The organism is Paenibacillus sp. FSL P2-0136 (assembly GCF_037975325.1).
Classification (GTDB): domain Bacteria; phylum Bacillota; class Bacilli; order Paenibacillales; family Paenibacillaceae; genus Paenibacillus_AQ; species Paenibacillus_AQ silagei.
On sequence record NZ_CP150244.1, the window covers coordinates 3574153 to 4496898 of the forward strand.

848 protein-coding genes, 1 tRNA gene, 6 pseudogenes, 3 riboswitches and 1 other annotated feature (2 of these 859 cut by a window edge) are annotated in these 922746 nt (G+C 51.3%); of the genes and pseudogenes, 250 read left to right on the top strand and 605 right to left on the bottom strand.

The genetic code is table 11. From position 1 onward, the window contains the following. From NYE26_RS14895 to NYE26_RS15125, 47 genes are all read left to right on the top strand, one after another. Window positions 1–349: the final stretch of an ATP-binding cassette domain-containing protein gene (locus NYE26_RS14895; RefSeq protein WP_339256914.1), read on the top strand. The gene continues 365 nt to the left of window position 1, outside the view; only the last 349 of its 714 coding nucleotides appear in the window; its start codon lies beyond the left edge, outside the window; its stop codon occupies window positions 347–349. Continuing rightward, entirely contained in the window at window positions 346–1131 is a 786-nt protein-coding gene (locus tag NYE26_RS14900; protein ID WP_339256916.1) for an ABC transporter permease, read from the top strand. Before NYE26_RS14895 ends, NYE26_RS14900 begins: the two co-directional genes overlap by 4 nt. After that, complete coding sequence (locus NYE26_RS14905; protein ID WP_339256918.1) at window positions 1128–1877, top strand: ABC transporter permease; 750 nt, start codon at window positions 1128–1130, stop codon at window positions 1875–1877. Before NYE26_RS14900 ends, NYE26_RS14905 begins: the two co-directional genes overlap by 4 nt. 215 nt (window positions 1878–2092) lie before the next feature. Then, window positions 2093–4312: a hypothetical protein gene (locus NYE26_RS14910; protein ID WP_339256920.1), complete on the top strand. Its 2220-nt coding sequence runs from the start codon at window positions 2093–2095 to the stop codon at window positions 4310–4312. Between the two features lie 280 nt (window positions 4313–4592). Next, the gene (locus tag NYE26_RS14915; RefSeq protein ID WP_339256922.1) at window positions 4593–6317 is read left to right on the top strand and encodes an ABC transporter permease subunit; all 1725 of its coding nucleotides are present in this window, start codon (window positions 4593–4595) and stop codon (window positions 6315–6317) included. Between the two features lie 11 nt (window positions 6318–6328). Continuing rightward, window positions 6329–7615 carry a nitrate/sulfonate/bicarbonate ABC transporter ATP-binding protein gene (locus tag NYE26_RS14920; RefSeq protein ID WP_339256924.1) on the top strand — a complete coding sequence of 429 codons (1287 nt, stop codon included), beginning with the start codon at window positions 6329–6331 and terminating at the stop codon, window positions 7613–7615. 43 nt (window positions 7616–7658) lie between these two features. Beyond that, entirely contained in the window at window positions 7659–7994 is a 336-nt protein-coding gene (locus NYE26_RS14925) for a GNAT family N-acetyltransferase (RefSeq protein ID WP_339256926.1), read from the top strand. Window positions 7995–8173: 179 nt separating this feature from the next. After that, a complete protein-coding gene (locus NYE26_RS14930; protein ID WP_339256928.1) occupies window positions 8174–9913 on the top strand; it encodes an ABC transporter ATP-binding protein in 1740 nt (579 codons plus the stop codon). A 149-nt stretch (window positions 9914–10062) separates the two neighbouring features. Then, entirely contained in the window at window positions 10063–10809 is a 747-nt protein-coding gene (locus NYE26_RS14935) for an SDR family oxidoreductase (protein WP_339256930.1), read from the top strand. Between the two features lie 45 nt (window positions 10810–10854). Beyond that, window positions 10855–11202, top strand: a complete 348-nt coding sequence (locus NYE26_RS14940) for a helix-turn-helix domain-containing protein (RefSeq protein WP_339256932.1) — start codon at window positions 10855–10857, stop codon at window positions 11200–11202. 388 nt (window positions 11203–11590) lie between these two features. Next, window positions 11591–12427: a class I SAM-dependent methyltransferase gene (locus NYE26_RS14945; protein ID WP_339256934.1), complete on the top strand. Its 837-nt coding sequence runs from the start codon at window positions 11591–11593 to the stop codon at window positions 12425–12427. A gap of 113 nt (window positions 12428–12540) precedes the next feature. Next, window positions 12541–13551, top strand: coding sequence for a hypothetical protein (locus tag NYE26_RS14950; RefSeq protein ID WP_339256936.1), 1011 nt, complete (start codon window positions 12541–12543; stop codon window positions 13549–13551). Window positions 13552–13574: 23 nt separating this feature from the next. After that, window positions 13575–13898 carry a MazG-like family protein gene (locus tag NYE26_RS14955; RefSeq protein WP_339256938.1) on the top strand — a complete coding sequence of 108 codons (324 nt, stop codon included), beginning with the start codon at window positions 13575–13577 and terminating at the stop codon, window positions 13896–13898. A 91-nt stretch (window positions 13899–13989) separates the two neighbouring features. Then, entirely contained in the window at window positions 13990–14985 is a 996-nt protein-coding gene (locus NYE26_RS14960; protein WP_339256940.1) for a hypothetical protein, read from the top strand. Continuing rightward, window positions 14951–15517, top strand: coding sequence for a hypothetical protein (locus NYE26_RS14965; RefSeq protein ID WP_339256942.1), 567 nt, complete (start codon window positions 14951–14953; stop codon window positions 15515–15517). Before NYE26_RS14960 ends, NYE26_RS14965 begins: the two co-directional genes overlap by 35 nt. Window positions 15518–15571: 54 nt before the next feature. Further along, window positions 15572–20089, top strand: a complete 4518-nt coding sequence (locus tag NYE26_RS14970; RefSeq protein ID WP_339256944.1) for an amino acid adenylation domain-containing protein — start codon at window positions 15572–15574, stop codon at window positions 20087–20089. A 22-nt stretch (window positions 20090–20111) separates the two neighbouring features. Continuing rightward, window positions 20112–20729 (top strand): adenylyl-sulfate kinase, encoded by a 618-nt coding sequence (gene cysC / locus NYE26_RS14975; RefSeq protein WP_339256946.1) that lies wholly within the window; start codon window positions 20112–20114, stop codon window positions 20727–20729. Next, window positions 20722–23823 (top strand): cyclic peptide export ABC transporter, encoded by a 3102-nt coding sequence (locus NYE26_RS14980; protein ID WP_339256948.1) that lies wholly within the window; start codon window positions 20722–20724, stop codon window positions 23821–23823. Before cysC ends, NYE26_RS14980 begins: the two co-directional genes overlap by 8 nt. Then, a complete protein-coding gene (locus NYE26_RS14985; RefSeq protein WP_339256950.1) occupies window positions 23816–25069 on the top strand; it encodes an ACP S-malonyltransferase in 1254 nt (417 codons plus the stop codon). Before NYE26_RS14980 ends, NYE26_RS14985 begins: the two co-directional genes overlap by 8 nt. Window positions 25070–25092: 23 nt before the next feature. Beyond that, window positions 25093–25947 carry a 3-hydroxyacyl-CoA dehydrogenase family protein gene (locus NYE26_RS14990; RefSeq protein WP_339256952.1) on the top strand — a complete coding sequence of 285 codons (855 nt, stop codon included), beginning with the start codon at window positions 25093–25095 and terminating at the stop codon, window positions 25945–25947. Window positions 25948–25973: 26 nt separating this feature from the next. Continuing rightward, on the top strand, window positions 25974–26237 hold the full coding sequence (locus NYE26_RS14995; RefSeq protein WP_339256954.1) for a phosphopantetheine-binding protein: 264 nt from the start codon (window positions 25974–25976) through the stop codon (window positions 26235–26237). Continuing rightward, window positions 26230–27387: an acyl-CoA dehydrogenase family protein gene (locus NYE26_RS15000; protein WP_339256956.1), complete on the top strand. Its 1158-nt coding sequence runs from the start codon at window positions 26230–26232 to the stop codon at window positions 27385–27387. Before NYE26_RS14995 ends, NYE26_RS15000 begins: the two co-directional genes overlap by 8 nt. Before the next feature lie 22 nt (window positions 27388–27409). Continuing rightward, window positions 27410–28702 carry a hypothetical protein gene (locus NYE26_RS15005; protein WP_339256958.1) on the top strand — a complete coding sequence of 431 codons (1293 nt, stop codon included), beginning with the start codon at window positions 27410–27412 and terminating at the stop codon, window positions 28700–28702. A 61-nt stretch (window positions 28703–28763) separates the two neighbouring features. Next, a complete protein-coding gene (locus NYE26_RS15010; RefSeq protein ID WP_339256960.1) occupies window positions 28764–30128 on the top strand; it encodes a hypothetical protein in 1365 nt (454 codons plus the stop codon). Between the two features lie 15 nt (window positions 30129–30143). Next, window positions 30144–31142: a U32 family peptidase gene (locus tag NYE26_RS15015; RefSeq protein WP_339256962.1), complete on the top strand. Its 999-nt coding sequence runs from the start codon at window positions 30144–30146 to the stop codon at window positions 31140–31142. Window positions 31143–31157: 15 nt separating this feature from the next. Next, window positions 31158–32690, top strand: a complete 1533-nt coding sequence (locus NYE26_RS15020) for an amino acid adenylation domain-containing protein (protein ID WP_339256964.1) — start codon at window positions 31158–31160, stop codon at window positions 32688–32690. Window positions 32691–32703: 13 nt separating this feature from the next. Continuing rightward, window positions 32704–34113: a condensation domain-containing protein gene (locus tag NYE26_RS15025; RefSeq protein ID WP_339256966.1), complete on the top strand. Its 1410-nt coding sequence runs from the start codon at window positions 32704–32706 to the stop codon at window positions 34111–34113. A 37-nt stretch (window positions 34114–34150) separates the two neighbouring features. Next, window positions 34151–35305 carry a U32 family peptidase gene (locus tag NYE26_RS15030; RefSeq protein WP_339256967.1) on the top strand — a complete coding sequence of 385 codons (1155 nt, stop codon included), beginning with the start codon at window positions 34151–34153 and terminating at the stop codon, window positions 35303–35305. A gap of 20 nt (window positions 35306–35325) precedes the next feature. Then, the gene (locus NYE26_RS15035) at window positions 35326–41130 is read left to right on the top strand and encodes an amino acid adenylation domain-containing protein (protein WP_339256969.1); all 5805 of its coding nucleotides are present in this window, start codon (window positions 35326–35328) and stop codon (window positions 41128–41130) included. After that, on the top strand, window positions 41123–44623 hold the full coding sequence (locus NYE26_RS15040) for a condensation domain-containing protein (RefSeq protein WP_339256971.1): 3501 nt from the start codon (window positions 41123–41125) through the stop codon (window positions 44621–44623). Before NYE26_RS15035 ends, NYE26_RS15040 begins: the two co-directional genes overlap by 8 nt. 23 nt (window positions 44624–44646) lie before the next feature. Further along, entirely contained in the window at window positions 44647–44898 is a 252-nt protein-coding gene (locus tag NYE26_RS15045; protein WP_339256973.1) for a phosphopantetheine-binding protein, read from the top strand. After that, the gene (locus tag NYE26_RS15050; RefSeq protein ID WP_339256975.1) at window positions 44899–46254 is read left to right on the top strand and encodes a radical SAM protein; all 1356 of its coding nucleotides are present in this window, start codon (window positions 44899–44901) and stop codon (window positions 46252–46254) included. It begins immediately after the preceding gene. Further along, window positions 46241–46825, top strand: a complete 585-nt coding sequence (locus NYE26_RS15055) for a GNAT family protein (RefSeq protein ID WP_339256977.1) — start codon at window positions 46241–46243, stop codon at window positions 46823–46825. Before NYE26_RS15050 ends, NYE26_RS15055 begins: the two co-directional genes overlap by 14 nt. A gap of 148 nt (window positions 46826–46973) precedes the next feature. Beyond that, window positions 46974–47162, top strand: coding sequence for a hypothetical protein (locus tag NYE26_RS15060; protein ID WP_036726849.1), 189 nt, complete (start codon window positions 46974–46976; stop codon window positions 47160–47162). Window positions 47163–47276: 114 nt separating this feature from the next. After that, the gene (locus tag NYE26_RS15065) at window positions 47277–48833 is read left to right on the top strand and encodes a BCCT family transporter (protein ID WP_339256979.1); all 1557 of its coding nucleotides are present in this window, start codon (window positions 47277–47279) and stop codon (window positions 48831–48833) included. 414 nt (window positions 48834–49247) lie between these two features. Next, window positions 49248–50195 carry an ABC transporter permease subunit gene (locus NYE26_RS15070; protein ID WP_339256981.1) on the top strand — a complete coding sequence of 316 codons (948 nt, stop codon included), beginning with the start codon at window positions 49248–49250 and terminating at the stop codon, window positions 50193–50195. A gap of 13 nt (window positions 50196–50208) precedes the next feature. Further along, window positions 50209–51078, top strand: a complete 870-nt coding sequence (locus NYE26_RS15075; protein WP_339256983.1) for a carbohydrate ABC transporter permease — start codon at window positions 50209–50211, stop codon at window positions 51076–51078. Window positions 51079–51142: 64 nt separating this feature from the next. Next, window positions 51143–52729: an extracellular solute-binding protein gene (locus NYE26_RS15080; RefSeq protein WP_209871004.1), complete on the top strand. Its 1587-nt coding sequence runs from the start codon at window positions 51143–51145 to the stop codon at window positions 52727–52729. A 91-nt stretch (window positions 52730–52820) separates the two neighbouring features. Further along, the gene (locus tag NYE26_RS15085) at window positions 52821–54560 is read left to right on the top strand and encodes a histidine kinase (protein ID WP_339256986.1); all 1740 of its coding nucleotides are present in this window, start codon (window positions 52821–52823) and stop codon (window positions 54558–54560) included. Further along, window positions 54557–56182: a response regulator gene (locus NYE26_RS15090; RefSeq protein WP_339256988.1), complete on the top strand. Its 1626-nt coding sequence runs from the start codon at window positions 54557–54559 to the stop codon at window positions 56180–56182. The genes NYE26_RS15085 and NYE26_RS15090 overlap by 4 nt, the downstream gene beginning before the upstream one ends. 99 nt (window positions 56183–56281) lie before the next feature. Then, the gene (locus NYE26_RS15095; protein ID WP_339256990.1) at window positions 56282–58498 is read left to right on the top strand and encodes an FAD-dependent oxidoreductase; all 2217 of its coding nucleotides are present in this window, start codon (window positions 56282–56284) and stop codon (window positions 58496–58498) included. A gap of 17 nt (window positions 58499–58515) precedes the next feature. After that, window positions 58516–59724, top strand: coding sequence for a GDSL-type esterase/lipase family protein (locus NYE26_RS15100; protein ID WP_339256992.1), 1209 nt, complete (start codon window positions 58516–58518; stop codon window positions 59722–59724). 188 nt (window positions 59725–59912) lie between these two features. After that, entirely contained in the window at window positions 59913–61376 is a 1464-nt protein-coding gene (locus NYE26_RS15105; protein WP_339256994.1) for an alpha/beta fold hydrolase, read from the top strand. A 230-nt stretch (window positions 61377–61606) separates the two neighbouring features. After that, window positions 61607–63028 (top strand): MDR family MFS transporter, encoded by a 1422-nt coding sequence (locus tag NYE26_RS15110; protein ID WP_339256996.1) that lies wholly within the window; start codon window positions 61607–61609, stop codon window positions 63026–63028. Between the two features lie 36 nt (window positions 63029–63064). Then, the gene (locus NYE26_RS15115) at window positions 63065–64237 is read left to right on the top strand and encodes an NAD(P)/FAD-dependent oxidoreductase (protein ID WP_339256998.1); all 1173 of its coding nucleotides are present in this window, start codon (window positions 63065–63067) and stop codon (window positions 64235–64237) included. 54 nt (window positions 64238–64291) lie between these two features. Beyond that, on the top strand, window positions 64292–64978 hold the full coding sequence (locus NYE26_RS15120) for a helix-turn-helix domain-containing protein (protein ID WP_339256999.1): 687 nt from the start codon (window positions 64292–64294) through the stop codon (window positions 64976–64978). Between the two features lie 37 nt (window positions 64979–65015). Further along, entirely contained in the window at window positions 65016–65441 is a 426-nt protein-coding gene (locus NYE26_RS15125) for an SRPBCC family protein (protein WP_339257493.1), read from the top strand. Window positions 65442–65825: 384 nt separating this feature from the next. Here the strand turns inward: NYE26_RS15125 and ltrA are convergent, their stop codons facing one another. The 4 genes from ltrA to NYE26_RS15145 form a co-directional block, all read right to left on the bottom strand. Continuing rightward, window positions 65826–67118, bottom strand: coding sequence for a group II intron reverse transcriptase/maturase (ltrA, locus tag NYE26_RS15130; protein WP_339257001.1), 1293 nt, complete (start codon window positions 67116–67118; stop codon window positions 65826–65828). Window positions 67119–67725: 607 nt separating this feature from the next. Next, complete coding sequence (locus NYE26_RS15135; protein ID WP_209874168.1) at window positions 67726–68142, bottom strand: VOC family protein; 417 nt, start codon at window positions 68140–68142, stop codon at window positions 67726–67728. A gap of 73 nt (window positions 68143–68215) precedes the next feature. Then, on the bottom strand, window positions 68216–69982 hold the full coding sequence (locus NYE26_RS15140) for a HAMP domain-containing sensor histidine kinase (protein WP_339257004.1): 1767 nt from the start codon (window positions 69980–69982) through the stop codon (window positions 68216–68218). Further along, on the bottom strand, window positions 69979–70704 hold the full coding sequence (locus NYE26_RS15145) for a response regulator transcription factor (RefSeq protein ID WP_339257006.1): 726 nt from the start codon (window positions 70702–70704) through the stop codon (window positions 69979–69981). Before NYE26_RS15145 ends, NYE26_RS15140 begins: the two co-directional genes overlap by 4 nt. A gap of 209 nt (window positions 70705–70913) precedes the next feature. Here NYE26_RS15145 and NYE26_RS15150 point away from each other — a divergent pair, with 209 nt between their 5' ends. Both NYE26_RS15150 and NYE26_RS15155 read left to right on the top strand, forming a co-directional pair. Continuing rightward, a complete protein-coding gene (locus tag NYE26_RS15150; RefSeq protein WP_339257008.1) occupies window positions 70914–71918 on the top strand; it encodes a M23 family metallopeptidase in 1005 nt (334 codons plus the stop codon). 77 nt (window positions 71919–71995) lie between these two features. Next, window positions 71996–72673: an MBL fold metallo-hydrolase gene (locus tag NYE26_RS15155; protein WP_339257010.1), complete on the top strand. Its 678-nt coding sequence runs from the start codon at window positions 71996–71998 to the stop codon at window positions 72671–72673. Window positions 72674–72693: 20 nt separating this feature from the next. Here the strand turns inward: NYE26_RS15155 and NYE26_RS15160 are convergent, their stop codons facing one another. Both NYE26_RS15160 and lpdA (NYE26_RS15165) read right to left on the bottom strand, forming a co-directional pair. Beyond that, window positions 72694–73257 carry a GNAT family protein gene (locus NYE26_RS15160; RefSeq protein WP_339257012.1) on the bottom strand — a complete coding sequence of 188 codons (564 nt, stop codon included), beginning with the start codon at window positions 73255–73257 and terminating at the stop codon, window positions 72694–72696. A gap of 33 nt (window positions 73258–73290) precedes the next feature. Next, on the bottom strand, window positions 73291–74667 hold the full coding sequence (lpdA, locus tag NYE26_RS15165; protein ID WP_339257014.1) for a dihydrolipoyl dehydrogenase: 1377 nt from the start codon (window positions 74665–74667) through the stop codon (window positions 73291–73293). Between the two features lie 162 nt (window positions 74668–74829). Between lpdA (NYE26_RS15165) and NYE26_RS15170 the strand changes: the two genes are divergently transcribed. Together NYE26_RS15170 and NYE26_RS15175 are read left to right on the top strand one after the other, a co-directional pair. Then, window positions 74830–75420 (top strand): TetR/AcrR family transcriptional regulator, encoded by a 591-nt coding sequence (locus tag NYE26_RS15170; protein ID WP_339257016.1) that lies wholly within the window; start codon window positions 74830–74832, stop codon window positions 75418–75420. A gap of 59 nt (window positions 75421–75479) precedes the next feature. Further along, window positions 75480–75723 (top strand) — a binding site (T-box leader). A gap of 69 nt (window positions 75724–75792) precedes the next feature. Further along, window positions 75793–77658, top strand: coding sequence for an alanine--tRNA ligase (locus tag NYE26_RS15175; protein ID WP_339257018.1), 1866 nt, complete (start codon window positions 75793–75795; stop codon window positions 77656–77658). Between the two features lie 55 nt (window positions 77659–77713). Here NYE26_RS15175 and NYE26_RS15180 read toward each other — a convergent pair whose 3' ends face one another. Then, window positions 77714–78070: a helix-turn-helix domain-containing protein gene (locus tag NYE26_RS15180; protein WP_017688258.1), complete on the bottom strand. Its 357-nt coding sequence runs from the start codon at window positions 78068–78070 to the stop codon at window positions 77714–77716. Between the two features lie 135 nt (window positions 78071–78205). Here NYE26_RS15180 and NYE26_RS15185 point away from each other — a divergent pair, with 135 nt between their 5' ends. The 6 genes from NYE26_RS15185 to NYE26_RS15210 all read left to right on the top strand — a co-directional run bounded on the left by NYE26_RS15185 (window position 78206) and on the right by NYE26_RS15210 (window position 84035). Continuing rightward, window positions 78206–78862 (top strand): ABC transporter permease, encoded by a 657-nt coding sequence (locus NYE26_RS15185; RefSeq protein ID WP_155991508.1) that lies wholly within the window; start codon window positions 78206–78208, stop codon window positions 78860–78862. 10 nt (window positions 78863–78872) lie between these two features. Then, the gene (locus tag NYE26_RS15190) at window positions 78873–79778 is read left to right on the top strand and encodes a glycine betaine ABC transporter substrate-binding protein (RefSeq protein WP_339257020.1); all 906 of its coding nucleotides are present in this window, start codon (window positions 78873–78875) and stop codon (window positions 79776–79778) included. Window positions 79779–79791: 13 nt separating this feature from the next. Continuing rightward, window positions 79792–80562, top strand: coding sequence for an ABC transporter ATP-binding protein (locus tag NYE26_RS15195; protein ID WP_339257022.1), 771 nt, complete (start codon window positions 79792–79794; stop codon window positions 80560–80562). Continuing rightward, window positions 80559–81185 (top strand): ABC transporter permease, encoded by a 627-nt coding sequence (locus tag NYE26_RS15200; protein ID WP_339257024.1) that lies wholly within the window; start codon window positions 80559–80561, stop codon window positions 81183–81185. The genes NYE26_RS15195 and NYE26_RS15200 overlap by 4 nt, the downstream gene beginning before the upstream one ends. 3 nt (window positions 81186–81188) lie before the next feature. Beyond that, window positions 81189–82589, top strand: a complete 1401-nt coding sequence (locus NYE26_RS15205; RefSeq protein ID WP_339257026.1) for an ester cyclase — start codon at window positions 81189–81191, stop codon at window positions 82587–82589. A 597-nt stretch (window positions 82590–83186) separates the two neighbouring features. Beyond that, window positions 83187–84035 carry a hypothetical protein gene (locus NYE26_RS15210; RefSeq protein WP_339257028.1) on the top strand — a complete coding sequence of 283 codons (849 nt, stop codon included), beginning with the start codon at window positions 83187–83189 and terminating at the stop codon, window positions 84033–84035. Window positions 84036–84241: 206 nt separating this feature from the next. On the opposite strand, the gene NYE26_RS15215 is transcribed toward NYE26_RS15210, so the two are convergent. After that, window positions 84242–85846, bottom strand: coding sequence for a M4 family metallopeptidase (locus NYE26_RS15215; protein ID WP_339257030.1), 1605 nt, complete (start codon window positions 85844–85846; stop codon window positions 84242–84244). Between the two features lie 516 nt (window positions 85847–86362). On the opposite strand from NYE26_RS15215, the gene NYE26_RS15220 reads away from it, so the two are divergent. The 8 genes from NYE26_RS15220 to NYE26_RS15255 all read left to right on the top strand — a co-directional run bounded on the left by NYE26_RS15220 (window position 86363) and on the right by NYE26_RS15255 (window position 103375). Beyond that, window positions 86363–87331, top strand: a complete 969-nt coding sequence (locus NYE26_RS15220) for a LacI family DNA-binding transcriptional regulator (RefSeq protein ID WP_209874150.1) — start codon at window positions 86363–86365, stop codon at window positions 87329–87331. A 237-nt stretch (window positions 87332–87568) separates the two neighbouring features. Further along, window positions 87569–88486 (top strand): ABC transporter permease subunit, encoded by a 918-nt coding sequence (locus tag NYE26_RS15225; RefSeq protein ID WP_209874230.1) that lies wholly within the window; start codon window positions 87569–87571, stop codon window positions 88484–88486. Between the two features lie 13 nt (window positions 88487–88499). Beyond that, the gene (locus NYE26_RS15230; protein ID WP_339257495.1) at window positions 88500–89396 is read left to right on the top strand and encodes a carbohydrate ABC transporter permease; all 897 of its coding nucleotides are present in this window, start codon (window positions 88500–88502) and stop codon (window positions 89394–89396) included. A 111-nt stretch (window positions 89397–89507) separates the two neighbouring features. Then, complete coding sequence (locus NYE26_RS15235; RefSeq protein ID WP_339257033.1) at window positions 89508–91133, top strand: ABC transporter substrate-binding protein; 1626 nt, start codon at window positions 89508–89510, stop codon at window positions 91131–91133. Between the two features lie 25 nt (window positions 91134–91158). Continuing rightward, on the top strand, window positions 91159–93630 hold the full coding sequence (locus NYE26_RS15240; RefSeq protein WP_339257035.1) for a PfkB family carbohydrate kinase: 2472 nt from the start codon (window positions 91159–91161) through the stop codon (window positions 93628–93630). Next, on the top strand, window positions 93627–95906 hold the full coding sequence (locus tag NYE26_RS15245) for a GH32 C-terminal domain-containing protein (protein ID WP_339257037.1): 2280 nt from the start codon (window positions 93627–93629) through the stop codon (window positions 95904–95906). Before NYE26_RS15240 ends, NYE26_RS15245 begins: the two co-directional genes overlap by 4 nt. A gap of 194 nt (window positions 95907–96100) precedes the next feature. After that, entirely contained in the window at window positions 96101–101842 is a 5742-nt protein-coding gene (locus NYE26_RS15250; protein WP_339257039.1) for a GH32 C-terminal domain-containing protein, read from the top strand. A gap of 111 nt (window positions 101843–101953) precedes the next feature. After that, window positions 101954–103375, top strand: coding sequence for a glycoside hydrolase family 32 protein (locus tag NYE26_RS15255; protein ID WP_339257040.1), 1422 nt, complete (start codon window positions 101954–101956; stop codon window positions 103373–103375). 154 nt (window positions 103376–103529) lie between these two features. Here the strand turns inward: NYE26_RS15255 and NYE26_RS15260 are convergent, their stop codons facing one another. Then, window positions 103530–104159: a FadR/GntR family transcriptional regulator gene (locus tag NYE26_RS15260; protein WP_339257042.1), complete on the bottom strand. Its 630-nt coding sequence runs from the start codon at window positions 104157–104159 to the stop codon at window positions 103530–103532. Between the two features lie 259 nt (window positions 104160–104418). Here NYE26_RS15260 and NYE26_RS15265 point away from each other — a divergent pair, with 259 nt between their 5' ends. The 12 genes from NYE26_RS15265 to NYE26_RS15320 all read left to right on the top strand — a co-directional run bounded on the left by NYE26_RS15265 (window position 104419) and on the right by NYE26_RS15320 (window position 117926). Next, entirely contained in the window at window positions 104419–105375 is a 957-nt protein-coding gene (locus NYE26_RS15265) for a sugar kinase (RefSeq protein WP_339257044.1), read from the top strand. A gap of 30 nt (window positions 105376–105405) precedes the next feature. Beyond that, the gene (locus NYE26_RS15270) at window positions 105406–106071 is read left to right on the top strand and encodes a bifunctional 4-hydroxy-2-oxoglutarate aldolase/2-dehydro-3-deoxy-phosphogluconate aldolase (RefSeq protein ID WP_339257046.1); all 666 of its coding nucleotides are present in this window, start codon (window positions 105406–105408) and stop codon (window positions 106069–106071) included. A gap of 3 nt (window positions 106072–106074) precedes the next feature. Beyond that, a complete protein-coding gene (dgoD, locus tag NYE26_RS15275) occupies window positions 106075–107223 on the top strand; it encodes a galactonate dehydratase (RefSeq protein WP_036726787.1) in 1149 nt (382 codons plus the stop codon). A gap of 148 nt (window positions 107224–107371) precedes the next feature. After that, a complete protein-coding gene (locus NYE26_RS15280; RefSeq protein WP_036726785.1) occupies window positions 107372–107827 on the top strand; it encodes a GNAT family N-acetyltransferase in 456 nt (151 codons plus the stop codon). Between the two features lie 195 nt (window positions 107828–108022). Then, complete coding sequence (locus NYE26_RS15285; RefSeq protein ID WP_339257049.1) at window positions 108023–108967, top strand: aldo/keto reductase; 945 nt, start codon at window positions 108023–108025, stop codon at window positions 108965–108967. Window positions 108968–108989: 22 nt separating this feature from the next. Continuing rightward, entirely contained in the window at window positions 108990–109376 is a 387-nt protein-coding gene (locus tag NYE26_RS15290) for a MerR family transcriptional regulator (protein ID WP_339257051.1), read from the top strand. A 353-nt stretch (window positions 109377–109729) separates the two neighbouring features. Further along, on the top strand, window positions 109730–110584 hold the full coding sequence (locus NYE26_RS15295; protein WP_339257497.1) for an ABC transporter permease subunit: 855 nt from the start codon (window positions 109730–109732) through the stop codon (window positions 110582–110584). A 13-nt stretch (window positions 110585–110597) separates the two neighbouring features. Next, complete coding sequence (locus NYE26_RS15300; RefSeq protein WP_339257053.1) at window positions 110598–111479, top strand: carbohydrate ABC transporter permease; 882 nt, start codon at window positions 110598–110600, stop codon at window positions 111477–111479. A gap of 38 nt (window positions 111480–111517) precedes the next feature. Beyond that, window positions 111518–113011, top strand: coding sequence for an extracellular solute-binding protein (locus tag NYE26_RS15305; protein WP_339257054.1), 1494 nt, complete (start codon window positions 111518–111520; stop codon window positions 113009–113011). Window positions 113012–113072: 61 nt separating this feature from the next. Then, the gene (locus NYE26_RS15310) at window positions 113073–114926 is read left to right on the top strand and encodes a sensor histidine kinase (RefSeq protein ID WP_339257056.1); all 1854 of its coding nucleotides are present in this window, start codon (window positions 113073–113075) and stop codon (window positions 114924–114926) included. Beyond that, window positions 114907–116535, top strand: coding sequence for a response regulator (locus NYE26_RS15315; RefSeq protein WP_339257058.1), 1629 nt, complete (start codon window positions 114907–114909; stop codon window positions 116533–116535). Before NYE26_RS15310 ends, NYE26_RS15315 begins: the two co-directional genes overlap by 20 nt. A 26-nt stretch (window positions 116536–116561) precedes the next feature. Continuing rightward, the gene (locus tag NYE26_RS15320) at window positions 116562–117926 is read left to right on the top strand and encodes an FAD-dependent oxidoreductase (RefSeq protein ID WP_339257060.1); all 1365 of its coding nucleotides are present in this window, start codon (window positions 116562–116564) and stop codon (window positions 117924–117926) included. 117 nt (window positions 117927–118043) lie between these two features. Here the strand turns inward: NYE26_RS15320 and NYE26_RS15325 are convergent, their stop codons facing one another. Next, a complete protein-coding gene (locus NYE26_RS15325; RefSeq protein WP_339257062.1) occupies window positions 118044–118787 on the bottom strand; it encodes a suppressor of fused domain protein in 744 nt (247 codons plus the stop codon). 130 nt (window positions 118788–118917) lie between these two features. Between NYE26_RS15325 and NYE26_RS15330 the strand changes: the two genes are divergently transcribed. Further along, on the top strand, window positions 118918–119103 hold the full coding sequence (locus NYE26_RS15330) for a hypothetical protein (RefSeq protein WP_339257064.1): 186 nt from the start codon (window positions 118918–118920) through the stop codon (window positions 119101–119103). A 19-nt stretch (window positions 119104–119122) separates the two neighbouring features. On the opposite strand, the gene NYE26_RS15335 is transcribed toward NYE26_RS15330, so the two are convergent. The 4 genes and pseudogenes from NYE26_RS15335 to NYE26_RS15350 all read right to left on the bottom strand — a co-directional run bounded on the left by NYE26_RS15335 (window position 119123) and on the right by NYE26_RS15350 (window position 122022). Next, complete coding sequence (locus NYE26_RS15335) at window positions 119123–119590, bottom strand: hypothetical protein (RefSeq protein WP_339257065.1); 468 nt, start codon at window positions 119588–119590, stop codon at window positions 119123–119125. 205 nt (window positions 119591–119795) lie between these two features. Further along, a riboswitch (cyclic di-AMP (ydaO/yuaA leader) is annotated at window positions 119796–119959 on the bottom strand. 346 nt (window positions 119960–120305) lie between these two features. Beyond that, window positions 120306–120690 (bottom strand): annotated as a pseudogene (locus tag NYE26_RS15340) (GNAT family N-acetyltransferase). A gap of 18 nt (window positions 120691–120708) precedes the next feature. Next, window positions 120709–121515: an arsenite methyltransferase gene (locus tag NYE26_RS15345; protein ID WP_339257067.1), complete on the bottom strand. Its 807-nt coding sequence runs from the start codon at window positions 121513–121515 to the stop codon at window positions 120709–120711. Between the two features lie 57 nt (window positions 121516–121572). Continuing rightward, window positions 121573–122022, bottom strand: a complete 450-nt coding sequence (locus tag NYE26_RS15350) for a MarR family winged helix-turn-helix transcriptional regulator (RefSeq protein ID WP_339257069.1) — start codon at window positions 122020–122022, stop codon at window positions 121573–121575. Between the two features lie 134 nt (window positions 122023–122156). On the opposite strand from NYE26_RS15350, the gene NYE26_RS15355 reads away from it, so the two are divergent. The 24 genes and pseudogenes from NYE26_RS15355 to NYE26_RS15470 all read left to right on the top strand — a co-directional run bounded on the left by NYE26_RS15355 (window position 122157) and on the right by NYE26_RS15470 (window position 151825). Next, window positions 122157–122483, top strand: a complete 327-nt coding sequence (locus tag NYE26_RS15355; RefSeq protein ID WP_339257071.1) for a metalloregulator ArsR/SmtB family transcription factor — start codon at window positions 122157–122159, stop codon at window positions 122481–122483. A 117-nt stretch (window positions 122484–122600) separates the two neighbouring features. Further along, the gene (locus NYE26_RS15360; RefSeq protein ID WP_339257073.1) at window positions 122601–123890 is read left to right on the top strand and encodes an arsenic transporter; all 1290 of its coding nucleotides are present in this window, start codon (window positions 122601–122603) and stop codon (window positions 123888–123890) included. 21 nt (window positions 123891–123911) lie between these two features. Further along, complete coding sequence (arsC, locus tag NYE26_RS15365; RefSeq protein ID WP_339257074.1) at window positions 123912–124331, top strand: arsenate reductase (thioredoxin); 420 nt, start codon at window positions 123912–123914, stop codon at window positions 124329–124331. A 467-nt stretch (window positions 124332–124798) separates the two neighbouring features. Beyond that, window positions 124799–126775, top strand: a complete 1977-nt coding sequence (locus NYE26_RS15370; protein ID WP_339257076.1) for a sigma-70 family RNA polymerase sigma factor — start codon at window positions 124799–124801, stop codon at window positions 126773–126775. A 303-nt stretch (window positions 126776–127078) separates the two neighbouring features. After that, the gene (locus NYE26_RS15375) at window positions 127079–132433 is read left to right on the top strand and encodes a sugar-binding protein (RefSeq protein ID WP_339257078.1); all 5355 of its coding nucleotides are present in this window, start codon (window positions 127079–127081) and stop codon (window positions 132431–132433) included. A 267-nt stretch (window positions 132434–132700) separates the two neighbouring features. Beyond that, on the top strand, window positions 132701–133849 hold the full coding sequence (locus NYE26_RS15380) for an AMP-binding protein (RefSeq protein ID WP_339257080.1): 1149 nt from the start codon (window positions 132701–132703) through the stop codon (window positions 133847–133849). Then, the gene (locus NYE26_RS15385) at window positions 133842–134105 is read left to right on the top strand and encodes a phosphopantetheine-binding protein (RefSeq protein ID WP_339257082.1); all 264 of its coding nucleotides are present in this window, start codon (window positions 133842–133844) and stop codon (window positions 134103–134105) included. The genes NYE26_RS15380 and NYE26_RS15385 overlap by 8 nt, the downstream gene beginning before the upstream one ends. A 36-nt stretch (window positions 134106–134141) precedes the next feature. After that, complete coding sequence (locus tag NYE26_RS15390) at window positions 134142–134420, top strand: acyl carrier protein (RefSeq protein WP_339257084.1); 279 nt, start codon at window positions 134142–134144, stop codon at window positions 134418–134420. A gap of 1 nt (window position 134421) precedes the next feature. Beyond that, entirely contained in the window at window positions 134422–135369 is a 948-nt protein-coding gene (locus NYE26_RS15395; protein WP_339257086.1) for a DUF6005 family protein, read from the top strand. Continuing rightward, entirely contained in the window at window positions 135332–136705 is a 1374-nt protein-coding gene (locus NYE26_RS15400; RefSeq protein WP_339257088.1) for a glycosyltransferase family 4 protein, read from the top strand. The genes NYE26_RS15395 and NYE26_RS15400 overlap by 38 nt, the downstream gene beginning before the upstream one ends. Next, window positions 136692–138488, top strand: a complete 1797-nt coding sequence (locus NYE26_RS15405; RefSeq protein ID WP_339257090.1) for an ABC transporter ATP-binding protein — start codon at window positions 136692–136694, stop codon at window positions 138486–138488. The genes NYE26_RS15400 and NYE26_RS15405 overlap by 14 nt, the downstream gene beginning before the upstream one ends. Next, window positions 138485–140029, top strand: a complete 1545-nt coding sequence (locus tag NYE26_RS15410) for a class I adenylate-forming enzyme family protein (protein WP_339257092.1) — start codon at window positions 138485–138487, stop codon at window positions 140027–140029. The genes NYE26_RS15405 and NYE26_RS15410 overlap by 4 nt, the downstream gene beginning before the upstream one ends. Continuing rightward, window positions 140013–140270, top strand: a complete 258-nt coding sequence (locus tag NYE26_RS15415; protein WP_036726742.1) for an acyl carrier protein — start codon at window positions 140013–140015, stop codon at window positions 140268–140270. The genes NYE26_RS15410 and NYE26_RS15415 overlap by 17 nt, the downstream gene beginning before the upstream one ends. Then, entirely contained in the window at window positions 140267–141409 is a 1143-nt protein-coding gene (locus NYE26_RS15420; protein WP_339257094.1) for a hypothetical protein, read from the top strand. The genes NYE26_RS15415 and NYE26_RS15420 overlap by 4 nt, the downstream gene beginning before the upstream one ends. Window positions 141410–141413: 4 nt before the next feature. After that, window positions 141414–142406 carry a hypothetical protein gene (locus NYE26_RS15425; RefSeq protein ID WP_339257096.1) on the top strand — a complete coding sequence of 331 codons (993 nt, stop codon included), beginning with the start codon at window positions 141414–141416 and terminating at the stop codon, window positions 142404–142406. Window positions 142407–142452: 46 nt separating this feature from the next. Further along, window positions 142453–143265, top strand: a complete 813-nt coding sequence (locus NYE26_RS15430) for a sugar phosphate isomerase/epimerase family protein (protein WP_339257499.1) — start codon at window positions 142453–142455, stop codon at window positions 143263–143265. Continuing rightward, complete coding sequence (locus NYE26_RS15435) at window positions 143262–144548, top strand: ATP-grasp domain-containing protein (protein ID WP_339257098.1); 1287 nt, start codon at window positions 143262–143264, stop codon at window positions 144546–144548. Before NYE26_RS15430 ends, NYE26_RS15435 begins: the two co-directional genes overlap by 4 nt. Next, a complete protein-coding gene (locus NYE26_RS15440) occupies window positions 144545–145816 on the top strand; it encodes a hypothetical protein (RefSeq protein WP_339257100.1) in 1272 nt (423 codons plus the stop codon). Before NYE26_RS15435 ends, NYE26_RS15440 begins: the two co-directional genes overlap by 4 nt. Window positions 145817–145846: 30 nt before the next feature. Further along, window positions 145847–146902, top strand: coding sequence for a hypothetical protein (locus tag NYE26_RS15445; protein WP_339257102.1), 1056 nt, complete (start codon window positions 145847–145849; stop codon window positions 146900–146902). A gap of 317 nt (window positions 146903–147219) precedes the next feature. Further along, window positions 147220–147836, top strand: a pseudogene (locus NYE26_RS15450) (reverse transcriptase domain-containing protein); the annotation flags it as partial. 464 nt (window positions 147837–148300) lie between these two features. Further along, window positions 148301–148501, top strand: coding sequence for a hypothetical protein (locus NYE26_RS15455; protein WP_339257104.1), 201 nt, complete (start codon window positions 148301–148303; stop codon window positions 148499–148501). Window positions 148502–148658: 157 nt separating this feature from the next. Further along, window positions 148659–149510, top strand: a complete 852-nt coding sequence (locus NYE26_RS15460; protein ID WP_339257106.1) for a hypothetical protein — start codon at window positions 148659–148661, stop codon at window positions 149508–149510. A 1-nt stretch (window position 149511) separates the two neighbouring features. Beyond that, window positions 149512–151002 carry a hypothetical protein gene (locus tag NYE26_RS15465; RefSeq protein WP_339257108.1) on the top strand — a complete coding sequence of 497 codons (1491 nt, stop codon included), beginning with the start codon at window positions 149512–149514 and terminating at the stop codon, window positions 151000–151002. 307 nt (window positions 151003–151309) lie between these two features. After that, entirely contained in the window at window positions 151310–151825 is a 516-nt protein-coding gene (locus NYE26_RS15470) for a hypothetical protein (protein ID WP_339257110.1), read from the top strand. Between the two features lie 252 nt (window positions 151826–152077). Here NYE26_RS15470 and NYE26_RS15475 read toward each other — a convergent pair whose 3' ends face one another. Further along, window positions 152078–152359: a hypothetical protein gene (locus NYE26_RS15475; RefSeq protein WP_339257112.1), complete on the bottom strand. Its 282-nt coding sequence runs from the start codon at window positions 152357–152359 to the stop codon at window positions 152078–152080. A gap of 697 nt (window positions 152360–153056) precedes the next feature. Here NYE26_RS15475 and NYE26_RS15480 point away from each other — a divergent pair. Next, complete coding sequence (locus NYE26_RS15480) at window positions 153057–153632, top strand: dihydrofolate reductase family protein (protein WP_339257114.1); 576 nt, start codon at window positions 153057–153059, stop codon at window positions 153630–153632. An 18-nt stretch (window positions 153633–153650) separates the two neighbouring features. On the opposite strand, the gene NYE26_RS15485 is transcribed toward NYE26_RS15480, so the two are convergent. Then, entirely contained in the window at window positions 153651–154544 is an 894-nt protein-coding gene (locus NYE26_RS15485; protein WP_339257501.1) for a LysR family transcriptional regulator, read from the bottom strand. Between the two features lie 151 nt (window positions 154545–154695). On the opposite strand from NYE26_RS15485, the gene NYE26_RS15490 reads away from it, so the two are divergent. After that, window positions 154696–155715: a YeiH family protein gene (locus NYE26_RS15490; RefSeq protein ID WP_339257116.1), complete on the top strand. Its 1020-nt coding sequence runs from the start codon at window positions 154696–154698 to the stop codon at window positions 155713–155715. A 656-nt stretch (window positions 155716–156371) separates the two neighbouring features. Here NYE26_RS15490 and NYE26_RS15495 read toward each other — a convergent pair. The 4 genes from NYE26_RS15495 to NYE26_RS15510 all read right to left on the bottom strand — a co-directional run bounded on the left by NYE26_RS15495 (window position 156372) and on the right by NYE26_RS15510 (window position 160816). Then, complete coding sequence (locus NYE26_RS15495) at window positions 156372–157754, bottom strand: MFS transporter (RefSeq protein ID WP_339257118.1); 1383 nt, start codon at window positions 157752–157754, stop codon at window positions 156372–156374. A 122-nt stretch (window positions 157755–157876) separates the two neighbouring features. Then, a complete protein-coding gene (locus NYE26_RS15500; RefSeq protein ID WP_036726721.1) occupies window positions 157877–158302 on the bottom strand; it encodes a MarR family transcriptional regulator in 426 nt (141 codons plus the stop codon). Between the two features lie 124 nt (window positions 158303–158426). Next, window positions 158427–158900: a C40 family peptidase gene (locus NYE26_RS15505; RefSeq protein ID WP_036726718.1), complete on the bottom strand. Its 474-nt coding sequence runs from the start codon at window positions 158898–158900 to the stop codon at window positions 158427–158429. A gap of 125 nt (window positions 158901–159025) precedes the next feature. Then, window positions 159026–160816: a sugar-binding domain-containing protein gene (locus tag NYE26_RS15510; RefSeq protein ID WP_339257122.1), complete on the bottom strand. Its 1791-nt coding sequence runs from the start codon at window positions 160814–160816 to the stop codon at window positions 159026–159028. 135 nt (window positions 160817–160951) lie between these two features. Between NYE26_RS15510 and NYE26_RS15515 the strand changes: the two genes are divergently transcribed. Then, window positions 160952–161731, top strand: coding sequence for an AraC family transcriptional regulator (locus tag NYE26_RS15515; protein WP_339257124.1), 780 nt, complete (start codon window positions 160952–160954; stop codon window positions 161729–161731). Between the two features lie 33 nt (window positions 161732–161764). On the opposite strand, the gene NYE26_RS15520 is transcribed toward NYE26_RS15515, so the two are convergent. The 3 genes from NYE26_RS15520 to NYE26_RS15530 form a co-directional block, all read right to left on the bottom strand. Beyond that, a complete protein-coding gene (locus NYE26_RS15520) occupies window positions 161765–162217 on the bottom strand; it encodes a YdeI/OmpD-associated family protein (RefSeq protein ID WP_339257126.1) in 453 nt (150 codons plus the stop codon). Then, window positions 162207–162773, bottom strand: coding sequence for a GNAT family N-acetyltransferase (locus tag NYE26_RS15525; RefSeq protein WP_339257127.1), 567 nt, complete (start codon window positions 162771–162773; stop codon window positions 162207–162209). The genes NYE26_RS15520 and NYE26_RS15525 overlap by 11 nt, the downstream gene beginning before the upstream one ends. A gap of 271 nt (window positions 162774–163044) precedes the next feature. Beyond that, complete coding sequence (locus tag NYE26_RS15530; RefSeq protein WP_339257129.1) at window positions 163045–163239, bottom strand: hypothetical protein; 195 nt, start codon at window positions 163237–163239, stop codon at window positions 163045–163047. A gap of 248 nt (window positions 163240–163487) precedes the next feature. On the opposite strand from NYE26_RS15530, the gene tnpA reads away from it, so the two are divergent. The 3 genes from tnpA to NYE26_RS15545 all read left to right on the top strand — a co-directional run bounded on the left by tnpA (window position 163488) and on the right by NYE26_RS15545 (window position 165719). Further along, window positions 163488–163889 carry an IS200/IS605 family transposase gene (gene tnpA / locus NYE26_RS15535; protein WP_339257503.1) on the top strand — a complete coding sequence of 134 codons (402 nt, stop codon included), beginning with the start codon at window positions 163488–163490 and terminating at the stop codon, window positions 163887–163889. A 6-nt stretch (window positions 163890–163895) separates the two neighbouring features. Beyond that, complete coding sequence (tnpB, locus tag NYE26_RS15540; RefSeq protein ID WP_339257131.1) at window positions 163896–164969, top strand: IS200/IS605 family element RNA-guided endonuclease TnpB; 1074 nt, start codon at window positions 163896–163898, stop codon at window positions 164967–164969. A 147-nt stretch (window positions 164970–165116) separates the two neighbouring features. Further along, window positions 165117–165719, top strand: a complete 603-nt coding sequence (locus NYE26_RS15545; RefSeq protein ID WP_339257133.1) for a TetR/AcrR family transcriptional regulator C-terminal domain-containing protein — start codon at window positions 165117–165119, stop codon at window positions 165717–165719. Here NYE26_RS15545 and NYE26_RS15550 read toward each other — a convergent pair. Beyond that, window positions 165716–166669: an NADP-dependent oxidoreductase gene (locus NYE26_RS15550; protein ID WP_339257135.1), complete on the bottom strand. Its 954-nt coding sequence runs from the start codon at window positions 166667–166669 to the stop codon at window positions 165716–165718. The genes NYE26_RS15545 and NYE26_RS15550 overlap by 4 nt on opposite strands. A gap of 173 nt (window positions 166670–166842) precedes the next feature. Here NYE26_RS15550 and NYE26_RS15555 point away from each other — a divergent pair, with 173 nt between their 5' ends. Beyond that, a complete protein-coding gene (locus tag NYE26_RS15555) occupies window positions 166843–167205 on the top strand; it encodes a ribosomal protein L7/L12 (protein ID WP_339257137.1) in 363 nt (120 codons plus the stop codon). 97 nt (window positions 167206–167302) lie between these two features. On the opposite strand, the gene NYE26_RS15560 is transcribed toward NYE26_RS15555, so the two are convergent. From NYE26_RS15560 to NYE26_RS15580, 5 genes are all read right to left on the bottom strand, one after another. Continuing rightward, entirely contained in the window at window positions 167303–167941 is a 639-nt protein-coding gene (locus NYE26_RS15560; protein ID WP_339257139.1) for an ABC-2 transporter permease, read from the bottom strand. Then, the gene (locus tag NYE26_RS15565) at window positions 167934–168803 is read right to left on the bottom strand and encodes an ABC transporter ATP-binding protein (RefSeq protein ID WP_339257141.1); all 870 of its coding nucleotides are present in this window, start codon (window positions 168801–168803) and stop codon (window positions 167934–167936) included. Before NYE26_RS15565 ends, NYE26_RS15560 begins: the two co-directional genes overlap by 8 nt. Then, the gene (locus NYE26_RS15570; RefSeq protein ID WP_209873956.1) at window positions 168800–169180 is read right to left on the bottom strand and encodes a GntR family transcriptional regulator; all 381 of its coding nucleotides are present in this window, start codon (window positions 169178–169180) and stop codon (window positions 168800–168802) included. The genes NYE26_RS15565 and NYE26_RS15570 overlap by 4 nt, the downstream gene beginning before the upstream one ends. A 99-nt stretch (window positions 169181–169279) precedes the next feature. Beyond that, window positions 169280–169960, bottom strand: a complete 681-nt coding sequence (locus tag NYE26_RS15575; protein ID WP_339257143.1) for a succinylglutamate desuccinylase/aspartoacylase family protein — start codon at window positions 169958–169960, stop codon at window positions 169280–169282. 270 nt (window positions 169961–170230) lie between these two features. Continuing rightward, window positions 170231–172777, bottom strand: a complete 2547-nt coding sequence (locus NYE26_RS15580) for a diguanylate cyclase (RefSeq protein WP_339257145.1) — start codon at window positions 172775–172777, stop codon at window positions 170231–170233. 211 nt (window positions 172778–172988) lie between these two features. Between NYE26_RS15580 and NYE26_RS15585 the strand changes: the two genes are divergently transcribed. Together NYE26_RS15585 and NYE26_RS15590 are read left to right on the top strand one after the other, a co-directional pair. Continuing rightward, the gene (locus NYE26_RS15585; protein ID WP_268748454.1) at window positions 172989–173111 is read left to right on the top strand and encodes a hypothetical protein; all 123 of its coding nucleotides are present in this window, start codon (window positions 172989–172991) and stop codon (window positions 173109–173111) included. 307 nt (window positions 173112–173418) lie between these two features. Beyond that, complete coding sequence (locus NYE26_RS15590; RefSeq protein ID WP_339257147.1) at window positions 173419–174579, top strand: C45 family peptidase; 1161 nt, start codon at window positions 173419–173421, stop codon at window positions 174577–174579. An 8-nt stretch (window positions 174580–174587) separates the two neighbouring features. Here NYE26_RS15590 and NYE26_RS15595 read toward each other — a convergent pair whose 3' ends face one another. After that, window positions 174588–175115, bottom strand: a complete 528-nt coding sequence (locus NYE26_RS15595) for a GrpB family protein (RefSeq protein WP_339257149.1) — start codon at window positions 175113–175115, stop codon at window positions 174588–174590. A 96-nt stretch (window positions 175116–175211) separates the two neighbouring features. Between NYE26_RS15595 and NYE26_RS15600 the strand changes: the two genes are divergently transcribed. The 5 genes from NYE26_RS15600 to NYE26_RS15620 all read left to right on the top strand — a co-directional run bounded on the left by NYE26_RS15600 (window position 175212) and on the right by NYE26_RS15620 (window position 178157). Then, window positions 175212–175382 (top strand): hypothetical protein, encoded by a 171-nt coding sequence (locus NYE26_RS15600; protein ID WP_339257151.1) that lies wholly within the window; start codon window positions 175212–175214, stop codon window positions 175380–175382. A 147-nt stretch (window positions 175383–175529) separates the two neighbouring features. Then, entirely contained in the window at window positions 175530–176345 is an 816-nt protein-coding gene (gene murI, locus NYE26_RS15605; RefSeq protein ID WP_339257153.1) for a glutamate racemase, read from the top strand. Between the two features lie 17 nt (window positions 176346–176362). Then, a complete protein-coding gene (locus NYE26_RS15610) occupies window positions 176363–177115 on the top strand; it encodes a GNAT family N-acetyltransferase (protein ID WP_339257155.1) in 753 nt (250 codons plus the stop codon). A 47-nt stretch (window positions 177116–177162) separates the two neighbouring features. Beyond that, window positions 177163–177534, top strand: coding sequence for a DUF4190 domain-containing protein (locus NYE26_RS15615; protein ID WP_339257157.1), 372 nt, complete (start codon window positions 177163–177165; stop codon window positions 177532–177534). 26 nt (window positions 177535–177560) lie between these two features. Continuing rightward, complete coding sequence (locus tag NYE26_RS15620; protein WP_339257159.1) at window positions 177561–178157, top strand: DUF2441 domain-containing protein; 597 nt, start codon at window positions 177561–177563, stop codon at window positions 178155–178157. On the opposite strand, the gene NYE26_RS15625 is transcribed toward NYE26_RS15620, so the two are convergent. From NYE26_RS15625 to NYE26_RS15705, 17 genes are all read right to left on the bottom strand, one after another. Further along, complete coding sequence (locus NYE26_RS15625; RefSeq protein ID WP_339257161.1) at window positions 178135–179337, bottom strand: response regulator; 1203 nt, start codon at window positions 179335–179337, stop codon at window positions 178135–178137. The two genes, NYE26_RS15620 and NYE26_RS15625, sit on opposite strands and share 23 nt — an antisense overlap. Beyond that, complete coding sequence (locus NYE26_RS15630; protein ID WP_339257163.1) at window positions 179334–181121, bottom strand: sensor histidine kinase; 1788 nt, start codon at window positions 181119–181121, stop codon at window positions 179334–179336. The genes NYE26_RS15625 and NYE26_RS15630 overlap by 4 nt, the downstream gene beginning before the upstream one ends. 90 nt (window positions 181122–181211) lie before the next feature. Further along, the gene (locus NYE26_RS15635) at window positions 181212–182036 is read right to left on the bottom strand and encodes a carbohydrate ABC transporter permease (protein ID WP_339257165.1); all 825 of its coding nucleotides are present in this window, start codon (window positions 182034–182036) and stop codon (window positions 181212–181214) included. A gap of 18 nt (window positions 182037–182054) precedes the next feature. After that, window positions 182055–182945 carry a sugar ABC transporter permease gene (locus NYE26_RS15640; protein ID WP_036726672.1) on the bottom strand — a complete coding sequence of 297 codons (891 nt, stop codon included), beginning with the start codon at window positions 182943–182945 and terminating at the stop codon, window positions 182055–182057. A 220-nt stretch (window positions 182946–183165) separates the two neighbouring features. Then, window positions 183166–184542 (bottom strand): extracellular solute-binding protein, encoded by a 1377-nt coding sequence (locus tag NYE26_RS15645; protein ID WP_209873932.1) that lies wholly within the window; start codon window positions 184540–184542, stop codon window positions 183166–183168. Between the two features lie 490 nt (window positions 184543–185032). Beyond that, window positions 185033–185674, bottom strand: a complete 642-nt coding sequence (locus NYE26_RS15650) for a hypothetical protein (RefSeq protein ID WP_339257168.1) — start codon at window positions 185672–185674, stop codon at window positions 185033–185035. Window positions 185675–185929: 255 nt separating this feature from the next. Further along, the gene (locus NYE26_RS15655) at window positions 185930–186256 is read right to left on the bottom strand and encodes an antibiotic biosynthesis monooxygenase (RefSeq protein WP_339257170.1); all 327 of its coding nucleotides are present in this window, start codon (window positions 186254–186256) and stop codon (window positions 185930–185932) included. A gap of 36 nt (window positions 186257–186292) precedes the next feature. Then, window positions 186293–188494, bottom strand: a complete 2202-nt coding sequence (locus tag NYE26_RS15660; protein WP_339257172.1) for a DEAD/DEAH box helicase — start codon at window positions 188492–188494, stop codon at window positions 186293–186295. Then, on the bottom strand, window positions 188491–189810 hold the full coding sequence (locus tag NYE26_RS15665; protein WP_339257174.1) for an ATP-binding protein: 1320 nt from the start codon (window positions 189808–189810) through the stop codon (window positions 188491–188493). The genes NYE26_RS15660 and NYE26_RS15665 overlap by 4 nt, the downstream gene beginning before the upstream one ends. Before the next feature lie 10 nt (window positions 189811–189820). Then, window positions 189821–191626 carry a TerB N-terminal domain-containing protein gene (locus tag NYE26_RS15670; protein ID WP_339257176.1) on the bottom strand — a complete coding sequence of 602 codons (1806 nt, stop codon included), beginning with the start codon at window positions 191624–191626 and terminating at the stop codon, window positions 189821–189823. A gap of 277 nt (window positions 191627–191903) precedes the next feature. Continuing rightward, entirely contained in the window at window positions 191904–193523 is a 1620-nt protein-coding gene (locus NYE26_RS15675) for a response regulator (RefSeq protein ID WP_339257178.1), read from the bottom strand. Then, window positions 193520–195334, bottom strand: coding sequence for a histidine kinase (locus NYE26_RS15680; protein ID WP_339257180.1), 1815 nt, complete (start codon window positions 195332–195334; stop codon window positions 193520–193522). Before NYE26_RS15680 ends, NYE26_RS15675 begins: the two co-directional genes overlap by 4 nt. Window positions 195335–195364: 30 nt before the next feature. Further along, window positions 195365–196213, bottom strand: coding sequence for a carbohydrate ABC transporter permease (locus NYE26_RS15685; protein WP_076086200.1), 849 nt, complete (start codon window positions 196211–196213; stop codon window positions 195365–195367). A gap of 4 nt (window positions 196214–196217) precedes the next feature. Continuing rightward, window positions 196218–197126, bottom strand: a complete 909-nt coding sequence (locus tag NYE26_RS15690; RefSeq protein ID WP_339257505.1) for a sugar ABC transporter permease — start codon at window positions 197124–197126, stop codon at window positions 196218–196220. Window positions 197127–197187: 61 nt separating this feature from the next. Continuing rightward, complete coding sequence (locus tag NYE26_RS15695) at window positions 197188–198531, bottom strand: sugar ABC transporter substrate-binding protein (protein WP_339257183.1); 1344 nt, start codon at window positions 198529–198531, stop codon at window positions 197188–197190. Window positions 198532–198718: 187 nt separating this feature from the next. Beyond that, window positions 198719–199936 (bottom strand): MFS transporter, encoded by a 1218-nt coding sequence (locus NYE26_RS15700; protein ID WP_339257185.1) that lies wholly within the window; start codon window positions 199934–199936, stop codon window positions 198719–198721. An 82-nt stretch (window positions 199937–200018) separates the two neighbouring features. Then, on the bottom strand, window positions 200019–200786 hold the full coding sequence (locus tag NYE26_RS15705; protein WP_339257187.1) for a DUF1836 domain-containing protein: 768 nt from the start codon (window positions 200784–200786) through the stop codon (window positions 200019–200021). Window positions 200787–200901: 115 nt separating this feature from the next. On the opposite strand from NYE26_RS15705, the gene NYE26_RS15710 reads away from it, so the two are divergent. Next, on the top strand, window positions 200902–202224 hold the full coding sequence (locus NYE26_RS15710; RefSeq protein WP_339257189.1) for a hemolysin family protein: 1323 nt from the start codon (window positions 200902–200904) through the stop codon (window positions 202222–202224). 753 nt (window positions 202225–202977) lie between these two features. Here NYE26_RS15710 and NYE26_RS15715 read toward each other — a convergent pair. Genes NYE26_RS15715 through NYE26_RS15725 form a run of 3 tightly spaced genes read right to left on the bottom strand, consistent with a single transcriptional unit; the run spans window position 202978 to window position 204362 of the window. Then, a complete protein-coding gene (locus NYE26_RS15715) occupies window positions 202978–203484 on the bottom strand; it encodes a GNAT family N-acetyltransferase (RefSeq protein WP_036726610.1) in 507 nt (168 codons plus the stop codon). Then, entirely contained in the window at window positions 203481–203942 is a 462-nt protein-coding gene (locus NYE26_RS15720) for a GNAT family N-acetyltransferase (protein WP_036726608.1), read from the bottom strand. The genes NYE26_RS15715 and NYE26_RS15720 overlap by 4 nt, the downstream gene beginning before the upstream one ends. Before the next feature lie 60 nt (window positions 203943–204002). Continuing rightward, window positions 204003–204362, bottom strand: a complete 360-nt coding sequence (locus NYE26_RS15725; protein ID WP_339257192.1) for a VOC family protein — start codon at window positions 204360–204362, stop codon at window positions 204003–204005. 148 nt (window positions 204363–204510) lie between these two features. On the opposite strand from NYE26_RS15725, the gene NYE26_RS15730 reads away from it, so the two are divergent. Further along, window positions 204511–205863 (top strand): TrkH family potassium uptake protein, encoded by a 1353-nt coding sequence (locus tag NYE26_RS15730; RefSeq protein ID WP_339257194.1) that lies wholly within the window; start codon window positions 204511–204513, stop codon window positions 205861–205863. Window positions 205864–206075: 212 nt separating this feature from the next. On the opposite strand, the gene NYE26_RS15735 is transcribed toward NYE26_RS15730, so the two are convergent. Then, complete coding sequence (locus tag NYE26_RS15735) at window positions 206076–206357, bottom strand: hypothetical protein (RefSeq protein ID WP_036726604.1); 282 nt, start codon at window positions 206355–206357, stop codon at window positions 206076–206078. A gap of 162 nt (window positions 206358–206519) precedes the next feature. On the opposite strand from NYE26_RS15735, the gene NYE26_RS15740 reads away from it, so the two are divergent. From NYE26_RS15740 to NYE26_RS15750, 3 genes are all read left to right on the top strand, one after another. Next, window positions 206520–207764 (top strand): aminopeptidase, encoded by a 1245-nt coding sequence (locus NYE26_RS15740; RefSeq protein ID WP_200869557.1) that lies wholly within the window; start codon window positions 206520–206522, stop codon window positions 207762–207764. 51 nt (window positions 207765–207815) lie between these two features. Further along, the gene (locus NYE26_RS15745; RefSeq protein WP_339257507.1) at window positions 207816–209045 is read left to right on the top strand and encodes an aminopeptidase; all 1230 of its coding nucleotides are present in this window, start codon (window positions 207816–207818) and stop codon (window positions 209043–209045) included. Window positions 209046–209547: 502 nt separating this feature from the next. After that, on the top strand, window positions 209548–209724 hold the full coding sequence (locus NYE26_RS15750) for a hypothetical protein (RefSeq protein WP_155991496.1): 177 nt from the start codon (window positions 209548–209550) through the stop codon (window positions 209722–209724). 159 nt (window positions 209725–209883) lie between these two features. On the opposite strand, the gene NYE26_RS15755 is transcribed toward NYE26_RS15750, so the two are convergent. The 3 genes from NYE26_RS15755 to NYE26_RS15765 all read right to left on the bottom strand — a co-directional run bounded on the left by NYE26_RS15755 (window position 209884) and on the right by NYE26_RS15765 (window position 212740). Beyond that, window positions 209884–210576 (bottom strand): hypothetical protein, encoded by a 693-nt coding sequence (locus NYE26_RS15755; RefSeq protein WP_339257198.1) that lies wholly within the window; start codon window positions 210574–210576, stop codon window positions 209884–209886. 82 nt (window positions 210577–210658) lie between these two features. After that, window positions 210659–211018, bottom strand: coding sequence for an iron-sulfur cluster assembly accessory protein (locus NYE26_RS15760; RefSeq protein WP_339257200.1), 360 nt, complete (start codon window positions 211016–211018; stop codon window positions 210659–210661). Window positions 211019–211333: 315 nt separating this feature from the next. After that, window positions 211334–212740, bottom strand: a complete 1407-nt coding sequence (locus NYE26_RS15765) for an MFS transporter (RefSeq protein ID WP_339257202.1) — start codon at window positions 212738–212740, stop codon at window positions 211334–211336. Window positions 212741–212908: 168 nt separating this feature from the next. Between NYE26_RS15765 and NYE26_RS15770 the strand changes: the two genes are divergently transcribed. Beyond that, the gene (locus tag NYE26_RS15770; protein ID WP_339257204.1) at window positions 212909–213568 is read left to right on the top strand and encodes a metalloregulator ArsR/SmtB family transcription factor; all 660 of its coding nucleotides are present in this window, start codon (window positions 212909–212911) and stop codon (window positions 213566–213568) included. A gap of 38 nt (window positions 213569–213606) precedes the next feature. On the opposite strand, the gene NYE26_RS15775 is transcribed toward NYE26_RS15770, so the two are convergent. From NYE26_RS15775 to NYE26_RS15805, 7 genes are all read right to left on the bottom strand, one after another. Beyond that, window positions 213607–214191 carry a TetR/AcrR family transcriptional regulator gene (locus NYE26_RS15775; RefSeq protein WP_209873878.1) on the bottom strand — a complete coding sequence of 195 codons (585 nt, stop codon included), beginning with the start codon at window positions 214189–214191 and terminating at the stop codon, window positions 213607–213609. Then, a complete protein-coding gene (locus tag NYE26_RS15780; protein WP_339257210.1) occupies window positions 214184–214912 on the bottom strand; it encodes an MBL fold metallo-hydrolase in 729 nt (242 codons plus the stop codon). Before NYE26_RS15780 ends, NYE26_RS15775 begins: the two co-directional genes overlap by 8 nt. A 76-nt stretch (window positions 214913–214988) precedes the next feature. Beyond that, window positions 214989–215327 (bottom strand): hypothetical protein, encoded by a 339-nt coding sequence (locus NYE26_RS15785; RefSeq protein ID WP_339257212.1) that lies wholly within the window; start codon window positions 215325–215327, stop codon window positions 214989–214991. A 90-nt stretch (window positions 215328–215417) separates the two neighbouring features. Then, on the bottom strand, window positions 215418–216194 hold the full coding sequence (pstB, locus tag NYE26_RS15790) for a phosphate ABC transporter ATP-binding protein PstB (RefSeq protein ID WP_036695365.1): 777 nt from the start codon (window positions 216192–216194) through the stop codon (window positions 215418–215420). A gap of 97 nt (window positions 216195–216291) precedes the next feature. After that, window positions 216292–217188: a phosphate ABC transporter permease PstA gene (pstA, locus tag NYE26_RS15795; RefSeq protein WP_339257214.1), complete on the bottom strand. Its 897-nt coding sequence runs from the start codon at window positions 217186–217188 to the stop codon at window positions 216292–216294. Continuing rightward, window positions 217185–218087 (bottom strand): phosphate ABC transporter permease subunit PstC, encoded by a 903-nt coding sequence (gene pstC, locus NYE26_RS15800; protein ID WP_200869555.1) that lies wholly within the window; start codon window positions 218085–218087, stop codon window positions 217185–217187. The genes pstA and pstC overlap by 4 nt, the downstream gene beginning before the upstream one ends. A 97-nt stretch (window positions 218088–218184) precedes the next feature. Further along, the gene (locus NYE26_RS15805; protein WP_339257216.1) at window positions 218185–219138 is read right to left on the bottom strand and encodes a phosphate ABC transporter substrate-binding protein PstS family protein; all 954 of its coding nucleotides are present in this window, start codon (window positions 219136–219138) and stop codon (window positions 218185–218187) included. 260 nt (window positions 219139–219398) lie between these two features. On the opposite strand from NYE26_RS15805, the gene NYE26_RS15810 reads away from it, so the two are divergent. Beyond that, window positions 219399–220316 (top strand): LysR family transcriptional regulator, encoded by a 918-nt coding sequence (locus tag NYE26_RS15810; protein WP_051478110.1) that lies wholly within the window; start codon window positions 219399–219401, stop codon window positions 220314–220316. 37 nt (window positions 220317–220353) lie between these two features. On the opposite strand, the gene NYE26_RS15815 is transcribed toward NYE26_RS15810, so the two are convergent. From NYE26_RS15815 to NYE26_RS15855, 9 genes are all read right to left on the bottom strand, one after another. After that, entirely contained in the window at window positions 220354–221190 is an 837-nt protein-coding gene (locus NYE26_RS15815; RefSeq protein ID WP_339257218.1) for a class I SAM-dependent methyltransferase, read from the bottom strand. A gap of 73 nt (window positions 221191–221263) precedes the next feature. Continuing rightward, window positions 221264–222178, bottom strand: a complete 915-nt coding sequence (locus tag NYE26_RS15820; protein ID WP_036726580.1) for a DMT family transporter — start codon at window positions 222176–222178, stop codon at window positions 221264–221266. Window positions 222179–222344: 166 nt separating this feature from the next. Next, window positions 222345–223481 (bottom strand): zinc-dependent alcohol dehydrogenase, encoded by a 1137-nt coding sequence (locus NYE26_RS15825; RefSeq protein ID WP_036726578.1) that lies wholly within the window; start codon window positions 223479–223481, stop codon window positions 222345–222347. Between the two features lie 73 nt (window positions 223482–223554). Next, the gene (locus NYE26_RS15830) at window positions 223555–224373 is read right to left on the bottom strand and encodes a VanW family protein (RefSeq protein WP_339257220.1); all 819 of its coding nucleotides are present in this window, start codon (window positions 224371–224373) and stop codon (window positions 223555–223557) included. A 168-nt stretch (window positions 224374–224541) separates the two neighbouring features. Then, a complete protein-coding gene (gene queE / locus NYE26_RS15835) occupies window positions 224542–225264 on the bottom strand; it encodes a 7-carboxy-7-deazaguanine synthase QueE (protein ID WP_339257222.1) in 723 nt (240 codons plus the stop codon). Continuing rightward, window positions 225257–225739 carry a 6-carboxytetrahydropterin synthase gene (locus tag NYE26_RS15840; RefSeq protein ID WP_339257224.1) on the bottom strand — a complete coding sequence of 161 codons (483 nt, stop codon included), beginning with the start codon at window positions 225737–225739 and terminating at the stop codon, window positions 225257–225259. Before NYE26_RS15840 ends, queE begins: the two co-directional genes overlap by 8 nt. Further along, complete coding sequence (queC, locus tag NYE26_RS15845; RefSeq protein ID WP_339257226.1) at window positions 225739–226404, bottom strand: 7-cyano-7-deazaguanine synthase QueC; 666 nt, start codon at window positions 226402–226404, stop codon at window positions 225739–225741. The genes NYE26_RS15840 and queC overlap by 1 nt, the downstream gene beginning before the upstream one ends. Window positions 226405–226449: 45 nt before the next feature. Continuing rightward, complete coding sequence (queF, locus tag NYE26_RS15850) at window positions 226450–226950, bottom strand: preQ(1) synthase (RefSeq protein WP_339257228.1); 501 nt, start codon at window positions 226948–226950, stop codon at window positions 226450–226452. A gap of 83 nt (window positions 226951–227033) precedes the next feature. After that, window positions 227034–227077: riboswitch (PreQ1 riboswitch) on the bottom strand. A 72-nt stretch (window positions 227078–227149) separates the two neighbouring features. Continuing rightward, on the bottom strand, window positions 227150–227890 hold the full coding sequence (locus NYE26_RS15855; protein WP_339257230.1) for a ZIP family metal transporter: 741 nt from the start codon (window positions 227888–227890) through the stop codon (window positions 227150–227152). Window positions 227891–228065: 175 nt separating this feature from the next. On the opposite strand from NYE26_RS15855, the gene NYE26_RS15860 reads away from it, so the two are divergent. Then, complete coding sequence (locus tag NYE26_RS15860) at window positions 228066–228401, top strand: hypothetical protein (protein WP_339257232.1); 336 nt, start codon at window positions 228066–228068, stop codon at window positions 228399–228401. A 96-nt stretch (window positions 228402–228497) separates the two neighbouring features. On the opposite strand, the gene murB is transcribed toward NYE26_RS15860, so the two are convergent. The 17 genes from murB to NYE26_RS15945 all read right to left on the bottom strand — a co-directional run bounded on the left by murB (window position 228498) and on the right by NYE26_RS15945 (window position 246937). Beyond that, the gene (gene murB, locus NYE26_RS15865) at window positions 228498–229412 is read right to left on the bottom strand and encodes a UDP-N-acetylmuramate dehydrogenase (RefSeq protein WP_339257234.1); all 915 of its coding nucleotides are present in this window, start codon (window positions 229410–229412) and stop codon (window positions 228498–228500) included. 168 nt (window positions 229413–229580) lie between these two features. Further along, window positions 229581–230390, bottom strand: a complete 810-nt coding sequence (locus tag NYE26_RS15870; protein WP_339257236.1) for a (2Fe-2S)-binding protein — start codon at window positions 230388–230390, stop codon at window positions 229581–229583. A gap of 9 nt (window positions 230391–230399) precedes the next feature. Beyond that, window positions 230400–231206 carry an ABC transporter ATP-binding protein gene (locus NYE26_RS15875; RefSeq protein WP_036726562.1) on the bottom strand — a complete coding sequence of 269 codons (807 nt, stop codon included), beginning with the start codon at window positions 231204–231206 and terminating at the stop codon, window positions 230400–230402. Window positions 231207–231248: 42 nt separating this feature from the next. Beyond that, the gene (locus NYE26_RS15880; protein ID WP_339257239.1) at window positions 231249–232283 is read right to left on the bottom strand and encodes an iron ABC transporter permease; all 1035 of its coding nucleotides are present in this window, start codon (window positions 232281–232283) and stop codon (window positions 231249–231251) included. Beyond that, window positions 232280–233341, bottom strand: a complete 1062-nt coding sequence (locus NYE26_RS15885; protein ID WP_339257241.1) for an iron ABC transporter permease — start codon at window positions 233339–233341, stop codon at window positions 232280–232282. Before NYE26_RS15885 ends, NYE26_RS15880 begins: the two co-directional genes overlap by 4 nt. A gap of 151 nt (window positions 233342–233492) precedes the next feature. Next, window positions 233493–234518 carry an ABC transporter substrate-binding protein gene (locus NYE26_RS15890; RefSeq protein ID WP_339257243.1) on the bottom strand — a complete coding sequence of 342 codons (1026 nt, stop codon included), beginning with the start codon at window positions 234516–234518 and terminating at the stop codon, window positions 233493–233495. A 174-nt stretch (window positions 234519–234692) separates the two neighbouring features. Next, window positions 234693–236510 carry an APC family permease gene (locus tag NYE26_RS15895; RefSeq protein ID WP_209873826.1) on the bottom strand — a complete coding sequence of 606 codons (1818 nt, stop codon included), beginning with the start codon at window positions 236508–236510 and terminating at the stop codon, window positions 234693–234695. Window positions 236511–236638: 128 nt separating this feature from the next. Continuing rightward, a riboswitch (cyclic di-AMP (ydaO/yuaA leader) is annotated at window positions 236639–236798 on the bottom strand. 226 nt (window positions 236799–237024) lie between these two features. Next, entirely contained in the window at window positions 237025–237459 is a 435-nt protein-coding gene (locus NYE26_RS15900) for a disulfide oxidoreductase (protein WP_339257246.1), read from the bottom strand. Next, window positions 237456–238220 (bottom strand): thioredoxin domain-containing protein, encoded by a 765-nt coding sequence (locus NYE26_RS15905; RefSeq protein ID WP_209873822.1) that lies wholly within the window; start codon window positions 238218–238220, stop codon window positions 237456–237458. The genes NYE26_RS15900 and NYE26_RS15905 overlap by 4 nt, the downstream gene beginning before the upstream one ends. Before the next feature lie 93 nt (window positions 238221–238313). Then, window positions 238314–240233 carry an ATP-binding protein gene (locus NYE26_RS15910; protein WP_339257249.1) on the bottom strand — a complete coding sequence of 640 codons (1920 nt, stop codon included), beginning with the start codon at window positions 240231–240233 and terminating at the stop codon, window positions 238314–238316. A 159-nt stretch (window positions 240234–240392) separates the two neighbouring features. Then, on the bottom strand, window positions 240393–241709 hold the full coding sequence (locus NYE26_RS15915; RefSeq protein WP_339257251.1) for a hemolysin family protein: 1317 nt from the start codon (window positions 241707–241709) through the stop codon (window positions 240393–240395). A 316-nt stretch (window positions 241710–242025) separates the two neighbouring features. Next, window positions 242026–242418 (bottom strand): spore coat protein GerQ, encoded by a 393-nt coding sequence (gene gerQ, locus NYE26_RS15920; RefSeq protein WP_339257508.1) that lies wholly within the window; start codon window positions 242416–242418, stop codon window positions 242026–242028. A gap of 174 nt (window positions 242419–242592) precedes the next feature. Continuing rightward, window positions 242593–243015, bottom strand: a complete 423-nt coding sequence (locus NYE26_RS15925; RefSeq protein WP_036726550.1) for a cell wall hydrolase — start codon at window positions 243013–243015, stop codon at window positions 242593–242595. A 238-nt stretch (window positions 243016–243253) separates the two neighbouring features. Further along, window positions 243254–243652 (bottom strand): DUF2500 domain-containing protein, encoded by a 399-nt coding sequence (locus tag NYE26_RS15930; RefSeq protein WP_076079279.1) that lies wholly within the window; start codon window positions 243650–243652, stop codon window positions 243254–243256. Between the two features lie 174 nt (window positions 243653–243826). Beyond that, entirely contained in the window at window positions 243827–244003 is a 177-nt protein-coding gene (locus tag NYE26_RS15935) for a hypothetical protein (protein ID WP_179090460.1), read from the bottom strand. Between the two features lie 215 nt (window positions 244004–244218). Next, window positions 244219–245466: a hypothetical protein gene (locus NYE26_RS15940; protein WP_036726547.1), complete on the bottom strand. Its 1248-nt coding sequence runs from the start codon at window positions 245464–245466 to the stop codon at window positions 244219–244221. An 85-nt stretch (window positions 245467–245551) separates the two neighbouring features. Beyond that, window positions 245552–246937, bottom strand: a complete 1386-nt coding sequence (locus tag NYE26_RS15945) for an amino acid permease (RefSeq protein WP_036726545.1) — start codon at window positions 246935–246937, stop codon at window positions 245552–245554. A 199-nt stretch (window positions 246938–247136) separates the two neighbouring features. Between NYE26_RS15945 and NYE26_RS15950 the strand changes: the two genes are divergently transcribed. Then, on the top strand, window positions 247137–248060 hold the full coding sequence (locus tag NYE26_RS15950) for an L-lactate dehydrogenase (protein WP_036726543.1): 924 nt from the start codon (window positions 247137–247139) through the stop codon (window positions 248058–248060). 267 nt (window positions 248061–248327) lie between these two features. On the opposite strand, the gene NYE26_RS15955 is transcribed toward NYE26_RS15950, so the two are convergent. Together NYE26_RS15955 and NYE26_RS15960 are read right to left on the bottom strand one after the other, a co-directional pair. Beyond that, entirely contained in the window at window positions 248328–249257 is a 930-nt protein-coding gene (locus NYE26_RS15955) for a tyrosine-type recombinase/integrase (protein WP_051478107.1), read from the bottom strand. Window positions 249258–249293: 36 nt separating this feature from the next. Continuing rightward, window positions 249294–250205: a LysR family transcriptional regulator gene (locus NYE26_RS15960; protein ID WP_036726540.1), complete on the bottom strand. Its 912-nt coding sequence runs from the start codon at window positions 250203–250205 to the stop codon at window positions 249294–249296. A gap of 120 nt (window positions 250206–250325) precedes the next feature. Here NYE26_RS15960 and NYE26_RS15965 point away from each other — a divergent pair, with 120 nt between their 5' ends. Then, a complete protein-coding gene (locus tag NYE26_RS15965) occupies window positions 250326–251600 on the top strand; it encodes an amino acid permease (RefSeq protein WP_339257256.1) in 1275 nt (424 codons plus the stop codon). A gap of 127 nt (window positions 251601–251727) precedes the next feature. Continuing rightward, a complete protein-coding gene (locus tag NYE26_RS15970) occupies window positions 251728–252048 on the top strand; it encodes a hypothetical protein (protein ID WP_339257258.1) in 321 nt (106 codons plus the stop codon). 4 nt (window positions 252049–252052) lie between these two features. Here the strand turns inward: NYE26_RS15970 and NYE26_RS15975 are convergent, their stop codons facing one another. Both NYE26_RS15975 and NYE26_RS15980 read right to left on the bottom strand, forming a co-directional pair. After that, window positions 252053–253429 carry a DUF4179 domain-containing protein gene (locus tag NYE26_RS15975; protein WP_339257260.1) on the bottom strand — a complete coding sequence of 459 codons (1377 nt, stop codon included), beginning with the start codon at window positions 253427–253429 and terminating at the stop codon, window positions 252053–252055. Further along, entirely contained in the window at window positions 253426–253962 is a 537-nt protein-coding gene (locus tag NYE26_RS15980) for a sigma-70 family RNA polymerase sigma factor (protein ID WP_051478105.1), read from the bottom strand. Before NYE26_RS15980 ends, NYE26_RS15975 begins: the two co-directional genes overlap by 4 nt. A gap of 136 nt (window positions 253963–254098) precedes the next feature. Here NYE26_RS15980 and NYE26_RS15985 point away from each other — a divergent pair, with 136 nt between their 5' ends. Continuing rightward, window positions 254099–255049, top strand: a complete 951-nt coding sequence (locus tag NYE26_RS15985; protein ID WP_339257262.1) for an alpha/beta hydrolase — start codon at window positions 254099–254101, stop codon at window positions 255047–255049. Window positions 255050–255204: 155 nt separating this feature from the next. Here the strand turns inward: NYE26_RS15985 and NYE26_RS15990 are convergent, their stop codons facing one another. The 4 genes from NYE26_RS15990 to NYE26_RS16005 form a co-directional block, all read right to left on the bottom strand. Next, window positions 255205–255561 (bottom strand): hypothetical protein, encoded by a 357-nt coding sequence (locus tag NYE26_RS15990; protein WP_339257264.1) that lies wholly within the window; start codon window positions 255559–255561, stop codon window positions 255205–255207. A gap of 114 nt (window positions 255562–255675) precedes the next feature. Beyond that, the gene (locus tag NYE26_RS15995; protein ID WP_339257265.1) at window positions 255676–256896 is read right to left on the bottom strand and encodes an aminotransferase class I/II-fold pyridoxal phosphate-dependent enzyme; all 1221 of its coding nucleotides are present in this window, start codon (window positions 256894–256896) and stop codon (window positions 255676–255678) included. Between the two features lie 279 nt (window positions 256897–257175). After that, on the bottom strand, window positions 257176–257673 hold the full coding sequence (locus NYE26_RS16000) for an AAA family ATPase (protein WP_209873797.1): 498 nt from the start codon (window positions 257671–257673) through the stop codon (window positions 257176–257178). Window positions 257674–257763: 90 nt separating this feature from the next. Next, window positions 257764–258117 (bottom strand): hypothetical protein, encoded by a 354-nt coding sequence (locus NYE26_RS16005; RefSeq protein WP_209873795.1) that lies wholly within the window; start codon window positions 258115–258117, stop codon window positions 257764–257766. 122 nt (window positions 258118–258239) lie between these two features. Here NYE26_RS16005 and NYE26_RS16010 point away from each other — a divergent pair, with 122 nt between their 5' ends. Continuing rightward, window positions 258240–258413, top strand: a complete 174-nt coding sequence (locus NYE26_RS16010) for a hypothetical protein (RefSeq protein WP_209873793.1) — start codon at window positions 258240–258242, stop codon at window positions 258411–258413. A gap of 81 nt (window positions 258414–258494) precedes the next feature. Here NYE26_RS16010 and NYE26_RS16015 read toward each other — a convergent pair whose 3' ends face one another. Beyond that, window positions 258495–260279: an ABC transporter substrate-binding protein gene (locus tag NYE26_RS16015; protein ID WP_339248842.1), complete on the bottom strand. Its 1785-nt coding sequence runs from the start codon at window positions 260277–260279 to the stop codon at window positions 258495–258497. A gap of 144 nt (window positions 260280–260423) precedes the next feature. Between NYE26_RS16015 and NYE26_RS16020 the strand changes: the two genes are divergently transcribed. Next, window positions 260424–261665 (top strand): MFS transporter, encoded by a 1242-nt coding sequence (locus NYE26_RS16020; RefSeq protein ID WP_339248843.1) that lies wholly within the window; start codon window positions 260424–260426, stop codon window positions 261663–261665. A gap of 259 nt (window positions 261666–261924) precedes the next feature. On the opposite strand, the gene NYE26_RS16025 is transcribed toward NYE26_RS16020, so the two are convergent. From NYE26_RS16025 to NYE26_RS16060, 8 genes are all read right to left on the bottom strand, one after another. Continuing rightward, entirely contained in the window at window positions 261925–263274 is a 1350-nt protein-coding gene (locus NYE26_RS16025) for an FAD-dependent oxidoreductase (RefSeq protein WP_339248844.1), read from the bottom strand. A gap of 13 nt (window positions 263275–263287) precedes the next feature. Next, complete coding sequence (locus NYE26_RS16030) at window positions 263288–264136, bottom strand: carbohydrate ABC transporter permease (RefSeq protein ID WP_076079291.1); 849 nt, start codon at window positions 264134–264136, stop codon at window positions 263288–263290. Next, the gene (locus NYE26_RS16035; RefSeq protein WP_036726527.1) at window positions 264120–265034 is read right to left on the bottom strand and encodes a sugar ABC transporter permease; all 915 of its coding nucleotides are present in this window, start codon (window positions 265032–265034) and stop codon (window positions 264120–264122) included. Before NYE26_RS16035 ends, NYE26_RS16030 begins: the two co-directional genes overlap by 17 nt. A gap of 17 nt (window positions 265035–265051) precedes the next feature. Further along, window positions 265052–265744: a hypothetical protein gene (locus NYE26_RS16040; RefSeq protein WP_339248845.1), complete on the bottom strand. Its 693-nt coding sequence runs from the start codon at window positions 265742–265744 to the stop codon at window positions 265052–265054. A gap of 86 nt (window positions 265745–265830) precedes the next feature. Further along, window positions 265831–267120, bottom strand: coding sequence for a sugar ABC transporter substrate-binding protein (locus tag NYE26_RS16045; RefSeq protein ID WP_339248846.1), 1290 nt, complete (start codon window positions 267118–267120; stop codon window positions 265831–265833). Between the two features lie 130 nt (window positions 267121–267250). Beyond that, window positions 267251–268018 (bottom strand): response regulator, encoded by a 768-nt coding sequence (locus tag NYE26_RS16050; protein ID WP_339248847.1) that lies wholly within the window; start codon window positions 268016–268018, stop codon window positions 267251–267253. Next, a complete protein-coding gene (locus NYE26_RS16055; protein WP_339248848.1) occupies window positions 268011–269801 on the bottom strand; it encodes a sensor histidine kinase in 1791 nt (596 codons plus the stop codon). The genes NYE26_RS16050 and NYE26_RS16055 overlap by 8 nt, the downstream gene beginning before the upstream one ends. A 258-nt stretch (window positions 269802–270059) precedes the next feature. Beyond that, complete coding sequence (locus tag NYE26_RS16060; RefSeq protein ID WP_339248849.1) at window positions 270060–271001, bottom strand: WYL domain-containing protein; 942 nt, start codon at window positions 270999–271001, stop codon at window positions 270060–270062. A 116-nt stretch (window positions 271002–271117) separates the two neighbouring features. Here NYE26_RS16060 and NYE26_RS16065 point away from each other — a divergent pair, with 116 nt between their 5' ends. Next, window positions 271118–272071: a Gfo/Idh/MocA family oxidoreductase gene (locus NYE26_RS16065; RefSeq protein WP_339248851.1), complete on the top strand. Its 954-nt coding sequence runs from the start codon at window positions 271118–271120 to the stop codon at window positions 272069–272071. A gap of 499 nt (window positions 272072–272570) precedes the next feature. Here NYE26_RS16065 and NYE26_RS16070 read toward each other — a convergent pair whose 3' ends face one another. The 5 genes from NYE26_RS16070 to NYE26_RS16090 all read right to left on the bottom strand — a co-directional run bounded on the left by NYE26_RS16070 (window position 272571) and on the right by NYE26_RS16090 (window position 276399). Then, window positions 272571–273059 carry a flavodoxin domain-containing protein gene (locus NYE26_RS16070; protein ID WP_339248852.1) on the bottom strand — a complete coding sequence of 163 codons (489 nt, stop codon included), beginning with the start codon at window positions 273057–273059 and terminating at the stop codon, window positions 272571–272573. A gap of 12 nt (window positions 273060–273071) precedes the next feature. Continuing rightward, window positions 273072–273974, bottom strand: a complete 903-nt coding sequence (locus tag NYE26_RS16075) for a hypothetical protein (protein ID WP_339248853.1) — start codon at window positions 273972–273974, stop codon at window positions 273072–273074. Between the two features lie 10 nt (window positions 273975–273984). Further along, window positions 273985–274608, bottom strand: coding sequence for a TetR/AcrR family transcriptional regulator (locus tag NYE26_RS16080; RefSeq protein ID WP_339248854.1), 624 nt, complete (start codon window positions 274606–274608; stop codon window positions 273985–273987). A 189-nt stretch (window positions 274609–274797) separates the two neighbouring features. Beyond that, window positions 274798–275805 (bottom strand): hypothetical protein, encoded by a 1008-nt coding sequence (locus NYE26_RS16085; protein WP_339248855.1) that lies wholly within the window; start codon window positions 275803–275805, stop codon window positions 274798–274800. A gap of 84 nt (window positions 275806–275889) precedes the next feature. Next, window positions 275890–276399 carry a GNAT family N-acetyltransferase gene (locus tag NYE26_RS16090; RefSeq protein ID WP_339248856.1) on the bottom strand — a complete coding sequence of 170 codons (510 nt, stop codon included), beginning with the start codon at window positions 276397–276399 and terminating at the stop codon, window positions 275890–275892. Between the two features lie 135 nt (window positions 276400–276534). Here NYE26_RS16090 and xerS point away from each other — a divergent pair, with 135 nt between their 5' ends. The 4 genes from xerS (at window position 276535) to map (NYE26_RS16110) (ending at window position 280207) form a co-directional block, all read left to right on the top strand. Continuing rightward, the gene (gene xerS, locus NYE26_RS16095; protein ID WP_036726635.1) at window positions 276535–277629 is read left to right on the top strand and encodes a tyrosine recombinase XerS; all 1095 of its coding nucleotides are present in this window, start codon (window positions 276535–276537) and stop codon (window positions 277627–277629) included. Window positions 277630–277677: 48 nt separating this feature from the next. Beyond that, on the top strand, window positions 277678–278547 hold the full coding sequence (locus NYE26_RS16100) for a pentapeptide repeat-containing protein (protein ID WP_339248857.1): 870 nt from the start codon (window positions 277678–277680) through the stop codon (window positions 278545–278547). A gap of 240 nt (window positions 278548–278787) precedes the next feature. Beyond that, a complete protein-coding gene (locus tag NYE26_RS16105; protein ID WP_339248858.1) occupies window positions 278788–279414 on the top strand; it encodes a TetR/AcrR family transcriptional regulator in 627 nt (208 codons plus the stop codon). Between the two features lie 43 nt (window positions 279415–279457). Then, on the top strand, window positions 279458–280207 hold the full coding sequence (gene map / locus NYE26_RS16110; RefSeq protein ID WP_339257511.1) for a type I methionyl aminopeptidase: 750 nt from the start codon (window positions 279458–279460) through the stop codon (window positions 280205–280207). Between the two features lie 954 nt (window positions 280208–281161). Here the strand turns inward: map (NYE26_RS16110) and glp are convergent. The 8 genes from glp to NYE26_RS16150 all read right to left on the bottom strand — a co-directional run bounded on the left by glp (window position 281162) and on the right by NYE26_RS16150 (window position 287666). Further along, window positions 281162–282466: a gephyrin-like molybdotransferase Glp gene (gene glp, locus NYE26_RS16115; RefSeq protein WP_339248859.1), complete on the bottom strand. Its 1305-nt coding sequence runs from the start codon at window positions 282464–282466 to the stop codon at window positions 281162–281164. 184 nt (window positions 282467–282650) lie between these two features. Beyond that, window positions 282651–283157, bottom strand: a complete 507-nt coding sequence (locus tag NYE26_RS16120) for a DUF4178 domain-containing protein (RefSeq protein WP_036726503.1) — start codon at window positions 283155–283157, stop codon at window positions 282651–282653. A gap of 40 nt (window positions 283158–283197) precedes the next feature. Continuing rightward, window positions 283198–283608 carry a DUF350 domain-containing protein gene (locus NYE26_RS16125; RefSeq protein ID WP_036726501.1) on the bottom strand — a complete coding sequence of 137 codons (411 nt, stop codon included), beginning with the start codon at window positions 283606–283608 and terminating at the stop codon, window positions 283198–283200. Window positions 283609–283734: 126 nt separating this feature from the next. Continuing rightward, the gene (locus NYE26_RS16130; RefSeq protein ID WP_036695416.1) at window positions 283735–284403 is read right to left on the bottom strand and encodes a PspA/IM30 family protein; all 669 of its coding nucleotides are present in this window, start codon (window positions 284401–284403) and stop codon (window positions 283735–283737) included. A gap of 68 nt (window positions 284404–284471) precedes the next feature. After that, window positions 284472–284822 carry a hypothetical protein gene (locus NYE26_RS16135; protein ID WP_339248860.1) on the bottom strand — a complete coding sequence of 117 codons (351 nt, stop codon included), beginning with the start codon at window positions 284820–284822 and terminating at the stop codon, window positions 284472–284474. 87 nt (window positions 284823–284909) lie between these two features. Continuing rightward, window positions 284910–285842: a dihydroorotate dehydrogenase gene (locus tag NYE26_RS16140; protein WP_339248861.1), complete on the bottom strand. Its 933-nt coding sequence runs from the start codon at window positions 285840–285842 to the stop codon at window positions 284910–284912. Beyond that, window positions 285835–286539, bottom strand: a complete 705-nt coding sequence (locus NYE26_RS16145) for a dihydroorotate dehydrogenase electron transfer subunit (RefSeq protein WP_339248862.1) — start codon at window positions 286537–286539, stop codon at window positions 285835–285837. Before NYE26_RS16145 ends, NYE26_RS16140 begins: the two co-directional genes overlap by 8 nt. Before the next feature lie 86 nt (window positions 286540–286625). Beyond that, on the bottom strand, window positions 286626–287666 hold the full coding sequence (locus NYE26_RS16150) for an NADH:flavin oxidoreductase/NADH oxidase (RefSeq protein ID WP_339257513.1): 1041 nt from the start codon (window positions 287664–287666) through the stop codon (window positions 286626–286628). A gap of 174 nt (window positions 287667–287840) precedes the next feature. On the opposite strand from NYE26_RS16150, the gene NYE26_RS16155 reads away from it, so the two are divergent. Next, window positions 287841–288743: a polysaccharide deacetylase family protein gene (locus tag NYE26_RS16155; RefSeq protein ID WP_339248863.1), complete on the top strand. Its 903-nt coding sequence runs from the start codon at window positions 287841–287843 to the stop codon at window positions 288741–288743. A gap of 115 nt (window positions 288744–288858) precedes the next feature. Here NYE26_RS16155 and NYE26_RS16160 read toward each other — a convergent pair whose 3' ends face one another. After that, window positions 288859–289542: a 3D domain-containing protein gene (locus NYE26_RS16160; protein WP_209873728.1), complete on the bottom strand. Its 684-nt coding sequence runs from the start codon at window positions 289540–289542 to the stop codon at window positions 288859–288861. A 299-nt stretch (window positions 289543–289841) separates the two neighbouring features. Here NYE26_RS16160 and ppk1 point away from each other — a divergent pair, with 299 nt between their 5' ends. Then, entirely contained in the window at window positions 289842–291962 is a 2121-nt protein-coding gene (gene ppk1, locus NYE26_RS16165; protein ID WP_339248865.1) for a polyphosphate kinase 1, read from the top strand. On the opposite strand, the gene NYE26_RS16170 is transcribed toward ppk1, so the two are convergent. The 4 genes from NYE26_RS16170 to NYE26_RS16185 form a co-directional block, all read right to left on the bottom strand. Next, window positions 291910–293436, bottom strand: coding sequence for a Ppx/GppA phosphatase family protein (locus NYE26_RS16170; protein ID WP_209873721.1), 1527 nt, complete (start codon window positions 293434–293436; stop codon window positions 291910–291912). The two genes, ppk1 and NYE26_RS16170, sit on opposite strands and share 53 nt — an antisense overlap. Before the next feature lie 109 nt (window positions 293437–293545). Beyond that, on the bottom strand, window positions 293546–294268 hold the full coding sequence (locus NYE26_RS16175; protein WP_036726484.1) for an amino acid ABC transporter ATP-binding protein: 723 nt from the start codon (window positions 294266–294268) through the stop codon (window positions 293546–293548). Continuing rightward, window positions 294255–294914, bottom strand: coding sequence for an amino acid ABC transporter permease (locus NYE26_RS16180; protein WP_036726482.1), 660 nt, complete (start codon window positions 294912–294914; stop codon window positions 294255–294257). The genes NYE26_RS16175 and NYE26_RS16180 overlap by 14 nt, the downstream gene beginning before the upstream one ends. Window positions 294915–295049: 135 nt before the next feature. Next, window positions 295050–295874, bottom strand: coding sequence for a transporter substrate-binding domain-containing protein (locus tag NYE26_RS16185; protein WP_209873716.1), 825 nt, complete (start codon window positions 295872–295874; stop codon window positions 295050–295052). Window positions 295875–296106: 232 nt separating this feature from the next. Between NYE26_RS16185 and NYE26_RS16190 the strand changes: the two genes are divergently transcribed. Both NYE26_RS16190 and NYE26_RS16195 read left to right on the top strand, forming a co-directional pair. Beyond that, window positions 296107–297870, top strand: coding sequence for an alpha-glycosidase (locus NYE26_RS16190; protein ID WP_339248866.1), 1764 nt, complete (start codon window positions 296107–296109; stop codon window positions 297868–297870). Beyond that, entirely contained in the window at window positions 297863–298234 is a 372-nt protein-coding gene (locus NYE26_RS16195) for a nuclear transport factor 2 family protein (RefSeq protein WP_339248867.1), read from the top strand. The genes NYE26_RS16190 and NYE26_RS16195 overlap by 8 nt, the downstream gene beginning before the upstream one ends. Window positions 298235–298797: 563 nt before the next feature. Here NYE26_RS16195 and glgA read toward each other — a convergent pair. After that, a complete protein-coding gene (glgA, locus tag NYE26_RS16200) occupies window positions 298798–300234 on the bottom strand; it encodes a glycogen synthase GlgA (RefSeq protein ID WP_339248868.1) in 1437 nt (478 codons plus the stop codon). Window positions 300235–300279: 45 nt separating this feature from the next. Beyond that, window positions 300280–302196, bottom strand: coding sequence for a 1,4-alpha-glucan branching protein GlgB (gene glgB, locus NYE26_RS16205; RefSeq protein ID WP_339248869.1), 1917 nt, complete (start codon window positions 302194–302196; stop codon window positions 300280–300282). Between the two features lie 216 nt (window positions 302197–302412). On the opposite strand from glgB, the gene NYE26_RS16210 reads away from it, so the two are divergent. Beyond that, window positions 302413–303636, top strand: a complete 1224-nt coding sequence (locus NYE26_RS16210; protein WP_339248870.1) for a glucose-1-phosphate adenylyltransferase — start codon at window positions 302413–302415, stop codon at window positions 303634–303636. A 201-nt stretch (window positions 303637–303837) separates the two neighbouring features. On the opposite strand, the gene NYE26_RS16215 is transcribed toward NYE26_RS16210, so the two are convergent. The 5 genes from NYE26_RS16215 to NYE26_RS16235 all read right to left on the bottom strand — a co-directional run bounded on the left by NYE26_RS16215 (window position 303838) and on the right by NYE26_RS16235 (window position 309275). Further along, window positions 303838–305271 (bottom strand): HAMP domain-containing sensor histidine kinase, encoded by a 1434-nt coding sequence (locus NYE26_RS16215; RefSeq protein WP_209874186.1) that lies wholly within the window; start codon window positions 305269–305271, stop codon window positions 303838–303840. Further along, complete coding sequence (locus NYE26_RS16220; RefSeq protein ID WP_036695433.1) at window positions 305268–305966, bottom strand: response regulator transcription factor; 699 nt, start codon at window positions 305964–305966, stop codon at window positions 305268–305270. Before NYE26_RS16220 ends, NYE26_RS16215 begins: the two co-directional genes overlap by 4 nt. Next, a complete protein-coding gene (locus NYE26_RS16225; protein ID WP_339248874.1) occupies window positions 305959–307266 on the bottom strand; it encodes a hypothetical protein in 1308 nt (435 codons plus the stop codon). The genes NYE26_RS16220 and NYE26_RS16225 overlap by 8 nt, the downstream gene beginning before the upstream one ends. 33 nt (window positions 307267–307299) lie before the next feature. After that, complete coding sequence (locus tag NYE26_RS16230) at window positions 307300–308025, bottom strand: ATP-binding cassette domain-containing protein (RefSeq protein WP_339248875.1); 726 nt, start codon at window positions 308023–308025, stop codon at window positions 307300–307302. 89 nt (window positions 308026–308114) lie between these two features. Then, window positions 308115–309275 carry an MFS transporter gene (locus NYE26_RS16235; protein WP_209874183.1) on the bottom strand — a complete coding sequence of 387 codons (1161 nt, stop codon included), beginning with the start codon at window positions 309273–309275 and terminating at the stop codon, window positions 308115–308117. 160 nt (window positions 309276–309435) lie between these two features. Here NYE26_RS16235 and NYE26_RS16240 point away from each other — a divergent pair, with 160 nt between their 5' ends. The 3 genes from NYE26_RS16240 (at window position 309436) to NYE26_RS16250 (ending at window position 311977) form a co-directional block, all read left to right on the top strand. After that, entirely contained in the window at window positions 309436–310353 is a 918-nt protein-coding gene (locus NYE26_RS16240; RefSeq protein ID WP_036726468.1) for a helix-turn-helix domain-containing protein, read from the top strand. A gap of 24 nt (window positions 310354–310377) precedes the next feature. Continuing rightward, window positions 310378–311130 carry an HAD family hydrolase gene (locus tag NYE26_RS16245; RefSeq protein ID WP_339248877.1) on the top strand — a complete coding sequence of 251 codons (753 nt, stop codon included), beginning with the start codon at window positions 310378–310380 and terminating at the stop codon, window positions 311128–311130. 109 nt (window positions 311131–311239) lie between these two features. Continuing rightward, on the top strand, window positions 311240–311977 hold the full coding sequence (locus NYE26_RS16250; RefSeq protein ID WP_209873688.1) for a DsbA family protein: 738 nt from the start codon (window positions 311240–311242) through the stop codon (window positions 311975–311977). A gap of 84 nt (window positions 311978–312061) precedes the next feature. Here NYE26_RS16250 and NYE26_RS16255 read toward each other — a convergent pair whose 3' ends face one another. From NYE26_RS16255 to NYE26_RS16265, 3 genes are all read right to left on the bottom strand, one after another. Next, the gene (locus tag NYE26_RS16255) at window positions 312062–314341 is read right to left on the bottom strand and encodes a DNA topoisomerase 3 (RefSeq protein ID WP_339248878.1); all 2280 of its coding nucleotides are present in this window, start codon (window positions 314339–314341) and stop codon (window positions 312062–312064) included. 103 nt (window positions 314342–314444) lie between these two features. Next, window positions 314445–314858: a hypothetical protein gene (locus NYE26_RS16260; protein WP_339248879.1), complete on the bottom strand. Its 414-nt coding sequence runs from the start codon at window positions 314856–314858 to the stop codon at window positions 314445–314447. Between the two features lie 66 nt (window positions 314859–314924). Beyond that, entirely contained in the window at window positions 314925–316655 is a 1731-nt protein-coding gene (locus NYE26_RS16265; protein ID WP_339248880.1) for a proline--tRNA ligase, read from the bottom strand. Window positions 316656–317178: 523 nt separating this feature from the next. Between NYE26_RS16265 and NYE26_RS16270 the strand changes: the two genes are divergently transcribed. Beyond that, entirely contained in the window at window positions 317179–319179 is a 2001-nt protein-coding gene (locus tag NYE26_RS16270; protein ID WP_339248882.1) for a methyl-accepting chemotaxis protein, read from the top strand. Window positions 319180–319294: 115 nt separating this feature from the next. On the opposite strand, the gene NYE26_RS16275 is transcribed toward NYE26_RS16270, so the two are convergent. The 7 genes from NYE26_RS16275 to pdhA all read right to left on the bottom strand — a co-directional run bounded on the left by NYE26_RS16275 (window position 319295) and on the right by pdhA (window position 327700). Then, window positions 319295–320782, bottom strand: a complete 1488-nt coding sequence (locus NYE26_RS16275; protein WP_339248884.1) for a glutamate synthase subunit beta — start codon at window positions 320780–320782, stop codon at window positions 319295–319297. 156 nt (window positions 320783–320938) lie between these two features. Beyond that, on the bottom strand, window positions 320939–321430 hold the full coding sequence (locus NYE26_RS16280) for a dihydrofolate reductase (RefSeq protein WP_339248886.1): 492 nt from the start codon (window positions 321428–321430) through the stop codon (window positions 320939–320941). Continuing rightward, window positions 321427–322221 carry a thymidylate synthase gene (thyA, locus tag NYE26_RS16285; protein ID WP_339248887.1) on the bottom strand — a complete coding sequence of 265 codons (795 nt, stop codon included), beginning with the start codon at window positions 322219–322221 and terminating at the stop codon, window positions 321427–321429. Before thyA ends, NYE26_RS16280 begins: the two co-directional genes overlap by 4 nt. Window positions 322222–322463: 242 nt before the next feature. After that, complete coding sequence (gene lpdA, locus NYE26_RS16290; RefSeq protein WP_076079331.1) at window positions 322464–323876, bottom strand: dihydrolipoyl dehydrogenase; 1413 nt, start codon at window positions 323874–323876, stop codon at window positions 322464–322466. 3 nt (window positions 323877–323879) lie between these two features. Continuing rightward, window positions 323880–325532 (bottom strand): 2-oxo acid dehydrogenase subunit E2, encoded by a 1653-nt coding sequence (locus NYE26_RS16295; RefSeq protein WP_339248889.1) that lies wholly within the window; start codon window positions 325530–325532, stop codon window positions 323880–323882. Between the two features lie 107 nt (window positions 325533–325639). Beyond that, window positions 325640–326617 carry an alpha-ketoacid dehydrogenase subunit beta gene (locus tag NYE26_RS16300; RefSeq protein WP_036726449.1) on the bottom strand — a complete coding sequence of 326 codons (978 nt, stop codon included), beginning with the start codon at window positions 326615–326617 and terminating at the stop codon, window positions 325640–325642. Between the two features lie 15 nt (window positions 326618–326632). Next, on the bottom strand, window positions 326633–327700 hold the full coding sequence (gene pdhA / locus NYE26_RS16305; protein WP_339248890.1) for a pyruvate dehydrogenase (acetyl-transferring) E1 component subunit alpha: 1068 nt from the start codon (window positions 327698–327700) through the stop codon (window positions 326633–326635). 265 nt (window positions 327701–327965) lie between these two features. Between pdhA and NYE26_RS16310 the strand changes: the two genes are divergently transcribed. Further along, on the top strand, window positions 327966–328697 hold the full coding sequence (locus NYE26_RS16310; RefSeq protein WP_339248891.1) for an alpha/beta hydrolase-fold protein: 732 nt from the start codon (window positions 327966–327968) through the stop codon (window positions 328695–328697). 213 nt (window positions 328698–328910) lie between these two features. Here the strand turns inward: NYE26_RS16310 and NYE26_RS16315 are convergent, their stop codons facing one another. Beyond that, the gene (locus tag NYE26_RS16315; protein WP_036726628.1) at window positions 328911–329372 is read right to left on the bottom strand and encodes a low molecular weight protein-tyrosine-phosphatase; all 462 of its coding nucleotides are present in this window, start codon (window positions 329370–329372) and stop codon (window positions 328911–328913) included. A gap of 166 nt (window positions 329373–329538) precedes the next feature. Between NYE26_RS16315 and NYE26_RS16320 the strand changes: the two genes are divergently transcribed. Next, window positions 329539–330180 (top strand): thiamine diphosphokinase, encoded by a 642-nt coding sequence (locus tag NYE26_RS16320; RefSeq protein ID WP_036726443.1) that lies wholly within the window; start codon window positions 329539–329541, stop codon window positions 330178–330180. 281 nt (window positions 330181–330461) lie between these two features. Then, the gene (locus tag NYE26_RS16325; protein ID WP_339248893.1) at window positions 330462–331016 is read left to right on the top strand and encodes a C40 family peptidase; all 555 of its coding nucleotides are present in this window, start codon (window positions 330462–330464) and stop codon (window positions 331014–331016) included. 74 nt (window positions 331017–331090) lie between these two features. On the opposite strand, the gene NYE26_RS16330 is transcribed toward NYE26_RS16325, so the two are convergent. The 18 genes from NYE26_RS16330 to NYE26_RS16415 all read right to left on the bottom strand — a co-directional run bounded on the left by NYE26_RS16330 (window position 331091) and on the right by NYE26_RS16415 (window position 349165). Next, window positions 331091–331849 carry a winged helix-turn-helix domain-containing protein gene (locus NYE26_RS16330; RefSeq protein WP_339248894.1) on the bottom strand — a complete coding sequence of 253 codons (759 nt, stop codon included), beginning with the start codon at window positions 331847–331849 and terminating at the stop codon, window positions 331091–331093. A 112-nt stretch (window positions 331850–331961) separates the two neighbouring features. Then, window positions 331962–332264 (bottom strand): Dabb family protein, encoded by a 303-nt coding sequence (locus NYE26_RS16335; protein ID WP_339248896.1) that lies wholly within the window; start codon window positions 332262–332264, stop codon window positions 331962–331964. Between the two features lie 15 nt (window positions 332265–332279). After that, window positions 332280–333347, bottom strand: a complete 1068-nt coding sequence (locus NYE26_RS16340; RefSeq protein WP_339248897.1) for a ThiF family adenylyltransferase — start codon at window positions 333345–333347, stop codon at window positions 332280–332282. Window positions 333348–333426: 79 nt separating this feature from the next. Continuing rightward, window positions 333427–334986: an ABC-F family ATP-binding cassette domain-containing protein gene (locus tag NYE26_RS16345; RefSeq protein WP_036726437.1), complete on the bottom strand. Its 1560-nt coding sequence runs from the start codon at window positions 334984–334986 to the stop codon at window positions 333427–333429. A 145-nt stretch (window positions 334987–335131) separates the two neighbouring features. Beyond that, window positions 335132–336658, bottom strand: a complete 1527-nt coding sequence (locus NYE26_RS16350; RefSeq protein WP_339248900.1) for a serine/threonine-protein kinase — start codon at window positions 336656–336658, stop codon at window positions 335132–335134. Between the two features lie 127 nt (window positions 336659–336785). Beyond that, window positions 336786–337823: an SAM-dependent methyltransferase gene (locus NYE26_RS16355; protein ID WP_339248902.1), complete on the bottom strand. Its 1038-nt coding sequence runs from the start codon at window positions 337821–337823 to the stop codon at window positions 336786–336788. Then, window positions 337820–338602 carry an ATP-binding cassette domain-containing protein gene (locus tag NYE26_RS16360; RefSeq protein WP_339248903.1) on the bottom strand — a complete coding sequence of 261 codons (783 nt, stop codon included), beginning with the start codon at window positions 338600–338602 and terminating at the stop codon, window positions 337820–337822. Before NYE26_RS16360 ends, NYE26_RS16355 begins: the two co-directional genes overlap by 4 nt. Next, window positions 338602–338925, bottom strand: coding sequence for a thioredoxin family protein (locus NYE26_RS16365; protein ID WP_339248905.1), 324 nt, complete (start codon window positions 338923–338925; stop codon window positions 338602–338604). The genes NYE26_RS16360 and NYE26_RS16365 overlap by 1 nt, the downstream gene beginning before the upstream one ends. 2 nt (window positions 338926–338927) lie before the next feature. Further along, window positions 338928–339779: a deoxyribonuclease IV gene (locus tag NYE26_RS16370; protein ID WP_339248906.1), complete on the bottom strand. Its 852-nt coding sequence runs from the start codon at window positions 339777–339779 to the stop codon at window positions 338928–338930. Then, window positions 339769–340584: a DNA-formamidopyrimidine glycosylase family protein gene (locus tag NYE26_RS16375; RefSeq protein ID WP_036726428.1), complete on the bottom strand. Its 816-nt coding sequence runs from the start codon at window positions 340582–340584 to the stop codon at window positions 339769–339771. Before NYE26_RS16375 ends, NYE26_RS16370 begins: the two co-directional genes overlap by 11 nt. Window positions 340585–340629: 45 nt before the next feature. After that, the gene (locus tag NYE26_RS16380) at window positions 340630–341418 is read right to left on the bottom strand and encodes a TIGR01457 family HAD-type hydrolase (RefSeq protein WP_339248907.1); all 789 of its coding nucleotides are present in this window, start codon (window positions 341416–341418) and stop codon (window positions 340630–340632) included. Window positions 341419–341711: 293 nt separating this feature from the next. Further along, window positions 341712–342662, bottom strand: a complete 951-nt coding sequence (gene rnz / locus NYE26_RS16385) for a ribonuclease Z (protein WP_339248908.1) — start codon at window positions 342660–342662, stop codon at window positions 341712–341714. Between the two features lie 184 nt (window positions 342663–342846). Next, window positions 342847–346284 carry a methionine synthase gene (gene metH / locus NYE26_RS16390; protein WP_339248909.1) on the bottom strand — a complete coding sequence of 1146 codons (3438 nt, stop codon included), beginning with the start codon at window positions 346282–346284 and terminating at the stop codon, window positions 342847–342849. A 109-nt stretch (window positions 346285–346393) separates the two neighbouring features. Next, window positions 346394–346870 carry a FixH family protein gene (locus NYE26_RS16395; protein WP_339248911.1) on the bottom strand — a complete coding sequence of 159 codons (477 nt, stop codon included), beginning with the start codon at window positions 346868–346870 and terminating at the stop codon, window positions 346394–346396. A 163-nt stretch (window positions 346871–347033) separates the two neighbouring features. Next, the gene (locus NYE26_RS16400; RefSeq protein WP_339248913.1) at window positions 347034–347819 is read right to left on the bottom strand and encodes an HAD-IA family hydrolase; all 786 of its coding nucleotides are present in this window, start codon (window positions 347817–347819) and stop codon (window positions 347034–347036) included. Window positions 347820–347854: 35 nt separating this feature from the next. Continuing rightward, window positions 347855–348382, bottom strand: a complete 528-nt coding sequence (locus NYE26_RS16405) for a hypothetical protein (RefSeq protein ID WP_036726420.1) — start codon at window positions 348380–348382, stop codon at window positions 347855–347857. Between the two features lie 47 nt (window positions 348383–348429). Continuing rightward, window positions 348430–348639, bottom strand: coding sequence for a DUF896 domain-containing protein (locus NYE26_RS16410; protein ID WP_036695465.1), 210 nt, complete (start codon window positions 348637–348639; stop codon window positions 348430–348432). 109 nt (window positions 348640–348748) lie between these two features. Next, on the bottom strand, window positions 348749–349165 hold the full coding sequence (locus NYE26_RS16415) for a LysM peptidoglycan-binding domain-containing protein (RefSeq protein WP_339248914.1): 417 nt from the start codon (window positions 349163–349165) through the stop codon (window positions 348749–348751). Window positions 349166–349362: 197 nt separating this feature from the next. On the opposite strand from NYE26_RS16415, the gene lexA reads away from it, so the two are divergent. Then, window positions 349363–349989: a transcriptional repressor LexA gene (lexA, locus tag NYE26_RS16420; protein ID WP_036695466.1), complete on the top strand. Its 627-nt coding sequence runs from the start codon at window positions 349363–349365 to the stop codon at window positions 349987–349989. Between the two features lie 188 nt (window positions 349990–350177). After that, window positions 350178–350516 (top strand): L,D-transpeptidase, encoded by a 339-nt coding sequence (locus tag NYE26_RS16425; protein ID WP_076079347.1) that lies wholly within the window; start codon window positions 350178–350180, stop codon window positions 350514–350516. Between the two features lie 79 nt (window positions 350517–350595). Here the strand turns inward: NYE26_RS16425 and NYE26_RS16430 are convergent, their stop codons facing one another. From NYE26_RS16430 to NYE26_RS16445, 4 genes are all read right to left on the bottom strand, one after another. Then, window positions 350596–350814, bottom strand: coding sequence for a hypothetical protein (locus NYE26_RS16430; protein WP_036726416.1), 219 nt, complete (start codon window positions 350812–350814; stop codon window positions 350596–350598). A 114-nt stretch (window positions 350815–350928) separates the two neighbouring features. Then, window positions 350929–351150 (bottom strand): hypothetical protein, encoded by a 222-nt coding sequence (locus NYE26_RS16435; RefSeq protein ID WP_036695469.1) that lies wholly within the window; start codon window positions 351148–351150, stop codon window positions 350929–350931. Window positions 351151–351241: 91 nt separating this feature from the next. After that, complete coding sequence (locus NYE26_RS16440; protein ID WP_339248915.1) at window positions 351242–351601, bottom strand: hypothetical protein; 360 nt, start codon at window positions 351599–351601, stop codon at window positions 351242–351244. A gap of 15 nt (window positions 351602–351616) precedes the next feature. Then, complete coding sequence (locus NYE26_RS16445; protein WP_339248916.1) at window positions 351617–351889, bottom strand: hypothetical protein; 273 nt, start codon at window positions 351887–351889, stop codon at window positions 351617–351619. Window positions 351890–352080: 191 nt separating this feature from the next. Between NYE26_RS16445 and NYE26_RS16450 the strand changes: the two genes are divergently transcribed. Beyond that, on the top strand, window positions 352081–352206 hold the full coding sequence (locus tag NYE26_RS16450; protein WP_339248917.1) for a hypothetical protein: 126 nt from the start codon (window positions 352081–352083) through the stop codon (window positions 352204–352206). 367 nt (window positions 352207–352573) lie between these two features. After that, window positions 352574–353161: a GNAT family protein gene (locus NYE26_RS16455; protein ID WP_339248918.1), complete on the top strand. Its 588-nt coding sequence runs from the start codon at window positions 352574–352576 to the stop codon at window positions 353159–353161. 383 nt (window positions 353162–353544) lie between these two features. Here NYE26_RS16455 and glnA read toward each other — a convergent pair whose 3' ends face one another. The 24 genes from glnA to NYE26_RS16575 all read right to left on the bottom strand — a co-directional run bounded on the left by glnA (window position 353545) and on the right by NYE26_RS16575 (window position 381890). After that, window positions 353545–354873, bottom strand: a complete 1329-nt coding sequence (gene glnA, locus NYE26_RS16460) for a type I glutamate--ammonia ligase (protein WP_036724635.1) — start codon at window positions 354871–354873, stop codon at window positions 353545–353547. 29 nt (window positions 354874–354902) lie between these two features. Continuing rightward, the gene (locus NYE26_RS16465; RefSeq protein WP_019910684.1) at window positions 354903–355313 is read right to left on the bottom strand and encodes a MerR family transcriptional regulator; all 411 of its coding nucleotides are present in this window, start codon (window positions 355311–355313) and stop codon (window positions 354903–354905) included. Window positions 355314–355589: 276 nt separating this feature from the next. Further along, a complete protein-coding gene (locus NYE26_RS16470) occupies window positions 355590–356123 on the bottom strand; it encodes an ATP-binding protein (protein ID WP_339248919.1) in 534 nt (177 codons plus the stop codon). Window positions 356124–356151: 28 nt separating this feature from the next. Then, window positions 356152–357405: a methionine gamma-lyase family protein gene (locus NYE26_RS16475; protein WP_339248920.1), complete on the bottom strand. Its 1254-nt coding sequence runs from the start codon at window positions 357403–357405 to the stop codon at window positions 356152–356154. Window positions 357406–357579: 174 nt separating this feature from the next. After that, a complete protein-coding gene (hflX, locus tag NYE26_RS16480; protein ID WP_339248922.1) occupies window positions 357580–358869 on the bottom strand; it encodes a GTPase HflX in 1290 nt (429 codons plus the stop codon). A 32-nt stretch (window positions 358870–358901) separates the two neighbouring features. After that, window positions 358902–359876: an AAA family ATPase gene (locus NYE26_RS16485; protein ID WP_209880048.1), complete on the bottom strand. Its 975-nt coding sequence runs from the start codon at window positions 359874–359876 to the stop codon at window positions 358902–358904. A gap of 90 nt (window positions 359877–359966) precedes the next feature. Continuing rightward, on the bottom strand, window positions 359967–360623 hold the full coding sequence (locus NYE26_RS16490) for a YdcF family protein (RefSeq protein ID WP_339248923.1): 657 nt from the start codon (window positions 360621–360623) through the stop codon (window positions 359967–359969). 3 nt (window positions 360624–360626) lie between these two features. Beyond that, window positions 360627–361181, bottom strand: coding sequence for a DUF402 domain-containing protein (locus NYE26_RS16495; RefSeq protein ID WP_036724625.1), 555 nt, complete (start codon window positions 361179–361181; stop codon window positions 360627–360629). Between the two features lie 158 nt (window positions 361182–361339). After that, window positions 361340–363991, bottom strand: coding sequence for a penicillin-binding protein 1A (locus tag NYE26_RS16500; protein WP_036724624.1), 2652 nt, complete (start codon window positions 363989–363991; stop codon window positions 361340–361342). Window positions 363992–364130: 139 nt separating this feature from the next. After that, window positions 364131–364370, bottom strand: a complete 240-nt coding sequence (gene hfq / locus NYE26_RS16505; protein ID WP_036724623.1) for an RNA chaperone Hfq — start codon at window positions 364368–364370, stop codon at window positions 364131–364133. Between the two features lie 19 nt (window positions 364371–364389). Next, window positions 364390–365370: a tRNA (adenosine(37)-N6)-dimethylallyltransferase MiaA gene (gene miaA / locus NYE26_RS16510; RefSeq protein ID WP_339248924.1), complete on the bottom strand. Its 981-nt coding sequence runs from the start codon at window positions 365368–365370 to the stop codon at window positions 364390–364392. Continuing rightward, entirely contained in the window at window positions 365360–366139 is a 780-nt protein-coding gene (locus NYE26_RS16515) for a class I SAM-dependent methyltransferase (RefSeq protein ID WP_339248925.1), read from the bottom strand. The genes miaA and NYE26_RS16515 overlap by 11 nt, the downstream gene beginning before the upstream one ends. A 41-nt stretch (window positions 366140–366180) precedes the next feature. Then, entirely contained in the window at window positions 366181–368277 is a 2097-nt protein-coding gene (gene mutL / locus NYE26_RS16520; protein ID WP_339248926.1) for a DNA mismatch repair endonuclease MutL, read from the bottom strand. A gap of 448 nt (window positions 368278–368725) precedes the next feature. Beyond that, window positions 368726–371584, bottom strand: coding sequence for a DNA mismatch repair protein MutS (gene mutS, locus NYE26_RS16525; RefSeq protein WP_339248927.1), 2859 nt, complete (start codon window positions 371582–371584; stop codon window positions 368726–368728). A 1445-nt stretch (window positions 371585–373029) separates the two neighbouring features. Continuing rightward, a complete protein-coding gene (locus NYE26_RS16530) occupies window positions 373030–374232 on the bottom strand; it encodes a hypothetical protein (protein WP_339248928.1) in 1203 nt (400 codons plus the stop codon). Between the two features lie 68 nt (window positions 374233–374300). After that, window positions 374301–374477 (bottom strand): hypothetical protein, encoded by a 177-nt coding sequence (locus tag NYE26_RS16535; protein WP_339248929.1) that lies wholly within the window; start codon window positions 374475–374477, stop codon window positions 374301–374303. Window positions 374478–375320: 843 nt separating this feature from the next. Further along, complete coding sequence (locus NYE26_RS16540) at window positions 375321–375878, bottom strand: outer spore coat protein CotE (protein ID WP_036724604.1); 558 nt, start codon at window positions 375876–375878, stop codon at window positions 375321–375323. A 260-nt stretch (window positions 375879–376138) separates the two neighbouring features. Further along, complete coding sequence (locus NYE26_RS16545; protein ID WP_036699042.1) at window positions 376139–377158, bottom strand: HD-GYP domain-containing protein; 1020 nt, start codon at window positions 377156–377158, stop codon at window positions 376139–376141. Between the two features lie 136 nt (window positions 377159–377294). Then, a complete protein-coding gene (locus NYE26_RS16550) occupies window positions 377295–378284 on the bottom strand; it encodes an aromatic acid exporter family protein (protein ID WP_209878466.1) in 990 nt (329 codons plus the stop codon). A gap of 95 nt (window positions 378285–378379) precedes the next feature. Then, window positions 378380–379216, bottom strand: a complete 837-nt coding sequence (locus NYE26_RS16555; RefSeq protein WP_339248932.1) for an ABC transporter permease — start codon at window positions 379214–379216, stop codon at window positions 378380–378382. Further along, window positions 379213–379992: an ABC transporter ATP-binding protein gene (locus NYE26_RS16560; protein WP_339248934.1), complete on the bottom strand. Its 780-nt coding sequence runs from the start codon at window positions 379990–379992 to the stop codon at window positions 379213–379215. Before NYE26_RS16560 ends, NYE26_RS16555 begins: the two co-directional genes overlap by 4 nt. A gap of 14 nt (window positions 379993–380006) precedes the next feature. After that, window positions 380007–381017 carry an ABC transporter substrate-binding protein gene (locus tag NYE26_RS16565; protein WP_339248936.1) on the bottom strand — a complete coding sequence of 337 codons (1011 nt, stop codon included), beginning with the start codon at window positions 381015–381017 and terminating at the stop codon, window positions 380007–380009. A 91-nt stretch (window positions 381018–381108) separates the two neighbouring features. Then, window positions 381109–381243 (bottom strand): hypothetical protein, encoded by a 135-nt coding sequence (locus tag NYE26_RS16570; RefSeq protein WP_339248938.1) that lies wholly within the window; start codon window positions 381241–381243, stop codon window positions 381109–381111. A 2-nt stretch (window positions 381244–381245) separates the two neighbouring features. Further along, window positions 381246–381890: a hypothetical protein gene (locus NYE26_RS16575; protein WP_339248939.1), complete on the bottom strand. Its 645-nt coding sequence runs from the start codon at window positions 381888–381890 to the stop codon at window positions 381246–381248. A 183-nt stretch (window positions 381891–382073) separates the two neighbouring features. On the opposite strand from NYE26_RS16575, the gene NYE26_RS16580 reads away from it, so the two are divergent. Next, on the top strand, window positions 382074–382313 hold the full coding sequence (locus NYE26_RS16580) for a hypothetical protein (RefSeq protein WP_036699054.1): 240 nt from the start codon (window positions 382074–382076) through the stop codon (window positions 382311–382313). A 127-nt stretch (window positions 382314–382440) separates the two neighbouring features. On the opposite strand, the gene NYE26_RS16585 is transcribed toward NYE26_RS16580, so the two are convergent. Then, window positions 382441–382578 carry a hypothetical protein gene (locus tag NYE26_RS16585; protein WP_179090468.1) on the bottom strand — a complete coding sequence of 46 codons (138 nt, stop codon included), beginning with the start codon at window positions 382576–382578 and terminating at the stop codon, window positions 382441–382443. A gap of 329 nt (window positions 382579–382907) precedes the next feature. Between NYE26_RS16585 and NYE26_RS16590 the strand changes: the two genes are divergently transcribed. Further along, window positions 382908–383534 (top strand): FMN-dependent NADH-azoreductase, encoded by a 627-nt coding sequence (locus NYE26_RS16590; protein ID WP_036699056.1) that lies wholly within the window; start codon window positions 382908–382910, stop codon window positions 383532–383534. Between the two features lie 193 nt (window positions 383535–383727). On the opposite strand, the gene rsgA is transcribed toward NYE26_RS16590, so the two are convergent. Next, a complete protein-coding gene (gene rsgA / locus NYE26_RS16595; protein WP_339248940.1) occupies window positions 383728–384831 on the bottom strand; it encodes a ribosome small subunit-dependent GTPase A in 1104 nt (367 codons plus the stop codon). Window positions 384832–384993: 162 nt separating this feature from the next. Here rsgA and NYE26_RS16600 point away from each other — a divergent pair, with 162 nt between their 5' ends. Then, on the top strand, window positions 384994–385251 hold the full coding sequence (locus NYE26_RS16600) for a hypothetical protein (RefSeq protein ID WP_339248941.1): 258 nt from the start codon (window positions 384994–384996) through the stop codon (window positions 385249–385251). A gap of 102 nt (window positions 385252–385353) precedes the next feature. Here NYE26_RS16600 and NYE26_RS16605 read toward each other — a convergent pair whose 3' ends face one another. From NYE26_RS16605 to NYE26_RS16615, 3 genes are all read right to left on the bottom strand, one after another. After that, complete coding sequence (locus NYE26_RS16605; RefSeq protein ID WP_339248942.1) at window positions 385354–386025, bottom strand: HAD family hydrolase; 672 nt, start codon at window positions 386023–386025, stop codon at window positions 385354–385356. Between the two features lie 155 nt (window positions 386026–386180). Beyond that, window positions 386181–386648 carry a DUF3939 domain-containing protein gene (locus NYE26_RS16610; protein ID WP_036724592.1) on the bottom strand — a complete coding sequence of 156 codons (468 nt, stop codon included), beginning with the start codon at window positions 386646–386648 and terminating at the stop codon, window positions 386181–386183. A gap of 119 nt (window positions 386649–386767) precedes the next feature. Then, window positions 386768–387364, bottom strand: a complete 597-nt coding sequence (locus NYE26_RS16615; protein ID WP_036724591.1) for a metalloregulator ArsR/SmtB family transcription factor — start codon at window positions 387362–387364, stop codon at window positions 386768–386770. Between the two features lie 199 nt (window positions 387365–387563). Between NYE26_RS16615 and NYE26_RS16620 the strand changes: the two genes are divergently transcribed. Both NYE26_RS16620 and NYE26_RS16625 read left to right on the top strand, forming a co-directional pair. Beyond that, window positions 387564–388550, top strand: coding sequence for a YpdA family putative bacillithiol disulfide reductase (locus NYE26_RS16620; RefSeq protein WP_036724590.1), 987 nt, complete (start codon window positions 387564–387566; stop codon window positions 388548–388550). Between the two features lie 21 nt (window positions 388551–388571). Further along, on the top strand, window positions 388572–389015 hold the full coding sequence (locus NYE26_RS16625) for a DUF441 domain-containing protein (RefSeq protein WP_036724588.1): 444 nt from the start codon (window positions 388572–388574) through the stop codon (window positions 389013–389015). A gap of 104 nt (window positions 389016–389119) precedes the next feature. On the opposite strand, the gene NYE26_RS16630 is transcribed toward NYE26_RS16625, so the two are convergent. Continuing rightward, window positions 389120–390868, bottom strand: a complete 1749-nt coding sequence (locus NYE26_RS16630) for an ABC transporter ATP-binding protein (protein WP_339248944.1) — start codon at window positions 390866–390868, stop codon at window positions 389120–389122. 119 nt (window positions 390869–390987) lie between these two features. Here NYE26_RS16630 and NYE26_RS16635 point away from each other — a divergent pair, with 119 nt between their 5' ends. After that, window positions 390988–391503, top strand: a complete 516-nt coding sequence (locus NYE26_RS16635) for a hypothetical protein (protein ID WP_036724586.1) — start codon at window positions 390988–390990, stop codon at window positions 391501–391503. A 225-nt stretch (window positions 391504–391728) separates the two neighbouring features. Here NYE26_RS16635 and NYE26_RS16640 read toward each other — a convergent pair whose 3' ends face one another. Further along, window positions 391729–392031: a hypothetical protein gene (locus NYE26_RS16640; RefSeq protein WP_076158436.1), complete on the bottom strand. Its 303-nt coding sequence runs from the start codon at window positions 392029–392031 to the stop codon at window positions 391729–391731. Between the two features lie 525 nt (window positions 392032–392556). On the opposite strand from NYE26_RS16640, the gene NYE26_RS16645 reads away from it, so the two are divergent. From NYE26_RS16645 to NYE26_RS16655, 3 genes are all read left to right on the top strand, one after another. Beyond that, entirely contained in the window at window positions 392557–394305 is a 1749-nt protein-coding gene (locus NYE26_RS16645) for an ABC transporter transmembrane domain-containing protein (RefSeq protein ID WP_339248947.1), read from the top strand. 22 nt (window positions 394306–394327) lie between these two features. Then, on the top strand, window positions 394328–396421 hold the full coding sequence (locus tag NYE26_RS16650; protein WP_339248949.1) for an ABC transporter ATP-binding protein: 2094 nt from the start codon (window positions 394328–394330) through the stop codon (window positions 396419–396421). Window positions 396422–396579: 158 nt separating this feature from the next. After that, window positions 396580–397914 carry a winged helix DNA-binding domain-containing protein gene (locus NYE26_RS16655; RefSeq protein ID WP_339248951.1) on the top strand — a complete coding sequence of 445 codons (1335 nt, stop codon included), beginning with the start codon at window positions 396580–396582 and terminating at the stop codon, window positions 397912–397914. 904 nt (window positions 397915–398818) lie between these two features. On the opposite strand, the gene NYE26_RS16660 is transcribed toward NYE26_RS16655, so the two are convergent. From NYE26_RS16660 to NYE26_RS16685, 6 genes are all read right to left on the bottom strand, one after another. After that, window positions 398819–399283 carry a hypothetical protein gene (locus tag NYE26_RS16660; RefSeq protein WP_036724577.1) on the bottom strand — a complete coding sequence of 155 codons (465 nt, stop codon included), beginning with the start codon at window positions 399281–399283 and terminating at the stop codon, window positions 398819–398821. A 249-nt stretch (window positions 399284–399532) separates the two neighbouring features. Then, on the bottom strand, window positions 399533–399970 hold the full coding sequence (locus NYE26_RS16665) for a hypothetical protein (protein WP_339248953.1): 438 nt from the start codon (window positions 399968–399970) through the stop codon (window positions 399533–399535). Further along, window positions 399940–400218: a hypothetical protein gene (locus tag NYE26_RS16670; protein WP_339248955.1), complete on the bottom strand. Its 279-nt coding sequence runs from the start codon at window positions 400216–400218 to the stop codon at window positions 399940–399942. The genes NYE26_RS16665 and NYE26_RS16670 overlap by 31 nt, the downstream gene beginning before the upstream one ends. Window positions 400219–400238: 20 nt before the next feature. Next, window positions 400239–401183, bottom strand: coding sequence for an ABC transporter ATP-binding protein (locus NYE26_RS16675; RefSeq protein ID WP_339248957.1), 945 nt, complete (start codon window positions 401181–401183; stop codon window positions 400239–400241). A 205-nt stretch (window positions 401184–401388) separates the two neighbouring features. Further along, window positions 401389–401736 carry a four-helix bundle copper-binding protein gene (locus NYE26_RS16680; RefSeq protein ID WP_036699084.1) on the bottom strand — a complete coding sequence of 116 codons (348 nt, stop codon included), beginning with the start codon at window positions 401734–401736 and terminating at the stop codon, window positions 401389–401391. Between the two features lie 95 nt (window positions 401737–401831). Further along, window positions 401832–402833, bottom strand: coding sequence for a GTP-binding protein (locus tag NYE26_RS16685; protein ID WP_339248959.1), 1002 nt, complete (start codon window positions 402831–402833; stop codon window positions 401832–401834). Window positions 402834–402971: 138 nt separating this feature from the next. Here NYE26_RS16685 and NYE26_RS16690 point away from each other — a divergent pair, with 138 nt between their 5' ends. Beyond that, window positions 402972–403535: a MogA/MoaB family molybdenum cofactor biosynthesis protein gene (locus NYE26_RS16690; RefSeq protein WP_339248960.1), complete on the top strand. Its 564-nt coding sequence runs from the start codon at window positions 402972–402974 to the stop codon at window positions 403533–403535. 425 nt (window positions 403536–403960) lie between these two features. On the opposite strand, the gene NYE26_RS16695 is transcribed toward NYE26_RS16690, so the two are convergent. The 18 genes from NYE26_RS16695 to NYE26_RS16780 all read right to left on the bottom strand — a co-directional run bounded on the left by NYE26_RS16695 (window position 403961) and on the right by NYE26_RS16780 (window position 425645). Next, on the bottom strand, window positions 403961–404560 hold the full coding sequence (locus NYE26_RS16695) for a DUF1349 domain-containing protein (protein ID WP_339248962.1): 600 nt from the start codon (window positions 404558–404560) through the stop codon (window positions 403961–403963). Beyond that, window positions 404560–405771, bottom strand: coding sequence for an MFS transporter (locus NYE26_RS16700; protein WP_339248964.1), 1212 nt, complete (start codon window positions 405769–405771; stop codon window positions 404560–404562). Before NYE26_RS16700 ends, NYE26_RS16695 begins: the two co-directional genes overlap by 1 nt. A 244-nt stretch (window positions 405772–406015) precedes the next feature. Further along, window positions 406016–408322: a thiamine pyrophosphate-dependent enzyme gene (locus tag NYE26_RS16705; RefSeq protein WP_339248966.1), complete on the bottom strand. Its 2307-nt coding sequence runs from the start codon at window positions 408320–408322 to the stop codon at window positions 406016–406018. Window positions 408323–408348: 26 nt separating this feature from the next. After that, a complete protein-coding gene (locus NYE26_RS16710) occupies window positions 408349–409359 on the bottom strand; it encodes a 2-oxoacid:acceptor oxidoreductase family protein (protein WP_036724606.1) in 1011 nt (336 codons plus the stop codon). 585 nt (window positions 409360–409944) lie between these two features. Next, a complete protein-coding gene (locus NYE26_RS16715; protein ID WP_339248968.1) occupies window positions 409945–410457 on the bottom strand; it encodes a hypothetical protein in 513 nt (170 codons plus the stop codon). A 235-nt stretch (window positions 410458–410692) separates the two neighbouring features. Beyond that, a complete protein-coding gene (locus tag NYE26_RS16720) occupies window positions 410693–410962 on the bottom strand; it encodes a hypothetical protein (RefSeq protein WP_339248969.1) in 270 nt (89 codons plus the stop codon). A gap of 130 nt (window positions 410963–411092) precedes the next feature. Next, complete coding sequence (locus tag NYE26_RS16725) at window positions 411093–412325, bottom strand: glycosyl hydrolase family 8 (protein ID WP_339248970.1); 1233 nt, start codon at window positions 412323–412325, stop codon at window positions 411093–411095. A 381-nt stretch (window positions 412326–412706) separates the two neighbouring features. Further along, complete coding sequence (locus NYE26_RS16730) at window positions 412707–414158, bottom strand: nicotinate phosphoribosyltransferase (RefSeq protein WP_036724857.1); 1452 nt, start codon at window positions 414156–414158, stop codon at window positions 412707–412709. 56 nt (window positions 414159–414214) lie between these two features. Then, on the bottom strand, window positions 414215–414766 hold the full coding sequence (locus NYE26_RS16735) for an isochorismatase family cysteine hydrolase (protein ID WP_036724856.1): 552 nt from the start codon (window positions 414764–414766) through the stop codon (window positions 414215–414217). 48 nt (window positions 414767–414814) lie between these two features. Beyond that, entirely contained in the window at window positions 414815–415585 is a 771-nt protein-coding gene (locus tag NYE26_RS16740; RefSeq protein WP_036699096.1) for an NUDIX domain-containing protein, read from the bottom strand. Between the two features lie 139 nt (window positions 415586–415724). Next, on the bottom strand, window positions 415725–416177 hold the full coding sequence (locus NYE26_RS16745) for a YlbF family regulator (protein ID WP_076086829.1): 453 nt from the start codon (window positions 416175–416177) through the stop codon (window positions 415725–415727). A gap of 24 nt (window positions 416178–416201) precedes the next feature. Then, a complete protein-coding gene (gene miaB / locus NYE26_RS16750; protein ID WP_209878499.1) occupies window positions 416202–417752 on the bottom strand; it encodes a tRNA (N6-isopentenyl adenosine(37)-C2)-methylthiotransferase MiaB in 1551 nt (516 codons plus the stop codon). A gap of 355 nt (window positions 417753–418107) precedes the next feature. Further along, on the bottom strand, window positions 418108–419349 hold the full coding sequence (locus NYE26_RS16755; protein WP_339248974.1) for a collagen-like protein: 1242 nt from the start codon (window positions 419347–419349) through the stop codon (window positions 418108–418110). Window positions 419350–419575: 226 nt separating this feature from the next. Further along, entirely contained in the window at window positions 419576–420670 is a 1095-nt protein-coding gene (locus NYE26_RS16760; RefSeq protein WP_339248976.1) for an NADH:flavin oxidoreductase, read from the bottom strand. Window positions 420671–420787: 117 nt separating this feature from the next. Next, window positions 420788–421633, bottom strand: a complete 846-nt coding sequence (rhaD, locus tag NYE26_RS16765) for a rhamnulose-1-phosphate aldolase (RefSeq protein ID WP_339248978.1) — start codon at window positions 421631–421633, stop codon at window positions 420788–420790. A gap of 87 nt (window positions 421634–421720) precedes the next feature. After that, entirely contained in the window at window positions 421721–422977 is a 1257-nt protein-coding gene (gene rhaA / locus NYE26_RS16770) for an L-rhamnose isomerase (RefSeq protein WP_339248980.1), read from the bottom strand. Window positions 422978–422988: 11 nt separating this feature from the next. Continuing rightward, on the bottom strand, window positions 422989–424464 hold the full coding sequence (gene rhaB / locus NYE26_RS16775) for a rhamnulokinase (protein WP_339248981.1): 1476 nt from the start codon (window positions 424462–424464) through the stop codon (window positions 422989–422991). A 29-nt stretch (window positions 424465–424493) separates the two neighbouring features. Continuing rightward, window positions 424494–425645 (bottom strand): iron-containing alcohol dehydrogenase, encoded by a 1152-nt coding sequence (locus NYE26_RS16780; protein WP_339248982.1) that lies wholly within the window; start codon window positions 425643–425645, stop codon window positions 424494–424496. Between the two features lie 264 nt (window positions 425646–425909). On the opposite strand from NYE26_RS16780, the gene NYE26_RS16785 reads away from it, so the two are divergent. Together NYE26_RS16785 and NYE26_RS16790 are read left to right on the top strand one after the other, a co-directional pair. Beyond that, entirely contained in the window at window positions 425910–426665 is a 756-nt protein-coding gene (locus NYE26_RS16785) for a DeoR/GlpR family DNA-binding transcription regulator (protein ID WP_036724867.1), read from the top strand. A 38-nt stretch (window positions 426666–426703) separates the two neighbouring features. Then, window positions 426704–427759, top strand: coding sequence for an ankyrin repeat domain-containing protein (locus NYE26_RS16790; RefSeq protein ID WP_339248983.1), 1056 nt, complete (start codon window positions 426704–426706; stop codon window positions 427757–427759). Between the two features lie 31 nt (window positions 427760–427790). Here NYE26_RS16790 and NYE26_RS16795 read toward each other — a convergent pair whose 3' ends face one another. From NYE26_RS16795 to NYE26_RS16825, 7 genes are all read right to left on the bottom strand, one after another. Then, the gene (locus tag NYE26_RS16795) at window positions 427791–429083 is read right to left on the bottom strand and encodes an L-serine ammonia-lyase, iron-sulfur-dependent, subunit alpha (RefSeq protein WP_036724840.1); all 1293 of its coding nucleotides are present in this window, start codon (window positions 429081–429083) and stop codon (window positions 427791–427793) included. 99 nt (window positions 429084–429182) lie between these two features. Then, window positions 429183–429377, bottom strand: a complete 195-nt coding sequence (locus NYE26_RS16800) for a hypothetical protein (RefSeq protein ID WP_339248985.1) — start codon at window positions 429375–429377, stop codon at window positions 429183–429185. Window positions 429378–429594: 217 nt separating this feature from the next. Then, complete coding sequence (gnd, locus tag NYE26_RS16805) at window positions 429595–430488, bottom strand: phosphogluconate dehydrogenase (NAD(+)-dependent, decarboxylating) (protein ID WP_076078758.1); 894 nt, start codon at window positions 430486–430488, stop codon at window positions 429595–429597. 68 nt (window positions 430489–430556) lie between these two features. Further along, window positions 430557–432095 carry a glucose-6-phosphate dehydrogenase gene (zwf, locus tag NYE26_RS16810; RefSeq protein WP_339248986.1) on the bottom strand — a complete coding sequence of 513 codons (1539 nt, stop codon included), beginning with the start codon at window positions 432093–432095 and terminating at the stop codon, window positions 430557–430559. Between the two features lie 189 nt (window positions 432096–432284). Continuing rightward, window positions 432285–432515, bottom strand: coding sequence for a hypothetical protein (locus tag NYE26_RS16815; RefSeq protein ID WP_339248988.1), 231 nt, complete (start codon window positions 432513–432515; stop codon window positions 432285–432287). Window positions 432516–432521: 6 nt separating this feature from the next. Continuing rightward, the gene (locus tag NYE26_RS16820) at window positions 432522–433745 is read right to left on the bottom strand and encodes a Ger(x)C family spore germination protein (RefSeq protein ID WP_339248989.1); all 1224 of its coding nucleotides are present in this window, start codon (window positions 433743–433745) and stop codon (window positions 432522–432524) included. 1 nt (window position 433746) lies between these two features. Further along, on the bottom strand, window positions 433747–435255 hold the full coding sequence (locus tag NYE26_RS16825) for a spore germination protein (protein WP_339248990.1): 1509 nt from the start codon (window positions 435253–435255) through the stop codon (window positions 433747–433749). A gap of 177 nt (window positions 435256–435432) precedes the next feature. On the opposite strand from NYE26_RS16825, the gene NYE26_RS16830 reads away from it, so the two are divergent. The 3 genes from NYE26_RS16830 (at window position 435433) to NYE26_RS16840 (ending at window position 438729) form a co-directional block, all read left to right on the top strand. After that, complete coding sequence (locus NYE26_RS16830) at window positions 435433–436533, top strand: endospore germination permease (RefSeq protein WP_339248991.1); 1101 nt, start codon at window positions 435433–435435, stop codon at window positions 436531–436533. 112 nt (window positions 436534–436645) lie between these two features. Beyond that, window positions 436646–437503 (top strand): AraC family transcriptional regulator, encoded by an 858-nt coding sequence (locus NYE26_RS16835; RefSeq protein ID WP_339248992.1) that lies wholly within the window; start codon window positions 436646–436648, stop codon window positions 437501–437503. Between the two features lie 119 nt (window positions 437504–437622). Then, on the top strand, window positions 437623–438729 hold the full coding sequence (locus NYE26_RS16840) for a glycoside hydrolase family 88 protein (RefSeq protein WP_036724826.1): 1107 nt from the start codon (window positions 437623–437625) through the stop codon (window positions 438727–438729). 259 nt (window positions 438730–438988) lie between these two features. On the opposite strand, the gene NYE26_RS16845 is transcribed toward NYE26_RS16840, so the two are convergent. Beyond that, window positions 438989–441106: a glycoside hydrolase family 52 protein gene (locus tag NYE26_RS16845; protein WP_339248993.1), complete on the bottom strand. Its 2118-nt coding sequence runs from the start codon at window positions 441104–441106 to the stop codon at window positions 438989–438991. Window positions 441107–441281: 175 nt separating this feature from the next. Here NYE26_RS16845 and NYE26_RS16850 point away from each other — a divergent pair, with 175 nt between their 5' ends. From NYE26_RS16850 to NYE26_RS16865, 4 genes are all read left to right on the top strand, one after another. Next, the gene (locus NYE26_RS16850) at window positions 441282–442247 is read left to right on the top strand and encodes an AraC family transcriptional regulator (protein WP_339248994.1); all 966 of its coding nucleotides are present in this window, start codon (window positions 441282–441284) and stop codon (window positions 442245–442247) included. A gap of 13 nt (window positions 442248–442260) precedes the next feature. Next, window positions 442261–442611 (top strand): cupin, encoded by a 351-nt coding sequence (locus NYE26_RS16855; protein ID WP_339248995.1) that lies wholly within the window; start codon window positions 442261–442263, stop codon window positions 442609–442611. Window positions 442612–442995: 384 nt separating this feature from the next. Then, entirely contained in the window at window positions 442996–443748 is a 753-nt protein-coding gene (locus NYE26_RS16860; RefSeq protein ID WP_339248996.1) for a YdcF family protein, read from the top strand. Window positions 443749–443809: 61 nt separating this feature from the next. Next, window positions 443810–444625: an aminoglycoside phosphotransferase family protein gene (locus NYE26_RS16865; protein ID WP_339248997.1), complete on the top strand. Its 816-nt coding sequence runs from the start codon at window positions 443810–443812 to the stop codon at window positions 444623–444625. Between the two features lie 52 nt (window positions 444626–444677). Here NYE26_RS16865 and ybaK read toward each other — a convergent pair whose 3' ends face one another. The 4 genes from ybaK to NYE26_RS16885 all read right to left on the bottom strand — a co-directional run bounded on the left by ybaK (window position 444678) and on the right by NYE26_RS16885 (window position 448856). Then, window positions 444678–445148 (bottom strand): Cys-tRNA(Pro) deacylase, encoded by a 471-nt coding sequence (gene ybaK / locus NYE26_RS16870; RefSeq protein WP_209878555.1) that lies wholly within the window; start codon window positions 445146–445148, stop codon window positions 444678–444680. A gap of 12 nt (window positions 445149–445160) precedes the next feature. Then, window positions 445161–445433 carry a YolD-like family protein gene (locus NYE26_RS16875; RefSeq protein WP_268748447.1) on the bottom strand — a complete coding sequence of 91 codons (273 nt, stop codon included), beginning with the start codon at window positions 445431–445433 and terminating at the stop codon, window positions 445161–445163. An 85-nt stretch (window positions 445434–445518) separates the two neighbouring features. Then, window positions 445519–446943, bottom strand: coding sequence for an aspartate ammonia-lyase (gene aspA, locus NYE26_RS16880; RefSeq protein ID WP_209878557.1), 1425 nt, complete (start codon window positions 446941–446943; stop codon window positions 445519–445521). A 239-nt stretch (window positions 446944–447182) separates the two neighbouring features. Continuing rightward, the gene (locus NYE26_RS16885) at window positions 447183–448856 is read right to left on the bottom strand and encodes a hypothetical protein (protein ID WP_339248998.1); all 1674 of its coding nucleotides are present in this window, start codon (window positions 448854–448856) and stop codon (window positions 447183–447185) included. 225 nt (window positions 448857–449081) lie between these two features. Here NYE26_RS16885 and kduI point away from each other — a divergent pair, with 225 nt between their 5' ends. The 3 genes from kduI to kduD are packed head-to-tail and all read left to right on the top strand — an operon-like array spanning window position 449082 to window position 451500. Further along, on the top strand, window positions 449082–449915 hold the full coding sequence (kduI, locus tag NYE26_RS16890; protein WP_036724811.1) for a 5-dehydro-4-deoxy-D-glucuronate isomerase: 834 nt from the start codon (window positions 449082–449084) through the stop codon (window positions 449913–449915). Window positions 449916–449949: 34 nt separating this feature from the next. Next, window positions 449950–450705 (top strand): DeoR/GlpR family DNA-binding transcription regulator, encoded by a 756-nt coding sequence (locus NYE26_RS16895; RefSeq protein WP_209878561.1) that lies wholly within the window; start codon window positions 449950–449952, stop codon window positions 450703–450705. A gap of 39 nt (window positions 450706–450744) precedes the next feature. Beyond that, on the top strand, window positions 450745–451500 hold the full coding sequence (kduD, locus tag NYE26_RS16900; RefSeq protein ID WP_036724808.1) for a 2-dehydro-3-deoxy-D-gluconate 5-dehydrogenase KduD: 756 nt from the start codon (window positions 450745–450747) through the stop codon (window positions 451498–451500). Between the two features lie 339 nt (window positions 451501–451839). On the opposite strand, the gene NYE26_RS16905 is transcribed toward kduD, so the two are convergent. Together NYE26_RS16905 and NYE26_RS16910 are read right to left on the bottom strand one after the other, a co-directional pair. Beyond that, window positions 451840–452319 carry a hypothetical protein gene (locus tag NYE26_RS16905; protein WP_339248999.1) on the bottom strand — a complete coding sequence of 160 codons (480 nt, stop codon included), beginning with the start codon at window positions 452317–452319 and terminating at the stop codon, window positions 451840–451842. A 767-nt stretch (window positions 452320–453086) separates the two neighbouring features. Further along, window positions 453087–453836 carry an ABC transporter ATP-binding protein gene (locus NYE26_RS16910; RefSeq protein ID WP_339249000.1) on the bottom strand — a complete coding sequence of 250 codons (750 nt, stop codon included), beginning with the start codon at window positions 453834–453836 and terminating at the stop codon, window positions 453087–453089. Between the two features lie 161 nt (window positions 453837–453997). Between NYE26_RS16910 and NYE26_RS16915 the strand changes: the two genes are divergently transcribed. Genes NYE26_RS16915 through NYE26_RS16925 form a run of 3 tightly spaced genes read left to right on the top strand, consistent with a single transcriptional unit; the run spans window position 453998 to window position 455309 of the window. Next, window positions 453998–454219 carry a helix-turn-helix transcriptional regulator gene (locus NYE26_RS16915; protein WP_036724803.1) on the top strand — a complete coding sequence of 74 codons (222 nt, stop codon included), beginning with the start codon at window positions 453998–454000 and terminating at the stop codon, window positions 454217–454219. Further along, on the top strand, window positions 454206–454658 hold the full coding sequence (locus NYE26_RS16920) for a hypothetical protein (RefSeq protein WP_339249001.1): 453 nt from the start codon (window positions 454206–454208) through the stop codon (window positions 454656–454658). The genes NYE26_RS16915 and NYE26_RS16920 overlap by 14 nt, the downstream gene beginning before the upstream one ends. 27 nt (window positions 454659–454685) lie before the next feature. Continuing rightward, the gene (locus NYE26_RS16925) at window positions 454686–455309 is read left to right on the top strand and encodes an NUDIX domain-containing protein (protein WP_339249002.1); all 624 of its coding nucleotides are present in this window, start codon (window positions 454686–454688) and stop codon (window positions 455307–455309) included. Window positions 455310–455727: 418 nt separating this feature from the next. Here NYE26_RS16925 and NYE26_RS16930 read toward each other — a convergent pair whose 3' ends face one another. Beyond that, complete coding sequence (locus NYE26_RS16930) at window positions 455728–457806, bottom strand: beta-galactosidase (RefSeq protein ID WP_339249003.1); 2079 nt, start codon at window positions 457804–457806, stop codon at window positions 455728–455730. 190 nt (window positions 457807–457996) lie between these two features. On the opposite strand from NYE26_RS16930, the gene NYE26_RS16935 reads away from it, so the two are divergent. After that, entirely contained in the window at window positions 457997–458869 is an 873-nt protein-coding gene (locus NYE26_RS16935) for an AraC family transcriptional regulator (protein ID WP_339249004.1), read from the top strand. Window positions 458870–458949: 80 nt separating this feature from the next. Here NYE26_RS16935 and NYE26_RS16940 read toward each other — a convergent pair whose 3' ends face one another. The 3 genes from NYE26_RS16940 to NYE26_RS16950 form a co-directional block, all read right to left on the bottom strand. Beyond that, window positions 458950–460689, bottom strand: coding sequence for an ABC transporter ATP-binding protein (locus NYE26_RS16940; RefSeq protein WP_339249005.1), 1740 nt, complete (start codon window positions 460687–460689; stop codon window positions 458950–458952). After that, complete coding sequence (locus tag NYE26_RS16945; protein WP_339249006.1) at window positions 460686–462425, bottom strand: ABC transporter ATP-binding protein; 1740 nt, start codon at window positions 462423–462425, stop codon at window positions 460686–460688. Before NYE26_RS16945 ends, NYE26_RS16940 begins: the two co-directional genes overlap by 4 nt. Window positions 462426–462582: 157 nt before the next feature. Continuing rightward, a complete protein-coding gene (locus NYE26_RS16950) occupies window positions 462583–463671 on the bottom strand; it encodes a transposase (protein ID WP_339249007.1) in 1089 nt (362 codons plus the stop codon). Window positions 463672–463812: 141 nt separating this feature from the next. Between NYE26_RS16950 and NYE26_RS16955 the strand changes: the two genes are divergently transcribed. Further along, complete coding sequence (locus NYE26_RS16955; RefSeq protein ID WP_339249008.1) at window positions 463813–464682, top strand: LysR family transcriptional regulator; 870 nt, start codon at window positions 463813–463815, stop codon at window positions 464680–464682. Between the two features lie 198 nt (window positions 464683–464880). Here NYE26_RS16955 and htpG read toward each other — a convergent pair whose 3' ends face one another. Beyond that, window positions 464881–466764, bottom strand: a complete 1884-nt coding sequence (gene htpG, locus NYE26_RS16960) for a molecular chaperone HtpG (RefSeq protein ID WP_339249009.1) — start codon at window positions 466762–466764, stop codon at window positions 464881–464883. Window positions 466765–466993: 229 nt separating this feature from the next. On the opposite strand from htpG, the gene NYE26_RS16965 reads away from it, so the two are divergent. Continuing rightward, window positions 466994–467452, top strand: coding sequence for a GyrI-like domain-containing protein (locus NYE26_RS16965; RefSeq protein WP_339249010.1), 459 nt, complete (start codon window positions 466994–466996; stop codon window positions 467450–467452). 86 nt (window positions 467453–467538) lie between these two features. Beyond that, window positions 467539–467931 (top strand): hypothetical protein, encoded by a 393-nt coding sequence (locus NYE26_RS16970; RefSeq protein WP_339249011.1) that lies wholly within the window; start codon window positions 467539–467541, stop codon window positions 467929–467931. A gap of 281 nt (window positions 467932–468212) precedes the next feature. Here NYE26_RS16970 and NYE26_RS16975 read toward each other — a convergent pair whose 3' ends face one another. Genes NYE26_RS16975 through NYE26_RS16990 form a run of 4 tightly spaced genes read right to left on the bottom strand, consistent with a single transcriptional unit; the run spans window position 468213 to window position 473382 of the window. Continuing rightward, window positions 468213–469583 carry an MBL fold metallo-hydrolase gene (locus tag NYE26_RS16975; RefSeq protein WP_339249012.1) on the bottom strand — a complete coding sequence of 457 codons (1371 nt, stop codon included), beginning with the start codon at window positions 469581–469583 and terminating at the stop codon, window positions 468213–468215. Beyond that, window positions 469580–471250, bottom strand: coding sequence for an iron ABC transporter permease (locus tag NYE26_RS16980; protein WP_339249013.1), 1671 nt, complete (start codon window positions 471248–471250; stop codon window positions 469580–469582). Before NYE26_RS16980 ends, NYE26_RS16975 begins: the two co-directional genes overlap by 4 nt. A gap of 39 nt (window positions 471251–471289) precedes the next feature. After that, entirely contained in the window at window positions 471290–472375 is a 1086-nt protein-coding gene (locus NYE26_RS16985; protein ID WP_339249014.1) for an ABC transporter substrate-binding protein, read from the bottom strand. Window positions 472376–472377: 2 nt separating this feature from the next. Further along, the gene (locus tag NYE26_RS16990; RefSeq protein WP_339249015.1) at window positions 472378–473382 is read right to left on the bottom strand and encodes an ABC transporter ATP-binding protein; all 1005 of its coding nucleotides are present in this window, start codon (window positions 473380–473382) and stop codon (window positions 472378–472380) included. Between the two features lie 169 nt (window positions 473383–473551). Here NYE26_RS16990 and NYE26_RS16995 point away from each other — a divergent pair, with 169 nt between their 5' ends. Both NYE26_RS16995 and NYE26_RS17000 read left to right on the top strand, forming a co-directional pair. Beyond that, a complete protein-coding gene (locus NYE26_RS16995) occupies window positions 473552–474442 on the top strand; it encodes a LysR family transcriptional regulator (protein ID WP_339249016.1) in 891 nt (296 codons plus the stop codon). Between the two features lie 119 nt (window positions 474443–474561). After that, window positions 474562–475431 carry a CYTH domain-containing protein gene (locus NYE26_RS17000; protein WP_155991386.1) on the top strand — a complete coding sequence of 290 codons (870 nt, stop codon included), beginning with the start codon at window positions 474562–474564 and terminating at the stop codon, window positions 475429–475431. A gap of 130 nt (window positions 475432–475561) precedes the next feature. Here the strand turns inward: NYE26_RS17000 and NYE26_RS17005 are convergent, their stop codons facing one another. After that, window positions 475562–476458, bottom strand: a complete 897-nt coding sequence (locus tag NYE26_RS17005) for a LysR family transcriptional regulator (RefSeq protein ID WP_036724783.1) — start codon at window positions 476456–476458, stop codon at window positions 475562–475564. A gap of 119 nt (window positions 476459–476577) precedes the next feature. On the opposite strand from NYE26_RS17005, the gene dapA (NYE26_RS17010) reads away from it, so the two are divergent. Beyond that, a complete protein-coding gene (dapA, locus tag NYE26_RS17010) occupies window positions 476578–477483 on the top strand; it encodes a 4-hydroxy-tetrahydrodipicolinate synthase (RefSeq protein ID WP_339249018.1) in 906 nt (301 codons plus the stop codon). Window positions 477484–477595: 112 nt separating this feature from the next. Here dapA (NYE26_RS17010) and NYE26_RS17015 read toward each other — a convergent pair whose 3' ends face one another. The 19 genes from NYE26_RS17015 to sleB all read right to left on the bottom strand — a co-directional run bounded on the left by NYE26_RS17015 (window position 477596) and on the right by sleB (window position 496293). After that, a complete protein-coding gene (locus NYE26_RS17015) occupies window positions 477596–479122 on the bottom strand; it encodes a DEAD/DEAH box helicase (protein WP_036724770.1) in 1527 nt (508 codons plus the stop codon). Window positions 479123–479342: 220 nt separating this feature from the next. Further along, window positions 479343–479915: a phosphate propanoyltransferase gene (locus NYE26_RS17020; protein ID WP_036692683.1), complete on the bottom strand. Its 573-nt coding sequence runs from the start codon at window positions 479913–479915 to the stop codon at window positions 479343–479345. A gap of 161 nt (window positions 479916–480076) precedes the next feature. Beyond that, a complete protein-coding gene (locus tag NYE26_RS17025) occupies window positions 480077–481063 on the bottom strand; it encodes a membrane dipeptidase (protein WP_339249020.1) in 987 nt (328 codons plus the stop codon). 159 nt (window positions 481064–481222) lie between these two features. Next, complete coding sequence (locus tag NYE26_RS17030; protein WP_019910496.1) at window positions 481223–481483, bottom strand: stage V sporulation protein S; 261 nt, start codon at window positions 481481–481483, stop codon at window positions 481223–481225. Between the two features lie 215 nt (window positions 481484–481698). Beyond that, on the bottom strand, window positions 481699–482493 hold the full coding sequence (locus NYE26_RS17035; protein WP_036724768.1) for a TIGR00282 family metallophosphoesterase: 795 nt from the start codon (window positions 482491–482493) through the stop codon (window positions 481699–481701). 146 nt (window positions 482494–482639) lie between these two features. Then, window positions 482640–484181, bottom strand: a complete 1542-nt coding sequence (gene rny, locus NYE26_RS17040; protein ID WP_209879583.1) for a ribonuclease Y — start codon at window positions 484179–484181, stop codon at window positions 482640–482642. 309 nt (window positions 484182–484490) lie between these two features. Continuing rightward, a complete protein-coding gene (locus NYE26_RS17045) occupies window positions 484491–485228 on the bottom strand; it encodes a RecX family transcriptional regulator (protein WP_339249022.1) in 738 nt (245 codons plus the stop codon). A 115-nt stretch (window positions 485229–485343) separates the two neighbouring features. Then, on the bottom strand, window positions 485344–486408 hold the full coding sequence (gene recA / locus NYE26_RS17050) for a recombinase RecA (protein WP_036724761.1): 1065 nt from the start codon (window positions 486406–486408) through the stop codon (window positions 485344–485346). A 297-nt stretch (window positions 486409–486705) separates the two neighbouring features. Continuing rightward, window positions 486706–487995 carry a competence/damage-inducible protein A gene (locus NYE26_RS17055; RefSeq protein WP_209879589.1) on the bottom strand — a complete coding sequence of 430 codons (1290 nt, stop codon included), beginning with the start codon at window positions 487993–487995 and terminating at the stop codon, window positions 486706–486708. A gap of 58 nt (window positions 487996–488053) precedes the next feature. Beyond that, the gene (gene pgsA, locus NYE26_RS17060; RefSeq protein ID WP_036724758.1) at window positions 488054–488641 is read right to left on the bottom strand and encodes a CDP-diacylglycerol--glycerol-3-phosphate 3-phosphatidyltransferase; all 588 of its coding nucleotides are present in this window, start codon (window positions 488639–488641) and stop codon (window positions 488054–488056) included. 149 nt (window positions 488642–488790) lie between these two features. Next, window positions 488791–489282 (bottom strand): YajQ family cyclic di-GMP-binding protein, encoded by a 492-nt coding sequence (locus NYE26_RS17065; protein WP_036724757.1) that lies wholly within the window; start codon window positions 489280–489282, stop codon window positions 488791–488793. Between the two features lie 134 nt (window positions 489283–489416). Next, window positions 489417–489578, bottom strand: coding sequence for a hypothetical protein (locus NYE26_RS17070; RefSeq protein WP_179090467.1), 162 nt, complete (start codon window positions 489576–489578; stop codon window positions 489417–489419). Between the two features lie 83 nt (window positions 489579–489661). Further along, window positions 489662–490609 carry a RodZ domain-containing protein gene (locus NYE26_RS17075; protein WP_339249024.1) on the bottom strand — a complete coding sequence of 316 codons (948 nt, stop codon included), beginning with the start codon at window positions 490607–490609 and terminating at the stop codon, window positions 489662–489664. 48 nt (window positions 490610–490657) lie between these two features. Next, window positions 490658–491440, bottom strand: coding sequence for a DUF3388 domain-containing protein (locus NYE26_RS17080; protein WP_036724755.1), 783 nt, complete (start codon window positions 491438–491440; stop codon window positions 490658–490660). Between the two features lie 132 nt (window positions 491441–491572). Next, window positions 491573–491833 (bottom strand): DUF3243 domain-containing protein, encoded by a 261-nt coding sequence (locus NYE26_RS17085; RefSeq protein WP_036692667.1) that lies wholly within the window; start codon window positions 491831–491833, stop codon window positions 491573–491575. Window positions 491834–491965: 132 nt separating this feature from the next. Next, window positions 491966–492733, bottom strand: coding sequence for a 3-oxoacyl-ACP reductase FabG (gene fabG / locus NYE26_RS17090; protein WP_036724753.1), 768 nt, complete (start codon window positions 492731–492733; stop codon window positions 491966–491968). Beyond that, window positions 492733–494013 carry a pitrilysin family protein gene (locus NYE26_RS17095; RefSeq protein ID WP_036724752.1) on the bottom strand — a complete coding sequence of 427 codons (1281 nt, stop codon included), beginning with the start codon at window positions 494011–494013 and terminating at the stop codon, window positions 492733–492735. The genes fabG and NYE26_RS17095 overlap by 1 nt, the downstream gene beginning before the upstream one ends. A 2-nt stretch (window positions 494014–494015) precedes the next feature. Continuing rightward, a complete protein-coding gene (locus tag NYE26_RS17100; protein ID WP_339257515.1) occupies window positions 494016–495257 on the bottom strand; it encodes a pitrilysin family protein in 1242 nt (413 codons plus the stop codon). A gap of 184 nt (window positions 495258–495441) precedes the next feature. Further along, entirely contained in the window at window positions 495442–496293 is an 852-nt protein-coding gene (gene sleB / locus NYE26_RS17105; RefSeq protein ID WP_339249026.1) for a spore cortex-lytic enzyme, read from the bottom strand. Window positions 496294–496465: 172 nt separating this feature from the next. Here sleB and NYE26_RS17110 point away from each other — a divergent pair, with 172 nt between their 5' ends. Next, the gene (locus NYE26_RS17110; protein WP_339249027.1) at window positions 496466–498442 is read left to right on the top strand and encodes an AraC family transcriptional regulator; all 1977 of its coding nucleotides are present in this window, start codon (window positions 496466–496468) and stop codon (window positions 498440–498442) included. A gap of 187 nt (window positions 498443–498629) precedes the next feature. Next, entirely contained in the window at window positions 498630–499175 is a 546-nt protein-coding gene (locus NYE26_RS17115) for a DUF402 domain-containing protein (RefSeq protein ID WP_339249028.1), read from the top strand. Between the two features lie 139 nt (window positions 499176–499314). On the opposite strand, the gene NYE26_RS17120 is transcribed toward NYE26_RS17115, so the two are convergent. The 10 genes from NYE26_RS17120 to dpsA form a co-directional block, all read right to left on the bottom strand. Further along, window positions 499315–501987 carry a DNA translocase FtsK 4TM domain-containing protein gene (locus tag NYE26_RS17120; protein WP_339249029.1) on the bottom strand — a complete coding sequence of 891 codons (2673 nt, stop codon included), beginning with the start codon at window positions 501985–501987 and terminating at the stop codon, window positions 499315–499317. Between the two features lie 97 nt (window positions 501988–502084). After that, window positions 502085–502300: a YlzJ-like family protein gene (locus NYE26_RS17125; protein WP_036724745.1), complete on the bottom strand. Its 216-nt coding sequence runs from the start codon at window positions 502298–502300 to the stop codon at window positions 502085–502087. After that, the gene (locus tag NYE26_RS17130; RefSeq protein ID WP_036724744.1) at window positions 502297–503091 is read right to left on the bottom strand and encodes an ATP-dependent Clp protease proteolytic subunit; all 795 of its coding nucleotides are present in this window, start codon (window positions 503089–503091) and stop codon (window positions 502297–502299) included. The genes NYE26_RS17125 and NYE26_RS17130 overlap by 4 nt, the downstream gene beginning before the upstream one ends. A gap of 182 nt (window positions 503092–503273) precedes the next feature. Next, window positions 503274–504293, bottom strand: a complete 1020-nt coding sequence (locus NYE26_RS17135; RefSeq protein WP_339249031.1) for an anti sigma factor C-terminal domain-containing protein — start codon at window positions 504291–504293, stop codon at window positions 503274–503276. Next, window positions 504290–504787 carry an RNA polymerase sigma factor gene (locus NYE26_RS17140; RefSeq protein WP_339249032.1) on the bottom strand — a complete coding sequence of 166 codons (498 nt, stop codon included), beginning with the start codon at window positions 504785–504787 and terminating at the stop codon, window positions 504290–504292. The genes NYE26_RS17135 and NYE26_RS17140 overlap by 4 nt, the downstream gene beginning before the upstream one ends. A gap of 154 nt (window positions 504788–504941) precedes the next feature. Further along, entirely contained in the window at window positions 504942–506627 is a 1686-nt protein-coding gene (locus tag NYE26_RS17145) for a ribonuclease J (protein WP_036724742.1), read from the bottom strand. Between the two features lie 624 nt (window positions 506628–507251). After that, complete coding sequence (gene dapA / locus NYE26_RS17150) at window positions 507252–508127, bottom strand: 4-hydroxy-tetrahydrodipicolinate synthase (protein WP_339249033.1); 876 nt, start codon at window positions 508125–508127, stop codon at window positions 507252–507254. Between the two features lie 16 nt (window positions 508128–508143). Beyond that, window positions 508144–509364, bottom strand: coding sequence for an aspartate kinase (gene dapG, locus NYE26_RS17155; protein ID WP_036692638.1), 1221 nt, complete (start codon window positions 509362–509364; stop codon window positions 508144–508146). A gap of 218 nt (window positions 509365–509582) precedes the next feature. Further along, entirely contained in the window at window positions 509583–510179 is a 597-nt protein-coding gene (locus NYE26_RS17160; RefSeq protein WP_036724740.1) for a dipicolinate synthase subunit B, read from the bottom strand. Beyond that, window positions 510180–511076 (bottom strand): dipicolinate synthase subunit DpsA, encoded by an 897-nt coding sequence (gene dpsA, locus NYE26_RS17165; RefSeq protein ID WP_036724738.1) that lies wholly within the window; start codon window positions 511074–511076, stop codon window positions 510180–510182. 335 nt (window positions 511077–511411) lie between these two features. On the opposite strand from dpsA, the gene NYE26_RS17170 reads away from it, so the two are divergent. Then, a complete protein-coding gene (locus NYE26_RS17170; protein ID WP_339249034.1) occupies window positions 511412–512668 on the top strand; it encodes a S41 family peptidase in 1257 nt (418 codons plus the stop codon). Between the two features lie 99 nt (window positions 512669–512767). Here NYE26_RS17170 and dut read toward each other — a convergent pair whose 3' ends face one another. The 69 genes and pseudogenes from dut to NYE26_RS17515 form a co-directional block, all read right to left on the bottom strand. Beyond that, window positions 512768–513214 (bottom strand): dUTP diphosphatase, encoded by a 447-nt coding sequence (gene dut / locus NYE26_RS17175; RefSeq protein ID WP_209879021.1) that lies wholly within the window; start codon window positions 513212–513214, stop codon window positions 512768–512770. Beyond that, window positions 513192–514457 (bottom strand): pitrilysin family protein, encoded by a 1266-nt coding sequence (locus tag NYE26_RS17180; RefSeq protein WP_339249035.1) that lies wholly within the window; start codon window positions 514455–514457, stop codon window positions 513192–513194. The genes dut and NYE26_RS17180 overlap by 23 nt, the downstream gene beginning before the upstream one ends. A gap of 79 nt (window positions 514458–514536) precedes the next feature. Continuing rightward, window positions 514537–515523, bottom strand: coding sequence for a polysaccharide deacetylase family protein (locus NYE26_RS17185; RefSeq protein ID WP_339249036.1), 987 nt, complete (start codon window positions 515521–515523; stop codon window positions 514537–514539). 260 nt (window positions 515524–515783) lie between these two features. Beyond that, window positions 515784–517886, bottom strand: a complete 2103-nt coding sequence (gene pnp / locus NYE26_RS17190; protein ID WP_209879026.1) for a polyribonucleotide nucleotidyltransferase — start codon at window positions 517884–517886, stop codon at window positions 515784–515786. 224 nt (window positions 517887–518110) lie between these two features. Beyond that, window positions 518111–518380 carry a 30S ribosomal protein S15 gene (gene rpsO / locus NYE26_RS17195; RefSeq protein ID WP_019910460.1) on the bottom strand — a complete coding sequence of 90 codons (270 nt, stop codon included), beginning with the start codon at window positions 518378–518380 and terminating at the stop codon, window positions 518111–518113. Window positions 518381–518529: 149 nt separating this feature from the next. Continuing rightward, a complete protein-coding gene (locus NYE26_RS17200) occupies window positions 518530–519477 on the bottom strand; it encodes a bifunctional riboflavin kinase/FAD synthetase (RefSeq protein WP_036724731.1) in 948 nt (315 codons plus the stop codon). 36 nt (window positions 519478–519513) lie between these two features. Continuing rightward, a complete protein-coding gene (gene truB / locus NYE26_RS17205; protein WP_339249038.1) occupies window positions 519514–520428 on the bottom strand; it encodes a tRNA pseudouridine(55) synthase TruB in 915 nt (304 codons plus the stop codon). Next, a complete protein-coding gene (locus tag NYE26_RS17210) occupies window positions 520425–521402 on the bottom strand; it encodes a bifunctional oligoribonuclease/PAP phosphatase NrnA (RefSeq protein WP_209879030.1) in 978 nt (325 codons plus the stop codon). The genes truB and NYE26_RS17210 overlap by 4 nt, the downstream gene beginning before the upstream one ends. A 26-nt stretch (window positions 521403–521428) precedes the next feature. Continuing rightward, window positions 521429–521776, bottom strand: a complete 348-nt coding sequence (rbfA, locus tag NYE26_RS17215; protein ID WP_036692621.1) for a 30S ribosome-binding factor RbfA — start codon at window positions 521774–521776, stop codon at window positions 521429–521431. An 18-nt stretch (window positions 521777–521794) separates the two neighbouring features. Next, entirely contained in the window at window positions 521795–524452 is a 2658-nt protein-coding gene (gene infB / locus NYE26_RS17220; RefSeq protein ID WP_339257517.1) for a translation initiation factor IF-2, read from the bottom strand. Beyond that, window positions 524450–524768: pseudogene (locus tag NYE26_RS17225) on the bottom strand (YlxQ family RNA-binding protein); the annotation flags it as partial. The gene infB and the pseudogene NYE26_RS17225, both read right to left, overlap by 3 nt. Further along, the gene (locus NYE26_RS17230) at window positions 524761–525069 is read right to left on the bottom strand and encodes a YlxR family protein (protein ID WP_036692616.1); all 309 of its coding nucleotides are present in this window, start codon (window positions 525067–525069) and stop codon (window positions 524761–524763) included. The pseudogene NYE26_RS17225 and the gene NYE26_RS17230, both read right to left, overlap by 8 nt. 30 nt (window positions 525070–525099) lie before the next feature. Beyond that, a complete protein-coding gene (nusA, locus tag NYE26_RS17235; protein WP_036724723.1) occupies window positions 525100–526197 on the bottom strand; it encodes a transcription termination factor NusA in 1098 nt (365 codons plus the stop codon). Between the two features lie 26 nt (window positions 526198–526223). Then, entirely contained in the window at window positions 526224–526691 is a 468-nt protein-coding gene (gene rimP / locus NYE26_RS17240) for a ribosome maturation factor RimP (protein ID WP_036724721.1), read from the bottom strand. 191 nt (window positions 526692–526882) lie between these two features. Continuing rightward, a complete protein-coding gene (locus tag NYE26_RS17245) occupies window positions 526883–531214 on the bottom strand; it encodes a PolC-type DNA polymerase III (protein ID WP_339249041.1) in 4332 nt (1443 codons plus the stop codon). Window positions 531215–531344: 130 nt separating this feature from the next. Then, a complete protein-coding gene (gene proS / locus NYE26_RS17250) occupies window positions 531345–532793 on the bottom strand; it encodes a proline--tRNA ligase (protein ID WP_036724718.1) in 1449 nt (482 codons plus the stop codon). A gap of 94 nt (window positions 532794–532887) precedes the next feature. Beyond that, window positions 532888–534162, bottom strand: coding sequence for an RIP metalloprotease RseP (rseP, locus tag NYE26_RS17255; RefSeq protein WP_036724717.1), 1275 nt, complete (start codon window positions 534160–534162; stop codon window positions 532888–532890). Between the two features lie 147 nt (window positions 534163–534309). Beyond that, the gene (locus NYE26_RS17260; RefSeq protein WP_036724716.1) at window positions 534310–535449 is read right to left on the bottom strand and encodes a 1-deoxy-D-xylulose-5-phosphate reductoisomerase; all 1140 of its coding nucleotides are present in this window, start codon (window positions 535447–535449) and stop codon (window positions 534310–534312) included. A 23-nt stretch (window positions 535450–535472) separates the two neighbouring features. Beyond that, window positions 535473–536276 (bottom strand): phosphatidate cytidylyltransferase, encoded by an 804-nt coding sequence (locus NYE26_RS17265; protein WP_076078640.1) that lies wholly within the window; start codon window positions 536274–536276, stop codon window positions 535473–535475. Window positions 536277–536296: 20 nt separating this feature from the next. Continuing rightward, complete coding sequence (locus tag NYE26_RS17270; RefSeq protein WP_339249042.1) at window positions 536297–537064, bottom strand: isoprenyl transferase; 768 nt, start codon at window positions 537062–537064, stop codon at window positions 536297–536299. A 78-nt stretch (window positions 537065–537142) separates the two neighbouring features. After that, window positions 537143–537697 (bottom strand): ribosome recycling factor, encoded by a 555-nt coding sequence (gene frr / locus NYE26_RS17275; protein WP_036724711.1) that lies wholly within the window; start codon window positions 537695–537697, stop codon window positions 537143–537145. After that, on the bottom strand, window positions 537698–538426 hold the full coding sequence (pyrH, locus tag NYE26_RS17280; protein ID WP_036692582.1) for a UMP kinase: 729 nt from the start codon (window positions 538424–538426) through the stop codon (window positions 537698–537700). It abuts the gene before it with no gap. Between the two features lie 102 nt (window positions 538427–538528). Further along, a complete protein-coding gene (gene tsf / locus NYE26_RS17285) occupies window positions 538529–539179 on the bottom strand; it encodes a translation elongation factor Ts (RefSeq protein WP_036724710.1) in 651 nt (216 codons plus the stop codon). 146 nt (window positions 539180–539325) lie between these two features. Beyond that, the gene (rpsB, locus tag NYE26_RS17290) at window positions 539326–540027 is read right to left on the bottom strand and encodes a 30S ribosomal protein S2 (protein WP_036692565.1); all 702 of its coding nucleotides are present in this window, start codon (window positions 540025–540027) and stop codon (window positions 539326–539328) included. 161 nt (window positions 540028–540188) lie between these two features. Further along, window positions 540189–540791 (bottom strand): hypothetical protein, encoded by a 603-nt coding sequence (locus NYE26_RS17295; RefSeq protein ID WP_339249043.1) that lies wholly within the window; start codon window positions 540789–540791, stop codon window positions 540189–540191. Further along, complete coding sequence (locus NYE26_RS17300) at window positions 540788–541360, bottom strand: hypothetical protein (RefSeq protein WP_339249044.1); 573 nt, start codon at window positions 541358–541360, stop codon at window positions 540788–540790. Before NYE26_RS17300 ends, NYE26_RS17295 begins: the two co-directional genes overlap by 4 nt. A gap of 69 nt (window positions 541361–541429) precedes the next feature. Then, on the bottom strand, window positions 541430–541738 hold the full coding sequence (locus NYE26_RS17305; protein WP_076078632.1) for a hypothetical protein: 309 nt from the start codon (window positions 541736–541738) through the stop codon (window positions 541430–541432). 69 nt (window positions 541739–541807) lie between these two features. Further along, complete coding sequence (locus tag NYE26_RS17310; RefSeq protein WP_036724705.1) at window positions 541808–543211, bottom strand: FapA family protein; 1404 nt, start codon at window positions 543209–543211, stop codon at window positions 541808–541810. A gap of 30 nt (window positions 543212–543241) precedes the next feature. Next, complete coding sequence (locus NYE26_RS17315) at window positions 543242–544030, bottom strand: FliA/WhiG family RNA polymerase sigma factor (protein ID WP_036724703.1); 789 nt, start codon at window positions 544028–544030, stop codon at window positions 543242–543244. 78 nt (window positions 544031–544108) lie between these two features. Further along, entirely contained in the window at window positions 544109–544519 is a 411-nt protein-coding gene (locus NYE26_RS17320; protein ID WP_209879044.1) for a hypothetical protein, read from the bottom strand. A gap of 2 nt (window positions 544520–544521) precedes the next feature. Beyond that, a complete protein-coding gene (locus NYE26_RS17325; RefSeq protein ID WP_036724701.1) occupies window positions 544522–545019 on the bottom strand; it encodes a chemotaxis protein CheD in 498 nt (165 codons plus the stop codon). After that, the gene (locus NYE26_RS17330) at window positions 545012–545638 is read right to left on the bottom strand and encodes a chemotaxis protein CheC (RefSeq protein WP_036724698.1); all 627 of its coding nucleotides are present in this window, start codon (window positions 545636–545638) and stop codon (window positions 545012–545014) included. Before NYE26_RS17330 ends, NYE26_RS17325 begins: the two co-directional genes overlap by 8 nt. Window positions 545639–545641: 3 nt before the next feature. Further along, window positions 545642–546103, bottom strand: a complete 462-nt coding sequence (locus tag NYE26_RS17335) for a chemotaxis protein CheW (protein WP_036692546.1) — start codon at window positions 546101–546103, stop codon at window positions 545642–545644. A 27-nt stretch (window positions 546104–546130) separates the two neighbouring features. Next, window positions 546131–548221 carry a chemotaxis protein CheA gene (locus tag NYE26_RS17340; protein WP_076078627.1) on the bottom strand — a complete coding sequence of 697 codons (2091 nt, stop codon included), beginning with the start codon at window positions 548219–548221 and terminating at the stop codon, window positions 546131–546133. A 34-nt stretch (window positions 548222–548255) separates the two neighbouring features. After that, window positions 548256–549647, bottom strand: a complete 1392-nt coding sequence (locus tag NYE26_RS17345) for a chemotaxis response regulator protein-glutamate methylesterase (RefSeq protein WP_339249045.1) — start codon at window positions 549645–549647, stop codon at window positions 548256–548258. Between the two features lie 35 nt (window positions 549648–549682). Next, window positions 549683–550564, bottom strand: a complete 882-nt coding sequence (locus tag NYE26_RS17350; RefSeq protein WP_036724690.1) for a MinD/ParA family protein — start codon at window positions 550562–550564, stop codon at window positions 549683–549685. Further along, window positions 550561–551979, bottom strand: coding sequence for a flagellar biosynthesis protein FlhF (gene flhF, locus NYE26_RS17355; protein WP_339249046.1), 1419 nt, complete (start codon window positions 551977–551979; stop codon window positions 550561–550563). Before flhF ends, NYE26_RS17350 begins: the two co-directional genes overlap by 4 nt. Next, window positions 551976–554009, bottom strand: coding sequence for a flagellar biosynthesis protein FlhA (flhA, locus tag NYE26_RS17360; protein WP_036724686.1), 2034 nt, complete (start codon window positions 554007–554009; stop codon window positions 551976–551978). The genes flhF and flhA overlap by 4 nt, the downstream gene beginning before the upstream one ends. A gap of 20 nt (window positions 554010–554029) precedes the next feature. Then, window positions 554030–555124, bottom strand: coding sequence for a flagellar biosynthesis protein FlhB (gene flhB / locus NYE26_RS17365; RefSeq protein WP_083684915.1), 1095 nt, complete (start codon window positions 555122–555124; stop codon window positions 554030–554032). A gap of 22 nt (window positions 555125–555146) precedes the next feature. Continuing rightward, window positions 555147–555938, bottom strand: coding sequence for a flagellar biosynthetic protein FliR (gene fliR, locus NYE26_RS17370; RefSeq protein WP_036724682.1), 792 nt, complete (start codon window positions 555936–555938; stop codon window positions 555147–555149). Window positions 555939–555942: 4 nt separating this feature from the next. Further along, the gene (gene fliQ, locus NYE26_RS17375; RefSeq protein WP_036692523.1) at window positions 555943–556212 is read right to left on the bottom strand and encodes a flagellar biosynthesis protein FliQ; all 270 of its coding nucleotides are present in this window, start codon (window positions 556210–556212) and stop codon (window positions 555943–555945) included. 22 nt (window positions 556213–556234) lie between these two features. Continuing rightward, window positions 556235–556999, bottom strand: coding sequence for a flagellar type III secretion system pore protein FliP (gene fliP, locus NYE26_RS17380; RefSeq protein WP_076078620.1), 765 nt, complete (start codon window positions 556997–556999; stop codon window positions 556235–556237). Next, entirely contained in the window at window positions 556996–557526 is a 531-nt protein-coding gene (locus tag NYE26_RS17385) for a flagellar biosynthetic protein FliO (RefSeq protein WP_036724678.1), read from the bottom strand. The genes fliP and NYE26_RS17385 overlap by 4 nt, the downstream gene beginning before the upstream one ends. 9 nt (window positions 557527–557535) lie before the next feature. Next, a complete protein-coding gene (locus NYE26_RS17390) occupies window positions 557536–557901 on the bottom strand; it encodes a response regulator (RefSeq protein WP_036692515.1) in 366 nt (121 codons plus the stop codon). A gap of 26 nt (window positions 557902–557927) precedes the next feature. Then, a complete protein-coding gene (fliY, locus tag NYE26_RS17395) occupies window positions 557928–559262 on the bottom strand; it encodes a flagellar motor switch phosphatase FliY (RefSeq protein WP_036724675.1) in 1335 nt (444 codons plus the stop codon). Then, window positions 559252–560250 (bottom strand): flagellar motor switch protein FliM, encoded by a 999-nt coding sequence (gene fliM / locus NYE26_RS17400; protein ID WP_036692509.1) that lies wholly within the window; start codon window positions 560248–560250, stop codon window positions 559252–559254. Before fliM ends, fliY begins: the two co-directional genes overlap by 11 nt. Before the next feature lie 39 nt (window positions 560251–560289). Continuing rightward, window positions 560290–560757: a flagellar basal body-associated FliL family protein gene (locus NYE26_RS17405; protein WP_076078616.1), complete on the bottom strand. Its 468-nt coding sequence runs from the start codon at window positions 560755–560757 to the stop codon at window positions 560290–560292. Further along, window positions 560754–560978, bottom strand: a complete 225-nt coding sequence (locus NYE26_RS17410) for a flagellar FlbD family protein (protein WP_036724671.1) — start codon at window positions 560976–560978, stop codon at window positions 560754–560756. The genes NYE26_RS17405 and NYE26_RS17410 overlap by 4 nt, the downstream gene beginning before the upstream one ends. 112 nt (window positions 560979–561090) lie before the next feature. Further along, window positions 561091–561909 carry a flagellar basal body rod protein FlgG gene (gene flgG, locus NYE26_RS17415; RefSeq protein WP_036724668.1) on the bottom strand — a complete coding sequence of 273 codons (819 nt, stop codon included), beginning with the start codon at window positions 561907–561909 and terminating at the stop codon, window positions 561091–561093. Window positions 561910–562032: 123 nt separating this feature from the next. Beyond that, window positions 562033–562416: a TIGR02530 family flagellar biosynthesis protein gene (locus tag NYE26_RS17420; RefSeq protein ID WP_036724665.1), complete on the bottom strand. Its 384-nt coding sequence runs from the start codon at window positions 562414–562416 to the stop codon at window positions 562033–562035. Then, window positions 562413–562949, bottom strand: coding sequence for a flagellar hook assembly protein FlgD (gene flgD, locus NYE26_RS17425; protein WP_339249049.1), 537 nt, complete (start codon window positions 562947–562949; stop codon window positions 562413–562415). The genes NYE26_RS17420 and flgD overlap by 4 nt, the downstream gene beginning before the upstream one ends. A 27-nt stretch (window positions 562950–562976) precedes the next feature. Continuing rightward, the gene (locus tag NYE26_RS17430; protein ID WP_339249050.1) at window positions 562977–564449 is read right to left on the bottom strand and encodes a flagellar hook-length control protein FliK; all 1473 of its coding nucleotides are present in this window, start codon (window positions 564447–564449) and stop codon (window positions 562977–562979) included. A gap of 22 nt (window positions 564450–564471) precedes the next feature. Continuing rightward, a complete protein-coding gene (locus NYE26_RS17435; RefSeq protein WP_235191853.1) occupies window positions 564472–565419 on the bottom strand; it encodes a kinesin in 948 nt (315 codons plus the stop codon). 18 nt (window positions 565420–565437) lie between these two features. Further along, a complete protein-coding gene (fliJ, locus tag NYE26_RS17440) occupies window positions 565438–565881 on the bottom strand; it encodes a flagellar export protein FliJ (protein WP_339249051.1) in 444 nt (147 codons plus the stop codon). Between the two features lie 6 nt (window positions 565882–565887). Next, window positions 565888–567201: a flagellar protein export ATPase FliI gene (fliI, locus tag NYE26_RS17445; RefSeq protein WP_036692488.1), complete on the bottom strand. Its 1314-nt coding sequence runs from the start codon at window positions 567199–567201 to the stop codon at window positions 565888–565890. Continuing rightward, the gene (locus NYE26_RS17450) at window positions 567194–568042 is read right to left on the bottom strand and encodes a FliH/SctL family protein (protein ID WP_076078608.1); all 849 of its coding nucleotides are present in this window, start codon (window positions 568040–568042) and stop codon (window positions 567194–567196) included. Before NYE26_RS17450 ends, fliI begins: the two co-directional genes overlap by 8 nt. Continuing rightward, window positions 568035–569051 carry a flagellar motor switch protein FliG gene (gene fliG, locus NYE26_RS17455; RefSeq protein WP_339249052.1) on the bottom strand — a complete coding sequence of 339 codons (1017 nt, stop codon included), beginning with the start codon at window positions 569049–569051 and terminating at the stop codon, window positions 568035–568037. Before fliG ends, NYE26_RS17450 begins: the two co-directional genes overlap by 8 nt. A 4-nt stretch (window positions 569052–569055) precedes the next feature. Next, window positions 569056–570645: a flagellar basal-body MS-ring/collar protein FliF gene (fliF, locus tag NYE26_RS17460; RefSeq protein WP_036724657.1), complete on the bottom strand. Its 1590-nt coding sequence runs from the start codon at window positions 570643–570645 to the stop codon at window positions 569056–569058. Window positions 570646–570679: 34 nt separating this feature from the next. After that, window positions 570680–570988, bottom strand: coding sequence for a flagellar hook-basal body complex protein FliE (gene fliE / locus NYE26_RS17465; RefSeq protein ID WP_036724654.1), 309 nt, complete (start codon window positions 570986–570988; stop codon window positions 570680–570682). Window positions 570989–571017: 29 nt separating this feature from the next. Further along, window positions 571018–571464, bottom strand: a complete 447-nt coding sequence (flgC, locus tag NYE26_RS17470; protein WP_036692480.1) for a flagellar basal body rod protein FlgC — start codon at window positions 571462–571464, stop codon at window positions 571018–571020. 6 nt (window positions 571465–571470) lie between these two features. Continuing rightward, complete coding sequence (flgB, locus tag NYE26_RS17475) at window positions 571471–571878, bottom strand: flagellar basal body rod protein FlgB (RefSeq protein WP_036724652.1); 408 nt, start codon at window positions 571876–571878, stop codon at window positions 571471–571473. A 376-nt stretch (window positions 571879–572254) separates the two neighbouring features. Next, window positions 572255–573655 carry an ATP-dependent protease ATPase subunit HslU gene (gene hslU, locus NYE26_RS17480; RefSeq protein WP_339249054.1) on the bottom strand — a complete coding sequence of 467 codons (1401 nt, stop codon included), beginning with the start codon at window positions 573653–573655 and terminating at the stop codon, window positions 572255–572257. Window positions 573656–573688: 33 nt separating this feature from the next. Beyond that, window positions 573689–574231 carry an ATP-dependent protease subunit HslV gene (gene hslV / locus NYE26_RS17485; RefSeq protein ID WP_036724650.1) on the bottom strand — a complete coding sequence of 181 codons (543 nt, stop codon included), beginning with the start codon at window positions 574229–574231 and terminating at the stop codon, window positions 573689–573691. Window positions 574232–574271: 40 nt separating this feature from the next. Beyond that, a complete protein-coding gene (gene trmFO, locus NYE26_RS17490) occupies window positions 574272–575660 on the bottom strand; it encodes an FADH(2)-oxidizing methylenetetrahydrofolate--tRNA-(uracil(54)-C(5))-methyltransferase TrmFO (protein ID WP_339249055.1) in 1389 nt (462 codons plus the stop codon). 23 nt (window positions 575661–575683) lie between these two features. Further along, a complete protein-coding gene (gene topA, locus NYE26_RS17495; RefSeq protein WP_036724648.1) occupies window positions 575684–577780 on the bottom strand; it encodes a type I DNA topoisomerase in 2097 nt (698 codons plus the stop codon). A gap of 99 nt (window positions 577781–577879) precedes the next feature. Then, the gene (gene dprA, locus NYE26_RS17500; protein ID WP_339249056.1) at window positions 577880–578998 is read right to left on the bottom strand and encodes a DNA-processing protein DprA; all 1119 of its coding nucleotides are present in this window, start codon (window positions 578996–578998) and stop codon (window positions 577880–577882) included. Window positions 578999–579264: 266 nt separating this feature from the next. After that, the gene (sucD, locus tag NYE26_RS17505; protein ID WP_036692470.1) at window positions 579265–580194 is read right to left on the bottom strand and encodes a succinate--CoA ligase subunit alpha; all 930 of its coding nucleotides are present in this window, start codon (window positions 580192–580194) and stop codon (window positions 579265–579267) included. A 35-nt stretch (window positions 580195–580229) separates the two neighbouring features. Beyond that, window positions 580230–581387 carry an ADP-forming succinate--CoA ligase subunit beta gene (gene sucC, locus NYE26_RS17510; protein ID WP_036724647.1) on the bottom strand — a complete coding sequence of 386 codons (1158 nt, stop codon included), beginning with the start codon at window positions 581385–581387 and terminating at the stop codon, window positions 580230–580232. 413 nt (window positions 581388–581800) lie between these two features. Further along, window positions 581801–582271, bottom strand: a complete 471-nt coding sequence (locus tag NYE26_RS17515; RefSeq protein WP_036724645.1) for a MarR family transcriptional regulator — start codon at window positions 582269–582271, stop codon at window positions 581801–581803. Between the two features lie 148 nt (window positions 582272–582419). Between NYE26_RS17515 and NYE26_RS17520 the strand changes: the two genes are divergently transcribed. Further along, window positions 582420–582848, top strand: a complete 429-nt coding sequence (locus NYE26_RS17520; RefSeq protein ID WP_209879063.1) for an organic hydroperoxide resistance protein — start codon at window positions 582420–582422, stop codon at window positions 582846–582848. 104 nt (window positions 582849–582952) lie between these two features. Here NYE26_RS17520 and NYE26_RS17525 read toward each other — a convergent pair whose 3' ends face one another. The 11 genes from NYE26_RS17525 to NYE26_RS17575 form a co-directional block, all read right to left on the bottom strand. After that, window positions 582953–584644 carry a YifB family Mg chelatase-like AAA ATPase gene (locus tag NYE26_RS17525; RefSeq protein WP_339249057.1) on the bottom strand — a complete coding sequence of 564 codons (1692 nt, stop codon included), beginning with the start codon at window positions 584642–584644 and terminating at the stop codon, window positions 582953–582955. A 210-nt stretch (window positions 584645–584854) separates the two neighbouring features. Next, on the bottom strand, window positions 584855–585364 hold the full coding sequence (locus NYE26_RS17530) for a metallophosphoesterase (RefSeq protein WP_209869363.1): 510 nt from the start codon (window positions 585362–585364) through the stop codon (window positions 584855–584857). Window positions 585365–585398: 34 nt separating this feature from the next. After that, window positions 585399–585617 (bottom strand): hypothetical protein, encoded by a 219-nt coding sequence (locus tag NYE26_RS17535; RefSeq protein WP_143803689.1) that lies wholly within the window; start codon window positions 585615–585617, stop codon window positions 585399–585401. A gap of 331 nt (window positions 585618–585948) precedes the next feature. Beyond that, window positions 585949–586335, bottom strand: coding sequence for a YraN family protein (locus tag NYE26_RS17540; protein ID WP_036724640.1), 387 nt, complete (start codon window positions 586333–586335; stop codon window positions 585949–585951). Beyond that, a complete protein-coding gene (locus NYE26_RS17545; RefSeq protein WP_036724639.1) occupies window positions 586332–586634 on the bottom strand; it encodes an EscU/YscU/HrcU family type III secretion system export apparatus switch protein in 303 nt (100 codons plus the stop codon). Before NYE26_RS17545 ends, NYE26_RS17540 begins: the two co-directional genes overlap by 4 nt. Next, complete coding sequence (locus NYE26_RS17550) at window positions 586631–588883, bottom strand: hypothetical protein (RefSeq protein WP_339249058.1); 2253 nt, start codon at window positions 588881–588883, stop codon at window positions 586631–586633. Before NYE26_RS17550 ends, NYE26_RS17545 begins: the two co-directional genes overlap by 4 nt. A gap of 167 nt (window positions 588884–589050) precedes the next feature. After that, window positions 589051–589668 (bottom strand): ribonuclease HII, encoded by a 618-nt coding sequence (locus tag NYE26_RS17555; protein WP_081751445.1) that lies wholly within the window; start codon window positions 589666–589668, stop codon window positions 589051–589053. Window positions 589669–590087: 419 nt separating this feature from the next. Continuing rightward, entirely contained in the window at window positions 590088–590951 is an 864-nt protein-coding gene (ylqF, locus tag NYE26_RS17560; RefSeq protein ID WP_036733575.1) for a ribosome biogenesis GTPase YlqF, read from the bottom strand. Between the two features lie 38 nt (window positions 590952–590989). Then, on the bottom strand, window positions 590990–591610 hold the full coding sequence (gene lepB / locus NYE26_RS17565; protein ID WP_036733573.1) for a signal peptidase I: 621 nt from the start codon (window positions 591608–591610) through the stop codon (window positions 590990–590992). 256 nt (window positions 591611–591866) lie between these two features. After that, window positions 591867–592211, bottom strand: a complete 345-nt coding sequence (rplS, locus tag NYE26_RS17570) for a 50S ribosomal protein L19 (protein WP_036701215.1) — start codon at window positions 592209–592211, stop codon at window positions 591867–591869. Window positions 592212–592357: 146 nt separating this feature from the next. Beyond that, the gene (locus NYE26_RS17575; RefSeq protein WP_339249061.1) at window positions 592358–592741 is read right to left on the bottom strand and encodes a hypothetical protein; all 384 of its coding nucleotides are present in this window, start codon (window positions 592739–592741) and stop codon (window positions 592358–592360) included. Window positions 592742–592930: 189 nt separating this feature from the next. Between NYE26_RS17575 and NYE26_RS17580 the strand changes: the two genes are divergently transcribed. Further along, complete coding sequence (locus NYE26_RS17580) at window positions 592931–593878, top strand: hypothetical protein (RefSeq protein WP_339249063.1); 948 nt, start codon at window positions 592931–592933, stop codon at window positions 593876–593878. Between the two features lie 75 nt (window positions 593879–593953). Here NYE26_RS17580 and NYE26_RS17585 read toward each other — a convergent pair whose 3' ends face one another. Continuing rightward, entirely contained in the window at window positions 593954–594211 is a 258-nt protein-coding gene (locus tag NYE26_RS17585) for a hypothetical protein (protein ID WP_339249064.1), read from the bottom strand. Window positions 594212–594439: 228 nt separating this feature from the next. Here NYE26_RS17585 and NYE26_RS17590 point away from each other — a divergent pair, with 228 nt between their 5' ends. Beyond that, complete coding sequence (locus NYE26_RS17590; RefSeq protein WP_036733564.1) at window positions 594440–594634, top strand: hypothetical protein; 195 nt, start codon at window positions 594440–594442, stop codon at window positions 594632–594634. 102 nt (window positions 594635–594736) lie between these two features. On the opposite strand, the gene NYE26_RS17595 is transcribed toward NYE26_RS17590, so the two are convergent. From NYE26_RS17595 to NYE26_RS17635, 9 genes are all read right to left on the bottom strand, one after another. Beyond that, window positions 594737–594810: transfer RNA gene (locus NYE26_RS17595), tRNA-Pro, on the bottom strand. A gap of 928 nt (window positions 594811–595738) precedes the next feature. Then, window positions 595739–596527, bottom strand: a complete 789-nt coding sequence (trmD, locus tag NYE26_RS17600; protein ID WP_339257520.1) for a tRNA (guanosine(37)-N1)-methyltransferase TrmD — start codon at window positions 596525–596527, stop codon at window positions 595739–595741. Beyond that, entirely contained in the window at window positions 596527–597051 is a 525-nt protein-coding gene (gene rimM / locus NYE26_RS17605; protein ID WP_339249065.1) for a ribosome maturation factor RimM, read from the bottom strand. Before rimM ends, trmD begins: the two co-directional genes overlap by 1 nt. Window positions 597052–597155: 104 nt before the next feature. Then, a complete protein-coding gene (locus NYE26_RS17610) occupies window positions 597156–597386 on the bottom strand; it encodes a KH domain-containing protein (protein WP_020432321.1) in 231 nt (76 codons plus the stop codon). A 22-nt stretch (window positions 597387–597408) separates the two neighbouring features. Continuing rightward, window positions 597409–597681 carry a 30S ribosomal protein S16 gene (gene rpsP / locus NYE26_RS17615; RefSeq protein ID WP_036701203.1) on the bottom strand — a complete coding sequence of 91 codons (273 nt, stop codon included), beginning with the start codon at window positions 597679–597681 and terminating at the stop codon, window positions 597409–597411. Between the two features lie 349 nt (window positions 597682–598030). Further along, a complete protein-coding gene (ffh, locus tag NYE26_RS17620) occupies window positions 598031–599422 on the bottom strand; it encodes a signal recognition particle protein (protein WP_036701200.1) in 1392 nt (463 codons plus the stop codon). 21 nt (window positions 599423–599443) lie between these two features. After that, the gene (locus NYE26_RS17625; RefSeq protein WP_339249066.1) at window positions 599444–599800 is read right to left on the bottom strand and encodes a putative DNA-binding protein; all 357 of its coding nucleotides are present in this window, start codon (window positions 599798–599800) and stop codon (window positions 599444–599446) included. Between the two features lie 170 nt (window positions 599801–599970). Beyond that, entirely contained in the window at window positions 599971–600618 is a 648-nt protein-coding gene (locus NYE26_RS17630) for a hemolysin III family protein (RefSeq protein ID WP_339249067.1), read from the bottom strand. 145 nt (window positions 600619–600763) lie between these two features. Continuing rightward, window positions 600764–602281 (bottom strand): carboxypeptidase M32, encoded by a 1518-nt coding sequence (locus NYE26_RS17635; protein WP_339249068.1) that lies wholly within the window; start codon window positions 602279–602281, stop codon window positions 600764–600766. A 231-nt stretch (window positions 602282–602512) separates the two neighbouring features. On the opposite strand from NYE26_RS17635, the gene NYE26_RS17640 reads away from it, so the two are divergent. The 3 genes from NYE26_RS17640 to NYE26_RS17650 all read left to right on the top strand — a co-directional run bounded on the left by NYE26_RS17640 (window position 602513) and on the right by NYE26_RS17650 (window position 604011). Next, complete coding sequence (locus NYE26_RS17640) at window positions 602513–603076, top strand: carbonic anhydrase (protein WP_036733547.1); 564 nt, start codon at window positions 602513–602515, stop codon at window positions 603074–603076. Window positions 603077–603289: 213 nt separating this feature from the next. Further along, complete coding sequence (locus tag NYE26_RS17645) at window positions 603290–603724, top strand: hypothetical protein (protein ID WP_200869617.1); 435 nt, start codon at window positions 603290–603292, stop codon at window positions 603722–603724. Window positions 603725–603744: 20 nt separating this feature from the next. Continuing rightward, the gene (locus NYE26_RS17650; protein WP_339249069.1) at window positions 603745–604011 is read left to right on the top strand and encodes a YxcD family protein; all 267 of its coding nucleotides are present in this window, start codon (window positions 603745–603747) and stop codon (window positions 604009–604011) included. Between the two features lie 131 nt (window positions 604012–604142). Here NYE26_RS17650 and NYE26_RS17655 read toward each other — a convergent pair whose 3' ends face one another. Genes NYE26_RS17655 through NYE26_RS17665 form a run of 3 tightly spaced genes read right to left on the bottom strand, consistent with a single transcriptional unit; the run spans window position 604143 to window position 607657 of the window. Next, a complete protein-coding gene (locus NYE26_RS17655) occupies window positions 604143–605099 on the bottom strand; it encodes a pectinesterase family protein (RefSeq protein ID WP_339257522.1) in 957 nt (318 codons plus the stop codon). 55 nt (window positions 605100–605154) lie between these two features. Then, window positions 605155–606657 (bottom strand): extracellular solute-binding protein, encoded by a 1503-nt coding sequence (locus NYE26_RS17660; RefSeq protein ID WP_339249070.1) that lies wholly within the window; start codon window positions 606655–606657, stop codon window positions 605155–605157. Between the two features lie 40 nt (window positions 606658–606697). After that, window positions 606698–607657: a sugar ABC transporter permease gene (locus tag NYE26_RS17665; protein WP_036733537.1), complete on the bottom strand. Its 960-nt coding sequence runs from the start codon at window positions 607655–607657 to the stop codon at window positions 606698–606700. Between the two features lie 278 nt (window positions 607658–607935). On the opposite strand from NYE26_RS17665, the gene NYE26_RS17670 reads away from it, so the two are divergent. Next, window positions 607936–608820: a carbohydrate ABC transporter permease gene (locus NYE26_RS17670; protein ID WP_339249071.1), complete on the top strand. Its 885-nt coding sequence runs from the start codon at window positions 607936–607938 to the stop codon at window positions 608818–608820. A gap of 141 nt (window positions 608821–608961) precedes the next feature. Here NYE26_RS17670 and NYE26_RS17675 read toward each other — a convergent pair whose 3' ends face one another. The 3 genes from NYE26_RS17675 to NYE26_RS17685 form a co-directional block, all read right to left on the bottom strand. After that, window positions 608962–611217 (bottom strand): helix-turn-helix domain-containing protein, encoded by a 2256-nt coding sequence (locus tag NYE26_RS17675; RefSeq protein WP_339249072.1) that lies wholly within the window; start codon window positions 611215–611217, stop codon window positions 608962–608964. A gap of 201 nt (window positions 611218–611418) precedes the next feature. Beyond that, the gene (locus NYE26_RS17680) at window positions 611419–611787 is read right to left on the bottom strand and encodes a hypothetical protein (RefSeq protein ID WP_339249073.1); all 369 of its coding nucleotides are present in this window, start codon (window positions 611785–611787) and stop codon (window positions 611419–611421) included. 177 nt (window positions 611788–611964) lie between these two features. Further along, window positions 611965–612804 carry a DegV family protein gene (locus NYE26_RS17685; RefSeq protein ID WP_339249074.1) on the bottom strand — a complete coding sequence of 280 codons (840 nt, stop codon included), beginning with the start codon at window positions 612802–612804 and terminating at the stop codon, window positions 611965–611967. 151 nt (window positions 612805–612955) lie between these two features. Between NYE26_RS17685 and NYE26_RS17690 the strand changes: the two genes are divergently transcribed. Beyond that, window positions 612956–613186, top strand: coding sequence for a hypothetical protein (locus NYE26_RS17690; RefSeq protein WP_339249076.1), 231 nt, complete (start codon window positions 612956–612958; stop codon window positions 613184–613186). 194 nt (window positions 613187–613380) lie between these two features. On the opposite strand, the gene NYE26_RS17695 is transcribed toward NYE26_RS17690, so the two are convergent. Then, entirely contained in the window at window positions 613381–614250 is an 870-nt protein-coding gene (locus tag NYE26_RS17695) for an aminoglycoside phosphotransferase family protein (RefSeq protein ID WP_339249078.1), read from the bottom strand. A 143-nt stretch (window positions 614251–614393) separates the two neighbouring features. Here NYE26_RS17695 and NYE26_RS17700 point away from each other — a divergent pair, with 143 nt between their 5' ends. Further along, window positions 614394–615203, top strand: a complete 810-nt coding sequence (locus tag NYE26_RS17700; RefSeq protein WP_339249079.1) for an alpha/beta hydrolase — start codon at window positions 614394–614396, stop codon at window positions 615201–615203. Window positions 615204–615304: 101 nt separating this feature from the next. On the opposite strand, the gene NYE26_RS17705 is transcribed toward NYE26_RS17700, so the two are convergent. Next, window positions 615305–615994 carry a metal-dependent hydrolase gene (locus NYE26_RS17705; RefSeq protein WP_209869408.1) on the bottom strand — a complete coding sequence of 230 codons (690 nt, stop codon included), beginning with the start codon at window positions 615992–615994 and terminating at the stop codon, window positions 615305–615307. Between the two features lie 225 nt (window positions 615995–616219). Between NYE26_RS17705 and NYE26_RS17710 the strand changes: the two genes are divergently transcribed. After that, window positions 616220–616987 carry a PaaX family transcriptional regulator C-terminal domain-containing protein gene (locus tag NYE26_RS17710; protein WP_339249080.1) on the top strand — a complete coding sequence of 256 codons (768 nt, stop codon included), beginning with the start codon at window positions 616220–616222 and terminating at the stop codon, window positions 616985–616987. 48 nt (window positions 616988–617035) lie between these two features. Here the strand turns inward: NYE26_RS17710 and NYE26_RS17715 are convergent. From NYE26_RS17715 to NYE26_RS17775, 13 genes and pseudogenes are all read right to left on the bottom strand, one after another. Continuing rightward, window positions 617036–618970 (bottom strand): annotated as a pseudogene (locus tag NYE26_RS17715) (thioredoxin domain-containing protein); the annotation flags it as partial. A gap of 24 nt (window positions 618971–618994) precedes the next feature. Beyond that, the gene (locus NYE26_RS17720; RefSeq protein WP_339249082.1) at window positions 618995–619156 is read right to left on the bottom strand and encodes a DUF255 domain-containing protein; all 162 of its coding nucleotides are present in this window, start codon (window positions 619154–619156) and stop codon (window positions 618995–618997) included. A gap of 329 nt (window positions 619157–619485) precedes the next feature. After that, the gene (locus tag NYE26_RS17725) at window positions 619486–620409 is read right to left on the bottom strand and encodes a hypothetical protein (protein ID WP_339249084.1); all 924 of its coding nucleotides are present in this window, start codon (window positions 620407–620409) and stop codon (window positions 619486–619488) included. Between the two features lie 91 nt (window positions 620410–620500). Further along, the gene (locus tag NYE26_RS17730) at window positions 620501–621079 is read right to left on the bottom strand and encodes a hypothetical protein (RefSeq protein WP_339249086.1); all 579 of its coding nucleotides are present in this window, start codon (window positions 621077–621079) and stop codon (window positions 620501–620503) included. Window positions 621080–621297: 218 nt separating this feature from the next. After that, window positions 621298–621744 (bottom strand): hypothetical protein, encoded by a 447-nt coding sequence (locus NYE26_RS17735; protein WP_209992670.1) that lies wholly within the window; start codon window positions 621742–621744, stop codon window positions 621298–621300. 140 nt (window positions 621745–621884) lie between these two features. After that, entirely contained in the window at window positions 621885–622520 is a 636-nt protein-coding gene (locus NYE26_RS17740; protein ID WP_339249087.1) for a hypothetical protein, read from the bottom strand. A 37-nt stretch (window positions 622521–622557) separates the two neighbouring features. After that, a complete protein-coding gene (locus tag NYE26_RS17745) occupies window positions 622558–623397 on the bottom strand; it encodes a DUF5677 domain-containing protein (protein ID WP_339249089.1) in 840 nt (279 codons plus the stop codon). Window positions 623398–623491: 94 nt separating this feature from the next. Then, complete coding sequence (locus NYE26_RS17750) at window positions 623492–624004, bottom strand: hypothetical protein (RefSeq protein WP_339249090.1); 513 nt, start codon at window positions 624002–624004, stop codon at window positions 623492–623494. A gap of 304 nt (window positions 624005–624308) precedes the next feature. Beyond that, window positions 624309–624470: a DUF255 domain-containing protein gene (locus tag NYE26_RS17755; RefSeq protein WP_339249092.1), complete on the bottom strand. Its 162-nt coding sequence runs from the start codon at window positions 624468–624470 to the stop codon at window positions 624309–624311. Between the two features lie 466 nt (window positions 624471–624936). Further along, a complete protein-coding gene (locus tag NYE26_RS17760; protein ID WP_339249094.1) occupies window positions 624937–625461 on the bottom strand; it encodes a hypothetical protein in 525 nt (174 codons plus the stop codon). Between the two features lie 309 nt (window positions 625462–625770). Beyond that, window positions 625771–626847: a hypothetical protein gene (locus tag NYE26_RS17765; RefSeq protein ID WP_339249096.1), complete on the bottom strand. Its 1077-nt coding sequence runs from the start codon at window positions 626845–626847 to the stop codon at window positions 625771–625773. Between the two features lie 313 nt (window positions 626848–627160). Beyond that, a pseudogene (locus NYE26_RS17770) lies at window positions 627161–627343 on the bottom strand (DUF255 domain-containing protein); the annotation flags it as partial. Window positions 627344–627499: 156 nt separating this feature from the next. After that, window positions 627500–629308, bottom strand: coding sequence for a copper amine oxidase N-terminal domain-containing protein (locus NYE26_RS17775; RefSeq protein ID WP_339249098.1), 1809 nt, complete (start codon window positions 629306–629308; stop codon window positions 627500–627502). A 264-nt stretch (window positions 629309–629572) separates the two neighbouring features. Between NYE26_RS17775 and NYE26_RS17780 the strand changes: the two genes are divergently transcribed. Next, complete coding sequence (locus tag NYE26_RS17780) at window positions 629573–629791, top strand: helix-turn-helix transcriptional regulator (RefSeq protein ID WP_339249100.1); 219 nt, start codon at window positions 629573–629575, stop codon at window positions 629789–629791. 177 nt (window positions 629792–629968) lie between these two features. Here the strand turns inward: NYE26_RS17780 and NYE26_RS17785 are convergent, their stop codons facing one another. Continuing rightward, window positions 629969–633811, bottom strand: a complete 3843-nt coding sequence (locus tag NYE26_RS17785; RefSeq protein WP_339249101.1) for an AAA domain-containing protein — start codon at window positions 633809–633811, stop codon at window positions 629969–629971. A gap of 480 nt (window positions 633812–634291) precedes the next feature. Here NYE26_RS17785 and NYE26_RS17790 point away from each other — a divergent pair, with 480 nt between their 5' ends. After that, entirely contained in the window at window positions 634292–635164 is an 873-nt protein-coding gene (locus NYE26_RS17790) for a M12 family metallo-peptidase (protein WP_339249103.1), read from the top strand. Window positions 635165–635225: 61 nt separating this feature from the next. Then, window positions 635226–635543: a hypothetical protein gene (locus tag NYE26_RS17795; protein ID WP_339249104.1), complete on the top strand. Its 318-nt coding sequence runs from the start codon at window positions 635226–635228 to the stop codon at window positions 635541–635543. Window positions 635544–635600: 57 nt separating this feature from the next. Here NYE26_RS17795 and NYE26_RS17800 read toward each other — a convergent pair whose 3' ends face one another. From NYE26_RS17800 to NYE26_RS17825, 6 genes are all read right to left on the bottom strand, one after another. Continuing rightward, the gene (locus NYE26_RS17800; RefSeq protein ID WP_339249106.1) at window positions 635601–636977 is read right to left on the bottom strand and encodes an ADP-ribosylglycohydrolase family protein; all 1377 of its coding nucleotides are present in this window, start codon (window positions 636975–636977) and stop codon (window positions 635601–635603) included. Continuing rightward, window positions 636962–637591, bottom strand: coding sequence for a hypothetical protein (locus tag NYE26_RS17805; RefSeq protein ID WP_339249107.1), 630 nt, complete (start codon window positions 637589–637591; stop codon window positions 636962–636964). Before NYE26_RS17805 ends, NYE26_RS17800 begins: the two co-directional genes overlap by 16 nt. Next, a complete protein-coding gene (locus tag NYE26_RS17810; RefSeq protein ID WP_339249108.1) occupies window positions 637576–638097 on the bottom strand; it encodes a hypothetical protein in 522 nt (173 codons plus the stop codon). Before NYE26_RS17810 ends, NYE26_RS17805 begins: the two co-directional genes overlap by 16 nt. A gap of 14 nt (window positions 638098–638111) precedes the next feature. After that, a complete protein-coding gene (locus tag NYE26_RS17815) occupies window positions 638112–638435 on the bottom strand; it encodes a hypothetical protein (RefSeq protein ID WP_339257524.1) in 324 nt (107 codons plus the stop codon). A 32-nt stretch (window positions 638436–638467) separates the two neighbouring features. Beyond that, window positions 638468–639133, bottom strand: a complete 666-nt coding sequence (locus tag NYE26_RS17820; protein ID WP_339249109.1) for a hypothetical protein — start codon at window positions 639131–639133, stop codon at window positions 638468–638470. 71 nt (window positions 639134–639204) lie between these two features. Further along, window positions 639205–640131 (bottom strand): YafY family protein, encoded by a 927-nt coding sequence (locus tag NYE26_RS17825; protein WP_339249111.1) that lies wholly within the window; start codon window positions 640129–640131, stop codon window positions 639205–639207. Between the two features lie 99 nt (window positions 640132–640230). Here NYE26_RS17825 and NYE26_RS17830 point away from each other — a divergent pair, with 99 nt between their 5' ends. Then, window positions 640231–640713: an effector binding domain-containing protein gene (locus NYE26_RS17830; RefSeq protein WP_339249113.1), complete on the top strand. Its 483-nt coding sequence runs from the start codon at window positions 640231–640233 to the stop codon at window positions 640711–640713. Window positions 640714–640849: 136 nt separating this feature from the next. On the opposite strand, the gene NYE26_RS17835 is transcribed toward NYE26_RS17830, so the two are convergent. From NYE26_RS17835 to NYE26_RS17865, 7 genes are all read right to left on the bottom strand, one after another. After that, the gene (locus NYE26_RS17835; RefSeq protein ID WP_339249114.1) at window positions 640850–641704 is read right to left on the bottom strand and encodes a DUF1648 domain-containing protein; all 855 of its coding nucleotides are present in this window, start codon (window positions 641702–641704) and stop codon (window positions 640850–640852) included. Between the two features lie 180 nt (window positions 641705–641884). Continuing rightward, window positions 641885–642433 (bottom strand): putative immunity protein, encoded by a 549-nt coding sequence (locus NYE26_RS17840; RefSeq protein WP_339249115.1) that lies wholly within the window; start codon window positions 642431–642433, stop codon window positions 641885–641887. A gap of 95 nt (window positions 642434–642528) precedes the next feature. After that, window positions 642529–643455 carry a hypothetical protein gene (locus NYE26_RS17845; RefSeq protein WP_339249116.1) on the bottom strand — a complete coding sequence of 309 codons (927 nt, stop codon included), beginning with the start codon at window positions 643453–643455 and terminating at the stop codon, window positions 642529–642531. 104 nt (window positions 643456–643559) lie between these two features. Beyond that, window positions 643560–644252, bottom strand: coding sequence for an SAM-dependent methyltransferase (locus tag NYE26_RS17850; protein ID WP_339249117.1), 693 nt, complete (start codon window positions 644250–644252; stop codon window positions 643560–643562). After that, window positions 644249–644965: a metallophosphoesterase family protein gene (locus NYE26_RS17855; RefSeq protein ID WP_339249118.1), complete on the bottom strand. Its 717-nt coding sequence runs from the start codon at window positions 644963–644965 to the stop codon at window positions 644249–644251. Before NYE26_RS17855 ends, NYE26_RS17850 begins: the two co-directional genes overlap by 4 nt. Before the next feature lie 14 nt (window positions 644966–644979). Then, window positions 644980–645480: a hypothetical protein gene (locus NYE26_RS17860; protein ID WP_339249119.1), complete on the bottom strand. Its 501-nt coding sequence runs from the start codon at window positions 645478–645480 to the stop codon at window positions 644980–644982. Between the two features lie 47 nt (window positions 645481–645527). Next, complete coding sequence (locus NYE26_RS17865; protein ID WP_339249120.1) at window positions 645528–647009, bottom strand: serine hydrolase domain-containing protein; 1482 nt, start codon at window positions 647007–647009, stop codon at window positions 645528–645530. Between the two features lie 200 nt (window positions 647010–647209). On the opposite strand from NYE26_RS17865, the gene NYE26_RS17870 reads away from it, so the two are divergent. The 3 genes from NYE26_RS17870 to NYE26_RS17880 all read left to right on the top strand — a co-directional run bounded on the left by NYE26_RS17870 (window position 647210) and on the right by NYE26_RS17880 (window position 649930). Then, window positions 647210–649060, top strand: coding sequence for a M28 family peptidase (locus NYE26_RS17870; protein WP_339249121.1), 1851 nt, complete (start codon window positions 647210–647212; stop codon window positions 649058–649060). A gap of 106 nt (window positions 649061–649166) precedes the next feature. After that, on the top strand, window positions 649167–649487 hold the full coding sequence (locus NYE26_RS17875) for a MazG-like family protein (protein ID WP_036733455.1): 321 nt from the start codon (window positions 649167–649169) through the stop codon (window positions 649485–649487). A gap of 179 nt (window positions 649488–649666) precedes the next feature. Continuing rightward, a complete protein-coding gene (locus NYE26_RS17880) occupies window positions 649667–649930 on the top strand; it encodes a hypothetical protein (RefSeq protein WP_339249122.1) in 264 nt (87 codons plus the stop codon). Between the two features lie 62 nt (window positions 649931–649992). Here NYE26_RS17880 and NYE26_RS17885 read toward each other — a convergent pair whose 3' ends face one another. The 6 genes from NYE26_RS17885 to NYE26_RS17910 form a co-directional block, all read right to left on the bottom strand. After that, the gene (locus tag NYE26_RS17885; protein ID WP_339249123.1) at window positions 649993–650400 is read right to left on the bottom strand and encodes a VOC family protein; all 408 of its coding nucleotides are present in this window, start codon (window positions 650398–650400) and stop codon (window positions 649993–649995) included. A gap of 153 nt (window positions 650401–650553) precedes the next feature. After that, window positions 650554–652113, bottom strand: a complete 1560-nt coding sequence (locus tag NYE26_RS17890; protein WP_339249124.1) for an IS1182 family transposase — start codon at window positions 652111–652113, stop codon at window positions 650554–650556. 317 nt (window positions 652114–652430) lie between these two features. Continuing rightward, entirely contained in the window at window positions 652431–652868 is a 438-nt protein-coding gene (locus NYE26_RS17895) for a type II toxin-antitoxin system PemK/MazF family toxin (protein WP_339249125.1), read from the bottom strand. Continuing rightward, window positions 652841–653044 carry a hypothetical protein gene (locus NYE26_RS17900; protein WP_339249126.1) on the bottom strand — a complete coding sequence of 68 codons (204 nt, stop codon included), beginning with the start codon at window positions 653042–653044 and terminating at the stop codon, window positions 652841–652843. Before NYE26_RS17900 ends, NYE26_RS17895 begins: the two co-directional genes overlap by 28 nt. 289 nt (window positions 653045–653333) lie before the next feature. Beyond that, window positions 653334–653654 carry a DUF6809 family protein gene (locus tag NYE26_RS17905; RefSeq protein WP_339249127.1) on the bottom strand — a complete coding sequence of 107 codons (321 nt, stop codon included), beginning with the start codon at window positions 653652–653654 and terminating at the stop codon, window positions 653334–653336. A 228-nt stretch (window positions 653655–653882) separates the two neighbouring features. Beyond that, complete coding sequence (locus tag NYE26_RS17910; RefSeq protein WP_339249128.1) at window positions 653883–655169, bottom strand: amidohydrolase; 1287 nt, start codon at window positions 655167–655169, stop codon at window positions 653883–653885. A 78-nt stretch (window positions 655170–655247) separates the two neighbouring features. Here NYE26_RS17910 and NYE26_RS17915 point away from each other — a divergent pair, with 78 nt between their 5' ends. Further along, entirely contained in the window at window positions 655248–656243 is a 996-nt protein-coding gene (locus NYE26_RS17915) for a MerR family transcriptional regulator (RefSeq protein WP_339249129.1), read from the top strand. Window positions 656244–656308: 65 nt separating this feature from the next. On the opposite strand, the gene NYE26_RS17920 is transcribed toward NYE26_RS17915, so the two are convergent. Together NYE26_RS17920 and NYE26_RS17925 are read right to left on the bottom strand one after the other, a co-directional pair. Beyond that, window positions 656309–657037, bottom strand: a complete 729-nt coding sequence (locus NYE26_RS17920; RefSeq protein ID WP_339249130.1) for an SDR family oxidoreductase — start codon at window positions 657035–657037, stop codon at window positions 656309–656311. A gap of 133 nt (window positions 657038–657170) precedes the next feature. Next, window positions 657171–658073 (bottom strand): AraC family transcriptional regulator, encoded by a 903-nt coding sequence (locus NYE26_RS17925; protein WP_339249131.1) that lies wholly within the window; start codon window positions 658071–658073, stop codon window positions 657171–657173. Window positions 658074–658343: 270 nt separating this feature from the next. On the opposite strand from NYE26_RS17925, the gene NYE26_RS17930 reads away from it, so the two are divergent. Beyond that, window positions 658344–658697 carry a hypothetical protein gene (locus tag NYE26_RS17930; protein ID WP_339249132.1) on the top strand — a complete coding sequence of 118 codons (354 nt, stop codon included), beginning with the start codon at window positions 658344–658346 and terminating at the stop codon, window positions 658695–658697. A gap of 303 nt (window positions 658698–659000) precedes the next feature. On the opposite strand, the gene NYE26_RS17935 is transcribed toward NYE26_RS17930, so the two are convergent. Beyond that, a complete protein-coding gene (locus tag NYE26_RS17935) occupies window positions 659001–660326 on the bottom strand; it encodes a HAMP domain-containing sensor histidine kinase (protein WP_339249133.1) in 1326 nt (441 codons plus the stop codon). Between the two features lie 2 nt (window positions 660327–660328). Continuing rightward, a complete protein-coding gene (locus NYE26_RS17940) occupies window positions 660329–661042 on the bottom strand; it encodes a response regulator transcription factor (protein WP_339249134.1) in 714 nt (237 codons plus the stop codon). A 196-nt stretch (window positions 661043–661238) separates the two neighbouring features. Between NYE26_RS17940 and NYE26_RS17945 the strand changes: the two genes are divergently transcribed. After that, complete coding sequence (locus NYE26_RS17945; protein WP_339249135.1) at window positions 661239–662144, top strand: serine protease; 906 nt, start codon at window positions 661239–661241, stop codon at window positions 662142–662144. A gap of 89 nt (window positions 662145–662233) precedes the next feature. Here the strand turns inward: NYE26_RS17945 and NYE26_RS17950 are convergent, their stop codons facing one another. Further along, window positions 662234–662746 (bottom strand): hypothetical protein, encoded by a 513-nt coding sequence (locus tag NYE26_RS17950; protein WP_339249136.1) that lies wholly within the window; start codon window positions 662744–662746, stop codon window positions 662234–662236. 111 nt (window positions 662747–662857) lie between these two features. Beyond that, entirely contained in the window at window positions 662858–663436 is a 579-nt protein-coding gene (locus NYE26_RS17955; RefSeq protein ID WP_339249137.1) for a TetR/AcrR family transcriptional regulator, read from the bottom strand. Between the two features lie 170 nt (window positions 663437–663606). Here NYE26_RS17955 and NYE26_RS17960 point away from each other — a divergent pair, with 170 nt between their 5' ends. Next, a complete protein-coding gene (locus tag NYE26_RS17960; protein WP_339249138.1) occupies window positions 663607–664593 on the top strand; it encodes an NADP-dependent oxidoreductase in 987 nt (328 codons plus the stop codon). A 412-nt stretch (window positions 664594–665005) separates the two neighbouring features. On the opposite strand, the gene NYE26_RS17965 is transcribed toward NYE26_RS17960, so the two are convergent. The 12 genes from NYE26_RS17965 to NYE26_RS18020 all read right to left on the bottom strand — a co-directional run bounded on the left by NYE26_RS17965 (window position 665006) and on the right by NYE26_RS18020 (window position 678999). Further along, entirely contained in the window at window positions 665006–665464 is a 459-nt protein-coding gene (locus tag NYE26_RS17965) for a DUF6756 family protein (RefSeq protein WP_339249140.1), read from the bottom strand. A gap of 9 nt (window positions 665465–665473) precedes the next feature. Further along, complete coding sequence (locus tag NYE26_RS17970; protein WP_339249142.1) at window positions 665474–666097, bottom strand: CPBP family intramembrane glutamic endopeptidase; 624 nt, start codon at window positions 666095–666097, stop codon at window positions 665474–665476. Window positions 666098–666327: 230 nt separating this feature from the next. Further along, window positions 666328–667554 (bottom strand): glycoside hydrolase family 5 protein, encoded by a 1227-nt coding sequence (locus tag NYE26_RS17975; RefSeq protein WP_339249143.1) that lies wholly within the window; start codon window positions 667552–667554, stop codon window positions 666328–666330. A 50-nt stretch (window positions 667555–667604) separates the two neighbouring features. Then, window positions 667605–668096: a hypothetical protein gene (locus NYE26_RS17980; RefSeq protein WP_339249144.1), complete on the bottom strand. Its 492-nt coding sequence runs from the start codon at window positions 668094–668096 to the stop codon at window positions 667605–667607. A 61-nt stretch (window positions 668097–668157) separates the two neighbouring features. After that, the gene (locus NYE26_RS17985; protein WP_339249145.1) at window positions 668158–670740 is read right to left on the bottom strand and encodes a glycosyl hydrolase; all 2583 of its coding nucleotides are present in this window, start codon (window positions 670738–670740) and stop codon (window positions 668158–668160) included. A 476-nt stretch (window positions 670741–671216) separates the two neighbouring features. Continuing rightward, the gene (locus NYE26_RS17990) at window positions 671217–671798 is read right to left on the bottom strand and encodes a hypothetical protein (protein WP_339249146.1); all 582 of its coding nucleotides are present in this window, start codon (window positions 671796–671798) and stop codon (window positions 671217–671219) included. Window positions 671799–671937: 139 nt separating this feature from the next. Beyond that, window positions 671938–673341, bottom strand: coding sequence for a M56 family metallopeptidase (locus NYE26_RS17995; RefSeq protein ID WP_339249147.1), 1404 nt, complete (start codon window positions 673339–673341; stop codon window positions 671938–671940). 26 nt (window positions 673342–673367) lie between these two features. Beyond that, a complete protein-coding gene (locus NYE26_RS18000) occupies window positions 673368–673727 on the bottom strand; it encodes a BlaI/MecI/CopY family transcriptional regulator (protein ID WP_209869561.1) in 360 nt (119 codons plus the stop codon). A gap of 107 nt (window positions 673728–673834) precedes the next feature. Further along, window positions 673835–675595, bottom strand: coding sequence for an ABC transporter ATP-binding protein (locus NYE26_RS18005; RefSeq protein ID WP_339249149.1), 1761 nt, complete (start codon window positions 675593–675595; stop codon window positions 673835–673837). Beyond that, complete coding sequence (locus tag NYE26_RS18010; protein ID WP_339249150.1) at window positions 675592–677334, bottom strand: ABC transporter ATP-binding protein; 1743 nt, start codon at window positions 677332–677334, stop codon at window positions 675592–675594. The genes NYE26_RS18005 and NYE26_RS18010 overlap by 4 nt, the downstream gene beginning before the upstream one ends. 282 nt (window positions 677335–677616) lie before the next feature. After that, complete coding sequence (locus tag NYE26_RS18015; RefSeq protein WP_339249151.1) at window positions 677617–678711, bottom strand: radical SAM protein; 1095 nt, start codon at window positions 678709–678711, stop codon at window positions 677617–677619. A 9-nt stretch (window positions 678712–678720) separates the two neighbouring features. Next, window positions 678721–678999, bottom strand: coding sequence for a PqqD family protein (locus NYE26_RS18020; RefSeq protein ID WP_339249153.1), 279 nt, complete (start codon window positions 678997–678999; stop codon window positions 678721–678723). 243 nt (window positions 679000–679242) lie between these two features. Here NYE26_RS18020 and NYE26_RS18025 point away from each other — a divergent pair, with 243 nt between their 5' ends. Then, window positions 679243–679995 (top strand): response regulator transcription factor, encoded by a 753-nt coding sequence (locus tag NYE26_RS18025; RefSeq protein WP_339249154.1) that lies wholly within the window; start codon window positions 679243–679245, stop codon window positions 679993–679995. 2 nt (window positions 679996–679997) lie between these two features. Continuing rightward, complete coding sequence (locus tag NYE26_RS18030) at window positions 679998–680696, top strand: ATP-binding protein (RefSeq protein WP_339249155.1); 699 nt, start codon at window positions 679998–680000, stop codon at window positions 680694–680696. Window positions 680697–680748: 52 nt separating this feature from the next. Here NYE26_RS18030 and NYE26_RS18035 read toward each other — a convergent pair whose 3' ends face one another. After that, the gene (locus tag NYE26_RS18035; RefSeq protein WP_339249156.1) at window positions 680749–681912 is read right to left on the bottom strand and encodes an MFS transporter; all 1164 of its coding nucleotides are present in this window, start codon (window positions 681910–681912) and stop codon (window positions 680749–680751) included. A gap of 130 nt (window positions 681913–682042) precedes the next feature. On the opposite strand from NYE26_RS18035, the gene NYE26_RS18040 reads away from it, so the two are divergent. Both NYE26_RS18040 and NYE26_RS18045 read left to right on the top strand, forming a co-directional pair. After that, on the top strand, window positions 682043–682939 hold the full coding sequence (locus NYE26_RS18040; protein WP_339249157.1) for a LysR family transcriptional regulator: 897 nt from the start codon (window positions 682043–682045) through the stop codon (window positions 682937–682939). Beyond that, the gene (locus NYE26_RS18045) at window positions 682929–683261 is read left to right on the top strand and encodes an Rpn family recombination-promoting nuclease/putative transposase (RefSeq protein WP_339249158.1); all 333 of its coding nucleotides are present in this window, start codon (window positions 682929–682931) and stop codon (window positions 683259–683261) included. Before NYE26_RS18040 ends, NYE26_RS18045 begins: the two co-directional genes overlap by 11 nt. Window positions 683262–683334: 73 nt before the next feature. On the opposite strand, the gene NYE26_RS18050 is transcribed toward NYE26_RS18045, so the two are convergent. The 10 genes from NYE26_RS18050 to NYE26_RS18095 form a co-directional block, all read right to left on the bottom strand. Next, on the bottom strand, window positions 683335–684186 hold the full coding sequence (locus NYE26_RS18050) for a MurR/RpiR family transcriptional regulator (RefSeq protein ID WP_339249159.1): 852 nt from the start codon (window positions 684184–684186) through the stop codon (window positions 683335–683337). Between the two features lie 61 nt (window positions 684187–684247). Further along, window positions 684248–685300: a MupG family TIM beta-alpha barrel fold protein gene (locus NYE26_RS18055; RefSeq protein WP_339249160.1), complete on the bottom strand. Its 1053-nt coding sequence runs from the start codon at window positions 685298–685300 to the stop codon at window positions 684248–684250. A 28-nt stretch (window positions 685301–685328) separates the two neighbouring features. Further along, on the bottom strand, window positions 685329–686747 hold the full coding sequence (locus tag NYE26_RS18060) for a PTS transporter subunit EIIC (RefSeq protein WP_339249161.1): 1419 nt from the start codon (window positions 686745–686747) through the stop codon (window positions 685329–685331). 26 nt (window positions 686748–686773) lie between these two features. After that, window positions 686774–687661, bottom strand: coding sequence for an N-acetylmuramic acid 6-phosphate etherase (gene murQ, locus NYE26_RS18065; protein ID WP_036733394.1), 888 nt, complete (start codon window positions 687659–687661; stop codon window positions 686774–686776). A 453-nt stretch (window positions 687662–688114) separates the two neighbouring features. Beyond that, window positions 688115–688468: a hypothetical protein gene (locus tag NYE26_RS18070; protein WP_339249162.1), complete on the bottom strand. Its 354-nt coding sequence runs from the start codon at window positions 688466–688468 to the stop codon at window positions 688115–688117. A gap of 112 nt (window positions 688469–688580) precedes the next feature. After that, a complete protein-coding gene (locus tag NYE26_RS18075) occupies window positions 688581–688907 on the bottom strand; it encodes a tyrosine-type recombinase/integrase (protein ID WP_339249163.1) in 327 nt (108 codons plus the stop codon). A gap of 341 nt (window positions 688908–689248) precedes the next feature. Then, window positions 689249–689569: a hypothetical protein gene (locus NYE26_RS18080; protein WP_339249164.1), complete on the bottom strand. Its 321-nt coding sequence runs from the start codon at window positions 689567–689569 to the stop codon at window positions 689249–689251. 136 nt (window positions 689570–689705) lie between these two features. Continuing rightward, window positions 689706–690029 (bottom strand): hypothetical protein, encoded by a 324-nt coding sequence (locus NYE26_RS18085; RefSeq protein WP_339249165.1) that lies wholly within the window; start codon window positions 690027–690029, stop codon window positions 689706–689708. 85 nt (window positions 690030–690114) lie between these two features. Further along, entirely contained in the window at window positions 690115–690603 is a 489-nt protein-coding gene (locus tag NYE26_RS18090; RefSeq protein ID WP_209869598.1) for an NUDIX domain-containing protein, read from the bottom strand. A 241-nt stretch (window positions 690604–690844) separates the two neighbouring features. Beyond that, the gene (locus NYE26_RS18095; protein ID WP_339249166.1) at window positions 690845–691321 is read right to left on the bottom strand and encodes a copper amine oxidase N-terminal domain-containing protein; all 477 of its coding nucleotides are present in this window, start codon (window positions 691319–691321) and stop codon (window positions 690845–690847) included. Window positions 691322–691467: 146 nt separating this feature from the next. Between NYE26_RS18095 and NYE26_RS18100 the strand changes: the two genes are divergently transcribed. After that, on the top strand, window positions 691468–692439 hold the full coding sequence (locus NYE26_RS18100) for a YafY family protein (RefSeq protein ID WP_339249167.1): 972 nt from the start codon (window positions 691468–691470) through the stop codon (window positions 692437–692439). A gap of 21 nt (window positions 692440–692460) precedes the next feature. Here the strand turns inward: NYE26_RS18100 and NYE26_RS18105 are convergent, their stop codons facing one another. From NYE26_RS18105 to NYE26_RS18115, 3 genes are all read right to left on the bottom strand, one after another. After that, the gene (locus tag NYE26_RS18105; RefSeq protein ID WP_339249168.1) at window positions 692461–692793 is read right to left on the bottom strand and encodes a hypothetical protein; all 333 of its coding nucleotides are present in this window, start codon (window positions 692791–692793) and stop codon (window positions 692461–692463) included. 238 nt (window positions 692794–693031) lie between these two features. Beyond that, a complete protein-coding gene (locus tag NYE26_RS18110) occupies window positions 693032–693949 on the bottom strand; it encodes a hypothetical protein (RefSeq protein ID WP_339249169.1) in 918 nt (305 codons plus the stop codon). Window positions 693950–694182: 233 nt separating this feature from the next. Then, entirely contained in the window at window positions 694183–695040 is an 858-nt protein-coding gene (locus NYE26_RS18115) for a hypothetical protein (RefSeq protein ID WP_339249171.1), read from the bottom strand. Between the two features lie 97 nt (window positions 695041–695137). On the opposite strand from NYE26_RS18115, the gene NYE26_RS18120 reads away from it, so the two are divergent. Continuing rightward, window positions 695138–695668, top strand: coding sequence for a GNAT family N-acetyltransferase (locus tag NYE26_RS18120; RefSeq protein WP_339249172.1), 531 nt, complete (start codon window positions 695138–695140; stop codon window positions 695666–695668). A 4-nt stretch (window positions 695669–695672) separates the two neighbouring features. On the opposite strand, the gene NYE26_RS18125 is transcribed toward NYE26_RS18120, so the two are convergent. Then, on the bottom strand, window positions 695673–697262 hold the full coding sequence (locus tag NYE26_RS18125; RefSeq protein WP_339249174.1) for a helix-turn-helix domain-containing protein: 1590 nt from the start codon (window positions 697260–697262) through the stop codon (window positions 695673–695675). A 132-nt stretch (window positions 697263–697394) separates the two neighbouring features. Here NYE26_RS18125 and NYE26_RS18130 point away from each other — a divergent pair, with 132 nt between their 5' ends. Together NYE26_RS18130 and NYE26_RS18135 are read left to right on the top strand one after the other, a co-directional pair. Beyond that, window positions 697395–698180 carry an acetoacetate decarboxylase family protein gene (locus NYE26_RS18130; protein ID WP_083685789.1) on the top strand — a complete coding sequence of 262 codons (786 nt, stop codon included), beginning with the start codon at window positions 697395–697397 and terminating at the stop codon, window positions 698178–698180. Window positions 698181–698193: 13 nt separating this feature from the next. Further along, entirely contained in the window at window positions 698194–698958 is a 765-nt protein-coding gene (locus NYE26_RS18135; RefSeq protein WP_339249175.1) for a glucose 1-dehydrogenase, read from the top strand. Window positions 698959–699105: 147 nt separating this feature from the next. Here the strand turns inward: NYE26_RS18135 and NYE26_RS18140 are convergent, their stop codons facing one another. The 6 genes from NYE26_RS18140 to NYE26_RS18165 all read right to left on the bottom strand — a co-directional run bounded on the left by NYE26_RS18140 (window position 699106) and on the right by NYE26_RS18165 (window position 702924). After that, the gene (locus NYE26_RS18140) at window positions 699106–699723 is read right to left on the bottom strand and encodes an HAD family hydrolase (protein WP_339249176.1); all 618 of its coding nucleotides are present in this window, start codon (window positions 699721–699723) and stop codon (window positions 699106–699108) included. A gap of 23 nt (window positions 699724–699746) precedes the next feature. Continuing rightward, window positions 699747–700361: a class I SAM-dependent methyltransferase gene (locus tag NYE26_RS18145; RefSeq protein WP_209869629.1), complete on the bottom strand. Its 615-nt coding sequence runs from the start codon at window positions 700359–700361 to the stop codon at window positions 699747–699749. A 21-nt stretch (window positions 700362–700382) separates the two neighbouring features. After that, on the bottom strand, window positions 700383–701015 hold the full coding sequence (locus NYE26_RS18150) for a pyridoxamine 5'-phosphate oxidase family protein (protein ID WP_036733234.1): 633 nt from the start codon (window positions 701013–701015) through the stop codon (window positions 700383–700385). Window positions 701016–701057: 42 nt separating this feature from the next. Continuing rightward, a complete protein-coding gene (locus NYE26_RS18155) occupies window positions 701058–701450 on the bottom strand; it encodes a VOC family protein (protein WP_036733230.1) in 393 nt (130 codons plus the stop codon). Between the two features lie 36 nt (window positions 701451–701486). Beyond that, window positions 701487–701951: a hypothetical protein gene (locus tag NYE26_RS18160; RefSeq protein ID WP_036733228.1), complete on the bottom strand. Its 465-nt coding sequence runs from the start codon at window positions 701949–701951 to the stop codon at window positions 701487–701489. Window positions 701952–702093: 142 nt separating this feature from the next. After that, window positions 702094–702924 (bottom strand): Rpn family recombination-promoting nuclease/putative transposase, encoded by an 831-nt coding sequence (locus NYE26_RS18165; RefSeq protein WP_036733225.1) that lies wholly within the window; start codon window positions 702922–702924, stop codon window positions 702094–702096. A gap of 195 nt (window positions 702925–703119) precedes the next feature. Between NYE26_RS18165 and NYE26_RS18170 the strand changes: the two genes are divergently transcribed. Beyond that, entirely contained in the window at window positions 703120–703491 is a 372-nt protein-coding gene (locus tag NYE26_RS18170; RefSeq protein WP_036733222.1) for an iron chaperone, read from the top strand. Between the two features lie 67 nt (window positions 703492–703558). On the opposite strand, the gene NYE26_RS18175 is transcribed toward NYE26_RS18170, so the two are convergent. The 5 genes from NYE26_RS18175 to NYE26_RS18195 all read right to left on the bottom strand — a co-directional run bounded on the left by NYE26_RS18175 (window position 703559) and on the right by NYE26_RS18195 (window position 708285). After that, a complete protein-coding gene (locus tag NYE26_RS18175) occupies window positions 703559–704056 on the bottom strand; it encodes a YcxB family protein (protein ID WP_036733218.1) in 498 nt (165 codons plus the stop codon). Between the two features lie 74 nt (window positions 704057–704130). Then, window positions 704131–705054, bottom strand: coding sequence for a hypothetical protein (locus NYE26_RS18180; protein WP_339249177.1), 924 nt, complete (start codon window positions 705052–705054; stop codon window positions 704131–704133). 16 nt (window positions 705055–705070) lie between these two features. Next, on the bottom strand, window positions 705071–706195 hold the full coding sequence (locus tag NYE26_RS18185; RefSeq protein ID WP_036733212.1) for a PTS transporter subunit EIIC: 1125 nt from the start codon (window positions 706193–706195) through the stop codon (window positions 705071–705073). Between the two features lie 117 nt (window positions 706196–706312). After that, a complete protein-coding gene (locus tag NYE26_RS18190; RefSeq protein WP_036733209.1) occupies window positions 706313–707869 on the bottom strand; it encodes an ABC-F family ATP-binding cassette domain-containing protein in 1557 nt (518 codons plus the stop codon). A gap of 23 nt (window positions 707870–707892) precedes the next feature. Then, the gene (locus NYE26_RS18195) at window positions 707893–708285 is read right to left on the bottom strand and encodes a DUF3888 domain-containing protein (protein ID WP_339249178.1); all 393 of its coding nucleotides are present in this window, start codon (window positions 708283–708285) and stop codon (window positions 707893–707895) included. 370 nt (window positions 708286–708655) lie between these two features. Here NYE26_RS18195 and NYE26_RS18200 point away from each other — a divergent pair, with 370 nt between their 5' ends. Then, entirely contained in the window at window positions 708656–709126 is a 471-nt protein-coding gene (locus tag NYE26_RS18200; protein WP_339249179.1) for a hypothetical protein, read from the top strand. A gap of 88 nt (window positions 709127–709214) precedes the next feature. Here NYE26_RS18200 and NYE26_RS18205 read toward each other — a convergent pair whose 3' ends face one another. The 6 genes from NYE26_RS18205 to NYE26_RS18230 form a co-directional block, all read right to left on the bottom strand. Beyond that, complete coding sequence (locus tag NYE26_RS18205) at window positions 709215–710027, bottom strand: ABC transporter permease (protein WP_076081693.1); 813 nt, start codon at window positions 710025–710027, stop codon at window positions 709215–709217. After that, a complete protein-coding gene (locus NYE26_RS18210) occupies window positions 710024–711046 on the bottom strand; it encodes an ATP-binding cassette domain-containing protein (protein WP_051478741.1) in 1023 nt (340 codons plus the stop codon). The genes NYE26_RS18205 and NYE26_RS18210 overlap by 4 nt, the downstream gene beginning before the upstream one ends. A gap of 181 nt (window positions 711047–711227) precedes the next feature. After that, window positions 711228–711779 (bottom strand): hypothetical protein, encoded by a 552-nt coding sequence (locus NYE26_RS18215; RefSeq protein WP_339249181.1) that lies wholly within the window; start codon window positions 711777–711779, stop codon window positions 711228–711230. A 32-nt stretch (window positions 711780–711811) separates the two neighbouring features. After that, a complete protein-coding gene (locus NYE26_RS18220) occupies window positions 711812–712384 on the bottom strand; it encodes a GNAT family N-acetyltransferase (protein WP_339249182.1) in 573 nt (190 codons plus the stop codon). Between the two features lie 219 nt (window positions 712385–712603). Beyond that, the gene (locus NYE26_RS18225) at window positions 712604–713224 is read right to left on the bottom strand and encodes a DUF2185 domain-containing protein (protein ID WP_339249183.1); all 621 of its coding nucleotides are present in this window, start codon (window positions 713222–713224) and stop codon (window positions 712604–712606) included. Between the two features lie 107 nt (window positions 713225–713331). Continuing rightward, window positions 713332–714213, bottom strand: coding sequence for an AraC family transcriptional regulator (locus tag NYE26_RS18230; protein ID WP_339249184.1), 882 nt, complete (start codon window positions 714211–714213; stop codon window positions 713332–713334). Between the two features lie 191 nt (window positions 714214–714404). Here NYE26_RS18230 and NYE26_RS18235 point away from each other — a divergent pair, with 191 nt between their 5' ends. Then, on the top strand, window positions 714405–714938 hold the full coding sequence (locus tag NYE26_RS18235; protein ID WP_036733195.1) for a CDP-alcohol phosphatidyltransferase family protein: 534 nt from the start codon (window positions 714405–714407) through the stop codon (window positions 714936–714938). On the opposite strand, the gene NYE26_RS18240 is transcribed toward NYE26_RS18235, so the two are convergent. From NYE26_RS18240 to NYE26_RS18270, 7 genes are all read right to left on the bottom strand, one after another. Then, on the bottom strand, window positions 714939–715451 hold the full coding sequence (locus NYE26_RS18240; protein WP_339249185.1) for a DNA topology modulation protein: 513 nt from the start codon (window positions 715449–715451) through the stop codon (window positions 714939–714941). 38 nt (window positions 715452–715489) lie between these two features. After that, window positions 715490–716233 carry an N-acetylmuramoyl-L-alanine amidase gene (locus NYE26_RS18245; protein WP_339249187.1) on the bottom strand — a complete coding sequence of 248 codons (744 nt, stop codon included), beginning with the start codon at window positions 716231–716233 and terminating at the stop codon, window positions 715490–715492. A 78-nt stretch (window positions 716234–716311) separates the two neighbouring features. Next, window positions 716312–716668 carry a multidrug efflux SMR transporter gene (locus tag NYE26_RS18250; RefSeq protein WP_339249188.1) on the bottom strand — a complete coding sequence of 119 codons (357 nt, stop codon included), beginning with the start codon at window positions 716666–716668 and terminating at the stop codon, window positions 716312–716314. A 2-nt stretch (window positions 716669–716670) separates the two neighbouring features. After that, window positions 716671–716994: a multidrug efflux SMR transporter gene (locus NYE26_RS18255; RefSeq protein ID WP_339249189.1), complete on the bottom strand. Its 324-nt coding sequence runs from the start codon at window positions 716992–716994 to the stop codon at window positions 716671–716673. A gap of 13 nt (window positions 716995–717007) precedes the next feature. Beyond that, window positions 717008–717541 (bottom strand): TetR/AcrR family transcriptional regulator, encoded by a 534-nt coding sequence (locus NYE26_RS18260; protein WP_339249190.1) that lies wholly within the window; start codon window positions 717539–717541, stop codon window positions 717008–717010. Window positions 717542–717672: 131 nt separating this feature from the next. Next, complete coding sequence (locus NYE26_RS18265) at window positions 717673–718809, bottom strand: GDSL-type esterase/lipase family protein (RefSeq protein WP_339249191.1); 1137 nt, start codon at window positions 718807–718809, stop codon at window positions 717673–717675. Then, the gene (locus tag NYE26_RS18270) at window positions 718806–719063 is read right to left on the bottom strand and encodes a hypothetical protein (protein ID WP_339249192.1); all 258 of its coding nucleotides are present in this window, start codon (window positions 719061–719063) and stop codon (window positions 718806–718808) included. The genes NYE26_RS18265 and NYE26_RS18270 overlap by 4 nt, the downstream gene beginning before the upstream one ends. Before the next feature lie 178 nt (window positions 719064–719241). On the opposite strand from NYE26_RS18270, the gene NYE26_RS18275 reads away from it, so the two are divergent. Further along, complete coding sequence (locus NYE26_RS18275) at window positions 719242–721122, top strand: LTA synthase family protein (RefSeq protein WP_339249193.1); 1881 nt, start codon at window positions 719242–719244, stop codon at window positions 721120–721122. A gap of 88 nt (window positions 721123–721210) precedes the next feature. Here the strand turns inward: NYE26_RS18275 and NYE26_RS18280 are convergent, their stop codons facing one another. Beyond that, complete coding sequence (locus tag NYE26_RS18280) at window positions 721211–722086, bottom strand: alpha/beta fold hydrolase (protein ID WP_339249194.1); 876 nt, start codon at window positions 722084–722086, stop codon at window positions 721211–721213. 168 nt (window positions 722087–722254) lie between these two features. Here NYE26_RS18280 and NYE26_RS18285 point away from each other — a divergent pair, with 168 nt between their 5' ends. Next, window positions 722255–723052, top strand: coding sequence for a lipase family protein (locus tag NYE26_RS18285; protein WP_339249196.1), 798 nt, complete (start codon window positions 722255–722257; stop codon window positions 723050–723052). Window positions 723053–723076: 24 nt separating this feature from the next. On the opposite strand, the gene NYE26_RS18290 is transcribed toward NYE26_RS18285, so the two are convergent. The 8 genes from NYE26_RS18290 to NYE26_RS18325 form a co-directional block, all read right to left on the bottom strand. Further along, window positions 723077–724834 carry a sugar-binding domain-containing protein gene (locus tag NYE26_RS18290; RefSeq protein ID WP_339249197.1) on the bottom strand — a complete coding sequence of 586 codons (1758 nt, stop codon included), beginning with the start codon at window positions 724832–724834 and terminating at the stop codon, window positions 723077–723079. Window positions 724835–725002: 168 nt separating this feature from the next. Beyond that, window positions 725003–725941, bottom strand: coding sequence for a helix-turn-helix domain-containing protein (locus NYE26_RS18295; protein WP_339249198.1), 939 nt, complete (start codon window positions 725939–725941; stop codon window positions 725003–725005). 20 nt (window positions 725942–725961) lie between these two features. After that, on the bottom strand, window positions 725962–726687 hold the full coding sequence (locus NYE26_RS18300; protein ID WP_076081711.1) for an MOSC domain-containing protein: 726 nt from the start codon (window positions 726685–726687) through the stop codon (window positions 725962–725964). Between the two features lie 42 nt (window positions 726688–726729). Continuing rightward, window positions 726730–727074 (bottom strand): hypothetical protein, encoded by a 345-nt coding sequence (locus NYE26_RS18305; RefSeq protein ID WP_339249199.1) that lies wholly within the window; start codon window positions 727072–727074, stop codon window positions 726730–726732. Window positions 727075–727246: 172 nt separating this feature from the next. Further along, entirely contained in the window at window positions 727247–729190 is a 1944-nt protein-coding gene (locus NYE26_RS18310; RefSeq protein WP_339249200.1) for an ABC transporter permease, read from the bottom strand. Further along, complete coding sequence (locus tag NYE26_RS18315; RefSeq protein WP_036733135.1) at window positions 729187–729942, bottom strand: ABC transporter ATP-binding protein; 756 nt, start codon at window positions 729940–729942, stop codon at window positions 729187–729189. The genes NYE26_RS18310 and NYE26_RS18315 overlap by 4 nt, the downstream gene beginning before the upstream one ends. Before the next feature lie 98 nt (window positions 729943–730040). Beyond that, window positions 730041–731045: a sensor histidine kinase gene (locus NYE26_RS18320; protein ID WP_339249201.1), complete on the bottom strand. Its 1005-nt coding sequence runs from the start codon at window positions 731043–731045 to the stop codon at window positions 730041–730043. Beyond that, on the bottom strand, window positions 731042–731731 hold the full coding sequence (locus NYE26_RS18325) for a response regulator (RefSeq protein WP_339249202.1): 690 nt from the start codon (window positions 731729–731731) through the stop codon (window positions 731042–731044). The genes NYE26_RS18320 and NYE26_RS18325 overlap by 4 nt, the downstream gene beginning before the upstream one ends. Window positions 731732–731842: 111 nt before the next feature. Here NYE26_RS18325 and NYE26_RS18330 point away from each other — a divergent pair, with 111 nt between their 5' ends. Next, entirely contained in the window at window positions 731843–732112 is a 270-nt protein-coding gene (locus NYE26_RS18330; protein ID WP_339249204.1) for a DUF6199 family natural product biosynthesis protein, read from the top strand. Window positions 732113–732456: 344 nt separating this feature from the next. Continuing rightward, window positions 732457–732639, top strand: a pseudogene (locus NYE26_RS18335) (helix-turn-helix domain-containing protein); the annotation flags it as partial. A gap of 198 nt (window positions 732640–732837) precedes the next feature. Here the strand turns inward: NYE26_RS18335 and NYE26_RS18340 are convergent. The 4 genes from NYE26_RS18340 to NYE26_RS18355 form a co-directional block, all read right to left on the bottom strand. Further along, window positions 732838–739200 carry an S-layer homology domain-containing protein gene (locus tag NYE26_RS18340; RefSeq protein WP_339249206.1) on the bottom strand — a complete coding sequence of 2121 codons (6363 nt, stop codon included), beginning with the start codon at window positions 739198–739200 and terminating at the stop codon, window positions 732838–732840. 656 nt (window positions 739201–739856) lie between these two features. Next, entirely contained in the window at window positions 739857–740537 is a 681-nt protein-coding gene (locus NYE26_RS18345) for a hypothetical protein (RefSeq protein WP_339249207.1), read from the bottom strand. 182 nt (window positions 740538–740719) lie between these two features. Beyond that, a complete protein-coding gene (locus tag NYE26_RS18350) occupies window positions 740720–741274 on the bottom strand; it encodes a hypothetical protein (RefSeq protein WP_339249208.1) in 555 nt (184 codons plus the stop codon). Window positions 741275–741381: 107 nt separating this feature from the next. Beyond that, on the bottom strand, window positions 741382–741660 hold the full coding sequence (locus NYE26_RS18355; RefSeq protein ID WP_339249209.1) for a hypothetical protein: 279 nt from the start codon (window positions 741658–741660) through the stop codon (window positions 741382–741384). Between the two features lie 193 nt (window positions 741661–741853). Here NYE26_RS18355 and NYE26_RS18360 point away from each other — a divergent pair, with 193 nt between their 5' ends. Then, window positions 741854–742801: a serine hydrolase gene (locus tag NYE26_RS18360; protein ID WP_209869739.1), complete on the top strand. Its 948-nt coding sequence runs from the start codon at window positions 741854–741856 to the stop codon at window positions 742799–742801. 910 nt (window positions 742802–743711) lie between these two features. On the opposite strand, the gene NYE26_RS18365 is transcribed toward NYE26_RS18360, so the two are convergent. Then, window positions 743712–744470: a CPBP family intramembrane glutamic endopeptidase gene (locus NYE26_RS18365; protein ID WP_339249211.1), complete on the bottom strand. Its 759-nt coding sequence runs from the start codon at window positions 744468–744470 to the stop codon at window positions 743712–743714. A gap of 167 nt (window positions 744471–744637) precedes the next feature. Here NYE26_RS18365 and NYE26_RS18370 point away from each other — a divergent pair, with 167 nt between their 5' ends. After that, the gene (locus NYE26_RS18370; RefSeq protein WP_339249212.1) at window positions 744638–745015 is read left to right on the top strand and encodes a hypothetical protein; all 378 of its coding nucleotides are present in this window, start codon (window positions 744638–744640) and stop codon (window positions 745013–745015) included. Between the two features lie 78 nt (window positions 745016–745093). Here the strand turns inward: NYE26_RS18370 and NYE26_RS18375 are convergent, their stop codons facing one another. The 4 genes from NYE26_RS18375 to NYE26_RS18390 all read right to left on the bottom strand — a co-directional run bounded on the left by NYE26_RS18375 (window position 745094) and on the right by NYE26_RS18390 (window position 749399). Further along, a complete protein-coding gene (locus tag NYE26_RS18375; protein ID WP_155991697.1) occupies window positions 745094–745267 on the bottom strand; it encodes a hypothetical protein in 174 nt (57 codons plus the stop codon). Between the two features lie 83 nt (window positions 745268–745350). Then, the gene (locus NYE26_RS18380; protein ID WP_245367972.1) at window positions 745351–747345 is read right to left on the bottom strand and encodes a chemotaxis protein CheA; all 1995 of its coding nucleotides are present in this window, start codon (window positions 747343–747345) and stop codon (window positions 745351–745353) included. A gap of 15 nt (window positions 747346–747360) precedes the next feature. Continuing rightward, window positions 747361–747786, bottom strand: coding sequence for a chemotaxis protein CheW (locus NYE26_RS18385; protein WP_036700854.1), 426 nt, complete (start codon window positions 747784–747786; stop codon window positions 747361–747363). Window positions 747787–747809: 23 nt separating this feature from the next. After that, the gene (locus NYE26_RS18390; RefSeq protein WP_339249213.1) at window positions 747810–749399 is read right to left on the bottom strand and encodes a methyl-accepting chemotaxis protein; all 1590 of its coding nucleotides are present in this window, start codon (window positions 749397–749399) and stop codon (window positions 747810–747812) included. 308 nt (window positions 749400–749707) lie between these two features. On the opposite strand from NYE26_RS18390, the gene NYE26_RS18395 reads away from it, so the two are divergent. Both NYE26_RS18395 and NYE26_RS18400 read left to right on the top strand, forming a co-directional pair. Further along, window positions 749708–751045 (top strand): glycoside-pentoside-hexuronide (GPH):cation symporter, encoded by a 1338-nt coding sequence (locus NYE26_RS18395; protein ID WP_036733093.1) that lies wholly within the window; start codon window positions 749708–749710, stop codon window positions 751043–751045. 374 nt (window positions 751046–751419) lie between these two features. Continuing rightward, window positions 751420–752175 (top strand): PIG-L deacetylase family protein, encoded by a 756-nt coding sequence (locus NYE26_RS18400; RefSeq protein ID WP_339249214.1) that lies wholly within the window; start codon window positions 751420–751422, stop codon window positions 752173–752175. Window positions 752176–752596: 421 nt separating this feature from the next. Here NYE26_RS18400 and NYE26_RS18405 read toward each other — a convergent pair whose 3' ends face one another. Beyond that, a complete protein-coding gene (locus NYE26_RS18405) occupies window positions 752597–753427 on the bottom strand; it encodes a GNAT family N-acetyltransferase (protein WP_339249215.1) in 831 nt (276 codons plus the stop codon). A gap of 2 nt (window positions 753428–753429) precedes the next feature. Continuing rightward, window positions 753430–754368 (bottom strand): MBL fold metallo-hydrolase, encoded by a 939-nt coding sequence (locus NYE26_RS18410; protein ID WP_339249216.1) that lies wholly within the window; start codon window positions 754366–754368, stop codon window positions 753430–753432. A gap of 130 nt (window positions 754369–754498) precedes the next feature. Here NYE26_RS18410 and NYE26_RS18415 point away from each other — a divergent pair, with 130 nt between their 5' ends. Beyond that, entirely contained in the window at window positions 754499–755536 is a 1038-nt protein-coding gene (locus tag NYE26_RS18415) for an asparaginase (RefSeq protein ID WP_051478733.1), read from the top strand. Here NYE26_RS18415 and NYE26_RS18420 read toward each other — a convergent pair. Together NYE26_RS18420 and NYE26_RS18425 are read right to left on the bottom strand one after the other, a co-directional pair. Continuing rightward, a complete protein-coding gene (locus NYE26_RS18420) occupies window positions 755533–756945 on the bottom strand; it encodes a HAMP domain-containing sensor histidine kinase (RefSeq protein ID WP_339249217.1) in 1413 nt (470 codons plus the stop codon). The two genes, NYE26_RS18415 and NYE26_RS18420, sit on opposite strands and share 4 nt — an antisense overlap. Then, on the bottom strand, window positions 756942–757649 hold the full coding sequence (locus tag NYE26_RS18425; RefSeq protein ID WP_036733085.1) for a response regulator transcription factor: 708 nt from the start codon (window positions 757647–757649) through the stop codon (window positions 756942–756944). The genes NYE26_RS18420 and NYE26_RS18425 overlap by 4 nt, the downstream gene beginning before the upstream one ends. Before the next feature lie 157 nt (window positions 757650–757806). On the opposite strand from NYE26_RS18425, the gene NYE26_RS18430 reads away from it, so the two are divergent. After that, window positions 757807–758478 (top strand): hypothetical protein, encoded by a 672-nt coding sequence (locus NYE26_RS18430; protein WP_339249218.1) that lies wholly within the window; start codon window positions 757807–757809, stop codon window positions 758476–758478. A gap of 91 nt (window positions 758479–758569) precedes the next feature. Here the strand turns inward: NYE26_RS18430 and NYE26_RS18435 are convergent, their stop codons facing one another. The 4 genes from NYE26_RS18435 to NYE26_RS18450 form a co-directional block, all read right to left on the bottom strand. Continuing rightward, window positions 758570–759211, bottom strand: coding sequence for a cupin domain-containing protein (locus NYE26_RS18435; protein WP_209869768.1), 642 nt, complete (start codon window positions 759209–759211; stop codon window positions 758570–758572). Between the two features lie 105 nt (window positions 759212–759316). After that, entirely contained in the window at window positions 759317–760183 is an 867-nt protein-coding gene (locus NYE26_RS18440; protein ID WP_339249220.1) for a methyl-accepting chemotaxis protein, read from the bottom strand. A 56-nt stretch (window positions 760184–760239) separates the two neighbouring features. Continuing rightward, window positions 760240–765663, bottom strand: coding sequence for a diguanylate cyclase (locus tag NYE26_RS18445; RefSeq protein WP_339249221.1), 5424 nt, complete (start codon window positions 765661–765663; stop codon window positions 760240–760242). Between the two features lie 12 nt (window positions 765664–765675). Next, on the bottom strand, window positions 765676–766842 hold the full coding sequence (locus tag NYE26_RS18450; RefSeq protein WP_036733076.1) for a hypothetical protein: 1167 nt from the start codon (window positions 766840–766842) through the stop codon (window positions 765676–765678). 384 nt (window positions 766843–767226) lie between these two features. On the opposite strand from NYE26_RS18450, the gene NYE26_RS18455 reads away from it, so the two are divergent. From NYE26_RS18455 to NYE26_RS18475, 5 genes are all read left to right on the top strand, one after another. Then, window positions 767227–768810 (top strand): collagen-like protein, encoded by a 1584-nt coding sequence (locus tag NYE26_RS18455; RefSeq protein ID WP_155991702.1) that lies wholly within the window; start codon window positions 767227–767229, stop codon window positions 768808–768810. A gap of 89 nt (window positions 768811–768899) precedes the next feature. Next, window positions 768900–770603, top strand: coding sequence for a collagen-like protein (locus NYE26_RS18460; protein ID WP_339249222.1), 1704 nt, complete (start codon window positions 768900–768902; stop codon window positions 770601–770603). A gap of 249 nt (window positions 770604–770852) precedes the next feature. Next, window positions 770853–771779: a TIM barrel protein gene (locus NYE26_RS18465; RefSeq protein ID WP_339249223.1), complete on the top strand. Its 927-nt coding sequence runs from the start codon at window positions 770853–770855 to the stop codon at window positions 771777–771779. A gap of 98 nt (window positions 771780–771877) precedes the next feature. Further along, entirely contained in the window at window positions 771878–772303 is a 426-nt protein-coding gene (locus tag NYE26_RS18470; RefSeq protein ID WP_339249224.1) for a VOC family protein, read from the top strand. Window positions 772304–772517: 214 nt separating this feature from the next. Next, window positions 772518–772922: a CBS domain-containing protein gene (locus NYE26_RS18475; protein WP_036733033.1), complete on the top strand. Its 405-nt coding sequence runs from the start codon at window positions 772518–772520 to the stop codon at window positions 772920–772922. 90 nt (window positions 772923–773012) lie between these two features. Here the strand turns inward: NYE26_RS18475 and map (NYE26_RS18480) are convergent, their stop codons facing one another. From map (NYE26_RS18480) to NYE26_RS18515, 8 genes are all read right to left on the bottom strand, one after another. Then, entirely contained in the window at window positions 773013–773759 is a 747-nt protein-coding gene (gene map / locus NYE26_RS18480) for a type I methionyl aminopeptidase (protein WP_036733023.1), read from the bottom strand. A 240-nt stretch (window positions 773760–773999) separates the two neighbouring features. Continuing rightward, window positions 774000–775715 (bottom strand): assimilatory sulfite reductase (NADPH) hemoprotein subunit, encoded by a 1716-nt coding sequence (gene cysI / locus NYE26_RS18485; RefSeq protein ID WP_339249225.1) that lies wholly within the window; start codon window positions 775713–775715, stop codon window positions 774000–774002. Window positions 775716–775748: 33 nt separating this feature from the next. Then, a complete protein-coding gene (locus tag NYE26_RS18490) occupies window positions 775749–777602 on the bottom strand; it encodes an assimilatory sulfite reductase (NADPH) flavoprotein subunit (protein WP_339257526.1) in 1854 nt (617 codons plus the stop codon). A gap of 250 nt (window positions 777603–777852) precedes the next feature. Then, the gene (gene lspA / locus NYE26_RS18495) at window positions 777853–778317 is read right to left on the bottom strand and encodes a signal peptidase II (protein WP_339249226.1); all 465 of its coding nucleotides are present in this window, start codon (window positions 778315–778317) and stop codon (window positions 777853–777855) included. 226 nt (window positions 778318–778543) lie between these two features. Then, window positions 778544–779518: an aldo/keto reductase gene (locus tag NYE26_RS18500; RefSeq protein ID WP_339249227.1), complete on the bottom strand. Its 975-nt coding sequence runs from the start codon at window positions 779516–779518 to the stop codon at window positions 778544–778546. A 669-nt stretch (window positions 779519–780187) separates the two neighbouring features. Further along, complete coding sequence (locus tag NYE26_RS18505) at window positions 780188–783475, bottom strand: ATP-binding protein (RefSeq protein ID WP_339249228.1); 3288 nt, start codon at window positions 783473–783475, stop codon at window positions 780188–780190. Then, a complete protein-coding gene (locus tag NYE26_RS18510; protein WP_339257528.1) occupies window positions 783462–783833 on the bottom strand; it encodes a response regulator in 372 nt (123 codons plus the stop codon). Before NYE26_RS18510 ends, NYE26_RS18505 begins: the two co-directional genes overlap by 14 nt. A gap of 49 nt (window positions 783834–783882) precedes the next feature. Continuing rightward, window positions 783883–785517, bottom strand: coding sequence for a diguanylate cyclase (locus tag NYE26_RS18515; RefSeq protein WP_339249229.1), 1635 nt, complete (start codon window positions 785515–785517; stop codon window positions 783883–783885). Between the two features lie 233 nt (window positions 785518–785750). Here NYE26_RS18515 and NYE26_RS18520 point away from each other — a divergent pair, with 233 nt between their 5' ends. Together NYE26_RS18520 and NYE26_RS18525 are read left to right on the top strand one after the other, a co-directional pair. Next, window positions 785751–786020 (top strand): ACT domain-containing protein, encoded by a 270-nt coding sequence (locus tag NYE26_RS18520; protein WP_036700808.1) that lies wholly within the window; start codon window positions 785751–785753, stop codon window positions 786018–786020. Window positions 786021–786046: 26 nt separating this feature from the next. Next, window positions 786047–787402 carry a PFL family protein gene (locus NYE26_RS18525; RefSeq protein WP_235192092.1) on the top strand — a complete coding sequence of 452 codons (1356 nt, stop codon included), beginning with the start codon at window positions 786047–786049 and terminating at the stop codon, window positions 787400–787402. Window positions 787403–787750: 348 nt separating this feature from the next. Here NYE26_RS18525 and NYE26_RS18530 read toward each other — a convergent pair whose 3' ends face one another. The 3 genes from NYE26_RS18530 to NYE26_RS18540 all read right to left on the bottom strand — a co-directional run bounded on the left by NYE26_RS18530 (window position 787751) and on the right by NYE26_RS18540 (window position 790774). Then, window positions 787751–788647, bottom strand: coding sequence for a sigma-70 family RNA polymerase sigma factor (locus NYE26_RS18530; RefSeq protein ID WP_339257531.1), 897 nt, complete (start codon window positions 788645–788647; stop codon window positions 787751–787753). A gap of 105 nt (window positions 788648–788752) precedes the next feature. After that, window positions 788753–789199, bottom strand: coding sequence for a carboxymuconolactone decarboxylase family protein (locus NYE26_RS18535; protein ID WP_036733003.1), 447 nt, complete (start codon window positions 789197–789199; stop codon window positions 788753–788755). Window positions 789200–789319: 120 nt separating this feature from the next. Continuing rightward, window positions 789320–790774 carry an MFS transporter gene (locus tag NYE26_RS18540; protein ID WP_339249230.1) on the bottom strand — a complete coding sequence of 485 codons (1455 nt, stop codon included), beginning with the start codon at window positions 790772–790774 and terminating at the stop codon, window positions 789320–789322. Between the two features lie 169 nt (window positions 790775–790943). Here NYE26_RS18540 and NYE26_RS18545 point away from each other — a divergent pair, with 169 nt between their 5' ends. After that, the gene (locus NYE26_RS18545; RefSeq protein ID WP_076079243.1) at window positions 790944–791387 is read left to right on the top strand and encodes a MarR family transcriptional regulator; all 444 of its coding nucleotides are present in this window, start codon (window positions 790944–790946) and stop codon (window positions 791385–791387) included. Window positions 791388–791418: 31 nt separating this feature from the next. Here the strand turns inward: NYE26_RS18545 and NYE26_RS18550 are convergent, their stop codons facing one another. After that, window positions 791419–792858, bottom strand: coding sequence for a response regulator (locus NYE26_RS18550; RefSeq protein ID WP_339249231.1), 1440 nt, complete (start codon window positions 792856–792858; stop codon window positions 791419–791421). A gap of 1002 nt (window positions 792859–793860) precedes the next feature. Next, a complete protein-coding gene (locus NYE26_RS18555) occupies window positions 793861–794739 on the bottom strand; it encodes an SMP-30/gluconolactonase/LRE family protein (protein ID WP_339249232.1) in 879 nt (292 codons plus the stop codon). A 124-nt stretch (window positions 794740–794863) separates the two neighbouring features. On the opposite strand from NYE26_RS18555, the gene NYE26_RS18560 reads away from it, so the two are divergent. Further along, window positions 794864–795490: a GyrI-like domain-containing protein gene (locus tag NYE26_RS18560; RefSeq protein WP_339257533.1), complete on the top strand. Its 627-nt coding sequence runs from the start codon at window positions 794864–794866 to the stop codon at window positions 795488–795490. A 2-nt stretch (window positions 795491–795492) separates the two neighbouring features. Here NYE26_RS18560 and NYE26_RS18565 read toward each other — a convergent pair whose 3' ends face one another. The 5 genes from NYE26_RS18565 to NYE26_RS18585 form a co-directional block, all read right to left on the bottom strand. Then, window positions 795493–796158, bottom strand: coding sequence for a hypothetical protein (locus tag NYE26_RS18565; protein ID WP_036732991.1), 666 nt, complete (start codon window positions 796156–796158; stop codon window positions 795493–795495). Continuing rightward, window positions 796151–796837 (bottom strand): hypothetical protein, encoded by a 687-nt coding sequence (locus NYE26_RS18570; protein WP_036732988.1) that lies wholly within the window; start codon window positions 796835–796837, stop codon window positions 796151–796153. The genes NYE26_RS18565 and NYE26_RS18570 overlap by 8 nt, the downstream gene beginning before the upstream one ends. 33 nt (window positions 796838–796870) lie before the next feature. Continuing rightward, entirely contained in the window at window positions 796871–797512 is a 642-nt protein-coding gene (locus NYE26_RS18575; protein WP_339249233.1) for a DUF4004 family protein, read from the bottom strand. Window positions 797513–797682: 170 nt separating this feature from the next. Then, window positions 797683–799014 carry a VWA domain-containing protein gene (locus tag NYE26_RS18580; protein ID WP_036732982.1) on the bottom strand — a complete coding sequence of 444 codons (1332 nt, stop codon included), beginning with the start codon at window positions 799012–799014 and terminating at the stop codon, window positions 797683–797685. 200 nt (window positions 799015–799214) lie between these two features. Continuing rightward, a complete protein-coding gene (locus tag NYE26_RS18585; protein WP_036732979.1) occupies window positions 799215–799826 on the bottom strand; it encodes a 50S ribosomal protein L25 in 612 nt (203 codons plus the stop codon). Window positions 799827–800185: 359 nt separating this feature from the next. Here NYE26_RS18585 and NYE26_RS18590 point away from each other — a divergent pair, with 359 nt between their 5' ends. Beyond that, window positions 800186–800461, top strand: coding sequence for a GNAT family N-acetyltransferase (locus tag NYE26_RS18590; protein WP_339249234.1), 276 nt, complete (start codon window positions 800186–800188; stop codon window positions 800459–800461). A 12-nt stretch (window positions 800462–800473) separates the two neighbouring features. Continuing rightward, complete coding sequence (locus NYE26_RS18595) at window positions 800474–801331, top strand: GNAT family N-acetyltransferase (RefSeq protein WP_339249235.1); 858 nt, start codon at window positions 800474–800476, stop codon at window positions 801329–801331. Window positions 801332–801428: 97 nt separating this feature from the next. Here NYE26_RS18595 and NYE26_RS18600 read toward each other — a convergent pair whose 3' ends face one another. From NYE26_RS18600 to NYE26_RS18615, 4 genes are all read right to left on the bottom strand, one after another. After that, window positions 801429–802208 carry a hypothetical protein gene (locus NYE26_RS18600; protein WP_339249236.1) on the bottom strand — a complete coding sequence of 260 codons (780 nt, stop codon included), beginning with the start codon at window positions 802206–802208 and terminating at the stop codon, window positions 801429–801431. A 2-nt stretch (window positions 802209–802210) separates the two neighbouring features. Continuing rightward, complete coding sequence (locus NYE26_RS18605) at window positions 802211–802663, bottom strand: flavodoxin (RefSeq protein WP_036732971.1); 453 nt, start codon at window positions 802661–802663, stop codon at window positions 802211–802213. Between the two features lie 260 nt (window positions 802664–802923). After that, window positions 802924–803289 (bottom strand): VOC family protein, encoded by a 366-nt coding sequence (locus NYE26_RS18610; RefSeq protein ID WP_036732967.1) that lies wholly within the window; start codon window positions 803287–803289, stop codon window positions 802924–802926. A 105-nt stretch (window positions 803290–803394) separates the two neighbouring features. Beyond that, on the bottom strand, window positions 803395–804213 hold the full coding sequence (locus tag NYE26_RS18615; RefSeq protein WP_339249237.1) for a helix-turn-helix domain-containing protein: 819 nt from the start codon (window positions 804211–804213) through the stop codon (window positions 803395–803397). 280 nt (window positions 804214–804493) lie between these two features. On the opposite strand from NYE26_RS18615, the gene NYE26_RS18620 reads away from it, so the two are divergent. Together NYE26_RS18620 and NYE26_RS18625 are read left to right on the top strand one after the other, a co-directional pair. Next, window positions 804494–805357, top strand: a complete 864-nt coding sequence (locus NYE26_RS18620; protein ID WP_036732961.1) for a class I SAM-dependent methyltransferase — start codon at window positions 804494–804496, stop codon at window positions 805355–805357. A 3-nt stretch (window positions 805358–805360) separates the two neighbouring features. After that, entirely contained in the window at window positions 805361–806107 is a 747-nt protein-coding gene (locus NYE26_RS18625; RefSeq protein ID WP_036732959.1) for an RluA family pseudouridine synthase, read from the top strand. 47 nt (window positions 806108–806154) lie between these two features. On the opposite strand, the gene NYE26_RS18630 is transcribed toward NYE26_RS18625, so the two are convergent. The 26 genes from NYE26_RS18630 to NYE26_RS18755 form a co-directional block, all read right to left on the bottom strand. Further along, a complete protein-coding gene (locus tag NYE26_RS18630) occupies window positions 806155–806598 on the bottom strand; it encodes a MarR family transcriptional regulator (protein WP_036732955.1) in 444 nt (147 codons plus the stop codon). A gap of 178 nt (window positions 806599–806776) precedes the next feature. Next, the gene (gyrA, locus tag NYE26_RS18635; protein WP_339249238.1) at window positions 806777–809218 is read right to left on the bottom strand and encodes a DNA gyrase subunit A; all 2442 of its coding nucleotides are present in this window, start codon (window positions 809216–809218) and stop codon (window positions 806777–806779) included. Window positions 809219–809605: 387 nt separating this feature from the next. After that, window positions 809606–811588, bottom strand: coding sequence for a DNA topoisomerase IV subunit B (parE, locus tag NYE26_RS18640; protein ID WP_036732950.1), 1983 nt, complete (start codon window positions 811586–811588; stop codon window positions 809606–809608). 73 nt (window positions 811589–811661) lie between these two features. Then, window positions 811662–812651: an ABC transporter permease gene (locus tag NYE26_RS18645; protein WP_036732948.1), complete on the bottom strand. Its 990-nt coding sequence runs from the start codon at window positions 812649–812651 to the stop codon at window positions 811662–811664. Next, window positions 812644–813627 carry an ABC transporter ATP-binding protein gene (locus tag NYE26_RS18650; RefSeq protein WP_339249239.1) on the bottom strand — a complete coding sequence of 328 codons (984 nt, stop codon included), beginning with the start codon at window positions 813625–813627 and terminating at the stop codon, window positions 812644–812646. The genes NYE26_RS18645 and NYE26_RS18650 overlap by 8 nt, the downstream gene beginning before the upstream one ends. A gap of 51 nt (window positions 813628–813678) precedes the next feature. Further along, window positions 813679–814599, bottom strand: coding sequence for a GDSL-type esterase/lipase family protein (locus tag NYE26_RS18655; RefSeq protein WP_339249240.1), 921 nt, complete (start codon window positions 814597–814599; stop codon window positions 813679–813681). Between the two features lie 430 nt (window positions 814600–815029). Next, complete coding sequence (locus tag NYE26_RS18660) at window positions 815030–815809, bottom strand: CAP domain-containing protein (protein WP_051478722.1); 780 nt, start codon at window positions 815807–815809, stop codon at window positions 815030–815032. A gap of 248 nt (window positions 815810–816057) precedes the next feature. Continuing rightward, window positions 816058–818019 (bottom strand): WG repeat-containing protein, encoded by a 1962-nt coding sequence (locus tag NYE26_RS18665; RefSeq protein WP_339249241.1) that lies wholly within the window; start codon window positions 818017–818019, stop codon window positions 816058–816060. Window positions 818020–819508: 1489 nt separating this feature from the next. After that, entirely contained in the window at window positions 819509–820516 is a 1008-nt protein-coding gene (gene mglC / locus NYE26_RS18670) for a galactose/methyl galactoside ABC transporter permease MglC (protein WP_209869871.1), read from the bottom strand. Window positions 820517–820625: 109 nt separating this feature from the next. Continuing rightward, entirely contained in the window at window positions 820626–822137 is a 1512-nt protein-coding gene (locus tag NYE26_RS18675) for a sugar ABC transporter ATP-binding protein (protein WP_209869874.1), read from the bottom strand. Window positions 822138–822298: 161 nt separating this feature from the next. Then, complete coding sequence (locus NYE26_RS18680; RefSeq protein ID WP_339249242.1) at window positions 822299–823369, bottom strand: galactose ABC transporter substrate-binding protein; 1071 nt, start codon at window positions 823367–823369, stop codon at window positions 822299–822301. Window positions 823370–823520: 151 nt separating this feature from the next. Further along, window positions 823521–824543, bottom strand: coding sequence for a substrate-binding domain-containing protein (locus tag NYE26_RS18685; protein WP_339249243.1), 1023 nt, complete (start codon window positions 824541–824543; stop codon window positions 823521–823523). Further along, the gene (locus NYE26_RS18690; protein WP_339249244.1) at window positions 824540–826366 is read right to left on the bottom strand and encodes a sensor histidine kinase; all 1827 of its coding nucleotides are present in this window, start codon (window positions 826364–826366) and stop codon (window positions 824540–824542) included. The genes NYE26_RS18685 and NYE26_RS18690 overlap by 4 nt, the downstream gene beginning before the upstream one ends. A gap of 2 nt (window positions 826367–826368) precedes the next feature. Then, complete coding sequence (locus NYE26_RS18695) at window positions 826369–828018, bottom strand: response regulator (RefSeq protein WP_339249245.1); 1650 nt, start codon at window positions 828016–828018, stop codon at window positions 826369–826371. Window positions 828019–828830: 812 nt separating this feature from the next. Beyond that, window positions 828831–829295, bottom strand: a complete 465-nt coding sequence (locus NYE26_RS18700) for a GNAT family N-acetyltransferase (protein WP_076079220.1) — start codon at window positions 829293–829295, stop codon at window positions 828831–828833. Further along, a complete protein-coding gene (gene purT / locus NYE26_RS18705; protein ID WP_339257535.1) occupies window positions 829285–830475 on the bottom strand; it encodes a formate-dependent phosphoribosylglycinamide formyltransferase in 1191 nt (396 codons plus the stop codon). The genes NYE26_RS18700 and purT overlap by 11 nt, the downstream gene beginning before the upstream one ends. 578 nt (window positions 830476–831053) lie before the next feature. Then, complete coding sequence (locus NYE26_RS18710) at window positions 831054–834716, bottom strand: dynamin family protein (protein ID WP_339249246.1); 3663 nt, start codon at window positions 834714–834716, stop codon at window positions 831054–831056. Window positions 834717–835088: 372 nt separating this feature from the next. Further along, complete coding sequence (locus tag NYE26_RS18715; RefSeq protein ID WP_036697991.1) at window positions 835089–835355, bottom strand: hypothetical protein; 267 nt, start codon at window positions 835353–835355, stop codon at window positions 835089–835091. Window positions 835356–835357: 2 nt separating this feature from the next. Beyond that, on the bottom strand, window positions 835358–836065 hold the full coding sequence (gene nth, locus NYE26_RS18720; protein WP_036697993.1) for an endonuclease III: 708 nt from the start codon (window positions 836063–836065) through the stop codon (window positions 835358–835360). A gap of 212 nt (window positions 836066–836277) precedes the next feature. Beyond that, window positions 836278–839034, bottom strand: a complete 2757-nt coding sequence (locus NYE26_RS18725) for an S-layer homology domain-containing protein (RefSeq protein ID WP_339249247.1) — start codon at window positions 839032–839034, stop codon at window positions 836278–836280. 84 nt (window positions 839035–839118) lie between these two features. Further along, window positions 839119–839778 (bottom strand): GerMN domain-containing protein, encoded by a 660-nt coding sequence (locus NYE26_RS18730; RefSeq protein ID WP_339249248.1) that lies wholly within the window; start codon window positions 839776–839778, stop codon window positions 839119–839121. Window positions 839779–839883: 105 nt separating this feature from the next. Further along, a complete protein-coding gene (locus NYE26_RS18735) occupies window positions 839884–841323 on the bottom strand; it encodes an N-acetylmuramoyl-L-alanine amidase family protein (RefSeq protein WP_339249249.1) in 1440 nt (479 codons plus the stop codon). 199 nt (window positions 841324–841522) lie between these two features. Beyond that, a complete protein-coding gene (locus NYE26_RS18740; protein WP_339249250.1) occupies window positions 841523–843100 on the bottom strand; it encodes an N-acetylmuramoyl-L-alanine amidase in 1578 nt (525 codons plus the stop codon). Between the two features lie 191 nt (window positions 843101–843291). Next, window positions 843292–843894: a 3-isopropylmalate dehydratase small subunit gene (gene leuD / locus NYE26_RS18745; RefSeq protein WP_209869901.1), complete on the bottom strand. Its 603-nt coding sequence runs from the start codon at window positions 843892–843894 to the stop codon at window positions 843292–843294. Window positions 843895–843923: 29 nt separating this feature from the next. Further along, on the bottom strand, window positions 843924–845348 hold the full coding sequence (leuC, locus tag NYE26_RS18750) for a 3-isopropylmalate dehydratase large subunit (protein ID WP_036727197.1): 1425 nt from the start codon (window positions 845346–845348) through the stop codon (window positions 843924–843926). 170 nt (window positions 845349–845518) lie between these two features. Further along, the gene (locus tag NYE26_RS18755; protein ID WP_339249251.1) at window positions 845519–846268 is read right to left on the bottom strand and encodes a LytTR family DNA-binding domain-containing protein; all 750 of its coding nucleotides are present in this window, start codon (window positions 846266–846268) and stop codon (window positions 845519–845521) included. A 175-nt stretch (window positions 846269–846443) separates the two neighbouring features. Between NYE26_RS18755 and NYE26_RS18760 the strand changes: the two genes are divergently transcribed. Genes NYE26_RS18760 through NYE26_RS18775 form a run of 4 tightly spaced genes read left to right on the top strand, consistent with a single transcriptional unit; the run spans window position 846444 to window position 851467 of the window. Beyond that, a complete protein-coding gene (locus tag NYE26_RS18760) occupies window positions 846444–847118 on the top strand; it encodes a response regulator transcription factor (protein WP_339249252.1) in 675 nt (224 codons plus the stop codon). After that, window positions 847106–848254 (top strand): HAMP domain-containing sensor histidine kinase, encoded by a 1149-nt coding sequence (locus NYE26_RS18765; protein ID WP_051478161.1) that lies wholly within the window; start codon window positions 847106–847108, stop codon window positions 848252–848254. The genes NYE26_RS18760 and NYE26_RS18765 overlap by 13 nt, the downstream gene beginning before the upstream one ends. A gap of 52 nt (window positions 848255–848306) precedes the next feature. Then, window positions 848307–848987 (top strand): ABC transporter ATP-binding protein, encoded by a 681-nt coding sequence (locus NYE26_RS18770; protein WP_200869566.1) that lies wholly within the window; start codon window positions 848307–848309, stop codon window positions 848985–848987. Beyond that, window positions 848984–851467 (top strand): ABC transporter permease, encoded by a 2484-nt coding sequence (locus NYE26_RS18775; RefSeq protein WP_339249253.1) that lies wholly within the window; start codon window positions 848984–848986, stop codon window positions 851465–851467. Before NYE26_RS18770 ends, NYE26_RS18775 begins: the two co-directional genes overlap by 4 nt. Window positions 851468–851519: 52 nt before the next feature. Here NYE26_RS18775 and NYE26_RS18780 read toward each other — a convergent pair whose 3' ends face one another. From NYE26_RS18780 to NYE26_RS18800, 5 genes are all read right to left on the bottom strand, one after another. After that, window positions 851520–852509 carry a S8 family serine peptidase gene (locus NYE26_RS18780; protein WP_339249254.1) on the bottom strand — a complete coding sequence of 330 codons (990 nt, stop codon included), beginning with the start codon at window positions 852507–852509 and terminating at the stop codon, window positions 851520–851522. A gap of 124 nt (window positions 852510–852633) precedes the next feature. Beyond that, window positions 852634–852792, bottom strand: coding sequence for a hypothetical protein (locus NYE26_RS18785; RefSeq protein WP_179090430.1), 159 nt, complete (start codon window positions 852790–852792; stop codon window positions 852634–852636). A 40-nt stretch (window positions 852793–852832) separates the two neighbouring features. Then, window positions 852833–853867 carry a radical SAM protein gene (locus NYE26_RS18790; RefSeq protein ID WP_209869913.1) on the bottom strand — a complete coding sequence of 345 codons (1035 nt, stop codon included), beginning with the start codon at window positions 853865–853867 and terminating at the stop codon, window positions 852833–852835. Window positions 853868–853870: 3 nt separating this feature from the next. Continuing rightward, window positions 853871–855124 carry a radical SAM protein gene (locus tag NYE26_RS18795; RefSeq protein WP_339249256.1) on the bottom strand — a complete coding sequence of 418 codons (1254 nt, stop codon included), beginning with the start codon at window positions 855122–855124 and terminating at the stop codon, window positions 853871–853873. Next, window positions 855090–856778: an ABC transporter ATP-binding protein gene (locus NYE26_RS18800; protein WP_339249258.1), complete on the bottom strand. Its 1689-nt coding sequence runs from the start codon at window positions 856776–856778 to the stop codon at window positions 855090–855092. The genes NYE26_RS18795 and NYE26_RS18800 overlap by 35 nt, the downstream gene beginning before the upstream one ends. Before the next feature lie 301 nt (window positions 856779–857079). On the opposite strand from NYE26_RS18800, the gene NYE26_RS18805 reads away from it, so the two are divergent. Beyond that, window positions 857080–857991 (top strand): LysR family transcriptional regulator, encoded by a 912-nt coding sequence (locus tag NYE26_RS18805; protein WP_036727207.1) that lies wholly within the window; start codon window positions 857080–857082, stop codon window positions 857989–857991. A 79-nt stretch (window positions 857992–858070) separates the two neighbouring features. Here the strand turns inward: NYE26_RS18805 and NYE26_RS18810 are convergent, their stop codons facing one another. Beyond that, entirely contained in the window at window positions 858071–858268 is a 198-nt protein-coding gene (locus NYE26_RS18810; RefSeq protein WP_036727208.1) for a hypothetical protein, read from the bottom strand. A gap of 442 nt (window positions 858269–858710) precedes the next feature. Here NYE26_RS18810 and proB point away from each other — a divergent pair, with 442 nt between their 5' ends. From proB to proC, 3 genes are read left to right on the top strand one after another with little or no spacing between them, the layout of a single operon-like run. Then, window positions 858711–859814 (top strand): glutamate 5-kinase, encoded by a 1104-nt coding sequence (gene proB, locus NYE26_RS18815; RefSeq protein WP_339249263.1) that lies wholly within the window; start codon window positions 858711–858713, stop codon window positions 859812–859814. A 59-nt stretch (window positions 859815–859873) separates the two neighbouring features. After that, window positions 859874–861121 (top strand): glutamate-5-semialdehyde dehydrogenase, encoded by a 1248-nt coding sequence (locus NYE26_RS18820; protein WP_036727212.1) that lies wholly within the window; start codon window positions 859874–859876, stop codon window positions 861119–861121. 30 nt (window positions 861122–861151) lie between these two features. Further along, window positions 861152–862018, top strand: a complete 867-nt coding sequence (proC, locus tag NYE26_RS18825; protein WP_339249266.1) for a pyrroline-5-carboxylate reductase — start codon at window positions 861152–861154, stop codon at window positions 862016–862018. Between the two features lie 326 nt (window positions 862019–862344). On the opposite strand, the gene NYE26_RS18830 is transcribed toward proC, so the two are convergent. The 23 genes from NYE26_RS18830 to NYE26_RS18940 all read right to left on the bottom strand — a co-directional run bounded on the left by NYE26_RS18830 (window position 862345) and on the right by NYE26_RS18940 (window position 885418). Next, on the bottom strand, window positions 862345–863112 hold the full coding sequence (locus NYE26_RS18830) for a DnaD domain protein (protein ID WP_339249269.1): 768 nt from the start codon (window positions 863110–863112) through the stop codon (window positions 862345–862347). 24 nt (window positions 863113–863136) lie between these two features. Next, window positions 863137–864432, bottom strand: coding sequence for an asparagine--tRNA ligase (gene asnS / locus NYE26_RS18835; RefSeq protein ID WP_339249271.1), 1296 nt, complete (start codon window positions 864430–864432; stop codon window positions 863137–863139). Window positions 864433–864453: 21 nt separating this feature from the next. Continuing rightward, on the bottom strand, window positions 864454–865662 hold the full coding sequence (locus NYE26_RS18840; RefSeq protein ID WP_209869932.1) for an acetate kinase: 1209 nt from the start codon (window positions 865660–865662) through the stop codon (window positions 864454–864456). Continuing rightward, window positions 865659–866531 carry a 3-hydroxyacyl-CoA dehydrogenase NAD-binding domain-containing protein gene (locus NYE26_RS18845; protein WP_339249273.1) on the bottom strand — a complete coding sequence of 291 codons (873 nt, stop codon included), beginning with the start codon at window positions 866529–866531 and terminating at the stop codon, window positions 865659–865661. The genes NYE26_RS18840 and NYE26_RS18845 overlap by 4 nt, the downstream gene beginning before the upstream one ends. A gap of 132 nt (window positions 866532–866663) precedes the next feature. Further along, window positions 866664–868166, bottom strand: coding sequence for an AAA family ATPase (locus NYE26_RS18850; RefSeq protein WP_036727224.1), 1503 nt, complete (start codon window positions 868164–868166; stop codon window positions 866664–866666). After that, entirely contained in the window at window positions 868159–868701 is a 543-nt protein-coding gene (locus NYE26_RS18855) for a hypothetical protein (protein ID WP_339249277.1), read from the bottom strand. Before NYE26_RS18855 ends, NYE26_RS18850 begins: the two co-directional genes overlap by 8 nt. 225 nt (window positions 868702–868926) lie before the next feature. Then, window positions 868927–869094 carry an aminoglycoside adenylyltransferase domain-containing protein gene (locus tag NYE26_RS18860; RefSeq protein WP_339257537.1) on the bottom strand — a complete coding sequence of 56 codons (168 nt, stop codon included), beginning with the start codon at window positions 869092–869094 and terminating at the stop codon, window positions 868927–868929. 313 nt (window positions 869095–869407) lie between these two features. Continuing rightward, window positions 869408–869929: a DUF5590 domain-containing protein gene (locus NYE26_RS18865; RefSeq protein WP_339249280.1), complete on the bottom strand. Its 522-nt coding sequence runs from the start codon at window positions 869927–869929 to the stop codon at window positions 869408–869410. Window positions 869930–869958: 29 nt separating this feature from the next. Further along, window positions 869959–871260, bottom strand: coding sequence for an amidohydrolase (locus tag NYE26_RS18870; protein ID WP_339249283.1), 1302 nt, complete (start codon window positions 871258–871260; stop codon window positions 869959–869961). Then, window positions 871250–871900 carry a redox-sensing transcriptional repressor Rex gene (locus NYE26_RS18875; protein ID WP_036698060.1) on the bottom strand — a complete coding sequence of 217 codons (651 nt, stop codon included), beginning with the start codon at window positions 871898–871900 and terminating at the stop codon, window positions 871250–871252. Before NYE26_RS18875 ends, NYE26_RS18870 begins: the two co-directional genes overlap by 11 nt. Before the next feature lie 149 nt (window positions 871901–872049). Further along, the gene (dinG, locus tag NYE26_RS18880) at window positions 872050–874911 is read right to left on the bottom strand and encodes an ATP-dependent DNA helicase DinG (protein ID WP_339249286.1); all 2862 of its coding nucleotides are present in this window, start codon (window positions 874909–874911) and stop codon (window positions 872050–872052) included. A 115-nt stretch (window positions 874912–875026) separates the two neighbouring features. Further along, window positions 875027–875665 carry a hypothetical protein gene (locus NYE26_RS18885; RefSeq protein WP_036727236.1) on the bottom strand — a complete coding sequence of 213 codons (639 nt, stop codon included), beginning with the start codon at window positions 875663–875665 and terminating at the stop codon, window positions 875027–875029. Window positions 875666–875779: 114 nt separating this feature from the next. Beyond that, window positions 875780–876163, bottom strand: a complete 384-nt coding sequence (panD, locus tag NYE26_RS18890) for an aspartate 1-decarboxylase (protein ID WP_036727238.1) — start codon at window positions 876161–876163, stop codon at window positions 875780–875782. Further along, window positions 876156–877046: a pantoate--beta-alanine ligase gene (gene panC / locus NYE26_RS18895; protein WP_339249291.1), complete on the bottom strand. Its 891-nt coding sequence runs from the start codon at window positions 877044–877046 to the stop codon at window positions 876156–876158. Before panC ends, panD begins: the two co-directional genes overlap by 8 nt. Before the next feature lies 1 nt (window position 877047). Beyond that, window positions 877048–877914, bottom strand: coding sequence for a 3-methyl-2-oxobutanoate hydroxymethyltransferase (gene panB / locus NYE26_RS18900; protein ID WP_339249293.1), 867 nt, complete (start codon window positions 877912–877914; stop codon window positions 877048–877050). Between the two features lie 1075 nt (window positions 877915–878989). Next, window positions 878990–879790, bottom strand: coding sequence for a biotin--[acetyl-CoA-carboxylase] ligase (locus NYE26_RS18905; protein WP_339249296.1), 801 nt, complete (start codon window positions 879788–879790; stop codon window positions 878990–878992). Then, on the bottom strand, window positions 879783–881264 hold the full coding sequence (locus NYE26_RS18910) for a CCA tRNA nucleotidyltransferase (RefSeq protein WP_339249298.1): 1482 nt from the start codon (window positions 881262–881264) through the stop codon (window positions 879783–879785). Before NYE26_RS18910 ends, NYE26_RS18905 begins: the two co-directional genes overlap by 8 nt. 10 nt (window positions 881265–881274) lie before the next feature. Further along, window positions 881275–882432: an N-acetyl-alpha-D-glucosaminyl L-malate synthase BshA gene (gene bshA, locus NYE26_RS18915; protein WP_036727254.1), complete on the bottom strand. Its 1158-nt coding sequence runs from the start codon at window positions 882430–882432 to the stop codon at window positions 881275–881277. A gap of 95 nt (window positions 882433–882527) precedes the next feature. Then, window positions 882528–883232 (bottom strand): bacillithiol biosynthesis deacetylase BshB1, encoded by a 705-nt coding sequence (gene bshB1, locus NYE26_RS18920; RefSeq protein WP_339249300.1) that lies wholly within the window; start codon window positions 883230–883232, stop codon window positions 882528–882530. Next, window positions 883229–883654, bottom strand: coding sequence for a methylglyoxal synthase (gene mgsA, locus NYE26_RS18925; RefSeq protein WP_036727258.1), 426 nt, complete (start codon window positions 883652–883654; stop codon window positions 883229–883231). Before mgsA ends, bshB1 begins: the two co-directional genes overlap by 4 nt. Before the next feature lie 17 nt (window positions 883655–883671). Further along, the gene (gene dapB / locus NYE26_RS18930) at window positions 883672–884475 is read right to left on the bottom strand and encodes a 4-hydroxy-tetrahydrodipicolinate reductase (RefSeq protein ID WP_339249302.1); all 804 of its coding nucleotides are present in this window, start codon (window positions 884473–884475) and stop codon (window positions 883672–883674) included. A 32-nt stretch (window positions 884476–884507) separates the two neighbouring features. Continuing rightward, on the bottom strand, window positions 884508–885029 hold the full coding sequence (locus NYE26_RS18935; RefSeq protein WP_339249304.1) for a tetratricopeptide repeat protein: 522 nt from the start codon (window positions 885027–885029) through the stop codon (window positions 884508–884510). A gap of 59 nt (window positions 885030–885088) precedes the next feature. Next, window positions 885089–885418: a nucleotide pyrophosphohydrolase gene (locus NYE26_RS18940; protein ID WP_339249306.1), complete on the bottom strand. Its 330-nt coding sequence runs from the start codon at window positions 885416–885418 to the stop codon at window positions 885089–885091. Between the two features lie 167 nt (window positions 885419–885585). On the opposite strand from NYE26_RS18940, the gene NYE26_RS18945 reads away from it, so the two are divergent. Continuing rightward, the gene (locus tag NYE26_RS18945) at window positions 885586–886458 is read left to right on the top strand and encodes a YitT family protein (protein WP_200869567.1); all 873 of its coding nucleotides are present in this window, start codon (window positions 885586–885588) and stop codon (window positions 886456–886458) included. Between the two features lie 91 nt (window positions 886459–886549). On the opposite strand, the gene NYE26_RS18950 is transcribed toward NYE26_RS18945, so the two are convergent. From NYE26_RS18950 to der, 44 genes are all read right to left on the bottom strand, one after another. Then, window positions 886550–887449 (bottom strand): sporulation protein YpjB, encoded by a 900-nt coding sequence (locus NYE26_RS18950; RefSeq protein ID WP_339249308.1) that lies wholly within the window; start codon window positions 887447–887449, stop codon window positions 886550–886552. 55 nt (window positions 887450–887504) lie between these two features. Beyond that, window positions 887505–888152 (bottom strand): DUF1405 domain-containing protein, encoded by a 648-nt coding sequence (locus NYE26_RS18955; RefSeq protein ID WP_209869957.1) that lies wholly within the window; start codon window positions 888150–888152, stop codon window positions 887505–887507. A gap of 87 nt (window positions 888153–888239) precedes the next feature. After that, window positions 888240–889115 carry a c-type cytochrome gene (locus tag NYE26_RS18960; protein WP_339249311.1) on the bottom strand — a complete coding sequence of 292 codons (876 nt, stop codon included), beginning with the start codon at window positions 889113–889115 and terminating at the stop codon, window positions 888240–888242. 23 nt (window positions 889116–889138) lie between these two features. Further along, window positions 889139–889810: a cytochrome b6 gene (locus NYE26_RS18965; protein WP_036727267.1), complete on the bottom strand. Its 672-nt coding sequence runs from the start codon at window positions 889808–889810 to the stop codon at window positions 889139–889141. Between the two features lie 5 nt (window positions 889811–889815). Next, entirely contained in the window at window positions 889816–890370 is a 555-nt protein-coding gene (locus NYE26_RS18970; RefSeq protein WP_036727269.1) for a ubiquinol-cytochrome c reductase iron-sulfur subunit, read from the bottom strand. A gap of 221 nt (window positions 890371–890591) precedes the next feature. Then, entirely contained in the window at window positions 890592–891017 is a 426-nt protein-coding gene (locus tag NYE26_RS18975) for a DUF2487 family protein (protein WP_339249314.1), read from the bottom strand. A gap of 124 nt (window positions 891018–891141) precedes the next feature. Then, window positions 891142–891321 (bottom strand): IDEAL domain-containing protein, encoded by a 180-nt coding sequence (locus NYE26_RS18980; RefSeq protein WP_036698090.1) that lies wholly within the window; start codon window positions 891319–891321, stop codon window positions 891142–891144. A gap of 18 nt (window positions 891322–891339) precedes the next feature. Next, on the bottom strand, window positions 891340–891846 hold the full coding sequence (locus tag NYE26_RS18985; RefSeq protein ID WP_076079189.1) for a gamma carbonic anhydrase family protein: 507 nt from the start codon (window positions 891844–891846) through the stop codon (window positions 891340–891342). Between the two features lie 11 nt (window positions 891847–891857). Next, a complete protein-coding gene (locus NYE26_RS18990) occupies window positions 891858–892946 on the bottom strand; it encodes a hypothetical protein (RefSeq protein WP_036727274.1) in 1089 nt (362 codons plus the stop codon). A 90-nt stretch (window positions 892947–893036) separates the two neighbouring features. Next, window positions 893037–893624, bottom strand: a complete 588-nt coding sequence (locus tag NYE26_RS18995; protein WP_339249317.1) for a histidine phosphatase family protein — start codon at window positions 893622–893624, stop codon at window positions 893037–893039. 150 nt (window positions 893625–893774) lie between these two features. After that, on the bottom strand, window positions 893775–894218 hold the full coding sequence (locus NYE26_RS19000; RefSeq protein WP_339249318.1) for an anti-sigma factor: 444 nt from the start codon (window positions 894216–894218) through the stop codon (window positions 893775–893777). A gap of 152 nt (window positions 894219–894370) precedes the next feature. Continuing rightward, the gene (locus NYE26_RS19005) at window positions 894371–894958 is read right to left on the bottom strand and encodes a sigma-70 family RNA polymerase sigma factor (protein WP_036727278.1); all 588 of its coding nucleotides are present in this window, start codon (window positions 894956–894958) and stop codon (window positions 894371–894373) included. 855 nt (window positions 894959–895813) lie between these two features. Then, window positions 895814–896908, bottom strand: coding sequence for a prephenate dehydrogenase (locus NYE26_RS19010; protein WP_339249320.1), 1095 nt, complete (start codon window positions 896906–896908; stop codon window positions 895814–895816). A 58-nt stretch (window positions 896909–896966) separates the two neighbouring features. Next, window positions 896967–898064: a histidinol-phosphate transaminase gene (hisC, locus tag NYE26_RS19015; protein ID WP_339249323.1), complete on the bottom strand. Its 1098-nt coding sequence runs from the start codon at window positions 898062–898064 to the stop codon at window positions 896967–896969. Window positions 898065–898087: 23 nt separating this feature from the next. Beyond that, window positions 898088–898912 (bottom strand): tryptophan synthase subunit alpha, encoded by an 825-nt coding sequence (trpA, locus tag NYE26_RS19020; protein WP_036727283.1) that lies wholly within the window; start codon window positions 898910–898912, stop codon window positions 898088–898090. Further along, complete coding sequence (gene trpB, locus NYE26_RS19025; protein WP_076079183.1) at window positions 898909–900108, bottom strand: tryptophan synthase subunit beta; 1200 nt, start codon at window positions 900106–900108, stop codon at window positions 898909–898911. Before trpB ends, trpA begins: the two co-directional genes overlap by 4 nt. Next, complete coding sequence (locus NYE26_RS19030; protein ID WP_339249326.1) at window positions 900105–900785, bottom strand: phosphoribosylanthranilate isomerase; 681 nt, start codon at window positions 900783–900785, stop codon at window positions 900105–900107. The genes trpB and NYE26_RS19030 overlap by 4 nt, the downstream gene beginning before the upstream one ends. Then, window positions 900778–901608, bottom strand: a complete 831-nt coding sequence (gene trpC / locus NYE26_RS19035; protein WP_339249328.1) for an indole-3-glycerol phosphate synthase TrpC — start codon at window positions 901606–901608, stop codon at window positions 900778–900780. Before trpC ends, NYE26_RS19030 begins: the two co-directional genes overlap by 8 nt. Continuing rightward, a complete protein-coding gene (gene trpD, locus NYE26_RS19040; protein ID WP_339249330.1) occupies window positions 901598–902638 on the bottom strand; it encodes an anthranilate phosphoribosyltransferase in 1041 nt (346 codons plus the stop codon). The genes trpC and trpD overlap by 11 nt, the downstream gene beginning before the upstream one ends. Window positions 902639–902716: 78 nt before the next feature. Continuing rightward, on the bottom strand, window positions 902717–904270 hold the full coding sequence (gene trpE, locus NYE26_RS19045; RefSeq protein WP_339249332.1) for an anthranilate synthase component I: 1554 nt from the start codon (window positions 904268–904270) through the stop codon (window positions 902717–902719). 354 nt (window positions 904271–904624) lie between these two features. Beyond that, window positions 904625–904996, bottom strand: a complete 372-nt coding sequence (gene aroH / locus NYE26_RS19050; RefSeq protein ID WP_076079179.1) for a chorismate mutase — start codon at window positions 904994–904996, stop codon at window positions 904625–904627. Then, window positions 904990–906093, bottom strand: coding sequence for a 3-dehydroquinate synthase (gene aroB, locus NYE26_RS19055; protein ID WP_339249334.1), 1104 nt, complete (start codon window positions 906091–906093; stop codon window positions 904990–904992). The genes aroH and aroB overlap by 7 nt, the downstream gene beginning before the upstream one ends. Window position 906094: 1 nt before the next feature. Further along, window positions 906095–907264, bottom strand: a complete 1170-nt coding sequence (gene aroC / locus NYE26_RS19060; RefSeq protein WP_339249336.1) for a chorismate synthase — start codon at window positions 907262–907264, stop codon at window positions 906095–906097. Window positions 907265–907447: 183 nt separating this feature from the next. Then, window positions 907448–907624 carry a hypothetical protein gene (locus tag NYE26_RS19065; protein ID WP_179090429.1) on the bottom strand — a complete coding sequence of 59 codons (177 nt, stop codon included), beginning with the start codon at window positions 907622–907624 and terminating at the stop codon, window positions 907448–907450. A gap of 108 nt (window positions 907625–907732) precedes the next feature. After that, window positions 907733–908536, bottom strand: a complete 804-nt coding sequence (locus tag NYE26_RS19070) for a protein-glutamate O-methyltransferase CheR (RefSeq protein ID WP_036727302.1) — start codon at window positions 908534–908536, stop codon at window positions 907733–907735. Window positions 908537–908564: 28 nt separating this feature from the next. Further along, the gene (gene ndk, locus NYE26_RS19075) at window positions 908565–909008 is read right to left on the bottom strand and encodes a nucleoside-diphosphate kinase (protein WP_036727303.1); all 444 of its coding nucleotides are present in this window, start codon (window positions 909006–909008) and stop codon (window positions 908565–908567) included. Window positions 909009–909119: 111 nt separating this feature from the next. Next, complete coding sequence (locus NYE26_RS19080; protein ID WP_076079176.1) at window positions 909120–910088, bottom strand: polyprenyl synthetase family protein; 969 nt, start codon at window positions 910086–910088, stop codon at window positions 909120–909122. After that, window positions 910085–910945, bottom strand: coding sequence for a menaquinone biosynthesis protein (locus NYE26_RS19085; protein WP_209870000.1), 861 nt, complete (start codon window positions 910943–910945; stop codon window positions 910085–910087). Before NYE26_RS19085 ends, NYE26_RS19080 begins: the two co-directional genes overlap by 4 nt. Then, entirely contained in the window at window positions 910942–911550 is a 609-nt protein-coding gene (locus NYE26_RS19090; RefSeq protein WP_036727309.1) for a flavin prenyltransferase UbiX, read from the bottom strand. Before NYE26_RS19090 ends, NYE26_RS19085 begins: the two co-directional genes overlap by 4 nt. Further along, window positions 911547–912422 carry a UbiA-like polyprenyltransferase gene (locus tag NYE26_RS19095; protein WP_036727311.1) on the bottom strand — a complete coding sequence of 292 codons (876 nt, stop codon included), beginning with the start codon at window positions 912420–912422 and terminating at the stop codon, window positions 911547–911549. Before NYE26_RS19095 ends, NYE26_RS19090 begins: the two co-directional genes overlap by 4 nt. Continuing rightward, complete coding sequence (locus tag NYE26_RS19100) at window positions 912415–913167, bottom strand: demethylmenaquinone methyltransferase (protein ID WP_339249340.1); 753 nt, start codon at window positions 913165–913167, stop codon at window positions 912415–912417. The genes NYE26_RS19095 and NYE26_RS19100 overlap by 8 nt, the downstream gene beginning before the upstream one ends. A gap of 3 nt (window positions 913168–913170) precedes the next feature. After that, on the bottom strand, window positions 913171–914040 hold the full coding sequence (locus tag NYE26_RS19105) for a heptaprenyl diphosphate synthase component 1 (protein WP_339249342.1): 870 nt from the start codon (window positions 914038–914040) through the stop codon (window positions 913171–913173). Between the two features lie 114 nt (window positions 914041–914154). Continuing rightward, a complete protein-coding gene (locus NYE26_RS19110; protein WP_209870010.1) occupies window positions 914155–914694 on the bottom strand; it encodes a hypothetical protein in 540 nt (179 codons plus the stop codon). A gap of 107 nt (window positions 914695–914801) precedes the next feature. Next, window positions 914802–915050, bottom strand: a complete 249-nt coding sequence (gene mtrB, locus NYE26_RS19115; protein WP_051478165.1) for a trp RNA-binding attenuation protein MtrB — start codon at window positions 915048–915050, stop codon at window positions 914802–914804. A gap of 104 nt (window positions 915051–915154) precedes the next feature. Continuing rightward, the gene (locus NYE26_RS19120; RefSeq protein WP_019909963.1) at window positions 915155–915427 is read right to left on the bottom strand and encodes an HU family DNA-binding protein; all 273 of its coding nucleotides are present in this window, start codon (window positions 915425–915427) and stop codon (window positions 915155–915157) included. Window positions 915428–915781: 354 nt separating this feature from the next. Then, a complete protein-coding gene (spoIVA, locus tag NYE26_RS19125; RefSeq protein ID WP_036727319.1) occupies window positions 915782–917260 on the bottom strand; it encodes a stage IV sporulation protein A in 1479 nt (492 codons plus the stop codon). Window positions 917261–917702: 442 nt separating this feature from the next. After that, the gene (locus NYE26_RS19130; RefSeq protein WP_339257539.1) at window positions 917703–918452 is read right to left on the bottom strand and encodes a DUF3939 domain-containing protein; all 750 of its coding nucleotides are present in this window, start codon (window positions 918450–918452) and stop codon (window positions 917703–917705) included. Between the two features lie 62 nt (window positions 918453–918514). Continuing rightward, complete coding sequence (locus NYE26_RS19135) at window positions 918515–918883, bottom strand: 2Fe-2S iron-sulfur cluster-binding protein (protein ID WP_036727321.1); 369 nt, start codon at window positions 918881–918883, stop codon at window positions 918515–918517. A gap of 27 nt (window positions 918884–918910) precedes the next feature. Further along, window positions 918911–919531, bottom strand: coding sequence for a hypothetical protein (locus NYE26_RS19140; RefSeq protein WP_339249345.1), 621 nt, complete (start codon window positions 919529–919531; stop codon window positions 918911–918913). A gap of 80 nt (window positions 919532–919611) precedes the next feature. Further along, the gene (locus NYE26_RS19145; RefSeq protein ID WP_036698144.1) at window positions 919612–919791 is read right to left on the bottom strand and encodes a DUF2768 family protein; all 180 of its coding nucleotides are present in this window, start codon (window positions 919789–919791) and stop codon (window positions 919612–919614) included. 199 nt (window positions 919792–919990) lie between these two features. After that, window positions 919991–920266: a stage VI sporulation protein F gene (locus tag NYE26_RS19150; protein WP_036698146.1), complete on the bottom strand. Its 276-nt coding sequence runs from the start codon at window positions 920264–920266 to the stop codon at window positions 919991–919993. A gap of 67 nt (window positions 920267–920333) precedes the next feature. After that, window positions 920334–921374 carry an NAD(P)H-dependent glycerol-3-phosphate dehydrogenase gene (locus tag NYE26_RS19155; protein WP_036727323.1) on the bottom strand — a complete coding sequence of 347 codons (1041 nt, stop codon included), beginning with the start codon at window positions 921372–921374 and terminating at the stop codon, window positions 920334–920336. Beyond that, window positions 921367–921984 (bottom strand): glycerol-3-phosphate 1-O-acyltransferase PlsY, encoded by a 618-nt coding sequence (plsY, locus tag NYE26_RS19160; RefSeq protein WP_036727324.1) that lies wholly within the window; start codon window positions 921982–921984, stop codon window positions 921367–921369. The genes NYE26_RS19155 and plsY overlap by 8 nt, the downstream gene beginning before the upstream one ends. Window positions 921985–921996: 12 nt before the next feature. Beyond that, window positions 921997–922746, bottom strand: partial view of a ribosome biogenesis GTPase Der gene (gene der / locus NYE26_RS19165; RefSeq protein WP_036698150.1) — the 3' portion only. It continues 576 nt past the right edge of the window; 750 of the gene's 1326 nt are visible here — the last part of the coding sequence; its start codon lies beyond the right edge, outside the window; its stop codon occupies window positions 921997–921999.

Here is a 922746-nt window from a genome sequence, read left to right on the forward strand (position 1 = left end):
CACTAGAGTCAAGCAATATTCGCTCGGCATGGGGAGAAGACTGGGAATCGCAGCAGCGCTGCTTGCAGACCCGGAGATTCTGATTCTGGATGAACCGGTGAACGGGCTCGACCCGGAAGGCATCCGCTGGATTCGGACATTTCTGCGTAAGCGAGCAGAAGCCGGGAATACGGTGCTGCTCTCCAGTCATCTTATGGGCGAGCTGGCCGAAACGGTGGACGATGTGGTGATCATTAAGCAGGGGAGAATTGTCGCAGACGGCACCTTGCAGGAGGTAACCGGCAGTCATTCCACGCTGGAGGATGCCTTCTTCGCCCTGACCTCTGAACAGGCAGGTGATGCTTGGTGAAGGCATTCCATGCAGAAATCTCGAAATTGCTCTCGCTGCCGGGGATTTGGCTCGCCCTGCTTATTGGAGCATTGGCTCCTGCGGTCATTGCTGCCTTGGACGCTATAGCAGAAAAAGAGGCGATTATAGCTGGAGTCAGCACACGGCTGCCCGAAATGGGCTACAGCGGATTAGGTCTTGGTGTGCAGGGCGTTATTATCCTTGGCGTGCTTGCAGTCAGCAGCGAGTACCGGACAGAGAGCAGTGAAGGGGCCGGAGGGCAGCAGATTTCCACAAGTCTGATGGTTGTATCATCGCGGCTTCAGTTGTTTCTGGCAAAAGCAGGCGCTGTATCTGTCATCAGCATCCTCCTGTGTATCCTTGCTGTAATTCTGATTGTACCAACCACACACTATATATTAGGTGACTATGCCCCGCTACTTGAATGGACCCGGCTTGCCGGTGCCGTCTGCTACTGGACCTTCACTGCACTGTTGGCCTTCGGGCTGACGCTGCTGACGAAGCAGGGCATGATCCCGCTTACCGTGCTCATGATTAATTCATCGCTGGTATCCTTCAGTGTCCTGCTTGCCAAGGTGACGAAGCTGGCATTCTATTTGCCGGACCGGGCCGGCATGGAGATGTTTATGTTCACTAAGAACAGTGCCTCGACCGAGGTTACAGGCAGTCTGTTCGACAGCTATCACACCCCGTTCACCGGCGGCTTGATCATGTTTGCCTGGGTGGCCGTGCTGCTTGGGATTGCAGCTATTGTGTTCCATAGGAGGGATGTTGCAGCATGAATGTCTCATCCGGCAGGAAGACTATACGAATCCTTAGGGCTGAACTGGACAAGCTGATGACATTGCCATGGATATGGACCGCAGTTACGGTTACATTTCTTGTTCAGCTGCTTTTGACTGCGGCCTTCACTTCCGCCTCTCTGCAGGAAGGAGCCGCAGCACCCGGAATCCTGAATACAGGACTTGCCTCGATGAGCTATCTTCAGGCAGGGTTCATTATTCTGGGGATCTTGGCGGCTTGCTCCGAGTATACGGGCGGACAGATCCGCACAACGTTAACGGTAATCCCCTGGCGCGGACGCCAATTATTGATGAAGCATCTGGCACTCACCCTGATTACGATTCCTGCGGCGTTTATCCTTACGGCCTCCGGTGTCCTATATGCGGGCTGGAGGCTAGGCGGCCGTGCAGCAGGGATTGAACCTCATGAAGTCATACAAGCATTGCTGGGGGCAGCGGGCTATCTGACCTTGACCACACTGCTTAGCGCGGCGATAGGGGCTTTATTGAGAAGAACCGTTCCGGCCCTGGTGATCCTGCTCGGCTATTATTTCATTATCAGTCCATGGTCGCGGGGGCTTCTGCCGGCCTATTTCCCGGATACGGCTGGACGTTACATGTACCTGCTGCCTTCCTCTGGCGAACTGAATGTCCTTACGCCTGTGCAGGGGGCCGGTATTGTAATGATCTGGATGGTGTCCTTTGTGGCGACAGCGATTGTTGTCTACCGTATCCGGGATGCCTGAGGCCACCGCTGATAATAGACAATGCTTAAAGCAAGCAGAACAGTGAAACTCCGGTGACGGGAGAATCGCTGCTCTGCTTTTTTGGGTTTGCAATCCTATACAACATGAAAGCTTCTGGCCGTTTCATTCTCGTTCCTTACGGTGAAGGCTATAGTAGACGCCGTAACATGCAGAGGGGGGAGCAGGCGATGAGAAAATCATTTTATGCCCTATTTATGCTAATATTCTGGATTCCTGCGGTAATCCTCAGCTTCCTGGTCTGGAACGATTATTCCGGTTATGTGCGCAGTGCAGCGGATCGCCTGCACCCGGTCAAAGCGCTGTATTATCTGGACCAGGGCAAGAAGGTGCTTGCGGTCACGGACAGCAGCAACGGGCTGATGGCGACGCTGTATGACGCAGGCACCCATAAAGCTGAGCAGGAGGTGGAGCTGCGCTCAGACATCCACCGGCAGCGGCTGGTCTCTTATCAGGCCGGTAAGCTGGTGGTCGCAACCAAGGACAATATGGGCCTGCAGGTGAATGTTATTGATCCGGCGGATGGCGCAAAAGAGCTGGTGCAGGGAAGCTTTGATATCCCGACCTTTCTGAGCTCCGACGGGCATGAGTGGCGGGGCAGATTACTATTCGCCGGGGCGGATAAAAGCTCAGCGGTCCATGTGGCAGAAGTCAGCCAGGCTCAGCTCCATTACGCGAATCTGAACGGATCAGCCGGGCTTCCCGCACGGCCGGTCTCGATCCGTGAAGCCTCCTTCAGCTTCATGGACGGGTATCAGCTTCCCTTCTATGAACTGGGACTGAAGGACGGGCGTACCGCTTATGCTTCTGCCCTCTTCGGCAAGGATGGCATACCTCTACTTGGGCTGAAGGGGGAGCAGGAGAGTGCTCCCGAAGCGCAGAAGAGGGTAGGGCAGGAGTTTGCCGCGCAGTTCGGACTGGACAATACCCGGCTACTGCGGGTAAGCAGCGAATATCCAAAACAGGTTCACTATTACAATGAGGCTGCGGGTAAATGGGGCGAAGCCGTCAAGACGCCGGAGCCGGTCTATCAGGCCAGACTCTTCCCGCTGAACGATCAAGAGACGCTAATTGCCGGGTCCACTGCGGAAGACGAGCTTAAGGGTAAGCTAAGCGGGTATTTGTATCATGGGCAGACCGGGGAATTTACGAATGTCAATGCCGCGCTTAAGACATTATCCTACGATCAGCTGCAAGATCCAAAGCTGAGCTTCTATAAAGAAGCGAATAATGATACACTGTACTATTCAAGTCCGGATTCATTGGGAGGCTGGCTGCTTGTCAAGGAGGGGCTTAGCGGACAGATCAGCAACGGGGAGCTGCAGCAATGGCAGATGGCTGGCGGGGAGGATCAATTATCTGCAGCGACCTTCAAGAACTATGTGCTGACATGGAATGCCCTGGTTGTGAACTGGGTGATCTGGCTCGCAATTCCTTTACTGATGGTGGTGGGACTACTCTGGCTGCCACAGCTTCTCATCCGCAAGCGGTGGCAGAAGCTGGCCGAGGGGGTTCTGATTCAAGGCACGGTTATCAATCTGGCCGAGACGGGGATGCTGGTCAACGAACAACCACAGGTCCGGCTTACCGTCCGTTTCACGGACCTGGGCCAGAGTAAGGAAGTCCAGATCAAGCAGGTCATTTCTTATCTGAACCCGATCCGTCCAGGCGATCAGGTGATGATTAGCTATAACCGGAGCAAGCATAAGGCGACCCTGGTACGGGAGAGCGAGCTTAAGAACCAGGCACCGCCCCGGATCATTCATGATGCGGTCTTAAGACAGATGGAAGCCTGCGGACCTGTAAATCGTGGGCAAGCACTGCTGCTGCACTTTGAGGCAGCAGGCCAAAGCTACAGTGTGCCTGTGGTGCAGCCCTCCGGCTTCGTCTACCGTGCCGGAGAACGGGCAGATCTGATAATCACAAGCGGCAACGCCCGTTTGTTGAGATACGGTCCTGCGGGGCGGAGTGATCAGGCAACCCAGCTCACCTTAGAGGCTGAAATTACAAGAGTTCAGCGGTTGCCGGTGAAGATTGCCGGCCAGAATCTGCTGCTGCTTGAGATAGTGATGGTGAACGGAAAGGAACGTCTGCGCAAGGTGAACAGCCAGTTCGTTCCGGAGAATCTGGAAGTCACTGTAGGCGCGTTAGTTCCCGTAACTGCTAAGCCGGAGGAGGTTGCGCTTCAATCGCGGCTTCTGCAAGGCAAGCAAGGCAGTGCCAGCGTCCGATCGGTCGACTACCGGGGAACGACCGGCGACCGGCCGCTTGCCACGATCACCGTCGAACGCGGCGGACAGAGCTACCGGATCAGGCAATCTATAGAACCGGTGTATGGCGTGGAAGCCGGGGATGAATTATGGATTGCCTACGATGAGCGCACCAGGGAAGCCACTATTGTTAACTACGCCACGTAAGCACAGTCAAGGATTGGTAAATTCATTTAATGAAGGGAGGGAACTGGAGATGGACAGCAGTAGTCAAATATACGATTTCAGGAATTTTATGTTCCGGTTAAGCAGGAAGCCTACCCTTCCCCCATTGCAGTATAGGTCTGTTCTATTCAGTCTATCTTCTGGCGCCTCTTATTGACTGAGCAGGATAGCTTTATATTCTTATGAATGAAGGAATGTGCAACTCTCCCTGCCTAAGGCAGCGGAGAGTTTTTTTATTTACCTCAGATTGGAGTTGTACATTATGCAAATGAACTTTTTCCATCAAGGGAATCAGCGTAGAACCTTCGGCTGGGCGGATATTCTCGTCATTTCCTTGTTGTTATCCGTCCTGTATGCCGCAGCGAAGCTAGGCTCGGGGATGCAGGTGCCTCTAGATCCAGAGGAACTGTCTTCGCTCAGTCTGGACCCCAAATGGCTGCCTTATTATGCAGGGCGTTCCCTTTTGCGGATGTTTATCGCTTTTGGAGCATCCCTGATCTTCACCTTCGTGTACGGCCGCATCGCGGCGTATAACCGGACTGCAGAGAAGTTTATGATTCCCGCCATTGATATCCTGCAATCCGTTCCTGTACTTGGATTCCTGTCGGCCACAGTGCTGGCCTTCATGGCCTTGTTCCCAGGCAGCCTGCTCGGCGTGGAAATGGCTTCGATCTTCGCTATTTTTACCAGCCAGGTCTGGAATATGACACTTAGCTACTATCATTCCCTTAAGACGATCCCCCGCGATCTGAAGGAGGCTGCCGCAATGAATCAATTGGGCAGATGGCACCGTTTCACGAAGCTGGAAGCGCCATTCTCGATGATCGGCCTGGTCTGGAACAGCATGATGTCGTTTGGCGGAGGCTGGTTCTTTCTGGCGGCCAGTGAATCGATCAGCGTGCTGAATCAGGATCTGCATCTGCCGGGAATCGGGACGTACATGGCCCTAGCCGCAGAGGATGGCGATATTAGAGCACTTATCTATGCGATCCTGGCGATGGTGGTGCTGATTGTGATGGTAGACCAATTATTCTGGCGTCCGGTGATTGCCTGGAGCCAGAAATTCAAGAATGAACAGACGGAAGCAGGCGAAGCACCAACCTCCTGGGTGTTAGAGCTTCTGAAGCGGGCCAGCTTTGTTCATTATCTTAACCGTAAGCTGCACGGCGGCGTTCATGACGGATTCCTGCGGCTTGCCACCCGAAGCGCACAGTTGAAGCTGCCTCATGTCCCGTCAAGGGTCAAAAAGGCTCTTCAATGGCTATTCCTGTCTGCGGCCGCTGTGCTGATGCTCAAGTATTTGTATTCAGGCATTCTCGAGATTGCCCAATTAAGCTGGGGCGAGCTGGTGCATGTGGTGTACCTCGGCCTGCTGACCGGGTTACGCGTTGTTGTTTCGACACTGCTGGCTGTACTCTGGACGCTGCCTGTAGGCGTGTTCATCGGAACGAATCCGCGGCTGTCAAGAATTGTTCAGCCTGTTGTGCAGGTTCTGTCTTCTTTTCCGGCCAACATGGCGTTTCCAATATTCACGATTCTGTACTTGAAGTTTGGAATATCGATGGAGATTGGGGCAATTCCGCTGATGATGCTGGGTACACAATGGTATGTATTATTTAATGTGATTGCCGGGGCGATGGCCATTCCTTCCGATCTCAAGGAAGCCGCGGTAACTCTGAAATTGACGCGCTGGCAGACCTGGAAGACGCTCATTCTTCCCGCTGTTTTCCCCTTCCTAGTCACTGGCTGCATTACGGCAAGCGGAGGCGCCTGGAACGCCAGCATCGTTTCCGAAATCGTCTCCTGGAAGGATCAGGATCTGCAGGCAGCCGGGTTAGGTACATTTATTGCGCAAGCCACCACGAACGGGAACTGGCCGGAGATCATCTGGGGCATTATCGTCATGTGCATGCTCGTTGTGATCGTGAACCGTCTGGTGTGGCGCAAGCTGTATGCCTTAGCTGAAAGCAAATATCACTTGGATTAGAGGTGTAGAACATGACCAAAGCATTGATTGAATTAAAGCAAATCACCAAACGTTATGATCAGCCGAAGCAGGCAAATGTGAGTATTCTGGAAGATATCAACCTTCAGATTAAAGAAGGCGAGTTAGTCTCGATCCTGGGACCTTCAGGCTCGGGGAAATCGACGCTTCTGCGCATCATCGCAGGTCTTGTGCCGCCTTCTCAAGGCTCGGTGCTCTATAATGGACAAGAGATTGCCGGTACGAATCCGGGCGTCGGGATGGTGTTCCAATCGTTTGCATTATTCCCTTGGCTTACGGTCCTTGAGAATGTGAAGCTGGGACTTGCGAACAAACCGCTGCGCGAAGCCGACAAAATGCGTAAAGCACTCGCTGTCATCGATATGGTTGGTCTGGACGGCTTTGAAGGGGCATACCCCAAAGAATTATCAGGAGGGATGCGCCAGCGTGTGGGCATCGGCCGGGCGCTCGTCATGGAGCCGGATATTCTTCTGATGGATGAACCGTTCTCAGCTCTTGACGTATTGACCGCAGAGAATCTGAAGCGCGACTTGCTGGAGCTGTGGACGGAGCGGCAAATCCCTACCAAATGCATTATTATGGTCACCCACAGTATAGAGGAAGCTGTCTATATGTCAGACCGGGCGATCGTCTTATCCAGAGATCCCGCCCGTGTGATCTCCGATATTCCCATTGCGCTGGCGCACTGGAGGGATAAACAAGATCCGCAGTTCACATCGCTTGTGGACCAAATCTACTCCATACTGACCCAAAGGGAAGTGAAGCCTGCCGGTCCGGCCGAAGAAAAGAAAAACACCATCGAGAAAATACCACCGGTTCCGGCAGGCGCCCTCACAGGCTTCATTGAACTGATTGACGATCTGGGTCAACAAGTGGACTTGTACAAGCTGGCCGATCAATTAAGTCTGAAATTGGAAGATTTCCTGCCCATCGTCGAGGCGGTGGAAATGCTGCAATTTGCTACGATTCTGCAAGGAGATATCGAGCTGACAGAGGTGGGTCACCAGTTCGCCGATGCAAGCGTCCTGATGCGCAAGGAAATTTTCAAGGCCCAGGTGCTGGAGCATGTTCCTATCATGGAGAAAATCATCTGGATTCTGCAATCAAAATCCAATAACAAAATGGAACGGGCCTTTTTCGCGGAGATTTTTGAGAAGCATTTTGAGGCAGAGGAAGCCGCGCTTCAACTGGACATTGTGATCGACTGGGGCCGATACGCAGAACTGATTGCCTATGACAAAAAAGCAAAGGTGTTGTACCTGGAAAATGATTCTAATTAACTTGGACATTCGTGCTGAGGAGGTTCCTGGGTTAAGAGAAGCCGTGGGCTGGTCAAGAAGGGACTCTGACTATCCAGCCCTGTTTCAGCGATGCAATTTCTGGGCGGGAGCCAGAGATTCCGCAGGGAGACTCATTGCCTTTGGCTACGTTGCCGGAACCGGTCTGGAGCACGGATATATGGAGGACATTATCGTCCATCCAGATTATCAGAGGCACGGAGTGGGGCAGCAGCTTGTTAAGGAGCTATTGAACGAGTCTATTCGACGCGGATTGACCATAGTAACCCTCACTTATAGCCGTGAACACAAGGAATTCTATGAGAAGTGCGGCTTCTCGTCTACAGCGGCCGGAATTTGGCGGGCGGAGGAAGGAAAGTAATTCATACAAGAACTGAGAAGCCAGCGATTCCTAGCGGACGCTGGCTTTTCCGCGTTTAGTTCCAAGTCTGAATTCTATAATATGTAAGGTGATTTACTATTATTAGGCAGGTTAATTCCATCTTCCTGATCCGTTATGATTATATAAGCTGCGCTCTTTGAAGGAGGTTCTGCGGGCTTATGAATCCGACCCGGACGTTGATTAAGGAGATATTGTCTAATAGTAAGAGAATCCTTGTTTTGATCCTATTCTTCAATATTTTAGCCGCATTCGTCTCGACTGTTCAGCCCCTCCTGTTCAAAGACCTATTCGATGACATCCTGCCTGACAAGCAGATCGGGACGGCTGCATTCTATATGCTCCTGCTTATTCTGATTCCCGTAATTTACGCCGCCTTGAACAGCGTCACCTCTTATTACAATAATGAGCTGGGCAACCATTTATCCAAGAATCTGCGCCTGCGGCTGTTCTCTGACGTACTTCAGACCCGGCCAAGAGACGTGGACAGCATCGGCAAGGGGGAGATCATTAACCGGATCACCTTGCAGGTGGGGATGCTATGTGAAATTTTCGTGGTTGACACCCTGATGGCCATGGTCTCGAATGCTATTCTGCTAATCGCTACCCTGTGGATCATGTTCTCGATGAGTACCGAGCTTACACTCGCAGCCATCCTCTCATTCCCTCTATGTATGTACGGCTTCAAGCGCTTCAGGAGTAAGACAGAGCGCCTGGATAAGCAGTATCATGGCATTTTGGATAAGGGCATCAACTATTTGAATGATTTCTTCACGAATCTGAAGGCGGTCCATAGGTGTAACGGACATCAGGCGGAGCAGAAACGCTGGAGGGAGTGGAATGACGAGGCGTGGAAGATATCCCGGCAGTCTAGGCTATTTCATCATGTGGTGTTGAACCTGGTCGCGGATACGGTCATTTCCATCATTACGGGCATCATTTACGGCTATAGTCTGTTCTTGATTCTAAAAGGCCGCATCTCACCAGGCACATTGCTGGCCTTTATTGTGATTCTTCCAAGACTGTATCAGATTTTCAAGTCGCTGTTTACGCTGAACATCGATAGGAGCCGCATGACGGTCATTATTAATAACCTGAATGACATCCTTGAACTGGAGAAAATTTCATCGGGAGCCACAGCTCCCGACTATCACCGTGTCCCCCTCCTGCAGCTGAGGAATGTCTCGTACCGGTACGCTAAGGCAGATTCTTTTGGGATCACGGACTTTAATCTGGACATTGAGCCAGGAGCCTTCGTGGGGGTTGTTGGACTAAGCGGCTCAGGGAAATCTACGATATTCGAGCTAATCCACAGGTTCATTGAGCCGGATGAAGGGGAGATCTGCCTGGACGGTGTCTCGATCCAAGAACTGGACATTCATGAACTAAGACGATATGTCGGCTATTCTCCGCAAAAGGGAGTGCTATGGAACAAGTCTATTCTGGACAACATCATTTATCCTCTGCAAAAGGAAGACATGACTGAAGAGACATGGCGCAAATTCAGCACTGCTGTTGAGCTTGCCCATGTGGACCCATTTGTTCTAGCCATGCCTGAGCAATATGAGAAGAAGGTGGAGGGCCACGGCGACAATCTCTCCGGCGGCGAGATCCAGCGGATTCTATTAGCCAGGGCCTTCATGAGTGAACCCCGGATTCTGATGCTGGATGAATACACCTCAGCTCTCGACGCCTTGACAGAGAGTGACTTGAACGATACCTTGTTGAGCCTGAAAGGGAAGCAGACGATCCTGGTGATTGCACACCGGCTGTCCACCGTGAAGAATGCAGATGTCATCCTGGTCGTGGATAAGGGAAGAATTGTTGAGCAAGGCAGTCCAGCCGAATTACTGGTCCAACAGGGAATGTATTACAAGATGGTGGAGAAGCAGAAAATTTAGCGCTTCAGCAGAATAACACAGCTTGCACCGCTTCAATTATCACCTTTTGGTGACTATATCACAAAAAAGTGGGTACTGTTTTTCTTGTAACTTTTCCTCCATACTAGCGTTCATAGGAACTACAAATCATAAAAGGAGTGTATAATAGTATGGGTAGATTTGATGGGAAAGTAGCAGTTGTAACCGGAGGAACAAGCGGCATCGGGCTTGCGGCGGCAGAGCAGTTCGTACGAGAAGGGGCTTACGTGTTTATCACAGGACGCAGACAACGTGAATTGGATGAAGCGGTACAGCAAATTGGTCAGAATGTTACAGGCGTTCAAGGTGACATCTCCAAGCTGGAAGATCTGGACACCTTATTCGATACCGTCAAGCGGGAAAAGGGACATTTGGACATTCTGTTTGCCAATGCCGGACTAGGGTCATTCCTGCCGTTAGGCGAAATCACGGAAGCCCACTACTACAAGACCTTTGATGTCAACGTCAAAGGAACGATTTTCACCGTACAAAAGGCATTACCTTTGTTCCCTAATCAAAAAGGTTCCATTATCCTGACAGGCTCTACGGCCGGCTCAATGGGGGTACCCGCGTTCAGTATCTATGGTGCCTCCAAGGCAGCAATCAGACAACTCGTCCGCAACTGGATTCTGGATACGAAAGGGACAGAGATTCGGATGAACGTCCTTAGTCCGGGTTCAGTCGTCACACCTGCGTACGATGAATTGTTCGGCTCCGAGCTTGACAATTACCTGGAACAGGCCAAAACAGATGTCCCGCTCGGCAGAGTAGGGCAGGTAGAAGAGATCGCAAATGCAGTCATGTTCCTGGCCTCGGATGAGAGCAGTTATTTGAACGGCATTGAATTATTCGCAGACGGTGGAGTGGCTCAAATCTAAATCAGCTTAACGTTTGTGTATCAACTCAGGAGATGATGGATTGTTATGAAAATCTTTCACTGTGAACTGGAAGTTACACTAGAGGTCATCGGAGGGAAGTGGAAGGGGCTTGTGCTGTACTATTTAATCCAAGGACCGAAGCGGACAGGGGAATTGAAGCGGCTTGTTCATAATATTTCGCAAAAGATGCTGATCCAAACGCTCCGGGAACTGGAGACAGACGGATTAATCCGCAGAACTATGTACAATCAAGTACCGCCTAAGGTGGAATACTCAATGACAGAGCTGGGTCAATCCCTCGAACCCGTATTAAGACTGCTTTGTAACTGGGGAGGGAAGTATGCAGGACAATCCTACACTCCGGGCGAGTTTAAGATTTTAAATTTGGAATAAGTATTGTTAATAAACTATAGTTCTAACTAGAGGAGCCTGCTGCCAGTAGGCTTCTTCAGCGTATATGCCGCTATTCATCAGAGGAGGAGACATAATGACAGCAATAGACTACGCTAACCTATCCAAAGAAGGACAATGGGGTGACTAGGGGGACGTCTGGCGACGGCCGGAGACCCAAACTTCTCCGGAGTCATGGTAATCCCACACCGAGGAACTTTTGTTTGGGAACTTTAATTTGGGGAATTTAGGATGCCAAATAAGCCGAGGCTTAGTATAATAAGTGCAGACGGATTCCAAGGAGGAGGTGGTTGTATGAGTGCAGGCGATATTAGCGACATTAGCGATATTACTCCGATTACCCAATTGAATATGAAGAGGAGAGGCTTTCATGAGCTACAACCCCGAAATCCCGAGAAGCCGGTACGACAACTATGGCGACCGTGAATGGACACGGCTTACGAAGGATGGTCCCGGCGAGCTTTTGTATCAGGTGCATCTGGACATTCTACAGCGCTATATCAAGCCTGGGGACCAAGTGTTGGAGATTGGTGCAGGTTCAGGCAGGTACACCAAAGATCTGGCTACCATGTGTTCTGAGTTGACCGTCGCTGATCTGTCCAGCCATCAGATTGAATTCAACAAGTCCAAAATGCAAGAGCTGTCCCTGGTGGACAGAATCAAGGCGTTCCATGTGCTAGATGTGCTGGATATGAGCGTGTTTGCAGATGCTTCTTTTGACTCAGTAGTATGTATTGGCGGTGTCATCAACTATCTCTTGGACAGAGAGGCGGATGGTATCCGGGAGCTGCTAAGAGTACTTAAGCCGGGCGGCCTCCTGATTGTCGGGTCGATGAGCTTCATCGGCGCTTCTATGTATTATCTCGAAGGCATCCGCTATGAGAAGGACCAGTTCGGGATCGATGCTACAAGATGGCTCATGAATACAGGGGTTCAGGACGAAGATCATTATCCAGTTCCCAGCAAGCATTACGTCCATATGATGAGAAGCTCTGAGCTGGATGCTTTATTTGCACAGTTTCCGGTTAATATTCTGGAGAGAAGCTCTGCCGGACTATATACGCAAGCTGGAGATGCTGCCTTAGAGAACGCCCGGGCTGACCAGGAATTCTGGAAGCTGCTTGTCGAACAGGAGATCGCGTTCACCAAACTGCCGGGCACGCTGGATTGCGGCATGAATCTCATCTATGTGGTGCGCAAGCTATAAGGCTGCCGCTCAATAAGCATGACTTAATCAAAATCCCGTCTGCCACAAACAGGCGGGACTTTTTATATCCGAAGGAACGGGGGATCACGGAAATGGGAGTATGGACTAGCTCAATGAATGGAGCACCTTGGACAAAAGGTAAAATGGATCAAGCGGTGAAGGAGCTCAGACAGCGGGCGCTTATTTCGTATGTCATCGATGTGGACAAGCTCCAGGATCTGCAGGAATTAGATCAGCATGTATTTGCCGAACGCCCGGATCTGGTCTTGTCAATTAGCCAAGCCGACAGGAAAGTGCGCTATTCCGAGGAATTGCTGCAGACCTTAGCGGAACTACAGCACATCACAGCCTTAGAGTTGAATCTGTTTCATAGTGTGGATCTGAGTGTGCTTGGCAAGTTGCAGCGACTGCAGTTTTTATCCATTTCGGCCAAAAAGCCGATAGACCTAAGCTTCCTCGCAAGCTTCAAGCAGCTACAATATCTCTCGGTCCATGGGCAGTTTCAGGACTTAACGCCGATAGGCGATGCCGCCAGCCTGGATACCTTAATCTTGCGGACTACGATTCATGACCTGGAATTTGTCCGCCGGTTACCGAACCTGCTGTGCCTCTTCATTCACGACTCCATCTTGAAAGGATCACTGGATGCGCTTGCAGATTCTACCGTCCCCATGCTGAGTCTGGCGGCTATCCGCAACTTAACGGAGGTGGATGCCCTGGAGTCCATGAGCAATCTTACATACCTGAACTTATCCTTGCCGAAGCTTGAGGCTTTGTGTGACTTTTCGAATATGCCGGGGCTTATACAGCTTGAACTCGATCAGATGAAATCCCTGGAGGATATTGACCCTTTATGGACCGCAACGCAGCTTGAAATGTTACAGCTAAGAGAGATTTCAGCAGCCGTGACCGCGAAGGAGCTAGAGCCTTTGACCGCAATGAAGCATCTGAAGCAGATCGACTTCCAGTTCCTTGATCTCAAAAAAGGCAGGATCGTAGCCTTACGTGAGTCGTTTGCCCAGGCAGGCAAGAGCCACCTATTGTATGAGAATATCGCCGAAGTCAAGCGAATCAGGCCCATGTCACTAGTGCATTTACGCAAGCATATGGGATTAGATCAATAAATTAGCGGATAGGAGAGATAGCCATGATTGATTTAGCACAACTCCAGAAGAGAGTGTATCAGAATAAGCTTGAGAAGGGGTTCAATGTCACAGATATTTATCAGGAATTCTGCCTGACCCACGGAGAACTGTCTGAGGCCTGCGAAGCTTACCGGAAGAAGAAAGACGACCTCGGCGAAGAATTAGCGGACGTTGCCATTTATCTGATTGGACTAGCTGAGATTCTGGGGATTAACCTGGAAGAAGAGATTATGAACAAGATCGAAAAAAATGAAAGCAGAGTCTATGAGAATAGGGATGGAGTGCTTGTGAAGGTGAAGGAATCAGCAAAAGATCTCATAATATGACAAAATTCAACAGCCAATTTAGACAAACATTTACAGCTGATGGGTTTATAATTACTATAGTAATCTAATGAAATAAAGCAGGAGGCAAAAAATGACGGGCACACCGGTAAGAATTCCCGTATACCAGAAGAAATTAGACATTTTTAATTGTCTGGATTACTTGATTTGTCTGCATATTCATAACAACGGCCATCCTTATCAGTACACTTTCTCCGGCAATTGGGGATTCTATTATTATGCTGCGGATGAATTTATGAATTATGAGAAAGGGGCTGAAAATCCGCCTTTCTACGCCAACCTAAGTGAAATATATCACATGAAAATGAATCAGGCCGAGTATACCAATCTGATCGATCATATGGAAGAAGGGGGCGGGCTCTTCACCCAGTCGGACGGCTGGTACCTTCCGTGGACCATCAATTATCACAGAGTGCATGACGGTCATTACTTCTATATTGAGCAGTACAATCAGGAACGGACTCATGCCCTGGTCATTGACTGGATTCCGGAAATGATGGAATGGGTGCCGGTTGAGGCTCTAAATGACGGCTTCATTGCATGGGGTGCCCATGCATTTCGTCTGACTGAAGCGAAGCTCGATATGACCCTGCAAAGGGTACTGAACCTGCTTGCCGATTGCCGGACCCGTATTGCGGGCTGGTCAGACGGGCACGTGATGACGGGCTTAGCGGGTCTGCACGCGTTCCGGAAGGATATACTGGCTTTGGGGGAAGAAGGGAGCCGTTATGTGGACCAATGGTGGGACCTGCTTAAAATACAGACTGATGTAAGAAGCCGCTTTTTGGAATTCATATATTTTTTGGAATGCTCCGAACAATCGCCTGTGTACAGTACTGCCAACAACGCGCTTATTGAAGTGTTTGAAGAGTGCTATAACAAATGGCTTGCGTTGCGGAACGGGTTGATGAAGACAGTAATTACGGGTACCTACGAATGGAAGAGAGCTGCCGAAAGGCTTGACAAAATTATACTGCATGAAGAGCGCTGTGAAGCTGCTCTGAGACAATATATAGAGAGGATGTCAACTCAGCTTGAACACAAGTTCTTATCATACGGTCAATCTTGAACCGTACCTTAATGCGAAGGGTGTTACTTGGCCGGAACTCGGGATCATTGGAATACTGAATCATGGCTTTGAGAGTCTGGCGGGTCAATTCATGCCGAATGGTCAGCTCCAGCCTGTCGGCGGTGTTCCTTTTCTTTTTCCCAGAACAGATACGGCTGCAATGGACTTAATCAGCTGCGAAGAGCAGGTCCTGCCAATTGCATGCCAACAGTATTGTGAACGGCTTTTGTTTTTGGGATTTTGCTGCTGGGGCGAATTTGAGGATAACATCGAACTGCGCTATTCCGACGGGTACGTAGAGAGACAGAAATTTGGTTTTTTTGACTGGCACCGCTTCTTCAAAAGTGATTCCGTAGACACGGCGGCATTGGTGATGCCTTCTTTCTGCTACAAGGATGAAAAAGTAGGCTGGGAGACGGTAATGTACGTCCGTGAAGTCCAATTAGACCGCTCAAGAATGCTGCATTCCATCCAGCTGCCGGATAATCCTTACATGTTTATTGTAGGCGCAACCTTTAACACTTATGGTTAAATTTATTATTTTTTTGTTTACATCCTATTACTTTGCATTCCGAGGAGTTACGACATGACAGAAGAAGATAGACAGGCTGATGTCAAGTTCTACCCGTTAAGCCATCCGCAAAAGCGGGTGTGGGTTGTGGATAAAATCCATTCCGGCTCCAGTCTTCATAATATTGGCGGGACCATACGGATACATGGGGCAGTTAACCTTGATCTATTGGAACAAGCTATCCATCTGTTCATCCTAGAGCATGACGGAATACGATTAAGATTTACCGAAGGGAAGGACGGGCCTTGCCAGTATGTTCATCCATACCAGCCTATTCCTCTGGACAGACTGGATTTTTCACGCTGCTGTGAACCGGAACAAGAGCTTCTGACATGGAGCCAGGCAGAAGCCTCGACACCGTTTGAATTGGAAGATGCTTCACTTTTTTACTTTGCACTATTTCAAGTATCCGGGTCCGAAATGGGTTATTACTCTAAGTTCCATCACCTGATTGCGGATGGATGGTCAATGAAATTAATGACGGAGCAGATTGGTGCAAACTATGAAAGATTATACGCCGGGCAAGATACCGGGAATGGAACCTCTTACTCTTATTTGAATTATCTGGACACGGAACAGCGCTATCTTGAATCTCCGCGCTTCCTCAAAGACAAAGCTTTTTGGACCGGGCATTTACAGGAGCTGCAGGATTCCCTGGCAGGGCACAGTGAATCGTTGCACGGCAGCCGCTCCGTATTCGAATTGCCGTTAGAGCTTTCCGGGAAAATTAAGGAATATACGGACCGGTGTGGCTGCTCCGGCAATTCCTTTTTTACAGCTGTATATCTGCTGTATGCGTCCATCATGCTCCGTCAGACTGACTTGCTATTGGGAATTCCTGTGCTGAACCGCTCCGGACGGAGAGAGAAGAGCGCCTTCGGTATGTTCACAAGCACAATGCCTTTTCGCTTTTCGTTAAGTAACGAGGAGACAGTAGGACAGATGGTAGCGCGGGTTCATAGAACGATGATGGACGGTCTCTTTCATCAAAAATACCCCTTCGATCTGTTAACCAGAGATGTGGAGATATTCAAACAGAATCATACGTCCTTATTTCAAGCTTGTATAAACTGGTACAACACTATGCTTGCCCCTGAGATTAACGGCTACTCGGTTCAGAATGAGGAGTTCTATAACGGCATGCAGCAATACCCGCTGCAGCTTGTTATCAAGAGCTGGTCTCTATCCGGTGCGCTGAGTCTGCAATTTGATTATCAGAAGGACGCCTATTCCGAAGAACAGATCAAGGATATGTATGATCGGATCGTGCATATTGTGACAAAAGTCTTAACTGATCCCTCACGCGCTGTGGGTAGTCTAAGCTTATTGTCAGTAGACGAGGAGCATTACGAGCTCTATGACTTTAATTCCACAGCGATGGAATATAACCCAGACAAGAGCGTTATTTCCCTGTTTGAGGATCAGGCGGCCAGATTTCCTGACAAGATTGCAGTTAGTTTTGGAAACGATAGTCTGACGTATAGTCAGTTGAACCAAAAAAGCAATCAGCTTGCCGGTAAATTAAGCAAATTAGGGGTTGGAAGGCGGACGGTTACAGGACTGTTCACCGTCCATTCCCTAGAGAGTATTATCGGGATTCTTGCAGTGCTGAAAGCGGGAGGGGCATATCTCCCACTGGACCCGTCATATCCTGCAGAACGTATCCGGTTTATTCTCAACGAAGCTGCTGTTCCGGTTCTGTTAATTAATTGTGAGTGGGAACAAGCGATGGACTATAACGGGATCATTATTCATTTAAATGACTCAGCGCTTTTTGAAGGCCCAGGCGGCAACCCCGCATTATCCGTTCATCCAGACGATCTTGCATATATCATTTATACGTCAGGCTCCACAGGAGTGCCCAAAGGAACCATGATTGAGCACCGCGGACTCAGTAATTATGTAACCTGGGCATGCAAGATGTATATCCGCCAGGATGACGAGGTGTTTCCGCTGTATTCATCCTTAGCTTTCGATTTAACGGTAACGTCTATTTTCACTCCGCTGGTAACCGGCAATAAGATCGTAGTCTACCGTGACGATGAAGATGAGTTTGTTCTGTATAGAGTGATACGGGATAACAAGGCGACAGTATTGAAGCTCACTCCGGCCCATCTGTCACTTATCCGGGATCTGGATTATTCATGTTCATCCATACGGAGATTTATTGTTGGCGGAGATAGGCTGAGCACGGAGCTGGCAAGTAAGGTAATGCAGCGGTTCAGGCAGCCGCAGGTGCAAATCTACAATGAATACGGACCGACTGAGACTGTCGTTGGATGTATGATACATCAGTATGATCCTGATCTGGATCATGGGCCATCCGTTCCTATTGGCCGGCCTGCCGGCAATGTACAGATTTACATTCTGGATCAGGGCGGTAATCCTGTTCCTCCACATGCCATTGGCGAGCTGTATATATCCGGGCACGGGGTAGCCAGAGGGTATTTGAACAGACCGGAGTTATCGCAGGAGAAGTTTGTTGATAATCCGTTTGTTCCAGAGCAGCGAATGTACAGGACCGGTGACCTGGCCCGTTTTATTACGGGAGGCATTATTGAATATCTCGGAAGAGACGACCATCAGGTCAAAATCAGAGGCTATCGTATAGAGCTTGGTGAGATAGAGAACAGCTTATTGCAGCATAACGCTATCCGGGCAGCAGCAGTGAAGGATTGGGAGGACTCAGAGCAGGGGAAATATTTATGCGCTTATCTGGTGAAAAACGGCTCCGTCTCTTTAGAAGAGCTGCGGGAATACCTGTCCACCAAGCTGCCGCAATATATGATTCCCTCATTCTTCATTGAGCTGGAGGAGCTCCCGCTTACAGGAGCCGGTAAATTGAACAGACGCTCTCTTCCGAAGCCAGTGCGGCCAGAGCGCACGGGTGCCGGCAATGATACTGCCCTAACTGCAGAGGAGGAAATCTTATACCAGGTAGTCGGTGAAGTAATGCAATTAGAGACAGCATCCGGCAATGACCATTTCTTTGCTGTGGGAGGGGATTCCATCAAAGCAATTCAAATCGCCTCCAAATTGAATACTGCGGGATACACAATCAAACTAAAGGAGCTGCTGGCAACCCCCTTGTTGAGAGAGATGGCCCGGCATGTTCACTGGTCGGGAAGGCCTGAGTCCGGGCAACAGCCGGCTGCGGGAATCATTAGACCAACGCCGATCCTTTCGTGGTTTTTGGCTCAGGATTTCCCTGATCCCAATCACTATAATCAGTCGCTTATGCTGCGGATCAAGCAGAGCCTGGAGCCGGAACAGCTTGAACAGATGCTGCTGGAAATCATCCGGCACCATGATAGTTTTCGGATGAACTATGATGCCGTATCCGGCCAGTTGTATTACAACCAAGATTTGCCGGCACCTTCAGCAGAGGCCGTTCCCTTCTATGATCTTGGCAGCTATCCGATTCGCGAGCAGGACATACGGATAAGGGAAATCGGCACTCAACTCAAACAAAGCTTTGATATTCACAGTGGAGTGCTGCTAAAGGCCTGTTTGTTTCATCTGGGAGAGCGGGGAGCGTTTTTGCTTCTGACGGCGCATCACCTGGCTGTCGACATGGTCTCCTGGGGCATTATCCTGGAGGACATGGGTACTATGCTAAGACAGATGAAAGCAAATGATATCTTAAAATTACCACTTAAAACGCATTCCTTCCAGGAATGGTCATTGTCTCTCGACAGATATGGACAATCCCTACAAGAAGGACAATATTCCAGCTTGCTGGAGCATCCTCCTGCTGTTCCTTTCAGCAAGGGCGGGAAGCTGAATCCGGAAGAGCAGCCAATCCATCATAGCCTGCATTGTACTCTGGATTCAGAGAACACGGAGAGACTTATCCATGCGTCGAACCGGGCTTATCACACTCAGACGAATGATCTCTTACTGGCCGCCTTGGCAAGCATGTGCGCACAGCATTGGCAGGTATGTGAAATCTGCGTTGAGCTTGAAGGTCATGGACGGGAGGATATTGATGCCGGGATTGATATTTCCAGAACAGTCGGCTGGTTTACCTGTATGTACCCGGTAACTCTGCAAGCAGCGGTAGAGGATTGGGCTGAGCAGATTATAACAGTTAAGGAACAGATCCGCAGCGTATCCCGAAGCAAGATAGACTACGGCGTCTTGATGAACAGAAAGGGCTATACAGCCCGTCCACCCGTCAGTCCTATCAGGTTCAACTACTTAGGTGATTTGGATCAGCTGCTGGAGAATGAGTATTTTAAGGCAGTTCCCGTTGACAGCGGTCCTGAAATCGGTGATAAGAACCCCACACAGGAGGTTATGGATTTCAATGTCTATATCCTGAACCGCCGCCTTACCGTCAGCCTGGCCTGCAGCAGCAAATATTACAGTGAGGAGCAGCTCATTGCTATGCTGGATTGTTATCTTGTTACCTTAACCGATATTATTAACCACTGCTCTGGTAAGCAGGAAACGGAGTTTACACCCAGTGATTTTCCGGAGGCCCGGTTAACACAAAGGGAATTGGACAGTCTCTTTGCCGCAATGGAGTAACTTAGAAAGGTAGGGATACAGAATGTCAAGCCAGAGTGCAAATGTTGTCTGGCACAACAATGAGACTACGCAAGCGGACAGACAGCAGTTGACAGGACAGGCAGGACTGGTAGTATGGCTGACTGGACTGTCAGGTGCGGGAAAGTCTACCATATCCGGCAGCCTGGAAAAAAAGCTAATTGACAGTAATCGGCTAGTGTATGTTCTGGACGGGGATAACCTAAGACATGGTCTAAATCAAAATCTGGGATTCACCTCAGCGGACCGTAATGAAAACGTACGAAGAATTATCGAAGTAGCGGATTTGTTCAGAGATGCGGGACTCATTACGATTGTATCCTGTATCTCGCCATACGCTGCAATGAGAGAAGCCGCCCGGCAGCGGATTGGGGATGCACATTACATCGAAGTATATGTAAAGGCAGATCTGGATACATGCATACAAAGAGATCCAAAGAAATTATATGAAAAAGCCCTTAAAGGCATAATCAGCCATTTTACAGGCATCTCTGATCCTTATGAGGTGCCGGAGCGGCCGGATATGATTCTGGACACTAATCTCCTGTCCGTCGAGGAATCCAGCGATGCTCTTTTTAAGTATATTATGCTTTGGCAGGAAACAAGGACAACGGATGAATAAAATACGAAATACGGCCGCAGCGCTTGTTTTACTCTTCCTGTGCTGCTTATGTGCGGCTCCGGCATTCGCCGGTCCGGGAACCCATTTGAAGGAGCAGGAGATAGAAGCTTATATACGGGGCTTAATGAAAGAGGGAAGAATCCCCGGCCTTGCAGTTGCAATAATAAGCGGAAATGAACTCGTGTTCAATAAAGGGTTCGGATACGCTGATCTGGCAACTCAAGAGCCTGTTACGGATGCCACATTATTTGAACTCGGTTCAACAAGCAAAGCGTTCACAGCACTTGGAATCCTGAAGCTTGAGCAGGAAAGGAGAGTTCACCTGGATGCCCCGGTATCGGCTTACCTGCCCTGGTTCGAAATGAGCTATGAAGGCGCCCGTAAAGAAATTACACTGCGTCAACTATTGCATCATACCAGCGGCATTCCATCCCGGACCATTGATGATATTCCCATCTCAAACAGCCCGAACGCACTGGAGGAGACGGTACGGACCCTTGCCGGACAGAAGCTTGATTCTGATCCGGGAGAGCGGTATCAATACGCTACGCTAAACTATGACATTCTAGGATTAATCATAGCGAACGTATCAGGCGTATCCTATGAAGAATACATGACTGTAAATGTACTTAAGCCGCTTGGATTAGAGAACACATTCGCAGGCCGGACGGAAGGTCTGAATTCTCTTGCAACAGGCTATAAGTTCCAGTTCCTGCGGGCCGCTGCCTATGATGCACCGACTTACCGGGGGAATACGCCGGCGGGCTATTATATTTCCAATCTGAAAGACATCGCCAAATGGCTGGAAATACAGCTTGGAGCCGAAGCAGACTCTGATTTCAGCCCGCTGGTCCAGGCTTCCCATCTTCCAGACCGGACAGTAGCCCCTAACGCCAGAGGCTCTTCTTATGCCTTCGGCTGGAACAGCTATCAAAAAGGAGCAGGGGAGCTGTCACATGGGGGATCTAATCCTAACTTCTCATCATTTTTTGTTATCCGTCCGCAGGAGCATCAGGGGGTAGCCGTTCTTGCCAACATGAACTCCGCCTATACGGAAGAGATTGGCCAAGGCATTATGAGCTTGCTGGCTGGTGAAGAGCTTCCGGGGGAATCCCGGGATTCGTACATGAGCTTAGACTATTTTGCAAGTGCAATGATAGTGATGATGCTGAGCTTCAGCATATTGACGGTATATTTCATTGCCGCTCTTCTTATAAAAGCGAAGCAGGAGCAGCAGCGGCCCGATGTTAAAGGTGTATGGGTCAAGGTACTGGTCTTATGTCTCATAACGGCAATTCTGAGCTATTGTCTTTCCATCTTGCCTAAGGTGATGTACTCCGGCCTCTCTTGGGGCTTTGTCATGGTGTGGGCCCCCCGGAGTTTTCCTTACGCGGCCGCTGCTCTCCTATCAGCCGTCTTAATCTTTGGGATCTATTGCATTTTGTACGGAATGTTCGGACGGAATACACGCAATTCGATCTTTGTAGTCTCCATCCTAAGTGTTGTCAGCGGGTTGGGCAATGCCCTGATCATCTTCATCATTAATGCGGCTTTAAGCCGGGAGGACGGCTTTCAGGGCGGATTACTACTCTACTTTGTGGCAGGTATCGTTATTTATGTTTGCGGCCAGCGGCTGGTCAGATCCAAGGTTATCTTTATGGCCAACGACATTGTTTACACCAAACGGATTGAATTGATTGACAAGGTAATGAATTCCAATTATGCCAAGTTCGAAGCCATGGAAGACGGGAAAATCCAATCGGCACTGGTGAACGATACAGAGACCATTAGCGGGTTCAGCAACGTACTCATTGCCGGAATTACCAGCTTTGTCACACTGCTCTGCTGCTTTATTTACTTGGGCATTATCAATTTCTATGGCTTACTGGTCTCGATAGGCGTCATTCTATTAGCTGCAGGCTCCTATTTTCTCGCTGGTAAAATGGCTGGAAGATTGTGGGAGCAGACACGTGATATGCAGAATGTTTTTTTCAAGTTCATTCACGATCTGATCAATGGGTACAAGGAGCTGTATATCAGCAAGGACAAGCGGCAGGAGTTCAGCAGGGACGTCAGGGAGAGCTGCGAAGCGTACAGGAACAAGCGCATTCAGGGGGATATCAATTTTGCGAATGTGTTTGTTATTGGAGAGCTACTGTTCACCTTCGTCATTGGAGTGGTCGCCTTTGTATTCCCACTGTTGTTCGATGAGATTCAGAGCAGCACCTTGAAGAGCTATGTGTTTGTATTTCTGTATATGACAGGACCTGTTAACGGGTTATTAAATGCGATTCCCAATATAGTCAAGGTACGGATCAGCTGGAAGCGAATCAATCAGCTGTCGAAGGAATTGGAGGCGTTCCGGGAAGAAGCGCCCCCACTGCTCACAGAGGACATCCATTCACGCTGCGGGCAGACCGAGATTGTTATGCACAAGGTGGAATTCAAGTACAGCCAGGCAGACGGCCGGGAGTTTGCCGTGGGACCCGTCAGCTTCAGGTGCACTTCAGGCGAAATTATATTCATAGTCGGAGGCAACGGAAGCGGTAAATCCACCTTGGCTAAGCTAATGACTGGACTGTACCAGCCCTTAAGCGGCGAGATTCATGTGAACGGCAAACGGACTCACCCGAGAGAGCTTAGCGAGTATTATTCCACGGTGTTCAGTGACTATTATTTGTTTGACAAGCTGTACGGAATTGATACACAAGCCCATTCGGAGCAAATCAGCCTTCACTTGCATGAACTTCAGCTCAACGGAAAGGTAGAGATGAATCATGGGGCATTTTCCAGTCTCAAGTTATCCAGCGGTCAGAAAAAGCGGCTGGCTCTGCTGATCAGCTATATTGAGGACCGGCCGATTTGTTTGTTTGATGAATGGGCAGCAGAGCAGGACCCCGAATTCAAGGAATATTTTTATACTATCCTGCTTCCGCGGTTGAAGCTGCAGGGGAAATGCGTCATCGTCATTACACATGATGACCGTTATTTTCATATAGCTGACCGGGTGCTGCGGATGGAGTCAGGACAGCTGACACAGGTTCAGGCATCAGCCGGTATCAGGATGCAAAGTGAGGTGAACGGGATTGCATGAGGGACAGATTCCATATACAAACAGTTTATGTTTCGCTTTTCCCGGAGTAGGCTCGCAATACAGCGGCATGTGCAAGGAACTGTATGACGAGTATGACATTGTTAGAGAAACGTTCGAAGAAGCCAGTGACGTGCTCCATATGGATATGCGGCGGCTCTGCTTCGACCGGGAAGAAGAAGAGACACTTAATAAGCTGGAGTACAGCAAGCTTGCATTAGTATGCTCAAGTATAGCCTGTCACCGGGTATTTACCAAGGAAACGGGTCTGCAGCCTGCTGCAGCTATGGGATACAGCTTGGGTGAATACACAGCATTATGCAGCGCAGGAGTTATATCCTTCAAGGATACGCTGGAGATGGTAAGAGCGCGGGCGCTGATTATCAATGAGGCTGCCGCTGCAACACAAGGAACTATGGCCTGGGTAGTCAATCTGGATTCCTCAAGAGTAGAGGAGATCTGCAGTGAAGCCCGCAATGAAGGCATAGAGGTATATGTCTCGGCGGTAGATGCTCCGGCTAAAGCCTCCATTTCCGGTGCACTGGCTTCTATAGAGCAAGTGGCCTCTAGACTGGAGGATGACGGGGGAATGGTTATTCCCATTCCGATGAGCGGACCTTTTCATAGTATGTTCATGAAGCAGGCCGCTGACCGGCTCCGGAAAGTGCTTGACCACTACAGCTTCTCGCCCCCTCGTTGGGAGGTTGTGGCTAACTGGAATGCAATGCCTTACCCGGAGCAGGCTGGCTTGATCAAGGACAATTTATCCCTGCAGCTGATTCAGCCTGTGCGCTGGCGGAATTCCATTGAATACCTGCTTACCGCAGGCATTGACTCCATAGTGGAGCTTGGGCCTAAGACCGTGCTCTGCTACTTAACGGCTATCAATACAGAGAAGCTCAATCGTTATTCCGTGGACAAACCGGCTGATGTTCCTGCAGTTCGACAAGCGCTGCTCCTGGAGCCTGACGATTATCTGAGAGTGCTGCGGAATAGTCTCGCTGCTGTTGCCGCAACCAAGAATTACAATGCGGATATGAAGAGCTATGACTCTGCCGTAGCTGAACCGTATCAGCAAATGAAAGACTTGTATCAGAGCTGTATTCTGCACCAGAGAGGGCCTACCGAACTGCAGCTCCAGAATGTTCTGCATGCGCTCCATCTGATTCTAAGTGCCAAGGGTCTTTCGGGGGATGAGCGGACCCGAAGAATGAGGAAGGTACTCTGCTACAAAAGCTTAATCAACTAATTATCGCAGGGAGTGCTGTAAGAATGAACATTACTAGCGTGGGGGTTATCGGAGGAGGAGTCATGGGCAGAAGCATCGCTGTTGATCTGCTGTTCCATGGATTTCAGGTTGTACTCGTGGATGTATCCGAGGATATTCTTGAGGCTGCCCTTCAGGAGATCATACGTAATATACGTTTCTCTCCTTTGGTAAATACTGCTCTTCCTTTGATGGAACCGGAGGAAGCAGAACTGAATTTGAAGCTTACCACTGACCTATCCGAGGTTCACCAGTGCGATTTCATCATTGAGAATGTGACAGAGGATTGGACCATCAAGGAGGGGATCTATAGGAAGCTGGATCAGATTTGCCGGCCTGAGGTGTGTTTTGGAGTCAATACTTCTTGTATTTCCATTACAAAGGTAGGGAGCGTGACTGGACGCAGCGGACAGGTTATCGGCATGCACTTCATGAATCCTGCTGTGCTTAAGCCGTCTATTGAAGTCATTAAAGGCTATCATACCAGTGAAGCCACGATACAGCTCGTGAATCAATTTCTGGGGAGGATGGAGAAAGAAGCGATCCTGGTAGAGGATTTGCCAGGATTCGTCTCCAACCGGGTCTCTCATTTGTTTATGAATGAGGCAGCTTTTGTCGTAATGGATCAAGTGGCTTCACCGGAAGCGGTAGACCGGATATTCAAGCAGTGCTATGGACATAAGATGGGTCCCCTGGAAACGGCTGATTTAATTGGAATCGATACCGTCGTTAGATCTCTCGATGTGCTATATGAGAGCTATCAGGATTCCAAGTTTCGCTGCTGTCCGATGCTGCGGAAGATGGCAGATGCAGGACATTTAGGTAAAAAGTCCGGCCAAGGCTTTTATGTGTACGGCTAATTCATGCAGAAGAGGAGAAATACATTATGAATTATGAAATAACCAGTTATGAGCAGACAATCAGCAGCTTCATTCTGAAGCATATCAATCAATCGGATCTGGATTATGATCTGCGCATCTTTGAAGAGGGGCTTGTAAGCTCACTCTTTGCTATTGAATTAATGACCTTTCTCGAAAAAAGCTTCAAGATCAAAATTAGAATTGCGGATCTGGATATGGAACATTTTCAATCCGTCCGCTCTATCGCTGCCTTTGTGAACAACAAGCAGGCGGAAGTAAATCATGCATAGCTCCCTGACAGAGATTCAACTGGAGCGGTATAAGGAATTTCAGGAGTTCGCCAAAGGCCAGGTCGAGCCTTATGCCAACCAATGGGACATCGATGAGGCCTTATCCCCGGACATTATTGCGGAATGTGCAGCCAGAGGCTATTTGGGAGGCATGATTCCACAGCAATACGGCGGGCAGGAATGGGACACAGTAACCTACGGACTGCTCAATGAGGCAGTAGGAAGAAGCAGTGCATCACTCACGGCTTTATTTAATGTACACACTATGGTTGCGCAGACACTGCTTAAATGGGGTACGGAGCAGCAGAAGGAGAGATGGATGGCCAGTCTGGCAAAGGGCTCTGTCCTGGGTGCTTTTGCCTTGACTGAACCCGGCGCAGGGAGTGATATTCAGGGAATCACTACGGAATATCGCTCCGAAGGGGACGAATTGATTCTTAACGGAACGAAGCGCTGGATTACCTGCGGAGGCTTGGCTGATATATTCATCGTGTTCGGCAAATTGAACGGCAAGCCGACGGCTTGTATCGTGGAGCGCACTCAGCCGGGGGTTACGGTTATTCCCGTGAACCATATGCTTGGCTTCAAGGCAGGCCATCTGGCAGTGCTTGAATTTAACAATTGCATTGTACCAAGAGACCATATGATCGGCCATGAAGGTATTGCTTTTAATTATGTGGCTCCCTATGCGCTGGAATTCGGCAGAATCAGCGTGGCCTGGGCAGCTGTAGGTTTACTTAGGGGATGTCTTGAGAACAGTGGTGCCCATGCACTCCGAAGAAGAACCTTTGACCGCTTTCTGGCCGAGCACAGCACGATCAGCAAATATATTACCGACATGGGAGTAGAGCTTGAAGCTGCTAAGCTGCTGTGTCTGGATGCATGCCGGTCGAAGGATGAAGGGCTGCCTGAAGCTACAGAAAAGATTATGGCGGCCAAATATTACGCTTCAGCCGCTTCAGCCAGACACTCTCCCCATGCGGTTCAGATCATGGGGGCACTGGGATGCAATGAACATTTTTCTGTATCCAGATACTACCGCGACTCCAAGACCTTTGAAATTATCGAAGGCAGCAATGAAATCAGCCAGATGATTCTGGGAAAAAGCTATGCCCGTAAAGCTAAAAAGCTCAAACGGCTTACAGAATAGAATTAGATACCGGAGGTTAATTATGTCCACAGAACAATGCCAGACCCGCTATGCGAGAGGCATTTTAAATGAAACCTATAACAGCAGAGACAGTCTCAGCCGCTACATGCATGTCTCCGACCCGGACCAGGCTAAATTTGTAATTTACGGAACGAACACACATGCCAGATACTATGCCGCCTTATCCAATAAAATGCTGTATCCCCGCATTGAGCTTTTTGTGAGTGAAGAGGAAGGTGCAGAGGAGGAGGGGAGAAAGCTGCGCGGCTTTGACGTGATCTCTGCTTCCCGCTTCCCAGGGATCATCGAACAGTATGGAGTGCATTTGAAAGTCATTATCTTCTCTGACCAATACCCTGAGGCTGTTAAGCATCTGCAGGAAATGGGACTGGACCCGCTGAGCCAGCTATTTGACGGAAGGTATATTTTTGATCTGAAGGAACTGGATACCGGTTATGTCCCTGAACGCGATAATGTCCATAAGGTGATCTTTACGGTGGAGTCGTTCCGCTCGAATAAGGGCGGGCTCTATATCTACGATACTGCTGCCTCATCTTACAGTCAGCAGCTTAGCGGTGACTTCCGCACTCTTCTCAGATATAAGGACGGCTATGTTGCCATGGAGGATGACCGCGGCCTTTTGTACCTTAATTCTGATTTTGAAGTTGAGCGAACGGTAGAAATGCTGGATGCTGATCTCCATGGGATGGATATATGTAATGTAGGCGGATCAGACTACGCTTTCATTATCGAGACGGCATGGGACCGTATTGCGGTATATGATCTGGAGACCGGAAAGCGGGTAGAGCAGATCGAAGTCGGGAAAAGCATTGTGAACGGTACGCCAGGAATGCTGCATATTAGCGATATTCTGATTCAGGGCGACCGGATTCTAATCGCGATGGCTTCCCGGAACGGGATGTTTACAAGAGGTGCTTTCAAGGACGACGGCGCTATTATGGGAATGGATATGCACAGCTTCATTGTGGATGAGGTTTATGCCGAACAGCTGAATACCCCGCACTCCTTACTAAAAATTAATAACGATATTCTATTCTGTGATTCGGCAAAAGGAACCGTCTACTGCAATAAACAAGTACTGACAACGTTCAACGGATTTGTCCGCGGCCTGCATTTCAATGGATACGGCTTATATGTCGGCCAGAATGTTCCGCGGCATTTGCCGTATCTGCTGCAAATTTCGCCTAATTATTCTAATGATACCGGAATCCACACCTTCGTGCCTTCCCGGCGGGTGTCCGGCTTTCAGAAGCTCCCGTTCTCTGGTCAAGTCTATAGCATTCTGACTGAGTAATAGTGAGCAGACAGGACAGCCTCACAAATATTCGTGTAACAACTCACAAAGGGGATACAAGATGAGACTGGAATTTCAGGAGATTCCGCCGCTTATGGCTATCGGTTTTATAGGCGGTCAGGATTATCGGATTTTAAAGATCAGCGGGGATGAGATTACCTTAGAAAGTGACGAACAGCTTGCGGAGGTGGATGGGCTTGAGGTCTCTCTCTTTAATCTGACCCGGAGCGAATATCAGACCTTCCGCTTCACGGATTGTGAGCTTGTCCAGTTTCAGAAGCGGGAATTCTCCTGCACCTACACGCTTAAGGTAGATCTAAGCCAGCAGGAAGATTTCCCTTTCTATTCAGGCATCCTGCGCCAACTGGCGGAATTTCCGCAGGCAGCCTCCGGGCCGGTTCAAAGCAGATTGGGATCACTTGACTTTTTAAGCAATACACAGCTCTATGACTATGAACAGGATTCGGATTTCCATGACAGCTATGAGGATCAAATCGCCGAATGGTTCGGTCCGGCCAGCAGAATGAGAATGGCTTCCGGCAGGTCTCCGCAGGTGAAATATCAGCTGGCTCTGGCGGTCAATACCACCAGGCTATATAAGCAAGTGTCCCGGTACGGCTATAGAGCGTTAATGCAAATCGAGTTGGAACGGCTTAGCCTGGACCGGCATTGGCTTCTATCGCAGCCGCTGACAAGGGTCTATATCGGCAATGATTACTGTCCTCATCTCTGTCCTGACGAAGAGATGCTTACTGCTTTGCTGGCAGAAGCCCAAGAAGCAGAATTGGACGTTACGATTGTGCTTCCCTCCTTGACTGAGGCTCAATTAGAGCCTGTAAAGCGTTTGCTGGACAGCTTGAACGAATGGTGTTTATCCGCTCGAAAGACTGTTGAAGTCACCGTTAATGACTGGAGTCTCTTTATCCTGCTTGAACCCTATAGACAGACTATAATTCCGGTTCTGGGCAAGCTGCTCAACAAAATCAAAAAAGATCCGAGAACACCGCTCATGTTCGGCTACGAACGCCATAAGGACAAACTGCAGGAAAACAATGTGAATGCACCGCATTATTTGACCTTTCTAAACAGATGGGGGGTCAACCGCTTCGAATTTGAAGCGCATGGAACCGGTAACCGCATTCCAGAAGGAGCGCACAGCCTTCATTTCCCGTATTACCAGATCAATACCTCTGCCTTTTGTCCGCTTTATGCCGAGTGTGTTCATTTCAATATTTATAAGCAGAAGCTGGTGGAGCATTGTCCGCAATTTTGCGGAGAACTATGCAAGCTGTATCCGAAGCAGGCGAATATGATCGGACGGGGCAACAGCGTGTTCGGGTTCGATGGGACATTGCTGACGGAGCCGGATGTCCTGGGTCAATATGTAGCCAGCGGAATTGACAGACTAGTATTTTCAGTGGAATAGGAAGGAGGGACAAGCTTGAAGATAGTAGCCCCGTTATCCAATGCTGATAGCTATGAAGCGCTGGCGCAGGCAGGTGCGGATGAATTTTTTTGCGGCATAGTCCCCTATGAATGGTTGAAGCAGTACAGTAATGTCCTGCCGCTGAACCGTAGAGAGACACTGATCGTGTCCTATAACATCGGGACGTACAGCTCCATGCGGATTATTGGAAAGATGGTTCAGCGATACCGGGTTCCCGTCAAAATCACGTTTAACTCACATTATTATTTGCAGGAGCATTATCCGCTGATTCTCGATATTATTAAGCGCCTGATGGATATGGGCTTCAGTACCTTTATCATTGGAGATCCTGCGCTTGTGCTGTATTTGCGGGAGAAGGAAATCAAGTGCGAATTTCATATCAGCAGCGAGCTTGAAGTAATCAACCACGTCAGCATGAAATTTTTCAACCAATTCGATATCAGCCGGTTTATATTCCCGAGAAAAACGACGGTGGACAATATGAAGAGCTGCATTGATAACAGCTCCATTCAAGGGATGGAGTATGAAGCATTTATCATGAATGCTTTTTGTCTTTACTCCGGGTCATTTTGCAACAGTGTACACAGTGATGAATTCGTCTCAAGCTGCAATATCCCGAGCCGGATTGCACGGTGTAATGACAGCCAGCAGCGGTTTGCCAAGGTTGAGCGCTTTTATAATCTGAAAAACCGGGTGAAAAATCTTCCGCCTGAGCATCCGGTCACAGCGTGCAGTGAGGAGCAAACGATTAAAGACAGCTTCGGCAAGGACGGCTGCGGTGTGTGCAAGGTCCAGGAGCTGCGGCAGATTGGGATTACCCATCTGAAGGTGGTAGGCCGGGGCTATTCGGTTAAATATTTGGCCAATGACATTGCTAATCTCAAACAAATTATTGAAATGTCCGGACATTCCGTAAATAATTCTGATTTTAGCCAAACCATCAAAGACAGCTTTATCGCCAAACGTTGTCCGGACGTCTGCTACTATCCATAGGAATGGAGGGAGAGGATGATGATCGAACGCCCTGAAGAAGCGCTGACTGTTCAAGAATTGTTTCGTAGGCAAGCAGCAAGGACACCGGACCGGCCAGCTGTTCAGCTGGGTGAAGAATCGATGACATACAGACAGCTTGACGAGAAATCTGAGGCTCTGGCTACTATCTTAAGAGGAAAAGGGACGGGAAGTAATACAATTGTAGGCATCTTGTGTGACCGGTCGTTTGAGATGCTGATTGGAATTTATGGCATTCTGAAGGCGGGTGGCGCCTACCTGCCGTTACCGCCCGCCCTCCCCGAGGCCAGAATCCGTTTTATGCTCCAGGAGAGCGGGGCGATCCTTCTGCTGGCCCAGAAGCAATATATTCAGCCGCATCTCTATGGAGGAGAGCAGCTTAGCCTGGATGATCCAGAGCTATATCTTGACTCCGGGGATACGGGAATCCACGAATACCATTCCTCCGATCTGGCCTATGTCATGTATACCTCGGGTTCAACCGGAACGCCCAAAGGGGTGATGATTGAACATGGTTCGCTGCTCAACCGCCTGATGTGGATGCAGGCCGCTTATCCCATAGGTAAGAATGACACCATACTCCATAAGACTCCCTTCGGGTTCGATGTGTCCGTCTGGGAACTTCTCTGGTGGGGAATTTCCGGCGCAACCGTTTGCCTGCTGGAGCCGGGCTACGAGAAGTTTCCGCAGACCATAGTTGCGGCGGTTAGCAGGTACAATATTACCGTCATACACTTCGTCCCCTCTATGCTGAACGTATTTCTGAAATACGTGGCCGGAGCCGGGGAATTAGACCAGTTGGCAGCGCTGCGGCTGGTATTTGCCAGCGGAGAAGCCCTTACTCCGTCCAGTGTTCAACTATTTAATAACCTTCTGAATCAGCGTAACCATACAAGGCTGATCAACCTATACGGGCCAACTGAGGCCACCATCGATGTAACCTATTATGAATGCCCGGAAAAAGGGCCTATTCATCAGGTACCGATCGGCAAGCCGATTGCCTGTACAGACATTCTGATTGTCCAGGAAGGACAGCGGCAGCCGGACGGATGTCCGGGAGAAATCTGTATTACAGGCGACAGCTTGGCAAGGGGCTACATCAATCAGCCGGAGTTAACAGCCGGGGCTTTTGTCCAAGGGCCCGCGGGCCGGATGTACAGAACAGGGGATCTGGGACGCCTGCTGCCGGATGGCAATATTGAATATTTAGGACGGCTGGATCATCAGGTGAAGATCAACGGACAACGGATTGAGCTTGGAGAGATTGAGGCTGTTATCCACCGGTGTCATCCGGGCGTGGAGTGCGCAGTACTCCTTAGACCGGTCTCTGAAGTCGCGGCAGATATTGTCGCTTGCGTTGTCTCGTCACAAGAGCTGTCACTGGCAGAAATAAGAGCTGCACTGAAGCCATATTTACCGGATTATATGCTGCCGGGCAAGCTGCTCCTGCTGGAGAGGATGCCCTTAACCGCCAACGGCAAATTGGACCGGGCCAAATTGAAGGAAATTACGAGTTACAGAACAGCTTAATGGGAGAGTAACTATGAAGAAGCTCCGAAGAGACAATGTTGAAGATATTGTGCCGCTGACTCCGATGCAGAAGGGAATGCTGATTCATCATTTGAAACAACCTGCAAGCTATATTTACTTTGAGCAGATGTGCCTGGAGGTAACAGGAGATCTGCGTATCCATTTGTTCGAACAAGCCTGGCAGAAGGTGGCTGCAATAAATGAAATGCTGCGGACGACATTCCGCTGGGAGCTGATCGAGAATCCGGTGCAGATTATTTTGAAGGAAGCTCCCCCGGTCATAGAATATGTTGATCTGGCGCAGGACGGTGAAGCCCCCTTACATGCAGTGGAGAAGCTGTTATCCGAGGACCGCCTCAGAAGGGTGGAGCTGACGGACGTTCCCTTTCGGATTCTAGTATGCAAGACACAGGAGCAGCGGTATCTCGTCATTCTCAACAATCATCATATTCTCTATGACGGGTGGAGTACAGGGATTCTGCTGAAGGAATTTTTCGAGATCTATAATGAGCTCTACCATGGCAGGACACCCGGTTCACCGTGGAAAAATAAGTATAAGGCGTTCGTAAGCAGCCTGAATAAACGAAATATACAGGCAGAGCATGACTACTGGCGGACATATCTGCAAGGATTCCGCAAGGAGATGAAGGCTGCGGAACAGCTTCCGCAACCAAAGCCAGAATCGGAAAAAACAATTAAAAATGTTCTTATTCCGGCTTCAACCTTTGACTTGGAAGAGATTAGAGCATTCCTTAAAAAACATCAAATTACCCTCGCAGTCTTGATGTACACAGCCTGGGGTATCCTGCTGCATAAATACTATGCCGGGCAGGATATTGTATTTGGTACCACCGTGTCAGGCAGAAAGCCGCACGTGCAGCAAGTAGAGGACATGGTTGGCCTGTTCATTAATACCCTGCCGCTGCGGATGAATACTGCACCCAACCTGAAGGTGATTGATCTGCTGAAGCAAGTCATGCAGATGCTGCAGGAGCGGGAAGAGTTCGAGTATGTATCTCTGGCAGATCTTAAGAAGTACGCCGGAAGCGGAAGTAACCTCTTTGATACGATGGTTGTTCTTGAGAATTATCCGGTCGATAATGCTGCGATTTGCGGTAATGATGCGCTCCGGGTAACCTCCTACTCCATGCTTATCCAGGCAGAATATGATCTGGTGTTCAATATTTCGGTGCTGGACGGAATCGAGCTTACTCTAAGTTATAACAGCAATAGATACACGCAGACGGAGATAGAGAACATGGGAGTACATTTGAATAGGGTGCTGCAGCATATTATGTCCGCATCCACTGAGAATGAGTTGAAGCTGAGTCAGATTGAGCTGATGGAAGCCGGAGAAATGGACAGCCTTATAACTGCCCTGAACCGTGATCGTCTACAGTTGCAGGTTGAGTTCGATATTTAGGCTGAGCCTAGTGTTCCGCCAAAGGAGAAGTGAACCCATGGAGTACTACAGCGTTCCCGCTGATTTCAAAATGGAAACGATTGACCGCTACGCGCAAATGAATGAAGAGTATACACATGCGAAGGTGCTGGAGACATACGGAAATATTACGGTCAACAATGAGCTGGCTTCAGGAAGGGCCGTTAATCAGCTGCCCCGGATTGACCTGCTGGATTTACGCAGATATATCGAATATTCCAAGGCTAGGGATATCGATTTTAATTATACGATTAACGCCATTTATTTGAATAATAAGGAATTTACAAGAGAAGGCGTACAGGAAATCCGGAGCTTCCTGGCTGATCTGTATCAGGCAGGGGTTCGCTCGATTACGGCAGCCTTACCTTCGCTGGTAGAAATTATAAAGTCATCGGGATATGATTTCGCAGTAAAATCTTCTACATTATGTCAAATTACGAATGCAAATAAAGCAAGCTTTTACCGGGACATGGGTGTTGACAGGATTGTTGTGGACGAATCGATTAACCGCAATTTCGGTACCCTGCGGGAGATCGTCAAGGCCTTCGGAGATAAGGTTGAGATCATTATCAATCCCATCTGTCTGAAGGACTGTGTCTACCGGATGTTTCACTATAACCAGATTGGCGGAGATTCCACCGGGTCGGCCAGTGAGATCAGTGTGAACTATTATGAACACCGCTGTGTACTTCAGAGGTACAGGGACATTGGGAATCTGCTGAAGATTGCCTGGGTAAGGCCTGAGGATATTCCTTATTACACTTCAGCCGGTATCCGTTATTTCAAGCTACAGGGCCGGCACCTGGTGATGAAGGGCGACCCTGTAAGAACCTTGAAATGCTATTTTGACCGAAGCCATGATGGAGATTTAATGGATATTATCAACATGTTCCATTCGGTTAATCATTTCAAAATTTTGCTGGACAATAAAAAATTAGAAGGCTTCATCAAACCTTTCTACGAGAAGGAACATTTTTGCCAGAAGGGCTGTGATTCCTGCAATTACTGTACCAGCTACTCGAAAAGGATCATCGACTATGATAAGGCTACGGAAGTGGTTCAAATGGCACGGACCTTCTATCATGAATATGACAAATTCAACGGAATGATAGAATCGTGCAGCTCAGAGGAAGAGGAGACGAAACGCACCGTAGAGGTTGATTTTGACCTCTAGGGCAAAAGGAGAGTAAGAAGATGACTATTAACCGCTTGGCTTCCATTGAAGTGTTTGATGAGGCCAGACAATACTGGCATACGAAGCTGGCCGGATGCTGCCCTGAAGCTGAGTTGTTTCCGGCAGCAGTACCTATTACCGGAGAGACAGCCTCCGGGGAGTGCAATGAAATCGTACAGCTGAACGAGGAGTTATGTGAAAAACTGAACAAAATGAGCAAAGGCAATGACTTGTCGCTTTATGTGTTATTGCTGGCTGCTTTCAAAGCGCTGCTTGTGCGCTACATGGGTAGCGAAGATATTCTAGTCGTGTCACCTGCTTTAAAAGACAGCGCCCAACATTACAACAAGGCAGTTCTGCTGCATGACCGGCTTAGTCCCGAAGCAACCTTCAGAAGTGTTCTGATGCAGGTAAGGCAAACTGTAATCGACGGTTATGCAAATCAGTTCTATCCTGTAAGCAAGCTGTTGGAGGAGCTGAAGCTGGACAGTAATGAGCATGTATACCAGTATGGATTCAGGTATGAAGCCCTTCATTTGCCGAACTCGGATGAGTTCCAGCAATGCTCATTGAGAACCACGCTTCGGAAGAACGGGAACAGGATAGAATACACTGTCACCTTTAACCCGGCGGAGGTGGAAGCCTCCCAGATCAGCAGAATGTTCATTGCTTATCAATCTGTTCTGAGTCAGGTTCTGCTGAACACCGAGCTGTCCATTAATGATATAGCTGTTATGGATGCCGGAGAACAAGAGCAGCTGCTTTTTACTTTTCAAGGCCAGACTGCACCTGCTCCTGAAAGGGCGACGATAACGGCTCTGTTTGAGCAGCAGGCCAGGAGAACTCCGGGTCACACCGCAGTCCGCATACAGGGAATGCAGCAATACGGTTCCTCCTATGAAGAATTGACCTATGCAGAACTGGACCGGCAGGCTAACCAGCTGGCATCCCTCCTGCTTAAGCGGGGAGTGAACCGCAGCAGTATTGTGGGAGTCATCCTCTCTCCCTCCCGCTGGCTGGCGGTCTCATTGCTCGCCATCGGAAAGGCCGGCGCTGCCTACTTGCCCATTGATCCCGGGTATCCAAGGGAACGAATTCTATACATGATTGAAGACAGCGGGGTCAGGCTTGTTCTGGGTGATGAATCGGCAGGGGATATGCCGCGAGTAGAGGGCTTGGCCCAGGTTGAATATCTGTTTCTTCATGAACTTCCGCCTCTGACTGACGAACCGCACATGGAGGAGCATAGAGACGGCACGACGGAGCCTGGCCCTGCAGACTTGGCTTATGTCATTTATACATCGGGAACCACAGGAAATCCAAAGGGAACAATGATTGAGCACCGAAATGTGGCGAATATGCTGCTGTTCCGCAGAAAAGCTTATCAGTTAGGTCCTCAGGATGTTACCCTGCAATTATTCTCCTGCGCCTTTGACGGATTTGTTGCCAGCTTCTTTACGCCTCTGATCTCCGGGGCCAGTGTGATTATTCTGGGCGGAGACGGGAACCGGGATATGAACCGTATCCGGGATGCCATTGTAACGGGCGGAGTAACTCATTTCATCTGTGTGCCTATGCTGCTTGAGTCCATGCTTGAGCACATCAGGCAGGAAGATTTAGCCACCGTAAAGACCATTGTACTGGCTGGTGACAAAGTGTCCTCCGCGCTGGTCTGCCAAGCTAAAGATCTCGGAAACGGGGTAGAGCTGGCAATAGAATACGGAGTAACTGAATGTTCCGTATTATCCGCAGTGCACCGGAATCAACAGATGGAGGAGACCGTACGAATCGGCAGACCCATCGATAATACCTCCATTCTGATTCTGGACAAGCAGGGAAATCTTCAGCCGATAGGCAGGTATGGCGAGCTATGCGTGATAGGAGCAGGCGTCTCCTCCCGGGGATATCTCGGCAAGGAGGAGCTGACCCGTGAGAAATTCCGCGGGCAGGCCTATCTTCCTGGCGGAGGTACCCTCTATAAGACAGGTGACTTAGGCCGGTGGCTGCCGGACGGAACCATTGAGCTGGCGGGCCGGCTTGATCATCAGGTTAAAATTAGAGGCTACCGCATTGAGACGGCTGAAGTTGAACAGGCGATGCTGCGGCATGCCGAAATGAAGCAAGCTATTGTCCTGAGCGCAGCGGGCGGAAAGGATGACCGGGAACAGGCCTTGCGCGCATATTATGTGCTGCAGAACCCCGGAACTATGGTTACGGATTCAGAGCTCAGAGCATTTTTGCGCGGCTCCTTGCCGGAATATATGATACCGGCTTCCTTTTATAAGCTGGAGGAAATAGCGCTGACCCCCAACGGCAAGGTGGATACATCAGCATTATTGCATACAGAGCGTATTGCGGCTGAGCAGCTTCCTCCCCAGGGAGAGGCAGAGCAAGCCCTTGCAGTCATTTGGGCGGATATTCTGGAAATTCCTTTGCAGCAGATTAGCCGGGATTCCAGCTTTTTCGAGCTGGGAGGCCATTCCTTAAAGCTCACAGCACTGGCTGCAAAAGTATACAAGCAAATGCATGTGAAGCTATCCATTAATGAGCTTTTTGAAAAGCTGACCATTCGTGAACAGGCGGATTCTATTACAAGCGCTTTGAAGATAAATTATGCCGCCATTGAAAAGGTACAAGAACAGAGCTACTACCCTCTGTCCTCAGCCCAGGCCAGATTGTATTTTTTGCAGCAGCTGCAGCCTGACAGTACCGTATACAATTTAAGCGCTGTGCTGGCGATGGAAGGAGAAGTGGATACGGAGCAACTGGAGGAGGTATTCCGGCAGTTAATCCGGCGTCATGAAGCATTCCGGACCTCCTTTCATCTTGTGGACGGCGAGTACGTTCAGCGTATCCATGCAGAGGTTCCATTTTCACTGATGCTGCTGTCCGGCAGCAGGGATGAAGAGCGCCCCGAAGCGATCATTTCAGATTTCATGCAGCCCTTTAATCTTGAAGAAGCTCCGCTCCTGAGAGCAGGGCTTATCCGGCAGACCGGGAACAGGATGCTGCTTGCCGTTAACCTGCACCACATCATTGCAGATGGAGTGTCTCTTCAAATCCTGATCGAAGAATTCATGGCTTTATATTCCGGCACTGATCTTCCTGAGCTCAGCGTGAGCTATAAGGATTATGTGAATTGGCTGGACCAGAACAAGGGAGGGCTTGAAAAGGACAGAGCGTATTGGACCCATCTGTTTCAAGGAGAAGTCCCTGTGCTGGAGCTGCCGCTGGATTACCCGAGACCGGCAGTCAGCCTATTCGCAGGCAGTACATTAACCTTCACTATTCCGGCTGAGGTTACAGCTTCGCTGAAAGAACTGGCAATCACAGAAAAGGTCTCCACATTCATGATTCTGCTGTCAGTGTATTTCGTGCTGCTTAACAGACTTACAGGCCAGAAGAATATGATTGTCGGCAGCCCGATTGCAGGGCGCAGGCACGACGATCTGGCAGGTATAATTGGAATGTTCGTAAATACATTGGCGCTAAAAGGCGAAGTATCCCCTGGTATTACTTTCAAAGAGCTTCTCCGCCAAGTAAAGGATACAACCTTGAAGGCTTATGAGCATCAGGATTATCCCTATCAGGAGCTGATTGAGCAAGTGGGTGCAGGGCGATCCTTAAATCGCAACCCACTGTTCGATACGATGTTCATGCTTCAAAATACAGATATTCCGGAGCTTATGCTTCCTAACCTGACTATCGCTCCCAATAGCTATCAAAGGGATACCTCGAAGTTCGATTTGACGTTGCAATGTACGGAAGTAAACGGGACCTTATGCTTTGAATTTGAATACGCCACCGCCTTGTTCAAGGCCTCCACAGTGGAAAGGTTCGCAGATTATTATCAGCGTCTGCTTGCAGATGCGCTGATACGCCCCGGCTGTTCAGTCAGTGAGCTTAAGCTGATGACTGCCCAAGAGACGGAACGTATACTGGTCCATTTCAATGATACTGCCGAAGACTATCCCCGGAACAGCAGTATTGTCAGGCTGATAGAAGCCCAGTCTGCCCGTACTCCTGATGCTGTTGCAGTCTATTGTGGTGACAGCAGCATTACGTATAAGGAGTTAAACGAACGCTCCAACCGGCTGGCCCGGCTCCTTCAGCAGAAGGGGGCAAGCGGACATGTCGTAGCCTTACTGGCGGAACGCTCTGTAGGTGCTGTGGCGGCAATCCTGGCGGTGCTGAAGGCAGGAGCGGCTTATGTTCCGGTAGACCCGCAATATCCGTCCGGCAGACAACAATTTATTGCGCAAAACAGCGGAGCAGTATTGCTGCTGGCTCAAGAAGTCTCCTTATTCAACAAGGAGGCGTTCATGTTAACCTTTTCCGAAGAAGCGATAGTCATGATTGATGAAGAAGAGCTGACTTCGACCTACAGCAATGCAGATATAGAAATAACTTCCATGATGGATGATACCGCTTATATTATTTACACTTCAGGGTCAACCGGACAACCCAAAGGGGTTGAAATCAGCCACAGAGGATTGACGAACTATGCCTGCTGGGCTTCCAGACACTATGTCAGAGGTGAACAGCTGCATTTTGCCTTATTCACTTCTCTCTCCTTTGATTTAACGGTCACCTCGTTGTTTGTACCGTTGATAAGCGGCAATGCAATTATCATATTTCAAGGCAAGAATGAACAACTGCTTGAAGAAGTTATAGGCTGCGATAAGGTAGGTGCCGTGAAGCTGACCCCCTCTCATTTGAAGCTACTGGGCGGAAGGAAGTTCAGCGGTTCAACTGTCAAGAGATTCATTCTCGGCGGTGAGAGCCTTTCAGCCGCAATGGCGAATGAAATATGGCAGACTTTTGAGGGCCGGGCGGAAATCTTCAATGAGTATGGTCCTACAGAAGCGACCGTTGGCTGCATGCACTATTTATTTGATCCGGACAAGCTGACAGGGGCGTCCGTACCGATAGGAAAACCCGCAGGGAACACTAACATATACTTGCTGAATCAGCATCTGCAGCCCGTTCCGGAAGGGACCACTGGAGAAATATTCATTGCGGGAGACGGCTTAGCTAAGGGATACACCGGAAATCCAACGCTTACCGGCGAGAGGTTCTTAGACAATCCTTTTGCAGCCGGAACGAAAATGTATAAGACAGGGGACATGGCCAGGATAACAGATGGTGAAATGATCTATCTGGGGCGGGAGGATCAGCAGCTCAAAATTAGGGGATACCGGATTGAACCGGGCGAAGTGGAGGGAGTACTCTCTTCCTTTCCTGCAGTACAAGAGACCGTGGTCGATGTAATTGATCTGGAGAACAGTGATGGCGGTAAGCAATTAATAGCCTATGCCGTATCTTCCAGCACACTGGAGCCTGCTAAACTTCGGCATTACGTTGCTGAGCATCTGCCGGAATATATGGTTCCAGCCTATATCCTGCAGGTTGACAGCATTCCGCTTACGGTCAACGGCAAGCTGGATAAGGAGCGGCTGCCCCGCCCCGATCGGGATTTACTTCAGCTGAAATCGGAATATAGCCCGCCGGCCTCCGGAATTGAGGAGCGGATTGCAGCAATCTGGAAGGAAATTCTGCAACTGGACCGTGTCGGCGCCAATGACCCCTTTTTTGAACTCGGCGGAAATTCTATGCTTCTTCTTAAAATGAACAGCCGCTTGGAGCAGGAGTTCCAGCGGAGTATTCCGGTAGCGGATGTATTCGCTCATCCCACCATCAGCCATTTGGCGGGGTATGTAAGCCATACTGCTTCTTCTCTGGAGGAATGCGACTCTGACATTGAAGCAGGCATTGAATTAATGCAGGCTACCATCTACAGCCTGACCGGTGATCATAATGACTAACCTTCCACCATCTAGTGCATATACAGGTCTGGAGGTTGCGGTAATCGGCATGGCAGGAAGGTTTCCGGGAGCGGCAGATGTAGAGGAATACTGGAATAATCTTGTAAATGGTGTGGAGTCCATCTCTTACTTTGAAGCAGAGGAGCTGCGGCAGGCTGGCTGGGATGAAGAAACGCTCGGCAGCCCCGGATACGTTCCGGCAAGAGGTGTAGTGAGCGGAGTGGAATACTTTGATTCCAATTTTTTCGGATACAGTCCGCTCGAGGCTGACATGATGGACCCGCAGATTCGATTTCTCCATGAATGTGCTTGGCATGCACTGGAGGATGCAGGATATAATCCGCATACGTACCCTGGGAACATCGGAATTTGTGTCGGCGCTTCCCCCAATTTCAATTGGGAGGCTCATGCTTATATGGACGAGCGTTTTGATCACTCGCTGTATCCTTATATCCATGTTCATTTCCTGGCAACGCTTTTGGCCTACAAGCTGGACTTGAAAGGGCCGGCCTACGTGGTCAATACGGCCTGTTCCACTTCTCTGACCGCAATTCATCAAGCCTGTAGAGCCATCCTTACAGGTGAATCCAGGATAATGCTGGCCGGAGGTGTGTCTATCACAGCCCCGATCAAGCAAGGCTATACCTTCAGTGAGGGAATGATTATGGCTCCGGACGGGCATTGCCGCCCTTTTGATGATATGGCGCAAGGAACTGTAGGCGGCTGCGGTGCGGGAATTGTGGTGCTCAAGCGCTTAAAGGATGCCTTGGCAGACGGTGATAATATTCAAGCCGTAATTAAGGGCAGTGCCATGAACAATGACGGGAGCAGAAAGGTGGGCTACACCGCTCCAAGTGTAGAGGCTCAGGCCCTTGCAGTCAGACAGGCCTTGAAGATTGCTCGGGTTATGCCGGAGAGTCTTAGTTATGTGGAGGCACACGGCACAGGCACTGTACTTGGAGATCCCACAGAAATTCAGGCCTTGACGCAGGCTTTCGGTTCAACGTCAAGACAGTTCTGCGGGATCGGCTCCGTGAAGAGCAATATCGGACATTTGGATGCTGCCTCTGGCATTGCAGGTTTTATTAAAACCGTCCTGATCTTGAAGCACCGCCGGATTCCGCCGACGCTTCATTTCGAATGCCCGAATCAGCATATTGATTTTGTTAACAGCCCCTTCTATGTCGCAGATGAATGCATGAAGCTGGAACGCGGACCGCAGCCTTTGCGTGCAGGTGTAAATGCATTGGGAATTGGAGGAACGAACGTGCATATCATCCTGGAGCAAGCCCCCTGTAAAGAGCAGCCTACCGGGACGGGCCAAGGCCCGTATATCCTGCCGCTCTCGGCATTAACCGGGAAGATGCTCTCAAAAATGGCCGACCGGCTTGAGGCTTATCTGGACGGCCACGCAAATATATCTCTGCTTGCAGCAGCACATACTTTGCAGACGGGCAGGAAGCATTTAGTCCACCGGTGCATTCTGATATGCGAGAGAACAGAGGAGGGAATCCCGCTCAGTGTCCGGCGGTTGTATCCCTCAGATCTGGAAGAGTGCTTAATACCCAGCGTCCCCTTCCTTCATGAATTAGTTAACCCGTGGCTACAGGGCAGGGAGGTGAACTGGGGGCTTCTATACATGGATATCTCCCCACCCCGGATGTCCCTGCCTGGTTATTCCTTTGAGCGGGAGCCTTACAATACCAAGGTAGTTCTTCTTAAAGACCGAATCAGATCCGGGGAAGACTATAATCCATTACCTGCTGCTAAGGAGACTACCGGGCTGTCCTTGGCTTCGGACTACCAACGCTCTTCGTTAAGTGCACCCTATGAGCCGCCGGTCACTCCGTTCCAGCAGTTGTCCGCTGAGGTGCTTACGGAGCTTACCGGAATCGGTTGTATTGGAATTCATGATAACTTCTATGAATTATCCATGGATTCGATAAAAGCGATCCGCTTAGCCTCCAGGCTGCACAAATCCGGCTTCAAGGTGGGGGTACAGCAAGTCATGAACTTTCCCACCATTGCTGCTCTGGAAGAACAAACCGTCCGCAGCGCCAGAGAGGGCTTGAAGGCCCGGGAACAAAGAATATCGGCCGAATCCGTTGCGGAACAGAGCCGTCGCTTAAGCAGCGGGGTGATTAAAGGCGTTAAGGAGCGGTATCCGGAGGCGGAAGCGGTATATCCTCTTTCACCGATGCAGCATTTAATTCTTGCACAGAACATTGCCGCTTATAAAAAAGGCAATGATGTGTTTGCGCTCGTCTTCAAGATAACTGGGGGAATGGATGCCCCAATGTTCCTCAGGGCTTGGGAGGAGATGGTTAAACGTCATCCGATATTAAGAACTGCTTTCGTCTGGCGGAAGGTGCCAGAACCGCTGCAGGTTGTCTACAGGCAAGCTATCCCGGAGATCAGAGAATTGGACTGGTCCTGTTTAACTCCCGGGGAACAGCAGCTTGCTGTACAGGCTTATATAGCAGAGGAACGGGGCAGGGGCTTCAAGGTAACAGAGGCCCCCTTAATGCGGGGGTGCCTGGCCAGAACGGATCAGTTAAGCCACTATTTCATCTGGACCTTTCAGCACTCGCTCATTGACGGCTGGAGCATGCATTTAATTATTAATGAGCTGCTGATTGCATACAAGGCTCTTATGAATCACAGCGAGCCCGCTCTGGAAGAGAGCAAATCATTTCATAGCTATATTGAATGGCTCCAACAGCAGGATCTGGAGCCGGCAAGACAATTCTGGCAGCAGGAATTTGCCGGATACGTGCCTGCAAGACCGCAAAGGGAAGACAAGAAGCGAACGGAAGGTTCTGATTTCAATATCGTAACACAGGAACTGGTACTGCCTGAATCCTTCATGGAGGCTGCTGCTGCTTTCTCCAAAAACCATGGCCTGACGTTAAATACCTTAGTCCAGACAGCATGGGGAGCCCTGATAAGTCATACAACGGGCAGCAGTGATGTCCTTATCGGGGTGGAAACCTCCGGCAGATCTGAAGGGCTGGAGGGGATCGAAGGCATGGCAGGGCTGTTCATTACGGTTGTTCCGGTAAGAATTACCCTCCCCGGGACTGCAGGCTGTACCGGATGGATGAAGCAGCTTCAGACCCGTCAGCTAGCAATGCGTTCTTACGAGTATGCGACTACCCAACAAATCTCCAAATGGTCCGGTGTTGCAATGGATCTGCTTCAGCAGGCGATCTATGAAAGGACCTTAGTCTTTCAGAATATTCCTATGGAGCTGGAGGAAAAGGAATACGAGGGCATAACCATGAGCATTGAGGGCCGTGTCTCGCAAATTAATATTCCTCTCAGATTATATGTAACACCGGCGAGTACACTAACTCTGCTAATCTGCTATAACGAGAGCCAATATGAATACAGCGCTGTAAATGAGCTATTAAAGCAGATAGCCCAGCTTCTTCAAAGCATCATCCGTAGCAATGACCTTAATTTCGGTGAATTACTGAAGACACTTAACTAAAATTCCTCCCGGAGGTGCAACAAATGCAAAAAATAAAAGGAAGCGTCTTATCGATTCTTAAAAGAAATCTGGAGCTTGGCGAAGAGGAGCCCCTGGAGCTTGATGACGACCTGCTGCTGCTTGGCATCAATTCCATCAACTTCATCCGGATTGTTGTTGATTTCGAAACGGAATTTGGATTTGAATTTGGCGAGGAAGAGCTGGACTATAATCTGTTCAGAACCGCGGGTAAGTTGATTGAATATATAGAGCACAAGCTGGAGGGAGTAGCATAAATGGGGAACGTAATCATCACCAACTCCTGTAATCTGAACTGTCCCTTCTGTTTTGCAACAGAAACCAAATGTAATGACGAGATTAAATTCCAGCATATGCCGCTGGATGAGTTCCGAAGCATCCTGAAATTTGATCATAATGTCGTGACCAATCTGTGCGGAGGCGAACCAACCACGCACCCGAAGTTCACCGAGATGCTGGAGGAGCTACTGTCGGTCCGGGGGAAGTATATCAACGTGTTGACGAATGGAACTTGGTCTGAGAAGGTTCGTAAATACATTGCCGGTCTGCCCTTTGAGAAGTCAAAGCGGATTGTCTATCTGTTTAATGTGCTACAGCCCGATATGTATACGGAGAAACAAAAAAACAGATTGTATGCCGCTCTGGACGCGGTTAACCCCGAAACGGCCTTTATTGGCTTTACCATTTACAAATATCCTTTCGATTATTCTTATATCTTAGAGATGGCCCGCACCTTCGGAATCCGGAGAATCAGATATAGTATTGCTGCACCCAACATCCATGATTCTGCCGCTTTCCAGATTGATCCCGCACAAGATTTCCGGGAGCTGGCCGATGTCGTTTATGATTTTATTATGGATGCCCGTGCGCTGGGGTTAGAGGTTAATCCCGACTGCGGATCATTGCCGCCTTGCGCATATACTCCGGAACAACTGGCCGATCTGATGCTGGTTAAGCCCGGTCTGAAGTTCAATTGCAGCGCAGTCGTGGATATTGCCCAAGGCGGTGAAGCATGGAGATGTTACAGCCTGTATTCCATTATGAAGGCTAACACCAAGGATTTTTCCGGTATTCAAGACCTCACGGAGTATTTTAACCGCCGGACCCGCCTGCTGGCAGACATTGATATTCTTGATGAGTGCCGGGAATGCGAGCACAAGCGCAGCGGATTATGTTATGGCGGCTGCTTATCCTATCATGTAATCGCTGCCTGGAAAAAGGACCGGAACTACAGCTTCTTCCCTATAGATAATGACGTTGAGCTGCTTAGCTCGATCCCTCATCTGGATTACAAGGTATTAACTGTATGGGAGAAAAGCCCGGATGAAACCATCGTGTATGTACGGCGTGATCAGCAGCTCCAAACCAAGACCCTGCGCAATGATCCGGTATTTCTCGCATTTATCAAGGCATGTGACGGCAAAACTGCGATGAAAAACATTATTGAGAATTTGGCAGAGTACTTTAACAATAGTGAAGAAGCTACTGCAGAGGTCATGGCTATGGCCCGGCTGTTATTTGACCAGTACTCGCTGCATCTGGGGACAGCATTAGCCTCGCCGCTGCAGCAGCATATGAGTCCGAAAAGGAGAGAAGCTCATGAAGTACTATAAGAAATTAACCGGAAAGAAGTGTTACTTAAGCACGGTAGCTACTGACGATGCGGAGGCTTGGACCCGCTGGTTCAATGATCTGGAGGTAACAGCGCCACTTGGGAATGAAGCCTATCTACTAACGTCTCTGGACAAGGAGCGTGAGGGGATAGAGCATGTACTTAAGTCTGGAACGCATATGTTCAGCATTGTGGATCTGGAGAGCGACTTGGCCATTGGACGCTGCCTGCTGTTTGATGTCAATCTGGTTGACCGGAATGCCAAGGCAGGGATTTTTATCGGCGATAAGGAGTTTTGGGGAAAAGGCTTCGGCTCTGACGCCATGAGACTGCTGCTCGATTACGGATTCAATCTGCTGAATTTGAACAACATTATGCTGGGGACGTTCGCCTTCAATGAAAGAGCCATTCAATGCTATAAGAAGGTCGGATTCAAAGAGATTGGGAGAAGAAGACAGGCACGCATTATCGGAGGCGTGAAATATGATGCAATCCTGATGGATATGCTGGCCGAGGAATTCGAATCGGTATTCGTGAAGCCGATCATCGCAGGCTCGCCGGTCAGCCAATAGGTTAGCTGAAATGACAAAACACACCGCTAAGGACCTGGCGGTGTGTTTTGCATTAGTGTGAGCTTCGTGCATAAGTACCCCGATAGTATGGAAAAACTTCTATAGTGCAGATAAACAGCATGAATAGATTTCTCAGGAGGTTAGCGTGATGACAACTCAGGACCCGAAGGAGCTTTTGAAGCTGAAGCATGAGCAGGACGAGGAGAAGAGACAGTTCACTAGCTTTGCCCGGGCTGTATCCGAAGATGGGGAAGTAGAAGCAGGTCAGGAATTCAGTCATGACCGGGTGCCTGACGACCAGAACCGTATGAAATCGGTGGAGAACAGACAGAACTGAGCAGGACCCTGACGGAAAAGTACAATGGATGGACCCCTCAGGAAGCCTTCCATGCTTTCCTGAGGGGTTTTTTGTTTATTATTGTATACATACACTACTCATGGAGGTTCATATATGGTTTTTATCATTTCAATTACCATCGTAGCGATTTTTGCCATATGGGGAGCAGTGGCGCCTGACCAGATGGCCAGTACCGCTAATGCCGCGTACACTTTCTCCATCCATAATTTCGGCTGGTTCTATTTGCTGGCTACTCTGTTCTTCTTGATCTTCACCTTCTATTTAGCCTTCAGCAGGTTTGGCAGTATCCGGCTGGGAGACGATGACGATGAACCGGAATATTCCACAGTCTCCTGGCTGTCGATGCTATTCAGCGCAGGAATGGGGATCGGGCTGGTCTACTGGGGAGTGGCTGAACCACTGTCCCATTATTTATCTCCGCCGGAGGGCGTAACAGGAGGGACGACAGAAGCAGCACGGATCTCCATGCGCTATTCTTTTTTCCATTGGGGACTGCACCCATGGGCCATCTATGCCGTTATCGGCTTGACACTTGCTTATTTCCAGTTCCGCAAAGGGTACAAAGGCTTGATCAGCTCTGCTTTTATCCCTTTACTAGGGGAAAGGCTCGTTTCCGGCTGGCTGGGCAAGGCCATCGATATTTTGGCGGTGATTGCTACGATTTTTGGAGTAGCGACTTCGCTGGGTCTCGGGGCTCTGCAGATTAACGGAGGTCTGCATTATTTATTCGGACTTCCGAACACCGTAGCCGCTCAGATTGCAATTATTGCGGTTGTGACCGTGCTGTTCCTCATCTCCGCTACCAGCGGTCTGGACAAGGGTATCAAAATCCTCAGCAACACCAACCTGGTGATCGCCGTTCTTTTAATGCTGTTCGTATGGATAACGGGTCCGACCTCGTTTATCTTTGATACCTTTACAACCACATTAGGCAGTTATCTGCAAAACATCGTCAATATGAGCTTGAGGTTAACGCCTTTTTCCAAGGGAACTTGGGTAGGGGCGTGGACCTTATTCTATTGGGCCTGGTGGATTGCCTGGGCACCCTTTGTCGGAACATTCATTGCGAGGGTATCCAAAGGAAGAACAATCAAGGAATTTGTCATTTGTGTGCTGATTATACCGAGTCTGTTCGGTTTTATCTGGTTTTCGGTATTCGGGGGAACGGGCATGCAAATGGAGCTCTTCGATGGTGTCCAGCTGGCTGAAGCCGTTAAAGGAGACACGACCACCGCCCTTTTCGTCATGCTGGAGCAATTGCCCTTAGGCACCATAGTATCGTTAATAGCTACGATCCTGATTATGATCTTCTTCATTACATCAGCCGATTCGGCTACCTTTGTACTGGGCATGCTGACGTCAGACGGCAAGCTGAATCCCAGCGCAAGAGTCAAACTAACCTGGGGAATTCTGCAATCCTCCATCGCTGTTGTGCTGCTGATTAGCGGCGGCTTGGGCGGCCTTCAGACTGCTTCCATTGTAGCTGCGCTGCCATTTGCCATTGTTCTGATCGGCATGTGCTTCTCCCTGCTTAAAGCGCTCAAGGAGGAGGACAAAGAGCGCCGTCAACGGGAAAAACGCCAACGTCAACAGCTGAAGCAGCTGCTGGAAGAGCAGGAGGCTATCCAAGCTAAGGCGGATTCCATTTGACCCGATGTTATCCTTATAACTAAAATTATACAAAGGTGTGTGTTAAAGATCACAACGGATAATCTAAGGATAGAAGCTAACAGAATGGAGGTACTTCATAGAGGCAAGCTAACGCGTGTATCAGCAGAGGTGCCCGGCCCCCTGGATACTAGCTCTCACCGTCGCCTCGCTCACTGTCGTTTATTTTATCAGTGCATTTCCGCTTGTCTCAAGGTACTCATGCAGCAGATTTAGCCTGAAATAATATACAATGGCTGAACCCTCAGGAACGCGATCCTAGCGTCCTGAGGGTTTTTTCGTAAAGCCTCCATTCACAATTCAGATTAATATCTTATAAGAAATTCTAGAAATCACAGAAATTTATCCGGGCAGGGGGTGCTACTATACAACTATAAATAGAGACGAGGTGATGATATGCAAGCGAAATTGGCAGCGGACGCCATGCCCCTACCCCAAAAGCGGAACTCATGGATAAGAACGATAAAAAAGTATAAAGTGATGTACGCGCTCCTGTTCCCGGCGTTAGTTTATTTTGCCGTATTCAAATACATTCCTATGGCGGGAATCATTATTGCTTTTAAGAACTATAACCTGGCTTTAGGACTATGGGACAGCCCGTGGGTGGGATTTAGAAATTTCACGGATTTTATGAACGGCGTTTATTTCTGGGACATCATGAGAAACACGATTATCATATCGCTGTATAAGCTGTTGTTCGGTTTCTCGGCTCCGGTCCTTCTGGCTTTGCTGCTGAATGAAGTGTATACCCAATGGTTTAAGAAAATCGTACAAACGATCACTTATTTGCCCCATTTTCTGTCATGGGTCATTGTGTATGGAATGATGGTGGCGTTATTGGCCCCGGGGGATGGGCTGTTCAACATGATTTTGAAGGAGGCTGGTGTTGAACCCATCTCATTCCTGACAGAACCTGCCTGGGGCCGGCTGCTGATTATCTTATCTGAAATATGGAAGGATATTGGCTGGGGCGCGATATTGTACCTTGCCGCATTAGCAGGAATCGATCCAAGCTTGTATGAAGCGGCCAGAATGGATGGCGCCTCCAAATGGAGACAGCTCTGGCATGTAACCCTTCCCGGCATCCGGGGAGTTATGATTCTGATGCTGATCCTCAAATTAAGCCATATTCTGGATGCCGGTTTTGACCAGATATTCATGTTTGCCAACAGCTTCAATCAGGAGAAGATCGACATTATTGACACCTGGGTCTACCGTGAAGGGCTTGAGCGGCTGAAGATTGGCCTGGCTACGGCTGTGGGATTGTTTAAAGCGGTCATCGGATTTGTTCTAGTGCTGGCGGCAAATAAGCTGGCCAAAAAATTCGATGGGCAAATCTGGTGAGGGGGTGATGCCAATGATCAATTTGACAACCGGGGAAAAAGTCTGGCAAACCGTCGTTTATTTTATTCTGATTTTGCTGTCCTTGATGTGCTTACTGCCCTTTCTCTATGTGGTTGCTGTTTCAGTGACCCCGGAATCAGAAGTGTTAAGAAGAGGAATTGTGATTATACCAGAGACCTTTACCTTTCTGGCCTATAAAGAAGTATTCATTTCTCACGGGATCGGGCAGGCGTATAAAATCACCTTGTTTCGGACGATTGTAGGCACTTTGCTGAATGTGTTCTTTACGGTAATCGCAGCTTATCCCTTATCTAAAAAATATTTGCCGGGGCGAAGCCCGTTCCTGCTCTTCATTGTCTTCACCATGATGTTTGGGGGAGGATTAATTCCGACTTATTTATTAGTCCGCTCTCTGGGATTGCTGAACAGCCCATGGGTACTGATCATTCCACAGCTTATTAGTGCCTTTAATCTGGTCATCATCAAAGGGTTTTTCGAGCAATTGCCCGCAGAAATCGAGGAATCCGCGAGGGTGGACGGTGCAAGTGAGCTTCAGTCGTTATGGCGGATCATTTTACCCCTGTCACTGCCCGTCCTGTCCACAATTTCTTTGTTTTACGCAGTCGGGCATTGGAACAGTTACTTCGATGCGATTGTGTATATCAATGATTCGGGCCTAATGCCGCTTCAAGTGATCTTGCGCAACATCCTGCTTAACGTCGCCACACAAAGTGCGGATTCGCTTGCCAATTCCGGCACGGTTAGTACGTTCGCTGTGCAAATGGCTGCAGTTGTCGTGACTACGGTTCCGATTTTGATCGTCTACCCGTTTATGCAAAAGCATTTTACCAAAGGTGTGCTCTTGGGATCAGTTAAAGGTTAAAGGCATTCCAACCTGAGTTGTTACGGGGAAACCGTGATAATATAGAAGCAAAGGAGAGGTCATTATGCAACGTAAAGCAATTACATTGGCTATGCTGACAGCAATAGTGGGTATGGGAACGGTATTGTCAGGATGTGGGGGACCAAAAGAGGAACCGCCGGCAGCATCGGGGAATTCAGAGGGCCAGCAGAGTCCCTTTGAAACCAAATTGAAAATTACGATGTTTAACCAGGGTACGTTCAATGCGGCTGCTCCGATTCCTCCACGTGAAGAAGATATTCAGCGCCAAATGCTGGAGGAAGCCGTAAACATTGACCTCGAAATGATGATTCCCCAATCCGGGCAAGCCACGACTAAATTAAATACGCTCATAGCCGGCGGAGATATTCCGGATTTGATCTTCTTGAAAAGCCGGGCGGATCTCGCGCAATATTATGATCAAGGCGTTCTTGCGGATCTGACACCGTATCTTGATCAATTTCCTGAATTGCAAAAACGTTTCAGCAGCGACTCCTGGGAGGCGGTGACCTATCAGGGACAAACCATTGGGGTTCCGGGTTATGATAATGTAAACGGTATCAGCCGAAGCTACTTCATCCGCCAGGATTGGCTGACAAAGCTGAATATGGAGGTGCCAACAACACCTGACGAGCTGTTTGAAGTTATGAAAGCCTTTACAGAGAAGGACCCGGACGGTAACGGCAAGAACGATACGTACGGATTCATCGGCGGTATGAATAAAGAAGGTAATCTGCAAACCTACGGCTTCGATAGTCTGATGTGGATGTTCGGTGTCAATCCTCCCTCAGCCATTGATGTGAAGGACAATGAACCGGTGTTCCTGTATACCGATCCCAAAATGAAAGAAGCACTCGCTTATATCCATAAAATGATGGAAGCCAAAGTTGTAGATCCGGACTGGGTGACGATGAATACGCCCGATTTGCTCGACCAAAAGTTATTTAAGGGGAAAGTGGGCTTCATGATCAGAGACGCCCGCAGGCTGGAGCCGGATTATCAGCAGAAAATGAAAGAAATCAGCGGAGAGGTACCGGAATGGATCGTTATTCCTCCAATGACAGGTCCTTATGGTGATCAGATTGTAGAGAGAAAATCGTTCCAGGGCAATTCATGGGCCATCTCCAAGAAAGCGGATAAGGAGAAAATCATCCGGATCTTGTCCATGCTGAATTATTTCTTCACGGACCAGGAAGCCTATCCGAATTTTGCCTACGGAATCAAAGGAATTCACTGGGATGTGGTGGACGGCAAGATCAAAAATAAAACCTCCGAATTATCGAAGGACATGAAAGAAAAGTACCTCTGGGTCGATCATTACAGAATGCCGCGCCGCGGGGATGATGCGGAGTACTTCAGCTTCCAGAATCCCAAGACGGCAGAAGCGTTTGAGAACAATCAGAAATACGTGGCGCCCACGTTGCCCGGGAACTTATTGACTGAAGACCCGAACGATTCATTGGCAGCTGACCGCCAGCGTTACATTAATGAGAGCCTGGTCAAATTTATGACTGGCAAGGAACCACTTTCGAACTGGGACAATTTCCTAGATACATTGGAGACCAAGTTTGACATGCAGAGATATAAGGAGTCTGTAATCAAACAATTTAAGGAAGCAGGCTTAATCAAGTAAAAATTAAACGAAGAGAGCGGCTATCCTTAGCCCTCTCTTTATTGTCATATGCTATGATTTGTTCCATACCGATGCAGAAGGAAGATGATCGATGCGAAGAAGAATCAGCCTGCCCTTAAAATTATTTTTGATCGTCTTTGCCTTTGTATTAAGCTGCATCATCTTGATCAGCCAATTATCTTACCGCTATGTCCAGAAGGAAATAAGAACCACGGATGTGTATTACACCAACCAAATTCTTGACAAGATAGACCAGTATTTCACCGTTAATTTCTCCTCCTTCCAGACGATCCTGTTCTCGGTGGAATCATCGGTGAAAGCCAATATTGACAATACGGACGTAATTAAAAAGCAATTAAGAGAGCTATATGAACTCAACAGCAGTTATGTCAGTAATATTTATCTGATCCAAAGCGATTTATCCATTCTAGGCGGAAGCACGGCTACCCGGATATTCGATGAACCTTTAGCTGAAAGAGAACCCTTGTTTGCTGCCGCTGACCAGAACAGAAGGACAACCTTTGTCAGCGACCCTTACAAATCTAAATATTCCGGCTGGACCGTTACCATGGTCCGGTATCTGAACGGCACTCCGTTTCCTATGGCTATTGCGGTAGATCTGGATCTCAATGCCATTGAAGAAACCTTGTTCAAGATTAACAGACAAGAACAAATGAATCTGGCTCTAATCACCGCATCGGGTAAAATCATTGCCGGATTTTCGGAAAATAAAGGCTCCCTGAATATTCAAGACCATACGTTTTCAATCGGTGAAACATCAGCGGAACAAATTCTGGATACCGCAGAAACAAGCCTTCAATTGCACACCAAGGAGGGAACTCAGGTCTCCCTTCTGAAAAAACCGACGGAAAAGTTCAACTGGACCATTATCTCAATCAACGATGAATCACGCTTGAAAGCGGCTTTGTCCAGATTGGAAACCTATTATATCGAGCTTCTGGCTGCGGGCTTTCTCTTAAGCCTGTTCGTATCCTTTTTTATTGCCAAATATATAAGAACTCCGCTCTACGCACTCAAAACAAAAATGAAACGGGTGGAGCAGGGTCTCCTGACAACTACTATATCTATTAACCGAAACGATGAGTTTGGCGATCTCTCCCGGGCATTCGATCGTATGCTGCAGCAAATTGTGGAACTGATCCGGGGAGCAGAGCTTCATCATGACCTTGAACGCAAGCTGGAAATTCAAGTGCTGCAGTCGCAAATTAACCCTCATTTCCTGTATAACACGCTTGGTTCTATCAGCAATGTCATACGGCTCGGACAGATTGAGAAAGTAGATGTGGTGATCGAGTCTCTGATTTCAATCCTGGAATACGGGATCGCCGACGCTTCGGAGAAGGTCTCACTGCGCCAGGAGCTGCAAAATGTATCGGACTATATCGCGATCCAAAACATCCGTTATAACCGGAGCTTTCAATTGATTGAAGATATCGAAGCAGGATTAACAGACTTTCCGGTATTTAGAATGCTGCTGCAGCCGCTTGTGGAGAACAGTATCTTCCATGGTTATAACGGAGGGGGGATTGAAGGCCCTATTACTATTCATGCGTACAGAGAGGGCGGCAGGGTCATCATAGAAGTCGTTGATCAAGGCGAGGGTATTCCGGCTGATACCATACAGCATATTTTAACTTCAGAACCCAGTGATGTGGAAGTGAAAAGGAAAAGAATCGGATTAAACAATATTCATGACCGGATCAGACTTCACTACGGAGAACAATTCGGACTCCAAATCGCGAGTATACCTAAGGAAATAACCCGTGTTCAGGCCGTATTCCCGGTAGGCTTGTTTAAAGGAGATGCATGATGGTGAGAGAATACACCTGCTTCATTGTTGATGATGAGGATCTGATCCTTCAGCGGCTGGAATTGTTTTTTCAAGAGCTCTCCCTTAGGGATAAGCGATTTCATCTGGTGGGCAAAGCGAATAATGGGCTGGAGGGGATAGAGGAGATCGTAAAGCTTAAGCCGGATATCGTGATATCTGATATTGTGATGCCGCGAATGGACGGGATTTCCATGATAGAGCAGCTAAAGTTAACGCTCCCCCGTACCCAGTTCATTCTTTTGACCGCTTATTCCTCCTTTGAATACGCCCAGAGAGCGATTCAAGCGAACGTAATGGAATACATTGTTAAGGTTCCGCTCAGGGAAGCGGATTTGAACCGGGCTTTAGATAAGGCAGCCGGGAATTTAAATGAGGTTAAGAAAAAAGAAGCGGAATTTCAATCGTTAAACGTATCCGTGCTTGAAAATAAATATAGAGTCCGCAAGCAGTTTTTTAACGAGCTGATCAGAGGCGAAATTCCTTCTCACCGGGCATCGGATTTTGCCAACCGCATGCAGTTTCATTTCTTCCAAGCCAGCTATTGCTGTATTATTGTCGAAATGAACAGGTATGAAAGTTTCCGGAACGCTTATTCAGCGTCTGATCAAAGCATCCTGAGGTATGCGATTACGAATATCATCGAGGAAACAGTGATGAATGGGGGCAGTGGTGTAGCTGCGGATTTATCCGCTAACCGTTTTATTGGCTTCCTATCCTGGGAGAATAACCGCAGTGATCTGGAAACGGAATATGATTGCCAGGCATTAGGGGGGCAGATCGTCTCCCATTTGCACCAATACTTGAATGTAAGGGTATCTGTCGCTTTTGGAGGTCCGCACCGGGGCTGGGAATCGATCAAACAGGCTTACACGGAAGCACAAAAGGTGAGTGATGATTTCTATTATCATACGGAGAAAGCAGTAAAAACACCTATGCACCGCTTCCAATACCACAATGACAGAAAAGAAGAATTTCAGCAGAGGCTGGCTGAATTTCTTGACGGGCTGAAAAGAAAGGTCTCCAAGGATGAGCTGGAGCAGGCCTTTGCTGATCTGAACCAGTTCGTTACGGACCATAAAATCCATAAGTCCATCATGGTGCCTATGCTGCGGGACTTGTACAGAGACATTACGGTGAAGTTTAAATCAGGAAACAAGCTGACCACGGAGGTAGCAGAGTTTCCCATCGAGTGTATGTCTTTCCGGGAGCAGCTTGCCTATATTGGCGACTTCACCTACGACTATGTACACGCCGGCCAGCTTTTACACCGCGCTGAAATCATGAGTGCTATACAGTTTATAGAGCGTAATCTGAAACAGCGGTTAACGCTCGAGGCGATTGCCGAGGAAGTGAATTTAGCTCCATCGTATTTTAGCAGCTTATTCAAAAAAACAATGAACGAGGGCGTGATCACTTACATCAACCGTAAAAAAATCCAATTAGCTCTCGAGCTGTTAAATGTTCGGGATTATTCAATATTGGAATTGTGCGAGGAAGTAGGGATTGTGAACGAAGGTTATTTTTGCAAATTATTTAAAGAATATACGGGGGATACGCCCAAGCAATACCGGATTAAAATGACCCGGTATGAATCCGGATAACCTTGCAACAATCGTATAATTTTTTCGTGAAATCATGTAAAAAAAAGCTCCCCAAAAAGCTTACCATGAGAGAAGGATCTAATCATGGAGGTTATCAAAATGGAGCTTATTAAAGCAGACGTAACCGTCGTAGGCGGAGGTATTGCCGGGATCTGCGCAGCCATTGCTGCCGCACGCCAAGGGCTGCAGGTCTCACTTATAAATGACCGGCCGGTCCTTGGGGGAAATGCGAGCAGCGAGGTCAGGGTTCATATCAACGGGTCGGCATATCTCGGAAACAGTCCATCCTATTATGCGCGCGAGGGCGGATTGGTGGAAGAGCTCAAGCTGAAGATTTTTCACTATAATCCGTTGTACAACAAGAAGCTTATGCTTTCACTTTCGGATACGGTCTTGCTCGACATGGTCTATGGTGAGGCTAACATTGCTCTATTCCTGAATACATGTGTGCATGAAACGGGGATGGAGAACGGCAGAATTAAGTGGGTGGAGGGTCTTCAATTAGCTTCCGAAAGAAAATTCCGTTTCGAAAGCCGGACCTATATCGATTGTTCCGGAGATGGCATTGTCGGCTATCAGGCAGGGGCTCTCTTCCGGCAGGGGAGAGAGGCGAAGCATGAATATAAGGAAGAATTGGCACCTGAAGTGGCGGACCATTATACCATGGGCGATACGATCCTGTTTCAGGCCCGTGACGTAGGATATTCCGTTCCCTACCAAAGACCTGGCTTTGCGTATGATATTACGAAGCTGGCTTTTTTCGATAGTATCAGACAAGGCTTAAACCACCGGTCTTTTCCAAGAAAAATCAACGGGCTTGGAGGATTGTGGTGGCTGGAATACGGCGGGCATCTGGATATTATCAAGAATAATGAAGACATCGCCTTGGAGCTGCGGAAACTGGTGTACGGAATTTGGGATTATATCAAAAATAGCGGCGAATTTGATGATGTAGCCAATCTCATCCTGGATTATGTATGCCCGATTCCGGGAAAGCGGGAGTCCAGGCGGTTTATTGGTGATCACATGCTGTCCCAGAACGATCTTACCACAAAGCCGCATTTCGAGGATGCTGTATCCGTTGGCGGATGGTATATGGACTTACATGCCAATAAGGGCATCTACGATGAGGGGCCGGCTACAGCCTGGAATTTCGTGCCCGGATTGTACAATATCCCTTTCCGCAGTTTGTATTCACGAAATATTCCTAATCTTATGTTCGCCGGCCGCAATATAAGTGCTACCCATGTGGCCTTCGGATCAACCAGGGTAATGGCAACCTGCGGTTGCATGGGACAGGCGGTGGGAACGGCTGCTTCGTTATGCTTGAAATATGAGGCCGACCCTGCGGCTATAGCTGAGGAACATATGAGCGAGCTGCAGGCGCTGCTGCTCCGGGACGGACAGACGATTGTAGGGCTTCAGGAGGAATTGGACCCGTACTTCGCTGACGGATTAACGGTTCGTGCTTCATCTCAGCGCAGCTACGACAATCTTCATCCAACCGAAGAGCTTTCCCTGGAGACAGGGTTATGTCTGGTCCTGCCGATTCAGACATCCGTAGCTGAAAGCGTACGGATCAAAATTAAAAACAGGTCCGGGCATCCGGAAACCCTGCAGGTGAAGCTGTTCGGCGGGGAACGGAAGGAAAATTATATTCCCGTCAGCGGGTTGAAAGAGTACAGCTTGGAGATTGCAGCCCGTCATGACGACTGGATTACGCTGAGCTTGGATTGCAAGACACCGGCTGACGACAAAATTTACATCGTACTGGAAGGTACGGCGGGCCTTGCCGTATACGGCAATGAAGAGAAAATGACCGGAGCGGTCAGCTTCTATTATAGACCGGAAGAGCCGTCCGGACTGAAGAAATGCAATAAGAGCATTTGCTTCAAGGAGCTGTTGCCGGCCCAGGATATGTATAATCCGGGGAATGTCGTCAACGGCTTCTCCAGACCTTATGGTCTGCCGAACAGCTGGATTTCTGAGCGTACGCAAGGACACGAATGGCTGGAATTTGGTTTGGCCAGCCCCAAAAATGTGGACGAAATCCAGCTTATTTTCAACCCGCAGCTGAATTTGGAGCATTTCGACGATCCGATTGAGTCTCTGATCCAAGATTATGAGTTGACCTTAACCTTAGAAGACGGAAGCGAGCGGACAATCATAACCCGCGGCAATTATCTCACCTTGAACAAACATAAGGTGGACGCGAAAGCGGTCACCCGAATTCGTTTTGATTTCTATGCAACGTATGGTTCGCCTTATTTTGAAGTGTTTGCTGTAAAATGCTTTGCTCCTAAAAACGATAAGTGAGGTCAGGTGAAGTCGAGATGAAGGATGTATTCCCTCGAAGAGGGCTCCCTAATGTCATTCAGAAGCTGGAAAATGGGGATACGGTCACCATCGTCTATTTCGGTGGCAGCAATACGCGTTCTGAAGGATACAGGGTCATGACGGCGGATTGGCTCCGTGAGCAATATCCTAAGGCGGATATCCGCGCGGTGAATGCAGGTATTAACGGGACAGGCTCGGATCTGGGCTGTGCCCGTGTGGAGACAGATGTACTACGTCACCGGCCTGATCTGGTATTTGTTGAATTTGTCGGTAACGATGGCGGAGATCCCGAATCCAAGGCGCGGATCGAAGGGATTGTCCGTCAGATCCGCAAGCGGAGCCGGTTTACCGATATCCTGTTCGTGTATACGCTGAAGGAGCGGGATGTGGCCTTGTTCCAGTCCGGGGAATATCAGAAGGGCGCTCTAATGCAAGAGGAAGTGGCCGACTATTATGGGATTCCTTCTATTCATCTGGGGGTAGCGGTCAGTCACCTGGTGTCGGAGGGACAACTCGTGTTCACCTCAAGAGAAGACGTATCCATTCCCGGCGCCGTTATTTTTACGCATGATTCGATCCATCCGACCATTCCCGAAGGACACCAGATTTACACGGATACGATCACCCGGTCCTTTGAGCTCATTAGAGAGCTTCAAGATCAGCCGGGAAGGTTCGTACATCACCTGCCTCAGAATCCGCTGGTCCCCGCTAATCCTTGGGAGTATGCGGCCATGCTGCCACTGGATAGTCTGACTACTTTTTCTGCAGGATGGTCATATCTGACACCGGGTGATTCTGCTCTAGCTCGCGAGTACAGCTGGTTGTTTCCCGGCCTGTGGCGGGCAGCCGATCCTGGAGAGGCGGTCACGGTGCAGTTCGAGGGCACCCGTATCGGATTATTCGATATCGGAGGACCTGATTCCGGCAGATTGAAGGTAACGGTGGATGGCGGAGAACCCTTTATTGTCGATCGCTTCACATTCTACAACGATCATAATCGTAATCAGTATGTATTCCTGCCGGAGCTCCCGAACGGGCAACATACGGTTCGCTTCGAGCTCGATACCGGCAAGACAGACAAAGCGGCCGTGTTCGAGGCATCCGGCAATGAACGGAGCAGTGAGCATTTCCGGCAGCATCCGGATTGGTATGATCAAACGGTGATCCAGCTTGGGAAGCTGTTACTGGTGCAGCCTCCCTTATAATGGCTCATTAGACATTGTACAATGGCTGAACCCTCAGGAACGCTATCCTAGCGTCCTGAGGGTTTTTAGCTTTTGATGCATTTCTTTTGTCCGTTCATATTCAGTTCATATTGACGTCACGGGGAATACACTTTCATTGGTTAAGCTTACATCTTAGCAAAAGAAGAAGTAGAAAGAGAGGGTGTCAAATGAGATTATTTGAGATACTTTTAGTTCTATCCTGTTTCGCGCTACTCGCAGATCTATTGTTTATCAGAAGAGGGGCAAAGACAACAGGACTGGTTTTGGGGATAGGAAGCAGCGTTATATTGGTAGTTCAATTATTTGTAGAGGGATACAGATGGCAGTTGCTTTTGGTATACATGATGACGGCGTTACTCATACTCATCGTTATACTCAGGCATTTAGGCAAGATGGGGAATATAGGGAATATAAAAGCAGGGAAGCTGTTGAAATATAGTTCATCTTCCATCATCGTCATTCTGCTTGTTATATCTACCGGCTTGTCTGTATACTTGCCAGTCTTTCATTTGCCGAAGCTTGAAGGTCCGGAGAAAGTGGGTACTCAAACCTTTCATTTTACGGATCAGAACAGAGATGAAGTCTTAACTGCAGATCCAAGCGATAAGAGGGAACTAATGGTTCAAGTGTGGTATCCTACTGCAAATAGCAGTAACAAGAAGAGTGAAGCTCTTTTTCCCAAAGATAAAGAAATGTTCAAAAAGTATATCCAGACCTATTCTAATTCATTAAACCTACCAGACTTTGTATTCGATTACTGGAAGTATAGTAAAACCAACTCTTATGAAAATGTAGAAATATTGCCTTCTACAAGTCCTTATCCTGTGGTACTGCTATCTCACGGTATGGGAACCAGTCGGGTTCTCCATGCATCACAGGCCGAGAATCTCGCCAGTCACGGGTATATCGTGGTCACTATCGATCATACGTATAGCACCTTTGCTACCATTTTTCCGGATGGCCGTGTAACGGACTATACCACCAAGACGACTACCGTAGAAGATCGCAGAAGAATCGGTAAGATATGGACGAAAGATGTGGAGTTTGTAATCGACGAAATTGAAAAGCTGAATTCAGGTGCAATCGAAAGTCAATTTAAAGGAAAAATCGATCTAGATCATCTGGGCGTAATGGGGCATTCCTTCGGGGGGGCAACAGCGTTCAATACTACTTATGTAGATCCTAGAATCAAGGCCGGAGTCAATATGGACGGGTCACTGATCGAAGTGGACAATAGAGATGATCTAAACAAGCCGTTTATGTTCATAAGATCCGGAGTTTTTAAAGACTGGTTGACAGATTTCAAGAAGGATACCAATCCGGATAACGAAGTCACTAAACAACTTGAAGAAGAGCTGCACATTATTAAAAATGTGATCAATCAGGGAGGGCCTGCGATTTATATAGAGGGTACCCAGCACTTCAATTTCACGGACCTTCAATTCTATTCTGAACTGATTAAACTGACTGGAATCACAGGAGATATTAATGGTAAAAGAGGATCAGACGTCGTAAATCACTATGTCCTCGATTTCTTTAATAAGGAATTGAAAGGAGAAGGGGGACAACTATTGGAGGGGCCAAACGACAGTTATCCCGAAGTGAAATTTATAAAGCCGGAAGAGCTTTAAGACGAGGCCATTTCAATTAAGCATAGTGTGGAATCATATACGATTTTGATATAATTACAAACGATTTCGGGAGCAGCCCCTTTCTTTATTCTATTCTGAGAATAGAAATAAGAAGGGGGCTTTCTCCAATCTATAACGAACGTTGTTCTTGACGAACAGTGTTCGTTATGTTATAAATGTATCACCTTAACTAATTCATACGCTTATGAAAGGAAAGGAGGAGAGAGTTTATGTCAGAGACAAATAGTAGCCGCGGTGTTCAAGCAGCTTTTTCCTTAAAGCAGATACTGCCCATACTTCTCGCAGTTGCTTCAGGGATGTTCCTGGTGATCTTAGACAGCACCATCATGAATGTAGCTGTACCGAAATTAGTAAGTGCCTTCGATACCAATCTTAGTACGATTCAGTGGGTCATAACGGCGTACACCTTGTCTTTATCGGCAGTCATTCCGTTAGCCGGCTGGTTCTCTGACCGTTTTTCGCCCAAACGAATGTTTATGGTTAGCATTGTGTTATTCGTTCTCGCTTCTGTGCTGTGTGCAATGGCAACCACTCCTACTCAGCTTATCGTTTTCCGCATCATCCAAGGTCTGGGCGGGGGCATGGTGGCTCCAATCGGGATTGCCACTGTATTCATGGTCGCTCCTCCGGACAAAAGAGGATCTGTAATGGGCATCCTCGGTATCCCGATGCTGCTTGCTCCTATTCTTGGCCCCTTATTGTCGGGCTGGCTGATCGAGTACATCAACTGGCACTGGATTTTTTTCATCAACGTTCCGGTTGGCATCTTGGCTTTATTCATGGCCTGGAGGTACTTACCTGCATCGGATGCAAAATTGAACAACAAGCTGGATGTAATCGGCGCGCTTTTGGCTCCGGTTGCCTTTACTTCCATTGTGTTTGCTGTTCATCAAGCAGGTGAGAAGGGGTGGTCCAATCTATGGACTTTAGCTCCACTGGCATGGGGTCTCATTATACTGGCCTTCTTTATCTGGAATGAGCTGCGGCAAAAGCACCCGCTGCTGGAGCTAAGAGTATTCCGTTCACCTACCTTTGTACATGGCATCTCTGTCGCCTGGCTGAATCAGATCGCTTTATTCGGAAGTATTCTGTTATTCCCGCTGTATTTACAGCAAGTGAGGGGGTTAACTCCTCTTGAGGCTGGATTATATGTGATCCCGCAAGCCCTGTTATCTACGGTCGGGATTAATGCCGGCGGCCGGTTGTTTGACCGTTTCGGTGTTCGCCCGGTTGCCCTTATGGGTATTCTGTCACTTTGCGGTTCCTTACTTGCTCTGACGCAGATTGATGCTCATACCAGTACGTTATACATCATTTGCAGCTTTGCTTTTGCAGGGCTTGGGCAAGGATTAACAATGATGCAGATCAATACACATGTCCTCCGATCAGCTCCCAAGGAATTAATAAGCCGTGTTACGCCCATAACTACTTCAGCACAGCAAATCATGTCCTCCTTCGGTGTTACCATCACGATGGCTTTTCTGGCCAAACAAATCAGGGGACTTCCCGCGCAGCATTCACCCGATCAATTAGGTCATGCCTTCGGCTCAACCTTCTGGATTACTTTGGGGTTTGCAGTTAGTGCATTGGTTTTATCTTTGTTTTTTGCAGGCAAGAAGCAGGTTTCTTAAGAAAATAACTATCTATACAAAAGGAGATGTCTACACATGACAACTGTTAATTCTACAGAACAACGCCGGATCGCAATTATTGGAGGTGGACCAGGGGGGCTAACGCTTGCCCTGATTCTGCAAAAGCATGGTATTACCTCGACAATCTATGAACGTGAGCATAAGGACCTAAGCCATGAACGCGGAGGCTCCTTAGATATCCATGAAGAATCCGGGCAGCTCGCTTTGAAGGAGGCGGGATTATATGAAGCTTTTCTGCAGGCAGCACGGTTTGAGGGCGAAGACTTCCGGCTCATGGATAAGACGGGAACCATATACCTGGATGAAGTGGCCGATGAAGAGAGCTCGGAAGGGCAGAGACGCCCGGAGATTGACCGTGGTGTGCTTTGTGAATTGCTTTTAAACAAGTTAGATCCGTCTACCATACAGTATGGCTATAAACTGGAGAAGGTTGTATCTCTGGGCGAGGGTAAGACGGAGCTTCATTTTGAGAATGGACATATCGCTGGGGCCGATCTTGTAATTGGTGCGGATGGTGCCTTTTCCCGCGTTCGTCCTCTGCTTACGGATACAGATGTGGAATATTCAGGTCTGACGATGCTGGAGCTTAACGTAATTGCAGCCGATCACCCGGATCTGGCCGCATTCAATGCTCGTGGCAAGATGTTCGCACTGGATGATCATAAAGGGATTCTGGGCCAGTTGAACGGCAACGGACGGATCAAAGTATATGCAAGCTTCAAGGTAGAGAGGGACTGGTTAGATGAAATCCGGAACGATAATCCGCAGGAGACGAAGGCCAAGCTGCTTGAGCTATTTCACGATTGGAGCGAACCGCTCAAGAATTATATCCGGTATGCGGAAGATGCGGTTGTACCCAGACGGATTTACATGCTGCCCGTCGGGTTTTGCTGGGAACGCAGCGCTGGTGTCACGTTAATCGGTGATGCGGCTCATGTCATGTCTCCTTTTGCCGGAGAAGGGGTGAATCTTGCGATGCTGGATGCGCTGGAGCTGGCTCTTGCCATTGTAAGAAATAAGGACACAGCTGGGGCAATTGAAGAATATGAAGAGAAAATGTTCCAGTATGCTTCAGAGAAAGCATATGTATCTAACGAAAACCTCATCCTGAGCTTCTCGGAGAATGCCGCTCCAAAGTTCGCAGCACTCATGCAATCTTATCAAGACCTGTATGAGCAGCAAGGATGATGTTATCTTCCGCGATGTATTTACTATTGTCTTCCGGCATGTTATAAGGAAAGTATGATGAAACCTAAACGTGAAATTGTGAGCCGCCGCAACCGGCCAGCCAAAGAACCCCTTAGTCATGAATTGATTGTCAAGACCGCGTATGAGCTGCTGAAGCAGGAAGGGACCTCCGGCATGAGTATGAGGAAGGTAGCCAAGCAACTGGACACTGGACCTTCCTCCCTCTATGTGTACGTCAAAAATTTGCAGGAATTGAGCTCATATGTGCTTGACCTTGGTCTTGGTGAGTTGAACCTGCCGGAGCTGACGAACGAGAAGTGGAAGGAGCAGTTATTTCAAGCGCTGCAGGCTTATGCAGAACTGCTTATCGAACAACCTGGATTAGCGGAGCTATCCCTACAGACGATTCCTATTGGGAATCATGCCTTTCGTCTGAATGAGTATTTACTTTCCGTCCTGCAGAAGGGCGGAATCACCTCTACGGCCGCTGCTTGGGGAACAGACTTATTGCTCCTGTACGTGTCTTCCATTGCGTTGGAGAAGGCTAAGAGAGCAAGCGAACTGATGGAAACTGCCCAAAGTTACTATAATGAAGCAGATCCGGTACGGTTTCCGCTCATGAACAGTCTGAAGACTGATTTATTCTCGGGGGATACCGCCTCCAAGGAGAGGTTCTTCTGGGCCATTGAAGTAATACTCCAGGGGATATTGCACAAACAGTTGGGAGACAATGGTAAGTAACCAAGCGACGAAGTTCATGAGAGAGGTGTCTATTGAAATGGAAGAGAATCAACCGACGAAAGTAACCGTACAAACTGTGGTACAAGCCCCTATCGAGAAGGTATGGCGCTACTGGACTGAGCCGGAGCACATCACGAAGTGGAATCAGGCCTCCGAGGACTGGCATGCGCCAAGAGCCGAGAACAATCTGCGGCCTGGCGGTACCTTTATGACACGGATGGAAGCGAAGGATGGCAGCATGGGCTTTGATTTTGGCGGCGTATACGATGTCGTGAATCAGCATGAGGTGATCAGCTACACCATAGAAGACGGAAGAAGAGTGGAGATTACGTTCGCCCGTCAAGGGAATGAGACGAAGATCATTCAAACATTCGATGCGGAAAACGCCAACCCCGTCGAGCTCCAGCAAGCAGGCTGGCAAGCGATCATGGACAATTTCAAATCCTATACTGAAAAAAACTGATTAGAACAAAATCACCCTAAGGGATGAACAAGATTACCTTCGCGCGGCCTGAATGTATGCTGTTTTTCATATACATTCAGGCCGCATGCCTACTTACGAGCCCAATGTATGTTGTTTTTCACATACATTCGGTCCATATGCCTGCTTGCGAGCACAATGTATGCTGTTTTTCACATACATTCGGTCCATATGCCTGCTTGCGAGCACAATGTATGCTGTTTTTCACATACATTGGTCCATATTCCGCTGTACCGACAATTGTATTCGGTTTAAAACACTAAACTAGAGTAAAGGGCTGGTACAACCCAGCCCCTCCTCATCAAACCGTACGTGAGGTTTTCCCTCATACGGCTTTCCGATGTTTGTCATTCATGGGCATGCAGATTACAATAGCGTTTTTAGTCCACACTTATTGGCCGTATACTTGACCTCCGGGAATGAACTCATCCATCTCCTCCGTTGTCTCTTCTTTGCATACCACCGGGTAAATCGCTGCAGAATATACCAATCCAGCTTCGCTAACCTCTTTTGGCTGTAGTTCGTGTAATAGTAATTTCTCCATCCCTGAATCTTTGGGTTGAGCCATTCCACGTGTTCCTCAAACGATTTCCAGCGCATGCCAGGCGGTGCTAATCGGTCTTTGACCACGCCTCGGATGCGTTCCTCTGCCTTCTTCGTTAGCCACTGCTGAGTGGTATAGTACACCTTCCCTTGAGAGGTTTCTGCTTTCGTTTTTCGGTGGTGCATTCCTAAGAAGTCGAAGCCTTCGTCTCCTGTCCACAGACCTACAATGCGGGTTTTGGTCGGATGCAGCGTGAGTTCTAGACGTTCCATAATGGTGCGGATGAGTTCATACGCATGTTCTGCATCCTTTTTGGTTTTACAGACCACAACGAAGTCGTCTGCATACCTCGTCAGTTCTCCCAGCCCACTTCCGTGTTTCTCCCATAACCGGTCAAAGTAGTTCAAATAGATATTCGCCAGCAGTGGCGAGATGACACCACCTTGGGGTGTCCCTAGATCGGAGCGCCGTACCTTTCCTTCTTCCATCACTCCCGCATGAAGCCACTTCCGTATAAGCTTCAAAATCCGTCTGTCATTGATACGCATCTGTACCAATTTCATGAGTTTCTCTTGATTGATATGGTCGAAGTAACCTTGGATATCGACGTCGACTACCCAATTTCCTTTGCGGTTGCAGGCTTTCCGGATTCGTTCCAGTGCTCCTTTTGCACCTCGCTTCGGGCGAAATCCGAAGGAGACTTCTTTAAAATCTGCTTCAAAGATGGGTTCAATCACCAGTTTGGTTGCCATCTGTAGGACTCGGTCTCGTACCGTAGGGATGCCTAGCGGTCTTGGCTTCCCATCTTTCTTCGGGATATAATGCCGCCGAACCGGCTGCGGATGGTAGCTGCCTTCTTTCAATTCTCGCTCACAGCTTTTGAGAAATCTCGTCACTCCTTGTTTCTCGATTTCAGCGAGCGTTACGGCATCCACTCCCGCAGCTCCCTTATTCGCTTTCACCCGTTTCCAGGCTTCGCATAGCACATCCCACCGGTAGACTTTGTCGTACAAGGCGTGGAATTTACGCTTGTTGTTCTCCTTGGCCGCATGACCTAGCTTTTCTTGGAGTTCTTGAACTTTTTCCTTGGGTGTCGTTAGCCGTTTGGCATTCACTCACTCGTACCTCCTCCAAAAGCGTAAACAAAGCAGGGCTCCTTCCCTCCCTAAGGTTATGTTGTCCTTAGGTTCTTCGGTACTATGAGCCCCTCGGACTCCCTTCCCACAGACGGTTCACTTCGTCTTCTGGACTTATAGAGCGCCTCTTTACGGGTTCCTAAAAAAAAATTCCGTGTGGGGGAGGGTCTCCCCAGTTCACTGCATTATCTTTCAATCCATGCCGTTCCCATTACGCCGGAGGATTCTTCACTGCTGTTCCAAGTTCTGCACAGTTTCCTTGGCCTTCGTCCATAATAGCGGGACTCGGCTCCCTCTGTTCCCCTTTGCAGGGCCTTTTTGACGACGCGGCAGGATTCACTTGATGTTGCGGCCTGAATTGTTGCTCGCCCGGTCTCTGACCGGTACTTTTGTCGATGCGCTTTTACACACAGATTTCGCCATGTGCAAGCATCCTAGCTACAAAGGTAGCTTGGTCCCTCCTTTGGTTGGACTTTCACCAACTAGATAATGCGTGCCTCTGGGCACGCCTATCAAAGAAGACGCCGGGGAAGATGCCCGGCGTCTTTCTTTTGCAGCCTTAGTACGAGTGTATTCGTCGTTAGCCTCAACCCTGTGCCGCATCCATGTTCATATAGTTAATCGCCCACAGATGGCCGTCCAAATCCACGAAGCCCCAATGATACATGAATCCATGATCTTCAGGCTCAGCGTGCAATTTCCCGCCTAAGGAGAGTGCGGTGTTCACGATTTCATCAACCTTGTCCCGGCTCTCGAATTCCAAAGCAATCGTCATCTGCGCATACTTGCCCGTATCGACGGCTTCCTTCTCCGTGAGTGTAAGAAAGAAGGCTTGATCGATCAGCATGACCTGCAGGTTGTCGCCGATCAAGAGGGCTACCGAAGTCTCGTTATCCGGATATTGCGGGTTGAGCTCAAAGCCAAGTCCAGTGAAGAACACTTTCGATTGGGCTACGTTTTTAACAGGCAGGTTGAGGCTCGTGAATGCGGACGTTAATGCCATTAGCAGAACACCTCTTCGTCATATATTTTCAAATATTTTCTTATGATTATACCACATTGGAACCTCTGGATTATTATGTTCCAGCCCTCGAACGGGCATCCCATATCAAACGTATTTCTGTCCCCTCTTCGGGATTCGATCGAACCTCAATTCGCCCTTGCATGGCCTCAATCAGCCCTCTGGTTACCGCCATACCCAGGCCTGAGCCGACATCGGGCGCCGCTGTGTCTGTACCGCGGTAGTATCGTTCGAACAGCTTCCACACCGTCTCCTGATCCATCCCGCGTCCATCATCCGCAAATTGAACGATGAAATCACCTGCCTCTTTACCTGGCTGCACCCTTACAATCAGCTTCGTGTCCGGCGGATTATGCAGCAGGGCATTAGCGGTCAGATTATCAACGATCCGTTCAAAGGAGGGAATGTGTACATAACCCTGTACCTCAACCGGGGCGGGATGGAACGTAATGCGGCCCACTCCAAAAGCCGGGTTCCGCTCAGCACGCTGTACCAAATCCTGCAGCAGAGCATTGATATCCGTTAGCTCAACAGGAGGCTGGTATCCGCCGCTGCGCAGACGATATGTCATGGCCAGGTCGCTTACCAGCCTGTCCATGTACATGGACTTGTCCACCATAATGCCCGCGAATTCGCGTACCTCTTCCGTAGTCCACTGGTATTTCTCTGCCTCCAGCATGTGTGCATAACCCTGGAGCGAGGATAGCGGTGTCTTCAGATCATGGGTAATTCCAGCAATCCATTCCTCCCGCAGAAAGTCGGTCTGTTTGCGGAGTTCTTTATCCTGCTTCAGGGTAGCGGATAACGTCTGGATGGAATGTAACACTTCCGTATATACCCGATAGTTTCGCCGCCATCTCCCGTTCTTCTTCTGGCTAAGCGGCCTGCCGCGGGGGCCGGCCGGCTCCTCATATTGTCCCCTTTCAAGCCGCTGCAGCCATTGCAGCATATGGAGCATCGGATAACCGAACAGGTTGGCATACCAGACAGCAAGCAGGATCAGCAAGCCGATAATAGATACCAGAAGCGCAATCAGGGCAGGTCCAAAAATAAACCCGAAGGGGTTCACGTTGCTACCCGCCGGATTGCCCGCAAGAGGAACACTAAGCATCCAGGTGGAATGGTTCTGCTCATCATAGCTGGTCACTGTGGTCATTCCATACCGGATGGGGTATCGTGTACGGAGAATCAGATCCTGGATGCTGTAGCTGTCCGGAATGCCTGCTGCGGGCTTGTTGAAAGAAGCCATCTCCTGTCCCTGTTCATCCAAAATCTGAAGATAGGCATCCGCTGCTCGAATGATTTCCTGCTGCCCGGAGGCCAGTTCAAGCTTGTTATTGGCATAACGGCCCCCGTTATATGCTTGCTCCAGCATGGTTACAGACTGGTTGTTCTCTCCATACAACAGGGTGAAATTAATGCCTTCTCTTTCGCGGATAAGCAGATATAGCCGGTAGGGAAAGGGCTTTTGTCCTTGCCAATAAGATATGAGTTCTCCAGGTTTATAGTGATTCGGCACATCGGAAGGGGTATGAAAAGCATCCAACACACGACCCTGCTCATCGAGAACCTGAAGCCAGCCGTTGTTTTCATCAATTCGCTTCAGCAACCCCGGATCATACTTAACACTACCGTCCGGCAAAATCTCTGCTGTACTGATTAGCTGGTCGAGTCCGACAGTGGCAAAATCTTCAACAAGGCTGGCCTCATTCAGCTGCTGAATGACCCAGTAAGCTATACTTCCGCCGATGATCAAGATTAGGACCACAGTACCCGCAAGCAGGCCAATGAACCGCGTCATCAATCTGCGTCTTACACTCATCGCCCATGCCCCATGTCGGACTGAATGAGCTTATACCCTAGCCCTCGAACGTTCACCAATAATTCAGGGTTGGAGGGATCAGCCTCAATACGCTCACGAATCCGGTGAATATGTACCATGACGGTGTTGTCATCCGAAATGGCCTCCGACCCCCAGACCCGCTCATACAATTCAGACTTGGTGAAGATACGATTGGGATGTTTGCAAAAGAATAGCAGCAGCTGGTATACCAGCGCAGGGCAGTTCACGGGTTGACCTTCGACTCTGAGTTCACCGGCTGGCTCCATAACCTGGAAGCGCCCATAGTCATAGATCCCTTCCCGTGGCAGTTTTTCCGCTTCCGTCTGTCTGGGCAAATATCGTCTCAGCAGGGATTTGATCCGTGCGACTACTTCCAGCGGGTTAAAGGGTTTAACGACATAATCGTCTCCGCCAACCGCAAAGCCGGTCAGCTTGTCATAATCGGTGGTTTTCGCAGTCAGAAAGAGAATAGGGGCATCTGTAATTTGACGCAGAAAAGGGCATATTTCCAGCCCGCTTCGGCCTGGTAGCATCACGTCCAACACGATGCAGTGATAGGTTTTCTTTTCACATGCAGCAATTGCGTCTTCACCGGTAGTGACCGTATCAATATCCAGGAATTGCTCCTTGAGCAATACCGTTCGGAGCATATGCAGAATCGCCTGTTCATCATCAACAAGCAAAATTGAAACTTCATCCATGGCGAAATAGAGCCTCCCAGCTTTTTATATAAGTATCATACCATTCTGAAACACTGTGCTGCTTGCCGGTAACCTTAACGGATGCTTAATTTTGGAGAGGTAGCCCGCCGCAAAGTTATGATAGTCGTAAGAGTAAGTTAGACGGCAGATAAGATTGATGTCGTACACTGGACTGTAAAGATATCGTTCAAACAAAGGAGTGCAGGGAAATGACTAGAGGATATTCGAAAAGCTGGAAGCTGCTTGCCGTAGTGCTTGGTACGTGTGTGATGCTGTCTGCGTGCGGCACTTCGGAAGCATCTGAACCACAAGAGCAATTACCGGTAGAACAGACAGCCGAGGAGGACGCAATGATTACACCAGACAATTTCATGGATACCTTAATGAAGGGATCGAAGGAGGACATCTACAAACAGATGAGTCCGGAGCTACAGGAAATCATATCGCTGGACGAATTCAAGACGACTGCCGATAGCTTTATGGAAGGCGTTGCTTCATGGGAGAAGGTTGCGGAGTTTAAAATGAACCATCTGGTTGAAAGCTCATGGAAGGATCAGACGGGGACCAAGGGGATTCAAGCCTCTTTTTCCGAAAATCACCAGATTGCGGGGCTGCTTATTCAGCCGCTTGAAACGCATGAAGCAACGGATAAGGCGCTGACCAAGACAGCATTCCAGTTTCCGATGAAGGGCGAATGGTTTGTGTTCTGGGGCGGGAATGATGTGTTATCCAACTATCATTATGCTCATGAAACCCAGCGTTACGCACTCGACATTATCCGCACACAGGATGCTTCAAGCTATCAAGGTGAGGGAACGGACAACGAGGACTATTATGCTTTTGGTGAGCCTCTTTATGCAGGCGCAGATGGCAAGGTGGTTGAAGTCAAAAATGACATCCCGGATAACACTCCGGGCGTGATGAACGCTGAAGCACCGGAAGGGAATGTCGTGGTCATTGATCATGGAAACGGGGAGCACAGCATCACAGCACATATCAAGAAAGGCAGTGTAGCCGTCAAAAAAGGGGATAACGTCCAGCAGGGAGATCTCATCGGACATCTCGGTAATTCAGGGAACTCCAGTGAAGCACACTTGCATTTTCAAGTATCGGACGGGCCCGATCTATTCACTTCCCGTTCGATTCAGATCCGCTGGGCAGATCAGAGTCAGAGCCTGACACGGGGGAATTCTTTTCACGGATTGCCCGAATAGAGAGTGTAAAAAGTGTTGACTTGCGGCTTCCTATAAGTAATATAATATACCTACTTATAGGAAAGGATGATGAAGGAATGTCCCTGTCTCAGCCGAATACCGGAATTAAAGCGATAGAGCTACAAATGGGATCTTTTATTGTATATCCAACACTGTTGTGGGATGAACGGAATCTTGTACTTGTGGATACTGGCATTCCCGGGCAATTTGAAAAGATACGTAAGTTACTTGAAGCAGAAGGTTTTGGACTAGATAAGCTGACGCATATCATCATTACGCATCAAGACAGCGATCACATTGGCAGTCTGCCGGAGCTTATTCAGGCAAGGGGGAACGAGGTGACGGTGCTCGCACATGAGGAGACTGTACCCTATTTGACGGGTGCCCTTCCGCTTATTAGAGGTACAACTTTTGCACCGTCCGTGCACGTTCATACAGCACTAAAGGATAGAGATATTCTGCCCCTGGCCGGCGGTATTCAAGTCGTCTTTACACCTGGACACACACCAGATCATATATCGCTATATCATATCCCAACTCAAACGTTAATTGCCGGCGATGCATTAAATTCAAAAGCTGGTAAGCTCCTGTCCTTTGACAACTATTACACGTTGGATCATCCGACTGCGTTGAAGTCGATTGCCAAACTGCTAGAGCTGGATATTAAAAAAGTGATCACATATCATGGTAACGAAGTTACACATAGAATCAAGGAAAGTCTCCAGAAAATAGTAAATACAACAACTTCTATTTGACCTGAAAGTTTCTTTTGAAATCAGTTTTGTTTGTTAAGCCACTCCGATCGCAGCATTGCATATTGAAATTCATCTACCCAAATGCCTTTGGACATGTAATTTTCGAGCAGGTGTCCTTCACGTCTCATGCCTAAACGCTCTAGCACTTGAATCGATTTTGTGTTCCTCACATCGGTAAAAGCGATCAGCTTATGTTTATTTAGTAAGCCAAACACATAGTCAATCAGGGCACGAAGCGCCTCATTCATGTATCCTTTTCCTTGATGCTCAGGTGCTAGAGTGAATCCTATCTCAACCATTCGGGGTTCATCTGCGAGTGTGTGAATGGCACAATCACCGATTAATTGATCTGACTCCGTTAGAGCAATTGCATATTGGAACCAAGTCCCGGGCTGATCCGGGGAATGTACTATTTGTCTGCTGATAAATGCTTCAGCTTCTTGAAGCGTATAATGATCCCAGGATTGAAAACGGGAAACCTCTGGATTCGTCCGGTATTGATAAAAAGAATGTACATCCTGCAAATCAAACTTTCGAATAACAAGCCGGTCGGAAACGCAATATACTTCGTTTGATTTCTCCATAAGTAAACCTCCTGCATCAATAATTTTCGTTTGTTACAATCTGCGGTGGGCTTGTTCTGCGGCCTCCATGATGATTTCGCCTAACGTTGGATGCGGATGAATGGTCATGGCCATATCTTCTACCGTTGCTCCCATCTCAATCGCAAGGGATAGCTCAGATATAAGAGTAGATGCTTCAGCGCCTACAATCTGTGCACCTAATACAAGACCAGACACAGCATGAGCAACGATTTTGACAAAGCCTTCGGTTTCTTTCAGAGCCAGCGCACGGCCATTAATAGAAAAAATAGATTTTCCAACGACAACAGGAATCGATTGTTGTTTACACGCCGTTTCGCTAAGACCAACGCTCGCAATCTCCGGGTGAGAGAACACAACCAGCGGAAGAGCTTTGTAGTCGATGACAGAGGGTTTACCCGCGATCGCTTCTGCTGCAATTTTTGCTTCATATGAAGCTTTATGAGCCAAGGCAGGGCCTTGAACAATATCTCCAATGGCATAGATATGCGGGATAGATGTTCTGCACTGCTTGTCAATCTCGATCAAGCCTTGTGGAGTAGGGGACAGACCTATATTTTCAAGACCCAAGGTTCCATCTGTGTTCGGTTTCCTGCCCACCGTAATTAACGCATATTCAGCTTGAACAACATGGTGTTGATCCTGACGCATATAATGTAGATTGATGTGACTCGTATATTGGTCTGCTCCTGTAACCTTAGCTTCCGTTAAGATGGTTATCCCGTCCTGCTTCAGTTGACGAACGACAGGTGCGACAAGCTCTGCTTCAAATCCGGGTAAAATCTGTTCACCGCCCTCAAGCATCGTAACTGTGGTTCCAAATCTCGCAAACATCTGACCCAGTTCCACGCCAATATAACCGCCGCCAACTACAACAAGGCTCTTAGGAATACCGGCCAGCGATAGCGCCTCAGTGGATGAAAGAATCCGTCCGCCGAAAGGAAGAGCGCTGATTTCAATCGGACGGGAACCGGTTGCCAGGATGAGATGTTTGAAGCCTATTCGGCGCTCATTCTGTTCAGCGTGATGAATTTCCACGGTATTCGCGTCTATCAAGCTGGCTTCTCCTTCGATAACTGTCACACCTGCTGTTTTAAGTAAAAACCGAACTCCTCCAGACTGCTTATCCACCACAGCTTGCTTAAACAACTGAGCCTCCTGAAAAGAAGAAGCTTCGTCAACAGTATACCAGTGTCTGCGCAAATGAATACGCTCCGCTTCAGCAATCAGCGCTTTGGAAGGAATACAGCCTACATGTGTACATACCCCTCCGATCTGGTGGCGCTCCACAATGACTGTTTTCATGCCCAGTTGTGACGAACGTAATGCGGCTACATAACCGCCAGGCCCCGATCCAATGACCAGGGTATCTACAGCTTCTAATGAGTTCATGATGAGTACCTCCAAAATAAAATATGATGATCATAATATATTATAATCATCATATTTTAAAAGAGTCAACACTTCATAATAAATTGACATCAAATAATATGATAATTATAATATTTTAAAAACATTCATAAATACAGACTTATACAAAAGGGAGAGAGCAGGATGCCTTATCCGAAAGGACACAAGCTCAAAGTTCGAAGCCATATTATTACCAGCGCAGCCAAAGCATTTCGCACCCACGGCGTGCGGAATATTAGTCTTCCCCATATCATGAAAGGTGCTGGACTGACGCACGGAGGATTTTACTCCCATTTTGCAAATAAAGATCAGCTTGTGATGGAGACCTGTCATTTCGCAATTAGTGACACCATCGACACACTTCAGAGAATTGCAGACCAAAATAAAAATGAAGATCAGACGCCGATTGAGGCCGTCATTGATTTTTACTTAAGCCCTCTGCATCGGGATCAGACGGAAGCCGGTTGTATCTTACCTGCTTTATCAGGAGAGGTTGCCCAGCTACCGGAAAATATTAGGCAAGCGTACACACAAGAGCTGCAACGTTTCATCGCGTTTATTACAAATATGGCTGGGATCGATCCCTCTAATGGTTATGCGTTGGTGAGCAGTATGGTGGGTACTGTGGCACTGGCAAGGGCAGTTAGTGATGAGAAGTTCAGTGATGCTTTATTACAGGCAGGTCTTGTGCAGATCAAACAAATGGTAAGCGCCGGCTCCAGGTTCCCCAGTTAGAACGGAATTGTTATTTGACGAAGCAAGCTGATTGTGCTAGCATAGCTTTAACTTAAAACGAAAAGGCTATGATGAGAAATAGTAACTATTAAGGATCTCACAGAGAGAAGATGGTTGGTGCGAATCTTCATTGATCTAATAGTGAAGCAGTCTCGGAGCTGTGGACCGAACAGAGGAATCTTAGTAGGCTTCAACGGAGTTCCACCGTTATTCAGGAAACAGTATCGGAGCAATCCCGTACTGATAGAGCGCAGAGCAATCTGAAGTTAGGTGGTAACACGGACATAATCGTTCGCCCTAAGTTGACAAGAAATATGTCAGCTTAGGGCTTTTTTGTTTTAAGCATAACTAATATTTAATGGAGGGTTTAGAATGACACCAGATGAGTTGAGACAATCCTATGTTGATTTTATGAAAAGAATAGGGGCTAGCCAAGTGCCTTCTTCTAGCTTGTTACCGGAAAATGATCCCTCAACGTTGTTTACAGGAAGCGGTATGCAGCCGATGGTTCCCTATTTATTGGGGGGAAAGCATCCGATCGGCAATGAGATTGCTAATATTCAGAAGTGCTTAAGGACAGTGGATATTGATGAAGTAGGGGATACGTCACATCTGACATTTTTTGAAATGATAGGCCGTTGGGAGTTCAAAGCTAATGAACATAACTATAAGCAAAAACAAATCGATGCCATTTGGCATTGGCATATCATCGAATTAGGAATTGATCCGGGCAGGCTGTATATCAGTGCTTTCGCAGGAAGTGATGAACTGAATATACCGAAAGATACGGAAGCCCTTGGGCTCTGGTCAGCAAAATTCAAATCCGTCGGGATAGAACCCATCATTGAAGATGATCCCTGGCAATATGGGGCATCCAGAGGCGGGAAAATATTCTTATACGATGAAAAAGAAAATTGGTGGAGCCGGGCCGGAAGTCCTCTCCATATGCCGGTTGGTGAACCGGGTGGACCCGATAGTGAAATGTTTTATGATCTTGACCCAAGCGGTGATCCACTGGATCATCCTGCTTCTGAAAGCGACAGATTCCTGGAAATTGGGAACAACGTATTTATGTGTTACACAAAAGGAGAGACCGGATTCGTAAAAATGCAAAATCCCAATCTGGATTATGGAGGCGGATTAGAAAGGGTGGCTACAGCCCTTAACGGGGACAAGGATATTTACAATACGGCTTTCTTCCTTAATCCCAAGAACAAGTTGATGGAGCTAAGCGGTAAATCCTATGCTGACGATCTAAAGTCCTTTAGAATCATACTGGATCATGTGAGAGCGGCTACGTTTCTCATTAATGACGGTGCAGAGCCGGCAAATAGTGATGCAGGGTATATAACAAGAAGGCTATTAAGAAGGGCCATCCGTGCGGGTAAAAAAATAGGGATACAAGGAAGCTTTGTGGGTCAGTTGTCTGAAGTTTATATCGATGAAGCAACAGCTTATGAAGATTTGATCCGCAATAAAAAGAAAGTAATTGAAATCGTAAATAAGGAAGAAAGTCTTTTCTATAGAACATTACAGCAAGGAGAATTTGAAATACAGAAACATCTGAAGAATAAGGGTAAAGTTACGGGGGCAGATGCCTTTTATTTTTACGAAACCTATGGATTTCCCTTGGAGTTGACAGAAGAGTATTTAACTGAAAGTGGATATAGCATGGAAGACAAGGCGTCTTATACAGAAGCGGCAAAGAAACATACTGAAATGAGCAGAACTGCTTCTGCAGGTAAATTTAAAGGTGGCTTAGCTGAACATTCCGCAGAAACAACCGCGCTGCACACGGTATCTCATTTGCTACTTGCGGGGTTAAGGGAAGTTCTAGGGGATCATGTTCACCAACAAGGAAGTAATATTACTTCAGAACGATTACGGTTTGACTTCAACCATGATGAAAAACTTACCCCCGAGCAAATAGCTAAGGTGGAGAAGTATGTGAATGATGCAATTTCATCGAAAGCAGTTACCTCTATTTCAGAGCTGCCTAAACTTGAAGCGAAAGAAAGTAATGTGGAAGGAAACTTTTGGGATAAATATCCGGATATCGTTAAGGTGTATACCATCCAAGATCACGAAGGGAAAGTGTGGAGCCGGGAAGTATGCGGAGGGCCTCATGTAGAAGATACTACAAACTTAGGAACGTTCCGTATTGTAAAAGAACAATCTTCTGCTGCTGGAGTCAGAAGGATTAAAGGAGTAATTAAAGATAAAGCAATTCGGATTTAATCCGAATTGCTTTTTTACTGCTAATAGAAATATTGCAGAGAGTATCAATCTGACATCATTCACTCTGATGAATATCGTTCGGAAGTTCATCATTGAGTTTCTGGTACCCGAGTCCCCATGTTTCCATAGAGAATATAATTGGCTTCAGTGAATTTCCTAAGTCACTTAAGCTGTATTCGACTCTCGGAGGGACTTCTGCAAAAACAGTACGAATGACAATTCCATCCTCTTCCATTGAGCGTAAATTTTCAGTGAGAACCTTTTGACTGATCTCCGGGATACTTTTACGAAGTTCTCCGAATCGTTGAGTTCCCTTCAAAAGATCCCTCATAACCAATAGCTTCCACTTGTTACCTATCAATCCAACTGTCGTTGCGACGGGACACAACGGCAACTCTTTTTTTGAAATCACTACATTATCGCCTCCAATAGTTACTAATAGGTTCCTATATAACAAAAAGGTGCCTACTTTCAAAACCAATACATTGCTTATATTATAATTCTGTCGATGAAAAATCAAATGAAAATGATGAAAGGGGGAGGGAGTTTGAGAGAAAGTTTATGGATGCAACTGAGTGACTATTTTTCGAATCATATGTCAACGTTCTTGAATTCTTGGAAAGAGCATTTAGAGATCAGTTTATTGGCATTGATGATTTCTACACTTATAGGAATGATCTTAGGTACCTTATCAACTAAATACAGTCGTTCCGAAAAATGGATCATCTCGTTATTTCAAACATTACGAATCATTCCCAGCCTAGCAATCTTACTTCTGTTGCTTCCTATCATGGGTACTGGAATTAGGCCAGCCCTTGTCGCTCTCATTATTTTAGGAATCCCTCCAATCTTAATGAATACAGTATCCGGATTACAAAGTGTGTCCATGTCTTTACTTGAATCTGCACAAGGTGTAGGGATGTCTGAACGACAAATCAGATGGAAAATCCAATTTCCAGTGGCTGGACCATTGATTTTGACAGGGATTAAAACCGCTGCGATTGAAATTATCGCCAGCGCTACCTTGGCTGCCAAAATTGGAGCTGGTGGATTAGGAGAGATCATTTTTACCGGTTTAGGACTCAATCGAACGGATTTACTTTTAATTGGTGCTATCTCAGTAGCGATTCTGGCTATTGGGATAGGCTTCATTTTAGATGTGTCTGAACGTGTATTGTTTAGATATAAATTCTTGCAAAGGTAGGTTCACGCAAATGAAAAAGAACATAAAGAAAAAATTAGTTTTAACCATTTCAATCACACTTGTTTTGTCCATAATGTTGAGCGCATGTGGTAATAAAACGAATAATCATGGATCGACAATTCGAATTGGTTCAAAAGACTTTACTGAGAATTTAATTGTCGGGGAGCTATATGCTTTGGCTTTGGAGAACGCGGGATACCAAGTAGAGCGTGTTCCTAATATTGCGGGTTCTATCATTCATTCATCGATTGTTAATAACGATATCGATATGTATCCAGAGTACACAGGTACTGGGTTGTTGGCCGTATTACAGATGGATTTGATGACAGATCCGGATGAAGTGTATACAACAGTCAAGGAAGAGTACAAAAAGCAATTCAATATCACATGGCTCGATTATTCAAAAGCAAATGATGGAGCGGGTCTCGTTATTCGAACGGAAGTATCACAAAGATTAGGGATCAAGACCATTACTGACCTGCAAAAACATGCCGGGGAGATTCGATTTGCTTCCCAAGGAGAGGTGGACCAGCGCGCTGACGGTATTCCAGCACTGGAGAAAGTGTATGGCAAACTCAATTGGAAATCATCCAAAGTATATGATAACAGTTTGAAATATGAAGTGCTTAGAAACAACGAGGCTGATGTTGCGCCCGCATATACCACTGAAGGTCAGTTGGTAAACAAAGACGAGTTTACTCTATTGGAAGATAACAAACAAGTATGGCCCCCTTATAACTTGGCGCCTGTTATCCGTGATAATGTGCTTTCAACGGATTCCGGCATCGCTGAAGTGATCAACAAGGTTAGCTCGGTATTGGATACAGACACCATAACCGCACTAAACGCGAAAGTGGACGTAGACAAAGAAGAATATGAAGATGTGGCCAAAGAATTTTATGCTTCCATTAAATAAGGATGGCGTTAACATGAATCCAACAGCAATCGAATTCCATGATGTGAGTAAAACATATTCAGATTCCAATGAATATGCAGTGGATCATGTGAACCTGTCGATAAGTGAAGGGGAGTTTATTACCATCCTCGGCTCCTCTGGATCAGGAAAAACAACTTTATTGAAGATGGTGAATCGGCTTAACGATCCTTCCCACGGAATTATTAAAATATTTGGGGAGGATATCGCTGGAGTTGATCCTGTAATACTTAGAAGGAAAATCGGCTATGTTATTCAGCAAGTAGGCTTGTTCCCCCACATCAATATTGAACAAAATATAGCTACCGTTCCTCGTCTTTTGAAATGGGACAAAAAGAAAATCGAAGATCGGGTACAAGAATTGTTAGCTTTGGTTGGGTTAGATTCAGAGAACTTCAAACGACGTTATCCTTCACAATTGTCCGGAGGGCAGCAACAGAGAATCGGTCTTGCGCGAGCATTGGCAACCGCTCCCAATATTATGCTGCTGGATGAACCCTTTGGGGCCTTGGACGCTATTACGCGCTTGAATCTCCAGGATGAACTCTTAAAGATTCATGGGGGAATGAAAAAAACCTTTTTGTTCGTGACTCATGATATTAATGAAGCATTCAAGCTAGGAACCAGAGTTGTGATTATGAATCAGGGTAAGGTTTGTCAATTCGATACCCCGAGAGAAATTATAACTCATCCTGCAGATGATTTTGTGTACTCACTCATTCAATCTTCGAAGGAGCAAGAACGCTTCTGGGGGAACTTAACATGATCAACTATGCCATTAAACATCCGGATAAGTTGGTACAAGCATTATTGGAGCATGTGGAGATCCTCATTCTGACCATGCTGCTCTCTGTGCTCATTGCCATCGTTTTAACCATCTTAGCTCTGGCCTCTGATAAGGTATCTAGATCACTCATTTACATGTTTTCAATTTTGTATTCTATTCCGAGCTTGGCTTTGTTTGCAATCATGATCCCTGTGACCGGATTGGGGAAAACGACAGCCATTACCGTGCTCATTGCTTATAACCAATATATCCTTCTACGTCAGTTCACTGCAGCTTTGAATCATGTTGAACCATCTGTTATTGAAGCTGCTACAGGGGTCGGTATGAGCCGATTTCAGATCTTACTTCAAGTTCAGGTACCCTTAGCAATCAAGCCTCTGTTTGCAGGCCTTCGACTTGCTTCGGTAACAACCATTGGCATGGCAACCATCGCTGCCTTCATTAATGCAGGAGGGCTAGGTACGATATTAAATGATGGATTACGGACCATGAATATCGATAAGATTTTGTGGGGGGGCTTATTGTCAGCAGGACTTGCCATTGTGACGAACGCAATATTCATGCTGTTTGAGAAACGAATCCATTTGAAATCGGAGAGATAAATAATGAAGGCAGTTGTATTAGAAAGGGTCTGTACCCCACAAGAACTACAGATCACTGAAGTACCTATTCCTATAGTCAAACCTGGGTGGGTACTTGTAAAAATCAGGGCGTTTGGAATAAATCGCTCGGAAATGTTTACTAGACAGGGGCATTCACCGTCCGTTCAATTTCCGCGTATTATGGGGATCGAATGCGTAGGGGAGATTGAAGACCCTTCTGATAGCACATTTATAAAGGGAACGGCCGTCGCTTCATTAATGGGAGGGTTAGGCCGTGCATTTGACGGAAGTTATGCTGAATATGCACTTATACCTTCGGACCAGGTGTATCCTATTCCTAGGGATATGAAATGGACTGAACTTGCAGCGATACCAGAAATGTATTATACCGCGTATGCATCCTTATTTGAATGTCTTCAATTGACTTCAGGAGAGATGCTGCTTATTCGTGGTGGGACAAGTTCCGTAGGCTTAGCAGCACTTCAGCTAGCTAAGAGTGTAGGAGCAACAGTTATATCAACGACTCGAGACAAAGAGAAATTTGCACTTCTCCAACAAGCTGGAGCAGACTATGTACTGCTCGATAATGAGCATTTGAGAGAACAGGTGTATGCTATTGCTCCAAATGGGGTAAACAAGGTTCTAGAGTTGGTTGGTACACCAACTGTAAAGGAGTCCTTGCAATTCATCTCAGAACGAGGGATATGTTGCATGTCAGGAATATTAGGAAATGAATGGACTCTTGATGCCTTTGAACCTTTAGTGGATATACCCACAGGTGTGTATTTTACAGCGTTCACCAGTGAAGTTATCAAAGAAAGTACACTGATCTCTTTATTTGAGCATCTCCAAAAATATGGTATAGTCCCACCTATTGCCCGAGTCTTTACACTCGAGGAGATTGGAGAGGCACATCTTTTAATGGAAAGTAACACTGCAAACGGTAAGATCGTTATATCTTACGAAATAGAAAGGGGTTTAAATATGACGATTACAGAAAACAAACAATTGATGCATCGTTTCACGAACTTCATTAATACGGCAAGCAAGGAACTTGCTGAAGAATTGATTTCTCCAGATGCTGTTTTTTATGTACCTATGCAAAAAGAACCAATGAATGGACCAAATGGTTATCTCTCCATAATTCATATGATGAGATCTGGTTTTTCCGATATACAATGGACTGTTAAGGAGCTGGTAGCAGAAGAGGATCTAATAGCAGCTCATTTTGTCATGAAGGGCACACAAGACGGAGTGTTTCTCGGGTTTCCACCAACAGGAAAGAAAATTGAAGTAAATGCAATGAATTTTTATCGGATCTCTAATGGCCAAATTATTGAAGAGTATGGTCAACCCGATATGCTTGGCTTGCTCCAACAAATAGGGGCAATTCCAAAAGCATAATTATATCACCACTTGTAAATAAATGAATTGATCTCAGAAAATGCTGCTATTAAAAGCGGCATTTTTTTGATTTCTAATTTACTTTACAAAGAAGGTGTAGGAGACAAACAACAATCAGATTGGAATTTTTGACAGGCAGCACAGGGCGTTGACGATTGGTATTATGCTCGTTCTAACCACAGTAGCTTTCGAGGGGCTGGCTATTACGACATGGACTTGATGGCATTCAAACAGCCCATGTTTACGTTTGGCACTGTTATGCTTATGATTGCCGTAATGTTGATGATGTCAGCCATGATTATTAAAAGCAACTCCTTAGAATTTGTTTTTTGTCGGAAGACAAGAACATGGTACTATTGCCGATTTGATAAACATCTAAATATAACGTCAGGTGAAGGCAGCAGTTGGAGAAAATCTGGAGCTTGCAGATTGAAGCTGAAGAGAGAGGAGATTGAAATCTTTGAAACCTGCGCAAGTTGCAGGTTTTTTTCGGTTGAGAGGAGCGAATGGCAATTTAAGAGCCAACAAATTAATTGACCATAGGATGGAAAAGGCTTATTATTGCAATAAAATGGTCTGTAAGGAGTGAAATAGGAGTTGCTGGAACTTGATGGTATGGATACCGACTCTTTAATAGCTATGCTAAAAGCTTCATTCACCTTAGACAATTTTACAGCAATGATAGATATATCTGACAAGCTTATGGGAATGATCGCAGTAATACATGCTACAGCCCCCAAGGGAATTGAGGCCCAGAGGTTAAAGCGTTCTATAGTGTATTACTTTGGGTTTAGTCTTTGTGCAAAGGGCATTGCTCTCCAAAAACTTGGCGATTACAAAAACGCCCGACATTGCATAGAAAAGTATTCAGATTTGAGCTGGGTTCAACTTGAAGATGAGGAATCATTGGTAGAAATAGAATATTATAAGGATACCGCTAAAGCGAACACCTTCGTTCTTGACCTACTTGAGGGAAAGGAGGAAGTTTTGCCTGAATACGTGAAATTTTTAAAGATGGGTGCAAGGGAAGAATTGACCGCTGGGTTGCTAAATATCTTAGACTCCGCATTAAGATACAGCTATCCGGTGGACTGGGCCTTAGAAGAACTGCAAAGTGACGTTGAGAAACCTGATGATACCTCACCTGCTGTAGATGTTAGGTACTACATAGAATATATTCATCTATTATCAGTTTATTTATATAAACGTGGGAAATCAGCTATTGCAATAAACCTAACACTGGAAAATATCGTATTAAGTGGTAAACTATTTGATAGAACAGGCTTTAGAAAAGCTATTGCTTTTTATGAGCTTGTTAGAGCTGAGGCCAATATTTCACAGCTACAAGAGTATCATGCAATTATGCGAAATATTTTAGAAGGGGAGTTCAATGATGAAAATGTTGAAAAAGAAGCTTTTATTATTGACAACCGTATTGCTGATTAGCTCATTAACCATTTTGACTGCCGCAAGTGCCGAAGATGTCACTTCATTTCAGTCCACAACAGTAACAACCAATAGCCACGGCATGGGCCACTGATTTGTCTGAGATGATTTACAGAGCCATTCAGTAAATCAATCCAGAGCTTATTATTGTTGATTTACATCATACAGGCCAATGATCCTCAGGATCATTGGCCTGTTATTCTGTTTTAGTAGACGCCTACCGCATTGTAAGCTTTGGTTACAGCAGTTACTTGAGCCGAGCCTGCTCCAAACAATTCAGTGGCCGATTGAATGATGGCTGTACGTGCAGCAGAGAAGTTGGAGGAGGTTGTAAGATAATATACAAGTGCATTGTAATAGATTTGAACGGCATCCTCACGGCCAATGCCTGTGACTGTTACACCGTTAAACGTACCGCCTTGAGCAGCCAGATAGAAAGCTTTATTATTGATGCCGCTATTCGTATGCACACCGCCTTCGTCAGCCGTACCGGTATAACGGTCGCTGTATTTGTCAGGCTGGCCGTACAATGGCGGATTAGCAAGTGAGCGGAGTGCGTCACCTGCTATACCCGGTGTATACACTTTATCACCGATCAGCCAGTTCGCACCTTCAATTGAATTTCCGATGATGTCGGAGAAGGACTCATTAAGTGCCCCCGGTTCTCCGTAGTATTCAAGATTGGATGTTTTCTCAGTCACACCGTGCGTCAGCTCATGGCCTACCACGTCCAAATCACCGGACAGCAGTGTAAAGGTAGATCCATCCCCATCACCGAAAACAATTTGCGCACCATTCCAAAATGCGTTGTTATAGGAAGTATAGTAATGAACGGTCGAACGGATCTGCAGTCCGTTGTTGTCCAGGCTGTTGCGGCCGAAATGCTGGAGATAATAATCATAGGTTCTCTCAGCATAGGTGTGGGCATCAACCGCGGCTTTGTCTGTCCAGACATTGTTAGTGCTGGTTAAGAGCGTCCCCGGAAGAGAAGTCTTGTTCTTGGCGGTATAGGTCACAATGCCCTTGCCGCGGGTGCTGTCATAGAGCTGGTAGGTTGAACCCGAGAGGCGTGTCTCGAACGTTTTGGTATCTCCAAACACTCCAGTGCCCGTACCCGTCAGGTTCTCTAAGATATTATATTTGAACAGTACGCTGCCATTCTCCGCAGAAATGAAGTACCGTATCCGTAAAGGCTCGGGTTCCAGCACGTTCACTTCCGTTTTATAGGCTAATTTAGGTTCTCCGTCCACGATAAAATAATACAAATCCGCTGTAGGAGTTATTTGCGGCTCACCTAGCGGTCCATGTTCCAGCGTGGCATCCTGGCTGGCTGCCAGAATGGCCTCTGCTCCGGATATGGTTTGGAGTTGAATCAGCGGCTGCGGAATGGTCTGGTAGACATCTTCCACTACACTTCCCAGCAGGGAGGTAACGTTGCCCGCTTTGTCGATATGCAGAGTCTGATCGGCTCCATATACCGGTATCCCCGAGATATACTGGCTTAACCGGTAATGCTGGCTGCCGGTCTTGCTGTTTGTTTTTTGCTCTGTAATTCTGAATTTCTCCCGGACATCCTCCTTAGCCGAAAGATGCAGGTTCCCTTTAACATTCTCAAGATATCCCCATACTTTGTCCTCAGAAGCGGAGCCTGCCGGGGCTTTCCAGGCTTGGTCCGTAATTGAAATAGGGGAAGAGCTTGAGAAGAGCTCTACGGGATTATTAAGCTCAATGCTTTCAGCCGCAGTGCCCACCGAAGCAAAGGACCCAAGTACTACAACACCTGCAAGAAGTGAAGCTACAGTCTTTTTCATAATGAATACTCCTCCGATCCAATTGGTTGGTTTTTAATTATGCCGGGTTCTTATAGACATCCTTTATCAAGCCTGTGTACTTACTCAAGCTGCGATCTGGGGTGCTAGGGCTAAGCGGCGAACAACCTTAATGTACGGAGGGAAATTGTGGAGACGGCAAAACCCCTTTCGCGAAACTTACAACTACATCCTTTTACACCCTCCGAAATGGATATAAATGAAATAAATGTAATTATAGTGTTCTCATTATATTTAGGTTTGTAAGGATCAACTATGATCAGAATCACAATTAATGCGATAAAATTAGTAAACAATCATTATGCAACATTGAAATTGAACATGGCGGCTTCAAAAGAACTGAAGCTTGTCAGTATACAGCATTATTCCTGGGAGCAAGACAGCCCCGATGTGTGTCTGCACTCGTGACTCATCCTTTTGAAACGTTTCCAAAATAAATATTGAAACGTTTCCATTTTGGTGATATTATATTTTCCAGAGAGAGTTCGGAGGTGTTATATGACAAGTATTAAAGATGTTGCAAACTTAGCAGGCGTTGCTGTAGGAACCGTATCCAGAGTCATTAACAACTCTGGCGCTGTTAAACCCAAGACACGCAAAAAAGTGGAGGAAGCGATACAAGAACTGAATTACTTCCCTAATGAAGTAGCAAGGAATTTCAAGATGCAGAAATCCAAGATGGTAGCTCTACTGCTTCCGAGCATCTGGAATCCATTCTTTTCTGAATTGGCTTATTACATTGAGGATGAGCTGGATCGGGAAGGCTTTAAGCTTATGTTATGTAATAGCGGAGGTAAGCCTGAGAAGGAGCTGTACTATCTGGAAATGCTCCGGCAGAACAAAGTGGCGGGGATTGTGGGCATAACTTATAACGATATCGAGAATAATGTGAGCAACAACATTCCGATTGTAAGCATCGACAGGCACTTTAACAAGAAGATTACCTGTGTGACCTCAGATAATTTTGAGGGAGGACGTCTTGCTTTAAGGGAGCTGGTGAGAGCAGGAGCCAGGAAACCGGCTTTTATGGGGAGTGTTACTTCCGTTTTCAGCGAAACCATGAACCGCAGGCAAGGATTTATCCATGAAGCGGAGGCTTTGGGTATCGATTATGTGATCTATGAGAAGCCGGATCCAATAGTAGATGACAATGCCTATATTCACGAGTTCCTCAACGAGCATGGCGATGTAGATGGAATTTTTGCCATTACCGATATGCTGGCTGCCAGCTATATTGACAAAGCACGCAGGAAGGGTATTCGTATACCAGAGGATGTGAAGGTCATCGGTTATGACGGTATTCAGGATAACCCTTATTTTCATCCTATTCTATCTACAATCAGGCAACCGGTAGAAGAGATGGCACGTATGACAATTAGACTGCTCTATAACAAGATTGAAGGCATTCCCTTAGATAAACAAGTGTATCGTATCCCTGTTAAATTCAAACAAGGTGAAACGACATGATCCCTTTAATCGAAAAACTTCAGCTTATTCTGTGGATGCACTCTATGAACTGATGTTTTTCACTCTAAATTGGAAACGTTTCAATATTGATTAAGATAGATCAGTTTTATGAAGTCCTTGATAGAGATCTAACGACTGAGTTTTTCTAAATTTAAATTGGAAACGTTTCAAAAAAAATATTTGCACACGAAAGGGAGAATATGCGTGAATTCAACAACCAACCGTGTGGATCATTCCATGATCCAACCAAAACGCAAACCATGGAGCAGGTTCAAACGCGATTACGAACTGTACCTGTTTTTACTGCCAATCATTATTCTTTACCTCGTATTTAAGTACTATCCGATGTATGGGGTGCAAATTGCATTTAAGGATTTCTCACCCAGCCAGGGGATCTGGGGAAGTGAATGGGTAGGATTTCAGCACTTTGTAGATTTCTTTGATTCCTATAACTTCTGGACCATTATCACAAACACGCTCTCACTCAGTTTTCTTTCACTGTTATTTGGCTTCCCGGCTCCAATCATCATCGCAATTATGCTGAATCAGATGCTGGGCAAGTCCTATAAGAAATTTGTACAGACCGTGATTTACGCGCCTCACTTTATCTCTACTGTAGTACTCGTTGGCATGCTCAATGTTTTTTTGTCTCCAAACAGCGGAATCGTGAATCATATGATTACCTCGTTTGGCGGACAGCCTATTCTCTTCATGGCTGATGAGGGTTGGTTCCGTCCCTTGTATATTTTATCAGGAATCTGGCAGGAAACAGGCTTCGCCACAATTATCTATCTTGCTGCACTTGCGGGAGTCAATCCCGAGCTGCATGAAGCGGCCATTATGGATGGAGCGAGCAAATGGAAGCGTGTCTGGTATGTAGATATTCCCAGCATCCTGCCGACGATCGTTATCCTGCTGATTCTCGCATTGGGCAACATTATGAGTATCGGTTTTGAAAAGGCGTTTTTGATGCAGAGTGATCTAAACTACGCCACCTCCAATATTATCCCTACCTATGTATATGAGATGGGGATTCAGAAGGCCCAATACAGTTTTTCTACGGCAGTCGGCCTGTTCAACTCCCTTATTAATATTATCCTGATCTTCACCGTTAACCGGATCGCTAAAAAGATGACAGAGACCAGTCTGTGGTAAGGAGGAAATGATGATGAATCAATTAGTGAAGCGAAATAGCAGAGGGGATGTATGGTTTGACATCATCAACTACATTCTGTTGACCATTATTATGCTGCTAGTACTGTATCCATTGTATTTTGTACTGGTTGCCTCATTCAGTGACCCCAATTACATTTACTCCGGTGAGGTCTGGCTATTCCCGAAAGGCTTCACACTGGACGGTTATGAACGGATATTCAGTGACTCCTCCATTTGGATCGGATATGGCAACTCCATTCTTTATGCAACGCTGGGAACATTAATTGGAGTAGCCGTGACGGTATTTGCAGCCTATCCGTTAGCCCGGAAGGATCTGGCCGGGAAGTCTGTGATTATGTGGTTTTTGCTGGTGACCATGTTTTTCAGCGGCGGGCTGATTCCCACTTATCTGCTGATTAAGGATCTGCACCTGCTGAATACGTTGTGGGCGCTGGTCATTCCCGGGGCAGGCGGTGTTTTTAACGTCATTATTGTAAGAACCTTTTTCCAGTCATCCATACCAGACGAAATGTGGGAAGCGGCTTCCATTGACGGCTGTTCCAACACCAGATTCTTCTGGAGTATCGTTCTGCCGTTGTCCAAGTCCATCCTGGCAGTAATGGTGCTCTACCATGTGGTCGGTTTCTGGAACGGTTTCTTCGATGCCTTGATCTATCTGAACGATGAGAGCAAGTATCCGCTGCAATTAGTGCTGCGCAACATCCTTGTCCAGAATCAGGTCAACTCCGGCATGATGATCGATGTGGAATCCTATGCCGCCAAGATGCGTGTGACAGAGCTGATCAAATACGGGGTCATCATGGTATCCAGTCTTCCGTTGCTGATTTTGTATCCTTTCCTCCAGAAGTACTTTGTTAAAGGCGTAATGATCGGCTCCATCAAAGGATAGTACTCTGACGCGGTACTTGAAAGGGGGGATGCACCGCATATTCAGAGCAATAGGTGAAACCAAAACAGGAGTAATTAGCAGGCGGAATGAATAAAAGGGAGGTTATCGAAAATGAGTTCTTTATTTAAAAATGCGGGGATTCTGGTATTGGCCGGAGCGTTTGCGCTGAGCGGATGTTCGGGTAACGGTAACGGGACAAACAATCAGGCGGAGAATTCCAATCAGAAAGACAATTTCAATGCAACTGGTCTTCCTGTTGTAAACAAACCCGTGTCGTTAAGAATGGTAGCCCCGAAGGCGGCCCTGGCACCAGAGTTCTCAGAGATGGAAATCTTCAAGCGGCTGGAGCAGGAAACCAATGTGAAGATTGATTGGGAGAACATCCCGGATACCGATTATACAGAAAAGAAAAACCTGCTGCTTGCAAGTGGCGATTTGCCGGATGCCTTCTATGCCGCCGGATTCACTGATTACGAGCTGATCAATTACGGTAAAGATGGAACACTTATTCCGCTGGAGGATTTAATTGATCAGTATGCGCCTAACCTGAAAGCGCTTCTGGATCGCCGTCCTGATATCAAATCATCGATCACAGCGCCGGATGGGCATATCTACGGGCTGCCGTCCTGGGAAGAAAACAACCTTGGAACCAACCCTTTCTTCCACGTCATTAATAAAAGCTGGCTGGATAAGCTGGGCCTAAAAGTACCGGAAACGCTGGATGAATACACGGAAGCGCTGCTTGCCTTCAAAACAAAAGATCCGAACGGCAACGGCAAGCAGGATGAAATCCCGTTAAGCTTCATGCATATGCAGTGGTGCATGGATATTGCCGGACTATTCGGGGCCTTTGGTCTCCCGGATAATCTGGAGCACCGTGTCGTCCGTGATGGAAAAGTCATTTTCACCGCAACTCAGCCTGAATATAAGGAAGCCCTGAATTATTTCCATGAAAAATGGTATAAGCAGGGCCTGATTGATCCGGAATCCTTCACCCAGGATGCTGCACAGTATCTGGCCAAAGGCAAAACGACAGATGAGACACTGGGATCTTATATCTGGTGGGAAGTCGAAGAAGTTGTCGGAACCGAACGTGCCAAGGATTATGTACTCTTATCTCCGCTCAAAGGCGCGAATGGAGAGCAAACGATTGGACGCGCGAATGGCGGAGGTCCAGGCCGAGGGTCGTTTGCCATTACCAAAGCGGACAGCAATCCGGAAATCACCATGCGCTGGATTGACCAGCAGTATGAGCCTTACATGGCTGCTCAAATCCACTGGGGACCGCTGGATGTCGTGTACAAGAAGGATGAAAACGGAAAACTGGTGAATTTACCGCTTCCTGAAGGAGCCTCAGCAGGTGAATTCCGCCAGAAGGTTGCTCCGGGATCGGGCGCACCTGGTGTCATTACTATCGATGACTTCGGTAAAGTGGTGGACATGGAACCCCGGGCTCAGCAGCGCGCTAAAGATCTCGAGCAATATTACAATCCATATATGGAAAAGGAAAACTATCCGAGTATCTTCTTCGAGCCGGAGGAACTGGACACCATCAACAAGATCGAGCCAGAGCTGATTAAATATGTAAATACCCAAAGAGGAAGATTCATTGTAGAGGGCGGCGCAGATAAGGCTTGGGACAACTACATTAAAACACTGGACAAGATGGGCCTGAATGAACTGATGGAGATCTATCAAAAAGGGTTGGATCGATATAATGCAAATCTGAAAAAATAAATAGAAGTTAGGTGGGGGAGAAACTGTGCTTGATGTCATCGCAATAGGAGAAGTGTTGATAGACTTTACACCGGCAGGCCAGACAGCAGGAGGTAACGGGCTGTTTGAATGCAATCCAGGGGGGGCTCCGGCAAACGTAGCCGCAGCACTCTCACGTCTGGGTGCCAGATCAGCACTGATCAGCAAAGTTGGGGAAGACCCCTTCGGTTCATTGCTGCAAAATGCACTGCATAATAACGGGGTAGATGTAACAGGAGTGTCGGTTACCAATGAAGCGAGTACAACATTGGCCTTTGTTCACCTGGATGACCAGGGGGACCGCTCTTTCAGCTTCATCCGGAAGCCGGGGGCAGATACCTTCTTACACGCGCAGGATGTTCCGCTGGGGCAGATTGAAGCTTGTCAGGTGCTGCATTTCGGCTCGCTGTCCATGACCCATGAGCCTGCCCGCACGGCAACCCGGACGGCAGTCCGCAGAGCGAAGGAAGCAGGGGTTCTACTGTCGTTTGATCCTAACATCCGATTTGCGTTATGGGAGAGTAAGGAGGAGGCCAGACAGAATATTCTCTGGGGGATGAATTATGCCGATGTGTTGAAAATCTCGGAAGAAGAGCTAGCTTTTGTTACTGGCAGCAGCAATCTTGAAAAAGGCGTACAAGAACTCCAGCAGCAATATGACATCGGACTCCTCGTCGTCACTTTAGCGGAAAAAGGCTGCTATTACCGGTTGGCTGGTCAGGATGGATATGTGCCGGGCTTTAAGGTCAAAGCAATCGACACGACAGGAGCAGGCGATGCTTTTCTAGGCTGTTTGTTATACAAGCTTTTAGAAAGCGGAAGTTCCCTGCAGGAGCTGACCAACCAGCAAATTACCAGTATGCTGATTTTTGCCAATGCCGGCGGAGCGTTAGTAACCACACGAAAGGGGGCTCTTGGTTCTATGCCGACGACAGAAGAGATTAACCAGATGATAGAGTCTGGGAACCACAATAATGATGAGCAATTCAGACCAGGGTTTCACTTTTCACCACCCTCCAGTTGGGCCAATGACCCGAACGGATTAGTCTATTATGAGGGAAGCTATCATCTATTCTATCAGCATCATCCTTACGGTAATAAATGGGGACCAATGCACTGGGGCCATGCTGTCAGTGAAGACCTGATTCAATGGGAGCACGCGCCTATTGCTCTATTTCCGGATGAGCACGGAGCAATCTTTTCGGGATGCTGTGTAGTGGATTGGAATAACAGCAGCGGCTTATTTGAAGATTCGGATGGACTTGTCGCGATCTTTACGCATGCCGATCACCATCCGGATACAGGGCAGCCGCGCCAGCGGCAGAGCCTGGCGTACAGCAGCGATAAGGGCATGAACTGGCATAAATATAACGGAAATCCGGTACTGGCCGAGGAAGAACTGATAGACTTCCGGGACCCCAAGGTGTTCTGGCATGCGGAAAGTGAACGGTGGATTATGGTGATTGTCGCTGGAGATCATGCCCGGTTCTACGCATCCGAGAATCTGCGTGAATGGTCGCTGACCGGTGAATTCGGTAGAGAAGAAGGATCACATGACGGCGTCTGGGAATGCCCTGATCTGTTTCAACTGCCGGTGGATGACACCGGGCGTTCGAAATGGGTGCTGATCATCAGCATCGGAGATCATCCCAATTGTCCGGAGGGATCGCGCACACAATATTTTATTGGAGAGTTCGATGGAAAGACGTTCATCAATGACAATCCTGCGGATCATATACTGTGGCTTGACTATGGAAGAGATAATTATGCGGGAGTTACCTGGTCCGATATTCCGGAGCAGGACGGACGCCGCGTAATCATCGGATGGATGAGCAACTGGAAATATGCCAACGAGACGCCTACCGGCTCCTGGAGAGGTGCGATGACTTTGCCCCGTGCCATGTCCCTGACCAGTAAGGACGGAAGTGTCGTGCTGAGCCAAATGCCTGTCCGGGAAATAGAGCAGCTGCGGAATGAATCTATGAGCTGGAACGATATCACAATTACGCCGGCGACTCCTTTTAGACAGCAGATGAATAGTGATCTGTTAGAAATTGAAGGAGAGATTGATATCCTATCCGGGGACGCGGTATATATCCATCTGCAATCTGTCGGACAGCAGAGCGAAATTATTATCGGATATGACCCTGCTCAGGAATGGCTGTTCACGGACCGTTCAAAAAGTGGTCTGACGGATTTCCACCCGGCGTTCGCAAGCCGTCACGGTGCCAGGCTGGCCGCTGCGAACGGCAAGCTTAAGCTGCACATCTGGCTGGATCGCAATGCAGTTGAAGTTTATGCGGCTAATGGTCTGGTTGTGCTAACCGATCAGATTTTCCCGGATGCTCCGATTGAGAATATCCAGGTAAGCACACAATCAGGACAGGCTGTTCTGAACTCGCTTCAAATCCATACGCTGAAGTCCATTCAGATTCCAAGTGTTAGTACAAGGCAGTCTCAAGGGAGGAATGACGAATGAGCGGCCATGAAGGTGACCGGGGACTAATGATGCATTGGGCTTTCGATGAAGGAAGCGGAGCAAGCGCTATGGAGAGCGTCACTAAGACGGTAGATGAGATTCATTATGTATTCAATAATGCGGAGTTTACCGACCCTTGTACTCCGCCGTGGAGACAGGGAGTAGCAGGAAGTGCTCTCCTCTTCGATGGTTACTCAACGTATATTGCTCATTCTGTCCACGGAGAAGAGCGTAACGGAGAGCCGGAATTTCTATCGGCTCTCAGCATTGGAGTATGGATTGCCCCGCGCACCTATGAGTGGGGACATGAAGGCAAACTGGCTGCCATAGTGAACCGCTACAATAACAAGACTAGGCAGGGATATCTGCTCGGCATGTTCCGTCATGGCTCCTGGTCCTTCCAAATCGGGCTTGAGGGAGGAGCATGGAAGGAAATCTGGGCGCCGGACGGTTATGAACTTCCCAAGAATGAGTGGTCTTATGTGAACGCCGTATTCGATGGAGAAGCGGGTGAAATCAAGCTGCTGCTGAACGGCACCGAAATCACATCGGCTGCTGTGCCCCGTGGTTCCCGCATAGCGGAGGCGATGGACACGGATTTGTTCATCGGCAGGAATAATCACGGCAGCAGGCTTGCCGAAGTGTTCAGCCTTCATATGTTCAGCGGGATCATGGATGAGATGAAGATTTATAACCGTGCCCTGAGTAACGAGGAAGCAGCAGCTTTTTATCAGGAAGTGTTGGATTCCACACATGGAGGCGTCCGGCCGAAGTTGAATTATGACGACATTAAGCTGGATCGTATACCTCTGCTTAAGGACCGGCACAGGCCGCAGTATCATGTCAGCCCGCCGGCACATTGGATGAACGAGCCTCATGCGCCAATATATTTTGACGGGCAATATCATTTGTTCTATCAGCACAATCCGCAAGGACCGTACTTTCATCATATCCACTGGGGACATTGGGTGAGTGAAAATCTGGTGCATTGGCGTGATCTCCCTGTAGCGCTGGCGCCTGAGAGGGATCAGCTCGCCCCGGATGGGATCTGGTCGGGAAGTGCGGCTTATGATGCAGAGGGGCTGCCGGTTCTGTTCTTTACAGCAGGCAATGATAGTGCTTCACCGAATCAGAGCGTCGCACTTGCCCGTAGCACTTATCCGCAGGACGGAGACCCGGATCTCATTACGTGGATTAAACACCCGGAGCCGCTCATCGTGCAGCAGAAGGGGATGGGCGCATTCGGAGATTTCCGGGACCCGTTCGTGTGGAAGGATGAGGACGGCTGGTATGCCCTGGTAGGATCGGGAATTGAGGGCGAAGGCGGGGCAGCATTAGCATTTGTCTCGCAGGATATGCTGAATTGGACGTATAAAGGTCCTTTCTATCAGGCGGATATTCAGAAGTTCCCTTATCTTGGCCCCATCTGGGAATTGCCTGTACTTCTTCCCTTAGGCACTGACAACAAAGGGGACAGCAAGCATCTTCTGCTGGTTAGTCCTGTAGGAAAGGTTGCCGATGTTGAGGTATTCTATTGGATCGGGCAGCTCGAGAAGGATGAGCTGTCATTTATTCCGGATCAAGAAGAACCGCAACTGATAGATGTCGGTGATTTCCATTTTACCGGTCCGAGCGGCATGGTTGATCCGAAAACGGGCAGAAATATTGTGTTCACAATTGCCCAAGGGGACCGTACGTCAGAGATGGAATACAAATCGGGCTGGGCTCATAACGGAGGTTTGCCGTTAAGCGTGTATTTAAGAGATGACGGGCGATTGGGAATAGAACCGATTCAGGAACTGGAGTCGCTGCGGGGCACCAAGCGGCTATCCCTCCAAGACAAGTCGTTGGCTGAAGCTAATCTGCTACTGGGGGATGTACAAGGCGACATGCTTGAGATTCAACTGGAACTGGAGCCGGGCAATGCCGGACAACTCGGAATCAAAGTCCGGTGTACACCGGATGGGGAAGAAGAGACACTGCTGGTTTATGACTGTAATGAAGCTAAGTTCCTTGTGGACCGCACGAAAACGACACTGCACCCGGGTGAAAAGTGTAGCGGGATTCAAGGAGGCAAGCTGGAATTGTTAGGAGAGAATCTGAAGCTGCACATCTATTTGGACCGCTCTATGGTCGAAGCATATGCCAACGGATTGAAAAGTCTGACCACCCGGGTGTATCCGAGCCGCAAGGATGCTCTGGGACTTGAGATCTGGGGCGATGGGGAACCGCTGGTTAAGTCCATGGAAATATGGGATATGCAGTCTATATGGTAATGGGAGCGCCTAGGCGCTCCTTACTATACCATGGATAATGCAACAAACACTTAAGCCACTTTGCTCCCTCGATATGAAACCGCTTCATTCACGTCTCTCTTACTTCATGACTATGCATCCTTGTATCCGGAGAGTCATTTCAAAAATACGTATGAATGATTTCATGAATAAGAAATGATGAAGGAGGCTCGTTGATGAAAGAAGCCAAAAGAAACAAAGCATGGATCTCCAGAATGGTTGCAGGGGTGATGGTTCTTCAGCTTGTAGCTCCCGGAATCTCGGCTGCAGCCGGAGCTGGAGTAGGCACTCGGGAGACATTCACCCCTAAGGCTGACGCAGGATTGTCGGTTACGGATGCGGTCTATTCAATTACCCAGGCTGACGAGGGGTTGTCAGTTACGGATACAGTCTATCAAATCCAGAATCCGGGATTTGAAACCGGGGATATATCAGGCTGGACCGTTGTCAGAGGCCAAGCGTTCGGCCAGGACAGTGTATCGAGTGAATCCACCTGGTGGGCGGAACAAATCCCGTACAATCAGGAAGGGGCTTATCATCTAAACGGCTGGAAACATGACGAAGCTGCGACCGGTGTGCTTCGTTCCAGCATTTTCGAGCTCGGCGGCAGCGGATGGATCAGCTTCAAGCTTGGCGGTGCCAAAAATCCAAACAAGGCTTATATCAATGTCGTGGAGGCTGAATCGGGACAAGTGATTGCGAGGTATGGCAATAGCGCTTTTGCCGATGTCGGCTTCCCGAACCCCGCACAAGGCTTGCGGCTTGCCAATATGGAGCAATATAAGGCGGATCTTTCCGAATATCTGGGCCAAAAGCTGTATGTAGAGATCATCGACAATGCTACCTCGGATTGGGGAGTGGTATTTGCGGACGCCTTCTTCATGTACCATGAATCCGAGCCTGCGGAAGGAATTACCGCCACAGATATCAAGCCGGATTTCAAACGCTACCAAATTGAGAATCCTGGCTTTGAAACCGGGAACTTAACAGGCTGGACGGTTGTAGAAGGCGAAGCGTTTGGACCTAACAGCGTGTCAGACGAAACCACCTATTGGGTTGAACAAATCCCGTATAACCAGGAAGGCACTTATCATTTAAATGGATTGAAGTATAACGAGAGCGCAACAGGTAAGCTTCGGTCCAGCACCTTCGAGCTGGGCGGAACAGGCTGGATTACCTTCAGACTGGGCGGAGGCAAGCATACGGATCAAGTGTATGTGAACGTTATCAATGCGGACACAGGTGAACTAATTTCCAGGTATGGCAACACCGAATTTAACGAGTCCGGGTTCCCGGATCCGGCACAGGGCCTGAGACTTGCAAATATGGAGCAGTATAAAGCCGATCTCTCCAAGTATATCGGAAAGAAGCTGTATGTGGAGATCGTGGATAATGGTCACGCGGATTGGGGAGTAATCTTTGCGGACGCCTTCCACACCTTCAATGAGCTTGTACCGGAAGAAGGAGTTATGGCGGATAACATTATGCCGACCGAAATCCAGAATCACAGCTTTGAAACCGGAAATTTAGAGAGCTGGACTGCTCAGGGCAACGCTTTTCAAGTGGACAATGATGCCCAAGCTGGTAAAGAAGGTAACTATTATGCCAAGTCCACTTTGGAAGGACAGGGTTCGATTACCTCCAATATCTTTACACTTCGAGGGACCGGGACAATAAACTTCACTGTTGTAGATATCGTTAATCCTCAGGAGGCCTATGTCGCATTATATGATGCCAGCACTAATGCGTTGCTTGAGAAAACTGCTGTAGTCAGTGCGAATGAGAAAATTTCCTGGAAAATGCAGAAGCACTACAACAAGAGTCTGTATATCAAAGTTATAGATCAATCTGATCAAGCCCGCATCTCCGTTGACGCTTTTCAAGCGAATAGTACGGGAACCATTTTCTACATGAACCTAGATGAAGGCGCAGGAAAAAAGGCGCTTGAGCAAGTGAGCAATCTTGAGCATGATGTAAACTACGTATTTAATAACGCCAGATATATGGACTCCAAAGATCCAAGATGGACTCCGCGCGGAGTCAAAGGCGGCGCCTTGCTATTCGATGGATACTCTAATGATATCGAGGTTAATGCAAAGGATGCCATTCCAGTAAGTGACGCGTTAACGCTTGAGGCTTGGGTCGCTCCACGCAGCTATGAATGGGGAGACGGAAACAATCTGTCTGCTATCGTGAACCAGTCTGATCAGGATAAGACCGAAGGTTTCGCTTTGGGGATGTACCGGCACGGCACATGGTCAATGCAGGTCGGCATTGGCGGACAGTGGATTCAGGTATGGGTCAAAGACCATCCACTCGAAAAGTATAAATGGAATTACGTAGCAGCTACGTTCGACAAAACGGACGGAATCATTAAATTATATCTAAATGGTCAAGAAGTGGCTTCTGGGGCAACCCCTGTCAACGTTCCGATAACCCCTTCTACGGAAAAGCTGATTATCGGAAAAAACAATAAATCTGCAGAGTTTGCGGGATTGTTCTCCTATAATATGTTCAGCGGACTTATAGATGAAGTGAAGCTGCAGAACAAAGCGTTCACGGGTCAAGAGATCCTTGCTGAGTATAAGAATGTGAAGGCGCTTCACGGCGGCGTGGTTCCTGAGATTCCAAACGGTGACATTGACGAGGATCCCAGTGTGTTTGACGGTGATCAGCACCGTCCGCAGTACCATGCGATGCCTCCGCAAAACTGGATGAATGAAGCACATGCACCGATTTATTATAACGGCAAGTATCATTTATTTTATCAGCACAACCCGCAGGGGCCATTCTGGCATCAAATCCACTGGGGACATTGGGTGAGTGACGATATGGTGCATTGGGAAAATGTGAGGCCTGCACTTGCGCCGGAAGCGGGTACGCTTGACCCGGATGGTGCTTGGTCAGGCAGCGCAGCTTATGACCGTGACGGTAATCCTGTTCTCTTTTATACTGCCGGCAATGACTCATTGTCACCCAATCAAAGAACAGGCCTGGCGACTCCGGCAGATCTGTCGGACCCTAATCTGGAGCAATGGGTGAAATATCCTGAGCCGGTGACGGAGCAGAACGGCAATGGCATCCATAATGAGTTCCGCGATCCTTTTGTATGGTATGACCAGGAGACCGACAAATGGTATCAGCTGGTGACATCCGGTCTTCAAGACTTCAGCAGCGGTACAGCTCTGGTGTATGTATCTGACGATATGTACAACTGGGAGTATAAGGGGCCTTTATATGTTAGTGACAGAAATCTTTATCCGGAGCTCGGTACGGTATGGGAACTGCCGGTATTATTGCCGCTGGGTGAGGCTAGTGCAGGACAACAAAAATACATCTTTATGGTTAATCCCCATGAGAAGCCGGAGCAGGTTACTCCAGCTGACGATGTGCAAAGAGATGTTGAAGTGTTTTACTGGATTGGAACCTGGGACAGAGATAACTTCAAGTTTATACCTGATCAGGACGCTCCCTCCAAAATGGATGTGGGGGATGGTTATTTGACCGCAGAGAGCGGGATGGTTACACCTGACGGAAGAACGGTCGTATACTCTATGGTGCAAAATGTAAGAACGCCGCAGGCTGAATATCAGGCTGGATGGGCTCATAATCTGGCACTGCCGGTTTCCCTGAGCCTGGATGAGCATGATGAATTGCGCATTGAGCCCATTGAGGAATTGCAGAGTCTCCGGGGAGATAAGGTGGTTGATTTCACGGACGAGAATTTGGCTGCCGCCAATCAATTGATCCGGAGTGTCAAAGGCGACATGCTGGAGATTGTGATGGAAATTGATCCGGGCGAAGCCCAGAAATTCGGTCTTAAGGTACGGCGCTCCGATAACGGCCAGGAAGAAACGCTGATTTACTATGATAAGGCGAACGGGACCTTCAATGTGGACCGGACCAAGAGCAGTATTGATCCGGATGTGCGCGTGGACGGCATTCAAGGCGGATACGTGGATCTGGACGGAGAGAACCTGAAGCTGCATATTTTCCTGGACCGCTCTGTTGTCGAAGCCTTTGCAAATTACAAGAAAAAACTGACAACCCGCGTCTACGTGGGAAAATACGATTCCTTGGGCTTGCAAGTTTGGGCCGACAACGATATTACAGTCAAGTCGATGGAAGTATGGAATATGAATGCTTTGACGGGTGAACCGGCTGCTCCCGTTGATGTGCCTGACAACTGGGACAACTCTGTATACACCGATATTACGGATCTGCCTAACCACGATTTTGCTACAGGAGACTTAACAGGCTGGATTACGGAAGGAGATGCCTTCCAGGATGTCCATGTGACCGATGCCAAGTTCTTCTGGGACACGATCTACTTCAATCCGTCGCATAAAATTCCGGGAGGATATCATTTGTGGGGCTTCAACGAGGCGGCCGGCGGTGACAGCTTGACGGGAACGCTGAAATCGCAGAATTTCATCCTTGGCGGGAACGGCAAGCTCAACTTCCTGGTCAGCGGCGGGCGTGATATCGATAAGCTGTATGTTGCGCTGGTCCGGGCATCGGACGGCAAAGAGCTATTCAAAGAGACTGCGACCAACTATGAGGAGTATCAGCGGAAGATCTGGGATGCTTCGCAGTATATCGGCGAGGAGCTCTATATTAAGGTGGTTGACCAATCCACAGGCGGGTTCGGACATATTAATGTCGATGATTTCAATGTACCGGTTAAGGTGCAGCATCCGGTGAATCCGAATAACCCGACTGATCCAACTGATCCGCCAGATCCAGCCCATCCAAGTGAACCAGCCGGTCCGGCCAACCCGACTGACACAGCCGTTCCAAGCAATCTTCCGGGGAAGCCGGTGGTTCCGGTAGGCAAACCGGAGAGTCAGGGCAATTTGGCATTCGAACTGGCAAAGGGCGAGCGGCAGGTGCTATTTCCTGTGACTATGGCGGCTAATGACGGCAAGAATGCTCTGAAAGTTAAGAACACAGATGTGGAAATCGAAGTTCCTGCAGAGGTATTAAAGGGGTTACAGGCGCTGGTTACTGACAGCGAGCTTGGGCAGTCGAAAATCTCTATTGAAATGGATGCATTATCTTCAGAGCAAAGTAAAGAGCTGCTTGCACAAGCCGGAAAAAAGAATCATGCGGACATCTCCGCAATAGGAGAGGTCTATGACTTCAAATTGGCTATTCTAAAAGCCGATGGAACGATGCTTACACTTGAGAAATTCTCCAAACCGGTCACCATCAGGCTGAGTGCAAAAGAGAATTCCCGCCAGGATCTGACGGGTATCTATAACATCGCTGCGGACGGCAGAGTGGAGTATAGGGGCGGAAGCTATTCAGACGGTAAATGGAATGCACAAGTGAACCATTTCAGTAAATTTGCCGTCCTTACCTATGACAAAACCTTTGAAGATGTGAATGCCTCGTATTGGGCCCATGATGTTATCAAAAGGATGGCAGCGAAGCAAATTGTCCTGGGCGTGAGTGAGACGGATTTCGCACCGAAGCAAAAAGTAAGCAGAGCGGAGTTCGCTTCCCTGATCACCCGGGCACTTGGAATAATAGGGACGAACTCCACTGCATTCAAGGATGTGGAATCTACGAAATGGTATGCTTCCTCCGTTGCCGCAGCATACGAAGCGGGGATTGTAACGGGGAAAAGCACAGATACCTTTGCACCTGAGGAAACCATAAGCCGTGAAGAAATGGCATCCATGATCCACAAGGCGTATTTGTTTCATACAGGGCAGAATCCTGTCTTCGGTCAAAGGAGTAATTTCAAAGATGCCGGTACGATTAGTGCATGGGCTGTAGATGCAGTGGCTGCCTTACAGGAGCTCGGATTAGTTACCGGGCGCGGCAACCAGTTATTCATGCCACATGAAACCGTAAATCGTGCGGAAAGCGCGCAAATCATCTCGCTGTTGCTGGATACAGTCAATCAATAATGGCGAAGGAAAAGCCGGGGAGGCAAGGTGATGTCCGCCTTCGCCATGACTCCGGCTTTCTCTGCTTTATACCGAGTATCATCATACTTAAAGAAGAGGGAGGAATTATTAATGAAAGAATTTTTTTATCGTCCAGACAACGCTTGGGTGGGGGATGTAATTCCTTACTATGAAGATGGAGAGTTTAAACTGTTTTATCTGCACGGGTGGAGAGACAATTACCTCGAAGGTCTTGATCAGGGCTGGCATCTTCTTGGCACGAAAGATTTTGTGAATTACCGGGAAGAAGGAGCCTGTAAAATCGAAGGCGGGACCGGACATATGCTCAAAGTGGACGATGTCTATCACATGTTCTACTGTATCTTTCCCGAAGGGAAACAGTTTGCCTGCCATGCCGTTAGCAAGGATCTGCGAACATGGGAGCCGATTCCTGAAGACACTTTTGGTCCGGACGGCGAAATTTATGAGCTGGCGGACTGGCGTGATCCCTTTGTGTTCTGGAATGAAGAAGAAGGGCAATACTGGATGCTGATCGCCGCTCTGGCCAAAGGACCGACTAACCGTAAAGGCTGTACCGGTCTGCTGTCGTCCAAGGATCTCAAGCATTGGGAGTACCGGGAACCGCTCTATGCACCGAAGCTGCATGTGGGAGCGCATGAATGCCCTGACCTGTTTCGGATGGGAGACTGGTGGTACCTGATCTACTCTTCGTATACAGGGCGTTTTGGCACCTTTTACCGAATGAGCCGTTCCTTGAATGGACCGTGGATTACACCGCAGGAAGAAGCATTTGATGGACGGGCTTATTATGCGGCCAAGTCGGTATCGGATGGGCAGAAGCGTTATCTATTCGGCTGGAATCCAACGAAGGATGACGACCTGTTCGGCTGGAACCCGCCCAAAGCTCCAGGCAAAGATTATGACACCTGGGATTGGGGCGGCAATATGATTGTGCATGAAATTATTCAACGTCCGGATGGGGCATTAGGCGTGAAGGTTCCGGAAACGGTTGACTCTGCTTTTGCTGAACAGGTACCTGCGAAGTTTGAGGGAATCATCGGAGATTGGTCGATCACGGACGATGTGCTGCTCTGCGAATCTCCATATGCCTTTGCAGGTTGTATCACACAGGAGGAGCTGCCTGACTTGTGCAAAATTTCTGCAACCGTTCGTTTCTCGGAGACGACTCAGGGTCTGGGGATCATGCTCAGGGCAGATAAGGGTCTGGATATTGCCTACTATATCACGCTGGAACCTGAACGAAGCCGGATTACCTTTCGTGGACCGATAATGCAAACGGAGGAGGGGGGCAAAACCTTTCCTTACGATGTGGAACTGGAACGCCCACTCAAGCTGCTGCCGGATCAGGAATATGAGCTGAAGGTGTTTATCGATCATACAATTTGCGAGATTTATGTCGGTGGGGAAGTAGCGCTGAGTGCCAGAATATACGATATTCAACATGGTAAACTTGCCGTTTTCGTTAGCCAGGGCACAGTGGAGTTTAGCCGGCTCAAGCTCGAAACTGTATAATTCAAGGTGGAGTCAGCATTTGAACTGAACCAACTACTAGACACAACCTGTTAGTGATTGAACTGTGTTAGTAAAGAAGAAAAAGACCCGTGCCCCGCACAGGTCTTTTTCTTATAGGGGACCGGGACATATTGCTTCTTATTTACTTTGATAACTACTGCTTAAGAGTAGTCAGCATACTCTGAATATGGCTTTCCATTAGCTGTCGGGCTGTTTCGCTTTGCCGCTCCTCGATGGCAATGGCGATCAGAACATGGTAATTGGAAGCCTTGGTCCGCATATTGGGCAGCGTATTGGTCTGCTTGCGTCCTTCGGCCAGCAAGGGAAGAATCGAATGGAGCATCCGCGCCACCACCGGATTGGCTGCCCCTTCGGCGATTAACTGATGAAAGGCGAGGTCGGTCTCGAAGAAGGATCCGCCTTCCTCCATTTGCTGCACCATACGATCTGCCAGTACCCGCAGCCGGCGGATCTGATCCTCATCGGCCCGCTTCGCGGCTAAAGCAGCAAGTTCAGGCTCAATGAGCAGTCTGGCTTCCAGCAGATCCACGATCGAAATGTTGTCTAATTCCTCTAAGGCGACCGCCGGATCATCCAGCAGCAGCGGATCATTCCGCACATACATCCCGCGCCCGTGCTCAATGCTGACATTCCCCTGACTCTCTAATATCCGCAGCGCTTCACGTACAGTAGTGACACTAACCGAAAAATCAACAGCCAGCTGCTGAAGAGTAGGGAGCCGGTCTCCTGGAGCCCATTCCCCACCTATAATTTTCTGCTTCATAAGCTCTATTGTCGCTTGAAACGCGGTTTGTTTATTCTGTTTCATAATTAGCCGTCCCTTTGACTTGGAATACATTCATTCTAGCATATGAGCTTCGTGACAATAAACAGATACGTCTGACCATTGATTTAGTATTGACTGGCGAAGAGCAAGATAATATGATCATACCGTAAAGATCATATCTATATTGAAATAAAAATGATAAAGATACGATCTTTTTTAGGAGACAATTAGTGAAGAAGCAGAAGGAGGAGGGGCAATGGAGGTCGTAACCTTTGGGGAAACCATGGTACTTCTAGCACCGGACCGGATGGTTCCCCTGGAGTATGTGAATGGTTTTCACAAGCATGTTGCAGGAGCTGAGACCAATGTGGCCATTGGACTTGCCCAGATGGGGCATGCCGCAGGCTGGTTCAGCAAGCTCGGAAATGATCCGTTTGGACGGTATATCAGGCAGTTCGTCAGAGGACATGGCGTTGATATTTCCGAAGTCAGGGTTACAGATGAAGCGCCCACAGGAGTGTTCTTCAAAGAACAAATCTCTCCGGACCAAATACAGGTGTACTACTACCGCAAACAATCGGCGGCCAGCCTGATGCAAGCAGATGAGCTTAATGAGGCTTATGTTGGAGGTGCCCGTATCCTGCATGTTACGGGTATTACTCCGGCGCTTAGCCATGAGTGCAGGCGATTAACCTTTCGGGCCCTGGAAGCGGCCAAAAAACATGGTACAACCATTGTATTTGATCCCAATATCCGCTGGAAGCTGTGGAACAGAGAAGAGGCTTATCGTGTTCTTAACGAAATCGCGGCTCTTGCCGACTACGTGCTCCCCGGTATGGAAGAGGGACAGTTCCTGACAGGATGTAGTGACCCTACAGAGATCGCAGACCGGTTGCTGAAAGCCGGGGCCGGCGCTGCCGTTATCAAGCTCGGCGCGGACGGGGCTTATTACAGTAACGGACGAATCTCTGGAACTGAGCCCGGGTTTCCCGTGAAGAGACTCATTGATCCGATGGGTGCGGGAGACGGTTTTGCCGCAGGCTTTATAAGCGGTTTGCTCCAGGAGGAGGATCTGCCTTCTGCCGTGCGGCGCGGCAATGCTGTCGGTTCCATTGTTGTCGGGGTAAGCGGTGACGTTGAAGGTCTCCCGGCCCGGCAGGATGTGGAACTTCTCTTAGGCGGGGGAACCGGCATGGAAGATATTATCCGGTAAGTGAGGGCATTCCCGAGGAGGAGGAAGGACATGGACAAAGATAGACAGATTGAGCAGCTGATCACCTCCGGTCTGGTCGCCGTTATCCGCAGACCACCGCCTGAACGGGTTGAGCACATTGCTGCGGCACTGGCAGAAGGCGGGGTAGGGGCGCTGGAGATTACAGCCGATACCCCGGAAGTATACCGGCTGATCGCGGACATGAAGGCGAAATATGGAGACCGCCTGCTGGTGGGGGCGGGGACCGTACTGAAGCTGGCGCAGGCCGAGCAGGCGATCGCGGCGGGAGCCGATTTTATTTTCTCCCCCAATCTGAATGAGGCGATTGTAGAACTGACCTTACAGCACAGGCGAATCTCGATTCCAGGTGTAATGACACCAACCGAAGCAGTCAGGGGACATGAAGCGGGTGCAGACCTGCTTAAGGTCTTCCCGGGCGGTTCACTCGGTGCCTCCTACATCAAGGAGCTGCAGGGACCACTTGGCCACATCCGGATGATGCCGACAGGAGGCTTGACCCTTGCGAATGTAGGAGCCTTCATTGCCGCCGGAGCTGTTGCCGTCGGTCTTGGAAGCGCTCTCGTTGAACGGGAAGCGGTGGAGCAGGGCGACTATGGGAAGATCACAGAGACGGCCCGCCAATTCGCAGTGGAAGTCCGCAAGGCCAGAATGAACAATACCAAAGGAGCAAAATAACCCATGAAAATCACCGGATTTGAGACCTTTATCGTTCCTCCGCGCTGGCTGTTCCTGAAGATTGAAACCGATGAAGGGATATCCGGCTGGGGGGAACCAGTGGTCGAAGGCAAGGCGCATACGGTGCAGACCGCGGTAGAAGAGCTGATGGATTATTTGATTGGGCAGGACCCCCAGCGGATTGAAGACTTATGGCAGCTGATGTACCGGGGAGGATTCTATCGCGGCGGGGCTATTCTTATGAGTGCGATAGCGGGGATCGATCAGGCGTTATGGGATATTAAGGGGAAAATCTACAATGCGCCTGTGTACCAGCTGCTGGGCGGCGCTTGCCGCAATTCCATGCGGGTGTACTCCTGGGTAGGCGGAGACCGCCCCATCGATGTTGTCAAGGCGGCACTGGAGAAGAAGGCTGCCGGGTTCACGGCGATTAAGATGAATGCCTCGGAAGAGATGCAGTTCATTGATACTCATGACAAGATTTATGCTATCGTGGAGCGGGTCGCGGCCATTAGGGAGGCCTGCGGACCGGAATTCGGGATTGCTGTTGATTTTCACGGACGGCTTCACAAACCGATGGCACGGGGACTGGCCAGAGAGCTGGATCCCTACCGCCTGATGTTCATAGAAGAGCCGGTGCTGCCGGAGAACAACGAAGTCCTGCGGGAGATCGCGCATCATACCAGCACTCCGATCGCCACGGGTGAGCGCATGTACTCGCGCTGGGAATTCAAAAATCTGCTGAAGGACGGGGTGGTTGACATTATTCAGCCCGACTTGTCCCATGCAGGAGGGATCACGGAATGCAAGAAAATATTTGCCATGGCAGAGGCATTCGACGTCGCAGTCGCGCCACACTGCCCGCTTGGGCCGATTGCTCTGGCCGCCTGTCTTCAGGTGGATGCAACGTCTTACAATGCAGTCATTCAAGAACAAAGCCTGGGCATCCATTATAATCAGGGCAATGACCTGCTGGATTATATCACTGATCCGTCCGTCTTTGCCTACAGTGACGGGCATGTCCATATTCCTTCCGGACCGGGCCTTGGCATTACTGTGAACGAGGAGTATGTGCGAAAGATGGCAGAGGACGGCCACCGCTGGAGAAATCCGGTATGGCGGCACCGCGACGGCAGCATTGCGGAGTGGTAAGGTTAAGCATTTATAGTCCCATTGAAGCCGCTATTTTAGCGGCTTTTTTATTTTAGATGTTGTCAGAAAACCTGCCATGGGAGTAATATGAAATACAGAAGATTAACAGGTATAATTCATACTTAACATTAACGTAGGAGTGGTTGCAGTGAAAATTCTTGTAGATGATTTGAGCGGGGCACAAGTGATTGGATTAATTGCAGAACATCTGCAAGGAATGGCAGAGGACTCTCCCCCGGAGAGCATTCATGCCCTTAATCTGGACGGGCTGAAGCAGCCGGAAATTACGTTCTGGTGCGCTTGGGAGGATGAAGAGCTTCTGGGCTGCGGGGCGATCAAGGAATTGGACAAAGAACATGCTGAGCTCAAATCGATGCGGACCGCTAAAAGGCATTTGCGCAAAGGTGTAGCCAGAAAAATTCTTGCTCATATTATTGAAGTAGCCATAAGCCGCGGATATAAACGGATCAGTCTGGAGACTGGCTCCATGGATTCATTCATCCCCGCACGCAAGCTGTATGAAGATTTCGGCTTCACGTATTGTGAGCCGTTTGCAGATTATATCCCGGATCCGAATAGCAGTTTTATGACGAAGGAACTGTAAGTTTATTATAAAAACACTTGAAGAACAGCATTCTGTAGTTGCAGAGGATGCTGTTTTTTTGAGGTGCTTTTGCATTGTTAAAAATAGAGAAGATATTAGATTAGTAGTATTGACTTAGAGTGCGCTTAAGCTTTTATACTGGTCACGTAGATGCAAGTAAGTGGAACTTAATAGATGTTAAAGGGAGGATTTCGTGTGAAACATTTTACGTTGGGAAATACAGGATTGGTGGTAAGCGCTTATTCTTTGGGGTGTCTGAATTTTGGATCGCGAACCGACAAAAAAACCTCTTTCCAGCTGCTTGATCATTTTTTTGAAGCAGGGGGAAACTTTCTGGATACAGCCAATAATTATGCGATCTGGAACGAAGGCTGTGTTGGCGGAGAAAGCGAGTCTTTGCTTGGCGAATGGATGAAAGAAAGAAAAAACAGAGATCAGATCATTTTGGCCACCAAAGCAGGAGCGAAACCGGTAGTGCCAAAAAGCGAAAAAATGGAAGGCTTAGGCCGCCAAGCGATTGAGAAGGCAATTGACGAAAGCTTGCTGAATCTTGGAACAGATTATGTAGATTTATACTATGCTCATGTAGACGATAACGAAACTGAACTTGAGGAAACCTTGGAGACCTTTGATTCCTTGGTCAAATCGGGTAAAGTAAGGGCTATAGGCTGCAGCAATTACCGGCTGTCCAGGCTCCTTGAGGCCAAAGCGGTCAGTCAGTCAAAAGGATGGCAATCCTATTGCTGCATCCAGCAGCGGTATACGTATTTACAGCCTAGAGCGGATGCGGATTTCGGAGTGCAGGTCAGTACCGATGAGGATTTACTTGCTTACTGCAGTCAGCACGATGATTTTACGCTCTTGGCTTATTCCCCCCTCCTTGGAGGCGTGTACAACAAAAAGGAAGCTGTCCTACCCGATGCATACCGGAGAGAGGATCAGATGACCCGATTGCATACGCTAAGGAAGGTTGCCGGAGAGCTGGGAGCAACACCGAATCAGCTTGTCCTGGCTTGGATGCTGCACAAGCACCCGAGAGCTCTTCCCGTTGTTGCTGCAAGCGGTCTAACGCAATTGGAAGAAAATTTGGGGGCGCTTAAGCTACAAATTAGCCCAGAACAGCTTGATCAATTAAACTGATTTTGAAAGGAGCGGACTCGTTATGACCGGTAAAGAACTGACCATTCAGCAGGCTGCTGAGATGACGGGGTTAAGCGTACATACCCTTCGTTATTACGAAAGGATCGGTCTGATGGACCCCATACCCCGTGCCGAGAATGGTCATCGGATCTATCGGGAGCATGATTTTGAATGGATCGTATTACTCGCAAAACTTAAGACTACAGGAATGCCGATCGCACTTATGCAACAGTTCGCTGATATGATGCGGCTTGGCAATGAGGGCATTCCCCAGCGCAGACAACTTCTGGAGGAGCATGAGCGGAAATTAATCGAGCAGGCTCGGACGATTCATCAGACTTTGGATATTCTGCGGGATAAAATTGATTACTACCGTTCCTGGGAAAAAGATACCAGGCGGGAGGCCTGAAAGAATAATAGAAAGACTCAGTATACTGGATGGACTAGAAGCTGGCTTATTAGCCAGCTTTTTTGTATGTAAAGTTGCGCAGATGGAGAGTTTCGGTTTGGAATATTGTTGTTCCCGGCCAAGTGGTCAAGAAATTCACCTAAAAGGTCATGCAAATGCCCTTAAAGCAACTGCCAAATGGCAGGTACAATGAGGAAGTCACACGGATAAGAAATTATGACTACGGGTAAAGGAGGTATCCTATGGATTCAGATTTGGCAGCGGCGGACCGGCAGCCCGAGAACCATCCCCTTCATACAGTAAAGCCGGAGCGGTTTCAGGCCCTGAAAAAGTACTGGGACTTATATCTGATTATGCTGCCGGGACTCGCGTATTTTATCATTTTTAAATATGTGCCAATGGGGGGCATCATCGTTGCCTTTCAGGATTTTAGCGCCTTTGCCGGCATCCGCGGCAGCGAATGGGTGGGACTTACGCATTTTAAAAATATGTTTACGGACAGCGAGTTTTACACGGTATTCAAAAATACGCTGCTGATCAGCTTATACAAGCTGATCTGGGGATTTCCGGGTCCGATCATCCTGGCCTTAATGCTGAATGAAGTCCGGCACATGCTGTATAAGCGCGGGGTCCAGACGCTTGTCTATCTACCGCATTTTCTGTCCTGGGTCATCATCGGAGGCATTCTGATCAACGTGCTGTCCCCGGCAACGGGGATCGTCAATCAGTTTCTGGGCATGCTCGGCTTGGAGCCGATCTTCTTCCTGGGCAGTCAGGAATGGTTCAGAACGGTGCTGGTGGTCAGCGATATCTGGAAAGAAGCGGGATGGGGGGCCATCATCTATCTGGCTGCGCTGGCATCGATCGATCCGCAGATCTACGAGGCCGCTGTCGTAGACGGCGCGGGCAAATGGAAGCAGTTGCTCCACGTTACCCTGCCATCGCTCATCGGGACCATCGTGATCCTGTTCGTACTGCGCCTCGGGAGCGTTCTGGATGTCGGCTTCGAACAGATCTTTGTGCTCTATAATCCGCTGGTCTACAATGTGGCCGATGTTATCGAGACTTATGTCTACCGGACCGGAATCACGCAGGGCCAATTCAGCTTTACTACCGCTGTCGGTTTGTTCAAATCGGTCATCAGTCTGATATTGGTTGTCCTCGCCAACAAAGCCGCCAGAAAGCTTGGCCAGGACAGCTTATGGTAGAGGGGGTGAATCTATGAGACTTACTAGGGGGGAACGTCTGGCATCGAGGCTTAATTACCTGATCCTGGGTTTCATTGCTCTGCTTGCGCTTCTGCCTTTCCTGCATGTCGTGGCCCAGTCTTTCAGCAGTCATCAGGCGATAACATCGGGTAGGGTGACGTTATGGCCAGTGGATTTCAGTTTCGAAGCGTATGTGAAGGTACTGCGCGAGCATGCCTTTGTGAACGCCTTCAAGGTCAGTTTGCTGCGCACGGTCATCGGAACGCTGGTGAATGTGGTGATCACTTGTATGCTGGCCTATCCGCTGTCCAAGGCTTATATTAAAGGACGATCAGCCATCATGTTCTTGATTGTGTTCACAATGCTGTTTAACGGGGGCATGATTCCAACCTTTCTGGTCGTGAAAGCGACCGGCTTGCTGAATTCCTTCTGGGTCTATATCATTCCTGGAGCGGTTAGCGCGTTCAATGTTATTATTATGAGAAATTTCTTTCAAGGCGTGCCGCCCGAATTGGAGGAATCAGCCAAGATTGACGGCTCCTCCAATATCGGAACGCTCGTCCGGATCGTTGTTCCGTTATCCATGCCGGTCATTGCAACGATTACCTTGTTCCATGCGGTTGGACATTGGAACGCCTTCTTTGACACCGTCCTGTATGTGACGGACCGGAATCTCTTCCCGCTGCAGGTGTATCTGCGTGAGCTGATCATGTTCAATCAATCGAACATCAGCAATAACAACGGGTACTCCGCTAATATCGACAGCACCCTGCTGGCCTTGGAGTCCTTGAAGGCTGCGGCGCTGATTGCCAGCACAGTTCCGATCCTGCTCGTGTATCCGTTTCTGCAGAAGCATTTTGTCAAAGGGATTATGCTTGGATCCGTAAAAGGCTAGAACTGCATGTAACATGAGAAAAGAGAGGGGATTGTCACATGAAAGTCTCAATCTTGGTAAAAAGATCCGTATCCATTCTGGCGGTGACCTCCATGCTGCTGGTGTCCGCATGTTCATCCGGCACGAAGGAGGAAGGTGGCAAAGGGAAGGAAGAACGCCAGGCCATTGATATCGTATTAAGCAATGCCGGACGGAAGTTCCCGCCGGGCATGGACGAGAACAATAATCCTTATATTGATTACATCCGCGAGAACACGAGCTTGGACATCAAGCTGCTCACGCCTCCTGCGGACGGTTACGGGGATGCCCTGAACGTGATTATGGCCTCCGATGATCTGCCGGATATGCTCCTGTCCTATGACGCCAATTGGTTCGAAAGCTATGTCCGGCAGAAGGCCCTTACCCCTCTGAATGATTTAATCGACGAATACGGACCGAATCTGAAGAAAAGTATCCCGGAAGAAGCCTGGAAGGTCGTCACCGTGGACGGAAAGATCTATGGGATTCCCAGCTTGAACCCGATCCCGGGCAATGAAATCATGTTTGCACGCAAGGATTGGCTGGACCGTCTGGGGCTCAAGCCGCCGGCAACGCTGGAAGAATACAAAGAGGTGATTCGCGCTTTTGCACAGGATGATCCGGACGGAAACGGCAAAGACGACACGTTTGGCCTGATCCTGCAGGAAAACCTCGGCAGAGTAGCTCCGTTTATCGGGGCATGGGGAATCCAGCGGGGTCAATGGACTGAACGGGACGGGCAATTGGTGAATTCCAGCACACTGCCGGAAATGAAGGAAGCACTAAGCTATCTTGCCGGGCTCTATAAGGAAAAGCTGATTGATCCCGAGTGGGCTTTAAATAAGATGGCCAATGTTGACGAGAAAGTCGCCAGCGGCAAAGTGGGCCTGTTCTCCGGGAACTGGTATGACACCCGCGGCCCGATATTGACCAACCGGAAAAATGATCCCAATGCAGAGTGGATTCCCCTCGAATATCCAACCGGACCTGACGGGAAGCAGGGAACCTGGGGCAACAGCTATGTTGCCGGGTTTAATGTGATTCCGGTTACGAGCAAACATCCGGAGGCTGTGATTAAGATGCTTGATTTCATGATCGGAGACGGATACCGCACACTCATGCTTGGCTTCGAGGGCGAGGTATGGAATATGGAGGACGGGAAGGTGGTTACGAACTTTGATGAGCACAACAAGCATATTTACCGGCTAACGCTCGGCGAAGCGATTGTACCGTTCAATTCTGAAGTATCCAGAGAACGTCTGGACTCGCTCGGGATGGAGTTTAAGCTGAATGAGATTGTCGACAAGATTAGCGAGGTTGCCATCCGTAATCAATATCTGGGCGTACCAACGCCAGGAATGGGTAAATACGGGCCTAAGCTGTCCAAGATGGAGGTCGAAGCCTTTACGAAAATCATCATAGGCCAGCAGCCGGTAGACGCTTTTGATCAATTTGTTGAAGACTGGAAGAAAAACGGCGGCGAGGAAATGACAAAGGAAGTCAACGGACAATGAACAGGACGGATAACAGGGTCTAAGCTATAATGAAGGCATGCATAAACCGTGGGGGAATCGTATGAAGTGGCTGACGCAATTCCGCAACGTCTTGAAGCAGTCGATTCAGTTTAGGCTAACCTGTTATTTTCTTCTTATCCTGCTGCCGCTGGTGGCGTTCAGTATGTTTGCCAATGTAAAGTCTCAGCGGATTTTGGAGCAGGAGCTTGGCGAGCGCACACTCAGTGCCATGAACTCCGCGTTGGAGTTTGTTGACCTGACCTTAAAAAGCATCCACAATCTGTCCACCTTGATCGCAACTGATACCAATTTATCCGCCCTGCTGTCTCATCAGGAGAAGACCCTGACCTCCGGGGCAATTATGGACTTCACGCGTGTCATGAAAGAGCTTACGAATATAACTATGGTCAATGAATATTTAAGCGACACCATGATTTATCATCGTCCTTCCAACTCGCTGATCACAACAAAGCTCGGGCTGCTGCACCGTGAATCCCAAGGCCCTGAGCCATGGTACGGTGAGGCTCTGAAGGCAAATGGCGCAAGCATATACTACTTGTCAGAACGCCATGAAGAAAATTTGTCCGGAATCCCGGATCCTATCTATAACCGGAATCAGCTTATTATGATGAGACTTATGGATTTCTATCGCGGCGAAAAAGGCGAAAATGTCCTCATGCTGTCGATTTCGAAAAATCAGCTGCTCCGCTCGTTGTCCCATTTGCTGGCGAACAGCAGCTCCAAGGTCTATCTGTTTGATGCCCGGGAGCGGTTAATCGTATCGAGTGCTCCTGCAGAAACATTGTCTTTCGAATGGAGGGACGTCCAACCAGGCAGTGTGTTTGTCCGGGAAACCCCGGAAACGGATGAGAAAAATTTGATTCTGCGGGTGACTTCTCCCCGAAGCGGATGGTCGCTGCTGCTGATCCAGCCCGAGCGTGAGATTTATGATAAGTCGAGGCCGCTGCAAATTTTTGCGTACTGCATTATTGCACTCAGTGTCGTGCTTGCCGTCTGGATTGCCTGGTTTATCTACAGCGGAATTGCTTCTCCGATATCAAGACTTGTGTCCGGCATGCGGCAGCTGCGTAAAGGCAATCTGAATATCAGGCTGGAGAACGGGCGGCAGGACGAGTTGGGGTATTTAACGGAGGCTTTCAACGAAACGGCGAGTCAGCAGCGTCATCTGATCAAGGACATCTATGAGCAACAGCTCAGAATGACCAAGACGGAGCTCAAATTTCTGCAGGCTCAGATCAATCCCCACTTCTTGTACAACACGCTGGATTCGATTTATTGGACGGCCAAAAATTATGAAGCGGAAGAGATCAGTACGATGGTGCTCAACTTGTCGAACTTCTTCAGGCTGAGTTTGAGTAAAGGGCAGGAGTCGTTTACGGTGGAGGAAACATTCAAGCACCTTCAATACTATATTCGGATTCAGCAAATCCGTTTTGCCGAGCGATTTACGGTGGAGTACTGCGCTTCTGAGGATAGCCAGCATTTGCATATTCTGAAGCTGCTGCTTCAACCGCTGGTTGAGAATGCCATATTGCATGGATTGGAGAAACGAAAAAAAGGCGGAGCATTAAGCATTCGCACCGATGTCTCTAATGACCGGCTGATCATCCAGGTAACCGATAATGGAAGAGGGATTCCAGGGCCAAGGCTTATGCGGATTCAACAGGCCCTGGCAAGAATCAGGTTCGGGGATTACACGGCCCCCCCTGAAAAGAACTCCGAGTTTTTTGCGCTGCTCAATGTCCAGGCTCGAATCACCATTTACTATGGGGAGACGGCGGAATTGAAGATCGTCAGCGGGGAAGGGAACGGAACGACGGCGATCATCGATTTGCCGGCAGAGCGCTGCCGGGAGGAGAGAGGGGAACCGGAACATGAATCTCATGATTGTTGAAGATGAAATTCGAATATTGAATAGCCTGGCCAATAATATACCGTGGAATGAGCATGGCATCGAAGTAGTGGCGCTTGCCGAGAACGGCTTAGAAGCGCTGTCCATGATCGGGCGCAGGAAGCCGGATATCATGCTGCTCGATATCGAGATGCCGGAGATGGACGGGTTGACCTTGGCGAAAACGGTGCTGCAGCAGGAACCGAACATGAAAATCGTGATTTTAAGCGGCCATGACGATTTCCCGTATGCGCAGGCTGCTGTGGGGCTTGGCGTCATGAAGTACTTGCTGAAGCCGGCCGGAGACGATGAAATTTTGAAGGCTATTCTTGCGGCTGCGGAAGAGATACGAGAGGAACTGATGGAAAAGCACAGCATGATTGAGCTGCAGCGGAAATGGCATGACCGCCTGCCTCAGCTCCAGGATGATTTTTATAGAAACTGGATACAGGGCCGGTATGCGGACTGGGAGCTCAAGAAGCATATGGAGGAGCTGAATCTGGAGCTTGCCCTCTATACCTGGTTTGCAGTAGCCGTATGTGAAATCGATCCGATTCACGAGCAAGGGGAACGGTTTACGTCTTCGGATCAGGCGTTGCTGCAGTTTTCGCTGGAAAGCATAGCGGCTGAATGTTTACAGCATGAAGACTGCCGGGTTTTTAATGATGCGGACGGAGCAACCGTGCTGCTCTTTTTGGGACAACCGGAAGAATCGGCTCCAGATATCATCCAGCGGATCAATGTTCACGTTCCCCGTCTCTTCAACATTGTTAAAGAGTGTCTGAAGCTTACCGCCAGCGCCGGACTAGGGACCCCAGGCTCATGGGATCATGTTTCGCTGTCCTACGGGCAGGCACGCCGTGCGCTGCAGGAGCGGGCCATTTACGGAAATGAGGTGTTCGTTCCTTACCTGGACGTAACCAACATGGAGCAGCCGTTTCACTATGACGCTGAGTTCGAAAAGCAGCTGGAGATCGCGGTTCATACGGATCACGCGGCAACGGTTGCTGAACTGATAGACTGCTACTTCAAGGACGTATACTCCCAAGCGGTCTCAACCCAAAAGGTATACGAGCATTTGCTGTATTTGAGCAGCTTATTTACACGTATGATTCAATCGCGGGGCTGGTCGATGCAGGAGGTGCTGCAAGAGGATTATTCGATGCTTCTATCCTTTGAATCCCTGCTCTCCAAAGAGCAAATCGTGGAATGGTCCAAAAGAGTGGCCAGCCGCATTACCCAATACCGGGAACGGGAGCGAAAGCATTCCAGCCATCGGCTCGTTAAACAAATGATCGAGGCCGTGGAGGAAATGCTGGGGAAGGAAGAACTGACCTTGCACACGCTGGCCGAAAGATTATATGTCAATCCCTCTTACCTTAGCCGGCTCTTTAAGCGGGAGGAAGGGAAATCCATTTCGGAATATCTCCTGAAGCGGAGTATGGAGCATGCCAAAGAGCTCTTATACAGCGGCGTTAAGGTGTATGATGCAGCAGAAGCGGCAGGATATCGTGATGTCAGCTATTTTTCCAGAGTGTTTCGTAAATATTGGGGTGTAGCCCCGAGTGAATTAAAGAAACAAGAGCGTTCAGTCTCACCGCGGTTGATGTAAGTTAAAACTACAATGGAAGAAAACAGGTGGAGGTGGTCAGAATGACCGATATGGCGCTAACCGTTAAAATACCCGAGCGTGATATTCCTGTCTACACGGAGGTGGATGTTGTCGTTGCCGGAGGAGGACCGTCAGGAGTAGCCGCGGCGCTCGCAGCGGCGAGAAACGGGGCATCCGTATTGCTGATAGAGCAAAGAGGATACCTGGGCGGCATGGCGACGGTCTCTCAGGTTCCTGCATTTTGCCCGTATACCGATCAGATCAAGCCGGTAATCCGCGGGATTGGGCTGGAAATTCTGCTTGATATGAAGAGCAGGATGGAGGAGACGTTTCAGGAAGCATGGAAGGACCGGCTGGATTGGGTGCCGATTGATGCGGAAATTTTAAAGCGGATATTGGACGAGAAGATGATGGAGGCTGGCGTTAAAGTGCTGTATCATACCTTCGTCAGTCAAGTTCTTCAACAGGACGGCATCATTGAAGCCGCGATCATTAATAACAAGACCGGAACCCAGGCTGTGAAGGGGAAGATATACATTGATGCAACCAGCGATGCGGATCTCACCTATCTTGCGGGCGGGCAGCTCGCCAAAGGCGGAGATGATGGAGAGCTGCAGCCGGGGACGATGTGCTTCGTTCTGAATAACCTGGACCGGAACAAATTTCTCTCAAGTGCGGAGACGCACGGCCACGATCTGAAACATGCGATCAACAAGGCGAAACACGAAGGGCGATTGCGCGTCGCGAGAGATTGGGCCGGTATTTCCTGGCTAAACGATCATACGGCAGGCTTCAATTTCGGGCATGTATTCGGGATTGATGGTTCAAACACGGATGATCTGACTCGCGGAGCGATCGAAGGCCGCGCACTTGTTGAACACATTACCGGTTGGCTGAGGGAAGCGATTCCCGGATTCGAAAACGCTTTCCTGACGTTGACGGGCGAACAGATCGGCATTCGGGAAACCCGCCGGATCATCGGCGATTATATCGTCACCGCCGACGATTTTCTGGCGTGCCGTTCGTTCCCGGACGATATTGCCCGAAATGCCTACTTTATTGATATTCATATGGCAAAGCCTACGAGCGGCATGACGATGGTACGTCTATCGCCGGGAGAGTCCCACGGCATCCCTTATCGCGCCTTGCTTCCGGCCGGTATTCAGAACGTAATCGTAGCCGGTAGAGCGATATCAACCGATAGAGCGGCCCAAGGCTCCACCCGGGTCATGCCGAATTGCTTTGCCATGGGCGAAGCCTCCGGTACGGCCGCGGCGATTCTGGCCAAGACAGGTACGCGGGAAACGCGCAGTATCGACATCACGGACCTGCAGCGCAGACTTGTCCGCCAAGGCGCATGGTTAGGGGAGCAGATCAATGAGCGGTACTAGGAAGGTCGAATTATATTACAGTCAACAGTGAAAGAAAGCTAACTAGTATCAAAAGGCTGAGCCCAAAGTCATATTCTTGACTTAAGCTCAGCCTTTTAAAGCTGTTAATCCGGGCAGTTATTTACACGCATTGTGTCTATTCGGATTCAGAATGAGGAAATCCTCTGGAAGCTCGAACAGCCTGGCCATCAGTTCGTCCATACCTGACTCCAGCTTGAACTCCATTTCCTCCCGGTACAGCGGTACCAGGAAATAAACCTGAACCTGATTGCCATCTTTCGTATGGACGGTGCTAACCTCTTCCGGCAGAGCATACAGGATCACGCCGGACAGCTCCGTATTAGCCGCATAAGGCTCGTAATCCTCCGTGTTGGGGATCGTATGGCCGTATCCAAGCCATGTCTGATACATATGCGGGAATCGGGCAAGCATCTTCATCAGCCGGATCGGCCAGTAGTTCTCCTCCGCTTCGAAATCCTCCTGCGAAAGCGGCCAGTCCGCCGGCAAAAATATCATCAGCTCCGCGCGTTCCAGATGCTTGTACTCTTTACGGATCTCCTGTGGGAGGGTCAGCGGCAGATCGCTCATCCCATTGGTGTACAGCACCCGGTATCGCTCATCAGGTGTAGCTTCCATAATATTCACATCAATATGTACGGTGTCTGAGATCAGTTCGTGGAACACGCCGGTTTCCCGGTTTGGAAAGACCCGATTGAAATGTTCATTTAAATCTTCCATGTACAAAATATTGGCGGGAGGCGTAACCTGCTGCTCATCCGAAGCGTCATAACCATAAATGGTAGTACCGTCTTCCGATTTGCCCATTTCCTTGCCGCCAAACAGCTTTTTGAAAAAGTTCATGTCTTTGCGCTCCTCTGTGTGGGTTTATATTAAAGTGCGAAATGAAGTATTTGAAACCTCACTTGGAAGTATAACAAAAGACATAGCCCCGGAGCGATGGGTCTATCGATTCGAATTTCAAGGAGCAGATATGAACTATATCATTTTTGATCTGGAAGCCACCTGTTGGGAAAATGACCGCAAGCGGGGCGTAGGCATGGAGAGAGCCTTGATTATACTTAAACTGCCGCTTGAAGGTACTCACCATAGAGGTATCGATGATGCCAAGAACATTGCAAAAATATTCGTTAAGATTTTTGACCAATTGAAGGTTTGATAATTTAAATTGATCATGTCTATAGCAGTGAATAATAGGATACCGATTCTGCAAATAAAATGGTTGGATTCAGATGACTCTTCACCGTATTAATTGAATGGATTCTTTGCTCTGTCCTTTGATGGCGATACCGCTCCGATCCGGCTCCTACCTTCATTCGGATTTGGTCATTTTGAATGAACATACTATCGAGTGCAGTCTTGATCATGTTAAGTTGATTGGGAGCCCATTCTTGTCCGTGCATCCGGACGTATTCTGTGGCTTCTTCTGCAGTACAATGACATATCTCTTTCAGAAAAGAGCCCCATTTGATTAAATCCACCGCATTGTCACCCGCACAAAGAATGCAATTCCCATAGCTGATCTGTCCTCCGAAGGTTAACTTCAACACCCCATACCAGCATCCGTAAGGATCTGAAATATGCATGAAGGAAGGGCGGCAGCTAAATGCGAACAACTCGATTCGTGACAGTCTGGCGTTAATCATGAATAATGCCTCCTAGGTTGTCTATAGATTTCATATAACGCTGCAGATTATGGGTCTGCTCAGCTGTGGCTACATAGGCTGTCAGTTCAGTTTCATTCTCACATACAGCAGCATGCTCAAGCCAAACGGAATATTTGGTTTTCTGTACGATGGATAAGTGTAATGGAAAGGTTTTGCGGGATCGCAGCAAAAAAGCATGGTTAATGCAGGCTCTCTCCAGTGCTTACGAGGTTAGCTGACGGATTCGGACGGTGAGAGTCGTCCTACCAGTGAAGAGTTCAATCTTCTTTGGATTCACCCCATTTCGGCTGGTCACAGCCATTTGGTTCCCCCGCTTCCCGCCTGACGGGAATTCAGCATTTGTTAAAAGGAATCTTACGCTGAGCATCACTGTTTGTAAAATGCTGAAAGTTCTCTAGGAGACTAAATAAGACTCTATAGGATATAAAAATGAAGAAAATCCCTTGTAATCTAGCATTCATCCCCGATTTTCTGAAGTTATCGCGTATTTATTAACTTTTTAATGCAACCTAAATGGGGCTAAATGAATCTTAATGCTTCTTTAATCATGATATTAAGATCAGATATAATGTTTAAGATCCTCCTGTTTACAGGCCCGATATGCGGAGCCTCCATGAAAGTAAGATTGTAGGAATAGATCAAAAGGAGAAGTTCCTCCGTTTGCGGATGGAACTTCTCCTTTTGATCTTCATTTTTATAGTAGCTTCTCCATAATCATCACATCAATAAACGCTCCGTCCATCAATCCTTGCTTCTCAAATACACCAACCTGCCGGTAGCCCATCTTCCGGTACAAGCCTTGACCATTCTCATTAAACGGAAAGGTCAGCGACGCCGTTATACGCGCAACGGTGAGAATATGGGTTCAGTGAGGCCCAGCCCACGACTGCACCTTCGCGTTCAGCAACCCAAACGCTAAAGCGGTCTTGGTGATCATTGAACCATGATTCCATATATGAGGAATCTTTCGTCTCTGTTTCAAGTGTAGCGACCCGGTCCTCGATCCCCTGATTGTAGATACGAAGAATGCTTTGAATATCCTCAGGTGTGGCCTGACGGACAGTTAATGTACTGATCATATCAACATCCCCTTAAGATTACTTTCTCGCTTTAATTACAGCAGAGACGATGTATTGGTCAACGTTCGCACCTGGAACCCAATCTTTAATGAATGTTTTAGATTCGTCCTTTGGCTCAATGCTGATATCAGTAAAGCCGCATTCCTGAAGCATGATCTCCAAATCGGCAATGGAAGAGGCGCCAGAGATACAACCCGAATATAATTCATCCAGGTCATTTTTGATCTCAGGAGGAAGCTCAGCTGTAGTTACGATATCTGATATGGCAAGACGACCTGCAGGCTGAAGAACACGATAAGCCTCACGGAATACTTGCTGTTTGTCTGGGGAGAGATTAATCACACAGTTGGAGATAATGACGTTGATCGAATGATCAGCAACGGGAAGATGCTCTATTTCGCCCAATCTGAATTCGGTGTTACTGAACTTACCTTTAAGGGCATTATCTCTTGCTCGACTGATCATCTCAGGTGTCATATCCACACCTATAACATGGCCTTCATTACCTACCTGCCGGGAAGCCAGGAAACAATCAAATCCGCCGCCACTCCCAAGGTCCAAAACATATTCACCCGCCTGCAGTTCAGCAATAACCTGCGGATTACCGCAACCAAGACCTAAATTTGCGCCTTCGGGAGCTGAAGCGAGGTCCTCACTGGAATATCCCAACTTAGCAGATATGGCACTGAAATCAGATGGGGAGTCACAGCAACTGCTGTCAGCAGAAGTTCGGCTGGATGGGGAAGTCTCAACGTTTCTTACAGCAATCTTTTGATAGCGGCCCCGTACATTTTGGCGGATTTGATCATTAGTAAGCATGCTCATGATTATACACTCCTTAGCCGAAATAATTTGCAATATACAAGTAAAAGAGAAGAGAAGTTACCCTTTTACGGGTGCGCAGCAATTGCTGGATTTCCCCATGGCCTCGTTGAAAAGCTTAATAGACCGTAGTAATGTTTCTACTTCAAACTCACTCATGTGTGAGAAGGCCTCGTTCAGGTATTCATTCATTTGTTGATCAATAGTTGCAGCTACCATTTTACCTTCAGGAGTGAGTGACAGGTTATAAATTCTTCGATCTGTGGGATCAGATGTCTTTTTAACCAAATTCATTTTCACCAGAGATTGAACTTGTCTGCTGAAGGTTGTAATATCTGTGCCAAGTGTTTCGGCGACTTGTTGCATGGAAGGATTGTGACTCCGATCGATCTCATATAACAGATGACTTTGGGTAGCGGAAAGATTACATCCTCCTACGCTACAGCAATCCTTATTGAGTAATCCTAAACGCCGACTCATGATTTGGAGTAGTTCTCTTGGAGTTTCCATTGTTTTCACCTCTTGAACTAGTTATACTGCATTTAGTTGCAAAGTGCAAATATAAATTTTGCTTAGTTGATAATTGATGATAAAGGTTTTAGAATATAAGTATTGTCTTATATACGAAGAGAGGAGATTCAAAATTGGATACATTAAATGATCTTGCAGAAGATTTAAAGCTCCTTGGAGATAAAACACGTCTCACAATTCTAATTCTTTTAAAAGAGCGAGAGTGGTGTGTATGTGAATTCGTGGATCTCTTTGACATTTCTCAGCCAGCCGTTAGTCAGCATCTACGTAAATTAAAAAGCAGCGGATTGGTAAAGGAACAGAAAAGGGGACAGTGGGTCTATTATTCTTTAAATATAGTTGATAAACCCCATGTTAAGGCCATCCTAAATCTTACCCCGAATGCGAGTGACCTTTTACTGCATTTGAATAAACCGTCTAATGCTGTTTGCTGCGAATGACAGTTTTCTATTGAATATATAAGTGTATAATTATATAATGATGCCTGAGATTAAACTTAACTCTTTGAAGGGAGTGTTCGGATGCGTGGTATTTAGACATAAACTGGGGGAATACCATTGGTAGCTCTGGCAAGTCTGATATTTATAGTCACTTTGATTTTTGTCATTTGGCAGCCTAAAAAGTTGTCCATTGGATGGTCTGCCTGCGGCGGAGCGTTACTCGCTTTAATTGCCGGTGTCGTCAGCTTGAATGATGTTCTGGATGTTACGCTGATTGTGTGGAATGCCACACTGGCCTTTGTAGCAATCATCTTGATCTCGTTAATCCTCGATAAAATTGGATTCTTCGAATGGGCTGCTTTACATATGGCCAAAGCTGCTAGCGGGAATGGAACCCGAATGTTTATCTATGTCATCATTCTTGGTGCTGTAGTAGCGGCATTTTTTGCTAATGACGGGGCAGCGCTCATTCTAACACCCATTGTGCTGGCTATGGTCCGTGCGCTGAATTTTGATGAGAAAAAGGTTTTTCCGTTCATCATTGCTAGCGGGTTTATAGCAGATACTACGTCTTTGCCCCTGATTGTAAGCAATTTGGTGAATATCGTATCGGCCGACTTTTTCGGGCTAACCTTTATGGAATACGCCGGACGGATGTTAATGCCAACCTTATTTTCTTTAGGGGCAAGCATCTTTGTGCTCTATCTCTTTTTCCGTAAAAGTATTCCAAGAAACTTCGATAGCTCCCAGCTAAAAAAACCTGAAGCGGCTATTAAAGACAAGCAGATGTTTAAGCTATCCTGGTTTGTACTTGCGGTTCTGCTTGCGGGATACTTTGTCAGTGAATTCTTGAACATTCCGGTATCTGTCGTGGCGGGTATCATCGCGATCTTTTTCTTACTCATGGCAAGGAAAAGTCCCGCTGTCCCCACAATAGAAGTGGTGAAGGGGGCACCTTGGGCCATTGTGTTCTTTTCCATCGGTATGTATGTTGTCGTATATGGTCTGAGAAATGCGGGCCTTACGAATGTATTAGCTGATGCCATCCAGGCCGTTGCAGATCATGGGCTGTTCACAGCAACGATGGGGATGGGCTTTATTGCCGCGGTGATCTCCTCCATAATGAATAACATGCCTACCGTAATGATTGATGCGCTGGCCATTGATGCCACGAACACTTCCGGACTAATTAAGGAAGCTTTGATTTATTCGAATGTCATCGGTTCTGACCTGGGACCAAAGATAACACCGATTGGTTCTCTGGCTACCTTACTGTGGTTGCATGTGCTTTCCACCAAAGGAGTAAAGATATCCTGGGGCACGTACTTCAAAACAGGGATTATTTTGACCATCCCTACGCTGTTCATCACACTGCTTGGTCTATATATAACATTGACCTTATTTTAAAATCAAAGGAGAATGTGACTCATGGATAAGAAAACCATTTACTTTTTATGTACAGGAAACTCCTGCCGGAGCCAGATGGCCGAAGGCTGGGCCAAGAAATATTTGAGCAATGAATGGAATGTGTATAGTGCCGGCATTGAGGCTCATGGGTTGAATCCGAAAGCCGTTCAAGCGATGAGTGAAGTTGGTATAGATATCTCAGGTCAAACGTCAGATATTATTGATCCGCAGCTGCTGAACAGCTCTGATCTCGTCATTACTTTATGTGGAGATGCAGCAGATAAGTGTCCCATTACCCCGCCTCAGGTGAAACGTGAGCATTGGGGATTCGATGATCCGGCAAAAGCGCAAGGAACAGATGAAGAGAAGTGGGCAGTCTTCCAGCAGGTTCGTGATCAAGTGGGAGAGCGCATCAAACAATTTGCTGAAACGTGTGAATAGTCACGATAGTGGAGTAACTGCTGCTAATGAGACAGGAGAGAAACTATAATGGTAAATTATCATGAACTGATTGAAGGTAAAGTATAATAGATCTTTTTTGCTAAAATTCCAAATTAAACCCGACCTTTATTACTAGGTCGGTTTTTTGGGTGCGCCTGGCATGGATGATAACTTGGCGGTGAAACGAGCTTGCCACATAAAGCGAAGTTCAATACTGCCCGAATCCCAGCATGTATATGTGGTGGTCTAACAAAGGACTGTGTGTTCTCCAATACCCGTACCGGGCTGGAAGAACTGCTTCAGTGGATGAAGGAGCTTCAGCAGGAACAAGCCAAGAGTAACTCCTCTTTGGCACCCGTGCTTGCCGCATGCGGGTGGTCACTTGATCGGTCAGTTCCAGAATAATGTTACATTAATTAAATCCAAACCCCCGAGTTAGCTGTCTATATAACAGGAGGTGAACGACAATGATCGATGCACAGCAACAAATCAATGCCGCACAAAACGGAGATCACGATGCCTTCGTTTCTCTTATAAAGGATCGAACGGATAAGCTGCACCGAGTGGCTCGCCATTATGTCCGGGAGTCCAAAGATGCGGAGGATATCGTTCAGGATGCCCTGGTTAAGGCTTATGAGTCACTGCATATGCTGCAGCAAGCCGAAGCGTTTGAGAGCTGGCTTACCAGAATTGTGGTGAACCGGGCGCTCAATCATTTGAAGAAATCCAAGCGTGTTCACCTGAGCGAAGACCCGCAAACGCAAGAGCCATTGGTCGTTAATGATATCGATCAAACCCTGGATCTGGAGCGTGCATTGGCCAGTCTGAATCCGAAGCTGCGTCAGCTCCTGTTCTTAAAATATAAGAAGGACCTGACCCAGCAGCAAATCGCCCATCTCCTGGACATGCCATTAGGTACTGTAAAAACACAATTACGGAAGGGGCTGGAGCATTTGCGCAACGAAATGGCTCAAGATTTTCCCGAACGAGACCTGGATACATTACGCCTGCAGTTAAGACAACAGGCAGAGCACCAGTTTGCCGTTTCACCGGATTATGATCTGATCGTCAATGATTATCAAGAGAACACCATGAGGGGAACAGGGAAGGGAGAAGCGGGATTCTTATGGGTTAAAACGGGGAGTGATGACGCCGTTTCTGCTACGCTCTCCAGGGACGGCAACTTGCTAGACTATGCCATTTCCTGGGCCTCATTGGACAACGGGACACGGCTATCTGAGGATGAGCTCAAACAGCAGGCAGAGCAATTCCTGGAAGATCATTATCCCGGCGCACTGCGTAATTTTCCGTATTGTGAGATGGAGTGGATGGAAGGGATGTTTGGGTACACACGACAGCAGAAGGCGATGGGGCTGCCGCTTCCTGAGACGGGATGCCTCATTATGGTTCACCCCAGCGGTCGCGTGGTCGGATTTAGGTACTACGGAACCGTTCCAGGGCCAGCACTCCCAACCATGATCACACCAGAAGAGGAACAGTTGGCGTGTATGAAGGAGAATTTTTTGCTACATGTGGAATATTGCGTATTGGACAAAGCCGTGTACACGGATGGTGACGATCAGGTCCATCTTGTTTACGCCCCCCGAAGTAGAGGACTAATCTATACTGCATCATCACAGGAGGAAGTTCCGACAGACTATAGGGCAGAAGCTGTCCCTTCTGACCCAAGAACTCTGGACGAGTGGCCAGGTGAGTTCCCGCCCGCACGAAGCCTAGAAGAGTGGATTGGCGTAGACAAGGAACAATTTCAGTTAGTACAAGACGACAATATTGGCTCGAACACCAAGTTGATGGTGTGGAAGCAACAGAATGAAGAGCGTCCAGCCAAGAATGACCGGTCTTGGAAGGCCTATTGGGCTGATCAGATGGAGGGAGCGGTTAAGGCGCGAGTAGACAGCCAAACCGGACAACTGATTGACTTTGTTTCGCATGTTAAGCCAGATCAACTAGCTCCATTAACCTGGGATCGAGACGCATGTATAGAAGTAGCTATGGACTATGTCCGAGGACTAGCAGCCGAAATGTTGCCGTATCTCAAGCTTCTAACTGAAGAGACCGACGACGAAGATCGTTTGGAAATCATTCGCTTTGGTGTATATGTTCAAGACGTATCTGTCAGGGATGAATGCTATCAACTAGCTGTTGACCGCTCTAATGGGAGGGTCAAAAGTTTGATGTCCCCCTCCATAAGGCCAGAACAGTTAAAGAAGCTGGAGACCGTGCCTTCATTTGATTCCCAGACAGCCATCCTCCGATGGACGGCACAGGCCAAGCTGCGTCTGCAATGGGAACGGATGCACAATGCTAGGGCGGAAGAGGCCCCGTACGAACTAGTGTATCGGATGATTGGTAGCGAGTACGAGCGGACGCCCGAAGTGCTTGATGCGCATACGGGGAAATTATACGAAAATACTTTTTACTGACGAACAAAAACATCTTTTGTCAGTGGACAAGAAAATAGCACTATTAGAACCCGCGCCCAGCGTGGGTTTTCTGTTTTAATGGACAAGAACATGGTACTATTGCAAATTTGGTGAATATCTAATCAAACTTGATCCTTGAATAAATTGTGAAATTCTACATAGGGTGAAATAACAACTAATTTATGGAGGAGGAAAATATGAAAGCGCTATTATATTCGCTGCGATGAAGTAAGCTGTTGAAGCCTTGGTGTTTACGATATGGGTAAGCCGTGGGTGCACGGATCGAAAAAAGGAGGATTTTCAATGATGTCAAAACGATTTGGCAAAATGCTCGTGTTCCTATGTTGCTTGCTAATGGTGGCGTCACTAATGCCTGCCAGCTTTGCCGCCGCCACTGACAACAACGAGTATACAGAAGCACTTAATGGCGACAGCAGTTCTACAGATCTTACAAGCTTGCAGACAAATGAAACGCCTACCGCCATTTTTGGCACTCCCGAACTCGGGTCAAACGACCCGTTGTGGGCCCTGACAATGGAACATCTCATCAACAAAAGCACTGTGCCCGGCGACCCCAGGCCCCATTCCACAGGCACAGCCAGGATCCTTTGGGACCAAGATTACCTATATGCTCGCGTAGTCGTGGAGGATAGCAATCTATATCAGGGACCCGGAAATGATTATCAGTACGACGGCCTGGAGTTTTATGCCGGCGCTGGAACCCAAGGCGCGAATCAATGGCGTATCAGCGCGACGGGCGTGTTTTCAGGGCAAAACGCTCCGGGCAGAGCTGCGTGGACTGAGATCACGGACACAGGATATATCGTGGAGATGAGAATACCTAAAAGAACCTTGAACTTGCAGGCAGGCCCTTTTACCTTTGAAGTATATATCAATAACTCGTCGGAAAAGGGCGGTGACCGCTATGAAGTCGTTTCCTGTTTCGGAATTCCGGATGCGGCTTACAACAATGCTGCGTCTTATACAAACAGCCTGAATCTCATTGCCGCTAGTGGAGCGGACGAGAGATTCTCAATCACCGCCACGGCGGAATCGGGCGGCCGAATAACGCCGAACGCACCCGGCAATGTTCTGAGAATAGCTAGCGGCTCAGACAAAACCTTTACGGTTACCCCCGATTACGGCAAAATTGTAGATACCGTAAAGGTAGACGGAGAGGACGCAGTTCTATCCGATGATGGCACTTATACCTTTTCAAATATTGTCGCTAACCATACCCTTCAAGTGACATTCAAAAATGATTCGACCGCGGAGTTGCTCCCCTTTATTGTATGGAATGACAACTTCGCGCGTGGCGAGTACACGACGGCTGTCATCATTGACTTAGGCGAAGGGAAGGCGGCGGAAGGCTCCAAGCTTAATCCGGACTTGTTTACCGTTTCGGCCAGGAACACGACCCTGAACGGCGACTCGGTAACCTTTGAAGGGACGCGCAAGATCACTAGGGTATACGCCAATGACGAACCGAAGGTACGCGGCTATCTGGGGACGGTAAGCCGTTCACCGGATTATCAGGAGGGACTGGAACGCGGCCGTTACATCGTAGTTGAGTTTGAGTTTTATTCAGAGAGCGGCGGCAATATAACACTGGATGGCAACATGAACTCAACAAAACAGGTTTACAGCGTCGTCCAAAACGGCGAGATCCCACTGACAGAAGGGGATCCGCTTAACTACGCGGTTTTTGAACAGGAAAAAGTTGTGAATCCGATCCTTGATCAATTTACAGCACCTACGGGCAATTCGGTCAATCGCGCGCTCTACCTTCACAAGGATGGAAACGGTGAAGTGTCGCGGGGCTTGCCGCTGTATGTCTATACCCACGGCAGGGGACGCGGCGGCACAAGCGCTGCGACTGACCCAAAAGCGGCGATGAAATCCGCGAACGGCTCGGTCGCTCTGATGAAGAAAATGGAAAAGTCCCCCGAGAAATACGCCAGCCATATCCTGAATATTTCCTATAATGGCACGAGTACTCCCTCCACAGCCAATGTTAAGAAGGTTATAGATGACCTGGTTGCCAGCGGTGCAGTAGACCCTAACCGTATTTACGCGGCGGGCTTCTCATGGGGCGGTCAGTATACGAACAGCTTAATTAACGCTTATCCCGGCTTCTTCGCGTCCGCCGCACCTATGTCTCCGGTAAGCGGCTCACCGAACGCGAACGCCAACTACGTTCACACCAACCTGGCCTATTGGATGTTTATCAATGAGTATAACGTTGGAGTATACCAGACTAACCTCGCTAACTTCATAAACACCAATATGCCAAAAATGATCAACGCGAAAGCTTCGCGCTTTGAGAGCAATGAGGCTCTTGTATGGCCTTACAATCAATTTGATCAGCCGAATCAGAAACCGAATCCGAACCATTCACCTGCCCTGAGTGATTCGGTGGCGCATGAAGTTGAAGCGGCTGTTCTTTACAATGACATAACGATGGGGACTTGGAGCATAGCGCCAACAGCACAGTCCTCTAACTTGCCGGCTTGGAACAATGATTACACTGACGTCTTTGATTGGATGTTCGCGCAGACCACAGCAAACCATCGGCCTGTTGCCGGATACGGTTCACCTGTATTGGGCACTAACGACAAACTGTGGGAACAAGCTGCGGAGTTTGACATCAACAACAGTAACGCACCCGACCAGAAGATAGGCCCCAAGGCCACCGGCAAAGCCAAAGTATTTTGGGACGAAGACTTTCTGTATGCACGCGTTGTGGTTACAGACCTGAATGTGTGCGTCGGTCACACGCCTGGCACTGAGTACATGACCGACAGTGTGGAATTTTATGTCGGTGACGGAAGAAGTGGCTCAAACCAGTGGCGTATTGGCGCAAGCGGTATTTTCTCAGGTCAAGCCGCTGCGGGCCGCGACGGTTCAGTTACACGAACGGATACCGGGTATATCGCGGAAGTGAAGATACCTAGAAGAACCATTGAATTCACGAGCAATTCCCCGATTACGTTTGATGTGTACATCAATAACTCAACTGGTGCAGGGAATGACCGTTATGAGGTTGTATCCGCTTTAGGTAAGCCCGACGCGGGTTATGGCAGTTCTGACAGCTTCAAGAATAGCTTGCTGCTGCTTGGGAGCTCCACGGTAACCAGACACCCCGTTAACGCCACGGCAGGATTAAACGGCACCATCTCGCCATCCGGCTTGATTCGGGTAGCTGACGGCGGAAGCCAATCCTTTACATTCACTCCGATCGGCGGTTATGTCGTGGATACCGTAACTGTAAATGGAGAGTCTGTAGAGATTGCAAACAATACCTATACCTTGAATAATGTGAACACCGATGACAAGGTAATCCATGTTACATTCAAACCCGATCCGGCCGCAACGTTACTTAACTTTATCGTATACAACGATAACTTTGCCACCGGAGAATTTACCACAGCTGTTATCATTGATCTGGGTGAGGGAAATGAAGCTGTGGGTGCCGGCCTTAGTTCAAACCTGTTTACAGTATCGGCGAGGAATACTTTGTTCGACGGTAGCCTGGCATATCAAGGCACACGCACCGTCAATAGAGTATACGTCAATGACGAACCTAGACCCAGAGGGTATAAGGGTGTGAACCAGAACTCCCCTGATTATCAAGCTGGACTTACTAAAGGCCGCTACATCGTTGTAGAATTGGAATTTTGGACATTAACCGGCGGACAGTCCACTTTGGAAGCATCCAAATCCACCGTCCAGAATTACAACATTGTATCTAGTGGCGATATCAAGCTTGATGGCAAGGCTGCCATTGTTAAGTCTTCTTTCGCACAGTCAGGTACCGTCAATGAAATCATCGACAAATTTGAAGTGGGTCCCAAAATTGATAAAGCGGACGCGATGCAGTATGGACTCTATATTCATAAGGACGGCAACGGCGTTCCGGTAAAAGGGCTTCCCCTTTACATCTATGCTCACGGTTCTACCCGCGGCGGTACACAGGACGGGGATACCTTTGCGCCCATCAGGTCCGCCAACGGAGCCACCGCGCTTATGAAAAAAATGGAGAAGAACGCTAAATACGCTAGTCATATCATCGCTCTGCGGGCGCAAAACAACGTTCAGGCAACACCCGCTACCTTAAAGGCTTATATCGATGATCTGGTAAGTAAGGGACTTGTTGACCCCAACCGTATTTACATGGCTGGCTTCTCTATGGGATCCGCTTATACGAATACTTTCTTGACGACATATCCCGATTTGCTCGCAGCCGCGGCGCCTATGTCTTATCCACCATCAATCAACGCGAAACAAGCCGAAGCTCTTAAAAGCTTTGCATACTGGTCATTCGTTAACACTACTGATTCTTCAACAATAAAAACAGGGGCGGAAACTTATATAGCGAATATAATGCCCCTATTGGACAACGCTAGGCACACGTTCATCGACAGAAATGAAATATTCGTCTGGCCTTATGACCAATGGACCAAGGCGGAAGCACCTGTTAATGGAACCAATTGGATTCCTTCCGGCCATGAGATGGAAGCTTCAGTTCTGTGGAACAATATTTCAGGGTACACGGATACATTGTCCAATGTAGGTTCCAACAAGGAGTGGAGCCTTAAGCCTACGGCGCAGTCCTCTAAGTTGCCGACTTGGAACAACGACTACACTGACGTCTTTGATTGGATGTTCGCGCAGAGAAAAACGAGCGTATCCGGTGCTTCTGGTGGCAATACCGGCAATACCAGCAGTTCGGGCAATACCAGCAGTTCGGGCAATACCGGCAATACGGGCAATACCAGCACTGGGACAGTCACTGGATCGTTGAAGCCGACCTACACAGTGAACACACCGAAGGATAAGCCCGCGGTCACGGACAAGAACGGCAATACCATCCTGCCCGGCGGCGGCGAGATTACGACCAAGGGCGGAACGAAGATTAAGGTACCCGAAGGCACGATTATAGACTCAAAAGGTAAGGTGACCATTCCGGCGGGCAAGAGCGCCGAAGTGACACTACACGGCGGCGCGAGTGCCGGCTTAGACAAAGGCATGTCGCTGAACATCCATGAGCGTACGGAATTTGTGTTTGATGACGACACCCCGCTGGGCTTCCTCGTGGTGTCTGGCAATCCTTTCAGGGATGTCAACATGGACGACTGGTTCTACAGCTACGTAAACTCCGCCTACACATACGGTCTTTTCAGCGGCACGACGTCCACGACGTTCTCACCGGGCACCTCAATGACGCGTGCGATGTACGTGCAGGTACTGGCCAATCTTGAGAACGTCAACCGCTCCAGCTACACGAATTCCCGTTTTAGCGACGTGACGGATGGGCAGTGGTACACGGCGGCAGTCGAGTGGGCGGCCGAAAGCGGCATCGTCAACGGTATAAACGCAGACCTGTTTGAACCCAATTCACCGATTACACGCGAGCAGATGCTGGTGATGCTGTACAATTACATGAAGTACAAGGGCTATGAGATACCTGAAAGTCAATCTAAGTCCTTCGCGGACGAGAGTCAGATCAGCTCATGGGCGTTGAAGGCCGTTCAGGCACAGCAGGGCATCGGAATTGTATCAGGCAAGCCAGGCAACTTCTTTGCCCCCCAAGCCAATGCCACCCGCGCTGAAGTAGCTACTATCTTTATAAAGTTCATCGAATATCTCGCTAAGTAAAAGCGTAAACAGAAACATGCGGACCCTTTCGGCTAAGCAAGATCCAGCCGGAAGGGTCTCTTTTTAGCAATCCTGAATACAAGGGAAGGAAAACGTCGTTATGTGGCGAAAATACTCAAAGAAGTAAAAAAATCTCATGGGAAAGGAGACCCCATGTTCATTGTTAATAAAGAACATTATGACCAGCATGAACTGGAACGTCGAATAAACGCGATATACGCATTATTGGGTTCCTCTGTTTGGAAGGAACGGCGGACAGCTGTATGCATGAAGGAGCCGGCGAATATTCTGGCCGCCACGGAACTGATTATTAGGAATGAGGGTTCGGTGCTTCTGATAAACGGCGACACCCCGATTGAAACCGCCCTCAGTCAAGCCGATGACGCAGGCTGTACGGGTCTGCTGACCGACGCAGGAGGCAGCACCGTCTTTCACCCTCTGCACTCACGCCTGGATCGGATTAACGGGGAGCCGTCCTTGCTTCAATTCAGCTCCGGCACGACCGGCGCTCCCAAGTTAGTGGAACGGTCTTGGTCTCATGTGCAAATGGAAATCGAGGCCTACAACAAGCTGCTGCCCTGCAGCGGGGAGGATACACCGATCATTCTGGTGCCCGTATCCCATTCCTTCGGATTCATCACAGGCACGCTTTCCGCACTTAAGCGCGGTGTAGAGCCGGTTATCGTGACGGACAAGAACCCCAAATTCGCCCTGCATCTCATGCAGCAGCATGATCGCCATGTGGTGTATGCGGTGCCCTTCCTCTTTCAAATTCTGCTCAGTCTGATGAGAGAGAAGGTGCTTCTTAGAAAGCTGGTATCCTCTGGTTCCCCGATGTCTGCAGAACTGCTGAACAGGCTTGGGGGTGCAGAGGTGGAGGTGATCCAGCAATACGGGTGCTCTGAGGCGGGCTGCATCTCGCTTGGCGACCGGCCCTCTGATTCTACGGATGCCGGGATGCTTCTGGAGCATATGGCAATTGAAAGGCCCGGAACCCGGGAGCAGCCAGATGAAATCATCATTGCCACAGGCGGACGCCGGATTCATACCGGAGATTTGGGATATTGGTCGGGCGGCAGGCTTCATGTTCAGTGCCGGATGGATGATCTGATTAATGTGTCAGGACTGAAGGTAGCTCCCTCCGAGGTGGAGGATGTCATCCGAAGGCTGGACGGCGTTCAGGAAGCTGTCGTGCACAAGGCTCCGCATCCCGTTTGGGGGGAGGCTGTCAAAGCCCGAATTGTCCGGAAGGGCGATGCGCTGTCTCAGGAGGAGGTGAAGAGGTGGTGCGCGCGGTTTCTGCCTGCTTATAAAGTTCCGGGCTTTATTGCTTTTACGGAGGATATTCCGAAGACGAGCACAGGGAAGGTTATGCGAAAACAAATGGTAGAGGAGGAGTATGGTATTCATGGATAAGGAACAAACGGTATCTCAATTGAGGCAGCTCATGTCCGAACAATTGGAGCTCGCTCTCCCGGACGTCATTAAAGAGGAAGACCGGCTGTACGAAGACTTAAACGTAGATTCGATCATGGTACTCCAATTGGTGGTCTACATCGAGGAAGTGTTCAACGTAACTGTTCCCGAGGAGGATTTGGATCCTGCCGTCTTCCAAACGGTCGGTTCTTTAGTCGATTTCATCCATGCCCTAAAGGGGGAGCCCATCGCTTAAACAAGTCAAATCTTAAGATCATAGAAAGGGATGGATATGATGATGAACGTGAATGAACAGGATATCATACAATTCGTGATTGACCGGGTGGCCGATTTGACTTCCAGACCGGAGCTGGCGGAGGAATTGAATGGGGACTCCCCATTGGAGGATGCAGGCGTGGATTCGGTGCTGCTGGTCAACCTGATGATGCAGATTGAACAGCAGTACGAGATTTTTTACGAGGACGACGAGCTTCTGCAGGAGAACTTCGCCACCGCGCGCTTGATCTCACAACGCATCTTGGCCAAACGGGCCGTTCAAACCGGGGGTTGACGTGAAACAAGCCCATTGCTTTCTGAACGGACTCGGTTATGGCTTAGAGCAAGCCGGATGGGATGAACGTCCGCTCTATATCGGTGCTTGGGACGCGCCATTCAGCGTTACGGAGGACGGCAAGCTGACCTATTTCTCAGCGGACATCACCCCGTCCGAATATTTACAGCTGTTCACCCGTCTGTACGGGGAAGGGGCCGTGGAGTGGTATGATTACGGGGCCGAAAAGCTCATCAACCTGAAGAAGTTCCTGGAGGTCCTGCGGCGTCATCCGGAGCTTCCTGTTTTGGTACAGCTCGACCTGTTTCATATGCCTTATCAAAAAAGAACGTTTCAAACCATGCATCAGCCCCATTTTGTCATCGTTCACGGAATGCGGGGCGATCAATTCGTGGTATTGGACCGCTATTTTGAGTGGGAAGGGTTAGTGGCCGCGAGCCATGTACACGATGCTTTTCTAAGCAATGAGCTGGGCGGGGGACTGCTGCTTCATCCCGAATGGCTCCATGCGCCGGACGCTCACGAGGTGGCGAGAATCTTCGAGGATACAATCGAGACCGATCCGGGTGAACGGTCGCTAACCGGCACGGTGAGGCGGAGGATTATGCAGACGGTGGAGTCGCCCGATATGTATCCGCCCGGGGCCTTGAAGGATGCTGTATCCCAGCTCGGCATCCTCTCCAAACGCAAATACAGCTACGGGCTGCTGTATCAATATTTTTCGGAAGCGCTTAATCAAGGTACGGAGCTGTATCAGGCGCAGCTGGAAGGCTTCATAAAAATGTGGAGCACGCTCGCCTACCTGGCGATCCGTACGTCCATGCCGGGACGAACCGGGGAAATCGGACTGCTGGTGGATAAGGTGGAGCAGCTGCACAGGACGGAGCAACAGCTGAAGGAGGAATTGACCGATGTCTATCACCGCTGGAAACCTCGATTTGCATGCTGAGTGCAGACCTAGGGTGGGCTGCTTCGACGGCCATTCCCCCCGGTTGAACGAACGGGTGATTGATGACCAATGGACAGGGTACCTGGCTGAATATACGGAGCTCATCCGCATTCCGCCGGTGCGCTTTGCCAAGATCTTCGGGGGTTCGCTTCGCCAATTCTCCAAGCAGCCGATGTCTTCACTTCCGCAAGCATCGGAGCGGCTGGCCCGCTTATGCGAGGAATACGGAATCGATACGCTTTATGTGAACGCTCCTTATTTCATGCCTTTCCTGATGCTGGTCCGGAGCTTCGCCAAGCTTCCGCTTCGCTTCATGGTTATCGCCCATTCCGTCGCATCCGCCCGTTGGCTGACAACCTGGCTGTCCTGTGCGCCTTGGATTACAGAACAGGATGTGCTGCTTGCCAGTACAGAATCTTGCAGACAGGCGCTGGTTAATCTCTCCCCCCGGTATGCGCATGCCCATAAGATCCCGTTATGCATCGACACCTTGCTGGCCGCGGAGCCGGTTCGGCCGCTTGCCGGTAAACGTCTGTTATCCATCGGCCGGCTGGAAGAGGTAAAGAACATTCATGTGCTCTTAGCGGCTATGGCGGAAATCAAGCAGCGTGTCCCGGACACGGTATTGACGATTGCCGGAGAATATACGGGGGCTGTGCAGGAAGCTGACCGGTATCAAGAACGGCTTGAAGCCATCGTAGCGAAATATAGACTGGAGCAAGCCGTGGAATTTACAGGTCCCGTCCACGGGAGTGAGAAAGACCGCCTGTTCCGGGAATCCAGGCTTCTAGTCAACCTCTCCACCGATCCGGGAGAGACGTTTGGCTTCAACCTCCTGGAAGCGAAAGCCCACGGTCTTCCTGTGGTCTGCACCAACTGGGACGGTTTCCGGGAGCTGCTTGTTGACGGCGAGGACGGTTCCTTTGTCCAGGTAGACTGGTCCGGTGAACATCCTAAGATCGATCTGGACGAGCTGGTTCGCTGCTGCACCGAGGTTCTGCTGGATGAGAAGTTTCACGGCAATCTCTCGCAAGGCGCGCGGCGCAACGCTCTAATGTACGACTATCGAACCATCATGCCGCAGATCAGGAGGCTCCTGAATGCTCCCCTTGGACAGATAGCGGGTGAGGCGGAGGAGACCGCCCTGCTGGAAGCTTCTATGAGAACGCTTAACGAAATCTATCATTGCAGCTTATTGGAAGCGACAGGCTGTTTGAGTGAATCGCCGCTGTCGGTTCTGGATTGGCAGCCGCCCGGTGACACGGAGGAATGGATGCGCAGGGTGAAGCCGCTTATTCAACATTTTGCCGGGAGGAACCATCATGCACACGTTTAAACTGTTCCGACGTCTTGCTCCCTACGTGAAGATCAAATGGAATTTAACCTTGATCGCTTATGTTTGCACGTTCCTGCAATTGGGACTCGTCATGCTTCAGCCCTTAATCTTCGCCTATCTGATCGACCACGTGCTGATTGAAGGAAACCGTGAGCTGATTGTCCCGCTGCTTAGCCTTTCCTTGGGAATAGGTGTTCTCTCCATCGTGTTCCTGTTTATCCGCGTAGGTCTGTTCCGCTATCTGGGCATCTGTAATATGCTGGATATCCGGGACGAGCTGTTGAAGCATGTCCGGCAGATTCCCATTCCGGAAATTCAGAAGCAAGGACCCGGGAAATTCACGGCCTTGCTCGGGATGGATACAGCTACGATGGGTAATTTCCTCAATCACATTCTGGTCGAGATTACCTCACAGCTGTTTATGATGCTGATATCCCTCGGAATCCTGTTCTATATGGACTGGCGGCTTGGCATCATTGCGACGCTTAGCATCCCCTTCCTCTTATGGGTGCCAGGGCTGTTCCGCAACGCTGTGGTGCGTTATTCGTCCGACGTTCGAACCCACAATGAAGAGATCGGAGCCTATCTCTATGAAGCGATCGAAAGCTCGCAGGAAATCCGGGCTTTAGGACTAGAGGGATGGGAACGGAAGCGGAATGAAACGATGTACAAGGGGCTGGTGAAGGCCAGCACCCGGGAAACGCTGTATGCCGTCATGTCGTTTCAAATCAGTGGTTTCGTGATTAGCCTGATTCTGGCTGCCATCTATTGGATCGGCAGCTACCAGGTGCTTGACCAAGTTATGACTGTTGGCATGATGGTTGCTTCCGTAACCTATCTGCAAAACGCTCTGAATCCGGTACAGCAGATTAACAACTTTTTCAGAGAGCTTCAAGGCGCGGAAGTTGCAATGGGCAGAATCGAGCAATTCATCCAGACCCCGATCGATCTCTATTCGGAAAATGAGAGGAAGCAGGCTTCGCCTGCAAGGGAGCCTCAGCTTGAAGCAACGCCGTCCGATATCGAGGTGTGCAGTCTGCGCGTCGGGTACGGTGGAACGGAAATCTTGAAGGATCTATCCCTGTCGCTGTCTCCGGGCAAGGTGTATGCTTTCGTCGGGCGAAGCGGGTCTGGGAAATCCACCCTTTTCCGGGCGCTTATCGGGATGATGCCCGTTCTCGAAGGTGAAATTCGAATCGGCGGACAGAATCTGGAGGAGATGACCCGCAGCGCGATCAGCCGCAAGGTTGGCATCGTGTTCCAGGAGCCTTACTTGTTCCGGGGTACCCTTATGGAAAATATTGCTGTCGGGAAGCTGGACGCAACGGAGGAGATGATCTTGCAAGCAGCCCTAAATGCGCGGCTCGGATCTCTGCTGGATCAACTGCCGGAAGGACTCAACACGAAGATTGACCATAAAGGCTTCCAGCTATCTGGCGGACAGCGGCAGAGGCTGGCTATTGCGCGTGCCCTCTTGCACAATCCCGATATTCTTATCCTGGACGAACCGACCTCCGCCTTGGACCAGCTTACGGAGAGTGAACTCATGAATTCCATACGCCACGCCATGGCGGGCAAGACAGTTCTGGTAGCCACCCATCGCCTGCAAACCATTATGAACGCGGACCGTATTCTGGTGATGGAGAACGGTTGTCTGGTGGCGGAAGGCGACCACGAAGAGCTCATGAAGCAATCGCCTGAGTATTATGCTATGGCATCGACCTTCGAGCGCGATACATCTGTGGCCGGACAGGCATCTCATAAAGAGGGGGTTACGGCATGAATGGCACAGGCACCCTCAGGGAATTGTTTCAACGTGCACGAAGGCATGACCGGGGAATCACTTACGCGGCACGAAGCGGCGAGTCCGATTGGACAAGTTATGCGGAACTCGGAAACCGCATGGACCTGCTCGCTGAACGGCTGAAGCAGGAGCAGCTGCGTCCGAATTTTATCGGGGCCGTCTGGATGGCTCCGACGCCGGAGTGTCTGGCTGTCATCGGGGCCGTCATTTTGGCGGGAGGCATTCCGCTCCCCATCCACAGCTACATGCCAGGACAGGACATGCTTCGCCTCATCCGCAAATTTGAACCCGAAGCTGTGTTCGTCTCGGAAGAGAAGCTTCCAATCCTTGCGGAATGGAACATGCAAGGGGAAGAGCTGCCATTCTGCCTGTATGCAGGTATGACAAGCGGACCGATTGCAGGAATCAGCGCCGCTCCGCGGCCGGTACGCCGGTACACGCCGCCAGAGGCCGCGCGTATGATATTCCTCTCCTCCGGTTCGACGGGAGAGCCGAAGGGTATCATGCTGAGCGACCACAACATGCTGTCCAATGTGGACGCAATCCTGGACTACACGTCTCTGTGCGACAAGGACATCGTTCTGCTCTCGAAGTCACTGGGGTACTGCTCGACCATTGTTGGGGAATGGTTTGCTGCCATGGCCTCCGGAGCCAATCTTGTGCTAAGCGGGGGCTTCGTGCATCCCTTCGAGATGATCCAGTGCGTCCGTACGAACAAGGTGACCTTCTTATGTACTGTACCATCTGCGATCCTGCCTCTAATCCATTCCGCCAAATGGTCGGCGGAGGATCTGCTCACGCTTCGGCAGATGCTCATTGTCGGCGGCCCGATGCCTGCCGTCATGCTGCTTCGTCTGGCTGACCGTCTGCCTCACGTGCGGCTGACGCCCTCCTATGGACTGACCGAAGCATCCCCGCGCGTCTCATATTTGCCCTATGCGCAGTTGAGGACGAAGCCGCAATCCGCCGGAATACCCATTAACGGCGTCGAGCTGGCCATCGTTCAGGACGGAAGGGAGGCGGCAACAGGGGAGAGTGGAGAGGTGGTCGTTCGCGGGCCGAATGTGATGATCGGCTATTATGACGATCCGGATCGCACCCGCGAGATCCTAGGCCCCCTTGGCCTGCATACCCGGGATACCGGCTATCTGGACGAGGATGGATATTTGCACTTGACCGGGCGGACCGATAACGCTCTCCTTGTCGGGGGACATACGGTGTACCCGGAAGCGGTCGAAAGCGTCCTATTAAGCTTGCCTGGGGTGGCGGACGCTGCTGTGTCGGCCGTAGAAGACCTTCAATGGGGACATCGTCTGATTGCCGTGGTCGTATCCGAAGCTTCCACAGAGCCTGTCAGCAGCTCGGAGCTGCATGCCTGGTGCGTAAAGCGGTTATCCTCGGCCTTGCGTCCCAGAGAATTCCGCTTCGTTACGGCTCTGCCCAGAACCGCCAGCGGAAAGCTGGACCGCAAAGCCCTGAAATCTATGGTGAAGGAGGAAGAGCATGTCCACCGAGCATGAAGATCTATTCTTTAAGGTGAGAGAAACAATAGCCGCTGTGGCCAAGAGGCTAACAAGCGAGGTCGAGCTGGACCATGCCTTGGTAGATGATCTGGGAATCGACTCCATTCAAATCCTGGAGCTTCTGGCGGCCCTGGAGGATACATTCAGCTTTGAGCTGGATGTGGACGATATTCGCCCGGAATCGTTCCGAAGCGTCCAGGCCGTATTGCATTTAGTAGAACGCAAGGTGGCTTCATGAAAGTGTTCACCTCGGGCCATTTGCAAGAGCTGGCCGACGAATTGCGCCGGACTTATCCGTTTTATAACCCTTATACGGACGTTGATTTCCATCAGCTGCCGATTACAGACAAACACTTGATCGCAGGCAACCGCGCCCTTTTCGAACATCCCGATGCGGGGCGGGTGATCGAATCGTTCACCTCGGGAACTACCGGAGTGCCGCTGCGCTGCGTGAAAACCCCGGAGGAGATATGGAAGCTCTCGCTGACCCTGTATAGGCATAGAAAAAAGTGGGGGCTGCCGCTCAGACACCGGATGCTGCTGCTGAGCAACCGTCTGCTGGCGGAGCCCAGGTCCCTTAGTCATTATGCAGAGCTGATGATCAGGGAAGATCCTCATTATATCCAGGGGAGAGCTTCCGCTCTCTGCGCGTTGGCCGAATATATGCGTGACGGGGGATATTCGTTGCCGTCTTCCCTCCTGTTTACCCAGAACTGGGGCGAAACGCTGCATGGCTCCCAGAAAGAACGGATCGAGGAGGTGTTCCGCGTTCCATGCGTAGACTATTACGGTTTGGAAGAGTTCTGGTGTATCGCGTTCGCAGGCCAGAGCGGCCAACTGGAAATCGATGAGTCCGCCGTATATGTGGAAATTATCGATTCGGCCTCCGGACTCCATGTAGAGGAGGGGGAATTCGGCGAAGTGTTGGTCACCTCGCTGATCATGAGGAGTCTGCCTTATGTCCGTTACCGGACAGGGGATATCGGAAGTATTCGCAGGGACCCTGAAACCGGCCGTCTCCTTCTTGGGCTGCTTCCCGTTCGAACATCCCAGATTCGGCTGCCTGGAGCGCAGGTGCATTCCGCCGTCTTCCGGTATTTGGACAAGTTTTTTTGGGAGCTTGCTGCAGCCAGAGGAGTCCGCCAATTTCAGATCGTGCAGAATACGTACACCTCTTTTTCCGTCCGGCTGGCGACTGAAGCCTCGCCAAGCGAGTTCGAGGACGTGCAGACCAAGCTATCCGTTTTTCTTCACCAAGCGGCGGGCAAGCCGGTGAAATTGTCCATAGAAACCGTCTCAAGGCTCGAAGCCGATCCTGTCAGCGGCAAAATACCGTCCTTTGTTTGCCTTATTTCCTCAAATGAAGAAGGAGAATGAAGATATGACGTCTCATACGGATACGCCGGATGCCAAGCCGGAAATGATGAAGCTGGCGGCGATGGAATGTGCAGCTTCCTGCATCTTGACCCACTTATACCGGTCCGGGGCCAACCCTGATCTGTTTCTGCTGGATTACTGGAATGTCAATTATGTTTCGCGTATTATTACGGCGAGCCAGCATGTGCGATTGAACAAAAGCTTGCCCTTTCTGTACGGCATCCATCTGGTTTACAAGGGATGTGGACCTGAGGCGCTAAAGCAGTCTGTTCAGTCAGGGAACCGTGCGGTAGTGAAATGCCGCCCATCCGATCTGGATTTTTTCCCTCCCCATATGCTGAGCATGGCGGAGAGTGGATTCGAGCATTATATCCTCGCAGATAGCTTCGATGAAGCGCGTAACGCCTTCAGAGTATTCGATCCCATTGTCGATTTCAACGGATTCCTGACCGGAGAAGAGCTTATGCGGGCATCGGCGGAGCCGGAAGAGGAGGAAATCATTTTCTATGAGCTTCAGCCGGATCAAGAAGGGAAGGGGTTCGAGGCTCCCGGCAAGCATGATATCTTCGCCTACGCAGCCAAGCGAAACTACGAAATGTATGTCCGTTCTCAATACAGTTCGGGTACCGCCGCATTGGACAGCTTTGCCCGGGATTTGCAGGAATCTCTAGCTTTAAGCCCGGAACAAACGTCGAACTGGTTGAACCAGAACTCGATCGGCATTGCTTCCATAACCAAGCTCCGCTCTTCCATATGGAATAGCTTTGCCCAGCTGGGCGTGATGGACAAGGGGCAGGCGCTGGAAGGGACGAACCGAATCAGCGGGATCGTGAAGTTATGGACGACACTGAATTTCTTGCTTGTGAAATACCGCAAGAACATCGGGGACGAAGCGCTGCTGCGTTCGGCTCTTGCCAGGCTGCGGGAAATTCGGGATGCGGAGCTTCAATTCCTGGCCTGGATGAATGGAATAGGCGGTGATCTGACTGCGGTATAATCTATGCACGATTTCTTTTCAGCATGAGCTGGTATCCTTCCAGGAGCTGCTTCGTTATGCTCTTGATAAGGGCTTCAACGGTATAGAACTGTGGGGCGTGCATGCCAAGGCTTTACTTCGCCAACGGGGCCAGGAGCTGGAAGGTATGCTGGACGAAATGTTCAGCTACGGGCTCGAAATCAGCATGCTGAGCGATTACATCCCTCTCATGGGGAATCTCCCAATGGACGTTCTACTTAAGGAATGGCAGGACACCGTACAGGCGGCCAAAGCGTTCCACACAGATAAGCTGAGGATTTTCGCCGGAAACCTGAGCAGTCAATCTCTTGATGAGAAGGACTGGGAGCTTTGCACCGAACGTCTAAAAATCCTTTGCGCCATAGCAGAGAGGGAAGGGGTCTATACAGTGGTTGAGACTCATCCGGGAACCGCTGCCGACGGCTTAGATTCCACACTTCAACTGCTCCGGCAAACCGGCCACCCTGCCTTGAAGCTGAATTTGGACTTTCTGCACATTTGGGAATCGGGCGCTGATCCCCTTGCCGCCTTCGAACGCTTGAAGCCATGGATTGTCAATATCCATCTGAAGAATGTGGAATCCCGGCAATGGCTCGAAGTATTCTCTCCTAACAATATCTATTCTCCGAGCGGCAGCCGCAGAGGTATCGTACCCTTGGCCGATGGAGAAATGGACTGCCAAGCCATCATGAAGCGCCTTATCTTGGACCCTACCCGAGCCCCGGTATCTCTGGAATGGTTCGGAGCAATACCCTTTCAAATCTTAAAGTCGGAGCTAGGCTGGCTTAAAGGGCTGGAGTCCGATCTCAAGCTGGAGAAAGTGGAGGTGACGGGAACATGAATAACGCACCTTATGTGGAGCATCTGACCGGAACGCGCGCACCGAAGCTCTGGTACTCCAATATTAATTGGGAACAAGGAAAAGCCGCTCAAGAGATTCGCTTACCCCATATTAACAATGCGTCCGGAGATCGGCTCGTATCGCAAATGGATCTCTACCAAATTTATTTGGCTGACCGGGATGATCTTGTTCTCCTGAAAAAGGCTCCGGATCCTGAATTCCTATCTTATTTGGAAGAAGAGAAGATAGCAATACCATCAATCGCGATTGGCGCACGGTCTGAATATACGGGTGAGTTTCGCAACCGGATTGCTGTTCCTTACTTGATGGACGAGCAGGAAGAGCAGTTTCTCAAGGAAAACGGAGGGAGATGGATCGGCCCGCCAGCCCGATTGTCCGTGGAACTGAACAGCAAGATCGCAACGCGTAAATTATGCGAAGAAATCGGCTTTCCAGTCAGCGACGGTAGGATTTGCGAGGGGCTTGACGCGATCCGCCGTACTTGCGCCGAGTTGGAGGGACGGCATCCTGGAGCCCGGCTGGTTGTAAAAACCGCTTACGGTTCTTCCGGTAAAGCGCTGTTCCATATCCATCGAGGCTCGGATTTGGAGACGCTGCTTGGATATTTAGAGAGGCAGATCTCCCGGGGAGGCGGGCAACCGGTTGTGACGGTGGAACGCTGGCATCAGGTCGAGCGCCATCTGACGGCACAACTCTGGCTGGGGGGAACAGATTGCGAGATCCTGGCTATGACCGAGCAGAGGATTACGGATGCAGGAGTATACAAGGGGAGCCATTTGCACCCGGACCTGCCTGAATCCTTGATTGTGGCTTATACCGAACAGCTGCAGCAGCTGGGTAAATCTTTACATTCCCGGGGCTACGAGGGTTTCATCGGGGTAGACTCCATACTGGATGTAGACGGAACTTTAATACCGGTTATTGAGATCAACGCCCGTCTTACCATGGTCACGTATTTGCTAAAGCTTCGCAAGCACTTGCTTGAACGCGGGTTTCCTAGAATGGAGACTCAATCCTATGATTTCAAGCTCCACCCTGAAGCCACATTTGCAGAATTTGCCGAAAAGGTGACATCGATAAGGATCTCTGCCGGACAAGGCGGGGCATTCGTGTATGGTTTCCACCATGATGGGGAATCGGCAGACCGTATCCGGCCTTGCAGGGTCTCGGCTCTGAGCTGGGGTGTGGACGATGAAGCTGAGAAGCTTGCCCGTCAAGGGCTGGAGGAAGCAATCATGGAATGGAGGGGAGCTGTCATATGACTATGGGTTCACAACGACTGTCGAATCAGCAGGAAGCGGGCCAACCCTTTTGGCTGAAAGCAGCCGAGCCGTTTGGATCACCCGTTTATGTATATGACGAGGGAAAGCTGGCCTCCGATTATTTGTCGCTGCGGGACGCTTTGCCCAAGGATGTGACACTATATTATTCCATGAAAGTCAACCCCAATCCGGAGGTATGCCGTCTCATCAACGGCTGGGGTTCGCCGATCGAAGTCGCATCGGTTGGGGAATATGAGATTGCCCGCTCTAACGGGGTAAATCCGAATAGCATCGTGTTTACCGGACCGGGCAAAAGCGCGGACGAGATTCATCATGTGCTTCGCCATGGGATCTACGCGATTAATGCGGAGTCCATCCCGGAGCTATTCGTCATTCACGATGAAGCTGTTGCGCTTGGTATGGCCGCTCCCGTTATGTTAAGGGTCAATTTGTCTACTGGAGCCAAAGGCTCGCGTATGTCATCGGTCGGACTTGCCTCCCAGTTTGGCATTGACGACAGTGAAATTAATGAAGCGGTGCAAACCGCCATTAACCTTGAAGGGCTAGAACTGATCGGATTGCATACGTACCAGGGCACACAAAATTTTCACCTCGACTTTTACCGGGAGAGCGTTCCGATGATGTTCGGTCTCACCCGGCAGGTACGCAACCAATTCGGCCTGCAGCTTCAATGCTTAGGGCTCGGCGGCGGTTTCGGCGTTCCCATGTTTGAAGGCGATGAGCCGTTTCCTGTCGAAGCTTTCGGGGCGTATCTTGCCGGGGAGTTAGAGCGCAACCGGGATCTGGAATTGGAGATGGTATTCGTAGAATCAGGGCGGCGGATTGCCGCAACGATGGGGATTTATGCGGTCAGAGTGCTGTACACAAAGCTCTCCAGAGGCAAAGCCTTCGCCATTGTCGATGGGGGAACCCATCACCGGGCTTTTTCCAGCCTGATGGGACGAAGCTTCAAGCAGCCTCTGCCTCTTCAGCTTTGGAAGGCGGGGGAGCGCAAGCTATACGAATCCGGTGCAGGAGAAGGCCGAATCTCCTACAATGTTTGCGGTAAATTGTGCACTCCCGCAGATGTGCTGCAAGGCAGCGTCATGCTTCCCCGTCTAGAGCCGGGGGATTGGATCGCGTTTCCCCATATGGGGGCATATGGCTTAACCTGCGGCAATGTTCATTTTCTGTCTCATGCTCTTCCGAAGGAAGTGATTCTCCGCCCTGACGGTACGTTAAATGATGTGAGCTGGCTATCCACCTAATCAGTGAGTTCATCATAGGGAGTTGACCATGTGATACCTACCCATCGGATTTTGCCTTATAATGACATATGGCTTGATTGTGTCAATAATAACTTGATGTCGATTCTCATTAGTCATCATTCATCGTTCGAGGAGCTGCCTCTGACTTTTAAAACGCAGTACTGGAAAAAACTCATCAACCAGACATTCCCCGAAGACAATTTTGAAAGCTTGCTTCAGCAAGGATTAATGCTGCCGAAAGTTCAATATAACACGGAACAGCTCTATCATTATCTCCGCTTTGAGGATCAGCTTCTTGAGCAATCTGATATACCTTTCCTGGATGAGATGATTCAAGGGGCTTTAGACAAGCAGAAATATGTCTTTCTCGATGTGGACCGCTTCTTTTATTCCAGTGGAAGAGAATCCGGAAAAATCCATTTTATCCATCCGACCTTTATTCATGGAAAATGTGTGAGTGGGGAGGCATACACGGTAATTGAAGATTGCTTATCTCCAGGGCGGATGCACGATTATCTAACTCCACTTGAAGTCATTATGGAATCTACCCAATATCTAATGAAAAGCGGCAAAAAAGTTAGATTCATCATGGTTTCTGTGCATGAAGGATCGATAAGGAATTTTAAACATGAATTTTCAGTACAGGACTCGTTTATCTCAGAACTCAGAAGCAATCTATTGGAGGATAATGTCGCTTTTCTTGAGCAATATGGTCTTCATTATCAGTTGGGTCTACAAGCGTTGACCGATTATGTAGAGGAATTCGAAGAGCTTGTAGGTAATTTGAACGATACTAGCATATTTGCCTTGAGAAGCAGTTCTTTTGCACAGAATCATAAGAAGAATAACAGGCTTTTTAAGTTACTGGAAGATCAATCGTCCCATACCAATCTCTATAAGAAGTTAGCAGAACAAAGCACGGAGCTAAGTCGTTTATGGGAAATTTATAGAACGACAGTTATTAAAATGATCGCATCTAATAATCGTGTTCATGCTCAAGCTATCGTAAAACTCGAAGAGATTGTGAAGAAAGAATATCACATGGTCCAGACGATGAAAATGGCAACTGAGGTTAGTAACTCTTAGAAAAAAGGCCGCTAATTGGCGGCCTTTTTTTATATGTACGCCCAGCATTGGGCGTTATCTTTAGGGTGAAAGTCCCGAACGGGGCTGGCGAGCGCCTACCGCTAGCCAAGGGTAAGGCTATCCATCGTGAGGTGGAATCTGAAGGAAGCCGGAGGCAAAAGCGCGGGCCAAGGTACACGAACTGGATTCGAGGCTGTGCCAGCCGGATGAGTCACCATATCATGACGAAATCCAAAGCTACCAGGGGCTGGCGCGGTAAACTCCAGTGGTCGCGGGCAGCTAACGGAAGGGCTAAACCGAAAGGAGAGCGGAAACCGATGCGTTCGTATGAAGAGCAGAGAAAGTCGAATATCTCGCAAGAGAGCTGCCAGCAAAGAGAAGTGGTGAAGCCGCCAGGAGAGCCGAAAGCGCCGAGTTCTTCGTCGGCACAAATTGTCCCTTCCTCTCGCGAAGCAGAGAGTCACTTGCTGGAGCGAATGCTCGAGGAGATAACCTTCGGCTCGCGTATAAACGAGTGGTACAAAACGGAGGAGCGCCCAGTGTGGACCATGTAACGGCAGCGAATTTACAGGCTTACTTGAAAACATATTGGCAAACGGTGAAAGCCGAACTTCTAGCGGGGACTTACAGAACTGCACCCGTCAAACGGGAGGAAATCCCCAAACCCGGAGGCGGTATACAGCTGCTAGGCATCCCAACCGTAATGGACCGTTTTCTCCAGCAGGCACTTCTACAAGTCATGAACCCGATCTTTGACGCGGGGTTCTCCTGGTACATCTACGGCTTTCGGCCAGGAAAGAGTGCCCATGACGCTGTGAAACAAGCTCAAAGATACATCCAAAGCGGTCTCAGATGGGTCGTAGACCTTGATCTGGAGAAATTCTTTGACCGGATAAACCATGACATGCTCATGGCGAGAGTGGCACGGAAAGTGACAGACATGTTGACCGACACAAAGTCCCCTAACCAATCAGAGAAGCAACTGGAATTTACACTTTGGTCCCTGGGTACTAATCTCTCATCTTAAGCTCCTGGTCTACTTTCATTTGTAAATATATCGTTTAATTACAAGTCATCTACTTCAAATAATGAAATCTATTGTTCAGATACATTAATGTTTGTAACTTGACATTAATATTAGTTGTCCAGTGACATTAAAGATGTGAAGTACACATTAAAGTTATGAAGTTGTCTGATAGTAAAATTGGAACAATAACCCAGCCATCATAAGCCGTCCTGAAATCTCAGGACGGCTTTATTTTTATGAATATAGTTTAAGAGCAGTTTGTTAAACAATTATTTACGTATACTAATCAAAAGAAAAGCTGGATAGTCTGATCGGGGGCAGGCTGTTTGCGTTCTAATTGCTTAATCCCATCAATTCCATGTATCAGTACGATGAAACGGAACAGAGAAAACGGAGTGAAGGAAAGGGGGCAGATTACCAATCAGCATGATGAAATGACCGAGCTGTCGCTGATGTTCAACGAGCTGATGAACAGCCTGAAGCAAGCGTTCCGGCAGCAGCAGTTTATTGAAGATGCTTCACATGAATTAAAGACTCCGCTTTCCATCATCCATAGACACCTTTCGAGATAAAGAGCTGGAGTCTCTTTTGCATTTAGCAAGAAAACAGAGATAGGTTTAACGCCATGAATATAATAATATTCTCCCGACAATATACGACAGACGATCAGGATGAAATATATTACTATGTAAAAAGACCCAGATTAATATAAAAAAGGAGTAATCTATCATGCTAAACAGCTCTTTGAAGAAAGAAGCTATCGAGAAGCTGAAATCGGCACTGCGCAAATATGAGGTTTCTTCTGAAAAGGTAAAAGGAAATGCAATCAAACTACATAATGTTCGCACTTACGGCACCGATGTTATTAAAAAAGTGGAGGCTTATATTAATACACTTGCCAACACGCCAAAGGAGTTTGCCAAAAGCATTGAGCAGGTTCGTGTTAATCTGGCCAGCTTTAAGGCGTTGAGTGAAATTTCCTATGATGAAAAAACAATGATTAAGCTGGCCGGAGGCGGCGCGGCAGCAGGCGTAGCAGCTGGTGTAGCAACAGCTGCACTAGCACCGACGGCAGCGATGGCAATTGCGACTACCTTCGGCACAGCTTCAACAGGCGCTGCTATCTCCGGACTGACGGGAGCAGCAGCAACTAATGCGGCTCTAGCCTGGTTGGGCGGCGGTGCACTTGCTGCGGGCGGCGGTGGTATGGCAGGCGGCAGTGCCCTTCTTGCCTTGGCAGGACCGGTCGGCTGGGGCATTGGCGCTGTGAGTCTTGCAGCCGGCGGTTTCCTTGCCAGCAAGAAGAACAAGGATGCAGCGATCAAAGCGGATAAAGAGCGGGTGGAGATTGTTAAAGCCACTAGGGTGCTGGAGGCTACTGATGCTGAGATTGTACACTTGAAGGAATCCACGCAGAAGCTGGCAATCGGTCTGGAACAGAGTCTGCTGACCTTTACCGGTACTGCCAGATCGATCCGGTCCTATACCGAGTTCAGCCAGGACCAACGGGATATCCTGCGGGCGATCATTAATAATACAGAAAGCATGTCAGCGTTGTTCATGAAGGAAGTCGGCAAATAAGATGGCTTCACAGGTATGGAAGAACCAGATAACTGCTGTCGGTATTGGCGCATTTAATGACTGGAAGCAGGAAGCTGCGGCACGTAAGATTGATCAGACTGTCAGGGATGTGCTGGCAGCTCAGGGACAACAAGAGTCTTTTTTTGAAAATGCCTTGGGTCATATGCAAAAAATGCGCCAGTTCCTTGCAAAGCCGGATAATATCTTGGGGTCCGGGCAGACGAAGCATGGAGAAGTGGCGGAACAAATGGAAGTGCATGTTCGCAATGCTCGGGCAGCATTGCACGGAAACCCGGAGGTAGCTACCTTTGAAGGGGTTGGAAGAACAGCGCCGGAGGACTTTATTCTAAAAGGTGTTAAGGTCCAGTCGAAGTTTATCAACGGTACCAATAATACACTCAAGCATGTGCTGGAGCATTTTGATAAATATGAAAATTTATCGATGGACTACTCGATTCCGAAGGATCAATACGAGATTATTCAGACTATCCGCTCCGGCAGTATGCCGGCAGGCTTAAACGAGAAATCTGTCCGGGCCATTCTTAAGAAGGTGGAGGAGCTTGAACAGCGTACCGGCCGGAGCTTCCAGAATGTAGTTAAGCCTTCTATCTCGGAATATAGTGAAGTCCAGCTGGGTAAAGCAGGCGAGACGGTCACCAAGGTTCAGGACCAGCTTGTGGATGAGAATCGGCGTATCCAAAAAGACATCCGTCAGGACGGGAAAGAAAAAGTGAAGCAGATTGAAGCGCAAAAGTCGCCTTCCATCAGGGAAGGAGTCAAAGCAGCGGGTACGGCTGCTGCTGTTTCCGCTTCCTTATCCGCAGTTACCGCCATTTACCGTAAGGTGAAGGAGGGGAAGAAGCTTCACGAGTTTGAACATGAGGATTGGCAGGAGATCGGGCTTGATGGAGCGAAGGCAGGAGCGAAGGCAGGCGTTACGGCCGGAACGATTTATGCACTGACCAATCTGACGTCACTCTCTGCTCCATTCGCCGGAGCAGTCGCGAGTGCCATGATGGGATTGTCTTCCTTGATGGCTGATCTAGAGCAGGAGCAAATCTCCATGGACGAATTTGTTACACAAGGTCAGGTACTCTGTATCGAAGCGGGCATTGCGGCAACAGGGGGAGCCATCGGCCAGATGCTGATTCCGGTTCCGGTGCTGGGTTCCATTGTCGGAACAGTAACAGCTAACCTGGTGTGGGGTTTCGCCAAGGGGAAGCTTGAGGCAAGGGAGCAGGAATTAAAGTGTATGCTTGATGCTTACACAGATTCCTTACTGGCAAAAGTCGATCAGGCATATCAAGAGATCATTACCCGGATTAACCAGACTTACAGCCGTTATCATTCACTTATTGATGCAGCCTTCGATGTGAAGGCGAATTCGGCAGTACTGGCCGCTGCTTCCGTGGATTTGGCAGTGGAGCTGGGTGTGGAGGAGTCCAGAATTTTGCGGACTGATGAAGATTTGTTTGAGTTTTTTATGGGATAACCGTTGTATACAGACAGCAAAGTGAACATATGTAATGGAGGCGGCACAATGTGTCGTCTCTTTTAACATTTGAAAACATAAATAAGATGCATATTCTCCCATTCTCTGCAAACACCAACCATGGGGAATGGCTAATGAAACAGCAAACTGTCAAAAGAAAATAAAGTATTAGACTTCCAGTGTTTCATTAAGCTGACGGGCAGGATAGCATAATGATTTCGCGAATACTCTACATAATGGCTATTTCCAATGTTTTGATTAAAAGAGAACGTGGTGGTACGCTATAAAAAAACTCAATAGGAGCTGAATGATGAGCGAATTTAGTGCAAGTTATCATTTGCAGACAAGCGATCAGCAAAAAGTCGTTGAATTAATTAGAGCTTCAAACAATAAAGGATTTGTTTTCCCTGAGTCTAATGGTTGGGTGACTTTTATTATTAAGGGACCGGCATTTGGTATCCGTAAATCGATTGTATCATTAAATCCAGGCTTATTAGTTCATTATTCATATATGGAAGATCACGGATGGGAACTATCCATTTTTGAGAAGGATGAAATCATATCTACATATAAATGCGATTGGACTGATGAACTAATTATTCAGAAAGATGAGCTCGATATGGTTCTACTTAGAGAATTAATTATGAAGCAGGGTAATTCAATTGAAGACGTGGAAAAAGCTTTTGATTTAGTGAAATATGTTGGTGAAGAGCCGCCAGCTTATTTTATCGCAAAGAAACTAGGATTAAGCTATTTTGAATGGTTGTCCGCTGATAACATCGGCGATGGCTCAAATTATGAAAACTTAGTAATTGTGGATTAGTCGAGAAAGAGAAGATTAAAGCCCATGAAGGTTCGCGAAGGTGGGAACGCTACTCTATAACAAGGATCGAAGATCGTCTTATACATATGTACAAAATACGGGTTTTGTGAGGAAGTGACCGATAAAAAAGTGAATCGTCCCAATTCTAATGTTAAATTTCAGTCATCGTCCTATACTTCAAATGTTGTCTATCCAAAGTATTTTCTCTTTAAATACAAGTATTGCGGCTGACTAAGTAAAGCCTCCAACTGTTCACGCTGTATCAAGACTTATGCTATCTAATAATTCTGCGGATAACGTAGTTGCAATATTAAATTTGATATTTATCAATTGATTTTGAACTTTCAAGTGGTGAGTTAAATAGTAATCTACGGTTACTTGATCATAGGGAGATTGCATTTTAACTAAGTAATCATTCCATATGGCTAACTCAATTTGATCAAGAATCTGAGATACCATTAAATTAAGTTTTTTATCTATAGACTCAATGAAATGAAATGAGCTATATGACAAGCGATTTATTTTTTTATACATTTCTATCCGTCCACTCCCTATAACAATTACTTATCATGATATGCCTTTGAGGATATCTCACTTAATAGTCTAAAACACACCTTTTCTACAAGAGCGTATACAATGATAATAGTGCATCAAATGACTCATACATTAAATTCAAGAATTACCTTGAAGCAAATCAGTCTACGAGTTCAAGATTTCAACTTTTTGAAAAAGCTTAGTAAAGAACTTGATATAGAATCATAATAAACTGAAAAGTTTACATTTGATAAAATCAATTTCATCCTCAAATCAAATTTTATCACATAATGTTATATTGTGGTTTATGTCATGCAATTATCATTAATTATTATATAATCAATGTTTAAATATTTTTAATAAATTTAAATGAAAATGTATAAGTATAATAGGAACTACAGCCCAAGGAACATGTAAAGCCAGCTCTTCCCCAGAATTCCTCGTCTGGGTTGTCATGAGTGACACTACTATTTCTTCCGCAATCGCAATAATGACAAACAGAGCTAAAACTCTTCCTTCAAAAATCCCGGATGCCGCCCTCAACTAACCCTGTCCTGCATCTTCTGCCCCTATTGCCAGCTATGTTTAAGCGTATCCCCCAGGTCATCTAAGGCCAAATCTTAAATCTTTAATATTCAAAACATAATGAGTTATACTAAGCCTAATAACCAAATTGAATATCGGAGTATCAACGAATATGAGAAAACTTGTGCTATTCCTGCACGCTTCGCTTGACGGTTTTGTAGAAGGCCCGAACGGCCCAATGGATATTAGCTGGGTTGCCTATGATGCTGATCTGGAGAGCCACGCAAGGGAAATTCTGAGTACTGCGGACACGGTCATTTGGGGTCGTGGGACATATCAAATGATGCATAGTTATTGGCCCTCCGTCCCAGCAGATCCCTCCGCTTCGCAGCACGAACGGGATCATGCGGAATGGATTGAGAAGACAGCCAAAGTGGTCTTTTCCACAACCCTGGAGAACGTTGAATGGAATAATTCCAGACTGGTCAAAGAGGACGTCGAGGAAGAGATCCAGCGTCTCAAAGAGCAGCCAGGCGAGGATATCGTCATTCTCGGCAGTCCCCGGTTCGCACACACTCTTATGCAGCTTGGCTTAATCGATGAATATAAAATTACGGTCTCCCCCGTCCTGATCGGCAGCGGCTTACCATTATTCCAAGGTATCCAGGAGAAGACTACTCTGAAGCTTATTGAAAATAAAACATTTGATTCTGGTGCCATAGGCCTCGTATATCGGACCGTTAGATGACCTCGTCACTATTCCGGTTCAGGCAAAAGCACTATCCAGCTTAACCAATCTCTCCACGAACACCTCGTTCGCCCGGCTGGGAACATGACCGGTCAGCCGCACAATCGAGAAGTCTCTTTCAAGGCTCAGGCCTTGCACAGGAATTTCTAAGAGCTTACCGGTCTCGATCTCCCTGCGGACCACCCACTTTGAGAGAATGGAAATCCCCAGTCCGGCAGCTACGGCCTCCTTCACGCCCTGACTGCTGTTGATCTCATAGGAGCGCTTCATCCTTAGACCAGCTTGTGCCAAAAAATGATTGCTGAACGAACGCGTCCCCGAACCGCTCTCACGCAGCACCCATATCTGATCCTGGAGTACGCCCACCTCCACCGCACCCGTTCGTGAGAGCGGGTGATTCTCAGCAGCGACGATAATCAGTTCGTCTTTCATAAAATGAACAACCTGCAGATCCGCCGCCTCGATGCTTCCTTCGATCAGACCCACTTCAATCTTATTCTCCCGCAAGGCAGAGACAATCTCTGTTGAATTCGCAATCGTCATCCCCATGTCTACATCGGGATATTGCTTGGCGAAGGATGAGAACAGCCGGGGCAACACATATTCGCCAATTGTAAAGCTAGCCCCAATATGTAAGCTTCCACTGACGGTATCATACAGCCGGGCCAGATCGAGCTTAACAGACTCATAGAGATTCAGCATTTCCTTCGCCCGTCTATAGAACAGCTCGCCTGCTTCCGTTAGCTTCACCCATTTGGGCGAACGGTTCATGAGCTTCACACCGAGTTCCTTCTCCAGATTACGGATCTGCAGACTGACTCCAGGCTGTGACAGATGCAGAAGCTCTGCCGCTCTGGAAAAGTTCCGCTGCTCCACAACCGTTACATACACCACCAGGGATTCAAACATGATCGATCGCACGCCCCTTTTAAAATAACAATTTATTATGATATAGATTTAAAATCCGTATTTCCCTAATCAATCATAACTTACTATAGTGGTTAAAGGAACTAAATCCAACCTATTGGACGTGACTTCGATGAATCCACAACTCGCGGTACACATGGAGGAAAAGAAAAAACTGGGGTTTGCGCTCGGTATCGCTTTGCCTCTAATGCTGGCCTTGTTCGCCAAATACGTATCTATCTTCCCTTTCCTGAGCATTATGGGGCAATTAGTAATAGCCATCCTGCTCGGAATGATCTGGAGAGCAACGCTAGGCGTTCCAAGTTATTTAACACCCGGCATCTCCTTTACCTCCAAAAAGCTCCTGCGGTATGGCATCATTCTGCTGGGCATGCGGCTTAGCCTGAAGGATATCCTTCAGGCTGGCCCCAAGGTGCTGCTGATCGCCATGGTTTGTATTGGGTTTACAATCTGTACGGTGCTTGTGCTTGCGAGACTGTTCAGGGTAGAAAACAGACTGGGACTGCTGACGGCCTGCGGCACGGCGATCTGCGGAGCGGCAGCGGTAGTAGCCATCGCCCCGCAGCTCAAAGCAAGTGACGAGGAGACGGCGGTCAGCGCGGCAACCGTTGCGATTTTAGGCACCCTTTTTACACTGGCGTATACCCTTCTCTACCCTTTCCTTAACTTGACTCCACTGGGCTACGGCATCTTCTCAGGGGCCACCCTCCATGAAATTGCTCATGTCATTGCAGCAACCGGGCCAGCCGGCAAGCAGGCAGTTGATCTGGCAGTCATCGTCAAATTAACGCGTGTCACCATGCTGGTGCCGATCGCTGTAATCATCGGAATCTGGGCCAACCGCAAGGAGCGGCAGGCGAACCCGGAGACCGGACCATCCAATTGGAGATCTGTACCGGTTCCTTGGTTTATCCTGGGGTTCCTGCTAATGAGCACCGTCAATACTTTGCAGATCATCCCTGAAGCAATCACGGATAAGCTTATACTTGCTGCGTACTTCCTCATTGCAATGGCTATGGCGGGCCTCGGCCTGAACGTAGATTTAGCTGCTTTTAGACGCATGGGCCTCAAGGCCTTCGGAGCCGGCTTGATCGGATCGGTCCTGCTATCCGGGTTAGGTTTCCTGCTTGTGAAGGTTTTGAACTTATGTTATTAAAAGAGATGCTTACGAGGAATTCCTGCTGGATGAGATCGTTATAAAGCATCCGGAGGATTATTTGGTGCGGGTGATGGTGCATATCGAGGAGCCAGGGCACACTATGAGCTACACACCCTAACAAAAACGGCGACTCCCCCCGGTGGATTCCAGGGCAACGTCGCCGTCTGATTATAGAGTAGAGATCAGGCTAATTCCCGGTCATCTACATGCCCATGGGATCAGTCGCATTGGACTTAGGCGGGATGCAGTATGTTGGGTTAGTTCTGACAGGTTCATAGTTGTGTCCTTTCGGAAAACACACCCAGCCACCTCATGAAGGGTGGCCGGGCGGTTCTAGATTCCCCCTGTAAATGATTAGTTAACAGTAGGGGATACTCTGATTCTGCTTGCATGAAATGTCCAGGTTGCCGGCATCTGCATACACCACCTTAGATGGATTCCATTGTATTATCTCAGTCTACAGGAAAGATGTCCAATCCATGCCGCAGCTGTTCGACACTGGTAATGAAGGAGTCCACGCCACCGGAAGGAGTAAACTGCTCTCCATGGAATCCGAAGATGATCATTGAATCGGCTGCGATGATGCGCCGTATTTCTTTCAGGTATTTTTATAAGAAATACTTATATCGATCTGGAGTTTGTTAATCTTTCTTTTAGAAGAAGCCCTTCGCCTGCTTAATACGGAAGGAAAGCATAAAACTTAAAAGAACGAAAAACAATTGAAGAGACAGAGCCAATATAATCCCAGTCAACAACCCCAAATCCAGTGATTGACTGACGGCGATAAGGCCTCCGCCGATTCCAATGCTTAACCCCGGACTAAATGCGTCTGTAAACTGAAGGCTGGCGGCTATCTCTCCTTCCTCACCTGTTGTGGTATGCTGCAGTGCAATCGCTCCGGTCGTAGGATGTGCCAAACCGATGCCGAAGCCAGTGAAAAGCTGTGAAATCACTGCAAATGCGATCCCTCCTTCGGGAAGGCCAACAGCGAGAATGACCGCAGCCACTCCAATAATCATAAATCCAATACCAACGGTTACCCGCTTCTTCCGTCCCGTCCCATGATCCTTGGCATCTAACTTGGACTGGATCCAGGCTGCCGCTGACCAGCTTAATGCACCTGCGGCTACAATTAATCCCGCCATATCCGCAGGAAGCTTTTTCACATCTGTCAAAGCCAGGACAACATAGCTCTCGGTCGCATTATAACTGGCCACAAAGAATCCTCTGGAAGCAATCGTAGCCGGCAAACCTCTTCTGGCACTTAAGGTGCCCTCTGGCAGCAGCTTCCGCAAGGGCTGAATCATGATAAGTAAGCCTGCTGCCGACAGCACCATGCCTTTCCAATCGGTTATAAAGCCCAGCCCAGCCAGCAACATTCCCGCTCCAATAGTCAGTAGGACTGCCAAACCTTCTTTTCGGTTATTCTTGGACGAGGTATTCACTCTAACTGTAAATTTGCGGAAAGCGGGAAGCGTCAGCATGACAGCCAAACCAATGAAGGGAAGCACCAGCCAGAAAACAAGTCTCCAGGAGACATGCTCCGCTATAAGCCCGGCAATATAAGGGCCAATTAAGGCAGGTACAATATATGCGCCGGAAAACAAAGCAAGTATTCTCGTTCTCAGCTTATCGGGGTAACCTAAAGTGATGCTGTAATAAACACATGTAATGATAGCACCTCCACCAAAACCTTGAAACACCCTCCCTATGATTAGGGTAATCATATTCACGGAAGTCGCCGCAATCACGATACCGATCACAAAAAACAGTATGGATAGGCCAAACGAGGCAAATAGGCCGTGTTTGTTAATCCGCGCTCCTATGATCATCGTCCCCAGGATTTGTGCCAACAGAAAAGAGCTAAATATCCAGCCGTATAAATGTAGCCCGTTCAATTTTTGTGCCAGGCTTGGAGCAATCGTAACCACGGCTAAACCTTCAAACGCAACGGTAGTTACAGCAAGAATAATCCCAATGGTCAATGCTCTGTACTTGGCGTCGAAGACCCCTGCTTCTTTTGCTGATAGTTCCATCTGACAATTCTCCTTTTAAGAATAAGTTTTGGAATTATAATAGACACAGCTATAGTTGCCGCAGCAAGTATATAACCGAGAAAACTCTCTTCCCTTTGATTATAGAGAGTCTCCTCTTAAGACTATAGATCTTTTACGTTGTTGTAGATTACAGTAAGAACCCTGCGAAACGTCTCAACTTCCTCTTTGGATAACCCCTGGATCGTTTTGTTATATGCCTCATTGGAAGGGGTAAGGATTTCTTCTTTGATATCCCGTCCTTTAGGCGTTAAATATACACGCAAAGACCTTCGATCCGTCTCATGAACCACACGATAAATGAATTCCTTCTTCTCCAGCTTGAACAGCATTCGTGCAACATTAGTCTGGTCCTTGTGCAGTCTCTCGGCAAGTTCTTTTTGCGTAATCCCTTCCTTTTCCCATAGTACGATGAGGATTTCCCACTGATCTACTGTAATGTCAAACGGATTGACTACCTTTTGATAGTAATTATTCAATTTAAGTGCCGCGCGCTGCACATTCACACCAATATATTGTTCTAACTCCAAGGTCGGCCTCCTTTATAACAGTCATGACTATAGTTGCTACGACCATTATAATCACACTTCTTTTGCGTGTCAAATCATATAAATAAAGCCTCTAGAAAGTCTAGAGGCTCTTCGTCTTACATATTTAATTGCCAGTCATCTTCTGATAAGTGCTCTCAGAAATGGTTCTTCTGGCGGTAACATACCGTTCCTTATAGTAGCCTGATGACAGGCTGGTGATCGTAACGCCCTTATTGCTTGAGGAATGTGCAAAGTTGTTGTCGCCCACATAGATGCCTGCATGCGAGATGCCGTTGCCCCCGGTTTCGAAAAAGACAAGATCTCCCGGACGTAAATCGGACTTGGCTACATATTCGCCTGCACTTGCCTGCGACTTGGATGTTCTCGGAAGATCTAAGTTGAACTTGCCAAATATGTATATGATAAATCCGGAACAGTCAAACCCTTCAGATGCCTTGGTTCCTCCCCATTTATATGGAGTTCCCATCACATCATTAACCTCTTGATCAAGTCTGGAGCTGTCATCCGCAGATGCTCTTTCAGATCCAAACGATAGCAATAGCACAATACTCAGTAGCCATACGATTCCTTTCTTCAAAAAGAACTCAGTCTCCTTTCTTGCCGGCTAATGCTGCCTGACAAATATTAATTTTTTGTAACTATTATGAATGATAGTTTAATATTCTCCTTTCGTCAACCCCTTCTATGATTTTTTGAAAGAGTTTACATCCCCCGGCCCAGGTTAATCTCCCTAATCCGTACAAGCGGCACCTTTGGCTCGCGATCCGCAGTCATTAACCCGTTGACCTCATCCTGAACGTCGGTAACCTGGGTATAACAGTACCCGGAGATGAATGGAATGGCCTGAATCGCCCGGGTCAAGCTGCCGAACCGCTCCAGAAAAGCTTCCTCGCTATCCACCTGATGGCCATAGCCCCAGCCGTGTTCGCTTTTGAAGGCAATGCCTCCATACTCGCTGATGATGATAGGCTGCCCCTTATACTTGTAACCTTCTGCAAAAGCAAACTTCCACTCGTTATAGGTACCGCTGCTGCCCGTGATAGAATCTTTATCTTTGTAAGTTTCATATAGCGCTTCGCCCCGCTCGACATAATCATGCAGGGTCAGAATGTCAGATACCGTATGCTCCCAGCCGTCATTCGTAATCACCGGACGGTAAGGATCGATAGATTTGGTCAAATAATAGATACCCTCCGTGAATGTCTGCTGCCGGACGTCATGAAGGATATTCTGCACTCCCCACGATTCGTTAAAAGGCACCCAGGTGATGATGCACGGATGATTATACTGCTGCCGCACGACCTCCAGCCATTCGTTGGTGAACCGCTCCAGCGCCTCGTCGTTATATTCATAAGCGGCAGCCATCTCCGACCAGACCAATACCCCTTTGACGTCACACCAGTACAGGAACCGGGCGTCCTCCACCTTCATATGCTTGCGCAGCCCATTGTAGCCCATCTCCAGAATCGCTTCAATATCTTGAATCAGCGCTTCTTCTGACGGCGGGGTCAGATGACTATCGGTCCAGTAGCCCTGGTCCAGGATCAGTCTTTGATACAGCGGGAGGTTGTTCAGCAGGATCTGGCCGCCCTTGATAGAGATATTGCGCATACCGAAATACGAGCCGACCCGGTCTATCTCCTGTTCACCCGCATACAGCACGAACTCGATGTCAAAAAGATTCGGGTTCCCCGGAGACCACAGGTTCTGCAGCCAAGGCCCGTTAATGCCTTCCATCATGCTGACCTCCACGGTCATCGAAGCTCTATCTACCGGCAAGCTAAGCTTATTCACTCTTTCCCCTTGAAACGTAATTTCCGTCTCCAGCCGGAGATCCTGTGCTTCATTCAAGCCTTGCAGGCTGTAGTCCAAGCGGAGCATTTGGCGGTTAATGTCGGGCGTCATTTTCACGGAATCCAGCCGGGTAGCGTGGACATGCTCCAGCCAGACGCTTTTCCAGATGCCGGTGGTCTGCACATAGAATGAGTCGTGGTTCCGGCCCGCCCAGCGCTGCTTGCCCCGGGGCTGGAGACAGCTGTCGCTGTCAGTCACCATCAGCACAATCTCGTTCACGCCATCCTGCCCTAGCAGATCGGTAATATCGAATGAGAACCGCGCATACGCCCCCTCATGCTCTCCGGCATAGCCGCCGTTTACCCAGCAGACCGCCTTATAGTCCACGCCTTCAAAATGCAGCACTGTCCGCTTCCCTTCTACCGCCGGGGACAGGACGAGTTGCTTGCGGTACCAGATCCGCGGGTGGAAGTTCTCCTCACCGATGCCGCTGGCCGCTGTCTCGTAGGTGAATGGAACGTTAATGGTATGTGTGGCCGGAAAACGATCCATCCAGCGCGCCGCAATGCCTGCGTGATCATCATCAAAGCTAAAGTCCCATTCTCCGTTCAGATCCAGCCACTGGCTACGGACAAATTGGGGTCTCGGGTAGTTCGGGGTATAGAATTTCGTAGCTGCTTTCGTCGTTGTTCCAGTCATATTAGAATGAACCCTCTTTCTCATTACTGAAGTATTCTCCATATTCACTATCACAGAGTACTCCCTTGTCCCTGGAAAGAAAATGAATTATTCTATTGATTGACTGATCTATCCTCCAAAAAGGTGGAATTGTGTATGATCACCCTAAAGCGGTGCGGTTCGAATGTTATTCATCCAGAGGGCATGACGATTGACCGCCCGGAAGGCTCCGGCGATTACGTCTTTGTATTCTTTCGGAGCAAGATGGAGCTGAGGCTTCAGACGCGGAGCGTCTACGCTGAACCGAATACTTACATCATCTATAACAGAAACAGCCACTACTTCTACAGAGACGCAGAGCTGCCGCTGGTGCATGACTGGTTTCACTTCGAGCTGGAGGGGGCGAATGCTTGGTTTGAACGCTTGAAGCTGCCGCTGGACACCTTAATGAAGGCCCATGACCCTCTCTATATCACCAGAAAAGTGATTGAGCTTCACTGGGAGAATCTGCAGAACGGCAGCTTCCGCCAGGAGATTATCGACTCCATTATTCGTTGCCTGTTCATGAAGCTTAGCGATATGCGGCATCATGTGGAGTCTAGCCAGCCGGTCAGCAAATACTATGATTCATTCCTGAACCTGAGAAATGAAGTGCTCAGTTCCCCCTCCACCTGGTACTCTGTCGAACAGCTTGCGGAGCGGATGAACATGAGCCCGTCCTATTTTCAGCAGATCTATAAGCAAATCTTCGGTATTCCGGCCGTCAGCGACATCATCCTTAACCGCGTGGGCCATGCGTCCTATTTACTGAAGAGCACCACCTATACCGTCAGCCAGATCTCTGCAAGTTGCGGTTATGAGAACGATGTCCATTTCATGCGGCAGTTCAAGAAGTTCACCGGCCAAACCCCGAGTGAATATCGAGGGAAGGGCTGATGGCGAAGGAAGAGTGGCTCGGGGTTATCGGAGTTAGAGGCTCTTATGCAGTTTTTGGGCTAATGCCAAGCTCCGGTTACTTCGGGTCTCCTCCTTTTTCGCCAGCTCAATATAATTAATCTGTTCCCGCTTCAGGTAATCGGGCTGATCCAGGAATGTGCTGAGCATCTGATGGTCTTCAAGAACCTCCTTAATGTATGCGGGTACAACAATTGCACGGAGTTCCACGCTCTTTGTGAGTGTGACATGCAGCATGTCGCCCAGCTCTTTACGGACCGCCCTCCGGATGAACTCATTGTACACAAAATAATGCCCGTTCCTGGACGGCAGCAGCGTATGCTCGAACTCATGCCCGTCTACGGCGATATGTACAGGTATTCTGCTATTCGTATGGAATGCCTCTTGGACGGAATACGGAAAATACACGACCTTCCATTTCATTTTACCTTCCAGCAGCTTAATCTCACCTTCGAATTCATAGACCATTAGGCGAAGCCTCCTCCGTATTCACAATTCCGTAATACACCAAATCCTCATAGGCATGAATCTTATGTACTTGATCTTTCAGGGTGCCTTCATAGGTCATTCCGCATTTCTGCATAATTCTGCCTGAGACCGGGTTGGAGGCGAAATGCCGGGCATAGACCTTGTGATACTTCTTCTCTGCAAAAGCAAATTCAATAACCGCCCTGGCAGCCTCGGTTCCGTAACCGTGCCCCCAATGGGCTTCGCCAATCCAATACCCGACTTCACCGTTATGATGGGACGGATGATTAGATAACCCAACCGCTCCATATAACCGGCCGTCTGCCTTGTCAGTGATTGCGAAGTCATACATCTTGTCCAGGTCAAAGTTCTGTTCATGATTCGCGATCCAGTCCACCGCACACTCTATTGGATACGGGTACGGAAGGGTCAAAGTACTCTTGTATATATTGTAATTGTTACAATGATAGCTGACATCTGTAGCATCCGTTGGCTTGAATAAACGCAGCAGTAACCGTTCTGTCTCAATCGCCCGCTCGGCCCGGTGATATATCATTTAGACCCTCTCCCTATCATTTCATGACTCTCCTAAACAATTCATTTGGAGTTATTGTATAAAACGCACTAAAGAAATTAACAAAAAAGCAAAAGAAGTGGAGGGGAAATTTGGAACTGTAGGAGCGTTAGCGTCCGCCTTTGTATTTGGATTTCTACCTCGAAAAGCGGTATTAATCAGGAAATCCAAATACAACAGCGGCCGGAGGGCCAAATGTTCACCGCAACGACGACCATGCTTCAAGTTATAATCTTATGTGCTTTTTATTTAACTAAGAAATCCACATGATCACACCAATAATCAAAGCAATAACACCTACCGCAATAACCATATCAGAGATCTCCCGCCATAATCCCAAAGGCCCTTCACGATGAAGCTTCTGTTCATTGACGTCATGATTGGCTTTGTGCCCGCCGGGGTCATTCGAATAGATCGGGGGTCCACCGCCAGTAGGGAATTCAGTCATCAGAATCACCTCCCTTTCCCCTAATTATACACCATTTAATCTCATTTATGGTAAACGGAATGACTATGTTATAGCTTACATTTGAATTTTGGGTGGAAATAACCTATTTCAACCCTCTTGTTGACATATTTATCCTACCTTCTTTAAGTGTGGGATGAATGGAAACGGTCTAATCCACATGGATTCTAACCGCCTAAGATGCTATAATTAAAATATTCAGTCGTATCTTGGAAAGGTCAGTGAAATTAATGAAATTAGACTCGAATAACCATTCAGTGTTCTCCCTTCACTTCCACCTTATTCTAGTCATCAAGTATCGTAGGAAAGTAATTACAGATCCAATATCCGAACGTCTGAAAGAGATATTTGCATCCATTCAGCCTACTTACAATGTGACTTTGCAGGAATGGAATCATGACAGGGATCACGTTCATATCCTAATGAAAACTCATCCTAATACCGACATTTCTAAATTTCTCAACGCTTATAAGAGTGCATCATCTAGGCTGATCAAGAAGGAGTTTCCTACCCTCCGAAAATCACTTTGGAAAGAGGCTTTTTGGTCACGCTCCTATTGCTTGCTTACAACGGGTGGAGCGCCAATAGACGTCATTCAAAAATACATCGAAAACCAAGGTGTGAAAGGGTGATCGCCATTGCTGAAAGCCTACAAATACCGTATCTATCCTAGCCATGGGCAACAACACTACTTCGCTAAAGTGTTCGGATGCGTTCGCTTCATCTACAACAGAATGCTTGCAGATAAAATTGAACATTACAAGCAAACGGAAACGATGCTGAGGAATACACCCGCACAATACAAAAAGGAATTCGACTGGCTGAAAGAAGTCGATAGCCTTGCCTTAGCGAATACACAATTGAATTTAGACAAGGCTTATAAGAATTTTTTTCGGGATAAGAAAACGGGATTTCCTAAATTCAAGAGCAAGAAGACGAATAATCATAGCTTCACAACGAATAACCAAAATGGAACAGTTGCTATAAAGGATGGATATCTCAAGATTCCAAAGCTAAAAACTAGCATCAAAATCAAGCTGCACCGCCCATTCGTGGGGCTGATTAAATCATGCACGATTTCAAAAACACTAACGGGAAAGTATTATGCTTCCGTATTGGTTGAAACGGATATCGTCCAGTTGCCCAAAATGGATACGAAGATTGGCGTTGATCTTGGGCTGAAAGACTTTGCTATGACTTCAAATGGCGAAATCATATCCAATCCCAAATACTTGCGTATGTCTGAAAAGCGATTAGCGAAGCTGCAAAAGGATGTATCGCGCAAGAAGAAGGGAAGCCATAACCGTCATAAGGCTAGGCTGAAAGTTGCCAAGCTACATGAAAAAATAGCGAATCAGCGTAAAGACTTCTTGCATAAAACGTCTGCCAAAATGATAAACGAAAACCAAGTCATCGTGATGGAAGACTTACGTGTAAAGAATATGATGCAGAATCACAAACTTGCAAAAGCGATTAGCGAGGTATCTTGGAGTAAGTTCCGTTCGATGCTTGAATATAAGGCTCAATGGTATGGCAGAGAACTTATTATTGCCCCTAAGCACTATGCAAGCAGTCAGCTTTGCTCCTGTTGCGGTTATAAGAACGCAGAGGTGAAGAATCTCGCCTTGCGAGAGTGGACTTGTCCAGAATGTAATGTGCATCATGATCGCGATGTAAACGCTGCTCAAAACCTACTGAAACTAGCCATGTGATATTGCAATGATTGGGCTAGGGACTAGCCTTTGAGCTTGGGTAAACTTGGAGCAGTAGCTTCATTGACCAAGAAGCCGCCACCTCTTAGGTGGATGGTAGTTCACAAAGATAGAGTTTCAGCAGTTAACGGAAGAGGCGAACACAGTATGGGCGATATACATGAGAGGATGTCAGCGGGAACCCGGGCTTTGATCGAGGATAACTTCCTCCAGCTCATGGAGCAGGAAGGATTTCACAAGGTGAGCGTACGCCTGCTGGCGCTTAGAACACATATTAACAGGGGAACGTTCTATCTGCATTTTACAGATAAATACGATCTGCTGGAGCAGCTGCAGCGGGAAATACTGACAGGTCTGGAGCAGGTGATGGTTGTCAAAATCGTACGTGAAGAGATGTCCGGGCATTATCTGAAGGGCTTGCCCTATCCGCCCTTGGTGCATATCCTTGAGTATCTGCAGCAGCACGGCGAGCGGCTCCGGTTATTTCTCGGGGCCAAAGGGGATGCGGCATTTCCGGGGCAATTCAAGGAGGTTATCAAGCGCAGCTTCTACCGGAAGCTGGAGATGAATGGCGTATTTGCCGAACACCCGGCGGTTCCTCCAGAGTATCTCGCTGCGCATTCCGCGTCTATTTTCCTCGGAATTACGGAAGAATGGCTGCACAGCGGGATGCCTTATACTCCGGAGGAGCTGGCGGTGATCTATAATGAGGTCTTATTCATGCAGTCGACTCTAATCGCTAAGGCTTAAATCGTAATCAGCACCTTACCACGGATCTTACCGGCTTCGCTCATGGCATGGGAGGCAGCCAACTCGGTCAGCGGCAGACGCTCAGTAATCCAGAGCTTCAGCTTTCCCGCATCCACCAGCTCTGCAACCCGCGTCAGCAGCGTACGATCCTCTTGTGCAAACAGCCGGTGTGCCTTAACGCCAAGCTGCGCTGCCAGCGCTTCGTCCGCAGGATTCACTGCCGAGATCAGCGCTCCTCCCTCTTTTAGCAGCGGCAGCCATGTGTTGAGTACCTCAGTGCTCTCAGGGGACAGATTGAGGATCAGATCCACCTTTTCCTTCAGCTTGTCCGTGACGCTCTCCTTGGTGTAATCAATGATCTCGTCAATCCCCAGCTCCTGAAGCATCGGCCTACTGGCCGCTGAGGAAGTCCCGATAACATACGCTCCATGCTGCTTGGCAAATTGCACTGCATAGCTGCCTACCCCGCCAGCGGCTCCGGCAATCAGCACACGTCCACCCTGCGGCAGATTACCATGATCAAATAACCCCTGCCATGCGGTTAAGACACCAATCGGCAGCGCAGCTGCATCGGATAGCTCCAGGGAGACTGGCGCCAGCGCAGCATACTGCGCTTTGGTAACCACATACTCTGCGGCAGCACCGTCCCGGGACATATCGAGCGCAGCATAGACTCTGTCCCCCGGCTGAAAGTCCGTAACCTCTGCTCCTGCTGCCTCCACCGTACCCGACACCTCAAAGTTAGGAATGTAAGGAAATTCATGCGGGAAAATAGCTTGCAGGTATCCCTTGCGGATTTTGACATCTGCCAGATTGAATGCGGTCCCTGCCACCTTAATCAGAATCTCGTCCGCTGCGGGAACGGGGATCAGTGCATCCTCATACCTTAACTCTTCTAGCCCTCCAAATTGATGTATCCGAATCGCCTTCATATGTGTAGCTTCGTTCACTGCGATCACTCCTCCAGATGAATTGGGAATCCGCGTACCGTTGAAGCAAGATGTGTACTGTTCCTGTAACTCATTGTAGGGTCCCGCCCAAGCGGATACAATCAACAATCAGGCCTGAAGTGTTCATTCTTTCTTCTTACGGGTAGTAGATAATTAGGGAAGGAGCAATGCCTATGGAACATATGGATACGATCGATCTCATCGCCATTCTGGCTCTGGTGCTGGTATTATTGCTCATGCTTAGCGTGTTCAGCCTGAAGCGGCGTGTGAACGAGCTGGAAGCCCGGCTCAATCAAAGAGATCCTTACGGAGGAATGCCCGCTGACCCCTCCTTCAGCCGAACCAGCCATATTCCTGCGCCGATGTTCGTGCAGAACCCGGAGCTGGCACCGGACCTCGAGCGGAGAATCCGCCTGCTGATAGCCGAGGGCAAGAAGATCCAGGCAATCAAGGTCGTGCGCGAAGCGCGGAATCTGGGCCTCAAGGAAGCCAAGGACTTCGTAGAGAACCTGGAACGGAGCGGGAACTTCCGCTGAGTGAACCATGTGTGAATGATCAAGAATGACCTCAGACTGCCACTGGACGGTGGAAGCTGAGGTCATTTTTGTGATGCAGCCTATACCGGCAATGAGACTAAATATCCTTGTTCACATAAATCCGCGACGAAATCAGATAGGAGGCATAAATAATGATCAGGTATGCCAGCACGCCGATGACTACGAGCAGCATATTTTCTATTTTACCGTTCTGAACCCATTGAGCGAGAGCCGGAAATTCCTTGTTCAAGCTTCCAAATGTAGTGAAACTCAGCATAATGACCATCATAAAAACTACATTGACGAACTGCATTCCTTTTTGCCCTAACCAGTAATACAGCGGGAGATAGAAAGCGGCTAACAGCGGGATAACTGCCGTAATCAGCCCCAGCTCTCTCCAGCGCAGCGGTTCATCCAGCTTGCCCATAGTCACCGCAACCCAGTACATGATTAGGGTACAAATGAGACTGAATAGCGAGAGTGGAATGATCGTCAGATATTTGGCTTGAATCAGCCGCTGTCTCGGCACGGGCAGTGTGGCCAGAAACTTCTGATTGTTATGCTGCATATCAATCGTACAGGCATTAATCAGCAGCAATAGTGCCGGCAACAACGAGAATACCGTATAGGCTTGTGCATTGGAATATAACATAAGTACAAAATAGGGAATCAGCAGCAAAGCGAACTTTCGGGTAAGTATGAAGTCTTTACGGATCAGCGCAATGGAATTATGCATGGGCTTCGTCCCCTTTTACCGTATAATACATAATCTCTTCCAGCGTAGGTGTCTCGCAGAGTGCCGTGTCCCTGAAATAACGTTCACCCTCCGCGCGGTTGCTGATCAGCCCCTCGAATCCCAGCCCGTTCTCCCGCAACCCCACGAACCACTGGCGGACATCACGGTCCAGCAGCTCCTTCCCGCCTTTGACCAGCAAATAGCGCTCGCTCAGACTCTCCTTCATCTCATTGAATACAATCCGTCCCTCGTTAATAAATACAATATAGTCGGCAATCCGGTCCAGATCTGTGGTGTTATGAGTCGAGAACAGAATCGACTTCTTCTCATCCTGAATATGCTCACTGAGCAGCTCCAGCATCTCCCGGCGGAAGATCGGATCAAGCCCCGAAGTAGGCTCATCCATAATCAGCAGATCGGCACCATGGGACAGAGCGATGGCGAGCGAGAACTTGATCTTCATCCCCTTCGACAGATCCTTAATTCTCTTACCCGGCGACAGCTTGAACTGCTCCTGAAATCTCAGATATGTATCGTTGTCCCAGCCTGGATAGAACGGAGCAATAATATTCTTCATCTGCTTCACGGTCATATTCTCATAATAAAAGCTCTCATCCGAGACGTAGCCGATCCGCCCCCGAATCGCTGCCTGCTCCTGATGGTTGTTCTGGCCGAAGACCCGGATGTCCCCTTGGTCCTGCGAGATCAAGCCCATTATCATCTTGATCATTGAGGTCTTACCTGCGCCATTCGGGCCGATCAGCCCGGTAATGTAACCCTCCTTAATCGATAACGAAATATCCTTCAGCTCAAAACGGTCGTAGCTCTTCGTTACATGGTCTAGCTCAATTACAGTACTCATTCCTGTTCCTCCTCATAGAGCAGCTTCAGCATCTCCGCGAGTTCAGCGTATTCCATGCCCAGCTGTCTGCTCTCGTCAATAATCTCCTTCAGCTTGCCCTCTACCATCCGCAGCCGCTGTTCCCGGATATATTCCTGATCGGCCCCGGAGACAAAAGATCCCTTGCCGACAATCGAGTTGATCAGCCCCTCCCGCTCCAGCTCCTCATAAGCCCGCTTTGTGGTAATGACGCTAATCTGCAGCTCCTTCGCCAGTAAGCGGATCGATGGCAGCGGCGTACCCGAGAGTAGCTCGCCTTGGAGAATCATCTGGCGGACCTGCCCCACAATCTGGGCGTAGATCGGTTCGCCAGATGTACTTGATATCACGATATTCATGCAGCAGCATCAGCTTCCTTTGTGTTTGTTGTAACTAGTGTATATATGTAATATATACACTATATTCAGTTGTGTCAATCCCTTGTGTCATCCCCTTAATTAGCCGATCATCCCCTGAGACCGCAGAAAGTGGTAGACGATCTCACTCTGCAGCCTTACTCTTAAGGCATAGTCCAGGCTCCAGCAGGTCTCTACGGTCACCGCCCGGGCACCGAGCAGGCGCTGAAAGGCCATCCGGGAAGTTCCTGCACGCTCCCTATGCCGTATGTTGAAGCGGTAAGCTCTATTCGTGATCGTCTGATTCATCCGCTTCACAATTTGCTTCGCCAGTCCATGCGCCCGGCTGACCGGGCTGATGATCAGGGTCTGTCCGACCCGCTTCGGATTCAGCTCGGACAGCCCGTTCGCCTCATGCAGATCCAGCACCCACGAAGGGCGGTAGCGCAAGGCAAGCTGCCATACGGCTGCCGACAACGGATGACGGGCCGGGGCGCCTTGTCCGCGCGGGAAGGTACGGTTCAGGTCGGGCTTCCCGCGAATCCCCTTGCGCCGTGCGATTTGGTTCACCAGCGGGACGATAATCAGCTTCCCTGAGCGCAGCATCAGATCTCCCCGGCTGAGCCGGCTGGCGATGCCTTGCGCTGCACGGCTGCTCGCCGGCTCATTGCCGTGAACACCGGAGATGATCATGAATACAGGTCCGGGGACGCCGCTGCTAATGACATAATAAGGTGTGGCATAGGGCGTTCCTGCCGCCAGTGTATGCTTCTCTACAGACAATGCGGTTCACCTCGCTCTGGATAATGCGGATCATGTGGATGATGGTATACAAGATTCTGGACAGCACCAACGGTTACTCTGTAATGTATGCGGATTACCTGCGGGGGATTGGACGAATAGGACAGCAAAATAACCCCACAAAGTGGAGCTTTAGCGTAGATGATGACTCAAAAACTTTGCGGGGACCCCAAAACATATAAACTCTATCTAAAAAAGCCGGACAAGTCCAATATGGACTCATCCGGCTTCTTCTCTGGATGCACGATAGTACTAATAAAACACGACCTGGTTCTTCCCGGCAGACTTCGCCTCATAAAGAGCCTTCTCCGCCTTGGCAATGAAGTCAGACGGGCGGTCAGAGGGAACCGGTACCTTCAACAGGCCGCCTATACTTACAGTGACCACCCCTTCCTCTTCAAAGCGGTCGCGGGGAATCTGCAGATCAGAGACACCTTGACGGACGGACTCGGCTAATTGCTCCGCCTGGGAGGCGGACGCACCCGCCATCGTGAGGATGAAGTTCGCCCCGCTGAAGCGGGCCACGAAGGTGCCGTGCGTGATGCTGATGATATTCAGTACATCGGCTACCGACTGGATACAGAGATCGCCGCCCTTCAGCCCGTGTACCGCATTATAGGAATGGAAATCATCGATATCAATCGACAGCAGCAGCAAGGGTTCCCGGGTATTCAGCGTATCCTCCCAGCGCTGATCCAGCTCATGCACAAGGGCCTGGCGGTTCGGCAGATCGGTTAGTGAATCGGTCGTCAGATAGCTTTGCATCTGATTGGCCGCATCGATATAGGCTTCACCCTTCGCCTCTGTACCGGTTCCAGTGTTAAGCACCGCCATAATGGATGGTCTGCCGCCATGAATGACCGAAGCCAGACTCAGGCTTACGTCCAGCGGTTGCCCGTCGCTGCTCACGAACTGTCCCTGATCAGATACGAACTGGGTCACATTCTGGCTCAGGTCTGTGAAGTGCTGCTCCAGGTCTGGCCGGTAAGACTCCTGCACATAGTTCAGGAACGGCTGCCCGATCAGGGATTTTCCTTTCTCTTCACCCATCAGCTCCACTGCACGGTTATTGCAGTAAGTGATCACATCATCGGTAATCATGAAGAAGGCTACCGGAGACAGATCCATCAGCTGCAGATACCGCTGTTCGTTGTGGCGCAGACTGCGGGCATTCTGCAGGGCCTGTTCTTCCGCCTGACGCAGCTGGTTCTCGGTCTGTCCGCGCAGAATAGATTTGAGCTGAGGCAGAATGTTAAGATGCTGCTCTCTCCACGGAAGTGAGGTGGACTGAACCACCTGCCGCCATTTCTCAAAGGACTTGCGGGGAGACAGGCGCAGTCCGTCATTCTCCTGAATGACAGCCTTAGCCGGATCTCCGGCCCAGTCCACAATCTCGACCACCTCAGGCCTGAACCAGATCATGTAATTCTGGTGTCCTGGAGTCAGGGCGAGATAGATGACACCGGAGGCTTTATTCTTGTAAGCTTTGGCTGATTCATATTCCAGACTGAGCCTGGAGGTGCAGTAGGTGTAATCCTTCGACTTCCCTGCCAGCCAGCCGGCAAGCTCCCGCACCTGCTCCTGGGAGGGTGTTACTCCGAACAGCATCAGCTTGTCCTGATAACACACGGCTGCGCCGGAAGCCTCCATCATACCCAGTAGTGTCTGCTCTTCATCGCCGAGCTGTTCAATCACCCGGGAAGAGCTGACGTTACCTGTGAAAATATCAACAATTCTCATCGCCTTGGTCCGCAGTTCCAGCTCCGTCTGATAATTGTCGAGCTGCTGACGCTGGTACAGCTCACTGGAGAAGAAGGCACCCAGGAAATTACACAGATTACGGATACGGTGCGGGACATACTTGGGAGAATAGTGATGACAGGTGATCAGTCCCCAGAGCTTGTTATTATTGATCAGCGAGATGGTGGTCGTTGCGCCTACCCCCATATTCTGCAAATACTCGATATGGAGCGGAGACACACTGCGGAGGATGGACAAACTGAGGTTCAGGGGCTTACCGGTAAGTGGCTGCAGCACCGGGGTGATCGGAACCGGAAGATAGTTCACATCGACGATCGTCCGCAGCCAGTTGCGCAGATACAGCTCACGCGCCTGCTTCGGAATGTCAGACGCAGGATAATGATGGCCAAGGAACGGTTCCAGTCCTTGTTCCTTGGCTTCCGCAATCACCTTGCCGTTCCACTGTTCATCGAATTCGTAGATCATGACCCGGTCATAACCGAGCATCTCCTTCACCTGCTCAGCGGCGGCCTGGCTGGCTTCGAGACGGTTCGCCGTATGCTTCAGCCGTCCGAAGAACGTGCGGATCCAGTCGAAATCATTGGAGCTGTCGCTCTGATCGATGGAGGCAGGCTCCAGTTCAACGATCATCAGACCTTCACTTTCGTGAATGATGCAGAAGAAGTCCTCAGGCTGATCTGCCACTTTAATTGTTATAACTATATATTGTAAATCTGCTGTTTCTTTCGCATTCACACTGCGTTCAAGCATCATCTTCAGCTGCTCCGGGCCTACCAGGTCAGCCATAGGCGTTCCTAACAGTGCTTCGGCAGCTTTTCCCAGTAACTTACCCGTATTCAGACTGGCCTGGACAATCCTAGGGGCTGTGTCCTGAGTTACAGCCAGCAATACACCATGCGGCTGAATAAGTCCGGGAATATGGATGGGCTCCTTCTCGCAGTTATTAAGATCCACGGGTTCCTTGGGGTCCAGCCCGGCTTCATTTAACAGGGTCCGGTTCAGCGGCTGATTCTCATGTTCTGTATTAAAATCTGACATAGGTGCAATGCCTCCATTGAAGTAAATGATTTCTAAGCTGTTTTGGCGTAGGTTCATTCTAACTTACTTTGGGCAGCAATAACAAACATAAGTCTGGTCTGCACAGCCTGTTTTGGCTTGTATTATAGTCTTGGAATAATTATGTATAATATGGATGGATAGAGCATAACCTGTGACGGCTAATCCATTCCTATACTCCGAGGTGACCGTAATGCGGCGAACCAAACGTTCAGGTAGAGAGATTGTTTCTTTTCTGCTAAGCGCCTTCTCCATACTGATCATTGCCTTCTTCCTCATCCGCTATGTGCTTCAGACCGTTTCATTCGCACCTTAACAGCCTGCCCACGCAAAAAGGAGCATTTGGGGGAAATGCTCCTTTTCGGCTTGCATATACCAAGTATTAGGTTGCACTTCCGGAAGAATTGTAATCCGAAAGTCTTACCAATAATTTACCTTAAAAACCTCAATAATACAAGTATTTCCTTCTATTCCAGTGAAAATGTGACTAATTCATAACAGCGCTTCGCCGCTTGGCTGCGCATCCGGGGATTTGGGGCGCAGCAGGCTTTGCCGCCTGATCTATACGCCCGTTATAATGAACCTACTCTGCGCAGAGAATAACCGAGAGAAGGAACATTCACATGGATGCTAATCCCCTGTTACAGCGCAAGACCGCACAATTTACACATCTCGTTACCGAAGGCACTCATTATGAGGTCGGACGCGCCTTGGGCGCCCATCATAAGAATAACTCCGCCATGCTATCCTTCTTGTCCTCCCCCTTCATGGGAGCCTCCCCGCTGACTCCCTATGCTGCAGACAAAGCCATGGAGAGCTTCGAGCGCTACTGCCCCGGCTTGAATGAAGAAATTCAAGGCTTCGCCGATGAGACCGGCGTAGAGGCCGCCCATGTCGTATTCTATTATTCCTATTTTCAGGCACCGGGCCACTGCACACAGGCAGCCTACCGAACTGGAGCAAGTGGGGAACAGAGCGGACATATCTGTCATATGCGTAATTATGATTTTGGCTGGGAGGATGAGACGTATAATCAGCTGCTGCTCAGCACAACCCGGGTGAAGGGCAAACCGGCGCATACCGGCTTTGCGCTGCAGCTGTTCGGGCGTTATGACGGGATGAATGAGGCAGGACTTACCGTAACCACCACCTCGGGGAGAATCCGGCCGGAGATGACCGGGGAGGGCTTTATTTTCCCGGGCGTAGTCCGGGCCTTGCTGGATCAATGTACTACTGCGGAAGAAGCGGTCCAGCTCATGCGCAGCATGCCGGTGGCTGACTACAGAAACTTCCTGATCTCTGACGCCCAGGGGAACATCGCCCTTGTGGAGACGGCTGGTACCGAGAAAGAGATCCAGTACCATCCTGCTACTGCTGCCAGCTTAAGCGTAAGCCAGCTTGTGCTCTCGGCGAACCATTACACCCTGCCCTCCATGCAGCTACACAATCAGCAAGTCATGGAGAACTCATGGACAAGATATGACGCGCTGCGTGCAGCACTTATGGACGATAACACCTCTATCAATCCTGTAGAAGCCATGAAAGCTGCCGCAGGACGCGAATATCCCGAAGGGATCTGCTGTCACCATTACAGCGAAGGCTTAGGCACCTTATGGTCCATGGTCTGTGACAACACAGCCCGCGAGCTGCATATCTGTTTCGGTTCCCCGCAGTTAAACGGCTGGAGAACATTCGGGTTCCTTGACCCGGCGGGAATGCGTGTATACGAGGCAGTGCTGCCGGACAAGCGTTCCGCTGAGGGATTCTGGACCCGTCCCAGCTAAGCTCCCTCTCACTCTTGATGCTGTGACGCCCTCTGCAAAATAGACTGCACAAACGCCGTCTTCCCGTCACAATACGCATCGATATCATAACGGTACGCTTCAGCCAGCCGCTGCTTGACCGCCTGATATTCCTCCCGGGCAGCGGGATGGCTGCGCAGATAATCACGGAAGAGGATATGCTCCACATAACCCTTGCCATCCTTGGGACATACATAGAGATGGTATTTCATGAATCCTTCATCCCGGTTGCTCTTGAAGGCTTCCCGGCCCTCAATGCCCATATTACCCTGATGCTCATAACCGAACTCCTGCAGTCTGCGGATGATCTCCGGCAGCTGGTCATAGCTCTCCATCACCAGATCGATATCAATCACAGGCTTGGCCCACAGTCCTTCAATCGAGGTGCTGCCCACATGCTCCGCTGCGATAATCAGATCTCCGGCGATCTCCAGCATCTGCTTCTCAATTCTGCTATATTCCGCCTTCCAGGCCGGATCATACGGAACCACCTCTACAACCTTAGTCTTCTCAGCCATAATCCCTCTCCTCCTTCGGCTATAACCTGTACCCGCCACTGGAATAAAATACAAACCTCTATCTCATACTAACCCGCAGAGACGGAGGTGAACAGTATGCCCAAGAATAGTGCAGACCCGAAGCATGACCGTGCAGACAACCGCGCCGATTCAAAAAACAACCAGCAGAATCACGCCAGCATCAGCGAAATCCCCCAGATGGTGAATCCTGATAAAGCGGCAGATGTCGTGCCAAGTCTGAACGGCGTGACCAAGAACGAGAGCTGATTTCCGCTTTGCTATGCTCGCAGACCAGGCTTCCCTCTCCGGCAACAGAGGCGGAAGTCTGGTCTTTTATCCATACGCTATAGTTCTACAATAAGTCTAATGATAGAATAATAGAATCCTTTTAATAATGACGGAAAGAGTGGACGTATGCGAATTGGATTTTTTGACTCCGGAATTGGCGGGTTAACGGTGCTTCATCAGGCGCTTAAGCTCTTGCCGCAAGAGGACTACCTCTTCTATGCAGATACAGACCATGTTCCCTACGGGGAGAAGACGAAAGACGAAGTCAGGGAATACATCCTGCAAGCGGTGGATTTCATGGCTAGTCAGCATATCAAAGCGTTGGTTGTCGCTTGTAACACAGCCACCAGCATTGTGATCGAAGAGCTGCGGCAGCGGTATGACTTTCCGGTTCTCGGGATCGAGCCGGCAGTGAAGCCTGCGGTTGAACAATCGGAGGGCAAGCAGAAGAAGGTGCTGGTACTGGCCACCCGCTTAACGCTGCAGGAGAAGAAGTATCATGATTTGGTGCACCGCATTGATCACGGGGAGATTGTAGACAGTCTCCCGCTTCCCGGGCTGGTTCAGTTTGCGGAGCATTTTGATTTTGACGAAGAGAGAATTATTCCCTATCTGAAAAGTGAGCTGGCACACTTGGACCTTAAGCGGTACAGCACAGTGGTTCTCGGATGCACCCATTTCCCCTACTTCGAGGGAAGTCTGCGGAAGATATTCCCGGATACGGTTGACTTCATCTCAGGCAGTCTCGGAACCGCCAGGCATCTGAAGCAAATTCTTCAAGCAGGGGGCCGGATCAATGAGGGGACAGGCGATATCCTTTTTTACAGATCCAGTGTCCAGGTAGAGGATCCTGCATTGTTATCTGAATATAAGCGTCTGTTCCAGCGGCTGGATGACATTGAACAATCTATTAATCTGAGTAAAAGGAATGATCCTGCATGAGTCACTATACAGCCATAATGGAAAGATTACGCCGGAATCCGCTGAAGAATGTTACGCTGCTCAAAATGATGACGGCTTATCACGCTCAGATCGACAGCGTTCTGATTGAACAGCAGGAGGAGTGGGGCGTGCTGCTGCTTATGCCTGCCGCAACCTTCGGCTATGATCACCGGACCTACCCGGAGGCTGACACCGTTGTGCTGATGGACTACAGCAGTCCTGAGGTCTTCCCTGCCCTGCTGAAGCGGTTGCCGCGGGACGCCAACCTGGTCTTCAAGCTTCAGGAGGATGCATACCGCCAGGCGCTGGAACCCTATTTCACGCTGCGGCGGGTCCGTAGTCTCTACTCGTATTCTTCGGCCGAAGGCCAGGGGTTCAGCGCAGATGAGGCCTGCACGGTCAGTGAAGCTATCGATGAACGGCTGCTGCCGCTGTGGATGGCGAATGATTATTCGCTAGAGGAGATCACGCAGTATTTTGAAGACGGGGCGTTCGCTGTGACGTTATTTGACGGGGATACGCCACTCAGCACATGTATGGTGTACCGCAATGAGGAACGAATCTGGGAGATAGGCGGCGTACGTACCATAGAAGCTGCCAGACAGCGAGGCTTGGCACAGCGCGTAGTCCGCACAGCAGTCTTCCACACTCTGCAACGGGGCTACATTCCCAGGTACCAGGTGCTGGAGAACAATCTCGCCTCCATCCACCTCGCCGAATCCATTGGCCTTACCCGCGCTGTTACGCTGGAGCACTGGGTTAATTATTGATGGATTGAATAGGAGCATTAGCTCACTACCTATGAAGGAGTTAGATTATGAACAATAATCCCCCTCCACCCTATGGAGAAAAGAATTATTACCAGCAGTATCCGAAGCCTCCGCAGGAGCGGACGAACAGCAAAGCGGTTGCAGCACTTGTGCTGGGTATTCTCTCCATCGTAATACCTTACGTCGGCATCCTGTTTGGGATTACCGCAATCGTTCTGGCTTCACTTGCCTTCAAGGAGATCCGTTACAGCTATGAGCAAGGCCGGGGATTGGCGATTGCCGGGCTGGTCTGCGGAATAGCCTCTACTTTTATTTACGCCATCATCATCATAATGTTTGTTGTAGCTATTCTGTTATTCAATAGTGCACAGACTACGATGGGTTATGGGTTTTTAAATGCATACAGGTTCTTAGTGTAATCACTCATATGTACAGGAGGCAGACTATGCAAGCAAGCGAAAGATACGTTTACCACATTGTAACCCGGAAGAAGATGGCCCTGAATCAAATCATTCATTTTGACAACCAGCAAAAAAACACCTTGTATCGCTTCTTTTTTGAGCAAGAACAGTTGAATTCCAAAGGGGAAGACGTTATTCAAATCCTGCACGGCAATTATACTGATGACGGTTTGAAATTGGATAAAGAGGATGCAGATGTTACGGTTAAGTATGCGGAGCAGACCATCCGAGCGGTTCGAGAGGTGATCGTTGAAATGGTAAGGCTACAGGAACATCCTGAGTATCCTTCACGTTTGTCTTGCTTATACGCAGCAAAGAGCTATGAAGACGCCCTGATGTGGAAAAGCATATTCGATTCGTATCACCGGAAAGTGCTGCAGATCGTGAAACTTAAGGTCACTGGAGCTATTTTTGAAGGGGACGGCAGTCTATTGCCCAAGGAAGACGGGGCCCCATTCTCCCGTAAAATCGAACAAGCCAGAGAATACTGGAAGGGTAATCTCAATAACGCGCTTCCAGAGCTGTTGATCAACGGAAGAATCGAAGTGGCAGACATCCTCACAGAGTACCCTTGCTCCTAAGAATGCTGATGCTCTCCTGCTGGCGGTACTCCGTCGGGGTAAGGTTGTATTTCTTGCGGAACATTTGGGTAAAATGGCGCATGTCCTGGTATCCTACCCGCTCCGCAATATCGGCCAGCTTCAGCCCCGGATTCAGTAGTAATAGCTTCGCCTGCTCCAGCCGCAGCGAGGTGACATATTCCTTGTACCCCTGCCCCGTCTTCTGCTTGAACAGCTGGCTGAAATACGCCGGATTCAGGAACACCACCGAAGCGATTCGCTCCAGCGACAGCTCCTCGTAGAAATGCTCCTTAATGTAGTGCAGCGCTACTTCAATCGCCTTCTCTCCACTCCCCTTGAGCGGCTCAAGCGGCGGCCCCTGGAAGGCCGAAGCTTCCCGCATCCGCTTCACGATCTGCGGCACCGTATGGAAGTCACAGCTCAGCCCGGAATAGATGATCTGAAAAGGGATTTTCAAATAATGCGTCAGATGCGTCTTCACCTCCTCCTGGAACTGCTCTACCCGGACACTCTCGCCCGGTGTGATCAGGCCCAGCAGATTCTGCCGGTCATAGTTGACCACGAAGCCCCGCCCATACCGCTCGATCAGCTCGGAGAGAACATTCTCAACAATGAAATGCTCCAGCCGGGCGCTCTGATCCCCCGCCTCCAGCTGAACCATCACCAGATAGAAGGAGTGATAATCTTCAATGAACGCGTCGATGTCCAGATTCCCGATATCCAGCCCGGAGGCCAGCCGCTGAAAAACCCCCTCGCGCAGGAACCGCAGACTGGCCTTCAGCCGCTCGCCTTGCCGCGAGAGCTGGTTATCCTGCTGGATTTCGCTTGTCAGGCTGTCGATCAGCTCGGTCAGCTTATGCTTGCCGATCGGCTTCAGCAGATAGTCGCGCGCACCCAGCCGGACCGCTTCCTGGGCGTAGGAGAATTCGCTGTGGGCAGAGATGACAATCCATTTCACGTACGGATACCGGCGTTTCGAGATTTTCATGAATTCCAGCCCGTTCATGCCCGGCATCAGAATATCCGTCAGCACGATATGGATATGCTGCTCCTCCAGGATCTTCACCGCTTCCTCCGCCCGGTCGGCTACGAACACCTGATGCTCTGCACTAATCTGCTTAATCGTACGCTTGATGCCTTCACGGATGGCCCGTTCATCATCGGCTATAAGAATATTCATCCCGGCAGCTCTCCTTCCACTGGAATAGGCAGCACGATCGCCACCTGCGTCCCCTCACCGGGGAAGCTCTGAATCTGCAGACCATAGCCCTCCCCGAACATGAACCGCAGGCGGCGGTGCAGGTTCTGGAGTCCGATGCCGCTTTTGCCGCCTTCTCTGCCACTGGAGCCCGAACTTTCCGGACTATCCACATTCAGCGAATGCTGTAGCCTTGCAAGCTGCTCCCCGTTCATTCCGTCCCCGTTATCCTCCACAATTAGCTCAAGGTGGTCGTCCTCTTGCCGGGTGTATACCTTAAGAATCCCCTGACGCAAGAGCGGCTCCAGTCCATGCTTGACCGCATTCTCAATGACCGGCTGCACCGTCATCTTCGGGACCCTTATGTTCAGCCAGCGTTCATCGATATCCGTCACGATTACGAGGCGGCCCTCCAGACGGATCGAGATAATCTTCAGGTAATGCCCGATCTGCTCCAGCTCCTCCCTCAGGCTCACCTCAGCCCCGTCTTCCCACTGGCTGCTGTAGCGGAACATTGAGGACAGCGACAGCACCAGCTCGCCAAGCTGTTCATTGCCCTCCTCATCGAGCATCCAGTAGATCATATCCAGCGTATTGTAGAGAAAATGCGGGTTCACCTGGGACTGCAGGGCGTGCAGCTCCGCATTCTTTTCACTGACTGAGGACAGCTTGACCCGCTCAATCAGCTCCTCGATCCGCCGGACCATCCGGTTGAAGGAAGCGACCAGAATGTTAATCTCCTGATACGAAGAGACCTTGACCATGCCGCCGAAGTTCCCCACCTCTACCTGGCGCATCTCGCGGATCAGCTTCTTCAGCGGCGAAGAGATGGTCTGCGATACGATCGAAGCAATCAGCGTGGAGACCAGAATGAGCGCCGAGATTACGATCAAGAGATAACGCTTCATCTCCACCAGTTCCACATTCAGATCCTGGTCCGGCGTAATACTCATCACCCACCAGCCCGAGAAAGACAGCTTAGACGCCACAACCAGTTGGCCGCGCTCCTGCTGAACCATCACATGCTCCGAAGCGGGGAGCTTAGGCAGACGGGAAGTGTCCGGCTGCGGATCTGTGGCCGAGGTGACAAACCGTCCATCCGGGGACATCAGGTAGACCTGGCTGTGCGCGCCCAGCTTCAGATTCTCCAGCGCGTCCAGCACCGGCTGCGGGTCCGTCTCATACAGCACGATGCCTATCGGCTTATGCTCATTCAGGTCATAGAGCTGCCGCCCGAAGGCGAAGACCGGACTGTCCTCCACCTGGTCGATCAGGGAGTGCGGGTACACCCCGAGCCAGACCATTTTCCCTGAGGAAGCCTGCAATTGCCGGTACCAGTCCTCCTGCCTATAATTCGGATCGACCACATTCATATAGTTGCCATAGTTGTAGATCTTTCCGCGGTCCGTGATCACATGAATACCCACCAGATCGTCCCGCGAATAAAAAATCGAGCCGATGATATTCGTCACCGTCTGCTCATTGATATAGGCCACCGCCGGCCCGTCCGTCTTCTCATTAATCAAGCGGATCATCTCGAAGTTATTGCTGAGCGATTTGGACAAGGCGTCATACCCCTTATAGAGAAGCGTGAATAAGCCTGCGCTCTGGGCGACGTTTTTTTGCGACAAATCACCGATCTTCTCATGCAATTGGTCTGTAGTCCGGTTATAGTACAGCAGGCTGACAATAAGCAGAATACTGGACATGCAAAAAAGAAACAGCAAGAACAACCGATGATGAATGGAATGAAAGCCGAGCTTCATAAGCTTCTCCCCTTTACGCACCTGTTCTGCCGTTTCCTATTATAAAACTTTTCCATTTTTATGCAATGAGGGAATTCAGCACGCCTTACCCTACCCCTTAACCGCTCCGGCCACCATCCCTTTGGTAATCTGATTCGACAGGAAGAAGTAGATCAGAATTACCGGCAGCGCGCCCATCACCAGGAAGGCCCCGATATTCCCGTAGTTGACCGAATACTGGCTCACAAAGGTATAGACCCCGAATGGAAGGGTTTTGAGCCTCTCTGACGAGATGAACGTAGCGGCCAGGATGTACTCGTTCCAGATATTGATGAAGGTTAAGATACATACGGTCATGACAGGCGGAATCGACACCGGCAGGATAATGCTGCGGAAGATCCGGTACACGCTCGCCCCGTCGATGAACGCCGATTCTTCGATCTCATGTGGAATAGCTCTCATGAAGCCGCTCAAGATGAACACGGCGATGGGAGTCGAGAACGCAATGTACGGCAGAATCAGCGACCAGTGGGTGTTGAGAATATGCATGTTTTTGAAAATAATCATCAGCGGCAGCAGCGTGGCCTGCATCGGAATCATCATCCCCATCAGGAAAATGGTCATCACGACATTGCCGTATTTCCACCGGAACCGGGAGATCGCATAGGCCGCCATCGAAGCCAGCAGAATGACACAAAGCATCGTAAGGGCGGTAACGAACACGCTGTTCGACAGGTACTTCAGATAACTGCCCGAGGTGTAAGCCTCATAGTAGTTATGCCACTGGAATTTTCGCGGAAAAGAAAAGAAGCTCCCGTCCTGAATCTCCTCATTCGTCTTCAGAGAGTATAGCAGGAGCCACAGCAGCGGGTAGAGCTGGGTAATGACAGGAATGGCAAAAAGAAGATACACGATTCCTTTTTTAAGCTTACGCATGGTCCGCGCACTCCTTTCCTATTCGAATTTTCGCTCAAGCCGGTTGAAGATCATGTTGATGATGCCGGTAAAAATGAGACAGACCACCACGAGGAAGGTCGCAATCGCGCTGCCGTAGCCATACTTGAAGGACAAGAAGGAGCTGTTATACATATGGGTGGAGATGACATCCGTTGCATGCGCAGGACCGCCGCCAGTCATGACCATGACCAGGTCGAAGGCTTGCAGGGACCCGATAAACGCCAGGATGATCGAGATTTTGAAAATCGGAATGATCAGCGGAAGCGTAATGTAACGATCCGCCTTGAAGCCGTCAGCCCCGTCAATTCTGGCCGCTTCGTACAGCTCGTCGGGAATGTTCTGCACTCCGGTATACTGAATCAGCAGATGGTAGCCGAAATACTGCCACAGGGACACCAGATACAGAGAATACATGGCGATATTAGGCTCGGTCAACCAGTTATGCGTCCAGCTCTCCAGTCCCAGGGACACCAGCACACCGTTCAGCATCCCCCCCATCGAAGTAGGGTTATAGATGGTCTTCCAGAGTTGTCCAATAATAACGACTGATAAGATGACCGGCGTGAAGTAGATCGACACCAGCGTGTTGGCTCTGCGCAGATAGCGGTTCAGCAGGATCGCCATCCCCAGACAGAGCGGGATTTCCAGCATGGAAGCCACGGCGTACAGCAGCGTTCTCCGAACGGAGGGCCAGAACACCGGGTCATTCCAGAACATATTCTTGAAGTTGCCGAAGCCGACGAACTGAGAGGTCGTTAGACCGTCCCACTTCAATAAGCCCGTGTATAATGAGACCAGTATGGGAACGAATACCAGGCACACATAGAGCAACAGACATGGCAGTATGAAGGCAGCGATTGTGTATGCCGGAACCTTAAGGACTTTCATCTTTCCCGCCTCCTAATCAAGCAGATTCTTCTTTATCTACTGATTCATATCATTAATGATTAATGCCATTAACTTTAAAAAGCACATGATAAACCCGATGCGAAGCAGCCTGAATCAGCTGGCTTCGCATCGAGCAGGACGGCTATACGATTGCAGGGAATGCGTTAGATGGCGTAAATTGAGTAAAGCTTAGATTATACGAAACGCTGAAGTCTTAGGCTTATTTATTGGCTTCAAATGCGGCCTGATGCTCTTTGGCTACCGCCTTGGAATCCATCTTTTGAACGAACAGATTCTGAATGCTGCTGAGGTGGACTTGTGAAGTTGCTGGATTCATCGTGTTGTCGAAGGACAGATCGCCGCCTTTTACTTGGTTGAACAGACCAGCCACAGTGATAGCCAGCTCGGAGTAACCGGCAGCTTTCAGGTCACCGTCTACCTTTTGCCCGATACCTACAGCATTCTTCAGCTCGAACTGTTTTTTAGGATATTCAGAAGCGAAGAAGTTCAGGAAATCCTTCGTTTCCTTCAGATGCTCGCTGTTTGCAGACACGGCAAATGCGCTGCCCGGTGCAAGCATGAATTCGTTCGGATCACCTTTACCGTTAACCGTAGGAAATTGGAAGGCTCCCACTTTACCGGCTACGGAAGAAGCATCATTCGCGCCCGTCTCCCAAGTACCGATAACCCACATTGCTGCCTTACCGGATCTGAAAATATTCCCGCCGGCATTTGCATCGATGGAAGTTGCCCCGTCAGGGAATGCGCCTGCTGCTACCAGTTGCTGGAACGCGTCTACCGCTTCAACAAAGGCAGGATCTTCAAATGTTTTCTTACCATCCACTACGTCTTTCAGGAAGCCAGGACCGCCGTTTGTACGAAGCAGGATGTTCATGAACAGGAACGAGCCGGTCCACGAATCCTTTTCACCGATAGCCAGTGGAGTAATCCCTTTGTCTTTTAAGAGCTTAACGTCCTTCAGTAACTCTTCAAACGTGGTTGGAGGTGCTGCAATTCCGGCTTGGGCGAATAAGTCTTTGTTGTAGTAGACCACTTCGATATTGTTGCCGTCAGGAAGCGCATACACATTGTTATCGAAGCTGTAATAGTCGAGCAGACCCGCTTGGTACGTATCTTTCAGTCCATTCTGATCGAGCACATCATTCAGCGGGGCTAATAATCCTGCATCTACAAAGGGCTTCATTTGAGCGGCAGGGTTAACCATCGTAATATCAGGTATTTCTTTGGAGGCTGCTTGTGTTTTCAGCTTCACCTTCTGTTGATCCGTGTTCAGCGTATCCAGCTCAATCTTTACATTGGGATGCTCTTTCATGTACTGGTCAGTCAGCTCGTGGATCATTTTGTAAGACGGTGTTGCAGGGTCAGGATAGATGTTCTGGAAGGTAATGGTTACCTTCTTGTCGCTCGGAGCGTCTGTAGCAGCGGCATTGCCGCTGCCTGTGGCGGCGTTCGGTGCGGCGGTGTCCTTAGCCTTGGAATTGGCGTTGTTGTTCGAGTTCCCGCATGCGGCAAGGCTTACTGCCATTAGCGCGGCGAACGCGACGGTGGCGGTTTGCTTCATTTTTCTGTTGACCATTCATTAAAGCCCCCTCTGTCGTGATAAGCTAATTATCATCGCGTAGAGCGCTTCCGGGCAAGGTGGGAACTGCAGAAATGAGGTTTGTTTTTTCTAGGGTATGCTTGGGCGGGCTTATAAAAAGCACTAAAGAATTGAACTCTAATCTTGGTCGTCACTACGGTGAACATTTGGACTTCCGGCCGCTGTTGTCACCAGATTTCTTGATTTTAACCGCTAATCGCGGTGGAAATCCGGTGACAAAGGCGGACGCTATCGCTCCTACAGTTCCAAATTTCCCCTCCGCTTCTTTTGCTTTTTGTTAATTTCTGAAGTGCATCTTCAGTACAAGCAGCCGATCACGATAGATCGGCTGCTTCCAGATTCAACTATTTTCTAAGCCCGGCTTCGCGTACATTTTATTCAGGATGACTGTCTGCACGATAATGAATATCCCGCCAACAAAGGCAAGGGTGACCGGCCACTCAATTTGCTATCTGGATGAGTTTCACTAACCCCGTGGGCTTAATAAATGTAATTCTTGAAGAACTTCCTTTACATCACAGCTTGAATTCAAGATATGGATCATCTCTTCCGTAATGGGGAGATCATCGTAGATTTTTGCAACAACCTCTAGGGATAGTGAACAATCAAAATAATCTGTTGCAAATTCCACAAAATCCTCTGGTGTATGGAATATACAGCCCATTAAAAAATCAGAACCTTCGCTCTTTCCTTCTGGAATCTCAACGTTTCCCTTGTGCCAGTTCGTGTCACTGTTTTTACGCCAAATACAAAAAGTCACATCGTCTTTTTCAATTGCAGCATCATCAAGTAAAGATAATAGTTCCATTGGGACGTCATCATAAATCCCTTGCCATACTTTATGTTCATCTTGCGCATATGGGCTTAATCCGGATTCATGATCGAAGCCTTTTATGATGGAGCCTTCAGGGGAAAACAAAATAAACAGATGATCCCCTGATCCATTATCTATTTTCGCCATAGAAACACCCTCATTCCAATCTTGAACATAGCTATGGTAACGAAGCCATTCCTCCTGACAAAGAATAATATTCAGTGATGCTTGGATTTTCATTAGCTTTTGTAACATTGTTGGATCTGGTAAACGCTCTAACATATTTGCTTCCATGAATTCTCACCCTTTCTTCTTTCATTGCACAACTAGAGTAACCCTTCGTCTGAGCTTACTTTTTCGAATAATTCTCTATCAAGAGTTCAAGAGAGAAGCTCCGCTGGTTTATTTATGCAAGCCAGAGATTCCGCGCTTGATTGTGGAATGAATCCCAGCTATATGGTGCAAAAGTTATAATTCCCGCCGTATAACAAGAAGCAGCCGGTCACTATAGGATCGGCTGCTTCTTGTTGTAGTCCCATACTCGCTTATTCAAGCCTTTTCAAATCCATAATCCCTTTCAACCTTGCAAACCCTTGTTTTATAAGCGAGATACCAATCAGATATCCCTTTGCGCTGGGCTACTAAATGTCGTTCGTTTTGTTTCCATTTGTGTATAGCTTCGAGAGAATCCCAATAAGACACAGTAATACCTACACCTTCTCTGGCACTTTCTACTCCGAGAAATCCAGGTTGGATGGATGCAAGTTTCTCCATTTCATCCGCCATTTCCACATATTGGCTATCCGCATCTGTTCGTTCCGATGTAAAAATCACTGCGTAATAAGGTGTTTGTGGTGTTGTAGCAATCTCGCTCATGATTTCACCTCCGTTATTTGGTTATCCCTATATCCATTATGCCGTAGGCTGCCTCCACTGTTTGATCACGCTGACCAGACCCGGTACATCAAGGCCGTCGAGCGAAAAGGCTTTGCGCAGCAGGTCATGCGGGATGAACTCATCGTATTTGCCGAGGTAAGGGGCTTCATCCGGCTTCAGGAGCGTGAGTGCATCCGTAGCGGCAGCGGTCTCAGCGATAATCTCATCCTCCAGCTTCTCTGCATCCACTTTACCGGCGACTACCATGTAATACGGTTCCATCGGCACGACCGAGCGCAAGCCAAGCGGCTCCTTCAGATTGTTCTTGAGCAGGCGCTCCAGCGTGCGGAACTGGCGGCTGCCAGCCCACGGAAGGATGAACATGGAGTCTCCCCCGGCTGGCAGAACTGAACGCGTCAGCAGTCCGCTCTCCTTCGCGAGCCTGCGGGCCCGTTCCAGTCTGGCGGCCGCGCTTGGTGCAAGGTATGGGTACAGGGCCGTAGATCCTAATACTTCGCGGATCTTCGTCATAATCCGGGTATGGACATCTCCGCCTGCACCGAGCCATAAGGTGTCCACTTTGCCGCGTGAGCCTTTGACATAGACGGCCTTATGGCGGTTGTCCACCTCCTCGACCTTCCACAGCTTGCCTGCCAGTGTGAAGCAGTAGCCCGGAGGCGGCACGGTGGTAATGGACCCGATCTCCTCCGTCCCGTTATAGACAACATGCTCTTCATCGTCCTTGAATACCGCATAGAAGCGGAAGTTGTTAACGATCTTCTCGCCTGCCATCCCAATCAGCAGACTTCCCTCATCCATCTTCTCGATATGGCCCATGCCCAGCATATACTCCATAAAGTCATCATAATCAGCGGGATCGATGCTGCGGAAGGACGGCAGGCTCAGCACAGCCTCTTTCAGGTCCTCCGGCTCTGCTTCGCCCATGCTCTTCAGAATGCTCATCGTCTGATGATACAGGAGACCGACCGGCAGCTGGCGCACGGCCAGCGGCTCCACCCATTTCTCGCGTACGTACAGCTCGATTACGGCAATGGCCCGCAGCAGCGTCCACGGCATGCGCGCCGGGAGCTGCGCCTCCTCGTCCTCCTCCTCGGGCGTGACGAAGATCATCTCGGAGGCGGCGTCCCCGCGCCTGCCCGAGCGGCCCAGCCGCTGCACGAAGCTCGCGCAGCTATAAGGCGCGCCGAGCTGGAGCACCCGCTCCAGCTCGCCCAGATCAATCCCCAGCTCCAGCGTCAGCGTCGCTGCAGCCACAGCCGGCCCTGCGCCCTCACGGAGCGTGGCCTCGGTCTCCTCGCGCAGCATCGCGGAGATGCTTCCATGATGCACATGGAAGACATCCCGCTCGCCCCGCTTAGCGGCAATGCGCCGCATCTCCAGGATGGCCTCTTCGGCATCGGTGCGGCTGTTCGTGAAGATGAGCGCCTTCTTCACATGTGTGTGATCATAGATGAAGCCATAATAAGCCTGTCGCGCCCGCTCCAGGTGCTCGGCTTCCTCCTCATTCCGCGCATCCGGGAACGAGAAATGCTCCACGCTCAACCGTAGCTTGCGCCCGCCCTGCGGCGCGCTGACCTCCACGCTCTCGCGCGTGCCCGCCGCCAGCCACTCCGTGACGGATGCATAATCGCTTAAGGTCGCAGAGAGGCCGACCCGCCGCGGATGACAGCCCGCCATCCGCGAGATCCTCGCCAGCTGGCTCAGCACCTGAATGCCGCGGTCCGCGCCCATGAAGGCATGAACTTCATCGATGACGATGAAGCGCAGATCATGGAACAGGGCCGGGATCGCATTCGGGCGGTTCATCAGCAGGCCCTCCAGCGATTCAGGGGTGATCTGCAGCACTCCCGAAGGGTTCTGCATCAGCTTGGTCTTGTCCGCCTGCGGCACATCGCCATGCCAGTGCCAGACCGGAATGTTCCCTTCACGCAGCAGGTCGTTCAGCCGCGTGAACTGGTCGTTGATCAGCGCCTTCAGCGGCGCGATATACAGAATGCCTACAGAAGCAGACGGACGCTGGTGCAGCTCCGTTAGCGCCGGGAAGAAGGCCGCTTCGGTCTTGCCCGAGGCCGTCCCTGAAGCGATCAGCAGATGATGCGGCGTGTCAAACAGCACACGGCAGGCATCGACCTGCGCCTCGCGCAGCGTATCCCAGCGGTTCTTGTAGATGAATTCCTTGATGAACGGGGCCAGCCGGTAGAACGGGTTATCGTTCATAGGTCGAACTCCGCCAGGAAGCCGTCCAGCTCATTCTGTTCCGTCTCGGCAGGCCGCGAAGTCCGCTCTCCGACCAGCTTCTCGAATGAAAGCTCCGGATGCTGGTGCAGGGTGTGCAGCAGATCCATGAAGTCGCGCACCACCTCGCGTGCAGTGAGCAGTTCATCAGCTCCCAGCTGGTTGACCGCCTCTTCCATGAAATGCACCAGCTGCTCCTGTGTCAGTCTTGCTTCATATCCGTAATGGAGCGCATGGATATCCCGCAGCTTCTGGAGCAGAATCAGAATTTCTTCATGGGACAGCATGTCCAGCGCGATAATCGGCCCTGTGTAATTGTTCAGTCCGCTGCCTGCATACCGTCCGGCCACCAGCCGGGAGCGCAGGGCCTCATAGCTGAACAGTCCGCGCCGGTGGTCTTCCACGAACTGCGGCGTTCCCCCAACGAAGATGCCCAGCCGCTCGGCTTTGCCTTGCATCGTATCATTGAACATGGTCAGCAGCTTCTCGTAATTGCTCTGCCGCGAGATGCTGTTGGTAATCTTGTAGAGGTTCACCCCTTCATCGATAAACAGCAGCAAGCCCTTATAGCCGATGGCTCCGGTGAATTCCGCCCACAGCTTCATGTAGTCATACCAGTTGTCATCGTCGATGATGACACCAACGCCGAGCGCCTTCCGCGCTTCCGTACGGGTCGGGAACTCTCCCCGCAGCCAGCGCAGGGAATCCTGCTTCAGCCCGTCATCGGCCAGCTTGTGCCCGTTCCAGTAAGAGGCCAGCACCTTAGCGAAGTCGAAGCCATGCACCAGCCCGCGCATCTCGGAAGCAACCGAATAGATGCGCTGCTCAACCTCATCGCCCAGCTCCGGCGCGTCAGGGCTGTAGCCCTTCTCCTGCATCACCGCCTGTTGCAGCGTCATGATCCACTTCTGCAGCATAATCTCCAGCGCCCCTCCATCCGGGCGGGTCCGGGTCGAGAGATGGCTCATCAGCTCGCGGTAGGTGGCGAGCCCCTGTCCCTTCGTGCCAACCAGCCGCCGCTCCGGCGACAGGTCAGCATCGGCAACCACGAAGTCGCGGTCCATCGCATAGTTGCGGATGATCTGGAGCAGGAAGCTTTTGCCGCTGCCGAATTTGCCTGTAATCAGCTTGAAGGCAGCTCCGCCATCGGCGATATTCTCCATATCGCGGAGAATCGCCTCCACCTCCGGCCGGCGGCCGACGGCGATATGTTCAAGACCGATACGCGGTACAACTCCCGCTGTCAGCGAATTGACGAGCGCGGTGGTCATCCGCTTTGGTATTTTGAGTGGGTTCATTTTACGAATTTCACCTCTTTATATAGTCCAGCATGGATAGACATTCTTCGGTCAGCTCTTCCCCGTCAATAATGAGGTCTCCCAGACTGTCCATTGCCAGCTCATTAATCTCATCGTAGAGCAGCTCTGCCATCGTTCCTGCTCCTGCAGCCAGCCGATGCACCTTCGCAGGACCGTCCTCTTCTGCCAGGGCCAGCACGACCTCCCGTTGCAGCAGAGTCAGCTCCGAAGCGAACAATGTCCAGCGGTCCGCTTCCCTATCTGAGGCTAGCGGCTGAGAATCGGCAAGCTTCTGTCCGGCAGACAGGGAATCACCCGGAAGCTGTTGCCGTGTCCCTTCTATCGGCTCAATACCGAGCATCCGTTCCGCTTGCTCATCAGCTCTTTGATGGGTTTCTGAATTACTTTCCGCACGCATTGACCCGGTTCTTTCAGCCGCCTCTGCATCACTTTTCACATCTGCTGATCCGTCTCTTGCATCCGCATTCGCATCGCTTTCCTCGCCCGCTGATTCAGCTCTCCCAAACGCATCCACAGCATTTCCGATACCAGCCAATCCGGCTCCTCCATGTGCTCCTTCAGACTCAATTATCCATTCCGCGTCATCCTCATGACCCGGCTCCCCGGTGTCTTCCACCGTAAGCAAGGAACGCACCACCTCGGAGTCGCTTGCCAACTGCTCCAGCTTCTGCTGGTCAATGACCACTGCCGGCCCCTTCTCTTCCTGCTCCGCCTTGCGGAATTCACGCTCCAGGAACCGGGTGACGAGATCATCCATATCAGCATCAACCCGGACATCCTTCAGTCTTCCCCGGTATCCCATCAGCGCCCGCAGCTTATTCTCGGACAGCCGGAACAGCCGGGTAATCAGGCTGCGCAGCGGCGGGGACTTGCTGACCCGAATAACAGGCACAAGAACAGAATAGCCATACAGGGAGATATCGTATACCGCGCTGCGGAACAAATAACGCTCACGGACGACAGGAGGGGCGGGCGGGAACATCGTGATTAGATTCGAGCCATGCTTCCGGGCGACATAAGCATCAATTAGGGCTACAACCTGGGGAATATAACGATCCGCAGCGATTTTACCCTCGCCGGTATAGAATTTGGACTTGCTGATATCATAGTCCGACATCACACTCAGTACCTCGATCCTAAGCTGCTCCGGGGCAGCCGACAGGCAGCGGACCAATTCAAGCTCAGCCAGATCCCCGGCCAGTCCGCGCGAACGGGCCACAATCTCCGAGAGGGGGATATCCAGCTTATGGACAAAAGAGAAATCCGCAATCCACCCGCCAAGGTACTGATCCAGACGTTTGTAACTATCACGGTAGGCCTCCCACAGCAGACTGAGCTGACGGCAGCCCTCCTGAGGCTCGTCCCAGCCCACACCGTTAATCAGCTCATAGATATGCAGGAAGATATATGAGAGATCGGTCTTCGGGTATCTCCCCTGCCGGACTTCATCCCGCCAAAAGAAATACCATCTGCTCTGCGCGCCGGTCATATGCCCGTAGGTGGGCCAATAGCTTTTGAACGGGACGAACAGCGCCGCAGGCTCCTTATGCTCTACAAGCTCACGTGCACGCTGGACGAACTCGCTCTCTGTAGTGGTTACCGGCTCCACACTCTCTTCCATATCCCAGAGCTTAAGCTGGACTGTATCGTAACCGGACGTTGTCTTCTTAACCGGCTCTGACTTAGGCTTCCGGCTGCCTTCATCTACAGTACCGCGCGGCGGAATCGCCACATTCTGCTCCGTACTCTCCCAGACCAGCTCCGAGAAATGCAGCCCCTGCCTGTCTTTAGCCATGCTTCATCGCCCCACCCGTATGTCTTGGTAATTCTCACATTATATCATATAGCCTATGCAGCCGATGCAGTTGCACAGCAGGAATACGCCCACCCTCCAGCATCCCGCCATAAATCAATAAAAAGACCTTGAGAGACTGACTCCTCAAGATCTTGGATGAGAGCGTCTGTCACCGCACCGCAACTTGATGTTACCTGCCGGGCAATGAGAACGTTCGTTTGTGTCTCCATAAGAATATACTATACTCACCCTGCGGGCTGCAATAGCCCCCCCACCCTCACCCCTTCAAATAATCACTCGGGCTGCGCCCGGTAATCATCTTGAACACCTGACTGAAATAGGCGGGGTTGTTGAAGCCGACCATCTCACTGATCTCATACACCATATGCTGGCCGGATTGCAGGAATTCGATGGCCCGGTCCACCCGGTACTGGTTCAGGTAGCTGACGAAATTCTCACCGCTGATCCGTTTGAACAGCTGGCTTAGATATTTCGGATGCACATGCAGCTCCTGTGCGAGGCCCATGAAGCTGATCTCCTGGGTATAGTGGGCTTCCACATAGCTTTTGACGCTCTCTACCAGCCGGTTCTTCTTGACGTTCATCTCGGTAAAAGCTGCGGTCAGGAAGGCCGGGATCATCTGGCCCATCCACTCCGTCAAGCTTCTCCAGGTATAGTAGCCCGTCACCGCCTGCAGGAATTCGGACATGCTCATAGGGGGAGTACGGCCTGGGCAGCAGGCATTCCAATAGTACATCAGCGTAGTGAACAGCCCGACACACACCGTCTGTATGTCCTGAATATTATTTTGGTCATCCTGCCGGAGCCTGCCGAAGATGATCTCCCAGGTCTCCCATACTTTTGAGGAATCCCTGCACAGCAGCACCTCATTCCACTCTTGGAGCAGCCGGGAATAGTCCTCCAGGGTCCAGGGGTTGGTGCTTCCGCACGGCTCATAGGCATAGATAGGGCTGGTCTCCTGAAACTCCGCAGAAGCAAGCGCCTCCCTACTCTCCAGGTACGAATCGATCAGTTCATGGATAGCAGTCTTGACCGAACCGATGCCGGCATAGGCCTGAAGCTGAATGTAATTTCGGATCTTATCCATCGTCTCCTGAACCACTTCCTTCAGAACGGGGATCGGCTCCCCCGCCTCACGGTCCAACAGCAGCACCACCAGCAGATCGTCGGAATAATCGAGCACATGACCCTGCACAGAGGGATGTCCGGCAAGCTTGTTCTGCAGCGTCTCACGGCAAATATTACCGGCTCCGAAGCGCAGCAGCTGCCATTCGCGCTCCTTCAGCTTATGCAGCGGCGATGGGCGGTTAAGCTGGATACTGGCCGCCGCCAGTCGCTGCGGACGGGTAATCTGCAGATATCCAAGCCGTTCCTCGGAGCATTCCTCCGCGCTGTAGCGGGTGGATAGCAGCTCCATAAGCAGGCGTTCCCGCAGAAAAGGAAGCGTGCGGCCGATTTCCTGCTGATAGCGCTCCTCCAGCCGCTTCTTCTGCTCTCCGGCATCCAGATCCAGCAGCACCGCGCGGAGCACAGCTTCGATCTCGTCTACCCGGGCCGGCTTCAGCAGGAAATGGCTGACGCCCCAGCGCATCGCCTGCCGGGCATTCTCGAATTCCTCGTAGCCGCTCAGGATAATAACCGGCAGCTCCGGTGCCAGCTCCCTTAGCGCCTCTGTAAGCTCCAGCCCGCCCATGCCCGGCATATAGACATCGGTCATTACCAGATCGGGAGAGAGCCTGCGGAACAGCTTCAGCGCTTCATGGCCGTTGACCGCTGTTCCAGCCAGGGTCAGGCCCAGCTGCTCCCAGCCCACATGTCTCGTAAGGGCTTTAAGAATATGCGGGTCGTCATCCACCAGCAGAATTGAGCGGCTCATAGCTGATCGCGCAGCAGCCGCTCCAGCTGCTCCTCCGTCTCAATGACTGGCAGCGTAATCATAGCCGCAACCCCTCTCTCCGGCCGGTTGGCCAAGTATAATCCGTACGGTTCTCCGCAGTACAGCTGAATCCGGCTCATCACATTCCGGGTGCCGATGCCGCTCACCTGCTCCATCGACCAGCCTTCCGCCAAGCCCCGGCCGTTATCCAGCAGCGTGATTTGCAGGTAAGGCTGGCTTCCCGGCGTTTTGACCTCCCTGACCTCCAGGTGAATTTGCAAAGGGACGGAGCCAGGCTCCCGGCTGCCATGAATAATTGAATTCTCAATCAGCGGCTGGAGAATGACCTTCGGAATGAAATAACTCCGCACCGCCGGGTCCGCAATGGACTCCGTATACTCGATGGCAATCGGCAGCCGTTCCTGCTGGATGCTCACATAACACCGCGCATGCTCCAGCTCGTCGCGCAGACGAATGAGCATTCTGCCGCCGCTCAGGCCGATGCGCAGCATTTTCCCAAGCTGGGTGATCATGTAGCTGATATCCTGGGCGTCGTAATCCATCGCCTTCCAATGAATCATATCGAGCGTGTTGTACAGAAAATGTGGCTTAATCTGGGCCTCCAGCAGCCCTGCCTGCGCCTCCCGCTTCGCGGCGCTCGCTTCCCGCTCACTCTGCACCAGCTCCTGCAGCCGGTTCACCATGTGGTTGAAGCCGTAAGACATCTGCGTGTATTCCTCCGTCAGCGACTCACTCATACTGGCCCGGAAATCTCCGCGCTCCAGCTTCCGCATCTCCTGAATCAGCCTGCGCACTGGACGGATCATATTACGGATGAAGAAGTACGCCAGCAGCGCCGACAAGAGCAGACAGAGCAAGCCGATCCCGATCACCTGCCTGTCCGCCTTACGAACCTCCTGCAGCAGCTCACGCGTGGGGATGACCTGGACCAGCCGCCAGGAAATGGTGCTCGGTCTGGAGAACAGGACGAGATAGGACTGCCCGTCTTTTTTCAGCAGCTCATAGCCTTCATTGCCTTCATACGTATGCTGGTAGAGCCAGTCTGCCTCCAGTACAGCCTTACCGGCAGAGCCGCTCTCCTTGTTCACCAGCAGCAGAAGATTACCGCTTGTATCCACCAGATGAATCTGGCCGTCCAGCACAGCCGGAATATCCTTGAACTGCTTCAGGATATCGTCTGCAGACAGCCGGATATAGAGGTAGCCGATCGTTTTGCCTTCATTTCCGAACAGATGCTGGATATGGCCGATCAGATAAGGCTCGTCTTCGCCGCCGCTGCCCTCCAGGGGAACCCAGAGCGAATCCGCCTGCTTCAGCTGGGGATACCAGCTCTCGTTCCTAATCGAAGAGACCGGAAAGACAAGGTCCGTGGAGCTTTGCGGCACCCCGCTGAACAAATCACTGTAAATCTCAATCGAGCTTACCCCTTCGTTCAGCACCAGCGAATGCTGGAGAATCTCCGTAATCTCCCGCCTCCTGGAGATCATCTGATACTTGGAGCCAGGCGTAGTCTCCAGCCCCTCAATAACGTTCTTGTTCGCGGCAATAGAGTAGGCGGTGCCTGACACATTGGTCATGAAGTCGAAGCCGCGCTTCGTGCTCTCATTCAGCAGGGCAAGCCTGGTGGTGCTGATCTCGCTGAAGGTTACGTCCGAGAAGGTCCGGTACGCCAGCAGGACTATGAACCCGAGAAAGATCAGATTGAACGTAATAATACTGGCCGCCATCAGCGTGGAGAGCTTGCTCCGCCTGATCCGCAGCAGCCAGGTGCCGAGCATTCTTTTTTGCATCTGCCCCATCCCTATGCTTTTCCCAAGATTCTATCCTTTCAGGCCGGATGTCGCAATTCCTTCCACGAAATACTTTTGCAGCGTGATGAAGAGAATGAAGCACGGCACCAGCGACAGCACCGACATGGCGAACATCGGTCCCCAATCCGACTGCGAGCTGGAGTCCAGGAACAGCCGCAGCCCGAGCGGTACGGTGTATTTCCCGATGTCGCTAAGGAAGATGAGCTGGCTGAAGAAATCATCCCAGGTCCACATAAAGGTGAAAATCATCGTCGTGATCAGCGCAGGCAGCGCCAGCGGAATAATAATCCGGCTGAAGATTTGCACCGGGCCGCAGCCGTCAATCGTTGCCGCTTCGTCCAGCTCCTTCGGCAAGCCGCGGATGAACTGTACCGTCAGGAAGATAAAGAAGCCGTCCGTCGCCATCCACTTGGGCAGAATAAGCGGCGCGAAGGTGTTCACCCATCCCAGGCTGTTAAAGAGAATATAACGCGGGATAAGGGTCACATGCAGCGGCAGCATAATCGTCATCAGCATCAGCGCGAAGCCCAGTGCCTTGAACCGGAAATTCAGCCGCGCGAACGCATAAGCCGCCATGGAGCAGGTGATCACATTACCGAGCACGGCCCCCAGAGAGACCAGAGCCGAGTTTTGCAGGAACCGGGCGAAGGAGCTGCCCTGGAAGCCGAACCAGCCGCTTACATAATTATGGAAATTCCACTGCCGGGGCCAGAACCAGATTTCCGAGAAAATCATATTCGCCGGCTTGAACGAGCTGCCTACCAGCCACAGCACCGGGTACAGCATGACAAAGGCGATCAGACAGATGATGAAGTGCTTGAGCCATATGGCACTTTTCGACGCGCTGCCTGTATCCATAGCTTTATTTCCCCCCATCTTCATAATGCACCCACAGCTTGCTGCTGCCGAATAGCAGGAGTGTGAATATCCCGATCAGCAGCACCAGTACCCAGGCCATCGCCGAGGCATAGCCCATCTGGAAAAAGGAGAAGCCCTTCTTGTACAGGTACAGCGAATACATCAGGGTGGAATTCACCGGTCCCCCGCTGCCGTTACTGATAATGAATGCTTGGGTGAACGACTGGAAGGCGGTGATCGTCTGCATGATGACATTGAAAAAGATAACTGGAGACAGCACCGGCAGCGTAATATGCAGGAATTGCCCCACCTTGCCCGCACCGTCCACCGAAGAGGCGTCATAATATTCCGGCGGCACCTGCTTCAGCCCGGACAGGAATATGATCATCGACGAGCCGAATTGCCATACCGACAGCAGGATCAGCGAATACAGCGAGTATTTGGGATTCGATACCCAGTCAGGTGCCTGTATCCCCACCATGGCCAGCAGCTGATTAAGCAGCCCGTCGCCGCCGAGCATCTTGCGCCACAGCATCGCAATAGCGACACTGCCTCCAAGCAGCGTAGGGATGTAGTAGACCGTCCGATAGATGCTGAGGCCCCGTATTCCTTTGTTAAGAAGCAGAGCGACCGCCAGGGCAAACATCAGCTTCAGCGGCACCGATACGAATACGAAGATAAACGTCACCTTAAGCGATTGGATAAATAACGGATCTGCAGTGAGCATCGTTGTGAAATTATCCAGTCCGATCCATCTGGAGCTCTCCAGAATACTGTAATCTGTAAAAGAAAAATAGAGTGAGGCCGCCATCGGCCCCAGGGTCAGGCACACCAGCCCCAGCAGCCAGGGCGACAGGAACAGGAGGGCAATCCCGTTCTGATTGTAGCGCAGCTTTGTTTTACGCCGCTTCATGCCTGCTGGTCTATCTACTGTCATCAGATCTGCACTCAATGGCTCTCTCGCTCCTCTGTATTTATTTGGCCTTGTCCAGTATGGCGTTAGCACCGGAGATGAACTGCTCGCTTACCTGCGGAATGCCGGCCTGACCGAAGGAGATCTGCTCGCTGGCGCTCTTGAAGTTCTTATCAATCTCCGAGAAGCCCTGCGGGTAAGGCGGGTCAATATCACTGGAATGCTTGGAGACCACATCGATAAAATCAAAGATTAACTGCTCCTCGGCGGTAAGCGACGGCTTCAGCTGCTCCCGCACTGCGGAATTGACCGGCACTCCCCGTTCAGCCCCCAGAATAGCGGTGCCTTCCGGGTCATTGACCATGAAGTCAATTAGCTTCGCTACCTCCTTGGGATACTTGGTCTTGGCATTCCCGGAGATGAACTGGCCGGGCTTCAGATATTCGCCGATTTTCTGCTCCCCTTCCATATGCGGAATCACCTGCATCTTCAGCTTCTGGCTCTGATCCTTCAGCACATTCTGATAGGTAATCAGCTGGTTGGACCAGGCAAAATCAAGGGCAGACTGGCCAACGGACAGCGGCCGGGTCTCCAGAGCATTCGTCATCGCGGCAGTTACCTCTGCCGTTGTAGCGCCGCCGCTGTCCCGCAGCCCCTGCCAGTAATTGAACCATTCATCGATGACCTCCCGGGAGACACCCAGCTTGTTCCCGGCGAACAGGCCGCTCCCGTTCTGGCGCACGAATACCTCGAAGATGTTCGTAGTGCCCGAAATATCCGGCGTCCCATAGTAGCCGTCGCCCTTCTTCTTAGCAATTGCATTCGCCATCTCCGCAAAATCCTTCCACGTCCATGACTCCTGCGGCTCCGCAATTCCCAGCTCCTGAAGCACGGAAGCATTATAGACCACGCCGGGAGCGTTCACTCCAAGCGTGACGGCGTACAATTTGCCGTCAATACTTCCTGCCGAGAGCATGCTGCTGTCATGGTCCTCCGTCCGCAGCGACCCATCCTGGGTATAAGGCGTCAGGTCAAGCAAGGTGCCGCGCTTGGCGTAATCGGACAGGAACGCATAGTCCATCTGAATGATATCCGGAGCATTCGAGCCTGCTACCTGGGTAGACAGCTTATCGAAATAACCGTCCCAGCCGGAATATTCCGGCTTAATCTTGATGCCCGGATTCTTCTCCTCGAAGCGCTTGATCATCTTGGTGGTCAGATCGTGGCGTGTCTGTGAGCCCCACCAGGTCATGCGCAGCTCGATTGCAGGTGCCGAACCCTCTGTCTTGGAAGAAGCCTTGGCCCCGTCTGTTGAATTCGCACCGCTGGATGAGCATCCAGCCGTAGTCATTAGCAATATGGAGCTTAGAAGCAGTACAAGTCCTTTGTTCCCCTTGATTGTCATCTGTTGCCTCCTCAAATTTGTGAAGTAAGCGGTTACATAAATGATTATACGGAACGCCCTGCATAGGGTAAATCCAGAAAAGTAAGGGGTTATATCAAATAAGTAAGACAAAAGCCAGCCGGAATCTCCCGGCTGGCCTGTTAGTCCTGTTAAGTTCTGCTAAGTATGAATCTATTCCATCAGCAGTCTACTCTAGCTCCAGTCCCTTCGTTTCTTTCCCCAGGAACAGCACCGCCAGGGCGCCGATTACAATCGTAACGAAGAAGATCATGAAGATGGAGCCGATCCCGACCGCCTTGCCGACCATCAGGCCAACCAATGTTGGGGCAATAATGCCGCCAATCCGTCCAAAGGAGGTGGCGAGTCCCACACCTGTGGAACGGATCTTAGTCGGATACAGCTCAGGCGTATACGCGTACATCCCGCCCCAGGCTCCCAGGTTGAAGAACGACAGGCAGATCCCGGCAGCCATCAGCATGCCCTCGGTCGTTGAATTCCCGAACCAGGCAGCACTGACGGCTGTCAGCAGCAGATAGATGACCATTACGAACTTGCGGCCGTATTTCTCGATGAAATAGGCGGCGGTGAAGTATCCCGGCAATTGGGCGAGAGTCATGATCAGCACATACTCGAAGCTTTTGACCAGACTGAAGCCCTTCAGTACCATCACCGTCGGCAGCCACAGGAACATTCCATAATAAGAGAAGACCACGGTGAACCACAGAATCCACAGCATGATGGTCGAACGGCGGTGCTCTGCCGACCAGACTGCCGCCACACGCTTACGCAGGGGCACTGGAGGAGCCTTCTTGATCTCCGCGAACTTCGGGGAGTCATCAATCGCCTTGCGCAGATAGAGCGCGTATAGCGCCGGTACCGCGCCAATGGCGAAGGCAATCCGCCAGCCGTAATCCGGAATGACGAAATAAGCGATCAGCGCCGACAGAATCCAGCCTAACGCCCAGAAGCTCTCGAGCAGCACAACAGCACGGCCTCTTTCCTTAACCGGCATGCTCTCGGATACCAGCGTAGAAGCCACCGGCAGCTCTCCGCCCAGCCCGAAGCCGGCAATGAAGCGCAGCACACACAGCACGGCATAACCTGCGGCGAAGGCCGACAGTCCGCTTGCAATCGAGAAGATCAGCAGCGTCCAGAGCAGCACCGATTTGCGGCCGAAGCGGTCCGCCAGAATTCCGGCGGCAGCTGCACCGACCGCCATCCCCACCGAGTTAATGCTGGTTAAATAGCCGATCTTTTCCGGTCCCAGCGACCATTCCTTGGCTAGTGCAGCCACGACGAACGAGATCATCCCTACATCCATCGCGTCGAACATCCAGCTTAGACCTGCACTGAAGAGCAGCTTCCGCTGCTTCGGATTCTGCAGCAGCGACATTTGATTCCACATGACTTAAGGCCCCTCTCCCCTGATTCCCGCTAATCCAATAGTTCCTGACTAGTATCACTTACACATTCTAGAAGCGGATGATTCAAAAATCAAGGAATAACACGGCATTGAAATATTGCCGGGCCATCGCCTGAAAATAACAGGTCTGCACCGAAATCGCAGCGATCAGCAGCATATTCTGCACCGCATCCCGCTGCCCTCTGCTCAGGTGGCTGAGCCGCTTCATCATTTTGTCCATGGCCGACTTGATTGCGCTGTCCGATTTCCACAGGTATTCCTTGGGATTTCCGGTCAGAGCCTGCCCCTCAGCCGGCACCGGGGAACGGGTCTTGATCTCCTCGAACAGCTCAGCATACCCGTGATACAGCTGTGCCGGCTCTACCAGATCATCGTCATCGCGATCAGGCGCCAGGAACAGCATACGAAAGAGCTGCCTGATGCTCTCGAAATCAAGCGCCGCCTTCAGATCATCTATTATAAATAGAATGGCCGCCTGATTAATGGAGTACTTCTTCCCTTCACGCGGGGACCCGAGATATTCCTTGAAATCGCGCTTCACCCAATTCTGCATAGCAGAGACGGATAAAGTGGAATACTCAATCAGACCGCCAAGCGAAGCAATTTCACCCAGGGACAGCCCTTTGACGCCGCCGCCTTTGATCAGCTTTTGCAGAATCGGGGGGATATCCGTAGACAGAAAAGCGGGCAGACTTGTCCCCTCCCGCACCTCGTCGCGGTGGAACTTGGTCCAGGCTTCCTGCAGAATATGGAGCGGCTTCCGCTCCGAGTTGGGCCCTAGAGACAGTAATAGTCCGGACATCTCTATCCGGCTAAGTGTAAAAGCTTCCATAGCTGGCAACCCTCCACCATTTGATATTTCACTGAAAAGTTCGTACAATAGGTTCATATGAACTCATAATATGAGTATAACCTATTTTAGGGACGAAAGGGATGGTAAAGATTATATGGGTATAGGACTTAGTTTGACGCTCGTGGCAATTTTGATTATTTTAACCGCATTTTTTGTAGCGACGGAGTTTGCAGTAGTGAGATTACGGGGCAGCCAGGTCAGCCAAATGGTGCTGGACGGCAAGAAGAACGCACTGGCAGTACAGCGGGTAGCCGCTAACCTGGACGGATATCTGTCCGCCTGTCAGCTCGGTATCACGATTACTGCACTCGGGATCGGGGCATTGGCAGAGCCTGCCTTTGAGCAGCTGCTCATTCCACTGTTTGATCTGGCTGGTGTGAGTCACAACGTTAGTAAGCCCATTGCTTTTGCTTTGGCCTTCATTATCGCCACCTTCCTCCACGTCGTGGTCGGAGAGCTTGCACCGAAGACCGCCGCTATTAATATTCCGGAGAAAATTGGTCAGATTACCGCACCGCTGATTATTTGGTTCTACAGAATATTGTACCCTTTGATTTGGTTCATGAACGGTTCCGCCAACCTGCTCGTCCGTATGTTCGGCATGAAGCCTGCCAGTGAACACGGCGACGCGCACAGTGAAGACGAGATTCGCCTGATCTTGTCCGAGAGCTATGAGAGCGGCAAAATCAACAAAGCGGAATATGGTTATGTTAACCGGATTTTCACCTTTGATGAGATGCTCGCCAAGGAAATTATGGTTCCCCGGACAGATATGGTATGCCTGTTCACCGATCATTCGCTGCAGGAGAATTTTGAAATTATCCGCAAGGAGCAGTATACCCGCTTCCCTGTAGCTGACGGCAGCAAAGATAATATCATTGGCATGATTAATACCAAGCAGCTCTACCTGCAATACGACAATAATCCTGATTTCGATTTCAAAAGCCTGATCCTGCCTCTGGTGACAGTATCGGAGGTTACGCCAGTAAAGACCCTCCTGACCCGTATGCAGAAGGAGCGTGTGCATATCGCCCTGCTGCTGGATGAATACGGCGGCACCTCCGGTCTGATTACGATTGAGGATATTCTGGAGGAGATCGTCGGTGAGATCCGCGATGAGTTCGACGAGGATGAGCGCAGAAATGTGGAGAAGCTGAGCGACACTCATTATCTGTTCGACGGCAATGTCTCCCTGCTGGAGGTCAAGGATCTTACCGGACTTGATTTCCATGATGAAGAAGTCACCACAATCGGCGGATGGCTGTACAGCCATATGGAAGAGCCGGCTGTCGGCAAAAGCCTCACCTACGAGCATGTCATCCTGACGGCCCGCGAGATGAACCGCCACCGTATCCGCAAGGTGGAGATCCTGATCGATCTTCCGGTCACCGAAGAATCAGATGCACACCACGAGTAAGTCTTATAGATATGCTGTAAAGGAAAAGGCGCTTCCCGTGAGTTATCGGGGAGCGCCTTTGCTCTTATTTAGGAAATCATAGTTTCTTTCTTTTGTGGATAAGGGAGGCACAGAGATCGGGGGCGCCACGTAAGCCGAATATAATCGAAAAACCGATTACATTTGGATCGGGGGCGCCGCGTAAGCCGAATGTAATCGAAAAACCGATTACATTTGGATCGGGGGCGCCGCGTAAGCCGAATGTAATCGAAAAACCGATTACATTTGGACCGGGGGCGCCACGTAGGCCGAATGTAATCGAAAAACCGATTACATTTGGATCGGGGGCGCCACGTAGGCCGAATGTAATCGAAAAACCGATTACATTTGGATCGGGGGCGCCACGTAGGCCGAATGTAATCGAAAAACCGATTACATTTGGACCGGGGGCGCCACGTAGGCCAAATGTAATCGAAAAACCGATTACATTTGGATCGGGGGCGCCACGTGGCCGAATGTAATCGAAAAACCGATTACATTTGGATCGGGGGGCGCCACGTAGGCCGAATGTAATCGAAAAACCGATTACATTAAGCAAATGAGGGGTACTCCTGCCCCTGAATTCACCGGATGCCTCTTGAAGTGGGCGGATGGGGAAGGACGGTCTGACCAGATGAGTTGTGTGGACCGCATAACTTCTTACATCATTCACCCGCAATTCACCCACAGGGTGATTTTGTTCGTGTAGGCTATCTATCCATATAGTTAATGCAATTAATTATAGATCTTACCCATATAATATTCGTCCACCCATTGTCCATCCACCAGCAGCGACTTTCTCTTCAAGCCCTCAATTTCAAAGCCCTGCTTCTTATACAGCGCAACCGCCTGTTCATTATGCTGCATCACGGTAAGCTCCAGTCGCATGATGCCGCTGCGTTTGACCCACAATTCCATCTCACGGAATAATCCGCTGCCGATTCCCATGCCCTGATAAGCCTTAAGAATGCCTATAACAATATAGGCACTGTGTTTGTTGCGGCTGAAGGTTCCGCCTTCGACAGAGAGATATCCTGCAAGCTCACCGTCTGCTTCGGCACCGATCAAGAGTGAGGTTTCCGCCTTAGTGTAGTCTGCAATTCTCTCCTCCACCTGAGGAATACCCGTCCGTCTCTCCCCTGGAGCAAACATCATGTAGGAGGTCTCCTGATCCAGCCTGTGTTGCAGGCACAAGAGCGCAGCGGCATCTTTCGGGATGAGCTCCCTTAGGGTTACGTTCATTTCCGTTCAGTTCCTCCTGTAGGTTGAAGCGATATGTATTTTTTGAAAAGCTTGCTTCCCTCTCCGTCGTACCCCAGACGCTCATAGAACCGGTGAGCATCCTTACGGATGCTCTTGCTTGACAGCATCACCTTAAGTGCACCTCTGGCTGCGGCAGCCTCTTCTGCGAACCGCAGCATGGAGGCTCCTATTCCCTTGCCTCGCAGCTCCTCGATGATGACAAAACGCTCTATCACTGCGAACGGACGGTCACCGCTAAGCGCATCCATACACAGATGCAGATGAACCGTACCGGCAACTTCCCCGCCCTCTACATAGACAAACAGCAGACTATCCGGATTATCGGCAATTTGACTTATTCTTTGGGGGGACACATGAATATCGCTGGAATCCGGCAGCAGAATCCGGTATAAGCCCTCTATGCCGGCAGCGTCCTCCGCCCGTGCTTCTCTTATCATCTATAATCCTCCTCTTGTACAATAATTAATGAGATTAACCTTTATAATTAATCTCATTAATTAACTGATATAACGGCAGAGCATTAACACGTTTCCGTCCGGGTCCTTGAAGTTAAACCAATGGTCATTCTCTATATCGGTAAGGATCTCAGCTCCGCTGGCTTTGACATAATCATAGGCGGCATCAATATCGTCGGTAAGCAGATGGAAGGACGGCACCTTCAGCACGGCTTCGGCTGTGAATATTTTGCTGTCCAGCACAATCCCCGGCCCCTGCATCGGCACCTCATACAGATGCCCGAATAATACTTCGCCTTCAAGCGGCAGTCCGAGCAGACTGCAATACCAGTTCTTGGACCTTTCGATATCACTAACCGGGATGAAGACAGCACCAATCTGATTGCGTATCGGACTTGTCACAGCAGTATAGCCTCCTCATAGAGTGCAAGTTGTTGAATCCTACAGCCTTTAATGATTTCGATAAAATATGTCAATTTCCTGCCTGTTTAGGGATGAGAATATAAGTTATGCTATAATCTTGTCAGATCCTATCCCTATTGTCAGGAGAATGAACTTGGCTAACCTTTTCTTTGGGCATTTGAAGCTAACGCCGCCCAAAATACTATCGCTCGGCTTCGTGCTGCTTATCGCTGCCGGAACCCTGCTGCTGTCCCTGCCTGCCGCTTCTACGGGCGGAAGAATCTCGTTCATTGATGCGCTGTTCATGGCGACCTCTGCGACCTGTGTAACCGGACTTGCCGTCATAGATACGGGTACGCAGCTTTCGACCTTTGGACAGATCGTGCTGCTGGTGCTGTTCCAGTTCGGCGGTCTTGGATTCGTAACGATGGCTACGCTGATTACGCTGGTCCTGAACAAACGAATCTCATTGAAGGAACGCCTCTTGCTGCAGGAATCCATGAACCAGAATTCCATGCAGGGGATCGTGAAGCTGATCCGCCGGGTTCTGATCTATTCTCTGGTGATTCAATTGACCGGTGCCATTCTGCTGGCTGCCCGATTTGTAGTAGATATGCCGATAGGCAAAGCAGCTTATTATGGACTATTCCATAGCATCTCCATCTTCAACAACGCGGGCTTCGATTTGTTCGGCGATATTCACGGGCCGTTCAGCGGCTTAACCCGGTATGTAGAAGATCCTGTTGTGAATATTACCTCCATGCTGCTGATCTTCCTTGGCGGAATTGGCTTCATCGTCTTATCCGATGTGATCGACTATCCCAAGCGCAAGCGGCTGATGCTGCACTCGAAGGTCGTGCTGGCGACTTCAGCCGTGCTGATTCTGGTCGGAGCCATTGTCTTCTTCTGGCTGGAGCTGAACGCTACACTGAAGCCGCTGCATGCCGGAGGCAAGATTATGGCCTCCTTCCTGCAAGCTATTACGCCCCGCTCCGGCGGGGTGACCACCATTGAGATTCCGCTGCTGCGGGAATCTACCCAATTCCTGATGATTCTGCTGATGTTCATCGGGGCGGCTCCCGGCTCTACGGGCGGCGGAATCAAGATTACCACCTTTGCCATTCTGGCCAGTACCGCCTACGCCAAGCTGCGGGGCAAAGAGGATATCGTCATGTTCCGCCACCGGATCTCGAAGGAGAATGTCTACAGAGCCATAACCATGACATTACTATCACTAATGCTGGTGGTTATCTCCACCATGCTGCTGTCCGTAACGGAGAGCGCCGATTTCCTGAGTGTATTGTTCGAGGCGGTGTCCGCCTTCGGTACCTCAGGCATCACCATGGGACTTACCACAGAGCTGACCACGATCGGCAAGGTGCTGGTGATCATTCTTATGTTCGTCGGCCGGACCGGACCGCTTACCCTGGCCTATGCCCTCAAGCCTAAGAACAGCAAGGAGTTATACCGTTACCCGGAAGGCAATATCACCATCGGTTAAGGGCCGGCGACTATTAAGAACAAACGGGTGAATGAGATTACCTGCGCGCCAGCAAATGTATGCTGTTTTCCGCATACATTCGAGCCACACGCCTGCACGCCACTTATACGTAACAGAAGAAAATCATAATCTCCTCTACAATTAAAAATGCGACCCTGCTCGTCCAAGGCAATCAGACGGGACGGGGTCGCATTGTTATATCCGGAATAAGCTTAAGCTTCCTCTTCCGGGATCTCCTGGGTATCCAGTGCTGCATCCAACAGCTGATTGTACAGATCATCGTCATTCTCCAGCAGCGCATCCACTTCCAGGAACTGCTCCTCACTCCCCGGTTCACCGGCGAAGCTCAGACTGTAATCCCATTCGGTTCCACGAGAGCTGAAGAATGTAATCTCATAAGGGGAACGGTGATTCTCTAATGTAAATACCGTTCTCCCCACAAAACTTCTATCCTCTACGCGTTTCATTTCTGCTTTGGTGATTTCCAGGTTCATCCTCTTTCCTTCCTTTCATCTGATCATGCCCACAATATTCAGTATAACATTGATATGTCAGCATTTCTCTTTCCTTTTGCGCTGTAATTGACTTTTTTCATCCGGCGGTTAATAATTTAGTACAATGCTTATACAGAGCTAAAAATTATGGTAATGGAGGAAATGTCAATGACTGAAACAGAGCTTCAGGACAAGCTAAGTAAATACGCTGATTTAGCAGTACAAATCGGTGTGAATGTTCAGCCGGGACAAATCCTGGTTGTGAACGCTCCGATCACTGCGGCTGAGTTCGTCCGCCTGATTACGGCCAAGGCTTATGCCATTGGCGCCAGCCAGGTGAAGGTGAACTGGAGTGACGAGTTCATTACCCGCCAGCAGTTCGAGCATGCCGCACCCGAAGTATTCACCAAGGCCCCAACCTGGTTTGCCGGTGAAATGACTGAGCTTGCAGAGAACGGTGCCGCCTTCCTGTCGGTCATTGCCGAGAACCCGGATGCCCTCAAAGGCATTGATCCTGAGCGGATTGCGAGCTTCCAGAAGACACGGGGCGCAGCGCTTACGAAATACCGTGAATTGCAGATGTCCGACAAAGTCAGCTGGAGCATTGTAGCGATCCCGTCCCAGCCTTGGGCAGACAAGGTGTTCCCTGAGGTCCCTGCTGACCAGCGCGTAGACAAGCTGTGGGAGGCCATCTTCCATACCGTCCGTCTGGACCGTGAGGACCCTGTTGCCGCCTGGCAGGAGCATCTGGACACGCTGGAGTCGAAGGCCAATGTTCTTAACGCGAAGAAGTACGCGAGTCTGCACTACATAGCACCCGGAACTGACCTTAGCATTGAGCTGCCTGAAGGCCATTTATGGGCGCAAGGGGACAGCATCAATGCCAAAGGTCATTCTTTTGTCGCCAACATGCCAACGGAAGAAGTGTTCACAGCTCCGCTGAAAACAGGCGTGAACGGTACGGTCCGCAGCACGAAGCCGCTCAGCTACGGCGGAAATGTAATTGACGGCTTCTCGATCACTTTTGAACAGGGCCGGATTACCAGTGTGAGCGCTGAGCAGGGCCAGGAAGCCCTCGAATATCTGATCAGCCTGGATGAAGGCGCCAAGTATCTCGGGGAAGTTGCACTTGTGCCGCATCAGTCGCCGATCTCGGAATCAGGGATTCTCTACTTCAATACCTTGTTCGACGAGAATGCCTCCAACCATCTGGCTATTGGCACTGCCTATGCCTTCTGTCTGGAAGGCGGCAAAGAAATGAACCAGGATGAACTGACCGACCGCGGCCTCAATAACAGTGTGACTCACGTTGACTTCATGATCGGCTCGGCCGAGATGGATATCTACGGAATTACCGCTGACGGTACGCGCGAGCCGGTCTTCCAGAAGGGCAACTGGGCCTTCTAACCCCTTTATAAGCTATTGCATTTCATTAGATAATGAATGGAGCTGAAGCTATTGCTGGATTTCAACCAAAAGCTGGAGAATTACGCACTGCTCGCTGTAAAGATCGGCGTTAATATTCAACCCGGCCAGACCCTTGTCGTGAATGCGGATATCGTATCGGCTGAGCTGGTCCGCCTGATTGTACGCCAGGCCTATGAAGCAGGTGCGAAGCTCGTCAAGGTTAACTATTCCGATGAATTCGTCACCCGCACCCGATATGATCTCGCACCGTCCGAGAGCTTCCTGGAGCCGCCGAAGTGGCAGGCTGATGAGCTGGAGGATCTGGCACGGGGCGGAGCGGCATTCCTGACAGTCATCTCCGCGAATCCGGACTTGCTGAACGGAGTAGATGCAAGCCGCATTGCGGACCATCAGAAGACCGCCGGTCAAGCTATGGCTCCTTACCGCGAGATGCTGATGGCTAACCAGGTCAGCTGGACCGGCCTCGCCTTCCCATCCGCCTCTTGGGCCGCGAAGGTGTTCCCGGATGCTGCGCCTGAGCAGCAGATTGAACTGCTCTGGGACGCCATCTTCAAGGCCGTGCGCGCAGACCAGGAGAATCCGGTGCAGGCCTGGAGTGTCCATCTGGCCGGCTTGAAGCAGCGCTGTGAGCTGTTGAACGCGAAGAAATACCGCAAGCTGCACTACACGGCTCCGGGCACCGATCTGACGATCGAATTGCCTGAAGGACATATCTGGTGTCAGGCGGGTGCGGTGAACAGCCGCGGCATGTCCTTCCTGGCGAACATTCCGACCGAGGAAGTATTCACCGCTCCGCTGAAGACGGGTGCGAACGGCACGGTCCGCAGCACGAAGCCGCTCAGCTATGGGGGCAACATCATCGACCGCTTCAGCCTGACCCTGGAGAATGGTAAAGTTACAGACTTTACCGCTGAAGTGGGCCAGGAAGCCCTCGCTTCCCTGCTGGCCATGGATGAAGGTGCCGTCTACTTCGGCGAAGTGGCGCTTGTGCCTTTCCACTCCCCGATCTCGGAGAGCGGCATCCTCTATTACACTACCCTGTATGACGAGAATGCTTCCTGCCATCTGGCACTTGGCGCTTCCTACGCCTTCACCCTGCAGGACGGCATTAATATGAGCAAGGAACAGCTTGTAGACAAGGGCATGAACCAAAGTCTCACTCATGTAGACTTCATGATGGGCTCCCCGGAGATGAATATCGACGGAATTGCCGATGACGGCTCCACCGACCCGATCTTCCGTAATGGAGACTGGGCGTAAGCCTAATCTTTGTACTATGAATGAGACCCCGCTATCTCCTCTTGAGGAATATGGCGGGGTCTTTGTGTTTACCAGGGGACTTTTCCCCTGAGAGTGCTATGTGATGAGAGTGCTATGAGATTTAATGAGTGAGTGGCTGATTGCACTTTCTGCAATAGAATTCACGGAAACTACGGTTAAAACACCTTCTGCTGCATTTCGTACAACAGATTTCCGGATTTCAGCTCCAAACCCCCGTTTTCTCAAAATTCTAGTGTATAAAGTGCAATAGATCCATTTTTTCGGCGAAAATAGCGCTCATCTATTGTATAAAGTGCAACCGAAGGTGAAGTTAAGTGGGTCAAAGCAACCCAAATAGCCCAAATGTGAACATTCAGTCAAAGAATTTTCACAATATTGTTGAAATTAGTTCACAAATATGTCACAATACAATTATAGATAGTGTTTACAGTTCCAAAAGAGGAATGTTTTAGTCCATGAATAATCTAAGGAGGGAATTCAGATGAAAGAAACTTTCACTCATGACAACACGGATTCTATGGAAACAGAACGTCTGGAAGTCCAGGCTCCCAAAGACTTAAGTATCGTTGCCTCCGACGCCATCAAGTACACCGCCTACATCATGCTGCTGTTCGGATTCCTGTACTTCCTGGTTGCCTACCTTGGCCCCATGCTGTAAGGCTGCTTCAATATACACAAGATACGCAGTACAATCACATATTCGTAAGCGCTTACGGCCAGTCTCCTGCGGGAATGAGATTAGCCGTTTTTATTTGTATCCCATGTCAAAACGCCAAAAACGGCAGCCCTCTTCATATGAAGGACTACCGTTCTTTGTCTACTTCCAGCCCAGCGCCTTGTTGATCCAGGCAACCGCCTCCGGTGCCCACGCCGCTTCCATACGTGAACGCAACCAGGCTATCGCCTCTTCTCTCGATCCCTCAAAGGGCAGAATGCCCGCTTCATGCATCCAGTGCCCCGAGGTTTCAAAAGAGGTGCTGTTCCAGCCATTCGGCTCTCCGTCCGCATTCACCCGTTGCTTCACGCCGGAGATTACGATATCCAGAGACCCTTGCAGCTCCGTTACTGCATTGTCAAAAGCCGTTTTCTTCTCCTTGGCCTTCATATCCGCCATAGAGCGCAGCTGGCGTGTCTCTATTCCCTCATTCGCCCGGATAATCTCCAGCAGAGTCAGTGCTTCTCTCGTGGCCAGGCCGCTCTGATACCGCTCTTCTAGAGACTGCCGAGGCCCGAACGCTGCCAAGTAAGCCGGAAGCCACTCGCGGGATACGAGCACGGCTTTTTTCTTGATGAATTTTCCGTAGCCGGCTAAGCCTTCTCCGGGAAATCTGACCCGCCAGCGCCAGGGGTCCAGCTCTGTATCCGTATGCCAATTCTCCGCCAGCGTCAGCCCGTTCACAGACGGATGCTCCGGGATCAGGGGTGCCAGCGGCACAATCCCCAGTCGGGCGACTACCTCAGCCATCTCTTCAAAGGTGGTTACATTCTCTTGCTTACCTGCTCTGCCCACGTCATTCAGCCTCCTACATCAATCTGGCTTGTACACCAAATTAAGCTTATCACTATAAACGGGAAAATTCACTTCCTGCAGGTTAATCACATTTTTTAACTTCGCCCCGATAGTTAGCCATTCGAAAACTGGCCCCGCATCCACATGAGGCTTTGGCATTAGGGTTATTCATGGTGAATCCGCCTATCATTCCGCTTTGTTCATAGTCAATTTCGAGACCATCGATATATGGAATACTCTTCGTGTGAACTAATAGACGAAATTTATCTTTATTGAACACCACATCCTCCTCTGTTTGCTGCTCATCCAAGACAAGGGTATAAGACAATCCGCTGCATCCCCCTTCTTCAACACCTACTCTAAGAAAAGAGTGCCTTGTATCAGCGGTTAATAAGATTTCGGCGATTTTCTCTGCTGCGATCTCACTGACCTCAATATTCATCTTCATTCCTCCTATACAAGCTTAGTTTAGTTTTGGCAACCCCAGTCCATTAAACAAGGTATGAACGTAGCGAGGGCTACTCCTTTTGGTGTAAGTTCATACATGGTTTTTGTAGGGCGCTGCGGACTGGTTCTCTTGACCAGATTATGATGTTGAAGCTCCTTTAAACGCTGGGAAAGGATTCTTTGCGTAATGGAAGGGATACTCCGGGTTATTTCGCTAAATTTCTTCGGACCGCAAGAAAGAGTGAATAAGATATGGATCGTCCATTTAGACCCGATGATGTCATAGGCTATAAGAAGTTTCTCCTTATCCTCATTGGACAATGACCGGTACACCCTCTTTCTTAGGATCAGCATTCTTGATGGATTGCGGTGAGATCCGGGTGCTGGCAATGATACTTATGACGATCAACAAGAGATGGAAGCCCATGGCTACAATTAAGCCGGATTGCAGTGACATTCCAGCAGCCTGACACACTACAAGGATGGAACCCCCAATCCCGATAACTACACCGGGTGTAAAAGAATCCGCAAATTGCAGATTTGCCGAGGTTTGGCCCGCGCCGCCTTCCCCTGTTTGGGAAAAGGCTACAACACCGCTAACCGGATGCGCCAATCCAATGCCGACCCCGGCGATGATCTGACCCATAACTGCAACGGCAATAGAAACAACCGGTATCCAAAAGACGATGGCAATCCCTATGGCAAGCAGAAATACCCCCAGAATAATTCTCATATGACGTCCACGGCCCTGATCTGCCGCATCCCAACGTCCTTGCACATACGCAATGATACACCAGCTTAGTGCAGCACTCGCTACGATTAAACCCGCCTGAGAAGGTGTAATTCCTCTCACATCAATAAGAGCCAATACCAGGAAATTCTGTGTGCTGGCATAGGCAGCGAAGAACAGCCCGCGTGTTGCCAGAATCGCTGGCATCCCTCTTCGCAGCGTAAGCGTTCCCTTAGGCAGCAATTGACGGAGCGGTAATATCATACCGACGAGGCCAATCAGGCCGAAGACAAATCCCATCATACTCGGAAGCATACTTAGAGCAATCAGGAAAAGGCCTGTACCCATCGTTAAGAGTAACGCCATCCAAGTAGATGAAGATCCGCTAGCCCCTCCCGTCTGCTGCACTTTCAATTTCCTGAAAGCAGGTAAACTAAGCACTGCTGAAACAACCAGCACAGGTAAGATCCCCCAGAAAACAAACCGCCAGGACCACTGATCTGCTATAAGGCCTGCTACATATGGACCGAGCATGGACGGAAGAACATAGGCTGTACCAAAGGCTCCAAGTATTTTGGCACGTAACTCATCCGGGTAACTTAAGGAAATAGCCGTATACACACAAGTCATCATAGCTCCGGCACCCAAACCTTGCAGGGCCCGTGATCCAATCATGATATACATATCGCCTGCTGTTGCAGCAGCGACCAGTCCTGCGATAAACAACAACAGCGCATAAGTGAAGGGTGCAGCAGGGCCTCTTTTATCTATGATCCGACCGACGACCAGCGTTCCGATAATCTGTGCAAGCAGATACGTACTGAATATCCACCCGAACAAGCTAAGACCGTTCAAGTCTCCGGCAATCGAAGGAGCAATGGTGGTTACGGACAGACCTTCGAATCCAACGGCCATCACTGACAGGATAATTCCTATGGATAGTGCAAAGTAACGCGGACTGAAAATACTTTGATGATTAGACGACATGAATGGTGACCTCCAAGAAAGTTTGGTATGTATACATCGTATCCGGATACTTAGTAAACATTTTTGTTTATAATGTCTAAGCTACAGTCCGGCTTTGACTTTGTCAACATTTTTGTTTAAAATGTAGGGAGTGATGTAGATTCAGTTGCTTCAAACAGGAGGTGCACCATGAGCCGGAATCAAATCAAAAAGGATGTCTCCACCAGTACCCGAAGAGCGATCATTGATCTGTTAAAGGAGCGTGGGGGCATGGATGTTATAACCCTCTCCTCTCAATTTTCGTTGTCTGGAATGGCTATTCGTCAGCATTTGAATGCACTGAAGGAAGAAGGATTGGTTACCAATGTGGAAGAGGCGCGTCCCATGGGCCGCCCCACCAAGCTGTGGATATTAACTCCCGCGGCTAATCGTTTTTTTCCAAGCGGATATTCGGATTTATCCATCAGTCTCATTAATTCGATGAAAGAGGCATTTGGCAATGAAGGGCTGGACAAGCTTCTGGATGTTCGAAATAAAAATATGCAGGCACAATATCTTCAGCATCTTGGCGCTGCATCGGATGTGAGAGAGAAATTGGAGAAATTGGCTGAGATTCGAACGAATGAAGGTTATATGGCCGAGGTTAAGGAGCAGGAGGATGGCAGTCTCTTATTCATCGAGAAACATTGCCCGATCTGTGAAGCGGCGGCTGTATGTACCGGGTTATGCAAGAATGAGTTGCATTTATTCAGAACGGTTCTAGGAGATGATGTTCATATTGAACGAGGGGAGTACATTTTACAGGGAGGCAGAAACTGTATTTACACCGTTAGGCAACATAAGCCGTGACAACAAGAGCAACCTCACTTGGAGATTGCTCTTTGTTGTTATTTCAGGCTGTCTGCGTCCGATCCCATACAGCGGATTCCCGCAATATAGGTGTTAATCAGCCGGGTGAGAGTGACATTCAGGTCCAGCGGCATTCCAAATCCGCCCTGGTGCTCCAAGGTGGAGAATCCGTGCAGTATACTCCGCAGTCCACGGACGGCATGCAGATTGCCTTCCTCATCCAAGCCGAATGCGGATATCACCTGGATGATGAGCGACAGGATCTTCCCGCCCGCCGCTTCCAGAGCGGTGTCTCCTTGTTCGGGTGCTTTTAGCGTCGTCTGATACAGCCCCGGGTGCGCTCTGGTGAATCCGATGTATGCCTGACTCATGGCATGTACTGCAGCCTCTCCGCTTAGCCCCTCCGTTGCCTCCGATATGACCTCATACAGCTGCTCCAGACCATATACCGCCATCAGTGTACGCAGCCCCGCAAGCCCGTTGATGTGATTATAGAGTGACGGAGAACGGACACCCAGCTTCGCGGCAAGTGCAGCCAGCGTCACTGCTTCCATCCCGTATTCATCCGCCAGCTCTGCGGCAGCCAGTACCAGCGTGTGCGTGTCCAGACCTGCTCTAGCCATGTACCCTCTCTCCTCCCTTTACTTGCCCTTCGGCCTCCGCAGCCGCCCGCTTCATCGCCTCTACCGGAGCTATAAGCAGATCACCATGTCCTACCGCCAGTACAGAAGGGGCAAGATCAATCAGCCTGTAGGCACTGACTAAGGCCTGTTCGGGGCTCCAAGTCGCCATAGCCGGAAAAGGAAACCAGGGAACCTTCTTGCCGGACACCGCCGTGGCCCGGAAGGTCTGGAACGCATCACCAGCGATCAGCGCTCCACTGCGCTGGTCCTGAAAAGACATCGATCCCGGCGTATGTCCGGGAGTGCTGAACGCTGTCAGCGAGCCGATGCTATCGCCGTCATGCAGTAGAATGTCGGGGCGGGTCACTATTTTGGCGGGTACACTGCCCTTAATAGGAGTCTGCAGCTCACCGGCTCTGAGCGAGCGGTCACCAGCCAACAATGCAGCATCCCGCTCCGAGATATAGACCTTAGCCTCCGGCACCTCCTTTTTCAAGGCATCAAGCGCCCCGACATGATCCATATGACCATGAGTGAGAATAATACGGGTCAGCGGCTTACCAAGCTTGGCAACCTGATTCAGAATCCCTTGCAGACTATAGGACATTCCCGCGTCAATAAGTGTAAGCTCCTGTTCTTCCTCGATCAAATAGCAATTCACTGGAAAAATACGCGGCAGCCACGTAAGCTGATGCAAATGGCCTTCTCTTGTTACTCTCATCGTAACTTCCTCCTCGAAACTAATATCATTAGTAAAAATATAAACTAATTAGATTAGTTTATCAAGAGATATTTACTCATACAAAAGTTAACGGCTTACACAGCGGTGTGGCGACATCCGGTCCCTGCTCCTCGCGCCAGTCCAATGTAATCGGTTTTTCGATTACATTGGGTCCGCACGCCCTCGCTCCGCGCAATGTAATCGGTTTTTCGATTACATTGCGTCCGCCCGCCCTCGCTCCGCGCAATGTGATCGGTTTTTCGATTACATTGAGTCCGCACGCCCTCGCTCCGCCCAATGTGATCGGTTTTTCGATTACATTGAGTCCGCACGCCCTCGCTCCGCCCAATGTAATCGGTTTTTCGATTACATTGAGTCCGCCCCCCTCGCGGCTGATTATCTCCTGAACAGCCAAAAACACCACCCGCATTGGATGGTGTCCTGAACGATCAGTGTGATCGAATTTGTCTATTCCCTTCTATACGCGTCCCGGCCCGTCTCCCAATCAGCCAAACCGGCCCATAATGTATTCCTGCGTCATCTGGTTCTCGGGGTTCGTGAAGACCTTCTCGGTCTTGTCGTATTCCACCAGAGAGCCGAGATAGAAGTAGGCGGTGTAATCCGAGATCCGTGCGGCCTGCTGCATGTTGTGGGTGACGATTACGATGCGCAGCTCCTCCTTCAGCTCCTTGATCAGCTCCTCCACCTTACCGGTCGAGACCGGGTCAAGGGCCGAGGCCGGCTCATCAAGCAGCAGGATCTGCGGGTTGACCGACAGCGCCCGGGCGATACACAGACGCTGCTGCTGTCCGCCGGACAACGCCAGAGCGGAATCCTTCAAGCGGTCCTTGACCTCGTCCCACAGGGCGGCGCGGCGCAGGCTGCTCTCGACGATTTCATCCAGCGCCTGCTTGCCCTTGATGCCATGATATTTCGGGCCGAAGGCGATATTGTCGTAGATCGATTTATAGAACGGATTGGGCTTCTGCCAGACCATGCCGATCTTTTGCCGCAGCTTGATTACATCCGTGCCTGTAGCATTGATATCCACACCGTCAATCCAGATGCTGCCCTTGGTCGTAGAGCCGGAGATATCGTCATTCATCCGGTTCAGTGAACGGAGAAAGGTTGATTTCCCGCAGCCCGACGGGCCGATCAATGCGGTAACCGTATTCTGGGCAAAAGGAAGGCTAATCCCCTTCACTGCCTCATACGTCCCATAATAAATACTCAGATCCTCCGTTTGAAATGATTCGCGTACGACTGGCTCTGCTATTCCCATCCCTTACTCCTCCTAAAAGTTCTGATAGCTTACACGTTCTGACTCTTCTGCGCAAAACTCGCTTCGGAAGCCTGTGCCCTCCCTGTGTGTAACAAGCCTAGCTCATTCTCTTGGATGCAGTAAGCTTGCGGTAGATGAATCTGCCGAAGTAACGGGCAGCCAGATTGAAGATTAATACGGTCAGCACCAGGACGGCTGAAGCACCCGCTGCGATCTGAAGTGCATCCGGGGCCAGGCCCTCACTGTTGACCTTCCAGATGTGCACCGCCAGCGTCTCCGCCGGACGGAAAGGATTGAGCGGTGAGGATGGGCTAAGCGGATTCCAGTTGCTGAAGTCCAGGCGCGGGCTGCTCATCCCTGCGGTGAACATCAGCGCGGCTGCTTCGCCGAACACACGGCCAGCCGACAGAATCGTGCCGGTGATGATCGTCGGCAACGCTACCGGGAGCAAGACCGAGGTAACGATCTTCCACTTGGATAATCCGAGTGCGAAGCCTGCCTCCTTCTGCTGCTTAGGGACCGTGCGGAAGGCTTGTTCCGTGATACGTACCATTAGCGGAAGGTTAAAGAAGGTTAACGCGAGCGCACCCGAGATCAGGGAGAAACCGAGATTGAAGGTGTTGACGATCAGCAAGAGACCGAACAGACCCACGATAATCGACGGGAAGGAAGACAATACCTCCACGACCAGACGGATGAAGTTGGTCAGCTTGCCGGGACGGGCATACTCCGCCATGAAGATTCCGGCACCCAGCCCCAGCGGTACCGTGATGATCAAGGTCAGCACCAGCAGGAACAATGAGTTGAACAGCTGCGGCCCGACGCCTCCGCCTGCGCGGATCTTTTGCGGCGCAGAGGTCAGGAAGTCCCAGCTAATATGATTGAAACCGCGGATCAGAATATATCCGAGTAAGCTAACCAGGATGGCAACGATCAGCAATGCAAAGGTTACGATAATGACAGTGGCTATTTTATTCGCAGTTCTCGGCTTCAAATTTTATTTCTCCTTTCGAGCATTCTCACCAGCAGGACGAATACGAAGGTCATCAGCATCAGCACCAGCGCCATACTCCACAGCGCATTGTTCTGCGGTGAACCCATCGTGGTATTCCCCATGCCCAGCGTGATGACACTGGTAAGGGTGGACGCGGACTCGAACAGGGAGTGAGGCACGAACGGCGCGTTACCGATAACCATCTGCACAGCAAGAGCCTCGCCGAAGGCGCGGGCCATGCCAAGCACTACACCCGTCATAATCGCCGGGAAGGTCGTCGGGAGAATAACCCGGGAGATCGTCTGCCAGCGTGTGGCACCGAGCGCAAAGGATGATTCTTTCAAGTTTTGCGGCAATGAAGCAAGCGCGTCTGCAGCCACGCTGGTAATCGTCGGCAGAATCATGACCGACAGCACTAGCGCGCCTGCAGCCACCCCGATGCCCTGTCCGGGCAGCGTATCCCGCAGAAATGGAACAATGACGCTTAAGCCTACAAACCCGTAGACAACAGATGGAATACCTGACAGCAGCTCGATCACCGGCTGCAGCAGCTTTTTACCCCAGCCCGGCACAATCTCTGTCATGAAGAGCGCAGCGCAGATACTGAGCGGACTTGCGATAAGCGCAGCCAGCAGTGTGACCAGGAAGGAACCCGAGATGAACGGGAAGGCTCCGTAGGAAGGTGTGTCTGCTTCAGGTGACCACTTCGTGCCGAACAGGAATTCAGAGACCTTGACCTCACCGCTCACGAAGTTGGCCACGCCTTTGGAGGCTACGAAATAGACCATGGATATAATGATGACAATGAGCAGCAGCACGCAAAAGGACATATAAATACGTCCGATTAAATTTTCTATATGATGTTTTTCCAGCCGCTTGTTTGTTGGTTGTCCCCTCAAGATGCTCCCTCTTTCTAAAGTGAAAAGAGAGGCAGAGTTTATCCGCCTCTAATCACATTAAAGTTTAAATCCAATCCCAACTGTGAACCGTTGAAGCTTATTTAGGTGTTACAGTACCTGCAACATCACGCGATACCTGCATTTTGGAAGCCGGGATGTAGCCAAGCTCGACCACGTCGCCAGTCTGTACTTCATCCGTCAGGAAGTAATCCAGGAACGCTTTTACAGTCTCATTAGGTTCACCGTTAGTGTACATGTGCTCGTAAGCCCATACCGGATATTTACCGGCCACTACGTTGTCTACAGAAGGCTCTACGCCGTCATAGTTTAATGTTTTTACGGAATCATCCAGGTAGGACAGTGCCAGATAACCGATAGCTCCTGGTGTTTCGCCGATCATTTTCTTAACTGTACCGGAGGAATCCTCCTGGATCGATTTCTTCAGATCCTCGGTTTTGGTACCAAGGGCGAAGCTCTCAAAGGTAGCACGGGTACCTGAGCTTGCTGGACGGTTGATGATCTGGATGGCCTGGTCTGCACCGCCGACCTCTTTCCAGTTCGTGATTTTACCTGTGAAAATATCCACCAGCTGTTGCTTGGTCAAGCTGTCTACGCCTGCCGCCGGGTTGCTTACTGCCGCAATCGCTACAACCGCCACCTGATGATCCACCAGCTCAGCCGCCTTTGCAGCATCCTTCAGCTTCTCTTCAGCGAATACGTCCGAGTTCCCGATATCGACTTGCTTCTCAGAGACCTGAGTCAAGCCTGTTCCGCTGCCGCCGCCTTGAACCTGAATGTCCACGCCTGCATTCGCATCCATGAATTTCTCAGCGACCTGCTCTACGAGCGGCTGAAGTGCTGTGGAGCCTGATGCCAGGACCGAACCACTCAGCTTCGCACCGCTGCTGGATTCTGTGTTTGTAGCAGCCGGTGTATTCCCTCCGTTATTGGTTGTTGCCTTATTTCCCCCGTTGTTTCCGTTGCCGCATGCTGAAAGTGCCAGTACGCTGGTAAGAGTCAAAGCCATGATCCACGATTTTTTGAATTGCATTGTTTTTTTTCCTCCTAAAGGTTTTGTGAGTGTCTGCTGCGTTCCATCTGCTTCGTACAAAACTCACTTGGGAAGCATTATTGTGTGTCTATCAGCGTCTCTTCTGACTCTTCTTATTCTAGGGCCCGTTCGTTAGATAAAAGTACTGAGTTTGTAAACCGGAGGATAAAAGTTATAATATTAATTGAGTAGTTGAATAGATAAAATCTATATCGAAACAACAATAGGGGTCTTTCTGCCCCATCCCCGGAGGAATCTTCATGAACCTTGTAAAGCTGCAAATCTTAGTTCTCATCGAAAAATATAAAAAAGTAACGGATGTCGCCGCCGAGATGAATCTTAAGCAGCCAACCGTCTCCTTCCATATGAAAAGTCTGGAGAGTGAGCTTGGCGCTTCCCTCTTCCAGTACCGGAGCGGCCGGGTCCTGCTGACGGATGCCGGACGCGCCTTGTATCAATATGCGGTCCGTATTGTCTCGCTGAGCGCCGAGGCCGAGCGGACGGTCAAACAGTTCACCTCGCTCGCCTCGGGGAATCTGGAGCTTACCGCAAGCGATATCCCTGCCAGTTATCTTGTGCCCAAACTGCTGTCGCAATTCACACAGCAATATGACGGGATCGATGTCTACTTATCCGTACTGCCGGATGACGCCATCCGGGAACGTCTGCGCAGCCGGGATATCCAGCTCGCCGTGCTGCATAGTGCAGAGGGCCAGGATGATACCTTCCATACGCAGGTGATTGCGGAAGAGGAGACCGTGCTGGTCTTTGCGCCGGAGCATCCCTTTGCGGGGGAGCAGGAGCTGACCGCCCAAGCCGTAGCCCGCGAGCCTTGGGTGCAGCATGAAGCCGCCTCCTTCTTGCGCGGAATCTCCGACCAGTGGGCACAGCTTAATAACGTAAGGGTCTGGAACCATGCGGTACTGGGCTCGCCGGAGGCCGTCAAGGGGATGCTGTACACAGGCAGAATGGTGGGCGTGTTCTCCCGCTCCGGGATTGAGGGTGAAGTAGCGGCGGGCCGACTGGCTTATGCGAAGCTGCCCGGAATTCTTCCGGCTGACGGCTCCTTTGTGCTTGCCTGGCGCAAGGACTATACGCTTTCCCCGCTCCAGCAGGCTTTTGCCGGGATGGCAGCGGGTTCTGCACAAATAAACGGTATCCCCGGAGCGCCTGTGTAACTGCGCTAACGGGGATACCGTGTGGTGGTGAACCTTATTATCTTTTGACAGCAACCAGGGTGAAGGTCTTGGGAATTCCCTTATCGTACACATCTGACGACAGGTTGGGCTCCTCCACCAGCTCTCTTATAATCAGTCCGCTGGCTGCGGCAGCAGTAACCAGCTCGCCCAGCGTCCAGCGCCGCCAGTAGACGACATTCGGCTTGTCCGCCTCCGCTGCTGCTCCTGAAGAAGGCATGTATTTGGAATAGGACACCTGCTTCTCTTCAAGCGCCGTATCGAAATAATCCCCGCTCACCTTATGCTTGCGCACCTTGGCCGTCGAACCCTTGGAGGAGATCAGCTTGGTCGTTACCGGATGGAAATCCCGCAGTACGAACGTTCCGCCCGGTGCCAGCAAGCGGTAGGCCGTAGCCATGAACGGAGCCAAATCCGTAAAATAGTGAACAATCCCCATTTCGGCAAAAACTGTATCATACGAGCCGTTAAGATGCGCTTCCGGCAGCTCCAGGACATCCGACACGATATAGTCAAGCTGCACTCCGGCCGCCTGCGCGAGTTCACCGGCATAACGGGCATTGGCCTCCGAGAAATCCGCGACAGTCACCTCAGCCCCCAGCAGCCCCAGTGCCACCGCCTTCATGCCGTTGGAGCCCATCAGATTCATGATCCTCCGGCCCTTCACTTCACCGAGATAGGTATTCAGCGGATACAGCTTCCCCGCAGGGTCCTTCGACAGCTTCTCCGCAGCCTCTGCAGGGGTTCCGAACCGGCTGGTCCAGGCCGCATAGGTATCCTCATTCCACAGCTCCTCGCTTGTAGGTGCCGCCTCCTTATTGAGGCCATCCGGTTCATTCTGATTAGGTTCGTTCATTGCTTTCGTTACCCCTTTATCTATGTTCTATAAAATGTAATCAAGTTTGCCTCACGGGTCTGTCCGCGTATAGCTAGGAAGCGTTCGGCAGAGACTGCCGGAGCTTCCTAGCTTTCCTGCGCCCGGCATACAGATAGACGCCCAGCCCGGCCATGACCAGCACGCCACCCGCCCACTGAAGGCCGCTAAGCTGCTCACCCAACAACAGGAACGCTAGAATGCTCGCGCCGACAGGCTCTCCCAGGATATTCATGGAGACGGTAGTCGCCGACGTATATTGCAGCAGCCAGTTGAACAGGATATGGCCGAAGACGGTGGGTACCACCGCCAGCAGGACGAAGATGCCCCATTCCCGGGCCGGATAATCGAAGAACGGTGTGCCGGTCACGAGATTGTAGACGGCAAATACAGCGGCCGCAGCGATAAATACAATCAGGCTGTACAGATAGGACGGCATACGCGCCACCAGCTTTTGTCCAAGCAGCATATGTGCGGCTACCGCTACGGTTCCGCCAACCGACAGCATGTCGCCCTTCAGATTCTCAGCAGACAAGCCAATGTCTCCCCAGCCGATAAAAGTAACGCCGAAGATGGCAATCGCCATCCCCAGGATAGCAAAGATCGAGTTACGCTCTTTATACAGTATGTACGCACCGAGCATAATGAATAACGGCTCCAGCGCCATAATCATCGTCGAGCTGGCCACCGAGGTATAATTCAGCGAACCCATCCACAGCAGAAAATGCAGGGCAAGCATGACACCGGACACGCCCAGCAGTAGCCAGTCCTTCCGCCGCAGCTGAAAGAGTGCCCCGCTATAGGGACGGGCGAACGGCAGCATCAGCAGGGAGGTGAACAGCAGGCGGTACATCCCTTGGACCGATACGGGCGCGGAGGACCATTTGATGAAGATAGAAGAAAACGAGATGGCCACAATTCCGATTACCATCAGGAGAGGCACGGGAACGGGCGGTTTATTGGTACGCATGACAGAACGCCCCTTCATAGGATGTAAGACTCATTATGTTAATTTAACGTAAATCGGCGAAAAAAGCAGCATTTTTTCATATTCAACGCAAAACAAAGGCACAGAACCGCCTCTGAGGGGTTCCATGCCTTATAGAAGCTCAGCTGACAGAGGCTACTCTCCCCTGTTACGGCTTAAGCACTACCTTGATACAGTCCTCTTCCTTCTCCTGAAATACCTTGTAGCCATGTTCTGCGCGGCTGATCGGCAGCCGGTGGGTGATAATATCTGTGGGATCGAACTTGTTCTCCTTAATCATCTTGTAGAGCTCAGGCATATAATGGATCACAGGAGCTTGGCCCATCTTCAGCGTGATATTGCGTTCGAACAGATGGCCCAGCGGGAACATATTGTAATTTAGGCCATAGACACCGATTAACTGAATGGTGCCGAACTTGCGGACCACCTCGGAGGCGATACGGAAAGCCCCCAGCGAACCGCCTTGCAGCATCAAGGCTGTCTCCACCTTCTCTACAACCGTCTTCTTGGCATCCAATCCCACGCAGTCAATCACCACATCCGCTCCGCCGCGTGTAATCTCCTTGAGATTCAGCTCTACATCCTTGGTCTGCTCAAAATTGACCGTCTCCACTTGATTCGTCAGCTTCGCATGCTGGAGCCGGTAATCGATATAGTCCACCGCGATGACACGGGATGCGCCTTTCATCCAGGCGAACTTCTGTGTCAGCAGGCCTACCGGGCCACAGCCAAGCACAATGACGGTATCACCGGGCTTCACACCGGCATTCTCGACGCCCCACCAGGCGGTCGGGACGATATCCGAGAGGAACAGCAGCTTCTCGTCTTCCATCTCCGCGTCCTCCGGGACGACAAACGGCCCGAAGTTGCCGTAAGGCACCCGCAGCAGCTCCGCCTGCCCTCCGGCGAATCCGCCGTATGAATCCGAATAGCCCAGGTAGCCGCCGGTATCCTTCGCTTCATTCGCATGGTCACATTGGCTCTCCATCTCATGCTGGCAGAAGAAGCATTGCCCGCATGCTACATTGAACGGGACAATGACCCGGTCGCCCTTCTTGACCCTGGTAACCTCCGGGCCCACCTCTTCCACAATCCCCATCGGCTCATGTCCGATAATGTAGTCATCATGCATTCCCGGTATTTCTCCGTTATAGATATGCAGGTCAGATCCGCAAATAGCGGTTGTGGTTATGCGGACGAGGATGTCATCCTTCTTCTCAAGCCGCGCATCGGCGACCTCCTTCACTTCAACTTTCTTCTTTCCCTGATAAGTCACTGCCTTCATGGTATAGGTCACTCCTTCTGAAATGGGGCTGCTTGTTACACTATCTTATGTTATAGCCCCAAATCGTCCGGATTTATCCGTGCAGCAGCGGAGAATACATCATCAGGGCGTGGTTCTCGGCCACCGCTTCGTCTCCGGCAAGCTCTCCGCTATGCGTCAGCACTCTGCGCCGGATCGCGTTGCGCCGGATATACCCGCCCCACGGCTCCAGGCTGATGCGGTGCCCATCTTCATAGACTTCATAATGGTAGAGCTGCTGCCCTGCACAGCGCCATTCTCCGTACAGATGAGTCTCATCCAGGTGCAGCTTAAGCTGATAAGCATGCTCTGTATCATTGCGCAGCTGGAGATCCAGATAATTATAGGCACAGGTAGCCCCGCTGCCAAAGGGCTGGGTCCGCTGCTCATCGGGGAAGACATCATAGCTGTGCCGGTGCCGCTCGGTAACCGTAAGCGGCGTATGCAGCGTCATCCAGTAGATCAGATTGGACAATTGGCAGAGCCCGCCGCCTGTGCCGGAACGGAACCCGCCATAATGGAGCACCATTCCGTCCAGGTAGCCTTTTCTCCTCGTGGGCTTGCCGATCCTGCGCCAATAAGAGAAGTCCTCGCCCGGTTGAATGACAAGCCCGTCCAGCTTCGCCACCGCGAGCCTCAGGTTCACGATTTTGTTGTGCTGAAGCTGCATATCCACATTGCGCAATTTGCGCAGCAGCGGTGTAGCATGGCTGGCCGCACCGTACGGCAGGGCTTCAGCGCGTTGTTCTGTAGCCAGGCGTCCGCTGGCTGTGATCCATTTCCAGTATCTTTTCCAGGTGAAATACCGCTTCCCTGCAAATAGTCGCAGCTTGGAACGCCGGATGGGCTTCATGTTGCTGATTACCGAATTCATGGAATGATTTCCTCCCTCTCCCACATCATTGTTCAATTATAGTACAACTGAACCGGCCGGAGGCTACAATTCTGTCCCATTTCTATTACAGCAAAAGACCGGAACTCCCCTATAGCGGAAGTCCGGCCTTCAGTAACTCTATTCAACTTCATCCCGGCAGCGGGCGCGCTATTTCCCCCGCTTATTATGCCAGATTAATGCATGTAATTGCGGCAGCACCCGTGCACGGTTCATTTGCGGATCGGCAATCACCCGCTCGAACAGCCATTCCAGCCGCCCCAGCAGACGGCCTGAGATGTCACCTTCCTCGGTGACGTTATCGTTGCCCGGCTGCAGGAACAGCGGGACCTCAGGGTACCTGAAATGGACCTTACGGGCATATTCATAATCCTCCTGGTTAAAAACAACCACCTTCAGGCTATGCGCAGCCTTGCCGTTATCAGCGACTCTATGCATAATCTCATCCAGCTTATCCCAGTCTGTCTGCATCCCGGAGCTGGGCGGCTTGGGGCTGACCGTCAGCACATCCACCTCATGGAACCAGTCCTGCCAACGGCTGCCCTGCGTCTCAATCGCCGACTGGATGCCCCGCTCGTGGAGGAGGGAGATGAATTCTCCCATCGCCTCCCCGATCAGCGCCGGGTTCCCCCCGGAGATGGTGACACAATTGAAATTCTCCCCGGCCAGCTCCAGCAGCCCGGCGAGAATCTCCTGCGGCTCCATCATCGTTACTTTATCCTTGGCCGAGCCGTCCCAGGTGAAGGCGGAATCGCACCAGCCGCAGCGGTAGTCACAGCCGTAGGTGCGGACGAACATCGTTTTGACACCAATCACCGCGCCTTCCCCCTGAATCGTCGGGCCGAACATTTCAATCACGGGGATTCTACTCATGATCGCAGCCACCATACAGCCGGTAAGCCGGTCCCTCCTCGGGAATATCTGCTGCCAGCACCTCAGCCCAGGAGGTCGGAGTCTCCCATAGCTTGACCGAATACACCGGCAACGCCGCTTGTTTCAGCTCATAGGCAATGTAGGCAGACAGATTCTCCGCTGTGGTGCGGAAGGAGAGCATCGCTACCTTGGAGCCGGTCGCCTTCAGCGTCTCCAGCACAGGCTCATTGCCCATCGCCAGAAAAGCATGATCCAGCCGCCCAACCACCGCCCCCTGCACAGCCGCCTTAATATCGCTGAAATCAATGACGAACCCTTCATCCGACTGCCCTTCTAGCGCGGACGGCACACCCTTCAGCACTACCTCCAGCTTGTAGGTATGCCCATGCAGATTGCTGCATTTCCCTTTGTGTCCGATGAGCTGATGGGCAGCGTCGAAGGTGAATATTTTGCAGACCGCTACTTCGCCCCGCATTATAGTCCCACCTCCTGACGCTCTGCCACATATTGCTCCAGGCCGCGCTTACGCAGAAGACAAGCCGGACAGGTGCCGCAGCCGCTGCCAATGATTCCGTTATAGCAGGTCAATGTCTGCTCCCGGATATAATCGAACTGGCCCAGCTCGTCCGCCAGCTTCCAGGTTTCTTTCTTGTCCAGCCACATGAGCGGGGTATGAATGACGAACTCCACATCCATCGACAGATTAAGCGTGACATTCAGCGACTTCACGAACACATCGCGGCAGTCCGGGTATCCGCTGAAGTCCGTCTGGCAGACCCCGGTGATAATGTTGGAGTAGCCAAGCTGCTTCGCCAGAATGGCCGCAAAGGACAGGAACAGCAGATTACGTCCATCCACGAACGTGCTGGGCAGCTCTTCTCCTTCTCCTGCGGTAATGTCAATATCATCGCGGGTCAAAGCGTTTGGGGCAAGCTGGTTCAGCAGCGCGAGGTCCAGAATATGCTGTTTCACGCCGAACCTCGCGGCAATCGCCTTGGCGACTTCAATCTCGGCCGCATGGCGCTGATTATAATTGAACGTGACCACCTGAACCTCCTGGAATTCCTGCAATGCCCACGCCAGGCAGGTCGTGCTGTCTTGGCCGCCGCTGAAGACGACTAATGCTTTTCTATTTACCATAATGATCTCTCCTCCTTATTGCTCTGTGAAGCTGGCTTCTGCGGATTAACGGTTGTCCACTTTCTCGGGATACAAATCATGATTCATCAGCCGGTGCTCGGCCATCGCCTCATATTTGGTTCCCGGACGCCCCCAGTTACAGTAAGGATCGATGGAAATGCCGCCGCGCGGCGTGAATTTGCCCCACACTTCGATATAACGCGGCTCCATCAGCGAGATCAGATCATTCATAATAATGTTGACACAGTCCTCATGGAAATCCCCATGATTGCGGAAGCTGAACAGATAGAGCTTCAGTGACTTCGATTCCACCATTCGGATATCAGGAATGTACGAGATATACATCACCCCGAAATCCGGCTGACCGGTCACGGGACACAGGCTGGTGAACTCGGGACAGTTGAATTTGACAAAATAATCACGGCCGGGATGCTTGTTATCGAACACCTCCAGAATCCCCGGATCATAGCCGAACTTGTACTGCGTGCCTTGGTTGCCCAACAGGGTAACCTCCTGCATTTCCTCTTGCATTCTGCCTTCTGACATGACAAAAAACCCCTCTCTTTTCCCTAGGCCCCTGGCCTGAACTGGAAAGAAGAACGAGATTTCGAAAACCTGGCTCTACTAAAAATAGCTTAGTTTTTTATAGAGGGAGTTCGCGAACCTCTCCTGCGCGCGGCGCAGATTCCTTCTTTATCTTGATGCGTCTTGAACTATACCATGATTACAGCGGGCTTGACAACCCTCACAGCTGATCCAGAATCAGCGAGCACAGCAGTCCCATCGCAGCGATGAACCCCGTGAGCGGCCCCCCTTCTTCGTAGGCTTCGGGCATCATGCTGGAGGACACCATAGCAATAATTCCTCCCCCGGCAAAAGAAGCAATCACAGCTTCCGTATACCCGCTTGCGTGATCCATGAACTCATATCCCGCCCCTGAGGCCAGTGTGGAGATAGCGAGTACGCCGAGCCACAGCAGCATAATCTTGCCTTTGCCATAGCCGTCCTGCTTCAGTCCAGCCGTGCTGGACAAGCCTTCGGGAATATTGCTGATGAAGATGGCAATGACCAGCAGTACGCTAACGCCTTGACCCGCAATGAGACTTGCGCCAATCATGATCGATTCAGGAATCGCATCCAGTACCGTTCCGGCAAAAATAGCCAGCCCTCCGCCCTTGGCATCGCTCCTCCCTGAAGAGGCTCTGGCTGAACGCTTGCGTCCGGCTCCGCCTTTACGCGAGATCAGCCAGTCGAACACCGTGAACACCAGTGCTCCAGCGGTGAACCCGATAATCGTCGGGGCCAGTCCGCCGTCACTGGCCGAATCCTCTAGCAATTCATACGCCGCCGCGCCGATCAGCACACCGGTCCCGAACGCCATGATGAAGCCGATCAGCTTATTCGGAATCCGCAGGAATAAGGCCAAGAGTGCGCCAATCAAGACCGCCGAGCCGGAGACTGCGCCCCATAACAATGCGTTTCCCATCCGCTTCACCTTCTTATAAGATATTGGCATTATTACAATGCATAAGAATAGTTTACACACGAATGAAGAACGGCAAACACCTTGCATAGTTCAACTAATTTGCACGGATTCATTTGCATGGAAAGGGGTAACTTAGAATTAACAATCTCTATTAACCGAAGGATGGGATCATACGATGGAAGCAAACGTACAGAAGCTTATAGATTGGCTGGAAGCCCGCAAGGGTACAACACTGGTCATCGAAAAACGGGAGCTGGATGACCTGGACACCGTCCATTTCAAGCTGGAGACCGTTGACTACCGGAACGCTGACGATGTCATCGATGATTATCTGGACAGTGCGGTCATTCTGCGCGGGACAGGTAGTACCTTGAATGCGGATGGTGAGCTGGTGCCTCTGCCGCAGCCGGGATATGAGCTGGCCGTGAGCGGACTAGTGCTACATGAGGTATCCGAGGCCAAAGTGGATCTGCAGACAAGCCGGGCGAAATATTCACTGGCTGTAAGCTGATTATCTGGCGGCTCCGGCCGTAAGAAGTTAAAGAAGGTGCAGCTCTAAGCCAACATTCCGACTTAGGACTGCACCCTCTTTTTCCACAACTATTTCCTACAATTCTTCCCCTATAATCTCCACTTCCGTCTCCAGCTCCACATCGAACTTGTGCTTCACCGCTGAGCGTACATGCTGGATCAATCCGATATAATCGCTAGCCGTTGCATTGTCGGCGTTGATAATGAAGCCCGCATGCTTGCGTGAGACCTCTGCGCCTCCGATGCGCGTCCCCTGGAGTCCGCTCTCCTGAATCAGCTGCCCCGCGAACCGGCCCGGCGGCCGCTTGAATACACTGCCGCAGGAAGGATACTCCAGCGGTTGCTTCGATTCCCGCAGATAGGTTAACTCATCCATGGACGCCTTAATCGCGGCAGGATCGCCTGGCAGAAGCTTGAATCTCGCCTCCAGCACAATATATTGTCCAGTGGCGAAGATGCTGCTGCGGTATCCCCATTGCAGCTGATCGCTGTGCAGGGTAAGGAGTTGCCCGTTCTGATCGATCACGAGCGCACTGTGCAGCACATCCTTCACTTCCCCGCCGTAGGCTCCGGCGTTCATGTAGAGTGCCCCGCCTACCGTGCCGGGGATGCCGCAGGCGAATTCCAGACCGGTCAGCTTCTGCTCCAGCGCATAGCCCGAGACATCGATAATCTTCGCCCCGCACTGCGCATACAGCAGCCCGTCGCGGACGCCCATCCCGGACAGATCCGAGGTCTGGAGCACGATGCCGCGGATGCCTCCGTCCCGGATAATGACATTGGAGCCGTTACCGAGAATTGTAAGCGGGATCTGATGATCCTGGGCATAAGCATAGATGCTCTGGATCTCTTCATATGTAACAGGAGCAGCCAAAATATCTGCTTCGCCGCCCATGCGGGTATAGACCAGATTCTTAAGGCTCTCCCGGCGTTTCAGTGAGCCTGCTGTAACAAGCGGCTGCAAATCCTCATATATGTTGTCAATATTCATTCTTCATGCTCCTAACTCTATAAACAAGATAATGGTCGTGCTCGCTGCCGGTTAATTACGGCTTCAGCAACCACAACTTTAACAACGAACAGGCTCCCTTGTCAATGACAGGAGCCTGTTACGAAGCTGCACACAGCATTATTATGTTTCCAAATTCCTAATTATACCCTATTCGCCAGCCGCTGCGCGCTCGGCACGGAATTCCTCCCGCCGTGCGGACCGCTCCTCTTCCTTCATCCGGGGGCAGGTATAACACAGCCGTCCGCCCTCAGTCCGGTAATACATACAGCAGCGGTTACGCAGCTGAACCGTCTGCTGCGGGTCCGTGAGCGATTCAATTCTCCGTACCTTCACCTGGAACGGATTCCGCGGCATCCCGAATACGGCAGCGGGCAGCTCATCCTTCAGATACGCGTAATCCTCCTCCAGCCGGCGAAGCAGGAGCGGATCTGTCAGCTCAGCGGCAAAGGCTTCCGCATAATAGTTGAATTTGGTCGGCAGCTGTCCCCAGATCTCCCCGGGCGAAAGTCCGCTCACCTGTGAAGCCATCCGGATCAGCGGCCCGGCTGTGCTTTGGTAGAAGCTGGTTAACGCCTCATTGCGCCAAGCCTTCCGGCCCGGCTCATCTGCCGGAGCTTGTACCATCCCCCATTCACGAAGCGAAAAGGCAATTCTGCAGTAGCCATCTGCCGGAACAAGATGCAGTTGAATGTTCCGTAAGCTGAAGTCCGGTACGCACAAGAAGCCGGTCACGGAATACTGGACCGCGAGTGCCATAATGCTCAGATAACCGCCGAAGTACGCACCGGCCGCTTTATCGTCAAGCGCCTTCATCAGCGGCCGGTAAGCCTCCATGAAGGTCCTCATCCCCGCCTCTTCTGCCAGCTCAGCAGCAGCGAAGGAATACACGGCTCCCTCCGGCACCTCAAGATGGAGGTCAAATTTAGACTTATATTCTTGCCTCAGGAATTCATTCATGTTCCTCTCCTACAGCCCGGCAACTTTGTACGCAGCCAGCTCGTAAGGCAGACAGAGCGGCACACCTGTACGCGGATCAGGTACAATATCTGCCTCAATACCGAATACCTCGCGCAGCACCGCCGGTGTCATTACCTCATTCGGAGCGCCTTCGCTGATCACATTACCGGATTTGATCGCTACCATATGCTGCGCGTAACGCGAAGCATGGTTCAAATCATGGACAACCATAATAATCGTCCGGCCTTCCTGCTCATTGAGCTTCTGCAGCAGCTGAAGCACCTCCAGCTGATGGGCCATATCCAGGAAGGTCGTCGGCTCGTCAAGGAACAGAATATCCGTCTGCTGGGCCAGCGCCATGGCGATCCAGGCCCGCTGCCGCTGTCCGCCGGAGAGACGGTCAATCGGCCGGTCACGGAATTCATTCATGCCGGTCAATTCAATCGCCTCGGCAATAATGCTGCGGTCTTCAGGCGTCAGGCTGCCGAAGCCCTTCTGATGCGGATACCGTCCATATCCTACCAGCTCAGATACCGTTAAGCCATCCGGGGCAGTAGGATTCTGCGGCAGAATCGCCAGCTGGCGGGCCACCTCTTTGGTGGAGAGATTGTGAATGGACTTCCCGTCAAGCATTACATTGCCGCTCTTCGGCTTCATGATCCGGGCCATTGTCTTCAGAATCGTGGACTTCCCGGAGCCGTTCGCCCCGACGAGCGCCGTAATCTTCCCTGTCGGAAGCGACAGATTCAGCCCCTTTACAATCATAGTCTCCGCATATCCGATGCTCAGCTGCTCTGTATTTAAACGTTCCGACATGATAAACACTCCTTAGATTTTTTTATTATATACATCCCTGTACTACGCTTTCGATGTGGCCAAAAGATATAAAAAGTACGGTGCTCCAATAATCGCTACTACGATACCAGTAGGTACCTCCGCAGGCTGCAGGATCCAGCGACCGATCGTATCTGCCGTAAGCAGCAGCAGGGCTCCGGTCAGGGCAGCCGCAGGCAGCAGAATCTGATGGCGCGGGCCGACCAGCCTGCGGGCCAGGTGCGGCGCAATTAGCCCGACAAAACCAATGCTGCCGCTTACCGATACACAGGCTCCTGCCAGCGCAACAGCCGCAGCCAGCAGCCACCGCCGTTCCCGTTCGAGCGGCAGGCCCAGTCCCTTGGAGAGCTCATCGCCCAGATTCAGTACGTTGAGCACCCGGGCTTTGTAGAATGCGAAGGGCAGCAGGATCAATATCCAGGGCAGCAGGGCCAGCACAAACCGCCAGTCTCCGCCCCAGATTTTGCCGGCCAGCCAGATGGCTACGAACTGATAATTCTGCGGGTCGAGTCTTAATGACAAAATAAGCTGAAAAGCGTATATCCCGGCACCCACAGCAATCCCGATCAGGATCAGCCGTGTCGGCGAGAGCCCATCCTCCCTCCTGTAAGACAGGAAGTAGATCAGTGTTGCAGTAAGCGAGGCCCCTGCAAGCGCCAGTAGCGGAAGCACGAGGATCGGAGCTGCTGTAGTAGCCGGTACAAAGGAGATAAAGATCAGTACAGCGAATCCGGCTCCGGCATTGATCCCCAGGGTGGAAGGCTCAGCGAGAGCATTACGCGACAAGCCTTGCAGAATCACTCCGGCTACCGCGAAGCCTGCACCAATCAGCAAGGAGATCACGATCCGCGGCAGCCGGAAATCAAACAGAATCAGCTGCTGCTGCTTGGTGCCGTTGCCGGATAGGGTATGTAGAACTTCGAGCGGTGACAGACGCATTAAGCCGGTATTCATACTGACCAGAAACAGAATGACGATAAGCACAGCAAGCAGTGTCAGAATACCAGCCTCTCTGGAAAGGCGCGGCTTGGCCGGGGGGAATGAGGTGGAACGGTTCATTTCAGCTCCCCCTTGCGTTTGCTGGCCAGATAGATGAAGAACGGTACGCCGAATACTGCAATTAAGGCACCTATTGGTGTTTCGTATGGCGCATTAATCATCCTGGCCGCAATATCGGCCACCAGGACCAGAATGCTTCCAAGGACTGCGGAGCAGGGAATAATCCAGCGGTAGTCAACCCCAACGAGGTAACGCGTAATATGCGGAATCATTAATCCGACAAAAGCGATCGGCCCCACCGTGGAGACTGCCGCTCCGGCGAGGATGACGACAATAATCATCCCTGCAGTCTGTACCAGACCGGTGCGCTGTCCGAGACCTGCTGCAACATCCCTGCCCAGGCTCAGTAGCGTAATCGAACGCGACAACATCAGCGCACCGATCAGGGCCGCCGCGACCCAAGGAGATATTACCTGCAGCTGCTTCCAGCTCGCTCCGCCAATCCCCCCGGCCATCCAAAAGGCGATATCCTGGGAGAGGCTGAACAGGATAGCAATGCCCTGGCTGACCGCCAGCAGCATGGCGCTTACTGCCGCACCGGCGAGGGTCAGCCGAAGCGGGGTCAGTCCGCTATGGGAGAGCGAACCGATCCCGAATACCAGCAGTGAGGCCACAGCCGCTCCAAGGAAGCAGTACAGCATGATGTAAGCGAAGGATAATGTTGGCGCGAAGGCAAAAGCCAGGGCCAGTCCAACGCCCGCACCTGCATTAAGACCAAGCAGTCCGGAATCCGCCAGCGGGTTGCGGGTCATCCCCTGCATAATCGCACCGGCAACGGCAAAACATGCGCCGACCAGCGCTCCTGCGGCAGCCCGGGGAATCCGCAGCTCCCGAATGACCTGATGCTGGGGCAGCTCCGGATTGAACCGGAACACCGCCTCCCATACGGTAGCCAGCCGGATATCCGCCGCACCGACCGATACGGATACCATCAGGCCGAAGACAATCGCTGCTATTCCCAGCACCAGAATAACAGCAGCGGCAAGCGGCCGCGACCGGACAGATGTGTTCCCTTCAACAGAAGGAGCTTGTAGAGCAGAATCTGTGGATGAAGCCATATGCCGTCTCCTTATCAGGATTATTAGGGAAATATAGATGATTATGATTCTCATTATCGCAAAGATATGAATATTGTTCAACTTAAAAAAGAGGCAGGCTTCTATATCCTGAGGATATAAAAGCCTGCACAATTCTCCGGCCGGTAAAGACCTATTTCACAAAACTGCTCAGAATATCATCGATGGTCTTGGAATTGGCTATAGGGCCGCTATACAGCCAGCTGGTATCTTTGCCGAATTCATGAACATTCCCTGCCTTAACGGCCGGAATTCCCTTCCAGACTGCACCTTCTGTAATCTCAGCTCCGCTTGCCTTGTCACTGTTCACCAGAATGATATGCTCTGCAGTTAGCTCAGATAATTTCTCCAGTGAAATCGGGTTCCACGGTGCTCTGGACTCCGCAGGAATATCGGTCACAAGATTCGGGAGCTTCACTCCAAGATCGCCATACAATACTGCACCGCTGCTGCGGGTCTCATCTACAATGAAGAAATTCTTGGACACCAGCCACAGAACCGCTACTGAATCATCGCCGATTGCCGCAGATACAGCCGCTTTGGCTGAAGCCGCTTTCTGGTCATAGTCTGCAATAGCCTTCTCCGCTTCCGGTGTCTTATTGAGCAGCTCTCCGATCTTGAGCAAGGCTGCACGCCAGTCACTGCTGACCTCATCACCGAGTACATAGGTTGGTGCAATCTTATTCAGCTGGTCATAAAGACCGTTCTGAACCGAGCCCTCCGACTGGACGATGTGAAAATCCGGCGTGAAGCTGGTGACGGCTTCAAGCGGCAGGTCATAGCTGATCGGCGGAACGTCCTTAAGCTCAGCAGCGAGGTAAGCCTGAGTACCGTTCTTCGTAGACCACTGGGCAACCGGAGTCACACCGAGTGCTACCAGATAATCCTCCAGATAAGAAGCAATTACACGCTGCGGATTAGCGGGAACGGTCACCTTATGTCCCATTGCATCCGTTACGGTCTTCTCCACAGCGGGTGCAGCAGTTGCTGCAGGTACCGCAGTCGCTTCTGCGGTTGCCGCAGGTGCGGTGCCTGCTCCACCGTTACTGCCTGCGTTGCTATTATTATTTCCGCAAGCGGACAGCAGCAGTGTTGTAGTCATAAGTCCGGCCACCGCCAGCTTCCCGCTTCTTGATCCTTGCAGGTTGAACGAAAACATTGAATACCCCTCCTGTATGTTACCCTCATGATTGGCAAAAGCTCTGTTACCTTCATCTTGTCTATACTGATGATATTGATTCTCATTCTCTATGTCAACCAATAACTTATAATAACGTAAAAACGGCCGCCTCCGCATTAAGCAGAAACAGCCGTCTTCCTATAATCTTCTATATTATTTATGCAGATGGAAAGGAACCGTGGCGATGACAATGTCCTTCTGATTCATCAGATAAGAGCGGATGAACAAGCTGGTCTGATTATGCAGCACCGCCTGCCACCAGTGCTTGGTCACGAATTGCGGAATCAGGACGGTAATATGATCCGTTGAAGAGGTCTTCCACTCTACTGTATCGATGAACTTCACCAGCGGGCGGATAATGCTGCGGTAGCGGGAGCGCAGGACGATCAGGCGTACGCCGGGGTTCCACTCCTCCCACTTCTGCTCCATCTTGTGAATCTCTTCTTCATCGAAGCCTACATATACAGCGACCACATTATCTGTCAATGACTTCGCATAGCTGATCGAATGTAGTACAGCGCGAGTCACACCGGCGACCGGAACGACTACGGTGCTTCCTTTGATACAAGGCTTATCGGTAGCCGGACAGATCCGCAGCTGATCGGCAATATTCATATAATGGCGGTGAATCCGGTGGAACACGATGATAACAGCCGGTAGGAAGATGAAGGCCATCCACACGCTGGAGAATTTAGTGATTATGAAAATCAGGGTGATCGTTAATGTAGTGAGCATCCCCACCGTATTGACGGCGAACTTGCTCTGCCAGCCTTTCGGCTTCGTTCTGTACCATTGGACCATCATGCCCAGCTGCGACAGCGTGAACGGAATGAATACCCCTACTGCATATAATGGAATGAGTCCTTCCGTATTCCCGTGAAACGCCGCCACCAGCACAGCCGACATGACACCGAGGAAAATAATACCGTTGGAGAAGCCCAGCCGGTCGCCGCGCACCATGAAGGCATGGGGCAGATATTTATCTTTGGCGAACATGAACGCCAGCAGCGGGAAGGCCGAGTACGCCGTATTGGCTGCCAGGAACAGGATAACCGCCGTAATCCCCTGAATGAAGAAGTACAGTCCGCCGCGGCCGAAGGTAGATTCGGTAATCTGTGAGACCACGGTGGCCTTCTCATCAGGCATGATACCGTACCAGTAAGCGAGCAGCGTAATACCTGTGAACATTACCCCGAGAATGAGGCCCATGAGCATCAGCGTTTTGGCTGCATTTTTCTCCGCGGGCGCTTTGAAGTTAGGAATGGCATTGGAGACCGCTTCTACCCCGGTCAGAGCCGAACAGCCGGAGCTGAAGGCCTTCAGCAGCAGGAACATACTCACGTTCGATACCGCCGAGCCAATCTCAGGAACATGGGCATGGGCGCCGCCGGTCATATATTTGAAGACCCCCGAGATGATGAGCACGAAGATGGAAACCACGAACAGATAGACCGGGATAGCGATGAAGGAGGCCGATTCGGTCACTCCCCGCAGGTTAACAATCGTTAAGAGCACGATAACAGATACCGCTATGAGAACACTATGATTATGCAGACTTGGAAAAGCTGAAGTGATTGCATCCGTCCCCGCCGAGGCGCTTACCGCCACCGTCAGAATGTAATCCACCAGAAGAGAGCCGCCGGCCAGTAAGCCGGTATGCACCCCTAGATTGCTTTTGGCGACAATATACGCGCCCCCGCCTTGGGGATAAGCGAAGATCGTCTGCCGGTAGGACAGAATCAGAATAGCCAGCAGGCCCAATACGGCTAATGCAATTGGCAAGGAGTACCAGATAGCGGTGAACCCGGCGGCCACCAGTACAATCAGAATTTGTTCTGTTCCGTAGGCTACAGACGAGAGCGCATCAGAAGACAGGACAGCCAGTGCTTTCACCTTGGATAACTTTTCATGATCGAGTTCGTTCGACTTCATCGGACGCCCGATCAATAGTCGTTTTACCTTGCTTACCATTGTAGTAACAGTTCCTCTCTTGGTTAAGTTGAAACGGGTTTCCCTGCGCTGTTTTCATAAGTGGATTTCATAAATGCAGGCACCAAAATAAGCATACGGAAATGATCCGCATGCCTTAGTGTGCATGGTCATTATCCCACTAGTGGCTTACGAGGTTAGCTGGCGGATTCGGACTGTGGTAGCCCTACGGTTACAGGTCAAGTAGCCTGCTCCGATTCACCCCTTTTGGCCTTAGCCAAAGTGTGGTTCCCCCGTTTTTCCTTCCGGAAAATTCAGCGCATATTCAACTTCTCACAAGGACTAATATTAAGCTACAACACGTCTTCCGTAAAGCGTGGAAACAAATGAAAAAAGAATGAAAAGCACTCAAAACAACCAAATTCATCATCCGGTATGTCTTGATCTTTCATTCTCTTTCATTATCCCTTTACCACGTGATTTTACAGGGTTTTTGCATATTATTTTTTACTAAAATTAAAGGTATTCTCTTCTCTTCCTTCTGCCCGTCAGCTTCTTACTCCGCAGGCTCCTCTTTGCGTCCTGTCCAGAGCAGAATCGAGATTAAGGCAAAGGCTATAAGTGCAAGCAGAGGGATCGTTATAAATCCGAACCAGTTCAGATAATCCTTGTTGCACGGTACGCCGATGGTACAGGGAAGCACCTTGCTGAGCGCCGGAATTTTCTGCTCCGCATAATGATAAATAGAGATGCAGCCGCCGATCAGACTAAGGGGAAGCACGTATGGAATGATCCGCTTGTCCGCCCGGTAGGTGGCGATCCCCAGCAGGAACAGCTGCGGATACATGAAGATCCGCTGGAACCAGCACAGCTTACAGGGCTCGTAATTTAGGACCTCACTGAGATACAGGCTTCCTGCTACAGCCACCACACAGACGAACCAGGCCAAGTAGAGACAGTTACGCCGGCAGAAGGCAGAGAAGACGGTCATTGGGCGGTCCCTGCTCCCGCTGCTGCTGTTGCTGCCTGAATCTGGGCGTCAATCGCCTCCATATTGAAAGGCTCCTTCACCTTGATGCCGTTCACGTACAAGGATGGCGTATTCGTTACACCCGTATCGGTGCCAAGCTGAATATCCCGCTCCAGCTCGCTTACGTAGGTACGCTCGTCAATGTCCTTGCGCAGCAGGTCGTAATCCACCGGCAGCTCCAGCTGCTTGGCGAGACTCACCAGGAAGTCAGGCGTAGCCCATTCCTTCTCTTCATTCCCCTGATTGGCATAGATCGCATCGAAATACTTCCAGAACGCTTCCTGGTTCTGATGATAGACCGATAGCGCTGCCAGGGAGGCCGTTCTGGAATCCTTGCCGATGAAGGCCAGATTCACGAAATAGAAGGCTGCTTTATTCTGATCGACATAGCCCTGAACGATCTGCGGCTTGATCACACCGGTGAACTGGGCGCAAGCCGGACATTTGAAATCGCCGAATTCCACAATTTTTACCGGAGCATCCTCCTTGCCCAGCCGCATCATCTCACTGTAATTGAAGGCAACCGGTTTGCTGTCTGAGCCTGCAGGCGAAGAATCCTTGGAAGCAAGCATGAATAAGCCTACAAAAATAATAATGACGATGGCCACCGTACTCACGATCAGAATTCTCGTTTTCTGCTTCTGCTGCTCCTGCTCTGCCCTGCGCTTCTCCTGCTTGCTCATCTGGGGAGCCGTGACATTGTTCTTTTTTGTTTTGCTCAAAGAGAGTTCCTTTCCGTCCTCAGGACTATCGTGATAAAAGAATAGTTACTTTCAAATTATATAATGTTAACTCTCTTGTTGGCAATCGCTGTCTTATACGGCTTCATTCTCCTCCGCTGACTCCCCCTCCCCTGTATCCTTGCCGAAAAATACCTCCGGGGAATGCTCCTGCGACTGCAGCTTAATTCTGAAGAAGAATTGTGTGCCGCCCCCTTCTGCCGGTTCTGCCCAGATCTCTCCTTGCATCAGGTCTACAAGCTTCTTGCAGATCGCAAGGCCCAGACCCGTGCCGGGGTACTTACGGGTATGCGACCCGTCCACCTGCGAGAAGGACTGGAAGAGCAGCTGCAGCTTATCCGGTGAGATGCCAATGCCGGTGTCGCGCACCATGAATTGCAGCGCCTGAGCGGTCTCCCTGACGCCATAGGACTCCACCTTAACCGTTACCGTGCCGGATGGCGTGAATTTCACCGCATTGCCGATCAGGTTGATGAGAATCTGGCGGATACGCGCAGCATCCCCGGTGAACTTGTCAGGAAGCCCCTCCTCGATCAGAAGCTCCAGAGATAACGGCTTGTCTTGTGTGCTCACCATGAACAGGTCCATACAGCCCTGGAGCAGCGCCTTCAGCCCGAAAGAATCCTTGTTCAGCGAGAGGGCATCCGCCTCCAGCCGGGAGATGTCGAGAATATCGCTCATCACATGCAGCAGAGCATGGCTGCTTGTACTCTGAAGCCGCAGGAGCTCCAGATGCTCAGGATTGCTGATCTCCTCGGACAGCAGCTGGTTGACGCCGATAATGCCGTTCAGCGGCGTGCGGATTTCATGGCTCATGGTGGCGAGGAACTCGCTTTTCATCGTCACCGCACTCTCCGCGGTATCCCTGGCCTCCAGCAGCTCATACTGATACTTCATCAGGGCAGTCACATCCTCGGCCACAATATAGACCCACTGCTCCGTATGATGCAGCAAAGGAAAGACGGTGACACTACAGATCAGCTGCTCCCCGCCTTTGCTCCGTACCTTCAGCTCCAGCTTGGAGGACTGCCCCCGTGAAGCGCGCGTTATGGCATCCCGTACGGCAGCTTCATCCCGTTCGCTGTATAGTATCGCCTTATAATTCCCCAGTTCTTCGCTGCTATATCCGGTAATGTCCCGCAGAGCAGGATTAGCACTGATTATCTTCTTACGGGCAGGATCAATGCAGATTACCATATCAGGGTTATGCTCGAACAGCGCAGTATACCGCTGCTCATTGAAGGCGGCTGACTGGAGTACCCGCTGCCGGTCCCTGTACAACAGAGCAAGGACGATCGACACAATGAACAGGAAGGAGCCGCAGAGGATCATTCCCAGTATCGAATCCTGCAAATAGAGCACGTGCGCGGCTGCACTGGACGGTTCTCCTGGAGAGAATGAAGCGCCCGCCATGGCAGCGTAATGGATGCCTGTGAACGCGCCGGTCAGGGTCAGGACAAGCAGCAGCTTTTTGAAGCTGAACATATTGTAGGCCTGCTCCAGCCACTTCGGATCGTAGGAAGCGGTGACCACCGGAACGATCAGGGCGAATAATACCGCCATTATAATTGAGAAAGCGCCTTGCTCATACGTTGCCGTAAGTCTCATCGACAGAATTCCGCTGAAATGCATAATCAGGATGCCGCTGCTGAACAAGAGGCCGCCCAGAGCCAGATAGACCCTGCTGCGGGTGTGCGGGTTATTCAGCATAGCTAACAGCATATAAGAAGCTGCCACGGGAATCACTAGAGAGAACGCCAGTAGCGGCAGATTATACGATACCGGAACGGCCATATCCATGGCACGCATCCCGATGAAATGCATGCTCCACAGGCCTGTGCCAAGCACCAGGGAGATGAGCAGGATGAACCGGGAGCTCCGCTGGCCGCGAAGCAGACGTTCCGTCAGATCGAGCGCCGTGAAGCAGGAGAGAAAGGCTATCGCAACCGACAAGAGGACAAGCAGATCATTGTAAGTGTTAAAAGGATGCTTCAACGCTCCCGCCCCTTTCTTGAATCGGATAGATTACATGTATTTACACTTCCTTACCCGCCTTAAATCCGGCCGAATCGGAGATAGGTCAGAACAATTCATCCTTATAACAAAAAAAGCACAGCGCTGTAGTAGCGCCATGCTTATATTGTATGCAGCAGCTTATGCTCCGGCTTCTTCCGTCAATAACTGCAGCTTCAGCAGCTTGATCCGGGAAATCCGCTTATTATCGGTTTCTTCGACCACGAATAAATGATTGTCGAACTCAATGGACTGGCCCTTTTGCGGCGGATTAACCTCCAGCTTGGAATACAGCCAGCCGCCGATCGTATCATAATCATCAGTATCCATATGGATTCCGAGCTTGTCGTTAATCTCTTCAATCAGCATCAGGCCGTCAACGGAGAACTCATCCTCTCCCAGCTGCTCAATGCCGGGCCGCTCCTCGTCGAACTCATCCTGAATCTCACCGACAATCTCTTCCATAATATCCTCCAGTGTAACCATCCCCGAGGTACCGCCGTACTCATCAATAAGAATGGCGATCTGGGTCTTGGCACGCTGCATGACCTTCAGGAGGCTGCTGATCTGAATCGATTCCGGTACCGTCAATATCGGACGGATCAATTCATTATAGCTCGGCGCCTTCTCCCGGATCATATCCTTAATATGAATGAAGCCAAGAATATGGTCCTTGTCTCCGTCACAGACCGGATACCGGGTTCTCATTCCATCGAAGGCAATCTCCAGATTCTCCTCCGTCTCCAGATGCGTGTTCAGACAGATCATCTCGGTACGCGGAATCATAATCTCCCGGGCCATCGTGTCGGCAAATCCAAAAATATTATCCACCAGTGTCATTTCTGTGTTGTCGATCAAGCCGCTTTTGTTACTCTCCTGCATCAGGATGCGGATTTCTTCCTCCGTATGCGCAGTAGCCAGCTCGGAAGCCGGTGTCAGACGGAAGATCCGCAGCAGTCCCCGGGCCAGCCCGTTAACCACCCAGATGAATGGAAACATGATCCGGTAGAAAACGTTCATCGGTCCCGCAGTTAACAGAAGCACTGCCTCAGCCTTATTCACAGCAATGGTCTTCGGTGCAAGCTCGCCGAGTACGATATGGAGAACCGTGATGAACATGAAGGCAATAATCAGGGAGATGACAAATACAGTAGTATCATCAAAGCCCAGACCCCTGACCAGCGGCCCCACAATCGTGGCCACGGCCGGTTCACCGAGCCAGCCCAGTGCAAGTGAAGCAAGGGTTACCCCAAGCTGGCAGGCCGACAGGAAGCCATCCAGATTATGGACGATGTTCCTTGCGGCCAGCGCTCTCTTGCTGCCTTCCTCAATCAGCGATTCAATGCGCCCGCTGCGCACCTTCACCATCGCGTACTCCACCGAAACGAAAAAACCGTTAAGCAGCACAAGCAAAATAATAAGTCCTACATGTAATATACCGGGTAAAGGGTCGCTCAATTTATACTCCTATCCACCGTAATCTGTACGGCTGGATAGGCCCACCTCCTTCGTTTGCTCAAAATGTCAGACTCGATTACGCTAAAAGAACCCTTGCGTATCAATTCCCCAATGCCCTCATCTCCTATACAAAATCACGGATTATAAATAATACTTTCATTATATAAATATATTAGGTGAAACAGCAAGCATGCGTGTCCCCTCGAAAAATACAGCATATGTACGTACGGGAGCATAAATAACGGCTGACCGCCTCAAACCAAGGCGGACAGCCGTTTTTGGATGATTCTATGGATAAATGGCCGAAAAAAGCGGATTAGCAGTTGCGCACTCCAAGCGGATTCCCGACAACGCCCGGATATTGATAGACAAGCGGCTCTTCGAAAGTAGCGTAATCAAAGTTAACCATCAGCAGCACTACCCGCTGGCCGGTAGCACGGTCGCTGATAATCAGGTGGTCACGGCCCGCAGCTTCCAGCACCCCGGTATAGACCTTGGCATTCCAGTCCTTGTTGTTCTCATATGTGAAATAGAAGGTGCCCACCTTGCCCAGGTTCAGGCGGAATATGTTCTCCACATAGGACTGTTCAAACACAGGTGCGGCTGTGGAGACCACCGTGCCGCCAGGCATCATGGGACTGCCGCTGCTGACCTGAGGCGGCATAGCGACCATGTTTCCCATATTCCCCATGTTTCCCATTTTCCCCATATTCCCGATGTGCCCCATGTTGTTCATGTTATTCATGTTCTCCATATTATTCATATTGTTCATATTGTTCATGCTGCCTGCTGGATTGCTGCCCATCATATAAGGAACTGGGCGGTACGGTTGAACGATCATGTACGGATTACCTCCTAAAGTGTAATAACTGCCTTGTCTTGCCTAGTATACTGCCGGACAATCTCCCTGTGTCGGAGTGAAGAAGCAGTGAGCCTTGTAGCGTCCGGTATTCTGCTGATTGTACCAGGTCGCCGGACAGTCGCCGACAGGGCGGAAGAACCAGAGCGCATTCGAGGCCGGCCAGGTTCGCTCCCCGGCAATCGCACGTTTCGCCAGCCGGATATCGGCTTCCCGCGCCCGTTGATAGAAGTATCCCTTCTGCGGGGCTTCGAAGCCGCCGGGGCTCTGGTACACCATGTCGTTCACACTGCGGATGTTGTTGAAATCCAGACAATTGCCAAGAATCCGGTTCACGCCGACATTGCCGACCATCAGCATGCCTGACTCCCCATCCTCTTCAGCCTCTGCCCGCATCAGCCGTGCAAGCACTCTTACGTCCTCCGAGTTTGTTTTGATGACAGCCACGCGTTCTCCTCCTTACATTCATTTCATGGACGGGTGAAGCTATGCAAACTATGTGATTCTCCGTTGTTCTTTTGCTGCTCGCTGTATTGTATGTGTATTCGCCCAGGAGGTGACAGTCTGCGCCCAATTTCCTGCTTCCTCTTCTTCCGTCTCTATGCCGGATACACGCAAAAACCCCCTGGCTCCACAGCGGGAACCGGGGGGTCCTATCACCATCTATAATACATTGCCATCTTAGCTACTCCGCCGTGGAGTAGTGAGGACGCCGCTGAAAGCCATGATACCGTGTCCCCTGATACGTCAGTATGCCTTGATCCCCCTCAGCGCTCATCCCGTACTCCTGTCCCTCCACCTTGAATTCCCTGCGCACCCCATCCTCAGCTTCATAGGTCAGATAGTAGGTGGTGCTGGTCCGGCTGGAGAGACTATCCTCCTGGGACTGCTGCTGGCGCACTTCGGTCCGCTTGCTCACGATACGGGCGGGAATGGACTGCAGGGGGGCATTATTGTTCCGGCTCCACTGAAGCAATCCCCGGCCAGCAGACACAGCGATGATCCCCACGACCAGAGCGAGAAAGACCGGCAATACCGTTCCTGTAAAATCGAACAGCCAGGATGGATCACTCCCCGTTCCCATTGTCTCTTCCCCCTTATTCCCAAGTAGTTAGCACACCTGCCCCTATAGGCTTCTCTACATGTATATGCCTCTTGTCTGCAAGACAGCACCGGTAGAAACGGCAAAAAGACCATTCAGGCTCCGGTACTGCCGGGAACTCAAATGGCCTTCTATAATACCCGAGTGGCGGTTAGATTAAGCATGTACGAGGTCTAACAGTTGTCTGGTTTCGTTCGTTTCTTCCGGCATCATGCCGTTCTCTGCCCAGCAGGCTTTGCATTGTTCTTCAGTCTGGCACAAGTGAGCGTCATCGCAGTTGTAGCACAATTGCATCAGGTTTCTAGTCATATAATCCGTTTCAAAAGTTGTCATTGTAATCTCTCCTCTTCGGGTTGGAAGTTTGTGAAAAAAGTAACTTGTTCTCTATGTGTTAAATATATCACAGGATTCAAAGTTTGTCATGTGATTTTTTTCACACTTTTAAAGAAAATTTTAAATAAGATTTTTCCTTATATTGTAGAGGCCTTTAAGCGGATTTAATGTAAAAAAGAGGGTGTCCGTCAGAACGGGCACCCTCTTGTACAGTATTACATTACACGCCAGCTCTCGCCGCCGTTAGTGGTCTGAAGCAGGATCGACTTGCGGTCCTCCTCCTTCGAGATCAGCAGCCAGCCGACATCATTTGAAATGAACTGCAGCTTCACTACCTCCGGATACTCCAGGAGCTTGGACTGCAGCACCGTGCTGGCCGGGAGGGCTGTCCAGGTCACTCCCTGGTCCACCGTCTTATAGAGCAGATTACCTTCCAGCGACCAGCCTGTCATGGCATTCAGGAAGTCGGGGGCCACATTGCGGTTCATGCCGGATAGCGCCGGCCGCCCGAAAGTGGTGAATTTCCAGTTCTCTCCCCCATTGGCGGTAAAATAGCCGTTATAGGTCATGCTGCCTTCCTTTTCCCTCTGACAGCCGACCGGCATCCAGCCTCCCGACGCATTCTCCCCGAAGAATTCAGGAACACCGGTAACCACCCGGTCACATCCGGCAAAGCTATCATTGACCAGGAATTCCGAACCCGATACCCAGGTCGCTCCTCCGTCCCTGGTCATATAAATCTTGGGCAGAGCGCCGGTCTGCAGCATAACAAACCCCCGGCTCTCGTCACCAAAGATCATCCCGGTCGTTACCCCCGCATGCGGAATGGAACTAGTCGGCAGATTCGGATTATACTGCTCATTCTGCATCACCAGATTCCAGGTAGCTCCGCCATCCTTAGTAGCATACAAGGCTTTGCTCTCTTTGGTCGCACTTGCATCCCACTTGGTCATCAGCCAGCCGCTGCGGCTGGAGCTGAAATAGATGGAGGACAGCTTGTTGGAATCGGGGAACGCTGAGATCTGCCAGCTGTGTCCACCGTCTGTGGTACGCAGCACCACGGTCTCAGTGGAGCCGAACGAGCTGCGGATGATCCAGCCATGCTCGGGGTCGGTGAAGAAAATCTCTTTGCCGTAGACCGGATTGCTTAGAAATTGTACATTCGTAGCTGGAGAGATATTCGCCCAGGTCTTGCCGTTATTCAGCGTCATGTACATTCGAAGCTCATTGCGCGTTACCCCCCAGGCTAGTCCTGCAGAGGGGTTGAGCAGCCGGAAATCGGTCAGCCGCGTCTGAATCTGGTATTTCTTTGCATTTTCGGGTTCGACATTCTTGTTATCCGGGGTAATGACTGTAATCATCTGCCCTTCTTCCGGCGCTTCAGTCGGCTGAGGAGGCCGGGTTGCCTCCGGCGGTGGGGCGGACGAGCAAGCTGAGAGAATCAGCAGAGTCATAAGAAGCATCAACGCCACTCTTAGAACCTTGGAACATGAAGCTTTGGCTGACAATGCTCTCTCTCCTTTTCTACATTAATGAGTATTTAAAAGATTATTTCTTCGTATTCAGATTACTGCGTTTGTAGCCGTACAATGAGTAAATCACCAGTCCGAACGCAACCCAGATGATGAAGCCAATCCAGGTCTCTCTGCCGAGATTATACATTAAATAGCCGCAGGCTGCCGCACTAAGGAGAGGAACCAGCGGAACCCAAGGAACCCGGAAGCCTCTGCGGAGATCTGTCTTCGTCCGGCGGAGCATAATGACCCCGAGAGACACAACCAGGAAGGCAAATAAAGTGCCGATACTCGTCAGATTCGCCAGCCTGTCCAGAGGTACAAAGCCGGTAAGCACAGCGATCAGGCTGCCCACCATCCAGGTGCTGCGCACCGGGGTATGCGTCTTGGCGCTAACCTTGGACAAGCTCTTCGGCAGCAGCCCGTCACGCGAGATAGCGAACAGCAAGCGGGTCTGGCCGAACAGCATAACCAGCAGAACGGTTGTCATTCCGGCAATCGCCCCGATGGAGATCAGTCCGGCAATCATATTCTGGCCCACGAACCGCAGCGCAAAGGATACCGGATCGCTGACATTCAGGCTCTGATAAGGCACAATGCCCGTCAGGACCAAGGATACGGCGATATATAAGACTGTACAGATCGCAAGGGATGAGATAATCCCGATTGGAAGATCGCGCTGCGGACGCTTCACTTCTTCTGCCGCGGTTGAAATGGCATCAAAGCCGATATAAGCAAAAAATACAGTGGCCGCGCCGTTCATCACGCCATGAATCCCGAACGGCAGGAAGGGCGTCCAGTTCTCCGGCTTCACATAGAAAATACCGGTGATGATGAACAGCAGCACCACGGAGATCTTAATTGCGACCATCACTGCGTTGAAGCGGGCGGTCTCCTTGACCCCCCGTGTCAGCAGATAGGAGATCAGCAGGATAATGATGACGGCAGGCAGATTGATGAATGTTCCCTTATCCGCATTATACGCTCCAGACAAAGCTGTGGGCAAATGTATCCCGAAGCCCTCCAGCAGACCCTGGAAATAACCGGACCATCCGCTGCTTACCGCTGCGGCGGCAACCCCGTATTCCAGTACAAGATCCCAGCCGAGCACCCAGGCCAGCAATTCGCCGAAGGCGACATAGCTATAGGCATAGGCGCTGCCGGATACCGGCAGGGTCGAAGCAAATTCGGAATAGCACAAGGCGGATAGCACACAGGCAATCCCCGCGATGATGAAGGACAGAACCAGTCCCGGGCCGGCATGCTCCGCAGCAGCCACCCCCGTCATAACAAAGATCCCGGTGCCGATAATGGCTCCTACCCCAAGCATCGTCAAATCTAAGGCACCCAGTGTCTTGCTAAGCTTCTCCGCTCCGGCATTCTGGGGAATGGCCAGCGGTTTTTTGCGGAATAAATCCATACTTCAGTTCGCTCCTGTCAAGTGGTTGAGTGGATAACAGAAAAATCGTTGTTAGCTTACCCTATTACGGGTAATGGATGAAAAACGGATAGCTTGAAAACACTATCCCTAGCGATTATGATGGATAAGATTGGACAGCAAGTGGAATGGCTCTGCCTTCCTTATACTACCAAAATACAAATGCTGGAGGAGATTTGACATGGCCCCATTTAAGCCCAATCGTGTTGTAGTCATCGGTACCGGTGCAGTCGGAACCACTACAGCCTATACGCTGCTGCTGCGTAAGCGCATGCCCGAGCTTGTACTGATCGATGTGAACCACCAGAAGGCGCTTGGTGAAGCGCTGGATATGAACCATGGTATGCCTTTTGTAGGAGGCGTGAAGCTTTGGGCCGGTACCTATGAGGATTGCCGCGAAGCCGACATTATTATCGTCACTGCCGGAGCCTCCCAGAAGCCTGGTGAAACCCGGATCGACCTGCTCCGCAAGAACATCTCGATCTTCAAAGATATCATCCAGAAAATCACGAAATACAACCAGCACGCGATCCTGCTGATTGCGACCAACCCGGTCGATATCCTGGCATACGCCACCCTGAAGATCAGCGGCTTTGACCGCAGACGGGTTATCGGCTCAGGAACGGTACTGGACAGCGCCCGCTTCCGTTACCTGATCGGGAAGCACAAGGAGATTGACCCGCGCAGCATCCATGGACAGATCATCGGGGAGCATGGCGATTCCGAGCTGCCGGTCTGGAGTCTCGCCAATGTCGCCGGGATTGATCTGGGCTTCGATGAAGCCGAACGCAAAGAAATCTTCGAGGATACGAAGAATGCCGCTTACGAGATTATCGATGCCAAGGGATCGACCTCCTACGCCATCGCGCTTGCACTGGACCGCATTGTAGCGTCCATCCTGAACAATGAAGGCTCCGTTCTGAATGTATCTACACTACTGAACAATTACAACGGCGTCTCCGATGTGTTCCTCGGCGCTCCGTGTGTTGTGGACCGCTCCGGTGTGCGTGAGGTGCTTGATCTTCCGCTCAGCGAAGAAGAACAGAGCTTATTCCAGCAGTCCGCTGACAAGCTCAAGAGTGAAATTACCAAGCTGGAGCTATAATTCCAGCCGGAACGAGCCGGCCGCCAATCCGCAGGGATTGGCGGCCTTTTTTTGAAATCTAAGCATCCAAGCATTTACAAGCCGCGAAGACGCGTTAAGCGACTAAAGCGAATTATGCGGTTGATTTCTCATCTCCGTTTTTCCCTTTCTCATGGTAGCAATTCATAGACAAGTTGTCATCATTAAAATGCACATTGCATGTAATTTATGCGTTAGGATATGAACAAAAATTCATAGTTCAAGTGATAATAATGCTAGACAGTTCGATTACAGGCTACCACTCAGCTTATCAGCGCTGCTGATTTGCAGTCGGGACATCGCCTCTTCCTTCTCCCGGCTCGTGATATGGGTATAGACTGTAGTTGTCTGAATGGAAGAGTGACCCAGCAGCTCCTGCACCGTCCGCAGATCCGCGCCCTTGCGCAGCAGCATAGTGGCGAACGAATGCCGCAGCTTATGGCTCGAATAGGCACGCTGCTGGGAAGAGGGCAGCTCACTCTGGAAGCGGCTGAAGGTATCCGCAGCAATGCCCTGAATTCCCCGGATCGACAATCTGCGGCCCTTCTGCGAGATGAACATGGCCTCTTCTTTGCTGCGCCAAGGGACCAGCCGGTCCGCAATCGCCTGATCGAGATACGGGGCTACATCCTCCGGAACCGGTATGCCCCGCCATTTGCGCCCTTTGCCGAAGACCCGCAGAGTGCGTCGGTCTACATTATAATCACTCAGATTCAGCGTATGTACTTCCCCTACCCGCAGCCCCATATAGGACATAAGCAGGAAGACCGCCAGATTGCGGCTTCTGTACTTGCCGTCCACCGCTGAGAGGAACCGCTCCAGCTCTTTCTCCTCCAGATAGACCGGCTCACGGTTTTTGTCGGTCTTGGATTTCTTGATCCCTGCCGCCGGATTAATAGATAACAGCTCCAGCTCGGACAGTGCCTTGAACAGACAGTTAACCGAGGCATGCTTACGGTTACGGGTGGCATCGCTGACTCCCCGCTCACGGACCGAGGTCAGATAGGACACCACATGCAGCTTCTTAACCGTTCCCAGCTCCTTGCCGTTCAGATGGTCCAGGAATTCCCGCACATCCGCAAGGTAGGATTTCTGGGTATGTGCTGTATAACCGGCATCCTTCATCCAGATCAGGAAGGCCTCCAGCTCTTCTTCGTATGTTCGTTCCAGCTCATTCATGATCTGTTCCCTCCCTCGTTAAGTACAACTATTATATCATTCCTCCGCAGTAGCTTCCCTCCATCCGGCAGCATGCTTCTCTACCATTCTGAGGAATTCGCTGAGCGCAGGAGACTTCCATTTCTTGTTATGGTAAGCGATCTGGGTGGCCACCCGCTGCGACTGGTCATTCCAGTTCAGCCGGCCCAGCTTGCCTTCCGCCAGCTCGCGCTTCACCGTAATCTGCGGCAGAAAAGAGAGACCGAGTCCGGCCATCACGCACTGCTTGATCGCTTCAATGCTCCAGAACTCCAGATTCGGATCAGGAAAGACACCGTGGCTGTTCAGATGACGTTCAAACAAGGTGCGGTAGGTGCAGCCCGCTTCGGTATGCAGAATCGTTACGTTCTTCAGCTGATGCGGCTCCACTTCAGCAAGCTCCAGCAGTGGATGATCCAGCGGCGCCACCAGAGCCATAGCTTCATGAATCAGCGTCTCACAGTATATATCCTTATACTCCGTTTCCGGCTGCAGCAGGAAGGCCAGATCCAGCTCCCCGGAGCGGATGAATTCGGTCAGCTCCCAGCAGGCCCCCGGCTTAAGGGTAATCTGCACCTGCGGATAACGGCTGCGAAAATCCTTGATAATTCCGGGAAGCCGGAAGGCCGCCAGGGATTCCGGTGCGCCGATCCGCAGCGAACCGGCGATTTCGGTCTCAGACCGGAGGGCATTCTCAGCCATCGTGTGCATCTTGGAGATTTCCTGGGCATAGGGCAGCAGGCGGCGGCCTGCATCGGTAAGCATAATCTTTTTGCTGATCCGGTCGAACAGGGGTTGCCCCAGCTCTGCTTCCAGAGCCTGAATCTGTGCGGTAATACTGGACTGGGCATAATCCAGCTTCTGCGCAGCGCGGGTGAAGCTGCCGGTCTCTACCACAACGAGAAAGGTGAACAGATGCTTCGATTCCATAGCGGACCTTCCTTTGATCCATCGGTTTTTTGAATGGATGTTATTTGATAATTCCGTTTTTCCAATGGATCTATTATCTGATACTCTATAACTAAATACAAGGAAAGCGGGATTATACATATGAAGAAACACACCTCGTTACAACGTACCATCGGCATGCCTCAGGCCGTTGCCTTATACATCGGGGCTGTCCTCGGTTCGGGGGTATTAATTGTCCCCGGACTCGCAGCCGAGATGGCTGGCCCGGCTTCGCTGCTGGCCTGGGGCTTCATGACCCTGCTCATTCTTCCGCTTGCCTTATCCATGGGCCTGCTCTCTGCCAAGTTCCCTAACGCCGGGGGCGTCTCCCACTTCGTTACTCTAGCCTTCGGGCCGAAGGCCGGGGCCCTTGTCGGCTGGTTCTTCCTGCTGTCCGTTCCGATCGGTGCGCCAGTCGCCGCATTGACCGGTGCAGGATACATGACCGCAGCGATGGGCTGGGGCGATCCGGCCAGAATCGCCCTTGCCGCCGGGATGCTGGTCATTGGACTCCTAACGAACTGGATCGGCATGCAGGTCGCCGGTAAAGTGCAAATTGCTGTGGTGATCGCTATTGTTGCCGTACTGGTCTTCTCTTTTGCCGCTGCGCTTCCAAGGATGGAGCGTGCTCACTTCACTCCGTTTGCGCCGCATGGCTGGATGAGTGTCGGGCAGGCGGCGGCGATCCTCTTCTGGTGCTTCATCGGCTGGGAAGCAGTCTCGCATCTGTCGGAAGAGTTCAAGGAACCTGAGCGGGCTGCGGTTACGGGTGTGACCCTCGCGGCCATCATTGTCGGTGTCCTGTATTTCCTCTCGGCACTTGCTACCGTAGGTACGCAGAGCTATCTGCACGGCGGGGCAGATAGCTCCCTGCTATGGATCATCAGCCAGCCGCTGGGGGCATGGGGAGGCTTCATCGCCGGACTTACCGGCCTCTTCATCTGCACGGCGACGATCATTGCCTATGCAGGTGCGGCTTCACGCGTGGCGTATGCCTTGTCCCGGCAAGGCTATGCTCCGGGCTGGATGGGCCTTATATCCGATCGTTATCAGACGCCTGTGGGGGCCATCGGCTTCCTGGCGCTCTGCTTCACCTTGATATTATCGCTCTACGGCAGCGGGGCGCTCTCGATAACCACACTGATCACCTTCCCCAACGCCACCTTCATTCTTACCTATATTGGGGGTTGTGCCGCCGGAATCCGCCTCTTGCGCGGCAGCCGTGCAGGCGTAACGATCAGCGTCATTTCCTTCGCCGCCACACTTGCCGTGTTCCCGTTCACAGGCTGGGCGATTCTCTACCCGCTGTTGATTACGGCGGCGTTTGCCGGGGTGGACTATTGGAGATCCGGGGCTAGGCGTGTGGGTGAGCGGTGAGGGGGATTTTACTGTTACACACTTAAGGATTGAACTCGATGGTACTATCAATGCACATACTTAAGAGCTGGCCTCAAAGCTTGGTCGTCGCTGCGGTGAACATTTGGCCCTCCGGCCGCTGTTGTATTTGGATTTCCTGATTATAACCGCTCTTCGCGGTAGAAATCCAAACCAAGCCTATGCTGTAGATAGCGAGCTTTCCTACGGAAAGCTTTCAGGCGGACGCATTCGCTCCTCCAGTTCCAATTTTCCCCTCCGCTTCTTTTTGCTTTTCGTTATTTCTTTAAGTGCATTAAACAAAATAACCTGTGGGCTGTGCTTCCAGCCCTTTGGCCTGCACGCCTCCGCACTGCCCATTGTGTTCGTAAAATTCCTCTACAACCGCAAACAGGCCACGCCATCCATAACAGGACAGGCGCGGCCTTTCTTTTATAAGCGTTGTAGTTAAGCAACTATTTGGTCCACTGAACCGGAATCCGCAGACGGAATTGCTGTATATCCTCTGGATAGGAGAAGTACCGGGCCCTAATCTCAAGCTGATCTGAAGGCTGCACGGGCGGGAAAATCAGTTTAAATGCCAGTTTGTCCCGGCTAATCCGAACCCGCTGTCCTGTTTGTGTGATCGGCTCACCTTGTCCTTGCAGTAAGGTTAGCTCAGTTAACTGGCTCATCACCTGACTGACCTCGTAATATACAACCGTCTGCTTTTCCTCAAAATCAACTGCCGTAACCGTAACCGTTCCTCCCTCATTCCCCTTTAGAGTCAGCGGGAGCGAACCACTTAAGCGTTGAAGATCTTCATGTGATTTAATCTGCGCATTTTCTAGTGTCTCATAGACGATCAGTGTCATATATTCCGGTTTGGGATTAAACACTGTAAGCGGTGAGAAGTTGAAATAATAATACTCATCAGTAGCTCCATCTCCTCCTTTATTCGTATACAAGGTTCCAATATCATCTTCAAGCATTACATTAAGCCAATCATGAGGATAACTTTTCATCAGAATAACTTGCGAAGTTAAAGGCCCCAATGTTAGCTTGTCTACAGTATATAGTGAGTTATCATACCTGAAATCCAAATTCTTGGGATAGACCGTTGTGCGTAGCGCGGCACTCTTCCCTCTATCCAGCATGACAGATACATCCCAGTTGCCCCTCGTCGTCCCTATGCAGTCGATACTCATATTCAGCCTAAGCTGATCCGGCAGATCCTTGTCCCCAAAGCTTAGACGGGTTGTACCTACGAAGGTATGATCTCCTGTAATCGTGAAATCATGGGTCGAGATTCTTTGCGGATCATGCCCTTCGAAATTAAGCTTATAGAAGACGGCCGCTTCCTTGCCGGTAATAGGCGCTGAGGATGATGGGTAGGTCACCTCATAATTAATCACCAATGAAATACCATCATAGTATTCCTCTACCAGATTGAAGGTAATGCCTTTATCGGTAATTAGTGCACCTGCCGGATTACTGAGATGCTTCTCTTCAATGGGCTTCAATTCTTCTCGATCCCCACCTTTGGCATACAAATAATCGAAGAACGGAATGACACGCAGCGCTTCAGCAACCGGAGGCGAAATGAATCCGATCCCGGTAATGGATCCGGCTGTAACAGCCAGCGCAGCTGTGACGCCGATGACCCACTTCCTGAACAGTGACGCCTGACGTCTATCCCTTCTATCTTGTGCTACTCCTCCAGTATGCAGCTGCCACAGTTGATCAAAATCAACAGAAGAAGGCATACTGTGTATGATGTGTTCTGCTTCCTTCTGTAAATGAGCGGATAATACTTCGGATTCAACATCCAGCCTGTCCTTCGCTGTCGTCATTTAAGCCCCTCCTTCATCATCAGCACACCGGGGTCAAGTTCGCCGCATTCTCTCAGCTTGCGCAGTGCCGCATGAAGCCTGGATTTGCAGGTTCCCAGCGGAATACTTAATACCTCTGCGGTTTCGGGAAGCGATAATCCGGCATAATAGTGCAGGGAGATCACTTCGCGCAGCTTCGCGGATAGATGACTGACCGCCTGCCATAATTCCAGCTGATTCTCACTATGCAGAGCGATGCTCTCGGCGGAGTGCTCTTTTCCCTCTATAGGAACGCCCGCCAGCAGTTGTATCCAGGTCTTCCTGCGTAACAGATTACGGGACGTATTGACGGCAATCCGGTACAGCCAAGGCCGAAGCGGCCTGGAGGGATCATATAAATGATATTTTGCAAAGGCACGCAGAAAAGTCTCCTGGGTAATATCATCGGCCAGCACCCGCTGCTTGGTCATCATAAGGGCAATGCCATAAATATAAGCGGAGTGTGCTTCAAACATGTCCTTGGCCTGTTGTTCTGTGATGGGATAATCCTTCAACGCTCGCTCCCCCTTTCTCTACTTGATATACGCTTTGACCCGGGCGATCCGTTCGCTTTACGTTTCAGAAACTTGTCAGGCGGTTATGGATGAGGAGAGCATGACCTAATCTGCTAGAAGAAGGAGACTGTAACCTATGTCTGATCATAAAAGAGTGATTCTTGAACCTGCAGCTCAGAAATTCGCCGATGATAATGCCAAGCCTCCCTTCCTGCCCGATCTGGGTCCGGAAAAAGGCCGCGAAACGGTCAACACCGTCCAAGCTGGCGATATCGAAAAACCCGAGGCAGATCTTCAGGATCTGACCGTAACCGGCGGCCCCGGCGGTGAAGTGAAGGTCCGCATTGTCCGTCCGGTAGGCACCTCCGGTACTTCCTTGCCGGTCATTCTCTACATTCATGGAGCAGGCTGGGTATTCGGCAACAGTCACACGCATGACCGGCTCATCCGCGAGCTGACTGTGGGTACGGGCGCCGCCGTGGTATTCCCGGAATACAGCCTGTCCCCGGAAGCCAAATATCCTACGGCCATTGAAGAAATCTACGCAGTCCTGAAATGGATTGCTAGTGAAGGATCCACGTACGGACTGGATGCTTCCAGGCTGAGTGTCGCCGGGGACAGTGTCGGCGGTAACATGACTGCTGCCATCACCCTGATGGCCAAAGAACGCAGCGGTCCGGCCATCTCTAAGCAATTGCTTTTCTATCCGGTTACAGATGCTTCCTTCGATACCGAATCGTATCATCAGTTCGCAGAAGGATATTTCCTCCAGCGCGAAGGCATGAAATGGTTCTGGGATCAATATACCACCGATCCTGAGGAGCGGGCACAGATTACGGCCTCTCCGCTACGGGCCAGTCTGGACCAGCTTAGCGGTCTGCCGGAAGCCTTGATTATCACCGGTGAAGCCGATGTGCTTCGTGATGAAGGGGAGGCCTATGCGAATAAGCTTCGCGAAGCAGGCGTTCCCGTTACGGCTGTGCGCTTCCAGGGCATTATCCACGATTTCGTGATGCTGAACGCGCTGGCAGACACTAAGGCTAACCAAGGAGCTTTGCTGCTGGCAACGGCATGGTTGAAGGACTAAGTCACTAGAATATAACTATGTAAAAATAAAGCAAGCCCGTACCGGAGAATTCCAGTGCGGGCTTGTTTACATTTATGAGGTTGCCGGATATGAGGTTGCCGGAACCGGCAGCAGTGCGGTTTAGACTACCTGCTTCGAAGCAACCTCCGGTCCGTCTATTTCCGCTGGGAATAGAACTCCGCTGCTTTGATCAGCATATCCTTCAGTGAACCAAAGGAAGTCGTCTTCGCTACATGCTCATCGAGCTGATCCGACGGGAGCGATTTTATCTCCTCTGCTGATCCGGCAGAGAATCCTCCTTTTTGCAGCAGATCCTTCAAGGACTCGAAGGGAGTGAACTTTTGCAGAAAAGAACTCGATAGCAGTTGCTCCAGCGGCAGCTTCTGCAGAAGTTGCTCGACAGGCAGCTTGTTTAGCGGTAATTTCTGCAGCAGCTCGTAGGCCCGGCCTTCTTTGAGGGAACCGACTACTCCTTGTATTTTATCGCCTAATCCTCCAATGTTAAATCCCATAAGGTCAACCTCCTGAAAATCTGTAGTTGATCCTTATTACCCCGAATTCAGATCAGCGAATTATACAAGTTAACATAATGTTGATTATGTTACTCAATGTCATATCTCACATCCTCATCTCCCCGAACGCAGAAACTCCCCGATCCTCCGGGCGGCTTCCAGCAGACGTTCTTCCTCCTCTACCAGTGCAATTCGCACATACCCTTCCCCCTGGCTGCCAAAAGCATCTCCCGGAATAACCGCTACTCCGGTTCTCAGCAGCAGGTCATGCGCGAAGCGGCGCGAGCTTCCGGCTTCACCCTTACTCCCATAGGCATCCGGCAGCCTTGCCCAAATAAACATAGTAGCTTCCGGCGAGGGGACCGCCCACCCTTCAAGATGCAGCGCTTCTACCACAAGGTTCCGCCGCCGCTCATACAGCGCAGCCACTCCTTGGTCCGGCCCGGAGTCCATCGCCTGCTCCAACGCCACAATCGCAGCTTCTTGAATCGGCTCGAAGACACCGTAATCGACATTGCTTTTCAGCTCCCGCAGCGCCCCGACGGCCTGCGCATTGCCCGTCATGAAGCCGATGCGGCATCCGGCCATGTTGAAGCTTTTGGAGAAGGAATGAAATTCAACGGCGATATCCCGCGCCCCCGGTACCTGGAAGATGCTGATCGGCCGGTATCCATCGAAGCCCATCTCTGAATACGCCAGATCATGCACGACCAGCACCTCCCACTTACGGGCAAGCTCCACGAGCCGCTCCATATAAGCCAGATCTACAGTAACCGAAATCGGATTGCCGGGAAAGCTGAGCAGGATAAAAGATGCTTCCCGCCAGACCTCATCGGGAATACTCTCCAGATCCGTCCGGAACGCATTCTCCTCTAGGAGCGGCAGCGGCCAAGACCTAACCCCCGCTATTGCGAGCGCTCCTGAATAGATGGGATAACCAGGGTCAGGTACAATCGCCAGATCACCGGGATTGCAGATGGCCAGGGCCAGATGCGCCAACCCGTCCTGCGAACCCATCAGGGACACAATTTCCTCCTCCGGATCAACCTCTGCGCCAAATCGCCACTGCATCCATCTCGCCGCCTGATTGCGCAGCGCTGTACTCCCCTTGGATGACGGATAGGCATAGCTGTCTTCCCGCAGTACTGCTTCACTTAATGCCTGACGGATCTCCGGCAGAGGCGCCCGGTCCGGACTGCCAATTCCAAGATCGATGATGTCCAGTCCCGATTGCCGGGCTTCTGACTTCCATGCCGCCACCTCGGCAAAGATCGATGATCCCAGATTAGACAGTTTGTCTGATCTCCATTTATGCTGCTTGCTGCTATGAATCAATGGACTCCCTCCAGCGTATGTTTTTCAATGCCGTTTCCACTTGATAGTATAGCACGGGTTCCACACTCCGAAGAGGAGAAAGAACAGACAAATTCTCTGCAACACTCTTTGCACGGGTATTAATTCCATTATTATTATATTATTCTACCGGAATCACTCTATTTAAGCTGACAACTAGTGCGGGAATTGATATAAAATTCGATTTGAAGTGAAACAGCGTATAATTTATGTTATACGCTGTTTTTTCGATGTTATTATGCGCCTTCATCGCTATCTTTTTTAATTCCCGCCAGCAATCATATGTAGGAACTCTTTTATGATGACATCAATCTCCTTGCCGTTCGTATTCAGCTTTTGTGTATTCATTTCTTTGTAATTCTCTAACCTGTTAATGCTATTTTCAATTTCACTCTCGCTCCTCTCATCCTGACGCATACGCTTTATCAATTCTTCCTCAGAGCACATTAACGTAACTTTTATTAGCTCATATTCATTTCCTTTTAAGCCTGCAAGAATTTCATCGAATATGCTTTCCTTATGAATCACCCAAGAGAAGAAGACATACTTGAACATGGAATTCTCAAGATACTGATTGAGCATATAATGGATGTTATTCATTACCATCGTTTTGTTCTCTTCGGTAACCTCCCAGGGGTTCATTAACCAGCACCAATCTCCATCAAGCCATACGGAATGTTCTAATTCTTTATACAGCTTACTGACAATCGTACTTTTTCCGACTCCCATGGTTCCGTTTACGATTACAAGCTTTTTCATAATGCCCTCCTTCGAATAATTGACCAGCAGCTCCTAAATAGCAAAAATGCCCTGCATGGATTAGTCCAAGGCAAGGCATTTCCTATTAGTCTATGAAGATTGGGAGAACTGGGTTAATCCGCGTTCGGTTAGTTCTTTCTGCCGCCGCGTTAACTCTTCCAAATTGTACAGTCTTTCGGACATGTACTCAACATGCTGAAGCAAGGATGCGAATCCCAGTATGAAGATGCTTGAGACTGCGCCGCTAACCCAGAATGTTACCATGAATCCCCAGGAAAATGTCTTATCATCAAATGAAAATTCCGGCTCCGGTGCAAAAATATTACCTGCTACGATCCCCCCAATGAAGGCTGCTGCAATAGTTATGTAGGCTACCCATTTCAATGCTTTTACCACTACGTTTCCTCCAAGCTCTATAGTATAAAACCACTTTACCAGATTCATACAATAGAGTAAACAAACAATTCATTAGATTCCTTTATGCCGCAATAAAAATGCATCTCCGTCGAATCGCCGCTGCCACCCGGGCATAGGATAGAGTATTACAGACGAAAGTGGGAATTCACATGTCCAAGAATAAGCGCGGTAAAGCACTTTACAGTACCCCCTCCCGGGCCAGGGGCACCTGTCCGATCTGCGGAAGCACCCGGATTAAGCTTTTGTATTTCGGTAAAGGCCCGGAGGGTGAGAAGCTGACGGTCTGCAAAAAATGTGACGGCAAGCAGCAGCAAGCGGTCTGAACTACGGCTTAAGCGCTAACCGCATCACGCACAAAAAAACGGCCTGCTCCCCCCTTCAGGAGAGCAACCGTTTCTTTGTGCCTACTGAAACCCTGATTTCACCCACAGCTTGGAGATATCCAAAAATCCGAAGGAGCCGGGCTCGAGTCCGAACAGATTCTGACTTAATTGCGCTTTTTTATTCATATGACAGCCATACAGTACCCAATCGTTATCACGCAGCTTGCCTTCGGCCAGCTCCAGTATCTCTGCCCTCTCCCCGGCGGCCAGCCGGGCGAAAGGCTTCAGCACCTCTGTGAGCTCAGATTTCTGGCTGTCCAGCAGCAGGTGATGCAGATAATTCGACTCATTGCGAAAATAATTAATCATCCCCCACTGCCAGTCATCCTCCAGTACTTCTTCGCAGATCACAAGATCCGCTTGGTTCACCAAGTCCAGCAGATCATACTCCCCTAAAGGATACAGCTCAAGCTGTAATCCAATTTTCCTGCTGCGCTCCTGCAACCAAATCGCCTCATCCTGATCCTCTTTACAGGCCCTGTAGGCCAACTTAACTGCCTCTGCTCTGTATCCGCCTTCCTCAAGCAGCGCCCGCGCTTCCTCCAGTTGCGGCTCAGCGAACTCATACTTGCTGCTCTGCCAGGGAAGGAAGCTGTCTGCCGGCATAATCCGGTTGCCTCCCAGTTCACGAATCAGGGCAAGCTGATTATAGAGGATACGCATGGCCTGCCGGACTGCAGGATGATGGTGTACGCCTTCTTTTCTAAAATTAAACAGAATGTATCTGCACCCGACAGCCGGATAATCGATATTGTGACTCCTCCCGTCCTCCGCTGCCGGCAAGCTGTTCAGACTGGTACTGGCACCCGTCAGCTGATATTGTCGTACCCCCGAGGCCAAATGCGGCAGGTACCAGATCTCGACCCGGTCCAGCAAAGGGCGTATTCCATAGTAGAAATCGTAGGCACCGAGTACAAGCACATCCTGACTCAGATCCACTACCTGATAAGGCCCCGTGCCGACAGGATGCACAGCGAAATCCACATCGTATGGAACAATCGACATATAGATCGAGCTGAACAGATGCAGGAAGAAGAAATTAGGCTGCACCAGATCGAACCGTATAACGTAGTCCCCCTCCAGCTCCACATGAATGATATCCTCAAAATGACAGATCGCCGGACTTTTAAGCCCGATCAGACGCTGTAGGGTTTCTTTTACATCCCTTGAAGTCATCATGCGGCCGTGGTGGAATCGCACCCCCTTGCGGAGATAGAACAGGTAGCTTGTACTGCTCTCGTTAGCCTCCCACGTGTGGGCCAGCCCCGGCAGGAAAACCTCGTTCTGTGCATCATAGGTAATCAGGGTACTGCAAACATGCCCCAGCAAATAGGTCTCAAAAGCGGTGTATACGGTGGCCGGGTCCAGCTTCTCCATCGCACGGTTACGGGAGATTCGCAGCACCTCCTGCCCGGATATGGAGCCGGGTTCTCTCCAGAAGCCCATTTGCTTATCGAGAACCGCCAGCAGGCGTTCTTTGAGCGGCTCGTTAACCGGGTATTGACCAATCAATTCGATGGCAGGCTTAATCCGGCCTTTGCTGACGAGCTCCTGAAATCTCTCCTCCAGCACCTCATCTATATGACGCAAAAAAGTCATCTGCGAGCGATTTCCTCTCCCTCTTCCGGGTATCCAGGCAATCAGCTGCTGCTCCTCCAGCTTCCGCAGAATAAACTTCACATTGCGCGGTGTGCAGCACAGGATACCTGTCAACTGCTCAATCGTCACCGGAATCGGCTGCTGGAGGTTATATGCCGGAGCCAGGGCTGCGGTCAAACAAAGATAATGTGTACTGCTGGTATCCATGTTCTCAAGCTCCTTTTAAAAGGTGAAAAGTGACATGTAATTCTTACACTTTTATTTCCCCCTTTGTTCTATACAATTATACATAATCATTCGCTAAGAAGCATGCTTCAAATTCAAACCATTGACTAGGAGACAGGGATTCAAATGAAACAACATCTGCGCCACATTCACCCGCTGGCCTGGACCATCATCATTGGAACGATGTTCGGCCGGCTGGTTACTTCAATGAGCATTCCTTTTCTCTCGATCTATCTCACGCAGGTGCTTGGAGCTTCCGCTACCCAAACCGGGTTCACGGTGGCCGTCAGCTCGCTGGCAGGGGTAATGATCAGCTTCTACGGCGGTTATATCTCGGATGTGATCGGGCGCCGGATCGTCATGCTGGTCTCCGTGTTCGGCTGGGCCTGCGTATTCTTCGGCTTCGCCGCAGCGCAGCATTTATGGGTGTTTTTCTTGGTGAACACGCTCAATGGACTGTGCCGCGCCGTATTTGAACCAACTTCACGGGCATTATTGTCAGATATCACCCCGCCGGAGCAAAAGCTGCTGGTCTTCAATCTGCGGTATGCCGCGGTGAATCTGGGTGTGGTCTTCGGCCCGATTATCGGCCTCCAGCTCGGCTCCGCCAAGTCCACCTTCCCGTTCGTGATCGCAGGGATTGTCTATATCGCCTATGGACTTGTTCTGTTCCTGCAATTCTCGGTGCACCGTGCCAGCCTGCCTGTTCATGGAGAAGTGCGGACGCCGAAGCTGCTGGATGCGCTCGCGGTCACCGGAAGGGATAAGGTATTTCTGCCTGTTCTGCTGGGAACCATCTTCTGCGTCCTCGGGTATGGCCACTTTAGCTCTACACTGGCGCAATTTCTGGCGATGAACACCCATTTCAGCAATGGCAGCCAAGTCTTCTCTTACATGCTGTCGCTTAATGCAGTCACGGTGCTGGTCGTACAGTATCCCATCGTGCGTACAGCCAGCAAGTTCGCGCCGATTATCCCGCTCATTCTGGGCAATGTCTGCGTAGCCCTTAGTCTGCTGCTGTTCGGAATGCCCGGAGGGGTGCCCCTGCTGATGTTCAGCGTGGTTCTGTTCACGGTCGGGGAGGTTCTGCTCTTCACGATGATGGATATGCTGATCGACCGGATTGCCAAGCCGGAGTGGAAAGGCACCTATTTCGGCACGATCGGCTTCAATAATCTGGGCAGCGTAATGGCACCTATTCTCGGAGGACTGCTGCTGGATCAGTTCGGCGCTCTGAACGGGCCCGCTGTGTTCGTACCGCTTGCGCTGACCACGGCGCTCGGCCTTCCTTTCCTGATTACCGCTCATAAAAGACTCCGCATCCGCGAGCTTGCTGAAGTAAGTGCGCAGCGTGAGCTTGGTGCTTGAGCTATGTGAGACGAAAATAAACCCCAGACCTGCTGTAAGGCGGATTTGGGGTTTATTAATATATACTTATCATTGTTTTTAACTCTTATGATCGTTAATAAGTTAACATAATAATTATTATGTCGCAAATAATAATTATACTGCAACTAAACGCCGCTGCACTAGCCCAATGTGGTCGGTTTTTCGACTACATTCCGCCTACGAACCATCCCAGTGCCCAATGTAATCGGTTTTCCGATTACATTCCCGCTCCGCAGCTCTATAAAACTACCCCATCCCGCTTCAGCTGCTCCTGCAGCTGAAGGATATCGAGCGCCTGCGGCTTCACCCCGGCAGCCGCCGCGAGCGCCGCAGCTGTTCCGGCCGCCTGACCCGTGGCCATGCAGCTTGGCGTCAGCCGGGTCGTGGCTAGCGCTTCGTGCGAGGTCGAGATGCATCGGCCTGCGGCCAGCAGATTGGACACATTGGCGGATAGCAGACAGCCGTATGGAATATCGTACGCGCCGTCTCCGGCGATGAAGGAGGCTGTGACCCCCTTGCCGGACGGATCGTGAATGTCGATCGGGTAGCCGCTGCGGGCAATGACATCACTGAACTTGCGGCCTTCTACGACATCCTCCTTGCTCAGCTGGTAGTAGCCTTTGATCCGCCGCGATTCGCGGATGCCGATCTGCGGCGCAACCGCTGAGATTGAGGCCCGTTCGAAGCCCGGAACATCGCGCTTCAGAAACTCGGCCATGAGCAACACCTGCTTGCGGCCCTCCTGCTCCGCCAAGGTCAGATCCTCCGCATTCGTTGCGTCCAGCCCCTGGACACGGGTGCAGTTGATCAACACCTCATCGTCTGCCGGACCGGCAAAGAACAACACCTGGTCACGGTTGATCGGCACCTCGGCCCGTTTCCATTGCGAGTAGAATCCGCTTACCCCGGTCAATGGCAGGTCCGGCAGCTCGGCAATCGGCGTTTTGCTGTAGAACTCTTCGGGATGGCTGATCATATACGCTTTGACCTTGTGCAGATCAACGCCGCGCATTCTGAACTTCATCGTCATCGGCTGGGAACGGTTATCCCCCTCCCGGCCTTGCAGCGTTTCGGCCCCGGACAGCTTGGCTACGTCGGCATCTCCGCTGCAATCCACGAAGATGCGCCCTTTGATAGGCGTACGCCCGGATTTATTAGTCACTACCACATGTTCGATCACGCCGTCACGGGTCATCACCTCATCCACAAAGCTGTGCAGAAGCAGCTTCACTCCCGCTTCATGCAGCATATCTGTAGCTACCACTTGATAAATCTCAGGATGGTATGGCGTCAGCGTATGGACGAAGCCGACCGTATCCCGCAGGTGGCCCGGCGAACCGCCGTTTGCCTGCAGCCGGTCTACAATTTCCTGGGCGATGCCCTTGATAACCTGCTCGCCGCTATCGGTATGAAAGGTCATCCACGGATAGACCATAGCAGCGGTAGACATCCCGCCCACGAATCCGTAACGTTCAATGAGCACCGTCTGCGCCCCCAGCCGTCCGGCAGCAATGGCCGCCGTGATTCCTGCCGGGCCTCCCCCCACGACAACGACATCTGCCTCTATTGCAGGATTCATATCATCCACTCCTTTATGTGTGCTATTCCTTCAGCCCCGTCATAGCTACGCCCTCGATGAACCGCTTCTGCGCCATGAAAAAGACGATCAGCAGCGGCACGGTGGCCATGACGGTGGCGCTCATCAGGTAATGCCAGGAAGTGCCCACTTCATCTGTAAACAACGATAATCCCAGCGGCAAGGTCATCAGCTCACGCGTATTAATGAAAATAAGCGGGTCGAAGAACTCATTCCAGATGGACACGAACGTGAAGATCGTCAGTGTCGCCATGCCGGGACGGGCAATCGGCAGCATAATTGTCCAGTAAATGCGGAACCGGCTGCAGCCGTCGATCATCGCCGCCTCCTCAAGCTCCGTGGGTACAGTAATGAAGAATTGCCGCATGACGAAGATTCCGAACACGCCGCTTGCGCCGAAGATCGGCAGCAGAATCAGCGGCAGATGCGTGTCAATCCAGCCCAGGTCGCGCATGAACAGGAACATCGGGATCGCCGTCACTTCATGCGGGATCATCATGGCGCTGAGCAGCACCAGAAACACAGCATTTCTGCCTGTGAAGGGAATTTTGGCAAAAGCATAACCGGCCAGCGAAGCGAAAAATACCGTTCCCGCCACGACGACAAACGAGATATAGACACTGTTAAAATAGAAGCGGTGAAACGGGATCAGTGTAAAGACATCCACATAATTCTGAAACTGGAATACCGGCGGAATCAACTGCGGCGGGTAGGTGAAAATATCCTGCGGCCGTTTGAAGGAAGTGGACAGCATCCACAGAAACGGAACAAGCATAATCAGCGATACCGCCGTTAATGCAGCATACACTCCTGCTACAGACAGCCTTTTGCTGGTGTTAGGCGTCGCCTTCATTGAATACCCACCTCTTTCGCAGCTGCCACTGCAGCAGAGTCAAGATCAACACGACAAAGAACAACACAAATGCCAGCGCCGAAGCGTAGCCCATCTGGAACAGCTTGAACGCTTTTTCCCAGATGTAATAGACCAGCACCTTGGTGCTGTTACTCGGTCCGCCCTGGGTCATGACATAGATCTGGCCGAACACCTTCAGCGAGCCGATTACGGTCATCACCACGGTCAGAAATACGGTGGGCGTAATCATAGGCAGGGTCACGTTGAAAAAGGTTTTGGTCTTGCCTGCCCCGTCCAGCTCAGCCGCCTCATATAACGAACGCGATACCTGCTGGATCGCAGCGATGAAGAGCACCATATTTAGGCCCACGTTCTTCAGTACACTTGTCACAATAACGGCTGGCATCGCCAGTCTCTCATCATACAGCCAGGCGGCTCCTTTAATGTTGAACAACATCAGCAGCTGATTGATCAGCCCGGAATCGGTGGCGAACATATACTTCCAGACGATGGACCATACAATCAGCGAAGTCATCACGGGAACGAAGATCGCGGTGCGGAAGATGCCGATGCCCTTCAAGCTTCGGGATAACAGCAGCGCCAGCATCAGAGCCAGCACAATGTTAAACGGCACCAGACCCAGCGTGAAATAAGCCGTGTTGCCGAAGACCTTCCAGAACAGCGGGTCCACCGCAATATCCTTGTAATTATCCAGACCGACAAACCGGTGCCCGCCAAGCAGCGGCCAGTCATTTAAGCTCATATAGAGCGCTTTCCCCATTGGAAATAACAATAATAACGTGAACCCGAGCAGCATTGGCGATATAAAAAGCCATCCGGTCACCTGTGCCTCGCGGGCAAGCGGACCCTTGTTTCGTCTCTTGACCTTTCTGTTCATGCCGGAATTCACCGCCCCTAGCTCAATTTGTCTATAGCACCACGGAACGAGCTAACCGCACGCCGCAGCTCCTCCTCTGTCTTGCCCGTCACCACCGCACCTAACATGATCGCTTTCACTCCCGCGCGCTGCAAGGAAGGTACATCTCCTGTAAGCAGCTTACGCTGGGAAGGCACCAGCACGGGAAGACCGGAATGGTCGGCCAAATACCGGTATTTCAGCAGATCTGCGAAGCTAAGTCCCGTACCGTATTCGCTGCCAGGCACAATTGAAGCTTCAAGCGCCGTGATCCCGAATTGCGCCCCTGCCTGAACCTGACTGAGATCATAGGTGTCATTAATGGCAAAGGTCCGGTCCAAGCCGTGATCCTCCAGCATAAAGGGCGGCAGATGATGGGCATAGATCGAATAGAAATCGAACCCGAGCGGAGCAAGCCGCCTAATCTCTTCTTCCGCCACACCTTCTAAGCTGCCTGAAGGAACTACCCCCAAGGGACCGTCAAAGGAAGAGCGGATCTCGCTAAAAATGTCTTCATAGCTGTCAAGCGGACCGAAATGCGTACCGCTGGCCCGGTGGCCGACATTAAAATGAACCTTCAATGCATCCGCGCCTTCCTCAAGCGCTGCCTTTGCCAGTCTTACATCATTGGCAGGAAGGCTGATGATCAAGGACAAGCCGCTTTGCTCCAATCTTTGCTGCAATTTACCCATTGTATTTCGCTCCCCATTTCGGGAGGTCCGTCAAGCCGGACGCTGCACTCTGCTGAACGCCGGTTGACGGCCCCTTGCCCGGAGTCTTATTTCAAAATAGCCTCGACATCGCTCTGCATCTTCGCCATATTGTCCTTGGCGGACGCGGACCTGCCGAACAGGCGGTCAAAGCCTTGCAGCACCGCATTGTCGATATCCTGCCAGCGGATGTGGCCTGGAATGATGCGCGCCTTCGGCATTTCATCGATAACCGCTTGCACGATGTGCTCAGCTGGCGGGTTGTTCGGCTGATTCAGGAACGCATCAGAATTGAGCACCGATTTGCGCGGAGGTACGAAATAGGTGGATGTCGCCTCAATGCCTGACTGGCTGGCGAACAGCTTGAGCAGCTTTTTGGCTTCCTCCGGATGCTTGCTGTCCTTGAACAGCGTATAACCTGCTTGGCCCAGCATCGGAACACTGCCTGCGGAGCCGGACGGCATCGGAGCAATGCTCCATTCAAACCCTTTAATGTCACGCGCTTTCGAGACATAGCTGTAGTTGTCGAAGAACATGCCCAGATTCCCTGCGTCGAAGCTGATCTGCTCGCCTGCTTTCGGGTGGGATTCGTCCTCATACATCATCCGCTCCAGCAGCTCCATCGTTTCTACGCCGTACTGATCATTCCAGGTGAATGCGGTCAGATCCTCATTGAACGGGCCGCTTCCATAAGACCACGCGTACGAAGATAGAATCGCCCAGGTCTTCCAGTCACGGAAGAAATTCGCGCCATATACCCGGCCCCCAGCGTCTTTGACAGCAATTGCTTTGGCCGATTCCTCAAAGGTCTTCCAGGTCCATTTCCCTTCGGAGGCCAGCGTATTCGGGTCTGTCAGGTTCGCCTTGTCGAACAATGTCTTGTTGTAGAACATGACCACCGGCGGTGTTGAGAACGGCAGGCCCAGCAATTGATCCCCGTCCCGGAACAAGTCTAGTGTGCTCGGAATATAATCGTCCAGGTTAAAGGAAGCATCGTCTTTGAAGGAGGAGACATCCGCCAGAATCCCGTTAGCCTTGAACTGCGGGATCATCCGCTCCGAGACCCAGGCGATATCCGGAAGGGATTTCCCTGCGGCCAGCACCGATATTTTCTGCTGATAATCCGTGAATGGCACCGAATCCATAGTCACCTTAATACCCGGATTGTCTGCTTCGAATTGGCTGATCAGCTTGTTGTACACATCCATATGCCCTTGATTGCCCCACATCAAGAACTTTAACTCCACATCTTCCTGTTTCCCGGGACTCTCGGCATTTCCGCTTGCTGCGGGCTTGGCACAACCTGCCGTTAAACCCAGCAGCATGGCTGAAAGAAGCATTGCTCCTGCTTTTTTCATGAATATCCCCCTTTGATATGTTAGTTTTAATGACTCTTTTAGTATAAAGGAGACGTATTCGGTGTAGAAATCATCCAAAATACAGGAATGGTTCGTTATATTTATGTTTTACGTTAGATTAACTAACACCTCATTCCTGACTATTATATTGATTGCGGTATTCTCCACCCGTCATCCCCGTCTGCTGCTTAAATACCAGCATGAAATGCTTCGGGCTTTGATGGCCGGATAGGCGGGCGACATCATAAATTTTGAGCTGGGTATGGCTGAGCAGCCACTTCGCACGTTCCATCCGGGAATCGGTTACATAGTCTGAATAATTGCAGCCCGCCTCCCCCTTGAACAGCTGGCTCAGATACGTAGCGTTCAGATTGACATGGGAAGCTACCGTCTGCAGGCGCAGATCACCGTCAATATGCAGTCTGATATATTCCTTAACATCCCGTATGATCTTGCGTGTATCTCCTCCGCTCTCCACCCGCAGCGGGCCTGTCGTCTGTTCCAGGGAAGTGATGCCATGACGGTTATCGAGCAGCAGCCGTGCTTTTTCCATCACACTAACCAGCTCATGGCGTTCGACCGGCTTGAGCAGGTAATGGAGGACACCGTATTCAATGGCTTTTTGGGCATATTCAAATTCGCCGTATCCGCTCACAATAATGACCAGCAGCCCGGGATACATCGACTTCACCTTTTCGGCCAGCGCCAGTCCGTCCATTTCCTTCATGCGGATATCGGTAATCATCACATCCGGCAGCTCGGACTTTAAGTACAGGAGCGCCTCCCGTCCGCCCGGCATTTCAGCTGTCACCTCGAAAAAGGGCGCCGACCGGCTAATCAGCTCGCGCATCCCTTGTCTAATCACGATTTCGTCCTCTACGAGCAGCACTTTATACATTCTCTTCTCCCCCTGATTCCGGTATCGTTATCGTAATGGTCACGGCCAGCCCTTGTCCCGGACTTCCGTCAACCGTGAGGCTCCCGCCTTCCCCGTACAGCAGCTTGATCCGCTGGCCGATATTGCGCAGCCCCAGACTCTCCTCCTCGCTGCGCCGGAGCGAATCCATGGAAGGAGATTGTTGGATCTCCCGGTTCAGCGCCGTGAGTTCCTCCTCCTCCAGTCCGTTCCCGTCATCGCGGACCGTAATCAATAGCTCGTTGTCAAAACGCAGCGCTGACACCCAGATCGTCCCTTCTTCGCGCCCGGCGATCCCGTGATCGATGGCATTCTCCACCAGCGGCTGAATAGTAAGCTTCGGTATGCGCAAATGCTGCACTTCCTCTTCAATCTCGTTATGCACCGTCAGCTTCCCGCCGAAACGAATCTGCTGGATACGCACATAGGAGTCTACGAACGCGATCTCCTCTCCCAGCGATACGAGCCGGCCGGCCTTGTCAATCGTATAGCGAAGCAGCTTGCCCAGTGCGGACACCATATCGGATACCTCATCATGCCTGCGCTGGACGGCCATCATATTGATTGATTCCAGCGTATTATAGATAAAATGCGGGTTGATCTGGCTCTGCAGGGCAGACAGCTCAGCCTCCTTTTCCCGGAGTCCAATCACGAGTACCTCATGAAACAGGCGGTTGATTTCCTCCATCATCTTATTAAATCCGCGCCCGAGCTGCCCGAATTCATCTCCCTCCAGCGGACTGACCCGCATGTTGAAATCCCCCCGCTCCACCCTGGACATATTGCTCTTGAGCTCCACCAGAGGGAGGGTGATCCGGTACGATACCGCATAAGCGAGCAACAGCACCGTCACCAGGCAAAAGAGGGCAAGCCATAACGTAAAAATCATCATCGCACGTGATTCCTTCAGCATGACTCCAATGGGAGTGAGACCGATGACGGATAAGCCCGAATACGGGGACTTATGGCTGACAAACAAATAATCTGTGCCTCCCAGCCTCTCCCGCTCCCCGCCATGCAGCTCCTTAATCCGCCCGGAGCCCATAAGCTCGCCGTAGGCCGACTGCCGGTTATCCGGCTTTTGCTCATACAGCAAGCGCTGGTCTCCGTCAATGATCATCAGGTTCGTGGATTGTTCAATCTTCAGCTTCGAGAAGACGGAGCCGAAGGCTGACTGCTTAGCGTCAATGAGTATGTAGCCCAGACGCTTCAGCGTTCTGGGTTCCTTGATCACCCTGGCTACCGAAATATAGGATGAGGGGTCGGTTCCGGCATAATAAGAGGGATGATGCGGAGGAAGAAGGATCCACTCGCCGTCCGACCGTTCCAAGGCGCTGAACCATTCGTCATGCCTGCCATCCCATGAGGTGTTGACTGCCAACGGCTCCACGTTGGAGAACAGGGTTCCGCTGTTGCTCAGCAGATGGATACCCCCGATTTCAGGACGATCGTACGCCTGTGCGGAGGTATATAGCTTCATTTTCTGATAATCATCAGACAGCGCCCATGTGCCTGAGCCCATAGGACCATCGTATTTAGCCAGAATAGATAACACCTGCTCGTCATACAGAGGCATCAGCGACAACCGCTCCAGATCCTTAAGCAGCCTGTCCAGATTGGCGTTGGCCTGTCCGGCGACATCCACCGTATATTGCTTTGTTTTCTCGTTCAAGGTGGAGGAGAAATGACGGTACGTCACCATCCCCTGCACACTTAACGGCAGCAGCGTAAGCATGGTGAACAAGAGCAGCAGTCTGGTACGCATTTTACTTCTTCTCAACCGTAGGATCAGCCTCCGCAGCATCTCATGTCCTCCTTTTGTCAAGTTATCTGACATCCAAACCTCTATACAGTTTATCGTATAATGTTCCGTATTTGAATTCTATCCTCTTATGTTTGGAAAAGGTACGGTTCAACAAAGTCAATAAACCCCAAACCTGCTGAAAAGCAAGGTCTGGGGTTTATTATTTTCACTCTTCGAGTGTAGAATAAGTTAACATAATATTGATTATGTCGCCTTGTTTCAATTATACATTTTATCCCACATTCGTACTTGATTGCTGATATACTCTCTCAGCTCTGGCGGCCCCACAATTTCAGCATGAACCAATAGCGGCAGCACCCTCGCACAGGCCGAGCTATAATCATACATATTCACAGTAAACAGCCAGGCATCTCCATCAGATCCGGTATTCATAACCTCCAGCCCCTGCAACATCTGTTCATTCTTAACACGGGTACGGATGACCACCGGATAGAACTCCCGCGCTCTGCTGGTCTGAACGAAGGCTTGCTCTGCTTGACTCCAGTATGCTTGGAGGGAGAAATGCTCAGGGATGGCATAGGTCTCCTCCAATAAAGTAACGGCTGTGAACCGTTCGCACTTGAATGTCCGCAGATCCCCGGCGCTCTCGCAGTAGGCGGCAAGATACCATTCCCCCTGCTTCACGATGAGTCCATAAGGCTGCAGCTTCCGCTGCGAGCTCTCCCCATTCACCTTAAGGTACTCTGCCGCAATCTTCCGTCCCCGCCACACCGCAGTGCGCAGAATCTCAAGATACGGCACCGCTGCCTGACCGCTCCACCACGGCGTATCATCGAACAGAAACCGGCGCTGCGCGGTACGGATATCCTCTTGATACGGAGCAGGCAAGCTTGCTTCCAGCTTCAGGAGCGCATTTTTGAGCAGCAGACTGGTCTCTCCTGAACCGCCCGCCGGCATTCCCATCCCGGTCAAAAATAGCTGGACCACCTCTTCCCCATGCAGTCTCCGCAGACTCACCGTATAGCCTTCCATGAGCGAAATCCCGCCGTTCGGCCCGGTGGTGGTGACCAGCGGGATTCCAGACTCCGCCAACACATCGATATCTCTGTAAATGGAGCGGACGGACGTTTCGAGGGCGATGGACAGCTCGTTCGCCTTCATCCGGCCCCGGGATTCAAGCAGTAAAAGTATAGCAATCAAACGGTGTAGCCGCATGCGTCTCCCCCAAACCTTCTTATTCGTCATTTATTCTTGCCACTCTGTTGTCAACAATACTGCGTTAAGATGAATGTATCAAAATCAAGGAGCTGCTGCAAATGAATATTGGTATATTGGGAACTGGATTCGGGGCGTATCACGCCTCTCTTCTGAAGCAAATGGAGTTCGTGAACCGGATCGTGGTCTTCGGGAGAAATGAAGCCAAGCTGCTGAAGCTGAGGGATGAGCTGGGGGTAGAGGTTACAACGTCCATCGAGGACATATTGTCTGATCCCGAAGTGGATGTCATCGATCTCTGTTTGCCTTCTGCGCTACATAAGATCTATGCGGTAGAGGCACTGAGACGGGGAAAACATGTCTTTTGCGAGACGCCGGTTGTTCTGGAGCCTGAAGAAGGACGGGAACTGCTGGATGCCGAACAGCGGTATGGCCGCAGAATCCTCGTCAATCAATTCATCAAATTCGATTATGCCTATGAATACCTGGAACAGTCCGCCCGTGAATCCGCCTACGGCCAACTGCTGCATGTCAGCTTCCGCAGGGAGACCGCTCCGGTGTGGGGAGATCTGGGCCTGTCTGCCATCGCTGCCAATCTGATGATTCATGACCTGGATGCTATCGCGTGGCTGCTGGACACCCCTGTACCCACTTCCGTCTGGGGGACCTCTGGAGGTGTGGACGGTCAGGCGCTGGTTCATGCTTCTTTCGCTAAGGCCGGTGTTAGTGCGCAGTTAACCGTCTCTTCACAGATGCCGGAAGCGTACCCGTTCACGGTGGGTTACGAAGCGTATTTTGAGCGCGGCAAGCTGGTATTCCATGAGACCAATGCTGCGAACGGAGAGGTTGAAGCCAGCCTGACCAGCTATACTTCTGAGGGCAAGACGGTTATCCCGGTAATCCCGAACAATCCTTATGAGAAAAGCCTGCGGCATGCCCTGCTCTCTTTGCAGAACGGGACCCTCTCCCAACTGTCATTGCAATCTGCACTGAAGTCCGTGGATATGGCCTCTAAGCTGACGGATCAGCTTACAGCGGGCACAGTAGCTTTGTGATTATACAGCCCAGGATGGGGTAACAATTGGAAAAATGGCACTTCTTCAGGCTGTTTGCCCGCAAATAAGCATAATTTCCTCCAGTAGATGCTGTTTTTCCAATTGCTTAAGGAAATCTATCGGAAAGCGTTGATACAAGATACATTTTTCCATGTATTTTCAGGATTCTGGTGCGAAATCTCGCCCGGGTTGACAGCGAGAACCTGTTTTGGCAGGGGGTTGGCCTCACTTTTTCCTTTTGTTAGTTGCTAAGTTACTGTAATGTGCCGGATTTGAGCGTAGTAATTAGGAGAGCAGGTAATTTTGTTTTACTATTATGAATTTTTCATATAATGAAATATTATAATTATAGGGGGTAGATTTATGTTAAATCATCATGCGACGTTAGATGCTAGACGTTTGGCGATTAATCGGTGAGGGGATATGGCGGAAGTTAACATAATTATTTTTATGTTACTTTGCAGTCCCTGCTCATTACAACTATCCCTCGTCCCCTACCCTACTCGCCTGCCGACATCGTATGCGCGAAACGCTCCAGCTTATCCATGGACAGCCCGCCTCCGGTCTTGTGCTCCTTGCCTTTTACCATACGTATAATCCACTTATCGAGCGCAGATATCCGGTCCGGGTAGATCTCATCGCCCATAATCTCCCTGGCAAGCGCCTTGTTGTAGATAATCTCAGGGTAAGCCTGCTTCAGTTCCTCCTCCCCCTTCTCCCCTGTCATTCCTGCACAGATGAACAATCCCAGCCGTTTGGTTAAAAGCTCTTGCTTGTGCGTTGCTGTGAATGCAGTCATCTCCTTCCGGATTCTGCCATAGTAGATGGAGCCGCCTAGAATTACTGTGTCATAGCCAGTTAGAACCGGCAACTTGCCAGTTCTCAGATTCACCACTTCGGCCGCGTTCAGCCTGGCTTGCAGCAGTAAAGCGGCTTTTTCCGTACATCCGTATTTGCTTGCATACACGATCAAGATCCGGTTGCTCACTTAAGTCCGCCTCTATTCTATAGGTAATGGGCTTGCAGGTGGTGCGGGTTCCTGCGCGTTGCGCAGTACAAGAATGAGACACCAGATGACTGCCAGATTGAAGATTGGGAACAGGATCAACTCTACCATCGAGACATGAACTCCTGCCCTCAGCATCCCAATCATCATGGAGGAGATGGAGGTCAGCAGGGTTGCGGCTTTTACCAGAACAACAGGAGCCAGAAGGTAACCGTAAGACTGTCTGCGGACGAGCAATGCGCCTGTTAGAACCATGAGCGGAAGCAATACAGCTAAATCCAGTGCCTGAATCACCAACGTGGTGTAATGCTCAAGCAGAGCAGGTGCGGTTCCATTCCGCCAGCCGCCGGCAATCCGGCCCAGCCATAGCATAATAATCAGGAAGGCGATCAGCAGCAGGATGAAGCCAATGCTTTTACACGGAAGCTTCGTCTTCATCAACACCCCCTCCCGCTCCACCGAGCGAAAGACCAAAATAAATGCAAATAAGCTGCCCGAGAACAGCAAGACGTAGACCAGAAACAGATCATTATACATGGCCAGAAAACTGTATGAAGCATAGGTATAGGTGAAGTATCCGAGCGCTCCGGCAAGCAGCAGCCGACCCCGGATCGTTCCTCTGAGACTCAGCAGCAGGGATACGAGCAGCAAAGGAATGCCCACCACTAAAGTAACGCCATCCTGAGCGATCGCCTGTGCTGCTGCGGACAAAGAATCATTCTTGTAGATTCCGCTTCCGTACAATTCAATCTGTTCTCCCCGGATGGTGGTGAAGATGGGATGGCTCCCCTCATTCTCCTCAGCTCCTTCCCCTGAAAATAGCCCGATGCCTGACGCAACAACACCAAGCGCTATCACCATCCACGTTAAAAAGGTAATCGTTCGTCTATGGCTCATTCTAATCCTCCTATCCTTGTGCAATATGCACCATGGCTTCTATGTGCCGGGTAATCAGAGCCTCCTTCTGCGCCTCAGGCAGATTCTCCTCCACCATCAGCCTCATAATCAGCCCGAATGCTGCGCTCCAGATGATTTGGGCAGTGAGCTCAAGCTCCCTCTCCTCACAGGAGGCCATCCCGCTGAATTGACGGAGCGTATCACAGAGACCCGCGATCCCACTGCGTTCCAGGGCAGCCCCCTGATGCAACACCCCGGTGTGGCTAAGCACGGACGGAGAATCATTCAGCATCATACTCCGGTACTGTGAGCCTTCTGCGGTTGTGATTTTTATGAACTGTCTCAGCGTTCGTCTTAAGCGCTCTTCTGGAGATGTTTCATCCGGTGAAGCTTCCGATCCGGCAATTAGTCCGCCCATTAGCTCCCGGTAGCCCCGCTGAAGAAGCTGCTCCACAATGTCCTCTTTTCCCTGAAAATAGTGATAAATAATGCCGGCCGAATACTCCATCCGTTCAGCGATTTTGCGAATCGACAGCTGCCTGATCCCCTTCTCCGCCAGCAGCTCGCCAGCCGTAGTCAGAATCAGATTACGCATCGCTTCGCGCTCCTGCTCTTGTCTCTCTGCTTTGCCCATGATTGTTAGACTCCTTCTGTCAGGGTGTTGCTGTTCCGCTTCGTTGAACACTGTAATGTTTTTGAACATCGTTCAACTTAGATTATAGACGCCGGAACCTGGGAAGGTTGTGATTATTAATACATTACAGCAAAAAAGCCTGAAACCCCGCAGGTGTCTCAAGCTTTCGAGCTTCGGCAGATGCTCTGCCTAATCAATATTAGCGATCTTCCACTCCCCCTGCTTATTCGGCAGCAATGAAATCTCGTAAGTGCCCTCAGTAATATAGCCCTCAGAGGTCATCTGGGTAAACTCCACATAGAAGCCTGCCCGCTTAGTTCCCTCGATAGGAATTCCGACTACGGTCAGTTTATTGAAGCGGTAGACATTCTTCTTATCCAGCAGGTACTGCAGAGCTTCATTAAGCTGCGGTGATTGCATAGTTGCTGCGAACTTCTCTTTGTCTCCGGCGGCCCAGGCTGCAATACAGTCCAGTGTCTCCCGGAGCGCTTGCTTGTTGCCTGGACTTGTACCTACATCAGGGGCTTTGAAGAACACTCCCGGCTTAATCGGAGGTTGCTTCTCCAGGTATTCCATACCACTCAGCATGGATGTGAAGAGTGGAAGCAGCTTATCGCGTTGCTCATCCTGAATATGGATTTCGGCCCGGTAAGAATCGTTATAGGCTGTGAAAATAAATGCCTCAACCCTCCGGTCCTCCTCCATCCTGCTCCCTTCATATTCCTTGAACTTCAGCAGCCTCCGGTCCGTGCCCGGCTCAAACTTCCCTCCAGCTGTATCCTTCGCAGAGCTTAGCTTAATTAACGTAATATAATTATGCTTGTCCGCTGTCCCCCATGCCGTTCTGCCATCCTGTTCAAAACGGATCATCGTCTCCGGCAGAAATACCCCGAGCGGTAAGGTCTGGTCTGCGGAATAATCTGCTTGGACATTGACGCCATCCAGCTCGTAGCCACTGCCGCTTCCTGTATACTCCCGTACTTCGGGAATCAGCGACACGGATTTAACAGCAGGCGCGGCTGTTGCAGACGGAGCCGGAACCACGGTTGCAGGAGCAGTTATTGCAGTAGCAGCTGCGGGCGTTGCTGACGCCAGATCGGTGTGCTCTGCACCCGAAGACCCCTGATCCGCAGCATTGCTGCAGCCTGTGCTGATTGCTATTGCAACTGCTATACAGCCCGCTCCCCATAAGCTCATTCGCTTGGACAATCTAATCACCTCAGTTACCAGACGCTGGATACGATCCAAAGTTGCGCTGAAGCCTGCCAGGAATAGGTAAATTTATTTCTTAACCCTATTCGTATTTAATGTGCTGAAGTATTGACTCGGATTGCCTTGGCGGGAGTTGAACCGCTCCTGGAAATCACCGCCGGTGTAAGCTCCGATAACCCGGTGCCAGAAATCCCTCGCTGGAGTGTTGGCACGAATCTGTGACACCTTCCAGTTGCCGGGGAACATATCGAACAGCCGGTGTGCTGCCCAGGTTCCTACGCCGCTGCGCCGGTAGCGCTGCATTACAAAAAACTCCGTCATATAGAACTCGCCCTCCGGGTCGCGCAGCAGACGGTCGATCAGGGCAAAGCCTGCGACATTGCCGTCTACGGTGAGCAGGTAGGCAAATTTATTTTTTCCGCTGCTCCAGTAAGCCTCCAGTCCCGGATAGGACGGGAACAATCCTTCACGGTCGACCTGCAGCTCCAGATAGCGGGTAAAGTCATACAAGTAGAACTGCATTAATCTGCTGATAATCTGCTTCTGCTCTTTAGGAACCAGCTCGATTCCAAGTTCCATTCAGGTTCACCTCAACCGTTTTTGTTTACTACCCATCATATAACTTTGTCTCATCAGGAGCAAGGTTTGCCAGAAACATGGTAAGATAGAAGGACAGCCCTCCCCCTTGGGGAAACTATAAAGAAGGTGAAGCTCATCAGTATTCAAAAAGCTACCGACCGGGCAAACCTGGATCAGCGGCTGCCGCAAATGCCCTGGTTTGTCCAGCAGTTTATCGACTATAAACGGCCGGATCTGTCCCCCTCCACGCTGCTGGAGTATATCCGGGACTATGAATCCTTTTTCGGCTGGCTGCGGGGTGAAGGTCTCTCTGTAGCGGCCAGCAATGCTGACATCACACTGCTTGAGCTGGAGACCCTGCATATGGACAGCATTGTCGGCTACCGTCTGCACTTGACCACCCGGGCTGAGAATGCCAATTCGCGGGTGACCGTATCCCGTAAGCTGTCTGCGCTGCGCTCGCTGTTCCATTACTTAAGCCAGATTGCCGAGGATGAGAACTTCTACCCGCTGCTGAAGCGTAACATTATGGCCAAGGTTGAGATCAAGCGCATTCACAAACCGAAGGATACCGCCGCCAAGCTCAAAGGTAAAATTCTGGAGGACGAGGAGCTGCTGGAGTTCGTTGGCTACATCTATGAAGGATATGGCACAGCTGTGGAAGCCAATAAGCAGGCTTATTATTCTTGGCAGCTTAACCGTGAACGGGATGCCTGTATTGCCAGTCTGATTCTGAATTCCGGCCTGCGTGTCTCCGAGGTGGTTAACCTCAACGTGGATGATCTGGATGTCAACAATAAGCTGATTTATGTCTTCCGCAAGGGTCATAACGACGAGACCTTCAAGACCCCGGTCTATTTCCGGGAACAGTCGAAGGATGATCTCAGCTTGTATCTAAGCCTCCGCCAGAGCAGGTACAAGACGCCGAAACGGGAAAAAGCGCTCTTCATTGCCCTGCCCAACGGCAGCAAAGAAGGCAAACGGATGACCAAACGGGCGATCCAGGAGATGATCATCAAATACGCCAAACGGTTCGGCAAGCCTTATCTGACGGTGCATAAGCTGCGGCACTCTTTTGCCACCGATTATTACCTGCAGAACGATATTTACCGGACGAAAGAACAACTGGGCCATGCTTCTACGGAGACTACCGAGATCTATGCTCATCTCACAGATAAAACGATGTCTGAGGCGATTGAACGCCGTCTGGACAATGAACCGCCGCAGTAAGCTGTATGACCGCTATGTTAATCTCATTTATTTTTTGGAGGAATACGTTTGTTAGACAATCATTCATTTCCTGAATCCCATACTACGAATTCCGGACTGCCGGAGCTGCAATCGGATTGCCTGAACTGCTTCGGGCTATGCTGCGCTGCGCTTCATTTCTCTGCTTCCTCAGACTTCGCTATAGACAAGCCTGCCGGACAGCCCTGTCCCAATCTGCGGGAAGACTTCCTCTGCGGCATTCATACTGAGCTACGGGAACGCGGCTTCCGGGGCTGCACCGTGTATGACTGCTTCGGGGCCGGGCAGAAAATCTCCAATCTGACCTATGGCGGACGCGACTGGCGTCAGGCTCCAGAGACTGCGGGACAGATGTTCGAGGTTCTTCCCGTAATGCGCCAGCTGCATGAGCTGCTATGGTATCTGCACGAGGCACTCACGCTACACGGGGCCGAGACCCTGCATGATTCGCTTATCAAAATGCTGGAGCAGACGCAGGCCCTCACCCTGCTCAGCCCGGACAAGCTGCTTCAGCTCGAAGTGCCCCTGCACCGTGCTGAAGTCAACGAGCTGCTGCTGCGTGCCAGCGAGCTTGCGCGCACCGCTGCCCGCAAGCAGCTCTCTCCGGCCCCGAAGCGCCAGAAGAACTATGGGCGCGGGGCCGATCTGATTGGAGCCAAGCTGCGCGGGGCCGACCTCCGCTGCCTCAGCTTACGGGGCGCGTATCTGATCGCTGCGGATCTTAGCGGCGCTGACCTGCGGTTCGCCGATCTGATTGGCGCGGACTTCCGCGATACGAATCTGCGCGGAGCCGATCTGCGGGGCAGTCTCTTCCTGACTCAGGCGCAGCTGCAAGCTGCGCAAGGCAGCCCGTCCACCAAGCTGCCGGAATCCTTAAGGCATCCGGAGCACTGGGCTTGATAAGTGGAAACGGCTTTGCCGTCCTTTTAAGGACGGTACCGTTTCGGCGAGAAATAGAAGGATAATTTATAGCGTGAAACATATACATTCTTATATTTGGAGAAGAAACCGGATGATGTTCTATCCGATTTTTTTGTGTCGTCCAGATGGTTGGTTCAACGATTTTCCCTTGCCAATTGCCTGCCGATGTTTTATATTGACATGACAGCAGGTCTAAAATAAATGAGGTGAACGGATTAGATGACTCCCCGCACGAAGGAACAGAACGAAGAGATCCGGCTGCGGCGGCTGGTGCAGATCAGAAAAGCAGCAGCGGACGTATTTTTGAATAAAGGGCCTTTATTAGAAATCCGGGATGTGGCTGCGGAGGCCGGTCTCGGTTATGGTACGGTCTATCATTATTACAGTAATAAGGGTGATTTGCTTCACGACTTGTTATGGGATGCGCTCGACCGGGCCGGGGAATGGCTGAAGTCCCCGCCTATGGCAGAGCCCGGGCTACCGCTAAAGATTCCGCTGGAGGGTTCTGCCGCCGGGGTGCTGCTATTGCAGCTATGGGCGGAGGATCACGCTATCTATCTGCTGTGTAAGCAGGCTGGTGAGGGATTTCCTTCCCTGCCTGAAGCCCGTTCTTCCCCGCTCACTGCCGAGTTCCGGCGGGAGGTGCTGACCCCGCTGTCCATGATGCTTGGCACTGGACTTACGGAGGAATCACTTTCTCCTGGAGGGACAGTAGTCGATGCGCCGTGTGGATTACAACATACAGAGATGCTGTTAGCCGCCCTGGTTGGCTGTGCTGCATTTTCCCTCCGCCGAGGGCAGCTTAATGAAGATGCAACGGAGATCGTCAGAGTTCTGAAACTATAAAAGATTGAAACTATTAAAGGATGAAGGAGCGGATACACACAGCATGATTATTCTTAAATCCCCCAGAGAAATTGAAGAGATGAAGCAAGCCAGCCAAATTGTTGCCGATTGCTACCGTGAAGTCTCCAAACACATTGTACCTGGAATCACTACGCTTGAAATTAATGATTTGGTAGCCAAACATATCACCAAGCTCGGCGGCAAGCAGTTTACCAAAGGCTACAACGGATTCCCCGCCGAGACCTGCATATCCATTAACGATGTGGTTGCCCATGGGATTCCATCCAGCAGACGGGTCGTGAAGGAAGGCGACTTGCTGAAGCTGGACATTGTGGCGCAATACGGGGGTTGGTTCGGAGATTCGTGCGTGAGCTACGCTGTCGGTGAGATCGGGCCGGAGGCACAGAGATTAATGCAGGTAACGAAGGAGTGCCTGGATCTGGGGATCGCCCGGGCTGTTCCGGGAGGACGGCTGGGCGACATCACATCGGCCATACAACAGCATGCCGAAGCACACGGTTATTCGGTCGTGCGCGATCTGCTGGCGCATGGCATCGGACGAAGCCTGCATGAGGAGCCGAGCTACGTGCACATCGGCACCGCAGGCAAAGGCATTCGTCTCAAAGAAGGCATGGTATTTACGATTGAGCCCATGATTAACGAAGGCACGTACCAGATCACCGTTGACGATGATGAATGGACCGCAAGAACGGCTGACGGCAAGCTGTCCGCACAGTATGAGCACACCATTGCAATTACTGCAGATGGACCGCTGATTTTAACAGCCCAGTAAACATTGTAGTAGAACGTTAACACATAGGTTAGATTTTGTTATTTCCTTACGAACCCTAAGAACCCTCCCGTTTCTGTTAGGGACTGTCCCCTATTAAAGAACTGGAGGGTTTTGTTTGTTACCTTTATGACCGGGTTTTGCGGTTACGGCGTTGGATGCTGTCGTGCGATTGGATGATTCTGCTTGTTGGCTGCTGGTTAGTGTTTTGAACTTACTATTGTGAATTTTTCATATGTTGAATTTTTGGAATTTAACTACTATTGTTGGATAATTGTCTGTTGCCAGAGCTCCATTCTTCAATTTCTGCTCCAGTTCTGACTTCATTAATTCCAGCTGTTGAGTTTTTGAGTGATCCCGAGGTCCTACTGTCCCAATATCCCAATATACCTTGATCTTCTAACAATTCATTTTTATTAATTATTGTTGGTGTTGTTTGGTGGTTGTTATTTGGTTGTGGTTTGGTTGTGGTTGTTTCTGTTATGAATTTTTCATATGTTGAAACTTAATAATAAAGGTTTAGTTGGTTAGTCATTTGACTTATCGGCTTGCTGGCCGGTCGTCACTAGAAATGCTGAGACTTGCCGTGCCCCGATTTAGTTACACGCGATATGCTTAAGTGCAGTTTGTACAACTAAATCTCCTGATGTCCCGCCGATAATCCGTTTAGTTGTATTTCGTGCATTTAAACTAACCTGATTCCTCGATTCTGGTCTATTCGGGCAAATTTAGTTGTACAGACTACAATTAGAGGAGGAAATCCTTGATTTTTACTGTTTTTAATTGTACTGAATACATCTATCCCTGAAAGCTCGCCTCAAGCGAACGTCCTCCGGTCATCCATCCATTCATCCATCCATCCATCCGTTCGTCCATCCGCTTATCCATAGCCTCATCTCCCTCCTAACTGAACTCACTTCATAAGCTCTGATACTCCCCAAATCCTTTGCTTCAAATTCACCCTCGAATCTCACCCGGCAGCTTCAGCACAGTTACTTTGTCACCGGCAGATAATTGTCCGCTGTCCGGCGGGATGATGATCAGGCAGTCGCTGTCTTTGATCGTAACTGTGACGGATGACTCGTCCACGGCGGCTGGATAAACATAGAGAACTGCTTCGCGGATCTCCAGGCGGGCGCGGACATAGCGGGTGAAGCTGTTGGCCCGCTTATAATCTTGACCCAGCACTGCTGTCCACTCTGGCAGATACGGCTGGGCTGCACCCTGCATTAGCCCGATGACCGGACGGGCAAATAGTTGGAATCCTACGAAGCAGGCGCCCGGATTGCCGGATAAGGCGAGCAGGATGCTCCCGCCGCGAACGGCTGCCGTAGTGACGCTGCCGGGGCGCATGGCTATTTTATTGAACAGCATCTCTCCGCTCTGCTCACGGACCAAATCACCCATAATATCATAATCCCCGACAGATACGCCGCCGGTAGTAATCACCAGATCATAGCTCTCCAGTGCCATATGCACCTTACTGCGGGCCAGCTCCAGATCATCGATGATTGCACCCAGCATCACGGGCTCCCCGCCCGCTTCCCGGATTAGCGCCTCCAGCATGGGTGAGTTGCTGTTGCGGATTTTGCCCGGCACTAACGGCTCGTCCACCTCCAGCAGCTCAGTCCCGGTAGCGAAGACCGCCACCTTGGGTCTGCGGCGGACAGGAACGTCCGGCACCCCGAGCGCTGCCAGAACAGCAATCTCGCCAGCGCCGATTAGAGTCCCTTCAGGAAGCACTGGATCACCTGTACGAAGCTCCAGACCGCAAGGGGTAATATGCTGACCCCGCTCTTGCGGCTTGCGGATACCGACATAAGTGACTCCGCCCTCTATCCGGCTCTCCGTAGCCTCCATCATAATTACGGTGTCTGCGCCGCCAGGAATCTGCGCTCCCGTCATAATGCGAGCAGCAGTGCCAGCCGTAATCTCCCTTGAGGCTAATGCGCCGCAGGGTATGACATCGATGACTTCAAGCCACACCGTGTCAGGGTCTCCTGCCGCTAAAGTATCTGCCGCAATCACGGCGAAGCCGTCCATACTGGAGCGGTCAAATGCCGGAAAGGGATGTGGTGCATGGGCAGACTCAGCCAGATAACGCCCGCTGCTGAGATGCAGGGGTATAGCTTCCGGCGCAAGCAGCGCAGCATAAGGCTTCAGCCTGCCTTGCGCCTCTGCAACTTGAAGCGCTGCGCGCTGAAATTTATCATTACTGTATTCCTTGTTATATTCCTTGTTATGATGCTCTCGGTTAGTCACTGTTGAATTCACTCCTTCTGCTTCTCCGGTAGATTGCTGCTGATTAAACCAATTACGCCCTATTCTAACATGAAGGCATGGGAAAAGGGATGCACAGGCCTGTAACAAGCGCATGCATCCCTTATTCCATTGCGATTCTATTCCGCAGTCAGGAGCCCAGCCGCAGCCCAGCTCCAGTTCAAGCTTAAGACGCGCGGATCACTCTGACATCAGCCGAAAGGACGCTTTCACCCTCATAGAGCATGAACCGTCCATTCTGCCATTCCACACGCAGCAGCCGCGAATCATCCGCCTGGTATTGCCAGACATGCTGCTCCCCGCCGTTCATATAAGGCGTCTGCCCGGTAACGGCGGCATATCCTTCATATTCTTCCTCCAGATAGAAGGTCCGGTCATCCAGCTCCAGGGTAGCCGGGACCTCGGAAGGACTGTCCAGACGCCCGTCTATCGGGTGATACAATCTGTATTGCAGCTCTTCCCGCTCTTCTATATACAGATAGGCGATCCGGCTCCCGTCACGCAGCGTCAGTACAACTGCATTACGGCCGCTCGTCTTCGTCCGGCCCGTCACTTCATAGGTGACCAGGGAGACCTCACAGATATCTCCGGGAGACAGGGTCAGCATGCTTGCGGGCGCTTTAGGCGCCTCCGGCTTCGAGAACAGATTGCCGATTCTTTTCCAAAGACCCAAAGCCATCATCCTCCTACAATTGGTACGCTAATCCTTCTTCTTATCCGCGAATAAAGGCCGCTATAATCAATGCCCCCGTCACATGCAGCGAGCCTGCCATCAGGCCGTAGCCGACCTTGCCAAGCTGAGTGCCATGATCCAGTTCAAGGTTCCCCCACCGGCTGAGGAGCTGCTCTACCGTCTTCTCCAGCACGAATAACAGGATAAAAGAGACAATCGAGACGATAAGAGCGGTCCCGAGCCGGTTCGCCGCAGCAATGGATGCCGATAAAATGTAGCCTTGTGACAGCAGCTTCAACACCAGCCGGGTAGTCACGGCCATATTCCCTGCCTTCAGCTCTTCCATATCATTATAACGGGTAAACAGCGAATCCACGAGCATCAGCACACACAGCAGTACTGCGCCGCTGACCGTCCATACTACCATGGACACCAGGGTATCGAAATCCATTACTCCAGCCCCCGCTTGTTCATATTTCACAACAGGTAAGACAAACATAAAGCGAAGGAGAAACCGCTGGTTCTGTCTCCCCTTCGCCTGTGGCCATCAGCCTAAAGTCCGGCTTATGCCAATATGTTATTGTTTCTCGTATTGCTTCATCAGCGCAGCCAGCTCATCTTCAACCGCCTGGTCTTTGCCCAGCTTCTCGAACTCATCATCGAGCGACTTGTTGCCCGAGCTCATCTCGTTGCTGGCTTCTGCCTGTGCTTCGGCCTGCAGCATTTTGTCTTCCATCCGTTTGAGTCCGGCAGAAGCAGAGTCGGAGCTGAAGCCGCTCATCGCTTTGTTGATTTCGGTCTGTGCCTTCGCAGCGTTGTAACGGGCAACGAGTGTCTCCCGCTTGTTCTTCATCTGGGTAAGCTGTTTGCGCATTTCATCAAGCTTGCCGCGCAGGTTGTCGGCGGAAGCCTTGTTCTGGTCGAAGCTGGCCTTGTACTCTACAAGCTTGGCTTCTGCCGATTTCTTCTCTTCAAGAGCACGGCGGGCCAGATCGGCGTTACCGGCTTGAGCGGCTGCATGAGCTTGTTGATTACGCTTGTTCACGAGCGCTTCCTGCTCTTCGTACAACTGTTTGAATTTCTTCTCAATAGCGATCTGGGCAGCTACCGCTTTCTCAGCATCCTCCAGATCCTCCGTCATGTCACGAATGTACTGGTCGGTCATTTTAACCGGATCTTCAGCTTTATCGATAATCGCATTCACATTGGACATGGTCAGATCACGCAATCTTTTGAATATAGACATCGTTCATTCCTCCAAAATAAAAGTTAGTTGTTCAATGGTATCTTTTACGCAGGGAGATGGGGATCGTTTCAAAAATTTGTTCCGGCCTTCTGTACTAAATATTGCTCCACCTTATCATTCACAATATTTACGACCGCAAGGATGCCCTCTTTGCTCAGATCGTCATAGTGGATGCCCATCACAACTGTGACTGTCCGGTTCAATGCGGCAGCAGCCTTCAGCGCAATGGCTTCACTGATCGTATGCTCCTTATGATGGGGAACGGCAGAGGTCATCACCCGTGCGAATTCTCCGTCCATGTACGCCGTGCTTGCTGCACCGATATGGCGCACTCCCCCGGTAATCAGCAGCAGCAGATCACGGCCCACCTCGGTCTCGGACAGCACAATATCGTCAGGATGCACCAGATTCGTTGTCAAGCAGAACTCCCCTCCCTTTATATTAACCATAGGCTGTAGAGATCTCTCATTCTGCGGCAAAAAGATCATTGCAAACCGTCTTGCTGCCTATACAATACCACGGATCTCATCCAGTGAGGAAATATTCTCTTCCTTCATAAACTGCTGCAATTCTTCTACAAGTGTGCTGCCCGCCCGCAAATTCATGAAATTGTAGGTTCCAACCTGTATTACAGTCGCTCCCGCCATAATAAATTCAATAATATCCGTGGCTGAAGTGATGCCGCCCATTCCGATTACCGGAATGGTTACCCGGCGGGCTACCTGATGCACCATACGCAGAGCCACCGGCTTAACCGCTGGTCCGGATAGTCCCGCATAGAGGTTATTAAACACACTGCGGCGGCGGCGGACGTCGATCTTCATCCCGGAGATCGTGTTAATCAGAGAGACGGCGTCCGCCCCCTCTGCTTCACACATCAAAGCCATCTCCGCAATATCCTCGGCATTGGGCGACAGCTTCACGGCCAGCGGCAGACTTGTAGCCGCCCGTACCGCACGAACCACTTCCTGCGCTGCCGGAGTCTTCACGCCAAAAGCAATTCCGCCCTCCTTCACGTTCGGGCAGGAGATATTCAGCTCAATCATATCCACGGCCTGCGTCCCGGCCAGAAGACGGGCATCCGCATCCCGCTGGATCAGCTCAGCACCCAGCACGTAATCCGCCAGCGTGTTACCGCCCAGATTCACGATACGTGCGGTATCCAGCGTCTCCCAATACGGCAGCTCTTTGGCCAGAAAGGCCTCTACTCCCGGATTCTCAAGCCCTACGCTGTTCAGCATCCCGGAAGGGGTCTCATAGACGCGGATTCCGGGATTACCGGCTTTGGCATGAAGCGTAAGCCCCTTGCCGGAGATTCCGCCAAGCAGGGACACATCATATAACCGGCCATACTCACGGCCGAAGCCGAAGGTACCCGAAGCCATTACAATCGGGTTCTTGAAGGACACACCGGCAATCGTTGCAGTTGTATTAATCATGGAACAATACCTCCTCAGCCAGGAAGACAGGACCGTCTGCGCAGGCTTTGCGTTGCCCGTCCTTGCAGGAGACGCTGCAGACCAGACAAGCGCCGATGCCGCAGGCCATCCGGTTCTCCAGTGACAGATAGACGTCAGGGCGCTTACCCGCAGGATCTAGAGTGCTGCCCTTGAGCTGTGCAGCCTTCAGCATCGGATGCGGGCCGCAGACAAAGATATGGTCATACGCCGAGAAATCCACGCTGTCCAGAATCAGTCCGCCTACATCGACGGTCAGCTCAGCAGCCAGAGGACGGAAGGCTTCTGTACGGAACGGCTCGCGGCTGAAGCCGAGATAGATATCGCTCTCTGGAAGCTTCTGCGCACAATAATAAAGCGGAGCAATTCCGATCCCCCCGCCCACTAAAGCTACCCTGCCTTCCACCTGCGGGAAGCCTGTGCCGAACGGTCCCTCCAGCTCCAGCGGATCGCCCGGATTCAGTCCGGCAAGGATCTCTGTCCCTTCACCCACTACGTGATATAAGAATTCAACACCGTTATCATTCACCTGATGTATGCTAAGCGGTCTGGACAGCAGCGGATAGGCTCCCCATGCCCGCAGCATGTAGAACTGACCCATCTCCCCGCTGTTTCCTCCTTCAACTACCAGGTGGTACACTCCTTCAGCCAGCCGCTCATTACTAATCACCGTCGCCACGTTATCAAGCTCCTTCAAATTTAATCTTATTAACCATGCCTGAGAAGGAACTTAAAATCTGTGACATTATTCACAAATGATGCCCTCTATTTCTTGTTCCAGATTCCGCGCACATAAGGTGCGGGCAGCTCGGACGGATCAATTCCGCCCAGCGCCTCAGCAGCATGATGTACCCAATACGGATCGCTGAGCATGCCTCTGCCTACAGCCACCAGCTCTGCCTTCGCCTCCGTAATCACTGCCTGCGCTTCTGCATATGACTCCAGACGCCCTACAGCGATAACAGGAACCTGTAATCCGCTGCGTATGTATTCGGCAAGCCCCACCTGGTAAGCCGGCCCCGCATTAGGGCCTCCATTCGAGCCAATCGGCCCTTCTCCGCCCGAGGATACATGGAACAGGTCTACGCCCGCATCCTTGTAGCGGCGGCAGAATTCCAGCGCATAAGCTTCATCATAACCGCCCTCGACGTATTCCTTGGCGGACACCCGCATGATTAGCGGCATCTCAGCCGGCAGTACCTCACGCACCGCCTCTACCACCTGTTCACCGAACAGGATGGGGTCTTGGCCATACTCATCATCCCGGACATTGGAGAGCGGGGAATGGAACTGGTGAATGAGGTATCCATGGGCTCCATGCAGCTCAACGGTATCGAATCCCGCTTCAACCGCGCGCCGCGCCGCTTCCCGGAAGGCGATAATCAGCTCCGCAATCTCTTCAAGGCTAAGCGCCTTGGGCATAGCATAGGTATCATCAAACGGGATTGCCGAAGGTGCAACCGGCGGAGCGGCATCGACGGCCTTGCGGCCGGCATGGCCGAGCTGGATGGCAACCTTAGCACCATGGGCATGAACGGCAGCCGTCAGACGCTTGAACGCCGGAATCTGTCCGTCCTCCCAGATCCCGGTGTCCCGGTTCGTGATCCGTCCATCGGGGTGAACTCCGCTCATCTCTACAATAATGAAGCCGCTCCCGCCGACAGCCCGGCTGACATAATGCACATGATGCCAATCCGTCGGAATACCGTCCTGCTTCTCAACCGCATACTGGCACATTGGAGGCATGACCACGCGGTTCTTCAGGGTCAGAGCCTTCAGTTCATAAGGTGTGAACAAATCGGTCATTCTTGTCTCCATCCTTCCCGTATCTATGATCCATTTCAGTATACAACGATTTGCGGATGTGATAAATCTTTGAATGCTCTGCTGCCTGTACGGCATAATTTCACGGCTGCTTGGAAATAACAACCCTTATATTCTAAAATAACCGGACCCGTGGTTGGAGGAGGCATCATTCCGATGAAACTGGTAATATTTCGCCGCATTGTGCTGCTCATAACCGTCATTGCCCTGGCCCTGTCTGCTCCTGCACCGGCTGCGGAGCTTGTGTCTGTCTCTGCTGCAGCGGCAGATAGTCCTGCGCCAGTGCCAGCACAAGAGATCCTGCCATCTTCCCGGCCACAAGCTTCTATTGAAGAGGAAACGGCGGTACCGGCAGGATCAGCGGCTTCCCAATCTTCAGTAAGGCGCCATAAAAAAAGCAAAGGCCTCTCCCTCAGCCAGTTGCTGCGCAAATACCCGGAGACCCTCAAGACCCAGGGTCCCCGCCGCAAAATGATTGCTCTCACCTTCGATGATGTGCCTGATCCGCGCTTCACCCCGCAGCTCCTGGATGTGCTGCGCAAATATAAAGTCAAAGCTACATTTTTCGTGGTCGGCAGCCGTGCGGAGAAGCATCCCGCCCTGGTAGCCCGGATGATCCGCGAAGGCCATGCTATCGGCAATCACTCCTATAATCACCCCCAGTTCAGCAAGCTGAGTCTGAATGCCTTCCGCATCCAGATTATCCGGACGGAGAATATTCTGCAGCTGCTGGCCGGATACAAGCCAAAGCTGATCCGCCCGCCGTATGGAGACATCAACGAGCCGCAGCTTAAATGGGCGAAAGCACATGGCTATAAGCTGGTGAACTGGAACGTCGACTCGCTCGACTGGAGAGGACTATCCAAAAATCAGGTCAAACATAACATCCTCTCCCGGGCCGGCAGAGGGGCCATCATCCTACAGCACGGGGGCGGCGGCAGGGGCAGTAATCTTCAGGGAACATTGCAGGCCTTGCCCGAGATTATCAGCAATCTGCGCCAGCGCGGATACAGCTTCGTAACCGTTCCCCAGATGCTCCAGGTCAGCAAAAGCAAATAACCGCTTGATAAGCAGGGGAACAAAAAAGGAAACAAAACCGGCGAAGCTGCCTGGTTTTGTTTCCTTTTCATTAATACCTATTATACTTGTAGTGGTGCAACTTATCATTATCGGTTTATTCAATAATATATAAATGTACATACTGATAACCGAAATCGGCTACAAAGCTCTGGCTGCCCGGAATAAAGATATCGATCCGGTTGCCCTTGATCGCGCTCCCCATATCCGTGGCTGTAGCTACGAAAGCTTGCTTCGGAAGGCCCGGATGGGTATACCCGGTTACGAGCACCTTCGTTCCCAGCGGAATCACGCTCGGGTCAACGGCGATGGTTCCGAGCTTCAGCGTATTGCCGAAATAATCGACTGCGCCCCACTTGCCATTCTCGCTGGCTGCTGAGGAATAGGCGGAAGCCTTGACCTGCAGCACTTTGGCATAATTAAATTCTTTGCCCCAGGCTTGAACAGTGTTGGTTGCCGGCTGCACACTAAAGGCTTGAACTTCTGCAGCGTCCACAGCTTCTACTGAAGCTGCTGCAGTATTGGCTGCTGCCACAGTCTTGGCTTGAACATCACCCGGAATGGTGAATTTCAGCCCGGGATAAATATTTAGCGCTGAAATCTGCGGGTTCGCATTCATAAGCTCTTCTACACTTATGCCATAATGATTGGATAGAGTATAATAGGTTGTAGTCTCTCCAGCGATATGTACGCTGTCGGCTTGAACGGGAGCTGCGTGAAGCAAGGTGCCGAGTCCCAGTACGGCCGCCAGGGCGGTGATGGCTCTGATCTTGAGTTTCATGAATTGCCTCCTTCAATGGTGACGCGCAGTTTGTAAACTAACAGTAATGAATATATCACAACTTTGTAACCATTGGCTATGTTTTTGTGGATATTGGAAATAATTAGCCCTAATAGAGCGTTATCAAGGATGTAAATATTACATATTCTTAATCATTATGAAGAGACTCTGCAGAATTATGCCATGTTTCCTGAATATTCGCAAAAATTTTACACAGTTTTAACATTTCTCGCTTAAGCAAATAGTAGAATGAAAGAATACGATATCTTAACTAGACATTGAAGCAACTTGGAGGGTCCATGAACGTGAATACAGATGAGAAAAAAATCAACAATATCAGTCCTGCAACAGCCTATCTTAACCGTGACCTCAGCTGGATCGAGTTCAACCGCCGGGTGCTCGGCGAGGCACAGGACCCGGAGAATCCGCTGATTGAGCGGGCCAAATTCCTGGCCATTGTGTCCAGTAACCTGGATGAGTTCATCAGTGTCCGGGTAGCGGGCATCCAGGATCAGATCCGGGCGGGATATACCAAAAAAGATTTTACCGGCTACACGCCCTCCGGCCTCTATAAACGCCTCAGCAAACGGGTGACAAAGATCGTCGCCGACCAGTACCGCACCTTTAAGGATATTTCACGCAGCCTGCACAAAGAGGGCATCGTGTTCGTTGATTATGAAGACTTGACACCGGCACAGGAGCTGTCGGTTGAGGAATACTACCGTGATATTATTTTCCCTGTGCTGACTCCGATGGCCGTGGACCAGAGCCGTCCGTTCCCGCTGGTTCACAGCCAATTCATCTATCTGGCTGTCGTGCTGACACGCAAGGACAGCCAGGAGGATGAGCCTTACTTCGCCATTCTGCAGATTCCGTCCAATCTGCCGCGCTGCATTCCCTTGCCTCACCGCTCGAACAGCAAAAAACGGCAATTCGTATTCATTGAAGATGTGATCCGCCATCATATTCAGACCTTATTCAGCGGTTATGATCCGGTAGCTGTCAGCGAATTCCGCCTGACCCGCAACTCCGACCTGACGATAGATGAAGAAGGTGCGGAGGATCTGCTGGAGGAGATTGAGAAGGAGCTCCGCAAACGCCGCCGTGGTGTGCCTGCCCGTCTGGAGGTCCAGAAAGGCATCCATCCCTATGCACTGGAGCAGCTTCAGGCTGAATTCGAGCTGGAGGACTTCCTTTTCGAAATTGAAGGTCCGCTTGATCTCGGCTTCCTGCGCAGCTTCACCAGCAGTCTGAAGGGCTTCAGCTATCTGCTCAACCCGCCTGTCGAGCCGATGTATCCGGCAGAATTCGAGGAGAATGAGGATTTCTTCGAGGTGCTGAGCACCCGTGATGTGTTGGTCTATCATCCGTACGAATCCTTCGATGCGATGACGGATTTCATTATCCAAGCCTCCGAGGATGAGCAAGTGATGGCGATCAAAATGACGCTGTACCGGGTCAGCGGCAATTCTCCGCTGATTACTGCCCTCGCCAACGCAGCCGAATCCGGCAAGCAGGTTACGGTGGTCGTGGAGCTGAAGGCCCGCTTCGATGAGGAACGCAACATCGCCTGGGCGCGTAAGCTGGAGCAGTCCGGCTGCCACGTGGTCTACGGTCTCGTCGGCCTCAAGACCCATGCCAAGGTGACGCTGATCGTCCGTCAGGAAGGCTCAGAGCTGCGCCGATATGTTCACGTGGGGACAGGCAACTACAATGACAGCACGGCCAAGGCCTATACCGACCTTAGCCTGTTCACCGCCAATCATGAGATTGGCCTGGATGCGTCAGAGCTGTTCAATCAAATGACAGGCTACTCCGCCAACTACAACTGGAACTCCTTCATCGTAGCACCGACCAATATGAGTCTATCGCTCCAGAAGCTGATTCTGCGTGAGGCGGAGCATGCCGCCGCAGGCCGGCCTGCACGGATTATCGCCAAGATGAACTCTCTGTCGAACCAGGAGGTTATTGATTATCTGTACAGCGCGGCCCAGGCGGGAGTGTCTATCGACCTGATCGTCCGGGGAGTCTGCTGTCTGCGTCCGGGAATTGAAGGCCTCAGTGAGCGCATTACGGTACGCAGCATTGTGGACCGCTTCCTGGAGCATTCACGCATCTATTACTTCGAGAATGGCGGCGATCCCGAGGTCTACCTGTCCAGTGCCGACTGGATGACACGCAACCTGACCCGGCGGATCGAGCTGATGTGTCCGGTGAAGGATAGCAGTATCCGGGGGCAGATTGTCAAGATTCTGGAGCTGTCGCTGATGGACAATGTCAAATCCAGCTTCCTTCAGCCCAACGGATACTATGAACGGATCGACGACAAAAAGGCCCCGCTCCGGAGCCAGTTCGCCGCTATGGATGTTACCCGCTGGAAGGGAAGCCGAGCTTTACCTTCACCGACCAAGCATTCCTGAAGGCTTTGAGTGCATTCTCAATGTCCTCCAGGCCGATAAGCACTTGTCCGCCCTGAAGCTCCAGATCCAGCGTATGATTATGCAGACGGGACTTCAGCCCGCTGACAATGCCGATCTCGGTGCTGTCCAGCGCAATGCTTAACTGCACTAATGTACCCAGCTTATGAATCCATTCCTCGTCGGAAGGCAGCAAAATGTCCTTATGCATCAGGGACAGTTTCTGCTTCCGGCTTTTTGTGCTGTAGGAAGCGATGTACGCGCTAAGAATCAGCTGGCGGTGCGTCAGTCCCCGGATGGGTGAATTCATCAGCCAGTAGTGAGTGTGCCGCTTGGATTGATAATAGTTAATGTTGGAGCCTGTCCGGTGCAGCATAATCGCCACATAGACCAGCATCTCCTGCTCCTCCCGGTCCCCTTCCCGATCAAAGGCCCCCAGCAGGCTCAGCGCCAGCTTGTTGATATGGTCGAGATGCCGCTTGGAGGTACGGATATCGAAGCGGATAATCGTATCCAGACTGTACTCCAGCGCGCTGTCACGCACCGGCTGCTCCGGCTCCAGCAGATCATGCAGCATGCCCTCACGCAGGCCTTCGCCGCTGATCAGCGCCCGGCTGGCTCCAATGTAATGATAGACGGTATGGAAAATAATCAGCCCGGACACGATGATATCTGCCCGGCTTTTGGACAGCCCGTCCAGATCCTTGCGCTTCTCAAACGGGGTAGCGGGCAGAACCTCCATGAACCGTTCGATCGTCTCGTTCTCCAGTACGTAACCATGGGAATTAGGCAGCGAATAATCGCGGTTTCTCTGATCGAGCTTAGCCAGTGAGCGAAGCGTTCCTCCCAGCCCGTATAGCGGAAGTCCTGTGCCCGTCGATAGCCAGTCATGCTCCACCAGCCTGCCGGTTACGTATAATTGCAGCTTGCGGAGCTGATCCGCATTCCAGTTGCCGCCCTGGCTGAACATCTGATTGGTGTTGACCGCACCGAACGGGAACGAGATACTCTGCTGATAACGCCGTCCGCGGAATAAGGTAACCTCGGTACTGCCCCCGCCGATATCAATCACGAAGCCATCCTGGACGTCAAAAGCATTAATCACCCCAAGGAAGCCGAAATACGCCTCCTGATATCCGCTGACCACCTCAATCGGAATCGACGAAGCCTCTGACAGATAGCTGATGATCTCCGCTGAGTTCGCTGCATTTCGAATGGCGGCGGTGGCGCCTGCGCGGATTCTCTCTACTTCAAAATCATCACAGATCTCCTTGAACTGCTGAAGAACAGGTATGATCGTATCCATATCCTTCTTCTCCAGCCTGCCCTCCTTCGTAATCTTCTCGCTCAAACGGGCAGAGTACTTACATTCCTTGATGATTTTGTAGCCGCCTGCCTGCGTCGTGTCATAAATTACAAGTCGTATAGAGTTGGAACCAATATCAATAATGCCGATCCGGCAAAGATCATCTCTCATCTGTATGTACTCCTTTTCAAGTAGATTGATCATTTGTATACTATATCACCCATTGTGCACTCCGCCAAAATAAAATAACCCCATATGGTGGGGTTATTTAACCAGCCTTCTATAATACCTTGCTGAGAAAATCGCGCGTGCGGGCATGCTTGGGATGACCGAACACCTCTGCCGGTGTCCCCTGCTCCACAATCACTCCGCCGTCCATGAACAGGATTCGGTCCCCTACTTCACGGGCGAAGCCCATCTCGTGCGTCACAATCACCATGGTCATGCCGTTCACCGCCAGCTGCTTCATAACCTCCAGCACTTCACCGACCATCTCCGGGTCCAGCGCCGAGGTTGGCTCGTCGAACAGCATGACATGCGGCTGCATAGCCAGCGCCCGGGCGATTGCGATCCGCTGCTTCTGTCCGCCGGAGAGCTGCGCCGGATAAGCATCGCGCTTGTCTTCAAGGCCTACAGTCCGCAGCAGCTCCATCGCGTACTTCTCGGCCTCAGCGGCCTGCTGCTTCTTCACCTTGAGCGGGGCGAGCATAATGTTCTGCAGCACGGATTTGTGCGGGAACAGGTTGAATTGCTGGAACACCATGCCCATTTTCTCGCGGGTCACGTTGATGTCATGGCGCTTCGCGGTAATGGATTGACCCTCGAAGCTGATCTCCCCGCCTGTGGGCTGCTCCAGCAGGTTCAGGCAGCGCAGAAAGGTGCTTTTACCCGATCCGCTGGGACCGATGACAACAACTACCTCACCCTTGTGAATATTCAGATCAATGCCCTTCAGGATCTCCAGCTTCCCAAAGCTCTTCCGCAGGTTTTTAACCTCGATCATCCGTGTTCAGCCTCCGTTCCAATATACCCAGCAGCTTGGATAGTGTGAATGTTAGTACGAAATACATGACCGCAATCACAAGCAGCGGACTAAGTCCTTCATAAGTAATGGTGGTTATTGTTCTGGCTTGGAACAGCAGATCCGCTACACCAATCATCGATACGATAGAGGACTCCTTAATAATTGTAATGAATTCGTTGCCAATGGCAGGCAATACGTTCTTCAATGCCTGCGGCAAAATGATGTAACGCATGGTCATGCCCTGCTTCATTCCGAGTGAACGAGCCGCCTCCATCTGGCCGCGGTCCACCCCTTGAATTCCGGCACGGAAAATCTCAGCCAGATATGCCGAGCTGTTAATCGTAAGTGTGATCGCACCCGACTGAATCGGGGACAGCGAAATCCCAAACTCCGGCAGGCCGTAGTGAATCAGAAACAATTGCACCAGCATCGGCGTCCCGCGTAAGAATTCCACCCATGCGGTGGCAATAAAGCGCAGAATTCTCCATTTGGACATCCGCAGGAGCGAAACCAGGATGCCTAGTACGAAACCGAAGAATACCCCCAGCACCGCAAGCAGCAGTGTGTACTGCAGACCGGATAAGAATAAATTGCGGTACTCATAAGCCATATCGAATACATTCATTGCCCTCAAACCCTCCTCTTCTCAAAAAAATAGAAAACGGCGGATCACCGCCATTTTCTGCATGGTAGAGCATAATCCCGAAGCAAGCTGCGGGCCTATCTTGATCTCCGCTAACCGTATATGCGGCTTCGCGTGTTATTTGCTCTCAGCAAGCTCGCTTGCTGCCGCTACAAATTCATCAATCTTGCCTTCGGAGTTCAGCCGTCCGAGTGTCTTATTCACTTGATCGAGCAGCTCGGTGTTGCCCTTCTTCACACCGATGACATAGCCGTCATCTTCAACCTCCGGCTTGGCATCCGTGATCACGAGGCCCTTGACGTTCTTCACAAAGGACTTGGCAACAGGTCCTTCCATGATGGAAGCATCCACCCGGTTCGACTGCAGCTGCAGGACGATTTCGGAGATTTTGCTGAGGGAGGTCAGCTGTGCGCCTTCGATGCCCTTGGCGATCCCCTCCTGGATGGAACCGGTCTGAATTCCGATCTTGGCACCCTTCAGTGCGTCCATGCTGGCGAATTTGTCCTTGTCGGCTTCACGCACTACGACAGCCTGCTCTGCCTTATAGTAGATGTCCGAGAGACCTACAGCTTCAGCGCGTTCCGGTGTCGGGCTAAGTCCCGAGATCACCATATCGATCCGGCCGCTTGCCAGCTCATTCAGCAAAGAGTCGAACGGAAGATCCTTAACCTCCAGCTCCTGGCCCAAATCAGCGGCGATCTCCTTGGCAATCTCGATATCGAAACCAACAATCGTATCCGTACCTTCAACCATCTTGTGGAATTCATATGGAGGAAAGTCTGCGCTTGTACCCATAATCAGCTTCTTGGCCGGTGCCTCCGTGCTTGCAGCACCGCCATTTCCGCTTGCTGCGGTATTGTTCTTATCGTTATTGGAGCCGCATCCGGCCAAGAGTCCTGCTGCCAGCAGCAGTCCCATAGAAAGTTTACCCCATTTGTTCATTTGTCTCGTCTCCCTGTTCTATTTATATTCTCTATTCTATCCGTCCCATGGACCGACTTATTATAAATCACTTCGCATGAATATGCAAAGACGATTTTGTGACAAAAACCTGTTACGGCGACAAAAAAATGCACATCCTATGAAGGTGGTATATAATACTATCTACTATAGATTATCTCCAAATGCCGCACGAATCATTACAGCTTCCACCCAACTTACAGGAGGTGCTACTATGCTGCTTGAAGCGATGTACCATGTTCCCCGTGACAAATGGGCTTATGCCTATGATACTGAAACGATTCATCTGCGTGTGCGCACCAAACGTGATGATGTGGACTACGTAGTCGCCCTTACCGGCGACAAGTATGATTGGCAGCATACCTCTTATGACATTATCATGGAGAAGGCCGCCTCCGATGACAAATTCGACTACTGGGAAGCGGCGGTCCGGCCCAAATATAAGCGGCTTAGCTATACTTTTCGCGTAAGTAAGGGTATGGAGACGGTCTATCTGCTCGATAACGGTATTCGCTCTGAGTGTCCTCCTCCGCCGAATCACTTCTACGAATTCCCATATATCCACGGGATCGACTTGTTCCGGGTTCCTCCCTGGGCAAAGGATGCCGTATTCTACCAGATCATGACCGAGCGTTTCGCGAATGGCAATCCCCTGATTAATCCGGAAGGCACGCAGCCTTGGGGCGGCAAGCCTGAGCTGAATAATTTCTTCGGCGGTGACCTTCAGGGCGTGCTGGACCATCTGGATGATCTGCAGGAGCTGGGCGTCAACGCCCTCTACTTCACGCCGCTATTCGTCTCCCCTTCCAACCATAAATATGACATTGTGGATTACCGGAGAGTTGACCCGCATTTCGGCGATAATGAGCTGCTGAAGCAGGTTGTCGAGGAATGCCACAGACGGGGCCTGCGCGTCATGCTTGACGCGGTGTTCAACCATTGCAGCGATCAGTTCCCGCCCTTCCAGGATGTGCTGGCCAAAGGGGAGTACTCCGTCTACCGGGACTGGTTCCATGTGAACTCTTTTCCGGCTGAGATTGTAGACGGTATTCCCACCTATGACACGTTCGGCTTCTACGGCAATATGCCGAAGTTCAACACCGCCAATCATGAAGTAAAATCTTATCTGCTGGAGGTGGCCGAATACTGGATCAAGGAGATCAAGGTGGACGGCTGGCGGCTGGATGTGGCCAACGAGGTGGACCATCACTTCTGGCGTGATTTCCGCAAGGTGGTCAAGGCCGCGAACCCGGATGCCTACATCGTCGGCGAGGTATGGAGCGACTCCTTAACCTGGCTGCTCGGCGACCAGTTCGATTCGGTGATGAACTATCCCTTCTCGGGGACGGTGCTGGAATTCTTCAACGGCGGGATGGACGGCATCACCTTCGGTCACCGGATCGGCGGCCTGCTCATGCGTTATCCGCAGCAGACGAACGAGGTGGTCTTCAATCTGCTTGGCAGCCATGACACCCCCCGCCTGCTCACCGTGCTTGGTGAAGACAAACGGAAGCTGAAGCTGACGGTCGTCTTCCTGTTCACCTTCATGGGCACCCCCTGCATCTATTACGGCGATGAGATTGGCCTGACGGGCTACGAGGACCCGGATTGCCGCAAATGTATGGAATGGGATCAGGGCAAGCAGGACCGCGAGCTGTATGACTTTTACCGGATGATGATTAGTTTGCGCAAGGAGCATAAGGCGCTTCGTGAAGGCCGCTTCCGGATTCTTCAGGCCTGCGAGCATGACCCGTGCATCGTCTATGAGCGCGCAGATGAGCTGATCCATTTCACGGTCTGGATGAACAATTCACCGCAGCCCCGCACGCTCAGCCACCCGATGGAGACCAGTGACTGGCTGGATGCGCTGACCGCCGAAGCAGTAGCCCCGGAACGCGGGATGATGAATGTGGCACTGGAGCCGTACGAGTACCGGATTCTGTTCCGGCATATTGTGGAGGTGGGATCTAATGATTGAACGAGAGCAGCGGATCAGACAATATTTCGATTCATGGATCAACAAGGATAACTCTATATTAAGCACCATCTTCGATCCGAACATCGTCTACACCGAAAGCTACGGCCCTCAGTATAGGGGATTTGACACCCTGTTATTGTGGTTCGAGGACTGGAATACGCATGGTACGGTATTGAACTGGACGATCAAGCAATTCATCCATCAAGGCCATATGGCTGTGGTTGAATGGTACTTTAAGTGTGAGTATGATGCAGTGACCGATGCGTTTGATGGAGTCTCCTTAATTGAATTTAATCCCAGGAACCAGATTGTGAGTCTAAAAGAATTCCAATCAAAAATTCCTCATACTTATCCTTATACATGACTTGATTTTAAGGAAAACGTAGTATAAGGCACATTTAAGCTTAAAACATGTCGCATGGTCGTCGCTGCGGTGAATATTTGGACTTCCGGCCGCTGTTATCTGCAGATTTCTTGATTTTCATACCGCTGTTAGCGGGTGGAAATCCGCAGACAAAGGCGGTCGCTACCGCTCCTCCAGTTCCAAATTTCCCCTCTTCTCCTTTTGCTTTATGTTAATTTCTTTAATGCTGCTTATTTAGTTGGAAAAATGTATCTTAATTTCGCCAATTTCAAGCGTTTGCGGTAAATAATTGGAAAAACGTCATCTATTTTTGTTGAATCTCTTAAATATAAGGAAGTTTGGGCTAATTAAGTGCCTTTTTTCCATTTGCTTCAGAGGAGGGGTTTTTCATTCCGTTAACAAGTGCCCAAAATCCAACTATTTCCTCCAGCCAATCGCTAAAAATCCCCCTGGTAATTGTGGTTCCTCATATCTTAGGGAGCCATCCATGTGCAACAAAAAAAGGCATCCCTTAGTTCATCATGAACTGAGGGGTGCCTTTTCCCATCTAAACCTTACTGTACCTATTCCGCTGCAGTCACAGTAATCTTGTTATAAATATCAATATACTGCTGAGCGGATACGTTCCAGCTGTAGTCGCCGGAGAATGCGTTTTTGGCTACTTTTTTCCAGTGCTCAGGCTTGTGGTAGAACGATACGGCGCGGCGGAGCGTGTGCATCATATCATGGGCGTTATAATCCTTGAAGGTGAAGCCGTTGCCCTCTCCGGTGTATTCGTTGTATGCCTGCACCGTATCATTCAGCCCGCCAGTCTCGCGGACCACCGGAATGCTGCCGTAACGCAATGCCAGAAGCTGGCTGATGCCGCAAGGCTCGAATTTGGACGGCATCAGGAAGATGTCGCTGGCGGCGTAGATTTTGCGGGACAAGGCATCACTGAAGGTAATCTGTGACGACAGCTTGGTCGGATAACGCCACTGGGCCTCGCGGAACCAGCGTTCGTAGACTTCATCCCCCGTCCCCAGCAGCACGAACTGAATGTCATCGTAGTACAGCAGCTCATCCAGCACACGGGTTAGCAGATCCAGTCCCTTGGAATCCACCAGACGCGTAACCATAGCTACCATTGGAATGTAAGGGGCCACCGGCAATCCAAGCTCCTGTTGGAGTCCCAGCTTGTTCTCGGCTTTTTTGGCCAGGTTAGAGCGGTACTTGGTGAAGATTGCCGTATCACTGGACGGATTATAGCTCTTGGTATCAATTCCGTTCACAATGCCGCTGAGCGCGTCAGAGCGCGCAGTCAGGAGACCATCGAGACCATAGCCGTAGTACGGGGTCCGGATCTCATCGGCATAAGTCGGGCTGACGGTGGTGACATGGTCACTGTAAACAATCCCGCCCTTCATATAATTCACATTCCCGTAATACTCCACGCCCAGGAAATAACTGTCGTCCAGACCCAGCAGCTCACCCAGCACGGTATACGGGAAGACTCCCTGATACAGGAGATTATGTATGGTGAATACCGTACGCATCTCACTGTAGAACGGATTATGCCGGTAATGCGCCTGCAGCAGCAGCGGAACTACCGCAGCATGCCAGTCATGGCAATGGATTACATCCGGCTGGAAGCTAATGGCCGGCAGGCATTCCAGCACCGCCCGGTTGAAGTACGCGAACCGCTCGCCGTCATCCATATAGCCATAGATTCCGTCACGGCCGAAGTAGTACTCATTGTCGATGAAATAGACGGGAATCCCTTCAAATACCACCTTTTCGATCCCGCAATACTGATTGCGCCAGCCAATCGGGACCTCCAGAGTAGCGACATGCTCCATCTGAGCGGAATACTTCTCAGGAATTCCTTTGTATTTGGGCAAAATTACCCGGACATCGACCCCGGCCGCCTTGAGGGCCTTTGGCAAAGCGCCGATGACATCGGCCAGTCCGCCTGTTTTGATAAATGGATGGGCTTCCGCCGCGGCAAATAATACTTTCATTCCATCTCCCCCTTATATAGTGGCTTATTCAGACACTTCCTGCCCTTAAACGGTCTTGCGGCCTGACTTCTTAAGCACCAAGAAGCTAAGTGGCGGTAGGGTCAGTTCTATACTGTTCACCTGATTATGCCACTCGGTCTTGGTGCTCTTCAGCGGCTCATTATGGAAGCCCGATCCGCCGTATTCGTTGCTCTCTGAGCTGAATAATTCCTCATATATGCCAGGGCGCGGTACGCCGATGCGGTAATGGTGGCGCTCCACCGGCTGGAAGTTGATGATAATCAGCAGTGTATCCACCGGACGTTTGCCTCTGCGGATATACGATACGACACTCTGCCCGCTGTCATCGGCATCGATCCACTGGTAGCCCGTCATGTCATGATCGAGCTCCCACAGCGCTTTTTCGGCAAGGTATAGCTTATTCAGCGCAGCTGTATAGGCCTGCATCCGCCGGTGGCTCTCATAATCCAGCAGCAGCCAGTCGAGCTGATCCTGATCCTTCCATTCAATGAATTGCCCGAACTCTCCGCCCATGAACAGCAGCTTCTTGCCCGGATGGCTGATTTGATATCCGAGAAGCTGGCGCAGACCGGCGAATTTCTGCTCATAGGACCCCGGCATTTTGTCCAGCAGCGACTTCTTGCCGTGCACTACTTCGTCATGCGACAGCGGCAGTGTGTAGTTCTCGGCATACGCATAGCATATCGGGAAGGTCAACAAATTATGATGATAAGGGCGCGAATCGAAATCCCGTTCTATGTAGCCCAAGGTGTCATTCATCCAGCCCATATTCCATTTGTAGTTGAAGCCCAGGCCCCCTTCATGCACCGGAGAGGTTACACCCGGCCAGGCACTGGATTCTTCCGCCATCATGAGCGCCTTCGGATAATACTGGAAGATCGTCTGGTTGAGCTGCTGAATGAACCGGATGGCTTCCAGATTCTCCAGCCCGCCATGCTCATTCGTCCGGTACTGATGGGGTTCCTTCTCGAAATCAAGCCGCAGCATACTCGTAACTGCGTCCACGCGCATGCCGTCAATATGATACTTCTCGAACCAGAACAAGGCATTGGAGATCAGGAAGGATGAGATTTCCGGCTTGCTGAAATCGAAGGACAAGGTGCCCCAGCCCGGCTTCTCCGCCAGCATCGGATCAGCATACTCATACAGCGGCGAACCGTCGAACAGGCGCAGGCCATGAGCATCCTTGGCAAAATGGGCAGGAACCCAGTCCAGAATGACTCCGATGCCGGCCTGATGCAGCTGATCGATCAGATACATCAGATCCTGCGGCTCTCCGAAGCGGCTGGTAGCCGCAAAATAACCGGTTCCCTGGTAGCCCCAGGACAGATCATATGGATGTTCAGCGAGCGGCATAAACTCCACATGGGTATAGCTCATTTCGCTCAGGTAAGGAATCAGCAGACTGCTGATCTCCCGATAAGTATAGAGTTCGCCGTCTTCCTTTTGCCGCCAGGTGCCCAGATGCATTTCATAAATATTCATGGGTGCCTGATACGGACCTTTACTCTTCCGCCTCCAAGCAGCATCCCCCCATTTGTAGCCGTCCAGATTCGCTACAACAGATGCTGTTGCCGGGCGAACTTCCGCGTGGAAGGCATATGGGTCTGCTTTGAGGAAGCTTGTACCATCTGCTCCTGTAATCCTGTATTTGTAAAAAGTTCCCGGCTCCATTCCCGGAAAAAAACGACTCCAAAATCCTGAATCGGGTATCTTATATAACGTATCAAGATCGGATGTTCCATCCCAGCTGTTATGATCTCCCGCCAGTCCTACATATGCCGCATGAGGAGCCCACACGGTAAAGCGAACGCCGGCCTGCCCTTCTTGGACGGCAATGTGCGCGCCAAGCATCGTATAGCTGCGATAATTCGTGCCCTCATGGAACAGATAAATATCTTCAGCGGACGGGAGGTTTTCTGTTTTTGGTAAATCGGCCAAATCATCACCACCTTAGGATATATGATGCACCTATTACATTACCCGAATATATAGATTTTGAAAATGATTTTGAGAGAAGTCGGGGCAATTTCTGAATATTGAAAATAAACATGTAATTTTTGCAGATATACAGCAATATAATTCACCTATGTCGTTTCAAGCGCTTGTTCTGCGTGTATATTACAAGCATTGACAAAAAAATGGGAGGGATAACACATGAGTAAGAAAGAATGTATCGCCATGCTCCTGGCAGGCGGGGAAGGCCGCAGATTAGCCCCGTTGACTTCCAGCATGGCTAAGCCTGCAGTCCCTTTCGGCGGACAGTACCGAATTATTGATTTTCCCCTAAGCAACTGTGTGAATTCCAAGATTGATACCATCGGAGTACTGACTCAGTACGAAGCAGAATCGTTGCATCAGCATATCGGTGAAGGTGAGCCCTGGGGGCTGCACAGCCGCAGTGACCGGGGTGTAAGACTGCTCCCTTCTGGGATTGAAGGCAGAGACAGCTATACAGGCACCGCCGATGCTATTTATAAGAATATTGAATATATTGACAGCCAGAACCCGGAGCATGTACTTATTCTGTCGGGAGACCATATCTACCACATGGACTACCGCAAAATGCTCGATTATCACATCGCCAAGTCTGCGAAGGCAACGATATCGGTTATGGAGGTTCCTTGGGATGAAGCGAGCCGCTTCGGCGTGATGAACGTGGATGAAGATTTCAAGATCTCCGAATTTGCCGAGAAACCGAAGGCTCCGAAGAGCAATCTGGCTTCCATGGGTATTTATCTGTTCGAGTGGGCGTACTTGAAGGCTCATTTGCTGCGGGATGCCGCAAATGCGGAATCCGGTCATGACTTCGGCAAGGATGTCATTCCATCCATGCTGGATGCGAATGATGAACTGTTCGCTTACCGCTTCGAGGGCTATTGGAGAGATGTGGGTACAGTTGGCAGCCTCTGGGAAGCTCATATGGATCTCCTGCAAGAAGACGGCTTCCAGCTTGATAATTCACGCTGGCCGATGTACAGCCGTGCACAGCGGACCAAGCTGACTGCGCTCAGACCACGCACTCAACAAGCGGCTTCAGCAGATTGCCTGATTCACGAGACCTGCCAGCTCGAAGGCAGCCCCCAGCGCTCGGTCATCTTCAGCGGTGTAGAGATCGGCAAGCAGAGCAGAATCAAGCAGAGTGTGGTAATGCCCGGTGCCCGTATTGGACGCGGTGTTCTGATTGAACACGCCATTATCGGTGAAGGTGCTGTGATCAAGGACGGCGCTGTGATCAAAGGCAGTGCAGACAACATTGTGGTTGTCGGCCCGCATGAGATTGTAGCTGCCAAGCCGCTGGTCCGTACCCAGCCTGCCCGCCTGCTTCAGGAGGTCTATGAGAAGGCCGGCCGTCTGCGTGCGGAAGGAATGCCTTCATAAATAATCGTTCAGCACAATCGTTCAGCCCTTAGGGCTGCTACATACAAAGGGATACAGCTCCGGTCTGTCCGGACGATAGCTGTATCCCTTTTGTATAAATATAAGAAATTATATGTTTCACACGATAACTTATCCTTCTATTTCTCGCTGAAACGGGTGCCGTCCCTGTAAGGACACCAAAGCCGTTTCCACTTGGCTTGCTTATGAAGTTACCGGTGAGTTGCTGGGACGGGCATTCCCCTGCTGGCTGTCATCAAGCGGCAGAATGACGGTAACCTGGGTACCCTTGCCCAGCTCACTGTCCATTTCCAGCTTGCCGTTATGAAGCTCCACAATCTGCTGGGAGATCGCCAGCCCGAGGCCCGTTCCCCCGTTAAGGGCATCGACCTGGAAGAAGCGGTCCCGTACTCTGGCCAGGTGCGCTTCACTAATGCCAATACCGCTGTCACGGACAGTGACAGCCATCTCGGTACCGGATAGACGCTCCGCCGACAGCACGATACTGGAATCCTCCGGCGAGAACTTCACCGCATTATCCACCAGATTGAGGAAGACCTGCTTGAGGCGGTTGGCATCCGCCTTGATGAAAATCGTCTCCTCACATTCCAGCAGCAGATGAATCCGTTTCTTCTCGGCCTTGGCCCAGATATTGAGCAGCGTCTCCTGCAGCAGAACCTTAATATCCACCTGCCCCATCGACAGCTTCATTTCGTTCTGCTGCAGCTTCGAGAAGTCGAGGATTTCTTCCACCAGCCCGATCAGCCGGTCACTCTCCCTGGAGATAATTCCGACCCCAAGCTTGGTCTCTTCAGGGTCATAGCCCCCGGAGACCAGCGTCTCGCTCCAGCCCTTGATGCTGGTCAGCGGAGTGCGCAGCTCATGAGAGATCGAGGAGATGAAATCATCCTTAATCTGGTTGCTGCGGACAATCTCGTCCGCCATATAGTTGAGCGTTGAAGCGAGTTCGCCGATCTCGTACCGGTAATCGCCTTTGATCCGGGTCGTGAACTTGCCCTTCGCCATCTGCGCCGACACGGCCGTAATATTATTCAGCGGACGCACAATCGAATTGGCGAGCCCGAAGCTGAGCAGCAGCACGATGGTGAGGACTGCTACACCGATGGCAAGGGAGAGCAGGGTCAAATTAAGCAGATCTTTATTTACGCCTTCCATCGAGGACAGATACCGAAGGACATAGGAATCATGAGTGTTGATCCGCACCATCTTGGATACGGCCATGACACTTTCATTGGTGCCGGCCTGCCGCCCCACCCAGCGTCCTGTACTGCCTCCCACCGCCTCTGGGACATCACTGGTGGTGATCGTCCGGTCCGGCTGAAACCCGGTGGAGCTGGTAATAATATCTCCTTTAAGCGTCAGGACCTCCAGCTCTGTATTTTCCAGATTGAACAATTCGAGTAACCCTTGCAACTGGTTCGCTGATGTGCCGTTTAAGCTTCCATATTTAACCATACTTTCAGCTGCACTAATCTGTGTAGTGATCTTGGTGTAGATGCTGTCGTAATAATAGGTACGGATCGCCAGCAGAAAGGTTGTCTCAACCAGGAGAAGCGCTACAAAGACTACAAGAATATAGTGCAGTACGATCTGTCTGCGCATCCCCTTCTTGATCATTGTACCTGGCCTTTCCATTTATAGCCGTGTCCCCACACCGTCTGCAGGTATTCAGGCTCCGATGGATTATTCTCAATTTTTTGGCGCAACCGGCGGATATTGACGTCAACAATCTTGGGGTCCCCCATATATTCCTTGCCCCAGACATGATCAAGCAGGGAGTCACGGCTGAGCGGCGTATTCTCCTTCTCCAGGAAGAACTGCACCAGCGAGAACTCTGTTGGCGTAAGCTCAATGGCTTCCCCGCTCCGCTTGAACTGCTTGGAGATCAGATCTAATGTGAACGGACCCGACTGGAACGATACCTTGGCTGACTGCTCGCGGTGAACATTGACCCGGCGCAGCAGCGACTGTATACGGGCGATCAGCTCAGTGGGACTGAACGGCTTACTGACATGGTCATCTGCTCCCACCGACAGCGCATAGACCTTGTCCTGCTCCTGTACCTTGGCCGTCAAGAAAATAATTCCCAGCCGCTCATTGGTCTCCCGGATGCGTCTGCATACCTCAAAACCGTCGATGCCTGGTACCATCACATCCAGCAGGGCGATATCAATATCATGTATAGTAGTAAGCTTATGCAGCGCCTCATGGCCATCCGCCGCCTCCAGCACCTCAAAGCCATTGCGCTTCAGATTAATAACAATAAAACTGCGGATAGACTCTTCGTCCTCCAGTATCAGTACTTTACTCATTGATTCCCTTCCTTTCAATAGAGGATTGAATTCGCCCGTCTCCTCCTCCGATTGTATTTTGTTCCAGTCCTCCCCGGTAACCGATCATTTTATCCAGATCGCGGCCGAGCAGCTTCCAGCCGTTGTTCTTCGCATTGTCCCATTCCGCAGGTGAGAAGAATGTTACTTCGGCGACCGTCTCTCCGGTATCCGTCATAATGAATTTGAGCGATTTGTTCTGAACCGACTTCGTGTCCACAGTCACCCGCTCCAGCCAATCGGGGGCGAAGTTAATCGTGAACCGGTCGAGCGGATCATTATAGAGCTGGGTACTGAAGGTCAGGCCGTCTTTCCCGTCCCATTTGTAATAGGAATTGAAATACGGAATGGTCTCCGGATCGAAATACTCCCAGCCCTTGGGGGGAACCAGCATCCCTATCTCAATAATTCCGTCCGAATCAATATCCTCGCTGACAATTTTGCGGTCCTTGAAGGTGCTGGCATCCCCTGGAATAGCGACACGAAGCTTGTTATTCTCCATTACAACCACTGTTGTATACGCTGAGTGAGAATCCACGGCAGAATCCAGTACAATCCCTTCTTTGTTCGCAGCTACTTTTCCTGAGACAATATTGTAATAATTATTGAAATAAGGGTCCAGGTCGTCCAGTTGATCCAGCACCTTGAAGCTGTCATTGTACTGGTAGGTGGTTATTGTAGCGAATTCATTACGCTTGAAATACACGACGGTAATATCCGCGATTCCATCCTCGTTCAGATCATCGATGATGTATTTGGTGTAAGGCTTGGTCAGAATCTCTTCCAGCACTCCCCCGGAATAACTGTAAACAACCATGCCCTTCACACCCTTATCTTCCGTGCGGGAATACCCGGCAATAATGTTGAGCTTACCGTCACCTGTTACATCCTTAAGCTCCACAGAGTCCAGCTTGGTGCCGTCGCCATCGAATGTAAGCTTCTTGACCCAGGTATCCCCCTGCTTCTCCAGAATCATCCCGTGATTAACCACGGCTTCATTCTTCGTCTGGTAGAACACAAGCGTCTCCATCACACCATCCTGGTCCAGGTCCTCTGTAAAAATAGATCTGTTATCATCATTGGCCGGACGGGTCAAGGTGCCATCCAGCGCCTTCAAGGAAGAGTTGATGGCGGCCATCAGCGAAGCCTTGTCCGCAGGCAGCTGGGGCACCCTCATCTGGGATACCGGATCGCTGATGAAGGTGCAGCCCGACAGAGCAAACAGCGACAGGGCGGCTGCGGCAATTCCTCCCAGTAGACGCATACGCATATTCAACTTCATTTACGCTCTCCTTACTGAACGCCTTGCCTCACTTCACAGATGCAGCCGCTCCTGTGAGGTTAGCCGGCGTCCTTTGACATCATGCTTGATTCTTCCGTCCTCCAGCACCCACAGACGGCTGGCATAACGCTCGGCCAGCTCGATCGGCAGCACCGTAAGCACGGTAAGGCCTGTCTCCTTGCACAGATTGCGGAGGGTCTCCAGCACATTCTCCGCAGTCTTGGGGTCAAGGCCCGTCACCGGCTCATCCGCCAGGATGACCTGGGCGCCGTGGACCAATGCCCGGGCAATCGCCACACGCTGACGTTCGCCGCCGCTGAGCTGGCCGGACTTCAGCTTGGCCTTGTCCAGCAGACCCAGCAGATCGAGCTGGTCCATCGCCCCCATATAATCATCTGAGCGGACCATGCCTGTAGCCATCCGCCACAGCGGCGTCTGGGAGGCTTGTCCGATCAGCACATTCTTCAGTGCAGTACGGTTCGGATTCAGCTCCGCGTTCTGCTCCAGATAGGCCCATTCCCGGCGGATCTTGCGTTTGCCGGCGAAGGGGCTCTTCATAATATCCTGCCCATCTACCCTAAAATTCCCTCTGTCCCACTTCTCGCGCAGGGCCAGGCAGCGCAGCAGCGTTGACTTCCCGCTGCCGCTGGGTCCCAGCAGCGCTACAAATTCTCCCGGTTCTAATTGAAATCCGATATCCTGAAGTACCGGTGTTTTATCTTCCCCGACCGCTTTGGCCAAATGTTCAACTGTAATCATAGGTCAGCCTCTCCTGTCTTCGACTCTACTCTATAGTGTACTCTGAAAGCGGGATCAAATTCCATGCGAGCATTCGTTCTTATTCTACCTCATATCTTCTTCCCTGGCGAGAACAATAACCCTGCCAGCCCAAATACAATATACAGGCCGCCCATTACGGCAAACACACTGCCGCCCCAGCCGAACTGCAGCAGCAGCCCGCCGATGCCCGGCCCCGCAATACTTCCCAGACTATAATGGAAGGAAGCGACTACATTGGCAGCGGGAAGCAGCTTGCGCGGCAGGATATCGGCGGCATAGCTTAATCCTAGTGAGAAAAAGGAGCCGACAAGTCCCCCGGCCACCATCAGCACCAGCAGGGTGAGCAGGACATGGTCGCCAGTAAGCGGCAGCAGCGTGAAGGCCAAGCCTCCTCCTGTCCCCGCAGCAATCAGAATGGCCTTGCGGCCATAACGGTCGCTCCATATGCCGAGCGGCAGCTGAAGCAGCAGGCCTCCAATGCCTGCAAAGGGCAGCAAAGCGGCAATCTGGTCTGCACTGAACCCGGTGCGCAGCCCGTATACCGGGAAGCTGCTGTTCAGGCTGGCTTCCATATAGCCGTATAGCAGCGCCGGAATCAGCGCATACCAAGCAAGCCGGTAGCTCCGGCCGAATCTGCTCGCCTGGCCTTCGCTGTGATCCATAGCTTCCGGCCGCGAGTCAGGCAGCTTGAAGCCCACAATCAGCAGCACGATTACGAACAGCAGGGCTGTAATCAGGAACGGTGCGGGCTGCCCGAACCGCAGCAGGCTGATGCCCAGCGGTCCGAGGCTGAAGCCCAGTCCGTAGGACATCCCGTAGAGCGACAGGTTCCGTCCACGGTGCTCCGCCGGTGTCATGAGCAGCACCCAGAGCTGCGCGGCGTAATTCACCGCTGAATCGCCGATCCCGACCAGCACGCGGAGCACGAACCAGACCTTCACGCCGGTAAGGAGCGGGAACAGCAGGAGTGATACCAGCACCAGCGCGAGACCCGCGGCGATTAGCTTCTTGAAGCCGATGGCGCCAAGTACCCTTTCTGCAATCAAGGTCATGGCAAATGAGCCTACATACAAGGCAGCCGCATTAAGTCCGTTCAGCGAGGACGATACGCCTTCCTGCTCCAGCAGAATAGATAAGACCGGCAGCAGCATCCCCTGGCTCAGCCCTGCCAGAATAATCACGGCAATCAAAATCGAATAATTCATTCTACCGCTCTGTCCATGCGGCATCGGTATAGAATCTGACACAAATAAATCCTCCTATGTAATTCATTGATGAACGGAACCTGATGTCCATGCGGCAAACACCGAACATTATAGTAGACAACCCTCTTCAAAACAAGAGATAATATATAGAAGTGACTGATTTTCTGGAGGTGACCCGGCTTAAATGAAGTATGAACTGAACATTGATGTTTCCCCCGTATACGAACTGCTGGACAGTTTCATGTTATATGTGACCAAGAAATGGACCTCCAATCTGGACATCGGCACCGACTGGATCCGAGATGTGGATGGCCGCTTCACTCCCGCACAGCTGGCTGCACTGAAGCAGGCCGCCGAGTGGCCGTTCGAAGATTATGATGTACTCTACGCCTGGGCCTACAGCCGGGGCGAGGCTTCCAAGGTGCTGCAGTTCCTGGCTGAGCTGGAGAGCTTGTCTCTGGAGGATTGCCTCCGGCGGACCGAGCCTTTCTTCCATCAATTCACGGCCGAGGAATGCGCGCGGATCAAGAACGGATATACGCCTCTTTTGCGGATATGGTATGAGCATTATTTCCGCCATGTGGAGCATACCCTGCTGCCGCTGCTGATTGAAGACGCCTCTGAGAAAAAAATGCTGGAAAGCAAAATGGACATGGTCCCGCTGATCGAATATGCTTCCGGCGGAATTGTTATTGAGGACATTCCCGGACTGAAGACGATTGTGCTGCTGCCTACCGTGCATAACCGGCCGATCAACACGTACTGCTTCTTCAAGAACCTGATGCTGGTGCAATATCCGGTTGATGTCCCCTCAGACAATGAGGAGGAGCCTCCAACGGTGCTGCTTCGTTTAACACAGGCTCTCTCTGATCCTACCCGGCTGAGACTGCTGCGCTTCGTAGCGAACGAACCGAAGACACTGTGGGAGATGCAGTCCGAGCTGAGCCTGTCCCGAGAGATGCTGATGCATCACCTGCTTAGTCTAAGAGTCGCCGGGCTTCTGCGGGTCCATTTGCGCGGTGAAGGCACCGAACGCTACAGCATACGTCCTGACGGGGCCTCGGAGCTCCAGATGTTTCTGGAGTCCTACATCCGTATCTAACAGACCAACTTAGGAGTGAACCTCATGAAGTATTTGACCCAACAAGTGATCTTTGATCTCGACGATACCCTGGTGCATTGCAATAAGTATTTTGACCTTATCCTTGGACAATATTTCGAGTTGATGTCTAACTGGTTCAGCGATTTCCAGCCTACCATCGGCGAACTGCGCAGCAAGCAGGTGGAAATCGATGTCGAGACCGTTAGCACAAGCGGCCTGGCCAGCGACAATTTCCCGAAATCGCTGATTGCCACCTACCGTTACTTCTGCAGCAAATATAACCGCAAGCCGGATGCCTTCGAGGAGCGGCAGCTGATGAAGCTGGGACTGAGTGTGTACGACCAGGAGGTGGAAGCTTATCCCGGCATGGTAGAGACGCTGGATACCCTCAAGCAGGACGGCCATTCCCTCTATCTCTATACCGGTGGCGACGACACCATCCAGCAGCGCAAAATCGCCCAAATGAAGCTGGACGCCTATTTCGATGACCGCATCTATATCCGCCAGCACAAAAATGTGGAGGCGCTTGAGAATATCCTGACTACCTATCCGTTCGACCGTAATATCACCTGGATGATCGGCAACTCCCTGCGTACAGATGTACTGCCCGCGCTGACTGCCGGGATCAATAGCATCTATCTGAAGCAGCCGAATGAGTGGCTCTACAATCTGATTGAGCTGGAACGGGAGATGCAGCAGTCCGTCATGACCATCTCTGCCATTCACGAGGTGCCTCCGGTGATCCGCACCGCTGCGCTGCGGGAGCATCACGGCTGATTGACTTGCACCATCAGAATCGGGCAATTGTTACAAATGGCATAGGCAGCCTGCCGCCGGTATGATTATACTATTTGAGTAGATTTTCACATCGTGCAGGAGGCTGGCCATGAATAACAAAGCTAACCGTTCCAGGAATACCCCGAATCACGGGCGTCTGCTCCCTATGCTGCTTGCAGTGATTGCCGTGCTGCTGATCGCCCTTCTTGCCTTCTTCCTTACACAGGGCAAATCGTCCGGCACTGAGGCGCTCGATAATCTCCCCAACTACACCGATGTGAAGGGCAAGATCGTGGTGGACGGGCTGAAATACGAGAAGCAGCCGCATCTGGGCAGCGAATCCGCCAAGGTGAAGGTGATTGAATTCGCCGATTTCAAATGCCCTGCCTGCAAAAATTGGACCGCCTCCTACCTGGATACGTTCATCAAAGACTACGTAGACAGCGGGAAAGTCCAGTTCTACTTCATGAACTTCGCCTTCATTGACCGGGACTCTTACCTGGCCGCCAGTGCGGGGGAAGCTATCTATCAGCAGAATAATGAGAAGTTCTGGGAGTATCTCCACAAGCTCTACGAGAGCCAGGGCGATGAGAGCAAGATCTGGGCAACCCAGAAGTTCATCCTTAAGTTCGTGAAGGACAATATTGCAGGGATTGACCAAGAGCGGTTCGAGCAGGATCTGAAGAACCATACGTATATGTACGATGTCAAAGAGGACTTCAAAATCGCCGGAGCTTATGGCGTCAACGGCACACCGAAATTCATGGTGAACGGCGTCCTGCTGCCGGATTCCTCCTATGAAGGCTTAAGTGCCGCCATTGAAGCGGCTTTGAATGAATCCCCGTAATCTTTCTTGCAGGTGAAGCTCATCATCCTATAACAAAGCGCCCCGCCATGAAAATCTGGCCGGGGCGCTTTTGATATTCAGGAATTATGATTCCACGGCCAGCTGGCCGGTATCCATATTCTGCAGCACCAGCTTGCCTTCAAGCGGCGCGCCGTCCTCACCGGTCAGCTTCAGCTTCCCGGTCCGGCCCTTCTCAATCAGGGCCTTCACCTGGGTGTCGGTGAGCGTGCGCCCGTGATTCTCCTTCCAGATCACGAAGCCGCAGCCCTCCTTATAATGGGAGCAGCCGTAGCCCTTGCGGCCCATGAAGATCATGCCGCCGCAGCCTGGACGCGGGCAGGAGCCGATAACCTTCGGCCCGGCATCCCCGCTCTTCCCGGCAGCGGCAGACGCCGCGCTGCGCGGTTTGGCCGCCGCTGGCTTGCGCTCAGCCGCTTTGGAGTCGGCAGTCTTGCGCGGCGCAGCAGCCGAACTGCGGCCCTTGCCGCCGCTGTTCAGCGAAGGCGTATCCCCTTCGAAGGAGGTCTTAGCGGCGCGCGACTGCACGCGGACCTTGTCCACAATCATCGAAGCGAACCGCTTCACATTCTCCATGAACTGCCCGTCCGCTGCGGTCCCGCGGGCAATTTCATTGAGGCGGCGCTCCCACTGCCCGGTCATTTCCGGGGAGGTCAGCAGCTCCACACCTGCTCCGCGGATCAGTTCAACCGCCGTCCGCCCCTTTTGGGTGATGGCGATCTTTTTCCCCTGCATCTCCACATAGCCGACATTCTTCAGCCGTTCAATCGTAGCGGCCCGGGTCGCCGGAGTGCCCAGCCCCGAATCCTTCATGGCATCGCGCAGCTCTTCATCCTCAATCTGCTTGCCTGCGCTCTCCATCGCCTTCAGCAAGGTTCCTTCCGTGTAAGCTTTTGGAGGCTGGGTATCCTTCTCCTTCACAACCGCATCGCTGCAGATCACTTCACCCTCTGCTTGAACCGAGAACGGCTCGTTCACCTCAAGCTCTTCTTCCTCCTCGTCTTCCTTGCCTTTGCCCTTGGCCGGTCTAGACTTGTCCTTCTTCTGGTCTGCGTAGATCACCTTCCAGCCGAGGCTCAGCAGCTCCTTGACCGTAGTCTTGAACTTCTCGGCTTCCACTTCCGTCATCACCGTATGCACCTTATATTCCGCTGCCGGATAGAACTGGGAGAGGAAGCGGCGGACGATCAGATCATAGAGCTTGGCCTCGTCCGTGCTTAGACCGTTCGCCTTGCGGTTCGTTGGCAGAATCGCATGGTGATCCTCCACTTTGGACGGATTACAAATAAACTTGTTGCCTTTATGGACCAGGTTACGGTTCGCACCCTTCACCCAATCGTCGTACTGCGTGCCTTGAAGGGCCGACAGCGTCTTGTGCATTTCAGGAATATTCTGCTCCGTAACATAGTTGGAGTTGGTACGCGGGTACGAGATTACCTTATGCTTCTCATACAGCGCCTGGGCGATATCCAGTGTTTTTTTGGCGGAAAAGGCATATTTCCCGTTCGCCTCGCGCTGCAGCAGCGTCAGATCGTACAGCTTGTTCGGATATTCCTTGGTCTCTTTGACCTCATAGAGAACAATCCGGGCAGGCTTGCCCTTGACCTTGGCCGCAAGTGCCTCTGCCTTCGCACCATCCGTTAACCGGTCACCCTGCCACATGCCCTTATACGTCAGCTCATTCTGGGTGAAATGCCCTTCCACCTCAAAAAACTTCAGCGAGGAGAACGCTTCAATGGTCTTCTGACGGTCATAGATCAGCGCCAGCACCGGGGTCTGTACCCGGCCTACAGAGAGCAGCACATTATGCTTGGTGGTAAAAGCGCGCGAGCCGTTCATCCCGATCAGCCAGTCCGCCTCGCTGCGCGCCCGGGCAGCCTTGGTCAGATTCTCATATTCCGACCCGTCCTTCAGCTCCTGGAAGCCCTTGCGGATCGTCTCCGGCGTCAGGTCGGAGATCCACAGCCGCTTCACCGGCTGGTTCAGCTCCAGGTAACGCTGGATCAATGAGAAAATATGCTGGCCCTCACGCCCGGCATCGCAGGAGTTCACCAGCAGATCGCTGCGCTTCGCCAGCTCCCCGATCACCTTCAGCTGGTCCATGGTGCGTGCATTGGGCAGCAGCTTGAACTCCTCGGGAATGATCGGCAGGTCATTAATGTTCCATTTTTTATATTTATTGTCGTAGGCTTCGGGCTCTGCCAGGCCAATCAGATGCCCAATCGCCCAGGTGATAATGTACTGCTCCCCTTCCAGATAGGAACGGTAGTTTTTGGCCTTCGGTTCTATTGCGGCGGCGATATTCCGCCCCATGTCCGGTTTCTCCGCAATAATGAGTGTCTTCAACAATAATCGCTCCTTACCCTCGGTTCATTACAAAAGTTGTCCAGTAGTCTATTATACCATTCCTGGACCCCAAAATCCGCTGCTCATTATTGAGGCCTGCCGCTTAAGGGCGAAATATCGCCATCAGAATGAGCAGCGCCCCGATGATCAGGCTGAACAGCTCAAGTACATCTCCCCGGGACCAGTGCTTGCGGAAAAATACGATTGCAGGCTGGGCAAGCCCCGCTATCAGATACAGAACAGCCAGCAGCAGACCAAAGGAAAGTATGGTGAAGACAGGCGCATTACTCTGCGGCCCCCCGATGAAGGTAATCAACACAATTAGCACGGTCAGAAGATACAGAATACACCGGAAGAAGATAATCCACGGCCCGGACTTTACGGGAACAGATTCAACCGGGACTTGCTGTTCCCTGGCCCGCTCTTCCAGTAGGCGGCGAATCTCTTCGGGATGCTCGTTACGCATTTTCTGCATTTGTCTGGCATTGTCAAGCCTGTGTCTTAGACGTCCAAACATGCTTTTTCCTCCTCTCCAGGGCGAAGGCTTTATGCGGTATTTCCCCTATTTTACCAAATCCTCAATTCAAGCAAAAGTAGTATCCGGTGCGGACTGCATACCGCTTACGCGCAGCACGGCCTCGCCCATATCGATTACTTCCTTGTTACCCGTTCTCCGGTCCATGTATTCAATCCTTTGCTCTGCGGCCAGCTTGCCGACCACCAGCGCAACCGGTATGCCGATCAGTCCGGCATCCTTGAATTTGACCCCGGCCCGCTCATCGCGGTCGTCCAGCAGGGTATCGATGCCCAAGGCGGTCAGCCGTGCATACAGGGCTTCAGCCAGCTCACGCTGCGCTGTATCTTTGACCGACATCAGCAGAATATGAACCGCATACGGAGCTAGGCCCTGCGGCCAGATCAGCCCCTGGTCATCGTTGTTCTGCTCAGCCACTGCGGCCAGCAAGCGGGAGATTCCGATGCCGTAGCAGCCCATTACCATAGGCCGGGTGCGGCCGTCTGCATCCAAATAATCTGCCCCCAGCTTTTCACTGTAGACCGTGCCCAGCTTGAAGACATGCCCTACCTCGATGCCCTGCTGGAAATCCAGCTCCCCTTTGCCGCATTGCGGACAGCAGTCGCCGGCAACCACATTACGGAAATCCCCCACCTGCGTCAGCGGAAAGTCCCGGCCGGGCACCACTCCACGCAGATGGTAATCCTCTTCCCCCGCGCCTGTGACTGCTTCTGTCATGGCTGCAACAGCAGCATCCACCAGGATAGGCACAGACAATCCGGCAGGACCGACATAACCGCTTCCGGTTCCGGCAGCCTCCTGCACATGCATGGCATCAGCCAGCGTAATGTCACCGCAGCCGAGGTACTTTTGCACCTTCAGCTCATTCACCTCATGATCTCCACGGACCAGCACAGCAACTGTCTTGCCTCCGCCCGTGTAGATTAAGGTCTTGATGATCTCCTGCGGTCTGAGCTGACTCTCCTGCTCCAGCTGCTGAATAGTTTTCTGGGCAGACGTATGGAATCGCTCAGGGGCAGGGCGTCCGGCAAAATCTTGTCTATCCGGTTCGGCTCCGCTCCGCACTTCCGCCTGCTCCAGATTCGCAGCATATCCGCACAGGGAGCACACAGCTATCGTATCCTCACCTATATCTGACAGGGCCATGAATTCATGATTCTGGCCTTTGCCGCCAATCGCTCCGGCATTCGCCTGCACCGCCCGGTACTTCAGGCCGCAGCGGTCAAAGATCCGCTCATAAGCGCTGTACATCACCTGATAGGCCAGATCCAGGCCCTCCCAATCCGTATCAAACGAATAGGCATCCTTCATCAGGAATTCCCTGCCCCGCAGAAGCCCTGAGCGCGGACGACGTTCATCCCGGAACTTCGTCTGAATCTGATAGACAGTCACCGGCAGCCGCCGGTAAGAGCTGATCTCTGCGCGCATTAGCGCTGTAACCACTTCCTCATGGGTCGGACCCAGCACAAACTCACGGTCGTGACGGTCCTGGAGCTTCATCAGCTCTTTGCCGTACACCTCATAGCGTTCCGATTCTCTCCAGAGCTCTGCGGGCTGCATTGAAGGCATAAGAACCTCCTGCGCACCGGCGGACTCCATCTCCTGGCGCACGATCTGCTCCATCCTGCGCAGCACCCGCCGTCCGAGCGGCAAATAGGTGTATACCCCGGCGGCCACCTGCCTGATATATCCGGCACGCAGCAGCAGCTGGTGGCTCCTTGTCTCTGCTTCCGCAGGAGCTTCGCGCAGAGTGGTAACTAATAGATTGGTTTGACGCATACAGATCAGCCTCTTTCGTCGAAAAGTGTGTCCAGCTCCAGAACATTTCGCTGCCATAATGAGAACGCAAAAAAGACGCATCCGTCAGGGACGAATGCGCCGTGTTACCACCCTGTTTCAACCCCAAGACTATCCAAGCCTGCGGTCCTCTAATCCGGATAACGGCCGGTTCCGGCAGACTTATGCCCATCTTCAGCATAAGCTGCAGCTTCCAAGGCAGGATTGGTGTCTTACGCACTAGGGGGATCTTTCAGCCGGTGAATCCCCTCTCTGCTTACGGCGTTTACGGATACCAGGTCCTTGGTCAACGCTGTTACGTTATAAATGTTGGTTCTTAATCTATACGATATTCGAGGCCGCGTCAAGCGGGCGATGAATAGATTGTGAATGCAATTAAATATTTTACACCAAATCCTCAAGATATGAAAAGAATGTGTCGATAAACCGAATATGAGTTGAGGTATTTAGAGAGAAACGGCTAGCTACCAGCCGATTTCCATGTACCAGAGGGGGAACCGTTCCAATGTTCAAGTCAGTCAACCGCTTCACCGGCAAGCTCAGATCGCGATCACTGCAAAGACAAATGATGATGCTTTTCACCATTATGCTGGTGATCCCGATCCTCTTGGTCAGTTATTCCTCCTATTCCAGTGCGAAACGGGAATTGGAGCTTAAAATGCAGAAAGCCACGCATTCCAGTGTCGATCTGGTCGCCGGGACCATCCAAGCATATGTATCCGCTGCTATGCGGAATGTAGATTTGCTCAGCCGCCAGATTGAGTCTTCCGGGCTCGATGTGAAGGCTCCCGCAACACGCACACTCATCGATCAGTTCATGAAGGCACATCCTGAGCTTGAGATTCTTACGGCGGGCAACGAACAAGGTGCCTGGATGAAGGCTCCGGACCCCGGCAAACAGGATTATGATCCGCGTACACGGGACTGGTATAAGGCGTCCATGCAGAATGCCGGTACCACTACAATCATTGATCCTTTTGTCTCCGCAACAACCGGCAATTATACGCTGTTCATCTCCCATTCGCTGGAGGATGGCAAAGGAGTTGTGACCACAAGCCTCAATCTCAAGGCAATGAGTGAAAGAATCCATACTACCCATCCGGGTGAAACCGGCTACTTCTACATTGTGGACCGTAATAATAAATTCGTCTCTTATCCCGGCAAAGCAGCAGGTGAGGATGTAGCAGATTATATAGTGAAAATGCTGGCAAACGACAGCGGGGACCTGCACTATACCAATCCGGACACGGAGATGGACATGCAGGGTTATTATACAACCGATCCGAACACCGGCTTCAAAATTGTCGGCATTCTGCCTACCCAAGAATTCTCGGATGCCTCACAGCCCATTATCTATACCGGACTTATGGTTCTGGCCGTTGCCCTGCTTGTCGCCTTAACCCTGATGTACCTGATTGTCCGCTCCATCACGAAGCCGATCCGCAGCCTGAACCGTTCTGCACAGCGGGTAAGCGAAGGCTATCTGAATGAGCAGATTCAGATGAACCGGGTGGATGAGATCGGTCAGCTGGCACAGAATTACAACCTCATGGTAGGCTCTCTGCGCGGCATCGTATCGGATATTTCGGACACCTCGGGACAACTCGCAGCCTCCAGCCAGCAATTGAATGCAACCACCGAAGAGAACTCCAGAGCCACCGCTTACGTGGCTGAACTGGTGCAGGATTCTTCCGAGGGTGCGCAGACACAGACCTCGGCCATGGCAGAGACCTCGCGCGCGATGGAGGAAATGTCCTCCGGTATTCAAAGGATCGCCGAAGCCGCCGCCTCCATCGTCGATTCTTCCGCAAGCACTGAAGCAGATGTGCGCAGCGGCAGCCGGAAGATGGAACAGGTCAGCCAGCAAATGGATGCCATCCGGACCTCTACCCACCACTCTTCGCAGCTGATCGGGCAATTAAACGGCTTGAACGATGAGGTGTCCGCGATGAGCAGTGCAATTTCGGCGATCGCCGTACAGACGAATCTCCTGTCGCTGAACGCCGGCATTGAAGCGGCCCGGGCCGGAGAGCAGGGCCGGGGCTTCGCCGTCGTGGCTGCTGAGGTGCGGAAGCTGGCCGATCAATCGAAGAATACCGCCGGAGATATTCAAGATACCCTCCAGCAGATGACCCGGTTGATCGACCAGACCTATGAAGCGATCCGGCATACCGTCGCAGCTGATGTTGAGCTGGGTATTCAGGTTACCGCCGAAGCCAAGGAATCCTTCAACAGCATTGAACAGTCTACAGCCAAAATCAACAGCCAGCTGCATGACATCTCGGCTATTACCGAGCAGATGTCAGCGGGAGCGCAGGAGGTCGCCGCTTCCGTACACGAAATCTCCAGTATTTCCCGATCCACCTCAGACGCCTTCCAGAGTGTAACGGCAGCTACAGAAGAACAGCTAGCTTCCATGGAAGAGATCTCCGCCTCCTCTACGGAGCTGTCCAGGATGGCGGGCGATCTGCAGCTTAAGATTGAACGGTTCAAGCTGGAAGACTAGCCCCCGTAATCATGTGAGCGGTGAAGGCCATTCAATAATATAGCAGCATAATAAGAGCATAATAAAAAGCCGTCTCTCAGCAATGCTGAAGGACGGCTTTTTGGTACATATAGGGTTAAGCAAGCACAGTCGAACCCATCAGGTATTTATCCACTTCACGCGCTGCTTCACGTCCCTCGTTGATAGCCCAGACGACCAGACTCTGTCCGCGGCGCATATCTCCGGCTGCGAATACTTTATCCACGTTCGTGTTAAATTTGCCATAACGGGCCTTCACATTGGTACGGCGGTCCGTATCCAGCTTAAGCTCCTCAATGATATCCTGCTCCGGTCCGTCGAAGCCAATCGCAATCAGCGCCAGCTGGGCCGGATAGACAGCCTCGGTGCCCGGAACCGGCTGGTAGATCTTCCGTCCTGTCTCGTCCACCGTCCGGCGGATCTGCACCGTGTGCAGCTCCTTGAGGTTGCCTTCTTCATCGCCGACGAACTTCGTCGTCATGATAGAGAATTCACGCGGGTCTTCACCGAAGACCGCTTTGGCTTCCTGCTGGGCATAATCCAGGGTGTAGACATTCGGGAACTGCGGCCAAGGGTTGGCAATCGGATCACGCGTAAGCGGCGCTTTGTCATGTGTGCCGAACTGGGTGATGCTGTTGCAGCCATGCCGCAAGGAAGTCGCTACACAGTCGGAGCCGGTGTCGCCCCCGCCCAGCACGATTACGTCCTTGCCTGCGGCGGATACATAGTTGCCATCCTCCAGATTGGAATTCAGATAGCTCTTGATCGTGCCGTTCAAGTAATCCATGGCGTACATTACACCCTTGAGATCATTGCCTTCCACATTGAAGCGTCTCGCTTTGGTAGCTCCGCCGCAGAGGACAACGGCATCATATTCATCCACCAGCTGCTGCGCCGGAATGTCTTTGCCAATCTCAGTGTTAACCACGAACTCGATACCTTCTGCAGCCAGCAGATCGACACGGCGCTGTACGACACGTTTGTCCAGCTTCATCGTCGGGATGCCGTACATCAGAAGTCCGCCGATCCGGTCACTGCGCTCAAAGACCGTTACCGTGTGACCCGCCTTGTTCAGCTGGGCGGCTGCGGCCAGTCCTGCCGGACCGGAGCCGACGATGGCGATCCGTTTGCCTGTACGCTTCTCCGGCGGACTCGGGACTACCCAGCCCTCTTCAAAGCCCTTGTCCACAATGGCCAGCTCGATCGTCTTAATCGTAACAGGCTGTCCAATCAGACCGACGGTACAGGAGCCCTCGCAGGGTGCAGGACAGATGCTGCCGGTGAATTCAGGGAAGTTATTGGTCTTGTGCAGGCGCTCCAGCGCTTCCTTCCACAAGCCACGGTAGACCAGGTTATTCCACTCCGGAATCAGGTTATGCACGGGACAGCCTGAAGTACCGCCGCTCATATCCATGCCGGTGTGGCAATACGGTGTGCCGCAATCCATACAACGGGCACCCTGGGTCCGAAGCTCGTCCTCGGTCAGATGCTCGTGGAATTCTTCCCAATCCTTCACGCGCTGCTCGGGATCGCGGTCCCCTGGGAGCTGGCGCTTATACTCCATAAATCCAGTAGGTGTAGACATATATACGTTTCCCCCATCCGTTCTCTTCGTGCTGATGTATAGTACACCATTTCTAATTTTAATTATATTAGCATTCAATACTTTCGCACTGTAATGGACTAATCTGCTGATTATTTGTACTATTTCACATCTTGTGTCAGAGAAAACGCTTCATTGTCACTCCTTGCGGTCGTACACCATAAAACGATAATCATAAGGATTCTGCTCATTCTTGAGTCCCGGTGTATTGGAAACTTCCTTCCACCGGCTCCAGTCTACCTCAGGGAATGTCGTATCGCCTTCAATCTCCGCCTCTATCCGTGTAACACGCAGCTTGTCGGCATACGGCAGCATCAGGCTATAGATCTCGGCTCCGCCGATCACCATCAGCTCATCCTCTTTGCGCCCCTCAGCCAGCGCCTCAGCCAGCGTATGGATGACCTCAGCCCCTTCGGGTGCGAAGCTCTTATCGCGGGTCAGAATCAGGCTGGTACGGCCCTTCAGCGGCTTGCTGCCCAGCGACTCCCAGGTTTTTCGGCCCATCAGCATCCGCTTGCCGAGTGTCTCTGCTTTGAAATAAGCGAAATCCAGCGGCAAATGCCAGGGCATGTCATTATTTTTGCCAATTACGCCATTTGAGGCCATCGCCCATATCATGGTAATGCTCATATAGCAACCGGTGCCTTGATTCCCGGATGATAGACATAGTCGGTAAATTCAAAATCCTCAAAGGTATAATCAAAAATACTGTCCGGTACTCTGCGGATGTTAAGCTTCGGCAGCGCATAAGGCTCCCGTGCAAGCTGTGTGGCCACTTGTTCCATATGATTTGTATATATATGCACATCTCCGCCGGACCAGATGAATTCTCCGACCTCAAGCCCCGTCTGCTGCGCCACCATATGGGTAAGCAGCGCGTAGCTGGCAATGTTGAACGGAAGCCCAAGGAACGTATCCACCGAACGCATCGTAAGCATGCAGGAGAGCTTGCCGCCCGCTACATAGAACTGAAACACGAAATGGCAGGGCGGTAGCTTCATCTGCTCGATCTCGCCTACATTCCACGCACTAACGATATGTCGCCGTGAATCGGGATTACGCTTAATTGACTCAATCACATTCGCAATCTGATCAATATGCTGCCCGTCCTTGCTCTCCCACGCCCGCCACTGCGAACCGTATACCGGTCCCAGCTCCCCGTTTTCATCGGCCCATTCATCCCAGATCGAGACGCCATTCTCCTTCAGATACGTTGTATTGGTATCCCCTTTGAGGAACCATAGAAGCTCATGTACCACCGACTTCAGATGAATGCGCTTGGTGGTCATCAGCGGGAAGCCCTTCGACAGATCGAAGCGGAGCTGACGCCCGAAGACGGACACTGTACCTGTACCTGTCCGGTCGCTCTTAGCTGTACCGTTGTCGAGAATATCCTGCAATAAATCCAAGTAATTACGCAAGCCGTATCACACCCCACTCTCTTTTTTCTTCTATTAGTTTACCATGAGCTGACTGTCGTTGTAACTTCCCTAACGATAAAAATAAGCAAAAAAACATACATTCTCTGCCCGAATTGGGCTGACTGCCAGCTATTTCCGAACGTTCAGGACAGTGACCTCACTCAAAAGAGGATGTTCCCTGACCATCTGCATGGCTTCGGGAACATCCTCTTGTGTTCTTACCGCATAAGCTTAAGCGGTTATTATTTCATTACGTGGATCGGGTGGCCTTCTACCAGCTCAGCCGCTTCCATAACGATCTCGCCAAGGGTTGGATGCGCATGGATGGTCAGTGCGATATCTTCAAGCGTTGCGCCCATTTCAATCGCCAGACCCAGCTCAGCGATCAGGTTGGAAGCTTCGATACCGACGATTTGTGCGCCGAGCACCTGATTGTTGTCGCTCTTCGCTACAATCTTGATGAAGCCTTCAGGAGCATTCAGGGACACGGCACGGCCGTTGCCTGCGAACGGGAACTTGCCGGCCTTAACCGCATAGCCCTTATCCTTAGCTTCCTTCTCGGTCAGACCTACGCTGGAGCATTCAGGATCTGTGAAGACTACAGCCGGCATTACCTTGTAATCTACAACCGATTTGTGTCCGGCAATGGCTTCCGCAGCAATCTTACCTTCGTAAGAAGCTTTGTGCGCCAGGGCAAGACCCGGAACGATATCGCCGATTGCGAAAATGTTAGGAATATTAGTCCGTCCCTGATGGTCTACCTTCACCAGACCGCGGTCATCCAGCTCAACGCCGATCAGATCCAGGCCCAGCTCGCCGTCAGTATTCGGACGGCGTCCTACGGTTACCAGCAGGTATTCAGCAGTCACTTCTTTGGACTCTCCGCCTACGGAGTACTTCACAGTAACTTCCTTGTCGTTCTGAACCGCAGATTCGGCTTTGGCGTTAGTTACAATTTCAATGCCGGTCTTAGCCATATTCTTGGCAACCAGACGGGTCATGTCTTTGTCGAAGCCAGGCAGAACGGTATCCAGACCTTCAATGATGGTAACCTTGGTGCCGAATTTGGAATACATCTGACCCAGCTCCGCACCAATGTAGCCGCCGCCGATAACGATCATGCTCTTAGGAATTTCAGGCAGATCCAGCGCTTCCGTGGAGGACAGGATGCGTCCGCCGAACGGGAATGGCTTCAGTTCAATCGGACGGGAGCCCGTTGCAATAATGCAGTTATTGAACTTGTAACGCGGGGATTCATGATCATTGAACAGACGGGCTTCGTTTGTGCTGATGAACATAGCTTCTCCGCTGAATACTTCGATCTTGTTGCCCTTCATCAGGCTGGTAACGCCGGAAGTCATTTTCTTGACTACGCCGTTCTTGAAGGCCTGAGTCTTGGACCAGTCCACCTTAACGTTCTCGGCAGTAACACCGAATACTTCACCGTGCTGGGCAGCCTCGAATTGATGAGCGGCCGAGATCAGGGCCTTGGAAGGAATACAGCCGCGGTTCAAGCACACGCCGCCGAGTTCCGATTTATCTACAATGATGACCTTTTGGCCGAGCTGGGCGGCACGAATTGCCGCCACATACCCGCCGGGACCTGCACCAATAACCAATGTGTCAATTTCGATTGAAGCGTCTCCGACTACCATTAATTACACCTCCATAACTAACATATCAGGATTTGCAAGCAGGGTCTTAATGTAATTCATGAAATTCTGTGCTGTTGCGCCGTCAATAATCCGGTGGTCAAAGCTCAGGGACAGAGCCATTACAGGTGCTGCAACGATTTCGCCATTCTTCACAACAGGCTTCTCAGTGATACGTCCGGTTCCGAGAATAGCAACTTCAGGGAAGTTGATGATCGGAGTGAAGAACATACCGCCGGCAGAGCCGATATTGCTGATCGAGATCGTGCTGCCCTTCATTTCATTCGGAGCCAGCTTGCCGTCGCGTCCGCGTACAGCCAGATCTGTAATCGCGCTTGCGATCATCCAGATACTCTTGCGGTCAGCGTCCTTGATGACAGGAACGATCAGGCCGTTGTCTGTATCTGTAGCAATACCGATGTTGTAGTATTTCTTGTAGACAATTTCGTTCGTAGCTTCGTCAATCATAGCGTTAAGCGCAGGGAACTGACGGGAAGCGGCCACGAGTGCCTTCACGATGAACGGAAGATAAGTAACCTTCACGCCCTTCTTCTCGGCTACCGGCTTCATGCGGGCACGGAAGGCTACAAGCTCCGTAACATCCACTTCGTCCATGATGGTAACATGCGGTGCAGTGTAAGCCGATTTAACCATAGCATTGGCAATCGCTTTACGGATACCCTTGAATGGTACGCGTTCTTCTTCCAGACTTGCATTGCCGGAAGCTGCTGCTGCTGCCGGTGCTGCCTTAGCTTTTGGCGCTTCTGCTGCTGCCGGTGCAGATGCTGCTGGAGCCGATGCCGCTGGGGCTGTAGAACCGCCCTTCAGGAAGGCTTCCACATCTTCAAGTGTGATCTTACCGTTCTTGCCGGAGCCGTTCACCTGGGAGATGTCCACACTCTTGTCGCGGGCGAATTTGCGCACGCTAGGCGTTGCCAGTACTTCACGGTTAGGAGCCGGAGCTGCTGCCGCTACTGGAGCTGCGCCTTGCGAAGGAGCTGCTGCCTGGGCACCGGATGCTTCAGCGTGGCCGCCCTCCTGCTGCGGAACATCGCCTTCTGCGGCAATGATTGCCACAACTTCACCTACACGGCAGATCTGGCCGTCTTTGGTGAACACTTCGACTACAGTACCGTTGACTGGAGAAGGAACCTCCACCACTGCTTTATCATTCTGAACTTCCATAATGATATCGTCGTCGGTGATTTTGTCTCCAACCTTGATGTGCATCTTGATGATTTCCCCTTCATGCAGGCCTTCGCCCAGTTCAGGGAACTTGTATTCGAAGTTCGTTGCTCCGCCAGTAGCCGGGCTGCTGGTTGCCGGAGAAGAAGTAGTATCCGCTCCGCCCTTGGCTGCATCAGCTTCCTGGGAAGCCTGCTCTGCCGGATGGCCGCCCTCTTGCTCAGGGATGTCACCTTCTGCATCAATAATGGCTACAACTTCCCCTACACGGCATACTTGTCCGTCCTTGGTGAAGACTTCAAGCACTGTGCCGTTGACCGGACAAGGAACCTCTACTACCGCCTTGTCGTTCTGAACTTCCATTACGATATCGTCATCGGTTACTTTGTCGCCGGCTTTGATATGCATTTTGATAATTTCGCCTTCATGCAGACCTTCGCCCAGCTCAGGGAACCGGTACTCAAATTTTGCCACCTTGATAACCTCCTATAAATTATGTTGAGTTATTCCATCAGTCCTGTTTGATAGAAGACAGAAACGGCTGCCGCCCTTAAATACAAGGACGGCAAGGTCGTTACTTCCTAGAATTCCATGACTTTCTTAACTGCCGTGATGACACGTGCAGGGGTAGGAATCCAAGTATCTTCGATTTGAGCAAACGGGAAAATTGTATCTGGACCTGCTACACGAAGCACAGGGGCTTCCAGGTGCAGCAGAGCTTTTTCGTTAATCTGGGCAATAACCTCAGCGGCTACGCCGGAGCTCTTCTGAGCTTCTTGTACAACAATCGCGCGGTTAGTCTTCTTGATGGAAGCCACAATGGTGTCGATATCAATCGGGCTAACGGTACGAAGGTCGATAATTTCGACTTTGATGCCTTCTTTTTCGAGCTGGTCGGCCGCTTTGGTCGCTGTATGTACCATTAGGCCGTAGGTAATGATAGATACATCCGTACCTTCGCGTACTACATTCGCTTTGCCGAGTTCAACGGTATACTCACCTTCAGGCACTTCTGCCCGGAAAGCATGGTACAGGTTCAAGTGCTCCATGAAGAATACAGGGTCATTGTCGCGGATCGAAGCGATGAGCAGTCCCTTCGCATCATAAGGATTAGAAGGAATAACTACCTTGATCCCAGGACTCTGGGCGATCAGACCTTCCAGAGAATCGGTATGCAGCTCGGCTGCCTTAACGCCGCCGCCGAATGGAGTGCGGAAGACTACAGGAGCATTGTACTTGCCCCCGGAACGCCAGCGCAGGCGCGCTGCCTGAATAACGATCTGATCCAGAGCTTCAAAAATGAAGCCTACGAACTGGATCTCAGCGATCGGGCGGAAGCCCTGCACGCCAAGACCGAAAGCCAAACCGCCAATGGCAGACTCTGCCAGCGGTGTATCGAAGACGCGCTCCTCGCCAAATTCCTTCTGCAGCCCTTCCGTTACACGGAATACGCCGCCTACATTACCAACGTCTTCTCCGAAGATAAGAACATTGGGGTCACGAGTCAGTTCAACGCGCATTGCGTCACGAATTGCTTCTTTCATATTCATCTGTGCCATTGCCTGATATCCCCCTTATTCAAAATCGGCTTTTTGTTCTTCAAGATGTTTCGGAGTTACCTCGAACATGCTGTCGATCAAGCCGGGAATGGTCATTTTTTCGGTCTGTTCTGCTTTCTTAATCTGCTCGTTGACAGTAGCTTTCGCTTCTTCTCTTACGCGCAGAGTGTCCTCTTCAGTCCAGAGGCCTTTCTTCTCCAGGTACTTGGCAAGACGGGCAATCGGATCTTTCTCATTCCATTGGCCTTCTTCTTCCTTCGTACGGTACTTACTGGCATCATCGGAGAGGGAATGCGGACGGAAACGGTAGGTTACCGCTTCGATCAGTGTGGCGCCTTCGCCTTTGCGGGCACGTTCAGCAGCCTGCTGTACAGCAGAGATTACTGCAAAGACGTCCATACCGTCGATCTTGATTCCGGGAATCCCTGCGGCAACTGCCTTGTGGGCGATGGACTTCGCTGCTGTCTGCTTCGAGAACGGAGTGGTGATGGCATAGCCGTTGTTCTGAACGAAGAAGATCACCGGCAGCTTGTATACTCCTGCATAGTTAAGGCCTTCGTAGAAGTCGCCTTCAGACGAACCGCCGTCACCGGTATATGTGATTGCAACGTTCTGCTGTTTCTTCAATTTGAAGCCCATAGCAATACCGGTAGCATGAAGAATCTGTGCTCCGATAATGATCTGCGGCATAAGTACATTAACGCCATCAGGAATCTGTCCGCCATGCTGATGTCCGCGGGAATACAGGAACGCCTGATATAATGGAAGGCCGTGCCATACGAGCTGTGGAATATCGCGGTAGCCCGGGCAGACGAAATCTTCCTTCCGCAAAGCGTACTCGCTGCCGATCATTGTAGCTTCCTGACCGGATACCGGTGCATAGAAGCCGAGACGGCCTTGACGGCCCAGGTTGACAGCACGGTCATCCCAGGTACGGGTAAATACCATACGGTACATAATTTCTTTCAATTGATCATCGGTAAGGTTAGGCATCATTTCCTTGTTGATAATTTCTCCATCCGGGGAAAGAACCGTAAGGGCTTCAACGTCCTCTGTATACACTTCATAAGGAACTCTAGTCATTATCTTCACCTCAATAAAAAAATTTGAATATCAGTGGTCTCTGTTATAGAATTATTATACACCTGTTGTATCTGTTTCGTCAAAGAAATACGCATAAAATTTATGTTTCCATAAATTTTGTATGTATAACAGGCGTTTAAATATCCTATAACAGATTGAAGGATATTTATCAAGTAAATGATATATCCCACATTTGCCGCTTGGTTAATTTTAACGCAACACTAAGTCTTAAGCAAAATCCGACATGAAAGGTGACGATTTGACAATGAGCGAACCTGTTTTTCTGAAACGTACAATTGTAAAACAAACACTGTGGAGCGAACATCTGCAGGAAGAGAGCAAGCTGCGTATCTATCTTCCCCCCGGATATAATGAAGTACTCAGCTATCCCGTCGTCTACTGCCAGGACGGTGAAGAATTCTTCAACTTCGGCCGGATTGCCACCTTGGCTGGTCAGCTGATTCTGGAGCAGGATGTGGATCCCTTCATTATAGTGGGCGTCGAAGTGAACGTGGCAGTCCGCACCGCTGAATACGCTCCGTTCGGCAGCCGCTTCAAGCAGTACCTTGCATGCTTCGCCGAAGAGATTATTCCCTTCATTGAACATAATTATCCTGTCCGGCGCACACCGGAGGAGCGGATCGTAGCCGGTGATTCCCTGGGCGGCAGTGTCTCCCTCCACCTGGCGCTGGCGTATCCGGGATTATTCAGCCGTGTGCTCAGCCTCTCCGGCGCCTACTATCCCGAGACCCGCGAGCTGCTATCACAAGAGGAGGATCTCTCCTGGCTTCAGATCAACATGGTTGTAGGGCTTCAAGAGCGCGACTACAAGACCGATACCGGCGTCTATGATTTCGTGGAGATGAACCGGGAGACCAAGGCCATGCTTGAAGCCAAGGGAGCCACGGTGTCCTACCGCGAGAAGGACGGCCAGCATCTTTGGGGTTTTTGGCAAAAAGAGCTCCCGGAATCATTACTCTATTTCTTCAGCTCCTGAAACAGCAAATAGAACCCCAAAAGTGAACATCTTACGAACTTATGTATGCAGTACGATTGACTGCGCTTTCATCACGAATCGGACATACGGTGCCGTTCCTTAAATCATAAGGACGGCAACCGGTCCGGCTGTAGCACTATGCCTGCCAAGCGGAAGCGGCTTTGCCGTCCTTTTAAAGGACGGTACCGTTTCAACGAGAAATAGAAGGATAATTTATTTCTCCTGAATAATCCGTTCCAGCAGCACATCACAACCGGCGTTGATTAAATCATAGACCTGCTCGAAATTACCGGTGAAATACGGGTCAGGCACCTCACGCAGCTCCTCATCCGGCAACAGATCCATGAAGAACAACAGCTTGGACTGCTCACCGCCGGGAATTTTGCGCACATTCTCCCCGTTGGACTTGTCCATGCAGATGATATATTCGAATCTCTCGAAATCCTCACTGGCTACCAGCCTTGCTCTCATATGCTCATAGCTGATGCCATGCAGATCAAGGATACGCCTTGTCCCTTCATGCGGCGCTTTCCCGATATGCCAGTCTCCCGTTCCTGCAGAATCCACTGTAATCTGATCCGTAAGCTGACGCTGTTCAATCTTGCTGCGCAGCACAGCCTCCGCCATCGGCGAACGGCAAATATTCCCCAGACATACAAACAACACGTTAACGATCCCTCTCACCTCCTGCGCTCAAGCATTCCTTATCATCCGTAATGGATGGGTGCGGTCAGACGCACTAACCCTATTTTAGCGTCAGCGCGGCAATTGTACAACTTTTGAAACTGCTATATACTGTTCAGGATGATGAACTTAATTGAACAACAAGGAGGGGGAGCTATTGCCATCCGGGCGTATTGTAATTGTTGCAGGCGGTGAACTGACCGCGGAATGCCTGCGCTTATTAGATGAAGAGGATTATATTATCGGTGCTGACCGGGGAGCGCTGTTCCTGATTGATCATGGCTTCACCCCCCAGCTTGCCGTTGGTGATTTCGATTCTGTCTCTCCTGAGGCACTGGAGCGGATTCAGGCGGGAAGCAAGAAGACTATAAGCTGTGATCCGGTCAACAAAGACCTTACCGACAGTGAAATGGCCCTGGATCTTGCCCTGAACCTCCAGCCGCAGTCTATTCTGATGATCGGGGTAACGGGTACACGCATGGACCATACGCTGGCCAGCATTCAAATGATGACAAGAGCACTGCAACGGCAGGTAGCCTGCTCTATTATGGATGCGAACAACTACATTACGCTTACCGGCTCTCAGGCGGTTGTAGAGGAACGGGGTTATTCCTATGTCTCCTTGCTGCCTCTGACTCCCGAGGTAACGGGCATCACCCTTCAGGGCTTCCAATATCCTCTGGAGAACGCCACCCTCAAGTTAGGGCAATCCCTGGCCGTGAGCAATGTGCTGCTGGAGCAGAGCGGAACCGTTCATATTGAGAGCGGACTTCTGCTAATTATTCAGAGCAAGGACTGAATACATAGATTTTTGGAGACATCGCTGTAACCTTTGTTTCAAAATCGTAAAGCCGGGAATCCCTTTGTGCATCAAGGGTTTCCCGGCTTTTTTCGGCGAACTCACTACGTAAATATTAATATTTTGTAACTTTTAATGTGATTTTAATAAAACGCTTACATTGCATATCCCGCCTGCATTTAGCCCATCTCTTCCATAATTTAGGCCTGTCATAACCTGCTATACTACGAATCAGACGAACGAAACTACTAGAATTCATTACAACCTTGGAGGTATACAACATGAATAAGCAACAATGGTTCAAACAAGCAATGACAATTGGTCTGTGCACAACAATCGGGTTCAGCGCCTTACTGGCTACCGGAGCGGGAACAGCCCCTGCTGCCGCATCAGCTGTATCCGCTGATGCTGTATCTGCTGATTCTGTAAGTGCCGATTCCGTATCCGCATCTTCCACCGGCTCCAAAGTGGTCAGCTTCGGCAAGAAGTATCTGGGTACGCGTTACCAGTTCGGTGCCTCCACTTCAACTACACGTTATTTTGACTGCTCCTCCTTTACTCAATATATTTTCAAAAAATATGGTGTAGATCTGCCCCGTACGTCCGTTGCCCAATCTAAAGTCGGCACATCGGTCAGCAAGGCTAATCTTCGTGTCGGCGATCTTGTGTTCTTCTCCAGCGGAAGCCGGGCCAACGGTAAAAACGTAACCCATGTCGCGGTATATGCCGGCAATGGCAAGATCCTGCACACTTACGGCTCACCCGGCGTGACCATTTCCGATCTGAATTCGGGCAACTGGAAAAAAACCTACCTGAAATCACGCCGCGTACTATAACAGCGCGAAGCTCAATTGTAGCTTGTACAAATAGAGTACATGTCTATTAGCCGGAGAGCTGCTTGCAGCGGCCGTCAGCTTGTGGCCCCGCTCTCCGGTGCCCGCAGTACATATCCGGTTCCACGCACCGTATGAATCAGTTTATTCCGGCGGCCTTTATCCACCTTCAGTCGCAGATGCCGGATGTACACATCCACCACATTGGTATCCGCTTGAAAATGATACCCCCATACCTGCTGCAATATCTCAGCACGGGGACAGACTTCACCCAGATTCTCTGCCAGATAATACAGCAGGTCGAATTCCTTGGGGGTCATCTTCAGCTCGGCTCCATCCCGGATGACCTGCCGGCGTCCGCGATCGAGGAGCAATCCGTCCACCTTAAGCAGCGAGGCCGCATCTCTACGGCGGCCTGTCAGCTTAAGCAGATTCAATATTCTGTGTTTGAACTCACCGGTATGTACAGGCTTCTCCATGTATTCGTTGCCTCCGGCATCGAATACGGAGACAGCCGCTTCCCCTTTCACTCCAGGCGCCCCTCCGGATATGACCATCACCGGCAGAATCATCCCCTCCTTCCGCGCCTCCGAGACAGCTTCCCAGCCCGCCCAGCCTCCGGGTTCCTCCAGCTCCGCGAGCAGAAGCACAGGCTCACCGCCTGAGAGCAATAAGCGAAGACTATCCAGGTCTTCGCTTATTGCTGTTCTTATACCAAGGCTATGGATGGCCTCCTCAAGCCCGATACGGCCGTCAGCCCTATCCTCTCTGTCTGCATCAGCTTCAAGGCGATCCGGGCGCGGACCGGGTATATACCATGCTATCTTTTCATTCACCGGGATAGTCCCCCTGTACCAGTCTTGCACCGGCTGTGCCGCCGCAGATGATACCTAGAATTCCCGCAAAACAAAGAGACCATTCGGGGGAATGGTCTCTTTGCGGCACTAATTATAGTACGAAATCGATCTCCTGGAATGCGGCCACCTGGGTATCCCAGCGCTCTGCCACAAATGCCTGGTGCGCCGGATGATTATTGTAGGCATCATAAGCCGCCTGATCGGCGAACTCCATCGAGAAGCCGAACTGGTGCTCACATTTGGCGCTGACCTGACGCAGCACCTCGAAATTCTCCACCACCGGAATAGCGCTAAGAATCTCAGCACCATCCCGCAGGAAAGCTCTGGTCTCCTCCGAATCCGGGGCGGATTTCAGTGTAAATACGGCCATATGACGGACGGTTCCCTTGTTCATTACGTTTCTCCTCCATTATCCGAAATACCGGTGATAATAGCTGCGGGCGGCAGCGATATCACTGGTTCCATGTATTAAGGCTCTCCCGTCTGCGAACACAACCATCCGGTACGGCTCTTCTGTAAAAGAAACCAGATACGGATTGCTCTCCACCTTGCCGCTGCTGAGCCTGGACAGGCGGGCGGCCGTCTCCTCCAGATCTAGACTTCTGCGGTGTGCCGGACGAATCTGCACGGTATCCCTGCCGCACAGCACATCGCTGCGCTCTGTGTTAGAGGCTGACAGATACGGATAGCTCCGTGATTCGCCGCATGAGGGGCAGTCCGACTTCTTCGCCGTCCTCACGCCAATCTCCTGCTGCTCATTACGCCAGATATCGAAGGTCAGCAGCTTGCCGCGCAGCTTGTCCTTGAATCCGCCGAGCAGCTTCAGCGCCTCAGCCGTTCCATTCGTAGTAACCATCTGCACCGCTTGCGGAAGAATGCCCGCCGTATCGCAGGTATCCCCGCCGAGCGTGATCGTGCCCAGCAGGCAATTCAGACATGGGGTTTCACCCGGCAGAATCGTATACGTAATGCCGTAACTTCCGACACAGGCTCCGTAGATCCAGGGGATGCCGTGCTTTTGCGCCAGGTCGTTAATGATCAGCCGGGTATCGAAGTTATCGGTCCCGTCCATAATCAGATCCACGCCGGGAAGCAGGCTCTCCAGCTCCTCTGCACGCACGTCAAGCACATGGGCCTCGATCACAATCTCCGAATTAACCGCCATCAGCCGGGTACGGGCTGCAGCCGCCTTGGGCGTCCGCACACGGGCATCTTCTTCCGTATACAACTGCTGGCGTTGCAGGTTGCTCCATTCCACATAGTCACGGTCAACAAGGATAAGCCGCCCTACCCCGCAGCGGGCCAATGTCTCGGCGATGCCTGTCCCCAGCGCCCCCATGCCAACGACCAGCACACAAGAACGTGCCAGTCCCTGCTGTCCTGCTGCGCCGAACGGCGCGAAGCGGACCTGTCTTGAATATCTGCCATCCCTGCCGGCCGAAGAAGCCGGAACCGGCGTGTTTTGATCAGAACCCATCTCTGAACAGCCCCCTATGTAGGTAGGTTTTTGGTAAAAAACCGGGAAAAGCGCAGACCTCCACTTTTCCCGGACTCCATTAGTATACGGTCTGCGCGGACCACTGCTCCACGTTCCAGACCTTCGTCACCCAATCCTCGTAAAATTCCGGTTCATGAGACACCAGCAGAATCGTTCCCTTGTATTCCATAAGCGCCCGCTTAAGCTCAGCCTTGGCTACAATATCAAGGTGATTCGTAGGCTCATCGAACAGAATCCAGTTGCTCTCACGCATCATCAGCTTGCACAGGCGGACCTTAGCCTGCTCGCCGCCGCTCAGCATGTTCATTGGACGGGTGATATGCTCGTTTTTGAGACCGCAGCGGGCCAGATGGCCACGCACTTCATTCTGGGTCAGACCGGAGAATTCATTCCATACGTCTTCAATCGGCGTGATATTCTCCGCCTTCAGCTCCTGCTGGAAATAGGCAGAACTCAGATAATCACCAAGGTAGGTTTTTCCGCTGTACGTAGGGATGACACCCAGGATCGTTTTGAGCAGCGTCGATTTGCCGACCCCGTTGTAGCCGACAATCGCAATCTTTTCACCGCGTTCAATCATCATATTCAGCTTGCTTGGCAGCAGCGGACGGTCATACCCGATCTCGAAATCAACGCCCTCGAACACCGTCTTCCCGCTGGCCCGGCTCTCCTTGAACTGGAACGTAGGCTTCATCGCCTCTTCCGGCTTGTCAATCCGCTCCATCCGTCCAAGCTGCTTCTCGCGGCTCTTGGCCCGGCCTGAGGTGGAGGCACGCGCTTTGTTGCGCTGAATGAAGTCCTCCTGCTTTTTGATGAAATCCTGCTGCTTCTCGTACGCATCAATATGCTGGGCCTTGTTCATCCCCGCCATCTCCAGGAACTTCTCGTAATTGGCCGTATAGCGGGTCAGCTTCGAGAACTCCAGATGATAGATCACATCGACCACTTTGTTCATGAATTCCGTATCATGGGAGATCAGCATGAACGCATACGGATATTGCTTCAGATAATTCGTCAGCCAGTCAATATGCTCCACATCGAGATAGTTGGTAGGCTCATCGAGCAGCAGTACATTCGGTTTCTCCAGCAGCAGCTTCGCCAGCAGAACCTTGGTCCGCTGTCCCCCGCTCAGGGAAGTGACATCCCGGTCCAGACCGATCGCCGTCAGGCCCAGTCCGTTCGCCATCTCTTCAACCTTCACATCGATGAGGTAAAAATCGCCGATATCGAGCTGCTCCTGAATGTCGCCCATCTGCTCAAGCAGCAGGTCCAGCTCCTCGGGCGTCGCCTCCCCCATTTTATCGGTAATCGCCAGCATCTCATGCTCCAGCTCCAGCAGCGGCAGGAAGGCATCTTTAAGCACATCGCGCACGGTTTTACCGGCGGTAAGCAGGGTATGCTGATCCAGATATCCGTAACGGACCCGCGGCGTCCATTCCACCTTACCGTTGTCCTTCAATAATTTGCCGGTCAAAATATTCATCAGCGTCGATTTGCCCACGCCGTTCGCACCCACGATTCCCACATGCTCTCCATCCAGCAGACGGAAGGACACATCCTTGAACAACACCCGGTCCCCGAAATTATGGGAAACGTCTTCTACACTAAGTAAACTCATAAATTCTCTGCAAGCTCCATTCTATATTGTAAATACCAAGAGGTTCAATAATTATAGATATCGCTCCATTCTAGCACACCTGCACCCTGCACTGAAATAGAAATAAAGCCCGATTTCTGAAAAACTGTCAAAAAGCTCTGAGCATTCAGCTCTTTTTCTGAAACAATCTAATATTCTTTGCAGGAAAACGTGCACCCTTAAGCGGACCAATCAGCCCCCTAATGGCCTGAACCAGCTTCCCTTTACTCTGAAAAGGGTCCTGCTGAAGCGGCAGGCTGTATACGCTGGCAGGTTCAAGCAGGGAAGCCAGCAGCGCCACAGTATGCTCCCCGGCCAGCGGCAGACAGATCCGCCATTCCGGCCGGGGAATCAGACCTCTGCGGCGCAGCCAGTGCAGGGTATCCTCCAGCCGCCAATCCGCACCGGAGGCTATCAACAAGGGGAAGCTGCTGCCGGTGAACACCTCCAGCGCCCCCTCCCCGCAGCCGGTTCCAAGATCCAGGACGATATAAGCATAGGCTTGATCCGGCATGTGCGGGAGTCCCTCCGAAGGGGGAAGCTTCCAGTAGTCTACCCCCATCCAGGTGAACGGCTGCTCCTGTGTCCCCTGAACACCGCTAGTTTCAGGACACCCCGCCATTTCCTTCATGCGGTTAAATACCTGCGAACCTGGATTACAATCTACCCATGCCGTCCGTCCTGCGGGTGACAGGCAGCGGCTGACAGCAAGCGAGGTATGTGTGGTTCCAATTCCGGGGGACACCCCTAATACGGCCACCACCGCAGTAGACTGCTGCGCTTGCTTGTCCTCCGCAGCCTTGATCATGTCCGTTCGCTCACGCTCATGTCTGGCTTCCCCCGCACCGCCAATCTCCAGCTGCTGGAGAACCATCCTTACCTCCTCAGCACTGCCATACCGTTCCTCCGGGTGATGCCGCAGCAGCCGCCGTATGACCGGAATCATCCGGTCCGGGAGCTGACCCTGCAGCTTCCGCTCCATCCCGGGCTGCCAGGCGCTGAACTCCCCGCGGGAAGCCATATACAGCAGCAGCGCTCCAAGTCCGTACAGGTCCGACACCGGACTGCTCTGCCCGCCGCCGTATTGCTCCGGGGCCGCGAATCCGGCAGTCCCAAGCTTCTCGGTGTCCTCACCGGAGCCGCTCCTCAACCTGCGCGCAATCCCGAAGTCAATGACCTTCAGCTCATGCTCTCCAGTCAGCATGATATTCGAAGGCTTGAGATCCCGGTAGATAATTGGCGGCTCATGGCTGTGCAAATAATGCAGTACCTCCAGCAGCTGCCGCGCATAGCTGAGGATTCGCTCTCCCGTCATTGCAGCGGGATGCTCTGCCATATACTGATGTAGGGTGATGCCCTCGATATAATCCATCACCAGGTAGGTGTAGCCGTCAGCGTCCGGCGGGAAGAAATCCGCAATCTGCGGGAGCAGCGGATGACGTAGTGAGATTAACAGCTCCGCTTCCGCCTGAATGGCGCCCGCACCATAACTCCCCTCCCGGATGACGCTCTCTTTAATGGCCCGCAGCATACCCGGCAGCCGTACATCCTCCGCCAGATATACCCGGCTCATTCCGCCTGTTCCTATCAGCCCGGTTACATAATAACGCCCTCCCAGAATCTGTCCGGGACTTAACTTTCCTGTGAATTCCATCTCTTCCCCGCCTGTTCATATAGAATGTTGTATAACGCAAAAAAAGCCCCCACTGCCCGCACCGGAACCGGCAAGAAGCCGGAGGTGCAGACTGCGGGATGCTTTCCCATAATCCTGCAAATATGAATTAATACTTAATCATATAAAGTGTAATCTCGTCCCGGTTGTGGAACAGCTGCTTCGCACGCTGGACCTGCATCCGCTGGCCTTCAAACATGGTGATGATCTCCTTGATCACCGCCATTGGCTTCTTGTGCATCAGCTTCACGGTAACAATCGCGCTGCCGCCCGGTGTCAGGCTATGCAGCAGCTCAGTGACCAGCTTCGCCATCAGCTTGGGGCTCCAGCTCATATCGCAGACCAGCAGGTCAAATTCGTTCTCACGGAATTTGACCTCTCCGGCATTTTTGCGCAGAATCTTGAGTGCCGGATTCTTACGTAAGGATTCGTGCATCAACGCCGGATCAACAGCGGTAACCTTGAGACCGCGCTCCAGCAGGAACGAAGTCCAGCCGCCCGGAGACGCGCCGATATCGACCGCATTCTTGAAGCTGTAGAACGGAATGGCGAATTCCTTCTCCGCCTCCATCAGCTTGAATTTGGCCCGTGAGATCTGTCCATCCTCCTTGCGGAAGCGGATCATGCCGCCATTCCAGCTGGACAGGTTCGCCTCCGGCCGGGATACACCGGCATACAGCGCGTCACCGTCCGCATAGACGGAGATCACCCAAGCGGGCTCCTGTACGGTGAACTCGGCGTCCAGGCTATCAAGCTTGCCCTGCAGCCATTCGCGCAGCTCGCCCGGACTCTGCTCCCAGAAGGAGGTAGCGCCTTTACGGACATGCAGCGACACCTTCTCGCCTTGCAGCTCCGCACGCCGGCTTAAGTATACCGCCAGCCGTTCCAGTGCCGGCAGATCACCGGTGTCCTGGAAATCAACAGGCTGGATGTGGCGCAAGAAGACCGGCAGGTTCTGTGCCAGCCGCTGCACTACCTCCTCCGGCTCCGCCTCAAGCGTGGCCAGGAAGATTTCTCCCGGCAGCAGCAAGGTGCTTTTCACCGCTCCGAACAGGCGTCTAAGCTCCTCCTGTGCATAGGGGGCGAAGCCATGATTCGCCGTGCAGATATATCTTGAAATGATCTTGTCTTCCGTAGCATCGTTCAAATCGCTTGGCCTCCAGAACTTATTTTTATCCAGGGACGTCCGTTATCCCATTCAACCTTGACCGGAAGATCATAGGTAGCCATCAGCATCTCCTGCGTCAGCACCTCTTCCTTGGGACCGGCTCCTGCCAGCTTCCCGTCACGTATCAGCGCCACGTGAGTGAAGAGCGGAACAATCTCCTCCACATGATGGGTGACATATACCACTCCAACGTTATGCTGCCGCAGCTTGTCAATCTCGGCAAGCATTTTCTCCCGTTCATATAAATCAAGACCGGCGCAAGGCTCGTCCATAATAAGCAGCTTAGGCTCTGCGATCAGGCAGCGGGCCAGCATAGCCTTCTTACGCTCCCCCTGGGATAACAAGCCGAACGGATGATAAGCCAGTTCGCCGAGGTTCATCTCCTCCAGCAGCTTAAGCGACCGGTCCTTCACACTTTGCGGAATCTCCTGGTAGAAGCGTAAATACGCATAAGCGCCAGTAGCTACAACCTCCCAGACCGGGTCGGTCAGCGAGAGCTTTTCCATCAGGGACGGGCCGATATAACCGATTCGCTTGCGCACCTCGCGCAGATCACATTGACCGTACTTGTACCCCAGCACTTCAACAGAGCCCTTGCTGGGGAACAGGTAGCCGGTCATCATTTCCAGCAGGGTGGTTTTGCCGGAGCCGTTACGTCCGAGAATGACCCAGTTCTCCCCCTGCTTCATGGTAAGCGATACATCGTCAAGAATCAGGCTCTCCTCCCTGCGCAGGGACAGATGTTGTAATGATATCATTATAATGTCACTCTCCTTATGTATGCCAGCACCCGTTCAACAGAGTGTATGGAATAAATGATGTCCGGTTCAGCGCTGCGGTCAGCAGATACGGCCAGCAGTGCGGGCACACTTGAGATTTGATAGGTGTTCACCAGATCAGGGAGCATATTCACATTCCCCTCAGCAATCACAAGATTAGGCGGAAGCAAATGCTCCGCCACCTCAATCATCCGCCGGGCTGCCTTACAGGTTCCGCATAGCGGGGTATGCAGGAACAGGACAAGCGGCTCGCCCTTCGTGGCCAGCAGCTCCAGCAGCTCCGGCTGATTCATTTCTTTCATCTTCAATCCTCCCCCGCCTCAAACCAGGTCCTCACAGCAGCAATCTCCGCTCTGTGCGTGCCATCCGGTCCCTTTTCTGTTTCCATAACGATCACTTTATCAGCCAGGAACTCCATCTTCACAAGCTGGCTAAGCGCCGCACCCCCGATGTATCCGCTACCGATTCCAGCATGTCTGTCCCGCCTTGAGCCGTAGGGGAACCGGGAGTCATTCAAATGCACAGCCGCCAGATTCGCCCAGTACCCCAGCTTCTCACCGCGTGCGATAAGCTCCTCCGTCTGCTCCGGATTCCAGATACCCGCAGCGAAAGCATGGCAGGTATCGAAGCAAAAGCCGATCTTCTCCGGGTAGCGGCACAGCTCACGGACCTTGACCAGCTCTTCGGGCGTCATGCCTTCATAACCATGATTCCCTGCCATATTCTCAAGCAGAAGCTTGGTTCTGCCCGTCCAGTCTGCCAGTACCTCGTTCATACATTGTATAATTTTTTGATAACCCTGTAACGGCTCCATCCCGGCAAAATGACCGAAATGCACCACAATGCCCACCGATCCGCACGCCTCGGCAATCTCCAGATCATTGCGCAGGGAGGCAATCATCACCTCTCTGTCGCCCGGGCCAGCAGCCAGATTCGTCGGATACGGGGTGTGGGCAATGGAAGCCATCCCCTGCTCCCGGCAGTATTCTGCGCAGCTGCTTGCATCGCGGTAGTCTACCGGCTTCAGCTTCAGACTGCGCGGATTCTTCGGAAAATACTGAAAACATGTAGCCCCGCTCTCCCTGGCGGACCGGGCAGCCTGCCCGTACCCGCCGCGTATGCTGACATGCGCCCCTATGAAGGGGCTATGCGTCATGCTGGCAATCCGGGCAATAGAATACCTTGCGTCCGGACAGCTCTGTCTTCACTATGGTTCCCCCGCCGCGAAGGCAAGGCTCGCCTTCACGGTCATACACTTTACAGGCATCATTATAAGAACCGGTCACGGTGTCGCCGGTCATGAACGGCATTTCCATATACCCGCCGATTTCAGTGGCATCCGTTAACACCTTACGCACGCTGTCGTACAGCCGGGTCACCGCTTCCGGTGACAGATTCTGAACAAGCGTAGATGGTAGCAGACGGGCTTCATAAGCAATCTCGTCAGCATAGCAGTTGCCGATTCCGGCCATAACATGCTGGTTAACCAGCAGACTCTTCAGCGCGCCGCGCCGTCCCTTGAGCAGTCCGGCGAAGCGTTCGGCCGTCATCCGGCGGTCCAGCAGCTCGGGTCCAAGCTTCCCCATTGCCGCTTCACCCTCCTTGACAGACAGCAGATGGAGATAGCCCAAACGCAGTCCCATGAAGTAGAGGATATGCTCACCGAACGCAAGCTCAACCTGTGTAGTACGGTCAGGACGTTCTTCCTCTGTACCATAGAACAGTAGTCCGCCCAGCATCAGATGCAGCAGCAGTCTGCGGCCGTCATGCAGGTGGAAGAGGATATGCTTGGCGCGGCGTTCCACGAATACAATTCGGGCACCGACCAGTCCCTTCACGAATTCTTCAGTCTCCATATTTATAGTCTTTTCTCTATTTACGGTTACCCCTGTAATGGGTACGTTTATTAGATGCTGGCTAAGCAGCTTTCTGTAATTCTCCATTTCCGGCAATTCCGGCATATTGTCATCTTCCCTTCTTGGATGGTCAAATGGTCACCTTTGTCATTATACACCGAGCAGTACCATAAGTTCAGCTAAATCAGCACAAATTTCATCAGGCTTGACTCCGGTCAGCTGCTGGTAATGCTCCAGATTATCCCGGGTGGTAAGTCCCGTAAGCACCAGTACAGTCCGGCAGCCTGCATTGGCACCCGCCAAGATATCCGTTCTCATATTGTCACCCACCATCACCGCATCCTCCGGCTTGATACCGAGCAGAGATGTCGCATATGTCACCAGGTGCGTCTCGGGCTTGCCGATGACCACGGGCGCCACTCCGCTGGCTGCTTCAATAGCTGCACCTATCGTACCTGCACCGGGCATCACTCCGTCATCGGAGGGAAGCATCAGGTCGGGATTGGTCAGGACGAATCTGGCTCCTTCACGAATCCAACGCGAGGCGCGGGCCAGTGCTTCATATGTAAAAGAACGGTCAATCCCCTGCACAACATACTGCGGATGCTCGGAGACCAGGGTTAGCCCTGCCTCTGTGCAGGCTTCCACCAGCCCCTCTTCTCCAAGTATCGCCACGGATGCTCCCGGAGATTCTCCGGCAATGTAACGGGCGGCAGCCAGCGATGAAGTGCAGACCTCCTCGGGCCTGGCTTCAATGCCCATTCCGCGCAAATGTGCAGCTACACTCGCCGGTGTTCTTGAAGAGTTATTCGTCACATACAGGAACGGAATCTCCGCCGCACGAAGCGCTGATATCAGCCGCTGGGCCCCGGGAATCATTCTGCCGCCATGATACAAGGTGCCATCCAGATCAATTAACAAGCCTCGGATATTGTTCATAACTCCTCCTATCGATTCGAACTTGGTGGTTCATCTCATTTATTATTAACCCTATGAATTATATTTCAGAGCAGCGGCGGCTTCTCCGGGAAGTGAGCTGTGAATGGATTTATTGCCCGCCTGCCTGCGATTTTTAGCCGCTTCGTTTCGGCATTTTCTCTACTGCTTCGTACGCTTAATCCTCAGCTTTTACTTTAAATTTAACGTTCTTCGTCGAACGCTAGCGAACTCCTGCAGCGCCCGGCTATTTTTGGCATAGGCCTGTCATTTCCTGCGCTTTCCCGGAAAATAATTCAGTCCACAGCGTCATTTCCCGGGGTTCTCCGGTAGACCGGGAAGGTGCAGAATTCCTCTGCCAGCAGTGTATTCGGGAAGATCTCCTGCGCTTCCTTCAGCAGCGGAGCGAGCTCCTCCTGCGAAGTGTAACGCGAGCTGAAGTGGGTCAAGATCAGCTCAGCCCCGCCTGCATCCCTTGCCAGCTCCGCAGCCTGCTGTGCCGTGCTGTGATGATATTGATGAGCCATTTCTGCTAGGCCATGGGCAAATGTCGCCTCATGAATAATCAGATCGGCATCCTGCGCCAGCGGCAGTGAGCCCGCACAAGGCCGGGTATCTCCCAGAATAACTACGATGCGTCCGCGCTTGGGTGCATGAATCACCTCGGCCGCCCGGATCAGCACGCCTTCATCAGTAGTGATATCCTCGCCTTTTTTTAACCGGCCATAAAGCGGTCCCGGCTTCAGTCCATAGCTCTTCAGAAGCTCCGTATTCAGGTTACCCGGACTGTCCTTCTCCGTAACCCGGTAGCCATAGCTGTCAATCCGGTGCTCCAGCAGTCCTGCTTCCACCTTGAAGGTCTCATCCTCAAAAATCAGCCCGCCGCTGTGCTCCACAATCTCCAGCTTATAAGGAATGCGGGACTGGCTGACAGACAGCGATATGTCCAGATATGCCTTGAGCCCGGGAGGTCCGTACACCGTAAGCGGTGAAGTCCCGCCCTGGTAGCCCCTGCTGGAGATGAGTCCGGGCAGGCCAAACAGATGATCACCGTGCAGATGGGTGATAAATAGCTTCTCCAGCTTGCCCAGCCGCAGCGGCGAGCGCAGAACCTGATGCTGTGTCCCTTCCCCGCAGTCGAACATCCAGAAGGTTCGCCGTTCTTCAAGCAGCCGGAGTGCAACCGACGTCACATTGCGCTGCAGCGTCGGCACCCCGGCATTCGTTCCGAGAAAATAGATTTCCATTATGCCCCTCCTCTCTCTCGCTCTGATGTCTTCATTATTTTTTGTGATCTTGTCTGTTCTTATGACAAGAATTCTACTCTGTTTTTGCTGCAAAAGCATCTTTTGCAGCAAAAAACCTCCCGGTAACGGGAGGTTCCGAAAAGTCGGGGCAAAGCCCCTTCTGGCCGGTTAGCATGTGGATGGCTCAGAGCTTCTCCACATTGAAGTACTGCGCTTCAGGGTGGGCAAAGACCATCGCCGAGACCGAAGCCTCCGGCTCCATCATGAAGCCCTCGGTAAGCTGCACGCCGATATCCTCAGGCTTCATGAGCTTGAATAACGGCCCCTGATCCTCCAGATCCGGGCAGGCCGGGTAGCCGAAGGATACACGGATGCCCTGGTAACGCGCGCCATGTCTTTGCTTCATAGTCATATCTGCCGGGTCCGGGAATCCCCAGGTATCGCGCATCATATGATGGACACGTTCAGCCAGACCCTCTGCGACTTCAAGAGCGACTGCCTGCAGAGCATGGGAACGGAGATAATCTCCTTTATCCTTAAGTTCAGTCGATAATTCACGGACACCATGGCCCGCAGTAACCACCAGGAAGCCAACATAATCCATAACTCCGCTCTCCACTGGCTTCAGGAAATCAGCAAGGCAGAGATACGGCTCCACATTCTGGCGCGGGAAGGTGAAGGTATGCAGCACCTTAGCCTGATCCTGCGGATCATAGATCAGAATGTCATTCCCGCGTGACTGGGCCGGGAAGAACTGGTACATCGCATGCGGCACGATCGTGCCTTCGAGCATCGCCTGATGCAGAATATCGTCAACGGTCTCTTTCAATTCTACCGTACGCGGGTCCCGCGCTGCCAATTGCGCCTCTACAGAGCCGCGCAGACCGAGATGATGGCCGAGCAGCATCTGCATATTCACATAAGGAATCACATGTCCCAGCGGATAATTCCGCAGGACATGACGCTCCAGATCAGGCGGGATGAACACCGGGGCATCAGCCGAGATTTTGGAGCGGACTGCGCGCGTAAGCTCGGGAAGCCGCGCTTGCGGAGCGACAGCTACGGCAGCCTCAGCCTCCTCGCGGACCTCCTCCTCAATCTTCACCCGCTCCAGCGGGTTCATCAGCCGGTTGGCGATATCCAGACCGTCCATGGCATCCTTCGCGTATAAGACGAGTCCGTCATATTCCGGACGGATTCGGGTCTTGGTGAATTTGCGGGTCAGTGCCGCACCGCCCACCATAATCGGCACATCAATACCGGCGGACCGAAGATCCTGCGCAGTCAGCACCATCTGCTGCGCCGACTTCACCAGCAGTCCCGACAAGCCGATGGCGTCAGCCTTTTCCTTGCGGAAGGCTTCAATAATATTCTCTGGCGGAACCTTGATCCCCAGATTGACGATCTCATAACCGTTGTTGGAGAGAATAATCTCGACCAGGTTTTTACCGATATCATGCACATCACCCTTGACGGTCGCAAGCATGATTCTCCCCTTAACCGAGGTCTCATCCTTCTGCATGAACTGCTCCAGATGGCTTACAGAGGCCTTCATGACCTCCGCACTCTGGAGCACCTCTGCCACGATTAATTCATTGTTATTGAACAGCCGTCCGACCTCAGACATCCCCGCCATCAGCGGTCCATTAATGATCTCCAACGGAGGCGAGGTCTTCAGCGCTTCATCCAGATCCGGGATCAGCCCCTCCTTAGTGCCTTCTACCACATAGGAAGCTAGGCGCTCCTCCAGGGATAGATTGGAGATCTTCTCCTTCTTCTCCACCTTTTTGCCGCGAAAAGCCGCCACGAACGCAGACAAGGTATCGTCATTCGTATTATAGATCAGCTCTTCTGCGAGCTTGCGCTCCTCTTCAGGGATCGATGCATACCGCTCCACCTTCTCGGTGTTCACAATGGCATAATCCAGACCGGCCTTGGTGCACTCGTACAGGAATACCGAGTTCAGCACCTCGCGGCCGGCTTCCGGCAGACCGAAGGAGACATTACTGATACCGAGAATAGTGTGAACAGCAGGCATAGCCTCCTTAATCAGACGGATGCCGTCAATCGTCTCTTTGGCGGAGCCGATATACTGCTCATCCCCGGTTCCTACAGGGAACACAAGGGTATCGAAGATCAGATCCTCGGGAGCCAGACCGTATTTGTTGACCAGCAAATCGTAGGAACGTCTGGCCACCTCAAGTTTGTCCTTAGCCAGTATAGCCTGACCGGTCTCATCGATGGTGCCAACTACAATCGCTGCTCCGTATTTATGAATCAGTGGCGTGACAAGCTCGAACTTCTCTTCACCATCTTCAAGGTTAATGGAGTTAATGATCGCTTTACCCTGACAATACTGCAAGGCCAGATCAATGACCTTCGGGTCCGTCGTATCGATCATTAACGGCACCTTGACCTTCTTCACCACCAGCTCCAGGAACCGCATGATATCTTCCGTCTCATCCCGGTCCGGGTCCTGCACGCAGACATCAATAACCTGTGCGCCGCTCTTCACCTGGGCGCGGGCAATCTCCGAAGCTTCCTCATATTTCCCCTCGACGATTAGACGCTTGAACTTCCGGGAACCGAGGACATTGGTCCGTTCACCGACCATATACGGACGGTTCTCACTCTCCACGTACACGGGCTCAATCCCTGACAAAGCCGGAGGATGCTGGCCGTCCAGCTTACGCGGCGGGTAAGCCGCCATCACTTCAGCCATCGCCCGGATATGATCAGGAGTCGTTCCGCAGCAGCCGCCGGCAATGTTCAGCCAGCCCTTCTCCGCGAAGCCGCCCAGCTTACGGGCCAAGGAATCCGGGGATTCATGATAATTCCCGTTCTCATCCGGCAGACCCGCGTTCGGGTAACAGCTGACGGCCGCTGAAGAGATCGCGGACAGAGAACGAATATGATCCCGCATGAACTCCGGTCCGGTAGCACAGTTCAGTCCGATGGACACTGGCTTCAGATGCTCCAGCGAAATATAGAAGGCTTCTATATTCTGACCGGCAAGTGTAGTTCCCATAGGTTCAATCGTTCCTGAAATCATCACCGGCAGCGTAATTCCGCTCTTCTCGAAGGCGTTACGGATGCCAATGCTTCCAGCCTTCACGTTCAGGGTATCCTGGGATGTCTCCAGGAGCAGCGCGTCCACCTTGCCATCGATCAGGGCAACCGCCTGTTCTTCATAGCTGTCTATAAGCTCCTTGAAGGTGACTCCCCCGGTGACAGAGAGCGTCTTGGTGGTCGGTCCCATAGCTCCTACCACATAACGCGGGCGCTGCGGTGTATCATATTTATCAGCGGCATTACGTGCAAGTCTGGCGGCCGCAAGGTTAATCTCCCGGGCACGGTCCTGTATATCATATTCGGCAAGCACCACTGAAGTGGCACCGAAGGTGTTCGTCTCAATCAGATCCGCACCGGCCTCCAGGTATTTCTCATGAATGTCCTGTATAACCTCCGGCCGGGTCAGCACCAGCATTTCATTACAGCCATCCAGGTCATCCCCGCCGAAATCCTCACCGGTGAGCGGCACCTGTTGAATCATGGTACCCATAGCTCCATCCAGTATCAATATGCGCTGCTGCAAGCTCTCAGCTAGTGTGTATTTGGCCACTTTCCATCCCCCCAGTGAAACATTAGAGTAATTTTAGCAGAATAAAGGGATTTCGGAAAGCCTTCCTTTCCACCCTGCATTATTTGTATTTCCATTGATTTCATTTCTATTACGGCCCTACCACAAGTTTCTTGCTTGGCATGGAATGCTGCGTCCGGGCAGTCACATGTGAAGTGACACTGAATTCGCCCGCCTCTGCAAAGGTATGTTCCCCGACATAAGCCCCTTCTCCCGCACTTTCACCCTTGATTTCAACCTTCTTGGTCTTATCCGCTGCCTCGTTGACCTCAAACATTACTTCTCTCGCATCATCCACTGGTTCACCGTCCTGTGTCACCACAGCCTTGAAGCTAACTGCCTTACCTGCGGTTACTTCCTCCGGGGTCCAGCTCAGCTCCACCTTAATAGGTGACATGGAGGAATTGGCCGCAGCATGCATCTGCATCTCATCTTCCTTATTCCCCGAGCATCCGGCAAGCGTCATCCCCATCACAATGCATATAAGTCCCCTGCGTATCCTTGGCTTCATCATCTGAAGTCCTCCCGGTTCATAGGTAGATTCTTCTTCATCCACGAACATATCCATTCTATATTACAATGAAAGTCAGATCGCTACTCTTCTTATTATACACATTTTATTCAATTTGCCTTAAAGAAGCTGCATGATTCACTCGTGAACATGAGAATAGTCATATCTTTATAAAAAAAGCCAATATCCGAAAATAGGATACTGGCCTCATAGAATTCAATTATAAGGAGTCTACCAGCGGCAGAAGCTCCGAGAGATGGCTGATCTGGTAATCCGGTGTAATCTCCGGGTCGGAGGCTTTGCTATTTCGGTTGATCCAGACCGTAGTCAGTCCGGCAGACAAGCCCCCAAGAATATCTGTCGTAAGCTTATCGCCCACCATTATACCTTGTTCCGGAGTAATATCCAGCAGTCCGAGCGCATGCTCGAAGATTCCCTTGTCCGGCTTGCCTTTGCCGAAGCTTCCCGAAATCACAATGTGGTCAAAATACGGGGTAAGCTCCGGCACACCATCCAGCTTCTCCTGCTGAAGAGCCGGGCAGCCGTTCGTCAGCAGCAGCAGCTTCACCTTACCGCGCAGCTCGTCCAGCACCTGAAGCGTCTCCTCATAGATATAAGGACGGCTGCGGCGCTCTGCGGCGAACTTGTCAGCCAGCTGTGCAGCCAGCGCTTCATCCTCTACCCCGAGTGAGGCCAGGCCACGGCGCCAGGATTCCTTACGGTAGACAGGGGCAAGCTGTTCCAGTTGACGGAACTCAGGCTGCTCACCGGCAGTGAAGTTCGCCCACAGCGCTTCATACGGGTTAATACCGATCAGCTTCGTGAACGGATACGTCTCATAGGATTCGTAAAGTGTACGGGCTTCCCTGCGTACAGCAGCTTCCAGCTCCCCGGGATCAACGGAATCTCCAGCAGCCTCACAAGCATAGCGGAAGGCTTCTTCCACACTGCGGTCATCCCACAGCAGAGTATCGTCAAGGTCAAATAGAACGGCGGTAATCGGCATTTGTTCTCCCACTCCCTATATGCTGGTCTGTCTTGCTATTCGTGCACGACCTCAATGTTGTTGTTCTTGGCGAACTGCTCCAGGCGTTCCCCCATCGCAGCAGTGTCATAACGGTTAATCAGCTTGGAGAAAATCCACTGCTTGCGCTTACCCTTATACTTAATGGTAACTACACTGCGCGATAAAGTGATCTTCTCAATATCCGCCGCAGCCAGGAAGCGTTCGCGGTTGTATTTAATAGTAGAGATACGCGCACGCTCAACCTTAAGAAACGGACGGCGGAAGAACAGCAGCGCAGCGAGCAGGAAGTACAGCACTACACCCAGCCAGTTGGCCAGAATCCCGCTTCCTTTGGCTTCGTCAATTGAGCCGACCACCCAGAACATGATACCGAGCAGCATCAGTACAACGGGGAATACGATATTTCGGCCTTTGAAAATATCGATGCTTTTCGCGGCAGTCTTAGTGCTGGAAGTGTAAATGGAGTCCTTCCCCTGCTTCTTTCTTTGCTGGTTAATTTGCTTCGTGTTGCGTTGAACCATTCTTTCCCAAGAACGGGCCATGTAAGTTCCCCCTAGTCATCCTGTATTATCTATGAAAAGGCAACAGGCTAATGCTTAAGTCCGTTATTGCCTTCTTCATGCTCCGGATTGTCCACAATTTCGATGGTATCAAGCTGGGCCCGAAAGTTAGTGCGGATATTCCCCAGGTAAATCTCGCGGAGCTTGGCACGTTCAGCCAGTTCCTCTTCATTCAGGCCGCCGTTCTTAGCTTTGCGTGCCAATTCATTGATGCGTGCGACCAATTCGTCAATATTCAATACGTTTCCCTCCCTCTAAATTCATTTTAACTTTGCCATGAGAAAAAGAGCTTGTCAAGGTCTACCCCCTGAAAGCTCTCCGAGTCGATCATTAGCCTGCTGCATTCCTTCAGTATAAAGGTAAAGTCAGAATATCTCCGGCCTTAATGACGCTGTTCTCCAAATGATTACTCTTCATTATTCCTTCTATATATACGGCTGTCTTCATGTCCCCAGGCTTGTTGCTTAACGCAATACTCCATAAGGTATCCCCGCGTTCGACTACGATCCGCTTATCCGGCTTCATCGACGAGACCGAACCGGCAAAAACATTCCCCACCACAGTGAATCCCGAAATAACAAGCATCAGCACCAGGACCAGCTTCATCAGGCTGACCTGACGGAATAGTGATGAGAGCGCAGCGAGACTATGAAGAATACCGTCCTTGATCTTGGTTACATAACTATGAGCAGTTGGATTACTGGGAGCGGACACCTTGATATCCTCATTATTGTAGATGCTGTTGTATGTACTATACTTTAACATGATTATCATCCTCCAAACACATGTTCTTGCTTTCGAAAATAATATAACACGAACATGTGTTTCGATCAATAGTTTTTTCGGAACATTTGTTCTCTTTATTTCCGTTCTCTTATTTTCCTCATTTTAGAACTTATGTTTGTACGAACGGAAGTTCTATGTTATAATTTTCCCAAACATAGTATATGGGGTTGATACCGATGTCAAAGATTTCTAGTCGTCAGCTGGCGATCCTGGAATTTATACGTAATGAAGTCCGCAGCAAGGGTTATCCTCCGTCCGTCCGCGAGATTGGCGAGGCTGTCGGCCTGGCCTCCAGCTCAACCGTGCATGGTCACTTGGACCGGCTTGAGAAGAAGGGCCTGATCCGGCGTGACCCAACGAAACCGCGTGCCATTGAATTACTCGGCCAGGAAGATTCAGAGAATGTGCATCAATTCGTCCAGACCGTTACCCGCATCCCGGTAGTGGGTAAGGTTACAGCTGGTGTTCCTATTACAGCAACAGAGAATATTGAGGATTACTTCCCGTTGCCTGCTCATTATGTAGGTGATAACAAGGTATTTATGCTATCTGTCCTTGGTGACAGTATGGTGGATGCCGGAATTATGAACGGGGATTATGTCATCGTGCGCCAGCAGCAGACTGCCGACAACGGCGATATTGTTGTAGCGATGACCGAAGAAGATGAAGCAACTGTCAAGACCTTCTACAAGGAACGGGATCATATCAGGCTGCAGCCGGAGAATCCGGCGTACGAGCCTCTCCGCCTCAACCGCGTTACAATTTTGGGCCGGGTCATCGGATTATTCCGCGATATCCACTAATCTACTCCCCGCTTAAGAACAGGCTGCTCCGCACCATGCGAAGCAGCCTGTTTTATGTTCATTTTACTTCGTGTGGTGGCCAAAAAGCTGTATACAAACATTTGTTCGCATTCAGCTTTTTGGCCATTTTTTCTGCGAACCGCTGCATAGCTCCGCACATATCCTGTTACAAAGGAGTGCTGATCTGTATGCCCAATTACCGAATTATCGTCGATCTGTCACAGCGCATGCTGTATCTGCTGGATAATGACGTTGTCACCAGAGGCTTCCCTGTCGGCATCGGCAAAATGTTAACCGTCTCGCCTGTAGGCGAATACACCATCATTAACAAACAGCCCAATCCGGGCGGTCCGTTCGGTGCCTTCTGGATGGGACTGTCCAAGCCGCATTACGGCATCCACGGAACCAATGACCCATCCTCCATCGGCCACATGGTCTCACACGGCTGTATTCGAATGTATAACGCAGATGTTCTGGCTCTAGCCGCCCTCGTTCCCATAGGTACCCGTGTCACCATCCGGGAATAGGAACGTCGCAAAAACCCTTGAGACGCCAGATTGCGTCCCAAGGGTTCCTGTGACTCATATAAATTAGAGCGGATACAGACTACAGCACACTTCTCAACAGACGGATAGCCACCGTATTCAAACGGATGGCCTCGCGGATCGATTCTCTGGCTGCCAGCAGTTCTCTTCTGGCCCGCGAACCTCTAGGCACCCTGCGCAGATTCTCATTGATCTCTTCCAGTCTCTCCAGCAGGATTGCCCGCTGTGTCAGCAGGACATTAATGGCTCTGCGAATCCGGTTACGTTCTCTTTGGCTCATCTTTACACCTCTTTTACACTTGGATAGTATAAGAGATGCCAAGAATGGCTCCAAAGATTGTGTGATTCGGCAGTAATGTTAGTTAGAGCTGCAGGTAGTGGGCAGCGAATCTGCTTACTTCTTGTTCAATCGTACCCGGAATTCAAATTCATCGCGTCTATAAGTCATTCCGGCCAGCACAATGTACTCCGGTGTCCATTTCTGTACAGGTCCGGCATAATCAGCAATCACATGCGGTTTGCCATCAACCAGCTGAACGACGTAGACCTGTACCTGTGCCAGTGCGGCAGCGAATAGATCAGCATCACTGGACAGTACTTTATAAGCCGTATTCAACTTCGTTCCTCCTTGTTCCACAACCATATTAAAGATTCCGTCTCGAATCTATTCAATTATACCGGGTCATGGAACAATATGTAAACCATATTTACAGCTTAATAAACAGGATTTTGAACAATCCGATATACTTCTTCGTGGCCCCGCCATCCCGGGTAAAAAAATTGGTATTCTTAAGGTCCGGTACACTGAATACAGAAAACAAAATGTAGTTATCCCTCACGGTCAAAGACTCAATTACAGGCTGGGCCACCTGCTTGGTAATTCCGTCGCCTATTTCCTGACCGAGCGTATTTTCCAGATTCTTTACAGAATATTCACTGAATGCTTCCTTTCCCGGATTCGTAACCGCCATCACAATCAGAACAAGGATAAGAACCAGTAACGACTTACCGCCCGATCTCCTGCGGACTCTGCGTACAGGGCTTGGCGTATCATAACGCGAATTCATTCTTTTCCCCCTCTACTACAGAATATATAGTATCTCTAGCAACATGACCCCCAGCGGATTCAACATCATCCGGTAGACGAACAGCATCCCACCTGTAATGCCACTGCCCCCGACATCAACGCTGCTCCAATCCCACAACGGCAGAGCCGGCGCATCCAGCCCATATTGCTCCATAAGCCTAGCTTGGGTCTCCGCTGGCACAGCCGCTCCTTCCGCCCCAGCCACCGGACATGTTAGCGCCAGGATGAGCATCAGCGAAAGCATAATCTTATATGTATTCTTCATCATCCGCTCCCATGTCTGCCACTAGAATTCTCTTCTGGTTAAGTATATAGGAGATGGAATAGTATGTAAAATGATTTGATCTGGAGTTATAATTCCATTATATTATGATGTGAGAGCTTTGTTCAGTCGTCATCATCACTCCTCTCCCCCATACTAAAAATCGGGAGAGTTTTTTTTATGTAGGAGGTAAATGTATGAATGGAAATAAAGTTATCATCATTCTTCAGTCCATATCCATACTGGGTGTAATCCTTTACTTCGGAATAGCTTATGGACTGCTATGGTATATCATCCGGCCCCCGATTCCTCTCGAAGAATAATCTATTAAACCTGGGAGGAAACGTTGAATGGATTTTCGCTTAAGGCAATGCCGCTCATCCAAGGCGTTCTGATCACCGAATATTCGCCAGAGATCCTCGCTACGATTAACCAACTTACAGAGCAGCTAGGCACATACTACGTTTGGTGGGAGTAGGCGCCTTTTTTATAAACATACTTCGGAATAACTTATATACTAATGTAGCAGATCTTCCGCCCTCCCCCGTTTGACTTTGAACAATAATCTTAGAACTTCACCATCTAAGTAATGTCATCATGTTAAGATTACTTATAATCAAAAAGCACCTCCAAAATATATATTTCATGAGATAAACTTATAGAATCGTGATATTATTTGGAGGTGTACTTATGCGAAATATAGATTATACAAACTATTATTGGCAGGATGATGAAATTAGATTGCGTTCAATAGAGGCTGAGGATTGGGAAAGTATATATTTAACTGCATTCGATACCCCTGCCCGTCGTTTTCTGGAATGTACTATTGAATTGCCGCCTACAATCTCGGGTGCGAAGAAATTCGTTGAAGAGAACGTTGAATTTTCGTCCACTAATGGCCGAATCATGTTTACTATTGAAAATATGAACGGTGAAACGGTAGGTGGTATTAATCTAAACAGCATTGACGAGAGGAATGGTACTTTCAGCATAGGTATTGTAATTGATCATCCCTATCGAGGTAAGGGTTACGGTACCAGGGCAGTGCACATGCTTTTAAAATATGCATTTTTCGAGCGTAGACTTAATAAATTTAATGATTATGTTCTGGACGGAAATAAGGCATCGGCTGCTATGCTTAGAAAAGTAGGATGCGTTCAAGAAGGAGTCCGACGTCAAATCTTCTATATCAATGGTAAATATCATGATTCTATGTTGTTTGGTTTAACAAAGAATGAATATAGGGATCTTCATCATAAGGATCACCAAAATATATAATCATACATTAACCTAATCAGAGACGTTCAGTTCCATATACCAACAGCAGTCCGGGATTTATTTCTCGGTAAAAGAGAGCTGTTGGTTTTTTATATTAGAGTTTGTTGAGGTGATCAAATTGAAGAAATACAACAGATCTGAAAAAGTCATTATTGGAGTGCTGCTTGGTATGACTGCTGTGCTAGCTTTAGGAAGCCTGCTTTTTTGGTATGTCTTCACCACAATCTAACTAACCCTTCGCGGCCGCCAATTGTGTTCGGTTTTTTGTATACATCTTGAACCCCACATACGTAAGAGCACTAGATCCCCGGACAGATGTAAATCATACTCTCTAAAAAATATAAAAAGCCCCCGGCGCGAATAGCGCCAAGGGCTGCTGTATCCTAGTAAAGCGTCATGTACTGATCTCTTTCCCACTCGTGAACCTGGGTGCGGTAGATGTCCCATTCAATTTCCTTCAGCTCGTAGAAGTGGGCCAGGGCGTGTTCGCCAAGGGCTTCTGTGATCACGTGGCTGCGGATCATTTCGTTCAGGGCTTCCTTCAGATCGGCTGGCAGACTTGGGATGCCTTCTTCGATCCGCTCTTCTTCGGACATCACATAGATGTTACGGTCGATAGGAGCTGGAAGATCGAGCTGACGCTTGATTCCATCCAGACCTGCCTTCAGCATAACAGCGAGTGCAAGGTAAGGGTTAGCCGCAGGGTCCGGGTTACGAACCTCAACGCGTGTGCTGAGTCCTCTCGAAGCCGGAATACGGATCATCGGGCTGCGGTTACTTGCAGACCAGGCTACATAGCAAGGTGCTTCATAACCAGGCACCAGACGTTTGTAAGAGTTGACAGTCGGGTTAGTGATCGCTGCAAAAGCACGTGCGTGCTTCAGAATCCCTGCCATGTAATAACGGGCAGTCTTGCTAAGTCCCAGCTTATCGCTCTCATCGTAGAACATATTCTCTTTGCCTTTGAACAGGGATTGGTGAGCGTGCATACCAGATCCGTTCATACCGAACAGCGGCTTAGGCATAAAGGTTGCATGCAGGCCGTGATGGCGGGCTACCGTCTTCACAACAAGCTTGAAGGTCTGAATCTGATCCGCTGCCTTGATGGCATCGGCATATTTGAAGTCAATTTCATGCTGGCCGGAAGCCACTTCGTGGTGGGAGGCTTCAATTTCAAAGCCCATCTCTTCCAGTGTCAATACGATTTCGCGGCGGCAGTTCTCCCCAAGATCCATCGGCGCCAGATCGAAATAACCACCCTGGTCATTCAGCTCTGTAGTCGGATTGCCCTTCTCATCTGTTCTGAACAGGAAGAATTCCGGCTCCGGTCCGACATTCATAGCTGTGAAGCCCATTTCTTCCGCTTCCTGCAGACAACGCTTGAGGATACCACGCGGGTCTCCGGCAAACGGTGTGCCATCCGGCATGTACACATCACAAATCAGACGTGCCACACGGCTGTCAGTCACCCAAGGGAAGATAACCCAGGTGCTCAGGTCAGGATACAGATACATGTCGGATTCTTCAATCCGCACATAACCTTCGATGGAAGAGCCATCGAACATCATTTTATTGTCGAGTGCTTTTTCAAGCTGGCTTACCGGAATCTCTACATTCTTGATCGTTCCCAGCAAATCGGTGAATTGCAGGCGAATAAACCGGACGTTCTCGTCCTTGGAAATGCGCAGAATATCCTCTTTAGTAAAGCTCACGTTACCCTCTCCCTTTCAACAGCTCTATATTATTTATTAAAAAACCGGGATAGCTCACCTTGAATTAGAGACACTTGTCCCGGTCTTTTACCGGAAACCAGCTCCTGCTTCAGCAGACGGTGAAGCTGCGAATCAGACAACTCTCTACGTCTCACCTCTGTGTCAGGGGTAATAACCGTAGCTTCTTCAGATTCCTTCGAGACAGGATTCATCACCTGCTTAATGCCGGCAATATTAACACCCTTCTCAATCAACGCCTTGATCTCAAGCAGACGTTCCACATCATTAAAAGAGAACAAACGCTGGTTGCCGGAGGTACGCGCAGGTACGATCAGGCTGTGCTGCTCATAATAACGAATTTGTCTGGCGGATAGATCTGTTAACTTCATTACGATTCCAATCGGAAATAATGCCATATTTCTGCGGATTTCATCACCCATGACTCATCCAACCTTCCAATGATCTTTTTCTCATCTCATTGTACATTTCCTTATATGGCGTGTCAATGGTATGTGAGTTTTTCTCACAAGATTTCTTTCACCCATTGTGAGATTAACAGATCAAAGTGTCCGATGCATGGGATTTGGTTCCCCGAAGTATATCACAAAGAGCAATCCGCAGGCAAAATCCGCCCACATAACAGGGCTTTAGTTCCGATGACGAAATAGGTGCTTTGCGGGGGCCTTAAAGGCTTACTGTACATGTTTCATGGCATGTCACGCTTCAACGACCCATTCCCCTTCTCCAGCCGGAGTCTCGAATCCGTTCAGGAAACGGGTCAGAATCTCCTCGGTAATGGTGAATGCCGCATTGGCATCCATCCGCTCGCTTCTTAACAGGAGCCGCCGCCGTAGCTCTTCAAGCTGTACCTTGAGGAAGATCACAGCCCATTTCCCGCCATACTCCCCGATCAGATGCTTGTAATCATCCCGGCGCTGCCGCTGCCAGAAGCTGAAATCCACCACCACATGACGCTTCGCCTGAACCAGCTGCACCAGCTCTTTGCGCAGCTTGCGTTCCGACTGTTCCTTCAAGGATTCGTACTCCTCCTCAGGATAATCTATCCCGTAGCGGCCATATGTACTCCAGATATCCTCATCGATGGACAGCCGGACGAACCCCTCATGCTCCAGCTTAAGCGCAAAAGTCGTTTTGCCCGAACCCGCTACTCCGCACATCATGACGACTAGTGGAGCCTTGTCCGCACTCCTTTTCTGCAACAATCCCTCGATTGCTTCTGCTTCGTACATCGGCCTCTGCCTCCTATGTGTTCGAGAACTACAGCAGCTTGCGCTCCCTCATACTCTGCAAGGCCATTAACACGCCGTATTTGACATGAGAATAGGTTAATCCTCCCTGCATGTATCCGATATACGGTGCGCGGATGGGCGCGTCGGCTGACAGCTCCAGGCTTCCGCCCTGGATGAATGTCCCGGCAGCCATGATGACCGGATGCTCATACCCCGGCATGTCCCAAGGCTCAGGCACGACATGGCTGTCTACCGCTGCTGCGCGCTGGATACCTTGTACGAAGGCGATCAGATGCTCGGGTCCGTCAAAAGCCACCGCCTGGATCAGATCCGTACGCGGCTCATGCCAGGCAGGCTTGGTGATGAAGCCGCAGCGCTGAAACACCGCCGCAGCGAAAATACTGCCCTTCACGGCTTGTCCCACCGTGTGCGGGGCCATGAACAGGCCTTGATACAGGCCTCGCGTTGTGCCCAGCATCGCCCCTACCTCGCCGCCGATTCCTGGGGCTGTCAGGCGGTAGGCCGCCAGCTCCACCAGATCTGCGCGGCCGCAGATATAACCGCCGGTCTCAGCGATCCCGCCGCCGGGATTCTTGATCAGCGAACCGGCGACCAGATCAGCGCCAACCTGCGGCGGCTCCAGCGTCTCGGTGAATTCTCCGTAGCAGTTATCCACGAATACGATGACATCCGGCTTAATAGCTTTTACCCGTGCTGCCATCTCGCCAATCTCAGCGACCGTGAAGGACGAACGCCAGTCATAGCCGCGCGAACGCTGGATTCCGATCACCTTGGTCTTGTCATTTATCGCTAAGGCGACCTCATCCCAGTCAACCTTACCTTCTTCTGTCAGCGCAGTCTCCCGGTAGCCGATACCGAAATCCGCCAGCGAGCCTGTCCCGTCTCCTGGCTTGCCAACTACCTTGTGCAGCGTATCATAGGGACGTCCTGTAATGTACAGAAGCTCATCTCCGGGCCGCAGCACACCGAACAGAGCGGTAGATATGGTATGAGTTCCTGAAGCGAAATGCGGTCTGACCAGCGCCGCTTCTGCACCGAATACTTCGGCATAGACCAAATCCAGCACCTCACGCCCCCGGTCGTTGTAAGCATATCCGGTAGAGCCCGCGAAGTGAAAATCACTCACATGCTGGCGCTGAAAGGCTTCGATCACCTTCCACTGATTATGATCCACAATCCGGTCAAGCGCCTTGACCGCACCTTCGATTTCTAGCTCTGCAGCTTCCGCTGCCTGTAATAAATCCTCTGCAAATCCTGCCATGTTCCCTTCATCTCTCCTAACATTGTGTATAATAAGGCCTCGCTTCTGCATCAGGCAAAACCCGCACAGCAAAGCCTGCCTGGATCAATCTCCAAAGCAGACTGTTGCAATGCGTTGATATAGATGCTTCCTCTCTCACCAGCCAAGTCAGTTTCAAACGGTTCAGCTGAGCAATTATTGCGGCTCCACGAATTCAGCCAGCTTATAGCTCCATTTATCGTAGTCCTCTTTATTCAGTCTCACGTTATAGAGTACATCGCTTCCGTCATAATCCTGTTCAAGCACCTCGCCCACCCGGTAGAGCAGAGAGGACAGATCCCCGCGGTCACCGGGAATGCGGAAGATCAGAGTATCCCCGGCCAGCTGATCGTTGATGATCTCCGTGATCCGTGAGAGGTCCTCCTCATTAAAAGCACTGATCTTTAGGAAGCCTTCACCGGTCGGGAGCATCTCCAGCTGCTCCGGCTGACACAGATCGATTTTGTTGAACAATACGATCTGCGGCTTGCCTGCCGCGCCCAGATCCTGCAGAATCGTCTGAACGACCTCCATCTGCTCCTCACGCATCGGAGAAGAGGAATCCACCACATGCAGCACCAGATTGGCTTCATTGACTTCCTCCAGCGTAGCGCGGAAGGAGGCTACTAGATCATGCGGCAGATTCTGAATGAAGCCGACGGTGTCCGTAAGCACGACCTCCTTGCTGCCCGGAAGCTGAAGCACACGCGAAGTCGGGTCAAGGGTAGCGAACAATTGGTTCTCGATGTACACATCGGCATCGGTCAGCTGCTTCAGCAGCGTGGATTTGCCCGCGTTGGTATAGCCTACCAGTGCCACCTGAACCGCACCGCTCTTGCGGCGGTGTTCACGGTGCAGCTCACGGGTCTTGACCACCTCATCCAGCTGGCGCTTCAGCTCTGTAATCCGCTCACGGATATGCCGGCGGTCCGTCTCCAGCTTGCTCTCTCCGGGACCTCTCGTACCGATTCCGCCACCCTGACGCGACAGATTCTTGCCTTGCCCGGACAGGCGCGGCAGCAGATAAGACAGCTGGGCCAGCTCTACCTGGATGATCCCTTCCCTGGTCTTTGCCCGTCCAGCAAAGATATCGAGAATCAGCTGCGTACGGTCAATGATTTTGAGATCCAGCGCCTCTTCCAGATTACGCACCTGCGCCCCGGACAGCTCCTGATCGAAGATCGCGGTATTCGCGCCAAGCCCGTCAGCGGCCATCCGAAGCTCCTCCACCTTGCCTTTACCGATAAACCACCTGGAATCCGGGGTCTCCTTATTCTGCCGCAGTACATCCAGAACCTCTACCCCGGCGGTCTCTGCTAATTGTACCAGTTCCTGAAGCGAGAGCTCAGGGTCAATCCCGGTACGTTTGATCTTGTCAGTCACCAGACTGACAAGAATCGCCCGGTCCTGCACTTCTGTCTCTGTGTCATGTGTTGTAGTTGCCATTCATTCCATGCTCCTCATCTATTCTTCCTGGACTATCCTTTGAAATCCTCGGTCCGCAGCGTCATCAGCTCCTGCTTGCCCGGACTTGTACTCTCATACTGGTTCAAGAGCCGCACAGCCTGTGCGCGTACCGCCTTCTCAATACTGTTGCGTACATATCTTGCATTGCTGAAAGCATGCAGACTCTCTGTCTTCTCCATAAGCAAATGCTGCTTGAGTCTGAGTATGGCCTGCGGCATCAAAATATAATCACGGTCCTTGGCCATCAGCTCGGCAATCTGCAGCAGCTGGTCGATGGTATAATCGGGAAATTCAACCTGGATCGGAAACCGCGAGGGCAGGCCCGGATTGCTCATCAGAAAATAGTCAATCTCGCCGGAATACCCGGCCAGAATCAGGACAAACTGGCTGCGGTGGTCCTCCATCGATTTGACCAGCGTGTCGATGGCCTCCTTGCCGAAATCCTTGTCTCCGCCGCGGGCCAGACTGTAAGCTTCATCGATGAAGAGAATACCGCCGAGCGCTTTTTTCACCAGATCCCGCGTCTTCTGGGCAGTATGTCCGATATATTCGCCTACCAGATCTGCGCGCTCTACTTCAATCAGATGCCCTTTACTGAGCACACCCATCCGCTGGAACAGCTTCGCCACAATCCGTGCAACCGTGGTTTTGCCAGTCCCCGGATTGCCCTTGAATACCATATGGTAGGCCTGGCCTCCGGTGGCAAGTCCGGCTTCACTGCGCATCTGGGCCACCTGCAGCAGGGCATAGATCTCGAAGACCAGCTCTTTGATGTTATCCAGACCTACAAGTGCATCCAGCTCCCGGCTCAGCTCCTGGAACAGTCCGCTATGGCTGCCGGGCTTGGGAGCTGCCGTGCCGCCTGCGCTATCAGCCGGCAAGCCGGACACCGGGGCCGGAGCCTGATTATTCAGCACAATGTTAATCTGCCTGGACGGTCTGCGTTCTTCCCGTCCGCTGCTTGCCGCCGCTACATGTCCGTTCACCTAGTTCACCTCATTATACAGGTCTGACTTGCTCTAACCAGTCTATTCCAGTATAAAAGGCGTTATTAGCAGTTTTGGAAATTAGCAGATTTACAGCGACAGCTCCTGCAATTTCCATTTGGTGTAGGCCAGAATCTCGCGGGACTTATACTTAAGCATCGACATCACTTTAGACTCCGTGACGCCAAGCTCCGGGTTCTTATACCCCAGCTTACGCGCAGTCTCCAAGGCGCGGCGGCCATGAAAATCATGGGTAATCACGACAGCTGAAGACAATCCCTCCTGCTGCATGACTGTCTTGCTGAACAGCAGGTTCTCGTAAGTGCTGGTAGACTGGTCCTCCAGATAGATCACCTTGTCAGGTACTCCATGGGCAACCAGATACCTCTGCATGCCTTCGGCTTCCGTGTACTTATACTCCGGCTGATCCAGCCCTCCAGAGACAACAAAATGGCTGAATGCACCAGACTTATACAGCTCAAGCGCATAATCCAGCCGTTCCTTCAGCCCGGGGCTCGGTTCATCGCCCCACATCGACATCCCCAGAATAACTCCGGCGTCCGCCTTCACCATGGGCGAGGTGGTTGCTGCACTGTTAATTCTGTTAAAGACTACTCCGCACCAGATGAATCCGGCCACAATCAGTACCAGCAGCGAGACCAGCAGCACCCTCTTCGTGCGGTGGCGGCGCTTGCGCGACACTTTGCGGATCGGGGATGAACCCCGTTGGTAGACATACCAATCCATGATCTACTTCCTCCTAAATTCTCCGTGATGAAACAATTCGGCACGATGCTTCAGTGAAAGGGAGAAATACGGAAAGGCATGAGCGTCTATCGCACGCAGAATTGAATTGGCTGTTGACCAGGCTAACTGATAATCACTGTCCGTGATATCTTCCCGCTCCAGCGCTTCCTCCAGCTCATCCTCATCCAGCAGAAATACTTCACCATTCCACAGCACTACAACATCCAGATACAGATCGTCGAACCAGGGAACCCCTTGATCGGTCACGCCCTGGACCTTGCAGGTGTCAATGTACCACTGCACAATATTTTGCCGTTCATCAAACATGGCCGTCACAATATAGTGGCTGTCCTTGGGAAAATACTGCAGCCATGAATATCCCTTGTCCGCAATGCGGTATGTATGCCTGCCGTAACTCTTCCATAGCGGCTCCTTCAGCCCGTATATAGTGTAGAGTGTGATATAACCGCTGAACTCCCGGGTCTCCACATAGCGGCAGGCAAAATGGCGGCGGGTAATCCTGCGCCAGTTGGCCCGGTCTCCGAATTTACGTTTCATATGAATAACCCTCTTCTGATAATGGTGCATTCAGCTTAACACATTTTGCAGAGACACTCAAAACAAGAAAACCCCGACATCCGGCAATTCTGCATAGCGCAGAGCTCCCGGAGCTGTCAGGGTAATCGTTAATGCTATGAATTTGACTTCAAGTCAGTCTAATGTACATTGCCGGGTCCTTCAACAAAACCGCTGCCCGGATCACTTGCCGGATCGGTTCCGGCATTCGGGTCAGGGATGATTCCAGGATCGACAGTACCGGTCGTCGCCTCCGGTGTCGGTAGTGGCTCTGCCGTGGCAGCCGCAGGCGGCGGTGTCATCTCAGGCGGGGTTGTGGCTGCTCCGCTGCCGTTATCCCCTCCTTGACCATTGCCGTTATTACCTGGACCGTGATTGCCTGGACCATTATTACCTGATCCGTTATTCCCAGGTCCATTGTCAGGCGGATTGCCGCCGTTCTCTCCATTTCCGGAATCGCCGCCGTTATCGGGGTTATCCGTAGGCAGATTCGGGTCAGGCGTCATCTCTGGCTCAGGGGTCTGAAGCTCATCCTGAACGGACACCGTTATAGTCTCAGAAGGCTCGCTCTCCTGATCTAGTTCCTGATAATATGCAGTAACATAATATTCGTAAGACAGTCCCGGCATCGCACTGATGTCCCCGATATTCGAGGCCATGGTGTTCATGAGCGGGGTGAAGTCTGCTTCAGACGTCTCGCGGCGGTAAATACGGTATTCTACACCGCTGGCCGCAGCAGGATTCCAGCTCATATTGACCGTCATCGTGGATGGATCATACGCAGCCTGGAAGCCCGTTACCGCCGATACCGCTTCAGGCGTCGGCGTAGCCTCTACCTCTACAGCAGCGCCCTTCGGTACCGGGAACTGCTTGGCAGGCACACCTTCGAGCGCCTTCTCCATGACCTTGCCCCAGAAGGCAGCGGCCAGCGGACTGCTGTTCTTCAGCAGATGGGTCTTGCTCGGCTTGTCGTAGCCCATCCATACCGCTGCCGTCCATTCCGGCGTATAGCCGACGAACCAGACATCACGGTTCGAGCTGATGCCCTTATATCCGCTTTGTGTTGTACCGGTCTTACCGGCTACCGGACGGTTAATTTTTGCTTTTTTACCTGTACCGTCCTGTACAACACGCTGCATCATCTCTGTCATCTGATAGGCCGTCTGTTCACTCATCACACGGTCTGCCTTGGTGTTCGCCTTGTAGACGGTCTTGTCATCAGCGTCAGCTATAGACTTGATGGAGTATGCCTCCCGCAGTTCTCCGCCATTGGCGAACGCACTGTAGGCCTGGGCCATCTCCATCGTGTTCGTTCCCTCACTCATCCCGCCGAGGGCGAGCGACAGGTTCTTGTCTTCATCCTTCAGGTTGATCCCCAGCTTCTTGGCGAACTGGAAGCCGGTATTTACACCGATCTCATTCAGCAGCCAGACCGCCGGAATATTCTCCGACTTCGTCAGCGCATCGCCCATGCTGATCGACTTCGAGTACCCGTGCAGATTGTTCGGACAATATTTGCCGAAGCACTGCTTCTCATTGCTCAGCATGGAATCATTCGTGAATTTGCCGGATTCCAGTGCCGGTGCATAGGATACCAGGGGCTTGAAGGCAGAACCCGGTGAGCGGCGGCTGCCATCGATCCGGCTGTAGCCTTTTTTCTCATAATTACGTCCGCCCATCAAGGCTACAACGCTGCCATTCTCCTGATTCACAATGGTCATTGAGCCCTGAACCAGCTCATCGTCCACACTTTTCTCGAAGTTATCACTGTCGGCAAAAGCATCCTCGATCGTCTCCTGGGCATGCTTATCCATGGTTGTATAAATCTTATACCCGCCGATATTGAGATCATCCTCGGTCAGCCCGAATTTGTCCTCAGCCTCACCAATCGCATAATCAATGAATGCCTGGTAACGCTGCTTCTTCTCAGGCGGCTTGTAGTTGTAATCCACGGCCTTCGCTTCGTCCATCTGCTCCTTGGTAATCAGCTTCTGCTCATACATGAGTTGAAGCACTACGCCCCGGCGTTCCTTCGACAGCTCAGGGTTACGCAACGGATTATAGCGGGACGGCCCTTTGGGCATTGCAGCCAGAGTGGCTATTTCCCAAAGCTCAAGTTTATTCAGATCGCTTTCCCCGAAATAACGGATGGAAGCGGCCTTAATCCCATAAGTGGTTCCGCCGAACGGAATCCGGTTCAAATACATCGTGATAATACTCTCTTTGGATTCTTGCTTCTCCAGTGCAACGGCAATCGACACCTCGGTCGCCTTACGGAAGAAGGTCTTGTCGCGGTTCAGAAAGATGTTCTTCGCCAGTTGCTGGGTAATTGTACTCCCGCCTTCTACCATACTGCGGGCCGCAATATCCTTAACGGCCGCGCGTCCGATGGACCAGAGATCCACCCCGTTATGCTCGAAGAACCGTTTATCCTCGGTGGCTACGAATGCTTTAACCAGCATCTGGGGAAGATCCTCATATTCCACCGGATCGCTTTTCTCCAATGACAGCTCTCCGATCAGGTTCCGGTTCCGGTCAAAAATCTGTGTCGGCGGATTGATCGTCAGCTTGTCCCTGTTCTCATCCAGCAGCTTCTGCCCGTTCAGCATGATGAACAAATAACCGCCCAGCGCACAAAAAATAGCTAGCGCAACTGAAAAAAACAAACTCCACAGTACACGCTTTTTGGTTAAGAATCTTTTCTTTTTTTTCTTCGGCTTCCCTTGGGAGCTTGGCGGCTGACTTCCTCTGTTTCTGTTGCCGCCGCTCCGGGTTAACTGGTCTCTGGACATACTGCCTCCTGACTCCCTTAACGGAAAAAACGTAAATGATGTTCACGAATGAAAAGAACAACCTTCTCAGGTTGCTCTCTCGCACTCTCTATTCAAACGATTTATAAACAAAAAGGTTTCGCTTCAAGACGGTAAAATCTTAATTCTCGCTGTTATTGTCCTGCATCAGTGATACGCTTCGCTGCGGCGTAAATGTGGAGATCGCATGCTTGTACACCATCTGCTGGCGCCCGTCACTGTCGATGACAATGGTGAAGTTGTCGAACGCTTTGATAATTCCCCGGATTTGAAAGCCGTTGGTCAAATATACTGTAGCAGGGATATTCTCTTTGCGCAGCTGGTTCAAGAACGTATCTTGAATATTAATGGACTTGTTCATATGACGTACCCCCAATGGTTCAATTAGATTGTTCAGAAGTATATTCAAGACCTGTAAGAAACTTTCCTGCTATTATACCATTTAATTTCGCAAAATTCTCAGAAAAGTTTTGGCTCTCCAGGACGTCAATCCACTGAATCTCCTTCATGTGGCGAAACCATGACAACTGCCGCTTGGCAAACCGGCGGGTATCACGCTTCAGCAGCACCACGGCTTCCTCAAGCGTCATCTCCCCCTCCAGGTAGGCGGCAATTTCCTTGTAGCCCAGACCCTGCATAGACACAAGACTCCTGCCGTAGCCTTGATCCAGCAGCCGCTGCACCTCAGGCACGAGGCCCTCCGCCAGCATCTGATCGATTCGCTCTTCAATACGTTTATATAGTATTTTCCGGTCCATTGTCAAACCGATCAGGCATAATTCATAGGGAGACTCCTTGTTCTGGCCGGCCAGCGAGTCGGATAACGGGACGTTCGTCTGGTGAAAAATCTCCAACGCGCGGATGATCCGCCTGCGGTCATTGGGATGCAGCCGCTCCGCACTGGCCGGGTCTACCGCTGCCAGACGGGCATGCAGGGCATCAGCCCCATGCTCCTCGGCGTAGGCCTCCTGCTGCTCGCGGAAAGCCTCGTCAGCCACCGCTTCGGAGAAGCGGAAGCCGTAGCATAACGACTCAATATACAGTCCAGTACCGCCCACAATAAAAGGCAGCTTGCCCCTCGCGCTGATCTCCTCAATCAGCCGTGCTCCCTGCTCCTGGAATTCAGCTGTGGAATAGGCATCCTGCGGATCATGAATATCAATCAGATGATGGGGAATGCCCTTCATCTCGGCAGGCGTGATCTTGGCCGTACCGATATCCATCCCGCGGTAGACCTGCATCGAATCCCCGGAGATGATCTCGGCTCCGTGAGCCTCGGCCAGCTCCAGACTCAGTCTGGTCTTGCCGACCGCTGTCGGACCCAGCAGTACAAGCACTTTGCGTTTCTTCTTAGTTGTCAATGGTAATCACCCCGTACGATGTTTTGGCATTGGCCCGCAGCAGCTCCTTGAAGCCCAGCCGGGTGAACTCTCCGCTCAGTGCCTTCTCCTTCAGCAGCACCGTCTTGCGCGCAACCCTGGTTGCCTCAGCCACGCTATCAGCTGACAATGCAGCAGGATTCGCGAATTGCCGCAGCGGCGAGATCGCCGCCGAATCCGTCAGCGGCACCCGGAACATCGGATCGAAGTATACGATGTCGATGCTCTTGTCCGGCTGGGCCCGCAAGTATTCCAGATGGTCCCCGTGCTGCACATCAATACGGCGCAGCGCTTCGTTCACCTTCACCTGGCCAGAGACATACCCGCTCATCCCTTCCAGCAGGAGAGCATACAACGGCAGCGAGCTCTCCAGTGCCGTCACCTTGGAGGTCTCCCCTCCGGTGACTGCGAACAGCAGCGAATCCGCTCCGAGTCCGGCCGTGCAGTCCAGCACGCTGTCGCCGGGGAGCATGCCTGCGGCATCGATCATAGGGTCCGGCTCGCCTCTTAAGATTCTTTTGGCGCGGACAAAGCCCATGCTGGGATGGAATTCCATCGGCGGCATTCCCGGCGTAATCAGCCGGACGGCCTCCTGCAAAACTACCAGAATCTGTTCGTCCCCGTAATGCTCCACCAGCTTGCTCATCGAGAATTTCGCTCTCGGAGCATAGGCGCAGCCTGTGCGGTCCGCAAGCTCCCGGGCCCGGGCCACCACTTGCGGTATCGGGTCAAAGCCCGTCGTTATAATCATGTTGCCTCCGTTCTGCACTCAATAAATGTACAATATAGCCACTACATAACGCGCTTAAACAGCTTCTCCAGATCATAGGCCGAGAACGACACAACGATCGGGCGTCCATGCGGGCAGGTATAAGGCTGGCTGCAGGCCGCGAGCCGGGTGAGGAGCGATTCCACTTCCAGCTCTGTAAGCTTCTGGTTGGCTTTGATCGAAGCCTTGCAGGAGCAGAGAATAGAGGATTTCTCGCGCAGCTTGGCGAGGTCAATCGACCGTTCGCTTAAGACCCACTCTGCCATCTCTTCAATTACCGCCTTCTCGTCCCCTTCCGGGAACCAGTACGGCAAGGAACGGACCAGGAAGGTCTGCCCGCCAAAATGCTCAAGCACAACCCCCGCCTGCTCGAACCAGTGCAGCCGTTCGCTAAGCTGCCTGCTCTCCGAAGGCGTGAACTCCAGCGTAATCGGCAGCAAAAGCTCCTGTGAGGCATCTTCAGGCTTGCCGAATTTCTCATAATAAAATTCATAATTCACCCGCTCATGCGCAGCGTGCTGGTCAATCAAATACAGCCCGCTGTCATTCTGGGCGATAATATAGGTTCCGTGATGCTGGCCGATATAATTCAGCTCGGGAAACTGTGGAAGACCAGTGCCGCTCTGCTCCGCAGGAGCGTACAGCTCCCCGGCTGCCGGCTGCTGCCCCCGGCCAGCCATAGCTGCCTGGGGGCGGTAGCTGTCGCGGGGGCCGGAGGACGGCTGGCGGTATGAACCCTGGGTGGCGTTCCCGCCGCTGTATGCAGCGGCCGTCTCTCTGGCCTGCTGCTGCTCCTGTGCATTGCTGCCGCCATAAGGCTGGGTATTCCCGGATGCTTGGGCAGCAGCATAAGATCCTCCAGCGGCAGGGCCGGTTAATCGACCAGCGCTGCCAGAGAACGGAGCGCCGCTCCCTCCGCTGGAAGGCAGCTGGTTGCCCGCTGCGACGCCAGCACCGCCAGGCATTCCCTGGCCGTAGCTGCGCGGATCTGCTGACTTGTCCGCACCGCCCGCTTCCGTACCTTGCTGAATACTGCCCGGAGCTGCGCCTTTGGAGAAGGCGAATTGCTCCTGAATGAAGGAGCTGCTGTTCTTGCCGCCGATGATCTCCTTGGTGGGGCGCGGAATCAGGCTCTGGCCCATCAGCAGCGAGCGGAGCTGCTGCTCTATGAACCCGTACAGCTCAGGTTCCTTGCTGAAGCGTACTTCAAGCTTGGCCGGATGCACGTTGACATCCACCAGTGACGGGTGCATCTCCAGCTTCAGGACCAGCAGCGGATAACGGTTAATCGGCAGCAGCGTATGGTAAGCGCGCATGATCGCCGCGTTCAGCCCGTTGCTGCGGATGTAACGGCCCCCGACCAGCGTCGTCACCGCATTGCGGTTCGAGCGTGTCCACTCGGGACGGCTGATATAGCCGGAGATCCGGAAGTCCGGATCTTCCGCCGACACCGGGAGCATAGCCTTGGCGGCTGAGGTGCCATACACAGCGGCAATTACCTGCAGCAGGTCTCCGTTGCCCAGCGTATGCAGCAATTGATTGCTGTTATGTTGCAGGGTGAAGGAGATATCCGGATGGGCCAAGGCCATCCGGTACATGGCATCGGAGATATGGCCCAGCTCGGTCTGGATGCTCTTCATATACTTGAGACGGGCAGGCGTATTATAGAACAACTCCCGCACGGTAAGGTCACTGCCTTTGCCGGAAGCTGCATCTTCATTACGGATCAGCCTTCCGCCCTCGATGTCCAGCACCCGCCCTTTACCATCGTCTCCGCTGGCGGTCAGCAGGGTCAGCTTCGATACCGCTGCGATACTCGCCAGCGCTTCTCCACGGAAGCCAAGGCTGGTGATCTGGAAGAGATCACGGCCGCTGGCAATTTTGCTGGTCGCATGGCGGTAGAAGGCGGTCTCGCAGTCCTCCGGCTCGATCCCCGAGCCGTTATCCTTCACCCGGATGCTCTGCAGTCCCCCCTCTTCCACAGAGACTTCAATGCGGGTGCTGCCCGCATCGATTGCGTTCTCGACCAGCTCCTTCACCACAGAAGCAGGACGCTCGACTACCTCCCCGGCAGCAATCTGGTTGGCAATATGCTCATCCAGCACATGAATTTTAGCCATATTCGTTCACCCCGCATGTATTTATTTTATAGATAATATTGAACATTAACGGACTGTAAAAAACGGACTGTAAAAGCCTTATTTGAACAAGTAGAACTGGCATTGCCGTCCTTTGCGGTCCTTTTAAAGGACGTACCGTATCAGAGAGATAATCATTCTAACGGATGAATAAGATTACCTTCGCGCGAGCACAATGTATGCTGTTTTTCACATATATTTAGGCCATATGCCTGCTTGCAAGCACCATGTATGTTGTTTTCCACATATATTCGGGCCGTGTGCCTGCTCGCGAGCACCATGTATGCTGTTTTTCACATATATTCGGGCCGTGTGTCTGCTTGCGAGCACAATGTATGCTGTTTTTCACATATATTTGCTACTTATTCCGCTGTAACAGCAAATCGTATTCGGTTTTAAACACACCTTCAACGGCAGCAGTTCCGCTGAACTACAGCTCCCTTGCCTTAAGCTTCAGCTCATTCAGCAGGCCCATCGCCTGCAGCGGGGTCATGTTCATCAGATCCGCGCCTTGCACGGCGGTGATTAGCTCTTTGAGCAGCGGATTGTCTTTGACGGCAGGTGCCACGGCTCCGCCCTTGCGGTTCTTGCGCGGCTCTTCCTCGCCAAAGATAGACAACTGTACCACTTCATTGTCCTCTTCCTCTACAGGAGAAGCAAGGGATACGGCAGCCTCCCGCTGTCCGGCAGCCATAGAAGCTGCTGCTTCGGAATACGGGTCCGGATGTACTGGAGCTTGCGCGGTGCGTTCAGCCGAATAGGAGTGGCTGCCTGAGGCAGCTCCTTGTCCGGCATCCGGCGTCTGCGCAGCGGTAGCCTGATGCTCCTGTATAACCGTTCCGCCCCCGCTCCGGTTACTGTAACCCGTACCGTAATTCAGCGCTGCGGCGCCCGGCGGAGAAGCCTGTTCAATGCTCTGGAGCAGCCCGTAGGCCCGGTCAATAATTCCTTCTGGCAATCCAGCCAGCCTTGCACAATAGATCCCGTAGCTGCTGTCCGCAGCTCCCGGCACAAGCTTGCGGAGGAAGTTCACCTTGTCGCCGCTCTCCTGGACCGCCATCGAATAATTCCGCAGACCGCTAAGGCTCTGCTCCAGATGGGCCAGCTCATGGAAATGTGTGGATACCAGTGCCTTGCAGGCAATGGTATCATGCACATATTCGATCACCGCCTGGGCAATCGCCATCCCCTCACTGGTCGAGGTCCCCCGGCCCAGCTCATCGATGATGATCAGGCTGCGAGCGGTTGCTTTCTCGGTCATGACCTGAATGTCTGCCATCTCGACCATGAACGTGCTCTGGCCGCCGATCAGGTCATCGGCTGCACCGATCCGCGTGAAGATGCGGTCGATCAGCGCCACCTCGGCGCTGGCTGCAGGCACGAAGCAGCCGATCTGGGCCATGATGCAGATGAGCGCCACCTGGCGCATATACGTGCTTTTGCCGGCCATGTTCGGTCCTGTAATCAGCAGGATATTCCCCTCGTCCTTACTGAGTGTGCTGCCGTTCGCAATGAATGCCGAATCCTTCAGCACCGCCTCCACGACCGGATGGCGTCCGCCTTCAACCCGCAGATCGTAGCTGTCGGACAGCTTCGGCTTCACGAACCGGTGCTCCGCGCTGACGGCTGCGAGGCACTGATACACATCAATCTCCGCCACCTTCTCGGCCAGCGCCTGCAGGCGCGGAACCTGGCTGCTGATCCGCTCGCGCAGCTCGGTGAACAGACTGTATTCCAGATCTGTCATCTTATCCTGGGCCTCCAGGATCAGCGCTTCCTTCTCCTTCAGCTCCGGGGTGACATACCGCTCGGCATTAGCCAGTGTCTGCTTGCGCTCATAGCGGCCTTCCGGCAGCGAGGACAGATTGGAACGGGTAATTTCTATATAATAACCGAAAATTTTGTTATAGCCGATCTTGAGGGATTTGATCCCGGTCACCTGGCGTTCCTTCGCCTCAAGCTCAGCAATCCAGCGCTTGCCGCTGCTGCTGGCTTCCCGCAGCTCGTCCAGACGCTCATGGTAGCCCGCGCGGATGATTCCGCCGTCACGCACGGACACCGGTGCATCCTCCACAATCGCCCGTTCAATATCCTCACGAAGCTCCGCGCATTCATCCATAGACGCACCGATCTCCCTTAAGGTAGAAGAGCCAGAGGTCAGGCACATCTCCTTCAGCGCAGGAATCTGGGCCAGGGACAGCCTGAGTGCGTTCATATCGCGCCCGTTCGCACTGCCGAAGGCAATCCGCCCGACCAGCCGCTCCAGATCGTAGATCTCCTTCAGCGCCCCGCGCAGATCCTCGCGGACGATGAACTGGTTATACAGATAGTCGACGGCTTCCAGACGGCGCTCAATCGGCGCGCGCTGCAAGAGCGGCTTATCGATCCGGCGGCGCAGCAGGCGGCCGCCCATCGAGGTCTCGGTGCGGTCCAGGAGCCAGAGCAGCGAGCCTTTTTTGGAGCGTTCCCTCACGGTCTCGGTCAGCTCCAGATTACGCCGGGTGAACGGATCGAGAATCATATAATTCCCCGGCTCGTAAGGAGAAATCTGGGTAAGCTGTCCCAGTGAACGGCGCTGGGTCTCGCTGAAATAGGAGATCAGCAGCGCCAGGGCACGGCAGCGCTCCTTCTCCAGCCGGACCCAGGCCGCTTCGCCGAACTGGCGGCGGGCCAGCGCCTCCTCCTGCTTGTCCCACGGCGTATAGACCACAGGCTTGGCCAACAGGGAAGCTTCACTGCGCAGCTCCTCCAGCAGGGCTGAATCCCCGATAATCTCCGCAGGCTCGTAGATGCCAATCTCATCGCGCAGCCACTCGGTGCTTGCGAGTACCGATGTGACATACAGCTCACCTGTCGTCAAATCGCAGGCGGCCAGCGCCATCATCCCGTCTTCCTCTGTTACGCAGACGAGGTAGTTGTTGCTTTTGTCCGAAATAATCTTGCCGTCCATTACCGTACCCGGTGTTACGACCCGGACGATATCACGGCGGACCATCCCTTTAGTCACCGCAGGATCATCCAGCTGCTCGCAGATCGCCACCTTGTAGCCCTTCTCGATAAGTCGCTGTATGTACCCCTCGGCGGCATGATACGGCACTCCGCACATTGGAATTTTCTCGCCCACCCCGCCGTCGCGGCCTGTTAATGTAATCTCAAGCTCTTTGGATGCCAAGAGGGCATCCTCGAAGAACATTTCATAGAAATCGCCCAGACGAAAAAAAAGGAAAGCGTCTTTCGCCCCTTCCTTGACTTTGAGATACTGCTGAATCATCGGCGTATAGTTTGCCATCGTCTACCTCCATACCTACTTCATACTGTTCTCTATTATAGCAGAAACTCCGCTCCCCGGGTTACCCCCGGCACGCCCGCAAAGGTTGCTAAAAGTTGGTGGGGGTATTCAAGGGGATGTCGGGCGGGCTGGCGCTTGGGGATTAGGGGTTTGTGGGGGGAGTGTGGAATGAGTGTGGGAGATATATTGGTTGGGGGGTGGGAGGAATGTGGAGATGTTGGGGCGGGTGTAAGGGCGGGGTGAAGCGGAATGCGGGGCGGGGCAAGGATGTGGGGAGCGTGAGTAACTTGGGGGATGCGAGTGTTAGGGGCTGAGTGAGGCGGAATGCGGGGCGGGGCAAGGATGTGGGGAGCGTGAGTAAATTGGGGGGATGCGAGTGTAATGTGTATGTGGAAGAATGTTGGTCAATAAAATCAGTATGGGATGTGGGTGAGCAGTAAGAGCGGCTGAGAATGTTTGGTCAGAGTGCGGGCTATATGTGGTGGGAATACAGGTGAAAATACTTGGTCCAGATGCGTATACGCGAGTGCGAGTGCGGAGTGGCAAATGCGGATGCTTGTGTGAGTGCGAAATATGGTGACGGAGGCTCAGGCAAGCATAGTCAGGTATGGTGATGAGAGTTCCTGGCAGGTTTTTTATTCTATTGTAGTTTGTGCATTAGATGGCCCTGTAATTGTCTGAAAAATAGGATCTGTTGCACTTCGTACATTAGAAATCCTTAAAAGGAGAGTTTTCGGACCAAATCCCAGAAATCTAATGTACGAACTACATCAGAATGGATCTCGGCGCTGGCAAACGGCGATTCTGCTGCAGTAAATACAATCACTCAGATAATCAGCTTTGTTAATCACTTCGTTAATTACTTCAACAGACCCATATAGTTGCGATAGCGGGATTAGAATAGTAACTTGCACTGGTAAGAATACGTCAGATTTTTATTAGTGGAAGTAACGAACAGCAGTTTGACCAACCGCATCCTGAGGTTCTTCTGTGTCCCCTTTATATACAAGCTACAGTGGTATGCTTAATTGCATTTCGTACAACTAAAGTGTCCGATGTCCTACCAATGATCCGTTTAGTTGTAGTTTGTACATTTAAAAATCCATCTGTACTCGGGTTCACGCCATTCGGGCAAATTTAGTTGTACAGACTACACTTAGAAGAGAAAAAGCTTCTTTTGGAGTGCGTTTAGTTGTACAGAATACACCTATGGCTGAATGTTCACTTCGAACGAAGTTTCATGAATGGGCGCACGTTTGAAGGGGATGATTGGTTGAGTAACTTAAGTAATTTAGAGAAATTTAGAGAAATTGAGAGTAATTGAGCGGAGTATATGAGTACGATTGTTTGTTAAAAAATAGCGCCGCCATAGTTAGAGCTTCCCATACCTAGCGGCGCGGGAAAGCTGTAACTGGCGGCTATCGGGACTTGACGGGCGGCGGGCTCTATTGATATGCATCCGCCCGCCCGGAAGGCAGCGCCCCGGAGTCCGGCGGGGCGCTCCGTACCCAGGAGCCGCGGATATCCCGCGACTCATCCCAGCTCTGCTGCTCCGCTATGGCGCGCAGCAGCGGATCAATCCACCGGGCGGCGGCTGCGTAGCCGCCCAGTGCGCGCAGCTGCGCCTCCAGGGGAGGCCAGGCTGTGCGCAGAGGAGATTTGCCGCCGCTGTAGAAGGCGGCATGCAGGTCTTCCCGGTCGAGCGGGCGCAGCGGCAGGTCTTCATAATGGCTCACGATCAGGTGAGCCAGACAGACCGCGCCTTTGGCGATGACCGGGGAGACCAGGAAGCTCGGCAGGGTCCGATACTCGAAGCCGCCATGCGGCTGAGGGCGGAAATCGCCGAGCACGCCATAGCGGGGACGCCGGGCCGCAGCCCGGATGTCCTCCAGCAGGAACAAGGGCAGCGCCAGATAGTTATCTAGCGCGCGCAAGAGCGGCGCACACAGCGTGACGCCGCTGAAGTGCAGGTGGCCGCCGAGGGCCCAGCCCCGCAGCGGCATACCTCCCGCCCGCCAGCGCAGCGAGCGGTCGGCAATGAGCCGGTCCGCCTCGCGTGCGGCGGACATCAGCTGCGCCAGCAGCGCGCGCGGTTCCCCGCGCGGCGCGGGGCGCAGCTCCGCCACCGGGAACACGCCGCGCGTTCCCGGGGGTCCGGCGTCGCAGCCCGCGACGCCGTCCATGGGCAGGTACCGCGACGCCGGCACGACGCGGCCAGAGGATTCCCGGAGCAGCAGGAACTCCGGGTCCATGCCCATGAGCAGCCCCGGCCGGCCCGGCTGCTCACCGTCAAGCATCTGCGCAAGCGCTACGTATGCTGAACGGTACGGCTCAGGCAGCGCTCCTGCGGGATCAGGCAGCACCGGAGTGATGCCTGTGACCATGTACCGCCGCCCGCCCATGGCCCGCAGCTCCACCTCGCCGCTGTCCAGTCCCAGACTATACAACGCCCGCACCGCAGTGGTCCGCAGAACCCCTGCAGCCCCCCGCAGCTCCCTTCCTCCACCACCTAAACTTCCAAACTCATCCCCACCATTCCGATACTCACCCTGCCTTCCAACTCCTACACTACCACTCCCATACTCCTCTCGCTCCTCAACTCCTGGCCCTCCACGCTCATACTCTTCTTGCTCCCCAGCTCCTACCACTCCACTCCCATACTCACCCTGCCCCCCATCTCCTCCCCCACTATTCCCATACTCTTCTTGCCCCCCAGCTACTCCCCGACCTCTCCCATACTCCTCTTGCCCTCCAACTCTTCCACCACCATGTCCATACTCCTCTTGCCCCCCAACTCTGCCCCCACTACGTCCATACTCCTCTTGCCCTCCAACTCCTTCGCCACCTCTCGCATACTCCTCTTGCCCTCCAACTCTTCCACCACCACGTCCATAATCCTCTTGCCCCCCAGCTACTCCCCCACCATTCCCATACTCCTCTTGCCCTCCAACTCCTACTCCCTCACTCCCATTCCCGCCTTGACCTCCAACTCCTACCCCACCACTCTCATTCTCCCCTTGCTCTCCAACTCTTCCCCTGCCACTCCCATCCCCAGCCAACCATCCAGCCCCAAGCCCCCCGCCCATAGCCGCCCCCGCTCCAAGCGGCTGGCAGTCCAGCACGGCCAGATTGAAAATAAGCACTCGGTAATGCTGTCTGTAGCTTGCGGGGTCTTGTCCATGCGAGTGGTTTTGGGTGTCTCTTGTATCTTGTCGCCGCGACCCTCTAGCGATAGAAATGGAGTCGGCCTCAATCCCGCAGCGCCGGAGCCTGCGTTCGATCTGCTCCGGTGCCAGCTGCCGGAATACGTTCAACCCTTCATTCATGTCTAATGCCTCCGCCCATACGAAATTCCTCAGGGCCGTATCCCCTCGCGCACCGTCCGGTTACCGGACAATACCCTTTGAGCGATAAGCCGCTGAGGAAACCTGACCCCCAAATTATCAAATGGAAATAGCACAAGCATCCTTACAAAGACCCTGTCGCACTATACTTGAACATTCGAACGCTGCCCTGTTTAATATTCCTGATGAATGCCGCTTCTCCAGCTCCAGCATCCCCCTCCGCTTCATTTCGCCTTGAAGGATACTCAACAGCATGAAGCCTACATCCTTACCATTCAAAAAATATTTTTATATTTTAAAAAAAAGAGGGCATTCGCCCTCTACGCCGCTGCCCTCTCATCATATAATGGATCATAACCCACACAGTACTTCAGGCAGCGGCGCACACCTTCCTACAACTCATCATCCAGGGCGTCAGGGTCCAAATCATCGTAATCATAATTCTCGCCTTCAAAATCATAATCCTTGTCTTCCAGATCATCGGCCTGATCACTGACAAACACGCGGAGCTTGGTCTCAGCCACCAGTTCCGCATCGAACTCGCGTTCCACCCGCAGTGTCACACTGCCTCCGCCCGGCGATACCCCGGCTTCCACACAATTGGGTTCCTGCGTTGCCTCCGCAGAGACCTGTGCCGTGGAAGCACGGTGTCTCGGGTCGAGGTACGACAATGGAATAAGCTCCACATAGGAGACCGTTTCCTTGGCAACCTCGGTCTGCTTGTTTTTGTCGTACGAATACCAGATGTTCACATCATAGGTACCGATTACTTCGATTCCGTTCCCGGCGGCAACCGCTTCGTACTGGTGGTTAATGATCCAAGCCCCCAGAATACTAGTCGGATGATGTGGCGGAGTCACGGTATGGGTTGCTGTAGAGAACTTACGACCTTTGCCGCAAATTGCCTTCGTAATGATCTCCCTTGTTTGACGTTTATGGCTTAATGACATCTTTGAACCTCCTCCATACAATCATTCACTATCAAGTGTATGCACGTTCTGGGCATTTGTTGATTGTTAGAGTAGAAATAAATTTGGGTAAGCCCTCAGATGCCGTAACTGAAGCCCTTTGCTTCATTTTATTGCCGGATTTAGTCCATTATGAGTCTCCTGAAGCGAAAAAAAACAAAAGTAGCGGCTCCCCCAAACCGGGAAAACCGCTACTTTTTGTTGTGCCAACATTTTAAGCCGGGAAGGGCAGAGGCCCCCTGCTAGGAAAGTACACGTACGATGCCAAGCTGCCGGTGGCGGCTGAGATCGATGAAGTCCTCACCGATGTTCACCAGCGGACGCAGCGGGTCGTGGGCCAGAATCATAATGATTTTGCCGATCTGCCCGTCCGTCAGGAGCACCTCATTGCCGATCATCGACTGCATTAGCTTATTAATGAACACACTGCAGATATACGGGTCCAGCTTGCCGTAGACGTTCTCGTCCATCTGCTTAAGTACCTCATACAGCGGCGCGGCTGTTCGATAGAACCGGTCTGAAGTCATCGCGTGGAAAATATCCGCTACCGCCACGATTTTGCTGAAATCCGTAATCCGGTGGCCCAGCACGCCGAAGGGATAGCCGCTGCCGTCCATCCGTTCGTGATGCTGCAGCGCCACAAGCGCCTGCATATGATTGGTACCCACCGTATCGCGGATCATCTCATAGCCATAGGTGGTGTGCTTTTTCATCAGGGCATATTCATCCTCACTCAGCGGACCCGGCTTGGTGAGGATTTCGGCCGGAATCATAATTTTGCCGATATCATGAAGCGTCGCAGCAATCGTCAGCATGCTCAGCTCGTCCGGCTTCAGCTTCAGCCATTTGCCAAGCAGCGTAGAGATGATGCCCACCGCCACATTATGCCTGTATGTATAGTCATCCTTAGTCTGCAGCGCAGACAATATTCCAAAGAAATCATTCTTCTCGCTCACCTGCTGGATGAACGGGATCACTTCATTCCTGAGCTCAATCATTGGCAGACGCTTCGTCTTCGTATAGCGCAGCTGCTCAAAAATACTCTCCATCGCCGCCGTACAATCATCCACAGCCAGCTGATAGAATGCAGCGCTGTCGACCTGGACCACATCCTGCGGCTCCAGAACGATCTTGTGCTGCGTAATCAGGCGGATATGCTCTCCGGTGAGCAGGGTCAATGCCGGCAAGACAAATACACCGCTATGATTAAAAAGGTTCGCTACCAGCTGTTTGCCGATATATTGATCATTGCTGTTATTCATATTCCTCACCTGCCAGACCAAGATTCTTGGGTTTTGGACATCACTTAAGAGACAAGCTCACTTTGGGCGCTTATGTTTCTTATCGTTATTTTACACCGGAATGTGAATACCTGACACCTAAATTACATGGATTTGCTTATGCTTTGCCTTTCGCAGGCTGTTTGTCCTTCGCCGGACGCAGCTCCACCGGGCTCTTATAGCGCTTGGCAATCTTAAGATACAGCGCAAGCTCGCGGCACAATTGCAGAATTGCAGAGCGGATCTCGAATTCCTCACGCGAATCCGGCAGCTCCATCTCCTGGAACTCCTGCTGCAGCTCCTCCAGCAGCCGCTCGGTCCGGCCGGTGTATTCCTCAGCCAGCACATCGCCGCTAAGCTGGTCGAACAGCTCGGCCACCATATCTCCGTGCGGCAGCTGCCGGTACACCTGTGAGAGCAGCTGCATCATATTCTGGATGGACTCCAGCTGCTCCTTGCGCATGTAGAAGTATACATTCCAGGCTTCATCCGGGTGGATCACATGATTCTCCATTTCCCTGGATGCCGCGCTGAGCCCCTTCTGTACAGCCTCCCCTGCCCCGATCAGCTCTTTTCCGTCCCAGATATAACCGGGATCACGGAGCGTTCTGGCCATCTGCCGGAAGATGACCGAGAAGTAGCCGTCCACCTCTTTGCGGATACCCGCAATAATCCCGCCGGTCTGCGGCATATAGATGAAGTTCACAAGGCCAGCCGAGCCGAGGCCGATAATCAGCAGTTCCACCTGCTGCAGCAGGATATGAACCGTAATATCAGCTTGTCCAAACACGCGGAACACAATTACCGAGCTGGTGACGATCCCTTCCTTGAAGCCGGCTTTGACAATCAGCGGGAAGCCGAACAATACATACAGTCCTAGTACCCAATAATGAAAGCCCAGGGCGAAGAATAGAATACAGCCCAAAAAGAGTCCCACCAATGAGGCGAAGAAGCGCGCCGAAATCGTGCGTAGACTCCTTTTGCGGGTCGTTTCCACCCCGAGAATGGCCAGCAGTCCCGCGCTTTGCGCATTAGGGATACCAGCGGCGGCTGCCAGCAGAATAGACAGCAAAGTTGCAGCCGCCGTTTTAATAATACGAAATCCCATGTGAATATCTCTCCTACACCGTTAAGCTTCATCATTCAAATAAAGATATAGTCATGGTACAAGATTTTGCCAAGAGACACAATATGACATGGTTCTTACCGTCTCGACAGCAGCAGCTTCTCCACATACACCACCAGTTGGTACATAGCCGTAGCCACAGCCGCAATAATGAGCAGACTCGACATGACCAGGGTGAAGTTGAACACCTGAAAGCCGTAGATGATCAGATACCCCAGCCCCGATTTCGCAACCAGAAATTCACCGACAATAACCCCGACCCAGGACATGCCGACATTCACCTTAAGGGTGGAGACCACCGCCGGGAATGAAGCCGGAAGAATGACTTTGCAGAACTCCTGGCTTTTGGAGGCACCGAAGGAGCGGACCACCTTGACCAGATTCGGGTCCACGCTGCAAAAACTGTTGTACACTACCAGAGTCGTGATAATCACGGTAATCGATAAGGTGGTAATGACAATGGCGGTGAAGCCTGCCCCGAACATGACAATGAAGATCGGGCCCAGCGCCACCTTCGGCATACTGTTGAATACGACCATATAAGGGTCCAGCACGGCGGACAGAAAAGGTGACCACCAGATGACGACAGCCAGCAGCGTCCCGATTAGGGTACCCAGAATGAAGCCCACTGCGGTCTCGCCCACGGTCATTCCCAAATGCGGCCACAGACTCCCGCTGACCATGTCGTCCCAGATCTGCCCGAACACCTTCGTCGGATAGCTGAACAACAGCTCATCGATCCAGCCCATTCTGGCCCCGGCTTCCCAGAGCACGAAGAACAGCAGCAGCAGGCTGCTCCGGACCATAAGCACCTGACTCTTGCGGCGCAGCTTCTTCTTCCTGTAATCCGCATGCTTCTGTTCCAGCCACTGCGCACGGGAGGCCGTCTCACGGGGCTGCGCTTCTGTATTCACATTTCTTCCCTCCCTGCCAGCTCCATTTCCTTCCATACCTCGTGAAAAAGCTCCGCGAAGCCCGGCAGGTCCCGCGCATACAGCGGCGGGGTGCGGCGAATCGCTTCCGGAATCTCAAAAATCCTGCGGATTCTGCCCGGATTCGGCTGGAGCAGAATGACCCGGCTGCTGACCGCAATCGCTTCAGACAGGTCATGCGTAACCAGAATCGCCGTGGTTCCCCGGCGCATTAGCGTCTCCGAGACCAGATCCTCCAGCTGCAGCTTAATCTGGTAGTCCAGCGCCGAGAATGGCTCATCAAGCAGCAGCAGGCCGGGGTCGGTAGCCAGTGTCCGCACCAGAGCGACACGCTGGCGCATCCCTCCCGAGAGCTGTGCCGGATAAGCCTGCTCCTTGCCCTCCAGCCCCATATCGGCCAGCAGCTGCAGCGATTTGGCACGCGAGCTTCCGGTGAGCCTTCCGGTCAGCTCCAGCCCGAGCAGCGCGTTATCCTCAATCGTCCTCCAGGGGAAGAGATAGTCCTGCTGGAGCATATAGCCGACCTCCGGCGAAGGTCCCGCGGTCTTACGTCCGCTGAGCAGCACCTCACCGCGTGAAGGCTGCAGCAGCCCGGCGATGATCGACAGAATCGTCGTTTTGCCGCAGCCGCTCGGTCCGACCAGGCTGACGAACTCGCCTTGGCTGACGCTGAGATTCAGATCCCCTATAGCAAGCGAAGCCTCGCGGTCTCCCAGGTAGGCGTGCGTGACTTCCTTCAACTCGACTACTGGAAGCATAGTGGTCGGCCTCCTCACTCCTTAATGGTGCTCTCTGCCCGCTCTGCAAAGCTGTTATTAACAATCTTAGCGGCTGGAATCCGTTCCTTCAGCTCACCGGCATGGTCAATGACATCCAGCAGATTATTCCATTCCTTCTCATCAATTACCGGATTCACCGCATAGGTATCCTGTTCCTTATAACGGCTGATGGCAGAGACCACAATGCCCCGGTCAATCTTGTCAAAATACGGCATTACCGCGTCAGCAATCTCCTCAGGACTATGAGCCTTCACCCATAACTGAGCACGCTGGACCGCATTGGTGAATTTCTGCACCGTGTCCTGATTCTTAGTAATGTAGCTCTGCTTGGACATGAATACCGTATACGGCAGATAACCGCTCTCTACCCCGAAGGAAGCGACCACCTGACCCCGGCCTTCACTCTCGAAGATCGATGCCTGAGGCTCGAACAGCTGCACATAATCTCCAGTCCCGGAAGCAAATGCACCGGCAATATTGGCAAAATCAATGTTCTGGATCAGCGTCAGATCCTTCCCCGCATCAATCCCCTTGTTCAGCAGTGTGAATGCGCCCGCCATCTGCGGCATGCCCCCTTGCCGTTGCCCAAGGAAGGTCGACCCCTTCACTTTGTCCCATGTAAAATGGCTGTCCGGTGTACGCGCGAACAAGAAGGTTCCATCCCGCTGCGTGAGCTGCGCAAAATTAATTACAGGATCATCCGCCCCCTGCTGGTACACGTAAATAGAGGTCTCCGAACCGACCAGCGCCACATCGATTGCCCCTGAGAGCAGGGCCGTCATGGTTTTATCTCCGCCAGGTATCGTCTGCAGCTCAACATCCAGCCCTTCATCCTTGAAAAACCCCTGCGATAAGGCCACATATTCAGGCGCATAGAACACGGAACGGGTAACTTCGCCGATTTTCACCTTGACATCACCGGTTTTACTGCCGCAGCCTGCAAGAACAGAGCCGAGCACAAGCATCAACAAGAACGGCAATGACAGTCTTTTGAACCATTTCATCCTCTCCACTCCTTTCCTCCCGGGTCTTTCGCCCTTGCTCTATGCATATGCGGGAGTCTATGGAAAGGTTAAAGTACAATATATGAAGCGCTTACATTATATTCGGTTCGTCAACCCCGCCCATTCTATGAATGATCGCAGCGCCGTATTCACGCTGTACCGGACCAGCGAGCCAGACCCGTCTGAATTGGGCGGTGCTTCCGCCGGGGTTATTTTGCAAGAACAATCTTAATAGAGCAGCCATTCCCCAAAAGCATGACACAGCTCCGCCCGGGTCAGCGGGAACGCAATGATATAACCGTCATCCTGCTCACTGCTGCTGCGCAGAACCCATCCGCCCGAAGAAGCTTCAATGTAAGAAATCTGCTGCAGGGTCCAGCCTTCCCCATTCTTCGCACATAACCGCAGTTCACCGGAAGCTGTCCGGTTCTTAAGCACTTTAGCCAATTCAGCGGAGCTGTCAGGATCACCTGTCTCCGCTTCCAGTGAAGCCGCCAGCACACACAACGTCCATGTTCCGGCCTTCTCATGAATCTCCTCATAACTCCGTCTGGACAGGAATACCGCAGGAGCGGACGGGTTCAGTGGCTGCGCACGCTCGAAGCAATTGAACAGGTAATAGCAGGCGCGCTTCATCTCTGCCGGCTCCTTCAGCTCGCATCTGAAATCGTCCTCTTCCGTTAACCCTGTCAGGAGGATCTTATCCTTATGTACTTGCAGGCATATGTCCTGCGAATATTCACGCTCATTGAATTTCATTCTGCAGATCCGCTTGGAGCCGGAGGCTGTGCGCAGGAGCTCTGCCACCACTCTACGCCGGGTTTCACCCGGGAACAGATACTGAGCCAGACAGATACAATCTTGCTTATTCACATTCTTTATCCCTTCCTCTGTAGCATACATGTAAGTATTAATGTAAATGAGTGGCTTTCAAAAAAACTGCAAAACTATAAAACTTGCAATCTTTATGTTATCATAAGCTAATTTTAAGGTAAAATTAAGAAACACAGGGTAAGATCAATACCATGAAATACTTTTAGCGAGGTGGTTTTCAAAATGAGAATGCTCATCACTTTTCAAAACAAGCTTGTCCCTGTATATTTCACAACAGAAAACAAACAGCCGACCCAAAAAGTACTTCGACTGCTCAACAGTACGCTTGAACTCAAAATTCAAAAAGGCAAAAACGCCCTGCAGACCTGTTTGAATTCCCTGATCAGTATCGAAATTAAAGGCTCAGAAGCTATATTGCACAGTTACAGTGAAAATGATTCATTGGCCTTATCCCTCTATTAAACAGAGGGATATTTTTTTGCCGGTATACATATAAAGTTAAACAACTTAAAAAAGCACATGCCCGCAAGTGAGGGATGCGCTTAGTCTATGGGTTACAGGGGCTTAGCAGTCAACATTATACCATCAGTCAGCCAATCCGGAGGTTCCGGTTCTCCTCTTTCTCCGCCTTTTTAATTCGCAATTTGAACAACTTCACCAGGTTACGCCGGGTATGCTCTTCGTGACAGCTGTCCAGCTTCTTCAGGATGAAACGGTCGATGGACATGTCAATCGCTCCTTTAAATGGGGGCTTAGTCCCGTGATCTGGAGAGGGAATCATTTCCTCTTCTCCTTATATCACCTATATAACCGGGCCGCTGATTCCTTAAACTTGTCCCTGGCTGCGCCTCCACCGCTTGCGAAATTAGTCATACTACATATGGGCCTTTGAGTGGCAAATTAAGAATCCGTTATAGAAGATATGGTACCTTTGACGAAGGACAGCAGCTTCTATAGGCAGAATAAAAATTTTATCCGACGGATATTTACAAACTAAAAATTAAATGCTATATTATCGATAGTTAATATTAAATAGATATCTAAGGAGAAATCATAATGTCGAATGTACTGTTTATCAAAGCTAATAACCGCCCTGCCGAGCAATCCGTAAGTGTTCAGCTCTACAACGAATTCCTGTCCAGCTACAAGGAGACTCATCCGCAGGACCAGATTACTGAACTCGACCTGTTCGCTGAACAGCTTCCTTACTACGATAACACACTCATCACTGGCGTATACAAAGCCGCTCAAGGCTTCGAAGCCACTCCTGAAGAAGCAGCAGGCGCTGCACTTGTTAAGAAATATCTGGACCAGTTCCTGGCCGCTGACAAAGTAGTCTTTGCCTTCCCGCTCTGGAACATGACCGTTCCGGCTGTACTGCACACTTATATCGACTACCTGAACCAGGCTGGAACTACCTTCAAGTATACTGCTGAAGGTCCTGTAGGACTGTTGACTGGCAAAAAAGCAGCTGTTCTTAACGCCAGAGGCGGCGTGTACTCCGAAGGCCCGGCAGCAAGTGCTGAAATGGCCGTTAACTTCATCATGGGCAACCTGAACTTCTGGGGCTTCAAGGAAACTACACAGGTAATCATCGAAGGACACAACCAGAACCCGGACAAATCCGCTGACATTATCGCTTCCGGTCTGCAACTGGCTAAGACAGCAGCAGCATCGTTCTAATCTGCTAATACTTTAACCAACATACGTAAAACGGGCTGTCCCAAACTTGGGACAGCTCTTTATTTCGGAGTTGGATCAACTTGAGCACTAAAAAAAACCAAAAACGGAAAGCAGCGATTCCCCCATAATGGGAGAATCGCTGCTTTTTTTAACGTTTGAAGCTTTTAGAAAATCGGGAACTTGGCACTCCCGCTCAATATTCGTCCAGCACCCGCTGCCAGCTGTTGCCCTTGGCACGGGGAGGGGTGCTTTTGGCAGAGGCGGCGGCTGTCTTGCGCTTCTGTCTCGCTTCCTTGCTGTTCTGGAATTGCAGCTCCTTTTGCGTCTTGTGGTAATTCTGCAGCCGCTTCCCGTCCAGCACACCGCTGGCGGCAGCCTCAAGCACGGCGCAGCCTTCCTCCCGTTTATGAGTACAGTCGCTGAAACGGCATTCCGCCGCAAGCGTACTGATCTCACCGAACGCCAGGTCCAGTCCGCCGTCATCCTCCCACAATTGCAGCTCGCGCATTCCCGGCGTATCGACGATGATTCCGCCATCCGGGAGGACGAACAGCTCGCGGTGTGTGGTCGTATGACGTCCGCGGCTGTCCCCTTCCCGCACATCCTGGGTGAGCTGCAGATTCCGGCCGCTGAGCCAGTTGACCATCGTTGATTTGCCGCAGCCGGACGAACCGGTCAGAGCTACCGTCTGGCCGCTGCCGATGTAGGGCTGGAGCTCCTCCCGACCGTCGCCCAGTAAGGCGCTGACCACATGGACCGGGACACCGGGAGCCGCCTGCTGCATTTCGGCCATTTTCAGCTCCGCATCGGTGCACAGATCTGCCTTGGTCAATAGAATGACGGGATTCGCCCCGCTGTTCCAGGCCATAATCAGATAACGCTCCATCCGCCGTACATTGAAATCATCATTCAATGCACTGACCAGGAATAAGGTATCCACGTTGGAAGCCACAATCTGCTCCTCCTGAGTCGGGCCAGCCACCTTGCGCGAGATGACGCTGTGACGGGGAAGCACACCATGGATCACCGCATGCGCTCCGCCATCCTGCATCGCCAGGACCACCCAGTCCCCTACCGCCGGATACTCGCCGGACCCGCTCAGCGAATGCCGGAACTTGCCTGACAGCTCACCCCATATTTCACCTGCTGCAGTAATCACCCTGTATTTACTGCCGAAATCTCCGGCAATCCGGCCCGCTGCATACTCCCTGTCGTCCAGCAGCCGCAGCTTATCTGTCCATTTTCTGTTCCATTCTTCATTCCAGCCGTACTGTTCAAGCTTGATATCGATATTCATGCATTTCCTCCTGAATGGGTTATTATCGTTCTCATACCTCCGCTTATCACATCATCCATGTATCTCCGGGCAGCATTGGCTCCACATGCGCACACAAAAAACCGCCGGAACCCAAAGGTTCCGGCGGTAGAGGCAGACTCGGCCGCGGTCCGGCTTTTGCTGTTGTACAGCAAAGACCGTCCGCTGCGGGCAGAGTCATTCCAGGGTAGTGAGTCTGCTCCTCTGCGCGAGAAGAGCAGAATCCACTATCCGGGCGTGATGCAGCAGACCTGCACACGCAAAAAAGCCGCCGGAACCGATACGGTTCCCGGCGGCTCTAGAAGGCATCATAGAGCTTACCTGCGAAGCTGGGATCAATTATTACTCCACAGCCGCATTTCCCGGAAGACACGTATCCACAACAGTAGCAACCAATCCTGAACCGCTAGTATAAACTGCCATTTGACATCGTCTCCTTCCGAAATAATATGCTGTAATAATAAACGGCCCGGATACCGTTTGTCAACAGTGGGCCTAACTTGCTTAAATAATACCCCGGAGCTCCTCCAGCTCCTGAATGATAGCGAGAGGCTTCACGTTCAGTGATTCATCCCAAGGGTGGTTGCGCTTCAGCCAGATCGTATCCATCCCGCTCTGCGCCGCCCCCCAGATATCATTCACCGGATGATCGCCGATGAATATAGTCTGTTCTGCCGTGGAACCCAGACGTTCCAGGGCTAACCGGTAGATCGCAGGATCAGGCTTGCTGATCCCGGCTTCGCCCGAAATGACGATCGTGCGGAAGTAGCCGCGGAGTCCGAGCAGATCGATTTTGCCATATTGAATATCTGTGCCGCCGTTCGTGACCAGTCCCAGCGGATATCCCCGGTCCCGGCAATACTCCAGTGTCTCCAGCGCATGCTTCATCATCGCCCCGTGACGGATATAGGTCTCGTCATAATAGGCCCGTATGTCCGCAGTGGTCAATGCCTTCTCCCAAGGAAGAACCTCGCTAAGCTCCGCGAAGAACCCATCCTTATCCCGGTATCCGTCAGCATCCCTGATAATCATATCCTCTACAACCTCCGCGGCCTGCTCTTCGCTAAGATGTCCCATGAAATCCTGAACAAACTTCGTACTGAAGCTGCGGAAGGTCTGATCACGGTCCATCAGGGTGTTATCCAGATCAAACAGCAACGCTTGTACCTCTCTCATGTATACGCTCCCCTTCTGTCTTCCATTTCTGCAGTCAAAACACCAGATGCTTATTGTACTCGCTCCGGGGAGCAAAATAAAGACCATTCCGCCCGGAAGGATAACCTCTCCTTCGTCAGAATGGCCTGTATAGGGGAATCAGGTACGCAGAGCTTTCAGGATTCAAGATGTTCAAAATGCTCTGCCCGGTGCGTGAGCATCATTTCCTCGTCAGTAATGTAGAGCGGGAACGGCGGTGTCTCCTTCAGATAACGCTCGGTGGACAACAGCCGGTAATGAACCTCAGGGAGCCAGGCGTCTTCGAGCAGCGGCAGCTTGCCGGTGTCACTGATATAATTGTCTACCGCCGATTGAACCATGTCGAGGTAGTACGGCACCAGCTTGTCAGATTCTTCAAAAATCTCAAAGGTCTCGCTGGACATATAGAATTTCTGCTGCGGGACTCCGCCTAAATATCGTTTGAGCCGGTTCAGGTCAATACTCTTATCTTCCTGGATCAGAGCGGTACGGTTAATGGGAGCGGGCATATCTTCTTCAAATTGCCTTACAGCCTGCTTGATCTGCGGCAAGGTAACGGTCGGATGAACGGGTTGCAAGTTTTTTTTGGCACGTTTGAATATCATACTGAAGGTCTCCTTTCGAAGTTATGTCAGATAACGCTTACAATTCCATTTTATTCGTTATTTGAACATTTAATCAGCAGTTTCGCACTTGTCATAAAAAATCCCCATTTATTAGATCATTATTTGACATTTTCCCAGTGAGTCCACAGCTCCGGCGGGTTAAGCTCGTACTTATCATTCTCCCGGTACATGAACTGGTGCATAATGAACTCGCGGCGGATTGTGGCATAATCATCGTGGAACGGCTTAATGAACTCGTTGATCTCTTTCTCCGAATAGACCACACCCGGTTCGAGCTTCTCCACCATATATTGCAGCGCGATTAATTTCTTCTTGTATTGTGCGGGAATCTGGCGCAGCCGTCCGTCTTTGGCAAAAAAATTACGGAGCACCGACTCCTTCAGACTGTGTTCAGGCGACTCTTCCTCCATTTCCTCCACCCCCTTTGCAAAAATAAATTTCAGCGAGGCCTCAGAGCCTGACTGGATAAACTCGGGATTCAGCTTGAAATATACAGTGTTCTTGTCTCTGCGCTCCTGAATGAGAGCAGCTTCACGCAGCTTGGCTGCATGATGGGTCACTGTAGGCTGTGACAGATTCAGCTTCTCGGCTAAGGCGTGACCGTGAACCTCGCCCCGGGACAAGAGCAGAAGAATACGCAGCCGGGTGGGATCGGATAAAGCTTTGTGATAGGCGACAATTTTGTCTAACTGCAAGCGGGATCACGCTCCTACGGATATTCGTCAGGCAGTCTGGGGGAACTGCCATTTCATACTTTAGATATATATCTAATTATATACCCATCTTGACATCTGATCAATCCCCAATTTGCGGAATTCGCCGGCCATGGCAAAAAACAAAAATATAAGGTACCATTTACTGAATAGAATACTACCTTAGGAGGACATAGATATTATGCTAGACGTTATTATTATCGGCGCCGGTCCCTGCGGACTGTCTGCAGCCATCGAATGCCAGCGCCAAGGGCTCTCCAGCCTGATTGTGGAAAAGAACTTCATTGTCCATTCCATCTACCTGTATCCGACCAACATGCAGTTCTTCAGCACCACCCCGCTGCTTGAGATTGGAGATGTGCCCTTCACCTCTCCGAATGACAAGCCCTACCGCCATGAGGCGCTGGTCTACTACCGCCGTGCGGCCGCGCAGCATCAGCTTGAGATTGCCGCTTATGAAGAAGCGCTGTCCGTTCTGCCGCAGGAGGATGGCAGCTTCGTTGTACATACGGTCAACAAGCGCGGCGAGGAGCAGCAGCGCAGCGCAGCGAACGTAGTCATCTCTACCGGTTACTTCGACCAGCCTAACCTGATCGGGATTCCCGGGGAGGAGCTGCCGAAGGTCACGCATTATTTTGGCGAGGCACATCCTTATTCCGGCATGAAGGTGGCTGTAATCGGGGGCAGTAATTCAGCAGTGGACGCTGCGCTGGAGCTGCTGCGGGTAGGCGCCAAGGTGGATATGGTCTACCGGGGAAGCAGTATCTCGGACAATATCAAGCCCTGGGTACGTCCGATCTTCGAGAGTATGGTGCAAAAGGGTAGCATAACGCTGCATCTGGAATCGCGCGTCACGGAGATCACCCCGGCCTCGGTCTTGGTAACCTCCTCTGTGAACGGGGAACCTACCGAGCTGGATAATGACTTCGTACTGGCGATGACCGGCTTCCGTCCCAGCAGAGCCCTGCTCACCTCTGCCGGGGTGCAGATGGATGACTCTATGGACAAACCAGCCTTTAACCCCGCTACCATGGAGAGTAATATACCGGGCATCTATGTCGCCGGGGTTATCGCTTCCGGACGGAATGCCAACGAGGTATTCATCGAAAGCGGGCGTGGGCACGGCAAGCTGATTGCCGATCATATTGTGAGTACAAGGCTTACTTAAGAGAAGGAGTGTATCCAAGCTATGGATATAACCTCGTTATTGCTGCTGGGTCTGGCAGCGCTCGGTGTCATCAGCAGCAACTCACCGATTACCATTGCCATGGTCGTTCTGCTGCTGATCCGTGTGCTGGGACTTCAGCAGGCTTTTCCCTGGCTGGAGAAATATGGGCTGACCGTAGGCATTATTATCCTGACCATCGGGGTCATGACGCCGCTGGCCAGCGGGAAGATCTCCCTCCAGACCGTCGGACAGTCGTTCCTGCACTGGAAATCCCTGGCCGCCATCGGAGTTGGCGTCCTGGTCGCTTATCTGGGCGGACGCGGAGCCATGCTCATGGGCAGCCAGCCGACCATCGTCGCCGGGCTTCTCATCGGAACCGTCCTTGGAGTGGCTCTGTTCAAAGGCGTTCCCGTGGGACCGCTGATTGCCGCCGGCATCCTGTCGCTGCTGATTGGCCGGATGTAAGCCGGTACCACCGCAAGACCAAGGCAAGACGAAACAGGCTGCAAGCCCACCTATGCGGGTGGACTTGCAGCCTCTTTTATTGGACTAAGAATAGTATATCCGCGTTATGCATCCAGCCGCTGAACGTTGAATAGCCGGGCGTAGCTCCCCGCAAGTCCCATCAGCTCTTCATGGGTGCCGCGTTCGGTGATCTCCCCGTTCTCCAGCACGATAATCTGGTCGGCATGGGTAATCGTGGACAGCCTGTGGGCCACAATCAGCGTCGTCCGCTCAGATGCTAGGGACTGCAGCGCCTGCTGGATGAGATGCTCAGACTCCAGATCCAGCGCGGAGGTCGCTTCGTCCAGAATCAGCACCTTGGGGTCCTTCAGGAATACCCGTGCAATCGCCACGCGCTGCTTCTGTCCGCCGGACAGCTTCACACCCCGTTCCCCCACTTCGGTATCATAACCTTCCGGCAGCTGCATGATGAAGTCGTGGGCATTCGCAGACACCGCCGCCTTCATCACCTCCTCTTCCCCCGCTTCCGGGTTCCCGAACCGGATATTGTCGCGTACCGAGCCGCTGAACAGGAAATTATCCTGCAGCACCATGCCCACCGTCTGCCGCAGACTCTCCTGGGTCAGCCCGCGGATATCGTGGCCGTCCATGCGCAGGCTGCCTTCGCTGATATCGTAAAAGCGCGGGATCAGGCTGATCAGCGAGGATTTGCCGCCCCCGCTCATTCCGACAAAAGCCACCGTCTGGCCCGGAGCAATGCTCAGGTTAATGTCCCGCAGCACCCACTCGTGCTCGTCGCTATACTTGAACCACACGTTGCTGAATTCGATCTTCCCGGCTGCCTTCAGCAGCGGCTTCGCGCCCGGAGCATCGACAATATCATACGGCTCATTCAGCAGCTCCAGCACACGTTCAAGCGATGCCGAAGCCTGGGTCAGCACGGTCGAGGAGTTGATCAGGCGGCGCAGCGGCGCATACATCCGGTCCAGATAGCCGAAGAAGGCCACGAAGGTCCCGAGCGTCAGATTGCCCTGGATGACCTGGTATCCCCCGTATCCGATGACAAGCAGCGGAGCAATATCGGTCAGGGTGTTGATAATCGCGAAGGTGAAGGCATTCCAACGCGTCTGCGCGAGCGCTTTTTGCAGGAACTTGCCGTTGATCTCCTCGAATTGCCGCTGGTCCACCCGCTCCATCGTGAAGCTGCGGATGACCGCAATCCCCTGAATCCGTTCATGCAGATAGCCCTGAATGACGGCAAGTGCCTGCGACCGGTCTTTGGTCAGCACCTTGAGACGCTTGTACAGCGTATTGACAGCAATCCCATATAGCGGCAGAATGGCAATCGCCACCAGCGTCAGCACCGGATTCAGATAGAGCATGAAGCCCAGCGCGAAGAGCAGGGTGAACATATCCAGCCAGACATTCATCATTCCGACCTCAACCAGGTTCTTCGACTGCTCCACATCGTTAATGAACCGGGAGATGGCCTCGCCCACCTTCGTATTCTGGTAATAACGCAGCGACAGGCGCTGCAGATGCCCGTAGAGCTTATTGCGCATATCGAAGAGGACCTTGCTTGTAATCAGCTGGGCGAAATACTGGCGGTAATACTCCACCGGCCCGCGGACAATCACGAACAGAATCAGGCCCCCGCCGATTACCGTCATCAGCTTCGAGACCCGCTCCGCTATCGTCAATGCCGGATTACCCAGCAGCTCATCAACTACATATTTGAGAATCATCGGCAGCGTCAGCGGAATGCTGAATTTGACCATCCCGATGATCAGAGTGAGCACAATCCATTTCATATACGGCCGAACAAAGGTATAATAAGATTTCCAAGGTTTCACAGCGTGTCAGGTCCTTTCCAATTCATTCTTCATCAGGGTGCAGTTGACATTTGCGCGCTGCAGTGTTTTATTATTTTTAAACAGTTACGGTTGCAGTACCGAAATTCAGGAGGATAATGATGCCCAGACAATTTGTGACGGAAGCCGTCATGATGGCGATTTACGGCCAACTTCTCATCCCGCGGAGCCCTGTAGAATATATAGTCCCTTATACCACAATTATGGAGCTTTACGAGCTGCGGGACAGCGATGAGCCGGTGATGAGCCAGGCGGATGATGACAAGCATGTCAGACTCAGAATCCGCGAGCTGATCAACTATTTCGAGGAGCCGCTCAATGCCAAGAAGATCAACCGCTGCCTGAATATCCCCTGGGCCAAAAGCTCCGGCATCCTCCTCGGCGGACACGCGCAGATTACCATCATCAACAGCATCGACAATGCCTCCTACGGCGAAGCGTTCGATCCGATTGAGACAGAGCTGCTGCTGGCGTCCCAGCGTGAGAAGGTGCCGATTCTGACCGACCAGTTCGAGCTGATTCAGCGCATCATCGAAGGCGGAGTTCCCGTCCAGGTATATGACATTGATGATTTCGAGTTCGCCATGGAGGAAGAGACCTTCCGCAGCTCGCACTGATCGCGCCACCTGAGCGGCGGGCAGCTTCGTTGGCCTGGTGCGTACAAGTGGAGACGGCCTGGCCGTCCTTTAAAGGACGGTACCGTTTCAGCGAGAAATAGAAGGATAAGTTATGGTGTGTAACCTATAAATTCTTATATTTTGGAACAAGCCCTTGCCTGACGGCAAGGGCTTGTTCCGCATCCCCGGCAGTGCCGGGATCTGCCAATTGCTCCAGCTCTCCCCTTATGCCACCGGCACAGGCTCATACTTGTATTCGATATCATCGTCCGCCTGTGAATAGACAATCGACAGATTGTACCCCTCCATATACCACAGATCCTGCTCCTCCATATAGAAGGTCAAGCCGCCTTCCCCGAACTGCACAGCAGGACGTCCAGGCTGCTCGGTAGCAATGCCCAGCGAGAAGCCGGGATGCAGGCCTCCGCCTGAGCTGTACCGGGGGAACAAACGGATATATGCGCCCTCCTGGAGGCTCAGTTCTCTTTTGAACCAGGCGGCTGCTTCCGGACTAATTAATATGTTCATCTCTCCACTCCTCCCCTCTACCCCAATCATACCCAAAAAACTTCAATTCACCAAATCGAAGCGGTATTACGGCAAGGTGCCGTCTCCACCACAAAATTTAAATTTGACAATTCTTAAAGTGTGATGATAAACTCGGAACATAACGAAACGTCTTCAAGTAATTACCAAAATGAAGAAAGGGTGATCTCGGTGTTGAATATGGATATGGATATGGTATACCTCGCCACTATTGTAGAAAACTATACCCAACTGAATACCGAAGCAGCCCGAGCAGTGGAGAATTCCTGAGGTTCATGCGTATTACGCGTAACGTATGAGAACAGGCTTAACTTATCTCTCACATGTCTCTGTGCTGCTTATAGCACCGTGGACATGATAACCGCAATTAGAGGCGTATCATCCGTTTTCGGATGGTACGCTTTTTCGTGTGCTATGAGGTTATGATCCGCTGCGAAATGTCCGTAAATGTTCCGTTAAACAAGCTAACTTCGAAATTACTTCAAGCACGAAAGGAAGGGATTCACCTTGTTCTCCGTACTCCGAAATCTCGGCTGGTTCTTCCGCCGGGAAAAAAGGCGCTATACTATAGGCCTCATCCTTCTTATTGTGGTAGGTGTGTTAGAACTCCTGCCTCCACGCCTGCTGGGCAACGCCATTGACGAAATCGTCACCGGCGCCATCACCGCAGGTTCACTGATGAAATACATTGGCCTGATCGTACTTATGCTACTGATCATTTACTGGATCACCTACATATGGATGCACAAGCTGTTCGGGGGATCTAATCTGGTGGAGCGACTGCTGCGCTCGCGGTTCATGAATCATCTCATGACGATGACCCCCGCCTTCTTCGAGCGTAACCGCACCGGCGATCTGATGGCCCGCGCCACCAACGATATCCGCGCCGTCTCCGCAACCGTAGGCTTCGGGATGCTCACTCTTGTCGACTCCACCGTATATCTCACGGTCGTCCTGTTCGCCATGGGGTTCCTGGTCAGCTGGAAGCTGACACTGGCCGCGGTCATCCCGCTTCCGATGATTGCGGTAGCCATGGTGTTCTACGGCAAAGCGATCCACGACCGCTACAGTCTGGCGCAGGATGCCTTTGGCGACATGAATGACCAGGTACTGGAATCCGTATCGGGCATCCGTGTCATCCGCGCTTATGTGCAGGAGCGGCACGATGAGAAGCGCTTCTCTGACATTACAGATGATGTGTACCGCAAAAATATGGCGGTCGCCCGGGTCGATGCCTTCTTCGAGCCGACGATCCGCTTGTTCGTGGGTCTCAGCTATATCATCGCCCTGACCTACGGAATCTATCTCGTATTCCGCAATCAGATTACGCTGGGCGATCTGGTGTCGTTCAACATGTACCTCGGGATGATCGTGTGGCCGATGTTCGCCATCGGTGAGCTGATTAATATCATGCAGCGCGGCGGCGCTTCACTGGAGCGGATCGACGAGACGCTGAATGCGAAGCCTGATGTTAAGGATGTACCTCATCCGGTTCCCGTAGCCCAGCCGACCACCATCGAGCTGAAAGATGTAACCTTCCGGTATCCGACCTCTACCATCGATAATCTCAGCGGAGTCAGCTTATCCCTCTCCCAAGGCCAGACGCTTGGCGTGGTCGGACGGACCGGCAGCGGCAAATCGACGCTGCTGAAGCAGCTGCTGCATGAATACCCGGCAGGCACAGGCGAGATTCTGATCTCCGGTGTGCCGATCACCCAGATCGCCCTCGACCAGCTTCACAGCTGGATGGGCTATGTGCCGCAGGAGCAGATTCTCTTCTCCAAATCGGTGCGCGAGAATATCCAGTTCGGATACTCCGGGGCTAGCGATGAGCGGATCATGCAGGCGATTACCGCCGCCGCCTTCCAGAATGACCTTGGTACCTTATCTGACGGGCTGGATACAATGGTTGGCGAACGCGGCGTCTCCCTCTCCGGGGGACAGAAGCAGCGTGTTTCCATATCACGCGCCTTCATCTCGAATCCCGATATTTTGATTCTGGATGATGCCCTGTCTGCCGTTGACGCGCGGACAGAAGCGAAGATCATCGAGAACATCCGCGAGGAGCGCAGCGGCAAAACCACGCTCATCTCCACCCACCGCCTCTCGGCGATTGAGCATGCCGATCTGATCGTTGTCCTCGAAGACGGGCATATTACAGAACAAGGTACACACCAGGAGCTGCTGGAACTGAACGGCTGGTACCGTGAGCAGTTCGACCGCCAGCAGGTCGAGAATAATCTGACGAATGAATAACCCCATACAGGAGGTGTCACCGTTGACACAGAGTACAGGCAAACGTCTGCTGCAATATGCACTGACCGCCAAAAAGACCTTCATCGCCGCCCTTCTGCTCCTGACCATCGGAGTAGCGGCTGAGCTGGCAGGGCCTTTTATCGCCAAGAGCATGATTGACAATCATCTGCTTGCGATTGAGAAGCCCTACTTCCAGACAGCCTTGCCGGAGGATGCTGCAAAATATAACAACACTTATTACAAACGCGGTGACCGCTTTGCCGCAGGTGAAGCCAAGGGCCAGGAGGTCCGCCTGCTTCAGGCGGGCAGAAGCTTCTACTTCATCAATGAAGCGGTACCGAAGGCCGAAGGCGAGCGCAGCTTCGCAGACGGGAAGCTCCAGATCAAATACGGCGGGCAGACGACGGCCTATCCGGCCGTCAAGCTGTCGGCGGGTGATCTGTTTTCCTTTTACAAGCCGGAGCTTCCTGGAATCTATCAGTTAGTCGCTCTATACGCCATGTTCCTTGTCATCTCCATTATTGCTGAGTTCGGCAAAACCTACTGGCTGCAATCGTCTGCCAATCAGGTCATCCGCAAGCTGCGGACCGATGTCTATGCCCATATCCAGCGCCTGCCGGTCTATTTCTTCGATAATCTGCCTGCCGGTAAGGTTGTGTCACGGGTTACCAACGATACGGAAGCAGTCAAGGATCTCTTCATTGCCGTGTTATCCAACTTCGCTACAGGAATCATCAATATCACCGGTGTCTATGTGGCCCTCTTCCTGCTCGATGTGAAGCTGGGACTGGTCAGCTTGTTCATCGTGCCGATTATTATTCTCTGGATCGTGCTGTACCGCAAAATCGCTACCAAATACAATACGATCATCCGCTCGCGGCTCAGTGAGATTAATGCCATTATCAACGAATCGATTCAGGGGATGTCGATCATCCGGATTTTTCGCCGCCAGAAGCAGAGTAGCGCTGAATTCGAGCAGCTCAATGACGACTATCTGAAATATCAGAACAAAATGCTCAACCTGAACGCCTTCACCTCCCACAACCTGGTGAACTCGCTGCGCAGCCTCTCCTTCGTGCTGGTGCTGTGGTACTTCGGCTTCGGCAGCCTGGACGGGTCGACCTTCGTATCGCTTGGCGTCCTGTATGCCTTCGTCGATGTACTGGGCCGGATGTTCCAGCCGATCACGGGGATGGTCAACCAGCTGGCGAATCTGGACAGCTCGATGGTCTCTGCAGGCCGCGTGTTCACGCTGATGGATGAGCCGGGAGAGCCCGTCACTGACGGATCGATGCCGCGTTACAAGGGAAATGTCGTGTTCAAGGATGTCTCCTTTGCTTATAAAAAGGACTTCGTCCTGCGCGATATCTCCTTCGAGGCGCGCCCGGGCGAGACCGTCGCCCTTGTGGGCCATACCGGCTCCGGCAAAAGCTCCATCATTAACCTGCTGTTCCGCTTCTATGATCCGCAGCAGGGAAGCATAACGATCGACGGGCAAAAGGTCAAGGATCTGCCGAAGCAATGGCTGCGCAGTCATATGGGCATTGTGCTTCAGGACCCGTACCTCTTCACCGGTACCATTGCCTCCAATGTCAGTCTGGGTGACGAGCGGATCTCTAGAGAGCGTGTCGAACGCGCCTTGCGTGAGGTAGGGGCCGATAAACTGCTGGCTCACCTGCCGCAAGGCTTCGATGAACCGGTCATTGAGAAGGGCAGCACCCTGTCCGCCGGACAGCGGCAGCTAATCTCCTTCGCCAGAGCCTTATCCTTCGATCCGGCGATCCTGATTCTGGATGAAGCAACGTCCAACATCGATACCGAGACTGAGAGCATTATCCAGCAGGCGCTGGAGGTGCTGAAAAAAGGCCGGACCACCTTCATCATCGCCCACCGGCTGTCGACCATCCGCAGTGCGGACCAGATTCTGGTGCTGCACCGGGGCCAGATTGTTGAACGCGGCAACCATGATGAGCTGATGGCGCAGGGCGGCAGGTACTTCCGCATGTATCAGCTTCAGCTGGGTGCGGGAGCCGGGAACGGCTCAGGCGAGCCAGTTCCTCTATCCGGGGGCGATGCTTCTTCCGCTGTACTCCGGCCATCGCTGGAACAGATCTAATCCAATTGCTTGAGGACAGCAACTTAGCCTAATGGCGGGCAACCGCATATACCTATCATACATTACAATAAGAACACCCCCTGACGCAGGAAGGCATCAGGGGGTGTCTTTCACTTGATATCAGAACGTTTGTTCTGTATAATGGAGCAATACATATTATGGATGGGGTGAAGATGATGATAACCTACAGTCTTAGCAAGCGGCAAGCCCGGCTGTTCCTGCTGCGCCATCAGCGGCTCGTCCCGGACGGATTGCCCGGCGGCAAGCAGAGCATCTATGACTTCGTCCGGCATGTAGGCTGTATCCAGTATGATCCGCTCAGTATAGCCGGACATAACCACGAGCTGGTGCTTCAGGCGAGAATCCCCGGCTTCGTGCCCGAGATGGCCAATGAGCTGCTATATAAGGACAGGCTGCTGATTGACGGTTGGGATAAGAACATGTCGATCTACTGCACAGAGGATTGGCCGTATTTCCAGCGACGCAGGGAAGCTGCTGCCAGGCATCAGCATAACGAGGCCATGGCGGCCATGATTACCCATGTCCGTGCGGAGCTGGATGCACGAGGGCCACTCTCGTCACTGGACCTGGAGAGTACGGAGAAGATCGACTGGTCCTGGGCTCCGGCAAGACTCTCCCGGGCCGCCATGGAGAGCATGTACTTTTGGGGCGAGCTATCCATCCATCACCGGGTGCACACACGCCGTTATTACGATTACACGGCCAAGCTGCTGCCTCCTGAACTGCTAAGCGCAAGCGATCCTAACGAGACGCTGGAGCAGCATCACGATTGGTATGTGCTGCGCCGGATCGGCAGCATCGGCCTGCAATGGAACCGGTCCGGGGACGGCTGGCTTGGCATCGCAGGCCTGAAGAGCAAAGAACGGACAGCGTCCGTGCAGCGGCTGCTGCAGAAGGACCTGCTCCGCGAGGTACAGGTGGACGGCCTGAAGCTACCGCTATACATCCGCACAGCAGACGTCCCTGAGCTTGAAGCTATATTGCTTCAGGATGATACTGTGGGTGCAAATGAATCCGCAGCCGGGCCGCAGGCTGGTAATGAGGGTGGGGCCTGTCATGCCGGAGGAGCGGCCTCCTTCGCGGCGGCACTGGCTCCGCTGGACAATCTGTTATGGGACAGAGAGCTGATCCTCCAGTTGTTCGGCTTTCAATACCGCTGGGAGGTCTACAAGCCTGTGCTTGAACGGGAATACGGATACTATGTCCTCCCCCTCCTCTACGGCGACCGCTTCATCGGCCGGCTGGAGCCGGTGATGAACAAGAAGACAGGTGTTCTAACCATCGTCCGCTGGTGGTGGGAGGCCGGAGAGGCGCTTGAACGCTCCATGCTCCCTGCGCTGACCAGGGCCTTCTCCTCGCTGCAACAGTCAACCGGAGCCTCCGCGATCCGCTTCGCGCCGGACATCGTCCACTCCTGCGGACTGCATGAGCTGGAGGAGGCGCTGTCTGCCACTCCTGTAAAGACAAATTAATCCAATCCAATCATCTGAATCATCCTGCGGCAGAGGATGTAAGAACTTTAGGGGGCCACATAGCTTGTGTCGGTGGACCCCCTCCCCACAATACTCATCCGCCTACTTCGGAGCAACCGGCGTATTCGGGGGCATTAGTGCCCCTCATTTGGGGATTTAGCTCGTATCCGACAAATTCAGGGGCACTAGTGCTCTTCATTTGGGGTTTTTGCTCGTATCCGACAAATTCAGGGGCACTAGTGCTCTTCATTTGGGGTTTTTGCTCGTATCCGACAAATTCAGGGGCACTAGTGCTCTTCATTTGGGGTTTTGGCTCGTATCCGACAAATTCAGGGGCACTAGTGCTCCTCATTTGGGGATTTAGCTCGTATCCGACAAATTCAGGGGCACTAGTGCTCTTCATTTGGGGTTTTGGCTCGTATCCCCTGAATTCAGGGGTACTAGTGCTCTCCATTCGCGTGCGTTGCCCCACATCCGCTGAATTCAGGAGCACTTCTCCCCCTCACGACTCAGGATCTCCGTCAGCAACATTTCGGCCCACATTCCTCCTCCCCGCTAACACATTGTATTCGGTTTTCCGTATACATCCGGCCCACTCACACCCCCGCCAGCACATTGTGTTCAGTTTTCCGCATACATTCGGCACACCTACACCACCGCCAGCACATTGTGTTCGGTTTTTCGCATACATCCGGCCCACTCACACCCCCGCCAGCACATTGTGTTTAGTTTTCCGATACATTCGGCACACTCGCACTCCCCCCTCCCCATTGTATTCGGTTTTCCGTATACATCCGGCCCAATATTACGCTCAGCTCGTATAACCAAAGAAAACTCCCTCTGGCGCAGTCTTGCTGCGTCAAGGGGAGTCTTCTCGTAAGTTAGCTATATTTTATTGGGTGCCTTATTGGATATGCTCTTCCTCAAGGCCCAGCTTGCTGTACATCTCGGTGCAATAGCCCTGCAGCTTAATCTCCAGCCGGCTTGCCTTGTTCTTAAAGCGTTTCAGTTCACGGATCATATGGGCCCGGCCGGCTGGGGTGAAGGTCTCTTGAATCCGTTCCTTGAAGTAATCATGGACAATATGATTGCGTTCCTTCCATACGGCCTGCAATTGACTCGTCTCTTCCTCAGAGAAGGGGAAGTGATGCTGGATTTCTTTGATGAGTTGGCCGAGTGAATTGCTAAGCTTGCGTTGATACAATTCTGCGATTTCGGCGTCAGTTGGCGTCTTGCCCTGCGACAGCTTCGTCAGCAGCAGCAGATTCGTTAATTGCTGCTCCAGCGCCTGGCAATAGTAGACAGCCAGCCCGAAATAAGCAAATAGCTCTTTGGATTGTTCACTCTCCGGTATTTGTGTATCCTTCATCGTTCCTCCCGTTCTTGATCTGGTTATTTGATTTGTGTGTAGATTGAACTTTTCGTTCTATTTTGGAAGGGCCGTTGCTGCGGTGAACATTTGGACTTCCGGCCGCTGTTATGTTTGGATTTCCCGATTCAAGCTGTTAGCCGCAGTAGAAATCCAAACATAAAGGCGGACGCCACCGCTCCTACAGTTCCAAATTTCCCCTCCGCCACTTTTTTCAAATTGTAAATCATCAAGTTCAAAGGACACAGCTCAGTTTGTTTTGTTATAGTCCATGCGGCCGGAACGGTAAATGTAGAACCCGGCAAGCAATAGTATGTATGCCAATGCGTGGGCATAGGCTCCGAGCACGGAGGAGACCGGCAGAGTCTCTGCATTCATCATGCTGTCCATGACCGGATATACCGGCGGCAGGAGAATGGATACAACAGGCCCTGGCACCACTTCAGCCACTTTACCGGCGCTAATAGATAGAATGAGGAGGATCAGCATCATTCCGGCCGCATATCCAGCCCGTGGTACCCACGAGGATTGCAGGTACAAGGAGAGTGTAATCCCTAATAACCCCATTAGAGCATGTCCGGCCAAACCAAGCAAGATCCGCTGAAGTCCGGCAGGTTCATGGAAGCTTCCGGTCAAGACGGGATACATAACAATGATTACATCCAGCAGCAGCGTAAGCAAGACCATTGTAAGCAGACCGCCGATACTGTAGCGGCGGGCACTGCGGACTGAACGATAACCACCTGCTTCTGTACCGCCTGCTCATGGTTAAGGAAGCTTAAGCCGAGCCACGCACAGGCTATGAATAGAAAGACTGCCGTAGCCGAGTAGCTGCTCATGACCGGATTAGGCTTATAGGAATAGAGAATTAATACCGCAATAATAACACCGGCAACCGGTCCGAAGAACCGCTGGGAGACTGTATAACTGTGCAAAAAATAACCGATTAGCCCTTTCACCCGCGTCCACTCCCGCTCTGATCCTTGGGATCCATCCACTCGGCCAGGTCACTTAATCCCCCGAGAGGCTTCACTGAAACTATGGAACCGCCCGCAGCAAGAATCTGCAGCAGGCAGGTATCTGACATTTTCTGTTCTACAGTCAACCCTGTACACGCTGTACCGGCGAAGTCCGGCTCCAGCAGCACATGGATGACTCCAGGCAAGGCTTCCAGAGCCAGCTGGGCTTGTCCCGTCAGTGTCGTATAGACGATATTCACTGCTGGAGCACTCTTCAGCTTCTCTGCTCCATGAATCGTCCGGATAGTCTGTCCTTCATGTAATACATATACTGTATCCGCGACAGCTTCGATGATCTGCGGTTCATGAACGGACAATACGAGTGCCGTCCCCTCCGCCTTCAGCTCCAGCAGTATTTCAATAAGCGTATCTTGTGCCGGCAGATCCAGTCCCGACATGGGCTCATCAAGCAGCAGCAGCTGCGGCCGGATGAGCAGGCTCTGGATCAGGTTGACCTTCTGCAGCATTCCCTTGGAGAAGCCTGCCAGCTTGTGACTGCGGGAGGCTTCGAGACTGAACAGCTGCAGCAGTTCGTTGATCCGGGACGCCGAAGCCGCTTCGGAGAGTCCGGCAATCCGGCCCATACAGCGCAGATAGTCCTCGGCGGTGAGCTTCAAGCCGGGAAATGCCTCGGGTGCATAACCTGTGGTTATCGCCCGACGGTCACAGGTAAGATCACCGGAGGACAGCTTCAGCAGCCCCGCGAGGATGGATAACAGCGTACTCTTGCCGGACCCGTTACGACCGATCAGAGCCGTGGCCGTGCCAGGAAGAACTGTCATCGATATTCCGGTAAGTACCGGGCGGCTTCCATAGCGCTTACTTCCTTCGGTAATTGTAATTAGAGATGTTGCATTCGTGGCTTCCAGGCCTCCTTCCATTCGTGCATGCCTATGGGCCGCATCGAACGGCAGCCTGATCATCCTCTTATGTAACATTCGCCGGAATGTCTTTATTCTCCTTTTTATTTTCCCAGATCCATGAAATTCACATTGAAAAAACCAGAACTGTGCAGAAAAAAATCCGCACCCGCCCTGGTTCCTGTTAAGTATTCGATGCTATATATGTTAGTCCTAAAGGGTGATGTCAGGCGTAGACTTCAACAGCTTCACTGACCCTTCTGCAGGCCATGGCTGCATTGCGGCAGGTATCGATGCAATCCTGGCAATGGTTATGCTTATGACGGCTGCTTGTATCGGCGCAGCGGTCACAGATGTCAGCACATAATTTGAGGATTTCGGCCACGAACGGGCTTCGGCGGGTCATCGCCTGTATAGCGAAGGAACAGATGTCTGCGCATTCACGGTCCAGCTGGATGCTCTCCCGCAGATCGGCCAGATCATATTCCTTGAGGCTTGAGACATAGCTATAGTTACAGGCATCCATACATTTAATCAAAGCATTAATGCATTCCTGATATTGAATTCGGGTCATAGCCTTACAACCTCCTGCAATTAGTATAGGGTATGCCTATGTATTAACCTGCAAGAATAAGAACGAACCATTCATAAGGAACTGCAGATTGCTAACTATAGGCTTCGTTTGACCGCTGCGGGTCTGGTCAGCTGACGTCTCTCCAGGCGCAGAAGCTCCCTGCGCAACTCACCGGAGGAGAAATGCTCACCGATGAATACCGCAACATCCGGCACCTCGCCCTGGGGCGTAATTCTCATGAAATCCGCTTCTCTGTAAGCGTACTGAAACAGAAACCGGCTGGAGGTATCGGTAAAAGTTACGATCCCTTTGGCCCGGTACACATCGCGTGGCAGCTCCTTCACAAACCGTTCGAATTCCTCGCTGTTCACGGGATTCTGGAAATAATGCGTGTAAGCCATCACATGATCATGCGAAGCATGCATCGCCCCTTCAGCTCCGCCCTCCATATGCTCCCCGCCCTCAGGCCGGTCTTCCATATGAACGGCTCCCACACTGCCCAGCAGCGCTTCTGGCTCCAGTTCACAGCGTACCGCCGGCAGAATCTCCGCGTACGCATTCCACTTACGCAGCACCTCCGAGATCTCTGCAATCTCTGCGGCTTGAATGCGGTCTGTCTTGTTCAGGATCAGGACGGATGCACAGCGAATCTGCTCCTGCATCAGACGGTAGGTAGCCCCTTGCTGGGAGCGGTACAGCTCCAGCAGATGGGCGGCATCGACAACGGTAATCAGCCCCTTCAGCTCCACCTGCTGATATAGCGAGGTCTCCGTTACTGCATCCACAATCTCCAGCGGGTTGGCTGCACCCGTAGCCTCGATGATAACTACATCCGGCGATTCTTTTTTGACCAGCGTGGTCAGCTCCGTACTTAAGTCCCCCCTGCTGGTGCAGCAGATACAGCCGCCCAGCATCTCTGCCATCGGCACAGACTGCTCCACCAGCAAGCCGTCCAGATTCACCTCACCCAGCTCGTTCATAATCACGGCCGGCCGGAGGCCCTGATGATTCCAATGATCCAAAAGACGCTGTAGTAATGTGGTCTTGCCGCTGCCGAGAAATCCCGACAAGATATATACTGGTAATGACTGTTCCAAGTTTGCTCTCTCCCTGCCTCAATCGGTTATGGTAGCGAGTGTACTACAATGACCGCCTCTGTGCAAGGCGGCCCTGCCTGGTGAGGCATACATCAGCTTCCCCCGGGGAGCTTGTTATTGCCGCTTCCATCCCCTATCATGGGAAATATAAGCTGCACAGCAGATACAAAAAAGGAGCTGGTTCGTATATCATCCGTCGAAGAACACCGGAGCGAAGCCCCGGATTCAGTCGCTTGCTACATCATAACGGTCTCGGATACCCGCACCATCGATACGGACACCGGAGGTCCGCTGATCCAGAGTCTGCTGGAAGCCGCCGGTTATACCGTGACCGGCCGCACCATCGTCAAGGATGATTATGAAGATATCCGGGAGCTGGTCTACAAAAGCTCCGTTCATTCCGGCATCGAAGCTGTGCTTCTGACCGGAGGGACCGGCATTTCCCCCCGTGACACCACCTATGAGGCCGTAGCCTCTCTGCTGGACAAGTCGCTGCCGGGCTTCGGTGAGATTTTCCGGCTGCTGAGCTTCACCGAAGATATCGGCTCTGCCGCCATGCTCAGCCGGGCCATTGCCGGGACAATCGGCAGTACCGCTGTCTTCTCCATGCCTGGCTCCACCGGTGCGATCAAGCTGGCCATGGAACGGCTGATCCTGCCCGAGCTGCGCCATGTCATGCGCGAGATTTACAAGCGTTCCTAAGACGCAGCATGGACGGACACCTATTTTGCCGGAATCTAGACGAATGAACAAGCAGGCTCCTGCATAACGCGTATACTGGCATAAGTCCACTGCGAAGGAGCTGAGTGTAATGAGAAATTGTCCGAAATGTCCTGTTGAAACAGTTACAGATCCCACACAGGTTGTATATGAAGATTACTATCATCCCCAGGAAGTCCAGGTGGTCCACCATGTCGAGGTGGTTAGACGCCACCACTGTGTTCCAGTCCCTCACCATATCTACACTTATTCCGTCCGGGATGAAATGTGCGGTCCGACCGCAATGGTGCGCAGCAGAAGAAGATAACCTGCCATTCCCGTCTGTACGATAGTATATTGTAAAAGACAAAACCGCCGTCTGCGCGTGAAAGATACGCGCAGCGGCGGTTTTGCCTTTTCCGGGAAGTCTATACGATTGGCGGGTCTGTATGAACGTCTGCATCGGGTGCTGTAGCCGCCCAGCGTGTAAAGGTGACCTTAAACCCGGCCCGCGTTGGAGCACACAGGAAGGGTCCCGCCTGGCTGCCAGTCTCATAAGGGAACCGGGCAACGCGGATAGTCCGCCAGGGATGATTCTCTGTTCGCGCTCTGAGGATTACCGCATCCTTCATCCGTGAAGCCCGCAGGGTAATCACTTCGCTCTTCCACTCGGGCACAGGGGACAATGACCAGTCAGAGTAACCGTCCGTCACGACTGCACCTATATGGGGAACACCGTCATTCAGCTCAATACCGGCTTTGATCCATTGCTCACCGCTGTGCCATAGCATAATACCTGCCTGGTCGTACAGCTCCGTGAACCCGTCCAGCGCAAAGCTGATCTCTACCGCCTCTGCCTTATCCCAGGGGGCAAGCAGCGCATGACCGTTGTCATGCTGGAAGCCATACATCGTCTTCTCCCAGTAATCGCTGCCCTCCGCTGCATGGACCACCAGTTGACCGTCTACGGTTCTGCTTGATACCGGTTCATTGCTCCATGCTCCATCCTGCCACTCAATGAATCTCATTACAGGCTCACCTCTCCTTGTCGTCTGCTCATCATCCGGTTAATCACTTCAGAGCTTACTATCATCACTATTATATACCCAATCATTGCCGGCGGGAGAATCATGAAGGTGCTCCGCGCCGCCGCCCAGCCCAAGAGCGGAGGCAAGAACGCACCGCCGGTGTAGGCCAAGGCCATCTGATACCCCATAATCTTCTGCGAATGCTCCGCTCCGAACCGTGCGGGCGTCTCATGCAGCATGCAAGGGAAGATTGGTGCCGAGCCGAGGCCAATCAGAATAAAAGCAACCAGTGAATATACCGCCGGAAGCGGCAAGGCCAGCAGCAGCGCACCCGCGAGTGAGATCGCCAGCCCGCCGCGAATCAGCGTACGGTTGCTGAACCGGAAGGTAATGAAGCCGGTAATCAGCCGCCCAGCCGTGATTCCGCCATAATAGAGCGAGACCCATCCGGCCGCCGTTGCCGGGGATACCTCCTTGACGTTCACCAGATAACTGCTGCCCCATAGCCCCACCGTAGCTTCCACTCCGCAATAGAACAGGAAGGTGAGCATCGCCAGCTTCACGCCCGGGATGCGAAGCACCTTGCTGCCCGCTAGGGATGCAGCAGGGGGTAGGGATTCTGCCTGCTCCGGCATCTCCTGAGGCTGCGGTCCGCTGCCCTGGCCCGCCCGCTTCCACAACGGCAGACTGAAGAACAGTGCCACGACTAACGCGAACTGAATCATGCTGACCGCGAAAAATCCCATTCTCCATGACTCGCCATTCGCAATATAACGCGACATCAGAATCGGCCCCAGCATAGCCCCTATCCCCCAGAAACAGTGCAGCCAGCTCATATGATGCGCTTTGTAATGAGTCGCCACATGATTATTCAACCCTGTATCGATCGAACCGGCCCCCAGACCCAGCGGCAAGGCCAGCAGAGCCACCCACACGACAGAAGAGGAATAAGAGAAGCCGAGCAGGGCCAGAGCGGTTACCGCCACGCTGATAAAAGTAACCATCCCCGTCCCGAGCCGCTTCAGGACCACACTGCTGGCCAAGCTGGAGATAATCGTCCCGGCGACTACGATCATCGACAGCAGTCCGGCCAGCTCGACCGGCGCCCCGAAGTCCAGCCGGATAATCGGCCAGGCTGCGCCAAGCATCGAGTCCGGCAGTCCCAGGCTGATGAACGCCAGATAAATAATGATTAAGAACACCGTTGCCATGTTTCCCTCCTATCCCTTCCCTTGCAGGTGAACTACACCATCGATAGAGTTGCAAGCTTCTTGAATGCAACCTTTTTCATTTGCGTTTCCCCTCGTTACTATATCACTTTGCATGATTATTTTATAATATTCTTCCGTTCTGGTTACAGCTGCAAAATAGCCCGGCAGAGTGACTCTGCCGGGCGGGTACTAACTTTAGCTATTGCTTGCTTATGAATGCTAAGACTCCAATAGACCTTACACCTTACAAGTCTGGATGCTCATGCTTCGCCTTGAGGCGGCTCCAGCGGCGCTGAACTTCACCCTCGAAGCTGCGCAGGGCCGGTTCATTCTCCGGCTTCAGCAGATGGCGGGTCTTGCCCATCGTCTTCAGCCAGGCGGATACTTCTATCCGTTTGTCCTTGTCTTCCGGGTTGTAGGTGATACTTGTAATTCCCTGCTCTACTTCATAGAGCGGGAAGAAGCAGGATTCGACAGCCAGGGACACGATATCTGTGCCGTCCTTGTCGTCGCTCATCCAGTTCAGCGGACAGGCAATGAGAATCTTGCCGTAGACCAGACCTTCATTCTGCGCATACCACTGGGCCTTCGCCGCCTTCTTCAGCATATCCTGCGGATAAGCCTCACAGCCGGTGAAGACATAAGGAATGTTGGTAGCCGCCATAATCTGCGCTGTATCCTTGTGCTGGGTCACCTTGCCCTGCTGGGTTTTGCCGATGCTTGAGGTGGAAGTCCGGTGTCCGAGCGGTGTCGAATAGGACTGCTGCGCCCCTGTATTCATGTATCCTTCGTTATCATATTCCACGATGATCATCTTGTGGCCGCGCAGCGCTGCGCCGATCGCAGGTCCCATCCCGATGTCCATCCCGCCGTCGCCGGTAACCATAACGAACGTGAAGTCTTCCTTCAGTCCCAGCCCGTCAAGTTCACCGCGGCGTTTGCGTTCCCAGAACATCTCAACCACGCCGGACAGTGTAGCTGCCCCATTCTGGAACAGGTTGTGGATGAACGTCGATTTATGGGAGGAATACGGGTAGCCGGTAGTCGTTACCATCGCGCAGCCGGTGTGGTAGAGTGCTACGATATCCCCTTCGATCCCTTTGAAGAACAGCTCCAGCCCGGAGAAAATCCCGCAGCCCGGACATGCCCCATGTCCTGGAGACAGACGTCTTGGCTTCTTCATCAGCGAACGGACCGGCGGAACTCTGACACTCAGCTTGCCGGTCTCTTCGTTCCGGGTTACCGTGATCAGGCCGGTCTTCAGCTTATCGAAGTCCATCGGCTTCAAGAGGCGCTTCGGCGCATTCTCCGGCGCTCCCGGATTGTGGCCATAGTAATCAAAAGGTACTTCCACACGGTCTGCAACAACAGCATCCATTGCCAGTTGGAAGAAGTGGTGCCCGTCCTCGGCATAGAAGTCTTTACCGCCCAGACCGTAAATCCGGCTAATCACCTTAGTCGTTGTATTGCCGTAAGTGAACAGTGCCGCCTTAATCTCGTTCACCATGTTACCGCCGTGTCCGCCGACCGAATCGGCACGGTCACCTACAGTAATGGCTTTGACATGCTTCAGCGCTTCAGCAATCTGCTTCTGCGGGAACGGACGGATCATGTTCGGGGAGATCGCCCCTGCCTTGATTCCCTGCTCACGGAGCTGATCGACTACATCCTTAATGATCTCCGAAGCGGAGTTCATTAGGAAGACGGCGACATCGGCATCCTCCATCCGGTACTGCTCGATCATCTCATAATGGCGTCCGGTCAGCTCTGCGAATTCCTGGGCAATTTCTTCAAAGACTTCACCCGCATTGTACATCGCAACGGATTGCTGATAGCGGTTGTTGATGTAATCCGGTTCATTCATGTAAGGTCCCACAGTGACCGGATTATTACGGTCCAGGGTATCGGTGAAGCCGGCAGGCGGTTGTTCGCCAACAAACTTGTGAACATCCTCACGGTGGGCAAAAGCCTGTACCCGGCGCTTCTGGTGCGAAGTGAAGTAACCGTCAGAGGCTACCATCACCGGCAGCCGGACTTTGGCATGTTCCGCCAGCTTCAGCGCCATCAGGTTCATATCATAGACCGACTGCGGATCACGGCACATCAGGATCGGCCAGCCGGTGTTCAGGGCAAAGTACAGATCCGAGTGGTCTCCGTGAATATTCAGCGGTCCTGAGATCGAACGGCAGACCAGATTCATGACCATCGGCATCCGCGTACCTGCTTGTACAGGCAATTGCTCCAGCATGAACATGTATCCTTGAGCGCTCGTTGCGTTGAACACACGGCCGCCTGCCGTCGAAGCACCGTAGCAGATCCCGGCGGAGCTATGCTCGCCGTCGGACGGTACCAGCATAATATCGTGCTGGCCGCTGGCCTTCATCGTATCGAGGAACTGAGCCACCTCAGTCGATGGGGAGATCGGGAAATAACCCATGACATGATAGTTAATCTGATGTGCGGCATAGGCCGCCATTTCATTGCCGGACTCGTATAGGAATTTCTGCTCCACCTTGGCGGAGCCTAGTTCTTTTTCATAATCAATAGCCACAATGTATTCCACCTTTCTTCCGGGTTTTAGACTGGAGTTACCAGATCGAACTGATGCTTCACGGCATGGCTGTCCGCATAGCCTTCCTTCTCCCTCATGCTGGATAATGCCGAGGTCGGGCAGGCACCGATGCATTTCAGGCAGCCTTTACAGTACTGGTAGTCAATACCGAGCAGGAACATCTGCGAACGGCCCTTGCGGTCCAGGCGCTCTTCCCACACGAAGCATTGGTCAGGACATACCGTGTCACACTGTGCGCAGTTGATACAGGACTCGATCTCAAATGCCGGAAGCATACCGGAACGGGAGATGCTGAGATTCTTCAGGAAGCTGCTGCCCGGGTTGGTGATCGTTCCGCCCATCGGCTGAGTCTCATAACCGAGAGCCGAGATATCGGAACGGACATATTCCGGCATGCTGTCGCCGGCAGCCAGCTCGAACTGCATGAATTTCACTTCATTGTAGCCGCGCTCGAAGGTCGTGATGGCCGACTGGACGGCCTGCGGATATTTTTTGCCGAGCGACTTCTCAATGACGCCCTTCATGATATCCGTATCCAGGAACGGGCAGAGCCGGAACAGCGCCCCGAGCATGGCCATGTTAACACGGTTCTTCTCCTTGAGTGCGATGCTGGTAGCATCGATTACCGCAATCGTGCCGGCCTTCATCTTCAGCAGTTCTCTGAGTTCTTCCGGCGTCTTGGCCGAGTTCACAAGAACGGTGCTGTGTTCATGAATTCCGCTGGTTACATTCACGGTCTTGGCAAGTGCTTCGTGAAATACGCCGACAACATGCGGACGCTCGACTGGTGAAGTATCGCGGATATGGGTATCCATATCACAGAAGCGGATGTGAGCCTTAACCGCAGACCCCTTCTTCTCCGAACCGTACGATGAGAAGCTGACGCCGTTCAGCCCTGCGCCGACCACTCCTGCTTCCGCCAGCATTTTACCTGCCAGGTTCGCGCCCAGGCCTCCAATGGATTCCAGACGAATCTCAAAGAATCCCAGTTCATTTACTATTGGCAATTGTACCACCGACATAACCCCTTTCTTAGTACATCCTTTTGACTTTTTAGAGCGATTGTAACTTGATTTTGCAAGCCGCGAAGTGACATATCTTGCATTTTCCACGCTCAGGAAATCACAGTTCTTTATAGATTTATGCAGATTTCTTTATATGCGACAGTGCGGTGTTATTTCAATAGAAGGAATGCTTCCATGAAAACGACAAAATGTGAAAATTCTGTGTAATTCCGCACTTTCCCAAGCAAACTGTGGATGAGATGTCATCCTTAATTTAGCAATAAAATTAAAAATTAAGATGTTAAAAATATCACAGAAATTTTGGGCGATGCACAGTACCGGCAGCATCGTCAATGATCTTCATCCCTTTTAGGGCTGTGTTTACTGTAGGGCAAAGTAAATAAAGTAGATTCATTAAAACAGTGGGCAGATTTTAGTCCGCAAGTTATGCAGACATAACTTTATTCGATAGAGTTGATTTATGTACATTTGAACAACGGTCCGTCCTTGGAGCGTCCACCCAAGTCCTCGCTTCGAGCCCACTTAAAAACAGAGGGCTATCCCATTGGGACAGCCCTACTAAATATTCAGCTCATATTAGAGTACTTCGTATGCAGAAAAATTCAAATGGTAAGCAGGTGGTGAACTAAAGTTCGGAGCATCTACAACGATATATACTGTTGCTCCTGGTGGCACAAAAATGTTACCAAAGGTTTGTGATTCTGTTGTACCCGCCTTTTCTGTATAAAACAATTGGGTTTCACCAAAACCATTATTATAATTAATTTTATAACCAGCTCTTGTCGGTCCGTTCCCAGTAAAACCTCCTACAGTCGCATATACTCTTTTATAAGTAGAAGTAGTATTAGTCCATTTAAACCAATCTTTTTCTGTGGAATTTTGAATAAAGAGATCGTAAATAACCCCGCCTAATACTCCACCTTCTCCATTTAATAATAAACTTATTGCAGTGGACTGGGTATCTCCAATTCCAACTACCATTGGCCGGACTTCAGATAACTGACTATTTTCTTCGGCAAATGCGGAAGCCGATGGAATCAAAACGACAGTAGAGATAAGAAGAACAGACAGGAACTTTTTAATTTTCACAATTCTTCCGCCTTTCCAACCATTGTTAATCGGCCGATTACATCTTAAATAATACATCTGACCCTATATTTTTAATATAGTCCATAAGATGTCATATGATAGATATTTACTGAAGGTTACTTTGTTATTATTTGTTATATTATTGAATTAAATATCACATTATGTCATATTCCTCTAATCATGCATATTCAATGCAGGGACAAAGTCTGACCGATGTAGACATAATATAAACGTCTCAAGGAAACAAGCCATTTATAACCAGTACTGCTAGAGTGATAATCTTCTCCATAATGCCAGAACAAAATGCCTGCGGCATCCCCATTGTAGTCGCTTTTTCGACCATATCCGGGCCACACACCTCTGCCGCACCGAATGTGGTCGGTTTTTCGACCATATCCGGCCCACACACCTCCGCCGCACCGAATGTGGTCGGTTTTTCGACGATATCCGGCTGTTCGGTGAAATCAGCGAAGTCATTCCTATTACTGATCCAGAATATAGTCATCCTGCCGATGCTCCAAGACACTTCCCCCAACTTTATGCACAACTTATCCATATCGGACGTAAATCATAATTTCCTAATCAATTAAAAAAGCAGCTTCACCAGTTTACACCGGGAAGCTGCCGTGTACTGCTTAGTACGCCCACCAGTTGCCTGACATGACAATCATGGAGAACAGCTTGATGCTGTCTTCATAGTAATCCTCTGCCGAGCTGTTCGCCGTATGGCTCCACAGGGAGTTCAGCCAGCTCTGGTTGGCGGAGGAGGTCATTGCGCTTACGCCGAAGGGGGCATAGAATGCGCCGCTATTATAGCTGCCGAAGGTGGTTCCGTTCAGCTTATAGCCGTCCTTGATGTTACCCGGCGTATTGCTTGCTTTGGTCTTGATCCAGCTGTTCAGCTGATTCAGCTGGGATAAGGCCCGGTTATCGCCTGTCAGCAGATAATCGGTGGTGATCCGCCACGGGGTGCGGCAGGAATTGTAGTTATAGTTGCCGTCGTTGGCATCCTCCAGGAAATTAGCCGCAGCCGGCTTATAGGTATTGCTGGAGTAGACCACGAAGTCCGGCAGCAGGCCGGTGGTTGAGCTATAGCCGGTGTAGAGGCTGTTGATTAAGGTGTAGGTCTTGTTCGTTACATTCTGCCAGCGGGCATCCCCTGTAGCAGCCTGGAAGGCCTTCAGGTGATTGAGCATGAAGTCTGAAGGGCGGGTAGCCGTATTGTATGAGCCGCTGTTCGCCCAGTCCCCGAGACGGATCGTCCACTGGGTCTGATTAATCTCATTATCCATGATAGCGTTAATCATATTCGTCGCAGCCTGCAAATAGTTGACGGTTCCGCTGCTTCCCCATTGCTTGTGGGCCAGCAGCAGCGAGAAGGCAATATCCATATCTCCGTCGGTTGCGGAGTCTTCCCCTTCGATATTCTGGAAGCTGCTGTTCTGCTTCCAGGACATCAGATAGGGGTTGATGGCGCTTGGATGTGCTGTGTAATAATTGTAGAGTCCGTTGTAGTAGGTCTGTGCGTTAATGTCGTAGCCGGCCATCAGCACGGTGAACAGCATGCCATAGCCATGTGCTTCAGAGACCGTCTCCCCGGCTGAATTATATTTCACATAATATTTGCCTGTTCCGGCAGGCTTAAGATATGCGCCTTTCCAGGCATCCCATTTGGTCTTGACGGCGTTATCCATGACGGTCTGAGTGACATTATTCGGTTTAATGGTTCCGCTTGTATAGGTGGTGTGCTGCGGGAACGGTTTGTTCACAGCGGCGAAGGCAGACCCGGCAGGCAGGATAAATATGGCCAGACATAGAAGCATCAGACTTTTCCAGTGCAGCTTGCGTTTCCCTTGCTTGTTCATCATCCATTCACTCCTTGTGGTTGGGGTGGATACTTAAGAGAACCCATTGTATTCACAAACGGACAGCTGTAGGAAAAGCTCACCTCCTTACTGGATATTGCGGATGCTGCCTGCCGGACAAAAGTTAAAGCGCTTAAATTTTCGTCCCAAAAAAATAATCTTCTTCTACCAAAATTGTAAATCGGAACATATTTAATATATTATTCCAGAGAATCTATGTCAATAAGCATATGGTCCTACGTAAGAAGTGCCCGTTAAGATAGCAAATAGGAGCCTGCCCAGCGGCCTTCCTCCATTGATGCAGCAACAGCCCCTTCAGCCGGAAGACAATTCATCCGGTTGAAGGGGCTAAGTCAACATCTCTATTCCTGCACTACGGTCCGGTTACTCCACATCGGTAATCATATGCTCCGCAATCAGCTGCTGCTTGCGGTTCCATAGCTGTTCGCTGAGATTCACGCGGAACACTTCCGGGTTCAGCTTGCGCAAGTACTCCGGCCAGAAGAGGTCAAGCTGCTCCTCATGGTAACGGCGGATCTCCGCCAGCTCCGGCAGGGTATAGACCTGGAACCCGTTCACTACAATCGGCTCCAGCATCCGCACCGCGTCGTAACGCTCCACATGCTTCTTCATATAAGGATGCAGCGGGTTGAACAGCTTCAGCCGCACTCCACTGCGGGGTGCTGGCTCATCGGCGGAGCTGATATAATCAGCCAGCGCCTTGCCGTTCTGGCCGATAATGCGGTAGACTTCCTTTTTGCCGGGCGTGGATACCTTCTCGGGATTCGAAGAGATCTTGATCGTGGGGATCATCTCGCCGCTTGGCGCTTCGATCTCGACCAGCTTATAGACACCGCCCAGTGAAGGCTGATCCGAAGCGGTAATCAGTTGGGTTCCGACCCCCCAGGTGTCGATCGCCGCCCCCTGCGACTTCAGGTTCATGATGGTGTTCTCATCCAGATCATTGGAGGCCACAATCTTCACATACTGCAGCCCGGCTTCATCCAGCATCTCGCGTGCCTTGCGGGACAGATAAGCAAGGTCACCGCTGTCCAGCCGGATGCCGTTCATCCGTTTGCCCTGCGCTTCCAGCTTCTTCGCCGTGTTGATCGCATTCGGCACACCGCTGCGCAGGGTATCGAACGTATCCACCAACAGCGTCACGCCGTCCGGCATTACCCGCGCGTAAGCGTCGAACGCCTCCTGCTCGCTCGGGAAGCTCTGCACCCAGGAATGGGCATGGGTGCCCTTCGTAGGGATGCCGAACTTTTTGCCGGCCAGCATGTTAGAAGTCGCATGGAAGCCGCCGACATAAGCGGCGCGAGCGCCCCAGACTGCGGCATCCGCTTCCTGCGCGCGGCGCGTTCCGAACTCCAGCAGCGTATCATTCGGGGCCACCTGCTTGATCCGTGACGCCTTGGTAGCAATCAGCGTCTGATAGTTCATGAAGTTCAGGATCGCAGTCTCGACAAGCTGCGCCTCCATAATCGTACCCTCGACCCGGATCAGCGGTTCATCCTGGAACACCAGGGCCCCTTCCTTCATGGAATGAAGACTGCCTTGGAAATGGAACTGCAGCAGCTCCTCCAGGAAGGCCGGCGCATAGTTCTCCTCTTGCTCCGACAGGTAGCGGATATCCTCTTCCGTGAACCGCAGCTCGGCAATATACTGGGCGATCCGCTCCAGCCCGGCAAATACAGCGAAGCCGTTGCCGAACGGCAGCTTACGGAAATAGGCTTCGAACACCGCCCGGCGCTTGTGTGTACCATTCATCCAATGGGCATACATCATATTGATCTGGTATTTGTCTGTATGTAGAGCAAGTTCTCTCCTCAAGTCCTCATCTCCTAGTCATTCCACTGTTGTATTTGGGTTCTGTCTCTGCTGATGTGCTACTTCTCTATAGCGCCCGTGACAACCTTTGCGCCAAGACTGCCGCGGAAGTGTCCAAGCGCCCATACATGACCGTCAGGATTGAAGCTGGCGACGGCATCCTCATGCACCGTAATCCCGAAGCCGTGGTTGTAGGCATCCACTGCCGTATGCAGCACACAGATATCCGTACATACCCCGATCAGATGTACCTCGGTAATGCCCCGTTCACGCAGCTTCAGCGCAAGATCCGTGCCGCAGAAGGCGCTGTAACGCGTTTTGTCCATCCAGTAGATGGCTTCCCGGTTCGCCTCGTAGACAGCCTTCAGGCTGCCGTACAGCTCACGCCCCTCGCTTCCCCGCAGATTATGCGGCGGAAACAGCTTGGTCTCCGGGTGGTACGGGTCATCCGCTTCATGCAGATCTACAGCCATCACCACATAGTCCCCGCTGCGCACGAATTGTTCCGTCAGTTCACTGACTCTGGGCGCAATATCGATGCCGGGCTGGCCGACTGGCAGGTTCCCGTCAACGAAATCATTCGTGAAATCAATTACAATCAGTGCTCTCATGGTAGGATAGCCTCCTAAAAGGTTAATGGGCCTGCACTTCCCGGCAGCTTACGTATAAATGGATAATAACGGCTCATGGTCCGTGAACATATAGAGCTGTGCCGGGCGCTGGGAGTATTGATTGGAGCTGAGCGGATTCCCCGCTTCATCGCTCACTTCTTTTAATATACCCTGACGGCTGCGTGTTGACGTAATTTTGCGGATAAAATTCGGTTCTTTGAATTCCGGCACCACCGTCTGGATCACCTGGTACAGCTCGCTCAGCGTGAAATGACGCGGCAGGAACTGCCGGGCAATCGTCGTCTGCAGCATCTGCTGCTGAATCCGCAGGTAGGCATCAGTAATAATATCATGGTGGTCAAAAGCCAGCTCCAGCTCCTCCAGCGCTTCCTGCAGTGTGAACAGGCCAACCTCGCCTGCATCATCCGAGGCCTGCCGCTGCTCCAGCATCCACTCCTCCACCAGAGCAAAGAAAGCATGGCTGATAATCCAGCCGCGCGGATCACGGCCCGGCTGGCTGTAGACGCCGAGATACTCCAGATGTCCGCCGTCCACACCCGTTTCTTCCTTCAGCTCGCGCGTAGCAGCATCATAGATCGATTCATCCTCCTGGCAAAAGCCGCCCGGCAGGGCCCACATGCCCGCACACGGCCATTTTTTGCGCCGGACCAGCATCACCTTCAGCTCGCGCAGCGGCAGCGTCTTCGTGACGGTCTTCCGCTCGCGCTTGGTCAGTGTAAACATGACAATATCCGCCGGAACGCCATCCGGAGTGCGGTACTTCTTGGCGTTATAGGTTTGTTCCGCGTTCTCAGTCACTATAGATCATCCTTTGCCGCAGCTATTGTTTGTTGTTCGTATCTTTTAATGTACCAAACCTGTCCGCCCAAAATCAACCGGGGCAGGCCGCAGATATGTAAAAGGGACGGATTCACATCCGCCCCCGGGTGATTCTGCATTAATCTCCGCAAGTGGAGGGCGGCGCCTCGGTGCCTGCTTCCACATTGATTTTATCCGAAACGGTATCCCTGATCACTGAAATCACCATCTGCAGCAGATAATTGATATCGCTCTGGCTCTGCTGGAACTCGTTCACGACCGGGATGCTGTCGATTTCATCCTGCAGCTCTTCAATCTCACGTTCAATCTTCGCGACCATCGCCTGGTTCTTGAAGCTCTCGAACGCCACGATCTCCTTCTGCTTCTTCTTAATTGTAGCAATAAGTCCCTGCACACGCTCGTGATTCAGAATCTTCTGCTCGGCCTGCTGGAAATGACGGACCTCCTCACTGGTGGAGATGAGTGCAGCCAAGTCCTTCGCCTTGCCCATAATATCCTCCCGGACAATTAAATCGCGGGTATTGTGGGTCTGCATGCCATATTCATTCAGTCGTGCTTCTTCCTGGCTCATTCTTCTCGCCTCATTTCTCTATAATTAGAGGACCGCTGCGGCTTCCGCCTGATAGTCCCCTCTAATGTACCATGTCTTCGCGCCGGTGATGCTCACCTGCACCAGCGTGCCGATCAGGGAGGACGGGCCTTCGAAATGCACCAGCTTACTGTCACGGGTACGTCCAGCCAGCATCCGGGCATTATTCTTGCTCGTACCTTCCACCAATACCTCCACCCGCCGGCCTAGCATCCGCTCATTCCCCAGACGGCTCTGCTCCTTGATCAGATCATTCAGACGCTGGAGACGCGCGCTCTTAACCTCTGACGGAACATTATCGTCCATCCCGGCTGCCGGAGTCCCTTCGCGCGGAGAATAAATGAAGGTATACGCCATATCATACCCTACTTCGCGCACCAGGGACAGTGTCTCCTCGAATTGCTCCTCCGTCTCACCCGGGAAGCCGACGATAATATCCGTAGTCAGCACCGCATCCGGCACGCCTGCCTTAATCTTACGGACCAGCTCCAGATAGGCTTCACGGGTATATTTGCGGCTCATCCGCTTCAGCACGGCTGTACTTCCCGACTGCACCGGCAGATGGATATGCTCCACCAGATTGCCGCCTTTGCCCAGCACGTGAATCAGTTTATCGTCAAAATCACGCGGATGCGAGGTCATGAACCGGATACGCGGAATATCAATCCCCCGCATGTCGTCCATCAGGTCGCCGAAGGTATAATCAATGTCCGTAAAATCCTTGCCGTAGGCATTCACATTCTGCCCCAGCAGCGTTACTTCCTTGAACCCCTGGCGGGCCAGCTCCCGCACCTCGGCAATGACATCCTCAGGACGTCTGCTCCGCTCCTTCCCCCGGGTGAACGGTACAATACAATACGTACAGAACTTGTCGCAGCCGTACATAATGTTCACCCAGGCGCGCAGACCCTCCCGCTTCTTCGGCAGATTCTCAATGATATCGCCTTCCTTGGACCAGACCTCAATGACCAGCTCGCGGCTGAACACCGCTTCCTTAATCAGCTCCGGCAGGCGGTGGATATTATGTGTGCCAAAAATCAGATCCACGAAGCCGTACCGGCTCATGATCCGGTTGACCACGCCCTCCTCCTGGGACATACAGCCGCAGATCCCAAGGAGCAGGCCGGGCTTCTCCAGCTTCAGTGTTTTGAGATGGCCCAGCTCTCCGAATACCTTATCCTCCGCATTCTCGCGGATCGCACATGTATTAAGTAGTATAATATCAGCTTCGCTGCGGTCTTCAGCCGCCCGGTAGCCGAGCTGCTCCAGCATACCCTTCATCGTCTCCGTGTCATGCTCATTCATCTGGCAGCCGTAGGTGGTAATATGATAGCTCTTGCCTGCACCGAAATCTGCCATCTCCGGCGGAATGTCGAAATGATACAGCACTTCGATCTCTTCCTTGCCCCGCCGCTTGCCTTCCTTGTAATCGGGCTGGCTGTTGATCTGCACGTTCCTGCCTTTGATCCGGTAAGTGGTCTTGCCTTCAGTCTCGCTGACGATCTTGGCATCCGTGAAATCGAAATACTGCCCGTAATCCTTGCTCCCCTTCGCCATGCTAAAGTCACATCCTCTGCTGATGTCCCCATATTTTCCGTGCTTTTCTAATGTAAAATTATATCATACCGCTCCCAAGATAATCCATTCTGAACATTTCAGGAGCTAGGGGCTTTACTGTAACGTATACGGGCCACCAGCCTACGCGCCAGCAAATGTATGCCGTTTTCCGCATACATTCTGAGCTCCTCATATACTCATGCGGCCTCCGGATCATTCAAAGAGTACTTCTCCCCACGCTATGCCCCCTTATCCACAACAGACGGATAATATAAGTTCCTATACGACAAAAAAGCCCGGCCTAAAATGTAAGGTCCCGGACTTATTTATTACAACCAGCTTGCCTCCGGACGTTTTAACCCCCAAGCCTATAGATCAAAATCGATGCGTTGGAGTTGATCTGCGTTCCTCCGGCTAAGGTCTGTAAATTGATTGCAGCGGCACTGGAATGGTTCCTTAAAGTGATTACATCGCCGGGGACTACAGAGATAATCACCATCCCGGGGTTAGGCTGTGTTCCCGCTCCTGAACCATAGACGCTGCCACCTACAGGTGCACCGTTCAGATACAAAGTGAACTGATTCGGTTCCACTGCGGTGACAATGAAGATTACCGCATAATCTCCTGCATTCTCAACATTAATCTGAGCTGTATTAGGGGTATGCGAGAAGCCGACAAGACTCTCATTGCTGTCAAAAGTAACATCTGCTTCCGTAGCCACGGTCTGGGCCCCCGTATTGAAAATATAGGCATAAGATGAGGCCAGTGCGCCTGTCGCTCCCGTTACACCCGTTGCACCCGTCACACCCGTGGCACCCGTTGCACCCGTTACTCCCGTTGCACCCGTTACCCCCGTCGCCCCCGTTACTCCCGTTACTCCCGTTACTCCCGTCACACCCGTTACACCCGTTGCACCCGTTGCACCCGTTACTCCCGTTGCACCTGTTGCACCCGTTACCCCCGTCACACCCGTGGCTCCCGTGGCACCCGTTACTCCCGTGGCACCCGTCACACCCGTTACTCCCGTCACACCCGTTGCACCCGTTGCACCTGTTACACCCGTTACACCCGTTGCACCCGTTGCACCCGTCGCACCCGTTACTCCTGTTGCACCCGTTACTCCCGTGGCTCCACTTACCCCCGTTACCCCCGTTACACCCGTCACACCCGTTACACCCGTCCCCCCCGTTGCACCCGTCGCACCCGTTACTCCTGTGGCTCCGGTGACTCCTGTTGCCTCTTCTCCCAGCAACTCCTGGGAGACCAGCCGGTGTGCTGTCACCAGCTGCCCGCTGGCATTTTGGCCCCATAGAGATACCTGCGCTTCGGAGACTGCCGTTCCTGTCGTGTTGAACACGAATTCAAAAGCATCCAGGTCCGCATAGTAAATTTTGGTAACCACTTGGGAGGGGGCCACACTGATCTCCTCCTGCACATATAAGGTGCGTATGCCGTTCAGGGTATAACCCAAAATAAGAATATCGAAGAATCCGGTTATATTACGGCCGTCTATTTTGAGTGTTACCCTTTGAGTCGGCCGGGTCCCCGTATTGCTTGCAATATTATTCTCAATCGGTCCTGTAGATAAAATTGCCATTTTCCAGCTCCCCTCTCAACCTAAATCCAGCTATATTAATAGCAATATTCGAGAGAAAACAGAAGAGTGTTGGCATATTGGCATTATTATAAGAAACAGTAACAATCAGTACATCTTCAAAGATTTACCCGCAAAAAAAACACCCCATGCAGGCAGCCATGAGCTGATAGACTTGAAGTCTAACCTAATGGCTTAGCACAGGGTGTTACAGATCAAGCTCTATTGATTAATACAATGTCTTGGTAGACTCCGAGGTGAACGGAATAATCTCGTTAATCTTGCCTGCCTGTACCTTGGCAGGCCAAGCCGGATCGCTGATCAAGGCTCTGCCTACCGCCACCAGATCGAACTCTCCCTTATCCAGCCGGAGCAGCAGCCGCTCAAGGTTGTTATCCTCATTCTTCTCCATAACCGCACTGGTGAATGCGCTGTCCAGGCCGACAGAGCCCACTGTAATCGCCGGTTTGCCCGTAATCTTCTTCGTCCAGCCCGCCAGATTCAGCTCAGAGCCTGCAAATTCAGGCTCCCAGAACCGCCGGGTGGAGCAATGGAAGATATCAACCCCGGCATTGCTGAGCGGGGTCAGGAAACGGGCCAGATCCTCCGGCGTCTCCGCCAGCTTAGCGTCATAGGCCCCGCTCTTCCACTGCGAGAAACGGAGTACGATCGGGAAATCCGGTCCTACCGCACGGCGGCAGGCATCGATCACTTCCACCGCGAAGGTGGTGCGGGCTTCCAGATCGCCGCCGTATTCATCGGTGCGGCGGTTGGTCTTCTCCCAGAAGAACTGGTCGATCAGATAGCCGTGGGCGCCGTGCAGCTCTATGCCGTCGAAGCCGACGGCTTTGGCTGCCTTCGCTGCCTTGGCGAAGGCACTGACGATAGCCTGAATCTCGCTCTTAGTCATCGGCTCTGTGACTTGCTCTCCGGCCAGATTCAGCCCGGACGGGCCAATCGGCAGCGCCGAAGCGTTAGGCTCCTCACCGATCTTACGGGCCATGCCGACATGCCAGAGCTGAGGCATAATTTTGCCTCCGGCGGCATGCACCTCGCGCACGACCTGCGCCCATCCCTCCAGAGCGGCTTCGCCATGGAAGTTCGGGATATCCTGATGGCTGACTGCCGCCGGATGATCGATGGCTGTACCTTCGGTAATGATCAGGCCCACCCCGCCTTCCGCGCGGCGGCGGTAATACGCCGCCACCTCAGGACCAGGTACGCCTCCGGGAGAATACACCCGGGTCATCGGGGCCATCACCACACGGTTACTGAGAGACAAGCTCCCGTATTCAAAAGGTTCAAACAATGCAGCAGCATTCATAATTCACTAGCCTCCATTTCATACGATGATTACTTGATGATTACTTTAAGTAAGCATAGTATGACGCTTCCCGGCGGCAAATGCAAATGACTGCCAGTTCAAGAGATTTGATAAGTCTTATAAGTCCAGCACTCCGGCTTTTGGAGTCACCCGGAAGGCTGCGGCCAGATCTGCCAGCTGCTGATCGGTGATCTTCTGCCGAATCTCTCTTCCGCCGATCAGGTTATAGACAATCGCGGCCTTTTCAATTGTTTCAACCAGTCCGAAGGTGGCATCCATCGTCGCCCCGGTCACAAAGATCCCATGCTGCGGCCAGATGACTACGCGGTACTCCTTCATCCGGTCAGCGGTGGCCCGGCCGATCTCGCTGCTCCCCGGCACCATCCAGGGAATGACGCTGACGCCATCCGGGAAGACCACCAGACATTCTGTGCACATCTCCCACAGCGTCTTGGTGAATTTCAGCTCATCCAGATCATGGGTGAAGGTCATGGCAATTACATTCGTTGCATGGGTATGCAGCACAATCCGGTGCGCCGGATCTACCTTCAGCCGTTCGATATGGCTCATGAAGTGGGAAGCCAGCTCACTGGTCGGAACAGCGCCATTACGCAATCCCCATAACACCTCTACACTCTCGCCGCTGCTGCTGACACGCAGTACACCCAGGTTGGCTTCCGGGTCCTTGATCACATTGCGGAAATACTTGCCTGATCCGGTAACGATGAAGTATTTGCCCGCCAGCTCGGCTACAGGGAAGGTAAGGCTGATCGTGCGCAGCGGCTCGCGGATATTAATATACTTGGCTACCTCTTCTTCATCCAGGAGGTAACTGACGTTGCCCCCGTTCAGCTCATCCCAGCCCAGCGACCACATGTGATGGGTAATTTCGGACATTTCCTCGATAAAAGGCGCGGTGACGCCGGATATATACCCTTTGGATTCAATTACGGAAGTACTCATATGCTCTCTCCTTCTATATGCACCCTAAGCGTGCGGGTACTTGTTATTTATTATTTCAGCAGTCATTGTAATTTCAGCAGCCTGATCTTATCTTAAAGCCAATACATCCTGTTCATAGCGCTTCACTTCAGCCAGCCACCCCTCGCGGACCGGGGTCCCCTGCGAAGCGCAGTAGTAATCCCAGACAGCACCGAACGGGTAGGACTTGAATTCTTCCACCAGGGCCAGCCGTGAGGTGTAATCTCCGGCCCGTTCAATGTCCCGAAGCTCCTCTACCGGCTCCAGCATAGCGCGCAGCAGCGCCTTGATCGTATTGCGCGTACCGATTACCCAAGCTGCCAGATGATTGATACTGCCGTCGAAGAAGTCGAGCCCGATATGCGTGCGCGGCAGCAGATCCCCGCGAACCAGCTCGCGGGCAATCTCCAGCAGCTCATCGTCCATCGTGACCACATGATCGCTATCCCAGCGGACCGGTCTGCTGACATGCAGCAGCAGCTGCTCGCTGAACATCAGGATGGAGCTGAGCTTGTTCGAGATCACTTCCGTCGGATGAAAATGCCCGGCATCCAGACAGATGGCCTTACCGCGTGTCAGGCCGTAGCCCATGTAGAACTCATGCGAACCGACAACGTAGCTCTCCGAGCCGATACCGAACAGCTTGCTCTCCACGGCATCGATAGTGTACTGCGGATCCATCTCCTCGCTGAAGATTTCGTCCAGCGATTCCTTCAGTCGCATGCGCGGTGCCAGCCGGTCTACCGGAGTATCCTTGTAGCCGTCAGGCACCCAGAAATTCGTCACACACGGCTGGCCCAGTTCGCGGCCGAAGTGCTCAGCAATGCTGCGGGAAGCCTTGCAATGCTTAATCCAGAAGCTGCGGATCTCTTCGTCCGCATGGCTCAGGGTGAACCCGTCTGCCGCCTTCGGATGCGAGAAGCAGGTCGGATTGAAATCAAGGCCTAAGCCCTGCTCCTTGGCCCATTCCACCCAATTCTTGAAATGGCGCGGCGCCAGCTCATCCAGATCCACCTGCTCCTTCGTATCAGCATAGATCGCATGCAGATTGACCTTATGCTTGCCGGGAATCAGCGAGAGAGCCTTCTCCAGATCCTGACGCAGCTCATCCGGGGTACCGGCCCGTCCTGGGTAGCTGCCGGTCACGGCAATGCCGCCGCTCAGCTCTTTATCCTTGAACAGAAAGCCCCGTACATCATCGCCCTGCCAGCAGTGCAGCGATACTTTGATCTGCGCCAGCTTCTCCAGTACCTCATCCGTTTGAATTCCATGGGCTGCATATAATTTCTTGGCTTCGTTGTAGCTGTTAATGATGCTCTGATCCATGCTGTTGCCTCCTAATACGTATTGTGAACATCCGCTCCCGGATGAAGCTGCTCCCAGCGGACCAGCAGCTCCGCCAGCTGAGGAACCGGCTGCGGAAGATAAGACTGAATCGCGAAGGACTGTGAGATGATCTGCCGGGCTTCATGGATATCTGCTATGCGCCCCGCCTCAATCATCTGCACAGCCAGATTACCCAGGGCTGTGGATTCGGTCGGTCCGGCCAGCACCTCCCTGCCGGTAACATCTGCCGTCAGCTGGCACAGCAGCCCATTGTTAGCGCCGCCGCCGACAATCTGCAGCACTTGGGTTAGCTCCCCGGTGAGTTCTTCCAGCTCAGCCAGATGACTGCGGTAGGATAACGCCAGACTGTCAAAGATACAGCGGGCCAGCTCGCCCATAGTCTGCGGCACAGGCTGGCCGCTCTCCAGACAGGCCTGGCGGATCTCCTGAATCATATCGTCCGGGTTCAAAAACCGCGGATGATTGCAGGGAATCAGGCTGCGGAAGCCTGGGCATTCACCGGCCTGCTCTGCGAGTTCCGCGAAGCTAAATCTTCCGCCGTCCAGTCTGCGCACTTCCTGAATCAGCCAGAGGCCCATAATATTCTTCAGGAACCGGTAAGTCCCGTAAGCGCCCCACTCGTTGGTATAATTAGCGGCCATCGCTCTGCTGTTATTGATCGGGTGATCCAGCTCTACTCCCAGCAGAGACCAGGTTCCGCTGCTAAGATAGGCTGATGCACGGTCCTTCTGAGCAGGCACACCGAGTACCGCAGATGCTGTGTCATGCGTAGCCACGCAGATCAGGCGGCATTCCGGCAGATCATACTCCGCGCGCAGCTCCTGCGTAATGAAGCTGAGATCTTCCCCAGGCTCGGTTAACGGAGCGAACTGTTCACGCCGCAGACCCAGGAATTCCAGCAGCTCGGCATCGAAATCACGGGCCGCAAGATTCAATAGCTGCGTCGTGGATGCGTTGGTAACCTCGTTCATCTTACGTCCGCCGAGCCGGTAGTAGAGATAATCCGGCACCAGCAGAATCTGATCGGCCGCCTTCAGTTCTTCCCGGTCATGCGCATATAGCTGATACAGTGTATTGAAGGGAAGCTGCTGAATGCCCGTTTTGGCGTAGACCTTCTCGGGCGGAAGGAGCCGCCCGACTTCTTCCATCGCCCCGTCGGTCCGGTGGTCACGGTAGGCATAGACCCGGCTTATCTGCTTGCCTTCGGCATCCAGCAGCACATAATCTACCGCCCAGGTATCAATGCCGAGGGTGCATTCGTGAATGCCTCTTAGCTTCGCCTGCTGCAGACCGTTAATAATTTCATTCAATAAATAATCCATATCCCAGAAGCAGGAGCCTTCCTGCTCTGTGAAGCCATTGCTGAAACGGTGAATCTCCTCCAGTTGGAGGCTCCCGTCCACGAGCTGTCCGAGCACCAGCCGTCCGCTGGAGGCGCCGATATCGACGGCGATATGATAGGTCATAGGGAATCTCCTATTCTATGGGAGGTGATTTACAGAATTTTGCGGAATAACGCGATTACTTCATCTTTGGTAGGAATAAAAGGATTACCGGGCGCACAAGCATCCTTCATGGCGTTCTCAGCCAGCAGATCGAGATCTACTTCCGCTACACCCAGCTCGGACAGCTTGGCAGGAATGCCAACCTCCTTGGACAAGGCCTTGATCGCCTCAATGACGTAATCCGCACATTCCTTGTCGCTGCGTCCTTCAGTCTGCATACCGGCCGCTCTGGCAATCGCTCTGAACTTCTCCGGCACATGCTTGGCATTCTCTTCTTCCACGTAAGGCAGCAGCATTGCATTGCACACACCGTGCGGCAGATCATACACCCCGCCGAGCTGATGGGCCATGGCATGCACATAGCCTAAGCCTGCATTATTGAAGGCAAGGCCGCCGAGGAAGATCGCATAGACCATCTGCTCACGCGCTTCAATATCCTGTCCGTTCGTTACCGTCCGCGCCAGATTGCCGAAGATCAGCTCCACCGCAGCCAGTGCCGTAGCATCGGTTACCGGATATGCGCCTGGAGTGACCAGCGCTTCAATCGCATGCGTCAGTGCATCCATGCCCGTAGCCGCCGTCAGCGCAGCAGGCTTATCGACCATCAGCTCCGGATCATTCACCGAGATGGTGGCGATACTGTTCTTGTCTACCATGACCATCTTGATCTTGCGCTCTTCATCTGTAATCACGTAGTTGATCGTCACTTCACTTGAAGTCCCGGCCGTCGTGTTCACCGCGACAATCGGCAGAGATTTATTCTTGGATTTGTGAACGCCTTCATAATCGGCAATATGCCCCCCGTTGGTGGAAACAATGCCGATGGCCTTGGCCGTATCCTGCGGCGAGCCGCCGCCGATGGAGATCAGATAGTCACATTCGTGCTGCTTCAGGAAGTCTACGCCGTCATGAACATTTTTGCAGGTAGGGTTCGGCTTCACTTCATCATATACCACATACTGAATCCCCGCCGCATCCAGCACAGCCAGCAGCCTTCCGGCGATTCCGCTCTTCATCAGGAACTTGTCTGTGACCACAAGCGCCTTGTTCAGCTTCAGCTCTTGAATGTACGGGGCGATGTCCTTCAGACAGCCCTTCCCCATCATGTTAATCGACGGCACATAATAGACATGAGTACTCATTGCTTAACCAGCCTCCCGGGCACGTAAATAGTTAATGAACACTGTAAGCGCACATCTCCCTGTTGACCTTCTCATCGTATCGCCGTTAATCTGTGTTGTCAACACTTTAAACACTAAATAAGTTGTTTTTATTTGTTTATTGTTTGTTTTACGGGAAATAAGCAATCATTATTGTGGGTTTCAGAGCAAATCAGGTGAATTGTGTTGTACAACACAGAAATAACAGGCTATATTAAGACTATCAACTCTGGAAAGGTGATACGTATGCTCGCTGCCGAAAGACGCAAAAAAATAATCGACCTTGTCCATCAGGACAAGCGTGTGCTGGTGTCCGATCTGAGCCGGATGTTCGAGGTAACAGAGGAGACGATTCGCAGAGATCTGGAGAAGCTGGAGAAGGATGGCATTGTAAGCCGGACCTACGGCGGAGCCATGCTGAACAGGCATACCAATGAGGACCTGCCTTTTCTGACCCGGGGAGCACTCAATACGGATATCAAACGCGCAATAGCGATCCAGGCCCTGGATCTGATTAATGACGGGGATACGCTAATGGTGGACCCCAGCTCGACTTCGTTTGAATTCCTGAAGCTGCTGGGTAATAAAAGTAATCTGACGATCATCACCAATTCGATCAACATTCTCCATGAGTTCGCAAGTTCGAGCCACAGCATTATTTCTACAGGCGGCTCACTCCGCCACCGTTCGCTGTCGCTTGTCGGCCCTGTGGCCCATGAGACCATCCAGCGCTACAATGTGGACACCGCCGTAATCAGCTGCAAGGCCCTCGATATGGACCGCGGGGTCACCGACTCCAATGAACCGGAATGTGAGCTGAAGAAGTATATGCTGCGCCAGGCACACAAGGTTGTGCTGCTCGCGGACCATACCAAGTTCGACCAGACGGCCTTCGCCAGGCTCGCAGAGCTAAGCCGGATCGATGTGCTGATTACCGACCGCAAGCCTTCGGAGGCATGGCTGAAGCTCTTGTCCGAGAAGAATGTAGAAGTTTTGTACTAAGTTCATGGGAGATCATTTTAGGGAGGAGAAATGTTTAAATGGGCAAAAAGAGAAAAACCTTACCCGCCGACTTCGGCGATCTGGTTAAATCAGGGGATGTCGATGCACTAAAGGCTGTTTTTGAAAAATGTGATTGGGATGCAACCTTGGGATATTACAAAGAACCCGCGCTCAGCATGCGGCAGATTCCGGATGAGCTGGTCCGCTGGCTGGTGGAGCAAGGTGCCGATATTAATGCGAGGGACAAATACCAGCGTACCCCGCTGTATTCCCAGGCTGGAACCTGGTCCGGCAATATTCCATTATTCCTGGAGCTTGGTGCAGAGCTGGAAGCCCTGGATTATCAGAACCAGACCCCGCTGCACGCTGCGGTCAACTATTACCGGACTCAGGCGGTACGGGATCTGGTGGCCCATGGCGCAAATGTCCATGCGGTAAATAAGTCGGGGAACACCCCGCTGTCCAAAGCCTTATTACAATGCCGGAATAGCGATATCGATAGCATGCTGGAAATCTCGCAGATCCTGCTTGATGCCGGAGCGGAGATCACACCGGAGATGCAGGAATCCGTGAGTAAGATCGGCAAAGCATTTGAATTCGCCAGATCCAATTTTAATAAAGAGCGCTTGAGTGAAACCGCAGATGCACTCGAATCCCTGTACCAGCTGTTCGATGTGGAGCCTGTAGCAGCGCGGGTGATGCATGACGGCGTTTCCAAGATCGAGGTAAACAGCACAAGATGGCAGGATCAGCACCAGGAGCTGTGGGAATTACTAATCCCGGCGTCAGGACATGCGCTCACCGTGCAGGGAGAGGTCATTCGCATCACCGGCCGGATCTCACATGAAATCATGAATAACGGCGGAGGCAACTGGGATGCCGATTTCCGTAAAATGCTGAATGCGCTGCTCCGGCACTTCGCCTCGGGCACACCTCTGGACCCTGCGCAGCTCAAGGAAGCAGCGGAATTAGCCGGTTACCTGCGCCATGGCAACGGCAATGATGAGCCGGCCAGATTATGCGAATTGGCCGTGAATTGGGTACTTGCCAATCCACAGCCCGTTTCGTTGCCGCAGCCGGATTACAAACGCTAAATGCTGAGACATCCAGCACTTGTCCTGCTCCCTATGAAGAAGCGGCTCCCTTGGAGAGCATAATATTCAGAATCGCCTGGTCTGTGGCGGCAAGCCCTTCCTGGACCAGGGTCTCCATATTCTTGATTGTATCCTCCACCTTCTCGAAGATGACACCGTCATTAAGACCCGCGGAGATATTGTTCATGGCGAGAGTGGCAGACTGAATGGCCGCGTTGGTGGCCGTTGAGATTTTGAGCGCACAGGTTGGCTTGGCACCATCGCAGATCATGCCGGAAGTAGAGGCAATCGTATTCTGGATGGAGTGCTTGATCTGCGCCAGCGTCCCGCCCATCAGATAGACAATGCCGCTGCCCGCCCCCACTCCACCGGCAATGCCTGAGCCGCAGAGCGGGGACAGACGGCCAATGTAATGCTTCACATGGATGGTAATCAGATTGCTGAGCGCCATCGCTCTTGCCAGGGTCTCCTCATCCTTGCCGAGTAGCTCGGCCAGGGCAATGACCGGCATGGTACAGGCAATCCCCTGATTGCCGCTGCCCGCCGTCGTCATTACCGGCATGGCACTGCCGTCCATCCGAGCATCGGATGCGGCTGCCGTTGCGGCAATGATCCGGTTCGCCACATCCGCGCCGAACAGATTGAGGGCGGATTGCTGGCTCATTTTCCGGCCCACCTGGAGACCATACTCCCCGCGCAGCCCTTCCTCCGAGATCGCCTTATTCATAACCGCTCCCTCCAGCAGGAAGCGAAGATCCCCGAATGGTGTATTCTGAACGAAGGCATAGATATCTTCGAGTGAGACCGAGTATACCTCGGGGTCCAGACTAAGCGGGTCTCCGCAGTCGGCCTTGTCCATTTTCGGCTCAAGCCGCTGGCCATCCTTCGCCAGATACTGCACATTCGTGTGCTCTTTTACCAGGATCGCTGTGGCGGTATGGTTCTTGCTGTGTACTCTCGCTTCTATATATAGCTTCTCCGGCGTATCCTTCAGCTCAACCTCCAGCAGCTTACGCTCCAGGAGTCCCTCTGCACTTGCCAGCTCCGCCGGGGTCAGCCCGGACAGAATCTCCAGCTTCCGCTCCGAGCGGCGCACCACCGCACCCAGGGCAGCCGCTATCGGCAAGCCCGTCTGGCCTGTACCAGGAATCCCCACACCCATTGCATTCTTGATGATATTGCCGCTGAGGAACAGCTCGATTCCTGTAATCTCTTCCTCAACCAGCTCAGCCGCCAACGAGACGGCATAAGCTACCGCAATCGGTTCAGTGCAGCCTTCTGCCGGCATAATTTCTTTGTGTAATACTTCCAGTAGGTTAACCATCTGTGCATCACCATTCCCTCTGTCTGTCTATCTATGTCTAATCTGTTTCTATATATAGTACATCAGATAGACAATCCGGGGAATCCCCGTTATTACCCATCACGCGCCCAGCTTCACCAGCCGCTTCAGCCCTTCTGTACAAGCCCAGCCTCCGGCACCTGCCAGAATCGCATTATGACAAAGGTTCAAAGCCAGCTTATATGTCATACTGCCGATAATGATTTCAACCACGATAAACCGTAAAATATCTCTCTTCGTGACCAGATAGACTCTGAATTCCTGATTGCGGGACACCTGCCATCTCCCCCGTCCATTTTCATGTTTCTGTACTTATATGCTTCGGGCGGGTTGTCTGATTCTCTGTGCAGGCACAACAAAGAGCAGTACTTCTCCATTGGCGGGAAAAGCACTGCTCCGGCCAAAGCCGAAATAGAAAAGGCTGCCCCAAACAGCCATTTCATGGCTTTGGGACAGCCCCCTGATATCACCGTTTCAGTCTAATTGCCTTCGCTTACTTCGACTCCACCGCATGGCCGCCGAATTCGTTTCGCAAGGCGGCGACGACTTTGCCAGTGAAGGTGTCGGTCTCCAGCGACCGGTAGCGCATGAGCAGAGCCATGGCGATAACCGGAGTCGCTGCCTGGAGGTCGAAGGCGGTCTCCAGCGTCCAGCGTCCCTCCCCGGAGGAATGCATGACGCCCTTGATGTCTTCCAGCTTGGCATCCTTGGAGAAGGCGCGCTCGATCAGCTCCATGAGCCAGGAGCGGACGACAGAGCCGTTGTTCCAGACGCGGGCCACCTGCTCGAAGTCGAAGTCATATCCGCTTTTCTCCAGCACCTCGAAGCCCTCACCGATCGCAGCCATCATCCCGTATTCAATGCCGTTATGCACCATCTTGAGGAAATGTCCGCTTCCGGATTTGCCGGCGTACAGGTATCCGTTCTCTACCGCAGTGTCACGGAACAGCGGCTCGACCACCGCCCACGCTTCCTCATCGCCTCCAACCATATAGCAGGCCCCATTGCGCGCGCCTTCCATTCCGCCGGAGGTTCCTGCATCCAGGAAGTGAATTCCGTGGGCACCCAGCTCCTCATGACGGCGGATCGACTCTTTATAATGAGAGTTCCCGGCTTCAATAATGATATCTCCCTTGGATAATAGCGGCGTCAGTTCAGCAATTACTGAATCTACAAAAGTATGGGGAACCATGATCCAGAGAACGCGCGGGGAATCAAGCCGGCCCGTAAGCTCCTCCAGGCTTGCTGCCCCGGACGCACCGCGTTCGGCCAGTTCCTGCACCGCAGCAGGATTCACATCATACGCTACCACTTCATGGGCATGCTCCAGCAGGTTCTGGCCCAGATTGAAGCCCATTTTGCCAAGTCCGATTAAACCGACTTTCATTACGAATCCCTCCGAATTGTGTAGTCATATATAAGCTAACTCTGTCCGCTTGCTGTTACCGCCGCCGCTTACGCTCCCGGCCGGATGACTTCCGGCTCTATCCCGGCTGTACGGTGAACGCGTGCAGGCTCTGCATTCTCCGGCTCATCCAGCCACCAGTGGAACTCGCCAAGGAGCTGATCTGCCGCCGCCGGGCCGTTAGATCCGGCAGGATACAGGTGCAGCGGCAGGCTGCCATCTGCTGTTGCTTCGATTATAGGCTGAACCCACTGCCAGGACAACTCTACTTCCTCCCAGTGGGCAAAGAACGTAGCGTCGCCGAGCATAGCATCATAGATCAGATTCTCATAAGCCTCCGGCACATCAGGATTGCCCGGCTCATGCTTAATGCTAACCGGCTCAAGCTTCCCGTGCTGAAGCGGATTCTTGGTATTCAGAGTCAGAGAGATGCCCTCATGCGGGCCAATATCAATTACCAGCAGATTAGGGTCAAGCGGCAGCTTGTTACGGTTCTTGTTATGCACATCATTAAACGGCTCTTTGAATTCTATAACAATCCGCGTGGATTTCTCCTTCATGCGCTTACCTGTACGAATGTAGAACGGCACATCGTTCCACAGCGGATCTTCAATCCATAGGCGTGCAGCAATATACGTCTCATTCTGTGAAGTGGCTGCGATCCCCGGTTCAGCGGTATACGCAGGCACTTGCTGTCCGCGCATCTCCCCCGCTGCATACTGGCCGCGCACTACATGTTGTGATACCTCTTCGGGCAGCAGCGGCCGGACGGAACGGATGACATGCCGTTTTTTGCTGCGGACGTCTTCCGGTGTACTGCCCTTCGGAAGCTGCATCGCCATCATCATCAGCAATTGGAGCATATGGTTCTGGAACATGTCACGCAGCGCCCCAGCCTTATCATAGTAACCCGCCCGCTCTTCCACACCCACCGTCTCACTGGCGGTAATCTGGACATTCGCGATATACCGGTTCTGCCACAAGGCCCGCAGCACAGGATTAGAGTATTTCAGCACCTCCAGGTTCTGCACCATCGGCTTGCCGAGGAAGTGATCAATCCGGAAGATTTCCTCCTCTGCAAAAGCTGCGCTCAAGCTCTCATTCAGCACACGCGCCGACTGCAGATCCCGTCCGAACGGCTTCTCAATGATCAGACGTTTCCAGCCCTTGGTATTCCCTAGTCCGCTGGCATTGATATTACCGGCAATCTCCCCGAAGAATTCGGGACCGACTGACAGGTAGAACATCCGGTTCTGCGGAAGCCCCAGCTCTTCCTCCCGGCGCTGTACATGCCCAAGCAGCTTCACATAATCCTCAGGACGCCCAACATCCAGCACACTATATTCAAAAGCCTGCAGGAAATTCTGCAGCGCCGCTGTATCCTCTACCGGACGGCGCGAGAAGGTGCGCAGGGAGTCCAGCACCTGACGCTGGAACGTCTCGTTAGTAAGCTCCCTTCTGCCCAGTCCAATGACTGAGAGAGGACCGGAAAGCTTGCCATCAGTAAACAGGTTGTATAGAGCGGGGAAGATTTTCCGCTTCGCCAAGTCCCCGGTTGCGCCAAAAAGTACAAATGTAGATGATTCCACTTTCATTCCTCCCGTTATTATCATTTTATTATATAGTTACTTAATATTACTCAGGAACTTTTATAACACACATCATACGACTATAAATTCAATTCGTCAATCTCAATTCGACATTTACGAAAAACTACCGGTGCATGACAAATAACAGGCCTTCAACGAGAAGGCCTGCCGGGATTTCCGAACTCATGATCAGAACCATGAAGATACCAGATCATTGATCGGCTTGTAGATGAATATAATCAGCAGCAGCGGGCTGGGAACCTGGATTTTGAGCAGCGTGCATATCGTGGCCGCCATTCCGCCGATCCAGAGCAGACCCCAGACCATACGATCGCGCCGCTTCTGCCTGCCCTTCAGGGAGGACAGATCCATGGCTGCACAGCCTGCGGCAACCAGAGTAAACATCAACACCAGCAGCATACAGGCTCACTCCTTAATATCTTCATAAAATGAATTATCAATTGTACCGATCCGGTTGATCGTCACACTGGCCTCGTAATGGACAGGCAGGGTCTTAAGATAGCCTTCTCCCTTCCGTTCCTTCAGCCTCTCCCATGCCTTGGGGCTCTTGCGGTAAATGGATTGCCCGAAGCCGAAGATATCCACATTGAACTGCCTGCTGATTCCCTCTACAGCATCTTTCATCCGCTTTACAACCCGTTCCTCTGTCTCCTCTTCCAGTGATATGATTTTGGCCTCCGTATCCAGCTTATCCGCGCCTTCAACCTCCTGCACATTGCATAGTGTTTCGGCGCTCAAATATATATGTGGCTCGCCGTCTATGATTTTCACCTTCCGTTTGGTAACGGAAGTAAGCGCCTCTATAATGATCAGACCTCCGGCTTCGTCTTTGAAGTGTCCCGTATTTTTGGTGACATTATCAGTCACGTAATTGAAGCCAACCGTATAGTCATCATCTATCCAGCCAAGCAACTTGTCCCCTTTGAATACGGCAACACCCTCATAGCGAAGTTTCGTCCTGGGGTCTGTCCGTTCCACGTTGCTTTTCTCGCTGCCTGCCTCGGGATCACCCTCCACCTCCACTCCGGTTAACACCGGACTCTCCCCTTGGAGGAGCAGGTCCTCGATGAATTGATCCAATGTGACCGCGACGGTCTTGGATGAAATCCTGTAGGACTTGTCCAGGGAGCTGAATAATTTAGTGGCCGGCAGCCGGTCCAGCGGGGTCAGCACCTTCAGAACGTTCTCGGCGGTAGTCTTCCGTGCAACCATCACATAGAAGTCCATACGCGGCTCCCGGCTTCTTTTAATCACATCCAGCGTCTCGCCTACCCCTTCCCGTGCCAGCTCTTCTCCGATCACCAGCACACGAATATGGCCCAGATAGGGAGAACGGGAGCTGATCAGATTGAACTTGCGGAGGGATTCATAGACTGTTGGCACTGTGAAATTATAGACAACTACGGGAACCCCGCTCCCCCCTGTTCCTCCTGAATTCTGTGAAGAGATAGAAGAGGGGATGACCACCTGCATCGTTACGTTGTAGCCGTTCTCCGCTTTATCAAGGCCCAGCGCCAGCACAAAAGCCAGTTCATTCAGCTCCTTCCTCTCCCAGCACCCGCTAAGCAATAGCGAAAGCAGCAGCAGGGAAAGGCAAGCAGCGACGGCTCTCTTTATACGGCTTGTCATATCAGGAACCTCCGCGTTTGGATCTGTTCTGGCGATGCAGATTCTGTGTTCTATTCTCTTGCGGTCTTGTTCTCAGGAACGGCCAGGGGAACCTGAAGAACGAATCCTTAAGGTCTGTTGGCCTGAAGGGCCCCAGCGGACTCATATAAGGAACGCCGAAGGAGCGCAGGCTGACGAGATGCAGCACCACTATGAATACTCCGCACAATATTCCGTACAGCCCCATGAACCCGGCCAGTGCAATCAGGAAAAACCGGATTATGCGTGCAGCGATGGACATCCCGGCTTCGGGAATCACAAAGCTCGAGATCGCTGTTATGGATACAATGATAACCATCGCCGAGGAGATGAATCCCGCCGCAACAGCCGCTTGCCCGATGACCAGCGTACCGACGATGGAGACAGCCTGGCCCACGTTTTTAGGAATACGTACGCCTGCTTCCCGCAGAATCTCATAGGTCAATTCCATCATCAGCGCTTCGACAAAAGTCGGAAACGGCACCGTCTCCCGCTGGGCGGCCAGACTGATCACCAGATTGGTCGGGATCATCTCCTGATGATAGGTTGTGATAGCCACATAGAACGCAGGGGCAAACAAGGTGATAAAAAAAGATAGAAACCGGATGAACCGCAGCAGGGTAGAAATATCCGCCCGCTGATAATAATCCTCCGCCGACTGAAAGAAGGAGACAAATACGGTCGGGGCCAGCAGCACAAAAGGGGTTCCATCGACCAGGATTGCCACCTTCCCTTCCAGGATGCCTGCCGCAATGGTATCCGGCCGGTCACTGTTATAAATCGTGGGAAAGGGGGTCGCCACCTTGTCCTGAATAAATTCCTCGATATAGCCGCTCTCCAGAATACTGTCCGTATCGATGCTGTTCAGGCGCCGCTTCACCTCCTGCACCAGCTCTTTATTCGCAATGTGGCTGAGATACATAATCGAGACACTGGTCTGGGTGACGCGGCCGATCTGCATCGTTTCCAGCCACAGCTGACTGTCTTTGATTTTGCGGCGGATTAGCGCGGTGTTGGTCCGCAGATTCTCACTGAACCCCTCCATCGGTCCGCGGACCACAGACTGCGAGCTCGGCTCACTTACACCCCGGTCTTCCCAGCCGGGCAGCCCGATCCGCAGCGCTGATGCCGTCCCCTCCACCATCAGCATCACGTTGCCGGATAACAGGTCGTGTACGAACTTGGCGTAATCCTGAACCACGGTAAGATCACCGGCCATTAGCACACGGCTGGTCAAGATTTCTATTTTCTTATCAGGGTCCTGTTCTTCCAGAAGAGCCGAGGTCCGTCCCTCCTGAAGCGAATACAGAATCGAATTATGCAGCAGCTGATTATCTATCAGGCCATCAATATAAAAAATAGCCAGCTCCGTATGCTCTCCCAGCTTCAGCTGTTTTCTCACCAGGTCAGTGCTCTCGCCCAGCACCTTGTACAGCTGTTCATTATTGACCTCCAGCCGGCTGGATAACTCCCCCTCCACCGTACCCTTCATCCGGGCCACTTCTCCTTCCCGTGAACATTCTATTCAGGTTAGTTTGGTAGCATTGCTTGATAATTATTCCTCAAATTCAGACCTGTACTTGATTCACATAATTCTGGAAGGGGATGCCATACTAAGAGGGTTCCGGGTTCATAGGCCCTGGAGGTCACATGTAAAGGGGGGATAGAGATGAGTATTGAAAAAGAGCGGATCAGCACAGCGCAGTTGGTAATCCTCGGTCTTTTCACCTTTATCGGGGATATGGCCCTGGTCTATCCTGCAGCCATGACTTCCGAAGCCCATCAGGATGCCTGGATCGCCGCCCTGATCAGTATACCGCCGGGGATTGCACTAGTCTTCCTGTTTGTTGTAGTAGCAAATATCAGTCCGGACCAAAATATTATTGAGATCAGCCGGCAGGTGCTGGGGAAATGGCTAGGCAGCGCGGTAGGCGGGTACTATCTGTTCTTCTTCATCATCGCGGCCTCTACGTATGTCCGGGAAATAGAGGATTTCATGTGTACCCAGATCTACGAGGGAACTCCCGGCGGAGTAATCCGGTTCATGAGCATTGTTCTGCTGGTGTACGGTCTGCGTCTGGGGCTTGAGACGGTCGGCCGGGCAGCGCAGGTGTTCTTTCCGCTGTTTGCCTTATTCCTGGTGGCCCTGATGCTGCTCTTATTTCCGCAGGTCCGGCTGGAGCGTGTTTATCCCATGATGACTACACCCCTGCCGGATATGCTGCATTCGATCATGATCGGCGTGTTCTATCCCTTCGGAGAGATCTGCGTATTCTTCATGATCTACCCTTACACCCGCAAGAACAGTAAGATTAACCGTGATATCTTCATCGCGCTCTGCATAGGCTCCGTAGGTCTGAACCTGATTCTTTTTCTCTCACTGACCGTTCTCGGCGTCTATTTCTCCGAGCATAGTTTCTATGCCGCCTATATCCTGGCCCAAAAAATCAATATCGCCAACTTCTTGCAGCGGCTTGAAGCGCTGATGGCTACCGCCTGGATTATCACGACCTATTTCAAAACAGCACTCTACTTCTATGCCTTTGTGCTCGGAATGGCGCAAATATTCAAGCTGAAAAGCCACCGCCCTCTAATCTTCCCTGTCGCGTTCCTGATCTACGGACTTTCACAGCTCATCTCCAAGGACATCATCTTCTATGTCAAAGAAATCCCCCCTTACTGGGTGGACTGGAATTTAACCTATTCGCTCGCACTTCCACTGCTTATTCTCGTAGTACACAAAGTGAGGCAGCGGCGCGCTGCCTCCTAAGCTAATCCATAGAGTGAAGCTCCTGTTTTATTGTAGCGCCCTGGTGGGGTCAACGTTATAATAGAAACCATTAAATATCTTTATTTTGTCATGACAGGAGCGTAAACCAAGGATGAAACAGCTATTCGAGCCTGTTCTGTTTGCGAACCGGCAGTCGCTGATCTGGGACTACCGCATCTATACCGACGATCATTACAAGGGATATTACCACTGGCATCAGTGCTGTGAGATCATGTTCGTACACGGCGGGCAGGGCAGCATTGTTGTGAATCAGCAGATGTATGATATCCGGCCGGGCATGCTTTTCTTTTTCCAGCCGTATCAGCTGCACCGGATTTCTTCGGACGTCTCACCCGAATGCCCGTTCATACGGACGATCTTCTATCTCGACCCCCTGACAGCAGAGCATCTGCTGCAGGGCTTCGCCAAACGTAAAGCGGTGTTCAATGAGTTATGGCAAGGCAGCAATCCCTATTGCGGCTTCGATCTTGGTGACCGCCTGGAGACTATGGAATGGATCTATGGGAATTACAACCAGTGCCGGAGCAAATCATCCGGGGAAGATACCGAGGATATCACGATGCTGCTTCTGCAGTTGTTAAGCTGCCTGGGAACAGGGGAGCAGTCACTGATTCATACCGGAGAACGGCGGAAGCTCCGCTATTCGGAGCAGATCATGAACTGGATTGAAGCGCATTATCAGGAAGAGGTGAATCTGGAGCAGCTTGCGGAGGAGACTCACCTCTCGAAATCCTATGTCTCGCGGATTTTTCATCAGGAAACAGGCGGCCGCCTGGTCGACTATCTTACCGCCCGTCGTCTCAAGCAGGCCTGCCGGCTGCTCGAGACGACGGACCTGACGGTGGAGCGAATCGGCAGCGCTGTCGGATTCCCGAATCCTTCCTACTTCAACCAGCTGTTCAAGCGGGTACTCGGCCTTTCTCCGCTGCAATACCGCAAGGGAACCTGAGAGCCTACTTGCGAGGAATAGGACAATATAACAACATTTCGTGATATCAAATGACAACTTCCAGTTCGCCAGAGGCGTTATACTGAGGCCATAATCTAATTCAAGTGGAGGCATCAGCGATGACTACAGCTTATTGGCAGGAAGTAATGAACCGTCTGGAACCGAAAGTAAACGGCATGATCAAGGCGCTCGGGAAGCGGAGTCCTCATGCTGCGGGAGCAGACGGCAGATTCGATAATCCCGGGACTGACTGGTGGACCTCCGGCTTCTGGCCGGGAATACTCTGGGTTATGTATGATATGACCGGCAAGGATGCTTATAAGGATACTGCCTGGCCCTGGGACGAAACGATTGGACAGTGGTTCGCGAAGCCGACCGAAGAGCTGCATCACGATGTCGGCTTTCAGTTCCTGGCTACTGCGGTGATCAAGCATACGCTTACAGGTGATGCAGAGGGCTTGCGCCGGGGACTTGAAGCGGCTAACTACCTGGCTGCACGTTATAATCCGGCTGGCCGGTTCATCCGCGCCTGGAACGGGGACAAGCACGGCTGGGTGATCATCGACTGCATGATGAACATCTCGCTGCTCTTCTGGGCCAGCCGGATCACCGGCGATCCGCGCTACAGCCATATTGCTACCCGCCATGCGGAGACAGCAATGACCTATGGTGTGCGCGAGGACGGGTCCACCAGGCATATTCTGTCCTTCGATGCAGAGTCCGGCGCTTATATTGAGAACTTCGGCGGACAGGGATATTCCCCTGAATCCTGCTGGAGCCGGGGTTCAGCCTGGGGGCTGTACGGCTTCACGAACACCTACCGTAACACCGGGGACGTGCGCTTCTTGAATACCGCCAAGCGCATCGCCCATTATTTCATCGCGGCTCTCCCGGAGGATCACGTGCCGCACTGGGACTTCCGGCTTGCAGATGACAAGCGCATGTTCAGAGATAGCTCGGCCGCAGCAATCGCCGCCTCTGGCCTGCTGGAACTGGCAGAGCTTGTACCGCCGGGCGAGAAACGCGTGTATGCGGATGCCGCAGAGCGCATACTGCGTTCACTTACAGAGAATTATGCCACCTGGGACCAGCCGGACCATGAAGCCATTCTGCTGCATGGAGCCGCCAGCGGCGATTCGCTCACAGATGTGTCGCTGATCTATGGCGACTACTACTATGTTGAAGCCGTAGCGAAGCTCAACGGCTGGAAGCACCGTATTTTCTAGTCTGGTAATGGCATAACAACAAACAGCGGGCCTCCCTATCATTGGGGATTCGCACATAATACAAACAGCGAACCCCCGCACCCGGGAGGCTCGCTGTTTGTAATTTTAAACTTATGCTTCTTGAAAGCTCACCCTATAATCCTGCGTATCCACATCTGCGCTTCAAAATCCTGCAAAGAATGCAACTTATAATGTTTAACACGTTCCTTCACTTGTGCAACGTTCGATTCTTCCCTTCGCTTATACGGCGTACGAATGCTTACCCACGCTGCTCATCCAGCCACAGAATGGCCGTCACACCGCGCGGATAATATTTGCTGCCGGTGATCTCGCCGGAAATAATCTGGTCACTCCAGCTCCAGATCGAGAGCTGCGGATGCGTAAGCCAAGCCGTATGGGCCTGATCTGCCGCGCGTCCCTGCTCATCCCATTTCAAGCCGAGAATTTCTCTGGCGATGAACTGGGAGAGATAGATTTTGCTCAGCCAGCTGTTATTGCTGGTGGAGGAGATTTTCCAGCCGCCGTCCTCGAACAGGCAGACTCCCTCTACAAGCACAGCCTTCAGATGAGTGTCCAGTGCCTCGAGATATTCGCCGAACCGTCCTCCGCGTTCCAAGGCTTCCTTGCAGCCGGTGAAGTAAGGGAATACCAGACCCTCGATGGCTGGGATAATCTTCGAGTCATTGCCTTCTCCGATTACTGCCGGGATATAGCCGCCTTCGGTAACACTGCCCACGATGGTTGCTGCGCAGAGCTCGGCCTGTCTGCCGGCAGTCTGTGACAGCTCCGTATTGCCGTTATCGCGGAAAATCTTCTCCATCGCCAAATATGCTGCCCAGCACTTACCCGCCAGGTAAATATTGTTGCGCGCCTGGCCCAGGGAGACATCCAGACTGTCATAGGTCGTGATCTCTGCACCGCCCATGGTCCGCGAGCTGTCGAGCGCCATCACGCCATTGCGCTTCGCCGGGTCCGGATGATCCCGGTTGAGCATGCTCTGCAGGCAGCTCTCCAGTACGGTCAGATTGCGCTCCATCCAGCTGCGGTCGCCCGTGTGCTCCACATAGGTTGCTGCAGTGAGAATCCAGTTGACCAATTGCTCGTGGGTCATATGCGAGAAGCAGCCGTCAATGCCGTACAGCTCATAGGAGGAGTACCCCGGACGCGACACGGCGTTGGCTACTCCCATATCATGCGTGAAGCTAAGTCCGCCCGGATACTCGGTGCTATCTCTCGGGAAACGGACAGTGTCCACATAACTGAACCGGTCCACGAACATATCCAGCTCATTGCGTACGGTCCACGGGTTCATCTTCAGCTCGTAGAACAGCTGGTCTACCGTAAGATCGAAGGTGTTCATCATCCGGTATTCGCCTTCGTTGACGACCCAGAACGGCTGGCCTCTGTACTCCAAGAGTTCGGTGGAGCCGTAATAGCTGCGGATGGCGTGAGCAAGCATGAAGGTCTGGTCGTCACTTAAGCCTGTTCCCTCCAGCATCCCGTTCGCCTCTTCGGCCTGCTTCTTCAGCGTGTCGAACCGGGATAACGCATATTCCGCAACAGCTTCAACATTGCTGTAATAACGGTTATAGTAATAGCTCGCATCCATTCCTGAAGTCACATAACCGGAGCGGTGGAAGCAGACCGCGAACTGGTACACCTTGCGTTCGCCGGCTGGCACATCCATAATAAGCGCGCCAACCTGACCCAGCCCGAACGTCCAGTTCTCCTCCAGCTCCGCTGCAAGAATATCCTCCATTGTAAAATGCATTGCCGCCTTAACACTTCCCTGCTTCGCGGCAATCGCCAGGAACCGGCCCTGGCCGACACCCGTCAGCTCCTCCTTGCCTCCATCGAATCTTCTCAGGGCGCTATACGGGTCATTCCCCTGGAAGCCGAAGAAAGCACGACGCGCAGAGCTGCCCGCTGTGTTATCGACTTCAAGCTCTACCAGCACGGCTGGCAACAGCACTTCCTTCATCTCTGCATCCGAAGCCGTCCCCGGGTCCGGAACGGGCCGGACTGGTGACAGAATGCGGAAGGTCAGATCGCCTGCCTGCCAGCTGTCGGTGGTCAGCCGGAAATCGCGCGTAATCTCGTCTTCCCCGAAGTGAAACAGAATCTGCGGCTTATCCGGGCTCGGGTCCGGGTTCTCGATGTCGTAGCGCTTGCTCTCATCGTCGCTGCCCTGCTCGTGGAAGGGCAACGTATCGTAACCGCGGCCATCCTTGCGTGCAAGGCCGATATATATGTTCTGTCTCGGCGGCCTGCCGAGTTCGAGGTCAAAGCCGCCGGACGCTCCTTGAAATCCGAGGGTGAAGCTTGAGAATGATCCTATCGGTGAATGATGGGCATTGAAGAATTTGTTCGTTGGCATACAGTATATACACTCCCTCCAGCTTGTGTCCCGGCCGTGCCGGGCTCTAGCTCTATGTTAGCGCTACCCTCCCCTCAGGCAACAGGCGCAAAGCCGCCAATTATTTGGACAAATCAATCGGACGCAGCGGCCTATGCTATAATAGATCCATCTTTTAACAAAGAAGAGGTTGAACATGAACGTATTAGATCCCGGCACACAGCATTCCATGGATGGACGCATGTCCCCGGATGTTCAAGCTGCCTTTCATCTCTTTGCCGCCCACTGGCGCAAGGTGAATAAGGAATGGCAATATCCGGCACACACTCACCCGATGTTCGAGATCAACATCGTTCTGCAGGGCTCGCAGCACATGGCCATAGGCGGACAATCCTACATCCAGGAGAGCGGCGACATTCTGTTCATCCGCCCCGGTGTGCTGCATTCCAGTCTGGGCGCAGCCGCAGGGGATGAGATGTCTTATTATTGCCTGCACTTCGACATTGACGATCTGGTTCTGCGCCGCTCCTTGATGACGATGGATACCGTCAGTCTAAGCGGAGACACCCCGGAGCTGAAGGCAATCCGTTCCTCCCTGGATGACATCATCCGCTCGACCATTCTCCCAGAGGCCAGTGATGCACAGCGGGGCCGGCTGTTGATGCTGAACGCTTCGCTCCAGTTCTTCTCCGCCCTTACCGGCTGGGTGCTGGCTGCCCTGCCTTCCCCTGCCCGGAGCACCCTGCCGGGAGTGACGGAGAAGACCGTTGCCCTGGCGAATGCCATTGAAGGGCTACTGCAGGAATCCGTCTTCACGGCAGCGGCAACTGGCAGCAGAGCTGGCAGCATCGAGGAGATCGCGGCCAGGCTCGGCTACAGCCCCAACCACTGCAACCGCGCCTTTCGGCAGATCTATGGTCTGCCGCCAAGACAGTATCTCTCCGATCTCATTATCCGCCATGCCAAGCTGCTGCTGCTGGATAACAGTCTGTCTGTAGAGAGCATCGCCTACCGGCTGGGCTACCGCGATGTGTCTCATTTCAGCAAGCAGTTCAAGCGCTGGACCGGCCTGCCCCCCATGGGCTACCGCCAGCTTACGGAGGAGCCGGGCAAGGCAGGCGACGGAGCGCCCCTCCCACACTCAGGGGGAGGTACATCTTAGGAGGAGTTACATAATGAAGATATACCATTTCAAACCAGAATCCGGCAAACCCATAGCAGCCTTTAATTCCGATTTCATCATATCCCGGATTATCCAGACTGAGGGGTTAACACATATCGGCTGCGTATATCTTGGACACCAGGGAGGAATCGGCTTTCATCAGGCGAGCTGTCCGCAGCTGCTGCTCATTATGAACGGTGAAGGGGTTGTGCGCGGAGAGGAAGCTGAATTTACAGCTGTGAGTGCAGGTCAAGCCGTCTTTTGGGAGCAAGGGGAATGGCATGAGACCCGTACGGATTCAGGATTGACTGCGATTATGATTGAAGGTGATTCGCTGAATCCCGCCGCCTACATGACTCTCTAACTGAACATTAAGAGGACTGAGATTCCGCTATATGAGCAAATCAGGTGAAATTCCGGGCTAAGCGGACAGAGAATCCTTTATGTGTCCTTAGAGGCTCAAAAGTACAAGATAGCGGAATCTCAGTCCGTTTCGGCATTATCAACCTTAATTTTGGCAAAATAAAGGAATCTCAGTCCACTTCAGTTGTAAGCTCACCAAAAGCGCGCATGGAGGGCATGTAAAGCGCGAAGCACAAAACAGCGCAGTGCAGGATCGCCAAATCAGCCGCGTGAAGCCGGGAACTCCAGCTGGACCCGATGGTACCATACAACTAGAATCAAGCTGCTATGCAGACGGATTTTTGGTGAAATATCTATTATCCTAATTATAAAAGTTGGTGACCGTATGATCTATCTCATTAAATTCGTATACAGCTTTGTCCTGCCGCCCGGGCTATTCGTCCTGCTGCTGCTGGGCATGGTGGTCTGGCTGTGGAGAAGCAGCCGCCGTCCCGCAATCGTGCTGCTGGCGGTCACGCTGCTGCTCTATCTGTCGATGACCTCTGCCGTCAGCGACACGCTGATCGGAAGCCTGGAGCGGAAGTACCCTCAGCCTGCTTCCGCAGAGGGGGATGTGATCGTAATCCTCGGCGGCGGGGCCACCTCCGGCACCCCGGATCTGGACGGGCAGGGCAATATGTCCGGTCCGGCAGCGAACCGGCTGCTGGCAGCTGCGCGGCTGTACCGCGAGACCGGCCTGCCGATTATTTTCTCCGGGGGACAGGTATTCGCCGACAGCGGCAATGAAGCGGATATCGCCCGGCGGCAGCTCATCGGCCTCGGCATCCCCGCAGAGGATATCCTGCCGGAGAACCGCTCGCTCAATACAGAGCAGAATGCGGTCAACACCGCAAAGCTCATGCAGGAGCATGGCTTCAGCCGTCCCGTTCTGGTGACCTCGGGCTTCCATATGCCGCGCAGCATGGTCCAGTTCGGGCATGCCGGACTTACGCCGCAGGCTTTTCCGGTAGATTTCCAGGCCAGCCGTCCTATGTCACTCTATATAAGCAAATTCGCTCCGTCCGCCGGAGCCGTCTCCACAACCGGGCTGGCGCTGAAGGAGTATCTGGGGTTAATCGCTGCGAAGCTGCTGCCTTGACCCCTGCAGCTGGCTGCACGCGGCCGCACGCTCATCAAAGAAAGCGAGGTACCTTTAACCAATGAACCCGTACGATGAAGAGAAATTAACCGGCGGAAATGTAAATGAGATCATCCGCAAGGCAGACACCGTCCGCCGTCCTACAGGGAGCTGGAGCACAAGTATTCATGCACTGCTACAGCATTTGGAGCAGCAGAATTTCGCAGGAGCACCCAGATTCCTAGGCCTAGATGAAGCAGGGCGCGAGATTCTGTCCTTTCTTCCCGGCGAGGTTCCGGGCAACGCTTATCCTGAGCTGGAGCCGTTCATGTGGTCTGAAGAGACCCTTACGGGCCTGGCCCGCCTGTTACGCAGCTATCATGATGCAACAGAGGGATTCGTACCGAATAGTATACATACGGAGTGGCAGCTCCTCTATGCCGATTCTGCGGCACATGAAGTGATCTGTCATAATGACGCGGCGCTGTACAACGTAGTGTTTCAGCATAGTGCGCCCGTAGCGCTGATTGACTTCGACATGGCCGGTCCGGGACCGCGCCTATGGGATATTGCCTATACCCTCTATACTTCAGTTCCGCTCGCCGGTTTTGCTCCTGACTATCTGACAGGCTCCACGGTACCTTACCAGGCAGACCTCCATGCAGCAGACCGGCAGCGGCGGATTCAGCTGTTTTTTGAAGCCTATGGACTCCCTGTCCCGGAAGATCTGCACGACTGGTTGACCCGGCGGCTCACGGCTATGTGCGATACGCTGAAGAAGGAGGCCGAGGCGGGCAATCCTGCTTTTGTCCAAATGGTGGAAGAAGGCCACCTGGCCCACTATGAGCGCGAGATGCAATTCATAGCGGAGCATTTCAGCGAATGGACTACTGCTTGAAGCAAAAGCCGGAACCCTACACACATAGGAGTTCCGGCTTTATTCGTTACACTTACTCTTTAATCAACTCTGCAACAACCGCAGACACCTCTTCAGCCAGCAGCTTCGGCTCAAGCTCCATCTGAACGCCGATCCGGCCTGCGCTGACCGCGATTGTCTCAAGCTCCGCCGCACTGCTGTGAATGAACGTAGGGTACAGCTTCTTCATCCCGACAGGGGAACAGCCCCCGCGGACATATCCCGTGTGCTTCAGCAGGTCCTTCAGCGGCAGCAGCTCAATCTTCTTCACTCCGGCGGCTCTGGCGGCTCGCTTCAGATCCAGCTCCTCAGCAACCGGGATCACATAGACATACGGCTGCGGTCCGCTGTGTGCGACCAGTGTCTTGAATACTACCTCAGGAGGCAGGCCAATCTTCTCAGCAACCGCTGTTCCATGAATCAGCCCGTCCTCATTGTCGTAGCTATGAATGGTGTAGCTTATCTTCCTTGCATCCAGTATGCGCATGGCATTCGTTTTGTTCATCTGCCGCTCCCCCTAATCCCGGGGATAATTGATTTGCATAATGTCCATGAACGGCACCTTGATAATCTCTTCGTTATTTCTGACATGCACCCTGCCGGTACGCGAATCCATCTCTACAATCACCCCGCGCACCTCTTCTTCCTTCCCCCAGACTGTCAGCAGAATCTCGGAATCCTCCTGCTTCGCCTCTACCAGCTGGTTGCCCAGCTCCTCAAGCACGAATTCGTCGCGGGTGGGACGTTTTGCCACTTTTGCCTTCGCCACACTTTGCCTCCAGTAAGCCATTACAGAATATAGGATAATGCCCGGTGTAAATGCTCGTGTCTATTATACCATGAGAGGAAGCCTGATTTTACACAAATCACGATTATTATTCATGATTCAATAGCGCTGCCCCCGCGATGCCGGGATGGGTCATTTCATACGGGTCCAGAATCAGGTTCAGCTCCTCCTCGCTAAGCACATTGTACTTCAGACACAAGGCCCGCACCGATTCTCCGGTCAGAATAGCTTCCCTGGCAATCCGCGAGACGACCTCATACCCCAGATGCGGGTTCACGGCGGTAATGATACCGACGCTTCTCTCCACCTCACGCGCAAGCTTCTCCTTGTTGGCTTCAATCCCTGCCAGACAATAGTCGGTGAACACCCGGAAGGAATTGTTCATGATGCTGATCGACTGAATCAGATTGAACACCATCACCGGCTCCATAACGTTCAGCTCCAGTTGACCGGCCTGAGCGGCGAGGCAGATCGTGTGATCATTGCCAATCACCTGAAAAGCCACCTGGTTAATCACCTCGGCCATCACCGGATTCACCTTACCGGGCATGATGGACGATCCCGGCTGGCGGGCCGGCAGCGTAATTTCATTGAAGCCGGAACGCGGGCCCGAGGCCATCAGGCGCAGGTCATTGGCGATTTTGGACATATTCATCATGCAGACCTTCAGCGAGGCCGAGACTTCGGTATAAGCATCCGTGTTCTGCGTAGCATCCACCAGATGCTCGGCGCTGACCAGCGGCAGCCCGCTGATCTCAGCCAGCAGCTCAACGACCCGCGTAATATACCGGGGATCGGCGTTCAGTCCGGTACCCACGGCGGTAGCTCCCATATTCACCTCATAGAGATGGCCGCGCGTATGCTCGATCCGCTGAATATCACGCTCCAGCACCCGGCTGTACGCCTCGAATTCCTGTCCCAGACGGATTGGCACCGCATCCTGCAGGTGGGTCCGCCCCATTTTAATGACAGAATCGAATTCAGCAGCCTTCTGCAAAAATACACCGTGCATCGTCCGCATCGTGATCAGCAGCTGCTCCAGAAGCGATAGCGTGGCAATATGAATCGCCGTCGGAAAAGCATCGTTCGTCGATTGCGCCATATTCACATGAGTGTTCGGACTGAGCTGCAGGTAATCCCCCTTGGCCTTGCCCAGCAGCTCCAGCGCACGGTTCGCAATCACTTCATTGGCATTCATATTCAGCGAGGTGCCTGCGCCGCCCTGAATCGGATCAACGATGAACTGCTCATCCCAGTTCCCCGCAATCACCTCGTCTGCCGCTTGGACAATGACCTCACCCAGGCCCTTATAGAGGCGGCCGATTTCCATGTTGGCGAGCGCAGCGGATTTTTTGACAATCCCCATCGCCTTGATTAATTCATGATGCACACGGTAGCCTGTAATCGGGAAATTCTCCACCGCCCGGAGGGTCTGTATCCCGTAATAGGCCTGATGCTCCACCTGCTTGCTGCCCAAAAAATCCTTCTCCAGCCGATATTCCGTCTCTGTCATCCTTCTCTCCCCCATGTCTTCAGTATTAGATCCTCTGCTGCAAATTAGTCAACTTATTCTTTCCTTGCAGCGCCAAAGATATTACCTTCATTGCTGCGCCATGCTTAAGGCCTATGCGGGTAGCGCAAAGAACCCGGCAGCCATTGCTGACCCCCGGGCTCTATGTCATTGTAGCTTAAAATTTAAGATAGTTCCAATCCGAAAAAATCCTAATGTTCCCAGGGAGTGAAGTGTCCCGTTTAGACCATATAATGTTCAAATGATACCGGTTTGCCGTTAATCAGCGACTGTATTCCCGTATGCTTATTGTCTATGCTGAGCTGCAGGCGCTCATTCCCCATCCAGGCCGTATACGCTGCCGAGAGGATCTCTCCTTCCGTAAATTCCGGTGCCCGCTGTATAGCGGCTGCGGCAAATTCCTCAAAACTGTGTATCCCCAGCTCCGCCGCCTGATCTGTGCTTAACGCTTCAACCACGACGGCTCCGGGCATGTTCTTGGACGTTACCTCCAGATAGGATGGCCGCTCCAGCAGTTCATATTCCTGAGATACATAGACGGCAAAATACACATTGCCCGCATAGCCAAGCAGTGCCTTGGGCTGCCTGATCCATTCGCCTAACGGGAGCACTCCGACGATGGCCTTATCCTCTCCTTCGGGCACCGGGAACAGCGACAGGATCGTGTTCTGATGATATAGCACCTCCATATAAGGACTCTGGTGCCGGGGATCTCCTGGCTGATAGCCTTGACCCGGATGGAAAAAATAAAGCCGGTTCACGCCCGCCGCCGCCGGAACCGGGAGCGAGAAGGCCCAGCGCAGCTGCTCATTGTCGAATTCCTCCACCCGCTCCCACATCCCGCCTGCCGCGTAATCCTTGCAGATATAGGCGTAAGAATGCAGCGCCGGCTGGCGCTCCGTGGAACCGGCAACTACTTTCTCAGTCTTCTTGCAGACTTCTGCCGGTAACCGGCGGTTCAGGGCTGCGGAACGCACCTCCTCCGGCGCTTCATAATAGAGGAACCCTGCATATTCAGTACGGGGCATCTCCTCAGGCAGCGCGAAATCCCCGAACTGCACATAGTCGTGCAGCAGATTGCCGTCTGCCGGAACATCATGCGGCCAGCCCCGGGAATGGGCGCCCGCCCAGGCGCCTTTAAGGTACCACAGGCTCCGTTCGCTCCAGAGGTAGTCCAGCATTTCCCCAAGTGTAGACTTCAGGCTGCTGTCCTCTTCCAGCTCCCAGGCGCAGGTGAACGCCTGCACCCAGTGCCAGAACCACGGCAGGCTGCCATATTCCGGCATTCCCTTCGCACGGATATGCGCCAGCGTCAGCTCCAGACTGTGCCGCCCGTCCTCCCTCAGCAGATCATCCTCGAACAGCCTGCCGAAGATCAGCTTGGCGGCCGTATATTTGGCTTCATGATGGCCGAAGGTCGCTACCTGCTTACGGAAGAAGGCGCTGCGGTAGATATGGCCGATAGCCGTATGGAACGCCACCCGCAGTCCCGCGCTGAACCGGTCGGAATATTGCCGGTTGAACCAGACCATCAGGCTGCCCATAATCTCAACCGGCAGCTCATGCGGTGCAGCCTCTCCCGGAGTGGGATGCAGCCCCAGCGGCCAATGTCCATACAGGGGGGTCCCCGGCATTCGGTTCTGGAGCCTAACGGTTTCTAATAGTACAGACTCGGCTTTCCGCTTGGCATCCTCCTTGCCAAACGGCAGCTCCAGGGTGTCATCCACCGCAGCGGCAAAGAGATAAGACGCATAATAGAAGTTGTTCCGCACATCATCGTGGAACCAGAGTCCGCTGTACAGCAGCGGGCGGCGCTCCGCCTCCACCGCGATAGCGGATATAATCTGACGCTGGCGTATTTTAGAAGTCGTCTGTTGCTGAGGCATATCTGCCATCTCGTTCACCCTCCGTAGGTATCAATTCCATATTTTTAATCCTGAATAAATCCCCTGTACTCCAGCTCTATTGTGCACGCTTTCAGTTCAGATGGCAATCTTATTCCCGAACAAATAAACTAAAATAAACGTACTAAAAAAGATTATGCTTGATAAATGAACGCAAATGGATTAAGTTGTACCTATACGAACGAAAATATGTTTTCTAAGGAGACTGAATATTCGATGGAAAGACGTTTTGCATCACATCCGAATGAAGTGAAGCAGTTTGACACTGAGCGCCTGCGTAAGGAGTTCCATATCCCGGTTATCTTTGCACCAGACGAGCTGAAGCTTGTCCTGACCCATGAAGACCGCATGATCGTTGGAGGAGCGAATCCGGTGAACGGAGAGGTAACTCTGACTACGGACCTCAAGGAGCTTGGCGTAACTTACTTCCTGGAACGCCGCGAGCTGGGAATCATCAATGTCGGCGGCCCGGGTTCGGTTGTTGTGGACGGTACTGAATATGAGGTTGATTTCAAGGAATGCCTGTATGTGGGCCAAGGCTCGAAGGATGTTATTTTCAAGAGTGCGGACAGCGCTAAGCCGGCAAAATTCTATCTGAATTCCGCTCCGGCACACCAGTCTTACCCGACTACGAAGACTACGCTGGCTGAATCCGAATCCGGAGCCATGGGCGGTCTGGAGAATTCCAACGAACGGACGATTCACCGCTTCATCCACACGAACGGCGTGCAGAGCGCACAGCTTGTAATGGGGATGACTCAGCTGAAGCCGGGCAGCATGTGGAACACCATGCCATCCCACACGCATCCGCGCCGGATGGAAGCCTACTTCTATTTCGATCTGCCGGATGATTCCATCGTCTTCCACCTGATGGGCGAGCCGACCGAGACCCGCCACATCGTAATGCACAATGAACAGGCTGTCATCTCGCCAAGCTGGTCCATTCACAGCGGTGTCGGTACGCATAACTATACCTTCATCTGGAGCATGGCCGGAGACAACAAGCGGTATGATGATATGGACCCCGTAGGGATGAAAGAATTACAATAGTAGCAAATCAACTACGGAAAGATGAGGCAGGCGGATGAACCCGATACGGCGGCACGAGATGATTATGGAAGTTATGCTGAACCAGAAGGATGTAACCGTGAATGAATTGAGCGACAAGCTCCAGGTCACCGGCAAAACGATCCGCGAGGACTTAAGCAAGCTGGAGGAGCAGGGACTGATTATGCGCGTCCACGGCGGTGCCGTGCTGGCACAGAGCGATCAGTTCGGCATTCTGCCCCTGCGCAATCCGCTGGATAAATACGCCGAGGAGAAGACGGAGATTGCCCGGCGTGCGCTGGCGCATATCGCTCCGGATGACATCATTGCCCTGGACGGCGGAAGCACAACGCTTGAGATTGCCCGGCGGCTTACGAATATGCCTCTTACGGTCATTACCAATGATGTCTACATCATCAGTGAGCTGGTCCAGAGAGATAACATCCGTCTGGTCGTACCCGGCGGGTACCGTGTCCGCAATATGCTGGCCGGTCCCGAAGCCGTGTCCTATGTACAGAAGCTTAATATTCAAAAAGCCTTTCTCTCGGCCACAGCCGTTCATATTGAACACGGCCTGTCCATCTATACCGGCGATCTTATAGATTTCAAACAGGCGTTAGTCTCCACCGCCCGTCAGGTGTTCGCCGCTTGCGATCATCACAAGTTCGGACAGACCGCGCTGCGCACCTTCGCCTCCCTGCAGGAGGTCGATGTGCTGCTGACAGACAGCGGGCTTGCCCCGGAGACCGCAGAGCTGTTCCGCAAGGCCGGCGTCAACATTGAATGCGGCTAATTTCACAATTCAAATCGCTTATAAGGAGAGAATAATCATATGTCATCTTTATTCAGCTTGGCAGGTAAGACAGCAATCGTAACAGGCGCAGCGCAAGGTCTTGGACAAGGCATTGCCATCGCCTTCGCAGAAGCCGGTGCAGACGTAGTCTCCGTATCTCTTAATTCCAGTGACGAGACCGTAGCAGCCTGTGAAGCTTTTGGCGTCAAAGCACTGAGTATCGCCACAGACCTCAGCGACCATTCCAAGCTTCAAGGCATGTTCGACGAAGCCGTTGCCTTCACCGGCAAAGTGGATATCCTCGTCAACTGTGCAGGCATGATCCGCCGTACTCCGGCCAAGGACCACAGTGAGAAAGACTGGTTCGATGTCATTAACCTCAACCAGAACACTGTCTTCCTGCTGTCGCAGATTGCCGGACGTCACTTCCTGGAACGGGGGAGCGGTAAAATCATCAACATCGCCTCCATGCTCTCCTACCAGGGCGGCATCAACGTGCCGGGCTACACCGCAAGCAAGCATGCCGTAGCCGGTCTGACCAAAGCCTTCGCCAATGAATGGGCAGGCTCGGGCCTTAACATCAACGCGATTGCTCCGGGCTACATGGCTACCGAGAACACCGCTCCGATCCGTGCGGACCAGAGCCGCTCCGACTCCATCCTTGAGCGTATTCCAGCCGGACGCTGGGGAACTGCCGATGATGTGAAGGGCCCTGCCGTATTCCTGGCCTCCGCAGCATCCGACTACCTGAACGGCCACATTCTGAATGTGGATGGCGGCTGGTTGGCTAGATAAGGAACCCAACAAGTGGAAACGGCTTTGCCGTCCTCTTAAAGGACGGTACCGTTTCAGCGAGAAATAGAAGGATAAGTTATCGCGTGTAACATATAAATTCTTATATTTGTACAACGAACCCCCGGTTGCTTCTTAATGAAGCTTGACCGGGGGTTTTGTATATTCCTTATAGTCTGCTCATGAGCTGAGGACGGGTTATGTTGTCCGAAATTTTTTTTAGACAGATCAGATTGCCAATTCCAAGAACCGCGAGATAGATTATGGACCCCATCAGCATGTTCGGAGCCAAGTAGATGATCGCTAATACCGGGAACACAAACAGAACCGACAGAAGGCTTGTCACATACAGGCCCTGACGCGGAGTTCTGAGCCGCAAAGCAAGATAGCTGCTATGAACATCATGGCTATGGATGAGAGCAGACTAACGGGAAACAGCAGGATAAGCTGTGCAGCCGTATAGCCTTGGGGGGAGACAAGATCAGGCATGATCAGTGCTGCAATATATACACCCGCCAGCGTCAGCACAGATGAGAGGGTCAGCATGACCGCCGTTACAAGCACTGGAATCATACATTTGGCCAGAAAGACCGGCCGGATCTGCAGAGGTGTAGACAATAAGGCTTCCCCTGTCTTATATACTTTCTCCCCGCCTACGGAGTACGCTATTAAGTTGGTCGGCACTCTCGGTATCATTAGCACGGTTAGCAGGACGGCATAACTCAGGTCAAGTGTTCCCGTAAAATACAGCAGCAGACACACCATAGCAACCGGCGAGAAGCACAGAAATCCAAAGCTCAGGAGCATCCTTTTCAAGGTCATTAGTATCTTCCATTCCAATCTTAACACTATGCCAAACTGAGATCTCGGCAGAGCTAATGATATATGCTGCTGATGCGCTCTCTCCGTCTTATGGATGGTGATGGGCTGGAAGAAATCCGGCTGCTTCATCCTTCTGATCTTCGCTGCGAACATCGAAATAACCCAAAGGTAAATCAATGCACAGATACAACTTATGATCAGCGCCGATAACAAGTCCACGCTCCCTATAACCGACAGACAGATGACAAACAGAAAGCTCAGAGGATAAGCCATTAGCGACACCCGCTGATTGGCAGCCCGCAAATCCCCTGATGTAGAGGAAGCATACACCCCGCCCATGCATATCGCACTATAATTCAACGCAGCCACTACCATGATGCACATCCATTGCCAAGGAATCAACGCTGCTCCGCCGCCGGCAAGATAGCTCGTGAACGCAGAGCAGAGGGCGGTTAAAGTGAAGTAGCCCAGACCAAATAAGAAGCAGAATTCAAACTTCCTCCAGAGCATGCTTTTTCCATGGATGGGACTGGACAGGAGTGTCTCCAAAGTGCGGTGCTCCCGTTCTCCCGCGATGCTGTCAGATAACATGGGCCTCAGTAAAATTGCCGTAAGTAGTGCTGCGGTGGTTAAGGAGACTTTCACCCCGGGCATGAATAGTGGAACGATTATACCGGTAATGCCGATAGATAGGCCATAAAAGAAGAGCATCCCTTTGTCACTTGTAAACTCAGCACACTGAATACGAAAAACGGGATAGGATCTGTTCATCGGCCTCCCCCTTGCTCTATATCCATGTAGAGCTTCTCAAGACTGAATTGCCCGTTGTCCATGTAATGCTTGCTGTCTTGGAGCGCTGAGATGGAATCGGTAAAAATATTTCGCCCGTGCCGCAGAATCGTGATTCGATCGCATAGCTTCTGGACCTCTTCCAGATGATGCGTGGTCATAATGACGGTGGTCCCCTCCTCCTTCGCCAGCCGCGATAACATCTTCCTTAGATCGGTTGTGCTGACAGGATCAAGCCCATTCGTAGGCTCATCCAGGATCAAAAGGCGCGGTCTATGAAGCATGGCCCGGATCAGGGCAACCTTTTTGCTCATGCCGGTAGACAAGCCCTTAATCATCGTTCGTTTCTTGTCATGCAGTTCAAATGTCCGCAGCAGCTCGTCAATACGGCTACTCGATTCTACACGGCTCATACCATAAATGTCAGCGTAATACATCAGGTTATCCCAGACGGTCAAAGACTCGTACAGCCCTGTATCTTCGGATAAAACGCCGCATAGCCCGCGCACGCTATCCCCCTCCTGTATAGGATTCCGCCCAAAAACAATGACCTCTCCCCCGTCCGGCTCCAGCAGACCAAGCAGCAGGCGAAGCGTTGTGGTCTTTCCCGCCCCATTATGCCCAAGCAGTGCGTAGACCTCGCCCTCCGCAATACTCAGATCCAGACCGTTTAGAGCAGCCACATCGCCAAAGGACTTTCTGACCCCTTCGAACCGTATATTCTCCATGCTCCCCATCCTTTAGATCGTCTTATGTATAGCTTACTGCACATTTTTAGTATAGTCAACTGCACATAAATTGTGTAGTGAACTTGACTAAGACCGTATCCGTGCAACATAATAACAGAGTTGAGGTGCAGAAGTATTGCTTCAGGGGAGGTGGCAGGTTAGTGAAGACAAGAATACGCGAACTGCGAAAAGAGCGGCGGATTTCCCAAGAGGAATTGGCTAAGGCACTGCGTGTCACACGCCACACCATCACTTCAATTGAGAACGAAAAATATATCGCCTCCCTTCCGCTTGCCTATAAAATTTCAAAATTTTTCGGTTTGCCGATCGAGGAAATTTTTGATTTTTCAGATGTGGAGGATATCGACTATGAAGTCTTTTGAAAAGGAGCTGCGGCGGCGAATCGTTATCAATTCATTCTACGCGGCAGGTATGGGGATAACCGTTATTGTGGCGTTTATACTCAAAGCGTTCGTATGGGGCAGGCTCGACACGCTGGACAGCTGGGATATAGGGATTCTCGCCGGTTTATTGTTCGGTTCGTGGATTACTGCCGCTCTCCGAATTGCCCGGCTCCGCAAGGTTCTCAAAGACCCTAAAACATTAGAAGCGTTACATATTGCAGCACAAGATGAACGGAACCGGATGATCGCCTTAAAAACGGGCAGGGCTGCTATACGTCTTTTCCTTCTTGTATTGTCTCTTTCTGCTGTCGTCGCCTCTTTGATTAACCATACCGTGTTCTTAACGATTGCTATGACTTTGGTTACCCTTCTGTTGTTGTACCTTCTGTTATCAGCATACTACTCCCGGAAAATTTAACGTACTGGGGCAATGGAGGCAAATTGCATGAACGAGGAATTATTGGCTACGTTTGATGAACAAGGGAACCGGACGGGGATGGCTCCCCGGGACGAGGTTCACCGCCAAGGACTCTGGCATGAGACCTTCCACTGCTGGTTTGTCCGCAAAGCTGACAGCGGGCTGAGGATCTGCCTCCAGCTGCGCAGTCAGCAGAAGAGAGATTATGCCGGGCTGCTCGATATCACTGCTGCCGGACATCTGCTGGCTGACGAGACTGTTATGGACGGTATCCGCGAGGTACAGGAGGAACTGGGACTTTCAATTGCTTTTGACGAGTTGCAGTCGCTAGGGGTCATCCCTTACCAGATGGATTCCGCCGGATTCATGGACCGTGAACGGGCGCATGTATTTGTCTACGAGAACCGCTATGCACTAAGTGAATTCACCCCGCAGCTGGAAGAAGTGGCTGGAATCGTAGAGGCCCGCTTCGCTGACTTCCGCAGCTTCATCTCGGGAGCAGACAGCACGCTTCATGTGCAGGGCTTCCAGGTCACCGGGAACGGTGAACGAACGGACATCGACGAGCTGGTGGACTTCACGCACTTTGTCCCGCATGAGCGTGAATACTTCAGGCGGGTGATTGAGGGGATTGAGCGGTTGTACTGTTAAAGCTGAAATTTTGCTCCCTGATCATCCGACTCCCTTATAGCAGATGGATTTTGTACACTTAATTTACATAGAGTAAGCGGATTTTTGGAATTAGGTGGATAAACAGCATCTAATTCGTTCCCTTTAGCTACTTGAGGAGATATGAGAGGAATTTAATGTACTTTTTCCAATTAAATTTCGGATTTTACCTAATCAAGAGAAATTAAATGCTCTTTTTCCAACTATGTCCAGCTCGCCGGAACAACACCGGGTTGGAGCACCATAAGCAGAGGCAGAGCCACAACCAAAGGCAGAACCAGAGCCAGAAATATAACCAAAACAAAAAGGCAGAACCCGTCGATGGGGTTCTGCCTTCTTTTGTAACTCACTCTATCTGTGCTGATACTTGTAACTATATTACGCGATTTAGCTGCTTCACTTATGCTTTGGCCGCTGCGCGCTTCAGAATTGCAAGTCCGTTCACTGCCAGCTTCAGCTCTGCCGGAGCCGCAGCGCCGGATTCAACATCGGTGTATGCTTGTCCGTCCAGTGTCACTACTTGCTCGGAGCCGCTGAAATTCTGCACGAATACATACTCATGCTCGCCATCGGAACGCAGCTGGGCAGTTACACCGGTCGGAAGCTCACTGTTCAGTGTGCGGCTGATCCGCTCTTTTCCAGTAATTGCGGCGTACAGGTCCACATAGAACTGCGCGTCCTTCACACGTGTTGCCAGATGATAAGCCTTACCCGCTCCCAGCTTGTTCACAGTGAGTGCAGGTCTGCCGGCGTAAAAGTCACTGCGGTAATGACCCAGCGCCTCCGCGCCTTCGAGATGAATCAGCTCGGCGATCTCATGTGCATCGTATTCCCCGCTCAGCTTCAAGCTATTGCCTGGGTCCATTACTAAACCGTTCAGATCGCGGTTATGCAGTCCTTCTGTCTCTTCGGCCCAAATGCCCAGCGTTCTGCGCAGCGGTCCAGGGAAGCCGCCCAGGTGACACAGATCGGTCTCGCCGACTACTCCCGACCAATAGGTGGCCAGGAAGGTTCCGCCCTGCTCAACATACTTCTCAATCCGCTTCCCGTTCTCTTCGCTGATCAAGTACAGCATCGGAGCAATCACCAGCTTATAGCCGGACAGGTCATCGCCTGAGCCTACCACATCCACCGGAATTCCCAGCTCCCACAGTCCCCGGTAATGCTGAAGCACAGTCTCTTCATATTTCAGGCCGGAATTGCGGATACCTTGGGCATCCTTCACCGCCCAGCGGTTATCCCAGTCGAACAGAATGGCTGTCTCAGCAGGAGTTGTAGTACCTACAACTTCCTCCAGTCCCGCCAGGGTACGGCCTACCTCAGCTACATCCCTGAATACACGGGTCTCCGTGTGTCCGCTATGGTCGATCACCGCGCCGTGGAATTTCTCGCTGGAGCCGCGGCTCTTACGCCACTGGAAGTACTGTACAGAATCAGAACCATGCGCAACTGCCTGGAGTGAAGACAGCTTGTGCATCCCCGGACGCTTCAGCTTGCTGACAATCTGCCAGTTCGTGAGGGAAGGTGTACTTTCCATGAGCAGGAACGGCTTCTTTTTGAAGCTGCGGTACATGTCATGGTGCATCGCTGTCCAAGCGGCCAGACGGGCGTCATCATCGTCCTCGGTATATCCCCAGTCCGGGTAAGCGTCCCATGATACCACATCAAGAATCTTGGCCATGTTGCGGTAGTCTACGCCGTCAATCATATGCATGTTAGTGGTCACCGGCAGGTCAGGGTTAAAGCCCCGCACCGCGTCAATCTCATGCTGGCAGAAGTTGATCGTCTGATCGCTTACGAACCGGCGCCAGTCCAAGTTAAGCCCGTGAACCTGCATTTCACCATGCGGAGCAGGGGACTCGATCTGTTCCCAAGAAGTATACGTATGGCTCCAGAAGGTAGCCCACCAAGCGTGGTTCACCTCATCCAGATCATTATTGTACTTCGCCTTGAGCCAGTCTCTGAAGGCATCCTGACAGTAATTACAATGGCATTCGCCGCCGAATTCATTAGAGATATGCCAGCCGATCACTGCCGGGTGATGCGCATAACGCTCAGCAAGCTTGGAGTTGATCAGCGCAGTCTTTTCACGGTAGACCGGAGAAGTGAAGCAGTGATTATGACGGACGCCATGCAGGTTGCGCACCCGGTTCCGTTCCACCCGCAGCACTTCAGGATACTTCTCGGACATCCATGCCGGACGCGCACCGCTCGGAGTAGCCAGGAACGCATAAATACCATTCTCCGCAAAACGGTCCAGCAGCTGGTCCATCCACTCAAAGTTAAATACCCCTTCTTCGCGCTCCAGGGAGACCCAGGAGAAAATCCCGACAGACATGACATTACAGCCTGCCAGCTTCATCATACGGATATCTTCTTCCAGCACCCCCGGATATTTCAGCCATTGCTCGGGACTATAGTCGGCGCCATGAAGCATTACAGGAGCCTTGCTGCTGATTGCAGGAACTTTGCTGCTCATATGATTTCATCCTCTCGTTTATGTGTGATGGTAGATGTCAGGATGGGACTTTTCACTGATACAATTTCCTTTGTGGCTCTGTCCCTCTTGCTTGTTACGATTTATACTATTTATAATAAAGGATAATCCGTGATCAATGGTAGGATAATAATAGCGTTTGCATAGCACAAAATGAATATGAGGTGTTCGTATGCTCCCCTTCTCTCTGATTGAAATGCCGCGTGACCTGAATGCTTTCCCTCTCTATCCGTACTCTGTCGGCCGTCATATCCAGTATCACCATGTGCGTCCTGCCGGATTCCCGGTGCATCAGATTTTCCTGATCCGCAGCGGCAGCGGGCGGTTCCGTGACCTGGAGGACGGCACCGAAACGGTGCTGCAGCCTGGGATGGCCTATGCATTTCCGCCTGACCGCGGGCATGAATATTATCCGTTATCCCACGAGCCGTGGCATGTCGGCTTCATCGGGTTCCACGGCAGCCAGTCTGCCTCCGTTCTGGAGGGTCTCAGCCTGCTGCCGCCAGCCCCGTTCCGCCTCGAACGGTTCGAGGAGTGCTGGGAGATGCTGGGCGGGATCTGGCACACGGTGAATGGGAACAGCTCGTCGCGTCAGGAGGAACAGTCGATGCAGGACTTATCGGTGACGCTGTACCGGCTGCTGCTGATGCTGCGCAGAAGTGAAGTCTCCACAGGTGCAGCGACCCGGCTGGAGAACGAAAACGTCCGCAACGAGGCACTGAACAAAGCAGTCAGCCTGATCAACGAGCATTTCACCGAGCCGCTGCTGATCACCAATCTGGCGGCGGCTGTCGGTTATTCCGTCCAGCATTTCCAGCGTCTGTTCCTGCAGGAATACGGGGTCACTCCGCATAAGTATCTGCAGAACCTGCGGCTGCAGCGCGCCATGCAGATGCTGACCGAGGACCCTGAACGTCCCGTGCAGGATATCGCCCTCAACCTTGGTATGGAGACCAATTACTTCATCCGGGTCTTCCGCAAGGCCCATGGAGTGACTCCAGGGGTTATGCGCAGCCGGCTGCATCCGGGCAAGGATCATTCTTGAGCTCACTGGGCAAAAAAAATAGCTGCGGCGCACTTCCGGAGAAGTTCTGCCGCAGCTATTCACGCTAACCGTATTCCTAGTTACACCGCCGTAAACTGGCTGTTGTACAAGCGGGCGTAGTAGCCTCCGCTCTCGAGCAATTCGTCATGCGTTCCGCTCTCCACGATATCTCCATCCTTCATGAACAGGATGAGGTCCGCCTCGCGGATCGTAGACAGCCGGTGGGCAATGACGAAGCTGGTCCGCCCGGTGATCATCGCCAGGAAGGCCTTCTGTATCCGCGCCTCTGTCAGCGTATCAATGCTGCTGGTCGCCTCATCCAGAATGAGCATCGGCGGATCAACCAGCATGACGCGGGCAATGGTGAGCAGCTGCTTCTGACCCTGGGAGAGATTATCGCCCGAGGTGCTGATCCTGGTGTCATAGCCTTCAGGCAGGCGCTTGATGAAGCTGTGCGCATTCGCGGCCTTGGCGGCCGCAATCACCTCCGCTTCGGTGGCCTCCGGCTTGCCGTAAGCAATGTTGTCGCGGATGGAAGCCCCGTACAGCCAGGTCTCCTGCAGCACCATGCCGAAATTGCGCCGCAGACTGTCGCGGGTGATGGAGGTAATGTCTACGCCGTCAATCCGGATCGTTCCGCTGTCTACCTCATAGAAGCGCATCAGAAGGTTGACCAGCGTGGTCTTGCCCGCCCCAGTCTGGCCGACGATCGCCACGCGCGTGCCCGGCTTCACCTCTAGGCTGAAATCCTTGATCAGCGGGCGCTCCGGTGTATAGGCGAAGCTTACTTTGTCGAAGGTGATCGTTCCCCGGCTGTTCTCCATCACGTAGGCATCCGGCTGGTCCGGGGCCTCCTGCGGGAGATCCAGAATGGAGAAGATCCGCTGCGCCGAAGCTGTGGCGGACTGCAGTTGTGTGATCACACCAGTTATCTCATTGAACGGCTTGGCGAACAGACTGGAGTAGATCAGGAAGCTGGACAGATCCCCTACGGAGAACAGGTCTCCGATAACAAGCACACTTCCGATCATCGCTATCAGCGAGAAGGTGATATTATTAACCAGCCGCGTAGTCGGGTTCGAGAGCGAGCCATAGAACTGCGATTTCGTCCCTGTCTTGTACAGCTCATTATTCCGCTCCGCAAAGCCTGCAAAGGAGCGGTCCTCGTAATGATAAGCCTGCACCACCTTCTGCCCGCCGACGATTTCCTCAACATAGCCGTTCAGCCCCCCGAGAATCTTGGCCTGCTCACGGAACAGCTGCTGGGAGCGCATCGTAATGAAGCGGGCAACGAAGAAGGTTGCCGGGGCAGACAGCAGCACCACCAGTGTCATTATCGGGCTGATATAGAGCATCAGCCCGATGGCCCCCGCAATGGTTACGATCCCCGTCAACAGCGTAGAGAAGCCCTGCAGCAGTCCGTCAGAGACGGCATCCATGTCGTTCACGAACCGGCTGATGCTGTCGCCCTGGGGATGGTTATCATGGAACTTCAGTGGCAGGGCGTCCAGCTTGTCAAACAGCTCGCGGCGCAGGTCATAGACCGTTCCGAATGCCAGCTTATTCGTATAATAAGTGAGCAGCCAGCCGAAGAAGCTGCCGACCAGATATACACTGCCCAGAATCAGCAGCAGGCGCAGAATTCCCGGGAACTCCACCCGATCCGGTCCGACCATATGGTCGATGGCGCGGCCAATCAGGAGCGGCCCGATCAGGCTGGCAACCACGCTCAGGATAGCGCAGAAGATAGCTCCATACGTTATTTTCCGGTACTCACGGGTATATTGAAACAGACGTTTCCAGGTCATTGTACTGGTCATTGTAAAGCCTCCTCGCTTGAGAGCTGTGACATGCAGATTTCCTGATAGACTGCGCAGCTCTCCAGCAGTTCCTCATGCGTACCGATTCCGGCAATCCGGCCTTCATCGAAGACGATAATCTGATCAGCCTGCCTTACTGTGCTCACCCGCTGGGATACAAGCAGTACGGTCATATCTGAACTGTTCTTGCTTAGTGCGCGGCGCAGTGCCGCATCCGTAGCGAAGTCCAGCGCACTGGAGGAATCATCCAGGATGAGAATCGGCGGACGTCCGACGACAGCACGGGCAATGGTCAGGCGCTGCTTTTGGCCACCGGACAGGTTATGCCCCCCGCGGACCACCAGCGTATCCAGCCCTTCCGGCAGCCGGGTGATGAACTCCTCAGCCTGGGCAACCGCCGCTGCAGCCATGATCTCGTCCCGGGTAGCAGACGCCTTCCCCCAGCGGATATTCTCGGCAATCGTCCCAGTGAACAGCACCGCCTTCTGCGGCACAATGCCTATTCTGCTGCGCAGCTGCTCCAGCCGATAGTCCCGTACGTTTACACCCTCGACCCTAACCTCCCCTTCCACAACGTCGTAGAAGCGCGGAATCAGATTCACGAAGGTGCTCTTGCCCGAGCCGGTACTGCCGATTAATCCTACCGTCTGCCCCTTGAGGATATCTACAGAGATATTTTCCAGGGCCAGCTCACCGGTCGTGTTATAGCCGAAAGAGACATTGCGGAAGGAAATCACCGGCGCTGCTCCGTCCCGCTTCGCAGCAGGTGCATGAGCAGGCACTTCAACAACCGAAGCTGTCATCGCCAGCACCTCATTGATGCGGCTGGCAGACGACGAGGCTTTGGTGAACAGAATGACCAGATTGGAGACTACGATCAGGGCCAGCAGGATCTGGGTTACATAGTTAATGAATGCAATAATCTCACCCTGCGACAGACTCCCGGCTTCAATGTGAATGCCGCCTGCCCATAGAATGGCAATAATCGCCGCGTTCACTACCAGTGTCGTCATCGGTCCCAGCCAAGCGGAGATCCGTCCGACACGGATGGCCGTCTGCGTCAGATCCTCAGAGGCTTCATTGAAGCGCTGCTTCTCGCGGCGGCTCTCGGCGAAGGCCCGGATCACCCGGATGCCTGAGAGATTCTCGCTGAGCACCAACGCCAGACGATCCAACTTAGCCTGATATTTGCGGTACATTGGCGAACTGCGCGTAATAATGAAGTACAGAATGACTCCGAATACCGGAGTAGCGGCAATCAGGATCAGCGACAGGCGGAAATCCAGAATCATCGCCATAATAATAGCCCCGATACAGATGAATGGCGCACGGATGACCAGCCGGATGAGCATAGCTACTGCCACCTGCAGCTGGTTAACGTCGTTAGTGATCCGGTTGATCAGCGAAGGCGTGCCGATGACATCCAGCTCGGCATACGACAGCGAAGAGATGTGCTTGAACATTTTGTTGCGCAGCGTGGTGCCGAACCCCTGTGAGGCCCGCGCCGCATAATATTGACATACCATGGAGCAGCCGAAGCCCAGAATAGCCATCAGCACCATCAGGGACCCCATCCGGTAGACGTAGCTGCTATCCTGCTTGCCAATTCCGTTGTTGATGATCAGGGCTACAATCGTCGGCAGCAGCAGCTCGAGAATCGCCTCCAGCAGCTTGAAAATCGGCCCAATTGTCACTTCTTTCTTGTACGGTTTTAAGAATACTGCAATTTTGCGCACATTCATCCTCACCTAACTTAGGGTAGTATTTGAACTTCCACACCCTTAAAAGGGTGGGATTCTTAGCTAGTTAGCGGGCGCATACGTTTCCGCTTTGCCCTACTGCTAAGTTAAGGGCGAGTTCATTCGCCCATCCTAGATCAGAGCTTATAGCTATCTAGGCTGGCAGACTGTTACCATCTGCCACAGGTTGACGCATGATGTTGATGGCACCGACCCGATCCCGATGTGCTGTATAACCGCAGTTGCAATGATACGTTCGATCCTTTGCTTTGTTCCGCTCTCCACAAGAGGGACAGTCTTGCGAGGTGTATGCCGGATTCACTTCAACCACTTGGATTCCAGCAAGTGTCGCCTTATATGCGATGAACATTTGCAACTGATAGAACGACCATTGATGTAGATTTTTAGCGTTTTTACGACTTGTTCTTGTCGTCTTACGAATATTCGTCAGTTTCTCTAGCTTGATGACAGACACCTTTTCTTGAATCGCCATATTCACGATCTGGCGGCTGATTTTGTGATTCTGATCTTTCATAAAACGACTTTCCTTGTCGCTCTGTTTACGGATCGCGGATAACTTTTTAAGCTTTCCTAATTTGCGGCGATAGCTGCTGTACTTAAGGCGAACAAATTTGTTTTTACGTCCATTTCCGCAAAATTTGGTCTTGCCACTTGAGGTTACGGCAACAGCAGGCACTTTCAAGCCTAGATCAATCCCCATCACTTCATCACCATCGACTGGTTTGGTGGGGCGTTCGATTGAAATTTGAACAAACCATTTTGCTGATTTTTGAACCACGCGCAGAAGTCCAAGCTTCCCATTCGAAAGGATGTCTCGCTCCCGATCCGAAAGAAGCGCAGGAACCGCAAGACGTTGTACTTTTCCATCCAGGATCACCGGGAAAGAAATGGTGTTGCCCCAAATCGTATAATTTTGATTGTTCACGTAGTACACCCTCTTTTGGAGAAGAGGTCGCTTCTTCGTTTTCTTGAACTGCTGAAATAGGCTTTTGGCATCTCGAATCACTTGATTCTTTACAGCAGAGGGGAGATTGGCATGAACGGTTTTTGAAGTTAGTTTCGGAAACGTTCCAGATCTTTCTGCTTGCTCCGTTAATTCGTTGACGGTTCGAATATATTCGCCCCCCATATCCACCAGTACAGACGGACGGGGTGGAAAAATGCGGATTTGAATCGTTACGGTTTGCAGGGTCTCACCCCCTTGTTTATTGTTCCTCAACATATCGTTTCTGTTATCCTTCTTGAAAAAAATAAAAGACCCGTTATGATTATGTCATACCCGCTTACATATTCATAATATTGGTTTCGTATCTATCCCATATGGATAACGTATGTCATAACCCTTACAAATGGAGGCTCAACCATGGATATCCGCCAATTAAAGTATTTCCTGGCGATTGCCGAGGAAGGACAAATTACATCCGCAGCCAGGAAGCTGCAGATGGCCCAGCCGCCGCTCAGCCAGCAGCTTAAGCTGCTGGAGGAGGAGCTCGGAGTCAAGCTGGTGGAGCGCGGACCGCGCAGCATCCAGCTGACGGATGCCGGAATCATTCTGCGTAACCGGGCCCAGCAGATCCTGGAGTTAACGGACTCCACCGCCCGGGAGATCAGCGACTATGCCAAAGGACTAAAGGGGAGCCTTACCATTGGAACGGTCTCTTCATCAGGCGCTACCCTGCTGCACGAGCCGCTGACAGCGTTCCATAAGCGCTATTCAGGCGTAACCTTTGAGATTCATGAAGGCAATACGTTCATGATTATCGACTTGTTGAACAAGGGCATTGTTGAGGTGGGCATTATCCGCACCCCGTTCAACACCAGCAATCTGGAATGCCTGTATTTCCATTCGGAGCCGATGATCGCGGTGATGGCCGCTGATTATGACTGGGCCCCTAGCCAGAGTGCTGCTCAGCTTGGCGAGCTGCAGGACAAACCGCTGATTATCTACCGCCGCTTCGAGCAGCTCATCCGCGAGACCTGCCTGGAGCACGGCTTTGGGCCACAGATCTTCTGTATGAATGATGATGCCCGGACCACGCTGCTCTGGGCCAATGCAGGACTCGGGATCGGCATCGTGCCCAAGTCGGCGTTCGAGCTGGCTAATCACAGCAACCTGATCTACAAAGAGATCCTTTGCGAGACCCTGCGCACCCGCGTAGCCGCCGTATGGATGAAGGATAAATATTTGTCGTCCCTGGCTACCAAGTTCATCGAGACCTTCAAGTCACTGTGAATACGTTCAGGCCCTTCCCTTCTGGAGGATGTCCATTATCTGCGCCGGTCATCCTGCCGTAGGACGCTTTCCATAGATGCACTAAATAATCCCACAAAACATATAAATTCTTTCCAAAAAGACCCCGCGCCGGCCTAAGCAGCCAGTCGCGGGGTCTTTTAATCAGTCAAGGTCAACAGCCCGGCGGCAGCGCCGGTGTTAGACCATGATTTTACAAATATCGTTCGTGAACTGCACCGGATCATTAACCTGCAATCCTTCGATCAGCAGCGCCTGGTTATACAAGAGGTTGGTGTACAGACCCAGCTTCTCCTTGTCGCCTTCGGCAGCCGCTTTCAGGGACTTGAAGACATCATGGTGAATGTTGATTTCCAGCACCTTGTCCGCTTGCACATCCTGGCCGCCGTTAGGCATGGCCTTGAGGATTTTCTCCATCTCGATCGTCAGCTCGCCTTCAGTGGACAGGCAGACCGGATGGGATTTCAGCCGCTTGGAGGCTTTGACTGCCTTCACTTTGCCGGACAGAATACCCTGCATAGCTTCGAACAATCCCTTGTTCTCGTTCTCTTCCTCTTCGGATGGCTTATCCTCGGCACTCTCTTCAATGCCTAAGTCACCGCTGGAGACATTTCTGAACTCCTTCTCCTTATAAGCCATGATCATCTTGATTGCGAATTCATCGATATCGTCAGTGAAGTAGAGTATCTCATAGCCCTTGTCCAGCACCATTTCGGTCTGCGGCAGCTTCTCGATGCGCTCTACCGATTCACCCGAAGCGTAGTAGATATATTTCTGGTCTTCCGGCATTCTCTCAACATATTCAGCCAGCGTCACCAGCTTCTTCTCCTTGGAGGAGTGGAACATCAGGAGATCCTGCAGCGTTTCTTTTTCCATACCGTAGTCGTTATAGACCCCGAACTTCAGCTGTCTGCCAAAAGACTTGTAGAACGTCTCATACTGCTCACGCTCATCCTTCAGCAGGCTCAGGAGCTGGCTCTTGATCTTGCTCTTAATATTCTTAGCAATCATCGTCAGCTGGCGGTCATGCTGCAGCATCTCACGGGAGATATTGAGCGACAGATCCTCGGAATCGACCATCCCCTTGACGAAGCTGAAGTAATCCGGCAGCAGATCGGCGCATTTGTTCATAATCAGCACGCCGTTGGAGTAGAGCTCCAGACCCTTCTCATATTCCTTGGTATAGTAGTCAAACGGAGTATTCTCCGGAATGAACAGAATCGCGTTGTAGACCACTGCGCCGTCCGCACTGATGTGAATGTGCTTCAGCGGCTTGTCGAACCCGTAACGCTTCTCTGCATAGAAGTTGTTGTAATCTTCTTCGGTCAGCTCTTTCTTGTTCTTGCGCCAGATCGGCACCATGCTATTGACCGTCTGCTCTTCGGTGACATCGATGAATTCATTCTCAGTATCTTCCTTAGGCTGTTTGCTGGTAATGTCCATCTTGATCGGGAAGCGGATAAAGTCCGAATACTTCTTGATGATTGATTTCAGACGGTATTCTTCCAGGAATTCGTCGTAGTTATCGTCCTCGGTGTTCTCTTTGATCTTCAGTGTGATTTCGGTACCGACAGTATCCTTCTCACAAGGCTCAATCGTGTAGCCGTCCGCACCCTGGGATTCCCATTTGAACGCCTGCTCGCTGCCCAGCGCCTTACTGATTACGGTCACATCGTCCGCCACCATGAATGCGGAATAGAATCCGACCCCGAATTGTCCGATGATGTTGTGTCCATCCTTGGCTTCATTATCCTTCTTAAAAGCAAACGAGCCGCTGTTCGCGATAATGCCCAGGTTGTTCTCCAGCTCTTCCTGTGTCATCCCGATGCCGGTATCGGCAATGGTTAACGTGCGGCTTTCTTTGTCAGCGGTTACTTTAATGTAGTAGTCCTCTTTATTGAACACCAGACTATCATCGGCCAGTGCCTTGTAATAGATTTTATCGATGGCATCACTTGCATTGGAGATCAGCTCCCGCAGAAAAATCTCGCGCTGCGTATAAATGGAGTTAATCATCATTTCCAGCAGTCTTTTGGATTCAGCTTTAAACTCTTTTTTAGCCATGAATAAATAAATCTCCTTTCAAAAGTAACCTTCGGATTGCGGAGCATCGTTTAGCACTCCACTCACTTGAGTGCTAACACTCCCTTTTATATACCATATTCTAGTTTTTGATGTCAACATCTTGCCGCCTAGTAAGCCCACAAAAAAAGAAATGCATTCTATTTTAGTCCATGTTAGCATTCGGGTTGTACTCCATTTGACCACTTAACCACAGAAAGGATAATGATTAATGATGAACATTCAACTCGAAAGCATTCCGGCAACACGCATAGCTTATGTACGGCAGACAGGCCCCTACGGCCCCGGCAACGCTCAGGCGATGGAACAATTGAAAGGTTGGGCGCGGGAACAAGGCTTGCTTCAAGGCTCGGCGGTGCTGTTCGGCATTCCGCAGGACAACCCTGCAACTACAAGGCCGGAGCTTTGCCGATATGATGCCTGCATCAGCCTGCCTGAGAATCCTCCCGAAGAGGCCTCAGTACCTTACGGTGAGCTTCCCGGCGGAGTCTACGCAGTGGTAACCCTCCAGCATACGGCTGAAGCTGTCGGACAAGCATGGGCCGAGATTCTCCCGGCGTTGTCACGCAGCGGCCATAAGCTTGATCCCGGGCGGCCGATTATAGAGAGATACACGGAAGACTTGGTCAGCAGGCATCTTTGTGAGCTTTGTTTTCCTGTGCTTGAGTAAGGGCAGGAAGGTGCTTTGAAAAGCGGAAGACCCGAAATCCATGATATAGCTACTTAGGACAGCCTTTATTTTGGAGCAGGATCAGTGTGAGCGCTTGGGTGGACGCTCCGCAAACAGAACGTTGTTCCCATCGCTGTTGTGTCCAGATTTTTTCATTCCCCCTTAGCGGTGAAAATCCGGACACAAAGGCGAACGCTCCGCTTGTCCACAATCATTCTGCCCGCTCCGCTGTTTATGCGGGTTGCGAAATTTCTCTCACCGACCGCTTGCTTGGAGCCGCATTGTTGCACATTTTGCAGGATTTCTCTAAAGATGTTACTGGCTATTGTACATTGTTGCATCATTTGCATGAATTCCGGGGATTAGAGCAAGTTAGTGCTGGCTTTGTTGCATTTTATGCAGGATTTCAGCATCAGTCGTTTCTATTGGGCCGTATTACTGCACTTCTTGCAGGATTTCTCTACAATGTTACGGACTGAAGAGCATGAGGCCCATCCACATCACAGCAGCACCGATTGTGTTCGGTTTTCCGCCTACATTTGGACCTCACGCCTCGCGCCTGCCCAATGTGTTCGGTTTTCCGCCTACATTTGGCCCACGCGCCGCCCCCCAACAAGTTGTATTCGGTTTTTCATATACATTCCATCTGCTCCTCTTTAGACATCAGAAGAAATTCATAATCTCCTAAAAGATAAGAAAAGAGGCCATCTCTATAAGCAAAATTTCCGCTTACGAGACAGCCTCTTTCATCTTTTCATAGTTAACCCAAATCCAGCGTTTCCCCCGCCGCCATAGAATGCAGCGTGCAGCCCGTCAGCTGCCCGCCCTGGATCAAGGCTTCGCGGAGCTTGTCGGTCTCCGGTTTCGCGGCATGAACCAGCACGGCGTGCCGGACCGGAAGAGACTTCAGCATACGCTGAACATCTTCCCGGCCCTGATGCACCTTGTAGCGCAGCTTGAGCACCTCGCATACTCCATGCTGTCCCGGTTCATGCAGCAGCTTGTATCCGAAGGTACCGGCCGCTACATGACCGGTGATCAGCACGGAATAGGTTGAATGGGACGCCCACCTCGCATAGTACCAGCGGGACAAGGACGATTGCATCATGCCATCCGGCACGAACCACAGGGAAGGGCCGGAGCCTGACAGCAGCTCCTCCCGTTCCACCTCGCTCTGCGGCATCGTCCAGCGGCGGGCGGCAAGAAAGTCTGCTATGTGATCCGCTGCGAAATACCCTCCTGTTCGCTTAGCACTCCTAAGCCAGAACGGCGAGGCTGCCAGCCGCCCCATCCCCTCTATCAGCTTCGCTTCCACTACCATCGGCAGATCCGCGAACAGCTTGGCAGCCCATAGCATCATCTCCTGGCTCCGTCCGCCTGCCGGAACCGGGAGCAGCACCTTGCCCCCCCGTGCCGCAGTCCTACGGATGGCCTGCTCCAGCTGCCTTAGCTTATCGGACTGGGTCTCCTCGTCCATTCCGTACGCCGCATCGGCCACCGCCAGATCAAGACGCTGGCCGCACGACCATACCCTCAGCCTCTGGTCCGCATCCGGGATGCCTACGGCTGCTTGTATCGCCTCAGCTGGTGAATCAGCCGCAAGTAACAGGGATTCCGCCGTATAGTCGCCGGAATAGAAGATTGAGCGCCCTTCCGCAGCGATCAGGAACCATACAGATCCCGCCAGATGCCCGCTTCGTCCCCACATGACCTGAACCCCGGGAATCAGTCTGAACCAGGACAGGCAGTTGCCCTCTTCCTCCAGATACCGGTAACGGATCGCTTGTTCATCTGCTTCAGTGTATGGCAGCTCATGGCCCTCACGGCTAATACTTGAACGCCAGGAGCGTAAGTAAGCATCCAGTTGCGCCCTTGTTTCCCGCGTTGTCCATACCTCACCCTTGTAACCCTGCGCATACAGCAGCGGCAGCGCTACCGAATGATCCTCATGGGCATGGGAGAGCAGTACCATGTCCAGCATTGCCGCCTGCCCGGGTTCGATGAGGGGATATTGTCCGGCTCCGCCTTTTTTGACGCCGCAATCAAGCAGCAGACGGTAGCCCCTTCCACTCAGGAGGTAAGCGGAACGCCCGTGTTCACCGGCTCCGCCCCATATGGTCAGCTTCGTCATGATCCGGTCCACTTTGTTCTGGAATTCAGCAGTTCAATGCCGAGCAGCAGCAGCACCGTCAAGCCAACCGATACCACCGCCATTGCCATGCCAAGCGATACCTGCCCCTGTTCGAACTGGGCAAAAATATACGTAGCCGAGGTCTGCATCGAAGGCGGCAGAATCAGCAGCGATCCAACCAGCTCCCGTACAGATATGGTGAAGGTCATCATCCAGCCTGCCAGCATACCGGGCATAATGAGCGGAAGCAGAATCCGCCGCAAGATATAGAACGGGCCTGCTCCGCTCACCTGGGCCGCTTGAAACAGCAACCCGTTAATTTGCGAGAAGCTGGACTTCACATACTGCACGGTATACGGAAGAAACAGCACCACATACGTAAGCACTACCATCCCGTAGGTGTTGTAGAGCGTGAAGGGCATCCATGGCGCATTCCAGAGCAGAATCAGTCCCACCACCATTACAATGCCCGGAACCGTATTAGGCAAAAGACTCAGCAGATCAATGATCCGCTGCAGCCGCCCCGAAGACCTGCCGATAGCCAGCGCAAGACCGGCTCCAAGCACGACAGCCACCGATGCTGCGGCAAGCGACAGCCCCAGACTGTTCCCAATTGCCTTCAGGCTCGCCGATCCCCAGGAGAGCAGCTCCCTGTAATGATCCAGCGTCAGATTGTCCAGCGACAGCCCGGAACCGCGCAGCTTCATCAGCGAGGCGGCGATAATCGAGAAGTAGGGGATGCCTATGGATAATAGCAGCAGGGCAGCCAGATACAGGCCCGCTAGCCAGCCTGCACCACCGCGCAGGGAATACATCTTGGAGCGCTGTCCCTTGCCCCCCACCAGACGGTAAGTGAACCGGCGGCTGACCGCCGACTGCATGTACCAGATGACCAGACAGACCGACAGCAGCACGGATGCGAGCGATGTAGCCTTGCCGAAGTCAATCGGCCAGCTGGAAATGTATTTATGAATTTCCGAGGTCATGACATAATAGCCGATCTTGCGGCCGAAGGTAGCCGGTGTTCCGAACTCCGCAATCGTCTTGACGAAGACGAGCATCACCCCCATGCCATAGGCCGACAGCAGCAGCGGCATGATGATCCGCCGAAAGCGGTAGCCTGCCTTTGCCCCGTGCACCGCTCCCGCCTCTTCCAGATTGCCGCCTATGCGGATAAGTGCATCCCGAAGCAGCAGATACAGGAACGGGAACAGATGCATGCTCATAATGAAGACCATTCCCCAGAAGCTGAAGAAAGAATCACTTAACGCACCCGCACCCGGAAGCCACTGCTGAAGATATCCGCCTTTTTGCATGAACAGAATCCAGCCCATGGAGCCGATATACGGCGGGGTCATGAATGGAATCAGCAGAATAACATCAATCCAGCGGTGCAGCCCCATGCGGGTCTTCGCCATCATCCAGGCCAGCGGCATCGCAAGCAGCGTAGTTCCTGCCACTACGCATATACCAAGCCATACCGAGTTCAGCAGCACCCCGGACAGACTCTGTCCGGTGATCGTACGGAGAGGGGCCATCCAGTCCAACCGCTGATGCGGGGTAACGCTTTGCCAGAAGATGAGCAGAAGCGGAATGCCGATGCTGACCGCCAGCAAAAAGAAGGAGAGCAGCAAGCCCGCTCTCCGAAGTATCCGGTTACTGTCCATGGAGACTGGACTCATTGCTTTCACCTCAACCTTAATCCTTTATTTGTAAATTTCCGCGAATTTCGAAGCCGTCTCATTTCCATGCTCACTCATCCAGGTCCAGTCTGCCTTAAGCTGCGGGATGTCTTTCAGATTGGTCCGGTTCGAAGCTTCAATATCCTCGCGGCCCGGTATTAGATACGCATCCGCTACCAGCTGCTGAGCTTCATCAGACAACAGATAATCAATGAATGCTTTAGCATTGGCCACGTTCGGACTCGTTTTCAGAATGGCTGCCGGTCTCGGACTTACTACCGTACCCTCCTCAGGATAGATAATATCCAGCGGCTCTCCTTTGGCTTTGGCCTTGTAAGCCATATAATCTACTCCAGCTGCCACAATACTCTTAGCTCCTGTAATCACCGGATCAAGCGCCTCCTGATTCGCTCCAGCCATGGCAACACCGTTCGCCTTGTAATTCTTGAACAGCTCCCAGCCCTGCTCGCCGTTCACACTCAGATAGCCTGTGATGAAATCCAGCGCCGAGCCTGACAGTGTCGGATCAGGAATGTTAACGGCATCCTTCCACTCCGCATCTGCCAGCTCTGCCCAGGTCTTGGGCGGATTCGCTACCAGCTTCGTATTATAGACAATTCCCAGTGCTGATGCGCTGGAGCTGAAATAATTGCCTTCTGCATCCGACCAGTCCTGAATCAGCTTGTCCTTATTGGCCGCTTCCGGGTAGGGCAGCGTCAGCCCCTCCGCCTTAAGAGCCTGTGCGGAAGGCAGGGAAGCCAGAATCACCACATCAGCCACCGGGTTGGCCTTCTCCGCTTCCATCCGGGCCAGAATCTTGCCGGTCGTTCCCTGGAACATTTCCACCGTGACACCTGTCTTGGCCTTGAAGCCATTCACAATATCATCTGCCAGGCCCTGCGGTCCGGCGGAATACAGCACCAGCTTGCCGCTTAACGCAGCTTCTGTAGCTTCAGGAGTTGACGAAGCTGCCCCAGTTGCCTCAGGTGTACTCGTGCTGGCCCCGCCGGCACTGGTGCTGTTGCCCGTACCACAACCCGCCAGACTCATACTCATCACAGCAGATAACAGCAGCACTGCCCCTTGTTTACGCGGTTTGTTCCATTTCATGGTTATGATTCGCTCCTTTTAGGTTCTTCTTCATTTGAATTCGAATTCATCCGGCATATCCGCCGCGGTGAGACATAGAGCTGAACCCTTTCTCCTACAGGAATCCGGTTGTTCAGATAGGCTGTCCATATACCGGCCCCCTCCACCTCCGCACGGATCTCATAACGTTCTCCGACATAACTGACACTTCGTACAACAGCGGAATAACACAGATCATCGCCCGCCGTCCGGCTCCATCCGATATGCTCAGGCCGCACCATCTCCTGCTCCGGCGTAAGCCAGTTCGACTTGCCGATGAATGAAGCCACGAACGGTTCTGACGGTGCCTCATATACCGCTTCAGGAGTTCCAGTCTGCAATATCCGCCCGCTTTTCATAACGACAATCTCGTCGGACATCGACATCGCTTCGATCTGATCGTGGGTCACATAGAGTGCAGTGAGACCCATGTCCCGCACCAGCGACATCATCTCCACTCTCATCTCTTCCCGGAGTACGGCATCCAGTGCGCTTAACGGCTCATCGAAGAGCACCACACCCGGACGGACCACTACCGCTCTGGCAAAAGCAACCCTCTGCTGCTGACCGCCCGACAGCTGATGCGGATACCGATTCTCCATCCCCTGCAGCCGGACCATCTCCAGTGTCTCCAGTACCTTGCTCCGCAGCTGCGCACGCTGCCCTGAGGCCTTCAGCCCGAAAGCCACATTCTCATACACCGTCATATGCGGCCAGAGTGCAAAATCTTGAAACACCATCCCGAAATTCCGCTTGTGCACCGGAACATCGATCCGCTGCGCAGCGGAGAAATAACATTTCCCGTCAGCGTATAATTCCCCGCCATCCGGGCGCTCAAGGCCCGCTAACATCCGCAGCAGCGTGGTTTTGCCGCAGCCGGAAGGCCCCAGTAAGGTAGTGAACTTACCGTGCTTCAATTCAAGCCCGGCAGGCAGCAGCGCCGGTTGTCCGCCAAAGCTTTTATGAATCCCCTTTATCTGAATATTCATTTCGATCCCTGCCTGTCTTCTTGAGCTGTCCTCAGTCTAACGTCTGTATTCGCAGGTTGTTTATTTTTCATGTAAACACGTAATTAACTTTATATATGAATTCTGTTAACGTTCATAGATAAAATCTATGGTGGGGGATATCCCACTAACGATTGGAAGAGGTAACTCCATGAATCTGATGAAACTGCAAATTATTGAACTGATCGACCAGCTGCACCATATGACCAGCGTAGCCGAGGTACTCGGGATCAAGCAGCCGACCGTAACCTTTCATATGAAGTCGCTTGAAGAAGAGCTCGGGGTCCGGCTGTTCGAGGCCCGCAGCGGCAAAACCTTTCTCACCGAGGCAGGAGCAGCCCTCCTTCATTATTCCGTGAAGATTAATGCGCTTGCCCGTGAGGCCCGCCGGGTAGCCGGAGAATTCGACACCCTCTACCGGGGAACGCTGCTGATTGGGGCCAGTTATGTACCTGCAACCTATTTGCTGCCATCCATATTACATGCGTTCTCCCAGGAGTTCCCCGGCATCCGCATGGCTCTGTCTGTGAAGCCCTCCCCGGTCATCCGGGAGATGCTGATCCGCCACGAAATCGACTTAGGTGTGATCTCCTCCGAGCCTTTCACGGAGCCTGCCCTGCAGGCGGAATCGCTGATTACAGATGACCTCGTTCTGATCTGTTCTCCTAAGCATCCGCTCGTCCGCAAGACTCAGCTTAATATGGAGGAGATCAGTAAGACTCCCTTTGCGCTGCACGGAAGCGAATCCAGTACCCGCCGCCTGACGGAGCGCTGGTTCGGACAGCAAGGGCTGCAGCTGCGCAATACGATTGAGGTCGATTCACTGGAGGCCATCAAGCAGCTCGTGCAGCTGGGCGGCCACATCTCCGTGATGTCCCGGATGGCGGTACAGTGGGAGCAGCAGCAAGGTCTAATTCAGGTGCTGCCTATTCAAGGGGAAATGGCGCCGCGTTATATCTATGCCGTGCACAACAAGGACCGGCATCCTTCGGTGCAGATGGAGAGCTTCCGGAGCAGCCTGCTGGCCACCAAAAACTGTTAGCCGTCATTGAGTAAGTCTATGCAGGATTAACGCAATTCCCCTTTCACTTTAACCGCTCCCATATACTCAACCCGTAAAGTGGATCATGTACCCAAACCTGATCATAGGAGTGATGATGCTTGAGAAAATGGAAAAAGCTTACCCTGTCCTTCATGCTGAGTATTGTGGCAGCAGGCGGTGGATTAGCCGGACAGGGCTTCCTGCTGCCGGAGCGCGTCTCAGCCGCAGCTAACGCCGTTCCAGCCTATGAGGTGAAGTTTCTGGCGGACCCTGACCTTGTACTGGACAGCAGCGGATCGCCGCGCAGCGAGGTCATGGATACATTCGACCTGAATTCTACTCCACAGGCTATTCGAGTCGAGTATTTCGATACCGACACGCTTGAGCTGAACAGCAAGGGATGGGATGTGCGGCTGCGCAAAAAAGAGAACAAATCCGATTATGAATTGACCTACAAGAAACGTTATCCTGTCGTGAACGGAAATATCCAGGCAGCGCTCACCCTGGCGAATCAGGAGGGCTTCGACGCTTCAGATGACAACTACGAAGCAGAGGTGGATTGGGGGTATGGCAAGCAGACCCTTAGCTTCTCTAATACCAAGAAGGTCAGCACCAAAGCTGCCGGAGCCGTGCTCCCTGCTGAGGAAGAGGCCCTGAAGCTGCTGCTGGACAAGCTGCCAGGCAAATTGAAGAACTGGTATGCATCGAACTGGGGGAAGCAGAAGCTGGCAGCCTCCCGGGCGCATGGCCCGTTGACCTTCGAGCGGTATACAGGCACCTGGAACAATCAGGAGATCACTCTTGAGGTATGGCCAGTGCGTGATGAGGCGGGAAGCGGCATCCAGAATATCGTGGAAATTTCGTTCAAAACCACCGATAGCACTGGCGTAAGTGGATTGCGTACAGAGCTGATGAACCTGCTGAACGCCGAGGGCTGGCTTCTTCCTGCTGATGGCCTCAAGACCCAGCTGATTCTGGAAAGGTATTAAAGTAATCATCAATATTAGCTTATAACTCAAAAAGAGCACTGCCGCACCCTTCATGAGGGCGATACGGCAGTGCTCTTCTGCTGATATAAATTTGTTACGAGACGGCTCCCCACTGCTCCATACGTTACTTTCACAGCGCAACAGTCTTCGCCTTGGCATCCTCAAGCAGCATCTGAATCAGCGACTGGAGCGGCAGGGACTTCCACTTCTTCGGATGCAGCAGCAGTTGCAGATCGAAATGAATCTCCGGGTGGGCAAAAGACAGCTCGGACAGGTTCCCCCGCTCGATCTCCTCCTCCGCCACAATCCGCGGCAGCAGCGCTATGCCCAGGCCATTGCGTACACAACGCTTAATCGCTTCCAGATTCGACAGCTCAAAACCAATCCGAAACACGATCCCGTGGTCCCGGAGCAGGTTCTCGAACAGGCTGCGGTAAATGCAGCTCTCCTCGGAGACAATCAGCTCGCAGTTGTTCAGATCCTGGAGGGTCACCTGCTCCAGCCGGGCTAGCGGATGGCTGGCTGGTGCCACGAGCACAAGCGGCTCATCGCGGATAATCGTCCGCGTAAGCGCGCTATCCACCGTGCTCCGGTCCAGCAAAAGACCGATATCGACCTCTCCGTCCCTGATTTTGGATATCAGATTGGCCTCCTGCTCGGTCTGCAGATGAATATTCAGACCAGGGAACATCGTCCGCAGCTGCTGCAGGAACGGCGGCAAATAGAAGGCTGCGAGCGAATCAATCGTTCCAATCGTAAGCGTTCCGCCGATCTGCTGGGCGATTGTTTCCTTAGAGCGGTCATAGAGATCCAGAATCTCCACGAACAGCTTAAGCAGCTCTTCCCCCGGCGGAGTTAAACGCAAGGCGCGGCCATGACGTTCAATGAGCGGCACTCCATATTCCTTCTCAATCTTCTGTATCTGCATCGTGACACTGGACTGGGCATAGCCCAGCTCTTCAGCCGCACGCGTAAAGCTCTGCCGCTTGGCCACTTCGCGGAAGGTCCGCATATACGTTAAGTCCATCGTCTCACCCTAACATCAATATTATTGATAACCTACATCATTTATTATAGCTAACAACGATGCAATAATCCATGGTACAGTAGAACAAACGGATTTTACATTTTTGGAGGACGATATTCATGTTAACAGAAGAACAGATTTATGGAATTTATGTTCCCGTGGTCACCCCGTTCTATGCTGCTGGTGAGCTTGATCTGGAATCGTATCAGCGTTATGTGAACAACATCATCAAGAACAATATTCATGGTCTGGTCGTCAATGGAACCACTGGAGAATCGCCGACAGTCAATATACAGGAATTACAGTCGCTCGTGGATACCTCACGGGAACTTCTGAAGTCCAGCTCTATCCCGCTCGTGGTGGGCACAGGTACAAATGATACCTACTCTACCGTGGCCCGTACTGAGCTGGCGGCGAACGCAGGTGCCGATGCCGCACTGGTGGTTGTCCCTTATTACAGCCGTCCGTCCCAGGAAGGCATCATCGCCCATTTCCGCAAGGCGGCAGAGGTCGGTCTGCCCATTATGGCTTACGATATCCCGGGCCGCACTGGAGTCGGCATGACGCTGGACACCGCCCGTACGATCCTGGAGATGAATAATGTCGTAGGGTTAAAAGACTGCTCCGGCTCCCCCCTGCTCGTCTCCGAGCTGTCCAAGAGCGGCAGCAAGCCCGTGCTCTGCGGCGACGATCTGCATTTCTTCGACATGCTGGGCTACGGGGCCGCCGGAGGCATGCTGGCCTCAGCCAATGTACATACAGGCCGCTTCCTAAGCATCTACGAGCAGTACAGAGCCGGTCAGATTGAGGCTGCACAGGCTGCGTATGATCAGCTAGTGCCGCTGATGAAGCTGCTGTTCAAGGAGTCCAACCCGGCCCCGATCAAATGGCTGCTCAGCGAACTCGGAGAGCTCTCCTCAGACACGCTCCGCTTGCCAATGACTTCCATTAGCACCGCGCTGCGCGAGGAGCTGGGCGCCTACCTTGCAGAGGAAGCTGTCAGCGGCAGACAAGAAGCGATATAACCGTTAAGAGGCCATGGAGCAGACAAACACCCGCCATTTTCAGTGAGATACTGAGAATGGCGGGTGTTTGTGTTAGATAAGGTCAATCATTACTGCACGTTACAAAATCGAATTACGAGCGGCCCGCTTTAGCCGCTGGACGGCTGGACGGACGTCCGCTCTGACCGCCAGGTCTGCTGCCCGAAGGGTTTGAACGGCCGTATGAACCGCTGGACGATTTCTGGCTCTGGCTGCCGCCTGGACGCCCGTTGGCATTAGCCTGGCCCCCCGAAGCACCTCTCGCTCCACCGCCAGCATAACTGCTGCCCGATGCGCTTCTAGCTCCACTGCCTGCTTGACCGCTTCCAGAAGCGCCTTTAGCGCCACCTGTGTTGCCGCCGCTCTGCTGTTTGCCTTGCGCGAACCATTCCGACTTCGGCTTGCGGGGCGGATTCGTCTTGGCTTTCTGCGACGGTTTGACCGGCGCTTTGCCGGGACGGTCTGCCAGCAATGCCAGATTGCTCTTAGACATCGGATACGCATGCTCCTTGATCTCCGGAATCGTCTTGCCAATCAGCTTCTGGATATCCTTCAGATACGGAATTTCCTCCGCTTCGCACAGCGAGATGGCGATGCCGCTCATCCCCGCACGGCCGGTCCGGCCAATACGGTGAACATAGGTTTCCGGGATATTCGGCAGGTTGAAGTTGATGACATGGGACAACTCATCAATATCAATTCCGCGCGCAGCGATGTCTGTAGCTACCAGTACGCGTGTCGCTCCGCTCTTGAAATTTCTCAGCGCATTCTGGCGCTCATTCTGTGATTTGTTCCCGTGAATGGCCTGTGCTGTAATATTAATGCGGGTTAAATCCCGGGTTACCCGGTCCGCGCCGCGTTTGGTGCGTGTGAATACCAGTGCCGATACAATCGACGGGTCCTGCAGCAGACGGTTCAGCTGATTCTGCTTATTTCCGTTCTCCAGCAGATAGATCGACTGCTCAATTCTGTCTACCGTGGAGGATACCGGAGTAATCTCGATTTTCACCGGATTGACGAGCAGTGTTTTCACCAGCTGCGAAATCTCCGCAGGCATAGTGGCTGAGAAGAACAACGTCTGCTTCTTGAGCGGCATCTTGGCGATAATCCGCTTCACATCATGAATGAAGCCCATGTCCAGCATGCGGTCCGCTTCATCCAGCACGAGAATCTGCACATGCTGCAGATCCACACGCTTTTGGCTGATCAGGTCGATTAGACGGCCCGGTGTAGCAATCAGAATATCGGCACCAATTGCCAGCGCCCGCTCCTGGGCCTTCTGTGATACGCCACCGACAATGGCTGTCGAACGGATCGTTGTGAACTTGCTGTAGGCCTGAATATTCTCCTGAATTTGCAGCGCCAGCTCGCGGGTAGGCGTAAGGATCAGGGAGCGGATACGTTTAGTCCCACCAGTTCTGGCCTGCTGGCTAAGCAGCTGAATAATCGGCAACGAGAAGGCCGCCGTTTTACCGGTACCCGTCTGTGCACAGCCCAGGATGTCTCTGCCGGCTAAGGCCGCAGGAATAGACTCTTCCTGGATCGGGGTCGGGGATGTATAGTTTTCCAGGCTAAGCGCCTTAAGAATCGGGGGGATCAGGTTCAAATCGTTAAATGTCATTTTATCTCCTTCATTGTGCATACATATATTGGTGAATCCTTAATTCCATTACTGTATATTCCTTTTGCGGCGTCTCCACATAGCGCTCAGCAAAGTCATAACACATAATGATAACACATAAAAGCGAATATGAAAACTTTCATTTCTTTCTTTTCAAAAAAATCTACAACAAAAGAGCAGAGGAAGGGTCCCCTGCTCTTGTCTTACCTATTATAAAATACTAGTCTAGGATTTCAGCGGTATCGCCATTATTGGCACCGGCAGCGTTAGCTTCATCGGTATCGATGTGCATGTCCAGCTTGAAGCTGTCGGATACGCGTGCAATCACGTTCTCCAGCACCAGGCCGCGTTCGCCGCCCAGACGTACCTTCAGGAGCTGCTTATCGGCAATGCCCCAAGCTTCTGCTTCGGAAGTGTGGAAGTGAATGTGGCGCGCTGCTACAATAACACCAGTCTCCAGCTCAACTTCACCGGCAGGTCCTTTAATCGTAATTCCTGGTGTTCCTTCAATATTGCCGGATTCACGGACAGGTGCCTTCACGCCGAGGCTGAAGGAGTCTGTGCGGGATACTTCCAGCTGCGAAGCCGGACGGGCAGGTCCGAGGATTCTTACTTTGTCGAACTTCCCTTTCGAACCAATGACAGCCACTTGCTCATTCGCTGCGAATTGTCCGGGTTGGGACAGAGGTTTGAACTCGGTCAATTGATAACCTGGGCCAAACAATGCTTCTACGTGCTCCTGCGTAAGGTGAATATGCCGGGCCGACACACCTACGGGTACAGTCTTGCTCATTTTTAAGTCACTCCTTGTATTTTCTCTAGTATCTGTACAAGCCACTGAACATTATACATCTAATTTCCCGAAAATAAAAAGACCCGCATCACAATGCGAGGCTTTTTTCCGGGCATATTACGATTCTGTGAATGCTTCATCCTGGTTTTTCCAATTCATAGTCACTTCCTGGTGAGAAAAGAGGGTAAACCTGCGGAAGAAGGCAGCTGCTCCTTCAAGAACCCCAGCGCATTCTCATACAGCCAGCCCCGCACATCAGCTTCGGGATAGTATTTCAGCAGCATCTCGGCGAACTCCGCATATTGCCCCGGATGCTCCAGCCCTTCTACCCACGCTTCAATTCCGTCAAAATCCGAGCCGAACATCAGCTGTCCGCTCCCGCCAAGACCACAGACATGCTCAATATGCCTCCGCATATCCTCCCGCCGGGCCGCTCCTTCATCCCGCACGAACCAGGGGACAAAGGTAAGCCCGATTCGCCCATCCTTGGCAATCAGTGCCTTCAGCTGCTCATCACTCAGGTTGCGGGGATGACTGCAGACCGCTGCGCAATTCGAATGCGAAGCAATGAACGGACGGGTACTGAGCTCCAGCAGCTCCCAGAATCCCGCCGGGGCCAAATGCGACACATCCAGCAGCATTCCGCTCCCGTTGCACCAGTCGATCAGCTTCCGGCCATGCTCAGTGAACCCGCCGTTCCGCCGCTCCAGCACACCGTCCGCCGCCCAGTTGGCATAGTTCCAGGTAATCCCCAGGCAACGCACACCCAGCTCGAAGCATAACTGGGCATAGAACAGATTGCCCTCCAGACCGTCCACGCCCTCCAGAGAGAGCATTCCATAGGCCGGTGCAGTGAAGCTGCCTTCCTGCACTTCTTCCTTCCACCTCAGCCACTGCAGCCCTCCAGGACCGGTAACCTTTTGATGGAAGCACTCGATTTGCCCCAGAATATCCTCGAACTTTGCCCTTCCGCGCACCGTAGACAAATAGATGGCAAAAACCTGCAGTCCGACATTTCCCTCTGTCAGCCGCTCTGCGGTCACATCCAGCCGGGGATCATTCTTGAAGTCTATCCCTGGATTCGCCTGCAGCTTACTCAGAGCATCACAATGAAAATCCGCCACCTTCAGCTTCCTGTTTCCCACCATAGGTCAGCTCTCCTTCTTTCTTCACCTGCTGAATATCCAAATGAACCGTTGACGGCCCAGCGTCTATTTCATGTATATGCACCTAACTGAAGCGGCAGTCAGCACAGCAAAAAGCCTGTTTACAATGTAAACAGGCCTAATCTAAATGATTCACTTGAGTTATCTAGGTTCCACAATAAGTTTGATTGCCGTCCGGTCTTCCCCATCAATCACTATATCCGTAAAAGCCGGAATACAGATCAAGTCCACTCCGCTGGGTGCGACAAATCCCCGGGCGATGGCAACGGCCTTCACGGCCTGGTTCAGTGCTCCTGCTCCAATAGCTTGTAGCTCGGCCGATCCACGTTCGCGAAGAACACCTGCTAATGCGCCAGCAACGGAATTTGGATTGGATTTAGCTGATACTTTTAATACATCCATAGTAAGTACCTCCCCTGGGAAAATGATGGTGTTCTTCTTCCACTACAGTAGATGTTATTCGCTTCAGAAGAATTAATTCCTTCTTTTTGCGGACCTCTCCGGAGAAAATAGTTCAAAAGATACTCTTTTTCGATATAATAAATATCACACTTCACCCAAAACAAAATGAGTATTACCGAATTACCTATTTGCAAGTAGAAACGGCATTGCCGTCCTTAGCTCATCACCCATTCATCCTCACGCAGCCGGATCTTCTCCAGTCGTGTCGCTCTGCCTGTAGCTTCATCAAGTTCTGCGAATAGACCATGCAGCTGCCATTTGCCTTCGTCGACTACAAACCGGGAGGGAAGCTGAGTTGTAAATTTATAGATGATCGCATCCTTTTCCATACCCAGAATCCCTTCTCTTGAACCAACCATACCCGCATCTGTAAGATACGCTGTACCTCCAGGCAGGATCACATCATCATTACTCTGCACATGAGTATGTGTGCCGACTACAATCGAAGCCATTCCATCCATAAAATAGCCCATCGCAATTTTCTCGGAGGTTGCTTCCGCATGGAAATCCACCAGAATGCACTTATGCTCTCTGCGCAGTTCCTCCACAATCTCCTCGCCTACCCGGAACGGGTCATCAATCGCCGGAAGAAAGGTACGGCCCTGCAGATTCACAATCGCCAGCTGCTTGCCGTTCCCCTTAACAACGGTATATCCACGGCCCGGTGTCCCCGGCGGAAAGTTAGCCGGACGGATGATCCGCGGCTCGTCGTCGATGAACTCGAAGATATCCTTGTTGTCCCAGGTGTGGTTGCCCATCGTAATACCGTGGATACCCCAATTAAAGAATTCGTTAGCGATAGCAGCGGTGATCCCTCTGCCGGCAGCGGCATTCTCACCATTGGCAATGATGATATGCGGCTGATATTTGCTTTTCAGGGAAGGCAGCATTTCACGCAGCGCTTTTCTGCCTGTATTGCCTACAATGTCTCCGATAAATAAAACTTTAATAATCTTCTCCTCCTAAATTTTTGGTTTGTGTATGCTCTGCCAACCATAAATCGCTGCTTAAGTATAATTTCACCTATTCTGCTTCATTCCAAACTCCACGGCGTGCTGCATGAAAAAAGGCCCCGCAAGGGGGCCGATTTCCTTATTTATTTCGCATATTCTACAGCGCGTGTCTCGCGGATTACCGTAACCTTGATATGACCCGGATAATCCAGCTCACTCTCAATCATCTTCGTAATATCGCGGGCCAGACGGAAGCTTTCGGCATCATCAATCTTCTCAGGCTGTACCATTACGCGAACCTCGCGGCCCGCCTGAATGGCATAGGATTTCTCGACACCCTCGAAGGACTCCGAGATCTCCTCCAGCTTTTCCAGACGTTTGATGTACGTTTCCAGGGTCTCACGGCGTGCACCTGGACGAGCAGCTGACAAAGCATCAGCAGCACCAACCAGCATAGCAATAACCGAGGTAGCCTCGCAATCTCCATGGTGGGACGCGATACTGTTGATAACCACCGGATGTTCCTTGTACTTCTTCGCCAGTTCGACGCCGATTTCAACATGCGAACCTTCCACTTCATGATCAAGCGCTTTGCCGATATCATGCAGCAGTCCGGCACGTTTTGCAAGCACGATGTCTTCCCCAAGCTCACCGGCCATAAGTCCAGTCAAATAAGCAACCTCCATGGAGTGCTTCAGTACGTTTTGACCGTAGCTCGTGCGGAATTTCAGGCGGCCCAGAATTTTGATCAGATCCGGGTGCAGACCATGAACGCCAACCTCGAAGGTAGCTTGTTCACCGTATTCGCGAATCCGTTCATCCACTTCTTTGCGGGATTTCTCCACCATTTCTTCAATACGTGCAGGATGGATACGTCCATCTGCCACCAGCTTCTCCAGTGCCGTACGGGCCACTTCGCGGCGGATCGGATCAAATCCTGACAGAATAACTGCTTCCGGCGTATCATCAATAATAAGATCAATCCCGGTCAGAGTCTCCAGCGCACGGATATTGCGGCCTTCACGACCGATAATCCGGCCCTTCATCTCTTCATTCGGCAAGGTAACGACAGATACAGTAGTTTCCGCCACATGATCAGCCGCACAGCGTTGAATCGCCAAGGTGATAATCTCACGGGCTTTCTTGTCCGCTTCTTCCTTAGCCTGCTGTTCGATTTCCTTGATCATCTGAGCAGTTTCATGGCGAACTTCCTGTTCTACATTGCTGAGAATGATACTTCTGGCATCATCGATGCTCAGATTGGAGATACGTTCCAGTTCAGTAACCTGATTCTTGTAAATAACATCAATTTGCTGTTGGGTTTCATCAATTCGTTTCTCTTTGTTAGCTACTTGTTCTTCTTTTCGTTCAAGCGATTCCATTTTTTTATCCAGCGATTCTTCCTTTTGCAGCAAACGTCGCTCTTGCCGTTGGATTTCATTCCGACGTTCACGAGTTTCTTTTTCAGCTTCGGTACGGATTCTATGAACTTCGTCCTTAGCCTCAAGTACCGTTTCCTTCTTCAGCGCCTCCGCCTCTTTCTTCGCGTTCTCCACGATGACTACGGCTTCTTTCTCTGCGCTGGAAATCTTAGCTTCTGCAAGGGATTTACGAATAAAATAACCGAATCCAAAGAATGCTGCAGCTACAACGAGAACGACAATGACCCAGATCAATGTTTCCATCTGTTCACCTCCTCGTTGATATCCTCCAAGGATCTTCCCTTGGGTATTTGTGCAGTTGTTAAACTATCCGTTCATCACCATACAAAAAACCGGTAATACACCGATTGCCATACTGCACATGCTGCACATGGACATTGCCCGCCTTATCCGGCGATTACATTTCATATGAGTTGTACGCGAACCGGAACATAAGAGTCTGCTTTTTGGGAAGGAAAAAGGAATCTTAGTTTATGCCGATTCATGTTATATTTTATTATTTATAAAAAGACCTTGTCAAGAGAGTCGATAACCGTAATAAAGTCAAGAGAATCAATCCGGGAAGTAAAACTCCTCTTCTTCCCCCTCACAATCCTGCTCATCCCGCAGAATCCCGATCACCTGGCGCACCATTTCACCTGAGAATCCCCGGCGCATCAGGAACGCCCCTGTCTTCCGGCGTTTGTCGTTCACATCTCCCCGGATCGTACTCCATTTCTTCCGTCCGGTCTGCAGCGCGCTCTCCAGCTCCTGCTCGGGTGTGATCTCATCCAGCGCTTCCGCAATCAGCGACTTATCAATCCCTTTCTCCCGCAGCTCCTGCCGGATCCACATCTTGCCCTTACGCTGATTCACAATCCGCTGCTCCGCCCACTGTTTGGCGTACAAGGGATCATCAAGCAGACGTTCCTCCTGCAGGCGGAGCAGAACTTCGGCAATAACAGTCTCCCCTATTTCCTTCTCCCTTAAACGGCGGGCCATCTCCTGTGCGGTTCTGGGTTTGCGCTCCAGATACCTAAGCCCCTCCACATACCCCCGCTGGCGCTCGTCTGCGGCAACGATATCCTCCAGATCCGCTTTTACAAAAGCACTCCCGGTAATCATCCGGTATTTGATCATGACATCTTCATGAACAGTCATGTTGTAGTCTCCGAAATGGATTAGATAACGATAATTAGACTTCTTAAGCCGCTCTACCTTTGTAATTACCAGCTCTTGATCTGCCGGGAAATCCGCCAGCACCTGCTGCTCATCCTGTTCCTCGAATTCCTCATCCAATTGGATAACCATCCTGCCAATCACCTACTTAAGCTGAAATATTTACGAAAAGGCACCCTGTTATATCTTCACAGGGCGCCTATCCATCTTGACTTCATTATTCAATTAGAAGTAGAGGAGTACTTAATTACTCAATCTCAAGCAGCAGCTTCTCTTCTTCCTCTTGCTCCGCAGCCACAGCCGCTTCAGATGGTGGCTCTACCAGAGTCGTGAGATTACTTGCCTCACGGATCTTGTTCTCGATCAGCAGAGCAATATCCTGATGTTCCTTCAGGAACTGCTTGGAATTCTCCCGTCCTTGACCCAGACGTTCGCCTTCATAGGAATACCAGGCACCGCTCTTGTTGACAATATCCATCTCCGTACCGATATCCACAAGGCTTCCCTCTCTGGAGATTCCTTCGCCGTACATGATATCTACATCCGCTTGCTTGAACGGAGGCGCTACCTTGTTCTTCACAACCTTGATCTTCGTGCGGTTACCCACGACATCGTTACCCATCTTGATACTCTCTACCCGGCGCACATCCAGACGGACAGAGGAATAGAACTTCAGAGCGCGCCCACCCGGAGTGGTCTCAGGGTTACCGAACATTACGCCGATCTTCTCACGAAGCTGGTTAATGAAGATCGCAATAGTGTTGGATTTGTTAATGGCACCAGACAGCTTCCGCAAGGCCTGGGACATCAGACGGGCCTGCAAGCCTACGTGGGAATCACCCATGTCGCCTTCAATTTCTGCCTTCGGCACAAGTGCTGCTACAGAGTCAACTACAATGATGTCTACTGCTCCGCTGCGTACAAGCGCTTCAGCGATTTCCAGGGCCTGTTCACCCGTATCAGGCTGGGACAGCAGCAGTTCATCAATGTTAACGCCAAGCGCCTTGGCATACTTGGGATCAAGCGCATGCTCAGCATCGATGAAGGCAGCTTGTCCGCCCTGCTTCTGTACTTCAGCGATCGCATGAAGTGCAACCGTCGTCTTACCGGAAGATTCCGGTCCATATACTTCAATAATACGTCCTTTGGGAAGTCCGCCAATACCTAGTGCAATATCAAGTGCCAAAGATCCGCTAGGTACAACTTCCACTTTCATGTGAGTGGATTCTCCCAGTTTCATTACCGAACCTTTACCGAATTGTTTTTCTATTTGACGAAGCGCCATATCAAGCGCTGCACGACGATCTGACAATCAGACCACTTCCTTCACTGTTTATAGTATTATAATAACGTGTTTTGAAGGGCTTGCCAAGTCTTTTTTAGAACATACATTCGTTTTTTTTGCTCCCGGGGATAATACTCCCTTTTATTGTAAGATACATGCCTCCTTCCGGATGCAAAACTCAGCAGGTGCTTCTCTTCCGCTTCTTACGTTAATAGGAACAGCCAAAGGATAATTTGTTATACCTAATATAAAACAAAAAACCGCAGCATGATCGCTCAAGCCACGGTTCTTCCGTATACATGAATTATATACCGGCCCGTACAGTTATTGCAAGGCCGAGCCTTCCAGCGGAGTAGCAACCTTGCGTTCTTCCAGGCGGCGCCACAACCGGTACAGCAGCGCCTTGACGGTGCGCAGCCGGATGTTCTCACGGGTGCCCTTCAGATTCAGCTCATATACCTCTGTCTTGCAGCCCCGCTCAGCCAGTCCTACGAACACAAGACCCACCGGCTTGCGCTCGGAATATCCCGGTCCGGCTACACCGGTAACCGATAAGCCGAAGTCCGTGTCACCGATCATACGCACCTGCTCAGCCAGTACCTCCGCAACCTCGCGGCTCACCGCTCCCGGGGCATCCGGACCTTCAAGCATGGCGGAAGGCACATTCAGCAGTTTCTTCTTAATATCATTGGAATAACACACGATCCCTCCGGCAAACATGGAGGCGCTGCCCGGAATATTCGTAATGCTCTCCATCAGCAGACCGCCTGTACAACTCTCGGCAGCACTTAGAGTGAGTCCCGCATCCGCCATCCAGTCCACAATCAGCTGCTCCAGCGGCACATCGATGTTGGCATACAGATTCTCCGGCAGAATGTCCGCAATCGTCTTCTCCAGAGCATCGAGCTTGACCATAGCTTCCCGCTCGGACGGCGCCTTGGTGGAGATGCGCACGGTCACTTCGCCTTCCTTGGCATACGGGGCAATCGTTGGATCGCTCTGGCTGCGGATCAGCTCAATCAGCTTGTCCTCCAGCAGCGACTCGCCAATCCCGGCGAACTTCAGCATCTTCGAGTAGAGCGGCATTTCACCAGTAAGTGCATGCTGCTGAAGCCATGGCTTGGCCTTATCCGTGAACATCGGCTTCATCTCCCGGGGCGGGCCGGGCAGCACGATATAATATTTGTCCTCTTCTGCAAAAGCAATCCCTACCGCAAGGCCGGTATCATTGGACAGAGGAGTCGTCCCTTCAATGACAAGCGCCTGCTTGCGGTTATTCTCAGTCATTACAATCTTGCGGTCATCGAAGAAGCGCTGCACATGATCCATGGCTAGCTGGTCGATGTGCAGGGTCCGGCCAAGCGCCGCAGCCAGCGCATCCTTGGTCAGATCATCCTCGGTCGGACCAATGCCGCCCGTGAACAATATAACATCCGCCCGGCTCTGAGCAATCCGGATCGCTTCCAGAAGGCGGTTTTTGTTATCTCCCACAACGGTCTGAAAATAAACGTCAATGCCTAATGCAGCCAGCTCGACTGAAAGAAACTGGGCATTGCTGTTCACGATTTGTCCAAGTAAAAGTTCTGTTCCAACGGCAATAATCTCTGCTTTCATAGCTGACGTTCTCCTCCTGATTGTAGGTATCCTGCAAGGTTAAGCCTGTTCCAGCCTCTCAGGCTTTGTTCAAATCCAGCAGATCCTTATTCTTCACGAAATAATCAATGCCAGAGTAAATGGTAATGATGGCTGCCGCCCAGATGGCAATGTCATCCACAGGGATGCTGACGAACTGGAACGGGAAATTGTTAAGCAGCAGCAGGGAAATAGCAACAATCTGAATCACTGTTTTTACCTTTCCCCATTTGCTTGCAGCCACTACCTTCCCTTCCAGCAGTGCCACCTGGCGCAGGCCGGTCACGGCAAACTCGCGGCTGATGATGACAATGGCAATCCAGGAATCGCATCTTCCCAGCTCGACCAGCGAGATCAGCACGGCCGAGACCAGCAGCTTATCCGCAAGCGGATCGAGCAGCTTGCCCAGATTGGTGACCATGTTATATTTTCTGGCTATGTAACCGTCAATTCCATCGGTACTGGCTGCCAGCAGAAAAATAACTGCCGCGACCAAGTGATTAATTGAAAGCTGAAAGGAGCCCCAATGTATCGGTTCCGGATAGAAGCTGAAGTCCACCAGCAGAAAAAACATCATGATTGGGATAAGGCAAATACGTGCTAATGTGATGCGGTTGGGTAAATTCACTGAAGTTTCCTCCCCTAGTCCATACGAATCCGGTATTCCAGCATTTTCTTCAAAACTGCTTAGCTAGTATATTATAGCCATAAATAAGTGTCAAAAAAACATGAAGCACCCCGCAAGTAAGGTAAGTATACACTGCGGGGCACATGATCTTACTTTAAATTGTTAAACTGTAAATCAAGCGGCAAATCAGCCTTGCGTAAAAGCTGGATAATCTGCTGGAGATCGTCGCGGCTTTTGCCGGTCACACGGATCTGATCACCCTGGATCGTGCTCTTAACCTTCAGCTTGGAATCGCGGATCAGAATATTGATCTTCTTCGCATTCTCCTGGTCTATCCCTTGCCGCAGTCCCAGCCGCTGGCGCACCGTGCCGAGCGAAGCCGGCTCCACTTTGCCGAAATCCATATTCTTCAGCGTGATTCCCCGCTTCACCATCTTGGTCTGGAGGATATCAATAACTGCATTCAGCTTGTATTCATCCTCTGAGGCGATGACAAGCGCATCCTTCTCCAGCTTCAGGCTGCTCTTGCTGTTCTTGAAATCAAACCGGTTATCGATTTCCTTCTCGGTCTGATGAACCGCATTGGTCAGCTCCTGCATATCCATCTTGGATACGATATCAAATGAACTTTCTGAACTCATGGTTCCACATCCTTTACTTACAATTAGTCTGTTCCTATTATATGAGATAGGGGCTCTTAAGTCTAATACTGGAAAAGAGTGCACCTAAAAACACGCCTCCCGGAACCTGTCCGGGAGACGCTCACCTCAAAATATTATCTGCTGCGTGCAGGAGCCCGGAACATATCCAGAATCCCCAGCAGAACATGTGCCAGTCCAAAGCCCAGAATACCATATCCCCAGGCGCCCGGTGTCAAATAATACCCCAGGAGACTGACAATAATACCAAGCCCTGTTACAATCCAGCTGACGGTCATGAGAGAATACACCTCACTTTGGCGAGAGAACTGTTAAACACTTCTAGGTTCTCCAATCCGCCAAAGACTATACATCGGATGTATTATTCTCCGGTAGTACTCCCGCCAGCAGCGCCGTCCGTACCGCTGTCCAGTTCAAGCAGCAGACGCGAGGAGGTTTTGCCGTCGGTAATAGCCTGTCCGTTGACCGAAATCGCGGTAGCCGGTGAATATCCCGATTTGATATACATGCCTTCGCTGTCCAGCGTGAAGCTGAGATTATCGCCGGCCTTGGTGTTCCCGAAGCTGAGCTTCTCCCCCTTGGAGTTCTCGCCCTTGTACACTTCAAGCCAGCTGACTCCGGTTGAGGCAATCACGACCTGAACCTGGCTTCCGGCAGGCGCGGAGACCTTATAGATCGTTGTCTTGCCCGATTTACGGTCCTGAGTAACGGTGACAGCACCCGGAGAAGCCGATGGAGACGGCTCTGGAGTTGCAGCAGGCGCAGTGGTTGCCGCGGCTCCTGCATCAGGTGTAGCTGCCGCATCCGCTGTCGCTGAAGGCACTGCACCGCCTCCAGCGGCAGTAGGAGAAGGCTTAGCCTTAGCCGGATCTTGCGTCGCGGTAGTCATGCTTGCATTATCCGCTTTCTCCGGCGAATCATTATTCATCGTGGAAGAGGCATATAAGTAGATGACCACCAGAATCAGCACCGGGAAGGTCCACATCAGCAAGGTCGGGAGCCACTTGGCGTTACGCTCCGTTTCAGGCTTGCGGCTGCGCTTCTGAATCACGGTCTCCATGGTAGTATCGACGGGAGCAGCAGGCACATTGCCGTGCTCCTCCATCAGCTCATCCGGGTTAACCCCGACTGCCTCGGCATAGGTTTTGATAAAGGCCCGGACATAAAAGCTGCCCGGAAGCACTTTATAATCCCCTGCTTCGATGGCTTCCAAATATTTTTTGCGGATCTTTGTTACTTCCTGGACATCATCAAGACTCATCCCTTTTTGCAGACGAGCCTCCTTCAAATGCCGGCCCAGTTCCGACATACCATCACCTCCTGAATGTTGTGTGAGCAATGCTCTTAATCAAATATATTAAAGATCTTCACTGTAGCTTGTCGTAAACGACTCGTACAATATCTCTTCGTTCGGTGAATTGCGCAGCTCAATAATAATATCGAAGTCATCGAAGGTGAATTCGGACTCCCGCACAAAAATATCAGGATGCTCAATCACCTTGGTGCTTGCCATACTCATGACATTCTGCAGCAGGTTATAATGCTTCTCGTTCGAGCGGATGGTGCTGACAATCCCGTCAATGATAAATACATTATGCGGATTCATCTCGTCTTCGGCGAGCTGGCTGCGGACGGTCTGGCGCAGCAGCGTGGAGGAGACAAACGTCCAGCGCTTCATCGCACAGACGCTGCCGGCAATAATCGATTCTGTCTTGCCTACCCGCGGCATGCCACGTAGTCCTATAACCTGATTGCCTTCTCTCTTAAACAGCTCGCCCAGGAAATCGACCAGCAGCCCGAGCTCATCGCGGGTGAAGCGGAAGGTCTTGCGGTCATCCGAATCCCGGTCGATGTACCGTCCATGCCGGACCGCCAGCCGGTCCACAAGCCGCGGTGTACGGAGTGCCGTAACCGTTATATTATCAACTTTCTTGAGCATTTCGCCCATCAGCATGATCTTCTCATCGTCGCTGGTTTCCAGCAGCATTCCGCGCGTCTTGCCTTCCACGCCGTTAATCGTCAGAATATTGACTTCCAGCATCCCCAGCATGGAAGCAATGTCGCCTAACAGACCGGGTCTGTTCTTATGTATCTTATATTCCATATACCATTGTTTATATTCCACTTGTGCGCACCTCATAGATTCCTTTTCCCTGCATGTTGTTTCAGATACACGGGTCATGTTAATGATATATAAAAAAAAATTGAAAGGCAAGGACACGATTGTAATAATTGCAGAAAAGCTCCCGCAAGGGGAGCTTCTTCCGCGTACCTATGCGTTTTTCTTCGCCAGTTTGACCATGAGTCCGGCAATGGTATGCTTCTCATCATCCGTTCCGACATCCCACAGCTCTTTGATGGCCCGGTTGGAATAGTTGCCCGGATCGACCTTCTTGTCGAGGAATTCCCCGATTTCGAACGCCAGCTTGGTGATGGTCTCGTCGCTCATCCCCATTTTTTCAGCCTGAATGACCCGGTCGCCCAAAAAACTTTTCCAGGTATCAAAGTTCTTCACTACGGAATCTGTTGACATCTTAAATCCTCCTCAGGTTTGTAATGATATTGAGATTTAGAAGCAACAGTTATAATATGTCTCAAGCCGGAAGGTCTTATGCTGGAGCATTTCTCCAGAGCAGGCTCATGGTTCCTGGCATTATACCGGTTATTACGTAATCCAGCCGCCGTTCGGACTGATGACCTGACCCGTAATATAACCGGACTCAGGCAGCGCCAGAAAATAAACAAGCGAGGATATATCCTCAGGGGTAGCCAGCCTCCCCGCAGGGATCTCCTCCTCCAGCATTTTCAGTTCATCCGCCTGCAGATTGGACAGCATGGCCGTGTGAACTGCTCCAGGCGCTACAGCGTTCACAGTGACCTTGGAGGGCGCCAGCTCCTTGGCGAGCGCCTTGGTAAAAGCATTCACTCCGCCCTTACTGGCCGAATACGCCACTTCACAGGAGGCACCCGAGATCCCCCACACAGAAGACACATTAATGATCCGGCCGTAACGCTGCGTGACCATATAAGGCATGAAAATCTGGCTGCACATGAAGGTGCCCTTCAGATTCACCGCCATGATATCGTCCCACTCCTCCTCGGTCAGATCGGCTAACATGCCATAATGAGCTTTCCCGGCATTATTGACCAGGATATCCGGCATCATGCCGCTGCTCTCCAGCCTTTCGGCCATGCGTACGAGCTGACTGCGGTCTTTCATATCTGCCGCTACGGTCATTACCTTCGCCCCCAGCGCCAGACAGCGCCGGGCCACATCATTTGCCGCTTCATGCGAATTCATATAATGAATCACAATGTTCATTCCCACCGAAGCAAAACGCTCAGCGATCGCGCCGCCGATTCCCCCGCTGCCCCCGGTAATGAGCACTGTCATTTCGCCAATCGGTTTGCTGTCCTCTCCCGGTAACATCATTAAGGACTCACCACCAGCGATACGGCCAGCTGCTCCCAGTTCACATGATCATGGAGCCGGGCATTCACTTCATCCAGAGTGATCGATTCATACAGGGGAAGCACTTCAAACAGATCTCCTCCACGGAACTGGTAACGGGTGAACTCATGGGCAATGCTCTCCGGCGAATTCAGCATCCGCAGGAAGCCGCCGATTTTCTTTTTGCGGGCCCGTTCGAAATCCTTCTCCGCGAAGCCCGTCTCCAGAATGCGTCCAACTTCTGCCTTAATCCGTTCAAGCAGCAGACCCGGATCTTTGGTATCGCCGCCGATCGCCGAGAAGGCATACTCCGCAGAGCTGTTAAATTCATGGCCGAAGCTGTCCGAGATCAATTCCTCGTCATAGAGCTTCTGATACAATGCCGTACTGCTGCCAAACAGCAGGTCCAGCATCAGCTTCGTGGTCAGATCACGGCGCACCGCCGCTTCACCGCTCAGACCATCCACCTTTTCCTTGAAGCCGAACATCATTTTGGGAATGGAGACAGCAAGTCTGCTCTCCACATGCTTCGAGGCTACCTGCTCAGGCTCCTCCGCGAAGATACGCGTAATTTCACCCTGCTTCTCATAGCTCTTGCCTTGCTGATTGCTGCGGATCAGTTCAAATACCTGCTCAGGGTCCACTCCGCCGACAACGAACAGCAGCATATTGCTGGGATGATAGAAGGAGTTGTAGCAGGTGTACAGCGTTTCCTTCGTAATGGTTGCGATGGATTCGATCGTTCCGGCAATATCAATGTGAACCGGGTGAGTAGCATACATAGCTTCAATCAGCCCGAAATAGACGCGCCAGTCAGGATTGTCGGCATACATATTGATTTCCTGCCCAATAATTCCCTTCTCCTTCTCCACGTTCTCATCGGTAAAATAAGGACGCTGCACAAAATCAACCAGCGTGCTGAGATTCTGCTCAATGTTCTCCGTGGCCGAGAAAAGATAGACCGTCTGGTCGAAGCTGGTGAAGGCATTGGCCGATGCGCCATTCGACGCAAAGGTGGCAAAAATGTCGCCTTCCGGCTCCTCGAACATTTTATGCTCAAGGAAGTGGGCAATTCCGTCCGGTACTGTAGTCTCCTCGCTGCCCGCCACCTTGAAGTGATTGTCTACGGAACCGTATTTCGTGGCAAAGGTGGCGTAGGTTTTGAGAAAAGCCGGCTTCGGCAGCACATACACCTGCAGTCCGTTATCCATAACCTCGTGATAAAGTGTTTCTTGAAGCCGTTCGTAATGGAGCTTCTCCATCCCTATTCCTCCTTCCCTGTCAGGAAATAAATCGTATCCAGCTCAAAAGTATCTGCTGCAGCCTTCACTTCAGCCGCCCCCATGCCGTCGACCTGGTCCATCAGCTCTTGGGCAGAACGGTCTTTGCCGGATAGCTGGCGGTTGAAATCAAAGGAAATCATCTCAAACGCCGAATCCTGAATCTCGGACAGCAGGTTGCGGATCATTGCCTTCGTCTGGCTAAGCTCCAGGTCAGTGATATTACCGGCCTTCAGCTCATCCAGCTGCTTGCGGATAATATCAACGGCTTTGCCGTAGTTCTGGGTCTCGATCCCCGATTGAATCGTTCCGATGCCCTTATGCCCGTCATAACGGGAGGAGGCGTAATACGCCAGACTCTCCTTCTCACGGACATTGACGAACAGCTTGGAATGCGGGTAACCGCCAAGAATACCGTTGTACATCAGCGCGGAAGCATACCGGTCATCCTTGTAGGTAATCGAGGTCCGCAGCCCCATGTTCAGCTTGCCTTGATTCACATCCAGCTTCTCCTCTACCGTCCGCACTTCCGTAACCGATACCGGAGTGAAGTCCGAGGTGTAGCCTCCGGCTTCGGAGTGATGGGCCCGGCCGAAATGAGCTGTCACCAGCTTCTCGACCTCCTCAGGTGTGGTATCGCCCACAACATACAGATCAAGCGTAGCTCCATTCAGCCAGGAGGTATAGCTCTGGTACAGCGTCTCAGGCGTGATAGCATCCAGATCGGCCCGTTGACCGAGGGGATGGAGACGGTAAGGCTCGTTGCGGCACATTTCCTCAATGCAGCGTTCTGCCGCGTAGCGGATTTTGTCATTCACAATGGATTCCAGCTTCTTGCGGATCGTCTCGCGTTCTGTAGCTACATAAGAAGCCCGGAAGCTTCCATTCTCAAGCAGGGGACGGGTCAACACCTCTCCCAGAAAAGCAAAGGATTCCCCAAGCAGGCTCTCCTTGCTCTGCACAAAGGAATCATTGATCGTATCCATCCGGAACTGGACAATCTGGTAATCCCCGCGTTTATAAATATCGAAGCCGAAGCCGGCACCGTACAGCTCCTCCAGACGCTCGCGGAATTGGGTAGTCTCCGGATAGGACGCTGTCCCCCGGCGGAGTACAAACGGAACCAGTGCGGTAGAAGTCACTGTACTTTCTTCAAGCGGAACGCCTGCATACAGTGAGATGGCGAATGTCTTGAACGCCTTGGTCGGCAGAACATGTATGCGCATGCCTGCGGCATGGCCATGTTGAAATGCATTATTAGTCAAGTCCAAAACTCCTTTGCAGCGTGGATGGATGCTCTATAACAAGTTTATGAAGTATTATCCATTCTAAACCATTCCAAAGTAAGGAAGCAACCGGAGGACAGCGTACCGGTTGCTCTTACGGAGGGTTGTATACAGACACAGTAAGCTACATGCAGAAAATATGCTGGCCGATCGTCTTCACCTGCGGACGGGACCAAATCCACTTGGAAGTCGCCGTCTTGGGATTGAAGTAATAGATACAGCCGCCCGACGGGTCCCAGCCGCTCAGTGCCTGCTGCACTGCCTTGCGTGCCTGTTCATTAGGCTCCAGATAGATCTGTCCGTCAGCTACGGCGGTGAAGGCTCCCGGCTGGAAAATGACGCCCGAAGGCGTGTTCGGGAAGCTTGGGGATTTTACACGGTTGAGAATGACTGCGGCAACAGCCACCTGTCCTTCAAAAGGTTCACCGCGAGACTCGCCGTAAACCGCGTTAGCCATGATCTTCAGGTCGTTTTCGGACAAGCCCATGGTATTGCCGGAGGACAGTTCAGCCGTATTGGTTTTGGCTGCAGCTGCGCCGGAGGGCGCTTTCTTCTGGGCGGTAGACGTCTCGGGCGCTGTCGGCTTCCAGGCTGTAGTCGCATTGTATAGCTTAAGCTTCGTCTTGGCCCCGACTACCCCGTCGGATTTCAGGCCGAATTTCCACTGAAACCAGGTGACAGCATTTTTGGTTTTGGTCCCGAACTGGCTGTCAATCTTCCCGTTAAAATAACCAAGGTACTTCAATCTTCCCTGCAGCTCATAGACATCCTGCCCGGAGGAGCCTACCTTAAGCGGAGTTGTGCCGAACACGGGCATGGCTTCCTCCCCTTCATCAGGGCTATCTGCGGCAACCTGTTCTGCTGCATATGACTTGGCATAGATCAAATCATGATCTTTGAAGACTGCACCGGCAAACGGTGCAGCTGCAAGGGCAAGGGTAACGGCGGCAATGATCCACTGCTTATGTTTTGTCATGGGATTCGCTCTACCTTTCTCTTGGAAGTTCTGCATGAATGGCTAAAGTTATTATGACGACTGGCAGGACTTCCTATGCATGACCGCAAATCAAGGAACCGTAAATCCATTGCAACTGAGAACGATTATCAACTATACTTGGGTTATGAAACAACAGGAGTTGAGAAGAAACATGGATTTTAAGGACCATATTGTACTGTGGAACCATGCTGCTGTAGAAGTTATCGATATCCGCAAGGCCTCATTCATTTCTGGACAACCTCCGCTGAAGTATCGCCTTCCGGCTAGTACATACCTGTATATCGTTCGCGGCAGCGCAAGTCTGCTTATAGATGACAGCCGATATGAAATCAGCGGCGCAACTGTCTTTCACGGGGGCAAAGGCACTACGATTAAATTGCTGAAAACACATGAAATTCTGGATTATTACCTTATTATGTACCGTTCAACGTTAACCCTGCCTGCGCGCCGCAATCTTACAGTGCTTTTGGAGCGCAGCAAGCCTTTTACCGCGTCATATCATTGCACTCCGGCCCATCCCCTGCCGCTGTATGAGCTTCTAGACCAGATGTATGGGGAGTGGCAGACAGGCAGCGACCTTGAGCATCTGCATGTCAAAGCCCTGTTCTATCAGTGGGTCCATGAGCTGCTTCATCAGATGCATGGGCAGGAGCTGCACCCGCTTAGAGCAGATGTGCTCGACCAGGCTGTACGCTATATGCATGATTCTTACAGCAGGCCGTTCACCCTGGATATACTAGCCGACACTTTGGGCACCAGCCCGAGGACATTATCGAGGTTATTCCGCATGCGGCTTCAGAGCAGCCCCGCCCAATATCTGGTTCAGATTCGCATGGACAAGGCACGTGAGCTATTGCTGGGCACAGAAGCCACACTGCATGATATTGCAGCTGCTGTGGGCTATCCGGATGCGTATTCTTTTGGAAAAATGTTCAAAAAGCACTTCGGAAACTCACCAGTAAGATACAAAAATTCTGTGCAGGCCGCTTCCCCATGGCGGGATATGATATCTGCGCTGTCTGCAAATGACATTGCCCGTGAAGGCACTCTCGGATATATTGATGATGATAATCATTATCAATATGATCTAAAAGGAGCGTCATCCATGTTCAGAACGTCTAAGCCATCCCTAATGTTAACCTTGTTGTTATGCTTCACCATAGTGTTAAGTGCCTGTTCCTCAGGAACTGCCACTACAACGACGGCGGGCAACGGCAGCAATACGCCAACCTCTTCGCCTGCTGCGACGGCATCCTCTACAACGTCCCCTGACAACACTGCAGCCGAGGCACAGACCCGGACAATCTCTACAATAAAAGGGGATATCGAGGTGCCTGCCAATCCTCAGCGTGTCGTTGTGTTGTACTTGCTGGGCGATGTTCTGGCGCTGGGCATTAAGCCCGTAGGTGTCTCTAGTGTAAATGAAGGTGCTGCCTTCGAGAACGAATTGAAAGATGTACAGAAGTTGGGAAGTTGGTTCGAGGCCAGCCCGGAAGCTGTCTTATCGCTTGATCCCGATCTGATTATCGTTCCTTCCGAGGAAACCTACAATGCTTTGCATGATATCGCACCCACCGTATTGGTGCCTTATGAGAAAATGACAACCGCTGAGCGGGTCAGCTTTATTGGACACACTCTTAATAAGGAAGATCAGGCCACCAGCCTATTAAATGATTTCAATGCCAAAGTGGAGGACAGTAAGCTGAAGCTGAAGGAAGCGGGAATTCTAGATTCGACCATCTCCATCATGGAAGGCGGCGGAGAACGCAGTATGTTAGTGATTATGAGCAAACAATACGGCCGGGGTTCGCAGGTCTTATATGAATATCTTGGCATGAAGGCACCGGAGAAGATTCAGCAAAAAATAGATAGCAAGACCGATGTCGGCGGGGAGTCTGTATCCTTTGAAGTCATTACCGATTACAGCGGAGAGTATATCTTCCGTTCCTCTTATGACGGAATGACTGACCTGACGGGAGACCCGATCTGGAACAGTATTCCGGCAGTCAAGGAAGGCCGGTTAATGAATATCGACTTCGGATTATCGTATTACAATGATATCTACTCCCTAAATGCGCAGCTTGATTACATGGTTGATGCTCTGCTTGCAGCTCCCCGGGTGAAGTAATACCAATGGCACCATTCGCAAAATAAAGTTAGGCAAAATCCAAACAGAGCAGCGCTCCCCTATATTGGAGAAGCGCTGCTCTGTTTTTAGATGTAAAACAACCTATAATCAGGTTCAATATTGTTGCTGATTCTCCGCTTTGATACAATTAGGAAAGAACACTTCTTAGGTGAAGGGAGCTATACATTTGAAGAGAAAATATGGGGACCGTTCAGATTGGAAACGTGTATTGGAAAGAGAATATGTCCAGTCATATCTTGAAACAGATAATTTTAAAGGCTACTTATCACTTCTGAAGATTGCCAAAGTTAAAGAGCCGTTGTACGTAAAATACTTTGACCAAAAGGTTTGCATTGTAAATGATGGGTATTCGTGGCTTCAACAATTCCCTCTTGATAAGCATCATTCAGTGACTACAATGTTTGACGAGCAAGGGCAGATTGTACAGTGGTATATTGATATATGCTATAGAAATGGTGTAAGTGAGGATAACGTGCCTTGGATGGACGATTTGTTCTTAGATATTGTCGTTTTGCCGTCAGGTGCAGTAATCCAAAAGGATTCGGAAGAACTCGATGAAGCATTGCTTCAGGGCAGAATTGACAGCTCTCTATATAACCTCGCAAGACAAGAGGCAGACTTAATTAATTCCCTTGTCAAAGACGGGAAATTCACCTTGTTGCAGCTTTCAGAGCAACATCAAGATATTCTTTTACATATGCTCCAAAAGTAAGTCTGATAAAAAAATCAACAACCTCACCCATTTATACTGGGATTGTTCGGGACACATAACATCAACGTTATCGAAAAGAACCTCTAATAAAAAGCTGTCCCAATCAGCCATTCATGGCTTGCGGGACAGCTTTTTACATTTATGAACTGAGTCTGTTCTGCTGATACTGCTCCAGTGACATCAGCACCTCACGCGGCTTGCTGCCCTCGTAAGGGCCGATTACGCCTCTGGCCTCCATCGAGTCGATCAAGCGTGCGGCACGGGTGTAACCGACGCGCATACGCCGCTGAAGCAGCGATACAGAGGCCTGCTTGGCTTCCAGGACAATCTGGACGGCCTGTTCATACAATTCGTCCTGCGGCTCCTGATCCTCGCTCATGGTGTCGTCCACCTCAGGCACAAGCGACTCATCGTAATTCGCTTCCCCCTGGCTGCTGACATACTGTACAATTGTCTCTACTTCCTGATCGCTCATGAAAGCGCCCTGGACACGAATCGGCTTGGAAGCCCCCATCGGCAGGAACAGCATATCGCCGCGTCCGAGCAGCTTCTCGGCACCCGGCATATCCAGAATGGTCCGGGAATCCACATTCGAAGAGACGCCGAAGGCGATCCGCGAAGGAATATTCGCCTTGATCAGGCCGGTGATAACGTCAACCGAAGGACGCTGTGTGGCGATAATCAGATGAATTCCCGCCGCCCGCGCCATCTGGGCCAGCCGGCAGATCGCATCCTCTACATCATTGGCCGCAACCATCATCAGATCCGCAAGCTCGTCCACGATGACCACAATATAGGGCAGTACTGCTGCCGGATTATCCTTCATCAAGTTGTTATAGCCTTCCATATTGCGTGTGCCTGATTTGGAGAACAGCTCATACCGCTTCTCCATCTCCACCACAATCTTCTTCAAGGCCAGACTGGCACGCTTGGGGTCTGTCACTACCGGAGCCAGCAAATGCGGAATGCCGTTATATACATTCAGCTCGACCATCTTAGGGTCAACCATAAGGAATTTCACTTCATTCGGCTTAGCCTTATATAGAATGCTGGTAATAATACCGTTGATGCAGACCGATTTACCGGAGCCGGTTGCTCCTGCTACCAGCAGATGGGGCATCTTGGCGAGATTGCCGATAATCGTCTGGCCGGAGATATCCCGCCCGAAGGCAATGGACAGCCGTGAATCCGCCTCCTGGAAAATCTGCGTCTCCATCACTTCACGCATGGTGACGACCGAGACCTCCGAATTCGGCACTTCGATACCGATGGCTGATTTGCCGGGAATCGGCGCTTCCATACGGATATCTTTGGCTGCCAGTGCCAGCGCAATATCATCGGTAAGATTGACAATCCGGCTGACCTTTACGCCGATATCCGGCTGAATCTCATACCGGGTCACCGCTGGTCCACGAACCACTTCCAGCACCTTCGCCCTTACACCGAAGCTCTCCAGTGTAGCCTCCAGCTTGCGTGCCGTCTGCATATAATCATTCTGATCGCCCGCCTTCGCCCCGTTACTCGGCTTAGCCAGCAAACGGAAGGACGGCAGCTTGTACGGCTTGGGCGGAGGTGGAGGCGGTATAATCGGAGCCGCTTCGCCCTCCTCTGCCGTTCCCAGCAGCCCGTCCAGCTCTACAGGCAGTATACCCTCCCCGGATTCCCCTGACGGAACAGAATCTGCTCCCGCTCTCGTAAGCTCAGCAGCACCTGTTCCGGTGACAGCACCACCACGTGCCGCTGGTGAGAATTCGCTCCATTCCTCCCGGTCCTCGGCATTCAGCCCTTCAGAGCGGATATGCTCGAAGAAGTCCCGGATGATCGGCGTAACAGGCTCAAGCTCTTCATCCGGGAAGTCCTCCTCGCCATACTCCTCCAGAGGAATACCTCCCGCTGCTGTCATTCCGGAGATGACCGGACCACCCCGCGGATCAGTAATGATAATATCCGGCAGTTCTTCCTCCAGATCATCCATGACTTCCGGCTGATTCTGGCGGTCAGCCCCGCTGAACCATCCGGTAATTCTGCCCAGCAGCTTCGACTGTCCGCGTCTTGGCAGCTGCTGACCCGATCCGTCATCCTCTTCAAAGTAATCGTCATCATCCGCAGGTTCCGGCGTTGTAACTCTGCTGGCTCTAGCCGGTCTGCTGTTAACCACTGGAATGGCAGCCGGGCGGTTCGCCGCCCGGAGCTTAATTCCTTCAATCAGCTTGACGGCCCTTACCCGGAGTAAGGTAAACAGCTCTACATAGGAGAGATTGGTAATCAGCATGAAGCTGATGGCCAGCAATACAATCATCAGCAGCTTAGCGCCCAGATTGCCGAACAGCCACAGGAGCGCAGCGTATTCAAGCGCACCGATGTACCCCCCGCTGATGTCCTTGCCCAACATGTACACGCTGCTGTCGCCGGCGCCCGGGGAGAGGGCGCCGGATAGATCATTATGTATTTGAGACAGTACATTGCCCGGATGCAGCATCCCGAGCGGGCCCAGCTTCTGCTGCATCGCTGATATGGTACTCATCAGGCACATGGACAACAGCAGGAGCAGTCCGCCGGTATAGCGGCTGTTCCAGGTGGACGGCCATTTCCTGTGAATCATTACCATCAGACCATAAAAGGTTCCCGCCAGCGGCAGCACAAAATAGAATCTGCCGAGCAAATAACCTGCCATGCTTGAGAGCGAGCGGCCGACAGCCGCTTCCCCCGACAAAGCAATGACGGAAATCGTAATCAGCAGAATTCCGTAGATTTCATATTTTAAAACACTGCCCAGCAGCGCTTTCTTCTTCTTTCTTCTCCGTTTAGCCACGCCAGCCACCCCCGAGTCAACATTATACCATATAATGGCGTGGCGTACCTATGTTCTCTTTTGTCAGAATATGCATCTTTAGGGGGTTTGTTCGCACTTAGCGGTCCAGCTGAACGATTGCACCCGGGGAGAAGGCCGCATCCAGATATTTATCCAGCGGACACTGCAGCAGCCGGACCACCTTCGCCTGACCTCCATCCAGCAGCTCTACCTGCATCAGCATGCCCTGAATAGTCATCTCCTGCACGGGAGAGGCATAACTCAGTGCCCCCTCGAATACCTGCTCCATCGGCAGAATGGTATAAAAGGTCATTGGGGCAGCCCTCCTTGCGGAAGTGTCTCATTTGTCAGAGTGGGGGCAGCAGCAATCATCCGGTTCAAATGGGCGAGTGCGGCACCTATCCCGCCCACTTCATCCATCAGACCATACCTGACGGCATCCTGCCCGCCCACTGCGGTACCGATGTCGCGGTTCAGCTCTCCGGTCTTGAACATCAGATCCTTGAACTGCACTTCCGTGATGCGGGAATGAGAGGTCACGAATTTCACCATCCGCTCCTGCATACGCTCCATGTACTCGAAGGTCTGCGGCACGCCGATCACCAGACCGTTCATCCGGATCGGATGGATCGTCATGGTGGCACTTTCAGCAATAATGGAATACGTGGAGGATACCGCTATAGGTACACCGATGCTGTGACCGCCGCCGATGACAACTGTTACCGTAGGTTTCGACAAGGAAGCGATCATCTCGGCAATGGCCAGTCCAGCCTCTACGTCCCCGCCGACCGTATTGAGAATGATCAGCAGCCCTTTAATGGTCTTGCTCTGTTCAGCTGCAACGAGCTGGGGAATGATATGCTCGTATTTCGTGGTCTTGTTATGCGGCGGCAAGACGAAATGCCCTTCAATTTGTCCTATAATCGTCATGCAAAAAATATCCGGCTCCCCTGTCGGCACCGCCGTCTGCCCCAGCTCCTTCAGCACCCCCACAGGTCCCGGCATTCCTGGAGGAACCGGCTCATTTACTGCTGGTTTAATCTCCCCTGGCAGGATCTCTTCGTTACGCCCTCCGCCCGCCTTGCTTGCTTCTGTGATTTCCATCGTACACAGCGCTCCCCTTCTGCCTGCAACACCCGTCCGTGTGCTTCAGGATTCTGATTTCTATTAGTATGACATTCCGGGGGACTCCCTTATGCACTATATAAATTGCACTTGTATTTTTCTGCTGCTAATTCAAGAGGGCAGCCCCTCTCTTTAAAGGGCCGCCCTCTGTATTTCATATTTTAGTATTTGTCCACCACCGCACCCAGCGCTGCTCCGCGCACGTAGGTCTGACCTTTCAGGCTCTTTAACCCGTCCGCCGTCCCGGTCACAACCACCCCCAGTATCCGTACATCCCCGGCCTCCGGTGCAGGCTTGTCTTTTTTCAAATAATTGAAGATACGCTGATACTCACTGTGGTGATTGTCTTTCTTGTCTACCCCAATCTGTACTGCGCCGATGAAATCCTCGGGCTTCGCCTGATCCCAGTCCGGCTGGACGCCGAACCCGTAGACTCCGTAATTCGCACTCATCGGGGTCGGATAGTTCATTTTAGCGGGATCATTCTCATTTGAATACGGCTTGAAGTTGAACCCCTCGCGGTCATCATACGAATCGACCCAGTACCAGACCTGTTTTATGCCTGTAGGCAGCAGGCTCTTCGCCTCTTCAAATGAATAGTCCTTATCAAAGGATAAAGCCAGCTCCACCCGCTTGTCTCCGTTCATCTTGTAAAGTTCTGGGAGATCATTGATAATTTTTCCGTTGTAATCGACTTCCGGGATATAGAAGGCCATTTCTCTTTGTCCATTGTCGGAATTGTAATTCCGGTAATACTCGTACCCCTCCTGCTTCATACGCGGATCTTCTACACTCAGGTTTGACACGCCGCCGTACGCACCCGTTGTGAAAGGGAACCACCAGGGATTGTAATTGAGCCATCTGGTTTTCCAGGGGATAGGTACGTCATCGACAATCTTGTAGGTATTCATTTCCAGGACGCCTGACAAAAAGCCGCGATTGTCCTTGTAGCCTGAATTGAATTCATTAGGGCTGCTGATCCTCATATACTGCTGCTCGCTATAGTGGGCATTCATGGATAGATGACCTACAAGCTGCGCTGCTCCATAGAATACGATCAGCAGCGTAAGTATACTGACTCCGAGTGAAATCAGGATACTGCGTATCATACTCTTCCGTTTGGTTTTTTTCAGGGTGGTCATAATATTCTGGTCTTCTGCTTCTTCCCATGGGGCAGTCATTCGCCCTCACCTCCGTATAATTGTTTAAATTGCTGCCGCGCCCGGTAGAGCGTAGCCTTCACTGTTCCTTCCGTGATGCCTAGCATGGTGGAAATTTCCTTGTAGGACAGCTCCATTTCATATTTCAGCAGAATCAGCTGCCTGTTGGCTGGAATCATACCGGCCAGCACCTCTTCAATCTTCTCCTTGCGCTCCCGGCGCAGCAGCAACGCTTCCGGGAGCTCATGCTCAGGCGCAGGATGAACCTCCACTTCCTCGCTGTATTGGAACTTCTTCTTCCTGCGGCACAGGTCAAAATACCGGTTGATCGCAACCTTGTACAACCAGGCGCTGAATTTGCGCTCATCGATCGCTTCCAGATACAGCAGCGCCTTGTACACAGTGTCCTGCACAATATCCTCTGCATCTGAGGCCCCGGCGCCGAGGCGGATCAAGTAGCGGCGGATCTCCGCCAGTTTGGGTTGGAGCACCTTCTCCAAGTCTCTTGGCTCCATGCTGCACCTCCTTGCCTGTATAACGGTCAGGTTGCCCAAATGTTGTTTTGTGCAGTGAAAAAAAACATTAAAAAGCCCCCTTCCCCAGGAAACCGTCCAATATTTCCGGGAAAAGAGGCTATTGCCAAAGCTATATTGTTAAGAAATGCTTCTCTTATACTTCCATAATAATCGGCAGGATCATCGGTCTGCGGCGTGTCTGCTCATAGAGGAAACGGCCGAGGGAGTCTTTGACACTGGTCTTCAGAGAAGCCCATTCATTGACCTTCTCACTCATCAGACGCTGCAGCGTACCCGCAACAATCCGGTTTGCTTCGTCCAGGAGACCTTCCGATTCCCGTACATATACGAATCCGCGTGAGATGATGTCAGGACCGGAGACAATCGCTCCGTTCTGCTTGCTGAGGGTAACCACAACCACCAGAATACCATCCTGCGACAACAGCTTACGGTCACGCAATACAATGTTACCCACATCGCCGACACCCAGCCCGTCGATCAGTACGTTACCGGCAGTTACCTTACCCGCTCTGCGTGCAGCTCCACCGGAGATCTCAATCACTTCACCCAGCTCGGTGATGAAGATATTGCTTGGCTCTACGCCAACAGACTCCGCCAGAAGTGCATGCTTGCGCTGCATCCGGTATTCACCGTGGATCGGCATGAAGTATTTCGGCTTCATCAGGTTGAGCATCAGCTTCAGCTCTTCCTGGCTGCCGTGACCGGATACGTGAACGCCGGAGTTGGAGCCGCTGTAGATAACATTGGCACCCAGACGGAACAATTCATCAATGGTACGGCCTACATATTTCTCATTACCCGGTACCGGTGTAGCCGCAATAATAACGGTGTCGCCCGGCATAATGTCTACCTTGCGGTGGCTGGAACGCGCCATGCGTGTCAGCGCCGACATTGGCTCGCCTTGGCTGCCTGTGCACAGTACTACCACACGGTTGCCTGCCATTCTGTTCATCTCTTCAGGCTCAATGAGCATGCCGTCAGGGATATGCAGATAACCAAGCTCGGAAGCAATGGATACTACGTTAACCATGCTTCGTCCAATAACGGTAATCTTACGTCCTGTTGCTTCAGAAGCGTTCACTACCTGCTGAATACGATGCACGTTGGAAGCGAAGGTTGCTACTACCACACGTTGTTCAGCTTTGCGGAAAATATCTTCCAGCACGATGCCGACATTTTTCTCCGAAGGTGTGAAGCCCGGCTTCTCGGCATTGGTGCTGTCTGACAGCAGGGCCAGAACGCCCTTCGATCCGATCTCAGCCATGCGGTGCAGATTGGCAAATTGACCGTTGACTGGCGTGTGGTCGAATTTGAAGTCACCGGTGTGGACAACGTTGCCCTCTGGTGTCTCAATGCATACCCCGACAGAATCCGGAATACTGTGATTCGTTCTGAAGAAGGTTACCTTAAGCGATGTGCCCAGTTCAACCTCGGAATCCTCGTTAATCAGAATCCGCTTAGTTTCACCCAGCAGGTTCGCTTCCTTGAGCTTGTTCTCCACAAGACCCAGGGTAAGTCTTGTTCCGTATACCGGAACATTCAGGTTCTTAAGCACATAAGACAAGCCGCCAATGTGATCCTCATGGCCGTGCGTAAGAACAATCCCTCTTACCTTGTCACGGTTCTCGGTGAGGTAGGAGATATCCGGTATTACGATATCAATACCCAGCATATCTTCTTCAGGGAATTTCAGACCGGCGTCTACGACTACAATGTCGTTGCCATACTGAACTACGTACATGTTCTTACCAATTTCACCGACTCCGCCAAGTGCGAATATCGTCAGTTTGTCATTGTTGTTATTGTTTTTTTTGGACAAATGAATCTAACCCTCCTATGATGTTGGACGTCATACTTTTTATTTGTTAACAATGAGCTTCAATATTTCAGCGGCGCTGTAATATACATCAAATTGCTGTTAACTCCTTATTTCGACAAGGAATTCCCGGTAAGTCTGTATACTTGCACAGGTCTAAACTCCCGAATCCGGGCAGTAATATCCTCTTGAAGCGGGCAAATGCCCTCAAAATTCCACCACCGCGCCCCTCGCGCGTAAATCCGGCATATTTAGCACAGACTTATTCAAGGACCTATCCTGTCTTACAATGCAACAAATCCGCATTGCCGGAAGATTACCGCATATTCAATTAACCGCACCAAGTCACTTAAGTTCATTATACATGATTTTTTTGGCAAAAGACAAGTCACCCTGTACCTGGTCCTATTCTTTCCTTAACAAACAGCCAATATTTAAGGAAAAGACAAGCAAAAAACGCTGCAATGCCTGACTTTTTTAACATAGAGTTAATCCTGGAGAAATAATTACCATATGCGATCTGCGGCAGCCAGAAGTCCGTAACGTAAAAAACCGGCCGCTCCATAAGAGCGGCCGGTTGCCGTTGTACCTATCTTCGCCTATTCACTTATCCATGCCTGGACTAACTTATCTGAGCAGGGCAGCAATGAAGGCCGCCTCTTCTTCCGTCGGTGAAACCAGCGGCAGGCGGACCGAGCCGACATCTATCCCTTGCAGCCCGAGCGCATACTTCACGGCCGAGGGGTTCGGCAGCGGCTGCGGACACTCGAACAGTCCCTTGAAGACCGGAAACAGCTGCCGGTGAAGCTCGCCTGCACGGCGGACATTGCCGGAGGTGAAGGCCTCGATCATCTCTGACATCTGTGCTCCGACAACATGGCTGGCCACACTGATAATACCGTGTCCTCCCACAGCAAGCGTCGCGAGACCGGCGGAATCATCTCCAGTGTAGACATGGAAGTCTTCAGGACAAGCTGAGGCAATCCATGTAATCTGGTCTACCGAAGCACATTCCTTCGTAGCCACAATATTAGGAATCTCCGCCAGACGCAGGGTGGTAGCTACACTCATGCTTACTGTCGTTCGTCCTGGCACATTGTACAAGATGCATGGCAGTGAAGTCGCAGCAGCAATTGCAGAGAAATGCTGGTAGAGCCCTTCCTGATTCGGTTTATTGTAATAAGGGACGACCAGAAGCACACCGTCCACGCCGATTTTCTCGGCTTCCTTAGTAAGCTCGGTGGAATGTCTGGTGCTGTTGCTGCCGGTGCCGGCAATAATTTTACAGCGTCCGGCTGCCTGCTGCTTCACGAAGGAGAACAGCTTCAGCTTCTCCTTATCGGTTAGGGTCGGCGATTCGCCGGTGGTTCCGCAGACTACGAGCGCAGCGGACTTTTGTTCCTCGATCAGGTAATCGACCAGCCTTGAAGTTGCTTCCCAGTTGATTTCTCCTTCTCCGTCAAACGGGGTAACCATTGCGGTGATCAGTCTTCCGAAATCCACTTTGAATTCCTCCTTGTCAGCGGTGCAATTCAAACTTGGCATGCAGGGCGCGAACCGACTGCACCATATCTTCTTTTTTCACGAGAACCCAGATCGTTGTGTTGGAATCAGCAGACTGCAGAATCTGGATGTTCTGCGAGCTGAGCGCCTCGACGATATGCGCCATAATTCCCGGAACACCGTTGATGCCCCCGCCGATGACGGAGACCTTGGCACAGCCGGACAAGCTCTTGGGACGCAGGCCCAGCTCCTGCAGCGCAGCAATCGCCTGCTCCGATTTGTCATCGAACACGGTATATACGGCCTCGGTCGGTGTCACATTAATGAAGTCCACGCTGATTCCGTTATCGGCCATGCTTTTGAAGATCTGCAGCTGCACCCCGGTTCCATTGCCCTCCGGACATTCCACCGAGATCTGCGTAATATTGCTGACATAGGCAACCCCTGTGACGAACCGGTCCACCACTCCATGGGATACATCACTGAAGCCCTCGGGATGGGTCACAAGCGTCCCTTCCGCTTCGGAGAAGGTCGAGCGTACACGCACCGGAATCTGCGCCTGCATGGCAATCTCCACAGCCCGTGGATGAATGACCTTGGCTCCCTGATACGCCATGTTACAAATCTCGGTGTAGCTGACATAAGTAAGCTGTCTTGCATCTTCAACAATCCGCGGATCAGCAGTGAGTATTCCGTCCACATCCGTATAGATGTCTACCATATCCGCACGCAGCGCAGCCCCAAGGGCTGTAGCTGAGGTGTCGCTTCCTCCGCGGCCCAGCGTGGTGAAATCACCCGCTTCAGTCTGACCCTGGAAACCGGTTACTATTACTACTTTATGCTCACGCAGTTCCCGTAGAATGCGTTCTGTTCGCACGTCCAGGATTCTGGCATTGCCATAGCTGTTGTCGGTCAGGAATCCGGCTTGCGCTCCTGTTAGCACCGTCGACCGGATACCCTCCTGCTCCAGCAGACCGCACAGATTGGCCGCCGAGATGATCTCCCCGCAGCACATCAGCAAATCCCGTTCCCGGTCCGGCAGTGAATTCCCGCTCTGAACCGCCAGATCAAGCAGTGTATCGGTAGCATAGGGCTCCCCCTTGCGGCCCATAGCCGAGACTACGACCACCAGGCTGAACCCGCTGGCCAGCTCCCGTTTGACATGACGGATTACGTGTTCTCTGGCCACTGGTGTGGAGAGTGAGGTTCCGCCGAATTTTTGCACCAAAATACCCATGTATAATTCCTCCATTGCTTCTCTCAGCAGACTTACTGAACCCTACGTGAAATAAATCACCCCGCGAGGCAGAAGTGTTCGTAGCCGCGATAACCTGACTCTTATTATAGCGTAAAATTGTTCGTGCCGCCCCCGGGATGAGGACGGCAGAAATGAAGCTTATGGGTCCGTCAGCTAAAATTCGCTCTTCCGGGCCAATCTTGTACTGATTATATAAGCTATGCAGAATGAAATCGTTGTACTAACATAGGCTGTAACTGGTGACCCTGCAGGGCGGCGTAACAGGCTTCGGGAATGAGATCCATCTGCGCCACCAGCGAATTCGGCTTCCCCTCGGGATTATCCTGTCCGAACGGGACGAAATAAATATGTTTGGCTACCAGGAGCTTCGCAATATTCGCAGCGTTAAGCCCAAGTCCGTCATTCGTCGAGATCGCCAGCACCAGCGGACGCCCGTTGCGCATCTGCGATTTGGCTGCCATCAGCACCGGACTGTCCGTCATCGCGTTCGCCAGCTTGCTTGTTGTGTTCCCTGTGCAGGGAGCAATCGTCAGCACATCCAGCAGCTTGGAAGGACCCAGCGGCTCCGCTTCAACAATTGTAGAAATGATATCATTCCCTGTTATATCTTTCAACTGTTTTAACCAATTTTCCGAGGTTCCAAAGCGGGTATCCGTGTTCAGTACCGAAGCAGACACAATCGGCACCACATTCGCTCCTGAGTCCATGAACCGCTGAATCTGCGGCATCACCTCAGCGAAGGTGCAGTGTGAGCCGGTAATGGCATAACCTACTGTTTTTCCGTGCCAATCCATTCATTCATCCCCCCTGATTAAAGTCTCGTCCGATATCGACTGTACCAGCGCACCTGCCATAATGATTCCGGCGCTCTTGGGGGCAACAATCCCGGGCAGGCCCGGTGCCAGCATCGCCTTGATCCCGCGCTTCTCGGCATAACGGAAGTCGCATCCGCCCGGTGCGGACGCCAAATCGATGATCACGCAGTGCGGCTGAAGCCGGGACAGGACCTGTGCGTTGATAATCATAGCGGGTATGGTGTTGAAGATCAGATCCGCCTCAGGCGCATGCAGCAGCAAATCCTCTGTCATAAAAGGCTTCCAGCCCATTTCCTCCGCCCTTGCAAAGTGCTCCTGCTTCCTGACGCCTACTTTGACCGTTGCCCCCATTCCCTGGAGGGTTCTGGCCATGGTGAAGCCGGTCCGGCCCATCCCCAGCACCATCGATGTGGAGCCGTGTATGGTAAAGTCCGTGTTCTGTACGGCCATCACCAAAGCTCCCTCCGCTGTCGGAATAGAGTTGTAGATCGCCACATCGTCCCTGTTCAGCAGCTCCACCAGCTTCAGCGAATGACCGGCACACAGGCCGCGCAAATAGCTTTTAGCCATGCCGGTGTATACCAATGCCCGGGACGGCAGTGCCGCGATATGCTCCTCCCGCAGCTGGAGGCGTTCCGAAGAATACAGCGCATTAATGTAACCCTCATCATCGCAGCCGACCGCCGGCAGCACCAGCACATCCGCTTCGCCTAGCAGCTCGGGCGACAACAGTTCCAGGCTTACCCCCGGGCATGGGGCATCCCATGTATCGAATCCGGCAACGCTTACGGCCGCATCCAATTCCACACATTTCCGAATCACTTCAATTTGTCTCGCGTCCCCGCCCAGGAACACGATCCTGATGCCAGTAAGCATAGGGATGACGCTCCTTTCCACAACCACATTCGACTATAGAGCATCTTATGCCGGAAGCCGCCGATGGGTGAAGAGCGGAGAGGAATTCCTGAAGCACCGATATTAATCACAGAGTTTGCTGATATTTCAATCTATAATCAACTAAAAATGGATATGAAAGGAATGCTATGCGGAATAAATTCATTCGTTACATTGTAGCAGTCATCGCAGTTGCAGCAATTGCTACAGCAACAGTCTACATGAATCGGACCGGTATTAGCGGTCCAAAGAGTGAACAAGCAAACTCTTTCCCCGGCAATAAAGTAGCCATTTCTGCACATGCCCCTAGTCCTGCCATGACAGAGCTAAGTCCGGAGCAAATGAAAGAGGACCTCGATAAGCTTGTACATACACTTGTCCAGATGCACCCCCGTCTGATCAACGGTTGGACCAATGATGAGCAATCCGTTATTGACACTGCTTACGCCAACATTAAGCAATCCAAGACACGCGGTGAATTCTATTTCATTGCAGACACTATAGTCATGCTGCTTCATGACGGGCACACGACGCTCTACCCGCTCCCAGAGGTAAATATCCTTGATTTGCCTTTATTTTGGAGCCGAGAGGGTCTGCTGGTGAAGGATAGACGGGGAGCCTTTCAGCCAGGGGATCGGATTACAGCCATTGGAGGACGCAGTGTCAAGGATCTCGAAGAGGATCTGCAGCAGCTTATTCCGGCAGAGAATGAGAACTGGGTAAGAACACAGGCAGCCAGCCTGCTCCGGTCAGAATGGTTCCTGCAGCATTTAGGACTGGTCACCGAAGGTACAGTCTTGATAAACGCAACAAGGGCCGGACATCAAATTTCGGAGAGCATCCCCTTGTCATCAGACAGCGGACAGAAGGAATACAATCCGTACCCGGCACATTCTGCTGCGTTCACTTTTGAAATCAAGCCTGAGCAGTCCCTTGGAATCTTTCAGATAAATGACTGTGTGTATTCAAAGGATTATAAGTCAATGGTAAAACGTTTCTTTGACGAGGTCTACATACAGGGAATCAGCAATATAGCGGTTGATTTAAGGAATAATGGAGGTGGGGATTCCAGGGTGGTTGAAGAATTTCTCGCCTACACGGATGTCAGGAGCTACCGGAGTTTTGGAGGTGAGCTCCGCTTCTCCCCACAAGTTAAGCAGCAATTCCCAGACTTTCCGGACGACGGTACAGGTAGGAACGAACCTGCTCCCGTCCAAAATATCCGGCTGACCGATCATCCCTTCATTGGGTCCGTCTATGTATTGACTTCTCCCCGCACCTTCAGCTCGGCGAACTGGTTCGCTCTGATCATACAAGACAACAAACTCGGTCAAATCATTGGTGAGGCGAGCGGAAATCAGCCGTCCGCTTACGGAAATGTTATCGGCTTCCAGCTTCCGGCATCGGACATCGGCTTTCAGGTCTCTTTCCAAAAATTCACCCGTCCTGATCCTTCCCGCGACCCGGCCACAGCTGTGATGCCTGATATTGAAGCCTATACAACTGCTAATGATATTATTGAGCGCAGGGATGCCCAGATGGAGAAGCTGTATGAGGTCATTGTAAAGAAATAGATTGGGGGCTCTTCCAGCTAAACGATATATTTCAAAAAAAGCTTGCGGAAAGCGCACCTTAAGGTGCGTGTCCGCAAGCTTTTTTATAATTCCTATTTACTATTTGCCAGTATGCCCGAAGCCGCCGGCTCCGCGGACCGTGTCAGACAGCTCATCCACTTCCACCAGAGTCACTTCAGGCACAGCCTGGAATACCATCTGGGCGATCCGCTCGTTACGGGCAATCGCAAACGGCTCCTGTCCCAGATTGATCAGCAGCACCTTAATTTCGCCCCGGTAATCCGCATCGATGGTGCCCGGTGTGTTCAGGCAGGTGATGCCATGCTTCAAGGCCAGCCCGCTGCGCGGACGGATCTGCGCCTCCAGCCCGCCTGGCATCGCCAGGGATATACCGGTGGGGATCAGCGTCCGCTCGCCCGGAGCAAGCACCACAGGCTCTCCTACAGCGGCATACAGGTCATATCCCGAGGCCTGCTCGGACATTTTGCAGGGTAGCAGCACATCCTCATTCCCCGGTAGTTTGTTAATTTGAACGTAATGAGGCAAGATCATCTCTCCTAACATTGGCTATCGCTTTATCAGTGGAGCCTACCATCGCCAGGGACAACGGCTGTGCGAACATAAAGTCCAGCAGAGCATTGATATCCTCCATTGTTACAGCTCCGATTTTGGCTATCATTTCATCCAGCGTATCCTGACGGCCAAGCATCAGCTCATTTTTGCCCATCCGGTTCATCCGGCTGCCCGTGCTCTCCAGACTGAGAATCAGGCTGCCCTTGAGCTGCTCCTTGCCTTTACGCAGTTCGTCCTCGCTCAGGCCGTTCACAGCCAGATCACGCAGCATCTCTTTGATCAGCTCTGTAACTTCCTTGGTCTGCTTCGGCGCTGTCCCGGCATAGACCGTGAACAAGCCGCTGTCAGCCTGGGCGCTGTGGTACGAGAAGACAGAATAGGCCAGACCGCGCTTCTCGCGGATCTCCTGGAACAGCCGCGAGCTCATGCCGCCGCCGAACGCATTGTTCAGGAGTGCCATCGGATATTGCAGCGGCCCGCCGCTGCAGACGCCCGGCAAGGAGATGCAGATGTGATTCTGCTCGGTCTTCTTTTTGTGGAACACCAGCTCCCCCTGATATGCAGGCTCAGTCAGCACCGGCGCTTCACCATGATTCGTGAAGGAACCGAAATGCTGCTCCAGCAGCGGAATCAGACCGTCGTTAATATTACCGGCTACGCTGATGACTGTATTTTCGATGGTGTACTGCTCCTTCATGTAAGCACGCAGATCATCCGGCGTCATCTCCAGCAGGCGTTCCTTCAGCCCGAGGATCGTATAGGCCAGCGGGTGCTCACCGTAAGCAGCAGCACACATCAGCTCATGGACAAGATCATCCGGCGTGTCCTCGCACATGGCGATTTCCTCCAGGATTACATTCTTCTCCTTGGCCAGCTCCTCGGCATCCATCCGTGAGCGGAAGAACATATCTGCCAGCACATCCACGGCAATCGGCAGATGCTCATCCAGCACCTTCGCATAAAAGCATGTATATTCCTTCGAGGTAAACGCATTGACGTTCCCGCCAATGGCATCGAACTGTTCGGCAATATCCTTGGCGCTATAGCGGTCAGTCCCCTTAAAGAGCATATGCTCGATGAAATGGGAAATCCCGTTGTTCAGCGGGTTCTCATTACGGGAGCCCGTCTTGACCCAGATTCCGAAAGATACGGACCGGCCGGTCGGGATCTTCTCGGTCACCACCCGGAGTCCGTTCGATAATAATATTTTGTCCAATGTGTAATCCTCCTGGCACAGCCCCTGGTTCTGTCTGTATTTGTTATTCGCGCCTCTTATCCTATCAGAAATAGGGCGTTCACTCAACTTCCGCAGTCATGATACGCTCAGCGGAGAGTGTCTGACTGACGGTTCCCAGCTGCAGGCCCTTGGCTCTGATCCCCCGGATCATCCCTCTCAGCGCTTGCGAGGAGGATGCTGTCGGATGCATCAGGATTAACGTTCCCGGCTCTACCCGGCTGCTGATCTTGGCAACAACTGATTCGGGGGACGGATTGCGCCAATCGACCGTATCCAGCGTCCACAGCACCGTCTTCAGTCCCAGTGAGGCGGCGATCTCCACCGTCTGCTGGTTAAAGTCGCCTGACGGCGGAGCAAACCACTTGTTCGTCACACCCAGGCTTTCCTTCAGCAGCTTCTGCGTCTTCTCAATCTCGGCAGTAGCACGTGTCCGGCTTAGAATACTCATCTTAGGATGCGTATACGCATGGTTCTCCACCTCATGCCCGCGCTTCAGCATCTCTGTTGCAAGCTCCTTGTTGCGGCTTAACCAGCTTCCGTCCAGAAAAAAAGTAACCTTCACCTTCTCTGCATCCAGAATGTCCAGCATTGGACGGATATACTCATTCCCCCAGGCCACATTAATCATCAGCGAGGCCATCGGCTTCGCCGGATTCCCCCGGTAAATCGGCTGCGCTCCCAGATCATCCAGTGATACCTTAGGCTTAATCTGGCGGTACAATAGCTTAAGGCCTGCTTCGGGTCCCCGTAAAAGCGCGCTCCGGTAGGTTGCCTCTACATCGACCTCCAGCCCGTTATACCCTGGTATGGCTTTCCATACCCGGTCCACAACAGCATTCACCGGCTGCGCATTCAGCGCCTCGGCACGACGGGTAATCTGCGCGCGCAGATCATCCTCCGCCTGATTCATTGCATAGCTCATCACGGTGGCCTCCGCCTGAGGCTTAAGCCCGGCAATCATCTCTTTCACGGGTCCATTCGTGCTGCCAATTCCAATGACTACTGCGATGCAAGCCAGCACTAGCGCCGCCTTGTCCGTCTTCATGACGTTATACCTCCCCGGCACAAACGGTCTGTTCCGTCTCCGCACCAGGGTCAAGCCGTGCGGGGACGCTTTGTCCCAGCCTATGTATGAAGGGTGCAAATTATGCATACTCGTCAATGCCGCCTCAAGCGGGTATGGTATAACCGTCAGTCAGGACGGTACTGCTGCGTATACTTTTCCAAAAAAAAGAGCCAGAACTGTACTGCTTCTGTCTCTTCTTACTCTATAGTCAGGATAGCGGTGAAGCGGCAGCGTAATGCTTACGCCTTCGCTCCGCTCTCTGAAGTCAGCACCGCTTTGCGCGACAGGTTGACGCGGCCCTGCTGGTCGATCTCCGTTACCTTCACGGTAATGGTGTCGCCAATCGCCACAACATCTTCCACTTTCGCCACACGCTCAGTGGACAGCTGGGAAATATGCACAAGTCCGTCTTTGCCAGGGATCAATTCAACAAATGCGCCGAATTTCTCAATGCGTCTAACCGTACCCACATAAATCTCACCAACCACTACTTCCTTCACAATTCCTTCGATGATGCCACGGGCCTTCTGGATCATAGCTTCGTCAGAAGAACCGATAAATACGCGGCCATCCTGTTCGATGTCGATCTTCACGCCGGTTTCTTCAATGATCTTGTTGATGATTTTACCGCCGGCACCGATCACATCACGGATCTTGTCCGGATTGATATTGATGATAATGATCTTCGGAGCATATTTAGACAGGCTCGGTCTTGGAGCAGCAATCGCTTCATTCATTTTACCCAGAATGAACATCCGGCCTTCTCTGGCTTGCTCAAGCGCTTCATGCAGAATTTTGCGGTCGATGCCGTCGATTTTGATATCCATCTGAATCGCCGTTACGCCTTCTGCTGTACCTGCTACCTTGAAGTCCATATCGCCGAGGTGATCTTCCATGCCTTGAATATCGGTCAGGATGGACACATGCTCCCCGTCCTTGATCAGACCCATCGCTACACCGGCTACAGGCGCCTTGATAGGCACCCCTGCATCCATCATCGCCAGAATACTGGCACAGATACTTGCCTGGGAGGTGGAGCCATTGGATTCAATCGCTTCGGATACCAGACGGATGGTGTACGGGAATTCAGTCTCACTTGGAATCACCTTGGACAATGCGCGTTCACCGAGTGCCCCGTGGCCGATCTCGCGGCGTCCCGGTGCTCTTAGCGGACGGGCTTCCCCAACGCTGAACGGAGGGAAGTTGTAATGGTGCATGAAGCGCTTGGTTTCAGCCGGATCAATACCATCCAGAATCTGCACATCGCCCAGTGCACCCAGTGTACATACGCTGAGGATCTGTGTCTGGCCGCGTGTGAACAGACCGGAACCGTGCGTACGCGGCAGCAGCGCTGTATCACATTCGATCGGACGGATCTCGTCCAGCTTACGTCCATCCGGACGAACCTTGTCATGCGTGATCAGACGTCTTACTTCATCCTTCACGATATCATGCAGGGCTTCCTTAACATCCTTAAGAAGCTCTGGGGTTTCTATGTATTTCTCTGCGAAATACGCCACCGCTTCGTTGTTCACCAGATCAATAGCATCCTGACGGGCATGCTTCTCGGCAATTCTTACGGCTTCCACCAGACGACTCTCTGCAAAAGCACGAACCTCTGTATTCACATCCGCATTAACCGCATGCAGCTTCACAGCCATCTTCTCTTTACCGGCAACGGCTACGAGCTGTTCAATCACAGCCACAATCTTGCGAACCTCGTCATGTCCGAACATGATCGCTTCAAGCATCACTTCTTCAGTCACTTCATTGGCTTCAGCTTCCACCATCATGATGGCATCCTTCGTACCGGCCACAACCACATAAATATCGCTGATTGCCTGCTGGGCTTGATCAGGGTTGATGATGAATTCTCCGTTAATCCGGCCGACAGCCACGCCGCCGATTGGTCCGTTGAACGGCACATCGGAAATACTGAGCGCAGCGGAAGTACCGATCATGGCAGCAATATCAGGCGCACAGTCCTGATCCACGCTCATTACCAGGTTCAAGACTTGAACGTCATTGCGGAATCCTTCCGGGAACAATGGACGAATGGGACGGTCTGTCAGACGGCTGGACAGAATCGCTTTCTCGCTCGGACGTCCTTCACGTTTGATGAATCCGCCAGGGATTTTGCCTACTGCATATAATCTTTCCTCATAATTCACTGTAAGCGGGAAGAAATCCAGATCTTTAGGCTCACTGGATGCTGTAACCGTACACAATACTGAAGTATCTCCGTAACGCACCATCACGGCTGCGTTCGCTTGTTTGGCCAGACGGCCTGTTTCCAGCACAAGGCGTCTTCCGCCCAGCTGCATTTCCACACGTTGTTCCATAAAACCCCTCCTTGAATGGTAATAATACGTTCCTGTATGTTCTACAAGCAAAAACGGCTTGTCCTCCGCAGAAGTGCTATAGCCGTTTTTGCGAATGCTATCAACTTGTCAACTGTAAAAGTTTACCCTAAATTTTCAAAAAGCAACCCGGCTGTCCCGCTGTCGCTCGTAAGAAGGACATACGGTATACAACCAGGCTGCTTTTGGGCTTAACTTATGGAAAATTAACGACGCAATCCCAGTTTTTCGATCAGGGCGCTGTAACGTCTGATGTCTTTGTTCTTCAAATACGCCAGCAGTTTACGACGTTGTCCAACCATCTTCAGCAGTCCGCGGCGGGAATGATGATCCTTCTTGTGCGTACGCAAGTGGTCAGTCAAATTAACGATGTTCTCCGTAAGGATAGCAACTTGCACCTCAGGGGATCCAGTATCGGATTCATGAGTTTTGTGCTCGTCGATCAATTGGTGTTTACGTTCTTGAGTCAATGCCATCCTGTTCACCTCCTTCATTATAATCGCCAGTAGCCTCGTCACCGTCGGTGAGAACAAGTAACCAAGCTAAGGTTCACATGCTGTCATTCCAGCAACGTTAATCAGTATAGCACCTTCACAGGCAAAAGTAAACGGCTTGTCCGGAAAGATTAGGAATGATATCCCAGCATCCCTTTGGCCGTCTCAGCATCTGCGCCGATCTGTGCAATTAAGGCCTGGATAGACTCAAATTTGCGCTCTGAGCGGATATAGGAGACCAGCTCCACCTTAAGCTCCTGCCCATAGATATCTGAGGCAAAATCAAACAGGTGAACCTCAAAGCTCGGAGTGGTCACGCCTTCGTGAAATGTTGGCTTCACGCCGACATTCATCACCCCGTACAAGACCTCGTCCCGGTAAAAGACCTTGACGGCGTATACGCCCTTGGCCGGAATCACATAGCGGTCTTCGAGCTGCAGGTTCGCGGTCGGAAAGCCGATGGTCCGGCCCCGCTTCTCCCCGTGACCGACGATACCGCGCAGGTGATAACAACGTCCAAACCAGGCATTGGCCTTATCCAGTTCCCCGCTCAGCAAGCTCTTGCGGATACCCGAGCTGCTGACCTTCTCTCCTTCAAGCAGGAACGGGGCGACCGTCTCTACCTTCATCGCACCCTGTCCCAGCTCCGCAAGCGTGTCCGCATCTCCCCCGCCCATGTAGCCGAAGCGGAAGTCGAACCCAACAACTGCAGTTATAATCTGCAGCGGAAGCAGCATTACAGAGACAAAATCCGCCGGACTCACCCGGGAGAGCTCTTCATTAAACTCAATTATATATAAAAGCTCAACACCCATCCCGGCAAGCAGCTCCTGCTTATCCTTAGAAGGGGTCAAATATCCCTCATAATCCCCCTTGCCCATAACATCCTTGGGATGGGGGTAGAAGGTCATCACCGCAGCGGGTACACCTGCCTCGCGGGCAAGAGCAACAGCTGAAGTGATGACACTGGCATGCCCGAGGTGCAGTCCATCGAACTGTCCCAGAGCAACTACTTGAGGCTGCGCGTACTGTGCTGCCGCCTCAGGCAGCATCGGATAGCTTAACGTTACGGTTCTCACGCTGTTTCTCACCTACATTCGCAAATAAATTAAAGTTTAGACCTGGGCAAACACCTTGACAGGTGCAATAGCTCCGGTAGCCTCCAAAGCATAAATACCGAGGAACTCCCCCTGCTGATCATAGAGACGGAAATCTCCGGCCTGCTTCACTTCCGGCATTACAAAACGGGACGACAGACGCTGCCCCTGCAGGGCTGATTTCTTCTTCTCTGCCGCAACGGTATGTCTGGGCAAATGTGAAATCGCCTCGTCGGCAGCAATCAGATGCTCATCCAGTGTACCGCCTTCCTTGTGTTCGGCAATTTGCTCCAGAGTCAGGCAATGACTGGCCGAGATCCCGGCCGACATCGTCCGCTCCAGCTTCACCATCACACCGGGAAGACCAAGCTTACGTCCGATATCTACACAGAGGGTGCGGATATAGGTTCCCTTGGAGCATAACGCCCGGAAAGTGATCTCCGGATAATTGCCGTTCCAGACCATTTCCTGCATCTCAATCTCATAAATCTCCACTTCACGGCTCTTGCGCTCTACGGTCTTGCCTTCCCGGGCCAGCTCGTACAGACGCTTGCCGTCCACCTTCACTGCGGAATACATCGGCGGTACCTGTGAGATCACGCCCTGAAAGGAGTTCAGCACAGCCAGCACTTCGGCTTCTGTGATATGAACCTCCTCAACAGATTCCGTAATCGTGCCGGTCAGGTCCTCTGTATCGCTGGCCATTCCCAGCCGCAGTGTGGCAACATATTCCTTGGGCAGCTCCTGGATATACTCAACTACTCTAGTAGCCCGTCCCAGACAGAGCGGCAATACACCAGTTACCTGAGGATCAAGTGTCCCGGTATGTCCAATCCGTTTCATGCCCAGAATGCGCCGCGCCTTGGCCACAACATCATGTGAAGTAAACCCTGCCGGCTTATATACAGCCAGAACTCCTGTAAGCTCACTCATAAATGACGTTTGACCTCCTCAAGCACCTGTGCCACAGCTTCTTCCAGACTTCCATTAATACGCGCGCCCGCTGCCCGGGTGTGTCCGCCGCCGCCGAAGGCTTGCGCAAGTAGCGCCACATCCACCTTACCTGCTGAACGCAGGCTGGCCTTCACCGCATGGTCATCAATGACCTTGAACAGAATGCCTACCTCTACCCCGCGGATATTACGGGGATAGTTGACAATCCCTTCAAGATCCTCATTGGCCGCTCCAGAGTCCAGCATATCCTGAGGTGTAACATACACCCAGGCTATATCTCCTTCAGGACTAAGCTGTAATGTGCTAAGTGCGCGGTTGAGCACCTTAACCTGGGGAAGCGTCATCTCTTCCAGCAGGGTCTCAGCCAGGTCCGGTCCATTCACACCCAGTGCCAGCAGCTCGGATACCGCCGCCATCACTTTAGGAGAAGTATTGCTGTAACGGAAACCGCCGGTATCCGTCAACAGCCCGGTATAAATGGCTGTGGCAATATCAATATCCCACTCGAGTTCAAAGGTCTTCAGCAGATCGAACAGAATCTCTGCTGTCGCTGCCGCATCCGGCTTGATGAGATTCACCGCGCCGTAGCCGTTGTTCGTTGGATGATGGTCTATATTCAAGATCAGGGCATCACTGGTGAAATGCTGCTGGGTAAGTCCTACACGCTGGAAATCAGCACAGTCAACACATATCACATGGCCGTACTGGCGGGGCAAAGAACCTTCAGACAGATTGACAATCTGATCGGCATGCCATAAGTATTCCATCCGCTGCGGAATCTGGCCTTCATTCAGCATCAGATATTTTTTGCCCAGACATGAGAGAAGCCAGCCCACCGCGAGGGTGGAGCTGACTGCATCTCCGTCCGGCTGAACATGCGACACTACAAGATAATCGTCGTGTTCCAGCAGAAACTTACGCGTCTGCTGGAGACTTTGTTCATAGCTCTGCATTCGCCGTCTCCTTTATGTTCCGTAGCCTATTCGTTTTTGCCGATTTCGCCGAGCAGCTTCTCAATATGACTTCCGTAAGCAACGGATTCGTCAATCTTGAAGATCAGCTCAGGCGTATGGCGCAGGCGGATCGCTTTGCCAAGCTCCGAGCGGAGAAAGCCATTAGCTTTCTCAATCGCTCTAAGCGAGTCTGACTTCTGCTCCTCGTCCCCGAATACGCTCAGGTATACCTTGGCCTGTGACAGATCGTTCGTCACATCTACGCCAGTTACAGTTACGAACCCGACACGCGGGTCCTTCAGTCCGCTCTGGATGAGCTGGCTCAGCTCTTTCTTAATCTGCTCGCCAACCCGTCCCGCTCTGATTTTAGACATCTTATTTCACCTCTTCGCTTAGCGCTCTACCGTTTCCATGATGAATGCTTCGATGATGTCGCCTTCAAGGACATCATTATAGCGTTCCAAAGTTATGCCACATTCATAACCCTGTGCCACTTCTTTTGCATCATCTTTGAAACGCTTCAAGGTGTCGATTTTGCCTGTGAAGACAACGATACCGCTGCGGATCAGGCGCATTTCAGCATTGCGGGTAATTTTGCCGTCGGTAACCATACAACCTGCGACGCTGCCCACTTTGCTGATTTTGAATACGTTGCGCACTTCAGCGTGGCCGATAACGTTCTCTTTAAAGATAGGATCAAGCATGCCCTTCATAGCACTTTCAATCTCTTCAATGACATTGTAGATGATGTTATGCAGACGCACATCCACCTTCTCCTGCTCAGCTGCCGCTTTCGTCTGGGCATCCGGACGAACGTTGAAGCCGATCACAATAGCATTGGAAGCTGCTGCCAGGGTAATATCGGATTCTGTAATCGCGCCGGCACCGCTGTGAAGGATCTTCACGCGTACGCCTTCCACTTCGATCTTGGCCAAGGAGCCCTTAAGCGCCTCTACCGAACCCTGAACGTCACCCTTGATGATTACGTTAAGATCCTTGATCTCGCCGTCCTTGATGTGCTTGAACAGATCATCCAGCGTAACGCGGGTGTTCGTGTTCAGCTCGGACTGGCGCTGCGATGTAGAACGTCTGTCAGAGATTGCGCGTGCTTTACGCTCATCTTCGAAGGCCATGAACGGATCGCCCGCCTGCGGCACCTCGGTCAGACCGGTAATTTCCACTGGAGTGGAAGGTCCCGCTTCCTTGATTTTGCGTCCCTTGTCATTCACCATGGCACGTACGCGGCCGAAGCAGTTACCCGCTACAAATGCGTCTCCGACCTTCAGTGTACCGTTCTGTACGAGAATACGGGCAACCGGTCCACGGTTCTTGTCAAGCTCAGCTTCTATAACAGTACCGCGTGCCCGTTTGTCCGGGTTCGCCTTGTACTCATTCACTTCAGCAACGAGCAGGATCATTTCCAGCAGCTCTTCAAGGTTAATGCGCTGCTTAGCCGACAGGTTGACGAAGATTGTATCGCCGCCCCACTCTTCCGGCACCAGCTCATAGCTTGTAAGCTCCTGCTTCACCTTGTCAGGGTCTGCGCCCGGCTTATCGATCTTGTTAACTGCCACAATGATCGGAAGTCCGGCTGCCTTGGCATGGTTGATCGCTTCTACGGTCTGAGGCATTACGCCGTCATCTGCCGCTACAACGATAATCGTCATATCCGTAACCTGGGCACCACGGGCACGCATTGCGGTGAACGCTTCATGGCCCGGAGTATCAAGGAATGTGATTTTCTTATGATTAATCTCAACCTGATAGGCACCGATATGCTGCGTAATTCCGCCTGCTTCGCCACCGGATACATTCGTGGAACGGATAGCATCGAGCAAGGTTGTTTTACCATGGTCAACGTGACCCATGATCGTTACAACCGGTGGCCGTGTCATCAGATCGTCTTCGGAATCATTCTCTTCAACGGTCTCGAAGCTGTCTTCGTCAACCGGAATCTTCACTTCTACTTCTACGCCGAATTCGCCGGCCAGCAGCAGAATCGTATCGATATCAAGCTCCTGATTGATGGTGGCCATAACCCCCATCGAGATCAGCTTCTTAATCACTTCCGAAGCATCCTTGTGAAGCAGCTTCGCGGTTTCACCCACGGTCATGCTGCCACGGACAATGATCTTCTTAGGTGTGTTGTCAATCTTCTCACGATATACGGTCGGCTGGTTTCTGCCGCGGTTGTTCTTGCCGCCACGGCCGCGATAGTTGCCGCCCTTGTTGTCGTCGTAACGTTTCTGGCCGCTGTTGTTGCCGCCAGGTCTGCCGCCAGTGGTATTCTTCTTAGGACCGTCATTGCGTGAGAAACCTCCGCCTGCATTGCCTTGACCTGACGGACGGTCACCTGTACGTGGTGCGCCGCCTTGTCCTTGCGGACGGCTGCCAGTAGAGCTGCCCTGTGGGCGGCTTCCGCTAGTAGAGCTGCCTTGTGGACGGCTTCCGCCAGTAGAGCTGCCTTGCGGACGGCTGCCAGTGGAGCTGCCCTGTGGACGGCTTCCGCCAGTAGAGCTGCCTTGTGGACGGCTTCCGCCAGTGGAGCTGCCCTGTGGGCGGCTGCCGGTGGAGCTGCCTTGCGGGCGGCTGCCAGTCGAACTGCTTTGTGGACGGCTGCTGCTTGAACTGCCCTGCGGGCGGGAATTCTGAGCGGATCCTGATGTTTGTGTTCTGCGGGAATCTTGTCCGCTTTGGGGCCTTGGGGACGTCGTCGACTGGTTGTTGTTTTGGTTACTGTTCATACCTACCTGCTTTTCCGATTGAATTTTGTTGGTATTCTGAGCACTGCGTACTTCGGCGGTTACCGCACCGGTAGTGACTACCGGACGGCTGCTGGTGCCGTTGTCCCGCTTGGCTGCAGCGTTTGACTTGATGTCCTTGAAGAACTGTTCAACTTTGTTCACGGAGCCATTCTCCATGACACTCATATGATTATTCACCGGAACATCCAAACGCTTCAGAATGGTAATAATTTCTTTACTGCTCATGTTCAAAGACTTGGCATATTCGTATACGCGCAGCTTATCCTTATTATCTTCTTTAGTCAATAACTCCACCTCCGACAGTATCTCCAAGCGTTCTGGAGATCATTTCCGCGAATCCTTTATCCGTAACGGCCAGCACCACGCGCTGGTCCTTACCAATACTTGCACCGAGTTCATCCCGGTGAAATGCGATTACTAGTGGAATATCGTAGGTTCCGCATTTATCGCGGAACTTCTTCTGGGTATTATCTGAAGCGTCACCTGCCAGGACGACCAGCTTCGCCTCTGAAGACCGCACTGCCTTAAGCACAGCCTCATCGCCGGTGACAATCTTGCCTGCTCTCATCGCAAGCCCTAAATAAGAAAGTGTCTTACTCATTGTCCTCACTATCCTTCGCTGCCAAAAACTGCTCCTCCACGGATGCAAAATCCCGGGCAAGCTGGGCATAGATTTCAGGACTGACCTGACATTTCAATGCCCGGTCAAGTGCTTTGGTCTTCTGTGCTAGCTTAAAGTATTCCAGTTTACCGCAGATATAAGCGCCACGGCCCGACTTCTTGCCTGTCAGGTCGATCAGCACCTCGCCTTCAGGCGTTCTCACCACGCGAATCAGCTCTTTCTTAGGCATCATCTCCTGGCTGGCAACGCATTTACGCAGCGGCACCTTTCTTTGCTTCATAACAAAGCACCTCCCGTCAGTCAGCATTCATTAATCGATGGAGACGGAATCCTGATGCATTTCATCATTGGACGATCTGGGTCTGCCGTATTCCTGCTCCGCCTGCGTCTCGCTCTTGATATCGATCTTCCAGCCGGTCAGCTTGGCGGCAAGACGGGCATTCTGCCCCTTGATGCCGATAGCCAGCGACAGCTGATAGTCAGGAACAATGACGCGGGCCATTTTCTCAGCTTCAAAGACTTGAACCTCAAGCACCTTGGACGGGCTAAGCGCATTGGCTACATACTCCTGCACCAGCTCGGAATATCTGACGATATCAATCTTCTCACCGCGAAGCTCAGTCACGATGGTCTGTACACGTGTGCCTCTCGGCCCTACGCAGGAGCCCACCGGGTCCACTTCAGGATTGCGTGAGAACACGGCGATCTTGGAGCGGAAGCCGGCTTCGCGGGCAACGGAACGAATCTCCACCACCCCGTCAAAAATCTCCGGCACCTCCAGCTCGAACAGACGCTTCAGGAGACCCGGATGACTGCGGGACAGCATGATCTGCGGTCCTTTGGTCGTGTTCTCCACCTTGGTGATATAAGCCTTGATGCGCTCGCTCTGCTTGAACTTCTCTCCAGGCATCAGCTCGCTCAGCGGAAGAACCGCCTCGATTTTGCCAAGATCCACATAGATATTGCGCATATCCTGACGCTGTACAAGGCCGGTAACAATATCATCTTCCTTGTCGATAAAAGCGTTATAGATCAGGCCGCGTTCCGCTTCACGGATACGCTGGGTAACCACCTGCTTCGCAGTCTGGGCGGCAATGCGGCCGAAATCACGCGGCGTGACTTCCTGCTCAGCGATGTCCTCCAGCTGGAAATGCGGGTTGATCTCCCGGGCAGCCAGGAGTGAGATCTCAGTCCGTGCATCGAGAACCTCCTCCACAATCAGCTTGCGGGCAAACACCTTGATTACGCCTGTGTTGCGGTTCATATCCACACGCACATTCTGCGCCGCATTGAAATTGCGTTTATAGCTGGAGATCAGCGCCGCTTCGATGGCTTCGAACAGCACATCCTTGCTGATGCCTTTCTCCCTTTCCAGTTCATTCATAGCTTCAATAAACTCCATACTCATGAAATTCCGGTCCCCCTTTCAAGACGTTAAAAAATAATGGCCAATCTCGCACTGGCGACCTTGGCGTAAGGTACCACATGTTCTTTTTTGCCCGCGGAGATGAGCAGTTCCTCGTTCTCGAACGAGAGCAACCGGCCTTCGAATTCTTTGAGTCCTTGAATCGGCTCATAGACCGTTACATATACGTCCTTGCCCACTGCCTTGGCGACATCCGCAGCTTTCTTGAGCGGACGCTCAGCTCCCGGCGAGGAGACTTCAAGGAAATACGCTTCGGAGAACGGATCATTCTCATCCAGCTTCTGGCTGATATATTCGCTGATGGTACCGCAGTCATCGATATCGATGCCGCCCTCTTTGTCTACGAATACGCGCAGAAACCAGTTGGAGCCTTCCTTCACGTATTCAACGTCCACCAGTTCGAAACCATTGTCCTCGAGATAGGACCCGAGCAGCTGCTCTACCGTTTGTTTAATTTTGGATTTGGGTGTGCTCAAAAGAAGATTACCTCCACGAACTTGTCTTTTGCTATATACCAAAGATAAAGAGTGGGTTTCCCCACTCTTTACACAACGGACTTATCTCATTATTACCAAAAAAATTATACCATAGTGAGGCAGCACTGACAAGTACCAGCCCTTGACTCCCCTTTTTAAAGGACTCTATATGCTATCACTTAAGCCGGTTGTTAGAACAGTGAAAGCTGGTTGCTCTCCGGCAATCCCCGGAAGCAGCCCATTCCCGTGAGCAGCTCAATCACCGTTTTACTGGCCTTGGATTTCTGCTGGAAATCCTCAATGGAGAGGAATTCTCCTGCGTCCTTGGCAGCAGCGATATTAATCGCAGCATTATCCCCGATTCCCGCAAGCGAGGAGAATGGAGGGATCAGGCTCGTACCGTCTACCGTAAATTTGGTAGCGTCCGAGCGGTACAGATCAATGTTCTTGAAGGTGAAGCCGCGTGCGGTCATCTCCAGGGCCATCTCCAGGACCGGAAGCATAGCTTTTTCCTTAGGCAGCGCCTGGAAGCCCTTGGCTTCGATCTCTACCAGCTGGCGCGCAATGGCTTCGTAGCCTTTGCAGCACAGCTCGATATCGAAATCCGCCGCGCGGACCGAGAAGTAAGTCGCATAGTATTCTATCGGATGATACAGCTTGAAGAAGGCTGTTCGCACCGCTGAAATAACATAAGCCGCGGCATGGGCCTTCGGGAACATATACTGGATTTTGAGACAGGAATCAATGTACCACTGCGGCACCTTGCAATTCTTCATCTCTTCAATCCACTCCGGCGGCAAGCCCTTCCCTTTACGCACGCTCTCCGTAATTTTGAAGGCCAGACTGGCATCCATGCCGGCCTTATAGATCAGATAGAGCATAATATCATCACGGCAGCCGATTACCGTCTTAATGTTGCAGGTGTTGTTCTTGATCAGCTCCTGGGCATTTCCCAGCCACACGCCGGTTCCATGGGACAGCCCCGAAATCTGCAGCAAATCGGCAAAGCTGGACGGCTTCGCTTCGACAAGCATCTGGCGGACGAACTTCGTCCCCATCTCGGGCACTCCATAAGTGGCTACCGGGGTGCGGATCTGATCCGGCCTTACCCCGAGCGCATCCGTAGAGTTGAACATACTCATCACCTTCGGATCATTCATTGGAATGGTCGTCGGGTCGACGCCAGTCAGATCCTGCAGCATCCGCATCATCGTCGGATCATCGTGGCCGAGAATATCGAGCTTGAGCAGGTTGGCATCGAAGGCGTGATAGTCGAAATGGGTGGTCTTCCACTCGGCTGTCACATCATCCGCCGGGAACTGCACCGGAGTGATATCTTCGATCTCCATGTAGTCCGGCAAAACAACGATACCGCCGGGATGCTGCCCCGTACTGCGCTTCACACCGGTACAGCCGGCGGCAAGCCGTCCAACCTCCGCGCCGCGCCAGCGCTTCTGGTGATGCTCCTCATATTTCTTAGTGAAGCCGAAGGCGGTCTTCTCCGCCACCGTACCGATGGTTCCCGCGCGGAATACATTGTCCGGACCGAACATTGTTTTGGTAAAATTATGGGCGTTCGGCTGATACTCCCCGGAGAAGTTAAGGTCGATATCGGGAACCTTGTCCCCTTTGAAGCCCAGGAAGGTCTCAAACGGAATATCCTGCCCTTCTCCCTTAAGCTTGCCGCCGCAATCCGGACAGTCCTTATCCGGCAAGTCAAAGCCGCTCGGTACACTTCCGTCCAGGAACCATTCGCTGTGCCGGCATTCGGAATTGGTGCAGATATAGTGGGCCGGGAGAGGATTAACCTCCGATATTCCAAGGAATGTTGCCACTACCGACGAGCCTACCGAGCCACGGGAACCGACGAGATAACCGTCCTGGTTCGACTTTTTGACCAGCCGTTCCGAGATCAGATAGTTGGCGGAGAACCCGTATTTAATAATCGGGGCAAGCTCCTTCTCCAGACGGGCAACCACAACCTCCGGCAGCTCCTCGCCGTAGATCGATTTGGCAGTGTCATAGCAGGTATTGCGGATCTCATCATCCGCACCTTCAATAATAGGTGTGAAGAGATCGCTTGGGAACAAATCGTACTCCTCGAACCGCTCAGCCAGCTCAACAGTATTCGTTACCACGACTTCCTTCGCTTTGGCTGCACCCAGGTATTCGAACTCGGCAAGCATCTCATCGGTTGTACGGAAGTGGGCATCCGGCTTGTTCTGGTCCTTCAGCGGACTGAACCCGGTAATCCCGTGGATCGTAATATCGCGGAACAGCTTATCGCGCGGCTCCAGATAGTGCACATTCCCAGTGGCTATCACCGGCTTGTTTATCTGCTCGCCAATCTCACAGATTTTGCGTACAACTCCCCGCAGGTCCTCTGGACTCGCTACGAACCCTTTATCCACCAGATGCATGTACATGGTCAGCGGCTGGATTTCCAGCACATCATAGAACTGGGCAACCTCAATCGCCTCTTCTAAGGTCTTGTTCAGCACAGCCTCGAAGAACTCGCCCCGCTCACAGCCGGATATGACGAGCAGTCCGTCACGATGCTCTTCAAGCTTCGATTTGGGAATGCAGGGTACCCGCTTGTAGTACTCGGTATGCGACATGGAGATCAGCTTGTAGAGGTTCTTTTTGCCGATGGGATTCAGTGCATAGATGCCGCAGTGAAACGGCCGCACATTCGACAGGTCATTGCCTACATAATCATTCAGCCGGTCCAGCCGGGTCATCCCCTTCATCTTCTCCGCATCGGCCAAGAGACCGTTCAGAATCCCGCCCAGTGCTATCGTATCATCCACCGCACGGTGATGGCTCTCCAGCAGTACCTTGTACTTGTCAGCAAGCGTATTGAGCCGGTGGTTCTTCATTTTGGGGAAGAGCAGACGCGCCAGCTCCAGCGTATCCAGTGAAGGATTCGGCAGCTCCGGCTGCCCCAGCTTCTTCAGAGAAGCTTGAATGAAGCCCATATCGAACCGCGCATTGTGCGCAACGAGAATGCTGTCTCCTACAAACTCCACGAATTCCTTAAGCACCGGTTCCAGATCCGGGGCATCCTTGACCATTTCATCCGTAATGTTCGTCAGCTGCTGGATGTGGTAGGGGATTTTCTCATGCGGATTGACAAAGGTGGTGTAGCGGTCCAGCTCCTTGCCTTCGCACATCTTGATCGCCGCAAGCTCCGTGATGTTATTGCGTGTGATGGACAACCCCGTGGTCTCGATGTCAAAAACGACATAGGTTGCCGTCTTAAGCTCCAGCGGCTGCGCATTCTCCACGATATTGACCGCGTCATTGACGACATTGGCCTCGACACCGTAGAGCATCTTGAGCTTATGCTTATGGGCGGCATGATTCGCATCCGGGAAGCTCTGAACATTGCCGTGGTCGGTAACTGCAAGTGCCGGGTGGCCCCATTTCGCAGCTGTTTTGACATAGGCATCAATCGGTGCTACCGCATCCATCGTGCTCATAGTCGTATGCAGGTGAAACTCCACGCGCTTCTCCTTGGCATTGTCCTTACGGGCAGGCGGCGCCGACACCTCGGTCAGATCCGAAGGAATCATCACCAGCTCGGGAATCTGCATGAACCGGTCATACTCCACTTTGCCGCGCGCCCGGACCCATTTGCCGTTAGCCAGCTGACCCATGATCTTCAGCTCTTCCTTGGTTTTGGCGAACATCTTCATCTGCAGGGAATCCGTAAAGTCTGTGATGCAGAAGGTGAACAGCGTATTCCCGTTACGCAGCTCTTTGCTGTCCAGCCCGAAGATCGTCCCCTGGATTGTAATCTTCTTCTCTTCATCCTGAATCTCCAGAATGGAGACGGCCTGCTCCTTAATGTCATTCCCGATCTGAAGCTTAATGACCTCGCCCGGGTCCCCCGCTTCTTCAGGCTCGTCCGGCTCACTGTTCATCATCATCAGCTCTACCAGCTCACGCTGCTCCTGCTGGAGCTTCTGCTGGAACTCCTCATAGGCATCCGCTTTGTTCTTAGTCTCATCCTCGGACATCTGCAGCTTGACCTTGAGAGGGAGAGCGAAGTATTTATCATAATATTTAATAATGGCGGCTTCGATACCCTTTTTGCGGGCCAGTTCGAGCGACATGGAATCGTTCAGGCTTAGGATGAGCGTGCCGTCCTGCAGCTCCTGGCTGGAGCGCGTCAGCCAACCGTTGACGGACGGAATCTCACGCTGGACCCACTCCAGGAACATGCCCCAGTACTCCTGTACAATATCAGCTCTGCTTACAGTATCATCATATAGGAACAAGAAGCTGACCTTGGCAATATGCTGCAGCTTCTCACGCATTCTAAGGATAAATGCCCGGTAGGTCTGGGCGGGAATCAGGGTTGTCTTCGCAATCACGATATGCCAGTCATGGTTGCCGCGGCTAATCTCCACCCGTTCAATCTGTCCGTCTACAAAATAGGGATCAATCATAGCAGGTGGAATCTCCCCCTGCTTCATCAACAGCTCAAACCTCTTTCTTCTCTCCACGTTCTGCTCCATGAATTCCCCACCTAACTCGGCAATAATTGTAAGAAAAAGCCTCCAGCTTAAAAAGCATTGGGTACTTGCGGCCCGCCGACTCCTCTCGCCAGAAGCTGATATAAAAAAATAACAAATATAAGGTTGCCGATTAATATGCTTTGGCAAATACAACCGTATGCTGAGCAGGCTTGCCGCAGCAAATACAGGTCTCTTTCGTTTCTGACGGGTGGAACGGAATATTACGGCTGCCTGCGCCGGTCTCTTCCTTGACCTTATCTTCACATTCCTCAGAGCCGCACCAGCCTGCAAGCGCAAAGCCGCGTTTCTCTTCCATAGAATCCTTCATCTGCTCAAGAGTGTCTACGGAATAGAAATGATCCTCACGGAATTTCAGTGCCCGCTCGTACATTTCCTGATGGACCTGCGCAAGCATCGCATTCACTTCTTCAACCAGGTTCTCCTGCTGAATGACCTTCTTCTCGCCGCTGATCCGGGATACAAGCACGCAGACGCCATTCTCCATATCACGCGGACCAAGCTCCAGACGGACAGGGACGCCGCGCATTTCATATTCATTGAACTTCCAGCCCGGGGTTACATCCGCACGGTCATCTACACGCACGCGGATTCCGGCGCTCTTAAGCTCACCAAACAGTTCGTCGGTACGTCCGATGACTGCTTCGCGGGTCTTAGGCGGTCCGATTGGAATCATAATGACTTGCGTAGGCGCTACCTTCGGCGGCAGAGCCAGTCCACGGTCGTCACCATGCACCATGATGAGGGAACCGATCAGACGCGTGGTAGAGCCCCACGAGGTCGTATGTGCATGTTCCAGTACATTCTCCCGGTTCAGATATTGGATATCAAAAGCAACCGCGAACTTGGTGCCCAGATAATGTGAGGTAGCGGCCTGTACAGCCCGTCCATCCTTCATCATCGCTTCAATGGAATACGTATCCACAGCACCGGCAAACCGCTCGGATGGCGTCTTCTGTCCGGTCACTACCGGAATAGCCAGAAAGGTCTCCACGAAGTCGCGGTAGTTATCAAGCATCTTCATCGTTTCTTCGCGTGCTTCCGTCTCATTCTCATGCGCGGTATGGCCTTCCTGCCAGAGGAATTCTGTCGTACGGATGAACGGCAGGGTACGTTTCTCCCAGCGGACTACGTTGGCCCATTGGTTGATCAGCACCGGAAGGTCTCGGTAAGACTGAATCCACTTGGAATACATATGGCCAAACATGGTCTCGGACGTAGGGCGGATCGCCAGACGTTCTTCCAGCACATCGCCTCCGGCCTCAGTGACCCAAGGCAGCTCCGGGTTGAAGCCCTCCACATGTTCCTTCTCCTTCTGGAAAAAGCTCTCGGGAATGAACAGCGGGAAGTAGGCATTCCGGTGACCGGTCGCCTTCAGGCGGCGGTTCATTTCCTCCTGGATATGCTCCCAGATTTCATAGCCGTCCGGTTTGAACACGATACAGCCGCGGACCGGCGAATAATCCATCAGGTCAGCTTTTTTGATAACATCGATATACCAGCGTGAGAAATCCTCGCCCTGCGGCGTGATCTCTGTAACGAACTGCTTGTCTTTGGCCATGTGAAGAAATCCTCCTATTATTCGCCCCTCAGATTGCACATTAGGTGTGAAGCCCAATCAAATGCATCGCGGGATAAAAAAGATATGACATCCGTCAGCCGCTTATGAGGCGTAAAATATCATTATACGTAACAGCGATCATCACCAGGAACAGCAGGGCAAAGCCTACAAAGTGGACCATGCCTTCCCGGCTCGGGTCCACCGGCTTGCCGCGCAGTGCCTCAACACCCAGGAATACAAGCCGGCTGCCATCCAGTGCAGGAATCGGCAGAAGATTGAAGATCCCTAGATACAGGCTGAGAATAGCCGCCCAATAGGTCAAATACTGAATCCCCTGCTGGGCAATCTGCCCGGTCAATTGGAACGTGCCCACCGGCCCGGAGATATCATCCATATTAAATTTGTTGATCAGCTGCTTGAAGCCGATAAAAATCAGCTTGGTGGTGTCGACCATAGCTGTACCGGACTTGGTAATTGTCTCCCCCACTCCGGCCTTGCGGGTAGGAAGCTCCGGCGTAATTCCAACCTTGCCGCCTTGCTCCCCTTCCATTCCACGGGGAATCATGGTCACATTCAAGGTCTCTTCGCCGCGCTTCAGCGTCCAGTTCATTTCTTTGCCTTTGGAGGCTGAAGTCAGCTTGATCATCTTCTGGTAATCTCCGCCGATGGCCTGCCCGTCCACAGTGACCACGATGTCGCCCTTCTGAAGACCTGCTTCCTGCGCAGGCATCCCTAAGCTGACGTCACCGATCTTCACATAGGTCGGATTCTCCACCGGTATTCCGGCCATCTGCAGATGAAGTGCAAATAGCACAAACGCCAGAATGAAGTTCATTACCGGTCCGGCCAGGATCGCTATCGCGCGCTGGCCGACGGTTTTGCTGCCGAACTGGCGGTCCTTGGGCGCAATTTGCGTCTGCTGGGTGCCTTTGATCATCATCGCCTGCGGATTCACATCATAGGTGGTCACTTCACCATCTACATCAAGGCGGATCTTCAGTTCATTCTCCAGATCCGTGAACTGTGCTTCGCCGCGTATAACATTTCTGCGCGTATCCAGGGAATCGAGGTAAATATTCTTTACCTTGTTATCCTGGCCCAGCCGGACAGCAATGGTCTGCCCGGGGCCGATCTCAACCATCTCCGGATCTTCGCCGGCCATACGGGCGTATCCCCCGAAGGGCAGCAGGCGGAGCGTGAACTGGGTTTCACCGCGTTTATAAGAGAACAGTTTCGGACCGAAACCGATCGCAAATTCCCGTACAAGAATTCCGGCGCGTTTGGCAAAATAATAATGTCCCCATTCATGGACAGTCACCAGAACAAAGAACATAAACACCGTTAAAAAAACAACTCTTACCATCTCCATAGCGCAACATTCCCCCTTAAGGTGTAAGACCGAAGTATGTCCTCTTAATTTATCATTATTCCAAGGCAGGGCACAAGAGAATCAACAGTCCACACCTATTTTTCAGGGTACAGCCATATTCACCGTTTCCAAAGGCCTCTTATCCCTTTACAGGACAGCCGCAAGCTCCCGGGAAGCTATATCGCTACTGTGAATCTGTTCCAGACCGGGGTTCGCTTCACCCTGATGACGCTGAAGCACTTCATCAATAATCTCATCAATCCGCAGGAAGGGAATCTCACCGCGCAGGAAGCGGGCCACGGCGACCTCATTGGCTGCATTGAAGGCTGTTGTGAATGTGCCGCCCGCTATGCCGCAGTCAATAGCCATCTTTAGCGCCGGATAGCGCTCATAATCCATCTCCCGGAAGGTCAGGCTGGCTACCTGAGCCAGAGACAAACGCTTCGCAGGAGACGGCCAGCGGTCGGGATAGGTGAGCGCATATTGAATGGGAACCCGCATATCAGGAGTCCCAAGCTGAGCAATAATGCTGCTGTCGCAGAACTCCACATAGGAGTGAATGATACTCTCCGGATGCAGCACCACATCAATCTGCTCATACGGAAGGGCGAACAAATGGTGGGCTTCAATAACCTCCAGGCCTTTGTTAACCATGGTTGCCGAGTCAATAGTAATCTTGGCCCCCATGCTCCAATTGGGGTGGCGCAGTGCGTCCGCTACGGTAACATTCGTAAGCTGTTCACGCTTATAATCACGGAACGAGCCACCCGAGGCAGTAATGGTAATTGAAGCCACATCTTCACGGTTCTCCCCATTTAAGCATTGGAAAATCGCCGAATGCTCGCTGTCCACTGGCAGCAGCTTCACACCTTTGCGTCCAGCCAGCTCTGTAACCAGATGTCCGGCGGTCACCAGTGTCTCCTTATTAGCCAGTCCAATATGTCTGCCGGCTTCAATCGCCGCCAGCGTAGACTGAAGTCCTACACTGCCTACAAGCGCAGTTACGACCGTCTGTGCATCGCCTCCGGCAGCAATCTCCACCAGACCTTCACTTCCGCTGTACAGCTCTACACCGGCAGGCAGACTGGATCTGATCTCCTCTGCAAGCTCCTTCGTGGATACCGATACACGGCGAGGCTTGAAACGGCGGACCTGTTCCAGCAGCAGTGAAGTATTACTTCCCGCCGCCAGTCCATCGACTTCAAAAGCTTCCGGATGCATAGCGACCACATCCAGCGTCTGGGTACCGATGGAACCCGTGGAGCCGAGAATACTAATTCTTTTCACAGTTGCTTTCCTTCTCCCTGTCGTTAATAGTAAGGCATCAGCATTACGATATGTACGAAAGGAAATACGATGATCCAGCTGTCGCAGCGGTCCAGGATGCCACCGTGACCCGGCAAGAGTGAGCCTGAATCCTTAATACCGTACACCCGTTTATAGGCAGATTGTACAAGATCTCCAAGTTGACCCAGCACAGCGCAGGCAATTCCAATCAGCAGCGCGCGTCCGATAGTCAGCAGATCAGGAACCAGTATAGCAAACACAATCGATATGACAGCAGAAATCAATACTCCGCCAAGCGCGCCCTCTATAGTCTTGTTAGGACTGATCGCAGGCCACAGCTTGTTCTTCCCGAAGCTTCTGCCGACAAAATAGGCTCCGGCATCACTGCCCCATATACAGCACAGCAGCAGGATCGTCCAGAAGAGGCCATGGCCATCTCCCGCACCGCGGGCGATTCCCATATACGAGAACCCCATTCCTATGTAAACAATGCCAGTGAACATCATCGCGGTGATTTTGATATCAAGCTTATTCTTACTGAAGACAGTGACCAGCAGGAACAGCAGCAATACCAGCCAAATCCCCTGTTCCCAGGAAAATAGCTTATTCGTTCCCAGGAGATCCCAAGGAATCATAAAGCCTACTACAGAGGCATAACCAAATACAGCAGTCAGCCCGAAGGTTGCTGTACCTGTCATTTTCACAAATTCATAATAGCCGATGAGGGCCATCGCAGTCAGCATCAGCTGATACGGCCAGCCACCCCAATAGCATAACCCTAAAAACAAGGCCCCGGCAACAATTCCGGTAATCAATCGCTGCTTCAAAGAATCCCTCTCCCATCAGGCTACTTCAATCCACCATAACGGCGTGTGCGGCGCTGATATTCAGCCACAGCCTGCATCAGATGCGTCTTGTCGAACTCCGGCCAGTACGCATCCGTAAACCAAAATTCACTATAGGCGATTTGCCACAGCATAAAGTTACTGAGCCGCATCTCCCCGCTCGTACGGATGAGCAGGTCAGGATCGGGTAATCCGCTGGATGACAGTCTGTTGTCAATCAGCTCTGAAGTGATCTCTTCAGGTAACAGAATTCCTGCCTGGATATCCTTGCCCAGAGCGCGCATACAGTCCTCAATTTCCTTACGCCCGCCGTAGTTCAGAGCAAAATTAAGTATAAGTCCGGTATTGCTTAGTGTGCGGGCGACCGCTTCTTCCATCGCCTTGCGGGTATGGGAAGGCAAAGCCTCCGTGTTGCCCATTACGCGCACCTGTACATTCTTCTCAATGAGTTCATCCAGTTCAATCGCCAGGAATTCTACGGGGAGGCGCATCAGGAAATCCACTTCATCCTTAGGCCGGGTCCAGTTCTCCGTAGAGAAAGCGTACAGAGTCAAAAATTCTACTCCGAGGTCATTCGCTGCAATCGTAGCACGTTTGACTGCCTTCATCCCGTTCTGATGGCCCACAACCCGGGGCATACCGCGCCGCTTCGCCCAGCGTCCGTTGCCATCCATAATTATCGCTACGTGCCGGGGAATATTATCCGGTGAAATCTCGACTGGCTCCTGCCTGTCTTTACGGCTCAGCCATTCTTGAATCCGTTTGATCATTTCCGTTTCCTCCAAGCTCTTATCAGAAAGAGACAAACCCCACCATTAACGGAGGGGCCTGAAGTCTCATGAATTTCGTTATACTTCCATAATCTCTTTTTCTTTGGACAAGAGCACTTTGTCGACTTCAGCTATGAACTTATCCGTTGATTTCTGGATATCTTCCTGATGTCCATGTGATTCATCTTCTGAAATGCCGTTCTTCTCCATCTTCTTGATGTCATCATTGGCATCGCGGCGGATGTTGCGGATCGCTACCTTCGCTTCTTCACCGAACTTCTTGGTGAATTTCACCAGCTCAGTGCGGCGTTCTTCGGTAAGCGGAGGAATCGACAGGCGGATGATCGTACCGTCATTGGCTGGAGTAATCCCAATGTCGGATTTCATAATCGCCTTTTCGATGTCTGACATTGAAGTTTTGTCCCACGGCTGGATCAGCAGGGTCCGGGAATCCGGTGTGCTGATGTTGGCCAGCTGATTAATAGGAGTTGGAGCACCGTAATATTCAACCTGGATGCGATCCAGCAGCGACGTCGAAGCGCGTCCTGCCCGCAGTGTTGCCAAGTCGCGTTTCAGCGAGAGAATCGCTTTTTCCATACGCTCTTCGGCATTCTTCTTAACCGATTGTGGCATTTAATTTACACTCCCTTTAACGATCGTCCCGATTTTTTCGCCGAGAACGACGCGTTTAATATTGCCTTGCTCTGTAATAGCAAACACAATGAGCGGTATATTATTATCCATGCAGAGTGAGGAAGCGGTAGAATCCATAACCCCCAGGTTTTTGTTCAGAATATCCATGTAAGTAAGCTGCTCATATTTCACGGCTGTGCTGTCCTTGAACGGATCTGCTGAGTAGACGCCGTCTACCTTATTCTTGGCCATGAGGATAACCTCGGCTTCAATCTCGGCTGCTCTAAGCGCTGCCGTAGTATCTGTCGAGAAGAACGGATTCCCTGTCCCTGCGGCAAAAATAACTACGCGGCCCTTCTCCAGATGCCGGATCGCCCGGCGGCGGATATAAGGCTCAGCAATCTGCTGCATGGCAATAGAGGTCTGAACCCGGGTAGGGACATCGATCTGCTCCAGAGCGTCCTGCAATGCCAGCGAGTTCATCACTGTTGCCAGCATTCCCATATAATCGGCTGTTGCCCGGTCAATACCGCTTGCACTTCCGGCGATTCCGCGCCAGATGTTGCCACCGCCGCATACAATCGCAACCTGAACTCCAAGCTCCACGACTTCCTTGACCTGCTCTGCAATAGAGATGATCGTATCGGCATCGATGCCATAGCCATTCTGTCCGGCGAGCGATTCACCGCTTACCTTAAGGACTACTCTCTTAAATACCGGTTGTTCCAATTATATACCCTCACTTTCTACAAAAGACGGAACACTACTTGTATGTGTTCCGCTCTTTTGATGCTTGCCTGTATTCAGTTCTTAATCAATGTCATGCAGTTATTATTGTTTTACTTGTGCCATAACTTCTTCTACGAAGTTGTCGACTTTCTTCTCAAGACCTTCACCCAGTTCGAAACGAACAAAGCGGCGGATTGTGATGTTCTCGCCGATCGTGCTGATTTTTTCATTCAGCAGCTGGGAGATTGTCTTGTCCGGGTCTTTAACGAAGGATTGCTCCATCAGGCAGTATTCTTCATAGAACTTGCTGATGCGGCCTTCCACCATTTTTTCAACGATCTTCTCAGGCTTGCCTTCGTTCAGCGCTTGTGCCTTAAGAATTTCTTTTTCCTTCTCTACGTCTGCAGAAGGTACTTCTTCACGGCGGACATACAGCGGGTTCGCTGCTGCGATTTGCATAGCGATGTCACGTGCGAATTCTCTGAAGGAATCGGTTTTGCCTACAAAGTCAGTTTCGCAGTTAATTTCTACCAGAACGCCAATACGGCCGCCAGCGTGGATATAGGATTCTACAGTTCCTTCAGTAGCAATACGTCCTGCTTTGTTGGCTGCTGCGGACAGACCTTTTTCACGAAGCAATTCTGCTGCTTTGGTGATATCGTTGTTTGCTTCTTCCAAAGCTTTCTTACAATCGAGCATTCCTGCCCCGGTTCTTTCACGAAGTTCCTTCACTGCTTTTGCATCTACTGCCATTGTTATTCCCTCCAGGATCATAGTCGTTGTCATACGCAGGCATAAAGTGATACTCGCATGCATTTTAAAAAAAGGGCAGTGAGAGGTTATCCACCTGCCAACCACCCTTTTTCATTTAAGTTTATGTTTTATGTTCCGGTTACTACTTAAGCTGTAGTTGTGTCTTCGCCCTGATGAGCTTCAACAACGGCATCAGCCATCTTACCAGTCAAGAGCTTCACGGCGCGGATAGCGTCGTCATTGCCTGGAATTACGTAGTCAATTTCATCCGGATCGCAGTTAGTATCAACGATAGCTACGATAGGAATACCCAATTTGCGAGCTTCTGCTACAGCAATGCGCTCTTTACGCGGGTCAATGATGAACAGCGCGCTTGGAAGACCTTTCATGTTCTTGATACCGCCCAGGAATTTCTCAAGACGATCTTTCTCTTTGCGGAGAAGGATAACTTCTTTCTTAGGCAATACTGCAAAGGTACCGTCTTCTTCCCAAGCTTCCAATTTCTTCAGGCGGTCAATACGCTTCTGAATAGTCTGGAAGTTAGTCAGGGTACCACCGAGCCAACGCTGGTTAATGAAGAACATACCCGAACGTTCAGCTTCTTCTTTTACGGAATCCTGTGCCTGCTTCTTTGTTCCTACGAATAGGATTGTGCCGTTGTCGCCAGCGACGCTCTTTACAAAGTTGTAAGCTTCCTCTACCTTTTTGACTGTCTTTTGCAAGTCAATAATGTAAATTCCGTTTCTTTCAGTGAAGATATAACGATCCATCTTTGGGTTCCAACGACGAGTCTGGTGACCGAAGTGTACCCCAGCTTCGAGAAGCTGCTTCATGGAGATTACTGCCATCTTCACACACCTCCTAAGTTTGGTTTATTGTGTGTCTCCTCCGCCGCGCGTCATCTTTCAGCAAGACTTTCTTCAGAAGAAAGCACCCCTTGTCGAAATCAACCGGCGTGTGTTTTAACACCGTCAATTAATATATCATAATAAAACAGCCTATGCAACGATTACTTTTTTACGGTAATCAGCTTGTCAATAATGGAGTTGATGCTCTCTCCCTTGGTGAAGCTGTAGCTGCCGTATTGAATGATAGTATTCACCTTACGGCTGTTTGCCGTCTGGAGGAACTTATTCTTATCCTCAATAACCCCGGCTTCCGCAAGTAAATCTGCCGTCTGGGCGAGAGTAATTCCAGTGGGAATCTTAAGAGAGATTACCCCGTCAACCGCAGCCACAGGCGCTTCAGGCGTAGCCGGAGCCTTGGTAACAGGTGCTGCGGTGCTCTGCGGCTGTGCAGGAGCTGAAGGCTTGCCCGGAGTCGTTGCGGCGCTTGGCACTGCAGCCGGCTTGGGCGGGACAGCAGGCGTAGATGCCGGTGTTGCTGCTGGCGCCCCGGAAGCCTGGGCCTTGGCCGCTTCCTCCGGGGACGACGTTGCTGTTGCAGCAGCTTCTGCCGGATCTACAACAGTCAGGTTCAGGCTAGCCGCTTGCCGGATCAGCTCTTCTTTGGTCAGAGGCGCCGTCCGTCCGGCTATCATCAGCTGCAGCAGCAGCGCGCCGGCTATCAGCCCGACCCCTAGTCCCAGCATAAAGAACCGGTTCTTCATCATACGGATTCCTCCTGCTGGGCAAGCTGCAGGATCAGTTGCACCTCACCCCGCTGCAGACCGGCGGTCTTGGCGATAGAATCGATTGATTTCCCTTGCTCATGCAGCTCGAACAGCCGGGGATACCGCAGCTTAATGGAGCTGACAGGTCTTGGCTTAACAGGGGGTACTGCCTCGGCAGCCTGTTCCCTGCCCTGGGGCTTCTCCGCGTGGCCGGACGAAGCTTCCCGCGAGAAGGTGGCTGCCAGCTGAAGCAGTCCCTTCTCTTCTGCGGTCAGCCGCGCATCCATCAGCAGCAGGCTCTTCTGCAGCTCGCCCACCTGCTCCCGCAGTCCACCGATCTCTTCCTGCAGGGCCGCCTTATTGCTCTGTGACTGTGTCTTAATACCGCCCACCAGCTTCAGCAGCTCGGAGTTCTCGTGCTCGATATCAGCCATGTAGAGCTCCAGAGCCGCCTCCGTCTCCTTCAGGCTCTTCTTCTCCAAGTCTTCCTTACCCGTTCTGGCCGGCAGCCGCAGGGCATAAACAATAGCAACTGCGCCTACCAGCACGATGTATACCCATGGTTCCAAATGTGTAATCTCCTTCTGCATTTAATTCATAGGATGCCTTAACTGCATTTGCGGTTATTCTGGTCGAAATCAGAGACTGAAATCTATACGGTGCCCCTTATAGGGATGTTCGGCATCATGGGTGTTCTCCTGATTGCCCTGCTTACGTGTGTGAGGCTGACTCCCGGAGCCGTTCCCCTTTCCGCCGTCCCGCAGCGCGGATTCTGCGGACTCGTCCACCTCGCTGCTGCGCTGCGCAATCTCCTGGGTCTGCTTGACATTCTGGCCTGCCAATTGCTGCTGGTCGAGTGCAGGACGCTGCTGAAGGTTGTTCTGAACTTTGCCCGCATCATGGGTACGGGGCAAAGCAATTTGCAGTTCCACCGGTTTCAGACTCATAAGATCCCTCTTTTCCACTCATTGGTTACAGAATCAAGGAATAGCAGGCCGCCTCAGCTGCCTGCCTGATTATACATACGGTATTATGGATATATCCCCTTCACTGTAAATGAAGGATACCCGCTCCGTCGGGTCCTTGACGAACCTGGTATATCTGCCGATTACGATCTTAGAGCCTCCATAGATCGTCTTGACGACATCAACCTTAGCTCTGCCGGTGTCCTCCAGCATGCGCTCGATCTCCAGCACACGCTCTTTAATTCTCTTTTCATCACGCATATGGGATTGCTTGGTTGCATTAAGCTTGACGCGAAGCGCCACCTTATCGGGCGATAGCTGGCCATTGTTCGCCAGCTGATTAAGCAGATACAGCGCCTTATTGGTCTTGTCCTCATTCTCAAGAAGCTGACGAAGCTCCTGGCGCAGTTCGTTGATCTCATTTCTCAGCTCGGGAACAACGCCCACTTCAATCGCTGTAGCTGTAGACATGGTATTGCCGATGGTGCGGGCAATCACGTGTTCACCCGCCTGCACAATACCGCCAACAATTAAGCCTTTGGCGCCGTTGCACAACACGTCGCGGCCTGCCCGGATGCTGGAATGCATGATGCTTTGTGAGACTATAACATCCTCCCCGGCCACAACATTGCCATCCTGGATGAACGAGACCTTAACATTTTTACCGGCATGAACGAGCCCTTTATTATATCCGATGATGCCGCCCGTAATCTCGATGGACCCGCCCGATATCAGCTCGGCCCCCTCTACACCGCCGACCACCCGGATATCTCCTGCGGATTTGACGGTGAAGCCGGTAAGCACATTGCCGCGGATGACCACCGTGCCCACGAAATCAATATTGCCCGTGCTGTAATCCACATCCCCATTGATTTCATACACCGGAAATACATTGATCTTGCCCTTGTCTGTCAGCGTGACCAATCCGTCAATCGCCGAATACATGGAGGTCTCTTCCTGATCCACCACCACATTCTTGCCTACCTTGAAATGAGCCTCCTTCCCTGCCCGGAACGGAAGCTCCTCCCCGGTTACCATTTTGCCGCTCACACCGTTCTCTGCCGGAATAACCTTGGCAATAAGCTGGCCCTTCCTTACGTTATGCAGCCGGACCAACTCTTTGTAATCCACCTTGCCATCCTCTTTCTCCAGAGGCTTGCGGTCCTCCTCCATATCAACGGTCAGCACAATACGACCATCCTTACCGTTGACAGCAGGCTGTCCAATCGCGATCGGCACCCGGTTCCAGAAGTATTCTTCCGGGTTGCTGCTAATCCGCTGCACAATATCATGCTGGATACCGAAACGAATATTGTGACTGGACAGGAAGCTCTCAAGGTCCTCGACCGAACAGGTGAAATTCTCATCCTTCTTGGTGAACTGAAGGTAAGCAATCCCCTTATCCTCCGAAAAAGTAATGCTCAGGTATTGGCTCAATACATATTGACCGATCAATTTCTGCTCCCCCTTGTCACCGTCACCCGGTTAATCATTTTGCATCAGAAGGTCCCGGTTCTTCTCAAGTGTTCCTCTTAGCCGCAAAATAGCTTTGGAATGAAGCTGGGAGATTCGCGAAGGAGACAGTGACATCACTTCCGCAATCTCGCTTAAAGATAAATCCTCATAATATAAAAGGGACACGACGGTCCGTTCTTTCACTGTTAGTTTCTCGATGCCTTTGGTTAGCGTATCCCGCAGGTAGAACTCATTCACTTTACGGTCCGGATTCTTGGCCTTGTCATCTACCAATATGGACATTCGTGTCTCTGATTCTTCTTCACGTATAGGATCTTCCAATGAACAGAGCGACATTACTGCGACATCCTGCAGCATCGTCTGAAACTCCGTTTCCGAAATATTCAGATACTTGCTCATTTCATCGTCACTTACCGATCTCAAATACTTCTGCTCCAGCTGCTGGTAGGCATCCTCGATTTTTTTCGCTTTTTCGCGTACGGATCTGGGAACCCAGTCACTTTGCCGCAGAGAATCAAGGATTGCTCCCCGAACCCGCCACGAAGCATAGGTCTGGAATTGAAGCCCCCGCTTGTAGTCGAATTTTTCGATCGCATCAATGAGTCCCATGACACCGTTGCTGGCCAAATCGTCCTTGGAGACGTTTTTGGGCAGCCCTACTGCCAGACGGCTGGACACGTAATCAACAATATGGAGATAACTCTCAATCAGCTTTTTTTTAGCTTCAGGATCGCCGTGCTCTTTCCACTGCTCCCAAAGCAGGTCTGTTTCCGACTGAGCTGCTTTACGCTCGTTCAACGGCTTTCACCCTTCCCAAAGTTTAGTCAGCGGGCAAACATGCGGCGCAAGATGACGGACTTTCGCCGCAGTACTCGCTTATTCTTCTTTCAGGTGACGAACGGCCTTGGCCAATTCTTCAGGATCTTTCATAGAGACTAGCTTCGGAGGCTGCAAAGGCGTGAACCCCCCGGGCTCTTCACTGACCGCCTCCCGTTTTGGGGTTAACAGGTCTTTGAGCTCCTGATCCTCTTCAGGTGTACTAATATCAAGCTTCCCGCCAAGAGACTCTCCGTTATCGAACAAACCGGCTTCCGGGTCTGAGGCTTCTTTTCCGATAATAAAACCCAATACCCATCTCAGGAAGAAAGCAAGCACAAACCAGATAATAAATCCGTACATGCCCCGGATCAGGCTGGTACCCAGCAGGTTCTGTCCGTTGTTCGCAAGGAAGGTTAGTACAAATCCGATCAGTCCGGCCACAATATTCAGCAATAGTTTCCTGCTCATGGCTAAATTTCCTTCGGGCCTTTTTGAACGCTGCGGATAAAAATCACTCCGGTATTGCAGGAGATTTCTATCGTGCGCCCATAATTGCCGCCCGTGTCCTCCGCGATAAGCGGAATATGAAGGCTCTCAAGAGCAAGCTTGCAGGATTCCACATTCCGAGGCCCGATCCTCATGGTGTCACTCCCTCCGGCAAAAGCAAACATCTGCGAGCCTCCGGCCATCTTGGCCACAATCCGGCTTCTAACCGCCCCCAGCCCCAGCAGGCGGGCCAATAGCTCAGGCACAGCAGTATCTGCGAACTTGGCGATATTCAGCTGTCCCTCCCTGGCAATCTCTGAAGAGGGCAGCATGACATGAGCCATCCCCGCCAGCTTTTTACCGGGATCAAACAGAGTCAGACCTACGCAGGAGCCAAGACCGGTCGTACGAATAAGGCTGTCCTGGCTGCCTACGTTCAGATCCGCCATACCTACTTTAATGATGCTCTGCTCTTCAATCATTGTCGAACGGTACTCCTAAAGCCTTGAATATTTTGGGGAACGATTCCGGATCGGGAATAAGGAAGAATTGTCCTTCAATTTCATTTTGGCCTTCTAAAAAGGTAGTATCAATCAGCAGCGCATCATCGCCCATCTGACCGAACTGCAGCAGCCCGTAGCCAAGAATGGCTCCGGCCATATCCATTGCAAGCGCCGGCACTGTCGGATACATGGTCAGGGAGGTGAAGTCCGCCAGGGAAGAGAGATAAGAGCCGGCCAGAATATTGCCGATCTCGCTTAGTGCGGATAACTCCATCTCACTCAGCTCATCGCCGCCGGAGACTTCAATGCCGGCAATCCGGCTGAGCAGGTTGCTTGCCGCCTCTGGGGTAAGAATGAAGAACAGGTTGCCCGGGGCTTCACCTTCCACACGCAGGAATACCGCATATACCAGTTCCTCCGCTCCGCCCACCTTATCGGTGATCTCCTCGAAGCTGAGCAGCTGTACCTTCGGAACCGCCATATCAATCGGCTTATTAAGCAGTTGTGATAAGGCGGTGGCAGCATTGCCGGCCCCGATATTTCCGACTTCCTTAAGTACATCCATTTTGAAGTCTTTGAAGTTCTTGAATAGCTCCATAGGCTAGCCCTCCAGGCTTTCCAGCTGCACGATTTCACTCTTGTTCAGCACTTCAGACAGGTTAAGCATAATCAGCAGGCGGTCATCACCAATTTTGGCCACCCCGTCCAGATACTTCGCCTTGATTCCGCCCACGACATCCGGCGGTACATCAATAATGTCACGGTTCAGATCAATGACATCGTTGGCTGAATCAACAATGAAGCCCACTTCCATCTCATTCACATTGACGATGATGATCCGGGTCTGGTCGGTGTGCTCCGCTTCCTCAATGCCGAACCGTCCGCGCAGATCGATAACCGGAATCACGACACCGCGCAGATTGATCACACCTTTGATAAAGGAATAGGTCTTCGGTACGCGGGTAATCGGCATCATACGTTCAATCGTCTGGACCTTCTCTACTTCAATGCCGTATTCTTCAGTGCCAAGCTTGAATACAATTACTTTGATATCTTCAGCCATGGAATGACCCTCCCTGTTCTAACCTGATTATTTGATAAAAGCATTCGGATCGATAATAAGCGCTACCTGTCCGTCTCCAAGAATCGTGGCTCCGGAAATTCCCTGCACCTCTGGGAGATACTTGCCTAGGTTCTTGATTACAATTTCGTTCTGGCCAATGAAGTCCTGCACAGCCAAGGCAACCAGCCGTTCTCCCTTGCGGACAACCACGATCTCCGTCTCCTCTTCCGTGCTTTCATCATAGTCCGGAATGGAGAAGATCTTGCTCAGGGAGACCAGCGGAATATGGCTGCCCCGGAACTCCAGCATCCGGTTGCCGTGAATGGTGCGGATCTGGGATTGCTTCACAATTCCAGTCTCCACGATGGAAGAGAGCGGAATAGCATATTTCTCTGAGCCAAGCCGAACCAGCATCGCTGCAATGATCGACAGGGTCAGCGGAAGCTGAACGGAGAAATTCGTGCCCTTGCCTGGTGTAGAGTAGATGGTGACGTTACCGCCCAGGGAAGAGATTTTGGATTTGACCACATCGAGACCCACGCCCCGGCCCGATACGTCAGAGATGACCTCAGCTGTACTGAATCCAGGCGCGAAGAGCAGCTGGTACGCTTCGTCATCTGTCATCGTGCCCGCCTGCTCTTGGGTAATCACACCCTTTTTGACAGCAGAGGCTAAGACATTCTTCGGATAGATGCCCTTGCCATCCTCTTCAATCTCGATGAACACATGATTGCCGCTATGGAAGGCCCGGAGCTGGACGGTCCCTGTCTCCGGCTTTCCAGCCGCAATCCGGTCTGCAATAGATTCAATCCCGTGGTCAACCGCATTGCGCAGCAGATGGACCAGCGGATCGCCAATCTCATCAATCACGGTACGGTCAAGCTCTGTATCTGCTCCAGTGATGATTAAATCCACCTTCTTGTCCAGCGATTTCGCCAGATCGCGGATCATCCGCGGGAACCGGTTAAATACGGTGTCTACCGGAACCATGCGGAGCTTCATTACGATATTCTGCAAATCTCCGCTCACCCGGCCCATATGCTCAACCGTTTCTGTAAGATCCCCGTTCTGGACCTCTGAGGCCAGCTGCTCCAGCCGGACACGGTCAATAAGCAGCTCGCTGAACAGATTCATCAGCACATCCAGCCGCTCAATATCCACACGGATGGTCCGGGAAGGCGACGGCGACCCTCCTGCCCGGGCCGGGGCTGCTTTGCCGTTCTCTTCCTTGGGATGCAGAGAAGCCGCAGGGGAAGCATTACCGGCAGCAACGGGAGCAGCTTCCTGCACCGGAGCCGGAGCGGGCGCTTCGGCTGTAGCTGCCGCAGTGTCTTGCCCCATTTGGCGAAGTGACTCCTGATCAAGCGCCACAGCGGTAACCGCTTCGATCTCTGACAGATTCAGAATCATCTTCTGAATCTCGCTGGCATCCTTTTGGGTTATGTAGTAGAGGGAGAATCCGTAATCGAATTTCTCCTGCTCTATGTCCTGAACCGAAGGGAAGGATTTCACGACTTCTCCTGAACGCTCCAGAAGGTCGAAGACCATGTAGGCACGTACAGCCTTGAGCTGACAGTCCTTGCGGATCGCCACATCCACATACAACACCTGATGGCCTTCCTGAAGGGATTGCTCCAGCACTGAGTACTGGAATTCATCCAGGAACACCTGGGCCGCGCTGGCATTGCCGGACGCAGCAGCAGTGACTTCAGCAGAAGCATTGCCGGCAGAAGGAACCTCTCCGCGTACGATGGCCTGCAGGGAAGAGACAATCTCTGTTACATCAGCCTTGCCCGCTCCCCCGCCGGTGATATCCTCCACCATGGATTCCAGAGCGTCAATACTTTTGAACAGGGTATCAAAAATGAAGTCCTGCATCCGCAGTTTGTTATTGCGCACCAGATCGAGCACATTCTCCATTTGGTGCGTAAGCGAAGCCAAATCTTCAAACCCCATTGTAGCCGCCATACCTTTCAAGGTATGGGCGGAGCGGAAAATCACCTGAACAATACTCAGATCCTCCGGATTCGCTTCCAGCCCCATCATGCTCTCGTTCAAAGACTGCAGATGATCATTTGACTCATCAATAAACATGGATAAGTATTGGTTCATGTCCATGAGCGGGTACCTCCCCTTCGAGTTCGCTATTCCATTATTTAACGGCTTGTACCAGCCTTGGAGCAATTTCTTGCAAAGGCAGGATGTGTCTTACACACTTCAACTCTACTGCAGACCTCGGCATTCCGTATACCACACAGGTTTCTTCACTCTCCGCAAAGGTTGATGTCACCCCCGAATCATAGAGTGCTTTCATCATACGGGCCCCGTCGCTGCCCATCCCCGTCATAATGACGGCATGACGTTCCAGCGAGGTAAGCTGCAATACCGATTCAAACAGTGTATCTACAGAAGGACGATGTCCATTACGGACCTCTTCCTTAGTAAGCTCTATCATGTATTGGCCGCCAGGCACAGGAACCACTGTCAGGTGATAACCCCCGGGGGCAATATACGCCGCACCCTGCCGGAGAATCATACCGTGCTCCGCTTCCGCGACCTCCAGCGCGCTGAAGGTATTCAGACGCTGGGCCAGCGATTTGGTGAAGTTAGGCGGCATATGCTGGACAATGACAATCGGTGCCGGGAAGTCACCGGGGATGTTCTCCAGGAATGCCTTCAGCGCTCTCGGACCTCCGGTTGAGCAGCCTACAGCAACCAGCTTACGCACGCTCCGGCTTCCGCTTGCCTGGCCTCCTGTTGCTGCAGGAGGTTCAACGAACGAGCCTGCAGCAACTTCAGAAGCCGCACGTTGTACAGCCCTTCCGGCGCCCTGCGCCTCCTGGGAGCGGCCTTTCAACCTGTCGGGAGCCGGTTTAGGCACTGCCGGCGCAGGCTTGGCTACCCGCTTCGCAGCCGCCGGCTCAGTGCCGGTCTCCGGCTTCCGTTTGTCAGCGGGCGGTTCAAGCGGCGCCCTGACCCTTGGCTTCTCCGTGCCCTGAAGCGGCGCTTTATCCGCTTCTTTCTTGGACGGCTCCAGCTTCCTTCTTACCGGTTCCACAACAGCCCGCGGAGCAGGCGGTTCAGCAGCGGGAGTAGGAGGCTCAGGCGATTTGACGGCGGAAGCGCGGGCTTCACGGCGCTCGCGCGCCAGCATCGCTTCCTTCATTTGCTCCCGGAGGGACTCTCCGACAGCGATGATATCCTGGGAGTTTGAAATGGACGGCTTTCGGATGAAATCGAAAGCCCCCCACTCCAAGGCCAGAATCGTCTCCTTCATACCCTCTTCATTAATGCCGGACAGCATAATCACCGGGAGCGGACGCTGGGCCATGATACTTTTGAGCGCCTCCAGGCCATTCATCTCAGGCATCTCCACATCCATGGTTACGAGATCCGGACGAAGCTCGTTAACCTTCTCAATCGCCTCGCGTCCGTTGGCAGCTGTCGCTGTGACTTGAAAGTCGGCATCATTCTCTATTAAATCGGAAATAATCTTGCGCATGAATGCAGAATCATCAACAACCAGAACTTTATATGGCCTCATAGCTTTTCCACCTCTGTCCCTCAAATTCAGAACAATTATCTGTTTCGTTTCAACCACTTGCTGATGAATCCCTTGATGCCTTGAACTTTAGCGGTTTCTACTGAATCCACAGCCAGATAGCTCTGCGCAAGCCTCTGCACATCCCTGGCTGCAATACTGTTCGGAAAAGCCACTGAGAATGGAATTTGTTTCTTAACGGCCTGTACTACATGCGGATCACTGCTGATGTAACCGAGAAAGGGAAGCTCAAGCTGCAGGAACCGGCTGGCCGCCATCCGGATTTTGTCACTGGTGGCCCGTGCCTCCCGTTCATCCCCTGCCTGATTGACAATCAGCCTGAACGAAACCTCAGGATGCGAATTATGAACAACCTTCATCAGTGCATATGCATCTGTAATTGCGGTAGGCTCAGGCGTGGTCACCACCAGGCAGTCATCGGCAGAAGTGATGAATTTCATCGTTTCCTTGGACAGCCCCGCCCCTGTGTCGAACAGGATGAAATCCATGGTATCGGCAATGCTTGCAATCTGTGTGGTAAAGTAATTCAGATCCGCCTCCGAGAGCGTAAACAGCTCGTCCATCCCGGAGCCCCCTGCAATGAAGGGCAGCGCCTCCGGTCCGAGCTGAATGATCTGTCCGATATCCGCTTCCCGCTTGAGCAGGTGATATAGATTGTATCTGGAGGAGACACCCATAAGGACATCAATATTGGCCATGCCGATATCGGCATCGAACAGAAGCACTCTGCGTCCCATGGCCTTCAGTGCAAGCGCGAAGTTAAGGGTGAAATTCGACTTTCCGACTCCCCCCTTCCCGCTGCATACCGTGATGATCCGGGCGGAGGCACCGCTTCCGGGAGCCTGCCTTGTATCCTGGCTGGAGACCAGCCGTCTTAATGCCTGCGCCTGGTCCATCACCCGCCCCCTGTTCCCAGCAGCATGCCGCCAATCTGCTCCCCTGTGGCCATAAGAAGATCATCAGGAACATTCTGTCCGTTGGTAATATAAGAGAGCTTCAGCGGATAATCATTCAGGACATTGAACAGCGGGCCGTAGCTCCCCGTTTCATCCAGCTTCGTGAATACAACCTTATCCAGCTGGTATCTGCCGAAGTGCTCCGCGATTTTTTTCATATCACGGCTCTTCGAGGTGAGGCTCAGCACCAGCAGGGTCTCGCTCTTAAGCTCCTTGGCCAGCAGGCTCTGCAGTTCAGCCACCAGCATTTCATTGCGGTAATTCCGTCCGGCGGTATCCATTAGCACCAGATCACAGCTCTCCAGCCGGAACATCGCCCGCTGCAGGTCTCCCGGCGACTGGACAACCTCCAGCGGCATGTTGAGAATGGAAGCGTAGGTTCTGAGCTGTTCAACGGCAGATATCCGGTAAGTATCCGAGGTAATCAGCCCAACCTTACGGCCTTGCTTGAACAGCTGCTCCGCTGCCAGCTTGGCAATCGTTGTCGTCTTGCCGACCCCAGTCGGCCCGGCAATATATACAATCCGGGTATCCGGGGCAATACCGCCGGCAATGCGTCCTGACAGAAATTCATCAATCTGCTCTCTAAGCACAGCCTCGAATTGTTCCGGCCCCCAGCTGCTTCCTTCCTGACGGTAACGCTCCAGAACATGTCCGATCCATTCCTCTACGAGCACAGCGTCAGTCTCCTGGTCAATCAGGCGGCTGCGTAAGGATTCCAGCGCATCAGGCAGCTCAGCTGCCCCTGAGGAATAACGTGCGATACGTTCCATCCATTGCTTCATATCCCGGATCTCCCGCAGGACATCACTCTCAGTTGCAGCGGCAGTATCAGGTTCAGGCTGTTCTGCAGCAAGCGATTCATAGATGGCAGCAAGTTTCTTCCGGCTCTCCTCCGGCTGCGGTACAGCCGGCTGGCCTGCTGCAATATCCTCAGTGCGGATATCCGGCGGCTCCGTCTTGACTAAAGGCGGCATCACAGCGACACCCCCACCCTGCTCCAGCGGATCAGCCAGCGCTGCGGCAATCTCGGCAAACGACTTGGCTGCTGCCGCATCTCTTACCGTCACAGGCGGCGGGAGAGGAGGAGCAGCGGCTGAGGCAGCCTTTTGATAGGCCTCGGGCACTGCATTTCGTGGTACATTCATTGGCGGTGCAGGAATCTTCTCCTGCGCGGCTGCCTTTGCACCGTTCTCCACAGCAGCCACAACCTCAATCTTCTTTTTAGAGAACATGCCCATGAATCCGCCAACTTTTATTTCTTTGGTGCTTAAAATAACGGCATCGCTTCCAAGCTCGCTGCGGATCGAATGCATGGCGTCAGGCATCGTATCGACCACATAACGCTTCACTCTCATAAGTTCACCACCCCGACGCTTTGTATTTCAATGTTTGGCTCCAGCTCGCTGTAGGAGAGCACCGGGATATCCTGCATGGTTCGCTCAATCACCTGGCGCAGATACATGCGAATCGTTGGAGAGGTTAGTACAATCGGCTGCTGGCCGGATTGCAGGAGACGGTTGATCTGCTCCGTAAGCCGCTGATAGACGGTTTGGGTAGATACCGGATCAAGCGCCAAGTAGCTGCCCTGCTCCGTCTGCTGCACGCTCTCGGAAATTTTCTTCTCAAGTCCGGGGCCTACAGTAATGACACGCAGGGTCTCCCCCGTCTGAGAGAACTGCTGGGTAATCTGTCTGGAGAGGGATTGCCGCACATATTCAGTCAGAATGTCAGGGTCCTTGGTATACGTGCCGTAATCGGCAAGCGTCTCGAAGATGGTGACCAGATCGCGGATGGATATTTTCTCCCGCAGCAGCTTGCCCAGCACCTTCTGAATATCCCCGACAGCAAGAATGGAAGGGATCAGCTCGTCCACCAGCACAGGGTAATTCTCCCTGAGGTTGTCGACCAGTTGCTTCGTCTCCTGACGGCCCAGCAATTCGTGTCCATACCGTTTGATCAGCTCGGTCAGATGTGTCGCTACAACGGAAGGCGGGTCAACCACGGTATAACCGGATAATTCAGCCCGCTCCTTCACCGACTCATCAATCCATAGGGCAGGCAGCCCAAAGGATGGTTCAATAGTCTCAATCCCGCTAATCGACTCATCATCATAACCGGGGCTCATGGCGAGATAGTGATTAAGTAATAATTCACCGCCGCCAACGTTATTTCCTTTAATTTTGATGACATATTCATTCGGTTTTAGTTGAATATTGTCGCGTATGCGAATAACCGGCACGACAAGACCCATCTCCAGCGCACATTGCCGTCGAATCATGATGATGCGATCGAGCAGATCGCCGCCCTGTCCCGTATCCGCCAAAGGAATCAGACCATAACCAAATTCGAATTCGATCGGATCCACCGTAAGCAGATTGATGACACTTTCGGGACTTCGCACCTCTTCGATCTGCTTCTCCTCGACCAGTTGTTCATCAGCAATCTGCTGCCTGCTGGCCTTCTGCCCCATACTGTAAGCCGCGTAAGCCATCAGCCCTGCCAAAGGAAGCGTGGACATAATCGTAATCGGGGTGAAGAAACCCAGAAACGCAATAGTCGCAGCCACTATGTATAGAAGCTTCGGATAAGACAGCAATTGTCCGGTCAGATCCTCGGCCAGATTGCCTTCCGAAGCCGCCCGGGTAACGATCAGACCGGAAGCCGTGGAGATCAGCAGGGCCGGAATCTGGCTGACCAGACCGTCACCGATGGTCAGTACAGAGTAGGTGGAGAGTGCTGTCTGGAACGACATACCGTGAACGGTCATACCGATAATGAAGCCGCCGATCAGGTTGATAATGAGGATGATGATACTGGCAATGGCGTCACCTTTGACGAACTTACTCGCACCATCCATGGCTCCGAAGAAATCCGCCTCGCGTTCGACATTACGGCGGCGTTCCCGTGCCTGCTGCTCATTGATCATCCCCGCATTCAGATCCGCATCAATACTCATCTGCTTACCGGGCATCGCATCCAGTGTGAAGCGGGCGCCTACCTCGGCCACGCGCTCAGAACCCTTGGTGATAACAATGAACTGAACCACCACCAGGATCAGAAAGACAATGAACCCGATCGCGATCTGTCCCCTGGCAATCCAGCTTCCGAAGGTCGCTACGACCTCCCCGGCATGGCCATCAGCCAGAATCAGCTTGGTTGTTGACAGGTTCAGCGCTAAGCGGAACAGCGTTGTGATCAGGAGCAGTGAAGGAAATATTGAGAACTGCAGCGGATCTCTGGTATTCATAGCGACCAATATAATGGTCAGGGCTATCGAGATATTGACAATTAACAGTACATCCAAAAGCCAGACAGGGATGGGCAGAATCATCATCAGCACGATACCGATAATGCCCAGTAGAACTGTTAGATCTTTAGCTTTCAATGTCCTTAACCTCCCCCGGCTTATCTCCTCTTACCTTTAAGCTTGTATACATAGGCCAGCACTTCGGCAACTGCCTGGAACAGATCGGCCGGCACTACATCACCGATCTCCGCTCTCTGGAACAATGCCCGTGCCAGCGGCTTATTCTCCATCGTTACAACACCATGCTCCTTGGCCAGTTCCCTGATGCGGAGTGCCACATAATCCTGACCCTTGGCTATAATCTGAGGAGCCTCCATTGTGGAACCGTCATACTTCAGGGCGACTGCAAAGTGGGTCGGGTTCGTGATGATAACATCGGCCTTGGGGACCTCCTGCATCATCCGCTGCATCGCCATTCTGCGCTGACGTTCCCTGATCTTGCCTTTGATGATGGGGTCGCCCTCCATCTTTTTGTACTCATCCTTAATGTCCTGCTTGGACATCTTGAGACTCTTCTCATGCTCGTATTTCTGATAGATATAGTCCAGTACAGCCATTATAAAAAGAGCCGCTGCAATCTTGATGCCCAGGCTCATGGTCAGCTTCGCAACGAAGCTGTATGTCCCTTCCGCATCGACATGCGAGAGGCGTGCAAAGCTCTCCTTCTGTCCCCAAAGCGTACTGTAGACCAGATAGGCAATCAGGATGAGCTTGAAGACAGATTTGAGGAACTCTACTACGGAACGCATGGAAAAAATATTTTTGAAGCCTTTGATGGGGTTGATCTTGCTGAACTTAGGCGTAATTCCTTCGCCTGAAGCCATAAAGCCTACCTGTGCGAAGTTGGCCACAAGCGCCAGCAGGAAGGTGATGCCCAGCAGCGGAGCGAGCAGAATGAGGATCTGCAGCCCGTACTGGTTGAACAGCGCCGAGATATTTTCTGGTGTTACCTCAAGCATCATCCGGTTCTGGAACACATCTGTATACAGCTTGATAAAACGTTCTTTCATGAAGCCGCCGAAGACGCTCAGTGACAGCAGCGCCGAGAAGAGGACCACTGCACCTGACATTTCAGCACTTTTGGCAACCTGCCCCTTCTTGCGGGCATCCTGCCGTTTCTTCGGAGTGGCCTTCTCTGTCTTATCTCCCCCGAACAGCTGAAGGTTCAGTTTGTATCTTGCCTGTTTTGCCAAGACAATCTCTCCTTACCGTAGCCTAAGGACTCTTCCCAATGAGGCCAAGCAGATTGTGCATGGACTCGAACATAATCTCGAAGAGATTCTGGAACAGCGCAGCCAGCCCCGGCATCAGTATCAGAAGCAGCGCCAGACCGATAATGATTTTGAGCGGAACACCGATGACAAACACATTATATTGCGGAGCCGTTCTCGCCAGGAAGGCCAGGCCTACATCCGTCAGGAACAGAGCAGCGACCAGCGGAGCCGACATTTGGAAGGCCAGCATAAAGGATTGTGCAAAGGTGCGGATCAGAAACTCAGACAAGCTTCCGCCGATCATTTTGAGGAACAGATCATTATCTATCGGCACCCATTTATAGCTGTATACGATAGCATCCAGCAGGTAGTGGTGGCCATTCATGCTCAGGAACAGCAGCAGTGCAATCATATACTTGAAATTACCGATAATCGGCGCCGAGGCCCCGGTCATCGGGTCAATGACGTTCGCAATCCCGAACCCGATCTGAATATCGATAAAGGAGCCCGCAGTCTGAATCGTCATAAACATCAGGTAGGCGATAAACCCAAGCAACAGCCCGATTAATGCCTCCCTGATAATCAGGAGGATAAACCCCAGATCCTGCGGAACCGTAATATTCATGCTGCCTGAGCTGAAGATGACCATGGACACAAAAAAAGACAAACCAATTTTGAACGTTGTCGGCACGCTTTGCGACGAAAAGACAGGAACGACAACAAAAAAGGCGGTAATTCGACAAAAAATCAACAGAAAGACAGGAAAACTTTGCAGCAGGGTCTCTATATTCATAGACTCAACCGATATACATATAGAGACTGCCCAGAATTTGGCTGGTGAAATCCACCAGCTTCGTTATAATCCACGGACCGAACAGCAGTAAAGCAAGCAGTACGGCAACGATTTTGGGAACAAACGCCAGGGTCTGCTCCTGAATCTGGGTTGTGGCTTGAAAAATACTGACGATCAGTCCTACCACCAGACCAAGAATCAGCATGGGGGCGCTGGTCTCCAGCACTAAATATACGGCTTGGCCGGCCAGACCGATAATAAACTCCGCATTCATCCCATGTGCCTCCTCTTACAAGTCAGGTGTTAAAACTCAGCAGCAGTGATTTGACTACTAGGTACCAGCCGTCCACCAGCACAAAGAGCATAATTTTGAAAGGCAACGATATCATTACCGGCGGCAGCATCATCATCCCCATGGCCATCAGGGTGCTGGACACCACAATATCAATAATAAGAAAAGGAATAAAAATCATAAAGCCCATGGTAAACGCCTTTTTCATCTCACCGATTGCAAAAGCAGGTACCATTACTGTTAAAGGAATATCATTATAGCTGGCCGGCTTCACTGTAGCGTTATTGCCGGTATAGTTCATGAACAGCAGCAGGTCCTTCGTGTTCGTCTGCTTGAACATAAACTCCTTAATCGGCTCCTGCGCTTTGTTCAGTGCTTCACTCTGGGTCAGAGTCCCCTTCATATAGGGCTGTAAGGCCGTCTCGTTCACGGTTGCCAGCGTCGGCGACATAATGAACAGGGTTAAGAATAGAGCCAGTCCTACAAGCACCTGATTCGGAGGCATCTGCTGTGTACCCAGTGAGGTTCTTACGAACCCAAGTACGATCACGATCCGCGTGAAGCTGGTCATCAGCACCAGGAATGAAGGAGCAATGCTAAGCACCGTTACCAGCAGCAGGATGGAGATGGAGCTTGTCCCCCCGCTTGAAGCATCGTTGTCCCCCACCGAGATATTGATATTAGGAATCGGGTCGGCATGAACCGGATGCAGGAGCAGCACACTGAAAATACCAAGCAGCATAAAAGAAAGAATCAGCTTTTTTTTCATAAATCCTCCGACTCTTTCCTGAGATCCTCATCCCTGCGCAGTTCCTCCAGCTTCTCTTTGCGCTCTGGCGCCAGGGCAAGCTTGGATTGCAGCGTCTCATAGAAAGACGAAGTCTCATGAATCTCAATTTCCTGGGACGGCACTTCACCGCGCAGCTTGGACTTGATTTTGGCGATAAGCGGTGCAATAAAGTTGTCCGTTCCTGGGGCCTGGTCTTCAAAAGCGGATATAATCAGCGCCACCTCTGCCGGATCGGTGATCTTATCCATCATAGTGATGTCCTCGCCCACTCCGATCAGATAGAGGCTGCCGCCCAGCTCAATGACCTGAATCGACTTATTCGGACCCAGCCCCAGTGCACCCAGCGTACGGATGGAACGGCCGCTCATCAGAGTCTGATTGCGGCGTCCCAGAAAACGGATCAGCAGCACGATAAGAATAACAATGACTGCCAGAAAAAAAACAACCTTCAATAAATTCAGCAGGGCATTACTACTGTCTCCGAGCGTTCCGGAAGCAAATAACATACCTCGTTCCTATATACCCAGCGTTTTATTGATGGCTTCAATGACACGGTCTGCCTGGAAAGGCTTCACAATAAAGTCCTTGGCACCGGCCTGGATTGCATCAATAACCATAGCCTGCTGACCCATGGCTGAACACATAATGACTTTGGCATTGGCATCTACTTTTTTGATCTCCTTAAGGGCGGCGATCCCGTCCATTTCAGGCATGGTGATATCCATCGTGATCAGATCCGGGCGCAGTTCCTTAAATTTCTCTATAGCCTGTGAACCGTCCTGGGCTTCACCCACTACCTCAAATCCGTTCTTCGACAAAATGTCCCGGATCATCATTCTCATAAATGCTGCATCGTCCACGATTAGAATTCGGTTAGCCATTTTTACAAAATCCTCCCTAAGTATGCTTATTGTAATTTTTGTATACGGTCCCACTGGCTGACGATATCCGTAACGCGGACACCGAAGTTCTCGTCGATAACTACGACTTCCCCCTTGGCAATGAGCTTGTTGTTAACCAGAATGTCAACAGGCTCACCTGCCAGCTTGTCCAGTTCAATAATTGAACCTTGCGACATTTCCAGAATATCTTTGATCTGCTTCTGGGTCCTTCCTAATTCTACGGTTACCTTCAGTGGTATGTCCATTAATAAATTTAAATTATTTTCGTCAATATTGCCAAAAGCCCCTGCACTCAGATTCGCAAATTGCACAGGCTGTACATTCACATTACGGCCCTGTGCCGGATTCTGCGGCTGAGCCTGCGGATAGGGCGTGCCCTGAGGCGGCATTCCGTAAGGCGGCATGCCCTGCATCCCATACGCCGGCATCCCTGCCGGAGGATAATAATACCCCCCTTCCGGCATTCCCGGATAAGGCGGCATGCCCTGACCCTGCGGCGGATATTGCGGCGGGTAACCTCCCGCCTCCGGCGCAGGCATCTGCTGCTGAGCTGTAGGCGGTGCCTGCGCTGGTTCCGGTGCAGGCGCTGGTGCGGCTGCCGCAGCCGGAGGCGGTGTGGCTTCCGCAGAGGAGACTGCCGCTTCCTGGTCAGCCTGGCTGACATCGCCTAGCAGCATGGTCACCATATCCTTGGCGAATTGTACCGGCAGCAGCTGCATGATGGTGGAATCAATCAGATCGCCGATCTTGAGGCGGAAGGAAATCTGGATCAGAGTCTCATCATCCGGCAGGCTACCTACACCTTCTCCGCTGGACATGTTAAGAATATCAATACCAGGCGGAGAAATGTTGACGAATCTGTTGAAGATCGTTGACATTGAGGTAGCGGACGAGCCCATCATCTGGTTCATCGCTTCCTGCACGGCACTGATATGAATCTCGTTCAGTTCCTCGTCTTTGGGATCTCCTTCCCCGCCGAGCATCAAGTCGGCAATGACCTGTGCATCCCTGATCTTGATCACCAGAGAATTGATTCCCTGGAAACCGTCGACATACTGTACGTGAACAGCTACATGAGGTTTGGGAAAGGCTTCCTCGAACTCTCCGCGTGTAATAATGGATACCTTAGGGGTAGTAATGTCTACCTTCTTACCCAGCAAGGTGGAGAGTGCGGTTGCCGCACTTCCGAAGGTGATATTGCCGATCTCTCCCAATGCATCCTGTTCAAAAGGTGTTAAGTAATCATCCACGGTCTTCGGTGAAGGAGCCAAATTGCCTTCCGCAGACTGTCTAAGAAGAGCATCTATCTCTTCCTGGGACAAATAATCTTTACTCGTCAAACTCTTCAACCCCTTCGCTGACAATCTCGTCTATTTGCACAGCCACACGTTCTTTGATCATCCCCGGACTTCCAATGAATTTCAGCTTGTCCCCCACCTTAATCGACAGACCGGAATCCACCGTCTTGTTAAGAGAAATCACGTCGCCGATGCTGAGCCCGAGAAATTCAGCAATGGATAAATTCGATTCGCCCAGCTCAGCCACGATTGGAAGCTGCGCCCGGTGCACTCTTGCCCGGATGGCTTCGAGCTCTACCTCATCCCGCACCTTTTTCTCAGAGACAAACCACTGGTGCACCGAGAGTCTTGACATAATCGGCTCCAGCACAACGTGCGGGATACAGAGATTGATCATCCCCGTTGTGTCTCCTATTTTGGTACTGAGGGAGATCAGGGCAATCGTTTCATTAGGCGATACAATTTGCATAAACTGCGGATTCGTTTCCAGCGCCTCCATCCGGGGATGGATATCAAGCACCGTCTTCCAGGCTTCCTGCAGACTTTCAAAGCATCTGCTGAAAATCCTCTCCATAATGGTCGTTTCGATTTCAGTCAATGCGTTGATTTTGGAGGGTGCCGTTCCGAAGCCGCCAAGCAGACGGTCCAGCATGGCAAAAGCAATATTCGGATGCACCTCCATCACCATCCGGCCCTCCAGCGGCTCGGCCTCAAAAATATTCAATATCGTCATTTTGGGAATGGAGCGGATAAACTCGTCATAAGGGAGCTGCTCTACTTGAACGACATTGATCTGCACGAAGGTGCGCAATTGAGCCGAAAAGTACGTTGTAAGGTAGCGGGCAAAGTTATCATGAATCCGGGTTAAGCTGCGGATATGATCTTTGGAGAAGCGTACGGCCCGTTTGAAATCATAAGAGCGGATTTTTTTAGTAGTTTCTTCTTTTTTAAGTTCGTCGGCATCCATTTCACCGGATGAAAGTGCAGCAAGCAGAGCATCAATTTCGTTTTGTGATAGTACATCAACCAATTCAATCACCCCCCCATCAAAGAATTGACCCGCCTGCAGCTACATTGGTGCCATTATGAATTTGGTGAATTCAATCTGGGTAATCGAACCTTCTGTCAGGTTTTTGTTGATGATGTTCACCAGTTTGCTGCTGAACTGATCTTTGCCGCTGGCCCCATTCAGCTCCTCGGGTTTGGCATCGGCAATCGCTTTGATAATCAGCGGTGTTATTTTAATCGATTTTATCTTTTCGAATTCTTCCTTGGACGCCGCTGAATCTAATTGAAGCGCGATGTCAACTGAAAGGATGTAATCGGGATCGGCGAGATTAGTTTTGATATCCTGGATTTCGGCCGTCATCTTAACAATTTCATCAGCAGTCATCTTCTTCGTCTCCACGTTCTGGACAGCCTTGTTCACTTCATTCCCGTCACCCGGGAAAAATCTGTCCATCAGCAAGAATGCAGCGACTACGATAAGGGTAACGGCCAGCAATATCGTGATGAGCCATGGCAGCATCTTTTTCATGAAAGCTCCTCCATTGACTGGACTTTAATGGTGGCAGCGTGTGTGCCTATGTCCCTGTTATATTCCTTGATCTTGCTAATGACTTCATCGGCCTTCTCAAGCACGATCAGCCTTTTGCCGGTTACCAGCGTAATATACGTGTCCGGTGATTCTTCAACCATTTCAACCAGCAGGGCATTCAGCCACATCCCCGCCCCGTTCAATCTTGTTACCGAAATCATGACAGGCCTCCTAACCTAAATAGGGGGAGGAGCTCCTCCCCCACGACTGCAATAACATTTCCGCTGCAGGCAAAACGTTATTATTCAGCAAGTTACATATTACGGTTCAGGCTTAACGCTTCAGATTAACTACTTCCTGCAATACTTCATCGGAAGTGGTGATAATCCGTGAATTCGCCTGGAATCCACGCTGGGTAACAATCATTTCTGTAAACTCGCCGGTCAGATCCACATTGGACATTTCCAGCTGGCCGGTAACGATGGTACCTGTCCCGGCTTCTGGATCATTGGCAGTTGTCGGTTCCAATGCACCTCCATCATTTGCATTTAAGGTCACCCGGTACAGATTTCCGCCGATTTTCTCAAGCCCCTGCGGATTGCTGACTTTAGCCATGCCAATCTGTACACCAGCCTCAGTAGTGCCGTCTGCCATTGTCTGCACAATCGTTCCGTCACTGGAGATGGAGAATGCCGTAACATCGTCAGCGATCTGAATGGGTCCGCCTCCGGAGTCAACGACATGCAGGCCATCCGATGTAATCAGATTGCGGCCCGCATCCACATGAAAATCTCCGGCACGGGTCAGGAATGGAACCTCCTGATCACCCGAAAGCTTCACCAGAAAGAATCCGTCTCCATCGATTCGCAGATCTGTAGGGTTATTCGTTGTCATCGCACTACCAGCTGTGTGCAAAGTGTCAATGGAACCAATGGATACCCCAAGACCGATTTGCTTGGCATTGACACCGCCTTGTCCCTCTTCTCCGGGTGCTGTAACCCCAGAGACAGTCTGGCTCATAATATCCTTGAACATCACGCGTCCTGACTTGAAGCCGATGGTATTGACATTCGCAATATTGTTACCAATGACATCGAGCTTAGTCTGGAATCCGCGCATACCTGAAACCCCTGAGTACATAGATCTTAACATTATTAATCGTCCTCCCGGTTATAGAGTCTTCTGACTCTTAAGAAATGAAAGATGAAGCTGGAGCGGTGGCCGCGTCAGTCGGTCGGCAGCCACGATCGGCTCTCCAGTAAGGACCAGCCGAAGTCAAGATATAATTACCGCACTGTCAATCTGCGTAAATACATTGTCTTTCATTGAATTGCCGTCCATCGCTGTAACCACTGTCCGGTTCTTTACACTTACAATCAGTGCCATATCCTTCATAAGAATCAAAGATTCTTTACTGCCTTTGGCGGCTGCTTTGTCTACCGCAGAGGAGATCTGATCCAGCTGGCGGCTGCCAAGCTCGATTCCGCGCTGCTCCAGGCGTTTGGCTGCATGATTGCTAAACTTCAGCATATTCTTCTGCAGCACACTCTCGAACGACGCTTCAGAACTTGAGGAACCCTTAACAGATTGCTGACGCTGCAAGGCGGAAGGATGTACAGCTGCCGGATATAATTGTCCGATAGTTATTCTGTCACTCATGATGTCTCCCCGCTCTCCCCGCCGCTTGTTTCAGTCTCGCTGGCTGCTGGAGTCTCACTGGCCGCTGGTGTCTCGCTACCCGCTGGAGTCTCGCTGCCCGCTGCAGGTGTAGTGCCGGCATTCTGAATTTGCGTAATATCCGTCAGAGCAACCCGCTCCTTGCCTACCACTGCGTATTGCACACCGCTGCTGACCACAATCGATTCGACATTGCCTGATTTCGGCAATTTCGTCTCGGCATCCGTCCAGGTGATATCCTTCCCGATCAATCCGGACACAGAGCCAAGGGACTGATTCAGTGCTGTAAGCTGGGTGGATATATTCATAAGCTGCTCTACAGATGAGAACTGAGCCATTTGAGCGATGAATTCCTTATCCTCCATTGGCTGCATCGGGTCCTGGTTCTGCAGCTGGGTAATCAGTATTTTCAAGAACTGATCCTTGCCCAGTGTAGAGTTGCCTGTGGTCTTGGGTGTCTTATCATTCGCTACATAATTCCACTCGTTGCTGTTAGACACGGGATTCGTTGCCATATCATTTCACCTCGCTTATCCTGTAGATCAAATCTTGGTTGAGAATCCGCCGCTCTGGTTACTGTCCTGCTGAGCTGCTGACACCCAGTCCTTCCATTCTCCATTAAGCTCTGCGGCAAGCACGGCATCTGCCGATTCTTCCTGGCGTTCCCGTGAACGTCGACCTTGCTGCTGTCCGCCCGCGCCTGTCTGCTGACCCTGCCCTCCGGTCCACTGTGACTGAGGGGAGCTGTTGTTCTGCGTAACTTCCAAGCGCTCTACTTGAAGTCCCTGGGACTGCAAGGCCAATCGAAGCTGACTCATCTGCTGCTCAAGCATATCCTTGGTTCCGGCATGCTGGGTCATGAACTGTGCCACCAGATTACCATTTTGCATGGAAATCTTCACATCCACTTGTCCCAGATTCTCCGGGAATAAGGTAATCGTGGCTTCAGCCACTCCACCCTTCTTGACAATCTCAAGCTTGCCGCTGATGAAGGTGTTCATCTCCTGGGCGAATTGCTGAACCGGCACTGGCGCGGCTTCCGCCTTGAGCGGTGCAGTAATTCCGTGCCGCAGGGATAATTGGCCGGCCGTTACAACCTCCGGCTCCGCGGTCACTGCTTCGCCAGCGGGCAAAGCCTCCTCGGCTGATACGGTCTTCTTCATCGAAGCCGCCATTCCTGCAAGAACAGGAGTGGAGCCCTCATCTGCAATTACAGCTTCGGCGGTACCGGCTGCTGCTGCATCCAACATGGAACGAGTGCTGGCTGAAGCCCCCAATAACCTACGGACATCCGTTGCCAAATCTGCTTTGCTATACATTTCCACCTTGGGCTCGCTTTCCGTTGCCTGCTTAAGCGACACCGCTGGAGCATCCACAACTGCTGGAGCCTTGTTAGCCATGGACTTGTGATTAACAGGCGCACTCTCCGCCATAATAGCCGAGAATTGATTCAGAAGCGCCGCTCCTTTGGCAGCAGTCTCCTGATCCCCGCTGACAGCTGCCGTCTGAACCTGTTGAAGCAGGCTGTTCAGTTCATCTTGAACGGCAAAGCGCAGGGTTTCAGGGTTCTTGGCAAGCGGCGACAAGCTGATGGATGTATCAGCAGCAGTAGCCGAGGCATCCTGTGAACCTGTATAGGGATTGCCGGACACAAGAGCAGATACTTGAAGCAGCCAGCCTTGAAGCGCTGCAATCAGCGCCGGATCAGCCGCAAGGCTGGTGTCCAGCTTCTCTATATCCTGCACAAGACCTTCCAGCAGTTTCGTTTGCTTGCCATCTGCGCTGCCTGCCTCTTCTCCCTTAGCCTGAACAGCACTCAGGAGTCCCTGCAATAATGAAGCTAAATTACCGGCTGCAGGAGTCTCAGTGCCTTTGACAGCGATGACTCCCACCATGCTCTGCACAAGCGTCTGGGCAAATGGCGTCGCCGGATTAACCGTTCCGGTTGTTCCCTGCGTTGTTCCGCCGGAAGCAGCCAGATTGCCTGCGGTTAAGGTTTGTAGAATAATACTCATCTTTTTCACCTCCCTTCAAAAGTTATTTCCCGCCCATCAGACGGTTGACAATTTTGGCTGTCTGTTTGCTGTCTTTCTTGGTCATCTCCCCCAGAATCGAGGAGCGGACCGAGTCACTGACCGTATTCAGCACCGTGATGACCTTATCCGGACTAAGGCTGTACATGGAGCCAAGCAGCACTGCCGCATCCGCAGCGGGCATGCTGGTGAAAGTCTGGCCTAGCTTCTCCTGATCCAGATTAGCTGAAGGCTTGGGAGTAGTGGTACCCGCCTCCTGCTTCAGCCGGGATTGCAGGGCTGCAATAGCCATATCGGTTGAATTTGTGGTTTCTTTTAGCTTTATGGAGACATCTGCCGCTTTTTTGGCATCCATTTTTTCCAGGATGGCCGATTTTGCCGCATTGCTCATCACACTGAAGATTTGAACCATCTCATCGGTAGTCAAATTCTCCATGATCGGTGCCGCTTTGGAGGCCTTCATGCCGGCGTAGAGTTTGGCCAGATCCGTCACTTTTTTCAGATAAGGATCTTCCTCTTCCTCGGTGGCTGCGGCCGTTTCAGCGGCAGTCTTTAACTCTTCAACCTGCTTTTGAAGCGCTTCGGCCTTGGTGGTCTCCGCCGCCTTGTCTTCCTCAGCCTTCTTCAGCTTCTCCTCCTGAGCGGTAAGCTGTGCTTTGAGTTCTTTGATCGTGCTCGCGGAGCTGGCGGCTTGCTCCTTGCTCTCAGCCGGCGGATTCTCTGCGGCTTCACCTGGCGCTGCCGGGTCCGGCGGGGGATCAGGCACCCATTTCTCTATAACAGGAATTTTGTTGGCAATCGCCAGCACGTTGTTACGGATATCCATATTAAATAGGGTGAGCAGTACCCCAAGCAGTACAAGCGTGAAAATGATTGGAATCATCAAGAACAAAAAACGCTCTAATTTGCCTGCCGACCCTTCATCTTCAAGTTCCATCTGATTATTTGCCACTAGCGGAAACCTCCCGGGTTAGAGGGATTTCATCGCGAAGCGGACGGTAGCCATCTCATCCAGTTCGTTTTGTTCCCGTAAACTCATATTCTGCAGAAATGCGGTTTGTGCTTTGTCTTTGGCCTTAAGCCATACCTTCTCATCCAGAACCTTAGTACTCAGGTGATCCTGCTTATTCTGAACCTCAACATGTGCAAGGCTGATATCGGAATGCTTGCGGGCAATGCATTTGTCGAGATAATCTACGTAATCCTGCATTTCGCGAAGCTTAGCCATCGGTGTCTTCTGCTGTGCTGCACTTTGCAGGGACAACATCAGCTTACTGCGCTGGCCGATTAATTCATCAAGGCTTTTTTCCTGTGCCTGCAGTTCTCCGAGCGCGCTTGAGAGCATCCACTCTGCCTGTGTTTTTTCGTTACCCTTCAAGTCCACCACTTTTTGAAAAGTATAATGGAATCTCATGATCAATCAACTCCTCGAGAACTGTGAAATTAAAGTCTGCTGCACTTCGCTAAGGGTTACCTTCTCGTTCACTTTTTGCTTGGTGAAATCCCAGATGCTGTCGATGTAATGCATCGACTCATCGATTTGCGCGTTAGAGCCCCTCTGGTAGGCTCCGATGTTAATCAGATCCTCGGAATCCTTATACACCGCCATCAGGCGCTTCACATTCTCGGCTGCTGCAATCTGCTCCTCCGGGGCGATATCCTTCATCACCCGGCTGATGCTTGCGAGAACATCGATCGCCGGAAAATGTCCTTTGTTGGCTATATTCCGGTTCAGAACAATATGCCCGTCCAAAATACCGCGTACAGCGTCTGCTATCGGCTCGTTCATATCGTCACCGTCAACCAGCACCGTGTAGAACGCGGTGATTGAGCCTGTAGGCCCTGTTCCGGCCCGTTCCAGCAGCTTAGGCAGACTGGCGAATACAGAAGGTGTATACCCTCTCATCGCCGGAGGCTCGCCGACTGCCAGCCCTACCTCACGCTGCGCCATCGCATAACGTGTTACCGAGTCCATCATCAGCATGACATTCAGACCACGGTCGCGGAAGTACTCGGCAATCGTAGTAGCGATCAGTGCCCCCTTAATCCGGATCAGCGCAGGCTGATCGGAAGTGGCCACAATGACTACCGAACGCTGAAGGCCTTCCGGCCCCAGATCGCGCTCAATGAAATCAAGCACCTCTCTGCCCCGTTCACCGATCAGCGCAATCACATTGACATCTGCCGAGGTGTTGCGGGCAATCATCCCCATCAGGGTACTCTTCCCCACACCCGAGCCGGCAAAAATCCCTACACGCTGCCCCTTGCCGATCGTCAAAAGTCCATCGATAGCCCGGACTCCAATGCTGATCGGCTCGGCGACCCGCGGGCGGTTAAGCGGATTGGACGGAATGTTGAAGGTAGAGCTATGCGGCATTCTGGCCGGTATCAGTGAACCATCCAGCGGCTGTCCCAGACCGTCGAGAACCTTCCCGAGCAGCTCCGAGCCGACTTGAACGCTCAGCGGCTTGCCGGTACCAACCACATCACAGCCAGGCCCGATGGCCTGCAGTTCGCCAAGCGGCATTAACAGTACCTTGTTATCACGAAACCCGACAACCTCTGCCTGAAGCGGCTTACTTCCTTTGGCAGGATAGATATAGCACACATCACCGATGCTGGCGTCAGGCCCTTCCGACTCCACCATCAGCCCGATAACCTGCGTAACCTTGCCATTAATCCTTACCGGATCGAAGTTACGCAGCTGATCTTTGTATCTTCTGCTGTCAAGCATCGTCGTCCCCATTTCTGTGTTCATCCGAGTCCAGAGCGATTCTTAGCAGTTCTTTTTTAATTTCGGCAAGCTGGGTATCGACACGGGCATCGATACTGCCGAAGGAAGACCGGATTACACACCCCAGATCTCTGACCGTTGAATCCGGCAGAATCTGCAGCTCAGCCTGTGAGTCCACAGCAAGCGAGAGCTCTTCCCGGGCCGCATTCACAAAAGCAAACTGTGCAGGAGACACACAGAGTGAGATCAGCCCCTGCTCGCGTTTTCGGGCCAGGTTTTTACGGATCAGATCCATCGCAAATTTCGGTTCAACGGTCAACTGCTTGTCCACGATTTTCTCAGCAATATCGCAGCTTAGCTCTACAAGAAACGGTTCCGCCTCCTGTATAATTACATCTCTTGCCCGGTATGCTTCCTGAAGCACGGTCCGCGCTTCTTCCATCATCTCGGCAAGACGCAGGGACATCTCCTGCTCTGCTTGAGCCAGACCTTCCTGATACCCCTGCTGATAGCCCTCGGATTTGACGGCTTCGATCAACAGCTCATCCTGTTCCCTGCGCTCACGCCACCATTCTTCAGCTTCAGTCCGTGCTGATTCCACAATATTCTCCGCTTCCTCGGAGGCGCTGCGGACCTGACTCTCCGCGAACTCCTGAGCATCCTTCAGCATTTGCTTGCGGGACTGCTCCGCTGCCTCCCTGGCGGGGTCCTGGTAGTGGACTTCACCCGGAGGCTCTTCTGGAGCCGGCTCTTCAGTCAGGCCTGCATGATGTCTGGCCTGTTCAAGACGCTTCAGCACATCTACCGGAATATATTGAGAATGCTTGATCAGCTTAGACAATAATGTCATCTCCTCCGCCACGGGCGATGATAATTTCACCAGACTCTTCGAGTCTGCGGATCGTGCCTACGATGCGGGTCTGTGCTTCTTCCACATCACGCAGCCGCACGGGTCCCATGTACTCCATTTCCTCGCGGAAGGTCTCGGCCATACGCTTGGACATATTGCGGAAGATCACATCCCTTACTTCCTCGCTGGCCACCTTGAGCGCAAGCTGCAAGTCCGCGTTGTCGATATCCTTGATAATCCGCTGAATGGAACGGTTGTCCACATTGACGATATCCTCGAAGACGAACATCCGCTTCTTGATTTCTTCGGCCAGCTCCGGGTCCTGAATCTCCAGGGAATCGAGAATAGTACGCTCTGTACCGCGGTCTACGCCGTTCAGAATCTGCACAATCGATTCAATACCGCCTGCATTCGTGTAATCCTGTGTTACTGTAGCAGACAGCTTCTGTTCCAGGACACGTTCGATCTGGGTGACCACCTCTGGAGAGGTGCTGTCCATAATCGCTATTCTTCTGGCTACCTCCGCCTGCTTCTCCTGAGGCAGGGAAGACAGAATGGAGGCCGCCTGTTCAAATTGCAGATAAGAGAGTACAAGTGCAATGGTCTGTACATTCTCGTTCTGGATGAAGTTGAGAATCTGGTTCGGATCTGCCTTGCGGGCAAAATCGAAAGGTCTTACCTGCAGCGTTGCTGTCAGGCGGTTGATGACTTCGAGCGCCTTGGCCGAGCCGAGAGCTTTCTCAAGAATCTCCTTGGCGTAATTGATACCGCCCTGCGAGATATATTCCTGTGCGAGACAGATCTGGTGGAATTCGGACATGATCGACTCTTTTTCCCCGCTGTCCACTTTGCGTACATTCGCAATCTCCAGCGTCAGCTGTTCGATTTCCTCATCCCGCAGATGCTTAAATATTTGTGCCGATACTTCAGGCCCTAGTGTGATAAGCAGGATCGCCGCCTTTTGACGGCCGCTGAGTCCATGCTGGCTAGCTTTTGCCATCTCTTCACCTCTGTTCTTCAGCAAGCCAGGTGCGGAGCAGATTTACGAATTCATCCGGCTTCTTCTTCGCCAGACTTTCCAGCTGCTTACGGACCTGACTTTCATTCGTCACGCTATCCATATTAATTGAAGGGAACTCGGTAGGAACCTGCAGCGGAATATCTTCTTCGACCTCTTCCTCCTGCTTGTTCTTGCGGCTGCGGTAGATCAGATAACCTCCGCCTGCACCGACCAGCAGAGCAGCCGCACCGATGGCCCAGATCATCCAGGTTGCCAGTCCGCCGGATGCGTTCTCGGCAGTAGCACCTCCAAATTGTTGCGAGAATACCGAAACTTTTTTGGTCAGGTCTGCGTCTGTATAAGTGATACCTGAATCTGCCAGGGACGCACGGACAATGTTCACCAGAATGTTCTGTATCGCTCCTGAAGTAGCCTCGTCCAAAGTTGTTTGTCCTGCAGGTGGTTCAACCGCGACATTTATGGTTAAATCTTTTACAGTATATGGACTTGCGATGATATCTTTAGTGATTCTAGTAACTTCATAGTTCCTTGTCTCCGATGATTCCTCAGAAGAAGAAGCACCTGTGTCAGCCCCCGCAGGATAACCTGCAACATCTTCAGATCCTGTACCTGCGACTCCTCCGGAAGTGTTCCCTTGGCCCGAGAATGTTTTGCTGATAATCTGCGAGCTGATCTCAATCCCCTTCATATTCTCAGCATCCACCGGTACTACAACATCTTCCTTTCTGTTCTCCTTATCGAAATTAAGCTTGGAGAACACCAGGACATCAACCTTATCGGGACCTGTGAGGGTACTCAGGAATTGCTTGACATCTTTCTTGACATCGTCTTCGAATTTCTTCTTGAGTGCGAAGTTCTCTTCAACCTGGCTGGAAATTCCCGCCTGGCCGCCCTTGGCCGTCGGTTTCAGCTCCACCTCGTTGTTGGTGATTGTAATGTTGTCGATGGGAAGATTCGGGACAGCGGTCTTCACGAGATTGAAGTAGCCGTCAATATTCTCCTGGGAAGGTCTGAATCCCGGATTGAAGCTCATCACCACGGAAGCCTGCGCTTTCTCCTGATCCTCCTGTGAGGCGAATACCGTCTCCTTTGGCAGGGTAATGAGAACCTTGGCGTCTTTAATCCCCTGCATCCTTCTCATCAGCTGTTCAACTTCACCATTAAGCGCATTGTTGTATTTAACATTGAATTCACTGTCTGTAGTACCGATCATGGACGAGGATTCATTGAATACCTTGTACCCGATCGAGCCTTGCTGAACGATTCCCTGAGAACCAACAGCTATCTTGATACGTGCAGCGTCCGTACTGGGAACGGAGATACTTTTGCCATCCGGGCTTAAACGGTAAGACACCCCTGATGTATCCAAATAACTCATAACTCCCGCTGAATCGGTACTGTCCAGGTCCTGAAAAGCAACCTCGTATTCCACCTTCGATAACTGCATGGTCGTAACTACGATTATTATAATGATAATAAACAGAGTGGAGAAAAACATTATCTTCTGTTTACCGCTGAATCTGTTCCAATACTGGGTTATCTTCTCCCGGTACTGGGCCAATCTTTCATTCACAGTGTCACCCCATCCGAAACGTAGCTAGGATTATTTAGATTTGAGTTCTCATAATTTCCTGATAGGCTTCAATCACTTTGTTCCGGACTTGTGTAGTCAGCTGCAAACTCAGCAATGCCTGTTGGGACGAAATCATAGCCTCATCAATGTTGACCTCTCCCAGTACAAATTTGTTACTCATGTCCTTCGCCTGCTGTTCCTGATCTGCTACCTGGTTAAGCGCATTCTCCAGGTATGAACCGAAGCTCTGTCCCGGCTCTTGCACGGCTGAGGATTCTGCAGCTACGGACTTCATAGCCAGCGGCTGAACCGCCTGGTTCCCGATCAATAAATTCTGTATCAATTCTTCTCCTCCTAGACAGTCAATTCATTCTACCGGCCGATTTCAAGTGCCTTGGTCACCATGGATTTGGATGCGTTCAGCATCGTTACATTCGCTTCGTAAGAACGCGAGGCAGACAGCATGTCCACCATTTCCTTGGTCACATCCACATTCGGCATATATACATAACCGTCAGCGTCCGCATCAGGATGGCTCGGATTATACACCGGCTTGAGCGGAGAAGAATCCTCGATAATCGATTTCACCTTGACGCCATCATTGCCGCCGCTCATCTTGGAGCCTAGTATATTCGCGAAGCTGTCAGCCTGGGTAGTTTCCAGAACTGTGAGCTTACGGCGGTAAGGTACGGCTTTGCCGTCCACCACGGAGGCTCTTGTGGTCTCGGCGTTGGCGATATTGGAGGAGATCACATCCATCCGCAGACGCTGGGCGGTTAAAGCTGATGCGCTAATACCAAAGCTGCTGCCAAAGTTCATTATTGATTACCCTCCCTGTACAACTGTGCGCATCATTGTGATCTGACTGTTCAGCTGTTCAACATAAGAGTTGTATCTCAGCTGGTTCTCGGCGCTCAGCGCCTGTTCTCGATCCATATCCACATTATTGCCGTTGTTATTCATAGATGTAGTCTCATCGGTACTGACCACAGCGGCCGGCATGCCGGTCACTGTCCCGAAGCGGAAATGACGGGAGTCTGATACTTTCGCACCCAGTGTGGCTTTAAGTCCGCTCTCCTGATCTCTCAGGAAGCTCTCAAAGCTAACATCTGAACGTTTAAAATTTGGTGTATCATTATTTGCTACATTATTAGCCAGAACACTTTGTCGTTTGGTGGCGGCATCTAGGCCTCCTTGTAATCTTTGAAAACTGACACTGTTCAGCAAACCCATAGTAATCCCCCTTCCAAACCTATCATAATGAAAAGAATTCCACAACTTTGTTCAAATCCCTGCTTATTTTCGACAAATAAAGTCATTTTTTTCACAACATATTCGTCTTAAAGTCGAACCATGTCGATGAATGATTCTTATGTCAATCTCACATACATTGATTCTCTTAGAATTTGTATATTATTACAATAAGAAATAAGCCCTATCTTTTCAGAAAAGAGAGGGCTTAAAGCATGTTTTTACAATTATTTTCCTTTTATATTACATTTTCTGTTTTATTATAGAATTTTTTAACTTTTTATGCATGAATTTAGAATCAAATTTGTATAACCATAATTCGAATTACCTATATTGATGATTTTATAGCTCTGCCTTCTCACAGAATATATTGGCTTAAGTCGCGGTCCTGCGCGATTCCTGCCAGTTTTTCGCGAACATACTCTGGAGTGATGACCATTGTATCGAGCGTCAGCTCAGGTGCCTCGAACGATAGATCCTCCAGCAGCTTTTCCAGGATCGTATGAAGACGCCGTGCCCCGATGTTCTCCATATTCTGATTCACGGAGGCCGCGATCTTGGCAATTTCCTGAATAGCTTCCTTCTGGAACTGGATTTCAATGTTCTCCGTCTGCAGCAAATGCACATATTGTTTCGTAAGTGCGTTCTCAGGCTCCGTAAGAATAGATACAAAGTCCTCAAGTGTGAGACTGCTCAGCTCTACACGGATCGGGAAGCGCCCCTGAAGCTCAGGGATCAGATCTGAAGGCTTGGCAATGTGAAAAGCGCCTGCGGCGATGAACAGCACGTAGTCTGTCTTCACAGGCCCGTATTTGGTCATGACTGTCGATCCCTCGACGATAGGCAGAATATCACGCTGCACGCCTTCGCGGGATACATCGGGACCGGAGCCCTTGCCCTGGCTGGCCACCTTGTCGATCTCATCGATGAAAATAATCCCGGATTGCTCTGCGCGGGCTACCGACTCCTGTATCATGTCGTCTGTGTCAATCAGCTTGGCCGCTTCATCCTGAATCAGCACCTTGCGGGCTTCACGGATCGGCAGCTTGCGCTTCTTCGTACGCTTCGGCAGCAGGTTCCCGAACATCTCCTGCATGTTCATGCCCATCTGGTCATTGCCCTGCCCAGCGAACATATCCATCATCGAAGGCGTCGTGTCCTCGACATCAATCTCAATGACGTCATCCTCTAACTGGCCGGCAAGCAGCTTGAACTTGATCCCTCTGCGGCGTTCACTCAGGCTTCCGTCCTCCGGCTCTTCCTTGGCTTCCTCCGCCCCGCCGGTGTTTCCGCCAAAAATCATCTCAAACGGATTGCGCTGCGATTTCCCCTTCGAGGAGGAAGGGACCAGAATTGCCACAATCCGGTCATTCGCCAGCTCTTCTGCACGGTCCTTCACCTTTTCGGTGCGCTCCAGCTTCACCATACGAATAGAGGTCTCTACCAGATCCCGGACCATCGACTCCACATCACGCCCCACGTAGCCGACTTCCGTAAATTTGGTCGCTTCGACTTTGATAAACGGGGCATTAACAAGCTTAGCCAGACGCCGGGCGATCTCTGTTTTACCTACACCGGTAGGGCCGATCATCAGGATATTCTTCGGCACAACCTCATCCCGCAGCTCCTCGGACAACAGACTGCGCCGATACCGGTTGCGGAGGGCAACGGCCACTGATTTCTTGGCCTGCTTTTGACCTACGATATATTTGTCAAGCTCTGTTACGATCTGGCGTGGCGTAAGCGATTGATTCACCATTGTGACTTCCTCCCTTTATATATGGCACCTTGCCTATAACTCTTCGACAATAATATTGGAATTGGTATACACACAGATCTCGGAGGCAATTTGCAGCGCTTCTCTGGCAATGTCACCGGCACCCAGATGGGAGGCATGGCGCTTGAGCGCCCGCCCGGAAGCCAGCGCAAAGTTACCGCCGGAGCCGATCGCCAGTACATCATCATCCGGCTCGATAATTTCACCATTGCCGGAGATCAGCAGCATGCCTTCCTTATCCATTACGATCATGAGCGCTTCCAGCTTGCGCAGAATGCGGTCCTGCCGCCAATCCTTGGCCAGCTCCACCGCTGCCCGCTGCAGATTGCCGTGGTGCTCCTCAAGCTTCCCCTCGAACTTCTCGAACAGCGTAATCGCATCAGCTACAGAGCCTGCAAACCCGGCAATGACCTGACCTCTGTACAGGCGGCGGACCTTCTTGGCCGTCGTCTTCATAATGACACTCTCTCCGAATGTAACCTGGCCGTCACCGGCAATCGCCGCATGGCCGTTATGTCTTACCGCACAAATCGTAGTTGCATGAAAGCTGGGTAACATGATGAGCACCCTCCTCAGATTAGGTAATACAGGTCTGAACCTATTGTGCCGGTTGTGCAGGACTATCCGCTTCTGCCGAATCACCATCCACCGGCTCCGGCTCAGCATACTTCAATTCATGGGCTGCAGCATAAGCAGCAAGGCTGTCAAGCGCCCGGTAAGCCAGACGTTCGTTCTTTTCTTTTTTGCTGCGGAACCGTGTCTCAAGCTTCGGCAGCAGGCCAAAGTTGGCATTCATCGGCTGGAAGTGTTCAGGATCTGCCGAAGTAATATAGGCGGGCATGCTGCCCAGCACCGTGTCCTCGGGGAAGATCAGGCTCTCTTCGCCAAGCGCTGCTCTCGCTGCATTCATACCGGCGATCATACCGGAAGCCGCAGATTCTACATACCCTTCCACCCCGGTCATCTGGCCGGCAAAATACAGTCTCTCCCGGCCCTTCATCTGGTAAGTGGGATGCAGCAGCTTAGGGGAATTAATAAAGGTATTGCGATGCATGACCCCATAACGCACATATTCCGCCTGCTCCAGGCCAGGAATGAGAGAGAATACCCGTTTTTGCTCGCCCCACTTCAGATGGGTCTGGAAGCCGACCAGATTATACAGCGTACCGGCAGCATTGTCCTGGCGCAGTTGCACAACCGCGTAAGGGAGCTTGCCCGTGTGAGGATTGAGCAGTCCTACAGGCTTCATAGGGCCGAACAATGCCGTCTGCTTGCCGCGTCTCATCATAATTTCAATCGGCATACAGCCTTCAAAGTAAATCTCTTTCTCAAAATCTTTGAGTGCAGCCGTCTCAGCCGAGATCAGCGCATCATAAAAAATATCGAATTCCTCTTCCGTCATCGGACAGTTCAGATAGGCGGCTTCGCCTTTATCATAGCGGGAGGCCAAATAGACCTTGCTCATATCGATGCTGTCTTTCTCTACAATCGGAGCCGCTGCATCATAGAAATAAAAATACTCTTCGCCAAGCAGTCCCTTGATCTCCGAGGACAAGGAGGGTGAAGTCAGCGGCCCGGTGGCAATAACAACAATCCCTTCCTCCGGTATATGCGTAAGTTCTTCGTTTATGACTTCTACCAAAGGGTGGTTATGCAGCATGGACGTGATTTCACCGGAGAATCCGTCCCGGTCAACAGCAAGAGCGCCTCCCGCCGGAACGGCATGCCTGTCGGCTGCACCCAGTACCAGAGAGCCCAGACGCCGCATTTCTTCCTTAAGTACACCCACTGCATTTCCGAGGCCATTCGCCCGCAGTGAGTTGCTGCAGACCAGCTCGGCGAACTGATCTGTATGATGCGCCGGTGTCTTTACGACCGGACGCATCTCATACAATCTGACCGGAACTCCGCGCGAAGCGATCTGCCAGGCGGCTTCACTTCCGGCCAGACCTGCTCCGATAACGGTTACTTGTGCTTTTTCTGTCAATTTCCGTTCCTCCTGTGACCCTATTATTCTGCTAACTCATCGCTCTCGATTACAGCCTCTGTATGATCGCATGAGGTGCACTGCAGCTTGGTTCCCTGCTTGTTGCGCTTCTCGATCATCCAGGAGCCGCAAGCCGGACATGGCTTCACTGACGGCTTATCCCAGGAAACAAAGTCACAGCCCGGATATTGGTCGCAGCCGTAGAAGACACGCCCCTTCTTGCTGCGCCGCTCCACTACCTTGCCTTCATGGCATTTCGGACAGCTAACACCGATATCCTTAATGATCGGCTTGGTGTTGCGGCATTCCGGAAATCCGGAGCAGGCCAGGAATTTGCCGAACCGGCCCAGCTTATAGACCATCGGCTTGCCGCATTTCTCACACAGCTCATCGGAGACCTCATCTTCAATCTCGATTTCCTTCATTTCTTCTTCCGCATATAGGAGTCTTTTCTCAAAGGATTCATAGAACTCGGCCAGTACCTTCACCCAATCCTCCGCGCCTTCCTCCACATGGTCAAGATCCCCTTCCATATGGGCAGTGAATTCCACATTGAGAATTTCCGGGAAGAACTCTTCCATTTGCTCTATGATTAGCTCTCCAAGCTCTGTCGGCATGAACTTCTTCTCTTCAATCGCCACATACCCTCGCTTCTGGATCGTCTCCAGGGTCGGCGCATACGTACTTGGACGGCCTATGCCCAGTTCCTCAAGCGTCTTGACGAGACGGGCTTCTGTATATCTTGGCGGCGGCTGGGTGAAATGCTGCTTCGGCTCAATCTCTCGCTTCACCAGCTCATCGCCTGCCTTAAGCGGCGGTAGGAACTTCTCTTCGTCTGTTGTGCCGTCATCATTGCCTTCCACATACACCTTCATGAAGCCCGGGAACGAGACCTTGGACCCTACCGCTCTGAATATCGCTGTACCGGCTGTAATATCTACCGACAACGTATCCAGCAGCGCGGAAGACATCTGACTGGACACAAAGCGCTCCCATACGAGCTTATACAGCCGGAATTGATCACGGCTCATGAATTCCTTGACCGTATCCGGCTCACGCAGCGCAGAGGTCGGACGGATCGCTTCATGCGCATCCTGGGCGCCCGCAGCCTTCTTGGAATATTGACGCGGCGTCTCGGGAATGAACTTCTCACCGTATTTGGATTGGATCAGCTCCTTGGCTTCATCCTGTGCGGTAGTGGATATACGCGTGGAATCTGTACGCATATAAGTGATTAAACCGACAGTGCCTTCCTTGCCCAGCTCCACTCCCTCATAGAGCTGCTGTGCAACAGACATCGTCTTGGAGGCGCGGAAGCCCAGCTTACGGGCAGCCTCCTGCTGCAGTGAGCTTGTCGTGAACGGAGCGGATGGATGCCGCTGTCTCTCCTTCTCTTTCACTTCTTTGACCTGGAAGGCCGCGTTCTTAATCGCTTCCAGCACTTCCTGCACATCGCTCTCTTGACCCAGTTCCTTCTTCTCGCCGTTCAGCCGGTGGAACTTGGCTTCGAATTCAGAATCCCGAATCGCCAGCCGGGCAGTAATGCTCCAGTATTCTGTAGGAATGAATTCAGAAATTTCATTCTCCCGGTCCATCACAATCTTGACCGCTACCGATTGTACCCGTCCGGCGGAGAGGCCTTTTTTGACTTTCTTCCATAATAGTGGGCTAATCTTGTAACCGACAAGCCGGTCCAGAATCCGCCGCGCCTGCTGGGCGTTCACCAGATCCATATTAATTTTGCGCGGTGTCTTGAAGGCATCCTTAACCGCCTGCTTGGTAATTTCATTGAAGACCACGCGGCATTCCTGTGTATTATCCAAATTCAGCGCATTTGCCAAATGCCAGGCAATAGCTTCCCCTTCGCGGTCCGGGTCAGCTGCGAGATAGACTTTTTTCACTTTTTTGCTGGCATCCTTAAGTTCCTTCAAGATAGAGCCCTTGCCGCGGATCGTTATATATTTGGGATTGAACTGATTCTCCACATCCACACCGATCTGGCTTTTTGGCAAATCTATGATATGCCCCATTGATGCCTTAACAATATATTTGCTGCCCAGATATTTACCAATCGTTTTCGCTTTTGATGGTGATTCTACAATAACCAACGCATCTGCCATAGGTTTTCCTCCCAAAAGTTCGTAAGCAGATCACCTCCTGAACCAGTCCTAGGACCCGGCTGCACCAGGAAGTCTATGCTTACCACAGTTACTTCTATATTAAATTACCTTATAAATTGCACCCGGTAATTGTGTTACCGCTTTTTTTATGATTAAAGATAACAGAACTGAATGCAAATGTCCAAAATCCCACCTCGTTGACGCCAGCAGCTCATCGAGTGTAAACGGGCCTTGATGCAGTATATGGTAAAGGTGCAGCTCCTCACTTGTCAATTTCTTTTCCATCAGATCGGCTGGACTCTCCCGCTCTACTGCGCCTGCTAAAGCTGATGCAGCCCCCTTGGAAGGCAGGCTGGAGACGTATTCTTCCACAATATCTGAGGCGCAGGTTACCAGCTTCGCACCTTGCTTAATCAGCTCCAGTGCCCCTCTGCTCTTGGGAGAGGTCAGCGGCCCCGGCACGGCAAACACATCCCGGCCTGCTTCAAGCGCAGCATCGGCGGTGATCAGGGACCCGCTGCGGCTGTCTGCCTCCACCACCAGTGTTCCCAGCGACAAGCCAGCGATAATCCGGTTGCGCTGCGGGAATAATCCGGGATGACTCGGAGTTCCGATAGGATATTCGCTAAGAACCAGCCCTTCCCGCGAAATCTGCCGCTCCAGCTCACGGTTATCCGGAGGATAGACCTTGTCCAAGCCGGTTGCCACCACCGCAATGGTCCCTCCTGCTCCGCCTAACGCCGCTTCATGACAGACACTGTCAATCCCCCTCGCCAGGCCGCTTACAACCGTGAGACCGGCTGCACTTAGCTGTCCCGCCAGCATCTCCCCCACCCTGCGCCCATAAGCGGTAGGCACCCGGGTCCCCACCATAGCAACAGAGGGACGGGAAGCCAGCTCCAGACGGCCACGATAGTACAATACCCAAGGCGGCTGAGGAGTTTCCCGCAACTGTACAGGATAGTGATCATCCAGAATAGTGACCATCGCTACACCGCTTTCTTCCATTAAAGAGCGGCGCTTCAGCACCCATGCTTCATTGAAGTCTGCCGCCAGCCGGGCGGATATTACACCGCTGATTCCAGCCCGTTCCCACTCCTCAGCAGAACAGGAGAAGACAGCATTCGTCAAAAGACCTGCCCGGCGGATCTTGTCGATACTTTTCCAGCCAATCCCTTCCATCTCATGCAGACCGAACAACAGCTCCCGAATTTCCATATGTATTCTCTCCCCGTGCGGAAGGGCCAGCCTTCCTTATTGTCTTAAATCGAATTGACTTAAACCAAATTGACTTAAACCAAAAAAAGCAACCTTTCATCCGCGTAATCCGGGACAAAAGGTTGCTTACCTTCAATATTCATTATACCTGCTTCGGCAGGAAAAGCTGTGACCAAACAACCCCACAAAGTGGAGATTTAGCTTCGATGATAACTCAGGTACTTTGCGGGGACCCCAAAACATTTCGTACTAGCGTAAGAAGCGCCCTAGTGGGTGGTGAAGGCATTCAGGATGCCGCGTTCCTCAAGCACACTGACGAGGGTAGAGCCCATTTCAGCAGGCGTTGGCGCTACCTTAATGCCGCAGGACTCCAGCACAGCGATCTTCTCGCTCGCCGTCCCTTTACCGCCTGAAATAATTGCCCCGGCGTGACCCATCCGTTTGCCCGGAGGTGCCGTAACCCCGCCGATGAAGCCGACTACCGGCTTGGTCATGTTCTCTTTGATCCACAACGCAGCTTCTTCCTCTGCCGTCCCGCCGATCTCACCGATCATAATGACAGCCTTGGTGCCCGGATCTTCATTGAAAAGCTTCAGGATGTCGATGAACTCCGAGCCCTTCACCGGGTCGCCCCCGATGCCTACCGCTGAGGATTGGCCGATTCCGCGCTCCGTCAGCTGATGCACAGCTTCATAGGTCAAGGTCCCGCTCCGGGAGACTACACCGACATATCCCGGCTTATGAATATAACCCGGCATAATGCCGATTTTGCATTCTCCAGGCGTGATGACACCCGGACAGTTGGGACCGATCAGCACTGTGGAGCGGCCCTCCATGTATCTGGACACTTTGACCATATCCAGCACCGGAATGCCTTCTGTGATACAAATGACCAGGTCCATCTCCGCATCCACCGCTTCCATAATCGAATCTGCGGCAAAAGCAGGAGGAACGTAAATGACACTTGCAGTTGCACCAGTGGCTGCTTTGGCGGCAACAACCGTGTCGAAGACAGGCAGACTCTTCTCGGTACCGTTGTCTAGGGTAATCTGAACCGTAGTGCCTCCCTTGCCCGGTGTTACACCGCCAACCATCTGAGTACCGTAGTCCAGCGCGCCTTTTGTATGAAATAAACCCGTAGCACCGGTAATTCCCTGGGTAATGACTTTCGTATTTTTATCTACAAGAATGCTCATGCGATAGGTCACATCCTCACTTTTATTGTCGAATATTACACAAGAGCAACGATTTTGCGGGCACCGTCCGCCATGGAATCAGCAGCAACGATATTCAGTCCGGAGCCGGCGAGAATCTCCTTGCCCAGTGCCACATTCGTTCCCTCAAGACGTACGACCAGCGGCTTGGTTAAGCCAAGCTGTCTTGCCGCTTCGACTACACCGGTAGCGATGACATCACAACGCATAATGCCGCCAAAAATATTAACAAAGATACCGTTCACCTTGTCATCGGACAGGATGATTTTGAAAGCTTCCGTTACCTTCTCAGTCGTCGCACCGCCCCCTACATCGAGGAAGTTGGCCGGTTCGCCGCCATAATATTTAATGATATCCATAGTCGCCATCGCCAGGCCCGCCCCGTTCACCATACAGCCGATGTTGCCGTCAAGTGCGATGTAGCTAAGGTCGAATTTGGACGCTTCGATTTCTTTGGCATCCTCTTCGTCCAGATCACGCAGCTCCAGGATATCCTTGTGGCGGAACAAACTGTTGGAATCGAAGTTAAGCTTGGCATCAAGCGCCATCACATTACCGTCTGCAGTAACGACCAGCGGGTTGATCTCTGCAATTGAGCAATCTTTATCCACAAAAGCCAGATATAGCGCTTGCATGAACTTGACCGCTTTGTTCACCAATTCGGGAGGAATAGCAATGCTGTAAGCCAGTTTACGCGCCTGGAAGGTCTGAAGCCCAACCGCCGGATCAACGATTTCCTTGAAAATCTTCTCGGGATGTGTAGCTGCCACCTCTTCAATCTCCGTACCGCCCTCCTCGGATGCCATCATGACGACCCGTCCGGAAGCGCGGTCCACAACCAGACCGATATAATATTCTTTGACAATCTGACAGCCCTCTTCAATCAGCAGCCGCTTTACTACCTTGCCTTCGGGTCCCGTCTGATGGGTCACCAGTGTCTTGCCGAGGATCTCGGACGCATATGCGCGAACCTCATCACTGTTCTTCGCCACCTTGACGCCGCCGGCTTTGCCGCGTCCGCCAGCATGAATCTGCGCTTTGACTACAACCACAGGTGTACCCAGCGCTGCGGCAGCTTCTACGGCTTCGTCCACTGTATAAGCAACTTTTCCGTTCGGTACGGCTACGCCATACTTCTTAAGTACTTCTTTTCCCTGATACTCGTGGATATTCATTCCGGAAGCCTCCTAAAGTGTTGCGGTGACCTGTGCAGGCAGCCTGCGGTCATTCCGCATTCCGTTTTGATTGTCCAAAGCCGGGGCCAGACCGGTTGTTAACCGGCAATATCCCGGTACAAGCAGAGCGCCGGCACCTGAAGCATACGCTGCAACTGGTACAGTTCTCTGCAAGTAGCATATAGAACCTATCACAATAGTGATATCTATAATTACCTATATGCCAGAATGTGAAACCCAGAATATTGTAACATGTTTTATAAGCGCTTTCCTTAAAAACTTTCACTATTTATACATACATATTCGCTCGGTTTCATGCCGGAATGCGAACGATTGCATTGACATCCATGCTTAAACGGCTTTACCGCCCTTATTCAGGACGGTAAAACCTATACTTTTATATGGGAGCGAGACTACGATTTCGAATTGCTAACGTTAGCTTCATGCACCCGGTTCAGGAGATTTTTGAACTGTCCCAGCAAATCTATGAACTCTACCGGAGAGAGCATCGTGCCTTCTGCCATTTTGCCGGGAATGCCCATAGCATCCTGCCGCAGTGCCAAGCCTTGGGGTGTTAATGAAATCAGCACCTTCCGCTCATCCTGCAAAGAACGTTCACGCAAAATTAGTCCTGCGGCCTGCAGCCGCTTAAGCAGCGGAGTCAGCGTGCCTGAATCGAGGAACAAAGCTTCACCCAGCTCCTTGACTGTACATTGCTGTCTCTCCCACAGGACCAGCATAACCAGATACTGCGAATACGTTAATCCGATCTTATCCAGATGAGGCTGGTATAGCTTCGTAAATTCACGCGAACAGGCATAAATCGTAAAGCAGAGCTGGTTCTCCAGCATAAGCTCAGGGGTTGTAGTGGATTCTTTTTGCATTTCTTCTTCACCTGCCTTTGTGACATTAGTTTATCACAATTCATCCACAATATCATGTTAATAGCGGAAAATAGATTGACTTTAATTTTAATTGTGTTAAATTAAGTTGTGTACAATACAATTTGAAAACGAACGGGAGCGATTTAATATGATGACCATCCAACAGAAAATGTACGAAACAACCGTAAAAGCCGTAGGCGGCAGACAGGGTTCTATCGAATCCGACAGCCCTAAGTTGAATCTTGCGATCAGCACACCACGCGAAATGGGCGGCGCCGGCGGTGAAGGCACGAACCCTGAGCAGCTGTTCGCAGCCGGATATTCCGCTTGCTTCGACAGCGCTCTGAATATGGTTGCACGTATGGGCAAGGTAAAGATCGAAGGCTCTGAAGTAACGGCTACTGTCAGCTTCGGCAAAGTGGAAGACGGCGGCTTCGGCATTGCCGTGAAGATGGATGTTCTGGTCAAGGGTGTTGACCGTGAGACCGCTGAACGGCTGGTAGAAGAAGCTCATGGCGCATGTCCTTACTCCCGCGCTACCCGTGGTAACATCGAAGTTGAATTGAACGTGCTGTAAGAATAGCTTCACAAGTGGAAACGGCATTGCCGTCCTTTTAAAGGACGATACCGTTTCAGCATGCCCTCCCCTGCCCGGCGGCCCCGGACGGGGGTTTTGGCGTGTCAGGCTTCTTCCTCCACCATGACCTGCCTGTCCAGATTGCGGTATTGGACCGCTTCGGCCAGATGCGCAGCGCCAATCTCCTCCGCCGCTTCCAGATCGGCTATCGTGCGGGCCAGCTTAATAATCCGGTCATGCGCCCGCATGCTGAGCCCGAGACTCTCGAGAATACTGTCCAGCAGCATCTCCTCTTCCGGCCGCAGCGCAGCATAACGGCGAAGCGCCGCCCCGGACAGCTCGCTGTTCCAGGAGATCGGCAGGATGCTATACCGCTCCGCCTGAATCGCCTGAGCCCGCAGAACCTGAGAGCGCATCTGTGCCGTCGAGACCGGAGGTACACTCCTGTCGCCTTCTCTTGGATGCGGCACATCAACCTGCATATCCATCCGGTCCAGCAGCGGGCCCGAGATTTTGCGCCGGTACTGGGCGATTTTGGCCGGACTGCAGCTGCACCGCTGATGCGTGTTGCCACTACCAAGAAATCCGCACATACAGGGATTCATGGAGCAAGCGAGCAGGAACTGGGCAGGGAAGGTGAAGGATGCCCGAGCCCGGCTGATGGTGACAACCCTATCCTCCAGCGGCTGGCGGAGCACTTCAAGCACAGTCCGGGAGAACTCGGGCAGCTCGTCCAGGAAGAGAATACCGCGGTGTGCGAGACTAACCTCCCCCGGCTTCGGAATCCCGCCCCCGCCGATCAATCCGGCTGCCGAGATGGTATGATGCGGTGAACGAAACGGGCGGTCACGCAGCAACCCGCTCCCTCCGTCCCTAAGCTTCCCGGCAGCACTGAATATCTTCATCACCTCAAGCGATTCTTGATCGTTAAGATCGGGAAGAATTCCGGGTAACCGCTTAATCAGCATAGTCTTCCCCGTACCTGGAGGGCCGATCAGAATAATATTGTGCATTCCCGCTGCCGCAATCGTAAGGGCACGCTTCACATGATTCTGGCCGATAACATCGCTGTAATCTTCATTCATCGGCTGCTTCACCGCAAGCAGGGAGGGAATATTCTCCGCTGGCTCAGAATGGTATCTCAAATGGTCCAGGGACAGCGCCAGAACGGGCGAACGCTTTCTGGAGGCCGCATCAGCGCTTACAGATACCGATACCGGAAACGGTAAATCAGCCTGTGGCAGTTCAGGCCCGGCCACTTCGGATTGTTCCACCGGATTCGGCGGAGGAAGCTGACCAGGGTGAGGCAGCTCCCGCAAATGCCCGGCAGTGTACACCTTCATTCCCGCGATCAACGCAGCTTCAGCCGCATTGCCGGGCGGCACCAGAACAGCATGAATCCCGGCTTGACGCGCAGCCTGGGCCATGGATAATACCCCATTTACCGGCCGCAGACTTCCGTCGAGCGCAAGCTCACCAATCAGCAGCATCTGCCCGGCTTCCGGCATAACAAGCTGGCCGCTGGTCGTCAGTATCCCCAGGGCAATCGCCAGATCAAACGCCGAGCCCTCCTTGCGCAGGTCCGCCGGGGCCAGATTAATCGTCACCCGCTGTTGGGGATAGCTGTAACCGCAATTCTTTACGGCGGACCGTACTCGCTCCACCGCTTCCCTGACTGCCGAATCCGGCAGGCCGATAATATGGGTCTGCGGCAAGCCGTTAGCCAGATCCACCTCCACTCCGATCATTACACCTTCAATGCCATACAGGCATGCGCTATGCATTTTTCCGTACACAAATAAGCACCTCTTCTCCAGAAATACACCCGCAACGGGCGTTCGTTTCAAGGAAAAAAGGTGCTTCCTCTTTTTCCGTAAGCTCAATTACACTCAGTATAACTAAAACCCTACACAACATGCAAGGTTATTGCGCATATAGTGCTGCACAAAAATCAGCTTTTAATCGTCTTGCATAAATATGCAACTATGACCAAAGAATCATTTTATTCAGCCTTCTTCGCTGGCTACCACCGAATCCCTTATCTGTTCAAAGGACAGCGGGGTGTAATTCCAGTGCTCCACACAAATATTAAAGTGATGATTGCCCTCATATTTCTGTCCATGAATATGACCATGCACATTCACGTAAGGCATATGCTTGTTCATATACATCGGCTCATGCGAGAGCAGAAAAAACTCCTTGTATATCAGCGGATACTCACTGACCTCATCAAATCCGGCTTCCAGCCACCAGCCTCGTCCGCGTCCACGGTCATGATTGCCAAGAATCAGTATTTTGTACCCGTTCAGGGCAGACACAATGCTACGGGTATCCTCTTGATTCCTGAAAGAAAAGTCACCCAGATGAAAAATCGTGTCCTCCTCTCTTACGACTGCATTCCAGTTCGCAACCATCACCTTGTCCATCTCTTCCGCACTGGCAAAAGGCCGCGATTCAAAATCAATGATCAGCTTGTGGCCAAAATGATGATCTGAGGTAAAAAATACGTTGGACAAGATCGCTCCCCGCTTTCGCTAAGTGCTGGATTGCTTATTCATTCCACTTCCGTTTGGCTCCGCGCCGGTTCACATCCATTTGTATTAATTCCGCCACCGGCGGAGCTTCCTCGTGTTCGATCAGCCATTTGCGCATTTCCTTAATGGCCTCCACTTGCCCGTTACCCTTGTCACGCCAGGTCAGCAGCTCAATCACATTGATGACCAGTGACAAGAGGCTGCTATTGCTGTCTTGGGTTTTCTCAGCACGCATCTTGTGGAATAACGCTTCATTCTCCCAGTCAATCAATATCTCTTCCGCTATTGCAGGCCGCATAACGGTAAATGTCTTATTACAATTACTGCAGCATACAACGGATAAGGGCTCTGCGCCAAGTTCCGCTACTATATTATGCTCACAATTTTGGCAAGTAAAGCTTACCTGTATATTCATTGATTGATTCCTCATTCCGGCAGCCCTCCTCATGGTGGCATTAAAAGTTACACTAATGTTTACCCACTTCTTTTGAGAAATGACCCATGAAGTCCGGCATCTGTCAAGGATAATTGTTAAATTTTACACGGTTTTTACAAAACAGAGACAGCTAAAAGACTTCCCGGAGATGCCGCAGGGAGGCGATGCTTAAATCCGGCTGAAGCTGTACAGCAATCACATCGAAAGCAATTGCAGCCGGCTGCAGTCCCTGCATGTGCAGGTAGACCCGGGCTGTCTCTCTCACCTGACGGATTTTGCGTGCATCGACCGATTCCTCCGCAGTGCCCTGCACGGCTGAGCCGCTCCGGCTGCGTACCTCAATGAAGACCAGAGCGCCTTCATACTCCGCGATAATATCCAGCTCTCCGCTACGGCAGCGCCAGTTATAATCCCGGATGAGGTAGCCCCGCGAAGTCAGATACATTCGGGCCGCCTGCTCGGCAGCAGCGCCTTTCTCCTGACGGGTGTAGGTTCTGCCGTCTCCGTTATGGCTCACTTCTGTCTCCGTTCACCAGCTGTCCGGTCACTCTGGTATACATAGCTGAGAATCTCTGCCACCAGCTGATAGAGCTGAGGCGGAATCTGCTGGTCCAGATCGAGCTTCGACAGCACCTCTACCAGCGCCGCATCCTCCTGCACCGCTACTCCGTTTTCCTTTGCCTTTTGCAGGATGATGTCCGCTACCGAGCCTTGCCCCTTAGCGACAACCACCGGCGCATCGCTCTGGCCCGGAATATATTTGAGCGCCACTGCCTTCTTGAGATTCTGCGGAACCTTCTGCTCAGACTCACTCATATGCGGTAATCTACTCCTTTGTACTCCTGCGGAGCATAATCGGACGGCTTCACCGCAGCAGCGGCGACGCTCCGTTCCGGCAATGCTTCCGTACGCAGGCTGGACAATTGATAGCCTATGCCTTCGACCGCCGCCTTCATCTCCTCGCGGCGGCCCTCCAGCAGCTCCAGTACCCAAGGTTCATCGTTATGCAGCTTCAGGCTGACGATGCGGTCGACCACCTGCACATCGACCATCGTCTGGCCGAGCTGCTTCATGTCCAGATCGAACCACAAGCGGCAATTCGCCGCGTCGAGCTCCCCCTTGCTGCCGCGCCGCGACTGGATCTGGACAGAAGCCGTCTCCCGGCCATCCGGACCGTGCAGCGGCAGGAACATCGTCACCTGCGCGAACGGCGCGGTGCGGTCTGTATTCAGCAGCAGCTGCTGGCCTGTAAGCTGCTGCACCAGCTGGCCCGCGGCTTCCTTCACCGCGGGCGGGGCCTCGCTGCTGCCCAGTACCTGCAGCAGCACGCCCTTGAGCGTACCGGCGGAATCTTCCGCGCCGCCGGACGCTGCCTGCGCGGTGTGCGCCCCGCCGCCGCGCAGGATCTGCTGCTCGTGCTCCGCACCGAGCAGCTTCAAGATCCGCCCCACCCAGGGGTCTGTCCCCTGGGTGGCGGCGGGTTCCCCCTGCGGCTGCGCCGCCGCAGGGGCTGCACTGCCGCCCGCCGCGCCGGAGGCGGGCGGCGCTTCGGCGAGCTGCGGCAGAGTGCCGCGCAGCTCGGAGAGCACGCCCTGCAGCTTCGCGAGCAGGGCCGGCCCCGCAGCGCTTTGCGCCTGCGCGGCAACTCCCGCGCCCTCACGCACTCCTGCCGTGTTCCCCGCGCTTTCTCGCGCTCCAGCTGCGTTCCCCGCGCTTTCTCGCGCTCCAGCTGCGTTCCCCGCTCCTTCTCGCACCGCTGCCGCGTTCCCCGCGCTTTCTCGCACTCCAGCGTTCCCCGCACCCTCACGCGCTCCAGCCACGCTTCCCGCACCTTCTCGCGCTCCAGCTACGTTCCCTGCGCTTTCACGCGCTCCAGCTGCGATTCCCGCACCTTCTCGCGCTCCAGCCATATTCCCCGCGCCGTCACGCGCTCCAGCTACGCTTCCCGCTCCTTCACCACGCGTTCCCATTCCCACTACAGCACCTGCACCTTCTCGCACTCCAGCTGCGTTCCCCGCACCTTCGCCACGCGTTCCCGCTACAGCACCCGCACCTTCGCGCGCTCCAACCGCGTTCCCCGCTCCTTCACCACGCGTTCCCGCTACAGCACCCGCTCCTTCTCGCGCTCCTGCTGCGTTCCCCGCTCCTTCGCCACGCGTTCCCGCTACAGCACCCGATCCAGCCGTATTCCCAGAACCTTCTCGCGCTCCAACCGCATTCCCGCTTCCTGCCGGCTCCGCATCTCCCGTCGGTACTAACGCAGCTTGTCCATTGGAACTGCCAGCAGCCTGCGAAGTCCCCTTATTAGCGGTTACTCCTGCCTGAGTAGTCACCCCGGCAGCTCCTCCCGGAAGAGCACCGGCTGCTGGAGTATTACCAGCCAGGCCGGCATTGGCTCCGCCTGCCAGCAGCCCACCCGCAGGTCTGCTATTCCCCGCAGCTTGACCTGATCCGTCGCCGTCTCCCCCTTGCTGCACCCAGACGTTCAGCGCAGTCTCCAGCTTCGCCAGCAGATCATGCAGCTTCGGTCCGAATACAGCCTGCTGCAGCCCCTTCACCGTCTCAGCCGTTACAGGCAAACCACGCTTCACTGAGATTACAGCCGCCTCCAGCCACTCTGAGGCAGGGACACCGGGAGGTTTGGCATTCATGACTGCGTCCAGCTTCGCTGCAGTCTCCTTGGTGAAGGCCAGCCCTCCGGCCTGCATCGCTTGAACAATCTCCCGTCCCGCCTTGGAATTGGCAAGTCCAAGCGACTCCAGTGCCTCGCCCATACTCTGCGGCGAGACCATAGCAGCCTCCCCCAGAGAGACCGGCTTAAGCACTGGCAAGCCGCCTTCTCCTGGTGCACCCACCTGCAGGTTCAGCGTCTGACCGGCTGCCAGCGGTGTTTCCAGTTCAGCCCGTACCGGCGTTCCCTGAATCTGCACCACCGCTTCTTTTCCGGAATCGGATACGCTTAGCACAACGCCGCGAACAACCTGACCTTCCTTAAGCTCTACAGATTTGGCCTCCCCCGCCTTGCTGTCGCCAAGCAAACCGCGAACCAGTGATCCGATGTTCATGTTGTCCGCCTCCCTTCTTTCTATTTATATCGGTATTTCGCCTTCATTTGTGATTATCGGGATGATACGCCAAGTGGAAACTGCTATGCCATCCTTTTAGAGGACGGCACCGTTTCAGCGAGAAATAGAAGGATAATGTAGACGTGAAACCATACATTCTTATATTTTTAGAATAAAGACAACTGTTCCTGCTCGGCAAGAATATTGCCAATGAAGCTGCGCCGGTGCATCGGAGTTACACCCAGTGCCTTGATCTGTTCACGGTGCAGCTTGGTAGCATATCCTTTATGTACTTTGATCCCGTAATCCGGGTATAATTCCTCCCACAAGCCCTCACAGAGCCGGTCACGTGTCACCTTGGCTACAATGGAGGCGGCAGCAATCGACTGGCTGTTGGCATCCCCTTTAATGATGGCACGCTGCGGCAAGGGCAAGTCCACCTTCTCCGCATCAATCAGCATATAGTCCGGCTGCTGGCTTAATCCCTCTACCGCCAGGCGCATCGCCAGACGCGAAGCCTGCTTAATATTAATTTCATCGATCACCGCCGCCTCCACATGCCCTAAGCTTACCGCCAGCGCCTGCTCCATAATGGTCTCATACAGAGCATCCCGCTTTTTGGCCGTCAGCTTCTTGGAGTCATCCACACCCTCAATAATCAGCCCCGCCGGCAAAATTACCGCTGCGGCCACCACATCTCCGAACAAACAGCCCCGCCCCACTTCATCCACACCTGCGATGTGACGGAAGGATTGTTCCCAGCCTTCTTTTTCATACCCAAGCATATCGATCTCACTCACTGTCTCTCCACCTGCCCATTAAAATTAAAGTAAGCCACATCTATGATCTTCCTACTAATATATGACAGAATTCGAATCCCATAAGAACTTCGAACTTGCACTCATTTCCATCCAATCCCAGTCTCAGAATCTTAAAATTCTGCACTGAATACAACAATCCCTTCATTAATACTGCGCAAATCCAAAAAAGTTGTATGAATAACAGCATTTCTCTTCCCTCAAGCTGCCCAAACGAGGACATTCCTGCATTTCATACAACACTTTTGCTACTCCGCCCCTTATCAATAGAGAAGAGTTGCTATTCTTACAACATTGCTTCGCACACCGCCCCATTCCCCACCTACACGCAAAAAAAGAGCCACCCCACATTCACGGATGGCTCTTCCATTCCACATTACATTCTACTATTCAGGTGTCTCCAGCGTGAAACGTCCAAGCTTCCCTGCACGAAGCTCATGCAGCAGCGCGCGTGAAGCCTTCTCCAGATCTACTCGGCCACCGCTCATCAGACAACCGCGCTTACGCCCGACTGCTTCCATAACAGCCACGATTTCGTCCGGGTTCTCTAAGTCCTCCGGCAGCTTACTGATATCGAAGCGTTCCTGGAACCGGCTTCCGTAATCCTTCACCAGATACTTCACCGCATAATAAGCGATATCCTCAATATTCAGGATCTCTTCCTTAATGGCCCCGGTTACTGCCAGCTTATAGCCTACCGTCTGGTCCTCGAATTTCGGCCAGAGAATCCCCGGCGTATCCAGCAGTTCCAGACTGCCGCCGGTCTTAATCCATTGCTGGCCCTTGGTAACCCCCGGACGGTCACCGGTAATCGCAATATTTTTTCCAGCCATCCGGTTAATGAGAGTCGATTTGCCTACGTTGGGAATGCCCACAATCAGTGCCCGCATCGCACGCGGATTCATGCCCTTGGCAATTTGCCGGTCGATCTTGTCCTTCAGCAGCAGCTTCACCTGCTCCGGAATTTCTTTTATCCCGGTGCCAGTAGAAGCATCTACCGGATAGGCAACATGACCCTGCGCCTTGAAGTAAGCCAGCCACTTGCGTGTAGCTTCCGGATCGGCCAGATCCGCTTTGTTCAGAATAATCAGCCTTGGCTTGTCCCGCAAAATATCGTCAATCATCGGATTGCGGCTCGAGATCGGCAGACGGGAATCAAGCAGTTCTATTGCAACATCAATTAGCTTCAGCTTATCCTCGATTTGCCGTCTAGCCCTCGTCATATGACCAGGAAACCATTGAATGGCCAATGCCGTCACCTCCTTTGACTTCTGTCAGCTTAAAATAATTAATGATTTATCAATGAGATATTCTTCACCGGCCAGAAAATAAGGTCTGCACGGCCGACAATATCCCCCAGCGGCACATAACCGATCATCCGGCTGTCCGTACTGTCAGAGCGGTTATCCCCCATTACGAACACATGGCCTTCCGGCACCTTGTTGTCCGTAAACTGCTCATTGGGGAAGTTCTTATTGTTGTACAAGATGTTGTTATTATGCGCATCATCAATCGCGCTCTGGATATACGTCTCGTTCACAGGCTCTCCGTTAACTGTAACGACATCCCCTTCAACTGTGACTGTATCGCCTGCCACACCAATGACACGTTTAATGAAATCCCTGCCCTCAGAGGGCACATGGAACACAATGACTTCCCCGCGCTCCGGCTTGCGGATATCGTAGAGAATTTCATTAACAATCACACGTTCTCCGGTATGGAAGTTAGGCTTCATGGAAGGGCCGTCTACGATAAACGGTTTGAACAAAAGCCAGCGTATTAGAATAACCAGAACCAATGCAATCGCTATCGCTTTAATCCATTCCAGGACTTCATTCTTTGGCTTCCGGGGGCTCTGGCCGTTAGAATCAATCACTTCGCCTTGCCCTTGCTGCAAATCCTGCTGCATAGTTCACCGTCCTCTCCATCAGTTGTTATCTCCACTATACAATACAAAAAAGCTCCTGCCAAAAACTCCCCCGCGATTACTCCTTCAGGAGGCCTTTTCGGAGAAGCTGTTCCTAAGGCACATATGTCTAAAAACCCCACAAAGTGATGCTTTAACTTCGTGCTTACTCAGGTACTTTGCGGGGATCCAAAATTCTTTAATCACAAGAAATAAACGAAAGGGGCTTGAATTCAAGCCCCTTTCCTTTGTCACTATTCTAGCGACGAATTTCTTTAATTCTTGCAGCTTTACCGCGCAGGTCACGAAGATAATACAGCTTCGCACGACGCACTTTACCACGGCGAGCCACTTCGATTTTCTCGAGTTTAGGGGAGTTGACTGGGAATGTTCTTTCCACACCAACACCATAAGAGATTTTACGAACCGTAAAAGTCTCACCGATACCGCCGCCGCGACGTTTAATTACAACGCCTTCGAACAGCTGGATACGCTCACGAGTTCCTTCGATAACTTTTACATGCACCTTCAAAGTGTCACCCGGGCGAAAACTCGGGATATCTTTACGAAGTTGCTCTTGTGTAATTGCTTGTAGGATATTCATTAAGGACTTCCTCCTTCCGTACAGGTGTTCTTGCCTCTTCCGGAGAGCCATTGCTCTCCCTCATTATCCGCAGAGGACCACCGTATTCCACACAACAGAAGTAATATTATCATAAAAGACAGGCTCATGCAACATATATTTATTATTTAAAGCGGCAGCATATCCCGTTTCTTCGCCTTCACCTTGCAATCCTTGCAGAGTCCGACCACACTTCCGTCATCCTGGGCATAAAAAATCAGCTTGCCGTTCTTCTTCTTACAGGAGGAGCACTGCTGATCCGCAGCATTCTGCTTGGCCTTACGGTGCCCTTCCATAGAAATCACATTACTGGCCTTACCTTGCTTCGGCGCTTCAGACTGTTCTTGGCTCATCCGGCTGCGGTACACGGTATAGACAACTGCACCCACCAACACAACGATCAGGAATGCTGCATACTGCATTTGGCTCATCCGCCCCTCTGACTTGTTCAGTCCAAATAGTAAACAGACCGTCTCCCGGGTCTGCTTCCGTGCCGGCCCTCCAGCTGTCACATTTCATTCTTCCGGTCCTTCATCTAACGACAGTGTACCATAATGCCTCTCTAAAATGTAGTAGCTAAGCTTCCTGGACTATAGTCCAGTAGAACAACCCGCCGCCAGGCTGTTATCCAGTGTTTTCCCATAATATATAATACTGAGTATACATAAGCAAATAATTATGCCTTTAGGAGGGCCTATATAATGAAGAAACATCACAGCACAGCAATTATTGCAGCAATGGCCGTATTTTCTATTGCACTTACCGGCTGCCGGGAGCTTCCCGGCAAGGAAGCAGCGGATAACCAGCTGGAGCAGACGATCTCCGGCAGCTTCAAGCAGGAGGCGGCAGAAGCCGTGAAGCAGAGTCTCAGCGATGCCAGTGCTGCTGTCGGTGACGCCATCCAGAACACAGCAGGTATGATTGAAGAGCAGATGAATACTAGCGGAGTCAGCCGGGAGTTCTCCACCTCCCTGCCGATTGCTTCGGCTTCCGTCCTTAAGCTAGATAATGCGGTGGGGGAAGTTGAAGTAGTACCCGCTTCAGGTGATGAGATCACAGTGCAGGCCACCGTCATTGTCCATGAGCAGACAGGCCACAAGCTGGTATCCGGAGTGCTGGATCATACGGAAGTCTCTATTGAACATAAAGGAGACGCGCTAATCGTCTCTGCTCATGGTGAAGGCAATTCGAAGAGAAACCTCTGGGAATGGGCGCAGCATGAGTATGGGGATTCCAACTTCAGCATTAATTATGTAATAGGGATTCCAGAGACCGTTGACCGGTTTAAGATTGATAATAATGTAGGTACCGTCCAGCTCCGCGGGCTTGAGGGAACTTTTGAGATTAACAGCAATGTCGGCAGCATCATCCTTCAAGACACCGTATTCACAGGCAAGTCCAGTGTGGAGTCAAATACGGGGAGTATTGAGCTTGGGGTATCCAGCATGAAGCAGGGCAGCAGCCTCAAGGCCAAGAGCGATATTGGAAGAATCTCCGCCGATCTGTCAGCATCAACCGCATGTACGGTCAAAGCCCGCAGTGAGCTCGGCCACATCTCCGGCGCCGACAACGGTACACCCAAGGATTATAACGGCGGCGGTCCGCTGGTATCGTTAACCACGCAGATCGGAGCCATATCTGTTAATTAGATCATCCTATAGTGACGCAAAAAGTGGGCCTTCCTGACTTCCAGGAGCCCACTTTTTGTGTTGTTCAGGCTATCGTCAGATTAACGCAATCGCCAGAAGCGTGAACAGGCTCAAGGTAAGGATCTGACTTCCGTAACCATAGTGTCCGCCATAGTAGTTTCCTGAACCGCCCGGATAGAAGGCCGAAGTTTGCATTCTGCCATTGCCTTTTGTTTTCAGATACACATTATTCCGGTCCACATCTACAATAATTCCTTCATGGCGCTTGCCGTCAGTAGTCATAATGCGTACACGCTTATCCTTGCAATGGAGACAATTATAATAAGCTTCCATCTGCTGTTTCCTCCTTAATCGTGGTTCTGTATCTTATGAGGGGAGGGATAAGCCGGTAACGGCTATCGTCACGCAGCAATTGTCTATATGTAAAATAGTTGTGAATTGAAGAACTTGTGAACATTGTGTATCAATTTTGTGTAAAAAGGGGTAATATTAAAGTAACAAAATCAATGAACCGCTTACGGTTGTGAACAATCTTCTACAATCCATAAGGAGGCAGGAATCATGAGTACAGCAGGCAGACGTTTTATTAATGAAGGAGTACTGCGGATCGCCTGGTTTATCATCTTCGCTTCGCTCACCTACACGGTGCGCAATTATACTTGGGCCATTGTATTGCTCATGGTTGTTGGCTTGTATTCACTGGTCACGGGAGTCATCATGCTTACCCGCCGGGATGGTGACAGGGGCAGGTTCTAGCTTAACCGCACACACGGGCCTTAGCACCTAAATAAAAACACTTCCTACAGAGCGTGATGCGCTGACGGAAGTGTTTTTTGTTTTTAGCGAAAACCGGAATAATCGGAGTAACAGGATTTGAACCTGCGACCTCACCCACCCCAAGGGTGCGCGCTACCAGGCTGCGCTATACCCCGACATTGCAAATCAATCCATTACTTCATCCTTACGTTTGCCGCATCCCTACGATTAACATACGTTCATCTAATGCATAATATGCCGGTAAGCGGTTACTTACTGTTATACTATAAATATACCTCACTAGTTCAGCAGTTTCAAATAGAGTTCAGTATTTTTATTGAGTTCAATATTTTTTCACATCTCATTAAAATTTAATGGATTTTCCGTAAAGGCTGTGCTATACTCTTGGCACAAGGAAAGGAGGTGCGTTCACATCAAGCATGACATGCTGAACGTATCCCTTACCCGGACCAACGGCTGAATGATTAAGTCTTGGTGGCGCGGGATACGGATCAAAGTTACAAACTAGCGCCTCGGGTAGAGAGACCGTCTTCGGACGGTCTTTTTTTTGTTTGCCCGCACTCTTCGCACCCAGCAAACAAATAACCGCCGAAGCCAGCGAACCTGGGGTTCGTCTGTCTTCAGCGGCTATTTGTGGAATTTGCTGTATTACTGAGCCTATTGAACCTGCTTCCAGGTCTAATTCATTTCTTCAATTATAAGATTACGATTTACGATTCTTATAAAAATCAATAATATCACTTACCGTGCGGAGCGGCTCCGCCTCCTTGTGGACAGTGTCCACGGCTGGCTTGAATGATTCATGCGTATTCGTAGTCACTTCAGTCATTCCTTTCGATAATTAAGCTAGCTGCGTCTATAGCTGCATGTCTACTTGCGGCACCTCTATTCATTACCCTAGAAAAAGGGTATTGACGCACATCTGCTCGTATTTATTTCGCTGGCAAAACTTCTTCTATGCGTATCCGTTCTAGTTCGTAATTCCCGTTCCCGGTTCTCAGAACACAGCAAAAAACGCCTCCCTTACGTAATATACGTTAGAAAGACGCCAGCTATGACTCTATTTAAGCCCAATTTTATCATTTATTTCTGCTCCAGGCTTGCCTGCTCCTGCAGCCGCTTCAGCGTCTGCTTGTCCTTCGCTGTCAGCTCAGCGGTCTCCAGCAGATCCGGTCTGCGTTCGAGGGTACGCTGCAGCGCCTGCTCACGCCGCCATACCTCGATATTGGCATGATGTCCGCTGAGCAGCATGTCCGGCACCTTCCAGCCCCGGAACTCTGCCGGGCGGGTATAATGCGGGTACTCCAGCAGCCCGGTGCTGAAGGAGTCGGAGATTGCAGAGGTCTCATTGCCCAGTGCCCCCGGCTGCAGCCGCACTACCGAATCAATGACGGTCAAGGCCGGGAGCTCACCGCCGGTCAGCACATAGTCGCCAATCGACAGCTCGTCCGTCACCAGATGCTCACGGATTCGCTCGTCATAGCCCTCATAATGACCGCAGATGAAGATCAGATGCTGTTCCTGTGCCAGCTCTTCGGCGATCTGCTGATTATACGTCCGGCCCTGGGGGCACATCAGAATAATACGCGGCTTCACCGCCTCTGTATTGCCGTGTTCCCCTTGCTCTCCTCCAGCGCTACTCTGAGCCAGCACATGCTCCACCGCTGCGAAGATAGGGTCAGGCTTCAGCACCATGCCTCCTCCTCCGCCGTAAGGTGTATCATCCACGCTGTTATGCTTGTTGCCCGAGAAGTCGCGGAAGTTCACTGTGTTCAGTGAAGCAATGCCTTTCTCACGGGCCTTACCGAGAATGCTGGTGCCGAAGACGCCTTCACACATATCAGGGAACAGCGTCAGCACATCGATACGGATCATGGGAGCAGCCCTTCCATAAGGTGCACAGTGATTTTCTTGGCTGCAATATCGACGTCCAGTACTACATCGTTAATAACCGGAATCAGAATATCCTGGCCCTTCTTCGGCTTCACTACCCAGACATCATTGGCCCCGGGCTGCAAAATCTCTGTAATCGTTCCCAGCGGCTGGCTGGCATCTTCATCCGTGTAAACCTCGCAGCCTACAATCTGGTGGAAGTAATACTCGTTCTCCGGCAACTCAACCAGATTATCACTAGGCACCTTGAGCAGGCTGCCTTTGTATTTCTCGATCTCATTAATGTTCGTATACCCCTTAAGCTTGGCGATATACATCCCTTTGTGCTCTCTCGCCGATTCGATCGTAACCTCGAATTTCGGGCTTCCGTCTGCGGGAATCAGCAGCAGCTTGTTGCCGGGTGCGAACCGCACTTCCGGGAAATCGGTATGCGACAGGATTTTGATCTCCCCGCGAATGCCGTGCGTGTTCACCAGCCTGCCTACGGTTAACTCTTCTGTCATGTGTTCATCTCCTTCATGTTGATTGCGTACAGTCTATAAATTCTTATATTTTCAACAAAAAGGAGCCGGGATATACTATCCCTAGCCCCTCCTTGTGCGCATCCTTAAGATAAAATATCCACGGTAACGCGTTTATCACTTTTGACTGCTGCAGATGTGACTACGGTACGAAGCGCTTTGGCGATCCGTCCCTGCTTGCCGATGACCTTACCGACATCATCAGGATGCACGGAGAGCTCATAGACAATCAGGTGATCCTTCTCCACGGTCCGTACGGCCACATCCTCCGGATGATCCACTAAAGCCTTAGCAATAACACCAACTAATTCTTCCATAGAGGACCCTCGCAATCAGTCATTATTTCTGAAGCTTTGACTCATGGAACTTCTTCATCACGCCAGCTTTGGAAAGCAGGTTGCGGACGGTATCAGATGCTTGTGCACCTGTCTGAAGCCATTTAAGAGCCTTCTCTTCGTCAATCTTAACGACTGCCGGTACTTCGATCGGATTATAATAACCGATTTCCTCGATAAAACGGCCGTCACGAGGAGACCGGGAATCGGAAACCACTACACGGTAGAAAGGCGCTTTATGTGCTCCCATTCTTTTCAAACGAATACGTACTGCCACGAAATTCACCTCCTTAAAAGAATATCGTTATCGATCCCTCCCAAACCCTCCCTTCCCGAAGGGAGGGCCCCAAGGGCTCTGCCCTCTGGACACCCGCTAAGTGCAACTAGCGTAGGCGTTCAGACTGGCGGGACTTGGAATGAATTCGAGCGGAGACCGCTTTTCCTCCCTGCGGGATACGCTTGACTGGCGGCGTTCCCTGGTAACGGGGGGAAGAAATTTAAACATTAAGATCAAGAGATTAAGATCAAAAGATTAAGGTCAAGAGACTACTCGATCTTCTGATGTTGTACTATATCAGATCTATAAGAAAGACAAAAGATCTAGGTCAAAAGATTAAAGATTAAGGTCAACGGAACGGGAACTTCATTCCGCCTTTACCGGCAAGGCCCTTGAGCTGCTTCATGGCGTTCTTCTTGCCGCCCTTGCCGCCTCCGCCGCCCATCATACCAGAGAACTGCTTCATCATCTTGCGCATTTCATCGAATTGCTTGATGAGACGGTTCACCTCAGCGACGTTGGTACCGCTGCCTGCTGCAATACGCTTGCGGCGGTTGTGGTTGATAATCTCAGGCTGGGCTTTCTCGGCCTTGGTCATGGAATGAACAATGGCTTCAACGCGGCCCATCTGCTTATCGTCCACCTTCAGGTCCTTCATGCCCTTGGCCTTGTTCATGCCGGGCAGCATATCAAGAATCTGGTCGATCGGGCCAAGCTTCTTCACTTGATCCATCTGCTCCAGGAAATCATCGAACGTGAATTCTGCATTACGCATCTTACGTTCCATTTCCTTGGCTTTCTCGGTATCGATATTGGCCTGAGCCTTCTCGATCAGCGACAGCATGTCGCCCATGCCGAGTATCCGCGAAGCCATCCGCTCCGGATGGAAAGGCTCCAGCGCATCGATCTTCTCGCCGAGAGCGGCGAATTTGATCGGGCAGCCGGTGACCGCCTTGACGGATAATGCAGCACCACCACGGGTGTCGCCGTCAAGCTTCGTAAGCACTACGCCGGTAAGCTCCAGCTGCTTGTTGAAGCTGTCGGCCACATTCACGGCATCCTGACCGGTCATCGCATCGACTACCAGGAGCACTTCATCCGGAGTTACAACGTTATGGATCTGCTTCAGCTCTTCCATCAGCTCTTCATCAATATGCAGGCGGCCTGCCGTATCAATAATCACATAATCCAGGTTATTGTCCTTCGCATGCTGAACACCTTGTCTGGCAATCTCTACCGGACTCGTCTGATCACCCAGCGAGAAGACAGGAACCTTAATCTGTTCTCCGAGCACCTGCAGCTGCTTGATCGCAGCCGGGCGGTAGATATCGGCGGCTACGAGCAGCGGGCGGTGGTTGCCCTTCTGCAGCAGCTTCGCCAGCTTACCGGAAGTGGTCGTCTTCCCTGCGCCCTGCAGACCCGTCATCATGATGACCGTCGGCGGCTTGTTCGACTTAGCCAGCTTCGCCTGGCTTCCGCCCATCAGCTCCGTCAGTTCCTTGTTAACAATATCGATGATGACCATGCCTGGCGTGAAGCTGTCCATCACTTCCGTACCAACAGACTTCTCTTTCACCTTGGACACGAAGTCCTTGACGACCTTGAAGTTAACATCGGCTTCCAGAAGGGCCAGCCGCACTTCACGCATCGCTTCGTTTACGTCATCTTCGGATACTTTCCCTTTGCCGCGCAGTTTGCTGAACACATTCTGCAATCTTCCGGTTAATCCTTCAAATGCCATAGGCGGCTCGCTCCCTTCTTCCTACTCTAACCTCTGCAGCCGGTCCATGAGTTCCATGAATTGCTGCTTATATTGCTCCGGCAGCATTCCACTGTCAGGGAATCTGCGCAGTTCTTCTAAGTACTTATTTCGGTCTTCATGCTTGGACAGGAGTCCAAGCTTCTCTTCATAATTCTCAAGCACTTGCTCCGCCCGCTTGATATGCTCGTACACAGCCTGGCGGCTAATTTCAAATTCCGCTGCGATCTCCCCCAGGGAGAAATCATCATGGAAATAATATTTGAGAAACGTCTGTTGCTTGTCAGTAAGCAGCCGTTCATAGAAAGCAAATAACAGGTTGATCCGGTTGGTTTTCTCGAGCCTATTCTCCTGACTCATCAAGGGCACTCCCTTCGTCAAGGAAAAACACTTTACAGCTTCACAACGTCCCTTATGATACCGAAAACAAAGAAAGATGTCAAGTCTTTTTACTTGTCATCTTTTCCTTTGCCCAAAACCGGCATTCCCGCCTTGAAATCCTGCACCAGTACGGCACTATGCCTCCCGCATTAATGAATAGGGAGAATATATAACAATACAACGAAGAAGTGCAGAACGGTTCCCGCAAGCACGAATAAATGCCAGATCGCATGATGGTACGGGAAGCCGCGCCATACATAAAACACGGTGCCCAGAGTGTACAGCAGTCCGCCAATCATCAGCAGAGTCATCCCGCCGCTGGCGACGGCCTGGGACAGAGGGCTCCAGGCGATTACGATCATCCAGCCCATCGCAATGTAGAAGACGGTGGACATGAACAGGAATTTTTTGACGAAAAAAGCCTTAAAGAACACACCGAATACCGCCACTCCCCAAGCGATACCGAATAACGTCCAGCCCAGCGGTCCGCGGATCGCCACCAGCATAAACGGGGTGTACGTTCCGGCAATGAATAAGTAAATCGAAGCGTGGTCAAGGAATTCAAAGAAGTCCTTCGCCTTGCCGTCTCTGAGACTATGCACCATCGTTGAATTAAAATACAGGATCAGCATAGTAGCGCCGTAAATGGAGAAACTGACTACATGCCAGGCTGTGCCGCTCTGAACAGCATATACGATCAGCAGGACCAGCGCAGCAATACTTAATAGAGCGCCGATCCCGTGTGTAACCGCATTTGCTACTTCTTCCTTGCGGCTGTAAGTGTGAGTATTTGCCATGCCACGATTCCTTCCGTTTGCGGTTTCCTTCTATTATAGCCAATTCTCCGAAGTCCTTCCAGCTTACGGACGCCTCAGGGCAGGCTGCTGCTGCAACATTCAATCGCTTAAGAAGTCATCATTTGCTGTTACAGCAACTCAAGTCTTATAACTTGTAGAGCTCGGTATACTTCGCTTCCAGATAATCCGCCAGATAATCGGGATTCAGCGGTTCGCCTGTGACTTGCTCGATAATCTGCGAAGGGGTAAGGCTCTGGCCGTAGCGGTATACCTTGTCAGTAAGCCATTCTTTGATCGGCAGCAAGTTACCAGTGGCAATCAGCTCCTCGAATTCCGGCAGTTCCTTACGCAGGGTGTTAAGCATTTGGGCCGCATACATGTTACCCAGGGAATAGGAAGCGAAATAGCCGAAGTCTCCGCCGGACCAATGAACGTCCTGCAGTACGCCAAGTGCATCCGTAGGCGGTGTAATCCCTAAGTATTCCTGATACTTCGCGTTCCAGGTCTCAGGCAGATCCTTGACTTCAAGCCCTTCGTTGAAAATCAGCTTCTCAATCTCATAGCGCACAATAATATGCAGGTTATACGTCAGCTCATCAGCTTCGATCCGGATGAAGGAATTACCTACACTGTTGATTGCCCGGTAAAAGTCTTCCATCTCCACGTTCGCAAGCTGCTCCGGGAAATGCTGCTGCAGATCGCCGTAATAACGCTGCCAGAAGGCCCGGCTGCGGCCGATCATATTCTCCCACAGTCTGGACTGGGATTCATGGATTCCCATGGAGGCCCCCTGTGCCAGAGGTGTACCGATCAGCTCTTCACCGAAATTCTGCTCATACAGGGCATGTCCGCCCTCATGCAGCGAGCTGAAGATGGAGCTGGTCACATTGTCCAGCAGATAGTTCGTGGTTATGCGGACATCGCCTGGGTTCAGCCCTGTAGCGAACGGATGCACACTTTCATCCAGACGTCCTGCCTCGAAATCATAGCCCATCTGTTCGAGTAAGAAGAGGCCGAATTTCTCCTGCTGCTCCTTAGGGAAGATCTGGCTCAGGAATTCGGTGTCCGGCTTGTTCGGCGAAGCATTGATCGCTTCGGCCAGCGGCACAAGACGGCTGCGCAGACGGGTGAAGATCGCATCCACCTTCTCAACGGTCAAATCCGGCTCGTACATATCCAGCAAAGTGTCATAACGCGAGCCTTGCACACCCCAATAATCAATGAACTCTTGTTTGAAGGCCACAATCTTGGTCAGATAAGGCTCGAAGGAGGCGAAATCATTATCATCCTTAGCCTCTTCCCAGATCGTCTGCGCATGGGCGGTGAGCACCGAATATTCCTCGAAGGTCTTGGAGGGAATGCTTTTGCTGCGCTGGTACTCCTTGCGGGTATCCTTCACAATCTTATTCTGATTGCTGTCCAGCTGCTCCGCTACTTCCGGGCGGCTGAAATACGCTGTGAACGCTCCGATCTCCTCCGATACCTGGAGTCTGAATGCTTCTGCACTCAGCATACCCAGCGTGGCGGAACGGATCTCTACACCTTTGCGGGGCGCGCCTGTACGCAGATCCCAGCCCAGAAGTCCAATTGCTTCATAATAGCCTTTGATTTTAGATAATAGCTCACTGAATTTATCCCATTCTTCCTGGATCTGCTTTTCCATGTTTTGAGCACCTGCCTTGTTTTTTTATCTACTCCTATTGATGATACTTTTTTAAATAGTTATAATCAAATTCGGGCTGTATCTCTTCAAATTTGAAGTAGTTAACAGCTTACAGGCGCGGAGACAGACTCCGCTTAGATTTTGCAATATTTGATTGCAGGAAGCCCTTTATGTTCGCGGCAAGACGCAGTACAATGAATTACAGTTTAATCTTAAGGAGGCACATGGCTTATGAGTCAGGTTACAGACATTTTAGAGTTCAACAAGCATTTTGTAGAGGAAAAAGCATATGAGAGCTATCTGACCAGCCGCTTCCCGGATAAAAAAATGCTGATCATCACCTGTATGGACACACGGCTTGTTGAGCTTCTGCCCAAAGCAATGAATTTCAAGAACGGTGATGTCAAAATCATCAAAAATGCCGGAGCCATCATCTCCCAGCCGTTCGGGAGCGTCATGCGCAGCGTAATGGTTGCGCTATACGAACTGGACGCGGACGAAGTGATTGTCGTCGGCCATTATGAATGCGGCATGGCTTCCCTGAATGCTGACCATATGATTAACTCCATCAAGGAACGCGGCGTGTCTGAGGAAGTACTCAGTACCCTGGAGAATTCAGGGATTAAGCTGACCAAATGGCTGCGCGGGTTTGACAACGTCGAGGAAGGGGTAATTCAGACTGTGGAGCTGATTAAGCGCCATCCCTTACTCCCCCCAAACGTACCTATTCACGGCATGATCATCGATCCGGCTACCGGAGCGCTTGAGCTTGTCTCGGACGGATACGCGGACTAAGGCAACTCTCTGATCCTGCTGTTTGCGCGGGTCCCGGACCCGCGCTTTTTTTGTGTCCGGGGGTCCGGGCCAATGCCGGGTGAAAGTTATCGTGTGAAACATATAAATTCTTATATTTTAAAAATTGAAACCTTAGCCTCCGCCTTGCGTATTACCGGGCAACAGCCAGGTAAACTGGGTGTTACCAATACTTCTAGGAGGTTCTCGTACTCAATGAAACCAATGAAACGTGTAATGATGATCGTCATGGCCTTCACACTGTTCTTCGCTGTCACTGTTCCTGACTTCGCAGATGCCCGCCGCGGCGGGGGCTTTAAATCAGGAAGCCGGGGATTCACAACGACCCCGAAGAAATCGACCACCGATAATGTGAAAAAAAGCGATAGCACTAAAAGCAACACCAACGGAACTGCAGCGAATGCTAACCGCGGCTTCTTCAGCGGCGGCAGCCTGATGAAAGGCCTGATGATCGGCGGGATCGCCGGCTTCCTCTTCGGCGGAATGTTCGCCGGAATGGGCGCTTTTGGAAATATCATCGGATTCCTGATTAACATGCTGGCCATCTACTTCGTGATTACGCTGATTATGTCCTTCTTCAAGCGCAGACAGGAACGACGCCGGCTGGAAGAAAGGGACGGACGCTACTAATGGGTGTTACCGTTCTCAGCATGGACGAGATTATCAATGCGATCTGCCTGCATATGGCGGAACGCAAGGCTGTACGGGTGGAGGAAGTCCAGGTGGAACTTAGCTGGGACGAGGACACCGGCTACACCGCAGAGGTCTGGATACAGGGAAGAAGCCAGTATCTGGTGGAGTCCAACATGATTGAATCCATTCTTCGCTACGTACACAGCGAATACGGCATCCGTGCCTACCGTGAAGATGTACGGCTGGAGCTGGATGAAGAGATTACAGCGGTTGTGAACACGTAAGCAGCTGCTGACAGGCTGCGGTGAACGAAGTTTCAATTACAATTGCACCAAACTAAGGGAGGACCCGTCAGCCGGGTCCTCCCTTTTTATTGTGCCTATAGCCGGCAGATCAGCTCCTACAGCGCCTTGTCCTATCCCGGAAGCTGGAATCCGGCCAGTACATCGTCCCTGCCCGCCCGCGCAGTGCCGCTTCCGTGCAGCTCAGCCCAAGGCGCACGCTGCTTCCGCAGAATCGCCGCAGTTCCTTCAGAAGTGTACTCCGCATACCTGACCGTCTGCTCACCCCCAGGCTCGCCCCAATGAGCCCAGCCTTGGGGGTGGATATGCTGGCCCATCCGGCAATCCACAAAGGCAGTCTTGGCATGCTCCCTCCATGGGCGGCCCAGGAATACCGGCGCTGTTCCCGGCTCAGCGCTCAGATAGCATTGATTGAACACATAGCCGTAGGCCTGCCCTTCGGGAGTGGAGGCTGCCGTGATGTAGCCTGCATGGCCTCCGCTATTCCGCAGGCTGTGCAGCGTACAATGCTCGAAGTAGGCCGTTGCTCCGCCAAAGATATAATCTACCGTTCCCTCAATGTAACAGTGCTGGTACAACTGGCGGTACTGCGCATGATGCTCCCGCAGTTGAACGCCGCCGAACAACAGGCGCTCTCTGGGGGCCGGCGGCAGCGGACCGGTGAACAGCGTGTCCTGATGACCCTTGAATGTACAATTTCGGAATACCGACTCATCACAATGGGCGTACACCGCCACTGCCTGCCCCACCTCGCTGCCTTGTCCGGCTGTATTGGAGACGGTCAGATTCTCCAGCACCAGCTTCCTGCCGCCCAGGAACAGGGTGGGAGTGGCAAAGGTCCCGATCTCTTCCCCCTGCTCATCCAGCTCCCGGGCATAGCGGTTCATCGTGATCTCCACTTGTCCGATGCCGATGATACGGAGACAGGAGCGGTAGACCCGCACCTCCTCCTTGTACACTCCCGGCATAATGTAGAGCGTTGCCTCTGTGTCCGGGTCCAGCCGTTCCAGGGCATCGACTGCCGCCTGAATAGTAGAGTAATCGCAAAAGCCCTCCTTGCCCACCAGCATCCCTTTTCCCATCCCCTCTCAGACTCTGGCCTTCACTTAAAGCTTGCCTGCTTGCTTACTTCTGTGTCAGTTTGTATGCAGCTTCGTATTCCTCGGTGATCTTGGTTCCGCCCGAATCCTTCCAGGTCTGTACGGCTTTCTTGAAGGCCCCCTCATCCGATTGGCCCATGATATATTTGAAGGTAGCATCTGTGATGATCTTTTGCAATTCCGTTCCCTGCTCATTATTGGTAGCCGAATCCAGCGGAACGGTGGGGTCAAGCACAGCGAACTTGTCATTCTCGCGGATCAGCTCATTGGCCAGCTGCTTCTCAGGGTTCGCGTCCTTAAGTGTATAGGCAATCTCACTAGGTCTGCTGGAGGAGAAAGGCTGCACATCCGCCTGCCACAGCTCAGTGTTCAGAATCTTGAAGGCGCCGTTCTCATCATATTCATAATGGGTGCCTTCAATCCCGCCGGTCATCAGCATGAACGCCTTCTCATCGATCAGGTCATTGACGAACTTCAGCAGCCGCTTGAGCTCTGCTTCGGTCTTCACCTCGGATTTCGGAAAAGCCATCAATCCGCCGATCCCGCTGCCCTCGGACCAGATATGATACTGCCCGTCTCCATTAGAGATCTTGTTCACCGGCACCAGCTCCATGCCCGGCTGCAGATCCTGTGCCAGTGTTCTCAGACTGGAGATGTCCACCATACCGGTATAGATCCCGGTTTTACCCTGCGCGAATTGCTGCTGCTGGTCTGTTTTGGCTGTAACTGCGAAATCCTGCGCAAGGTATCCGTTTTCATAGAGCTTTTTGGAGAAATTCATCGTGTCCATATATTCCGGTGTATCGAATTCAGGGATAAACTTGCCGCTATCCTCCACCTTCCAGCCATTGGGCGTGCCAAAATAGGAGCTTAGTGTTTTGAAGCTGCTGTATTTCAGCTCTGATCTGTCTCCGAAGCCTGTCGTGTCCTTCACACCGTTGCCATCCGGGTCATCCTCTGTGAAGGCTCTGGCCACTTCATACACCTCATCCAGCGTCTTCGGAACCGGCAGACCCAGCTTATCCAGCCAGTCCTTGCGGAAGATCAGCCCGGAACGCGCCAGATTCTTCTGGAAGGGAACGCCGTAGAGGACGCCTTCAATCGAAGCCGCTTCCTTCAGCTCAGGAGCAATCTTCGCCAGATTACTGAACTCTGAGAGATAAGGGCCCACATCCCAGAACAGCCCTGATTTGAGTGAGCTTCTAACCGATGAATTGGTCATCATGGTCAGGGTGACAATGTCTGCAAGCTCCCCTGAGGCCAGCGCCGTAGTGATCCGCTCTTCCTTGGAAGCATCAGGTACCCAGTTGAAGGTGATTTTACTGTTGGTATATTCCTCAAGCAGCGATTTGATCGTATCGGTCGGCGGCGAAGCTGTGTGCAGAATATTCAGCCAGCTTACTTCCAGCTTCGAGTTCAGATCCTCTGGTGCGGCATTCTTCTTCTCTTCCTTGTCTCCGCCGCATGCCGAGAGCATAGTGGTAGCCATTGTAGCGATTGCAATTAGAGTGACCCATCTTTTGTTCATAACACTTCTCCTTTGGTAGATGAAATAGGTAGCCTTAGCCTTAATACACGCCGTCTTCGCCCATCTTCTTGGCCAGCTTATTGGAGAGCATCACGAGAATTAACCCGACAACGCCCTTGAACAAGCCTATCGTGGTGCTGAAGCTTAATTGCCCGTTCTTGAGGCCCGCCGTATAGATATAGGTATCGAAAATCTCAGCGACACTGCGGTTCAGCGAATTCAGCAGCAGATACATATGTTCGAAGCCGAGATCCAGCGTGCTGCCGATTTTGAGAATCAGCAGGGTAATAATCACGGGACGGATCGCCGGCAGTGTAACATGCCAGGTCTTGCGCAGACGGCTTGCCCCGTCCATCTCGGAGGCTTCATAGAGCTGCGGGTCCACTACAGTAATAGCTGCCAGATAGATAATGGTCGACCACCCCAGCTCCTTCCAGATAATCTGCAGGATATAGATCGTCCGCAGCCACTCCGAAGAGGTGAGGAAGCTGATTTTGTTGCCGCCGAGACTTGCGATCAGCTCATTGATGACCCCGCCATCCACCGTCAGGAACACATACGTAATAGAGACAATAATAACCCAGGACATGAAGTGCGGGATGTAGATAATTGTCTGAATCCAGTTCTTGAGATAGCGTCCCTTCAACTCGTTCAGCATCAAGGCTACAATAATCGGCAGCGGGAAGAAGATCACAATGTTCATGGCAAACAGAATCAGGGTGTTGCGCAGCAGCTGCATGAACGTAGGCTCCGTAAATAGACGGATGAAATGCTTCAGGCCGACCCACTCACTCCCGGTAATTCCCTGGAACGGCTGATAATTCTGGAACGCAATGATCAGCCCGCCCATGGGCAGATATTTGAAGATGATGAAATACAGCAGCCCGGGCAGGATCATCAGATACAGCAGCTTGTATTTGTTCAGAGCCGTAAGTGCGCGTGCGCCTTTCCCCTTTTCGATAGTCAGATTTGGTGTTGCGGTGATGCTTGTTGCTTTCACATGTCAGCCTCCTTTGCTCGTTCCTGTTACGGTCTCAGCGTAAGAAATTTCTTACATTACGTATATAATCATTATGTGATAGCGTTTACAGAACCCGCGTGGCTGCGGGGTTAAGGACGATCAGATCTCCTCTGAGGATTACCTGCCTAGGCTAATGATTATCTCCGGAGACGGGGCTGCGCAAGGCAAGTCTGCGAACACCTCATGCCCGGATTATATACGTAATTTCTGCTCCTTGTTACAGTGAAGAGGTACTGAAAACCGAGGAGGATCACAGAATGAACCATAGCTCACGTAGAAAAGAATCGGTCGGCGGAAGGATCTTCACCTTCGTTAATACAGCCATACTCGTTCTGATTGCGCTTGTCTGCTTATTGCCCTTCATCAATATCATTGCCAGCTCCTTCGCTACCACCCAGGAGGTCATGGCCAAGCGGTTCATCTTATTCCCGACTACCTTCTCCCTGGATGCGTACCGCTACATTCTCTCAACGCCTACCATCTTCCGGGGACTCGGGGTATCCGTGGGTGTCACTGTTGCAGGAACCGTAGTCAGTATGCTGCTTACCGCGCTGATGGCCTACGGCTTGTCCAGGAGATACCTGCCTGCCCGCAATACCATTAATTTCATCGTCGTCTTCTCCATGCTGTTCAGCGGCGGAATGATCCCCACCTTCCTAGTCGTCAAAAGCGTCGGCCTGATCAACTCGTACGGGTCCCTGATCTTCCCGGTTGCCGTCAATGCCTTCAACATGATTATCATGCGCAACTTCTTCCAGGCGCTGCCTGACAGTCTGGAGGAGTCGGCCAAGATCGACGGAAGCAATGACTTCGGGATCTTCATGCGGATCATGCTTCCGCTGGCCCTGCCTTCCATCGCCACCATCTCCCTGTTCTATGCGGTTGCTTACTGGAATACGTACATGAACGCGATCCTCTATATGAATGATTCGGCAAAATGGCCGATCCAGGTGCTGCTGCGCCAGATCGTCATTGTCTCCAGCGGGATGCAGGCCGAGGGAACCTCGGTCGATATTGTGCCGCCGGCCCAGACGATCAAAATGGCGGTCATTGTCATCGCCACGGTGCCGATGCTGGCCGCTTATCCTTTTGTCCAGAAGCATTTCACCAAGGGCGCCCTGCTCGGAGCAGTCAAAGGCTGACGGCCCGCTGTTCAGCATCCATCCGAAACTACCGGAACTTTAGAACATATACAGAAACGGTACCGCCTTGAAGCAAGGACGGTACCGTTTGTGCATGAACCCCTGATCCAAGCTCTCTCCTGAACCAAGCCCCTATTCCTGCTAAAATATCTGCTGCTCCCCCTGCTTCAGCTTCCGGTAAGCACCAGGCGTAACCTGCTCCTTCTTACGGAAGGAGCGGATGAAATTCTGCGGATTATGATACTGCAGCCTTTCGGCAATCTCCTTGATCGTCATATCCGTCTCCGTCAGCCACCGTTTGGCCATCTCCAGGCGGTAGTTCATGAGGTATTCGCTGAAGGCGGTGCCGTACTCTTTTTTGAAGATGCTGCTTAGATAATTCGGATTGTAATGAAGCCGCTCGCCGATCCCCTCCAGCGTAAGCTCACGGTCATATTCCGCATGCACAATGTCGGTGATCTTATCCGAGAGACAGCGGAACTGCTGGCTGGTCTTGTCCTTCATGCTGTACATCATGGGGTAAATAACCTCCTGCACCAGCATCCGCTCCATCTCTTCGGGATTGCGGATATCCAGCAGGCGGTGATACAGCTTATTGTTATCCTGGGTCAACAGGACACTAACTCCCAGATGCTGCTCCAGCTGGATCAGATTATTCACGAGCCGCACCAGCATGACCTCGAATTTCAGCGTGCTCTTGTTCTTGCCCATCAGCTCTGCCAGGAATGGATAGAGCGCAGCCGTAACCTGCTCCTTGTCCCCCAGCCGGATGGCATTGAACAATTGCGTCTCCAGCTCTGCCGGATAATGCAGCGACACCGGACCGGAGACGACCTTGGAGATATCCTCATAGAAAATAATCGATTCCTTGCCCAGATTCAGCCGCTGATGCAGGGCCTGCTTGCTCATCTCCCCGGCTTCCTTACTCTCTAACAGATTGCTGTAAAAGTTGCTGATGCCGATGCTGATCGACACCTTCAGATAATCGCGCACCGCCTTCAGCAGAGCTGCCGCATAATCCGTCACTTCCTTATTCATCCCGGCATCACTGGTCCCGGCGAAGGTCAGGATCGTAGCCTGGGTATCATCGTTCAGGATAATAGGCTGTAATCGCTGCTGTGCTGGGATCAGTTCCTCCACCATCTTATTGACGGCAAGCAGCAGGACATCCTTGTCCGAGGCCTCCCGCCCGCCCAGACTGTCCAGCTGAATCAGCATCGCCGCATAACGGTGCTTCTCTGACAGGTTATACCCGAACCGGAGCAGACTCTGCTCCAGCTCCTCCGCCGAGACGCGGCTGCGGAACAGATTCAGGATCAGCTGCGTCTCCAGCCGGGGCATTTCCGATTCGATCAGACTCTCAAGCGAAGCCTTCTCCGAGATAATCGTATCAATTGAATGCCGGATATATTCCAGCTCATTCTTGGAGCTCACCTGCGGAATAACGGGCAGACTGCGCTTAAGCTGCTCAATCGGCTTGGTGAAATATTGAGAGATCATATAAGCCACCACCCAGATCAGGAGAATCAACAGCAGCCCCATCGCGGAGATCCCGAACTTGGTCATCTCCAGAGAGCGGGTAATCTCCGCCTGATCCAGCACGGTCAGATAGATCCAGTTATTATACGAGGACTTGGCATAGATAAGCTTGAGACTGTCGCGGCCGGACATCTCCTGCTGGACCGTCCCCTTGTCCTCCATGGAATTGATTGTCCCGGCAAGCTGGCCGAACTGCTCCGGGGCTAACAGCACATTACCAGGATCAGATTCATACATCAGTTCACCATGCTTGTTCAAAATGTAGACAGCTGCATCTTCCCCGCTGCTTATCGTGGCATTAAGGGTATGTAATGAAATGTCGGATAAGGCAATCGCCTGCTTCTTCGTAGAGAACACCGGCAGTGTATTCACGAACCGGATGCCTTTGTCCGTCTTCATCCAGAAGAGGCTCTGCTCCTGATTCTCAATATATTGCTCCCGGAGCTGCTGAACCTCCCCGGCACTGAGATTGCTGAGCTTCTCATTCAGGATCTGCCAGTTCTGCACCAGACTGATCAGCGAATATTCCGTCCCTTCAGCCGCCATGGAGGCGATATAATTCAGCTGTGAGTTCACATTCCGGTAGGCGATGAAGTCTTGCTCGGTAATGGGATGGGTCACGACCTCCTGAAATGAGCTGGTGGTGCTATAGGTATTGAACGCGTATTCTATCGTTTGGATTTTGTGCTCCAGATTGTTCTTGATCTGCTCGATATAGCTCTGCTTGCTGCTGGAGAACCGCCCGACCACTGAATCGATGGTACTGATGTAGATATAGCTTCCGAAGCCGACCACCAGTCCCACGCCAAGGATTAATATAGGAATAAAGATGCCGTAGAACATTCTTCCTTTGCTCATTGTGTTTCCCCTTTGATTTGATAGACTCCATTAAATTATAGCGCTTTCATGAATGCGGTTCCATGATTATTTTCACGTGTGCAATTAGTAAAAGAGCTCTGTGAAGCTGTTCAGGCCCTTCCTTGAGCGCAGTTGATCATGCAAAACAACCCCACAACGTGGGGCTGTAGCTTCGATGATGACCCAGGCTATGAGCTTTGCTTAGAGTAACGAAATCGTCAGTAGCTCGAACAAGACCAGCGGCATAATCACATTGCTGTTCACCGTACCGGGATATGGGTAGCCCGGGCCCGGATACCCCGGACCTGGATAGGGCTTGTAATAAGGATTGTAATATCCGCGGCCCATATCTGTGGCTATGGTTACAACCAGGTACATATTCTTACTGTCCATACCGGCAAGCGTGCCCTCATGCATCTGACCGTCAAGGGTCTGCACCTGCACTTGGTGATTCAGATACGGCTTACAGGACTGGTGAAGCGAATCGCGGACCCCGTTCAGATGCTGGACCACCGCCGGGTCTGCCTGATAGATCACCGGCGATTGCGTGCCGGAAGAAGTTGTCGACATAGGTGTATGACCTCCGTGTAATTGGATTTGCTTCATACTATGCACCTGCCCAGTCCGGTGTGCCTAGCCTGCTCCCCCCGTTCATTCGATCCACATACGCAAAGCAAACAGCCGTACACCGGAAAGTCCGGTATACGGCTGTTATCAATACTTTAAAGTGCTGTGCGTTCAGAACGCTTAAAAAGCCACTCCGATTCCGCCCTGCCCAGCATAGGTTCCCATCACGGGTCCCATCGTGGACAGCAGAACCTCCTTGAAGGGATGCTTCTCCAGAATACGCCGCTTGATCTCCAGCGCCAGCGTCTCACAATTGCTATGCACAATGGCGATTACCGCCTGCTCATAATCATGCTGCTTCTGATCCAGCTTGGCCAGCAGATGAGTCAGCGCCTTGGGCAGTCCGCGCGTCTTCTCGACCACTTCAACAATACCCTCGTCGCTAATCTTCAGCAGCAGCTTGATGTTCAGCACGGAAGCCACAGCGCCGGAAATCCGGCTCAGCCGTCCGCCCTTGATCACATTCTCCAGGGTGTCCAGCGTGAAGTACGCGGTCGTCTCTTCGACCTTCTTCAGCACTCTGTCCTTCAGTTCAGCCAGACTTGCTGCGGTGAGTGACCATTTGGCCGCCATGGCGACAATCAGGGTCAAGCCGCCGGAGAACAGCTTGGAATCTATAATTTCAATCGCATTCGGATGTCCTTCTTCCTCGTACATCTCCTTCGCGATCTTTGCGGTCTGATAAGTACTGCTAATATTGGAGGACATGCAAATGACCAGAATGTCAGTGCCAGCTTCCACTTGGTTGAAGCTGTCCAGGAAGGTCTGCGGACTCGGGCTTGCAGTCGTCGGCAATTCCTTCGATTGATGCATTTTGTCATAGAAATCCTTCGCATTCATATCATCCGGCATCAGTTCATGGCCGAAATGTACCGGCAAATGAACAATGGAGATGTCATACTGCTTCGTGTATTCAGGGGGTAGATCCGAACCGCTATCCGTAATTATCTTGATGGGCATCAGAATGCTCTCCTTTCAATTCTATACTAGTATAGACAGCATTCAAGCATACCAATAGTACAATTTATAACTTGTCAAAATCGGACTTTTATGCTTAGTCCTACTTATGTTATGGTTGAAGCATAAGCATACAGAAATGGAGTGTACCAGGATGAGCAAGAATAGAGTATGGAACCGGGGTAAGCATAATGGTGCCGGCCTGTCCAAGAAAGCACCGGCTGCCGCAGAATCCGAGGTTGCTGCCGAGACCGCAGCGCCAGAGGACCACAGCGCCGAGGTAATTAACGAGCGGATTGATACCGTCAAGCCGATGAACCGCAGCAACTGGGTCACCCGGCCCGCCCGCGTGAAGCCGCAGAACCCGGAACGAAATAAGAAGTAGCTTAACCGCTGCATGCTTCGCATTCCATGGGAGCACAATTCCCCCAGCTAGCGGGCTTCCCGCAACCTTTGTTATCATGCAGACACAAACGGCTACGCCGTCCTTAAGAGGATGGCGTAGCCGTTTCTGCTTGCACTAGTCGGTTGGAGAACGGTGAGCTTGTTGGGACTGGTAATATCCAAGCTGGTATCCCGCTACAAGGATTCAGACAGACTATCCGGCAAATACCGGTTCTCCCGTATTAGCGCCCGGATCGCCTTCAGCGTGTTCCGCTGAATCGGGACACCCGTAGTCCGGTGCAGTTGAAGCCAGCGCAGGGCAGCCAGTGCCTCGAACAGCTCCAGCTCTGCCGGGCTATAACTGCTTTTGGCGGCAAAGGCTGCCCGGTAGATGCTTGCATTCCGCTCCGCCAAATACACTCTAAAGAGCAGAATAGACCACGCGATATCATACCTTGGATCGCCAAGCTGGACATTGGTCCAATCGATGATGGTGAATGTCCCGGAAGCCTCCAGAATATTGCCCAGATGATAATCCCCATGAATGAGCTGGTGGGCAGTCAGCTTGCCCCGCTCCGCCAGCTCCTGCGCCAGCGTTCGGATCTCCGGCTGCTCCGCCCAGGCAGGGAAGAAGTAATCTGCGAAATCATAAGCCGGTACCTTCAAGCCGCTGGATGAATTGATCTCTAGCTTATGTACATCAAGCAGATTAGCCGCTATAGCTGTAAGGCTGGCGGCATTAACCTTCTTGACAGGCATACCATCGAAGCTGGTTAACAGCACCTGATGGTCCTTAGCATCTAGACCCCAGGCATACGGCCGTGAGACCGCGCAGCCCTGCCGGACCAGCTGCTCCAGCACTTGATACTGGATCGAGACGTCCGGCCGGGACTCGCGGTTCCAGATTTTCAGCACAAGCTTCGTATCCGGCAGTGTAATGCAGCACACCTCAGCTTCCAGTCCCCCCTTCATCGGGGTAACGACCGCCTCTTCCAGCCTTGCCAGCAGCCGTTCACTATCTGCCCCCTGCTCTTGCCAGCGGATATCGCTCAGAACATTATTCATACTTATAATTCCCCTCTCCAAGAAACGATCTGCTGATCAATATACTGCTGCGAATCCCTCAGACCATATTCTAGGAATTTTCCCTATTCCAATGAATAACATATTCCAACTATACCAATCAACAGTGAATTGAGGGATGCGAAATGGAACATTGGATTAGAGTAGAGCCGAATGTGAAGGTGTATGTGAATGATCTTAACCCGCTTGGCACCAAAACGATACTGTTCATTCACGGCTGGCCGGCAAATCACCAGATGTTCGAATACCAGTACAATCAGCTGGTGCCCATGGGTTACCGCTGCATTGGAATGGATATGAGAGGCTTCGGCCGGTCTGACAAACCGCTTGACGGGTACGATTACAACCGTCTCGCAGATGATATCCGCTGTGTGATCGGAGCCTTGGGACTGCACAATATTACACTCGGCGGGCACTCTACCGGCGGAGCTGTAGCGATCCGGTATATGGCCCGGCACAAGGGATATGGTGTCTCCAAGCTGGCCTTATTCGCTTCGGCAGCCCCCAGTCTGATTCAGCGGCCGGGCTTCCCTTATGGCACGACCAGAGAAGCTATAGAGCAGATTATCCAGTCCACCTACAAGGACCGCCCCAAGATGCTGAAGGATTTCGGTGATATTTTCTTCTATCAGCCGGTATCACAGCCGTTCTCGGACTGGTTCTTCCTGTTAGGGCTGGAGGCGGCAAGCTGGTCCACCATCGCAGTCTCCAACGCCTGGCTGGCCGAAGAGTTGTTCGATGACCTCCCCCGGATCCAGATGCCTACGCTGATTCTGCACGGGGTTCATGATCAGGTGTGCTTCTTCCCGCTCGCAGAGGCGCAGCATCAAGGGATTAGGAATTCGGTCCTTATTCCATTTGAGAACAGCGGCCACGGTTTATTCTATGACGAACGGGACCGGTTCAACCGCGAGCTGGTAGGGTTCGCCGGGTAGATTTTCCGCACAGCCAGAACAGGACTGCCCGAGAAGAAATAGCTTCATGGGGCAGTCCTGTGTTGATTCGCAGGCGTAGGTGCGTGTGCGAATGAGAAGCACTACAGTTCCAGCGTCTCTCCATATGCAAGCGCCGAGCCGCGGATTCCCGCCTCTTCCAGCGCCTGAACGAAGGCACCGGCATCCTGCTTGATCGGCGGGAAGGTATTATAGTGAACCGGAAGCACCTGTCTTGCGCCCAGCCACTTCGCCGCGATAAGCGCATGCTCCGGCCCCATGGTGAAATGTCCTCCGATTGGCAGGATCGCGAGGTCGATCTCATACAGCTCCCCGAACATTTTCAAGTCACCGAACAGCCCTGTATCCCCTGCATGCAGCACCGTGTGTCCGTCCGCCTCAATAATGAAGCCCGCCGGGGTTCCGCCATAGATCCTCTGTCCATCCTCCAGCGTGATGCTTGAGGTGTGGAAGGCATGAATCATCGTCGCCTTGGCAAAACCAAGGTCCACCGTCCCTCCAATGTTCATCCCGATGGTCTTTTTCGCTCCCTGGCCCCCCAGATGGCCCGCCAGTTCCACGTTGGCTACAACCACCGCCTGATTCTGCTCGGCAATCGGCAGAGCGTCCAGGATATGATCCATATGGGCATGAGTCAGCAGAACAGCATCTGTCTTAATATCCTCTACCTTCGTCACCGCCGCAGAGTTACCGCTAATGAATGGGTCGATGATCAGCGATTTGCCGTTCACCTCAATTTGAACACAGGAATGGCCGTGGTAGGTAATTTTCATAGAATTCCTCTCTCTTCTTGATTAGATTTCAATAGGTCCTAAGGAATGCATCGTGCAAAAACCCAAGGTTTACGATACAATGACACCAAGTTGCTCTAAATCAAAATCCAGCAGTGCGATTGACGAATATAACATAAATAATTACGTTCGTTGGTTTTTATGATATATCTATTCCTGCCAGCTGTCAAGAGAGGTGTGAAGAAGTTGCTGTCCGTTGAGAAAACAATGCTGTTTCTGTTATCTAAGGTGAAGCAGATGGGCGCCCAGCAGATTGTCGAGATCTATGAACAAAGGGGGTACACCTCCACCTATATCCGCAATGCCCTGTCCCGCTTGAAAAAAGAGGGCTATATCGTATCCCCGGCACGCTCCTGGTATAACGTCACTGCCGAGGGCCTCGCCTACATTAAGGCGATTAACAGCAAGCCTGCCCGTTATCAGGAGCAGTGGGATCATACCTGGGATGTGGTGATGCTGGAGGTTCCCGAATCAGAACGCAAGAAGCGCGATCTGTTCCGCACAGCACTCGGGCAGCTGGGTTATGGGCTTTTATATAACAGTGTGTACATCTCACCATGGAACTATCAGGATGAAGTCGCAGCCCAGATCCAGAAGCTGGAGCTGGATGGCAAGGTGTCCATCCTGCAAGGCCAATTTCAGGAAGGTATGATTACACCGCTCAAAGCACAGGCCATCTGGCACCTGAACGACATCGAAGCCTTATACAGGAAGAAAGCAGTCTGGCTGAAGGAAGAATTCGCTCCGCGATTAGCGGATACCCTTCAGGCGGGGCAACCGTTACAGCTGTTCCTGCTATATTTGCAAATGGGCGAGGAGTTAAGCGGACTGTTCATGGCTGACCCCTATCTCCCGGATGAGCTGCTGCCGGACCACTGGCCAGGCAAACAGGTCCTCTCAGACATGAGAGAATACATGGTTAAAGCCGCGCAGGCGATACCTGCGGATTCGTTCTATGCACCCTTCGTCCAATAAGGTATGGCAAAGAGCAGCCCGGACTCCGGGCTGCTCTTCGTATATAAACTACTCCGAATGGCTGCCGGAAGCCAGCAGCTCCCGGACCGCTTCCTTATTCGTAAGCGGGGCCCGGCAGGCAAAGTTGCGGCAGACATAGGCCGTCGCTTCACCGCGGATCGCCGGTTTGTCCGCCAGATGCGGCAGCAGGCGGAGCATCTCTCCGCTGTCCCCTTCCCAGTTGACGATGAGTGCTGCGTCCGGCAGATAGGTCTGCTGAACCTGGGAGAGCATGGCGTGCAGCGCGGGATCTTCTTTTTTGCCGGAGAGGACCCATTCTCTGCCGCCGGAGACCATCCCCAGATGGGCCTGCAAATACATCGCATACCCCGGCGGATACTCCGAAGCAGCGGAAGCAAGCACCGCAGAGATGCGCTCCGCGATCTCTTTTAACTCCATATCCTGGGTAATAACCGACAGCTTCCACAAAAGCTTCGCCGCCACCGAATTCCCGGACGGAATCGCCCCGTCATACAATTCCTTGGAACGGACCGGCAGCTTCTCCCCGTCATGACCCGTGAAGAAGAACCCACCACCTTCCGTATCATGGAACAGCTCCAAGAGTCCGTCCTTCAGCACCAGCGCCCGCTCCAGATAGACCGCTTGCCCTGTAGCTTCATATAATTCGCTTAATCCCCAGATCAGGAAAGCATAATCATCCAGATATGCGGGAATCGCCGACTCCCCGTCACGGTAACGGGCCAGCAGCCGTCCATCTTCACGCCGCAGCTTGTCCCAGATGAAGTCCGCTGCACGTTCGGCGGCCTTGGCATATTCCGGCTTCTGGAGGGCTTTGGCCCCCAGGGCCAGCGCAGCAATCATCAGCCCGTTCCACGAGGTCAGCACCTTGTCATCCTTAAGCGGATGAATGCGCTGCTCCCGGTACTCGAACAGCTTCGTACGCCATTCCTCCATCCGGGTCCGCAGACCAAGCGGATTCATGCCCATACGCTCCGCAATCTCTTCCGGCAGACCGTGAAGGAGATTCGGAATATTTTCCCCTTCGAAGTTGCCCTCCGGCGTAATCCCGTACACATTGCAGTAGGAATGCATATCCTCCAGCCCAAGCGCTTCCTCAATCTCCTCACGGGAGAAGACATAGAACTTGCCTTCCACCCCTTCGGAATCAGCATCCTCCGCAGAGTAGAATGCACCTTCCGGCGAAGTCATATCGCGCAGCACATACGTGAAGATCTGCTCGGCAATCTCCGCATACAGCGGCTTCCCCGTAAGCTGGAACGCTTCCAGATAGACATTCGCCAGGAGAGCGTTATCGTAGAGCATTTTCTCAAAATGCGGCACCAACCACTCCCGGTCAGTCGAATACCGCGCGAAGCCGAAGCCCACATGATCGTACATGCCGCCCTTATACATCGACTCCAGCGTATGCTCCACCATCCGCAGCGCTTCCGGCTGATCATGCAGCTGGCTGTACGCCAGCAGGAAAGACAAATTATGCGGCGAAGGGAACTTCGGCGCATTGCCGAACCCGCCGTACTCCTCATCGAACTGCCGCCGGTACAGCTCATACCCTTCATGCAGCAGTTCTGCACCAGGAATACCGCCTGCGGCTTCCGGGTTAGACGCATTCTTGCGGTCTAGCGTATGCAGCTCCGCCAGCAGGTCGTCGCCCAGCTTATCCAGTGCTTCACCGTCCTGCTCCCACTTCGTATGAATCTGCTCCAGCACATCCATCAGACCGATCCGCCCGAACATCTGCCGCTTCGGGAAATACGTCCCGGCATAGAACGGCTTCTTCTCCGGCGTCAGCAGCACCGTCAGCGGCCACCCCCCGCTCCCCGTCAGCGCCTGACACACCGACATATACAGCGCATCAATATCCGGCCGCTCCTCGCGGTCGACTTTGATCGCTACGTAGTGATTGTTGAGGAGCTGGGCGACTTCGGCGTCCTCGAAGGATTCTCGTTCCATTACGTGACACCAATGGCAGGTCGATTAAAGCCACAACTACGAATACCCAACAGATAGGAAGATTGGTTTGTTGTCACGCTTCGCGACTTCAAAAGCCTCTTCGGACCAAGAGAACCAGTTCACCGGGTTGTAAGCATGTTGCAACAAGTATGGTGACTTTTCCTTGGCTAATCTATTGGGTACTTTGTGAGTTGTCATGGGGCATCACCTCGTTTCACTTGGATTTGGGTAAAGTATTGCTTAGGGTTAGTTTACCCAAAAAGGTGGGAGAGAAGCAAAGAACAAAGAAACGGTTAAAACTCTTAAGTATTATCTAAATTAGCAAATTATAAAATCATGATTATTAAGTATAAGTATTTTCGATGATTCTCTTAGACTAGCATCACCAAATATAGTATTGCCTTCATAACGTAAGTCTCTCTATATCATTTAATTTCCCTCAGGCTAACAGAGACATCTTGGTTTAGACGCTTCAAAAATTAATACACAATACCTACAACTTTATTAGCAGTAAGAATTCCGCATTATTAAAATTCATTGCTCATCTTCGATTTATCAAGAATTAAATATTCTTTAATTGCAGTAGTTATTTGAGTGTCCTTAGTCAATCCAAATATATTATAAAAATCAATGAGAGATTTCCCTTCAGATTTGATGAGATCCAACAAAATTCTAGACCTAATTATTTTTTGCAAGTTAACCTTGGAAGATAGTCTTGTATAATTTTTTTGTCGATTATTTAATATCCCTAATAAATTATTTATTGAATTCTTATCTTTTCTGATGTAATCGAAGACATATTCATTATTGTTCTTTTTTGTCCTTCCATTTAATGAAATCAACAGATCGTATATTTCATTTATCATTTCAAACTTATCTTGGCTTAATCCTTTTGAAGTTGACCTAACATTCTTTATTAATCTATTTTGTAAATCTACATCAGCCCATAATAAATTGAATAAATGCTTTTGCTCAAACATGTAATTATAAGACATAAAAAGAATTAATCTTAGTTGTTGTTTTTCTGTTTTTTCATTATCATCTATTAGTTCTAATGCAGAACCAAAAATAAACTTAAAGTCATCAGCAGAAAGGAAGTCTAGCTCTTTTGGTTTTTTAGCTTTATATTTTTTCAACTCGTTTTTGATTTCCAGAAAAAAACTATCATTGATTTTTTCATTAAAATGATAGAAATGCAAAAGATTTGAAATAGCATATTTAGCAGTTGTACTTTTCCTAGAGGTTAAAAAGGCTTTTAAATCAGATTTGTTAAAAATATCAGTATAATCCTCAATCAATATTCTCAAAGCCAAGTGGTCTTGTATATATACTTCTAGATCATCAATATATCTCTTCTTTGTATCAGTTGTATTTGCACGATCTTTAAAATCAAGATATTTAGAAAAATCAGTTCTAACTGAATTAAAAATATACTCTTTAAACTTTTCCAAATTTTCCACTCCAATTTTTTCATATATACTTATTTATCGCGCTTAACATTCCAGTTAAAGCCGATAATCCACTATAACTAATCTTTTAGTTTCACTCTGATCTTTTAATAAGAAAAACTTCAAATTCATCACTACATCTTATCATTTTATCGTTAAATATTATTAAGAACTTATCAACCGTTCCAATTACTCTCACCACATTCCTGGTATCTATAAGAGTTCTAATAATCATTCCCTTCTTCCGTCTTAATAACCTCCCTTTTAAACTCAGTGACGGAGCATAATGATCCAAATAGAACACCTTTCCTTGAGGATAAATGAATTGGCTTTCATTATATTCATCGAATATTTGTTCTTCTATATCTCTTTTATCTGAAGGATATCCGCTCCCATAATACGCACAATAATCATACAATATATCCCACAGGTTCTCGCAGGCCTCTTCTCCCCGTAAGTCAAACTTCACAAACCTCTCAATAAATGTTTCAGGGTCTTCTCTGTATTTCTTATGTAATAGTTTCTTTTGAAGTCTATGTGTGTTATTTTTCTCATTCGACCTAACAATATAACTCTTCATCACATTACCAACTCCGTAAATTTCTTCACGAAGTATTCTATCCGTTTCCCAAGTAAGGGTAAGAGGAATCTTATTGACTACAAACAACGGCATAATCGGCCTCCCTTTTTCATCTATACACCATGCAAAGTTTGTTTATAATTAGTGTAGTCAGAATAGGCGTAATTAGGAGATTTAAAAAGTTCATTCCTATACAACAACCCCTCGGAAGTTTTTATTGTCTTAATATTGATGTAACATTCTTGTATTCATGCTCTTCAGCGGCGTACATTAACATAGATGCCAAAATCACAAAACTAAATTATTTCTAATTACTTAATTGCCTTAAATTTAAAATCGTCATTGAGTATCAAGCTATTAAAAATCGAATAATTAGCGATGATTACAAAGAAAATAAGTAACGAGAACTTAAAGTTATCATCAATTGCTGTTAATAGTAGCTTTTCTTTTTCTAGTAAAGGTTCTATCCCGACTAACACTGACATTAAACCAGAGAAGTAAACAAATATAATATGTGTATAATGATACCACCTTCTAAAGGTGAGTTCGTTCCAGATTCTCTTTGATATAAAAAAAATAATGAATGTCAAAACCAAGGATAGAGATGAAGAAACAAATACTACAGCGATAAGTAAACGTAAAGGGTGGTTCACTGTATTCAATTTATCAACTACCTGTGCTCCATAATAAAAAGTTAATGAATACATAACAAAATATAAAAAAGGAATCATAAAGAATTTAGCGACAAACTTGTCCATTGAGTCTCCCACCTATTTTTCACTTTTTTCACTTCTGTAATAACCTTCATTGAATTAATTAACATATTTGCCGGATGCGCTTACGCCATCTTTAGTTTATTAAAATCCACCTGATTTAGTCTAGTAAAACGCCAAGGAATTCATTCTGATAAAAGTCCATGTTCAAATGAGATCTTGTATAAGTCTAGCAATATAAGTTCCATTACATCTATAATTTCGAAGCAAAATTTATTGTTTACAACAATGATATAGTTGCCTCCCTCGAAAACATTCTCCAATTTTCCAATAATTCTTCTAAGTTCAGTTTTTTTAGAATATTCTTCAATATCTCCACCATTATGCACAATACAATTTCTTATTTGAATGGCATTTTTAACATATTGCCAATTTTTTGAGTCAAATGAAATATCCACACCACAAATCTTTCTTAAATATATTTGTGTTTTTTCTACTCCTGTTCCTCTAAGATCAGATAAATTCAGTTCAATATTATTATTTATTTGAATGGATTTTATTAATAATACTAACTGATTTTCAAAATATGAAAAAATTGATACTAATAGTGAATTACGCAAAATTCCAGGTAATCCAGAGTACTTATGAATCTCTTCAAATCTACCATCAAAAATACTCTCCCATGTGTCCTCCATTGAAGAATCAATTGCATACCTTTGATTAACCAAATGTATTTGTTCTTCGAGATGCTCCTCTACTAACTTCGCGTATAGTCTGATTTCCTGTAGAGGATTAATAATCCGATAATTTATATAGCTCATATATTATGACCTCCATACCCGATGCGTATATGTGATATTATTCAAACTCTTTTGTTTCTTCATTGTATTTTGCTGCCTTTTTCATTATTTCTATAGCTTTATTTGTACTATCTTTAGATTTAGCATATATTCCCTCTAAATTTGAATACTTTTGGTTAAGTAAAGTCAATAAATCATTGGTAAGTAATCCACATGTCCAATATACCGTAGTCTTTAAGGAAGAATAATGTTGCAATAAATCGTTAGGATTGGATAACTTTGTCCCTGGTGAGAAAACTCCTAAGTGAAATAGAGAACCATACAATGTGCCGTGCAATGCTTCTGAAGCATCCTCATAAATATTTAGATTACACATCATCATGATGCTTGGCTCTATATTTGTTCTTTCGCTAATAATATCAATTCGTTTATCTAAAGAAATTGGTGTCCAGTGTGTTATTTCTTTACCAGATTTACTTGTAAATCGATTTAAGGCTTCATTTAAATTTGGAAGAGATACACTGTCTTTGCCTGTATAGACGAATTGAACCTTGCCTGTTGTTGTTTCAATTGAACGATCCAACCTTCTGTATGCTTTCTGGGTGGTATGTAATTGGAAAGAATTTAATTCAGCTTCATCGCAAACTTGTAAATACATAAAATTAATCATTCTTTCAACATAGGACCTAGCTATCATATACATATCATTTATTAAATTACATTCACCCAATAGGGACATGGACTTAGAGTTCTCAATCAATGAAACTAACAATGGATAATTTCTTTTAATTCGTTTCTCATCTACATTGTTCAAATCTCTTAAAAGCTCTACTCCTCCAACAAAAAATTTATTCATATTCGTTAATAATTCTTCCGTAAAGAATGGACTATCTTCCATTATTATTCCCGCTTTCAATTATGATTTAAAAAAACCTTTTATTCCCTTTTTTGCGAAAAAGCGCCGTTTCTAATTATCTTTAAAATGAAGATGCTTAAATTAGACTTGTTGGTTCAGAATCTACTGAATTCCATGTGGCAAATGGAGTATATAAATGTATACTCGGCATTAGCATTAATGCCGTCTTCCTTACTGCAATATAGTAAAGCAAAGCAGTCTCTGTATCAAACAAATGTGTATCTTTGTGCTGTTCTAAGTTATGTTTAGCGTTATTATACGGTCTGATAACTAACTTCAAGGTTTCATACAAATGTTTTTCTAATTTTACCTTTGCTAAAGGAAGGGCAAGTGCTTGGCCTAATGGATACCTACGGATAGTAAATAATCTCTTTATCATTGATTCTAAATGCAATCCACTCATATGAATTATTTCTCTGGTAACCCAGTCAAAATCTCCAAGCTTCAGCTTTAGATAAGCATAAATATATTGAATAGGCCGAAAAATATCTCGGTCCTCTCTCTCATATCGTCCGGTGTCTCCAATATTGATGTTGTGAATTCCTGCACCGCCAATCTTTGTGTCGATTTCAAGCATTGCAGAGAACATATTTTTGCGATTATTGGCAATGAGCCTGACATCTCGTATCTCTTATGAAGTTAACAGCTTACCTGCAATATCAATAATGTAATTTCTCAAACAATCACCCCTAGCTTTCATTTTTAAAATATGCAATCATTCATCATATATAGATATTATATACTTTTAGTAATATTTTCCATTATTTCGATGCTTATGTACAGGGCAAAAGTATGGCGAATAAAAAAAGCCACCATCACAAGGCAGCTTTATTAGTAGTATTTTATTGATTTACACGAACATCCCATCAGTGGCAGGTCGTTTAAAGCCACAACTACGAATACCCAACAGATAGGAAGATTGGCTTGTTGTCACGCTTCGCGACTTCAAAAGCTTCTTCCGACCAAGGGAACCAGTTCACCGGATTATATGCGTGTTGCAGCAGATACGGCGACTTTTCCTTGGCTAATCTATTGGGTACTTTGTGAGTTGTCATGTGGCATCACCTCGTTTCGGCTAATTTGAGTAAAGTATTGCTTAAGGTTAGTTTACCCAAAAAGGTGGGTGGAGGGCTCAGGAGTAGAAAAAAAGGTACTCCAAGAGGATCGGAATACCTTTTCTCATTTACTATTGTTTCGAGCTATATCTTATATTTAATACACAGAATTGTTTCAGATTCTTTATACTATCTAATAATATAGATTTAATTAAAGATGCTCCAGAGTTTCTTACTGAACCTCAGAGATAGTTTAGTAGTTATTCTCGATCCGGCTTTAGTATTTTACAATTTAATCATTTAAAGTCAAAGTGATATTTCAAAGTTATTACGGTCGTCTTCATGAAGTATGGTATTAATACAGTTAAAATCACTGGAGTAAAACGCTCACTCTTACACACCGAACTCTTATTGCCCGATGCGTGAGTATGTTGTTTTCAGAAAAATTCATCTCCTTGAAATAACTTCACTGTGATTGATTTCTGATCTTTTTACTTAATTGATTGAAGATATATTCTTCATATTCATCGTCAACGCTATTTAAACAAAACATAAAAGCTTCAATAAAATCCAAGTCAACACTTGGATTTCCTTCATAGAAATATCGCCAAATTGTAAACGAGTTCTTATGGAAAATTAAGAGCTCATAAAAATTCTTCTCATCAATGTAATCAGCTACATTTAGAATTTCGGACTTTTTATTATAAGCATTAATGGTTCTACTTACAATTTCATTCTTTTGGCTTTTATCAAGCATAAATAATAATTCATTTAAATCATGTGACTTTACACTTTTATCATTACTAACCGCACATAGGTTCTTTAAAGCAAGTTCACATGAAAATGCAGCGGTTGTAATAGCCGGAACAAAATAAGCTGAAAAATATTCACTTGTAAAATCACAAACTTCAATATGTTTATCAATCAAGCATTTATATGATAGGTAATAAGCAATTGCTGTTGCGTCAATAATTCCTTCTACATTCTTCAATATATCACCTCGTTATTATTCTGATTTCTAAATAATTACAATTACAATAACTTAACATTCACAAAGTTCGCCAATCTTCAAATTCAATTAAATACAATCAAATCAGTATTCTAGATATGACTCAAAGACCTTACTCTTATTATACAATCGCAGGAAAATCAAATAACTTTAGTTTCACTCATAAAATTACTATATGGGCTTGTTTTCCTACTTAGCTTTAACAGAAATTTTTCAGACCAGTGCAAACAGTAAGGGTACTCTAACGTTGCTGAAAATACAGGGGATTTCCCCAAATAAGATATGGATAAATCATTCGTTAACAATAATCCCTTCTAATTCTTGGTCATAATACTCCAATGTATCCTCGATAAATTTCATTAGAATTTGTTCGTAAAAGGGTTCACTAACTTTAACCTTTTCAATAAGTTTTGTATTCTCGGAATTACAATGAAGACAAACTGGATTATGGTCCAATGTTTCAACAAAGTCTGCCATAATAATATTTTCTTCATTACATTTTTCACATTTAATAAGATGTAAATAATATTCTTTTAATTGATTCTCTATTCTATTTGGAAATAAATCTAATATAATCATTTCCTTTAATAGTGTAATGGCTCTCTTTAATATTTCCATACTAGAGAAAATCAAGTCAATTTTATTTCGGGTATCACTTATTGTCTTGCTAGAAATAACTTGTCCCTTAAATAGATCACTTACCTCAAAACTAAATTTTTTTGTTAAACTATCACTGTGGACTATCGAATTTCTAATTGTCTTTGCTTGTTGTATAGCATCCTCGTTATTATATAGCTCAAATATCTGCCTTATATGATCAGTCATTTCATATTTTTTATTAATAGCAACTTTCAAATTAACTGGAGTTAACACAGTTAATTCTTTTTTTAATTTCTTTTCAACTTCTTTTTTTTCTTCTTCTGATACCGGAAATCTCAAAATTTCTATATATCCACCTTCTTTTTTAACAGGAATACTAACAAAGAAATTTTCTTCAATAATCTTTTGTTTGATATCTTTACTTGAAATAAGTTCTGTGTGTAAAAATTCATTTAATGCAATAAATGTATAATCCCAACATGCTATTAATCTAAAAAAATAATGTTCCAAATGAAAACAGATTTTCTTTTCCGTTTTCTCATTTAGAGGAAGTGAAGTACAAATGCTTGCTGTTAGTGCTAAATCATTATTATAATAATTGACTACTTCATTTAGAAATGAAAGTCCATATATTGCAAGCATACTTTTGTATTTTGTATAAATGCTATTTGGAATTACAATGCTATACTCTTTCATTGCTTTTTTGATTTTAACTTTAGTTATAGTATTAAATGAATAATAGCCAATTGTTTTTCCAACAATATCCATTAGTTATCAGACACCTTTCATTTTCAATTTTAATCCAACCAACTAAGGGAGCCAGTTCACCAGATGTGTGCATGCTGCAGCAAATACGGTGACTTTTCCTTGGCTTTGAGTACTGAATTAACTCAATATTATCCTTTGTACTAACATCAAAATGTCATGCAACGCTCATCAAGTAAATGCTACATACTCTTAACAACAGTTTCCATTATTTTTATATTTATGTACAGGGTACAAGTATGGCGAATCAAAAAAACCACCATTAAAGGCAGCTTTATTATGTATTATTTTATTGATTCACACGAACATCTCATCAATGGCAAGTGCTATATCCAACAGACAAGAAGATCGGCTTGTTCTCTGCCTGCGCTTTGGCAAAAGCCTCCTCTCCCCATGGATACCAATCCACGGGGTTGTGGGCGTGTTGGAGCAGGTAAGGCGATTTTTCGTTCGCTAATCTATTGGGTGTTTTATGAGTCGTCACCAGGCGTCCCCTCATTTCGGATAATTTGGGTAAAGTGTTGTCTAGGGATAGTTTACCCAATTTGGTGGGGGAGGGCACAAGATATGAAAAAGACTACAAACAACAGAGAAGTATTTATTAATAAGCCGGAAATTCATGCTCATTAGGTTTTGGGACTGCATCGACATAAACCTATATATCGAAATCACTGATCTTCCATTGTCCGTCTTTCATCCGATTAATTGTAAAATGATTTGTCATTACTTTATCAAATATTGCTTGATTCTTCTGAAAATATTGCTGATTTCTTTGTACTGTTTCCACAATCATTTCATCTTTACTAACGGCTTTAACAGAGATTGATTTAAGATCATATATTTGTTTAAAACTTTGATGAGTTCCAAGAAGTTTTGCAACTTTCAAATTCAAATTATTACTTTTAACTAAGGAATTCTTTATCTTTACCTCATCCCCCTGTTCAACTTGAAGCAAGAATCGTTCAACTGCGTTTTGAGCCAGACTGGTTGCTGTGCCTAATCGCGCTTCTTTTATACTTGGATCCCATTCCATTTCCAACCCTGATACTTCAGCAATGAGTTGAAGTGGAATATAAGTGGTTCCATTGTGACTCTCAGCCCCGACCGTAAGTTTCCGCTGTTTACCATTAAGATATACAGTGCTATCCTCTGGCTTAAATCGAATTTCCTTACTTTCCAATTTCCCTGTGATTTCGTGTGTTTTCTGGTTCTCTACTACTTTGAACCCCAATCTTTCAAGTACATTGCGATAGGGTACTAATACAACTCCACTTTTCACAACAGGCAGTTTAGTGAGCTTGAATAACTCTCCATTAATACGCATTGAAGCTTTCCGCAGACCTATCTTAAACATGCCTATATTATCTGTAATTCCGATTAAGTCGCCCTCATTGTCCACAAGTAATTCAGTGAGGGTCAACGCTGAATTATTACGTAATAAACAGAACATTTCGTTTCCCATCTCATCTAATCCATAAATATTACCGTTAACATCCGAAAAAAACACATGTCCTTTTGAATTCGCAACAATATTTTCAGGTGGTCCATATTTCCTCAATTTATAGTTCCATTTTATTTTTCCCGATAAATTTTTTGCAATGAGATTTGCACCTTCACCAGTTTCATAAGAGCCTCCTTTCCATTTATTGAAATCATCATAATCTATAAATGAGCTTTGTAAGTTCCCCGCTATTTTCTCGCCATTTACCAGTTTGCCTTGATCATCCAACAAAATCTTCTTGTTGCCTATTTCAACAATGAGATACCCGTTTAAATCAGAAAAATAAATATCGTCTACATTTGTTGTGGTGCCCAAAAGACGATCCTCCGAAACCAAAATATCTGTTCCATACGTCCAATTTTTCTGTCCGGTTTTATTGTAAGAAACTATTCCTGTTTGTTCCAATACAATTATATTCTCATTATTATCCAACCAATAAATGTCTGAGAAAGGACTATTAGGCTTTACAAAGTTTAGAGTTGCCCGAACTGTTTCATCTGAATTGTATATTTTCAAATATCCATGCTGAGTAATAGTTGTTGGTTCTTCATCTATAATCTGAAGGGTGCTTGATTGATCATAAAATGTGGAAATAAGCGTCCCCCGCGCAGTGCGAGATACATTTGCCCGTTCATCAAAAAACATCCACTTTCTCTTTCCCTCGCCATCAACTGCAGTATAAATATCATTAAAGTCCGTATAATAAACCATTTTGTCCGAAAATTTATCAAAGCTAAATTGATGTGCACTGCGAATCGTCCATTTCCATTCATATGTACCGTTGGTCAGAAAATTCAGCGATGTGTTATTCTGCTCTCCATAACTATCATAAAATGTTACTGGGGGTACGATACTCTGTTCCTTTGTTAAATATTTTGATTTTGGGCTGGCTTCTGAAATTCCCATCTCTGAAAAACTAATAAATATCATGCAAAAAATAAGCAATCCTATTACTTTTCTCATAACAATCGTCCCTTCAAAATGCTTCTTATCACTTTATCTGACCGCTAAAACAATTTGAGCCGCTTTCAAGCCTTATGTATCACTAATTTCCAGATACTCTCCTCCCTATATAATTGGGTATTCCTTCCTACGAAGGATAGCATAAATCTATTTGTCAGCGGTATATAATTTACTCTATTGTCATGTTTTGTTTTATTAGATGTTTCAAAAGTCAAAACTAGCGAATAATTCGCTAAGATATGCTTGCGTTGGAGGTGTTCAATTATGTATCAACGTATCCGGGATTTACGCGAAGATAAGGATTTGAGGCAAACTCAAATGGCGGAGTATTTGCAATGCAGCCAGCGGATTTATAGTAATTATGAACGCGGTGATGTCGATATCCCTACGGCGATTCTGATCAAGCTGGCAGACTTTCATATGACGAGTACTGACTATTTACTTAACCGAACGAATCAAAAGAAACCTTACTCCAAAAGTTAAATTAGCATAATGCTTAAATACTGTAGGGTTCAAGATTATCTAAGAACAGACACCGATCAAAAAGCTCAGTGGCGAACCGCATGAGCTTTTTGTTCGGTGGCACTATTGCTTCAATTTAATACCCGATCAAAGAAAAGCTTTGGATCTAAAAGTAAATATTAACTCCATATTACTTTCTTATTTCAATTTAATATGAATATATCTTTCTTTTAAATACTGAATCATACTATCTTCAACGATCAAACAACTCACTTCATCACGTTTGCTAACTTTCCCAATCTTGGATAACCAGTTATGAGAACCTATAAACAAATACTTATCATCAACTAACAAAATTTTAGAATGAATAGGAGGAATATATTGAAGCGCTTCTCCCATTACCTCTTTAAGCTTTGAAATTGATAGTTCAATATCTGATTTTCTTCCAAATGCATAATCCTTCATAACAATACTATTGATATCATGGATATCGATTCCTTTTCCCCCTCTATATCCAAAACCAATTCGGATCTCCACGCTTTTAACCATCGCTGCCTCAACAATGTCAATAAACTCTTCATTAACCACGTACGGCATGATCCAAGGGGAGAAGATGACTATTGACTTTGTGGCATGACGCATTGCTTCTATCAATACCTGATAGTGTTCTTCTGGTGTTATAATTAGATGTTGCGGTATATGTTCACGAATGTATGCAGAAAATACTTCATTTTCATTCTCCATCTTATCAGTGGGAGTAGTAAACAACGCAAAGGAAATAGCTTCCAAATCGGAGCTTACAGTATGAAAGTGATCGTCATAGGGGCTAATACCTACACCCTTGTCCATAATAATCCTAAGAACATGATGCAAATGATTATGTTTAAGATTGGAAATAATATCAAGATTTCCAACCAACACAAACTGTTCCTTAGCACGGGATAAAGCTACATTTAGCATATTAGACCGACCCCCAATAAATGCAGCAAGTCCTTGTTTTTTCGAAATGTTACTATCGATGACTGAGCTGAAAATTATATATTTCTTTTCCTGCCCTTGGAAGGTATGTACAGTTCCGATATCTACTCCAGTAATAGCTGCTTGCAGTTTTTCTTTTTGTTTACTAAATGGAGTTATAATACCGATTTGCCCTTTAATATCTTCACCATACTCCTTCACATAAGCATCTACTAAATTCTTACACACCTGCACCTCCGAAAGATTAAAGTGGGCTCTGCCATCCTTTAAACCTCGTACGTCTATTGCTACCAAATTTCGTTCAAACAGCTTGTCATGGTTGTCTTTATTAATAATGGTAAGTATATTTCCATAAACATATTGATTCGAAAATAACATTATACTTTCCTCGCATCGGCGATGCTCGGTTAAGATCATTCCTTTTCTCTTTCCTTGGTAATCGCATTCGTATATATCAGAATTAAGATCAACGTAGCTTTGAGCACTATTGCGCTGCACACAGAGCGTATCATGATGTGTCTCCGGTATAGGCTGGAATTGCTCAATCACATTGCTTTTTAAGAGCCTTATAGGCTCTAATTGCTCAATATCCCCCACTATTATAGCTCTTCTGGATCGAAACAAAGGACTGCTCAAATAATGCGGCATAATCTGACCCGCTTCATCAACAAGTAAGGTGTCAATTAGTTGCGGCAACAAATGAAAGGTTCTCTCTCCGAAGGAATGTAAGGTAGAAGTGGTGACTGGAAAACAAAGAAACATTGTGTCCCAGAGACTTTGAATCCCTTTTGCATATTGAATGTCTCTCTTGTTTCCTTCATTGAAAAAAGGATTGAACCAGCTGCCTTCACATATCAAATTCAAGTTATGTATTACTTCTTCTGCATGTAGTAAGATGTACTGTTCTGTCACTCTCAAGGAAAGTAGATACAGCTCGTGGCGTTTTTTTAGAATAATAGGATTGCACGAAAAGTCAAATCTGCTGTTTAATGAGATTTTTTCTAACTCCCATTTATCAAAGAGTTCTTGTTCCTTTAACATCTGTGATTCCAACATTTCAATCGCTTTATAAAGAAATTGCAATTCCCGGGTCAAAGCCAGTTGTTCCATTTCTTGATCAGCAAGCTGTTCCTGAATCTCTAATACAGTCGAATTCACAACATTAAGATCGTTTATACATGATGGTAATCGCTTATTAAGTAATTCTTGCTCCTCGGCCTCTTTATTCTTGATCAAACGATTTTCAATATAAGTTTCAGATGGATATTCCTTAAAGAAAACTTTTCTTTTTGGAATAAGCCACCCAAACCAACTCCCCTTCTTCCACTTTAGATATTTCTCTAAAATGCTGTAGCCTTCCTTGATTTCTTCGGGTATGACTCGCAATCGCAACTTGGTTTCTTCCACTTTCTGTTCCAAATTTCTTATATTATGTTGTGAGTCTGTATATCTGTCCTTCAAATCATTCATTGATATTTCGAGTTCATTAACCCTTTTTTCAGCCCCCTCCCTTTCGCTTAAAAATCTTGATCTATCTTCAGTTATGCTTATAAATGTTATTTTATTATCACTATAGAAACGAACAAGCTCCTCTCTTCCTTCAATGAATCGCTCTATATCACCATACATATTTTCAAGTTTGTTATATGCATCATTAAATTGAGTTTTTACTTCAGGCAGAAGATATTGGTTGTATTCAGCTTCCAGCCCTTTAATAAACATAGGAACAAAATTCTTAATAAATGACTCTTTATTAGTGGAATTACCTAATCTTGCGCAAAAGAAGCCGTTAATTTGCTCGATTTCTTCTTTGTTAGTTACAAATTGAGAAAAGTATTCCACTTCTTTAAGTAGCTCTAGCCCAATATTATCCACGGCTTTATTGTTGGTGCTAGTTAGAACCATCGAGTAAGTTCGTTCACTACCAGTGATCGGATAACGATATAGTTCACTGCTTCTCTCCTTAAACCGCTCCCATGGCTGCTCCCATATTTCAATCAGCCCCCTTGCTTTTTTAACCATATTATCGGCAAAAATTTCTTTGAGCAGTGTGCTTTTCCCTGTACCTGGGGGACCGTTTACCGATAGAAGAGTGTAATTTCGAGCTGCATCAAGCGTATGCCACTGCTTCTCGTTGATCGGATAAGAACCAGAATAACTTCCATAATGAAATAACTTACCTTCTTCTGAGTTGTTATACTCTACAGTGGATTGTCCCCCTATTAAATAACTCGACAACAACTCTGGAAACTTTACTTTCTCTGAAACTAATTCAATAATACGTTGAATCTCCTTTTGAAAAATCGGTCTTGTCATGTCTTCCAATGTTTCATATGTAATAAATGCCTGATTAAGTTTCTGCCAGCCATCATAAGATTTAAAGTGTTCAAGGGTTTTCCCGTATCTTGATGATAGCTCTCTATTCAGAATATTTATGATTTCAAACATATTCGTTTGTTGTGTATAGTCATTTGCACTTAGCAATTCCTGTAAGTTAGTCTTTTCAAGCTCAGCAATCTCAGATGCTGAACAATTTGTGAGCTTAGCGATAATGATTTCTAAGCTTTCTCTATTGATAAAAAAACTATCCACCTGAAGTTTTTGATCCTCAAATCTGCACTTAAACGTGAACAGAGGCTTTATCGTTGTCTCTTGTTTCGTTTTTTTCTTTAAAAGTGGATAGCAAATTGTTGTGGTATCCACTAGTAAATTTTTTATAAATTCTTCAGTATTCACCCTATTATCCGCGTATACGAAGGAGATCCAGGATAAAAAGTCGGCTATCTCCATTTCTCCTGAAACAACAAGTTCAATACTAGATGTAAGCTCAACGTCGCTGTACTTTCCTTTCTTAAGCTGATTTTTTATATCCTTGTAATCCGTAACCTTTTTGAATATAGTGGTAACTTTCTTACGGAAAGAATATTCTTCTAAAGTACTGGTATTACCCAAATGATCATCATTAAAGAGCTCTCCTTCCACCTTTGAAAGCGAATTTTCCATTAATGCTGTCATTTTCTCATATTCAATAAAATACCTAAGTACGGTTCTCGCATCTAACAAGGAACTAACCTCCAAAAAAACAAATTTCTATAAGATAGTTTCATTATAGAACATTTAAAGATGTTCTATAAAGTTAGTTACCGATAAAAAAGCTCCTCCTATTTTTTAGCATAATCTTTAATGATAAAGGATTCACATGAACATCTCATCAATGACAAGTCAAATAACCTACAGATAAGAAGATCGGCTCGTTCTCCATCTACAGCTTCCTCCCCATGTATACCAATCCACAGTGTTGTGGGAATGGAGTAGTAATTTTTTGCGATACCTTCTGTTAGTGTAAAAAGTTCTTCTTCAAATTCCGAAATTTCTCTTCAATAACAAACAGTTTTTTTCACATTTGCTATATGCCTATAAAGTAATCTGTTTTCTATTAGTTCAATAATTTTCTATACTCAATATTAGATTTATATATATACCTAACTTTAGCATAATGGTAATATTTACTTGTTACATAATTACCCATTTCAGGAGGCATACATGAAAACAAAAAAATTCTTTTTAACCACCACAGCTTTGCTACTGTTCTCATTGTCTTTAGCTTCAACCGGCTTTGCCGGCAGCAATGAACAAGAAGCTTCAAACCTAAATAATGACGTGGAGATTCTTTATTCAAATAAAGAATTGGGGGGACCGCCAATTAACTACAATAGGTTCAAAACTTCTCAAGAAAATTACACACCAATTGTTGAAAGATCTTCAATTGCTACGGTGTATGATGAAAACGGTAACATTGTGGATACACACGTTATAGAGAAAAACACTACTGAAACTGAAGATAACAATATAAACTCCCGGGCTTCTTCCGGTAGATTATGTAGAGTCTTAGTTGCTGTTGATGAAGAATACCGTGCGAAACATAGTAATTGGATGTCATTAACAGAAAGTATAGTCGAGGGAGCAGACGATGCTTTCAACAGAGATTTTGGTATTGATTTAACAGTTGCAGCTTATCAATATTGGAATTCCAGTGGCAGCAGTGGTAAACAAATTCTAAATAATTTAATGTCTTCTTATTCATCAAATAGCTATGACTTTGTTATTGGTTTTACAGCCGAACCTGATTTCGTTGATAATTATGGTATTCAAATTTCCGGCACTGCTCAAGAAGTAACTAGCAATCCCATATATGGTAGCTATGCAGTAAACTGGGATCAGAATGATGTTTACTCTGACTGGCACTCTTTACAACATGAAATTTCTCATCTTTATTCGCTACAACACGATATTTCAGGACCTTCCCCTTTATGCATCATGAATTATGGAACCATGTATAGTACATCATATTGGGATACAGACCATTATAATCAAATTGCCGTAAGGGTTGGGTGGTATGGTACAAGCATAAACTAATTTTCGTGAGCGCCATAAACTTAGTTTATGGCGCTTTCTAAAAATTTCGGAGGGGTAAATTATGAAGAAACTTCTTTTCATTATATCCGTTTGTATTCTTTTAATTGGATGCTCAAATGACAATACTACAAGCAGCAATAATTTGTCCAATAGCGATCCCGTCACTTGGCTCACAATTGATGGAAAGAAATACTTTTATACCACTACTTATGACAGTATGGATGAGACCACACTAGAGGATACTGGAAACGTAACTGACAAAGAAGATGGAATTCAACTGGGTCTTAAAATCTACAAAAGCAATGACTTCGAAGACCGTTATTTCATAAAAAGCCAAGATTATGAAAACGCATGGCGGGAATATAAATTACGCGAATAACAATGTTCATCTCAACACATTCCTAAATTCTTCCGATAGGTGGACTACTCACCTCGTTCATACATACAGCTCGCTAGGTTGAATTCTGTGCTGACCTGTGTGCAGCAGCTCTGGCAAACGCCCTATGCGCTCAGCCAAGCGGGAGAGTTGTTGCTCATGAAAATAAGATAAGCCCGTATGAATCCGGTCCTGGAAAGGCTCAAGCCATCTCGCATCCAAGCTGTCCGGGCCGAAATACACCCCGAGCAGTGAGCCTGCTGTTGCTCCGAAGCTGTCGGTATCGTTGCCTTGCATGACCTGCTTGCATATTCCGTCTCCGGCATTGTCAGCAAAGCGAAAGGTATTTATCAAGGTGCCAATTTCCTGATACACCTGACAGTGGGAATAATCCGCGTACTTCTGATGGATGCCCTGATACGCTTCTAGCCAGTTATCTGCATTCGCTACGATCTGGAGACAATCCGCAGTAATCTCATAGAATCGGCTCCTTCTAGGGACGAATTGCAGTGCAGTTCTTATTATTTCAAGCGGATCGCGCAGAACGTGTGCGGCAGCAATTGCAGCGGCAATGAACATCGTGGCATAAATCCCCGTCCGGCGATGTGTAAAACTGGCATCACGCCAAGCCAGCTCGGCCGCAAGAGCGGGTTGACCAGGACAGGCATAACCGTAAGCATCTGCACGAATCGCCGCCCCGCATAATTCTGTATCTTGCACCAGGAAGTCGGGCCAAGCCTCTATTTCCGAATGATTGAATAATTCCCGGTCATGCTCCAAATAGCTAATCCCCGACCGAACCAGGATGGCCCTCTCCGGCCCCCAAGTTGTACTTATCGGGAGATGATTTATCCATAAATCTCTTAGGTTTCTTTTCGTAAACCCCTTACCGAATTGCTCTAACGCCATCATTCCCATTAAGGTGTAGTTGATATCATCATCAGGCGCCACATAGCGAATCCGCCCCCGTGTCGTCTCGAACCAGGACCAATGACGACGATCCAACGCATGGAGCGCTTCTTCCGAAATATAATCATTCAGCGGCCATTCCCCTACAGAGGTTAACGCTTGACGTAATTCCGACAAGGTGGGATTGACCTCAATCGGCTTGCCCAGCATTGAACCACAGACTGAAGCGAGGAAGCCTGCCTCTACACGCTTGGCACTGTCCTTCAGATTCAAGACTCCGATCTGGCCTAAAGGTCTATCCAGGTCACATTCCCGCCATATCTCCTCCAAATCGTCCGGCTCATAGTAAGGCCAGTTGTCCCGCATTGGAATGTCAGCCAAACTATGGGCGAATTCCAGATAAGCATCATAGCTTGCCGGAAGCTGTTCCAACCGGGCTAAATAACCGGAGGTTTGATGCCCCTGTGCAAATTTATTACGCAGAATTCCCTCTAATTGATGTTTTAGAAACGTTAGTGATGGTAGCATGTTGTATCTCCTTTATTATGATTGTCACAAAACCCCAACAACTTAGAAAAATAAACAGATTTCAAAAGTTCACTGTTTATCGCTTGAATCTCCTTAATAAATTCAATAATTTTAGTTCTTATCTCATTTATAAATTCACTTTTGTGTACTCTAATATTTGAGAATGACCCGTATGGTGCATCTATCAATAGGAACTTATCCGTTTGAATTAAATATCTATAGGGTATTTCATCATTTAACTCGCTTAAGATTAGAACCTCATCATCAACTTGTATTTCTAACCAGGTCCAGCAATTTTCAACATACTTCAAAGCTAAGTATTTATGCGAATTTAAGTAGTTGCAGGCATCAACAAGCAGATCTAAATTGGTTAGAATGAGTTCAGAATACAGATCTTTTGCTGATAAAGGCATGTCTGGAGACGGGTATGGAATGAATTCATGTCCGTCTACAATCATGGTAAATGGCCCATAGATCTGATGCCACTCTTTATCAAATGTCGCTGTATCCACCGCCCTCAGTTCCTCTACCTGATCTTCAAGCAACTCATACTTGATCTCAAATACTGGGTGCTTAGACACTATTACTTTCACCTCTTCTAGGATTTCTCCCAATACTCTATCGTCACATCTGAATATTCATCCTCGCTCAGAACAAATCCAAAGCCCAATTCCTCCGATACCACAATCAAGTCATTGTGCATTTCAGACATTAACTTCATAATCATTTCTCTACAATCCCGCAGTGGAACTGCTACAGCAAGCGGATAATTCAAATATAGCTGATCGCCAGTCCTTAGATTTGAACCAAACGTAAAAGTAGACGGGTAAAATAACACTACTGTATTCTCGTATCTCATAAAATAATCGAATATAAAATCAATCTGCGATTTAAGCATTTCTTGATCGTACTGGAACTTCAAAATTTGGATTTCATCCGTTTTAATACGCCCATACACTTTTTTACGGAATTCCTCAGACAGTTGATAATCAACGTAATCCTTTTCTGCAAGGTCAATGTCGTAGTACTTTTTCAAGTCACGCGTGAGCTGTCGTTTCGCTTGCTTTATTTTGTTGTTCTTAATTAATCCCTCTAACTTTACTCGTCTATCATCAGCCATAACATCACCTTCATTTACTCTAAACTATCCTCTTCACACCTGCTAAACATCATTTCAAAGTCACCGCTAGTGATAAAATGTGCAATCACCTCTTCAATCCGCCTACGGCTGCACTCGTCCACAAGCACCATATCACTTCCCCGAAAATACTTGCCATATAAGCACTCACCCGTTTGTTTATTCTTGTCAGCCAGTGTCTGAATGTTCTGGTATGTAAAAAATGAAGCCACCCACCTTGAGCCGTCTTCAAAGGTTACTATAGCATCCGTGTTACCATCAACGATGTTCCATTCCCCTTCAGCCCATTCTTCAGCTTCAATCCAAATAGAATAATTCATTTCATTCACCCTAGCCCCTCCCCAAGCCTGCCTCACAAAATAAACACAACCGCAATCACCAAATACGAATACCGCACATTCTTTCTCAACATTATGTATATCGTTCCGTAAAGTAGTGACATGAAGAACGCATAAATCCCCGTCGGGCCGCCCTGGAGCAGAATGTGGATCAAGCCCCAAGTGAGTGCGAGGAACATCCCGCCGTAGGGCAGACCGTCTCTTTTGAAAAGAGTCTCACCGAATTTCTGCCCAAACGCAATCGTTAACAGGATCAGAGCCGCTTCGAATAAGTAATAGATATTCTGAAAAACGAATCTTACCGCGTCCTTGTACTCCTGAACCGGCTTAAAGCCCTCCCATACGACAGTAGTCGCTGCAATGGCGATCACCGAAACCACAATCGCGAGCAACCACCCCCTGGCGTCCGGTGTAGCGTTCAACTTCATGATGTCAAAATCGTGTTTCCGCTTGGAGAGCTGGATCAGAAATACGGCCATACTCCCCCACAACAAGCAGGTAATTCCCCAATGAATACATTGATGAAGGAGCGTATAATCAGAACTTTTCACCCCCAAGACGGATGGTAATATCATCAACAATACCACTTCAAGACCAAACCCTGCAAACGCATACAATGCTAAAGACAGATAATCGCTCGCTCCAATCTTCTTCTCCACCATCCCGGCATCCCCCATCATCCGCATCCTCCAGTTCAACTTAATTCACCTTCATGTGGAAATCTCATCCCTCCACGCTCACCAATCTACCGCTAATCCCCCTCATACTTCCTCATAATCCCCCGCACATATGCCTTGAACCCATTTCGTATCTCTGGCGGCCCCAGCACTTCACATTTATCTCCAAAGGCAAGCAGCCGGTCGTAGCCATAGTCATTCGCAATAATAGGATACTTGGCCCAGCAGTGGTGTTCATCCACCCGCAGGATATGGTCGGCGCCGAACCGTTCGATCACCCGATCCATGACAGAGCGGTCCAGCCGGACCGTAACCTCCACCCATCCCTGGTTCAGCCAATCTCCTCCGTCCATGGGGAGAGGGGTGAATGCTCTCGGAACGAACTGCTCCTTCGTCACTTGGAGACCGCTCATTCTGGCCAGCTTGAAGATACGGTAGTCCTGCTTATCGAGACAATAGGCTTGCAAGTACCAGCTCCTCTCCTTGAAAACCACCTGATACGGCTCCACCCGCCGTTCACTGCTCTGCCCCCGCGCATCCGTATACGCAAAAGCCAGCACAGCGTGCTCATTCATCGCCGTCTCGATCATCCCGAACAGGCTGCGCAGCGACTCGTTTCCTTGATTCAAGGACAGATCCATGACGAACGGCGCATTCGGCTGGCCCTCTGCATTGTCCGGGTAGAGAGCGTTCAACTTCTCCGCTACATACACCATTTCCCTTCTTCCAAAAAGCTGCTTGTAGCTGTGCAATCCATTCTGCAGGTTCTGAATTTCTTGCGGGGTGAACAGGGTTTTGCCCACTTTGTAGGATTTCATCAAGCCGACACCGCCCCACGCTCCCATAAGCGTATAGATGGGCAGGCCGGCTCTATTCAGCGTTTCAATATCCCGGTAAATCGTTCGTCTGCTGACTTCGAGACGCTCTGCTAACTCGCGCGCACTAATCTGCTCATGCTCCAGCAGGATCATAATTAGCGCAATCAAGCGATCCATTTTCATGATGACCACCTCTAATCAAGTATGCCATACAGGTGTCACAGTTGGTAGATTATGCTTGCTTGGAATACACCAATCCCACTATCCAGGAGGTACATTGTCATGATTTCGACCAGAATTGAAACGAAGGAAGCATTCCGCATCATTGGGTTCAAGGCCACCCTAAGTGAAGATGGAGCAGTGCACGATCCAGCGTATTCTCCGCTCAAAACGGCTTTTTTCAAAAGCACGCTGGAGAACGGCTCCATGGCCTCCCTGCGTCCCTTATCTGAGAGTCCCTACGGCTTCGCCGCCATTGCCCAGGAAGATGGAAAGATCCTGTATGTTGCAGGAGTTCAGTCGCCCAGGCCCCAGCCGGATGCAGCGGTTGAAGTGCTTTTTCCAGGAGGAGAGTATTTGGTGTTGTCAGGTCAGGGCGGGTTGTCGCGCCTTGCGTTTGACCGGCTGGAGGATGAGGCATTCGGTTCCATCCTGAACGATAATTATGAGTATGTGTATACCGGACACCCGATCGCGGAGGTACTAACCAATGGCAACTCAATGGATGCCGAAGTTGAAGTATGGGTGCCGGTGAAGAAGCGGTAGGCAAATTGAGGATTAAGCTTGAGGAAATAACATTGGGCTGTAGGTAGAAGCAGCTTCGTTACGTTGGAGCGTGTTGGATCAGCGGTACTCAGAATTTGAGGTGTGGCTGATCCAGCGCTCAACCATCTGCTCATATCTAGCGGCTTTCGCGCTGACCAGCCCAGTACGTTAAGGCGCAGGCGTATAGGATGATAAAGGAAATTATGCTTAGGACAACGGGGATAACAAAATTAATATTAAGCAGAGACGTCATATTTAGCTGCACTACGGATAACAGGATAACGAACAAGAAGCTTGCTGTAATCATAAAATTCGACCAGGCACGGCGGTAAGTTAAGTCTTCCCTAACCTGCTGCTTCCCTCTGCGCATTCTCCAATATTCATATATGAACAGAAGGATTCCTAACACCTGCATGATCGTAGGCATAAACACGATACTATAAGATTTATCTATATAGCGATCTACGGTCCAACTGCCGTTGAAATGGACCGGAAGCTGGTCAGGAATCAGATCATAGTTGCGCAGCACTGTTACAATACTAACCACAACAATAACAGCATGAATGAGGAACCAATGACTGGGCAGGCCAACATTTCCGTTCCGCAATCCTGGTTCCATGACCGATGATTCGGGAGCAGCAGGCAGCATAGGCAGTACGCTTTTCATTTTCAAATGATACCTAAAGTTAATAACCAGGGAGATTACGAGGATGGCTAGTGCATAGGAGATAATGACCCAACTGATTTGCCTCGAATGTTCATCGCTGTAGATTAGGCATAGGATGCCAACTATGAACAGGATGGTATGTAAAATTGCACTAATCCTAGCATACGACTTCCGCATCTGACGCAGCGGCTCACTGTGGAATTGGACAGCGTTGACGGTGACTCCGAAACTAATCGTCTCTTTTGTTAAATAAGGCATACTCACGATGAATACAATGGAAGGTACAAATACTAAGATAAAAATTATAACAGGCAGTATCATCATATCGTTCACCTCATTCTACATACGTATTATTTTACATAGTCCTCGAAAGTGATCTTATACTCAATAGAAGTTGAAGCCCTCAATTTCCGCATAATGCAATCCCCCTATGGTGTACGTGTCACATGCTAAGAAAGTTTCATCCGAGGCCTATCGGCAGCATACCTTCTTCGGTGTAATGCTTCAAGCTTTAAGATCTGGAGGCGTTAGAATTACTTCATGTATTAAATTCAATTGTCTTTCCCTCTCCTTTGTTGAAGAATCTGTGGAGTTATCAGTTAATACATTTGTTGCCTTTATTGCGTAATCACTGCTAACTAAAGCATGTCCTCTCATATGTCCTGTTGCAATGGCTTGGGCAAATGAACGTGCAGAATACTTGCTAACGTCTGATTTGGATTCTTTCGCCAATTCATTGACTACAAATCCAACTTTCCGTAAATCGGAGGCTCTAATGCTTCCGTCTATTCGTTTTTGTAAAGTTTCTATCCCTAAATGTATTCGTGAGTCATTTTTTAAATGGTCATCTAAGTAATCCAAGTACGGAGTTGCTACTTTTAAAGTCCATTGAGCAACTAACTTCTGCGGAATTTTTTCAAGAGCCTCTTCAATTTTATTGCGCAATTCGGTGTTATCTATAATTTTTATTTTAGGTTTACTATGCTTGAATTCTGTTTGTTCTTCTTTTAATTTTTGCTCATGTTTATTCCATGCGTAATCTTCTAATTTCACTGAATTCACTCCTATTAAACTACAAAAGTTTTGATTGGAAACGAAACCATAGCCTCAATTCCTTATTGTATTACAATCATAAGGTACCCGCAGCATCACAGCAATTCTTTAACCGATACCTGATACAACATATCATCTGCACAGAACAGCACAAGATCTTCCCGAAAATCTTGCGTGACTGGCACAAGCGGCTCGGATTTTTCATTCAGAAACTGTATCTTATGCCCTTTGGTCATGCTTGCTTTTTCATGTTTTTTGATATAATAGTCTCCGTGTTTGCCGTAACCGCCATCGAACAAGAAGTGATAACCATCTGTGCAGAACCCGGCCGAACCGGAAAGCTCAGGATTGATAAATGTGACCTTGGGCTGAGTGGGTCCGCCTGAGATACAGCCGAGCAAAAAGTCCGTATAATAGTAAAACCAGACCTCCTCTTCACGGACAACATTCAAAGCGTAACAATCGGCAATATCCGATACATGATCTTCGTATACTTTGTTGCCATGCTCATCCCAGGCCACCAGGCCGTGTTCACCGACAGGCTGATCCCACCCGTTGTTCCCGAACACGCCTTCGTCAAAATAACTGGTCCAGATGGTGCCTTTCTCCGTCACTTGAACATTCTGAATCCCGTCTCCAAGCAGGAACTCACGAACGGTACGTCCTGTATAATCACACACTTTGGCGTTCAGATCATATCTGCCTGCACCATAATACGAGCAGCGCGCTCCAACCAGCAGGAGATGTCTGCGAAGGGGCTGAACATAATGATAATTGAACTGCTGATCCGGAAATGTAATTTCATCGATATAATCTTTACTTTCTACCATCAGAACCTTGTAGGTATGCGGTTGCTGCAGAGCCGGTTGGACGAACATTCCTCGTTTCCGTTCCGGGATCTGGTTAATCAGCAGGACATATACGCAGCCATCTCCACCTAATTGAGCCGAGACGATCTTGAACCCTTTAGTATACATCGAAATATCTGCAAAAGGCTGCAGCGTCACTGTTTTATGAAACATGCCAATTCCTCCTTAAGAGCTGGTGTAAAACCATCCTCTGTTCTATTACCGTATTATGTCAGAGTAGATGGAACCAGAACATGGCGGAAGTATGGCGAAGCTATCTAAAGAGTGATCTTCAACATGCTGTTTGCTCCCTTTTGAAACTCGTACCGGGCCGTTATTTCTTCAGTTGAACAACCCTGTTGATGTAAGAAGGTGAGCAGCTCATCCAATTGACGATATCTCTCTCCTGAAAGGCTGACTAAAGGAAAAATCCGAATTTCCTGTTTGGTTACCCGAAGTAACTCTTGAATCGCCTTCCTATGGAAATCAAAATCCAGACGATCTGAATACATAAACAAAAAGTGTGCAGACAGTGTCATATCAAATTGCTTATTCTTGAATGGGAGCGAGGGCAATGCGGATGCAATGTAACGCTCGGGATGTTTTTTCATATCCTCTGCACAATCAGTTAAGGCGCGGGATCGATGTTGTTTCAGTTCGTCAACGGATTGGAAATAATCCCATACGTAGTTGGTTTGGGCACTTTCCATTTTGGTCATGGCGTGTTCCAAGTCTTTCAGGCCTTTTGTGTGAAGATCCTCATAATCATGAAAATAAGCGATATCCGTTGCCGTTACATCGGCACCCTGTTTATTCGCGTGCGCCGTGAACGAACATGCTCCAGCGGGGCAATCCAGAATGGACCGTCCCTTCAATTCCGCCTGTGTTAAGTTAAACATGGACATATATTCTTCAAATGTACGTCCAATAAACACGATACGGCTCAAATCCAACTTAACCTCTTTGCTCATCTCAGCTCACCTTTCCTCTGCTCATCTAATCTTACCCTGTCCTCATACAACAACACCTGTTCATCCGGCAGCTCTGCATAATGATGAAAATGCCCAAAGTACCATTTCCCATAATGCAGTTTGAACTTAATTTCGTTGAAATACGTATGTATTGGATCTGCTTCCACATTCGTATGATAGCGCCCTTTGATCCACTGAAGCGCATCATAGGAGCAAGTGTGCGTCAACACATAGTCCACTCTCCACTGGTTCTTTTCCAGATTGCGGATGCCTTCCTGGTATTCTTCCAGGCTTGGCATTTCGCGTTCCCACCAGGATACACCAGCCTTCCTGTACTCCTTGTCATGTGAAGCCGCCCCGCCAAAGGTGAAAAAGCTCTTGCCTTCAATCTCAAAGACTTGGCCGCGCATTAAATGAATGATACTAGGAGTAATGTGATGCACCCGACCGCCGTTCCATTCGGATACGGGATAGGATTCAAGCAGATCAAAGTTCTCATGATTCCCATCAATGAACAGGGTGGTCCATGGTTTCTCAGTCAGCCATTTTAGCCAAAAGCGATCCTCCGCATCATCTGCCCACAACAAGCCGAAATCCCCTACGATTATGACATAATCCTGCTTCGTCAGCGTCCTGCCTTCAGGGAAATTCCTTGAATTAAAACGGCTGGCCACACTGATGGAACCGTGAATGTCGCCTGTTATGTAGATCATAGAATGTGCCCCTTTCAGAGAGCGTTTGATTGGATCGCAAAAGCATATTTCTTCTCCTGCTTCTCCCAGATTGCATTTATGATAAAACCTCTAAATTCCTTTTTATCTTTTTCATAGTGAGAGCTTAAGTAAGAAGCGATGTGCGTGTCTAATTTGAAGCTATACACACCTTTCTTTGTAACATAGGGAACATCGGTGATTTCTTTGGATGTATATAAATAATCTCCATTAGCATCAAGTAATCCATCGCTTATGGAAAGTGTATCTGGCGGATTCGATCCAAAATCAATTGAAATCTCTTCGCCATTTTTCAAATATTGAATGTCTGAAGGTTTCTCTTCCTCGAACGCAAAGGAAAACGGTGAAGCTGTCTGATCGGATAAAGCAGCCTTTTGATCACTATTTAGAGTCGCATATTTAATATTCTCTTTGCCGCCAAGAATGGTAACGGTACTCTTAGGACTACCATCACAGCCGGTAAATGCTACAAGTAATGAACCTAAAAGCATACTCAATATTATTTTTTTACAGCGATTAATAAGGATCATCTCCTTCTTTATAGTCAACGCCAATGTCTGCCTGCCAGAATCATAGACAACACGCAGCTAATCGAAGCCAGCCCCATCCACAGCAATACGGAATAGGACATCCATACACTAATCATAGTGTAATTGTAGTTAACCAATAAAGGCCAGCCTAGCACCAATAGTAACAACAGTGCTCTGATAAGCAGGGTGACACGCGCCTTAATCTTTTGACGGCGAACCTCCTTCTCGTCCGTGGCGTATCCGCTTCTCCCTACCGCCAGCCGAATGAGCTTAAACACAATACCAATCGCAGTGAACACAACTAACAACGAAGCTATCCCATCCATTAGGATATAAGTGTCGTCATACTTGAAGGCCTTCATCGGCTGCCCTTGCATCTGGTCATAGATATTCTGGGCAATCAGCGTAGGTGCGGTAGAGTTCAGATTAGCCAGTACGAACACCCCCTCCTTACGTTCTGGATCGATGATCGCCTGGGAAGAATAATTCGGGTTGCTTCCACTATGACGGATCACCCGTGCTTCCGGGTCTTGGCTCCAGCCGAAGGCATAGATTAGATTCTCACTTTCTTGTCCCGCTGTACGAAGGTCAAGCTCATGCGATTGCTGGATTGCCTTCTGCAGATCATCCGGGATCGCACCGCTTCCCATCTGAGCGTTGACCCAGTGCTGCAAATCCTTCAGATGGGTCACCAGATACCCTGCGGCTATATTTCCGTAATATCTGGGAGCATCGTAGGCCATACTTTTGCCAAAAAACACCCGATAACCCTGTGCAAGCTTCTCCGGCTTCCATTCCTGTCCTGTCGAGAAATAGCTGTCGTTCATCCCCAGCGGCTTAAGGATCTGCTGCGTCACATATTCCTGATAGCTCATCTCTGTAACCCGTTCAATGACCGCTGCCAGAATATCGTAATTCACCGTTGCATACTGATAGGCACTGCCTGGATTAGTATCCAGCGCAAGGCTGGACATCTTATGTATGGTCGCTGCAAGCTGCTCCTTACCTGAACCTTCAGGGATCAGGCGGATGCTCCATGACGGTATTCCGCTGGTATGTGAGAGTAGCTGGTTAATGGTGATCTTACCCTTCTCCCCCTTATAGGTCGGAGCGAACTCTGGCAGATATTGCGAGACGTCATCGGTATAAGCCAAAGCCCCCTGATTCTGTAGCATAATCACAGCAAGCGCCGTAAACGCCTTAGTCGTTGAGCCTAGCTCAAAAAGCGACTCCGCTGTGACCTCCTTATCATGCGCCTTATCAGCGTAGCCGTAGGTTTGGAATTCGGTCTTACCGTCTCTGGCGGACAGGATCGCTATACCTGGAGTCGCTGTTTTGTCCATGATGCTCTGTACCATAGTGGACTCACTGTCAACCTTTCCTGAGGTCAAAAGCGTTCCAATCTCATGCCGGCATGCAGCCGCAGCAAGGATTAGGATTAGCAGCATGGCAATGCCTTTCAGCAGCATTTCTTTTCTCCGCGTTGTCTTCTTCATGATTAAGCTCCTTCAAGATCTGTCGTCTGGTTCAAGATGTACTTAACTAGTAAGACGTATTGATGCAGCCGTTCCCTGCAACGAGGGTAAATCCAAAAGCTTGCCTTGACCTTGAAGTATACTTCAACCCTTATAGTGAAATATAGTTAATGGTACACTTAAAAAACGGGCAAATATGCTTATAACGAGAGAGGTAAACTATGAGAAGTCAATTAAATCGAGAATTGTCGGGGATTCTATTCCTGATTCTAGCGCTTGGTACTTCTGTATTGATCGGGAAAGAAATGTCGTTCGCTGTACTAGCAATAATCGTACTTTTGGCACAATTAGGTATTTATACTTTTCACTCCAAAAAAAGAGGTAAACTGTTTTGGCTCTATGCTGTTGCCCTGGTAACCGAGATTTTATTCTTGGCCACTAATGAGTTTTGGATATTCGCACTTGCTATTCTACAGCTGATAGTAGCAGGGGTATGGAATGTGTTTTTTGCTGGTGATGTGCGTAAGAGCGGGAAGGTTTTTCTAATGGTTCGGAGAGTGCTGTACGTTATTCTCGCTTTAGTTGCTAGTGTGGTTTGGATCGTTAACATATATGTTCAGCCTATTACGAGGTCTGTTACTCTGCCTGCTGAATTAACTGCTGAAATCAACAATGACCAGCTTGATTCTTCAACCACCATGTTGGACAATATTGAAAAAATGAATTCCTTTGGCAGCCGTACAACGGGATCTGAAGGTCACAATCAGTTCATTGCATGGTTACAGCAGCAGGTGACGGATATGGGCCTTACTGTGTACCGTGATAAGTATACTTTTGATCGCTGGGAAGAGAAGAAAAGCTCTGTGATCGTTGACAACCAGGAAATTCATGTATCCTCTGCGTTTCCTTACTCAGGCGAGACCGATACAAATGGAGTTACCGGAGAGTTTGTCTACACCAAACCTGGTGAGTATGAGGAAGCCAAGGGCAAAATAGCCGTCGTAGAAATCAAGAACTTTAAGAATTTCCCCATGGCACTGGTGATGAATATACGCGAAAAATTTCGGGCACCAGGCGGTATTCCTTCAGATGAGGGCGATCTGGTCCTTACCACAGCTTTGAAGCATGCTAAATTGGACGAAGCCAAGGAACAGGGCGTCAAAGCAGTCATTATCGTCTGGGATGGTGTTTCAGATGAAAAGGCTGAGAAGCAATACCTCCCCTTCACCGAGCATTATTTCGGAATCCCGGCAGTTTGGGTCAATAAAACAGCTGGGCAGAAGGTAATCAACGCAGCTAAGGAACATAAGGCGGGCACAGTGATTTTGGAGGCAGAAAAACAGGAACATGCGCCGACCGAATCTTTTTATGTGAAAATTGAAGGAAAGAACAAAAAGGAATCGGTCATTGTAAATACGCATACCGATGGTGTGAATGTGGTAGAAGAAGACGGTGCGATTGGCATGCTCTCCATGATTCGTTACCTGCAGCAGCAGGAGCAGCCAGAACGGACTATGATCTTCACCTTCGTAACAGGACATTTCAGATTGCCCGAATTCAAAGGTACCTCGCAGGCAACCTCAACCTGGATGCAGGCTCACCCTGAGCTGTGGGATGGTAAAGATGGACATCTGAAAGCCGTGGCAGGACTCACTGTAGAGCATCTGGGCAGCTTAGAATGGAAGGACAATGCTTCCGGACAATATGGACCGACTGGTAAAATAAGTACAGAATTCACCTACGCAGGGAATGAAAGAATGGAAGCCATTTGGATGAAAGCTGTTGAAGATAGAAATAACACCCGGACCGTTATCCTGCGCGGACATAATAAGTTTCAATTCGGTGAGAGTCAGCCCCTGTTCAATGCCGGGATTCCAATGATTGGACTGATCCCCATGCCAGACTATCTGCTGGTAGATAGCACAAATAGAGAAATGGATAAATTCGATGTGAATCTGATGCACGAACAAGTCGGGTCTCTATTGAAAGCATTACAGCTTGTGGATCATACAGAGACTACAGAGCTGGGGACGGCAGATAAATATTCGTTTTTCTTTGGGCGGACGAAGTAGTTGAATGGTAACAGCTAACACCGAAAGCAAATTACAATGAGCGTAGTTATGGTATTATTATATTCGAGTTTTTGAGTCTATCAATCTTCTTATACCGGAGGGAAACATGGATATCACTGAATTTCAACAATGGGTTAGGGAATATTACAAGAATCGTAACTGGTCGGACTTAGATATATTTGTTCGTATTGGATTTCTTGCTGAAGAAACTGGGGAAGTCGCCCGCGCAATTCGTGCATTAGAGATTGGCAGGGATCGTCCAGACGAGGTTGCAGGCACATTTCAAGAGAATAAAGCTGAATTAACAGAAGAACTTGGAGATGTTCTAGGAAATCTCATTGTCATCGCCAATAAATATGATATATCGCTTGAAGATATCTTGATATCGCATAAGCAAAAGCTTCAGGCACGCTATTCAGAAAATTAAAATAAATAGGAGTAATACTTATACTAAGTGATGAATAACCGAAGCAGTTGATGCCTCGGTTATTCGCTGTGTAATTATGTCAATGGCAAGAGCAATACATGAATAACTTGTGATCCTAAACAAGATTTGGGATAATGAGCATAATCTAAGCCGCCCAAAAAAAGGAAGAAGGTATACACATGAAGCTTTGCGGAGTTTGTATTCTGACTGACAATGCGCCGCGCCTGGCTGCTTTTTATGAAATCGTGCTCAAGGAGTCTCCGGTTGTTGAAGGGCAGCATTATGGATTCGACAGCGCCCAGCTCGCGGTCTACAATCCAGGCCAAGTGAACGTGGTCAATGACAAGAATATGTCACTAATGTTCTATGTTCATGATGTCTTGGCTGAATATGACCGTCTGAAGCAAGCCATCCCCAAGCATCGGGATTACCTCTCCACCTGAGCGCAGACCGTGGGGCGCCTACTCCTTCTGGTTCCTTGACCCCGACGGCAATACGGTGAGCTTCATTGAGAAGAAGGATCTACCGTGATATACCAGTAAACACCGTACTTATCGACGACTTCAGCACAGCAGGAGCTCCAGGGAAGGGCGCCTAACGGAAATAACACCGTGCCGCCCTTCGCTAGCATTTCGTATGCCTTGTTCACTTCTTCTTCACGCTCAAAGTTAATCCCATAACTCATAGTTGGACGTGATCCCTCTAGTGATGATGAGAGCATAATTCTAACCAAGTTATCATTGTGTGATTCGCTGACAGCAAATACTTCTTGTCCATCTCTAAGTAATGATGCGTGCATAAATGTGCCATCCGGGAATCTCTCATGATAGCCCAGGGTAAGTCCAAAGGCTTCTGAATAAAATGCTACAGCTTCAGTGGTATTCTTAATGTATAAGGTTGCTCCTAGTTTCATGGTGTACTCTCCTCATAAATCACTTGGTTAGAGCCTTGATCGATTTTTATTTTTCTAAAAAAGGGGCTGTCCCAAAAGTAGATACTCTACTGGTGGGGAAAAATTCCATGCCTTCTTAAAGGATTAATTTGTAAGAAAGGGAGCGATTCTCCATTATTGGAGGATCGCTCCCTTGCGTTTCTGGTCATTCGCTGCTTGCTTCAGCAGGTTGTGAGCAAGCGAAAGCCAACCGACCTCTAGCGTCACTTTTTCCATGCCGCGAAGCAGAAAGCGCCGGAAGCCCCGGTTATTTTTTAATTGTCCAAATACACTTTCCGGCTCCGTCATTCGACGTACGGCCAATAGATAGCCTTCCTCGCTTCGGAGGATTTCTTTCGCCTGTTTCTGGTATCTAAGTCGCTCCAAACTGACTGCGATTTCCCGGTTTCCGCTTCCCTTCGTGCAGTTTTCTTTTAGCGGACAACCTCCGCAGCTTTGACTTTGGTAATGACGCTTCTTAATTTCGTATCCACTCTCTGTGGTTTCCTTGCTCTCTCGTTGGAAATACAGCGGGTGTCCAACTAAACACGTCCAGCGATCCTCGGATCCGTCGTAGGTCCAGTTCTCGATTTTTCCGACGTCGGCTTTCCAGGCTTTGCTCTTTTCTTTGTGGTAGGTGCTGTATTTCACGACGGCCTGTATCCCGCTCTTTTCCAGATAGGCGTAGTTTTCTTCACTTCCATAGCCGGCATCTGCAATGACCGTCTTTGGAAGTTTTCCGAGGAATTGCTTTGCTTTTGCCAGATGTGGTTCTAAACAGCGGGTGTCACCCGGTCTTTGATGTAGACTGTAGGTTAAAATAAATTGGTTTTCGGTCCCGATCTGTAGATTGTAACCTGGCTTCAGTTGGCCATTTCGCATGTGATCTTCTTTCATCCGCATAAACGTTGCCTCGGGATCGGTCTTGCTGAAACTGTTCCGGTCCCCAAGCAGCTTTTGATATTGTTCGTACTTCTGCAGTCGAGGGAGCAAATCCTTACGCAACTTCCCAACCGTCTTTTTTAGGGGCTTGTCTTTCGGTTTTTCGGCAAGCTGAGCTTCAAGCTTTTGCACGGCTTGTTCGAGTTTCTCACTGTCCATTTGCGAACCCGTGCTGAGTTCAGCCAGATCTTTGCCCTGATTCTCTTGTTCTTCCTGCTCTTCCGCTGCTTCAATGTCAGCGAATAGGGCCTGTACCTTATCTTGCAGTTTCGCTTTGTGTTTGCTGACCGCTTTGCTCCAGACAAAGGTGTAGCGATTGGCATTCGCTTCGATCTTAGTTCCGTCCACAAAATAATGCTCCAGAGACACGTAATTTTCGTCAGCCAGAAACTGAAGCACGGCGGTAAATACCGTTTCGAGGACCTTTCTCATCCGCTGGGAACGGAAGCGATTCAGCGTGCGGAAGTCGGGTCGCTGCCGTCCGGCCAGCCACATGAAGGGAATGTTCTCCCGGACCGCTTTGGCGATTTGGCGAGACGAATAGATTCGCTGAGTGTAAGCGTAGATGATGACTTTGGTGAGCATTTTAGGATGGTAGCTGTCACGGCCGCCGCCGGGATAGGCCGCGTCAAAAATGGCGTTGTCCAGCCGATTGACGGCGGCATTCACGACGCGAACGAGGTGATTTTCCGGGATATCTTCTTCCAGATCCATTGGCAAGCAAAGCTGGTCCATGGTATATTGAATGTACAAAAGAAACCTCTCCTTTGAAATGGTTGTGTGGTAACTCCATTTTAACAAAAGAGAGGTTTCTTTTTGTGATTTTAGAAAGATTTGAAGAAACTTTTCCCGCTTAAACAGCGGAGAGGACGGAACGATTGTGAAAAAGCGGCAGCGGTCGCCTTGGTCTCCGGATTTTCACCGCTAAGGGGAATGAAAAAAATCTGGAGACCACAGCGACCCAAACAACGGTCCGTTCGCGAAGCGTCCACCCAAGTGCTCACGTTGATCCTACTCCAAAATAAAGAGCTGTCCCAAGCAGCCATTTCATGGCTTTTGGGACAGCCCCTTTAAGTATTCGTAGTGCGATTATTTTTAGAGCGAACACTGCGAGTATTTTTGATTTGTTCCAAACACTTCTCATACTCTTCTGTTTTCTCAATAACTTTAATCCAATCGTCTTCCTGTAATGGACCTATGTATTTAGCATTTTCTATGTCTTCTCTATCAACAATTTTAGCTTGATTGATAACTATCCAGGATTTCTTCTTTAGAGGGATCTCTCTCCACTCTTCAATTCCCACCTTCCAGTAATCCCCCTTATGTCTTGGTGGATCATTCGGAGATGAACCTGTAATAGGCAAACAGTATACATCATCTTCATCAACGAATACGACAAGATTCGGCCTAAACTTTCCATCGGTTGGATCTTGTTCGTATTCGCGGTAAATTTCGTATATGTCTTTAGGTAGAATAAGCATTATTTCTTCTTGTACCCCTCTGCCCATGATACATGCTCAGGATTATTTCGATCCAATACTATCTTTCCATCTTTTCTAGGCAATCGTTTAGCGGTTTTAAGGAAAGACTTACTAATACCTTCAGATGTTTTATTCACTTTTGACTGATCTCCAGTAATTGCACCCATGTCTTTTTCCTCCTTATCCTTTTCTTCTTTATCCACATTCCCCACCTCCTAATATATACATATTAGAAGATATCGAATGCAGAGTCTGTCTGTTCTAACTGTCTTAAAATGATAGATTTGAAATCTATCAAAACAAGAAATTGTCTACACTTGTTCAAGATTGTCTTCGATTGTCTATAATTGTCCAGTAATTATAACACGTAATACCATAATAAACCATATGCCGAGCGTTAGTTCGTGAAAGATTGTATTATAGAATGTTCAAACTATTTCTCTAACTACCGAAGCTGCCTATGCCCCGGTTCCTTCACTGCTTATTTATGCCTTAGTGATTAGACTCCCTCTCGCCAAAAACCTCAATCATTATTAACGCACCTATTTTGTAGCCTTGGATAAAAGATAATGCCGAATGCAGCGAGCAGGATTCACTATGTAGCTCCAGCAGTTCCTCTACCTGATCAAAATCTGCTTCGGGTAGTCTCTCTTTAAGCATCTCTAATGAATCAATAATCCGCTGATTGATCCTTCGCGACTCAGGATCGTTTGGGTTCATCCGCTCATTGGGGCGCAAACTCCCATAATATAAATCCTCTAAAATAATGATTTTCAGGCCTCCTTTGAATGTGATGCGAATACTTGTGGACAATAGCGATCCTCTATACCAAGTTTACTTGATAAAGCGGGTATATATTGTTTTTTATGCAGTATTCGCATAGAATCACAACCTCAACAAAAACAAGACCATATGCCGATGTTTAAAGGAAATTAAATATATAGCTAGTGCGGCGCTTCATTAAGCTAACGGGCAGTTTAACGCAAAATTAATCAATGAAAAACGCGGACATGATCTGCCCGCGTTTTAAATATTCAGGAATTAGATGTCTTTAACGATACGCTTAGAGCGCAGCGATACTTGCTCCAATAACTCGTCTTCATCAATCGTGAGCAGTTGACGGCCTTGCATTAACACTTTTCCGTTAACGATGGTGGTGTCCACGTCAGCACCGTTAGCGCAGTATGCGAGCAGTGAATAGAGGTTGTGTATCGGCTGCAAGTGGGGTTTTCTCATATCAATCAAGATGATATCTGCCTTCTTCCCGATTTCGAGCGTGCCCACCTCATGGGCGATGCGGAGCAACTGCGCACTTCCAGCCGTCGCCATGCGAAGAGCATCCATTGCGGGAAGCTTCGTAGGGTCCCCGTAATCCAACTTTTGCAGCCATGTTGCTGCCCGGATCTCCTCGAACATATCTAATGTGGTGGCGCTGCCCGCTCCATCCGTGCCTAAGCCTATAGTAATCCCTTGCTCAGCCATATCCTTAATCGGTGCTATGCCGCAGCCAAGCTTGAGATTGCTTACTGGATTATGGGACACTCCGCCCCGCATACTCTTCAGATAACCGATATCACGGCGATTTAGATGCACGCTATGTGCGAGGAGCACATGCGCCTGTTCAAACAGACCGAGGTGATACAAATATTCGGTTGGGGTCTGATTGTACTTTTCCCGAATCTGAATAACTTCCTCTTTCGTTTCGGCCAAATGTGTATGTAACGGTATGTTCTCCTGCTCCGCTAATTCGATAAGCTCTCTAAATGGCTGCGGAGGAACAGTGTAAGGGGAATGCGGACCTAGCATGGTCGTGATTCTGCCTTCCGCTGCACCGCTCCAGTGACGAACAAGATCAAGCGCCTCGGACATTCGCCGCCCTCCGTCATTTTCGAGGAAGGTGAGCCCCCGTGTTAAAGAAGCCCGCATACCGGCCTCTTCTACCGCTGCCGCGATTTCATTCATGTGAATGTACATGTCGGCGAAGGTTGTCGTACCCGATTTAATCATTTCCGCCATCGCGAGCTTTGCTCCCCAATAAATATCCTCTGGAGTCATGCGTGCTTCAGCAGGGAGCATTTTCTGGTTCAACCAATCCATAAGCTTCAAATCGTCGGAAAATCCCCGCAATAAGCTCATAGACGAGTGTTGGTGGGCGTTGATCAGCCCGGGCATTGCAGCCATCCCCCCGCCATGAATGATCACATCTGCCCCAGTAGATATAATGGACTGAATGTCCGCTATGCGGTCCCCATCGATAAGAATATCCCCGATATAGGGTTCCTCGTTTCCGATGGTTAAGATGGTCGCGCCTTTGATTAACGTCTTCATCGTGACAGCCTCCTTTTCTAGGGTTTATACTAAACCTTGACGTTAAGTGAGGGTCAAGAACATAAAGGGGTCTAGCTCATGAAAATAAAAGAAGTCGCTGATATGCTGAAAATATCGCAGCGCGCGATTCGGTTTTACGAAGCCAAAGGTCTCATTGCTCCTTCCAAACAAGCTGACAATCAGTATCGGAGGTTTGACGAAGAAGATATTTGGCGCTTGCAGACGATCATTGCACTCAGGGAATCAGGAATGCCGGTTAGTGAGATTCGGACTGCACTGCTAGATATCGAAGCCCAAGGAAACAGTCAATTACGATATTTGTTGGAACTCCAGCGATCCGTCATGTTCACCAAGTGGGTCGAAATGCAGCAGATTATCGAGACAACAGACCAAATGATTGACACCCTCAAGAATGACCATACCCTTCCGCTTGACGACATTTACATTCTGGCGGAGGGTTCGAGAAGACTGAGAGAACAACGGACATGGAAGGATAAGTGGGGGTATGACCGCTTAGCCGGCGTTCACGATCAGTTGGTTCAAGAGGACACACGGAAATATGGGGACTATGATGAGGCGCTGCGGCTCGTTGTGAAGTGGGTCTCGCCCATCCTTGGTGATAGGGGTTTGGACATTGGAACGGGTACGGGAAATTTAGCCGGCCGACTCATCCATGAAGGTGCGGTGATGGCTGGAGTGGATCAGTCCAACGAAATGTTAAAGAAGTGCCAGCGCAAATTTCCAGAGATGGAGACCAAGCTTGGTAATTTCCTGGCACTTCCGTACCTTGACGGGAAATTTGATTTTATTGTTTCAAGCTTTGCCCTGCATCATCTGACGAGCGGCCAAATGCTACTCTCTATTCAGGAGATGCGCAGGGTATTAAAACCTCACGGACGGATCTGCATCGCGGATTTGATGATTGACGGGGAAGGAAGCACAGCGCATGAAGGTGATGAGGATTCTCTTCTGCTCCCCAAGCTCATTGATTTATTAGAGGATAGCGGATGCATCACGAAACACCTTAAAGTAAATCGATTGTTGCATGTTGTTTTAGCAGTACCTATCCGGTAAGCCAAAAAGCTTACCCCTGCGTCAAGGTTCACCGTATTGTAGGTGATTTACAACAACGCCCCTTTTTACCAAGCCACAACTCCATGCTCATCAAAAAAGCCGCCAGTTGGACCATCACTAGCTATTGTGGCAAGCTCCACTACAACGGAAGCTGCTTGTTCGACTGAACGATAGCCACTATGACCATTTAAATCGGTAGCTGTAAATCCAGGGCAAACGGAGTTGATTTTAATAGGAGAATCGCTTAATTCTTTAGCAAAGGAAACGGTTAAAGCATTTACAGCCGTTTTAGAACTATTGTAGGCGAGCGAATTTGCATTATAAAATTCCGACGTTGAGTCTGAATTCAAGGTTAAGGAACCTAATGCGCTGGAAAGATTAACGATTCTTCCGGCAGAAGAATTTCTGAGCAGTGGAAGCATTGCTTTAGTGACAGAAAATACACCGAAAACATTTGTCTCATACGTACTCTTGAGAACAGACAATTCCAGTTCAATTGGAGTGGTATTTTCTTCGAAAAACACGCCTGCATTATTAATCAAGATATCAAGCAATCCATACTCTTGCTCAATCCATTCTGCTGCGGAGAGAACGGAGCTGGGGTCCGTGACATCAAGAACCACTGTTTTAGCTGTGATTTTCTCCTTTTCCAATAACGTTACGGCCTCATGTCCTTTATTTTCGCTTCTTGCTCCTATTAAAATCTCATACCCCATAGTTCCCAATTGCCTTGCTGTCTCAAAACCGATACCTTTGTTTCCACCTGTAATTAATACGATCTTAGATTTATTCATGAAATTGCCTCCCTACATTCTTGTTTTAATACGGCTGCGTTTACCGCATGAGATAAGAATATCAAGGAGACGAATAATTTTCTTTGCCTACAAGCTCATTCTATTTGTTTATTTAGCTCATTTTCAAGCCCCTTTAGGCATCCTTCTTCAACCTCAGCTGCCGTCTAAACTCTGACGGTGGAAGTCCGAATCTTTCTTTGAATACTTTGGAAAAGTGAGCGATATTTTCGAATCCGGTCGAAAAACAGATATCCGTAACAGATAACGCTGTTTCCGCTAACAGTGCCTTGGCTTTATCCAGCCTTCGATTGCGAACCCATTTGAGCGGGGAGGTGTTGTATATTGCTTGAAAATCCCTTTTGAACGCCGCCAGGCTTCTGCCAGACAAATAGGCCAAGTCGTTAAGGGAAACGGGATTCATGAAGTTCTCCTCCATGATCTTTGTGATGCTGCCTCTGTCCTTGCTTATGGGTTGCATCATTTGATGCAACAAACGATCATTCGAATCTGCTATGTGAAACAGCAATTCCATCAGTTTCACACGAACCAGTCCTTCTTTGATGTCGTCAGGGTTCTCGAAATAGGGTTTTAACGACTCGATATAGCTTCCAATGCGGTCATTGATCGGAAAGACTGTTATCGGAACAACATCATTCACGGGATAAAGCGGGTTTAAACCGGCGAATTCGAGAAATTCATCTACTATCTTCTCGTTCAGGAAAAACATCATATAGTCGAGGATGTATTCGGAATCGGGTTCACCCGCTTTCTCGTACTCGACTCCCATCGATTTATGAATAAACATCATTTCGTTGCTCCGCATCGTATATTCTTGATCACCGAAGCGAACGGTATAGACACCCGACTTGACGATTAGCAGAAGATGATCCTGCAAAAAAAAGGTTCCTTTTATGCCTTGCGTGTAAAAGCAGATTTCGATAACGGACATCCCATCCAGCTTCAAGCTCCCTTTTTTATTCGGAAACTTTACCAGTTCATTAGGCACCTTGACCATTTTGCTTGATCTCATAGTCATGGACGTTCCGCCCTACTTGTACCTGCGATTGCTCTAGTTTCCATTTCTTAATCATCCTTTCGGTTATGCCAGTCTGCGCTTACGTTTCAACACTTATCCTTTTAGTATAACTGGAACCCGGCGAGAATACTTTGCTGAAAAGCTCAAACGACTTGTTCATTTAGCTCCAAACGAGCAAGTGCCATAATAGAATGAAAATAAAGGATTAGACTGTGAAAATGTGGGTATGTATTGTTATCACTAACCAGCACAAAAGGGGAGAAATAAAACATGGGAGTTTCTGTCTATTACACTTGTACGAGAAATCATAACCTTACGGGCAGTGAGGAGCAGGAGATCAGGGCCATCATTGATAAATACAATGCGGGTTTTGAAATGAAGGATATTGGAGAAACATTTTATGTTTATGACTATGATCAGGATGAACCAACGGTGATCTTTGCAGGTTCGACAAAGCTACCCCTTTCAGACAATTTTGAAGATACATTGCAGGCGCTGTTTTATTGGTTGGCCTGTTTGACGGATATTAGAAGAAGTATTTCTAGTGGGGATTGGCATGTGCATCTAGATGATACGGATGCTGTTTGGGATGAGGAGACGGGTTGGCAAATGCCAGAAGGTTAGTATTCTAAGGTGGGATATGGTGTTATTCCATTTACATTGCTTTCCTTTGATGATATTAGAAGACACTAAGAAATTTTTCCCTGATTTTGTTTATTTTATAGCTCCAACCTTTTCAAATCTTTTACAGGATACTATTCAAAATCTTGAAGACCATTGGTATGAAGAATGCCGATGAAAAACAAGAAACGCAAGTTGAACGAAAACAGCAGCAGTCTAAGACTTATCCAGTCTTATTCTGCTGCTGTTCCTTTTGATGACTTATTTTGGGTTAAACTACCGCCCCGCGTCTACACACATAGCACCTCATCCCCCAACCTTCTTCCTAAAACTAAACCGAGCCCCGCCCAGCTCCGAGCGGGAATAGGTCAGCTCCCCGTTCAATCGTGCCGCAATCTGGCGGCAGATAGCTAGCCCGAGACCTGTTACTCCGTTCGCTCCAGTGTAGAAACGCTCAAAGACCGCTTCCCGTTCCTCCTCCGCCAGCCCCGGGCCGTTATCCTCAATATGGATCGCCCACGATGCTCCAGGAACCTCCGGCTCCACCCGGATGACCACCTGATCCGCGGTATGTCTAACCGCATTCTGTAACAGATTGACCAGGATACGGAATAGCTGCTCGCCGGGAATCGTAGCTTGCAGGCTCTCGCCTTCCACGGTGAGCTTCAGGTCCCGCCGGTTGGCCTCGGGCATGAGCAGCATGGCGGCTTCTTCGGCCATGGTCCGCAGGTCAACGGTGGCGGCGGGCCAATGCTCATCAACGGCTTCCAGCCGGGAGAGTTGGAGCAGCTTGTCTACCATATCTATCAAGCGCTGCGATTGGTTGGTAATGACCTCCAGCCCCTCCTCCTGCGTGACCACCTGATCCTGAATGGCGAAGACGAAGCCGTGGATGGACATCAGGGGTGTTTTGAGCTCATGGGAGATATTCTGCAGGAATTCAATCTGGTTCCGCTGATGCTGCTGGATGCGCCCCGACATGGACTGGAAGGTGGTCATCAGCTCCCCGATCTCCGTCCGGTCCCCCTGCGGAAAAGGATTGCCCTGTGCATAGGAAGGCTCATATCGCCCAACGGCTTCCTTCAACCGGTTCAGCGGCCGCACCACCCGCGACACGGCGAACAGCCCGATAGCAAGAATCACAATAAAGCTGGCACCTATGGACAGCAAAGTGGTTCGCATCAGAGAGCCGTATAAGGCTCTAAGCGAGGACAGCGGCGAATAAATGAAGATTTCATCGGATAGCCCCCGCAGCTTTTCTTGGGCATAAAGGACCTTCCTGCCATGCAGGAGGGCAATGCCATTTTTCCCTGTAGGTGTGTAGTGCAGCTGCTTACCTTCCTCCTTCTCATCGCTGGCGTCTATGATCTTCTGATCCGCATCCAGAATCATATAGTCTGCGTTCATCATCAGGCCCTTAACAACATACTTGAACTTCGTGCTGTTCAGATTGGTGATGTCACCATCACTGAGCAGCTTCTGCGCCTTCCCTACTTGTTCGTGCAGTTCAGCCTTGACCTGATTCACCAGAATGTCGTCGATCAGACGCACGAATAGCATCACCGTGATCGCAACAGTGACCAGCATGGCAATGCAGAGCGAGAACAGCATTTTACCGCGAATGGTCCGCATGGCTACACCTTCCGCACGGATGCCCGGTATCCGAAGCCCCACACCGTATCAATCAGGAGCGTGGAGTGGTGCTCGGCGAGCTTTTTGCGGATTCGTTTGACCACATCATCTACCACCCGGACATCACCGAAAAAATCATATTCCCACACCTGCTGGATCAGATGCTCACGCCCGAAGGGCCGTTCCAGGTGAGAGGCCAGGAAGAGCAGCAGATCGAATTCCCGGGAGGTCAAACTCACTTCCTCTGTATTCACCTTCACTGTCCGGTAATCCGCGTCAATCTCCACATTCCCGGACTTACAGACTTGCTTCGCCGTTACCACCTGGGAGGTCTCCTCCGCAGCAGTATTGCCCGCTCTAGCCAGACGCAGCATAGACTTCACCCGGCCCACCAGCTCACGCGGATTGAACGGCTTACTCAGGAAGTCACTGCAGCCCAGCTCCAGCCCCTGAATCCGGTCACTCTCCTCGCCGCGTGCAGAGATCATAATAATAGGAAGCTCGGTGAAGGTGCGCAGTTCGGTGAGCAGTGCCAGACCGTCAATGCCGGGCATCATAATGTCGAGGATCAGGCAATCCAGGTGCTCTGTACGGACATGCTCAACCAGCGTGCGGCCATTCGAGAACGAAGTCACCTCGTACCCTTCCTTGCGCAAATATTCCGAGAGCAGCTGTAAAATGAACAGATCGTCGTCTACGACTACAATTTTCGCCATCACTTAATCCCCTCTACCGTCCTTAATCTAGCTCTATCATACAGGGTTATATAGGTAGATAAAAGACAGGACTCGTCATAAGCCCCGTCTTCCTCTTCTTCGAAAAAGATGTGGAGCTCTGTTCTTACATATCCGCAGACTGACCGTCACAACATGTCTCACTCTTCAATAGTATAAAACTAAAGGAGGAGTGATTATGACTCGATGGGTTAGCAGATTCCTCTCATGCTTACTGGCTGTTGCGGTTCTAACACTGGGCATCCATATCGCCGCAGCTTCTGCTGTCAGCAAAGTGTCCATTACATCCACGACGGTCACCAAATCCGGTATCAAGGTCCGGCCTTACACCAGTAACCCGGCATTATCCAAGGAGCAGAAAGACAAAGCATATCGTAATTACAAAAATCTGACACGTGTCGTGATGATAGAAAAGTATGTACTGTCCGGTCAAGGGACCAAGACAAAGATTGGCATTGGTGCAGGCTTCATGTTACCTGGCGGATACATTGTCACTAATAATCACGTGGCCCCCGCCAGCTATAATGGGAAGAAATTGCGCTTCCAAATTACTTTTTATGCGCAAAAATCGGACGGGTATCTGCTTGGCTCACTAGTGGCAACAGATCTCAAGGAAGACCTCTCCCTGCTGAAAATTGACGCTACAAAAATCCCCAAGACCTATCAAGACAGCTATTTCAAGGAGTTCAATCTTCAGCCGGCGGCAGGCGAAAAGGTGACGGTTATCGGGCACCCTACCAAGCCAACAGGAAATTTAGACACTGTGACTACCAAGAGGTCCCCCTGGACACCACTCTACGGAACATTCACCGCCGATGATGTGGCCGTTATCCGGAAATCGAAAAATACATCAACACCCGATGTGTACACCCACTCCATGGAATTCAATGTACAGACCTGGCCTGGAAATAGCGGCAGTGCTGTCATAGATTCGGGCGACAAAATAGTCGGCGTAATCTCCTCCACGATCCTCGGTGAACCCCGGTCCTTTGCCACCAGTTCGAAGCTTATCTTACAGTTCATAGAGAACAACCATTTGTCAGAAGCCATTTTTGGACACGCCGCTGATGGAGGTAAGAGTTAGTTAGATATATAGATCAAAAGCGGGACTCTTCATGAGCCCCGCCTTTTTGGGTTATAAGTATGTGGTTGCGGAAGACTGCAATGGATGCATTATTTCTTCTTTGGTGTCACGATGATCTTGCTGGCTGATTTGAAAGGTGTCACAGCTTTCGCTGCCGTTTTGTGTTTAGCATGTGCTGCTGTTCTCACTGCGGTTTTGTGCTTGGCATGTGCGGCTACTGTTTTTACTGTTGCTTTGTGTTTGGCAGCTACGGCTGTTTTTGCAGCAACTTTGTGTTTAACGGTTACGGCTGTCTTTGCTGCCACTTTGTGCTTGGCTGGGGTTGTAGCCTTGACCGGACTCTTAGTAGCTGCTGTACTCTTCACTGAAGTTACTGCTTTGGCAGGAGTTGAACCTTTTACAGGAGTGGAAGCTTTTAAAGGAATGGAAGCTTTTACTGAAGTTACCTTGGCTGGGGTTGAAGATTTCACTGCTGGTGCAGTCACCTTCACCTCTTTCACTGGTTTTACAACAGGGGCCGTTGCTGCGAATGCGCTCGTTGAGCCTCCCACTACACTTACTACTGCCAACACTGCGATTACTTTTCTTGTCCATTTGATCATCTCAATCACCTCTTCTTTGAAAGTATCTTCATCTTAGCAGGCGATTGCGGGAATTCTGTGGAACAAGTATGAGTAAAGTATATGAAAATGCTTGTGCGTGTCTAATGTCATTCATGGGGTTGCCAGCCTCAGACCGTTCATTACATAGGAACGAGCAACGTCTACGAGCACATCGGGCCGATTATTCTCCCCGGCATTTAACCAATAATGTGCAGCGCCATAGATGGCTGAACCGGTCATGGCCGCCATGATTTTGATATGATGAATGTCCGCCCCATGGCAGGTATCTCCCTTCATAAAAATGCTTTCTATGGTTTGCTGCAGCATTTTCTTTATTTTGTCATCGACCAGCTTAGCCATCGGATTGGAATCTATTCTGCAGATCCGGTAAAAATCTATGATGTATTGGTGCGTCATTATGATCAGCTGGTCACATATATCGTTCGTAAACTCCTGTGCATTCACCACTTGCTCTGGAATCCTCTCATGAAAAGCCTGTTCTGTGACTTCGTCCAGCAAAGCATATTTATCTTCAAAATGGGCATAAAAGGTGGCGCGGTTAATGGTTGCCTCCTGAGCGATGTCCTTGATGGTGATTGCATCAAAGCCTTTTCTCTGCAACAAATCTCTGAACGCTGTTCGAATTAACTGTCGTGTGCGCAACACCCTCGGATCTTCCTGATTTACCATCCCTATATCTCCTTGTTAAACATCAATATTCACAATATGTTGCCTATGCAACTTTCCTCTAACTCTGCCGGTTGAACTCTCAAGTCCGGAATATTATCATCTTATCAAACAGGTGTTGCTTAAACAATCTGTGAATAATACTTATTGTTTAATTTATGAGGAGGATCATCATGAAAGCTATTGCTTTGACAAGCTTTGGAATTCCCGAAGCGCTAGAGGAACTGGAAGTACCCGTTCCCGCACTCACCGGCACACAGGTTCTCGTCGAAATGCGCGCCTCATCCATCAATCCCGCAGATATTCTAATTCGCAGCGGCGAGATTCTTCAGAGTCCGATGGCCGATAAATTTCCGGATCAATTTCAATTGCCGCTTGTTCTTGGTAATGAAGTAGCCGGCATTGTTAAAGAGGTTGGCGGGAACGTGCGGCATTTCAAGCCGGGGGATCGTGTAATGGGTATGGTTCAGAGGGGTTCCTACATGGACTATGTTGCGGTGGAGGAGAATCTCCTTGCCGTCATTCCTGAGAGTCTGTCCTTCGAAGAGGCTGGCGCCGCGCCTACGGTTGCCCTGACCGCCTGGCAAGCGCTGTTTGAGCATGGCCATCTTCAACCGGGTCAACGTATTCTTGTTCAGGCAGGTGCAGGAGGCGTGGGACATGTGGCGGTCCAGTTGGCCAAGCAGCATGGAGCATATGTTATCGCAACCGCGAGGGACTATAATCATGATTTTGTCAAAAGACTCGGTGCTGACGAGGTGATCGATTATACGAAAACCGACTTCGCTACCCAAATCACAGTGCCTGTTGATTTCGTGTTGGATGCCGCTATGGACCCCGCCACTTTCGGTACCGGGTTACCGGGAGACATCGGAAGGAAGAACTACTCGGTCATCAAGGATGGCGGGACCTATATTTCAGTGGTGGCATTCGCGCTCAATCAATACCCGAAGGTCCGCGGCATTAACGCCTATTTCTTCCAGGCAAGAGCTAACCGTACCGATTTTGAATCCATTGTCCGCCAGATGCAAGAGAATAAATTGAATATCCATATCCATGAGGCTTATCCCTTCACTGCCCAAGGCCTGCTTCAGGCGTATCGCAAAAGCGAGGAGTCAACCAAACGGGGGAAAATCATCATATCGAAAAATCTTGGATAAATGCCATGCCTGCCGGGATGGGAATTTGTAATCTGCATGAAGAAAAAAGCTGTCCCAGAAGCCATGAAACGGCTGCTTGGGATAGCTCTTTATGCTGGAGTAGATTCGGCGTGAGCACTTGGGGGAGGGGGACGCTCCGATTCGGGCCTCAGGCCTACGTGTGTGCAAATGTATGCTGTTTTCCACATACATTCGCCCCACGCGCCTTCAGCGAGTCCATTGTATGCTGTTTTCCACATACATTCGCCCCACGCGCCTTCAGCGAGCCCATTGTATGCTGTTTTCCACATACATTCGCCCCACGCGCCTTCAGCGAGCCCATTGTATGCTGTTTTCCACATACATTCAGGCCTCAGGCCTGCGCGTCAGCAAATGTATAAAAGGAGCTGTCACTTTTGGGACAGCTTCTTTCCTATCTCATCCATCGCTCAATGATCGGCTGGCCGCTCAGGTGCAGCATGTCATGGTGATCTTCGCAGATGAGCCATTGAAGCTTTTTGGAGATCAGGTAATATTCATTGAGGTGGCATAATTCAGGGATCACCTGGAGAATCGTCGCCCTCTTCCCCTCATACAGCCACAGCTTATCATAACAGTCCTCCGCAATGAACCAGATGGAGTCATCTTGGATGATGTCTCTTAGTTTAGAATAATCTTTGGCTGTGAAGCTGGCGCTAAGCCGGGGTTCCTGCAGCCGGTTCCAGCCCCAGTGTAATCCCTGCGTATGATGGGTCTTCACCAGAAACCGTTCTTCAATCTCTCTCAAAATGCGTATCCACTTGTCTTTGCCGACTTCAAATAATCCGCACCGGTCCAGCTTCAGCGTCTTGATTAGTTCTTCGATCTCTGTTCGGACAGATAGGGGATTCACAGGTTCACCTCATTTTCCGTTACATAATGGAGTTCTCATCTGAATCACCTTATATTTGAACAACAGCGTAATCCCCAGATTCATCACAAAATGCACAAGCAGCGGGACCAGCAGATTATGCGTCTGCACATACACCCACCCGAAGACCAGACTTGGGATGGTGATGTTCAGCAGCATCAGCGGCTTAGTATAGTACTGGACATGCATTCCCACAAACAGCACCGTGGTGATTGCGATAGCGATCCAGGGGTTGGGGAAGTTCAACTGGAGGACATTCTGAATGATCCCCCGGAACAGCAGCTCCTCAAATAACGCACCGGCAAAAGTGAAGGCAAGGATTGCCGCGAGTGAATAGTTCTGATAGCTCTTATTCGTCTCGTCAATGTAGCTGGCAGGCGTAAGCAGGGTCAGGAAAATTCCGAATAACAAAAGGCTGATTGTTGGAAGGACAACGTAACTTGCCAATTGCAGCGGATTTTGAAAGGATAACAGGTCCTGAAGGGTCAGGACATCGTAGATGACCAAGGCGAATAGTACGGCTGCACTAATGAGAGCGAAGGCGAAAAAGACCAGAACAGCGTCTTTGGGATTGAATTCTTTTTTGGCTGGCGGCGTTTGGGTTGGATGGTTCATGACTTTCCTCTCTTCTCTCTTCTTGAATGACTATGTAAGTGACAATCTTTAAAGGCTAAGATAACATAACAGACATTATTACCACAAGATCGGGCCAGTTACGCGCCGGGAGAGGGTAAAATCATCAAGACTTATCTTCTTCTTCAGCATAAAAAAGCTCCCGTGATCGCCACAGGAGCTCCCTTCATCTTTTTGCAGACCATATGAGCCGCTGCTTCACGCTGAATTGCTTATTGCATCCCCTGCATAATGGCATTGATAATGCCTTGCTGGGTGACGGTATTGTTGTAACGGTTGAACAGGGCGAAGCCGTGCTGGCCGTTATAGCCATTGTCCCAATAGACGGGCACAGCCTTGTACTTCTTGGCGGTTGCAGTTACAGCTTTGGCATAGGCGGCGCGGTAGATATTATTGCTTGAATCGTAGGATGATTTGTCAATGGAACCGAATTCTCCGATCACCACCGGGTAGCCTTGGGTCGTGAATTTGTTGTACATGGATTGGAGCTGCGAGTTCAGGTAATCCTCCTGTCCCCAGGTGGATTTCTTGGCAGGGTTCGTCGCTGACGCTCCCCACTGCGTGATATTCCCCGATTCTTCACCGGCAAAATCCCAAGGGGAATAGTAGTGGGCGGAGATCATGATTCTTTTTTCCGAGCTGGGTATGGTAGAGGATCTGTAGGTGTCAGTTGGGAGTGCGAAGCCGTAATTCCCCGCCGTATAGTCGATATTCGTATTCCAGCCCGGAATCAGCAGCCATCTGGCGCTATTGTTGCCGCCTGTCTGTCTGACCGTATCCACGAAGATCTGATTATAAGCATTGAGGTTGGCGTAGTACGCCGGATTCGGGTTGTTGTAGCTGCCATCGAACACCTCATTCATCGACTCCAAAATCAGCCGCTCGCCATAACTGACGAACTTATTCGCGATCTGCTGCCAGACCTTCTGATACTTCTGCTTAATGGCCGTCTGGTTGCCGCTGTTCACCAGGAGCCAGCTGCCCTGAACGGAATTGAAGCCGTCCCCGTGAATATTAATGACGACATACAAGCCTTCATTGTAGGCGTAATCCACGACTGCCTTCACACGGTCCAACCATGCCGAGTTGATCGTATAGCCGGGAGCGCTCCCGATATAATTCAGGTAGGAGACCGGGATACGGATGGTTTTGAAGCCTGCTGCTTTGACCTTCTGGATCAACTGCGGCGTAATGGTCGGGTTATTCCAGGCGGTCTCACTGGGGATCCCGTTCACCGAAGCTTCAAGCGAGTTGCCCAGATTCCATCCGGCCCCCATCTCGCTGACGATCTGCGAAGCCTGCAACGATCTGAAGTCCGAAGTCAGCGCGGCTGACGCCTCTGCCGCAGATGCGCGGGAACCCGTGCTGCCGAGCAAGGTGGAAGCTAGTAATACTAGTGCTAGGCTGTAGACTCCGCATTTTTTTATTTTAGATAACATAGTTGAACCTCCTCTTATAGTAATTGCGTCACACGAAAACGGTTACAAGTTTATTCATTGACGATGAATGGCTTGGATTGCATTCTAACGATCAGGCAAGACAGAAGCATCGCTATGGAAATTCCGAACATCAAAATGTATCCATTATAAAACAGAGTATTTGTATATTGATTAATCCAGCCGAAACGAAAGACTACGGAATCTTTATCATTTGTGAAGCCGTTTAAGTTTTGTTCTAATGCACTGATTGTGTTTAGTTCACCAAATATCATGAGCACTAAAGTGACGATTGCCAGAGATGGAATAACCATCGTTGTAATTGTTGGGGGCAGCTTTCTTAAATATTCAATAGATTTCACAACCAAATGTATCAGGAAAATGGCAAACAATATCAGGCTAAGAATCAAAACTACTATTCCGGGATTCCCGTTACCTGATGTCCCTTTTCCAACTCTATACTTAATAGTGGAAATATCGACCGCAAAAATACAAAGTACATTTAACGCCAGCAGTATTATTGTTGACCAATACCTTCTTCTCAAATGAACACCTCCGGTATAATTACCTAGCGGAGAATGGGTCAACAACTACGGCTGAGGGCGCTTAAGGCTCCATCCCCCACACCAGCTGCCCGTTCACATATCCCGTAACCTGCTCATGATCGGCGAACTGGGTATTGCTGGCGTTAAAAGAATAGTCATTGGCCTGATTGTAGTTGGACCAGTTTACCTTAGCGAAGCGGGTCTGGATCTCGGCACTCTGGCCGGGATTCAAGGTTCCCGCAGCGCTGGTGAAGCCAATCTCCAGAGCATAATCAGCACCGGCGGCCGGGGTGTCCAGCTTCACAAATGTACCAGTTACGTTAGCGCCTCCGATGCTGGCCCAGTCGGTCCAGAAGCTCTGCTGCTGCTCGCCGTCAATCGTGTAGTAATACCGGAGCTTCACATCGCTGAGCTGGACCGGTGCATTCCCGGTGTTGATTACTTTGAACTTGGGTGCGATTCCATTGGTCGAAGCACCGGTGCTGCCGTTGTAGGCCTGGATGGTCAAGTCACCCGAAGGCAGCGGAACGCTGCTATCCTCTACGTTCACAGTAAGCACAACCTCTGCTCCGCCGCTAAAATGAAAAGCGATCGCATGCTGACCGAGCGGCAGCGTGGAGAGATAAGCTTTTTTCAGAACAACCGCAGTGTCAGTGGCCGTGTAATCCTGGCTGGAGACAAGGCTGTAACTGCCTCTCTTCAGGCTTGTCAGCTGATGCCCCTGTAAGGTAAGCCCTACAGAAATATCCTGTGCAAGATTCGCCGCCCGGTCAAACACCGCATGGTTTGGTGAGATGGCAGCGCCTGGCGTTGTATCGATGACTTTTACTTTTAACACGGGATCTTGGCCCTGATTGAAATCCAGAACGATCGAATGCTCGCCAACAGGAAGCGTTGCCAGGAACGCCTTAGTGAGCAGCAGTGTGTTCCCGCTTACGGTATAATCCTCGTTCTCAGTCAAAATGGCGGTACCGGATCGAAGAGCCGTTAACGTGTTGCCGTTCAGGTTCATGGTGACGGTCTGGTCGGTCTGATGAGCCGGAGCTTTGTCAAATTCGACCATGGATGGTGTAATGGTTGCGCTTGGATGAGGATTATTGCCCTTCAGATCAGGCAGCTCGTCCAGCGTAATGACATAATCACTCTGGTACAGGGTGGTCAGCGTAGCCGGATAATTGTAGGCCGTACTCATCAGATGCTCACCGTACCATGGGAGGAAGTAGAGCCAGCCTGCTTTTTCATCGGTCAGATTCTGCACACTGGGAACGGTGTCGTTCTCGGTCATGGCTACCATCTTCTTACCGCCAGTGAGATCCACCAGCTGATAAAAGGTCGAGCTAATCGCATCCTCATTCGGCACGCCGGACAGTCCGTCATAGCGGTTGTAGATGGTGTTGTATTTATCGTAGCCGACAATATCCACCTGATCATCCCCTGGATACCAGGCCGGAGAAGTGCTGTACACATAACTGTTATAGGTCCAGATCAGATTGTGCAGGCCGTAGGTCTCCGTAAGCTCGGTATAGAGCTGATCCCAGAGCTGCTTGTACACCTCCGCACCTGCCGAAGCCCACCAGAACCAAGCGCCTTCCCCATTTAGCCCGCCGTTGCCTTCTGCCTCATGGTAAGGACGGAAGATTACGGGAACATTGTTGTCCTGCAGAATCTGCAGTTGCTCCGCCAGATCCTCGATCGCCAGTTGCAAGTATTGGTACTCTTTGGTCCCTGGAATCACAGCATTAGCGGTATTGAAATTGGTCTCGGTCGGCTTGTAGGTGGCTTCCTTCCAATCGACAAACTCCCCAAGCTGATAGGCGGTGAAGTTACGGGGAACGGTAAGATGCCAGCTATTGGTCGCAATCCCGCCCTTGTTATTCACCCAGTCGATCATGCGGGCGGTAGTGCTGTCCTCCCAGCCATACAGCGGATTATAGTTCATGAGGTCGAACCCGCGGACTGCCGGATATTTGCCGGTCAGGTTGTGAATCCAGTCGAATTCCAGCTCGGAGTTGCCATCATTCCCTCCGCCGTAGATCTCCTGCTGGCCCGAGAGCATGTGCTTCCCGTACACCTCCGTCAAATAATTCATCAGGAGCTGCGTTTCGGGCGTGGCCTGAGCGTCAGAGAGAACGGGCTGCACAATCAGGGGGTCCAGGTTCGCATGATCCACCGTTAAGGCGTCGAAATAAGCGAATCCCCAGCCTGCTTTGACCTGAATGGTATTGCTGCCTTGATTCAGCTTGTGATAGCCGAAGTTGAAATCCTTCCATGTAGTGGTGTAGGGCAGCATATACGAACCCTTCGCAGCACCGTTAACGATTAATGCCTGCTGTCTGCCATCCGGGCTCAGCTCCTGCATATACCGGGTCGAGATCGTATACATGCCGGTTGCCGGGACAGTTACGGTGTAGGTTAGCGTACCGGAGTTCTGCATCCAGACAAAACCGCTTCCCGAATAGCCTGGCTTCGGTGTTCCGTAAATCTGGGTCGTCACTTGCAAATCCGGGGTGAGCTGGGCATTCTCGCTTTCGATGGTGATCAGTGCGGGGTCAGCGTGGGCGGTTCGCAGCGGTGCCGTCAAGCCTCCAAGCAGCAGTGTGCAAGCGAGCAGCATGGTTCCTGTTCTTTTGAGCCATTTCTTCATTTTCTTCCTTCCTCCCCATGAACAAAATGGTAAAACCTTGGTTAACCTATCAGATCATGGTTGCGCTTTCATAGCAAAGATAGCATGTATCCCATAATTTGTAAATACAAATTAGCAAGTGTGCTCAACGGGATGAATTGCAGGAGGAATGGAAGGTTAAGTTCATCGTGCGGTGAGAGAATGGGGAGGGAATCTAGTGGAAAAAGTACAACTAATCGAGCGTCCATGGCGTACTTGGGGGTAGCAGTTGGATTAACAACACTTAATTTGTCCAGATTCAGCGGATTTCATAGAATACGTGGAACTAAGTGCCTTTTTTCCAACTGCTTCTTGAAAAGGGAGCGGTTCGGCCGAAACAAGTGCTCTTTATCCAACTGCTATGTTCTCTAGTGTGTCGGTTGCAGGGAGGGCAGCTCTCCGACAGCTCTCCGCGATTCTAACGAAAGCTTGTCCTACCAGAATCAGCCCTCCCCTGCTCATGGTGCAAAAACCTCCGGGTTATCGCTCCGCCAAGCGCCGATGCAGCCGATTAGGCAGGCGATATAGGTTCGTAGCACTCTACCTTCCCTGCTATACTCGTATTCTAATGCGATGTTTATGCCCTCGCCCCGCCAGGCGATAATGCGGCCGGAAAATCCGGGCCATTCACATTCTTCATCCAGCTGCGGAGGGCCATAGGCCGCGATCGCTTCCTCAGGCGAAGAGTTCATCGTAATGTCCTCAGGTAAAATGACGGGATAAGGCACTTCGTTCTGCTTGCCCGAACCAGGGGGAAGGAAGTGAATAGCGCCGATGATCCAATCATCGGGCTTCGTATACTGTAGTCCGGTCAGCTCATTGATTTTGGGTATACGGTAGAGATCCATCCTTAGAGATGCTTTGGCGCACGAGATCATGGTATCGTTGAAATAGCTCTTCGCCGCCGGCATGCGCTTAACGCCATAGGGCTTAAGCACGGCTTGGACTCTCTTGGGATCATACGGCTGGCCCAGCATGCCGATAAGCTGAACGGGCGGCTCTTCCACCCTATCCACATCCACATTCATATTCATATTCATATTCATGTCCTCCTCTTCACCTGGCTTGTACTCTGGTAACCCGTTCCCATTATAGCAAATAACGCACTCCCCTACATATCTCAAGAAGTGCGTTAACGTTTCATTTTCTGTTCTTTAACACTCAGCATCCGGTGGACAGTTACTTGGCATTCTGGAACTTCAGGCCGTCGGCATTCAGCTCGAAGCCGTACTCTTTGCCTAATCCCTGAAGCTCACTCTCATTCACAGCCGTGATTTCTTTGATCGTATTGTCCTTGTCTCTGATGACTCTGAAATCCGCCGAGCCGTTCCCGTCATAATAGAATTTGTTGAACTTGCCTTCATGCTTGAGATCCTGGTCCAGGAACAGGCGGATAGGCTTGCCGTTGTAAGAGAATCTGTCCTGGGCTTTGTCGTACGTTAGTCCATAGGTCATGTAATCCTTCAGTGCCTCATAGTTGAAATCGGTCACCGCCGCTCCATCCTCCGAGGAGGCTGCCGCTACCGCCGAATCACCCCCGCTGTTGTCGTCACTCTCCAGTGCGTTCATTTCCGCAGAATTTACGGTATTAGCACTGCTTACCGCATCGCTAGACTGCTCTGCGAACGCGGACACCGCTCCGGCGATCAGAATGAGTGAAATGGCAGCCGTCAACATCGTCAATTTTTGTAATTTCATGATCGACACGATCCTTTCCTTGGTCGCATTTTTACTGAAGCCTGTATACAGGGGCGTGAACCCCCTCTGTTGCTCCGCCACCTCCAAGAGACATAACGCATAATCCGCCTTGTGCTCTGCACCCAGCTTACGGATGACTCTGGCATCACAGACCATCTCCAGCTCCCGGTTCAGATAGAAGACCATCAGCCAGACCAGCGGATTGAACCAGTGCAGGCACAGGGCCACGGAGGCAGCCAGCTTCCACACTGTATCGAAATACCGGATATGCATATATTCATGGGTGAGAATATACTCCATGGCCGGTGCATTACCGGTATTCAGGGTCGTGGGCAGAATAATCTTCGGACGCCAGATTCCGCACGTAACCGGCGTATCCATCCGGTCAAATGTCAAGATGGTAAGCTTGCGCCGCAAGGGATGCCGGGCACGCCAGGCCTCGATCACAGGCTCCTGCCTCTGCAGAGGCAGTGCTGTCCGCAGCTCTCTCTTGCTTCTGTAGAAGATCACCGCAAGGGTCATAAGCAGCAGCGCAGCGCCGCCAAGCCATATGGCACCGAGAAGCTCCGGCTTCAGAAACGGCTGCTCCGGCTCCCCGCCCGTAAAGGCTGTGAACGCTATATCCCGGGCGAACATGCCTGTGTGCAGGGCAGAACGTTCCGGCAACTGAACTACGGCTGCTGTGTGCGTGTTAACCTGATTAATTGCAGCAGCAACCTCAACCTGTGGCGATAACTGCGGAAGAACCGGCACAGAACCCGGAATCAGCAGTCTGGCGATGACAATGCCCCACAAGACCAGAAAGAGCTGTCTGGGTAATTTGTGCAGGGTCACAGAGCGCAGCGCGATCACAAGCACGATCAGCACGCTTGCTGAAATACTCATCTGTAAGATATCCATCATCCCTCGCCTCAGCGCAAGCTTTCCACGATTTGCCTCAGCTTGTCGATATCCGCTTTGCTGAGGTTCTTCTCATTGAGAAATGCCGAAAAAAACATCTCCGCCGAACCGCCATACATTTTGTTAATCAGCTCTTTGGTCTCATACGTCTGCACCTGCTCCTTGGCAATCAGGGGAGTGCAGACAAACCCTGGGTCTGTCCGCTCTACAGCATCCTTGGCAATCAGCTTCTTGATCACTGTATAGGTCGTGTTTCTGTTCCAGCCAGTCTCCTGATTCAGAATGGCAGCCAGATCCCCTGCGGGCAGCTTGCCTTCCCTCCATAGAATCTCCATGACCTTCAGCTCGGAATCATACAGCTTAATCTCCATGCACCAGCCTCCCTTCGTTTGACTACTGCAGTAGTCATATCCCAATACTACTCCAGTAGTCACCTAATGTCAATTATATCCTTTTACTACTTGTTTATTCCATGTCATTAAGCATACAAATAGCTCTGGGCCGTATACATCTGATAATATTTCCCCCGCCGGTTCATCAGTTCTGTGTGCGAGCCCGCTTCACAGATCTCCCCCTGGTCAAAAACATAGATAATATCACAGAGCCGCGTCACTCCCAGACGGTGTGAGATCATTATGGTCGTCTTGTTCTCACACAACGCCGAGAATTCTTCGTAGATCTGCGTCTCCACCTTGGGGTCCAGGCTGGCTGTCGGCTCGTCCATGATCAGAATCTCGCTGTCTGCCCTGCTCAGCGCCCTGGCAATCGCCAGCCGCTGCCATTGTCCGCCCGACAGCTCCAGATCATTGTTCTCCAGCTGGCCTAGCTGGGTATCCAGGCCTTGGGGCAGATGATCGATGAAGGCATCCATATTAAAGATATGCAAGGACCGCTTCTGGAACGCTTGTCCGAAATTCCCCGCCCGGATATTATCCGCGACCGAGAACTGGTATTTAATGAAATTCTGAAATACACAGACCGTCTTCCTCCTGAACGGTTCAATGACATCAGCGAGCGGGTCTCCTCCGATTAATACTTCGCCTGAAGTCGGCTTGTACAGGCCGAGCAGCATATGAATGAAGGTTGTTTTACCGCTGCCGTTTTCGCCCACTAAGGCAATTTTCTCGCCTTTATGGATGGTTAGTTCAATATTTTTCAGTGTAAGGTTCCCGCTGCCCGGGTATTTGAAATCCACCTGCTTGAACTGAATAGTTGATGCATCTGCAAGCGTCTTATGACCGCCACCGGCATCCTCAGGAAGATCCAGGAAATTCAGCATATCTTCCATATATAGTGTGTAATTGTTCATGGAACTGATTTTAATCACCATACTGCTCAGAGCGCCTGTTATGGCCTGCATCGCAGTAACCACCAGCATAACATCGCCTATACTCATTCGATTATCTATAACGCCTAGACAAGTAATGAGCAGACAGATACCCAGTGCAATGTTCCGCAATAGATCGACAAGCGCTCCGCCCAGTGTATAATGCAGCAGCAGCTTGAACTTCTCTCTCCATACCTCGCTTCGGATCTCTTCCGTGCGGTCATTGAAATAATCAATCAATCCGAACATACGGATCTCCTTGGCATATCTTCTGCTTGTCAGCACATCGTACATATAGTTCAACCGCCGCAGCGGCTTGCTCTGTTCAACTGCCTGGAAGTAGCTCCGCTTGCCCTGTGCATTCATCAGCAGCAGATAAGGAATGGTGGCAAGCACCGCAATTACGGGGAAATACCATTTAATATTCAACAGCAGCACTACAAAGGAGAACATGGAGAAGACGGGGAGCACGACAGATAATGAGTTGTTGACGTAAGCCAGAATCCCCTTGTTCACATTGGACTGGACCCGCTCCAGCAGATCATAGACGGCAGGGTTCTCCAGCTCTTCCATATCAATAACAGACAGCTTCTTGTTCACCTGTCTGATGAATTCACGGTTAATGTTATACTTCAGGCGATTATTAACATGCGCAGTAATATGCTCTATCCCTTCCAGTGCAATCTTCAGCACGGTATATCCAGCGATAAGGATCAGCAGCTTGTGCGTTACGGCAGATGCGGACTGGACGATAGCGAGGCCATCGATCAGGAGCTTATAGAGCCAGGCTCCAAGCGGGGCCAGCCATGCGCTGAGCGCCATAAGCGCCAGTGACAGGTACAGATCTTTGGTGCAGAACAGCTTAATGATCAGCTTGAGGTTACGGACATGAACCAGCATTTTCGTTGTCATATGACCTGATCTCCCGTATCATACCATTTGGCCTGATTCCTGAAGAAGCTGCAATATTCCCCCTTCAGCTGCATCAGCTCAGCATGGGTGCCTGCTTCCACGATCTCCCCCTGCTTCATAAATACGATTCTGTCGGCGAGCTTGGCAATTCCGATCCGGTGGGAGATGAGCACAACACTTTTGCCGCGAAAATATTTGCCGATATTGCGGAACTGCTGAATCTCCGACAACGCATCCAGGGAAGCAGACGGTTCATCGAAGATAATAAAATCGGCCTCGGGCATGAACGCCCGGCTGATCGCTACCTTCTGCCACTGGCCTTCCGACATCTCGATTCCGTCCGCATCGAACTTTTTGCCCAGAATCGTGTCCAGTCCTTTGGGATATTGCTGGATGACCTGGTGAATCTGGCCTTTCACCGTTGCTTCTGTGACTCTATCGTTGTCGTTGATACTCGCTACATCGCCAAGACCGACATTATCCCGGACCGAGAATTCGAATTTGGCATAATCCTGAAAAGCTGCGGTCGATGTCTTACAGTAACTGTGGACTCTGCCTTCCGTCGGCTTCAGCAGACCGGCCATAATTTTGGCCAGAGTGCTCTTGCCGCTGCCGTTCTCACCGACAAGGACAATGCTCTCCCCTCTGCCGATGTGCAGATTAATATTCTTCAAGACTGCGGGGGAATTACCGTATGAGTAAGAGACATCGTGCAGCTCCATCGCCATCCTGTTTCTGGTTAAGACCGAAGAAGTCTGGTGAGGAGTCTCTGCTGCTTGTGTCTCCGGTGTAATCAAATCTCTGAATTCCTTGATGTAGATGGTATTCTTGCGGGCTTCGGAGAAGAACTCGGCGAAGGAATTGACCCCCTCGATGATCTGACCCTGCCCCTGAGTTAACACGATCAGCTGATCCAGGCTCAGCGTTGTCAATGCCACAGCATAACACATGAACAGCAGGGTGCTGTTCTCCAGGCCCAGCATCAGCCCCGACCATACACAGCCAATCACCGTCCATTTCAGGCTGAAGGCCATATTCAGGTCTCTGATCTCATCGAATTTGGAGAGCCGCTTCGACTCCAGCCACTCATAAATCTGAAAGCTCCTAATCTCCTTCTGGTTGCTCCGGTCTTGCATGAGACGGCTTAAATAGTTCAGCTTGCGGTCCTCATGCTCCTGCCGCTTCATCACAGCAATATGTTCCTCCGTGTTGCGCTTCACAAAATAGTTATAGAGCAGCCCCAGCACAATAAAAGCGACCACATACAGAACCCCCAGCCTGGCAATAATCCATACAGACATGCAGAAGCCGGCAATGGACCCGAGGAAATGGAATACATCGTTAACGGCATTCGTGAGTTTGTACCATAAAGTGTCCTTCGCCCGCTCAATTTGCAGCAGATAATCCGCCTGATCCAGCTTGTCTAAATCTGCTTTGGCAATAGCGGTGAACATCTGTCTTTGCAGCAGTGCACCGACCTTATTCTCCAGCAATTCTATGAACAGCAGCGAAAAGGAGTATTGAATATTCTTCAAGGAGTACACGAGGATATAGGCAATAATGAGGATGGCAATAGACATCACCCCGGACGGATGCCCCAGGCTGACGATGATCCGCCCAATCAGAAGCAGCTCCAAGGGCTGCAGGGCGTACATTAAAATATAGAGCAGGAGGATGGATACCATGGTTGCCGGCTGTTGTCTGAAAAAGATGGACAGAACCCATTTATATTCCTTCAAGCGCTCCCCCTCCCTTTCTTAGAAAAGAACATGATTATAGGAAATAACCATGTTCTTGTCGGGTCATATGGAACTTATTAAGTATGCCGCGGATCAGGGTTTACCAGTTTCCGCATTTAAAGTTTTTCTTACAGGAGTAGCTTCCGCAGTTAAATGTTTTCGGACAGCTGAAACCATTCGTACAAGCTGCAGGAGTGATCATTGAATCTGTGCTTGCTTTTTCAATCATAGGTCTGATATAGCTCATGTTCTCACCTCCCTTCAAGTCTGCTGTCTGCGGGATTACTGCGGCACTAAGGCCTTTCTGTTCTTCTTCAGCTCAGAGACATAATATTTCGTTCTTACCTTGCAGCAGCCGTCCGTATCCTGAATTGAGCCTCCATTGGCTACAGCGAGCGCCACGCACCCCTTGCCGCAAGTCCCATTCCATATACAGCTCTGGCATTGGTTCATATAATTCTGTCCCACCTGCATGAACTTGACGAGGTTCACGATTTGCTGAGACTCAAGCATGGAGGACAGGCTGGTCTCATTCACATTACCGATCGCATACTGGACATCCGTGAATAATTGGCACAGGAACACATTACCGGATGAATCAATTCTCGGTGTTAACGGAATCCGATCTGCGTCTTCGGTCACTCCACTTAACAACGGGCAGGCTCCTGTAAAATCATCGGGCAGTGTGATCTTAACACCGCTGTTCATGAGCTCCACCACCTCCGGATGCCGCTCCAGACGTTCCACCAGTGCGGACTTCTCCAGAATGTCCAGGTATAAATTGTTTCGGTTGTCTTCACTCCGGCCCAGGTTACTGAGGCTCGCAATCTCAGCCTGGGGAATCTCAAGCTCAGCAACCATCTTCAGCAGAGGAACGATGTCATCCTTATTGAAGCCTGTAAGCACGCTGCGGATCAGAATCCGTTCGCTCATACCGGCATCGATTAGATGCTTCAGGCCACGCATCGTCTGGTTGAAGCTGCCGCGTCCGCATAACTGATCATGAATCTCCGCTCGCGAACCATTCACACTCAGCTGTATGGCCACTTTGCAGGCAGCGAATTTCTCAGCAACCTCCCGGGTGATATAAGTGCCGTTCGTGATCACCAGCACCATACCGAACTGCTTCTTCTGCAGCGCCTCCATGAAATCCCAGAACAAAGGATGCGAAGTCGGTTCTCCCCCGGAGATGGTAATGCTTGTATCGGGATGATCCGGCAGATCATTAATGATGCTCATGAAGGTAGGCATATCAATCTGATCCTGCAGAACGCCGGATTCGTTATAGCAATGCAGGCAGCGCAGGTTACAGTTTGAAGTGATCTCCAGATAACAACCGCCTAATCTAAAGCTCTTGGCTGGGGATAACAATTCCACACTAGCACCTCATTTCCTTATTTTCACGAAACCTCTCTGCTCCAGCTCTTCAAATGCACCAATACAGTCTGTAATAATATCGCTTAACTCAAGCTGGTCCTTCTCCAGATACTGGTCATGGAGCATACCGGCAACCTCGGATACCGTTCGTCCATTGCAGTGTTCCCACAAATACTTGGCGGTCTGATTCAAGAAGAACATCTCATGATTACGGTCCATCACCAGTGATTCTTCACCAAGATCCTCATGGATCACATTAACTTTGGACAATAACGTGCTTGCGTTCATTCACTCACATCCTTACGGGAAATTACAGATTGTTGTTGCTTGATACCACGGTATAACGTGATTTGTTTCACATTTGAATCTATCAATGATCTCTTGCATCTCTTCTGAATTCAATATAACGCATCCTTTCACTTTATGGAACATTATGTATGTTAATGGTATAATAAGGCATGCAAACGCATTCCCTGATCCATTTTACTGCCAATCTATGAGGAATGAAGCCACTTAAAAGGAGAGATAGAATTGTTTCATGTAGGCGTGTGCGATGATGATGCCAAGGTTCTAGACAAGGTGAAGCAATACTTCAAGCTGCTGTCGTTGTCGACTAACTATTCATTTGATGTCCACTGCTTCTCTTCCGGCGAACAGCTGCTGCAGCATTACAAGGCCATGCAGGGAGAATACACCTATCACCTGTTGATTCTGGATGTCGAAATGGCCGGAATCAGCGGAATTGAGACCGCCCAGGTGATCCGCTCTTTGCCCGACCGCGATGTGCAAATTATCTTCCTGAGCAGCTATCCTGAGTACATTATGGACAGCTTTGACGTTCAGACCTTCCAATATCTGCTCAAGCCGGTCCCTTATGAATTATTCCAAGACAAAATACTTAAGCTGTGCAGCTATATTCATTCCAGCCCGAACCGCTTCTTCACCATTAAGGTAGAAGATGATCAGGTAGTGCTGCGGCGGCCCGATATTATTGCCATTGTCAAAATCAAGCATTCCCTCGCCCAAAATAAGCTGAAGCTCATCACTGTCTCCCGGGAATACCTCATCAATGGCACCTTGCAGAGCTATTCGGACAAGCTGGGCAATCCGTTCCTGCTGATTCACCGTTCCATTATTGTCAATCTGGAGCATGTCCGCAGATTCAATGCGAACTCTGTGGTCATGTCCAGTGATGAAGAATATCCGATTGGACGTTCCCAGTCGAAGGCCTTCAAGGATGTCTATGCGGGGTATGTGCTGGAAGAAATTCAAGGGAGAGGATAACGATGGTCTTATGGTTCAGGAGGAGGAATGAGGCTGCGCGGCTGGCCGAGGTAAATGGCCGTCTGCACAGACAGCTTGAAGCCCAAGAGCTCAGCTATCAGGACACCTTACATTCCTTCATGGACATCAAGCGAATCATTCATGATATCAACAAGCAACTGGTATACATACGCGCCTGTATTGAAGCAGGTCATGCAGCAGAAGGCGCAGATCATATTAACGGGATTTTGCAAGAGATCGAGGCCTCCTGCAACACTATAACTACCGGCAACCTGGCGGTGGATGCCTTGGTCAGCCATGCGATTAACATCGCTTCTGACCTGAATATTGCCATGCAGCATAAGGTACAGCTCTCAGGTGCACCTGTTGACATTGAACGCTACGATCTGTGTATAGTACTTGGCAACCTTCTGGATAACGCCATAGATGCTGCGAGACAGGTCCGGCCGGCACAGAACAGATCCATTCAGCTTCATATCCATTCGAACAACAATGCCCTCGTTATCTATATTGGCAACTCCATTGCCGCTCCCGCCAGCACAGCAGCGCCATGCCGCCGGGCCCATCCAGAACTTCACGGAATCGGCTTAAGTAATATTCAGAAGGTTACGGGCAAATACGGCGGGCATCTTAGGACCACAGTCAAGCCCGGGAAGTACGAGACGGTTGTTGTTCTGCCTTATGCGAAGACCGGAAGCTAAACACAGGTTGCCGTGCCGACTCGTATGGATCAAGAAGGCCCGCACCGTCAGCCTAACCGTTCCTTAGAGCGTTGCCCTCGCGGGAGCTTCTGCCTATCATCAGTTGTACCGCGATCATAAGTACAGTGATCACAGCCATGCCGATCAGCGCGGGCTGGAATGAACCCGTGGCATCGTAGATACGGCCAACCGCGAGCGGTCCCAAAGCTCCGAGAAAATACCCGCCCCCCTGATTAAGCGACGACCAGGAGCTGGCCTCTTCCGCCCGCTCCGTCATTAAGAGCGGCAGCATTAGAGCCAGCGGGAATAATCCGCCAGCGCCAATGCCGAGCAGCACTGCGCTCAGCAGCGGTGAGGCTGAGCCCAGAAGGAGCAGCAGTCCGCTTAGCTCAAATAGACTGCACAGCACAAGCCATAACGTGCGCCGCTGGAATCTGGCCACAAGGATGGGCACGAGGATGCTTACCGGAATCTGTATCAAGGTGAAAAGTGTGAGCAGATTGCCCGCTTCATGCTTGCTATACCCCATGGATGCTGCCACCGGCGCCAGCCAGGCCGTCAGCGAATAGAAGATGCTCGCCATAAGACCGAAGAATATGGTCAGCAGCCAGGCTCTGCCGTTAGCCAAGGGCAGCCGGGCATGTACAGTCTGCTCCTTCAGCGGCTTGGACCGCGCGGCAATCCTCCACCAGACAGGGAGAGCGGCGAGCGCCAAGACTGCCCATACCGCCAGGGACAGCTGCCAGGAATTGTCCAGCCAGGTATAGACCGGAACAGCCAGACCGGCTGCGAGTGAAGCGCCCACCACCATTGAGGCGGAATACACACTGACCATAGCCGAGCGGCCGGGAAAATGACGCTTAATGAAGCCGGACAGCAGCGGTCCGGCAATTCCGATCCCTACGCCTGCTGCCAGCGCCGTCAGAATGAGACCGGCGGATGAAGACAGGAACCCGCGTGCGGCTGTCGCCGCCCCGATCAGCACCATAGCCCCGAAGATCGTGCGCTCCAGACCGAAGCGCCGGCTGATGCTCACGGCAAGGGGTGCAAATATCCCCATACACAGGACAGGCAGTGTTGTCATCAGACTGGCCTGCAGGCTGTTCATCCCCAGATCACTCTGAATGTTACCCAGCAGCGGTGAGACCGAAGTGATTACCGGACGCATATTTAATGAGGCTGCCAGCAAGGCAACGAATAATAGTAAGAAAGGCATTTCCATCACTCCATATCAGTATTTTGTATTTAGCCTGAGTATACGGCGATGTCATATATTGATCAATACTATTGTTTATATTATTATAATAGTAATTGACTATGATCTTATCCTGAAAGAAGTGAATTTCATGGAAACCCGCCACCTGCACTATTTCATGGCCGTCTGCGAAGAACTGCATTTCACACGCGCCGCTGAGGGACTGGGTATCAGCCAACCGACACTAAGCCAGCAGATTAAAGTACTGGAAGGTGAAATAGGCATGCCCCTGTTCGACCGGATCGGCAAAAAGATTGCCCTAACCGAAGCTGGTGTCCTCCTTAAGGACTACGCAGCCCGGATGATTCAGAATGAGCAGAATGCCAAGGCAGCGATTAATGAGCTGCGCTCCGACAACCGCGGCATGATCCGGCTTGGGGTGCTGCCCTCTGACCTGGACTACCGTCTAACGCCGATGCTGGTTAAATTCCATTCCGATTTTCCGAATATCCGGCTCCAGGTCTTCGCTTCAACGCTTATTCAGCAGGAGGTGCTGGAGAACAAGCTGGACATCGGCATCTGCCTTCCGGGTCCGCGTGATTCCATGCTGACTCAAGTGGACCTGGGCTGGGAGCCTTATCATCTGATTGTCCGCGAGGATCATCCTTATGCCGCCATGAGCCACATTGAGCTGTCATCACTTCAGCAGATCCAGCTTGTAATGTACCCGCGCACCTACATCGGCAGAGAGCTGGTGGAGAATACCTGCCGGGAGGCAGGCTTCGGACTGGAGCCGATCATGGAGACCGGATCAGCCACCTCGCTGCTTCAGCTGGTCAAGGCCGGGATTGGCGGCACCATACAACCGCGCGGACTGCTTGAGGGCATGGAGAACAGCGGACTTTGCTCCATTCCGATCCTGAATACTGCCCCCTGCCGCAACCTCAGACTGATCTACCGGGCCGACCGCTACATCAGCCATGCCACTCATACCTTCATCAGCAGCCTGCGCCGGTTCCTGATCGACAATCTTCGGCTTGAGGAATGAGCAATATCATTTCCTGAAGGGTGCCGATACATCACACTGGGAGGTGCTGAAGATGAATGAGCCGGGACTGGAGAAGGCGATGGATACCTTGCAATATCTGAGTCAGGATTCAGAGGCCAGACGATTGTATGAAGCGAGACAGAAGTATTTGCATGATGAGGCCTCTATGCTGGGAAGTGCTAAATTGGCAGGTATGAAAGAAGGCATAAAGGAAGGTATAAAGGAAGTAGCGAAGAATATGCTTGACTTGAATCTGGACATAATGACCATTATTAAGGCCACTGGATTAACAGAGCAGGAGATCAATGCGTTGAGAAAATAAACTATGGGAGCATCCTATGGCGGACACTCCCTTTCTATTTGCTATTTCATAGAGGTATTCATCTGGTTCAACATTAATCATTCAAAACTTCAATCATCTGCCTTGTCTTCGCCAGCTGCTCCACAGTTAAATCATGCTGGGCAGAAGCATATACGCTAAAGACAATATCAAGCACAAATAATTGGGCGAATCTTGAGCTGGTTGCCGCACTGCGAAGTGTGGCTTCCGGGGCACGTGATGTAAATAAAGAAACATCCGCCAGCTGGGAAAGCTTGTTATTTCCAGGTCGGGTAAGGCTGATTGTTCTGATCCCATGCTCCTTGGCCCGTCTGATTAATTGAATGACCTCGCCCGTTTCCCCGCTATACGAAATCCCCCAGAAGACAGCATTCTCTGATTTCGTAGCCATAGCTGCCGCCAATAAATGACGGTCAGAAATAGCATATACATTTTTTCCGAGCCGCAGCCATTTCTGTGCCGCATCCTCTGCAATAATGAAAGACGCCCCTATCCCATACACATAAATAACCTCTGCCTGCTGTAACAGGCTCACGGCCTGCTCAATCGAATGCGCGTCCAGTTGACTGGCCGTATTCTGAAAGGTCAATATGGTATTGGACAACATTTTATCAATGATAGAATGCACCGTCTCATTAGATTCAACATCAAAGTAGCCGACATAACTCGTGTTCTCTACTTCAGCGGATAAGCGGATTTTGAGCGCGGGGAAGCCCTCGATGCCCAGCGACCGGCAAAAACGGACAACCGCCGCACTGCTCGCCTCCGCTTTAGCCGCTAACTCATGTATGCTCATATGCATCACTTCTTTAGCATTGGCAAGAATGTACTCCGCTACTTTTTTTTCCGATTCCGGCAGTTCATTTAAGACCAGTTCAATTTGAGAAATCATGCTTCCTGCTGCCAAGTTCTAAACTCCTCTCCTCAGTCTATTCTCCTTATTGTAACAAAATAGAGGGGAGTAATCATTAAGTAGCAGCTGTGAAACTAAAGCGTCTTCCGCCTTGTCTGACGTAGTCTAATAGAGGAAGGTCCTCTTCTATCACATGACCAATCACATTAACCGCTTCATGTGCCGGCAGATCTCTTAGTGTGATCTGTAGCTCATGTTCATAGCGGCCATATAAATTATTATCGACGGTAATCGTCCCTCTAGGCCGCTTGTTCGTATGCATAGGCGCAATACTTCGGCTCCTTTCAAAACGTTCCTGATCTGACCGTGCACTCTCAGAGCGAATCACATCACGGGCAGCGTCCAAGCGGTTCCGGTGGACCTTATCCCATAAGGCATAAGGTAATTCTTGGGTTACCCGCAAAGGAATAACCCCTTCCTCATACCGCTGAAATTGAATCTGAGACCCTCCTGAGAGGGTTAAATCGCCAACGAAAATTTTGTCCACGGCACAATCTTGCTCTAATTCCAGGTAGGCCAGAAAAGAAGATTGATTCCGGTGCTTCTCTAAGGTAGGCAGACTTTGAAATAACGGTTTTCTCTTCAGCCCGTCTCCCGGAATAAAGGCCATCGTCGTAATCCCTTCGGCTTGCAGCCACCTGTTCTTCGCTATGAACGATTCTTTATCCAGACCTGTCTCCGGGCGGGGATAATAATTATGCCAGGCTTCAATGTTCTCAAGACAAATATGATGCTCTTTTAAGTCAGCCAAGAACTCTGGGGTTAAGGTGCTGGCATTTAAGGCAATTTTCAGTTGTTGTGAGTAGGCTGCAATTTCATCGGCGCTAAATCCAAAATCCATCCGCAAACCTGTAACACCAGCCTCCAACAGGAAGGGTAACGAAAAGTTCTCCAATGCCTTACCGGAAATATCCGCCATCAGGTCCATTCCTAACCGCCGGGCAGCCTTTGCGATCTCCAGCAGCTTCTCCTTCAATGCTCCGAACTCATCCTCCGGCATATGAAGAGAGGTGAATATTTCGGTACAGCCTGCAGCCTTCATGTGTTCCATATACTTCACGTTGTCTTCTAACGTGCGGTCCGCCGCAAAAATTGAAATTCCGAGCACTGGAATCACCTCAATATCTCAGGGTCGCTTAATCCTGTTCTGCCATAGCCTCTTTGGGTGTACCGAAGAGATAAGTCGCGATAAATCCGCCAGCGTAAGCTGCAATTAAGCCTATTACGTATTTCAGCCATAATCCACCCGCAATCAAGGGAATTAACGCAACTCCGGAAGGACCAATAGCAATGGCTCCAACGTTGCCGAATAATCCAATGACCGCACCACCAATCCCGCCGCCAATACAAGCTGTAACAAACGGACGGCCCAGTGGTAAAGTAACCCCGTAAATCAATGGCTCGCCGATTCCCAGAATACCGACCGGAAGAGCGCCTTTAATCATGTTCGTCAATGATTTATTCTTCTTGCAGCGAATCCATAAGGCGATGGAAGCCCCAACCTGACCTGCCCCGGCCATAGCCAGCATCGGAAGCAGCAGCGTCATCCCTGAATCATTGATCATCTCAATGTGAATCGGCGTCAATACCTGATGCAGCCCTAACATCACAAGCGGCAGGAACGCTGTTCCTAATACAAAGCCTGAGAATGCTCCGCCCACTTCTAACGTCCAGTTAATCGCTCCGATTAGATTACTGGAGATGAATCCGGCGAACGGCATGATGAAAAAGATTGTAATCAGTCCTACGGCCAGCAAGGCAATTGTAGGGGTAACGATAATATCAACCGCATCAGGAATCACTTTACGCAAATATCTCTCCACGATGGACAGAATCCATACGGCGATGAGAACGCCGATCACCCCGCCTTGACCCGGTGTCAGAGGTGTACCCGTAAATATATTAGTAATGGTCAGGTCCGCTGTAACCCCTGTTAACAGTGTTACCCCACCGATTACTCCCCCGAGAGCAGGCGTAGCTCCGAATTCTTTGGCAGCGTTAATACCGACATAAATCACCAGGTAACTGAAAATCGCATTTTTGATGACATTTAAGATCGTCACATATTGCTGCCAGGTTGCTGTGTCTAAATTACCCGCTGTCATATTGTTCGTCAGAATGGAGCCAATACCGGCAATTAATCCGGCTCCTACGAATGCAGGGATAAGCGGGATGAATATATTTCCGATCTTCCGCAAAAAGTTTTTGAACGGCGTATCATTCTTCTTTTTTAGCTGCGCTTTCATTTGTGCGCCTTTGGCCTGTAACTGTTCAGCCGAAGTTGAAGGATCGCCCTCAGGACTGCTTGCTTCCAACACTTTACCGAATTCTTCAGCGACTTTGGTTACGATTCCCGGTCCGAGAATGACTTGATAGGTTTCATCATCCACTACTCCCAGAACCCCGTCGATTTGCTTCAAGTCCGCTTCAGCGATCCGGCTGCGGTCCACAACGGTTACACGAAGACGAGTCATGCAATGGGTGTACTCGGATACATTTGCACGGCCGCCGATGGCCCCTAATATGTTGACCGCTAAATCATGATATTTACTCATGTTGTAGCCCCCTTCTTCTTATCGTATTATTGAATCGCCTGACGGACGAAGCCTTGTGATGCTTCCAGCCGCTGCACAGCTTCTTCCTTAGTTAGCCCCGCAAGGATCATCACAATGGCAATCTTCGGCTTCTGATCTGCCTGCTTCAGAACACGCTCTGCCGTTTCAGCGTCACACTCAGTCGCATCCATCACAATCCGTTTGGCACGTTCTACAAGCTTTTCATTGGTCAGCTGTACATCCACCATTAAATTTCCATATACTTTGCCCGTACGAATCATCGAAGCGGTGGAAAGCATGTTGCAGATTAATTTCTGCGAACTCCCCGCCTTCAAACGTGTTGACCCGGTTAACACTTCCGGTCCGTTTACGACTTCAATCGCAATCCCGGCAATTCTGCCAATCGCTGAATCTTTGTTACAGCTCACAGCTACAGTGGGTGTTCCAATAGAATTCGCATATTCTAATCCGCCGATCACATAGGGTGTGCGTCCGCTGGCGGCAATGCCGACGACAACATCTTTGGCTGTCAGCTTAATATCCTGTAGATCCTGCACCCCTAATTGTTCATTGTCCTCCGCACCTTCGACGGCTTTGATAAACGCTCTCTCTCCCCCGGCAATTAGCCCGATGACCTCCTCAGGTGCTGTTCCAAAGGTTGGCGGACATTCAACAGCATCCAGCAGGCCGATACGTCCGCTTGTTCCAGCCCCCATATAAATTAAGCGTCCACCTTGTCTGATCGCCATTGTAATCACTTCCACAGCTTCGGCAATCTGCGGAATGACTTGTTTCACAGCTTGTGCGACCTTGTGATCTTCTTCATTCATCACTTCCAGAAGCTCAAGCGGTGTTAACTCATCCAGGTTCATGGTCTTCTTATTGCGGGTCTCCGTTGTCAAATGCTCTAACATGATTTCCATCATCCTTTTCCGTTTATGAAATCGCTCTCTAAATGCAGAATACCATTACTGAAATATTATTTCAACATAATTATTATTTTATTAAAATTAAATATCAATGAGAAATTGAACACATACAAAAACAAACCCCTGCGATGCACACAGGAGCTTGTTCATGTATCCTTCTTCTCCTTCTTCCTACCGGTGAACTCAAACCGCAGTTCTGATTCCCCCTCACTACTCCCTGCGAATGTAAGGCCATCGGATTTAAATCTCTTCATATCCAACGGATTTCAATGCGGTTCTTGAATAGAAGAATCGTTAGCTTTTGAAAAATAAGTTTTAGAGTGATCCATTAATAAAAGCAGCGGCAGTCTAAGACTTGATAAATAAAGTCTTGGACTACCGCTGTGTTCGTTCAACTAACGTTTCCCGTTCGTTCAATAAACAGTTCATCAAAAATTATCACTTCACTCGTTCGGAAATATTTTTACTTATTTCTTCAGGATTTTCAACACCAATGATCAACTTTGATATTTTGAACTTACCAACTTTAAAGCTATTCAAATCTAAATGAAGAGTTTCAAGCTCATTTTCAAAAAAGTGCAGTTGATAACCACCGTTTGATCTAAATAACCCATTTCTCATTTCTCCTAATAAAGCACCATATAGTTTAAAAGCATTTGGTATCGGTCTACCTGTTGTTATTCCTGTGATTGAAGAGTATGGAATTTGCAACCCTTTATCTAATTTTAAAAAGGGTGAGTTTCCAAAGTCGATATTTACGTAGGTTTCCATTAGTTGAATTTTACGTTCCATATTTTGATTCCCCCAATCAAATAGTCCATTTATTTTATAACCCATAATTACATTTAATACCACAACACCTCATAAAGGTCTTAACTGCTCTTTAGTTGAATGGCGACGGATTCTAAAGCTGATCCGTCGCGTATATTTGAGTGGTCGATGCCTTCTCATGACCGAGCAATCCTTGAATGAAGTCTAAGGGAGCACCATTATCAAGGAGTTGGCATGCATATGTATGTCGAAAGCGATATCCCTTGCCATTTACGATTGCTGAGCAGTTCTCCCAGTTTAGATCTTCGATGTTGATCTTTTCTAACTTGGGTTCTCTCAATTTCAAAGAAGGATTTGAAATCAGATACGTCTCTTCATAAGCATAGCGGAAAAGAGAACGAACAAAACGAATTCGATGACCACGGCCGTTTGGCTTCAAACGAACTGCTTGCTTTGCCAAGTACTCCTTCAGTGTACTTAACGTTACCTCTGTGACATCGAGATTGCCTAGCGCCAGTACTGCATCTTGTGCTGAAAAGCGTATGCTTTTAATGTTTTTGGACTGAACCCTTGAATCTATTTGTCAGCCTCATACAAATTCCACAACTCATTTAAGTTCATAAGAAAACCTCCCTTTAGAAACTATTAAATCTAGTTTACTTCTAGAGAGAGGTTTTAATCTGCCTGCTCTATTAAACTAACGTTTCCCGTTAGCTCAAGCTACTATAATACTTCTTTGGATTAAACTTCACTCTAATTATAACTATATAAAGAGGCTCTATGCCATGGAGCAGTAAATACTTAATAAGTGTCGTAATTATCAAAAACACGAAGCAACTTATGGTTTAATTTCCCAAATTCAGCCATGAGATCTGAGGTGTTTTTAGAATATTGACTTTGTATATAGAACCTACTGCAGGTATAAAAAAGAGACCACACTATTTCTTTAGAAACCATTTCTTCTTTATGAATCGATTCCTTGTAGGCATCCAATGTTGTATGAAGATGTAGAATCAAGTCATAATCAATTAAAGCATTCCCATCCCCACCCCCGTTTCCCCTTAACTTCACAGAAAGGTCTATACATATTTTCTTTAGTTCCTTCTCCAAGTTAGATTTCACATAATACCTCCATTCTCAATTTTTTATATCCTCTTCCATTGACAGCAACTAACCTACCATTTAGTTAAAAAAGAACAGCTGATCACGTTTACTGACCGGCTGCCCTATCATGTCTGAGCTAAAGTTTTCCGGTAGCTCAACAATCCATCCATGTATTCCTCAACAGCCGAATGAATATTTCAGGCTTACTTGGGTCAAATACCTCTATCCCGTCGTCTTCTATAATCTGACTTTTAATCAAATCGTCAATGAGCCGATTGGTTACATCACGGTAGTCGTCCACTACATGTTCCTCTTCAATAAAATTAATTTGATCGCCTATATTACTCAAAAGATACCAGGTCGTCATGGCTGCTGTTACGGGGTTTCCGGTTAACTCCCTGGCTTTGCTCACTGGGAGGTGTGCAAAGCTTATTATTTCTCCTTTGCTTTTATTCACTAAAACGTATCCTTGTCCCATTCAGTATTTCTCCTCATTCTCTTAGTTCGCTAAACTAATGTTTCCCGTTAATGCAAAGATTTTTAAAATACAAGCCTTAGTATAACTAAACGCGCCTTTGAAGCTTGACATTACATTCTGACGTTGACGCAGTGAAGTACTCCATATAATTCACTGAGCCGTTAAAGTTCAAATAAGCTTCATAGCGCAAGCGGATTGCGGGTAAAGTAATCAAATCCAGAACATTTTCCTTTGGAACCCACCTACACTCGCTCGTTTCATCAGAAGTAGCTAACTCTCCACCCACAGCTTTGCAGACGAAATCAAACATGACCTTCGTAGGAACATCAGTCACACCGTCATGCCACTTATGGATCGCTGTATTCGAAACAATACTTACTAAATGGCTAACAGTGGCGTCTATTCCACTTTCCTCTTTGATTTCACGAATCACACCATTAATCAGGTTTTCTCCAACTTCAGTTATCCCACCAGGATACACCCAACCATCGTCATGGGCTTTTACTAATAGGACATTTCCATTTCCATCTTCTACAATTCCGCCTGCCGATACAATATGTGTCGGAAACTCCATTTCACGGCCTCCAAATACGGTAAAGTTGTATCTTTATTCTACTTTTTTCCTGTACTTTCCTTCTTGTGTGAATTTATTTACTTAAAGGTACTTACAAAGCGATTAAACTAACCTGCCCGTTAGCTTAATGAAGTATTGACAGTCTAATACTTTATTTTCTCAGTCTACAAATTTATTATCTTTTTACATTTTCATCCTATTCCTTCGATAACATAGTTATATTCTGGCGTTCCTACCAGCATCAGACAAAATTGGGATGGCTGATGAACGCTTCACGTTTATTGGCATTCCAGTCCATTGTGCCGCCAATGGCATCATTAACGAACCGCAAAGGTATGTATAGCTGCATATTCACTTGCTGGAAGGCAGCGGAATAGGTGATCTGCTTCCCGTTCACGGTGGCAATCCGGCTTCCGATCTTCATGCTGCCTGTCGTGAGCAGGTTGTTAATGGTGATCATCCTCGTATGTTCATCATAACTAATTGTAGCCCCGCTGACATATAGCTTGTCCAGTGAGAGCATCACGGTACCATTCATCAGTGTGGCTCCCCCTGCGGTGGTAGTGATCGGCGAGTTATTCAGATAGATATGAATCGCGGGTAATTGGGCGGATTGGGTGGAACCGGAAGCTGCGGCAGCCGGGGCCGGGGAATGAGCAACACCCGTGACCAGAACGCTAAGACCAATAATCTGCATGATTTTTTTAAAAGTGATCATAAAGTGCCCCCTCCTCTCTCAGAAAATACCATATTCCACATCATAGCATAAAGCGGATGGAACAGCAGAATATTACATGGTAGACTGAGAAAAAAATGCCCGCATTCATCAGTTGGATGAAAAGCGGACCTGGGAGAGAGATTCAAATGGCAAAATGGGATAATATGCTGACTATGCTATGGATGCTGCGGTCCGGCAAAAAACTCACTGCCGCACAGATTGCGGACAGTCTGGAGATCAGCGTCCGTACCGTGTACCGGTATATCGACGCGCTTGGCGCCAGCGGCGTCCCGGTGGTTGCGGAATCCGGGCATGACGGCGGAGTCCATATTCTGGAGAGCTTCAGTGAGACGCCCCTGTTCTTCAACACGCTAGAGCTGAAGGCACTGGTAGATGCTTATAAATTCGCGGTAGGCGCAGGTTATCCTTATGCGAAGGAGCTGGAGAGCGCCCTCAAGAAGGTGGAGAATGGATTGCAGGAAGAACAGCGCCATGACTTGTCGCTGCTAACCAGCGGCCTCGATGTCATTGCCCCGTCCCGTCCGCCGTCTGTCGTCCCTTTGCTGCGGGAGCTGGAGCTGGCTGTGAAGGACGGGCGGACCGTACACCTCACCTACCATAAGGTGAATTCTGCGCAGGCCGATGAACGTGATGCCGATCCGTATGGACTGGCTTATGACCGCAGCGAATGGTATGTCGTCGCGTTCTGCCACCAGTCGAGGGCAATGCGGACCTTCCGTGTTGACCGCATTGCCGCGCTTAAGCTGACGGATGCCTGCTTCGAGCGGCCGGAGCAGTTCTCGGTGTCTGACTATTTCCGCAGCCAAGCGGAAGAGGAGCGGCAAGAAGACGGCCCCCTTGCGGTTATCCGCATCGAAGGGGAGCCTGATACGCTGAACAAGCTGTGCAGCAATTGGCATCTGCGTCACTACTTGACGGAACGGAACGACCGGGAGGCGCGGTTCCTACTCGATGTTCCGTCCATGAACAAGTACCTGCCGAAGTATCTGTTAAGCTTCGGCACTTCCATCCGTATTCTGGAGCCGGTGGAACTGAAGCTTCTGGTTCAAGACAGAGCCCGTGAGATCAGCAGACATTACATGGACGATGCCGATTGAACTTCACTGACAAGCGGTTGCTTAGACCTTAAGCAATATAATAATCTCGGTAAGCAGCACCAGCCCGGCAGCCGATACCCCCAGCGAATTAATAATCGTCAGCGCATCCGGGTAGCTCTCTTTCCGGAACTGGGAGCACAGGGAGACCGTCCATAATACGCTGAAAAACAGTCCGGCAGACCCGCATCCATGCTCGTTCAGCACCTGTCTTCTTCGCCGAAAGAATCTGCCGAGTCCGGCAAAGGTGAATGCCATATAAATAATAAGCTCAGCCGATGATATGGCGATGACCTCGCCTGCCGAAAAAAGATGCATCAATGCGTACTGAATGCTAAAACCCATAATCACAAGCATGTTAAAGGAAACCTTGTTCACTCTCAAGACTTCTTCCCCCTTCTGCGTAAACATGTAACACAGGCATGGATAACGCTTACATTATAATTGTAATCGTTTTCCTTTTCTGTGATTAATGACGCTTCGGGCCTATAGGAAGATATGCTTTGCGGGTCTTTGCGCCCGGGTTCTGCACACCAAGAAACCGGGCTGCTTCGGCCACAGCCCGGTTTCTTCTACAAGATGTAAGTGGTCTTGACTACATAGCTTCCAGATAATCCATCACAGCCTGAGTCTTCTTATCGCCATTCTGCTCCACAAGCAGTAGGAAATCATCCAGCTGAGTCAGCAGCCTGCTGGCTTCAATCTGCTCAGGACCTGCCTCAGAAAGGGTATTCTCATACGCAATTGCCGCTTTTAGAAGGATGACCTGGGTCTTCTTGTCGAACAGCGGTGTGTTGGGGGCTCCGTTAAACACAATCTGCTTGGAAGCTTCAAAGGCTTCCTTCATGGCGGCAGTACGGTTAGAGGTCTTATACGTCTGCACAAAAGCTTCATACTGCACCGCCCGTTCCACGACCTGGTACCAGTCCACCTGTAAAGTTCTGTTGATCACAGTGGGTTGCTCCGACTCTGCCGCCATCAGGTCAATATATACCTGGAGATCTTTGCTGAGGTACGGTTTGAATACCTTAAAGCTCTTGTATTGAATGACCGGAACAAACCCGCCGCCGCCCCTCTCCAGCTTATAGTTCATGGCCATCAAGTCTTGCAGTACAATCCGTGACTCGGACCGCTTCACCTTGGAGCGTGCCAACGCCATGGACATGCCGGGGGTGTATATATTTTTGATATCCAATTGAATGACAGGCTCACTCATGCGTTTCGTAGCTGTAGGCAGATACGCCTTCAAGGCATTCTCCAGGTGCAGAACCGCCAGGTTAGCCTCAGACGGCGTCATCTGGCCGATCCGGTTAACCAGCGTAGCTTGGGCCAGGCCAAGGGACGAAGGCTTTTGCAACCTCTGTTCGAATAAAGCGAAAGCTGTTGTAGGCTTCACCGCCGCTGCCTCGATCTTCTGCGGGATAGCGCTAAGAACGGTAATTCCGGTGCTAGTCAATAACAGTGCGGAGGCAAGCGCGGCTGCCAGGTTTTTGGTTAATCTCTTCGGCTTCATAGGCACACCCCTTCAATGGTCATAGCATTCTATGTATTTTACCATACATTAACAGCCTACTTAATGCAAAAAGCCCTGCATCTCTGCAAGGCGCTTAATATAATGTAGAACACAGAATAAGTAAAATTGATCAGTAATCCACACCGTGACCAAATGGAGTGACCACCATACTACCGTTAATTAGAGTTGACCCTTTTAGCGGCTGATTATCTGCAAAAATCGTTGTTGTAACGCTAATCATTATTACCGCTGTGAATAGAAATGAGAGAAATGTCTTTTTCATCCATTAACACTCCTTCTAGAATATTTTTTAACTGCGTCTGGTACCGAATCACCTGTTCACTGCTAGCAAATTCTCTTAATGACTCAAAAAGAGCTACTAGTTTTTTGAACGCTGTGTTATCACAAAGTATAACACTTGATGCTAAAGCTTCCAGGTTCTTCTCAACAGCATCATAATATTCTTCTTGTTTTAATTTGTATAGTGAAAATAAGCACAAGTATTCCGTGAAATATCTTGCGGTTGTTGTATTTTCCGGGTTAGTCTCTATAGTATTCAACTCGTCAGCTAAATCTGTTAGAATCCACTCTATTGGTAAATTTTTTTTAATAGCACATTCAAAGATTGTGACCATTCCGGCAATTATTTCTCTCGGATACTGTTTTAAATACTGAACATACTCTTTCAGCACATCCTCTTTGCCTTCCATCAAGTCAATGGTGTATGTATTTCCTAGTGCAAATATACTAAAATCTTTTATAATAAACTTGTCTTTCACATCTACACCCTTGACCCATGAAAGATCTTTATATTTCAGGATGCAATCTCTTGATTCTGAATATCGTTTCAATTTCTGATAAGCTTCGCCCTTGCATAGCTGTGAAAATCCAAGGTAGTAGATTAAAGGCCTGTCGTGAGATGATTTACTGGAGGGTTGGTTCAGCTGATAATAATATAAAACACTAGACTCTTCGTAGAGCCTGTCGGCAATTAAAATCATATTGTGCCAATCTTCGTTGGAAAACGCTAGTTTCAACATATTAGTAAGCGAATCAATGTTATCTATGTTTTCTAATCTCAATTTATCCACCCCAAATCCTCCTTAAATGCCATTTAAATACAGCATATACCATATCTATACACTGGTCAATTACGATACGATTTTTTCATAAATAGGAGAGAACATAATGAATCTATCTGAACCCTTTAACACCAGCCGTCTACACTTCCGCTTACTGAATCAATTAGACACCGATGCCGTCTACAAGCAATTCTCAGACCCGGACATGTGCAAATACTTCAGTGAGCCGCCCTGCGATTATAATGAAGCCATTGAAATCATTGAACATTACGCCCAGACTGAAGGCAAAGGCCATCACCGCTATGGGATGTTTGACCGGGAGACCGGTTCCTTCATTGGCACCTGCGGATATCATTATTGGGATGCTGAGCGGAAGCAGGTAGAGATCGGTTATGACATCTGGAAGGACTATTGGGGGCAAGGTTATATGTCGGAGGCCCTGCCCGTACTTCTCGACACGTGCTTCACACAGCTTGATGTGGACTCTATCTATATCCTGACTCATCCGCATAACGCTGCTTCGATGGCAACTGTCCGAAAGTTTGGGTTTGAGGTGTGTGCGCCTTGCAGGGAAGTGGAGGAAGAGCCTCAGGTGTGTATGAAGCTAATGCGGGAGAACGCTGCTGCTGCCAAATAACAAATCAAGAGCAACAAGGGCTCCCTCCCCCATTGAGCTTTTCCAGATAATCTGTCATTTGATAGGACATATATAGCCTCAGGACCTGATCGATCTGGCGCAAATCAAGCTGAATCAGTTCGTCGATCTGGCGTAAACGGTACCGCAGGGTGTTGCGGTGGACGAATAGTTCGTCGGCGGTTTTTTGCAGCTGCTGGTTGTTCTTCAAATAGCAATAGAGGGTATGATACAAGTCGGCATGATGCTTCTCATCGAATACACGCAGGACCGTAAGCGCCGGATGGGTGACATCCCGGGAATCATGCTGCGCATGCGGGGACAACAGATCATACAGCTGCACATCAGCATACAAGATGCGCGGTTCCGCAGGCCAGACGATCCGCCCGATCTCCAGCGCCTTGAGCGCCTGCAGATAATATTTGCGGCAGTCTGTAAGGTCGGTGAATTCCCGGCTGATTCCCAGACGGATCTGATGGCTGACGAGAAATTCCCGCAAGCTTGGATCATACTCTCTTGACCTGGACGATGCAGTATCACCCTCACTGACCCCCACCATATACTCATGGTAAAAGATCAGCCGCTCCTCCCCGAAATGCAAGTGCAGCTGATCCCTTAAATAACCAGTCTGTTTGCCGGAAGCAGAGGCATCGTACCCCGCAAGCTCCAGCACCAGAATAGACAATCTGCCCTTAGGCAGATGCACTCCGCTCCGCAGGCTCTCCTGAATTAGTTGTGAACCGTTCTCCCCATTCTCCAGCAATTCATAGATTAGCTCTTCATATTCCGCCTGGCTTGAATTCCTGTAAAAGCTGTTCTTAGCCAGCTCCGCCGCCACCAGCCCGGCCGTAAAACCCGCCAGCTCATGATCCCTCCGCTCAATCGGGCGTGTGTCGCCCAGCACAATCACATTCCCGACAGGCTTGCTGCCGATCCTAATCTTGGCGACCAGCTTGGTCACCTGGCTTCCGCTGCATTCCACTTCATAAGCCTCCAGCGACTCTATGCCGGTCTGCACACTCTTCAGTTGGTGGACGGCAGCTATGAAATCATAGGAACAGTAGCCTTTGTGCAGATTATCGCTCCAGATGGGATCGGTAACCCCGCTACAATCCGAAGAAGCCAGAACCTTGAAGCTTACATCGATGATAATTACCGGATTGCCCATCAGCTCCGCCGCAGCACAGACGATTGCATCCAGTCCTTTGCCGGCGACACAGGCCTCAAGCATTCTGCCCTTGGCCTGCTCCCGTTCAAGCTCTTCCAGGAACAGCCCCCGGGTCCGATTATAGAGCTCGAATACATCTTCCTCTGCCCCAAATTCCATACGGTTCTGTCTGCTATACATCTGCGGATGCTGGCCTGAAGCTGGCTCCACAGTATCATTAATCAGCATCAGGCTGGCCTGCTCCAACCCTTCTGCGTGATCCGGTAATCCGGACCGGTAGCCTACATAGATAAATTCAGGGGCAAAATGCGTCAGGCTCTTCGTAATCAGCATCGTATCTGAATATGCTGTCGTTATTGCTTTGTTCCACTGGATATGTAGGGCTTGCTTACTAAATTGTCTGCTAATCTGTTCAAAGGTTACATTCATCGCTCTCCCCCCATGATTATTATAGTGCGCCGCGCACAAGATTCCCATTTATTTTTATATTTTCCATATATATAATCACTGGAATAGTCATGTTACATTATTCGTGACCCTATAACACAGGAGGAGATTCAGATGAGCAGCTTCGTAAAAGATGTGAATGAGATTACCAAAAGAATCAATACACCTACGACCTTCTATAATGCAGAGACACTAACCGTCTATTGGGAGACTTCGCCCGAAGTGATCCGCAGCATTCTGCCCGCCCCGCTTACGCCGGGTCCAAGACCGCTTGTGCACGCTTTTGTTGCTAACTATCCCCGAACCAGCTTCTGCGAGCCTTACCGTGAAGCCGCGGTCTTCGTCCTGGCAGCCTACAACGGGCAACCGGGCACCTACTGCCTGTCCATGCCGATCAGTGATGATATCGCTATGGGCCTGGGGCGTGAGATTTATGGCTTCCCGAAGAAGATGGCAGACATCAGTCTCCAGAAGGAGGATCACCATATAGCAGGCAGCGTATCCCGGCGGGGTACAGAATTCTTCCATGTAGAGGCTGCGCTGAGCGGGAAAATGAATGCCGCAGACGGTGAGAGTATCATCTCCGCACATTACGGTAACGGCCTGCCTGTCTTCAACATGAAGTATTCCAAGTCACCGGATGGCCGCGGATTCGATCTTGGACCGCTGCTGATCCGGCAGACAGCCTCGATGGATATCAGTGTGCGCACGGCGGCAGAAGTAGAGATTCACCTGCATGACTCTCCGCATGACCCTTGGGCCGAGCTGGAAGTCGTCCGTATGCTGGGCGGCATCTACACGGTCAGCAATACCGTCCTTGAACGCGGTGAGGTCCTGACGGCTGTAGATCCTGAACAGTTCCTTCCCTACTCCAACTTGCGCTGGGATTGGTGGAATTAATGGAGGTGCGCCGGTGAGAAATCCATTTGATTTGAGCGGAAAAGTGACGGTGGTGACGGGCGCAGCCGGGGGAATAGGGGGGGAATTGGCTCAAGCTCTGGCCGGGCAAGGGGCGGATGTTGCCCTGTTGGATGTAAGAGTGGACGAGCTGGAACCGGCGCGGCAACAGATTGAAGCCCAGGGCTGCCGGGCGCTTCCGCTCCAATGTGACGTAACCCGAGGCACGGAGATTGAAGCGGCGGTAGCAAGCATTCTGGAGCATTTCGGACGGATAGATATCCTGGTGAATAATGCCGGAGTTGCATCCACAGGCTCTGTCGAGGAACTGGCGGAAGCGGAATGGGACCGGGTGATGGATACCAATGTGAAGAGTATTTATCTCATGTCCAAAGCTGTGATCCCGGCCATGAAGGAGCGCAAGGCGGGCCGCATTATCAACCTTGCTTCCATCTGCGGTGTGAAGGGCAGCAAGCTAGCCGCCCTGCATGCCTATAATGCTTCCAAAGGCGCAGTCGTGAATCTGACCCGCGGCATGGGCGGGACCCTCGCTCCTTACGGAATCACGGTGAATGCGATCGGACCCAGCCTGTTCCCCAGTCGGATGACCCGCGCGCTCTACCAGGACCAATTTCTGGAGCAGTATAATACGCTATGCCCCATGGGCCGGCCCGGCAACCCCGATGAATTGAACGGCGCTGTCCTCTACTTCGCCTCGGATGCTTCCAGCTACACGACAGGCCAGACGCTATATGTGGACGGGGGCTGGACAGCCGTCTGAGCCAACCGTACCCCTGGTACGCTATCCCCTGCGTATCCGCCGCATTATCGCCGGAATTGAATAAGGAGTTGTCTTCAAAGCCATGAAATGGCTTTAAGACAACTCCAGCTTTTGCAGGAAGAGATCCACCTTTATCCAAGGGCCGCTTTAGAACAATTCCAGCAGCCCGTCCAGCCGGTCGATCACATAATCATAACTGCTCACTTCGCCGAATCCATAACTCGCGTACACAAAAGGAATCCCCGCGAACCCTGCCGCCTTCCTATCCCCTTCGATATCGCCCACATAGACAGGACTCATCAGATGATTGCGGTCCATGACCAGCCTGATGTTCTCTCCCTTAGATAGTCCAGTTCTCCCCGGATTCTCGTAGTCTGTGAAATACTTCTGCAATTGATGATATTCATAAAAAGCCTCGATGTACCCCGCCTGGCAGTTGCTTACGATGAACAGCTTATATTTAGCCGATAATGCCTGAAGCACCTCTTCCACCCGAGCATACAACCTTCCGCCTTGCTGCGACAGAACGAGACACTCCATATCACAACATTCATCCATAATCTTCTGTCGGCTCTCCTCATCTGCATCAGGAAACAGCCTTCGGCCAACCTCCGGCACCGGCAGCCCCATAATGCCTTGTAAATTGTCTATCGTTACCTCTTTGGCTGCTCCCGTATAGCTGCTAATCACTTGATTCCATCCACCCACTACAGTCTCCGTCGGGTCCCATAACGTACCGTCCAGATCAAAAATAATACTATCCATTTCGCATTCCCCTCACCTTCAGATCATAGTTGTTGTTCCTCAGGTCCCGCCCAGATCAAATGCACCATATTCAGCGAATAGCTCTCCACTCTAGTGATCTGCATCCCCGACTCCCGGACCAGTCCGAGAATATCCCGGGTCTGATGGCATCCATAGATGCGGTACAGGAGCGGATTCAGCGCCCGTTGCAGTGTAGTGACCAAGAGGTTAGAACCAATTCCATGCTCCAGGAGCAGGATGGTGCCGTCCGGCTTACACCAGCGGTTCAGCTTCACCAGCAGGTTCAGCGGGTTCTTATAGCTGCATAAGGACAGCGTGGAGACAATCGTATCGAACGAATGCGCGGCAAAGCTCATGTCTTCGATATCTGCACATATACAATCGGCTTCCAGTCTGTACTGTCCGGCGGCCCGTCTGGCCTTCTCAACCATGGCTCCGCTGAAGTCCACAGCCGTGATCTTGACGCCTTTAGGATAGAACGGGAAGTTCGCCCCGGCTCCGACGGCAAGCTCCAGCACCTCACCCTTCGCAGAACCGATTAGCTTCTGGCGCCAGCGCCGCTGCTTCGGATCATCTCTTTTACGGTCATAATCCGTGGCCTGCCTGTCAAAAATCCGTATCAGCCTCTCTGTATCCATCCCCGTTATTCACTCCCCTACTTAATACAGCCGCTTCACGTAGCTCTCCTCTATACCTCGCCGCACCACTTCCTCCGTGAACTCCGCTGCATTCACATGAGCGGCGATGATGGCCGGAGCAGACGGGAGCAAGGCTTCAGCAGGCCAGGTGCCGGAGTCCCAGACCTGCGATCTTTTGAAGGCCTTGGCACAATGCATATAACATTCCTCCACCTTCACCCCGATCCCCAGCGCAGGCCGCTTGCCTCGGGCTCGCATCCGATCCAGGATAGGCTCGTCCTTAATGATATAGGCTTGCCCGTTAACCCGCAGTGTCTCTTCAAGCCCCGGGATAATAAAAATCAGACCGATATGTGGATTAGCCAGGATATTCAGCAAAGAGTCCAATCTGCGGTTCCCCGGACGTTCAGGAATGACCAGATGCCCTTCATCCAGCACCAGCACCGAACCGGGCGCATCCCCGCGCGGAGAGACATCGCATGAGCCGTGTTCATCTGCTGTGGACAAGAATAATAGAGGGGACATCGCTATATAATCACGACAGTGATGATCCAGCTGGTGGATCGATTTGCGCTTCACCACTTCACTTGGATAGCCCAGAAGCTCTCTGAGCTCATTTTCCGACGTCAGCATTTCATGAAAAGGTTTATTCATCCCGCATCCCCGCTTCTGATTATTATATGGACCCCACTCCGCCTAACGCCAGACCTGCATCCGTTCATCCAGAGTGGAAGTATGCAGCTCCAGCTGAATTCCATCCGGGTCCAGGAAATTCACTGACCAGCCGGTTCCCCGCTGAACAGGTCCTCTGACGATCTCAACGTGATGCTTCTGCAAGATGCCGACAGCTTCATTGAAATCATCCTCTGCGATATAAAAAGCTACATGATCCATCCCGGCGTATCCGCCTAAAGGCTCCTTGGCAACCGTTCGTTCAAGCAGACAGATCCAAGCGCTGCCCCACTCCAAATAGGCATCTATTCGGCCACGATGTCTAACGTTCATCCCCAGAATACCCTGATAGAATTCCAATGAAGCCTGAAGGTCGCGTACCTGGAGTGTGATGTGACTGAATCCGGAGACTTTCATTTGATTAGTTCCTCCTATTCTCCATCCCTTAGTTAACTACAGCCATCTCACAAACTTCTTATGTACCACTTCGATCTGGTGCCGCTCCGCCCATTCCGTTAGCACCTTTATCCCTTGATCTTCCTGCTCGGGGAATCGAAAACAGTATTTATAAGTAACCAGCAGATTGGCTCTGGGCTTTACTGCGATCACGGGCAGCAAGTAGCCTTTGATGAAAATACACTTAATAGTAGAGGCTTCAATCTCTACATTCTTGATCTGCAGGGCTTCCGGCTTAATCTCTATGTTGAACGCCCTGCTAAAGGTACACAAACGATATACCATAATCCCTGCAACGGCTATTGCAATTCCGATGATGAGATAGGTCACAATCTGCTCCAACAGAGTCGTTTTATCGACCCGAATGAAAAAGCTTATCCAGAATAACATAAGGGCAACCACGCTTATAGTCGCCGGCAATTCAGCAGGACGTTTGCCTTTGAACCCGATCCTCTCCTCCATCCCATAACCCCCTTCTCATTTATTTTGAAGAACAACAAGCTTCTTCTATCATACAGGGAAATGCTGGAATGAGGAAGGGAGGGACACAGGGCAGCAGGAATAAGAAAAGGGAGCATCCGCTCATTGGACACTCCCGTAATTTCTATTTTTGCAAAGCATTGATCTCTTGTTCCGTTAATCCCGTGGCTTTTACAATTGTTGCTATATCAATATCCATGTCAAGCATATTTTTTGCCACTTTTTTAATTCCAGCCAACTCTGCACTGCCCAGCATAGAGGCTTCATCGTGTAAATACTTCTGTCTGGCTTCATACAACCGTCTGGCCTCTGAATCCTGACTTAGATATTGCAGAGTGTCCATCGCTTTTTCCAAACCCGGCTCATTCATCTTCAGCACCTCCCATTGTGATGTATCAGCACCCTTTAGAAATAACAGCCAATTAATTAGTCCACCTTCTGACGAAATTTTATATTCATCCAGTTTCAGCAATTCCAAGAAATGAACCTCAATATCATCATTCAAGGATAATCCCGTTCGATCCTCCCGCAGATGAAAAACATTATGATACTGATCGTTTTTCAAAAACGAGTAGTTCAATATATTTATTGTTACGCATTTCTTCAACTCCATATACTTTTCGCCCTCATTGAGTTGACTAGCATAACGCTTACTCCAATAAAAAAGTGTTCTTTTCTCTATGTCGTATTTATTAAATAACTGCATCTCAATATCAATCAGTTTACCTTCTGAAGTCTTGGCATAAACATCAAAAATAGATTGTTTGTCTAATGGATCCTCTTTATCCGTATATGGATTCATTAGGATAATCTCGGTCAACGGCGGCTCGCCTGCTTCAGTAAAGATTCTGTTTAGAAATGCCAACAGCACATCCTTGTTATTCTCGCTGCCAAATATCCTTTTGAAAACGAAATCTACCCGCGGGTCCAGTAAATCCATCGGCATCAGCTCCATTCATAACTATTATATCATTTCCAAGAGTTCTGAACCTTACAAAGTGCCTTCAAAAATACTCATTGTGGAGCCTGGGTGCAATGGTACTGCCAAAGAAGCAAAATTATAAATTTATTCATTAAAATTTTTGACTATCCTGCGGCTACAAGATATTATGGAGGGCATAAGGGCTGACATAGATCAGGAGGACGAACCATGGATGTGTTTGCAGAGTATCTGGCGAAGATCGATAATCCGGTCCATCGGGCAACGGTGGAGGAAGTACTCGCCTGGGTGTTGCAGGAGTTCCCGCAGCTCGAACCGAGAATTGGCTGGAACCAGCCGATGTTCACCGATCACGGAACATACATTATCGGCTTCAGTGTAGCCAAAGGGCATATGGCTGTTGCCCCGGAAAAAGCAGGCATGGATCATTTCGAGGAAGTCCTGAAGCAAGGCGGAATAGATCACACCAAGCTGCTGATCCGCATGAAATGGACGAATCCGGTGGATTACGGCCTGCTGAGACAGTTAATCGAGTACAATATTGCCGACAAGGCAGATTGCACAAGCTTTTGGCGGGTGTAGCTGCGGCTAATCATCCGCTCCCGGATACAGAAAAGGACATGCGCGGGTAGCATGTCCTTCTTTTTTGTCACCAAATCACGCCACTGACAATCTTGCGGTGATCTGACACATACGCTCTGAATTTATACTCCTGTGCGGCATCCTCGAACGATTGCTTCGCAACGAACCAATACTCCTGTGGCCCATGGAACAGCAGATAGTAGCTCTGGTTCTCCCATACCCGGGTGAAAGAGCCCCAGGTCATGACGGACGCGTCCTTCTCCGGACTGAAATTGATCCCCTCTGCATCGAAAAGATATTCAAATTCCTTATTGTACCTTGTATCTGCCGACAATATCTTCGGTAAAAGCAAGGTTCGCATCACGATTGACATTCCCATGGTCAGAACCAGCGTAATCGATATGCCGAGCAGAATGACCGACTGGTTCTGAGTATACAGAATCATGCACACCGCTATAAATACCGCTTGAACGCCAATCGATAGTATAGATTTCCACGAGTGAAAATATAATGCCCGCGCCACCTTGGAAATATGCCGTCCATAATGAAAGCTGATTGTCTCCATCCTGCCACCCTCTATCTCTTCACTTCATCACTTATAGTAGTATAGCATCCAACGCGTAGAAAATCCTGCCCCGTTCACACTTCGCGTGTCTCTTCGGGATGATACAGGATTCGCTGGTAATCCCAATCCTTCGTATCCATATCGCCCAGATACATCCGTTCATGCTCCGGCACAAGCTCATATTTGATTCTAAGCTGCTCTCTATAGTAATCACTCGGATTCTCCAGATATGCATAATAGGTAGCCCGGCACGCTTCGTGCGCCGTTTGCTCGCCGTTCAGCTGCTTGTGGAGGTTATGCAGCTCTTTGAGCTTCTCCTGTGCATCGGCAGAATATAGGGCTTCGCCTAATGTAACCTCGCCCAATTGCAGAATATGTACCGTTACAGGAGTATCCATTGTCGTGAAGAAAGTCTTATCTGCAACAAGCGCGTCCAGCTCCTCCAGCGTATATTCTGCGTCAGCAGGCAGGTTATAGACCGCTACCTTTCCGTCCTTGTATATCACAACATCGACCAGGTATACTGCGCCGCTATTCTTCATGAACAGATGGACACTTTTGCCCTCCGTCGTCTGGTAGAACATTTCGCTGTTGACATAGAATTCCGTAGAGGAAGGTGAATGCGCAATCCGGCGCGCTTCACTCTGCTCCTGCTCCCGGTCCGAAATCTCATAGATATTCGTATGGTCCGGGTTCAGCAGGCTCACTGTTTCCTGAATATGCTGGTAATAGCTTGCAGCGTTGTAAGTCCACTTTGCCGACTCTACCGTATACGCACCCAGTCCATGAATGGACAGCTGCTTCCCGGAGGGGACGGCCGGCGTTAACCAGCCTGAATTTATTTTGCCAGATAAGCCCTTAAGATCTGTAAGCTCCCAGCAGTTGACCATGCCGTCTTCGTACACATCTACATTAATATAGAAGTAACTTCCTCCGTTATGGATGATTCCGGGAATGGAGGTCCCTTCCACCGTCTTGGTTCTTCTAATCGCTCTCAAGTGTAATCCTCCTTAGCTAGGATTTGGCAATTGGTTCGACGACTGGCTCCGGTCCAAGCTTCACGCACAGCGTTGCAATCAGGGCAATCAGGAACCCGGTGGTACATGCGATCAGGAAACCGCCGAACCCGTCCCCCAGATAAGCAGGCAGCGTAGCCAGTCCCGGAAAAGCGAATGAAATCGCAGACGAGCCGAACATCCCGACCATCCCGCCGCCAATCGAGCCTGCACAGCAGACAATAATCATCGGCTTGCGCAGCGGCAGATTGACCCCGAACATTGCAGGCTCCGTCACACCAAACAAGGCCGATATCGATGCCGACAGGCTTAAGGTGCGGAACTGCTTGTCTTTGGCTTTGATGAATACTGCCAGCGCTGCTCCCGCTTGGGCAAAGGCAGCAGGACCCATCAGCGCGAGGATCGTGTCTGATCCACCCGTGCTGATGTTGTTGATCGCCAGCGGCACCAGACTCCAGTGCAGGCCGAAGATGACCATCGGCTGAATGATCGCCCCCAGCACCATTCCGGCGCCGACTGAACTGAGATTATACACTGTACGGTACCCGTCTGCCAGGGCGTCACCGGCCAGCGCCCCCATCGGTCCGAATACCAGCAGCGTCACCGACGATACCATGATCACGGAGATCAGCGGAGTGAAGAAGCCGCGGATGACCTCCGGCAATATTTTGACACAGAATCGCTCGACATAGACCAGCAGGCCTACCGCCAGGATAATGGGAATAGCGCTTGCAGGATAATTCACCGGCTTGATGCTCATGCCCATAAACTCTATGACTTCGTTGTTCGCAAATAGTGTAGTCAGACTGGGATATAGCATAACCCCGCCTATAACGACCGCCGTAAAAGGATTGGCCCCGAATTTACGGGCTGCCGTAAACGCCAGCAGCAGCGGAAGGTAATGAAACAGGCTGTCCGCCATGGCATTCAGCACCGTATAGGTGCCTTCGGTCTTGCTGATGATCTCCAGTGCAACCGCACCCGCGAGCAGACCCTTCATGATTCCCGCCGCGCTCAATATATTCACTATGGGAAGAAAAATACCAGAAATGCCGTCAACAATGATATTGACCAGACTGCGTTTGGATGGCTTCACGACTGTCTCCTCGTTCACAACGTTCATAGGTTCCCCCTGCATTCTTACTCCACTGTAATACGAATGACCCGTAAGAGTCACTTTTTGCAAAGTGCCCCTCCTACGGGTCAAGCTCAATACCGGCGATATTGCCGGTTCGGTTCTCTAGAAGACTTTGGTCGTCCATGATTCGCAATTCCAGGTATCGGTCACGATATCACGGTAGAATTCAGGCTCATGGGAGATCAGCAGAATGCTGCCCTTATAGGCTTTGAGCGCACGCTGCAGCTCTTCCTTTGCATCGACATCGAGATGGTTGGTAGGCTCATCCAGTACCAGCAGATTGCTCTCCCGGTTAATCAGCTTGCACAAGCGTACTTTGGCCTTCTCGCCGCCGCTCAGGACAGCAATTTTACTCTCAATATGCTTGGTGGTCAGGCCGCACTTCGCCAGTGCTGCACGAATCTCGAATTGGGAGTAGGACGGGAATTCGTTCCAGATCTCCTCGATACAGGTGTTGTAATTCGATTCCTTCATTTCCTGCTCGAAATACCCGATCTCCAGCAGATCGCCAAGCCGGGCTGTGCCCGAGATAGGCTGGATCTGGCCGAGAATACTGCGCAGCAGCGTGGTTTTACCGATACCGTTCGCACCGACGAGAGCAATCTTCTGACCCCGCTCCATGCTCAGGTCCAGCGGACGCGACAATGGGGAATCATACCCGATCACCAGATCCTTGGTCTCAAAAACCATTTTGCCGGAGGTCCGCCCCTGCTTGAAGTTGAACTGCGGCTTCGGCTTCTCCTTGGCAATCTCGATGACCTCCATCTTATCCAGCTTCTTCTGCCGGGACATCGCCATGTTGCGGGTAGCTACGCTGGCCTTGTTGCGGGCCACGAAGTCCTTCAGATCGGCAATCTCCTGCTGCTGGCGCTTGAACGCGGATTCCAGCTGTGACTTCTTCGCTTCGTACACCTGCTGGAAATACTCATAATCGCCCACATAACGCGACAGCGACTGGTTCTCCATATGGTAGATCAGGTTGATCACGCTATTCAGGAACGGAATGTCATGGGAGATCAGAATGAAGGCATTCTCATAATCCAGCAGATAACGCTTCAGCCAGTTTATATGCTGTTCATCCAGATAGTTCGTAGGCTCATCGAGCAGCAGAATGTCGGGCTTCTCCAGCAGCAGCTTTGCCAGCAAGACCTTGGTCCGCTGACCGCCGCTGAGATCGTTAACATCCTTGTCCAGACCGATGTCGGTCAGACCGAGTCCACGCGCGGTTTCATCGATTTTGGCATCGATCATATAGAAATCCTGGCTGGTCAGCATGTCCTGAATTGTTCCGACATCCTCCAGCAGCTGCTCCAGCTCCTCAGGGGTCACATCCCCCATCTTACCGTACATGTCGTTCATCTCTTGTTCCATATCGAACAGATATTGGAAGGCCCCGCGCAGCACATCCCGGATGGATTGCCCCTGCTGAAGCACCGCATGCTGATCCAGATAACCGGCGCGCATCCGCTTCGCCCACTCCACCTTGCCTTCGTCCGGCTGAAGCTTACCAGTAATGATGTTCATGAAGGTCGATTTACCTTCACCGTTGGCACCGATCAGACCGATATGCTCACCCTTCAGCAGACGGAAGGAGACATCTGTGAAGATGGCCCGGTCGCCGAAGCCGTGACTAAGCTTTTCTACATTTAATATGCTCATGAAGTTACACCTTTTCCTTTATTCTATATTCTCGTCATATTATAAAGGCTAACGCGCCACAACTCCAGAAGGTTTCTGAAAAAAGCCGCTTCATTTGTATCTTTTCTCAACATATCCAGGTAAATTGGCGGAAAATCGTGTGCCTCAGGTCCCTTTATGTGCTTATACTCTACAAGCTCAACTTGTGATGTTGAGATTCTATACGTAAACAAATCCTCTCCCACACTGATATGCGGTCCGACTGTAGGGAAGGCCCTTAGCGTAATCCGAAAGTCAAAGCCGCGGAAGCCGTTCACCCGCTCCACGTGTTCTACTTGAACGAAATACGGATAAAGGTCAGGACTGGTGGTCAAAAGACTGAAATAGGCTGACTTCAGCCGGTCATTCATATAGGGCAGCAATTGCAGCACAAGCATGTCTTGCAGCTGTAACTCTCTGGAATCAGCCTGTGGATTCTGTAACTGTGATGGCGGTTCTGCTGCGGTACATGGAGCTGGTGCAAGCCCGTCTGTTATAAGCGCGATAATTAGCAGTATGGTAATGACTCGCAGATTTCTTTTCAGCGGAATCTCCCCTTGGTCGATAGTTATAGTATAAATTTGCCTAAAGGGGGATGAAGTATGTAATAGCATATATTATATTGGTTAGAGGGTATTCAAATAATATAGCTGATAACAAAAAAGTGACAATAGCACAACCGGAGAATCAGACAATTAAGCGGAGGTAAGAATGTTAGAAATTAAGGGAATAGGAATTAGTGCCGTTAAATACGCACTCCTAAATTTCATGCTGGTCATAACCAACTTATTATTATATGCTTCAGGACCGGATGGGGGCGGAACCGGGGACCGTGAGGAAGGGCTGATGTTCTATCAGATGTACTTCATCTGCCTGCTTGCGGGATTTGTCATCTATGGAGTATGGTCCGTTACAGCAGGCAGATTTGAGAAAAAGACAAGAGGTCTAACTGCTATTCCTGTGTTATTATCCTCCGTTTGTATTACCAGTGTATTAATTTATGCTAACCGCAGGTACAAGAACCTGTATGATGGCGAGTTTGTGAATGACGCAGGGTCCAAGGTCCTGGCACTCTACGCAGATACTTCCCTGTATCTGGTATACTTCCTTCTGCTGTTCGCTGTTTGCATCAGCGTGCTTGGAATTGTTAAGCGAAACAAATTATCTATACTGGGGCTGCTGCTGAATCTATCGCTGCTAATAGTGAATGGGCTGGCTTTTAGTGAATGGACTAAGTGACTTCGGCCACCTTGTGTTCGGTTTTTCGCATACAAAAAAACGCCAACAGATGCATCCCTGCATTCGTTGACGTCTTACTGAACCAGACTTAAGTCCGGCGCATATACGCACGCACGGTAATCGGAGCGAAGACCGCCACAATCACAGCGGCTCCGATCAGGGAGTAGACCAGATCACTACCTACCGTTCCATGGTTCACCAGTTCACGGACAGCGGTGACCAGATGTGAGATCGGATTGTTATTCACGAACCACTGAAGCCATTTCGGCATCGTATCAACCGGCACGAAGGCATTCGAGAGGAAAGTTAGCGGGAATAACACGATCATTGAGATCCCCTGAACACTGGATGCTGTGCGGGCGATCACACCGAAAAAGGCAAAGATCCAGCTGATGGCCCAGGAGCATCCGATGACCAGAACCGCCGCCAGGGCAACCCCGCCGATGCCGCCTTCCGGCCGCAAGCCCATAATGTAGCCCATTACGAAGGTGAGTACCGTAGCAATCGTGTAACGTATAGTATCTGCTAACAGTGCCCCTGCGAGAGGGGCAATCCGGGCAATCGGCAGCGATTTGAAGCGGTCGAACACCCCTTTTTCCATATCCTCCCGTAGCTGGACACCGGTAACGACGGAGGTCGTGATTACGGTCTGTACCAAGATTCCTGGAATAATTACCGGCAGATAGCTTGCCACATCTCCGGCAATCGCCCCGCCGAAAATATATGTGAACATCAAGGTGAAAATAATCGGCTGAAACGTGACGTCAAACAATTGCTCCGGTGTACGCCGGATCTTGAGCAGTCCTCTGTAAGCCATCGTAAAGGAATTACGTACCGCTTGGCCGAAGCTGGTATGGTTTTTCAAATTACGGTCTACACCCGGCTTAATTAAAGTACTCATGCTAATACTCCCTCCTTCTTCTGTGTACTATCCGGGACAAGCCCCGCATCTTCCTTGACGCCATGACCGGTTAGGGTCAGGAATACTTCATCCAGCGTTGGCTTCTGCACACTCATCTCAAGCAGCGGTATGCTTGCTTCACGAAGTGCGATCAGCAGATCGGTTACCCGGTCCACGTTACCCATCGGTGCGATAATTTTGGCTGCTTCTGCCGACAGGTTAGAGCGTACCTGAAGCACCTGCTCCACAATCTGCCGCGCCTTCAGCAACTGCTGCGGATGGACCACCTTCAGGTGAAGCGAGGAGTTGCCAACCGAGCTCTTGAGTTCATCAACGGTTCCCTCTGCGACCACCTTACCGGTATCAATCACGGCAATCCGGTCCGCCAGCTGATCCGCTTCTTCAAGATATTGGGTCGTCAGCAGGACCGTTGATCCCGTATTCACCAGCTTGCGGATCGTCTCCCACATCTGATTGCGCGTCCGGGGATCAAGCCCCGTTGTCGGCTCATCCAGGAAAATGAGCGGAGGCTGCGCAATCAGACTGGCCGCCAGATCCAGCCGCCGGCGCATCCCGCCGGAGAAATTCTTCAAGGGGCGCTTGGCGGCTTCCGTCAAGCCGAATTCCTCCAGCAGGTCAGAGGCCTTGCTGCGAGACTCCGCACGCCCCAGGCCATGCAGCCTGGAGAAGATGATCAGATTCTCAGTCGCGCTAAGCGACTCATCCACTGACGCATATTGACCCGTCACTCCGATTAACTGACGCACGATCTGCGGTTCTTTTGCCACATCATGTCCGAAGATACGCGCCGAACCTGCGTCAGGCCGAAGTAGGGTCGCCAGCATGCGAATTACGGTTGTCTTCCCGGCACCATTGGGACCCAGCACCCCATAGATCATTCCTGTGCCTACTTTGAGATCCACACCATCCACGGCCCGGTTGCTCCCGTAGATTTTGACCAATCCTTGCGCTTCAATGGCGTAGCTGCCGCCCTGCCCTGCTGATTGTGTCTGCTTCATGCTTTATTCCTCCTTGATTGCTGATTCTATAAGGATAGTAACCGACATATTTAAACTGAATTTAAACCTCCTTCTACTCTGTCCGGTTGCTGTTTCCCTATCCCATTAAACCAAAAATCCGATCCTTTGGGATCGGACTTGCGGAGTACGCTTGCAGTCGTACCTTTATATGCAGTTCTCCTTAGTCATAGCCGCCTTCCGCTTCGGGCAATGCCTGGTACTCTTCTTTACCCGCTACGATGTCCGCGATGAAGTTCCGCAGCTCCAGCAGCTTCTCTGCATCTTCCGTAAGCTCACAATTCTCGCCGGACCAGGACCAATTCCGTGTGAACCCGTTTACGGTGATCCTCCAGCTGTCTTCCTGGTAAGGGACCACCGCGCAGCCCTGCTTGAGGGACACAAGCTCCAGCTTCCCCATGATTCGGATGCCTCTCATCCGCTCATAGATGCTGCGCATTTCATCTTCGGTCAAATTAATATCCGCTGTGGCTGTTCCGTTCATGATCAGATCTTTTACCACGGTATCCTGATACGTGTTAATCTCATTCTTGGTGACCTCTCCATACCCGTACCGGACGAGAAAATCGAAATCAGCAGGCATGTCTTCAGGCATCTCTCCCAATACCTCCGGCCGCTCAGGGGTAAGTTGTGTCTCCTTATTCGTGTTAATGCCAGCTATGAGCAGCACGACCAGCAGTAAGTAATATATGTGCTTCAGGTCGGTCCCCTCCACAAGTGAATTTTACAAAAGTACAGCATCCATTCTTAGGTATTATAGTTGTAGGCGGCTAAATATTTCGCAATGACTTCCTTACTCTCATGCCACCACAGAATAGGAACTTCGCCAACCTTCACCAGACCTAACTTAGCGGCCAGATGATTGGAGCCAGTATTGCCGGTATCACAATCCCAATATGTTGTTAGCTGCCGCTGACGGCCAAGCGCTATGAATTCTTGACACAGTCTGAACGCCAACCCTTGATTACGGTATTCCTTGTGCGTGATGATATCCGGTTCAATATAGCCGCCACCCACATAAAAAGTATTACAAGCGCTTACAAATCCGCTCTCATTCAAATAACAATAACCAAATGCCCTGTCCAGATAGGTCTCAGCCGAAGTCCACAGTAATCGGTAACTATCGTCCATCTCCTGAATGTAGCGTCCAAACAACTGCTCATCGATTCTAGTTAAAACAAATTCTCCAGAATCCTCCTGAATGTCAGCAGGAGCTTTAGCATTACTGTTCATCTTATAATGTGTTCTACTGAGCTCCACTGTGTTGTCTTTCAAAGGTTCTTTCAGCACCGCAAGCCATTGACTGGAGGAGAAGTACAAATCATAGAAATTCGCGTGATTGGCCGGATTGGCATGAATTCTCCTTCTCTATGCGCTAAAAGATGCTTGATTCGACTATACTCACTAGGCTGTAATTCAATCATTCTATTCCTTCCTCTCAGTTAATTACCTGTTATGTATATCTGCCCTTCTGCCCTTCTCCTAGTAAAAAAGGCCGGGGCCACAGTCACCTGTGTCCGCCAGCCTAGTATATCATGCCTACCGCCAATTCTTCACTTCTACCCACGCGGCACCCGGTCCGCTCCGTTCAAACGCTGTACCCACAGCTCCTTTAAAAGGCTCCAGCAAGCTCGGGTCCCGGTCGATCAGATCATACACATTCATGATGGCCGTATTCTTCGGGTCGCTCAGATAAGCGTTATCTTCTTCTCCGGTGAACAGCCGCCAGCCGCTGTCCTCCTCACGGGTAGGGGCCTCCCGGTACATCCAGCGCACACCACTTCCTGGCGTCAGGCATTGCCTGGTGACCATACCCGCCTTCTCCCCGGCTTCGACCCATGCCGGATCTCCTTCTCTAAGAATCGTCTGGGCGATATGTCTGGGCTCGAACTCCACCGGATCTCCGAGCTGGAGCGACTGGATAACCCCCGGTGTATTGGTCAACAGCCCCGTGTACCGCCCGGTAACCGGATCTCTCCCGGTGATCTCCACCCACATCCGTTCAGCCCGTGGCTGCCCTTCAGCCGGTTGGGTCAACATGAAGTGCAGCCGCACCATTCTCCCCGTACCCTGTGTCTCCCGTTCCTGTCTTGCAGGAATAAAGAACGACTCAGGATGTAGCCTGCTCGTCTCTTCCACATCTTCCAAAGTCCACTCCATGAAGTATGCCTCCTAGTTAGTTATACTAGACTACCATTACCCGATTGTAGGAGGCACTATTCATTCTGACTGGAAGCCCTGTCCGCTCTGGCTGAATACCTGCACCGTTAACGGCGTACTGCTTCCCGCACCGGAATCCATATTTCACTTTTAAAAGTTGGCGAGTGGGTATCCTTGCTTTCGTTCCACAGAAGCTCCGGCCCTTCGACCTGCTCGTAATTGGAAGAGGGGAACCATTCGGAATAGATCCGGCCCCAGACATTCTGGAGCGTGCCCGGAAAGGGACCCACCACTTCGAACACGGCCCATGCAGACGCTGGAACCTCAAGCTTGGCGTAGGACGGCGGGCATTCCTGCGTGGTAGCCACTCCGATATAATGATCCAGCTCCCCACGTTCCTCCATCCGGCCTTCGGAGAAATTCACCGACGAGCTGATTAGCCCTGACGGAACCATATCCGACAGCCCCTTCAGCTCCCCTATCATCTCCATGCTCAGACTCTGCCACATGGCCGCGATCTCCGGGTTCACCCCGCTGAACTGGATAGCTACCCTTTTCTTGAGTCCAACGATCCGGAAGGCCTCTTTCTCCTCAATGCGGTAATTCATTTCACTGCCTCCTCTAATGGTTAACTGAAAAGTCATTCGAGGAAAGGCCTTCAGGGGTGTCCCTGCCGATCTTGCTTCTGAAGGCGTTACGCCATGAAGCTGCTGAAAGGCTTTTGTGAATGCATCCGGCGAAGTGTACCCGTACTCCAGGGCAACATCAATAATCCGGTGCTGGCTTCCCTGCAGCTTGAAGGCAGCCAGCGTAAGACGTCTGCGGCGGATATATTCCGAGAGCGGGATACCGGCCAAGAAGGAGAACATCCGTGTAAAATGATACTCCGAGCATAACGCGAAGCCCGCAGCCACTTTTATATCGATCTCGTCGTCCAGGTGCTCTTCAATGTAGAAGAGTGCAGCATTCATATCTTCCAGCAGGTTCATCGTGTCCCTCCCTTTCCTCCCCATCAGAGTAACAGCTACGCAGGGAATGCATCCGACAGTTCCTGCACCATATTAACGGGTACTTTCTTATTCAAGACAATCGGCAAATTTAGAGGCATAATGAAGCATAGAATATATACGAATAAGCTAGACAGGAAATCCCCATTACACGGTTAAAAAGGGAGGTTGCCATGAAGCTTGTCCCCAACTGCATCACGCTCAGCCGAATCGGGCTGGCTCTTCTGCTGCTGTACCTGGCGCCGCTGGGCACGGGCTTCACTTTAGTCTACCTCCTGTGCGGAATTACCGATATGCTGGATGGCCCTATTGCCCGAATGACTGGTACGGTTAGCAGCTTCGGTGCCAAGCTCGATTCCGTGGCCGATATGACGCTGGCAGGCACTGCACTCTATACCTTATATCCGTTCCTTGGTCTGACCCTCGGCCTCATCCTGTGGATCGCGCTGATTGCCGTCATCCGGGGAGCCTCCATCCTGACCGCTCTGCGCAAATTCAGCACCTACGGCAGCATTCATACCTACGGCAACAAGCTGGCCGGACTGCTGCTATTCCTTACACCTTTGCTGCTTCCCTATGTGAATCAGGCAATCTGGACAATAGTTGTATGCTTAGTAGCCACTCTATCAGCAATCGAGGAACTGATCCTGCTTCTGATCTCAAGTGAACTGCAGTTGGACCTTAAGGGACTGTATGTGCGGCGCTGATTAGCATTTTGCAAAGCGATGAAGCAACTCCTTGACCTGCCGCCTTGTATTTACGATCAGCACTTGCTGGTGAGCTCCGGTCTGCTTGAGTCTCTCCAGGGTGACAGCACGGCTTCGTGCCTTATAGTTCCAGACCCATTTCACAAATGCCCAATCGAGCTTCTCCGGGCAGCCTTCGTTCATATCCGGTCTAGTCTGGTTATGGTACATAAGACGACGCTTCACAATCCGGTACATACACAATATCCGGGGTAAATCCAGAAAAATAATGACATCCGCACGCTTAATCCTTAGCTCCATGGTCCTTGAATAATTACCATCTATAATCCATTGCTCCTGGTCGGTGTATTGCCGCACCAGTTCGTCCCACTCTTCTTTTGGCTTAGGAACCCAGTCCGGGTTCCAGAAATGGGCATCCAGATGTACGACCGGCAGATGAAGAAGGCCGCCAAGCTGACGGGCCAGGGTAGACTTGCCTGATCCTCCTGATCCGAGAATTAAGATCCGGTTCATAAGCTTCTCCTTGTGCATTTTGACATCGTGGTGGTCCATCACTCCAGCCCTAAATACTCTCTTATCCCATCTACAACAGCGGAGGACACGCTCTCTTGGAACCCGGAGGTCCACATCTTCGCCTCGTCACCGGGATTCGTTAAATAGCCCAGTTCCAGCAGCACCGACGGCATTACCGTATCGCGCAGAACGAAGTAATTCCCTTTCTTCACGCCGCGGTCTTTGAGACCGGTAGCTTGAATGACATGCTTATGTATAGTCTCGGCCCAAGCCAAGGATTCTTCATGATAATAAAAGGTTTCTGTACCCGATGCTGATGCCTCCTCATAGGTATTGCCATGAATGGAGATGAACAGGTCTGCGGCCAGGTTGTTGGCGAACTGGGGCCGGAACAGCTCTTGTGAGGAGATAAAAGCATCCCCGGTCCGGGTAAGCAGAATCTCAAGCTGCGGGTCCTGCTCCACCCGGGCTGCGATTTGCTCTGACAGGCTAAGATTGAAATCCTTCTCCAGGCGTCCACTGACGGAGACTGCCCCGGGATCTTCACCGCCGTGACCCGGATCTACCACAACCTTATAGACCTTGCCCAGGTAGGGCTGGCTGCTGCTCTGCGGTTGATCCGATCTGGCAGCATGCACATGGAGAGCTGCATCCTCAGCCGGACCTGCACTTAGGCTGGTATCGGCAATCCTCCCGCCAGAACCGCTGCCGGTGCCATTGCTACATGCCGCCAGCAGTAATAGGCTGAGCCATACGGCGGCTATCAGGTACATTTTCCTCATTCCGGTTGCTCCTTCTCGCTCACTTCCTGCACGTTGCCTACTTCCATTTCAGCATACCGGAGGCTTGATAAGCAAGACCTAATTCTCCGTAGCTTCAGGGGCGTTTTCCCCTCCAGCCTTATCCGGTGAATTCAGCAGCACCAGACCCCCGATAATAATCAGCAGACTAATGCCGGTGAGCAGATTGAACGGATCATCCCAGATGAGAATGCCGATAAGTGCAGTCAGCGCCGTACCCGCTCCCGACCAGATCGCATAGGCCAGACTTAGAGGAATGGTGCGAAGACTAATCGATAAGCAGTAAAAAGCCAAGCCCATTCCAAGCACTACTCCGATCGACGGCAGCACAACACTGAATCCATCGGAAAGCTTGAGCATCGTCGTACCAAAGATTTCTGAGAGAATGGCGAGACTTAATGCAAGATAACTTTTCATGATTATTCCCCCGTTGAAAGCTTCAGGAGTACCACACCGCCGATGATGAGGACTAATCCTGCCACTTTTTTGACATTCAGATTTTCTTTATAGACCAGGACGCCAACCATGGCGGTTAACGCCGTTCCCACGCCGGACCAGATGGCATAAGCTGTCCCGAGAGGGATCTCTTTCAGCGCCAGTGACAGATTGAAGAACGCCAGCCCCATACCAGCGACCACCGCAATGGAGGGAAGCAGCTTTTTGAACCCGTTCGATGCCTTCAGCATAGAGCTGCCGAAGACCTCACTCACAATGGCTAACGATAATAACACATAAGCATTCAATGGGACTACCTCCTTAACGAATCATTTCATATAATTTCCGGATGACCTTATCACGCATGTCATCACCGATCTCGCCGATCCCGAATACCTCCGATAACCACAGGCCGTCTACAGCCAGCCGGACAATGGAGCCAATTACCGGGTCCAGCCCGTCATTCTCGATGTTCTCTTGCCAGACGGTATAATGCTTCCTTAATTCATCCAGCAATTCACCGTTTGTAAAAAGCGCTGCGTTAAGCGCAACATTCATGTCCTGCCCATCCTTATCAGCTTCAACGGTAGACTGCAAATAAGCACGGCTCCACTTCCCTTGCTCCCGTGTATCCTGGGCCGCCCTCTTCTGGACATCCGCAACAAAATCATTGGTGATGCCTGAGACCATACTGTAGATTAATGCGTCTTTATTCGGAAAATGGTGCAGCAGACCGCCCTTGCTCACTCCTGCTTCAGCAGCCACCGCTTCAAGTGTAAGCTTCTCAATTCCGCTATTCTTAACAATCGTTGAAGCTGCAGCCAGAATCAGACTGCGCTTGGAATTACTGTTCACAATCATCACCTCGTCATTTACTATACCGTCCAGACGGTTTGTTTGTCAAGCAGATGAATTGCAGCGCAAAGCGCTCATCAGCTGATGAGCGCTCCTGTAATCTATCCTATTGAAAGGGCATGCTGCCATCCTTAAGCTTCTGACAAAAGACCCCGGATATAGCCGCTTAACTCCCTTGCAGTCTGCTCGTGCGCCGGCAGGCCCGGATGGGTTCGCGCTCCCATCGTTTCATTCGTCACATTCGGCAGCTGGAACACCGACACGTTCTTATCGCCCGTAGACCTCATGTATCCATCCATCGCGCGGTAGATCGCCGGCATCAGGGAGAGACCCAGCATTCCATACACCCAGAGAAGATGCGCCCCGGGGTTATAGCCTCTCAGCTTCGCCAGGAACCTCGTAACCGCGGCCTCGAAGGCGGCCAGATCCTCCTCATGATAGCTTCCGTCTTCATTCAGCCGCTGCTTATAGATACGTCCGGTACTCTCATCCAGCCATGCGGGGGAGTTGAACGCGCCGTCATCATTGGTACCCAGGTTGACTACCACCACATCCGGCTGCCAGGCCGCAAAATCATTCATCGCATGCGCTCCAAGCGCTTCATTATGCGGGCCGGTCAGCAGACCGCAGACCTGCTCATAGATGTCAGGAATATTGCCCCCCGGGTTATTATCCCAACTGGAGAGCACTCCCCATCCGCTCTGTGAGATCACCCGGAATTCGGCCTGCACGGATTCGGCAGTGATCGCTGTATAGTTATGAACGCCGCTGAACCAGGCGGGAATCCAGTCCTCTTCACTCTTGGCACCAATGACGCCCTCACCTGAGGTGATACTGTCACCGATGAACTCCAGCCGGTACGGCTTCGCTTCAACAGGCAGGAAGCTGCCGTCTGTGCGGACCGCATGGAACTGAAGATAGGCGCCGGGGTCGCCGCTCATCGCCTGGACCTCTTTTACAATCCGGATATTCTTCACAGTCTCAGGGTTCATCCCTCTGAATACGCAGATCCAGTGCCTTCCGGCATTCACCATCTGTCTGCTGACAGGAACGGAGTTGATCAGCACACTGATCCAGGATTCGTGATGATCGTAACCGGATTCCACTTCAAGCCACAGCTCGGAGGCCCGGAGGTTCACCTCTATCGCACTGCCCGTCCAGAATAACGTCAGGGGGTTAAGCGCTCCGGTCGTTCTGCCATGAATCTTCAGATGCTTGATCTCTGTCAAAGGCTGTACCTGTAACTGCAAATGGGAATTGCTGCTCATTCTGAACCCTCCTGTTTGCTGGCAATCGAGAAGCTGCGGACCTTCATCCACTTCCCGCCTACCCATTCGTCAACGGTGCCCTTCCGCGTTCTGACACAGAACTTATGCGAGGTGCCGCGGTCAAAGCCCGTTGCTTCATATAACAGGTCCTCGCCCTGCTGTCCCTTGAAATACACCTGCTTCAGGCCGAGTCTGTTCAATAGTTCCTGCTTCACACTGTCTGTATATTGGCGCGAGAATTCTTTGGTCATCATTGTTCCTCCTGCTTCGTTTATCAACGGTTCAACTTCCCGGATGCTTCTTAGAGAATAACGTATATGCGGTGAACTTTCACCTTTATTTTTCACCAAACTGCCCTTAAATACCGGTTGATTTTGAACTCGGCCCTGTAATAGAATTAATGGATTATATAGAAAAGGATGCGCATACGCAATGCCTTACAAGGAATCACGTTCGCTTCGAAAAAGGTCGATTCTGTTCTTCTCGCTGATCATGCTGGTGAAGAGTTATTTCGCCTGGTATTACTTATTCGAGGACGGTCCCACCTGGACCACCTGGCTGAAGGAAATCCCGTTCGTGCTGCTGCTGTTCTGCCTCATCGAATGGTTCGCCACCAAGCACAAGGTCGCCATCTATCTGATCGTCAATCTGCTCATTACTGTACTGTTCTTCTCTCTCATCGTCTATCATAATCATTTTGGTATGATTGCTACGTCTCAGGTCTTCGGACAGGTCAAACAGGTAGGCGCCGTCAAAAAAAGTATATTCGCCGTCGTGCATCCGCAATATATGCTTATCTTCGTAGACATCATTATTATCAGCCTGATCATGCTCAGACGCAAAAAAGCGCTCGCCTGGAAGCATTCCATGTCCCGGCCCAGCAACCGCAAGGCAGTGGCTATCCTGTTCTGCATCTCGCTTACGCTGTGCATGATGAATATCTTCCCCAATAAAGCCAGTATGAATGAGAATGTCAAGGCAGAGCAAATGGGCATTCTCAATTATGAAGCCTACGCCCTGCTGCGTGAACCCGCAGAAGAGCCTATGGACCCTGCGCAAATCTCCCAGGCTGGCATCGACATGACAAAGGGCATTCAGCAGAAAGCTAATCCGGTCTTGTTCGGGGCTGCCAAGGGTAAGAATCTGATCATCCTGCAGATGGAGTCGCTCCAGAACTTCCTGATCAATCTGTCCGTGGACGGAACCGAAATCACACCGAACCTGAATAGGCTGGCCGGCGAGAGCTACTATTTCCCCCGGTTCTTTCAGCAGGTAGGCCAGGGCAATACCTCGGATGCCGAATTCATCGTCAACACTTCCTTTTATGTGCCGCCGGACGGTCCGGCCACAGATAAGTATGCTCCGAAGGAGCTGCCGAGCCTGCCGAAGCTGCTGGAGGCACAGGGGTACGATACAGCGACTTTTCATACCAATAATGTAGAGTTCTGGAACCGCGGGGAGCTGTACAAGGCGCTGGGCTTCAATCAATATTACGACAAAACCTACTTCGGCGAAGAGGATGCAGTCTTCTATGGCTCCTCGGATGAAGTCCTGTACAGAAAGACCTCTGCGGAGCTTGCGCAGATGGATCAGCGTGAACAGCCCTTCTATGCCCATGTCATCTCGATGTCGTCGCATAATCCGTTCTCGATCCCGGAGAGCAAATACAAGATGACCTTGCCGGAACGGTACGAAGGGACGCTAGTCGGTGACTATATCCGGGCTGAGAACTATGCGGATTATGCGCTGGGCCAATTTCTTGATGAGCTTAAGAGCAGCGGTGTGTGGGATAACAGCATAATGGTCCTTTACGGCGATCACCGGGGTCTTCCTATATTCTCGCTAAAAGAGGCCGACAAGGTCCTGCTGGAGGAGATTCTGGACCATGAATATAATGAGCGTGATCTGATTAATATACCGCTGATCATCTCAGCCACAGGCATTACCACACCGGCACTGAAGGAGCAGTTAGGCGGCCAGGTGGATATTTTGCCGACCGTTGCCAATCTGCTCGGGGTTCCGCTGGACTATCATATCCACTTCGGACAGGATCTGCTTAACCAGACCGCGTATAACCTGCTGCCGCAGCGCTATTATCTGCCTACGGGTTCCTTCGTTAATAATGAAGAGCTGTTCCTGTCAGGCAGCGGGTTCGAGGACGGCCAGCATTACACCCTGTCCGGTGACGGCACGGATCTGCTTCAATCGACAGAGGATGAATTCACCCGGGCGCTGGAGCTGCTCCGCATGTCCGACAGCTATGTGACTCAGCTGCCTGACCGGGTAGTTGAAGATCCGCCGGAGAGCGAATAAAAGCTGAAAATAGGCACCATCCTTCACACAGCAAAGCCCGGTTCGGAGTCCTGTCTCTGAACCGGGCTTCTTTATATGCTTGGTAGGGTTAGAGCTGCTTGTCCAGAAAATCCCGCACAGCCTGACCTGCCTGAAGCGGAAGCTGCATCCAGACATACGCATGAAGCGAATCCGGGATCAGCGCAATTTCATAGCTGTCCAGCAGCTCTGCGAAGGCATTCAGACTGCTGCGGACCCGTTCATCGTTCCATTCCGCTTCGCTGGGCAGGAACAGGACCGGGGATTGTATTTTCTGATAATAGTGTTCAAAACACAGCTCCCAATACTTCACTATGTATTCGATTCTGACACGGTTCGGATAACAATAGGAATACTTGCCGTCTGGATGCTGCTCCAGACTATGCGTATAGAACGCACAGAAATATTCATTCCACAGGCCCTCCGCAGTCAGCTCAGCCCGCTGCTGGGCTACATACGATTCAAGGCTGTCATAGCACGGTTCCTTCCATTCCTCCAGTTCTGCCCGAAGCTGCACTTTCCTCTGCTCCACCGCTTCCACCGTGCCGTCAAATATACCATATTCGCCAAATTCGTTATTCAGCGCACCTTCGCACACCAGAGATAATACAAGCTCCGGATGGTCTGCTGCCAGACTGACCGCTACCTGTGCTCCCATGGAGCTTCCTACTACGTGGCACTTTTCCACCTCCAAATGCCTCAGCAATTGATACATATCCTCTGCCATCTCGTCAATATGATAGCCAGTCTCCGGCTTGTCCGACCGGCCATGCCCCCGGAGATCCGGTGCAAGGATGCTGTAGTCCTGCTCCAGTTGCGGGAGAACTCCATCCCACATATGCAGGTTTCCGCCGCTGAAATGAAGCAACAAGATGACAGGCTTGTCTTTTAAAGAATACTTAGCGTTAATGCTTATCTCTCCTATTGAGATACGTTCCTCAATCATTTCATTTCCTCCTCCAATCCCGCAATCCCTTACGTTTGCTTTACCTTATATGTATTTGGCAGACAATGGATTAATTATATACACGGTCCATCTATGCTGTCACCATACGAATAGGCACCAATCCCGCCTTCCCATCATACACAGATATAAAGAAAGGCGGGATGCAGAATGAGTACCATGACAGGTGAGGCGGAATGGGCGATTTTTCTGGCGGCTGTCTGCGGACAGACCTATACCCAATTTGCCAATGCGGAGGGTGCGTTCGTGGTACCGGCGGACTTCTCGGCCGTGCATAGCTTCCAGGCGAAATCGATGGGGAATGTGTGGGAGCTGTTCGGCTTCATTCTGGAATCACCGCAGGAGATCATTATTGCCTGGCGCGGAAGCATCTCCACCAATGACTGGCTCTCGAACATGAATGCCGCGCAAAAGAAATTTAAATACATCCAGGAACCCTGCATGACCCATCGGGGGTTCACCGATATCTATGCATCCGCTCGGGATGCCATTCTCTCCGTGCTTGGTACTCTGTCTCCAGAGAAGACGCTATATGTAACAGGCCATAGCCTTGGCGGGGCACTGGCCACTCTGTGTGCGCTGGATGTTGCTGCCAATTCTGCCTTGACCGCCCCGCGGCTGTATACCTACGGTTCTCCGCGTGTCGGGGATGCGGATTTTGCCAAGGCCTTCAGCCGGTATGTGCGCAGCAGCTACCGCTATGCCAATCTTTTTGACGTCACTACGTATGTTCCGCCAACCGTCTACAAGCTGCCTAAGCAGAAGACCAAATACTATTACACCCATGTCCAGACCCTTAAGTCCCTATCCTTCCAGAATGGCAGTCCTGAGCTGAATCATGTCATCCGTAGTTATTTCGCTGTGCTGAGGAAGACACGGCCCGACTTCACCACAGCTCTGTGCACCGCGAATCCTGGGTTCTGTCCGGTCCCGGAGCTGATCACCTGATCTCCGCTCTGCGGATAGACCCTTCTACCGGTTGATCTTACGAATCTCGTCCATCGGAATCTTCGGGGTCCGGTCCGCGTTCAACAGTCCGTTCACTTCCTGCTGCACATCCGTAACCTGAGTGTAGCAATAACCGCAGATGTAAGGTGTATCCTTGATCGCCTGCGTGATGCTGCGGAACCGTTCAATGAAGGCTTCCGTGCTGCTGACCTGCTCTCCATAGCCCCACCCCTCGCCGGTGTTGAAGGCAATGCCCCCGAATTCACTGACTATGACAGGCTGACCCCGGTATTCGTAGCCCTGGGCCATCGCGTATTTCCAGTTATTGAACGAGGAGCTGCCGCCAAGCACACTGCCGGAGTCTGCATAACGTTCTAGTAACACAGCTCCGCTCTCTTCATAATCATGCAGGGTAATAATATCGCTGATCGTATGCTCCCAGCCGTCATTGACAATCACCGGACGGTCCGGGTCCATCGCCTTAGTAAGATGATAGATGCCCTCAGTGAATTGCTGCTGCCGCTTATTCGTATAGACCTGCGGAATACCCCAGGATTCGTTAAAAGGCACCCAGGTAATCACCGAGGGATGATTATATTGCTGCCGGACAATCTCGGTCCATTCCTTCGTGAACTGCACCACGGCCTCATCATTGAACTCATAGGTGGCCGCCATCTCCGACCAGACCAGCAGTCCCTTCACATCACACCAGTACAGAAAGCGCGCATCCTCAATCTTCATATGCTTGCGTACCCCGTTGTAGCCCATCGCGAGAATCGCATCAATGTCAGCAATCAGCGCCTCCTCCGAAGGCGGGGTCAAATGGCTGTCCGGCCAATAGCCCTGGTCCAGAATCAGCTTCTGGTACACTGGCGTATTGTTGAGCAGCACCTTGCCTTGTTCGATGGAGATTTTGCGGAGTCCGAAGTAGGAGTAGACCTGGTCGATCACCTTGTCCCCTTCGTACAGAACGAACTCCACCTCATACAGCACCGGCGAAGCGGGCGACCAGGACTGGAGCTTCCACGGGCCATTCGCTTCATGGGTCAGCTCTACATCCAGTTGCTGCCAAGACCGGTCGATATGCAGCGAGACCTGCTTGAAGGTCTTCTCCTGCGTGCTGATCCGGGTCTCCAGCCGGAGATTCGGGGCTGCCACCTGAGCCTCGTATTCGAAGCGGACCGAGCGGTTATCGAGATCCGGAGTGATTTTGACAGACTTAAGATACGAAGGGGATACACACTCCAGCCACACACTCTGCCAGATTCCCGTGGTCTGCACATAGAAGCACTCGAAATTCTCATCCACCCAGCGCTGCTTGCCCCGTGGTTGTGTACAGCTCTGGCTATCCTCTGCCTTGACGGTCAGACGGTTCAGCGCTCCGGCACCTGTGTTCAGATAATCTGTGATATCCAGTGTAAAAGCCGCGTACCCGCCTTGGTGCCCCCCGGCATAGCTGCCGTTCACCCACACCTTCGCGATATGATCCACCGCCTGGAAATTCAGCAGCACCCGCTTGTTGCCCAAGGTGTCAGGTAGTTGTACCTCCCGCTCATACCATACATACGGATGGAACGTGGTCTCGCCGATTCCACTCGCCACCGTCTCATACGTGAACGGAACCTGAATCTTCAGATCGCCGTGCAGATCCTCATGCCATCTCTCCCGCTCCCCCATGTTGTCATCGTCATACCGGAAATCCCATTCCCCGTTCAGGCTCTGCCAGGCGTCACGGACGAACTGCGGCCGAGGATAATCCTTGATATAGTGCCGGGTTGTCATTATAGTGCGCACACTCCTTAAGAACAGTATTTTTGTTTTAATACAATAAATATGCATTAATTATTGCAGAATCCGCTGAAATGTCAATGGTGACGCCAAAAAGAACCTTCGCCGTAAGCAGCAGGTTCTTTTCCGCAAATAAAATCTTACATTCACCTTACTTCTAGACTAAGGCTCCACACTATAAAAAATCTTCATCACCAGATCCTGCTCATAATCGCCGAATTTTTTGCCGAACAGGTTCATACCGCCCTTGAAGACCGCATTCTCCTTCACGCCCAGCCGCAGATCCACGTGGTTCTGGCCGGTGAGGTTCAGCTGCTCCAGATTAACAGCAGATAGCTCCTGATGGTCGATAGTGCTGCGGGTATTATCTACGCTCCAGGTCTTGAGTGCGCCGAACTGGGTTCCCGTATCAATCCACCACGAGGGATTCAGCTTCCCGCGTCTGCCGCCGAAGTCGCCGGGCGAGGTCCAGGTCCCCACCTCCACCTGGTTAATCCACAGTGTGATATCCGAAGGCCAGTCATTCTCGTAATTCGGTGCCTCCGAGCAGATCTCCATGGAGAATTGAATCCGGTGAAGCACCGCTCCTTGCGGAATTTCCAGCGGATAGCGGTATTCGAGATAACCTTTGCGCAGCCAGAGCAGCTGGGCCTGCACCCGGTCCGGATGAAAAAATCCCGCCGGTGAATCCTCCGAAATAATCGGACCATTCTCACTGACCATACCGCAGGTAGGCGCCACTTCGCATGCTGTGAAATTGCCGATCGGCATGGATATCTCATAGCAATATTCGCCTTGACCGGCTTGCAGGCGGCGCTGCGGGGCATTGATCGTGATCTTGATATCATCATAGATCCGGCTGCATACCTTCATCGCCCCGCGTGAAGCAGGCAGCAGCTCGGTCTCAATCAGCCCTGCCTGCTCCAGTACCTTCACGTTGGAGGCTGCCGTAGATACCGGAATTTCCAGCGCTTCAGCCAGCTCCGCTACATTCATTCTCCGGGTGTTAAGCAGCGCCAGCATTCTGAGCCTTAGCTCTGTAGAGAGCGCATGTGTCACCTTCACCAGCTCATCCGCATGCTCCATGGACAACTCCAGCATATCGTTCACCCCTGTCCAGCTTAGTTATCCAGCATATGAACCTGATCGCCCAGCCGAACTTCTCCCGTGCGGATTACAGAGGCATAGACGCCGAACTGCTGCTTAAGCTCTTTATATACTTGCTTCAGCAGCGAACTGTCCCGTTCCAGGGTATCCGGGTCTGTCGTAATCATTACGCAGCGCTCGCAATAGCTATCCACTTGCAGCACTGTACTGCCTATCGACAGACGGCGGCCGAGCCACTCTTCCTCCCCGAGCGAGTCCTCACTCACTTCCACGAGAAAGTTGCCGCGGAAGCGGCGCTGGTCAATTGGCTTGCCCCACATCGCCTCCAGCTTCTTCAAGCTCTTATCGGTCACCAGCAGAATACTTGCCCCATCTACCGATAATAGCTCCGGGTACTGCTCCTCCGGGTGTGGTGCCTTGAACGCAGACATCGTAATTTCGGTAGAGGTCAAACTCTGTATCTCGTCCAGCAGCTCCTGGTCCCAGCCGAACACCCGGCCATCCGCAGCCGTTACACGGATATCTTCCCCCGTATACTCCGCCTTATAGGACATCATCTTCGGAATCTTCCGGGCAGTGATATACTGGGACCAGTCTTTTTTGGTCATATCATAAAAGGAACAATACCGGTCCCCCTCCACTCCGTAAGAGACAACCTTACAGGCCTCCAGTGCCTCCCCCGCAAAGGATTTTACCGGATAACGGTTAATCGATTTAATCTCCCCAACTGTAACTGACACGCCCCCACCTCTTCTGTCTATAGTCTGATATCTCTGCAACTTTTACTGTAGCGGCTTTAACTTCTGAATCTCTTCTACGGATAGCCCTGTTGCCTCGGCGATAACAGATAGTTCTATACCTAGAACAAGCAGTTTATGAGCCGTTTCTTTTTGAGCGTCTGCCTTACCCTCTGCTTTACCCTCTGCTTTACCCTTTGCCATTCCCTCGGCCTTCCCCTTAGCCTCACCTTCAGCCCATCCCTTGGCCTCGGCCACCTTAGCCGCTTCATACATCGACGCCTCGTCATGTAAATAGCGCTGACGTGCTTCGTATTGTCTGCGGGCTTCCTCGTTCTGACTCAAAAACTCCAACGTGTTCATGGCTTTTTTCAGCACAGGTTCGTTCATCGTAAGCACTTCCCATTTGGTTTGGTCTGCTACGTTTCAGTCTTATTATACCATTATCGCTGCCTGTTTTGCGTAAGGCAAGAGCTGAACACTTTTGGATGAAATCAGCAGGAGTATAATCCTCTAAAAAGAAAAAGGACAGCCCCAAGGCTATCCTCATCATTACATATCTTTACAGCGACTCCCGGATTACCCGCTTGTAATACAGAACGGACAGGATGCCGAAGATCGAATACAGCACGGTATAGACCCCCATAACGACGAACATCGGGGTCAGCATTTCGGTCCCGAAGAAGAACCAGCCGGATTTCACCGCAAAGTAACTGTGGCACAGCCCGACAATCAGCGGAATACCGAAATTGAACAGCTGCTTGAACTGGATGCCGCGCAGGAGATCCCCTTGGGTGAAGCCCAGCTTGCGCAGGATCGTATATCCCTCCCGCTCCTCCTCGCTCTCATCCATCTGCTTGAAATAGAGAATACAGCCGGAGGTGATCAGGAACGTCAGGCCCAGGAAGCCGACAATGAACATAATGAGGCCCATATTGGTCCGCTGGTTGAACTCAAATTCATATTGCGAGAAGCTTTGCCGCTCCGGCTTCTGCTGCTTATAAATCTCATAAGCCTGCTTGGCCTGCGAGGACCCGGTAAGATTGATACCGTAATAGATTCCTTCGCCGCTCACTCTTTTTTGCTCATCCGGATCTTTATGCTGAAGCAATTCCTGGAAGACTGAATCATCCACCACGAACACCCCCAGAACACCTCCGCCAAAATAATACGGCAGAACAGTCTCCTCTGACAATCCTGCGAGCTGCTGCTTCATAACACCATCCTTGGTGGAGAAGTCGAGTTCCCCCTTGTTCTTGAGCTGATGCATGGTTTGCTTCGTAGTCGTATACCCCATAATCCGTACCTCACCCGGCTGCAAATCCATGTTTTTCAGACTGCTCTCACTAATCACGGTCGCCAATAGACTGGTGTCATTGTTGGGGAAATTTTTAGTATCCAGGACCTCCTTAAGATCCACCTCTACCTGCACCGTTGGAATCTCCAGAGTGGTATAACCTATGCCGGCCTTGTCGAGCGCCTCCCGGAATCCCGCCTCATCCGCCTTCTGAAGGAAGCCGTAATCATGCGGCGAGCTCTCGCGCGCGGAGGACTCCACCGAATAATATGAGATATAGCTCAGAGAGAGCAGGCCGATCGCCAGCGCGGATACCGTGGTGATGACCGTCAGCAGCAGGGCATTCGATTTCATCCGGAACATAATGGAAGAGAGCGATAATACCTCCCGAATGGACAGGTAGCCCTTCTTCTTGCGGCGGATGAGATTGAAGAGGAAGCTGACCGAGCCTTTGTAGAACAGATACGTCCCGATAATCACCAGTGCGAGGATAGCAATCATCGCATACATCAATCCGCCCATGCCCGTGAATTTGCCGCTGAACAGCTCCCCGGAGATATAGTATCCTCCACAGATACTGATCATCCCGAGCACGCCGATCACAACCTCCCACAGCGACATTCTCTGAATACGCGTCTGGGAAGTGGCCGTAGCCTTGAATAGCGACAGAATGCTCTGGGCCCGGATGAAGGTGTAATTCATAATCATAATCAGCACATACACGGCGGCAAAAACCAGCACCGTCCGCTGCAAAGCCTCGGGGGAAAAGCGCAAGGCTGCCAGCTGTTCGACCTCCAGGATTTTGAACAGCACCATCAGGATCAGCCGTGACATCACGAACCCTGCGCCGATTCCGGCGAACATTGAGCCGAAGTACAGAATCAAATTCTCGGCGCTCAGCAGCACGAAGATTCTGCTCTTGGTCAGCCCGATTAGCTGGAACAGCCCGATCTCCTTGCTGCGGCGCTTGATGAAGATCGTGTTCGCGTACAGCAGGAAGATAGCAACAATCGCTACCAGCAGGACCGAGGACGCGCCAATGGCTGCCCCGCCTTTGATTGAACCGCTGACCTCGTGCATGGCCGGGTCGAACTGCAGCGTCACGAAGGAGAAATACAGGGCCACACTGAAAATAAGAGCAAAAACGTAGAGATAATAGTTCTTAATGTTCTTTTTGAGGTTCCGCAGGATAATATAATTCAGACTCATTGCGTGACACCACCAAGTACGCCCTGGGTGCTGATAATATCACCCAAGAAGGATTGCCGCGATTCCTCCCCCTTGTTCAGCTGGGTGTAGATTTGCCCATCCCGGATGAACACCACGCGGCTGCAGTAGCTGGCGGCCACGGCATCATGCGTAACCATGACAATGGTAGCTTCACGCTTGCTGTTCATGGCAGCCAGCTTGTTCAGCAGATCGGACGCAGATTTGGAATCCAAGGCTCCCGTCGGCTCATCGGCAAAAATAATACTCGGATCATGCACGAACGCCCGTGCCGCAGACGTACGCTGCTTCTGCCCGCCTGAGATTTCCGCCGGATATTTATCCTTCAGCTCATAGATTCCCAGCTCGCCCGCTACCTGGTCGAATTTCTGGTGCGCCTCCTTCTTGGACATGCCTGTAATCGATAGCGGCAGCATGATGTTCTCCTTGACCGTCAAGGTGTCGAGCAGGTTATAATCCTGGAAAATGAACCCGAGATGATGCTTGCGGAACTCGGCGAGCTGCTTCTCCTTCATCCCGGTGAATTCCTTGCCCTCAATTTCGATCGTGCCCTTGCTTACCCGGTCAATGGAGGACAATACGTTCAGAAGCGTCGTTTTGCCGGACCCGGACGGACCCATGATTCCGACGAACTCGCCCTTGTCCACCTGAAGATCAATACCGCTCAGGACTTCCTGTTTATTGAATTTGTTGCCATAGGTTTTATAGATTTTGTTAGCTTGCATGATAAGCATCTGTTCCCCACTCCTTTTCTATAGCTCTATCATAAGCGGGTGGATGATCATTTTCCTGCGCTTCGCCGAACAAATGGAACAGGCATGTGACACTATTGTCACATGCCTGTTAGCCGCTGAAAGTCATTCTCCCTTGGAAAAGTTAGCGTAAACACACTCCCCTGCCCAAGCACGGAAGCAGCGTGAAGTCTGATCTGCAGCGGCTCCGCCACCTGCCGGGTCAGATATAGCCCCATGCCGGTGGCTGCCCCCTCCTGGCGGAAGCGCGATGAGGTGAAGCCCCTATCATAGATGCGCGGCAGATCCCTGGGATCTATCCCCTGTCCTCTGTCTTCAATGACAAGCACGACATGGCCGCCCTCTTCTAGGCTCCGGATGAGGATATCGGAGGCTTCGCTGTATTTCACGGCATTGGTCAGGAGCTGTCTGAGCATGAAGGCCAGCCATTTGCCGTCTGTCAGCACGGTCTCGGCCTCAAGCTCTACGTCGAACCCGATGCGTTTGGAGATGCACCAGGATTTCAGTGCCCGGATCTCCTTATTAAGGATAGGGGCAAGACTGACCTTTTCAATGAACAGATCATTACGGATGAAGGGAATCCGCTTCTGATGCAGCTGCTGGTCGAGCAGATGGTGAATCCGCAGCCATTCGTACATCATCTGTCTTTGCAGGGTCTCGTCCGGCAGGCGCTCTATCATGAGCTGCATGGCAGTCAGCGGGGTCTTGACCTCATGTATCCAGGCCAGCAGCTCGTCCTTCTCCGATTCCAGCAGCTGGACATTCATGAAGGATTCGCGCTTGTAGCGGTCTGTCTGGGCGCTTACCGCCTCATGGACCAGCCGCTCCATCGGACTACCGGGATCGAGGACCGCCTGCAGCTCATAGATCTGATCCCAGGAGGCAAGGCTCTTATAGAACCGGGTCTCCCGGGAATAGCGCAGGAAGACGAAGGCCAGACAGAGCAGCGTATTCAGCAGTACAATGTATAGGACTGGCAGCAGCGGTATGGCAGAGTCAATAAAGGCCACGAAAATAATAATCAGCTGGAGGGCGGCCAGCAGGAGCAGCCAGCTCCGCTTCTCGGTGATGTATTTCCTTATCATTCTGCCGCCTCTTCAGTCGCCATATACCCTTGCCCCACCTTAGTCTCTATGTAGGCATCCAGACCGAGCGGCTCCAGCTTCTTGCGCAGCCGGTTCACGTTCACAGTCAGCGTATTATCGCTGACAAAATGCTCGTTGTCCCACAGGCTGGTGATGATCACCTCACGTTCCACAATACTGTTCTTGCGCTCCAGCAGGATTTTGAGAATCATCATCTCATTCTTGGTCAGCAGGGCCGCTCCCCCGCTGCCCGTGACCGTATTCTTCACGAACTCAATCGCCGCTCCGCGCCAGGTCTTCAGCTCCGTGCCTTCCTTGGCGTAATTATAGACCCGGCGTAGGGTAGCCTGAATCTTGGCAATCAGCACCTCGAAATGGAACGGCTTCTGAATGAAATCATCGGCCCCAAGCTGCATCGACATCACCATATCGCTAGGATGGTCCCTGGAGGAGAGGAAAATAATCGGCACCTTGGAGTGGCTGCGCAGAATCCGGCACCAGTGGAAGCCGTCGAACTGCGGCAGCTGGATATCAATCACTACCAGGTCGGGCTTTACCTCCGAGAACTCCTGCAGTACCTTACCGAAATTTGTAATCCCGTACACCTCATAGGACCATTGGGCAAGCCTCTCCCTGATCTCCCCGAACAGGGTGATATCATCTTCGATTAGCATTATTTTGAACACAAAGGACTCTCCTTCAGAAGAAATACTATCGGACTATTATACTTCACGTTTATTATAATTGTGAAACCTCCCCTAAACCAAGTAACGTATTAGATACAAACGGCTAAACATTTGAAACTTACTAAGGAGCTGATTATCATCGGAACTTTTGCAGGAATCTTCTTCTTGCTATTTGGAATTGCAATCAACTTATTTGCCTTATATGTGCGCAGACACCCTACCTTCACCTGGCAGATGAGTGAGGGCTGGAAAACGAAAGGAGATAGTGAACCCAGTGACGCCTACATCAGCTCCATGCGCTTCAGAGGGGCAGTGGGCTTATGGATGGGATCATTCGTCATGGTGATGGGGATATTGACAATATGGAGTGCTCTCGGCTAATGGAATAGCGAGCTGCAATAATGTACTATAGCCATTCCCGGTCCCGGTGTATATTCATGGAACTACTTACACCGGAGGTCATCATGAATATCCTTTCCTTTATCATCTATTGTATTGTAGTTACCTTCACACCCGGCCCGACCAATATTGTGATCCTCTCCTCTGTGCAACACCATGGGGCCAGGAAAACAATGGGATACGTCGGCGGAGCCACACTCGCCTTCGGACTGCTCCTTACCGCATCCGCTCTGCTGAACCGCCTGCTTGCATTCAGCAATATACACTGGACGGCAGCTTTCAGGCCTCGCACAGGAATGGGGTCATGCTGTTTAACCCGGAGCAGCTCACCCTATCAATTCTTCCTGAACTGCAAGGTCGAGCATGCCAAGCAATTCATCGAGAAGAACAGGGATATCTATTCCGCTGTTGCTGAATTCGGCTTCACGGACCTGACCCATCTGAACCGGCATTTCAAAAGTGTGTATGGCATCACGGCTTATGAGTATAGGCGGCATTTGCAAAATTAAGCGGGGGCCCGTTAAAAAGATCTCCTGTTGAAGCATTCCAACAAGTGGAAACGGTTTTGCCGTCCTTTTAGAGGACGGTACCGTTTCAGCGAGAAAGATAAGGATAATTATAGCGCGAAGCATATCAATTCTTATCTTTTAAAGAAGGGCTGCCCTCGTCATTTTCATGACTTGGACAGCCCTTCTTTATTTATATATTTATGGCTTGATCATCGTCTCGCCGCCTTCCGGCCGGCTTGTGTAGCTGTGATCCCTGGATGCTTCCTCAATCTGATGGAATGCCCAGTGGGTCATCGGCACATCGGACCATACTGGCACGGTCTCACCGTACAGCGGTCCTCTTTCCAAGATACGGTTAAACACAGTAACTCCCTCAGCACGGGTCAAGGCTTTGTTCGGCTGGAAGCTGCCATCCAGCATGCCTTCCATATACCCAGCCTCGTTCGTTTGGCCAATTGCCTTCTCCGCCCAATGTCCGGCGGCGTCGTTATAGCGGTGTTCGCCTGTACCTGAGAGTGCTTTCCAGCGCGCAATGATGACTGCCATCTCCGCTCTGGTGATGCTCTGCTCCGGTCTGAAGCTTCCATCGGTCATGCCCTTCATAAGTCCGGCTGCTGTGACCTGACGGATAGCTTCTGCGGCCCAGTGGCTGCCTGCTACATCCGAATAGCGGGCTGTCCCTGCACCCTGCAGCTCCAGCACCCGGTACAGAATCATGGCTACCTGCGCCCGGGTCATCGCGTTCTCCGGCTTAAACGTTCCGTCCGGCATGCCCACCATATAAGCTTGGTGGCTTTCGGCACCCCCGTTATCCAGATTAAGAATGGTGAAGGTGCTGAACTTCCCGATGGTGAAGGTCAGGCCCAGCTTGTTGTCTCCATACGCTACAATTGCAGGTTTCACCAGTTCCCGTTCTCCGTCGCTGTGCTCAATGAACACGGCCAGCTTCGACAGATAAGCTTCTCTTGCGCTTGCCTCTGCCGGTACATGACTGCTGTCGAGCGGCAGGGTGATTGTTACCGGGCGGCTGGTCATATTGGTCTCAATCGTGATTGGACGATCCACCACATAGACGTTGCCGTTGTTCAGTGCCTTCCGGACAATCTCCTCTGTTCTGGCCCGTTCTTCTACCTGCTTGCGCTCGCTTTCCTGTTTGACAGGAACGAGGTGGAAATACAGATTCGGATTCAGTCCGTTAAGCGAGGCATTCGGAATGGTAATCATGCCGTTATCCGTATAGATTTCCAGGTTGAGCCCGGCTTCCTGCACAGCCTTCACTGCCGCATCCGGCAGCTCCACACGGACATCTTTTACGACATCCTGTTTGTCCGGAATGACAATACGTACGCTTGGCGAATGGGCAGCCAGGGTCTTTTCAACGGCTTCAAGTGCTTTGGCCGTTGTGAACGTTACTTTATCGCTCTTGCTGCCATCGTTATTCGTCGTTCTTTCAATTTCTGTTTTTGCAACAATTCCATAACCAATGGCTTCTACATCTACCGTTATTCTCTCTACAACCGGTAAGACCGGCGGTGCAGAAGGAGTATAAGGCGTCTGCGATGACTCATTTGGCGCGGATTGGCGTCTCACGGTAACCGTGTACGTTTTTTCGCTGCCGTCTGTTTCCCGGACTACAATGGTTACGGTATTATCGCCTACATTCAGTGTCACCGCAGCATTTGCTTGCCCCGTCCCGGCAGCCTGGCCGTTAACCGTAATGGCCGCGTCCGGATGAGCGGCTGCCAATGTCAGTTGAAGCTCGGAGACATTGTGCTCCACATTAAGACTGTATTCGTACACGCTCGCCGTCACATTGGGTTGAATCACACCAGCAGATGGCGCAATGCTTGCCAGACCGCTCTTCGGAACCAATGCCCGGTAAGCCGCCTGCAATGCTTCCAGTGCTGCGTCCACTTCGGCCTGTGTGGCAGTAGCGCTTGCCAGTACTGCTTGCGCGTCGGTCAGCATGGACTCGTAGCTCGTCCAGCTTGCTGACGTGTAGGTCTCCTTGTCCAGAATAGCGGACAAGTCCACTTCCGCTTGCAGCTTGCTCTTATCCACTACTGGCACCACTGGTTTCAGCACCAACGCTTCACGCGCTGCGGTTAGCTCTGCCAGTGACGTGTCCACCTCTGCCTGCGTGGCAGTGTCGCTCGCCAGCACCGCCTGCGCGGTAGTCAGCTTGGACGCATAATCTGTCCAGCTTCCCGGGGTGTAGTCTTCCTCATGCAATGTGGAAGACAGATCCACTTCCGCTTGCAGCTTGCTCTTGTCCACTACTGGCACCACTGGTTTCAGTACCAGTGCTTCACGCGCTGCGGTCAGCTCCGCCAGTGCTGCGTCCACTTCGGCTTGTGTAGCCGTGGAACTCGTAAGCACCGCTTGCGCAGTCGTCAGCTTGGACGCGTAGTCTGTCCAGCTTCCAGGTGTGTAGTCTTCCTCGTCCAGCGTGGAAGACAAGTCCACTTCCGCTTGCAGCTTGCTCTTGTCCACCACTGGCTTCAGTACCAGTGCTTCACGCGCTGCGGTCAGCTCCGCCAGTGCCGTGTCCACTTCGGCTTGCGTAGCCGTCGCACTGCCCAGCACCGCCTGCGCGTTAGTCAGCTTGGACACGTAGTCTGTCCAGCTTCCAGGTGTGTAGTCTTCCTCGTCCAGCGTGGAAGACAGATCCACTTCCGCTTGCAGCTTACTCTTATCCACCACTGGTTTCAGCACCAGCGCTTCACGCGCTGCAGTCAGCTCCGCCAGTGCTGTGTCCACTTCGGCTTGCGTAGCCGTCGCACTGCCCAGCACCGCCTGCGCGTTAGTCAGCTTGGACACGTAGTCTGTCCAGCTTCCAGGTGTGTAGTCTTCCTCGTCCAGCGTGGAAGACAGATCCACTTCCGCTTGCAGCTTACTCTTATCCACCACTGGTTTCAGCACCAGCGCTTCACGCGCTGCAGTCAGCTCCGCCAGTGCTGTGTCCACTTCGGCCTGCGTAGCCGTCGCACTGCCCAGCACCGCCTGCGCGGTAGTCAGCTTGGACGCATAATCCGTCCAGCTTCCAGTTGTGTAGTCTTCCTCTTCCAGCGTGGAAGACAAATCCACTTCCGCTTGCAGCTTGCTCTTATCCACCACTGGCTTCAGATCCAGTGCTTCACGCGCTGCGGTTAGATCCGCCAGTGCTGTGTCCACTTCGGCCTGCGTAGCCGTCGCACTGCCCAGCACAGCTTGCGCGGTAGTCAGCTTGGACGCGTAATCCGTCCAGCTTCCCGGTGTGTAGTCTTCCTCGTCCAGCGTGGAAGACAGATCCACTTCCGCTTGCAGCTTGCTCTTGTCCACCACTGGCTTCAGCACCAGTGCTTCACGCGCTGCGGTCAGCTCCGCCAGCGCCGCGTCCACTTCGGCCTGCGTGGCTGTGGCGTTGCCCAGCACCGCCTGCGCGGTAGTCAACTTGGACGCGTAGTCCGTCCAGCTTCCAGGTGTGTAGTCTCCCTCTTCCAATGTGGAAGACAAATCCACTTCCGCTTGTAGCTTGCTCTTGTCTGGTTTCAGCACCAGCGCTTCACGCGCTGCGGTCAGCTCCGCCAGCGCCGTGTCCACTTCTGCCTGCGTAGCCGTGGCACTCGCAAGCACCGCTTGCGCGGTGTTCAGCTTGGACGCATAACCCGTCCAGCTTCCCGGTGTGTAGTATTCCTCGTCCAACGTGGAAGACAGATCCACTTCCGCTTGCAGCTTGCTCTTGTCTGGTTTCAGCACCAGCGCTTCGCGCGCTGCAGTCAGCTCCGCCAGTGCGGTGTCCACTTCGGTTTGTGTGGCCGTCGCACTACCCAGCACTGCCTGCGCGGTGGTCAGCTTGGACTCATAACTCGTCCAGCTTCCCGTTGTGTAGTCTTCCTCGTCCAGCGTGGAAGACAAATCCACTTCCGCTTGCAGCTTGCTCTTGTCCACCACTGGCTTCAGCACCAGTGCTTCACGCGCTGCCGTTAGCTCCGCCAGTGCCGTGTCCACTTCGGCTTGTGTAGCCGTCGCACTACCCAGCACTGCCTGCGCAGTGGTCAGCTTGGACTCATAACTCGTCCAGCTTCCAGGTGTGTAATCTTCATCTTCCAATGTGGAAGACAGATCCACTTCCGCTTGCAGCTTACTCTTGTCTACCACTGGTTTCAGCACCAGTGCTTCACGCGCTGCGGTCAGTTCTGCCAATGCTGTGTCCACTTCGGCCTGCGTGGCCGTGGCGTTACCCAGCACCGCTTGCGCGGTGGTCAGCTTGGACGCGTAGCCCGTCCAGCTTCCAGGTGTGTAGTCTTCCTCGTCCAGCGTGGAAGACAAATCCACTTCCGCTTGCAGCTTGCTCTTGTCTACTACTGTAATCGTTTTGGAGGCCAAGTTGGTTTTTCCATTTTTGGCCGAAGTCACTTCTACCGTGTATTTGCCATACGGCAGTGCCGCTTCCGGCTTAAAGCTCCATGTGCCATCCGCATTCACAGTAACTGCGGGAGTTCCGATGGTTTGACCGTCCTCATCTTTGATGACTGCCGTTACTGTAGCTCCAGGATCTGTCGTTCCCTGGAACTCCGGCTTGGGATCGGTTACCGTCTCCCCGCCTGGAGCTGTGATCTCAATTCCGGGCACCGGAAGATTAACCGTAATCCCCTTGGTGGCAACTGCAGATTTCACACCTTTGGTTGCTGTCGCCTCAATGGTGTACTCCCCATCGTGTAAGTCGCTGCCCGGGGTGAACGACCATGTCCCGTCCGCTTCAACGACAGCATTTCCGCCTGCGCCAGTTACGATCTGTCCATCTTTATCCCTGATTACAATTGCTACGGCAGAACCCTCTTCAGCCTCTCCTGTAATCTCAGGTTTAGGTACATTGACCGGACTTCCCGCAGGCTGGGTGATCTTAAGTGAATCAATGAATTGATCCCTTGGACTCACCGAAAACGGCTTAGCAGGGGCTCCGTAAGTGCTCTTGAGCGAACCCGTGCCATCATAGGCTACAGTAACCGTTTTCCCTTTAACGTCCGTTCCCTCAGGCAGCGTCAAAATCAGCTTCTTGGAATCGGCAGGGTCCACTCTGTAGGGGAGACTGCCTATAGGCACGGCTGTGCCTCCAATCTGAACACTGAAGCCTGCCAGATTCGCCGTGGTCATCTCCTGGTCGAAGGCCAGCACGATCTCATGCCCATCCTCCGCAATTTGTTCCAGCAGAGAATACTGAAGCTCAGGAGCCTCTGCCGCAAAAGTGAAGTATTGTCCATCCTTGAGCGTCACCTTCGCAGCATAGTGAGCTGTATTGGCAAGTGTGATTGAACTGAGCTCATACTCAGTGGCATGAGCGAAGTCCGTGTCCGTATCACTCACCAGCAGCTTTACGGCTCCCGGGGCAGCCGATGCAGGAATGGCGATTTCCACCTCTCCTACAATCCCATTATTCTGAACCTTCCAGATCCGTTCGGCCTGATACCAATCTGTCGATCCACGCTGCTGCGTGAACTTAAGCGGCTCACCGTTATCTCCCCAGAGCAGGTATTGCCCGTTGGCAAGCGCTGCCGTATTTCCGCTGTTTGCTTCAGCAAGTCCGCCCAGACCGATTGCGACTTGTGTGTCTTTATTAATGCTTCGGCTTTGCTTCTGGTTCAAGTCCTCCAGATTATCTCTGCCGAGGCCCGCCACATTGTGATGGTATGCCGCATTGGCCGTCTTACTCCACAGCAGTGTACCATCTGTACCAATATAATCATGGTTTAAGGTGATGCCATATTTTACAGCCAGATATGTCTCAATCTTCGCTGCATCAGCACTTGTGATGGTGTCATACAAAATAATTTCCGCTACTTCCGCCTGCAGACCTGTCCAGTTATTACTATTGGGTGCATTCGTAGCTCCGATCACAGGCATGAACGTGAATGGAGTAAAAGTTGTCGATTGAAATCTCACATTTTTGTTCTGACCATCAATACTGGCAGTATGAGCTGTTTCTCCTATTTCGTAATTAATAAGCTGGTAACGATCCCGTATATTGGAACTAGCGTAGCTATATACCTTTTCTCTACCAGGACCGTTACTAATATCTGATCCATATCCACCCATAACGATAACTCCGTTGGAAGGTTTAAGATCGGAACTGCCTACGAGAGTGCCTGCACTTCCCGCTTCAGGCCATTTGTAAACGGCATATCCGGACTGGAATGTTATATTTTTATCACCGAGTAATTTCGCCGATGAATTATAATGGGACCAGTTCGCCGGATTCGCAAACTTCACACTCGGATTAAAATTCACTCCGCTTTCATTGTACTGCGGTACTTTTGCCCCATTAGGAAGGTCGAGCGTGAACGCCACAGGGTTAGGAGAACGATCCTGCCAGCCTGTCAATCCTCCATTTGCAGCCGACGCCCCATCATCCGCCTTCAGCCATAATACCGGCGCCTGAATACCTCCGCCCGGAGTACCGCTGGCCGCTTCTGCCTTCGACGGTGCACCTGCCGCCGAGAAACCGCTGGCCACCAGTGTCAGCGACAGCAAGGCTTTTGCCGGCCTGCTCCACCAGCCTTTTCGTTTTGCATGAGATTCCATTGTTAACTTTCCGCCCCTTCTATAGTCCTTGTCTACAACTCGAGGAGCTAAAAGGCAGACGGTTCCTTTTGGTAAATCACCATCTCGAGTACCAAACAGAACTCTTTGTAATAGAAATACAAGTCTGGCCATTCGAAATCTGCAAATTTCTGAATCCATATGCAAGCTATGCTATCTTCCGTCAACAACAGTGCTGTTCTCTTCACAACCAGCACTCCAAGATCGCTCTCTGAATCCCTCCTTTGGCTTGCCATGTAAGAACTGCTGACAGTCTGTCAGACTGCTCAAGGGGAGAAAACTGACGTTCAATCCCTGCATTCAACGGGCGCCAGTTCCCGGACCTAAGCTATCCTGGCACACAGAGTTGTGCCTCCAATCATGTTAATAAGGGCATGTGAACAAAATCTGAACATTTTCGACAAAATGGTGGTTTTTTATACCAAAATCTTATATCACCCGATGAAATATGCGCTAAAACACTGGAAAATGATTCGAATTATATTTTTGTCATTTATTTTTGTCACATCTGCCGATAAAGATTTTTACAGACAAAAACTCCGGCAGTCCGCATAAATGCAGATCCGGAGTCTTCGTCATTCTTCCCTATCATAAATACCAGGACTAATCACTCTACGCCAATCCTATACATGAATGGTTCACTTGCTTGAATCCATTGTCCCGCTGCCCCGGACATCTGTAATAACCTTGGTAGCAATAATCTTCCCGGCCTGATCCAGCCCTTCGATTTCGAACGGAACGCCCGCCGTCACCGCTTGAAAAGCAAACCAAATTGTCCGTCCCTGCGCCGTCTGAATCAGCTTTGCCTCGGACTTATCAGTCCCGGTCTGCTTTTGCTGAACGATAATCTGCTGAATGGACGGGTCCAGCACCTCACCGAACACCATAGGAAACGGAGTGGAGATTTGCTCCAGTTCAGGCAGCCTCATATAATTCATTGCCGACACGGTAGGGTCTCCGTCCATCCCGTAGCCCGCCCCCCAGACCCACTTCCAGCCGATCCAGGTTTTGCGGACATATTCGACTTGAAGATTGCTGCGGTCCTGATCGCCCGAACGGGTCAGAAAAACAAGCTTCCCCCTGCCAACAGTCTCCTCATGTACCACCGTCATGGAATCAGACTCACGGAATAACCGCACGGCCTCCTCCGGACTTGAGCCCAGGGGAATCTGGAGCGACTGATTCATTCCCAATGAGCGGGACATCCGCTGGTCCGACCACCCGCCGGGTCTTTCATACATATATAACAATAAATAGAGTACCGCTACAGAAGCCAGAATCACTCCCGCAGCCATCCCCCATCTCCGTGTAGTTTTCATGAGAGCATCTCCCGTCCCGATTGTTTGCGCTTACAACAGCTTCCATTTAACTATAGATGATTTCGGTCCAGATTACAAAATCCCCCCATAACAAATAAAAGCCTGTAGCGCAAGCCCCTACGGGACCCTGTCTACAGGCTGTATTTCATTATAGTAATTGAATGGATTCCAATATACTTATTTTATTTTACTTCAGTAGCTCCGGTAACTTTACCTTCAAGCACAGCCGTTGCCTTCACGTCTTCGCTGGAGAAGTACAGGTTGCCGTCGATTGTAGCATCCTTGTAGAGGTTGAAGCCGTTAGCTTCTACATATACATCACCCTTGATCGTACCGCCTTGAACGCGGAAGTTCTCGCTCTGTACAGTTACTTTTGGTGCTGTAAGGGTGTAAGTAGCTGTAACTTTGTGGTCTGCATCCTGTGCGTACAGGGCAAGCTTGCGGTAAATCTCCTTGCTGGCATCGTTCTTGTCATGGAACTGGCCTGCTACCACTACATCCTTATCCACTGTCAGGTCGTTCAGAACAGCAACGATCCAGGTTCCTTTGTCGCTCACTGCACTAATGAAAGCATCTGCCTGGTTCACGATTGAAGCGGAGGTAACTGCATCTGCCTGTTCTGTTGCTGGTGCAGTTGTCGCTGCTGCCCCTTTGTCTGCATTGTTTTTATCCGATCCACAACCCGACAACAAAGCTACCGATACCCCTGCTACTACTAATACTTTAAATAATTTCATTTTAATTCCCCCTGTTTCTTTAAGTTAACTTTATTATATATTAAAATTTTATGAATACAACGTGATAATTTTCACGAATTTGTGTCTTTTTTCACAAACATTCATATTTACTCTCTCAACGTATCCTCCCACTCCTCTCTAAGCAGCCCCATTCGGATAGAATCATAGTATATTCCGCCCTCTACTTCTATTACCCAATTGTTCACACAGCCAATAATTTCGGCTCGCTTCCCGTAATACTCTTCCCAGGAGATACACTTATGTTCAAAATACGGCGCATCCCATTTTTTCCATTCTGGCGCTTCCTCTTTATAGACAAGCTCCCACAGCCTGGGCAGATCCCCTTCAGCTATTGGGCGAATCTGCAGTTCATGATCCTGAATCATAAAATCCCTCCGAAACAGTTAATATATTGCCAACTAATCTTATAATAACTGACTAGAGGAAGCCCCGGCTGGTAATAAATGTGTATAAACAAATTGGACTTCCCGGCGTCAGATTGAGATAATACAGGGGAATTCATCAAGCGAGTATACAGACATTCAAGTGATAGTTGTATATATAGAAAGGAAAATCCCAATGAACCTGTCCACCCTATCAGCCGCGCTTGCGCCGCTGAATCTGCGGAGCTGTCTGATTCAGCAGCAAGGCAGGCTGATCTTCGAGCATTATAGAGATCAGCGCACGGCCTCGGAGCTGGCGAAGATCAACTCCTGCACCAAGAGCATCCTCTCTGCGCTGATCTGCATCGCCATGGACCAGGGGCTGCTGCCCGGCCCTTCGGCTCCGCTCAGCAGCTTCTTCCCGCAAGTCCTGCGCGATAAGGACGCACGGAAGCCGAACATTACGCTCGAACAGCTGCTGACTATGTCCGCAGGCTTCCGCTGGAAGGAATTCGGCGGAGCCAATTCCTTCCCGAAGATGACACGTTCCCCCCATTGGGTGAATTATGTGCTGGAGCAGCCGCTCGCAGATGAACCGGGCACCCGGATGGAATACAATTCGGGAATCTCGCAGTTACTGTCTTCGATTCTGGTACAAGCCACAGGACAGAGCACAGCCAGCTATGCCGAACAGGTTCTCTTCGGACCGCTCGGCATCCGGGACTATGACTGGGAATCGGACCCCCAGGGCATCCATACCGGCGGCTTCGGTCTGAAGCTGCGGCCTGTAGACCTGCTGAACTTCGGACAGCTCTATTTGCAGCAGGGGATATGGAAGGATTCGCAGATTATCTCCGGCAGTTGGGCTGTACATTCGGTACAGCCAGTCATGCACACGGAGCCTCCCCGCCACGGCGGATACGGCTGGCATTGGTGGACAGATGCCCTGTCCTGCAGCTCAGCAACCGGAGAATCCAGTCTGGTGGACTACTATTACGCCCGCGGGTATGCCGGACAATTCATATATGTAGTGCCGGAGCTTCAGCTTGTCACTGTGCTGACCCAGGATAACAAGCGCGGGAAGAATAATCCTCCGCCGGATGTGTTCCGTGACTATATCGTGCCTTTACTGGGATCTATTTAAGCTGGCTCCTTAGCTTACCGGCAGCATACCATAGCAGCGGACACAACAGATTGAAAAAGAGTGGAAACGGCTTTGCTTGCCGTTCATTATGTACAGACGCACAAATCCCCGCTGCCTGATTGCTTAAGGCCCGGGGATTCATGTGTTGATTACGCTATTCAATTCAATCATTTCCTCCAAGTAACAAAAGCCATATCCCTGACATGGTGATTGTTCTCAATTTCATGTTCACTTCATGCTTCCGTGTTGCCCGTTCGCTCCTGTCCGGAGTGTTGCTCCATGTCCTGCATATGGGGTGGATTCCCGCGTACACGATTTCACGAAAAACGTTTTCACGGACGTTTTCCCTACTGTGAGGAATCGCAGTTGTACGCTTCGCTAACCTTTTTCATTGGAATCACGCTCTTTCTTCCGCAAGAGACTTCTCCTGCTTGAATGATAAGCTTCGTTCTTCTTCCAAAAAAGATTTGCTTCTTGGGTTCCCGCATACCCACGATCTGCCAGAAGATGTTATCATCCACCTTCTTCATCAGCAGCCGATTCCGGCATGCTTCGCTAACGCTAGTACATCGGGGCTCTCTCCTTTCCTTCATTCATTGCTAAATTTAGGAATGAGACCATCACCTGCGGTACCACTTGTAATGCTTGGTGCTCTTGATACTGTGGTTCCTGTGGTGATGTCTACATTATACCTGAGAAACGCTTAAATTTAAACTTTCAAAAACCTGCATATCCCCGCAGAATCTGCGATATTCCAGGAGGATTGCAAATAAAATGCCCATCTCTAAATATTGCTCCGTTTACGGATTATTTGCTCCCGTTAGCTGATCATTTTCATGTATGCGCTATCATTTCATATGAAAATGAATGGCCAGCCTGAGGAATTCCTTCCCCGGACTAGCCGGTGTGTCTACAAGGTGAGACTATGATTTCTGCGCTTGCGGCTGAATACCATGAGCAGATAAATTCCATAGAGCAGATACAGAATATTAAGAATGGAGACGATGAGTACCTCATGCTCCAGATTCTCATTGCTGACCATGGCCAGTGCATCGTAGATAAAATGGAACGCGATCAGCGGAACAATATTCCGGCCTATCTCCATCAGCAAGGCGAGCACACAGCCCAGCAGCAGCGCATTGATAACCTGGAGAATCGTATGTATGATATCATTTCCGCCAAAGGCATTGGCCATATGCAGAACCCCGAAGAAGATGGAGGAGAACACAATATAGAAGACCGGCCCTTTGGATTTCAGAAGATTCCAGATCACCCCTCTAAAAATGGCTTCCTCGGTATAGCCCACCAGCAGGGTCATAATGACGATACTGATTATTTCAGGCGCTCCCAGTTCAACGTTGATTCCATTCATCAGCGGCTGGGCCACCGCAATAATGATCAGCGGGATGTAGAACAGCACCGCCCGGGACGGGCCGGCCTCAAGCCTTCGGAAGCCGAAGCTGACGAGCGAAGAATCCTTTCTTTTCATATAAAGGGTTACAATAATGCCCATAACCAAGAACGCGCAGGCCTGGGCACTGCGTATCCCCATATCGCCGAACTCCATAATCGTGGCTACAGCGGAGGCAACGGATACAACCAGAGTCAGGACTACTCCCCATACCAGCGAGTAAACGAGCGGATGTCCTTGTGCAGCGGTGTTTTTCATTTCAGATCTCCTTTATAGTAGGCTAACGTATTGCCGCTTCAGGACAATAATGGTTTAATTTTATGCTATGATGCCAAATTATACGATATCTATATAATCTTCCAGTGGGCATTGCGGTCTGTACATGCTATAATCTCTGAATCCTACAATGAGAATGGAACAACAACATGAACAGTCCTATCAAGATCTTCAAAGTGACCGTACAGCTGGAAAAGGATGAATATGGTCTTGAGGTTAGCCATTGGCGTCTGCTGGTGGAAACGAACCGCTATTATGAGATCAAGCCGGAGAGCGGACCGGTTAAACGGATCTACAAAGAAAAATTGAATACGGTAGTGGATGACACCAAATCCTATACAGATGGCTATCTGGCCTGTTCAGCGTTCTGTAACGAGGACCGTATAGATGATATGCATACTGAAATGCTGCATGCGCTCCAGCTTAAGATCAAGGCCTATATGGAAGAGCTGCATCTGAACCAGCAGGCTCTTGAGCTGCAGTTCAACCGCCCGAAGCCTCTGAGAACTGAAGAACAGACCTCCTGACCGTGGCACTACAATAACAAATAACCGGAAGAGTCGCAGGCTTCTGCGGCTTTTCCGGTTATTAGGCGTTGCTATTCCTTAGAGCAGTTCCGCATTCTTCACGGCGTGTTCCCAGCTTGGAAAATAATACAGCGCACTTCTCATCAGCTCGGGCTCCTGCTGCTTGATCTGCTTCTTGTTCATCTTGCCCCCACCAGACTGAAGCTGCTTGATCCTACTGATAACTTCATCTGAAGCCATTGTAATATCCAACTCTTCACCCCTTTCCGGTGTTTCTTTCCATATTTTTCACCATTGCTGCCGGTTCTATACCATACTGTGATAATGGAAAGTAATCAATGGCTAACGAGATAAGAAGCATCCAGAATCAGAGCGACCCGGCCGTTGCCCAGGATCGTTGCCCCGGACAGATGATTCATCGTCCCCAGATACGCGCCCAGGGACTTGATGACCACCTCCTGGTTGCCGATGATCTCATCGACTGCGAACGCAGCGATCCGGTCAACAGATCTTACAATCACGAGCGGAATCGTCTTGGAACGGCGCTCTGTGCGCGGATAATGCAGCTTGTCTCTGAGCCAGGAGAGCGGAACAATCCGCCCGTGGTTGATAATCGCCTGCTCCCCTTGAACGACCTGTATCTCTTCGGGGGAGATCCGCACAATCTCAGCCACATTATACATCGGTAGAATCAGAACACGCCCGGACACCTTGACCAGCAGCCCCTTGATAATAGCCAGCGTAAGCGGCAGACGGATTGTAAACAGAGTCCCTGCCCCCGGCTCGGTCTGAATATCTATGATTCCGTTGAGACGTCCAATCTGACTGCGGACAATATCCATCCCCACGCCCCGTCCAGACACTTCACTGACCTCAGAAGCTGTGGAGAAGCCTGGCTCGAAGATGAGACTAACGGCTTCCTGTGCAGTTAAATACCCTGCCTGTTCTTCTGTTATGATCCCTTTGCTGAGCGCAGAGGCTGTAATCCGGGCGGCATCGATGCCCTGTCCGTCATCCTCCAGACGAATCACGACCTGATTCTCCTCATGAAAAGAAGTAAGCGTAATTCTGCCCTTCGGAGCCTTGCCCTGCTGCACGCGCACCTCTGGACTCTCGATTCCGTGATCGGCGCTGTTACGGATCAAATGGATTAGCGGATCACTCAGCTCTTCAATGATCATCCGGTCCAGCTCGGTCTCGCCTCCCTGAATCTGCAGCTCAATATCCTTACCCAGCTTCTGGGCCAAATCCCTCACCAGCCGCGGGAAACGGTTAAACAGCTGATCCATCGGCAGCATCCGGGTCTTCATGACCCCTTCCTGAAGCTCTTTGATAATCCCGCCCATATGATCCGATATCGAGCCGATATCAGGCAGAACCTTGGCGGGATCCGTACGTTGTCCATTAGCGCTCAGATCGGCCAGAGAGGTCTGCTCAATCAGCAGCTCCCCCACCAGATTCATCAGATGGTCCAGCCGCTCCACACTCACCCTGACGGTTGACTGTACCTCATGGGATTTCCCCTTGCCAGGAGTAGAGGACGAAGGTTCTGCAGGCACCGGTCCGGCCGTGGTCTGGACGTCAGTCCCGGCAGCAGGTGCGGGCACGAATGGTGTAATGACAATGCTCTCGACATCGGTCTCCCCTGCCAGCTGCTCGGACACCTGCCGGAGCTCGCGCGGGGAAGCAGCAATTACAGCAAATTGGCTGTAGCGGGCGTCTTCATCGGCTCCCGGCGCCGCCGGGGGCGCCAGGGCAGCAGCAATCACCGGCCCGCAGACCTCTTCGATACGCTGCAAGAGGATATAATGCCGGGCTGCCTTCATCTGGCAGTCCTCTCTCAAGGTGACTACCAGAGCCAGCAGCGAGTAGCCCGCTGCCACGGCCTCTTCCGCCTGAAGCAGCTCCGCTGCATTTAAGACCGGAAGCAGTACCGGCTGAAGTTCAGCCGGCTTATTAATCAGCGCCTTGATCTCCGCAACCACAGCTGAGCAGTCTGTAAATCCCTCCCCGCTGACATACTGAGTGCGCAGCAGCTTCATCGCATCCAGCGCCCGGAAGAGCGTATCAATCAGATTACCGGTAATCTCCGGCTTCTTCTCCCGCACCCACTCCAGCGCATACTCCACCTCATGCGTGAGATCGCTCATCTCGCGGAAGCCCATCGTGGAGGCAGAGCCCTTGATCGTATGGGCTGCGCGGAAGATCGTCTGAATCAGCTCAGCGGTTGGAGCATGCTCCAGCGCAAGCAGGGACTGGTCGATCCGCTCTAATTGCTCGTTCAGCTCTTCTATGAATATATCGCGGTAAGCCGACAGTTCCATCATCATTGCTTGTTCCCCTTTTTACCCGCCCAATATTTCTTCGAGCTTCAGAATACCGATCAGCTGGTCATCCCGCTGCCCCACTCCGTGGAACACCGCATCGCGGCTGCGGTTATGTCCGCCTGCCGGCGGATGAATCTCGGCGTACGTAGTCACCTTGTTCACCTTATCTACAATCAGTCCGACGAATTCCTCGCGGTAGTTAACCACAATAATTCTTGTGCTCCGGGTATAAGGCTCATCCGCCATTCCCAGCAGATTGCGCAGGCTCATGACACAGACCACCTTGCCGCGCAGATTGACTACACCTTTGACTTCATTCCGGCTGAAGGGGATATCTGTAATGCTGAGCATTTTGATAATCTCATGAATCTCTTCAATCCGGATGGCACAGGTCTCGGCTCCTACCGCAAGCTCGATATATTGTTCCTTCTGTAAGGACGACATGGCTTCACCTTCCGTCTGTTGAATTAATGGGTCTTGAATGCGGCAGCGGACTTAGCCAGATCCTCGGATAACAGCGCCAGGGCCTGGCAGGTAGCCGCCGTCTCTTCAGAAGCCGCTGCCGATTCCTCGCTGGAGGCCGCAATGGATTGAACCGAGTCCATCACTTCAGCAGCCTGGGCGGACTCCTCTTCGCAGGCGGCAGCAATCTCGTTGACCTTGAGTGAAGAGGTGTTGACCATCTTAATAATCTGCTCGAACGCCTGACTGGTCATCGAAGACTGCTCTACGCTCTCAGCAACTGCCCTCACACTCTGCTTCGTATTCTCCTGCATGACCTTGATAATCTTCGTAATCTCCTTCGTAGCATCGCTGCTGCGTTCGGCAAGCTTGCGGACCTCGTCCGCCACCACGGCGAAGCCGCGCCCCTGTTCTCCGGCACGCGCCGCTTCAATCGCTGCGTTCAGGGCCAGGAGATTGGTCTGCTCGGCGATATCGTCGATCACTTCGATGATATCCCCGATTTTGCTGGAATCGTCTTCAAGCTGCTTCATCTGGTGGTTCACCGTCTGCATTCCTTGCAGGGAAGTCTCCACCACATATCCGCCTTCCCGGGCGGTCCGCACGGTATCATTGGAGAGCTCTGCCGCTTCCTCGGCACTGGAGGCCACAGAATCAATCGCCAGCGACAGCTCCTTGAACAGCTCAGTGATATTGGTCGCTGCCGCCGACTGGTTGGTGCTGGTGCTGGCAATCTCCTGAGTGCTCGCTGAGATCTGTTCGGAAGAGGCGGCAACGCTCTGTGAATTCAACACAATCCCGTTGATTAATTCCTTCAGGTTATGAACCATCCGGTTAAGAGCCGTGGCAAGCTGTCCGACTTCATCCTTAGTAGATATATCCGCTTGCTGCGTCAGATTGCCATTAGCCACTTCAGTAGCCACATGCAGCATCTGCATCAGGGGTCTGGAGATCGATCTTGCGATCAGGTAGCCGATCATAATACTGAGGATGACCGCCGCAATGACTACCGAGATTGTAAGGATGAACGCCGAGGAATAAGCGGATTGTGAATGGTTGTTCGCCTCATCTGCCAGCTCCACATTCACTTTGATCAGACCATCCAGATTGTTCAGTACATTCTGCCCCTGGACGGTCAACTGTGTAGTTAGAAATGTATTGAAAGCAGCCGCATCATCTTGCTCCGCCAGAACCAGCGCCTGATCGAACAGCTTCTCATAGCTTGCATACTCCTGGTCAAACGAGGCCAGCAGCTCCTTTTCACGGGCAGTGGTCGCCAGCGGACGGTAGTTATCCACCTTTTGGACAATTTCCTGACGGCCTGAGGCAATCTTTTGCTTATAATCGGTAATTTTATCTGTATCTGTTGTATTGCTCATATCCCGTGTATAGACCCGGTTAAGCTGATAGCTGATCTCGGCGGCAGACAAATCTCTGACCGAGATCAGGTTATTGCTGTACATTTCCTTCATATTCTGATTGCTGGTGCGCAGGGATAAGACCGAATAGACTCCAAGTCCTGCCAGAATTAAAGAGACGATCAAAAAAGCGGAGACGATCTTTGTAGCTGTTTTCAAATTCCCGAACCATTTCATGTGGCTTCCCCCTGTGGTTAACATCTTAGCGTCCTTCTTGTCGGCGTTAATCTTACACTCCCCTATCAGCCGGCGGGACATCATTAGCTATATTTCGACATTTTATATCAAAAAAATTATATTCTAATTTGTGTTTTTCATATTTTTTTCGTTAATCTCAGTGTAAATTTCCCCTTTACAAATCGAAATATTTACTATTCCGTAGTTTGATGCAGAATCCGCTTGACAGAACATAGAAATAAGTTATAAATAGACATAATTAGTAAACGATTCAATCCCATTTTATCCCCCGCGAAAAGAGGCTTGTCATGTCAGCAAAAGTACCTGTGGCCGAAAAACTGGTGTTCTCAGGCGGTCTGCTGGGCCAGAATATGCTCTACAGCTTCATGTCGATGTACATCCTGTTCTTCTATACGGATCTGCTGGGAATTCCGGCAACCACCGCCAGTGTCATTCTGGTCGCAGCAAGTATTATCGATGCTTGTCTTGATCCGCTGATGGGCATGATTACCGACAAAACACGCTCCAGATGGGGAAAATTCAGGCCTTACCTGCTGTTCGCCCCTTGTCTGATCGCGCTGGCGACCGTCCTCTGCTTCTGGGACTTCGGCGGTTCGCGGACCCTGACCCTTGTAATCGCAACCGTCTCGTATCTGCTATGGGGAATGCTGTACACGGTCTGTGACACGCCGCTCTGGGCCTTGTCGTCCGTAGTCTCCACTGATCCGGGGGAACGCACCTTATTCGTCACACTGGGCAAAATCGGCGGAACGCTCGGCGCAGTCGTTATCACCATCGGCGGTATCCAGCTTCTGCTCGCCTTCGGCGGAGAACGGAATACGCAGGCTTATCTGTACTCGGCAATCATTATCGGGGTCATTGCGGCGTTATCGATCTTCCTGACCGGGATGCTCACCAAGGAACGGGTCGTCCCTTCCGCTGAGAAGATCTCCTTCCGCCAGAACCTGCAAACGGTGTACAAGAACAAGCCGCTGCTCACCCTGCTCGCCTCTCTCTTGATTATCAACCTGGTGAACGGCATCCGGCAGAGCATTCAGCTCTATTATGTGGTCTATGTCTGGGGGGACGCGGGGTATGCCACGCAGGTCGGGATCAGTCTGGTGGCCGGTATGCTGCTGGGGATGATCGCTACGCCGCCGCTGCTGCGCCGCTTCGCCAAGAAGAAAGTATTCATTGTCTCCTGCATTCTTGGGAGCGTAGCCTGCATCCTGCCTTATCTGCTGGGTGACCATAATGTATTGAACACCCTGGTGTTCTTTGGGGTCAGCTTCTTTTTCTCGGGCATGACGACGATTGTCAGTACCTCGATGCTGCTCGATACGATAGATTATTCGGAATGGAAGCTGGGCTTCCGGGGCGAGGGCATTGTGTTCTCAACGAACACTTTCATTACCAAGTTCAGCGGAGCGGTATCGCGGATGATTATCGGAGCCAGTCTCGGCCTGCTCAGCTATGTGGAGAATCAGCCGGCGACTCCGCAGCTCCAGCACGGCCTTAGCTTCGTGATGTTTCTGCTGCCTGCACTGTGCTTCCTGGCCGCTATTCTGCCGATTCTCTTCTATAATATAACGGAGAAGCAGCGGGTGCAGATCCTGAGCGATCTGAATCACAGTCGGTCATTGTAGTGGGGTCCCATGCTCATGTTCTCTAACTTGCCCTTCCGGCTCCGCTTCCTTTTGTTTTTCCCTGATTGAATCGTTCATGGTCAGGGGGGCGGCTAAGCGTAACGGACTCAGTTGCACTTACTTCTGGCAAAAGCCACGATTGGAGCAAGTTACGGACCCTATGGCCTTTATTGCCGGATTTTCTGCGCCGTAGCATTGATTATGGAGCGAATAAGACCGCCTCAGTCCGCAAGGCAACCCAATAGGTTATTTTCTTGTAAATAACGGCTCTCCGGTCCGTAAGGAGCAGGCCCGGTTGAGTGATTTCTCCTCACCCAACCTACAGAGGGGCTAACTGTACCCTCATCACAGATTAATAGGGAGGTATTTGGATTATGGATATATCCACACTAGCAGCGTTGATGTCCCCTCCGGATCTTAGCGGATGCCGGAGGATCTTGTGCATACAGCCGCACCCGGACGACAATGAAGTAGGCATCGGCGGAACCATTGCCTCATTCGCGGAACGGGGCTGCGAGATTCATTATCTAACCGTCACGAACGGAGATCTGGGCGCGGTGGACGAGCAGGTCTCTTCCGCCGAGATCGCTGCCATCCGCGCAAGCGAACTCGAAGCGGCCGGAAGATCGCTGGGGGCCACCGTGTTCCACCAACTGGACCATGGCGACGGTACACTGGAGCATATCCCAGCCCTCGCGGGAGAGATAGCCGAGATCATCCGGACGGTTCAGCCGGACTTGATACTGTGTCCTGATCCTTGGCTGAGCTATGAGGCGCATTATGACCATATCGTTACCGGCAGGGCCGCAGCCCAGGCTGTGCTGTCCTCCGGGCTGCCCCTGTATCCGAGAGGCACCCTTACCCGGCCATGGCAACCGAAGGCCATCGGCTTCTACTTCACCGCTGAGCCTAATACGGTCATCGACATCACGGATCACTTCGAGCGCAAGTTCGCGGCCATGGCCCTGCACCGCAGCCAGTTCAATGAAGAGCAGCTGGCCATGTACCGGTTCTATTTCGGCGAGCAAGGCCGCCAGCTGGCCGAAGGCAGGGGCTTCGAGCTGGGGGAAGGGCTGAAGGTGTTGTCACCGCTGCACCTGCACTGCTTTGTGGATGCCCGCCGGATATGACGGCTGAGTGCTGGGGCATGTGCTGGCGGGGGCGCTAGGTTGCAGGGGTGTGAGTTGGCGGGGCATGGAGTGCTGGGGCGTTGAGTGGCTGAGAAGCTAGGCTAACGGAAGTTGAGCCGATATTGCGCACGCCACACAATTCGCAGGTGCCCCCGCCTTCCCTTCAACAAACTAGTGGAAAAACGTATCTTAATTCAGCAATTCCCGGCATTTGCAGGTACACAAGTGGAAAAACAGCATCTAATTTTGTCTATTTCCCCATCTAAGCGGAAGTGCGATTTATTAAGTGCCGTTTTTCCAACTATTGTCCTAGCAGTCGCCAATCATTCATCAGCAAGTGTAGAAAATCCACCTATTGTACCGCCCATGTAACGCAAATGAGCAGCAATCCCCCATCTATGCGGAGATTTGCTGCTCTTTGTTAAGCGGGAAGCTCGGACAAACGGTAGTAGGGGATGTTCAATGCAGGCTTGAAGCCCAGCTTCTGCGCCAGTCTGTACGAGCCCACATTCTCTTGGCGGCAGCCCCAGACAGGCTCCAATCCCTGCTCCAGACAGTAATCGATTAGCTTACAGCACACTGAGAAGGCGAAATACTTCCCCCGGTGACCCGGTGCCGATTCGATTCCAATCTCCAGCTGATCCGTTGTCCGGTAAGCCGAGAAGGCGCTGGAGGCCTGCTTGCCCTCCCACAGTAAAGTGTATCCTCGGCCTGAAGTCAGGAAGTGCTCCGCGTCACGCCAGAAATACCGGGGAATCACCGCACCCGTCTGCTCGCCGAATCCTTCGCCGTCCATCTGGACAATCTCAGCATCCTGCCGGTACCATTGCGCCTTCGCGCGGTAATAGACCTCCGGATCGAACGTAAAATTCACCCGGGTCTGTATGTACATTCTGCGTGTATCGTCCGCATCAAGCCGTGCATTATGCTCAGGAAGCATAGCTTCAATCAGCCGGTCCCAGTCCCCTGCCGGATCAGCCTGCAGCCATTCCGCTGAATGCCGGTGCCCCGCCTTGTTCGTAATATAATCAGACAGACTCCGGTTAAACTCCTCATTGCCCGAATCCCCATAGACCAGCGACATCCCGTATTCATGAGCCACATAGAAGCTACGGGGGTTATGTACAGAATCCACATACACACTGCCTGTCGTCTGCCCGCTCAGAACTCCTTCAGCGAACAGCGTGTTGATCTTGACTTCCTTTAACAGCGGCCAGGCAAGGGCGTAATCCCGGCTGTCTAGCTTCAGCATGCTTATCTCCCTCTTTTCTTAGGATCAGTATAGGTATTGAACAACCAGCGGAAATTCCACTCGAAGATATGAGACCCCTCCCATGTATCAAAAGGCTGCGGGATTCCCTTGGCTATCCAGTGCTCTACACTTTCTCTGCTTCGGGCTGCCGCTATAGCGTACTCCTGAATCTCTTTGAGGTAGCGCAGCATGTCAGGTATACTCTCCCGTCCAGCAACATCTCCATGTCCTGGAATCAGCCGTGTGAAATCAATTTCCCCGCCAATCTGCTCTATAATAGTTGACCATGCTTCTGGGAACCCATGGAGCATCGCCGGGTGGAACCTGTTCAGGACCAGATCCCCTGCGATCAGCACCTGAACATCTGCAACGTACACCATAGCATCGCTGAGGGTATGACCGCCGCCATACGTGAACAGATGCAGTGAACGAGCTGATCCGTGAATATCCACACTATCCTTGAAGGTCACCGCTGCTGTCACTCTCCGAATTGTTGGCGTAGCCTCCAGCAACGCCTGTTTGTCCGATATTTCATTAATGAGCGCCTGCCGTAGACGGGAATCCGTAGCAGTATTTCTTTTCTCCTGTAATCCTGTGATCTGCTTCCGCAGACCATCCTGCCATTCCTCCAAAGCGGGTGGCGCATGCGTTCTCAGCACCTCACGGGTAAGCTCTGTCGATAGAATGATACTGTCCGAAAACTCCTGATTGCCGTAATGGTGATCCCCGTGATAGTGAGTATTAATTATGTATTTGACCGGCTTCCCTGTCAGCTTCTCTGCCTTTTCCCGCAGCAGTCTGGCTGCTGCCGGCAGGTTGAAGGTATCCACTACGACTGTAGAATCCCCAAGATCGATGATTGACGCATTGCCTACCGCGCCCAGGCCCGGAATAACAATCGCGGCCCACACTCCCTGCGCTACTTCCTCTACCCTGAACATACAGATCCTCCCATTTATATTTTCACACTTATTATACCTTACTATGTCACCCATAGAGGAATGAATGTTATAATACTCTCAATGTCATGCGAATGACTGAATTCTGGCTCAACCTGAAAGGAAACGACCTATGATGAATACTATTCCCGAAGTGAATTTCACCGCTTCCCCTTACTATAATCCCGGCCTCAAAAATGTAGTCATCCTCGCCACCGGCGGTACGATTGCCGGCAGCGGCGAAGCCCATAAAACCTTGAATTACGAGCCTGGTGCTCTGCCCGTGCAGGATCTGCTGGATAGTGTGCCGCACCTGGAACGGCTGGCGAACTGCGCCGGGGTACAGGTCAGCAATCTGTGCAGCGCCGATATTACAAGCCAGCACTGGCTTACCCTGGCAACATACATTAACACGCTCGCCCTCCGGGAGGATGTGCACGGATTCGTCATTACACACGGCACCGACACCCTCGATGAGACGTCCTACTTCCTGAACCTGGTGATCAAGACTGACAAGCCGGTAATCATTACCGGATCAATGCGCCCGGCTACCGCAATCAGCGCCGATGGTCCGCTAAATCTGTACCAGTCCGTAGCACTGGCGGCGAATCCCGAGGCCTCCGGCCAAGGCGTGATGGTTGTCTTCGCTGAGGGCATCTATAGCGGGCGGGATGTGCAAAAGGTGAACACCTTCAAGGCCAACGCCTTCGATGAACGCGATTTCGGCTGCCTCGGATATATGCGTGACAGCCATGCCTTCTTCTATACGCGCACCCTGAAACGGCATACCACCGCAACCCAGTTCGATGTATCTGTTATTCAGGAGCTGCCGGAAGTGTCCGTAGCTTATTTCCATGTGGATGCCAATCCCGGGATTCTGGATTATCTGGCTACGGTGTCCAAGGGGATTGTCATTGCCGGAGCAGGCGGAGGGATCTACAGCAAGCCTTGGATTGATAAGGTGGGGGAGCTGAAGAACAATAACATCCCTGTAGTCCGCTGCTCGCGGATTTCCAGCGGAATTACACTGAAGGACTCGTACATTGACTTGTCCGCCAATTCTATTCCCTGCAACAGCCTGGTCCCGCAAAAAGCCAGAATCCTGCTCTCCCTCGCCCTGACGCAAACCACCGGCTACGATGAAATTGCCGCAATGTTCAACGAGTATTAAACGCTGCCCGCAGATGGCGGGAACTCAAAGGTGAAGACTGCGCCGCCCTCCGGGCGGTTCCGGGCACTCAGGTCTCCGCCGCAGCGTTCCACAATAGCACGTGCGATGGCGAGTCCCAGCCCGGATTCGCCATTTTTTCCTTTGACGAACCTGTGAAACAGGCTGGGCAGCAGCTCCTGCGCAATGCCCGGACCATCGTCAGCAACCGTTAATGTAATTCTCCCTCTGCTTGTATGCACCTCTACATCAATACGCTTCTCGGCATAACGGGCTGCATTGGATAACACGTTCAGCAGAGCTTGCAGCAGCTTATCCCGGTCCGCTCTTACCATCCCCCCATAGTCCCCGGAGACTGCCGGATGCAGCGACAGCTTCCTTGCTGCCAGCAGCGGATTGACCCGCTCCACCGCCTCGCTCAGCAGCTCCTCCAGATCTGTATCCTCCGCCTGGTAAATATCCTCTTCACTGTCCAGCTTCGCCAGAAGAGTCATTTCGCTGACCAGATCACGTAAGCGCCCGCTTTCACTCAGAATAATATCCAGTCCTTTACGGACGCCCTCTCCTTCAAATATCCCATCCCTAATGCCCTCTGCATAACCGGCTATTGACATCAGCGGAGACTTCAGCTCATGCGAGGCATTCTGGAAAAACTGCTTCTGCACCCGGTTGAACCGGTGCAGTTCACCGGCCATCTCGTATACTGCCCTGGCGACAGAACCGATTTCACCGCCCGCCCGGATCAGATTTACCTCGGCAAACCGGCGGTTTTTCACTTTCCCCAGCTCCTGACGCAGGCTGATCAGCGGATCAATCAGCTTCCGCGTAATGAACAGGCTGAACAGAAGCATTACTGCCGCTCCCGCAGCAAAGACAAGAATCAGCCGTTTCAAGAGCGACTGCTCGATGGCCTTGATTCTGCTGACAGGAGTCAGCAAGGTGAGCTTACCTTCGGGAAGTGTGTTGACCTGCACCAGATAACGCGGATCATTGCCATCCCATAAGCTCTGCAGGCTCCCCTGCTCCATAGCTGTGACATCCACCGTTACTCCGGCCTGCACGGGCAGGGCCGGGAGATATCCCGAGACCACATTCCCCTGCTGGTCGCTCACGATGGCCTGTACTCCGCTGGAGAGCGTAGGATATGGAGCTGTAAGCGGATCGCTTTTTCCCAATGTGAATGCCCCTCCTTCTGTGAATGGAGCCCGCTGCAGACTCGCGGTCAGGGAAGCGCCAAGCGTCCTTAATCCCTCTTGCTCCTTACCAATGAAATGGTCCATCAGCACATAATGGATCATCACTCCCGTGATAGACAGGACCAGCAGCAGAGACAGCCCAAAAGCAACATTGATCTGATGCACCAGCTTCAGCTTTTTCATCCGCAGGCTTAGCCTTTCCACCATCCTCTTCATTCCTGCACCTCTCTCATACGGTAGCCGTGACCCCAAACCGATTCCAGCGGCAGGCCGTCCATTTTTTTGCGGATGCGCTTGATCAGGTGGTCGACAGCGCGGTCGCTGCCGAAATAATCCTCCCCCCAGACATGGCCCAGCAGCTCTTCGCGCGTAAAGGCCCGGTTCGGACTTCCCGCAAAGACCATCAGCATCAGGAATTCCTTGCTGGTCAGCTCCACTTCATCTCCCCGCCAGAAGGATCTTCTCTCCTCAGGATGCAGCAGCAGACTGCCCAGCTCTATCCCTGTATGCACAGCAGGCAGAACAGCCGCAGACTTGGATTCGTGAAGACGTTCCCACCGTTTCAGCTGGCGGTTAATCCGGGCTACCAGCTCACGGGGACTGAAGGGCTTGACCAGATAATCGTCGCTGCCCAGCTCCAGACCCAGGATTTTATCCACTTCATTATCCTTGGCTGAGATCATAATAATCGGCACCTCCGCCTCATCACGGATACGCCTGCATAGCTCATAGCCGTCCATTCCCGGAAGCATAATATCGAGCACCCACATGCCGGGAGGATCATTCCTCCATAAATCCCACGCCTCCTCGGCACTTCCAAGGCCAATCGTCCGGTAATTCTCTTTATGTAAATAAGCTTCCACCAGATTGCGTATATTCTCGTCATCGTCCACAACGGCAATGACCGTTTGATTGTTCATCCAGGTAACCTCCGTGATTTGTCTCTTCACCATTATAGCAAGCGGGTGAGCGGGATTGGGCGCTGCCATTGTTTTTCCACATTGCTGACCCTCTCCTGCCACAGAACCCCGCTATAGTGAGAGCTGTAAGACAAATCACCTGAAGGAGTGTTCGTACATGAATCGTCTAATCGTGAAAAGAATGGCTCTATCCACCCTGCTGCTGTCCAGTATCGCCACCCCGGTCTTCGCGGATACGGGAATCGCGCCGCCCCCAGCACAGGGACCCACTGCCACCATAAGCACAGCCGCTGCATCCACAAATGGCAGTAGGCTGCTCCCCTTGCTTGAACCGCAGGTTCTGGCGCTGGTGAACAGCTATGCCCCGGAAACTTCCCAGGATTGGCGGGATACGCTCAGCCGCTACCATGCATTAACAAGCACGAAGGCGCTTAATGTGGTTCTCGCCAAGCCAATGTCTGCCGCTCCATGGACAGAAAAAACCGGTATTATGGATGTGCAATTAGCCACGCCTGGAACATTGACGGACGCAGAAACGCTTCCGCTTGCCACTGTGCCGGAATACGGGACAACTGGGGGCAGTGTTAAGGCAGTTCCGTCCGCCTCAGCAGCTGCAAACCTCACACTAACGGTGCCTGACTCTCTGGAATCCGGCAAGCTTGCCAATGTGGTAACCTTACATGCGGCGTACATCGATGGCTTATTCAAAGCACAAGCTGCACTGGCAGAAGCTGCACAAGCCACAGATGCAGCAGCAATTAAGCAGGCACTGTCCGCACTGCTGAGTCAATATAAGGACCTTAACCACAAGCTGGAAGAAGCGAAATAAACCACGCACACCCTGCATTCCATAGAAAAGCAGACCAAGGAATTCCTCCCTGGCCTGCTTTTTCTGTTCATTAGTATAGCGTAGCCGCCGCTTAACGGCGCGGATACATCTGATAAGGATAGAATGCCGCCGCCGGCTGCTGGGCAGCGTAGGCGGGCATGCTTTTGGCGGACGGGTCCATGTTGGTTCCCCCGGCAGACCCTGCTACGGCGCAGCCCGGAGGCGGTCCAAGAATAATCGATTCCTTCAGCGGGGCCACGGCCTTGGCGTATTCCTCTTCATTAATGCAATAGGCGCGCTGGATGACCTCTGCGGGAACGGCCCGCAGGAAGTCTGACCCATACACAATATCCGGTGTCGGCGCATCAAAGATCGCCAGGAAATGGGCTTGTTCGCTCTCGGCCAGAATCCAGTGAAACCATCCCTTCGGGAAGACAGCAATTTGTCCGGCCTTCAGATGATAGGTCATCAGCTTTTGGGTGAACGGATCGAATACCGAAGCAATCAGCTCTCCGCTAATCACGAAGATCATCTCCGTCACGTTCGTGTGCCAGTGCGGCTGGACGATGAAGCCCTTGCTCATATGGGCATTGAAGAACCCGTTACGTATCGCCGGCAGCTGTTCGCCAAAAAGCTGCGTAATATAATTGTTCGCATCCCGCTTATAATTAAGCACCTGATTAGAATCGGCGGCAAGCTTCAGGTCCGGTGCCTGCAATACTGGATCTAGCATGGTTAGTTCCTCCTCAGACTGGATTGTAGCCTTAAGTAACACTGGGCATTCGTCCAGATACTATATGCAGGGGAGGAGCTCTTTGACACTAGAGACCGGTGCGGATTAGATCAGGCGAGCGATACTCTCAATCTCCACGGCGGAAGCAGCGAGCTGCTGCATGGAGGCGGTAATCTCCTCTGTGGCTGCGGCCTGACGTTCGCTTTGTGCCAGACAATCCGTAAGCACGGCATCCATCTGGTTAATCTTCTGCTTGATCATCTGCAGAATGCCGGCAATATCCTTCGCCGATGAAGCGCTGGATACCGACATTTTGCGGATCTCCTGAGCCACGATGCCGAAGCCCCGTCCATGCTCAGCGGCATGCGCTGCTTCAATCGCTGCATTGAGCCCCAGCAGGTTGGAATTCTCCGCCACCTTGCGGATGAAATCCAGAATCTCGTCGGTCTGCTGCAGATCCTCTACCACCTTCTGGCCCAGCTCCTTCAGATCCCCTACAGTATTCGCCAGATCCGAGGCCGTGCCTGCAATCTCTACCGATGTCGAGCTGATCTCGTCAGAGGTCACCGCCAGCGCATTCGCTGCATCGCTGAGTGTTACCTGATTGCTGAGGCTGATTCCGATCGTGAACACGCCTGTCACCACCCCGTTCCGGTCCCGGATAGGCATGGATGACGATTTAAAAGGAATGCCGTAGATCTCTCTTGGAATCGTAGCACTGACTTCCTCCCCGCTCTCCAGAGCAGACCGGATTCCCCCGCTGGGCGGTACTGGAGAACCCAATTCAATCTTGGCTTTCAATTCCCTCCCTTGCAGATAATAAATGAACTTGTCCCGGTCTGCCAAAGCAAACATTACATCCAGCGGGAACAGCCGCTGCACCAGGGGCAAGGATATTTCAAGCGCCTTCCGCAGCTGATCCATTTCTGATTCTTGTCCTGATTCCTGTTCGGATTCGTGTTCGGTATTCATTGCTTCAACAGCTCCCTAATGATATTTATTTATGTACATCTCTTATCGCTTGAATCTTATCGCTCGAACAGTGTAACACAGTTGCGCCCTTCCGCCTTTGACTGATACAGTGCATCGTCACCCAGCTTGTAGATATCCTCCTCGCGCAGACCGTCAACAAGTACGGCGGCTACGCCGATAGAGACGGTAATTCTTCCGTATTCCGGACTTTGGTCATGCTGAATCCCCAGCTCCGCAATGCTTCGTCTGATTAATTCAGCGAACACACGGGACTCTGGAGGGGTAAGTCCGGCGGCCACAATCCCGAATTCTTCACCACCCAGCCGGAACGCGGTTCCATCCGCCTGTTCAGCCAGCTCCTTCAGTACCCCGCCGATTCTGCGCAGTACCGTATCGCCTTCATAATGTCCGTAGGTATCATTGAATTTTTTGAAATAATCAATATCCAGCATCAGGTAGGTTAAATACCTTTTGCCTGCAGCAGCCTTGTCCACCTCATCCAGGAACAGCTTATTGAAGTATCTGCGGTTGTACAGCCCGGTTAATTCATCGGTGATGGATATCCGTTCAATTAGACCGATATACTTGCTCAGCTCCCCGTTGTTGAATTCCAGCTCCTTCGTCCGCTCGGCCACCAGTTCCTCCAGATGCTCCTTGTGGCGCCGCAGCTCCTCCTCCGCCTTCTTGCGCTCGGTGATATCCTTGATCGTTCCCTGAATCGCCGGCTTATCCTGATACATGATTCTGACGACCTTGTGAATGGCGATGATCTCAAGGGACTTATCCTTATGCAAAATCCTTGTCTCGTACTCTTCCGGTGCCTGCTTGCCCTCGACTCGTCTGGCATAATAATGCATCACCTTCTCCCGTTCCGGCGGCGTAATGAAATTCCCGAAGGGCTGCTCCAGCATCTCGCCCGGCTGATAGCCCAGCATCTGCTCCAGCGCCTCATTAACATAGACACACCGCATATCCTGGACCACGAACACCCCGTCCTGCAGGTTGTTGACCAGTTGGCGGTACTTCTCCTCAGAGCGCTCAAGCTCAGTATACAGACTGGCATTCTCAAGCGAGAAGACCATCTCTCTGGACAGCAGATTGATAATCTTCATCCGTTCCTCGGTGAATACACCGGTGACCAGATTATTCTCCAGATAGATGATGGCAATCGTCTTATTCTGGTTAATCAGCGGCATGCAGACCATCGATTTCGGCTGCTGCCTCACAATATAAGGATCATTCACGAATGGAGTCTCGGAATAGGCATCATTGTAGATCAGGCTCTCCCGGCTCTCCTCCACCTGTCTGATGATCGCAGCAGGCAGATTGTCCAGCTGATGAGACTCATGAATGGCCACAGAGATCCGGTCCGTGTCCGCTTTATATTCCCCTTCGACCAGAAGATTGGCCTTGGAGGTCATCAGGATACAGCCCCGCTGCGCTCCGGCGTTCTTGATCACGATCTCCATCAGCGCTTCCAGCAGGTGGTTCAGCTCAATTTCTTTGGAGATGGCCTGTGAAGCCAGAATGATGGAATTCAGATCAATGCTCTCAGTATAATCGGTCACCGTCCTGCCGTGCATGAACTCCTTGTTGCTGATTTTCTGGTCAAGAGCAGGGTATCGATCCTTGATGAACGCGATCTTCTCCTTGGCGCCCCAGACCGAATAATAGTATTCGGATTGTCTCAGCAGATAGGCGGCGAACTCGTTGAAGCCCTTGTCCATATAGTACCGGGCCGCCAGCTCGTTGCAGATTGCCTTATAGCGGACGAAGCTTCCCTGCTCGCTGGCCTCAATGGCCAGATCATAATAATAGCCTGCGCGCGTGCTGTTCCCGGAGATCCGGGCCCATTCGGCCCTCATCAGATATTCATGCTGGCGGAAGGTTCCCGGTGCATTGCTGGCCCATTTGCGTACCCGGCCAAGCTCCTTGCGCATTTTGGACCTGGCCTTCCGCTTGCCGTTCACACCCAAATCCTTGTAAGCATAAGCCAGATTCAAGAAGGTGTAGAGCGCGAATTCCTCCATAAAAGCCGAACCGGCCAGCGTCCCGATAATCGGATAGGCCCGCTCGATATACTCCAGCGCTTCATCATGCTTCTCGTAGAGAAACAGCAGCTTCATTTTGTAGATATAATAAATCGCAATCCCTGAGTAATACCTCGCTTCCTGCAATTCGTGCAGATAGACCTCTTCGCTGAAGATTTCATTGTTGAATGAGGTGCGGTCCGGCAGCTCTCCGGCAAGACTGAGGTAATACTGGCGGGCCAGCTGCGCTGTGGCAAGCGACTCCCTGTACTTCGTGTTCTCAATCATAGAGATCGTACGCGCACTTTCCTGAAGCAAAGCCGGGATGTCCATCGACGGATTCCAGAGATTCACATAGAAGGCGGAATGGGCCAGATAGAGCAGATCGCCTGTCCGCAGACTGGCTTCAATTGAGGTGCCGAACCAGTCCTGCAACGTATCCCAAGGCTCGGTCCAGGCGTGGCTGAACAGCGTATACAGGACATGCGCCGCGCCTTTCCACTGCAGATCATTGAATTTGTCATTAATTCTGATCCCGAGACGTCCATAAGCGAAGGCCCCCCGGGTATCGCCGAAGCCGGACAACAGCATGGCATAGCCGATAAAAGCAAGCGCCGACTCCGGCGAGTTACCGTATTTCAGCGTTAGCCCCACCTTCTTCAGCACCACCAGCCCGAACAGCGAGGTCTCCCCCGAGATAAACGCCGGCGGTATAAAGTTAACCAGCAGCCGCATCACCAGTTTCATCTCCGGGTCCTGCATCTCCGGCAGTGCAAAAATCGTCTCCGGCGTTCTCGCCCGCAGCGCGGCCTTAACGACCAGCAGCTCCTTAAGGACGGCGGGCATTCCAACCTTGGCCGGAATCTTAATTCCGAGCGCCTTCAGTCCCCGTCTCCCCGAAGCAATCGACTCGGGCATCATGCCAAGGTACATATAATGATTGGTCTGCATCTCATAGATTTCCGCAATAGCCATCCGCTCCGTAGTCTGCTCCAGCAGCAGACAGCAAGCCTGATCCCCCTGATCGATATGATGAGTGAGATAGCTGCATTCGGCATACAGCCTGTAGATCTCCGCCGCCTGCCCCGGGTCTGTACTCCAGATCTGCTCCGGGAGCAATTCCATTGCCGCTTCAAGCAGTAAGAAGGCCGAATCATACCCGTATCCTGCTTTGGCCTTATGTGCTGCCCGCAGATTCAGAGCGACGATCTCACGCGCCTCAGCGCTATCGGTGATTAACTCCAGCCCTTGATTGATATGGGTTGCGATATCGACCAGCTTGTCCTCGACCTCCTCCTCTGTGAGATTCCGCAGCAGGAGCCGGCCGATACTAAGATGAAGCCTCTTCCCCCGTTCTGGATCGAGCAGCTGGTAGAAAGCCTGCTGAATCCGGTCATGGGCGAATTTCAGCCGGATGCCCACCTGCGCAGCCTCGGGGCCGGATTCAGCCAGCGTAGCGGAAAATATGGCATACTTATGGTCAGCAGGGACGATATATTCTTCTTGGACCGCCCGGGTAATCGCAGCGGCAATCACCTCCGGCGCTTCTTCGCCGATCAGCGTCAGCATCCCGTAGTCGAATACACTGCCGGCCGCCGAGCTAAGCATCAGGATATGACGGACCTCCTCCGGCAGATGCTGCAGCTGTCCGACCAGGAAATCCACCACACTGTCATGGACCGGCAGCGCCTCCAGCCGCTCCAGGCTCCAGCTCCATTCCCCATCCCGCTTGTCGAAATAGATAATCTCCCGCCGGTAAAGATCCTTCAGAATTTCCGTCAGGAAAAAGGAATTCCCCTTGGACCGCTTGTATAACCGTCCGGTAATTCCTTCAACGCGTTCCATGCTGCTGTATAGCGTGTCTGCCACAAGGCTTTGTACATCTGTCTCTTGCAGCGGCTGAAGATGAATACGTCCAACCTCACGGTTTTTGCCGATCTTAACCATCGCGGCGAACAAGGGATGACCTTCATGGATCTCATTCTGCCGGAAGGAGCAGATCACAAACATCCGCTGCAGATGGTTATCCAGCACCAGCTTCTCCAGCAGCTGCAGGCTGGAATAATCCGCCCACTGGACATCATCCAGGAAGAGAACCAGCGGCCGGTCCGGTTGCGTCATGGCCTGCACGAACTTGGCAAAGGTCAGGAAGAACCGGTTCGTCTCCTCGGCCGGGCTCAGCGGCTCCGGCTCCGGCTGGGTCCCCATCCAGGAGGCAAGCTCAGGGATTAATCCTGTAATTACACCGCCGTTGCCGCCAAGCAGCCGGGTCAGTGAACGGCTGACTTCACTCCTGTACTCCTCATCCGGACTCTCCAGCAGCTGGCTGACCAGTCTGCGGAAGGCCTGGATGAGCGCACTGTACGGAATGTTCTTATTGTACTGGTCGAACTTCCCTTCCGCGAACAGCCCCTTATCCCGGCTGATCGTCCGGTGCAGCTCATGGACCAGTGCTGTTTTGCCTGCACCTGCATCACCGGAGACCAGCATAACCTGTGAACTCCCGTTAACGCTGCTGCGGAAGGCCGCCTCCAGGGTGGACAGCTCCTGCTGTCTGCCGACTATTTTTTGCGGAATGCGGAAGGTGTTCAGGAGATCCTCCGTTCCAATCACGAAATCCGCGTGCCCGGCCAGGCATCTCTTCAGATCAGCCTTAATGCCGTGAGCGCTGCGGTACCGGTCCTCCGACGACTTCTCCATCAGCTTCATAATGACCGCCGACAAGCCCCTGCTAACCCTGCCTCCGGTTGCATGGTAAGGAGAGACAGCTTCCTTCGCAATAATGGAATAGATCTGCTCCAGCATCTCGGACGATGGATACGGCATAAGGCCGGTCATCATCTCGTACAGGACGACACCCAGTGAATAGTAGTCACTCCGGTAATCAATATTCCGGTTCATCCGGCCGGTCTGTTCCGGTGAGATGTACAGCAGACTGCCCTCCAGCACGCCGCTGTTCTGGAAATCCCGTCTCTCCTTGGACAGCTTCACTGCAAGGTCGAAATCAATCACCTGAACAATATCCCGCTCCCGGTTCCAGATGATATTCGACGGCTTGATATCCTTATGGATCACGTTCTGCTCATGAATGGAGCCGAGAATATCCACAACCTTGACCGCCAGTCTCAGTAAATCCTCTTCCCCCGGCTGCTCTTCCGCCAGAATCCGCTTCAGCGAACGTCCGCATATATCCTCAAGGACCATGACATACAGACCGTTCTGCTCTTCAAGCCTCAGGGGACGGATAACCCCTTCTGTAGTGGTGCTAAGCTCAGTAAGCAGCTTATATTCCTGCTTGAAGCGCATCACCGCTTCGGTTCCGGCAAATTCCGATTTTAACACCTTGAGAATGACCGTTTCCGCAGAGGAAGTCTCTGTGCAGCGGTATACAGCTTTTATCGGATTATCTGAAATGGTCTCGAGGACCTGATAATGGTCATTAGCAATCATTGTACTCCACCTTTAGCCTTGTTCTCCCGTAACCTCAATATCGGCATCGAATTTAAATACATAGGCAGCGATCAGCCAGATAATCCAGCAATTCAGCCCAAAGAACAGATAACCGAAATAGCCCAGAACCGGCATTTCGGAGAAAATATGGAATTTGTCCAGATAAGGTACCGAGTATTTCCAGTAATTCGGATTGGTAGGGGCATTGTCATGGAACCATTCACTGCCAAAGTTCCAGAACTCCCAGAAGAAGCCGTTGAACAGCGTAGCCAGCCCCACCAGAATGACCTTGGACCAGTCCCCGTTCTTCACCGGAGTGAAGGGGGTCCAGTAACCGGCAAGCGCCATCGCTGCTGACAGCATCGGAACCAGCGCAACCCACAGCACCCAGAACAGCAGGTACGGATAATAGCCCATGCCCAAGGCCAGGATCAGCCCGAGAATATAATAGACAATCAGCCACACACGTGACACTTTCAGCTTAGGCCCATGGCTATAACGGTTGCGGAACAGACGGAAGGTCTTGAGGAGTAAGTACCATTCGAAGATAGCTGGAAGAACAGTGGTATAGGATAAGGAGAACCAGAACACATTGCCGAAGTTAGAGAAGACTTCATTATTAGGATAATACCAATTCTCCAGGACGAAGAAATTCAGGTATTCAAAAGCAAACCAGCTGAAGCAGGACACCACCGCCAGCAGCTGCATCACCCGGGGCTTGCGCGAGATGATCGAGGCTCCGTGATTTCTCCGGTAGACCAGCCCGTCAAGAATCAGAATAAAGGACCACCAGAGGGGAACAAACGTGTAATGCTCCAGGGACATAAAAAGCTCCACCCGGGCCCACATCAGGAACCAGCTAAGCGCAAGCACCGGCAGGCTCCACCAGAACCAGACAGGGAAAGGGGTGGCCGCCCCCGCCTTCCGGGGTGCCTCCTCCGTCTTTTTGAAGCCGAACCATCCGGGGAATACCAGGACCAGTGTGATGATCAGGGCCACGACGCAGGCGAGCGAGAAATACAGCAGGCTGAATCCGGGGTCTGCCTCGACCTTCTGGGCCGGGAAATCCCCGTAACCCGGGGGCATCCCCTTCCATTTCGCCATACTGCCGAGTAACGGGAGCAGAAAGATAAGTCCGAAGGTAACGATCAAGAATACTGTCTTTTTCCATGTTTTCATTGCGCAAACCCCCGCTTATGTATGTAGTTGAAAGTCGAATTATGTTGATAATCGCTAATATTCGATAACACTCCAGTTTATTCCTGCTGGCCTCACACAAAAAAATGCCCCACCGTCCATTTCCATGACGTATGGAGCATCTGTGCGGGGCATAATGCAGGTGAAAACGGGCTTCCGGCGGATTCTATTACACCAATTATTAAATCCATAAAGTCTACTTAAATGAATGATATGCCTAACACTGCAACTAATACACCTGAATAGAGTGATGTATCTTATATAAAAGGAGGGGTTATATTGTCACAGCCTAATCTGCCCAATATCACGCCAACGATCACTTTATCTCGAGATGATGTGCTTAATCTTCTATTTTCTTCCATTGCAATGGAAGAGCTAGGCTTAGCGCATGTTATTAATGCCCAAGGGGAAAACATCCAATTTGCCTTAGGTACACTTCCGGGGAGCACACCTGCTACGCTGGGTGAGGTTCTTCAGATAAACAGCAGTGCTCAGGCGATGCTCGATTCCGTATTCCGCACCGAAATGATGCTGGATTCAAAACTCACCTCCGCTTCTGATATTCCATCATTAGTCGGACCCACAGGAGCCACGGGGGTAACCGGCGCTGCCGGTGCAGTAAACAGCGTCAATGGATTGACGGGCGATATTGTGTTGACTACAGATGCTGGTATCTTCCCGATCAGTAATGATGAACCATCAACCCAAGATTTGAACGGATTAATCAATGCCGGGGTGTATAGCTCGGGAAATCCAATTGGTGTAGGTCCGGAACATGGTCCACTGGGAGTTGACAATCCTCCGTCATGGACGATTTACGTCTCCCAGGTAGGGCCTTATATCCAGCAGTTGTATATTTCCAACCTAGCATTATATTACCGCAGTAGTCCAGACAGTGGCCAGAGCTGGTCAGATTGGCAAGAAATCGGTGCTCGCGGGCCAACCGGAACCACCGGTGAGACTGGGGCCACCGGCGTCACCGGAGCCACCAGTGAGACCGGAGCTACCGGGGGGACGGGGGCTACTGGTGTGACGGGGGCTACTGGCGTCACCGGGGCTACTGGATTGACAGGAGCTACCGGCGTTACCGGGGCTACCGGCGTTACCGGGGCAACCGGCGTTACCGGAGCCACGGGCGTCACCGGCGCTACCGGACTCACTGGAGCGACCGGTGACACCGGGGCTACCGGCGTCACTGGGGCTACCGGCGTCACTGGGGAGAGCGGGGTGACTGGGGCTACCGGACTCACCGGAGCCACTGGACTCACCGGGGCTACTGGCGTCACTGGGGAGACCGGGCTAACTGGCGCTACTGGTTTGACAGGGGCTACCGGACTCACCGGGGAGACCGGGGGGACGGGGGCTACCGGACTCACCGGAGCCACTGGCGTCACCGGGGCTACTGGCATCACTGGGGAGACCGGGCTCACTGGCGCTACTGGTTTGACAGGGGCCACTGGACTCACCGGAGCTACCGGCGTTACGGGAGCTACCGGCGTCACCGGGCCTATTATTGTAACTAACAATGCGATGTTTGAGCCCGCAACGGCTGCAGTCGCTTCGACCTTAACACCTATTGTATTTCAAGAAATTTTTATTAATGGCAGCGGAATTGAACTTGGAACGCCCCCAAGCAATATCACGGTGCTCCCAAACAGCTTATATTATGTTTCGTTTACCATAACTATTGAGCTCTCTGCTGAAACAAACAATGTAACCAGTTCTGAAATTATAGTTAGATTGAACGGTAATGTCCAGCCTATAACGGTTACCGGACAAAAAAATGGCGGGACCGGAGCTACCGTGTATTTCTCTCTAGAAGGAAATGGTTTTCTTCAGACCGGCCCCACTGACAATACCATGACTCTCGATGCTACTTATAACCTAAGCGCCGGTACGGGAACTTATGTTACGGATCGGTCTAACCTGAGTATTATCCGGTTCCGTTAAACGAACAGATTCCGCTTTTTGAGGAGGATTAAGGGATGAGCAAGGGGGCAAGAGCCCCCTGCCCATTTTGTAGATAAGGAGGGAATCACTTGTCAAAACCGAACCTGCCCAATATCACCCCAACGATATCCATATCGCGGGACGATGTAATTAATCTATTATTTTCCTCTATTGCCATGGAGGAATTAGGACTGGCGCATATCCTCAATGCTGAAGGAGAGAAGATTCAGTATGCGGTCGGCACCCTTCCAGGAACCACTCCCGTTACACTTGCCGAATTAGGTCAGGTCAGCAGCAGTACTCAAGCTATGTTGAAAAAAATTATCCGCCATGAAATGATGCTGCAATCCAAACTCCAGACAGCTGCAGATATTCGACCGGTTGTTGGTCCTGCTGGACCTATCGGAGCTCCGGGAGCAGAGGGTGGAGCACTTAGTGTCAATGGGTTAACCGGAGATGTGGCGCTCGGTGTAACAGCCGGTATCTTTCCAATCAGCAATGATGAACCATCGACCAGCGATCTGGATGACATTCACTTTAGAACTGCCGGTGTATACAGCAGCTCGGGAGTACCCGCCGATCCGGCTGGCCCAGTGAATGGTCCTCCGGGAGTCGCACACCCGTCGGTATGGACGATTTATGTATCACGTGTCGGAGATTATGTACAACAGCTATATTTCTCCGATTCGGCTTTATACTATCGCAGCAGTCAGAATGGCGGGGTGACTTATCCCCAAGGGTGGCTCCAGGTTGGAGTGCAAGGTGCAACCGGGGTGACTGGGCCTGGTGTAACCGGAGCAACCGGCGTTACTGGCATGACCGGAGCGACGGGTGCCACGGGCATAACGGGCGCAACCTTGGACACAGGTGCCACGGGGATCACCGGCGCCACAGGCGTGACCGGTGCTACCGGAGTGACGGGTGCCACAGGAATCACTGGCGCTACCGGCGTCACTGGCGCTACCGGCGTAACCGGCGCTACCGGACTTACCGGTGACGTGACTGGCATGACGGGCTTGACGGGCTTGACGGGTGCCACAGGTCTAACGGGTGCTACCGGGGGTACCGGTGAGGTCACGGGCATGACAGGCGCGACCGGGCTTACCGGTGAGGCGACAGGCATGACGGGCTTAACAGGTGTGACGGGTGCCACGGGTGTAACGGGCGCGACCGGGCTTACCGGTGAGGTCACGGGCATGACGGGCTTAACCGGGGTAACTGGTGCGACAGGGGTTACCGGCGCGACAGGTTTAACCGGTGAGGTCACGGGTATGACGGGCTTAACCGGGCTTACCGGCGTGACGGGTGTAACCGGCGAGACAGGCGTAACCGGCGAGACGGGCCCAACCGGGCCAGTGGCCAACAATGCCAGTTTTCACCCTTCGGGTCCAGTAACAGCAACGCCTACGAATATTACATTTGTACAAAATTTTATTTTTGGCTCAGGTATCTCCCTTGTGAACGGCGGTCAAGGTATTCAATTACAACCCAATAGCTTCTACTTCGTTTCTTTTAATTTGAGAATTCGAATAACAAATGGGAGTATCCCCGTCGTTGCTTCGCAAATATTGGTTTTCCTCGACGGCGTTCAACAAAATATAAGCACTGGCACGCAGAGAAATGCAGCTGGTGCTGGTTTAGCCGCCTTCACCCAGGAATCCAGCGGTTTAATCCAGACTGGCGCCGGCCCTAATCCAACGTTAACCTTGACGGCTTCTATCACTCTTGCTTCGGGCACTGCCGAGTTTAATCCCCCTACTTGGTCAAATTTGAGCATTTATCAGGTCCTGTAATTCAAAGGTAATAAGGCAAGAGCTATAAAAGCCGATGTCCTTAGGTAACTCTCCTTTTCAAAAGCGGCTTAGGATATGTCGTTTCTTCCCCTGGAAGGACGACGTATCCTTTTTTGCATGGCCTCGTAACCGCAGCATAAACGCAACATTTCAAATTTGTAACCTGATTCCTGATACGCTTACATCCTGTTCTATGTTTTAATTGTAATAATGTTATGTACTTCATGTAATTATATGCGGGGTGTATGGATGCAGCGATTTATGATAGGCCAATATGGAGGATTTGATTACGGCAAGTTCCACAAGGATTTCAAAGCCGAATTCTATGGAATCGAGGCTTGTTCTTTCCCCTCCGATGAAGATTGTCAGACGCTGATTGAAGCAGCACAAAAGCACAGATTCCACACAGGAGTCCATTATCCGCTCCGCGCCAATCCTGCCAGACTAAGAGATGCCCTGTTTCTCTCACCGGATGATTATGAGCGTTCTGAAGCGTTCCGGCAGATTCAGGAAGAGCTGGATTATATGGTGAAGTTACGCCCGGACTACGTATTATTTCATTATCCGAAGCCAGTCATCTTAGATTCACGGGTGGACTGGAGTACTTGGCGATTTGCTGACCGGAGGGAATATATCCATGAGGTTGACCTTTCTCTGAATGAACTGATACAGCACAGTAAATATCTCTTTGAATGGCTTAGCCGGAAGGGCCGGGAGTACAGGTTCCAGCCCATTCTGGAGTTCGACGGACTGAACAGTTACGTCTACCAGCATGATTTTCTGGAACAGCTATTGATTACATATCCCGACATTAAGCTGTGTCTGGATACCGGCCGATTGTATCAGCAGGATAAGCTTGACCCTAATTTCGATGCCCGTGCCCTTTTGAGAAAATACACCAAATATGCGGCATTGATCCATCTGTCGAATGTTCAGATTAACGAAACCATCCAGCACGGCCATTATCCGGTCCTGCCGGAGTTAAGCACTGGGGAGGGCTGGGCCCCGATCGAAGACTATCTGGGCATTATCCGTGAGGAGAACAGCGAAGCGAAAATCATGTTCGAGCACCGCTCAGACCTTATCTCCGCACAAGATCTGGACCGTTGTTATGCTTGGGTAGATCATATCCTAAACAGAGTCCACAAGAATCCTCCGGCTTCTCCAGGGCGATGATGGCACAGCCTGCCCCGAATATTTGTGAATGCACAGGCACATGATACAATGGGACCGTATCGTCCTTGCCTTAATTTAACACAAGAGGAGCGACAGCTGTGGCAATCAATGTGTACCTGAATTTCAATGGCAATACCCGAAAGGCTGTAGAATATTACGCTGAAGTGTTCGGGACCGAACCTCCGCATATCATGACCTTCGGCGAGGCTCTGCCAGATCCATCCCATCCTGTTCCGGAAGAAGCCAAACACCTCGTCATGCACACCAATCTGATGATTGCCGGCAGCCCGGTCATGTTCTCTGACGTATTCCCCGGCATGCCGTTCACGGAAGGGAATAATATCAGCCTAACGGTGACGGATACCGATGAAGAGAAGATTCGTCTCTGGTTCAATAAACTCAAAGAAGGCGGCACTGTACACATGGAGCTGCAGGAGACCTTCTGGAGCAAGGCCTACGGGAACCTGATGGACAAATTCGGCATCCAATGGCAGCTTAGCCACGACAACGGCCAGAACGGCTAACTCCCTTAGGTAGTTTCCTATTCACAAAAGCGCTTAGGATATGACAGTTCTTCCCCTGGAAGGACGGCATATCCTTTTTTCTGTGGCCTCATATCCGCAGCGTAACCGCAACATCTCAAAGTTGTAACCTGATTTTTAATGCGCTTACATCCTGTTCTATGTTTTAATTGTAATAACCTTATGTATTTCATCCTACTGTAAAGGAGACTAACCTATGGAAATATCCTCATTTTTGCTGCCCAAGGATCAGGTTGCGTACATCACCTCCTCGATCTCCATGCGGGAAGCGCTGGAACAGCTGGAGAATCATTATTATTCGGCCATTCCGATTATTGACGATGCCGGTAAATATGTTGGGACCTTGTCGGAGGGCGATCTGCTATGGAAGCTGAAGAATACCGACGGTCTGAGCTTCGCGAATATGAACGAGGTGACCGTCGGCACCATTCAGCGTCATGTGCATAACGAGAGCGTCGAGATCCACGCGCAGATGGAGGATATGCTGACCCTGGCAGCAGACCAGAACTTCGTTCCGGTAGTGGACGACAGCGGAATCTTCCTCGGCATCATCCGCCGCAAGGATATCATCGAGTATTACACACGCAATATTACCGATTAACTCAGGTGAAGCTGCAGCAAAGGCAGGACTGTCCTCCATGGACGGCCCTGCCTTTGCTGCGTGATGCGGGTCTTTAACCCCTTAATTCTTCTATAGCTCTGTCAGAATAATCGTCCCCTGCGGAGTTACCGCCAGTGTATGCTCATACTGGGCTGACAGGCCTCCGTCAATAGTGCGTGCAGTCCATCCGTCTGCATCCACCTTGGTCCGGTAGCTGCCCGTGTTGAGCATGGGCTCAATGGTGAACACCATGCCTTCCTTAATGCGCGGGCCTTTGCCGGCCGGGCCGTAATGAGGCACTTCAGGCGCTTCGTGCATCTCCGAGCCAATCCCGTGACCGATAAAGTCCCGGACGACGGAATAACCGTTAGATTCGGCATAGACCTGGATAGCATGCGCTACGTCGCCTATGCGGTTGCCGGCTACAGCTTGCTCGATACCTTTGAATAGAGATTCCTTGGTCGTCGCCAGCAGCTTCTCCGCCTGCTCGCTAATTGTACCCACTCCGTAGGACCAAGCCGAATCCGCCAGCCAGCCATTCAGGTTGACTACCATGTCAATCGTTACAATATCTCCATCCTTCAGCTCCTCATGCTTCGGGAAGCCATGACAGATGACATCATTCACAGATGCACAGGTGGCATACGGGTACCCGTGATAGCCTTTTTGCTCCGGGGTTGCTCCTTGGGAGAGGATGAACTTCTCGGCAAACTGGTCGATCTCCCAGGTCGTAATTCCCGGCTTGATCAACCCGGCAATCTGCCGGTGGCATTCCGCCAGGATTTTGCCGGCTGCCCGCATCTTCTCAATCTCTTCCATCGATTTCATAATGATCATTCAATTCGCCTCTTCTGTACAGAATCCATTACTCACTATATATAATGGCTCTTGGTTATAATGGTGTATTGCTACTCTATATTATGAAAGAAAACCGCCGAAAATCCAAATAAACAAACAAAATAAACCTGTCTCCCGCAAAAACACCAGAAAACAGGCTCTTGATTTGCATTCACGTGATGGCTAATCTGTACAAGTTATTGTTAACTACGGCATATGCAGACCGCCAGGCATCAGCCGTTAGTCGTGGAAATTGAGCCCCGAAGTAACGGCCTTGACATATCCGCTGCGGATCACATAATCGCCGAAGTGCTCACCGGCAAGGCGCTCTCTGGCATAACCATGAATAATCGGCCCGAGGGTGTCCAGTATCTCCCGCTCGTCAATGTTCTCCTTGTACAGCTTGTTCAGCCGGTCTCCGGTAAAGCCAGCACCCAGGTACATATTATACCTGCCCGGACCTTTGCCGATAAAAGCAATCTCGCCGAGCGCCGGTCTGGCACAGCCGTTAGGGCAGCCGGTCATACGGATGATAATCTCTTCATTGCGCAGCCCGGCTTCATCTATGATAACCTCCAGCTTATCGAGCAGGTGCGGCAAATAACGCTCCGCCTCCGCCATAGCCAGCCCGCAGGTCGGCAAGGCTACACAGGACAACGCACTTCTGCGCAGTGCAGAATGATGGGCACCGTCCGTCAGACCGTATTGCTTGGCAAGCTCCGTAATCTTGCGCTTCTTCGCCTGGGTCACACCGCCGATAATCAGATTCTGGTTCGGGGTCAGCCGGAAGTCTCCGCTGTGAATCTTGGCGATCTCGCGCAGGCCGGTCATCAGCGGGTAGCCCTCCTGATCCTGAATCCGTCCACTCTGGATATAGAGCGTCAGGTTCCATTTGCCGTCCATCCCCTTCACCCAGCCATAGCGGTCGCCATTATGATCGAAGTGATAGTCGCGCGCCGGCTCCAGCGTCCAGCCCAGCCGTTCGTGCAGCTCTCCCTTGAACCACTCCAGCCCGTGCCGGTCGATCGTGTACTTGAAGCGGGCGTTCTTGCGAACCGAACGATTGCCGTAATCCCGCTGGATCGTAACCGTTTTCTCCGCCAGATCAATCATCTGCTCCGGACGGCAGAAGCCGATGATCCGGCCCAATTGGGGATACGTATTCATATCGCCGTGCGTCATTCCCATGCCGCCGCCAACCGAGACATTGAAGCCGGCCAGCTTGCCGTCCTCCAGAATGGCGATGAAGCCCAGATCCTGGGAGAATACATCTACATCATTGGATGGAGGCACCGCCAGGCCAATTTTGAATTTGCGGGGCAGGTAGACCGGGCCGTAGATCGGCTCAACCACCTTGCTGTCCACGACTTTTTCCCCGTCCAGCCAGATCTCATGATACGCGCGGGTACGCGGGGCAAGATGATCGCTGATTTTGTTGGCCCACTCTTGAACCTCGGCATGAACCTCCGACTGATACGGGTTCGGACCACTCATCACATTACGATTTACGTCACCGCAGGCCGCAAGTGTGGTCATCAGGGTGTCGTTGATCGTTCTGATCGTCTTCTTGAGATTCCACTTGAGCACCCCATGCATCTGAAAAGCCTGCCGCGTCGTCAGGCGCAGTGTCCCATTGCCGTACTTATGGGCCAGCTCATCCATGACAAGCCACTGTGCCGCAGACGCCACACCGCCGGGCGCTACTATCCGCAGCATGAACTGGAAAGCCGGCTCCAGCTTGGAGCGTTCCCGCTCACTGCGCAGATCGCGGTCATCCTGCATGTAGCTGCCGTGGAATTTCAGCAGCCGGTTGTCATCCTCCGGCAGCCCTCCTGTAATCGGATTGCTGAGGGTCTCGACAAGCGCCCCGCGCAGATAATTGCTCTCCAGCTTGATATGTTCAACATCACTCGGTGGTCCGCCAATCGGCTTCACCGCTGGTTCATTGTTTGCCATTGCTGATTCTCTCCTCTTTCGCTTGAATCCCGCTTAATAGACATCCCGCTGGTAACGCTGCTCCTGCTGAAGGGTCTCCAGATAGGCGGCAGCCGCTTCCGGGCTTAGTCCGCCCTCTTCCTGGATCACTGTAATCAGTGCCGAATGCACATCATGAGCCATATGCTTCTCATCGCCGCACACGTATACATGCGCTCCTTCCTGCAGCCAGCGGTACAGTTCCTTACTCTGCTCCAGAATACGGTGCTGTACGTACACCTTCTCCTCTGTGTCGCGGGAGAAGGCCACATCCAGCCTGCTGAGGACACCGTCCTTCAGCATCCGCTGCCAGTCCGTCTGGTAGAGGAAGTCTGTAACGAAATGACGGTCTCCATAGAACAGCCAGCTTGGACCCTCAGCCCCCTGCTCTTCACGCTCCTCCAGAAAGGAACGGAACGGGGCAACGCCCGTACCCGGACCGATCATAATTACCGGTACACTGGAATCAGCGGGCAGCTTGAAGTTCGGATTGTTCTGGATATATACCGGCAAGGTGGCACCCGGCTGTACACGCTCAGCACAGTGTACCGAACAGACACCGTAACGCTCACGCCCATGTGACTCATAACGCACAGCCCGCACCGTGAAGTGTACTTCATCCGGGTTGGCATTGTAGCTGCTGGCAATGGAATACAAGCGGGCCGGAAGCTTGCGCAGGATGGTCACGAAGATGCTGGCAGGAGCATTCCAGGGTCCATAGTCCTGAATAAGATCCAGCAGATCCCGGCCCTGGATATACTCCTTCAGCTCCTGCTGCCGCCCGGGGGTCAGCAGTTCCTTAAGGGCAGGTGCGGAGGTAAGCCCGGCAGCCTGTTCCAGGAGGGGCTTTGTCAGCACCGTAATTTCGTAATGCCGCAGTAGCGCCTCCTGTAGCGTGCCTTCTTCCCCCTTCTTGTTCAGCGGAACTCGTTCATTCGCATCCCAGCCCATAGCGGCAATGATATCTTCTACCAGCTGCGGATGATTCTCGGGATAGACGCCAAGAGAATCCCCCGGCTCAAAGGTAATATTCGATCCGGCTAGCGACAGCTCCAGATGGCGGGTCTCGCGGTCTGAGCCGCGGCCGTTCAGATTCAGATTCTCCAGTACTTCGGCATGGAAAGGATGATTTCGTGAATAGGCGGATTCCAGCGACTCTGCGCTCTCAGCAGCCTGAACCGCTGCATCCGCAATTCCTGCAGCATTCTGCGCGCCGTTAAGAGCGCTGATGACCTGGCCGAACCACTCGGCCACCGGCTCATCATAATCGAGGTCGCAATCTACACGCGGGCTTAACCGCTGTGCGCCCAGCTCTTCCAGCTTCTGATCGAAGTCTTTGCCTGTCTGGCAGAAGAATTCATAGGAGGTATCGCCCAGCGCGAGTACCGAGAAGCGCAAGCCTGGAAGCTGCGGCGCTCTTTTGCTGTAGAGGAATTCATGGAAGGCACGGGCATTATCCGGCGGTTCCCCTTCGCCATGGGTGCTGACCAGCAGCAGCAGGTTCTCTGTCTTCTTCAGTCCATTCGGCTTGAAGCTGTTCATCGCGGACACCGTGACCTTGAAGCCCTGCTCCTCCAGCTTGCGGGAGAGGCTCACGGCGAGCCGCTGGCAGTTGCCGGTCTGGGAGCCGAACAATACGGTCACTTCACGCGACGCTTGCTGCGAAGCGGCAGTTGCCGGCTCTGCTACTACTGCTGGAGCAGCGGGGGAACCTGCATGGACGCTTGATCCCTGGCTACCCTGCAGCGACAGGGCAGATAAGTACCCGCTTAACCATACCTGCTGTGAAGGTGTCAGCGTGGGCAGAAGCTGATTCAGCAGCTCTGCCTGGTTCTCATTAAAAGGACTGTTTGTAACTTGTAGTTGCAACAATATCGACCTCTCCTTAGCGTGCAATCTTCTTTCCTCTTAATATCATGAACTCAGGCTAACACAATACCGGCAAACGATCAACGAATCATATAACAGGCATCATATTCTTTAAAAGGTAAATACTTGCATAAAATGCACAAAACCCGGCTAAATCATAGTAAAATGCTCTGATTTAGCCGGGTTCATTACTAATTATGATAAGTTGCATTAGATAAAATGATAGACCGGAGATGTCTTTGCCTGCCATTTATAATAGTCTGCGGGTTGCTCTGTGCCGGAAATGGTCCACAAGCAGGTAGAGCAGAATCAGAAGGCCTCCGGCATTGATCGCCAGATCGGCCAGATTCATAATCCCGCCATGATTCCCGAAGACCAGGAAATCTGTAACCTGGTGATAAAGTGCCCGGTCAATGGCATTGCCGACAGCCCCGCCGACCAGGAAGCCGCTGGCTGCTTCGAGCAGAGGGCCGCGGATTTTACCCTGACGCCGGTAATAGAAGATTGCTGCTACAAAAATCACGGCAACAATAGCAAAATACTTCCCGAATCCCTGAAAGGAGCTGAAGGCTGCACCGCTGTTCTCATAGTATACAAACCGCAAATGCGGCGTCCAGGAAGGAAGCATCTCCCCAAGCTCCATATGGGTACGCACTATCCACTTGGTCGCCTGATCTAGCATCAGGACGAAGACAGCTATCAGATAAAAAAGCATCGGCAGTTCCCCTATCTTCTCTAGTTGTTCAACTCATGATCAGGGTCATAGTCATAGTCAAGGCCGTGGTCAAGGTCACTGTTTGTCACAGAATCAGTCTACCATATTCATCTGGATACTTACAAAAATATAGCCGGACTATCCCGTCAGGGACAGTCCGGCTGTTATTCGTTAGATCATTGCGTAGGGTATTCCGCTTCGAGATGTACAAGGTTCAAAGCTCTGTTTACCAGGCGTAGGCTTCCGGTGCCGGTTTGCCCGGTCCCGGGAAGATCTCGTCCAGCTTCTTCAGTGTGGCCTCATCCAGCGTAATCTCGGTCACCCGCAGGGAGTCCTCGAACTGCTGGATCGTACGCGGCCCGATAATCGGTGCGGTCACAGCCGGATTCGCCAGTACCCAGGCCAGAGCGACCTGATCCTCATGCTCGCCCAGCTCCTTGCAGAGCGCGGAGAACTGCTCCAGCTGGCTGCGGTGCTGCTCCAGCTTGGCCGAACGGGCGCTGCGCACCCCAGTCTTCGCGAGCGCATTGCGTCCCAGCAGGCCTCCGGCCAGCGGACTCCACGGAATAACACCCAGGCCCAGCTCCTGTGAGGCAGGCAGCACTTCCAGCTCCGGCGTCCGTTCGAGCAGATTGTAGAGATGCTGCTCGGAGACAAGGCCGAGGAAATGGCGCTCCTTGGCCTTCGCCTGGGCAACAGCGATATGCCAGCCTGCGAAGTTGCTGGAGCCGATATAGTCGGCTTTGCCCTGGGAAACCAGGATCTCGAATGCGCCCCACAGCTCGTCCCACGATACGTTCCGGTCGATATGATGCATCTGATATAGTTCAATATGATCGGTCTGCAATCGCCGCAGCGAGCCTTCAAAATGCCGTCTGATCTTGTAGGCAGACAAGCCTGAGCCGGAATTGGGACCGTCCTGCTCGTCGAACATGTCATTGTAGACCTTGGTGGCCAGCACTACCTTCTCACGCCGTCCGCCGCCCTGCTGAAACCAGCGGCCGATAATTTCCTCCGTCCAGCCCCGCCGGTCCTGGCCGCCGTACACATTCGCCGTATCGAAGAAATTAATACCCGCATCGAGGGCCGCATCCATAATTCGGAAAGCCTCTTTCTCCTCTGTCTCTGGCCCGAAATTCATCGTCCCCAGACACAACTGGCTGACCTTTAACCCCGATTTACCCAAATAACTGTACTTCATCGCAATTCCTCCCTTTCACTCCTGCTAGATTGGCTGCTTCATATTCACTATAACCCTTAGAGTCCACTCTAAAGCAAGTATTGCTGGGATACTTAAGACTAGAACTCAAAGCTTGGTCGTCGCTGCGGTGAACATTTGGCCCTCCGGCCGCTGCCCAGTTTGGAGCACAATGTCTGCTGTTTTTCACATACAATGTGGCCGGTTTTTCGATTACATTCGGCCCACACATCTCCGCCAAGCCCAATGTAGTCGGTTTTTCGATTACATTCGGCCCACACGCTTCCGCCAAGCCCAATGTAGTCGGTTTTTCGATTACATTCGGCCCACACGCTTCCGCCACGCCCAATGTGGTCGGTTTTTCGATTACATTCAGCCCACACGCTTCCGTCACGCCCAATGTAGTCGGTTTTTCGATTACAATTTGGACCGCACGCCTCCGCCAAGCCCAATTTAGTCGGTTTTTAGCATACATTTTGGCCCCGTCCCCTCATTCGCCCTTTCGCTCCCCATCATCCCCTTCCCCCACCTGGGAGAATCTCCAAATATAAAGAAACAAGCCCCCCGAAAGAGACTTGTTCCGCCATAACTATAATCCATCATATTATTGCACTAGCCATGTACTCACGAAGCACACACTCAGCACCAATCAGCACTTACTCGATACTCACTCTAACCCTCACCAAACGCCGCTCCATGCCCGGCCTCACCGTTATCCGGGAACAGCACCTCTCCCGTCTTCAGTTGAATGTCCACAATCTCCTGCAGCGTACCCGACAGCTCGCCGGGCGGATAGGGCTTGGTCAGATATTTCTGCACATTATCCATCATGCTCTTATCGTCCTTATCCAGCGCCGAGGAGATGACAATCGGCACCTTCTCGGTCCGGGGATCGTTCTTGAGCATGCGGATCAGATCCCAGCCGTCCAGCTCATCGCCCAGCATCAGATCGACAACGATCGCTACGAAGGGCGTTTTGACAGCCTGGTCAAAAGCTTTTTGCGGATGATAGTGATGGGTGACCCGGAAGCCCTTGCCCTTCAGCTCCTCCGAGAGCAGCAATGACAGGCTGTAATCATCCTCCACAATCATCACATCCGGCTTCTGCTCCTTGCCCGCACTCCATCTTAAAGAATGTTCCTCCTCCGGGTGGCCGGTCTCTGCCTGCATCACCGGAAGACGGAACCATACCGTCGAGCCTTCGCCCTCCACGGATTCAATCCCGATCGTTCCCTTCTGCTTCTCAATAATCTCCTTGCAGATGGCCAGCCCGAGACCTGTACCGCCAATTCGCTTGGAGGCACTGTTGTCCACTCGGCGGAATTTCTGGAACAGCTGCCCGATCTGATTCTTCGGAATCCCGAGTCCGTGGTCCTGAATCCGTACCATAATCGATCCCGGTTCGTTATGAAGCATGACCTTAATTTCACCTGCGCCCGGCGAGAACTTGATCGCATTGCTCAGCAGGTTGGTCAGCACCTGGATAATCTTATCCTTGTCTACCTCAACCTCGGGATTCAGCGCCTCGTCCTCCAGAAGAATGTGGTGGGTACCGCTCAGCTTGTACTGATCGATGACACTCAGGACCGTCTCGCTAAGGTTAACCTTCTCCACATTATACAGCTGTGTGCCGGACTCCATCCGCTGCAGGTCCAGGAAGTCGTTAATCAGCTCCGTCAGACGCTTGGCTTCCTTATGAATCGTCTCCAGATATTTCAGCTGCTTCTCCGGCTTCATGGTTTTGGACAGGAGCAGCTCCGTGAAGCCCAGTACACTCGACAGCGGCGTCCGCAGCTCATGGCTGACGGTGCTGACCAGCTCTGACTTCATCAGATCCAGCTCATACTCGCGGGTAATGTCACGGTGGACGAACAGCGTCCCTACCCGGACCTCCCGGCGGAAGACCGGTATGGCATAGGCATCCACATGCTTCATGTCTTCCTTGCCGATAGAATACTTCATCGCACTGGACTCAGTGGTATGCTCGGACATCGCCTTCTGGTAAAAGCGACCCAGCTCTTCCGATTCATTCACCCGGAGGGTGAAATGCTCCATCCAGCGCTCCTTGGGAATCAGCATGCCTTCCGTCCAGTCCTCATAGCTGAACAATTGGCTCAGTGCCTTGTTGATGTGCTGAATGACGCCGTCCGTGCCAACGAACTGGATGCCCTCATTGACATTGTTCACAATATCCTGATTCAGCTTGCGGCCATTCTCAATCTCCTCGTACATGAACAGGCGTTCAATGGCCAGGGCGACCCGGTTCATCATCCCCTGGATTTCGTCGGTCTCTTCCTCCGTGAACGGGTGCCCGATGCGTGTTCCGCAGAAGACTGCCAGAATCTCATCCTCCGCATTTACCACAGTCGTATAGTAGTCGTAACAATACACCTCATTGGCGGAGATCCCCTGCTCTCTGACCGAGCCCACCCGCTTCACCATATACGACTTTTCCACGCTCAGGCGGTACAGAATCTCTTTGCTGCCCTCACCGATGTACCGCCCCACATTCTCCGGCGGAACCCCTTTGACTACGGCTATCTTATCCTTGACCAGCAGAAAAAGACTGGAGTCGAACGAGTACAGACGGTTCATGAATTGGTTGAACTTGTCGGCAAATTCCTGCTTGTCCAGCGTATAGGTGATCTCATGATTCAGCTGATTGTTAAGCTCCAGCATCATGGATGTCTGCTCCGTGCTTTTCAGCGTCTCCGCCAGCTCCTGCTGCACATTCTTCATCGAGGTGATGTTATTCGCAATCAGGATATACTGGTAGATCTGGCCTTCATCGTTCAGGTAAGGCATGATTGTCAGCTGCAGCCAGAGCGGCGAGCCTTCCTTGGTCGCCAGCTCCGTCTCTCCGCTCCACACGCCGCCGGTCGATAGCTTGCGGATCATTTGCTCTACCTGCAGTTCTGCAATATTATGCAGCTCAAACAGCCGGTAGGTGTATCCGATAATCTCGGAGCTCTTGTAGCCCGTGTAGACGCTCAGATTATCGTTCACGTAGGTGAACACGCCTTTGTTCGACAGAATGCCGACGGCAGAGGTCTGATTCAGCGCCTTCATCATGCTCTCGATTTCACTGAGCGACCGCTCCAGCCTGAACTGCTGATCCTGAAGCTCGTCCTGCTGGGCATGCAGCTCTTCATTCTGCATCATCAGCTCTTCCTCTTTATCCTGGATGCTGTGGGCCATATTCAGGAAGGCCTCATAGAGCCGTCCGATCTCATCCTGCTTATGCAGCTTGCCGAGCAGAACCGCCTCGCCGGCCGCCAGCGAATTCGTCGCTTCCTCCAGCTTCACAATCGGATCGATGATAACTTTGAGCATCCGCCAGATCAACAGCGTGAAGAACAGCAGCAGCAGGGTGCTAAGCAGAAAAGCAACAAAAGTGAACGTATCCGCCTGCCTGATGGAGCGGGAGTTCAGCTCATTCAGCAGCGCATCCGAATTGGCTTTGAATTGCTTCGTGTAGCTCAGGAATTCGTTCACAGCCCGGGTACTGCCGCTTTGGGACAAGTTCCGGATTCCCTCGTAATCATTATTCTTCACTAAGAGCATCACTTCAGGCAGGGTCTGGCTCTTGTACTGTTCATAGAACACCTTGAGGTCATCTCTGTACCGGACTTCTTCAGCCGACAGCTTCAGGGAGGAGTACTGCTCCAGAATGCCGTCAAGCCCCTTAACCGCAGCGTTCAGCAGCGCAAGCTCGTTCTCACTCTGAGTAGCCACATAACCTCTCGCCCGGAAAAAGACCTCGCTTAGCGTCACCGCCAGCTCGTTGATCGTCGCCGTCTTATGTTGCAGCACTTCACGTTTCTGATCCAGCTGTTCCTGCTGGGCATTGATATAGAAGACAAGCCCGATTCCTCCGGCCATAATGGCAACGAACAGCAGCAGAAGAATCCGGTAATATTTCGTTTTGATGCTCCGGTCTTTAAGCTTAAGGTTTCTCACTCAGAATATCCTCCACGAGCTGAAGCAGCTCCATCGGGCTGAACGGCTTGGGCATGAAATAACGGGCTCCCGCCTCCCTGGCCCGGTTACGGTCCATCTCCTGTGCCTTGGCGGTCAGCATCATAATCGGCGTCTGGCTCTTCAGCTCCCCGTCCAGCTCGCACAGCACTTCAATGCCAGTCATGACGGGCATCATGTAATCCAGAATCACCAGGTCGTAAGGTTCTGCCGCCAGCCTGGCGAGCGCCTCGCCCCCATTCTCGGCAGTATGGGTCTCCACATTCTCGAGATCCTCCAGGGTATCCTCAATCAGCATGCGCAGAACCTCTTCATCATCTACAATCAGTACCTTTTGCACCATAGCTCACTCTCACCTTTCAGTCATCCCTGCTTGGGATGCATTGCATTTAGAACAGAAACCGGTGGGCCAGACGCTCAATCCGGGTCAGCAGCTCCGGCAGATGGAACGGCTTAATGACATAATCATCCGCCCCCATCTGCAGCGCATGGACAATGTCCCGCTGGTTATTGCGGCCAGTCAGCATGATCACGAGAATGTTCACCTCAGGATAGCCGCTGCGGATCTTCTCCAGCACCTCAAGCCCGTCAAGCCCCGGCATGACGCCGTCCAGCAGAATCACATACTTCTCTTCAGGAGCATACCAGTCCGATTTCAATAAAAGCGCGCCGTCCGCGTAACTCGTAACCCTCACTCTGGCGTTAGTCCCGGGCTGCCAGGCAGCGAAGTGGGTCGTCACCATTCTGCGGATCAGCGGATCATCATCCACAATAATGACATTCAGCAGCGTCTCGCGCTGGCCCAGCAGCAGATCCTGGCTGTAGAGGGTGCTCTGGTTCCTGCCGTTATGCTTGCTGGCATAGAGCGCCAGATCCGCTTCCTCTACCAATATATCGGCATCCTGTACCTCTCCGTTAACCTCGGTCACTCCGCAGGAGAAGGTAACATGGAAGCTCTCACGTTTGGCCTGGAATTCCCGGGCCGCGAAGACCTCCTGAATCCGCTCCATCACAAGCAGCGCCTGCTCCGCAGGCGTATTCGGCATGAACAGGGCAAATTCCTCGCCGCCATAGCGGCAGAAGGTATCCTCCGTGCGGATGGACTGCTTCACCAGCTCCGAGAAGCTCTGCAGCACCTCGTCCCCCATCAGATGCCCGTAAGTGTCGTTAACCTGCTTGAACAGATCCAGGTCCAGCAGAGCGAGGGAGAAGGTCCGGCCAGTCCGTCTGAAATCGGAGATCAGCTGCTTCATCGTCTGGTTGAAGTACTTGCGGTTGAACGCCCCGGTCAGCTCGTCGACAATGATCGATTCCTGCCACTCCTTTTTCAGCTCAAAGCGGTTCTTGATCAGCACCAGGAATAAATCGATGTCCACCGGCTTCTGTATGTAATCCATAACACCCAGCGAATAGGCATACTTCTGAACCTCTATCGAATGCTCTCCGCTGATCATAATGATCGGAATCCGTTCTTTCTTAGCCTTGCCGATAATCTGCTTCAGTACATCAATCCCGCTGCGGTCCGGCAGCAGAATATCAAGGAGAATCAAATCCGGCTTGTTCTCATAAAAAAGCTTCAGTCCGCGTCCGGCCGACAGCGCAATACTGACATAATAGGACTCCCGCTCCAGCGATTCCCGCAAAAAAGCAACCAGCTCCACATCATCGTCCACGATCAGAATCTCGTACTGCTGATGGACAATGCCGTGGGATAATGCAATCCCGGGAGTCAACGGGGGCACCGCGCCTTTCGATTCCGGTTCGTTAAAGAGCTCCAGCACCGGATAGATATAATCGCCCCATTCTGCTTCCGTCCAGCTTCTATGGTTATCATCCGAGAAATAGAGCAGCGCATTACCCGAGAAAGCCTCTACGGTATCGAGACCCACAGTGCCCGAGGTGCCCTTCAAATTATGCAGGAAACGGTAAATATCCTTCTCCTCGACTGCTGACTGTTCCGACCATTTCTGCAGAGTTTCTCTCGTGCGCTCTTCAACCAGCTCTTTATATTTTCTCGTTGTCATAATAGCTCCTTATATCCGGCTTATCGTTCAAAACTCAAATAAATCATATTTCACATCAAGTGTCAACATTATTATACGCTCAGGAAAATGCAAGCTCAAATCTCTGATCAGCCCGACACAAAAGCTTTGGTTGATAACCTATCCTTGATTTGACATAATAATTAAAATCGTTCATTCCGTTAATGCGGCAATGAGCGAAGATTTCAGACCATGGATAACGGGAGGCTTTTCAATTGAAGGGGATTATTACGGTACTCGGAAAAGACAAGGTAGGCATTATCGCCAAAGTGTGTACATACCTCGCAGAGCACAATCTGAACATTCTGGACATCTCCCAGACGATTGTGCAGGATTATTTCAACATGATGATGATCGTGGACATCTCTGCCCCCAGCAAGTCCTTCGAGGAGATTGTGGAGGAGCTTCAGCAGGTAGGGGAAGACATCGGTGTGGAAATCAAGCTGCAGCATGAGGATATCTTCAATATTATGCACCGGATTTAACCGGCGAGGGAGGAGCAAGGCTAGTGATCTCGATAGTAGAAGTTCAGGAGACGAATAAAATGATCCGGGAAATGAACCTGGATGTCCGCACCATTACGATGGGCATCAGCCTGATGGACTGCGCCCATACTGACATGAAGGTGTTCAACCAGAAGGTGTATGACAAAATTACCCGCTCTGCCGAGAAGCTCGTGAAGACCGGTGAGGATCTGGAGCGCCAATTCGGGGTGCCGATTGTCAACAAACGGATCTCCGTAACGCCGATTTCGATTGCTGCGGGAGCTGTACATACCGATACCTACGTGCCTGTCGCCCAGATTCTGGACAAGGCTGCCAAGGAGGTAGGCGTCAACTTCATCGGCGGGTATTCCGCGCTGGTGCAGAAGGGTTGTACGAAGGGCGACCGGATTCTGATTGACAGTATTCCGGAAGCGCTGGCGGTGACCGAGAGAGTCTGCTCCTCCGTCAACGTCGGCTCCTCGCGCAGCGGCATCAACATGGACGCCGTGAAGCTGATGGGCGACATCATTCTCCAGACGGCGGAGCGTACCAAGGACCGCGACTCCATCGGCTGTGCCAAGCTGGTTGTATTCTGCAATGCGGTGGAGGATAACCCGTTCATGGCCGGTGCCTTCCACGGGGTGGGCGAACGGGAGTGTGTGATTAACGTTGGCGTCAGCGGTCCGGGTGTAATCAAGCGGGCGCTGGAAGAGGTGAAGGGTCAGGACTTCGAGACCCTGTGTGAGACGATCAAGCGTACAGCCTTCAAGGTCACCCGTGTCGGCCAGCTGGTCGCCCAGGAAGCCTCCAAGCGCCTGAATGTACCCTTCGGCATCATCGACCTGTCGCTGGCCCCTACGCCCGAGATCGGCGATTCCATCGCCGAGATCTTCCAGGTGATGGGCCTGGAGGAAGCCGGTGCTCCCGGCACCACAGCTGCACTGGCCATCCTTAACGACAATGTCAAAAAAGGCGGAGTCATGGCCTCCTCCTATGTCGGCGGCTTAAGCGGCGCCTTCATCCCGGTCAGTGAAGACCACGGCATGATCCAGGCGGTCCAGCGCGGGGCGCTGACTCTGGAGAAGCTCGAAGCCATGACTTGTGTCTGCTCTGTAGGCCTGGACATGATTGCCATTCCCGGCAGCACCAGCAAAGAGACCCTCGCAGGCATCATTGCCGATGAAGCCGCCATCGGTATGGTCAACAACAAGACCACAGCGGTCCGCGTCATTCCGGTCATCGGCAAGGACGTCGGTGAAATGGTCGAATTCGGCGGCTTGCTCGGATACGCTCCTGTCATGGCTGTCAACCCGTTCAATTGTGCGGGCTTCGTCAACCGTGGCGGACGGATTCCCGCGCCGATTCACAGCTTCAAGAACTAAGTGAGCATGCAGGCTTAATTGCACTCTGTACATCTAAACCTCCTGATTTTCAACCCATTCTGCGTTTAGTTGTATATCGTACATGCATAAGGCCGTTTTTTCTTACTACTCACCCTTTCAGGCAGAGTTAGTTGTACAGACTACACTTAGACGTGGCATGTGTGAATTTTTGCTGCTTTTAAGTGTACGTTCTACAACTATCCCTAAATTTCACTGGGAGCAAAAGACTTCATCGAGGAAATGGGTGAGTTTTATTATTTTCTTTAACAACCAATAAGACACGCTGCCTTCCCTCTCCGGGGGCAACGTGTCTTATTGGTTGTTGTGCCGGGCATCAAGAACCGGGCATCAGCGCTGCGGCAACTCCGGCGGTACGATAATATGGGACAGCTTCGCAGGGTCCATCAGAAGATACAGGCTCTGAATCCGTTCCCCGCTGGAATCCGTACTCAGGCAGAGCACGCACTTCACGACTCCCTGATCGGTGAAGATCAGACCCGGCTCGCCGTTCAGCAGCCCGCAGGAAGGCTTCCACTTCCGCAAATAGTGCATAACCCGCTTCGAGGTCAGCAGTGCAGTAACTCCCCGGCGGCCGGTCATCGGCCGGAGAATCGTATGCACCTCGCGGCCTCCGCCGTCGGCAACCAGTACCGGATGCTCGCCCAGCAGCTCCAGCATGCCGCCAACGTCATAGGAGGTGAACGCGGCAGTGAAGCGCACCAGCAGATTCTCGGTGACTGCTCCATATCTGAGCGAGGGTAACCGGGAAGCCGGCTCTGTCTGCAGGATACGCTTGGCCCGGCTGAAGATCTGCCGGCAGTTGCTGCCCGACTTGCCTACCATTCCGGCAATGGCTTCATAGTCGTATTCGAAGGCTTCCCGCAGTACGAATACCGCACGCTCCGTGGGAGACAGACGCTCCAGCAGCACCAGAAAAGCATACGACAGATTATCCTTGCGTTCTGCCGCCGCTTCCGGGCCGTCATATCCCTCGCTTACCGGCTCAGGCAGCCACTCCCCGATATAAGTCTCTCTGCGGCTGCGTGCCGAGTTCAGCATATTGAGGCAGCGGTTGGTCACGCCTTTGGCCACATAGGCTTTGATATTCTGAATGCCGCTCCGGTCCCGGTGCTGCAACTCGGCGAACATATCCTGAACAGCATCCTCTGCATCGGCAATCACGCCAAGCATCCGGTAGGCAATGGAGAAGGCATAGCCTTTATAGCTCTGATACAGCTCCTCCATACCGGGATTCTCCGCTGCAGGTGTCTTGGCCTGAGACGTTATTTTACCCCTGTCCACTTCATGCCTCCCCCTTCCTTACAATTCCGGCTGCTTCATTAACCGAAGTTAGCCGAAGCAGCCCGGGAACATCCCGGTTGTAATGGCAATCCGGTTCCAGCTGTTGATCGTATTGATCGCCATAATCCAGTCTACCAGTTCCTCTTCGCTAAAGTGCGTAAGCATCTTATGGTACAGCTCCAGCGGAACGCCAGCTTCGCTGATCAGCGTGACCTGCTCGGCGAATTCCAGCAGCACACGTTCCTTCGCACTGAACAACGGCGCTTCGCGCCACACACTCAGCAGCAGAATATGATCGGCATAGTTGCCCAGCTTCATCAGATCCTTGCCGTGCATATCCAGACAGAACGCACAGCCGTTGATCTGGGAGACCCTTATTTTAACCAGCTCATACAACACCTTATCCTTGCTGCGGCTTCCTGCATGCTGCTCCAGCGCCATCATTGCCCGGAATGCCGGGCCGTTAACCTCACGATAATTCATTCTTAGACTCAAATTAGGTCGCCTCCATTATGGTTGTATTGCTCTTCATAACTGTAGACAAGATAGAGCCGGAGATTGTGACACAATAAAAGCAGGACAGCGAAATTCCGCAGCCCTGCCCGTTTATTCATGTTATGCGCTCAGGCTCTTGGCCCTGCGCGAGGAGAACAGCCGCCAACCGGTCAGGAGCGCCGATAACAGGCAGATCCCAGACGAAGCCAGGAAGACTGCATGCATCCCCGAGAGGAACAGCTCCGGACGTCCTTCTACCAGCCCGGTAACCCGGTAGCCGGCCTTGCTGCTCATTACATTGAACAGGATCGAGGTCGCTAAGGTAATTCCGACGACCATCCCCACATTACGGACCAGCGAATTCACGCTGCCTGCCGAGCCTAGCTGTGTTCGCGGCACCGCGGACATAATCAGCGAGTTGTTCGGTGAGCCGAACATCCCGCTGCCGATGCCGAGCATGGCGATCCAGACGCCGACCAGCATAACCGGACTGCCTTCATGCAGCCGGGCCAGCCCGAACTGGGCAACCACCATCACGATCAGCCCTGCGAAGGTGAGCAGCTCCGAACCGATTTTGTCCGACAATGCCCCGCTTAACGGAGCGACTATCACCATGCAGATCGGGTAGAGCATCAGCAGGAAGCCTGCATCAAAAGGGGACATGTTCAGCATATTCTGCGCATAAAACGGCGCGATGATATTGAAGCAGAAGTTCGAGACGAACACCAGAAAAGCACAGAATATGCTCAGTGAAAACAAGGGATTCCTAAACAGGGTAAGCTGAAGCAGCGGCTGGGCGCTGCGCTGCTCCACAATCAGGAAGACGATGAAGGTAATCACCGCAGCGGAGAGAGCGGCAATGATCCGGGTATCCCCGTATCCAAGCTGCTGGCCGAGCAGAAGTCCGGCGAACAGAGAAACAATGAAGACAGCAAACAGCAGGCTGCCGGGAACATCAATCCCTGACTTCACGCGTACCAGATCCTTCGGCAGTACCTTCCAGCCCAGTGCAATCGCCAGAATGCCAATCGGCACATTCACCCAGAAAATATACTCCCAGCCCATCGACGATACGATAATTCCGCCTAGGCTCGGCCCCGCTATACTGCCGAGGGACACGAAGGTTCCAATCAAGCCGAGAGCCTTGCCGCGTTCCGTAGACGGGAAAATATCCGTAACAATGCCCTGGCTGTTCGCCATAGTCATCGAAGCACCGACCGCCTGCACTACACGGGAAGCAATGAGCAGCGGCAGGCTGTGGCTTAATCCGCAGAGCAGAGAGCCAATGGTGAAGACGACCATGCCCAGCTTGAACATCCTGATTTTGCCGGCAATGTCACCCAGCTTCCCGAAGAACAGAATCACTGAACAGATCGCCATCAAATACCCGGTTGTCACCCATTCTACCTGGGCCACCGGCAGTGCCAGCTCCTTCACCAGCACCGGCAGCGCAATATTCACAATACTTCCGTCCAGTGTAGACATAAAAGTAAACAAGTTAAGAACGATCAGAATCAGCCAGCGCTTCTTCTGTATCCCGGCATCCTCCTGATAGGTCGCCTCTAAGCTGCTCATCCACTAACACCCTCTTGTATCAAATGTAATCTAGTTGCACACGCAACAAACTAATCCTTCACAGTGTACTGCAAATTAGTTGCGCACGCAACAAAATTACGGTAAGATCTGAGACAGGGCGGTATGCCTTAGGCAGGCTGCCGTTATAATCCTCAGCGAGGTGTCCATTGTGACTTCAAATAAAGAACCCATCGGGAAGCTGATCTCCCATCTTCACCGTCAGAACCAAAAAATACTGGCCAAGGAGCTGCTTCCCTACGGCATCGGCAGCGGAGGCCAGCATAGCTTCTTAAAGCTGGTGCTGAGTCATCCGGGGATCACCCAGGATCAGATGACCAGCCGGATTAAATGCGATAAAGCGACAACTACACGCTCCGTCAAGCTTTTGGAGGCCTCGGGATATATTGAGCGCCGGACAGATCCGACCGACCGACGCTCCTTCCTGTTGTATCCAACTCCCAAGGCGCTCGATTTCGCCCCCGCCTTCCAGGCGCTGCTGGATGACTTCAACCGCGAGCTGTCCATGGACCTCACCGAGAGTGAGCTGGATACGCTGATAGATCTGCTCCATAAGGTCACCCGTAACTCAGACCGGCTGAACGGGCAGGGCTGAGCGTATTCATTAAGTGGAGACAATCCAGCAGTCACTGCTGTCCCCCATGTTCAGCCGCGAATAAGGCGCCTTGAAGCTGGCCTTCTGCGCGGAATTCACTCGGCAGCTTGCCGACATGCTCCCGGAACAGCTTGCTGAAATAACGGTCATCCCCGAAGCCGGACCGGCAGGCAATTTCACACACCGGGACAGGGGTCTCCAGCAGCAGTGCTTTCGCCAGCTCCAGGCGCATGCGCCGCAGGCACTCCCCGAAAGTCTCACCGGCAAAGCGGGCGAAGCACCGGCTGAAATAGCCGCGGCTCATATGGATAGCAGCGGCAACATCGCCCTGATTGATTTTATCGCCGGCATGGCTCTTCATATAACGCACAGCGCTGATCAGGCAGAGCATCACCTCTTGACTCAGGCCCAGCTCAATCATCCGGCGCTGGACATACCCCGTGAACTGATGCAGCCAGACTTGCCAGTGCCGCCAGTGCCGATTGCACTCTGCCGCCAGCGCGAGCTGCTGTGCTTCCTCCGCCGTAAGCAGCAGCCGGCTCCAGCCCCGCAGCAGCTCTTGGCCAAAGTCCGCCACTGCCGCAGGGTCCGGCTGCTGCATCGCAACCCCGCTGAGGAACAGATCCCATTCTCTCCGCTCCAGCGTCCAGCGTAGATTCTGCGCCTGTACCAGCGCGGAAGGGACGCCCGTCTCCGGCCGTTGCCGCGCGGCCAGCGCCTGCAGTTCACCATAGTGCAGCCTCGGGAGCGCCTGGCCGCCCGCCGCATAGAACAGCGCCTGCCGGGCTGACTGTTCCAGCACCGCAGCAATTCTCTTCAGCGGCTGACCGCGCACCCCCTCCAGCAGCGCCGCTGTCCAGCTTGTCCCAAGCACCGCTCCCAGCTCTCCTCCGATCCGCGCTGCATCCATAGGATACGGCAGCGGAGACAGCCACATCCCCGGCACAGCATGCAGCGTGGAATTCCTCACCAGAGACAGCGCATACAGCTGCTCTTCCTTCAGTTCCGGCGCAAGCGGCACATATAGCAGTGCTTTGTCCTCAGCGATTATTTTTTGCTCTGCCTTTGAAGGGGTGCTCTTGTTTCCGTCCTCCCACCTGATCCGCTCCACCAGTCTGCGGATAATTTCATCGGCATTCTCCGGCTCCAGCAGCGTTTTGACAATGTAATCCACCGCTCCCAGCCGCAGCGCCTCCTGCACATCATCGAATTCATGGTGGCAGGTCAGCACCACGCAGCGTACCGCAGGATACCGCAGCCTCACCTCTCGGATCAGCTCGAACCCGGTCATCCCCGGCAGCGACAGATCCACGAACAGCAGATCCGTCTCCTGCTCGCGCAGCAGCTCCAGTGCCGCATGCCCGTCTCTGGCCTCTCCGGTAATCACCACCCCGAAGGACGGCCAATCCAGCAGTGAGATGAAACCCTTGCGCACCAGACGCTCATCGTCTACGACAACAGCCTTAATCATCGAAGTCCTCCTTGCTTTTGATAGGAATAATGATGGATACCGGGTTCCGTCTTTCTCACCGCTCTTCGTGAAAGCGTTTCAATATATAGATACAATACCATATTTTGTTTATTCTGAAAATAAAAAGGCATGCACTTCAGGCTTGAACTCGATGCTTGGTCGTCGCTGTGGTGAACCTCTGACTTCCGGCCGCTGTTGTCCCCAGATTTCATGATTTCTTACAACATAAAAAGAGCTGCTCACAGGCAGAATATCCGCCTTATAAACAACTCCGCTTCTGCTATTAGGTACTAGTAGAGCATCAGATCTAAAATGGTGGAGTCAGGGCTCCCCTCCGCTGGAGGCCTCGGTCTAACGGACGGAGGAACTTATATTCTGGAAAGAAGGCTTTCTGTTCGTAGCGTACCATTTAGAGATAAGTGTATTCTGTGCGACTACAAACAGTGACACGGAAGATTTTCCTCTTCTAACTGTAGTCTGTACAACTAAATCTGCCACGATGGGCGAAAATCCAAGTATAGAGACATTTTAATTGCACGAAATACACCTAAACAGAGATTCGGCGGTATATCCGACGAATTAGTTGTACAGATTGCAATTAAGCCCACCTCAGTTGCCGACTTTATTCTCACATTCAAGTAGCTGATTGTATTTCCTGCAATAGAAAACGAATAGCTGGCCGTAAAAGGAGAGTCTATTGTATTTCATACAGTAGACTGTTGGGTTTTGGGTGAAAAACGGCCTTTTTTTAACGTTCCATTGTACGGATTACAATTGATTCTATTTCGAAGCCTTTTTTACAGCATTCCATTGTACAAAATGCAGTTGCTATCGTTCCAGCACCTATAACATAACTGCGCTCTGATGCTGTACTAGTGCATACACTTTGTCCCAATGACTTCACTATTCTAATCCTTCAGGCCTCATCATGCCCAACCACAATTTAAAGACTGATGCTCTACTAGGGCAGGCCCCCCGCCCGACTTCCCTCCGCTGTCCTCCCTAAAAAGCCGCCCGATTAGCCTCCCGGCCCCTCACTCCCGGCTTGAACCGGAACAGTCCGCCCGCCTGCGGCCAGCGTTCCTGCTCTTCTGCACTCATGTATCCGCGTGCCGTAGTGATGTACAGTTCATCCAAATTCCCGCCGCCGAAGGCACAGGAGGTTACATAATGCGACGGAACCTCGATTTTCTCCAGCTGCTCGCCTGTATCGGGATTCCACCGCGAGATACAGCCTCCGCGCCAGTGGGCGACCCAGAGCATGCCTTCACAGTCGATCGTCATGCCATCCGGCCAGCCTTCGCCTTCCGCCAACCGGATGACTGTCCGGCGCCCGCTGACCGAGCCGTCTGCCAGCGAATAATCCATTATATCGATCCCCTTGGTCAACGTGTCAATATAATACATGACCCCCAAGCTGTCGTTCCAGGCCAAGCCGTTGGAGATGCCGATCCCAGTCAACACCTGCCGGACCTCACCGGCGGATTCCATTACATACAGGCTGCCCTCTCTTCCCGTAAACCTTCTGTTCATCGAGCCGAACCACAAGCGTCCACGGCTGTCGCATTTGGCATCATTCAGCCGGTTACCGGGAATTCCGGTCTCCACCGCTGCCAACAGCTCCACAGGCTGATGCTCCATATATCTGTAGATCCCGTCCTCCATCGTCAGAATCCAGCCGCCGCGCTCCGCCGGTACGGCTGCACTTACCTTTCGCTCAAAGGAATGAATATCATCCGTCCCCTTGCCAGGGTCATAGAGATGTAATTCATTGCTGTCAACATCCATCCAATACAATCTGCCCTTCCTGTGATCCCAATGGGGACCTTCTCCGAGTGCCGCCTTCGCAGCAACCACGCATTCCATCGTTCCGCTCAACATAAACCCTCCTCGAATAAATACTTTCTATGTACTACTGCCCCTCCAGCCTCCAACCTGACATACATCTGTCCGGTTCGCATGCTATGCTGAATGCAGCACAATCCTATGAACTGAGGTGACCTATATGAAATTCGAATGGAGAAAACAAGACAAAGCCCTATACCTCCCCCCTGCCGAACCGGGGCTGATTCAGGTACCCGCCTTCCCGTATTTCACCCTGCAGGGTGAAGGTAATCCCAACGGCAGCGCATTCGCAGAAGCAGTCGCTGTGCTGTATTCCTTATCCTACACAGTCAAAATGCTGCCGAAAAAAGGCCCCGCACCCGAAGGCTACTACGACTACACCGTCTTCCCGCTGGAAGGAGTATGGGATCTCAGCGAAGCCGGACGCCGCTTAGCCGCTCTTGATAAGAACGAGCTGGTATACACCATAATGATCCGGCAGCCGGATTTCCTGACCCCTCTGCTTGCTGCAGAAGTGCTGGAGCAGGTCAAGCGCAGCAAGCCGCACCCGCTGCTGGACAAGGCCGTCTTCGCCCGCATCGAAGACGGCCTGAGTGTACAAATGCTGCATATCGGCCCCTATGATGATGAACCGCACAGCTTCGCCAGAATGGAGCAATTCTGCTCTGCTCAGGGCCTGCTGCGGGAGTCTCACCTGCACCGCGAAATCTATATCTCGGATGCCCGGCGTGCCCGCCCGGAGAAGCTGCGAACCGTGCTGCGGTTCAAGGCCGCCCGGCAGGATTAACGCTACATTTTCACCGCATTCCTTACCGTTGAGCTCTTGTGCACCTCCAGCAACTCCCGGTACTCCACCGTCTCAATCTCGCAGCCGGGCCCGATCACAACGCTTCCGCCCCGGACGGTCTGCGCCTGCGTATGCTGAAGCTCGATCCGATCTCCTTCGATCAGCCGGGCCGCGAAGCTCATCTTCTTCCCGGGTCTAAGCAACGCGCCGGAACGGCTGCGCTTGATGGAGATGCTGCCGCCGCCGACCGTATCCGCCCTACAGGGGCCGAATAACGTCAGGTCGAGCCTCTCCGCATTTAATAGTCCGCTGACCTCCAGGACTCCGGTAATCTGCACCTGCTCTGCTTCACAATCGCCCGTAACTATGATCCCGCCGGTCAGCTTGATATCCTCAATCCGCAGCCCGCCGCCTGCCGTAAGCTCTCCTTGTCCGCGCAGGCTGGCTGCGTCTACCCGGCCCTTCACCTTGCACTCCCCGGTGATTTTGATATCCTGTACCCGAAGATTTCCTTCAACCGCTACCTCTCCGGTCTGCGCAAGCTTATGGCAGTCCACATCCCCGCTAAAGGTACATTCTCCCGTCACCTTTACATCCTTAAAAACTCCGCCGACAGAGCTTGACGTTCCGAGTATCTTCAGATCATGGCGTTCTACCGCTTCATTCACCGGTCTTCTCCTCCTTTCCCACCTGGGCACCGGGATGTACAGTCAGTCCCGTTCTATACTCCACCCGGCCAATCGAGCAGCCCTGTCCGATAATGACCGTACCGCCCCTCACTACATCTGCACTCGTGTATTCCAGATCTAGCGTATCTCCCTCGATGAGCTTGGCCCGCAGCCCGATTTTGAGCTTGGGGATCATTCCGCCGAGCAGTCTGCCCCAGGCCGCGTTACCTTTTTTGCGGATCACCAGGCTCTCCACGCCAATCTCCCCTGCCTCAGACTGACCCTGTAGCCCGAACTCCATCCGGCCCGCACTCAGCAGGCCCCCCACCGTGAATACCCCTTCACCGGTCAGCTCCTCCAGCTCACAATCGCCCTTCAGCTTCAGCATGCCGTCCATTACACAGCGCTCTCCCCGCAGACTGCCTTCTCCGTTCACTACTCCATTCAGCTTCATTTCACCAACCTGCAGATTGCCCTTCAGATTGAGAGTTCCGTTCATCTCCAGCTCATCGGCCGTGAGGTCACCCTTCTGCTTCATCACGCCGTCACAGCTATAGGTATGTGCGTGGAGCGCTCCGTTCATCTTACTGACACCGTTGATATTAACTTTGTTATATCTGCCTCCGGCAGCTGTGTTGACCCCATCCATCACCAGATCCGGCAGTTCATTCTTCTCCATGGTCCAGCCTCCTGTGGTTTACTGTTCCTTACTCTATAAGCCGTCTTCAGTCAAACGTCTATTCAGTAGTTCCGCCAGATCGGCAGAGCGAAGCCTGCTCACCAGCCGTACCCCCTCTTCGAAGGCCAGCCCCGCTCCCGGCAGTGCCATAATGAAGAAGCTAACCCCCATCTTCCGCAAAAAAAACAGCTCCCACCCCTTCTCCCCGTACCCCGGCGCATGACTCTCCAGCGTCTGATAGAGCCGGTCTGCTTCCTCCCAGCTGAGCTCCCCCTTACTGAGCAGCCAATCTGCCGCAAATACATTAAGAATCTGCTCGAAGCTCAGCGGTAAGCCCTCGGCCTCCGGTCTCCCGAACCGCTCCAGACTACCCGCCGAAACAATGTTACGTTCCTTTAGCTGGGATACAGTTAAGCTGATTCTGTACGAGGATGCCGGCTCTGACAGCTGATCCGCCAATTCATCCAGGGAGAGATCATCCTTTTTCTGTAAAATATGCTGCACCCGCCCCAAAATCCGCGCCCGCGGAAAAAAGGTCTCTTGTCCCGTAAAGGTAGATTTGCGGATGAACCATTCCTCAGGAATCAGCTGCTTCCGCTTCCAGCGGTACAACTGCCCGTAAGAGATTCCTGTCTCATCGAGCAGCTCCTTTTTGGAGATTAAATCCTCTTCCATATCACCACTCCTTGCGCTCATCGTAACATAACACTGTTACGTTGTAAACTGACAAGCTGCCTAAATCGCTCCCCTCCCGTGCAACAGCGCCTCCTCCTATCCACTCCTTCATAAAAAACAGAGCAGACCCTAGCCCTTACCGGCTTTGGATCTGCCCGCTATACTTCATTCTATGAACGCACAACGCCCTTCTGCCGGGCTTCACGCAGCCATTTCGGGTACTCGTTGAACAGCCGGTCATACAGGTCCTCATCGCTGACCTCGTCCAGATCATCCAGCGCGAAGAAATCGGCATTATCCACATAACGGCCCCGCAGATCGTCAAGCTCACGGAGTACGCCATAATCCGCATTGCCCAGTCCCACAAACTGCCAGAAGATATTATGCTTCGAGCTCTGGATCAGCAGCTTCGATATTTTGGGCGTCTCATAGATGCCCCCGTCGCTGAAGAAGACCACATATACCGGCAGGTCGCCCGGCTCCTCCTTCGTATATTTCTTGATCAGATCCGCCATAACCACCGGCTCATTGTTCCCGATGCCCAGTCCCCCGAACATCTTCGGTCCCGGATAGGTCCGCTTCACATAATCCTCATATCCGTGTTCATTCACGCTTGGCATTCTCTTACTCTTAGTGGCGAAGAACCAGACATCCAGCATTCCGTCATCATCCATCTTGGCAGCCACAGCCAGCACCCGTTCAAAAGCCCGCTGCACGACTCCCTTCGCATATAATTGCGCCATGGAGCCAGATGCATCGAACACCACGGCCACCCTTGCCTTCTCCTGGTCAAGATTCTTCTTGCGCAGTGAAATTCCGACCTGCTGCTTCAGGAGATCAATCTTCGTCAAATTCAGGGCAGGCCGGGGAGCCTCCTCCTGGACTGCTTCCTTAGGAGGTCCGCTGTATGCAGCCGCTGCTTCCGTATGGCCTGACACCGGTTGAGCCTCTGCTCCGCTGCCGTGCTCCGGCGCTTCGTCTTCCACCTCGACCCCGTGCGCTTCCGCCAGCGGCTTAAGTCCGCCATGAAAGCCCCGTCCAACCGCGCGAAGCTTGAAGCCCCCGCCATGGCGGTACAGCTCTGCCAGCACGAGCGAGGTCTCGGCGTTACCGTCCATAATTTCATATACCAGCTCCGTACCCTTCCCCGCCGCGCTGATTCTGCAGCCTCTGACATCGGCGAAGGTTCCGGGACCGTCCAGCGTAGCCGCGAAGACGCATTTATCAATGCCCGAGGCGCTAAGCGCACGCAGATCAATGGCGAATTCCCCGCTGTATTTATCGATAGGATTGAATACGACCGTGTGCTTAGGATCAGCTGGCTGATTATAAAAGATAAAGAAATCATCGGACGGAACCTTCCCGTTCCCGCCCACCATGAAGCAGCTGATATCCAGAATCGCCGGAGAACTGCTGCAGGATATCTTCACGGTTGCCTGGGTGGAAGCCTCGTCCAGCTTCGCATTGGAGCCGCTTACCAGCTTGATTATATTAGGATTCATGAATGCACTCTCCTACTCTCATATGTAATACCAGGATGTACCAGATTCCGCTTCCGCAAAAAGGAGCAGACCATTCCCTGCTAAGGATATGTCTGCTCCTGGTTGATCAAAGATTATGACTCTCCATATACAGCCGTTATCTCAGGCTGTCTGCGGAGTTCTCTGCATATAGAGATGCGATGGCTACAGCCAGAAAAGTCTTATTCTTCAGACTTCTCAGCTTCGGCTGCTTCCTCAGCTGGTGCGGCAGCAGCTTCATCAGCCGGCTCCTCCATCACGAGCGGAGGCGAGATCCGCACGATCAGCGTATCTTCAGGGGTAAGGATCTCCCAGCCTTCATGCTTAGGCAGATCGGACACCAGCAATTGATCACCGATATCGAGGCCGCTGATATCTACTTCGAGGTTTGCTTCCAGCTTGTCCGGCAAGGTCCGGATATCCAGCTCATACAGCTCCACCTGCTGCACGCCGCCGCTCTTGACGCCGATAGGATCACCTGTGAAGTGGAAGGCTACCTTGGTATCCAGATCAGCCTTCATGTCAATCTGCTGCAAGTCTACATGAAGCAGCGTACGGGATAACGGCTGGCGCTGCACTTCCTGAATAACCGCATTCTTTGAGCCGGAGCCCGGGAATTCCACCTTCAGGATCGCACGCGGATTTTTGCCGAGAATATCATTAAGTGTTTTGGCATCTGCTGAGAAGGACTGGGTATCTGAACCTGCACCGTAAACTACAACCGGTACAAAACCTTTGCTGCGCTGGGATGAATTCGATCCGGATCTTTCAGTCAAGCGTACTGTGGTATTCATGATATTTCCTCCTAATAGTTTTTTGAGCGCTACGCCCTTTTCGTTAAGAAAGCCGGGCAAGTTGCCGGGGGCGGCGTACGCCAAGTAGTGTCAGCATAGCTGCATTAAAAAACAAGACCAATTAGCTCTTATGTCTAATCAGTCTCTTATTAACCATATTTGCCCGCTATGGAATCAGTATAGCACCGGGAAAAGAACAAGTCAAAATAGGGTAAAATTCAAATCCAATCCATATTTATAAATGATTACGCTAAAATCACCTGCTGTAAATGACCTATGGTACCTCTCTTCCCCTTTCTCGCTTTTTGCCGCACAGGGTAGTAAAATAAAACCACTATACCCGAATGGAGTGAAGATACATGGAACAGATTGCTAAGGGAGAAGAACGTTTCTATATCGCTGGTGACGGGAAGGACCTGGCTGAGATTACATACAGAACTGAAGAGAACACAGGGAATCTGGTGATTGACCATACCTTTGTCTCCGAAGATCTGCGCGGCCAGGGGGCTGGAGAGAAGCTCGTGCGGGCGGTCGTTGACCTGGCCCGTGAGCAGAGTGTCAAGATTGTACCGGTGTGCCCGTATGCGGCCCATCAATTCGAGAAGCACGAGGAATACAAGGATGTGCTCAAATAGGAGGAAGAACGTTTGACGAATACAGATACACTGAAACAGATTGAAGAGCTGCAGCAGCGCTGCGAGCAATATGAGGGCATTGCCTTGAAGCTGAACTGGGACATGCTCCGGCATCCAGGAGAAGCAGGCGGTGCGAAATACCTGGTGACCTATGAAAAGGATGTGCTGACCGGATACATCGGCCTGTACGGCATCAGCGGTGATCTGGAAGTATGCGGCATGGTTCGGCCGGGCTACCGCCGCCGGGGGATCTTCAGCGCCCTCTGGAAGCAGGCAGAGACCATCATCCGGCAGGAAAAAGTGAAGACGCTGCTGCTGAACACACCTGCGGCTTCGGCTTCAGGCAATGCCTATCTGAAGACCTTGCCGCTTGCCTTCAGCCATTCGGAGTTTCAGATGAAATGGGATGGTAAGGGCAGCAAGGTTAGAGCCTCAGAGGCCAGCTCGGCCTCAGGCAATGTCATGCTCCGGCCTGCACGTCCGGAGGAGACCCCGCTGCTCATCGCCTTCGACTGCGACGGGTTCCAGATGACCGAAGAGGATGCCGCAGAAATGTATGTGCAGCACGAACAGGAAGGCTCCCAGGAGCATATCATCATTGAGCTCAGCGGCCAGCCCGCCGGCAAAATGCGCCTGTGGTCCGAGGACAACGAAACCTGGATCTACGGATTTGTGGTAGACAAGAAGCTGCGGGGGCTCGGTATTGGCCGGAGTGCGCTCATGCAGACCATCGAGCGGGAGCAGCGGAATTATAACGGGGTGAACCTGGAGGTTGCGCTGGATAACCCGAATGCGCTGCGGCTCTATGAGAGCTGCGGATTTGTCGTTCAGAGCCAGCAGGATTATTACACCTATCCTTTGAACAGCTAGCATTTGAATAAACAATCCAAAAAGCATCCCCTCACGGTCAAATGACCCTGAAGGGATGCTTTTTGTGTCGTCTCCAATTCCAATTCATCGTCTGCTTCTACATCAGTCCGTAGCCCCGCACCTGGGCTTCATCCCGGTCGCTGCGGCGGTTGCTGCATTTCACGCAGCCCGCTGCCTGTTCCTCCCGTTCCAGGAAGACAGACAGCAGGCGCACATAATCCAGCGATTCCTGCAGGGGCATGACTGCTCCGTCATACAGCTGCCTGCGGCCATCCAGCAGCGAGTAGATGGCGATCGTCTCTGCCGGCTTCCCGTAAGCCTTATGGCAGAATACATTCGCCATATGCAGAAATCCGGTAATCACCTGCGGGTCAGCATGTACCATGAATTTCTGGATATTCAGACTGCGTCCCGTAAGCTTCGAATTCCAGGCCAGCTGAAAAATCACCGCCAGCTCAATCTCAAGCTCCCGGACAGGAACATGCCACTGTTCGAACCGCATCACCGGAATCTCTCCGGTGTAACTGCCTGCGACAATCCGCATCAGCTCATCAGCCACCGCCTGCTTGACATCCCAATAATGCATCAGGGAAGGAAAAGCATTGCCCTTCGGCGGCCAGCGGCGCTCCAGCAGAAACTGGACAGGCGTCTCCCGGCGCACCTCGGGCCGCAGACTGTAGTAGTCATTAAGCGTATGTCCGACTGCAAATTGAACCTGCTGTCTCCAGCGGGGAAGTCCGGTAGCGGGAGCTCCGCTGCCGGCCACCTCGGCCCCGCCCAGCATGATGTGCTCCATGCGGTAATCGTTCAGACGTCTGTACCGGCCAGCTTCAGCATCCGGCATCGTTCCTGTGATGTCTCCTGCCGCCGCGCCCATCCTTAAGAGACCGCCGCGCAGATCTCGATGAACTGGCGCCCGTAAGTGCGGCAAGCCTCTTTTTCCGCTGCATTCGGACCGTATTCAATCTTCAGGCTGGGCTGCACAATCTCTGCCCCGCGCTCCTTCAGCTTCTCTTCAATCTGATCCACTGCTCCGCAGTAGATCGCATACCCGGTGTCTCCGCTTCCGAAGGCCGCCGCCTTACAGGCGCTGAGATCCAGCTCATCCAGCTCTTCATAGAAATCCAGGAATTCATCCGGCAGCTCGCCGTCTCCCCATGTGTACGCACCCAGCATTACAGCCTCATACGCTTTTATCTCATCCGCATTGCAGTCCATGACCGATTTCAGTACGGCCTCTCCGCCTGCCGCGCGTATTCCTTCCACGATCAATTCAGCGATTTCCTCCGTATTGCCAGTCAAGCTGGCATATGCCACTAGCACTTTAGCCATGACTTTTATCCTCCCAGGGTCCAAATGAAATGTATTCTCTATAATCCGGTCCCTTAAGCAGACCGCATCTTACTTACCTTAATACTGTGTTAATCTCATTCTATTTGATAATGATTATCATTGTCAATATTAAAAAAGCGATCCTTCTCTTATCCTGGCCACCCTTGCCGCATAATACAAGCAGCGCCAGTCCAGGACATAACTGCTGCCCGGAGCTGACGCTGCTCAGTATTACTATTATCATATGATGTGTGGAACGATTAATATCCGCCTTCCAGCAAGGTAATTGCGTTGCCGTCGGGATCACGGAAATTCATCTCTTTACCGCCGTACTCCATGGTTGCAGGAGGCTGGCAATCCAGTCCTTTCGCCTTCAGCTGCTCATACGTTTCGTCCAGACTGCCGCAGGAGAATACCAGATTAACGGTGCCGGTGGTAAGGTTCTCCCACTTGTCTGCGTTCCATATAATGATGCCGGGCTGGCTGGCGTCTATCGCAATTTTGGCCCCGCCAGCTTCTCCATAGCCCTCGAATGGAACCGGAATGCCCAGTACCTCCGAATAGAATGCTACCAGAGCTACGGGGTCTTTACTGTACAGGTTGATGCCGTCAAAAGCTGTAATCATAATGATATCCTTCCCTTCATTGCTTGTATTGTGATCGGGCTGGTGTCAGCCGTTCTATCCTCATTGTACTTCTGCCTGAATAGCTTGTATTGCAAAAAAACGACATCAGCGCCGGGCATGACTCAGCGCATCCAGCGGAGTTCTGCCTGCGAACTTCTTGAAATTGTTGATCAAATGCGACTGGTGGCTGTACCCGTAGGTGAACACCATATCCTGCATTACGCCCTTGGTCTGGGAGGAACGGTACAGGTCACGCCAGACATTCTGGAAACGGATAAGATCGGCCACCTTTTTGGGCGGAAGGCCGATATGCTCCCGGAACAGCCGTTCAAGCTGGCGGCTGCTTAAGCCCGAGCTGCTCTCCAGCGCCCCTGCCGTCATGATCCCACGTGCTGTAAGCAGCCTGTGGACCGCGTTCATCATCCCGTCACTGCTGCGGTTTCCCCGCTCCAATCTCCGCAAAAGGAATGCTTCAGCAGCAGCGATGCGCTCAGTCATTGTGCGGATATGCTGGAGCCTGTCTCCCAGCTCCTTACGGAAGGTTCTGAAATAATACTCTACCGGAACATGAACATTCAATACCTCCGTCAGCGGCTCGTCTGCGAACAAATGAACGGACCAGAAATGAAACCGGATGGCGAAACGCTCTGTCGTAACAGGTTGTGCTGCTTGTCCTGCCTCAAACGGAGTGTCGTTAATCCCGCAAAAAATCCCGCCGGACTCCCCTGTCCGCTCATCCCATTCCCATATGATGTCCATGCAGCTATCAGGTATGATAGTCTCCGTCTGCTGCGGCAGCCGGGGCTGTGCTCCTGATCCCCAGTAGCAGCGGATATACGGCTGAAGCAGCCTGCCCGGCAGATACTCGCCGCCCCCGGCCGGATTGGCCGTTATCGGATGATACAGCGCCGAAAGATTATACATCCCAGTGCAGCCTCCTTCCTTTGCTGTAACCTTGTATTCAGATCATACACAATCCCTGTACGAAGTGCCAGAACACCTGCTTTTCGATTGGCCAAGCCCCCTGCTTACTGAATGATTAGTTGCAAAATGGATCTGCCCTGCTTTTCCTGGTAATATTATACGCCTCTTGCTTGTTGGCTACACTGGGAATAGTCGCTGCTTTGCAACCATTTTGTTTGTAGCTGCAGGCTTAAATGTTGTACAATAAAGGCTAAATGACTTTTTGAAGGATGGATTAATAATGTATCTAGCCAGTGATTGGAAAGACTATGAAGTGATCGATACCGGGGGCGGGGAGAAGCTCGAACGCTGGGGCGATATTATCCTGCGCCGGCCGGACCCGCAGATCATCTGGCCGCTGGCCAGCGAGAGCGCCAAATGGCGGGATGTGCACGGACATTATCACCGCAGCTCCGCCGGTGGCGGGCAGTGGGAGATGAAGAAGACGATACCGGAGGACTGGAAAATCAGCTACGGCAAGCTGAAGTTCCACCTCCGTCCAACGAACTTCAAGCACACCGGGCTGTTCCCGGAGCAGGCGGCCAACTGGCGCTGGATGATGGACAAGATCGCAGCGGCTAACCGGCCGATCTCCGTCCTCAACCTGTTCGCTTATACCGGCGGAGCCACTGTTGCGGCAGCAAGTGCCGGAGCCTCCGTCGTGCATGTCGATGCAGCCAAGGGGATGGTTCAATGGGCCAAGGAGAATGTAGCCCTGTCCGGTCTTGCCGACAAGCCGCTCCGCTTCATTACCGATGATGTATTCAAGTTCGTCCAGCGCGAACAGCGCCGCGGCAGCAAATATGATGCTATTATTATGGACCCGCCGTCCTACGGAAGAGGGCCGGGCGGAGAAATGTGGAAGCTCGAATCCAGTCTTTATCCGTTCTTGGAGAGCTGCATGGAGATTATGAGCGACCGTCCGTTATTCATGCTGATTAATTCCTACACGACCGGCATCTCGCCAACCGTACTGCGCAACATGCTGTCAATGACGATGGGCAAGCGCTATGGCGGCAAGCTGAATTCCGGTGAGATCGGCTTGCCGATTACAGCCTCCGGCATGAATCTGCCTTGCGGGATTCTGGGCCGCTGGGAGGCGTAAGCCATGACCGGAACGAATAACGGCGCAGCAGGAGAATCCGGCAGCAGCCCCTCCCGGTTCGAGATTCTATATGAGGACAACCATCTGCTCGGCATTGTGAAGCCTGTGAATATTCCCGTTCAAGAGGATGCTACAGGCGACCCGGATCTGCTGACCCTGCTGAAGGAAGATGTGAAGGAACGCTACGCGAAGCCGGGCAACGTCTTCATGGGCCTGGTTCACCGGCTGGACCGTCCTGTTGGCGGGGCGATGATCTTTGCCAAGACCTCGAAGGCAGCCTCCCGGCTATCCGAGAGTGTGCGCACCCACGCCTTCCAGAAGGTCTATCTGACAGTGGTGCATGGTCAGCTTCCGGGCGCAGAGGCCCGGCTGGAGCATACGCTGCTGAAGGACCCTAAGAGCAATACCGTCCAGGCCGTCCGGGAGGGAACGCCAGGCGGCAAGCAAGCCATCCTTGATTATACCGTGATTGGTACGGCAGAAGGCTATTCGCTGGTGAGGATTGACCTGCTGACCGGCCGCTCCCACCAGATCCGCGTTCAGCTCAGCGATGTTGGATGTCCGCTATATGGAGATCAGAAGTACGGCGCGGCCGTGAACAGACCGGGACAGCAGATTGCCTTATGGTCTGCACTCACCCGGTTCCCGCATCCGGTGACCAAGGAAGAAGTCGAGCTGCTCTCCCTGCCTCCCCGTTCCTATCCCTGGAATCTTTGGACTCCGCAAATGCAAAAGCAGGCTATCCTTTAACGGACAGCCTGCTTTTTTGCATGATCATATAGGTTCTCAGTAGGTGCTTATACGGACTGTACCGAAGCTGCGTCATCCACGGCCGGGGCAACCGCCATCTTGCCCATGAGGTAGAGCAGCAGCTGCTGATTATGGGAGGAAATGGGGTCCAGCGCTTCTGCAAAAAAATCACTGCGGACCTTCAGTCCGCGCAGCGTCTCCCGCTGGCCTGTCTCGGTGATGCTCACCCAGACAATTCTGCGGTCTGAGGCATCGCGTTCACGGACAATCAGATTATGCTTCTCCATCCGGTCAAGCAGCATCGTTACGGCCGCCGGGCTGGTGGCCAGATGAGGGGCCAAATCAGAAGGCTTCATCGCATCACGCTCCTGCAGTAATTCCAGTACGGTAAGCTGGGCATCAGTCAGTGTAGGGGCAAGCTTGCTGTCCATATGTAGCTTATAGTCCTTTAATATCTTATGCCAGATTTTACTGAATTCAGTGGAGTGCACACTTATTCCTTCCTTTCCTGCGGATCTCTATAAGGTATATTTACTTTTTCGCCAGAAAAATTCCAAATCCTTCAAGGCCAAAAAATAAAATCATATCTGCAATTATTCCCCCCCAAATTAAAAGCGCGGGCAGCCCGTTACTCTGAGCTGCCCGCGCCGTTCCATGCGGTATTATATTTTACTTGACGGCCTGAAAAAGAATAGCGATCTCATCCTTCTTCTCGACAGCAACCAGCTGCTTGCCTGTAGAACGGCGTTCAGCAATCGGTGCGGATTCGGAGGAGAAGGAATGGACAGCGCCGCTCTGGGTGATGGCGGTCACCTCCAGCGGCTCCTTGCAATAGAATGCGCCTGCCAGCCTGCTGCCGTTCGGGCGGACACGCTTGCCTTCCTTGAACTCGAAGGTTGGCATCCCTTTGCCTCCGCGGCTCTGGGAAGGATAATCCACCATCAGGGAGCGCTTGGCATAACCGATGTCGGATATCGCCAGGATCTCGCCTTCATCCTCACTGACCCAGAAGCAGGAGACCACCTCATCTCCTTCACGGAGCTGAATTCCCCTAACTCCTGTGGCCACCCGGCCCATAGGATTCACTTCATTCTCACGGAAACGGATGCTCATGCCCTCACGGGTAATCAGCACGATGTCCTTGTCACCCCTGCTGTGAGCCACTGTAATGATCTCATCGCCTTCGGCCACCTTACAGGCGGCAACGGCTCCGGAACGGCTTGTAGAGTACTCCTTGAGCTCGGTACGCTTCACCTGCCCCTTGCGGGTGATGAAGACCAGACTGGCCAGCGGGTCCTCCAGGTTGCCGACCGGCAGTACACTGACGACACTGTCTCCCTTATTCAGTCCGATCACGTTGACGATGGCCGTCCCCGGATCTTTCCATTTGAATTCTGGAATCTGGTGCACGGGAAGCAGGAAGTATTGACCCTTGCGGGTGAATACGAGCAGGCTCTCCCGGGTATTCAGATCCAGCAGCTTGACGATATGATCGCCATCCTTGACGCCTGAAGAGTGGCGCTCCCCGCCCGAACGGGTGAAGGACAGCATGCCGGTCCGCTTGATATAGCCGTCCGCAGAGAGCGCAACCAGCACATCCTCCGCATTGACCAGAACCTCCATGTTAACCTTAAGCTCCTCTACCTCTCCCTGAATCAGGGAACGGCGGTCGATTCCGTATTTGTCACGGATCTCCAGCAGCTCCTTGCGGATAACGGTAATCAGCTTCTTGTCGCTGTCCAGAATCCCCTGGAGCACAGCAATCCGGGCCAGCATCTCATCCAGCTCCTTCTGCAGCGAATGAATCTCCAGATTGGTGAGACGGTAGAGCTGCAAGGTAAGGATAGAATCAGCCTGTCTTTCGCTGAAGCCGAACATCCATACCAAGTTATTCTGGGCATCCTGGCGGTTCTTCGATGCCTTGATGGCAGCGATCACTTCGTCCAGAATGTTCAGCGCCTTGACCAGTCCCTCTAAGACATGGGCACGGTCCTCTGCCCGTTCCAGATCGAACCGGGTACGGTGAGAGACCACTTCCCGCTGATGGGCAATGTAGGCTTCAAGGATCGCTTTGAGCCCCAGCTGCTGCGGAGCCTTGTTAACGATGGCTACCATGTTGAAGTTGTAGGTGACTTGGAGGTCGGTTTTTTTGAGCAGATAGGCTAAGACGCCTTGTGCATCTGCCTCCTTCTTCAGCTCCACCACGATGCGCAGGCCCTCACGGCCGCTCTCATCGCGGACCTCGGCGATCCCTTCAATCTTTTTCTCCAGACGGATGTTTTCCATGGAGGTCACCAGGCGTGACTTCACGATCTGGAAAGGCACCTCGGTGATCACGATCTGCTGCTTCCCGCCGCGCAGATTCTCAATCTCCGTCTTGGAACGCAGATAGATACGGCCTTTGCCGCTGCGGTAAGCATCCATAATGCCGTCTCCGCCCATAATGGTTCCGCCTGTCGGGAAGTCCGGCCCCTTGATGAAGGTCATGATATCCTCAAGCGCAATGTCCGGCTTCTGCATGACCGCGATGCAGGCGTCGATGACTTCCCGCAGGTTATGCGGTGGAATCTCCGTGGCGAATCCGGCCGAAATCCCGCTCGTCCCGTTCACCAGCAGATTCGGATAACGGGAGGGAACAACCACCGGCTCCTTGGCCGTATTATCGAAGTTGTCCTTGAACAGAACGGTGCGCTTCTCAATATCGCGCATCATCTCCATGGCAATCGGAGACAGACGCGCTTCTGTGTAACGCATCGCCGCCGCCGGGTCATCATCCATGGAACCCCAGTTGCCGTGTCCGTCTACCAGCACATGCCCCATCTTCCACGGCTGTGCCATCCGCACCATCCCGTCGTAGATCGAGGAGTCCCCGTGGGGATGGTAGTTACCCATGACATCACCGACGGTTTTGGCTGACTTGCGGTATGGCTTATCCGGCGTATTGCCGGAATCGTACATGGCATACAGAATCCGGCGCTGCACGGGCTTCAGCCCGTCGCGCACATCGGGGATCGCCCGGTCCTGAATGATATATTTGGAATACCGGCCAAACCGGTCACCCACGACCTCTTCCAGAAAAGCCGGCAAAAATTGCTCTGATAAACTGCTCATATCCTCTTCACCTTCTGTTCCTCATTCTGTCCGCGTTTTTAAAGCTTGATGATCTGACCGCTGCGCTCTTGCGTTATTAAATTCAAAAACCAAACAATATTTTGATAACAGGTAAGACTGTAACTGCGGTGATTTTGGACTTCCGGCCGCTGTTGTATTTAGATTTCTGATTCATAGGCCTAGCGGATGAAATCTAAATACAAAGGCGGACGCTGACGCTCCTACAGTTCCAAAATCCCCTCCGTTACTTTCCCTTGTATCAGTTTATCAAAACATAGTTCACAATCCATTGAATTCAAGAACCAGCCGCTATCGCTTAAACAGATCATCAAAAAATTAAAAACAGCGGAAGGTATCGTCACTTCCCACTACTACTTACGATCTTTGTTACTCCACGATCTCCGTGAAGTCGACGTTCTCGACAATCCAGCGCTTACGCGGGTCGACCTTATCGCCCATCAGCGTGGAGACGCGGCGCTCCGCCTTGGCGGCATCCTCGATCTGCACCTGAAGCAGCGTACGCGAATCGGGATTCATCGTAGTCTCCCACAGCTGGTCCGGGTTCATCTCACCCAGTCCCTTGTACCGCTGCAGCTCGAAATTCTTCCCGAATTCCTTCAGATAATTCTGCAATTCCTCATCGCTCCAGGCATAGCGGACCGTCTCCAGCTTACCCGATTTGCGCGTCAGCTTATACAGCGGCGGCTGGGCGATATAGACCTTGCCGGCATCGATCAGAGGCTTCATGTAGCGGTAGAAGAAGGTCAGCAGCAGCACCTGGATATGTGCGCCGTCCGTATCGGCATCGGTCATAATGATGATTTTGGAATAATTGCTGTCCTCCACGGCAAAATCAGGCCCGATTCCCGCACCGATTGCCGAAATGATCGCCTTGTATTCGTCATTCTTCAGGATATCCAGCAGCTTGGCCTTCTCGGGGTTCATCGGCTTGCCCTTCAGCGGCAGGATCGCCTGAATCTTGGAATCCCGGCCTTGCTTCGCGGAGCCACCGGCTGAATCGCCCTCGACGATGAAGATCTCGGTACGTGTAACGTCCTTGGACTGTGCAGGTGACAGCTTGCCGCCCAGGTTCGAGCTCTCACTGCGCTTCTTGCCGCTGCGGATCTCATCACGGGCCTTGCGGGCCGCTTCACGGGCCTTGGAGGCCTGGATCGATTTTTTCAGCAGACTCTGTGCAACTTGGGGATTCTCTTCCAGGAACCGCGCCATCCGCTCGGAGACGATGAAGTCCACGGCACTGCGGGCAGATGCGCTTCCGAGCTGATCCTTCGTCTGTCCGACAAACTCCACATCCGACATCTTGATGCTGATGACCGCCATCATGCCTTCGCGCAGATCATTGCCCTCCAGATTCTTATCCTTCTCCTTGAGCAGCTGCGTGCGGCGGGCGTAATCATTCAGCACACGGGTATAGGCTGTCTTGAAGCCTGTCTCGTGTGTTCCCCCGCTGCGGGTAGGAATGGAGTTGACAAAAGAAGCGATCGTCTCCGTATACCCCGCATTATACTGCAGCGCGATTTCCACCTCAATCTCGTCCTTCTCGGAGCTGAAATGAATTACATCGTGCAGTACATCCTTGCCTTCGTTCAGGAATTGCACGAACTGGCTTGCGCCGCCTTCGTAGAAGAATTCATCCTGACGCCCGCTGCGCTCGTCGCTCAGATTGATTCTAAGCCCGGAATTCAGGAAGGCGATCTCCTGTACCCGTTCTGCAAGCGTATCATAGTTGAATGAAATGCCCGCAGCGAAGACGCGAACATCCGGCTTGAAGGTAATCTTCGAACCGGTCTTATTCGTATTCCCCAGTATCTCAAGACCGGTCACTGGCTCACCGACATGTTCTTTTCCGCTTTTGTCGACCCAGTATTCAAAGCGCTGACGGTGAATCTTGCCTTCGCGGTAAATCTCCACTTCCAACCACTCGGACAACGCATTGGTTACTGAAGCCCCGACCCCGTGCAGGCCGCCCGACTTCTTGTAGCCGGAGCCGCCGAATTTGCCGCCTGCATGCAGTATAGTGAATACCACCTGCGGCGTTGGGACTCCTGTCTTGTGCATTCCGGTCGGTATTCCGCGTCCGTTGTCAATGACGGTCACCGATCCGTCTTTACGCAGTGTAATGTCAATCTTCGAGCAAAACTTGGCCAAATGCTCATCTACGGCATTATCTACTATTTCCCATACTAAATGGTGCAGACCCGAGGAACTCGTACTGCCAATATACATGCCGGGCCGTTTGCGGACCGCAACCAGACCTTCGAGCACCTGAATGTCGTCAGCATCGTATCCAGTCCGGCCTGCTTCGCCGTTCTTAGAGACTTTTGCAAACATATCGATCTGTTCGAGCATTCATGCTCCTCCTTCACTTGTCTTCCTGTCTCTCTAAAAATGCAAACAAACGTTTTCGTTCACTTTGTACATTCTAATTCAAAATATCCCGTTTCGTAAAGACGGCGAATGAAATGATTACGGCCGCAAGTCCCCAAATGCCCAGAACCGCCATCGAAAAGCCTAGTGTCATGCCCTCTATCGGCGCGGGAGTGCCCGCTAAATAAGTCGTCAGCTCCATATTGACCATAAATAAATATTTGGCCGCCGTCCAGGCGGAGGCCATATTCGTCAGGATCGTTCCGGCAATCAGCGCTGCCATCATCACTACAATGCTCGCAGCCGTACTGCGGACCAGCACCGACACCATGAAGGCCAGCAGGGCCACCACGATGCTGACATACCAGATCAACCCGCCCTGCATCAGCAGATACTTCCACTGCTCCACGGCATGAACCTTCGTCATATCCACAGTATCACCGTTTAGCTGGAAGCCTGTAAAGACTGGAACATTGAACCCCTTATAGCCAAAAGCCAGCCCAGATATCAGATAGCTGATTACGAATACGGACAGGACAATCAGCGAGACGAACATCAGCAGCGCTACCATTTTGCTGAACAGTACCTTCCAGCGTCTGACCGGGCGGGTCAGCAGCATTTTGATCGTGCCTGTCGTCCGCTCCCCGGAGACCAGGTCGGAGGCAACCGCCATGATCAGCAGCGGAATGAACAGGGAGACGGAATTATTGACAAACTCCCGGGTGAACGTTACTCCGCTCGGCTCGTTCGGATTCACATCATGGTCCAGATAATACTGCAATTGCTGGAGAAAAATCCGCCGGTACGACTTCCATTCCTCCGGAATCCGGTCGCTGCCGAGCGAATTCTGGTTATCGGTAATCTGCTGCTGGATCTCCAGCCTCCAGTCAGAGTTAAATTTGTCACGGCTGCGCTCGGCTATGCGCATTTGCGCATAGGTAAACATTGGCACCAGCACAAGCAGGATGAGCAGGATGACATAGAAACGTTTCTTTTTAATAATCTTCAGGCACTCATTTCGGATGAGCGGCAGCAGGTTAGTCAATGGCTTCACCTTCCGTTAGCTTCAAGAATAGCTGTTCCAGTGTAGGGTTGATTTTATGCACAGCCCGGACTTCCACCTCTTGTGCAACCAGCACGGCAACAATCTCCGGGATCAGCTCCTCGTCCATCGCCGTAACGAGGGAATTCACGCCCATGCCTGCGATGACCGAGTCATCCAGGGTAACCTCGTCCAGATGAAGCAGCGCGATATCCGGCCGCCCGGCCATGATGTCTCTTGCCCGCTGAAGCGGCTCCAGCTCCCACAGGACATAAGGCGAGTTACGGGCAACCAGCTCGTCTACAGCGCCAACAGCGAGTACACGGCCTTTGCTGATAATGGCTACCCTGTCGCACAGCAGCTGAATTTCGCTCAGCAGATGACTGGACACAAAGACCGCCAGCCCTTCGTCTGCCAGCTTACGGATGAATTCGCGCAGCTCCTTGATCCCCTTGGGGTCCAGGCCGTTGGTCGGCTCATCGAGAATCAGCAGCCGGGGACGGCCGAGCAGAGCTTGGGCAATACCGAGCCGCTGGCGCATCCCCAGCGAATACGTGCTGACTTTATCCTGGATGCGCTGATCGAGCCGCACAATTTCAACGACCTCGGCAATCCGCTGCGCGTCTACTCCGGGCTGCATGCGGGCGAAATGCTGCAGGTTCTCCCAGCCCGTCAGATATGTGTAGACCTCGGGATTCTCGACAATAGAGCCGACGTATTGCAGCGCTTTTTCCGGATTCCGGTTCATATTATAGCCGCAGACGGTAATCGTCCCTTCGCTCGGGCGGATCAGGTCCACCAGCATGCGGATGGTTGTGGTTTTGCCTGCTCCGTTCGGACCGAGAAAGCCAAAGATTTCGCCTTTTTTCACATCAAACGTGACATCATTTATAATCCATTTGCGGCCGATTTTTTTACGGACTCCCCGGGCGGACAGAACGACTTCTTCCCCCGGTGCCTCATGAATGGTTCTCGCCATCTTATACAGCTCCTTGCCACAGTCATTTCTGTTCAAAAAAAATCATCCGATTCAACGAACCGCTTGTACAATGCGCTCGCTCATCCGCTGATAACCGTCCCCGTTCGGGTGAAAATGATCATTTGACAGATATTTCGCCAAATGACGGTCAAACAGGTCAAAGGTCGGGACCAGTGTCATGTTCTGATGCCTGTTGATCATATCCATCGCCGCATTATTCCACGCTGTTACCGCCTGATTGCCGGGAATTAGCAGCCCCTCGATATCTCCAAAGGGATTATACAGTCCGATGTAATAGACTTGGGCCTGCGGATTCACTTCTGCAACTGTATCCAGTATGCTGCCCAGCCGTTTGGCGGCCCCAGGCAGAGCGGAGAGAAGCGATTCCGGGGTCAGATCACCTGCAGACGCGGTTGGAACCGGAGTAGTGCCTTCTACCTTGTTATTGGCAGGGGCTTCTGTGCTCTGAGGTACCGCTTGCTCCGAAGGCTTCGCAGAGGCGGCTGCTTGTCCGCTGCTCCCGCCTGTGCCCAGAATATCCGAGCCCCGGAACAGGTCGTTCCCGCCGATGGAGATCAGGATGACATTCGCCTGACGCAGCGCGTACTGTACCCCTTCCTCCTGAAGCTTGCTCTGTAAAGCAGCTGTGGTCAAGCCGTTAATGCCCATATTGCCCAGCAGCTCTGCCTTTCCTCCATTGGCCGACAAGGCATCCACGGTCCGTTTAACGAACCCTTGCCCGGAGTTGTCACCGGTCCCTTTGGCCAAAGAATCGCCAAGCGCCAGGATCTTGTATTCGTCATCTGCCGCAGCTGTCGGTGCAGCCGTCTCCTGCGGAAGGGAGGAGAGGAACTGCTCCCCCTTCGGGTTCAGGATATCGCCCACTGCATACACAAATCCTGTAATCAAAAGTAAAGTTGCCAGGATGGACACCAGGCTTACTGTCCTCCAGGTCCATTTGGAATCCTTCAAAGCTATCCCTCCATCTGCCGTACTCTTCTGCCTCTTCCATCATTCACAACATTATTAACTATGTAGATAAACATAATTCTTCTTTGCACAATTTGCAAACCGTAGGGGGGTTTAGGTGGGGGCGCGGCTGCGGGGATTTTGGACTTACGGCCGCTGTTGTCTCCAAATTTATTGAATGAACCGTTATACGGTTAAAATTCGGAGACAAAGGCGGACGCATTCGCTCCTACAGTTCCAAAATCCCCTCCGCCGCTTCACACCTAAACGGTGGAAGCAGTAAGGGCGGCACGATGGCGCTGCGCTGATCGTGCAAGACCGCGGACTGCGGCACGATAGCGCTGCGCTAATCGTATCAAGACCAATATTACTTTAATATCCTAAAAACATAAAAACGCCCCCGGCAATGCCGGAGGGCGGAGTTAACGTAACTTTATTTACCGATGAATTCCTGGACCCAGTAATTATTATCGAAGCCAACACCGATATAGTTGAAATTCGCGCTCAGGATGTTAGCCTTGTGACCCGGGCTGTTCATCCAAGCCGTCATAACTTCCTGAGGGGTCTTCTGGCCCATAGCGATATTCTCACCAGCCGCCTTATACGTAATGCCGAACGCCGACATCATATCGAAAGGTGATCCGTAGGTCGGAGAAGTGTGTGAGAAATAGTTGTTCGAGCGCATGTCCGCAGCCTTCGCCGCAGCCACTTTGTTCAGGCTGTCCAGTGCGGAGACAGGGGCTAGTCCAGCTGCAGCGCGCTCTTTGTTCACCAGTGCGACTACTTGCTGTGTGTAGCTGGAGGCATTATTGCCAACTGCAGGAACCGCAGATGGGGCAGGGGTTACCACAGGTTTTGCAGTGGCAACGGGGGCCGGGGTTGGCTTAGCAGTTGCTGCCGGGGCCGCTGTAGCCACTGGTGCTGCTGTTGCAACCGGCTTAGCCGGAGCTACCGGCTGTGCTGCCGGGGCAGCTGCAGCTGGCGTTGTGTATACAAAGGTTTTAGTGACAGTGTACGTATTGCCACCCAGTACAAAGGTCTTCGAATTGTTCTGTGTGAAATAGTCCATGAGCTGTGCGAAATTCATATCTGATCCGGCTGCCGCAGGGGCACCGGCTGCTGCTGCGTTTGCTTGTAATGGAAGAGAAATGCCAAGCGCCATAACAGCGGCTACGCTTCCACCTATCATTCTTCTCAAAGTCTTGCTTTTCATTCTGCCATCTCCTTAATCTTCGTTGTGGTGTATCATGGGGACAAGGGTGTCTGTCTACATATGTTACAAAGTTGTAATCTGTTCCTAGGTCATTGTAACACAAAACTATCAGCTGTGCGCTTCTAAATTCTGTCATTTTATAGATAGAAAAGGCTTGTACCCTCCAGCAGCGGCAAAAGAAAACAGCATTGCCGTCCTTTTCAGGACGGCTGTGTCTATCCTATATATCGGCGATTCTATCGCTTAATTTAATGAAAGGACTGCCAGAACTCCCCTTCGGTCGAGATCAGGCCCATAATCTCAGCATACGGAATGCGGAAGGTTGGAAATCCTGCGGCGTACGGAGCAATCTCATAAGGTGCAAAATACAGGTACAGCGCCTCCGCATCCACATAAAAGGGCTGATCGGCTGTAATGCCTTTATACGTGTCAGGGAAAACATAGGAATACTGCGGATCATTCGCAATCTGCTTGCCGACAATATCACTGAGCTTCTGCACGTATTTGCTGCCGGGCTTGAACAGATCGCTGAGCGTGTAGAACTTGCCGGTGCGCAGGTTGATATGCTCATAGATCCGCGTAGGCATGCCGTGCGCAGCGCCGAACGGAAAATGATAACCGCTAAGCTCCAGCACCAGCAGATTCTTGCGGAAGAAGGATACGGCGAAATCTCCCGTATAGCTGAAATCCTGCGTGCCTCCCCCCGTCCCCGCCCCGTATGGGAGCGACAGGCCCCGCAGCTTGTCATTCACTGCCTTCGAGACCTCAGCAACCGCGATCCCTTCCACGACCGGATAATAGACCAGATAATCCCGGTTAGGCTTGTATTTCTTCTCCAGCACAGAGTATGGCGGTCTGAGCGGAATGACCCCGTTTTGCCGCCAGACCTGCTTGCCTTTACGGTCATAATAGGAGGTGCGCAGATCAATATCCGCGCGGATCAGGCTGCCGCTGAAGGACAGTGATCCTGAGCCTGCGATGACCGGGGGCTGGGCGGCTTTTTTCCCGCTGGTGTCAATAAAATACGTATCCTTCGCATCATACACCGACGCGAGTCCCTGCTGATAATTGTTCACGCCCAGCAGCGGGTGGGTGCTGAGAATTCTTCCAGTCAGCGCATCGGCGATGACATATCTGGAGCCTCTGTAAGGCTGATCCGCATACAGCGGGGTCCCAAGCGCCACACGGTTCTCTCCCAGCTGCTGCACCTCATAATAGACGGCGGGAATGATCATTTTCCCCTGCTTGTCGATCAGACCGTAGGCGTTGCCATAATCAGCGGCTGTGTTAATCACCGCCCGGCCCTCCGAAAACGGCAGAGCTGCCGTATACTGCGGCTGGATAGCAATCGTGCCGTCCGTGTGCAGATAACCGTATTTTCCATTCTCCGTCGCCTGAAAGGCCAGCAGCCCATCCCCCGGATACCCGACAAAAGGATGTTTGTACGTATGCAGCACCACGCCATGGAGATCAATCAGTGCATATTCCCCTTCGGTTATTTTGACCAGTGCAGTCCCGTTTGAGAAATCCCCGGCGTCCAGATAGACGGCTGGCAACACCTCTTTGCCCTGGGCATCCAGGTAGCCATACAGCGAGTTCCCCCCGGTAGTATTCTGCTTGGAGAACAGCGCACGGCCTTCGTGCAGCGAATTCAGATAGTCATAGCGCGCGGACGTCACCTCTTTGCCTTTTTCATCAATAAAAGTGTAGCCCTTCGCATCCGACACCACGGCCCGCCCCTCGGAAAAAGGACTAATAAAATTATAGACCGGTTTGACCCGCTCCCGCCCGGAGCTGTCAATCAGACCACTGACATTCCCCCGCTGCACCACCGCCAGGCCATTCTCCTGAAACTCCTCCGCATAATCATATCTCGGCTCAATCACAATCCGGCCGTCGTTGTTGATATACCCCCACAGCGTCCCGTCCTTAAGTTTAAAAGGAGCCGGATGCAGCAGCGCTGCCCGCAGGCCTCCCCCGTCATCCGGGAGCACAATGAGCGCCTCCAGGGGCTTTTTGGAGTAGTCTACACGGTATAAGCCCGCCTCTGCCGGGATAGTCACGAACAGCTCCTCTTCCGCCCGGATGAAATCCTCCTCCTGCTGCGGAATACACTCATTCCAGCCGATACCGTCCCACCGCCATACCTCTGTCTGAATCAAACCGTTGTCGTTCCCTTTTCCCAGCTCGTTCAGCTTAATCCTCAGCATGTTGTCGTTCTCCTTTACAAAGGCTTTTGCCTATAGACTATGAGAGTGAGGGGGAAAGGGTGTGTCTGTGTCTAGGAACGGCGGCTGGAGTTGAGGACTGAGGGATTTTAGGGATTAAAAATTACAAAGGCGATGCCGTAACTGCGGTGAGTTTTGGACTTCCGGCCGCTGTTGTCTCCCGATTTCCTGATTTAAACCGCTAATCGCGGTAGAAATCGGGAGACAAAGGCGGACGCTGCCGCTCCTCCAGTTCCAAAATCACCTCCGTTACTTCTGCCTTTCTGTTGGTTTAAACACAAACACACCCTTTTGGAGGGTGTGTGCCGGGTGAACAAGGGCTGCTGTGCCTGCCCTTGTAAGATGAGAATAATCCTTCTGCCGGGCGGGCAAAAGTTTAATAAAACTTTGTAAAGGATAGAGACATAAAACACTATTCATAAAATTGGTTAAATAAGTAAATTCGCATACGTATCACACCTAACCGCTGGCCTGACTGCTAACCTCTTGCCACTCGCTGTCCGCTGGCTGATTGTTAACTCCTTCCCCCTACTGTCTGCTATCTGACTGCTAACTACTTGCCTCCCGCTGCCTGCTGTTTGATTGCTAACTGCTTGTCTCCCACTGCCTGCTACCTGATTGCTAACTACTTGCCACTTGCCACCTCTCGCTCCTGCCGCCCACTCCCTGCTATCTGCGCCTCTGGAACAGAATAAAACTATTAATTAGTCACTATTAGCAGCGAAATCCTGCCCAAAATGTAACATTCGGCTACGTATATCGACTTTAAACTAACATTGTTGTATGAAAGGCAGCATTTGTCCGCCCGCAAGCCAATTAGAAGAGGAAATGTTGTAATTCGTGCAGCAACTATCCCCAGTTCCCCTGTTTCAGCCAGCCGGAATTGCAATTATTGCAACATTTCACGATCATGTGATATCAGGAGCGGAAGGGAATTGGGAAACGAAGGAGGGGTAGCATCCGGAAGCCCCAAATCCGGCAGGCACGTGTAATCAGGTGATTTGGAGCAACGCTGCGACAAATCCGGGCAAGCCAAAAAGCGTTTGCGATATACCGCAAACGCTCTTTGCCTGCCTTCCCCACCCTTGGTGAGGTGATAGGAGTACCGGAGGGGATGTGAGATTGGAGGTGCGTAAGCACCCGATGAGTTCTTGAATTCAATCGTAATGGAATTTGAACTATGAACTGATCCCCGGGTAGAAGGAAAGTGGCGGAGGGGATTTTGGAACTGGAGGAGCGGTAGCGTCCGCCTTTGTCTGCGGATTTCAACCGCTAATAAGCGGTATGAATCAAGAAATCTGCAGACAACAGCGGCTGGAAGTCCAAAACTCACCGCAGTCACGATCATACCTTCCACCCAAGATGCTCAGTTCAGTTCAAATTAAATGAACACTTGAATTCAATAACTTAGGAGCGACAGCGGCCGGAAGTCCAAACTCCCCGCAGATACGACTAATCACCGAACCCAAGCCTATTTTTTCGATGAATATTTCCGCATATCAAACGATACAGCCGCGATAATGATCAGGCCTTTGATGATCAGCTGGTAGTAAGGGCTGATGCCGATGAAGGTCAGGCCGTAGTTGATCAGGGTGAAGATGATAACCCCGACCAGGACGCCTGGAACGGTACCAATCCCGCCGGTAGTGGATACGCCGCCGACAACGCAGGCTGCGATGGCGTCAAGCTCGTACATGTTACCATAGTTGTTGGTAGCGCCGCCTGTTCTTGCAGCTTCAAGCACACCGGCCAGACCGTACAGGGCACCAGCGATGGCGTAGATGTAGATCAGGTTCTTGGAGACGTTGATCCCGGATACCTTGGCTGCCTGCATGTTGCCGCCGATGGCGTACATGTTTTTGCCCAGCTTGGTTTTGTTGAACAGCACCCAGACGATCGCCGCGACTCCGAGGGCTATGAGTACGATGTACGGGATGGAATATTGGCCGCTGCCGATGAAGCCGGAGCCGATGTTGGTGAAGTCAGGACGCAGTCCGCCGATCGGCTGGGATTGGTTAGGGTCCATATCGAAGTACAAGGAGTTCAGACCGTATACGATCAGCATCGTGCCCAGAGTGGCGATAAACGGCGGAACGTTCAGCTTGGAGACGATAATCCCGTTGACGAGCCCGCAGAGCAGACCGGCCACAATGGCGATCAGAATCGGCAGCCAGACCTGCACCTGTGGCAGATCGGGGAAGAAGCGGCGGGAGTAGTCAGGAATCTGCAGCATGGAAGCTGAGATGACAGCAGTGAAGCCGACCACCCGGCCTGCCGACAAGTCGGTCCCGGCGGTGATCAGGATAAAGGCCACCCCGAGCGCAATAATAACGCGTGTGGAGGACTGGATCAGTACATCCCGCAAGGTGTTGATCGACATGAAGCTTGGCTCGTATATGATGATCCCCATAATCAGCAGGATCAGTACGATGTAGATTGCGTTTTGAGTCACGAAGGACTGCGCTCTTTTAATAGTCATAATTGTGTTCCTCCTTAATTGTTACGCGAAGTTTAAGCATTCGTTGCTGAGCTTCTTCAACCTTGCATGTGCCCTATGGTCTTCGCCGTCCTGTGAGTGCAGTTCCTGATTAATGCTGAGCAGCGAGTCGCATTACTTCGGTTTCTGTAGCCTGCGCACCTTCTAATATCCCAGTAAGCCGTCCTTCGGACATCACCATGACACGGTCAGACATCCCCAGCAGCTCAGGCATTTCCGAGGAGATCATAATGATGCTCTTCCCTTGCTTCGCCAGGTCGGCAATGATCGTATAGATCTCGAACTTCGCACCGACGTCAATTCCGCGTGTCGGCTCATCGAGCAGCAGCACCTCAGGCTCAGTGAGCAGCCATCTGGCCAGCAGCACCTTCTGCTGATTCCCGCCGGATAGATTCATAATCTGCGTCTTGGTCGTTGGCGTTTTGGTGCGCAGCTTTTCAATCATTTTATCGACTTCAACCTTCTTCTTGCGGCCGTTCAGCAGCAGATAAGGCGTCTTGTAGCGGTCAAGGTTGGCAATGGCGCCGTTCTCATGCACAGACAGCACCGGGAAAATCCCCGTCACGCGCCGCTCCTCGGTCAGCAGGGCCAGGCCGTGTTTTTTGGCATCCTGCGGAGAATTAATCTTCACCTTCTTGCCGTCAATCGAGATGGAGCCGGATTTTACTGCACGCAGTCCGAACAATGCTTCAATAACCTCGGTTCGCTGTGCGCCGACCAGACCGCCTACACCCAGAATCTCCCCGCGTCTTAATTCGAAGGACACATCCTTGAAGGATCTGGGCTCGGGTGAGGTCAGACCTTCTACCTTCATGAACACCTTGCCTGGAACATTAGTACGCTCCGGGAAACGGTTCGTCAGATCACGCCCGACCATCTTGGAGATAATCAGGTCCGTGGTCAGTTCGGCCGAGGGCCAGGTGCCGATCTTTTTACCATCACGCATAATCGTCACTTCATCGGAAATCTCCAGGATTTCTTCCATTTTGTGAGATATATAGATAATAGCTACGCCTCTTTTTTGCAAGTCCCGGATGATCCGGAACAGATGCTCCACTTCCACGCTGGTTAAGGACGAGGTTGGCTCATCCATGACAATCACGCGGGAGTGAAAAGAGACCGCCTTCGCAATTTCGATGGATTGGATCTTGGATACAGACAGCTTGCCCACCAGTGTTTCGGGATTCAGGTCGATATCCAGATCTTTGAATAAGCTTTCGGTGTCGGTGAACATTTTTTTGTGGTCAATGAACTGCAGCGGCCCAATGCCTTTGGTCGGAAAACGTCCCAGCCAGATGTTCTCCATCACGCTGCGGAAAGGTACAGGGTGCAGCTCCTGATGGATCATCGAGATGCCGTGCTTCAATGCTTCGCTCGAACTCGTGATGGAGGCCTTCTGGCCATCCAGGAAGATCTCACCGGCATCCGGTGAATAGATTCCAAAGAGACATTTCATCAGTGTGGACTTGCCTGCCCCGTTCTCGCCCATAAGTGCATGAACCGAGCCCGGACGAACCTTAATGCTGACTCCATCCAGCGCCTTCACGCCGGGAAATTCTTTGGTAATGCCGTTCATTTCCAGCAAAAACTCCGTATTTGCCATGTTGTTACGCCCCCTACGCTTTTTGTCTTTTTCCATGAGAGGCACAGCGTTTCCATCCTGCTCCCTACCCGTAAGGAATTCCGGAGAGCGCATTGCAGCACCCTCCGGGACTGGTATCTATGATACGTATCTGTATCTGTAGCCTTGCACCTGTTAACGGATTATTGCGCGTCTGCTACATTGTCTTTGGTAATCTTTTTGTAGGAGATCCATACAAACTGGTTGTCTGTGATGTCGAAGCCTACGTTCTCTTTGGTTGGCGTTTCGCCTTTGGCCAGCAGAGCGGCCAGGGTGATCGCTGCTTTACCTTGGTTGTTGGCATCGTTCAGTACGGTACCCAGCATCGTTCCATCCTGCAAAGCCTGAACCGCAGGAGCTGTTGCATCCACGCCTACAACCGGCATGTATTTGTCGCCGCTGAAGTAGCCTTGAGCCTTCAGGGCTTCGATCGCGCCGAGTGCCATATCATCGTTGTTGGCCAGTACGGCTTCAATCTTGTCGCCGTGGGAGCCGAGGAAGGCGGCCATTTTCTCCTGGCCTTTTACACGATCCCACATCGCGGTATCTTCAGCCAGCTTCTCCACCTTGATGCCTGCATCTTCGATTGCCTGGATGGAATAGGTGGTGCGAAGTTCTGCATCCTGATGTCCTGGTTCGCCCTTCAGCATGACATACTGCAGCACGCCGTCGCCGTTCTTGTCCGCTTCAGGGTGTGCCTTCCAGTAGTCCACGATCAGCTGGCCGGACATGGTGCCGGACTCTTCAGCTTTCGCACCTACATAGTAGACTTTATCCCATTTCTTCATATCTTCCGGCAGCGGCTCGCGGTTCAGGAAGACCACCGGAATGTTTGCTGTCTTGGCTTTGTCAATGATGACGCCCGCAGCGGTGCGGTCTACCGGGTTAATCAGCATGCCGTTATATTTCTTGGTGATGAACAGATCCACCTTATCGTTCTGTGTAGGCTGGGAATTCTGGCTGTCTACGATATCAACAGTGGCAATGCCCTTGGCAGCAGCATCGATGGCGTTGCGGACACCCGTCATGAACGTGTCGTCGAATTTGTAGATCGCTACGCCGACCTTCGGAGTCTCAGCGGAACCGGAATTTTCAGTGTTAGCCGAAGTTCCAGTGTTAGCAGGGTCAGCCGCCTTGTTATTGTTGCCGCCGCAGCCTGCGAGAGCAGCACCCAGCAATGCACTTGCAAGTAGAACGGAAGTGATTTTTTTCATGTCTAATTGACCTCCTGAGGATATTTCTTTATTTGGGATGATCCCGGTGTCTCCCGGGTACATCCTTATTATGCCCTACGTGAAAACGGTTGCGAATATAAAATCCTACTCATTTCCATGAAAATTCTACTATATAGATCTTAAATTTCTGCTACCGGACAAACGGGAACAGCAGCTTCTGATTCTCCGGCCACAGCATATTCTCCAGATCGATGAGCTTGGTGCCGGTGTCCACACGTTCGGGAATATCCATGCCTTCGAGCGCCTCCACGGCATATTTCACCGCCAGATACCCGTTGCTGAACGGATTCTGAATGACGGTCGCCTGCACCGTGCCATCTTGAAGCGACTCCATCATGGAGGGCGAGCTGTCAAAAGCAATCATTTTCACACTATCCCTCTTAAGACCCTGAATCACCCTGGCCGCGCCTTGTGAAGCAATTTCATTCAGGGTGGCAATACCGCGCAGATTGGGATACTTGTTCAGCATCTCCCGGGTCAGATTTTCGGCGTCGGAGGTGCTGGAGGAGGTGTAGGCGATCTGTACGACCTTAACGTTAGGAAAGCGGGCGGCATAATTCAAAAAACCCTTTTCCCGCTCATCTGCATCCCGCGCACCATAGTCGATGCTGCCAGTCTTGCCGGAGTCCGGGGTAAGCGACGAATTGGTGAAGTTAATAATCCCGATCTCGCCATAGCCCTGGAGCAGTTGAATCAGCCGCTCGGCGGACTTCTGTCCGGCTTCGTAGCCGTTCGACCCCACGTAAGTCCGAACCTTGGCCGAGCCAACCTCCGCATCGACGGAGATCACCGGAATTCTGGAATACGCCGCCTGGTCCACGACCTGCGCCAGTCCCATATAGCTGCTGGCCGCGAGTATAATCACATCCGCCTTCTCCTGGATGGAATCCTCCACCATGACGACCTGCTCCTCAATATCACTCTCCGAATCCGGCGCCTTGAACGTCAGATTGACATTGAATTCCTTCGCCGCAGCCTCTGCTCCGAGCTTCAGGGTGTTCCAGTAATCCCCTTTGTTCATCTTGACAATCAGGTGGATATTCCGCGTCTTGCTGGTGCTGATATAGGCTGGCGAGGCATTGAAACAAGAGGACACAGAGATCCACAGCACTCCGCACAGCAGCACGGTGAGCCATACACGCACGCTTTTCACAGGTTCGTCTCCTCCTTCTGCTCATCCATAGCCTCTCCCGCCGGGCGGGCCGGGAACACAATCGTAACAACCGTCCCCTCTTCCAGCTCACTCTGAAAAGCAAGCCCGTACTCCCGCCCGTAATACAGGCCGATCCGTTCGTGCACATTCCGGACACCGACCCCTGATCCGCTGGTGCTTTTGACGCTTCCGCTTAGAATGCCGTTCACCGTCTCCTTGGACATCCCGAGGCCGTTGTCGCTGACCCTGATGATGATTAGCCCGTCCTGAAGCCCGGCGCTGATCGAGATCAGCCCCTCGTCCGGCATCATTTCGATCCCGTGATAGAGCGCGTTCTCCACGATCGGCTGCAGAATCAGCTTAATCGTCTGGCACTCTAGGACCTCTTCCTGCGCCGTAATCTCATAACGGAATTTATTCCTGAAGCGGAAGCTCTGAATCACCAGGTAATGGCGGATATGGTCCAGCTCTTCCTGGATGGTGATAATATTCTTGCCTTTGCTGAGGCTAATGCGGAAGAATCTGGAGAGCGACTGGATCATGGTGACGACTTCATCCGTTTTGCCGCGTTCTGCCAGCCGGATGACCGAATTCAGCGTATTGTACAGAAAATGCGGGTTGATCTGCGATTGCAGCACCTCAAGCTCACCCTTACGCTTCGTTTCCTGCTCATAAATGATCTGCTCCATCAGCTGACGGATACGCTGGAGCATCATGTTAAAGCGTCTCGACAGCTGCTCTACCTCATAGGCTCCGCTAACATTAATCGGCGTATTCAGATCCCCTTCCGCCACCTGCTTCACGGTACGCTCCAGCTTGCGGATCGGGCTGGCAATCAGCCAGGACAGGAAGACCGACACCGCAATCACGCAGACCAGAACAACACCAAGAAACCACGCCAGGAACTGGTTCAGATCCCGCTTGGTGGTGACAATCTCATCGTAATAGGCGACCCCGACAATCTTCCAGCCGGTCTGCGCCAGCGTGCGTACGGTAATAAAGCGCTTCTCCCCGGTCGATTCGTCCAGATAGCTGCGGTAGGCGTATTCAAGCACCGGCTCCACATTCTCATACTTCAGCCCGGCGTAGATGAGCTGCTGCTGCGGATGATAGACGATATTGCCGAGCGGGTCGAGGATGTAGGCATAGCCTCTTTTGCCCAGCTTGACCTGCTTACTGAGTTCGTCAATCGTTCTGAAGTTGAAGTCCAGCAGCAGCACACCGGTTCTCAGCTCCCCGTTCTCCCTGTATTGAATCAGCTTGGAGATGGAGACCACCCACGTATACCTGCCCTTGAACAAATTCTGGATATGCGGTGCGGAATAGGAGATCTCCGAGGTACGCTTGGCTGTGGTGAACCAGCTCTGGCTCTCCAGCCCTGTGTTCATGCGCATCGTCTGCCCCGGCGTCCCTACGACATACTGCCCCTGCGGGGTAAAAACAGCCACAGACACCAGATCCTCGCGGCTGCTCATCAGTGTATCCATCCGTTCATAGAGCAGCGGAGAATCGATGGAGGGCGTAGAGGTAATCTGCTTCTCGGCGGTCGCAAAAATACTGCCCATCCCCTTCACATACAGCTCCAGGTTATAGTTCACCTGCTCGATGATCTGCTGCATGTTGAGATTGGCATTCTCCTCCGCCGTGTTGGCGAACTTGCCGTACAGCATCACACTTACAATCACGGCCACTGCCGCAGTCACCGCCATGAACGTCAGCATGATGATCAGCTGGATACTCCGCAGCTTCGAGGACAGGCGCAGCCTGCCGCTCTTGCGGGACCCCGGCCGCAGCGGGAAGAAATAACCCCTCGGCTTGTTCATGGCTATTCTCCCCGCGCGCTGTTCTTATACTCTTTGGGGGATTGTCCGTATTTCTTGCGGAAGCAGAAGCTGAAATAGTTCGGGTCGGCAAAACCGATCCGCTCGGCGATCTCGAACGCCTTCAGCTCGGTGGAACGCAGCAGCTCCTTGGCTGCCTCCAGCCGGATCTGCAGCAGATAGCTGACGAAGGTCATCTTCATTTCTTTTTTGAAAATGCTGCTGAAATAGCCTGTGCTGATATGCAGATGCTGGCACACCCTGCCGATGGATATATCGGATTCTTCATAGTGGCTGCGGATATATTCCTTAGCCTGGTCAATGAGCTGCTTGTAGCTCGACTGGCGCTCCGAAGCGATGGAATCCATCAGCCGGCTGCATACGGTAATAATCCACTGCCGGGCTTCTTCCAGGTTGTTGAATTTATTCATATCGCTAAGCGAGGTCAGGCCGGGTCCGATAAAATCATTCGTTCCGCTCCCGGATTCCTTCGCCACCCGCAGAATGGAGGTAATGATCTCCAGCAGGAAGATCTGATAATCCTGCGCCGAGACCTGCTCCGTATCCAGTCCCCGGAACAGCTCGTCCACGACCTCGCGCAGCTCCTGGACGGTGCCCAGCTTGATCGTGCGGATCAGCGACTGCTGGGTCAGCTCATCATAGTCCAGCATCCGGCTGGACCGTGATTCCACATCCTCAATCCAGATGACCCGGTTGTTGCCGAGGATCAGCCGGTAATCAAGCGCTTGCAGCGCATCCCCGAAGGAATGGAACAGCATGGACGGTTCCTTGCAGACGGTTCCGGCCCCGGCGGTTACGGTAAACTTCAGGAAGCGCTGAACATTCTGGCAGATCTCTTCGAGAATGGCGAAGGTTCTGGCGGTAATGTCGCTCTCCTCCGGGCTCTGGCTGACCGAGAGCAGCACAACATCATCCCGGTGGATGAATACCTTGCCGAAGCCATGCTTCTGGCAGATCTCCTCCGCGATGTTCAGCACAGCATAGAGCTGGAGATTACGGTCGCCGGTATCCCGCAGGGACACGGGCCGCTGAGCTTGAACGGCGGAAGAATGGTCCGGGCGGATATAATCGATGCTGATCACGGAGGACTGGAAGCATTCTCCGGTGAGGGGGATGCCGTACTCTGTGCTTTTCTCGGCGATCTCTGCGGAGCGCAGGCGGCGGGACACGAGGGTAGAGAGGAACTGCTCGCGCAGAACGGGCAGGCTCTTGCGGTAATGCTCGCTCAGCACGAACACATTCTCCTTCTCGGCGATCTCGGTCTCGATCGTGGCGCGAACCTTCAGCAGAACATCAATCAGCTCCTGGGACGAGAAGGGCTTCAGGATATATTCATCAATCTGCAGCTTAATCGCCTTCTGGGCGTATTCGAATTCATCATAGCCGGTCAGAATGATAATCTTCGTATTCGGATGGCGGCTGCGTATCCATTCTGCAAGCTGCAGGCCATTCATAAAGGGCATCTGAATATCAGTAACGACCACATCCGGCAGCAGCCGGTCGATCGCATCCGCCGCCTCCCGCCCGTTCTCAGCCTGCTCAACGACCTCGAAGCCGTACTGCTCCCAGTCAATCTGGGCGATAATGCCTTCTCTTACATCTTCCTCGTCTTCGGCGAGTATTAATTTGTACATGCTTCATCCCTCTTCGGCATAGAATATGGAGGTTCACAGAACTATAATAGCTGATTCAAATGGCCCGATCTATGGTTATATAGACAGGGCTGCGGATCACGTGGGGGGGCACTATAGTGACAGAGATAGTGACTGATTTTGTGACAGCTACAGTGACTGTTATTGTGACAACTGTAGTGAATAGGAGCAATTCACTATATAGCGTGGCCTGATATAACGCAAGCGGAAATTATGTACATAGGTTAGAGGCATTTAAGATTAGGGACACTCAAGATTAGAACTCAAAGCTTGGTCGTCGCTGCGGTGAACGTTTGGCCCTCCCGCCGCTGCCCGGTTTGGATTTCTTGATTTTAACCGCTACTCGCGGTAGAAATCCAAACGCAGCTTTTCTTACGATGCGAGCTTTCCTTCGTAAAGCTTTCAGGCGGACGCTATCGCTCCTCCAGTTCCTAATTTCCCCTCCGCTTCTTTAAGTGCTAATTTATATAAACAACAAGTGGATTTCGTATACTTAATTTGATTATTTTAACCAATTAGGCTATTTCAAGTGGATAAATTACATTTGTTCCTGTGGATTTGCTCATAACGCGGGGATTGTAGACGAATAGATGTATTTTTTCCAACTGCTAGTCTGAACACGGAAATTTCGGGTGAAATAGATGCTCTTTTTCCACTAAATTCCGGGGGGCAGCCTCAAGGAGAAGGCGGAACGGGGAGCATTCCAGACAAGCGGCAGCGGATTAGCCGCGCTATCTCCAAAAAAAACCATCCCGATTACGCCGGGATGGGGATGTTCGGTTACACGTATAGGATTATAGCAGGGCTTTGTTGAAGCGGTAGCCTGTTGTCTTTTCAAAACCGATATGGCGGTAAAACGCATGTGCAGGTGCACGTTCAACGCGATTGCCGCTCCGCAGGAACAGCTGGCAGCAGCCCTGATGGCGTGCCCATTCTTCCGCTGCAGCTACGAGTCTTTTGCCAAGGCCTTGTCCTCTAAGCTCCTCTGCTACGATCAGCGCGGTAATCTCCGTAATACAATCGGCATGCTTGTAGTAGGACTTCACCTGCCGTAAACCGATCATTCCCACAACTTCGTTATTGAGCTCTGCGACGAGTGTGCAGTGGAACGGATCATGCTCCATGCCTTCCATTCTCTCTTTCATCACGCTAAGCGTTGTCGGATAGCCGAATTCACGCAAAAGGGCTGTCACTCTCTCCAGATCATTCATGCCGCATTTGCGAATTTGCAGTACCTGCTCCTGAGTACTACTGTTCATCCTTGTATACCTCCACTTGTAGCTTAGACGCAGCCTGCTTGGCCGTCATCCGCGCGATTTCAATATCTTCCGCTGAACTGAGTGTTACTGCCATCCGCCGTCCCGGGCGGATCTCCGGCTTGCCAAATATCCGGACCTGCGTGCGGGGAAGGGCCAGCGCCTCTTCAATCCCGGTCACCGCAAAAGCTTGTCCGGCTCCATCAGTCTTCAGGGTGGCCGAAGCTCCCGGTGTCAACAAACGTACCGCTTCCAGCGGAAATCCAAGAATGGCTCTGACATGCAGAGCAAATTCCGACAAATCCTGCGTAATCATTGTAACCATACCTGTGTCATGCGGCCGGGGAGACACTTCACTGAACAGAACCCCATCCGCGGTGAGGAATAATTCTACTCCAAAAATTCCATAACCGCCAAGCTGATCGGTAACCTTCCGGGCGATGGCCTCAGCCTCTTCCAGCTGCGCCCCGCTCATCTGATGCGGTTGCCAGGACTCTACATAATCGCCATCCTGCTGAATGTGGCCGATCGGCGGACAGAATACGGTTCCGCTAACCGAGCGGACGGTAAGCAGTGTGATCTCGCTCTCAAACGTAACAAAAGCCTCTACGATGACGCGTGTTCCCTTCGCACGAGCGCCTTCGAGCGCCGTATTCCAGCAGCCTTCCGCATCCTCAGGTGTTCTGCACACGCTCTGGCCTTTGCCGGAAGAGCTCATGATCGGCTTAATGACACAGGGCGTTCCCAGCTCCGACACTGCCTGGCGTAGTTCGTCCAGACTGTCAGCAAACCGGTAGGCTGCTGTAGGTAGGCCCAGCTCTTCTGCCGCCAGACGGCGGATGCCTTCGCGGTCCATGGTCAACCGTGCAGCACGGGCGGTAGGAACAACGAGGAATCCTTCTTCCTCCAGTTCCACCAGCGCCCCGGTAGCAATGGCTTCAATCTCCGGTACAATCAAATCGGGCTTCTCTATACGGATAAGCTGCTTGAGTGCCTCTGCATCCAGCATGTCCAGTACATAAGAGCGGTGGGCCACACCCATCGCGGGTGCTGCTTCATAACGATCCACAGCTACGGTCTCTACGCCAAGGCGCTGAGCTTCGATAATGACTTCCTTACCCAGTTCACCGCTGCCGAGCAGCAGCAGCTTTTTACTCCGGGCTGATAAAGGAGCTCCCCACATTGTCGACTCCAACCTCTTTTCGCAAATTTGTCTGCTGACTTCTCTGTTTCTGTAAAATGTCGCAGTTTGATTGTAAATTTTCAGTCTTCTTTATTTTCATCCATCATCCACCAGATTGCAAGCATTCTTCGACATTTTCCTACAAACTTCACAGATGGCTGTTCAACAGACTTGTGAAAACGGTTTTACTGTCCCTTTTAGGGGGCAGCACCATTTCATTGAGAAATACAAGGATATGTTATCAAGTGCATGGAACAAATTCATCCTAACGGATGAATGGGATTACCTGCGCTCCGGCACAATGTATGCTGTTTTTCACATACACTTGGGCCACGCGCCTGCTTAAGAGCACAATGTATGCTGTTTTTCACATACATTTGAGCCATGCGCCTGCTTGAGAGCACAATGTATGCTGTTTTTCACATACATTCCGCCTTTAGGTGAGATCAGATACACTGCTGCTCCTCACGGCGAGTCTTCAGCCACATTCAGCCACAAAGTCACTCTATGCATCATTCAAAAACTCCCAACCACAAATTTACGCACACCTTGGCCACAACAGGAGGAAACTATAGTTCTTATACAACGACGAAAGCCTGCTCCTGAAGCCGTAATTCTTCGGCGATCCGGCCCCAATGCTGCGCACCATCACCCCCTTTCAGCAGCGCCGACATGGCTGCCTCCTGTTCGGACAGGCCTTCACGCAGCTGATCTGCAGCCTGGGATAAGGCGGCTGCTGCTGCATCGGTATAGAATGTCAACAGAGAGTCCTCCTGTCCTTGCGCCGCCGCAGCCACCGCTTCTTTGAACCACGGCTCGGCAGCCGCGCGGATCTCTGCCCGGCCCGGCCCCTCAAAGAAGTGGCGCGGAGATTTGAAGCGGCTCCACAGTCCGGCCCAATCCAGCGGAGCCAGTACGCAGTCCAGCTTCGCCGGTGCCGGCCAGCGCTCATCCGGATTCTCCAGCAGCTGAAGCTCCTGAGCCGGGATGGACAGCTCGGCTGCAGCCGCTGTAGCCGCCTGGGTCACGAATCTGCGCCCTGCCGACTCCAGCCGCAGGGTCGTTGCCCACAGCTCCTGCTCCAGTTCAAGCAGAATACTGCGCTCCAGCTCCCGCCCGCAGGCGATGAAGATGTCCTTCAGGTTCCCTCCGTCTTCCCGGAGAATGGAGGGATGGAAGGACTCCTGGAAGGAACGCCCGAAGGAAAAGGCAATCCGCTGCCGGACATGATAGAGCAGCTCCGCACCTTCTCGGCGCAGGTCCCGGAGCGGGCGGTCTTCCTTAGCAAGTGCGGCCAGCCGCAGATTCGCCGCTTCCCGGCGCTGGCGGAACTGCTTCATCCCTTCCTCCTGCTGGTCTGCCTCCATCAGCGCAAGGCGTTGCCATTCTTCCGCGCGCCCACGCACCGAGCTTAGGCTGTCCCTGGCTGCTGCCAGAGATAGTCCCGGCAGTTCATCACCAGCGAACGTGGAGAGTGCGGCTTCAAAGCTGCCGAATCCCGAGGCCTCGTAGGCTTCCGCCGCTCCGCTTGACTTACCCTCCAGCGCAAGCAGGCTGGACACGCTGTAGATCCGCGGCGAGGTCAAGCCTCCGGCCCGCAGATTTTGTGCCACATGCTGCTTCACCTCTTCAAGCTCCGCCTCGTCCGCTGCGAGGTCTGCGGCGTTGATGATGAAGAACATTTTGTCAAGCGCGAAGCTGTCTTTGATTCTTCCCAGCTGGGCAAGCAGGCTGCGGTCAGCCTTGGAAAAGGCGTGGTTATAATAAGTCACGAAGCAGATGGCATCGGCGTTCTTCATGTAGCCGAAAGTTACACCAGTGTGCCGGGCATGTAAGGAATCCGCACCCGGCGTGTCCACTAGTACAATACCGCTCCGTGTCAGCGGACTGTCATAATACAGATCCGTGCTCTGCACGAAGCAGGCGCGCTTCTCGTCTGCAACCAGGCTGCGGTATTCCGCCAGACTGACCGTCCGCTCTGTTCCGAGCAGCGGACGGGACTCCTCCCATCCGGCGGCAGCTGCCCGCAGGAATCCGGCATGCGGCAGCGCGGACGGATGGAGCCCGCCGGTCTGCAGCCGGGCCACGGCTGCGGTCCACGAGTCGTGCTGCGGCGTCGGCAGTTGCAGCACGCTGAAGGAATGGAGGATGTCCTCCCAGACCTCCTCCGCCCGCTTCATGGTGATGGCCGCCGTCCCGTGGGCGAAGCCGCCCTCCGGCGCCAGAATCCGCCCGACGGCAGCCGTTGCCGGATGCGGCGACACGGGCAGCACCTCTTCGCCCAGCAGGGCGTTGGCGAAGGAGGATTTGCCGGCGCTGAACGCTCCGAACAGCGCCATCGTGAAGCGGCCGCCGGCGAGATCCTCCGCCCGCGCCGCCAGGCTGCGCGCCGCCGAGGCCATGGCCGGCTCGCTCCGCAGCACCCCGGCCGCCGCGTGCAGCGCCGCAGCGGCCTGCGTCGGCCGCGGCGCCCGCCCATGCGGCGTTGCCGTTCCCGCCGCCCAGGCCGGGGCGGCGCCGGGACTTGCCGCCGCTGCCACGCGCGGCGGCGTTTCCGGGCTGGCGGCGCTGAGCGCGCCAGCCGCCAAGGGCGGCACCCCCGGCAGCGCGCCGGGGGTGAGGGTGCGGCGCGGCGGCAGCAGCGCCGCAAGGGCGTCCGCGCGGGCGGCAGCCGCGCGGTCCAGGGCGGCCAGCGCGGCGTGGGCCGCAGCCTGCCGCCGCAGGGCAGCTTCGCGGCGCGCAAGCTCCGCGCGCCGCTCCTCCACCAGCGGCGGCAGCGCATCCAGCAGCGGCTCGCCGAAGGCCAGAACCGCGCGGCGGAACTGCGCCTTAATCTCTGCCGCAAGCGTGCGGCAGAAATTAAGCAGCGCCTCGCCCGAAGCCCCGGTCCCCGGCTTCACCTGATCCGCCAGCCACTGCTGGCTCACCGCCGGGAAAGCCTGCTTCAGCCGAGGCTCCGCCTCCTCCTGCCACAGCTCCAGGCCTTCCGCCCATTCGCGCACGAGCTGGAGAGTGTGCCACTCCAGCTGGGCAGTGATCTCTCTCTGCTGAAGGCTGTGCCAGTGCAGCAGCCGCGCTCCCTGCTCCTTCTCCCGCTTCGCAGCGGTGAAGAACAGGCCGCGCCGGAAGCCCGGCTGGAGGCTCTCGATGTATGCACCCGCCGCGTCCCGCAGATCGGCCGGCATCAGATTCGTGTTGCCGAGCAAGGCGTCCAGCCTGCTGCGCAGCTCAAGCAGCGCCTCTTCAGGCAACTCCTCCAGCGATGCTTCCTCCTGCATCGTTGCCCGGAGCTCTGCTTCCACAGCTTCCGCTGCTGAACCGCCTGCCTCTTCCAGCAGCGCAGCCCGCTCCTCCTCCTGCTGCTCACGATAATCCGCCAGGACAGCATCCGCCGTATGATGCATGGAGCGGGACAAGCTGTACTCCAGCAGCCCCTGCCGCTGCTCCAGCAGACCGGAGATCACCGCCAGCAGATCCTTCCACTGATTCAGCGGATGCTCCTCCATCTTAAGCGAAGTGAACAACAGTCCCGCAGAATGAATCCCCCATTCCCGGAAAGCGCTTTCCACTTGCTGCCGGTATTCCTCCAGCGGAATTTCCTGCTCCCTGTGCTTATCGATCTGATTGATGATCAGGTACAGCGGCTTGCCCCAGTCGCTAAGGCTTTTGGCAAACGCCAGATTATTCTCCGACTGTACATGATTGTAATCCATCACATAGAACACCGCATCTGCCAGATGCAGCGCCGAGCGGGTCGCCGCCTGATGGCCCTCGTCTGTCGAATCTACGCCAGGCGTATCCATCAGCACCCCGTGATTACCCAGCACCGGGACATCCTCCCACACCTCTATCGCTGAATATTCAGTTCCCTGGCGGCAGTAATCCTGAAGCCGGTCAGGCGTAGTCTTGATCACCCCGGGATTCCCTCCGGTGCTTCCGTCCACCGGATGAAGCAGCACCTGCGGTGCTCCGCTGCGGATCGATACAATATTGGCGCTGGTTGGAACCGGACCCGAAGGCAGCACGGCCTTACCGCAGAGCTTGTTAATCATGCTCGACTTCCCCGCCGAGAAATGTCCGCAGAATGCGAGTGTCAGCTCATCTGCCTGCTCCTTCACCTTTAGATCCGCTACGATCTGCGCACTCTTCTGTTCTCCCCATTGCCTCAGCCGCTCCTCAAGCAGCCTAAGCGCTGACGACCCCGCTGTAACCTGCTTCACTCTTTCCCGTTCTGCTCCCACAACATCCCCGCCTCCGCTGCGATCTATAGCTTCTTTCATTATTATTACATTTGTATGATTTATCTCACTGCAAGAATAGAACAATTATATTTTATCATCAGATCGTCACAAATCAAATGTCCACATTTACAAAATCAGCTATAAACCTTCACGAAAAACAAGATTTCGCAGATGGCATTCCAATCTCGCCCGTAACTCCTGCTTTTATGGGTTCGCAAAATAACCCCACAAAGTGGGGCTTTAGCGTAGGTGATGACTCAGGTACTTTGCAGGGACCCCAAAACATATACATTCTTCTCTGTCAAAAAAAGAGGCTGCCCCGTCAGCCACTTGATGGCTATGGGACAACCTCTCTAATCAACTTCAACCGAATTAAGCTGTTTCCAGCACGGGAAGCAGGATTTCAAAGACTTTGCCGTGCTGCAGAATGGTCAGGCCACGGGATTTGTCTTTCATTACGACAACCTCTGGCTTTGCGGACATACGCTCCAGGTAGAACTCAGGCACATCGCCGGAATGGCTGATTGTGATGCCTTCCACTTCCTGCTCTTCGTTCTCTTCCATCGGGCTGTCCACAACGCGGTCAAAAATATCAGAGAACGCTTCAAAATTATCAGTATATACAGAAATGCACTTCATCTCTATCCCATCCTCTTCTTCTCTAATTCTTGGTTAGCTTTCGTATGATCCTTAGCTTTCCTGATTACAGCAGTTTTCATACGTTTTTTGCCCTCCCGGCATACATCCAGCAGCGGGCAGATCTGGCACCCGGGATTCTGAGCCTTACAGTGATAGCGCCCGAAAAAGATCAGCCGGTGGTGCGTCAGCGTCCATTCGTCACGCGGCACCGCCTTCATCAGCTTCTTCTCCACTTCCAGCACGGAATCTTTCCAGCCCGCAAGTGCGAGCCGTTTGGCTACCCGTTCCACATGAGTATCCACGGCAATCGCCGGAACGCCAAACGCATTAGAGACGACCACATTGGCAGTCTTGCGTCCGACACCAGGCAGGGTTACCAGCAAATCATGGGCCTGCGGCACTTCACCCCCGTACTGCTCAATCAGGATTGCGCAGAGGTTCTGAATATGCTTGGCCTTGTTGCGGAATAGACCAATCCTCCGGATATCCAGCTCCAGCTCTTCCAGCGGCACTGAGATATAGTCGATCGGAGCCTTGTACTTCTGAAACAGGTCCTCGGTCACCTTGTTCACTGTTGCATCCGTACATTGAGCTGAGAGCAGCACGGCTATAGTAAGCTCAAAAGCGTTGCTGTGATTCAGCTCACAATGTGCATCAGGGAACATGCCTCCGATAGTGTCCAGGATGTGGCGGACCTCTGCAGCTTTCATAGCGTCCCCTCCACGGAGCAGGTATGACTGCAAGTTCTCTTACAGCATATCTTCTCAAATCTGAAGAAATATAAGCAAAGATACATTATATCGTATACTTTCATAGCGTTCAAGCGAACAGCCTGCTGCCCTTATATTTCAAAAAAAACGCCTTGATCCAAGGCAAAACCAAGGATCAAGACGGTGTTTCACACGGAAAATCACCAAAACGATTATTGTTTCACAATTTCTACAACCTTGCCGTTGTTGAAATACATTATAATATTATCATTTTCTTTGAGAGATTGCACGGATAAAGTCGTGTCACCTTGATGAATATATACATTTGGGGCAAGACCAAACGTATAATTCTCAGTCAGCGTGGCGCGTTTGGTCAATATTTCATTCGTTGCGCTGTCATAACGGGAGAACGTCCGGTTCAACTGACTGAACACGGAGATGATCACTACACCGCTGGCATCCTTACGCACCAATACCCGGTCTGCTGTGGTAAGTCCGCTCAGAGCGTTCGTTGCAACACCGTCCCGGAGGATTCTCACTCCGCTGCCCGCAGTGAAAGGCTGGGAGGCTCCCGTATAATCCTTCACGGTGAACGTACCTGCTGCGGCATCCACTGCCGTTACCTGTCCGGCAACCTGTTTAACCGTCTGCAGGGACAGCGGTGTAGAACCGTCGAAGCTGAGATTTACGAAATCTCCGGCCTTCAGCTCAGTCAGCGCGATCTTCTGGCCTGCTTCGTTGGTAAGCGGCACATTCGCCAGGTTCAGCTCGCTGCTGTTGCTGCCATCCTCAAGCTTCACGGTCATTTTATTAGTGCCCGCATTGATGGTAGCAATCTCGAACTGGGACGACCCGTTCACACGCAGCACAGAGATGAGCTCCTGATTGCTGGCAAGCACTGCCGTTACCGGCACATTGAGCGGAACATCGGTGATGACTGCCCCGCTTTTGCCAAACATTTCAATGGCCTGCGGATAAGACATCGTCAGCAATTGTCCGTTGCCCAGCTTGAACACAATCGTTCTGGCCGAAGTATTGATAGCCGTCAGGGTGCCGGAATATTTGGTCGTCAAATCAACAGACATTGCACGCTCATTAATGGAGGTCACATCAATCTTGCGGTTCTCAACCAGTCTGGACCCCATCGTGGTCAGCGAAGTGGTAAGCAGTCCGCCGTACGACATCTTTGTTTTCTCATCCATTTTGACCACATGAGCCTTGCCGTTATTGTCCGTGAAGGTCAGGTACTGGGTCTTAGTGTTATAATCCACAACGGTAGCAGCAGTGTACTGTTCAATTTGACGGCTCAGCACCTCAATCTTGGTCACCTGATCATTGCTGTTCAGCGTAAGCTGCACATTGTCTCCGCCTGTTTTGTCAGCAATCAGGTCAGCCATCACCGGACTTACGGCGTTCGGAATCACAATGGCCGGATTAGTAGCAAGCAGATTAACCTCACGGGTGCCATCGCTCTTCTGATAGACTATCGTCGAATCTGTCAGCTCATAGATGAAGCCCTTCACTATGCGTTCCACTCCCGAGGTTACTTCCACGGAACGGATCGCATTATCCTTGATGGTATACGAGACAGCAGCACCGGCTTTCAGCTCTGCGGGCTGAATAATAGAGCTCTGGGAGCTGAACAGCGTAGTCCCTTCTTCCCATTTGAAGGTTTCAACTGTGCCGTCGGCATTCTTGAATGTAATGCTCTTGGCAGCAGTGTCAACGCTTTGAACCGTGCCTTTAGCCGTCTTGTTCACAATACCGGAAGTGACCTGCACCTTCACAACCTTGCGGGAACCGGTGAAGGTTTCACGCAGCAGCGTAAGCTTGCTGCCGGCGGTAATCGAAGCAGGCTGAATAACGGCTCCATTCACATCCAGGAAAGCCGTGCCTGAATCGTAGGGATACTGATCATATCCGTTCGCGGAATCGACCCAGATGATACCCGGCGTATGCTTGGTGAATACACCTTCCGCCTGCTCAACCTGAACTGCCGGGTCTGTCAGCTCTACATATGCTGCGCTATAGGTAGCTCCAATTACAGTTACTTTCGTATAGGGCTGGATCTCGTTCAATGTGATGCGATTCTCGGAGGTACTGGTGTAGTAGGCGGTATTGGCATTCAGAGTGAATTCCAGCGTATTGCCGTTAGTGTACAATCCCAGCTTGCCGTCTTTGAGAGCACTTATTGTTCCTTTGAACGTATTGTCGTATTCCAGGCTATTATGCGCTTCAGCACGGCTGAAGAAGGTAGCCAGCTGTGCACGGGTCACAGCGCCTTGCGGATCGAAGCGGTTGCCGGTTAGCCCGTTAGCCAGTCCCAGCTCCACCGCTGTGTTAATATAGCCGCGTTTGTTCGCGGACACTTTGGCATCATCAGCAAAGCCTGTCGGCCGGCCCGCAGCCGCAGAAGCGGATGCACTCTGGCCAAGCGCACGAATCAGCAGCTCAGCTACCCATTCACGACTGGCCTTTCGCTCGCCCCACGAGCTTTTTAGATTATCTGCAGCCATCTCCGTGGTCTTATCCAGCAGTCCTTGCTGAAAGGCCAGGATTACATATGGCTTATAATAGTTCGTAACAAGGAAATCATTAGGCAGCGCAACTTCGGTACTGGTGTTCACATTTCCCTGCAGCTTCATGAAGCGTAGCGCCATCAGCACCGCTTCCTGCTGGGTCACAGAATCGCCAGGACGGAACAGGCCGTTATTGCCGACCACAATTCCCTGGGTTGCCAGCTTATAGATATGCTTTTCGGCCCAGAAGCCTGTCTTGACATCACTGAAGATCCCTGAACTAGTTGCAGCCGTCTGCGAAGTCGCTGCAGCAACGGTTGCTCCGGTTGAAGCGTTGTCGGCAAAGGCAGCGCCTGCCCCGCCAAGCACCATCGCACCGGCCAGAACGGCAGATACCGCTTTTACAGAATAAGATTGAACCGTACGCTTTAATCGTTTTGGACCGGACAATTCGATATTCCCCTCTCTATGGCTTATCTGGATTTTCTATGTTGTTAATTTCGTTAGCCATCCGGCTTATTCCTGCCAAATAGCCTACAATCCGTTGTTCTCGCGGGTGATGGGATGCACAAGATCCACATGCCCCATCAGACTCTCCACCTGTTCTCCGTCTACCAGCACATCGATATTTTTCACTTCATCGAACTGGAAGAACATCTTGGACAATGCGTCGATCGCCAGAGCCTCGCCGCCTGCGCCAAGCTGTGCCTCATCCGGCTTATGAATATCCATCACAATCTGTCCATTGGAGAACTCAAGTGATTTCAGTTCAATCTTGTTCCACAGCGGAATCTGGTCAGCATTATCGCTCTTCTGGAGTGTTTTGAAGGCTTCCTTATATTTCTCCTCCTCATTCTTGAAGGTGATGGAGACATCAGCAGGAATCAAGTCGTTCTGTTGCAGGTCTGTATAATACGTCTTGATCTTGAGGCTCTGCTTCTCAGGCACTGCCGGTGCCTCCGTAGCCGCCGGAGTAACCGTTGCTGCAGGCTCAGGCGTGCTTGTAGCTGCCGGTGTGGCAGCGGGACTAGCGGTACTGTCATTCCCGGCATTGTTTCCTTCAGCGCCGCTGGATACCGAGGTTGAATCCTGACCGGACGCATCGGCCGGTGCAGCAGTAGGTTTGTCGCCGCAGCCCGAAATTACGAGAAGCAGCAGCGCAGCGATCCCTGCATATGTCAATTTCTTGTTCATTTGATTAACCCCCTCAGATGAATATGGGCAGGAGGGACCGCAAAGTCCTTTTGACCGCAATATAGGGTCTTTATCCGACTCTGCGGCCCCTGCTGCCGCCTGTTGTTATTGAATCCCGAGATACTCTTTAATTCCGCTGACCATTGATGCGGCTACATTGTTCTGCAGTGCTTCAGTGAACAGCAGAGCCTCGTCTTTCTTATTGCTGAGATAGCCCACCTCAAGCAGTACCGCAGGCATCTTCGTCTCGCGTATCACATGGAAGTTGCCGTAACGCACTCCCCTGTTGCTAAGCCCGGTCGCCTGCACAAGATACTTGTGCATCACATTGGCCAGAGCCTTGCTCGCGTCCCGCTGATAGTAGGTCTCCGTTCCGCTCGCAGCCGCTGATCCGCTGCTGTTGGCATGAACGGATATGAACAAATCTGCACCGAGGTTATTGGCGATTGCCGCCCTTTCCTTCAGTTCCAGGAAGGTATCATCGCTGCGCGTCAGCACCACGTCAATCTTGTTCTCCTGCCTCAGCAGCGCAGCCGCCTTCAGAATCACATCCAGGTTGAAATTCTTCTCATATTTGCCGGTAACGCCTACAGCCCCTGAATCCTTCGCGCCATGTCCGGCATCGAGCACAACCAGCTTACGCCCGCTGTTGCCGGGCTGCGTTGAAGTGTCGCCTGGAGCCTGTGCGTTCAAATCAATGACAATGAGCTTGGAGGAATCTCCCGATACCTCTACGCTATAATTTTTGGGGGTATTAAGATCAATTACAAATCGGACAGTATAAGGATTAGTGCTATACAACGAATAGCGGATACCGGAGACATCCGGATAATCCGTAACTGTCAGGTTCCCGTTCAGATCAGGATCAAGTATTTGTCCTGTTCCGAATATATCCGAGAACGTGGCATTCGGCAGATCAACGATGATTCGGTCCGGTCCGCTGATCTTAGAGACCTTAGGCTCGGCATTGCCGTCTATGGCAATCGTGAACCGGTTCTCATTGAAGCTGATGCCGTTGATCATGCTCACGCTGCTTGAGGGTTCTCCCGGCGGCACTACAACCGTCCCTCCGTCCCCATTACTTTGTCCCGGGTCAATGTTAGGCTCGGAAACGGGCGGGGTAATAAGATCTACTACCTTCTTCGTGTTATCCCATTTGACCGTAAGTCCGAACTGCTCACCAATGAACCGGATCGGTACGAGTGTCGTGCCGTTCCGCAGGAGAGGGGCCGTTGACATAATTACCGTCTTGCCATCGACGGATGCCGCAGTCTGATCTACGATCAGCTGAATGGTCTTTCCCTGCTGTTCAATCTTGATGGTCTTGCTTGTCTGATTCCAATCCACCTTGTATCCAAGGTTCTCAGCGATCATTCTTAGCGGCACCATGATGGAGTTATTTACATTTTCCACCGGAACGTCTTGTCCTGCATTCAGTTCCTGGCCATCCAGGAAGATCTTGTTCTGGCCAGCAGCGGCTTGTCCATGCCCTGGCAGCACCACAACAAAGAGCAGCAGCAACAGCATAAAAGCAAATTTCTTCATTCTTCACCTCTAAGACTCTAGTATTCCGCCCCCAATCGAGCGTTCTTGATGGCATGCCAACTGACAACCTTCGACATAGTGTAGACGCCTTTAGATCTTAAAAGTTGCGAATAAATCCCAACCAAAGTGGAAATGTCTGTGTATTCCCTATAGCTAAAAGGTATGTAGTGCGGTTACAGACAACTCCGCTTATGCAGTGTTACAAACCAAGATATTCCTTAATTCCAGCTGCGATTTCGCGGGCCAGATTATTCTGGAGCTGTTCACTATACAGGCCTGCTTCATCCCCCGCATTGGTCAGATACCCGGCCTCCAGCAGAATCGCAGGCATCCGGGTCTCCCGGGTAACATGCAGACTCTTCGAGCGGACGCCATTGTCTTTGAAGCCGGTTCCCGCTACCAGATGCTTTTGCATAATTTCGGCAAGCGGCAGGCTCTCACTGCGGCTATAGTACGTCTCACTTCCGTTAACTTTGCTGCGGTTCGGATAGGATACATCCAGTGAATTCGCATGAAGGGATACAAACAGCGTAGCATTCGCCGCTTGGGCAATCTTCACACGATCCTGAAGACCCAATGTAATATCCGATGTACGGGTGTAGACGACATCAGCCCAGCCTTCCTGCGTCAGAATAGCTCCGGCTTTCAGGATGACCGCGAGATTGAAGGTCTTTTCCAGCTTGCCTGTAAGACTAACCGCACCCGATTGCTTCCCCCCGTGTCCGGCATCAAGCGCAATAACCGGTCTCCCGGTGAATACCGGATTCACGGGGGCCCCCGTTTCGCTGCCCGTTACATTGAGATCGATTGTGACTAATCCTGTACTCTCATCTGTACTTACTTGATAATTCTGGTAGCCCGTAGTCTGGATTACGAACCTGACTGTCGGGGGATTCGTACTGAATAATGCATAACGTATTTCAGTTACAAGCGGGTAGCCGCTCACATCCAGCTTGCCCTGCGGACTTCCTCCAGTAGATACGCCCGGGAAGCTCCCGCTGAAATCAGGGGCAAATGCCGCTCCGGCAAAATCCACTACGATCCGGTCGGGTCCGGTAACTCTCGTAACCGTAGCCTTGGCTCCTCCGGCAGCGGCTACAATCAGCCGGTTCTCGCTGAATACCGCCCCTTTCACTACAGGGGATGTAGCTGGCGGAGTCGGAGCAACTATAACACTTCCGTCCAATTCCTCCAGAGTCTCTGTGCCGTTCTGAGGCGGAGTGGTTGGTGACGGGGACTGAACTGCCCCTGGAGCCGCTTCGGTTGTTTCTGATGGAGCTGGGGTGGCTGACGGCAGCGGATCTGAAGCGACTGGCGCTGTCTCCGTTATTCCTCCGCTCAAGTACACCGTCTTATCCGTATTGTCCCACCCGACGCTAAGACCGAATTGCTCACTGACAAAGCGGATAGGCACCAGTACCGTCCCGCCGTTCTGCTTAGGCGCAGCATTGAGCGTCAGGTTCACTCCATCGGCTTGTGCGGTGGTACTGCCGACTGCAAGCTGTACGGATTTGCCGTCCTGCTGGACAGTTACCTTGCGGCTGCTCTGTTCCCACAGCACTTCGAAGCCCAGATTCTCCACCACTACACGGATCGGAATCATAACGCTTCCATTCACGTTCTCGAGGATTACCCCCTTAGGCAGTGCAAGCTCCTTGCTGTCCATCACGATCTTACCGGGGGTTGTTCCGGCTGCCGCAGCTTTGTGGCCGGCGAATGACAGGAGGAGCAGTGGCAGCAGCAGTAGAAGCAACACCCGTTGTCCGGCTTTCTTCATCCTTTCCTCTCCTTTGGTCCATTGATAGATTTGCAGATAAGATTAAGACGACAATAATCCCCAAAAGTTGCCTTCACAGGCAATAATATCTCGATTATAGCAAAAAAACTTCTATTTCCGACACCCGGAAATAGAAGTTTTGTGTAAATACTAAGAATAAATATGCTTCAGCCGTTAACTTAACTTAGCTCTTAGGCAAAAAGCTTGGCTGCATGACGCTCTTCATAAGCAGCAATCTCATCGGCATGCTGAAGTGTCAGGCCGATATCATCCAGCCCCTGCAGCAGGAACTGGCGGCGGTGCTCATCCAGCTCAAAGGTGATGGCCAGACCATAATCATCGCTCAGCTTGTTGTTCTCCAGATCCACTGTAAGCGTGTAGCCCTCATGCTCTGCCGTGCGGCTGAAGAGATCGTCTACCTGGGCCTCTGAGAGCTTGATCGGCAGAATGCCGTTCTTGAAGCAGTTGTTATAGAAAATGTCGGCATAGGATGGCGCTATGACCACTCTGAACCCGTAATCCATGATGGCCCAAGGCGCATGCTCCCGGGAGGAGCCGCAGCCGAAATTCGCGCGGGAAATCAGCACAGAGGCTCCCTCATAACGCGGTTTGTTCATCTCAAATGCCGGATTGTCATTCCCTGCTTCATCAAAACGCCATTCGTAGAATAGAAATTGGCCAAAGCCTGTGCGCTCGATCCGTTTCAGGAACTGCTTGGGGATAATCGCGTCCGTATCTACATTAACCCGGTCTACCGGGGCTACAATCCCTGTTAACTTCTTGAATTCTTCCATTGCTGAATCCTCCTGCTCTCTCAATTATTCTATGAGTTGACGGCTTCCGTCTTGTAGTTCCAGTCACGCACATCCGTGAAGCGTCCTTTGATGGCTGCCGCAGCCGCCATGGCAGGAGAGACCAGATGCGTGCGTCCTCCGCGTCCCTGTCGTCCTTCGAAGTTACGGTTAGAAGTAGAAGCGCAGCGCTGGCCCGGCTGCAGAACATCCGGATTCATCGCCAGGCACATACTGCAGCCGGCTTCACGCCATTCAAATCCAGCTTCGGTGAACACTTTGTCCAGACCTTCCTTCTCGGCCTGCATCTTCACGCGCCCGGAGCCTGGCACAACAATAGCTGTAACTTTGTCAGATACCTTATAGCCTTTGGCTACTTCAGCAGCAGCCCGCAGATCCTCAATCCGGCCGTTGGTGCAGGAGCCGATGAAGACATAATCAATTCCGATCTCGGAGATCGGTGTACCGGGAGCCAGATCCATATATTCAAGCGCCTTCTCGGCTGCTTTGCGTTCATTCTCGGTAGTGAAGTCAGCAGGGTTCGGTACGGTGGAGTTGATATCCGTTCCCATACCAGGGCTAGTTCCCCAGGTAACCTGCGGGATAAGTGTTTCTACATCGAATTCGACCACAGTATCATACTGGGCGCCTTCGTCACTAACAAGGCCCTTCCAGGTCTCAACGGCGGCATCGTACGCTTCACCCTGCGGCACATATTGACGTCCGCGCAGATAGTTGAAGGTTGTCTCATCCGGTGCGATCAGGCCCGCTCTTGCTCCGCCTTCAATCGACATGTTACAGACGGTCATGCGCTCTTCCATCGACAGCTCACGGATAGCTTCGCCGGTATATTCGATAACATAGCCAGTTGCAAAGTCCGTTCCGTATTTGGCAATTACGCCGAGAATCATGTCTTTGGCAGTCACACCCGGATTACGTTTGCCGGTGAAGCGCACTTCCATGGTCTTGGCCTTGGATTGCTGCAGACACTGGGTGGCAAGCACATGCTCCACTTCGCTGGTGCCGATCCCGAAGGCCAGTGCACCGAAGGCTCCGTGTGTGGAGGTATGGCTGTCCCCGCAGACAATCGTCTTGCCGGGATGGGTCAGGCCAATCTCAGGTCCCATGACGTGAACGACACCTTGGTCAATATCATTCAGGTCAAACAATCTTACGCCGAAATCACGGCAGTTCTGCGAGAGCGTATCAATCTGCTGCTTGGAGATCGGATCGGTAATATTGTAACGGTCCTTGGTAGGCACGTTATGATCCATTGTGGCAAAGGTAAGTCCCGGACGGCGGACTTTACGGCCGCTCAGACGCAGCCCTTCAAACGCCTGCGGAGAAGTAACCTCATGAACGAGATGCAAATCGATATAAATAATGCTCGGCTTGCCTTCTTCCTGATGAATAACGTGATTATCCCAAATCTTCTCAAACATTGTCTTGTTGCCCATGAATTTCACCTCATAATAGTAGAATCGTTCCTATGAAGAGAGCGTGGAGTCTCTCTTGAATGTTCTAAATATAACATCACCACGTTTATAATTCCAAGATATGATTTCTATAGCGCTGATAGGCTGTACCTATGAGACACAAGATTTTAACAAAAGGCTCTTGCAGGATTTCACTTCCTAATATTCATACCCTCACTAACCTTCTGAAGGAACTTGTCCAGCACCAGAGACCTTTTCCGCCTGCTTAAGGGAAGCAAGGTTCCATCATCAAGACGAATTTCAATATCATCAACCGAAAAAATATATTGAATATTTACTATACAAGTTCTATGTATATCAACAAAACCCTGCTCGCTATATTGCGCTATTAAATCTATAAATTTAAATCCGTGCAATAAGTAGGTTCTCCTTTTGGTATGTAAATAGCTTTTCCTGTTTACACTTCCAAAAAACATTATATCATTTAAGGGAACTTTGATTAACGCTCTTTTATCGCCTGTGATGGTAACTTTAAAAACTTGAAGTTGCGGGTTATCATCTTTTATAGCAGTTACCACACGATCTATTATTAAAAATAATCTTTCGTTCATGAGTCTTTTAGGTAAAAAACCGCTTATATCATACTGGAAGGTATTTAAAACCTCTTGTTCGGAAGAAGTAACAAATACCAGCTTGAATTTTTTATCGAAAAGGCGCAGTTTTCTCGCCACTTCTTTCCCATCCATTACCGGCAAGTCTAACTCCAAAAAAATGATATCGTAATACGAATGATATTGCTCAAAATCATCAATTAGTTTTTTACCATTTGTATAAGTGTAGATGGTTGTATTGACTTTTAGCCTTTTGAATATTCTTTTTGCTTCAGATACAATGCTATTCAAAAATTTAATATCATCATCACAAAATGCAACATTTAGCATTCAACCACTACCCTTCATTATTTTTGTGGCATTAAATTTGGTTCGAGTCGAATCTATTATTCTTCATCCATCTGCCATTCTTACCATATTTTCCTTATAATAATAGCATAAAATCAGAATCAACATTGGTCAAGATACTAGTCATAATTAAAGATTCTTAAGGAGGTTTTTTAGATTGAAGAGTAAAATTTTGCTCATTGATGATGAAAAAGGAATTATCTCTATTCTGAAGAATTACTTTGAGTCATCAGGTTATCAGGTATATTCAGCTCTTAGCGGAAATGAAGCACTTGAAAGAGTCCATTGTCAGCCCGATATTATCCTGCTTGATATCAATATGCCAGACATCGATGGTATTACAGTTTGTCAGCGAATTCGCAAGTATATTTCCTGTCCAATCCTTTTTCTAACGGCTAGAGTTGAAAGTAAGGATAAAATTATCGGTTTTCGCGCAGGAGCAGATGACTATATCCTCAAGCCCTTTGATATTGATGAATTGGGGGCAAGAGTAGAAGCCCATTTACGTCGCGAAAATCGTATGCATAAGCAATCTATAATCCGTTTTTTTGGAGATCTTACCGTAAATTATTCTAACAGGGAAGTTTCTGTCTCCAGTTTTGTTGTACCACTGTCAAAGAGAGAATTTGAAATTGTAGAACTGCTTTCTATGAATGCCGGGCAAGTTTTTGACCGCGACCACATTTATGAAGCCATTTGGGGAACTGACGGAGAAGGAAGCAGCGATACGATTATGGAACATATTCGTAAAGTTCGTGCGAAACTCGCGGTATTTACTCAGAAAAGCTACATTGATACGGTATGGGGGGTAGGCTATAAATGGAACGGATAAACCATATGAGTTTAAAAAAAGCATTCTTTTTTCTATCGGCCATATTTTTACTTATCGCTTTGCTCCTGAGCGTCATATCAATTTGGGGGATCAGCGAAATTTCCAGGCATTATGGGCCGTCTATTGAATTAAAGATGGATGGCAATGATGTCAGAGCCACACCAGTGCCCCCAGAACCTGCTTACCCGGCATGGTATCACATTTTTAGCATCCTGCAATTTGCGCTTCCCACTCTATATGTACTAACAGGATTATTTTTAGCTGATTGGCTTTTTTATCGGATTAAGCTTAAAATGCCCCTGGCCGCTCTGCAAAATGGAGCCCGGCAAATTATGCACAACAACCTGGACTTCTCGATTGTATCTTCTGCAAGTGATGAGCTTGGACAGCTCTGTGACGCATTTGAAACGATGCGATGTGAGCTTCTGAAAAACAACAGGGAACTGTGGCGGCAAACTGAGGAGCGAAAGAGGTTAAATGCTGCTTTTTCTCATGACTTGCGGAATCCCGTAACCGTAATCAAAGGCTCGGTAAAGCTGCTTAAAATGGGAATAACAAGTGGAAAACAAACAAAAGAAGAGATCGGTGATACACTTTCATTACTTGAAGAGTATTCCGGCAGGATTGAAGCTTTTATAGAAACGATGAGCAGTGCCCAGAGATTAGAGGAAATGCAATGCAATTTAAAACAGGTTCAGTGGTCGGCTCTAATCCAAGAGCTTTCGGTAAGTCTGACGATATTACGTAAAGACAAGAAGCTTAATCTGCATGATAATAACGCCAACAAAAACGAGTGGATTTGGGTTGATCGGTCCATTGTTTATAATGTGGCAGAAAATCTCGTTTCGAATGCCGTCCGGTACGCCCGTAAGCAAATTAGTGTTGCTGTCACCTGCGATGATTCCAGTATGCTTCTTACTGTTCAGGATGATAGTGAAGGCTATTCTCAAAATATGTTATCCCGCGGTACAGAACCGTTTTTACGCGGAGATCATCCTTCTGGGGATTCAGGGCATTTTGGGATGGGACTGTACATTTGCCGGCTGCTCTGTGAAAAACACGGAGGCACCCTAGCCTTACAAAATACAGAGAATGGTGCAATGGCAACGGCTTCATTTAATATTTTGAAATCTTGAGCATTTTTTGAGATTTATATTCTACACTCTCCTTATCAATTGAAAAGGAGAGTTGTGTATGTATATTGAGGCAAAAGACCTTTCAAAACTTTATGGCAACGGCGAAAACAGTGTCATTGCCCTTAATCATGTTAATTTAGAAATTGCGCCTGGAGATTTCATTTCCTTTATGGGGCCTTCGGGTAGCGGGAAGAGCACATTGCTTCATCTGTTAAGCGGTCTGGACAAACCTTCATCCGGCAGTGTTATCTACGATGAGAAAGATATCTACCTCACCAGTGACAAGGAGCTTTCCGCTTTTCGTCGCCAGAAAATCGGATTTATTTTTCAACAATTCAACCTCTTACCTGTCCTGACCGCAAGGGAAAATATTATCATGCCTCTGCTGTTGGACAAACGCCAGGTGGATGAGGCTTATCTTAAAGACCTAACAGATATGCTTGGAATCAAAAGTCGAATGACCCACTTGCCCAGCGAACTCTCTGGTGGCCAGCAGCAACGTGTCGCCATTGCCCGAGCACTAATTGCAAAACCTGACATTGTCTTTGCTGACGAACCCACGGGAAACTTAGATAGTAAAAGCGGCAACGAGGTTATGAGTTTACTCTATGATATTTGGCGTACGATGCGCAAAACCCTTGTGGTTATTACCCATGACAACCAGATCGCACGCATGGCGGAACGACAATTTGTTATTGTAGACGGCCTCCTTTCGGAGGTGGCGGCGAAATGAAATCCTATCGTTCTCTTGTATGGAAAGAGTTGAATAACCAAAAGATCACTTCCGTCTTAATTTTAATTGCGATTATTCTATCTACAATTATGACTACGGTTATCGGCCAATCCCTTGGTATATTAAGTGCTTTGCGTCAACAGCAGGCTGCAGCACTTAATGGCAACCGTTATGTTACTTTTCATCAACTTACACAAGAGCAAAAAGAGAAGCTTAAATTCGATAATAGATTGTCGTTCTCAGGTAGCTTTATGAATATCGGCACCTCAGTAATACCGAATACTAAACTTTCTATTTGGCTTAGTGAATATGAAGATGATACACTTTCAGTCTACCCATCCATAACACAACTTTCATCCGGACGCTTACCTCAGTCACCCCATGAAGTTGCCTTACCACAAGATGCATTAAATCTATTGAATTTTTCCGGCAAACTTGGAGACCACATTACATTGCCGATCCGTATCTCGCTTATACGGGACGATCAAGCTCCCTTTGAATATAAGACTACCTTCACTTTAACCGGCATTTTAAAAAGTAATTACTTAGGGTATGTATCCGGCGGTGTTAACGGTATTGCCGGTCAAGGAACAGCGGAACAGCTGCTGCCGAAAAAATACCAACTGTACTCCACAGATGTTCGTATGATAAACAAAAATCACTTCCAGAACACGGTTGATGATATCGCCGCTCAATTTGCTCTGCCTGAATATTGCATTCAGTACAACGACATCCTTCTAGCAGCAGTGGGTATTGATTACACCCATAAGAGCGATGACTCAGACAATGGTTCCGGTTTTCCCTTTATGGCCGTTGCAAGCGTTCTCGTTGGTACTCTTGTTCTTTTAGCCTCCGGTCTTATTATTTATAACATTTTGAAAATCTCTGTAACGAAACGCATCCGCGAATACGGTACATTACGCGCTCTTGGTGCGGAACGCAGTAAACTATATATATTAGTATCGCTACAGCTTGCCCTACTCTGTGGAATAGGTGTTCCTGCAGGGATCACTTTTGGTATATTGTTTGCCAAAGGAATTACCATCTCCGCAACCAGCCTCTTGTCTCCGGACCTGTTTCTAACAAGTTCATCGGAAGAATTAGCCCTGTTGATAGCCAAAAATAGTTCCGGGAAAATACTTCCTCTGCTCATCAGTACAGTAATTACATTATTGTTTGCCTATCTTGCAGCATTCCCTGCCGCAAGATATGCGGCAAAGGTTTCTCCGACGCTCGCAATGTCAGGTCCGTCAATACGGGTTGGACGAAAAAATCGAAAGGCTCGGCGTATACGTTCCTTCGAAGCCTTCTACGCAAGAATGAATATGAAGCGAAATAAAGGCAGAACGACAATTACTATCTTATCATTATTTATGAGTATAACGGTATTTATAGCATTACAGAGTTTTTCCACATTATTGGATACGAGCACTGCCGTACAAAAAATGCATATTGGTGATTACTCCATTACCAATAAGACAACTGGTTTTTCTCCAGAAGTGGTGAAGGAACTCAAATCCTTAGCAGATATAACTTCCGTTTCCACCTTGAAATATAGCCTGTATACACAGGATAGCAAGGGGCAGATGCCAATTTCCACATCTTTTTCACTACAGCCAGGCGAGGCGCTGCATATTATTGGTGTTGATGAAGATCGGTTAAAAATGATCGCACCAGCACTTACCCAACCGGAACTCCAGGATTTAAAAGCAGGAAAAGCCTGTATTATCAAAAATCCCATCGCCATAAATTATGGAGATACCCGATTAAGCAGTACCTTAATTTCCGTAGGCGATAATATATCTGTCAATAACTTGACGTTACAAGTTCTGCATGAAAGCAGTAATTCAATCACACTGGATAATGACGGATTTGTAAACGGGGTTCAAATCATTGTATATGATACGATCTACGATCAGATTACAGAAACAATCAATTATTCGGAGTTGTATCCTGTCTTGTCACCCAACGCTGATAAGGAAAATGTTGAGAAAGTTATTACTCAAATAAGTGAACAAGCTGGAGGGGGCCAATGGCTTTCTTATCAAGATACAGATACACAGCTTGCAGAAAGCTATCAGCAGATCAAATGGTTAGCATGGGGATTGATTCTGTTTATCGGGCTTATAGGAATTCTAAATATAATTAATACCGTGTACACAAATATTCATACCCGTATTACTGAAATCGGGGTTCAGCGAGCGATAGGCATGAGCATTTCAAGCTTATACAAGACCTTCCTTTGGGAAGGCGCCTATTACGGAATTATCGCAGCTATCGCCGGTTCTATAGCAGGGTATTCATGTTCAATCTTTGTAAGTGCTGCTAAAACAGACACCATAGAGCTTATCCCCGTTCCATTTCTCCCCATTATGGGAGCTGCATTTATTTCTATTGTGGTTTGCTTAACCGCAACATGTATTCCACTCCGCAAAATCGCAGACATGAGTATTGTGGATTCCATAGAGACCGTTCAATAGCGGATGAACAACTTCAAAAATACATCAGCAGAAATACTCCTGATGTATTTTTTTATTCGTCATTCATTCCTTTAGTATGTTCAATAAATTTGGTTAATGTGCTTATTGAACTAAAAACTCTATAATCAACACCATTATAATTAATGCTGACACCTGTAATCGCTTCTATTTCTTTTAAAATCTCAAAAAAATCATTTGGATACAATAAATCAATTAATTTAGTGCTCGCTAGTTGCTCTGCGGTAATATCTCTATCTCTTTTCTTAAAATATGAGAACAATATTTCTTTTATTTCGTTATTTAGTTTGCTTTGGCCTAGAACTTCAACCGAATCGAAATTTAGTGTATTAGCACCAATAACATCGTTTGTTTTCCATAGTTTTCTTTCGGCAAATGTTTGCAATAATACTTCCAGTTCCTCGTATTTCAAATCAGGTTTCTTGATTAATATATTCAATACTATACCTGTAACAGTTGCGGTAGCCTTACTCGTTCCGCCAAACATTTTATATGAATTACTTATACTCTTTACTAAATTAGGCGTTTTATTAGCGATACATTGGATCACCTTGCTTTTATTGTACCAATAATCACTGTTCCCCTGAAGTATAGCACCATTTATACCGATTGCTCCATCGCATGCAGCTGGATAACCCAAATAACCTTGATTAGGTGCTGAAGATATTATGATCTTACCCTCACTCTTGAGTTTATGTATAATTGGTTGTAGCCTTGATCTGCTTTTTTTCTTAATTGTAGTTAAGCTAAGATTAATTGTCCGAATATTAAGTTTACGCGTATACTCCAAGGCTTCTATTAAGGTATCAAGTGAACTCTCCATATTTTGATTTAATGCTTTAATCGCAAAAATATTGGGCTGCGCTTCACACATTTGCGCTATTATATTCGCACATTGAGTACCATGACCATTATCGTCTTCGAAATCGCTATCTTCATCAGTCAAACCCATACCACCGATAACATTTCCAATGGAGTTCTCTTGAACTATTCCCGTATCAATAATGATTACATCAGGATTCATTTTTGATCTCCCTATAGTTGCATATAATAAGTATGGGTAGTGATTTTAATCACTACCCATTATATAAAAATAGACTAGGAATGCTGAAATGGTTTTTTTAAGTAAATTTACCTACTTGTTCACATTAAAATGCGCAAGTAATTTTACAGCTGAATGTAACAGAGCAACCTGCTGGGTTAGAGGCACTTTTTCCAGACCAATCGGCACAATCATCTTTACAACCTTGCCCTTTTACTTCTAATGCATTAATTTTGTCCGCAATTTTTTTAATCTTTAAACTCATAATAAGTCCTCCTTCTTCGCATTCCTAGCTACTTCTATCTCTAAACTGATTTTAAAAAACTATAATTGGCATTTTCAAAAGCACATATTGTTGCTGAAGGACACAATCCGTCATCAGTTAATAATTCATTGAGGTATCGGCATCTTACAGTAAGACAACTGCTATAATTATTGCACCCTTCACATTCCATCATGTTGCAGTCATTAATTCTTGAGATATCTGCTAAGTAATCATTATTAATTCCTCCTAGATGTACTGAACCGATTTTATATTTAGTATCTCCTACAACATAGGAACACGGATAAATCTCTCCGGTTGGGTCAATGTGAATACTGCTATAACCGCCAGAACACTTATTTTTCTTGAAAATATTATTTTCTAAGATTGGAATTTCCACATTTTTTTCATCTAACCTATTCCTTAAATAATATTCTTTCAACAAACCAAGCTGATCTAAATAAGCATCTATATGTTTCTCATCCCAACTCTTATCGAAATAGTCAGGGATACAGACAATCACTAAGAATCCCAATTCTATCAAATGTTTAATACTTTCAAATAAATGAGAAACTGTTTGAGCACCAAATGTAACTCTAGCCCTAATATTCTTCCTTTTTTCCAATGTCATATTAACCTTATTTATAATTGCATCATAAGAACCTGTACCATTTGAGAATAGCCTTGTTTGATCGTGAACCTTTTTATCGCCATCAATACTTATTGAAAAATCGTAATTCATATTTTCCGCCAAGAATTCAATCTTCTTTTTGTCAAGTAACACTGCATTTGTTGTAATACCAAACATAACTATTTTTTTATATGTGGCGAATAATAATTTCAGTCGTTCAGTAATGTATGTTATTAGGTCATAATTTAATAATGGCTCCCCTCCATGGAATTGTATAATTAATGGATCCTCTGACCAATTATCATTAGTACTATAGTTCTCTTGGATAAAATTAATTATTTGATCCGCAGTATTGCGATCCATATCTATTTCCTTTTTGTCGTTTCCTTCATAACAATAGCTGCATCTCAGGTTGCATGCTTTAGTTACCCAAATTCCTATTAACATTGCTCAATCCTCCCATACAATCCTTTGGAAGTTACGTTTCAGTTCTGGACAAACACTTTCATAAAAACCATCATTGCTCTCTATAAGATCTAAGTAATGCAAGCAATTCCAGCAAAATAAATTAACATCACAATCTTTACACTTTTCATGTTTATCAGGCTGTAAATACTCCCAATTTTGATATCCATCATATTTTTTAAATTCACCACTCCCCAGAAAACTGCTTAAATCTTCTATCTCCAATATATTGCCTACATAATATTTATCTCTCTCCAATAAACCGCAAGGATATATCTGTCCTTTACTATTTATATAAATCTCTTTAAATAACCCCCCACAGAGACAAATATGAACATCATCAATGTCAAGATTCATCATTCTTATTTCTTCAATTTGAACTTCTTTTTCTTTAGGCTGCAATGAATCTTTATTATCTTTTCCTCTTCCAATTGGGCTAAAAGCCCTTGCAATGCCACGGGTTCCTAATTCTTTATTTAATTCCTCAAATTGATTGCGTAATACATAGTTCTCCTTAGTCAAGACCATTGATAATGAAATTTTATCGAAATGGTGATTTTTTAATAATTCAACCGAATGCAAGACCTTGTTAAAAACTCCTTTTCCACGTATTGTTGAACATGTGTCTTCATTAACACCATCAATACTAAAATCTATTGCTGATACATGCGCCACTAGTTGTTTCACATTTTCACTATTAATTAATGTCCCATTCGTCATTACTCTGATTTCACCATCGTAAATATCATTCAGGTGAGATAGAATCTCAAAAAAATCCTTCCTAATTAAAGGTTCTCCACCCGTTAAGCAAATACTCTTGGGTTTTGATTTAACCACTTTATTCAAAACCGTTTTTAGAACATCCGTGTCCAACGGATCGCTCAAATTTGTTAAGTCAGAATCCACGCAGCAATGTTTGCATCTGAGATTACATCTGTTGGTAATTGCTATATCAACACTGAAATTTTTATCGAACAGTAACATCTCTTCCGTATCGGCCAGCAAATTTTCTTTGTACAAAAGTTGCAACAGCTCGAAGAAGTATTCCTTATCTTCCTGGTCTTCAAACGCTTCAATCAGTTCATTAGTCGTTGCGCTTTCCTGCATGGCAAGTTTAAGTATTTCATAACATTCCTGACTCATTTTCATCCATTTTCCATTCCTTCGATTCCCTAAAATCACTTTGTTTCCATGAGTCAAAACTTTAGTAAACTGACCTAACATAATATTCCTGTTCATTTTCTTGTTCCTCCGCTAGCATTATTTTTCTATCACATATATTTAAGATTTGCTCTCTATGTGTAATAATTAATGCTGTTTTTCCTTCTAGTTTTCTTCTAATCACATTGCAGATTACCTTTTCTGCTTCAATGTCCATAGCTGAAGTGGGTTCATCTAACAAGTATATAGATTTATTCTGAAGGAAGAGGCGTATTAACGCTATCTTTTGTACTTGTCCACCCGAAAGATTTAATGAATTTTCTTTAATCATTGTATCGAGCCCATCAGGAAAATCCTTTATTGCTAAGCAAAATTCCTTCATCGTCTCAATAATCTCATGATCACTATAGCGATTTTTAGTATCCAGAACATCCCTTAAAGAACCGCTTAATATAAATTCACTTTGTAATAAGCAACCGACTTGATGATGCAGATAATCCGTTTGGTAATCTCCAATAATCACTTCATCTATTAGAATTTCCCCTTTTTGAGGTACACAGAGCTTCGTAAAGAGTTTCATTAAGGTTGTCTTCCCGCATCCATTTTTGCCTACGATTCCTACTACTTCACCCGGTTGGACCTCCAATGATAACCCTTTCAATATTTGATTGGATTCTTCATAGCTAAAATCAATTCTATTCACACTAATCTTGCCTGATAGATCGAGGTCAGGGGTGTAATTTCCTTCTTGAATAACCTCTTTATTATCCAAAACTTCAAATATCCGTCTAAAAATAGGAATGTTTTTTTTGAAAGATATATACTCACTACCAATCGAATTTATTGGGCCAAACATTCTTTGTACATAAATGATTAAACTGAATAAAACACCTACTGTCATCGTCCCTGATAATACTCTTTGCGCCCCCATGAGCAGCACTACAAAAATAATGATTACGCTATAACTTGAAACAATACTAAACAACACAGTAATCATTCTTAATTGTTTTATTGCTTTTTCTACTACAGACCGGTTCTTCTTGCAGTAACCACAATAAGCACGTTTTACTTCACCTGCCATTTCAATATGATTCACATTATTTAGTATTTCATTTGTATAGGATGAGAAATCTGCAATTTCTTCTCTTAATGGCACCACATATGCTTCAATTTTTTTACCGTATTTTTTTTGAATTAAAGCAAATGAAAAAGTAAGCAATATTAAAATGATTCCAATAGTTTTATCTATGTAGATTAAATATGCGGAAATGCCTACTGCAATTAATGTATTGGATAAAATTCCGCTTATTGATTTTGTGAAAAGGCTTTCTATTGATGAGATGTCTTCTTCTAAAACTGTAAACATGTCTCCAACCTTATGCTTGCTCCAAAAAGCTACATTGGTATTCATTAATTTTTCAAAAACCATTTCTTTTATTTCAGAAACAAAGCGTTGTGAAAATTTATAGAAGCTAACTTGATATAAATATTGGAAAGCAACCATCGTACATCCTACAATCAGCATAGTAATAGTGTAATTGGCAATATCTCCAATGTTCCTATTGCTTATTCCTAAGTCAACTATTTTACTTATGTAACTTGGAAATATAATTGACGAAACACTATAAATTAAAACAAATATTATGCATTTTATTTGTTGAAGTGTAAAATCCAAATATCTGAGTCGACTAGAACCGTTTAAGTACTGTAAGCACTTTATCCAGTAATACATTTAGTTTTATCCCTTCGATTTGTGTATTATTTTACTTTTTTAACATTATTATTATCTATAAGACAATCATTTTCTTTCAATACACTCATAATAAACATAAATGTAGAAATATGCCATATTCCTCGACCGAATGGTGCTTTTTTCTCACCCAATGGTTGGTTATGCCAAATTTAAATCATTTCCCCAATATGACAGCTACTGCAACCCTTGTAAAAACCGATGTAATCAGACCGATTTATAGGATATACTTATAAGAAAGCGGATTACTATTGATGGTACCTAACCTGTAAGGAGGTTTGAAATGGAACTGCGTCAACTGCAATATGTCCTGCAAATTGCGGCTGAGCGTAATTTTTCCCGGGCAGCAGACAAGCTGCATATCGCTCAGCCTTCACTCAGCCAGCAACTCTCCAAACTGGAAAAAGAACTGGGTGTCCTTCTTTTCCAGCGCAATACCAGTTCAGTTGAGCTGACTCATGCCGGTAAGAAATTCGTCGAGCAGGCTCAGACCATCATTGATGCCGTAGAACTGCTGCGCCAGGAGATGTCGGATATATCCCAGCTGCGCACCGGACGGGTTGTGGTTGGCAGCATGCCGATCACCGGTGCGCATCTGCTGCCGCATGTGCTGCCTGCCTTCAAACGCAAATACCCCGAGATTGAAATCACGCTGCTGGAGGACTCCTCCATGAATCTTGAGAAGCTGACAGCCAGCGGCCAGACAGATCTCAGCCTGCTATCCCTACCACTGGAGATTCCGACTCTAGCTCATGAGGTTCTTGGAGAGGAACGGATCGACCTGGCAGTCCCGCCTGAGCATCCGCTGGCGGCGCGGATGCTGCTGGGTACACGAACTTCGCTGACCGAGCTTAAGGATGAACCGTTCATCGTGCTCAAAGAAGGACAGGGCTTCCGCAAAATGACGGTGGAGCTATGCCGTGGAGCCGGATTTGAGCCGCGGATTGTCTTCGAGAGCAACAATATGGAGACCGTCCAATCGCTTGTAGCCACCGGAATGGGCGTAACGCTCGTGCCACATTTCATTGCACGGGCACCGCGGAGTGAATTCGTGCCTGTCTACCTGCCTTTGGCTGAACCGGTACCCAGCCGTACTCTGGTTGTCGCTTACCGGCGCGGACGCTATTTGTCCCGTGCTGCGGAAGCTTTCATTGAAACCTTCCAGACAACGGTCGCCGGACTGGCAGGCGAATAAGCCGGCGGAAACAAATGCCCATCCAGCTCTTATCATGAGGCCGGATGGGCATTTGCTATATTTTGGCAGAAGCAATTATTTATTTGCGCAAATTATACTGCGTGATCATACGGTTCTGGTCATCGGGCATACGGGTAGTACTCTCGTCAACCGGTCCTTCTGTGCGGGAATCTCCGGCTTTTTCCTCGACAAATTCTCGGATCGCTTTGTTTTGAAATTCGGCGGCTTCTTTGGAATTCTGATTCTGTTCCTGTCGGACATTAGTCTTCTTACTCAATTCAATCCACCTCCTGGTAACTGATTATAAATACTTTACCCGTTCCCCTGAAGGACAACCAGGAAATCCGCTCCCTGCCCCAGCAGAAAAATATTCGTCCGGAGCTCTTTGCAAACCCTGCTTCCGCATGGTATTCTAAATGACAAATAGTGAAACGTGCTGACGGGACCAGTAAGAATGGACGTATATTCGTGTGCAGAGAGTAAATTCCTGAAGGCTGGGAGAATTTACCGCGAAGGTCATTCTGAATCCTACCCCTGAGCGGCCTGCCCTGCAGGACGGATACTCCCGTTATGAGAATGAAGTCGGATGAACCCTCATCAATGAAGGTGGTACCGCGGAAGTTAATCAAGCTTTCGTCCTTTGCTAAGTCTAAGGATGGGGGCTTTTTGTCATTTCCGGGTGTTACAGGCATTTCAATTCGAGAGGAAAGTGAAAGACAATGACGTCAAGAATTGTGGTCAAAATCGGCAGCAGCTCACTCACAGGTCCCGAAGGCGGCCTTAATCGTGAGGCGGTCGCCTTCTTCGCCGCCGAGATTGCAGCGCTCCGCAAGGACGGCTGTGAAGTGCTGCTGGTCACCTCCGGGGCGGTCGCAGCCGGCTTCCGGGGCATCGGCTATGCTTCCCGCCCAAGGCTGCTGCATGAGAAGCAGGCGGCGGCGGCGGTAGGACAGGTTATGCTGATGCAGGCTTATCAGGAGGCCTTCGCAGGCCACGGTATACCCACTGCTCAGATTCTCCTGACCCGTACGGACTTCTGCAGCCGCCGGGCCATGAACAACGCCATGATGACGGTTGAAGAATTGCTCCGCCAAAGCGCCGTGCCCGTGTTCAACGAGAACGATACTGTATCGGTGGATGAGCTGAAGTTCGGTGACAACGATACCTTATCGGCGCTGGTTGCCAATCTGCTGAAGGCCTCACACCTGCTGGTGCTGACCGATATGGACGGCGTCTACAGCGGCGATCCCCGCAAGCACCCGGATGCTGTGCGGTATGAGCATATAGAAGAGATTACGCCTGAGATCTATGCCATTGCAGGCGGTGCGGGCTCAAGCGTGGGCACCGGCGGCATGCGCTCCAAGATCGACGCGGCCAAGATCGCCACGCGGGGCGGCGTTCCGGTCTTCGTGGGCCAGGTTAAGGAGCCAGGGGATTTATCACAGGCCGCAGCCGGGACGGGCAAGGGCACTTATTTTGCCACCACACTCTCCTCTCTGCCGGTCAAAAAACAGTGGCTGGGCTTCATGTCTACCCCGCTCGGATCACTGTATGTCGATGACGGTGCTGTTGAAGCGCTGCTCCACGGGGGCCATAGCCTGCTGCCGGTCGGGGTTAGACGGATTGAGGGAAGCTTCCATTCAGGGGATGTCGTCGAAGTGCTAGGCCCGGATGCGAAGCTGCTTGGGCGGGGCATCGTCAATTATGATGATAGCCAGCTCCGCAGCATTCAGGGGCTTCCGAGCCGCGAGATTGTGCCCAAGCTCGGTGAAGTGCACCGGCTGGAGGTGATCCACCGGGACGAATGGATCACACTGCGTTAATCTTGCAAATCCTATTGTATATCCATATGCCAACATAATTTTTTTGAGGAGGAATTGCCATGAGTGAAGTGGTTAACAAGACAACGCTAGCCAAAGCAACCACAGGGGTACTCGCAAGCCTGACTACCGCCCAGAAGAATGAAGCCCTGCTGGTGATGGCTGCCGCCCTGCGTGCCGAAGCTGATTACATTATTGCCGCTAACGCCGAAGACCTGGAGCGCGGCCGGTTGAACGGGACACCGGAGTCGATGCTCGACCGGCTGGCCTTGGATGCGGGACGGATTGACAGCATAGCCGAAGGCTTGCAGCAGATTGCCGTTCTGCCTGATCCGGTTGGAGACAATCTGGAGACGATCGAACGGCCAAACGGCCTGCACATTGAGAAGGTACGGGTTCCGCTTGGAGTCATCGGCATTATCTATGAAGCACGCCCCAACGTCACCGTTGACGCTGCCGGACTGTGCCTTAAGACCGGCAATGCCGTGGTGCTGCGCGGCGGCTCCTCCGCCCTCTCCTCCAACCGTGCCATCGCCGAGGTGCTGCACCGCGCACTTGCAGGTACCGCCCTTCCGCCGGATGCCTTGCAGCTGATCGAAGATCCTAACCGTTCCTCCGTGGATGAAATGCTGAAGCTGAACGGACTGCTGGATGTCATCATCCCGCGCGGAGGAAGCTCTCTGATTCAGAATGTGGTTCTGAACGCCACCGTACCGGTTATTGAAACAGGAGCAGGCATATGTCATACTTATCTGGATGCAAGTGCCAATCCGGAAATGGCCCGGCGTATTAGCGTGAATGCGAAGGCCCAGCGGCCTTCGGTCTGCAATTCAATGGAGACACTGCTGGTTCACCGTGCTTACGCCGAAGAACACCTCGCCGCACTTGCCGAAGCCTTCCGCGAGGCCCGTGTGGAGCTGCGCGGCTGCCAGGATACCGTTGCTCTTATCCCTTGGGCTGTGCCTGCCACACCAGAGGACTTCGCTACAGAATACAACGATTATATTCTAAATATTCGTATCGTTGACACGCTGGAAGAGGCTCTCGGACATATCGCGGAATTCGGCACCAAGCATTCCGAATGTATTGTAACTGAAGACGCGGCGAATGCTGCACGCTTCCTGCAGGAGATTGACGCTGCAGCGGTATATCACAATGCATCTACCCGGTTCACGGACGGCTTTGAGTTCGGCTTCGGTGCCGAGATCGGCATCAGCACCCAGAAGCTCCATGCCCGCGGGCCAATGGGACTGCCTGCATTGACTTCAAGCAAATATATGATTCACGGCTCCGGCCAAATCAGGGGTTAACTCACTCAACTTATAGGGGGACTGCCAGCCATGTGCCAGCAACCAGCAATTCCGCTCATCAATCATAATATCGTTTTTTACGGCGCAGGCTCGATGGCTGAGGCCATTGTGCGGGGATTGATCGCCCGTAATGTAGTGGAATCGGGCCGAATTATTATGCTGAACCGCAGCAGCAGCGAGCGCCTGGCTGAGCTCCGCAGCCGTTACGGCGTGCTTGGCTATAATGCTCGCGAGTCCAAGCTCGAGGCTCTGCGCTCTGCGCCGGTCATCGTTCTAGCCATGAAGCCCAAAGACGCTGCGGAAGCGCTCCGTTCACTGGGACCGCTGCTGTCGCCGGATCAGCTCGTCATCTCCGTCATTGCCGGGCTGACCATCCGTACGATGCAAGGCTTACTGGGTAATCCGCAGCCTGTGGTCCGCACCATGCCGAACACCTCTAGCTCCATCGGCCTTGGTGCTACCGGGATTGCCTTCTCCAAGGAGGTTGGCGAAGACAGCCGCCGTACAGCGCTTAACATCTTCGAAGCGATCGGCCTGACGGCGGTCATTGACGAAGAACGGATGGAGACCTTAACAGGGATCTCCGGCAGCGGACCGGCTTACATCTATTACATGATGGAAGCGATGATCGCTGCCGGTATCCGCGGAGGGCTGCCGCTTGCGCAGAGCCGTGAGCTGACCGTCCAGACCGTGCTTGGCGCAGCCCGGATGGTGCAGCAGACCGGTGAAGAGCCTGCCGCCCTGCGCAAAAAGGTCACCTCGCCGAATGGATCTACCCAGGCGGCCATTGAAGTACTGGAGCGCGGCGATTTCTTCGAGACCGTCATTTCCGCCGTCAACCGCTGTGCGGAACGTTCCCGCGAGATGGGCTCGGCTCTGGAGCAGGAGCTGCACTAATTTTTCGGCCTAGTTATTGATATTCTTCCTACAACATAACAGCCCGCAGTTCCTTCCATGTGAAGGAATTGCGGGCTGTTCGCGGGTTGTGAGGCATAATCCCGCCAGCTTCAAGTGCATTTATGCCCTTCATTTTGCTCAATAATCCACTTTTGCTCAAATCAAGTGCATTTATGCCCCTCACCCCCGCTCCCCGCCCACTCTCGGCCAACTCATTAGCAACAAAAGTAAAAAAAAGTGCCCCTTAAGCCACATACATGACTTAAGGGACACCTTAACCGGCCGGGACTTGCCCTGGACCGGCGTATATCACTAACTCGCTCCGCTCATCTGCCTCCGCCCCGAAATTTCTGGGAATAGGCTTTGACATCCTGGGCATTCTTCACCCGGTTGCGGGCCCATTCCAGCAGAATGCGGTCAATGTAACGGAAATGAACCTTTCCTGCAAAGACCGACTCCTTCAGCGCGAGCAGAATCAGCTCCTCGGGATAGCGGTCTTCATCCACCCAACCGGAAATAGATTCACATTCCATGGGGGACAGCGGACGCCCGAATTCCTTCTCGAAAATGCTGAACAGACTCCGTCCGTCTTCTGACTCCTTGTCACCCGGCACAGCCGGGCGGCCATAGCCGCCGTCCGGTGCGGTAGCCCCGGAGTGATGAGCCACTGCCCGTGCCCCCGGCTCCCGCCCGCTCTGGCCGGGCTTCTCCTGGGCATTCTCCCGCGAGAGTTCTGCCAGATAAGCTCCCAGCTTCGCGTACAGGCCGGAGAAGTTATAGCGCTCATAATGGATGTCCCTCAGCTCGTCGTTATCTCCGTCGATGCTGATGAACCCCTCCTTCATGAGCTTCTGCAGCTCTCCGGCAATCACCGGAATACTGCGCCCGGTTACTGCCTGCAGCTCCTCCAGGGAAGGGAAATCAATCCCCTCTACCTGTCTGAAGGAGAGCAGGTGAATCAGCAGCATGGATTCACTGCCGGTCAGATTCAGCTTCCGGTAATATTTCAGGAGTGCATAAGGAATGACGGCCATTCCGTTCTCCAGGCCGAAGGCTACGCCCTCGCCCCAGGTATTCCAACCTTTTCCGTCCATACTTAAGCCCCCTTTCCCTATTCTTTAAGGGTAAAGACGGTACAGTGTACGAGGGAAGGCAATCGTCTCACGAACATGGTCCAGACCGCAGATCCAGGCTACTGTACGCTCCAGCCCCAGACCGAAGCCGGAGTGTGGAACCGTGCCGTAGGTGCGCAGATCCATGTACCATTTGTAGGTGTCCATCGACAGGTTATGTTCCTTGAAGCGGGCTTCCAGCAGCGCCGGATCATCAATACGCTGTGATCCGCCGATGATCTCGCCGTAGCCTTCAGGAGCGATCATATCCGCACACAGCACCACTTCCGGACGATCAGGATGCGGCTTCATATAGAAAGCCTTGAAGGAAGCCGGATAGTGGGTAATGAAGACCGGTCTGTCGCTCATCTCGGCAATCGCCGTTTCATGAGGAGCCCCGAAATCATCGCCCCAGGCAATTTCGTAGCCTTTTTCGTTCAGGAACTTAATCGCATCGTCATAGCTGATACGCGGGAATGGTGCTTTGATGTTCTCAAGCTTCGAGACATCGCGGCCCACTGCTTCCAGCTCGGCGCGGCAATTCGTAAGCACGGACTGCACGACAAAGCTGATGAAATCCTCCTGCACGCATAAGCTCTCTTCATGATCGGTGAAGGCCATTTCCGGCTCAATCATCCAGAACTCGATCAGGTGGCGGCGGGTCTTGGATTTCTCTGCACGGAAGGTAGGGCCGAACGAATAGACGCGTCCCAGCGCCATGGCTGCGGCTTCCATATACAGCTGCCCGCTTTGGGTCAGATAGGCGTCTTCATCAAAATACTTGGTGTGGAACAGGTTGGTCGTGCCTTCTGCTGACGTTGGGGTCAGAATCGGCGGGTCCACCTTCGTGAAGCCGCGCTCATTGAAGAACTGCTGAACCGCGCGGATAATCTCCGCACGAATGACCATGACCGCCCGCTGCTTGGAGGAACGCAGCCAGAGATGACGGTGATCCATCAGGAAATCGACGCCATGCTCCTTGGGTGTAATCGGGTAATTCTCGGTAATATGCAGGACCTCAATTCCCGTAACCGTCAGCTCGTAGCCTGACTGGCTGCGGGGCTCCTCACGGATGATTCCAGTCACATACAGGGAGCTTTCCTGGGTAAGGCTCTTGGCATCATCCCAGACCTGCTCAGGGACCTCTGATTTCACCACAACCCCCTGGATATAACCGGTACCGTCGCGAAGCTGCAGGAACTGAATTTTACCGCTGGAGCGTTTGTTGTTCACCCAACATCCGATGACAACAGTCTCTCCGACATGCTCATTCACGTTCTTGATTACACTCTTGTTAGCCATGCCTGTAATCTCTCCTCTAATTTAGCTGTTAATTCCTTGCACAATACGATAGGTATCGCGTGCAATCACCAGCTCTTCGTTCGTTGGAACCACAAGTACCTGTACCTTGGAGCTTGCAGTAGAGATACGGCGCGGATCACCCGAACGAACCTTGTTGGCTTCAGCGTCCAGCTCAATACCCAGATAGGACAGGTTGCGCAGGACCTTCTCGCGAAGCAACGACGCATTCTCCCCTACACCGGCAGTGAAGACGATAACGTCTGCACCGTTAAGTGCTGCGGTGTAAGCCCCGATGTATTTGCGGAGACGGTATTCGTACATTTCGAAGGCCAGCGAAGCATTCGGCTCGCCCTTCTCGTATCCTTCGATAATCTCCCGCATGTCGCTGCTGATCCCGGAGATCGCCAGCATACCGCTGTGCTTATTAAGCATAGAGTTGACTTCACCATGAGTCAATTCTTCCTTGTTCATGACGTAAGGAACAATAGCAGGGTCGATGTCACCGCTGCGTGTACCCATCATCAGACCTTCAAGCGGAGTCATCCCCATCGAAGTATCTACAGAGATACCGCCGTCTATAGCCGTGAGGCTGGCACCGTTACCGATGTGGCAGGTAATGATCTTCAGCTCTTCCAGCGGACGTCCGACAAACTCAGCCGCAGCTTTACTTACATAATCATGGGAAGTCCCATGGAAGCCGTAACGGCGGATCTTGTATTTGCTGTACAGTACTCTTGGAATAGCATACAAATATGCTTTCTCAGGCATTGTGGAGTGGAAGGCCGTGTCGAAAATAACGGTCTGCGGCACACCCGGCATATTGCTCTCAGCAGCCAGAATACCAAGCAGCGCGGCAGGGTTATGCAGCGGAGCCAGGTCGAACAGACGGCGGATTTCGGACTTGGCTTCCGTAGTAACAAGTGCGGATTCCTTAAAGCTCTCTCCTCCGTGTACTACGCGGTGGCCTACAGCATTAATCTCGTTAATGGATGCAATGACTCCGTGTTCCTTGTCAGTCAGATTCGCCAGAACCTTGCGGATCGCTGTAGTGTGCTCCAGAATTTCGCTAACCTCGGTAACTTCCTGTTTGCCGGTTGGTTTGTGGGTCAGAATGGAGGAATCCATACCGATACGCTCAACCAGACCTTTGGCAAGTACGGATTCATCCGTCATGTCATAGAGCTGATATTTCAAAGAAGAACTGCCTGCGTTAATTACTAATACTTTCATATCCGGTCACCATCCTTGTCATACTTGAAGAAGCCTTCGCCCGATTTCGCACCCAGTTGTCCTGCACGCACCATCTTCTTGAGAATGGTCGAAGGACGGTACTTGAGCTCGCCGTATTCACGGAACATGTTCTCCAGTGCGGCAAGAACGGAATCCAGACCGAAGCGGTCTGCCATTTCAAGCGGCCCGTTCTGGAACTGGTAGCCGATGCGCATAGCGTCATCAATATCTTCAGGAGAGGCAACCCCTTCCTGGAGCACATGCATAGCCTCGTTAATGAACAGGCAAATGAGGCGTGAAGATACAAATCCGGGGGATTCGTAGATCATAACGCCTTTTTTCTCAACAATCTCATCGACAAAGGCTTTGGTATCTTCAAATGTGCTGTCCGAGGTTTTCAGACCGCGCACGATTTCAACCAGATCCACTTTACCTACAGGGTGTATGAAGTGCATGCCGATAACGCGTTCCGGATACATTGTAGAGCTTGCAAGCTCAGTCAAGCTAAGCGTTGACGTATTGCTGGCAAGAATAATGTGGCTCGGACACACCTGATCGAGCTGATTGAATACCTTTTGCTTGGCTTCCAGATCTTCAACGATGGTCTCAATGACCATATCGCAGGAGCTCAGTTCAGCGAAGTGTGTAACCTTCTGGATACGGCCCAGGATCAGCTTCTTCTCCGCCTGGGTAATCGCCCATTTCTCCAGCTGCTTGTCGAGACTGGTCTCGATCATTTCATAGGAGTAGTTCAGCCGTTCTGCAGTTTTTTCCACCAGCATGACATCCAGGCCCTTGGCTGCCAGCATTTCGGCAATCCCTTGTCCCATTGTGCCTCCGCCGATGACACCGATCTTCTTAAAATTCATGTAAAAGTCTCCATCCTTTCAGGTATCTATACTTCTGTATTGTACCTTGTCTGTCGAAAAAAATAAGTAGCCCGACATATAATGATATCTTAGCATGTCTGAAAAGTAAAAAAAAATAACCGGCATAAAAAATTATGCCGGTAAAAGGACACTGTCACGAAATTGACAACGAAATTGCTCTCCGGAGAGGACTTCTTCCTTCATTAAAATGTCAAGGGAGTAATCAAATATATTTCTCTGCTTGTCCAGCAGGTCATTTGTGCGGATCATAAGATCATCCAGTATCTTACTGTTTTCCTTCATTAATTCTTCGGTGGTAACCATTTGCAGATTCGCAATACCCAGCGAAGTGAGCCCTGACTTCATCATGGTCTCAACGATATTCAGCGCCTGATCGAAGTCTCCACGGGAACCGGTACTGCGTCCGCCGTAATACATCTCTTCGGCAGCCGCTCCTCCAAGAGCAATCATGATCTGGTTCTCCAGGTAATCCTTCGTGTACAGATACTGCTCGGTCTGCGGATTATGCCGGACATACCCTAGAGCCTGACCGCGCGGGGTCAGTGTGACCTGGCTAACGCTTCCGGGGCGCAGCAGCTCAGCCATAATAGCATGTCCAAGCTCATGGATCGCTACCCGCTTCTTCTCTTCATGGTTGGTCTCCCGGTCGGTCTTCTCACCCATCATGACCTTGTCGATCGCCATCGACAGATGACGCTGCTCTACCAGGGTCAGATTCTCGCGCATCATGTAGATCGCAGCTTCGTTCATCACGCTCTCCAGCTGAGCACCCGAGAAGCCGTAAGCTTCTTCGGCGATTTTATCCAGATCCACGGTATCATGCAGCGGCTTGTTCTTGGCATGCAGGTCGAGAATCGACTTGCGGCCCTTCTTGTCAGGCATATCCACCTGAATATGGCGGTCAAAACGCCCCGGGCGCAGCAGCGCAGAATCAAGCATCTCCTTGCGGTTCGTTGCGGCTACCAGCAGGATGCGCGGGGTATCGTTGTTATAAATTCCGTCCATCTCCGTCAGCAGCTGATTGAGGGTCTGATCATATTCGCGCTGTTGTCCGCCTTCGCGCTTCCCGCCGATGACGTCGATTTCATCAATGAAAATAATGGCGCTTTGCTTATTCTCCTTGAGTGCGCGTGTGCGGGCATCCTTGAACAAATCGCGTACGCGTCCCGCACCCACACCGACATACATCTCAACGAATTCACTACCCGAGGCAGCTACAAACACGGAGCCCGTATAATGCGCCGCAGCCTTGGCCATCAGCGTCTTTCCTGTTCCAGGAGGACCTGTAAGCAGAATTCCCTTGAGCGGGCGAATCCCGAACTTGCTGATTTCTTCATGCCGGATCAGGAAGTCCAGCGCTTCACGCAGCTCCTGCTTGGCATTGTCCTGTCCGCCGATCTCTTCAAAGGTCAGCTTAGAGGGGCCGTTCTTCTTGCGCTTCTTATCTGCACCTGCATTAACCGTCAGTCCGCCGCGGGCATGGGCAATGAACAGGAGCGCGGCAACCATGCCCAGCGCTATGATTACAGGGAAGATATTGATCCCCACAAAAGCCATAAAAATCAGCATGACCGGAACGAATCCGGCTACAACCTCTTTCCAGTACTTAGGCATTGTTCCACACTCCCATCTTGGCTGCTGCACGCGGCAGAATGATAAATTTGCTCTCTTTGCCGTTGCTCAGGCTTACATATACATTATTGTCGTCAATCTCTGTGGTAGCTGTAACCCCACTGTACTTGCTCTCCTGCTCCTTCAATCCGTCCAGCTTAGCTGGTATCAATGTATACTTCCGGCTCTCCATCGCTTCTGCTACAGAGAACATCGCTTTATCCCAATACTCATCCAGCAGTTCACTCGGCTTCTGTTCCACATCCAGCTTCAGGGTCCGTCCGTCAATAGCAGTGCTGCCTTCTCTTGATACATACTGTACCAGTTCACGTAATTTCGTGCCCGGCTGCAAATCCAGTTTCAAAGTGACCTCATTGCGTTTAATAGTAATATGGGAATCCTTCACTCCCTCGTAGGATGATACCAGCTTCTGCAGCGGCTCCTGTACCACGAATTGACGGTAGGAATACCAGCCACCAAACAATAATGCAGCAGACAGCAGAGACGTTAGCAGTACAGGCATAAGACGCAGTTTCAAGAAACGTCCTCCTCTCAATAATGACCGAGCATAACTCTATAATAAAGACCAGCCAGCGTGTCTAGCGCCCATCCGAGACTGACATGCTCTTAAGCATGTCTTAGTACAAGTAGTAGTATATCATAGGTGTATATACGATTTTACATTAAGTTGTGAATATATTTAAAATTTTTGATACTAATTTCTGGATGTTTCAATAGATAATCATTTTAGACCGGCCAACTGTTACTCCAGATTACGCTTGATTTCAGCCATCATATATTCTGCAAAATCAGTTAATTCGCGCGGTTCATAGCCTTCGGCGACTGCCGCACCGCAATATTCCTTCAGACACTGTCTAAGCAAGCCGTGATAGACTTCCGGCAACTGCTGCAGCCCCCACTCCCCGGTGATTTCTTAATATGCAAAATCCGCCGCCAGATCAGCATCCTCAAAGCCGCCGCACACATAATTCTCATCAGTTCTGTACCGCTCTAAATGCGCTTCCGAATGACGATCAGCAGATCAATTTCGCTTTAATCTTATCCAAATGTGCTAAAATTTCCTATTTCATCTTCCTCGACATATATGTAGGTTAGCGCTAGCAGACGAGGTATACACTCCGTATATCAATTGATGTATCTCAAACTTTTCAACATGATGGATAAAAAAACGGAGGAACAGATAATCTGTCCCCCCGTTTTTATTCTGCCGCTCACCGCTTAGCTTAACGGTTCGGCAGGCTGTACCCCTCACCGATGGCGCTGCCATCCTTGAAGCGGTAAAAGTTATAATAGAATCGCCCGTCTTTTTTGTAAAATAGCTGCCAGGCATATTCCCCGTTGTATACACCGGGCAGCAGCCGTTCGATCGTAATGTCCGGCAGCTGGGCGGCTATGATTCCGCGCATTTTCTCTTCTGAGGTGCCATTGCTCAGTTCCTCAGCATACAGGTCATTGTCGCCTCCGGCAGGCTTGCCCTCCAAGGTGAAACGGACCCACACCATCAGCTCGGTCCCTGATTCATTTTTACCGGTCAGCACCCAGTAGATCTCATTCTCATTCCATACAGATTTCTGGGCCTTGGTTACCTCTGTTAGTCCGGCACGCGCCCGGGCCAGCTCCTTGGCCTCACTCCGCTCGTTCCACTGGTCCTTCATAATGTAGGCATAGAACTGGCTAAGTCCGAACAGAAGGAGCAGCACCACGGTAATCCCCAGCCAGATCCATTTTCTCCTCTTCTTCTTCACCACGCTGCTTCCTTTCCCGTTCCCTTGAATTACCGTTTAAGCAGGCTCTCGAACGTCTCCTGTGCTTTGCGGCGGATGGCTTCTTCATCAAGTGTCAGGCATTGTCCATGCTTCACAACCTGCTGGCCGTTCACCCATACATGCTCCACATCCTTGGCACTTGCCGAATATACGGCATGGGAGAGCAGATCGGTATGCGGCAGCAGATGAGGCTGGTCAATATCAAGTGCGATGAAGTCGGCCTTCATTCCTGCTGCAAGCCGGCCCACCCCGCTTAGGAAAATAGACTGCGCCCCATACTCCGTAGCCATCAGAAGCGCCTCAGGAGCCGGTACCGCTGTAGGATCACCGCTTACGCCCTTGTGGATCAGAGCCACCAGCCGCATCTCTTCGAACATATCCAGATTGTTGTTGCTCGCCGCACCGTCTGTCCCCAGAGAGACCTTAACCCCGGCTCTCAGCAGCTCAGGAACACGGGCTACCCCGCTGGCCAGCTTCAGGTTACTGCCGGGGTTATGCGACACGCCAACGTTATGGCGGGCCAGGATACCGATCTCTTCATCGTTCAGATGAACCCCGTGGGCAATGAGCGAAGGACGGGTGAACATCCCGAGCTTCTCCAGATGCGCGACCGGACGCAGGCCGTAGTCGGCCACGTTCTGTTCCACTTCATGGCGCGTCTCGGACATATGGGTGTGCATTGGCAAGTCCAGATCATGGGCAGCCTGCACAAACTTCATGAAAAACTCTGGAGGACAGGTGTACGGGGCGTGCGGTGAGAGCATGGTCGTAATTCTGCCGTCAGCCTTGCCGTGCCAGTTACGGGCAAAAGCAATCGCCTCAGCAAGCTTCGCTTGCTGTACCTCTTCCGGGCACAGCCCAATTACGCCGCGCATCAGCACAGCACGAATACCGGACTGCTCCGTTACTTCCGCTACCCGGTCCATATGATCATACATATCGAGGAAGGTGGTTGTGCCGCCCTTCAGCATCTCCAGCACGGACAACGAGGTTCCCCAATATACATCATCACCAGTGAATTTCTCTTCCATCGGCCACATCTTCTCCTGCAGCCAAGTCTGAAGCACCATATCGTCACCGTACCCGCGCAGCAGTGACATTGCAGTATGACCATGGGTATTTACCAGACCAGGCATGAACAGCAGACGGCTGCCGTCTACGACCTGTGCGCCATCCTCCACTACCGGCTCAGCTTCACCTATGTAAGTAATCAAATCATTCTCCAGGGTCATGTACCCGCTCAGTACCGGCTTGTCACTGCCCGGAACCAGGAAGTGCCCATTCTTGATTATCGTGATCTTACTGCTCATCTTCAGCCTCATCCTTTCCATCATGCAAATAATAGGCCAAGCTCTGCAGATCTGTGGTGAAATCTGCGGCATGAATCCGGATATTGGCAGGCGTCTTGAGAATAACCGGTGCGAAGTTCAGAATCGCTTCGATACCGGAATCCACAAGAATATCAGCTACGTTCTGGGCTTCGCTGTCAGGCACGGTAATAATCCCGATCCGGATGCCCTGCGAGCGGATGGTACTGCTTAGCTCCTCCATCGGCTGCACAACCAGCGAGTTGATCTGCTGGCCCACCTTCGGCGGGTAGGCATCGAAGATGGCAGTAATCTTCATCGTATCCTTCAAGTAAGCGTTGTAGTTAGACAAGGCATGACCGAGGTTACCGGCTCCAACCAGTGCAACATTAATTTGCTGGTCAAGCTTCAGGATATGGCGGATCTTCTCAATCAGATAAGATACATCATAGCCGATGCCTTTTCTGCCAAAATCACCAAAATAAGCCAAATCCTTACGGATCTGGGCGGGATTTAGGTCAAGCTTCTGGCCCAGCTCCTGAGAAGAGACTGTGGAGATTTCACGTTTTTGGAGATCGTTCAGGAAACGCAGGTACACTGGGAGCCTGCGCACGACGGCCTCCGATATTTTATCCGATTTCATGTATTCTCCTCCTTAAAAGTTTTGTTAGCCTACACTTCATTCCGTACAATTATAGCAACCGTGCCCCGCCGCCTGCCGGAGTGGCAGGACAGGCGGGAACGGATCTTCAGGATAATCATGACTTATTAATAATAGCAATAGCAGATGAATTAGGAAACCCCGCCGTCATCCAGCCATTCGGCAATTCTCGGGACCATCTGCTCGGTGAGCATATGCTCCATCTTGGGACCGGGGAGCGAGTACAGAAAGTACTTTCCGTAATGCGATTCAATCACTCTGGTATCGTACACAATTACGATGCCCCGGTCCTGCGCCGTGCGGACCAGCCGCCCGAAGCCCTGCTTGAAGCGGATGACAGCCTGCGGCACGGACAGCTTCATGAACGGATTCTTCTTCTGTGCCTGAAGCAGCTCTGACTTCGCTTCTGCCAGCGGGTGATTCGGCGGCTGGAACGGCAGTCTGACAATCGCCAGGCAGGTCAATGCTTCTCCAGGGATATCCACCCCTTCCCAGAAGCTGCTGGTACCCAGCAAGACCGAAGCCGGGCTGTCCTGGAAGCGGCGGATCAGCTTGCTCCGGCTGCCGCCTTCCACACCTTGTCCGAGTACCGCGATATCCTGTGAGGCAAGTGCCTCCTTCAGCGGTTCATACACCTGGCGCAGCATCTTGTAGGAGGTGAACAGCACCAGCATCCGCCCCCGTGTTGTTACAGCTGTCTCGGCAAGGGAGTGCACGAGGGTGTCCACGAAGCGGGCATCCCCAATACTCCCCTTGACGCTCGGGAAGTCCCGGGGAATGACCAGGAGAGCCTGCTCACGATACTTGAATGGCGACGGAAGCAGTGTTGTCATCAGACGCCGCTGCTCTGCAGCCTCGCCAAGACCCAGGTTATCAATCATGAACTGGAAGGATTTATCCACGGATAAGGTGGCCGAGGTCAGGATAATGCTCTTCTTCTTATCGAAGAACAGCTCCCTGAGCTGGGTGCTGACATCTACAGGAACAGCATACATTTGCAGTGACTTGCCCTTATAATTACCGCTTCCCTCCAGCCAATACACGATATTCTCATCGTTCAGACTCATGAAGAAGCGGATCTGCTCTCTAATGGATGCCAGATCCTTGAATAACCCGCCGATATCGGTCACAAGACTGTCTGAGGAGGATTGGCTGTCCGTGTCACGCATCTCACTGAGCATTTTGTCGCCCTTGCGGATGATATCGCTCAGACTGAGGTTCAGTGTATTCTCAAGGGCAGCCAGCTCCTCCCAATCCTTCGGCTTCTTGCCCGGCTGCAGGCGTGCCACCAGCTGACCTGCTTCACCGGCCCCGGCATCGCTGCGCTCAGGCAGCAGGCTGAAGAGCCGGTCGCTGAGCGCATCCCAGGACTCCTTCACCGTCAGCAGATCGGGATAGATCCGGTCGATCACGCCGCTCCATTCGGAAGCCTGCTCACTGCCCGAAGACTGCAGACTCTGGCGGAGGGCAGGCAGCTGCCCGCTCCGGCTATCCTTATAGAGTCGGGTGAGGGTATGGGCGAATGTGAAATATTTCATCTGCATGCCAAGATGCTTGCCGGCAATATCCTCCAGATGATGGGCTTCATCAATTACAAGATGGTCGTAAGCCGGAAGAAGCTGATGCCCGGCTTTGACATCTGCGAACAGCTTGGAGTGATTGGTGACTACCACATCGGAGATCCCGGCTTCATGCTTGGCCCGGTGGTAATAGCATTTGCGGAACCAGGGACAGGCGCGTCCCAGGCAGGAGTCAGTATCACTGGCTACAGTCTCCCAGAAATCGCCGCCCCGTCCGCTTAAGTTAAGCTCCTCATCATCGCCGGTCGTCGTCTGAGTCAGCCAAACGAGCATTTGCGCAGCGGTGAGCGCTTCTTCCCTTGGACTCGTAAAGTCCTTTTTGTTCATTCGATGTTCGAACTTGCGCAGACACAAATAGTGCCCTCTTCCCTTAAAGATGGAGGCCTTGAACGGGAACGGCACAACGCTGGTTAAGAGCGGAATATCCCGCTCCCGCAGCTGGTCCTGAAGGTTAATGGTATGCGTGCTGACCATCACCTTCTGATCACTTTTCACACTATGGTAGATGGCCGGAAGCAGATAACCCAGCGATTTGCCGGTGCCTGTTCCCGCTTCAATCAGCAGATGCTTGTCCTGCTCAAGCGCTGTAATGACCTCATGGATCATCAGCTCCTGGGCTTCTCGGCTCTCATACTGGGGAAGAACAGCCTTCAGCCGCTTGGTTACCTCATCCATATATTCTTCAAAGGTAATATTCTCCAGCGGATTGACGCTTCCTTCCTCCCGTGGCGTAGCCAGCTCTGCCCAGTCCCCAACAGCCAGCGCAAGCTGGCGGTAGAAGCTCAGCTCACCTTCCGGCTGAAAGGTCTCCATCTCCCGCTCCCGCAGCAGACCGTCGAAATACCAGGCCAAATCACTGTCTTCGTCCGCGAACAGCTCATTCAGCCGCTGAATCGTCAAGAGCGGCAGACTCTGCAGCTCTTCCAGACATTTGAGCAGCACAATAGCCGTGGCAAGCGCATCACTGTCCGCCTGATGGGGACGGTCATGCGTAATGCCGAAGTGGCTGCTTACCGCGCCAAGCTGATAGGTGCTCAGCGAGGGAAAGCATATTTTGAGAAAATCGATCGTATCCAGAATCCGCCCCTGAAACGGCAGGTAGCCGCAGCGGTCCAGCGCATTCTGCAAAAAATGAAAATCAAACGCGACATTGTGTCCGACGAGGACTACATCATCCAGCAGCGGCACCAGCTCCATCATCATCTCATCGAGCTCCGGCGCATCCTGTACATCGCTGTCTGTAATTCCGGTCAGGCCCGTAATAAAAGGAGGAATTGGCGCTCCGGGCTTGACATAGGAACCGTACACCCGGGAGATCTGCCCGTCTTCTTCTATAATGGCAAGGCCAACCTGGATGATCTCTCCCACAGATTGGGTTCCCGTAGTTTCAAAATCAAGCACGGCAAATTTCATTATAAGTTCTATTCCCTTTCACTTGAGACTCTTTATCAGCATAACAGAAGTTACGAAAAAAGGCGATGCACACCCCGGGAAGTGGGGCGCATCGCCTAAAGAAACCGAGGATAAATTATAAAAGCGACACCAGCTGATGGCCAAACTCCAGCTTCCCGCCCCGTCTGCGGCACACCTCCAGATTCACGTTCGGCTCCGGCAGATCAGGATCATGCAGCAACGACAGGCTGAACAGCTCACTGGCTTCATTGAAGCGTTCCTGGGAAGCCCGGATACAGCCCAGCGCATTATAGATCATCGCCTTCAGCTTCACCTCACGGATCAGGCCCAGCATGTGATTCAGATGTCCCCAGGCGGTATCGCCTTCTCCCTCCTGCAGATAAGCCATGGCCAGATACAGGCGGGCAGCGAGGCTGTCTGGATACTGTGCCGTAACCTCCCTGAACTGTTCAATGCACTTGCGGTACATCAGCAGCTTATAATAGCCCTGGCCCCTGACAAAAGCATCCATCCCAAGCTCAGGGGCCTCCTCTTCCGGCAGCTCCTCCGGCTGAACCTGAAAATCCGCCTGTTCCCGGAACTCGCTTAGCTTCTCGGCGAAGACCAGCCATTCGTCCATTACATTATCACTGATGCGGTGGAGCATATTATACTTGGATAAAAGATCGCTTCGGCGGGCACCCTCCGCAGTAGGATAGTCGGCTTTGATCTCCTGGAGCATCTTGTTCATCTCAGCAAATAAATGTTGAAACACCGGACATCCCACCCTTACTGATAATGAAGTCAGCTTAAGCTTGCCTTACTTCATTATCAGCAAGTACAGGGGTCTTCATCCCTGCCATTGATTACATGGCTCAAAGCTCAGAATTCAGGCAATCGTCGCGTGAATCTCATGATCCGCCAGCTTCACCGGCTTGTTGCCCGCATCAACGAACACTACAGTCGGCTTGTGCGCCGCCAGCTCCTCGGAGGACATGACAGCGTAGGATATAATAATCACTGTATCGCCAGGCTGTACCAGACGCGCCGCTGCCCCGTTCAGACAAATGACGCCGCTGCCGCGCGGACCTGGAATGACATAAGTCTCCAGACGGGAACCGTTATTATTGTCCACGATCTGCACCTTCTCGTTCTCCAGCAGGTCTGCGGCTTCCATCAGATCTTCATCAATGGTAATGCTGCCCACATAATTGAGATTGGCTTCAGTGACCGTTGCCCGGTGGATCTTGGATTTCATCATATGTCTAAACAAGAGCGTGTGCCTCCTTAGGAATAAATACATTATTATCAATCAGACGGGTTCTGCCGAACTTCACGGCCAGAGCCATTATAACCTCTCCGCCCGCATCCGTCAGCCTGCTGCCGCCTTCCAGTTCTTCCAGATCAGGGAAGGTTAGAATCTCCGCATAATCAATGACCGCAAGCGGCGATTCAGAAATGACCGAGACCAGCAGAGCCCGTGCTTCATCTACGGTACGAATGCTGCCCTCTTCCATAGCCTGGCGCACCTCGCGCAGGGAACGAGACAATACCAGGGCCTGTCTGCGCTCCTCGCTGCTCAGATAGACATTGCGGGAGCTAAGCGCCAGCCCGTCTTCCTCGCGCACAATGGGACAGGCGATAATGTCCACGTTCATGTTAAGGTCAGACACCATCCGGCGGAGAACCGCTACCTGCTGGGCATCCTTCAGTCCGAAGAAGGCGTATTCCGGCTGCACGATATGAAACAGCTTGCTGACCACATTAGTTACTCCGTCAAAATGTCCCGGACGCGAAGCGCCGCAGAGCTGCGACGTAAGCGAGGAGACCGATACGCCTGTACGGATCGGCTGCGGATACATCTCTTCTACACTTGGGATGAACACCAGGTCCGCACCTTCACGTTCAGCCAGCGCCAGATCACGCTGCTCATCCCGCGGATAGGAAGCAAAGTCCTCATTCGGGCCAAATTGCAGCGGATTGACAAAAATACTCATCACCACCGTGCCGCTCTTCTCCCCTGCCTTACGCAGCAGACTGGCATGTCCTTCATGCAGATATCCCATGGTAGGTACAAAACCAATAGGACCATGGCCCCCTTGACGCATATATTCGAGCGCTTCGCGCAGTTCAGCAATCGTTCGGATCACTCTCATTTTATTTCACTCCTTTGCCGGCATTGCCGTATAAAGATTCCAAAACGGTCTCATCCGCGCTAAAGACATGCTCTTCCGCAGGGAACGAGCGGTCCTTCACTTCCTGTACGTAGCTGGTGATGCCTTCACGAATTAGAGTGCCTACATCGGCGTAGGTTTTGACGAACTTTTTCTCCCGGTAAGGTGAGGCATACCGCAGGACATCATGGAATACCAGAACCTGTCCGTCACAGTAACGCCCGGCACCGATGCCGATGGTCGGTATGCTGACAGCCTTGGAGATGGCTTCTGCCACTTCCTCCGTGACCAGCTCCAGTACAATGCCGAATGCCCCGGCTGCTTCCAGTGCCTTCGCTTCGTCCATCAGCCGCTGCGCATCCTTGGCATCCTTCCCCTGAATCCGGTAGCCGCCGATCATATTGACCGACTGCGGGGTCAGGCCGATATGGCCGAGCACCGGAACTCCGGCTGCTACTACAGCCGACACTGCGGAGCAGATCTCAAGACCGCCTTCCATTTTGACCGCATGGGCCTGGCCTTCCTGCATCAGTCTGCGCACACCGCGCAAGGTCTCATCCACACTTCCGTGGTAGGTCATGAACGGCATATCAGCCACTATAAAAGTATTAGGCGCCCCGCGCTTCACCGACCGGGTATGGTAGACCATATCCTCTATGGTAACCGGCAGCGTGGTGTCATAACCAAGCACGACATTTCCCAGGGAATCACCGACCAGAATCAGGTCGATTCCGGCTTCCTCCGCCAGCAAGGCTGAAGGGTAGTCATACGCGGTCAGCATGCTCAGGGGCACCCCGTCCGTTTTCATTTTTTTCATTTTGATAATATTCAGTGCGTGTTTGTCTGCCATGTCGCTCTCATTCCCCTTTTCCATAAAATACGCGGTATCCGCGCAAACAAAAAAACCCTTTAGCATGGTCCGCTAAAAAGGTCCGAAGGGCAAAAAAGAGTCACTCGCGATCGTCCCTTCTGTCTCGGTCCTTACGGCTCAGAGCAGAATCCAACGTAACCGTTACATCCAGTTATGAAGGTACATCCGGTAAATAGGTGTCCTGTTAAAGATACAATTGCGTGAGTACAGCTCGCCATGCGATGCCGCCTCATGAGGACAGTATACCAAAAAAACACAAAAATAAACACCTCAAGTGGAAACAGCTTTGCTGTCCTTATAAAGGACGGTACCGTTTCAACGAGAAATAGAAGGATAAATTATCGTGTGAAACAGATAATTCTTATATTTTAAAATATGACATGGCCGCTCCCGTGGTCGTGAGGAGCGGCCTTGTTGACAATTTTCGAACTATATAAATTGCAAAATAATTTCAGAATGTGATGGTTGTGACTCCAGAGAAGTTTTGGGCTTCCGGCCGCTGTTGTCCCCAGATTCCCTGATTTAAACCGCTGTTCGCGGTAGAAATCCGGTGACTAGCTTATGCTTACGATGCGAGCTTTCCTACGGAAAGCTTTCAGGCGGACGCTACCGCTCCTACAGCTCCAAAATTCCCCTCCGCCACTTTTCCCTATCTGTTTAAACATTCTAAAATCCTCTAAAATGCGGCAGTTCCAGCCACCTAGTAGTTCATCAGATCTATACGTATGAGAAATACTTTAACTAATGGCTTGCTGAGGGTTTACCTCACCCTGATTAAGGTGCACGGAGTAGTCTTAGTTGTAATTTGTACAACTAAATCGCCGGATGTGCTGCCGAATCTCTGTTTAGTTGTATTTCCTGCAATTAAAATGCCTCTATTTCTGGATTTTCGCCAATCCGAGCAAATTTAGTTGTACAGACTACAATTAGAAGAGGAAGTCTACCCGTTCCACTGTTTTTAGTTGTACAGAATACACTTATCCCTATTTTTTCGCTACGAACGTAGCTTCATCCCTTTATGGAATGAAATCACTTGTTCAATTCTGATGGTCTACTAGATCATTTCAATTTCTCCGGACAGTACGCTCACTACCTCACCCGATTCGTTACGCAGCAGCAGCCCGCCGTTATCGCTCAGTCCGACAGCAGTGGCTTCGGTGCGGCCTTGGGGAGTATTCACGTATACCTGACGCCCCAGTGTCACCGACATGGACTCCCACAGCTCCTTCACGGGATGGAAGCCTTGCTCCATATATACATGATACAAATATTCGAGTTCCTCCAGCACGGCTTCCGCAAGCCTTGTGCGGTCTACAGGAATGCCCCCGCCTTCGATCAGCAGCGATGTACCGATCCCGCGCAGCTCCTCCGGGTAGTCTTCCTCCGTCAAATTCGCAGCGATGCCGATACCGGCGATGCAATAATGCAGCCCGCCTTCACGAAGCGAGGATTCCAGCAGGATTCCGCAGATTTTGCGGCCGCCGGCCAGCAGGTCATTCGGCCACTTGATGCCGGCCGGCACCCCGGTAACCTCACGGATGGCTGTGCAGACAGCCACTCCGGCGAGCAGCGTCAGCTGCGGAGTCAAGGCCAGCGGCAGAGCTGGACGCAGCACCAGGCTCATCCAGATTCCTTTGCCGTGGGGGGAGTGCCATTTACGGCCCATCCGCCCGCGCCCGCCGGTCTGCGCTTCGGCCATGACCGTTGTTCCTTCCGGGGCGCCGCCCTCGGCGAGTAGTTTGGCTTCCTCCTGTGTGGAACCGACAGTATCCAGCCGCTGAATGTCTTTGGCCCAGCCGGGAACGAACGCCTCCCGCTTCAACACACCGGAATGCTGCGCATGACCGCTATTCATCTCTATCCATCCTTTGCGCTGCTTGCAGCAGTAATTGGTTGTCATTGGCAAGGTCACCTGCCGCGACAGCCAGAAGAAGCTGGTTCAGCAATACGCCCAGCCACGGGCCGGGACGCTTCTCCAGCGCCGCTGTCACCTCATGGCCGCTCACCGCCAGCTCAGCGAGCGTACGGATCGGCATCTCTGCGGTCCAGGACCGCAGGAGTCTGGTGGTTACAGGGGGGATTGAGCTTGCCATTGTAGGCGCGTCAGGGACGCCTGCCGATCTGGCGGGTGCGACTGGAGCCGTGGCAGGGACGCCTGCCGATCTGGCGGGTGCGCCAGCATCTCTGGCAGGGACGTCCTCTGCCGTGGCGGGTGCGACTGCGGCTGTGACAGGGACGTCTGCGGCAGGGCCGCGCGCACCTGCGCCAACAGCGGACGCGGCGTCAGGCCCCGCCGCCTCAAGCAGCGTCAGCCACCCTTCGGCGGCTGACTGGCCATGGCCCAGCACGGCGGCGATCCACCGCCGCCGCAGCCGCTCCCCGGCGCCGGAAGCCTCCGGCCGCGCCGAGGACAATGCCGCGTCCCAGGCTTCGCGGACGCGGAGCACGGCGACGACGCCAGTGCGCGTCGCCCCCGGGAACGTCCATGCCCGCAGGAGCTCATCGGCGCACTGCGCCGACGATCCCAGGGCATGCAGCAGGAGCGCCCAGCGCAGGCGGGCGCTCTCCAGGTTCCCGAGACCGGCGAGGCGGGCGGCGGCAGCCGCCAGGTCCCGGCCGGTCCAGGGGAACGGCGCTTTGCCGCGCGGCAGCAGGCCGCTGCGCAGCAGGAGCCCCAGCCCGCGCTGCGGGTGCGGGCCTTCCAGGATGCGCTCCACCTCGGCGCGCACCCGCTCCACAGCAATATGCGCCAGCTTGTCACGCTGGCGCAGCAGACCGCGCCAGGTATTCTTCGCAATCGCGAAATCCAACACGGAAGCAAAACGTACGCAGCGCAGCATCCGCAGCGCATCCTCCTCGAAGCGTTCCTCCGCTTCGCCTACACAGCGGATCACGCGGAGCTTGAGATCCCGCTCCCCCCCGAAAGGGTCAATCCGCCCGCCGTCAAGGCCGCAGCAGATGGCGTTGATCGTGAAGTCACGGCGGCGGAGATCCTCCCGCACATCCCTGACGAATACGACATGCTCCGGACGCCGGTGATCGGCATAGCCGCTCTCCGTCCGGTAGGTCGTAACTTCCAGGCTGTAGCCTTCCTGCAGCACAGTGATCGTGCCATGTGCCAGTCCGGTAGGGACGCAGCGCGGAAACAGGGCCATCACCTCCTCCGGCAGTGCGGAGGTAGTAATGTCTATATCATGCACCGGACGGCCCAGCAGCTCATCGCGCAGGCAGCCGCCGACGAAATAAGCTTCATGGCCGCCTGCCACTAGGCCTGCAACAACAGTCCCGGCGGCTTCAGCCATGCCGGGTGGTGCCATTCTCCATTCCATATCGTACTCCTTACCCCAGAATCGGGTCTAATCCGGATACCTTGCGCCCGAGCACACGGTAATAAATATCTTCATATTGATTGGTGATCATATCTCTGCTGAAATCATTGCAGGACCGCTCCAGGCATGCGCGCCGGAAGCTCTCAGCCATCGCCTCATCCGAGAGCAGCCGGACGGCATATTCTGCCATCGATTCCGTATCGCCGACTGGCGCAAGGAATCCAGTCTTGCCATGCTGAATCAGCTCCGGTATCCCACCGGCCTGCGAGCCAATGGTCGGAACGCCGCAGGCCATCGCTTCCAGGGCGACCAGCCCGAAGCTCTCCTTCTCAGAAGGCAGCAGCAGCAGGTCCGCCAGCGAGATCACCTGGGCAATCTCGTCCTGCTTACCCAGGAAACGGACATGATCGTCGAGGCCCATCTCGCTGATCTTGGCTTGAATCTTCGGCAGGTCAGGGCCTTCGCCGACCAGCAGCAGCTTGGAAGGCACCTGCCGGTTCACCTTGGCGAACACATCCACCACATCACTCACCCGTTTGACCGGGCGGAAATTGCTGATATGCATCAGAATCTTCTCATCCGGGGCCGCGAAGTCGCCGCGCAGATCCGTTACATCCCGGGGATAATAGACACGCTTATCTACGAAATTATAAGTCAGATCAATTTCACGCGTAATATCAAGCGCCTTGCGGGTCTCCTTGATCAGATCACGGGAGACTGCGGTCACCGCATCACTCTCGTTAATGCCCAGCCGGATCAGATCCTTCAGGGATTCATCCTGGCCCAACACTGTAATATCCGTACCATGCAGCGTGGTAACCACTTTGATATCATTACCAAGGATCTGCTTGGCCAGAAAAGCACATACCGCATGCGGAACTGCATAATGCACATGGAACAGATCCAGATTTTGCATTTTGGCTACCTGCGCCATCTTGGTCGCCAGCGCCAGATCATATGGCGGATAGCGGAATACATAATAATCGTTAACCTCTACCTCATGGTAAAAGATATTTTTCTGAAACGTTCCCAGCCGAAACGGGATGCTGTGTGTGATAAAGTGAACCTCATGGCCTTTTTCAGCCAATAGTTTGCCCAGTTCAGTTGCCACCACGCCCGAGCCGCCTAGAGAAGGATAACAAGTGATGCCTATCTTTAGCCGCTCCATAGCTCCGCCCCTTCAATTTTAACTTAAGTCTATTACTTCAAGTAACGATATGAATTAATTATAGTTGTTTTCCGGGCGTTGTCGAGTGGCAACCTCTATTTGCGGGCAGCACTGAACAAATCTACGGTATACGGAACCTTGCCGGCGAACCCTTCGGCATAAGGAATGAGCCTCCGCTGACCGAGCAGCATGTCTCTGGAACGGACTCGCTCAATATACCCTTCCGTCAATGGCGTTGCAACGGCATCTTCACCCGGAGCGAGTCCAAATTGGGAACGGTAGCAGGACAATGCCTGCTCCTTCAGCGGATACTGCGCAGTCACATCTACGATTAGATCCGTCCGTCCAAGATCATTAATAAAGTAGAAATATAACCCAGGCTCGGGGATAGCGGGCTTGTCCGGCATATATTTGCGCAGCTTGGCATTAAATACCGCTTCCTCCACCAGCTTACTGCAGGCAATATGATCAGGATGGCGGTCTTCCCAGTAAGGGGCAAATACCATAGACGGGGCATAGCGGCGGATTTCCGCTGTTACTGCCGCCAAATGGCCCTCTGTTATATACAGGCCACGGTCAGGCAGCCCCAGATTACTCCGCACCGCAGCGCCCAGCACTGCGGCAGCCTGCTGTGCTTCCTGTTCCCGCAGCTCCACCGTGCCGTTCGAGGACATCTCTGCCCGGGTCAGATCGCACATTCCTACCTTGAAGCCGGCAGCAGTATGCTTGGCAATGGTCCCTGCCATGCCGATCTCGGCATCATCTGCATGCGCGCCGAATACCAGAATGTCAAGCTTCATGACTCGTCCACACCCGGCTTGTATTTATGTACCAGCTCACGCCAGCCGAAATCTCCCCGGTCAATCGCCTTCACCAGAATTTCTGCTGTAGCGATATTCGTAGCCACCGGAATCCCGTACACATCGCACAGACGTAGCAGCGCTGTAATATCCGGTTCATGCGGCTGGGCCATCAGCGGGTCACGCAGGAAAATAATTAAATCCAGCTCATCCGTAGCCACCATCGAGCCGATCTGCTGGTCGCCGCCAAGCGGCCCCGACATGTAACGGTGAATGGAGAGCTTGGTCACTTCCATGATACGCTGGCCCGTGGTTCCGGTGGAGAATAATTTATGCCCTTCAAAGACATGCTCATAAGCAGTTACGAAATTAACCATTTCATCTTTTTTGCGGTCATGTGCGATAAAAGCAATTTTCAACATTCTGTTTCTCTCCCCGTCTATTCTATAAAATGCTCAAATCCGTAAATCAAGCCGGTATAGCCCATCACCTTTTGAATCCCGAGCTTGACTCCAGGCATATAACCCGCGCGCTCATAAGAGTCATGACGGATCTTGAGCGACTGTCCGAACCCGCCGAATACAACCTCCTCCTGGGCAAAAACACCCGGAAGACGCACGCTGTGAATACGGAAGCCGTTATAATACCCGCCGCGCGAGCCTTCAATAATCTCTTCTTCCTCAGGATGTCCCTGACGGAGCTCCTGCCGCGCCTCAGAGATCATCTCTGCCGTCTTAATCGCTGTTCCTGACGGAGCATCCAGCTTCTGGTCTCCGTGATATTCGATAATTTCGAGATGAGGGAAATACTTTGCGGCCTGGGCAGCGAATTTCATCAGCAGAATCGCACCGATGGAGAAGTTAGGCGCAATCAGTCCGCCGATTCCCTGCTCCTGGCATTGCTTGTCCAGCCCGGCGATCTGCTCCGGCGTGAAGCCGGTGGTACCGATAACCGGACGGACGCCGTATTTGACCGCCAGCGCAGTATTGCTATATGCAGAGTGTGGAAGCGTAAAATCAACCATTACATCCGCCTCTGTATCTTCAAGCGCAGTCTCCAGATCCGGAGTCACAAGTACACCGCAATCCTCAAGGCCAACCAGCCGTCCGGCATCTCTGCCATGTGCAGAGCGGTCAACCGCTGCTGCCAGCTCGAGTTCATCATCCTGCAATACCAGCTTCACAACCTCTTTGCCCATTCTGCCTCCGGCTCCGGAAACAATAATCCTGATCTTGTCACTCAAATGAATTCTCCCCGCTTTCCCTGGCTCTGTTATTATTGTATATATTGTTGCAGCGATTTCTGCAGATCCTTCATCAGCAGACGCAGTCCGCTGTCATCCGGGTGCAGCGACATAACTTCTTTCAATACCGCAATCGCCTGCAGATGTTCATTCATCCGGCTGTGCGCAATTGCCAGCCATACATAAGCATCCCCGTAGAGAGGGTCAAGCGATACAGCTTCCTTAAGCAGCGTAATCGGATGGTACGGATTCACACTGTCCGCGGCGTCATCCTCCAGCAGCCGCTTTGCTTCCTGCACAAGCTTAAGAGCCTGCAGATGCTGAAGATGCAGCTGATACTCCGGTTTGGTTCCATCCAGTCTGCGTGCGGCTACAGCATGTTCAAGCGCTTTGTCCAGCATTCCGCTGCGGGCATAGGTAATAGCGCAGCGGTATCTGACTTCCGCATCATCAGGACTTGCGGCAATGGCCGCCTCGAACAAGGTGATGGCCTCAGCAAAGTCACTGCGGAGTATTGAGCGGTAGGCCGCTTTTACATAATCATTATGGTCCATATCCTCACCATCCTTACGGCTAAATCCCGTTCGTTTGGTACAGCATATGTAGCATAGGCCTAATCGGTGTTTTTGGGCGTCCAGCGCCCGGCATCACGTGTATTGAATTTGTGCATAACCTTATTATGAGCCTCAGTTAAGTCGATACCGAGTGAATTGGCGAAACAAACGGTAATGAAGAGAATGTCGCCCAGCTCCAGCTCAATCGAATTATCAGCTTCATTCGCTTTTTTCGGCTTCTCGCCGAATTGATGGTTGACTTCGCGCGCCAGCTCCCCGACTTCCTCGGACATCCGGGCCAGCATCGACAGCGGACTGAAGTAGCCTTCTTTAAACTGTGAGATATAGGCATCCACCTCACGCTGAATGTCACCAAGACTTTTATCCATAAATTGCCCTTTCACCCCCGTGTGTTCTTGCCTTCTGTTTGCCCCTATGTTATCGTAAAGACGTTTTGAAGACAAATCTTTTTTGCAATGCCGCCTGGAGCTTGTGTGCTCTCCTGGGGGATCATTACATATAAATTGCCCATTTAGAGGCGTAGGCGAGGGATGTTATGAGTTCAACCATTAAAATCAGCACAGTCAGCAAAACAGTGGCCCCCATCATGCTGGGCACGGCCATCTACGCATTCGGACTCCTGTATTTCATTATTCCCAACCAGCTGATGGAGGGCGGAGTTACCGGGATTACCATCCTGCTCAATTACGCCTTTAACATCCCTATCTTCTTAACCACACTGCTGCTGAACCTTCCGCTCTTTCTGCTCGGCTGGAAGGTGCTCGGGGCGAATCAGATCGTCTATACCGGACTCGGCATCGGCTCCCTGTCTTTTTTCCTCTGGTTATTTGAACGGATGATTAAGGCAGGCTGGATTGTAACGTTCAGTACAGAGCATGATTTTATTCTTGCTTCATTATATGCGGGGGTTACCCTGGGTCTGGGCTTGGGGATTGTCTTCCGCTTCGGAGGCACCACCGGGGGTGTAGATATTGTGGCACGGATACTCGGACGCAAGTTCGGCTGGAGCATGGGACAGATTATTCTGGCCGTGGATATCATCATTATCGGGGCTTCCCTGCTCTACATTCCCCGCGAAAAAATACTGTATACGCTCGTGGCAGTCTTCATCGCCTCACGCGTCATTGATTTCATCCAGGAAGGAGCCTACGCCGCCAAAGCCTTCACCATCATCAGCGACGAGGCTCCGCAGATTGCCGAGCTGATCACCGTAGAAATGGATCGCGGCGTTACCTTAATCCCGGCGATCGGCGCTTATTCCAAGCAGGCGAAGCATATGGTCTATTGCGTGGTCTCCAGACAGGAGATCCGCCGGCTAAGCCTGCTGGTGAAGTCGGTGGACCCTAAGGCCTTCGTCATTATCAGTGAGGTTCACGACGTTCACGGCGAAGGCTTCCGGGAGACCTGAACTATACACACATAAGGGCGGACCCCACAAGCCGGCAATGGCTGCTTGTGGGGTCCGCCCTCTTTGTATCCTCTGTTGCCGCCGCTCCAGCCTACACGGGTTTTAGATTCTGCTTCTGGCCGCGGTACTTACGGTAAGCCGTATACACGAGCACCGTAAGGATGAACGCGCCTGCCAGCAGGGCCCAGCCCCCGTATTGCCGCGGAGCCAGCGGCAGAGACAGGACCGGCTCGCTGCGGTCCTTGCCGAACATCACTCTTGCTGCATCCTGCCCATAGGATACAATCTCCAGCAGGCGGGCCCGTTCCACGGGCTGCTCCGAGCCTGCCACCCCTCCTGCGTAAGACATCCAGGAATCAAAGGTGCTCACCGCCTCAGCAGGCCGGGAGATAATCACCGCAGGCCGGATATTCGCATACCGGCTCTGAAGTCTTGCCAGGGCCGCTGTCCAGCTCTTCAGATCATTCGCGGCAGCGCTTTGCTCCATATCGTTCAGATCCTCACGGACCAGCTTATAGTACTGCAGCCACATGGGCTGGCGGGGGTGATTCAGGCTGTTAGCGGCAAGCCGCAGCTTCGCCGCTGCCGCTTCCCATCTCTCCGGGGACGGCTGGGCCGCAGCCAGTGCCGACTTCATGTCCAGGATCACAGAGGATAGTGCATTGACCCCCTCCACTGAGGTCATCCCTTCAAAGGACGAAGAGATGAAGATCTGCGAGACCTCCTCTGCCTCCTGGCGGGCCTTCAGCACATCGCCTTCAAGCACATATCCGTATAGAGCTTCCGCAGCCTGCTCCAGCCGCTGCGCTCCGCTTCTGGCCGTGAGAGCAGCGGGATCACTGGGTACACTTCCGGCTGCTTCTATGTAAGCCGTACTTCCCTGGTCTGCAGCAGCATCCCCTGCTTCAGCCTGAACGCGGCCTCCGCTGATACCGGCCAGCAGCCAGCACAGCAGAATTGCTGACAGTATGAATACTTTTCTGCGCGGCATAAGACATCCCTCCCACCTTAATGTATGGCGGAAGGACAAGAGTTAGAACAGAGGCTCAGTGCTTCATGGCAGTGCTGTCCGGTAGTGCCGGACGCCTTGTCCGGCCGCAGAACAGCCAGGCAGCAGCCGTACTGAACAGTGTAAGCCCCATGGTGAGGTACTGAACAGCGATAAGATCATCATCAAGCACAGAAGGCAGCCATGGATACACGCCTTGTGAATAATCCACTATATCATTAGCGAATGTCCACGCAAGCGCCACAGGCAGCATTCTCCGGAAGGTGAAGAACCGGGCATAGATCAGAGCTTCCACAGCCATTCCGGTATGGGAGATCATCAGCATCCAGTCCTTCCAGGTGATGGAATCTCCCTGATAACCGCCGGCCACAATGATGCTGACCGCCCATATTCCGTACTTCACAGAGGTTAGGACTGCCAGCGCTTCAATCAGCTCACGTATCAGCGTCCCCGCAAGCCCTCTTGGCGGATACAGCAGCAGCAGTAATGCAGCCGTGAAGAACAGACTGGCCGTAGGGCTGTCAGGAACGAACGGCAGTAGCCAGAGCGGTTCAGTCTGCGCCGTGAACGTGAGCTGGTTGCCATACCACATATATCCGTAGACCGTTCCGAGCAGATTCACGATAAACAGCAGCCATATTATTCTTCGGTCCCTAAATAATTTCTCAAACCAATGACCCGGCATACAAACAACTTCCCCCCGACTGTTGAAGCTTCATGACATAACAAAAACCTGAGCGCATACACGATCAGGTCCTGCGTTACTGTTATTTTACTGTCCGCTTTTTTGTTTGGCAAGCCAGCCGGCCAGCTCATCGATATCCTGCTCGGTCAGCCCTGCCCCCATAGCCGTCTCAGCCATTGGCGGCATCTGGCCCTTACCTTCTTTTATAATAGTAAGAATCGCCGCCTTATCATGCTTATCGCCTACACCCCGAAGCGAAGGGAAACTGCCGGAGCCCTTCATATCTACCGCATGGCAGGTTATACAGGTTGCTTGCTTATAGAGTGCCATCGCCGGATCATCCTTGTCCACAATGGCAATATCCTTCGGCTTGACGGCACTTGTGGTTGGCAAGCCCGCCGCCCTGTTCTCGGCCGCTTTCTCCTCGCGCTGTACATCCTCTGGAATCTGGCCGGTTTCAGCCATCTCATGCTTGTATTCTGTCCAGGCTGTGTTGGTCAAATAGACGATTGCTGCGAGAGACAGGAACATCAGCGAGGACGCAATCGGTCTGCGGTAGAACCGCCGCTCGGGGCCGGTATCCAGGAAAGGCGCCAGCAGCAGCGCCCCGAAGGCCACCCCAGTCACACCAAGCGTTCCCAGCACGATATAGTCACCTGATGCATAAGGAAGCTTCAAATACTGATAGAGGAAGAGAAAATACCAGTCGGGAATCGGAATTACCGTTGCTGCCGGATTGGCAGGGAACCCGAGCGGAGCCGGCTCTGAGATGGTCAGAACCAGAATTCCCACCAACACCACTACACCAACCATCCATTCCTTGAGCAGAAAGTTAGGGATAAAGGCTTCCGATTTGCCCGGATACGCCGTATAATCCGGCGGGGTAATGAATCCGTTTCCTCTGCGGACCCGGGAATCCCCGACGAATATCACCTTCTCTTTGGAGTCGTCTCCGTGTGCCATGACCGTGCCTCCTATACGTTATTTTACAGCGGACCGGATATGCCTTGTCTGCGGATCATAATGAAGTGCCCGACAAGCAGTATAAGCAGAACCGCCGGGAGGAAGAATACATGTAAGGCGAAGAACCGGGTCAGCGTCTCGGCGCCGGCAATACTGCCGCCCTGCATCAGCTCCTTGAGCACCGGCCCCATGAATGGAACCGAATTGGCGATCTCCAGCGTAACCTTGGTGGCGAAGTACGCCTTATTGTCCCATGGAAGCAGGTAACCGGTCAGTCCCAGTCCCAGCATGACAAAGAAAATCAGCATCCCCACTACCCAGTTCATCTCGCGCGGAGCCTTATACGAACCGGTGAAGAACACACGCATCGTATGAAGGAACATCATGACAATGACGAGACTCGCGCCCCAGTGGTGCATGCCGCGGACGATTTTACCGAAGGCGACCTTGGTCTGCAGATATTCCACGCTGGCGTAGGCATTAATGATATCCGGGACATAATACATGGTCAGAAACATTCCTGAGAGTATCTGTATTACAGTGATGAAGAAGGTTAGTCCGCCGAAGCAGTAGACAAAGGCTGAAAAGTGGTGTGCGGGATTGACATGCTCGGGGACCTCGTGGTCGGCAACATCTCTCCAGATCGGTGTAATATCCAGACGTTCGTCAATCCAGTTATATACGTTTTTGAACACGCCGTTCACGCCTCCTTCGCCGAAACAGTATTAGGGACGATTTCACCGAGATATACCCAGCCTCCGTCAATCTTGGTGGTGTACTGGTCCAGGGGCTTGGCAGCCACGGCCAGTTGCCGGCCCTGCTTCGTATAGCGGGCGCCATGGCAAGGGCAATGATATTCATCAGGATGCGCCTTGTTATTATTCCAGCCTACGGTGCAGCCCAGATGCTTGCAGATCGGTGAAAGCGCATAAATATCTCCGTTCGCGTCTTTACGAATCCACGCCGTAAGCATCGCTGTACTGGCATACCATCCGTCCTGCTGCGGAAGCTCGAAGGTGAACTCCTGGGGCTCTTCGGTAATTTTGGACGCTTCCGCTACCTTGATGAATTCTCCCTCGCCTTTTTTCTGCAGAATCGGATCTACAGCAAACCGGACCATCGGCAAGATAACTCCGGCACCCATAAAGGCGGTAGCCCCTCCTAGTGTGTAGGTCAAAAACTGTCTGCGTGACATCTCGTTTCGGCTGGGCGGTTCTTGCGGAAGTGATTCTTCTTCTTCATTAAGGCTGCTCATACTGTATGTAACCCCCTTTTCAAAATGTGAGAAGGCACCTGCAGAGTTGTTGCATAGGTTTTTTAGGTAAAAATTCCGTTTTCAATGAAAAATATCACAGTTCATATAAGTTCATCCTAATCATAGCTTAGGGTCTAAAACCCGTCAAGAATATTGTCTAAATTGTGACAGGCGTTTAAGGTGCTTTTTTGATAAATTGTTGATTTTCCGTCACATTTAACTCATTTCCCATTCTCCCATAGGGCCTGGATTTCACTCCGCACATACACGCTTACCGAGGCTCTGGAATCGGCCGCTATCTCAGGCAGGCAAAGGAGTAAATCGCTTTCAAATATCTCCTCCCTGCGCAGCCCCTCATTGGCAGACATCACGATGGCGTACTGGAAGCCGCTGGATTTGACTTTTCGGCAAAGCTCATTCATCAGTACTGTCATTCCAGGCCCTGCATACTGTACCGCCGGATAAGTCACGACCCGCCCTTTGTACGGTTGCTCGGCCAATTCCAGGAAATCACGCTGCCGTTCAAGTAACTTAACTGTCTCAGGCGGAGTCTCCGTGCCTTGAAGTCCGCTATACGGAATGATGCAGGTATCATAGTATTGTCCATCGGTCTCCCAGGCTCTACTGTCAAAATCACTGAATTTCATAGATTCGCCCCCTCTAGCCGCTTCCCGCAGCATGCATTTAACTTTAAAAGCATCATAAACAAGTGTATACGGCTTGGCAATCCTTAATTTCAGCAGAAAAAAAGAAATGCGCCAGGCGCATTTCCTATGCCAAACTTTTCAGTTCTTCAGTCAGATTCCGGAAAGCCGCCTCATCACCAGCAGCCAGCGCCGTGTCGATCTTCCGGTACAACATGTCGGTACGACGCTTTCTTAACGCTTCATCCCACACCATTTCCGCAGCCAGCCCCAGCATCACTTCATAAGTAGCCTTCATTTTGTCCATTCGATACACCTCCGCTGTTTAAGAAATTCCGTATTCCAATGCTTTTTTAACATAGCTTTCACTTGTGCGTGCCATCCTCAGCAGATCCTGCTCAGTCAATTCACGGACCACTTTGGCCGGTGTGCCCAAGGAGAGCGTATACGGAGGAATGATGGTATTCTCGGTTACAAGGGAGCCAGCTCCTACTAAAGCATATTCACCAATCTCTGCTCCGTTCAGTACAATTGCACCCATTCCGATTAATGTGCCCTTGCCTATCCGGCAGCCGTGGATGATTGCTGAATGCCCGACCGAGATGTCATCCTCCAGCATCAGCGGCAATCCGTCCGCCACATGGCCGACCACACCGTCCTGAATATTGCAGCGCTCCCCGATGATCACCGGCGCCAGGTCACCGCGGAGTACGGCGTTGAACCAGACACTGGATTGTTTGCTTATTCTTACATCGCCAACGAGCTTAGCGCCTTCCGCCACATAGACTGTCTCGTCAATCTGCGGTATGTAACTCCCATAGGCAATCCGCATCTCTCTCCTCCTTACCTGAGCAGATGCTTCGGCACAGCCGCCTCACATCCCCAGGGTGTCATCATGACCACTGTTCCTGCGGGTTCCTCACCAAGCTTAAGCATGCCCAGATGCAGCATCATCCGCAAGATTCGCTGTTCGAGAATGGAAGCGGCATCATCGTAATAAAAGGGCTTGATCAGCCAGCCGATTCCTTCTGACAGCGAGGCTGTGGTCACCCATCTGCCGGCACTTAGACTAATCCAGTAGACCAGCGAAGGCAAATTGGGAATAGCCCCTTTATACAGTCTTAACCAAAAGGAGAATAACTGCATCAGCTTTTCCGATTTCCCCTCCGCCAGAAAATGCCCGCCTGCCGCTGTCAGCTGCAGCCTGTAGCCCTCCTCGGAGATCCAGCGGCGGTGGCGGGCATAATCGTACAGCAGGGCAAATCTCGGCGGATAATGCTCACAAGCCCTGCCGTAGCCGAACCTCCAGCCGCCTTTGCCGAGTAAAGGCTCTGCAATCTGCAGCGCATTCATCACTCCCTGCTGATTGCGCTTATAGAGCGCGCCTTCCTGGTTCAGCTCAGGCTCATTCTCCTTCACATACCGCAGGAACAGCAGCAGATCTCCTGCCAGCAAATCCCCCTCCCCCCTGTACACCGCCGGCTCCGGGCCCGGAACAATCCGCTCCTGCAAATGCTGGCCCATCTGCTCACGGAAGCGCTTCTTCAGATCCAGCGGCACCTGGAACAGATACCGGCTCTGCTGGGAAGCTCCGCTGAACAGCCAGCCGCTGTTCTTAAGCCGGCTGACCAGCTCGCGGTAGTCACCGCTTTTGCCGGGCGGGGCATCGAAGGAAGCCTGCCTGGCTGCAGCCAGCAGATCCTCCAGGCTGAAGTGGCTGCGTTCATCGAAGAGCAGGCTGTTCAGCAAACGCAGCTCTCCCGGGGAACTCCCCTTAATATGGGACTCCATGAACTCCCGGCTGCCCAAGGTGATCAATATACTCTGAATCAAATCATGTTTGGAATTCCGTTTGCATTCACACTGATAGCGTCCCGCAATGGCGGTCAGCTGACCAATGTCTGCATAAGTGAGCATATCCGCCAGATTCATCTCTCATCGCCTCACTGTTTTACTACCATTATGGGAAATACAGCCCTTTTTATTCCTTTTGCCGCAAAAAAAATAACCCGAAGGGTCGGGTTAATGCTGTTTTTGTAAAATATGACGGGTACAGTTGTACAATAAAGGATTCCATTCCTGCTCGTTCTTCTCCAGAATCGTGAGTGAGAGATTGCCGAGCCGTTCCGAATATTTGTCTTTGTAGAGTGCGGTGTAGAGCTGTGCAAGGAATCCTCCATGGGAGATGACCAGGACATTCTTACCCGGGAACCGGGCCGTCATATCCTCCAGGAACGCAAGCCCCCGGACCTGAAGTGCCTCATCGCTCTCCTGTCCCAGAGACAGCAGCTTCCAATCCTTGCCCCACTTGGCTTCACGGGCTTCGGCTGTCATGCCCTCCACCTGGCCGTAGGCACGCTCACGGATACGGTCATCCGGCTCAAGTAAAGAAATGCCCAGCTTGGCCGCTACGATCTTGCCGGTCTCTGCTGCACGGGACAGACTGCTGGTAATACAATAGTCCCAGTGATAAGGCTCCTGCAGCAGCCGGTCACCCAGCATCTCAGCCTGCCGCCTGCCTTCATCATTCAGCGGAATATCACTTTGTCCCTGAATTTTACCTACTGCATTCCAATCCGTCAGCCCATGGCGTATTAAGCCGATCAGCATCGCCTATCACCGTTCCCTTCCCTATTTATGTTTGCTTAATAATGTAACACGAATGAAAACAAATGTCTTCTTTTTTAGAACAAGTAGGAAACACATACATTCTTGTATTCAAATCAAAAACCCTCTTCTCCATGCTCGGGAAGGGGGTTCTCATTGTCTGCGGTACCGGTTCAGACGGAACAGCAGGAATATGGATAATCCGACGCCCAGCGTCGACAATACCATCCAGTACTGCGGATGAGCAGGGCCCATATTGGCCACCAGCGGCTCAATAATCCCGCCCTCAGACTCCACCGGATATGAAGATGACCAGTCCAGGGTTAAGCCTGCCACACCTGTCTCGACGATCCCGCTCTGTGCCGCCGTCGTATTCGAGGGGGTCTTGAACACGGTGAAATATAAGAAGCTTGAGATAAACACGGCTAAAAAACAGGCAATCCAGAGGCTTAAGCGATGCCGGAATACTGTAGAACTCCCCGCAGACTTCCCGTCACCGGGCATAAGCCAGGGGCTCTCCAGATAGATCCGCTCCATAACCTTACTGTTAATCGCTTCTGCCCGCTCATCGCTGACATCGAATCTTGTATCCTGCATAAGCTCACTGGTCTCCTGCCACAGCGCCCATTCGGCACTGCAGTAGGAGCAGGTTGCGATATGTCTCTCAAGTCTAATCCGCCTGGGATCTGTGGGGGGAGCGTCCCACAAGTGTGGAATGGAATCCTGCGCTTCCCTGCAATTCATAGGCCTTACACCCTCTCAGCCTGCTCTTCAAATTCAGGCTCATAGAAATAGGATTCGAGCTGGAGCTTCACACTGCTCCTTGCCCGGAACAGCAGTGACTTCACTGAGCTGACACTCTGATCCAGAATCACGGCAATTTCCTGATAATCCATCTGATCATATTCACGCAGAATCAGCGCGGAGCGCTGCTTCTCCGGGAGATTGTTAATCGCTTCGCGAACGAGCTCCATCCGTTCCTTGCGCAGTGCTGCCTGTTCCGGGGCAACATCAAGCGGTGCCACAGGTGTATAGCCGCTCTCTTCAAGCGACACATTCCCGGCACGGTTCTTGCGAAGCTCACTGAGCACTGTATTGCGGGCAATGGTGTACAGCCATGTGGAGAAAGAAGCATCCACTTCCCGGAAGGAATGAAGACTCCGGAAGGCTTTGTAGAAGGTCTCTGAACAGAGGTCTTCGGCAATCAGCTCCATATGGGAGTTCTTCAGCATGTGGTACACAAAAGCCAATATTTTGCGTTGATATCGTCGCATGAGTTCCGAATATAATTCTGTATCGCCTTGCTTGATTAGCTGGATCAACTGGGAATCCGTCATGGTGAGTCGGCCCTCCTCGCCCTTGCACGTGTAATCCCGTCCGGTCCGTATCTACTTATACCGGGCAGGTAACAAAAAGTTGCGGCATACCTTCATTTTTTGCAGCACAAAAATCCAATCTTGCTATGTATATTCAACTTACCGTTATTTAAGGCTTCCAACCTTCAATTCCTTTTGTAAGACAGAAGAATGGCAGCATTCTCCTCACAGGACAACACAGCCCGTCTCCACTTGTTCAGCAAGCGGTTACCTATACTTGGAAGGAATCTATAAACATACTTAACCCAGTATAGCATAGTTTCTAACGGGAGGAAATTAATAGACTTTGAGAGACGGGCAGACAGTCCGATGAAAGCGGTCTTATTTTCTTTAAATAAAGTGTTGACAAAATGTAAACGGATACATATAATAAAAGTACAGTATGGTTTCTCTCCACTCCTATCCAAACACTACACGGTTCCAAGAAATTGTGAACTGTAACCGCTTATTATGTAAGCGGTCTTTTTTTTGTCCATTTTTACGAACATTTGGGTATTTATTGGCCGCTTGTTTACTGCCGCAGCCGGGACACCCTCTGATAGCAGCAATTGGATTTCCTACAGTTATTTAGGATGTGTTATTCTTTTCCGGCACAATAGTTGGACAAACAACACTTATTTCCTCGCCTCTCCCACAGCATGGCGGAAACTAGCATTATTAGTTGCTGTTTTTCCACTTGCTTCCTGATATCCGGCAACTATTGCTGAATTAAGTTACGTTTCTCCACTTACTTCCTGGAGGAAGCTGTTAATTTCAAAAAATAAATAAGAGCCGGGGCATCCGTCCCCGGCTCTTATTTTGCTTTCTACATATATTTTACATATATACGGTATAATCATTCTCCTGCAGCAGAATTCTGGCCCGCTCCATATCGTTCTCCTGGCGGAAGGACAAGCGCATGATCCCGGGAACATCCTCGCGGCTCTCAATAATCTGCACGTTGCTAAGGTTGATGCCCTGGTCGCCCAGCTCCGTAGCAATCCGGCCGATAATGCCGGGGTGATCGGGAACATCAATATGCAGATCGAACAGCGGAGTGATCATGCCCTTGCGCCGCTCAGGAAGCTGGCTGCGGAATTGATTCGCCTCCTGGAAGGCCGACTCGATCCCTGCACCATCCCCGCTCTCCAGCAGATGGATGAACGAGGACACCTCATCGTTCCAATCCTTCAGCAGCCGCAGCATCACAGAGCGGTTATTCAGCAGAATATCGCGCCAGATGATCGGATCGCTCGAAGCAATGCGGGTAATATCACGGAAGCCCCCCGCAGCCAGCGTGCTGTACAAAGAGTCCGAATGATCGTATGCATGAATCTGATTCACCAGGGCTACCGCAATAATATGCGGCAGATGGCTGATCGCTCCAACAATCTCATCGTGGCGCTCCGGATCAAGCCGGACTATCTGCGCTCTCGTATGCAGCAGGAGCGACTCCAGAGCCTGGTAGGCAGCTTCCGGCACCCCAGGCGGAGGTGTAAGCACGTAATACGCATTCTCAAACAGTAAAAAAGAGGCTGCCTCTACGCCTGAACGCTCCGATCCGGCCATGGGATGGCCTCCGATGAAATGTACACCGGGAATATCCAGTGTAAGGGCACACTCCGCGATGCTGGCCTTGGTGCTGCCGACATCCGTAATAATGCAGCCCGGCTTCAGCGGCAGCTTGCTTAACCGCTGAAGATAGTCCTCAAGCATGCCTACCGGCACACACAGAAAAATATAATCCGCATCCAGTGCAGCTTCCTCAAGTGATAATGTAGCCTGATCAACCACACCTCTGCTCACATATTTAGCAGCAGATTCAGGGCGGTGGGCATGGCCTACAACGGTCAGACCCTCCTTGCCTTTGAAGCAAAGGGCCAGTGAGCCGCCGATCAGGCCGACACCGAAAATTGCTATTTTTGTCGTCATGTTCTTAGTACTACCTGCCTTCTGTGGTATCGTCAATCCAGCTGCTGAGCCCTCACGGTTATGCGCGAACTTCCTGCTCCTTCAGCGCCTGCTCCAGGGCAGCTACGAAGGCTGTGTTCTGCTCGGCGGAGCCGATGGTCACCCGCAGGTAGGTCGGATACCGGTGGAAGCCTGTTCTGACGATGATTCCCTGACGCAGCAGCGTATCGAAGACTTCAGCAGCCGGCTTGCGTACATCCACCATAATGAAGTTCCCGTGAGCCGGGAACGACGTAAGCCCGAGACGCGCGAATTCCGCCTCAAGCTGCACAATCCCTGCACTGTTAAGCGCACGGCACTGCTGCACATATTCCTGATCGGAGAGTGCTGCCACCGCCGCCACCTGAGCCAGGCGGGTCGTATTGAACGGCTCGCGCACCTGATTAATCAGGGAGATTACCCGGCTGCTGGCCACACCATAGCCGATACGGAGCGCCGCAAGACCATAGATCTTGGAGAAGGTACGAAGGACTACCAGATTAGGGTATTTGTCGATCAGCTTAATGCCGTCGGTGTAGCTGAGATCCGTTACATATTCGTAATAGGCTTCATCCAGGACTACCATCACGCTGGCAGGTACTGCATCCAGGAACGAAATCAAGGCGTCCTCGGGCACAATGGTACCGGTTGGATTGTTGGGATTACAGATCCAGATGATCTTGGTCCGGTCTGTAATCTTCGCCAGCATTGCATCCAGATCATGCGTTCCGTCTTTAAGCGGGACTTCTATAGTTATAGCCCCTTCGATATCCGCATTGCTCTTATATACGGAGAAGGTCTGATCGGCCATAATCGTCTCGTCACCGGGCAGGAAGAAGGCACGGGCAATCAGAGCAATAATCTCATCAGATCCGCATCCGAAAATAATACGCTCACCCGCCACGCCCAGATGCTTAGCCAGCGTCGCTGTCAGCTCAGCGGCAGAGCCGTCCGGGTATAAAAAGAGATTATCCAGCTCCGCTACAATAGCGGCCTTCGCACTTGGTGCAGCCCCGTAAGGGTTCTCGTTGGATGCCAGCTTAATGACTTCGCTTAAGCCCAGCTCCTTCTTGACTTCTTCAATCGGCTTCCCCGGCTTGTAGACAGGAAGGTCAACGATATTCGGTTTTGGATTCATGGGTGATCCTCGCTCTCCAAATATTAATTAGGTCTTAATTGTGCCACAAATTCACGAATTTGCAACAGTCCGGCGCTTCTCGTCTGCGGCTGGGACAACAGGGGAATAACCTCCTCCACCTTGCGGACAATGGCGCTTCCGACTACTACACCATCACAGATCTTCGCAAAACGGGATACCTGTTCTCCAGTGGAGATCCCGAATCCTACAGCAACAGGCAGGTCCGTAGACCGGCGGACGGACGCAATGAACTCATCTACTCCGCTGTGGAAGCTTGAGCGCTCCCCGGTTACACCGAGCGAGGATACGCAATAGACGAAGCCGCTCGCGCCGGATACGATCCGGGCAATCCGTTCGCTGGAGGTCGGGGCCACGAGCGGAATGAGATTCACTCCGGCGGCACGGCTGCGTGCACGCAGGTCCTCCGATTCCTCCACCGGCACGTCAGGGATGATCAACCCGCTAATCTCATGGGCATTCAGCTCCGCAAAAAACGTATCCAGCCCCAGCTGCATCACCGGATTGTAATACGTGAACAGGATGAACGGCAGTTCACTGCCTGCCTGCCGGGCCTTCAGCGCCGTCTCCATGCAGGTGCGCAGATGAACCTTGCTGCGCAGTGCTCTTGCAGACGCCCGCTGGATGACCGGACCGTCGGCCAGCGGATCGGAGTATGGAACGCCCAGTTCCAGAATATCCGCTCCCGCTGCCTCCAGCTCGGCAATTATATCCAGCGTCGTCTCAAGATCAGGATCGCCTACGGTTAAGAACGGAATAAGGGCAGTACGGCCTTCCGCCTTCAGCCGGTTAAATGTCAGGTCCATCCGGTTCGTCGTTTCGGTTGTCATTGCTGCTCCGCCCCTTCCGTATAAGCCATAATGGATTCCACATCTTTGTCGCCGCGTCCTGACAGGCAGATCACCACAATATCATCCTTGGTCAGCGTCTTGCCAAGCTTCACCACATGGGCAATGGCATGAGCTGATTCCAGAGCGGGAATAATCCCTTCCGTCACGCAGAGCAGCTTCAGCGCATCCAGCGCTTCCGCATCGGTCACCGGCACATACTGGGCACGGTGAATGTCCTTGAGATAGGAATGCTCAGGCCCCACGCCCGGATAATCGAGTCCGGCCGATATGGAATGGGCCTCGATGACCTGTCCATGCTCATCCTGCAGCAGATAGCTCAGCGAGCCCTGGAACACGCCATGGCTTCCCTTGCTCATGGTTGCTGCATGGAACGGAGTGTCTACTCCTTTGCCGGCAGCTTCAACACCAATCATCGCCACCTGCTCATCTTCCATGAACGGATAGAACATGCCGATGGCATTGCTGCCTCCGCCCACTGCAGCAACCAGCAGATCCGGCAGACGCCCTTCCGCTTCGAGAATCTGGCGGCGGGTCTCATCCCCGATAATCCGCTGGAAGTTGCGGACCATCATCGGATACGGATGGGGACCAACCGCAGAGCCAAGCACATAGAACGTATCTTCCACATTGCTCACCCAGTAGCGGAGCGCCTCATTCCCGGCATCCTTCAGCGTTCTGGAGCCGGAGGTCACCGGAATAACCTCTGCCCCGAGCAGCTTCATGCGGAAGACATTCAGTGCCTGGCGGCGGGTATCCTCTTCACCCATGAACACCTTGCATTCCATACCCAGCAAGGCGGCTACCGTAGCTGTCGCTACTCCGTGCTGGCCTGCGCCGGTTTCGGCAATCACCTTGGTTTTACCCATCATTTTGGCCAGGATGCCTTGTCCGATAGCGTTGTTGATCTTGTGGGCGCCTGTATGATTGAGGTCCTCCCGCTTCAGATAGATCTTGGCCTCGCCAAGCTCCTTGCTTAGCCGCTCTGCATAATACAGCGGGGTCTCGCGGCCCGAATACTGCTTGAGCAGATAATCTATTTCCTCCTGAAAGGCCGGGTCTGCCGAGAATTTATTGTAAGCCTCTTCCAGCTCGATCAGTGCAGTCATCAAGGTCTCAGGAACGAAGCGGCCTCCAAAAGAACCAAAACGTCCATTTTTGTCCGGTACTTGTATCATGATTGCTTCACCCTTTCTACGAAAGCTGTCATTTTGGCAATGTCCTTACTGCCGTTACTCTCAACTCCGCTGGAGACATCCACGCCATAAGGGGCGTAGCCGTCCAGCAGCTCGTTCACATTGTCCGGATGCAAGCCTCCGGCTATAAATAAAGGCAGCGCATGCTTCGCCGCCGCTTGCTGGTATAAGGGAATCTGCTCCCAATCAAATGTGCGGCCCGTACCGCCGCGCTCCTGCGGATCATAGGTATCCAGCAGCAGCGCATCAATGGTGCCCGCATAGCTGTCCAGCAGAGGTTGAACCTCATCCCCTGCTTCAGGATTACGTCCGGCTACCGAAAGGGCCTTCCAGACCTTAACCTGGGGAAAAGCCGCCTTGACCTCCGCGCAGAACTGCGGACTCTCTTGTCCATGAAGCTGCACAACATCCAGCGGTACAGTTCTCAGCAGCTCTGCCAGCTCGGAAAGGCCGGGGTTAACGAATACGCCCACCGGGCGGGGCGCAGGCTCAGACTTCCAGTTGCCCAGCTCTGCAATCAGCTCCGCAGCCGTTTGCGCAGTAACCCTCCGGCGGCTGGGTGCAAACACCAGGCCCACATAATCGAGCGGCAAACTATTCATAGATTTTAGCACTTCAACGCCCTGAAGTCCACAGATTTTTACGAGAGGTTCAGTCACGTTGCACACGGTCCTTCCCGGCAGGAAGCGGACCGAGCAGCTGATGGACCGCCTGCTCTACATCCGGCTGGCGCATCAGGTATTCTCCGACCAGCACACCGGTTGCCCGTGTCTTGCGGAGATACGCAATATCCTCCGGCCCGGTAATCCCGCTCTCGCTGATTACCGGAAGACCGGCGGGCAGCAAAGCTGCCAGCTCCTCCGTAGCGGAGAGTGAGGTTTCGAACGTCTTGAGATTCCGGTTATTGATGCCCAGCAGAACGCCGGGATGTTCAGCCTTACCAGTAGACAGTACCGTCTCCAGTTCAGTGCGGTCATGGACCTCAATCAGGATATCGAGTCCAAGCGCGGCAGCGGAGTCGGTGAACCCTGCGAGCTGCTGCGGGGTCAGAATGGCCGCAATCAGCAGAATCGCATCCGCGCCAAGCAGGCGGGCCTCGTAGATCTGCTTCTCATCGATAATGAAGTCCTTGCGCAGCAGCGGAAGCTTCACCGCCTCTCTTACCTGCTGCAGATACACGCCGCTGCCCTGAAAATAATCCTTGTCCGTCAGCACGGACAGGCAATCGGCTCCTGCCGCTTCATAGCCCCGGGCAATCGTCACCGGATCAAAATCGGCCCGGATCAGCCCCTTGGACGGCGAGGCCTTCTTCACCTCGGCGATCAGCCCCATCTCCCGGTTCCGGCGTTCAGTCAGAGCGCTGCGGAAGCCTCTGGTAGCAGGCAATGCGGCAATGGAGCGCTCCGCCGCGGCGAGCGAGAATTGCTGGCTTAACGCTTCTACCTCTTTCACTTTCGTGGCAACAATCCGGTCAAGATACATAATCAAGCTCCTTTGTCATCGCTTTTAACTGTTCCAGCTTGCGCAGGGCCGCCCCTGAATCCACAACCTCTCTGGCACGGTCCACGCCTTCCTTAAGTGTATCCGCCAGACCGGCGACATAGATGCAGGCCCCGGCATTCGCCAGTACGATATCACGGTACGGATTGATATTACCCTCCAGCACTGTAGTGATAATCGCCGCATTCTCAGCAGCATCGCCGCCCATGACGTCCTCCAGCGGATGCTGGCTGAGGCCAAGCTCCTGCGGTGTAATTTCGTAAGTGGTGACTATGCCCTGCTTCAGCTCGGAGACCTGCGTCGGTGCCGAGATGCTGATCTCATCCAGGCCGTCCAGGCTGCTCACAATCATCGCCCGCTTGGAGCCGAGCTCACCCAGGACCTTGGCAACCGTCTCTGTCTTATTGCGGTCATAAATACCCATCAGCTGCCGGTCTGCTCCGGCCGGATTGGTCAGCGGGCCCAGCATATTGAAGACCGTCCGCACACCCAGCTCACGGCGGGGAGCAGCGGCATGCTTCATGGACGGATGATAGATTTGAGCGAACAGGAAGCAGATGCCGATACTGTCCAAACATTGCCGCGCCTGCTCTGCATTCAGATGAATATTGACGCCGAGCGCTTCCAGCACATCTGCACTGCCCGCTCTCCCGGACGCCGAACGGTTGCCATGCTTCGCCACTCTTACAGAAGCAGCGGAAGAGATGATCGCCGAAGCTGTGGAGATATTGAATTTATGAATACCGGAGCCGCCCGTGCCGCAGGTATCCAGCAGCTGGCTCCGCTCGGTAAGCACCTGTGTGCCGAAACCGCGCATCGCCTCTGCGAAGCCGGTGATTTCTTCAACGGTCTCGCCTTTGATCCGCAGCGCGGTCAACAGCGATCCGATCTGTGCGGGTGAAGCTGCACCTTCCATAATCGTGCCCATAATCTCGCGGGCCTGTGTACGGGTAAGATCCTTTCCCTCGATTAAACCGGCAATTCCTGATTGTAGTAACTGGCTTGCTTCCATAGTTCATGTCCTCCTAAAATTTTTAAGTTTTATGGAGCATTCTCTGCTCTTCTGATCTCGTCTCTGCTAATTCCCGGTTCACGGGGTATATTCATACATATAATCCTGGTTAATGACCTGCTTCTCCTTCGTTTCAGCGGGGAACATCGCTTCCGCCATTCGGATTGCTTTCAGCATTCCCTTGGCCTTGTTCACTGTCTCCTCATATTCCTTCTCCGGCACAGAATCCCAGACGATTCCTGCTCCAGCCTGCACATAAGCGCGGCCTTTGCGGAAGATAATCGTACGGATCGTGATGCAGGAATCCATATTCCCGGAGAAGCCGAGATATCCGATCGCTCCGGCATAAGCCCCGCGGGCTTCCCGCTCCAGCTCGGCAATAATCTCCATCGCCCGCAGCTTCGGCGCTCCTGATACCGTACCTGCCGGAAGGCAGGAGAGGAAGGCATCGAAGAAATCCTTATCCTCTGCCAGCGTTCCGGTCACATTCGAGACCAGATGCATGACATGCGAGTACTTCTCGATCTCCATAAATGTATTGCATTTCACGCTGCCGAATTTCGAGACCCGGCCGAGATCATTGCGGCCCAGGTCGACCAGCATCAGATGCTCCGCACGTTCCTTCTCGTCCTCCATCAGCTCTGCGGCGAGCTGATGATCCTCTGCCGCGCTCGCTCCGCGCGGCCGGGTTCCGGCAATCGGCCGGGTCTCCACCCGTCCGCCGTCCACCTTGACCAGCGCTTCCGGCGAGGTGCCGACGATGATCTCCTCATCCATTTTCAGATAATACATATAAGGGGATGGGTTCAGAATGCGCAGCATCCGGTACACATGCAGCGGAGAGACCTCGGTCTCGATATGCATCCGCTGTGACAGCACCACCTGGAAGATATCTCCGGCACGGATGTATTCTTTGGCCTGCTCTACGTTACTTATATACTGTTCCTTGGTGAGATTCGAGTGAATCTCTCCCAGCTCGATATCCTGCGGAATGCTGCGGCGGTTGACGTTCTCCTTTGGGCCTTCCTTTTGCAGCTCCTCTGCCAGATTCACTAAGCGATTGCTCAGTTCCTCATAATTAGCCCGGATATCCGAATCCGTATCGCCATCCTTGATATGAAGATTGCCCACGAGCAGGATCTGCTGCTTCACATGATCGAAGACGATAATGCGGTCACAGAACATGAAGCGGATGTCATCCATATTCAGGTCATCTACCGCATGCGCGGACAGCTTCTCATAATACTGCAGCAGATCGTAGCCGAAGAATCCGATCGCTCCGCCCGTAAACGGCGGCATACCGTCCAGCTTGGGACTGCGGTAGGAACGGAGCAGCGCTTTCAGCTCCTCGACAGGTTTGCCGGACAGCTGTTTTTTCTCGCCGCCGACCTCCACCTGGATCTTCCCCTTTTTGCCGGAGATCATCAGGAACGGATCACTGCCGATAAAAGAATAACGCGCCCATTGAATGCCGCCCTCTACACTCTCCAGCAAAAATGCGCGATCCTGCTCTGCAAACCGCTGGAACAGCCGGATCGGCGTTTCCATATCAGCCAGCAATCTTGTTACGACCGGGATCAGATTGTATTCGCGCGACAGCGACACCACTTCTTCAATGCTCGGATTCGTCACTTGGGTAACCTCCTAGGGGATAACGGATATTGTCCGAAATACAGAAAAACCTCTACCGGAGTAGAGGTTTGTTGATAGTCAGTATGTGAATTAGCGCCTCGGACCGGCATGAACCCAATCGAATGCTAGAAATTCCTCCATGGATACAGGAATAGCGCAGATGCAACTCATCATAAGTTACGGCTATACAGGTATACCAAAAAAGAACACTGACAATCAAGGGTCTGCTCTGAAATAGGTCCTACACTCAGCTCAACTATACTCTACTCAACTCATTCTAAACTCTGCTTTACTCGGCTAACTTCACTATACATGATGACGGTAGTCATTGACAACCCCGCGGGCTATAATTTATTACTTGCTCTGTGAGAGATCCGGGCGAAGCCGCTGGGCTTCATTCAGATACACATGACGGATATCGCGCTGGGATTTGTCGGTGTTCACCTGCACCATCAGGCGGATGCAATTCGGCAGGCTGCCCTTCACAGGGATCTCCACGGAACACATCAGCGGAACCATCTCCCAGCCTTCGATCTCACGGATCGCCCGTGCCGGGAAGGTTGCATCCAGATCAGCAGTCATCGTAATCCACACACTGCAGATATCCTCTGCGATCACATCATTGCGCTCCACAATTTCCCTCAGCAGGATCACCGTTTCACGTAAAATTTCCGTCTCTTCATTCTGGGTTACGGTCGTTGCACCGCGTATGCCCCGGTTCACCATGGGCTCCCCTCCTTCTTAAGCTGGGCTATGACTTCTGAGACATCGCTTGCCTGCACATCACTGATGATACTTACTTCACCAATGGCCTCCGGCACGATAAAAGTCATTCGGCCTTCCTTGAATTTCTTGTCATGCATCATCGCTTCCATCAGTTCTTCCCCGCTGTATTGCGAAGGAAGCCGGGTGGGCAGCGACAAGGCGGTGAGCATGGACACTGTGTCCTCGTAGATCTGTCTGTCCCGGCCCAGCTTCGCTGCGAGCAGAGCAGATCCGGCCATCCCGATCGCAATCGCCTCTCCATGCAGGAAGGTGCCATAGCCGCCGACAGCTTCAATGGCATGTCCGATGGTATGCCCCAGATTCAGAATCGCACGCTGTCCGTGCTCGCGTTCATCACCGCCGATGACCTCCGCCTTGATGGCACAGCCGCGTTCCAGCGCATATCCCAGTGCCTCGGGGTCCAGTGCCAGCAGCTTGTCTGCATGCCCCTGGCACCAGAAAGCGAACTCACGGTCCAGAATCAGCCCGTGCTTGACCACCTCAGCCAGGCCTGAAGCGACCTGCCGGGGTGGAAGCGTAGTTAAGGTGTCCAGATCATATAACACCATAGATGGCTGATAAAAGGCTCCCAGCATATTCTTGGCCAGCGGATGGTTAACGGCCACCTTGCCGCCTACACTGCTATCATGGGCGAGTATGGTCGTTGGAATCTGCATGAACCCGATTCCCCGCATATAAGATGCAGCAACGAAGCCGGCCAGATCGCCAACGACTCCCCCGCCAAGCGCCAGCACGGCTGAGCTGCGGTCCAGACCGCCTTGAATCGCTGTGGTAATGACTTCTTCATAGACGGCTAGTGACTTCGAAGCTTCACCCGCCTGAATGACATGGCTGACCACCGTATATCCGCTGCTGCGGAGGGAAGTCTCTACCTGCTCCAGATAACGCGGCGCTACTTCGGTATCACTGACCACCAGCAGCGGGCTGCGCTGCGCGAATCCGGCTTCGGTGCAGCGTTCGCCGATACTCTGCAGCAGACCGCTGCCGATATAAATCGGATAAGAACGTTCCCCTAAGTCAACAGTAATGCTGCGCATCTTAGTAGCTCTCCAGCTGAGCCAGGTAATTATTGTAGTTCGCGCGGATCTCTTCCAGAGAGTCACCGCCGAATTTATCCAGGAACGCCTTAGCAATCTCCCAGGCTACTACACTCTCCAGTACGACACAAGCTGCCGGAACGGCACAGGCGTCTGAGCGCTCCACCTGGGCTGTGAACGGCTCCTTCGTGTCGATATCCACACTCTGCAGCGGTTTGTACAGCGTCGGGATCGGCTTCATTACCCCTCTGACGACCACCGGCATTCCATTGGTCATTCCGCCTTCGAACCCGCCCAGCCGGTTGCTCGCCCGGAAGTAACCCTGTGAGGCTTCATACATAATCTCGTCATGGACCTGTGAGCCGCGCAGCTTCCCGGCTTCGAAGCCGATCCCGATCTCCACGCCCTTGAAGGCATTGATCGACATCACGGCTCCGGCGATGGCACCATCCAGCTTGCGGTCGGACTGTACATAACTGCCAAGGCCAATAGGCAGACCTTCGACAATACATTCCACAATCCCGCCGATGGAGTCGCCTTCTTCCTTGATCTTGTCTATGTAAGCCTCCATCTTCTGCTCCGTCTCCTTGTCCACTACCCGCACAGAGGATTCTTCAGTCCGGGTAATCAGCTCATCGATAGGCAGATCGTTAGCCGGTGCTTCAATCTCTCCGATCCGGATGACTTGTCCGGCAATCTTCACTCCGAAGGCTGCAAGCAGCTGACGGGCAACCGCGCCTACAGCTACTCTTGCTGCCGTCTCACGGGCGCTGGAGCGCTCCAGCACGTTGCGCAGATCGGTATGATTATACTTAAGTCCGCCGTTCAGGTCCGCATGACCGGGACGCGGACGGTTCACCCGGCGCTTCTCTTCATCACTGCCCGGAATCGGCTCAATGTTCATAATGTTCTTCCAGTGTGTCCAGTCCTTGTTCTCGACTATCAGCGCTACAGGAGCTCCGGTAGTATAGCCGTGGCGTACACCGCCGGCAATCTGGGCAGTATCCTTCTCAATCTGCATCCGGCGTCCGCGGCCGTAGCCCTTCTGTCTCCGGTGCAGCTGGAAATTAAGCTCTTCAAAGTCAAGTGTCAAATTACTGGGCAATCCCTCAATAATGGCTGTAAGCTGGGGGCCGTGCGTCTCCCCCGCTGTTAAATAGCGCAAACTCATGCTGCGTTCCCCCTTCACACTTTTGGACTGTAAACCGCTAAAATGTTAAATGTCTTTGCTTATTATAGTATAGGCTCTCCGCTTTGACAAGAAAGCAATAGACGGGCCCGCCGCTTCCATCAGAACAAAACAAGCGCCGCTCCTGCTCTTTCGAGTAGAAGCGGCGCTGCTGTGCTCCCCCGTTCAGGAGCCTGTCTCCAGACTGTCGCTGCCTGGTGCGGGAAGGCGGCCGCCGGTTCTGCCCTCTTCCGCAGTAAGCAGGCTCTGGAGCTGCAGCTCCTCGATGCCGAGAATCTGCCCGCATTCGCGGACGGTGAGGAACCCCCGCCGGTAGGCGGTGATGACCTTGCTTTTGTCCATCTGGGTTAACGACCTTTCACTTGGCGTTAGGTTTCTTCCTACTTCCCAGTATCACTGAAAAGCGCCTAAAGTATACCCTGCACCAAGGGAGACTCCACCAGACTACGGCTATTTCTTGCGGTAAAAGAAGGTTTCGGTCGACTCGAAGCCATACTGCGCCGGTGTGAAGATCTGCTCCGTGCTGCCCACGAACAGATAGCCCCCGGGCCGCAGACTGGCCGAGAATTTGTGATACAGCTTATTCTTGGCTTCTTCGGTGAAGTAGATCATGACATTGCGGCAGATAATCAGATCGAAGCCTTCGTCGAATTTATCCAGCAGCAGATTCTGCTTGCGGAAATCGATATTCTTCTTCAGTCCTTCACTGACCTTGAAGACAGGGCCTTCCGGTGTAAAATACCGGTCTGCCACATCTTTGGGCACATCCTTCAAGGAGCGCTCCAGATAGATCCCCTGCTTCGCTTTGGCCAGCGCCCCGTCATCAATATCTGTAGCCAGAATGCCGGTCTGGGCCAGAATATTCTTGTCCGAGAGAATCATCGCCAGCGTATAAGGCTCTTCTCCCGTTGAACAGGCGGCACTCCATAGCTTCAGTCTGCGGCCGGAGCGCTGAAGATCCGGCAGAATCACATCCCTCAGCACTTCCCAGCGGTTCGGATTCCGCCAGAATTCGGAGACATTGATGGTCATGCGGTCCAGGAACTCATAGAACAGAGCCTTGTCCTTCATCATTGCCGCATAGAACTCGTTAAAGGTATTGTAGCCGTTCTTCATACGGAGCGTCGTCAGCCGCCGCTTCATCTGTGCTTCCTTATACTGCGCAAGGTCAATACCTGTGCTTTGTTTGATATTATGAATAAATCCGGTGTAATCAGGGTCCGGGGTTAATGAGGATTCTTCACGTTCAGCCATAATAATCTCCTGTCTCCTGCCTGGATGCTTACATCCAGGCCGCGATGTCTTTATGATACTGTGCCAGCTCATCCGGAGCGAAGAAATTGGCGATCTCACGTGCTGCACTGTCCGGAGAATCCGATCCGTGGATCAGATTAAGCGGAGTATGGCTGGCATAATCCCCGCGGATGGTGCCTGGCAGGGCCTCACCGACTTTGGTTTTGCCGATCAGGAGACGGGATAATGCGATGACATCATCGCCTTCCCACACCATGGCGAACACAGGGCCGGAGGTAATGAAGCTTACCAGCTCCGGGAAAAAATCCTTGCCGTCATGCTCCGCATAATGCTTCTTGGCCTGCTCCTCAGTAACGGTAATCAGCTTGGCAGCGACCAGCTTGAATCCCTTGTCTTCCAGGCGGGCGACGATGCGTCCGATTAGTCCGCGCTGTACACCATCCGGTTTGATCATCAGATACGTTTGTTCCATAGAGTCACTCTCCAATTTCCCTTATTCTAAATGAATGGGCTGTTTATGGTCTGATATTATCAGAAACCCCGGCATCTGTGAACGTAAATTTGCAGATAATTTCTTATATTTTCAATAAGCCCGGCCTGTTACGAAAAAGGCGATATCGCGCAAATTGCGCTTGGTCCGGTTGCTTGGCAGCTGCTCCAGCGCATCCAGCGCCTTGGCGATATAACGGGAAGCCAGCTCCTCCGCACGGGAAATCCCGTCGCCGGAGAGAATCAGATCAATAGCGCGTCCGACCCCTCTGTTCCCTTCACGAATCGCTTCAAGCTCTTCCAGCAGGCGGCCGCGGAGCCGCTCATCCTGCAGACTGTAGATGACAGGCAGCGTGATATTCCCCTGCCGCATATCGCTTCCGGGCGGCTTGCCAATTTGCTTCTCCGTTCCGGAGAGATCGAGCAGATCATCACGGATTTGAAACGCCATCCCAACGTTATATCCGTAATTGTAGAGGAGCCTGGCAGTACCCGGCTCCGCATCTGCAGCCAGAGCGCCAAGCTGACAGCTGACGGCAATCAGCAGCGCTGTCTTACGGCGGATTCTCCGCAGATAATGGCGCACGCTCTGTCCGCTGTTGAAGAAGTCGCGGATCTGCTCCATCTCTCCGATGGACATCTCTACCATGGCTTTGGAGAGAATCTGATGAATCAGGGGATTTTTCAGCCCTGAAGTCATCACGAGTGCCTTGGCATAAATATAGTCGCCGGTGTACATGGCGATCTTGTCGCCCCATTTCGCCTTGACGGTAGGCTCTCCCCGCCGGAGCTCCGCATCGTCAATGACATCATCGTGGACCAGTGAGGCGCTGTGAATCAGCTCCAGCGGAATCGCGACGCGCTTCAGCTTATCGAGATCATAGGTCCCGAATTTGCCGCCCATCAGAACGAATACCGGCCGGAGCCGCTTGCCCCCAGCTCTCAGCAGATGCAGCGAGGTCTCGCTCAGCAGGTCATCATCCCCCTGGACACTGCGGTACAGCTCTTTCTCAATCTGATCCATATCTTTGTTCAGCAAGCCGAATATTTGCAGTCGCTTCATTCTTTCACCCGTGTCAGCAGATTGTGGCTCCAAAGCTCCATCTTCACTTCCTGCGGCAGCAGGCCCATTTCATAGGCATAGCGGAAATAGAGGTTCAGACCTTCCTGCTGCCTTTCCCCAAAGTCATAACATAAATTACGGAAGTAATCTCTCCAATAGGAGGCCGTGCCCCCGATCGTGCAGCAGGCTTCGTGAATTACCGGTCCCAGCTCATTCAGGCCGCGTCTCTTGCTCCGCTCGAAGGCTTCAGCAATCTCGGCAATGGCCTCAGGATTCAGGGCTGCAGCCCTGCGGTTGACCGCCCACACAGCAAAGGTCATACTGTGGCCCGTCCATTCCTTCCACAGCTCGCCCAGATCCGTTACTTCATAGCCCTGATCCTGCCAGGAGGCGCGGATGGCATGGTCTCCGATCAGGAGCCCGGCATCCGCCTGCTGCATCATAGTGTTCAGATCGGGATCGCTGCTAATGTACTCCGGACTAGTGCCTAAGGCCTTGTGCATCAGGATCTTCAGCAGATTGACCGAGGTAGCCGAAGTATTCGTCACGGCTATCGTTCCGCTGCCAAGCTGCTGTAACGGCTTTTTGGAGAAAAGAAATATTGACCGCACCGGACCGTCCGCGCTGACGGACAGACCGGGCAGCAGCAGCAGCCGGTCGCTGGCCGCTGCATATGCAAAGGAGGATAAAGCCCCAACATGAATATCTCCTGCTGCCATGCCCCGGTTAAGCACAGCAGGCACCTCACTCACCATTTCAGCAGGAAAGCTTAAAGAAGAGGGATCGAAATAATGATAGACCGGCCATGAATTGGTATAACTGATTTTGCCGATGACGGTGTGTTCCAGGTCTGTCACCCTTCATCCCCCCATCTGCGAAATAAAGTATGCTCAATCCCGAAGCTGTCGAGCACCTTGCCCACCATGAAATTGACCAGATCATCCATGGTGGCAGGACCGTAATAGAACGCCGGCATTGCCGGAATCAGCTTGACGCCCATCCGCGACAGCTTCAGCATATTCTCCAGGTGAATCGCATGCAGCGGTGTCTCCCGGGGCACCAGAACGAGCGGACGGCCCTCCTTCAGCATGACATCCGCTGCCCGTGTCATCAGATTGTCCGAGCTGCCATGTGCTACAGCAGACAGTGTTCCCATCGAGCAGGGCATAATAATCATTCCCTCTGTCCGGAAGGAGCCACTGGCAATCGAAGCGCCTATATCCTGTACCGGGTGATACAGAAGAGAACCGGGATAGCTGCCGAACTGCTCATTCAGCAGTCCTTCCCGGTCAGTTACGGCATAACCCAGCTCCTCCTTGAAGACACGCCAGCCTGCATTACTGACAACCAGATGTACTGTATAACCGAGGGACAGCAGGGTCTCTGTCAGCCGGATGCCGTAGATCGCCCCGCTCGCACCGGTAATGCCAACCACGAAGTTCTTAGGCTTAAGTTCGGTCATTTGTAGAACTGCACCACCAGGTCAATCAGAGTAAAGGAAAAGACCACAATGCTAAGTACACCGTTCATGGTGAAGAAGGCGGTCTGCAGCTTGCTTAGATCACCCGGAGACACAATGTAGTGCTCATAGAACAGAATAATATAAGCAATCACCATGCCGGCCACATACCACCAGCTCAGTTCCGTGATGAACAAGAGAGAGATGAAGCCCAGGGCTGTCAGCAGATGAAAGACCTTGGCAATCCCCAGCGCACGGGCCACCCCGAAGCGCACCGGAATCGAATACAGTCCTTCCTTGCGGTCGAAGTCCACATCCTGGCAGGAGTAGATGATATCAAAGCCTGCTGTCCAGAATACGATCGTGAAATAGAAGATCATAGCAGTCAAGTCCACTGTTCCTGTAACCGCAACCCAGCCGCCGAGAGGCGCAAGGGCAATGGTGAGCCCGAGAATCAGGTGACAGGCCCAGGTGAAGCGTTTGGTAAAGGAATAGAGGACCAGCAGAAAAACAGCAATCGGCAGCAGCTTAGCTGACAGCGGATTGAGCTTGAAGGCTGCCCAGAACAGCAAAAAGAACGAGAACGCGATGAACAGCGTTACCTCTCCAACCTTCAGTAATCCTGCCGGAATGGCTCTGCCCGCTGTCCGCGGATTCTTCGCATCACTGATCCGGTCGATCAGCCGGTTAAGCCCCATAGCCGCGCTGCGTGCGCCGAACATAGCAACAACCACCCATCCGATCTGGCTCCAGGAGGGCAGTTCCCCAAACATAACTACTGAACCCAGCAAGGCCCCCATAAAGGCAAAAGGTAAAGCAAAAACCGTGTGTTCGAATTTAATCATTTGTAGAAAAATACCGATTTTCTTAAACATTACAGTTCTCCTTGAGTCCAAGATGTAACGCCGCGATGCCACCGTTCAAGGGGAACGATTCCACTTTTGTAAGTCCGGTATCCCGGAAGATCTCCTCTAATTGCTTCCTGTCCGGGAAGAGTGCCAGTGATTCAGGAAGCCATTTATATTGCTCATACCGCTTGGCGAACAGCCTGCCGAGCAGCGGAAGCACACGCTGGAAATAAAAATAATAAATACCTTTGAACGGCTGCTTCATCGGCTTCGACAGCTCCAGGCAGACCACCATACCGCCGGGCTTCACCACGCGCTTCATCTCACTCAGCACCTGTACGGGATCAGGCACATTACGAAGTCCAAAGCCAATCGTGGCGTAATCGAAGGAATTATCACCGAACGGCAGCTCCATCGCATTCCCCTGAATCAGGGAGATGCGGTCCTGCAATCCGCGCGCTTCCACCTTACGCCGTCCCACCTCCAGCATGCCTGCGCTGAAGTCCAGTCCCATGACATTTCCGGTCTCGCTCGCATCCGCGAGGGCAATGCTCCAATCACAGGTACCGCAGCACAGGTCTACTGCCGAGTCCCCGCGCTTCATGCCCATCTTGCGCATGGTGAACTTCCGCCAGGCCTTATGACGCCGGAAGCTCAGAATATCATTCATCAGATCATACTTGCCGGCAATGCTCTCAAATACCGAATGGACAAATTGCTCCTTCGGCTTGTCGCCTTGCCCCCCTGTTACGGTAACTTTATCTTCTGTCATTCTCTAACCCTCCACGGCAGCTTGTCCGGAAATTTTCATTTGCAGAAGCAGGCGGTCCAGTGCAGCTCTAAGCTGACCCGCCAGATCCTCGTCCCTGATCCCCTGCAATAACGACTGAATGGACGCGAGCGAGCTATGCAGCTTGTCCGTCAGCAGCGTATCGCATTTGCATCTCAGCTTCAGCTTCTGCCAATCCTTGGGGTCCAGAGTCTGCCCCTTAAGCTGCTGACGCTCCTCTTCGGTCGCCGACTCCATCACCTTCCAGTAAGCATAGCCTTCCAGCGCACTTGCCGGAGCTGTCCCCCGGCGCAATTCCAGGGCTGCTGTCTCACACTGGCAGAATTCGGCGAGCAGCTTCTGCCAGATATCTCTAAGGGACTCTTCAATCATCGGTGTAAAAGAAAGAAACAGCCGCATATTGAGCTGTACCGTGTGCTTCAAGTATTGTTCGGCCGGGACAAGCGTTCCGCTCATCTTGCCGTAAAGATTGGCCTTCATCACATTGAAATCAGCGATAGCCGCGCTGAGTGTGCCAACCATTTCAACCTGACCGTGTCTCGCGAGCAGATGGTAGAACCAGCTGCTGAAATAATCACCGGCCAGAACCTTCAGCTGGCGGGTGCGCATCATATCGCCGCCGGGCTCTTCATGATTCCGGTCAATGCTCTCATGGGTATCCAGTCCAAGCTGGACGAGTCCGGTCACCAGGGTGAACAGCTCTGCCTGCTGGAAGTCTGCCCCCCGGCCCCTGCCGAGAAAAATATATAACAAATGACCCCGCCCGTCTGAGAACGGCGGCAGTTCCGTATGCCGCTGAATCATATCGTAGTCGGTGTAGGGTTTAGCCAGTTGCGGTATGCGGTACGGTTTCATTTTAGCCTCCGAAGCCATTGACGTTTGTCAAACTCATTGTTCACAATCTTGTCTATTATATCACATGTTTTTTTGTCACGCACGGGTGAAGCCTTCTAGTTTCAATTACCCGGTTCAGGGATAAATGAACTGCTTTTTCCACAGCTCGCTTTCGCTAATGCGGAAGCCGTTCTTCAGCGAATCGGGAAGAGGCGAATTGCCTGCGTTCTCCAGCGCCTCCTGCAGCAGGGGGCTCCACTCGCTGCGGCGGATATCACCGGCAAGGAGCAGGCGGCGGGTATCCAGCCACCTATCCTCTGCCACCACACGCAGCAGCAGCTGGTCTACGTTCGAAGTCTCCTGAATCGCGAACCCGATAGCCAGAGCCATGTTGCGGTACAGCTCCTGCGGTTCGTGGGCATCACCGTTCACCTTGAGATCCATAGACAATACCCCGTTCTCCCAGCCTGCCTTGTCAATCATCAGACTGAAGGGAATCTCACTGAGCGCATCTACCAGATTGTCATTCTCCAGTACCAGACCATCCGGGCCTATCGTCTGTACTGCGCTATAGTTACTCTGGGCAGTTATAACGTTGCCGGCCAGTTGCGGCAGCAGCAGGGTAGTAGCTGCACTAAGCAGCAACGCCGTTCCGATCAGCCAGCTCCGGTTCATAACATGCCTCCCTACTCATAGTTTCCGCTGCTATGCAGGATTATACGGCACCGCAGAGCGGCCCATATCTAGTTATATTTTGAAAAAAAGCAGGCTATGCCTGCTTTTCAGCTTTCACTCTCTAATTGTCCGTGTTTGCTCCAGATTTCAGCCTTGCCGCGGATTTTCATTGCTGAGGTGTGATCGGTGAATTGGGCAATGAGCACCTCGCCTTTGTCCAGCTTCTCCGTATGGTGAAACCGTGTGTCCAGCCCTCTGGTCAGCCCGATGACCTGAACACCGTTCTCCTTGGCCTTGACTACGATATAGTCGCTGCCGGACGGTGCAGGATTCACTTCATTCTTCTTCTCAGTCATTGTAATCCTCCTCAAAGTTTATGAGCCTCTCTCAAAAACAAATGCCGCCCTGGAAGGCGGCATCGTTGGTATTCAAGGACTATGGGGCAGATATGTAGAAATCTTTATTTGATTCCGTCTTTCAGCGCTTTACCGGGTTTGAAAGCCGGTACTTTGCTTGAAGGAATTTCGATTTCTTCACCAGTCTGCGGGTTGCGGCCTTTACGTGCGGAACGTTCGCGCACTTCAAAGTTTCCGAATCCAACCAGCTGAACCTTATCGCCGCTTTGCAGTGCACCTGTGATAGCTTCAAAAACAGCATCTACCGCTTTCGTAGCGTCTTTTTTGGGAAGTTCAGTTGCTTCTGTAACTACGTTGATCAAATCTGATTTATTCATGTCTTCTCACCTCCCTGGTTAAAAGTTCCGGTATCATACACTCTTTCCGTTTCAACGTAAAATATACGTGATAATCCCGTTTAATGCTAGAAACTGGCGCCTCTCTTCTAGAAGCGCAACAAACTTATAGTAATACAGCCCAACCATAATATCAAGGCGTTCCTCAAAAAAGGAGCAGAAAGTAGCAGGTTTCCCTTCATTCCGCTGCAATTGCGCAGTCTATTACTACCAGTTATGCCGTAAAAGCGGAAGCTTTCCAGGGAGAATTCCCCTTTTCCACTCTAGCAGCGAAAGGGCCCGGAAAGAGCAAAAGAGCGGGAAAAGCTCCCGCTCCAAAGGACAAGCCTATTTCATTTAGAGGATGATGGCGATCAGGCCGCCTGAACCTTCGTTGATAATCCGGCCCAGCGTTTCCTGCAGCTTGTAGCGGGCATTGTCCGGCATCATCGCGATCTTGCCCTGAATGCCCTCACGGACTATGGAATGCAGGGACCGGCCGAAGATATCGGATTCCCAGATTTTGATCGGGTCATTCTCAAAGTCCTGCATCAGGTAGCGCACCAGCTCTTCACTCTGCTTCTCTGTACCGATAATCGGCGAGAACTCCGACTCTACATCCACCCGGATCATATGGATCGACGGCGCCGTAGCCTTCAGCCGGACTCCGAAGCGGGAGCCTTGGCGGATCAGCTCAGGCTCATCCAGCGCCATCTCAGCCAGAGAAGGTGCGGCGATGCCATACCCCGTGGTCTTAACCATTTCCAGCGCTTCCGAGAAGCGGTCATATTCACGCTTGGCGTGGGAGAAGTCCTGCATCAGCTGGAGCAGGTGATCCTTGCCGCGAATCTCGACCCCGACTACCTCCATCAGCACCTGATCATACAGCTCTTCGGGAGCGTAGAGGTCAATCTCGGCAACCCCCTGGCCCATGTTCATGCCGCTGAGGCCTGCCCGGTCGATGAAATCATATTCGGTAAACTGGGAGACCAGGCGGTCCACATCGCGCAGACGACGGATATCCTTCACGGTATCACGGACAGAATTCTCATAGCTGCTGCGCAGCCAGTGATTCTCGCCCAGCACCATCACCCAGCTCGGCAGGTTAACATTAACTTCATGTACAGGAAATTCATACAGTACTTCGCGCAGGACACCAGTCACATCGTCCTCGGTCATATTCGCAGCGCTGAGCGTCATCACCGGAATATCATATTTGAGGGCAAGCTCACTGCGGAGCTGCTGGACTTCCTCACTGCGCGGCCGGGTGGAGTTGATGACCAGCACGAACGGCTTGCCGACCTCCTTCAGCTCTGCGATCACGCGCTCTTCGGAATCGACATACGAGCTCCGTGGAATCTCGGCAATCGTACCGTCGGTAGTCACTACCACACCCAGAGTCGAGTGCTCCTGAATGACCTTGCGTGTCCCGATTTCAGCCGCTTCCTGGAAAGGAATCGGTTCCTCGAACCATGGGGTCGAGATCATCCGCGGACCATTCTCATCCTCATACCCTTTTGCGCCTTCCACTGCATAGCCTACACAATCGACCAGCCGGACGTTAACCTCCAGGCCTTCGGCCACCTTAATCTGCACCGCATTGTTGGGTACGAATTTAGGCTCGGTAGTCATAATAGTTTTGCCTGCCGCACTTTGCGGCAGCTCATCGACCGCTCTTACCCGGTCTGCTTCACTCGTGATGTTCGGCAGAACAATCGTTTCCATGAAGCGCTTGATGAATGTCGATTTCCCCGTGCGAACCGCGCCGACGACGCCAAGATAAATGTCTCCGCCGGTACGCTCGGCAATGTCCTTGAAAATATCCACTTTTTCCAAAAGAGATCCCCTCCTCATATTACTCCGAAGAAAAAATGCCTGAAGAGCATCGACTTCGCGTTCCGCCGGCAAACTGACCCTTGCAGGACAACCACCGGACTAAGCTTTGCCCGCCCGAAGCCTAGCTTACTTGCCTGAGGCGAAGCAAGGTTGCCCCGCGCTAAACTCCGAATGCTCGGACATGCATTTGGACTAGTATCATCATATGTATCCGTAACGGATTTATGACCAGCGTCCGCGCATTTTTGCATCTGAAATTTCGTATACCCGCTCTAGCTCGCCACTAGCTCGCCACTGCGTCAAGACACCCGGAAGTCTTCTCATCAAGTCTATGAGGGCGGCTTGCGGCCTAGAACTACTATCCATTCTGAGACTCCCCATACAAAAAAGCAGCAGCCCCCGCTCTCGGAGAACTGCTGCCTTAATTTATAATAGTATATTGCTATTCCTGCGGAGCCTGCGGGAGGGGACGGCCATCCACCCACAGATAAGGGAGAGACTTGACGGGGACATAATAGGAGGCCTGCGTAAGCTCCAGACGCAGGTCACGGTCTGCCGCCGGACTGCTCCCGTTCTTATCAATGGCAGAGGAGATATCCGCACCGTAATCAACATAGACTGCCCCGCTGCGATCCATCAGGAGCCCGAGCGGCTGGCCCGAATATACGCTGCTTAGCTTGATTGTCCCTGTCCCTGCCCGTTTGGCATCGATAGATACAAGGCCCGGATACAGCTCCTCCCCTGCCGGAAGCTTCCCGCCGTGCGCAGACTTATAGAGGTTCACCTTGCGCTGGATATCGTTAACCTTCTGCACGGTCACCAGGTCCATTAATTTGACCTGTGGGTCCGTCTCCTCATCCAGCACCAGAAAATGGGCGCTCCCGCCCTTCTCGAACGCTGCTGCCGGGATCTCGTCCAGGTACCCTTCCTGCTGCAGCTTATTCAGGTCAATCACGAATTTCTCGTATCTGGGCGTGTCCTGATCGCTGGTCAAGATCGGCAGCAGCCCCTTCTGCTCCTGATAATCATCGACCGCCGCCTGCACCCGCTTCACACTCTCGCGGTAACTGCTGCCGGGCTGCTGCTGCTCCCGGGGATACATGCAGCCGGTTAGAGACAAGATCAGCAGGACAAGCAGCGGCAGCAGCAGCGCAGACCTGTGCCGGCTCTGCCGGAGCTTCACCAGATGCATGGAGTCCACTCGCAGGGCTCCTCTCTGTTCGTTTAGGGTTGCATTTGCGCCGGGAGTAACCATCACCATAAGTCCTCCGATTCGCCACGGCGCGCCGCTTCCAGTCTGCGGCGTACAGCCGCCTTCAGCGGGTCCTCGGGAATATGCACTTGGACGTCGCCCCATACAGCGGCCTGACAGGCCAGGCGGACGCCTTCATCCAGCAGGCTGCCAAGCTTGCGCTTCTCCGCCTCCGCAGGAGGTCTGAGTCCCGCGGCATCCGTACGCTCTACGGACACTTTGCACATCATGCATCCCGCCTTGCCCCCGCAGCGGGTAGGCAGGACGATTCCGGCTTTGCGCACAGCCTCCAGCAGCGTAACCCCATGCTTGACAGAAGCTGTGCGTTGTTCCGGAAGGAAAGTGACCGTTATTTGCGATTTCGCATTCATCTTACAGCCTCCTTCCTTGAAATCAGGTTATATACGTATAGATTCGGATATCCCCAGCAGCTCGTCCAGCCTAGACTGCAGGCCGTCGGCTTCCAGATGATTCTCTTCAATGAGCTGCTCCAGAAGCGGCAGATGACCGGCTACATCCTGCTTCATCAGCTCCGCAATCGCCCGGCAGCGTTCTTCCCTGCCGCGCAGCAGATTGAAGATCAGCTCATGGACAAGCGGCATCAGGGCCAGGCGGCCGCTCCCTTCGAACGTACATTCCGGGGCATAGGGCTGCAGCTTGCTGATATCCACTGAATATTGCCCGGAGCCGCTGCCGATCCTGAATCCGCCCACCAGCTCAACCTTCACCTCTCCGATGAAGTAGAGCCCGCGCAGAGAGTAACAGCCTCCGCTATAATCCTCCCCCGGTGCGCAGACAGTGTATCTCAGCAGTGCCCGATGAAGCTGCGCGGTATCCTCCAAATCACAATAGAGGTCAATATCGCGCGGAGCAGCACTCAGTTGAACCCCGTGCAGCAGCAGACCGCAGCTTCCCCCCAGCAGCCACACCGGCGGCTTACCCGGCCCGATCACATCCAACTCCCGCGCTATGCTGCCCAGTGCCGTCTCCAGCACATAAGGAATTCCTGAACCGGCCATCAAACTACACACGCCCCATTCCTGTAAAATCAACTAACGATTCTGTCAGAAATACGTCTGCCTGAGTATAATGTAAATGCTTACATAATTGAAGCAGCCCCGCCCAGAACTCCGATCAGCAGGATGACAAAAGCAATGACCGATAAAACAGCTCTAAGCAGTCCCTTCGTCTTGCTGCGTGCAAAAGTAATCAAAAAAACGGATAAGCCCATAATCAGTACCGCAATCAGAGACAGCCACATTTTTGTCATCGGGTCCATAGGTCATGCGCCTCCATTTCACTTTTCCCGGATTGCGACTATTATAGCGTGAAATCCGTCATTTTTTAAGTATTAATTTACAGATTAGCCCCTGGCTATGGAAAAAAGGGCATCAACCACGGAATCAGCTTACCTTCCGGAGTTATGCCCAGTCTGAAAAGGAGCCATCCCGGCAGGAATGGCTTACTTCACGGATATGCTATTTTTTCAGCATCATTTTCATTAAAGACTCCATCGTACCGGAACCGGCGCCGCCTTTTTTAACAGCATTGACGATCTCCTGCACTGTAGCCTCGCTGACCGGCACTTTAGCCATAGCTGATACCTGTTTAATTAACTGGCGGAGCTGGGCTTCATTCTGTGTGGTGCCCGGCTTAACCGTACCGGCCAGCTTTTTGATGGCACCTTCCGAAATGTTTTTGCCCGTCTTCTTGTTGATGGCGTTCAAAGCATCCTTGGAAAAATCTCTGCTCACTGTTCATCCCTCCTCCGTCAATCCCCATTAACAACATATGAGATATTCCGGCAAAAGGTGAACGTGATCAGGAATGCCACTGCTCCCAGGTCTCCTGGGAAATGGCCTCCATCTCCGTCTTACGGTCACGGCCCATCAGGGCTTCCACCGCATTACGCGGTGTTCTGCCCTTGAACAGCACATGATAAATCTGGTCGGTGATGGGCATCTGTACGCCCAGCTTCAGCGAGATCGCATAAGCCACCTCCGTCGTCCGGATGCCTTCGACAACCATCCCCATCGAGTCCAGCACCTCATTCAGCGGCTGGCCCTGGCCCAGCATGGAGCCGGCGCGCCAGTTGCGGCTGTGCTGGCTTGTTGCCGTTACGACCAGGTCACCAAGTCCGGCAAGGCCGGAGAAGGTTAAGGGATTCGCACCCATCTCTACCCCGACCCGGGAGATCTCGGCCAGGCCGCGGGTAAGCAGTGCCGCCTTCGCATTATCCCCGAACCCCAGCCCGTCGGACAGCCCCGCACCCAGCGCGATAATATTCTTCAGTGCACCAGCCAGCTCTACCCCTAGCTGATCCCTGTTGGTATACACACGGAAGTCGTTGTTAATGAACAGCCCCTGCGCCGCCTTGGCACGGCTCTCATCCGGTGAAGCCACGACGACCGTGGTCGGACAGAGCCGTACCACTTCTTCAGCATGGCTCGGCCCGGAGAGCACCACAATATCGCCTTCGCTGCAGCCCAGCTCTTCCGAGATCACTGTGGACATCCGCTTCATGGTCTCGGTCTCGAAGCCCTTCGTGGCGTGAATGCAGAGCATATCTTCCTTCCAGAACGGCTTAAGGCTATGCGCCACCTGACGCACTCCGGAAGAAGGCGCCACAATGACTACCGCCTTCGAACCGGAGACGGCAGTCTCCATGTCAGTGGTGGCAATAATATTTCCAGGGAGCTTAACCCCCGGCAGGAAATGATGATTCGTATGTGCTTCGTTAATCTCGGCAGCCTGCTCAGGCTTTCGCGTCCACAGATAAACCTCCGAGTGGTTAGCCGCCAGCACAGTAGCCAGCGCAGTTCCCCAACTGCCCGCGACCAGCACGGTTACTTTATCAGACAACGCGATTCCCCTCCTTGGCTTTGGAGCCGATTTTGTTCTCACGGCCCTGCGAGATCTTCACGATGTTGCTGCGGTGACGCCAGAAGGCGAACACTACGATGACCAGGCTTCCCCATAGCTCCGGGGTCGTATGCTCTGTGAACAGCAGACACACTGGAGTCAGAGCCACAAAGATCAGCGAGCCCAGCGAGACATACCGTGTAAGTATAATAGCGAGAATGGCAATCGCCCCGGCAATCAGTGCAGGCCAGAATACCAGTGTAGCCATCACTCCAATCGTCGTTGCAATCCCTTTCCCCCCGCGAAAATGAAAATAGACCGGCCAGTTATGCCCGATGATGGCAGCCAGTCCGCAGACCACTGCGACCCAGCTTCCCCATCCCCCGGCCCATGTGCCAAGCCAGACTGCGGCAATTCCCTTCAGTACGTCCAGAAACAGCACCAGTATGGCCGGTCCCTTCCCCATCACACGCAGTGTATTGGTCGCACCCGCATTGCCGCTTCCATATTGGCGGATATCAATCCCCTTAAGCAGCCGGGCGAGCAGTACACTGAAGCTGATGGAGCCAAGCAGATAGCTTATAACGATAACCAGAAGTTCAAACGCCACTACTCTTCTCCCCTAACCTTCGTTCTCGGATTTGCGCCGTGTAAAGAGGCGGATCGGTGTACCCTCGAAATTGAACGCTGCACGCAGCTTGTTCTCCAGGTAACGTTCGTAGGAGAAGTGCATCAGCGAAGGATCATTGACGAATACCACGATGGTCGGCGGCTTCGTTGCCACCTGGGTGACATAGTTAATGCGCAGACGGCGGCCTTTGTCCGTAGGCGGAGGATTAATCGCCACGGCATCCGATACCACATCATTCACCAGATGGGTGGTAATCCGCAGGGCGTGCTGTTGGGCGACATGCTGCACGACAGGCAGCAGCTTCTGCAGACGCTGTTTCGTAAGCGCAGACAGAAATACCACTGGAGCATAGCTCATGAACAGGAAGTGATCGCGGATGTTGCGTTCGAAGTTCTGCATCGTCTTGTCGTCTTTCTCAATGGCATCCCATTTGTTGACAACAAAGACCGAAGCCTTGCCCGCATCATGGGCATACCCGGCAATATGCTTGTCCTGGTCGATAATGCCTTCTTCGCCGTTGATTACAACGAGTACAACATCAGCACGCTCAATCGCCTTCATGGCTCTCATTACACTGTATTTTTCCGTGTTCTCATAGACCTTGCCGCGTTTGCGCATGCCCGCTGTATCGATCAGCACATAACGCTGACCATCCCGTTCGAACGGCGTATCAATCGCATCGCGTGTAGTCCCCGCAACATCACTGACAATAACGCGTTCTTCGCCCAGAATGGCATTAAC

Coding starts and splice junctions, on each gene's coding strand:
- NYE26_RS17580 (WP_339249063.1), top strand. CDS start 592,931: ATGAAGAAACATCACAGCACAGCAATTATTGCAGCAATGGCCGTATTT.
- NYE26_RS15525 (WP_339257127.1), bottom strand. CDS start 162,773: ATGATATATCACCGGGCCGAGCGGGCGATTGAGACAGAACGGTTACTG.
- NYE26_RS18805 (WP_036727207.1), top strand. CDS start 857,080: ATGGAACTGCGTCAACTGCAATATGTCCTGCAAATTGCGGCTGAGCGT.
- NYE26_RS18405 (WP_339249215.1), bottom strand. CDS start 753,427: ATGCTGAAGCTAGACAGCCGGGATTACGCCCTTGCCTGGCCGCTGTTA.
- NYE26_RS18575 (WP_339249233.1), bottom strand. CDS start 797,512: ATGGAAGAGGATTTAATCTCCAAAAAGGAGCTGCTCGATGAGACAGGA.
- panC (WP_339249291.1), bottom strand. CDS start 877,046: ATGAGAGTGATCCGAACGATTGCTGAACTGCGCGAAGCGCTCGAATAT.
- trpB (WP_076079183.1), bottom strand. CDS start 900,108: ATGATACAAGTACCGGACAAAAATGGACGTTTTGGTTCTTTTGGAGGC.
- NYE26_RS16335 (WP_339248896.1), bottom strand. CDS start 332,264: ATGAACAAGGGAACCGTCCGTCATATGGCCGTATTTACACTGAAATCC.
- mgsA (WP_036727258.1), bottom strand. CDS start 883,654: ATGTTGAAAATTGCTTTTATCGCACATGACCGCAAAAAAGATGAAATG.
- NYE26_RS17880 (WP_339249122.1), top strand. CDS start 649,667: ATGAAGCTTTGCGGAGTTTGTATTCTGACTGACAATGCGCCGCGCCTG.
- NYE26_RS15655 (WP_339257170.1), bottom strand. CDS start 186,256: ATGAGCGAGATTGCTACAACACCACAAACACCTTATTACGCAGTGATT.
- NYE26_RS17160 (WP_036724740.1), bottom strand. CDS start 510,179: ATGGATTGGCACGGAAAAACAGTAGGTTATGCCATTACCGGCTCACAC.
- NYE26_RS18090 (WP_209869598.1), bottom strand. CDS start 690,603: ATGGAGTTTCCGACACATATTGTATCGGCAGGCGGAATTGTAGAAGAT.
- NYE26_RS18780 (WP_339249254.1), bottom strand. CDS start 852,509: ATGAATCCTGATGTAATCATTATTGATACGGGAATAGTTCAAGAGAAC.
- NYE26_RS18795 (WP_339249256.1), bottom strand. CDS start 855,124: ATGAACAGGAATATTATGTTAGGTCAGTTTACTAAAGTTTTGACTCAT.
- NYE26_RS14920 (WP_339256924.1), top strand. CDS start 6,329: ATGACCAAAGCATTGATTGAATTAAAGCAAATCACCAAACGTTATGAT.
- NYE26_RS16280 (WP_339248886.1), bottom strand. CDS start 321,430: ATGAGCATTACCATGATATGGGCGATGGCCTCAAATGGCGTAATTGGC.
- NYE26_RS17095 (WP_036724752.1), bottom strand. CDS start 494,013: ATGGAGAAGCTCCATTACGAACGGCTTCAAGAAACACTTTATCACGAG.
- NYE26_RS15155 (WP_339257010.1), top strand. CDS start 71,996: ATGTCCCTGTCTCAGCCGAATACCGGAATTAAAGCGATAGAGCTACAA.
- truB (WP_339249038.1), bottom strand. CDS start 520,428: ATGAGTGAGCTTACAGGAGTTCTGGCTGTATATAAGCCGGCAGGGTTT.
- NYE26_RS17895 (WP_339249125.1), bottom strand. CDS start 652,868: ATGGGCAGAGGGGTACAAGAAGAAATAATGCTTATTCTACCTAAAGAC.
- NYE26_RS18410 (WP_339249216.1), bottom strand. CDS start 754,368: ATGTTCAGGGTAGAGGAAGTAGCGCAGGGAGTGTGGGCCGCGATTGTT.
- NYE26_RS17750 (WP_339249090.1), bottom strand. CDS start 624,004: ATGTTCTCTGCAATGCTTGAAATCGACACAAAGATTGGCGGTGCAGGA.
- NYE26_RS15440 (WP_339257100.1), top strand. CDS start 144,545: ATGACTATGGGTTCACAACGACTGTCGAATCAGCAGGAAGCGGGCCAA.
- NYE26_RS14910 (WP_339256920.1), top strand. CDS start 2,093: ATGCTAATATTCTGGATTCCTGCGGTAATCCTCAGCTTCCTGGTCTGG.
- NYE26_RS17660 (WP_339249070.1), bottom strand. CDS start 606,657: ATGAACAAAAGATGGGTCACTCTAATTGCAATCGCTACAATGGCTACC.
- NYE26_RS16680 (WP_036699084.1), bottom strand. CDS start 401,736: ATGACCCGAATTCAATATCAGGAATGCATTAATGCTTTGATTAAATGT.
- NYE26_RS15695 (WP_339257183.1), bottom strand. CDS start 198,531: ATGACAATCAAGGGGAACAAAGGACTTGTACTGCTTCTAAGCTCCATA.
- gerQ (WP_339257508.1), bottom strand. CDS start 242,418: ATGGGGAAAATGGGAAACATGGGGAATATGGGAAACATGGTCGCTATG.
- NYE26_RS18105 (WP_339249168.1), bottom strand. CDS start 692,793: ATGCTTGTGATTATGGGTTTTAGCATTCAGTACGCATTGATGCATCTT.
- NYE26_RS17520 (WP_209879063.1), top strand. CDS start 582,420: ATGATGACCATCCAACAGAAAATGTACGAAACAACCGTAAAAGCCGTA.
- NYE26_RS18450 (WP_036733076.1), bottom strand. CDS start 766,842: ATGAAAACATGGAAAAAGACAGTATTCTTGATCGTTACCTTCGGACTT.
- NYE26_RS15050 (WP_339256975.1), top strand. CDS start 44,899: ATGGGGAACGTAATCATCACCAACTCCTGTAATCTGAACTGTCCCTTC.
- NYE26_RS17515 (WP_036724645.1), bottom strand. CDS start 582,271: ATGCAAAAAGAATCCACTACAACCCCTGAGCTTATGCTGGAGAACCAG.
- NYE26_RS16720 (WP_339248969.1), bottom strand. CDS start 410,962: ATGACTATATTCTGGATCAGTAATAGGAATGACTTCGCTGATTTCACC.
- NYE26_RS17030 (WP_019910496.1), bottom strand. CDS start 481,483: ATGGATGTATTAAAAGTATCAGCTAAATCCAATCCAAATTCCGTTGCT.
- NYE26_RS15870 (WP_339257236.1), bottom strand. CDS start 230,390: ATGAATGAATTCCTGAGGCAAGAATATAAGTCTAAATTTGACCTCCAT.
- NYE26_RS17775 (WP_339249098.1), bottom strand. CDS start 629,308: ATGAGAAAAGTAATAGGATTGCTTATTTTTTGCATGATATTTATTAGT.
- NYE26_RS15465 (WP_339257108.1), top strand. CDS start 149,512: ATGGCTTCACAGGTATGGAAGAACCAGATAACTGCTGTCGGTATTGGC.
- aroH (WP_076079179.1), bottom strand. CDS start 904,996: ATGGTGAACCGGGGCATACGCGGTGCAACGACCGTAACCCAGAATGAA.
- NYE26_RS15425 (WP_339257096.1), top strand. CDS start 141,414: ATGACGTCTCATACGGATACGCCGGATGCCAAGCCGGAAATGATGAAG.
- NYE26_RS15005 (WP_339256958.1), top strand. CDS start 27,410: ATGTCCACAGAACAATGCCAGACCCGCTATGCGAGAGGCATTTTAAAT.
- NYE26_RS16155 (WP_339248863.1), top strand. CDS start 287,841: ATGAAACTGGTAATATTTCGCCGCATTGTGCTGCTCATAACCGTCATT.
- NYE26_RS18200 (WP_339249179.1), top strand. CDS start 708,656: ATGCTGGTCATAACCAACTTATTATTATATGCTTCAGGACCGGATGGG.
- NYE26_RS17305 (WP_076078632.1), bottom strand. CDS start 541,738: ATGAGTCTGAAACCGGTGGAACTGCAAATTGCTTTGCCCCGTACCCAT.
- NYE26_RS15380 (WP_339257080.1), top strand. CDS start 132,701: ATGAAGGAGCCGGCGAATATTCTGGCCGCCACGGAACTGATTATTAGG.
- NYE26_RS16470 (WP_339248919.1), bottom strand. CDS start 356,123: ATGTACGAAGCAGAAGCAATCGAGGGATTGTTGCAGAAAAGGAGTGCG.
- NYE26_RS18945 (WP_200869567.1), top strand. CDS start 885,586: ATGAGTTCAACCATTAAAATCAGCACAGTCAGCAAAACAGTGGCCCCC.
- NYE26_RS16160 (WP_209873728.1), bottom strand. CDS start 289,542: ATGAAACTCAAGATCAGAGCCATCACCGCCCTGGCGGCCGTACTGGGA.
- NYE26_RS18950 (WP_339249308.1), bottom strand. CDS start 887,449: ATGCCGCGCAGAAAAGTATTCATACTGTCAGCAATTCTGCTGTGCTGG.
- NYE26_RS18775 (WP_339249253.1), top strand. CDS start 848,984: ATGAAATCCTATCGTTCTCTTGTATGGAAAGAGTTGAATAACCAAAAG.
- NYE26_RS15680 (WP_339257180.1), bottom strand. CDS start 195,334: ATGCAAAAAAGAATGCTCGGCACCTGGCTGCTGCGGATCAGGCGGAGC.
- NYE26_RS15815 (WP_339257218.1), bottom strand. CDS start 221,190: ATGAACGAACCTAATCAGAATGAACCGGATGGCCTCAATAAGGAGGCG.
- NYE26_RS17940 (WP_339249134.1), bottom strand. CDS start 661,042: ATGGCGAAAATTGTAGTCGTAGACGACGATCTGTTCATTTTACAGCTG.
- NYE26_RS19010 (WP_339249320.1), bottom strand. CDS start 896,908: ATGACGACAAAAATAGCAATTTTCGGTGTCGGCCTGATCGGCGGCTCA.
- NYE26_RS16350 (WP_339248900.1), bottom strand. CDS start 336,658: ATGGAATTCACAGGAAAGTTAAGTCCCGGACAGATTCTGGGAGGGCGT.
- NYE26_RS18070 (WP_339249162.1), bottom strand. CDS start 688,468: ATGGAACGTAAAATTCAACTAATGGAAACCTACGTAAATATCGACTTT.
- dprA (WP_339249056.1), bottom strand. CDS start 578,998: ATGGAAATTCGGGAGCTGTTGTTCGGTCTGCATGAGATGGAAGGGATT.
- NYE26_RS16785 (WP_036724867.1), top strand. CDS start 425,910: ATGCTCGCTGCCGAAAGACGCAAAAAAATAATCGACCTTGTCCATCAG.
- NYE26_RS18400 (WP_339249214.1), top strand. CDS start 751,420: ATGGATATATCCACACTAGCAGCGTTGATGTCCCCTCCGGATCTTAGC.
- NYE26_RS16535 (WP_339248929.1), bottom strand. CDS start 374,477: ATGGACGTGGTGGTGGAAGAGTTGGAGGGCAAGAGGAGTATGCGAGAG.
- rhaA (WP_339248980.1), bottom strand. CDS start 422,977: ATGGATCAGAGCATCATTAACAGCTACAACGAAGCCAAGAAATTATAT.
- NYE26_RS17790 (WP_339249103.1), top strand. CDS start 634,292: ATGAAAACAAAAAAATTCTTTTTAACCACCACAGCTTTGCTACTGTTC.
- aspA (WP_209878557.1), bottom strand. CDS start 446,943: ATGACAGAGACGGAATATCGGCTGGAGAAGGATTTTTTGGGCAGCAAG.
- NYE26_RS14990 (WP_339256952.1), top strand. CDS start 25,093: ATGAACATTACTAGCGTGGGGGTTATCGGAGGAGGAGTCATGGGCAGA.
- NYE26_RS18370 (WP_339249212.1), top strand. CDS start 744,638: ATGAACAGTCCTATCAAGATCTTCAAAGTGACCGTACAGCTGGAAAAG.
- NYE26_RS17710 (WP_339249080.1), top strand. CDS start 616,220: ATGCTGTTTCTGTTATCTAAGGTGAAGCAGATGGGCGCCCAGCAGATT.
- NYE26_RS16085 (WP_339248855.1), bottom strand. CDS start 275,805: ATGAGCTTATGGGGAGCGGGCTGTATAGCAGTTGCAATAGCAATCAGC.
- fliR (WP_036724682.1), bottom strand. CDS start 555,938: ATGAATATAGAGACCCTGCTGCAAAGTTTTCCTGTCTTTCTGTTGATT.
- NYE26_RS17875 (WP_036733455.1), top strand. CDS start 649,167: ATGGATATCACTGAATTTCAACAATGGGTTAGGGAATATTACAAGAAT.
- NYE26_RS16105 (WP_339248858.1), top strand. CDS start 278,788: ATGACTCCCCGCACGAAGGAACAGAACGAAGAGATCCGGCTGCGGCGG.
- murI (WP_339257153.1), top strand. CDS start 175,530: ATGCGAATTGGATTTTTTGACTCCGGAATTGGCGGGTTAACGGTGCTT.
- NYE26_RS15245 (WP_339257037.1), top strand. CDS start 93,627: ATGAGCGGCCATGAAGGTGACCGGGGACTAATGATGCATTGGGCTTTC.
- panB (WP_339249293.1), bottom strand. CDS start 877,914: ATGGCAGACAAACACGCACTGAATATTATCAAAATGAAAAAAATGAAA.
- NYE26_RS18040 (WP_339249157.1), top strand. CDS start 682,043: ATGGAAACCCGCCACCTGCACTATTTCATGGCCGTCTGCGAAGAACTG.
- NYE26_RS18790 (WP_209869913.1), bottom strand. CDS start 853,867: ATGTTAATAGGAATTTGGGTAACTAAAGCATGCAACCTGAGATGCAGC.
- NYE26_RS18395 (WP_036733093.1), top strand. CDS start 749,708: ATGTCAGCAAAAGTACCTGTGGCCGAAAAACTGGTGTTCTCAGGCGGT.
- NYE26_RS15810 (WP_051478110.1), top strand. CDS start 219,399: ATGAACCTTGTAAAGCTGCAAATCTTAGTTCTCATCGAAAAATATAAA.
- NYE26_RS17340 (WP_076078627.1), bottom strand. CDS start 548,221: ATGGACATGAACCAATACTTATCCATGTTTATTGATGAGTCAAATGAT.
- NYE26_RS16490 (WP_339248923.1), bottom strand. CDS start 360,623: ATGGATTGGTATGTCTACCAACGGGGTTCATCCCCGATCCGCAAAGTG.
- NYE26_RS14940 (WP_339256932.1), top strand. CDS start 10,855: ATGAAAATCTTTCACTGTGAACTGGAAGTTACACTAGAGGTCATCGGA.
- NYE26_RS18970 (WP_036727269.1), bottom strand. CDS start 890,370: ATGAGCAGCCTTAATGAAGAAGAAGAATCACTTCCGCAAGAACCGCCC.
- NYE26_RS16565 (WP_339248936.1), bottom strand. CDS start 381,017: ATGAAATGGTTCAAAAGACTGTCATTGCCGTTCTTGTTGATGCTTGTG.
- NYE26_RS18320 (WP_339249201.1), bottom strand. CDS start 731,045: ATGATAAGGAAATACATCACCGAGAAGCGGAGCTGGCTGCTCCTGCTG.
- NYE26_RS18125 (WP_339249174.1), bottom strand. CDS start 697,262: ATGAATGTAACCTTTGAACAGATTAGCAGACAATTTAGTAAGCAAGCC.
- NYE26_RS16895 (WP_209878561.1), top strand. CDS start 449,950: ATGAACCCGATACGGCGGCACGAGATGATTATGGAAGTTATGCTGAAC.
- NYE26_RS18785 (WP_179090430.1), bottom strand. CDS start 852,792: ATGAGTTTAAAGATTAAAAAAATTGCGGACAAAATTAATGCATTAGAA.
- NYE26_RS18165 (WP_036733225.1), bottom strand. CDS start 702,924: ATGGAGCTGATGCCGATGGATTTACTGGACCCGCGGGTAGATTTCGTT.
- NYE26_RS18995 (WP_339249317.1), bottom strand. CDS start 893,624: ATGCTGATCGGCTTAATACGCCATGGGCTGACGGATTGGAATGCAGTA.
- NYE26_RS18570 (WP_036732988.1), bottom strand. CDS start 796,837: ATGGAGAAGAATGAACTGCCGGATCTGGTGATGGATGGGGTCAACACA.
- NYE26_RS18035 (WP_339249156.1), bottom strand. CDS start 681,912: ATGCCTTTCTTACTATTATTCGTTGCCTTGCTGGCAGCCTCATTAAAT.
- NYE26_RS15855 (WP_339257230.1), bottom strand. CDS start 227,890: ATGGGAAACGCATTGTTATGGGGCGCAGTCTCCGGCTCGGCGGTCTTG.
- NYE26_RS15675 (WP_339257178.1), bottom strand. CDS start 193,523: ATGAGCCGCTCAATTCTGCTGGTGGATGACGACCCGCATATTCTTAAA.
- NYE26_RS16075 (WP_339248853.1), bottom strand. CDS start 273,974: ATGAGCCATAGACGAACGATTACCTTTTTAACGTGGATGGTGATAGCG.
- NYE26_RS16225 (WP_339248874.1), bottom strand. CDS start 307,266: ATGAAGTTGAATATGCGTATGCGTCTACTGGGAGGAATTGCCGCAGCC.
- NYE26_RS16175 (WP_036726484.1), bottom strand. CDS start 294,268: ATGATCGAGGTTAAAAACCTGCGGAAGAGCTTTGGGAAGCTGGAGATC.
- NYE26_RS18245 (WP_339249187.1), bottom strand. CDS start 716,233: ATGAGGAAAATGTACCTGATAGCCGCCGTATGGCTCAGCCTATTACTG.
- NYE26_RS15205 (WP_339257026.1), top strand. CDS start 81,189: ATGAAGGCAGTTGTATTAGAAAGGGTCTGTACCCCACAAGAACTACAG.
- NYE26_RS16845 (WP_339248993.1), bottom strand. CDS start 441,106: ATGCCAACGAACAAATTCTTCAATGCCCATCATTCACCGATAGGATCA.
- NYE26_RS14950 (WP_339256936.1), top strand. CDS start 12,541: ATGAATGGAGCACCTTGGACAAAAGGTAAAATGGATCAAGCGGTGAAG.
- NYE26_RS18425 (WP_036733085.1), bottom strand. CDS start 757,649: ATGAACAATCAAACGGTCATTGCCGTTGTGGACGATGACGAGAATATA.
- htpG (WP_339249009.1), bottom strand. CDS start 466,764: ATGGCTAAAAAAGAGTTTAAAGCTGAATCCAAAAGACTGCTGGAAATG.
- NYE26_RS18005 (WP_339249149.1), bottom strand. CDS start 675,595: ATGACAACGAAAATGCTGGTTCATGTCCGTAACCTCAAGCTGATCATT.
- NYE26_RS18475 (WP_036733033.1), top strand. CDS start 772,518: ATGGAAATATCCTCATTTTTGCTGCCCAAGGATCAGGTTGCGTACATC.
- nusA (WP_036724723.1), bottom strand. CDS start 526,197: ATGAGTATGGAGTTTATTGAAGCTATGAATGAACTGGAAAGGGAGAAA.
- NYE26_RS17625 (WP_339249066.1), bottom strand. CDS start 599,800: ATGAGTCAGGAGAATAGGCTCGAGAAAACCAACCGGATCAACCTGTTA.
- NYE26_RS16185 (WP_209873716.1), bottom strand. CDS start 295,874: ATGAACAAATGGGGTAAACTTTCTATGGGACTGCTGCTGGCAGCAGGA.
- NYE26_RS15145 (WP_339257006.1), bottom strand. CDS start 70,704: ATGGATGAAGTTTCAATTTTGCTTGTTGATGATGAACAGGCGATTCTG.
- NYE26_RS17270 (WP_339249042.1), bottom strand. CDS start 537,064: ATGATCAAACGGATTCAAGAATGGCTGAGCCGTAAAGACAGGCAGGAG.
- NYE26_RS15480 (WP_339257114.1), top strand. CDS start 153,057: ATGAGAAAACTTGTGCTATTCCTGCACGCTTCGCTTGACGGTTTTGTA.
- NYE26_RS16920 (WP_339249001.1), top strand. CDS start 454,206: ATGAAGTCTTTTGAAAAGGAGCTGCGGCGGCGAATCGTTATCAATTCA.
- NYE26_RS16625 (WP_036724588.1), top strand. CDS start 388,572: ATGGATATAACCTCGTTATTGCTGCTGGGTCTGGCAGCGCTCGGTGTC.
- NYE26_RS15290 (WP_339257051.1), top strand. CDS start 108,990: ATGACCGGTAAAGAACTGACCATTCAGCAGGCTGCTGAGATGACGGGG.
- NYE26_RS16300 (WP_036726449.1), bottom strand. CDS start 326,617: ATGGCACAGATGAATATGAAAGAAGCAATTCGTGACGCAATGCGCGTT.
- NYE26_RS15830 (WP_339257220.1), bottom strand. CDS start 224,373: ATGAATTCGGTAATCAGCAACATGAAGCCCATCCGGCGTTCCAAGCTG.
- NYE26_RS16550 (WP_209878466.1), bottom strand. CDS start 378,284: ATGGGATTTCGTATTATTAAAACGGCGGCTGCAACTTTGCTGTCTATT.
- NYE26_RS15820 (WP_036726580.1), bottom strand. CDS start 222,178: ATGCGTACCAATAAACCGCCCGTTCCCGTGCCTCTCCTGATGGTAATC.
- NYE26_RS16220 (WP_036695433.1), bottom strand. CDS start 305,966: ATGAGTAAAGTACTGATACTGGAGGACGAAGAGTCTATCCGCAGTTTT.
- NYE26_RS18615 (WP_339249237.1), bottom strand. CDS start 804,213: ATGTATAATCTTTCGGCGCTGTATCATCCGATAACGGCCAATCCGGCC.
- NYE26_RS18100 (WP_339249167.1), top strand. CDS start 691,468: ATGGCAAAATGGGATAATATGCTGACTATGCTATGGATGCTGCGGTCC.
- NYE26_RS15385 (WP_339257082.1), top strand. CDS start 133,842: ATGGATAAGGAACAAACGGTATCTCAATTGAGGCAGCTCATGTCCGAA.
- dpsA (WP_036724738.1), bottom strand. CDS start 511,076: ATGCTTACTGGCATCAGGATCGTGTTCCTGGGCGGGGACGCGAGACAA.
- NYE26_RS18240 (WP_339249185.1), bottom strand. CDS start 715,451: ATGAACCGGATCTTAATTCTCGGATCAGGAGGATCAGGCAAGTCTACC.
- NYE26_RS15960 (WP_036726540.1), bottom strand. CDS start 250,205: ATGGAATCGAAGCATCTGTTCACCTTTCTCGTTGTGGTAGAGACCGGC.
- NYE26_RS15160 (WP_339257012.1), bottom strand. CDS start 73,257: ATGGAGAAATCAAACGAAGTATATTGCGTTTCCGACCGGCTTGTTATT.
- NYE26_RS17730 (WP_339249086.1), bottom strand. CDS start 621,079: ATGCCGTTGTTTGTAGTCAATAAGATTCCTCTTACCCTTACTTGGGAA.
- NYE26_RS19070 (WP_036727302.1), bottom strand. CDS start 908,536: ATGGCTGAACGTGAAGAATCCTCATTAACCCCGGACCCTGATTACACC.
- NYE26_RS17210 (WP_209879030.1), bottom strand. CDS start 521,402: ATGCAGAGCTATGAACAAAGTCTCCAGCAGACGCGTAAGTTTCTGCTG.
- NYE26_RS16210 (WP_339248870.1), top strand. CDS start 302,413: ATGAGTAAGAAAGAATGTATCGCCATGCTCCTGGCAGGCGGGGAAGGC.
- NYE26_RS18355 (WP_339249209.1), bottom strand. CDS start 741,660: ATGATTCAGGATCATGAACTGCAGATTCGCCCAATAGCTGAAGGGGAT.
- NYE26_RS15475 (WP_339257112.1), bottom strand. CDS start 152,359: ATGTATAAAAAAATAAATCGCTTGTCATATAGCTCATTTCATTTCATT.
- NYE26_RS15345 (WP_339257067.1), bottom strand. CDS start 121,515: ATGAGCATGCTTACTAATGATCAAATCCGCCAAAATGTACGGGGCCGC.
- NYE26_RS18910 (WP_339249298.1), bottom strand. CDS start 881,264: ATGGAATGGAGAATGGCACCACCCGGCATGGCTGAAGCCGCCGGGACT.
- NYE26_RS18340 (WP_339249206.1), bottom strand. CDS start 739,200: ATGGAATCTCATGCAAAACGAAAAGGCTGGTGGAGCAGGCCGGCAAAA.
- NYE26_RS17630 (WP_339249067.1), bottom strand. CDS start 600,618: ATGGCAAATACTCACACTTACAGCCGCAAGGAAGAAGTAGCAAATGCG.
- NYE26_RS15250 (WP_339257039.1), top strand. CDS start 96,101: ATGAAAGAAGCCAAAAGAAACAAAGCATGGATCTCCAGAATGGTTGCA.
- NYE26_RS16790 (WP_339248983.1), top strand. CDS start 426,704: ATGGGCAAAAAGAGAAAAACCTTACCCGCCGACTTCGGCGATCTGGTT.
- nth (WP_036697993.1), bottom strand. CDS start 836,065: ATGAAAGCTGCAGAGGTCCGCCACATCCTGGACACTATCGGAGGCATG.
- NYE26_RS15600 (WP_339257151.1), top strand. CDS start 175,212: ATGCCCAAGAATAGTGCAGACCCGAAGCATGACCGTGCAGACAACCGC.
- NYE26_RS18700 (WP_076079220.1), bottom strand. CDS start 829,295: ATGAACAGTAGTACTCAGGAGCAGGTACTGCAAATTCGCAAATGCGGC.
- NYE26_RS18160 (WP_036733228.1), bottom strand. CDS start 701,951: ATGGAGGAGAGGATCGGGTTCAAAGGCAAACGTCCTGCTGAATTGCCG.
- NYE26_RS17170 (WP_339249034.1), top strand. CDS start 511,412: ATGACAGAGCTAAGTCCGGAGCAAATGAAAGAGGACCTCGATAAGCTT.
- NYE26_RS15515 (WP_339257124.1), top strand. CDS start 160,952: ATGATCACCCTAAAGCGGTGCGGTTCGAATGTTATTCATCCAGAGGGC.
- NYE26_RS18610 (WP_036732967.1), bottom strand. CDS start 803,289: ATGATTACAGCTTTTGACGGCATCAACCTGTACAGTAAAGACCCCGTA.
- NYE26_RS19000 (WP_339249318.1), bottom strand. CDS start 894,218: ATGCAGGATACAAGATTCGATGTCAGCGATGAGCGGGCAGAAGCGATT.
- sucC (WP_036724647.1), bottom strand. CDS start 581,387: ATGAATATCCACGAGTATCAGGGAAAAGAAGTACTTAAGAAGTATGGC.
- fliP (WP_076078620.1), bottom strand. CDS start 556,999: ATGAAAAAAAAGCTGATTCTTTCTTTTATGCTGCTTGGTATTTTCAGT.
- kduD (WP_036724808.1), top strand. CDS start 450,745: ATGTCATCTTTATTCAGCTTGGCAGGTAAGACAGCAATCGTAACAGGC.
- NYE26_RS16605 (WP_339248942.1), bottom strand. CDS start 386,025: ATGAGAGAGGTACAAGCGTTGCTGTTTGATCTGGATAACACCCTGATG.
- NYE26_RS17045 (WP_339249022.1), bottom strand. CDS start 485,228: ATGGTTATCCAATTGGATGAGGAATTCGAGGAACAGGATGAGCAGCAG.
- NYE26_RS16905 (WP_339248999.1), bottom strand. CDS start 452,319: ATGACCTTGAAAAGGATGCTCCTGAGCTTTGGATTTCTGTGCTTCTCG.
- NYE26_RS17070 (WP_179090467.1), bottom strand. CDS start 489,578: ATGACCGTCAGCTGGATTGTAACAGGGCTTGGTATTATTGTCAGTCTC.
- NYE26_RS16990 (WP_339249015.1), bottom strand. CDS start 473,382: ATGAATATTCAGATAAAGGGGATTCATAAAAGCTTTGGCGGACAACCG.
- NYE26_RS16090 (WP_339248856.1), bottom strand. CDS start 276,399: ATGGAACTTGGAATCGAGCTGGTTCCTAAAGAGCAGAAGCAGATTATC.
- NYE26_RS18285 (WP_339249196.1), top strand. CDS start 722,255: ATGAGTACCATGACAGGTGAGGCGGAATGGGCGATTTTTCTGGCGGCT.
- NYE26_RS18310 (WP_339249200.1), bottom strand. CDS start 729,190: ATGAGTCTGAATTATATTATCCTGCGGAACCTCAAAAAGAACATTAAG.
- NYE26_RS18190 (WP_036733209.1), bottom strand. CDS start 707,869: ATGAGCATATTAAATGTAGAAAAGCTTAGTCACGGCTTCGGCGACCGG.
- NYE26_RS16760 (WP_339248976.1), bottom strand. CDS start 420,670: ATGAATGCTGCTGCATTGTTTGAACCTTTTGAATACGGGAGCTTGTCT.
- NYE26_RS18830 (WP_339249269.1), bottom strand. CDS start 863,112: ATGGACGGAAAAGGTTGGAATACCTGGGGCGAGGGCGTAGCCTTCGGC.
- NYE26_RS15055 (WP_339256977.1), top strand. CDS start 46,241: ATGAAGTACTATAAGAAATTAACCGGAAAGAAGTGTTACTTAAGCACG.
- sucD (WP_036692470.1), bottom strand. CDS start 580,194: ATGAGCATTCTTGTAGATAAAAATACGAAAGTCATTACCCAGGGAATT.
- NYE26_RS16360 (WP_339248903.1), bottom strand. CDS start 338,602: ATGATATCATTACAACATCTGTCCCTGCGCAGGGAGGAGAGCCTGATT.
- NYE26_RS15975 (WP_339257260.1), bottom strand. CDS start 253,429: ATGACGACAGCGAAGGACAGGCTGGATGTTGAATCCGAAGTATTATCC.
- NYE26_RS18560 (WP_339257533.1), top strand. CDS start 794,864: ATGAAATTCGAATGGAGAAAACAAGACAAAGCCCTATACCTCCCCCCT.
- NYE26_RS15720 (WP_036726608.1), bottom strand. CDS start 203,942: ATGATAAGAGAAGCACGGGCGGAGGACGCTGCCGGCATAGAGGGCTTA.
- NYE26_RS15875 (WP_036726562.1), bottom strand. CDS start 231,206: ATGTCGGAACGTTTAAATACAGAGCAGCTGAGCATCGGATATGCGGAG.
- NYE26_RS18580 (WP_036732982.1), bottom strand. CDS start 799,014: ATGAATCCTAATATAATCAAGCTGGTAAGCGGCTCCAATGCGAAGCTG.
- NYE26_RS15190 (WP_339257020.1), top strand. CDS start 78,873: ATGAAAAAGAACATAAAGAAAAAATTAGTTTTAACCATTTCAATCACA.
- NYE26_RS17850 (WP_339249117.1), bottom strand. CDS start 644,252: ATGAGCAAAGAGGTTAAGTTGGATTTGAGCCGTATCGTGTTTATTGGA.
- aroC (WP_339249336.1), bottom strand. CDS start 907,264: ATGAGTTTGCGCTATTTAACAGCGGGGGAGACGCACGGCCCCCAGCTT.
- NYE26_RS15090 (WP_339256988.1), top strand. CDS start 54,557: ATGATGGTGAGAGAATACACCTGCTTCATTGTTGATGATGAGGATCTG.
- NYE26_RS16965 (WP_339249010.1), top strand. CDS start 466,994: ATGATGAACATTCAACTCGAAAGCATTCCGGCAACACGCATAGCTTAT.
- NYE26_RS18875 (WP_036698060.1), bottom strand. CDS start 871,900: ATGAAATCGGATAAAATATCGGAGGCCGTCGTGCGCAGGCTCCCAGTG.
- NYE26_RS16465 (WP_019910684.1), bottom strand. CDS start 355,313: ATGGGTGATGAAATCCGCAGAAATATGGCATTATTTCCGATTGGAATC.
- bshA (WP_036727254.1), bottom strand. CDS start 882,432: ATGGAGCGGCTAAAGATAGGCATCACTTGTTATCCTTCTCTAGGCGGC.
- NYE26_RS17915 (WP_339249129.1), top strand. CDS start 655,248: ATGAAAATAAAAGAAGTCGCTGATATGCTGAAAATATCGCAGCGCGCG.
- NYE26_RS15175 (WP_339257018.1), top strand. CDS start 75,793: ATGACACCAGATGAGTTGAGACAATCCTATGTTGATTTTATGAAAAGA.
- rny (WP_209879583.1), bottom strand. CDS start 484,181: ATGGAAACATTGATCTGGGTCATTGTCGTTCTCGTTGTAGCTGCAGCA.
- map (WP_036733023.1), bottom strand. CDS start 773,759: ATGATCATTATGAAATCGATGGAAGAGATTGAGAAGATGCGGGCAGCC.
- rnz (WP_339248908.1), bottom strand. CDS start 342,662: ATGGAAATCTATTTTCTCGGAACGAATGCCGGGGTGCCGACGCTGCAG.
- NYE26_RS18365 (WP_339249211.1), bottom strand. CDS start 744,470: ATGAAAAACACCGCTGCACAAGGACATCCGCTCGTTTACTCGCTGGTA.
- NYE26_RS15590 (WP_339257147.1), top strand. CDS start 173,419: ATGGATGCTAATCCCCTGTTACAGCGCAAGACCGCACAATTTACACAT.
- flhF (WP_339249046.1), bottom strand. CDS start 551,979: ATGAGAGTGAAGCGTTATGTGGTCGATACGATGCCTGACGCCATGCAT.
- NYE26_RS18345 (WP_339249207.1), bottom strand. CDS start 740,537: ATGAAAACTACACGGAGATGGGGGATGGCTGCGGGAGTGATTCTGGCT.
- NYE26_RS18350 (WP_339249208.1), bottom strand. CDS start 741,274: ATGAAATTATTTAAAGTATTAGTAGTAGCAGGGGTATCGGTAGCTTTG.
- NYE26_RS15610 (WP_339257155.1), top strand. CDS start 176,363: ATGGAAAGATTACGCCGGAATCCGCTGAAGAATGTTACGCTGCTCAAA.
- NYE26_RS18715 (WP_036697991.1), bottom strand. CDS start 835,355: ATGAAGTGCATTTCTGTATATACTGATAATTTTGAAGCGTTCTCTGAT.
- NYE26_RS15530 (WP_339257129.1), bottom strand. CDS start 163,239: ATGACTGAATTCCCTACTGGCGGTGGACCCCCGATCTATTCGAATGAC.
- tnpA (WP_339257503.1), top strand. CDS start 163,488: ATGAAATTAGACTCGAATAACCATTCAGTGTTCTCCCTTCACTTCCAC.
- dgoD (WP_036726787.1), top strand. CDS start 106,075: ATGAAAATCACCGGATTTGAGACCTTTATCGTTCCTCCGCGCTGGCTG.
- NYE26_RS16655 (WP_339248951.1), top strand. CDS start 396,580: ATGGATGGGGTGAAGATGATGATAACCTACAGTCTTAGCAAGCGGCAA.
- NYE26_RS16240 (WP_036726468.1), top strand. CDS start 309,436: ATGAAGTATGAACTGAACATTGATGTTTCCCCCGTATACGAACTGCTG.
- NYE26_RS15770 (WP_339257204.1), top strand. CDS start 212,909: ATGAGCCGGAATCAAATCAAAAAGGATGTCTCCACCAGTACCCGAAGA.
- NYE26_RS17865 (WP_339249120.1), bottom strand. CDS start 647,009: ATGAAGAAGACAACGCGGAGAAAAGAAATGCTGCTGAAAGGCATTGCC.
- lpdA (WP_339257014.1), bottom strand. CDS start 74,667: ATGAACTCATTAGAAGCTGTAGATACCCTGGTCATTGGATCGGGGCCT.
- NYE26_RS15085 (WP_339256986.1), top strand. CDS start 52,821: ATGCGAAGAAGAATCAGCCTGCCCTTAAAATTATTTTTGATCGTCTTT.
- NYE26_RS15950 (WP_036726543.1), top strand. CDS start 247,137: ATGGCCCCATTTAAGCCCAATCGTGTTGTAGTCATCGGTACCGGTGCA.
- NYE26_RS16815 (WP_339248988.1), bottom strand. CDS start 432,515: ATGCTGCTGGTGTTGATGTTTACTCTGGTTGCCGCAGGCTGTGCAGCC.
- NYE26_RS15415 (WP_036726742.1), top strand. CDS start 140,013: ATGTCCACCGAGCATGAAGATCTATTCTTTAAGGTGAGAGAAACAATA.
- NYE26_RS16975 (WP_339249012.1), bottom strand. CDS start 469,583: ATGACGAAGCTGACCATATGGGGCGGAGCCGGTGAACACGGGCGTTCC.
- NYE26_RS18660 (WP_051478722.1), bottom strand. CDS start 815,809: ATGAAAAGCAAGACTTTGAGAAGAATGATAGGTGGAAGCGTAGCCGCT.
- NYE26_RS15930 (WP_076079279.1), bottom strand. CDS start 243,652: ATGGGAACGGGGAGTGATCCATCCTGGCTGTTCGATTTTACAGGAACG.
- leuD (WP_209869901.1), bottom strand. CDS start 843,894: ATGGAAGAATTCAAGAAGTTAACAGGGATTGTAGCCCCGGTAGACCGG.
- NYE26_RS15230 (WP_339257495.1), top strand. CDS start 88,500: ATGAATCAATTAGTGAAGCGAAATAGCAGAGGGGATGTATGGTTTGAC.
- NYE26_RS17745 (WP_339249089.1), bottom strand. CDS start 623,397: ATGGAAGATAGTCCATTCTTTACGGAAGAATTATTAACGAATATGAAT.
- NYE26_RS17585 (WP_339249064.1), bottom strand. CDS start 594,211: ATGGAAGCTTATTATAATTGTCTCCATTGCAAGGATAAGCGTGTACGC.
- NYE26_RS14915 (WP_339256922.1), top strand. CDS start 4,593: ATGCAAATGAACTTTTTCCATCAAGGGAATCAGCGTAGAACCTTCGGC.
- fliJ (WP_339249051.1), bottom strand. CDS start 565,881: ATGAGATTCCATTATACTTTTCAAAAAGTGGTGGACTTGAAGGGTAAC.
- NYE26_RS15965 (WP_339257256.1), top strand. CDS start 250,326: ATGAAGAAACACACCTCGTTACAACGTACCATCGGCATGCCTCAGGCC.
- NYE26_RS15585 (WP_268748454.1), top strand. CDS start 172,989: ATGCGGCGAACCAAACGTTCAGGTAGAGAGATTGTTTCTTTTCTGCTA.
- NYE26_RS17655 (WP_339257522.1), bottom strand. CDS start 605,099: ATGCTGGTGGGCAAGGAGGGCTTTTGCGATTACTCTACTATTCAGGCG.
- gnd (WP_076078758.1), bottom strand. CDS start 430,488: ATGAAAGTCGGTTTAATCGGACTTGGCAAAATGGGCTTCAATCTGGGC.
- NYE26_RS18195 (WP_339249178.1), bottom strand. CDS start 708,285: ATGCTTGTGCTGCAATTGCTGCCCTATATGAATGACCGGCTGAAGTCA.
- NYE26_RS14960 (WP_339256940.1), top strand. CDS start 13,990: ATGACGGGCACACCGGTAAGAATTCCCGTATACCAGAAGAAATTAGAC.
- NYE26_RS17835 (WP_339249114.1), bottom strand. CDS start 641,704: ATGATGATACTGCCTGTTATAATTTTTATCTTAGTATTTGTACCTTCC.
- bshB1 (WP_339249300.1), bottom strand. CDS start 883,232: ATGAAGCTTGACATTCTGGTATTCGGCGCGCATGCAGATGATGCCGAG.
- NYE26_RS15075 (WP_339256983.1), top strand. CDS start 50,209: ATGATCAATTTGACAACCGGGGAAAAAGTCTGGCAAACCGTCGTTTAT.
- NYE26_RS16825 (WP_339248990.1), bottom strand. CDS start 435,255: ATGAAGGGTACGGTGGAGGGGGAGTTATCCAGCCGGCTGGAGGTCAAT.
- NYE26_RS15105 (WP_339256994.1), top strand. CDS start 59,913: ATGAGATTATTTGAGATACTTTTAGTTCTATCCTGTTTCGCGCTACTC.
- NYE26_RS16195 (WP_339248867.1), top strand. CDS start 297,863: ATGATTGAACGAGAGCAGCGGATCAGACAATATTTCGATTCATGGATC.
- NYE26_RS15135 (WP_209874168.1), bottom strand. CDS start 68,142: ATGGCATTAACGTCCGCATTCACGAGCCTCAACCTGCCTGTTAAAAAC.
- NYE26_RS16690 (WP_339248960.1), top strand. CDS start 402,972: ATGGGAAATATAAGCTGCACAGCAGATACAAAAAAGGAGCTGGTTCGT.
- NYE26_RS15255 (WP_339257040.1), top strand. CDS start 101,954: ATGAAAGAATTTTTTTATCGTCCAGACAACGCTTGGGTGGGGGATGTA.
- mutL (WP_339248926.1), bottom strand. CDS start 368,277: ATGGCTAAAATTCATGTGCTGGATGAGCATATTGCCAACCAGATTGCT.
- NYE26_RS18235 (WP_036733195.1), top strand. CDS start 714,405: ATGAAGCTTGTCCCCAACTGCATCACGCTCAGCCGAATCGGGCTGGCT.
- NYE26_RS18540 (WP_339249230.1), bottom strand. CDS start 790,774: ATGAGCAGCTTAGAGGCGACCTATCAGGAGGATGCCGGGATACAGAAG.
- NYE26_RS16560 (WP_339248934.1), bottom strand. CDS start 379,992: ATGCTTCCAGTAGTCGAGTTGAAGGAAGTCACGCACGCCTACCTGGGA.
- NYE26_RS15350 (WP_339257069.1), bottom strand. CDS start 122,022: ATGGAAACTCCAAGAGAACTACTCCAAATCATGAGTCGGCGTTTAGGA.
- NYE26_RS19005 (WP_036727278.1), bottom strand. CDS start 894,958: ATGACGGATTCCCAGTTGATCCAGCTAATCAAGCAAGGCGATACAGAA.
- glgA (WP_339248868.1), bottom strand. CDS start 300,234: ATGAAAGTATTATTTGCCGCGGCGGAAGCCCATCCATTTATCAAAACA.
- NYE26_RS17125 (WP_036724745.1), bottom strand. CDS start 502,300: ATGACCTTTTATACCATTCTGCCGATGGAGCAGGTATTCGAGGGGGCA.
- NYE26_RS17670 (WP_339249071.1), top strand. CDS start 607,936: ATGAACCATAGCTCACGTAGAAAAGAATCGGTCGGCGGAAGGATCTTC.
- NYE26_RS15715 (WP_036726610.1), bottom strand. CDS start 203,484: ATGAACGTAACCCTAAGGGAGCTCATCCCGAAAGATGCCGCTGCGCTC.
- NYE26_RS17870 (WP_339249121.1), top strand. CDS start 647,210: ATGAGAAGTCAATTAAATCGAGAATTGTCGGGGATTCTATTCCTGATT.
- kduI (WP_036724811.1), top strand. CDS start 449,082: ATGGAAAGACGTTTTGCATCACATCCGAATGAAGTGAAGCAGTTTGAC.
- NYE26_RS16245 (WP_339248877.1), top strand. CDS start 310,378: ATGAAGTATTTGACCCAACAAGTGATCTTTGATCTCGACGATACCCTG.
- mutS (WP_339248927.1), bottom strand. CDS start 371,584: ATGGCAAACTATACGCCGATGATTCAGCAGTATCTCAAAGTCAAGGAA.
- ndk (WP_036727303.1), bottom strand. CDS start 909,008: ATGGAACAAACGTATCTGATGATCAAACCGGATGGTGTACAGCGCGGA.
- NYE26_RS16005 (WP_209873795.1), bottom strand. CDS start 258,117: ATGAATCTGGTAAAGTGGTTTTATACTATAGAGCTTGGAGGAAACGTA.
- NYE26_RS18465 (WP_339249223.1), top strand. CDS start 770,853: ATGCAGCGATTTATGATAGGCCAATATGGAGGATTTGATTACGGCAAG.
- NYE26_RS15040 (WP_339256971.1), top strand. CDS start 41,123: ATGACTAACCTTCCACCATCTAGTGCATATACAGGTCTGGAGGTTGCG.
- NYE26_RS18550 (WP_339249231.1), bottom strand. CDS start 792,858: ATGATTAAGGCTGTTGTCGTAGACGATGAGCGTCTGGTGCGCAAGGGT.
- NYE26_RS19140 (WP_339249345.1), bottom strand. CDS start 919,531: ATGGCCGGTTCAGGAATTCCTTATGTGCTGGAGACGGCACTGGGCAGC.
- NYE26_RS15300 (WP_339257053.1), top strand. CDS start 110,598: ATGAGACTTACTAGGGGGGAACGTCTGGCATCGAGGCTTAATTACCTG.
- NYE26_RS15370 (WP_339257076.1), top strand. CDS start 124,799: ATGATCGATGCACAGCAACAAATCAATGCCGCACAAAACGGAGATCAC.
- NYE26_RS16980 (WP_339249013.1), bottom strand. CDS start 471,250: ATGGACAGTAACCGGATACTTCGGAGAGCGGGCTTGCTGCTCTCCTTC.
- NYE26_RS15325 (WP_339257062.1), bottom strand. CDS start 118,787: ATGAACTTTTTCAAAAAGCTGTTTGGCGGCAAGGAAATGGGCAAATCG.
- NYE26_RS15095 (WP_339256990.1), top strand. CDS start 56,282: ATGGAGCTTATTAAAGCAGACGTAACCGTCGTAGGCGGAGGTATTGCC.
- NYE26_RS15775 (WP_209873878.1), bottom strand. CDS start 214,191: ATGGCTAGAGCAGGTCTGGACACGCACACGCTGGTACTGGCTGCCGCA.
- lspA (WP_339249226.1), bottom strand. CDS start 778,317: ATGCTTTTTTATCTGATAGCTGTCTTCGTCCTGATGCTAGATCAGGCG.
- NYE26_RS17320 (WP_209879044.1), bottom strand. CDS start 544,519: ATGAGCAGGAAACTATTGCTGAATATTGTGGCCGGACTGATCGGATTT.
- NYE26_RS17610 (WP_020432321.1), bottom strand. CDS start 597,386: ATGGAAGAATTAGTTGGTGTTATTGCTAAGGCTTTAGTGGATCATCCG.
- NYE26_RS16635 (WP_036724586.1), top strand. CDS start 390,988: ATGCCCAGACAATTTGTGACGGAAGCCGTCATGATGGCGATTTACGGC.
- NYE26_RS16985 (WP_339249014.1), bottom strand. CDS start 472,375: ATGAAATGGAACAAACCGCGTAAACAAGGGGCAGTGCTGCTGTTATCT.
- NYE26_RS17990 (WP_339249146.1), bottom strand. CDS start 671,798: ATGAATATGAATATGAATGTGGATGTGGATAGGGTGGAAGAGCCGCCC.
- NYE26_RS16850 (WP_339248994.1), top strand. CDS start 441,282: ATGAACGTATTAGATCCCGGCACACAGCATTCCATGGATGGACGCATG.
- NYE26_RS15235 (WP_339257033.1), top strand. CDS start 89,508: ATGAGTTCTTTATTTAAAAATGCGGGGATTCTGGTATTGGCCGGAGCG.
- frr (WP_036724711.1), bottom strand. CDS start 537,697: ATGCCACAATCGGTTAAGAAGAATGCCGAAGAGCGTATGGAAAAAGCG.
- NYE26_RS16395 (WP_339248911.1), bottom strand. CDS start 346,870: ATGGATATGTTCGTGGATGAAGAAGAATCTACCTATGAACCGGGAGGA.
- NYE26_RS16445 (WP_339248916.1), bottom strand. CDS start 351,889: ATGATGAAGAATACATATAAGATTATGCTTTCGCTGATGCTCATCCTG.
- NYE26_RS15955 (WP_051478107.1), bottom strand. CDS start 249,257: ATGAATGAGCTGGAACGAACATACGAAGAAGAGCTGGAGGCCTTCCTG.
- NYE26_RS16250 (WP_209873688.1), top strand. CDS start 311,240: ATGAATAACAAAGCTAACCGTTCCAGGAATACCCCGAATCACGGGCGT.
- NYE26_RS18675 (WP_209869874.1), bottom strand. CDS start 822,137: ATGGCAAATACGGAGTTTTTGCTGGAAATGAACGGCATTACCAAAGAA.
- NYE26_RS16265 (WP_339248880.1), bottom strand. CDS start 316,655: ATGCGTCAAACCAATCTATTAGTTACCACTCTGCGCGAAGCTCCTGCG.
- NYE26_RS16125 (WP_036726501.1), bottom strand. CDS start 283,608: ATGGATTTCGATACCCTGGTGTCCATGGTAGTATGGACGGTCAGCGGC.
- NYE26_RS18250 (WP_339249188.1), bottom strand. CDS start 716,668: ATGAAAAGTTATCTTGCATTAAGTCTCGCCATTCTCTCAGAAATCTTT.
- NYE26_RS16835 (WP_339248992.1), top strand. CDS start 436,646: ATGAAACAGCTATTCGAGCCTGTTCTGTTTGCGAACCGGCAGTCGCTG.
- NYE26_RS16755 (WP_339248974.1), bottom strand. CDS start 419,349: ATGGCAATTTTATCTACAGGACCGATTGAGAATAATATTGCAAGCAAT.
- NYE26_RS17430 (WP_339249050.1), bottom strand. CDS start 564,449: ATGAGTATTATTCTACAAACCTTAACCGCAGGCAATCTGGCTGCTTCC.
- rhaD (WP_339248978.1), bottom strand. CDS start 421,633: ATGAGTACTTCCGTAATTGAATCCAAAGGGTATATATCCGGCGTCACC.
- NYE26_RS18990 (WP_036727274.1), bottom strand. CDS start 892,946: ATGAATCTGGCGGATATGCTCACTTATGCAGACATTGGTCAGCTGACC.
- NYE26_RS16500 (WP_036724624.1), bottom strand. CDS start 363,991: ATGTCCAGAGACCAGTTAACCCGGAGCGGCGGCAACAGAAACAGAGGA.
- purT (WP_339257535.1), bottom strand. CDS start 830,475: ATGTGGGGAGCTCCTTTATCAGCCCGGAGTAAAAAGCTGCTGCTGCTC.
- NYE26_RS15150 (WP_339257008.1), top strand. CDS start 70,914: ATGACTAGAGGATATTCGAAAAGCTGGAAGCTGCTTGCCGTAGTGCTT.
- NYE26_RS17765 (WP_339249096.1), bottom strand. CDS start 626,847: ATGGATATTGTTGGAAAAACAATTGGCTATTATTCATTTAATACTATA.
- NYE26_RS17245 (WP_339249041.1), bottom strand. CDS start 531,214: ATGGAGCAGAACGTGGAGAGAAGAAAGAGGTTTGAGCTGTTGATGAAG.
- NYE26_RS17780 (WP_339249100.1), top strand. CDS start 629,573: ATGTATCAACGTATCCGGGATTTACGCGAAGATAAGGATTTGAGGCAA.
- rplS (WP_036701215.1), bottom strand. CDS start 592,211: ATGAATATCCTACAAGCAATTACACAAGAGCAACTTCGTAAAGATATC.
- NYE26_RS15375 (WP_339257078.1), top strand. CDS start 127,079: ATGATGTCAAAACGATTTGGCAAAATGCTCGTGTTCCTATGTTGCTTG.
- NYE26_RS18445 (WP_339249221.1), bottom strand. CDS start 765,663: ATGATTGCTAATGACCATTATCAGGTCCTCGAGACCATTTCAGATAAT.
- NYE26_RS16940 (WP_339249005.1), bottom strand. CDS start 460,689: ATGACCAGTACAATGACCTGGAAACGTCTGTTTCAATATACCCGTGAG.
- hslV (WP_036724650.1), bottom strand. CDS start 574,231: ATGTTACCCAGCTTTCATGCAACTACGATTTGTGCGGTAAGACATAAC.
- NYE26_RS17975 (WP_339249143.1), bottom strand. CDS start 667,554: ATGTTATCTAAAATAAAAAAATGCGGAGTCTACAGCCTAGCACTAGTA.
- NYE26_RS18870 (WP_339249283.1), bottom strand. CDS start 871,260: ATGAGCAGTAAGATCACGATAATCAAGAATGGGCACTTCCTGGTTCCG.
- NYE26_RS19090 (WP_036727309.1), bottom strand. CDS start 911,550: ATGACCGAACTTAAGCCTAAGAACTTCGTGGTTGGCATTACCGGTGCG.
- murB (WP_339257234.1), bottom strand. CDS start 229,412: ATGAATATTGACAACATATATGAGGATTTGCAGCCGCTTGTTACAGCA.
- NYE26_RS17815 (WP_339257524.1), bottom strand. CDS start 638,435: ATGAATTATTCTATTTGGATTGAAGCTGAAGAATGGGCTGAAGGGGAA.
- NYE26_RS17185 (WP_339249036.1), bottom strand. CDS start 515,523: ATGAAGACGGACAAGGCGGCGCTAGTGCTGGCTTGCATCGCAGTAGTC.
- NYE26_RS15570 (WP_209873956.1), bottom strand. CDS start 169,180: ATGAATATCGTGATATCAAGTACATCTGGCGAACCGATCTACGCCCAG.
- NYE26_RS18175 (WP_036733218.1), bottom strand. CDS start 704,056: ATGGAGACAATCAGCTTTCATTATGGACGGCATATTTCCAAGGTGGCG.
- lepB (WP_036733573.1), bottom strand. CDS start 591,610: ATGCAGCAGGATTTGCAGCAAGGGCAAGGCGAAGTGATTGATTCTAAC.
- NYE26_RS16930 (WP_339249003.1), bottom strand. CDS start 457,806: ATGAGCAGCAAAGTTCCTGCAATCAGCAGCAAGGCTCCTGTAATGCTT.
- NYE26_RS16045 (WP_339248846.1), bottom strand. CDS start 267,120: ATGAAAAAAGCAGGAGCAATGCTTCTTTCAGCCATGCTGCTGGGTTTA.
- NYE26_RS16415 (WP_339248914.1), bottom strand. CDS start 349,165: ATGTTAAAGTATAGTACATACAACAGCATCTACAATAATGAGGATATC.
- ybaK (WP_209878555.1), bottom strand. CDS start 445,148: ATGAACAAAACGAATGCCATGCGCATACTGGATGCAAGGAAGATAAGC.
- NYE26_RS17970 (WP_339249142.1), bottom strand. CDS start 666,097: ATGAACCATCCAACCCAAACGCCGCCAGCCAAAAAAGAATTCAATCCC.
- parE (WP_036732950.1), bottom strand. CDS start 811,588: ATGCTCGAACAGATCGATATGTTTGCAAAAGTCTCTAAGAACGGCGAA.
- NYE26_RS17920 (WP_339249130.1), bottom strand. CDS start 657,037: ATGAATAAATCTAAGATCGTATTAATTACAGGTGGAAACAAAGGTATC.
- NYE26_RS15140 (WP_339257004.1), bottom strand. CDS start 69,982: ATGAGTGTAAGACGCAGATTGATGACGCGGTTCATTGGCCTGCTTGCG.
- NYE26_RS17295 (WP_339249043.1), bottom strand. CDS start 540,791: ATGATGAAGAACCGGTTCTTTATGCTGGGACTAGGGGTCGGGCTGATA.
- NYE26_RS18730 (WP_339249248.1), bottom strand. CDS start 839,778: ATGAACAAGAAATTGACATATGCAGGGATCGCTGCGCTGCTGCTTCTC.
- NYE26_RS16215 (WP_209874186.1), bottom strand. CDS start 305,271: ATGATCAAGAAGGGGATGCGCAGACAGATCGTACTGCACTATATTCTT.
- leuC (WP_036727197.1), bottom strand. CDS start 845,348: ATGGGCAACAAGACAATGTTTGAGAAGATTTGGGATAATCACGTTATT.
- NYE26_RS19135 (WP_036727321.1), bottom strand. CDS start 918,883: ATGAATGCGAAATCGCAAATAACGGTCACTTTCCTTCCGGAACAACGC.
- NYE26_RS16235 (WP_209874183.1), bottom strand. CDS start 309,275: ATGCCGCATGGACAGAGCGGTAGAATGAATTATTCGATTTTGATTGCC.
- NYE26_RS16030 (WP_076079291.1), bottom strand. CDS start 264,136: ATGAAGGCGACGCCTAACACCAGCAAAAGGCTGTCTGTAGCAGGAGTG.
- NYE26_RS16190 (WP_339248866.1), top strand. CDS start 296,107: ATGCTGCTTGAAGCGATGTACCATGTTCCCCGTGACAAATGGGCTTAT.
- NYE26_RS15035 (WP_339256969.1), top strand. CDS start 35,326: ATGACTATTAACCGCTTGGCTTCCATTGAAGTGTTTGATGAGGCCAGA.
- NYE26_RS15435 (WP_339257098.1), top strand. CDS start 143,262: ATGAATAACGCACCTTATGTGGAGCATCTGACCGGAACGCGCGCACCG.
- NYE26_RS18020 (WP_339249153.1), bottom strand. CDS start 678,999: ATGAACGCAAGCACGTTATTGTCCAAAGTTAATGTGATCCATGAGGAT.
- NYE26_RS18110 (WP_339249169.1), bottom strand. CDS start 693,949: ATGAAGCCGAAGAGATTAACCAAAAACCTGGCAGCCGCGCTTGCCTCC.
- NYE26_RS15420 (WP_339257094.1), top strand. CDS start 140,267: ATGAAAGTGTTCACCTCGGGCCATTTGCAAGAGCTGGCCGACGAATTG.
- pdhA (WP_339248890.1), bottom strand. CDS start 327,700: ATGACTAGAGTTCCTTATGAAGTGTATACAGAGGACGTTGAAGCCCTT.
- NYE26_RS16885 (WP_339248998.1), bottom strand. CDS start 448,856: ATGGCAGATATGCCTCAGCAACAGACGACTTCTAAAATACGCCAGCGT.
- NYE26_RS15310 (WP_339257056.1), top strand. CDS start 113,073: ATGAAGTGGCTGACGCAATTCCGCAACGTCTTGAAGCAGTCGATTCAG.
- dapA (WP_339249018.1), top strand. CDS start 476,578: ATGTTAACAGAAGAACAGATTTATGGAATTTATGTTCCCGTGGTCACC.
- NYE26_RS15080 (WP_209871004.1), top strand. CDS start 51,143: ATGCAACGTAAAGCAATTACATTGGCTATGCTGACAGCAATAGTGGGT.
- NYE26_RS18290 (WP_339249197.1), bottom strand. CDS start 724,834: ATGACAACCCGGCACTATATCAAGGATTATCCTCGGCCGCAGTTCGTC.
- NYE26_RS15860 (WP_339257232.1), top strand. CDS start 228,066: ATGGAAGCAAACGTACAGAAGCTTATAGATTGGCTGGAAGCCCGCAAG.
- NYE26_RS16065 (WP_339248851.1), top strand. CDS start 271,118: ATGAATATTGGTATATTGGGAACTGGATTCGGGGCGTATCACGCCTCT.
- NYE26_RS18620 (WP_036732961.1), top strand. CDS start 804,494: ATGTATCTAGCCAGTGATTGGAAAGACTATGAAGTGATCGATACCGGG.
- NYE26_RS19100 (WP_339249340.1), bottom strand. CDS start 913,167: ATGACAGAAGATAAAGTTACCGTAACAGGGGGGCAAGGCGACAAGCCG.
- NYE26_RS18850 (WP_036727224.1), bottom strand. CDS start 868,166: ATGCCTAAGTACTGGAAAGAGGTTGTAGCCGGATTCGTTCCGGTCATG.
- NYE26_RS16140 (WP_339248861.1), bottom strand. CDS start 285,842: ATGATTAATACAACTGCAACGATTGCCGGTGTGTCCTTCAAGAACCCG.
- rpsB (WP_036692565.1), bottom strand. CDS start 540,027: ATGGCAGTAATCTCCATGAAGCAGCTTCTCGAAGCTGGGGTACACTTC.
- mglC (WP_209869871.1), bottom strand. CDS start 820,516: ATGACTATTAAAAGAGCGCAGTCCTTCGTGACTCAAAACGCAATCTAC.
- NYE26_RS15650 (WP_339257168.1), bottom strand. CDS start 185,674: ATGGAAGCAAATATGTTAGAGCGTTTACCAGATCCAACAATGTTACAA.
- NYE26_RS16170 (WP_209873721.1), bottom strand. CDS start 293,436: ATGAGAGATGATCTTTGCCGGATCGGCATTATTGATATTGGTTCCAAC.
- rsgA (WP_339248940.1), bottom strand. CDS start 384,831: ATGAATATCGATATCAAGCTTGAACAGTACGGCTGGAATGAAGAATGG.
- hflX (WP_339248922.1), bottom strand. CDS start 358,869: ATGGCAACTACAACACATGACACAGAGACAGAAGTGCAGGACCGGGCG.
- flgC (WP_036692480.1), bottom strand. CDS start 571,464: ATGAACTTTGGCAGCAGCTTTGGTATTAGCGCATCAGCTTTAACCGCC.
- NYE26_RS18295 (WP_339249198.1), bottom strand. CDS start 725,941: ATGCTGGAGTTGTCCATGGAGCATGCGGATGAGCTGGTGAAGGTGACA.
- NYE26_RS18130 (WP_083685789.1), top strand. CDS start 697,395: ATGAGCAGCTTCGTAAAAGATGTGAATGAGATTACCAAAAGAATCAAT.
- NYE26_RS17735 (WP_209992670.1), bottom strand. CDS start 621,744: ATGGACAAGTTTGTCGCTAAATTCTTTATGATTCCTTTTTTATATTTT.
- NYE26_RS15560 (WP_339257139.1), bottom strand. CDS start 167,941: ATGCATAATTCCATTGCGCTGATCCGTAAAGACTTCATACTTACCCGA.
- NYE26_RS18845 (WP_339249273.1), bottom strand. CDS start 866,531: ATGAATTTTAAGAAGATCGGTGTCATCGGCGGAGGCACAATGGGACAA.
- NYE26_RS15115 (WP_339256998.1), top strand. CDS start 63,065: ATGACAACTGTTAATTCTACAGAACAACGCCGGATCGCAATTATTGGA.
- hfq (WP_036724623.1), bottom strand. CDS start 364,370: ATGAACAAGTCCATTAATATTCAAGATACGTTCTTGAACCAGCTGCGC.
- NYE26_RS16000 (WP_209873797.1), bottom strand. CDS start 257,673: ATGAAAAAGCTTGTAATCGTAAACGGAACCATGGGAGTCGGAAAAAGT.
- rseP (WP_036724717.1), bottom strand. CDS start 534,162: ATGGAGATGGTAAGAGTTGTTTTTTTAACGGTGTTTATGTTCTTTGTT.
- NYE26_RS15750 (WP_155991496.1), top strand. CDS start 209,548: ATGAAAGAAACTTTCACTCATGACAACACGGATTCTATGGAAACAGAA.
- NYE26_RS16660 (WP_036724577.1), bottom strand. CDS start 399,283: ATGAAGGATACACAAATACCGGAGAGTGAACAATCCAAAGAGCTATTT.
- NYE26_RS17080 (WP_036724755.1), bottom strand. CDS start 491,440: ATGAGGTGCGCACAAGTGGAATATAAACAATGGTATATGGAATATAAG.
- NYE26_RS15260 (WP_339257042.1), bottom strand. CDS start 104,159: ATGAAGCAGAAAATTATAGGTGGGGAATGGGCTCCAGGAGACCGGCTC.
- NYE26_RS15215 (WP_339257030.1), bottom strand. CDS start 85,846: ATGAAAAAGACTGTAGCTTCACTTCTTGCAGGTGTTGTAGTACTTGGG.
- proS (WP_036724718.1), bottom strand. CDS start 532,793: ATGGCCAAAGACAAGCAGTTCGTTACAGAGATCACGCCGCAGGGCGAG.
- NYE26_RS18140 (WP_339249176.1), bottom strand. CDS start 699,723: ATGGATAGTATTATTTTTGATCTGGACGGTACGTTATGGGACCCGACG.
- NYE26_RS18755 (WP_339249251.1), bottom strand. CDS start 846,268: ATGCTAAATGTTGCATTTTGTGATGATGATATTAAATTTTTGAATAGC.
- NYE26_RS16875 (WP_268748447.1), bottom strand. CDS start 445,433: ATGGCTTACTGGAGGCAAAGTGTGGCGAAGGCAAAAGTGGCAAAACGT.
- NYE26_RS18380 (WP_245367972.1), bottom strand. CDS start 747,345: ATGATGATGGAACTGTCGGCTTACCGCGATATATTCATAGAAGAGCTG.
- NYE26_RS17685 (WP_339249074.1), bottom strand. CDS start 612,804: ATGCCCATCAAGATAATTACGGATAGCGGTTCGGATCTACCCCCTGAA.
- NYE26_RS14995 (WP_339256954.1), top strand. CDS start 25,974: ATGAATTATGAAATAACCAGTTATGAGCAGACAATCAGCAGCTTCATT.
- NYE26_RS16610 (WP_036724592.1), bottom strand. CDS start 386,648: ATGATATTCAAACGTGCCAAAAAAAACTTGCAACCCGTTCATCCGACC.
- NYE26_RS15020 (WP_339256964.1), top strand. CDS start 31,158: ATGATGATCGAACGCCCTGAAGAAGCGCTGACTGTTCAAGAATTGTTT.
- NYE26_RS16950 (WP_339249007.1), bottom strand. CDS start 463,671: ATGTTGAGGAACAATAAACAAGGGGGTGAGACCCTGCAAACCGTAACG.
- NYE26_RS19130 (WP_339257539.1), bottom strand. CDS start 918,452: ATGCATCTGGTGAAGCTCCGGCAGAGCCGGCACAGGTCTGCGCTGCTG.
- NYE26_RS15890 (WP_339257243.1), bottom strand. CDS start 234,518: ATGTTTTCGTTCAACCTGCAAGGATCAAGAAGCGGGAAGCTGGCGGTG.
- NYE26_RS16345 (WP_036726437.1), bottom strand. CDS start 334,986: ATGAGTTTACTTAGTGTAGAAGACGTTTCCCATAATTTCGGGGACCGG.
- NYE26_RS17015 (WP_036724770.1), bottom strand. CDS start 479,122: ATGACATTTAACGATTTGAACCTGATCCCCCCGATTCTTAAGGCGCTT.
- NYE26_RS17420 (WP_036724665.1), bottom strand. CDS start 562,416: ATGAGTGACAGAATAACTATCGGACAATTATATCCGGCAGCTGTACAT.
- NYE26_RS16310 (WP_339248891.1), top strand. CDS start 327,966: ATGAGCGAACCTGTTTTTCTGAAACGTACAATTGTAAAACAAACACTG.
- rbfA (WP_036692621.1), bottom strand. CDS start 521,776: ATGTCTAAAATCAGAGCGGGACGGGTTGGCGAGCAGATTAAGAAAGAG.
- NYE26_RS18145 (WP_209869629.1), bottom strand. CDS start 700,361: ATGGATACAGAGAGGCTGATACGGATTTTTGACAGGCAGGCCACGGAT.
- NYE26_RS15010 (WP_339256960.1), top strand. CDS start 28,764: ATGAGACTGGAATTTCAGGAGATTCCGCCGCTTATGGCTATCGGTTTT.
- NYE26_RS16725 (WP_339248970.1), bottom strand. CDS start 412,325: ATGATGAACAAGCAAGGGAAACGCAAGCTGCACTGGAAAAGTCTGATG.
- NYE26_RS16365 (WP_339248905.1), bottom strand. CDS start 338,925: ATGAAAGAAATGAATCAGCCGGAGCTGCTGGAGCTGCTGGCCACGAAG.
- NYE26_RS16955 (WP_339249008.1), top strand. CDS start 463,813: ATGGATATCCGCCAATTAAAGTATTTCCTGGCGATTGCCGAGGAAGGA.
- NYE26_RS15635 (WP_339257165.1), bottom strand. CDS start 182,036: ATGCGTAAGCTTAAAAAAGGAATCGTGTATCTTCTTTTTGCCATTCCT.
- NYE26_RS15685 (WP_076086200.1), bottom strand. CDS start 196,213: ATGGATACAGGCAGCGCGTCGAAAAGTGCCATATGGCTCAAGCACTTC.
- NYE26_RS15625 (WP_339257161.1), bottom strand. CDS start 179,337: ATGAATATTCTTATAGCCGATGATGAACGGGCCATCCGTGAAGGCATC.
- NYE26_RS16620 (WP_036724590.1), top strand. CDS start 387,564: ATGCTAGACGTTATTATTATCGGCGCCGGTCCCTGCGGACTGTCTGCA.
- NYE26_RS17345 (WP_339249045.1), bottom strand. CDS start 549,647: ATGAGGCCATATAAAGTTCTGGTTGTTGATGATTCTGCATTCATGCGC.
- NYE26_RS18905 (WP_339249296.1), bottom strand. CDS start 879,790: ATGAATAGCGGTCATGCGCAGCATTCCGGTGTGTTGAAGCGGGAGGCG.
- mtrB (WP_051478165.1), bottom strand. CDS start 915,050: ATGACTGAGAAGAAGAATGAAGTGAATCCTGCACCGTCCGGCAGCGAC.
- gyrA (WP_339249238.1), bottom strand. CDS start 809,218: ATGAGCAGTTTATCAGAGCAATTTTTGCCGGCTTTTCTGGAAGAGGTC.
- NYE26_RS18820 (WP_036727212.1), top strand. CDS start 859,874: ATGAGTGAAGTGGTTAACAAGACAACGCTAGCCAAAGCAACCACAGGG.
- queE (WP_339257222.1), bottom strand. CDS start 225,264: ATGAGTAGAATCCCCGTGATTGAAATGTTCGGCCCGACGATTCAGGGG.
- NYE26_RS18265 (WP_339249191.1), bottom strand. CDS start 718,809: ATGAGCAGCAATTCCCATTTGCAGTTACAGGTACAGCCTTTGACAGAG.
- NYE26_RS17390 (WP_036692515.1), bottom strand. CDS start 557,901: ATGGCTAACCGAATTCTAATCGTGGACGATGCAGCATTTATGAGAATG.
- NYE26_RS18555 (WP_339249232.1), bottom strand. CDS start 794,739: ATGTTGAGCGGAACGATGGAATGCGTGGTTGCTGCGAAGGCGGCACTC.
- NYE26_RS15730 (WP_339257194.1), top strand. CDS start 204,511: ATGAACTTGGCTAACCTTTTCTTTGGGCATTTGAAGCTAACGCCGCCC.
- flgD (WP_339249049.1), bottom strand. CDS start 562,949: ATGGCAACGAATCCCGTGTCTAACAGCAACGAGTGGAATTATGTAGCG.
- NYE26_RS15705 (WP_339257187.1), bottom strand. CDS start 200,786: ATGGAAGCTTTTACACTTAGCCGGATAGAGATGTCCGGACTATTACTG.
- NYE26_RS16585 (WP_179090468.1), bottom strand. CDS start 382,578: ATGTCCATCGACCGTTTCATCCTGAAGAAGCTGGACAGCTGTCACGAA.
- NYE26_RS18305 (WP_339249199.1), bottom strand. CDS start 727,074: ATGAACGAACCTGTGCTGAAAAAAGCCATGAACACGTTGGAGTTTTTG.
- NYE26_RS15270 (WP_339257046.1), top strand. CDS start 105,406: ATGGACAAAGATAGACAGATTGAGCAGCTGATCACCTCCGGTCTGGTC.
- NYE26_RS18060 (WP_339249161.1), bottom strand. CDS start 686,747: ATGAGTAAATATCATGATTTAGCGGTCAACATATTAGGGGCCATCGGC.
- NYE26_RS15125 (WP_339257493.1), top strand. CDS start 65,016: ATGGAAGAGAATCAACCGACGAAAGTAACCGTACAAACTGTGGTACAA.
- fliI (WP_036692488.1), bottom strand. CDS start 567,201: ATGCTTGACAGCAGAAGATACAAAGATCAGCTGCGTAACTTCGATCCG.
- NYE26_RS18590 (WP_339249234.1), top strand. CDS start 800,186: ATGGAACAGATTGCTAAGGGAGAAGAACGTTTCTATATCGCTGGTGAC.
- pstB (WP_036695365.1), bottom strand. CDS start 216,194: ATGGGAATAGCAGAGCCAGTCGTACGCGAATCATTTCAAACGGAGGAT.
- NYE26_RS15400 (WP_339257088.1), top strand. CDS start 135,332: ATGTCTATCACCGCTGGAAACCTCGATTTGCATGCTGAGTGCAGACCT.
- NYE26_RS16795 (WP_036724840.1), bottom strand. CDS start 429,083: ATGGTTAACCTACTGGAAGTATTACACAAAGAAATTATGCCGGCAGAA.
- NYE26_RS16910 (WP_339249000.1), bottom strand. CDS start 453,836: ATGGAGAATATACGGTTCGAAGGGGTCAGAAAGTCCTTTGGCGATGTG.
- NYE26_RS17110 (WP_339249027.1), top strand. CDS start 496,466: ATGGATTTTAAGGACCATATTGTACTGTGGAACCATGCTGCTGTAGAA.
- NYE26_RS17230 (WP_036692616.1), bottom strand. CDS start 525,069: ATGAAGCAAAGAAAGGTGCCGCTGCGTAAATGCGTTGCCAGCCAGGAG.
- NYE26_RS15315 (WP_339257058.1), top strand. CDS start 114,907: ATGAATCTCATGATTGTTGAAGATGAAATTCGAATATTGAATAGCCTG.
- NYE26_RS14905 (WP_339256918.1), top strand. CDS start 1,128: ATGAATGTCTCATCCGGCAGGAAGACTATACGAATCCTTAGGGCTGAA.
- NYE26_RS18120 (WP_339249172.1), top strand. CDS start 695,138: ATGAATCTATCTGAACCCTTTAACACCAGCCGTCTACACTTCCGCTTA.
- NYE26_RS16035 (WP_036726527.1), bottom strand. CDS start 265,034: ATGAACAGAAAGGTCAAGAGACGAAACAAGGGTCCGCTTGCCCGCGAG.
- NYE26_RS18420 (WP_339249217.1), bottom strand. CDS start 756,945: ATGAAGAGGATGGTGGAAAGGCTAAGCCTGCGGATGAAAAAGCTGAAG.
- NYE26_RS16865 (WP_339248997.1), top strand. CDS start 443,810: ATGAACCCGTACGATGAAGAGAAATTAACCGGCGGAAATGTAAATGAG.
- NYE26_RS16370 (WP_339248906.1), bottom strand. CDS start 339,779: ATGACGCATAGCCCCTTCATAGGGGCGCATGTCAGCATACGCGGCGGG.
- NYE26_RS17410 (WP_036724671.1), bottom strand. CDS start 560,978: ATGATTTCGGTAACAAGATTGAACGGGGCGGGGATGTGGCTGAATGCC.
- NYE26_RS16325 (WP_339248893.1), top strand. CDS start 330,462: ATGAATAAGCAACAATGGTTCAAACAAGCAATGACAATTGGTCTGTGC.
- NYE26_RS15220 (WP_209874150.1), top strand. CDS start 86,363: ATGACAAGTATTAAAGATGTTGCAAACTTAGCAGGCGTTGCTGTAGGA.
- NYE26_RS17820 (WP_339249109.1), bottom strand. CDS start 639,133: ATGATGGGGGATGCCGGGATGGTGGAGAAGAAGATTGGAGCGAGCGAT.
- NYE26_RS15670 (WP_339257176.1), bottom strand. CDS start 191,626: ATGGCTAAAGACAGGCAGGGGCTGCATTTCTCGGAGCTGGTCTGGGAG.
- NYE26_RS17135 (WP_339249031.1), bottom strand. CDS start 504,293: ATGACTGCCCCATGGGAAGAAGCAGAAGACCAGAATATTATGACCACC.
- NYE26_RS16040 (WP_339248845.1), bottom strand. CDS start 265,744: ATGGGTAAATTGCAGCAAAGATTGGAGCAAAGCGGCTTGTCCTTGATC.
- NYE26_RS18765 (WP_051478161.1), top strand. CDS start 847,106: ATGGAACGGATAAACCATATGAGTTTAAAAAAAGCATTCTTTTTTCTA.
- NYE26_RS18935 (WP_339249304.1), bottom strand. CDS start 885,029: ATGGACCATAATGATTATGTAAAAGCGGCCTACCGCTCAATACTCCGC.
- NYE26_RS17700 (WP_339249079.1), top strand. CDS start 614,394: ATGGAACATTGGATTAGAGTAGAGCCGAATGTGAAGGTGTATGTGAAT.
- NYE26_RS15025 (WP_339256966.1), top strand. CDS start 32,704: ATGAAGAAGCTCCGAAGAGACAATGTTGAAGATATTGTGCCGCTGACT.
- NYE26_RS17545 (WP_036724639.1), bottom strand. CDS start 586,634: ATGAGTGAGTCTGAGCAGAAGGTTCCGCAGAATCTCAAGAAGGCAGTG.
- NYE26_RS17065 (WP_036724757.1), bottom strand. CDS start 489,282: ATGAGTTCAGAAAGTTCATTTGATATCGTATCCAAGATGGATATGCAG.
- NYE26_RS15295 (WP_339257497.1), top strand. CDS start 109,730: ATGCTGCCGGGACTCGCGTATTTTATCATTTTTAAATATGTGCCAATG.
- NYE26_RS15825 (WP_036726578.1), bottom strand. CDS start 223,481: ATGAAGGCAGTGACTTATCAGGGAAAGAAGAAAGTTGAAGTGAAGGAG.
- NYE26_RS15460 (WP_339257106.1), top strand. CDS start 148,659: ATGCTAAACAGCTCTTTGAAGAAAGAAGCTATCGAGAAGCTGAAATCG.
- NYE26_RS15805 (WP_339257216.1), bottom strand. CDS start 219,138: ATGCAATTCAAAAAATCGTGGATCATGGCTTTGACTCTTACCAGCGTA.
- queC (WP_339257226.1), bottom strand. CDS start 226,404: ATGGTAAATAGAAAAGCATTAGTCGTCTTCAGCGGCGGCCAAGACAGC.
- hslU (WP_339249054.1), bottom strand. CDS start 573,655: ATGGTGAATCAATCGCTTACGCCACGCCAGATCGTAACAGAGCTTGAC.
- NYE26_RS18975 (WP_339249314.1), bottom strand. CDS start 891,017: ATGAAATTCAGTGATTTTGACAGTAGAGCCTGGGAGACCGATGGACAA.
- NYE26_RS15740 (WP_200869557.1), top strand. CDS start 206,520: ATGTCAATGACTGAAACAGAGCTTCAGGACAAGCTAAGTAAATACGCT.
- NYE26_RS16450 (WP_339248917.1), top strand. CDS start 352,081: ATGAATGGAAATAAAGTTATCATCATTCTTCAGTCCATATCCATACTG.
- NYE26_RS15470 (WP_339257110.1), top strand. CDS start 151,310: ATGATGAGCGAATTTAGTGCAAGTTATCATTTGCAGACAAGCGATCAG.
- NYE26_RS15690 (WP_339257505.1), bottom strand. CDS start 197,126: ATGAAGCGGCGTAAAACAAAGCTGCGCTACAATCAGAACGGGATTGCC.
- NYE26_RS16015 (WP_339248842.1), bottom strand. CDS start 260,279: ATGGATACCAGCAGTACACATTATCTTTGTTTGACCGCAGCCCTGGCT.
- NYE26_RS15565 (WP_339257141.1), bottom strand. CDS start 168,803: ATGAGTACTGTAATTGAGCTAGACCATGTAACGAAGAGCTACGACCGT.
- NYE26_RS14955 (WP_339256938.1), top strand. CDS start 13,575: ATGATTGATTTAGCACAACTCCAGAAGAGAGTGTATCAGAATAAGCTT.
- NYE26_RS14945 (WP_339256934.1), top strand. CDS start 11,591: ATGAGCTACAACCCCGAAATCCCGAGAAGCCGGTACGACAACTATGGC.
- NYE26_RS17830 (WP_339249113.1), top strand. CDS start 640,231: ATGATTTCGACCAGAATTGAAACGAAGGAAGCATTCCGCATCATTGGG.
- asnS (WP_339249271.1), bottom strand. CDS start 864,432: ATGGCTAACAAGAGTGTAATCAAGAACGTGAATGAGCATGTCGGAGAG.
- NYE26_RS16735 (WP_036724856.1), bottom strand. CDS start 414,766: ATGAGAGCACTGATTGTAATTGATTTCACGAATGATTTCGTTGACGGG.
- NYE26_RS17695 (WP_339249078.1), bottom strand. CDS start 614,250: ATGAATAATGTTCTGAGCGATATCCGCTGGCAAGAGCAGGGGGCAGAT.
- NYE26_RS15030 (WP_339256967.1), top strand. CDS start 34,151: ATGGAGTACTACAGCGTTCCCGCTGATTTCAAAATGGAAACGATTGAC.
- NYE26_RS19065 (WP_179090429.1), bottom strand. CDS start 907,624: ATGGACAAAAGCAAGGTCATCACCGCCTACCGGCGGGGGTTCCTCACC.
- NYE26_RS16380 (WP_339248907.1), bottom strand. CDS start 341,418: ATGAACAATATCCGAGGCTTGTTAATTGATCTGGATGGCACCTTGTAT.
- proC (WP_339249266.1), top strand. CDS start 861,152: ATGTGCCAGCAACCAGCAATTCCGCTCATCAATCATAATATCGTTTTT.
- NYE26_RS15455 (WP_339257104.1), top strand. CDS start 148,301: ATGAAACGGAACAGAGAAAACGGAGTGAAGGAAAGGGGGCAGATTACC.
- NYE26_RS16665 (WP_339248953.1), bottom strand. CDS start 399,970: ATGGTCTTGCTTACGCTGCTGCTGGATGTAATCATTGTTATGTATCCC.
- NYE26_RS18980 (WP_036698090.1), bottom strand. CDS start 891,321: ATGGACAAAATGAAGGCTACTTATGAAGTGATGCTGGGGCTGGCTGCG.
- NYE26_RS16700 (WP_339248964.1), bottom strand. CDS start 405,771: ATGGCAACGGTGTTCTTAATCATTATTTATCTGGCGTTCATCAGCCTG.
- NYE26_RS17960 (WP_339249138.1), top strand. CDS start 663,607: ATGAAAGCTATTGCTTTGACAAGCTTTGGAATTCCCGAAGCGCTAGAG.
- NYE26_RS15985 (WP_339257262.1), top strand. CDS start 254,099: ATGTCTGATCATAAAAGAGTGATTCTTGAACCTGCAGCTCAGAAATTC.
- NYE26_RS15110 (WP_339256996.1), top strand. CDS start 61,607: ATGTCAGAGACAAATAGTAGCCGCGGTGTTCAAGCAGCTTTTTCCTTA.
- NYE26_RS17330 (WP_036724698.1), bottom strand. CDS start 545,638: ATGGAGCTATTCAAGAACTTCAAAGACTTCAAAATGGATGTACTTAAG.
- NYE26_RS18150 (WP_036733234.1), bottom strand. CDS start 701,015: ATGAATAAACCTTTTCATGAAATGCTGACGTCGGAAAATGAGCTCAGA.
- NYE26_RS16340 (WP_339248897.1), bottom strand. CDS start 333,347: ATGGGTTCTGATCAAAACACGCCGGTTCCGGCTTCTTCGGCCGGCAGG.
- NYE26_RS15990 (WP_339257264.1), bottom strand. CDS start 255,561: ATGGGATTTAACATTGGAGGATTAGGCGATAAAATACAAGGAGTAGTC.
- NYE26_RS16515 (WP_339248925.1), bottom strand. CDS start 366,139: ATGATTATAACGACGGGCTTTGACCCGATACCGCAAGTGGTGGCCCGG.
- NYE26_RS18155 (WP_036733230.1), bottom strand. CDS start 701,450: ATGAAAGTCTCCGGATTCAGTCACATCACACTCCAGGTACGCGACCTT.
- NYE26_RS18185 (WP_036733212.1), bottom strand. CDS start 706,195: ATGAACGTTGTGAACGAGGAGACAGTCGTGAAGCCATCCAAACGCAGT.
- NYE26_RS16935 (WP_339249004.1), top strand. CDS start 457,997: ATGCTCCCCTTCTCTCTGATTGAAATGCCGCGTGACCTGAATGCTTTC.
- NYE26_RS16230 (WP_339248875.1), bottom strand. CDS start 308,025: ATGATTACAGTTGAACATTTGGCCAAAGCGGTCGGGGAAGATAAAACA.
- NYE26_RS15390 (WP_339257084.1), top strand. CDS start 134,142: ATGATGATGAACGTGAATGAACAGGATATCATACAATTCGTGATTGAC.
- NYE26_RS15615 (WP_339257157.1), top strand. CDS start 177,163: ATGAACAATAATCCCCCTCCACCCTATGGAGAAAAGAATTATTACCAG.
- NYE26_RS16270 (WP_339248882.1), top strand. CDS start 317,179: ATGTTCAAGTCAGTCAACCGCTTCACCGGCAAGCTCAGATCGCGATCA.
- NYE26_RS18095 (WP_339249166.1), bottom strand. CDS start 691,321: ATGATCACTTTTAAAAAAATCATGCAGATTATTGGTCTTAGCGTTCTG.
- NYE26_RS18435 (WP_209869768.1), bottom strand. CDS start 759,211: ATGCTAGATCCAGTATTGCAGGCACCGGACCTGAAGCTTGCCGCCGAT.
- NYE26_RS17935 (WP_339249133.1), bottom strand. CDS start 660,326: ATGCGGACCATTCGCGGTAAAATGCTGTTCTCGCTCTGCATTGCCATG.
- NYE26_RS18840 (WP_209869932.1), bottom strand. CDS start 865,662: ATGAAAGTATTAGTAATTAACGCAGGCAGTTCTTCTTTGAAATATCAG.
- NYE26_RS16055 (WP_339248848.1), bottom strand. CDS start 269,801: ATGCGTACCAGACTGCTGCTCTTGTTCACCATGCTTACGCTGCTGCCG.
- NYE26_RS15330 (WP_339257064.1), top strand. CDS start 118,918: ATGAACTATATCATTTTTGATCTGGAAGCCACCTGTTGGGAAAATGAC.
- NYE26_RS15580 (WP_339257145.1), bottom strand. CDS start 172,777: ATGTCAGATTTTAATACAGAACATGAGAATCAGCCGCTGAACCGGACC.
- rpsO (WP_019910460.1), bottom strand. CDS start 518,380: ATGGCATTGACTCAAGAACGTAAACACCAATTGATCGACGAGCACAAA.
- NYE26_RS16405 (WP_036726420.1), bottom strand. CDS start 348,382: ATGGCCCGTTCTTGGGAAAGAATGGTTCAACGCAACACGAAGCAAATT.
- NYE26_RS15840 (WP_339257224.1), bottom strand. CDS start 225,739: ATGCGGGGCGAAGTAGCGGTCTGCAAAATATTCACCTTCGACGCTGCC.
- NYE26_RS18960 (WP_339249311.1), bottom strand. CDS start 889,115: ATGGCACACGGAGACGACTCCAAAGAGAAGGTGATATTCGTCGGGGAT.
- NYE26_RS15640 (WP_036726672.1), bottom strand. CDS start 182,945: ATGAAAGTCCTTAAGGTTCCGGCATACACAATCGCTGCCTTCATACTG.
- NYE26_RS16840 (WP_036724826.1), top strand. CDS start 437,623: ATGACTACAGCTTATTGGCAGGAAGTAATGAACCGTCTGGAACCGAAA.
- NYE26_RS18600 (WP_339249236.1), bottom strand. CDS start 802,208: ATGGGCGCGGCGGCAGGAGACATCACAGGAACGATGCCGGATGCTGAA.
- NYE26_RS18275 (WP_339249193.1), top strand. CDS start 719,242: ATGCCTTACAAGGAATCACGTTCGCTTCGAAAAAGGTCGATTCTGTTC.
- NYE26_RS15945 (WP_036726545.1), bottom strand. CDS start 246,937: ATGGATTTATTCCGCAAAAAACCGCTGGCCATTCCCCAGAATGCCGGA.
- NYE26_RS16475 (WP_339248920.1), bottom strand. CDS start 357,405: ATGGCAGGATTTGCAGAGGATTTATTACAGGCAGCGGAAGCTGCAGAG.
- murQ (WP_036733394.1), bottom strand. CDS start 687,661: ATGTTAGAGCATTTGACAACGGAGACCCGCAATAAGAAGACCATGAAC.
- NYE26_RS17130 (WP_036724744.1), bottom strand. CDS start 503,091: ATGGAAATCACAGAAGCAAGCAAGGCGGGCGGAGGGCGTAACGAAGAG.
- NYE26_RS18430 (WP_339249218.1), top strand. CDS start 757,807: ATGAATCGTCTAATCGTGAAAAGAATGGCTCTATCCACCCTGCTGCTG.
- NYE26_RS15700 (WP_339257185.1), bottom strand. CDS start 199,936: ATGTGGAATCAAATGTCGCTGCTGCAGAATCCGAAGCAGCGGAAGCTG.
- NYE26_RS18955 (WP_209869957.1), bottom strand. CDS start 888,152: ATGCCGGGTCATTGGTTTGAGAAATTATTTAGGGACCGAAGAATAATA.
- NYE26_RS14970 (WP_339256944.1), top strand. CDS start 15,572: ATGACAGAAGAAGATAGACAGGCTGATGTCAAGTTCTACCCGTTAAGC.
- NYE26_RS18270 (WP_339249192.1), bottom strand. CDS start 719,063: ATGATGACCAAAGAATTCTCGCGCCAATATACAGACAGTGTGAAGCAG.
- NYE26_RS16430 (WP_036726416.1), bottom strand. CDS start 350,814: ATGAGCCAAAGAGAACGTAACCGGATTCGCAGAGCCATTAATGTCCTG.
- NYE26_RS18085 (WP_339249165.1), bottom strand. CDS start 690,029: ATGGGACAAGGATACGTTTTAGTGAATAAAAGCAAAGGAGAAATAATA.
- queF (WP_339257228.1), bottom strand. CDS start 226,950: ATGTCAGAAGGCAGAATGCAAGAGGAAATGCAGGAGGTTACCCTGTTG.
- NYE26_RS16830 (WP_339248991.1), top strand. CDS start 435,433: ATGAGTATTGAAAAAGAGCGGATCAGCACAGCGCAGTTGGTAATCCTC.
- miaB (WP_209878499.1), bottom strand. CDS start 417,752: ATGGCGAAGGGGAGCAAGGATTACGGGCAGTATTTCGATTTCACGGAT.
- NYE26_RS15195 (WP_339257022.1), top strand. CDS start 79,792: ATGAATCCAACAGCAATCGAATTCCATGATGTGAGTAAAACATATTCA.
- NYE26_RS15760 (WP_339257200.1), bottom strand. CDS start 211,018: ATGAATATTGAGGTCAGTGAGATCGCAGCAGAGAAAATCGCCGAAATC.
- NYE26_RS16745 (WP_076086829.1), bottom strand. CDS start 416,177: ATGAGCCAGGAAGAAGCACGACTGAATGAATATGGCATGCAGACCCAC.
- NYE26_RS17800 (WP_339249106.1), bottom strand. CDS start 636,977: ATGCTACCATCACTAACGTTTCTAAAACATCAATTAGAGGGAATTCTG.
- NYE26_RS15490 (WP_339257116.1), top strand. CDS start 154,696: ATGGAGGAAAAGAAAAAACTGGGGTTTGCGCTCGGTATCGCTTTGCCT.
- tsf (WP_036724710.1), bottom strand. CDS start 539,179: ATGGCAGTAGATGCAAAAGCAGTGAAGGAACTTCGTGAAAGAACCGGG.
- NYE26_RS19120 (WP_019909963.1), bottom strand. CDS start 915,427: ATGAATAAATCAGATTTGATCAACGTAGTTACAGAAGCAACTGAACTT.
- NYE26_RS15710 (WP_339257189.1), top strand. CDS start 200,902: ATGGGTATAGGACTTAGTTTGACGCTCGTGGCAATTTTGATTATTTTA.
- ffh (WP_036701200.1), bottom strand. CDS start 599,422: ATGGCATTTGAAGGATTAACCGGAAGATTGCAGAATGTGTTCAGCAAA.
- NYE26_RS19110 (WP_209870010.1), bottom strand. CDS start 914,694: ATGAACCGGAGCTGGCTGATCGGAACGGCGTTGCTGCTTAGTGCAGCT.
- NYE26_RS18280 (WP_339249194.1), bottom strand. CDS start 722,086: ATGATTGAGGAACGTATCTCAATAGGAGAGATAAGCATTAACGCTAAG.
- NYE26_RS17690 (WP_339249076.1), top strand. CDS start 612,956: ATGAGCAAGAATAGAGTATGGAACCGGGGTAAGCATAATGGTGCCGGC.
- NYE26_RS16580 (WP_036699054.1), top strand. CDS start 382,074: ATGAGAATGCTCATCACTTTTCAAAACAAGCTTGTCCCTGTATATTTC.
- NYE26_RS17995 (WP_339249147.1), bottom strand. CDS start 673,341: ATGAGTATTTCAGCAAGCGTGCTGATCGTGCTTGTGATCGCGCTGCGC.
- NYE26_RS18650 (WP_339249239.1), bottom strand. CDS start 813,627: ATGGCGAGAACCATTCATGAGGCACCGGGGGAAGAAGTCGTTCTGTCC.
- NYE26_RS17705 (WP_209869408.1), bottom strand. CDS start 615,994: ATGAAAATTACCTACCACGGCCATTCCTGTGTTCAAATTGAGGTGAAC.
- NYE26_RS15405 (WP_339257090.1), top strand. CDS start 136,692: ATGCACACGTTTAAACTGTTCCGACGTCTTGCTCCCTACGTGAAGATC.
- trpD (WP_339249330.1), bottom strand. CDS start 902,638: ATGGAAGCAAGCCAGTTACTACAATCAGGAATTGCCGGTTTAATCGAG.
- NYE26_RS15200 (WP_339257024.1), top strand. CDS start 80,559: ATGATCAACTATGCCATTAAACATCCGGATAAGTTGGTACAAGCATTA.
- NYE26_RS15765 (WP_339257202.1), bottom strand. CDS start 212,740: ATGTCGTCTAATCATCAAAGTATTTTCAGTCCGCGTTACTTTGCACTA.
- NYE26_RS18030 (WP_339249155.1), top strand. CDS start 679,998: ATGGTCTTATGGTTCAGGAGGAGGAATGAGGCTGCGCGGCTGGCCGAG.
- NYE26_RS15780 (WP_339257210.1), bottom strand. CDS start 214,912: ATGAGAGTAACAAGAGAAGGCCATTTGCATCAGCTTACGTGGCTGCCG.
- pnp (WP_209879026.1), bottom strand. CDS start 517,886: ATGGAACAACGTGTGGAAATGCAGCTGGGCGGAAGACGCCTTGTGCTG.
- NYE26_RS18625 (WP_036732959.1), top strand. CDS start 805,361: ATGACCGGAACGAATAACGGCGCAGCAGGAGAATCCGGCAGCAGCCCC.
- NYE26_RS18000 (WP_209869561.1), bottom strand. CDS start 673,727: ATGGAGATTAAGCTGTATGATTCCGAGCTGAAGGTCATGGAGATTCTA.
- NYE26_RS15410 (WP_339257092.1), top strand. CDS start 138,485: ATGAATGGCACAGGCACCCTCAGGGAATTGTTTCAACGTGCACGAAGG.
- NYE26_RS17140 (WP_339249032.1), bottom strand. CDS start 504,787: ATGGAGCCAAGAGACTTGGAGAAGGTGCTCCAACCCAAACTGGCGGAG.
- NYE26_RS15660 (WP_339257172.1), bottom strand. CDS start 188,494: ATGAACGATAACCCGTTCTACCGGCTGGCCCCGTTCATCAAGGAATTC.
- NYE26_RS17055 (WP_209879589.1), bottom strand. CDS start 487,995: ATGAAAGCAGAGATTATTGCCGTTGGAACAGAACTTTTACTTGGACAA.
- NYE26_RS19145 (WP_036698144.1), bottom strand. CDS start 919,791: ATGGACCCGATGACAAAAATGTGGCTGTCTCTGATTGCGGTACTGATT.
- NYE26_RS18585 (WP_036732979.1), bottom strand. CDS start 799,826: ATGAATACCACAGTACGCTTGACTGAAAGATCCGGATCGAATTCATCC.
- NYE26_RS17550 (WP_339249058.1), bottom strand. CDS start 588,883: ATGAACATCGGATCACTGGTTCGCGGTTTGCTTGGCGACAGCAAGGCG.
- NYE26_RS17825 (WP_339249111.1), bottom strand. CDS start 640,131: ATGAAAATGGATCGCTTGATTGCGCTAATTATGATCCTGCTGGAGCAT.
- NYE26_RS16020 (WP_339248843.1), top strand. CDS start 260,424: ATGAAACAACATCTGCGCCACATTCACCCGCTGGCCTGGACCATCATC.
- cysC (WP_339256946.1), top strand. CDS start 20,112: ATGTCAAGCCAGAGTGCAAATGTTGTCTGGCACAACAATGAGACTACG.
- NYE26_RS15060 (WP_036726849.1), top strand. CDS start 46,974: ATGACAACTCAGGACCCGAAGGAGCTTTTGAAGCTGAAGCATGAGCAG.
- fabG (WP_036724753.1), bottom strand. CDS start 492,733: ATGATGTTACCGGGAGAGGACAGCAAACCGATTGGCGAAATGACAGTG.
- NYE26_RS16675 (WP_339248957.1), bottom strand. CDS start 401,183: ATGGAAGGAGGCCTGGAAGCCACGAATGCAACATCTCTAATTACAATT.
- NYE26_RS18740 (WP_339249250.1), bottom strand. CDS start 843,100: ATGAAGAAAGCCGGACAACGGGTGTTGCTTCTACTGCTGCTGCCACTG.
- NYE26_RS17955 (WP_339249137.1), bottom strand. CDS start 663,436: ATGGTAAATCAGGAAGATCCGAGGGTGTTGCGCACACGACAGTTAATT.
- NYE26_RS15045 (WP_339256973.1), top strand. CDS start 44,647: ATGCAAAAAATAAAAGGAAGCGTCTTATCGATTCTTAAAAGAAATCTG.
- NYE26_RS16180 (WP_036726482.1), bottom strand. CDS start 294,914: ATGAATGTATTCGATATGGCTTATGAGTACCGCAATTTATTCTTATCC.
- lpdA (WP_076079331.1), bottom strand. CDS start 323,876: ATGGTAGTCGGAGACGCTTCAATCGAAATTGACACATTGGTTATTGGT.
- NYE26_RS15225 (WP_209874230.1), top strand. CDS start 87,569: ATGATCCAACCAAAACGCAAACCATGGAGCAGGTTCAAACGCGATTAC.
- NYE26_RS15170 (WP_339257016.1), top strand. CDS start 74,830: ATGCCTTATCCGAAAGGACACAAGCTCAAAGTTCGAAGCCATATTATT.
- NYE26_RS17650 (WP_339249069.1), top strand. CDS start 603,745: ATGGACGAGATTATCAATGCGATCTGCCTGCATATGGCGGAACGCAAG.
- NYE26_RS18695 (WP_339249245.1), bottom strand. CDS start 828,018: ATGTACAAATTAATACTCGCCGAAGACGAGGAAGATGTAAGAGAAGGC.
- NYE26_RS14980 (WP_339256948.1), top strand. CDS start 20,722: ATGAATAAAATACGAAATACGGCCGCAGCGCTTGTTTTACTCTTCCTG.
- NYE26_RS18360 (WP_209869739.1), top strand. CDS start 741,854: ATGAACCTGTCCACCCTATCAGCCGCGCTTGCGCCGCTGAATCTGCGG.
- sleB (WP_339249026.1), bottom strand. CDS start 496,293: ATGACAAAACATAAGCAGTGGATCATTGCCGCCGTTACCCTTGCCCTT.
- NYE26_RS15100 (WP_339256992.1), top strand. CDS start 58,516: ATGAAGGATGTATTCCCTCGAAGAGGGCTCCCTAATGTCATTCAGAAG.
- trpA (WP_036727283.1), bottom strand. CDS start 898,912: ATGACAACCGAAACGACGAACCGGATGGACCTGACATTTAACCGGCTG.
- NYE26_RS16375 (WP_036726428.1), bottom strand. CDS start 340,584: ATGCCGGAATTGCCGGAAATGGAGAATTACAGAAAGCTGCTTAGCCAG.
- NYE26_RS17845 (WP_339249116.1), bottom strand. CDS start 643,455: ATGTTTCATAAAACAGTGACGCTGCAGCCTTTTGCAGATATTTCGATG.
- NYE26_RS15070 (WP_339256981.1), top strand. CDS start 49,248: ATGCAAGCGAAATTGGCAGCGGACGCCATGCCCCTACCCCAAAAGCGG.
- NYE26_RS17740 (WP_339249087.1), bottom strand. CDS start 622,520: ATGAGCTATATAAATTATCGGATTATTAATCCTCTACAGGAAATCAGA.
- NYE26_RS15620 (WP_339257159.1), top strand. CDS start 177,561: ATGCAAGCAAGCGAAAGATACGTTTACCACATTGTAACCCGGAAGAAG.
- NYE26_RS17795 (WP_339249104.1), top strand. CDS start 635,226: ATGAAGAAACTTCTTTTCATTATATCCGTTTGTATTCTTTTAATTGGA.
- aroB (WP_339249334.1), bottom strand. CDS start 906,093: ATGCGCAGCATTACTGTTGACTTAGGGGAACGTTCTTATCCGATTTAT.
- NYE26_RS18315 (WP_036733135.1), bottom strand. CDS start 729,942: ATGCTTATCATGCAAGCTAACAAAATCTATAAAACCTATGGCAACAAA.
- NYE26_RS17025 (WP_339249020.1), bottom strand. CDS start 481,063: ATGGTGGGAAACAGGAAGCTGAAGGTGGCGGATTTTCATTGTGATGCT.
- NYE26_RS18515 (WP_339249229.1), bottom strand. CDS start 785,517: ATGACAACGAGAAAATATAAAGAGCTGGTTGAAGAGCGCACGAGAGAA.
- NYE26_RS17100 (WP_339257515.1), bottom strand. CDS start 495,257: ATGCGCATACATGTTCTGCCGACCAAGGCGTTCAAGACATTCGCCATC.
- NYE26_RS17335 (WP_036692546.1), bottom strand. CDS start 546,103: ATGGCTGAAGATATCAAAGTAATTGTATTCAAGCTTGGCACTGAAGAA.
- fliG (WP_339249052.1), bottom strand. CDS start 569,051: ATGGCAAAAGCTAGCCAGCATGGACTCAGCGGCCGTCAAAAGGCGGCG.
- NYE26_RS14935 (WP_339256930.1), top strand. CDS start 10,063: ATGGGTAGATTTGATGGGAAAGTAGCAGTTGTAACCGGAGGAACAAGC.
- NYE26_RS15000 (WP_339256956.1), top strand. CDS start 26,230: ATGCATAGCTCCCTGACAGAGATTCAACTGGAGCGGTATAAGGAATTT.
- NYE26_RS16440 (WP_339248915.1), bottom strand. CDS start 351,601: ATGAATTCGCGTTATGATACGCCAAGCCCTGTACGCAGAGTCCGCAGG.
- trpC (WP_339249328.1), bottom strand. CDS start 901,608: ATGTATCTTGACCGGATTGTTGCCACGAAAGTGAAAGAGGTAGAAGCG.
- NYE26_RS16150 (WP_339257513.1), bottom strand. CDS start 287,666: ATGACCGATTTGTTCACACCTTATGAACTGAAGGCTCTGACCCTGAAG.
- fliQ (WP_036692523.1), bottom strand. CDS start 556,212: ATGAATGCGGAGTTTATTATCGGTCTGGCCGGCCAAGCCGTATATTTA.
- NYE26_RS15595 (WP_339257149.1), bottom strand. CDS start 175,115: ATGGCTGAGAAGACTAAGGTTGTAGAGGTGGTTCCGTATGATCCGGCC.
- NYE26_RS17910 (WP_339249128.1), bottom strand. CDS start 655,169: ATGAAGACGTTAATCAAAGGCGCGACCATCTTAACCATCGGAAACGAG.
- topA (WP_036724648.1), bottom strand. CDS start 577,780: ATGGCAGATGCGTTGGTTATTGTAGAATCACCATCAAAAGCGAAAACG.
- NYE26_RS17075 (WP_339249024.1), bottom strand. CDS start 490,609: ATGTCGGAACTGGGCCGGCATTTGAAGGAGGCTCGTCTGCAAAAAGGG.
- NYE26_RS18390 (WP_339249213.1), bottom strand. CDS start 749,399: ATGAAATGGTTCGGGAATTTGAAAACAGCTACAAAGATCGTCTCCGCT.
- NYE26_RS18985 (WP_076079189.1), bottom strand. CDS start 891,846: ATGCGGATTGCCTATGGGAGTTACATACCGCAGATTGACGAGACAGTC.
- NYE26_RS17720 (WP_339249082.1), bottom strand. CDS start 619,156: ATGACAACTCACAAAGTACCCAATAGATTAGCCAAGGAAAAGTCACCA.
- NYE26_RS18680 (WP_339249242.1), bottom strand. CDS start 823,369: ATGAAAAAAATCACTTCCGTTCTACTTGCAAGTGCATTGCTGGGTGCT.
- NYE26_RS17385 (WP_036724678.1), bottom strand. CDS start 557,526: ATGTTATTTGCTTCCGGAACGCTCGGAGACAGTAGTAATGCCCTGCTG.
- NYE26_RS18210 (WP_051478741.1), bottom strand. CDS start 711,046: ATGAAGCAGACACAATCAGCAGGGCAGGGCGGCAGCTACGCCATTGAA.
- hisC (WP_339249323.1), bottom strand. CDS start 898,064: ATGAATCCAAAACCGAATATCGTTGACCTTCCTGTCTACAAGCCGGGG.
- NYE26_RS17950 (WP_339249136.1), bottom strand. CDS start 662,746: ATGATCAAATGGACAAGAAAAGTAATCGCAGTGTTGGCAGTAGTAAGT.
- NYE26_RS16545 (WP_036699042.1), bottom strand. CDS start 377,158: ATGAATAACAGCAATGATCAATATATCGGCAAACAGCTGGTAGCGAAC.
- proB (WP_339249263.1), top strand. CDS start 858,711: ATGACGTCAAGAATTGTGGTCAAAATCGGCAGCAGCTCACTCACAGGT.
- ppk1 (WP_339248865.1), top strand. CDS start 289,842: ATGAACGTGAATACAGATGAGAAAAAAATCAACAATATCAGTCCTGCA.
- map (WP_339257511.1), top strand. CDS start 279,458: ATGATTATTCTTAAATCCCCCAGAGAAATTGAAGAGATGAAGCAAGCC.
- NYE26_RS19095 (WP_036727311.1), bottom strand. CDS start 912,422: ATGTTTAAGAAAATCGGTATTTTTCTACAAATGATTAAATTCGAACAC.
- NYE26_RS16860 (WP_339248996.1), top strand. CDS start 442,996: ATGATCTATCTCATTAAATTCGTATACAGCTTTGTCCTGCCGCCCGGG.
- NYE26_RS15935 (WP_179090460.1), bottom strand. CDS start 244,003: ATGACAACTTTTGAAACGGATTATATGACTAGAAACCTGATGCAATTG.
- NYE26_RS17535 (WP_143803689.1), bottom strand. CDS start 585,617: ATGCGTGCTGAGAAAACCCAAGACAGCAATAGCAGCCTCTTGTCACTG.
- NYE26_RS18665 (WP_339249241.1), bottom strand. CDS start 818,019: ATGCTGAGGATTAAGCTGAACGAGCTGGGAAAAGGGAACGACAACGGT.
- NYE26_RS15545 (WP_339257133.1), top strand. CDS start 165,117: ATGGGCGATATACATGAGAGGATGTCAGCGGGAACCCGGGCTTTGATC.
- NYE26_RS17985 (WP_339249145.1), bottom strand. CDS start 670,740: ATGAAGAAATGGCTCAAAAGAACAGGAACCATGCTGCTCGCTTGCACA.
- NYE26_RS18205 (WP_076081693.1), bottom strand. CDS start 710,027: ATGAGTACTTTAATTAAGCCGGGTGTAGACCGTAATTTGAAAAACCAT.
- NYE26_RS15665 (WP_339257174.1), bottom strand. CDS start 189,810: ATGAACCCACTCAAAATACCAAAGCGGATGACCACCGCGCTCGTCAAT.
- NYE26_RS18500 (WP_339249227.1), bottom strand. CDS start 779,518: ATGAAGTACAGTTATTTGGGTAAATCGGGGTTAAAGGTCAGCCAGTTG.
- NYE26_RS16495 (WP_036724625.1), bottom strand. CDS start 361,181: ATGAAACGTAAATTCGGAGACCGGGCCAACTGGCGCAGGATTACCCGC.
- NYE26_RS16995 (WP_339249016.1), top strand. CDS start 473,552: ATGAATCTGATGAAACTGCAAATTATTGAACTGATCGACCAGCTGCAC.
- NYE26_RS16130 (WP_036695416.1), bottom strand. CDS start 284,403: ATGTCTATATTCAAAAGATTGCGTGATCTGACCATGTCCAATGTGAAT.
- NYE26_RS18230 (WP_339249184.1), bottom strand. CDS start 714,213: ATGAACCTGCTGGAAGATATGAATGCTGCACTCTTCTACATTGAAGAG.
- NYE26_RS18605 (WP_036732971.1), bottom strand. CDS start 802,663: ATGGCTAAAGTGCTAGTGGCATATGCCAGCTTGACTGGCAATACGGAG.
- NYE26_RS17855 (WP_339249118.1), bottom strand. CDS start 644,965: ATGATCTACATAACAGGCGACATTCACGGTTCCATCAGTGTGGCCAGC.
- NYE26_RS16780 (WP_339248982.1), bottom strand. CDS start 425,645: ATGAGTACTCATGTCTATTATGTGCCGTCGATTAACATGATGGGGAAG.
- NYE26_RS15305 (WP_339257054.1), top strand. CDS start 111,518: ATGAAAGTCTCAATCTTGGTAAAAAGATCCGTATCCATTCTGGCGGTG.
- NYE26_RS14930 (WP_339256928.1), top strand. CDS start 8,174: ATGAATCCGACCCGGACGTTGATTAAGGAGATATTGTCTAATAGTAAG.
- NYE26_RS16275 (WP_339248884.1), bottom strand. CDS start 320,782: ATGTCTACACCTACTGGATTTATGGAGTATAAGCGCCAGCTCCCAGGG.
- NYE26_RS18225 (WP_339249183.1), bottom strand. CDS start 713,224: ATGGAGTGGACTTTGGAAGATGTGGAAGAGACGAGCAGGCTACATCCT.
- NYE26_RS18170 (WP_036733222.1), top strand. CDS start 703,120: ATGGATGTGTTTGCAGAGTATCTGGCGAAGATCGATAATCCGGTCCAT.
- rimM (WP_339249065.1), bottom strand. CDS start 597,051: ATGACAGAAGAGTTAACCGTAGGCAGGCTGGTGAACACGCACGGCATT.
- NYE26_RS18940 (WP_339249306.1), bottom strand. CDS start 885,418: ATGGATAAAAGTCTTGGTGACATTCAGCGTGAGGTGGATGCCTATATC.
- arsC (WP_339257074.1), top strand. CDS start 123,912: ATGGATAAGAAAACCATTTACTTTTTATGTACAGGAAACTCCTGCCGG.
- NYE26_RS15735 (WP_036726604.1), bottom strand. CDS start 206,357: ATGAACCTGGAAATCACCAAAGCAGAAATGAAACGCGTAGAGGATAGA.
- NYE26_RS16400 (WP_339248913.1), bottom strand. CDS start 347,819: ATGCCGATTACCGCCGTTCTATTTGACCTTGACGATACTCTGCTGTGG.
- NYE26_RS17005 (WP_036724783.1), bottom strand. CDS start 476,458: ATGGACTTAACGTATATGCGGACCTTCCGCGAAGTGGCCAAGCGGCAG.
- flgB (WP_036724652.1), bottom strand. CDS start 571,878: ATGGGTTTGCTGAACAGTGTCAGTTTTCAAAGATTACAAGGAGGCCTA.
- NYE26_RS16050 (WP_339248847.1), bottom strand. CDS start 268,018: ATGTATAAAGTGCTGCTCGTAGAGGACGAAATCGTGATTAGACAAGGG.
- NYE26_RS18385 (WP_036700854.1), bottom strand. CDS start 747,786: ATGTCGTCCTTACAGAAGGAACAATATATCGAGCTTGCGGTAGGAGCC.
- NYE26_RS17085 (WP_036692667.1), bottom strand. CDS start 491,833: ATGTCAACAGATTCCGTAGTGAAGAACTTTGATACCTGGAAAAGTTTT.
- NYE26_RS18440 (WP_339249220.1), bottom strand. CDS start 760,183: ATGAATACCGAACACGAATCCGAACAGGAATCAGGACAAGAATCAGAA.
- NYE26_RS18690 (WP_339249244.1), bottom strand. CDS start 826,366: ATGAACAAGCCGAGGGGTTATTTCTTCCCGCTGCGGCCGGGGTCCCGC.
- NYE26_RS15065 (WP_339256979.1), top strand. CDS start 47,277: ATGGTTTTTATCATTTCAATTACCATCGTAGCGATTTTTGCCATATGG.
- NYE26_RS16010 (WP_209873793.1), top strand. CDS start 258,240: ATGTCCAAGAATAAGCGCGGTAAAGCACTTTACAGTACCCCCTCCCGG.
- NYE26_RS18415 (WP_051478733.1), top strand. CDS start 754,499: ATGATGAATACTATTCCCGAAGTGAATTTCACCGCTTCCCCTTACTAT.
- NYE26_RS15880 (WP_339257239.1), bottom strand. CDS start 232,283: ATGAACCGTTCCACCTCATTCCCCCCGGCCAAGCCGCGCCTTTCCAGA.
- NYE26_RS17555 (WP_081751445.1), bottom strand. CDS start 589,668: ATGCTTGGGTATGAAAAAGAAGGCTGGGAACAATCCTTCCGTCACATC.
- NYE26_RS15630 (WP_339257163.1), bottom strand. CDS start 181,121: ATGAAGCTCGGCTTTCATTCCATTCATCATCGGTTGTTCTTGCTGTTT.
- NYE26_RS17645 (WP_200869617.1), top strand. CDS start 603,290: ATGAAACCAATGAAACGTGTAATGATGATCGTCATGGCCTTCACACTG.
- NYE26_RS17930 (WP_339249132.1), top strand. CDS start 658,344: ATGGGAGTTTCTGTCTATTACACTTGTACGAGAAATCATAACCTTACG.
- lexA (WP_036695466.1), top strand. CDS start 349,363: ATGTCAAAGATTTCTAGTCGTCAGCTGGCGATCCTGGAATTTATACGT.
- NYE26_RS16455 (WP_339248918.1), top strand. CDS start 352,574: ATGCGAAATATAGATTATACAAACTATTATTGGCAGGATGATGAAATT.
- NYE26_RS16080 (WP_339248854.1), bottom strand. CDS start 274,608: ATGGGCAAAGCAGAGAGACAAGAGCAGGAGCGCGAAGCGATGCGTAAT.
- NYE26_RS17590 (WP_036733564.1), top strand. CDS start 594,440: ATGAGTACAGCAGGCAGACGTTTTATTAATGAAGGAGTACTGCGGATC.
- NYE26_RS16590 (WP_036699056.1), top strand. CDS start 382,908: ATGTCGAATGTACTGTTTATCAAAGCTAATAACCGCCCTGCCGAGCAA.
- NYE26_RS17635 (WP_339249068.1), bottom strand. CDS start 602,281: ATGGAAAAGCAGATCCAGGAAGAATGGGATAAATTCAGTGAGCTATTA.
- NYE26_RS15555 (WP_339257137.1), top strand. CDS start 166,843: ATGGAACATATGGATACGATCGATCTCATCGCCATTCTGGCTCTGGTG.
- NYE26_RS17885 (WP_339249123.1), bottom strand. CDS start 650,400: ATGAAACTAGGAGCAACCTTATACATTAAGAATACCACTGAAGCTGTA.
- NYE26_RS15510 (WP_339257122.1), bottom strand. CDS start 160,816: ATGACTGGAACAACGACGAAAGCAGCTACGAAATTCTATACCCCGAAC.
- NYE26_RS18530 (WP_339257531.1), bottom strand. CDS start 788,647: ATGGAGGAGCTGTATCAGAGCTATAAAGGCTATGCCTTCTCCATTGCC.
- NYE26_RS17810 (WP_339249108.1), bottom strand. CDS start 638,097: ATGGCTGATGATAGACGAGTAAAGTTAGAGGGATTAATTAAGAACAAC.
- cysI (WP_339249225.1), bottom strand. CDS start 775,715: ATGGCAAACAATGAACCAGCGGTGAAGCCGATTGGCGGACCACCGAGT.
- NYE26_RS16820 (WP_339248989.1), bottom strand. CDS start 433,745: ATGACAAGCCGTATAAAGAGAGCCGTCGCTGCTTGCCTTTCCCTGCTG.
- NYE26_RS15900 (WP_339257246.1), bottom strand. CDS start 237,459: ATGACCGTCTTCTCTGCCTTCTGCCGGCGTAACTGTCTCTACTTGGCC.
- NYE26_RS15335 (WP_339257065.1), bottom strand. CDS start 119,590: ATGATTAACGCCAGACTGTCACGAATCGAGTTGTTCGCATTTAGCTGC.
- NYE26_RS16540 (WP_036724604.1), bottom strand. CDS start 375,878: ATGTCATTAAGCCATAAACGTCAAACAAGGGAGATCATTACGAAGGCA.
- NYE26_RS19105 (WP_339249342.1), bottom strand. CDS start 914,040: ATGAAACCGTACCGCATACCGCAACTGGCTAAACCCTACACCGACTAC.
- NYE26_RS17945 (WP_339249135.1), top strand. CDS start 661,239: ATGACTCGATGGGTTAGCAGATTCCTCTCATGCTTACTGGCTGTTGCG.
- NYE26_RS17680 (WP_339249073.1), bottom strand. CDS start 611,787: ATGTCGACAACTTCTTCCGGCACGCAATCGCCGGTGATCTATCAGGCA.
- NYE26_RS17020 (WP_036692683.1), bottom strand. CDS start 479,915: ATGAGCAAGACTGTACCCGTAGGTGTGTCGGCCCGGCATATTCACCTT.
- NYE26_RS16260 (WP_339248879.1), bottom strand. CDS start 314,858: ATGTTTGGACGTCTAAGACACAGGCTTGACAATGCCAGACAAATGCAG.
- NYE26_RS15265 (WP_339257044.1), top strand. CDS start 104,419: ATGGAGGTCGTAACCTTTGGGGAAACCATGGTACTTCTAGCACCGGAC.
- NYE26_RS15645 (WP_209873932.1), bottom strand. CDS start 184,542: ATGGTCAACAGAAAAATGAAGCAAACCGCCACCGTCGCGTTCGCCGCG.
- flgG (WP_036724668.1), bottom strand. CDS start 561,909: ATGTTAAGATCTATGTACTCAGGGGTTTCAGGTATGCGCGGATTCCAG.
- rhaB (WP_339248981.1), bottom strand. CDS start 424,464: ATGACCTATCATATCGCCGTCGATATCGGCGCCTCCAGCGGACGGCTG.
- NYE26_RS15495 (WP_339257118.1), bottom strand. CDS start 157,754: ATGGAACTATCAGCAAAAGAAGCAGGGGTCTTCGACGCCAAGTACAGA.
- dapG (WP_036692638.1), bottom strand. CDS start 509,364: ATGGGTATTTTGGTGCAAAAATTCGGCGGAACCTCACTCTCCACACCA.
- NYE26_RS17675 (WP_339249072.1), bottom strand. CDS start 611,217: ATGAGCAAAGGAAGAATGTTCTACGGCATCTTTATTCCTATATTAATC.
- NYE26_RS17640 (WP_036733547.1), top strand. CDS start 602,513: ATGAGTCAGGTTACAGACATTTTAGAGTTCAACAAGCATTTTGTAGAG.
- NYE26_RS18455 (WP_155991702.1), top strand. CDS start 767,227: ATGGAAGAGCTAGGCTTAGCGCATGTTATTAATGCCCAAGGGGAAAAC.
- NYE26_RS16695 (WP_339248962.1), bottom strand. CDS start 404,560: ATGAGATTCATTGAGTGGCAGGATGGAGCATGGAGCAATGAACCGGTA.
- NYE26_RS18735 (WP_339249249.1), bottom strand. CDS start 841,323: ATGAAGAAATTTGCTTTTATGCTGTTGCTGCTGCTCTTTGTTGTGGTG.
- NYE26_RS17755 (WP_339249092.1), bottom strand. CDS start 624,470: ATGACAACTCACAAAGTACCCAATAGATTAGCCAAGGAAAAGTCGCCG.
- NYE26_RS15520 (WP_339257126.1), bottom strand. CDS start 162,217: ATGGTCTATGAATTCGAAGGTGAGATTAAGCTGCTGGAAGGTAAAATG.
- NYE26_RS16925 (WP_339249002.1), top strand. CDS start 454,686: ATGAACGAGGAATTATTGGCTACGTTTGATGAACAAGGGAACCGGACG.
- NYE26_RS15885 (WP_339257241.1), bottom strand. CDS start 233,341: ATGGCTTCATCCACAGATTCTGCTCTACAAGCTCCTTCTGTTGAAGGG.
- NYE26_RS18800 (WP_339249258.1), bottom strand. CDS start 856,778: ATGTATTACTGGATAAAGTGCTTACAGTACTTAAACGGTTCTAGTCGA.
- NYE26_RS17925 (WP_339249131.1), bottom strand. CDS start 658,073: ATGACTATGAGATCAAGCAAAATGGTCAAGGTGCCTAATGAACTGGTA.
- dinG (WP_339249286.1), bottom strand. CDS start 874,911: ATGAAATTTGCCGTGCTTGATTTTGAAACTACGGGAACCCAATCTGTG.
- NYE26_RS17405 (WP_076078616.1), bottom strand. CDS start 560,757: ATGAAAAAGATGCTGCCATGGCTCATCACGATATTGCTGGCCGTTACC.
- NYE26_RS15895 (WP_209873826.1), bottom strand. CDS start 236,510: ATGGTAAGCAAGGTAAAACGACTATTGATCGGGCGTCCGATGAAGTCG.
- NYE26_RS19080 (WP_076079176.1), bottom strand. CDS start 910,088: ATGAAGCGACTGCAAATATTCGGCTTGCTGAACAAAGATATGGATCAG.
- NYE26_RS16640 (WP_076158436.1), bottom strand. CDS start 392,031: ATGAACATATTAATTAGTCCGGAAGCAGCCGCCTGGTTCAAAAGAGAA.
- NYE26_RS17325 (WP_036724701.1), bottom strand. CDS start 545,019: ATGATTGAAGAGCAGAGCATCATTAAAGTAGGTATGGCGGATCTGAAC.
- NYE26_RS15120 (WP_339256999.1), top strand. CDS start 64,292: ATGATGAAACCTAAACGTGAAATTGTGAGCCGCCGCAACCGGCCAGCC.
- NYE26_RS16855 (WP_339248995.1), top strand. CDS start 442,261: ATGAAGATATACCATTTCAAACCAGAATCCGGCAAACCCATAGCAGCC.
- NYE26_RS16425 (WP_076079347.1), top strand. CDS start 350,178: ATGCCCAATTACCGAATTATCGTCGATCTGTCACAGCGCATGCTGTAT.
- NYE26_RS15940 (WP_036726547.1), bottom strand. CDS start 245,466: ATGCTTCTTATGACTCTGCTGATTCTCTCAGCTTGCTCGTCCGCCCCA.